Below are 922746 nucleotides of genomic sequence, written 5' to 3' on the forward strand. Positions count from 1 at the left end.
TTTACCGGCTGGTGAAGCATAAAATTGGTATATTGAGTCACTTTCTTCAATTGGTTGACGTTTAAAATTGACTAAATGAATATGGTTATTGCCAATCTGGTCTTCAATATAAATGGCACCTGCCTGACGACCATCAATTAAATAGTGGTCATCACCTGCCCCGCCCATTAACGTATCGTTCCCTTGACTGGATAACAGCAAATCATCCCCAGAGCCACCACTAATAAAGTTGTCCCCAGAACCACCATATAATAGATTATTACCACCGCTGGCTTTAATATTATCATCACCATCCCCTCCCAACAGGACATAGCTTTCTAAGCCTTTATTGATAATAGTGTCATCACCATTTTGAGCATCAATGACATGTTTTTCGGTTCGATAGCCCATTGGCATTATAATTTGATCATCATCTGCGCTACTTTCATTAACTGGGGTTACTGGTGTTAAGCGGTTTTCCTGTAAGTTGACTTTAAATAAATTGCTATGCTTGTCTTGAAGTAAAACAACATCGGAGAGCTTATTGCCTACATTCGTAAACTTAATAGTCAATTGTTTTTGCCCGAATTTATCTAAACGGTATAGCTGCCCATCGTCCATATTCAGCGAATAACCATTTTCGGTAGGCAGCAATAGGCACAGGCTGTCCTTATCCGTAAAACTGTCATTGACTTTAGAAAAATCAAACTCAACCTCACCATATTCCTCTTTACTTTGTACAATTTGGTAGGTATCGATTCCATGGCTAACTTCAATATAACTACCTAATTTTATTAGGGGTAATATATTATTTTGACTATTTCCACGGTAGGTTAAGTGTTCAGCACGGCCTATGGGCGTAAACCATCCCCAATTAGGCTCCTTATAATGACGTGATTGGTTTATCGTTATGGTACCCATTGACTCATCTATTTTGACAGATTTTCCGTCTATAGATGATAATTGATCCCCTTCTTGTATATAGCTTAAACTAAAATACTTGTTAGGATATTTTTCATCTATTACCGTTGTCATCATCCAACCATCAAGGGTTTGTAATCGATAGACATGATGTGGCACCTTCGAATCCGCATCTTGCACATTTTCGAGGACAATAATGACCTCACTTTCCACATTTTGAAAAAAGTGACCATCAATACTATTTTTGGGTTGTTTGATTGTTAAAACCAAGTTGTTGCCGTCTAACTGAACTTGCCTTATTTCATCTATAAAATACTCTATAGCGACTTTGCTTTGTTGGTAATTAGGTTCTTTAATAACCACTTTCGCCTGAAACTTATGGTTACTTTGTGTATAAATAGGGTTTAGGTATTTTCGCGTTTTAACTGATTTTTCTTTTCTATCAAAATAGCGCTCTGTTAGGTACAAATCGTCAGCATGGTCAAGCCACTCATAACGGCGAATATGATAACTATCATTACCGTCACCACCAGCTGCAATACCTTGAGTTAAAATAAGTTTATCATCTCCCCCTTTTCCTTCTACGATGTCTTTTCCTAACCCACCATCCAATATATTCACCGTATCATTTCCCCGTAAATGATCATCGCTATTCCCTCTTATCATCACATTTTCCATACTTTGCAAATGGGCAACTGGAATAAAAGAGTGATTTCGCTCCCGCTGATAAAGCACCGTATTTTTGTTTAAATTTACATAGACACGGTGGCTATCTGGTAGGTTATCAATAATGATTGTATCCTGCCCGTCTTGGCCATCTAGGTACTTAGTCGGCGTTTTTCCTTCTCGTGAAGTTAACGATGCTAAACTGCTATCTCGGATAAAAAATAGATCGTTTTTATCTCCCCCTGCAAAATACTTCTCACCAGATAGTACTTGAAAGGCATTTTTCTGTGTTTTTTTACCAATTACAACGTCATTACCATTAGCTGTATTCCAGCTAGTTCCTCCACTAGTGGAATTTTCAATATATAACGCTGTCCGTTGGCTGTTATTCACTAAATGTTCACTGAAAACACGTTCATTTTCCCTTAGCATTTGTTGCCCTAATACACCAAATTCCGTTTTTTTCGAATAAAAACTAATTTGTTCCGGCTTAGAATTTATTAACTGGTCTTGAAGAGGTAGTGATAACTCATTATCTAAAATTTGGTGCCGTACTTTAAATTCATCTAATAACGAGTTCTTATAGGTAGAATTTAAAGAGTAACGCTCATGAGTCGCTATGCTACCCGTATTTCTAAGGTCAAATATCTCTTTCTCTTTTGCTTGCAGATGAAAGTCATGGTGAATAGACCATCCTATCTTTTCATAAAGATGTTTTAAATTTTTAAACCACGCCGTCGTTCTGACAATTTTATTTTGTAAAATAAATTTAACTTCATCAGCAGTAAACGAGGGTGCCCCTTTGCGTAAAAAACGCACCGTCGTATTTCCCACCCCTATATATAGATTTCCCAGCTTACCGTAGAAATAATTATCATAGTTATCAACTAAATAATATCGAGACTCATTTTCATAGGTCGGCTTTTCAATGACACTGAGGTGATGAGAAAACCCCGCCTGTACAATATGACTTTCAAATAAAGCGAGATCCATATTCCAATCTTGCTCTTTAAACGCATTAATATAATGTTGTATATTCATTTCTTGCTGGCTACGTATAGTTGGCTCTAAACTCAAAGCGCCGCGGATCCCCTCCTCTAATTCACGATCCCAATCAATATCAATAACTTCTTTGATGTTTTGAACCGCACGAACACCGCTATAAGCCCAGCCCCCAACCAGCAGTATACCTCCAATAACTAACCCAGCGACGGGGATAACGGAAGAGCCCACTAAGATGCCAATAACAGTGACCCCATTGATCACAGCACTAGCAATAGAGAAAGATGCATTTACGATAAGATCTTGGCGTTGTTTCGGGTCTGTGACACTGTCTAATTTAGATAAGCTGTCGTAGGCTTGGTAAACATCAATTCCCATCCCTACCAAATTGAAAATTACCACCGTCCCCGTTGCAATTCTCGCACGGACCAACGAAGTTGCTCCCTTACTGGATGCAATATTTAATAGCATCGGTTGCACTATCATATCGCCGTAATTAAACAAGGCTGACGCAGCAAGTAAATAAAACTGTTTTTCTAACTCTTTAATTTCCTCATCACTAATATCGGGGTTATCTAGTTTATCCAAAATTGCATAAGCACTAATCAAACTTTGAGTAGCTCCGGCTGCCCCCATTGCTTGCCCAGAACGATTTGCCAAACGTTGAAATTGAGGAAGTCTCTTACCTGCTTGACGAGTCTTAAGTAAGACTGGGGATGGGATGCTATTTTTCTGAACATCAATACTATCCGCTAAATATTTAAACTGTTTTTTTAGCACTCCCGACTCAGCAAAGTTAGCTTGATGATCGACTAATTGGTGGATATCCGCTGATTTTAATTGCTCATGGAACACTTTAATGAAAGAGAGATCTTCTTTCCCTCCTTCCATCAACGTAAAATACATTGTTAGTTTATCTGGGGAAAAACGAATTTTATTATGTAAATCAGCCGTATTAATATCACCTAAAGAAATAGGTTTTCCATCAATAGTGGCACCTAATTGTTGTAATTTGGCAAAGGCAATTTTTTCACCGTTAATAGTGACCCAACCGTTTTTTGGTAACGTAAATTCAGTTTGTTCAATAATTGATTGCCGCTGGCTACGTAAAGAAGACAATGCGCTTTTAAAGCCAGCTGAGTCTAAGTCAATAAGCTGAAAGTCTACTCTAAATTCCCCTTCAGAAAGTTGGTTATTTTCACTAAAGTAATGCTTAATTTGCTGTTGGAATTGCTGCTGAGCTTGTTGAGAAGAGCTGTTTTTTACACTAAATTGGAGCCCATGGGGATCAAATAAGCTGATTTTATAACCGCCATTACGTTGTACATAAGTTACGGTATAAGTGACCGATTTCCCCTTTAAGAAGATTATTGCGTTATCCACTTCGCGAAGCGTTGTAAATAGACTGCCAAGTGATTGGTCCGCCACTGATATCCCATTTTTGTGGAGTACAGTATTAATATCTTGGCTGTACTGCTCCATCTTTATCAGCAGTGAGTTTTCTGCTGATGTCGATGCATTTTTCACTGTGGCTTGCTCTATTTGCCCTTTACGTTCAATAAAATCTCGTGCTGAATGGCCTTCTCCTAAATACAGTTCAACCGCGTATGTTCCCCCCAAAGTTTGATCCATTTCTCGGCTTTGAGCGCCTGAACGAATAACTCCATGATCTACTAACTCAACTTTATTACCATAAATTAATTGTTGGTTAAATTTAGCCAATCGCTGGGCTTGGTTATCTTTATAAAGACTAAGTGCATCTGCAAAAGAATGTTTTTTTAAAAGCGCATTTTCCCCAATAAAATTGGCTGCAGCTAGTTCACTAAACTCATTTAACCTATTGTTAAATGAAATGAGTTTATGATTATCAGCCACTAACTCTAAAATTTTACCTTTATCTATTCCATCCCCAGCAGAAAATAGTTCCATTAATATCTTCTGCGAACGCTCACTTAAGTGATTTAATATTAATAAGTCATTTTTTATCGCGGTCAATAATGTCTGAATATCACTCGCATGTTGTTGATAACTACTTGATATTTTTAGTTTTAGAATTACTTTCAGTGATAATGTATTAACTTCAAGTCTTTGACTTAACGCTGCATTTAGTTTTCGGTTTATTAACGGGTCAAAGACTGCAATTTTTAATTTTTTAATATCAATATTTCCATTTTCATCAGAAAAATATTTCAATAAATAAGTGTGTTCAACCTTATTGATTTCTTGAATGGAAATTTCTTTTAGTGCTATTTTTTCTAATGTATTAATAATAGAATGATGTGAATTTTCAACCATTTCCAGTTCGTTTATTTTTTTATTTTTATTCAAAGCGTTATCAAAGAGATCTGCATTCTTTATTTCTGTTCCGTGCTCTTCGGCAAGAATAGTTTTACGCTTATTGTTATCTAGATGGATATCTTTAAATTCATCGTCAGTATCTAGCATAACGTTCTCATTAGATTGCTGCTTGTTTTCTTTATTTTCAGCATTGTCGTTAAGGCTTTTTTTTCGACTAATTTCTGCTAGTCCTTTTAAATAGGTATCCGATATTTTTCTTTTGGGTTCAAATAATTCTCCATTATCACCTTCACTCCATTTTTTATTTAACGGAGCACGATACCCCTGATTAATTAATAATTGCTGGAAATTAGATAGTTGTTCTACATTATCAATAATAATAGAACCATTAGAATTCATTGGAAAATACGTCTCAATTGATTCCGTTGACCCTCTAAGTTTATTTTTCCCCTTCAAGTTTTCAGGTAAGAAAAAAGTTATCGGAAAATTTTCACTCATCACACTGGCAGGGTTGGCATCATCAGCACCGTGGTGAACCAGTTCAAACCCATTTTCACGGCCTAGCTGGCGGTTCATCTTATCTTTGAGTTGTTTTATTTTCTTATTGCTAACACCGTTATCCTGCCCCTCATAACGATCATATTCCGCTTTATTATTAAATAGTTTTTTTTCCTTTGCTGATAATTCATCATAATTGACACTTGCTTTCCATGTTTCCCAAGATGGCATTTCTCTCACATTGATATAATGCTCTAAATCTGACATTGGAAATATAATGCTAAATAAATCATAATCTGCCGTGACAGGCTTGCCAGTCTTAGTATCGCCAACAACTAGAAACTCTGTAAGTTCTCCATTTTCTAGATGATAAACTTTCCAGTTATCCGATGTTCTGTCTGCACTTTTTTTCAGGAAAAAGACTTTTTCATTATCATCAACAATGGATGTAGTACGATGATAACCCTCATCATTGGCGAGTTCTAATGGTGAGATAGCACTAAATTGACATAATTCATTTATTCGCTGAGTGCTAAGCTCTAAATGGACACTAATCGCCTTACCGGATTGAAGTAGCTCTTGAAGCTGGCGATTAAGTTTATCACTATTAGTTCGGCCTGATTTTTTAGCAAATTCCTGTTGTACTGGAATAAAACCACTATGAGGCCCCCAATCTGCACTTTTACCTTTGATAGCCAATCCCTTACTACTGTACTCCCCCGATTCAATTAAACTCGTTGATTTAGCATCTATTGGCCGTATACCAATAATAATATTTTCTTCACTAGCTATTTTCGTAAAAATGCGTTGATGGCTAGCTGGAATACCCGTTTTAACCTGCGGGCTCGTTTCTGCCAGCGGTTTAAGTTGTAAATTGATACTCGAATAATCTCGCCCTGTTTTACCATTACTTTGAGTTATAGCGTTAACATCCTTATCATTCATGTTCTTATTTCCCTGAAAATTACAAATTCACTAATTATTTCAATTAATTATTTGTTTATTATTAAAACAAGCAATTATTTGTTCGATAGGAAAATAGCAAAATTCGAGGTGTTCCCAAACTAAGTTGGGAACAATTAGGACATAGTGTTAACTATTATTTTTTTATGGCGTGATTAATATGAAGTTATAAAAAACCCCCTGTAATTAAGGGGGGTTAAGTTAGATTAGATAATTACCAAACAGGTAACTCATCTTGTAAGAAAGGATTTGTTTTCCGCTCAAAACCGAGATTAGACATCGGCCCATGACCAGGAATAAATTGATAATCATCGCCAAGCGGTAATACTTTGTTTTTAATTGATGAAATTAAATCTTGATGATTACCTCGTGGGAAGTCACTACGACCAACACCACCTTTGAATAATACATCACCCATGGAAATTAATTTATCAGCATGGTTCACAAAAATAATATGACCGGGCGTATGGCCAGGACAATGCAGTACATCAAATGTAATATTGCCACAAGTCACTTTGTCCCCTTCTTCTAACCAGTAATCTGGTGTGAAGTCAGGGCATTCGCCTATATAAAACATTGCATTTTGCTCTGCGAGGTTTTCAATCCAAAAGGCGTCTTCTTTTTGTGGACCATAAATAGGCACTGAAAAGTGCTTAGAAAGGGTAGCCGATGCACCGATATGATCAGAATGACCATGCGTTAACAGAATTTTAGTTAACTTCAGCCCAAGGTTTTCAATAGCAGAAATTAATTTTTCAGCTTCTCCGCCGGGGTCAACAACGACTGCATCTAACGTATTTTCATCCCAAATAACGTGGCAATTTTGCATAAATGGTGTTACTGGGATAATAGTATATTTCATCGAGCAATTACTCCGTAATCTGTGTCACCTATGCACAGATTACCACGTTCTTGCAGGCCCTGTATCAATATGTATAAAATTGCTTCGAGGATAATAACCAACACCACCTGCTTTCATTTTCAGCGCAGCTTTACGGATATTACTCAATTGTAACCCTTCGATATGGAAATCCATCGCCTGCCCGCGTGTGTGGTAGCTTTTCTTTGCCACCCCAGAGCTTTTACTGCGTAATTTATTATTAGTCTCTAAAGAACGATAACCAGAGATCAGTTGGACAGGTTTGTTTGTTCCCATCATCATTTGTAATAAATAGATTTGGTCAAACAATTTTGGGTCAATAGTTTTCACTTTGTCGCAACGGTAGTCACGGAAAAAATGATTTAAACGTGCTAATTCAGACTTATTATAACGCCGCCCGTCAAAAAATTCGGTTTTTAACGATTCGCCTGTATTAATGTTTTGAAAACGCAAAATTCGTGGTCGAGGGGTCGTCATTGCAGCAAAGACATGGCTTGGTAATAAACTAAGGCCAATCGTTGCAGCCCCAATACCTAACCACTTTCTGCGGGATTGATCAATTATATCCATAGGTGATAGCTCAGACTCTAATAATTTCAGTATTAATCGATAAAATTTTGGCAACCTATTGAGTCTAGCAAATCATGCTTAGCTTTAATGTATAATTATGTAAAGATATGCATACTTAACAGGAATTTTATTGCAGTTTTCGTCAGTAATAGAGTTTTGTCACTCAAACTGCTCGAAACATGCAATCTTAGACACAAAATATGCTGCCTTTATCAAAGTAAGTAAAATAGCCATAGCTGAATAACTATAAAACAATGGAATAAACAGGATAAAAACGGAGAATAGAGGAAACGTCACGGAATGAAAATGTGTAAAAAACAGCGCTCAAGCAGTTAACTCTTAAAATAATTAAGGGGAGAAAATCCCCCCCTTCAAATTAAAACCTACAATTAGTGTAAAATCTTTTTCAATATTGGCAAATATTTATCTGCATTATTAATCGAATTATCATACTGATAAATATCGGCTCGATATTGTGGTTGCTGGTCTTTATCTACCCAAGCCGTTTGGTAGTACAGAAAAACTGGGATCCTATCTGGTATATTCACATACCGTGTTGACCCCTCTTTCAATGCACCGTCAATTCGTTTTTGTTCCCAACCTGCATCACCTAACAAAATACTGGCTAACTCACTTGCTTTATTCACACGCACACATCCAGAGCTTATTGCACGTGCATTACGATTAAACAAACTATGGTTTGGTGTATCGTGTAAATAAATCGCATCTGAACTCGGCATATTAAACTTATAGCGCCCTAATGAGTTAGTTGGGCCCGGAGCTTGTCGAATTCGATATGGGAAATTAGCTGGGGTGATATTATCCCAGTCAATAGCATATGGGTTGATTTCATATGAATCAGCCCCCCAACCAGAATAAACCGTATAGCCTTTTCGACTAAAATAACTTGGGTCTTGCTTCCCTTTTGGGGCGATATCTTTACGTGCCATACTGGTTGGCACACTCCAAGGCGGGTTAATTACCACGTTATTTAGCGCACTGCTCATGATCGGTGTTTTGCGATCTGCACGACCAACAATCACTTTAGAATCTAAAATGACTTCGTCATTTAAATAGAAATCTAAAGAGTAGCCAGGAATATTAACTAATATTCCTGTACCACTACTTGCAGGAATAATACGTAAACGTTGGATATTAAGCGCCATTAAACCTGCTTTTTGTTTTGGCTGCATATTTAACCAAACACGCGTGCCTTTTCCAACTACACCGTCGGCCTCTAAACCATATTGTAATTGGAATTTTTTTACAGCATCAACGAGTTCTTGGTCATATACTTTGGACACGGTACTTGCAAGTGCATCACTTGGCTCTGTTGGTTCGACGGTTTGTTCAACTGCCAGTTCTGCAACTTGAGCCATTGTTTCAGGAGGGGCAACTTCTTCGGTTACATTTCCACCCTCAAGTAACCCTTCACGTTGTAAGATTTGACGTAACATAACCACATCATCGCTAGACTGCCCTGGCTTTAATGCTTTTGTTCCTACTATTTCTAGGTTATCTTCAGGCATCGCTAATAATTTCAGCATTTCCTTGCGCATTGGCAAATACATTGGATGATTCGGTGCCTGTGATTTTACCCAACTACTTAGGTTATTAGATTCAACGGCGTCTATCCATGGTTTCATTTGAGCCGTTGTTGGAGCAATAATTTTATATGGCCGATTAGTATATAGCCAGTACTGCCCGCTCGCCTCTATTGATGACAAATACTGTAAATAGCCAAGCATGGCATCAGATAAAATAACGTCGCGGCCCAGTTCATTTAACTGGTTATTTTCCAGTATTGCCAACCATTCCCCAAATTGAGGCTGAACCCCAGCAAGGGATAATTCTGCCAATTGTTGTTGAAATTGGCTAATTGCCGTTTCATCTTGCCACAATAGCTGCATTTTCCTATCAGCATATAGTTTTGCTAATTGCGTAGAAAAAATAGGTTTCACATCCGTAGGAAGTGATTGTGTTATTTTTACTAAACTTTCTGTTGGTGTAACTGGAGCTACCGCTTGAACTTCAGAAACACTTTGCTGCGTATTTTCTTCATTTGAAAATGCAGGAAACTGTAACGCCATCAACCCGCATATTACTGAGACTTGCAGAGCTCGCACTCTTCTCTTTGCCATACATCCACCTTAATTAACTACATGGATAACAATATTTTTTATTATAATTACAATTTTATTGTATTTAATTTTAGCAGTAATGTTATAGGAATAGACTAATTTTCCTTTTTTCGGATTATAGACAGATAACCACTTAATGAGAAAAAGAATTATTTTCATTATTAGTGGGTATTTATTGGTGCTTTAAACATAGATGAATTTTATTTTAATTAAAAGCTTTAGCTAACGCTTTCTTTCTCACTTAATTTCCATATAGAAAAAGAGGTTTTCATCATGAAAAATATGTTTTAAACATCGGGTTTTATTCAAATTAATTAATAATCTTGTTAAATTGCATTTGCACTATTTGTTAAATACAAGAAAACCGATATTTATTCCTAAATACCGGCTTTCATTTCATTCACAAAAACTATTACTGCAATGTTGGTGCTTGTACGTTCGGGGTTTCTTGTCCGAAGCCTTTTAAGCCAACCACATGCACATGCTCATGATTACCAACCACTTTACGAACTAGCTTATAGGTTGTGCCCTTCTCAGGGCTAATATTCTCAGGCGCCGCAATAATTAGCTGCATTTCTAACCTGTCACACAGTTCAAATAAGGTTGCAATTGATTTAGCATCTAATCGCGCAGCTTCATCTAAGAATAATAACCGGCAAGGAATAATATCTTTAGCACGCAGACGGCGAGACTCTTCTTCCCAGCTTTGTACTACCATCACTAAGATGGACATACCTGTACCAATAGCCTCACCGGTGGATAACGCACCACTTTCTGCTTTTAACCAGCCATCTGAACCTCTATTAACCTCAACTTCTAATTCTAAGTAGTTGCGGTAATCGAGTAATTCTTCACCGATGGTTTGTGGCAACCGCTGCCCAACATCCACTTGAGGGTTAAGGCGTTGGTATAATTTCGCCATCGCTTCAGAGAAAGTTAACCGTTGGCTGGTAAACAAGTCTTGATGCATTTCACTTTCTTCAGAAAGGACACTGAGTAACAGCGCATGGCTTTCTCGAATATTCACATTGAGGCGAACCCCTTTAACCTGACCAAATGCCACGGCTTGCAGCCCTTGGTTTAGCATACGAATTCGATTCTGTTCGCGCTGAATGGTTTTGCGAATAATATTCGCCACACTTTTTGAACTGATCGCCAATTTTTGCTCACGCGCCGTTAGCTCTTCCGTTAAGCGCGCCAGCTCAATTTCCATTTGCTCGATTGCATCAATCGGGTCATCTGTACGAATGATGTCTTGGCGAATACGTTCACGTAGGTGTTGATATACCGCGATAAAGAATTTGATCTTCCGCTCAGGGTGTTTTGGATCTTCGGACAAACGCAGTACATCACGTAAATGTTCGTTATCCGCAACCGCTAAACGCAACGCACCTAAGGCTTTATCCGACATGGAACGTAAGCTATCACCGTCAGTATAGGCCAGCTCACGGCGATGTAAACGACGCTCGACGCCATTGTCTTTCACCAAGCGCATTACAGCACACCAACCTGCTTTTGCCGTCACTACCTGCTCACGCAGCATATAGTAGTCTTTTTCTAACTTACGAAGCCGCTTCTGTAAGTTATCCATTTCAGCTTCACATAATGTCAGCTGTTTTTCTAACTGGTTAATACGGCTACGATTTTCCATGACGCGCTGGTGCAGCTCATCACGTCGAATACGAGCGCGCTCTTGAGCATCAGGATCAGCTTTTACGCCGATCTCTTGCATCTCAACCTCGAGCTCTTTCAACATTTCTTGTTTGGTATCGAAAGAACTGCGTAACGAGGCGAGAACTTGATGGAATTGTGCGCTTTGCGCTTGGTGCTGACGCAGCTGTTCGCGAGCGCGTGTACGCTCGGTTTCTGCCTGTTCTAAACGCTGACGTAATTTTTCATTCAAGTCCGCGTTTTCATTCACCATTCCTGTTGAGTCACTGTAACTAAAGTGAGCACGACGCTGAACAACCTCAACTAATGCAAAGGCTTGCTGTTTTGCATTTTGTTGGCTGTGTTTTGCTGACTCATAATCTTTGCGTAATTGTTCATGTTGTTCAGGATCACTGAGTAACACTGTCACAATCGGTTCTAACTTTTCTAACGCATTACCATGTTTATTCAGGAAATGTGCCGCTTCTTCTGCTTCCGTTAGTTCTTCGTTTATCTCTTCGACTCTGTCCGCCAATGTTTCATCGAGTAATAACCCCATTTGAGGTAATAAACGATTAAGAGCCGCAAGGCTTTCTTTACCTTGTGCAAATTGTTGGCGTTGCTGCTGAGTTTGCTCTTCAAATTGTGCCAAAGCACGTTCAATTTCCGTGCGTTTCTGGTTAAGCGAACGAATTTCAGCTTCAGGATCATCTTCAAAGGCCACGGAAATGTGTTGGCCTATAAACCGACTGAATGCTTGGTGAGAACGCTGAATTTTCTGCACATCAAATGACAGGTTCGCGTAACGCTCAGCAAGCTCATCACGTTCAGCAGTTAATGACTCTAAATGACTTTCACGAGCAGCACGACCAAACAAAGGTAATTCAGGATAACGAGAGTAACGCCATTGACGCTCAGACGAACGGACTAATACCGCATTTTCAAATTCCTGCGCATCAAAAACGCTGTCATCGAACGATTGAGGATCCCCCTCGATAAAATAAACATCGTCAGGGCAATCTTGTAATGTTTCGAGCTGGCCACGGACCACAGATAAGTCTTGAACCACAATACCATGACGAGCTGGGCCATATAACGCAGAAAAATAAGCCGCATCTTCGATGGTAATGTCATCATAAATTTCTGATAACAAAACACCATTAAAACGCTCAGCCAACGCTAACATGCGGCCATCTTCCGCACCACTTGGCTGACTTAACCGCTCAATTTGCTTTTCGAGATCTTTACGTTGCGCAGCAACTTCATCTCGTTCAACCGTTATTTCCCTTTCTTGTTCAAGGAGTTGCTGCATAAACTCAGTCACAGCAGTACTTGACTCAAACGTTTCATGGGATTGCTCATTAAGCTGCGTTAGCGCTTCTTGAGCCATAATCCATGCAGGGGCTTTAGATGAAAGTTGGCTAATACGCTGGCGAATTTGTTCCAGTTCTTGGCGCATTTGCATTCGTCTTTCGCCACTCTCATTCACACCAATACTGAGCTCTTCTTGTTGCGCTTCCAGCTCAGCCATCAGTGCATCAAGTTCATCTGGCTCATAGCTTTGGCCATGACGTTTACAGAATTCCGCCAATAAGCGTTCTGCATTTTGCTGGCTATTCAGACGTTGTTGCAATTCAGATAGCTGCATACGTAATGGTTGTACACGATCCGCTAAATGTTGTTGTGATGACCAATCACGTAATAATGTACGCGCTTGTTGGTATGCATCACTGCGGCTAACTTCCCCTACCATATTTCTAACTAATTGATAGGCTTGCTCAAATTGGCTATGTGCGGCATCCGCCACACTCATTTTTTGCTCAAGCGCTAATAACGCTTGGGTAGCTTGCTGTTCACGCGCTTCGAAGGTATCTAGCCATTCATCTGCGTTATCAATGGATAATTCAGGAAGCTGGCACAATTCACGAGCACGCGTTAAGGCATGCAAGGCTTGCTGGTACTGAATGGCACGTGTTTGTTGTACATCCAGTGCTTGTTGGTAGTCAGCTAATTGATTTTTTAATTCATCAACTTCAATTTCAGCAGCTTCAGCTCGTACTTCATATTCTTCTTGAGTTTCAGTCGCTTCAGCAACAACTTCACTTTGTTCTTCAAGACGATAAGTCAGTTCTTCGATATCTGCTTGATAGCGATCGATTTTTTCTTGTTGACGCAGCGCGGCTTGCACTAAATTTAAATGGTCACTCGCAGCTTGGTAGTCCGCTTCTAATTCTGTAGATGCCCCATTTTGCTCATTCAATTCACGCGCCATTTCGACGCTACGAACTTGTTCAACACGTAATTGTTTACGGCTAGCTAATAGCTCATTGCGCGCAGCCAGTGCTGCATCAAGGTGAATGCGTCTTTCATTGGAATGGCGCATATAATCCGCAGAAACATAATCAGTCGCCTGGCTAATCAAATGTTTGAATAAGTCGCGGTCTGATTGAGTGACACGAATGGCTTCTAATGTTAAACGGTTTTCACGCAGAGCCGCTTCCATATCTTGGAATGCTTTACGTACCCCACTGTTTTCTGGCAACAAATAATCACGTAATGAGCGAGTAATGGCACTAGAAATACCGCCATATAGTGACGCTTCAATCAGTCGATAATATTTGCTTCGGTCACTCGCAGAACGTAAGCGTTTCGGTAACACGCCTAATTCAAACAGTGTCGAGTGGTAATCGGTAATTGAGCTAAACTGCTTAAACAAAACGCCTTCCTGTTCTTCAAGACGTTCTTTTAGCTCATTGAGTGGGATCACTTTTGCTTGGCGGCCATCGATAACTTCCGTCAATATTTCCGTTGGAACTGTCGCTAATGGAATGCCTTGTACCATAAATGGCTTAATATCGACTTTTTTATCGCGCCCTGCGACTTGCTGTAAACGCACCCCCACCATGACGCGCTGATGCTTCGAATTTAACACATCCAAAATAGCGTAACAGACACCAGGACGTAACTTACCATGCAAGCCTTTATCACGAGAACCTGAGGTCGCGCCGGCTTCCGTTGTGTTACGGAAGTGAAGTAAGGTTAAATCTGGGATCATTGCGGTAATAAATGCCGCCATGGTTGTTGATTTACCTGCACCATTACCACCCGATAACGTGGTCACTAATTCATCAAGGTCAAAAGTTCGGGCAAAAAAACCGTTCCAATTCACCAGCGTCAGTGAGCGAAATTTTCCGCGTTCAATCATTATTCTTCATCCTCATCACTTTCTGCCGGTTCTTGACTCTCTTCGCCATCCTCTTCATCACTATCTTTTAGTGATAATTCACCGTCAAGAGAGATAGCTTCACCATCACGGATCATCCGTAACTGTGCATCTTGTGGGTTATCGCCACTGCGCACATCGGCGCCAAAACGGAATACAGATTCACTAATAATAAATTTACTCGAATCATTTTGCAGAAAATGCACCATTCCCAAGCGACGTAAACGGTTGAGTGATGTTCTTAATTTTTCCTGCAATTTTTGTTTGTCTAGGTCAGAACCTGTCGAACGTTGATTAACAAATTTAAGTAGTTTGCTTTCATCCGCTAATGATAATAATTCTTCAAATAACTCTTGTGAGGTAAAAATACCTTGGTTACTCAAGCGTTCCGGGCTGAGATAGAGATAACAAAGAATTTTCCCAACCATCATATCTAATTCAGATAACACAGAGCGAGGTATTAAGGTTGTTGATCGCGGACGTAAATAGAAGAACCCCTCAGGGGCACGAATTAATTCTACGTTATATCGTGCATAAAATTGTTCTAATGCTTCCTGAAAATCCATTAAAAATGCGTGGTTATCAAGGTCATCAACACTAATATGGCGACCTGAACGCAATTGGCTGTCTAGCTCTGGAAAAATCGGGTTAGCTAATGCTTGAGCCAGTTTAACTGGCATAAATTGTTCAATATTTGTCGATGACATGTGCCTGTACCTTGGCTCCGTGATCATTAATAGCTTGCCATTCTGCCGGTAATCCCGCCAAATCAGCCTCTGCGATACCTAATTTAACAGCTTGGTCGATAATAATTCGAGCAACATCAAAATGACGTTTTTGCGGATATTGCAGTAAGTACTCATGCAACACCCGGCCAACATCGAGCGGCCGTTGCTCTGTTTTATAAATGGCTAACTCAACTTCCATTAGCTCAGCAAGCTTGTCATTTAATTCACTAAACTCTTCAAATTCAAGCTCTGGTGGTAATTCACCCATGACCTCTTCATCATGCAACGCGAGCTCTTCATCACGCATATCGAATAACCGATCCGCATTAGCGTAAGTGAGTGCCCAAGGGCTATCAAGGTAGTGCTGAACGGATTGACGTAACCGCTGAGAAAATATTCTATTTTTATCCATATCGATAGCTGTACGGATAAACTTATGAACATGACGGTCATAACCAATCCATAAATCGATAGATTGTTGACCCCAGCTAACAATACGGTCTAATTTATTTTGCAGGTCAAAAACCAACCTATCCACTAAGTCAGAGAACGCCGGCGCATTCATATTAGCTTCTTGAATACGTAATAAATTCGCTTGCAGTTTATCCCCTGCGGCTTCCAATGTGTCTTGCAACTCACGCAATGTACCTGATGTTTCTGATAGTAATTGCTCACAGTTAGCGATAGCTGCCTGCCAGTCTTGATTTAATAATGCGGCAATATCTTCTTTTACTGAATTTTGCTGTTCATCCATAATACGTTGGGATAAATCAATACTGTCAAAAATTTCAGCAACTGAATATTTTAGTGGGGCAAACACGTAACGATGCCAATAAAATTCATCACCACCTTCCTCTGCGGCTTCAGCGGCACGTTGCAGCTCTCCTGCAACAATAGAAAGTTGCATGGAGAGTCTTAATGTTGAGAACTCTCTCTGACGAATATAATAATCGCTGATGCCAATCCCCAAAGGGGTTAGCCGGTAAATTGCATTACCTTCAACAATGTCACTGGCAAAACGGTTAAAAATCTTCTGGCGAACCATATCATTGATGGCATTATTGGCCCTTACTGACAATGATTCAGTTGTCTGCTCAAACCCTTTGCAAACTTCACGAAAGGCATCAACCAGTTCCCCTTCACTCATTTCACCATTGACTCTTTCACTGTTTAATACCGCTACCGCGAGCAAAAATGCTAAACGTTCAGCGGGAAGTGAAATCGAAAAATCATTTTTTCGTGCCCAAGACACAAGTTCAGGGACGGTCTGGGAAAAATCACTCATAAATCGTCCTTTTGTATTTGTTTGCGTGCCATGACATGAATATAACGCCCCATGCTAATATAGGGTTCTTCACGGCAATACTGCTGTTCTAATGCCAACAATGCCGGAAAATCTTTTTGCTGTAACTGCCGACTTTGTAAATAGTCATGGAATACCCTGACACCACTTTTACCGATGATTTGCATATTACACTCGCCTAACCAAGCATCAACCTGATGAGGAAAAAGCGGGTTTTGTGGTGATAACGAGCGTTTACGACGACGTTGAATATTTGGCGTTGCAAGATGAAAATTTCCCAAAATTGCATTACGCATCACCAGACCATTTGCATTATAGAACATGACAGAAAATACGCCTTCTGGTCTAATTATATCTACCAGTTGTTCAATTGCATATTTTTGATCGCTAATCCATTCAAGTACCGCATGAAATAAAACAAGGTCAACAGGTTCATCAATATATTGTGCGATATCTTGCACTGCACAATGAACAAAACGCATGTTATCGCTAATACCTTGTTCCTTGGCAAGCTCACTGCCTCGTTCCAACATCTCTTCAGATAAATCGCAAAGTATCACCTGATGCCCCATTTCGGCGAGTTTGCGTGAAAAGTGTCCTTCACCACCACCTGCATCAAGTATTTTTAGAGTTTTACCCTCAAATTGGCTGCTTAATAATTGAGTTAAATCTTGCCAAACTACCGCTTCTCGTATTTTTCCTTTTGTCGTTCCGTAGATATTTTTTGCAAATTTATCGACAATATCATCAAAGTTGCGGTCTGCCATGTGCTATCCGGTTGCCTATCATCTATTATTTAAAGCGGTTTATGAGCCAATTTGTCGCGAAAAAACGTAAAATGGTTGATTACATCCTGATATTGAGAAAATTAACTCTAACCAGAAATATTCTCATATTGCAGCGTATTTATCACATACAATGCGAGGCGACTGTTAAAACAGGAATTATAACAGATAATAGCTATATTTTTGCATAGTACTTCATTGTGCTCAGCAAATTTCAGTTTGCTACTATTAAACACTATTCTGTTATTTTCCCTCTAATTTCGCTGCGTTATTGCATATTTTTCCGTAGATTCTGCCACAATGATTAATCGATAACCCTTAAAAATAGGCTTAGTTATGTTATTTATCTTAAAAAAATATATTGGTTCTCTATTGATGCCATTACCATTATTACTCATCATCGGGTTTATCGGATTGCTTTTGCTTTGGTTTACACGCTGGCAGCGTTGTGGAAAGGCGTTTACTACCCTAAGTTTAGTTTTAATAACTCTGTTGGGGTTACAACCTGTTTCAGATACTTTACTTGCCCCAGCAGAAAAACAATTCAATAAGCGCTATGAATTAATTACTGAGAATCCACCTCAAGATGTACGTTATATTGTTGTTCTCGGTGGCGGTTTTACGTATAACCCTGATTGGAGTCCAAGTTCCAATCTATTGAATAATAGCCTACCTAGAGTGACTGAAGGTGTTCGTCTTTACCTTAAACACCCTGGTAGTAAACTAATTTTCACTGGCGGTAAAGCGAGTAGTCCTATCAGCAGTGCCGAAGTTGCTGCACAAGTTGCTCAATCCTTGGGTGTCCCCGCACAAGATACTATTCCACTCACTGAACCCAAAGATACACAAGAGGAAGCTTATGAAGTTGAAAAAATCATTGGGAAATCTCCTTTTTTATTAGTAACTTCTGCTAACCATTTACCTCGAGCGATGACTATGTTTACTCAACGAGGAATGAACCCTTTCCCTGCCCCCGCAAATCAGTTGGTTATCACGAGTGAAATTAATCCATGGGAGAAATATATCCCTTCCTCTTATTTCTTTGGCCATAGTGAACGTGCTTGGTATGAATTTCTTGGTACGCTTTGGTGGCATTTAAAACCCAATAATACACAGGCGTTAGTAGAGCAACTTGCTACGCCTGAGGCAGTTACCGCTGAATAGCAGCAAAAAAGGTGTAATCTATTGAGATTACACCTTTTGTTTAGCTAAATCGCATATTGGCTATTTGAGCTATTAGGAAAATGTGGGCTACTGAATAAATTGGCTTCTAACGAGTTCAAGATCTTCAGGGGTATCAACACCAGCACCTGGCGTAGTTTTCGCGACATCCACATGAATTTTCTCGCCATACCAAAGCACCCTAAGTTGCTCTAGCATTTCGATTTTCTCTAATGGGCTTGCTTCCCACTTAATATAACGACGAATAAACCCTGCTCGATAAGCGTATATACCAATGTGACGCAAAAAGGTATCCCCTATTACATCATGGCTTTTCGCAAAGTTGTCTCTATCCCAAGGAATAGTTGCCCGAGAAAAATACAATGCATAACCTTCGTGATCAGTAACAACCTTGACAGTATTTGGATTAAACGCTTCATGAGCATCATTAATAGGTACAGCTAGCGTCCCCATTTCAGCTTTACTCCCCTGAAGATTACGAGCAACTTGGCTGATAATCTCAGGTGGAATTAAAGGTTCATCACCTTGCACATTCACGATGATTTCATCGTCAGAAAAAGCATAGGTATCAATAACTTCAGCTAGTCTTTCTGTCCCAGACTGATGATTTGGGTTAGTCATACAAGCTTCACCACCTGCTTCAATCACCGCTTTAGCAACATCAGAGTGATCTGTCGCAACTATCACTCGGCTAGCCCCCGATTTAACAGCTTGCTCCATTACTCGAACAACCATTGGCTTGCCATGGATATCAGCCAAAGGTTTACCTGGTAAGCGTGTTGAGGCATAACGAGCAGGAATAATAACCGTAAACATGAGGATTACTGACCTTCATCTAATGAAACGGGGCGCGCTTCATTTTCTAGTAATACAGGGATGCCGTCACGAATTGGATAGGCTAAATGATCAAACTTACAGATAAGTTCGAGGTTTTCTTTGTTATAACTTAATTTGCCGTGACATACAGGACAGGCAACGATTTCAAGTAAACGGTGATCCATGTTTTCTCCCGAATGGATTTTAACTCACTTGGAGTCAGGATATCACATGCAGATATCACCGTTAACTTTAATCTTCCTGAATAAGATCTCCTGCGAGAGATGAGAGGATAAAAGCAGGAGAAATTGTTCTGTTTATTATCTAATAAGCAATAACGTCAGCTGCCGTTATGCCATCCGAATTACGAGTAACAGAGAACTCAACGTTTTGACCTTCGAATAATGATTTGATTTTTTTATTAGCAATTGACTTTGTTGTCACAAATACATCATCACCACCATTGAATGGTGAAATAAAACCGTAACCTTCTTTTGCGTCAAACCATTTAACTCGACCCATATGTAATTGAAAATTCATATTAAAACTCCTTTTGTTCTGAGAACAATATTTTTTTTATCTTTGTATCATTACTCTTTCTTGCTTCCCATTTATAAAATGCCGATCTATTAATACATCAAAGAGTAATTAAACTTTACCAATTCATGCGCACAAATCATTGCGCATATTTTATAACGCCCATATATATAGATTTCAGACACCGCTAATCTACTGCGAAGTTAACAGTCTATTTTGACATTATGATGACAAAACGCAGTGACAGCGACTTTACAATGTAGATTACGCGAGGATATGAAGACTAACTAAAGAACGGAGCGTGAAATTTAAGCTAGTATAAAATCCAATTATCAATGTATTGTATCTAGATACATAATAAGTAGATCTATATCACATTGGAGATATTATTATCACAGAGGAACGTTATAGACAAGTTTTTTTGTTATTTGTGATAAGTTTTCTTATTCCGCTTAAGATTTTTTCAGCGTCAATCGGCTGCAATTGTGCTTGTACTGGAAGGAACCACCAATTTGGTTGTGCAAAAGCACGGCATTTCACCGCGTCTTTTTCGGTCATTAATAAGTTTTGCTCATTTTTAACTAACGGTGAAAGCTGTTTTAATTCATACGATTGGTGATCAGCAAAAGCATGAGTGTTAATAACTTCGACCCCTTTGTTTTCTAATGAGGTAAAAAAACGAGGAGGATGACCAATACCTGCTATTGCGACAACCGCAGGTAATTGTGTAACTGCACGTTTTTCACCAGTCACCAAGTTATAAGCAACATCGCCTTCAAGGGCCATTACGGCTTCATTTTCTTGAGCTTCACCACCGTTAACAATGACAGCATTAACACGCTTTAAACGCCCAGCCCTTTCACGCATAGGCCCTGCGGGTAGCCACCAACCATTACCAAAACGACGCTGGCCATCAATAACGACAATCTCGTAGTCACGTTGCAATGCATAGTGCTGCAACCCATCATCAGTAATAATTACATCTAATTGGAATTTTTCCAATAACGCTTTAACTGCATCACTGCGCTTAGGCGCAACAGCCACGGGGGATTTAGTACGATGAAAAATTAGTATGGGTTCATCCCCAGCAACTTCAGTTTTCGTCGTTTCATCGAGTATCAGCGGGTACTTTTCAGCTTTACCGCCATACCCTCGAGAAACAACCCCCACGCGGTAGCCTTCTTTGGTGAGTGATTCCACTAACCAGATAACAACAGGGGTTTTACCATTTCCCCCCGCTGTCAGGTTTCCCACCACTACCACTGGAATTGGCGCTTTCCATGAACGTTTCAGCCCGATTTTATAAGCTATATCCCTAATTACCGTTACCAACCCATAAAGGAAAGATAACGGCAGCAATAAAAGATACAGCCATGACTTGCCAGACCAAATGCGTTCTATCATTGTTTAAACTGAATGCTATGTAACTGTGAATATGCGCCATCTTGAGCTAATAGCGATTTATGGTCACCACGCTCAATGATTCGGCCATCTTGTACAACTAATATCTCATCTGCATTTTCTATCGTCGATAACCTGTGGGCAATGACCAAAGATGTTCTATTTTTCTGTAACTCATCAAGAGCAGCTTGAATAGCACGTTCAGACTCTGTATCTAGCGCGGATGTCGCCTCATCAAGAATAAGAATTGGGGCATCACGTAGCAGTGCTCGAGCAATCGCGATCCTTTGACGTTGCCCTCCAGAAAGCATAACACCATTTTCACCAATAACCGTGTCCAAGCCTTTTTCAAGTTTAGCAATAAAATCCATTGCATAAGCCATTTCTGCAGCTTTCTCTATTTGCTCACGGCTGTAGCTGCCGTCTGTTGCATAGGCAATATTATTGGCTATCGTATCGTTAAATAGATAAACATGCTGAGAAACTAACGCGACTTGACTACGTAATGAAGATAACGTGTATTCACGAATGTCATGCCCATCAATTTGAATAGACCCTTCGTCGATGTCATAAAAACGTGTAATCAAATTTGCAATTGTGGACTTACCTGAACCTGATCGCCCAACCAGAGCAACTGATTTCCCTGCTGGCAAAGTAAACGAAACATCGTCTAACGCAGGATGTTCTTTGGTTGCATAGGTAAAGGTAACATGTTCAAATTTAATATCTCCTTTAACCTCTTTAAGTACTTTATTTCCGTTATCTTTTTCTTGTTCGGAATCTAAGATAGCAAATAAAGTTTGGCAAGCCGCCATACCACGCTGGAATTGTGAGTTAACGTTAGTTAATGATTTTAAAGGACGCATCAGTGCAAACATTGATGAAAAAACAACTGCAATTGTACCCGATGTTAATTCATCACGAATTTCAGGAAAGCTCGCTGCATAAAGGACAAATGCTAGTGCAAATGATGCAATTAACTGAACAATAGGGTCTGAAATTGCTGAAGCGGTTACCATTTTCATATTTTGGCGGCGCATGTTGTTACTGACTTTATTAAAGCGTTCAGTCTCAACTTTCTGTCCCCCAAAAATTAAAACTTCTTTATGGCCTTTTAACATCTGTTCAGCACTTGCCGTCACATGCCCCATTCCGGTTTGCATGTTTTTACTAATCTTACGAAAACGTTTAGAGACGATACGAATAGTGACTGATACAATCGGGGCAATTACGATTAAAATAAGAGAAAGTTGCCAGCTATAATAAAACATCATCGCAAACAACCCGATGATATAAGCACTTTCACGAATAATTGTAATTAATGCTCCAGAAGAAGAAGATGCAACTTGTTCTGAATCATAGGTAATTCTAGATAATAGTGTTCCTGTTGATTGCTGGTCAAAAAAACTAACAGGCATTCCCATCATATGACCAAATAATTTACGCCGCATGTTCATCACGACTTTACCTGCAACCCAGGAAACACAATAGGTTGAAACAAAGCTAGACCCACCACGAACAACCATTAAACCTAACACCGCAAGCGGAAGCCATTTTAAAACGTCATTATCTGCTTTATCAAAGCCCTCATCCAATAAAGGTTTTAATAAAGAAATCATAAACGCGTCACCCGCTGCGTTTATGATAAGTGCTATTGCTGCAACGATTAAACCCGCTTTAAAAGGCGCAATTATCGGCCACAAGCGACGAAAAGTTTGTTTTGTCGAAAGGTCTTTATCATTCATACTTTTAATTACCAGACTTAATGTAAGCGCACTATTCTACTCGGGAAATAGCGGTAAGCCAAACCACAGATGATACCAGCGGGGCTGAATTTCATAGCGATAACGTGAAATTTTAATTTTTTCCTTTTTAAACCATATAGTTAACTGGCCATCTTCCGCTGTATTTAACCATTTAATATTATTATTTTTATACCGAAAATAGACTTTTGGCGATGGAATTTTCCATGCACTATACCTTGCTGATGAGACTACCACCATTGAAGGTTGAACATTTCTTAATAATAAATCAGTTGATGACGTGCTGCTTCCATGATGAGGAGCGAAAAGAAGAGTCGAACGTAACCGATTCTTGTACATTGCGACCAGTGATTTTTCCCCTTGTTTTTCGATATCTCCTGTTAATAAAATTTTATGAAACCCATCCGTTAATTGAATAACACAAGAATCATCATTATGTGATATTGGTGCTAGCTTTTCAGGCCATAATACTTCAAAAGTTAATATCCCCCACTGCCATTTTTGGCCTTTAAAACACGGAAGGTGTTCCATACTTTTTATATTATTAGTTTTTTCCCTATTTACCGACGTTTTTTGTGGACTAAAGCTACTTCTTACACTTAGCCATGGGTATTGCTGGATTAAATAATTTGTGCCACCAGTATGGTCTAAATGATTATGGCTTAAAATTATCCCAATTGGGGTGATATCGTGATATTTAAGAAAAGGAACAATTTGACGCTGTGCATTGCTTCCCCCTTTCCAAGCGTTTCCAGTATCATAAAGTAATGCCAAGTTGTTTTGTTCTATCACAACCGCTAACCCGTGGCCGATATCTAATACCGTAATTTTCCAGCCTTCTTTGAATTGCTTACCACTTCCCCTTTCTAAGAAAATTGAAATAACCACACAACCAATAAGCCCAAAATAACGTTTATACCACTTAAATAAGACAACAATGATGCTTAGCCAACATATTAAAAATAAATAATAAGGAACATTGATAAATTCTGACCAAAAGGTACTTAAATAAGGTAATGGTTCTAGCCCCATATCTATAACCCTATCTATCGTATATAAAATAGGTTGCTGAACCACTTTTATTGGTACTAAAAACAAGAGCAAAATAGCAGGAACAACACACCAAGAAACTAACGGGACAAACCAGATATTTGCCACTAACCCCATTACATTAATACCATTAAATAGACTAAGTTGCATTGGGATCAGTAAGACTAGTAAGCCAATTTGTAAATGGGTTAACCCTATAATTTTCCCCTTTACACCTTTAGATAAATGATATGGTAGTGGAAATATGGTTAACCAATAAAGAATGGCTAGCACAGCGAAACTAGATAACCAAAAACTATCTGACAAAATAGCTAATGGGTCTAATAATAATATTCCTGCGATACTCCACAGTGCCCATTGCCAAGCAAAATACCTTGCAGGCTTATTTCTGATATATACCCATAATAGTAGGGCAAATAATGCTCGAGTCGCAGGGATAGCAAAGCCAGAGATCCATGCATAAAAAATTGCTAGCCCTATACCAATTACTACTGGTAGTGTTTCATTTACATACTTTATTGATAAAAAATATTGAATCCCTCGAGTGATAAGAAAGCCAAACAAGTAAGCTAACCCAATATGCAAGCCTGATATAGCCATTAAATGTGTCAAACCTGTTCTCTGTAGTAAATATGTTTGTTCTACTGCCAACAAACTTCTATCTCCAAACATTAGTCCATAAATAATCCCTTTATTAGATAATGAATTAATTAGCTCCATATAATTATGGATAACTTTTTGTCTTACAGAACAATCCTTTTTTAATAATTCTATTTTCTTACTTTTCAAAACCCCAATGATTCTATTAGCCAAATAATAACGTTGTAGGTTAAATCCTCCTTCATTTAGTGAGCTGTGTAGTGGCTTTACAGTGCCATTGATTCGCCACAACTGCCCAGCGCAAACAGTTTCCTTTGTTTTCCACGTAGCATATAAAGGAGGGAAAACAATGCGGTTGTTAATTTTATCAATACGTACTTTGATTTTTTGTTCTTTGTCACTTAATGAAATACCAACAATAACTATATTAATATCGTTATTTTTTGTAGATAGATAATTGATATGGTTAATGATATTAATTCCATGCCAATTAGCCCATAAAAAAAACATAATAATTAGTGCTAAAAATTTGCCTGATTTACCAAATATAAAGAATATTATTAATACCGATACAAACAAAGAAACAAATAATAATTCACTCAGCATTAAAATTTTAGGTATAAATAAAAGTGGTAATGTACCTAAAATCAAAGCAATAGAAGCCATTGTCATCGAAACAGACAATTTCCCATTAAAGATTAAATTACATTTTTTGATTGAGTTATTTAGCCATCTTATTATGTAGATGATATTTTTTATCAACTTTTGTATCCCTACATAGCGTTTATTTGCTTTAGTTTATTTATTCCTATGAATTTTTTAAGTCTCTTTGTTTTATTTTTCGTAGCGCTTCCCAATATGTTTTTTACTGATAAAAATATACATATTAGTTTGCGAGGAGCTTCGCAAAACACATATATATCTCTAAAGCTGCTTTTGGATTTATTTTATTATTTTTATAGGCTTTAAAAGTATAGAAGTGGTGTTGGTGTTGGTGTTGGTGTTGGTGTTGGTGTTGGTGTTGGTGTTGGTGTTGGTGTTGGTGTTGGTGTTGGTGTTGGTGTTGATCAGAAATAAAAAACAGTGCCGTATAAAATACAAGCACTGTTTTGATGTAATAATTAAGATTTACAGCCCGATTATTGGCCGTAAATATTTACACGATCACGTAATTCTTTACCTGGTTTAAAGTGAGGAACATATTTACCTTCTAGTTCCACTTTATCACCAGTTTTTGGGTTACGGCCAACGCGTGGAGCACGGTAGTGAAGAGAAAAACTGCCGAAACCACGGACTTCAATACGCTCACCGTTAGCTAACGTATCCGCCATATGCTCAAGAATTTCCTTTACAGCTTCCTCAACGGTTTTTGCTGAAAGATGAGACTGCTGGCTAGCCAGTCTTTCAATTAATTCAGACTTGGTCATAGTACCTCCCTAAACTACCGTTACAAAGGGGCAACGCTACTGTTGCCCCCACTTAATTATTCGCCTTTAGCTGCTTTGAAAGCTTCAGCCATAGCATTGTTGCCGAATGCTGTATCTTCTTGTTTGTTCACAGCTGCGACAGCGTCTTTCTCATCAGCTTCGTCTTTAGCGCGAACAGACAGGTTGATTACACGGTTTTTACGATCAACACCAGTGTATTTAGCTTCAACATCATCACCAACGTTCAGAACCAGTGTTGCATCTTCAACACGGTCACGTGAAGCTTCTGATGCACGCAGGTAACCTTCAACGCCCAGTGTCAGCTCAACAGTTGCACCTTTAGCATCAACTGCGATTACTTTACCAGTTACGATTGCGCCTTTCTTAGTTGCTGCTAAATAGTTATTGAATGGATCTTCAGCTAACTGTTTAACACCTAAAGAAATACGTTCACGCTCTGCGTCGACTTGCAGAACAACAGCTGCGATTTCATCACCTTTTTTGTATTCACGAACTGCTTCTTCGCCTGCAACGTTCCAGGAGATGTCAGACAGGTGAACCAGGCCATCGATGCCGCCGTCCAGACCGATGAAGATACCGAAGTCAGTGATAGACTTGATTTTACCTTCAACGCGGTCGCCTTTGTTGTGAGTTTCTGCAAATTGCTGCCATGGGTTAGATTTGCACTGTTTCAGGCCCAGTGAGATACGACGACGTTCTTCATCAATATCCAGAACCATAACTTCAACAACATCACCAACGTTAACAACTTTAGATGGGTGGATGTTTTTGTTAGTCCAATCCATTTCTGAAACGTGAACCAGACCTTCAACGCCTTCTTCGATTTCTACGAAGCAACCATAGTCAGTCAGGTTAGTAACGCGACCAGTCAGTTTAGTACCTTCTGGGTAACGTTTAGCGATTGCGACCCAAGGATCTTCGCCCAGTTGTTTCAGACCCAGAGAAACACGAGTGCGCTCACGGTCGAATTTCAGAACTTTAACATTGATTTCATCACCAACGTTGACGATTTCGCTTGGGTGTTTAACACGTTTCCAAGCCATGTCAGTGATATGCAGCAGGCCGTCAACACCGCCCAGATCAACGAATGCACCGTAGTCAGTAAGGTTCTTAACGATACCTTTAACTTCCATGCCTTCTTGCAGATTTTCCAGCAGTTGATCGCGCTCAGCGCTGCTTTCAGATTCAATTACAGCACGACGAGAAACAACAACGTTGTTGCGTTTCTGATCCAGCTTGATTACTTTGAACTCAAGCTCTTTGCCTTCCAAGTGAGTAGTATCACGAACTGGACGTACATCAACCAGTGAACCTGGTAAGAACGCACGAATACCGTTCAGCTCAACAGTGAAACCACCTTTAACTTTACCGTTGATAACACCAGTTACAGTTTCAGCTTCTTCGTAAGCTTTTTCCAGCATCAGCCATGCTTCATGACGTTTAGCTTTCTCACGAGACAGGATAGTTTCACCGAAACCATCTTCTACTGCATCCAGAGCTACATCGATTTCGTCGCCAACTTGGATTTCTAGCTCACCCTGAGCATTTTTGAACTGTTCTACTGGGATAGCAGATTCTGATTTAAGACCTGCGTCAACAAGGACTACGTCTTTATCGATGGCAACAACAGTACCACGGACGATAGAACCAGGACGAGTTTCAATATTCTGCAGGGATTCTTCAAAGAGTTGAGCAAAAGATTCAGTCATATTAATGATCTTCAAGAGTTTTAAATTAACGTCCACTTAGCTTCCCGCCAAATGGGGTTGTTTCACATACCCCACAACATTCCATGTCGCAAGGTTGATGCTATGCTAATAATATAATCACATAGCGGTAACTGCGTATATTATCTAATTATAAGCTAAAATAAAGCCTATTATCACGATAATTGTAGAATTTTTTTTGCATAGGTGTGTGCTTTTTCAATAACTTCCTCAATAGACATACTTGTGGAATCCAGCACTAATGCGTCTTTCGCGGCAATAAGAGGTGCAACAGAGCGATTACGATCACGAAAATCCCGCTCTTCAATTTCGCTTAAAAGACGTTCAAAATTAACATCAAAACCTTTTTCTTGCAACTGCTTCATCCGCCGATGAGCCCGTTCTTCCGCGGAGGCATCAAGAAAAATTTTTACCGGTGCATCGGGAAAAACCACCGTTCCCATATCACGGCCATCAGCAATAAGCCCAGGATGGGTTCTAAATGCACGTTGGCGTCGAAGTAAAGCTTCACGTACGCGAGGAAAAGTGGCTGTTTGGGATGCAGTGTTTCCTACTGTTTCGGTTCTAATTTGATTTGAAACATCTTCCCCTTCCAGAATAACTTTCAGTACATTATCTTCAGGAACAAATTTCACATCTAAATTTGCAGCCAAGGGAACTAACGCATCTTCGGATTGGATATCAACATGGTGATGTAACGCAGCTAACGCTAATACACGATAAATTGCGCCCGAGTCTAAAAGTTGCCACCCAAACTCGTTTGCTAATGCTTGGCAAAGCGTACCTTTACCTGCTCCGCTTGGTCCATCAACGGTGATTACAGGGGCTATCGCCACCATAAAAAATCTCCTTTTCTGCAAATAGCCTAGCTACCCGCAATTAAAATCTGTGAAGGTATTATACCAATTCAGTAGATTTGTGAAATAAGCAGGTTCTGATGATTGCTAAAAAATAAGAAAAAGTTGATATTTGAATCGTAAAAATCAGGTTGATATCAAAGAAAATAATATCAACCCAATCAATAGATTAATGACTTAGACGTGCCAACTGTTCGAAGTAATCAGGAAAAGTTTTTGCAGTGCAGCCCGGATCCAAAATTGTTACTGGTGTATCTGATAATGCAACTAACGAAAAACACATTGCAATACGATGGTCGTTATAGGTTTCAATTTCAGCATGTTGTAATTTTTTCGGTGGAACAACACGAATATAATCATGCCCTTCTTCCACTTCAGCGCCAACTTTTCGTAACTCTGTCGCCATCGCATATAACCGGTCGGTCTCTTTTACCCGCCAGTTATAGATATTACGAATAACCGTTTCGCCTTCAGCAAACAGGGCAACCGTTCCAATGGTCATTGCCGCATCAGGGATCGCGTTCATGTCCATATCAATACCTGTCAACGTTCCGCGTTCACATTCAACGTAGTCATCACCCCAACGAATAGTCGCGCCCATTTTTTCTAATACGTTGGCAAATTTAGTGTCCCCTTGCAAACTATTGCGCCCAATTCCTGTTACACGCACTACGCCCCCCTTAATGGCGGCCGCAGCGAGGAAATAAGACGCTGATGAAGCATCACCTTCCACTAAATATTCGCCTGGTGATTGGTATTGTTGCTGCCCTTTGATAACGAAATATTCATATTGATGATTTTCGACATTAACACCGAACGTTTTCATTAATGCTAATGTGATATCAATGTAAGGTTTGGAGACTAACTCGCCAATAATTGTAATTGTTGTGTCTTGCTCTGCACGCGGTGCCGCCATTAACAGCGCAGTTAAAAACTGGCTAGAAACAGACCCATCGACTGAAATTTGGCCACCGATAAAACCACCTTTTAAACGTAATGGTGGGTAATTCTCTTGTTCCAAATATTCAATCTCTGCACCGCCTTCCCTCAGCGCATCAACCAAATGCCCAATTGGGCGCTCTTTCATGCGAGGCTCACCCGTTAAAATAATATTATTACGGCTTAGTGATAGTGCTGCAGTCAGTGGGCGCATTGCAGTTCCCGCATTGCCTAAAAAGATTTCTATTTCATCTGGATGAGATAAATTTCCACCTAAACCTTCCACACGACAACGTGTTTTATCTTCAGACAATTGGTAGTTAACACCTAGCTGGCTTAATGCATTCAGCATATGGCGAATATCATCACTGTCCAATAAGTTAGTGAGTGTGGTCGTTCCTTTAGCCATCGCTGCTAATAATAGTGCGCGGTTTGAGACACTTTTTGACCCTGGCAAATTAATTGTGCCGTTGATTGAAGAGATAGGTTGTAATGTCAGGGATTGCATAAAAAGCAGTTTCTCCAGTGAAGTTTTGCAAGTAAATAAAATCTGGCTCTATTTTCTTTTAAGTCAAATAAGAAGAGCACAGATAACCGACTGAACATCCTATTTCAGTCGGCAAATCTCATTATTGAGCGTTATGGCGTTCGAAATCAGCCATAAAATCAACCAAAGCCTGTACACCAGCTAATGGCATCGCATTATAGATTGACGCACGCATACCACCAGCCACTTTATGGCCTTTTAGAGAAAGTAAGCCTTGCTCTTTGGCTTCTTCAATAAATTTCGCATCAAGTGCCGGGTTTTGCATTTGGAACGGTACGTTCATCCAAGAACGGTTTTCAACCGCAACACGGTTAATGTAGAACTGGCTATCATCAATTGCATTGTAGAGTAATTGTGATTTTTCATAATTACGCTTAGCCATTTCTTGCAAACCACCTTGCTCTTTTAACCATTTGAAGACCATCCCCGCGAGATACCAAGCAAAAGTCGGTGGAGTATTAAACATTGAATCGTGTTTTGCTAATACCGTGTAATCAAATACAGATGGAGTCTGAGGCGAAGCTTTACCGAGCAGGTCTTCTCGAATAATAACGATAGTTAATCCAGCTGGCCCAATATTTTTTTGAGCTCCCGCATAAATTACACCATAACGGCTTACATCAATCGGTTTAGATAAAATAGAAGAGGAATAGTCAGCAACAATAATTTTATCTTCAGGGAAATCAGGTTCCTCATGAATAGCTAAGCCACCAATGGTTTCATTTGGGCAATAGTGAACATAAGCGGCATCATCACTTAATGGCCACTCTTTCATAGGTTTTAAATTAACAATGCCATCTTTTTCTTCAGTAATTTGAATTACATTAGGTGTACAGTATTTTTCAGCTTCTTTTGCTGCTGACTCTGACCAATAGCCGCTTACAATGTAGTCTGCGGTCGTTTTATCACCTAGTAAATTCATTGGTAACGTCGCAAAATGGGCTCGAGCTCCACCGTGACAAAATAAAACTTTATAGTTATCAGGGATGTTTAATAAATCACGTAAATTTTGCTCTGCTTCTGTTGCCACTTCGATAAAGTCTTTTCCGCGATGGCTAACTTCCATGACAGAAACGCCTAAACCCTTCCAATTACAAAACTCTTGTTCAGCACGACGCATGACTTCAACAGGTAGCATAGCTGGACCTGCACTGAAATTATAAACCTGACTCATTGACCTCACCCTATCCATCTTCAATTATGGTTAATAAAATTCACTCAGATAGTTAAAGTTGTACCACTCCAAGCCTTTAGCTGCAACGGTTATTGTCAGCAATCCCAAAAATGAAAGGGGGGTTATTTTTTGATAATGGGGAAAAGAATTTTGTTAATCTTGTCACACTCTCGACAAGCACCATTTTATGGAGAAATTAACAATAAATAAGCGATAATATCCCGAATTACATCATTGCGCTGTGTTTCGGGATATTCATTGAAATGTCTTTTATTGAAGATTAAAAATTAGCGAATAACTTTGCTTACGATCTCAATCGCTTCTTTTTCTATTTGGCGTAAATGCTCTTCTCCACGGAAGCTTTCACAATAAATTTTATACGCTTCTTCCGTGCCTGATGGCCTTGCTGCAAACCAGCCATAATCAGTCATGATTTTTAAACCACCAATTGGCGCATTATTACCGGGGGCTGCGGTTAAACGCTGTGTAATTTTATCTCCCGCCAATGTATCTGCGGCAACCATTTCCGGTGATAATTTACTTAGCTTCGCTTTTTCTTCGTGAGTAGCTTTCGCTTGAATACGGTTGTAAATCGGTGCCCCAAATTTTTTGGCAAGGTTATTATAACGCTGCTGCGGGTTTTCACCGGTAACCGCCGTAATTTCCGCAGCTAGTAAGCAAAGAATGATACCATCTTTGTCTGTTGACCAAGGTGTGCCATCGAATTTTAAGAATGATGCCCCAGCACTTTCCTCACCGCCAAAACCTAGTTGTCCACTGAATAACCCATCAACGAACCATTTGAACCCTACAGGCACTTCAACTAATTCACGACCGATATCATTAACAACACGGTCAATCATCGCACTTGAGACAAGTGTTTTCCCTACCGCAACATTTTTTCCCCACTGAGGGCGGTGTTGGAATAGGTAGTCGATTGCCACAGCAAGATAGTGATTTGGGTTCATTAAACCATCGGGGGTAACAATGCCATGACGGTCATAGTCAGGGTCATTAGCGAAAGCTAAATCAAATTTTTCTTTCATCCCAAGCAAACCCGCCATTGCCCAACTTGATGAGCAATCCATACGGATAACACCATCATGATCCAAAGGCATAAAACGGAACGTTTGGTCTAATTGGTCATTTACGATTTCAATATCTAATTGATAATATTCAGCAATTTTTTTCCAGTATTCAATACCGGAACCGCCTAGTGGGTCAACACCAATTTTCAAACCAGACTTAGCAATCGCTTGCATATCAACAACTTCGCCTAATGCAGAGACATAAGGCATAACCAAATCTTGCTGAATAACGTATTCACTCGCCATCGCTGTATCAAAATTGACTCTTTTAACCCCTTCCAGGTTATTGACTAGCAATTGGTTTGCATTTTTTTCAATAACAGAAGTTAAATCGGTATCAGCCGGCCCGCCATTCGCAGGGTTGTATTTAATACCGCCATCTTCAGGTGGGTTATGTGAAGGCGTAATCACAATGCCATCCGCAACATCTTGGTGTGATTGGTTATAACTTAAAATAGCGTGAGAGATAGCTGGAGTTGGCGTAAAACCATTATTTTCCTGAACAATTACATGAACTTGATTTGCCGCTAACACTTCAACCACTGTAATAAACGCTGCTTCTGATAACGCATGGGTATCTTTCCCTACAAAACAAGGACCTGTTACACCTTGCTTTTTGCGTAAATCGGCAATTGCTTGTGCAATGGCTAATATGTGGTTTTCATTAAAATTTTTACGCAACGAACTACCACGATGCCCTGATGTGCCAAACTTAACAGCTTGAGATGTATTATCGGGTTGTGGTTGCTGCGTATAATATTGAGCGGTTAATTGAGCGACATTGATCAAGTCACTTTGAAACGGAAGCTGCCCTGCACGTTCATGTATTGTCACTTGTTTTCTCCCAAAGCACTGATGCTTTGTTATCAACATCAGTGGCCTTTCAGTTTTTAAATAGTATTACAAACTTTTTCAATCACATTGGTTGGAAATTGCATTTCCTGCATGATCGCATCAACCATGCTACGTTTACGATTCGTATTCGTATTCGTGATCACCCAATAGGGTGTTCCTGGTATATGACGCGGCTTAGATTGCTTACCAGCTGCAAGTAATGTTTGTTCATCACCAGCAAAATAAATACGAGTTCGGCCATGCATTAACTCTGTTGCACTCGCAAAACGATTCGCATCTAAACTATATAAAGTAGATAAAATCAACATAAAGCGGTCAATCGCTTTACTTTTTTCTGCATAAGCGTCAGATAACAGAAGCTCTCTAATGACTCTAACAGGGTTTAATGCAACAGCAGGTGTACTCATCGCAGGTTCAGCCTTAATAACAGCATGTTCCTGACTAATTTCTTTTGCTTGTACTGGCTGCCCGGATTTGAAATTTAACATACGGCGCAAAATATCCGATGCACTTTCACCGATATGCTGTGTATGGCTCGCAATATAGCGGTAAAGCTCTTCATCAACTTCTATCGTTTTCATTTTTTCCCAGTACTTTTTTAACTAAAATTTGCGGTGTGATTATAAGACAGATTTAAAAAAAACAAAACAATTAAAATTTCAATAACTTAAAGTAAACATTATTCTAAGTTCAAAGATAATTCAGTGGGTTATCATGCCATGACTTCCAGTATTTTGCCTCAGTGATCAACTTCAATTTTCTGAAATTCATTGGCTAAGGATATTTTGATTATCGACTCATTGACTTACCTCAGCCAAAATCGCAGCTTATTTGACCATTTGGATTTTATTCATAGCCGTGACATGATAAGACCACATGTACCGCTGACGAATTGATCAAACAAATATGACTGTGTTACTTAACCATACTATCCATAAACCTGAAAATCCAATCTCAAATAGTCCTATTGTACTCATACATGGGTTATTTGGTGACCTCAATAACTTAGGTGTTTTAGGACGTAATCTACAACAATATTTCGATACGATTCAAATTGATGTTCGTAATCATGGTGACTCATTTCGTGATGAGCAAATGAGTTACCAACAAATGGCCCAAGATGTTATTACTCTAATAAAGTCTTTAGGTTACGAAAATGCTATTTTAATTGGTCACTCTATGGGGGGCAAAATCGCCATGGCGGCAACAGCAATAGCCCCTAATTTTATTAATAGTATCGTTGCTATTGATATGGCGCCTGTCGCTTACCAAGTCCGTCGTCATGATAAAATATTCGCGGCGCTTGATGCCGTCACAGCAAAAAATGCAAAAACTCGCCAAGAAGCTACTATGATTATGCGTGATTACATTAATGAGGATGGCGTTATCCAATTTCTGCTTAAATCCTTTAAGCAAGGTGAGTGGAAATTTAATTTACCTGCCCTAAAAGCTAATTATGAAAGTATTATTGGTTGGGAAATAGTACCCGCCTGGAATAAACCCGTGCTGTTAATCCCAGGAGGAAATTCCCCTTATGTACAAGCTGAATATAAAGAACAAATCGCACAACAATTTCCGCAAGCCAAAGCGTGGGTTGTTGCTGATACAGGGCACTGGGTTCATGCAGAAAAACCAGACCATGTTTTAAGAGCCATTCATCGTTTTTTATCTATCCCTGAATAATTGTTCACATTTAAATATAGATATTGAAAAGATATATAACTTTTCAATATCTTTAAATATATTTGTAGTTAAATATAATTACTTTATTAATTACATAATAAGACTAACTTCAATACACAGCGAATTACAAACCCTGTATTATCCAAATTCTACTCCACCTTATTACTATCTAGTGCATATTTTATCAATGCAAATTTGGAATTAAAAATTCAAATAACTTAAGGAATTTATTAATATAGAAAATGGATAGTCTCAAATCAAAATCAACATTATACTTCATTAGTGTTATTGCTAAGTTATCAGGGCAAGTAAATCCTAAAGAACTAGAACAAACACTCAATCAATCTATTGGTTATAATGAAAAACTTAACATTATTAAATCGAAACATGCCATTCGCTGTAGGAATAAATATCAGAAGAATAAAAATGTAACTAAAATCGTATGCCCTGCTATTTTATATAATACCAAAGGAGAAGCCATTCTATTAGCTAACTGCAATCAAGAACAAGTACTCATTCAGCAATTTGGGAATACGCCGCCAGAGATATGGAGTATTGATGAGTTAAATCAACAATGGAATGGTCATTGGTTAGAAGTAAACCTTAAGCAGGGTCAATTTGACATTACCTGGTTCCAAGTCGAATTTATGAAATACAAACCCATTATTTTGTGGGTTTTATTCTTTTCATTTATATTGCAAATACTCGCATTAGTTTCCCCTATTGTTATGCAAGTTATTATGGATAAAGTACTCGTTCATAATAGCTTAGTCACATTGGACGTTTTAATTTTTGGGTTAATTATTGCGGCGTTAATAGAAGTGACTTTGAAAGGGTTACGTGAGTATATTTATCATCACACTGTTAACCGCATTGATATGACACTGGGCTTGAAGCTGGTAAATCATTTACTGAGACTGCCTATTCCCTTTTTTAAAAGCAGGCAAATAGGCGCAATTGTCACCCGAGTAAAAGAGCTCGAAACTATTCGTGAATTTTTAACCAGCAGCTTTTTTACTCTATGTGTCGATGTGCTATTTTTATTTGTATTTATTTTTGTGATGAACTTGATCTCCACAACACTCACAATAATATTTTTGTGTTCTATTCCTTTTTATCTTTTATTAGCTTGGTGGTTAACACCTAAAATTGAATCTGCTGCACAGCAACAATTCACCAATATTGCCATCAATACCTCTTTTTTGACCGAAAGTATCAATGGGATCGAAACAGCCAAAAGCTTATCCGTCGAACCAAATTTCACTCGTCGCTGGGACGGCCAAACCGCTGATATGAGCCAAACTAACTTTGTATCAGGGCAAATAAGCTCCCGCTCTGAACATCTAGTGATGGCTATTGAAAAAATCACCAGTGCTATTGTTTTGTGGGTTGGTGCTTCTGAAGTTTTAGCGTTGCAGATGACGATTGGCCAGCTTATTGCCTTTTACATGATGGTTAGCCACGCTAACCAGCCCCTCATCAAACTAACTAAATTATGGGGGGACTACATTCGAACCAGTGTCGCTATCGAAAAGCTCTCCCAAATTATTAACTTACCTACCGAACAATCACAGCAAGAAAATAAGTTATCTCTTCAAGGGCATTTAAATCTAAAAAATATCTCGTTCCGCTACCAACCTAACATGCCATTTGTTCTAAAAAACTTTAATTTAAATATTAAAGCGGGAGAAACTATTGGTATTGTTGGGACATCAGGGTCAGGTAAGAGCACCCTCGCTAAATTATTACTACGGCTTTATACCCCTGAAAGTGGTGCTATTTTTGTGGATGGAACCCCCATGTCTGCGATTAACTTGCACTCCCTTAGACAACAAATTGGTATTGTTTTACAGGAAAATTTCTTATTCAGCCAATCTGTTTTTCACAATATCGCTCAAACCTCACCGGATGCCTCCATGGACGAAGTCGTTCATGCCGCCAAAATGGCGGGAGCACACGATTTTATTTTGAAATTACCAAAAGGTTACGACACCGTTCTTGCCGAGGGGGGAACATCACTTTCTGGCGGCCAACGCCAACGTATTGCTATTGCTAGAACACTGCTTTCCAACCCTAAAGTGATTATTTTTGATGAGGCAACTAGCGCTTTAGATGACGAATCCCAAGCCGTTATTCAAGAAAATATGCATATTATTGCAAAAGGAAGGACCATCATCACAATTGCTCACCGCCTATCAACTATTCGCCATCACCAGCGGATCATTGTGATGCAAAATGGTGAAATTATCGAGCAAGGTAGCCATCAGCAACTTATTGAACAAGGTAATTTTTATAAACATTTGTGGACTCTACAACAGTCTCTGAAATCAAACATGGACGTAAAATGAAACATCGATTAGACAAAAACCGTTATAACAGCTTTTTGCCTTCACACTTGGCGATATTAAAAACACCACCGTCTTACTTGGCACTATACGTCGCTATTTCTATTAGTGTAGGCGTTTTTATTGCTATAACTTGGTCGTTTTTTGGTAAGTTGGATATTCAAGCAACCACGCAAGGTAAACTTATTGTTTCAGGACGAACACAGTTAATTCAAGCGTTTGAATTAAGTCGTTTAGAACATATTCATGTCACTGATGGGCAAGTAGTAAAACAAGGGGATCCTTTAATAACTGTCAATGTATTAGGTGTTGACCAAGATATCCTAAGTTTAAATTACCAACATAACTTCCATGTAGCCGAAATATTAATTTATCAAGCATTGATTTCACAACAGCCTATTGAGCAATTACCTTTATTTAACCAATTAACTGAACTAGAACAAAACAATACACGGGCTAGCTATCAAACACAAAAAATAGAATTTGATTCATTAATTAATGAACTTAATAATGAAATTCAATTAAATACTGTCAATCAGCAAGCTAGAAAAGACGAATTACTCACTATCAATTCCCTCATCGTAAACATCAAAAAGCGCCTCGATGCACACCATTCGTTAACTAAAAAGCAGTTGATCAGCCAGAAGGAATTTTTAGAACAAGAGCGAGAACTATTAATCGCTAAAAAAGAAAAAGTCACCAAATTATCTGAGCTCTCAATTCTAAAAAGCCAGTATCAAGCCTTAAATGAAAAGGTAGGCAGAATTAAAGCCCAAAAAAACCAAGAGTGGGATGAAAAATACAAACAAGCTGACTTTAAGCGGGCTTCCCTTGAGCAAGAACTATTAAAAAATAAAGAAAGAAACCAATTAGAAATCATACGGGCTCCCGTTGATGGCACGATACAACAGCTTGCTACACACACTATAGGTGCAGTGTTACAACCCGCACAGCAGTTAATGGCTGTAGTACCTAATAATCATGTTCAACTAGCTGAAATTAAAATCTTAAATAAAGATATTGGTTTCATCCATGAAGGGTTAAGAGCAGAGGTGAAAATAGATGCTTTCCCTTACACTCGTTATGGCACAGTTGAAGGGGAAGTGATTTCCGTCTCTCGTGACAGTACTCTCGATGAAAATCTTGGATTAGTGTTCTTAGGGCAAATCGGTCTTAAGCAAAAAGAACTAGTAGTTGATGGTGAGTCTATTGAACTGACACCCGGTTTATCCATTGTGGCAGAAATAAAAACAGATAAACGCCGTATTATTGATTACTTACTTAGCCCAATCAATGAATACACCTCAAACGCGATGAGAGAAAAATAATCGATGGAACAGTTAAATAATCATGGTTTGGATGCCTTAGTTTGGGTGGCTAAATATTATCAAAACAATGTTTCATCTGACCAACTAAGACATGCTATTGGTATGCAAACTTTATCCCCTACTGAGTGGGAAATTAGAGAATGCGCACAAATATTGGGATATGAAACCGAGCTTATTGCAGCACAATATAAGCAATTAAGAACACTACCTTTGCCCGCTTTAATCTATATAGATGGTTTCTGGCAAGTAATTAGCCAAGAAAATGAATTGGTACTCATTAACCCGACTAATGATGAACGAAAACCTATTTATAATTCGATTGGGCATCAACAAGCTGAATTTGACATAGTACTCATTAAGGAGCAATTAGAACCGGAGCAAAAAAAGGCCTTTGGTTTTAGCTGGTTTATTCCCTCTATTTTGCGACAACATGTTAAATTACGAAATATTTTTATTCTCTCTGCCATTATTCAGCTTTTCGCCTTAATTAGCCCACTGTTGTTTCAAAATTTAATCGACAAAGTGTTAGTTGGCCGCAGTCTCTCAAATTTACACGTTATTGCATTGGCGATTTTTGCCATTGCTGTTGCAGAGCCGATATATGGTTTTATTCGTAATAAGATTTTTAGCCATAGTAGTAGCCAGATAAGCGCTGAATTATCAGGAAAAATTTATCGCCATTTAATGGCCTTACCTTTAAATTATTTTAAGCTAAGGCCAACAGGGAAAATTATCGCAAGGATCCGTGAATTAGCTCATATAAGGCAGTTTTTAACGGGCTCGACACTGATGCTATTCATTGACTTTATCTTTGTTATCCTTTTTGTCGCGGTTTTATTTTCCTATAGTAGTTTGATGGCTTGGATTTTATTGGGCTCTATGGGGGTATTTTTTGTTTTATGGATGGTTTTAGGCCCAATCATTCGCCAACAAACTCAAAAATCTTACCAAGCCGATGAAAATGGTCTCACTTTTCTCACCGAAAGTATTACTGGGATTGAAACCATAAAAACGACAGCAACAGAAAAATACTTTAATCAACGCTGGAAAAAAATATTTAGCAAGCAGCTAACTCAAAGCTTTAAAGTATCAATGCGCAGTGAAGTTGCCTCTCAGTTAATGACACTTGTGAGTAAAATAACTACCGCAATTCTTTTGTGGGTTGGTGTCAAGGAAGTATTAAACGGTGGGATTTCTCCTGGCGAATTAGTGGCATTTAATATGCTAAGCGCGCATGTTACACAACCTGTATTGCGATTTGCCCAGGTTTGGCAAGATTTCCAACATACCATCATTTCATTGCGTCGGGTGGGAGATATTCTTGATGAGCCTGTAGAAAATGAACGTAAAGGGATTGCAAACACTTCAAATATTCACGGAAAAATCGAGTTTCAAAACATCCGCTTTCGTTATCAACCTGATACGCCTGAAGTTATCAATAATTTGTCATTAATGGTTAATTCTGGTGAATTTATTGGGATTACTGGCCCTTCTGGTTCTGGAAAAAGCACCTTAACGAAACTATTACAACGACTTTATGTACCACAACATGGGCAAGTTATTGTTGATGGCATGGATTTAGCTGTCGCAGATACAGTGTCATTACGCCGAAAAATGAGCGTTGTATTACAAGAAAGCACTTTATTCGTCGGTTCTATCGCAGAGAATATCCGTTTAAGCCACCCACAAGCGACTCACGAACAAGTTATTCACGCAGCAAAATTAGCTGGAGCATATGACTTTATTATGGCATTGCCTGATAATTTTAATTATCCCTTATCAGAAAAAGGCTTGAACCTTTCAGGTGGTCAGCGTCAAAGAATTGCACTTGCGCGCGCTTTACTCACCGAACCAGACATTTTAATTCTCGATGAAGCCACTTCTGCGCTCGATTACGAGTCAGAGGATGTGCAAATATTGATTAACGATTTATAGCTAGCAAAGCCGCACTACAAGCCAGCCAGCATTTTTGCGATTTGCTTATTTTTGTCTATTTTTATCTATTCCTCTCATTTTTGTGTCACAATTTCGGCACAGTTTGTCACAGTGATTTCCCCTCCATGCTATACTCCCCTCACTCAATTCCCAACAGAAAACAATCATGCACAATCTCGCAGAACTACCAAAAGAAGATAAAGACAAAGTGAATGTCGATTTAGCCGCCTCCGGTGTCGCATATCGCGAAAGACTCGGCAAGCCAGTTATTGATATCGAAGTCGAAAATCAACAACCCGAGCACTTGCGCGAGTACTTTCGTGAGCGTTTAGTTTATTACCGAGAATTGAGTAAGCGTTTTCCGCAGGGGTATGAGTACAATAAAGAAGATTAAAAATTGCCGTTAACGTTAAATCCTTCCGCAGTAAAATCACCTTTCGTTGCGGAATTGAACAGCACGCTGTTTTTATCTGTGCGAGTCTCTGCTGTAATCAAAATGGCTTGCCCTGAGGTATTCTCCGTGTTCCGTATCTGATTAAAGTCAACCCGTACACCATCCGCAACCGCTGCATCAATAAGGATGGGGGTTTCTGTTGACCTATCATGAAGATTATTTCCGCTAATCATGACATTTTTCAGCGTGGGTTTTCCCAGCAAACGAACTGCATTGTAAGCCCCTGAGCCGTTCATTTGGCATCCCGAAATCTGGATATTTGATAATGAATGCGCGCCATGACATGATACCAGACCACCACGACCACTTTGCTTGTTGGCCTGTACAGACATGGTGAGTCCATCGACATTCCCAGTAAAAACCAACGTATCACCCGAAGACTTTTTGAATTGTCCGTCGATGTAGACCCCTGATACTCCACCTAACTCTATCTCTCCTTTTAACGAATTTCCGCTGGAGTTACCACTGATAACCACAGATAGAATACTTGACGTATACAAACCCTCCATTTTCACAAGTCGATTACTCGTCCAGTGATCTTCTAATGTATTGCCGAGAATAGAAACATCTTCAACCATTGATGACATCGCAGTTATCCAGATATCCGCTTTATCAGCAGCGGCAACATCGGTCGGATATGTGCCCAATTCGATATCATTTCCGACGATTTGCAGATTATAGATATCGGCGTTATCCAGGAAGATATTTCTTGTACAGTAGGTGATGATGTTACCCAGTACATTCAGTTGATGAATATCAGCGGTGTTATCGAAATACACCCCGTAATCATGGCACGCGTAGACATGATTGTTGGTGATAATCACATCACGGTTTAACCCGGAAAACTGAATACCGTGTTTTAAGTACATAAAGTCACAGTTTGTGATGCGCGGCTTAAATATGTTCGACAGTGCAACACCAACGCCACTCACCAAATCAGCGGAGTACGCCCGAATGCCGTCAACGTGAAAACCTCCTTCACTTCTTGCAATCGCACCATTTGTTGAGGGATTTGCAGTGCCGCCGCTCATTCCGCCTTTGATGGTGAATGCAGGAAAGTCCCCCGCCACGATAAACGTCGCTCGGTTTCCATACAACCCCTTAGCCGTAGAAGCATTCACTTTCAATGATTGGCTGATGAAATACTTCTTCGCTGGGTCAAAACTGATGGCTCCCGTCGCGAAATTCAACACTGCCTGAAGGGATTCGTAATCATCAGATACACCGTCACCGACACCCGCAGAAATATACCCTGCCCCCGCTCCCGATGCTGCACTCTGAACTAACTCTGCTGCTTGTGAAAACTTCCATCCGTACGTTTCATATGGGGTTACATGGTCGTTTTGTTCGATTTGACACCAATTCACACCACCTTCATTGCTGAGATACACTGTGATAAAGCGGTCGCTGTCAATCGTTTCAAATACATAGGAGTTAAGGGAATTATCATTGACGACAACGTGCATTAATCCAGGGAAATCACCACTTTCGCTCACGCTAGGATAGAATTTGGAAGTCCCAATGAAAAAGCGTGTTCCACCACTTCGACTGACAGCGTATTTTGTGTTAGGGAGGCAAGGAATAGTGATGGATACAACGTCTTTGTACGTGTCATCCTCAAGATCTCTAACAATACTAAGTGGTGTACTGTAATATCCTTCAACTGACTGACCGATATTAGGTGCATAACTGTAAATGTAGTTGCCATCAAACAAGTTTTTACCACGCGAAAACATGTCGGATACAATTGTATCGGCAAAAAGCACCGGAGCGCGAACGGGTTGACCGAAATTGACCGTATCAGATACAGAACGTTCCGTAACACCTTGCTTAAACTCACCTTCAACAATCGCAAATTCCGCATTCTGTCCTGTCCGAGTTAAGTTGGATGCAACCCACTGTTCCGAGTTTGATGTGGTGAAAGTGACATAAAGATATGTATTGCCATCTAAGCCTACAAATTTTTGCCGTGTTATACCGGCTGTCAGCCCATTCACTACAGTCGTCGCAACACTTCGACGACGTGGCGGCTCATCAAATAACGCAATACGGAATCGCGAGTATTCTTCGTCGAGCTGACGGGCAATGAAAGTGTAGGTTTTATTCGGCTGTAGACTGTTGACCCACAGAGTGACCCCATCCCCATACTGTTTATCTGAGAATACAGCCACTGACGAACCGTCATCATATTCCAGACCCAACGATTCCATCACCTCTGCCGAATGAGAAGAACCAACCAGCTCACACTCGCCCCCCATATTTTCGCGCACGACATCACTAATAATAAACTCCGTTCCTGTCGAAAAAGAAACATCATTGTTTATCTTGTACGGTGAATATGAAGGGGTCTCAGGCAGCAACTCAAACCCTGCATCACGCGAACTCGACATAATCACAGGTGCTCGTGAATCCGCATCGTATCGCTGATACAGCATCAGAAAACGGGCATCAGCCGCTGTAGTGTAGGGAATACATGTGTAGTTCTTACCCTGAAAAATAACCGAGTAAGCCTCTGGGGTGGCTTCTGATCCTCCATTATAGGTGTACCGTGATGGCTCCCTTTTCATCCCATCCACGGGGACATTAGGTAAATCAATCACACGAAAACGGTCATAAGCCCCTGTCAGCATCCCGATATAGAGCGTTTCTAGTGGTGATACAGCAATCAGCGCGGCGACCCCTGTTGCTAGCCCATTATCAATGTTGATGGTGACATTACTCTGCTGATTTGAGCCTGAAATCGAACAGTTTAAGAGTGTTTTAGCACTGCGTCCCTCGACATTGGTTAAAGACAAAATGTCAGGATTGCCCAGTGCGGTCGCGGCAGGTACAGCCTTACCATTAATTGACTGGTAATAGATGAATGACAGATCGCTCCCTACCCCCTGTGGCACACGAAAATATTTGCCTTCCGCTGTTGCAGCTAGCCCTGTCGCAATGTCGGGATACGTTCCTTCCACATCCACAACGGATTCAGCTTTAACAGCAGCATTTTCTGATCGGATAGCCGATGCTTGACTGTTCGAAGCGGATGACCTTGAAGCATCAGCGGCAGTTTCAGCGCGTCGAATATAATTTTCCGTATCGGCTTTAATCGCATCGGAAGTTTTCTTTGCTTCGTTGGCCTGCTCTAATGCCTTTACAGCAGCGTCAACGGTGGGTCCCGCAGACACGGCTGCTTCTTCTAGACCCTTGATTGTTAAATGACACTGTCCTTTTCTATCTATGTACGTTGTATTATCAGAATTAATAACTTCATCCATTTTCTCAGAGTTAAAGCCTAGATCACGAATATCTTTGCTAGGCACTGGATTGTTCGTTGGGATTGTTCCTGCCATTTTATACCTTCCAAATAAAAAGCCCTCACATGGATGGCCTTGTTGGTTAATGATTGCTGTTATGCGTTGTAGTCGGCTTTTGCGTCGAAATATTCTGTTGCGGTTATGGTGTAGCGCTCACCGCCTAGCGGACGTTTATCGGTTATCACCCATTTGATGTTTTCGAGTTCAACTGATGTTGCTATCACATACCGAGAAGGTGATTGCTTCTGATACCCATCATATAAATTGAGTTCGATATCTTCTGGTACACTTGCGATAAAGCCGAACTCAGTATCTTGCCTTGGCTCTGCTTTGAATTTCTGCGTTGTGTAGCCCATAGAATCAGTGAGATATACCCACATTTCCTCATCAAATTTAATTTTCTCACTGGTTGTGAATACCTCTCCGTTTTGCTCAGTGATGTAACCCGCTTGTTGGTTTGAGTCGTAAGTATCAGCTATCAGTACCATATCTGATGGGTACACATTCCCACCGTCTGCAAGCGTTGTTAAACTGATGCTTGTCCGTTGGTGAATGAGTCGGTTAGCTTCTAACAGCGCCCTATCCATTGCTTGGTAGCGATTCCTACAGCCTTGTAAAACTATCTTATTCGGCGTGCGTGATAGCCCTTCCGTAATGCCGTTTTCATCAACTCGAAAGCGGATATAGTCTTTCTTGTTGCGAACCGGCTCGACATATTCAAGCTCAATACCGTCATAACCGCTCGGCATCGACATGTCATACGATATCTTCATGTCGTTACCTGTGATGTTTGAACGGTTAAAAGTAGTCATCGGGAATTCGCTGGACTGCTCGCGAGAGAATGTAAGGACTGCATTGTCGAAATAAGCTGTTACCCTTGCTGAATTACAGATAGTTTCGATGCGCTGACCAAGGGAAATATCCTCATCGTCGAATGTGTAATCGAAATATCCCAATCTCTCATCAGGCAAGCTATCGTTAATTCGATATAGCCCGTCAATGTCGATATTCTTCTCACTTTCTCCTGCAGTAATTAGCCAAGTGTGCAATACGGCATCAGCAAAACTTCGCGATTGCCTGAGCGTGTAATCGACTTGCTTTGATACTCGGTCATACGAAATACACATGCGTGTGGCCAACAAGTTATATTTCCGCTCTCTCGCTCCTGTTGGCGCTTCCGTTGCTCTCACTGACACATTAACTATCGTGTCATTCTCAAAAACAACATTCTCACGAACTCGCACAATGTGAGCATTTTCGATTTTCATGATGCTCTGGTCACTGCTGTTATTGCGTCTAGTGAGTTGCACTGCGTAACGCCCGCGACCTGAGTTAAGCGTCACTTTGTCGGTTTTGTAATAAACTCGTGCACCATTGTTGGCACTTAGCGCAGTATTGAAGTTTTGACGAGTGCCGGCTATTTCCTCGTTATCGGTGTTTATCTTCCAGATTTCAACGGTTGCATTGCAGTTATCACCCCCGCCAAGTTGCGCCTGCAAGTGAATCCACATTTGGTCACCGTCAACAGGAGAAAAGAATGGGCCCACTGTTAAAAACTGGTTGTCATACAGAATGAATTTCGTTGTGTTCACGACCGCATTCGGTGGAAGTTGCGCTAAGTCAGTACCGGTTAAGTTGGTAAAGAAGAATTCATAATACTCAACAGGGTTAATCAACGAGCCATCGTCACTCTCTTTAGCATCAACTAACTGAGCATCGATTTTTACATCTTTAGTTACAGAGCCCTGCGGCGTGTCGTAGCTCACATTTACAGTCATTGAAATAGAGCGCGGCTTTGTAAGCTCATAGAAGTATTCAAACTCATCTTGCTTAACGATTTTTATCGCTGCTTCACCGCCCTTTATCTCACCAGACACAACCTCGTTTGCTGTTGCTGTTTGCTGCGGGATATCTTTACTTTCATTGGGGCCCGGCAATTCTTGTCCGTCGATGTCGGGGAATTCAAACCCTTCGTTAATCAGTGGGATAACTTCCTTGGGCTTGTATATCTTGTAACTTGCCCCCGCCATTGCCGTGAAATCAGATTCGGCAAATCGGATACTTTCCGTTTTATATTCGCCTATGCCGATGTTTAGCCACTCGGTAACGGTTTTTAGGTTGTTGTTGTACTCAAACATTGACTGCTGAATGAGGTCAGGGAACGCCCTTACTTGCCCGTGTATTTCTGGTCTTGCCTGATACGCTCGAGCAACGTTTGTTTGTCCTGTTAGCCTGTTGTTCGGGCTATCTTTAACATTCGACTCAGCCGCAGAAAATGACGGCGTTTTTGGTGCAAGAAACGAGAATACTTTCGTAACAAGATTAAACACTGGATTCAGGATATCGCCGATAACGCTTTTTGGCTGGTCGAACACTTGAATAAAGTGAGTCGGTGTTATCTCGAAATCTAACTCGTCATCTTCTTGCAACTCACGACCGTTAACGATAATCACCACATCGGTATGCAACTGCTGATGCACTAGAAAATCGCTATAAAAAAAAGAGCCGACTGTTAAATCGACTCTTTCTTTAGGTGTTCCCGCTATTCGTTGAATCTCAACTATCGGCATATTTCATAAACTCCAATTTCGTGAATTTCTTCTCAAGCACAATGAGCCTATCCATTCTTACAGCCCCGTTTTCGCCCCTGCTATGAAATGCATTGCCATCGATAATTAATCCAATATGCGCTGGCTGAGAGCCGCGATAACCAATGAATATCCCATCATCTACTGGATGCTCGGTACGTTGCCAGAATTCGACTTCATTCTCATAGCAGGTTACAAAATCATGGTCCGATTCGTAGCCAGCGTCATGATGAATTTCCGTACCTAGTACGTACCTAAAATACAAGACCACCAAGCCCCAACAATCACACGCTTCAAACGTACACGCCCGATTCTTCCACGGCTTACCTATCATCTTGTTTATGAATTCATTTCTCGTCATTAAACAGTCTCCAAGCCTGTGAATTCTTCCATCGTGTAAATGCGCCCAACGTTTTTATTTAGTGGGTTATTCATCGACAGCGTGACAGTGACCGACTCGGCATCAAGTGAGCAGTCTTTCACGTACAGTGACCATTCGCTTATTGGGTTATCTTTATCAGCAGAATCAAATAGCCTAAATGTTGCGATAATCGGCTTCATTCGAGTGTTTGACCGCCATAACTTGAGCTGCTGCTTAAAGTCCTGTGCGACTCGGCTAAACTTAACAGAAGCATCGATAATCGGCGTTTTGCTTTGCTGGCTTTCAGCGAGTTCAAAGTTACAAGGCTGATACTCAACACCGCCCAATACCTTAGGCTCTATCTGTAAGCTAACTAAATGAATGTTTCCGAATGAATCGTGGGAGAACTGGATAGTTTCGTAGAATATGCGCATGGGTCGTTGCGCTCGGTACTCTCTTAACTTCATTCTCCCCCCTTACATCGTGGTAAGCGCTCGGTGACGACGATATCGAGTAGGCCCCAATCTCTCGGAGGTATCTCAACAATTAAATCGCCAAACTCATCATCTTCATTAAACAGCTTGCGGCAAATAACCGAGCCCGTCCAAGTTACTATGCTGCCGTTTATTGATGTCTGAACTGGCAGGCCGCCAGTAAAGTGAAGTTCCTGCTCCTGCAATCCTGACCCGCCAATGTTCACCTTCATTCTGAACCATCGATTGCCATTGTCGAGGTAGTTAGGGCTGCGTAACCACTGCTGGAACGCCCTCTCTTGGTCAAGCGTGAAAATCCACTTTAGAGACCACACTACTTTAATGTCATCCGTTAGCTTCTGGAATATCGGCGCTCCAACTTGAGGCTGATCCGTTCGAAACCCAGTGTCAAACGTCATGTTCTTATCCGCTTTTTGTGGTAACGGGAACCATTCGGGGTAGTCGATTATTTCCATGGATAGCCTTTACAGTCTGGTAGTTGCTGTGGTGTTTTGAGTTATTGAACGGTGCATGGGTCCCTTTTCTTGCATATCAGTTAAGAATGCCTGAACTGTCAACGTGTCACCGTTTTGTGATGCCTGCGCCTCAAATTGATGCTTACCTGAGGAGTAGTCGTTGAACTCAATGTTCAAGGTGATTTCATTACCACTGCCCTGCATGTCCTTATTCGAAATAACTCGCCCATTGTCACCCGGTATCATGTATTGCTTACCTGAGCTTGCGCGATATATCTCAGGCTTTCCATGCTCGCCAACTCGGTACATTTCACCTGCATTTACTGGCCCACCGTTGTATCTCGCACCTGCAACAGCTAAGCCTTTTGCCATACCGACAGTTCCAGCGATAGCTGTGTTAGCCGCGGCAGCATTTGCGCCCAATGTTGCTAGTGATGACAATGCAGCAGCAGGAGCCCAAGCTGTAGCAACCAGTGCAGCTTGACCAGCGGAAGCAGCAGCGGCAGCGCTCCCCATGGTTTGACCAATAATGAAGTTCTTCAGCATCTCAACTCCAACTTGAACAAGCGAGTTAACGACACTGTTTAGCATGGTGTTACCCAGTGAGCGCATAGCATCAGCCGCCGACATAGTACCCGTCATTAATCCAGTAATAACGTTTGAGGCATTGCCAGCGAAGGAATCAACCGCTGAAGCCATCATTTCATAACTCAGTGACTGATTACGCATTAGTTCCCATTGTGCCGCTGTTTGCTGCTCCTGATATTGTTTATCCATTGCTGTGAGTAGCATGTGATATTGCATATCTGTAGCTTGCTTAGCTACTGTAAATTGCTCATGGGTAATTTGCTGCTTGGCGTATGAATCGCTGAGAAGCTTTTGCTCTTGGTCGTAATACTCTTTCATCATTGTGAGCTTACGCGCGTTTTCATTGGCTAACGCTTGGATAGGGTCAAACTTGGCGCGGTTTTCTGCCGTGATGTTTACTGATGCATCGACCTTAATATCAGTCATGCCTTGCTCGAATGCCTGAGTTGCCTCTCGGCCTAATCGCGTAAAAGTTTCTTTATCGATGAATCCTTCATCAAACATGCGGCGAATAGTTTTAGCTTCTTCTCCGAATTCACGGGCCAGCTTTAATTCTGGAGTAGCTTCTTGCGCTCTAGTAAAATCATTAACCTTTTGGGTCAGGTCGTATATTTCAGCAGCTTCCTTTGCTACAGCATCTTTCTGACCTTGAGTCGCTTTTTCACCAAGCTTCTGAACGGCTTCAAATACAGCCATTTCTTTATTTACATCACCAACACCAGAACTTAATAGGTCAAAGCGTTTTTGTAATGATGCTAGTTCAGTTTGTTGGCGCTTGATTTCTTCAGCCGCTTTATCCTTCTTGCCCCCACCGCTGCCTTTCTTACCTCTGTCCGATATCTGTTTTTGGAGATCTCTTTGCTCTCTTAGTCCAGAAATAAGTCGGTCAAGCATGCCATCGTCGCTAATGCCAGCCTTAGCCATTTGTACGGTCGCAAGATATTCAATTGCTGCGTCCTTACCTTCTTCCATCTCTATTTTTAAAGCTTGGACATTTTCCTCAATCCCCTGAAGCATTAATTCAAAGTCCATTGATTTATTAGCTTCTAATATATTTCGGAAGTTCAATACCTGTCGTTCTGCCTCTTCAGCACTAACTCCTGAATCTAGCAGTTGTTTTTCTAATAGCGATAGCTCTATTGCCATAGATGCAGCGGCCGGAGAACCTAACTCAATCGTTTTTGCTAGCAACGCATTTGAACTTACCGCACCTTTAGCGACACTGTTAAATACTTCAAGGGCTGCTGATCTTTCATTATCTACATTGGTGTTTTCTTTTGTTGCTTTTTCTGCCCTTTTTAGCTCGCCATTCATTCTTATTTGGGCTTCCATGGCGCTATTTAGGTTTGTCTCAAGCTTTCTTAGTATTGCCTGACCTGCCTCAACAGCTCCTTTCATTTCAGGTGCAGAGCTAGAGCTAGCTAAATCAAGCATCCTTTTTGTTTCTGCTATTTGATCTTTAAGTTTGCTTATTTCTTGATTATTTTTAACGAGCCTAGCCTGTAACTCTGATGCGACAACTTCAGCCTGCCTAGAGGTGAGAGTATCAAGCTTCTTAATCATCTCATCTATTTTAGCGTTGTACTCTTTTACTGCTGAATCATTGGTCATTGCGTCATAAAGAGCATATACACCTGCTGCGGCTAACAATAACAAGCCAGTAGGCCCACCCAGTAAAGCCATTACTCCATTAAGACCGTTCATAGCTATAGACTGAGCTTGCGTTGCTGCGGTTGCCTTTGCCGTAGCTGCTGCAACAGCTTCATTCGTTGTGGTTAATGTTGCTTTTGCCTTTTGCTCTAATGCGGTAGCTGCTGTAACTTTTGCACTTGCAGCTATTTCAGCCTCCTTCGCTTTTTGTAAGGCTAATGAAGCTGCTGCTTGTTCTTTATCGATTTGATTTCCGATGGCTTGCATTTTCTTTTCTGTGGCCATCATTTTGTTTCTTGCAGTAACCACGGCTTGATAGTTTTCTGCTTTAGGTGCTATCTGGTATGTTGCCTCGGCGTCTTTTAATAATTCTCTTTGAATTTTAACTTGTTGCTGTAACTGTCCATATTGTTTTTCCAATGAAACAGTTAAGCTATCTGCTGCTGCTACTTTTTCTTTAGCTGCTTCAATTGCCGATTGTGCTGCCGCCTTTTCTTCTTTGGCATTTAATACCATTTGTGCCGCTGATGCCTGATAGGTTTCAGCTTGTTTCTTATTGGCTTCAGCATTTGCTAACTCGGCCTGAGTTGCCTCTATCGCGGCTTTAGTGTGATTGATTAATGATGCCGTAGCACTACCTACATTACCAACGTACCCAGCACCTAATTGACTAGATACAGTACTCAGCACTCCTGTAAATCTATTATGCGACTGCATGGCCTTATCAGTTGCCGCTGAGTTAGCCCCTATCTTTCCAGACAATTGAGCCATGTCACGAGATAGCTTATTTATTTCTGGCATCTTCATAGCTGTAGCCACTTGAGATGCTGTTTTATCTAGTCTATTTAAGGAGTCGGTGGCTTTATCTGTACTTTTCTCTACGTTGTCCATTACTTTGTTAACTTGCTTCTCACCGACAAGTAACTCTTTAATATCCATGCTTACATCGTAGTGGATACCACCTGCTGATTGGCTTTCTGACATAATTATTTTCCTCTAGAAAAAAGAAAGCCCCGTCAATTTGACAGGGCCTATGCATAAAATCTTTTGCTTACCGCTTGAGAATTTCTCTTATTTTTTCGTGATTCGTCTTGTCCACTTTGCCATCGCGCCTAACGCCGTTCTGCTCTGCAAGTTCTTCTAGGTAATTACTTTCTTCATCCGAGTTAAGTAAGTATCTTAATTTGCTGCCGTTCCTATCTATTGCTTCAACTATATAACCACATCCAATAAGAATAACTCCCATTAAAGCAACAATAGCAGCCAAAGAAATGTACATTGAACTTTCAATGGGGCTAAATCTATCAAAGTATCCACCTCCTGTAGTGGCTTTAACATAAATTCCCAATATAATACTTACTGCTAAAATAAAAATTCCAATGATTCTTAAACCCATACCACCCTCACCTCAGTTTTTTATCAGTCTAGTTTCTTAGTGCCGCAATTGGGAGCAAATTATTGCTTTCTGCACTCGGCCCATTGCTCAGTTACTTGTTTATCACCATCCGAAACTGCAAATTCATTTCTTGTATCAGCCATCACATAAGCCATTTTACCTTTAGTTTCAATATATAGGTTACCATTTTTCTTTTTCATTTCAGGGCTTTTTATTGTTGTTTTATCAGGCCTGTTAGCTTTAAAGATATCCCCATTAACCTCTACATTAGCAAGCGAGAAGTCTTTCATTTCTCCCATGACACCATTCTTTATTGAAGCTTTAGCATATGTGCATCTGTATTTGACTGAGTCAGATGATGAAGCTACAGCTGCTGTTGTTGAAGCTCCAGCTATGGCTAAAGAAGATGCCTTTGAAGCATTACTTTTATACTTATCAGAGTCATTGCTAGAACTGCTATATAGGTTTGATGAGCTTGATGTGTTACTAGGCTTGTATTTACTTGAGCTTGATGAATATCCCGTTCCTATACGGCAAGTCTTATTAGCTGATATACAGCTATTACCGCAAGGTATTCCTTTTTTGCAGTTTTTAGCCGAAGCAGGAAAAGAAAAAGATAAACTCAAAATTGCTACTGATACTGATGTGAAAATTATATTTCTAACACGCCCCATACCATCACCATAAATTTAACTTAAGATTTATTGATGTTATCAGGGAAACGAAAAAAACCTCAATCAAGAGGCGTAATGTGTGATCTGGATTACAAGCCCATCCTTGGGCTATGTGGGTCTAGAATAACTTAGCTAAGTTAACATCATGAACAGCTTTCCAAGCTTCGGCAGGCCATGATTTTACTGACCCGTACCTGTCGTCATGCACTTCCATTGGCGTGACATTATTTTCTAAGCACCATTTACGCAATGGATGCCATTTAAATTTCTTATCTAGCTTCTTCTCTACAGATAAAACAGTGGCATGTTTTTTACTTTCGCCAATCTTAGCTGCTAAAGCGTTCTTTTCACGCACTGCCTTTGATGCCGTAGCCATTGCTGTAGCTTCACGTTTATGTCCAATCCATGCCTTTGTTTCTACTGCATGGTCACGCTCAGCCGCAATTACCGCTTTCTCTTTCTCTGATTGAAGTAAACTTTCCAACGCCTCAATGTAGTTAACAGGCAAGCCAGAATTTTTACGTGATGTAAAATAGGTTTCTTCCAGTAGTTCGAAGTAATCCCAAGCTTGGTCTGTCTCCAGCATTTTAGCGTGACGTGATGCCCCTCGCTCAGTCCATAAGTAGGCATGTCTTGTGAATTTATTAACTAACCCACAATTTGTGGGGTAGCTCTTAAACTTCTGTAATTCATCGCCTTCCAACTTGAAATAATGCTTGCCCTCAATGAAGCGTTCCTGATTACGTGTAAAATTCATCTGAATACTTTTAGCATCCGCGCCATAACCAATAGCCAGTGATTCTGTAGTGATCACCTTTTGTTGACGGTAGTAGATCTCAGGAACTGTAAAACGACTTTGCGTGACAACCGAATTATTATTTGCTAATCTAATTTCACTCATGAAAACTTTTCCTTCTGGTTTAGTTTGGGATTGGCCAATAGTTGCAGCTATTGGCTTTTCTGTTTTAGAACAGTCTTGGTACTTCTCCATTTGATAATCGTCCATTCAATTCTCGTTTTAAAATCATCGTAAACGCATATCCATCTTGAAATCTATCCACTAAATTACCAGCTAAAGGTGATTCCATCTTTCTCAGCATCGGATAAATACTCTCTTTCCATGCTTTGTAGAAAACATCATAATGTTTAGCTAAAGCATTAATGTTATGCGCGTCCTTTTCTCTTTGTGTTACTGGTTTAACTAATTCAACCTTTTCAACCTCCTTATCTAGAATATCCAACACCCATTTTCTAAATAGTTTTGCTACTGATGTTCTTGCAAACATTGCGATTAGATGCGCACCACGTAAAGAGAAAACCCTTTGTTTTTTCTTATAATTTCCTGAGGTCACTGAATCAATGACCTGAGTCATTTGTGGTGAAAACTCGTCAGCATTCGAATTGTATAAATTGGTAATTGATTTCTGGCTTTTATATCCAAGTGCTTTTGCTAAATCGCTTGATGACAACCAGACAGAACCACCAATATTAACTACAGCCATTGATACGCTCTGGAAAGTCAATTCGTTTTTCGCTACAATGTTCATGTCATTTATTCCTGTCGAATGGTTTATTTGGCAACTGGCCTCAATTGTTCGCGCAATTGGGGCTTTTCTTTTCTATTAGTCCGTATGCTTTTCTTAACTGATAAATCACTTCTGTATTAAATTTCCTGCACTCTAATTCGCCATTACTCTCTATTGCCTGACAAATGTCCTCTGGAAACCTAATTTTCTTTTGATACATATCTTTTGCTTTCTGCATTATTTCATCCTTAAATCATTAAATGCCTCAATGTGGGGCAAATTCATTGTCACACCGTGCGTCATTGAAGTCAACCCCACAGTGGGGCATAATTTTGTAATCATTTTCATTACGAACACTGGAATTCATCATGAGCAGAGAAGACCCACAATTACGCATTAGGCTACCAATTGAATTAAAAGAAAAAATAGAAGTCGCTGCTAAAGAAAATACTCGTTCAATGAATGCAGAAATAGTGCAAAGGCTGGAGATGAGCTTTCTTAATGAAGTAAGTGCTGATGACTTAATTCCAGCTAAAGATGTTGTTCAGATAGCTAAAAAAGCAAGAGAAGAGCTATCTGGAGTTATTCTGAAAAGAACATTTGCAGAGATAAATAAAAAGGCACGCATTGGACACACAGAGTTTTGTATATCTCTTAGTGACTTGGAGCTAGAAATCCTTGATGAAGATGATTTTTTCGCCATTCTCAACCCAACATTTGAACAGCTCAATAAATTAGGATATGAGGTATCTGAAAGAACCATCGACAATAATGGCTTTCTGATTGGCATATCAGATAAAACCGCTAAATAAACCGATAAATAAGGATGTTTAATGACAAATTATATTACTCCTAAATTTCATTCTAGGGCATTTACTTGTCCTCATTGTGGCATCGCATCTAACATGCCATGGTCTAATCACCAGACGCAATTACACAATGAAGATAATTTATATCTTTATACTGCACGCTGCGACTCCTGCCGTAACTCTTCCATTTGGGCAGCAGATAACCAAGATTATAACAGCATACAAAATAAAATGGTCTATCCAGATTCAACAGGTATCGCAAAGCCATCAGAGGATATGCCAGAAGGTGTTAAAAAAGATTATCTAGAGGCTGCGAGTATATATCAAAAATCACCTCGAGGAGCTGTTGCACTGCTTAGATTGAGTCTACAAAAACTTTGTATTCACCTTGGGGGCAAAGGTGAAAATATCAATAATGACTTAGCGGCATTAGCAAAAGATGAGATTGTGTCTAAAAAATTGATTAAATCAGCAGACATAATCCGTATTGTTGGAAATAATGCCGTTCACCCTGGCACCATCAGCGATGATGATTTTGATGATGTCTCGTTTAAATTATTCAAACTTATCAATATGATTGTGCAGCAAGGTATAACCGAACCTAGAGAAGTTGATGAAACTTTCAGCACCATGCCAGAAAATGCTCGCAAGGCAGCAGAGGATAGAGATAAACATATCAAATAACCACCCAGCCCAAGGACGGGCTAGATCACAAATCCAGCATGGCGCTATTTCTTGTACTCTTTCAGAATAGCGCCAGACTCAGTTAAAACCCTAAAAATCACATGCTCATCAAGAGTCATGAAATCCTTACTTATTTTTCCATCCTCTCTAATCAGCTCAACTAAAATACACTCCCCAACTTCCCTTTCATTTTCTAAGCCACATTTAAACCCATCGCTATGCGTGGCTCGGTTGATCCGAATAAAGTCCTCTTTTGCACCATATTTACCACGAGCAGAATCACCTTTATAGATTACTTGTAAATACATACCCTACCTCGCATTATTCGCTTTTGCTTGTGCAATTCGACGTTTTTTACGCTCGAAATAATCATCAACAGCGGTGTCATATTCTTCTTTGGTGAAGCCTTTTTCCTCTGGATACTTAGCTTTGAGCATCATCAGAAACTCTGACATTGTGAGCTTTTCAGCTTCATCGCGATTCATTTCAAAGTGGACACGGGATGCATTGATATATTCGACAGCATTAAATGAATCAGTGAACTCTTTATCACCTTCATTGCGTTGCAGCTTCCTGATTTTCACCTTGCCAATTACGCCATGTATCATTAACTCTCTAGCTAGCACGATAATGTCAGATATTGGCATTTTACCCATACGGTATGTTGTACCATTTTTACCCGCACGCCATTGGCCTATTAGCTCGTCGCAGTCCTTATTGCAACAGGCTTGCATCACAATCATTGCTGATGATAGCAATTTGCGAGACGTGCTTTTTTTAAAATATTTCAACAGCCAATTGCTATTTGAACCACCGTTAAGCGAATATGCCGCCAATAATGAAATGGCCTCACTAACGACAGAACCAGATAAGACAGTGAAGGTGTCAACTATTTCTGATGGGCTACCGATATTCGTCATTGCATTAAATGACGGGCTAAAAATGTACTCGTTATTAGGTGTTTGAACAGCGAACTCGCCATATTCTATTTTCGGTGTCATAAGATACTCCTAGTATTATCAAGGGCACTCGTAAGCACCCTTTGTAATATTACGGAGCCGTTACGGTCACTTCTGACGTATCAGTCAAGCCGCCATCAGCGGTAGTTGCCGTGATGGTAACTTTTCCAGCAGCAACACCAGTAACTAGGCCATTTGGTGTAACAGTTGCCTTACCTGCATCAGAGCTTTTCCACACAATCGCTTTATTAGTTGCGTTGCTAGGCGTCACTGTTGCCGATAATTGCGTTGTCTTTCCTGCTTCAACTGATGCAGTTTTAGGAGTCACCGCAACATTCGTCACAGGGATAGCGTTGTCATCTTCGATAACTTGGAAAGTAGTACCATCGGCCAGTTTTAACTCTAAGCTGTAAGTTACAATTTCTTTCACCCCGCCACCGTCACTTAGCCCAGTAACGTTCATGTAGCCAATGTGATAGTAATCACCCCAGTGCAAACGCATCCACACTGTAGGCTGACGACGAGCCTTAATCTCATCAACAACGTATTTAATAAATTGCTGAATACCAAACTCATCAGAACGGTCATGAAGACGTACCTCACCTTCAATCGAGTAAGTCGGGTCAAGGTTTGAAATCATAGTGGAAGAAATACCGCCATTATCAGCATCAGAAACCAGCGTTTCGGGCGCCAAATCCCACGTTACCGATGTTGGCAGGCCATTTAGTTTTAACTCTTCGTCAGTCGGGAACTGGTCAGGACAACCATATGCCAACTCGACAGTTTTCAATCGCCCAGTCATGATGTCTGAGCTAGTAGTACAACCTTGCATGTTGCCTCTCTTATAAATAAAAAAGGCCGCACATTGGCGACCTAGTTTGAGATTTGTTTGTTTATGATAAGCAGCGGAATGAGAGTCTGAATATCGTTCGGTTTTCTGTGGTTACAATTCCTGATGGCAACCCACCCATATTAAAAACTGAGTTTAGATTACAGTCGCTAGGATTTGCCGCGACATATTTGAGTATTTCATCAGCACGAGTTAATGCGGGGATTGGGTCATCTTGTGCAGACACGAGAATAACATCGACATAATCATCTGCACTTAACTCACCAAGTCGACCAGTGCCACTGGAGGGACGGATAACAATGTATTGTTGAATCTTGCTATCTGGTCTCTCCTTCCATTCAAGCCTTTGAACAATGAAATCAGAAGTCAGGTTTCCGCGTTCCAAGTAATCGAGAAAGTTGTCAATAATCATCGTCTCATCTCCCGTTTAATTGCTTCGTCGATTTCCTGCTTTGCCTCTTCAAATCCTGCTTGTAGAAATTTAGGCTTGGCGTTAGGGTCCCAATAATTACCTTTACCAGTACCTCCACCAAAAGAAACACCATCACGAGTTTTACCAAAGTCCTCTCGTGGTTGACCTTTGAGCTTACCTGATGCATTGTGAACGTAGACGGCATAATTAGCTGTATAGCCAACTCGACCAGTTATCATGACACCATTAACCCTTACATCACGATACTGTGAGTTAATTAGTGTAGATGTATCGATAGGCGTATACCTTGCCGCATGTGAAGCGCCAACAATTAACCCAGACGTTACAGCCCTTACCGCCCTTCGATTGACGTCATCAACAAATGCGCGAGTATTGCGTCGACATTCACTGATACCGCGAACACGTTTAGCCATATCACGTCCTTATCTCATAGTCTGGCTCTTCACCGAAAAAGCTCATATCATCTTCTTTAACTGTGATGATAATGTCAGCTCCTGCGACTCTCTGGTCAGATTGAGAAGTGGTGTCGCCTTTGGCAATGTAGAAGCCGCGCTCTGGCCTTTGCACATCTACACCATTACGTTTTAACTCAGTGTAAAAAACGTTATTGGTGACAAACTCTTTCCCCATATCGTCTTTCACAACTTCATTGCTAGATTGCCATGTACAGTCAATGAGATATGGAGTGCCATAGGTGATTGTGTCATCCCATTTACCACCGCCACGAATGACAGGGTAGATTGTTGCGAGTGCGGTATATGACCAGTTAGCAGTAGCGCTCATCGGACACCTCCGCACATACAACCACCTTTAGCTATCCACAGTCCAGCATGAGCCGCTTGAGTCGGGTCAGATGGAATTAGCCCATTAGCGCACCCGTACTTATCCAAGCCACGTAGAAGCGATGTGGCGGCTTTCCATCTATCACTAAAGGATTGATACCGAAATGACCGTGACGCACCGTTAGGTGCTGACTGTGAGCTGATATACTTATCACCCTGACCAAGTGCCATGAGCGCAAACAAATACATCTGAATCAATAGTGCGGTTGCCGCTGGATAATGATTATCAAGGCACTCCTGAATACTGCCGACCTGCTCAATCAACGCGTCGAGAATAAAATCAGGTAACTCTATCCCCTGCCCCGTCAGGTATTCTTTGGCTTGCTCTTTTGTGATCATGATTACCTCACAAAGCAAAGCCCCCTTTCGAGGGCATAAAAAAACCGCTTTCGCGGCTATTCTTCTGGAAGCAGAGCAATTAGCTCATCGACCTTGGCTTTCTCGTCAAACTCAATGCCTAACTCGGTGAGCTTTTCGATTACCTCTTTCTTGGTTGGCTTTTTAGTCTGCTCAACTGATGGTGTTAATGCCGCAGCGGATTCACCTGACAGCAAGCGCACATTTGGCTTTAACACTGGATGTAATTTTTCAAGCTCAACCACTTGCCCGACGGTTACACCGAACCAAGGGATAATAACTTCATACTTGGCCATTCTAACTCTCCTTAGCTCAGGTCGCCGCCGTAAATAACACCAGATAAACGCTCATCATCACGCTTAATTTGCATACCCTGTGCTGTCATAAGCATGAAATTAAAGTTTGATGTCGGCAGTTGACGCATAAGAGGGATAATGCTTGTTGGCATCCCGACGAGAGGCGAAATAACATCTTTTCTGCGTTCATAGGCAATAAACTCATTACCTTTAAGCGCAAATGAACGGCGAATTTCTTTGACTGGGATGTATGCCATAATCTCACCAAGGACAGTACCGTTAACGATTGTGTTGCCACCTCCGAATGAAACCATATTAGGCTTATTCAGGTTTGACCAAACTTCATCACTAACCCACATAATGTCATAGGTAGACACTTTGTTTGCTGATGCTTGCTTACCAAAAGCACCGCTAGCACTAAAGAACTCAATTAATTGTTCTTTTGTTGCCGTGCGTAAGTCGATAGCACCGCCACTAGGTGACGCTGTTTTTAAATCAATTTTAACAGTGTTCCTGTGGTTTCGAATACCCTGCATTTTCTTGCCATCAACAGAGATTGCAGCATCACCATCCAGCGCAGAGCTGACCAGTCGCTTGTTATGCTTGCGCTGTTTAGCCATATGAGAATCTAAAACCAAATCCAAACCTACAGTTTTAAGACCTTCGTTGTGACGCCAGTTAACGCCAAAGCCTGATGTATAAATAGGAATTGGGTCACCGTCTGAATCGTAGCTAGTATGGTCGAAAGAGAACGGTGCTTGGCCATCAATACTGACAGCGACATCGTCAGCAATATCACCAACCATATTGTACATTTTTAGAGTTTTACCAATTGGTAAGACAGTTTGTACGCTCATTAGGTCATCTAAGATTTCCATTCCATCTGTTTGATTGCGTAACTGAATAACTTGGTTATCTAATTCAGCCCAAAATGTTGTTGAAAACCCGCCTAGCTGATTAGCAGCCATGAACGCTTGGTTTGCCACTAACATTTCATTAGTCATGAATCGTTGGTTTACTTGCACCATTTGGTTTTGCTGTGCATTGTGCATGTTTCGAATTGCCCAAACATGATTCCAATGATCTCGAATATGACTGTTAGTTGCTAAAGTTTCAGCATTAAAATACATAGTTTTTCCTTTTAATTATGCAGCGGCAACAGTGCCAACACGGAAGCGAACTCGAATGAAATCCGCGCTAGACAGAGTTACTTCATCTTGGCTGTAGCCAATAACCGAGTCGGTATCAGCAGTTGCCAAAGCACCTTGACCATCCGCGCCAAATTTAATCGGTGAGTCTTTTTTGTAAGTACCAGCAGGAACCAATAAAGCGAGCTCTCGACCTTCTTCCACATATTCACCGACAGCAGAGTCACCAGCTGGAATAGCATCACGAATTGTCAGCCCTTGGTGATATGCAGGATTGGTGATGTAGATGCGACCTGTTAATGCTGTAGCTTGCGCAAACTCATCATTTGCATCAATAACTACGAAAGTACCGGGCAACACATTCGCCTTTGCTGCGCGAGTTTCTGTGATTGATTTGCCGTCAAGATTTACACGGCGGTAACGACTAGTAGCCATTATTGAGCTCCTTTAAAGTATTCCGCTGGGTTTGGTGCGCCAACTTGCTCCTGCTGTGCGCCTGAGTTGCCAGCTAATGATGCTGCTTCACCGAGTTGCTTATGCATATCGATTAACGCTTGGCCTTGCAGTGAATTTGCAACCACTTCACCATATTTAGCCGCTACCTCTTTACGCATTTCTGTTTCTTCAGCGCGTTGGTTAGCGGTTAGTGATTCTTCTAACTTCTGATGGTTAACTTGAAGCGCATCAACCTTTTCATTGATTGGCTTTAATTGCTCTGCAAAGTTTGCCGCTAATGCCTGTGTGATGTCGCCTACTAAGTCTTTCTTTTCTTCTTGAGTTAAAGGCATGTCGCCCTCCGTGCTATTGTTGATTGCAGGGCTTTCCTGCGGTTTACTGAATACCGATTTAAGTTTGTTTGTTACCACTTTTACCCATGACTCTTGGCGCTCTACTTCTTCGCCTTGAATATCAAATGTGATAACGCCGTTTTCGTTAGTGTAGGAATGCAATTTAGCCGTGCCGTTATCTACCATGATGACTGCGTGTGTATCAGTGAAATCAGATACCCATACATATTCGTCACCAGTAGCAAACTGCTTGCGAGCTGCCATTGTTAACTTGTGCTCTTTCTCGCGATAGGTTTCGCCAGTAAGTGCACCGTTGTTGATTTGCATTTCGGTTGCTTGGTCAGCGTTGACCATCATCCCAACGCCTTGAGTCGGTGTTGCTGCGCCAGATTCATGAAGTAAGATTGCGTCATGGTCCATGCTGTGGATTTTTGCAATCCAGTTATAACCTTGTGCCTTCTGCTCTTCGTTGGCTTCAAGTTGCTCCAAGAAAACAGCCACACTGGTATGAATTGGCTCTGAGCTTTCGCCGCTTTCTAACGCTTCCACTCTTGCCAAAACTTCGCGGCCACCTTCAGATTCTTTTGCCTTGTTTACATCAATCCACTTTTCGACATAGATTCGATTGCCAACTTTCGCAACATTACGATTCCATGCGCCTACATGCCCCTGATTGATACCCTCAGCGGATAATGCTGATACGAACTCACCATTTACCGTTGGGTGACCAAGTGGTGCGAGAGTGCCTTCTAGGCCTCTGTAATGAGCATCGATTTCTGTGCTTGGATATAAGCCGCCATTCATAATGACGTTTGCTGGCAGTGTGTAACTCGGGATGATGATGTGCTCACGACCGTTATAAGTTTCACGCCTGATTGATGCGCTATTAACCTTGGTCGTGACGTTTACTTGAATCGGCATCGTTATTCCTCCGCCCATTGGTAACCACGTTCTTTCATGGCTTCTTTTTCCTCTTTCAGTTTATTGAGTAACGTATCGTTATACGGCCTACCTTCTTTGTCGGTCAGAATGGTCACTGTCGAACACTTGCAGTTGATTGAGTTACCATCTCTAGCCCACCAATCACGCTGTTCATCAGTGGTAAATATCTTCCCGTGACGTGATGCATGATTAAGTCGGGTTGTTGGGCTCAGTGCTGATATGTGGACCTGCCGAGTTTCAAGGTTGAGAACTTCACTAGCCTCATCAGCCTCATCCATTCTTGCCCTACGTAGTGCTGTGGTAATTTCCGTTCTAGCTACTCGATTAGCTCGACGGATTTCGATACCTGATTGCTCATTCAGATTTCTAGCTACCTCACGAGGATTTAACCCTCTCGCTATGCCATCGGTAAGAATGCGCGCCATATCTGCTTTGACTTGTGCTGATAGCCCTTTCATTTCCTCAAATACGCGTGCGCGCACTAATGCCATCCGTAGTTGATAAGGCTCACTGAGTAATATTGTTGCCACGCTTTGTTGTGTTGCGGCATATGCTGTCGACTGCTGCGCTAGGTTTGCATATTCCTGCGCTGTTCCTCGCTCATATGCTGTACTGACGTACTCATTGAAAAAGAAGTTATTGAATTCACCACCCTGCAATAACACCTCATCGACCATGAGCTCACCGTCTCTCAAGATGATTGAAAGATAGTTAGGGTCTAGGTCAAATTGGTATTTTTTATTAACTACGGGCTCGGATGGAATTCTATTGAGTAGCTGTATGTAGCCTTGTGATACTTTTTTAATGCGCTTTGCAAAGGCTTTCATTGCTCCGCGCTCTAATTTATCAACCGCTGTCGGATCGGCTTTCGTTCCTGCTCTTATCGCGGTTCGTATCTTCTGGATTTTCATCGAGTTCACCTAGCGGGTCGCTACCATCATTCTCATACCCTGCTGCCGTTCTAATCTCTTCAACGGTGAATACAGGCTCGCCAATTGCTAGTGATGCTTGATTTATACGGCTCATCTTCTCAGCACTATCAAGCTTCTCAGTAGCCGATTGCTCGTTCAGGTCATCCCAAATAACCGTTTTCTCAGCAATAGGATCTAGTACTTTGATTCGTGTTAAGTGGTCAATAAAGTCCTCTATTTCGAATGAAAGCTCACTCTCCCTGCGAGACTGACAGCGTGAATTGAAATATTTCTGGTCTTCGGTGCTTGCTCTTTCACCTGTTTGCATGCCGACAAGTATTTTTGATGGAATATCTAAAGCAGCTGCCGCAGTCTGTAAGTTAACGTTATATGTTGGTGTCGGGTCAGCAACTGGACTAACCAACGGGGTAGCCGTTGCACCCTGAGTAACTAAAGTGACATCATTACCCCTGTTAACCTCTCTTGTAGCTTCATTGAATTTCTCTTGAAGCTCATTAACACTTACGCCATACATCGCGGCTAAGTTGTTAAAGTCGATAGCTTCGGCAAAGTTAATATTTAACTGTCTAGCAGCATTTTTGAGGAATGATTCTCCAGAACCGCCCTCGACTTTTTCAAGGCTTACAAATGCGTTGTAGGCTGGTTCAAGGAAGCCAATGGCATCAATGGAATAATCGCCAAGAATGAAAACGCGATCAGGATGAATATTGATGTTTCTAGTGCCGCCATTCGGTAATGACTCGGTGTATTGCCACATCTTGGGTTGACCGTAGTCAGGCGAATTAATATCTGTCACCCAATCAGTAGGCTTGATAGCACTAGCCCATGCGGGAGTAACCTTTTTAAGTAACTTTGAAGATTTAACTTGCTCGTGCCATTTTCCGTCATCATTAATGTGAAGTATCAGCCCTGCATATCTGCCAACTAATCGACGTTGGTCTGCTTCTTTAAATTCTCGCCATATACGCTTAGTTACTTGCTTCTTAAATTTACTTTCCCACGAGGTTTCTTCCTTAGATTTATCTGCTTTATCCCCTTCGATAACTTGAGGTGACGTTTTCCAGCAAGTTCCAGTAAGTTTTGTTACCCCGCCGTATGCGATGCCTCCACGTCTAAACAGGTTATATAAATCACTGAATGTCAGAGTTTGTTTAAATCCGTACTCGCACCACGCTGATTCGCGCTTGGCGTCAATCCCCATAGTCGGATTAACCAATGCCATACGAGCACGAGATATCGCGTCATTCATCGCATGATTGACGGCTAATTGTAATTTGTCGGTCATGTATTACCTCAGTAACCGTTTGGGGATCATCATTCCGATTGATACTGGCTCACTCAGCTCAGTCAATGCATAAACTGTGGCGTCCATTCTGTCGGGTGACTTCTTAGCTGTTTGCGGTACGTATTCCATCATCTGGTTTTCCAGTGTGAATAAGTTTCCTCTGTGTCCAACTCTACCCTGTGCATATAAGGCTGATATTGGCTCAGCTCTGGCAAACTTACCTTTACTGGCGTGGATGCGAATAATGCGACCTTTGAAACCTGCATTCTTCAGGGTATCTTCAGCCATATCGCCACCTTGGTTGGTTTCAATAACTATTGCGTCAGCCTTATGATGCTCATAGGCCCATATCGCTTTTGTCGCCCAACCATTCGGGGAGTATTTACCGCTATAATCACCATCGACTGTGAATTGTCGCTTGTCACCACCACCGTATGCGCTGGCCACTGCAATTCCGCTTTCGTCACTCTCGTCTGAGTTTGTCGCTTGCGGGTCAATGGCTACTACCGTTCGAGCTAATGGCTCTGTGATATTCAGCTCACGAGCCGCATTTATCATTTGCTCATTCCACAGTGCGCCTTCCTCATTAAATCTGCGAGGTCGCTGCATGTACTGCGCTTCGAATGTTCTACGGTGCGACTCTAAAGCCGTTCTGTGTGATTCATTGTGCTTGAATTCCCACAACCAGCCATCATCGAGGCCATGCTCAATAGGTATGGCGTGAGTGTTTTCAGGGAATAACTCTTGATACGATTGTGAATTATCAATGACTACGGGTAAGTAAAGGTGATGCCACTTCTCACCAGAGCCACCGCGCAACAGGTAGCCGCTCAAATCGTGGTAATGAATGCGCTGCATAATCACAATCATCGGCGTAGTTTCGATAGCTAATCGTGATTTGATTGTTTCGTTAAAGCGATTATTTACACCGTCACGAACAGTCTCACTGTAAGCATCATCTGGCTTAACTGGGTCATCAATAACCAATGCGCCTTGCCAGCCTGACTCCATGTGACCCGCTCGAAAACCTGTTACCTGACCTGCGGCTGATGAAGCATACACACCGCCGCCAAACTCATTCCACCACATGGCCTTACTATCAGCGTCATCCCGTAAAGTCATTGGCCACATGGATTGAAACGCCTGTGACTTAACCATACTGCGAGTTGTCGATGAGTTAAGTAATGCCAAGTTATGTGAGTATGAGAGGTGCATGAAACGTGCGCGGTTATTTATCGCCATCCCTCGCCCCATCATGTTGATAGTTGCAAGTTCTGTTTTTGTGTAGCCAGGAGGAACATTGATTATTAACCGTGTAATTTCACCACTAATAACTCTATCAAGCGCATCCTGTATTGCATGATGATGAGGTGCGACAATCATCTTACCGCCAGTGCGTTGCTTAAAGAAGTATCGAGAGAAGTATAGCCCGTCAGTCTCACACATCTTTGCTCTAATCAGGTCATCAGCAATCGTCATTTTCCATCACCCTTTTAATATCGTCAGGTGACATTGAAACAACCTGAACAGCGCCGCCATTCTTGCCTGTTAGTTCAACTATTTGCTTATCCAGCCCAGTGAGTTTGGCTTTACCCATTGTAGCCGCTACAGCTGCGGCAGATTGTGGAGTTTCGGCTGATAAGGCGGCCTTTCTAGCTTCTTCCAACTCCTTAAGCAAAGAGCTTACCGTGATGTCGTGTCTACTTTTCATCTCATCGCGAAGGGAGTCTATCCTCGCCCTAATCTCGCCCTGATTGCGTAGCTGGTACGCCTTATTGTGTACCGTCTCAGGCTTCATTTTATCAGCGCTATACGCCGACCGATAAGCCTCAGAAGCATCACCTGTTTCGACGTATGTCTGACAGAATTTCTCTTGCTTAACTGTCAGTGCCATATTCATATCCTCATAACAAATTAGAAAGCCCACCATGATGAGCTTTGTGATTGGTTATTCTGCTACTTCATCGTTGAATAACGTTTTCTTTGTTTCTTGTACTCGCTGATAGACGGAATCAACTTTCGTTAATGTATCAACGCTGCCGTTATCAAAGTTACCGTTGTTGCCATTCCACAGTTGGACAAATAACTCATATTCAAGTTGGTCGTCGTTGATGAGCTTAATTGCCTTTGCGGTTGCTGCGGTGTTATTGCCTGTTAGCTTAAGTAAGCCTAAGCGGATTTTCTCTTTTGCTGTTAGTTCAGTAGTCATGATTTACCTTATTATTTAACTGCTTATTTCTACTTCCTCACCTTCAAGAATGAGTTCTTTCTTGAAGCATAAATTCGCTAACCAATCTATACGCAAGATGGCAGCGATAATTAAAACTGACCTCATGAATGGACGAAGCGATATTTTGTATGTGATTGGTCCCTTCTTCATACGTCACCGCCGTTAGTGTTCTTGAAGTCTTCTAGCTCTTTTTTTGCGTATGCAAAACACATATAAGCCGTTAACCAGACAACCGCATAAACGATGCAGGTAAATATCCAACCAGAAAGAGCCATGCATACAACAGCGACTGAGCTAGTAACTTTACCCAGCCATCTTGTTGATGATTTTTTTGTTCCTTTTTCAAGATATTTAACCAGCACGTCTCGCTTTTCATCTTCGGCTTTTTGTAACCTATTCGCCGCTGATACCACTAGAGTGCTAACTAAAATAGCTAATACGCTAATTATCCAAGCCATTGCTATGCCGATATTGACTAATTGCTCGTAACCCCCGAACACCCCATAAGCCATACACCCTGCAAAGCTTAGGTTTAGTAAAACTGCAATAATTGTGTCTTTCATATTCCACCCAATAAAAAAGGCCGCTGAGCGACCTATTGAATTTGATTTGAGAATTCCATTTCCGCGAAGTCTTCAAGCAAGCCTGATATTTTCTGTATTGCCTCATCGGTTAGTTCTTCATTCATACACCAAGAAACTAGCACTGTCGGATCTGGTAGATATTCTCTTTTCAGCATATTGAAGAACAGCATACTTAATTCAAGGTCGCTTTTATAATCTTCCCGATAGTATGATGTTAAGAAGTTGGCCAACGACTCAACGCTAAACTTAATATCCCCTAGCGATGAACGAAAAACAGGCCGCTTATGCATGGCGACCTGTCTAATCAAAAATAACTCGCTGACGACCAGTGAAAAGATTTCTACTTGCTTACTGTAATCTTGCTGCATGCCGCTCTCCATGTGCTGATGGATAAAGCAGTTGCATTTGCCCCTTAACATCAAAGGCAGCCATACATCGAGCATCAAAGTCTTTGTAATCAACAGAACTATTAGCAATATTTGTTACTGCCACCATTTGCTGTTCTACCGCATGCAAGGCATCACCTTTCAGGTACTGATGGATTTTATCTCTATTGCCCTTATTTTCTTTGACAGATTCATAGACATAATCAGGCAATGAAACGCCATAAACCCATTTAGCTGTGATACCAGCGAACAATAATGGACAACCGCCAACATGACCAAAATAAGGAGTCCCTGACATCTTTGATAGCGCTCTGTAATAGGGTTCTTGAAATCGCTTTTCCCATTCAGTGGCCTCTTTATATGTTAGTAACCCAATAACCTGATCTTCGGTCAATGTCATACTCTGTGACATCAACATGTTTTTAATGTGCCGGTCACAAGCGCGAGCAAATTTAGGGGATAACCATCTTGCGAACTCAATTACTAATTCAGGATGGATCCAAGTACCGCCATGTCGTCCTTTTTCTACTCGAACTAAAAGGGGAGAAATCTCCTCTTTAGAATTATACGCTTCAATATCAAGCTCTTTGCCTACCTCATAGATATACTCTTTAGTTGATGAAACCCTTAACCAGTCTTTGGTTAGTTTTCCAAAGTGCCTAGCTGCTGCTGTAGCATTAACCCAACAATCGCCATTAAACGGGATCAGAGTTTCGTCATACTTCATAGGTACGATTTTAATCATTACGTTTCTTCCTATAGAAAGTGAACCTGTTAGCACAGAAAAGCCGCCCCAAGAGAGCTCGCCAGCTATAACGGCAGTTCTCAGGATCACTTTCTGTAGGCTCTTGGTGTTTTAGATGTGCGTGCTATGCACAGGATGAAATGCGTACTACTGATTACAAAACTTGAATAAATGTAACTTTCTTTTAACTTTACTTTCGTAACGTAACATTAAGAGTGGTATGGTCATTACATCGCTAAGTTATTAACTTCATATATATTCCTACACTTTTAAGCCTCAACACCAGGGGCTATTTTTTTGCCATTAAAAAGCCCCGCTATTTTGCGAGGCTCATATTTGTAATATCCGTTTGAGATTACTACCTTTTTAAGGTTGTGGTCATTCACGATTAACGTATAGTTGCGTTACATTCATGAACTACTATTCTCGCTTCGCCCCGATATCTGGGGCATTTCTTTGTTGTTCAATTTCCCGTATTGCTTTCTTGCAACAGGTGCTCGGCTAGTTTTAATGAAAAATAATGTGCGTATTTACTACCCTCAGCGTCATATTTATATTCAAATGGTTCACTCTCTTTCATGAATGATTCTATTTTTGAAGCAAGCACCTCTTTATCTTCATTCATCGTAAACACTCCGTTCTAATGTAATCCTGCAAATACAAAGTTTGTTCTTCGTTCTCAACTATCATTTCTCTGAGACGCCAATAATCTTGTTCAACTGCTTCACTAAGTCGTGCGGAACCTTCATTGCTTCCGCTTTCGGAGATATTCGCTTCGGGCTTTGGACAATTGGCGTTGACGTACACGCGCTTAGTGCCATTGCTAACATCATTACGAAGCTTATCAATTTCAGCTTTTGCATTTGTGAGTTCCGTTGTGTGTTTTGTGTCGAGTTCGTGAAGTGAGTTAATGCGCTTTTCGTAATCTTGGGTGATGGCTACTTGCTCGCTGAATTTATCCTTCAGTGTTGAGTAATTACCTTTCAGGTCGCCATAACTACCCATTACCCACCAAAGCCAGAAAGCTAGAATAGCGCAAGCACCACCCAAGACTTTAGTTAGCGTTGTCATGCTGGAATCTCAACATGAGGCGCATCAATGAATTTAGTTTCAATTGGTAGTGATGGGTCATTCTTCCAGTTGATACCGAAGCGCAATTTAACGCCCAACTCATCAGCAGCTTGCTTAACAGCATTCAGTAGCGGTTTAAACTCATCAATCTGCCATTTGGTATTCACTGGAATAATGTCTACTGCATGACCTGTTAAGTGGCGACTGTGCATTGTCTGTGATTTCTTTTCTTCTACCAGTTGCTTTTGTCGCTCTTGAGTTCGTAGACCTTCAATGACAATGAAATCAACAGGTGTTATTTCCAGTGTGCGACGAATGACTTTCACTAAGTCAGGATTGACGTCTTTAAGGTTATTTTCGCTTCGCTGACTGAATTTGAAGTTGCTCATTTTTCACCTTCTTGAATACCTGCATGATGTTGCCTTTAGCCGCGAAAACCAAAACGCAGATGAACACATCACCGAGTAAGTTAGATAAGCTCGTATCGAAATCATTAGGCTTTATTAATTGGTAGCTTTGCCAGATACAAAGCCAAATAAGCACCATGCCGATAAATGAATCTCTGTGGCGAGCGTAATTACATAGAAACACACGAATGGCCATGAGAATTAACACGACGACATTCGTATAGTTGATAATCTCTTGATAACTCATTTTTTGCCCCTCCACTTTTCAGTTAAGGTGCTCATCAATACGGAGAAATTATTCTCAATGAGTCTTGGTAGCCATCTAATGGCCTTAGTTAGTGTTTCGCTACTTGCGATAATGAGAAGCAATGAAATGAATAACGCTGAAACCAGAATGGCAGTTAATGTTTTACCTATCTCATAACCCGTCTCAGCTACAATTATTCGCTCTACTGATTCAGAGATAAGAACACCAGTTAAAAACGATAAGATAAATAACAGAACCTTTTTCTTGTTGTTATCTTTTGATGCTATGACCGCAACAGTTGCACCAATAATCGCACCTGTAATTACTCCGTAGTCAAAGCTTCCTGTCATTAATCCGATTGCACCACCGCCTGCCGCGCCGACGATAGCACCAGCTGCGGTACTTGGCATATATAACACCTGTGTTTTAGTTAATAGATAGCCGCGCACAATCTCTATGCGTCAATTAAGTGTGTGTGATTAGAATTCTGTGGCGGCGTATACGAAAAAAGCCGCACTAGGCGACTTATTGAATGTGAACTATCCGGAAATTCCGGGGAGTTGGAAAGCAAAAAGCCCCACCGAAGTGAGGCTCTAATCGGAACTTCTCAGCCCGTAATCAGCGGATAATTTCTTACCCTCTTTTACCTTGTTACCTGCTCTTTGCTTTCACGACCGAGCATAACATAAACAGTATACTATTTAGGCGCAGAATGCAATAGATTTCTCCTATTAATAAATTACATAGAAAATAATGCTACTTGATATCACTAACCATAGGATGAATAGCATCTTCAATCATCGCACAAGCCCATCTAACTCGGCGTTTAGCAGAGTCTAGGTCTATACCTGTTTTCCTCGATAGCTCCTCTAGAATGTTTTGCGGGCTTTTGCATTGCTTATAGCGTTTAATAACTACATCACGAAGCGGGTTGCTCGTTGGTAAAATTTCGTTAATACACTTTTCAACAAATTCGGCGTCATCTTTTTCTTTGGCGAGGCGAAGTGCGCCGAGTGTTGATTTGTTTGGTGCAATAATTTCTTTTACCTTTTCGATTAGCTCATTGCCTGTGTATCCCATCTTTCTACAGTTATCGAAAGTGGCACGAATCAAAGTGGCTGAGCCATCATCCCATTCATCCCTTGTCATTAGTCGACCAATAACATTTATATTTAGGCCATCTGGAGAATCGTCTCCTTGGTAGTTTCTTCCCCACATGGTGAGCATATATCTAGTCCATGGTCTTTCTGATGGGCTTAGTTTTGGAAGTGTTCCGAAAAGCTTTTTCCTCATTTCCTTTTCAGTTCTGAAGTAAGCTATTTGTTCAAATGAAGCCTTTCTCATTTAGCCCCCTTCGTATGTTTATACTTAGTCATCAGTCGACCATTTATAATCGCGTGGTCAAAACTAAATACATCACCAGAATATTTCTTGACTGTTGCCCTATTGCAATTGAGTCGCCTTGCGACTTCACTCATATTCCCGTGCGTCTTGACAAGCAACGCTGGAATGGTTGTTATTTCAGTCTGCATCACCTATCTCCCATATAGTGATATCCAAAGAACCGCCCTTAACTTTCTCCCCGCGCTTTATTCGAAAATCATCTATCTGTTCGTCGTCGTCCCAAAAATTGGCGTGAGTAAGCGAATCGAAAACAGCTTTAGGCAAGTTATCGAGGTCTCTTTTGCGTTTATCAGGGGGATTTGCAGTGATGACTATTTTGATGCGGGAAGTGGTTTTAATATCTAGGTTTTTCTGTTCTATGTAATCTATGACTTGCTCTCGGTAGGTTTCGCCTTTTTTTGATATATAGTGACGTCCTCTACAGTGTCGCCAGTAGGTATTATTGCTCGGTGGCCACGGTAATTTGAGGTGATATTCATTCATGCCTTAATCTTCCCCTCGCTTTGCAATATAGCCTGAGTTCGAATAACTCCCTCTAGGTGACATTGCTTTGCGTATTCAGCGTCCGTGATTCGCGTTCTGCGGTCGATTTCGTCATGGCAAGCACTACATGCCCACGCTATAAATAAATCGCTAGGCTTGCATCCTGTGCCACATAATCCAGCCATTCGATAATGAGCACCTACCACAGTTTCAGAATTTCCATTACATACATTTGGTATTCTGACTTGGCACTCTCTGCCTTTTGCTTCTTTGCGTAAGTTAGCCATATTTAACAGCCTCCACAAAAATACAAACAGCGGTAACTATTAGGCCAACAATGAGACCAAAGAATAATTGCTTCTTCATGCCCTTACCCCGCTCAATAAAGAATCCATGCGTTTTAGGAATGCGCTACCCATGCCTTGCACATTGGCTTTTTCGACATAGACCATTCCACGGCCTACTATTTCATCGTCTATTTTTTTAGGTTCTGGCTTGAAAACCTCAGTAAATTCACGTTTAACAATCTGCACAGCATCAGGTGATATTTTGTATTTCAATGTACCTTTGCTTTTCCCTACAACCGACACAGCCGCAAATTTACGCATTAGGCTGATAATGTAACTTGCCGTTGAGTAAGGAATTCCTGTTATGTTTTGCGCTTGCTTTGTTGTGAAATATTCAAGCTCTCTAACCGCTTTGATTATTTCAATCGCATTCTTACCTTGCTGAGTCATAACTTCTCCTTGTTTAGATTGTGACGATTGATTAACTCCCTGCGTGATTCGTTCAGATAATCAATTACTCTGTGTAATTCATCTAAACGTTCATCTAATTGCTTCAGTTTTTCTTCAGGCGTCACTTTCTCGCCCTCCGCTTCTTGGCTGCTCGGTTTATCTTTGCGTGACCTGTGATGCGCTTGGTTGGTGTTGGGTAGCTGTAAGCATGACGCTCATCTTCCATAACCCACGGGATAAATGGCTCAGGCTTTGAAGCTATCGATAAACCTAACTTAGCGCATAACCCTGCTATCGCTATTTGTAATCTATTCATCTCTCTTGCTGCTCCTTGAGTTTCTGTTTGTCACCGATGCGTTGCGCCCACTCCAGCTCTCTCTTTGCGTCATCAGTAAACTTGACGCCATTTTGTGAACCGAACCAGTGAGCGCATTCGATAACATCTACTATTTGTCGCACTCGCATTTTGCTAGTACGTTCACCGAAGTAGACAATACCGCCACCGAGCCCGACAGCCGACCGCTGAGCGCCGCCATTGACTTGTTTATTCAAGACAGTGATTAAGTCTTTCCAATCCTCTTTGTCGTACCGCTGGCCATGCCACATAACCTGCTCAGACAAATCAGTAAGAGTTGCCCACATGCGGTCATTTTGTGCTTTGGTTCGTTTAGGTTCGGAGAGTTTAACTTCGTAAGGCTTGGCTGAATCTATCGGTAGGTTTTGTATTGCTTCGATGGCGTTCTGTCTGATACTTTTACTACTGAGATAGTATGTCTTGAGTGACATTTAACCTCCTATTGACGATAAATCATAACGACTAAGCCGCCTTTAGTTGCAACCTTGATTGTTTGGTTATCTTTGATTTCACCCAGTTCAAACGCATCGTACAATTCATCAATTGCCGCTTGCTTTCGTTCCTTTGATTTGCGTTTAAACAGCTTGCTGAAAATCAAACTTACGAACCAGCAAAACGCCTGTGTAACAATCCACACGTAACCCATCATTGATAACGCGCCTACTATCCATTTGTATGTTTCATCACTCACTGTTAGCTCTCCTGTTAAACCGCTTCGCTGAATAATCACGGTCAATTTGCATTAACTCTTCTGCTGTCATGTCATCAGAATTATCAGGGTAAATATCGTTATTGTGAGTAAAGGAAAAGTCAGCACCACAATCCGCATTAGTACACTGGATATGGTCACAAAGATGATTATCTTCTGGGTCTGGCTCATTCTCGCCGCACCATTTAACTCTACTGCCACACAAAGGGCACTTTTTTAACTCATTCATCATTAGCTCTCCTGTTCCATGCTTGCTTAGCTTCTTCGGCATCTTCATATCCGAACTTATTTGATGGACAAATAGTGTTAGAGCAGATGACTAAGTGACCTAAGTCCTCGAAGTAGTAGTATTCACCGCGCCCACCGCAAAACGGGCATTTCTTGAGCTCGGTCATAACAACGGCTCCCGTAATCCTGTTTTCACATATTTGATATCGTAGGCGATGTAAATTTCCCGCTCATGATAATCGTGACCGTAGTAGTTCCCGCCAGACCATTCGCGTTCATCTTGGTCATTCAGTATGAAATCCCATTGCTCATCATTGAGAAGTACAAGCCTGTCAACGTTGGCGTCGAATACCTGTTGCTTAATCATTCGTGCAAGTGGTGATTCCATCATTCACCCTCTGGCATTGGTGGGAGTGCTAACCAGTAACTGATGCTCTCATGGCTATAGCTGTAATTATCACCTTGAAAATAACGTGTATTGTCGTCATAACACGCTACATCAAACGCTACCCCTCCCACACAAACAACGCACCACTGACCATCTTCTGGTAATTCGTTTGCTGTCTTAACCCAATTAGTTCCCTGCATTAGATGCCTCCCTCTGTTAACGTTGTTCCTTTCATCACTCAACCCTCTAATTAATATTGATATCCTTAGTGCAAAACTTAAATATCCACCTGATTAGGCATGTCATCACTAACGCCTGAATAATCACTATTGGTAATGCTCTTAGATAAACATGAAGATTAAACTCACCTAATTTATCTATCGCGATTAAAATCGATACCGAACACCAAGCAATGAGTTGAAATAGAAATGTAAGAATGTTGCTACTAAATACCCTGACGAGTGCCTTCTGATGCCATTTCATCACTCAACACCTCGCTTAATTGCCCGCCATAAACTCACGCTTACTAACTCGCATGTATGCTTTTCCTCTTGGAAAACACCTGTTCATTTGCCTAATCAATCGCGTTGCTTTTCTTTTGATTGGGTGTTCTGCGGTGTCTACCAGTGGATGGTTTACCCATTGCTGGCTGTCAATTAGCAACTCATAATTTTTGTAGCAGTTATCTAAATCTGAATATGGGTAATCCTTGTGAAATAATATGCTCATCTAGAAGTCCTTATGATTTGGTGTGTTACTTAACTTGACTGCGGTAACTTTCCCATCCGAAATTAATCGTTGTCGGGCTGCCCATTCTTAAACGGTCAATAACTCGCTCACCCAGCACCTTTGAAAGCTCTGCGAATGCAAGGTTAGTCAGCACTCCAACTGGCTTTTTGTTTGCTAATCGACGGTCTACAACTTGGAAGATAATCAAATCCTCGTTGAGGTTTCCACGCTGGACACCAACGTCATCAAGCACCAGTAAGTCAACCTCGCACAGGTCATCGATTAATTTCGATTCTGAGGTCTTAGCGTCCTTCTGGTAGGTTTCTCGCACTCGCATCATCAGGTCTGGCAGTGTAGCGATTAGGATGCTTTTGCCATGCTGTATTAGGTGATTTCCGATTGCTGCTGCTAAGTGATTCTTTCCGGTTCCTGCATTGCCGCTAAAGATAAATCCACCAAAGTTTTTGCCAAAGTTCTCTGCATAGTTTTTGGCTTTGCGTAATGCGGTTTGCTGCTCAGGTGTGGTGGTGTGATAGTTCTCGAATGTGCAATCTAGGTGAAGCGGGTTAATTCCAGATCGACCCATGATTTTATTCAGTCGGGTAACACGATTTGCATCGGTGATCCGCTTTGAATCAATTTCGCCCTGCTCTCGTTGCCATGCCATGAGTTCTTCAGGTGTTTCAAACTTTGGCTTGATGTGTTCCGGCATCAGTTTTCTAAACCGAGCCAGTGCTTGCATTCCTGTGCTCATCAGAAGTTCTCCGGTATGAATTCTTGGGTTCTGCTAGGCGGCATAACTCGCTTAGATGGCGTCCAAGCTGGCTTAGCGTTTTTGTTCTGGTAATTCAATTTCTGACTAGCTGTGATAAACCAGTTTTTAGGCTTATCAGCTCTAAACTCAATATCCAGTCGTCTCAACTCGTGTTCGAGGTCGATGTTTGAATACAGGTTTTGCCATTCAGTAAAATCCTTTTGGTTTAATCTGATTACCTCACCTTCGAATGCATACCTTGATTTAGCTGTCACAGCCACAGGCTGGGTGTTATCTTTAGGTTCATTGACTGGTTCAAAAGAGTGACTGGTTCTGGGTGCAGATTTTTCACTAGGGGGTGGTGCAGATATTTCACTAGGTTGGTGAAACTGTTTCACTACCTCTGGTGCAGATTTTTCACTAGGGGGTGAAATTTTTGCACCATCTAAATTAAGAATATAAACATTAGATGAATTACCTTTTTCACCACTTCTGTAAACCTTTCTGACCAATCCCTGTTCACACAAGGCATCGATGTGATTAATAACGCTTCGTCTACTTATTTCGCACTGATCAGCCACATGTTGATATGATGGGAAGCACTCTCCTTTGTCATTGGCATTATCAGCTAGCTTTATCAGAACAAGCTTTCTTGATGGGTTACCAACTTTTAACTGCATGGCTTTCGCCATTAATATCATGCTCACGCTGCCTCCAATTGCTCCATTGCCAGTAATCCAGCGATCCACTGAATTCCTTTAGGCGTGAATTTAACTTGTGTATAAGCGTGACCGTTTACTTGATTCTCACCTGTTTTTACATCAAATCTACCTGCTTCAAGGTGCTCTGAGTAAGGTGTTAATTTCCCAGCCAACTTATACATAATTCGTTTTGAGATTAAAAAATCTCTAAATAAGTTCTCTTTCACTTTTAACAGCTTGCTTGTCTCTCTAAATCCAAGTAAGCCAGTAGCTTGAACGTAGCGATCAACAAACTCAGCTTTAGGCGCTGCGATTGCTAATTGCTGCTCAACGATTTGTTTCTGTTCTGCTAGGTCTGCCGCCAGACGTAAAGCTTCTGGCAGCGTTTGAGGGATGAGAGGTTTTTGAGATTCAAGTTCTTGCCAGCGTTTAATAATCGCCATTCTTAACTTGATGCTGTAGCCAGAAATCAAACATAGACATTCTTCTTTGTTGAGTAGAAGCATTTGCTGTGTTCGATTTTTAGTGTCTGTGTAATCTCCTAACTTTTCAGGAGATTGAATTTCAACCAACATCTTGCGAATATCAGCCATTACATTATCGTGTCTCTTTCCTGTTAGGTCTGAAATCTCACGACTGCTCATGGTCACTTCGCCGTTGTATATGTTTACTAAAGTAGTTATTTGATTCATAATTACCTCATTGATTGTTGTTTAAATAAGTTTCATCTGAGCCTCATCGGTTGCCGCCTTTGAGGTTTTTCTTTTTAGCTTCCCTTTCCCTTCTAGAACCTGAATTAATCGCTCTGCATAGTCACCTTTAATCACTATGCTTCTAGACCTCTCAGGCATTGATACAGCTTCAGTAGGTAAGCCATAACGAGCTATAGCCTTACAAGCCAAGCTGAATATGCGACTCTTCTCTCTACTAGCTGAACTCGGGTGAATACCCATTGCTTTAGCGAACCCGTCATTTCCATCTTTAAACATCATTTGAAAGAAATAGGTTTCGAGTGTTTCTGGTTTACATGTGATTTTGATATTTTTTGCGTAGTCCATTTGTTAAATTCCTTTTGACGTAGTTAGTCCGTTGCTCACGATCCTGTGAGTTAAGTTTTGTATTGATACCCTTTTTCAGGGTTGAGGATTTAAAGAGCGAGGTAGTTGTTAGGCAACTCTGTTATAAAACTCTGGTTGGTATTTAAGTTTACCGTTCGTGATGCGACTTAATTTTAAAGCCACACGTTCTGGTATTACTTCTTTCCATTGTGATACAGCAGAATCAGTTACATTTAATTTTTCAGCGATAGCGCGCTGAGATCCGAAAAACTTAATTGCTTCATCTTTGAGCATAATTATAACCTCCATTTAAGACATCTTAAATTATGTATTTTTAGGACTCTTAAGTCAAGAAGATTTAAGATAACTTAATTATGAATATTTCAAACATTGGCGACCGCATTAAATTGCGAAGAAAAGAGTTAAAACTCAAACAGGCTGATCTAGCTAAAAAGATTGGCGTTACTGGCTCGGCTATCTCTCAATGGGAAAGCGGAGTTACAGAGCCAGATGGCGGTAATCTAATAGCATTAGCAAGCTCATTAGGCTGCACCCCTGAGTATCTTTTAAGCGGCAAGGAAAGCGCTGGAGATAATGTAGGGTTCTCTAAATTTCATCACGCTAGAGGTGAATATCCGTTAATAAGTTGGGTTAGCGCTGGTAATTGGAGTGAGGCATTGGAGCCTTATCATAGAAAATCCATTGATGATTGGTACGAAACAACTGTTAGTTGCTCAGAAGAGTCTTTTTGGCTTGATGTTATTGGTGACTCCATGACCTCGCCTTCCGGCTTAAGTATCCCCGAGGGCATGGTGATACTTGTAGACCCTAATATTGAACCCATCAACGGTAAACTTGTTGTGGCGAAGCTGAATGACGAAGCAACATTTAAACAATACATTGCTGATGCAGGCTCTATTTATCTGAAGCCCCTCAATCCGCAATACCGAATGATTCCTATTAATGGCAACTGTAAAATTATCGGCGTTGTCGTTGATGCCAGAATAAAGAAACTTCCATAATCCACCTACAGCCCTTCATGCGAGGGCTTTTCTTTACCATCACAAACTCAATCAAACTCCAAATCCATCCCCAAGAAAGTTTTCTTAAATAAATTAATTTAAGTTTTCTAAAATTAATGTTGACTTAAAACTTAAGATGTCTTAAATTTAACTCATCGAAGGCAAGGAGCCATAGATAAACAGGATGTTAGCTCTTTAAGCAGATAGCGCTGTAAAAGCGCAAACCAAAGACAGTATGTTTTGGGATTGGTGAACGCTAAGGCTGATTAGCAATATAGGAATCGGCAATAACTAAGTAAGTCGCGTGTCGCATGACGTAACACCGAAAGTAGGAGATCAGCACCTACCACCAATCACCAAAGCAAACTGAAAGGGGAAAACTATGTGTAACTTTCACGGCTACAACAACGCCAGAGCACGCAGAATGGAACGCAGAAAAGCATTGCAGGAAGCGCACGCATTAACTGAAAGCTTAAAAGCAGCAATACATGGCGAACCAGCAAAAGAAGAAAAACGCCCTACTTTATCACTAACACGAAAACCAATTAGCCGAGTTGAAAAAGCAATTTCAATTCGCAGCACTAAAGTTTATGACTCAGCAGATAACACCTGCTTACCAAATTCAAGTATTTACTCAGCTAAATATAGAAAATCTGGTACGCTGTTGGAATCTGGAGAAGTAACTGCGAGAGCTTAATATAGTGGAAACGCCAATGAGAATTGAATGCCCTGTATGTAAAAGGCTTTTCAACCCGATGAATCCTAAATATCACATTGATAAGTACCACGCGAATGCAAGTGATAGCGAGCTGATAAGAATTAGAGACGCTAAGCGTAAGGTTCTAGGTAGCGAAAAGCCAGTAAAGAACAAGCATTACCTGCTAAAAAGCATAAATAAACACAACGGTTCGCCACCAATGCAAGGCGGATTACCCTCACTAGGGAAGAAAAGATAAACCTCGCAAATGCGGGGTTTTTTATTACCTAAATTTAGATGGGTGGGATATGAAAACGAAAGTTACCTGTCCGTTGTGTCTAAGGACATTTGACCCGCGATTACCAGTTATGCACATCAGCAAGTATCACAAAGATGCTACTGATGCTCAGTTAGCGAAGATCAGAAACGCTCGCAGGAATGCGACACACGCAAGCAACCACGGCTACGCAAGCCGGTTATGAGTGATGGAAGCATCACGGCGAGATAGGAGGATAATATGGTTCAGCCAGAAAGAGTTCAAATTATGTATAGAACAGCGGATCAAGTCTCGCGCGTAAAAAATGAGTTGGCTGGCTCTTTTATGTATTTCGCAAGAGCTGAAGATGCGATGGAAACTGGTTTGTTTTGCCAGAAATTGGTTGTTCCATTCTGGGGTGATGAGGATAAGTTTGACTTCCTTGATAAAAGATTTGAAGTGAAAAGTCGAAGTAATCTATCACCAACAGAGCAGAGTTTACTTTTTGATAGTTAACTAATTACAGTTCATCAAGGTGGGCTGTGGTGAGATAGCTTTTTTGACAGCACGACAATAAGCCAAAGGCAATAAATCGGTCTCGCCATAGATGTAAGTACCGTTTGAATCGGAGGATTTATGTAACAAGAAAATCGGATAGACCGCAGCCGCATATCGGCAAAGGTTAGGTAGTGACTAACCCCTGAGTAGCATGATCGCTAGCCTGTGTAGCGACGGGTCAAGGTTCCTATATTACAAATAGCTCTGGTAAAGCAGCGTACAAGCCAAATACGCACCAGTTATTAGCGGCGATTGAGCGGCATGAACTCAAGGGCATGAGCGCGTCCACTGCGAGAGTGTGGATTATCAATAGGTTGGTGAGTTGATTAATAGATAGGAGATAGAGATGGATTACAGTAAATGTAATTTTGTTTCAGCTTTGCAAATTTCGCATAGTTCAAGATATAAGCCACAAATAAGGGTTAATGTGAAAACAGGGAATGTCTCGATAAGCCGACACGTCAACGAAGGGCTTCCGTTTGTTTTGATATGGGTAGATGAGAATAAAAAAGCAATACGCTTAAAAATGTCAGAAACCGAGGGTGTTAGGGTTCATTACGATGTAAAGACCTGCCTTTTCCATCTTACCAATAGAGTTCACGAGTTGATTTTAGATGGATTCGATTCCGCTAAGTCGAAAGTAATAGTCTTAGAAAAAGGCGATGACGGTGCGTGGTATGGCAGGTTCTAGCATCGTGTTTAGTTAATAACGGAGGGAGTATGACAGATAAAACAGGTGGAGCGGCTTTTCCAATTCCAGCAACAGAGTTACATGGCACTGATACAGGTATGACATTGCGTGATTATTTCGCTGCTAAATGCATGCAAGGAGATTGGGCAACAGAGCGCATGGATAGCGGATATTGGTCACAGGATAACATTGACGCTATTTTCAAGGATAAAGCTGAAACTTACTACCGCATGGCAGATGCAATGTTAAAGGCTAGGGGGTGATATGGAATTTAAGCATAGTCCAGCGCCGTGGATGGCTACAAAAAGAGAGTTTTTCATAGAGTTATATGATGACAACGGAAGCTATGTTGGATTGACTAACTCTACAGCCAACGCCCATCTAATCGCAGCAGCACCAGAGTTATTAGAGGCTTTGATTGAGCTAACTGAAAGCGCCAAAGAGGCTATTGATGGTCTAGGTGATTTATCGGACGCAATAGACACAGCCAAAGCAGCAATCGCAAAAGCCCTCGGTCAGCAGTAACCCACCGCACCAACACCAGGACCTAAATAACAATCGCTATCAATCGATAAGTGAGGGATTTCTCATGCCAAAAATTAACGAATTAAAACGTCAGGAACTCAGCTATCGACTGAATAGCGATAGCTTCAAGGATGAAGTTAAAAGCAAAATTAAGTGGGACTGGATAGCTTTTATTATCTCCTTAATTGCTTTCATGGCTCTGATACCGAGGTGGATATGACATTGCACATAAATACAAAAGGTTATTACCCATCAATAACGTTTGATAAAGACTTCAGGTTATCAATTGAAAATCATGAAGTGCAAAAAATAGAGGGAGACACGGACGCTCTCTTTACTGCAATGGATGCACCGATTGAGGAGATAGTGGATTTCCTCTTAAAGCATGAATGGACTGATGCGCTTATGGAAGAGTACATCACCAGAGGGAAAGGAAGCCTAATATTTTCGGCAGTGGCCAAGTTAAGTAAGGACGCAGCATGAGAATTTCAGAGTATGAAAACTTCGCCACTATTCCAGACCGTGAGCACTTAGCAAATCAGGATGATGGGCTAACTAATGAAATGGCTCAGCGGTTTTATGATGCGGTCATGGATGAAACTCCGCATCTAATACAAAAACTTAATGAATCTGAACTTAATGGCATTTGGAATGGATTATTTAAAGCCGCTAAGTCTGAAAACTTACTGAGATAATCAAAGGGAAAAATATGAGTAACTCACTAGTTTCAATGGCTGGCTCACTTGCCAAAAAGTTAGAGCTGGCTATTGATGAGAAAGACCTAATTCAAACATTGAAATCCACGGCGTTTAAAGCCGAAGCAACAGACCAGCAGTTTCTATCACTTCTCATTGTCGCCAATCAATACAACTTAAACCCTTGGACTAAAGAAATTTATGCCTTCCCAGATAGAACAGGAATTGTTCCAGTTGTTGGTGTTGATGGTTGGTCACGCATTATTAATGAAAATAAAAATTTCGATGGTATGGAGTTCGTTATGGATGGCGACTCATGCACCTGCAAAATTTATCGCAAAGATAGAAACCACCCTACCTCAGTTACTGAGTATATGGATGAGTGTAATAGAAACACTCAACCTTGGAAGTCACACCCAAAACGGATGTTACGACATAAGGCAATGATTCAATGCGCTCGATTAGCTTTTGGTTTTGCAGGTATTTATGACCAAGACGAAGCCGAGAGAATTACTGAAAACACGCCAACTGGCGTTATTAACGGGCAAGAAAGCCACGAAAAAAGAGCTGAACTAATCGCTAAGTGCGAAGCGGCAGCAGCCAAAGGAATGGACGCATTTAAACAATTATGGATGGAGTTATCAGGGGATGAGCGAACCATTATCGGATCCGCTGAAAAGGAACGAATTAAAAACTCTATAGCCATCGATGCTGAATTTACCGAGGTGCCAAGTGGAGCAGAGAACTGACGAATGGTATGCGGCAAGACTAGGATGTGTTACCGCCAGTAACTTATCAAAAGTAATGGCAAAAGGAAGCGGAGCAACTCGTAGAAATTATATGGCTCAGCTAATTTGCGAAACGCTAACAGGACAAAAGGAAGAGTCCTTTAAATCAGCCAGTATGGAGCGTGGAAACGAGCTTGAGGCAGTTGCAAGGGAAATGTATTGCCTCAATGAGTTCGACGCCACAGTGACAGAAACAGGCTTTATCCCTCACCCATCTATCGAAGGATTCGGAGCTAGCCCTGATGGGTTAGTAGATGAAGATGGACTTATTGAAATCAAATGCCCTAACACTGCAACTCACCTAGAAACGCTTAGGACAGGAAAACCTAAGACTGAATATCTATTACAAATTCACGGGCAAATGATGTGCACTGGACGAAAATGGTGCGACTTTGTCAGCTACGACAATCGCCTCCCAGTAAACCTAGCCTATTTCAAAACACGGATTGTTTTTAATGACGAGTTAGCACAAGAAATCGAACAGGAAGTTCGTAAATTCTTAAATGAACTCAAGGAAGAAATAGAAAAGTTAACTAAATATGCGGAGGCTTCTTAATGGATAGCAAAGTCTGCGATTGGTGCGGCTCTACATTCGAAAGAGCAACTAGGCTAAGTGATAACCAATGGAATGATAGGAGATTTTGTTCCAAGAAGTGCTCAGGCTCAAAATTACGACTTAATTTCGATGAAATACAAAACCAATACAAATCAGGGCTATCTGCTACTGAAATCGCTAATTCAATAGGCTGCGCATCTATCACCATCATGAGATTGCTTAAATCAAATAATGTTGACGTAAGAACACGCCAAGAAATTGGAAAACTATCCCACTCAAAACCAGATGTAAAAATGAAGTTATCCATTGCGGCTATGGGGAGAAAATTACCTGAATCAGCCAAGGAAAAACTTAGAGACCGAGTTGGAGATAAAAACCACAATTGGGGCGGAGGGCTAACTATATCTAAAGGTGGGTATTTGGTGTTCACCAATAGTTCCGCCAATGGAATAAATCGAAATAAATATCTTCATGTAGTTATCTGCGAATACAAATATGGAAGAAAGATGAAAAAGGGAGAGCATGTTCATCATATTGATGGGAATAAGCTAAATAATCATCCAGATAACTTGCTAATACTGACCGCGTCAGAGCACGCGAAACTACACGCTAAGGAAAGAAATAATGCAAGACATGAATCAATGCAACTTCACGGGAAGAATCGGGAGTTTGGAGTTGAAATATACACCTAACGGAACAGCAATAATGCAATTTTCCCTAGCCGTTGGTGATTCAAAGAAAGGCGATAATGGTCAATGGACTGACCAAACAACATGGATTCGCTGTAAAGCATGGAAAGGAACGGCAGAATTCATGGATAGGAATACACAGAAAGGAACTCAAATTCGTATCACTGCCAGAGTTGAAGTTGAAGAGTGGGAAGATAAACAAACAGGACAAAAGAGAACGGCTACTATTTTTAATGTTCGTGAAGTACAGCCGCTATCAAACAGAAAAGATAGCAATAATCAGGCAGGAAGCCAGCAACCAGCGCGACAACCTCAGCAGCCACAGCAACAAGCGCCGCAGAATGAGCCACCGATGGATTGGGATGACCAAGAAATCCCATTCTGACCCTTCCCTGTGTGATTTAACCAAAGGATATATTTGCAAGGATGCAAACAGGAGATAGATATATGAATAATGAAAATTGTAGTTTTGAAGAATGGCACGATTTATTAATGCAAGTAGCAGCAGACCACGGCGGTAGCGCAGCAGAAGCAGACGCTTGGCGTGATTATTACGAAGCAGGAAAAACACCACTTGAAGCGTGGGTTGATGAATGGGGTGAGTATTAATCAGGGAAAGGATTAATTAACCCGCAGGGATGCAATGAAGAGGAATGAATATGAACGATTTTATATACCAAGGACAAATTATGAAATTTATCGTACCAGAGCCAGACCCTAAAAATATTTGCAACCTTTGTGGTGGCAATGTCGGCAAAGACAATTTAATTCAAGGTCAGGCAGCAAATATTTGCTTTGACTGCTCGGATTTAGCAAAGGAAATAGCAGATAAGGAACGCGAAAGATTATCGAAAAAAGAAATAGAACGCATAGTGGCTGTTATTTCTACTGATAAAGAAGGCTTAACTGATATTGGCATGTCTACTACTGCTCATGTATACGCTGAACGCTTATATAAAGCCGGATATAGAAAGGTGGAGTGATGGATAAATCAAGGCAGCAATTTGAAGAGTGGTTTAAAAAAGAATGTAATAAAAAAAGCTATAACGAAGATACGATATTACTGCTATATGGCGCGTTATTCGATGTATGGCAAGCATCACGCGAGAGTTTAATTAATAACTTGGAGCCTGTCGGTTATATGGAATCAAATGGCGTTGATTATATTAATAAGCATGGATTCACTCATATTAACGCTGAGAAATCAGGGTCAATAAACATTCCACTCTATAAAAAAGATTAAATAACCATGCAAATAATCGGATATGTATTACTCATGCTAATACAGGGTTCTGCTGTGCCTGTATCTGAGCAAATATACACACAGCAAGAATGCGAGAGTCGTGCTATGCAGATAATGCAGGTGCGGGATGTTGAGATAGTTTGTGGGGAGGTAATTCGTGGAAGGTGAATTTAAAGTTGGTGATAAAGTTACTCCAATAGTCGATGATTCTAGCTGGATTGCGCCGGATGAACCATGCGTGATTATAGGCATCGATACAACTTCTATCTGCATAGAAAACGAAGAAGGCTTTGTGGATTATTATCAACCTGATGAACTGGAGTTAATTAATGAATAAATACACCGAACTCTCTGACTTCGAGATTAATAAAAAGGTATTCATTCTTAATTGTAAGTATGATTGCATTCAGTATAAAGATATCAAACAGCGCACTGGAAGTTTAAAGTTATTTCAGCGCCAACTAAAATCCAGCATAAAATATGACAATGAAGAGACGTGGGAAGAAACAGAATGGATTGATTTCTTTAGCCCTGCAATGGCAATGAGCTTGGTAGAGACGAATAAAATTGCCATTAGCTATGTGGATGAAATTTGGCAATGTGGCTCTGGTTGGAATGTGGTAGAAGATAAAAAGCTAACTCGTGCAATATGCCTAGCATATTTATTAATGAAGGATGCAGAGAATGAGAATAACAACAACAGTTAAAAATAAAGATGATAGTGAGTTAATTGATTTCTGCAATACATGCCTAATTAGTTTCATTCCATCTAAAAATATAGATTGTGCATATGCATACAAAGACATGCAGGTATGGATAGTCAGAAAGAAAAACGGAAATATATCAGTTAAAGGTTATCGAACTTAATTAAATAGCATAGGTGGCCTATGACACCACAGGAGCATGAAAACGGATTGCGAGCAGTGGCAAGGAAATGCCACAAGGAACTGAAGAATTACGAAAAAATAACCAACGAAATATCAACCAAAACTCTACTCAAGCACCTACCCGAATTCACTAAATATTTACCATCCGATAAGAAACAAAAGTACACACCTAACATGTGGCTCAATCACTATGTTATGACGATAGATAAGGAGATTAATAGTGGATGACTCTCTTTATACAATAAAAGAATACGCATCGATGATCCGACTGTCATCTTCAACGGTATACCGAAACCCTGCAAGATATTACATGTTCAGGGTCGGTAGCTCATGGAGAGCAAACAAGGAAAGCCTAAAAAAGTTTGAACAGGCGCAGTTTAACGACAATAATGTCTATCGGCTGGCTTTGGTCGGTAGTAAGAGGAAAACCAAATGCCAATATACAAAAGAGGCAGCAAGTATTGGGTCGATGTATCCACCCCAACTGGCGAGAGAATTAGACGCTCTACTGGCACCTCAGACAAAATAAAAGCACAAGAATATCACGACAAACTAAAGCATGACCTGTGGCAGCAGGATAAGCTTGATAAGCAACCAGATCGGATATTTGAAGATGCAATCATTTTGGCTCTTAAGGATGCCAAGGGGCAAACAAGCTTTAAAACTAAGCAAGCTTACTCTAAGTATTTTATCGCTATTTTAGGTGGAAAAAAGCTCTCATCAATCACTAGTGATGATATAGCAAATGCAATTCCGGATTATAGCCCCATTACTAAGCGTAAGTTAACAAGTGCAACAAAGAATAGATATCGCTCATTTGTTTTAAGGGCTTTTTCATTGGCACACAAGATGGGGTGGTTAACCAAGTCATCCTATATACCACGGATGAAAGAGCCCACTGTTAGGGTTCGATGGTTAGAAAAGTGGGAAGCTGAACTACTACTGTCTAACATCAAAGTTAAGTGGATGAAGGATTTTGTTTCTATTGCTATTTTAACGGGTATGAGAAAAAGCGAGATATTATCGCTTAAATGGAAAAGTGTAGACCTAGTTAGAAGAGTTGCTCATGTAACTGCAGATAATGCAAAGTCAGGACGAGCTAGACCGGTTCCTCTAAATGATGTGGCCATTGAAATTCTAAATGGGATTGAAAAAGATGGTGACTATGTGTTTTCCAACGAAGGAAAGCGAAGGAGTAACTATTATCGTGAATGCTATTACCAGGCATTGGCTGATTCTGGCATAACTGATTTCACTTTTCACGACCTCAGACATACATGGGCAAGTTGGCACGCACAAAGTGGAACTCCACTGATGGTGTTAAAAGAAATGGGAGGATGGGAGACTTTAGAAATGGTTCAGAAATACGCACACTTTAGCGGTCAACATTTAACCAAATATAGTGAGCATGTCACAATCTCGACACAGTCGAAGAATGAAGCCAGTCAAAAGCCACATCTAACACTTTTAACTGGCTGATGTTAAACGATTAATTTCACACATCCAAAATTCAAAATCACTTCGACTTTAGATTACGAGTCAGAAGCTGCCATTATGGAAAATATGCCTTTAATTACGCAAGGAAGAACAGTCATTAGTATTGCTCACCGACTCAACACGATTATGCATGCTGATAGGATATGTGTTATTTGCCAAGGAGAAGTACACGAAATGGATACACACGAAAACTTGCTCAAATCAAATGGCTTATACGCCAATTTATGGCGCCAACAAACGCAATAACACGGATAAAAAAGCATCACACCTATAGCAAGTGGTGCTTTTTTACTAAAAGCGCTCATTTTACAACCGATTAAACCAAATCATCGTAGATGAAGCTATAGCACAAGGGGATTAGCTAGGGTATCATGGCGCGCTGAATTACTGGCACACCCTTTTAGCAGTTATAGACATGGCAAAAGAACAAACGGATCGAACTACACTAGATTTGTTCGCTGAGGAACGAAGGCCTGGGCGACCTAAAACAAGCCCGCTATCACGGGATGAACAACTGAGGATCAACAAACGCAACCAACTGAAACGAGATAAAGTGAAAGGATTGCGTAGAGTTGAATTGAAACTGAACGAAGAAGCTGTCGTGATATTGAATCAGTTAGCTGAAGATAAAAATATAAGCCGTAGTGAATTGATCGAAGAAATTTTGATGTCACAACTTGAGCATGTTAACACATCAATACTCAAATAACGTTATCTTGATAAATCACACAAATTTGACAGACTTAGCATCATTTTTTCGCCAGAATAAGGCGTAATATTCTATCTATTTTCGTTCTAAGTGGGCTCTAGAAGGCGAATTTTCACTTCTAGTCCTCTTAGAAAAACAAGAGGTTAATCACTTTATGGCAGTCATAGGCATTTTCTTCGGAAGTGACACAGGTAACACAGAAAATATTGCCAAAATGATCCAAGAAAGATTGGGCAAAGATGTAGCAGAAGTTCACGATATCGCAAAATGCAGTAAAGAAGATATTGAAGCTTTTGATATTCTACTTCTCGGTATTCCAACTTGGTATTATGGTGAAGCTCAATGTGATTGGGATGATTTCTTCCCTACTCTCGAAGAAATTGATTTCGAAGGTAAACTTGTCGCCTTATTTGGTTGTGGAGACCAGGAAGACTACGCTGAATATTTCTGTGATGCTATGGGTACGATCCGCGATATTATTGAGCCTCGTGGTGCTGTTATTGTTGGTCATTGGCCAACAGAAGGTTATCACTTTGAAGTATCCAAAGGTATGGCAGATGACAACCACTTTATTGGTTTAGCTATTGATGAAGATCGTCAACCTGAGCTAACTGATGAACGTGTTGATGCATGGGTAAAACAAATCTCTGAAGAAATGTCTTTAGCTGAAATTTTAGGCTAATAGATCATATAAAGAAACCTTACCCATAGATTACACCACTGTCTTGTACAAAATGAATCACTAAGCCAGTGGCGTAATCTAAAATAACCGATAAGGTATCCTAATAGGATAGGTTCTCAAGAGATTATCAAAATAATGAGACAATGCATGGTTTCTATTTTTATTTTCCATGCCTATAATTGTAAATCAGTTTAGAAGACAACTGTATTGATGTTAAAAATGTCTCATTATTGTTAAATTTATGATTTAAGATACAGGACAAACCCGCATGACAGACAACAACAAAGCATTGAAAAATGCTGGACTCAAAGTCACTCTTCCAAGATTAAAAATTTTGGAAGTACTTCAAGAGCCTGAGTGCCACCACGTCAGTGCGGAAGATCTCTATAAAAAGCTGATCGATATGGGCGAAGAGATCGGGTTAGCAACCGTATACCGCGTGTTAAACCAATTTGATGATGCAGGTATCGTAACCCGTCACAACTTCGAGGGGGGTAAATCTGTATTCGAGTTAACTCAGCAACATCACCATGACCATTTAATCTGTTTAGATTGTGGAAAAGTGATTGAGTTTACTGACGAATCCATTGAAACTCGCCAAAAAAATATCGCTGCTCGCCATGGCATTAAACTATCTAACCATAGTTTATATCTATATGGTCATTGCGCAGATGGTGATTGCCGTGATAATGCTGACGCACACGAAGCAAAAGAGTAATAGTATTCAACCATCGCTGATAAAACGTAATGGTTAAAAATACCAAAACCCTGATAATAAACTTTATCAGGGTTTTTTATTTCAAATATCCATATTTTTTTCACTCAATTAGTGATAATTTATGATGAGTAACTTAAATTTAACTATTTATCACTACAATTTTTAGTTAAAAAAAAATTTTCCTAGAAACTATAATAGTTGCAATTCAAATCAAAACCCTTATATTATTTCACTGATGAATATATTCTATCATCTAGAATTATACTTATATATCAAAGTGGTATATAAATAATATTATAGATGTTTTCTAATTTTTCATACTATATAAAAATTATTTTATTTCCTTTCTATTATTTTAACTATAATTTAGAAAGTTGATGATTCAAATGTAGTCATAAAGTTAAAATACACTTTAAATGCACAATTACATTTATTGACTAAACTAATTACGTATTTTAGTAATTTGTAAGAGATTATCTGATGAAAAAAACATATCTTTTTCTCAACACAAGTTTTTTCTTCTGGTTTCTTACTTTAATAGGGTGGTTTTTTAGCTATTTAACTATCACCTTATTTTCGTTCGTATTATCAGTGCTATTCTTGATCGTATACTTCAATCAAAAAAAGGTAAGTAAAATGTTCACCAAAAGACAAAACAAGCCCACGCCTACATCGGCGCCCCCTTCTATAAGTAATGAGCCTGAAGTGACTGCAAAGATAGAAGAACAAATTACACTATCAACGCCTACTATTAGTGAAGAAAAATCGAATACGGTTATCTCTAGGGACGTTATTTTTGAAGGGAATATTACCTCTAATGAGCAAGTACATATCTATGGAAAAGTCATTGGAAATATAACAGGAAAAGATAATACTGTTAAAGTCATGTTAAACGGCCAAGTCACGGGAAATATCACCTGTAAAGAACTGGTAGTTAATGGGCGTATTGAAGGTGAGTGCTTATCTGATACTATTTGTATTGAAAATAATGGCGAAATCCACGGTACTATCCATTACAGTAGCTTATCGATTAAAAAAGGTGGGGTTTTATCTGGCCATGCTCAAATTAAAAATCCTCCTCATCAATCGGAAAAAGTTACCATATTAAAAGATAAGTTAAAACAAGACGCTATCATACCCAATGAAAGTGTAAATAACGCTTCTTTGTAGTCACCATAAAAATAAGGTGAATATACCCACCTTATTTTCAATTTTTATATCAGTATTTACACCTATTAAAACATCTCATTAATATTAAAATATATGACAAACCTCTTTCCTATCTAGGCAAATGACTGCCATAGTTCCCCTATAGCAGTCATTTGTTACTAAAATATTTTCTACTCTAGAATACAGTAAATGGCATCATTACCATAAACTTAATATCTTTTTCATCTTGGAAAATATTTCCATAACCACCACCATAACTCGGAATATCTGTATGATTATCATATTTGGTAAAATGCAGCTTAAATAGCGTATCTTTTGCTCTACCTGACTGCACGGTATATAAAATATCAAAGTTCCATGCACTTTCTTTTAAGCGTACATCTTGAGCATATTGGCTATTCGTACTTGGTTTAGCATCCCAACCATAAATATATGAGGTTCCGACTTTCCATCCAGCTAAATCCCAATTTTTTAAATCATACATAACACCAGCCATAACGGCTTTTTCATTATTAGCATTCCAGTCTGAACGGCCATCCCACCAGATATCCATGCGGCCATTTGATGTTGCCCAACCAGGGGTCATACGCTGTAGGAAATAACCTTGATTACCTTTAGCTTTTACATAGGTTCCCTCTAATTTAAAATCAAATTCATCGTAAGTGTAACCTAATGTCATCGCTTGCAACCAAGCTAAACCGTCATAAACATCATTAACTCCGCCGTCTGAAACCTTGTCTTTTGCTCCATAAAATTGATAAGACATACGTAAATCACGGTCTACAACAGGAACAGCATAGGAAACCTTGGCAAAATATTGGTCCATATAGCTTTTTGCTTGCCCATATGCCCCTTCAAGAACTAAGTTGTTTTTAAAGTCATATTTGAAACCAATTGATTGTAAATAGCTGATCCCAGTTTTACCATCCGCTTCACGAAAATCATACATACTGCGGTACCAAGGTGCTTTATAGCGGTCGGTCCACATATAGGACATGCTGAGTTCACCATTTTGCTCAAAATCAAACACCCCGCCCACCTCTAATCCACGGTATGTTCCAGGCATATAACTCCAATGGGATGCTAATAGCGTTTGCCCCGTTGGTTGAATATAGCCACCTCTCCCCCAGAAAGGGCCATATTTCAATTTTGCGGCCGCTTTATAAAAAGTCACACCACTACGATCCCCTGTCCATTTTTCATCCCAACGTGATTTTGCGTCACTAAAACCGATTTCATTTGGTGCAGCAGGCCCACTGTTCGATAGCTCAATAGCTGTAAAACCCGCTAAATCAAGCCCAATAATGTCCTGAAAATAGCCTGAAGAGAAATCTAGGCTGGCATTAAACGTTGAGTGTTTAAGATTATCCGCATACTTTTTATATTTATCACTATTAGGGTCTAAATCTTTACGTGAACGATCTCGTTGCCAGTAGTAAAGGCCACCAGTAAGTTTTGAATCTTCAAGAAATTGCTCCGCATGCATGATTGGCTGGTAACCAATAGGCAGCATCGCTATTGCGATTTTTAAGACGAGCAATTTCCTGCCAGTATTGACATTTTTATTAACCATTCTTGTATTCCTCTAATATTTTTTAATTTTATTTTTCGGCCGAAATACGATTTAACTTTCCATTTAAATCTAAATATTCACAATGAGTTATGCCTCTTGCGATGTATTTAGCCTATTTTTTGCAACGCGAATTATCAACACAGATACAAGCTTTGTTGCCAAAATATGATCAACGACACATTAATTTTAATTAATTGCCATTATCACCAGTGATGACCTTGCTAAAAATAAAATGTAATAAATTGATAAATATAAAAAATATATAGAGAATACACATAAGAAAGGGTTCAAGATAAAATCAATAAATTAACTGTTTGTACCTTAATTTTTCCTATTTTGTAGGAATTCTCAAAGTTCTATCACCACATTGACCTAATTGCCTTAAAAAAGCTCAGATTACTGAGTCAAATAATTAGGATAAATGTTGTTGTACTGAAAAATAACATACGTAAGTATAAAATTTCTTAACAAACAATAAAGCTAACGGGGTACAGGCTACTGCACCCCGCTGTATTAAATTAACACTTGTTTTGATAATTAATATTTTTCGAATAATGCCTGAATTTGCTGAGGATCTTTAGTCTGAGTTAAGGCTAACTGAAGCAATACACGCGCTTTTTGCGGGTTCAACCTTTCTGAAGCAACAAAACCATATAAGTTATCATCCACTTCGGCATTTCTTGTCGTATAACCTGTTGGTACACGACTTGAACGAACGACAACCACGTCTTCTTTCGCTGCTTTTGCTAAAGCGTCAAATACCGCTTTATACATATTACCGTTACCCACACCTGCGCTTACAACCCCTTCAACCCCTTCTTCTCTCAAAGCTTTCACCGGAGCCGCTGATGCATTGGCATAATTGTAAACAATGCCTACCGCAGGGAGCTTTTCGAGTTTACTGACATCGAATGCCGCTTTGTCACCACGAGGTTGCGCTGCTTGGAAATAAGTGACTTTACCATCATGAATAAAACCTTCTGCCCCACCATTAACTGCATCAAATGCCTGTACTTCAGTGGTGCTCATTTTCATCACATTACGGCCTTGCACGACTTTATCGTTCATTGCCATCAGAACACCGCGCTCTCCAGCAGACTTATCCGTCGCTAAAACTACTGCATTATACAGGTTCAAAGGACCATCAGCGCCCAAAGCTGTTGAAGGACGCATTGCACCAACCAAGACAATTGGCTTTTTACATTGCGTGGTTAAATCAAGGAAAAATGCCGTTTCTTCTAAAGTATCAGTACCATGAGTGATTACAAAACCATCTGTTTTATCGCAATCTTGGTTAATTTTTTTCGCGAGGCTCAGCCAGACTTGGTCATTCATATCTTGTGAACCAATATTCACCAATTGCTCACCACTTAAATTGGCAATTTTTTTGGTTTCTGGCACTGCATTAATTAAAGCATCAATCCCTACTTTACCCGCTTGATAACTGGAAGATGTGGCTGAATCCCCCCCACCAGCTATCGTTCCCCCTGTCGCCAATACCGTAATATTAGGTTGAGCGATAGCGGATACGGCAAACAGTGAAACCAATGTCGCCAAAAGCGCTTTATTTCTGTTTTTCATCCTATTTTCCTTTCATTAATAAACTTCAGTTATTATGTGGAATTATGCTGAATTTTATGTGACCTATACAATTATTTTAGGATAAATAATGAATTTTAAGATGATTTATCTGTGAATAAATAAAAAGCGTGAGGCTTGCGACAAAAATCCGTATCATAGGCCGTTTGAAACACTCTATTCACAAGTGACTGACAATGAGCCAAACTTTTATTCCCGGCAAAGATGCCGCTCTTGAAGATTCTATCGATGCATTTCAAACCAAATTAAAGAAATTAGGGTTTGATATTGAAGAAGCCTCTTGGTTAAACCCTGTACCCAACGTTTGGTCTGTACATATCCGCGATAAAGCGTGTCCCCTTTGCTTTACTAATGGTAAAGGAGCGAGCAAAAAAGCCGCATTAGCTTCAGCGCTTGGTGAGTATTTTGAGCGTTTATCAACGAATTACTTCTTTGCGGACTTTTACCTTGGTAAATCTATCGCTGAAGGGGATTTTGTTCATTACCCTAATGAAAAATGGTTTCCACTAACCGAAGATGATAGTTTACCTGAAGGGTTATTAGACAATCGTTTGATTAAATTTTATGACCCCGACAACGCCTTAGCCGCCAGCCAATTAATTGACTTACAATCCGGCAATGAAGAACGTGGTATCTGCGCCCTGCCATTTACCCGCCAATCAGACAATCAAACCGTATATATTCCAATGAATATCGTTGGCAACCTATATGTTTCCAACGGAATGTCTGCGGGAAATACCGCCAACGAAGCGCGTGTACAAGGCCTTTCCGAAGTCTTTGAACGCTTTGTTAAAAATAAAATCATTGCTGAAAGTATTAGCTTACCGGCTATCCCTGCTGACGTCATGGCTCGTTATCCTGCGGTAGTTGAAGCCGTTGAAACCTTAGAAAAAGAAGGTTTTCCAATTTTCTGTTATGACGCATCACTAGGCGGCCAATACCCTGTAATTTGTGTGGTCTTGTTCAATCCACAGAACGGGACTTGTTTTGCCTCATTTGGTGCTCATCCTGACTTTGGTGTTGCCCTTGAACGTACAGTCACCGAATTGCTGCAAGGCCGTGGCTTAAAAGACCTCGATGTATTTAATACACCGACCTTTGATGACGAAGAAGTGGCTGAACACACAAACCTTGAAACTCACTTTATTGATTCAAGCGGTTTAATTAGCTGGGATTTGTTTAAAGATGATGCCGATTATGCCTTTGCAGATTGGAGCTTTAAAGGCACAACTCAAGAAGAATTTGCAACGCTTATTAGTATTTTCAATACATTAGATGCTGAAGTCTATATTGCAGATTATAACCATTTGGGTGTCTACGCTTGCCGTATTTTAGTCCCAGGTATGTCTGATATTTACCCAGTAGAAGACTTACATATCGCCAATAACGCGATGGGCGCTTATTTACGTGACACGATTATCAATCTGCCTGATAGCCAATGGGAAAAACAAGATTATCTTGCCCTTATCGAGCAATTAGATGATGACGGTTTAGATGATTTTACCCGTGTTCGTGAATTACTTGGTTTGGCTGTAGGTAAAGACAATGGGTGGAGTAACCTGCGTATTGGCGAACTAAAATCCATGTTGGCACTGGCTGGTGGTGATCTCGAGCAAGCACTTACTTGGGTTGAATGGACACAAGACTTCAATAGCTCGGTATTTACTGCTGAGCGTGCAAATTATTATCGTTGCTTGCAAACCCTGTTGTTGTTATCCCAAGAAGAAGAGCGTGCCCCTGCGCAATACTACAACGCATTTGTACGTATGTATGGGCAAGAGGCAGTAGACGCAGCATCCGCTGCTATCGCTGGGGAATCATGCTTCTATGGTTTGTGGTCTATTGACGAAGAACTTAAAGCACTTCCTGCGCATCAAGCCTTGCTGGCTGCTTATGAAAAGCTGCAAAAAGCAAAGCGTGATAATGCATAATGTGAATTAAATCGTTGACGGGGAACTTGCCCCGTCAACATTTTCACAAATTATTGGTTTATATTAATTATAAATCCAATGAACGTTTCCATAATAAGAAATCAAACTGTTCTAATCGGTCCGCTTGAACCTGATAGTCACCGCTTGCCGTTTCAATCACCCGTTCAAATAACCCTTTACTAATTGTTGGTAGTGGAACCCCATCAATAATTGGCCCGCAATCATAATCAATTATGTCTGACAGACGCTCTGCAATGGCACTATTAGTCGATATTTTTAAAACTGGCACAATAGGGTTCCCTGTAGGAGTTCCAAGTCCTGTTGAAAAAATAACCACATTACACCCCGCAGCAACAAGGCCGGTAACCGCATCAACATCATTACCCGGCGTGCAAACTAATGATAACCCGCTGTCAGGCATAGGCTCCGCATAATCACACACCGCACTAATCGGCGACGTTCCGCCTTTTTTAGCCGCTCCCGTCGATTTAATTGCATCTGTTATTAATCCATCTGCAATATTACCGGGACTCGGGTTATCGGCAATCGTAGTATTAAAGAAATTTGCTGTCTTTTCATAACGCTCCATCAAATCTAAGAATTTTCTCTTATCCTCAAAAGACACGCACCGTTTCACCATATCCCCTTCTGCACCACACAATTCAGGGAATTCAGCTAAACCTGATGCGCCCCCCAAGGTCACTAACCAATCAGAAACTAGCCCCATCGCAGGATTACCCGAAATACCAGAAAAACCGTCAGAAGCGCCACATTTCACACCGAGTTTTAAATGAGACAACGGAACATCCACACGGGACTGTGGTTCGACAGCCTTCATGCACTCATAAGTTTGCTTCAAAGCGGTTTGCATCATTTCTTCTTCGCTATTCCATTCTTGCTGGCGGAAGTAAAGTGCAGGCTTATTAAAATTGGAGTTTCGAGCAGCCAGTGACTCTTTAAACATTTTGCGCTGTGCTTTTTCGCAGCCCAAACTAAACACCGTAATACCAATCACATTAGGGTGATCTGCATAGGCAGCAAGCACATCACACATCGTTTTACTGTCAGAAGTCGCCCCACCACAACCACTCGTGACCGTAATGCAACGCACGCCTTCTATATGTGGGAATAATTTAGGTTTTGCTGCTTCCCTTTGCTCCCCTGCGGTTAAATCTAACGCAAAGTTTTTCAAACTATTATTGGTATAACCTAATGCTTCATTTAAGGCATCAGTGAGCTTTGTTACATTGCGGTTTTCACAAAATACTAATGGAAAGATTAACCAATAGTTTGCAGTTCCCACTCGCCCATCTTCACGTATATAGCCTTTAAATGTACGTCCTTGATATACCGATACATCTGGCGCATTCCACTCATATGGCGCATCTTGCTCTAAAGAAACCGGAGCTGCATAGTGGCGAATATTATCGACTGTGATAACTTCACCTTTTGCGATTGGCTTTGTGGCTTTTCCTACTGCAGTACCATACATCGAAACAATGCCATCAACGGGTATCGCTTCCATGGCGAACTTGTGTTTTGCTTTCACATCGGTCACTAGGGTCACTTCTTCACTTCCCCAGTGGTAGATATCTCCTGCTTGCAGGTCTTTCAAAGCAACAATTAGGTTGTCGCTCTCATCAATTTTGAGAATTTTTTGCATGTCACACCTTCCTAAAAATTGTCATTAGTTAGATGACAATGCTTTGAGGTTGTTGTTATGAGTGTTTTTTTTAAGTAATGCGATTAAAACGGCACAGCCGACGGTGATCACCGCTAATGTCACGATACCTGCGGTATTGCTATTCATCATTTTATCGACTTCCACGCGAATGATTGGTGCGAGGAATGAACAGAATGCCCCCATGGTGGTACAGAAACCAATTCCTGCTGCTAATGCAGGGCCGCTTAATAACTGAGGAGGAAACGTCCAAAATACTGGTTGAACGGATAAAAAACCAACAGCGCTTAAACATAATGCTGCAATAGCAAAAACAGGGCTCGCAAATGCTGACAGTGCCAAACCTAATGCTGCGGCTAACATACACAGCACTGAGATTTCGATGCGACGAGTTGGATGGCGGTCAGCAAAACGAGGAATGTAATACACCCCGAATGCAGAACAAGCCCAAGGTATGGCAGCAACTAAGGATTGTTTAAAGCCTAAACTTTCCCCCATTAAGGACGCAACTTGGGAAGGCAGAAAGAACATCAAACCGTATACTGAAATTTGGATCGTGCCGTAAATCAGTGCAAGGTGCCAAACTTTGATATTTTTTAGTGCAGATAATACTGATGTGGTTTCAGTTTTTGCATTTTCTTTAGCTAATTGTTCAGTTAGGGCTTTTTTCTCTTCTTCGGTTAAAAAACGGGCTTTTTCAGGGCTATCATCCAAATAAAAGAAGGCAAAAATACCAATCACAACAGCGGGAAGGCCTTCAATGACAAACATCCAGAACCAACCCGGCCGACCTAACCAACCATGTAACTCAAGTAAGGCACCAGATAATGGAGAACCTAGCGTGAGCGCTAACGGCACACCCAAAACAAAAATACCAATAACAGAGCCACGAACGTTATTTGGGAAATAAATGGAAGCTAATAATAGAATACCTGGATAAAAACCGGCTTCCCCCAACCCCAATAAGAAACGTAAAATAATAAATTGCGTCTCATTGGTGACAAAACCTGTCATTGCAGACAGAACGCCCCAGATAACTGTCGTAATACTTAGCCATTTTTGCGCCCCTATTTTGTTTAAAATCAGGTTTGCAGGGATGCCAAACAATGCATAAGCAGCAAAGAAAATCCCTGCGCCGAATGCAAAAGCAGAATCGGATAAACCAATGTCGACTTGCATCGCATCTTTAGCAAAACCGACATTCACACGGTCAATAAATGCAACAAAATACAAAATAAACATCAGAGGTACTAAACGTTTCCACGATTTGGCTATCGCAGAATTTAAAACAGGATTGTTATAAGTTTTCGTTGTCGCCATGATATTTTTCCCTGTTGGTAAGATGTTCTATTGTGTTTGATTCAGGAAAGGTCAGAGCGGTGAATCAGCAAGGGTTAATAACTGCTGAAGTTGCTCAATCTGTATATTGTTCAAGCCAATAAATGGCGCTGTACAATAGTCTGAATTAACCACACCTTTTAGCTGCAATGCTTTTTTAAAGGTTGGGATAAATGGTGCATTGACACCATATATAGCCATCAATTGGTCTACTCGTTGTTGGTGTTTTGCCACTAATGCTAAATCACCCTGGATAAACGCCTGCATCCACGATGCAAAAAACTGTGGAACAATATTTGAAAGCCCACCAATGCAACCATTTCCCCCCGATAAAACCACATGAGCAAAGTTATTATCGTAACCTGCATATACCTCAAAATGAGGTAAGCGGGTTTTCACCGTTTCAATCACTTGGGCGGTATGAGTCGTGTCAGGAATGGTATCTTTCAACCCGATGATATTGGGATATTTATCCGCTAAACGTAGGCAAACATCTGGAGAGACAGAATAACCTGTTCGTTCAGGGAAGTTATAAATGAAAATGTTAGCAGATGTTTTGGCTGCTATCGTGCTGTAAAAACGGAAAACACCTTCATCATCCAGCGGAAAATAATATGGGCTAATGATCATCACCCCATCGATTCCTTTTTCATATGCATAGTTAGCCAATTCAACCGACTCTTGCACATCAAGGCGGCTTGCTCCTGCATAAACACGCATTTCCTCCTTTGGGTAACGACTACATAGGTCGATTAGTGTTTTTGAGCTCTGCATATTAAGCGCAAAAAATTCCCCCGTGCTTCCCATTGTGACAAAACCGGAGACTTTGCCTTTCAATGAATCATAAACACGTATGCTTTGTTCTATATCCACTCGACCTTTGTCATCAAAGATGGTCACTACTGGAGTGATATAACGACTTTCCATACCGGTAATCTCCTTACCCATTATTGTTCATATATACAAACTGTATTCATAAATAAAAACAATAAACAAGAAATCATGAATTATGGATTGAGTCAAATTCATCCAATTTATATATAAATCTCACATAATTATTTGATTAAAAAGAATTTAAAGAAAAGAAATAGCAATTAGACTGGCTAAAAAATGATTTTTTTATTACTAAATTTTGAACAGAATCACGTCTTTATTGCGACTTGAGCCATTAACAGGTATGACCAATTTGAGATTAAACGTATTCCTGAGATGATTTACATAGTGGTATTTTAAACCTAAAATAGCGACAAAATTAATCAGTGAGGTGGTTTAATGTCTACGGGGCACATGCCGACAATTCGGGTATTAGAAATACTGCAAGTTTTATCGGCTGAAAATACTGGGCTTTCTTTGACACAACTTTCTGATAAAACACAAATCTTAAAGGGGACTATTTATCCTATCTTAAAAACGTTGGTTGAACATCGATATATTAATTATGATGACAATAGCCAGCTGTATTATTTAGGTATCGCCTGCTCACTCCTTTCCCGCTCATTTTTCGAAAAATCCTATTGGCTAAAAATGGTTCATCGGGAAATGGTACACATTGTTGATGAATGCAATGAAGTGTGTCAAATGGGGATTTTAGACGGTGCCGATGTACTATACATTGATAAAGTCCAATCAGCCCAAAAGGTCCAATTAATCTCTAATATTGGTACTCGTTTGCCTGCTATTTACTCGGCACTTGGTAAGGCCATGATTTTTAACTACAGTGACCAACAAATTTCCGAGCTTTATCCTTCAGGTTTTACCCCGTTAACCCAATACAGTGTGCAAACTTTGGCTGAACTGCGCCTACAGCTTAACGCAGTTCGTGAAAATAATTATGCCGTTGATAATAAAGAAATAAATGAAGAAACGACCTGCTATGCTGTTGCATTGCGTCAGCGGGATAAAATCATAGCTGCAATTAGTGTGTCTATCCCAACTTTCCGCATTGATGAATCCAAAGTGAACCAAGTCATCAAAACACTTTTAGCAAGTCGTGAACGTATTGAGCAAGAATTGAACACACTCGAAGATATTGAGTTTTATACCTAGCCATAACATTAAAAGCTGTTTGATTAGTTAACATATATCACTTTCATTTGTAGATTCATTTATACGAATCTTTTATTATTTACATTATTGTTAGATAAATATTGCAGAAATAAGGTTTGGTTAAGGAATATATATCGGAATCCCCCCGAATTAAATAGGGTATTATGCAAACATAAGTTAAATTATATGCCAAAAGGATCATATTCATCTTAAATAGTTAACATTTACGCGTATATTTTTACTTATTTTAATGCTCAAAACTGACTTTATAAAAATTTTTAATAAATTTTAAAAAATATTTATACCTTATATATCAACAAGATAGATTTAAATTTAACAATTTACTAACCATTTTCACCGCTCTCTCTAGAGAGTTCATGATCCATATCAAATTTATCAATTCACCCCTTTGTTACTATTATTGCGTGCTATAATTAATCAACTTTGTAAGAGAGTGTTGGTATGAAAGCTGACAACCCTTTTAATTTATTGCCACCTGCTGTAATGGCGCAAGTCGCAGATGATGCCTCTTTTTATAAGGCAAATAAACATCCTGCAATTACTTACTTGTCAGCATTCACTGCCGGTATTTTTATCTCTATCGCGTTTGTATTCTATATCACAGCAACAACCGGGGCAGCTGAAGCGCCTTATGGTTTCACTAAACTTATTGGCGGGATTTGTTTCTCCTTAGGTCTGATGTTAGTGGTTGTATGTGGCGCAGATCTTTTCACCTCCACCGTACTCACTATCGTCTCAAAAGCCACAGGAAGAATTACTTGGGGGCAAATGTTCCGTAACTGGTTTAATGTCTATATTGGTAACTTAATTGGTGCGTTATTCTTTGTTGCACTGATTTGGTTTGCAGGACAATACACCGCAGCCAATGGTCAATGGGGGTTAAATGTATTACAAACCACCAGCCATAAATTACACCATACCTTTATTGAAGCGGTTACATTAGGAATTTTAGCAAACTTAATGGTTTGCCTTGCGGTTTGGATGAGTTACTCCGGCCGTAGTTTAACTGATAAACTGGTCGTTCTAGTGTTACCTGTCGCGATGTTCGTAGCGAGCGGTTTTGAGCATAGTATCGCAAACATGTTCATGATCCCGTTAGGCATTATGATTAAAGAGTTCGCCCCCGCTGAATATTGGTCTCAAATAAATATGTCTCCTGACCAATTTTCACACCTAACGGTTGGTAACTTTATTACAGATAACTTAATTCCAGTCACTATCGGAAATATTATTGGCGGTGCGATTTTAGTCGGCCTCATTTATTGGTTTATGCATTTACGTAGTGGCCAAAAACATTAATAGCCACTGACACACACGAAAAGATTTATTAAGATCCCTAAAAGATCCATTGTTAAAAGGTAAAAGTATCATGTCCGAGTTAAATGAAAAATTCGCTTTAGCATGGCAAGGTTTTAACCAAGGTGACTGGCAGAATAACGTCAACGTACGTGACTTCATCCAGAAAAACTACACTCCATATGAAGGTGATGAATCTTTCTTAGCAGGCTCTACTCCAGCAACTGACACGTTGTGGGATAAAGTCATGGAAGGGATCAAAATCGAAAACCGCACTCATGCGCCAGTTGATTTTGACACTGATGTCGCTTCAACCATCACTTCTCATGATGCAGGTTACATTACTAAAGAATTAGAAAAAGTCGTTGGCTTGCAAACTGACGCACCTCTGAAACGTGGTCTTATCCCGTTCGGTGGTATCAAAATGGTTGAAGGCTCATGCAAAGCTTACGACCGTACTTTAGACCCAGAAATCAAAAAAATCTTCACTGAATACCGTAAAACTCACAACCAAGGTGTTTTCGACGTTTACACGCCAGACATCTTAAAATGCCGTAAATCAGGTATCTTAACTGGTCTACCTGATGCATATGGTCGTGGTCGTATCATCGGTGACTACCGTCGTGTTGCACTGTACGGTATTGATTTCCTGATGAAAGACAAATTTAACCAATTCACCTCTTTGCAAGAAAGATTAGAAAAAGGTGAAGACCTACAAATGACTATCCAACTGCGCGAAGAAATTGCTGAACAGCACCGTGCATTGGGTCAAATGAAAGAAATGGCTGCAAAATACGGTTACGATATTTCTGCACCAGCAACAAACGCACAAGAAGCAGTACAGTGGACTTACTTCGGTTACTTAGCCGCTGTTAAATCACAAAACGGTGCTGCAATGTCATTTGGTCGTGTTTCTACCTTCTTAGACGTGTATATCCAACGTGACTTAGAAGCAGGTAAAATCACCGAACAACAAGCGCAAGAATTGATTGACCACTTAGTCATGAAACTGCGTATGGTACGTTTCTTACGTACTCCTGAATACGATGAGCTGTTCTCTGGTGACCCAATCTGGGCAACTGAATCATTAGCAGGTATGGGCCTTGATGGCCGTACTCTGGTAACGAAAAGCACATTCCGTTTCCTGAACACACTGTATACCATGGGCCCATCTCCTGAGCCAAACATGACTATCCTGTGGTCAGAAAAACTGCCAATGAATTTCAAAAAATTCGCAGCTAAAGTGTCTATCGATACCTCATCAGTTCAGTATGAAAATGATGACCTGATGCGTCCAGACTTCAATAACGATGACTACGCAATTGCATGTTGCGTCAGCCCAATGATTGTTGGTAAACAAATGCAGTTCTTCGGTGCTCGCGCAAACTTAGCGAAAACCATGCTGTATACCATCAACGGTGGTGTTGATGAAAAACTGAAAATGCAAGTTGGTCCTAAACATGCACCAATCATGGACGAGATCTTAGATTTCGATACTGTGATGAACCAAATGGACCACTTCATGGATTGGTTAGCAACTCAGTACGTCACTGCACTGAACTGCATCCACTTCATGCACGATAAATACAGCTATGAAGCTTCGCTGATGGCGTTACATGACCGTGATGTTTATCGCACCATGGCTTGTGGTATTGCGGGTCTATCTGTTGCTGCTGACTCACTGTCTGCAATCAAATATGCGAAAGTTAAACCAATTCGTGATGAAGACGGTATCGCTATCGACTTCGAAATCGAAGGTGAATATCCACAATTTGGTAACAACGACTCTCGTGTAGATGATATCGCGTGTGACTTAGTTGAACGTTTCATGAAGAAAATTCAGAAACTGCCTACTTACCGTAACGCGGTACCAACTCAGTCAATCCTGACCATCACCTCTAACGTAGTGTATGGTAAGAAAACAGGTAATACACCAGATGGCCGTCGTGCAGGTGCACCATTCGGACCAGGTGCAAACCCAATGCACGGTCGTGACCAAAAAGGTGCGGTAGCTTCACTGACTTCTGTTGCTAAACTGCCATTTGCTTACGCGAAAGATGGTATTTCTTATACTTTCTCTATCGTACCAAATGCGTTAGGTAAAGATGATGATGTTCGTAAAACGAACTTAGCGGGTCTGATGGATGGTTACTTCCACCACGAAGCGTCTATCGAAGGCGGCCAGCATCTGAACGTTAACGTTATGAACCGTGAAATGCTGTTAGATGCAATGGAAAACCCAGAGAAGTACCCACAACTGACTATCCGTGTATCTGGTTATGCTGTACGTTTCAACTCACTGACTAAAGAACAACAGCAAGACGTTATTACTCGTACTTTCACCAGTACAATGTAATAATTAGCTCATTAAAATAAAGTAAATTAAAGACCCCGCTTTACGGGGTCTGAGGTTGTTGACAAAGCGGGATAAAAACGTGGTTTTTCCCGCTTTGTGTTATCAGCCGAAAATCAATAAATTGATTTTCCTAGTTTATTTTCAAAACCTATTAAACTTGCCGCCAAACATAATATGTTTGTCAGCAGTCTGAGCCCCCTCACGGGGGCTTTTTATCTATACCAGCAACGATATTTTTGCTCTAAAGTTTGCGGTATGAAGGATATTTTGGAGTGCCTGCTATGTCTATCGATGATACTAAAACCAAAACAATAGCGACGACTAATGTGACAGAAACCCCAACCACACTCGGCCGTATTCATTCGTTTGAATCATGCGGAACCGTTGATGGTCCTGGGATCCGTTTTATTGTATTTTTCCAAGGCTGCTTAATGCGCTGCTTGTATTGCCATAACCGCGATACTTGGGATACCCACGGTGGCAACATTGTTACCGTTGAAGAATTAATGAAAGAAGCCGTAACCTATCGCCACTTTATGAATGCGACTGGCGGAGGTGTTACCGCCTCAGGCGGAGAAGCTATCTTACAAGCTGAATTTGTACGTGACTGGTTCCGTGCCTGTAAAAAAGAAAATATTCATACTTGCCTTGATACCAATGGATTCGTGCGCCGCTACGACCCAGTGATTGATGAACTGATGGATGTCACTGACTTAGTGATGTTAGATTTAAAGCAAATCGATGATGAAATTCATCAAAAATTAGTGGGTGTTTCTAACCATCGTACTTTGGAATTTGCTCGTTACCTTGCCAAACGCAACCAGAAAACTTGGGTACGCTATGTTGTCGTGCCGGGTTGGAGTGATGATGACCATTCAGTACATTTACTGGGCGAGTTTACCAAAGATATGAGCAATATCGAAAAAATCGAATTACTGCCCTACCACGAACTCGGTAAACACAAATGGGAAACCATGGGTGAAGAATACAAACTAGATGGCGTTAGACCACCATCAAAAGAAGTGATGGAACGAGTTAAAAGTATTCTAGAAAGTTATGGTCACAAAGTAATGTACTAACCAATTTGAGGCTCTTTATAGAGCCTCTGCTTTATCTGCCATTATTCCTATCTAAACAAAGGTAAGTGGCCAATAAGCTGCGTCACCGCCTTTTTATTTCCTACCAACCCAATACCAGCTAACTGAATATTTTTATATTCGTGTTCTAATAATTTTTGCTGATACTCATCATAAGTCCGGCACGATTGTGCCAATAAGCTAAAAGGAATAATGTATATTTCATTTACCTTTAATGCAGCCACTTCAATCTCTTTAATATACTGCTCCGGTGATTTTAAAATCGGTAATGGCGCATAAATCACACCGGGATAATTGATATTATCCGCACTGTTCAAATCTTCCCCTACTATATTGTTAACTTTATTTCCTAAACTCACGCCAATCACACTAGCGGCATTCATTGCCAACCCGTTAGATAAATCCTGATTAACGACGATAGCGCAACGATGCTCAGCTGGATTAAATATCATTCCTGTCCCCTATGATTTTATGTGTATTCAATTTCCCAATAATTATGGCATTTAAAGAAAGAAATAGGCTTTCTAACTCAGTCATTACACGCTAAGATTTAGGTAAATTTATCCCATTTAAAGCATTTTTAAGGTAGAGATTTTCATTTATGGCAATAGATAAGACAGAAATAAAAATACTAAAATTACTACAAGATGACGCTCGAATAACTAACCAAGTGCTTGCCGAAAAAGTAGGCATGTCAGCCTCTCCCTGTTGGCGAAGGGTTAAAAAATTAGAAGAAGAAAATATTATTCAAGGATATCGCGCCATTCTCAATCGTAAAAAGATTGGCTTAGGTGTGATGGTTTTTGTTCGCGTCATTATTGATAGTGATAGCGAGGCTGAAGCACAAAAATTTGAACAAGAAGTGACTGAGCTAGAAAATGTCGTCGCTTGCTACAGTATTGGTGGTGATACTGACTTTTTATTACAGGTTGTATCCCATGATTTAGACTCCTATGCCGACTTTGCTATGACGGTTATTCGCCGGTTACCGGGTATCAAAGAAATGCAAAGTATGTTTGTACTTAAAGAAATTAAGCCGCTGGATGCTTACCCAATATCACTTATTTAGCTTTTAAATTAAATAAAATCTTACTTAATTATTATGAATCGTGATTATTTAATTGACGATTTAACCTTGTTGATAGAACCAAAAAATAGTTTTTTTCACTAAATATACTAAATATTCGTATTTTATTCAGTACATTAAGGAATAGATAACCTTCTTATTTTGATAGAAAATATTTTATACAAGAAAATTTTAATCAAAAATATCTTACCAGAATAGTCTGCTTTATAATAAGCTAACTTATCTGCATACTACTGCCGATAAGTTACAAGAATGAGTATAAGCTCAAAAAACTTATTAATAATAATATATCGCTAATTCACTACGACTAACAGGTTCCTTTTTTATCATGAATAATGAAAACTTCAGTGCAGATAACAATCCTGCACCTACAATTAACGCACAAACTCAAGCCGATACATTCGTTTTTCACGCAGAACCTCGCGCAGTAGATGCAGGTGAAGGTGTTAACTGGATCAGCCAATCATGGTCTCTCGTTAAAGAAAAACTGGGAATGTGGATCCTAATTAACATCGTTCTGTTTGCGGTGATCTTTATCATTTCAATGATCCCATTCTTGAACTTACTGATTACTTTTATTACACCTATTTTTATCGGTGGTATTATTGCTATCAGTGAAAATCAACGTAAAACAGGCCAAGCAGAAATCGGCTTATTATTTGCAGGCTTCCAAAATAAATTTGGTACCCTATTTGCCGTTGGAGCCATCAACTTTGCTGCTAACTTAGTAGGAATGATCATCGCATTTATTATCGGTGGTTCTGCAATGTTCGGTTTACTGATGGAAAGCAACCAATACGGTTCGCCATCTGACGCGGCTATCCTTGCGTCTTCAGGTACATTCTTCTTTGCAATCATCATAATGGCCATTGCAGCATTAGTGGGTACAGCCTTAACTTGGTTTGCTCCTGCATTAGTGATGAACCATGACTTCACTGTTGGCGCTGCAATCTCAGCAAGCTTACAAGCTGTTAAGAAAAACCTCCTACCAGGTATCCTGTTCTTTATCGTTTTATCAATCTTAATGATAATTTCAGTTATCCCATTAGGTTTAGGTTTATTAGTTTCTATGCCAATTATGTATGTTTGCTATTACAGCAGCTATCGCAGCCTGTTTTTCTCACAAGTAAAATAAACCAAAATCTAATGATTTGACGACTTTGTTAAATCATTAAATCTAAAAAAAGGAAAGCAATTGCTTTCCTTTTTGCTATTCCGAAAAAATTCACATATATTCCTTTAAATGATAATTTCCCTCTTCTTTTCATAATTTGGAGTTGTTTTCCATGTATTTCGATACCACTGATTTAAAACTGTGTGTTAATGTCGCCAATGCAGGAAGCATCACCCAAGGAGCAAAACTAACTTATCTTACACTGCAATCTGCAAGTGAACGAATACGTGGGTTAGAAAATGAATTAAACATCGATATATTTATTCGTTCAGTGAAAGGGGTTTCATTATCGAATGCAGGTCATGCATTTATTGAGCATGCGAAAACAATTTTGCAGCAAATTGAATTAATGCAAGATGAACTGCGAAAATATAGTCGACACCTGCGTGGGCATATTAATATTCTTTGTAATACTTCAGCTCAAATGGAATTTTTACCCGCCCGTGTTAGCGCTTATTTACGACAACAACCCACTATGTCTGTATCTGTGAAAGAAATGCCAAGTGCTAATATCGTCACTGCCATCAAAAATAAAATTGCAGATATTGGTATTATCACAGATTCTACTGACCTCACTGGTCTGGATATTCGGCCATTCAGCTCAGATGAATTAGTCGTTTTTGCCCATAAAGATAGCCTTTGGGTAAGCCAAAAAAGCGTTCTATTTTCTGATATTATTGATGCTGAATTTATTGGTTTAATGGAAGATAACCCATTACAAAAGCATATTGATAATAACGCCAAACAGCAAGGCAAGCGGCTCAACTACCGGGTACGCATGCCAACACTAGATGCGGTAATGCAAGGGGTTAACGATGGAATTGGCATTGCTATTATTCCCAAACAAGCGGCACAGCGTAGTCAATTTTCTACTAGTAAAATACTGCAATTGACCGAAGATTGGGCATGCCGAAAATTAGTTATCTGCGCACGAGATTTCAGCCAATTACCTGATTATACCAACGAGTTTATTCATTTTTTAATTAACTGGTCATCTGAAAGCTAGTTTTGCCGTCATGTAAATACCTAATCCGATTAACCCAATAAAAAAGCAACGACGGAATAATTTCTCGCTAATAATCTTGCGTAAATATTGACCAAGGTACATTCCACCAATAGCAGGTATTAAGGCAAAGGCAGATAAACTCCAATTAATATCATATTGTTGATGGTCAATGGATAACTTGATGGCTAATGCAACTGTTGATGCGGTAAATGCTAACCCTAGAGCCTGAATAAGCTCATCTTTATTTAATTTTAAGGTTTGCAAATAAGGAACTGCTGGAATAACAAATACTCCTGTAGCTGCTGTAATTACACCTGTAATATAACCCACTGTTGGCGAAAGCCATGTTTCATGTTTCTCGAAAGATGGCGTTTTTTTAGCAATTAAGCCCCAAATTCCATAGATAATAAGCACGATACCCAGTGTAGGTAGTGTCCAACGAGATGCCGAGGTTAAAGAAGGTAAAAAACTGAATAATGTGCCAAGCATGACCCCCAATAATAAAACCACTGAGCCGTTTGATTAGTGCCATAAATTGTGGGCCAATCAATAATTGCCATATATTAGTAATTAACGATGGAATAATTAATAAGCTCGCAGCTGCAGCAGGCTCCATTGATGTGCTTAATAACCCCATCGCGATTGTTGGTAGGCCTAGCCCGATCACCCCTTTTACAATACCTGCTAATAAGAAAACACCAATAATTACACCCATCAATATCACTCCGATAAATTTATTTTACCGTAGATTAATGTCATACATTGAATGCTGCTATTTGGAAAATATTGAGGGGGGATCAGGTTTAACCTGAGGATGCTTTTTCCAGAACACTTTAAATTTACACAAAAAAAACGCGACTGTCGTCAGTCGCGCTTTATGTTTGAAAGAGTAACGGAAATTAACCGATGAACTCTAGCCCTTTCATATATGGGCGCAATACTTCTGGAACTTCAATACGGCCATCAGCTAATTGGTAGTTTTCTAAAATCGCCACCAATGTACGACCAACAGCTAAACCAGAACCATTCAGGGTATGAACAAGTTGTGTTTTCTTATCACTCTTACCGCGGAAACGCGCTTGCATACGACGCGCTTGGAAGTCCCACATGTTTGAACAAGATGAAATTTCACGATAAGTATTTTGCGCTGGTAACCACACTTCTAAGTCATAGGTTTTACGTGAACCAAAACCAATATCACCGGTGCACAAAATCACTTTACGATAAGGCAAGTTCAGTAATTGTAATACTTTTTCTGCATGACCAGTCAGCTCTTCCAATGCATCCATGGATTTTTCTGGATGAACGATTTGTACTAACTCAACTTTGTCGAACTGATGCATACGGATCAAACCGCGTGTATCACGGCCATAAGACCCTGCTTCAGAACGGAAACAAGGCGTATGTGCCGTCATTTTCAGAGGAAGTGAGTCTTCATCTAAAATTTCATCACGAACCAAGTTAGTCACTGGAACTTCTGCGGTTGGGATCAACGCATAAGTACTGCTGTCAGCTTCTTCTTCCAGTGGTTTAGTATGGAACAAATCTTCACCAAACTTTGGTAATTGGCCAGTTCCGTACAGTGTGTCATGGTTGACTAAATATGGAACATACAACTCTTGGTAACCATGTTGTTCAGTATGTAAGTCAAGCATAAATTGAGCCAAGGCACGATGCATGCGAGCAATTTGCCCTTTAATGACAACAAAACGTGCTCCTGTCAGTTTTACCGCAGCAGGGAAGTCTAAGCCACCAGATAACTCACCAAGGCTAACATGGTCTTTAACTTCGAAGTCATACTGGCGAGGTTCACCCCAACGAGCAACTTCAACGTTGTCAGAATCATCTTTACCATCAGGTACTTGGTCATCAGGGATGTTCGGGATACTCAAGGCAATATCACGGATTTCTTGTTGCAGCTTATCTAGCTCTGCTTTTGCAGAATCCAATTTTTCGCCTAATTGGTTAACTTCCAGACGTAATGGTTCGATATCTTCACCACGTGCCTTCGCCGCACCAATAGTTTTCGATCGCGAGTTACGGTCTGCTTGCAGGGTTTCAGTTTCAACTTGTAAAACTTTGCGGCGTTCTTCTAATTCACGCAGCTTTTCCACATCAAGGGTAAAACCCCTGCGAGCCAGTTTTTCAGCAACCGCGTCTAGCTCCGTACGCAGTAAATTGGGATCGAGCATGCTTATCCTGTGATTATTGTTAGTAATTAATGATACTTTTTGAGGTGCATTCCAGCACAACAAATAAAGTAAAGTATTTCGCTATATAACCTTACCGCATTGCCTAGTTTAGCGATAGCGTTTTGTGGTGCTAATTTGATCCTGTTGGGCTAACCAGTCTAATTTTTCAGCAAACTTGCCTTCTTGGCCCCGTTTCGTAGGGTAGTAATAACGTGTTGTTTGCATAGGTTCAGGAAAATAATTTTCTCCCGCAGCATATGCGTTAGGTTCATCATGTGCATAACGATATTCTTTCCCTGCACCCATTTCTTTTAATAGTTTAGTTGGGGCATTTCGAAGATGTTCTGGCACATCGTAGTCTGGCTGCATTTGTGCATCTTTAATCGCTGCTTTATAGGCGGTATAAACCGCGTTACTTTTCGGCGCACAAGCTAAATAAACAATAGCTTGGGCAATTGCACGCTCGCCTTCGGCTGGCCCCACTCGCGTGAAGCAATCCCAAGCTGAAATGGCGACTTGCATCGCACGAGGATCCGCATTCCCCACATCTTCTGATGCAATTGCAAGTAGCCGACGGGCAACATACAGAGGGTCAGCACCCGCAGTAATAATCCTTGCAAACCAATACAGTGCAGCATCTGGTGCTGAGCCTCTAATCGACTTATGCAGAGCAGAGATTAAGTCGTAATAACGGTCGCCTTTGTTATCAAACCGTGCAGTACGTTCACCGCTAACTTCTTTTAACAGATCAGCGGTTAAAATACGCTGCCCTTGGCTATCAGCCTCTGCCATATCTGCCATCATTTCCAGGAGATTTAATGAACGCCTAGCATCCCCATTAACCAACTGAGCGACCATTTTGCGCGTGTTATCAGGCAGAACAATATTTTGCCCACCAAGGCCACGAGATGAATCTGCCAGTGCTTGTAACAAGACCTGTTCAATATCATTTTCTTCAAGGGATTTAAGCAAATACACCCTAGCACGTGATAACAACGCGGAATTTAATTCAAATGATGGGTTTTCAGTTGTTGCACCAATAAATGTAATCGTGCCATCTTCTATATGCGGTAAAAATGCATCTTGCTGGCTTTTATTAAAACGATGAACCTCATCGACAAATAAAATGGTTCTCCGCCCCGCGCTGCGATTTTGCCGGGCTTTTTCGATGGATTCTCGAATTTCCTTAATACCAGAAGTAACTGCTGAAATACGTTCAATATCGGCTTGCGCATAATTACCAATAATTTCGGCAAGGGTTGTTTTGCCTGTTCCAGGGGGCCCCCATAAAATCATGGAGTGCAGATGACCCGCTTTAATCGCACGTGGCAACGGTTTCCCCTCAGCCAATAAATGCTTTTGGCCAATATACTGTTCAAGGGTTTCAGGCCGCATTCTTGCTGCTAAAGGTTGAAATTCATTCTGCGAAAAATCAAGAGACAGGTTACCCACTATATCCTCTTTTTTACTTCTTAAAATATCTTACATTAACCAGCAAATATGAATACTGCTGGCTCATATTTTCTCTAATCAAGCTTATTTAGCATTTGAACGCTGGTCATCTAAAGTGACGCCTTTTGGTACTGTAAACTTGAATTTACTCGCATCAACGCGACCATTTTTTTGCTCTTTTAATTGATAAGCACTGGTTTGGCCATCTTGTTCAACCGCTGAAAACTGCTCAATCGTCCCTTCGGGAGAAACCGTAATGGAGAAACGTTTTAGAGTCCCATTAGTTTGTTTTGGTTTTAAATCAAACGTATTTCCCTGCTGAATGATTGAGTATTGTTTCCAATCTTTCGGGTCGTTACGTGTAATTAGTAGAAATGGCGTATCCTGCGTAGCATCCGCTAAATTAGTCACCGTCACTTGTTCTACGAACGGATTATAAAACCACAAATCTTTACCATCTGACACCAATACGCTTTCATCAGGTGATGTCATGTTCCAATTAAATAAATTTGGGCGCTCAAGCCATAAATCCCCAACACCTTCTTGAACCAAATCCCCTTCAGGACTCGTCACCTTTTGCGAGAAGCTAGCTTGGAAGCTATTGACCTTATTCAAACGTTCTTGAAGGTCTTGGCTTGCGTCTGCCAATACTTGGCCAATATGTAAACTCAGGGCTAACGCACCCAATAACATCATTTTTTTCATCGATGAGAGACCTTAAAATTATTACCATAAGAGGTGTTACGTCTTTATACACCCCTTAAATTAAACCAGCAATTAGCACACTAAATTATTAATGCCCCATTGACGGAGGAGCAAGAACTTCACGGTTACCATTGTGCCCTTGCTCACTGACAATACCTTGGAGCTCCATTTGCTCAACAATCCTTGCAGCACGGTTATAACCTATCCTGAATTGGCGTTGAACCCCAGAAATGGAAACGCGTTGTTTCTCAACAACAAACTCAACTGCCTGGTCAAACAGTGGGTCAAGCTCTTCACCTCCGCTATCATAACCACCACCTTCGCTATCGTCACTACAGGTCGTGATGCTATCAATATATTGTGGTTTACCGCGAGCTTTCCAATCATTCACAACGGCATGAACTTCTTGGTCACGGACAAAGGCTCCGTGCACCCGCACTGGAATTGAAGAGTTTGGTGGTAAATACAGCATATCCCCCATGCCTAGTAAAGATTCCGCGCCGCCTTGGTCAAGGATCGTGCGCGAGTCAATTTTACTGGATACCGTAAATGCAATCCGCGTTGGAATATTTGCTTTGATTAGTCCAGTAATGATATCAACCGATGGCCGTTGAGTTGCCAATACTAAATGAATGCCTGCGGCACGTGCTTTTTGTGCCAACCGTGCAATTAACTCTTCCACTTTTTTACCTGCTGTCATCATTAAATCGGCAAATTCATCAACCATGACAACAATGTAAGGTTCTTTTTTCAGCATTGGGTGTTCTACATCCATGCTATCACCGGGTTTCCAATGTGGATCAGGAATTGGCCGCCCCATTTCTTCTGCTGCTTTAATGCGGTCGTTATAACCCGCTAGGTTACGTACCCCTAATGCAGACATGAGTTTATAACGGCGTTCCATTTCATTCACGCACCAGCGCAAGGCATTCGCCGCATCTTTCATGTCAGTAACCACTTCAGTCAATAGATGCGGAATACCTTCATAAATGGATAACTCCAGCATTTTCGGGTCAATCATGATAAAGCGAACATCTTCGGGTTTGGCTTTATACAAGATACTGAGGATCATTGCATTCACCCCAACCGACTTACCAGAGCCGGTTGTCCCCGCAACGAGTAAATGAGGCATTTTCGCTAAATCCGCAACAACAGGGTCACCTTCAATATCTTTACCCAATACAATAGTGAGAGGAGATGGGTTTTTGCGGAAATCATCGCAGTCTAAGACTTCACTTAGGTAAACGGTTTGCCGTTTCTCATTAGGGAGTTCGAGGCCTACATAAGGTTTACCCGGTATCACTTCTACAACACGTACGGCTACGGTTGATAACGAACGAGCAAGGTCACGTGACAATGTGGATATCCGTGCAGCTTTTACTCCCGGTGCGAGGTCAAGTTCAAACCGAGTAATGACAGGGCCTGGAGAAAAACCAACCACTTCAGCTTTAACGCGGTAATCATTAAGCCTTGCTTCAATCAACCTTGCTGTTTGTTCTAGTTTGAACATATCCACTGGCTCTTCTTGTGCTGGCGGACTTGCCAGCAAATCAAGAGACGGCATTGGCGTTGTTGGTTTTGGTAATGGTTGGTCATTACGCACTAAGAACGGGTGGAATAAGCTATCTTGCTGTGGCTGCTGTGGCTGCTGTGGCTGCTGTGGCTGCTGTGGCTGCTGTGGCTGCTGTGGCTGCTGTGGCTGCTGTGGCTGCTGTGGCTGCTGTGGCTGCTGTGGCTGCTGTGGCTGCTGTGGCTGCTGTGGCTGCTGTGGCTGCCCAAAAGTTTGTGTTACTGATGGTGAGCTAGCAAGCCCTTCAGCGATATTATTTTGTGGGGTACCTGCTGTAACAGAAGTCGCGCTAAATGATGGCATAAATAATGGGTCAGCTGGCTCGTTGTCAACCAAATCATCAACAGGGGTAAAACTATCCAGCACAGAGAACTCTTTTCTTAAATCAATTTTGGGCTCAAAGTCTTCTTGCTCTTGTGTAAACTGAGGTTGATAGCCATTATCCACGACTGGCACGGCCTCATCAGGCTCTGGAATTGTATGCGTATTATTGGATTGTTGTGAAGCTGACGCCCAACGGTGTTCAATTTCTGGCTGCGTAAATGCGCTGACTCTATTTTCAGTCATTGGCTCATTTTGTAATTGCTCATCATGCGAGTGCAGGCTATTAAGCGGTACATCATAATCAGTTTCATCAACTTCACCATAACGTTCACGTTGCTGTTCTAAGAACTGCGCTCGTAATAATTCGTCTTGTTGTGCCTCATCATCAGTTTCAGGTTGGTCAGACTCACTCGTAGACCACTGCTGATATATTTGTTCACGTTTAGAAGCCTCTTCTTCACGCCGCTGTAGTTCCGCATCACGTAACGATGGAATGCGAATACCATATAACTCACGACGAGTCGGTAAACGAACAGGATTTGGCCGTGGAAGCTCCGGCTCCATATTTTGTTTAACCTGAGCATGGCGCTCCAGTGCAGCGACTGAAATACCCGCAGCCGCTAATGCAGCTGGATTAGAGACCCTTTCAGTAACTGATGATGGAATAAAACTTTCTGTTGTACTTGAAGAGTCAAGTGGGAGCACTGATGTTGCTTGAGCTTCAAACGCAGCTTGATTAACAGGTGTTTCTTGTTTATCCGAATATTCTTGATAAGCGGTATTGTCTTGTTTTTGTTGTTCTATTTGTTGATTATGCTGAACACTTAACATCGGTTCTTCTGGTGCAACATACGGTGACGCTTGAACTAACGGCTCATTAACGGTATCTGATGTTGAATCAAAACTTGCACCGAGCTTAGGCTGGTAATCTTCTGGTACTTCAAAATGATATGTGCTCGGCTCATCCACTGCAGAGAAAGCAGGTACCGAATCTTGCTCTGATGTGTTTTGATTCACTGAAGGAATTGGGTTTTCTGTAGTAACAACCGCTTCACCCGTATTTTTTTCCGTTGTTGGAGCGACTTCAGTGACTAATTCAGCCACAGTGGGTGCGGAAAACAAAACATCATCCGCATCAATATTTTCTAGGCTGTCATTGGCTCTGTGCTCAGCTTCTTGCGCACGCTGTAAAGCTCCTTCAGTTTCTTCAACGTCGTAATCATAGTTATCTAAATCGTCTCCCCTCGCTCGATTTGTTAGCAAAGTAATAGGGAGAAGTACCGCTGCACCAATTTTTTCTGCGATTGTAAGCCATGACCATCCCGTAAACAGCGTAAAGCTTATCGCCCATAAAAACAGCAATGCTAACGTAGCACCTAATGAATTGAACCACGGCATAATTGCATTACTAAATACACTGCCAATCACACCACCAGAGGCGAAATTAGGTAAGTCGTCAAAATTGAGAGCCGCAAGTCCACAAGAAGATAAAATAAGTGCTAAACCACCTATTAATCTTAACGATAAAGAGAAAAAATCAATATATCGGCGCCGACTTTCATATTGGAAAATCGCCCAGCAGCCTAGGAGTAATAGTGCAGGAATGGCAAATGCAAGAATACCAAAAGCAGAGAAAAGAATATCTGCACTCCATGAACCTACACTACCCCCTAAATTCTTCACTGGGGCATTCCAAGTGGTCTGTGACCAGCTTGGATCTGAAGGGCTGAAGCTCAATAAAGCCACCATTAAGAAGAGTGCGCTCAAGCATATTGCGAGCAAAATAACCTCTAATAGCCGTCTTCCGCTACTTAGTTTTTTAAATTTGATATGTTTATCTTCTGTATATTCTTGGCTCATTATTATTTCTTTGCTAACTGATGTTCTTGACTAACCTAGGTTTATTCTACCATTAAACGCCTGACTCTGCCTGTTTTACAGCGACTAAGAGATATCAAGGCTTCACAAAAGCACTAAGGTGCAGTATTCCATCTAATGTATGATGATTCAATTTCTATTTCTCGTCAAAAATCCTAAATATTTATAGCTTTAGAATCAATAAATTGGAAATAAAACTTATCAGTTGCTAAGTAATTTACGTAAAACAAAGTAGAAAGGCATGGATAGCAGCCAGTTGAAGCTGTGAAACAGCAAAATATTACGTTTTTATAAAGCAACAAATGAGGTGAGAAAAACGGAACAACGCTGAGTAAACTCAGCGTTGAAACTGCAGTGCGGCAACAAAGCTGAAATGCTGTGCTGAAGCGAGGTTAAAAAGCACTAATTAGCGAGTTTTGATCACTAAGCGGTTGCTTTGTTTAACTTCTTCCATAACTACATAGGTGCGAGTGTCGTTTACGCCTGGTAAACGTAACAGAGTTTCACCTAACAGTTTACGATATGCGGACATATCTGGCACACGCGTTTTCAACAGGTAGTCAAAGTCACCAGAAACCAAGTGGCATTCCTGAATTTCTTCCAGTTTTTGAACTGCTGTATTGAATTGCTCAAATACATCCGCAGCACCACGGTTAAGTGTGATTTCAACAAACACGAGCAATGATGCATCTAAGTAGTGTGGATTTAATAACGCAGTATAGCCAGAGATAAATCCTTGTCTCTCAAGGCGACGTACACGCTCTAAACAAGGTGTTGGAGATAAACCAACTCGTTTAGATAACTCTACGTTAGAAATTCGCCCGTCTTTTTGTAGTTCGTTTAATATATTCCTGTCGATACGGTCAAGGTCTTTGCCAGGACGCTTTTTATTGTCAATCATCTCTTTATCTCTCTTTCTCTAATTGTTATTTTCTACATCTAAAAATAAGCACCTTAGCCACCACCTTTTTTATTTAGGAATTCGTGTTCAGGAGCAAATTTTATTCATAATGCTGAAGTTAGTGTGAATGTAATTATCACCCACAATGTTTACTTGTATTTTAAATTTGTAAGTAGTGTAAAGTTAATTTTCCAGCAAGAACAAAAATGCGCCATTTCCATTGATCAGCTAGATAATTAACTCTTACACTGATGTTTTCGCAAATGCGCAGCCGATTGTCAAAGCAAATGAATAAAAATCAGTACAAGATTTCGCTTTTTTTTCCAGTAAAACGTTTCGCAGCCTTAATTCAAGATAATTCCTAAAAATTGTGATGCGTGACACAAGCAACTTTTTGTCATATTTTTTTACATTTTGTCGGTATTACCTATTGATGAAATAAGCCAAATGAAACTAAGTCGCACTTAAACCACTTTTGTTAACCTCTTATTTCTCCTACAATCTGATAAATGCTTTTTAGATTAAAGAGGAATTCATGAGCACAACAACACATCGCAAGTTAATCATTCTTGGTTCTGGCCCTGCGGGCTATACTGCGGCTGTCTATGCTGCACGTGCAAACTTAAACCCAGCATTGATTACTGGGGTGGAAAAAGGCGGTCAATTGACCACCACAACTGAAGTTGAAAACTGGCCTGGTGACCCAGAAGGTTTAACCGGTCCAGGGCTTATGGAACGCATGCATGAGCACGCGTCAAAATTTGACACCGAAATCATATCTGACCATATCCAAAAAGTGGACTTAAAACAACGTCCTTTCCGTTTAATTGGCGATGAAAATGAATATACCTGCGATGCATTAATTATTGCAACAGGGGCTTCCGCTCGTTATATCGGCCTACCTTCAGAAGAAGCGTTCAAAGGCCGTGGCGTTTCAGCTTGTGCAACCTGTGACGGTTTCTTCTATCGTAACCAAAAAGTCGCTGTCGTTGGTGGCGGAAACACTGCGGTAGAAGAAGCATTGTACCTTTCTAATATTGCTTCAGAAGTTCATTTAATTCATCGTCGTGATAGTTTCCGTGCAGAAAAAATCCTGATTAATCGTTTAATGGATAAAGTTGAGAACGGTAATATTATTCTGCATACCGACCGCACATTAAATGAAGTATTAGGTGATGATATGGGCGTGACGGGTGTGCGCTTAGAATGTACTAAAACACATGCAACAGAAGATATCCCTGTTATGGGGGCATTTATTGCCATCGGCCACAGCCCAAATACAGCTATTTTTGAAGGCCAATTAGATTTAGACAACGGTTATATTAAAGTGCAATCTGGCACCCAAGGCAATGCAACTCAAACTTCTGTTGAAGGTGTGTTCGCGGCTGGTGATGTCATGGACCATATATACCGCCAAGCAATTACCTCTGCGGGCACAGGTTGTATGGCAGCCTTAGATGCAGAACGTTATCTTGATGGCTTAGCATCAAAATAATCAATAAGTGATTGTAATTTAGATAGGCTTCAATTTTTCCTCAATTGAAGCCTTTTTTATTACTTATACTCCCCATCCTAACTATTGGTTTTGCATATATTTTTAAGACCAAGTTTATATTGTACTTTTTTAATACTGCCTATACTGTTTTTACATAACATTAATTAATATAAGGTGTAGGTATGGGGCAACAATTAGAACGTGATGCCATTCGCGGTTATTCTTATTTTATTATTGTCATACTTGCCGTGATTCAAGGCATCGTCATCACAGCCACTACTGATTACTCTATCCGCCTAGAAAGCCAACTAAGCGCCACCACCCTATATCTGCCTATTTTGCTCGCCATTTTTGTTCCTTCAGCAATCAGTTACCTAATTACCAATGCAAGATCCGCTATTTTTTATCTCAACATTGCGGTCATTATTGGGTGAATTGTCTGGCTCAATTACTGGCATGCCCAAGACTTTCTAAATCCTGCAGATACAGACCCATTCTTCGCCTTTATCACCCTCACCGTCCTGCTCTTTTTTATACTTCCTTGGATGCAATCGTGGCAAACCACAAGAACATGGAAAATTGATTACGGTTGCTTAATGGGGCTATATATTAAAAATACCTTTCTGGGTATTCTCGCTTCTATAATCGGTGGGTTGCTAACATTAATCGTAAAAATAGCCAGTTTTTTATTTGGCATTGTTAACCTAACTTTTTTGAGTGAAGCTCTTGATAGCGACGTTATCTATTGGGTGAGCTTTGCCCTTGGGTTCAACGTGAGTTTAGCTTTTTTACGTACAGCACTGAATGTACAACTCAGTAATTTTGTTAGCTTTATTGCGCGTTTTTTCTTACCGCTCTTGAATATTGTTGCTGTTATTTTCTTAGGCGGTTTCGTTGTTTCCTACTTTTCAGGTTTGACCTCTGCTGGCTTAGGCTCCGCAGTAATGCTGTGGTTTTTAATTTTAAACCTTATTTTTATCAATTTCGTGTATGGCGATGGCACAACCCAATATCAATTCCGTGCGGGTCTCAACGGTTTTGTCTTAATTAGCATTATGTTACTTAATGCATTTTCAGTGCTTTCGCTCTATGGAATTTTAGTACGAGTTAACCAGTATAGTTGGAGTGTTGAGCGCCTATACGCCTTTACTATTGCCCTATTCCTATTTGTATTGGTTTTTGCTTATAGCATCGCAATTATCTATAAAAAATCAGCCTGGATGTCCTATTTAGGCCCTATCAATAAAGCGGGAATTTTGTCTCTAATTGCCATTATATTGGTCATTAACAGCCCTATTGCTGATTTTAAACGCATCACACTGAACAGTATTCTTGCGGGGATTGAAAATGGCAAAATCAAAGTCAATAGCTCGCTTGCTTATGACTTAAAACAATTAGGTGAGAAAGGGCAACAAGCTTTTGAAAAACTCAATAATAACCCTGAATATCAAAAACTATTCCAAACCAGCCCTTATGAAGAAGAACAGCGCAGATCGCTAAAATCAGTATTAATTCAAGCTCAAAATAGCCCTGCAATACCGGAGAGTTGGTTCGACCTCGGGGAAAACCTTAGCAGTGCTTGGTATTGTACCTCACAATACGACCCATACCCGTGTGTGGGCTTTATGGCCGATGTTAACCAAAACAATCAAGATGATGTGGTTATGTGCTATTCCTATCCAAGTAGTTCTAGTATTGATTGCAATATATGGCAACAAACGGAACAAACCTGGGAGTTAATGGATACGCAAACTCGCTCATTTAATACCATGAAAGAAAAAGATCAGGCTTGGGATAATTTATTAAAAGGAAACTATAGATTAAAACCCAAAGAATGGTTAATGATAGACCCCACATTCTAATTGTAGTGAAAAATGCCTATGGCTTAACATTTCTTTGTTAAGCCACCTTTTTATTACGTAGAAATACAGTAATATCCCAATATCATTACATCTAAAAATTTACTGAAATATTAAATTTACCTTTATAAAACAATTTAATAACAAAGTACAACTCACTTTAAATAACCCACTTTTATTAGGTAACATATCGTGGTGAAGCTGTTATGATGTACTCTAATACTCGAATTTGTGGGTAAGATCAAAAACGCAGATTTTCTTATAATCACCAATTGCGTTACCAGATCAAAAGTTATCGTTCCCATGCGGTTTAAAACAGGTCAACTGCAATATCACGCATGGTAAAAACAACGTTAGGGTGATATTTCCTAACTATACTCAATGACATTAAAACTACACCTGCTAACTAAATCATTATGGATAAATCAAGACAGACTGAATTGGTACGTTGGTTAAAACAACACAGTGCCCCTGCCAAGCGCTGGTTGCGGATCTCTATGTTACTAGGCATTTTGAGCGGATTAATGATTATTGCTCAAGCCTGGTTCTTAACTGTTATCTTACAAGCATTGATTATGGATAACGTTCCTCGAGAACAGCTATTAACCCCTTTTGTTCTTCTGATTTGCGTTTTTATCTTACGCGCAATTGTCACTTATGTACGAGAACGCGTTGGCTTTCGTTGTGGCCAAGTGGTGCGCCAAGAAATACGTACCATGGTACTCGATAAACTTCAAGAACTCGGCCCTGTGTGGGTTAAAGGTAAGCCAGCGGGTAGCTGGGCTACAATTATTCTTGAACAAATTGAAGATATGCAAGACTACTATTCGCGCTATCTTCCTCAAATGTATTTAGCTGGGATCATCCCCATTATGATCCTGATTGCTATTTTCCCCTTTAACTGGGCTGCAGCACTTATTTTATTCGTCACTGCCCCGCTGATTCCTATCTTTATGGCATTAGTCGGATTAGGCGCTGCGGATGCTAACCGTCGTAACTTTATTGCCTTAGGTCGTTTAAGCGGGAGTTTTCTCGATAGACTACGAGGCCTTGATACCTTACGGTTATTTTTTCGTGAAAAAGCAGAGATTAAGCAAATTCGTGAATCAACAGAAGATTTTCGTTCCAGAACGATGGAAGTATTGAGGATGGCATTTCTGTCTTCTGGCGTACTTGAATTTTTTGCATCGATTTCTATTGCTGTTGTTGCTGTCTATTTTGGTTTTTCCTACCTGGGTGAAATGAACTTCGGTAGCTATGGTTTACCTGTCACGCTATTTGCGGGTTTTCTTGCCCTAATACTTTCACCAGAGTTTTTCCAACCATTACGTGACCTTGGCACATACTACCACGCCAAAGCGCAAGCTGTTGGTGCCGCTGAAACACTCGAAACACTATTAAACAGTGAGGGCGAACAAAAAGCTCAACAAGGAACCCAAACACTGAGTGATGAGGCTATCTATATTCAGGCTAAACAATTAGAAATTTTATCCCATGATGGTGTGCGCCTTGCTGGGCCATTAGATTTCAATATTGAGCCACAACAACGTATTGCAATTGTTGGTCAAAGTGGTGCGGGAAAAAGCTCATTACTGAATTTATTGTTAGGCTTTTTGCCTTATCGCGGTTCCATCACCATAAATGGTGTTGAACTTCGTGAATTATGCCCTGATAAATGGCGTGAGTTACTCGGTTGGGTTGGGCAAAACCCTCACCTTCCAGAGCAAACACTGGTTGAAAACATCTGTTTAGGCAAGCCAAATGCTACAGAAGCGGAAATTCAACAGGCGATTGATAATGCATATGTTTCCGAATTCTTAGCCCATTTGCCTGATGGCCTAAATACCAAGCTGGGTGACTATGCCGCTCGCCTTTCGGTCGGGCAAGCTCAGCGAGTTGCCGTTGCACGAACCCTGTTGAAACCCTCTCGTATGCTCCTTCTAGATGAGCCTGCTGCGAGCTTAGACTCCCACAGCGAACAACGTGTTATGCAAACACTTAACCAGCTATCAAGTCAGCAAACGACCCTTTTAGTCACCCATTTACTGGAAGAAACCCTTGATTATGACCAAATTTGGGTAATGGCTAACGGGCAAATCATTCAACAAGGTAATTACACACAGTTAAGCCAGTCAGAAGGCGCTTTTGCCCAGTTACTTGCCCATCGCAGTGAGGAGCTTTGATAATGAAAATTTTATTACCTTTCTTAGCCCTTTACCGCCGCCATTGGTTTTTAATTACATTAGGCATTATCTTGGCGATTGTGACCTTACTGGCAAGTATTGGCTTACTTACCCTTTCTGGTTGGTTTTTAGCCGGAACCGCCATTGCTGGTTTTCCGGGTCTTTACTATTTTAATTACATGTTACCCGCTGCGGGTGTCCGTGGTGCCGCTATTTTTCGTACCGCTGGCCGCTATGGAGAACGCCTAGTTAGCCACGATGCTACTTTTAAAGTACTTGCTCATTTACGGGTTTTTGCTTTTAGTAAAGTATTGCCCCTTTCGCCGGGTGGTATCAGTCGTTTTCGTCAAGGGGAGTTACTCAATCGTCTGGTCGCTGACGTAGAGACACTAGATCACCTCTATTTACGTGTTTTATCGCCGATCATTACTGCATTTTTTGTTACCTTTGTCCTTATTTTTGGTTTAAGTTATCTCGACCCTCGTCTTGCTTGGACACTGGGTGGCATCATGCTGTTCTTGCTATTTACAATGCCATTTATATTTTATCGTGCAGGAAAACCCATTGGCCGTGAGCTAACCGAATTACGTGGAAGTTATCGCACTATTTTAACCTCCGCACTGCAAGGGCAAGCTGAGTTAACATTATTTGGCGCCACTGAACGTTTTCGCCAAAACTTGCTTAATATCGAAAATAAGTGGCAAGTGCGTCAACAACAGCAAGCGGCACTCACTGGATTATCTCAAGCCATTATTTTATTTGCCTCTGGTGTTACAGCAACACTGCTTCTTTGGATGGCTGCCGACCATGTAGGGGGCGATACAAAACCGGGAGCACTGATTGCTTTATTTGTATTCTGTGCGCTAGCGGCTTTCGAAGCATTAGGCCCTGTTGCTGTTGCCTTCCAACATATGGGTCAAGTGATTGCATCTGCTACTCGCGTTTCCCAATTAATGACCGCAAAACCAGAGGTAACTTTCCCAAGTGAAAGCCCTTCAATCGCAACATTGGAAAATCTGACTGTCGATAATATTTCATTTACCTATCCAGAACAGCCATTTGCCGTTCTTCAAAATGTGTCTTTAACATTAAATAAAGGCCAACACCTTGCTTTATTAGGTAAAACAGGTTGTGGTAAATCCACTCTTCTGCAGTTATTAACCCGTGCTTGGGATGTTGATAGCGGAACCATCTACTTAAATGGTACGCCTATTAACGAATTTAGCGAAAAATCGTTACGTAATATGATGTCTGTAGTACCACAACGGGTTCATGTCTTTAGTGATACATTGCGCAATAATCTATTACTCGCCAATGAACAAGCGACGGATATCGAATTAAGCGAAGTATTGCAGCAAGTTGGTCTAGGCAATTTATTAGAAAACGAATTAAAGCTTAATGCGTGGATGGGTGAAGGCGGCCGACAACTTTCTGGAGGGGAACAACGCCGCTTAGGTATTGCCCGTGCTTTATTACATAACACACCATTAATTCTAATGGATGAACCAACGGAAGGGCTTGATGCACAAACTGAACAGCAAATTTTAGCACTGTTAAAAGAAAAATGTGCCGATAAGACGTTAATTGTCATTACTCACCGTATGCAGGGCTTAGAGGAAATGGATAACATCTGTGTGATGGATAATGGTAAAATCATCGAACAAGGTACCCATCAAGCGCTGTTAGGTATGCAAGGCCAGTATTATCAGTTCCGCCAGCGCCACTGGGCACAGCAACCGCTCTGAGGCGTATATGTACCAATTAGATGATGACTCCTATTTATTCCCTCCCGTGTCTGAAGCCATGCGGGAGCCCAATGGCTTATTAGCGATTGGCGGAGATCTTTCATCAAAAAGGCTGCAAGCTGCCTATTATGATGGTATCTTTCCTTGGTTTAATCCTGGAGAGATGCCTTTATGGTGGTCTCCGGACCCTAGAGCAGTACTCATGGTTGGTGAACTCCATATTAGCCGGTCAATGAAAAAAGTTTTAAAAAAGCAGACTTATCGCATTACTGTTAACCATGCATTCAAGCAAGTTATTGAAGCTTGTTCTGTACGCCAAGAAGGCACATGGATTTTACCCGAAGTTCAAGCTGGGTATTTAGCGCTACACCAAGCGGGTATGGCGCATTCCATTGAAGCTTGGTATGGCGATAAACTCGTTGGAGGCCTGTATGGCGTGAACATGGGGCACCTATTTTGTGGGGAATCTATGTTCAGTAGAATGAATGATGCATCCAAATTTGCTTTTATTACATTCTATTTTCATTTTTTGCGCTATAATGGGCAGCTTTTTGATTGTCAGGTACTTAACCACCATACCGCCTCAATGGGCGCAAAAGAGATATCCCGTAGGGATTTTTTACATATTCTTTATCGGTGGCGTGACAAAGCGATTGACCCCGCCTGCTGGATACCGCAATCGATTGAAATACCGCCAATTTTCGATTAATGAATTTTGGTTTTACATTAATTTTATTCCTTCACTTAAAAATAAAGATCGCGTTAAAATGCGACACTTCTTTACTTAGTGCGGGTTTTTGGGCATTATCTTGCCCGTTAAAAATCACGGTTATTAAACTTAGAGGATTAGATGGCCAAAGAAGACAATATTGAAATGCAGGGCACAGTTTTAGATACCCTGCCAAACACAATGTTCCGTGTTGAACTGGAAAACGGTCACGTGGTGACTGCTCATATTTCTGGAAAAATGCGTAAAAACTATATCCGCATCCTGACAGGCGACAAGGTAACTGTAGAGTTAACACCTTATGACCTGAGCAAAGGCCGAATCATTTTCCGTAGCCGTTGATATTCTCTTCAGGCAAGGCCTGACAACCACAGGTGCATTGATACACCTGTGGTCTATTCGTCAGAATACCGCATCCTCCGGAGAGGCCTTGTGCACGCTACTGAAGCTGTATGTCAGTGTGTTACTTTTTTCATCAAGCCCGATACTTACAGAGCCACCATTGGTTAGTGAACCAAATAACAACTCGTTTGCTAATGGTTTTTTCAGGTTATCCTGAATGGTGCGAGCCATAGGTCGGGCACCCATCGCTTTATCATAACCTTTTTCACACAACCAGCGGCGAGCCGCGGCGCTAACTTCAATTGATACACCCTTTTCATCAAGCTGAACTTGTAATTCCACAATGAACTTATCAACGACTTGCGTAATAATTTCTGGAGTTAATGAGTTAAACCAAATGATACCATCAAGGCGGTTGCGAAATTCTGGTGAGAACGCCTTTTTGATTTCAGACATCGCATCAGTGCTATTATCTTGCTCAGCAAAACCAATAGAACGACGCTGAGTTTCTTGCACCCCAGCGTTGGTTGTCATTACCACAACAACATTACGGAAATCCGCCTTACGACCGTTATTGTCTGTTAACGTTCCGTGGTCCATTACCTGTAAAAGAATATTAAACACATCTGGATGCGCTTTTTCGATTTCATCTAACAGCACCACTGAATGCGGATGTTTGATAACCGCATCGGTCAGTAAACCACCTTGGTCAAAGCCGACATAGCCAGGAGGCGCACCAATTAAGCGGCTAACCGTGTGACGCTCCATATATTCAGACATATCAAATCGCAGCAATTTGATATCCAACGCTTTCGCTAACTGGACAGTCACTTCGGTTTTACCCACCCCTGTTGGACCGGCAAATAAGAAAGAACCCACAGGTTTATTTTCTAACCCTAAACCTGCCCGATTCATTTTGATTGCCTCAGACAATGAATCTATCGCTTTGTCTTGTCCAAACACTAACATTTTCAAACGAGAGTCGAGTGTCTTGAGTTTATCTTTATCGCTTGAGGAAACCGTTTTTTCAGGAATACGGGCGATACGCGCCACAACTGTTTCAATTTCAGGCACACCAATGGTTTTTTTACGCTTACTTGGTGCAACTAGTCGCGTTCGCGCCCCGGCTTCATCAATCACGTCAATGGCTTTATCTGGCAAATGCCTGTCGGTGATATATTTAATGGATAAATCCACCGCCGCTTGGATCGCTTTTGCGGTATAACGAACATCATGATGAGCTTCATACTTAGGCTTCAACCCATTGATAATACGAATTGTTTCTTCGGGAGTTGGTTCTACAATATCAATTTTCTGGAAACGACGAGCCAACGCTCTATCTTTCTCAAAAATACTGCCAAATTCTTGGTATGTTGTTGAACCAATAACACGAATTCGACCACTTGATAGCAACGGTTTAATTAAGTTCGCTGCGTCAACTTGCCCACCAGACGCGGCTCCTGCACCGATGATAGTGTGAATTTCATCAATAAATAAAATGCTCTTCGGATCTTTTTCCAGCATTTTTAATAATGCTTTGAAACGTTTCTCAAAGTCACCACGGTATTTGGTTCCAGCCAATAATGAACCAATATCTAATGAAAAAATTGTGCAGCCTTTCATTACGTCAGGTACATCATCTTGCTCAATACGCCATGCTAGCCCTTCAGCAATCGCGGTTTTACCGACACCTGACTCACCGACTAATAGTGGATTATTTTTACGACGGCGGCACAATACTTGAATCGTACGCTCTAATTCAGCCTGACGTCCAACCAGAGGGTCGATATTCCCTTTCTTGGCCTGCTGGTTCAAGTTGGTCGTAAAGTTGTCCATATGGTCTTCTGGGACCGGCTGCTCTTCGTTTTGCACACTATTAGAGGAGATATCTTGTTCTGATGACGACTCTTCGCCTTTTATCGTGCCATGAGAAATATAATTAACTACATCTAAACGGCTTACATCATGCTTGCGTAATAAGTACGCAGCTTGGGACTCTTGCTCACTAAAAATCGCGACCAATACGTTTGCACCGCTGACTTCGTTGCGCCCAGATGATTGCACATGAAAAACAGCGCGCTGTAATACACGCTGAAAACTCAACGTAGGCTGGGTGTCTCTGCTATCATTTTCGGGTAACAAAGGTGTAGTTTGCGCGATGAAGTGTTCAAGTTCTTGACGTAATGCAACAAGATCAACCTTACAAGCATCTAAAGCTTCGCGAGCAGAGATATTACTCAGTAACGCTAGCAATAGGTGCTCTACAGTCATAAACTCATGGCGACTGTCTTTCGCTTTCGTAAAAGCTACGTTTAAACTAAGCTCCAGTTCTTGATTGAGCATAAGCACCTCCCAAAATTGATATTAAGCCAAATTAGACTTTCTCTATAGTGCAAAGCAAAGGGTACTCATGTTCACGAGCAAAAGTATTGACTTGCGCCGCTTTCGTTTCAGCAACCTCTGCTGTAAAAATTCCACAAACTCCCTTTCCTTGAATATGGACATCTAACATTATCTGTGTAGCGCGTTCTTCATCAAAAGAAAAGTATTTTTGTAACACTTCGACAACAAAATCCATCGGGGTGTAATCGTCATTATTTAATAGCACCTTATACATCGATGGTGGCTGTAAGGTTTGTTCTATTTCATCTTTAAAAATGACGTCCGTTTTAAATGTACCCAGAAAATCACTCATTACTTTCTTGCTCAGTGTTTAACTTCAATTTAAGCATAGTCTTTATTATCAACGATTTCTATCAATCATATTGATAACATCATAAAACTATACCATTTAGTTACTATGCTGTTTTTTTGTCTATATTGCATCAAGCGACAGTGTATCATGGGAATCACCTTTGCTTCCATGGTTAGCAATCTGTGAGCCATATCAAATATTATAGAAAATGAGCGCTATTGATTAGCGAATTCTTAACACTTTCCAGCAATTCCTGAACCGTACCTCTTGACCTTAGAAGGTAATTTATTACAGTATATTTTACGAACAAATAACATCGTATTTATACTTATTTTGTATGTGTTTTTTATACATCGTTCTAAATGCAAATACTGGTAAATTTGAAGGATAAAATATGGAGACGGGTATCGTTAAGTGGTTCAATAACGCAAAAGGCTTTGGTTTTATTTGCCCGGCTGATGGCGGAGAAGATATTTTTGCTCATTATTCCTGTATCCAAATGGACGGTTACAGGACACTAAAAGCAGGCCAGAAAGTTCAATTTAGTGTGACTATTGGCCCAAAAGGTAATCATGCAGACCTCATTGTTCCTATTGAAAATGAGGATATTCCAGACAACACAACAGAATCGAATTTATAGCTCACCAATAGAGCACAGTTAATTATTTTAATAACACTGACAACGCTAATAATTAACTGTGACTATTTATAAATTAATCATTTTTTTGCTGCATTATTACCTGCTGTTTGCAGGTGTGACATATCACCATACAATGACGTCAATAAATCATATTGTTCAACATCATAAAACACACATTGTTTTCCTGTGAATGCTTTAGCCACTTCTATCATAAATTTTACAGTAGCCGCAATATCAACCTCATGGCTGGCCCCTGTAGAGCAACCTGGTACTACCGTTTCTGAGCAAATAGCGACACCAACCACTGGTGCAGATGTTGATACCGCAGGTTGTAATATACTGTTGATATGATGTAGGCCATTACCATATGGCGTGATGTCTTGAATTGATAATGGAAATGTCACCGCTTTTTGGCCACTACTCCATTCCATCAAACGAATTAAATCCTCTGACACAGGTAAAATATAACCATTTTTTACTGTTGGAGACAGTGCATACCCTTTATGATTGAGTAAACGATTTCCCTTCGTGGTATCTACGGACAAAATAGCATCCGCTTCAGGGATCGCCTCATGTTGATTCATCGTGGCATCTTCAAGGGGCGAATCCATAAAATCAACAGGTGTATGCGGACGTGTTGGCGCATTTGGGCAAATATGGGTCGTGACCACGACATCACCGAGTAACTGGTCACCCTTTTCATGCATTTGTGCCAGTTTAAGCGCTGCTGCAAGTGCGGCAATCGCACCATCTGCATCAGACACAACACCTATTCGAGAAGGCCTAGCACCAATTCCACCTAAACGCCCGATGATTCCCAGTGTTGGCGCATCTTTATGCTGTGATTTACCTTGTGTTCCTGGAATAAGAATGCGAACAAAGTCACTTTGTCCTTTGTGATCCTTAACCGTTTTAGACATGACTTCAATGTGTGGGAAATCTTGGAACAATGCAACAATGTCTTCACCTTTAACACTAGCGCAATCGATTAGATCATATACGCAAAGAGTTTGTTTTAGACTCATTGTACTTCCTTTAATTTTAATTATTTTTTATGAGAGTAAAGAGCTACTTTGAGATTAACTCGCATAGAATAGCGAGTTAATCTCATTTCACTCTAGATGGAATCTCACGTAATAGAGGTTCCATTTTTCCTGATGAAGGCGTATTCACGCACTTAAAATGCTAACAATATTAAATATTTATAATTTACTGTTTACTTCAACTACTTACTTCAACTACTTACTACTTTTTGCTTTTATAACATGAAATAAGCTCATGACTTATTCATGCTTTTTTGCAACCAATATGGGTCACCCACCATACACCCAAGATAAGCGGCTTTATGACAAAGGCTCTTAGATAACTGCACCATAACCTCATCATTCATTTGTGCAGCAGGCAAACTTAAACACAAGGCATATAACGTATTTTGTGCAGGGTCGAACACCGTGCTGGATATGGAAGCGACTCCGGCAACGGATTCATCCATCGAAAATTCCCAGCCACGATCTGCCACTAAGTCCAAACGCTCAACTAATTTACCCCGTTCTTCTTTTGGCTCACGGTCAATAATTTTTGACCGCTCATTTAGCGGTAACCTTGCTAATAGTGCACGCCCCGTTGACGTTCCCAGTATGGGTAAGCGGGTACCCGGTTGAGTGATCACTTGCAGCATGCTATTACCAAAACGTGCATGAACAACACGAACCATATCATCATCAAGTGCTGAGACATAACTGGTAAACCCGCTATCTTTCGCAAGTTCATCAAGTGCTTCAAGCATCATATCGATTAGCGGGTTCATCCCCCTAGCCCGATGAGCTAATTCCATAATCAGCAAACCAGGTCGATATATCGGTGCATTGTTTTTCTTTTCCAGCAATCCGAGTTCAGCCATTTGCTTTAAAAGACGGGAGGCCGAGCTTTTTGGCATACCTAATTCATTAACCAACGTTGTCACCGTCAGTTCATTACCTGAACGTAAGAACAATTGGTAAACATCAACCACGCTAGATAAAATACTCATGACCCTAAACCTTGGGTTAATACACTGTAGCTTTGTGGCTTTCTGTCTCTCAGATAAGGCACTTTTAAACGTGTATGGGCTTGGTTTAAAAAATCAACCTCACCGATTAATAGCTCTTCGCCCTCACAGCTCGCTTCACAAAGTACTTGGCCGCGAGGACCTAAAACCTTGCTACCACCAAATAAATGCAGATCTTCTTCATGACCCCAACGGTTCACTGCAAGTAAGTGAGTTCCATTTTCTAGTGCTCGACAGGCGCTATTAATATCCCACACATCTCGGTCTTGAACACACCAAGCTGAAGGGGCTAATAACAATTCCGCGCCTTGTAATGTTAAAATTCGTGCGACTTCTGGAAAACCCATGTCATAGCAAATCATGATACCGATTTTACCGATCGGCGTTTCAAACACAGGGAAACTATCACCTCGTCCAAACCATTGTTTTTCTATGCCGAAAGCATGAACTTTACGAAAAACACCACTAATACCCTCACACCCCGGGTTCCAAACACCGACAGAGTTATAGATATCGCCTAAATATTCACCGCGCTCAACAAAACCGCTAACAATAGTGATATTTAAACGAGTAGCAAGTTCGCTAAATAGCGTATAAGTTTCACTTCCGATGGAATCGCTTAAATCCCACAACTTAGTGGTCAGTAAGTCACCACGATAACCCGTTGTCGCCAGCTCAGGGAAACAAATCAGTTTTGCCCCTGAATCTGCGGCTTGTTGGCACAACTGTGCCATGCGTTGTAAATTATTGGTTTTATTGCCAAGTTCTGAATCAAACTGAGCCAGAGCAACTTTAACTTTTGTACCTGACATTGTTTAATCCTTAATCTAAATGAGAGACTTTGCGAAAGTGTACCGTTTCAACACCTCTCGCTTTCGCCTGCCAGCGCATGCCTATCCAATAAGCAACTGCACCAGTAATCAAAGAGTTAAGCGCTGGGATACCGTAGTCTGCATGTAGCGGACCTAACTCTGATGTCCCCCAGCCAACCAGTACTGCGATCACCCACACCACGAGTGTTACTGGGTTATATGCTTCACAACTCGGTGGTAATATGCCTTGCTCTCGAGTGATATCTAGTTCTTTGCGATCACGTTTTAACAAGTAATAGTCAACAACCATAATCCCTGCGACAGGAGGAATGGCTATTCCTAAGTAAATTAAGAAACCGATAAAGTTATCTAAGATCCCTAACATTGAAGCGATTGTGCCAAAGATACCAATCACCCACGTTAAATAACGACGGTCAAAACGCTTATTAAATATGGCATTTAACAGTGTTGAAAAACCTAACGATGATGAATACAAATTGATATCATTCATTTTTATTGTTGAGAAGATAACAATCGATGCACCTAATAGGCCTGTCAGCGCCATCATTAAATCAAATACTTGGCTTGTACGTAATGACAGCGCCATTAGTACCGCTATCATATTGACCAGTAACTCACCAAAAAATGTGCCGATAAGCGTCATCCAAAACACATCTTTAGGCCCTTTCATGAAACGGCTGATATCGGGTGTTGTCACTGCTGCAATAATAAAACCACCAGCAACCATTGTGATGGCCGCAGGCATAGTCATTAATGGCCCGGCGGGTTCAGTGTCATTAATAAGCGTACCAATATCTTGACCTGATAATAAATTATATGTCGCCCAGCCTAACGCGAATAAAAATAGCGGCGTTGAGATATTGGCAGTAATAGATAAAAATCGATACCCATATACTGTTATAACCGTCACCGCAATACCTGTAATAAGTGACCAAGTCCCTGGTGTTAGCACATTAGTCGCTTTATACATTCCATCCGCAAAGAAACCATTTTGGACGCCAAACCAGCCCATTAAGGAGATAGCAATTGCGCCACCAATGAGTGCTGAGCCTAACTTACCAAAACCCGCCCACCGAGACAGTAGGCTGATTGACATTCCTTCGCGGCACGCAGCCGCTCCAAGCCCCCAGCTGACAACCTGTAAAATTACAGATCCAAGCATCGTTGCCCAAAACGCCTGCCAAAAAGTTAACCCATACCCAAGAGCCGCACCTAACATAACTTGTGAAACACAAGCTAGTGCGCCAATTCGTAGAATTAACACTTCATAGAACGGCCTACGAGCACTTTGGGGTACCCGAGCCAAAGAATAATCTTCACCTGCTTTATTCGCCATATCGCACCTGCTGTGTGGTTGTCTTTGCTTAGTTTTTTACTGGCTTTATTATAAGTTCCATTATATGGAACTAGGTTTCATTTATTCTACAAGGCAAATCATATCCATGATCGATACCAATTCGCAAGTAGAATTTATCTTTTCAGACAGTTTTTTATTATGAAATATTTTAAGAAACGAGGGAATATACAGACTGAAAAAAATATTATCGGGAAATGAAGGAGTTAAAAATAACGCATTTAATTAGCAGAATTTAATTGAGGAACTTGGTTCCGAAAAATGGGACTATCCCTAAATCAAATTATTTACAAGCAGATGATTCACATATTGATAATTGACCTTAAAGCTGAGTTACACAGAAAGTAGAGCGAAGGAATTTAGCTTATCCTTCGCCACTCAAAAATCTCACTAAGAAAAATTATTATGGGTGGCTGATCTAAAAACTATCCATGGTTAACTTAAAGTGAGTATCCATCTTTAACCCAGTTGCCACAAAGTCTTGTTTTTCAATTGACTCTAAAATATCAAAATGAATATCAATGATCTTTTTATGTTCATCATGGTTGTTTTGGTTTAATAAACCAGCTGAAATAGAACCACCTAATGCGCCTCTTAATGCTTTTAGCATCAATGCATATAACGGATTTTGTGACATTTCAGCTAATGTTAAGTGGAAATCAATATCACTCTCAATGAACAAATCCCAATCATTAGAACTCAACAAGGATTTCCTCATTTTATCTGCAATTTTTCTTAACTTGATATAATCATTTTTATTTCCATGCATTGCAGCCAACACTGCAGAATCAACTTCAATCGCACGTCGAAGGCCTAAGATTTGCTGATAATTAACCTGCTGAGTCACAATGGCATGGTTAAAAATAGTTTCTAACGGGTTTGAGTTAATTTTTTGTATTTTAGGCTTTTTGCCACTACTAATATCTAAAATACCTAATATAGAAAGGCTTTGAAAAGCCTCTCTAACCACCCCCCTGCTCACCCCTAAACGTTCAATAATCTCTTTTTCACTTGGTATTTCATCACCTGGATTTAGATTTGATTGAGATATTAAAGATAGAACATAGCTTCTAACTTGTTCTGAAAGTGTTTGTTTTTCAATTAAAGGATGCAATCTAACCCCCAAAATTAGCAATATCCATTTGATTTAAAATCAAAAAATAATCTTCCTGTGATTAAAACAATAATAAAACTAGAGTCGTATCACAAAACCTATATTAACCCTCTTTTAATATTAAGGCCATACTGCTAGCCTGTATGACAGGTTGACAGCCAAACAGTAAGATTAAGACCTTAGATACATAGGAATATGAAATGAATAAAGATAATGATTTGTTTGACAAGATTAAAAAGGAATTACCCGTAGCTCTTCTAGGGGATATTTTAGATGAAATAGGATTACACCATCAGTTCTTACCTCCTATACTCAAACCTTTATCTGAGGATATGAAGATTGTAGGTCGAGCAATGCCTGTACTAGAAGCTGATTACATGTTACCGCCTGACGTTACATCTAATGGGCCATTAGGAAATAAAGATTTCGGTATTATGTTTGAAGCACTAGATAGCTTAAAGGAAGGTGAAGTTTATATCGCTTCCGGTTCTTCGCATAATTACGCCCTGTGGGGTGGATTAATGTCGACAAGAGCTAAAAAACTTAACGCTGCGGGCGCTATTATTTATGGCTATTCAAGAGATAAGAGAGAAATACTAGAACTTGATTTCCCTGTATTTTCATTAGGTAGTTATGCTCAAGATCAAAAAATAAGAGGTAAAGTATTAGATTATCGAGTTCCAATCAAAATCAATAATATTTTAATTAAACCAGGTGATTTAATTGTTGCCGATGAAGAAGGCGTATTAATTATTCCTAAAAATGTAGAGTCTTACGTTATTGCAAATGCATTTGAAAAACAAAAAATGGAGAATAAAGTACAAAAAGAAATAGCAAATGGAATGGGTGCTGTAGAAGCATATAATAAATTTGGCGTCATGTGATAAACATAAAAATAGATATGTCTTATTAAATTTAATAATAAACATATCATTATATCAAAGGTGATTTATGTTTAAAAAAATAAGATGGAATTTAGTTTTATTTATTTCTCTTGGAGGAATGATAAACTATATGGATCGCTCTGCATTTGCTATTGCAGCTCCTGTTTTTTCTAAAGATTTAAACTTAACACCAAGTGAAATGGGTATACTTTTCAGTAGTTTTTCTATTGGATATGCTTTATTTAATTTCATTGGCGGATACGCATCAGATAAATATGGTCCCAAAAAGGTTTTTGCCGTAAGTATGGCTCTTTGGTCTATCTTTTGCGGCATGATCGGGGTAACTGTTGGTTTTATCTCTATGCTTATTATCCGAACTTTATTTGGTGCAGCTGAAGGCCCCTTTGCAGCAACACTCAATAAAATGGTTAATAACTGGTTCCCTAAAAAAGAAGTTGCTACTGCTATAGGTATAGCAACTGCTGGTAATCCAATAGGTGGAGCTATTGCTGGCCCTATAATGGGAATATTAATAATTACAACTGGTTGGCGTGTTGCATTTTTTATACTTGCTGCAATAGGCTTTATATGGCTAATTGGGTGGTTAAAAATAGCTAAAGATAAACCGGAACAACATAAAAAAATATCAAAAGAAGAATTAGAATATATTTTATCTGACGATAATAATGTAGAATCAAAAACCACAAATACTATATCTAAACCATTATCTTTTTATATAAAGAGTCCGACTATATTAGCAACAACTCTTGCATTCTTCAGTTTGAATTATATTTTATTTTTCTTTTTATCATGGTTTCCAAGTTACTTATCTAATGTTCAAAATCTCAGTATAAAAGATATGAGTATAGTAAGTATTATACCTTGGCTATTAGGTGCTATTGGAATGGCTCTAGGGGGAATACTTTGTGACTTTGTTTTAAAGAAAACAAATAAACCATTATTCTCCAGAAAAATCGTGTTGGTTAGTTGTCTAGGAATATCGGCAATCCTTGTCTTTCTTGTCGGTAATGTTACTCGTGTTGAAAGTGCCGTAGCACTCATGGCATTCGGAATATTTTTCTTATATTTATCTGCTACAACCTATTGGGCAATTCTACAAGATACCGTTGCAAAAAATAATATTGGTGCGGTTGGTGGATTTGTACACGCAATGGCAAATGTTGCCGGAATTTTAGGCCCTATTATTACAGGCTATATCATTGAATGGTCTGGAATGTATAGCATCGCATTTTTTGTGGCAGGTGGAATCGGTATTGTTGGCGCAATCAGTGTCGCATTATATGTAAAACCACTAAATCTCACTAACTAAGAAATTTTCAAATTAAAAGGTTAATAATTATGAAACTAGGATTTGGTTTATATCGACATATGCTTAATGATGAACATTATGCTTTTGCAAAACAATGTGGAGCAACTCATATCGTTGTTCATATGGTCGACTACTTTAACAGTAATGAACGATTTTCACGTAGCGACCAGCCAATTGGCGATAATGATGGCTGGGGAACGGCTGTTGGTGATGTCTGGACAGTAGATGAACTAATAAAAATCCGTGACCGGATGCAAGAGTTTGGCTTAACATTTTATGCAATTGAAAATTTCGACCCTTGCCACTGGGATGATATTTTGTTTGACGGCCCTAAAAAATTAGAACAGCTTGAAGTCGTCAAAAACATTATTAGAAATGTAGGGAAAGCAGGTATTCCTGTCTTTGGATATAATTTCAGTCTGGCAGGAGTCGCAGGGCGAGTTATCGAAAACAAAGCACGAGGAGGTGCTCAAACTGTTGGTTTATCTGGCATCAATGAAGACATTCTAGAACCAATGCCGGATAATATGGCATGGAATATGAAAATCAATAACCATAGTGCTGGTTATCGTCCTGAAACAACAACAGAGCAACTCTGGGAAAGGTTAACCTGGTTCTTAAACCATATTATCCCTGTCGCTGAAGAAGCAGGCGTTCGCCTAGCTGCTCATCCAGACGATCCTCCACTAGAGTTTGTCAGAGGCCAGCCAAGGCTCGTCAATCAACCTCACTTATATCAAAAATTACTAGATATAAAACCAAGTAAATCAAATGCGCTAGAGTTTTGTCTTGGAACCATTGCCGAAATGTCTGAGGGCAACGTTTACGAAGCAGTACAACAATATGCAAGTCAAGATGCGATGGCATACGTCCATTTTAGGAACGTTAAAGGTAAAGTGCCACACTATCATGAAACCTTCATTGATGAGGGCGATATTGATATGTTGAAGGTATTAACAATATTAAAAGAAAATAATTATACAGGTGTATTAATCCCTGACCATACGCCACAAATGTCATGTGATGCGCCATGGCACGCAGGTATGGCTTATGCGATGGGATATATGCAAGCATTACTTAAAGTACTGAAATAATATATAAATAATGCTCCATGCACTATTTTGATAAATGTGCATGGAGAGCTTTATACGAACAATTTATTCCCTCGCCAACGCATCAATTGGGTTCAAGCGAGCTGCATTTCGAGCAGGTAAAAAGCCAAAAATAATGCCAATGGCTGTTGAACAAACAAAGGCACTGACTAATGCCACCGGGTCAAAAGAAAAAGTCCAGCCTGGTAGTGCCATTTGAGCCAATAAACTAATCCCATACGATAGGCCAATCCCCATCAACCCGCCCATTAAACAGACTAGTACGGCTTCGATAAGAAATTGCTGCATCACATCGCTAGTCCTAGCCCCTACCGCCATGCGAATACCAATTTCTCGCGTCCTTTCGGTAACAGAAACCAGCATAATATTCATCACACCAATACCACCAACCACCAGCGAAATAACCGCGACTAATGTTAGAAACAGTTGCATAGTCTGGGTGGTTTTTTCCGCTGTTTTTACAAAAGTGTCAAGGTTATAGGTGAAAATATCCTTTTTACCATGGCGCAACGTGAGTAAGCGGGTCAGTTGCTGTTCTACCGTTTTCGCATCGTAACCATCTTTCACCCTAACAACAAAGCTCTCATAGTATGGACGGTTCAGAATTTTACTATTCACCGTAGTATCCGGTAACCAAACCGATAGCGACTTACTCGAACCAAAAGTCGATTTTTTCTCTTCAAGCACACCGATAACCGTTACAGGCATATTACCAATGAGCAAAGTTTCGCCAATAACATTTTCTTGTTTAGGGAAAAAGCGGCGCTTAGTATTGGCATCAATAACCACCACTTGTGCGCGCTTATCCACCATATCTTGCGTGAAACTCATACCTTCTGAAAATTTAGAGGCATAAACATTAAAATAATCCCGACCAACACCGGTGAGCTGTGCCGAAGCGTCAACATTCCCTTTTCTTAAGCGTGTTGAGTGGTTGAGCTCGCCAGAAATCGCGTACACATAAGGCTGTTTTGCTAATGCATCAATATCTGAGGCTCTTAAGGACTGACGATTTTTTGCATCATCGTACCCAAAGTCTTCCCCTGGATAAATTGAAATGGTATTCGTCCCGATTGATTTTATATCATTAAGGACCATACCTTGAGCAGCATCACCGATCACCATTATTGATACCACCGACGCAATGCCAATGATAATCCCCAGCATAGTCAGCAATGTACGCATCTTATTAACGACCATGGCACGCCAAGCCATTAATAAGGCCTCACTAAACCGACCATACGCCTGAGCTAAAGAGAATTTTCGTGGGGGAGCTTTTGGTAATGAATTTGTTCGTTTCGTGGCTTTGCTACCCGAGTCATTCAAAATCTCGCCATCTTTAATTTCGATAATACGTTCCGCTTGTTGAGCAATTTCAGGGTCATGCGTGACAATAATTACGGTATGCCCTTGGGCACAGAGGTCTTTTAAAATATTCATGACCTCTTCCCCCGAATGGCTATCCAGTGCTCCTGTTGGCTCATCTGCGAGAATTATCTGCCCACCATTCATAAGAGCGCGAGCAATACTCACGCGCTGTTGTTGCCCACCAGACAACTGACTTGGACGATAATCAACTCGCTCCCCTAACCCTAGACGCTGTAATAGCTGGGCTGCTCGCTCACGACGTTGGTTTTTACCCTCCCCTGCATACACCGCAGGCACCTCAACATTTTGTTCCGCGCTTAAATGACTCAGTAAATGGTAACGTTGAAAAATAAAGCCAAAATGCTCTCGGCGCAGTTCTGCCAATTGATCGTTATCTAACGTTGCAACGCTTTGGCCATCAATGAAATAATTCCCTTCAGTTGGTTTATCTAAGCACCCAATAATATTCATGAGCGTGGATTTACCTGAACCAGAAGCACCAATGATCGCTACCATCTCACCTGCATTAATTTGCAGTGAGACATTTTTTAAGACTGTAACTCGGTTTTCGCCTTCCCCGTAGCGGCGAGTGATCCCTTGAAGATCAATTAACGCAGACATAGTTAGTATTCCGTCTCGCTATGGCCAATGACCACTTTGTCACCTTCATTTAGGCCTTTGGTAATTTCCACATACACATCATTTCGACCACCAATTTCAACGTGTTTTTTCTCGACTTTATTGCCTTGAAGGATATCCACTTCATAGGTTTGTGGTGAAATTTCATTGCCTAATGCAGATAGCGGTAGTAACAGAACATTTTTACGTGACTCTAATTCAATAGTGACCTGAGCGGTCATTTGTAATTTCAATAAATGTTGCGGATTGGGTACCTCAAAGCGCGCATAATAGAAAATGGCATCATTGATTTTTTCAGGTGTTGGTAAAATATCTTTTAGTTGCCCTGAGAATTTTTTATCTGGAGCGCCTAAGACGGTAAACGAGGCATCTTGCCCAGGCTCCAAATAAATCACATCGGCTTCAGAAACTTCCGCTTTTACTAGCATCGTGTCTAAATCCGCAAGTGTTAAAATCGTTGGTGCTTCCTGAGCAGCAATAACCGTCTGCCCTTGTAATGTTTTAATAAAGGTGACAATGCCATCCATTGGAGCCGTAATTTGAGTGTATTTCAAATTTGTTTTTGCCGAATCTAAAGTGGCTTGGTTACGCTTAATTTGCGCTTGATAAGTGGCAACTTGCGCTTTTTTCACTTCTACATCAGTTTTGGCTTTATCAAGCTCTTGTTGGGAAACGGCTTGCTGTTTCGCTAGGCTTAAATGACGTTGATAAGTCAGTTGAGCAAGGCGAAGTTCCGCTTGAACTAATGATAGATTCGCTTCAAGTTCACGAGTCATCGCTTCAGACTCAGTCACATCATTTTGGGCTTTTTTCGGGTCAATAACGGCTAATAAATCACCTTTTTTAACATAATCACCCTCTTTGACATACAGAGTTTGTAGTTGCCCACTCACTTGAGCCCCCACATCGACTTTACGTACAGCGTCAAGTTTTCCCGTTGCCAGCACTTGTTTATCTAAATCGCCTCGAGTGACATCTACGGTTTGAAAAACCTCTTCTTCCTCACGATTAAAAAGAAACCCAGCAGTGACTAGGGCAACAATAATGATTGCCAAATAAATCGGCCACTTTTTCTTAGGCTTTGCCTTCATGTTTATTCGCTTCCTATGAACAAAAAGAGGGCATTGCCCTCTAAGATCGCTGACAACTTGTAAAAGGAGGTGACTTTCCAATTTGTTGCCAGCTAAAAACTAATGATCAAATTATATATCACTTAAGTTATCAATTGATTCAACATGAGATAAACCTAAGAGTGGGATTTCTCAATAATCCATCAACAACCCGTAAAATTTATCGATATCACCATTAATTTGCTTTACCCCTTGCCAACCATGCCACACGAGAAAACATACTTTTCAACTGTAGAGGGATACTATCTGGACCTAACTCAGCCGCCCGATTAACAGTTGCTAACGCTAAATCTGGCTTCGATGTACGAGAGATCGCCTTAATAATCACTCGCCTTGTTGAAACTTTCGCATTATCTGGAATATCAGCAATTTCATGATAAAGTTTTCGAAACCCTTCACGATATAGGAAATGTTCCATATCTGGTGCGGGTAGCATCGTTAGCCTATCCCTATCTGAGGAATTAATTTTATTAGCATAATGCGTCGCTGTTGCCGCATATTTACGCCCTGCCTCATCACCATCAGTTAAAACATGCCATTCAATTCCCATTTTATTGGCAAACTTTAGCAGTGGTTTCAAACCACTTTGCGCAAATGCAATAACTTTTATTCCTTCTGTTTCAAAGTAATAGTTACACTGGCGCGAGAATTCATTCATCAGCCAAATTTCAGTTTCCCCTTCAACTAATAACCAACAGCGAGCGAACAAGGCTGACGGACGATTAAAGCGAATATGGAAAGAAATTTTACGTAATTCTTCAGCACTCAAATCATTTTCATTTAAACGATAAGCTGAAACTTTATTCGTATTACGAACCAGACGACATAAATCCTCCAAAGGCGCTAATGAAAGTAGCTCCCCTGAATTCGTCGTGGTGATCCTCTGTAGAGAAAATAAGCTAAATAAGCCCCATGCAATGGAAAGCATAATTGGGTGCAAACGCGTTTCAGGGTCTTCAACAATAATCAATGGCCGAGCGTATTTATCTAAATGAATATTACCCTTTGATTGTAATAAAGAAGAAAACATCCCTAAAATAATTAACCGAATATTACGTTGATTTGGTTTGGCAATTAACCGGTTAATATTATCAAGCGCTTTCCAACCGCGTTTACGCGGTTCTATTTTAACCATTGAATTATCTGAACGAATAATATGGGAGCTTTGCCCAGAGAAGTAATGGCTAAGCAACTGTTGCATGGCATCAACCCCATCACAGAGATCTTCATCACTTAAGCGTTCAGGGTTGTTGACCAATGCGCTAGTGAGTTCCTTAATACGAGCATTAAATAAGTCACGTACCTCTTTTTGCCCTGAAACAATCGTTTCTGGATTAAGTGAGTGTAAAAAACGCGCATCACGAAGGCGAATAACAGGATACAACCGAATAATTTCTTTAATATATTTACCGACGTTGTCCAATGAAAGTTTATTACCACCTGCATTTAAAAAGCTTTTATCGACAACTATCGTGTCATCATCTTTAAGTTCTGCACTAACACGATAAAAAATATGTTTAAGGTCATCACCGTTATCTACCCAAACTGAGGCTAAGTTATGAAAACGATAGGATTGATGACGCCCTTTGCGGCGTTCACAAAATTTTAAGACTATCTGCAATGAACGGTAACGTGACTCATCATTCCCTGCGGGATAGTGAAAATCATGAAGACTGAATTGGTAATCTATATGTTCAGGAGAAAGAAGAAGGTCAAGTGCATCAAGTAAGCTCGACTTTCCCCATGAATTCTCGCCAACTAAAACTGTACTGTTATTCAGTTCTAATGAAAGGCGGTTAATCCCTCTAAATCCGTATATTTCCACACGTTCCAGGTACATATCACTCTCCTTGGAATATTTTTAGTTCACCCTAAATATTATTAGTTTTCATTACATATCGGGTGATTCCGTCAATTGGATATACTAAAGAACAATATTTAGAGCTTACCGATTAACCTTCTTTATTACTATAACTATGTATGTAAAATAAAAATTCTTCATAGCAAAATAGCAAACTATGTTGAGCATCTAATTGCAGTGTTATAAAATAGTAAAACTTTTATTTTTAGTGTTTTTGACCTATTTTTTATTAGTTAGCCAATAAAAACATTTTATAACAAAAAGAACTTTTAGCACGGGGCGTTAAATCGGGTTTGTACTTCAATAACCTAAATAAATAAAATTGTATAACCCTTTGTTTATATTTAGCTAGTCGATGAGATAACCTCTAAGGATGCGGCCATGTATTCAGGACTCTTAATTATTCTTCTACCATTAACGCTTGGTTATCTTATTCCTATTAAAAACAAGCAAATTCTCCATCGAGTACACCAATCCTTGAATTCAATGGTGTATGTTATTTTATTTTTAATGGGAATTACTCTCGCACTTCTTGAAAATTTAAGTGTTCACTTATTTTCTATTTTAATTTATGCAGTTACCTTTTTTGGTTGCATATTTTCATTGAATGTAATCTCACTGTTATTGCTGGATAAATTTGATCCTTGGAAAATTCCGCAACATAAACAAGAAAAACCACCTTCACGAATCAAAATGGTACTCGAATCCTTACAGTTATGCGGAGTGTTACTACTCGGATTTGTCGTTGGCCTAACTCATTTTGATTTTCTGCACTATGCCGACAAAGGGAGCCAGTTGGCATTAATGCTACTGCTATTACTCGTCGGTATCCAGCTACGTAACAGTGGCATGAGCATCAAGCAAATTTTAATCAACCGCCGCGGTACAACCATTGCGTTTGTCATGGCGGTCAGTGCATTAGCGGGTGGTGCGTTAGCCGCGTTCTTACTAGACCTTCCCGTGAAAATGGGGTTAGCGCTGGCTTCTGGCTTTGGCTGGTACTCATTAACAGGGATTGTCCTCACCGATGCTTATGGCCCAGTCATGGGGAGCGCTGCTTTTTTCAATGATTTAGCAAGGGAACTTGCTGCAATCATGCTTATTCCAATTATTATTAACCGTTACCGCTCAACCGCTCTTGGCATTTGTGGTTCAACATCAATGGATTTTACACTGCCTGTTTTACAACGCAGTGGTGGGGTTTCAATTGTCCCTGCTGCTATTGTTCACGGCTTCGTACTGAGTCTTATTACGCCAATTCTCATGGCCTTCTTTACATAGGTAAAATTTCAGTCACAATAGCTGTTAATTTGCGTGAATCAGGAAATTAACATGACAGATAAACAACGTGTTTTAGTGTTGGGCGCTAGTGGCTATATTGGTCAGAATCTGATCCCTAAACTCATTGAGCAAGGATATGACGTAACAGCAGGTGCACGTCGTGTTGATTGGATGTTATCTCAAGGCTGGCAAGATACCCAATGCATTTATGTGGATCTTCACGACCCTGAAACACTAAAAGGTGTCATGGAAGGCATCGATATTGTTTATTTCCTCGTTCATAGCATGGCCGACCAAGCCAATTTAGTCGAGCGTGAGCGTGCAGCCGCTCGCAACGTGCAACAAGCCCTTGAAGGCTCAAACGTTAAACATGTTATCTATCTCAGTGCATTACAACATGGGCACACCTATTCACCACACCTAATTGCTCGACGTTTAACCGGTGATATTCTACGTGAAAGCCAAATCCCTGTTACCGAAATCCGCTCATCAATTATCGTTGGGTCTGGTTCTGCCGCATTCGAAATTATGCGTGATATGGTCTACAACTTAGCGATTTTAACGCCACCACGTTGGGTTCGTTCTAAATCGTCACCTATCGCCCTATCGAATATTTTGTATTATTTAACGCAACTGGCAAAAATACCAACAACTGAGAATCGGATTTTTGATGCAGGTGGCCCTGAGTTTATTAGCTACCAAGAGCTATTTAAGCGCTTTATTAAAGTCAGTGGTAAGCGGCGTTTACTTATTCCTATTCCGATCCCCATCAGTATGATTTCCGTGCATTTCATCAGTTTGATCACCTCCGTACCACCGTCAATCGCTAAGGAGTTAATTCAAGGCTTGCAGCACGACCTCCCCGCGGATGATAAAGCGTTACGAGAACTGATCCCCCAAACCTTAATTTCTTTTGATGATGCCGTTAGAACGACTTTAGCAGAAGAAGCCGATGCCGTTGATAACGCAGATTGGGGTTATGATCCAGAAGTCAGAAAACGCTGGCGTCCCGGCTATGGCTATTACCCAAAACAAGCGGGAGCAACCCTTGGAACAACAGCCAGTTCAGAATCGCTTTGGTATACAGTGCAACAAATCGGCGGAAAAAACGGCTATTTCTATGCCAATGGCCTGTGGAAAACTCGCGCCATCATGGACGATATGATGTTAAATAAAGTGAAGTACGGCCGCCCCGATCGTGAACAGCTCCAACTCGGTGATGAGATTGACGGCTGGCGCGTAATTAATCTTGAACCTAATAAACAACTTAGCTTGTTATTTGGTATGAAAGCCCCAGGACTTGGCCGCTTAACTTTTACTATTCATGATAGCGGGAACCGCCGTTCAATTGATGTTAGAGCATGGTGGCACCCAGCTGGCTTTTGCGGCCTACTCTATTGGTTTGCCATGATGCCCGCACATTTATTTATTTTTAAGGGAATGGCAAAACGCATCAGCGAACTGGCTTATGAGCGAGATAAACAACTCGCTAAAGAACAGCAAGCAGAGCAACTGACCGTTAAATCGGAATAATTTTAGCGTAAAAACCAAATTTTTATGCAGAAATTATTGCATAAATATGCTCATAGGATTAATATCGCGGGTAGTGAAATAAGATATTATTGGTACACATGAGCATTCAATTAAAAAACATCAACTGTTTCTATGGTTCCCATCAGGCACTCTTTGATATCAATCTAGAGTGTTCTGCTGGTGAGACTATGGTATTACTTGGGCCAAGCGGGGCTGGTAAAAGCTCATTGTTACGTGTCCTCAATTTATTAGAAATGCCACGTTCAGGCCACTTGAATATTGTGGGTCAGCAATTTGACTTTTCTTCAGCTCCAGATGCGAAAGCGATTCGTGAGCTGCGTCAAAATGTAGGGATGGTATTTCAACAATATAATCTGTGGCCTCATCTGAGCGTTATGGACAACTTAATTGAAGCACCTTGCCGCGTGTTAAAATTATCAAAGCAAGAAGCGCAAGCAAAAGCGTCTAAGTTATTAGAACGCTTACGGTTGTCGCAATTTGCTGATCGCTACCCCTTACATTTATCGGGTGGTCAGCAACAGCGTGTTGCGATTGCAAGAGCGCTAATGATGGAACCAAAAGTTTTATTATTTGATGAACCAACCGCGGCACTTGACCCAGAAATCACCGCTCAAGTTGTTGATATTATTCGTGAACTATCTGCAACTGGGATTACACAAGTCATCGTCACTCACGAAGTGGAAATTGCTCGCAAAACCGCTAGCCGTGTCGTGTATATGGAAAACGGCCATATAGTAGAACAAGGGGATGCAAGCCATTTCACTGCACCTCAAACAGAAGCATTTGCAAATTATCTGTCACATTAATAGATATAGGATTAAGCAATGAAAAAAATTATATTAGCTGCACTGCTGGGCGCTGTAACCCTATCTGCAACTGCTGCGGAAAAAGAAACCATCCGTTTTGCAACAGAAGCGACTTACGCACCTTTTGAAATGTTCGATAAGAATAACCAAATCGTTGGCTTTGACGTTGATTTAGCCAATGCAATGTGTGAAAAAATGAATGCAACTTGTACATTTACTCACCAATCTTTCGACAGCTTAATTCCTAGCTTAAAATTCCGTCGCTTTGAAGCATTAATGGCAGGTATCGATATTACCCCTGAGCGCCAACAGCAAGTAGATTTCACTGAGACTTACTACCCTAACTCAGCAGAATTTATTGCTGTAAAAGAAAAAATCAGCTCAGTAGACCAATTAAAAGATAAAAAAATTGGTGTTCAAAACGGAACCACTCACCAAAAATACATCATGGAACAACATAAAGGGATGACAACCGTTCCTTATGATAACTACCAATCTGCTATTTTAGACCTACAAAATGGCCGTATCGATGCCGTCTTCGGTGATACCGCAGTTGCTGACGAATGGTTAAAAGCTAAAGGTAACGAAAACTTAGCTGCTGTTGGTGAAAAAGTGACTGATCCACAATATTTCGGTATTGGTTTAGGTATTGCTGTTCGTAAAGGGAATAAAGAGCTGTTGGATAAAATGAATAAAGCCTTAGCTGAAGTTAAAGCAGACGGCACTTATGATGCTATCCACAAAAAATGGTTTCAACAGTAATTGATATAATTAATGAGCAACTTTCTATTTTTAACAAGTGCCGCCGGTATCACCGTCGGCCTTGCTGTTTCTGCACTGGTTTTGGGGCTGATCCTCGCCATGTTATTTACTGCGTGGGAGTCCGTCCGTTTTAAACCTATTGCCTTTTTAGGGACTTGCTGGGTTACTTTGATCCGCGGTCTGCCTGAATTATTGGTCGTGTTGTTTGTTTATTTCGGTACATTACAACTGATCAATTTATTTGGTGATGGGTTCGATATAAACCTCGGTTTTTGGCAAACCACTATTCAAATCGACCCCAGCATTTTCTTTGCTAATAGTGGCGAATTTGACTATACCCCATTTGTTTGTGGTGTTATTGCCCTTGCCTTGTTGTACGCCTCTTATGCATCACAAACATTAAGAGGAGCTTTAAAAGCAGTACCTTATGGCCAGTGGGAAGCAGGTTTTGCATTAGGTTTAAACAAACGCACTATTTTCTTTCGGTTCATTATGCCGCAAATGTGGCGCCATGCGCTTCCAGGCTTAGGCAACCAATGGCTTGTATTATTAAAAGATACCGCGTTAGTTTCACTCATCAGTGTTAATGATTTGATGCTACAAACAAAAACAATCGTCAATAGAACTCACGAGCCATTCACATGGTACGCCATTGTGGGTTTGATTTACCTTGCCATTACGTTAGTCAGTCAAGTTATCTTAAAACGTATTGAATTGCGTACTACTCGCTTTGAGCGAGGTGAATCAAAATGATGGATTTAATTTTAGATATTCTTCCAGGGCTACCAACCAGCTTATCACTAACGTTTAGCGCACTCATTGTGGCTTTTATCTTAGCGATATTATTTACTTTAGTTCTCTCGCTGAAAACCCCTGTGGTTTCTCAAGCCGTTAAAGTCTATATCACGCTTTTCACTGGTACGCCGTTATTGGTACAATTTTTCTTAATTTATAACGGCCCAAGCCAATTTAAATCATTGCAAGATTATCCCATGTTGTGGGAGATTATTTCCACACCTTGGGTCTGTGCAATGGTTGCATTGGCCTTAAACAGTGCGGCTTATTCCACTTTGTTATTCCACGGTGCAGTTAAAGCCATCCCATCAGGCCAATGGCAGTCTTGCCAAGCCCTTGGTATGAGTAAAATGCAAACCATGCGTATTATTTTGCCTTATGCCTTTAAGCGTTCGTTATCGTCCTATTCCAATGAAGTCGTCCTGATTTTCAAGAGTACGTCACTTGCCAGTACGATTACAATGTTAGATGTCATGGGCTATAGCCAACTGATCTTTGGTCAAAGCTGGAATGTGATGGCGTTTGTTGCTGCGGGAATTATTTATTTAGTGGTCAATGCAATTTTGACCGTTCTAATGCGTTTAATTGAACGCAAAGCGTTGGAATTTGAGCATAGAGGCTAGTTTTATCTCACTTTAATAGAAAGCTTGGTATTAAAACCAAGCTTTTTTTATATTATCTATCAATGAGTTAACCGTTTTAATAAAGTCAATACCTCATAATGCGCCGTATGAGGAAATAAATCAAACAACTGTACCTTACAGACTTGATAGCCAGCCAACAGTTGTAAATCTTGCGCCATGGTTTGTGCATTACAGCTAGAATACAAAATATATTCAGGCTGCACATGGGAAAGGAAATCGCATAACTCTTTACCAATTCCTCGGCGTGGCGGATTGACTAAAATAAGCTGAGGGATATCCTGATTCGCCGTGGCAAAACGCGTTGAATCAAGGGCTTTAAACTCAACATGCTTTAATCCAAGTTCATCCGCTGATTGCTGTGCGCTGGCAATCGCTGGCGCACTGATTTCTATCCCTGTTAAGTGAGTGTCTTTTTCAGCACAGTGCAGCCCAAAGCCGCCCACGCCACAAAACAGATCCCACAAGCTATCGATATCTAACGCTTTAACCCATTCCCTCGCGGTTTGGTATAATTTTGCAGCCACTATAGGATTCGTTTGGAAAAAACCTTGTGGCCGAATAAATAAAGGGACTTGATTAAACTCTTCACGAAGTGTGCGCTGCTCCGTTAAGAAAATCTCATCCTCACCTTCAAGTATTGCCATATGCACGGGTTGAATATTGGCGGTGATCACCGCAAGCAGTGGCAACTGTTCTTGTAGCCATGGCAGTGCCTTTTTTAACTGCTCAATTTTTTTCTCTGAGCGCAACACAAACCGCAGCATGAATTTCCCAGAGTAATGACTTTGGGTTAATAATAGGTATTTTAATTCACCGCGTTTGCGCTCAATGTTATAAGGCGTCAGCCCTGCCCTTGCAATAAAAGGAATAATGGCACTAAACACATCAGAAAAGGCATCTGGATACAACGGGCAGTCCGTTAAATCTACACCTTGCCCATCTCGCCCAACAATACCTAAAATTGGCTTCTCAACACTACCACTAACGACCATTTTGGCTTTATTGCGAAAAGCCGTTTGCGGCCCTGTCACTGGAGGCTGAAATAAAGAAGTATCAATAGCAGGTAAAAGAGCCTGTAGTTGACTCTGCTTTTCAATAATTTGCTGTTCAGGAGTTAGTGTCAGCCATTGGCATGAATGGCATTGCCCTGTGGCATATTTTTCACAATGCATAGCAAAAACTTAGTGGAGAATGACTGAAGGTTTGTCATCAAGAGAAAGCTCAGAGCCTTCTTCAGAGCTGTCATCATCTTCACTAAAGTCATCTTGATTTGCATACAACAAATTATTGCTAAAGATTTCAAAGACAATAGCTGAAATTTGCTCTTCCGCTTGCTGTAAAAAATGGCAGAATTGACGATACGTCATTCCTGCTTCTAATGAAAATGATTGGCTAACAATCAATTTAGGCAAGTTTTCATTGTTTATTTCAAGGAAAACTTTTGCCGTTAATGAGCTGGCATTAATTTGGCTGATATTCGCCACTAACGTCACAATCGCTGTCGGTTTGAGCTCAGCTAATGCAGACAACACCAAAACATTATTTAAAATATCGAGCTTTGCATCAAAAATACCGTCTATATTTTGCATATGAGGTAAATGTAATGCAGAGCAGGAATCACACTCGAAATAAGAGGTTTTGAGTTGGTCTAACCATTCACGTAACTTAGTGATGTCAGGGTAACAAATAGAATCCATGGATAGTAACCTTCTTCAACTCAAAATAGTCGTGCAATATCGATTTGTTAGGGTTCTGGCACATTTTCCCCTAACTAAAAAACGAATAATTCTCACACATTGTAGAGCGAAACACCAGTAAAACCACGCTCAATCTACTTATTCATCTGGTTTATTATCTGTAGAGTCTGGCTTTTTAGATACATTCTTTTCTGGTTGTTTATTATCAATGCCCAAAAAACTCAGGCCATGAATTGCTCGCCAGACAATATTGACCATTGCGGGCACCAAACAGCCAATGCCGACCATAATCATGCTCACGATCGCCCCTGGCTGCATTAAAGGCTCCGGCAATGTGATATAGTCATTTGTTGCTAACAAAACAATAATAAGCAGAATGATCCCCACACCTTCTAACACGATAATGGGCTTTGGCATGTCCGCCAGTGAACGCATTGTCCCTTTAGACTGAGGTTTATTGCTCATTCTTTTTCTCCTCTCATTATTGTGTCACTTTCTCAAACTGAGAATTATATGTCATACCTATAGGTATAACAGGAAAATTCGACTTTTATTTCATAACTTATGTAGGCATAGTATTGAGCATTGCAATTAGAATCTGAGCTCAAGATAAAAAGGAGATACTATGTATACTGTTATTTTTGGTCGTCCTGGCTGCCCATACTGTGTTCGTGCAAAAGAACTCGCTGAAAAACTGAAAAATGAACGTGAAGATTTTGACTACCGCTACGTTGATATTCAAGCTGAAGGTATTTCTAAAGAAGATTTATCTAAAACTGTTGGCAAACCTGTTGAAACCGTTCCACAAATTTTTATTGATGAGCAACATATTGGTGGATGTACAGATTTCGAAGCTTACGCAAAAGAAAATTTGAATCTATACAAATAATTAGCCCTTTCCGTTTTTCATCTCAACAAGCAAAGTTGTTCACTTATTTATAGGTGTTAACACTTTGCTTGTTCTTTTTGTGCTATTTAAGCCAAATTTAATAAAAATATTGTACTTTTTTTCATCTAGGTGAGAACTTTCTTTTTTAGACGGGGTCTTAATTAGTGCCACTGCTTTTCTTTGATGTCCCCATATTGAGGAGCCCGATAGCCAACTATTTGTTTTCATGCTATCGGGTTTTTTGTTTCTAACGGCTGGGTTCGCCTTGCAATGTAATGATTAACCTACGTTTTCCACCATAATTTCGGTGCTCACATAAATAAATCCCCTGCCACGTCCCCATGTTTAAACGCCCTTTAGTAATTGGAATAGTCAAACTTGCACCCAATAAACTGCTTTTTAAGTGCGCAGGCATGTCATCACTTCCTTCATAATCATGCTTATAATAAGGTTCATTTTCAGGAACGGCCTGATTGAAAAAGCTCTCGAAATCTTCCCTGACAGTGTAATCTGCATTTTCATTGATTGTTAAAGATGCTGATGTATGTTGAATAAAAATATTCGCTAAACCAACCTTGATTAAGCTAAGTTCAGGAAGTTGCTTGAGAATTTCTTCTGTCACTAAATGAAACCCTCTCGCTTTTGCGCTAAGTTGTATCTCTTTTTGCCACCACATCACTTTTTCTCCCTTGACTTATCTAAACTCATTACTGCACTAAATAATTATTGAGTAAATGTTAAACCGCAAGTAAATTTGTCGCATATAGCTTTCAATAATAAGACAAAGGGACTTTACCTGCTCATTAAGAAACTTTAATCTCCCCCTTTTATATCTATTCTGTCTCACTAACCATCTGACCGAGGTACTGAACTGTGCTGGAACAACTTAACCTTGATCTATTCAATTTGATCAATGCGACTCCAGAAACCGCTAGTGGAACCATTGCTGTAGCGAATGTGATTGCGAAACGCTTAATTCTATTATTTCCACTATTTACTGTTGCTTGTTGGTTTTGGGGCGCCCAGCCAAATATGACTCGCCAACGTGCCTTTGCTTGTAAAGCAGCCATTGCTATCGTCATTGGCTTAACCATTTCATGGCTAGTGGGCTATTTCGCGCCGCATGACCGCCCATTTGTCATGGGAATTGGCACTAATTTCTCCGAGCATGAAGCCACGCCTTCATTCCCAAGTAACCATGGCACGATTGTCTTTACATTCGCTTTTGCATTTCTTTTCTGGCTAAGAACTTGGGTTGGCCTCGTGATGATGATCCCCGCTGTCGTTATTGCTTGGTCACGTATTTACCTCGGTGTTCATTGGCCTTTAGATATGGCAGGTGCCTTTATACTGGCGATTGTCGCATGCGGTTTGGCCCAGATCCTCTGGTCTGTTGGTGCGTATAAAATTCAATTACCTATCACTCGGCTATATAGTTTTATTTTTGCCTCTCTTATTCGTAAAGGTTGGTTTCAACCATAACAACGTATATTCAAATACTGGCATTAATTAATGCCAGTATGTTTAGCATTATAAAAATTGCGCTAAATCAAAGTTTCTGTTTATTTCCATTCTCATGATTAAAACTTTTTTGAAGTTATCAATAAAATTATTAAAACAATTACTTAACAAATATCTTGTTACCTATTTTAATTATTTTTTTCGTTGCAAAAAAAGTGGCAAATATAAGCACAAAAAAAACGTAAAATAATTAATATATAGTTATCTTTCCTCCAATTTTCAAACTAATTAGTTACGCAATAAATCAATCTAAAAGATAAAAATATTTCATTTATTTTCAATTGGTTATCAGTTATCTATAACAATTTACTTGTACTATTATTACAGTACAGCTCAATATTTATATTGATATGGATGATATTTTAATCAGCTCAATTTTAATCATTAATATAATAATATTTTTCTAACAGAATTTAATTCTGCTCACATTTAAGTAAAGCTTAACTTATTCACCCACTATTCAATTGCTAATAAAAACAAACTTAACGCAAATTTATTTAACATTTTTATAAAATATAATTATATCTCGCAATCTTGGGGGATATTTCTCTTTTGAGATAATGATCACGGCATTTTATTCTGGTAAACTATAAATTCACACACTCAAAATCCAATGTTAAAATTTAATGATAAAAATACAAAACTGATTGAAAATCAATTTACCGTCAATTTTAGTTTTATTTCCAATCAGATTGTTACGCAAAAGAAAACAATTGTTATTGAGTAATTGTTCGTACCAAAAGATTAAAAGGTCGTAACGCATTTGCAGTTACGCTAAATGATTTTTTTGACTTATATTTTCGGAGACTATTATGGATGCAACAAAAGTTGGTTCCATCGACAAAACGGCCTCGCAAACAGTAAATAGTAGTGCTTGGCGCAAAACTGACACAGTATGGATGCTGGGTTTATATGGTACAGCTATCGGTGCTGGGGTATTGTTTTTGCCAATCAATGCAGGTATGAGTGGTTTATTACCTGTTTTACTGATGCTGGTATTAGCCTTCCCAATGACATTTTTTGCTCACCGTGGGTTAACACGCTTCGTTCTTTCTGGTTCAAAACCTGACGGTGATATCACTGAAGTTGTAGAAGAACATTTTGGTCGCACAGCAGGAAACTGGATCACCCTACTCTACTTCTTTGCTATTTACCCTATTCTTCTTGTTTATGGTGTTTCCATCACCAATAACGTCAATAAATTCTTAACCGAATTATTGGGCGTTGGCGCACCACCACGCTGGTTACTTGCCTTGATCCTTGTAGGCGGAGTGATGGCGATTGTGGCATTCGGTGAAAAATACATCGTAAAAGTCATGAGTATGTTAGTGTTTCCATTTATCGCCGTGCTGGTTGCATTCTCACTGTATATGATCCCACATTGGTCTGGTGATGTACTAAATACATTAACTTGGGAAGGTATCACTGAAGCAACAAAAAATACCGGCGGACAAAGCATCTGGGTCACTATTTGGCTAACAATCCCAGTGATGGTATTCGCATTTAACCACTCGCCAATTATCTCCGCTTTCTCCGTTGCAAAACGTGAAGAATACGGTGATGCAGCTGAACAAAAATGCTCACGGATCCTTGCTTCTGCACACATTCTGATGGTGCTGACAGTTATGTTCTTCGTGATAAGCTGTGTCTTTACCTTATCTTCAGCGGATCTTGCACAAGCTAAAGCACAAAATATCAGTATTCTTGACTACCTGTCTGGCTATTTTGACCAGCCATTCATTAAATATGCAGCTGCAATCATTGCCTTTATTGCAATTATTAAATCCTTCCTTGGTCATTATTTAGGTGCTCGTGAAGGTTTCAATGGCCTAGTTGAACGTGCTTACCGTGCAAAAGGTAAAACAATTGATGTTCGCAAGTTAAACCGCGGTACTGCAATCTTCATGTTAGTCACAACTTGGTTAGTGGCAACATTGAACCCAGGTGTGCTGGATATTATTGAAAGCCTCGGTGGCCCAGTTATCGCTATCTTACTGTTCTTGATGCCAATGTATGCAATTAGCAAGGTACCAGCAATGCGTAAATACTCAGGTAAAATCAGTAATGTATTTATCGTAATTATGGGTCTGGTCGCTATCTCTGCGGCAACATATAAGTTATTCTTCTAATTGAAGCCACTAGGTAGCGACCAACAACGGAAGCTACCTAATTTCAATGACTTTCTACAAAAGGAAGCACTGAATATGATTAGTGTATTTGATATCTTCAAAATTGGCATCGGCCCTTCAAGTTCCCATACCGTCGGCCCAATGAAAGCGGGCAAACAGTTTGTTGACGACCTTATCCAGCAAAAATTACTCTCTCGCACAACACGAATTGCAGTTGATGTATATGGTTCGCTCTCTTTAACAGGTAAAGGCCATGCAACGGATATGGCGATTATTATGGGTCTTGCGGGTAACTTACCGGATACCATTGATATTGACGCTATTCCTGCTTTCATGCGTAATGTTGAGCAAACTGAAAGGCTCTCCCTTGCACAAGGGCAACATGAAGTTGATTTCCCTACTGAAGGGGGGATGAATTTTCATACAACCAATCTCCCCCTCCATGAAAATGGAATGAGTATTACGGCATTCAGTGGTGATGATGTTATTTACAGCAAAAATTACTATTCTATCGGCGGTGGTTTTATTGTCGATGAAGAACATTTTGGCCAGTCAGACGAAAATGCAATTCAAGTCCCTTACCCATTTAAATATGCGGCCGACCTGCAAAAACATTGTAAAGACACAGGGTTATCACTTTCCGCACTCGTGATGCAGAATGAATTAGCGTTACGCAGTAAAGAAGAAATTCAGCAATATCTCTCGTCCGTATGGGATGTCATGAAATCCGGTATTGAACGGGGAGTGACAACCGAAGGTTTACTACCAGGCCCATTACGTGTGCCACGTCGAGCAGCAGCGTTACGTCGTCAACTCGTAACAACCGATAACACCAATATGGACCCAATGGCCGTCATTGATTGGATCAATATGTATGCGCTTGCCGTTAACGAAGAAAATGCAGCGGGTGGTCGTGTTGTAACGGCACCAACGAATGGAGCCTGTGGCATTATTCCTGCGGTATTAGCTTACTATGACAAATTCATTCGCCCTGTGAATGAAAATTCCTATACCCGTTATTTTCTAGTTTCCGGTGTCATTGGTGCATTATATAAAATGAATGCGTCAATTTCCGGCGCCGAAGTGGGCTGCCAAGGCGAAGTGGGTGTTGCTTGTTCGATGGCCGCTGCGGGGCTCGCCGAATTAATGGGCGGTAGCCCTGAGCAAGTGTGTATCGCAGCAGAAATTGCCATGGAGCATAACTTAGGTCTCACCTGCGACCCTGTTGGAGGGCAAGTTCAAGTACCTTGTATTGAACGTAACGCCATTGCTTCCGTTAAAGCCGTAAATGCCGCACGCATGGCATTACGCCGTGTCAGTGACCCACGTGTTTGCCTCGATAAAGTCATTGAAACCATGTATGAAACTGGTAAAGATATTAACGCTAAGTATCGTGAAACATCCCAAGGGGGATTAGCGATTAAATTGGCTCACTGCGAATAGCATTTGTTTATCTATCGTCTCTATAAAAATGCCTGCTAATGCAGGCATTTTTTTGTTCACATCATTTTCATTTAATCATTATTAACCGAAAATGGCACTCCACCAGCCGCTAATCGTTTTCATGATGTAATCCCAAATACGACCGAAGAACCCCGCTTCCTCAACGGCACTTTTTGCAACTAGAGGATGCTGTTCGACGACTTCATCATTCAGAATAAAGTTAATCGTTCCTACCGCTTGGTTTTTAGCAAGAGGCGCTTCAAGTGAATCGTTAGTTAGTTGAATATCCACTTTCAAGTTTTGCAATTGCCCTTTAGGAATCGTAATTGAAACATCATCGGCAACACCTAAATCAACTTCTGAAGTATCACCAAACCAGACACGCTGCTTTTTCAGTGTGGCATCTGCCTTAATTGGCGTGACAGTTTCAAAGAAACGGAAACCCCAAGTGAGTAATTTTTCGCTTTCAGAAAAACGCACACGGTCACTTGGCGCTCCCAACACAACTGAAATCAAACGCATATCGCCTTCTGTTGCAGAGGCGACTAGGTTATGGCCTGCTCCACTCGTGTGCCCAGTTTTTACGCCATCCACTTTTAAATTTTGGTTCCATAACAGACGGTTACGGTTTGGTTGACGAATTTTATTAAAGGTAAACTCTTTTTCCTTGTGCAGTGCGTATTCATCGGGAACATCACGGATCATTGCTTGGGTTAACAATGCCATATCCCGTGCAGTACTATATTGCCCCTCTGAATCGAGGCCATGAACGGTTTTAAAATGGGTATTCTTTAAACCAATCTTTTGCACGTATTGATTCATTAAACTCACAAATGAGTCTTGGCTACCTGCAACATAATCGGCAAGAGCAATACTGGCATCATTCCCTGACTGGATCACAATCCCTTTATTTAAATCCAATACGGAAACACGATCTTTTGGCTTTAAAAACATCAAAGAAGAGCCTTTAAGAACAGGGTTTCCCGTTGCCCATGCATCTTCACCTACCGTAACCATATCCTGAGGGGTAATTTTCCCCGCATTCACCGCTTGCCCAATCACATAGCTGGTCATAATTTTTGTTAAACTTGCGGGATCTAAGCGTTCATCTGGATTCCCAGACGCTAAAATTTTACCGCTATTATAATCCATCAAAACAAACGCTTTTGCATCGACTTGAGGAGCAACCGGTGTCTGCGCCGCATAAGCACTGGTACTTACGGCAACCAAAAGACTCAACCCAATACCAGCTCGGCGGGTTTTTAAAGACAACATTTTCTTACTCATCGGTTATTCCTTCACTTAATTCTACACATTTAAATTACTGTCATTGACTCAACATCACTAAACGAGAACCCATCGCTGTGACAAAATTTGATAACTAGACCTAATATAAGACTTTAATTTCACTGAGGCCACTGATAACAAATAAACATTTGCCTCTGAGTAAATTTAATCTATCTTAACCATGGTCGATGCCAAAAAATCAATTTAGGAGACTGCCATGTTAACTGTTTGGGGACGCGTCAACTCTTCCAATGTCAAAAAAGTACTTTGGTGCTTAGAAGAATTAAATATCGCTTACAATCAAAAAGATGTGGGTGGCCCATTTGGTGGGCTAGATACACCTGAATATATAAAAATGAATCCAAACAGCACAATTCCAACTCTACAGGATGATGACTTTGCGCTGTGGGAATCGAATGCGATTTTACGTTACCTTACGGAAAAGTTTGATCATTCTCACTTATTGCTCGCACAAGACCTACAAGAACGAGCTGCCGCAGATAAATGGATGGATTGGAGTGGTGCTAATTTATTCGACCACATTAAACAGATGATGAACAAAATTGTTCGTGTCCCAGAAGCGGATAGAGACCCAGAACAAGCTAAAATTATTTATGGCAATATCAATCGGTTACTAACCATTGCTGATAATGCATTAGCTAACCAAGCCTATTTCAGTGGTGATAAATTTGGTATCGCTGACATTGCTATCGCACCACTATTTTACCCTTGGCATGAAATTGTCACTGAACGCCCCGAATTTAACAATTTGGAACGCTGGTACCAGCAACTGACCACACGCCCTGCGTTCCAAAAAATTGTCATGATCCCGATTAAATAATCACAGGGTCATATTCATCAAACTTGGGTTTGGGTACTGGTATTCAAACCCGAGTTCTTGGCAAATTCTATTACCGTTAATGGTTTTCCCCACTAACGTATTCTTCTCTTCAATAAATTGAGGCGGGGTTAACCCGATAGATTGTGCTGCATGAGTATAAAATTCGGCTCGTGTTGGGTGGACTGGCGCACAGAGGTTATAAATATGTCCCCCTTGCGGTTGCTGGAGCAATAATAAAATGGCGGCAATCACATCATCTTGATGCACCATATTCACAGGTTGGTTTGCCCCCTTCACCCCGGTTTTCCCCGCTAAAAAACGCCCTGCATGGCGTTTTTCACCGACTAATCCCGCTAATCGCAGAATATCCACCGATATGTTCGGTAACTGATGCAACCACTGTTCTGTCGCCACCAAGGCTTTAGCCGAATCCGTCACCCCATCCAATAGGCTGTCTTCGGTCATTTCACCATTTTGTTCCCCATAAACCGCAGTAGATGACGTGAAAATAACTTTAGGCACCTGAAAGGCTATTGCGCTATTCACCAGTGTTTCAATCGCCATCACATAGTATTCGGTATTAATTTTAGAGGGCGGAAGCAAGATAACGATAGCATCACTTTGTTCCATCAACTGCGCTAAATCGTCGTCATCACATTCAAGTTCTGGGGTTAATTTCAATGCATAACACTCAATTCCAACCGCTTGAGCGGCTTCAATACCATCTGGTGTCGTTTTAGTTCCAACCACATGAATGCCTTGAGACAATAAGGCTTGGGCGAGTGGTAACCCAACCCACCCTAATCCGATGACAGTGACTTTTTTCATACAATGGCTCCTTAATCGACCAACCAGCTGAAATTAATCACAGAGTAGCTGAAAACCATAAAACTTCCGAATACAATTTCTGAGAGATTTATCACTATAAAAAGTGAACAACTAATTATTATTGGTTATTTTTTAAAAAAAGGTTGCATTCATAGGGGGAAATCGGATAGGTTGAATACCAATGAGTATTTAGTTAGCACAATGAATGTTTAGTCATTCACTTAAATAACAGAACGGAAGACATTATGAATCGTATTTCACGCAACCATCATCACCACCATCATCCTGACTAGTCTTTCGGGCGATGTGTGCTGGAAGACGTTCAACGAATCTTCCGGTGGCTGAAATGCGAATTGAGAGAACCCTCGGAAGATAATCTTCCGAGGGTTTTTTTATTTTTGAACAAAGAGTTACTAAACAAAAAAATTTAAAAGGGATAAGGGTAAAGTCATGTTGGATAAATCACGTTTACGTATTGCAATACAAAAATCAGGCCGTCTGAGTGAAGAATCAAGAGAATTGCTTTCTCGCTGTGGCATCAAAATCAATTTACAACAACAACGTTTGATTGCTTATGCAGAAAATATGCCTATTGATTTACTCCGCGTTCGCGATGACGATATTCCGGGGCTGGTCATGGACGGTGTCGTTGACTTAGGGATCATCGGTGAAAACGTTCTTGAAGAAGAGTTATTAAACCGCCGTGCTCAAGGGGAAAACCCGCAGTATAAAACCCTGCGTCGTCTTGATTTCGGTGGGTGCCGCTTATCTCTCGCTGCCCCATTAGATTTCAACTATACCGGTGCTGAGTGCTTAAATGGCTCACGCGTTGCAACTTCCTACCCTCACTTGTTAAAACGCTATTTCGACCAAAAAGGCATTCAATTTAAATCATGCCTGTTAAATGGTTCAGTTGAAGTTGCCCCGCGTGCTGGCCTTTCCGACGCTATCTGTGACCTCGTCTCTACAGGTGCAACACTTGAAGCAAACGGCCTAAAAGAAGTGGAAGTTATTTATCGCTCTAAAGCCTGTTTAATTCAACGTGATGGCGAGATGTCGCCGGAAAAACAACAGCTTATTGACCGCATGATGACCCGTATCCAAGGTGTTATCCAAGCACGTGAATCCAAATACATCATGTTGCACGCGCCAAGTGAAACACTGGAAGAGATCATTGCCTTGCTGCCAGGTGCTGAACGCCCAACAATTCTACCGTTAGCAGGCGAACAAAGCCGTGTGGCGATGCACATGGTAAGCTCAGAAACGCTGTTCTGGGAAACTATGGAAAAACTCAAAGCTTTAGGGGCAAGCTCTATTCTTGTCCTGCCAATTGAAAAAATGATGGAGTAAGCCGTCATGAAAATGGGATTTAACCAACCTGTTCGCTGGTCGGCTTGTAACCAAGAGCAACAAAGCGCTTTATTAATGCGCCCCGCAATAGCGGCTTCTGGTAGCATTAGTACTGCGGTTAGCCAAATTATTGACCAAGTCCGTAACGAGGGCGATGCTGCCCTCCAAGCACTGAGCCGTCGTTTCGATAAAACTGAAATCGAAACAGTGCGTGTACCTGCAAATGCTGTTAACGCGGCAGAGGCTCGTCTTGGTGATGAAATCAAAACAGCAATGAAAACCGCCATTGGTAACATTCGTCGTTTTCACGAAGCCCAAAAACCCACTCCGATTACAGTAGAAACACAGGCAGGCGTCGTGTGCCAACAAGTCACACGCCCAATAGATGCGGTCGGTTTATATATTCCGGGGGGGTCTGCTCCCCTGTTATCAACGGTCATGATGTTGGGAACCCCTGCGAATATCGCAGGCTGTCGCAAAATTATTTTGTGTTCGCCCCCACCTATTGCCGATGAGATTTTGTATGCAGCGAAACTGTGTGGCATCAGTGATATTTTCCAAGTAGGCGGTGCGCAAGCGATTGCTGCAATGGCATTTGGTACCCAAAGTATTCCTGCGGTTGATAAAATTTTTGGCCCTGGTAATGCCTATGTCACTGAAGCAAAACGCCAAGTGAGTCAAAACCATGATGGAGCCGCTATTGACATGCCTGCGGGACCTTCCGAAGTGTTAGTCATTGCTGATAACGGTGCAAACCCAGCATTTACCGCATCTGATTTACTATCACAAGCGGAACATGGCCCTGATTCACAAGTTATTTTATTAACTGACGATGAAAACTTTGCCCAACGCGTGATCGAAGAAACAGAAAAACAATTAGCGCAACTTTCACGTGCAGAAATTGCTCGAGAAGCATTGAGCGCCAGCCGTGTCATCATTGCTGATTCCATCGCTCAATGCGTTGAAATTAGTAACCGTTATGGCCCTGAGCACTTAATACTGCAAACACGCAATGCCGATGACCTAGTCGATTCTATCACTAGCGCAGGTTCCGTGTTTGTCGGAGACTGGTCACCCGAATCTGCAGGAGACTACGCTTCAGGCACAAATCACGTATTACCCACTTACGGGTATACTGCAACCTATTCAAGCCTTGGCCTCGCTGACTTTATGAAGCGAATGACGGTGCAAAAACTGTCGCAGCAAGGCTTATTAGGCTTAGCCAACACCATCGAAACTTTAGCGCAAGCAGAGCAACTCACCGCTCACAAAAATGCCGTTACCTTACGCGTTAACGAACTAAAAAAACAAAATCAGGAGTAAGTCATGAGCCAACCATTTAATGCCGCCAGTCTTGCACGTGAAAATGTTAAAACCATGACGCCTTATATGTCTGCACGACGTTTAGGGGGAAATGGCGACGTTTGGCTCAATGCCAATGAATACCCAATTGCACCTGATTACCAATTCAGTGAACGCAACCTTAACCGTTATCCTGAATGCCAACCGGTTGCGGTGATCAATAACTATGCAGCTTATGCCAAAGTTAAACCAGAACAAGTGCTAGTTTGCCGTGGGGCCGATGAGTCCATCGAGTTGTTAATCCGCGCATTTTGTGAGCCGGGGAAAGATGCGGTGATGTTTTGCCCGCCAACCTATGGCATGTACAGCGTCAGTGCAGAAACCTTTGGTGTTGAACAAAAGAAAATCATGGCGTTGCCAGACTGGGCATTAAACGTTAACGCGATCCGTGAAAATCTATCCAATACCAAACTGATTTATATTTGCAGCCCAAATAACCCAACAGGCAATATCATCGACAATAAAGATTTACGCGAAGTGCTAGATATGGCTGCAGGCCGTGCATTAGTCGTTGTCGATGAAGCCTATATTGAGTTCTGCCCACAATACAGTGTGGCAAACTGGTTAGCACAATACCCAAACTTGGTAATTTTAAGAACCTTATCCAAAGCCTTTGCATTAGCAGGTTTACGTTGTGGTTTTACTTTAGCATCCCCTGAAGTGATTGAAGTGCTATTAAAGGTTATCGCCCCTTACCCGTTATCAACCCCTGTTGCGATGATTGCAGCTCAAGCCCTTGAGCCCCAAGGTATCGAGACGATGAAAAGCCGTGTAGAAACGGTAACAGAAAACCGTATTGCACTTCGTGAAGCGCTACGCGACTTATCAGTGGTTGAACATGTTTATCCAAGTGAAACCAACTATATTTTGGTGCGTTTCACTGATGGAAATAAAGTCTTTAAAGCCCTGTGGGACCAAGGCATTATTTTACGTGACCAAAGTAAACAACCCGGTCTCATTAATTGCCTGCGTATTACTATTGGGACAGAAATAGAAAATACCCGTGTTATTGAAGCTATTGCAGCACTTTGCTAATTAGGAATGATTCATGAGCCAGAAAATTTTATTTATCGACCGTGATGGAACATTAATTACCGAGCCGCCAACTGACTTTCAAGTTGATAGTTTAAGTAAACTCGCCTTTGAAAAAGCAGTTATTCCTAGCTTACTTGCTCTGCAAAAAGCCAATTACCGTTTAGTGATGATAACCAATCAAGACGGCTTAGGCACCGATAGCTTTCCAACAGCAGATTTCGAACCCCCTCATAATTTAATGATGCAGGTATTTGAGTCCCAAGGCGTTAAATTTGATGAAGTGTTAATTTGCCCACATAAGCCCGAAGATAACTGCTCTTGCCGTAAACCTAAATTGCAGTTAGTTGAGCGCTATTTAGACAGCAACGTATTAGACAGCGAAAACAGCTATGTGATTGGTGACCGTGAAACAGATATTCAATTAGCTAAAAATATGGGTATCAAAGGGTTACGTTATAACCCAACAGAACTTGACTGGGAAGCTATCACCCAGCAATTAACCAAACGCAACCGCCATGCACTGGTGAAGCGTGTAACAAAAGAAACCAATATCCAAGTTGAAGTGTGGCTGGACCAAGAAGGCGGCAGCAAAATTAGCACTGGCGTAGGCTTCTTTGACCACATGTTAGACCAAATCGCGACTCACGGCGGTTTCCGATTAAACATTGAAGTGAATGGCGATTTATTTATCGATGACCACCACACGGTTGAAGACACCGGTCTTGCACTAGGTGAAGCATTGAAAGTGGCACTGGGTGATAAACGCGGTATCGCACGTTTTGGTTTCGTTCTGCCAATGGATGAATGCCAAGCGCGCTGTGCACTGGATATTTCAGGTCGCCCGCACCTTGAATACAAGGCCGAGTTTAAATACCAACGCGTCGGTGACTTAAGCACAGAAATGATTGAGCACTTCTTTAGCTCACTTTCCTATGCCATGGGTTGCACATTACACCTGAAAACCAAAGGGAAAAACGATCACCACAAAGCCGAAAGTTTGTTTAAAGTTTTCGGCCGCACATTGCGCCAAGCAATTCGTGTTGAAGGGGATACGTTACCTAGCTCGAAAGGGGTTCTGTAATGAACGTTGTCATCCTTGATACCGGCTGTGCAAATTTAGCCTCCGTGGCTTATGCGGTGAAACGCCTAGGCTATAACCCTGTGGTGAGCCGTGATACCAATACTATTTTACAAGCTGACAAAGTCTTTTTGCCGGGAGTTGGTACTGCTAGCGCAGCCATGGAAAAGCTCACTGAACGTGAATTAGTTCCGTTAATCAAAGCACTTACCCAACCGGTGTTAGGTATCTGTTTAGGCATGCAGCTACTCGGCTCTTTTAGTGAAGAAGGCCAATCTACAGTGCCACTACTGGGGTTAATTGATAGCCCTGTACAAAAAATGGATGCCAATGGGCTTCCAGTTCCTCATAGCGGTTGGAACCAAGTCAAAGCCTTAGCAGGAACCCCCTTGTTTAGGGATATCCCTGATAATGCCTATTTCTATTTTGTACACAGTTATTCGATGCCTATTTCCAGCAATACCATCGCGCAAACGCAATATGGCAATCCGTTTAGCAGTGCCGTGAATTGCGATAACTTCTATGGTGTCCAATTTCATCCAGAACGTTCTGGCGCAGCAGGTTCACGTTTGATTCAAAACTTTTTGGAGATGTAATTACCATGATCATTCCCGCATTAGATTTAATCGATGGCACTGTGGTGCGATTGCATCAAGGGGATTACGCCAAACAAACTGATTATGGCAATGACCCACTCCCACGTTTGCAGCAATATGAAAAAGAAGGGGCAAAACTATTGCACCTCGTGGATTTAACGGGTGCGAAAGACCCGCAAAAACGCCAAATTCCACTGCTCAAAAAATTATTAGCTGGCGTGAGTGTTCCCGTACAAGTTGGTGGTGGTATTCGTACCGAAGAAGATGTTAAAGCCTTACTGGAAGCCGGAGCGACCCGTGTCGTCATCGGCTCAACGGCAGTGACCAAACCGGAGCTAGTCAAAACATGGTTTGAAACCTATGGTGGGGAAGCCATTGTACTTGCGTTAGATGTACGAATTAATGACAAAGGCGTAAAAGAAATTGCCATTAGCGGCTGGCAGGAGAATTCAAATTTAACCTTAGAGCAAGCCATTGAAATATATCGCCCTTATGGCTTAAAACACGTCCTTTGTACTGATATTTCCAAAGATGGAACATTGGCGGGTTCTAATGTGAATTTATACCAAGAAATTAGCCAAAAATTCCCTGATATTGCCTTTCAGGCATCAGGGGGAATTGGCGATCTAGATGATATCGCGGCTATTCCGCCATCTGGTGCAGCTGGCGTGATTGTTGGTCGTGCACTATTAGAAGGTAAATTCACCGTTACGGAGGCAATCAAATGTTGGCAAAACGCATAATTCCTTGCTTAGACGTCCGTGATGGGCAAGTGGTTAAAGGTGTCCAATTTCGTAATCACGAAATCATCGGTGATATTGTTCCATTAGCACAACGCTACGCCCAAGAAGGCGCAGACGAGCTGGTGTTTTATGATATTACCGCCTCTTCTGATGGCCGAGTGGTAGACAAAAGCTGGGTTGCCAAAGTCGCCGAAGTGATTGATATTCCTTTTTGTGTTGCAGGTGGGATTAAAAGCGTTGACGATGCCGCGCAAATTCTGTCTTTTGGCGCAGATAAAATTTCCATCAACTCCCCGGCATTATCCGACCCTACATTAATCAGCCGGTTAGCTGAACGCTTTGGCGTACAATGTATCGTTGTCGGTATTGACACTTGGTTCGATGAAAGCTCAGGTGAATATCTCGTTTACCAATTTACTGGCGATGAAAAACGTACCACACAAACCACGTGGAAAACCCTTGATTGGGTAAAAGAAGTACAACAACGTGGCGCGGGTGAAATTGTGTTAAATATGATGAACCAAGATGGTGTACGCCAAGGGTATGATCTACAACAACTCAAAAAAGTCCGTGAAGTCTGCCAAGTGCCCTTGATTGCCTCTGGCGGCGCAGGTGAAAAAGTGCATTTTCTTGATGCCTTCACTGACGCAGGTGTTGACGGTGCTTTAGCCGCTTCTGTATTTCATAAACAAATTATTAATATCGGTGACTTAAAACAATACCTAGCCGAAAACGGAGTTCAAATTAGAGTATGTTAACCACAGAACAATGCAGCCAACTTGCATGGCAAAAAGTCGATAACCTGATGCCTGTTATCGTACAACACGCCGTTTCAGGTGACGTGCTAATGCTTGGGTATATGAACCCAGAAGCATTGCAAGTCACCTTAGACAGCCGTAAAGTCACTTTTTTTTCTCGTACAAAACAACGTTTGTGGACGAAAGGCGAAACCTCCAATCATTTTCTAAATTTGGTGGATATCTACCCTGATTGTGACAGTGATACGCTACTGGCTCTCGCACTGCCGGATGGCCCAACTTGCCATAACGGTACACAAAGCTGCTTCGCGCCCGCACAAAGTGACTGGGGCTTTTTATTTGAGTTAGAAACATTACTCAAAGAGCGAAAAACCGCTTCTCCTGAAAGCTCCTATACCGCGCGTTTATATGCTAGCGGTACTAAACGTATTGCTCAAAAAGTGGGTGAAGAAGGTGTTGAAACCGCTCTGGCGGCAACCGTTAATGACCGCGCTGAATTGACTAACGAAGCCGCGGATTTGATGTACCACTTATTAGTCTTACTACAAGACCAAGAGCTAGATTTAAGCACGATAATCAAACGTTTAAAAGAGCGCCATCAATAAATAACAGGCTGCCAGCCTCGCTGGCAGTTTTATTTTATGGGTGCAAAATATTATCGATTTGCGCATCGCTCAATGAAATACCAAAGAATTTCAGATAGAAATCAGCCGTTTCTTGTTTCATATCGATATCCACAAAGCGCTCTGGGTACAGTGTTTGTGCTAGCCACAGAAACTGCAATGCCTCCTCTGACGTTTCTCGGCACCACCAAAACATTCCCTTTGGGTTCACATATACCTGCTGGTTTTTTACCGCGCTAATTGCTTTCCATTGAGGAGATGTGAGTATGATATTGGCATCTTCTTTATTCATCGCAACAATCACATCAGGGTTCGCAGTAATAATGCTTTCCAACAAGACCTCACCTGAATTATTTTTTTTATCCGAAAACCAAGTCTCAGCCACATTTTTTGCCCCTGCTAAATCCATCCAATCTTGATTTAATGATGGGCGGCCAGACGTAAATAACACGTTCCCCATACTGTGGTATACCGTCCGTTTTTCTGCATCAGTGAGCCCTTTTAGTCGTTCATTAACTAATACGATATTACGGTCAAAATAGCGTTGATATTCAATAGCTTTACTTTGCGCATCAGGGCCCAGCTCTTTTGCTGTGGCTTGAACCCTTTCTTGTAACGATTTTAATGAATTCGCTGGGTATTCAACCACTTTCACCCCTATATTTTCTAATAAATCACGTTGTGGGACTTCCATTCCTTTAGCAATGAACAGTAACTCCGTACGTAATGAAATGATTTGTTCTGGGCTTAATTGATTGCTAATACTGATCACTGGAACATCATCAATATTGGGTAACATTTGGCGAAATAATGGAATTTTTTTCGCGATCATCGATGTGCCGACAATTTGCTCACCGTAACCTAGCATCATAATAATAGTATTTTGTGCTGGCCACGGTGTTGCAATACGCAATTCGGGGTTATCTGTCTTCGCCTGTATTGCGCTACTCATTAGTAGTCCAAACAGTAAAATGACCGATTGCAGAAAAATGGTTTTTCTCATATTTTTCACGCCGTTTCACCTTAACGTAAAACGGCATACTCCTAGACTGTTATAATTAGAAATCAAACGTAACCGTTGCGCGAACTTCACGGCCTGAACCTAAAAAAGCACTTCCCCCTTTCCCTTCTCCATTGATACCTGATGGAAAAATGGAAGCCCAATAGCGCTCATCCGTTACGTTATTGACGGATAATCTGACCGTCGTTGGAACTTGATTGATTTTTGTACTATAACGAGTCCCTAAATCCAATGTTGTGTAGCTACCTGCCCAACTAGTATTAGTGTCATTAGCGGCTCGTTTTCCTGTATAGTGCACATTAGCGCTGTACACCAGTTCTGGCATCGTCGGTAAACTGTATTCCACTAACATATTCGTTTGAACTTTCGGCACACCAACAACACGTTTATCACGCGTTGTCGTTAACTTGGTATCTTTGAGTTTTGGATCTAAGAAAGTCACGCCGCTATAGACATTTAGCCCTTGCCAAACATGGCCGGTTGCCGTGAGCTCTAGCCCTCGGTTTACTTGTTCACCTTGTTTGCGGAACACGTTGTCATCCCCCGCGTAGGCAAATGGCCGCTCCAAATGGAATACTGCAGCACTAAGGTTTAAATCGGCTACATCGGCTTTAATACCCAATTCATATTGTTTGCTACGATAAGGGTCTAAAGTCTGCCCTTCATTTTTCAGGTTTTGATTCATCGGTGCGGTATCCCCCTCTTCTAACGAATCAGCATAGCTAATATAAGTCATCACTTGAGGAGTGATTTTATACATCAATGCTGCTTGAGGACTGAGACCATGGTCATTGGTCTGGCTGGTTTTGTGGTTTTGTTTATCAAAGCTACGGCTTTCAATCCAACTTTGGCTGAGATAAAACATGGCTGACCATTGTGAATCAAACGTGATTGTGTCACCGATAGTGATACTTTGTTGGCTATTTTCAGCTGATTTATAACGTGAACCTCCCGTATGAATTTTGCCATCCGATGGCTCTTCCATTGGCGACGGGCGGTGCATATTGGTTTGCCCTAAATCGCGTCTCACGCTCTTGTCTTTTGCACTATAAATCGACCAAACATAGCCATTTGTTGCTAATGATAAATCATGACCAATAGAGCCTGTGTCTACATGACCATTAATTACCACTGAATTACTCAACACACGAAAACGTCCCGATGCGGGGGAATCACTTAATGAGCGGCTAATGTTCCCATTGTTATCTTGAATGGTACTGGTCACCGTACGCATCGCTCTATCCGCCTGCTGATAGCCAATTGCCGCTTTTAGTGTCCAATCCTCATTAAAATCATGAATTAATCGAGTACTAACGGTATCAGTGGTTAAATCATTTCCTGCGGTATGCAAAGCTAAATTTTTATCTTGTGGATTAGGTGCTTTTGGTAATTTAATAGCAGAGCCATAACTAAAACTACCCACATAGCCTTTTTGCACAAAATTATAGTGGCTGGCATTAAACTGAAACTGTGTACCCGGTTGAATATTCCAATCAAGCGCCACAGAGGCTAACTTACGGCGTAATGTGCTCTCTTTAAGGCTGCCTGTTCCCTCTTCATCCAACAAATTAAGGCGATATCCAAAACGTTTATCAGCATCAAAATAACCGCCTAAATCAGCATGGCCACTATAGGCATTACGGCTTTGGTAACCTAAAGAAAAACGCTGAATATCCTCAGGGCGTTTTGTGGTGAAATTAAACTGCCCTGCGGGACTTGCAGGGCCATACAATGCTCCCGTCAAGCTATTAATAATGTCCACTCTATCCAACATTTCCACGGGAAATGCCGTTGTTGACACCATATACAGATCATCAATCCGGCTATTCGTCACCACGCCACCTTGCATGCCTCGGCTTTGTGGACGCCCTACATCCATCCCTCCACGAGCTTGCATTTGTGTACTTGGCGCATATTTCAATAACTCACTCAAACTTTTAGCTTGTTGATTATTAATCATTTCGCGGCTAATCGTGGTTGTAGAATACGGCGTATCAATCCACTCACGGTTGCCTAATGGGCCAATATCAATTTGCGATGTGAAAAAGCCAGCACCAGCCTGTGCTTCCATGGTTACATCACTTGGCGCTGCGGTGACTAACATTCTATCTTGCTTAGGTTTAGCCAGTTGCTCAGAAACTTGTGCTGCAACAATAGACGGTGCGATCCCTGCAATAAGCGGCATAATGAGATATAAATTAAATTTACGAGTCATATTATCTTTTCGTTATATAAAATTTTATATTACCGATAATACAATGCAGCGTAAATGATCAAACTCAATTCTTAATAAGATGTATTCTCAACCATAATAAAAAAAAGAAAAAATAACTCATTGATTTTATTTTGAATAATTAATCCACCAGAAGATATGACAATAAAACCCAAGAATAGATTAACAATATAGTTAAAAACCGCATCTGATATGCAATTTATAATATTTCCCAAATTTATGTTTTTGGCTCGCTATATTTCACGGTTGTATCTCTTAATTAACTTGTTATCATTTCTTATTATTGATGTGGTTTTAAAGGGAAAAAACAGTGTCTGAAAATTCTATTTTTATGCAACTCACACAGTTACTTGATAAAAATAATGCAAAATATCGTGTGATGGAGCACCCCACAGCAGGGAAATCAGAAGAAGTGGCAAAAATACGTGGCACGCAGCTTGGGCAAGGGGCAAAAGGACTAGTATGCCATGTAAAAGGAAATGGGATCCGCCAACACGTACTGGCAATTTTACCTGCTGATAAACAGGCTGATTTAAATAAGGTTGCCACAGCCATTGGTGGAACCCGCGCATCTTTAGCAAGCCCAAAGGAAGTCGATGAGCTCACTCAATGTGTGTTCGGGGCTATTCCGCCTTTTAGTTTTCACCCTAACTTAAAGTTAATTGCTGACCCACTATTATTTGAACGTTTTGAGGAACTAGCTTTTAATGCCGGTACATTAGAGCGCTCTATTATTTTAAATACAGAAGATTATCAAAGAATAGCCGCACCGACTTTAGTTGAGTTTATTCGCACAGAAGAAAAATAGTTTTGTATTAAAAAAGGGTATTCCACAGAATACCCATCAATAAGTAAAATTAACCAATCAATCGCTGATCATATTCCTGACTGGCATTTTTTAATGCCACAAAATCTGATCCACAAATAAACCGCTTTAATGCGGTAAATTTATCCTCCGACCAATCATAGATTTTCAATGCTAATAGTTCAGTAATTACATCGTGTGAGAAGCGGTAGTTAATCGGCTTTGCAGGGTTCCCTCCCACAATGGAGTAAGGCTCGACATCTTTGACCACTACACTATTAGCAGCAATTACAGCTCCTTCACCTATTTTAACTCCGGGCATGATAAAGGCTCGCATGCCAACCCAGGCTCCGTCGCCAATCACTGTGTCGCCTTTTCCTACATAAGCTTCTTCAATAAATTCAAGAAAAGGATATAAGCAAAACCAATCCATTCGGTGAGTATGATTCCCTCCCATTAATATCACAGCTTCGCTACCAATACAGACATAATCACCGATATAAAGTTGGTCAACATTCCATGCTAGCTGCCAATCTCGGCTTTGTTCATCACCTTGTAGATAACGCACAACTGACCGCTCAAACCCGTTATCCCAGCAGTCACTATAATAACTATGCTTACCTTTAATATGGATATTGGGATTTTGTACAACCTCATGAAGGAGCTCGTATTTTGACCAATGCTTTTGATTCATGGTACTAAACCTTTTAATTCGTTTATATTTACCATAGAACGCATTCTATGGTGATGTATCCGCGTTCAAAATACATCACACTAAGTAATCATTGGCTTTTTTAGTAATGAGTTATTCATTTTAACCTCACTAGTTCAAATAATATTAATTTCCTCACTCATGGTGAGCTTTCCAATACTTAGAGTATCATTTAGGAGTAACTATTAAACAATTCATCTTTTTTTTAAAGATATTTTATCTTACCATCAACTAAAAATTTGACCAGCTTCTACGAAACAACAAATAGATAAGATAATACTTTATGCCAAATAAAAACTTAAGTACGACTTCACCATCATTATTGATTAATAGTTTAAAAAGCCATATTTTATCAATAGGAAACAATGATTATTATATAGATACTATAAATAAGTCTAACTCCATTCTAGATTATTGGCATTTAATAACAGAAATAAACAAATCCTTCGGTAATCTCTCATTTTTTGAAAATGGGAAAACCAATCATTACTTTAATAACAACCAGCACTCTAGTGATGTAGATGGTGAATTAAAAGGAAATGTATTTTTCGCCCAAGCTAATATTATTCCATCTAAACTCCATATAGATGGAGATAGTAAGCCAAAACTAGTTAAGGAACGTAAGACTTTAATTATGTTTAAACCGCATACTCATATTCCAGAAGAAAATCCAATTCAATTAAATATTTATGATAAAAATCATAATTTAATCATGCAAAAACCACTATCTTCCCCATCTAAACTACCAAAAATTGCAAATAATAGTATAAGAGAAACTAATTTATTACCTCGTGATTTCAAATCACCGGTAAATTTCGACCTTGTCATGAGATCTAATAGTGAATTAATTGAAATATCCAAAAATCAAAATTACTTACACGAAACAATTTTAGATAATAACAAAATAAATTTGAAACTTAATCATAACAATATAAAAACACCTTTCATTCTAAATAACAGCATCAAATATAAAGGTAAAACTATAACATTACACAACACTGACAATAACGATATTGAAGTTAATTATGGCAATAACACTTCTATATTACCTTCAAAATCATCCACTCGTTTTATATGTGATGAAAATGGATATTGGCTAACAAAACATGATATTAAAGAAATAAAATATTACACTCCCCCTAAAAAAGTAAACTCAAACACTCTTCCAATTATTGATATTGAAATTGGCAACCTACCAGATATCGATGGGGAAAAAGTAGATGCAGATTTTTTTGAGGAAATTCTAGAACAAAACTCCACCATAAAAATAATGAAAATGGATTATGATAGAATCAAAAAATTCACACTAAAACAGAATAAAAATTTCGCATCTAAGAAAATTATTTTCACATCAGAAGCTAAAGAGTCAACATTCATCCACACTACAAATAAAGTTTTCGAGCTAAAAAAAGACAGTGTATTATTATTCCATTGTAATTCAAATGGCAAATGGAAAAACATCCCTATTTATTCTAGTCACACATCAAAAATCAACAACTCATACCCTAATAAATTTGATATAACTTTAGATGAAAATGAATTAATCATTGAGGCTTCGAAAAAAAGAAATTATTTAAATAATCTAATAAAGAATAATGACTCAATAAAAATATTGACTAGTGATGGTAATTGGAGTCGTGACTTCACATTAAATAAAAATGATGCATTCCATAATAAGAAAATACTGTTTAGCTCTAATGCATCGTATAACAGTTACATTCATTATGGAAAAAACACTATAAAGTTACAAACAGGTGAAAACGTCCTTTTTGTCTATGATTTAGATAAAAAATGGATCCCTATTAATCAGAATAACAAAGAAAATTTCATTAGCAACTTGGAATACATAGATAAAACATGGTCTACTAAAATCCCAAAAGAATATATCCATCCAGAAATAAAACTTGAATTTAATTATCAAGGTCAGAAAAGTACATTATCTAACATTGATGTAGGTGCCCCAAATGAATTACTCATTAATACTTTTGACATCGGGTTACTTACACCACCAAGAAATGAACATCTTTTCCTAAATAAATTCGAACTAAATCGCCAATATTATCAAACGGTTCCAGTCAGTAAACTAATTGTTTCTCGCTACGAACCCATCCATTTGTTAAAAGTAGTCATGCCTGATGGCCAAGTTTTTACAGAAAATGCACCGGATGAGGGAGGAGGCCATAGTGGCAGCATGAGAGAGTTGATCACTAAATCTTTTTATGCTGATGGTGTTAACACTGCAAATTATGGTGTAAATAGTTCTGCTCCGGACACTGATTCCTTTGTTCTAACTCCCCAAATAACTGCCTATAACTCTGTCGGAATGTATAAAAATGGTAGAGTCGTTCACGGCTGGTCTGGTGGTAGAGGTAAAGCTACATTATATAGTACAGATAATAATGAGATCAGCCATGAATTCGGTCACAATTTTGGTTTAGGTGATCATCACGGGGGAGTTGAAGGCGGCTCCCATGCAGCTGCAAATAAAAAAAATTCAACCTGGCTGTGGGATTCAGATAATAACTATTTTATTCCAAATATGTATAAAAATGGTACATTAAATCATGATGGAATGAATGGAGGTGAAGCTTATGATGCGCGTTACAACGTTTACACCGCTTATACACCTAATTCTTTTATTGAAATTCAAAATAGATTTGAAAATCAGCATGTATTTAGTGAAAAATCAAAAACAGGATATAAAAAATGGGATCCAGAAATAAAAGAGATGGTAGATGCATATTTAGAACTATCACAATATAACGCCATCGAGTTTACTGCAATAAATGGTTCAGATATTACAGCTAACGATTTAAATTCACTATTGAAAAAAAACAAAAACGTTATTATTCATAATGGAAATGGTTATCATGCCATAAAAATCAACATTCCATTAGCAAATGAAAGTAATAAGGGTGCTATTTTAAGAATAGAATCAGTCGCGGATTACAATAGTGAGCTTCATATTAACAACAAGATTGAATTAATTAAAAAAAATGATTCAATTTGTTATATTTCAGATGGCTACACTTGGAATCGAAAAGATAACAATGAAACAATCCTCTATAAAGTTCCCTATAAACAAGGAGTACCTGTTGTGACCTTAATGGGGTTCTATGACCCTAAAGATGTAATTGATAGCTATATCTACCCTTCTTTATATGGTTCTTATGGCATGGTTTATAGCCATGATAAAAATATAGACACTCAAATGCCATATTTAGAGGTTATTTTTGAAGATGGGACAATAAGCCAGTACCAACTTCATAACTTCCGTTCAAATGAAGAGATGATGAATAAATTTCATGTTAATATTGAGCGAAGTTTAAACCCCATAAAAGCTAATCTTTATATTAATAATAAAATTGTCCATTCTAGAGAAATTGAAATAAAGAAGAATAGACTCCTAACAACGATTAATGGTGATATTGCATAATTTTATCTAAGTTATCACTAATTACTAAATTAATTAGTGATAACTATATACGACATAATGAAAAATAAAATCTTCAAACGGTCTACTCTATATTGATTTAACAAGAGATAAGCTCTTTTTTCTTGCAAGCAATCCAAACAAACAGCCAACCAGCATAACTAATGCTAATGATATTTTTGGTGCGATAGGCAAACTGATTGCACAGAGTCCGAGAGTTGCTCCCCCTGCCATTTGAACAAAACCCACTAAGGCAGATGCAGTGCCTGCTTCATTACCAAACGGTTCTAAAGCATAACTGGTTGCCGTTCCCATCATAAAGGCCAGCCCTGTACAAGCACAAGCGACAGGTAACATATAGACTAACCAATGGCTTTGTATTTCTATCGGCAATACGACAAAACCTAGCAATAATCCTAAGCAGCCAAGTGCCATCATTGAACTACCAACCAATAAACAGGTTGGTCGCCCTATTTTATGAATAAAATAATTAGCGATATAACTGGCAAACATGATCCAAAAACCATTAACACCAAATACTATAGAAAACGCGAGCGGAGTTAACTGGGCATCCCCCATCAACACAGTTGGTGCAAGTGACACATATGTTAATGCCATACCCATCGTGCCTGCGTTCACTAAGGCAAAAATAATAAATTGATGATTCCCCAAAATTCGCCAATAAGTTTTCAGCGGAATAACTTTTGCTTTAGGTAAATTAGCCGGACGTGTCTCCGGTAAAAAAGCTGCAATTAACACTAATATGACTAATGCATACAAAGCAAGAAACCAGAACGGTGCTCGCCAGCCCCACGCTTCTGCTAACAGGCCTCCGAGCAGCGGAGCTAACGCAGGAACAATATTCAATGTTCCATTTAAAAAACCAAAAGCGCGGGCCGCTTCTGTGCCATTCATTCGGTCACGTACACAGCTAAATGCCACCACCGAAGTACAACAGACTGCAACCCCTTGCAATAAACGCGAGGCAATAAATACTGTGGGTGTTGTTGCTACAATGGCAACACCAGCACCAATGATGTACAACACCATGCCCAAAATCGCGATAGGTTTTCGTCCATATCTATCGACTAATGGGCCCGAAATCAATTGCCCTAGCCCCAGAACAAGAATGAACAATGCTATCGTTGACTGGATCACCGACTCACTGCTTCCTAAATCCTTCGCAATATCAGGTATTGTTGGTAAATATAAATCAATCCCTAATGGACCAAGTAATACCAATAAAAGTAATAAGATAAGAAAATTACGCATAAACCATGCCCAGACTCGATAAAGTTAATTTTTAAAATATGAGATGCAATAAATTATAGAAAAGCTAAAGCCACCGTCGAATTAATGATTTACTTATAATAATAAATTAAATATTTTACGGCTCTTCAAAGTCAAAAAAGGCGCTAAACCTAGCGCCTTTTGTGTTATCAAAAATTAATGATAACGAATTTTATTCCATCCACTCAGTGTGGAAAACACCGTCTTTATCCGTACGTTTATAAGTGTGAGCACCGAAGTAGTCACGTTGCGCTTGGATCAAGTTTGCAGGCAACACCGCTGAACGGTAGCTATCATAATAAGAGATAGCCGCTGAGAATGTCGGTGTTGGGATACCATTTTGTACGCCATAGCAGACAACATCACGCAGTGCTTGCTGGTATTCGTCAGCGATTTGCTTGAAATATGGCGCTAACAGCAAGTTAGCAATTTTCGCATCTTGGTTATACGCATCGGTAATTTTTTGCAGGAACTGAGCACGAATGATACAACCTGCACGGAAGATTTTTGCGATTTCACCGTAGTTTAAATCCCAATTATATTCTTCTGATGCTGCTTTCAGTTGTTGGAAGCCTTGCGCATAAGACACAATTTTACCTAAATACAGTGCACGGCGAACTTTTTCAATAAAGTCTTTTTTATCACCTTCAACAGCTTTTAGGGTTGGACCGGTTAATACTTTAGATGCCGCAACGCGCTGATCTTTTAAGAAAGAAATATAACGCGCAAATACAGATTCAGTAATTAAAGTCAGAGGAATACCTAAATCCAGCGCACTCTGGCTAGTCCATTTACCTGTACCTTTATTAGCCGCTTCATCAAGGATCACATCAACGAGATATTTACCATCTTCATCTTTTTTCTTGAAAATATCTGCTGTAATTTCAATTAAATAGCTGCTCAGCTCACCTTTATTCCACTCAGCAAAGATACCTGCTAACTCTTCGTTGCTCAGGTTCAAAGAACCTTTTAATAATGAATAGGCTTCTGCGATTAATTGCATATCACCGTATTCAATACCGTTGTGAACCATTTTCACATAGTGGCCCGCACCATCTGCACCAATATAGGTCACACAAGGTTCGCCTTCAGCCTGTGCTGCGATTTCTTTTAAGATTGGCGCAACTAATTCATAAGCTTCTTTTTGCCCGCCCGGCATAATTGAAGGGCCTTTCAGTGCGCCTTCTTCACCACCTGAAACACCAGTACCGATGAAATTAAAACCTTGCTCGGATAATTCACGATTACGACGGATAGTATCAGTGAATAAGGTATTACCGCCGTCAATTAAGATATCCCCTTTGTCCAGATGAGGAGTCAGTGAGGCAATGGTTTTGTCCGTAGCTTCACCCGCTTTAACCATCAACAAGATGCGGCGAGGTTTTTCCAGAGAGTCAACAAACTCTTCAATTGTATAGTTGGGAACTAATTTTTTCCCTGGATTTTCGGCAATCACTTCGTCTGTTTTATCTTTAGAACGGTTAAAGATAGACACTGAGTAACCGCGGCTTTCAATATTGAGCGCAAGGTTACGCCCCATGACTGCCATTCCGACAACACCAATCTGCTGCTTTGACATGAACAACTCCTGTCTGATTAGGACCAAGTCAGCCTCGACCGTGCTGACATTCTGTTAACGGGATCACATATTAACCTAGGATTGGGCAGCATGGTAGTTATTGATGCAATCGATGACGTATACAAGGCCATTTTTGTCAAGAATTGTCCAATTAGCGTGATTTTTTATTGATATTTCATTCAACAAACCGCATTATTCATTCGTCGGTATAAGCCGTCATATCAGAAGGTAAAACAAACTGTATGGAATGGATCGCAGATCCTTCGATTTGGGCGGGCCTCGCTACCCTTATCGTTCTAGAAATCGTTCTTGGTATTGATAACCTCGTCTTCATCGCCATTCTGGCAGATAAGCTCCCGCCAAAGCTGCGTGATAGAGCCCGTGTAACTGGACTTTTATTAGCCCTGATTATGCGTGTTGTGCTTCTATTTAGCTTGTCATGGCTCATTACCCTCACGAAACCAATATTAACTCTCTTTGAGCATCCTTTTAGTGCTCGAGATTTAATCATGTTGGTGGGTGGTCTATTCCTCTTGTTTAAAGCCACAATGGAACTAAACGAGCGGTTGGAGGGGAAAGACGAACACACCAATACTCAAAGAAAGACATCGAATTTCTGGGCTGTTGTTGCACAAATTATTGTTCTTGATGCCGTATTCTCACTGGACTCCGTGATCACCGCTGTCGGCATGGTTGACCATATCGGCGTAATGATTGCCGCTGTAACCATTGCTATGGTATTAATGATTTGGGCAAGTAAACCGTTAACTAGCTTTGTTAACCAGCACCCAACCATTGTCATACTGTGTTTAAGCTTCTTACTGATGATTGGTTTCAGCTTAGTTGCCGAAGGGTTTGGCTATGCCATACCGAAAGGTTACTTATACGCTGCAATTGGCTTCTCTATCATGATTGAAGTCCTAAATCAATTTGCCCAATTTAACCGTCGTAAGTTCCTTAAAGGCTCACGTCCACTACGTGAACGTACGGCAGAAGCGGTCTTACGTATTCTTAGCGGTAATAATGAGCGTGGGGAATTAGACCCGCACACTTCTGACCTTATCGCTGATAATCAATCGGTTTTTGACCCACAAGAGCGCTTGATGATTGCTCGAGTGCTCGGTATGGCACAACGTAACGTAGAAAGCATTATGACTTCACGCCATGATGTGGATTATCTCGACATTAATAAATCATCTTCAGATTTACTGCAATTAATGGAGAAAAACCCACACTCGCGTTTAGTGGTCATTGATGAAACTATCAGTGATGAACCTGTTGGGGTAGTACATGTAATGGATTTGGTTAAACAGCAATTAAAAGGCCAACCATTAAACTTACGTGCATTGATTACCCAACCATTGATATTCCCAGAAGGGTTGTCTCTGTTAAAAGCGTTAGAGCAGTTTCGTAAGGCGCATACTCACTTTGCCTTTGTTGTGGATGAGTTTGGTTCTATCGAAGGTATCGTGACATTGACCGATGTAATGGAAACGATCGCAGGTAACTTGCCGGTTGGTGATGAAGAAAATGACTCACGCCACGACATTCAAAAACTGGATGATGGTACTTGGATTGCCAACGGCTTTATGCCACTTGAAGACCTGATCATGTTTATCCCTATGGAATTAGACGATAAACGTGAGTATGAAACGATTGCGGGTCTTTTAATGGAACACTTACAACGTGTTCCTGAAGTGGGAGAGCAAGTCACTATCAATGGTTGTATTTTCCAACCACTGGAAGTCAATAGCCACCGAGTCAATAAAGTGTTAATCACGCCACCTGCCCCTGAAGGTGATGGCTATGAATTTGAAGATGATTAATTAGTTTTATTTCTTTACTACAATACCGGCCTATAGAGTCGGTATTTTTTTGTCTAAAAACCGCAGATGTTATCTCTTTACCCGTTAACAATAAAAACAGTAGCGTTTTATTAAAGAAAATAGCATTGAAACACTGAATAATTCGACCAATAAAATACAATTAACTTTAATAAAGGTCATATTATGTATATCATTAGCAATCAACCAAATAATACTAGTCAGAATGTAAAAATAAATAACTCATCAAAAGGTGTAAGTGGAAACACGAGTAGCGTTAGTAATCATAATCAAAAATGCCCTGTGGCAACTTCAGAAAAAATAGTCCATAAAAAAGAGATTACTAAGCTGAATAAAGATATTACTACTGGATTAAGTCACATTAAATCGAAGCTAAGTAATATTCTAAGTGACAAAGCATCAGGACCTTTCCAAAATGATTCTATCAAAGAGTTAAAGTCACAGCTAGATAGACTAACGGCATCCGTTAAATCGTATCAGGATAAACTAGATTCCTCATCATATAAACACAATAGTTCAAAGCAAAAAACAATCACTAAGCTAGAGACTAAATTATCAACAATCACTGAAAAGATGAGTAAGACAGAAAGTAACAATAAGTTTAATGTTAGTAGAGGTAACCAAGCTCATCTTGATAATATGCAAAAAGCGGCTGATTTAAGGGAGGGGAACAAAACCCCATCCAAATTTGAACCATAAATATTAAGTGGAGTCACCTGTTTTAGGTGGCTCCATGATGACATATATCGTTACAATGCATTCAATAAATCATTAAGCCCTTTATTTTCTTCTTTCTTTAAAAAATTACCAAGGGCTTCTTTGGCTTGAGTTCGTAACTCATCACGCAGTAGTTTTTCCACATCTAATTGGTATTTTAAATTATTCCAACTACCATAAATACGCAGTGGAATGGTCATCGCTTGCAATTGCTGGACTAAACGTGAATCACCGCCCCAGCCGTTAGCAATATTAACACCTAAATTGACATCAATAGTTTCATTAGGGATATTTATACGACCTTGCCCACTAATGTTAACTAAGGATGACGTTGCATTCATAGAGGAAATATTCAAATTACCTTTATTTAATTTACCTGCCACAATGAAAGAATCAACCTCAGTGACGTTACCCGTATTCACTGGTGCATTAATTTTATTGGTTACTCTGGAAACGGATTGCTGAATTAATAAAGGAATATTCACCCCCTGCAATTTTGCATTTCTTAGCTCAAAATTGACAGGCCCCTGCCATTGATTTTTTACTGCATAATCATCATAACCCACGCCTGATAACGCAGCATTTAACGAAATTACCCCACTTAATTTTTGTGGCATATTGAAGGCTTTTAATAGTGGTGTTAGGTCGATATTTTTAAAATCCGGCCTTGCGGAAACGTATGCCGGCGTTGAACTGTAATTAAATGTCACTGGTAATGAGAAGGCACCACCAAATGCCTTACCCTGTAATTTTGAAACCGTCAAACGAGGTGTTTGGTTTTGTGCCTCAAAAACTACGTCACTAACCATCATTCCACGATAGATTAACTGGTTAATGGCTAAATTGATATTGGCGGAAAATGCCTGCAAGCCAGATAAATCATATTGTTGAGGATTTGCACCAGAAATAACCGGTTTAACACCAACACGGTTATTATTCACCTCTGATTCGATACGGGTACTGCTAGGCACAGTACCCAGTAAGTTATCTAAATCTAATTTTTCGGCCACTAAATTGACCATTATTTTGGGGGTATCGGCTAATTGTATACTGGCATCGCCTGACAGGGCACTTTCATTAGCCGTTATCACCAAATGGCTTAAACTGGCACTTTCTACTTTCCCTTTGGTGTATAGAAAATCACTTGCTATTTGCCCTTCAATTCCACTTTCAGGCAAATCAACACCACTCAATTTATAATCAAATTGCGTTAATTTCCCACTAATCTTTTGATTAATATCCGATAAATCGATATCTGCACGTAGATTAAATACAAACTCTTGTTGGTTTTTATTTAGATTTCCACTGAATTTAACGGCGACCTGTTTTTTATCACTTTTCTTCAGTGATAAATCAATGTTACGTAGGTTAAACTCATCTTTAGATGTTTGCCAAATCACTAAGCTATTAGAAATATTAATTTTTTCTATATCTAATAACCAGCTATTTTTCTCTGGTAAAGGGGAGGATGTAGGCACACCACCTGGCGCGACAGGAGCATTACGGTGAGTTTGAATTTCGCTATCCGGTGTTTTGCGGATAACAGCACCATCAATCACAATTTGCTCAACAGAAAGCTTATGGGAGATAAGTGGCCATAATTCAACATCTAAGCGCATATTATCTGCACTTAGTATGGGTTTAGCGGCATTCGGTGCAGTAAGGGAAACAGGGCCAGTAATAATGCTTAAAGTTGGCCATACATGCCAACGCATATCACCGTTGAATTCAAGTTGATAACCGCTTTTTTTCTCTACCTGTTCAACAATATAATGACGAAAATCATTCGGGTTCACCAACATTACAAGTGTGGTTAACCCTGCAACAATTACCACGAGTAAAATAATCAGTGTCGTCAAAAAACGTTTCATCCTTCCCTCTCTTAAATTCCGCTTGCGCTCGCCACAAAAATGAACTCACACCTATCCCTGAAAATGGGCGGAAATTACCTGTTTAATCTCCATTAAACGCCGCAATTTCCGCAAAGTTCACCGGTTATCAGTCTTCGCTGATACGGCTACCAACAGCACCTTGTTGGTTTTTATATTTAGCGTCTTGTCGGCTATTATAAGGGCGATCAGCACTACCAGATAACGGCTCAAAACTTAATGCGCCAATCACCATGCCAGGACGCAACGCTAACGGTAATTTACCTGAATTGTAGAATTCTAGCACGATTTGCCCATGCCAACCGGGGTCAATTCGATGTGCTGTTACGTGCACCATCAAACCTAACCTCGCTAATGAAGAGCGCCCGTCTAGCCAACCGACAAGGTTATCAGGGAGCGTAACAGACTCAAGCGTCACTGCAAGTGCTAATTCACCTGGGTGTAAGAAAAAGGGCTCATCTTCATCAAGCACAATTTCATCACTCATGACGCGATCTAATGCGGCATTAACCTCATCTTTAGGGCCACTAAGGTCAATAAATGCAGCCGTGTGTCCTCGAAAAACACGGAATTGATTTCCTAAACGAACATCTGCAGTTGCACCATTGATTCGTTCAACTGGTGGGCGTGGGCTAATAACTAATTTACCATCATCCATCCATTGAATAATATCGCGGTCACAAAGACGCATGGTTGTTTCCCCCTTCATTATTTTAATTTCTGCGCGGTTTAATCTTGACAGAATTCGCCAATTTTCGCTTTCAAGATATCAATCGCAACACGGTTTTTTCCCCCGCGAGGGACTATGATATCCGCATATTGCTTTGATGGCTCAATAAATTGCAAAAACATTGGGCGAACCGTTTTATTATATTGGTCAATAACGGAGTCGAGCGTTCTGCCCCTTTCATTTACATCACGTTTAATACGGCGCATCAAGCAAATATCAAGTGGCGTATCGACAAAAATAGAAAAATCCATTTCACCACGTAAGCGCTTATCTGTTAATAATAAAATACCTTCAATGATAATAACTTTTTTAGGTTTAAACGTGATGGTTTTCTGTTTACGGGTATGAGCGACATAGTCGTATTGCGGAATTTCTACTGCTTGGCCACTTTTCAGTGATTTGAGATGTTCATAAAGCAAGCTGTGGTCCATCGAGTTAGGATGGTCATAATTTACTTTAAGACGCTCTTCCATTGGGACATCGGCTTGGTCTTTGTAATAACAATCTTCTGGAATAACACCGATATTATGATCACCAACCTGTTCCCTTAATTCACGGTATAACGTGCTGGCAATTAAGCTTTTGCCAGATGCAGAGGCTCCCGATATACCTACAATGGTACAGTGATGCGCTATGTCAGTCATAAAATGATAACCTGGTTAAATATTAGAAATGAAAATACACAACAACAAAATGTTATGTTGGCGGAATTATAGGGGGTAATGGCGTGTTGTTCCAGCATACCTCAACAAAGTTCGCTAAAAAAACACCCATTAGATAGGAAATGCCGTAAATCAAAGCGTACAAAATGTCATTTATACACTAAAACTGTTTTTTTCCTTCTAATACCGCAATGCGATTTTCAATCGAAGGGTGAGTTGAAAACACAGAATCGCCCTTATTAAAAATATAAGCGGCCTTACGGTAAGCTTGGCCTGTACTCGTTTCATCATAATCATGGGTTTCATGCTTCCCTGATATTTTTTTCAATGCGCTGATCATCGCTTGGTTATCAGAAGTCAGATCAACCGCTGCGGCATCCGCCATATATTCACGGGTACGCGATAAATAAAAATAGAGAATTTGTGTTATCCACGGTAAAACAAAATTCAGAACTAATAGGATCATTTGCGCTTTGTTCGCCGCATTATTGCGACTGCGCCCTGCTGTTCGAATAAAAATCTGACTAAATAAATTGGTCACGGTTAAAATCACATTCGCCAAAATCCCCACGTACAGAGTTAATTTTGAATCACCGTGAATAATGTGCCCAACTTCATGAGCAAGAACGGCTTGAACCTCTTGCCGATTAAGTGTCTGTAATAAGCCTCTTGTCACCCCCACAAGTGCATTACGATTATTCCACCCTGCTGCGAAAGCATTAGGCTCGTCCGTTTCTAAAATATATAAGCGAGGAATATAGCCTAAGCTGGCACTTAAACTTAATTCTTCAATAATATTAAAAAGTTGCTTTTCTTGGGGGATATTCGCATTTTCTTGGGTGATTTCTCTGGCATTCATCCCAGCTAACATCATTTTATGGCCTCTAAAATGAATATAAATTAGCCCAAGGAAGGTTAAACCTAAAACAATGAAAGTGGCGATAGGTAATTCATGAAGTGTCACAAACATCATCGCATTGTCGACCAAATCCAATTGTTCATTTGGATGTGTTGCAATATCCGCCAGTAATCCAATGATTAGCATTAAAAAAATATAGCTCATCACCACCAAACGTGTGCGAATATTATTTTTACGAATGACGTTTCTAAAATCCATAATGTAACCTGTTATCTACTACTCATAAAATATCGGAACACCATAAGGCATCCCGATGATTTATCACTTCAAAGGTTTAAAGGCTTTTAATCAAAATTAATTCGACGTGATTCCTCAGTCTTAATGGTTTCTTCATCAAGACGCCAATATTCCTTTGAAATTTTTAAGCTAGGAATAATGCCAACAATGAGTGCCGCAGGCATAGAAGCGATATACGCATTATAAGTTTCTAATGAACGGTTATAACCACGTTTAGCAAATGACAATTTATTTTCTGAAGAAACGATTTCTTCTTGTAAATTTGCCATAATTGCATCGGATTTTAGCTCAGGATAAGCTTCAACCGCGACATTAATTGCCCCACTTGTTACCATTTTTGATAACGCATCTTCGGCTTCACGGGCTTTATCCCCAGTCGCCGTTTGTGCTTGCGTCCGTAGCTCAGTAATTTTACTGAACACCTCGCTTTCATGGCTTAAATATTTTTTAACTGTTGCCAATAAGCTATCAAATACTTTTCCACGACGATCTAATTGAACTGAAATTTCTGTTTCACTCGAAATAACAGCTTCTCGCAATGCGACGATACGGTTATAAAAATAAATAACGATCAGCACCACGACAACAATAAAAATTAAAAATTTCATAGTCACCTTTTCGGGTTGCCGGTAGAAAGAAAACTGATTAAATAAAAGATGTGGTTATTCTACGCGAACATGACTCAATAAAGAAATGTTCCGCAAACAATTCAGAAAAATAGAAGGTTAAAAAAACACGTTTAGTAAAGAAAAGTATCAACAATAAATAAGGCTATCTAGTGATAAACTAAATAGCCTTTTTTCTCTATAACCGATTAAACGGCGCGGAAAGAAATCTCTGTTGGGATTTTATCCCCTTCCCAATACATCAAAGCTGAAATACCCGAAGCAATTTCACGGTAGATATCTGCAAATTCACCTTCAGGATCACGCATAACAGTAGGCTGGCCACGGTCAAGGTCTTCACGTAAAGAAATATGCAGAGGAACCTGCCCCAATAATTTAGTATGGTATTTTTCGGCTAATTTCTCAGCACCACCGGTACCGAAAATTGGCTCAACATGGCCACAATTACTGCAAATATGTGCGCTCATATTTTCAACAACACCCAGCACTGGGACATTGACTTTCTTAAACATCACAATGCCTTTCATGGCATCGACCAAGGCGATATCTTGTGGAGTCGTCACCACAACAGCACCGGTTACTGGGATATTTTGAGAAAGTGTTAGCTGGATATCACCTGTTCCCGGTGGCATATCGATAACTAAGTAATCCAAATCAGGCCATAACGTATCTTGCAACATTTGCATCAACGCTTTGCTTGCCATTGGGCCACGCCAGACCATCGCGTTATCATCAGTCACTAAGTAACCGATTGAGTTTGTCGCCAAGCCATACGCCATAATTGGCGCCATGTGCTGACCATCTGGGGAGGTTGGGCGCTCTAAAGTTGTGCCTAACATATTTGGAATTGATGGGCCGTAAATATCCGCATCAAGGATCCCCACTTTCGCCCCTTCTTGCGCCAGTGCGAGCGCTAAGTTCACAGAAGTACTGGATTTACCAACACCACCTTTACCCGAACTGACGGCTAAGATATTACGAACACCATTAATACCCGGCAAATCATTTGCACGTTTTAATGTGGTGATGTCATGGCGCAGTTTCCATTCAACAGCATGAGCCCCTGTTTGTTGCTTTAATTCAGCAGTTTTTTCGCTAATTAAAGTTTGAAACGGCCCTTTCCAAACGAATGGCATAACTAATTCGACATGCAGCACGTTGTCCAACATTGCACAATGATGTAACGCTTTGATAGAAATCAAATTACGTTGCAGTGTTGGGTGTGTAAATGAAGCCAAAACTTTGGAGACTTGTTCAGTCAGCAGTTCTGGTTTGTTCTGCTCGGGGGATTTATCGTTCATCCCGGCTCCTTTATTTATATTTTTGAACTATGTATATCCTAGAATAAGTTACAGAAAATTGGGCGGATATACTTTGACTGAGATTAATCATAACAGAGAACAGGAAGAAAGTTATTATATCGAGATAGGAAAAGCCACGAAGAGGTAAAAATTCTTTTTCAAACAAATTTCCAATTAATATTTTATACCCCTAGCAGCGATGGTTTTGATCGGTTAACATCAAAGACCCTTTTCAAATAATGGAAGTAAGAAAGTTACTATGTCTCAAGTCGCGAATAAATTACTGGTAACCTGTGCGTTACCCTATGCTAACGGTTCAATCCATCTTGGTCATATCCTGGAACACATTCAGGCTGATATTTGGGTCCGTTATCAGCGAATGCGCGGCAAAGAGGTTCACTTTATCTGTGCCGATGACGCGCACGGAACTCCAATCATGCTTAAAGCTCAACAACTTGGCGTAACGCCAGAAGAGATGATTGCGGCAGTGAACCAAGAGCATCAGAACGATTTTGCTGGTTTCGCCATTAGTTATGATAACTACCACTCCACACACAGTGAAGAAAACAAAGTTTTATCAGAGCTGATTTACGGGAAACTGAAAAATAACGGTTTTATTAAGAACCGTACTATTTCACAGCTTTTCGACCCAGAAAAAGGCATGTTCTTACCGGATCGCTTCGTTAAAGGCACTTGTCCAAAATGTAAAGCCGAAGACCAATATGGTGATAACTGTGAAGTCTGTAGCGCAACCTATAGCCCAACAGAACTGATTAACCCACGTTCAGTGATTTCTGGCGCTACACCTGTAATGCGTGATTCAGAACACTTTTTCTTTGATCTTCCTGCATTTAGCGACATGCTTCAAGCGTGGACTCGCTCAGGCGCATTACAAGAACAAGTCGCCAACAAAATGCAAGAATGGTTCGAATCAGGCCTACAACAATGGGATATTACCCGTGATGCGCCTTATTTCGGTTTTGAAATTCCTGATGCGCCGGGTAAATATTTCTATGTTTGGTTAGATGCGCCTATCGGTTACATGGGCTCCTTTAAAAACCTGTGTGACAAACGCGGCGATCTTGATTTTGATGAGTTTTGGAATAAAGATTCGAAAACCGATCTTTACCACTTCATTGGTAAAGATATCGTCTATTTCCACAGCCTGTTTTGGCCTGCTATGTTAGAAGGTAGCCAGTATCGTAAACCAACAAACCTGTTTGTTCATGGCTATGTCACGGTTAACGGGGCAAAAATGTCTAAATCGCGCGGAACATTTATTACTGCGCGTTCGTATTTAGATCATTTAGATGCTGACTGCTTGCGCTATTACTATGCAGCAAAACTGTCTTCGCGTATTGATGACATCGATTTTAATTTGGAAGATTTCGTCCAGCGCGTCAACAGCGACATCGTCAATAAAGTGGTTAACTTGGCATCACGTAATGCGGGCTTTATTGCTAAACGCTTTGATGGCAAATTATCAGCAAACCTTGCTGAGCCAGAGTTATACCAACAATTTGTTGATGCCGCTAAAGTTATCGGTGAGGATTATAACAACCGTGAATATAACAAAGCGATCCGTGAAATCATGGCATTAGCCGATATCGCAAACCGCTATGTTGATGAAAAAGCACCTTGGGTTGTCGCCAAACAAGAAGGTAAAGATCAAGAACTGCAAGATATTTGCTCGATGGGCATCAACCTATTCCGCGTTCTGATGACGTACCTGAAACCTGTTTTACCGGGTCTTACTAAGCGTGCTGAAGCCTTCTTAAATAGTGAATTATCATGGGATGCGATTAACGCCCCATTACTGAACCACAGCGTTGCGCCATTTAAAGCGTTGTTTAACCGCATTGAAATGGCAAAAGTGGATGCGATGGTTGAAGCCTCAAAAGAGAGCATCAAACCCGTACAGCAACTTACGGGGCCACTTGCCGATGACCCAATTCAAGAAACCATCACTTTTGATGATTTTGCGAAAATTGACCTGCGAATTGCATTAATCAAGCAAGCTGATTTTGTTGAAGGCTCAGACAAGCTACTGAAATTGCAATTGGATATCGGTGGTGAAACGCGCCAAGTATTTTCTGGTATTCGCTCCGCTTATCCAGACCCTAAAGCTTTAGAAGGCCGTTTAACGGTGATGGTTGCCAACCTCGCGCCACGTAAAATGCGTTTCGGTGTTTCTGAAGGCATGGTAATGGCAGCAGGTCCTGGCGGTAAAGATATCTTCTTACTCAGCCCAGACAGTGGTGCACAACCCGGTATGCAAGTTAAATAACCCATACTTGCTCTAGTCTGTTATTCATCAAAAGTGGGAAGCTAAATACTTCCCACTTTTTTATTGGCTTTTTATTGTGATCGGTAGCACAATAATAAAGTTAATTGTATGATGAATAGATATTACATTACAGGACCAGTCTCATGTCATTTAAACAGGTACTGATAACGGGATGGCAATATTTGCGAGCTTTCGCAATACTCTACCTTTGCCTGATTATTGGAAACCTTATCTCAACACTACTTCCATTCTCCATCCCTGGCAGCATTGTCGGCATGTTAATTTTATTCATATTGCTTGCGTTACAAATTATCCCCGCGAAGTGGGCACAACCCGGTTGCAGCATTTTGTTGAAAAATATGACCATCCTGTTTGTTCCTATTGGTGTTGGCATAATGAATTACTATGAATTACTCAGCCAACAAATGATTCCTATCATCGTTTCCTGTGTAGTTAGTACCTTAATCGTTATGGTGGTTGTCGCCATCAGTTCCAACTATATTCATAAGGAACGCCCTGTCGTTGGGGCTCAACCTGATGACGTTCCTTTACCCCCCGAAGACCCAATTTCTTCGGTCATTAATAATGATAAAACTAAGGGGAATGAATAATGTTAGAACATATTTGGTGGTCATTACCGCTGACCATTGTGGTGTTTTATTTAGCGCGTAAGTTGTCGACCACATTTAAGTTACCGATTTTAAACCCACTATTAATTACTATTGCGGTATTGATTGCACTACTAGTAATCACGAATACCTCTTATGAGCACTATTTTGCAGGTAGCAAAATACTCAATGATTTACTACAACCCGCAGTCGTTGCGCTCGCTTTTCCACTTTACGAACAAATGCACCAAATTCGTGCCCAGTGGAAATCTTTATTAAGCATTTGTTTTGCAGGTAGTTTAGTGGCCATGTTCAGCGGTGCTGCCATCGCACTATGGTTGGGGGCAACCCCAGATATCGCGGGTTCTATTTTACCTAAATCAGTAACTACTCCTATTGCGATGGCTGTCGCTGATTCTGTTGGTGGGATCCCTGCGATTAGTGCCGCTTGCGTGTTGTTTGTTGGGATCTTAGGCGCCATGTTTGGCCATAGCTTATTTGATGTACTGCGTGTACGAACCCACGCTTCAAGAGGGCTCGCGATGGGAACCGCTTCCCACGCCCTAGGCACTGCCCGCTGTGCCGAAGTGAATTACATTGAAGGTGCTTATAGTTCCCTTGCATTAATGACCTGTGGGGTTATCACCTCACTTATTGCCCCATTTATATTCCCTGTCATTTTACATCTTTTTAGCTAAGCTTAATTCACTGAGCCAAAAACAAAGCATATGAGTAAGAGGAGTCCATTAGCCTCTTGCTCATACGCACACTGATAAAATATGAGATATATCTCACAACAAAAGAATATGTTTCATGTATTACATCCAAAATAGTGATAATTATCACACATAATTCTACGTATTATTGAATAGAATAAAAACAATTAAAATAGGGAGAGTAACTCATGCATTCAAGATTTAAGGCCGCTTGGGCCGAGCTTCCAGAAAAGTTACAGTCAGTACTTAGACCTATCATTGATAAATCTGATTTTCAAGGCATGTTAACGGCGGAACAAGTTGAACAGATTAAAGCTGAAACAAGTGTAGACGACGCTGAGTTAGCCTTTGCATTATTGCCTTTTGCTGCTGCCTATGCCCTCACTCCTATTTCCCATTTTAACGTGGGTGCAATCGCACGTGGAGCAAGTGGTAACTTGTATTTTGGTGCCAATATGGAATTTAGCCATGTATCAATGGGCCAAGTGATCCATGCAGAACAGTGTGCAGTGACACACTCTTGGATGAAAGGTGAAACGCAGATTACCTCAATTACTGTAAATTACACACCTTGTGGCCACTGCCGCCAATTTATGAATGAATTACGTGAAGGTGGTAAAATTATGGTGAATTTACCAGGTCGCACACCTGCGGTACTACACCACTATTTACCCGACTCATTTGGGCCGTCTGACCTCAATATTACCACTTTACTGCTAGACCCTGTTGACCATGGCTATAAAAACCAAAGCCGTGACCGGTTATTAAGTGCAGCAATTGAGGCTGCAAACCAATCCCATGCACCTTATAGCCAATCCCATTCAGGAATTGCGTTACAATTAAAAGATGGCTCACTGTTTACCGGACGCTACGCAGAAAATGCCGCATTCAACCCAAGTTTACCGCCACTACAAGCCGCTTTAATTATGATTAACCTTGCAGGTAAAGATATTCACGCCATCGACCAAGCTAAGTTTGTTGAAAAACAAGATGCAATTATCAAACATTGGTATGTTACCGAAAATACATTACAGGCATTGGGCTGCCAAAATATTGAATTAGCTTATTTGGATTAATTTTATATTTATTTAAATATAACGGTTATTGCTGGGAGCTTGAATAAACAGCAATAACCGTATAGTTGCTATTAGAACTTTAATCTTGTTCACAAAACCATTTACCTGCAAAGTGGCCATCCATAATAGAACTCACTAGTTTTGATTAATATATGCCCTAGTAAGTGAATTCATTAAACAATTTTTCTGTTTCATTTATCGTCTCTTCTAATGTAATAACTAAAGGGATCTTTCGCATTTTTTCTAGCCAAGCTTGGCTTTGTTGCTGTTTTATCGATGCAGATTGCGCGGCTTCTTCTTTCATGTCTAGCCAAATGCTAGCAAATAACGCTGATTCACCATTAAGTGATTTATTAGAAAAGCTATTTAATAGTTTCCCTATAATTTTATTCTGTTTATCTATAGATAATACTTCAAATACATCTTTAAATAACCAACCTTCATAAGGAATTCCTGTATTTAACATCGCTTCTTTTTTTATTTTAATAAATTCTTGATGTGTAATATCACCAATTGGAATGTTATCACTTTCTTTCCGATTTTTCATAATTCGTCCATATGCTAATTTTACTTCTTTTTGATACCGACTCCGTTTTTCACTGGTAAATGACTCACCCCGTGCCTTCATATGATTATTTAAAAATTCTTTTTCTAGATAAATAAAAATACTAAAATATTTATCATCCGAATTATTAACCTTTTGAATATTGTCTTTATCAGTAAAAGCATAACCTTTATTTAAAAGACTTAAACATGATAAAATTATACAAATAAAAATTAATGTAATAATAGATTTGTATTTAAATGATATCATTAGAACCCCTTCGATTTTTATTATAAAACTTTGAATCATCAATCATTTCTTCAAACATAAAATCTAACTTTCTCTCTAGCTTATTGACTAAAGAAATCCGCCTCATCTTCTCCAGCCATCTTTTGCTTTTAATTTGCTTGTCTGATGGTAGTTTGGAAGCCTCCCTTACCATTGCATACCAAAGCATCATGAATAATTTAGCTTCCTTCGCAGGATCGTTGTTATTCATCACAAAAACGAACTGTTGCCATAGTGCCTCTCGGTTTCTCTCATTAATAACATCTAAAACATCTGCTAAAATCCAAGCATGATAAGACATTCCCATTTCATTTAAATTCTCACGATAAAAATCCATTGCCTGTTCATGGCTTAATTTTTTAATAAATTCTTCTTTTGGATACTTTAAAAATTCTAACATTGGGTTATTATCTTTTTCACCCTTAAAAATGACTAATTTTTTCTATCAAATATTAAATCCTTAGATTCAGAAAAGTATAACATCTGTAGCATAAAGAAAAGACGTGGCGTTTTAACACCTTTTTTTTCACAAAAATTGATTGTATTTTTTTTATTATATTTTACATTATTTCCTTGAGGATTTTGGCAAGCACCGAGAAAAAAAACTGAAAGCACAACTATTAATTTATAATTCATATACATCCTTGTGATTCATAAAGTTAGAAACCAATAATCTTAAAAAGAAATTATGTAAAAAACACATTGCCCACATAAAAACAAACATCAGTAATCACCATTCGTTTACTAATAACTAAAATAATTTATTTTATTATAAGTAGACTTTTTAAATATTAATTAAAACTAAAAGATCCTCCAGAAGAATAACCACTATAACTAAATTCAGGTATACTTGGCATTGAGGGTATTGAGTATTTATCTTCAAATGAGTCCATTGAGTTGTTCATTGATGACATATTGTCTCTTAACTGGCCAATCATATTTTCAAAATGATGGTTATTTCTTATGGTATCTGTAGGGAAGTCTTTAAATCCTGGCGTTCCCGGAAGAACAACACTCGGGCGTTCTAGATAATAATTTGTTGGTGTTTCATTATCCTTAAACCTATCAAGTAGGTTTGTTGTACGAGGTGCTAATTGTCTATTCGGTTCGGCTTTTGGATAAGAGCTTTCCAATATTGATTTATCAACCATATTATGTGAATACTTAATTGGAGGTGTTGACTTGTTGTTTATTGATGGCATATTTCCCCTTAAATCATCAATCATACGGTCATAATGAGCAACATCTGGTTGATAATTAACTGATGGTGAATCAAATAAGCCTGTTTCTGGTAATATATAATCAGGTCTTTCTAAATAATATTCAGATAATAAATTTTTATGTGTAAATTCCGTTTGGCCACGCCAATCTGTTTGTACTTGAAATGGTTCTAAATGTTGTGAAGGATAATCCCAAAATGAAAAACGCTCTGTTCCTCTATCGATTAAAGGGTTTCCTGTATTATAAATAATTGTATTTATTCTATCCATATTATCTTCTTCTATATGAGATATAATATTTTGATAAGATTTTTTGGCTGTAACCACCACGCCATCTACTACATTATCAATATCCAGAACTCGTTTAGTCCAACTATGTATTTTAGGCTGCATATGCGCTGGAGCTTCATATAATGCTCTAAACATTATATCTTTAGTATTTATACTTAATAATGTTTCACTTTCTATATCACCTACAGAATTTAAAGCTCTCTGCCAATAACTCTCTCTTTGTTCTCTAGGTAACACAAAAAATACAGGTTCTAAAGTCCATGCATCAGAAGGAAGATTATAATAAGAAAATACACTACTATGAAATAATTTAGCCTCTATGTGATTTATATCACCATAGATTACATCCTTTCCATCATCAAATCTATTTTTTAGGGTTTGAACATAAGCTATTGCCATATCATAGCGAATACGCTAAATTATAAACTCATCTTGCACTCCAATATGCTCTAAAATAGCTTCATCTAAATAATTAAGCGCAAAAGCACCTGAAAGAGAATCACCTTTAACCACACTATTAGCTAATTTAGCATATCGGTCTCCTTTACTTTCCAAATATTCATACATCAACTTTGGTTCTTTGGTTACGTATAAAATTTTAATTGCATTAGAAACATCACTACGAGTTAACTTTAAATCACCCTTTCTAATTTCTTGATTTCTCATATCATCTCCTAATTTTTAACATGGTCGAGTAAAAAAATTCGTATTTTTTCCCTCATTATATTGCTATTAGATAATTCTTTAGCATCAAAATAAAATTTAACCTTAGTTCCTATTTCTGGAATCAAAAAATATTGAAAACACTTATGATACTTCTCATCAATTGGTAACCATTCACACTCAATTAAAAAAATCACTTCATTATTAATTTCCTTCCAATAATATCCTTTTTTATTAAAATACATATCATCTTTATGACCAATACTTCTTCGTATTGTCACAGTCACTTCAGTAAAATAAAGATCCAACTCTTCATCATAATATAACTCCCCCTTTCTTTTGAGGTACCCCATATCTAAATACACGTGTTTTCTATAACTCAAATATTTTTCAGGGTTTCCTTTTAATGGTTCAGCATAAACCTCTATAATTTTAACATCATTACTTACCTCATTAGATGGTTTCAAATCAGACCAAGACATTCGCATTGGCAGCACTCTAAAATTAGCCTCACACCCTTTTTTATTTTCAAGAAACCTTGGGTCAAAATAGCTATACCCTTCATATTCAGCAAATGGAAAAACATACTCGCCAGGAACTTCTATAATATTCTTATTAAACTGCCCACAGACAAAACCGGGGCGATTATCAGCGAAACTATTTATGGAAATCAATAACACAAGACAATTAACTGTAAATTTAATTAGATAATTAATTATCATTTCAAATTTCATACTTGCACCTGTTGAAATAAATCAATATATTTTAAATTATAAAAACATCCTCACTAGGTATACTTGAAAAATTTTCTTCGCCCATAGAATTTGCAAATTTACTTTCTAATAAAATAACATTTAAACTTGCGATATCATTATAATTAATTGAAAAACTAGCCATATCTTTACTCATAATATTCATCCTTAATAAAACCGAAGACAAAAACCTTAGCTTCATTCATTATATCTCTCCATTGATTATACTTATCAAAACTAAATTTAATCTCTGCAAGTATACCTATTTCTGATATTGAAAAAATCATATTACAACTTGAATATTTATTTTCCAATGGTAGCCATAAGCATTCTAAGATAGCAATAATTTCATTTTCATTTTCATTTTCGAACCAAAAAAAAGTTCTTTTCTTTTGAGTTCTTTTTCCACTATATAGTTTTTCAGATACATTATATTCATCAAAATAGTCAACATATTGAAGTTCGGAATCATCGTCATAAAATATTTGACTTCGCTTTCCTAAATATGATGCATTTAGATAATTTTTCATTTTTTGTGTTAATGAATAATCTTTCTCTCTAATTGGTCTCAATATAATTCTTATCGTTTTTTCATCTATTTCAAGATGAAATTTTTTTTGGGGATCAACACTTGTCATATAAGGCCAATGCGTTATTAATGTTAACTCTCTAAAATTAGCATCACATCCTTCTTTATTTTCAATAAACCTTGGATCAAAATAGCTATACCCTTCATATTCAGCAAATGGAAAAGCATACTTGTCAGGAACTTCTATAACCGTTCCGTTAAACTGCCCACAGACAAAATCGGGACGATTATCAGCGTAACTATTTATTGAGATTAATAGCATAAGACAATTAACTGTAAATTTAATTAGATAACTAATTATTAGTTCAAATCTCATACTTACACCTATTAAAATAAACTAATCATACATAAGCTCTGGATTTTTACTAACTATTAAAATTCGGGTAACATTAGATAAATCTATTGATATTAATTCTAAGTCTCCCAGCCTACGATCACGACCATTCATATTTTTAGCCCCTAATTTTTAATATATTCAGATAAAAATAGCCTTACCTTGTCTTGAATAGCTTCCCAATTAACAAGATTTGAAAATTCAAATGAAACACTATATTTAAGACCAAATTCAGGCATTAATGATAATAATTTACAACGCCGATAACTATCATCTAACTGTCTCCATGAACACTCCATTAAAACATTAACTTCACCATTATCTTCATCCCAATAGTAACCATACTTTATTATATTGACATAAACTTTATTACCATTAATATGTTTAGACTCAATAAAAACCTCATTAAAATACAACTCTAATTCTTCATCATAATATAGTTCACCTTTCCTTTTAATAACCCCCATATTTAGATATATATTTTTCTTATGACTAAAATATTTTTCAGGGTCTCCATTTAATAGCTCAGCATAAACTTCTATAATTTTAACATCATTACTTACCTCATTAGATGGTTTCAAATCAGACCAAGACATTCGCATTGGCAGCACTCTAAAATTAGCCTCACACCCTTTTTTATTTTCAATAAACCTTGGGTCAAAATAGCTATACCCTTCATATTCAGCAAATGGAAAAACATACTCGCCAGGAACTTCTATAATATTCTTATTAAACTGCCCACAGACAAAACCGGGGCGGTTCTCGCCATTAACAATGCAGGAAAATAATAATAACGGTAGAATTAAACAAAAATATAATTTCATAATAATTGACACCTTAATACTTATATAACATTTAGTTTTCAAACTTATTTAAATGAAAACTATGATTTAGCAGAAGCTAATGTTTTACTCATACGTTCATACCATTTATTAATAATAATCTTCTGTTTTTTAGTGGCCTTCTTTTCCTTTTCTAACATCACTTTCATCAAGCTGTATATTACCGATAATTCATGGCCACGGTCTCCGGAAGCTGCCATAATTTTTTGCCAATAAAATTCTTTTTCTTTTTCATCTAATACAGAAAATACCACACCTAAAACCCAAGCTTCTTCGGGTATTTTATTACGTAACATGACCAGATAGTGTATTTCATCTGCTTCTTTATAAGTCATATCATGAGAGACTTTTTCACCTGTACTCTGTTTCTTCGCTTTTCGCTTCAATACTTGAAGCATTTCTAATGCATGGTCATAATTTATTTTGTTTATCAATGTTTTATTAATTTTTTTGTTTTTTTCTTTCATCACCAAATAAAAATAATCTGTTATAACTCGACCAAAAATTGATGAACCATATTTGTTTTCATAGAAATAGCTGTCAATATTCCTTAGTGTTTCGATTGGGTTATAGTCTGCTCTTGAATGATTCATTCCTCCTAGAAATGCCATAATAATTAATATATAAATACGCTTACTTCTTAACACCCCATTAATTAAATTCATAAAACTCCTTAGTGAAAAATGAAATATAAAATAAAATTTAACTTATATAAATTTAAAACTTGCAGCAATATATGATATTTAAAAATATAATTTAACTTTCATTGAATCCGTTTTTTCTCTCTGTAACTGACTAAAAATAAGAAAAAACATGAAAAAATTGAACCCGCAGAAAAGCTAAACTAACGTTTGAAAACGTAAAAATAACGATGAGACATTCATTATTTGCCTAAGCGTGATCTACCTACCGTAATGCGTATGCCGTTATCGGCTTTCATTCCCTTCCGCGCATAAACTCCTTATCATATGCACAATATTTTTCAGTAAATTTTTTAACGCTTTTTTATCATTATTTACTGTACATATTTGCTGTTTAGCTTAGGATCTACCCTGACTTTGTTGATTAATCGTCCGAAGAGTGATATTTCATGGAACATGAGTACGAAACAAAACGCCCTCTCTACATACCCTACGCCGGCCCAATTTTGCTTGAATTCCCTTTGCTGAATAAAGGAAGCGCCTTCACCGAAGAAGAGCGTGCAAATTTTAACTTGCATGGTTTACTTCCTGAACAAGTAGAAACCATCGAAGAACAAGTTGAACGAGCCTACCGCCAATTAATTGATTTTAAATCAGATATTGATAAACACATTTATCTGCGAAATATTCAAGACACCAACGAAACCTTATTTTATCGCCTTATAGATGCTCACCTTACTGAAGTAATGCCTATTATCTATACCCCAACCGTGGGTGAAGCTTGTGAGCATTTCTCTGACATTTATCGTCGTGCACGTGGTTTATTTATTTCTTATCCAAATCGTGAATACATCGACGACATGCTACAAAACGCCACCAAACAAAATGTGAAAGTGATTGTTGTTACTGATGGCGAACGTATTTTAGGCCTTGGTGACCAAGGTATCGGTGGTATGGGCATCCCAATTGGGAAACTCTCTCTCTATACCGCGTGCGGGGGTATCAGCCCTGCTTATACCTTACCTATTGTTATTGACGTAGGAACCAACAACCCACAGCGTCTGAATGACCCTCTGTATATGGGATGGCGTCACCCACGTATTACGGGTGATGAATACAACGAGTTCCTTGATGAATTTGTTCAGGCAGTTAAACGCCGCTGGCCAAATGTATTATTACAATTTGAAGATTTCGCTCAGAAAAATGCGATGCCTTTATTAACCCGTTACCGTGATGAGCTATGCTGTTTCAATGATGATATTCAAGGCACCGCATCGGTTGCATTAGGTAGCTTAATTGCCGCCAGCCATGCCGCAGGCAGTAAGCTAAGCGACCAACGCGTGACTTTCTTGGGTGCAGGCTCAGCAGGCTGCGGTATTGCAGAACAAATCATCGCCCAGATGAAATCCGAAGGCTTGAGTGACGAAGAAGCGCGTTCACGTATTTATATGGTTGACCGCTTTGGTTTATTAACCGATAAACTACCTAACTTACTCGATTTCCAAGCCAAATTAACCCAAAACAGTGGGAATTTAACCGACTGGGATGTTAACAGTGACTCAATTTCACTGTTAGATGTGGTTCGCAATGCCAAACCAACCATATTGATTGGTGTATCTGGCCAAGCTGGGTTATTCACAGAAGAAATCATTAAAGAGATGCATAAGCACTGTGAACGTCCTATCGTGATGCCGTTATCTAACCCAACATCACGCGTCGAAGCTCGCCCTGAAGACATTATCAATTGGACTGATGGCAAGGCCTTAGTCGCAACAGGAAGTCCATTTAGCCCAGTGTCTTACAAAGACCAAGTGTTCCCAATTGCACAATGTAACAACTCCTATATCTTCCCGGGTATTGGTCTTGGTGTGATTGCCTCTGGTGCTAAACGTGTCACTGATGGCATGTTAATGGCTGCCAGCCGTGCTCTCGCCAGCTGTTCGCCACTAGCCAAAAATGGTGAAGGTGCGCTATTACCTCTACTGTCTGATATTCAAGATGTATCTCGCATTATTGCTAAACAAGTGGCAAAAGAAGCACAGATCCAAGGTGTGGCAACGGTCACCTCTGATAGCGCATTGGATGAAGCCATTGATCGTAATTTCTGGAAACCAGAGTACCGTACCTATAAACGGACTTCGTTTTAATTTGTCATAACGGTATTGATTGAAAGGGGCTCTTTAGAGCTCCTTTTTTGTTTTTTATAGATCCGAAAAAACGAATGTCTGTTTTCTCAGATAATGATAAATTGCGCTAAACAAATCACTTATTTAAGATAACGGCCATGACTGATTAATAGGATATTGACATGACTGGCGACCTCAATGCTGCTATTCCACAGAAACCTAAGTTTTCCCTATGGGCAATAGCCCTAACGCTTTTTATTGCGGTGCTGAATATTGTTGTTTATTTTTACCAGCTCAATTATGCCGCCCCTCTCGATTCCCAAGAAAATAACTTATTGTTATTTGGTGCCAATGTTTACCAACTTTCATTAACGGGGGATTGGTGGCGTTATCCAGTCAGTATGGTATTGCACTCAGGTGGTATGCACCTTGCTTTAAATACATTGGCCTTGTTTGTTATTGGGATTGAATGCGAACGCACCTATGGAAAATTTAGGATGCTCGCAATATACCTATTTTCAGGTATTGGCGCGGCATTTTTTAGCGCTTATTGGCAATACAGTGAAGCCATTAACGCCGCAGCAAACCGCGCGTCAATGAATGCATGGAATAGTTTATATTTACCTGATAACACGGTATATATTACCGTTGGTATTGGCGCATCTGGAGCCATTATGGGGTTAGCTGCCGCTTCCGTAATTTATTTATTAAAAGGGATAAATAACCCAAACCTCTCTCTTGAAGAGCGCAACCAATTAAAACGCCCGCTATATAATATTATTGGAATGATTGCGCTAACTCTCATCAATGGTTTGCAGTCAGGTATTGATAACGCTGCTCATATTGGTGGAGCAGTACTCGGCGCTGTTATTAGTGGCGCTTTTGTACTTGCGCCCCAAGCAACCGTCCGGACAAAACTACTCTCTAGCGGTGTCATTGTACTTATAGCTGCCGCCTTACTGGCCATAACACTAAGCCAGTTTTCTTCCCTACAAGACGAAGACCTGAACTATGAGCGCCAGTTTATTTACCAAGAAATGGCAAAAGAACTTAATCAGCGATAAAAATACCGTTTTTTCGTAAGAGATTAGTCCTATTATTGATATCGTCAATAATAGGACGCGTAAATCTAGAAAGTGAATAAATTCATTGTCATCATTACTGCACTACAGATAATTAATAACAATGTAATGTATTGGAAAGTACGTTCAGATAAACGGACCAGTAAATATTTAGCTAATGGCATCACAATCAATGCCCCTGCACACAATATCAGCGCCAGTTTTAAATCCGTATAGCCATCTTGCGCATAAGCTAAAGCAGAGGAACCAGACAACACGGTTGTTACAAAAATCGATGTACCAATTGCTTGCTTAATATTCAGTTGCATATAGCGCAGCAACATAGGGAGAACAACCACCCCACCACCAACTCCAGTTGCACCAAGTACAACACCCGCTAGGATAGCCGGTACAGCCATGGATTTTAGCTGATCCCCTTTTGCCGCTTCTTGTTTGATGATCGAAACAAAAAACATTCGCTGAACAAATAAATATAGCGAAAAAATAATGGCAGCAGCCACTAACAGGTTAATACCCCACTCGACTTGTTTTTCATACCCCGGTAATCCCCCCAACCATGTAACAAACAGACTTGAGAGAAATGTGCTCGGCAACATAATCGCTAATACAATCATAGCGCCTTTAAAGGGGATATTGCCTAATCGAAAATGCATATAAGAAGAAGAAACCTTCATTAGCATCGAAAGGAAATTGGCAGTGGCTACTGCCGCTAGTGCATTTAGCCCAAAAAAATAGGTCAGTATCGGTAAGACAATCACACCACCACCGACACCCGTTGTGCTGATAATCAGCCCAATAAGTGCGCCTATCGCTAACTCCGTTACAATCATTAACTCTTGCCTTGTATCAGTGCTCGTCGCCCTTTTTGTAATGCTTCATTTGCATCACTATCTGCTAACGTGAGGTATTTAAAAAATAATGTATCGAAAGTAATCATCTGTAACACTTGGGGGGTGATGATGCCTAATTGGGAATGTTGCTCATCATAAAAATAAGGCAAGGCGAAGTCCGCTAACTTTATCGCTTCATCTTGACCAAAACGTGTCAGTGCGACTGTCGGGCAACCTGTTTCTTTTGCAGCACGAAGCATACTATTGATTTCTTGAGTATTTCCACGCGCCGTTACTGCAATAGCTAGGTCTTCCGGCCCCAAATTTGCCGAGTAACTTAGCTGAACATGCAAATCATAACTAAACAGTGCGTGTTTATTAATGCGAATTAATTTATGGAAAATATCACTGGCAACAATGGCTGAAGACCCGACACCAAACAGCACGATACGTTTGGCCTGAAACATTTTTTGCGCGATGGTATCTACGACAGAGGGCTCAAGTAAATCCAGTGATTTTTCAATAGCCGAAATAAACATTTGCCCTGTTTTGGCGATAATCTGAGAGGTATCATCGTGACGACTCAGATTACCGTATAAACTTTCTGCTTTGTGTTGCTTCTCATCAGACAAATAATCAACTTTAAATTCAGGATAGCCACGGTACCCCATTTGGCGTGAAAAGCGGATAACAGATGCACTACTGACCCCAGCCGCCTGTGCCAATTCCGCTGCATTCATCGCGATAAGACTTTCGCGGTTATCCAGCAAAAATGTGGCAATACGTTGTTCTGTGCCTTTACCGCGTGTCTGCAAGCTTTCCAGTTTTACCGTCAGTGTCGACATGGCTTTTCCTTCTAATTATTTTTCTGGATCAGTGAAGCCTATTATCATACTGGCAATGAACCCGACAATCCATGCACCTGCAACAGCAATTAAGAAATCCAATATTTGGCCATCACCCACTAATGGAATTAATGATAACCCTGCTGTTCCAAAAGGAATGATGATCCCGACATGGAAGAACGCCATTAATGCCCCGCCCGCAGCTCCGCCAATGCAACCTGCAATGAATGGTTTACCTAATGGTAATGACACACCAAATAAAAGTGGTTCACCGACACCAAAAATACCCACAGGTAACGCACCGACTAAGGTTTTCTTCAAGCGTTGGTTTTTGGTTTTTAAATAAACCCAGAAACACGAACCCACTTGCCCCATTCCCCCCATAGCTAAAATTGGGAACAAGTAATTCAGACCAAAAGTTTGTAAAATTTCAGCGTGAATTGGGATCAAACCTTGATGTAAACCCGTTAGTAATAAGAATAAGAAACTGCCACCTAAGATCCCCCCCGTCGCCACGGCACCACCACCACTATTTAATAAAGCGACAGAAACACCTTGAGCCAAAATTTGGTTTAAGTAATGTCCTGCGGGTTGGAACACCACAATTGCGACCATCGCAGAGACTAAAATGGTCACAAATGGCGTCACGATAAGGTCTAAGCTTTCTTTAATAATGCTCCTAAACCACACTTCAAATTTAGAAGAGAAAACGACCACCATGAGCACTGCAAAAATCCCCCCGCTACCCGGGACTAATTTCGAACCAAATAAGGTGATATCCGCTAACCCCGGCATCGAAAGTAACCCAGCCATGACCGCACCAATTGAGGTAGATGCACCAAGCTCTTTCGCGGTATTCACCCCAATCATAATTGAAAGATAAACAAAGACTGCGCTACCAATCAATTTTAATAACTTAAATAACTCAGGGAATTGGTCGACAACCCCCGGAGCAACCAAGCGGACGATATTGATTAGCCCCATAATTAGACCACAACCAATCAAAGCTGGAATAGTAGGAACAAATATAGCGGCTAACGTATTCAACGTACGGCGAATGGAAAACGCTTTTTTCTCCGCCGGTGCTGAACTTTCTGATGTCGTAGAGGTGCTACCTTGCATACGTTTGTTCATCACCGAAAAAACTTTCGCTGCGGTTCCCATCCCAACAATCACTTGTTGCTGTTCACCATTAAAAATAACACCTTTTACGCCCTCAATTTGTTTCAAGGACTCAGCATCAAATTTACTGTTATCTTTTAAAACTAAACGGATACGCGTCATACAATGAGTTAATGTTGCCACGTTCTCAAAGCCGCCCGCATATTTTTCTATTTCTCTGGCGAGTACTTCCAGATGTTCTATCTTATTAGCCATATGATCCCCCTGATGTTGACTGAGCCAATAAACCCGCTCTTCAACATGCTATCCCATTACTTAACGGTAATTGCTAACATGCTATCCAAGGTGGTATTTGGATGTTGTTGAACGATATCCGTCGCTTGCTGTGCATTAATTTGTAGCTCATGCATTAAAATTGCGCGTCGTGGATGATAATCCACTTGCGCTAATAACCCTGCCGCGGTGTGTTCATCAATACCGCAGACTTCACTCACAATCCGTTCTGCGCGGCGCAGTAATTTGATATTACTGGCAACAACATCAACCATTAAATTAGTATGAATACGGCCTAGTCTCCCCATCACACAAGTACTTAGCATGCCTAAAATCATTTTTTGCGCAGTACCACTTTTCATACGAGTCGAACCCGATAACACTTCAGGGCCAACATCGGGGGCAATTGCCAATTTTGCTACGTCACTTAATAACCCTCTTCCTCGCGTGGTGATAGCCACCGTTAACGCACCGATTTCATTAGCGTATTCAATACCCGCTAAGGTAAATGGTGTACGTCCACTCGCAGCAATGCCCACCACGACATCTTTGGCACAAAGTTGGCGTTTTTTTAGCTCAGCAATCGCTGATTCTGCTGAATCCTCAATATTTTCAACCGCTTTTAGCATTGCATCTTGGCCACCCGCAATAATCGATTGCACCATTTCAGGTGAAGTACCAAATGTGGGTGGACATTCTGCACTATCTAATACGGCTAACCTACCGCTAGTACCCGCGCCAATGTAAAACAAACGTCCACCTTGCTTTAAGCACTCAGCAACAGCGTCAACCACTTGAGCAATCGCAGGTAGAACAGCCTGAATGGCACCTGCAACCGTGCTATCAGCTTGGTTAATGACGTTCACCATCGATAGCGTATCCAAACGTGAAAACTGCTGCGTTTCCTGATTGAATTCATTGTGTAGACAGTTACTCAGAGTATTTTCGGCTAGAGACATTCAAATGCCCTCATGAAATTTAATTTCATTAAAAAATACATTAAATGAATTTTAATTTCAATTCAAATCACAGCAATTTCGTACCACTTAATTGCGGGTTATGATCTTTCTCACAATAATAGGTTTGTATTGAAAAATACCGGTGACAAAAGCCACCGGCGATAATGCTATTTTACGAACTTACAGGTTCCGAAGGCTGATGGGATGTGAAAATCAGGTTTAACGGAATCAGGTTTGATCCAGCTAATCCATTTACGCACTTGCTTAGGTTCACCCGCGCTGAACTCTCCACGCAAAATGGCACACATTAGTGTCTGTTTGTCTGCGTCTTGCCATAAATCGAGTTTAGTGAATTCATCTAAATCAATTTTTCCCGTTAATACATAACCATTTGGCGTTATTTCACCCACGGTTTGTAATGTTTCCCAGTTCCAACTTGGGTCAACTTCACGGTAATAATTAGCTTTTGCATCGAAAGTACGCCCTTTCGGGTCCATTTCAGCCGTGTAATAAGGTTTTAATTCAGGGCTAGTCGCGAAAAAGAGTTCGACTCGGTCAGAATCTAACACCGCTTGGTCTTTATCTGGGTTATCACCTAACTGAATATCTTTATCATCTGCAATAAAACGGAAATATAGTGCGTCATCACTCCATAAAGCGCGAAAATCTGTTTTGGGAGCCACTTCCTTTTCCCATGGGTAAGTAAAATCGGTTAATACTTCTGCTTTTTCCCAGACTTCAGTACTTTTAGTCGCATCATTGAGTGATTTTAACTGATCGGTATGATTGATTTGGTACTCTTTTGCCGCCACACTTGCTGTAACAAGCACAGCGCTCGCGGCTAGTAATGTCGTTAATTTCATACTTTCCTCACCTATCGGATTAGAGAACTGTTATTCACAAAAAACCGCCAAAGAAACAATATTTCACAGAACACATAAAATATAGAATTAAAATTTCATAATATATAGCTTCATTCTATAAAAACTATCATGATGTGAAGCCGCTCACTCTTTAATGAGAATGTGATTTATCTTTTTCATCCAATGTCTGATTAATTTTAATTCAATTATTAGGCTTAATATTAGTCAACTTCGATTGGTATTCAGACATTGACATGACTTTACGTTACGCGACTTGCGTCACTAATTTAAGTCAAGTAGCCTAAAGACACAGGCCTATTGGGGCTGACAATTTCGGATTATGACTTTTTATTATCAAGGCTAGGACATGAGGAAACGTCTGTTTTTTGGTCTTATTATTATTGCAGGGATCGCATTTACGACCATAATGTTGCTTGATCGCTGGATAAGCTGGGATACCGCCCCCTATATCTATGAAGATGTAGAAAAATTGCCTGCACGCGATGTTGGGATGGTACTTGGCACATCCAAATATTATGCCTCTGGTGTTAATAACCTCTATTATACCTATCGCATTAAAGGCGCAGCAGAGGCATACCACAGTGGAAAAGTTAAATATTTGCTCCTCAGTGGTGATAATGGCGCTCATAATTACAATGAGCCAATCAACATGCGTAAAGATTTAATTAAAGAAGGGGTTCCAGCCTCTAAAATCGTGCTCGATTTCGCAGGTTTTAGGACATTAGACTCCGTAGTACGCACTAAAAAAGTGTTTGATACCGATAATTTTACGATTATTACCCAGCGTTTTCATTGTGAACGCGCGGTCTTTATCGCCAAACATAAAGGTATTGATGCACAATGTTTAGCAGTTCCGACACCTTCTGGAATGTATAGAGTGAGAGTGCGTGAAGTGTTTGCACGGCTAGGCGCTCTGGCGGATTTATATATCTTAAAACGGGAACCTAAATTTTTAGGTGAACAAGAATCCATCCCAGCCCCCATTAAGATGCCAGCAGGAATTAAAGGCTATCCGGCGGTTTCACCGGATGAAGTCAATAAATTGAAGTAGATATAGGTAGATGAATACTCATCTACCTATGAGGTTGTTGACAAAGCGGGATAAAAGCGTGGTTTTTCCCGCTTTGTGTTATCAGCCGAAAATCAATAAATTGATTTTCCTAGTTTATTTTCAATAACCTATTCGACTTGCCGCCAAACATAATATGTTTGTCAGCAGTCTGATAGGTAGATGAATACTCATCTACCTATCAGCTTTCTCGTTAATTTGCGCCAACACCATTCAAGTGGGCCTTGCCTGAAAAACATCAACCAATAATAAGAAAACAATAAATTTGCTCCCCAAATAATGGGAACCAAGACAAGTAATTCAACCCGCGTAAATTGACCAAAATAGCCGAATTGATAAAACAACACGGTACAAATTAGTGTTTGCAAAATATAATTACTCAGCGCCATCCACCCCACATATTGCAAGCCAAGAGCGACTTTGCTGTTTGCCACTGTCGTCCAAAAGCCATACACCAGAGCTATGTATCCTAAAGATTGAAATGGAATAACTAGCTCATTAATAATATAACCAATGATTGATGTTGAAAAATAACTCCAATTGAATTGGCTTTGCATGTATAGCGAAACTATTTGGACCAATATAGATGGCAAGATAAATATGTAGGCTACCTTGCGGTAGTGTTGAGCGCTAAATTGCCCTCGTAACCAACCATTTTTCATTAGCAGTGCGCCAATAATCATCAATGCCGCTAATTGCCAGCCATATTGGATAACCAACATTTCAACCATTTTGAGCATCTCTGACGCTCGATAAAGCACGCCATCCATTCCCCCTGAGGTATGTATCGCATATTCAAATGCCAGTTGCTCATCAGAGGTTTGCCAAAAACCGGAGGGGTCTACACTACTACCCAACACGAGCAAGATAACTAACCCAATCAAATAGATTGATAGTGCTATTTTCAATAAAAAACCATCTTCATATTGATTAAGCAGATAGGTTACCAACAAGCCCGTCAATGCATAAGCCAAAAGAATATCACCATCCCAAAAACCAACCCCATGAATCACCCCAAACAGGGCTAAAACCAATAGACGGCACCGGTTCCAACGAAGAGAACGGGGTTGTAATAAAGCAAGGGTTGCCCCAAATAGGATTGAAAAAATAGCGAGAACTTTGCCTTGAAAAAGGACATTGAAAATCCCCCAGAGGTAAGCCTCTGAGTCGGGTGTTTTATTGGTGTAATAAGGGTTTAAATACGCCGCTTGTGGTAAAGCAAAAGCAAAGATATTCATTAAAAGAATACCTAAAATCGCCATACCACGAACAGCGTCAAGTTGGCCAATGCGACTTGACGGCGTCGTTGCTGTCATAAATTATAAGTGACGCACTGCACGTAAAAATTCTTGCCGTGTATTTTGGCTTGATTTAAATAACCCGCCTAATGACGTTGTTGTTGTTGCACTTGTCGCGTCACGAATACCACGTGCTTTCACGCAATAATGCACTGCATCGATACAAACAGCTACATTTGTTGTTCCCAATAATGTTTGCAAAGCAACCAAAATTTGCTGTGTTAAGCGCTCTTGCACTTGTGGACGCTGTGAGAAAAATTGCACAATTCGATTAATTTTCGATAAACCAATGACTTTATCTTTTGGAATATAGGCAACCGTAGCCTTTCCATCAATCGTAACAAAATGGTGCTCACAGGTACTTGTTAACGTAATATCACGCACAGTGACCATTTCATCCACTTTCATTTTATTTTCAATTAAAGTGATTTTTGGAAAGTTTGCGTAATCAAGCCCTGAAAAAATTTCATCAACATACATTTTTGCGATGCGACGAGGGGTATCAGCTAAACTGTCATCGGTTAAATCCAAATTCAGTAGCGTCATGATCTCTGTCATGTGCCCTTCAATCAGTTTCTTACGTTCGTCGCCTGATTTTGGCTGGATACGTAAAGGCGTTTCTAGGCCTCTAGCCTCCAACGCGGCATGAACTAATTCGGCCTCTTTACTCAGAGATGACATGTGATCCTCCACAAATGGTATAACTATTTTTATAAAATGCAGGTGTGCGGTACTCTAAAACAGCAGGTAGAGATAATCCAGTACAACATCGTTAATCGCTGTGAAATATTTGCATTTTACCCTGCAATTTATTCACCAAATGAATACATACATTAAAAGGTTTTACACCTTATATAAGGTGATTAGTAGCACATTTTTTATCAATGTTTTAACCTTGAATGGCGATAAACGAATAAACTTGAAATGATTAACGCAATAAATAATCTAAAAATAGGTCATTTCATGCGTAATTTTGTCTGTGGTAATGCCTCCCTATTCGTTAAATCTAACCAAAAGCTATCTGTAATCAATTTCTATTCATTCACCCACTAATGGATTTCTGCCATAATATGCATCACGAACACATTTTAAAGCCTCAAGGCAGATAACAATAATGAGGGTCATTATTTATGGATCAGTGTCATACTAACGATTTGATTTCTCTAGATGTTGCATTGGAAAAATTACTATCTCAAACGAAAACCGTCACAGATACAGAAATCATTCCACTGACCTCCTCTGCACAACGCATCATTGCGACAGACCTGATTTCCCCTATCAATGTTCCACCATTTGATAATTCTGCTATGGATGGTTATGGCTTACGTTTCGCCGATTGGGATGGTAAAACGCCAATGCCTGTAGCAGGTAAATCTTTTGCGGGTAACCCGATGGAAGGTGAACTAAAAGCAGGTTGCTGCGTACGTATTATGACAGGCGCACCAATTCCACAAGGAGTGGATACCGTTGTGATGCAAGAATCTACACAACAAACGGACCAAGGTATTGTATTCACCCAACCAATTAAACAAGGTAGTAATATCCGCAAAGCAGGGGAAGATATCACCCAAGGCAGTGCCGTATTCCCTGCGGGCACCTTACTAACGACCGCTCAGCTACCTTTAATTGCTTCACTGGGTATTGCTGATGTCACCGTATATCGCCGCCTTAAAGTTGCCGTTTTTTCAACGGGAGATGAGCTACAAGCCGTCGGCCTTCCTTTAGCAGATGGGCAAATTTATGATACTAACCGTTTTACCGTTCGTCTGATGCTGGAAAAACTTAATTGTGAAGTGCTTGATTTAGGGGTAATACCGGACTCGCCCGAAAAACTCAAGCAAACCTTTATCGAAGCTAACCAACACGCTGATTTAGTGATCAGTAGTGGCGGTGTTTCCGTAGGTGAAGCCGACTATACCAAACAAATTTTGGATGAATTAGGCACCATTGGTTTTTGGAAGTTAGCCATTAAACCAGGAAAACCCTTTGCTTTTGGTAAGCTGAGCGACGCTTGGTTTTGTGGGCTACCGGGGAACCCTGTTTCCGCCGCACTCACCTTCTATCAATTGGTTCAACCGCTGATTGCCCGCCTTTCAGGACACAGCCAATGGCGTGCTCCGCTACGCTTTAAGGTTCCAGTGACCACCGCGTTGAAGAAAAGCCCGGGCCGTTTAGATTTTCAACGAGGAATTCTAAGCACCAATGAGCAAGGGCAGTTGCAAGTCGCCACGACGGGTCACCAAGGCTCACATGTGTTTAGTTCATTTAGTTTAGCCAACTGTTTTATTGTCCTTGAAAGAGAACGTGGGCGCGTTGAAGCAGGTGAAATGGTTGAAGTCGAAATGTTTAACTATTTATTAAAAAGTGAATAATAACAGTGCAAGAGCTTAGCGATCCGGAAATGTTGCGGTACAACCGCCAAATTATCCTCCGTGGGTTTGATTTCGATGGGCAGGAAAAACTTAAAGCTGGCAAAGTACTGGTTATTGGCCTTGGCGGTTTAGGCTGTGCCGCAACTCAATACCTTGCTGCTGCTGGTGTCGGTCATCTGACATTGGTGGATTTCGATACCGTGTCATTGTCTAACTTGCAACGGCAAATTTTGCACCGTGACGTCACCATTGGTACACCGAAAGTTGATTCAGCTAAAGCGCAACTTGCTGCCATTAACCCATATATTCAAATTGACACCGTCAATGCACAACTTGATGATGCACAACTTGATGAATTAATTATGCATCATGATGTGATCTTAGACTGCACAGATAACGTTGCCATTCGTGAACAGCTCAACCGCTTGTGTTTACCACGAAAAAAACCACTGGTTTCAGGTGCTGCTATTCGCATGGAAGGGCAATTATCTGTTTTCACTTATGAAGAAAACACCCCTTGCTATCACTGTTTAAGCCGTTTATTTGGTGAAAATAACTTAACTTGTGTGGAAGCAGGGGTTATGTCCCCTTTAGTCGGTACCATTGGTACGCTAGAAGCGATGGAAACCATTAAATTATTAGCTAATTATGGGAAAGTTAATTCAGGAAAAGTATTGCTATTTGATGCAATGACCATGGATTTTCGCCAATTTAAACTTAGCAAAGACCCGCATTGTGAAGTCTGTGCTAAAAGCTAACTGCTAAATTTTCGGGCAAGTTGGCTTTTCTCATCATTCAGGCGAGGCTTTTCTCGCCTTTTTCCTATTTTTATTACATCAAAATTAAGAATAATCCGAAAAAATAATTTAATTGCCCTTTCACCTTATACTATCTCTCTTTTGTGGTGCTTGATGGTTTAAATATCACCACTGTTTATTCTTTTGATAAAGTTACTGAGAGTATGAATATGCAATTCCCTCCTTGCCCGAAATGCCAGTCTGAATACACCTATACTGATAACGATATGTATATCTGCCCTGAGTGCGCGCATGAATGGAATGATGCCGAACCTGTAGCTGATATTGATGAATTGATTGTAAAAGATGCCAATGGCAACCTGTTAGCTGATGGTGATACCATCACGGTTATTAAAGATCTCAAAGTCAAAGGCAGCTCTTCTATGCTAAAAATTGGTACCCGCGTTAAAGGTATCCGTTTGGTCGAAGGCGACCACAATATCGACTGTAAAATTGATGGTTTCGGTCAAATGAAACTGAAATCTGAGTTTGTGAAGAAAAACTAAGTTTACTTCACCCATTAAAAAGCCCTCAAAATTTGAGGGCTTTTTGTTTCTAATCTAAAAACTCTATTTAGATAACCACACCTTGGCTTGTCAGGTATTCGTCATAAGTACCTTTGAAATCAATTACTTTATCTTCTTTGATTTCTAAAATACGGCTCGCTAACGAGCTAACAAACTCACGGTCATGAGAAACGAAAATTAATGTACCTTTGTATAATTCGAGGGCTAAGTTTAATGACTCGATAGACTCCATATCCAAGTGGTTGGTTGGCTCATCCATAATCAAAATATTTGGCTGTTGCATCATTAACTTACCAAATAACATACGCCCTTGTTCACCACCGGATAACACTTTAACTTTCTTTTTAATGTCATCTTGAGAAAACAGTAAACGGCCTAAAATACTGCGCACCGCTTGCTCGTCATCCCCTTCACTTTTCCACTGACTCATCCAGTCAAACACGGTTAAATCCGTTTCAAAATCTTCTGCGTGGTCTTGGGCATAGTACCCAATGCTGCTGTTTTCTGACCATTTAACCATTCCACTCGTTGCAGGCTGTTCGCCCACCAGCGTTTTTAAGAATGTGGTTTTACCGATACCATTAGCACCAATAACTGCCATTTTTTCGCCAACTTCCAGTAATAAATTGACGTTTTTGAATAATGGCCCTTGGTCATAACCGTTCGTTACCGCTTCTAATTCCAGTGCATTACGGAACAATTTTTTCTCTTGTTCAAAACGAATGAATGGGTTTTGACGGCTAGACGCTTTCACTTCATCCAATTGAATTTTATCAATTTGACGTGCGCGTGAAGTCGCTTGTTTCGATTTAGATGCGTTAGCGCTAAAGCGGCTAACAAAAGATTGCAGTTCTGCAATTTGTGCTTTTTTCTTCGCGTTATCTGCCAGTAAACGCTCACGTGCTTGAGTTGCCGCGATCATATATTCATCATAGTTACCAGTGAATAAACGCAATTCACCGTAATCTAGATCAGCCATATGGGTACATACGGTATTTAAAAAGTGCCTATCATGGGAAATAATGATCATAGTACAGTTACGATCGTTCAGCACTTGCTCTAACCAACGAATCGTATCGATATCCAAGTTATTCGTCGGCTCATCGAGTAATAAGATATCAGGGTCAGAAAATAGGGCTTGAGCCAACAGTACCCGCAGCTTCCAGCCTGGCGCGACTTCACTCATCGGCCCATAGTGTTGTTCAACAGGAATACCCACACCTAGTAATAATTCACCTGCACGCGCTTCCGCACTATAACCGTCCATTTCACCATAAGCGACTTCTAGGTCAGCCACACGGTAGCCGTCTTCTTCGCTCATTTCAGGTAAGGCGTAGATTCTATCGCGCTCTTGTTTGACGTCCCACAGCTCGCTATGGCCCATAATCACGGTATCAAGTACGGTAAATTCTTCAAATGCGAACTGATCTTGGCGAAGTTTACCAATACGCTCATTTGGATCAGTCGTGCTCACATTTCCAGCTGTAGGGGTTAAATCTCCCCCTAAAATCTTCATAAACGTGGATTTACCCGCGCCATTTGCGCCGATCAAACCATAACGGTTGCCTGTGCCAAATTTAACTGAAATGTTTTCAAACAGTGGCTTACTGCCAAACTGCATAGTGATATTGTTCGTTGTTAACACTGCTATGCCTTAAATTAAACGGTGTAAAATAGCCTGCGATGATTAGGGGTCTATGACTACAGCGTGCAAAACAACCCAAAATAGTGATTTGAGCAGCAAAATACACTCTATGTATGGTCATTAGAGTATGGCAGGTATAAATAGCGGCGCATTATGCCATATTACACCGCTTAGATCTTGTGCTGTTTTCAGCAAATTGATTAACACGAAAGGAAAGGCTGACTAAATGCCAAACTAAAGAGCGATCCCCATAGTACGGCTGATCTCGGTTAGCCCTTCTCGCTCATAAAATTTAATCGCTTTATGGTTTTGCGCTAACACTGACAACTCCAAGTGGCTTAGTTGTCGACTTTTTGCCCAGGCTTTCATCGCATTTAGTAATTTTTGCCCTGCTTTTTCACCACGGAAATTAGGAGCAACCACTAGGTCAAAGATATAACCAAAATTTCGAGGAACAACACAGTTATAAGGGTCAGCAGCTTGTTGTTGTGCAATACAAAACCCTTTAATCTCACTGTTAAATTCAGCAACTAATAAACAAAATTTATCGTCAATAATCGCATTTTCAATAAATTCCCTAGTCTGCTCCGCTGGTTGTAAACGTTCAGGGTCGAATAATGCCATTTCCGAAAACAAAATTTGGTAAAGCGATAAAATGGATTCTACATCACTTTTAATAGCTTCCCTTATCATGCATTCCTCTCTGTGATTTTAATATTAACGCTAGTCGTAGGTTTTAATTGGTGGGGCGACATAAGATTCAAAACTTTCTAATAACTCAGCGGGAGAATCATTCACAATCGCCATATGACGGTATTTTTCATGGAGGAAACCTTCATCTGCCATCTTATTTGTCATATCAATCAATGGTTGCCAATAATTATTAATATTAAATAAAGCGCATGGCTTAGCATGTAAACCAATTTGGCTCCAAGTAAATACTTCTGCATACTCTTCAAGCGTGCCATAACCGCCAGGCAAAGCGACAAAGGCATCCGCAAGCTCAATCATTTTACTTTTACGCTGATGCATCGTTTCAACTTTATACAACTCAGTTAAATTCTTATGAGAAATTTCACGTTCTTCTAGCAATAATGGGATCACCCCAATCGCTTTTCCCCCTAATGACAATACGGTATCAGCAACTGTCCCCATAATTCCCACGCTCGCTCCACCATAGACTAACGTGATATCACGTTTAACCATTTCTTTAGCAAACTCAATGGCTTTTTGCTGATAGACCTCATTTTTTCCCATACTGGAACCACAATACACTGCAATACTTTTAATTTTTCCCATTTGTTCCTCATTTTCCATTTTTATTGTGACTTTTTAGTTAAAGCACTGAATTATACGAGCCTAATACAGAAGCTCAAGCTTCACTCTTCGCCATAATAAAATGAGACTTACTCATGTTTATAGCACTGCTATTCACCTAAACCAACATGTTGACAACCAATAAAGCACATTTACCCCCTTATTCTCTATAGCTAAACCATAAACAAATATAAAGCCGTGCTGTTTTATGAGATAATCTTTAAGAAATTATTTTTCATCACTGAATACTTATTTTCTAAATATTTATTATCAATTAAGTTACGTTTTCCGAGGTTTACTTATTTATGTCTGCCGACACTAAAAAGAGCGCATTTCCGCTATTACCTATAGGGTTATTACTGCTTGCAATGACCTCTATTCAAAGCGGAGCTTCTTTAGCTAAAACTTTATTTCCTGTTATCGGCGCTCCCGGTGTTACTGGTTTACGTTTATTGCTTGCTACTATTATTTTGTTCGTTATTTTTAAGCCTTGGCGTTTAAAATTCAGAAAAAATTCGCTAGTTCCATTGCTTGCTTATGGGTTATCCCTAGGTACGATGAATTATTTGTTTTACCTATCTCTTGAACGAATTCCATTAGGGATAGCTGTTGCTTTAGAATTTACTGGTCCTTTAGCCGTTGCGATGTTTTCTTCTCGCCGTCCGATTGATTTTTTATGGATAGCCCTTGTTATTGTTGGGTTATTATTCTTACTTCCAATCGGCGATAATATTGATTCCATTGATACACTCGGTGCTCTCTATGCTCTCGGAGCCGGTGTCTGCTGGGGGTTATATATTATATTCGGGCAACGTGCAGGAGCGGGTTACGGTGCAGCAACCGTTGCAATAGGTTCATTTATTTCTGCCATGATCTTCTTCCCTATCGGCTTAATGCAAACAGGTGTCGAGGTGATGTTCGACCCCTCAATTTTACCTATTGCACTAGCAGTCGCGATTTTATCAACCGCATTTCCTTATACATTAGAAATGATCGCGCTAACGCGTTTACCAGCCCGAACTTTTGGTACATTGATGAGCCTTGAACCTTGTATGGGCGCATTTTTAGGAATTGTTTTCCTAAATGAGCACTTAACGATGACTCAATGGTTGGCATTATTATGTATTGTCTGTGCTTCTATTGGTTCCACCTCAACAGCGGTACCAAAGTCAAAAATCGAAAAAGTGTCCTAGTCACTAAAAACTATAAGCAAACAAAGACAATCAAGGTTAATAAATTCGATATATAGATATTTATTAACCTTTTTTCGTGTAAAGTTTTATTCATCAATTTGAAATAATCTATTTTTATTTCTAGTTTATGCTTTAAATAAAAATTTATCATCTCTATCGCACTTATTGTCAAAAACGATTAGTACCGAAGATCCACAATTAATTAACGGTTAATAAAGTATATCGAATAGACCTATTAAATTAATCGTTTATTACATTATGACAAATTAGTTTGGTTATTTTATATTTATTGACAGATGAGGTTACTAAACAAATTCATATTTAAGAGAGGATGAATCATGAGCACAGCTAAATTATTTAAAGCATCTTCAAATGAACTTTTATATACACGTAATGATATGGAAGACAGCGTAAAATTGGAAACCATTGGAATTCTTAATGTTATGGTGGTCCATTTTACCGATCTCTCTCTAATGACTAAACAAGCCCACTGGAATATGCGTGGCCGTAATTTTATTGCTATCCATGAAATGCTAGATGGCTTTAGAACCACGTTAGTTGAACATTTAGATGAATTCGCAGAGCGCGCGGTTCAATTGGGAGGTGTTGCTATTGGTACAACGCAAGAAGTTAACCGCTTCACCTCGTTAGAAGCTTACCCAATTAATATCCATAGTGTACAAGACCACTTAAAAGCGTTAGCCGACCGCTATGCTATTGTCGCGAATGATATCCGTAAAGCCATTGATGAGGTGGAAGACGAAGACACTGCGGATATGTTTACCGCAGCTTCCCGCGATATGGATAAATTCCTCTGGTTCTTAGAAGCAAATATTGAGTAATGTCGTAAATAGAGTCAATTAAAATTGACCAATGGCCACTGTAGAGTGGCCATTTTATTTGCGAGTCATTAACTATAATCAAACTGTTATTCAAATACCTAAAAATAAAATAAGTTAACTTAGTTATTTACTGTTTTTAGGTATCTCAGGTTGTTCTATAGGAAATACAGGTAATGCATTTAATAGCCTTTTACCATAATTTTTAGTTAGCAAACGTTTATCATAAATAATAATTTCACCATAGCACTCATGACTACGAATCAACCTACCTGCTTGCTGTATCAAGTTAAATGAGGCGCTAGGTAAACTTTGTACTTCAAATGGGTATCGCTTCAATGATTTCAACCAATCCCCTTCGGTGATAATCACAGGGTTTGTTACTGGTGGAAATGCAATTTTATGAATATGGACCTGAGTTAAATATTCCCCTTTTAGGTCTAACCCCTCAGCAAACGATTGTAAGCCAATTAAGGCACTAGATTGCCCTTGGTTAATTCTTTCGCAATGAGTTTCGACTAACCGGTAACGTGGTTGATCTCCTTGAACTAAAAGCTGCAAACGCAAATCCTTTACGTGCTCAAGAAAACCTTCCATCGCTCTTTGGCTACTAAATAAAACCAGTACTCCACGGTGAGTATTTTTAGTGAATTGTTCACGGAAAAATACTGCCATTTCCGCTAAGTGTTCAGCTTCAGTGTTTATCGTTGGCTCATATTCCATTTTAGGAATAATAATTTTTCCCTGCTCAACATGGTTAAAAGGAGAAGACAATGTCACGAAGCGGTCATCACTTTTTTCGGATAACCCAGTAAGTTCCATAAAACGTGAATAACTGTTCAATGACCTCAGTGTTGCCGAGGTAGTTGCTGTAACCGTTCGGGGTTAGCTAACTTTGGTGGCTTCGCCGGACGAAATTGCCCCATGTACTGCCCAACATGCTGAATAAAGCTATCAAGCTGTGCCGTTAGTTGAACTAACGTAATTTCGCCTTCAACTTCAAGGGCATCCCTTGCAACATCCGGAACATGATGGCCTTCATCAAGCACTAATAATAAATTTTTCGGGTCAGGTAATACCGATTCACTTTCCATTGCAGCCATAACTAACGCATGATTAGCAACCACCACATCGGCATCTTCGATTTCCCGCCTAGCAATAAAAAATGGGCAACGCTGATAAAATTGACAATTACGACCTAAACAATTCATTTTATCTGTGCTGACTTTGCGCCATAAGCTATCACTAAATGCACGTTTGTGGTGATCCCTTAGCCCATCCCATGCAAAACTCTGAAAGTCATGCCGCAGTTGCTGACAAATAGCCCGCTCTTCACTATTCGCAATTTCTGTTTTATCTTCCACCAATAACATTAAATCAATTTGTTCGCCTTCCGCGGCACAAATAGCTTCTAAATTACGAGGGCAAACATAACGAGCACGCCCAAACGCCCCTGTATATTTTAAATCAGGAATAATTTTGCTTAATAAGGGTAAATCTTTACTATAAATTTGGTCTTGTAATGCCACATTCGCCGTACTGACCACTAAGGTTTTACCTTCTTCCCTACCAACCGCTATCCCTGGTATTAAATAAGATAGCGTTTTACCCACCCCAGTAGGCGCTTCTATAACCAAATGGCGGCCGTCATCATCTGCTAAATTTTTTGCGACTTGCGCGATCATCTGCCGCTGCGGTGATCGGGAAACAAACCCGTCAATTTGTACGGACAACCCTTTATACCACTGAGTTATTTGTTCTTTAGTTTTATTCGACAGGGACATAAATTATGCAGGTGACCAAAGTTAAAATGAAAGATAACGAAACTGACAACAATACGGAATATGTAAAAAACGCTTTTGCCAACCGCTTCGCAAAACTACTGTATTAATACCCATTATACATAAAAATTGGGAAGCTTTTTGCAAAACGCCCATTCTGCAACAGAAAAAATAGCTTTTAACTTGTTTGCAACACTCATCCGGTTATACTTTGAGTTCTTATATCATTTGGATTTTTATCACTAGGCAGGCTATAGAAAATGAAAAAGGTTGTTATCGCACTTTGCGCATTATGCGCTTTTGGTTCTGTAGGCGGTATTGTTTTAGCGGGTATGAACATTTATACACGTTCAACCACACCACTTGAGCAAGGGCAACCGCAATCCCCTTCAGCACTGCCAGCACCCAATCAAATTCAGTAATTTTAAAATAATTTATCAGCCCAGGATGGAGATAGCTTATGTACAACGATTATTTCGTAACCCCACAATGGTTAAATTCACATCTATTTGATGATAACATCATTGTACTCGATGCTTCTTCTCCACCACCGACCGCACCTTATGATTGCCGCCAACAATATCTAGAAGAACATATTCCTAACGCTCAGTTCTTTCATCAAGATGAAATTGCAGACAAAAGCTGTGATTTACCCCATATGCTGCCAAGTGCCGATGTTTTTAGCCAAGCAGTTAGTGCCATGGGCATAGGTAATGACACCCAAGTTATTATTTATTCACAGAATAACTTATTTTCATCCCCAAGAGCTTGGTGGACTTTCACCACTATGGGCTGCAAAAACGTTAAGATTTTAGCTGGTGGCATCGATGCTTGGAAAGCAGCAGGGTTTGATGTTCAGTCCGGGGAAGTCACTCCGCCAGCTGCGAAGCAATTCCATGCCACACGTAAAGACAGTAACGCACTGAATCAAGAGCAAATGCTTGATATTGTAAATCAAGGAAAAATTCAAATTATTGATGCTCGTGCAGAACCACGCTTTCTTGCTCAAGCGCCAGAACCACGTCCGGGTCTACGTATGGGGCATATTCCTGGGAGCAAAAACGTCCCATGGGATCTTCTCGTTGAAAAGGGTGAATTCAAATCACCGAAGCAACTTAAAACTATTTTTACTAAACAAGGTGTCGATATCCATGCACCTTCAGTGATGACCTGTGGTTCAGGAATGACCGCAGCTGTGGTATTAATGGCATTAACATTATTAGGTAACCAAAACGTGCGTTTGTATGATGGTTCATGGGCCCAATGGGGGCAAGATAACGGCCTGCCAATCGAGTCGTAATCCTCTTCTTCCATAAAAATATAAGCCACTTGATATTTAAGTGGCTTATAGAATGAAGATTTACCAAGTAGAGGAAATGGTTATTTGGCAAATATCCCGGCTAAGAACAGTACGACAATCGCACCGATAACCGCGACAACAAAACTCCCAAAGTTGAAACCATCAACTTTTCCTTTACCAAAGAAAGTACTGATGTAACCACCCACAACGGCACCAACAATCCCCAGCACGGTGGTCATAATGAACCCCATGTGATAAGTACCTGGCATCAGCCACTTAGCTAAAACACCTGCAATTAGACCAAAAATAATCCAAGCAATTACACCCATCTTACGCCTCCCAGACTAGGTAATTTCACTATAATGTCAAAATGTTCTCATATAATAGTAGAGCTTTAAATAAATTAAATCGCTCTCCTACCAATTAAGTAAAGACCCTATAAGTTAATTTCGCAACTATAAAATTTTGCCAATCAACATTATTCATAACTAATTGCTCACAATTTCAGTTATCACTTGCGCAATCTGTTGGGCATTTTTTAACGACCTAACCTGAGAAAAAAGTTCATCTGCTTGATGATATTCTTTACGTAAATAGCCTAGCCATTGCTTAATCCGGGCTGCATGGTAATGGCCGGTATCCCCTTGTTTTTCAAGTTCTGTATACTTTAATAACAACCTGCCAACTTGCTCCCAAGGCATTTTAGATTCATTAAATTTGACCACTCGACTTAGGTTTGGGGTGTTTAGTGCTCCACGACCAATCATCACGGCATCACAACCTGTGATTTCAAGGCAGCGCTGTGCACTTGCATAGTCCCAAATTTCACCATTAGCAATCACTGGGATCGATAATTTACGGCGGATCTCTCCAATGGCAGACCAATTAATACTCTCTGCTTTATAACCGTCTTCTTTGGTTCTACCATGGACAGTAAGTTCTGTTGCCCCCGCCTGTTGAACCGCATCTGCAATTTCATAAGCAAATTCGGAACTATCCCACCCCAAACGAACCTTAACCGAAATAGGTAATTCTTTTGGAACTGCTTCACGCATTGATTTCGCAGCTTGATAAATCAAATCAGGTTGCTTCAATAACGTCGCACCACCACCGTGGCCATTAACTGTTTTTGATGGACACCCGCAATTTAAATCAACCCCCCAAGATCCTAACTCGACCGCTCGATTTGCGTTCTCTGCCAACCACTGAGGGTGTTGCCCTAATAACTGCACGCGAACTAATGTCCCTGAAGGGGTACGACTACCATGTTTTAGTTCAGGGCATAAACGGTAAAAAGTTTTTGCTGGTAAAAGAGTATCAACCACGCGAACAAACTCTGTTATGCACAGGTCATAGTCATTAACTTCGCTTAATAGACAACGTACTAAAGGGTCTAAAACTCCTTCCATAGGAGCTAATAAAACGCGCATAAATGGCTCACAAAAAACGTAATAACACCTGCTTATCATACCGTTTATTGAATAGATGAGCAGGAAAATTCTAAGATGGGGGTGACCAGTGACAGGCTTGAAATAGTTTCACAGGTAGCTCTAGTTAATGCCATTAACATTAAAAAGAGCTACAAGCTTTATGGAAGATTAGCTGTCACTTCGCCCTTGTTTGACTTTTTTCTGGGCGTTTTTCCATGGGGAACTTGCCCCCTTCCCTGAACTAGGCTTTGACGATGGCGAATTACTGCGACGTGGTGGTTTACCTTGATTTCTATCACCTGAACGACGTTCATTGCGTTGTGGTGTTTTTTGAATAGGCTCCGCCTTTATGGAGGGGTCGGGCTCATAGCCTTCAATCGCCATCAATGGAATCGATTTTTTCAATAATTTTTCAATATCCTTGAGTAACTTAGCCTCATCGATACATACTAAGGAAACTGCCATCCCAGTTGCTTCTGCACGGCCTGTACGACCGATACGGTGAACATAGTCTTCTGCAACATTAGGAAGCTCAAAATTCACCACATAAGGAAGCTGTTCAATATCAAGGCCACGAGCTGCGATATCCGTTGCCACTAACACACGAATATCCCCAGATTTAAAATCAGCTAATGCACGAGTACGAGCCCCTTGGCTCTTGTTACCATGGATAGCAGCAGCTTTGACACCATCTTTATTTAAATGCTCAGCGAGACGGTTTGCACCATGTTTTGTACGTGTAAAAACAAGAACTTGTTGCCAGTTTTCACGGCCAATCATAAACGAAAGTAATTCCGCTTTTCGTTTTTTATCAACCAGATGAACATATTGAGTCACTTGCTCAGAAGCTGAGTTTCGCGGAGCAACCTCAATAGTTACAGGGTTATTGAGTAATTTATTCGCTAATTGTTTGATTTCGTCAGAAAACGTCGCTGAGAACAATAAGTTTTGACGTTTTTTAGGTAATTTATTAATCACCCTACGAATATCATGAATGAACCCCATATCTAACATACGGTCAGCTTCATCCAGAACAAAAACTTCGACTTGGGAAAGATCTACTGCATTTTGATGTTCTAAATCTAATAAGCGCCCCGGAGTTGCAATTAAGATATCAACCCCGCCACGTAACTTCATCATTTGTGGGTTAATACTTACCCCACCAAAGACGACAAAAGAACGAATACGCAGGTGACGGCTATATTCTTTTACATTTTCAGCAACTTGCGCTGCAAGCTCCCTTGTTGGCGTCAAAATTAACGCACGAATAGGCTTGCGATCCTTTCCTGCTCGAGGAGTTGTAATCAGCTTCTGTAAAATTGGCAATGTAAAACCCGCTGTTTTACCTGTACCAGTTTGGGCGCTAGCTAAAAGGTCGTTTCCTGCAAGCACGGCTGGGATAGCTTGTTGTTGAATAGGCGTAGGGCTTTCATAACCTAATTCATTAATGGCAAGCAAAATTTCCTCGTTTAACGCGAGGTCTGAAAAAGTAGTCAAATTAAATTACTCCGGGCTTCACCGCTTCAAATTGAATGTGGCAGTTATGGGGGAAGTGAGTCAGAAGATAAAGCGCAAACTGCCGTGCGACACTGTGTAAAATTCTAACATTATTTACAGATGATAAATATATTAATTTAGTTTGGTTAATAAATTAATATAAAATCCGACCCACATAGTATATATACTTACATTGTACTATGAGATGTCGTTTTTTACTTTTTATAAAAATGAAAAGCCATTAAGAGCTAATTAGGTGTTATTTAATTCTGAATTTTTAAAGGAATGGTTATGAATACAGGTTCATCGTCAACGTTGCGAGGAGAAAATGCGAAAATGCAATTGCTTCTCACTGCTGCTGATGTATATGGAGAACAAGGGCTTGATGGCGCTACTACACGCAAGATCGCACAGGCATCAGGGCAAAATATTGCCGCAATTTCTTATTATTTTGGCTCAAAAGAAGGTCTTTACTTAGCGGTAGCTCAGCTTATCGCAAAAACTATTCGGGACGATTTCCATGATGTTTTTCAAGCAATTGACAACTTTCTAAATCAACCTTTGTCAGTACAAGTAACTGATGATGCGCTTGATTTACTACAAAAAACAGTCATTGCCTATAATCATTTTCAGTTGGAAAAGAAAAATTTAAGTTTTTCTCGGATATTAGCACGTGAACAACTCAACCCGACCGAAGCCTATACGGTAATCCATGAACAGGCTTTAGGCCCAATACATTCGCGCCTAAACCGCTTGATTGCGATTTACATTGGTGCTGACCCCAATCATTTAACAACGCTAATCCACACACACGCAATCCTTGGCGAAACACTTTCATTTCGAATTGCTCGAGAAACTTTGTTACGCCAAACGGGTTGGAAACATATCAATGAAAATGAATTTAAAATTATTAATCAAGTTCTTATTGAACATACAAATATATTATTAGCAGGCTTACGCCATCGCAAACAATATGAAAAGTGATATGATAAAATAATTAAAGTGATTCATTCACATTGATAATAACTAGAGGCTGGTGATTTTATTGCAGCTGGTGCCACATTTCTTCATTAAAAACAGCGGCCTCTAACAACAAATTTTGTTTTCATATCGTTGATTCTTTAAGTAAGGTTAGCTATGAGCAATAAAAACCGTTCTGTTGTTGTTTTCATTATTCTCATATTAATCGGTGCTGCAATTGGTGGTTATTACTACTATCAATCACAGCAAGACAAAATATTAACACTCTACGGCAATGTTGATGTCCGAACGGTTAATCTTGGTTTTCGAGTGTCAGGTAAACTCAAATCCCTAAGCGTCGATGAAGGTGCAAAAATTATTGCAGGCGAGCAACTTGGTCTACTGGATGATGCCCCCTACATTAACGCGTTAAATAAAGCCAAAGGGGTACGTGACAGCGCCAAAGCCCAACTTGCTTTAAAAGAAAGTGGTTACCGTACTCAAGAGGTTGCACAAGTTGAAGCTGAAGTGGCTCAAAAACAAGCGGCTTGGCAATATGCCGATAACTTCTATAAACGTCAGCAAGGGCTTGCTGCCTCCCGCGTTATTTCAGCTAATGATTTAGATAACGCGAAGAACAATCGAAACCAAGCATTTGCAGCCCTTCAAGCGGCACAAGATAAACTGAATCAATACCAAAGCGGCTTTCGTCAAGAAGAGATAGCTGCCGCTCAAGGCGAATGGTTACAAGCCGAAGCGGCTGTCGCTCAAGCTGAACTCGACTTACAAGACACCGTCTTAACTGCACCTTCCTCTGGGACTATTTTAACCCGAGCAATCGAACCTGGCACAATCATCGGTGCAGGTAATACCGTATTTAGCGTCACTTTAACAAATCCTGTTTGGGTCAGAGCCTATGTTAGCGAACCGCACCTCGGTGATGCCATCCCCGGTAGAGAAGTCTTGCTGTATACGGATAGCCGCCCAAATCAGCCTTACCATGGTACCATTGGGTTTGTTTCCCCTACCGCCGAATTTACCCCTAAAAGCGTACAAACACCGGATTTACGAACCGATTTAGTCTATCGACTACGTATCGTCGTCAATGATGCAGATGATGCTTTACGCCAAGGTATGCCTGTAACTATTCAATTTACTGATAATAAACAGTAAGAGTTTGCTATGAGTGATGATTACAGTATCCGCCTATCCAATGTCGAGAAAACATTTGTTGGCTTGGATACTCCAGCCGTTGAAAGCTTAACAATCGATATTCATAGGGGCTCTGTAACAGGCCTTGTCGGCCCTGATGGTGCAGGAAAAACAACTTTAATGCGCATGATTGCAGGGCTATTAAAACCAGATGCAGGGAAAATTAGCGTGATGGGGCTCGACCCTATCGACGACAGCATTGCTATGCGAGCTGGCCTTGGCTATATGCCCCAAAAATTTGGTTTATATGAAGACCTGACCGTACAAGAAAATTTAAATTTGTACGCAGATTTGCGTGGCGTACTCGGCGAAGAGCGCCAAAAAACCTATCAGCAACTGCTTTCATTCACCAGCCTAGCCCCTTTTACCAATAGGCTAGCCGGTAAATTATCGGGGGGGATGAAGCAAAAACTCGGGTTAGCCTGTACATTATTAGGAAAACCCAAGGTTCTTTTACTCGACGAACCCGGTGTTGGTGTTGACCCCATAGCTCGACGCGAACTATGGCAAATGGTTCATACTCTTGCCGATGATGGAATGCTCATTCTTTGGAGTACTTCCTATTTAGATGAAGCTCAGCAATGTAAAAATGTGCTGCTATTAAATAAAGGCAAACAGCTTTATGCAGGCAAGCCCGAGTTATTAACTGAAAAAATGGCGGGACGCTCGTTTTTACTTGATGTACCAGCCACACAAAAACGTACTGTATTACAAAACGCACTCGTATTACCAGAAACTACCGATGGTGTAATCCAAGGCCGCTATATTCGCTTAATTTTGAAGCCTAATGCATCACAGACAAATTTATTAACTGCATTAAATATGGCAGATGGAAAACTCATTGAAGCACAGCCACGTTTTGAAGATGCGTTTATTGACTTATTAGGCGGGGGCCCATCTCATCGTTCGGAATTAGCCGCTATCGTACCGCAAATTCCACCTAATCCTGAAGAAACCGTCATAGAAGCGCGTAATTTAACCAAAAAATTTGGCCAATTTGCGGCAACTGATACCGTAAATTTCCAAGTTAAACGAGGAGAAATTTTTGGTTTATTGGGGCCAAATGGTGCGGGAAAATCGACAACTTTTAAAATGATGTGTGCGTTAATGAAGCCAACAGATGGGCAAGCACTCGTTCTTGGAATGGATTTAAAAACGAGTTCAAACAAAGTCAGGCAGCACCTTGGCTATATGGCACAAAAGTTCTCGCTGTACGGTAACCTAAAAGTGGGGCAAAACCTGAAATTCTTTTCGGGTGTTTATGGTTTACATCATCAACAACAAACCAAAAAAATCCAAGAAATGGTTGAGGCCTTTAATTTCAAACCGATTATCAATCAGGTGACTGAATCCCTCCCTCTGGGGTATAAGCAGCGTTTAGCCCTCGCCTGCTCATTAATGCATGAGCCTGATATCTTATTTTTAGATGAGCCAACCTCAGGTGTTGACCCACTAACTCGTAGAGAATTTTGGTTACATATCAATGGAATGGTTGATAAAGGTGTTACCGTTATGGTCACGACTCACTTTATGGATGAGGCAGAGTATTGTGACCGTATCGGGCTGGTTTACCATGGAAAAATTATTGCGGCAGGAACCCCTGATGAACTGAAACAGCAAGTCGCAAGTGCTGAAAACCCTGACCCATCCATGGAAGATGCATTCATCGAGCTAATCATGAATTATGATAAGCAACAGGAGGCACTATGACTCACACCGCTTCTCATTTTTCATGGCGTAGGCTTAAAGCACTATGCTGGAAAGAAAGTAAACAAATTGTGCGGGATCCTAGCAGCGCTCTTATAGCTGTGCTTATTCCATTGATGTTACTATTTATTTTTGGTTATGGTATCAATTTAGACTCAAGTAAATTACGTGTCGGTATTTTACTTGAGCAACAAAGTTCGCAAGCTCGTGAATTGGTTGATACCTTCACTGGTTCGCCATTTATCGATGCGACTATTAGTAATAACCGCCATTTATTAATCGATAAAATGCAAGCGGGTGAAATTCGCGGCATTATCGTCATTCCTGTAAATTTTTCAGCCCAATTGCTGCAAAAACAAGGTCATGCCGCAATTCAAGTCATTACTGATGGCAGCGAACCGAATACGGCTAACTTTGTGCAAGCTTATACTCAAGGTGTGTGGCAAACGTGGCTGGTGCAGCAAGGGGAAAATAAAGGCTACCCAACAGACCCACTAATTGAACTTAATATGCGCTATTGGTTTAATGAAGCGGCAATTAGTCAGCATTTTATTATTCCAGGAGCAATTAGCATCATTATTACCGTAGTTGGTGCTATTTTGACCTCTTTAGTTATTGCAAGAGAATGGGAACGTGGCACGATGGAAGCATTGCTTTCAACCCAAATCACTAAAACTGAGTTATTACTTTCAAAATTATTGCCTTACCAAGTGCTTGGTACTTTTGTGATGGTATTATGCATGTTTGTCACCACTTTTGTCTTAGGAGTACCTTATCGCGGCTCTCTATTAGTATTATTTGTCATTACCAGCCTTTATTTGGCAACGGCATTAGGGATGGGGTTATTGATTTCAACAATTACTCGTAACCAATTTAATGCAGCGATGGTTGCACTGAATGCCGCCTTCTTACCTGCTATTATGTTATCTGGCTTTATTTTTGAAATTGATAGTATGCCAGCCATTATTCAAGCTGTGACTTATTTTATCCCTGCCCGGTACTTTGTCAGCAGTTTACAAACTCTCTTTCTTGCAGGTGATATCTATATTGTTTTATTGATAGATTTCCTGCTACTCATCGCTTCTGCAATACTATTTATTGGACTGACGGCGCTAAAAACTCGCCGTCGTTTGGATTGAGGTGAAGTTATGTTTTATCGCCTATACACCTTAATTATGAAAGAGCTTCAATCATTACTTCAAGAACCACAAACACGGGCTATTTTGATTTTACCCGTGATATTTCAGATGATTTTATTTCCTCTGGCTGCCACTCTTGAGGTCACTAACACCACCATTGCAATTTTTGACCAAGACAGTGGTGAACATTCTATCGAGTTGACTCAACGTCTCGCCAAAGCCAGTGCGTTTTCTCAAGTTTTATTATTGAAGAATGAACATGAAATTCGTGAAACGCTTGATAACCGTAAGGCTCTGCTGGTTGTCCGTTTTGGGCAAAACTTTAGTGCTGATATTGCAAGCCACCATAACGCTAATATGCTGTTACTCCTTGATGGACGTAATTCAAATAGTGCGCAAATTGCAGCAAATTATGTTGCACAAATTGTCACTCAATACCAACATGAGCTAACGCAATCACAGACTCTGCCGAACAACAGTGAATTAATCGTTCGTAATTGGTACAACCCCAATTTAGATTATAAATGGTTTATTGTGCCTTCATTAGTAGCTTTAATAACTACGATCGGGGTACTGATTGTGACATCTCTTTCTATCGCAAGGGAAAGAGAACAAGGCACCCTGGACCAATTGCTCGTTTCTCCCCTTACCACTTGGCAAATATTTATTGGTAAGGCGGTACCTGCATTGATAGTAGCGACTGCACAGGCAAGTTTAGTCCTAGTTATTGGGATCTTTTGCTATCAAATTCCTTTTGCTGGCTCCCTACTCCTCTTTTATGCCACAATGTTATTCTATGGGTTGTCCTTGGTGGGGTTTGGTTTACTTATTTCAGCACTGTGTTCAACTCAGCAACAAGCGTTCATTGGAGTATTTGTATTTATGATGCCAGCAGTGCTGCTATCAGGTTATATTTCCCCAGTCGAAAACATGCCAATTTGGCTGCAACAAATCACTTGGATTAACCCAATTCGTCATTTCACTGAAATCACCAAACAGATATACCTAAAAAATGCTGATTTTTCAGTTATCTTCCATAGTTTATGGCCATTATTCATCATTGCGATAATCACCAGTTCAGTGGCCTATTACTTATTTAGGAAGAAGATAGCGTGATCAAAAGAAATAATATTACACTTTGAAAATACAATTAAAAGCATTGGAACTATCATTAACGCCTTGAATCACAAACAAGTTAATAATATTCAAATCATATTTTACGATAGTATTTAGATCAAAAAACCCTTGTTACCAAAGTAACAAGGGTTTTCAATTTTAACGACTTCTATCCCCTCATTTCACTGAGTAATGAGGAAAGCCACTCAAATTAGCGACGGTCACCAAAGATACGCAGCAACATTAAGAACAGGTTAATGAAGTCTAAATACAGAGATAACGCACCCATAATAGAGTATTTACGCATTGTTTCTCTGTCGTCTTCATCAATTTGTGAACCCATTTCTTTCAGTTTTTGAGTGTCATAAGCAGTTAAAGCAGCAAACAGTAAAACACCACCGTAAGTGATCACCCAATACATCATGGTGCTTTGCAGCCAGATGTTAACCAAAGAAGCGACAACAATACCAATCAGCGCCATAAACAGGAAGTTACCCATACCTGTTAAGCTACGTTTAGTGGTATAGCCGTAGAAACTTAATGCACCAAACATTACCGCAGTAATGACAAATGTGCCCGCAACGGACTCACCAGTATATGCGGCAAGAATAACTGAAATCGTTAAGCCGGTGAGCAATGAATAGAGCATAAACATGCCCGTTGCTGCCATGCCACTAATTTTTTGCAGCAGGAATGAAATGCCCATCACTAAACCAAGTTCAGCAATAATCATTCCAAAAAAGAGAATCTTATTGGTTGCAATGGTGTAGTACAAACCACTGCTTACAGAATACCATGCCACAAAAGCTGTCAGCAGTAGACCGACTGTCATCCAGCCGTATACTTGCGACATAAATGCCTGAACGCCAGTATTGGCACCCTGGACAAGAGAATCATTACGTTGATCAAACTGACCCATGATGGTTACCCTTTCGCTAAAAGAAAAATCGACCCAGTAAAAATACTGCAATCGGAGAAATTAACCAAAGTCTAACACATTCTTTTGACAATACCATTCAGCAAATTCGTATTTTTTAGCGGAAAAAATGCGATTACCAGCGGTTTGCAGACGCCTCGTCGGTTTCTTTCGCTTCCACCCAACGTTCATTTTCAGGTAAGGTTTCTTTTTTCCAAAATGGGGCTTTCGTTTTTAAGTAATCCATAATAAATTCAGCCGCTTGAAATGCTGCATTACGATGAGCACTCGTGACCCCAACAAAAACAATTTCTTCGCCGGGTTGTAAGGTGCCAATGCGGTGGATCACACTAACTCTCTGCAATGGCCAACGCTCTTTTGCTTCTATGACTATATTCGCTAACGCTTTTTCAGTCATTCCTGGGTAGTGTTCGAGTGTTAATGCCGCAACGCTGTCACCTAAATTATGATTACGCACTTTCCCCGTAAAAATCACCACTGCGCCATCACTATCACACTGTGCAAGCCATTGATATTGCTCACCAACACTAAAATTTTCAGTTTGTACTGCAATATGGGTGTTTTCCATATTACCCCCCAGTGACAGGTGGGAAAAATGCCACTTCGTCCCCTTCTGAGAGAGGGTGGTCTAGTGAAACAAATGATTGATTAACAGCGGCAAGTAATTTGCCATCTTCAAGTGCCAACGCCCAACGATCCCCTTTTTGTGAAAGTGCTTGGCGCAAGTCTTCCACTTTTTGGTATGAGTCTGTAAGTTCTAAACGTTCCGTTCCAACTAGCTCACGTACCTGAGCAAAAAATAATACTGTGATCATTATTCCACCTTAAAATGTCCAGATTTGCCGCCTGTTTTCTCTAATAAACGAACAGGGCCAATCACCATATCTTTTTGCACGGCTTTACACATGTCATAAATCGTTAACGCAGCAACGGATGCGGCTGTTAACGCTTCCATTTCTACCCCTGTTTTCCCTGTTAACCGGCAACAAGTTTCAATACGGACGCGGTTATGTTCAGGTTCCGCTTTCAAGGTCACTTCAACTTTGGTTAACAACAATGGGTGGCATAATGGGATAAGCTGCCAAGTGTTTTTTGCCGCTTGAATACCCGCAATACGTGCCGTGGCGAACACATCCCCTTTATGATGGCTACCATCGACAATCATCGTTAAGGTTGCTGGGTTCATGGTGACATAAGCTTCTGCGCGAGCTTCACGGACAGTTTCAGCTTTGGCTGAAACATCAACCATATGCGCCTCGCCCGACGCATTGAGGTGAGTCAGTTGGGACATATTTTCTCCTGAAATAAAAAAGAGTTAACCGCCGATTACGGATAAATTTGGTGTAATTCCGCTATCGCCCATATGCAGAAAATGGGTTTCTCGTTTATGGTGTAAGCCCCGTTGAATACGCGCTTTTAACGCTTCGTTTTGGTCATCTGCGCCCAATAAATCACGAAGTGGAATACCATTTTCACCAAATAAACATAAATGGAGATTTCCTAGTGAGGAAACACGTAAGCGGTTACAGCTTTGGCAAAAATCTTTTTCGTAAGGCATGATAAGCCCAATTTCGCCTTGGTAATCTGGATGACTAAAGACTTGAGCTGGCCCATCACTACGAGAACGAGGAAGCATATACCAGCCTTCTTCAATTAAACGTTCGCGAATAGTTTCGCCTGAAATATGAAAGCGTTGGAAGATATCACTTCCATCACCGGTTTCCATGAGTTCAATAAAACGTAATTGAATTGGTCGGTGCTTGATCCAATTTAGGAATGACTTCAACGCAATATCATTGACATTTTTCATGAGCACTGCATTGACTTTTACTTTTTCGAAGCCTGCTTCAAAGGCGGCATCAATGCCTTTCATCACCTGAAAGAATTTATCTTGCCCTGTGATGGCCGCAAATTGGCGTGGATCTAAGCTGTCAACGCTCACATTGATCGCGTTCAACCCTGCGGCTTTCCATTCATGCACATCTCGCGCCATACGGTAGCCGTTGGTTGTTACGGCTATTTTTTTGATTGATTCATTTTCATTGATGGCAGCAATAATATCACTGAAATCTTTGCGCATAGTCGGCTCACCGCCCGTAATACGCACTTTTTCTGTGCCTAATTCTGCAAATGCCGTACTGATACGACGAATTTCATCTAATGTTAAGAATTCATGGCGACCGCTTGGCTTGTAGCCATCGGGTAGGCAGTATGTGCAACGAAAGTTGCAAACATCTGTTATAGAAAGCCGAAGATAATAAAATTTCCGGTCAAATTGATCGACAAGTTGCTGCATAATCACACCTTTCCAAGTACGGGAGATGCAGACATTTCTATCTTGCACCCTGGTGGCTCTAGGCCACGGCCAGTGCATCATATTCAGTCGTTCAAACTTAGACGCAAAGGCTAGGAGTTTTATCTGGAACCGAGTCACTGATTTTAAACTGCAAAATGCGTCACTCTGTTCACTTAATTTATGTAAGGATTCTAGCCGATAGAAATTGAAAAAGCGAATTGCAATTCGATATATATCATTATATACAACGACTTACAAAAGACATAGTTGAATCACCGAAGCTATTATTATCAATGACAATTTTCCATTTTGAGTGGTTTCAAACCGTATAATTTCATACTAATTGATTAACATCTCTAACTATTTAATTAAACATTTATTGATATAGATCTAAAATGGGGAGCAAGCTCCCCATCTGATTGTTTACGTTATAAATATCAGCACTTAACGCTTATCAAAACCGATATTTCAAATTGAATAATTGGCATATCAATTAAAAATAAATAGTGAAGCACAGAATTCATTAATCAAAACGCTAAATAATTTGCGTTGTTAGTTGTGATTAGGCGACAGATGAAGATACCTTGGAATTACACACCAATACAGAATCGTCTCTTTTATTGTTTTTTGTCACGGTACTTAAGCCAAGAATGATGTTTTATGATAGATTAACGCCCAATTTATTTTAGTCGCCATAAAACGGGCATTAGCGTAAAAAACGTATTTCGTAACTCGCTGGTTTACTTGCTTTTATAAGTACTGAAAATTAACTGATATAGGAACACTATGCCGAATTGTAGTCTGGCGGATCTCAAACATGTTGTCGCTTTAGGTGGCGGCCATGGGCTTGGTCGCGTGATGTCTTCACTTTCTTCTTTAGGTTCTCGTTTAACGGGTATTGTCACCACAACCGATAATGGGGGCTCGACTGGTCGTATTCGTCGCTCTGAAGGTGGGATAGCTTGGGGAGACATGCGTAACTGTTTAAATCAGCTAATTACTGAGCCGTCCATTGCTTCAGCGATGTTTGAATACCGTTTTAGCGGAAATGGTGAGCTTTCAGGCCATAATTTAGGTAATTTAATGTTAAAATCATTAGATCACTTAAGTGTGCGACCACTAGAAGCCATAAATCTTATCCGTAATATGCTAAAAGTCGATGCGCAGTTGATCCCGATGTCGGAATCTCCTGTTGATTTAATGGCTGTCGATGAAATGGGTAATGAAGTGTACGGTGAGGTGAATGTTGATGCCTTACATGAAATCCCACAAGAGTTACGTTTGTATCCAACAGTCAAGGCAACTAAAGAAGCCTTGCAGGCTATCCACCAAGCAGACTTAATTATTATCGGCCCTGGCAGTTTTTTTACTAGTTTAATGCCATTATTACTTTTGGATGAAATTGCGGCTGCACTACGCGAATGTAAAGCCCCGATGATTTATATTGGCAATTTAGCGAAAGAAATTAGCTCCCCTGCTGCAAACCTGTCTTTACCTGACAAACTAAAAATGATGGAACAGTATATTGGCTGCCAAAAAATTGATGCGTTAATCCTTGGCCCACGCACACAAACCAATAATATCAGCCCTGACCGCAAAATAATCCAACGGGTACTCGAAGCTGACGATATTCCGTATCGCCATGATAGAAAGCTGTTACTGCAAGCCATCGAAGAAACCATCAACTTGTTATAATCCCCAACCGCCATTCCGCTGCTAAAGACCCGCAGCGGAAAACCTTCCCTAAAATTAGCCCTTTGTTTCCCGTATTTCCACAAAATCTATTTTCAAAATACTTTGCGTTGTGGGTAGGCGGCAAGTGAAGGCAGCTCGGGGAGCATACATAAAGTATGTGACCCGAGTGACTGAACGAAGCCAACACCCCCACAACGCGAAGTATGAAGAAAATAAAGGCAGCTCGGGGAGCATACATAAATATGTGACCCGAGTGACTAAACGCAGCCAACACCTCCACAGCGTGAAGTATGAAGAAAATAAAGGCAGCTCGGGGAGCATACATAAATATGTGACCCGAGTGACTGAACGAAGCCAACACCCCCACAACGCGAAGTATGAAGAAAATGATGAAAATTAGGAATTAGCGATAAACTGGGAGCGTATCTCCTGCAATTCGTCTCTGACTCGCGCAGCCGCTTCAAATTCAAGATCTTGAGCATGCTTATACATTTGCGCTTCAAGTTGCGAAATCCGTTGCTCCAATTCTTTTGTTGACATTGATTGAATATCAACCGAATTATTATTTTTGGTATTGTCTTTCGTGCGGCTTTTTCCTTTGCCACCCACTTTGTGGCCAATTTGCAGAATATCACCGATTTTCTTATTCAACCCTTGTGGAACGATGCCATGTTCTTCGTTGAACGCCATTTGTTTAGCACGGCGACGCTCTGTTTCTGCAATCGCTTTTTGCATGGAGTTGGTGATCCTGTCTCCATAGAGGATTGCCTTACCATTTAAGTTACGAGCCGCACGCCCTATGGTTTGAATAAGCGAACGTTCCGAACGCAAGAAACCTTCTTTATCCGCGTCTAAAATAGCCACCAGAGATACCTCTGGCATATCCAAGCCTTCTCTTAATAAGTTGATCCCAACCAGCACATCAAACTCACCAAGCCGCAAGTCGCGAATAATTTCCACGCGCTCGACTGTATCGATATCTGAGTGAAGATAACGAACTCGCTCCCCGTGTTCTTCGAGATATTCCGTTAAATCCTCGGCCATACGTTTAGTTAATGTGGTGACTAACACACGTTCATTTTTCTGCACACGTATACGAATTTCAGACAGTAAATCATCTACTTGGGTAGAAACTGGGCGAACTTCAATTATCGGGTCAAGTAGGCCTGTAGGCCTAACAACTTGCTCAATCACCTCATTGCCTGATTTATCAAGCTCATAGTTACCCGGTGTTGCTGAAACATAAATAGTTTGCGGCGCTAAAGCTTCGAATTCTTCAAAACGCATTGGCCGGTTATCTAATGCAGAAGGAAGACGAAAACCATATTCAACTAAGGTCTCTTTTCTTGAGCGGTCCCCTTTGTACATCGCGCCTATTTGTGGGATGGTAACGTGAGACTCATCTACCACTAGCAAGCCATCTGCAGGCAAGTAATCGAATAATGTCGGAGGTGGTTCACCGGGCGCACGACCCGATAAGTAGCGCGAATAGTTTTCGATACCTGAACAATAACCGAGCTCATTCATCATTTCTAAGTCGAATTGTGTTCGTTGGGTAATACGCTGTTCTTCAAGTAGTTTATTGTTTTCCAGTAATACTTTTCGCCTATCCGCTAATTCAATCTTAATTTGTTCCATTGCTTCAAGGATACGTTCTCTCGGTGTGACATAGTGCGTTTTTGGATAAACGGTAAAGCGAGGAACACGATGTTGTATTTGACCTGTCAATGGGTCAAATAATGATAACCGTTCAACTTCGTCATCAAATAGCTCAACGCGTAAGGCATATTCGTCTGATTCCGCTGGGAAAATATCGATAACTTCGCCGCGAACACGGAAAGTCCCTCGCGTGAAGGCTTGGTCATTACGCGTATATTGTAAGTCCGCTAAACGCCTTAAAATTGAGCGCTGGTCGATGATCATGCCATCCGTTAGGTGCAACATCATTTTTAAATAGCTGTCAGGGTCACCCAAACCATAAATAGCTGACACAGAAGCCACCACAATTACATCGCGGCGTTCGAGTAAGGCCTTAGTCGCAGATAGACGCATTTGCTCAATATGTTCGTTTACAGAGGCGTCTTTTTCAATGAAAGTATCTGAGCTTGGGACGTAAGCTTCAGGCTGATAATAGTCATAGTAAGAAACGAAATATTCCACGGCGTTATCTGGGAAGAAGGCTTTCATTTCACTATAAAGCTGTGCCGCTAAGGTTTTATTATGCGCCATTAGCATGGTGGGCCGGTTCTCTTGCGCAATGACGTTGGCAATAGTGAACGTTTTACCGGACCCCGTTACGCCTAATAGAGTTTGATGAGCAAGTCCATCTTGTAGCCCTTCCCTTAATTTATGGATAGCTTCGGGTTGGTCCCCTCCCGGCTGAAAATCAGAATACAGCTTAAAATCCTTACTCATATTAACGCCCCTTAACAAGTTTCTTCCAATATGATACTGGATAAAAAACCAGCTTCAAGTATTGAAGCTAAATTTTCTGTTAATCTCCGCTCTGATATGTTTATAAAAATGTTATCCCCAAAAAAGTACTTGACCTTTTTGAAACTTTATATTTTATGCTATTGCATTTTTATGCCATACCTCAAATATAAATTGAAGGCTTGATTTTATTTAACCATTTGTATTTATTATAGATTAATTTAAAGTCCAGAATCACATCAAATAAACCCAAAGCCGCTTGTCACCTAGCGTAGAACTTGTTTTATAACGTTAATACACAAGGTTATCCACAGAAATGGTGGATAACTCTTGAAGCCCTTAGAGCTCATGGATTCACAGGATCTCTAAGATTTGCTCAATGGAGGCAAAATGACAAAAAGATGGCAGTTTAATGAAAAAATTTTTAAGTAGTAACTGCTATGAAAAACAGATTTTATATTTTTTATTAAGATCTGAGTGGTATTTTTACTGAAATACTTGACAGTATTTTAGTTGAGAACGTTAAAAAAGATCGGCTCCCTATTTAACAATTGATCAGCCCCAAGCATTGAGTGTGGCTTGGGGAAAAGTATTGATATTTTTATATAATCAAATAGTTAATAAAGAAAGATCCAAATAGCTTCCTAATTTACCGTTGAGTGTTTTTTGGTGTGGGATCACCCCTAAACAAGGTGCTTTGATCATTCGGTTAAGTGTTGACAAATATTGCTCTTGGAAAATACCTGCGGGTTCAACTTCATTGGCAACCCAGCCGGCTACGGGTAAACCTGCAGCTTCGATAGATTCCATGGTTAACAATGCATGGTTTATACAGCCTAACTTAACACCAACAACTAAAATAACGGGGAGTTGCTGTTCAATCACCCAATCTGCATAAGTTTTTTCTACAGATAACGGAGTATACCATCCACCAGCCCCCTCGACTAATAACCAATCCGCTTGGGACTTCAAATAAACCAACCCTTTATTTATCACTGAAAATTCAATGGGTTGATTTAATTTCTCACTGATAATGTGCGGTGAAGTTGGCGCTTCAAATACAATAGGATTAATCGCCTCATAGGGTAATTTTACTCGACTATTGGCTTGTAATAACAACGCATCGCTATTACGTAGGCCATCCGCCGTGAGCTCACTCCCAGATGCGACAGGCTTATAGCCCACCGTATTCAAACCTTGATAACCCGCAGCTTGCAATAAAGCACAACTTACAACGGTTTTCCCTACTTCTGTATCCGTTCCTGTTACAAAGTACATTTTAGTCACGGTAAATCGCTCCAAACACCGTATGATAAGTTAGAGGTAAGCCTTGCTCTGTCATTGGATAGAGCAAAGCAAGTTGCTGCAAATGCTGGCGGGTCATTAACCCTGCTTTACGCCCAGCAGTCAAATGTGTCGCTCCAATGCCTTTCAATGAATGAAGCAACGCTATTAATTCAGGAAAATAGACGGTATCCTTCTGAAAAATAAGTTTATGTCTCCATGACTGACAACTATTTTGTATCTGCTGAACACTGAGAAAGGAATTCACATGTGAATAGCCGTCAAGTGAATGCCAAGCTGAAGACAATTCTGCGAGAGAATGCTCTGCAAGTGTGGTGAACACCACAACTCCCCCCGGTTTTGTCACTCGATATAATTCACTTAATGCTTTGCTGAGATCTTGGCACCATTGGACCGATAAATTGGAAAAAACCACATCAAAGGTTTGTGAATCTAACGGAATGGATTCTATATCAGCACATAAATAATGATCAGCCACAGCTTTCGTTTGCGCCATTTCGAGCATACCAGCAGAAAGATCTAAAGCCGTGATGTGATGTCCTTGATTTTTCAGTTTATGGCTAAAATACCCCGTACCGCACCCTGCATCTAAAATATGTAATGGTGCTGTGAGTTCTGAACTGTTTAAGACTGAAGTCAGTTGACCAAGCAGTTGTGTTCCTGTTGATCGTTGATAACTTGCCACTGAGTCATAACTTTTAGCCGCACGGCCAAATGCCGCTGCAATTTTATGCTTTTCACGACTGAGCGATAAAGTCATGTAAAGCCTCCAATAATTGATCGATATCTTGACGTTGATGCGCAGCGCTTAATGTGACTCGTAACCTAGCACTCCCAGGCGGAACCGTTGGCGGCCTGATCGCTTGCACCCAAATATTTTTTTTGCGTAAGAAATTGGCTAACTGTTGGCTAGCTTGGTTTTCCCCGATAATTAATGGTTGAATAGCCGTCATTGAATTAGCCAGCTGCATGCCATTAAAATCAGCATTATTTCTAAAATACGCAATATGTTGGTTAAGGTCTTCTCGTGCTTGATCTGCGAGCTGAATTTGCTCAACTGCCGCTAGAAGCGCGACAGCCTGAGCCGGAGGCATTGAAGTGCTATAAATTAAATGGCGTGCGGATTGGACAAAAAATTCAGCCGTTGACTCATCACACAATACCGCTGCGCCGCTTAAACCAAACGCTTTACCAAATGTCACGACTAAAATTTCAGGTTTAACCCCATTCGCGAAGCAACTACCACGGCCTTGTTCTCCGATAACACCAATACCGTGTGCATCATCAACCATCAGCCAAGCATGCTGATTTCTAGCGATTTCCTGCAATTGTTGAAGTGGAGCACTATCGCCATCCATACTAAAAACGCCTTCTGTGACGACAAGCGTTTTTCCCGAAACCGGTTTTTGAATTAAGTTATCAAGTGATAGAGGGTTATTATGCTTAAAGCGCCTTAATTGAGCCCCTGAATGAATCGAGGCCTCCATTATTGATGCATGGCTAAGTTTATCCGCTAAAATACGATCATTTGCCGTCATTAATGCCGTGATCACCGCATGGTTCGCGGCAAAACCTGAAATAAACAATAAGGCTTTTGGGTAGCCGAGCCAATCAGCGAGAGCTTGCTCTAATTTATCATGTGCTTTGGTGAACCCTGTAATATGGCCCGATCCTCCACTACCCACACCATATTCATCAGCCCCACGTTGCCACGCGGCAACCACTTGAGGATGATGGGCTAATCCCAAATAATCATTGGATGAGAAATTAAGAAATTCTTTTCCAGCCAGAAAAAGCGAACGACCATTGGCACTATCAATACACTGCCGTTGACGCCAGATAGAAGCCTGCTTACGCTGCTCTATCTGGTTTTGTATAAATGATTGCCAAGTCATTATACTGCTGCGTTATAAAATTGAGGGTTATCGGCGGTTAACAACGTTTCGGCTAACTTAGCGGCTTGATGGTTATCCCCTTCGCCAGTTTCAATTCGCTCAGGGTTAATATCCAGTTTTCTAAATAGTGCTAAATCTTTGTTTTCATCAGGATTTGGCGTCGTTAATAATTTACACCCATAGAATACTGAGTTCGCACCGGCCATAAAACATAATGCCTGAGTTTGCTCATTCATGTATTCACGGCCTGCCGACAGCCTAACGTATGACGTTGGCATCATGATACGTGCAACGGCAATAGTACGAATAAAATCAAACGCATCGACATCTTCGTTATCTGCCATCGGGGTTCCTTCAACCTTCATCAACATGTTGATCGGCACACTTTCTGGCGGTTTAGGTAAATTTGCCAATTGCACCAATAAGGCCGCTCGGTCACTGACTTTTTCGCCTAAGCCTAAAATCCCACCAGAGCAGACTTTGATCCCTGCGTCTCGGACATTTTCGAGTGTATTTAAGCGGTCTTGATAACTGCGAGTCGTAATAATATTGCCATAGTATTCAGGAGAGGTATCAAGGTTATGATTATAATAATCTAACCCGGCTTCTGCTAAGCGTTGAGCTTGAGAGTTATCAATCATCCCTAAAGTCATACAGGTTTCCATCCCTAATAACTTCACTTCTTTTACCATCATTTCAAGATAAGGCATATCGCGTTCTTTCGGATTCCGCCATGCCGCGCCCATACAAAAACGCGTTGAACCTGCTTGCTTAGCTTTTTTCGCAGACTCCAGAACTTGCTGAACTTCCATTAGTTTTTCAGTTTCTAGTCCTGTTTTATAGCGCGCGCTTTGCGCACAATACTTACAATCTTCTGGGCAAGCCCCAGTTTTAATCGATAGCAAAGTACTGACTTGCACTTGCTGGGGGTCGAAATGTTGGCGATGAATTTGCTGTGCCTGAAATAATAATTCAAAAAAAGGCATTGAAAACAGTTCATTAGCTTGTTTTATTGTCCACTGTTTTAATTGGCTCACGGAAACTCTCCAGTTGAAAAAGTTGTTGCCAGTTTAAATATTGCGATTATCATGTCAACTAAAATGATCTAAAAAAGTTGACGATGATAGCAAATGGATAACGTAGATATTCAGTTTGATGCCAAACATATTTGGCACCCTTATACCTCGATGAGCCAGCCAATTCCGGCTTATCCGATTGTTGAAGCCCATGGAGCCGAGCTAATCATGGCCGATGGGAAAAAATTAATTGATGGTATGTCTTCATGGTGGGCAACCATTCATGGTTACAATCATCCTGTATTAAACCAAGCGGTAACAACGCAACTAGCGAAAATGTCCCATGTGATGTTTGGCGGGATTACGCACCCACCCGCAGTGAATCTATGTAAACAGTTGGTTGCTATCACACCAGAGCCGCTGGAATGTGTGTTTCTCGCTGACTCAGGCTCCGTGGCAGTTGAAGTTGCTCTGAAAATGGCATTGCAATATTGGCAAGCAAAAGGGGAAAAGCGTCAGCGCATCCTGACATTACGCCATGGATATCATGGTGATACTTTCGGTGCGATGGCCGTTTGTGACCCAGATAATTCAATGCATGGCCTGTATAAGGGGTATTTACCTCCGCATATTTTTGTGGAAGCCCCTCAATGCGGTTTTTACGACGAATGGGACAGCGCCGATTTGCATCCTCTTGAAGTTCAACTTGCCGAAAATAGCGATAAAATTGCGGCGATCATCCTTGAACCGATCGTTCAAGGGGCTGGTGGAATGCGTATCTATCACCCTGAATATTTAAAGGGAGTCCGCCATTTGTGTGATCAATATGGTCTACTGTTGATCGCTGATGAAATTGCGACTGGTTTTGGTCGTACGGGTAAATTGTTTGCTTGCCATCATGCTGATATATCACCCGATATTATGTGTTTAGGTAAAGCACTAACTGGGGGCTATATGACACTTTCTGCCACTCTCACAACTCGCCATGTGGCAGAAACCATTAGCAATGGTGAAGCAGGTTGCTTTATGCATGGACCAACCTTTATGGGTAACCCTCTTGCCTGTGCGGTGGCGGATGCCAGCCTGAGTTTGTTACTCAATAGTCCTTGGCAGAAAATAATTGCCACTATCGAACAACAACTTAAGGCTGAACTGATGCCTTTAATATCCCACCCTAGTGTTGCAGATGTACGTGTTCTTGGTGCAATTGGCGTGATTGAAATGAAGCAGCCAGTCAATACAGCCGCTTTACAAAAAGTATTCGTGGAAAATGGTGTTTGGGTTCGCCCATTCGGCAAACTTATTTATGTTATGCCACCGTATATCATCACCCCCGAGCAACTCAGTAAAGTAACAAATGCAATGGCAAAAGTGTTGGGATAGCACAATAAATTCAATGGTAATCGAAGTGATTCTTACTGAATTTTTAATCTAGAGTATTTCATAAATCATTTGAGCTGTAACAAGGCGGCAAGTGAAACTAAGCCCTAGGAGCATACACCAGTATGTGACTAGGGTTAGTAAACGTAGCCAACACAGTTACGGCTCAAAGGATGACTGAAATAACCCACATAGGACCTTTCCCGACCATATACCGTCCTATTTGTGTCAATTTCCCTGTAATCGGGTCAATTTCAGAAACTGAAATATGGTCTGATTTTTGCCCACTCGAAATTAAAAAGCGCCCTGTCACATCAATATTAAAGCCTCTTGGGTGCGTCTCTGTTGGGTAACGTGCTTCTAATGTTAGCTCGCAACCGTCATCAGAAACCAGATAGTGGCTGAGGTAACTTTCAGAACGTTCACTAACATACAAATGGCGGCCATCTGGCGTAATGTGGATATCTGCAGCCCAGCGCTGACTTTCGTTACCTAATGGGTAATTTGCCAAAGTTTGCATGTTACGATAGCGAGTAAATTTACGATACACGCCTACCGTTGAGTCTAACTCATTCACACAATAAATGACTTTTTCAGTAGGATGGAAAGCCAGATGACGGGGGCCGGATTTCTCAGCTGTGGTAATTTGATCTGCGGTTGCTTCGGTTAAATAACCATTTTCATGTAAATCGAATAAACGGATATGGTCTTCGCCTAAACAAGGAACCCAAAGCTGTTGGTTATCAACATCAACATGGGAAGAATGTGGATTACGCAAGCCTTCAATCACTTGAACAACGCGATCTGGGACGCCTTCTTCATTAATGGTTAACACTGACAAGTTATGTTGATGATATGAAGGAACAAATAGATATTTGCCATTATTATCAAGGGATAAATGAACCGGTGTACCTGGAATTGATGTCTCCGCTTTTAAACGTAGTAACCCTTTCTCTTCAATTTCATAGGTTACGACACGGAAATTCGGGCGCACACCAATATAAAGGTGTTTTTTATCATGGCTGAATACCATAGGTTGCACTTGACCCGGTGTTTTTACCGTTTGCAGAAGAGTAAGCTCCCCAACCTCATTCATCGACCACACGTGAATTTGCTGACTCTCGGGGCTCGCAATATAAACAACCTGATTCATCCTGACTCCTTAATTCATGATAAAAATACAAAACCGCATCTATAATCCACTATATTGGCTTCACTATACTTTATATTATGCAAATTACACTGGGTAAATAGCACTGACGCGGCTGTTACATATCGTACCAAGAACAAATAATAATGATACTAAAACGGTTCAGTTAACGTTATGATGATAAAACATATCAAGTTGACTATTTTTATAGCAATAATTTCTCATTATTCGTTAAATTCATCATCTCCCTATCTCTACCCCTTTAGTAAGATAGGTAACAACTAAATCACGTGGAGCCGTTTATGTCATACCGCGTTATTGCGCTCGATCTTGATGGAACACTGCTTGATCACCAAAAGAAAATTCTGCCTGAATCTTTAGCAGCCTTACAAGAAGCACGCCGCCAAGGCGTCAAAGTGATCATTGTCACAGGCCGCCATCATGTTGCGATTCATCCGTTTTATCAAACTTTAGATCTCGATACTCCAGCCATTTGTTGTAATGGAACCTACCTATACGACTATTTAGGCAAAAAAGTTCTAAAATCAGATCCTATGACCCTCGATTCTGTCACACAAATGATAGACAAACTGCGTGGAACAGATATTCAGCATTTAATGTATGTTGATAATGCAATGCTCTATAACGCACAAACAGAAGGCATTAAACGTACATTGAATTGGGCCGAATCCTTACCTGTTGCACAGCGCCCAACCATTGAATTTGTTGAAGATTACGCTGATGTGATGCATAACTATGATTCTATTTGGAAATTTGCTGTTAGCTCGCCAAATACGGAGCAACTTCATCGAGTCGTTAGCGAAATTGAAAATGATTTTGGTTTGGACTGTGAATGGTCTTGGATGGATCAGGTTGATGTCGGCCGCAAAGGCAATAGCAAAGGCCAACGCTTAAAAGAGTGGGTCGAATCCCAAGGGATGACGATGAATGATGTTGTGGCTTTCGGTGACAATTTTAATGACTTAAGTATGCTGACAACCGCAGGTTTAGGTGTAGCGATGGGCAATGCGGTTGATGAAATTAAGCAGCAGGCCAAGTTAGTCACTCGCATCAACACGGAGCCGGGTATTGCTGAAGTTATCCGTAAATACGTTCTCTAACGGGGTTATGAAATAACAAGAAAACTTAGTTCAATTCTGGTTACTGACACTCTCCATACTTTTCGGTTAAAGATTGTCAGTAACCGGAAAAAACTCTACATAATTGATGAATCAATACAACTTATTGGGTAAGTAATTCGATTAACGCTTGCTCTAATACAGGTAAGGCCGCGCCATAAATTCGTGAGTTTCGGCTCATCTGACTCATTGAGAGTTCCGGTAATGATTGGCCAAAAAAACGATTTTGCTGTTGGAAGCTCTCACAAAACGCAGCCCAAATTTGCGGGTTTTTCACAAAAGGCCCCGACACAATTAAACGTGAAGGGAAAAATACACGACAAATATTTGATGCTGCATTTGCCATATGAGAAACAGCTTGCTGCATCGTTGCATTATTCACTAGATCATGAGTAGCCAAAATTTCTGCCACATTTTCTTCATCATCATGGGCTTTAAATTTACCAGCAAGCACATCTGAACCAATTGCCCATAATGCAGTAACCGTTTCTAAGCACCCAACTTGCCCACACTGACACGGCTTATTTTGCCCTGGGATATGCCAATGCCCTATTTCACCAAAAGCATGTCCACCTATATTGATGTAATTATCTGCGGTACTAAAGGCAACCCCGACACCGTACCCCCAATGCAGTAATAACGTACTTTTGCGACGCTCAAGTACATGTAGCATTAACTCGTCGTCCAAAGTTCTTGATAAAACAACACGATACTCAGGGGGAAATAAACTTTTGATATCTAAATTATTCATTCTAGGCCAACGAGATGCATGTATCCAATGATAAGTTTTGCGATCAAATAACCCCCCTAAAGAGAAGACACACCCCGAAACTTCCGCTGTTCTCGGTATTTTTTGCAGAATATTTTTGTGAAGTTGGCTAATTTTGCTGGCTAATGCTTGGCTATCACACTCAGGTGATGCTTCAAGCTGCTCATGCGCAATGACATTAGAAACTAAATTGATAGCAAAAACATGTAATGACAAACTAATGACTTGGAAAACTAATGTTACTAAACGATTAGGATTCACTACCAGTATCATTGATGGCCGACCTCGCCCTGAATGTTGGCTGATTGTTTCGGTCAATAAACGGTTATCTAAAAGCTCAGTAACATGTTCTGATACGGTAGTTGAGCGGATATTCAGAAATTTTACTGCTTCACGACGTGTCGTGATTTGGCCATTTAAAATGGCAAAAAAAATACGTTCCTTATCATTTGTAATAGACTGAGTGATCGGTAAATGTGATAAAAAGCCAGTCGTTGTTTTTAATATCATAATAATTCGATATAAAGCCGTTTAATCTAGGTCCCTGCACCATTCATCAAATAGGAATAGGCAACCTACCTACAGCTTACCCCTTCTCAAGTCAGAAAAATGGTAAATAACTATCGATAAAGTATGCCTCAAGGGTCTATCGTCAATCAATCCTTATTAATAAAAGAAAAAAGCCAGAACGCGGTAAGGCAGCCTGGCTTTTGCTGGTTAAAACAATACGCTAAAGTAATTAAAATGTATATTCACGCACAACTTCACGATTGATAGTGCTCTTTACAATATTTAGTTGGTCATCCCAGGTAATTGCTGATACTGGAGGGGTTATTCCACACCTCATCAATGCGGGCTGTAAATAATGGCGTGGATTAGTGGTCGCCATCATAATAGCTTCATCAAAGCTTGCTATCTTATTGTTCACTATATTACGTACCGCTTGGTCTAATGTCAGGCTAGACCCCGCTAAATTAGCTTCCCCGGGAACCCGCACGGTGCCATCATCAGTACGTTCAATTGACATAGCTGCAAATTGGTAATTCCCTGCTTTATTACAACCTGCAGCGCTGACAGCGTCTGTCACTAAAATTGACCTAGCGACCGTCTTAGTTCGTAATAAATTTTTTAATGCGGGAAATGGAATATGTATTCCATCAGCAATAAAACTGGCACCAATAGCATCGCAACTTAATTGAGCTTGAAGCGTATTTTCCAATTTATGTAAATATTGAGGAATACCATTTCCTAAGTGTGTACTCATGCAAACACCCTCTTTGGCCGCTTCCTCCATTTGGCTAAAATTGATATTAGAGTGCCCTACCGCCACACACTTCCCCATGGCAACTAACTGTTTTACAAATTGAAATTGCCGGTCAAACTCTGGAGCATAAGTCACTAGCAGTATCGGCTTGCTAACCTTTCTTTCTAAACTAGCAACCAAATTAATATCTGGTTTAATAATATCGCAGGGAGGATGACATCCCGCATACCCCACTTCTGGATTAATAAATGGCCCCTCCAAATGGTAACCAGGAACCATAAGTTTACCAAGATGGCTTTTCGATACGGCCTTATCTAATGCCCGAAAACGCTCTATAAGAGAAGACTCCGATGCTGTAATTAACGTTGGTAAACAAAATGTTACTCCTGTTTTTAACATTTTATCTAGTGCATAATCTAATGCTTCTGCAGTAATATTTTCATCATTAAAATCAATACCTGCAAAACCATTTACCTGAATATCAAATAGTCCACTGGTTACCTTCATCGTTTGATCCCTCAATACTTTTCCTTAATAGCGCCCTGTTAACAAGGAAGCAGAATCTTTATCCAAGAATATTCGGCAATCTTGATGTTGTTGAATAATTGACGCAGGAACTTGGTTGGTTATTTCACCTTCTATTGTATTTTTTACTGCAATAGATTTACGTAAGTCAGGTACGCTAAGTATTAAAGTTTTTGAACTTAAAATATGCGAAATACTCATAGAAATAGCTTGCTTAGGTACTTCATTCAAATGGGCAAACCACTTTTCGCCCAATTGCTGTTTTCTACATGCTTCATCAAGGTTAACCACAAGATAAGGCGAGCTCACGTTAAAGTCTGCAGGTGGGTCATTAAACGCTAAGTGTGCATTTTCTCCTATTCCTGCAAAACAGACATCAATGTCATACTGGCGAATAATATGATTTAGCCTCTGAATTTCTTTTTCTATATTCTCAGCGGAACCATTTACCCCAATAAATTGCTTCAGTGATGGCAATTTATTGACAAGTCGTTCTTGTAAGTAACGGCGAAAACTAGCCGGATGTCCTTCATTCAGGCCAATATACTCGTCTAAATGAAAAATAGTAATGCGAGACCAATCAATATCTTCATTAATTAAATTTTCCAGCATTTCAAATTGGCTAGCTCCTGTTGCGACGATAATGGCAACATCTGCTTTTTTACTAAGCGCCTGTTTAATCGCAAGTGCTCCCGCTTGGCTGGCCTTTTTACCTAACATTTGTTTATCTTCAGAAACAATAATATCCATATGAACCTCATACTAAATAAGTAAAAATTTAATCTGTATCTTATTGGTGTTGTTTTAATTTTCTGGCCATTTGCACGGCGATTAATGTCAGCACACAGCAGAAAATCAAGTAGTAAACAACATAAGTCGGTTTTCCATCACCAACAGAAACTAAAGCAGCTGCAATAACTGGGGTTGAGCCTGCAAAAATAACACTGTTTAGTTCACGAGAAAGTGCAATACCTGAATAACGATATTGTGTTGGGAATAGATTAGCTAAGAATGCGCCTTGAGCTCCTGATGTCGCGCCATGGCCAATACCATAAGCAATACACATACCCAGTGTTGCCAGTACTAAACTACCACTGCCAAGGAACCAAAATAATGGGAATGCAAAAGCCCCTAAGAAAATAGCGCCGAATGAGAAGATTGTAGTTGTGCCATATTTATCAGTTAATTTCCCCATGACAGGCGTCATGACTGTATTAACAAGTACAGCGACCATTAATGCCATCAATCCATCAGATTTTTCCATTCCTAACGTATTAGTGAGGTAGCTAATACTGAATACACTAAGTACATAACCATTTGCTTGATGCCCCGCCAAACTAAAAAAACCACAGAGTAAATTTTTTCGACTATGAATAAATAATTCTTTAATCGGAATTTTTTGCTCTTTTTTATCTTTCTCTGCTTTTTCGACTGATTTAACATATTCAGGGGTTTCATCCAATTGCTTGCGAATATAAATAGCGACAATAAATAAAACGATAGATAGCAAGAAAGGAACACGCCAACCCCAGCTCATAAAGGCATCATCAGGGAGTTGTGATACAGCAAAAAAAGCGGCAGTCGACAATAGAATGGCGATCCCTGTAGATGCATTAATTAACGAGGTATAAAACCCCCGCTGCTTCATAGGGACATATTCCGCAACAAAAGTTTGGGCACCTGCTAGCTCAGCGCCTGAACCAAAACCTTGCATTAATCTGATTACAACTAATGCAATCGTGGCCCAAATGCCAATGTGGTAATAAGTCGGAAGTAATCCAAGAGCGAGTGTTGCGATCCCCATTAAAACAATGGCAAAAATAAGAGCTGGTTTGCGCCCGTATCTATCTCCTATATGAGCTATTATTACCCCCCCTAAAGGACGTGAAATAAAGCCTACAGCAAAGGTAAGAAACGCTGCTAATGTTGCAATTGTGGGTGATAGATTCGGAAAGTAAAGTTTATTGATCACTAGCCCTGCTGCTGCACCATACAATGAATAGTCGTACCACTCTATGACCGTTCCTGACACGCTAGCCATCATCACTTTTCTAATCGTTTTTTTATCTGCAGCTGGCTTATCAGCTGCAGTATCGGTAGCTAATTGTTCTGAAATAGTGTCACTCATACTGCCCCCTACATTTATTTTAGGAATACATTATTTGAGGTATGTTTTGTTCAAACAAAACGGACAAAAAGCGCGCACTATTGAAATTAGCACTATTAAACTGAATTTAGAACATGATCGTTCTTAAATTATTTAGAAATGAGATCGAAATCATATTTCAATGAGAAAACATATACTTTTATTTAAAATAATTTATTTTAATTTTATTTTAATTTTTTATTAAAAACACAAACAAACAATTAATATTATAAGAAAAATCAAATAGATATAACAAAAAAGACATTGTAACCATTAAAATAACCCCTGCTCAATTAAAAATATATTTATAATATAAAAGATATTTGATTATAAATAATCTCTCTATAACCGCCAATTAATTTAAAAACATGTTTGTTTTTTAATATTTAATTTGCCATATTGAAATGTCTTTACTCTACATTGATTGCTTCTATTATAAGGATCGAGTTATGCTACATACCCCTCACTTAAATAATCAAACTTTCCAGCCCGTTCAAGAAGTTAAACCATTGCTCGTTCCCCGTATCGTTCACCTTGGTTGTGGTGCATTTCATCGAGCTCATCAAGCTCTTTACACTCACTTATTATTTGAACAATTTCTCTCTAATTGGGGATATTGTGAAATTAATTTGATGTCCGATAGCGGAGCTGTGTTAATTAATCAATTAAATAAATATAACGGCCATTACACTTTACTTGAAAAAGACGAAGAAAAATCGACCGTTAGAACGATTAAGGTGATAAAAGAAGCAATGCATCCACGCATTGATGGCATAGATGCTGTGGTAGAAAAGATGGCTTCCCCTGATACAGCAATTATTTCATTAACGGTCACAGAAAAAGGCTATTGCCTTTCTCCTGCAACAGACCTGTTGAATTTGTCACACCCCAACATACAACATGACATCGCACACCCAACAAAACCACGATCGGTTTTAGGTTATATCGTCGCGTCACTTCGTTTACGTTTTCAACGACAACAACCCCCTATTACCATTCTTTCTTGTGATAATATTCGTAAAAACGGTGAGGCCGCACGGCGTGCTATTGTTGGTTTAGCCGCTCAACAAGATAAACAACTAGCGCAATGGATTGATCAACACATTTCATTCCCAAGTACAATGGTTGATCGAATTGTCCCAGCCATGACTCAAGAATCATATGCAGAAATTAAACAATTAATTGGCAGAGATGACCCATGTGCCATCATTTGTGAATCATTTCGCCAGTGGGTTATTGAAGATAATTTTGTGAATGGTAGACCAGACTGGCAGCATGTCGGTGCTCAATTTGTGCCTGATGTCACACCCTATGAAATGATGAAATTACGTATGCTAAACGGAAGCCACTCTTTTCTTGCTTATCTAGGTTACTTAGGTGGCTATGAATTTATTTCCGATGCTATGCAAAACTCTGATTACAGTAGAGCGGCGTACAGCTTAATAATAAACGAACAAGCACCTACACTTTTCATCCCTGACAATACAACCCTATTACAATATACACAAACTTTAATAAAGCGTTTTTCTAACAAGACAATCAAACATAAAACTGCACAAATTGCGGCTGATGGGAGCCAAAAATTACCTCAACGCTTACTAGACTCAATAATGTGGCATCAAAAGCACGGCTCAGACTATGCATTTCTCGCTCTCGGAGTTGCTGCCTGGATGAAATATGTCAGTGGACAAGATGAGCAAGGTAATGCAATAGATATTAAGGATCCTTTACAACATAAATTTGCTGAAATCTATCACCTATGTGGGGTTGGTTTGGAAGCTGTTGATAGGCTTTTAGCGATTAACGCTATCTTTCCACTTGAGTTTTCTCAAAATCAAGATATCGTCAAAAATGTAAAAACAGCCTATCAGCAGCTAATCTCTGTTGGCGCTCGTGAAACAGTTAAGCACTATCTACAGCAAACAGTAAAGTAGAGATTAACTTTATTTATACATAAAAATTAATCTATGAAAGGAGATATCGTATTTTATACGTAAGCTGCGATATCTCTTATTGATTACTTTTTGGATAGAAGAGAAAAATATGTCCTTGCTATAAATGGCGGGAAAGTGACACCGACTTCACTTGCGCATAAACTTTACGCCCTTTGCGAATAGAAAGCTCATCCCTTGCCCAGCGAGTGATCCGCGCCCATAAATAATGTTCTTCGCCTAAATCTAGCTTCACATCTACTTGCTCGCCATCTTCAATCCATTCAACCACTTCTGCGGCTAAAATATTACGAATACTGCTCACTTGTGGTTTTTCGAGTACCAAAGAAACATCTGCAGCGTCAATACGTATACGCACATCAACACCTTGTTGGGCTTCAACTCGAGGGATCCACAGTTTTTGGCTACCAACAATCACCGCTGTCATTTCATAATCAGAGTGTTGGCTATGCACAGTTGCACTTACCACACTGCTTAACGTTTCTTGCTGTAACCAAGGGCGTAAAGCACTGCTTGCCCAAACATCTTCCAAAGCGCCAAATGCTTTAACTTTTCCCTGCGCCATGACAATCACTTTGTCAGCCAGACGCAATATTTCATCCAAACTATGGCTGACATATAAAATGGGAATTTTCACGTCTTGAGAAAGCTTTTCTAAATACGGCAGCAATTCACGCTTTCGAGGTAAATCCAAAGAGGCTAACGGCTCATCCATTAGGAGAATTTCAGGGGCTGTAAGTAATGCGCGGCCAATGGCGACTCGTTGTTTTTCACCACCAGAAAGGGTTATCGGATAGCGATTGAGTAATTTTTCAATCCCTAACAATTCAACAATATCATCGAAGCGGTCTTTCATTACGGGTGACATGCCATAACGCAAATTGCTTTTCACCCGATAATGGGGAAATAGCCGTGCATCTTGAAATACATAACCGATATGGCGTTGTTCAGGTGGTAAGCAAATACCTTTTTCCATATCCACCAATGTACGGCCATTTAATACAACACGCCCTGTATTAGGTTTAGTTAACCCACCTATCACATTGATAAGCGAGGTTTTACCAGCGCCTGAAAGCCCAAAAACGGCAGTAATACTTTCCGTTGGCAATTGCGTTGTGACTTCAAGCCGTAAGTCCCCTAGTTTTTGAAAAAAGTCGAGTTCTAACATGCTAAGCCACCCCCAAACGCTTTTTACCCCAACGGGTGAGCCACTCTGAAATCAGTAATGAAATCAAGGCTAAAATAATCGCAATCACACATAAACGTGCAGCGTCTACCTCAGCCCCTGGCGTTTCAATTAAGGTGTACATCGCTAATGGGATGGTTTGTGTTTCACCTGGTATATTCGAAACAAAAGTAATTGTGGCGCCAAATTCACCAAGTGAACGTGCAAATGCTAATACTGTTCCGACAATAATACCGGGAAGAGAAAGCGGAATGGTGATTGTGAAAAAGACACGTAACGGTGTTGCGCCTAATGTCCTCGCGGCTAATTCCAATTTTTGGTCAACCGCTTCAAGCGCTAAACGGATCGCACGTACCATCAGTGGAAACGCAACCACGGCAGACGCAAGCGCAGCCCCCCGCCAACTAAAGGTAAAACTAAATCCAAACCAGTTATATAGCCATTCACCGATAAAACCGCGTTTACCCATACTGATCAATAATAAATACCCCACTACCACTGGCGGCAATACCAGTGGTAGATGAATAATACTATCGAGCAGTGTTTTTCCAGGAAAATTACAGCGAACCAATACCCATGCCATTAAAATACCCAATGGCAAACTGAAAATTACAGCCACACTGGATACTTTTAGACTTAGATAAATCGCTTCCCATTCATAAGGACTTAACATCTGCAAAAAAATACTCTCTTAACATTTATTTAGTACGAGGTTCAAAACCATAACGTTTGAATACTTCTGAAGCCGCTGGGGTTTTCAAGTATTCATAATAATCACGGGTTGCTTTGTTATCTTGATCTTTAACAATTGCCATTGGATATTCAACAGGTTTATGGGTATCAGCAGGGAAGACACCTACCACTTTGACTTTTTGGCTAGCGACAGCATCAGAGCCATATACAATACCTAAAGGCGCTTCTTGGCGCTCAACCAATGCCATACCACTACGCACGTTATTTGTACGTGCTAACAGCGGGTCAACTGTTTCCCATGCACCTAAGTTGCTTAATGCTTCTTTGGCATAAATACCAACAGGGACATGGTCAGGGTCACCAACGGCTAAACGACCACCATCTAACAGTTTTTTCCAATCAGTTTGTTTATTAATTTCAACTTTATCAATTTTGGCATCTTTCGGTGCAATTAACACCAATTCATTACCTAATAATGTATAGCGTGTATCTTCTACCATCAATTTTTTATCGATAGCATAATCCATCCATTGCTGGTCAGCCGAAATGAATAAATTAGCGGGGGCACCTTGCTCAATTTGACGAGCCAGCGTTGAAGAAGACGCATAGGATGCAACAACCTCTACTTTAGTGTCTTTCTTATATTGCTCAGAAATTTCATTCAGTGCATTAGTTAGAGAAGCCGCTGCAAAAACCGTAATTTTATCAGCTGCAAAGCTATTGCTAGCCATCGTTAACGTCAATGTTGCGCCAGCGAGAAGTGATACCAAACCTTTTTTCATTTTTATCTACCCTAGTATTAATCGACACGTTATATATAACAGGACACAGCGATAACTTAAAGTCAAACTCGTAATAAAAGTGTGCTGGCGCAAGAAATGATGCAATTTTGTTGCATGTTTTCTCTAAAATCCCACGAACGATGAAAAATTCCTCAGCCGTAAAATCGTTTTTATATAGAGAACAATTTATATCCTTTGTAACTTTATCGGCACAAATCGTACACAATTGAATATTTTATCCAACTTTTGCAGATAGATAAAAACAGAGGAGATAATATGGCTATTCAACCGACAGCGCTTTCTCCAACCCAAGCTCACTATATGAGTGGATTAACCATTGAGCAATTTAATGGGTTATTTGAAAAAAATATTTCCCCTGAAGCTTTAGCTTCTTTAGCAGAATCAGCGGGTAATGGGAGCTTAGAGAGTATCGATTTATTACACAATATCGCTCTACGGCAAGACAACGAAGGAAGAAAAGCAGAAAATATCCTATTTGATTTATTTAGTGGAAAGCTGCCTGCAAAGAAAGGTATAGATAAAGAAATACAAGAAACTAGCAAAAAATTATATCAATTACACCTTAATACAAAAATCAAAAAACACCTAAAAGATTCGAAACTAACGACCCCTTCTAAGCTCCTTTATATTGTCGGATCTGCAATAGAAAAAGTTATTGATAAAATTAGTTTAACTAAACTATTGATGAAAAATGAACCCGAGGAATCTACTCTTTGGGATAATAACAGGATGACAACAAGTGATGAGATTGATTCAAGCAATAAAAATAACCCAACTTTGCCATCAAACATGACCATCAATTGCTCAATAGGACTCATGCAAAATGGCTACAACTTATTAGCCGATGTAATTGAACAAAAAATTTTAAATAATAAAACATTAGATAAATGTGAGTTATTTCCTATCAATATCAATGATAACCATTGGGTCTTAGCTGTGTTCTATCAGCCGGAACATAAGCAAGATATGAAATGTGTCGTCTTTAATTCATACCAAAATGTCAGCCCTGAAATTACTAATGAAATAGCAAAAGCCGCAGAAAAGGCAGGTATCATAGAAAAAGATATAACCTATATTGAAGGGAATATCCAACAACAAGTCCCTAACGGATGTGGATTATTCGTTGTTGAAGCTATTAAGCAACTCACTGAAAATACTCAGCAAGATCCTTATGATACATTAAAAGAATTTCAAGAAAGTTTTATAAAAAAGACGATGGCTGAACAAAAAGAGTTTAATATTCAAAACCGCAGACAGCTATATTCAAATTACCATGATAGCCAATATCCATCATTATAATGCCCACTGCTATATGAAAAACCCCCTGACTGCATTTACAATCAGGGGGTCTATAATCAGTCAGACAAGAAATTTTGTTAAAAATTACTTGTTTTCAGTATTATGATGATGAGGTACGTGTGCTTTAGACAGTAAGTTAAAGAACGCGCCCAAACCGTAGATCAAACCCATGATCAAAAACATAACAACTGGAACCATCATCAGGGCAAAACCCAAACTTTTAATTAGTTCTAACATAGGAAAAAGCCTCTTCAGTGATACTGTACCCACCAGCCTACAAGATACGCTGACGAGGGAAAACTTGACTCTCAGTATATTGAGTATAAATCAAATCAAAATAATAACGCACAATTACGTTATAATGGAGACTATTTTAGACAAAATATTATACTAACGACATACTAAACGTGCTTTTTACGTCTGTCATCACCAGCCACGCCGGAAGGGAGAAATTTATGCAGGCCGAAATTTTACTCACACTGAAACTACAGGGCAGTTTATTTGCTGATCCTCGCCGTATCGCGCTACTAAAACAAATTAAAGCGACAGGGTCAATCAGCCAAGGCGCTAAACTCGCAGGGATCAGCTATAAAAGTGCTTGGGATGCCATCAATGAAATGAATCAACTCACTGATGATATCCTTGTTGATAGGGCGACAGGTGGTAAAGGCGGTGGCGGCACAACACTGACTCACTATGGTGAGCGATTACTTCAACTATATGATTTACTAGCACAAATTCAGCAAAAAGCCTTTGATGTACTCAAAGAAGATAATCTCCCTTTAGACAGCTTATTAGCAGCTATTTCGCGTTTTTCACTGCAAACCAGTGCCCGTAACCAATTTTTTGGGACGTTAATTGCACGCGACCACATGCAAGTTCAGCAACATGTACAAATTCGTTTAGCAGACAACAGAACGGTGATCAACGCCGCATTGACAGAGCAAAGCGCTAACCGTTTAGGGTTAACGGAAGGGAAAGAAGTGCTTGCATTGATTAAAGCACCTTGGGTCAAAATTACTAAACAACCTAACCCAACAGGCTTTGATAACCGCCTTGAAGGCAAAATTACCACTTTAGAGCGGGGTGATGAGAACAGTGAAGTGATTGTGACACTCACAGGCGGTGAAACTTTATGTTCAACTATGCCAAATAGCGAAATCGATGCCCAATCTTTGAAAGTGAATAATAGCGTTATGGCATTATTCAATGCGGACCAAGTGATTGTTGCCACACTTTGCTAATTTGCTAGTTTGCCCTGCTTACTTACAATAAAAGTAAGTAAGCATTCACCTTTTTTCCTTATCATATCGTTCTGTTGTTGACTTTAGCTTCAATCCTGATTATTTGTGATAGATGACAAGGTAAATAATCATGATAAGGAAGCTTGATGAGCACAATAACAATACAACATGGCAACTTTAAGCTCAGCGAAATTCAGACTTTAGACATTCAGCAACTTAACATCGAAAAAGGGGAAAATTGGGCTTTTATTGGTGCCAATGGTAGTGGTAAATCATCACTTGCTCGAGTACTTTCCAATGAGCTCCCTCCTCTTTCTGGTGTCGTAAAAAATACATTCACCTCTCCTGTTCGTCTATCATTTGAACAATTACAAAAAATCATTAATGAAGAGTGGCAGCGCAATAATACAGATATGCTCAGTGATGATGAAGATGACACGGGATATACAGCAGCTGAAATCATTCAATTTAACCATAAGGACAATGAATACTGCCTTGAGCTTGCCGCTCGCTTCGGTATCAGTGACTTGTTGTCTCGTCGGTTTAAGTACCTTTCTACGGGTGAAACTCGCAAAGTACTGTTATGCCAAACATTGATGGGTAATCCTGACTTACTGATCCTTGATGAGCCATTTGATGGCCTAGATGTTTATTCAAGAAGTCAGCTCAGCGAACTACTATCAAGTTTGTCTGAAAAAGGCTTAACTTTAGTGTTAGTGTTGAACCGCTTTGATGAACTCCCTGATTTTATTGAAAACATAGGTGTTGTCGCTGATTGCAAACTAGCAATGGTGGGAAATAGGGAGTCAGTACTTGCTAACACGCTAATAACGCAATTACAGCATAGTGAGAAAATTAAACAGCTTTCTATCCCTGAAACTGAGGCTCCAACCGCAGATGAAAAACTGGATGACACGACACCTCGTATTATTTTGAAAAATGGAACTGTTAGCTACAATGACAAACCGATCTTGCACGGTTTAAATTGGCAGGTAAACCCAAACGAACACTGGCAAATTATCGGTGAAAATGGCGCTGGAAAATCCACCTTATTGAGCTTGATTACAGGAGATCACCCTCAAGGGTATAGTAATGACTTAACCTTATTTGGTCACCGTCGTGGGTCAGGAGAAACCATATGGGATATTAAGCGCCATATTGGTTACGTCAGCAATAGCATTCACCAAGAATACCGTGTCGCAACCTGTGTACTCAATGTCATTATTTCCGGTTTTCATGATTCTATTGGCTTGTACCAAACCCCCTCTGATCGTCAAATACAATTAGCGTATGAATGGCTAGCTCTGTTAGGTTTTTCGACGCAAACAGCTCAACAACCTTTCCACAGTCTTTCGTGGGGGCAGCAGCGCTTAGTCTTGATAGCTCGAGCACTAGTTAAACACCCTGCTATGCTTATTCTAGATGAGCCATTGCAAGGGCTTGATGGCCTTAACAGGTTGTTAGTTCTGCGGTTTATTGATGTAATGCTAAGACAAGGTAACACACAACTCTTATTCGTCAGCCATCATCAAGAAGACGCCCCTGCTTGTATTACACATCGGCTCACTTTTGTCCCTGATAATGGGAAATACCGTTACGATATTGAAAAACTTTAATTTTTGACTTATTTGCCAATAGACACGATGAAACTGTTGGCAAATTAATCTAATGTTTAATAGATGGTAACTAAGTTATACACAAATAACTCTTTGATTTTATTTTATTTATATTTTTTAGGTTATTTTAAATTAAAAAATTCACATAAAATCATTACACTGCGCCTATTCTAATAATTTAGACATCATAATGGATATTTTTTATGGCTTGGTTAATGTTAGCCTCTTCACTTGCAGTACTTGCAACACACCGTTTAATTGCTCTTTTTTTACTCGCTTGCACAATTATTACCGCAGCACTTACACACGTTATTGATTGGCAAGCGGTTCTACTATTGGTTTGTATTACAATAATTGCCATTATTCGTTTGCGTTTCCAACACTATCTATCCACCAAAATTATTAGTGAAATCATCTTACTAATCTGTACGATTGGGTTATTTATTCACTTATTCCCTGGGTTTAATAACCTGAAATATCTCGATAAAGTTACCGTAGGGGAACATAGCGCCCCTTTCACAATGTATTTTAATTTTGATAAGGCACTCGTCCCCTTTATTTTACTCGCCTGCTTACCAACGTTATTTGTCTGTCGGCCAGCCAAGCATGCAACTAAAATTCAATGGGCACTGCTGGTTATTTCTATGCCACTTTTATTGCTGGTCGCAACTGCTGCTGGCGGATTAGCCTTTGAATGGCATTTTCCTAGTTGGTTACCTGCTTTTGTGCTCTGTAACCTATTTTTTGTTTCATTAGCTGAAGAAGCGCTATTTCGTGGTTATTTACAGCAACGTCTAACCCTTTGGTTGAGGTCTCCTTACCTCGCACTAGTGATTACCTCACTGTTATTTGGCGCTGTGCATTTTGCAGGTGGACCACTGTTAATTCTCTTTGCTACGTTAGCGGGTTTGATTTATGGCCTAGCTTGGATGTGGAGTGGTAAATTATGGCTGGCTGTATCGATTCACTTCGGGTTAAATTTGGGACATCTGTTATTTTTTACTTATCCAATTAAGTTGGTTTCTAATTAGTGTTAACTAATTAAAAATTCATAATCACTCAAAAATTGGATGATCTTCACCGTAAAAAATCACTAACACGAATAATGTTAGTGATTTTTCATTATTATAGCCATGTTATCTATCGTTAATCTAATGACTAGTTTGATTAACATTCATTGGCTTAATTTCCCCAGACTCAATATTAAGATAAAAATCTCGACTTGGATTTCCTTGTAGATATTTATCAATTACAGTGAAAATACTGCCAAAGCGTAATTTAAAAATATTCTCAAATGAACTATCCGCGTTAATTTTATCAGTCTCATTTGGTAATGACGATAACAAGGTTCCTGTGAGAAATCGATATTGGTTTAATCTTTCTACAGGTATATCTTGCAACGCAAGCTCGTCTGCATTACGTAAACGATAAAAATCCACAGCAAGGTCAAAACCATTCCATTTTGCAAAATCATTTAACTGATACCCTGTATTTTTAGCAAGAGTAGCAGCTTTATCACTGGCTTTTTTCCATGCATCGGAGTCTTTATTCAAGTAGATTTCGGTGACATTGACAGTTCCCGGGTCTTTAGCGCAAATTTCATGATTTTGACTCAATGGTGCCGTTAATACTTCATTATAAGCTTTCTTAGTATCTAACTGGCTTAAAATAAGCATCTCTTCGCCATTCAAACTAAATAACATTTGACGAATTTCACATGGCCATTCCTCAGGAATAAAACGTAAACGTGTCAGTTCAGTAATATGCCAGTTAGTGAAGTCATAATAATTATTTGCGCTTAAGATATCTTTATTCCAAAGATGCGACGAATTAGTATTTTTGAGGTGTTCCCACTCTTGCTGATAGTGCTCAAATAACTCATCAAACCGAGGAACATCTTCTATTACAATGGTTTGTACATCAATTTCATTCGCATTTCTAAAATTCAATATTTTATAAGCAGGAACATATGCAGCCATTGAAGGAGCTTGAATATTAAAAAGTAAGCTGCCATCCGAATACTTACGTACACCTGTATCATTAAAATGCATATGACCGCCAACATGAACACCGATACCTGTTTTTGCCATTGCATGGCTAGTGTCTTCTTTTGGTGCCCTTTCTAACTGAAATTTACCTTTGCCAAAAATGGTTTCAAGGTCATCTGCTGCACCATTATCAAATTCAACCATCGGGAAATGGCTAAACGTGATTAATGTTTTATTTTGCTCTTTCGCGCGCTTTGCAACATCTGCCATCCACTCAACAGTCTGTTGTTTGTGTGTCAACATTTTGTTGTAACCCGCATTCCCCGACCCTGCAAAGTTTTTAGCTGCTTTAGGGTGATTAATATCTGCTTTTTCAGAAGGAACATAGACATTGGCATCAACGGCCATTAACCACAAACCAGGAATAGGCTCAACAAGGTAACTGCTGTCTGCAACATTAAAACAAGGCCCATATCCCTCTTGTTTATATTTACCGCCTGTTCCTTGAGTACAAATTTCATACTGCCTTTGGTTAAAATCACTGGCTTTTAAGGCTGCTTCATAGTTGTAACCTTGAGAACCATAGTTTGAGTATGGTGTTTCCCAATAAATATCTTCTGGTAACGGATTAATACCAAATGATTTCATTGCATCCATCACTCGACCATAACCACTATATACCATCTGTTCAGAGCAAATTGTTGGCAGCTCAGCTCCCGTTTCTATAACGGCAGTCTTTCCTTTATATCCCGTACACTCACTTGCCCCTAAACTAAAGATACGCTGCGTTTTACCATCAGTTCCAAGAAAATCTTCTTTTCCTGCTGGCATATCAAATGGACGGTTCGGATCATGATTCCCTGGTGTAGCAAAGAAACGCATACCATATTTTTGCTCGTACTCTTGCAATACTTTTACTAACCCACGTAAGTGAATAGGTTGGCCGTCATCAGTAAAATCACCAGGTAATGCAATAAGTTTAATACCTTTCTTACCTGCATCATCAAGTGCAGCACGTAGAGCAAAATAGTTTTCATTAAATAAACGCGTAGATGTTAATTGCGCATACATAGAACGAATAACGGCATTTTGACCACTTTTACTATTTTTTAATCCTTCAAATGCATTATCAGCAAACTGCCCATATACATCATGAAAATGGATATCTGGCATAAACGCGACGCGATAATTATAAGGTTGAGCCGTAGGGGCATTTGCCATTGCGACAGTTCCAATGGACATTAATGCAAGGGCAAAACTATATTTTAATTTATTGTTCATATTTGTTCCCTTTAGATAATTAACTATTTCTATCAGAAGTTATATGCAATGCCAACGCGATAACGCCACTGCCATGCATCACGGTAAGTTTGTCCATTTTTGACATATGAACCATCATCATAGGACACATACCCTAATTCAACATAAGGAACCCATGTCTTATTACCAACCCAAGACACATTCAGATTATGTGCATAATCCTTTTCTTTACCTTTATATGCAGGATAATCAGTATCAAATTTATATTCAAAGTCATAACTTAATGAAAAATCTTGCAGCTTATAACCTAAATAAAAATTACTCTGCCAATAATGCTGATTATCTTTTTTAGGCTTATTAGAGTTATCATAATGCCTTACGCCATAACGTAAACGAGTTCCAATATTAAAATCATCCGTTAAATTATAGGCAGCTTTGACACTGAATTTATAAGCCGTATCTTTATCTCCTGAATCTAGAGCAAAAGAAGGTGTTAAAACAAAATCTTTTGTGGCTTTATATTTATAACCAACTTCAACCTCATTTCCTTTTGATGATAGGTTTTCACCAAAACCACCATCTCGACTTCTCCATTTTCCTTCAAGGCTAAAATAAGTTCCATTTTGCATGCTATGGCCAATTTTGACACGGTCTTCATGGCGATGTTCATCCCCTAACCATTCATGACGATAGTCAATATATGTCGCATTCGCTGCTGTGCAAAATAATAATGTAGAGATACCTAGAGTTAAGTTTTTCATAAACTGATTCCTATAATTAATATTTATTTTTTATTTAATCGTTAAAACAATGATTCATTATCTATCTTTTATTTATAGATATACCCCTTATATTTTTAGAAAAAAACCATCCCATCCTTTTAAATAACTTAAAAGAAAATTAATTTATTAAGATTTTAATTTTTTATATTCTTATCTCATAACTCTAATTCCAGCTTCAATAATTCAACAATATCCTCTGATTTTTTAGCATTTAACATTTCATTTCTAAAAGACTCATGCATTAATTTACGTGCGAGAACAGAAAAGATTCGCATATGCTGGTTTTCATCTGAATAATTAATTGTTAGCATAATTACTAATTTAACATTAACATTATCTCCCCACGCTAACTCATTCGGTAAACGTAATACAGAAATACTACTGTGTTTAACAAAAGGTGATTTACAGTGCGGTATTGCAATTGAGAAACCTAATGCCGTACTAAAAATCTCTTCTCTTTGCCATATTGCTTGTTCAACTTGTGATCCAGAGTCAGTTCGGTGATTAACTTCTAAATTATCAGTTAATCGTTTAATAATTTCCTCTTTACTTTCCATTCTTTCATCAAGAAAAATTAAAGACGGATCCAATACTGAATAATCATTTTTTGGCGTATTAGCAGAGATAGACAAACGAGATAGTTTATCTTTTTCAAACTTGAACCAATTATCTGCATATGTATCAGGCTCAATAATTAATAAATCGTATTGCGTATCTAATAATAAAACATGAGCAGATTGAATTGATTCAATTATGGAAGATGAAAGACATATTAAAGGAAGAGAGAAAGATTGTGCTAAAATAGCGGTATGTGATGTTTCTGCCCCTGAAGCCATCACAATACCTTGCAAATACTCCCCTCTCAATGCCAATAATTCGCTTGGTGTCAGTAATCCTTGGCAAATAATAATCGAATCTTCTGTTAATTTAGGAAGTTGTATTTTAGATTCGATACCAAGATGCCTTGCTATACGCAATCCCAGATCCTTAATATCTAACTCACGTTGGCGTAAATATTCATTACTACTGCTTCGAAATGGTAAGCTGAGCTCTTCAATTGCCATTGATAACGCAGCAATCGCATTATTTGCCTCTCTTGGTTCAAGTAAGCACGCTTCAATATCCTCATCATCCAATAATTGGCTTTGTGCCTCTAAAATATCAACCGCTGTTTTATCAGCTTGCTGAATATCTAGACTAAATTGTTGACGAGCACTTTGTAACGCACGTTTTAGTATTTCACATTGTTCTGATTGTGAATTTGATGGCTCTAATAATGAAATCTTTTGTAAATCAAAAGATTTCATATAGATAGCCCTACCTTTTGCAATCCCTTGGCTAACACCATAACCCTGAATAATTTGAGATGATGTCCAACTCAGATATATAGGGATCATTCCTTGCTCTGGTTTATCTTTTTTGGGCATTAATCCATCACAATGAATAAATTCTTGTTCAATAAATACCTTTAGTTTTTCATAAGCCAGATTTTCATCATCTCCACTGATTGTAAAATAACATTCATCACCAACAGCGACATCTGCCCCAACAAGAGCCAACACACTTTTCGCATTGGCTTGGCGTAGTTTGCTTTTATTAAAAAGTAAAATATCTGATTGAAAACAAGCTGTTTTTTGCTCAATTGCACTCGCTGGTCTTGCATGAATACCATTAGGTAACTCACAACGAAATGGAAGTATTTGCATAATTTTTCCTTTATTAATTAGTCAATTAACCAAGACACAGGTGTACAAGGAGCTGCTTTATCTGTGTTTATGCATATAGACTCCGATAAAGTAACTTGATGTATCAACGTATTCGACTTAGGTTCTGTATAGGTTTTGGTTTCACTACTTGGGTTCCACCCACGTAAAATCAGTGACTCTTGATTCTGTGCTTTTTTCAACGTGCTGAAGTGCAGCTCACTATCCCACGTCAATAGACTATAATTATCAGGAAAAACAATATAATGAGGATTCGTTTTAAATTGAGACCAACCGGAATCTAGGTAACCAAATGCAGGTAAACGCCAATGCTCAATATCACGCCATAGTTGAGCACTTTGGCCATTTTCTATCGGCAATACAGCAAAATGGAAATGATGAAGCCCCTGAATTTGTGATTCCGGTGACGGCAAAACCATACCTGATGCACGCCCTGGCCGCCAAGTTAGTTCTGCTTGGCCTAGCCAACCCACACTGCGCAAAAGTGTTATTCTTATCATGTCAGGTTGATTGGCTGGGATTTCATACTCTCTTAGTCCTTCAGTAACGATACAAATACCTTTTTTATCATCATGTTGCATTACCAGACTTTGCATTGGATAAAGCGCTGTTGGTGCCTCTACCCAATTTTCACTTTGCCAAATATCCATATTGGCTGGATTATTTTCTCGCTGAATCAAACCAAAAGGTTGGTCTGCAAAGTGAAATGTCTGTTGAATTTCCGTAGGAATTTCAACCTGAATTCGATGGTCTTCAATGGTATTATCAATTGTGATTTCAACATCTAGCCATGCCTTATCATGAGGTAAAGAAACCTGCATTGTGGCAGATAAACGCGCATTAACCTGTTTGGTTTGGCGGGCAATTGCATTCTGTGGTACTGGAATTCGCCAATTTAGAATAAATGAATCCATTAACGATGCTCTTACACAGTTAAATTGCTGTAAGTGTCCATCACTACTAATTAACCAATCATCTTCAGGTGGCGAATAGTTATAATTATCTCCTTCGTCCCCACCATCAATTAATCTAAGAATATTTGGGTATTGTTGTTGATTACGTTTATCAGTTAATAACAATCGCCCTTGGTGCAGTTCAAGTTTCAGCCATTCATTCTCTAATGTATTTTCAGTTTGAATGTTTTGTTGAATTTCAAAACCTGAATTTTCCCCTTCAACCAAATAAAAAGTCTGATAACCACATGAAGGTAACTCTTTCACTTCAAGCAAGACTTCGCATTTCCGGTACCATGTCGTTGTCGTACTATTCGCCAATTCTTGTACAATCAAAGACATATCTTGTTTTTCTTCATGAATAAGTTGCCAGCGGCAAGGTTTTCCTGCATCGTCTTTAATACAAAAATCATTTTCAGGTGTATAAAGTGTAATACGAACTTGAGCATCTCTTTTATGTGGCAACGAATTGAAAATGATAATTTTTTTACCATCTTGTTTTGCTTCAATCCCGCGAGCAAGCATCTTCATATTAAGGTCAAACAGTTGATTTGCACTTTCTAAACCATCTTGTAAGCGTGCTTTCACCATGCTATTAACACGATCAGAATTACATCCGCCGATACTATCATGAGCGTGTGACTGCATAGCTTTACGCCAAATATTGTCAATCGCAGTTTGTGGATAAGGTAAACCAAGCCGCCAGTTAATGGATAGAAGAGGCTCAAGTTGTTGACTAACAAATTGTTCTAATTTTGCATTTAATAATTTAATGTCCATTCGAGTAGAAAAAATACCACGATGTACACGCATATATTTCGGGCTCAGCAATTCACCATTAAATTCAGGTAGTTCAGTGCTATTTGCTTGTAAAGCATCAAAAAATGCACTGAAACTACTTTTGACAAAATAATATTCCTTTTGAGCTTTATTTAATTGCTCAAGCATCGCAGGTACGGCATATTCAAAAGGGGATTGGTCATTACCATTAGGTAGTAATATTTGGTCTGAGTGAGCAAAACGGGCTTGTTTTTCCAAGATAGCAGGTAAAACGGCAGAGGCTTTTTCTGGATTATCAGGTAACCATTTCGCGCAGCCGTAGCCCCAAGGTAATACAGCAGTAGCCACACTATGACCTGACTGCGATTTCCAAATAAATTCACTACTTGCGACATCATGTTCACACCATCCACGCCATACGACCGCATGTTTGATACCAAACTCTTGCAAAAACATAGGTAGCTGTGCACTTTGTCCAAATGAATCAGGCACATAGCCTATTGGCATATAACCGCCCCATTGCTCACAATCTACTTTTCCCAACAGTAAGTTTCGCGTGATAGATTCCGCTCCAACGACTAAAAAATCAGTTTGTGTGTACCAAGGGCCAATAAGAATTCGGCCTTGTTTAATTAATTTCTGTAAGCAATCACGCCTTTCTGGTGCAACCTGTAAATAATCTTCCAGCACCACGGTTTGCCCATCTAAAACAAAGGGGCCAAGAGAAGGATCTTCTTCTAAATGTTTAATTAAATCATTCATGAAATAATAAAGAACAATTTTTGAATCATTCTCAGTGAAATACCATTCACGATCCCAGTGCGTATGTTGAATTAAATGTACCGTTTTCATTTTATGACCTTAAAATATTTTTAGCAGAACAGCCCCGTCACGTTATTCACGCTAATTAATACTGTACGACATTATTAAAATAACTCTCTAATTAACGACCGACTTTAAATTTAGGAATAGCTGTTTCTGTTTTTTTAGTTTCTATCGTTTCATTACCACGAAATATTAATAAAGAGCCAATAGTAATAATTGCAGATCCCACAGCAACCGATAATATATATATCGGCCATTTATCTACGGCTAACCACCCATAAAATCCCGAAATAGGAGCATGATTTATCGCACCTAGACCGACCGCCATAGCTGCACCTGTTGCTGCACCAATAATGTTAATGATAATAATCTTTGGATTAGCAAGAGCAAATGGGATCGCGCCCTCAGAAACGCCAATTAACCCCATTAGCGTAGAAGCTTTTCCTGCTTCTCTTAATGATTCAGGAAAACGTTTTGACCAAATTAGCGTTGCTAAACCGATCCCAATTGGGGGAATAATAATAGCAACTTGAGCTGCTGTATTTGGCTCGTAAATTTCCGATGCTAATAATGCCATTGCAGTGGTTACTGCGGCTTTATTAACCGGGCCACCAAGGTCAAATCCAACCATTGCGCCAATAACGGCAGCAAGAATTACTTTATTAGATCCCGACATTGATAAAAGCCATTGCTCCATACCATGATTAAGTGCCGCTAAAGGTGCACCAATCACAAATGCCATAATAATACAGGTGAGTAATGTACCACCTACTGGCAAAATAAAAATCGGTCCTGCTGATGCAAGTGATTTTGGTAATTTCGTATATTTAGCTAACAAACGTACAATATAACCAGCAATAAACCCTGCTGCTAAGGCCCCTAAAAACCCGGTGCCTAAATTACTTGCCAACAAACCACCGACCATTCCAGGCGCTAAACCAGGCTTATTCGCGATAGCAAAGCTGATATACCCCGCGACGATAGGTAACATAAGAGAGAGTGCTAATCCTCCAAAACCATCAAATTTATGAAGCACTTGGACGACGAAATTTGTAGCTTCCAGATGGCTAGAATCCCAAATATTATCAATACCATATAAAGATGCACCAATACGAGATATCCCCATAATCACTGCACCTGCGATAACAAATGGCAGCATCCATGACACACCCGTCATAATGGCATTTTTTATTTCCGTACCAATGCCTAGTTTCGATGTTCCATTAGACTGCCCCATTTTTCATTTCCTCCTCAATTGCATCAATAATTGCATCGCCATACTTGATTGGGTCTGCAACACTGCATTCAAGCTTAATCATCCCATTAAATCGCTCCTTATTAATAACAGCGACATCAGCAGCCAAAATGACCGCATCTGCTCTTGCTAAATCGTCACTGGTAATCTCATTTTCAATTCCCATACTCCCTTGAGTTTCAACTTTAATTTCATGGCCTCTTTTTTTTCCTATGATATCCAACGATTCAGCAGCCATATATGTATGAGCAACACCAGTAGGACAAGCCGCAACACAAACAATAAACATAACAACTCCTTAAAATTTAATTCAGACAATAAAAAAAGCACAATGGCATAAATGCGCATTGTGCTTTTTAAAGGCAGCTAAAGGTAAAGAAATAATATTTCCAGGTGCACCACTAGAATGACGACAAATCATTATGTGGCGCAAACTGGACACAAGGAATAAAAAGATCAATTCGTGACGTTTACGAATATTTAATGATATTAAAGGATTAACATAAGCATTTCTTTCTAATTTAGTTAAATCGCTATCAAATACAGAAATATAAAGCTTCTGTGCACTCTGCCATAACTGCGACCAATTAACTGAGAAATCATTTTCAGATTGATTAGAATTCTCAGATTCATCTTTTTCAAGGGAAGCAATTGGTACAAACCAGCAAATTTTGCTTAATAAAGCTTTCATTTTGCTATCAAGTGATAGCAAAAATAAAATGCAGCCTTTAAAAAATAAAGCAAAATGTAAAGACATAGTGTCCCCCTTTAGAAACTAGTACCATTCTAAACGTATAAAATAGAAAATTACTGTGATTCCACCCTCATTTATTAAATTAAATAAAAATATTAATGGCTATTTTCATTTTTCAATAAAAACCTGATTATCAAAGATTTATCTAAAATAAATTTTTTAGATAAATAATAACCTCACTGAAAACCTAAAAGTATAATAATCTAAGAATTTCGCAATACTATTAATTATTAATCTGAGCTTTTTATATTAATCCAATAGAAGCTATTTTTATATGTTTTTATATAGAATGTCATTTTTCTTATTGGCTAAATTTAAAGAGATACAATGAAACAAAAAAATCAAAAAACAATTAATTTAGGATAGAGGAATATAATAATTCGATTGATACCCCTAAAGCACCTAAATGATATTACTCAATATAAGATTATAAAATAACGCATAAATGAACATTAAAAAATTCAACCTTATCAATCCATTAGTCACTTTCATACTCATTTTTCTTAGCTATATCATTAAAAAATTTAGAGTGAATGCATCCTTGAACAAAAATCATACGAAAAGAGAATCTAATGCTGTAAAATTATAGATAGAAGCAATAATCTCCAATAACTCGTAAAAAACAACCATTACTGGTTCTTCTTGTTAGAGGTAATTGAGTGCTTAGATTGATATCTATCATGGGAATGCACAAACAATCATTTTACCACTTGCTGTATCGATTCAATTCGAGTTAAATTTAGAGTATCCACAGGATCTATGAACCTAGAAAACAAGTCATCACTCTCGTGTAAAATTTGTTTTTCGCATTGATAGGGAGAAAATGCAAGTTGCTACTAGCGTTCGAGTTGACTATCCCTATAATGTAGGTCAGCAATAATTCATTTTTAATTTGAGTGTACTGATAGGAGTTTTAGCTATGGCTGTAACTAAACTGGTTTTAGTAAGACACGGTGAAAGTGAGTGGAACAAAGAAAACCGCTTCACAGGTTGGACTGATGTAGAACTGTCCGATAAAGGCCGCGAAGAAGCAAAAATTGCAGGCCAACTGCTAAAAGACGAAGGTTTTGTGTTTGATTTTGCTTACACTTCCGTTCTGAAACGCGCTATTCATACTTTATGGAATATCCTTGATCAAGTTGAACAATCATGGCTACCCGTTGAAAAAAGCTGGAAATTAAATGAACGCCACTACGGTGCTCTGCAAGGTTTAGACAAATCAGAAACCGCGGCAAAATACGGTGACGAACAAGTTAAATTATGGCGCCGTGGTTTTGCTATCACACCTCCAGACCTAGAAAAAGATGATGAGCGTTACCCAGGGCACGATCCTCGCTACGCGAAACTGTCAGATAAAGAATTACCCGTTACTGAAAGCTTAGCAACCACTATTGAGCGTGTCGTTCCTTACTGGGAAGAAGTCATCAAGCCTCGCGTTACTAGTGGCGAGAAAGTCATTATTGCCGCTCATGGTAACTCTCTGCGTGCTTTAGTGAAACACTTAGACAACTTAAGTGAAGATGAAATTTTGGAATTAAACATCCCAACTGCGGTACCAATGGTTTATGAGTTCGATGAAAACATGAAACCAATCAAACGTTACTATTTAGGTAACCAAGATGAAATTGCTGCAAAACAAGCCGCAGTAGCAAACCAAGGTAAAGCGAAGTAATTATTAACTTTATCTCTAAATATTGAAGGGCTAAGCCATATGCTTAGCCCTTTTTTCTTATCCATTTACTTCTATTCCTCAAAAAAACTTAACTCACAGTGTAAGAAATCCCAATAACCGATTATTATAGGGAAAACACATTGAAAGGTTGATAAAACAATAAAATGAACAAATTTAATATGTATGTTTGGGTTGGCCTTGTACTTAGCGCCAGTATCTTGGGTTCCCTGCTGTATATGATCCAAGGTGGCGAATTAGTCGTTGATGGTTCAAATGGTGCTGCTAATGCCGAGCTGATGAAAACCTTAATGATCATTGCTTGTATCAGCTTCCCAGTACAAATTATTAGTATGATGGTGATGACTTATAAACCTCGGTTATCCATTGTCCTTGCCGTACTCAGTAGCCTAGCATTAATGCCAATCACCATTGTATTTACCATGGGAATGATTTTCTCTGCGATCCGCTGGCGTTACCATCAGTTAACCCAATTTGATACCTCTTTAAATGTTCAATTTGACCAACGCGTTGAGTTCAACAAACGCAATAACCGTATTTTAGTTGTTGCACTTGGCTTAATCAGTATCACCTTTATTATATTAAGCCAAAGCTTAGGGATGTTCCTGTTTGTTTTCACCATTTTCCTTGGTTACTTTGGCAAAAAAGCGGGTGATGGTGTCTATTTAGCGATTAAAGACTCATATTTCTATATTCGCCCAAACATTTTCGCTTACTGTTATCGTATTCCATTAAAAGAGGTGGAATATACAAAAGGCGAGAAAGGCAAAGTACATTTTGATGTCCAGACCGATACTGAACGATTGCAATTAACGGCAACTCCGGCAAATGCAACACCTGAAGAACAGTCAAAATTGAATACCTTCATTAACCAAATTCAAAAAAAACAGTAAGTGGGCGACACAATGACTGCCGCTTGACAAGCCGGCAGTCGTTACGATTAATTTGCGTTAGGTATCATAGGCATTACAGGTGGAGTCAAGTTAATAATATTCACTTCATTAGGAGAACCTATACTAATAAAGTGATTATCTATGAACGAGACAGTCCATTCTCCCAAAATATCTACTGGAGAAAAACCACTATTCCCACTTAAATGAAGTGTACTATTAGGATTTTTAATTGCATATTCTTTAATAGTTTCATTAATAATAGAAACTATTCTTTTATCTTCTTTAACTTTATCTTTTAAACTTGATATAAATTCATTGTAATATTCAGTGCTAGGAAATGATTCTTTGTCCGATACATAGTCTGCCTCATATTCTAAAATTGATTTTTCAATGCGGGGGATTCCTTCCCGAATATATTTAACATCCTCCATATAATTATAGACATTATTGGAAATATATCCATTATCGTTATCTATTTCTGCATTCATTAAATTAAATATATATTCAACTTCATACTTGAAATCATTATTTAATTTAGGTCCAGAAATATTCGCTTTCAAATCATACCAAATTGCTGAATTCATTGAAGGATAGTTTTTGCGAGACAAAATAGGCACTTCATCTAATTGACTTACCTTTTCAGCGAGAGGGCGGATTTGTTCTAAGATAGCCGTTCTTTTATCTGGGTTTTCAATGTACTCATTCATTAACTCAGATACCTTAATATTATCCTTATATTCACTTGCTCTTATGTTAAGATAATCATTTAACGAATCAATATATTTAAATGAATCGGTTTTATCTTTATCATTCCCCCAGCCTCCTCTAATGCTAATATCAATATCATTATTCAGCCTTACACGATCTTCCTCTAACTCTTTCCTAGCATTCATAATACTTTCTTGCATTATTTCTGCATTCTCTTTCAATTTATTAGAAAGCACTCTAAGATTGATTTCATAATTAATTCTTGATTTATCAGTTAATGCCATTTTATATACTCCTTTATATGAAAACTTAACTAACTTTAAAGAATGCCATTAATAAAAATGACAAAAAAATAATAATGCAGCTTAGAATAAAAAACTAATTTATTTTTTGTATGATAAAAAATATAAAATTCCATCGTGCTGTATATATATAAAAAAAGCCAGATATTAAAATATCTGGCTTTATGTACTTATTATTCTTAAATTATTTATTTCGACGAGCGATCACCGCATCTGATAACTGACGCAATACTTTTTCAGTATCACTCCAACCAATACACGCATCCGTCACACTTTTACCGTAAACTAATGGCTCATCAGATTCGAGATTCTGGTTACCTTCAACAAGATTACTTTCAATCATAATCCCTGTAATCGAACGGTCACCTTGGCGGATTTGCTCGCTAACGTCCGTCGCCACTTCCATTTGTTTCTCGAATTTTTTGCAGCTATTTGCATGGCTAAAATCAATCATGATACTAGGCACAAGCCCCGCTTTCTCTAGCCCTTCACGGACTTCTTGCACATGCTTAGCACTGTAATTTGGTTCTTTACCACCACGTAAAATAATATGGCAATCTGGGTTTCCGCTGGTGTTCACTATCGCAGAGTGGCCCCACTTGGTCACTGACAAGAAACAGTGGGCTGAACGCGCTGAGTTAATTGCATCAATGGCAATTTTAATTGTGCCATCTGTACCATTTTTAAAACCAACAGGGCAAGATAAACCAGACGCTAGCTCACGGTGAATTTGTGATTCAGTGGTTCGAGCACCAATAGCTCCCCAACTCATCAAATCTGCCACGTATTGTGGACTGATGACATCTAAGAACTCACCCGCAGTTGGTAAGCCTTGGTTATTGATTGTCAGCAATAATTCACGAGCAATACGTAAACCTTCGTTAATATCAAAGCTACAATCCATTTTAGGGTCATTAATTAGCCCTTTCCAACCCACCGTTGTGCGTGGCTTTTCAAAATACACGCGCATCACAATTTCCAGAGAACCTTTTAATTCCTCACGTAATTTACCCAAGCGCTCTGCGTATTCTAAAGCCGCTTTAGTATCATGAATCGAGCAAGGGCCAATAACTACCACTAAACGGTCATCTTTACCGGCTAAAATATTGTGGATTGCCAGGCGTGCTTCATGAACGGTAAACGCAGCTTTGTCGGTTGCTGGAAATTTTTCAAGTAGAGCAATTGGTGGTAATAATTCTTTTATTTGTTTTATTCTGACGTCATCGTTCTGATAATTCATACCTGTATATCCAATGTTTATTATTTTTACTGTAGTTGATTTACATGCCAAATTTATCCAAGTTGGTTTCGCCCGAACAAAGCGCAGAGTAGACAGCTGAATTCCTTCACTGTACTCGAAAGGATAAAAGATAATTAGCATCGAAATTTTAATCTAACCGTTCAACAGACATCTGTAAACAGGCAAGCGCACGATAAAACTAGGACTTTATTAGTAGTCAATTATAAAATGAGGTGAAATGTTGAAATTTAGCATAATAAGTAGGCAGAACTGGCATTTTTCAGAGCAAATAATAACTAAAACAGCTAAATGGCGATAATGCCACTTTAGCTGTTTTAGATGATTTTTTCTGTCTAAGTACGAGAAACAGGCAAAGAGCCGTTTTCTTTTGCTGATTTTATCCAAAGTCTAGAGCCATTTAGGGCGATACCTAATAAAATTAAGTATTCTAAGGACATGGCATAAACACCTTGAATAAAGAAAATTACAATACTGATGACGTTAATAATGACCCACAACAACCAGTTTTCTACATATTTACGTGTCATTAAAATCATCGCGACAACGGAAAGAATGGTCATCGTCGAATCCCAGAATGGGAAGGCATCAGGTTCAATTGCAGGCATTGCGAGGTTAGCGCCAAATAGATTTAATAACTCGACGGCCCATCTCGCCAGCACACCAAATACCGAATCAATATTAAATGTCAGATAAATAATAGCGATAACTGAAATAACCAATGTTATAGCTGCTTTTGGTAAGCTCAACCAACGAATTTTTAGCTCTGCTTGCTGCGAACTAGTAACTCTGCTCCATGCGTACCAGCCATAGATATTGGCGACAAAGAAAAATATCTGTAACAATAGATTTGCATATAGCTGAATTTGAAAGAAAATAACTGCAAACAGAGAAACGTTAATTAACCCAAATAGATAATTAATCGTTTTTTCTAGACTCGCAAGTAGAATACAAAGTAAACCAGCAATGGTCCCCACGGCTTCAATGTAAGATAAATCATAAACTGATCCCCAAAGTGGGATCTGCACTAACGTATTGGCTGTACTAAAGAAATCCATCCCAAAATCCTTTATAAGTGTTCGTTAATGTTGTATTGCTCAGTATTTCATTGAAATTGTATTTTATTATTTTAGACTCTCTGCAAAATCTAGCATCTTATTTAATGGTCGTAATGCTTTTTCTCGTAATATTTCACTGACTTGAATTTGATGGTCTTGCGAATTCCCTTCTAAGGCATCAGCAATCGCTTTTAAGCCATTCATTGCCATCCAAGGGCAATGTGCACAAGTTCGACATGTTGCGCCCTCACCAGCTGTTGGAGCGATATAAAGCGTCTTCTCCGGGCAAGCTTGCTGCATTTTGTAAAAAATACCTTTATCCGTCGCCACTATCATCGATGGGTTAGGTAAATTTTGTGCTGCTTTAATTAACTGACTTGTAGAACCGACCGCATCTGCAAGGTCGACTATCGCTTGTGGCGACTCAGGGTGAACCAATACCGCAGCTTCAGGGTATAGGGCTTTCATTTTTTCTAATGATTGTGTTTTAAATTCATCATGAACGATGCAAGCCCCTTGCCAACACAGAATATCAGCCCCGGTTTGTTGTTGGACATAACGCCCAAGATGGCGGTCTGGAGCCCAAATTATTTTTTCACCTAAGCTATCAAGGTGCTCTATTAATTCAACAGCAATACTGGATGTGACTACCCAATCAGCCCGAGCCTTTACTGCTGCTGAAGTATTAGCATACACCACCACAGTCCTATCTGGATGCTCATCACAAAAACGGATAAATTCTTCTTCAGGGCAACCTATATCAAGGGAACATTGGGCTTCTAATGTTGGCATTAAGACTTGTTTTTCTGGGCTGAGAATTTTTGCTGTTTCGCCCATAAATTTCACTCCAGCAACAACTAAGGTAGATGCCGAATGTTTAGCCCCAAAACGCGCCATTTCAAGTGAATCTGCAACACAGCCCCCAGTTTCTTCTGCAAGAGCTTGAATTTCAGGATCAGTATAGTAGTGTGCAACGATTACCGCATTTTTCTCCACCAATAGCGACTTAATCTTCTGCCGATAAAATTCTTTTTCATCCGAGCTTAATCGTGCTGGTTTTGCTGGGAACGGATAAACTGACTGGTCAAAATCGATAAACACGCTCATTGGTTGCCTCTGTTTAGCAAAAAGCGATTTTATTACCTTATTCAAGTTTAAAACCGCAAGTTTACACACATTTTGTTTTATATACTAAACAAGATACCCCACTTGGCTTAATAAGTCTCCTTTCTTTTCACTCATTAGAGAACCTTTTATGGCTTTGCTTTAGCTTTTTTACGCTTTTTAGGTTTGAATCTTCGCTTTTACACGCCTTTATCGGTATCGTAGCCATCCTTACTTAATTCATTAGGTCAGTTATGGAACCACCTGCATCTTTAATAAATAAAATTATCTCTATTTCATTACTCGATCCAAGAATTGAAGCTGTCGTATTGACGGGGTCACGTGGTCGAGAACAAAACATTGATAGCTACTCAGATATTGATATTGAGTTGATTGGTCATGGTACAACTGAAATATTTAATCAAAAGTCTTGGGTAAATCAATTTGGTAAACCTTTAGTTGCTCTTCATTTACTAAATCAGGAAGAAGATGCACCTGACTGGCCAACCTGTTTGGTTATCTTTGAAGAAGGCCGTAAAGTGGATTTCACATTTGCCGAACCTGAACGACTATCAAAGATGAAGCAACAAGGTCTAGATGCCACTTTTTCCCGTGGTTTTACTGTATTACTAGATAAAACAGGGATCACTGAAGGCTTACCTGAAAATATTAATCAACAAATGTTAGCACCACCTCAATTAACGGCAGAACAATTCACTGAAGTTGTCTCTGATTTTTGGCATGAAGCTCATCAAGTCACGATAGCATTAACTAGAGACGAATTGTGGGTCGCGTGGGCAAGAAGTGCTGATATGAAACAGTATTTTCTGCAATTAATAGAGCAGTTAATCTTTATCAAAAATGGTTCAATATGCGACGTTTGGTATAAAGGGCGTAATTATCATGAGTGGATGCCTAAACCCTATATCGAAGCACTAGAAATTATCTTTAATTGTGGGACGACACAGAGCGCAGCATTGTCTCTTCAGTGCTTAATGCGTTGCTTTAATGAAGTAGCTACCGAGCTCGCTAGCCTTCAAGGCTTCAATGATATGCAGCTTATGGCAGAAAAAATGCAAGAACTGCTTATTGGCATTTTGCAGGATAACGCCCTACTCCCTGAAACACTGTAAAATAAGATAAATATAAATGAAGCACAGCAAAGGAATGCGGTGCTTTTATTGTTGTGAGCGATTAGACAACTAAGTACTTACTTAGGTAAATATTACTTGGATTGCTTGCTTGATAATAGCTTGAAATGGTGGGTCGTGCAGGATTGAAATCCTTCGGATTTGCCCTACGGGCTAAACCTGCAACCAGCTTGTCGAGGTCTGGCTTAACGACTGAGTGTTTACTTAGGTGATTGTTAAATTGGATTATTTGCTTAGGAATGCCTTGAGATGGTGGGTCGTGCAGGATTGAAATCCTTCGGATTTACCCTGCGGGCTAAACCTGCAACCAGCTTGTCGAGGTATGGCTTAACGACTGAGTGTTTACTTAGGTGATTGTTAAATTGGATTATTTGCTTAGGAATGGCTTGAGATGGTGGGTCGTGCAGGATTGAAATCCTTCGGATTTGCCCTGCGGGCTAAACCTGCAACCAGCTTGTCGAGGTATGGCTTAACGACTGAGTGTTTACTTAGGTGATTGTTAAATTGGATTATTTGCTTAGGAATGCCTTGAGATGGTGGGTCGTGCAGGATTGAAATCCTTCGGATTTGCCCTACGGGCTAAACCTGCAACCAGCTTGTCGAGGTATGGCTTAACGACTGAGTGTTTACTTAGGTGATTGTTAAATTGGATTATTTGCTTAGGAATGCCTTGAGATGGTGGGTCGTGCAGGATTGAAATCCTTCGGATTTGCCCTACGGGCTAAACCTGCAACCAGCTTGTCGAGGTATGGCTTAACGACTGAGTGTTTACTTAGGTGATTGTTAAATTGGATTATTTGCTTAGGAATGGCTTGAGATGGTGGGTCGTGCAGGATTCGAACCTGCGACCAATTGATTAAAAGTCAACTGCTCTACCGACTGAGCTAACGACCCATCTAAATTGCTTTTTTTTACTACTATAGGTTTTAGATGGTGGGTCGTGCAGGATTCGAACCTGCGACCAATTGATTAAAAGTCAACTGCTCTACCGACTGAGCTAACGACCCATCTAAATTGCTTTTTTACTACTATAGGTTTTAGATGGTGGGTCGTGCAGGATTCGAACCTGCGACCAATTGATTAAAAGTCAACTGCTCTACCGACTGAGCTAACGACCCATCTAAAACTAAATTTCTTTCTGTTTTTCGAGATTTTCGGCTAACCGTATTCTCGTATCAACGGCGGCTTATATTACTGATTTCTGACGAGGGTGCAATGATTTTTTTGCAAAAAAAGATTAAACGCACACTTATCATACTGATAACCCCGAAATATTCGGTAATATTGCTTCGGGGCCATAAATTAAAGTGTACTCAGCTTTTTTTCGGCTAATTTTGAACCAGCACTGTTTGGATATTGTTTCAATACCTGTTGGTAAACAGCTTTCGCTTTATCTTTTTGTCCCTTATCTTGCATGATCAGCCCAACTTTATATAAGGCTTCGCTGCTTTTTTGGGATTTAGGATACTGCTTAACTACAGTGGCGAAATAAAAAGCAGCATCGTCTTTGCTACCTTTATTGTAGTTTAACTGCCCCAGCCAATAGTTGGCGTTAGATTGATACCCAGACTTAGGGTAGGCTTTAATAAAACCTTGTAATGCACCTATTGCTTGGTCAATTTGAGCTTTGGATTTGCTTTCCATCGCTAATTTGACTGCAGCATTGTAATCATCTTTCTCATTTCCACCTGTATTGGCCGCTGCCGTAGGTGTCGCTGAGGAAGATGATCCATTTGATGCGCTAGTGTCAGGTGTTGCTGTATCGCCTGAGGTTGCTGAATTACCACCGCCCGCATTGTCTAATTGCATGTATAAATCTTTCTGACGCTCAATGACTTGATTCAATTTGTATTCACTTTCTTGAATCTGACCACGTAACATGTCGATATCGCGTTGATTGTCAGCGAGTTGCTGTTGAATTTGATACAGAATTTGACCTTGAGAGCTAACTGCTGTCTCAAGTTGGGTAAGGCGATCTGCTGTTGAACCAGATCCGACATTGTTGATTGGCGCTTGGGCAATAGCGGCCCAAGGGGCCGCTACGCCAACCAATAACGACAGACCGACTAGTAAGTGTCTGAAGTTACTGTTCATAATAGATAATTTCGCTTATCTATTAGTATGCAATGACTGCACGACGGTTTTTCGCGTAGTCTGCTTCAGTGTGACCTAACACAGCTGGTTTTTCTTTACCGTAAGAAACCAGTGAAACTTGGTCACCAGAAACACCTTTGCTTTGCAGGTACATTTTAACTGCATTAGCACGACGCTCGCCCAGCGCGATGTTATATTCTGGAGTACCACGCTCATCCGCATGACCTTCAACAACAACACGTACAGATGGGTTGCTACGCAGGAATGCTGCGTGTGCATCTAACATTTCAGCGTACTCTGGAGATACGTTGTATTTGTCAAAGCCAAAGTAAACAGTGTTGTTTTGTTGCAGCTGTTCCATTTGCTGACGTGCCAGCTCTTCCGCAGACAGACCAGTATTAGTTTGGTTAGTAGAAGTATCTACGCCATCTTGGTCATTGTTTTTGTTAGAGCTACAAGCTGCGACTGCCATGATTGGTAACGCGATCATCAGCCCTTTAAGCACTTTATTCAGTTGCATCGTTTTGATCCTTAATATTTTTTGCCACACATTATTATTATGCATCACAGATACGGCGACCAGGCAGGAAATTTAACCTGTCCATCGGTAGCCGGAAGACGCGCTTTGAAACGCCCGTCGGTCGAAACTAGCTGCAATATAGTCCCCAAGCCTTGAGAGGAGCTATAAATTACCATAGTGCCGTTAGGTGCGATACTCGGCGTTTCATCTAGGAACGTTTTCGTTAAAAATTCAACGTTATTCGTTGCCAGATCTTGTTTGGCGACATGTTGCTGACCGCCACCGGAGCTGACCATCACTAAGAAAGTACCATCCGGGCTAACATCAGCGTCCTGATTTTGTGTTCCTTCCCAGGACACACGCTCAGGGCTGCCACCATTAATATTCATTTTATAAATCTGCGGACGTCCTGCCTGATCTGAAGTATAGACTAAAGTTTGGCTATCTGGCATCCAGCTTGGCTCGGTATTGTTACTACGACCATCGGTTACCTGACGAATTTGCCCACTCGCTAAGTCCATTACATATAAATTCAAGCTGCCTGTTTTAGACAATGCAAATGCCAGTTTAGTCCCATCCGGAGAGAATGCAGGTGCCCCATTGTGACGAGGGAATGATGCTACCTGACGAACCGCTCCTGTCGATAAGGTTTGAATGACAAGTGCTGAACTGCCGCTTTCAAATGTAACATAAGCCAGTTTTTCACCATCTGGTGACCATGCTGGCGACATCAAAGGTTCTGGTGAACGGTGAACCGTAAACTGGTTAAAACCGTCGTAATCAGAAACACGTAATTCATATGGATACTGACCGCCTTTGTTGACAACAATATAAGCAATACGTGTACGGAATGCACCACGAATACCTGTCAATTTTTCAAAGACTTCATCACTTGCAGTATGCGCTGCATAACGTAACCATTCTTTTGTTACTTTATATTGGTTCTGAGATAAAACAGCACCTGGGTTAGCCGCGACATCAACTAACTGATAGCTAACAACAAAGCTACCATCTGCTGCAGGCTGTACTTGCCCCACAACAACTGCGTTAATACCTAACGCTGTCCACGCTTCAGGAATCACTTCAGAAGCGGTACCCGGTTGTTGAGGCATACGGCTTGGTTCGATAGGGTTAAATTTCCCGCTATTGCGTAAATCAGCACCGACTATTTGGCCGACTTCTTGTGGTGGTGCACCGGCACCTGACCATTTAAACGGAACAACACCAATAGGTTGAGCTGAGTTAACACCTTCAGTGATCTCAATACGTATTTCAGCCTGAGCCACTGTCGCCCATAGCATTAGGAACCCTAAAACTACTTTAAAAGCCTGCTTCATTCTTATCTCCCTTACTGCGGATTATTTACTACCGCAATAATTCGCTGAATTTTAACAAAGGTATAATAACAAAACTAGATACCACACAAACTATTTATGCTATTGCCTTAATAATATCAATACAGACTGCTCTGAGTTATTGAATATTAAGGTTTAAACACAACCGTGCTACCTGCTTTATTAAACGTATCATAGACTTCTCTGCTAGGTGGTTTAGGCATCGTTGCAAGTTTTGCTGCTCGGATTGCTGCATCACAGAGTGCCGCGTCATTGGCCGGGCTATTTTTTGGTGTAATACTCACCAATAACCCATCTGGCGCGAGCTTTAATTGAAGTTCACAAGTACGCCCACGGAAAGTATCTGAATCATAAAACTTACTTTGGATAGCCGCTTTGACTTTACCAGCATAGCTGTCCACATCAGCATTGGATGCCCCTGATTTTTTACCGCCACCTTTTCCAGCCGCAGCTTCGCCACCTTGCTTGCTAGGGCCTGATGCCGTTAAATCACCAAGCAAATCGTCAACGGAAGCCGCATTTTTTGCAGCCTCAGCCTTAGCTTTTGCCGCTTTGGCTTTCGCTTCTTTATCTGCTTTTTCTTTGGCTTCCTTATCGGCTTTAGCTTTAGCTTCTTTCTCAGCTTTTACTTTAGCGTCCTTTTCTGCTTTTTCCTTGGCTTCTTTTTCGGCTTTCTCTTTAGCTTCTTTTTCAGCTTTGGCTTTCGCCGCTTCTGCTTCTTTCTGAGCTTGTGCCTCAGCTTTCGCCTTTTCAGCGGCTTGCTCTTTAATTAATTTTTCTTTTTCTGCTTTCGCTTTCGCGGCAGCTTCTTCAGCTATTTTTTGCTCTTCCTTCGCTTTTTTAGCCGCTTCTAACGCTTTCTTCTGTTGTTCTTCGGCTTGCTTTTGTTGCTCCGCCGTTGCACGCTCAGTTTTAATACGCTCTTCTTCAAGCTGCTGAAGACGCTTTTGTTCCTTTTCTTGCTGCTCTCTAAGCTCAGCCTCTTGCTTTTGTTCTTGCTCTTTACGCTCTTTCGCCGCTTGTCTGACGTTATTTTGCTGCCTTTGCATTTCTTCATATTGCTCAACAACCACGCCAGGGTCAACCATCACCGCATCGATGACAGTTCCCTCTTCTCCGCCACCACCAAGTTTGACGACGGAAACTAAAGAGCCTATAACAATCAAGCCGATCAATAGGACGTGCAATACAATTGACATCACTAATGATCGATTTAAGTTATCTTTTTTCTCTTTTGTCTTTCCCACTCTGGTATCCAAAAAAAGAATTGTGACTTATTCAAACGACAATAACCCAGCCTAAATAGGCTGAGTCATCAAGCCAACCGATTTTATCCCTGCGCTGTGTAATATATTCAGCGCCTTAATCACTTCTTCATAAGGGACTTCTTTTGCTCCACCAATCAAGAAAATCGCTTTTGGATTTTTCTCTAATTGAGATTTTGCTTCTGCCGCAATTTGCTCTGGTGGTAACAATTCTAAAACCTCACCATCAAGACGCATATTATATTGGCCAACCCCCGACACTTCTAAAATAATCGGTGGGTTATCACTTGATGAGACGGTTTGTGTATCTGTTGCATCCGGCAATTCAACTTCCACACTTTGAGAAATAATCGGTGCTGTTGCCATAAATATCAGCAACAGTACCAACAATACGTCCAGTAATGGAACAATGTTGATTTCGGATTTCAGCTCACGTCTGCGACTTGTGCGCGCCATTCGCTTATCTCCCCCGTCTTATTTCTTATCAGCAGAGAAAGCTTGACGATGCAAGATGGCTAAAAACTCTTCCATAAAGTTATCGTAGTTTTGCTCTAATTTGCTGACACGTAAGTTCAAACGGTTAAATGCCATAACTGCAGGGATCGCTGCAAACAAACCAATTGCGGTTGCAATCAATGCTTCAGCAATACCCGGTGCAACCATTTGTAATGTTGCTTGTTTTACCGCGCCCAATGCAATAAATGCATGCATAATCCCCCAAACGGTACCAAATAAACCAATATAAGGGCTAATTGAACCAACAGTACCTAAAAATGGGATATGTGCTTCAACTGATTCGAGTTCACGATTCATTGAAATACGCATTGCACGGGAAGCTCCCGTCACTACTGCATCTGGCGCATGAATATTCGCTTGGTGTAAACGAACGAACTCTTTAAAACCAGAATGGAAAATTTGTTCGGCACCACTCAATTCATCACGGCGAGCTTGGCTTTCTTTATATAAGCGCGATAACTCGATACCTGACCAGAACTTATCTTCAAATGCTTCAGCCTCACGAGTTGCCGCATTTAAAATTTTCGTTCTTTGAATAATGATCGCCCATGATGCGATAGAAAAACCGATCAAAACGAACATAATGAGCTGAACCAAAAGGCTCGCTTTAAGGAATAAATCCAGGATATTCATGTCAGTCACTGTTTAAACTCCGCGACAATAGACTTAGGAAGCGCAATCGGCTTCATTTTTGATGTGTCCACACAAGCAATAAGGGCATTTGCCCCACAAAGCAGGTTACCTTGCGAATCAACTAACCTTTGCTGAAAAGTTAATGAAGCGCGTTTCATTTCAATAATTTGCGTTTCAACTTCCAGCAGGTCATCTAGCTTAGCGCCTTTGACAAAATCAATTGTCATGCTTCGCACAACGAAGCCAAGGTTTTCAGCAAGCATACTTTGTTGATTGATACCTTTATTTCGCAGCATTTCGGTTCTTGCTCGCTCAAAAAAGGCTAAATAGCGTGCATGATAAACAACACCGCCCGCATCTGTATCTTCATAATACACGCGAACAGGCCAGCGAAATAACATAACAATCACTCCGTCTTAGGTTAAATTAATTAACGGTGCCACTATACGCAAGACAGTGCCAGTTTGGAATCACTTTGAAAGTAAAGATATCAAAAATAATTATGGGTCCATTGACCCATAATTAGCAATTAGAATTATCTAAAGACCTGAAAAAGTCCCCAAATAAGAATGATGGCAGCTGGCAATGGATGGAAAATTGCACGGAAGATAACTTTTTTAGGTTTAAAACCCACACCAAAAATCATCGCGGTACATGTTGCCCATATTAACAACAGCCCTTGCCATATCTGAAATGAACTCGTTTTCGCAGCAAATAGGGTTGGATCCCACATGACTGCACCTGCAGTTACTAAAGCTAAAATAAGGATAAGGGCCCTTATCGGCCCCTTATCCAATAGCTGATAGGTTTTATCCACCAGCATTTTTATTACTCACCATCTTTAGCTGTTTTAGAGTCTTCTGAGTGCTCTAATGCTAATGCTGCAATCACTGCAAAACTACAAGCTAACAGCGTGCCGAGGATCCAGGCGAAATACCACATAGTTATGCTCCTTAATACAGTGAGTGCTTGTTGCCTTCGATGAAGTTTTTGTCCAAACGACCGAACATTTTATAGTAACACCATGCGGTGTATGCCAGTACGATTGGAACAAAGATAATAGCAACAACAGTCATCACTTGCAGTGTGAACAAGCTAGATGTTGCATCCCACATGGTCAAACTTGCGTTTGGCATGATGCTTGAAGGCATGATGAATGGGAACATTGCTACACCACAGGTTAAAATGATACAAGCGATAGTTAATGAAGAACTCACAAACGCCCAACCATTTTTGTCTGCTTTACTAAACAGCATTGTGATTAACGGTAGTACTACACCCAGAGCAGGCAACGCCCACAGAATTGGGTAAGTGTTGAAATTAGTCAACCAAGCACCTGATTCAACTGCGACTGTCTTGTTTAGTGGGTTAGAAACACTCAATGTATCGATAGTTGAAGTAACAACATAACCATCAATACCCATTACTAACCAAACACCTGCGCCTGCGAAAGCAACTAAAGTAACTAATGCACAGATATAAGTCGCTTTACGAACACGTAAGTACAGTTCACCCGTGGTACGCATTTGCAAATAAGTTGCACCTTGCGTCACAATCATCATTAAGCCGACAACACCCGCTAACAGACCATATGGGTTTAGCAGACCAAACAGGTTACCTGTATAAGTCAGGTACTGCTGGTTATCGATTTGTAGTGGAACACCTAATAACAGGTTACCAAACGCAACACCGATAACTAATGGTGGAACGAAACCACCAATAAACAGACCCCAGTCCCACATATTACGCCATTTTGGGTTCTCCAGTTTTGAACGGTAGTCGAAACCAACCGGACGGAAGAACAGTGCTGCTAATACCAAAATCATAGCGACATAGAAGCCGGAGAATGCCGCAGCATAAACTTGTGGCCATGCAGCGAACATAGCACCACCCGCGGTGATTAACCAAACTTGGTTACCATCCCAGTGCGGTGCAACTGCGTTAATCATGATACGGCGTTCAGTATCTGTTTTACCTAAGATAGGTAATAAGAAGCCAACGCCCATGTCAAAGCCATCTGTGACAGCAAACCCAATCAGTAATACACCGATAAGGATCCACCACACAAATCGAAGAACTTCATAATCAAACATAAGTGGACTCCTATTTACTGAACGTCGTGTGCAGAAGTGTTTTTCTGTTCAAAGTGGTAACGACCGGTTTTCAGGCTACTTGGCCCTTTACGAGCGAATTTGAACATTAAGAACATTTCAGCAATTAAGAACAGTGTGTACAGACCACAGATCAATACCATAGAGAAGATCAGGTCATGGGTTGTCAAGTTGGAGTGTGCAACCGAAACCGGTAACACTTCACCAATTGCCCATGGCTGACGACCATATTCAGCAACGAACCAACCCGATTCAATTGCAATCCATGGTAATGGAATACCGAGTAGTGCAATACGCAGCAATAGTTTATTTTGACCAATACGGTTACGAACTACTGACAGGAATGCCCAGCCAATAATCAACAGTAACAGGAAGCCAACACCAACCATGATACGGAATGCCCAGAACAGAGGCCCAACGTTAGGAATACTATCTTTCACTGCTTTTTGGATTTGAGCTTCAGTTGCATCAACAACATTTGGTGCATATTGTTTTAACAGAAGACCATATCCAAGATCTTTTTTGCTTGCTTCGAATGCCGCACGCAGTTCAGGATCTTTATTACCTGCAAGAAGTTCTTGTAACTGACCGTATGCAATCATACCGTTACGAATGCGAACTTCGTGTTGTTTCATTAGGTCTTTCAAGCCTAAAACAGGTGTGTCGACAGAACGGGTTGCAATGATACCCATCGCCCAAGGAATCGAGATAGCAAATTTATTTTCTTGTTTCTCGGTATCTGGCCAAGCGATTAAGTTAAACGCGGCTGGAGGAGCATGAGTTTCCCACTCAGCTTCAACGGCTGCAAGTTTCGTTTTTTGTACGTCACCCATTTCGTAACCTGATTCATCACCAAGAACGATAACAGATAGAACCGCTGCAATACCAAAACTTGCCGCAATTGCAAAAGAACGCTTAGCAAAAGCAACATCACGACCTTTAAGCAGGTAGTAAGAGCTAATACCTAAGATAAACATTGCACCGGTACAATAACCTGCAGCAACTGTGTGGACGAATTTAACTTGTGCGACTGGGTTCAAGACTAGCTCAGAGAAGCTAACCATTTCCATACGCATGGTTTCAAAGTTGAAATCAGCAGCGATTGGGTTTTGCATCCAACCGTTCGCGACCAAAATCCACAAAGCAGAGAAGTTAGAACCTAAAGCAACTAACCATGTTACAGCAAGGTGTTGTTTTTTGCTTAAACGATCCCAACCAAAGAAGAATAAACCAACAAAGGTAGATTCTAAGAAGAACGCCATCAAACCTTCGATTGCAAGAGGTGCACCGAAGATATCTCCAACGTAGTGAGCGTAGTAAGACCAGTTAGTACCGAATTGGAACTCCATGGTCAAACCCGTTGCAACACCCAGAGCAAAGTTAATACCGAATAACTTACCCCAGAACTTAGTCATATCTTTATAAATTTGTTTGCCTGACAGTACATATACCGTTTCCATGATCGCAAGCAAAAACGCCATACCTAGCGTTAATGGTACGAACAGGAAGTGATACATCGCAGTTAAGGCAAACTGTAATCGTGACAGTTCGACAATATCAAACATCTTGACTCCTTGCTCCTAGCAGGAAGACACCGACTTGCGGCAACCCAGCTTCCAGTTTTAAATACTTAGAAAGCCTCTTAACTACCAGCAAAAAATGCCTCAAAACAACAAATAATTAACAAAATTAAAAGAACAAACGTTACTATAATAATAGTACGCCTATCTTCACACACAATAAACTTCTTTTACGTGACTCAGATTTGAATTCTGAATTTACATCAATAATTATACCCTTTAATAGAAAACCGAGTATTTGATCGAGCACCAATTTAAGCAATTTGAACAAATAAAGCCAGAGGCAATGAATTGATTTACGTCAATTTTTTTCCTGTTGTTAATTGATATACCTGTCAGTCAATTAATGGTTATTTACTTGTTAAAATGCTGTTATTGATAATGATACAAATGTTCTTAATTTTTCCAAAGATTAACAAAAAATATAATCATTGAATTAAAGCCTCGAAAAAAGAATATTTAATTTGTAATAGTATCTTATTTTAAACTTATTATGAATTTTATTAATATAGCCGTTTTTATCAACTAAGCGGTTATATTGGTTTAATTGAATTGCCGTCAATATTATAAAATTGACATGCCGCAATTTTGCTATTTTTTGCACAAAATGCGATTAGCGCCTCCCCTACTCGTCTAATTGCCCCTCATTATCAATTTTCCTTCATATAAGCCTGTAATACGCATTTTTAAGTATAGACACTCTTTTCAGAAAACCGCATAACCACATAAAATTTGTTTGAAATATTTTTGTAAACCATAAAAAAACCCGCGCTCACATGAGCACGGGCTTTCGTCTCTTACTCTTGCTAGTTGCCTAGCGAATCACTTATTTGTTCAGTAATGATTTTACTGCATCACCGATGTCTGCAAGGCTACGAACAGTTTTCACACCAGCCGCTTCTAATGCAGCAAATTTCTCATCAGCTGTGCCTTTACCGCCAGCGATGATTGCACCTGCGTGCCCCATACGTTTGCCTTTTGGTGCAGTTACACCTGCGATGTAACCGACAACAGGTTTAGTGACGTGCTCTTTAATATAAGCCGCCGCTTCTTCTTCTGCGTTACCACCGATTTCACCGATCATGACGATAGCTTCAGTTTGCGGATCCGCTTGGAATAATTTCAGGATATCAATGAAGTTTGAACCTGGGATTGGGTCACCACCAATACCTACGCAAGTCGATTGACCTAAGCCTGCATCTGTTGTTTGTTTAACAGCTTCATAAGTCAACGTACCTGAACGCGAAACGATACCGACTTTACCTGGCATATGGATATGACCAGGTTGGATACCAATCTTACATTCACCCGGAGTGATAACACCTGGGCAGTTAGGCCCAATCATACGAACGCCTGCTTCGTCTAATTTCACTTTCACTGTCAGCATATCCAACGTTGGGATACCTTCAGTGATGGTGATGATCAGTTTAATGCCTGCATCGATAGCTTCTAAAATAGAATCTTTACAAAATGGTGCTGGAACATAGATAACAGAGGCTGTTGCGCCCGTTGCTTCTACAGCTTCACGAACAGTGTTAAATACAGGTAGACCTAAGTGAACAGTGCCACCTTTACCTGGAGTCACACCACCGACCATTTGCGTGCCATAAGCAATCGCTTGTTCTGAGTGGAATGTACCTTGACCACCAGTGAAACCTTGGCAAATTACTTTAGTGTTTTTATCGATTAAAATAGACATTATTTAGCCTCCGCTGCTGCTACTGCTTTCTTAGCTGCATCTGTCAGGCTATTTGCAGCGATGATGTTCAAGCCGCTATCTGCCAGTTTTTTAGCACCTAACTCTGCATTGTTACCTTCTAAACGCACAACTACCGGTACATTTACGCCAACTTCTTCAACTGCACCAATGATGCCGTCTGCAATCAGGTCGCAACGAACGATACCACCAAAGATGTTAACAAAAACCGCTTTCACGTTTTCATCAGAAAGAATGATTTTAAATGCTTCAGTTACACGCTCTTTTGTCGCGCCGCCGCCAACATCTAAGAAGTTAGCTGGTGCGCCGCCGTGTAATTTAACGATGTCCATCGTACCCATTGCAAGGCCTGCACCGTTAACCATACAACCGATGTTGCCGTCTAATGCAACATAGTTCAGTTCCCACTGAGCTGCTTGTGCTTCACGCGCATCTTCTTGTGATTCATCACGCAGTTCACGGATTTCAGGTTGGCGATATAACGCGTTGCTATCGATACCTAATTTACCATCTAAGCAAACTAAATCACCCGCAGTGCTGATAACCAGTGGGTTGATTTCAGCTAATGCTAAATCACGTTCTAGGAATAATGTTGCTAGACCCATGAAAATTTTTGCAAATTGGCTAACTTGTTTGCCAGTTAGACCTAATTTGAATGCTAACTCACGACCTTGGAAAGGCATTGGGCCAGTCAATGGGTCGATAATCGCTTTGTGAATTAACTCTGGGGTCTCTTCTGCGACTTTCTCAATTTCCACGCCACCTTCGGTAGAAGCCATGAACACAACGCGGCGAGTGCTACGGTCAACAACAGCACCTAAATAGAGTTCTTTATCAATGTCAGTCGCAGTTTCAACTAAAATTTGGTTTACTGGTTGGCCATTAGCATCTGTTTGATAGGTAACTAAGTTTTTACCTAACCAGTGTTCTGCAAACGCTTTAACTTCATTGATATCGCTAGTGACTTTCACGCCACCCGCTTTACCACGTCCACCAGCGTGAACTTGGCATTTAATTACCCATGGGCCGTTACCAATTTTTTTAGCTGCATCGACGGTTTCAGCAACTGATGAACAGGCATAACCTGTCGGTGCAGGCATCCCATAACGTGCAAACAACTGTTTTGCCTGGTACTCGTGTAAATTCATGATGTTCTATCCATAATTGAGTCTGAAGAGGCGTTTATTCGCCTCCTGCAATTGTTACTGATTTAGCAACCCGCGAACGGGTTGCATCGGTTACTTCAGACCGGGCAAGTTGTACCCTGCCCTGTTATGTTGCTATACGTCCAGCAGTAAACGAGTTGGGTCTTCCAGCATATCTTTGATAGCGACTAAGAAGCCAACTGACTCACTACCATCGATTAAACGGTGGTCGTAAGACAGTGCTAAATACATCATAGGAAGAATTTCTACCTTACCATTTACAGCCATAGGGCGGTCTTTAATCGCATGCATGCCTAAAATCGCGCTCTGTGGTGGGTTAATGATAGGTGTAGACATCAGAGAACCGAATACGCCACCGTTAGTGATAGTGAAGTTACCACCACTTAAGTCTTCGACAGTTAATTTACCGTCACGACCTTTGACAGCCAGTTCTTTAATTTTCTTCTCGATATCAGCCATGCTCATTGCATCGACATCACGCAGCACTGGCGTTACCAGACCACGTGGTGTTGATACAGCAATACTGATATCGAAATAGTTATGGTAAACCACATCATCGCCATCAATAGAAGCATTCACTTCTGGGTAGCGTTTCAGTGCTTCAACCGCAGCTTTAACATAGAAAGACATAAAGCCTAAACGGACACCATGACGTTTTTCGAATACTTCGCCATATTGTTTACGTAAGTCTTTGATTGGTTGCATGTTGACTTCGTTAAACGTCGTCAGCATTGCAGTCGTATTTTTCGCTTCTAACAGGCGCTCTGCGATACGTTTACGTAAACGAGTCATTGGAACACGTTTTTCACTACGGTGCGCTAATGGCGCTTGTGGCGCTTCTGGTGCTTTCGCCGCAGGTGTCGCAGATTTATTTGCCGCTAAATGTTTTTCAACATCTTCACGAGTTAAACGACCGCCAACGCCAGTCCCTTTGATATCCGCAGGGTTTAAATCGTGCTCTGCAATTAAACGACGAATAGCTGGTGTCAGCGCATCGTTGCTTTCTGTTTCTAAACTTGCAGTTTGACGTTGTGCAGGTGTTGACTCTTGTGCTTCTTTCACTTCAGCTGGAATGCCAGTGCTATCGCCTAAACGAATGCGACCCAGTAACTGCTTAGACAATACTGTTGCACCTTCATCTTCAACGATAGCTTCTAATACACCCGCTTCGCTTGCAGGAACTTCTAAAACGACTTTATCTGTTTCGATCTCAACCAGTACTTCATCACGCTGAACACTGTCACCTGGTTTTTTATGCCATGTGGCAACCGTAGCATCTGCAACGGACTCAGGAAGATCGGGAACAAGAATTTCTACGCTACTCATTTTCTATCCTTTAATTATTCAATGTTCAAAGCGTCATTAACCAGGGCTTTTTGTTGTTCCTGGTGTACGGACGTATAGCCAACTGCTGGAGATGAAGAAGCAGCTCGACCTGCATAACGTAAAGTTGCCCCAGCTGGGATAGCTTCACGGAAATTATGTTGACTGCAATACCAAGCACCTTGGTTTAATGGCTCTTCTTGACACCATACAAAGTCTTTTACATCAGTAAATTGCGCCAACGCTTTTTGGATATCTTCGTGTGGGAACGGATATAGCTGTTCGATACGCACGATAGCAACGTCAGTTTGTTCATTTTTACGACGCTGTTCTAACAGATCGTAATAGACTTTCCCTGAACACAGAACGACGCGTTTCACATTTTTCGGATTGATTTCATCGATTTCACCGATAACTGGCTCAAATGTACCATTAGCCAATTCTTCCATGCTAGAAACCGCTAACGGGTGACGCAGCAGAGATTTTGGTGACATCACAATCAGAGGACGGCGCATGCCACGTAAGGCTTGGCGACGTAACATGTGATAAACCTGAGCTGGTGTTGATGGCACACACACTTGCATGTTTTGGTCAGCACACAGTTGCAGGTAACGTTCTAAACGTGCAGATGAGTGCTCTGGCCCCTGACCTTCATAACCATGAGGCAGTAGCATTACCAGACCACACATACGACCCCATTTTTGCTCACCAGAGCTAATGAATTGGTCGATAACCACTTGCGCACAGTTAGCGAAGTCACCGAATTGTGCTTCCCAAATAGTCAATGCGCGTGGTTCTGTCGTTGCATAACCATATTCGAATGCTAATACGGCGTTTTCAGTCAGAACAGAGTCCCAAACATTAAAAACACCTTGCCCGTTATGGATATTCTGCAGTGGGACGTAAACTGAACCATTCGTTTGATTGTGAATAACTGCATGGCGATGGAAGAATGTACCACGGCCCGCATCTTCACCCGATAAACGTACAGGAACACCTTCATCAACCAATGTTGCGTACGCTAAAGTTTCAGCGGCGCCCCAGTCGAGAAGTTTTTCACCTTTCGCCATTTCGGCACGGTCTGCATAGATTTTCTCAACACGAGATTGCGCAACCACGCCTTCTGGAATAGTACTGACTTTAGTTGCCAGTTCAGTTAGGCGTTTAATATCAACGGTTGATTTGTATGATGCATCCCATTCATGGTTTAAATATGGAGCCCATGTGTATGAGTTCAGACCCATTTCACGGTATTCTTCAACCACACAGTTACCCGCATCTAACGCATCACGATACAGATTAACCATTTCAGTGACATCATTAGCACTTAACACATTTTCTGCAATTAAACGGTCTGCATAAATTTTACGTGGTGTTGGGTGCTGTTTGATTTTTTGATACATCACTGGCTGAGTTGCACTTGGCTCATCCGCTTCGTTATGCCCATGACGGCGATAGCATACTAAATCAATCATAACATCGCGTTTGAACGTGTTACGGAAATCCAGTGCCAAACGTGTTACAAATGCCACTGCTTCAGGGTCATCTGCATTCACGTGGAAAATTGGCGCCTGCACCATTTTAACGATGTCAGTACAGTATTCGGTTGAACGTGTATCTTTTGGATTTGAAGTAGTGAAACCAATTTGGTTATTAATTACGATACGTACAGTACCGCCAACTTCATAACCACGTGCTTGAGACATATTTAATGTTTCTTGCACAACGCCTTGGCCAGTTACTGCTGAGTCACCATGAATGGTAATTGGCAGAACCATATTGCTGCGGCCTTCATCCAGACGGTCACGACGAGCACGTACTGAACCAATAACTACAGGGCTAACAATCTCAAGGTGAGATGGGTTAAATGCTAATGCTAAGTGAACACGAGAACCTGCGGTTTCAAAATCAGAGGAGAAACCTTGGTGATACTTAACGTCACCCGCACTAGAGTGGTCTTTATGTTTCCCCGCGAACTCATCAAATAATTCGCCAGGTTTTTTACCTAAGATATTAACTAGAACGTTTAAACGACCACGGTGAGCCATACCCAAAACAACTTCACGGGTATCTTGCTTGCCTGCGTGGTGGATTAAATCTTTCAGCATTGGGATTAGCGAATCACCACCTTCCAATGAGAAACGCTTGGCACCTGGGAATTTAGCCCCAATGTAACGCTCAAGCCCTTCAGCTGCCGTTAATTCTGCTAAGAAGCGTTTTTTCTCTTCTACTGAGAAAATTTTAGATACGTCTACAGATTCAAGACGCTGCTGAATCCAACGTTTTTCTTCTGTATTTGTGATATGCATATATTCAGCACCGATAGAACCGCAATAAATACGTTTCAGGTGCTCATATAGCTCACTCAGCTTCATGGTTTCTTTGCCAATAGCAAATGAACCCACATTGAAGGTTTCATTGAAGTCTTCTTTCGTCAGGTTGTGGAATGCTGGGTCTAAATCTGGAACAGATTCACGTTTCCAAAGACCTAACGGGTCAAGATTCGCATTTTGGTGCCCGCGGAAGCGGAACGCATTGATTAATTGCAAAACTTTGACTTGTTTTGCGTCGATAGCTGGATCGCTAACAGAGGTGTGATAACGTGTAGAGTCTTTTGCTAAGCGACGGAAGTAATCGCGCGCTTGGGAGTGGAATTGTTCACCGCTAGTACCTAATGCCGCACCAGGTAGTTGATCAAAAATTGCTTTCCACTCGGCATCGACAGAGTTAGGGTCAGTCAGATAATCTTCATAGAGCTGTTCTATATAAGTCTGGTTCGCGCCTGCCAGAAAGCTTGAATCCAGCCAGTCCTTCATTACGCCGTTCTGCATTGTGATCCCTTAAGCTTTTAAAGCTTTAGTTTTCGCCGTGGTTAACTAATCGCCGCATTTAAGCGACCTCGATAAAGGTTCTCTTGGACGTGCTTTATGCATGTTCTCTCTTTGGGAGGCCCTTTATCAGTAAGGGTTTCCCTTTTAAGGAACCTTTAAAAACTGGCTGCGGTTTTTAAAGGCCCCTATGCTTGGGCTGTCGTCTTCATCTTTTTTTGCAGTTGGCTATTTTTTCTACTTTTTGCTGTTACTTTCTTTGCTTTCACTTTTTTACGCTTTTGTAATGACAACGTTTTAATAAGTACTACTTTTTATGGGTAACAATGTTACTTTCTGACGCTCTTTGTTGGTATTTCGTTTTCGCGCTTTTGTGAGCTTCCGCGCATTTAAATCATGTCATTGTTTTTACTTTACGCGTTTCTTTTAACTTATGTTTTTATTTTGTGCTATTTCATTTTAACCCACAGCACCTGAGCACTGCGGGTTAAATATGCATCATTAAGCACTATGTTTTAGTAACATAGATTTAATATGACCGATAGCTTTCGTTGGATTTAGTCCTTTAGGGCATACATTGACACAATTCATGATGCTATGACAGCGGAAGACACTAAAAGCGTCGTTCAGATCATCTAATCGCGAATCGGTTTCTGTATCACGGCTATCAATTAAGAAGCGATACGCCGCCAGCAAGCCTGCAGGCCCGATAAACTTGTCCGGATTCCACCAGAAAGATGGGCAAGAAGTCGAACAACATGCACACAAAATACACTCATATAAACCATCGAGTTTTTCACGTTGTGCAGGAGTTTGTAAATTCTCACGCGCCGGTGGGTTCTTATTATCATTAATAAGATATGGACGAATTTTTTCATATTGGGTATAGAATTGTGTCATATCGATGATCAGGTCACGTACAACAGGCAGACCTGGTAATGGGCGAATGACAATTTTCTTCCCACCACGGATTAACGCGGATAATGGCGTAATACATGCCAACCCGTTTTTACCGTTCATGTTCAGACCATCAGAACCACATACCCCTTCACGACAAGAACGACGGAAGGATAATGTTGGGTCTTGCTCTTTAATTTGGATTAACGCATCCAGCAACATCATGTCACGCCCTTCAGGAACTTCTAGCGTGTAATCTTGCATACGTGGTGCGTTGTCCACATCAGGATTGTAGCGATAAATCGAAAATTGTAATTTCATAGTTTATTTCTCCGCAACTGGATTAACACCACGCATTAGTAGGTACGAATTTTCGGTGGGAAGGCTTCACGCAGTTTTGGCTGCATGTTGACTTCACGACGCGTCATCGTTTCAGATTGCGGTAAATATAATGAGTGACATAACCAATTCGCATCATCTCGCTCTGGGTAGTCAAAGCGGCTATGCGCACCACGGCTTTCTGTACGGAAGTTTGCAGCTTGTGCCGTTGCATAAGCCGTTTCCATCAGGTTATCCAGTTCTAAACATTCGATACGCTGAGTATTAAACTCAGTCGAGGTATCATCAAGACGTGCATTTTGCAGGCGCTCACGAATCACTTTCAGCTCTTCTAAACCTTTCGCCATGGCATCACCTTCACGGAATACCGAGAAGTTATGCTGCATACAGGTTTGCAGTGCTTTACGGATTTCAGTTGGGTCTTCACCAGTACGTGCACCTTCCCAACGGTTAAAACGAGTCATCGCTGCATCGATATCAGATTCAGACGCATCACGCATTGAACCTTGTTCCATGATGGACTCTTTCAAATGCAGACCCGCTGAACGACCAAATACCACTAAGTCGAGGAGTGAGTTACCGCCTAATCGGTTAGCGCCGTGTACTGATACACAGGCAATTTCGCCGACTGCAAACAAGCCAGGAATGACTTCATCTTCACCTTTTTCGTTATAACGAATGGCTTGGCCTGTAACTTTAGTCGGAATACCACCCATCATGTAGTGGCAAGTAGGAATTACTGGGATTGGCTCTTTGATTGGGTCAACGTGAGCAAAGGTACGAGATAACTCAAGAATACCCGGTAAACGAGATTCCAGAACTTCTTTTCCTAAGTGATCCAATTTTAGTTTAGCATGTGGACCCCATGGGCCATCGCAACCACGACCTTCACGAATTTCAATCATGATAGAACGCGCAACAACGTCACGACCCGCAAGGTCTTTCGCATTCGGCGCATAACGTTCCATGAAACGCTCACCGTCTTTGTTCAGCAAGTAACCACCTTCACCACGGCAGCCTTCAGTAACGAGAACACCCGCACCTGCGATACCCGTTGGGTGGAATTGCCACATTTCCATATCTTGTAGTGGAACACCTGCACGAGCAGCCATCCCCACACCATCACCTGTATTGATGTGTGCGTTAGTGGTTGATTGGTAAATACGCCCAGCACCACCGGTTGCTAAAATAGTTGCTTTCGCTTTGAAATAAACTAATTCGCCTGTTTCCATACAAATTGCAGTACAACCTACAATATCGCCATCTTGGTTTTTAACTAAATCAAGGGCATACCATTCAGAAAAAATGGTCGTGTGGTTTTTTAAGTTCTGCTGATACAAGGTATGTAACAGTGCGTGGCCAGTACGGTCAGCCGCAGCCGCAGTACGTGCAGCTTGCTCACCACCGAAGTTTTTAGACTGACCACCAAATGGACGTTGATAAATACTTCCGTCATCAAGGCGAGAGAATGGCAACCCCATATGCTCTAATTCAAGGATAGCCTCTGGCCCTGTTTTACACATGTATTCAATAGCGTCTTGGTCACCGATGTAGTCGGAACCTTTCACGGTATCGTACATGTGCCATTCCCAGTTATCAGGGTGAGTATTACCTAACGCAACAGTAATACCGCCTTGCGCTGAAACAGTATGAGAACGGGTTGGAAAGACTTTTGACAGCAGAGCACATGACAGGCCCAACTGTGAAATTTGCAGTGCAGCACGCATACCTGCGCCACCAGCACCGATAACGATAGCGTCAAACTCTCTGATTGGCAGATTCATTTATGCACCCCACACAACAATTGTTCCGTAAATTAAATAAGCCAACAGACCTACAACGATAGCCAGTTGCAACACTAAACGAATTGCTAAAGGCTTAACGTAGTCAGTCAGCACTTGCCACATGCCAATCCACGCATGGACAAGAATCGAGAACAACGTGAGGATAGTGAATACTTTCGTCACAGAAGAGGCGAAAAAACCACGCCAGACGTCATAGGTAATGTCATTAATAGCAACAAAACCAACAATGTAGAGTACATAGAGCGCGATGACAATCGCAGAACCACGGATTAATAGCCAGTCCTGGATACCAGTACGGCCTAAAGCTGAAGCATTACTTACCATACTAAAACCCCCGCCAGAATTGCTAAAATCACGGTAATGACAAATGTAATTTTTGCAGATGAGTTACCAGCAGCAAGCGTTTCATCAACACAACCGAAATCCATTAGCATATGACGAATACCACCACAGATGTGGTAAGCCAAAGCCGTCAAGATGCCCCAAAGAATGAACTTAGCAAAAAAGCCAGTCATTATTTCAGACGCGTATTGAAAACCTTCTGGAGAGGAGAGAGATGTCCCTAACAACCAAAGCAGAATACCAACTGCGATGAGAGTAATGACGCCAGAGACACGGTGCAAGATCGAAGATATTGCAGTGATCGGGAAGTGAATCGTCTGCAAATCAAGGTTGACAGGTCTTTGTTTTTTCACAATTTTGCCCACACAGCTCTTTATTATTTTCCATCCTCCGGACCTGGGGTGGAAATCAGACAGCGACAGGGGGTACAAAATGCAACTTAACACAAACTCTAATCCATCATGTTTAAATAAAGTTGCATACTGATCACGCTGGGAACTCCTACTACAGGGTAATCCGGAGACCTGCCGCTAGTATAAAGTCTTCACAATGCCATTACAATTCCCACACAAAATGTTTGGAGACATTTAGCCCGAACAGTGAGAAGGATCACGATTTAAACATTTTGTATAAATGTGCTTATCTTATTTGACAATGATTCAACATTTATCTTACATATAGGTCTGGCAGAATTATCTTAACGGTGCTGTTGACACTTCATCGTAAAAGAAAAAAACGTGAATATTGCAATGTTAAATACTCTTCAATTTGAACTATGATGGGTATTAATAACAAAAGTTATGAAAGTTGTTCCTCTTACCACAAATAATGATATTGTAGGGAAAACAACAAAAAGAACATAACATCTACACACTCATAAACAACCTAACTACATTGTCATCGGTCTCAGATTTCAGGTTTTATGTGATAGCTAGCTGATTTCCAAAGCATACCGGTAGAACAATGCACGAAGACGCAGTATAACGCTGGGCTTCTGGGTTGTTGGGTGTCGATTATCAAGCGCTAAGGAGACCGTAATGGCTGATAACAAAGCTAAGCTAACGACTGGTAGTAAGGGTGATATTGACCTAGATATTTTAAGCCCAACGATTGGTCAAGACGTTATCGATGTCCGAACTTTAGGTTCTAAAGGGTTCTTTACCTACGACCCTGGTTTTACTTCTACTGCATCCTGTGAATCAAAAATCACCTATATCGATGGTGAACAAGGCATTCTGTTGCACCGTGGTTTCCCTATCGATCAACTCGCTACTGAAGCCTCTTATCTCGAAGTTTGTTATATCCTGCTATACGGTGAAGCACCGACTCAAGAACAATATGACGTATTTAAAAATACGGTGACTCGCCACACCATGATCCATGAGCAAATTACTCGCATGCTTAATGGTTTCCGCCGTGACTCACACCCAATGGCTGTATTATGTGGTGTTACAGGCGCACTAGCTGCCTTCTATCACGATGCATTAGACGTGAATAACCCACGCCACCGTGAAATTACGGCTTATCGTCTGCTATCAAAAATGCCAACAGTTGCAGCGATGTGTTACAAATATTCAATTGGCCAACCTTTTGTTTATCCACGTAATGACCTGTCATACGCGGGTAATTTCTTGCACATGATGTTCTCTACACCATGTGAAGAATACACAGTTAATCCTGTTTTAGAACGCGCAATGGATCGTATTTTGATTCTGCACGCCGACCATGAACAAAACGCCTCAACATCGACAGTTCGTACTGCGGGTTCATCTGGCGCAAACCCATTTGCTTGTATCGCAGCGGGTATCGCTTCACTGTGGGGGCCTGCTCACGGTGGAGCTAACGAAGCTTGCTTACGTATGTTGGAAGAAATCCAAACTGTTGAGCACATCCCTGCATTTATCGAGCGCGCTAAAGACAAAAATGACTCTTTCCGCTTAATGGGCTTCGGTCACCGTGTTTATAAAAACCATGACCCACGTGCAACCGTAATGCGTGAAACTTGCCATGAAGTTCTAAATGAACTTGGCTTGAATGACAGCTTGCTGGAAGTCGCTATGGAGCTGGAACGTATCGCATTAAACGACCCGTATTTCATTGAGAAAAAACTGTACCCGAACGTTGACTTCTATTCAGGTATCATCTTGAAAGCAATGGGTATTCCATCTTCAATGTTTACTGTTATTTTTGCCATTGCACGTACCATTGGCTGGATTGCACATTGGAATGAAATGCACGATGACGGCCTGAAAATTGCACGTCCTCGCCAGCTATATACTGGCTATGACAAACGTGAATTCAACTCTGAATTATCAAAAAAATAATATTTAATTAAATCTGAGCCCCTACATATGCTAATGCCTCGAATTTTCGGGGCTTTTTCATGTTTGTTTACCAAAGTCATTTAGCTTACTGCTGCTGATATTCCCTTGGGGTCATCCCACCCATTTTACGGAAAAAACTAATAAACGCACTATCACTTGTTAAGCCAAGTTCTTGAGTAATATAATGATATGGCTTTTCTTGTGCGAGTAATTCAATGGCTTTAATATAACGCCACTGTTGGCGCCATGCTTGATAACTCATTCCTGTTTCTTTAAAAAAAATCCGTGTAATCGTCTTCTCACTCGCACCGATAGTTTGCGCTAATTGGTTTAAATTCGGTGGTAATTGTTCGATATCAACCCCTTTAAAGCGCCTATCTTGCGGTAGTGCTAACAGTGTTGGTTCTAAAGCAGCACTCTGTAATTCATCAATAAATACCGGTAATAAGTTGGCCAAACGCCCCTGCTGCCAATCACTATCAAACGGAGCAATAGCAATACGTTCTAGCACTTCCCTTAGCAATGGGGAAATATTTAAAATAACCACATCGTTCCCGATTTCTTTGGCATATTCTTCTGATAAATAAACCGAACGATACCCCACTGATGCCCTCATTTGCGCCCTATGAAGAACAAATGGTGGGATCCAAGCCATTCTACCAGGGGGAAGCAAAGACAGGCGATTTTCCAGTGAAATCCGTATACACCCTTGTTGTGTAAACAAAAGCTGTCCCATTTCATGTTTATGAAAACCTGAGTCATGCTGCCCCAATTTTGCTGCAATTCCCAATACTGGGGCATGGTACCAGTGAGTTTGAAATTCATCTGTTTGATTTAACCAAGCCATAATGTCTCTTTTTTGATATTTATAGTCTTTATTATTGTAATAAGACAATAAAAATAACACTAAACTGCCTGCTATTAAATCGTTGTATCCGATTAGACCCTTTATTTTTAGTAGATTGGCAGGAAAAAGTATGAAACATCCTCTCTCATTATGGCTTGCTGTTGCCTTAATGATGTTTCCTCAAATTGTGGAAACCATATACAGCCCCGCTCTCACTGATATCGCCAGTGCTTTCTCAGTAAATGCGGAACAAGCTTCACAAACACTGTCGCTTTATTTCTTTGCTTTTGCATTAGGCGTGGTGTTTTGGGGACGAATGTGTGACACCTTAGGGCGCCGCCCGACTATTTTGGCGGGTTTATTGATTTATGGTATTGCCTCTGTTGGCGCGTTATTTGTCACACATTTTTATTTATTATTATTAATGAGAATGTTGTCAGCATTTGGCGCTGCCGTAGGTTCAATTGGCACACAAACTGCCATGCGCGATAGCTACCAAGGCCATGAATTAGCGAAAGTTTTTTCTATTATGGGAGTTGCTTTAGCAATTAGCCCCGCTTTGGGAATGTTATCTGGTGCTGGGTTAGCCAATTTTGGTGGCTATCGTGCCGTTTTTATCGGCTTAGCGATTTTAGCAGCAGTGCTTTTTCTCTGGTCCGCCTGTCGTTTACCTGAGACCAAGCCTGAAAACGTGACGCAAGTCTCATTTATTGAGACATTTTTACGCATGATTGCAGATAAAGAAATTATTAGAAATGTGATCTTGATTGCATTTTTCAACATTAATTTATTTAGCTATTATCAGCTGGCACCTTTCAGTTTTGAACAATTAATGCTCACTCAACAACAGTTTGGATTAACAGGGATATTATTAGCGCTTGGGGTCGGTTTAGGTTCGATATCAAATCGCTATTTATTGGCTAAAAAACACACATCTGAACAACTTGTTAAGCTATCGAGTATCATTTCTTTAGTTAGTGGCTGCTTAGTTTTTGCTCTAATGGATTCTATTTGGTTTGTTTTACCGGTTATTGGTGTCGTTATTGGTTACGGGATTGCGATTCCGAACATACTTGCCCATGCATTAAACCGTTATAGCGACCGAAAAGGCACTGCCGGGGCAATTTTAGGTTTATTTTACTACATCGGACTCGCCATCGGTCTAATGGTCGCTGGTTGGAGCCAACACTTAGGTTTAGTACTAACTATTTCGGGTTTGGTGTTGGTTTTTGCGTCACTAAGGTGGAGTAGCCAAGTACACTAAATAGATTTAGAGAAGCCCTTTTAGGTAGCTGTACAGCTCAAAAATTAGCCAGGCAATTATTAAAAATATTTCTGCCTGGCTATTACGGCTAAGCTCACCAGTATAATATGCTTTATTATAGACCCATATACTTATTTTTCTTTGTTAAAGTATGGAACATATTTATCTAAATATTTTGGAGGGCTACTGCCTTGTTCATTATACGAGTCATAAATGCTTTTGTTATAATTAATTGCATCCTGAAATGCATACATTTTAGATGAGTGTCTATCCATAAAACCCCAAAGTGTATAAAAAGCCATAAAGAGTAACACGATAAAAAATGGGATCGTATTGGTTAGTTGACTATTACGCTGTGGTAAGTTATCACTCAATGCTGTTTATTGACCGCATCTAAAAAATACCAGTTTTTGAAGCTCCAACGGATCATCGTAGCGATGACCTTCCTCATCAATGGAGGTATTCAAAATTTACTGAAATACATGACAAGATTATTGGTACTCTTACTGAAAGGGAACATTAATTTAACCAAATCAATACATTTAATACACGACCAGCTAGGTGGGATTCACCTGACGCTTACTTATAAACCTAAATCAAGACCTTAGTAGACACTTTACCAATGCCCCGAAGCACCGCCACCACCGCTAGAACCGCCTCCCCCACCGCTTGATGAACTTGATGAACTTGATGAACTTGATGAACTTGATGAACTTGATGAACTTGATGAACTTGATGAGCTTGATGAGCTTGATGAGCTTGATGAGCTGAAGTCGTGACTGTAAGTAAAATTAGAAGCGTGTTTATGGGATGTGTTTACTGAATATGAAGGTTGATAAAAAGGTGAACCAAATCGACTGAACTCACAAATCGCTTTCCATTCTTTTCTCTGCTGTCGATAAATCGGAAATAAGATATTGATGCCAATAAACAACACGGTTAATGAAATAAGGTTAAAGAATAATGATAACACCACTATCAGTAATAAGATAAAAGGGTTAACAATACCACTAAGAATTATTTGTGTATAAAAAATGACAACGACTGAACAAAACACTACAGGGAAATACAGCGAAAATGATGTTGGAAAATAGAATGAGTAATTCAGATAATTTTTTAACCGTTTTAGCTGATTTGCACCTATCTTATATCCTCGCTTTTCTGAATTTTTCTTTTTTTTACCTGACTGCGCGATCACTTGATTAATTTTTCTTTTCAATTTTTTCGTTGAAAATACAAGCTGAAAACAATAAATTAGCCCTAATATTATCACATAAATTAAAATAAAATGTGTTTGTAATATTTTAAGAGGAATAAGATCTATCAGAGAATTCGTTGAGCTTATTGGCCTATCATTAGCTACATGAATGGCATTTATAATCCCTTGCTCAATCCCCGTATAATAGTTTTCTGCTCTAAAATACGGCAACATATTTTTTCGAATAATTCGTCCAGCAAGAACATCGGTAAATATCCCCTCATAGCCGTACCCGACTTCAAAGCGAACACTGCGGTCATTTATTGCCACAACAAGCAGTAATCCATTATCAAGCCCCTTTTTACCTATCCCCCATTGATTAAAAACACGATTTGCGAAAGTTTCGATATTTTCACTCCCAGTAGTCGGAACGATATAAACAACAAATTGTGAACCATCATTCCGATTATTTTCAAAATTAATCAATAAATTATTTAGCGTTTTGAATTGCTGCGCCGTTAATAAATTTGCACGATCAATGACCCTATCTATTTTTAATGGGGGTGTATTATTCACTGATGCGCTCGCAATAGCACTAAATAAAAGCAAGGAAAATAAAATATTACGTATCATGAGTTAAAATCCACCGTTGGTGTTCTTTTGATTTCATGCCCATTCTCAACGTTAAAATTAATTTTTTTATCATACCCCATAAATTCCGCAATTAAGTTATAGGGGAATTGCCTAATTTGAGTATTATAATGGCGTACCGCCTCTATATACCGCCCTCTCGCAACTGAAATACGATTTTCAGCTCCCTCCAACTGTACCATCAGGTCTTGATAGAGTGAATTTGCTTTCAATTCAGGGTAATTTTCTGAAATGACTAACAGACGTGATAGAGATTGCCCTAAATTATCTTGAGCTTTTTGATAGCTCGCAGAAATTTCAGGATCATCAAACACGCGACCATCCACATTAATTTTCCCGACAGACGCTCTCGCCTTTACAATTTCTTGTAACACATTGCTTTCATGACTTGAATATCCCTTAACTGTACTGACCAGATTAGGGATCAAATCAAATCGACGCTGATATTGGTTTAATAATTCTGACGCTGCCGCAGAGACTAACTCATCATTTTTTTGGATTGTATTGTAAGAATTAACTAACAGAGTAAAAATTACAATCATCACTAATACTAAACCTATCGCTAACTTGCGCATTAAATATCCTTATATTAACCACTTAATGTTAATATTGACTATCTGATATAACACTAATTTCTTTACTATCATCAATCCTAGCGAACTCAATTATTATCCGTCAGAACATTGTATTTTCTAACCAATTTTTACCGTTGAATTACCAATTAATACGCCACCGCAACTTACTGTATCACCTGTTCTGGCCGCAGGCTTGCCATCAATAAATACACTACTTGAACCATCAACGATAGTTCTTGAATGCCCACCGTGAGGCGCTAACGCATCTCCTTGCCGAGCAACCGCTTTACCATCGACTTTTACCGTTGGTGAACCTGTAATCACATGGGTAGGGCCATGTTTTCCATGGCCTGTATCAGAATCACCAATAAGAATAATGTTTGGCATAAATTAATTCCTTATCGAACAATCGTGACTTTTCCATCAATAATGGATAAATAGGGATTGTAGTGAAATGTTCGACCTTCAGGGCTAACTAATTTTATTGGTGACAGTCGGCTAAAACCAATTTCATACCGGAATATTCGTTTATCTTCATAAGTACTGAATATATAGCGACTCCAATCTATTTTAGCTGGCTTATATCCTTCATCTAGCATTTCTTTAAATTCTAGAGAGTTCCAAAATAGATCAGGGGAACTATTATCTGCATAAGCAAACTCATCCCATGATATTTTACCCATTGCTTTTAATTTGTTGAGATTTTTATCAGCAAAGGCTTGTTGTAGCTCTAAATAAAACGCTTGAACCTTAGGAATATCGGATTCCGTTACAGGCGTTGCTTTTTCCCATTGCCATTTGGGGAGCCCTTGTAAATTAAATTGGTTTTTTGCTTCTAGCATACTTCCTTCACTTTTTCTATTGGAGCCACCGAAATAAACTTGATCCATATTATGTTTATATTTATCGGAAATAATTATTTTTCCATCGTTATTTCCAGCTAATTTAATACCTGATATAAATGTGCTATTACCATTTTCGGATAACTTATTTAGTTCCACCTCACACCACATTTCCGGTGTTAGTTTTTCTTCTTCTGCTAGAACAGAATCATTATACATAATTAAACTTAATGTATTTAGTTCATTGGTTAGCATACTCGATATATTTTGGCCTGCAGAATACATCCCTTCAGTAGCATTTTCATTATCCATAATAAGCATATCATTAATTTTTATACCGCAGCCTGCATTATTAGAGGATAAATTAATCAAATAAATTTCATCCATTGTATTTTTTGCCATACTGACTCCACTAAAACCTAATACCATTATAATACTCGTTATATTCAATACGTTTTTCAACGAAAGACGCTTACCAGATCTCTGATGCCCCATAGCTTTCGTTAGATGGTGAGAAAATAGACCAACGATACTCTGATTTTTCTTTGGATAACGGTTCATGAATAATCCACTCCTTATCTAGTGGCTTGGTTGATTCTTCGACTTTGATATTCTTTTTTGAATGACCAAATTTACCAGCGTCATTATTCTCTTCTGTTTCTTTTTTTCCGATCCCTACACCATATTCAACACTCGCATAAGCCTTTATCCCCTCATGATAAAAAACAATCTCACCATTTCCATTTGGAACCCAAGCCGCTTTTACAACTGCGGTTACTTTCGCTTCCGCTTTAAAAAAGCCTGAGATACCATAATAACGAAAGCCTCCGCGGATGTTCGTTACACAGCTCATTGTGAACGATAAGTGGACATCACTACTTTTCTCATCAAATTTTGTAATGCCATCACTCTCTGTCTTATATTTTACGCCGCAGTTTAAAGACAGGTTAAAGGTTAAATCAAGCTGGACACCAATAAATGCCCCATCTTCCCCTCTATTGACCTTCCCTTCACTCTGTGTCCCCCTTTCTCGAATAACGGTGACAATAGTGTTGATACCAAAATAAGCAGCGAAAGCCTGTATCATGTCAAATGTGAATTTGAAACCAAAAAACGGGTCGCCACGTAAATACACATCGTATTTAGGCATGACTTGATTATTTTTTGTTAATGCAATTTCTCGGCTACCACTGACTTTGATTGTCGGATAAATAAGCTCAAATTTTGCCAATTCATATTCTTGTTGTTTGTACTTACTTGGGCTTTTATCTGGAGCGGTCGATAATAATCGATTAAAACTATCGACGCCTTTATTTACTTTTTCAAGCAAAGAAAGCTCTTTTTTCTTTTTTAATTGTGAGTATTCATGTTTCAGTTCAGCACTCCATTTTTTACTGTCCATCCCCAATATTTTTGAAATCGAGCCTTCAAATTTAATACTTGAGGTTGTCAGTTCTGTACCTGATTTTGTCCAGCCACTGTGAGGTTTTGAGCCGTTATGGCCCAACGCTTGGTTCTTTTGTGCAGTTAATTTTTTTCTCGCAACATCATTTTGACCTGTTGTTTTTTCATTGAACGCAATCGTTAAATCAATTTTGGTTTTTTGCTGTAAAATTAAATAGAACTTTGTATCAAAAACCGACCTCGAACCAAATTTTTGATACACGAAAGCCCCTGCATTTAACAAAATATTATTGTTGATTGAGGCATTATACATTTTGGGCTCAAACGGTTTGTGCCCACATTCTGCAATCGATAATCGATATTCTTGGGAATGCTTCAATCTACTAACGGCGTATTCATCATCCAAATCATTCCATAAATCAACGAATAAATCAGCCAACACCGTAAACGGATTCATCACCTCTGCACCAAATTGACGAAATTGTTTTGTGTAAACTAACGGAATATCTAATGCCTTAGCTGGCGTGACTTTACCCACAAACGTATTCTTGACTTCCCCAATCGGTTTTACACCTTGAGGTACTTGTGCCACTTTATTGTTATAAGATGTTGATTGCCCAAAGTCATAGGCAACATCACCATAGACATTTCCAATGGGGCACTCAGGATTATTAGAGACACATACCTTCGAACAGGTCTTTACCTTAAAAGGCACTGAGATTTCAGGTAAAAACGATTCAGGATTTTTTTCAATGTTGAAAATATTATTAAAATCAGAAAGCTCTGCCGCTAGAAAACTATTTTTACCTTTAAATTCGATAATATGAAAAAAATCTTTTTTAATCCCATTTTGGCGATAAGTTTCTTTTTGTTGACCAAATTCAATCTCGACTTCAAGTGTGCAATCATCGGGTAATTTACAATCACAAACGACCTCTGGATATTCTTTAGACACTGGCAATCTCCTTACGCACTGTACTGCCGATAAAAATCTGGAATGGTATTTATTAACATCATCGATAACTTTTCAATTTTATAAAAGTCCATTGCATCCGTTATTGATAAAATCACACGCCATTCCGAAGGAAGAGAATCCACCTCATATATTTCGTAATAGACAAGAAGATAACAAAATAGACTTATTGATTTTTCGTGATTGATATCGTGTTCATAACAAATATCTACGATCCTTTTTGCATACTCAAAGTAAAATGCCCATGTTTTTTCATGACACAAATCTGACGTAAAATATTTTAATGAACGTATTTTGGGATTACAGATAGTTTGCAAGATTAAACTTTCAGTCGTTTCATGTTCTTTTTGGGTCTGATATTTTTCAGTTGCTCGAACAAAAAAAAGTGCCATTTTCGCTGTTAGTAACGCTATTTTTTGTTGAGATAATAATTTCATTTCTGCATCAGTAAAACGCATCAGCTTGCCCCCAAGCTTCGCATTATCCGGAAATCCGCGGCGCTCACGCTCAAAGCGGGAAGCCGTTTCCTCTCCCCATAGCAATGTCTTCAGTTTCGTGATAGGACCTAAAAACACATGCAAACGCCAATTATCAAAGGTTCCAAGCACATCCCACACATTGCGAGGGTCATAAAAACGCCAAAAGACCGGTTTTTCTTGCCCCGGTATCATCACCATCAAGTATTTGCGCAGATGCTGACGTAACTCACGCATGGTTGCGTGCGTATAAACATAAATTCCCCAAGGCGTCTCTCGCGTACTTAACCAGCGTTGCACCTCTTCGGTCACTTCCACTAAATAGGGCGCTAATGACACAATCTCCGGTTGAATCGGTTCGCTGTATAGGCAACTCGCCGGCGGTTCGTGCTCGGCGAACAAATTAAAGACATCGGGCTCGGAAGCTGCATCGATAACGGCATAGCACGTTTCAGGTTTAACCATTTTCCGCCTCCTCTTGCCCTTCCTTCATGGGACAATGCGCCACAAAGGCCGCGCCACTGCTCGCAGCGGCTTTGAGTACCGCAGGGTTAGTCGCTTGCAGGATATCCCCAGGGCTTCCCCCTGAATTTAAGTTTATCGCCGGTCCTTTAATATCCACGCCACCGCTGTGAACAACGACAAAGCTTCCGCCCACTTTTAACGTGATTTTACTGCTGCTTTGTAAGGTGATATCCCCTTGTGCATTCACGCTGACCACACCTTGTATTGCCTTAACCAAATCCCCCTCAACCGAAAGGTGGTGGTCTCCCTCAACTTTGTCTTGATAGTTACCGGTTGTTTTGTGCGCTTGATTACCTTCAACCGTCACGGTCCGATTACTGGCAACAACCAGTTCATCGTTATGGCCAATGCTGGTTGTCCGGTCGTAATTAATCCGTTCACCCCGTGAGTTCAGCACATTGATGGCCAAATTCTTTTGCGCATGCAGATAGATTTCTTCTTGGCCTGCTTCATCTTCAAAACGCAACTCATTAAAGCCATCCCCTTTGTGGGTTTTGGTGCGAAATGTCGTGCGTGTTTTGTGTTTCGGTAAATCAATGGGCGGTCGATTACGGCCATTATAGGTACAGCCTGTAATAATCGGTTTATCTATATCATTGTTAAGATAGGAAATAATCACTTCCTGCCCAATTCTGGGGATGGACATAAACCCAAAGCCATCGCCGTTCCAACCGTGGGCGACTCGCACCCAACAAGACGCGCTATGGTCAGGTTTGCCGCGCCTGTCCCAATGGAAATAGACCGTAACCGCCCCTTGTGAGTTGGTGTAAATTTCTTCACCCGGTGGCCCGACAACGGTAGCCAGCTCATCCCCATCCGCTGTAGGTTTATAACGATAAGGGGGACGCCATTCTTGAGTGCTAGGCACAAAGGACAGCTGGTTACTCAATTGAGTCCCTTCACCGCCACTGTTATCAGCAAGAGGTTGCACACCGTGATGGGATACGCTAATCACTTGCCACGTCGTATTCATTCGAGGGCTAGGATGGTTAGACAAGGTAAAAATACGCCCCGGTGCTAACTCAATGCAGTTCGTCGTAGCCGTTCCTACTTGCCGCTGGTTTTGTGATTGTTCGTAGCGAATTTGGTTAAAAGGTTGCCCCTGCGCATCTTCTTGAAAGCGACCATAGCTTTCAAAGATTTCATGTTGTTGATGCACTTCCCCAGTGACTTGATGACTCAGCGGGTAAGAGGGCCTGAGTTGATTGTAGTCTTTATCCACGCGAATATCGCTGCACAACTGCTCGGCATAGCGCCATGTGGTGGCGGTGCTGTCGGTGATATCCGTTTCAGATTGCGGATTATAGGTGAGCGATATCCCCGCTTTCATGCCTAAATGACGGTCACTGTAAAACAGTTGTGGGCCTTCTTCGAACCAGTAATTAATCCCTTCTTCGGCAGCGAGGCGACACCAGAACTCATACATCGTTTCACGCTTTTGGGTGATATACTCGCGTTTTAGATGCTCTTCAGGGTGGTAAAACTGCTTATCAAATTTGATGTGAGACTCGCTTAATAGCGTCTCAAGAATGTTCGGCACCGTCATATTTTGGAAAATGCGGCTGTCTTGCTTAAGCGTCATCACCCACATTTCAGGGCGTATCACAAAGTGATACCAGGTTTTAACCCCATCGGTATTCCCTTGTTCAGCCCCCGCTAAAATCCCTTGTACCGTGCGAAGAATTTTTCCATCTCGTTTTACAGTCAGCGAGGAGGCCACACCCAATACTGTTTGAAAATCAATCTCGGGTAACGGGCTGACCGCCTGAATCGACAGTGAAAAGAGTTGGGAAAGCCCTTCTTGTAAATCAAATTGCGTGACTTGAAAGGTATTTTCAGGTAGCCCACCAATCGTACAAGTGAATACTAATCCTGTCCCCATTTCGCCATTCATAATACGGTCTAGCAGTTGACCATGGGCTTCTTGCAAGGCTTGGTCCTGTGCATAGGTTCTGCCACCCGCATACCCACCACCGTGAATAAGCGGGTTATTTTCGGGGCTGCCAAGTCGTTTGTTTTTATTGGGGTCTGTCCAAGACATGGGAATTTCCTCTACGGAAGAAAAAGCTAAAAACGCAAACGAGCCTCGAAAGGCTCGCTAAATTCGAACTTACGCTTCGAGCGGCGCACGCCAGTCATCAGCACCAGAGGTGCCAGCAACGGTATGCTCCCAGTCCACTTTGCGGTAAGACAGAGAGACTTCGATAAGTTGCGTGAAATCAGCTTTTGCCGGGTCTTGGCAGTGCGGCATTTGGCAATCGATATTGACGATAGTCGCATCGGTCAGTGTGGTGGTGAAGAAATGCTCTTGCTTCCCTTCCACTGATGTGCGATACCATTTCAGTTCCACTTTCGGCAGCATTTCGCCAGACGCTAAGGCGTTATACAGCAGCGGAACGGCTTTATTTAACGCCACGGTGAAACGGAACGGCTTGTGCGCACGTTGGCCTGAAGGCTGGCCGGATTGTGGGTCTGTCGGTACAGTCACAACGTGAGAAAACTCTTGCACTAACATTTGGTCTTCATGACCTTGCACATAGATGTTACCCACTGAATCGGCAGTAAATGCACCGGCAGTGATGTTGCCTTGGGTTTTTCCCTCAATGGAAATATAACATGGAGTTGGCATAGCGATATCCTTTATCCAGAATGACAAATTGGGTTAAGTCGACATAATTATCGATTAATTTCCGTCATCTCAGCCCGTGCGCACGGTAAGATTTGAGTTAAGGATAATAAAAGCTGATGAATGGACTGTAAACCGGAGGGCCAGTTTGTATCTCTCTAGGATAAGTGACTTAGCGTAAACGGGTTGAAATATCGCTATATAACTCCAGAAAAACACCAAAAACGAATCATAACAAAACAATCATCGAGCAAAAAATAGACCAAACTGCGATAAGCCCAGTAAGTTCTAATGTACATAGAAATAAACTATGTAACCAAATATTTCAGCTTAAGAGGTTATCGCAACCACATGATTTAAAATAAATAAAATAGAAAATTTAAGCCATCTTCACTGACAGTGAAATTATCGGCCTAATTTTATAGTACATTTAACTGTTTATCATGAAATTACTAGTGATTAATATTGATAAATATGCTAACCAACTGTAAATTTTACGTTTTTCCTATGTGACATAGGAGCGGTACAATAATTTAGCAAGAAAGCACTATATTAAAGAATAATAGTAAAAAAAAACAGAGGGATACTTATCTAAGCTTATGATAAGTATCCCTCATATTGATAATACGTTCAAATATCAAACTAAATCTTAGGTACATACATATTAAGTGAAACCAACACCGCCACCGCTCGAATAAAACAAAAATTTAATTCTATAAATATATTATTAATCCATCTTCTATGCTTTTCAAATCACAGCTAGGCGGCAAGAGAGCGAAGCCCTAGGAGCATACATAAGTATGTGACTAGGGTTCGTGAATGCAGCCAACAACGCTTTGATTTAAAAGGCAACGAAAATTTAATTCTCTAAATAGTTCGAGTTGTGGCTAGGCGGCGAATAAGGGTATCTTGGGGAGCATACAAAAGTATGTGAGTATGTGACCCGAGTAGCCGAGTGAAGCCAACACAGCCACCGCTCGAATAAAACGAAAATTTAATTCTATAAATATATTATTAATCCATCTTCTATGCTTTTCAAATCACAGCTAGGCGGCAAGAGAGCGAAGCCCTAGGAGCATACATAAGTATGTGACTAGGGTTCGTGAATGCAGCCAACAACGCTGTGGTTTGAAAGGCGACGAAGATTAGGCCGGGTTATCGATATCGATAAACTCTGCATCCAGCCCCTGCTCATCAACTAACCACTTAGTTAACGCTTTAATCCCATAACGCTCCGTTGCGTGATGCCCTGCACTGTAGAAATGGATCCCCATTTCTCTTGCTATATGAATGGTTTGCTCGGAAACTTCCCCTGTTACAAAGGCATCTACGCCAAATTCCGCCGCTTGTAGGATGAAACCTTGCCCTCCTCCTGTACACCATGCAATTTGGCGAATTTCTTCTTTTGCATTATCACCACAATGAAGAACTTTACGGCCAAGACGAGTTTCTAAGCGAGACGTTAATTCTGAAGGTGTAATAGGTTGATCAAAAAAACCAAATGGCATTAATGGGTCGATTTGGCCGTTCACCTGCACCCCCATAATATAAGCAAGCTGGGTATTATTACCTAACTGGTGATGTGCATCTAATGGGAGGTGATAACCATACAGGTTTATATCATTCGCTAATAATGTTTTTAAGCGATTTCTCTTCATGCCTTTGATAATGGCTGGCTCATTTTTCCAAAAATAGCCATGATGAACAATGACGGCATCAGCTTTCTTTTCAACAGCAACATCCAGCAATGCTTGGCAAGCTGTCACCCCTGTGATGATTTTATGTACATGGGGTCGCCCTTCAACTTGCAATCCATTCGGTGCAAAATCTTGGAACTCACTAACTTTCAATTCTTCATTAATGATTTCTTCTAATCTTAAATTATGCATTATGTTGTCCTTTTTACTGCACAGCTAAACGGTTTATCCACCAGTTTGAACGTAATTGACTGATAATCAATAAGCATAAACGGAAACATAATTTTTTTCTGTGTTATTTAGAACAAATCGAGGGCATTAATCGAGAAAAACCCAAGTGGATAGTAAATGAAAGTAAGAAAATAAAAAAACAAAACCCCCACAATTCAACATTGTAGGGGTTATTACTCGCCATTAAGTACTAAATTAGCGGTGACTTTCCAGCGTTGTCTCTGAACGTTCTAGCCAAACCGGTTTATCACTGGTTTTTGCCCAAACTTTATGTAAATGGCTATAAAACTTTGCTCTTTTTGGATAAAAAACCATAACCGGAAACGCAATAATGCCAGCTGTTACAGCAGCAGTGCGGCGTGCAAGTACCTGATTACGGGAATATTCGCGATATGTGGACATCGGTATCCTCCTTCAGTTGCCACTTTATTTGTCGATTCCAGCTTTGCTCTACCATTCCCCATTAACACACATTTCCCATTAACACAGTAGTAAAGAGCGACTAAAACCGAACAGATAATATGAAATATATTGACTGTAGATAGGATATCGCAAATTGTGTAATAAAACCACTCATCTGACCACTCAACATGTAAATTTTTCTAAAAAATCTGTTCATTCCGTATTTTTATTACATTTTTTAACCAATAAATGTTTTATTTGTACATTTGAACTACAATTATTTAACAAATAAATTAATAAAACCACACGCTACTTTCTCTATTAAGCACTCTCTTCTTGCTCGATAAATAACCATTTTTATACTTTTTTTACATCCTACCCGTGATTTTTATCAGCTTCTTTACAACGAACTCTTTAGCCTTATCTCATGGAAATAATAAGGAGAAAATACTGTGTCATTACTTTCCATTATTGGGGCAGTTCTCGTTGTTTTACTGCTGGCGTATCTGATTTATGCCCTGCTTAACGCGGAGGATTTCTGATATGACTACCACTACATTGTTATTTTTAGGTAGTTTTTTACTGATCTTATTCATCTTAGCAAAACCTTTAGGTAACGGTATTGCTCGGCTAATCGACAATGATATACCTCGTCGGTTAGCAAGCAGTGAGTCCTTACTTTGGCGCCTTGCTGGAGTCAAACAACCAGGGCGTGAAATGGCTGAGATGAATTGGCGACAATATGCCTTAGCAATTGTATTATTTAATCTTTTAGGCTTTGTTTTATTATTCGTTATTTTAATCTGCCAAGGCCGTTTACCTCTTAACCCTCAACACTTTGAAGGGATGAGCTGGGATTTAGCCTTTAATACCGCGGTTAGTTTTGTTACTAATACTAACTGGCAAGCCTATAGCGGCGAAAATACATTAAGCTATTTAAGCCAAATGGCAGGGCTGACTGTACAAAACTTTCTTTCCGCAGCGACAGGCCTTGCTGTGGCCTTCGCAATTATTCGTGCTTTTTCACACCATGGCAGTAAAACTGTCGGTAATGCGTGGTTAGATATTTACCGCATTACTGTGTATTTGCTCTTCCCTTTAGCGATTATTTTTGCGCTATTTTTTGTCAGCCAAGGTGTGATCCAAAATTTTTCCAATTATTTACTTATTCATCCTTTAGATAGCAGTGAACAGCTATTACCGATGGGGCCAGTTGCGTCCCAAGAAGCGATAAAATTGCTCGGCACAAATGGTGGCGGGTTCTTCGGCTCTAATTCATCGCACCCTTTTGAAAATCCAACTGCACTGAGTAATTTTGTGCAAATGTTAGCGATTTTCCTAATCCCTACTGCACTTTGCTTTGCCTTTGGTCGTGTAGTTGGTAACAACAAGCAAGGCCATACCTTACTCTGGGTTATGGGGATCATTTTTGTGGTTGCTGCCATAGTCGTAGTTAAAGAGGAATATGTGGGAAACCCATTTTTAGCCGAACTGCATGCCACTAGCTCTGCCAATATGGAAGGAAAAGAGAGTCGTTTTGGGATTGTCGGCTCCGCTTTGTTTGCCGTCGTCACCACCGCAGCCTCTTGTGGAGCGGTTAACGCCATGCATGACTCCTTTACTGCAATGGGTGGAATGGTGCCGATGTGGTTAATGCAAATTGGTGAAGTGGTATTTGGCGGTGTCGGTTCCGGTTTATACGGCATGTTGCTATTTGTATTACTCGCAGTCTTCCTTGCTGGTCTCATGATTGGCCGTACACCTGAATACCTGGGTAAAAAAATTGAAGTGCGTGAAATGAAAATGGTCGCACTGGCGATTTTAGTCACCCCAACCTTAGTGCTACTTGGTACAACTATTTCATTAATGACCGAAGCTGGGCGTGTAGGGATTTTAAATCCAAGCGCGCATGGGTTTAGTGAAGTGCTATATGCCTTTTCTTCTGCCGCCAATAATAATGGTAGCGCTTTTGCAGGGCTCAGCACGAATACGCCGTTCTACAATGTGCTACTTGCAATAGCCATGTTTATTGGTCGTTTTGGTGTGATCCTTCCCGTCTTAGCGATTGCAGGCTCAATGGCCAATAAAAAGCCACAAGCCCAAAGCCATGCCACTTTACCCACAACAGGACCTTTATTCATTGGGTTACTTATTTTCACCGTGCTTCTCATTGGCGCACTCACCTTTGTGCCGGCTTTAGCATTAGGGCCAATCGCTGAACAATTACACATTGGCTTTGCAGGATAATGAGGGGAAAAAAATGAAAAATAAACAAACTAAATTATTCAATAATCAATTAATTAAACAATCTATTATTGAATCAATAAAAAAATGTACTCCGCAAGCGCAATGGCGTAACCCAGTGATGTTTGTAGTCTTTATTGGCAGTATTATCACTACGTTACTTTGGTTAGCCATGGTAATGGATTACACACAAGGTAGTGCTTGGTTCAGTGGAATGATCACCCTTTGGCTGTGGTTTACGGTTATTTTTGCCAACTTTGCGGAAGCACTCGCTGAAGGGCGTAGCAAAGCACAAGCCCAAAGCTTAAAAGGCGTAAAGCAACAAAGTAGCGCAACGCGTTTAGCGTCTGCTTCGCTGGATGCCAATCAAGAAATAGTGAATTCAGATCAGTTACGTAAAGGCGATATTGTGTTGATCCGTGCCGGAGATACCATTCCTTGCGATGGGGAAGTCATCGAAGGCGGCGCCTCTGTGGATGAAAGCGCAATTACAGGGGAATCCGCTCCAGTGATCCGTGAATCTGGTGGTGATTTTTCCTCTGTAACAGGGGGAACTCGCGTACTTTCCGATTGGCTGATCGTGGAATGTACGGTCAACCCCGGTGAAACCTTCTTAGATAGAATGATTTCCATGGTTGAAGGTGCGCAACGCCGTAAAACACCCAATGAAATCGCACTCACCATTTTGTTAACTGCATTAACGATCATTTTCGTCCTTGTCTGTGCAACTTTGTACCCCTTTACCTCTTTTGCCGCAGATTATGCCGGTGCTGGCGATGCAGTTTCTATTTTAGTGTTGATTGCCCTATTAGTTTGTTTAATCCCAACCACCATTGGTGGCTTGCTTTCGTCTATCGGTGTAGCAGGAATGAGCCGCATGCTAGGAGCCAATGTTATTGCCACCAGCGGGCGTGCCGTAGAAGCTGCGGGAGACGTTGACGTTCTATTACTCGATAAAACGGGGACAATTACACTGGGAAACCGCCAAGCCTCAGAGTTTTTACCGCTAACGGGTATCACTGAACAGCAACTGGCTGATGCAGCACAATTATCTTCTTTAGCCGATGAAACACCAGAAGGCCGCAGTATTGTGATACTGGCAAAACAAAAATTCAATTTACGTGAAAGAGATATTCATGCCCTGAATGCGACTTTTGTTCCTTTTTCTGCAATGACGCGTATGAGTGGAGTCAATATTGGCGAACGGATGATCCGCAAAGGCTCTGCGGATGCGATCCGTCGTTATATTGAAGCTAACCACGGTAAATTCCCAGTAGAAGCCGATCAACTGGTCGAAAAAGTTGCTCATTTGGGAGGAACCCCACTCGTTGTCGTTGATAACCAAACTGTATTAGGGGTTGTGGCACTCAAAGATATCGTTAAAGGTGGAATGAAAGAGCGTTTTGCTCAAATGCGCAGTATGGGCATAAAGACCGTGATGATCACGGGGGATAACCATTTAACCGCCGCTGCTATTGCGGCAGAGGCTGGGGTTGATGATTTCCTTGCAGAAGCCACACCGGAAGCCAAACTGGCGTTGATCCGCCAATATCAATCTGAAGGTCGCTTAGTTGCTATGACAGGTGACGGCACCAACGATGCACCAGCACTGGCGCAAGCGGATGTCGCAGTGGCAATGAACTCTGGCACTCAAGCGGCAAAAGAAGCCGGTAACATGGTTGATTTAGACTCTAACCCAACCAAATTAATTGAAGTCGTGCATATTGGTAAACAAATGTTGATGACTCGCGGCTCATTAACCACCTTTAGTATTGCCAATGATATTGCTAAATATTTTGCCATTATCCCTGCGGCTTTTGCCGTGACGTGGCCACAATTAAATGCATTAAATATTATGCAATTACATTCACCTGCGTCCGCTATCCTTTCTGCGGTCATCTTCAACGCATTGATTATTATCTTCTTGATCCCTTTAGCCATTAAAGGTGTCCATTATCGCCCAATGAGTTCCCAATCGTTATTGCAACGTAATTTAGGCATTTATGGCTTAGGCGGGTTAATTGTGCCATTCGTTGGGATCAAACTGATTGATCTGCTTATTAGTTTTTTTGGAATATAAGGAGTTGATTATGAATATGATCCGTTCGTCGATTATCATGTTACTAGTACTCACCATTTTTACCGGTATTGCTTACCCATTAATGGTAACTGGTCTCGCTAACATCTTTTTTCCATGGCAGGCTCACGGCTCTCTACTTATGCAAGATGAACGTACTGTTGGCTCAGCCTTGATCGGGCAAAATGTGGGTGACATCCGCTATTTTCACGGTCGCCCCTCTGCGACGGTTGATAGCCCCTACAATGTATTAGCTTCTGGCGGAAGTAATTTAGCGGTCAGTAACCCGTTATTACAACAAACGATGATTGAGCGTAACAAACAACTGCGCGCAGCAAACCCCGATGCAGATAACGCCACCCCAGTGGATTTACTCACGGCGTCTGCCAGCGGCTTAGACCCCAATATTTCTATTGATGCAGCGTTATACCAAGCTCCACGCATTGCAAAAAGCAGGCAAATTCCTTTGGATGCGGTAAAATCATTGATAGAAACGCATACTGAACAAGCACTGTTACCCTTTTTAGGCGAACCGGTCATTAATGTGCTAAAACTGAACCTAGCACTTGATGAATATCAACAACAAATAAACAGTCAAACTCACTAGGGGCTGTGATGAACAATCAGGAACCTATTCGCCCTAACCCCGATGAACTCTTGGTCAAAGCCAATGAAATTGGGCGTGGCAAATTAAAGATTTTTTTCGGTGCCTGTGCAGGTGTTGGAAAAACGTATGCCATGCTGCAAGAAGCGCAAAGGCTTAGAGCCCAAGGGCTAGATGTTCTGGTTGGCGTGGTAGAAACCCATGAAAGAGAAGAAACAGCCGCGTTACTTGACGGCCTTTCTCTGTTACCACCCAGACGCATTACCCATCACGGCCGCCGCCTAAATGGCTTCGATATTGATGCTGCAATTGCTAGGCATCCTGCCATAATTTTAATGGATGAATTAGCATTTAGTAACCCTAATGGCAGCCGCCACCCTAAACGTTGGCAAGATGTTGAAGAGTTACTTGATGCTGGAATTGATGTACTGACAACCATCAACGTTCAGCACATTGAAAGCCTGAATGATATTGTTGGAAGCATTACAGGTATTCGAGTCCGTGAAACGGTTCCAGACCATATTTTTGATGCCGCTGACGAAGTGGTGTTAGTCGACCTTCCCCCTGACGACCTACGGCAACGTCTTAAAGAAGGTAAGGTATACATACCAGGGCAAGCCGAACGCGCCATTGAGCATTTTTTCCGCAAAGGAAATTTAATTGCACTTCGTGAACTCGCACTTCGTCGCACTGCCGACCGAGTTGATGACCAAATGCGTGAATTTCGTGGCGGTAAAGGCCAAGCGCCCGTATGGCACACTCGCGATGGGCTATTGTTATGCGTTGGCCATAATACGGGAAATGAAAAGTTAGTTCGTACCGCGGCTCGGCTTGCCGCAAAATTCGGTAGTGTCTGGCATGCTGTTTATGTTGAAACCCCTTCGCTTCATCAGCTACCTGAAACACAGCGTAGAGCTATCTTAAAAGCATTGCGACTTGCTCAAGACTTAGGGGCAGAAACAGCGACCTTATCAGATCCTTCTGAAGAAAAAGCCATATTGCGTTACGCACGAGAACATAATTTAGGGAAGATATTAATTGGCCGACGTAATAAAACAAATAAATGGTTTAAGTTCAATTTACGCCCCGGTTTTGCCGATCGCCTAGGTAAGCTCGGCCCAGATCTAGACCTAGTGATCGTCGCACTTGAAGAAAAAAGTGAGTGGGACAAAGAACCCGAAAGAAAACCGTTCTCTGAAAAATGGCGATCGGATATGAATGGCTATTTAATGGCCATTGTGATGTGCGCCGCTATCACCTTATTTTCACGTACCTTTTTATTAGCACTCGATAAAGCCAACCTCGTGACACTCTATCTATTAGGTGTCGTGTTAATCGCATTATTTTATGGTCGACGCCCCTCTGTCTTTGCCGCCTTGGTTAACGTGATCAGTTTTGACCTGTTCTTTGTTCAACCCCATTTTTCCCTTGCTATCATGGATATGCAATATTTAGTCACTTTTACGGTGATGCTAATTGTTGGGGTTGTTGTGGGGAATTTAACTGCGGGTATGCGCTACCAAGCTCGTATTGCTCGGTATCGCGAAAAACGGACCCGTCATTTATATGAAATGACAAAAGAATTAGGCCAAGCCATCACCACTGATGATATTGGAAAAACAGGATATCATTTTCTCAATAATGCCTTCCAAGCCAAAAGTTGCTTATTATTACCTGATGAGGATGGGCAATTAACACCGTTGCAATGTGATGGCTACACAGCAATGCAAATTGATAAAGCCATTGCTAAGTGGAGTTTTGATAAACGCCAGCCAGCCGGTGCTGGTACGGATACTTTGCCAAGTGTTCCTTATCAATTACAACCTATCACTACTGCCGATCAAACCCTTGCCGTTCTTGCCATTGAGCCAAGAAACATGCGCCAGTTATTGATCCCAGAGCAGCAACGCATGCTGCAAACCTTTACGGGGCTGATTGCAAGCTCGCTTGCTCGTCTACAACTGACTAAACAAGCTGAATTAGCCAAATTAAACATTGAACGTGAACAACTGAGAAACTCGTTACTTGCCGCACTTTCCCATGATCTAAAAACGCCACTTACCGTTTTGTTCGGGCAAACTGAAATTTTAATGTTGAACTTATCAGCGGAAAATTCACCATTAACAGAGCAAGTCAACCAAATGCGCCAACAAGTACTAAGCACTTCTCGCTTAGTTAATAATTTACTGGATATGGCTCGTTTGCAATCTGGCAGCATTCAACCCAACTTAGCGTGGGAATCACTACAAGAAATTACCAGTAGTGCCGTTAGAACCTTAGATTACACCTTACACAGTCACCCTTTAGAGATTGATATTCCAGCAGATTTATTGCTTTATTGTGATGCCAATTTGATTGAGCGAGTACTAATCAATCTCTTAGAAAATGCCGTAAAATATAGCAATAACGATACCCCGATTGGTATTCGAGCCGCAGTTGAAGGACAAAAAATTCATATTGAAATATGGGATGCCAGCAATGCGATCCCAAACGGGCAAGAAAAAACCATTTTTGATAAATTTTCTCGGGCACAAAAAGAATCAGCAATCCCAGGCGTTGGCTTAGGGCTTGCCATTTGTCGTGCTATTATCCAATTGCATGAAGGCGAAATTTGGGCGCAAAACAATAATAAAGGTGGAGCCAGTTTCCATTTTGTTTTACCTTTAAAACAACTGCCTGATATTGAGGCAGAAATATAGAAGGACCCTCGATATTGTGAGTACTAACCATCAAATACTGGTTATTGAAGATGAAAAAGAAATCCGTCGCTTTGTTCGTTTAGCGTTGGAGGGTGAAGGCTGGAAAGTGTTTGAAGCCGAAAATTACCACCGCGGCCTAATCGAATCGGGTACTCGGCAACCTGATTTATTGATTTTAGACCTTGGCTTGCCCGATGGTGATGGGCTTGATTTAATTCGTGACCTACGTCAGTGGAGCAGTATTCCGATTATTGTTTTATCCGCTCGCGAAGAAGAATCACAGAAAGTGGCTGCATTGGATGCAGGCGCTGATGACTACCTCACAAAACCCTTTGGGATTAGCGAGTTACTGGCTCGTGTTAGGGTTGCTTTACGGCGTTTCGGCAAACCCACCCAAGAAAACTCAAAATGCCAGTTTGGCGATATCACTATCGATTTTATTAATCGAATTGTGACCAAGCAAGGTGAAGAGCTCCACCTTACCCCGATTGAGTTCCGTTTACTCAGTGAACTCGTGGCTAATAGCGGTAAAGTATTAACTCAACGGCATTTATTACTGCAAGTTTGGGGGCCTAACTATGTGGAACATAATCATTACTTACGCATCTATATGGGCCACCTACGGCAAAAATTGGAAAATGACCCTGCTCGCCCTATTCACTTATTAACCGAAACAGGGATTGGTTATCGGTTTATGCCCTAATGGATTACCATGCATTGAATTCTAGGAATCTTACCGATAGTTTAAATTAAAAGGCTGCTTATAATTTACTCACCTTTTTTCTATGGAGAGAAATTCGTGCAGTCACTCACAGCCCAACTATCAAACCGTTTTTCATCTGCTTTAGTTCTTTTTTTAAGCGTTTTTGTTACCGCCCAAGCGCTTGCGCTAAGCCCTGAAGAAAAAATTCGTACTGAATCATTATTAGCAGAGCTTGGTAAGCAACAGAACCTTACTTTTACTCGTAACGGAACTGAACATTCTGCTGCCGACGCAGAATCTCACTTACGTTTAAAACTACGTAAAACAGAAAAACGTCTCAAAACTACAGAACAATTTATTGATAATGTTGCCTCAAAATCGTCCATTACTGGCGAAGAGTACCAAGTCAAAGATGCACAAGGTAATGTGATCCCAGCCAATAAATATTTGCATGGTTTACTGAAAGACAAAGTGGATAACAAATCTGAGTAAATTCTGTAGGTTCTGCTGATTACTATAAAAAACGCTGGCAAATAAATGTCAGCGTTTTTTTGTTCTAATACTCGATCTAGCCCCTAAATAATTTGTACCACAGGTAGGCGGCAAATTAAGTTATCCCGTGAGCATACATAAGTATGTGACTCGGGTAACTTAATGAAGCCAACACCCCTGTGGTGCAAAGTATGACAGGGACATAAAATTAAGAATTTTCGAGCTTCGCCCAAGTATCACGCAACCCCACCGTCCGATTAAAGACTAAATGATCTGCACTACTTAGCTTATTATCCGCGCAGAAATACCCTTCACGCTCAAACTGATACGCTTTTTCTGCCTCTGCATTTTTCAGGCTTGGCTCAACAAAACCATGGCGAATAATTAACGATTCAGGATTGATAACGGATAAGAAATCGTCTTCTGCACCTGGGTTTGGCACAGTGAATAAACGGTCATACAGACGAATTTCTGCAGGCAAGGCATGCGCTACGCTAACCCAATGAATAACGCCTTTCACTTTACGGCCATCTGCTGGGTCTTTATTTAATGTGCCTGCATCATAAGTACAGTAAATGGTTGTAATATTACCATCCGCATCTTTTTCAACACGCTCTGCTTTAATGATGTATGCATTACGCAAACGAACTTCTTTGCCTAATACTAAACGCTTATATTGGCGATTTGCTTCTTCACGGAAGTCCGCACGGTCAATATAAATTTCGTTACTAAATGGCACTTGGCGCGTTCCCATCTCCGGTTTATTTGGATGGTTTGGCGCTGTTAAAATCTCTTCACCAGCAGGCATGTTTTCAATGACAACACGAACTGGGTCGATAACCGCCATAGCACGTGGTGCTGACTCATTCAGATCATCACGAATACAAGATTCTAAAGAAGCCATTTCGACGTTGTTATCTTGCTTCGTCACACCAATACGTTGGCAAAATTCACGAATAGATGCTGCGGTATAACCACGACGACGCAAACCTGAAATGGTTAACATCCGTGGGTCATCCCAACCATTTACGTGTTTTTCGGTCACTAATTGGTTCAGTTTACGCTTAGACATCACCGTATATTCCAGATTCAGACGAGAAAACTCATACTGACGAGGGTGACAGTCAATCGTGATATTATCTAAAACCCAATCATATAAACGGCGATTGTCTTGGAATTCTAAGGTACATAAAGAGTGAGTAATGCCTTCTAATGCATCAGAAATACAATGCGTGAAGTCATACATTGGATAAATACACCATTTATTGCCAGATTGGTGATGTTCCGCAAATTTAATACGATATAAAACTGGGTCGCGCATCACCATAAATGGCGAAGCCATATCGATTTTCGCGCGTAAACACGCTTTTCCTTCTTCGAAGCCGCCCGCACGCATTTTTTCGAATAGTGCTAAGTTGTCTTCAATTAGGCGCTCACGGTATGGGCTATTTTTACCGGGCTCTTTGAGTGTCCCACGATATTCGCGAATTTCGTCTGGGCTGAGCTCATCAACGTAAGCTAAGCCTTTTTTGATCAACTCGATCGCGTATTGATACAAAGTATCAAAGTAGTCAGAGGAATAACGAACATCGCCGCTCCACTCAAAACCAAGCCATTTAACGTCTTCTTGAATAGAGTTAACGTATTCGACATCTTCTTTTACAGGATTTGTATCATCAAAACGTAAGTTACATTGGCCCTGATAATCCTTGGCAATGCCAAAATTCAAGCAGATTGATTTCGCATGACCAATATGTAAATAGCCATTCGGTTCAGGTGGAAAACGCGTATGCACTGACGTGTGTTTTCCAGTCGCCAGATCTTCATCTATGATCTGACGGATAAAATTTGTTGGGCGAGCATCTGCCTCATTCATTGTCATCATTCCTCAATGCCAAAAGCGCGCAAAAGCGTATAGTAATTAAATATATTCTACCATAATCAATCAGGAAACAACCGTTTGATTGCGCCAAGTGCAGCAAAAGCGATGATCAGAAGGAATTTAGGGTAAAAACCTCATCTTTACCCACCGATATACGCGATTCTAAGCCAGTATCATGACGGCTAAAACGACGAGTAACAGTAACGGATAGCTTTGGGCATGACGTTTATCGCTCAGGTAAGGCATTAATAAAGAAGCAAAACGGATCCCTAACCACGATGTCATAATTAAAATTAATGCCCCTTTGATATAAATCATCCCCAGAAACCCTGCTCCGAGATCAATGTGCTTATCAATAGCAAAATAAAAATAGGTTAATGTGCCCGTGATTGCCATTGGTAATGTCAATGGGTTCGCAAATGCGGCTGCTTGGATCATACTGGCACCACGGCGCCGCATCAGTGGAACGGTCATCACACTGCCGCCAACACCTAAAAATGCCGCCACCGCACCAATCACCACGCCAATCGGGGTATCGGCAAAAATACCGCCACGGGAGGCTTGTATACCTATAGATTCTGTTTTCATAAAACCGGGACGAATAAAGCAATCCAAGATAGTGATAATTAAATAACCAATAAACATCCAACGAATTAATGCACTATCTACGGATAGCGCAACAATGGCCCCAAATATGCCACCAATTGAAATTGGAATAATAAACGGACGAATAATTGCCCAGCTAAGATTACCTTTTAAGTAATGGGCACGACTTGATAACGTTGATGAAAAAATCATCACGCAGGTTGAAGTTGCCACCGCAATTTGCATTGCCACACTGCCTGCATCGCTTTGCGGCCCCCACACTAAGGTAATCAAGGCATATAACAGTGGAACCGTAATAAAACCGCCACCGAAGCCGAATAGTGCGGTGGTGATCCCCGAAATAAAGCCAAATAAACACAGAAGCAGTTCCACAGATAACCCCTCTCAGTAATTGAGAAAATATTTTATCGATGAAAAAAGCCCCTTGCTTATGCAAATTTGACAACCTTGTTTGAGATTTCGCCAATGTTATTAACAAATGCAACTTGATGAATACAAATAAAGGGAGATTTCCCCTTTATTTAATATTATTCGAATATGAATAATAATTACCATTCGTCCCGATAATCGAATGAAACTTGATAATCATATTTACTAAATTCAATTTTATGTTTTATATGATTTTGAAGATTAGAAACCCAATCAGAAACCATATCAAAACAACCATTATTGATAATATTTTCTTCAGGATTAATAGTTTCTTCTATGATGCTACCATCATCTCTTAAATCAAGAGAATACTCTTCACCAACATATTCCTCTGTTTGTTTATCAAACTAAACCAGATGAATTTTCAATCCCATTTTTTCTCCTTATAGATACTTTTTTATATTACGTTTAGGGTCTGCAGGTTTCAATTGTTTACCACTTTTTGGATCGAATGCACCTATATGCTGCCCATCACAACCTCTATGCCCCTCCAATTCTCCAGGTGGAGTTAATCAAGGGTGATGGTTTCGTACTGATATTGTTGGGGAGACGATTCTTTTAACATATCAGTTAGATCATAACTTGCACTAATCTTATTAGATCAAAGTCCTCAGTAAAAAGTGAGGACTTTGTCGGCAGTTTGAAAGGGAACTTAACTCCCTTTATTTAATATTATTCAAATGTGAATAATAATTACCATTCGTCCCGATAATCGAATGAAACTTGGTACACAAATTTATCTAAATCAATTTGATGATTAACATAATTTTGAATTTCAATAACCCATTCTTTTTGCAAATCAAATACTCCGTTATTAATAATATTTTCATCTTTAGGATCAATTGTTTTATCTATCAGAAAATCATCATCCCCAAAATCTTCTGAATATTCTTCACCCATAAATTCACCAGTTTGCTTATCAAACCATTGCGTATGTAGCTTTAATCCCATCATTTGTTCCTCTTCATAGATATTTTTTTATATTACGTTTAGGATCTGCAGGTTTCAATTGTTTACCACTTTTTGGATCGAATGCACCTATATGCTGCCCATCACTACCTCTGTATCCTTCTAGTTCTCCATGTTGAGAATCCCATTCATAGATTTTGCGCCCTTTATCACCAACCCACCTATTACGCCGTCCCCCACCACCTTGTTTTGGCGTTTTTCCTTGCACTGGCTTTAATTCACCGAAGCCTTTTATTTCATCAACTTTAGGTGCAGGATGATAAGAATGACCTTTTTCTTTAACACCTTTTCTTTCATCCTCTTTTCCTTTATTTTTCTTACCGCCTTTGCTTGCTGCAATATAAATTGGCTTGATGCCAATGTTCTCAGAAAAAACAATAATAAAAGGGGATTGCGGGTTAGAACTTGAATTTATAACGGAAGTTGGGAAAGAGGGGGAATTAATCGGGATGCCTGAAGACCGTGAAATATCATATATTTCACCGGGTAGAGACTTTAATCTCTTAGGGGGAGCCAAGGGAATACCAGTGAATACCTCTGGTTTTCCTATCTGTATATACCTATCTTTTTGTTCATTTGGTAGTGAATAACTAAAAAGCCCTTTTTGTTCTGTGGGAATTGCAGGTATAACTCGAGTCTTGACTGGTGAATTTGTTGATGTTAATTCAATAGTTTTTTGTCCATTGCTTATACGCTCTGTAGGAACGGCATAAGTTTCAACAACACCCTTGTTACGACTCACCTCCCTTAATATTCGTTCCTCTGGTACTCTTAATTGTTCCCCAACGGGTGTTCTTGCTGTATTTGTATTCCTTGTTAAATAATCAAAATCATGTTTTGAAAAATCATGTAGTGTATCTATTCCTGGTGCCCCCGCTGGTGGTGAATATGTTAGTAATCCAATACCTAATCCCACTGACCGCCCAATAACAGTACCTAGAGGGTCACTATTAGAAAGTGGGGTGACACCGAGTTTGAAAGTACTGACTGGTGCAGCATGGCTGATTATTAGAGGGGACGGTTTTAAGGTTGATAAAGAAGCATTTAATGCTGATGTAAGTGTCGGGGGTATTGTTACTACTTGATTCTCAAAAAATTTATATCTTAGGCTATCTGTTACTGACTCATATATTTTGATTTTACTTTTAAAGTTCCCCCTGAGCATAGCTAGTGTTTGTCCAAATGTTCTTATATATATTTTTTGAGCTTCTAAAAAATCACCTCGCCTGAATGCATCCATCATCTGTTTAGCACGTTTATCATGTGTCAGAAAAGGGCAATCTTGCTCCCCACATCTAGGACAAAGATTACACTTCAATATTTTCATGATCTCATCATTTTGCTGCATGGATATTCCTTATCAAAAGAGTGTGTTATCCCAAACACTGCCCACAAAGTTAACAATTAATTATGTTTTCTTTATAAACTAAACTCAATTGATAGTGATTATCATTATTTGTTATACCCTGTATGATTATCTTTTTCTTATTTAACCACCATAAAAAAGGGTGGCCTAAGCCACCCTCTTACTAACTTATAATATTAAACTGAACTATTTCAGAACATTATAAATAACCGTTTCGCCTGCTTTTACTTCACCATCAACTAAAATCTCGACACCTGCAAAATCATCAATATTGCTGATGATAACAGGGCTAATCATCGATTTAGCATTAGCTTCAAGGAACGCGAGGTCTAAGTTCAGGATTGGTGTGCCAGCGGTTACTTCCGCCCCTTCTTCCACTAAACGTGCACAACCTTCACCTTTCAGTGCAACAGTATCAATACCCATATGAACTATGAGCTCAACACCGTTTTCTGTTTCAAGGCAGAATGCGTGGTTAGTTTCGAAAATTTTCACCACCGTACCTGATGCTGGCGCTAGCACTTCGCTGCTTGTTGGTTTGATGGCAATACCATCGCCCACAATGCGACTAGAGAACGCTTCATCTGGCACATCGTCAAGGGAGAACACTTGACCGCTGACCGGCGCAACCAAAGATAAAATCACATTGCCTTTTGCTTTTGCAGGCTCTGCGGCTTTTTTCTCTTCTGGTGCAGCAACTGGAGCAGAACCTGCAATTGGGCCTTTTGCAATCACTTCTGTCATCGCTTTAGCGACTAACTCAGCACGTGTACCGACAATCACTTGAACATTTTGTTTGCTTAAGCGAATAACACCTGAAGCCCCTAAACGTTTTGTCATGGCGTCATTAACAATCGCTGAATCTTTAACACCTAAACGTAAACGTGTGATACAGGCATCAATACTGACGATGTTGTCACTGCCACCAACTGCTGCAACATATTGGCGAGCTTCTTTTTGAATATCGCTGTCACTATTATCGACAGGGCTAACGCTTTCATCATAACCGTCAATAGTTTCATCCCCTGCACTCTCTTCACGGCCTGGTGTTAACAGGTTGAACTTGCGGATCATGAAACGGAAAATGACATAGTAAATGCAGAAGAAGACTAAACCTTGGACAATCAACATATACCACTGAACGGCTAATGGGTTACGTGACTGCAATAGCATATCGACTAAACCTGCGCTGAAGCCGAATCCAGAGATCCACTCCATCGTCGCTGCAATATAAACAGAGATACCCGTTAATAATGCGTGGATTACGTACAGAATTGGTGCCACGAACATGAAAGAGAATTCGAGTGGTTCAGTGATACCTGTAAAGAATGCCGCAAACGCACCGGCAATCATAATACCAGCAACTTTCGCTTTATTTTCTGGACGTGCACAATGGTAAATCGCTAATGCCGCACCTGGCAGACCAAACATCATAATTGGGAAGAAACCAGCTTGGTAGCGACCTGTAATACCTACCGTTGCCAGACCGGCATCAATTGACTTAGCGCCGCCTAAGAAGTTTGGAATATCATTGATTCCTGCAACGTCAAACCAGAACACTGAGTTGAGTGCGTGATGCAGACCGACAGGAATTAATAAACGGTTGAAGAAGGCGTAAATACCCGCACCCACAGAACCTAAGTCTTTAATGCTTTCACCGAAAGAGACTAAACCGTTGTAAACCACCGGCCAGACATACATCAGTATGAAGGCTAAGATGATCATTAAGAACGAGGTCAAAATCGGTACGAGACGACGACCGCTAAAGAAAGACAACGCTTTGGGTAGCTCTACGCCACTATAACGGTTGTACAATTCAGCTGATAGAACCCCAACTAAGATACCCACGAACTGGTTATTAATTTTACCGAATGCCGCAGGAACGCTTTCCAGCGGAACATTCATGATCATGGAATAAGATGCAGGCGAACACAGTGTTGTCACCACTAAAAAGCCGACAAAACCGGTCAGTGCAGCCGCACCGTCCTTATCTTTTGACATCCCATAAGCAACACCAATAGCAAATAGCACGGACATATTATCAATAATAGCCGCACCGGATTTAATCAGTAACGCCGCGATTGCACTATTGGCTCCCCAACCATCTGGGTCAATCCAATAGCCAATCCCCATCAGGATTGCTGCGGCTGGTAGTACAGCAACTGGCACCATAAGTGCCCTACCAATCCGCTGTAAGTAGCTAAGAATATTCACAAACTCCCCCTTTATCGCCCTATTTTTGCCCCATTTACGGGATCTTATTGTTCACACACCTAAATCATAATTTAGGTTATTGAGAGTATCAATTTTATAGTCTAAATTAATTGTTTCGCGATGCAAAATAAATAGGTTCGATTTGTGATAAATGTCAACGAAAGAGTTACCGATATGACTAAATTACTAGCTATTATCGAAAACTTATTTTATGATTAAAAATAACTTATTTATGTTATTAACCTGTATATTCTCAGCGCGTTTAAAATGCAGGTGTAGCCGTTAAAACGGCACTGTGTACCAACACCAGCGCGTAATAAATTTGTAGTATAACGAGTATTCCTATATCTAATGAATAACATCAGGGATACATATATACATGAAAGATTTCACAGACTTATTAGAGGTAATTGAGACATGAGGCTAATTCCACTTAACAATGCGCATGATGTCGGCATTTGGTCCGCACAGTATATTGCTGACAAAATTAACGCATTCAACCCAACTGCTGATCGCCCTTTCGTTCTTGGGTTACCAACAGGCGGCACTCCTCTTGCCACTTATAAGGCATTGATTGCTTTATATAACGCAGGAAAAGTCAGTTTTAAGCATGTGGTAACATTTAATATGGATGAGTATATTGGTATTCCCGCTAATCATCCTCAAAGCTATCACACATTTATGCATGATAATTTCTTTAACCACATCGACATTCAAGCGCAAAATATCAATTTACTGAATGGTAATGCCCCTGATGTTGATGCGGAATGCCAACGTTATGAAGATAAAATTAAATCTTACGGCAAAATTAATTTATTTATGGGCGGCGTAGGTAACGACGGTCACATTGCTTTTAATGAACCCGGTTCTTCATTGAACTCTCGTACCCGCATTAAGACATTAACACCAGAAACGCGCCAAGCTAACTCACGTTTCTTTGATAATGATATCAATCAAGTACCAAAATTCGCTTTAACTGTGGGTGTAGCCACATTAATGGATGCTGAAGAGTTAATGGTACTCGCTACGGGTGCGAATAAAGCGAACGCAGTTCATGCAGCAGTTGAAGGTTCAATTAACCATATGTGGACAGTGAGTTGCGTGCAAATGCACCCAAAAGCACTGGTCGTTTGTGATGAACCAGCAACACTCGAATTAAAAGTTAAAACGCTTAAATATTTCAAACAGCTAGAATCTGAAATTATTGCAAAGTTTAACTAAGATTATGTTTATCAATCACCCGGTCAGCGAAGGCTGATCGGTGACCCACCTTCCAGAGGTCAGGAGTTTTAAGCCATGTATGCATTAACAAATTGCATTATTTATACAGGTCATGAAAGACTGGATAACCATGCGGTCGTCATCGATGGTGAAATCATCAAAGATGTTTGTCCTGTCTCTGAATTACCTTCCCATATTCCACAGCATGACCTACAAGGTGCAATCTTATCCGCTGGGTTTATTGACCTGCAAGTCAACGGCTGTGGTGGTGTCCAATTCAATGATAATAAAGAAAATGTCACATTAAAGAATTTGGATATCATGCAAAAAGCCAATGAGCGTACAGGGTGTACCAGTTACCTGCCAACGCTGATTACTTGCTCTGACGAATTAATGAAGCATGGTATTGAGGTCATGACAGAGTACTTAAAAGACCACAAGAACCAAGCTCTAGGACTTCATTTAGAAGGCCCATATATTAATGTTATCAAAAAAGGTACGCATAACCCTGAATTTATCCGTCAACCATCCGCGCAGATGATTGATTATTTAGCCGCTCATGCAGACGCTATCACTAAAATTACTTTAGCGCCTGAAATGGTAGAACTTGATTACATTCACCAATTGAAAGATTCCGGCATTGTTATTTCTGCTGGACATTCAAATGCGACGTATGAAGAAGCCAAACTGGGTTTTAAAGCCGGAATTCGCTTTTCAACGCACCTTTTTAACGCCATGCCATATATTTCAGGCCGTGGCCCAGGTTTAGTTGGCGCTATTTATGACACTCCTGAAGTATATGCGGGAATTATCGCTGATGGCTTGCATGTCCAGTGGGCAAACATTCGTAATAGCAAACACTTAAAAGGTGATAAATTAATTTTAGTGACTGATGCCACAGCGCCCGCAGGAATAGATCCTCAAACTGGTGAAATGGATCATTTTATCTTCGCAGGTAAAACCATATACTACCGCGATGGATTATGTGTAGATGAAAATGGCACACTCAGCGGCTCATCACTCACAATGATAGAAGCAGTGAGAAACAGTGTAGAGTACGTGGGTATCCCATTAGATGAAACACTGAGAATGGCAACGCTCTACCCCGCAAGAGCCATTGGAGTTGATGAGGCCTTAGGGTCTATTGCTCCGGGTAAAATTGCGAATTTAACCGCGTTTAACCACGACTTCGACGTCCTTGCAACCTATGTTAACGGAGCCGAAGTCTACAAAAAATGAGTAACTAGCTAATGAATCAAAGCCACTCGCTGAAGCAAATTGGTAATATTGATCTCGTCAAACAACTAAATAGCGCTGTCGTCTATAGTTTAATTGACCAACATGGCCCGATATCAAGAATTCAAATCGCGGAGCAAAGCCAACTTGCCCCAGCCAGTGTGACTAAAATCACTCGCCAGTTACTCGAACGTGGTTTAATTAAAGAAGTTGACCAACAGGCCTCCACTGGGGGCCGTCGTGCTATATCTATTGTTTCTGAGCACAAAAATTTTCATACGATTGGCGTCCGCTTAGGCCGCTATGATGCCACCATCGCCTTATACGACTTAGGTGGCAAAATGATCGTCGATGCTCATTACCCTATCACAGAGCCCTCTCAGCAAGCGGTTGAACAAAAACTGATTGCCGCCCTTGAAGACTTTATCGAACACAATCAGAAACGCTTAAAAGAGTTGATCGCGATTTCTATTATTCTCCCTGGGTTAGTTAACCCAAACAGTGGTATTGTTTACTACATGCCGCATATCAAGGTCGATAATTGGCATCTCATCGACAACTTGCAAGCACACTTTAAAATTACCTGTTACGCAGGGCACGATATTCGCAGCCTAGCCCTCGCTGAGAGCTATTTTGGTGCAACTCGTGATTGCGAAGACTCACTGCTCGTTCGTATCCACAGAGGCGCAGGGGCAGGCTTAGTCATCAATAAAGAGATATTGCTCAACCACCGAGGTAACCTCGGAGAAATCGGCCATATCCAAGTTGACCCCCTTGGCGAACTTTGCCACTGTGGTAATTTTGGTTGTTTAGAAACCATTGCCTCAAACCAAGCGATTGAAGCCCGCGTAAAACAGCGTTTAGAACAAGGCTATTCAAGTTCCCTTACATTGGAAACTTGTACGATTTCCCATATTTGCCAAGCTGCTAATAAGGGAGACCCACTTGCTACGGAAGTTATCCAGCACGTTGGTCGGCAAATCGGTAAAGCGATTGCTATCTCTATAAACTTATTTAACCCTGAAAAAGTCGTTATTGCAGGGGATATCACGGAAGCAGAACAAATTCTGTTACCCGCGATTCAAAGCTGTATTGACACACAAGCCTTGAAAGGATTTAGGGAAAATCTTCCCATCGTCACATCGCAGTTGGTTCATAATTCGGCAATAGGCGCTTTCGCACTCACTAAACGTGCGATGCTTAATGGTGAATTATTACAAAAATTGTTTGAAAGCTAATTTTTGGCGTTATTTTCTTTACGGTAGGTAGGCATTGAAATCTAGCATGTCTACCTATATGTGACATCATTTTAAGATTAGGTGAACCTGTGATGAAGCAAAATAGGCTACAAAATACAGTACTATTTTTATCTTATGATGAATAAACCTTCACGCGAGTATCTACCCGTTTGAAAACATTAACCCCTTCGGTTGAAAGTTTCTCATCTTGAGTGAAAATGCCAAGAAATCGATACAGCGTTCGATTCAGTTCATCACGAGAATGAGCCATTACGATACGGTAATGCCATGTTTCCTTATAGTTACGCTCAGGATTAAGGCTTTTTTCGCTTATCAGATTGCCATCAAAGGAAAGTGCATTGTCCCACTCCCCCGCCTTATATAAACGCGGGAACCAAACCATTACATCCCCAGCCAGTCCTATCGCCTCGACAACTGCTCTGGGTAAACGCCAGCCTCCTGATTGATGGTGACCTTTATCTCCGTAACCAAAGCACTGTAAAGCATCCCTGTGATATCGAAAAACAGCGTAAGGACCCACCTCAATAAAACCTGCGTTAATATGTTTTTTAGCGGTATAACGGTCATCATAATCCCAGGGATGAAACAAGCCTTGTGATTTCAACTGGTCTTTTCTCTCCCTGACAAGAACGACGAATTCGTCAGCTAGGTGATTAACCTCCTCCAGAGTTACATTATTGGCAGGAATACGTTTCTCTATAAACCCCGTAGCTTCCATGATATCTAATCGGCGAACAGCGTCAGCTATTTTGGCTTCATCGCTGTCATGGTGCGCCTCATCTATCTCAAGGTACAGTTTAAGCTGTGGAAAAAACAGGTCTGCAAGGTAAATCTTGCCAGAATGCCCTTCCTTACGAATGCACTGCTGGCAAACGAACTCAAGTTCAGGGTCATCCAACTTGTGAAAAATTCGGTTGATGATGTAGTGTTCCCAGTTCTTGTGAGATATTTTTGATAATGCACGGAGTATGTAGTCTGTTCTGCTCATAAAAATACAAACAATTTTTTTAATAACAATTAGTTAATGATATTTTAAAAAATAAATCAGAATAATGTTTAATACTTAAATTACTCTGTTGCAAGCTGAAAAAACTAAATTTCTACTACCAGCGGAGAAAATTAGGTCTTTCACATTCATATACTTTTTTGTTTTTACTGGGATACGTAATTTTTACTTGATGCTCACGTATGTAATAGGTCTTCAAATAATCGATAGCTTTTTTATCGGTCAATGCAGTGCGTTGCTTAGTTTTGCAAAAATCCATAAGTTCGCCTTCCGTGCATATATTATTGAAACAGGGTCCACGAACAACCATATTAGCTTTACCTTTATCACCTAGCTTACCGCTTATCCTTGATGAATATGATTTCTTTTTATCGTTATATAATTGAACGGCTGCAGCTTGTGAACCAGTATAATCAAATGGAACAGTTAAAACGTTATTAGCCTTCCCTTGAGTATCAACATCAACATGGATTTTTTCAAAAATAACATCGCCAGTATTGAGTTTAGGGCATAAACTTTCAGCAAGAACATAATCTTCATTAATGGAATCTTGAGCATACCGCTCCGCTTGCTTTAAGATTTCCGTTTTAGCTTTCCAAGATAATTCTTTACCACTTGTATCTAAATAAACGGGATTGGCATAATCACTGTATGATTCAGTGTATGAATGCATGCCAAAAAGACACAACTCATTTTTTTTGGTAGAACACCCCGATAAAATAAAAGCCCCCATTATAAAAAGTATTATATATTTACATTTTAGCACTTTCACCTCTTGACAATTTGACTTGACAAACCATAACTCACCAATATTTATTCTAATTTAGATTAGACAGAGAATATAAATCAAAATCAAGAATGATGGGTATTAGTAAAGATCGACAATGAACAACCTAACGTAACTTCAGAAATCATCTTGTTATCACCTTTCACATTGCGACAATACAAGAAGCATAAGTCAAACCCATTGTTCCGTTGTTCCGTTGTTCCGTTGTTCCGTTGTTCCGTTGTTTTTGTTATCCCCTAATCTTACTCCTCTTGCAAATTCTTGAGCTCTTTCGATGTTTTATTTCGCTTCATCACCAAATTACATTTATCTAGCAGGTAAGACAAAAGTGATTTTTTTCAAATATGGGCTTGTTTTTTGCTGGCTTTATCGACAAAATGATTATTCATCAAACAAACAGACACATTTTCTGAAAAATAGTGCAAAAAGCTGTTGACTGTCGTGTCTGTAATTAGCATAATGCGCCCCGCAACGCCGACGAAGGTAATGCAAAAAAAGATGGCTATGTAGCTCAGCTGGTTAGAGCACAACACTCATAATGTTGGGGTCACAGGTTCGAATCCCGTCATAGCCACCATTATTTTGCGGGAGTGGCGAAATTGGTAGACGCACCAGATTTAGGTTCTGGCGCCGCAAGGTGTGCAAGTTCAAGTCTTGTCTCCCGCACCATTTTCCTTCTCGGTAGCATTGAATTTAAGATTGGGGTATCGCCAAGCGGTAAGGCACCAGGTTTTGATCCTGGCATTCCCAGGTTCGAATCCTGGTACCCCAGCCATCTTAAAACAATCAATAGTAGAATTCCCGGATGGGGTATCGCCAAGCGGTAAGGCACCAGGTTTTGATCCTGGCATTCCCAGGTTCGAATCCTGGTACCCCAGCCATCTACTATCCTACCTATAGTTGCACAATTCATTTTAAAGAAATCATATATGGCTATGTAGCTCAGTTGGTTAGAGCACAACACTCATAATGTTGGGGTCACAGGTTCGAATCCCGTCGTAGCTACCATTTCTTTTGTTGGGGTATCGCCAAGCGGTAAGGCACCAGGTTTTGATCCTGGCATTCCCAGGTTCGAATCCTGGTACCCCAGCCATTCTCTTTTCAACATCGCTTAAATTAACTCCCTGCTCTATCTTACTATGCTTAGGCAGTCTTAATTTTACTTATCGATTTTATTGATAAATTAAATAAAAAATAACAAATTAGCAGATAACTCCATTTTTTAAGCAGTAAAGTATCCCTCTCTACTGTTTTCTATATTTACATCCCTATTTTTAGTTTAAATGATTACTTTTTGGTCATTTGCTTATTTATTTAATCCTAATATTACCGATTAACCAATAGCTTAATCGTTTAAAGTGATGTTAAAGCAACATTTACCTCATAAAATTTACGTTTGCATAACTTTTCTATCAAATGTGTGACTTCAATCATTTCTATATAACCATCGAAAGTGGTAATCTGCGCTCGAATTGTAGTTAGGTATGATTATTACCAGTTAAATTATTATCAACCTCTGGTACTAATAGATTCAGCCCCTTCTTCCATTCCAACTAAATTAGTTCTCAGAAACTCTAATAAAAGTTTTAAACCTAATAATTATAAATTGCCAAACGCAACATTTTTACAGAGAAAATTTATGCGAAACATGATAAAGCAACCAATATATAAGATTTTATATGTTCAGGTAATCGTAGCCATCGTTCTGGGTATCGCACTTGGCCACTTTTTTCCAGACATTGGAGAATCATTAAAACCGCTTGGTGATGCATTCATCAAAATCGTTAAAATGATTATTGCGCCAGTTATCTTCTTAACTGTTGTTACTGGTATATCTGGCATGTCAAACATGAAGGCCGTTGGTAGCGTCGCAGGTAAAGCGATGTTGTACTTCATCACTTTTTCAACCATTGCATTAATTATTGGTCTTATTATTGCCAATATCATTCGCCCAGGCTCTGGCCTGAATATTGATCCTGCAACCTTAGACAGCACTAAAGTTGCTACTTACGTTGAAAAAGCCCACGAGTCTTCAATTGTTGGCTTTTTGATGAATATCATCCCCGATACCGTCATTAGTCCATTAGTAAATGGAAATATTCTGCAAGTTCTATTTATTGCGGTTATTTTTGGGTTAGCGCTAGCTGCAACGGGTAAACACGGCGAGCCTATCGTTAAGTTACTGCAAAACTTTTCTGAACCTGTGTTCAAAATGGTTGCGATGCTCATGAAACTCGCGCCTATTGGGGCATTTGGGGCAATGGCCTTTACCATTGGTAAGTATGGGATTTCATCTATTGGCAACTTAATGATGCTGATAATGACTTTCTACATTACATCCGTTCTATTTGTGTTGTTAGTGTTAGGAGCAGTTGCTAAATACAACGGCTTCTCCATCATTGCGCTAATTAAATATATCAAAGATGAGCTCTGGTTAGTTTTAGGTACCTCTTCTTCCGAAGCCGCACTGCCAAGCTTAATGCGCAAAATGGAGCATGCAGGGTGTGAAAAATCAGTTGTCGGGTTAGTTATCCCAACAGGTTATTCATTCAATCTTGATGGTACGAATATTTATATGACCATGGCTGCATTATTCATTGCTCAAGCTACCAATATTGAATTGACGATTTGGGAGCAAATTTCGCTGTTGCTCGTTGCAATGATTAGCTCTAAAGGTGCTGCTGGCGTTACTGGTGCGGGTTTCATTACATTAGCGGCAACCTTAATGGTTGTTCCAAGCATTCCTGTTGCAGGTATGGCCTTAATCCTTGGTATTGACCGCTTTATGTCTGAGTGCCGTGCTTTAACTAACTTAGTGGGTAACGCGTGTGCGTGTATCGTTGTTGCACGTTGGGAAAAAGAACTGGATACCGAAAAACTGGCTCATGCGTTTTCAGCAAAAAATGAAACATTGGATTCTGTGATTACTGAAGATGACAGCATCAATACAGACACAAGTAATATTCAACCGGTTGATTTAGCTAATAATAAATAGCACTAACTTCTTCACTTAATAATAAATAGGCTGCTAATTAGCGGCCTATTTATTATATTCAAGATAATTTCTATAAACCTAACGCATACTTCAACGCCAGCTTTTTCGCTTCTCCAGCACGCTGTGCCGCCATCAACCCAAGATTCCTAAATATTTTTAATCCTGGTAAGTTTTCACTAAATGCCATGTAAAAAACATCCATCCCAGCTTGCATAATTAAATTATCAGGCAAACGACGTCGTTGGTAACGTTTCAATACACCAAGAGAATTCCAAGGTTGTATATATTCACGCGCGTAAATCACTTCTTTCAACAGAGCATCAACATCTCGGTAGCCTAAATTCACACCCTGCCCCGCTAATGGGTTGATAGTATGGGCTGCATCGCCAATCAATGCTAACCCATCCATCACATAGCGGCTTGCATGATGACGAGTCAGTGGAAATGCCCCTGACGCAATTGCGATAACAGGCCCTAAACGTTCAGGAAAGGCTTCGGATATTGCTCCCGTCAATTGTTCCATTGACATACCTTGTAGACGCCTAATCTTTGCGGGACTGTCATACCAGACTAATGAGGCCCAATTATCATACAGAGGTAAAAATGCCCTTGGCCCTGATGGGAAAAACTGCTGCCATGTTTTATCTTGCTGAGGTTGCTGTGTTTGAATGCTAATCAACATACATGACTGGCGATACTGCCAGCCGCGGCTACCAATTCCTGCCATTTTACGGACTTGCGAATTAGCGCCATCGGCTCCGACCACAAGCTTAGCTTGTAAAGTATGGCCATCATCTAATGCTAACATCCATTCTTTTTGCTGCTTAGGTTGGTATAAATTGATGAGTTTCGCCGGGCAAACAAGGTCTAGATTGCTGTATTTTTCACATTCTTGCCATAACGCAAGCTGTAGTACTCTGTTTTCTACCATAAACCCAAGTTCAGGTAGCCCAAGGCTTTTAGCATCAAAAATCACATTGCTATCTGGTTCTTCCCATGTTTCTAACTGGCGATATGGGGCACTTCGCATTGCCTTAACATGTTGCCAAGCCCCTAATTGCTCCAACAATTCAACAGAAGCGCGGCTAATCGCAGAAATACGAACATCAGGGGCACTTTGTGGGTCAAAGGCCACAGGTTGTGCTTTTTCAAGCAAAGCAACTCGCATGCCTTCTTGAGCAAAGCCCAATGCTGCTGCCGCGCCAGTCATACCCGCGCCAACGACGACAACATCATAAGATTCGATTAATTTATTCATACGTTCGCTACTATTTACTGTTTAATAAAGGTTACTGTTTAATAAAGGTTATTGTTTGATAACAGTGACCACGTTGATAAAGGTATTGTACCGAAAAATGAGGGTTCTCACAGGAAATATAGGCATTGAAGTCTTAGAGGTCATTCATTCCTCCACCTTAATAACCTTACAAATAGTATATTTTGCTGAAAACACTTTGATTTGCACAAAAAACAACCACAATTTTGCAACATCCTCTGGTCACTGATGCCGCAAATGAATACAATACGTGCTAATTTTAAAACAATAGGCAAATTGCCTGCCCTTAGATTTCGTGTAGTGATATTATTTTAAATATCTTTGCATTTATCCCATCATACAATGATGTCCTTAATCAAAATGCATGCGAGTTCCCAAAAATATAAAGGGTAGGACTTTGGATTTACAACGCGTTTCGGAGTCCATTACACTAGCCGCTTCGAAAACACCGGATATACGACATGTCGACGAATAAAAAGCTATATATTAAAACTTGGGGTTGCCAAATGAATGAGTATGACTCATCCAAAATGGTTTCTTTATTAGAAAATACCCATGGTTATCAACTCACTGAAGTTGCAGAAGAAGCAGACTTATTACTGCTTAATACCTGTTCCATTCGTGAAAAAGCACAAGAAAAAGTCTTCCATCAGCTTGGTCGTTGGAAGTTTTTTAAAGATAAAAACCCTGACATCATCATTGGTGTAGGCGGCTGTGTTGCTTCGCAAGAAGGGGATTTTATTCGCCAACGTGCGCCAAGCGTTGACATCGTTTTCGGCCCGCAAACTTTGCACCGTTTGCCTGAAATGATTAATCAAGTTCAAGGTACGCGTAGCCCTGTTATCGATATCAGTTTCCCTGAAATTGAAAAATTTGACCGCTTACCAGAACCTCGCGCTGAAGGCCCGACCGCATTCGTTTCCATTATGGAAGGCTGTAACAAGTATTGCACTTTCTGCGTAGTGCCTTATACCCGTGGTGAAGAGGTTAGCCGCCCTTGTGATGATATTCTTTTTGAAATCGCACAGTTAGCCGCACAAGGTGTACGTGAAGTTAACCTACTGGGTCAAAACGTGAATGCGTACCGTGGTGAAACCTTTGATGGTGAAATTTGCTCATTTGCAGAATTACTGCGTTTAGTCGCGGCTATTGATGGCATCGACCGTGTCCGCTTTACCACTAGCCACCCAATTGAATTTACTGACGATATCATCGAAGTTTACCGCGATACCCCTGAATTAGTCAGTTTCTTGCATCTACCCGTGCAAAGTGGCTCAGACCGCGTTCTAACAATGATGAAACGCGCTCATACCGCACTTGAATATAAAGCCATTATTCGCAAACTGCGTGAAGCACGCCCTGGTATTCTAATCAGTTCAGACTTTATCGTGGGCTTCCCTGGTGAAACAACCGAAGACTTCGAAAAAACCATGAAACTGATTGCAGACGTGAACTTTGATATGAGCTACAGCTTTGTCTATTCTGCGCGTCCAGGCACCCCAGCTGCGGATTTACCTGATGATGTAACCGAAGATGAGAAAAAACAGCGTCTATACTTACTGCAACAGCGTATTAATCAGCAGGCATTAAGCTTCAGCCGCCAAATGGTGGGAACCGTTCAACGTATCTTAGTTGAAGGAACATCGCGTAAAAACGTCATGGAGCTGTCTGGACGTACTGAAAATAACCGTGTTGTGAACTTTGAAGGCACACCGGATATGATCGGTAAATTTGTGGATGTCGAAATTGTGGATGTTTATACCAACTCATTGCGCGGTAAAGTCATTCGTACAGAAGATCAAATGGGTCTTCGCGTTCATGAATCACCAGAGTCTGTTATTGCACGTACTCGTAAAGAAGATGAGCTAGGTGTTGGCAGCTTTCAACCCTAAGCCACAACCATAGGATATTCAGTGACCGAGACAAAAAATTTGCAAATCGCAACACAAGAAATCTTTCTAGAACCCGCAGATAACCAGCGTTTAATGAGCCTCTGCGGGCCATTTGACGATAATATCAAGCAGCTAGAACGCCGCCTTGCTATCGAAATTAATCGCCGCGATAACCGTTTTAAGTTATCGGGTAAGCCGCTGAATGTTCAAGCGGCGAGCAAAATTTTGCGTCAACTGTATGTCGATACCGCGCCTGTGCGCGGTGTTATCCCTGATATCGACCCTGAAAATATTCACTTAGCCATTCTGGATAGCCGTGTTTTAGAGCAATCTGCCGATAGCGTTCCTGACTACGGTAAAGCGGTGAATATCAAGACTAAACGTGGTGTGATCAAACCACGTACTCCAAATCAAGCGCAATATATCGCCAATATTTTAGACCATGATATTACATTTGGCATTGGCCCTGCAGGAACTGGGAAAACCTATTTAGCGGTAGCCGCGGCGGTAGATGCGTTAGAGCGCCAAGAGGTTCGCCGTATTTTGCTAACCCGTCCTGCGGTTGAAGCAGGTGAGAAACTTGGTTTTTTACCTGGGGATCTCAGCCAAAAAGTCGACCCTTATCTACGCCCACTTTATGATGCGCTATTCGAAATGTTAGGCTTTGAAAAAGTTGAAAAGCTGATTGAGCGTAATGTTATCGAAGTCGCACCGCTGGCCTATATGCGTGGCCGTACCTTGAATGATGCTTTTATTATTTTAGATGAGAGCCAAAACACCACCATCGAACAGATGAAGATGTTTTTAACACGTATTGGTTTTAATTCCAAAGCGGTTGTGACGGGTGATATTACTCAGGTTGACTTACCTCGCGGGAGTAAATCAGGGTTACGTCATGCCATTGAAGTGCTTTCCGAAGTCGATGATTTAAGCTTCAATTTCTTCCACAGTGAAGACGTAGTTCGCCATCCAGTCGTTGCAAAAGTTGTCATGGCTTATGAGGCTTGGGAAGAACAAGACAATAAACGTCGCCAGCAGTTACGTGAAGAAAAAGAAAAAGAACAACAAAAGCAATTTGAAAAGCAGGAAAATCTATAAATGAGTGACATTATTCTCGATTTACAAATTGCGTGTGAAAACCCTGATGGCTTGCCTTCGGAAGCCGAGTTTCAGCGTTGGCTAGCCGCTGTTTTACCGAAATTTCAAGCACTAAGTGAAGTCACTATTCGGGTAGTTGATGAGCAGGAAAGCCATCACTTAAATTTAACCTATCGTGGCAAAGACAAACCGACTAACGTGTTGTCATTCCCCTTTGAGGCTCCACCAGAAATTGAACTGCCTTTGCTTGGTGATTTAATTATTTGCCGCCAAGTCGTTGAGCAAGAAGCTATTGACCAACAAAAAACGGCAGAAGAGCACTGGGCTCATATGGTCGTTCATGGTTGCCTTCATCTTTTAGGCTATGATCATATTGAAGATGATGAAGCGGAAGAAATGGAAGGTTTAGAAACTGAAATTCTAGCTGAGTTGGGCTATGAAGACCCATATCTTGCAGAAAAAGAGTGACCTAACTATAATTTTTTGAGATATCTTTCTCAAAGAAAGCATTACTTTACAAAAAATTGACGGTTATTTTGCAGATAAACCGTCAATTTTGTGCTAAAAAAGAATGTAGTAAACTGTTTTTATTAACTAACCTAAGCTCCAAATACTTTGACTTGGGCTACTTTTGGTACCAAGTGCGGCCAACAACGCTGCGGTTCGAGATACGACGAGTGAATACTCTAAATAATTCGAATTGCAGCTAGGCGGCCAGCGAGGATATCTCGATGAGCATACATTAGTATGTGATTCGAGTAGCCGAGTGCAGCCAACAACGCTGCGGTTCGAGATACGACGAGTAAATACTCTAAATAATTCGAATTGCAGCTAGGCGGCCAGTGAGGATATCTCGATGAGCATACATAAGTATGTGATTCGAGTAGCCGAGTGCAGCCAACAACGCTGCGGTTCGAAGTATGACGAGTATTTTTTGAGGAAAAAAAAATTAACCGCCATGAGCGACGATAACTCTTCGAGTAGCGATAACCCTGGTCCTAAGAAAGGGTTCTTTGCACTGTTAAATCACCTATTCCATGGTGAACCTAAAAATCGTGATGATTTGGTCGAATTAATCCGCGACTCTGAACAGAACGATTTGATCGATCCTGACACCCGCGAAATGCTTGAAGGGGTAATGGATATTGCGGATCAGCGTGTGCGCGACATTATGATCCCGCGTTCCCAAATTGTTACCTTAAAACGTAACCAAACGCTTGATGAGTGCCTTGATGTCATTATTGACTCTGCTCACTCACGCTTCCCTGTTATTAGTGAAGATAAAGACCATATCGAAGGGTTATTAATGGCAAAAGATTTACTGCCATTTATGCGTACTGACGCTGAGCCTTTTAGTATCGATAAGGTATTACGCCAAGCGGTTGTTGTCCCTGAAAGTAAGCGAGTAGACAGACTACTCAAAGAATTCCGCTCTCAACGCTACCATATGGCTATCGTTATCGATGAGTTTGGTGGTGTTTCTGGTCTAGTGACTATTGAAGATATTTTAGAGCTCATCGTGGGCGAAATTGAAGACGAATACGACGACCAAGACGATGTTGATATTCGTCAACTTAGCCGCCATTCTTATTCTGTGCGCGCCCTTACGCAGATTGAAGATTTCAATGAAGCCTTTGGGACTCATTTTAGTGACGAAGAGGTTGATACGGTCGGTGGCCTCGTTATGCAAGCCTTCGGTCATCTACCTTCTCGTGGTGAAACCATCACAATTGACAACTATCAATTTAAAGTTGCGATGGCAGATAGTCGCCGGATCCTTCTGCTTCACGTGAAAATTCCAGACGACGCGCCAGTTCCAACTTTGGAAGAAGAACAGACTTAATGAACTCAACGTCTATTTATCAAAGTCAGCGGTTGCGGTTACTGCTGGCTTTAATTTTCGGAGCCAGTGGAACGCTGGCTTTTTCGCCTTTTGACATCTGGCCTGCCGCACTTCTTTCTATCCTTTTTCTCCAATTACTGACCTTGCAGCGCACAGCCAAGCAATCTTTTGCTATCGGTTTCGCTTGGGGATTTGGCTTATTCGGTAGTGGCGTTAACTGGGTTTACGTCAGTATCGCGGATTTTGGGGGGATGCCAGGGCCTGTTAACGTCTTTATTGTCATTCTTTTGGCAGCATACCTTTCCCTTTATACAGGGCTTTTTGGGGCATTGATGGCTAAATTTGCCCCACATGCCAATATTTGGCGTTTAGTATTTCTTGCTCCTGCCCTGTGGCAAGTCACTGAGTTTTTACGTGGTTGGGTTCTCACTGGTTTCCCATGGCTGCAATTTGGCTACAGCCAAATTGATGGCCCCATGAAATCGCTCGCTCCAATATTCGGCGTCGAAATGATCACATTGCTATTATTTAGCATTAGTGGTTTGTTAGTGCTCGCTATCCTACGTCGTAGCTTTATTGCATTAGCCACAGCGGTAGTTTTACTGTTTGCCCCATTAGTTGCCAAAAATATTCAGTGGTTTACCCCGCTTGAAGACAACAAAATGCAGGTGGCATTAGTTCAAGGTAATATCCCGCAATCAATGAAATGGGAAGCCAGTTTTTTACAGAAAACCAAAGATACCTATATGGAGTTATCTCGTCCTTATATTGGTAAAGCATCGCTAATTATCTGGCCTGAATCTGCCGTACCTTCTGTTGAACTGGATAACCAAGCATGGCTAAAATCCCTCGACCGGCTGTTAGCGGCTTCGAACACTCAATTAATCACAGGGATCGTTGATGCAAGGCCAATGGATGGGGAATATGAGTTCTTTAATACGATTATTGTATTAGGGGATAAAAACCCGTATCTCTACCCATCAAAAAACCGTTATAACAAACATCATTTAGTGCCATTTGGGGAGTTTGTTCCATTAGAAGATATCCTGCGCCCTATTGCACCGTTTTTTAACTTACCGATGTCTGGATTCAGCCGTGGTGATTACCAACAAGCCCAACTCGCTGTAGGGAATATTCACCTCACTGCCGCTATTTGTTATGAAATTATCTTAGGTACACAGGTCAGAGATAATTTTAAACCTGATAGCGACTACTTACTTACTGTTTCAAATGATGCGTGGTTTGGCCAATCTATCGGCCCATGGCAGCATTTCCAAATGGCACGTATGCGTTCGTTAGAATTGGGACGCCCATTATTACGTTCCACTAATAACGGGATAACTGCGGTGATCCGTGCGGATGGTTCAATACAAGATATGCTACCACAATTTAAAACAGCGACTCTTGCCACTGAAGTCACACCGACAACAGGGCTAACCCCTTACGCACGTTGGAGTAATCATCCAATGTGGGGAATCGCCATTATGTTTGGTATTCTTGGTTTTGCTATGAATAGACGTCAAAAGTAACGATGTTGACCCCACCTCGGTACCTGTAAATGAGGTGGGGAATTAGCTAAGCAACCAATAACCCCTGTGTGTCCGCAATCTTCACCGTCACAATGCAGCCTGAATTAAATTGTAAGAAATCATCTTCAATGCCATCAGAAAAAATAACGCCGTTATCTGGCATTAATGACTCAACAGCTAACGGGCTACTCGGCTCAATCGTGCCAAATACCCATTTGGTTCCTGTCGTTTTACTTAAAAACGGCTCCCTAACACTAAATTGTAATTTACTTTCCCCCCAACCAAATCCTTTTGCCAACGGGTGAGTACTTACTCCCATAATGGCCTGTGCTCCCGCTAAAATAGATTGAAACCACCCCGTTGACCCAAGTCCTGTGGATATAATTATTCCAGAAGATGATTGAAACTCTTGTTCCCCATTCCAGTTCAATAAATAGCGTGCCGAAGTGTGGCTTTTCGGGCCAATGAATAAATCGTTTACCGCTAATAGTGATTGCCCATCATTGGTTGTAGCTTGTGCAAAAGTCACTATTTTTTGCTCTATTTTTCCTTTTAAGGTATTTATCACGACTTCCTGCAATTGGCCTATTTCAAAAGGAAGTAGTTGGCCATCCCACCTTTCAGGGTCAGGGTTAATAGCAATAACTGGCTGTCCATTTAAGTATTTCAAGGTATTCGCCACTAAACCATCTTGGCCAATGACAACAACAATATCCTGTTTAGAAAATTGGTAACTCGGTAATAATTTTCGTTCCAATAATTGAAATCTACCCAATGATTTCAATACCGATTCGGCTTGCACTAATTGGCGCAGATATAAATCATGTTCATTTAAATAATCGCTCACTTCAACATGGTTGTGCTCCAAGTAAAATTTGGCTTGAGGCCAGGTGTTAAAGCGTTCAATCAATTCCTGTAAACGCGTTTTACGCATGACTAATACAAATCGCACGTCATTATTCCTTTGCATTATTTACCTCCTTTTTTCATTAACTGGCTAAATAAATCAGGCGATATATTGAGCTCACCAATTTTTCCAGCATTTTGTGCCAATGATTCGAATGCCATCGCCATCAACTGCTCAGGTCCCATTTTAGCCAACGCTAACGCTTTTAAGTTTTCAACGGGTAATTGACTGTAAGCTTTCATTTTAGATTCAATGGAATAAGCATCTGCATCAGACTGTATACGCTGGTTTTCAACACTAAGCGCAACCAGCTCATTGCGTTTTGCCTCTGCACTTACTTGTGCAATTAACTCTTCTTGCTCTATTTCGGCTCGCTCTCGCAATATTTTTCGCTCATTATCAAGACGAGCCTCTTCAATTTGTTGTTCTTTGGCCTGAACAGATAAATCTGTTTCTAATTCAGCTTCTTTAATTGTTCGTTCTTGTTCTACAGAAAACTTACGTCTTGCATAAATGGCATCATCAGCCTCTTTCAGTATGGATTCTCTCGCTTGTGCTTCTAACGCTTTGAGCGTTTCAGGTAATGGTGCGATGGCGGAAATAGAAACATCCAAAATTTCAATTCCCAGTGACTCAATAACCGCCTGCTCTGCTAATTGCTGGTTCACCAAAATCACTAATGATTGGCTAATTAGTAATGCATCTCGCAATGAAGTAGTTTGTATTTTGGCTTGAATCACTGTTTGAGCTGCTCGCACAACTCGGTCACTTAATTTAAGGGGATCTTCAGAAGAGTAGCTTTTCCCATCCTTAGATAAATTAAAATTTAAGACGTCCGCGGTTTTTTCCGGCTGCTTTACCTGAAAAGAAATTTGCCCCTGAATACGTAAACTTTGGAAATCAGACGTTTGTAAATTAAAAATAAATGGGGCTTCTTGGGCATTTAATGGAAGCGCCGCAATGGAAGTTTTATCGGAGTTATACCAAAAACTGAGCCCCTTACCTTGCTTACGCACTTTCCCATTCACCGATTGAATAACAAAAGTTGATGAGTCTGCTTTGAAATATTTAAAGTTAATCATAGTGGATTCCTCGTTATTGTCTTTATGACCTTAATTAATTATTGTCTTATAGACACAAATAAGTCAAGTGTTAAATGTCTTAATGACAATAACTATTTTTACCTGTATGATCTAACCCTAAACTTCATCTTTAGCGTTGAGTGGTAACAATATGAATGAAAAAGAGTTTCTTGCTAGTTATGACAGAAAAGATTATTTATCGCCTTTACTCACTGTCGATGCCGTTTTATTTACTTATCATGAAAATACGTTGAAGGTATTACTGGTTGAGCGAGCAAGTTTCCCTGAAAAAGGAAAATGGGGCTTACCGGGAGGATTTATTGACGAGCAAAATGATCAAACCTTAGAAGAGACTGTTTTACGCAAGCTAAAAGAAAAAACAGGAGTTATTCCTCCTTATGTTGAGCAACTTTGTACGGAAGGAAACCACCAACGAGACCCTCGCGGCTGGTCTGTCACTGTTTGCTATACAGCTCTAATTGCTTACCAAGCCTGCGAAGCCCATATTGATACCGTGGATTCTGTAAAATGGGTTTCTATTGATGAAATTGAACAACTGACTCTTGCATTCGACCACCTCAAACTTTATCAACAAGCGAGAGAACGCCTAAAGCAAAAATCACTCTATTCGATAGTTCCAGGTTTTGCATTACCTGACGTTTTTACCTTAGCAGAGCTACAACATGTCCATGAAGTTTTGATTGGTAAGCCTTTACAAAATAAATCGTTTAGGCGCCGACTCGAACAAGCTGATTTGTTAATTGATACCGGAGAAAAACGCCACGAGCGTGGCCGACCCGCTAATTTGTATCGTTTAAAACCACAATCAGCGGACTACCGTTTTATTCGTAATTTAGAATTTTAATCATTGATATGCCTGATAAACAAATATTATCAGGCATTCCAATGAATGCTATTGGCAAATTGCAGGGGTAACAATATAGGTAAAAATGAGTTTGTTAGACTTATGATAATTATGCGTAATGCCTTCGGGAAACATTTCATGCAAAATATCCATACCTGCATTTTTACCGCAATAGTTGCGATTTAAAATCTCACGCATATTTTGCTGCCAGCTATCACCTTCCAATATATTGTCAGGGATCCCTTTGATAGTGTATTGGTAAAATAACATGCCATTTTTAGCAGTCACTTCCGTCAATAGTGTTACGTCATCAATCAGCATAGGCAATGATTCCGCCATGTCAGATAGAAAAATGCCCCGTAACATCGTTGGGTCATCATCTCCTTTTGCATTAAACGCATTGATTTTATCTTCTGTTGAATTAGCTTTTATTTCATCATAACGCTGTTCTATTTTTGAATTTTCTATTGTTCCTGATGGTTCTTTAGTTGTCGTTTTTTCTTCCACATCAGGGGAGCATCCCGTGATTAATACCGCGCCTAAAAATAATCCAACCACTTTTTTAAACATAGCCATCCCATTCACCTATTTTATTATTTATATAGCCGAATGAGTTTACCATAATGATAAATTAAACTTATAGGCAGAAAAGTCCCCTTTTTTAGGTCAAAGGGGATGGTGGAAAGTTAAAAGGATGCCAACCACATACGCATTTTTAGACCATAAGAGCTAGTCCAACCCGATGTAAAGCTAACTAATTCACCGTTATCAATTACCATAAATGTGGGAGTTGCGCTGACCCCAACCGCATTGGAAAGCTGACCGCTGGTATCGTTAATCACAGGAAACGTTAATTCCTTGTTTTCCATTCCCTTGATTAAGCGAGATGTTTCACCTGAACGTATCGCGATCGAAATAATTGGCATACCTGATTGGCTTAACTCTGATACCGTTGGCGAAGTCAAATTACATACCCCACACCAAGTTGCCCAAAAATACACTAGAATCGGTTTTTCTTTACTTAACTCAGCTAATGAAACGCTCTCACCATTCACTAGAGTGTGCTGCTCCAATAATACGGGCGCAAGGGTTTGTGGTTTGCGCCATAAATCCATCACCGTAAAGGCAATAAATAAAATAATTGCCAAAACAATAATTTCTTTAGACCACTTTTTTATTTTATTCATATAGTTACTTACCTATTTGTTATCAAATAGTACAAATCAAAGATGTAAGAAACCAAAACATCCACTTAAAATGAATGCTTTAGCATTTAATTAAATATTTTTTTCCTATCCTCTAATTTTAGAGTTTGGATTGTTTAATCTTTATCCTCTAATTTTAGAGTTTGGATTGTTTAATCTTTATCCTCTAATTCTAGAGTTTGGATTATTTAATCTTTATCCTCTAAATAATTCGCGTTGTGGCTAGGCGGCAAACGAGACTATCGTGGGGTGCATACACAAGTATGTGACCCACGTAGTCGAGAGCAGCCAACAACGCTGCAGCGCGAAGTATGACGAGGCACAATCTATCCTCTAAATAATTCGTGTTGAGGCTAGGCGGCGAGTGAAACTAAGCCCTAGGAGCATACATAAGTATGTGACTAGGGTTAGTAAGCGAAGCCAACAACGCCACAGCGCGAAGTATGACGAGGATTATTTGAGCTTAGCGAGCTGCTCCTTCACTACCGCCTCAAACTGCTGTGCATCAATAGCACCTGGGATCATTTCATCACCCACCAATGTTGCTGGCGTTCCATTCACACCCAATTTTTCTGCCAATATCATATTGGTACGAATACCATCGCGGCTCTTATCACTCGCTTTTAGCTTATCGTTGCCAGTGGCTTTGAGAGCATCTTTGATATTTGCATCTGATAGCATGCCCTGTTTTTGCATAAATTTATGGTGTAAAGCTTCAAATGCTTTCGGGTCTTCTTGCCACAGTGTCATGGTTAACTGAGCTGAATCCATTGAAGTCTGGCCTTTAAATGGTAAGTATTTAATTACCACAGCCACATCATCAGGGTATTTTTTCACAAGATCCATCAGTTGTGGGTCGAAACGCTTACAGAATGGGCAGTTAAAATCAGTAAAGTTAACCAAAACTAACTTGGCATCTTTTTTACCGATACGCGGGCTGGTTGGGTCATTGAATAAAGCATCGTGCTCCGCTTTTAACGTTTCTTTCATTTGGGCTTGTTGTTTTTCCCCTTGTTTGGCTTGCAGGGCAACGATAGCTTCTTCGAGAATTTCTGGGTTTTCAACCAAAGTATCACGCACTAATTTACGCACTTGTGCTTCTTGGTCTGCACTCAAAGGTGCCGCCTGTGCTACTGATCCAATCATTAGTGACGAAAATAAAACAGCTAAAATTGTTTTTTTCATTTTGTGGCTCCTTTGGCCTGATTCATAACGGATATTAGCGATTCACGATCAAGTATCGTTGAAAGTACTTCGCCTTCGGCCAAGTTAGGGCCATAGATTTGATTAAATGGAACAGCGACCTGCCCACGTTTTTGTAAAAATGCCGTAATTTCAGGTGAAGGCTTCGTCCAATCACCACGTAAAGCAACAACATCAGGTTCACTAAGCAGCTGTTGAATATCATCTCTTAGCAATACATTGTATTTATTTGCCTTACAGGTTACGCACCATTCCGCGGTAACATCAATAAATACGCGTTTATTATCCGCTAGCGCATCAGCAATTGCCTGTTCAGTTAGCGGTTGCCAATTCACCGTATCTTTAACGAGAGAACGGCTACCAGAGTGCTGTTCTTGCGTCATCCAAACAAATCCACCAGCAAAAACGGCAAATAATATAAATGGCAAGATAGCCGCCCTTACACCACGTTTTATCGCGATAAAGACCACTAATAACACTAAGAAAATGACAGCAATCGCGGTCGAAGTAGAGACACCAAAATGCGGAATTAATAAGCTAATTAGCCATAAGCTGGAAACTAGCATCATGACTCCAAGTATTGCACGCAATTTGAGCATCCACATACCCGGTTTTGGTAACAACCTCGCAATAGCAGGAAAAGCGGCAATTAATAGCCAAGGCAAACTCATTCCGACACCTAATGCCGTGAAGATCAACCACAACTCTTCCATTGGTGCAGCCAGTGCAAAGGCCACAGCTGTGCCCAAAAATGGTGCAGAGCAAGGCGTTGCCAGTAATGTCGCAAATACTCCTTGCCAAAAATGGCCACTATTGCCATGACCACCTGCGGTCGCCAAGCGTGTATTGGCCTTACTACCTAGGTTTATTTCGAATAAACCAAATAAATTTGCAGTAAATAACGCCGTTACCACCACCATAAAGCCGATAAACCACGGGTTTTGGAACTGAATGCCCCAGCCAACGGCTTGCTGACCGACCCGCAGTAAGGTCATCAGTAAGGCGAGTAACCAGAAGGAAACCAAAATCCCTGAAGAAGACAGTAAAAATTGGCGACGAATGGTTTTCTGCTCACCTTGCGGAACCATTAAGACTGAGCCCAGTTTCATGGCGAGCACAGGAAGAACGCATGGCATTAGATTAAGGATCAAGCCACCTAAAAGTGCAAATAACACTACTTGCCATAAAGAAGCACCGCTCACTTTTGACGCTATTGTGCCAGTAAATGTGCTAACTTGATGGCTAATTTGCTGGGAAATGTCACCATCAGAAACCACAAAAGAAATGGTTTTTCCGGTTAAATCAGGAGACTCGCCCCCCCAATCATCACCAACATCTATTGTTGCTGTTAAATGTTCTCCTGATGTTTCTATTACAGGTACGCCTAACGCCGCCCCTTCAACCACATCAGTGAAGATGTTCGGTTGTTCCCACGAGTTCCCTGTGTTTTTTTGTAATTCAATGATTAGCTTATCATTAGCAAAACCAACTTTGGTTTGCTCAACTAAACCACTTGATGGTGGAACCGCACCTTTGGCTTGGTTAAACGCCCAAGTAAAGTCAGCAGGAACAAGTTCTGTTAAATCGAGCTCAAATGGGTAATCGGTTAAAATACAAACATTACTACATGTTGATAATGTTAACGTTCCTGCCAGTTTGTCCAACTTCTCATTACTTGTTACTGTTATGGGGAAAACCACATCGCCCATATAACCTTGAGTTGAAACACCCGCGACATCAAAGCGCCCTGGTGTTGGCCATTGCCAATCCGTTGATTCAACAGGTGACGACCATACGATTTCAGGCGCTACTCCGCCTTCGCCTGGCGAGCGCCAATAGGTTTTCCATCCCTCATCAAGTTTCACATCAAGCAAAACCTCAATTTTGCCATTTTCCTGTGCTGAACTTAATAACCTGACCTGCGCATGCCGTGGAGTGTTGTCATTCATCCACCCCGTATTCGCAGGTTGCAACCACCCCGTATCTGCAGCGTATAAACTGCTCGAAAATAGTGCAAAAAATATAAAAAATGAATTAATTAAAAAACGCATTGTTTCCTCCAGAATAAATTACACAACCGAATCCCTATTCGTTGTGTGTTAATTCCGAAGATTACAAAATTGTAAGTGTCTTCTGACTCTTGGAGGGGCATGCTTCTCTTCATTATTTGCTCTAGATATAAATAGATTAGTACAAAATAAAGTTAGCGCAGCCAAAGTAAGGAACATAAAGAAGAATGGTTCAAGCACAGCAGGTAACAAAGTCATTAATGACTTGGCGCTCAGTTCACAACTAGAAAGATGTGTACTACTGCCATCACCTTGTTTTACTTGTGATTGTTCGATATAGGAAAGGTTAGCTCCAGTATTAATTTGCACTTGAGCTAAGACATCTGGCACAAAAAAATTGGCGAGCAGACGCTCTCCGACGGCACGTTGATTCATACAAATCAATACCATCAGACAGGCGAATATCACTAATCCTTTACCTAATTTTAAATGCCTGTTCATGCGCACCTTGGTATAACTTCCTGAAATAATACTAATTATGCGACTTTGATAACCATAACGATAAAAACCAGTCTTTGATTAATACCGTTACACCGTCTATAAGTTAAATAGAGGTTACATCTTACACAGCAAAATATTCCGTACAAGTGTCATCAGCTAACTTTACAAATATTATTCTCTTCCCAATGAACAAAAATGCAGTTCCATCAAAACTAGGCACGTAAATTGCTTTATCCAATATATGACATGAAACGAAGATAGATTGCACCTTAACAGTGCGTGACTATCAGTTTAGGACAATATTAAGTGGCAAATCACCATGTTAGTGCGGTAATTCAAAAATTACCCAAATAATATGCGAGACAGCTCCCGAAATTGAAACAATTTGTTTTCATTAATTAACAAATTTAATTACTTTTTAACAACAATAAAACATATAGCGGATAATCGCGGTATTGTCTAAATCTGCGAAACATTTGCAAACACAACACTACAAAACCACAGTAATTCAGGCGTTATCTCGTGATGACCCCTTAAAATTACAACGGGTTTACACCGATGTTCTAAAGGAGTTGTAATTATGCGTATAAGTAAACTTGTATTATCGATGATGATTTTAGGTGCAACCTGCGCAGTCCAAGCAGAAGAATTAAACGGCACTCTGAAAAAAATCAAAGACAACGGTGTAATAGTTGTTGGTCATCGTGAATCATCCGTACCGTTCTCTTACTATGATAATAGCCAGAAAGTGGTTGGTTACTCGCAGGATTATTCAAATGCCATTGTTGATGCAGTGAAGAAAAAATTAAACATGCCTGATCTGCAAGTCAAACTCATTCCCATTACATCACAAAACCGTATTCCACTCCTGCAAAATGGCACATTTGATTTTGAATGTGGTTCAACAACCAATAACGTAGAAAGACAAAAACAAGCGGCTTTCTCTAACACTATCTTTGTGGTCGGGACACGCTTACTCACCAAAGGTGATTCCGGTGTAAAAGACTTTGCTGACTTAGCCGGTAAAAATGTTGTCGTGACCTCAGGTACGACTTCTGAAATTCTGTTGAATCAGTTAAATGATGAAAAAAATATGAAAATGCGCATTATCAGCGCGAAAGACCATGGTGACTCATTCCGTACCTTGGAGTCAGGCCGTGCTGTCGCCTTTATGATGGATGATGCATTGTTAGCGGGTGAGCGAGCAAAAGCGAAAAAACCGGATATCTGGGAAATCGTTGGCAAACCGCAAACTGAAGAAGCTTATGGCTGTATGTTGCGTAAAGATGACCCTCAATTTAAAGCGCTTATCGACGAAACCATTGCGAAAGCACAGACCTCGGGGGTCGCAGAGAAATCCTTTGACCGCTGGTTCAATCAGCCTATTCCACCAAAAAATCTGAACCTGAAATTTACTTTGTCCGATGAAATGAAAGCCTTATTTAAAGAACCAAATGACAAAGCATTAAACTAATAAAAAGACAAACAGGGTATTACTGAAGTAAGAATTGCAAGGCGGTCGTTCCCCGCCTTGCATCCTCTCTTACGACAGTATTCGGGAATTACATTGCCCACAGGAAGTCAATATCATGTCTATTAACTGGAATTGGGGGATTTTCCTTCAGGAAGCCCCATTTGGGAATACCACCTACTTAGGGTGGTTAATATCTGGCCTCGAAGTCACCGTAACACTTTCTATTTGCGCTTGGATTATTGCATTTCTAGTCGGTTCATTCTTCGGTATTTTACGTACAGTACCTAACCGTTTTTTAGCTTTTTTAGGTACCGCATACGTAGAATTATTCCGTAACGTGCCGCTTATTGTACAATTTTTTACTTGGTATTTAGTTATTCCAGAACTTCTCCCGCGTTCAATCGGGGATTGGTTTAAAATGGATTTAGATCCTAACTATCAATTCTTTATTTCCTCAATGCTTTGCCTTGGGTTATTCACCGCAGCGCGGATGACTGAGCAAGTGCGCGCAGCCATTCAGTCACTACCTAGAGGGCAAAAAAGTGCCGCACTCGCAATGGGGCTGACTTTGCCACAAACCTATCGCTACGTTCTATTACCCAATGCCTATCGGGTTATTTTGCCACCAATGACGTCAGAAATGTTGAACTTGGTTAAAAACTCAGCCATTGCGTCAACCATTGGCTTAGTCGATATGGCAGCACAAGCAGGAAAGCTATTGGACTATTCTGCTCACGCATGGGAATCCTTTACCGCAATTACGTTAGCTTATGTCGGTATTAACGTCATTATCATGATTCTGATGACGTTATTAGAGCGCAAAGTTCGCTTACCTGGCACTCTTGGAGGGCGGTAAAATGATGTATGAATTTGACTGGAGCTCAATTGCTCCGAGTATGCCCTTTTTAATCGATGGCTTTATTGTCACCGCGAAAATTACACTGACCGCGATAGTGGTGGGGATTTTGTGGGGTACTGTCCTTGCTGTGATGCGGTTATCCACATTCAAACCCATTAGCTGGTTTGCTGCCTTGTATGTGAATACATTTCGCTCCATTCCACTAGTCATGGTTTTGCTGTGGTTCTACTTAATTGTGCCTAGCTTATTACAAAATGTTCTAGGCTTATCACCAAAAAATGATATTCGTTTAATTTCTGCAATGATAGCCTTCTCTCTTTTTGAAGCGGCCTATTACTCTGAGATTATTCGTGCTGGTATTCAAAGTATTTCACGAGGACAAGCCTCTGCGGCGTTAGCTTTGGGAATGACAAATATGCAAACTATGCGGCTCGTGGTGTTACCGCAAGCCTTTAAAGCCATGGTGCCGTTGTTGTTAACTCAAGGGATTGTGCTGTTCCAAGACTCATCCCTCGTGTATGTGCTCAGTTTGACAGACTTTTTCCGTACCGCCACCAATATTGGTGAGCGTGATGGGACACAAGTAGAGATGGTACTGTTTGCGGGTCTGGTGTACTTTATTGTCAGTTTTGGCGCTTCTATGTTAGTGAATTATCTTAAGAAAAGGACTGTTTCATGATAACCCTGAAAAATGTATCCAAATGGTATGGCCAATTTCAGGTGCTTACAGACTGCACAACTGAAGTTAAAAAAGGTGAGGTTGTGGTTGTGTGCGGGCCATCTGGTTCTGGTAAATCCACATTAATAAAAACAGTGAATGGTTTAGAGCCGATTCAACAGGGTGAGATTTTTGTGAATGATATTCAAGTTAATAACAAAAAAACTGACCTTGCAAAACTTCGCTCTAAAGTTGGGATGGTATTCCAACACTTCGAGCTATTTCCTCATTTGTCGATTATTGAAAATTTGACATTAGCGCAAGTTAAGGTATTAAACCGCGATAAAAAAGAAGCGGAAGCAAAAGGTTTGAAATTATTGGAACGCGTAGGTTTATCCAGCCATGCCAATAAATTTCCAGCTCAGCTTTCAGGTGGGCAACAACAGCGTGTCGCTATCGCTCGAGCACTGTGTATGGATCCTATCGCTATGCTATTTGATGAACCTACTTCAGCGTTAGACCCAGAAATGATCAACGAAGTGCTTGATGTTATGGTTGAATTAGCCAATGAAGGCATGACCATGATGGTGGTTACCCATGAAATGGGATTCGCCAAAAAAGTGGCTAATCGTGTTATTTTTATGGATGAAGGCAAGATAGTTGAAGACAGTAAAAAAGAAGATTTTTTTGCTAACCCACAATCCGACCGTGCAAAAGATTTTCTCGCAAAAATCCTCCATTAATATTCAAGAGGGAGCTCATTAGCTCCCTCGTCTTATCACTGCGCTATTAGCAAATAAATCAACAGCAACAACCTGAATTCGAAATAGATCAATAAACCACTACCATTTAACAAACTTTTTAGTTAAGTTGTTTGGTTATCAGCGTAAAATATCCTGATCCGTTCCCCGAAAAGCAATATCCAGCCTCCCTCGTAGGTTCAGCTAATCAACTATTGTTGTTTTCGGTGTAGATCCGCTATGCTATGCGATCTCAATTAAGAAAGACATTCACGCTACAGATGTAGCATTTATTCACCATAGGATTATCGGTGCCATGCAAGAACAATATCGTCCAGAAGATATAGAGCCTAAAGTACAGCGTCACTGGGATGAAAAAGCAACTTTCAAAGTGACTGAAGACAACAGCAAAGAAAAATACTACTGCCTGTCCATGCTACCTTACCCTTCTGGTCGACTACACATGGGCCACGTACGTAACTACACCATGGGTGACGTTATCTCTCGTTACCAACGTTTGTTGGGGAAAAACGTTCTCCAACCAATTGGTTGGGATGCGTTTGGTCTGCCTGCTGAAGGTGCTGCGGTTAAAAATAATACTGCTCCTGCGCCTTGGACTTATGCCAATATCGATTACATGAAAAACCAGCTGAAAATGCTCGGTTTCGGTTACGATTGGGATCGCGAAGTCACGACTTGTACCCCTGAATATTACCGTTGGGAACAATGGTTCTTCACTAAATTGTATGAAAAAGGTTTAGTGTACAAAAAAACCTCTGCGGTTAACTGGTGCCCACATGACTTAACTGTTTTGGCGAATGAACAAGTGGTTGATGGCTGCTGCTGGCGTTGTGACACCCCTGTTGAGCGCAAAGAAATCCCACAGTGGTTTATTAAAATTACCGACTACGCAGAAGAGCTGCTCAACGACCTTGACAAATTAGATGACTGGCCAGAGCAAGTCAAAACCATGCAGCGCAACTGGATCGGTCGTTCCGAAGGGACTGAGATCACGTTCAATGTTGCAGACCGTGATGAAACCTTAACAGTCTATACCACTCGCCCTGATACTTTTATGGGGGCAACTTATGTGGCTGTTGCAGCAGGTCACCCTCTGGCTAAAGAAGCCGCGACAAATAACCCTAAATTAGCCCAATTTATTGATGAGTGCCGTAATACCAAAACTGCGGAAGCAGATATGGCAACCATGGATAAAAAAGGTATGGCAACCGGTTTATTCGTTATTCATCCATTAACCCAAGAAAAGCTGCCAATTTGGGTCGCTAACTTTGTCTTAATGGAATACGGTACTGGTGCTGTTATGGCCGTTCCTGCCCATGACCAACGTGACTGGGAATTCGCTCACAAATATAACTTACCCATCAAAGCAGTTATTGCCGATGCTGATGGCAATGAGCCTGATTTATCCCAAGAAGCGATGACCGAAAAAAATGCACTGATTAACTCAGGTGAATTCAGTGGATTAGACCACCAAGCTGGCTTCAATGCCATTTCAGATAAACTTGTCGCACTAGGTGCAGGTCAACGTAAAGTAAACTACCGCTTACGTGACTGGGGTGTTTCACGTCAACGTTACTGGGGGGCACCAATCCCAATGGCAACATTGGAAGATGGTACTGTCGTTCCTGTTCCTGAAGACCAGTTACCTGTCATTTTGCCAGAAGATGTCGTGATGAACGGCATTACCAGCCCAATTAAAGCTGACCCTGAGTGGGCAAAAATGACCATTAACGGTCAACCTGCATTACGTGAAACCGATACCTTCGATACCTTTATGGAATCTTCTTGGTACTATGCACGTTATACCTGCCCGCAATATGACGACGGCATGTTAGACCCCGAGGCAGCAAACTACTGGTTACCGGTTGACCAATATATTGGTGGTATCGAACATGCCATCATGCACTTAATGTATTTCCGCTTCTTCCACAAGTTGATGCGTGATGCAGGGTTAGTCAACTCAGATGAACCAGCAAAACGCTTACTGTGCCAAGGCATGGTGCTTGCTGATGCATTCTATTATACGGGCAGCGATGGTCAGCGTGTTTGGGTTTCCCCAGCAGACGCCATTGTTGAACGTGACGACAAAAACCGTATTATTAAAGCCGTAGATAATGAAGGCCATGAACTGGTGTATACTGGTATGAGCAAAATGTCTAAGTCGAAAAACAACGGTATTGACCCACAATTAATGGTCGAAAAATACGGTGCGGATACCGTTCGCCTATTTATGATGTTTGCTGCACCACCAGAGTTAACCCTTGAGTGGCAAGAATCCAGCGTTGAAGGTGCTAATCGCTTCGTTCGTCGCGTTTGGCGTTTAGTACACGAGCACTCACAAAAAGGTGCAACTTCACCTTTAGATATCAGCACATTAACACCTGAACAAAAAGACTTACGTCGTGATCTGCACAAAACAATCGCGAAAGTCTCTGATGATTTCAGCCGTCGTTATGCATTCAACACTGCTATTGCTGCTATCATGGAATTCATGAACAAATTAGTTCGAGCACCACAAGAAACGGAACAAGACCGTGCATTAGTTCAAGAGTCTCTTGAGGCTATCACGCTGATGTTATCACCAATCATTCCACACGCTTGCTTTGAAATGTGGAAAGCGCTCGGTCACCAAACAGACATCGATTTCGCACAATGGCCTGTTGCTGATGAAAAAGCCATGATTGACGATACCAAACTGGTTGTCGTTCAAGTTAATGGTAAGGTTCGTGGTCGTATCACCGTTCCGGCTGATGCAAACCAAGAATTTGTCCTAGATATGGCAAAAAATGAACCGAGCGTAGCGAAATACCTTGAAGGTGTTGGCATCCGCAAAGTAATCTATGTCCCAGGCAAATTGCTAAACCTTGTTGTAGGTTAATATTAGGTTGTTGGCTGATAAGGAGGCCAGGTGCGTTATCTGATAACTTTATTTTTGAGCCTGGCGGTGCTAGTCACCGCAGGTTGCGGTTTTCGTCTTCAAGGAACAACTCAAATTCCTGAGGAACTGAGAACTTTGCAGCTAAGTTCAAGTGATCCATATAGCTACCTTACAAGGGCGCTTAGGGAACAACTGCGGCTCAATAATGTGACCATTCTCGAAACTGGAAGAGCCGGTGTTCCCATTTTGAAAGTTCTGAGTTCTAATGAGAACACTGAAACTGTGTCCGTTTATCAAGATGGTAAAGCGGCAGAGAAACAATTAACACTGGTAATGAATGTGCAAGTGTTAATGCCTGATGGTGCTATCTATCCTTTACAAAGCCGTGTTGAACGCACTTTCTTCGACAACCCTTTAGAAGCACTGGCGAAAGATGCGGAAAAAGAAATTGTAAGGCAAGAAATGCAAGAACAAGCTGCACGCAATATCGTGCGTAAATTATTGCTTGTTCATTCAGCAGAACTTGAAAAAGCAAAAAACCAAGCGGCTGATACGAATACTCAACCATAATGACACGTATCTACCCTGAACAGCTGGCCTCTTCGTTACAAGAGTCTCTAAGAGGCCGCTATTTAATTTGGGGCAATGAGCCCCTTCTTCTTCAAGAAAGCCAAGATGCCATCCGCAAAGCGGCACAAGAGCAAGGCTTTGAAGAGCATTTTTCGTTTTCTCTAGAGCAAAATACTGATTGGGATGAGATTTTTAGCCTCTGCCAAGCTCTCAGCCTATTTGCTAGCCGTCAAACTCTCACGCTGTTGTTGCCTGAAAATGGCCCTAATGCCGCCATGGCTGAAAAGCTGAACCAACTGGCGCAATTACTGCATTCAGATCTCCTGCTTGTGTTACGTGGTCATAAGCTCACTAAAGCACAAGAAAACAGTGCTTGGTTTAAAGCAATTAGCCAAGATGCTATTTATATCAGCTGCCTAACGCCTGAATATCAGCGGTTACCACAATGGGTTTCTAAACGCGCCTACAGTATGCGGCTTTCGTTAGAAACCGAAGCTAACCAGCTACTTTGTTACTGTTATGAAGGGAATTTACTTGGTTTGGCGCAAGCACTTGAGCGGCTGTCTCTTCTTTATCCAGATGGTAAACTCACCTATCCTCGGGTTGAGAGTGCCGTTAATGACTCTGCGCATTTTACTCCCTACCATTGGGTTGATGCCCTATTGGCGGGTAAATCCCGCCGTTCATGGCATATTTTAGAGCAATTGCAGCAAGAAGATATTGAGCCTGTTATTTTATTGCGATCAATCCAGCGCGATCTAATGTTACTTATTACATTAAAACGCCAGTCGGCAACAACCGCGTTAAAGACATTATTTGATCAACACAAAGTGTGGCAAAACCGCCGAGGTGTGCTCACGGAAGCCTTACAACGTTTAACATTGCATCAATTACAATCTGCATTAATGTTATTAACGCAAGCAGAAATCAATATTAAACAAGATTTTAGCCATTCTCCATGGCCTGACCTGCAGTCACTGTCTATGCTATTATGTGGTAAAGCATTTGCAGAGAATTTTATTCATGAGTAACTCATTTTCAAAACAACATAACTTGCTCGCATTATTCGGTGGGACGTTCGACCCCATTCACTTTGGCCATTTACGTCCAGTGCAAGCACTTGCTCAACAAGTTGGGCTCGAAAAAGTTATCTTGTTACCTAACCACGTTCCCCCCCATCGCCCACAACCAGAAGCGACGCCATCACAACGTTTAGAAATGGTGAAACTCGCAATTCAAAATGCGCCTTTATTTGCTATCGATACACGTGAATTAGAGAAAAATAGCCCTTCTTACACGATAGAAACACTGGTTGAATTACGCCAAGAAATTGGGCCAGAAAAACCTCTGGCGTTTATTATTGGTCAAGATTCCTTATTATCGATTAATAAATGGTACGGCTGGGAGCGGATACTTGATAACTGCCATTTATTGGTTTGTTCCCGACCGGGATATGCCACACAGTTTGCCGATCCTAAAATGCAAAACTGGCTGTTAGAACATCAAACAACAGACCCTATTGTCTTAAACCAAGTGGCGAATGGGTATATTTTTATTGGAGATACTCCACTGGTAAATATCTCAGCAACAGAGATCCGCGAAAAATTAAATTCAGGCGACTCTTGTCACGATTTAATTCCAGATGCAGTTCTGCAATATATTCATCAACATCATCTTTACCAGCAATAAGGGAGCTCCCTTATTGAACAACTATTCGGATATGGCTCAAAAATGACTTGCTCTATTAAATAGTTGTCTGGGTATTGAATAAGCAATTGTTTCATCATCTCTAACGGCCTGTTTAACGGTAAATTCCCCGCTAAATAGTCGTTAATCAGCCATAATAAGCGTTTTTTCTCATCCTTCGTGGCTTTGTGTTTGAAATAACCTTGCATATGGCTCAACGCATTAACTTCCGTGTTTCTTGCTGGCACTGTCGCCAATATTTCCATTAAACAAGCTTTATATTGATTAAAAAAACACACGAGGTCGGTACTGCTTTTAATACTCGCCACTAAACGCCCTGTATACTGATAGCCAACAGGGGAATACGCCATGATGAGATATTTGTGGCAGCTATGAAATTGAATAATGTTGTGATGTGTTAACTCGTTGTATAAGCCATCTAACCTTTGTAACGTATACAATTTCGTCAAAAAGCAGTCCCAGAACGTTGTATCTTGTAGTTTATCACTGGTTAATATTGGAATGTTAGCAGGGAATAGCCCCTGTAATTCAGGGAGTTGCTGGCCAAAGCAAATAATACCATTAACTTTGTTTTGCCTGTCCTCATGGGAAAAATCCGTCATAAATTCAACCATGGAACTCACTTGTCGATGAATATTAACAGGAAGATGATTAATCCCTTCAAATATAAAAACTTTTGGCTTAATTATTTGCATAATACCTATCTCATCCTAAAATGTTTTTCAGGAGTACAGTTTCTAGAGTTATTTTGTAAAGTTAACACAAACTTCTTGCTCAAATGTACGGATATCCCTATAAATTTCACTCCACAATGAATAAAAAATAATTTAGCCGATTTTTCTTAAAATCTAGGGTAAAATAGCAGGGCTGTTAATATGTTTGATTCGTTATCAGCTATTATTTTATCTACAAACTACAAACAGTGTTTAACGTGATATTCTGTTTATTTGAATAAAAGGTGAACCTTTTGCAAGGAACTGAACTCCAACAATTTATTATCGATCAGCTTGATGATGCTAAAGCAGAAGATATCATTACTATCGATGTTCAAGGGAAATCAAGTATTACCGATCAGATGATCATCTGTACAGGGACATCAAGCCGCCATTTGATGTCAGTCGCTGACAGATTAATCGAAGCTTGCCGAAAAAATGGTTTAATGCCATTGGGTGTTGAAGGGCAAGGCATTTCTGATTGGATTGTCGTCGACATTGGCGATGCCATTGTTCATATTATGCAAGAAGAAAGTCGTCGTATGTATGAATTAGAAAAGCTTTGGAGCTGAGTTTGAAATTACAGCTCATCGCCGTTGGAACAAAAATGCCGGACTGGGTCCAGACCGGCTTTATGGATTACCTCCACCGTTTTCCTAAAGATATGCCATTTGAATTAACGGAAATTCCAGCAGGAAAACGCGGGAAAAATGCAGATATAAAGCGCATTCTAGAAAAAGAAGGCGAATTAATGCTCGCAGCTGTAGGTAAAGGAAATCGCATCGTCACTTTGGATATTCCAGGGGATCGTTGGGATACCCCAAAACTTGCCGTACAGCTCGATAAATGGAAACAAGATGGCCGTAATGTTAGTTTATTAATCGGTGGTCCCGAGGGTCTTTCACCCGCTTGCAAAGCAGCCGCGGAGCAAAGCTGGTCGCTTTCACCACTTACGCTGCCCCATCCACTGGTTCGTGTCCTTGTTGCTGAAAGTCTTTATCGCGCATGGAGTATTACGACTAACCACCCTTATCACAGGGAATAGTCAGGTTTAAATATGTTCAAAATGGCAATGGGATGAAAACACAACGCACCCCTTTTCGCGACCATACCGCTGAATCAGTTTTGTTTATCCGCCGAGCGCTTATCGCCTTCGGTGTGATTGTCATTTTAACGTCTATTCTTGTGACGAATTTGTATCACTTACAAATTGTCCGTCATGAAGATTACCAAACGCGGTCAAACGATAACAGAATCAAATTGGTGCCTATTGCACCAAGCCGTGGGATTATTTATGACCGTCGAGGAACCCAACTCGCACTTAATAGCACGTTTTACCAGTTAGAAATCGTGCCCGAAAAAGTCAGTAATCTACAAGAAACCTTAGATAATCTTCGTAGTGTGGTCGATTTAACTGACGAAGACATCACTAATTTTGAAAAAGAGCGTAAGCGCTCACGTCGGTTTACCTCTATTGCACTAAAAACACAGCTTAACGAAGTCCAAGTCGCTCGTTTTGCTGTTAACCAGTACCGTTTTCCTGGTTTAGAGGTCAAAAGCTACCAACGTCGTTCTTACCCATACGGTTCTGCACTAACCCATGTGATTGGCTATGTGGCAAAAATTAATGACAAAGATGTTGAACGTCTTGATAAAGAAGGTTTATTACCCAATTATGCCGCTAGCCACGATATCGGTAAATTAGGTATTGAACGTTATTATGAAGACATCTTACACGGCAAAACAGGTTATGAAGAAGTTGAAGTGAATAGCCGAGGTCGTGTTATTCGCCAACTTCATGAACAACCACCGCAAGCGGGTCGAGATATCTACCTTACCATTGACCTCGAATTACAGATCTATATCGAAAAACTGTTAACCACTAGCCGTGCTGCCGTTGTGGTCACTGACCCACGTAATGGCGAAATTTTGGCTCTGGTGTCTAATCCAAGTTATGACTCTAACTTGTTTGTTAACGGTATCTCAAATAAAGATTATCAAGCGTTATTAAATAACCCTGATAGGCCGTTGATTAACCGGACAACTCAAGGGCTTTACCCCCCTGCATCAACAGTAAAACCCTTTATTTCTGTCGCCGCATTGAGTGAAAAAGTAATCACGCCAAATACGACTATTTTTGATCCTGGTTGGTGGCAATTACCGGGTTCAGAAAAACGCTACCGCGACTGGAAGCGTTGGGGACACGGTAAACTTAACGTATCGAAATCCATTATTGAATCTGCGGATACCTTCTTCTACCAAGTCGCTTATGATATGGGAATTGATCGTATTTCTGAATGGATGAGCCGTTTTGGTTTTGGCGATTATACGGGTATTGACCTGGCTGAAGAGCGTTCTGGCATAATGCCAACCCGTGAATGGAAACAAAAACGCTATAAAAAACCTTGGTATCAAGGTGATACGATCCCTGTTGGGATAGGACAAGGCTATTGGACAGCAACTCCAATTCAAATGTCAAAAGCATTGATGACATTAATAAATGATGGTCAAGTTAAGACCCCTCATTTACTCTACGGCACAAAGTTGGGTAATGCCATGGTGCCTTATGAAGACAAAGAAACCAAACAAATTGGCGATATTAACTCAGGTTTTTGGGAACTAGCTAAGCATGGAATGTACGGTGTAGCCAATGCACCAAATGGTACTGGCCGCCGCAGTTTCATTGGCACACCATATAAAGCTGCAGCAAAATCCGGTACCGCACAAGTCTTCAGCTATGAAACCTATAACGCCAGTAAGCTGGCAGAGCACTTGCGCGACCACAAATTAATGATTGCTTATGCTCCGTATGATAAACCCACTATTGCCGTTGCGATTATTTTAGAAAATGGGGGCGTAGGCCCAGCAGTCGGTGATATTGTGCGGCAAATATTTGACCACGTTCTTCTTGGTGATAACCGAACCGAAGTCGCAGTGTCAGCAACCAATGCAGGAGAAGATCGCTGATGCGCAATTCCATGAATAACAATGAGCTATAAAGAATATGACAGACGATAAGAAAAAAATTTCGTTATCCACACGTCTGCATATAGATGTGCCTATGCTGCTAATTATTATCGCGTTGCTTGCATACAGCGCATTTATTATGTGGAGTGCTAGCGGCCAAGATCCTGAAATGATGGAGCGTAAATTAGGGCAGATAGCGACAGGCTTCGTCGTAATGATAGTGATGGCGCAGATCCCCCCTAGAATGTATGAAAATTGGGCACCTCACCTGTTTATCTTCTGCGTTATTTTACTGGTTTTTGTTGATGTCTTTGGGCAGATAAGTAAAGGGGCTCAACGTTGGCTAGACTTAGGGTTCATTCGGTTCCAACCCTCTGAAATTGCAAAAATTGCCGTCCCTTTAATGGTCGCTCGTTTTATGAACCGAGACCTATGCCCTCCTTCATTCAAAAATACCGTAATTGCACTAGTATTGATTTTTGTACCCACATTATTGGTGGCGGCGCAACCAGACCTTGGTACTTCAATTTTAGTTGCAGCTTCAGGCTTGTTCGTTTTGTTCCTTGCAGGAATGAGTTGGCGGCTTATTACTGTTGCAGCGATTGCGCTCGCGGCCTTCATTCCCCTGCTGTGGTTCTTTTTAATGCATGGCTACCAAAGAGCCCGTGTCATGATGTTATTAGACCCAGAAACTGACCCATTAGGGGCTGGTTACCATATTATCCAGTCAAAAATTGCAATTGGTTCTGGTGGGTTAATGGGGAAAGGTTGGCTACATGGCACTCAATCACAGCTTGAATTTTTGCCAGAAAGACATACCGACTTTATTTTTGCTGTGTTAGCAGAGGAACTTGGCTTAGTTGGGGTGCTCATTTTACTTGGCCTATACCTTTTACTGATTATTCGCGGGCTTTATATTGCTGCTAGCGCACAAAACACCTTTGGTCGAGTTATGGTTGGCGGCTTGATCTTAATCCTTTTTGTCTATGTATTTGTGAATATCGGTATGGTCAGTGGTATATTACCTGTGGTTGGTGTCCCCCTCCCTTTAGTGAGTTATGGGGGCTCCGCATTGATTGTTTTAATGGCTGGATTCGGTATTATCATGTCGATACATACACACCGAAAATTCCTTTCTAAAAGTTTATAAAATGAGGCTTAGTATGCGTTTACAATGGATAATGCTTGGCGTCACAGCCGCGCTACTCAGTGGCTGTGTGACAGATGAAGTTAAACAACCAGCCCAAGTGCCAACCAATGTACCCACTCAAGATGTATTAGGTGCAGAGCCTCATTATGAGCCGTATCATCCAACCGCAAATAATGATTACTCACGTAATGGTCAACAATACCAAATCGTACGTGACCCATCACAATTTAGCCAAGTGGGTTATGCATCCATTTATGGTGCTGAGTCTGCAGGTAATATGACTGCGATTGGGGAACGCGTTAACCCAGTGGAATTAACAGCGGCTCACCCGACTTTGCCAATCCCAAGTTATGTACGTATCACCAATATGATGAATGGCCGCATGATGGTTGTTCGTGTTAATGACCGCGGGCCTTATGTTCCAGGTAAAAGTATTGCTGTTTCAAGAGCTACCGCTGACCGCCTGAATTTAATGCCTACGACAAAAATTAAAATTGATGCCATTCAAGTTGCCCAAGATGGCTCCTTATCAGGGACAGGAACAGTAGGTTCTAACTTTGTGAAACAGAGCTATGCTTTACCGGGACGCCCACAATTAGGTTCTGGCCCAATGGGCACCCCTGTGATGGAAAACTTGCCAACTCCGGAAAATACATTGCCAGTTCAGCAGCCCAAAGAACCGATGCAGCCTACTATGCCAGACATGAACCTGCAAACACCAACACCGCCACCTGCAGCCGTTGTAGCTGAAGAACCGGTTCCAGAGCGTGGTTTTCTTGTTCAAGCTGGTGCCATTAGTAGCCAAGCCAACGCGCAAAATATGCTGAATGAGTTGAAAACACAATTTAATGTTCCAGGCCGTCTACAACCCTATAATGGTATTTACCGAGTACAGCTAGGGCCATTTAGTACAAGGCAACAAGCTGTTGAGGTTCAAGGCCGTTTACAGTCTGAAAAAAAACAATCGTCAATGGTCGTTGCGCCATAGAGCTATGTAACTTTAGGTTGCTCAATCATATTTTGGGCAACCTAAATACAGGCAATATTCAACTGACAAAAAATCATTGGTACAGCGCAAAAGTCACTTTTTTCTTATCCCGTTCTTTTGCTAAACTGCGCCTCCTTGTGTTAACCGAATTTCGGATGTAATGGTAAAACCATGAATAATGTCGCTCCATCACGCATCGTGCGTCATACTGTGCTGGGTTCCGCACTCCTTCTTATGACTGCTAACATTGCGAACGCTAATGAAACCTTCCCAAATACATCAATTCCTGCAGCACCCGCTATTGATGCAGAAGCTTATATCTTAATTGATTATAATTCAGGCAAAGTTCTCGCTGAAAGTAATGCTGACCAACGCCGTGACCCGGCGAGTTTGACAAAAATGATGACCAGCTATGTTATCGGTCAGGCAATTAAGTCAGGCAAAATTGGTGAAAATGATATTGTCACGGTTGGAAATGATGCGTGGGCTACTGGTAACCCAGTATTTAAAGGCTCATCATTGATGTTCTTAAAACCAGGCGATCGTGTTAGCGTTTCTCAGTTAACTCGTGGCATTAACTTGCAATCAGGTAATGATGCCTGTGTTGCAATGGCCGACTATATTGCGGGTGACCAAGCCAACTTTGTTCAGCTAATGAATGGTTACGTGAACAAATTAGGGTTGAAAAATACCCATTTTCAAACCGTTCATGGGTTAGATGCTGAGGGCCAATATAGTTCAGCACGTGATATGGCTCTTATTGGGCAAGCGCTAGTACGTGATGTGCCTGAAGAATACGCAATTTATAAAGAGAAAGAGTTTACCTTTAACAACATCCGTCAAACAAACCGCAATGGGCTGTTGTGGGATAAGAGCTTAGCTGTTGATGGCATCAAAACAGGCCATACTAATGCCGCGGGCTATAACCTTGTCGCATCAGCAACTGAAGGTGACATGCGCCTGATCTCCGTTGTTATGGGGGGTAAAAGTAGCAAAGGCCGTGATGCCGAAAGTAAAAAATTACTCACTTACGGTTTCCGCTTTTATGAAACCGTTAAACCATTACAAGCCAATGTGGATTTTGCCAGTGTACCAGTCTGGTTTGGTGATGAAAATGAAGTAAAATTAGGTGTAACCGAAGATTTATACCTCACTATCCCACGAGGCCGCTTAAAAGATTTAAAAGCCAGCTATGAATTAACGACAACTGAACTAGAAGCACCATTAACCAAAGGCCAACAAGTAGGGACAATTAGCTTCCAACTTGATGGTAAAATCATCGAACAGCACCCTTTAGCAGTGTTAAAAGATGTTGAAGAAGGTGGTTTTTTCAGTCGGTTAATTGACTACATAAAATTACTCTTTCATCGCTGGTTTGGTTAAGACTTGAAACTAAAATAAGTCGTCCCCATATAGTAAATATCGAAATAGATAAGTACCGAAATGTTTGTTGGATGAATACATCTCATTGGCTGGTTTAATACCAGCCAATCTTTTTCAGCCAGCAGCCCAATTTAAAAATTAGGAGTGCCCATGAAAACGAAATTAGGTGAACTGCTTGAGTTCCCATGCCCATTAACCTACAAAGTGATGGGCTTGGCACAGCCTGAACTGGTTGATCAAGTGATTGAAGTGGTACAGCGTCATGCGCCAGGTGACTATAGCCCAGACGTAAAACCAAGTAGCAAAGGCAATTATCACTCAGTTTCTATTACTATCAATGCAACTCATATTGAACAAGTTGAAACCTTGTATACTGAGTTAGGTGCATTAGAGTTAGTGAAAGTTGTACTTTAAACAACAAGTTATCAAAGGCCGAATAGTCTACTGTTATTCGGCCTTTTTCATTTTTATGCCCTACGTTAAAATGCAATATATTCACTCCTAAATAACATTTGTTTCCAATCTAAATCACATTTTATGCAAGCATCCAGTCGTATGTTAACTTGAAGTATGGCAAACATAGGCGTTATACTGCCCGCAACGATAAAGACAACGTGGACACCTAAATTTTGTCAGATAGATGTATAACCATACGCCAACTTGGCCTTGCTCCTTATCAAACTGTTTCTGATGCGATGCACCAATTCACAGAACACCGTACGCCAGAAACCCATGATGAAATTTGGCTAGTTGAACATCCTCGCGTATTTACCCAAGGCCAAGCCGGAAAAGCGGAGCACGTTCTTGCCCCTGGTGATATCCCTGTTATCCAAAGTGATAGAGGCGGCCAAGTTACCTATCATGGGCCAGGGCAACAAGTGATGTATGTTATGCTCGATCTAAAACGCAATAAAATTGGTGTTCGTGAGCTAGTTACCGCATTAGAAAATACCGTCGTAAATACCCTTGCCCATTTTAATATTGCAGCGTATCCTCGCCCTGATGCTCCCGGTGTCTATGTTAATGGCGACAAAATTTGCTCCCTCGGATTACGCATAAGGAAAGGCTGTTCTTTTCATGGGCTCGCATTGAATATTGATATGGATCTTGAACCCTTTAATCGTATTAATCCTTGTGGTTACAGTGAATTAAAGATGACTCAAATGAGTAATCTTGCTCCCAAAGTATCAGTTTCCGATGTTCAGCCTGTGCTAATTCGCCAATTCTGTGACACACTAGGATTTCATATTGTTCAATAATAATGCTATAATTTTTTAACATTTTTAAAAAATATTTTAATGAATGGATAACAGTCTCCATTCGGTTTTATTTAGAATTATCACTTATCCATCAGCATAAAAGATAACTGGAACCGTCATATTATGAGTAAACCAATTCAGATAGAACGCGGAATTAAATATCGTGACGCCGACAAAATGGCGCTGATCCCTGTCAAAAACGTTGTGACTGAACGAGAAGAAATTCTACGTAAACCTGACTGGATGAAAATTAGGCTTCCTGCTGATTCCACTCGTATTCAAGGCATTAAAGCAGCCATGCGCAAAAATGGCTTACACTCTGTATGTGAAGAGGCATCATGCCCTAACCTTTCTGAGTGTTTTAACCATGGTACCGCGACCTTTATGATTTTGGGGGCTATTTGTACCCGCCGCTGCCCATTCTGTGATGTTGCCCATGGTCGCCCAAATGCACCAGATGCCAACGAACCCGAAAAATTAGCGCAAACTATTAAAGATATGGCACTACGCTATGTCGTCATTACGTCTGTTGACCGTGATGACCTACGTGATGGCGGAGCACAGCATTTTGCTGATTGCATTAGTGCTATTCGTGAAAAAAGCCCATCAATTAAAATTGAAACGCTGGTTCCTGACTTCCGCGGCCGTATGGATCGCGCATTAGAGATTTTAACCGCAACACCACCTGATGTGTTTAACCATAATCTTGAAAATGTGCCACGTGTTTACCGCCAAGTTCGCCCTGGCGCTAACTATGAATGGTCTTTAAAATTACTCGAAAAATTTAAAGAAGCACATCCAAATATCCCAACTAAATCGGGGTTAATGGTCGGTCTTGGTGAAACCAATGAAGAAATTATCGAGGTTATGCGCGACTTACGTCGTCATGGTGTAACGATGCTTACACTAGGCCAATACTTACAACCAAGTCGCCATCACTTACCCGTCAAACGCTATGTCAGCCCTGCTGAGTTCGATGAAATGAAAGAAGAAGCCATGGCAATGGGCTTCACTCACGCAGCCTGTGGACCATTCGTTCGCTCTTCTTATCATGCCGATTTACAAGCTAAAGGCGAAGAAGTTAAATAACCTCAACTGTTTAATTTATAGACAATTTATTGATAAAAAGGTCTGGTTTATATCAGGCCTTTTTTATTTTTATAAATAAAAAAACTCGCCCTAGATAGCTAGGGCGAGTTTTCAGCTGTTCGTTTTAATCTTAATTATAAAAATTACAGAGGAATAACGTTAGCAGCAGATGGGCCTTTAGCACCTTCAGTAATTTCAAATTCCACTTTTTGGCCTTCAGCTAAGGTTTTGAAACCATCGCCCATAATCGCAGAAAAGTGAACAAATACATCTTTGCTACCATCTTCTGGAGTGATAAAACCAAAACCTTTAGATTCGTTGAACCACTTAACGTTACCTTTAACTTTAGACATCAAATATTACCTTTAAAATAAAATAGACACACCATCTGTATCAAGCTCAGTACATCAGATTTCTCAGTTACTTGTCTACAACCTAGATCACGAAAATGGACTAAAAAGATAAAAAAATATTATTTATCGATAGAATAGGTTCTGATTTCGACAATAATTCTTATCAATAGTAATTATTACAACCAATAGTATTACCTATAACTAATTATTTAGTGTTTACTTCTCATGCAAAAGTAACCAATCTTTAATATCTAAGCCCCCTGTATACCCCACTAATTTTCCATCATGCCCAAGTACGCGATGACAAGGAACAATTAATGAGATTGGATTACGTGAGTTTGCCATACCGACCGCACGACAATAATTTACGGAGCCTAACTTTAACGCCAAATCTTTATAGCTCCATCGCTCCCCGTAAGGGATCCCACAAAGATGTTTCCACACTTTTTTCTGAAATTCTGTTCCTTGTGGATTTAATGCAACCGTAAAAACGGTTCTTTTATGATTAAAGTATTCCTTTAATTCTTTCACACAAAGCTTGGAGTGCTCATTCTTCGTTTCTTTTTCTGTTTTTTCATCCACAAAATAGAGGCTCGTTATTCCGTCATCATCAGCCGTAATATGTATCCACGGTTTAGGAAATTTATCCGGTGTTGCTAAATATTGATGGTACATAGTATCTCCTCAAAAGGACTCAATTACCTGATTGTATATACAGTTATAGAGTAAATTATTTCCACTTTGCAATGATCTTTTTTCTTAGAGAGTCTATCTGAATCATCCAATACCATACTTTTTTATTTTCAATGTTAATAACCACCTAGCTAATAATTAGAATAATTATCATTCAATATTTTTTATTCACTACATATTGTGTGGTTGATAAGTTAAAAATCTATATATAGTATTTATATGTCACGCACCTTATTTTTACTGCTATTAAACATTCAAAAGGTAAATAACATGGCTGAGATTACCATTTATAGTAAACCTAACTGCGTTCAGTGTAATGCAACTTATCAAGCCTTAGATCGCAAATCTATTTCCTACCAAATCATTGACCTTACTGAAGACAGCCAAGCTCTTGAATTAGTCAGAAAATTAGGCTACCAGCAAGTTCCCGTTGTTATTGCGGGAGACAAACATTGGGCAGGTTTTCGACCAGACATGATTAGCTTATTAGCCGCTTAGGTGGTGTTATGAAAACGGAATCACTCATCTATTTTTCAAGTCGCTCAGGAAATTGCCATCGCTTTATTGAAAAGCTAGGTGTCCCAGCAACGCGGTTGCCTATTGGAAGCCACGAAAATAGTCTAATTGCGACAAAACCTTATGTTTTATTGCTGCCGACCTACGGTGGTGGTGGTAGCAAAGGTGCTGTCCCAAAAGAGGTGATCCAATTTCTTAATATTGAAGTCAACCGCACACTTATCCGCGGTGTTATTGCTGCGGGTAATACCAATTTTGGTGATGCCTATGCGATAGCTGGAAATATCATTGCGCAAAAATGCCATGTCCCCTACCTATATCGTTTTGAACTTCTTGGTACTGATAAAGATGTTCAGTCCGTTCAACAAGGCCTAAAAACGTTTTGGCAACGTACAAACAACTAGAGTTATTCCAAATGGATAAAATGCAAAATATATCAGATGTGGATTATCATGCGCTCAATGCGATGTTGAATTTATATGATAATGAAGGCCGTATTCAATTTGATAAAGACAAAGAAGCGGCTCACCACTATTTTCGACAGCATGTGAACCAAAACACCGTATTTTTCCATGATTTAAAAGAAAAATTAGACTTTTTAGTACAAGAAAATTATTACGAAAACAGTGTATTAGAACAATATGACTTTGAATTTATCAAAGCACTATTTAAACAGGCATACGCTCATAAATTCCGTTTTCAAACGTTTCTCGGTGCCTTTAAATATTACACGAGCTATACGCTGAAAACTTTTGATGGCAAACGCTATCTCGAACGCTATGAAGATCGCGTTTGTATGGTTGCTTTAACGCTTGCGCAAGGGAGTGAATCTCTTGCTAAATTGTATGTCGATGAAATTATTACAGGTCGTTTCCAACCTGCAACTCCCACCTTCCTTAACTGCGGTAAAAAACAACGCGGTGAGCTAATCTCTTGTTTTCTTTTAAGAATCGAAGACAACATGGAATCTATTGGCCGCTCTGTGAATTCGGCTTTGCAGCTATCCAAACGAGGTGGCGGAGTCGCCTTTCTAATGACCAATTTGCGGGAACAAGGCGCCCCAATAAAACTGATTGAAAACCAGTCTTCTGGTGTTGTTCCTGTCATGAAAATGTTAGAAGATGCATTTTCTTATGCCAACCAATTAGGTGCAAGGCAAGGCGCCGGTGCCGTCTATTTGCATGCTCATCACCCTGATATTATGCGTTTTCTTGATACTAAGCGTGAAAATGCAGATGAAAAAATACGGATTAAAACACTTTCTTTAGGGGTCGTTATCCCCGATATTACTTTCCAGCTAGCGAAAGATAACCAGGACATGTATTTGTTCTCTCCTTATGATATTGAGCGCATCTATGGGGTTCCTATGTCTGAAATTAGCGTTACAGACAAATACCATGAGATGGTCAATAACAAAGCGATAAAAAAATACAAAATTAATGCTCGGGAATTTTTCCAAACTTTAGCTGAGATTCAGTTTGAATCTGGATATCCGTATATTTTATTTGAAGATACTGCCAACCGAGCTAACCCTATCGCAGGGCGCATAAATATGAGCAATCTTTGCTCAGAAATACTGCAAGTTAATCGCCCTAGCGTTTATGAAGACGATTTGAGCTATCAACAAATTGGTAAAGATATTAGCTGTAATTTAGGCTCCATGAATATTGCTAAAACAATGGATTCACCGGATTTCGCCCAATCAATAGCTGCGGCAGTCAGAGCATTGAGCGCAGTTTCAGATATGAGCGATATTCGCTCTGTCCCTTCCATTGCTGAAGGTAACCGACAATCGCATGCGATTGGGTTAGGTCAAATGAATTTACATGGCTACTTGGCAAGGGAGCATATTTATTACGGCTCAGAAGAAGCGCTCGATTTCACCAATATCTATTTTTATACGGTCACCTATTACGCAATAAAAACTTCAAACCAATTAGCCATCGAAAGAAAAACTGCATTTGTTGGTTTTGAACATTCAACCTATGCCTCTGGTGATTATTTTGATAAATATATCAACAATATTTGGCTACCAAAAACACAAACCGTTCAGGAATTATTCCGACATTCGGGTATCGAAATTCCAACTCGTGAAGATTGGCAAGCTTTAAAGCAGTCTGTCATTACCTATGGGATTTATAACCAAAACTTGCAAGCAATACCTCCTACTGGGTCCATTTCTTATATCAATAATTCAACATCAAGCATTCACCCGATTGTTTTACGAATTGAAATTCGTAAAGAAGGTAAAATTGGTCGTGTCTACTACCCTGCTCCTTTCATGACGAATGAAAACTTAGAATATTACCAAGATGCTTACCAAATCGGCCCTGAAAAAATTATTGATACTTATGCCATGGCAACTCAGCACGTTGACCAAGGTTTATCTTTGACTCTATTTTTTAAAGATGATGCCACCACACGAGATATTAACCGAGCGCAAATATATGCCTGGCGAAAAGGAATCAAGACATTGTATTACATCCGATTACGCCAAACTGCCCTCGAAGGAACTGAAGTCGAAGGCTGCGTATCTTGCACTTTGTAATAGGAAAATATTATGACCACCAGCGCATCTAACACACCAGTAAAAGCCATTAACTGGAACCGTATTCAGGATGATAAAGACTTAGAAGTATGGAACCGATTAACAAGCAATTTTTGGCTTCCAGAAAAAGTGCCATTATCTAATGATATTCCGTCTTGGAATACCCTAACTGCTGCAGAAAAACAGTTGACGATACGTGTATTTACTGGTCTTACCCTGCTAGATACGATTCAAAATACGGTCGGTGCACCTTGCTTAATGCCAGATGCTCAAACCCCCCATGAAGAAGCGGTTTTGTCGAATATTAGCTTTATGGAAGCAGTACATGCCCGCTCTTATAGTTCAATATTTTCAACACTCTGCTCAACGGTTGATGTCGATGATGCATACCGCTGGAGTGAAGAAAACAATGCATTACAAAATAAAGCTAAGATCATCCTATCTTATTATTGTGATTCACATCCTTTAAAGAAAAAAATAGCAAGTGTCTTTTTAGAATCATTTCTATTTTATTCAGGTTTTTATTTACCAATGTATTGGTCAAGTAGAGGCAAATTAACCAATACCGCAGATCTTATACGCTTAATTATTCGTGATGAAGCCATACATGGCTATTATATTGGCTATAAATTTCAAAAATCATTAGCACAATATGATGAGAATACTCAGAAAGAAATTAAGGATTTTGCTTTTTCATTATTATTCGATTTATATGAAAATGAAGTAAAATATACACAAGAACTTTATGACACAGTTGGTTGGTCAGAAGATGTCAAAAAATTCCTTCATTATAATGCGAATAAAGCATTAATGAATTTAGGTTATGAAGCCTTATTTCCTGATACGGTCACCGATGTCAGTGCTGCGATATTATCTGCTTTATCTCCTGATGCAAATGAAAATCATGATTTCTTTTCGGGCTCTGGTTCATCTTATATTATTGGTAAAGCAGTCAGTACCGAAGATGATGACTGGGACTTTTAACCAAAGCTTTAATTTAGCTTATTGATAAACATCATTCACAACAAAAACCATACCATGATGAATTATAATGATTTTATTCATCATGGTATTTTTTGGTTCAAAAAATAGACTGATTTATTCGTTTTTTATATGTATATCTGTTTAATTACTCATTTTTAATGAGTTAATCTGGCCATTAATTTCAATTCAATCAAGTTTCACTTCATCTTTCATTAATTTAATTAATCAATAAGCTATTAAATTCAATTTTTTCATCCATCAGTTCAACATCTATCCACCTAAAAATTAAATAAAATCAGTAGTCCCCATATTAATAAAAGCAAAGTGTATTATTTTTGAATAAATTCAACCTCACCAGTAAGTTAACTTTGATATGGAAATCATAAAAATTATCATCCTATAGCTCAATGACACTTTTATTTATATTAATAAAATCATTTTTCACCTCTAACTTTTTTGATTAATTATACTTAACCTAGGGTTGCCAGCTGATTTTATTATGCTAGGGTTTATTGCTTGCAAATTTTACTAATAACTCAAACGGAGGAATTTGAATTTAATCCATAATTAGCTAATCAATTAAACTAAATACAGGAATCTATGCCCTAATAATTTTCAAAGGATAATCATAGTTAGGAAACATAGTGTTAACTATCACTATAGAATTCATCACTCTCAATACAGGTAATACATTTTCCTTATTGATTGAAAATTGGGTAAATAATATATGGCAATAAAATTACAAGTTAAAAACTTATATAAAATATTTGGGGACAATCCTGATCAAGCATTTAAGCTATTAGAATCAGGTATGAATAAAGATGATATCTTTGAAAAAACAGGCCTAACCGTAGGTGTTCAAGATGTTAATCTGACGATTGAAGAAGGCGAAATCTTTGTTGTCATGGGACTTTCTGGCTCAGGAAAATCTACCTTGGTGCGCCTCCTCAATCGCCTGATAGAACCTACTAGCGGGCAAGTCATGATAGATGGAGAGGATATTTCCAATATCTCTGACAAAGCATTACGCGAAGTTAGGCGAACAAAAATTAGTATGGTGTTTCAATCTTTTGCATTGATGCCTCATATGAACGTCATTGATAACACCGCTTTTGGTATGGAACTTTCTGGTATTCCAAAAGAAGAGCGCCATAAGAAAGCCATGAATGCACTTGAGCAAGTTAATCTTGAAAAATGGGCGAATTCATACCCAGATGAGCTCTCTGGAGGGATGCGTCAGCGTATCGGGTTAGCCAGAGCACTAGCCAATGACCCTGATATTCTATTAATGGACGAAGCGTTCTCAGCCCTTGACCCATTAATTCGTACTGAAATGCAAGATGAACTGCTCTCCTTACAAGGAGATAAACAACGCACTATTGTCTTTATTTCTCATGATCTTGATGAAGCCATGAGAATTGGTGACCGCATTGCCATCATGCAAGGAGGCGTTGTCGTTCAAGTTGGTACGCCTGATGAAATTCTCAATAATCCAGCGAATGATTATGTTAAGACCTTTTTCCGCGGTGTGGATATCAGCCAAGTATTCAGTGCTAAGGACATCGCGCGTAGGCGGCCAAATGCCCTATTACACATCGCACCGGGTTTTGGTCCCCGTTCCGCGCTAAAAGTCCTTAATGATGAAGATCGCTATCACGGTTATTTAATTTCCCGAGGACATACCTTTGCCGGAGTAGTTTCTGTTGAATCCTTAGAAAAAGCGCTTCACGAAAAAGCAGGTATAGAAGCCGCAATTTTAACTGATATCGAACCAATTCAAGGTGGTACATCCTTAAATGAAGTTATTTCTACAGTAGCACAAGCCCCTTGCGCCGTTCCTGTTATTAACGAAAAAAACCGGTATTTAGGCGTGATTTCAAAAGGAATGCTGTTACAAGCGCTGGATAAGGAGACACCAAATGAGTAAGCAAAATCAAGAAACAACGACGAACCAGCAAGATCCATGGGCTGATACTGAAGTCACTGAGACACCAACACAAGGTACTGAAAATACACCAGCTGATGACCCATGGGCAGCGACAAGCTCTAGCGAGACAAATACCTCTTCGGATGATCCTTGGGGCAATGCATCAGACACAACAACACCTGCTGATACCAGTTCGAGTGATTGGCTTGATGCCGCACCGACTGATAGCATCGTGCCCGATCAGTTTAATATTATGGACCCCTTCCAAAACACACTGATCCCCCTTGATTCATGGGTTACGCATGCTATCGATTGGGTTGTTCTCAACTTTCGTCCTGTATTCCAAGGAATACGCGCCCCCATTGATTTCATTCTGAGCGGGTTTGAACAATTTCTTACATCACTACCAGCTCCTGTTGCCATTATTATTTTCGCATTACTCACTTGGCAATTAGCCGGACGCGCAATGGGTGTGGCCACATTTATTTCGATGATAGCCATCGGGGCGATTGGTGCTTGGTCAGAAGCGATGGTGACACTATCTCTAGTGCTCACATCTTTACTGTTTTGTATTGTGATAGGACTACCACTGGGTATTTGGTTGGCACGTAGTGATAGAGCCGCTAAGATTATTCGCCCATTACTTGATGCGATGCAAACCACACCTGCATTCGTCTATTTAGTCCCGATTGTTATGTTATTTGGTATCGGTAATGTGCCCGGTGTCGTCGTCACCATTATATTTGCTTTACCGCCAATCATTCGTTTGACCATTTTAGGGATCAAACAAGTCCCAGCTGACTTAATTGAAGCCGCTGAATCATTCGGTGCAAGTCCTCGCCAAATGCTGTTTAAAGTGCAATTGCCATTAGCAATGCCAACCATTATGGCCGGGGTGAACCAAACCTTAATGTTAGCGCTGTCGATGGTCGTTATCGCCTCAATGATTGCCGTCGGAGGCTTAGGCCAGATGGTCTTACGGGGTATTGGTCGCCTTGATATGGGTCTCGCGTCTGTCGGAGGGGTCGGTATTGTTATTCTGGCTATCATCTTAGACCGTTTTACCCAATCTTTAGGGCAAGATACTCGCGGCAAAACATCATGTCGTTGGTATCAAAAAGGCCCTATTGGGCTAGTCATGCGCCCATTTTGTAAAAAAAACCATTAATCAGAACATCCTCCATTCACCTAAGTGCCACTCACGTGGCACCTAACTTGGCTCTTAACTTTAAAGCCAAGCTCGCTGCGAAAAAACAGAGGGAACAATATAATGAAACATAAAATCATTCTTGCATCTGCACTAACAGCCATATTTACCGTCCCATTTGCAAGTGCTAACGACCTGCCAGGTAAAGGGGTAAAAATTAACCCTGTGCAAAGTACGATCAGTGAGGAGACATTCCAAACACTGATTGTTGCGAAAGCCCTTGAAGAGCTCGGCTATGATGTCCAACCGATCAAAGAAGTCGACTATAATGTCGCTTACGCATCAATTGCGAACGGTGATGCGACTTACTTAGCCACCAGCTGGGTTCCTTTACATAATGCGCAATATGACGCCGCTGGTGGTGATAATGTGTTCTATCGTCAAGGTAATTATGTTGTCAATGCGGCTCAAGGCTACCTCATCGACAAAAAAACCGCTGAAAAATACAAGATTACCAATGTTGAACAACTCAAAGACCCTAAAATTGCCAAACTCTTTGATTCAAATGGTAATGGTAAAGCGGATTTAACGGGATGTAACCCCGGTTGGGGCTGTGAAGCAGCCATCAATAACCATTTAAAAGCCTATGACTTAGAAAAAACGGTTGACCATAACCAAGGGAACTACGCGGCAATGATGGCAGATACCATTACCCGATATAAAGAAGGTAAGCCTATTTTATATTATACGTGGACGCCTTATTGGATAAGTGATGTCCTCAAGCCGGGCCGTGATGTAGTTTGGTTAGAAGTGCCATTCTCATCAATGCCAAACGGTGAAAAAACAGACACCACATTACCTAACGGAAAAAACTATGGTTTCCCACCAAATACCATGCATATCGTCGCCAATAAAAAATGGGCTGCAGATAACCCTGCTGCAGCAAAATTATTTGAAGTAATGAAACTACCTATTGCCGATATTAACGCGCAAAACTTAAGAATGCATAATGGTGAAGCGTCTCAATCGGATATTCAGCGCCACACAAATGCTTGGATCAAAGCCCATCAATCCACTTTTGATGGCTGGGTAAAAGAAGCACAAGAAGCCGCTAAGTAAGTATAAACAGCTCGATTAAGTCACTTTAGCCACCCTAGCCGGTGGCTTTTTTACATCAATGACAAAAAGAAATAAACCAAGGTAATAAATTTTGTTTATAGTAGACGCCTAGCTAATAATAGGTAATCCTCATGAAACAGACCCAAACTGCAGAGCTAACAACGGGCCTCACTATTTTAATGGCCATTGCCACAGGTCTTGTCGTTGCCAGTAATTACTATGCTCAACCGCTTTTAGACACCATTGCGGGGCAGTTTAATTTAACCACTAATATGGCTGGGTTTATTGTCACCGCGGCCCAACTGGGTTATGCGGCAGGTTTACTTTTTTTAGTCCCGTTGGGAGATTTGTTTGAACGCAAGCGTTTAATTTTAACGATGACCTTTCTTTCGGCATTAGGGCTATTAATTACAGCGCTTTCAAATAATATTTGGCAAATCCTTTTAGGTACCGCCCTTACTGGACTATTTTCAGTTGTTGCACAAGTCCTGATCCCACTAGCAGCATCTATTGCTAAGCCTCATAAACGTGGTAAAGCGGTAGGAATGATTATGAGTGGGTTATTGTTGGGCATTTTACTTGCAAGAACGGTTTCAGGTGCTGTTGCTATGGTCGGTGGCTGGAGAGCGATCTATTGGGTGGCCTTTGCATTATTGATGCTGTTAATGATTGTTCTAGCCATTAAACTCCCCCGTTACCATCAAAAAGCTAACTTAAACTACTTCCAGCTCATTGGTTCTATTGGCCGGTTATTTTTCGGCACTCCAGTGCTTGCGGTACGCGCTTCTCTCGGTGCATTATCATTTGCCAATTTTGGTTTACTGTGGACCGCAATGGCTTTCTTATTAGCCAGTCCGCCATTCAATTATTCCGAAGGGACTATAGGTTTATTTGGCTTAGTCGGTGCCGCAGGTGCCATTATGGCCTCCCAAGCAGGGCATCTTGTCGATAAAGGCAAAGGAAAGCTCATTACAACTATTGGGTTGGTGTTATTACTATTATCCTGGATACCCATCGGTTTAGCGAAATATTCCCTGGTCGCATTTATCATTGGTATTTTGGTGCTAGACCTTGCAGTACAAGCCGTCCATGTCACCAGTCAGAGTACGTTATATCGAATATTACCTGAAGCTCGTAACCGCCTAACGGCAGGCTATATGACCAGCTATTTCATTGGGGGCGCACTAGGATCTCTACTTTCAGGCTATGCCTATGAACACGCGGGTTGGGAGGGAGTTGCGATTGCAGGTGCAATCTTAACCACTCTAAGTTTAATTATTTGGGCTATCGGTATTCGCTATGATCCCATCATCACCACAACTGATGACTAAACATTACTGATATCTGTATCAATACATTTTATGATGAAAATTTTCGAGATCACATAAACATATAAAATCTCATAATACATTAAACTTATGTGACTCAATTTTACCCATCAAATCTGTTGAATATTGAATAAATAAACAGTTCATCATAAGGCCAATAATTATCAACTGTAATAGTAAACAAAGTAAATATTAGGGAATGACACAGTTAAACAAATACAATGACTCTATGAAAAGGTAGTATAACTGTTAATAAATCAAATTATTGCTATATCAGATAATGTTTAAATTATACAAAAATAAGTAATTACACCTATCCATTAAAAATATCTATCTAAGTTGTAATTATTGGGTAACAAAAAAAATGGTATTGAGTTAATGTCGTGTGATTATATATTGTTTTGTATGATTGAAATTAGCCTTTAATTAAGCATTGGCTTGGTTGTTTTATAACCAAAAATGACACTATCAGTGTAAAAAGGTCAGCCTGCTATACAAAAATAGGTAAATTACATTCATAAAATTTATGAATCATGTATCATTATCAAAATAAAATCGGCGATATTAATTAAGTATAATTGCTAATTCTATCTTTTAATATACCATTTAGGTGGTTGATGACAGTTGTAATCTTACCAACTGAAACTAATAAGGTATCCCAATAATGGAAAGTTCATTTACACCAACTGAAGAGCTACTCAATGCTCGTGTAGAACAACAAGATTCACATGAAAGCCCTATTCCGTATCAAGAAATCCTACTGACACGCCTATGCATGCATGTTCATGGGAAGTTACTTGAAACACGAAATAATATGTTAAGGTCTCAAGGTATTAATGAAACCCTGTTTATGGCACTTATGATCCTTGATACAAAAGACTCCCGCAGTATTCAGCCATCTGAACTCAGTGCGGCTCTTGGTTCCTCACGAACCAATGCAACACGAATTGCAGATGAACTGGAAAAAAATGGTTGGATTGAGCGCAAAGAAAGTCACAACGATAGACGTTGCCTTCATCTACACCTCACAGAAAAAGGGACGGAATTTTTAAATGGCCTATTACCACCTCAACACAGCGCATTAATTGATATTTGGTCTGTTTTAGATGCTGATGAGAAACAACAGCTTAACACGCTGATGCGTAAATTACTGACAAAACTGGATACTATAAAAGATTGACCATAACATTTGTAAGGTTAATGTATTTGAGCCATTCTTAAGCTCAAAGGTGAAAAAAAACTTTTCAGCCCATAATATTTCATTATCCTTTCACCCTTATGCTTTACGATATCCCATCAAACAGCAAAATCATTTGTAGTCTCAGTTTCCAGTGGTTATTACCTAACTACTGGAAACAACCGTGATCCTTATCCAGAGAAGTGGAGAAATACGAGTATGAGTTCCCCTGAGGAAATGCAACAAACGCAAACTCCCCAACGAAATAAAAAAAGGCAACGTAAAAGTGCGCTTATCTTATTGACTCTAATATTTATTATTATAGGTGTTGGCTGGGGAGTTTACTGGTATCTCGTTCTTCGTCACTATGAATCAACGGATAATGCTTATGTCGCGGGAAACCAAGTACAAATACAATCCCAAGTTTCCGGCAGCGTGATGACTGTCAATGTGGACAACACAGATTTCGTGACAAGTGGAACTGTTTTGGTTGAACTGGACCCACGTGATGCTGAATTAGCTCTCGATAAAGCAAAAACAGAATTAGCAAATAGTGTGCGTCAAACCCGCCAGCACATGGTTAATAGCCGCCAGCTACAAGCCAATATTGAGGTCAAACGTTCTGAATTAAACCGGTTGCAAAATGATTTAAAACGTCGAGAAGTTTTAGGTAGTAGCCATGTCATTGGTAAAGAAGAACTACAACACGCAAGAGAAGCTGTCGTCAGTGCTAAAGCGGCATTAGACATGGCAATAGAACAATATAATGCTAATCAAGCCATAGTGTTAAATAGCTCAATTGAAAAACAACCCGCAGTAGAGCAAGCAGCAACACAAGTTCGAAACGCTTGGCTCACCTTGCAACGGACGAAAATCGTCAGCCCTGTTGATGGCTATGTTTCACGCCGCAGTGTACAAGTGGGTTCACAAATCACCCCTTCAACCCCATTAATGGCCATCGTTCCTTCCAATGGTATGTGGATTGATGCGAACTTTAAAGAAACACAACTTGCGGATATGCGTATCGGCCAACCTGCGAAGGTCATTACTGATTTTTACGGTAAAGATATCGTATTTAACGGTACTGTTGTGGGACTTGATATGGGAACAGGTAGCGCGTTCTCTTTATTACCTGCACAAAATGCCAGTGGTAACTGGATCAAAGTAGTCCAACGCCTACCCGTACGTATAGCCTTAGATGAAAACCAACTTGAAGAATATCCATTACGTATCGGTTTATCCACCGAAGTTACGGTTGATACATTAGATAAAAATGGCAAAGTGCTTTCTAAAGGGATGCGTGATACCCCTGCTTACCATACTGCTGCATTAGCTGTAGATATGTCTCCTGCGGACAAAATAGTTACTGAGATAATTAATAATAACCTAGGAAATAAATAGTGGGGGTGCAATCGTGACGACAGCACCTTTAACGGGATCAAAACTCGCATGGATGACAATTGCTCTTTCATTGGCAACATTTATGCAAGTTCTTGATTCCACCATTGCTAACGTAGCTATTCCAACCATTGCAGGAAACTTGGGGGCATCCAACTCGCAAGGAACATGGGTAATAACCTCTTTCGGCGTTGCCAATGCCATCTCCATCCCCATCACTGGTTGGCTAGCCCGTAGGATAGGTGAAGTCAGGCTATTTTTATGGTCTACAGGCTTATTCGCTTTAACTTCATGGCTATGCGGTATTTCTGGCAGCTTAGAGATGCTGATCTTATTCCGAGTTTTACAAGGTTTAGTCGCAGGACCACTCATTCCTTTATCTCAAAGCCTACTGCTTAACAATTATCCTCCAGCCAAACGCAATATGGCCCTCGCCCTTTGGTCAATGACTATCGTTATTGCTCCGATTTGCGGACCGATTCTTGGTGGTTATATTAGTGATAACTACCATTGGGGCTGGATATTTTTTATCAATGTACCATTTAGTATTGCGATCATTTTTGCCATCATGCGCACCTTAAAAGGCCGTGAAACTAAAATATCTATTCAGCGCATTGATACTATTGGTTTAGTGCTATTGGTTGTTGGTATTGGTGCTTTACAGATTATGCTTGACCAAGGCAAAGAGCTGGATTGGTTTAACTCGACTGAAATTATCGTCCTGACCGTTATTGCTGTTGTCGCTATTGCCTTTTTAATTGTATGGGAACTCACCGATGACCATCCCGTCATCGACTTATCCCTATTTAAAGAACGCAATTTTACGATTGGCTGTTTGTCCTTAAGCCTTGCTTACATGCTCTATTTTGGAACGATTGTACTACTGCCCCAATTGCTACAAGAAGTTTATGGCTATACCGCAACATGGGCTGGGTTAGCCTCTGCACCTGTAGGATTATTACCGCTATTGATTACGCCAATTATAGGGCGTTTTGGTAACCGAATTGATATGCGTTATTTAGTTACATTCAGCTTTATTATCTATGCTGTTTGCTACTATTGGCGTGCTTATACTTTCGAACCTGGGATGAGTTTTGCCGAAGCTGCTTGGCCGCAATTTGTGCAAGGTTTAGCCATCGCTTGTTTCTTTATGCCTTTGACAACCATTACATTATCTGGCCTGCCGCCAGAAAAAATGGCCTCTGCATCGAGTTTATCTAACTTTACTCGTACCCTAGCTGGAGCCATTGGGACATCAATCACCACAACAATGTGGACCCAAAGAGAGTCAATGCATCATGAAAACCTCGCTGAATTTGTTAACCCATACAACCCAAATGCCCAACAGATGTACAGTGAACTGGCAAAAATAGGTATGAATGAGCAGCAAAGTGCGGCCTATCTTGCTAAAACGATTACTGACCAAGGACTGATTATGTCAGCAAATGAGATATTCTGGCTCTCAGCTGGGATTTTTATCCTACTGATGGTCATTGTCTGGTTCGCTAAGCCACCATTTGGGGCAGGTTCAAAAGACGGTGGTGCTCATTAATTAGCCCAACCCAGTGGAATAACTTGGTGATAGATATAAAAAAGCCATACATAGCGGGAATACATCCTTTTATGTATGGTCTTATTTTTCTGATAAAACGTAGGTGGTTATTTAACTTGGTTTTGTTGCCACCACTGGGCTAACATAATTCCTGTTGCAACAGAGACATTCAAGCTTTCCACTTTACCTGTTCCACCGATATAGAGACTCATATCGCCTTGATCCCACGTACTATCACTTAAACCATCACTCTCTTGGCCTAAAACTAAGACCATTTTGGCCGGTAACTTCGCTTTTGCGAGATCTTGACTGCCTTTATGGCTAGAAGTCGTCACAATGGTATAACCCGCTTTGCGGAATTTATCCAAAGTATCTGTTAATCCATCTGCATCAATCGCTTTAATGTGTTCAGCACCACCTTCTGCAGTGCGAATTGCCGCCCCAGACTCCAGCATGCCTGCATCCTGCAAAATCACACCTTTGATACCGAAATGCGCACAGCTACGCATAATTCCGCCCAGATTATGTGGATTTCCCACATCTTCCAGTGCTAATACACAGTCATTACCTGCCGCTTGCTGCAAGTAAGCATCAGCACTCATTCCACCGCGTTTTTTGATGATAAAACAGACACCACCATGATGTTCAGTTCCCGATGCTTTCGATAACTCTTCGTCATCAACAACGTGGTAAGCCTTACGATTTGCCGCCATCCATTTTAACGCATCACGAAAACGCGGCGTGACAGATTGCAAGAACCATGCACGAACAATCGCATCAGGGCGGTTTTTAAACATGGCTTGGCAGGCATTCTCACCATAAATACGGGTTTCTTCTTGGCGCTGTTTACGCAATTGTTCAGGGTCAATTTGGCTCTTACCAACAATTCCGCCATGGTCATTGGTTAATTCTTCACTATCTGGCTTAGAAACAGTGCGCCATGGTGAACGCTCGCGAGGTGCTTCATTACGGTTATCAGAGCGACGACCTTCACGCCCGCCTTCAGGGCGACTTGGGCGACCACCACGATCTTGACGGGCACCATCTCGTCTATCACCACCACGCTTGTCATTACCGCGCCTATCATCACGGCCACCGCCTCGGCGTTTATCATTACCTTTATTGTTGTCCTGCTCTTCACTGCGGACATACATCACTTTTACTTTGCCGTTTTTACCACTAAAATCATTCGAGTCGTTCATCACTATCCCCTACTAAGCTATGGCGCGAAGATTACATGATGTTGCATGGCTACGCTACCGATTCGCACTATTATCTCATCTAAAAGTTATTGAATATACTTCTATCGTATAGAAATCGTTTTGCGTACAATATGCGCCTTAATTTTAGGCCTAAAAAAAATAATTCAACATGACTTCGAATGCCGTTTATCACCTGCGTCAACAGCGCCTCGCATTATCGACTAAACCGTTTAGGGCACGAGGCTGCCGAGTAAAACGTTGCCAATATTGTTTGTTACCTAACCCACAATGCCTATGCCAAGACACCATATCATCACAAGCAAAAAGCCAATTTTGCTTGATTATGTTTGATGGTGAGGTATTTAAGCCAAGTAATACAGGAAAGTTGATTGCGGATGTTTTGCCCGACACTTTGGCCTTTCAATGGTCAAGAACAGAGCCTGATACGCAGCTATTGGCGGCACTGCAAGACACCACAAGGCAGCCTTACCTTATTTTTCCAGAAAGCTACGCTCAAAATGAACGCATCGTAGTCAATGAACCGACTTTGTCGGATAAACCCGCTTTATTTATTTTACTCGATGGGACCTGGCCTGAAGCACGAAAAATGTTTCGAAAAAGCCCTTATCTTAATGATATTCCAATGCTTTCAATTAATACCAAAGCAAGAACTGACTACTTACTCCGTACGCCATCAAGGGAAGAACAACATTGCACCGCCGAAGTTGCAGCTACCGTTTTAGAATTAGCGGGAGATTTAGACGCTTCACAACAACTCTTTAGCCACTTCAATCTTTTCCGTCAAAAATACCTTGAAGGGAAACCGCATCACCCTATTGCACAGAAGCTACTTACCGAATCCCACCTCTAACTATTTATTGGTACTGTTTTTCTCTTTCTTTTCGAGCCCAGTACCATTAAATGACAACTTTTAGATCGTCGTGCTGATAAAACGTGAACGTGCTTGTATAAATTAATTAAACTCACCAGATAAACTAGCGCAATCTCAAAGATAAGGCATAGTATTCATAAGTATCACTCAGCCACTTTTTATCTATTGAACGCTTATCTCGTTCAGCAAAGCAAAGGGTTATCAACCATGGGTTTAGTCAGTCAGTTAGAATCTTTATTCCGGCCAAAGTCTATCGTTGTCGTGGGAGCATCTGAAAACCCGAGCCGTGCAGGTTCGGTGATGATGAAAAACCTACTTACCAGCGGTTTTAAAGGTCCTATTTTACCTGTTAATCCAAACCGAAACTCTGTCCTCGGCGTACTTGCTTATCCTTCTATAGATAAATTACCGCTCAAACCTGATCTTGCCGTTATCTGTACCCATTACTCACGTAATATCTCCTGTTTACAGCAATTAGGGGAAGCTGGCTGTAAAGTGGTTATTATTTTGTCATCCCCTTCAATTCAGTTTAATGAATTAAAAAAAGTCGCCCAGCAATATCAAATTCGCCTATTAGGCCCGAATAGCCTAGGTTTTCTCGCACCATGGCAAGGTTTGAATGCGAGTTTTTCTCCAATACCAATCTTAAAAGGAAAACTCGCTTTTATCTCTCAATCTGCTGCTGTATCGAATACCGTTCTGGATTGGGCAAGGCACCGAGACATCGGTTTTTCTTATTTTATTGCCCTTGGTGATAGCATCGATATAGATATTGACGATTTACTCGATTACTTAGCGCGTGACAGCAAAACCAGCGCTATTTTGTTGTACCTTGAGAGCATTAGTGATGCACGACGTTTCTTATCATCATCTCGCAGTGCCTCACGCAATAAACCTATATTAGTGATAAAAAGTGGTCGAACCCGCAAAGCACAAAAACTACTGGGCGATAAACCTAGCCTAGATGCCGCTTACGATGCTGCTATCCAGCGTGCAGGTCTTCTTCGCGTGCAAGATACTCACGAAATGTTTTCTGCGGTTGAGACATTAAGCTATATGACTCCATTACGCGGTGAGCGTCTTTCAATCATGAGTAATGGTTCTGCCCCAGCCGCGATGGCATTAGACGAACTTCTCTTACGTAATGGTAAACTTGCAACGTTAAGTGTTGAAACAGAAAATGAATTAAGTTCACTATTACCTCTTGATTTATCGACACAAAATCCGATTAACTTAGGAGATGATTCCACCGTTGAGCGCTATATCAATGTACTGAACAAAATGCTCGATAGCCATGACCATGACGCTTTGTTACTTATCCACACTCCCAGTGCGATAACTGAAAGTAAAACCATGGCAGAAAAAATTATTAAAACTATTAAGCAACACCCACGCGGAAAGTGGCTAACCATTTTAACCAACTGGTGTGGAGAATATTCCTCTCAAGAATCTCGCCGCCTATTTAGTGAAGCTGGGATCCCTACCTACCGCACTCCAGAAGGGGCAATCACGGCGTATATGCATATGGTGGAATATCGCCGTAACCAAAAACAATTAAAAGAAACGCCAGCCCTCCCAGTAGGTATCACCGCTAATACGCAACAGGCTCATGAATATATTCAGCAAGCATTGGAAAATAATAAACTACACTTGGATACTCATGAAGTTCAGCCAATTTTAAAAGCCTACGGGTTAAATAGCTTACCCACCTGGATTGCACATTCGAGCAATGAAGCCATTGAAATCGCAGAGAAAATTGGTTACCCCGTTGCTTTAAAACTACGTTCTCCCGATATTGTACACAAGTCAGAAGTACAAGGGGTCATGCTCTATTTACGCAATGCTAAAGAGGTAGAAGATGCAGCTAAAGCGATTATGGAACGTGTTTCAACAAATTTCCCTAATGCACGAATTGAAGGGCTACTAGTACAAAGTATGGCTAATCGAGCAGGTGCTCAAGAGCTCAGGATCGCTGTTGAACTAGATCCTGTCTTTGGCCCTCTTATCATGTTAGGAGAAGGTGGTATTGAGTGGCAACAAGAGAGCCAAGCTGCTGTAGCTCTTCCTCCGCTAAATATGGCTTTAGCTCGCTACCTAGTTATTAATGCTATTAAAGGTTATAAAATAAAATCCCGAAGTGCTTTAGAACCATTAAACATCATAGGGTTATCTGCTTTATTAGTACGAGTTTCAAATTTAATTATTGATTGCCCAAATATTACAAGGTTAGATATTCATCCATTGCTCGCCTCAGGGGATGAATTTACTTTACTTGATGTCTCCATGGCATTAAGCCCAACAGATGATGCGACAACATCAAGGCTGGCAATTCGCCCTTATCCTAGTGAGCTAGAAGAAACAATTCATTTAAAAGAAGATCTTACCTGCTTACTACGACCGATCCTCCCTGAAGATGAACCTTTGCTAAAATCCTTTATAGAGCAAGTGACTAAAGAGGATCTTTATTATCGCTACTTTAGCGAGATCAGCGAATTTACCCACGATGATCTTGCCAATATGACACAGATTGATTATGACCGTGAAATGGCTTTCGTTGCGGTAAAAAACCCCAATACTACGCCTGAAATTATTGGCGTCACGCGAGCAATGGCTGATCCTGATAACCAAGAGGCTGAATTTGCAGTACTGGTTCGCTCTGATATGAAAGGGCAAACGCTCGGTTATCAACTTATGCAAAAGTTACTTAACTATACGCGAAGCCACGGCATTAAAAAGCTAACAGCCATAACTATGCCTGAAAACCGCAATATGATAAGCCTAGCTAAAAAACTTGGTTTTGAGATTGACGTTCAATTTGAAGATGGAGTCGTTAATCTGACACTTCACTTATAGAAATATCTAAGGACACGGCTTAACTTGTATAGTAATTAAACAAGTCGTCAATTTATACTAAATGGTTTAGCTAAATATGCTATCATCCATAGATCATTCGCTTAAAAATGTGCGCAAAGCGAGTTGCTATTAGACTAATAAGAGAAAATTTACACTGTGATGTTGTCAAAATTAAAACAAGCAAAACATCAACAATATTTGTTAAGTTTACCAAAACTCTCTCAAGAAATTGCTGATGTAAAAACGCTATATAAGACAGAAGATTTTCGTGATGAACTGCTTAAACAAATTTCTCAGGCTCAAAATACTATCTACATAACGGCTTTGTATTTAGAGAAAGACGATGCAGGTAAAGACGTACTTCATGCTTTATACGCTGCAAAACAAGCTAATACATCATTGGATATCAAAATTCTCGTAGACTGGCACCGTGCTCAGCGAGGTCGCATCGGGGTTGCAGCAAACGCCACTAATGCCGATTGGTATTATGATGTTGCAAAACATTACCCTGAAATTGAAATCCCTATCTACGGCATCCCTGTAAATACACGGGAAGCTCTGGGTGTTTTGCATCTAAAAGGCTTTTTATTTGATGATACTCTACTCTATAGCGGGGCAAGTATTAATGACGTCTATTTACAACGTCATAGTAAATACCGTTACGACCGCTATCACCTGATCAAAAATAGCCAACTTACCGCATCAATGAAAAAATTTATTGATGACGCATTACTACAAGCTGATGCCATTCATTTATTAAATACGCCAACTCGACCAAAAACAGCTGAGTTTAAGCATTTAATTAAACAATTTCGTTTGTGCTTACGGGGAGCGTCCTATCAGTTTTCAGGGAATGCAACTAATGATGAGCTGTCCGTCACTCCCTTTGTTGGTCTCGGTAAGAAAAACGATTTAAACCGTGTTATCACGCATTTAATGAGTGCAACAAACAATAAACTAACAATCTGTACGCCTTATTTTAATTTGCCTGCGGTGTTAGTTAGGGTTATTAGTCGGTTACTGCGTGATGGCAAACAAGTAGAAATTATCATTGGTGACAAAACTGCCAACGACTTCTATATCCCACCTGAAGAGCCATTTAAAATTATTGGTGCATTGCCATACCTTTATGAGATCAACTTGCGACGTTTTGTTAGTCGCTTGCAACGCTTTATTGATAACCAGCAGTTAACAGTAAGGCTCTGGAAAGACGCAGACAATACCTATCACCTAAAGGGGATGTGGGTTGATAATCACTGGCAATTGATCACGGGTAACAACTTAAACCCACGCGCTTGGGGGTTAGATCTTGAAAACGCAGTATTAATTCACGATCCAAAACAACAGCTGCAAGAGCAACGCAATCACGAGCTAGAGTGCATTCGAACTCATACTAAGGTTGTTAGCCATTTTCGCGAACTAGATAGCATCCAAACCTATCCTGTTAAAGTGAAAAAATTAATCCGACGACTACGTCGAATACGAGTCGACCGGTTAATTAGCCGCATCCTTTAGAATTTAAACAAAGCGTCACTTCGGTGGCGCTTTTACTTTGCTACTTTAATTTTTTAGGTATCTTACCAAAAATGTTTAAATCACTGATCATTAGCTTACTTATATTCATTTCAACAGGATGTACTGGTTTTCATTGGGCTAATGATAATTGGCAAGGTAAAGATAAAGCGCAGCATTTTGCATTTTCAGCCGCGATGGCTGCGGCTGGTAATGCTTATGCAGATAAACAAAACATGCAACACCGCGATGCTGCCATATTTGGTATTCTATTTTCAGTTTCTCTTGGCGCAGCAAAAGAGCTTTATGACAGCAGGCCTAATGGTACTGGGTGGAGTTGGCATGATTTTGCCTATGATGTTGCAGGGTCAATAGCAGGTTATAGTTTATATCAGTCCTTAAAGTAACCCACGCCCTTCTTTCCCATTTTTTACATTCCTCTCCTATTTTTAATATTTCGCTCACCATCGAAGTATCTATAAATTAAACCGTTATAGTTGAGCTTCTACATTAAGGAGAGTTTTATGATTGCCGTAATTTTTGAAGCCATCCCAATACCAGTGCAAAAAGAGCGTTATTTTGAATTGGCAGCCAAACTTAAATCTGAACTTATGCACATTGACGGGTTTATTGCTGTCGAACGCTTTCAATCTATTACAACAGAAGGAAAAATTCTCTCACTTTCATGGTGGGAAACAGAAGAAGCAGTAAAACAATGGAAAAACCATTTCATGCATATCGATGCACAAGTTGAAGGACAACAAACCATTTTTTCCCATTATCGAATTCGAGTTGCCCATACCTTAAAGGATTACTCATTCAATAACGAGGATAGCTTTGATGTATGATATTCATGTGATTATTGAAAACCAAGTAGGTGCTTTAGCACTATTGGCGACAACATTAGGGAAACATGGTATTGGCCTTGAAGGTGGTGGCGTTTTTTCTATCGAAGAAAAAAGTCATGCTCACTTTCTTGTTACCCAGCCAGAAAAAGCACGAGATGCCTTAACTACTGAGGGTTTACAGGTTGAAAGTATCATACAACCAGTGATCCGCAAATTAAAACAAGAACGTCCTGGCGAACTTGGAGAAATTGTTTCTCAACTCGCACTTCACCAAATTAATATCCTTGTTCAATACAGCGACCACAATAACAGGTTAATATTAATAACAGACAACAATATATTAGCCGCTGAAGTAACAAAGAAGTGGGAAAGCCAACCATGATACCAAGCAAAGATAGTATTCCCATTGAAGAAAAAGAGCCATTAGAACAATCTATCGCAAAAGTTGCCTCTGCGATTGCTGACTCTTCAAGGGTCAGTATTTTGTGTGCATTAATGGATGGCAGGGCTTGGACAGCAACAGAATTAAGCGTAGCTGCAAATATAGCCCCATCAACAACGAGTGCACACTTAACTAAACTTTTAAACAGCCACTTAATTAGTTGTCTATCTCAAGGAAGACACCGTTATTATAGGCTTGCAGGCACAGACATTGCCGAATTATTAGAAACATTAATGGGGGTATCCATGAAATTGGAGTACACCCCACCTATAACAACACCTATTCATCTGCGAAAGGCACGTACTTGCTATGATCACTTAGCCGGAGAAATTGCCGTTCAGATCTACGAATTTATGGATAAAAATGGCTGGTTTACAGCTAGAGAAAATAAATTATCAATGATTGGTGCCAATCAATTTAAAAAATTAGGTATCGACATTGAGCCTAATACAAAACGAAAAATAGCATGTGCTTGTTTGGATTGGAGTGAAAGACGTATGCACCTAGGGGGACTAGCAGGAACCTTACTATTGAAATTTTTTGCAGAAAAAGAATGGATAGAGAAAACAAAAGGTTATCGAGAAATTACTTTTACTACCTACGGTAAGAAAGCTTTAAAGCGTATTTTTAATATTAATATAGCTTAACCCCCCAACAAAATAACGAACAACCCTAGAACGATTTGATAATATACTTACCAAGCTAATTACTAATTAAAAGCAGACGTAAAACTGTATTTCTCCAAACAATGCCCCAAGTCACCTACAATAGGTCATTATCCATAAAATCCAGTATGTTAGTAATACAAAAAAGCCTCGTGATTTTTATCACGAGGCTTTGATAAGTGGCGGAACGGACGGGACTCGAACCCGCGACCCCCTGCGTGACAGGCAGGTATTCTAACCAACTGAACTACCGCTCCACTTATTCTTTTGCCTTTCGGCTGTTTACTGCTTATTGAGCAATAAACCTTTAATTAATGTCTGGCAGTTCCCTACTCTCACATGGGGAGACCCCACACTACCATCGGCGCTACGGCGTTTCACTGCTGAGTTCGGCATGGGGTCAGGTGGGACCACCGCGCTATTGCCGCCAGACAAATTCTGTTTGTTCCCGTTTAGTTTTTTTCTTCACTAAACCAGAACCTCAATCTCAAACAAGCTGCGTGTCCTTCACCTTTCGGCTTCTCACTTTCTTTGAAAACAACTCTATCTCTCTAAAACACCTTCGGTGTTGTCAGGTTAAGCCTCACGGTTCATTAGTATTGGTTAGCTCAACGTATCGCTACGCTTACACACCCAACCTATCAACGTCTTAGTCTTAAACGTTCCTTTAGGACTCTTAAAGAGTCAGGGAAGACTCATCTCAAGGCAAGTTTCCCGCTTAGATGCTTTCAGCGGTTATCTCTTCCGCACTTAGCTACCGGGCAATGCCATTGGCATGACAACCCGAACACCAGTGGTGCGTCCACTCCGGTCCTCTCGTACTAGGAGCAGCCCCTTTCAATCTTCCAACGCCCACGGCAGATAGGGACCGAACTGTCTCACGACGTTCTAAACCCAGCTCGCGTACCACTTTAAACGGCGAACAGCCGTACCCTTGGGACCTACTTCAGCCCCAGGATGTGATGAGCCGACATCGAGGTGCCAAACACCGCCGTCGATATGAACTCTTGGGCGGTATCAGCCTGTTATCCCCGGAGTACCTTTTATCCGTTGAGCGATGGCCCTTCCATTCAGAACCACCGGATCACTAAGACCTACTTTCGTACCTGCTCGAGCCGTCACTCTCGCAGTCAAGCTGGCTTATGCCTTTGCACTAACCGCATGATGTCCGACCATGCTTAGCCAACCTTCGTGCTCCTCCGTTACTCTTTGGGAGGAGACCGCCCCAGTCAAACTACCCACCAGACACTGTCCGCACCCCGGATAACGGGGCAACGTTAGAACATCAAACATTAAAGGGTGGTATTTCAAGGTTGGCTCCACGCAGACTGGCGTCCACGCTTCAAAGCCTCCCACCTATCCTACACATCAAGGCTCAATGTTCAGTGTCAAGCTATAGTAAAGGTTCACGGGGTCTTTCCGTCTTGCCGCGGGTACACTGCATCTTCACAGCGAGTTCAATTTCACTGAGTCTCGGGTGGAGACAGCCTGGCCATCATTACGCCATTCGTGCAGGTCGGAACTTACCCGACAAGGAATTTCGCTACCTTAGGACCGTTATAGTTACGGCCGCCGTTTACTGGGGCTTCGATCAAGAGCTTCTCCTTACGGATAACCCCATCAATTAACCTTCCAGCACCGGGCAGGCGTCACACCGTATACGTCCACTTTCGTGTTTGCACAGTGCTGTGTTTTTAATAAACAGTTGCAGCCAGCTGGTATCTGCGACTGGCTTCAGCTCCATGGGTAAACCACTTCACCTAATGCCAGCGTGCCTTCTCCCGAAGTTACGGCACCATTTTGCCTAGTTCCTTCACCCGAGTTCTCTCAAGCGCCTGAGTATTCTCTACCTGACCACCTGTGTCGGTTTGGGGTACGATTAATGATAATCTAGAGCTTAGAGGCTTTTCCTGGAAGCGGGGCATGAGCTACTTCATCACCGTAGTGACTCGTCATCGGACCTCAGCATATAGTGAACCGGATTTGCCTAATTCACCTGCCTACATCCTTAAACCGGGACAACCGTCGCCCGGATAGCCTAGCCTTCTCCGTCCCCCCATCGCAATTATCACCAGTACGGGAATATTAACCCGTTTCCCATCGACTACGCATTTCTGCCTCGCCTTAGGGGTCGACTCACCCTGCCCCGATTAACGTTGGACAGGAACCCTTGGTCTTCCGGCGTGCGGGTTTTTCACCCGCATTATCGTTACTTATGTCAGCATTCGCACTTCTGATACCTCCAGCATGCCTCACAGCACACCTTCACAGGCTTACAGAACGCTCCCCTACCCAACAATATTTACATATCGCTGCCGCAGCTTCGGTGCATAGTTTAGCCCCGTTACATCTTCCGCGCAGGCCGACTCGACCAGTGAGCTATTACGCTTTCTTTAAATGATGGCTGCTTCTAAGCCAACATCCTGGCTGTCTGAGCCTTCCCACTTCGTTTCCCACTTAACTATGACTTTGGGACCTTAGCTGGCGGTCTGGGTTGTTTCCCTCTTCACGACGAACGTTAGCACCCGCCGTGTGTCTCCCGTGATAACATTCTTCGGTATTCGTAGTTTGCATCGAGTTGGTAAGTCGGGATGACCCCCTAGTCGAAACAGTGCTCTACCCCCGAAGATGAGTTCACGAGGCGCTACCTAAATAGCTTTCGGGGAGAACCAGCTATCTCCCGGTTTGATTGGCCTTTCACCCCCAGCCACAAGTCATCCGCTAATTTTTCAACATTAGTCGGTTCGGTCCTCCAGTTAGTGTTACCCAACCTTCAACCTGCCCATGGCTAGATCACCGGGTTTCGGGTCTATACCCTGCAACTTATTCGCCCAGTTAAGACTCGGTTTCCCTACGGCTCCCCTATACGGTTAACCTTGCTACAGAATATAAGTCGCTGACCCATTATACAAAAGGTACGCAGTCACCCTGATAAATCAAGGCTCCCACTGCTTGTACGTACACGGTTTCAGGTTCTATTTCACTCCCCTCGCCGGGGTTCTTTTCGCCTTTCCCTCACGGTACTGGTTCACTATCGGTCAATCAGGAGTATTTAGCCTTGGAGGATGGTCCCCCCATATTCAGACAGGATAACACGTGTCCCGCCCTACTCGTCGAGTTCACAACACTAACATCTTCGGATACGGGGCTATCACCCTTTACTGCCGGACTTTCCAGACCGTTCTCCTGATGCTAATGCTGATTAAGACTCTGGGCTGCTCCCCGTTCGCTCGCCGCTACTAGGGGAATCTCGGTTGATTTCTTTTCCTCGGGGTACTGAGATGTTTCAGTTCCCCCGGTTCGCTTCGTTTGACTATGTATTCATCAAACGATAGTGCAACGAATTGCACTGGGTTTCCCCATTCGGAAATCGTCGGTTGTAACGGTTCATATCACCTTACCGACGCTTATCGCAGATTAGCACGTCCTTCATCGCCTCTGATTGCCTAGGCATCCACCGTGTACGCTTAGTCGCTTAACCTCACAACCCGAAATTGTTTCAACGTTCACCTTACTGTCATGGCTGTGCGTGCATTCCTTCTTTGTTGGGCAGTGCTCGCAATGCTCACATACTTATGTATGCTGCGCTTGCTGTGCGCTGGCCGCCGCGAAGGACTGACTGCTCGCTCATGCCACTCGCTAAAGTGACCGAAAATTTCAGGTCTGAAATTTTGAGAGACTCTCACATTGTTTAAGCGATAAACAATGTGCGTTGTTTTCAATTTTCAGCTTGTTCCAGATTGTTAAAGAGCATAATTATTCGCAATAGACTATTACTAATCTATTCTGAATAATCAGAAAAATTATGGTGGAGCTAAGCGGGATCGAACCGCTGACCTCCTGCGTGCAAGGCAGGCGCTCTCCCAGCTGAGCTATAGCCCCATAAAGGTATTTTCGGTATCAATATAAGTCATTAAATGACAAATCGAATTCAGGCAAGGCATAGATTGGCGAAGCTTACTTAGGTAAGTGAGCTAATCTATAACGACGCATCAATTCGATTTTGGTAGGCCTGAGTGGACTTGAACCACCGACCTCACCCTTATCAGGGGTGCGCTCTAACCACCTGAGCTACAAGCCTATCGATACCGCTACTCTATTTCATCAGACAATCTGTGTGAGCACTTCACAAAAACACTTCAATGGTAAGGAGGTGATCCAACCGCAGGTTCCCCTACGGTTACCTTGTTACGACTTCACCCCAGTCATGAATCACAAAGTGGTAAGCGCCCTCCCGAAGGTTAAGCTACCTACTTCTTTTGCAACCCACTCCCATGGTGTGACGGGCGGTGTGTACAAGGCCCGGGAACGTATTCACCGTAGCATTCTGATCTACGATTACTAGCGATTCCGACTTCATGGAGTCGAGTTGCAGACTCCAATCCGGACTACGACGTACTTTATGAGTTCCGCTTGCTCTCGCGAGGTCGCTTCTCTTTGTATACGCCATTGTAGCACGTGTGTAGCCCTACTCGTAAGGGCCATGATGACTTGACGTCATCCCCACCTTCCTCCGGTTTATCACCGGCAGTCTCCTTTGAGTTCCCGACCGAATCGCTGGCAACAAAGGATAAGGGTTGCGCTCGTTGCGGGACTTAACCCAACATTTCACAACACGAGCTGACGACAGCCATGCAGCACCTGTCTCAGAGTTCCCGAAGGCACTAAAGCATCTCTGCTAAATTCTCTGGATGTCAAGAGTAGGTAAGGTTCTTCGCGTTGCATCGAATTAAACCACATGCTCCACCGCTTGTGCGGGCCCCCGTCAATTCATTTGAGTTTTAACCTTGCGGCCGTACTCCCCAGGCGGTCGATTTAACGCGTTAGCTCCGAAAGCCACTCCTCTAGGGAACAACCTTCAAATCGACATCGTTTACAGCGTGGACTACCAGGGTATCTAATCCTGTTTGCTCCCCACGCTTTCGCACCTGAGCGTCAGTCTTTGTCCAGGGGGCCGCCTTCGCCACCGGTATTCCTCCACATCTCTACGCATTTCACCGCTACACATGGAATTCTACCCCCCTCTACAAGACTCTAGCTGACCAGTCTTAGATGCCATTCCCAGGTTAAGCCCGGGGATTTCACATCTAACTTAATCAACCGCCTGCGTGCGCTTTACGCCCAGTAATTCCGATTAACGCTTGCACCCTCCGTATTACCGCGGCTGCTGGCACGGAGTTAGCCGGTGCTTCTTCTGTCGGTAACGTCAATCGTTGATGATATTAGCATCAACGCCTTCCTCCCGACTGAAAGTACTTTACAACCCTAGGGCCTTCTTCATACACGCGGCATGGCTGCATCAGGCTTGCGCCCATTGTGCAATATTCCCCACTGCTGCCTCCCGTAGGAGTCTGGGCCGTGTCTCAGTCCCAGTGTGGCTGATCATCCTCTCAGACCAGCTAGGGATCGTCGCCTAGGTGAGCCATTACCTCACCTACTAGCTAATCCCATATGGGTTCATCCGATAGCGCAAGGACCGAAGTTCCCCTGCTTTGCTCCTTAGAGATTATGCGGTATTAGCTACCGTTTCCAGTAGTTATCCCCCTCTATCGGGCAGATCCCCATACATTACTCACCCGTCCGCCGCTCGTCAGCGAGAAGCAAGCTTCCTCTGTTACCGCTCGACTTGCATGTGTTAGGCCTGCCGCCAGCGTTCAATCTGAGCCATGATCAAACTCTTCAATTAAAAAGCTTGATGCTCAAAGAATGTCTTACTGACCGTAACGTTCTTTTGTTCGGCTAACTTTGTCGGCTTCGCATCGCTTCCCCTCGCCGTACCTAAGTACTGTCTCGGGTTATCTCTGCTTGCCTTCGCGTTATCCTTTCAAAATAAGCGTTACTACCTTATTTCATATATATGAATTAACGTGTTAGTCACTCTTCAAGACTTAAAATCAAATATTTTTTTGATAGTGTCCTGTGAGTGCCCACACAGATTGTCTGATAAATTGTTAAAGAGCGTTGCAGCTTTTCTTTATGAAAACCAACCTTTCGGTCGTTGCTGCGAGGAGGCGTATATTACGTTTTCCTCCGTGAGAGTCAAGCAATTTTTTGCTTTTTCTTTTCAGAATCTCTCGCTGCCGTTTCAGTGTTCATCGCGCTTTGCGTTGTCTTGTTCCCGGTCAGTGGTGGCGCATTATAGGGAGTCAGAAAAATCTGGCAAGTGTTTTTTTACATTTTTTTTCTAACTGCCTATTTACCACCCAAAAAGGCTACTTTTTGATTCTTTTTAGCGTTTCTGGCAACTCTGCGATACTGTTAATAACAATATCTGCATTATTGATTGCTTCATCGGTGACTGGCTCACCACTTTTCACTAATATAGTTGTACCGACTTTAGCGGCTTTGCCTGCCAACATATCAGCAAGTTTATCACCCACCATAATAGATGATGCCATATCTATTTTTAAAAAAGCCTGCGCGTCTAGTAGCATTCCTGGCTTTGGTTTACGGCAATTACAGTCTTGGCGATATTCTTCTACTGTAGCCTCAGTATGATGAGGGCAAAAATAAATACCGTCTAAGTCGATACCGCGATCTGCTAATGACCAATCCATCCATTCTGTGAGTTGCATAAACTGGTCTTCTGTATAAATTCCCCGACCAATACCTGACTGGTTAGTTACAATAACTAATGCATAACCCATCTTTTTTAATTCGAGCATCGCTTCAATTGACCCTTCAATAAATTCGAAATCATCAATTTTATGTACATAACCATGATCGATATTAATTGTTCCATCTCTATCTAAAAAGACTGCTGGGATCCCGTTACTCACCTGTTTACTCCTAAAATTTAGTATCTTTTTAGTATCTCATGAAAAGAAATAAAAGGAGAATAGAATAAATAGAACAATCTTTATTGACTTAGACGTCTAGACGCCTTAACATCCAACCTTATTAGATACACTATCTAAAAACAATTCAGATAAAGTTAGAAACTATAAATGATAAAGCTCTCAAATATTAATAAAGTTTTCCAGCAAGGAAGCCGTAACATTCAAGCGCTTACTGATATTAGCTTGCATGTGCCTGCTGGTCAGATCTATGGCGTTATTGGTGCTTCAGGTGCGGGTAAAAGTACGCTTATTCGTTGCGTGAATATGCTTGAACGCCCAACTTCAGGCCAAGTTATTGTTGATGGACAAGATTTAACATCAATGACTGAAAAAACGTTGACGAGAGCACGTCGCGGCATTGGCATGATTTTCCAGCATTTTAACCTGTTATCTTCACGTACCGTCTTTGATAACGTTGCTCTCCCCTTGGAACTTGATAATACGCCTAAAGAAAAAATTATAGAGCGTGTAAGTGAATTACTCGATTTAGTTGGGTTAACTGAAAAGAAAGATGCATACCCAGCAAACCTTTCGGGCGGACAAAAGCAACGTGTTGCTATAGCTCGCGCATTAGCTAATTCACCAAAAGTATTACTATGTGATGAAGCGACAAGTGCATTAGACCCCGCGACAACCCGTTCAATTTTAGAATTATTAAAAGATATTAACCGTCGATTAGGCTTAACTATCTTATTAATTACCCACGAAATGGATGTTGTAAAACGTATTTGTGATCAAGTAGCTGTAATAAGTGGCGGTCAATTAATTGAGCAAGACAAAGTGAGTGAAGTATTCTCTCACCCAAAAACACCTGTTGCTCAAGCGTTTATTCAATCAACATTAGTTATTGATATTCCAGATGATTATAAAGAACGATTAAAAACGGAGCCAGGTAAGGAATTATCACCATTACTCAAGCTCGAATTTACAGGGCAGTCTGTTGATGCACCTTTAATTTCAATGGCTGTACGCAAATTTGATATTGATATTAATATTTTAAGTTCACAAATTGACTACGCCGGCGGCGTGAAATTTGGTGTGATGCTCGCAGAGCTACATGGCATCAATGGTGGGGTTGAATCCACAATTGCATTTTTAAAAGAGCATCATGTGAAAGTAGAGGTTTTGGGTTATGTCTGAGAGAATGATTTACCTGCTGATTAACGGCACAATTGACACTATCACAATGACCTTTGTTTCCGGCTTTTTGGGTTTTGTTTTAGGTTTACCATTAGGTGTATTGCTCTATATTACACGCAAAGACCAAGTAATGGAGAATGTAGGGCTATATCGTGCTCTTGCAGTTGTAGTAAACATTTTCCGCTCTGTGCCATTTATTATTTTACTGGTGTGGATTATTCCATTAACTTCGTTTCTTGTTGGAACGACTATTGGTTTAAAAGCAGCAATCGTTCCTTTAACAATTGGCGCTGCGCCGTTTATTGCTCGCATGGTTGAAAATGCGTTATTAGAAATTCCAAGTGGTTTAATTGAATCAGCCCGTGCGATGGGAGCAACTCCACTTCAGATTATTCGTAAGATTTTGATCCCTGAAGCATTGCCAAGTTTAATTAATGCAGCCACTATCACGTTAATTATGTTAGTCGGATATTCTGCAATGGGTGGTGCAGTTGGTGCCGGTGGTTTAGGTCAAATCGCACTACAATATGGTTATCAAACTTATAACCCTGTTGTGATGAATACCGTTATTGTTCTCCTCGTCATTTTAGTAAACCTAATTCAGTTTGGTGGCGAGTATTTAATGAAAAAAGTTTCACATCGATAGTTAGTAAAATAGCTGCGCCGTTAAGGTGCTTATAAAGTCCGTTTTAAAGGGGTAAACCAATGTCTATTAAATTAAAATCTATCGCAGTTGTCGGCGCGCTATTAGGCACACTCGTTCTCACTGGTTGTGGTGAAAAAGAGAAAGATGCCAACAGCATCAAAGTTGGTGTGATCATGGGCAAAGAATTAGAAGTTGCTGAAGTCGCACAGAAAGTTGCTAAAGAAAAGTACGGTTTAAATGTTGAGCTCGTTTCATTTAATGACTTCGTTTTACCTAATGAAGCATTAAGTAAAGGCGATATCGATGCGAACGCATTCCAACACAAGCCTTATCTTGATCAACAAATTAAAGATCGTAACTACAAATTAGTTCCTGTTGGAAATACCTTTATTTATCCAATTGCGGCTTACTCTAAAAAAATTAAGTCAGTAGATGAACTCGCTGATGGCTCTCAAATTGCGTTACCAAATGACCCAACTAACTTAGGCCGTTCATTGCTGTTATTACAACAACAAGGTTTAATTAAATTAAAAGATGGTACTGGCTTAATGCCAACTGTTTTAGATGTGGTTGAAAACCCGAAAAACCTGAAATTTGTTGAGTTAGAAGCGCCTCAATTACCTCGTGCTTTAGATGACCAAAAAATTGCATTAGCGATTATCAATACGACTTGGGCAAGTAGTGCTACACCTAAATTAACACCTGCAAAAGATGGTTTATTTGTTGAAGATAAAGATTCTCCATACGTAAATATTATTGTTGCTCGTGAAGATAATAAAGATAGTGAGAACGTGAAAAAATTTATTCAGGCGTATCAATCAGATGAAGTAGCAAACAAAGCTAATGAAGTCTTCGATGGTGGTGCAGTTAAAGGTTGGTAATCTTTTTTATTATTTAAAAAACGATTAAAATACTAGACGGCTTAACGCCGTCTAGTATTTTTTGTAATTTATAGACTATAAAAACAACGCGGCATTATTTTGAATCATATAAGAAAGGTATAACTTATGAGACTGTTATTGCTCACTTTGGTAACATTTGTGTTAGCCGGGTGTGGAATTAACCAATACACGAGTCCAGGGCAAAATAAAGGTTTCACTAGTATGAAATTGTCTAAACCTGTACCGAAAGTAACAGAGCCAGACACAGCAAACGTTAAATTAATGAATAGCCCAGAAGAATTATTAGGGATGCCTTTCAAAGATTTAGGTGTTGTTTCTGGGGAATCTTGTCGAGAAAGCGTTCAAAGCCCTCCGGCAAATTTGAATACCGCAAAAAACAGTATGTTAACACAAGCTGCCTATATTGCGGCTGATGCCGTACTTTTACACCAGTGCCAAACCATGACCTCTCCAGGTTGTTATCAGGCAACTATCTGTGAAGGCAGTGCATTACAAATTGTTGAATAAATATCTTATGCAACCTTTTCAGTTTAATGTTATTGGGCACATTGAATCACCTTATAAAGAAAAGTTTGCAATCCCTCGCCAACCTGGACTTGTTCAGGGGGGTGCGGGACGCTTACATCTGCATTCTCCATTCAACGACCCAAATGCGGTGCGAGGACTCAGTCAATTTAGCCATGTTTGGGTTCTATTCGTTTTTCATCAAACAATGAAAAATGGCTGGAAACCGCTAGTGCGTCCTCCAAGACTAGGTGGCAATGATAAAATGGGTGTTTTCGCAACCCGTTCAACATTTAGACCAAACCCAATAGGCATGTCTCTTGTTGAATTACATGGAATAACAATAGAAAACAGCCAAGTGATCCTTGAGCTTGGTAGCCTTGATTTAGTAGATGGCACCCCTGTTATCGATATAAAACCTTACTTACCCTTTGCCGAGGCAATACCGACCGCAACTGCAGGGTACGCACAGGACACACCTTCAGATGATATGCAGGTTATATTTACCCCAGAAATAAAAACTGAATTAGATGATTATCAAAATCAGTACCCGGGTATTAAACAATTTATTTCACAAGTTTTAATGCAAGACCCCCGCCCCGCATATAAAAAACAATCTACTGAAACACGTGACTATGCAGTCCATTTATTAGATTTTAATATTCGTTGGCGGGTAATTGATGGTGTGACTGAAGTATTCGCTATCGAACCATACGAAAAATCACGTTAACCCCTTTTGGCAAGCCTCCGTCACTGGTAGACTAGCTCACTATATACCTTGGCAAATAAGTCATTTGCCATAACTTGTTGTTCTAATGGAACCTATACAATGCGTACTAGCAAATATCTGCTCTCAACTCTAAAAGAGACCCCTGCGGATGCAGAAGTTATCAGCCATCAGCTGATGCTGCGTGCAGGAATGATCCGTAAACTTGCTTCCGGTCTGTATGACTGGTTACCCACTGGTGTTCGTGTTCTACGTAAAGTAGAAACCATCGTCCGTGAAGAAATGGAAAATGCAGGCGCTATCGAGGTATCTCTACCCGTCGTTCAGCCTGCAGATTTATGGCAAGAAAGTGGACGTTGGGAACAGTATGGACCTGAATTGCTGCGTTTTGTTGACCGTGGTGAACGCCCGTTTGTTCTCGGCCCGACCCATGAAGAAGTGATTACAGATTTAGTCCGTAACGAAATCACCTCTTACAAACAATTGCCATTGAATTTATTCCAAATTCAAACCAAATTCCGTGATGAAGTTCGCCCACGTTTTGGTGTGATGCGCTCGCGTGAATTTATTATGAAAGATGCATACTCTTTCCACACTAGCCAAGAATCATTGCAAGAAACCTATGATGCGATGTACGAAGCCTACAGCAAAATTTTCACGCGTATTGGCTTTGATTTCCGTGCCGTTCAAGCTGACACTGGCTCTATCGGCGGTAGCGCATCCCACGAATTCCAAGTATTAGCAAAAAATGGTGAAGATGACGTTATTTTCTCTACCGAATCTGATTATGCCGCTAACATTGAATTCGCAGAAGCATTAGCACCAACAACGCCACGTTGCGCTCCAACAGAAGAGATGCGTCTTGTTGATACGCCTAATGCAAAAACAATCGCAGAGCTCGTTGAGCAATTCAATTTACCTGTTGAAAAAACTGTTAAGACATTGATTGTTCATGCGAAAAAAGATTCAGGTCACACGCTCGTCGCTTTATTAATTCGTGGCGACCATGAGTTAAATGAAATCAAAGCAGAAAAACACCCATTAGTGGCCAGCCCATTAGAATTCGCCACGGAAGCTGAAATCAGAAATGCAGTGAATGCTGGCCCAGGCTCTTTAGGCCCAGTCAATATGCCACTACCGATTGTTATCGACCGTAGCGTTGCAGTAATGAGCGACTTTGGTGCAGGCGCAAATATTGATGGTAAACACTATTTTGGCATCAACTGGGAACGTGATTTGGCGTTACCAGAAGCTTTTGATTTACGTAACGTTGTTGAAGGAGACCCAAGCCCAGACGGTAAAGGTGTACTGCAAATTAAACGTGGTATCGAAGTTGGCCATATTTTCCAGTTAGGGACTAAGTACTCAGAAGCAATGAAAGCTTCAGTCCAAAATGAAGATGGACATAACCAAATCGTCACCATGGGCTGTTATGGCATTGGTGTAACGCGTATTGTTGCCGCTGCTATTGAACAAAGCCATGATGACCGAGGAATTATTTGGCCGGACGCAATTGCTCCGTTCCAAGTGGCTATTTTACCAATGAATATGCACAAATCTTATCGTGTTAAAGAAGTTGCAGAAAAACTTTACGCTGACTTAAAAGCAAATGGTATTGATGTGATTTTCGATGACCGTAAAGAGCGCCCAGGTGTGATGTTTGCCGATATGGAGCTGATTGGTGTTCCATACACTATCGTTATTGGTGACCGTAACTTAGACAACAACCAAATTGAATATAAATCACGCCGTAGTGATGATAAAGAATTGGTTGGCTTAGAAAATGTCATTAGCTTCCTAAAAGGTAAGCTCGGTAAATAAAATAAGTTAAAAGCTAGAAAATAAAGCCCAAATTTCGATTATTTGAATTTGGGCTTCTTTTTTAGATGTCTCGGTACGAACCAATCTTAAAATCATCCGCCAAAATCTGTGATTTTAAATTTTCAGATGTTAATACTTCCAATTCATTTAAACGTGGATAAGCATAGTTACTTTTTAATAGCGCATTATCAATAAACGCAGGATGAGTCATAACTTCAATAGAATTATTACCTTGTGCTTTAGCTTCATTAATAATCTTCAAAAATAACGCTTCTGAAATTTGATCACCATAAAACTCACTACTGAAACAGTCAGTGCTTGCCACTTGATATGATAATGGCGGCCAATTTTTCTCTAATTGGCGATCAACACGTAACGCGACCCCCTTTTCTTGGGCGAAAGCAACTACAATTGGAAAAATACCCTCAATCATATGAACATGATGATGACTATCGATATGGCTCGGTTTTTGACCAAAAATTTCGATAAATTTTTGATATTGCAGATTTAGTTCTTGTTCAATCTCAATCAATGGTAAATCATTAATATCAATATCCCAAAGCCATTTACCCAACAGCCCATCACGGCTGAGAGTAGGCATTAATGAGAAAGGCTTCCCAGCCGTTAAAACAAAATGCATCCCCACTGCCAGACTCGGATTCTCTTGGCTTAATTTAGCCGCATGGGATATTGCGGGCATATTCATCATCGCGCTTGTTGAATAAACAACCCCATTACGATGAGATTCAATGATGCCGTAATTAACGGCCTCGCAGAGTCCAAAATCATCGGCATTTACAATAAGTAATACAGCCATATGCTCTCCCTTGACACTATAAGCTATTTGGCTAATTAACCTTCTTGCTCAAGCTGTTGTATTGCTTTAGCGAAGTTCGGTAGGTATTTTTTATGGGCGATTAGTAATTCCTTAGAAATTAAACGCGCATCGTTATCAGAATGAATTAATGGGTTTAGATTCATCGCCAATAAAACATCATTAAACTGACCATTTACTGCAGCTTGGCTAGTGGTAATTTCAAAAGTTTTTAAGGTATAAATTAAACCAAGTACTTTATCATCAAAATGCTTTACTCGTGGGTGCGGTTTTGCGCCATCACGACCTAATAAGCATGTCATTTCGACTGTCCAGTCTTCAGGAATATTATCAATATGCCCATGATGTGGAATATTAACGTAGTGCTCCGTTTGTTTGTCATTGTATATTGCATTGATGACTTCACAAGCGGCATCTGAATAATAAGCTCCACCTCTTAATTCAAGCTCTTTAGGTTTTACATCTAATGTTGGATTTTTATATAGTTCAAAGAGTTGATGCTCAACTTTTTGCACGACTTGAGCCCTAGCCCCCCCTTTATAATACTCGCCAAGCTCAATCGCTAGCATTTCCTTAGGTTTAAAATAGTACAATAAATAAGAGCATGGGATCAGATTTAATCCACGAATTAATCCTTCATCAAAAGCAAGGTCTGTAATATTTTTAACTGAATTTGCGCTTAATGTTCCAGAAGCAATCCCTTCTAATAACTCATTAAACCGTGATGAACCATTTACAATAACGTCTTTGATAAAAACCATATGATTTAAACCAAATAAGTCGATAGATAATTCATCGCTATCGGATAGTTTCAAAACATCGGTAATAAACATTTTCATACCGATAGGTATATTACAAACACCAATAAAACGTTTGAAGTTAGTGTGTCGATAAACAGCTTCAGTTACCATACCTGCGGGGTTGGTGAAATTAATTACCCAAGCATTCGGGCAAATTTCTTCGACATCTTTAATAATATCAAAAATCACAGGTATTGTTCGCAGCCCTTTGAATAAGCCACCAGCACCATTAGTTTCTTGCCCCAAATAACCATGTTTTAAGGGGATTGATTCATCTAACGCACGTGCTTTTAATTGCCCAACTCTTAATTGAGTCGTCACGAAATCAGCGTCTTTTAATGCTTCTCGCCTATCAAGCGTTTTAAATATCTTGAGTGGTATATTGGCATGTTTAACCATGCGCTCGCATAAATTATAGATAATATCTAATTTTTCTTTACCTTCATCAACATCCACTAACCATAATTCAGTAATAGGTAACTCATGGTAACGTTTAATAAAACCTTCTAATAATTCAGGAGTGTAGCTACTCCCTCCCCCAATGGTGACAACTTTTAATTTCTGATTCTGAGTCATATTAACCTCATTGTACCTTTATAATAGACATAGAAAAGCACACCATCTTTATAGAAAAAGATGGATATGCTTGAGACGCATAGAAATGGGAAGATTATTTAGGTAATAATTTAACCTACCATTTTTTGTTCAACACTAAATAGATTTTTTCTGTAATCACTTGGTGTTAATGAAGTTAGCTCTTTAAATTTTTTAACAAATAAACTTGGACTGCTATAACCGGATTCAAAAGCAATATCCGTAATTGAATAATTAGTTATTTCGAGTTGCTTTTTAGCAAAATTAATTCTGATATCATTAATAATCTGCATTGGCGTTTTGCCATAATAGCGTTTTGTTGCCCGAGTTAAGTACTCTTGTGATTTTCCCGTTATCGAAATCATATTTTGTAGAGCACTTTCACTAAACATAGCGATATCATGCATTTCTTCCAATGTATTTTTTAGCCATTGAGGGGCATCATCTCGCATACTTTTTTCACGATAATGGCGTAATCGATTTACGACATTAAATGTAACCAACTCAATAAATTCATTAAATTCACTATCACGAAAATTTAATGATGCAATCACGGACTCTATATAAGCCATAAATTCATTTTTTAATTGATAGCCTTGCGATGCAACAAAATAACTTGGTAATAGTGGTAAATAATGTTTATCAAAAAATGATTTACTAATTCCAACATTGAGTATCCGTGTAGGCCCAAAATCATAAGAGCTTTCATGATGCGACCCTATTGGGAGAAAAATAAAATCTCCCCGCTCTAATAAAACTTTTTTCCCATTAATTATTTGATAACAACGCCCCGTTAGAACAATCATATATTCATAATAATCATGTTGATGCAGTCCACTTGCACTCTCAACTTTATTATAAATAAAGACATGAAAGGTTTTATTATTAAAAAGTTCACTTTCTTGAACGAGTTTAATTTCAGCATTAGTGTCGGTTCTATTCATCAGTGCCTGCATCATGGCTCCCTCTCTAATGGTTTAATTTTTCATGTAACTCAATTAACTCTGTAATTAATTCACGGGCTAACATGGCATTCATTAAATGATCTTGTGCATGAACCAGAACTAAGCTAACTTTGATTCGTCCTTCACCCATATCACTTTCAATCAATTGAGTTTGCACTTTATGCGCCTCATTCAGCGAAGAGTGCGATTGTGCCATTAAACTTTTTGCCGTCACAAAATCACCTTCTTTCGCCTTTTTTAATGCGGTATAAGCCAAGCTTCTTGCTTGCCCTGCATTAATAATCAGCCCCATGACAACTTCTTCAAGTTCATCCATAGCCGCATCTTCTTGGATATCATTAAGTTCAAACATACTTTTATCTCTATTTTGATGGGAGGAGTAAGCTCCCCCTTATTTTAAAACTTAAGTGCGTTAGCAATATCTTCTTCACTCTCTTCTTCATCGATTGTGTTTTGTGCTTTATTAGAAATCACAACAAACGGAAGATAAACGAGTACAGCCACACCAAGGTTAAATAATGCAAGTAGTAAGGCAGCGATACTACCATTAGTATTAAAGAATGCAGCAAGCCCCGTCGGCATTGTCCATGGTGCGATATTCGTCACTGGTGGGATAATCCCTAAATAATAAGCCGCGACCATTATTCCTGCCAATAAAGGCTGAATAAGAATAAATGGAATAAACATAACCGGGTTCATAATGATCGGTAGACCAAAAATAATCGGCTCATTAATTTGGAAAATACCTGCCGGTAATGCTAATTTCGCAACCTGACGATGGTCGGCACGACGTGATGCGATAAAAATAGCGATAATTAATCCTAATGTAGCGCCCGTTCCACCTAAGAATACATAGGAGTCAAGCATCGGTTTTGCCCACATATGGAAGGATTTACCCGCAGCAATCGCAGCATCAACTGAACCATACTCTGCATATAAAGACACGTTTTCTAATGCCCACGGTGTCATTATACCGCTGTCTAATGCGGTTAATGCGAGAGAACCATGGATACCAAAGAACCATAATAGAGAGGTAAATACAACATATGCCCAGCCAACAACATTCCCCATAGAAGCAAGTGGTGTGGATACTGTGTCCATAATGATTTGATGGAAATTACTACTAATACCGCTTAGCGCCCACGACACAATTCCCATAATTGATAAGATGATAAAACCAGGAATAAGTGCAGAGAATGAACGAGATACGGATGGTGGTACGCTATCTGGTAATCTAATCACCCAATTACGGCGAACAATAAAAGTGAACATTTCAGCAACGACTAACCCTAGAATGATCCCTGAAATGATATTAGCCCCACCGAGCCAATTAGCACCAACGGCATAAGCACCATTGACGTCATATGGTGTGACTGTCATAAAAGAAGCAACAGCTAACAAACCAGCAGCAAGTGGATCAACCTTACGTTCTTCCGCCAGTGCCATCGCAATAAAAAAAGGTGCCATTAAGGACATAATTCCCAATGTCCCGTTATAAACGTTTCCACCAATGGCTTTAAAACCATTTAGTGTTTCTATCGTTGAAGGCTCTAGTCTAACCCCCAAAGAATAGAAAAATGACCCTGTATCAAAACTCAGAAAAACATTATTAATTAACACAAACATTGCCCCAACTAAGGTCAGAGGCATAATTCGAATAAAACCATTCTTTATTGCATTAACATGAGGTTGCTTTCCCAATCTAACAGCGAATGGAAGGAGTACCTTTTCAAGCGAAGTGATAAAAAGACTCATAAAAATACCCTCAATTTTTTGAGTATGCTCCATTCTTAACTAATTACGTTATGTTAATAACGTTAATGTTGATGGAGTTATTATGTTGTAGAGGTTGTAAATAGCTTTTTGGTATTAGCTTGCAGTTTGTTTTTTTATAATTGCAACGGCAGCTTTTAGTACACCGAGCCCATCCACTTTTCCGTACAAAAGTGAATCAATAACTTCAACTGGCTTGTTAGGTAATAATTTTTGGATATCCGATAACATCCAAGCAATTTGCGGGCCGAGTAATATCACATCCGCATCTACACCTTTTTCTGAAGCTAAGCTTTCAGGAAAGGCCTCTATATTGACAGGTACATCGTATTTTTCTGCTTGCTGTCTCATTTTGTTAACTAGCAGTGAGGTAGACATTCCTGCAGAACAAAATAGATAAATATTTTTCTTATTCATTCCTTATCCTTTGATTCGTTCTATTTTTTATTACCGCTATAACTTATAAGTTTTCTTATAGACTTATCATCTAACCCAACCCTACACACTAAAGCAATTAATTATCTCTAGTTGAATTGAGTATACTGCCTTCCCAGCATTTTCGATAATTCAAACTAACCAACAATTGTCTCCCATTGACCAACAGCCATGACAATCCTCACATTTATATAAATATTTTGCGTCAATAAAAAAGTTATATTGATATCAAATAATGATAAGAAAAAAATTAAAGATGGGTAATACGGCGTTTTAATTGGTAATTTATAGCCCAAAAAGAAAAAGACCCACTTCAGTTGAAGTGGGTCTTCTTAAGAAAGAAAAAAGTACGAATTAGTTGCAAGAAGCAGATTTGTCGAACTTAATTGCACCTGTTGGGACTAATGCGGAATCAAACTGGCCATCTTCCATTGAAGGACGAATGGTATAATAACCTTCAATTTCAGCATAGACAGGTGTACCACCATCTACCCCAGTTTCTCCATACGCTTTTTCTAATTCAACACCAGAAACAGCGTATTGGCGACCACTATCGCACTCTTTGAAAACAGCTGCATCAGCCATATAGCGGTACTGCCCCACTTTTTTACTTGGCTTAACTTGGTCTAACGTATAATTCATCTGTGTTTCAATCGGGTTACCGTCTAAATCCAGCAAGGTCACTGATTGACCATCTGCTGATTGGGCAAAATAAGTACTTTCACCTTTAGGATTAGTTGCTCGTAGTTTATTATTTTCTATATCCCATTTACCTGTATCATGGAAAGCTGTATCACCATCTTTCGTTCCTAAGTAAACGAGCTGTTCAACATAACTACCATCTTGGTTAACTAACAATGTTGCCTCAATACCAGAGCAATCCGCGCAAGGTAAAACCCCTGTATAGACTTTATCGACTGGTGCTACATCAATATTTTTTGTCGCACTCTGGCAGCCAGCTAACGTAATACTTCCAACCGCCATTAAGACTAACATTAGTGATTTTTTCATTATAATTCCCTTAAAACCATGTGTTTTAACTTGTTAACCAATATAAACATCATAGCATTTCATCTAATAAAAATATGTCAAACATAAGAAAATTCGGACATTACTGATAAAATACGTTGTGTATTGATTTAGTGAATAAGAATTGTCTTTTTCCCTGCGCTGTGATTATAGTTATTAAAGTTACTGTGCTATTATCGTACTAAGCACATTTTTGCTTAGTACAACATGTTCAAGGCGGCAATAACCGCCACTAACACAGTGGTGAGGGAATATGTCTACAGATACTGAATATCAACCTATCAATTGTGATGATTACGAATATCTAGAAATCGCATGCCAACGTCAGCTAAAGTTGCAAATAATACTTAATGACGGCGTGAATATTGAGGGGAAGGCCAGTGATTTACTCCTACGAAAAAAAGTTGAGTACCTGATTGTTGAGACACATGATGGAACCAAGGAGTTAAGATTGGATTGCATAATTTCCTTCAGTCATCCTGAAATCGGCACAATTGTTGTCGACCACTCTCACTAATACTCACGATTTTGAGTCCTTCTATAGCCCCTTATGGTAATCACAGTCATAAGGGGCTTCTCATTAATTTAATACCTTAAATTCACCCTCTTTTTGCCAATCGATGGCAATGCCCAGAGACGCTTCATCAACCAACCCCTCAGGGGTAATAAAGCACCCTACTGCGGTAATGAGCTGGTCGTTATAATAAATTAATGGCACTCTTTCTCTCATCCATGGAGCTACGCCTAATTCTTGCCAGATCTTCTTACTGCTTCTGGAACGATGGCGTCCTACTATTTTCAATGTGCCTTGCAGCCCAAAACGGACTGTCACATTTTCATGCGAAAGTGGTGGCCGTATCTGCCCCTCTCCTTCCATAACTTGTAATATTCCTAAGGATTCAGGTAACTCAATAGCCTCAGGAAAAGCCCATTCAAACTGTTTATTTAATAGACTATTAATGCGCTTAACAACCCACAATGCGCCTTGATAACGACGAATTTCAAATTGCCCTAAGCGGCAAATAGGGTCAGCGTCTTGCCGAGCTAACGCGACTTCTTGCCAAATACGTTCCAATTGGTTAAATGGCGGCATTGGTAATTGGTGCAAACCAACCCAACGACGAATTAAAGCATTACGTTTGGAAGATGAACACCCTTGCAAATCATCTATAAATAGGCCCCCTCGGTAATCCATCATACCTTCAAGGGTCTCTTTTAATAACTCATCGAGTAATGATTCTTGCTCAGCACATAACGCGGCACTGCGCGCGACAGCATGAGAAAAATGTGGCCAGCGCTCAGACAAAGTCGGCATAATATGAAGACGTAAAAAATTTCTATCATAACGGTCATCTTGGTTACTATCGTCCTCAACCCACGACAATTGTTGTTCTTGCATATAAGCTTCTAGCGCTATACGGGGTGTTGAAAGTAATGGGCGTAATAGCCATGTTGAACCGCAACACGCTGAAAAACTCAATAATTCAGGCATTGAAGACAACCCTGCTGGCCCACTACCACGCTTTAACGCTAACATGAAAGTTTCTGCTTGGTCATCAAGATGTTGAGCCGTAACTAATACCTCGCCTTCTTGTAATTCTTCTCGGTAAGCCTGATAACGAGCTTCTCGTGCTGCTGCTTCAATACCTTTTTGGCTTGAATCAACCACGACATGTCGGCAAATAAAAGGAATGTCCCATTGTGAACATAATTGAGCACAATGCTGCTCCCATTCGTTTGCTTTTCTATTCAAGCCATGATGAATATGAATAGCACGAATTTCTAGTGAAGGAAGCCGTTGTTGCCGAATAAGATAAAGTGCATGTAATAAAACTGTAGAGTCAATACCACCACTGAATCCCACTAGAATTTTTTGAATACCACTTATTTTATTAAGAACTTGTTCAACAATTACTTGCGAATGCTGCGCCATTTATTCGCCCTTCTTACGACTTCTGACTTTGGCTTTTTGCGCCAACACACAGAACACCAGAAATAATTACCAGTAATACCCCAATTGCATACGCAATTTCAAAAACATCATTTAAGATTAACACTAACCAGAGTACCGATAATACGGGAGATAAAAATACCACAGAAGCTATTTTCGCTGAATGACCTGTATTCATCGCCTTAAACCACAAAATATAAGACACCCCATTGATTAAAATGCCATTAACCAGTGTTGGCCAAAAAGCTGCTTTTGAAGGTAACTGCATTTCACTAAATAGTATCAGTAAGGCAAAAGAAGTTAGCGTTGAAAAAATAAATAACCACACAGTACTAATATAGGGGTCTATCGAATATTGGCGAGAAAAAACTGACATTAGTGCAAAGCAAAATGCACCACTAAAAACCAGTAATAACGCTGTTGGGTTTTCAACATGTAGCTGTGTAATTTGCCCTTTAGTAAAAGTAATAATCACCGCAATAAAACCAACTATGATGCCAATTATTTGTCTTCCAGCTAATTTATCTTTTAGCAATACTACTGATAACAAGATAATAACTAATGGCCAGCTATATTGAATGACCAATACGGCGATACCATTTTCAATGGAATATCCGTAATACAGTAACAAGTAGAATAAACAATCAAGAAAACCAAGAACAAAGACTTTGATTAGTACATCTCTTGGCAAGATAAACAGTTTTGTCAGCCGATACCCAGAAGCAAGTGCAACAATAATTACAGATATCGCTGAAATTAAGTTTGACCAAAAAAGGAATTGGAAGCTATCCATACCTTCTTGCCCAAAACGAGAGACAATAGGAATAAAACTCCATATCAATACGCAAGTAAAAGCATACAGCAAATAATTATATTGTCGCACCCTAATTCCTATCTATTATTATTTTCAGCAGATGAATAATTTAAATCAAAACACTCTGTTATCATTAAAAATGACTAGCTTAAAAATAAAAAAACGGGAGCTGGCAAAAAGCAAACTCCCGTTTTTATTAACGATTAGCGGTTAATAATTAGCAATAACCATAGTCCATCAGACGCTGATAGCGGCGGTTTTTCAACGCTTCGGCATCTAATGCATCTAATTCGTTTAAGTCCTCATTCAGGCGTGCTTTTAGCTGTTCCGCAATTTCATCATAATTACGATGTGCACCGCCTAATGGCTCAGGAATAACATTATCAATTAATTTCAGTTCTTTAAGACGTGGAGCAGTAATCCCCATCGCCTCTGCCGCTAGTGGTGCTTTATCTGCACTTTTCCATAGAATGGAAGCACAGCCTTCTGGTGAAATAACAGAATAAGTACTGTATTGCAGCATATTGACTTTATCACCAACACCGATGGCAAGAGCACCGCCAGAGCCACCTTCACCAATAACAGTACAAATGACTGGGACAGATAAACGTGACATTTCACGTAAATTACGTGCGATAGCCTCTGACTGACCACGCTCTTCAGCACCAACGCCCGGATAAGCCCCAGGAGTATCAATAAAGGTAATAATAGGCAAGTTAAAACGCTCAGCCAGTTCCATCAGACGCAATGCCTTACGGTAACCTTCTGGGGCTGGCATACCAAAATTACGACGGATTTTTTCTTTTGTCTCACGCCCTTTCTGATGCCCAATAATCATAACTGGGCGACCATCTAAACGCGCCATTCCACCCACAATGGCTTTATCATCTGCATAAGCACGATCACCTGCTAATTCTTGGAAATCAGTAAAAATGCGAGAAATATAATCCAATGTATATGGACGACGTGGATGACGAGCGAGTTTAGCGATTTGCCAAGCTCCTAGATCAGAGAAAATTTTACGTGTCAGTTCAACACTTTTTTCACGTAAACGAGCAACCTCTTCATCTAGGTTGACTTCTAAGTTGTTATCTTGACGGCTAACCGCTGTTAGAGAATCAATTTTCGCCTCTAATTCCGCGATTGGCTGTTCAAAATCAAGAAAATCCAGACTCATAATATTCCTATTTTAGTCAAATTCTAATTCTACCTGCTCACTACCCAGCAGAGTTCGAAGATCGTTCAGAAGGGGATCCACTGGCGTCACACGCCAAACAACACCAAATTTAAGCTTGGCTCTGGCATCATCCTTCTGGTAATACAGATGAACCGGGATCGTTCCTGAACGATGAGGTTCAAGAGTACTGCGAAGCCGGTTCAGCAATTGATCGTTAATTTGTTTATCTGACAGTGAAATTGCAAGTCCTCGTGCATATTTCTCCCTTGCTTCACTAATATCCATTAACTCACGCACTGTCATTTTATTACCACCATTGAAATCATCAAAGCTGACCTGACCGGTGGCTATCAGGATATTGTCTTTTTCCAACATATGTTGGTATTTATCGAGTGCATCTGAAAATAACATAATATCCAGACGACCGGAACGATCATCAAGCGTACAAATACCTATTCTATTTCCACGCTTGGTTGTAATGACTTTAGCTGAAAGTACTAAACCTACCACAGTTGTCACTTGACCACGAGGGGTGGGGTTCACATCTTTTAATCTAAGCCCATTAGTATAGCGCTCTATTTCGCTCAAGTATCGCGTTATTGGATGCCCTGTTAAATATAAACCAAGCGTTTCGCGTTCACCATCCAATACCACCTGCTCTGGCCATTTAGGCACACTGGCGTATGAACTTTCAACTTGTTCAGGTGCTTCCGCTAATACACCAAACATATCTGCTTGGCCTATTGCCTCTGCTTTAGCGTGTTGGTCAGCCGCTTTTAATGCATCTTCAAGGGAAGACATCAATGCCGCACGGTGAGGGCCTAATCGGTCAAATGCCCCTGCCATGATAAGCTTTTCCATCACACGACGATTAATTTTTTTAATATCAACTCGCGCACAAAGGTCAAAAATCTCTTTAAATATCCCGCCTTGTTGACGCGCTTCAACAATCGCCTCAATCGGGCCTTCACCGACCCCTTTAATTGCACCGATACCGTAAACTATCTCACCTTCATCATTCACATGGAAGTGATAAAGCCCACTATTGATATCTGGTGGCAATACTTTTAAGCCCATTCGCCAACATTCATCAACTAAACCGACCACTTTTTCCGTGTTGTCCATATCAGCGGTCATTACAGCAGCCATAAATTCAGCGGGATAGTGAGCTTTTAACCATAATGTTTGATAAGAAACTAAAGCATAAGCTGCTGAGTGCGATTTATTAAACCCATAACCGGCAAATTTCTCTACCAAGTCAAAGATTTTCATTGATAACTCGCCATCTACCCCGTTTTTGATTGCTCCTTCTTCAAAAACAGAACGCTGCTTCGCCATTTCTTCAGGTTTCTTTTTCCCCATCGCACGACGCAGCATATCTGCACCGCCAAGCGTGTAACCGGCTAAAACCTGAGCAATTTGCATAACCTGTTCTTGGTATAAAATAATACCATATGTGGGCTCTAGAACAGGTTTTAATGATTCATGTTGCCATTGTACATCTGGATACGAAATTTCTTCACGACCATGCTTACGGTCAATAAAGTTATCTACCATGCCTGATTGTAATGGCCCGGGGCGGAATAATGCTACCAGAGCGATCATATCCTCAAAGCAGTCGGGACGTAATCGCTTAATTAAGTCCTTCATTCCACGGGATTCCAACTGGAATACTGCCGTGGTTTCTGAGCGCTGCAGCATATCAAAGCTTTTTTGATCGTGCAGCGGAATCGCCGCAATATCAACCGGCTCTAAGTTTTTCTTAGCACGACGCGCGTTGATCATTTCCAACGCCCAGTTAATGATCGTCAACGTCCGTAAGCCGAGGAAGTCAAACTTCACTAGCCCTGCATATTCGACATCGTTTTTATCGAATTGCGTGACGGGGTTATTACCTTCCGCATCACAATACAGTGGCGCAAAGTCAGTAATTTTAGTTGGAGCGATAACCACCCCACCCGCATGTTTACCGGCATTTCGAGTGACCCCTTCGAGCTTACGCGCCATATCGATAAGCGCTTTAACCTCTTCATCAGCTTCATAAATTTCAGGGAGCTGTGGCTCTGCTTCGAATGCTTTTTCTAGTGTCATACCGGGATCTGGCGGCACTAATTTAGAAATTCTATCAACAAAGCCATATGGGTGCCCAAGTACACGCCCCACGTCGCGGATAACCGCTTTTGCCGCCATCGTACCAAAGGTAATGATTTGTGAAACGGCATCACGCCCATACATTTGGGCTACGTGATCAATGACTTGGTCGCGTTTTTCCATGCAGAAATCGACGTCAAAGTCAGGCATCGAAACACGCTCAGGGTTCAAGAAACGCTCAAATAGTAAATCGAACTCCAACGGGTCAAGGTCAGTAATTTTGAGTGCGTAGGCAACAAGGGAACCTGCCCCCGAACCTCGTCCAGGCCCAACGGGTACGCCGTTATCCTTCGACCATTGGATAAACTCCATAACTATCAAGAAGTAGCCAGGGAAACCCATTTGGTTGATTACGTTGAGTTCGATATCTAAACGCTCATCATACTCAGGACGCCTTTCTGCCCTGATTTTTTCATCAGGAAACAGAAATTCTAAACGCTCTTCGAGCCCCTCTTTAGAGCGCATGACTAAAAAGTCTTCTGTTTTCATATCCCCTGTTGGGAATTGAGGTAAGAAGTATTCACCTAAACGGATCGTCACATTACAACGCTTAGCAATCTCTACACTGTTTTCTAGCGCTTCAGGGATGTCAGCAAACAGCTCACACATCTCTTCTTCGGAACGTAAATATTGCTGAGGGCTATAATTTTTAGGCCTTTTGGGATCTGCTAATGTAAAACCATCATGGATAGCAACACGTATTTCATGAGCGTCAAAATCACTACTTTCAATAAAACAAACATCATTCGTTGCAACGACAGGTAGGCCTTTTTTAGTCGCTAACTCGACAGCCGCATGTAGATAACTTTCTTCATCAGGCCGGCCTGTTCTGACTAACTCTAAATAGTAGCTATCTGGGAAATGAGTTTCATAGAATGCAAGGCACTCATCCACTAAGGATTGGTTTCCCCTTAATAGAAATTGCCCGACATCCCCTTTACGGCCACCGGACAGCAGAATCAAGCCGTCTTTGTGCTTGGCCAGCCATTCTCGTTTTATCGTTGGCCCAACCGCACCATAGCCCTTTTGATATGCTTCAGAAATTAGTAAGGTAAGGTTTTGATAGCCTTCATTATTACGTGCTAAAACAGTTAGGTGAGATATTTCATCACCTAATAATTCACTTTCCACATAAAAATCAGCGCCAATAATGGGTTTGATCCCTGCACCATGCGCTGCACCATAAAACCGGACTAACCCGCAAAGGTTAGTAAAATCGGTGATCGCGAATGCAGGCATACCCATTGAAGCCACTTTTTTAACCAGTGGCCCTGTTTTGGCTAGCCCATCAATCATGGAATAGTCACTATGAACACGTAAATGAATAAAACGAGGTGATGCCATCGACCTAATACCTACTTATTGCTGTCTAAAGCTCTTCTCACAGGAGCAAAGCTTTTACGATGGAATTCGGTTGCACCATACTGCGCCAATTTTTCTAAATGATACGCGGTTGGGTAGCCTTTATGCTTCGCAAAACCATATTCAGGAAAAGCTTTGTCCAACTCAACCATTTCCCTATCCCTAATCACTTTAGCTAAAATGGATGCTGCGCTAATTTCTTGTACTAGGCTGTCGCCCTTAATTACTGCTTGTGAAGGCATTGGCAATTCAGGACAACGGTTACCATCAATTAAAACATACTCAGGAATAATGGATAAACCGGCAACAGCGCGCTGCATAGCTAACATAGTTGCATGTAATATATTTATATTATCAATTTCTTCTGGTTCTGCGCGACCAATACACCAACACAATGCTTTTTCTTGAATTTCATCAAATAATTTCTCACGTTTTTTTTCGGTGAGTTTTTTTGAGTCTGCCAACCCTATAATAGGGTTATTGGGATCAAGAATCACCGCTGCTGTCACTACAGCTCCGACTAATGGGCCTCGACCCACTTCGTCAACACCCGCGATTAAATTTGCTTTTGGATAGATAAATTCCATTAATTTTTGACCATATCTAATACAGCTTCAGCAGCTTGTTTATCTGCGTCACAACGAATAAGCTGATGTAATTGTAAAAAAGTTTCTTTCAGGTTTTCAACCCGCTCGCCACCCTCTAGGAGTGGAAGCAACTGCTGTGCAAGTTTATCAGGCTGGCAATCCTCTTGTAGTAACTCTTTGACAATCTCTTTTCCTGCTAACAAATTAGGCAAAGAAACATACGGCGTTTTCACTAACCGTTTTGCCAACCAGAAGGTGAAAGGTTTCATACGATACCCCACCACCATTGGGCATTTTGTTAGCATACATTCAAGTGCTGCCGTTCCTGATGCTAATAAAGTCGCATCTGCTGCAATCATTGCATCACGAGCTTGGCCATCTAAAGTATGAATTTGCAGTTCAGGCGTAGTATTTTGCTTTATCTCATCAAACTGCTGGCGGCGTTTTTCATTCACCAACGGCACCACAATATGTAAATCCGGGATATTACGCTGTAATATTTTCGCTGTATTAAGAAAATCTGCGCTTAGCATTTCGACTTCGGAATGACGACTTCCTGGCAGTAAGGCTAAACATTTAACATGCTCAGGAATATTCAGCCGATGTCGAGCGGCTTGTTTATCAGGGTGTAATGGAATGGCATCCGCCATTGTGTGCCCGATAAAACGGCAAGGAACATTAAAACGATCGTAAAAGGCTTTTTCAAAAGGTAAGAAAGCTAATACTAAATCCGTTGAACGACCGATTTTAAATACCCGTTTTTGACGCCATGCCCAAACTGATGGGCTAACATAATGAATGGTTTTAATCCCTTTCGATTTTAAGCGCCCCTCAAGGGTAATATTAAAATCAGGGGCATCAATTCCAACAAAAACATCTGGCTGTAATTCGGTAAAACGCTGGGTTAGATCCTTACGGATGGATAATAACCGAGGTAGGCGGCCGAGGACTTCAACGATACCCATGACGGCAAGCTCTTCCATTTCATACCAAGCTTCACAACCTTCGGCTTGCATTAAAGGACCAGCAACACCAACAAAGCGAGCATCTGGTATTTGCTCTTTAAGTGCACGGATAAGCCCCGCACCGAGAATATCACCAGATGTTTCTCCGGCAACAAGGCCAATAGTAAGTGGGCGGCTATTATTCACCGAAATTCGCTCCTTATTAAAGGCCTCGATTCATTAATACTAGATTAACGAATAATACCACGTTTAGACTGCGCTGAATCCTCTAAGAAATCACTAAACACTTTAACGTGTTCATTCGCTTTTGCCGCTTCTGCGATTTCTTCACGAGCTTCTTCTAACGATTTACCTGAACGATATAACACCTTGTATGCATTACGAATAGCATGTAGTGATTCTTTTTCAAAACCACGGCGTTTTAGACCTTCAAGATTTAAACCAAATGGTGTCGCGTGGTTACCTTGTGCAATGACATAAGGCGGCACATCTTGTGCAACACCAGAGCAGCCACCAACCATAACATGAGCACCAATTTTACAAAACTGGTGAACTGCGGTCATCCCACCAATAATGGCATAATCACCAAGTGTTACATGACCACCTAGAGTACCGTTATTTGCAATAATACAACGGTTTCCAATGATACAATCATGAGCAATATGCACATTCACCATCAGTAAGTTATCATTGCCCACTTTTGTCAGGCCAACATCTTGAACAGTACCACGGTGAATGGTTACGCTTTCACGAATACGGTTTCTGTCCCCGATTTCAACTCGCGTTGGTTCGCCTTGGTATTTAAGATCTTGATTAATCTCACCAATGGAAGCGAACTGGAAAATCACATTGTCACGACCAATTTTTGTATGGCCATTAACGACAACATGAGATTTCAGTTCAGTGCCTTCACCAATTTCAACATTCGCGCCAATATAACAAAAAGGGCCAATATGAACATTGGCACCGATGATAGCTCCATCTTCTACGATAGAGGATGGATGAATATAGGCTGTTTTATCAATCATATCAGACCTCACGACGACGGGCGCACATCATTTCTGCTTCGCAGGCCACTTCTCCATCAACTTTAGCAACACCTTTAAAACGTGCAACTCCGCGACGTTCTTTGATAAATTCTACTTCTAAGACCATTTGGTCTCCTGGTAGAACGGGACGTTTAAAACGCGCATTGTCTATCGCTGCAAAATAGTACAACTCACCCGGCTCTAATTTTCCAACGCTTTTAAACGCAAGAATTCCTGTCGCTTGCGCCATGGCTTCTAAAATCAATACACCAGGGAAAATAGGTTTACTAGGGAAGTGTCCTTGGAAAAATGGCTCGTTAAATGACACATTTTTCACTGCACGTAATGATTTGCCTTTTTCAAAATCCAATACACGGTCAACCAGAAGGAATGGGTAACGGTGCGGAAGCAGTTCTAAGATTTCTTCTATATTCAGAGTATGATTATCACTCATCGAAATACTCTTCCTGTCTATTAATACGGTTTAATTAATGAATCGGCCTGCTTTAACCTTAAATTAGGTTAACTGGCAGGCCGGAAAACGTAACTCAGATAACTATTTTAGCCTGAATTACAAAATGATTACTGTTTTTTTTGATTTTGGCTATCTAATTCACGCTCAACATGTTTCAGTCGCTTATTTATCTCATTGATATTTAAGACTAAAGCAGCTGTTTTACGCCAAGTTTTATTAGGCTGTAAAGGAATCCCTGAAGAATATACTCCTGGTTCAGTGATAGGTCTCATGACCATCCCCATTCCTGTTACTGTGACCTTATCGCAAATTTCCATATGGCCGTTGATGACACTGGCACCACCAATCATACAGTAACGGCCGATTTTTAAACTACCAGCCATGATAACACCACCAGCAACTGCGGTATTATCACCAATTATGACATTGTGTGCAATTTGGCACTGGTTATCGATAATAACCCCATTGCCAATTACTGTGTTATCTAAAGCACCTCGGTCAATGGTTGTACTCGCACCGATCTCAACACGATCGCCGATGATCACTGTGCCTAATTGAGGAATTTTGATCCAATTACCACGATCATTCGCATAGCCGAAACCATCAGAGCCAATGACTGTGCCAGATTGAACTAAACAGTGTTCACCAATCTCAACATTGTGGTATACGCTGACATTCGCCCACAAACGGGTTCCTGTACCAATACGCGTATTTTTGCCCACAAAACAACCTGCGCCAATCACCACATTATCGCCAAGCTCAACACCACTTTCGATAACGGCATTTGCGCCAATTGCGACATTCTTACCAAGTTTTGCATCATCAGCAATTACCGCTGATGCATGGATATCTTCAGCTGGGCTTGGCGTTGTATCCATAATTTGAGCCATGCGTGCATAAGCAAGGTATGGGTTATCCACTACCAGCGCAGCCACTTTGCATGCTTCAAGATCTTTTGCTGTGAGAACCACCGCTGCAGCTTGGCAATCTGCCAATTTGTCACTATAACGGCTGTCAGATAGAAAAGTAATCTGTTGATTATTCGCTGAATGCATTGGAGCAATACCGGTGATGGTAATATCACCATCACCGTGTAATTGCGCATTCAACTGCTGAGCAAGGTCAGCCAATCGAATTGAAGACATCTATTATTTAACCTGTTTTTGAACCTGACTTGTAATGTCAACGCTATCTTTTGCATAAGCAACTGCATTTGCATCGATAACGACATCATAGCCTTCTTTAGCTGCAACAGCCTTAATAGAGTTCTGAATACGAGTTAAAATTTTAGTACGCTCTTCGCCTTGGCGACGGCGGTTGTCTTCTTCAAATTTTTGAGCTTTTTCAGCGAATTGATCACGTTTAGTCATGAGTTCAGATTCAAGCTTTTCGCGCTCACTTTGTTTCATTGTTGCACCATCACGACGCAATTTTTCAACACGAGTTTGCAAATCTTTTTCTAGATTTTGTAACTCAGTCGCACGACTTTTGAATTCACTTTCAAGCTGTTTAGCAACGGCTTCACGCGCTGGCATATTTTGGAAAATTTCACCAACATTGACGATAGCGATTTTCTCAGCATAAGCCCCCGCAGACATTGCTAAAGCAATACTCACACCCGCTGCACACAACAATTTTTTCACACTAAACTCCTTAACCCATACGTATGGCTGGAAATTTTGGTTGCTCCCACAAAAAAATGGGAGCCTTCATAGATAGAAACTGGAATAGATTACCACGTTCTACCAATATTAAATTGGAACTGTTCTGATTTATCCCCTTCGTAGTCCTTAATCGGCTGCGCATAAGAGAAGACCAGTGGTCCAAGTGGAGACATCCATTGTAAAGCCACACCCGCAGAAGCTCGGATATTGCTTGCCTTACCATAGTCAGGCATACCTTCGCGCCAAGCCGCAGGAATACTGTTCCAATTAGTGTCCCATACCGTACCTGCATCAACAAAGAGAGAGGTACGAACGGAGTTCGAATACTTCTCGTCAATAAATGGAGTCGGAGTGATTAACTCAAATGATGCCGCGTACATCGCATTACCACCGACCGCATCACTTGATGGGCTTCCAGGCTCTGGGCCATCTTTTCCATTAATTTTCTTCAAATAAACCGCTTTTGGACCGATATTATTCGAGCGGAAACCACGAATGGTGCTTGAACCACCCGCATAGAAGTTTTCATAGAATGGCATTTGCTTACTGCCAATACCATCACCATAACCTGCTTGTGCACGCCCCAGAACTACCCAAGTTTCGTCTTCGTCCAGTGGATAATACTGCGCTGTATCAAAGCGTAGTTTATAGTATTCGTTATCAGAACCAGGAATTGTCACTTTACCCGATACGTTCGTTTTATTACCCGATGTCGGGAAGAAACCACGGTTTAACGAGTTATAAGTCCAACCTAAGTTAAGTGTGAAGTCATCCGCATCAAAGCTTTCTTTATTACGTCCGTTCTCTGTAACTGGTGGATTTTTACCCATAGAATCAAGGTAATCCCACATGGCAGCTTGAGCACGCATATCCGAAAGTCGGTTATGAACATAACCCGCACCGACGCGGAAAGAGTTATTTTCATTAAATGGGAAGCTTAAGAAACTGTCTAGGCCATACGTTTTGTTGTTATAGCCTGATAGATCCGCATCTTTCGCACTAAAGTCGTTATAGAAAATACGGCCGCCTAAGCTCACACCATTAACGGTGAAGTACGGGTCAGTAAATGAGAATTCAACGTTAGTTGAGTAGTCATTTTTACTTGCGTTAATACCAACTGCGTTACCTGTACCTAACCAGTTATCTTGTGTAACCCCAACTTGGAAGCTCACACCACTTTCAGTACCAAAACCGATACCAAAGTTCATTGAACCAGTATTACGCTCTTTAACCTTGTAGATAACATCTACTTGGTCAGGGCTACCAGGTACACGTTGAGTCTCTACATCAACAGTTTCGAAATAACCTGTACGATTCAGACGTTCTTTACCTAGTTCAACTAAATCATTTCCGAGCCATGCACCTTCCATTTGGCGCATTTCACGACGTAAAACAGTATCTTTACTGGTGTCATTGCCTTGGAAACGAATCTCACGCACATAGAAACGGTTACCTGCATCAATGTTTAAGTGCAATTTAACTGTTTTATCTGCATCGTTGATTTCAGGTTGTGTCATTACTCGAGGATATGCATAACCATAGCGGCCAAACATATCTTTGATTTTGTTTTCCATACTTGTCACTTGAGCACCGTTATATAATTCTCCCGGTGTAATAGTGATAAGCTCTTGGATTTCAGTTAAATGATCCGCCGTATTACCATTAACTTCGACACCCGATATTTTATATTGGTCGCCTTCAGTAATGTTAATAGTAATATAAATGCCTTTTTTGTCTGGGGTCAGACTGACTTGCGTGGAGTCTATATTAAAACGCGCATAACCACGATCAAGATAAAAACTGCGCAGAGTTTCTAAGTCACCCGCCAGTTTTTGCTTCTGATATTTCTGGTCAGCAGCAAGGTTCCACCAAGGAACATCATCACGCAATTGCAGCTTATTAACTAATTCTGCTGTAGTGTAATTTTTATTACCTACAATATTAATTTGCTGAATTTGAGCTGAAACACCTTCAGAGAAAACAAATTTTAAATCCACACGGTTACGTGGCAAAGGCGTTACAACAGCTTTTACTGTTGCATTATATTTACCAACGCTATAGTAAAAGTCTTCTAAACCTTTTTCGATATTTGCAATTGTCGTGCGGTCGAGTGCCTCACCAACGCGGATATTTGAAGCTTCCAAGTTCTGCTTGAGCATATCATCTTTAACAGACTTATTGCCTGTAAAGGTGATACTTGCAATCGTTGGCCGCTCTTTAACTTGAACGATCAGCGTGTTTCCATCACGCAGGACCCTAACATCTTCGAAGTTACCGGTTGAAAATAGGGAACGAATCGAACGGCTGATATCATCGTTATCAACTGAATCGCCAACCCTAACTGGCATGTTCAATAATGCTGCACCAACGGCGACGCGTTGTAGACCTTCGAAACGAATGTCTTTAACTACGAATCCGTCTGAACCGTATGCAGTGGCGCTGCCGAAAAGCAGCGACGCTATGAGCAACTTTTTCATCGCCATCGTTGTTATGCGTATTCCTTACTGGTCCCCAGCTTACAAAAATTAGAAGCGAGAGAAATCATTAAAAAGTGCAAGTCCCATTAACAGAATCAATGCCATTGCACCTATCCGAAAACTAAAGTCTTGTACTCGCTCAGACACCGGACTTCCTTTAATTTTTTCAATTAATAAGAAGAGCAAGTGCCCCCCATCTAAAACAGGCAATGGAAACAGATTGATGATACCTAAATTGACGCTAATAAGCGCAATAAACATCAAATAATATACCAAGCCTGACTCGGCGGATACCCCCGCACCTTTAGCGATAGATATCGGACCGCTTAAGTTATTGAGTTTGACATCCCCAACAACCAGTTTACCCATCATATTGACCGTCAACTTCATTAACTGCCACGTCTTATCACTGGCTTGGTAAAACGCAGAAAATGGCCCATATTGTTGCACCATCTTATATTCATCTGCTAACGGTAACACTGAAAGTTCTACGCCTGCAAACCCAATTTTCTCCCCACGCGGCCCATCTTGGCTATCAGGGGTCAACGTGAGTGAAATCAATTGCTGCGACCGTTGCACTTCAAGTTTTAACGGGACGCCCGGGTTATTACGAATAATTCGTGTAACGGGATCCCACAGGCCCAGAACTTCCCCGTTAACACTCACTATTCTGTCGCCTTTCTGCAAACCTGCCCGTTCACCAGCTAACCCTTGCGTTACTTTTTGGATAACAGGGTCAATTCTTGCAGAGACAGGCATTATACCTACCGACAAAATCGGATCTTGTTTCTCTGGATCAAACTGCCAAGTGGTTAAATCAACCGTTTTAGTAATCGGTTCATTATAACCACTGGGTAATACTTGCGCTGTCAGTTCACGGTCACCGATTTTACCGACCAATGCTAAACGAACTGAATTCCAATCAGGAGTTTCGATGCCATCAATAGATTTTAGTTCCATTTTTGGTTCAAAATTTGCAATTGCCGCAATAGAGCCTGGCTTTACGTCTTCAATGACAGGTTTCACAGAAGGAACACCAATCATAAAGACTATCCAATAGACAACAATTGCTAATAAAAAGTTCGCGATTGGCCCTGCACCAATAATGGCAGCTCGTTGACCGACAGTTTTATTGTTAAACGCTTGATGGCGACGTTCAGGAGAAACGCTACCAACTCGCTCATCAAGCATTTTGACATAACCCCCTAACGGGATTATCGCCAAAACAAATTCGGTACCATTCTTATCGACTTTGCGCCATAAGGTTTTGCCGAACCCTATAGAAAAGCGCTCAACATAAACACCACAGCGGCGAGCAACCCAGTAATGGCCGAACTCGTGTACTGTAATTAGCACACCTATTGCGATAATAAAGGCAACTAAACTCCAAATAAATCCCATGTATCTTCCTAAAGACCAAAACCGTTAAAAATTAACAAATTTAGCCCAGCAAAAACTGGGATTGCTGCTGTTAGGCTATCAATACGATCCAAGATACCGCCATGCCCTGGAATTAAGTGGCTACTATCTTTAATACCTGATTGGCGCTTAAACATACTCTCAGTTAAATCTCCAAACACAGATACTACAACAACAATAATTGAAGTCACTAGCAAATAATCAGGCATCACGGGGATTGGCGCAAAGGCGCTAAATAACCATGAAATAATCCCAGCAGTTATAAGGCCACCCACCAAGCCTTCCCATGTTTTACCAGGAGATACCTTCGGTGCCATTTTGTTGCGCCCGATAGTACGACCAAATGCATAGGCGCCTGAATCAGCCCCCCAAACTAGCAACATGACATACAATAACCACCAAGCTCCAAAGAATGTATCACTTTGATAACCAACGGTTCTTAAAACCATCATTCCACAATAAAATGGGATAATCGTTAACACGCCAAATAATAAGCGAATAACAACTGATTTGCCCCAAGAAGCGGAGGCGGGATAGGTAACAACTAAAATAATCGCTATCCCCCACCAAATAAGGCCAGCCCATAAACCATACAAAATCATAGGCTCAGAGGAGAACTGATTTATATCGGAAATAGAAAATTGCATTGCAAGTAATATTGCAGCAAAAACAACCGCTAAGCCTATGCGCTTAGCTTGAGAGTGCCAGCCGACAAATTGTGCCCATTCCCAAGCACCTAAAGCACAAACCGCAATCACGACAAGCCCAAAATTCGCTGGGGAAAGTAAAAACAGCGCCGCAATAACAATCGGTATTAAAATTATCGCAGTAAGCAAACGATATTTCAGCACATCTTTCCCCTATTCTTTGCCCAGTTCATCATCTGATTCAGCTCCACCATAACGGCGCTCACGCTTACTAAAAGCATCAACTGCACTCTGAAACACCATTTCATCAAAATCTGGCCACAAAACGTTGGTGAAATAAAATTCCGCATATGCGACTTGCCATAATAGGAAGTTGCTTATGCGATGCTCCCCCCCAGTTCTTATGACTAAATCGACATTTTCTTGGTCATGCATACAAATATGGTTATCGATACTTTCTTCATTGATATCATCAATAGAAAGCTCACCACTTTGTACCTTTGCAAATACTTGTTTTACACTGTTACTAATATCCCAGCGGCCACCATAGTTCGCTGCAATATTCAGTTTTAGCCCAGTGTTGTTTTGCGTTAATGCTTCTGCCTTATCAATTCTTTTTCTGAGGCGTTCACTAAAACGGCTAATATCACCAATGACTTTTAGTTTTACATTGTTTTTATGTAGGTTCTTAACTTCATTATCAAGAGCAAAAACAAATAGCTCCATGAGAGAACTGACTTCTTTCTCTGGCCTTCTCCAGTTTTCACTGCTAAAAGCATACAATGTGAGCGAACTAATCTTATTTTTTACCGCAAAGCGCACAGAATTACGGACAGATTCAACGCCTGCCTTATGACCTGTAATTCTGAGCTTCCCTCTTTGTTTAGCCCATCGGCCATTACCATCCATAATGATAGCAACATGCTTAGGCATCATTGAATCAGAGAGATTTTCACCACTAGAGTTCATTAAATATTAATCCTTGTGAGTACCACTTTGAGTATACAGACCAATAATAACTACTATTATTGAATTTGCTGATAAGACACATCCTTAAATCTCTAAGAGGTACTATGTTATTTTTCTTTTTTTAAACACATCACATATTAAAGAGTTATTATGGCTATCAGCAACTAAATAAAACACATACCAGCGTTAAATTGTCTGAGCGATTATTTTTTCTGCATTTTTACGCGCTCGTTCGTCGATTTCTAAGACCTCTTCAATCGAAACAGGTTCAGAAAAAACTTGGCTATCTAATACATTGCGATTAATTTTTGCTATATCCGTAAAGCGTATTTTGCCTTCGAGAAAAGCAGCAACTGTCATTTCATTCGCACCATTAAGTGCCGTCGTAGCGGCTTGCCCTTGGTGGCAGGCATCGATTGCGAGCTTCAAGCAAGGATAGCGTTGATAGTCAGGCTGAACAAATGTTAATGATGAAAGTGTTGCAAAATCAAGAGGTTTCGCACCAGACATGATACGCTGAGGATAAGCCATACTGTATGAAATTGGAGTGCGCATATCAGGTGTGCCCAGTTGTGCTATCACGCTGCCATCTTTATACCGAACCATGGAATGAATAACAGATTGAGGATGGATAATCACTTCCATTTGCTCGGCGCTCGCATTAAAAAAATAGCAAGCCTCGATATATTCTAGCCCCTTATTCATCATTGTCGCTGAATCGACTGATATTTTTCGCCCCATCGACCAATTTGGGTGGTTACATGCTTCATCAGGGGTCACATTATCAAGATGCGATAACGGTATATCCCTAAATGGCCCACCAGATCCGGTTAAAACAATACTTGAGATACCGGAAGCTGATAAATCGGCAAAACCTAAATTCAGTTGAATAATTTCAGGTAAACTCTGGAAGATAGCATTGTGCTCGCTATCAATAGGAAATACTGTTGCATTGTGCTTGCGAATCTCATTAAAGAATAAACGGCCACTAGTAATTAAAGACTCTTTATTCGCTAATAATATTCTTTTACCTTTGCGTATTGCCGCTAAAGTAGGAAGTAAACCGGCAACCCCAGTAATGGCTGACATAACTTGGTCAGCATCATCCAGACCAGCAAGGTCAATTGCAGCTTGTTTTCCTGACAAAACTTCAGTTTTACAATTATTCTCAGTCAAAATAGTTTTTAGCGCTTTTGCTGACGATTCATCCGCCATTGAGGCATATTTCGGATTAAACTCAAGGCACTGTTTCGCCATTTCAGTGACATTCTTTCCTGCCACTAGAGCAACGATTTGAAATTTTTCGGGATTTTGGCGAACAACAGAAAGTGTATTTGTACCAATTGAGCCTGTAGAACCTAGGATTGTCAGACATTTCATAGTGATTGAGTACTCTGTATTAATTCAATACTGAGATTATATCAGCTTAGAGGTTAGAAAGGATTTTTTAATAAGCTTGAAAAATAATAAAGCCACGCTAACGCACACTTTTACAGTTTGCATTGGTGGCTTTATTATTATGATGGATTAAAATTCCATCAACTCTGCTTCTTTTTGCGCTAATGCTTCATCAACTTTTTTGATGTAGCTATCAGTCAGCTTTTGGATATCATCTTGTGAACGACGCTCGTCATCTTCACTGATTTCTTTATCTTTCAGTAATGCTTTCACTTTGTCGTTAGCATCACGGCGAACGTTACGGACTGCGATACGGCCTTGCTCTGCATCACCACGAACCACTTTAATTAAGTCTTTACGACGCTCTTCCGTTAATGGAGGAAGTGGAACACGGATAACAGTACCCGCTGATGATGGGTTTAAGCCTAAATCAGATGCCATGATTGCTTTTTCAATCGCAGGTGACATGCTACGGTCAAAAACAGAAATAGCTAATGTGCGTGAATCTTCAACAGTGACGTTAGCTAATTGGCGCAAAGGTGTCGCTGAACCATAGTATTCAACAGTGATACCGTCTAATAGGCTTGGAGATGCACGGCCTGTGCGAACTTTACTAATTTGGCTTTTGAATGCTTCAAGGCTCTTTTCCATACGGTCTTGAGCATCTTTTTGGATTTCGTTAATCACGTTTTCAACCCTTAAGAACTGGTTATTAAAGGCCGCATGCGACCTCGCTTAAATTGTCTGAATTTATATTAGATAATACATTTAAACTCAGGTCATGTCTCTGAGTATTAATTGTGAGAAATCAGAGTTCCTTCATTTTCGCCCATAACAACGCGACGTAAAGCGCCCGGTTTATTCATATTGAATACGCGAATCGGTAAGTTATGGTCACGTGCTAATGTGAATGCCGCTAAATCCATCACTTTAAGTTCACGTTCCAAAACCTCTTGGTAACTCAGATTTTCATAAAGGACTGCGTCTGGGTCTTTAGCAGGGTCTGCTGAATACACACCATCAACTTTTGTCGCTTTTAACACGACATCCGCTTCAATTTCAATACCACGTAGGCATGCAGCGGAGTCTGTTGTAAAGAATGGGTTGCCTGTTCCTGCAGAAAAAATAACAACACGGCCGTGACGTAACAAGCTAATGGCCTCTGCCCAGCTATAGTTATCACAGACACCGTTAAGTGGGATCGCAGACATCAGTCTTGCATTCACATAGGCGCGATGTAATGCATCACGCATTGCGAGTCCGTTCATCACAGTTGCTAGCATCCCCATGTGGTCTCCGACAACACGGTTCATTCCAGCTTGTGCCAAACCAGCACCACGAAACAGGTTACCACCGCCAATAACCACACCGACCTGTATACCCAGTTCTATGAGTTCTTTAATTTCCTGAGCCATACGATCTAAAACGCTAGCATCGATACCAAAACCTTCTGCCCCTTGCAAGGCTTCGCCACTTAATTTAAGCAGAATACGCTGATAAACGGGTTTTGCATTGGTTGCCATGGTGTTCTGTCCTAACAGATATTTATTGGGGTAACACACGTAGAATTACAGTGTTCTACGTACCTAAATTTTGAATTAGTTTAAATATAATTTTTTTATACACAAGAATTCTAGCGCAATGCCTATGACGCTAACACCGCAGGGAATATACGTATATAAAACAGAGCCGCCAATTGGCGGCCCTTAGTTGATTACTTGCTCATTGCAGCAACTTCTGCTGCAAAGTCAGTTTCAACTTTCTCGATACCTTCACCTACTTCGAAACGAAGGAAACCAGAAACAGTAGCACCTTTCTCTTTCAGTAAGTCACCAACAGATTTGCTTGGGTCCATTACGAAAGGCTGGCCAGTCAGAGAGATTTCGCCAGTGAATTTGTTCATGCGACCGATAACCATTTTTTCAGCGATTTCGCGTGGTTTGCCAGATTGCATTGCGATGTCTAACTGGATTTGGTGCTCATGAGCAACAACATCAGCAGGAACATCATCTGGAGTCACATATTCAGGTTTGCTTGCAGCGATATGCATAGCGATGTGTTTCAGTAATTCTTCGTCAGCGCCTTCAGCCGCAACTAAAACACCAATACGAGCACCGTGCAGGTAGCTACCTACTTGTGCGCCTTCCAGAATAGCAACGCGACGAATATTGATGTTTTCACCAATTTTCGCAACTAATGTTGTACGAGCTTCTTCGAATTTTGCTTTCAGCGCATCGATGTCAGCATTTTTGTCAGCAACAACAGAAGCCAAAACTTCTTTACCGAATGCTAAGAAGCCTGCGTCTTTAGCAACGAAGTCAGTTTCACAGTTCAGCTCAACCAGAGCACCTGTTTTACCACCGTTGAAAACTTCAGTCAGGATAACACCTTCAGCTGCAACGCGACCTGCTTTTTTAGCCGCTTTTGCTTGACCTGATTTACGCATGTTATCAATCGCTAATTCGATGTCGCCATTAGCTTCAACGAGTGCTTTTTTACATTCCATCATACCTGCGCCAGTACGTTCGCGCAGTTCTTTTACCAATGCAGCGGTAATTCCAGACATGTGATTTATTCCTCGATATTCCCCGTGGGAGTCTTCCCCACGTGGATAGTTCTGATTCATATATAAAAGGGGCCTAAATCAGGCCCCTTCTAACATATAGCAGTACCTGTATAGCAATACCTAAATAAGGGTTTGGGCCTTATTACTCAGCTTCTACTAAGCTTTCTTCTGCTTGAACAGCCAGATCTTGTGAACGACCTTCACGAACGGTGCTTGCTACAGCGCCCAGATACAGTTTGATTGCACGGATTGCATCATCGTTACCAGGGATAACGAAGTCGATACCGTCTGGATCAGAGTTAGTATCAACGATAGCAAATACTGGGATACCCAGGTTGTTTGCTTCTTTAATAGCAATGTGTTCGTGGTCTGCATCGATAACGAACAGAGCGTCAGGTAAACCGCCCATATCTTTGATACCGCCTAAGCTGTTTTCTAACTTACCAAGTTCACGAGTACGCATCAGCGCTTCTTTCTTAGTCAGTTTGTCGAAAGTACCGTCTTGTGATTGAACTTCTAAATCTTTCAGACGTTTGATTGACTGACGAACGGTTTTCCAGTTAGTCAACATTCCGCCTAACCAGCGGTGGTTAACGAAATACTGATCACAGCTGTTAGCAGCTTCTTGAACGGCTTCGCTTGCAGCACGTTTAGTACCGACAAACAGAATTTTGCCTTTACGAGAAGCAATTTTAGTCAACTCAGCCAGAGCTTCGTTGAACATTGGAACAGTTTTTTCCAGGTTGATGATATGAACTTTGTTACGCGCACCGAAAATGAAAGGTTTCATTTTTGGGTTCCAGTAACGAGTCTGGTGACCAAAGTGTACGCCTGCTTGTAACATATCGCGCATGGAAACAGTTGCCATTTAATACCTCTGTATTTAAGTAATTGGGGTTATGCCTCCACAAATCCCATGCTACCGACTCCAAAGCTGCGTTAAAACGCATAAGAGCACCCCGGTGCACGTGTCGATTTGTGTGTGTTATTACACAATTGAGTTTTAAGTTTCGCACATCCAATATTTTATCAACGACTTTATCTTGATGCCATAAAATGACATTTCGATGATGGTGATAAGAAATAAATGGATTGCCGGCGCGCTTTATACCATAAAACCAACCTAGAAGCCAACTTTTGTTGCTTTTTTCGCTCACAAAAATGCCTAAAAGTGGTTTTGATTTAAAGCCATTGACCTGAGCAATATTTAACCATTGCTCAGGTCAATTATAGACGCTATTCGGTAAGATAAAAAAGCCTTATTTTTGCAATACCTTCTAGATGGTCTTCGTTACTATTTTTTTGCATTTTGTGCTGTTGAAAGCTCAAAATGAACAAGCTCCACTCCTTTCCTTATCTACTATAAAGTGACTTCGACTTTCGAGTCCGCTCGATAGCTAGTTGGCAGAAAATGCGGTGGCTGTTACCATATATCTCATCGATGTAAAATGGGCTACCTATTTTCCCCCTCTTTTTTAACATGCCATCAAATTCAATGTTGGCATGAATGGACTAAATTCATGGCTATTATTATCAAAACTGAAGAAGATATTCAGAAAATGCGTGTTGCTGGCCGCTTAGCAGCAGAAGTGTTAGAAATGATTGCTCCGCACGTTGTGCCGGGAGTTAGTACGGGTGAATTAGATCGCCTATGTCATCAACATATTGTTGACGTACAGCAAGCTATCCCTGCGTGCCTGAATTATCACGGTTTTCCTAAATCTGTTTGTATTTCTGTCAATGATGTCATCTGCCACGGCATTCCTAGTGATGATAAAATCTTAAAAGATGGCGATATTGTTAATATTGACGTCACCGTTATTAAAGATGGTTTCCATGGCGATACCTCCAAAATGTTTATTGTTGGTAAACCAACCATTCAAGGTGAGCGCCTTTGCCAAGTCACACTAGACAGCTTATATTTAGCAATCCGAATGGTTAAACCGGGTATTCGCTTACGTACTTTAGGTAAAGCCATTCAAGAGTTTGTCGAAAAACAAGATTTCTCAGTTGTGCGTGAATATTGCGGCCACGGCATTGGCCAAGGTTTCCATGAAGAACCACAAGTTCTGCACTATGATGCTGACGACAGTGGCGTGGTTCTACAAAAAGGGATGACTTTTACCATTGAGCCTATGGTCAATACAGGCGATCACCGTATTCGCACCATGAAAGATGGCTGGACAGTTAAAACCAAAGACCGAGGTTGGTCTGCACAATATGAACACACGTTAGTTGTGACGGATAACGGCTGTGAAATCCTCACTCTACGTAAAGAAGAAGAGCCGTTTATCTCTGCAGTATTAGTTAACGAATAATCTTCTCCATTGAGCCTTCCTAACCGAAGGCTCTTCCTCTGTTCATTTTTATCAAAAAACCGTAAGCTGGTAGCTACCCCCCTATTGCTATCAATATGGAAAGATAAAGATGACTGTAAATTCAGCTTCCTACCTCCCCCCTAATCAATTTAGTACTCATGACCTTGAACTTAATTTATTAAGACAACATGTCGATGATTTCGATCAGTGGCTGGAAGAGGCTTTCAACCAAGGTAAAGATGTTGTCGACCTTATTCACTTGCGAAGTGATTACCTTGATGCGTTACTCACTCGATTATGGCAATCCTTTCAATTTGATAAGCAGCCTGATATGTCACTAATCGCCGTTGGGGGTTACGGGCGCCATGAACTACATCCACTTTCTGACATTGATATTTTAGTTTTAAGTAAAAACCAGCTTCCAGAACACATCGCTAGTGAAATTGGGCAATTTATCACTCTATTATGGGATTTGCGGTTTGATATCGGCCACAGCGTCCGTTCCCTCGCTGAATGCATTGAAGCCGGAAATGCAGATCTAACCACCGCGACTAATCTCATTGAATCACGGTTAATTTGTGGTGATGTCGCCCTGTTTTTACAATTACAAAAAACTATTTTTAGCGATGATTTTTGGCCTTCCGCGGTCTTTTTTGCTGCAAAAATTGAAGAACAACAAGAACGCCATCAACGCTACCATAGCACTAGCTATAATTTAGAACCCGATATTAAAAGTAGCCCCGGGGGATTACGGGATATCCATACCTTACTATGGGTCGGGCGGCGTCATTTTGGTGCAACCACCGTCGATGAAATGGTAGGTTTTGGTTTTCTCACTGAAGAAGAGCGCCAAGAACTCAAAGAGTGCCTAATATTTTTATGGAAAATTCGCTTTGCGCTCCATTTAGTGGTGAAACGTCATGATAATCGACTGCTATTTGACCGCCAGTTTAGTGTGGCTCGGTTACTGGGTTATGAAGGCGAAAAAAACCAACCCGTTGAACGAATGATGAAAGATTTCTATCGCGTCACTCGCCGTGTTCGGGAACTCAATCAAATGCTATTGCAGTTATTTGATGAAGCTATTTTAACGCTTAACCCCAACGAAAAGCCCCGTCCTATTGATTCTCTATTCCAATTACGTGGATCATTGATTGACGTTATTGATGAAGAGTTATTTATCAAGCAGCCAGCCGCTATTTTAAAAATGTTTTACCAAATGGCTCGCTACCCAAATATTACAGGGATCTATTCCACTACTTTACGGCAACTACGTTATGCGCGGCGCAACCTTTCAGTGCCATTATGTGAAATCCCTGAAGCCCGAAAACTGTTTATCAAAATTCTACGCCACCCTCGCGCCATCAAAGGTGCATTTGTCCCAATGCACCTTCATAGTGTACTGAGCGCTTATACCCCACTCTGGAGCAATATCGTTGGTCAAATGCAGTTCGACCTATTTCATGCATATACCGTTGATGAACACACTATTCGCGTACTGCAAAAAATTGATAGCTTTACGTTAGAAGAAAATCGTCGTGATCATCCACTGTGTGTCAGTGTTTATCCCAAATTATTGCAGCCTGAACTTTTACGATTAGCTGCCATTTTTCACGATATAGCTAAAGGCCGATCAGGAGATCATTCCGACCTTGGCTCTGATTTTGTTTATGATTTTGCCTTACTGCATGATTTTTCTGTCAAAGAAGCTGAATTAGCTTCATGGTTGGTTAAAAACCACTTATTGATGTCGGTGACAGCTCAACGGCGTGATATTCAAGACCCCGATGTTATTAAACAATTTGCAGGGGAAGTTAAAACTGTTTCACGGCTTAACTACTTGATGTGTTTAACGGTTGCAGACATTTGCGCGACAAATAGCACACTGTGGAATAGCTGGAAACAAAGTTTAATTCGTGAACTTTTTTTATCTACAGAGCATCAATTAAATCAAGGCATGCAGAGCACCCCTGACTTACGCGAACGCATTCGTCATCATCGTTATCAAGCTTTATCATTACTACGCCAATCATCAATTGATGAAGAAAAACTGCAGGGGTTATGGTCCCGCTGCCATGCCGATTATTTTTTACGTCATACGCCATCCCAATTAGCATGGCATGCTAAGCACTTACTAGCCCATGATTTGAGCCAGCCTTTGGTATTAATCAGCACACAACCTAAACATGGCGGAACAGAAATTTTTATTTGGGGCCATGATAAACCCCATTTATTTGCCGCTGTCGCCAGCGAATTGGATCGGCGAAATTTAAGTATTCACAGTGCTCAAATTTTTACTAACAAAGACAATATGGCCATGGATACCTTCGTCGTTCTTGAGCCTAACGGTAGTCCTCTGTCCAAAGACAGATACGACCACATCCGAAAAATGTTGTTATTAGCCGTTCAGCAACCAGAAATATCACTGCCTAAGCCACGTACTCTGCCGTCAAAATTACGTCACTTTACCGTGCCAACAAAAGTCAATTTTCTACATTCCACCAACGACCGTCGCACCTATATGGAACTGTTCGCCTTAGATCAACCAGGTTTATTGGCTCGCATCGGTCATATTTTTGCTCAAATGGAAATTTCTCTATATGGCGCACGCATCACGACAATTGGCGAAAAAGTGGAAGATTTCTTTGTTTTAGCTGATAAGGAACACAAAGCGTTGACTAAAAATATGCAACAAGAGTTATCAGAAAGGTTGACAGAGGCCCTAAAATCGAAGGATAAAATATAGCGTCCATCACATTTTTATGGTGAACGTTCATTTTTTATAACATTCAAGAGGAAAATACAATCAATGCAGCATTTACAAGCGATCATTGAACAAGCGTTCGAAGAGCGAGCCAGTATCACACCAAATACGGTATCAAACTCAGTAAAACAAGCCGTGTTAGATACCATTGCATTACTCGATAGCGGAGAACTACGTGTAGCTGAGAAAATTGCCGGTGTTTGGGTTACCCATCAATGGCTGAAAAAAGCTGTTTTGTTATCATTTCGCATTCAAGATAACCAAGTGATTGACGGTGCAGAAAGCCGTTATTTCGATAAAGTTCCAATGAAATTTGCGGATTATGACCAAGCTCGCTTCGAAAAAGAAGGCTTCCGAGTTGTTCCTCCTGCCGCTGTTCGTAAAGGCGCTTATATCGCTAAAAATAGCGTATTAATGCCGTCATATGTCAATATTGGTGCTTACGTCGATGAAGGCACAATGGTAGATACATGGGCAACCGTTGGTTCATGTGCACAGATTGGTAAAAACGTGCATTTATCTGGTGGTGTAGGGATCGGTGGCGTATTAGAGCCATTACAAGCTAACCCAACAATTATTGAAGACAACTGCTTTATTGGTGCTCGTTCTGAAGTGGTCGAAGGGGTGATTGTTGAAGAGGGTTCCGTTATTTCAATGGGGGTTTATCTGGGGCAAAGCACCAAAATCTATGACCGTGAAACAGGTGAAATTCATTACGGCCGAGTCCCTGCTGGCTCCGTAGTTGTTTCAGGTAATTTGCCATCTAAAGATGGTCGCTACAGCCTGTATTGCGCCGTCATTGTAAAAAAAGTTGATGAGAAAACTCGCGGTAAAGTGGGTATTAATGAATTATTAAGAACGATTGATGAGTAATTAAACGCCTAAAATCTCACGCCAAACCTGTTACTGGTTTTTATAATAAACTTTTATAGTGAGCCACTGTAATTAGGTTAAAAAACTAAAGCTATCCCGAATCGCATACCCCCGTATGCAACTCGGGTGGCCATATCAGTGTTACCTTTTAATATTAGCGCATTAATTGCAAAGAGAAGTTTGTCAATTTCTACAAATCGCGCATAATATGTCCGTGGCTTTTGCCGTTTACCTCTAATAAAACTGTATTATTTTATTTTTCATTATAATGATGCTGTTTGTGTAATAACATCATTATATCTATCACCCAAACGAATGGGATAGATAGCTTATTAACGAGAAATAGACCGATATTGTTACGGCCTGCTCACACTATCACTTTGTTCACCGACTCTGTCTCTACAGTAAAGCGAGCTAACATGTACGATAATTTGAAAAGTTTAGGCATCAGTAACCCTCAAGATATTGACCGCTACACCTTACGCCAAGAAGCGAATAATGACATTTTAAAAATTTATTTTCGCAAAGATAAAGGGGAGTTTTTCGCTAAAAGCGTAAAATTTAAATACCCACGCCAGCGTAAAACTATTGCGGATGGTAATAATAATTTCAAAGAAATTAATGAAATTAACACTAACCTACGTTACGCCATTGAAGAACTAGATCAAATTTGCCAAACAGATCAAACTGACATTGATTTAAAACACAAAATTCTCGATGACTTACGCCATCTTGAACATGTGGTTTCAAATAAGATCGCAGAAATTGAAGCAGATCTAGAAAAATTGACCCGTAAATAATTTACAGGTGAAATGATTAATTTACTGCGCCGTAGCACTGCCAATATTTATCATTAATATAGGTAATACTACGGTGCAGACATTTAAAGCAGCTCCGCCCATGCTTCAACCCAAGGCTTAGCAAACTCCTCAGGAACATCCACCTCAATTGCATCAATAAATAAAATATCGCCAATACGGGTCGCTGATTGTTCAGCTAACAGTTCATCGAAACGAATACCTGCGCCACAAAAACTTTCATAGCTGCTATCACCTAAAGCAATTATTCCGTAACGTAAATCAGGTTGATAACCGACAACATCTTTGATTTCACTATATAACGGAGCGATGGTGTCAGGTATATCCCCTTGCCCTGTAGACGAAGTCACAATAAGTGCAATTTCATTACCTGAATTATAAAGTTGCCAATCGCTCAAGGTGGGCTCATCAAAAACAACCACTTCATGCCCTTGCTGCTCTAAAATTTCTTGTGCTGTTTCCGCAACAGCTAAAGAGTTACCATAGACAGTTCCAACAAAAATGCCTATTTTTGACATAACATTCCCTCTATTTCATAGTTAACTTGATGAGTTAATAACGTTTATCCCTAATTTTGCAACTGTATCTGACCATCCAAATTGCTCAATTAATGATAACCATTGTGTATCCCACGTAGCCACTAACGATATATTTTCTTTTGTTATTGGGTGATTTAAATTTAATAAGCTGGCATGTAACATCAGGCGAGACACTGAAAAATGCGTATTCACCCCTCGGTTTTGGCGTAAGTCTCCATGCTTGCTATCACCAATAATAGGGTGACGAAGATGAGACATATGCCTTCTCAATTGATGTTTACGGCCAGTTTCAGGTTTTAACTCAACTAAACTAAATCTTGATGTTTCATATCGCCCAATCGCAATAGCGCATTCAACTGTCACTATCGGTTTACAGTGGGTAACGCATTCCTGTAAAACAGGTTCACGTGATGCATGTTTATCCGCAATTTTATCTAACTCTTCTAATAGCGGGTAATCGATGGTTTGCTCTTCGGTTAAATAACCGCGAACGACAGCGTGATACACTTTTTCTAACTGATGGTTTTCAAATTGAGCCGATAACAGCCTTGCGACGTCACTCGATAACGCAAATAGTAATATACCTGACGTCGGCCTATCGAGGCGATGAATGGGGTAAACATACTGGCCAATTTGGTCACGTAGTGTCTGCATCACAAATACGGTTTCTTTACTGTCCAGCCAACTGCGATGCACTAACATACCAGCAGGCTTATTAACCGCTACCATATATTCATCGTGATAAATAATTTCCAGCATCAATAAATTACCCGCAGGTCTTAGTGGAGAAAAAACCATCTAACTCACGCAAATAATTGATAAGTAGAGTATATTGTTCTTCTTCATCATGCTTATACGCTTCTTCAAAATAAGGAGCGACCGCAAAATTAGTTGGCAGCGTAGCCCCTTGTTCAATTAACAGTTGTAGACGAGGTATTAAAATCCACTGCAGCCACTCTATAGCCTCCATCGTATCAATACAAAAAGGCTCTACGCTGTTAAAAGCCTCGGGTGAAGGTGGTTGTTCATTCCAAAGAGATTTTAATTTCATTTCCTCTTCTAAGTGACGAAGTTTCTCAATAATACGTTGTTCAATATTCATACTTAAACTCATTTAGTGATGGCTGCAGCAAATATACGGTATTTTCTATCATAATTCTGTCGGATACATGGGGTTAAGCCTCAGCAAATACAAGTTTATTTATTTTGCATATCGATAATAATTATTATCGTAGCTATTAATCGAACAACTCATTTAATAAGATTCGTTTATATTTTGTTGCAGATAGCACATGTAAGATTAAATGTTTTATCAATTTAGTACTTACAGAATAATTAACAACAAAATGGTTTATCTATGGGACGACTAAAACAGTGGCGCAAGGAAAATAAAGTCTGGAAAGCTTTAAACTCTAACTATATTGAATTAAAAAGAAAAATACGTATTTCAAAGCTACCTTCGTCACAATATCAGCATTATCAAGTTATGTGCCAAAACTACCGTAGTGCGCAATTTTCTTCAGTTATTGAAGGCGTTCCTCATTTTATCGAACGCCCTATAAATAAGTATCTACATAAAAGCTGGAGCGGAAAACAAAAACTATCAACCGCCAGCTACACGCTCAATTTAATTGAAAGTACATTCAAGCCCGAAGCTATTGAAGCTATGTTTTCTGCTAAGCGAGAAGGGCTTCTCGTGGCAAACATTGAATTAAAATCAGGAGAGTTCGCTCAATTAACATTGATTTACTCTCAATACCCTCGAGAAGGCGACCTCACTTTACACTTGAGAAATGAGACCGGTGACGATATTTATTTAATGAGTTTTTCCTTCGGCCCAGAAGGACAATTGTACGTGTGCTCTTTGCAAGGCCCTTCCACTGAACAAAGTGTCGATCAAGTTAGGTTGATAACTAAGCAAATGCACGGTATGAGGCCCAAAAATTTATTAATGTCAGCGGTTTATGCAGTAGCAGCCTTCTTTGATGTAAAATCAATATTAGGAATTTCAAACCAGTGTCATATTAAGAGCCAGCATTTGAAATCAAGCTATGATACGTTTTGGCAAGAATGCGGTGCCACGAAAACACCTGATGGTTGGTTCCAATTACCTATTCAAGAACCTGTACGAGATATAGAGTCAGTGAAAAGCCAGCGTCGTGCTGAATTTCGCCGCCGAGAAGCGCTACGCGATTCCATGACCCAAGGTATTATTGCTTCGCTAACTAAAAATTCAATTAGATTAGAACATTGATTTAAATAAATTAAAGTACCTTTAATTTTTTTAAATCACCCCGCTACAATAGGTATTAACTAAAAAAGCCAGTCAACCGAAGCTGACTGGCTCATACTTTAAAATTTACGCATCCTGCAAATGACTTCCCGTCATTCAACATCCTGTTGATTAAAACAAATTTATAGATTTATCACCTAATCGCGTTCCATCGCCTTGTTTTAAAAAATTTTTACACCTCACATGAAGGTATAAAAAGCTAAACGAGTTTACCCTGTCCAGCGCGATAAGAATGCATTAAATCTATTAATGAAACAACCTAGCAAAATAAACAATAACACGGTAAAAATACGCAAAAAGTACAAACCAGATAGTAACGCCATGAAATTAAAAGTTAAATAATTATCATTACAATATAAAGAATATTTTTTAAGAAATTACTTAGCTTAATTGTAGGCATTTACTTACACAAACCCGCTTAAAAACACTTACCCCTGAGGCTCAACAACAACCACTAGCTCATCGAGAAAACTTGTTAAATTCGAAGAAAGTACACGCCTTTCCTGACTACCAAATTTTTCTAATATAATTTCCCCCGTGAGATTACACATTGATATCATTTCAATCTCTGATTCCAACGTTGCAATGAATAGCGTGGGTGATAGTTTTAAACGCTTTTGAGTCACTAAATGACCAATTAAATTTTCTTGCAAACGGATGAAATCATCTTCATTCCACACCTGTACTAAACTCAACGTAATATCACGAAATGTGGCTTTCATATCGCCAGCAAGCTGTGCAGTATAAAAAGCATGGATATCACCTTGTAAATTAATCTCCAATGCTGTCGCAACTTTATCTAAGCTCGCATCCTTTATTGGAAATGGTTGAGGTTCCCAGTAAACCCAGTTTTCACCTGTGCGGACAATACATGGCGATGGAATACCATATAAGTCTGTTGAGGCGGGAGGTAACCCCGTTTGTTGGTGCCATTGTGAAATATATTTCTGAGTAAAATTATGTAGTGCGGCAGAATGTGAAGTATTCATAATTATGTGTTTTTTGTCGTCAATTTAAAGAGAAAGGCGTCAATGTTGTCGATAAATGGTATTATGACAGAAGTTCACAGACGAAGAAAATATCCCAATTTTACCTATTAGCCTCATTTTCAGTTTATGAAGTATAAGGACCTATATGTCACACTACCAGAATAATCCCGCACTTAATAATTTAACTCTTGGAAAGAAAACGGATTATCATGATCAGTATGATGCCACATTATTACAAGCTGTCCCTCGTAGCTTAAATCGTGACCCTTTAGCCATTCACGCTAAAGCACTTCCATTTCACGGTGCTGACATTTGGACAATGTATGAGCTTTCATGGCTAAATCAGCGCGGTGTTCCCCAAGTAGCAATAGGCTCGATTAGTGTTGATGCAAATAGCGAAAACTTAATTGAATCTAAGAGCTTTAAGCTTTACCTAAATAGTTTTAACCAAACACGTTTTGAAACTTGGGAAAATGTGCGAAGCGCTTTGCAAAATGATTTAAGCCGCTGTGCTAATGGCCAAGTAAGCGTTACACTTCATAAATTAGAGCACTTTGCTCATCAACCTATCCAGCCATTACTTGGCGAATGTATTGATGAACAAGAGATTGATATTGATAATTATGAGTTTAATCGAGATTATTTGGCGAATAGCACCCAGCAACAAGTTGTTGACGAAACGTTAGTGAGCCATTTATTAAAATCAAACTGTTTAATTACCAACCAACCTGACTGGGGCTCTGTGCAGATCCACTATTGTGGACCCAAAATTGATCGTGAAGCCTTATTACGCTACTTGGTCTCATTTCGCCATCATAATGAGTTTCACGAACAATGCGTTGAACGCATTTTCACTGATATTATGCAATTGTGTAACCCTGAAAAATTAAGTGTTTATGCACGCTATACTCGCCGTGGAGGGCTTGATATAAACCCATGGCGTAGTAATGAAGAATTTACGCCAGAACTAGGTCGCTTATCACGACAATAAGTATATATAGTTGAAAAGTAAGTGTAATTAATACATTTGCAGTACAATTCACATATCAAGAACCCATGGGGTAAAGGAGTACTACTTGATTACTCATATCAGTCCATTAGGATCTATGGATCTACTCTCTCAACTTGAAGTTGATATGCTAAAACGCACGGCCAGTAGCGATTTGTACCAATTATTTCGAAATTGTTCTTTAGCCGTTTTGCATTCAGGCAGCTTAACTGATAGCAGTAAAGAGCTATTAGAAAAAAGTAAAGATTTTGATATCAATGTATTACGCCGTGAGCGTGGCGTTAAGCTTGAACTTATCGACCCACCAGAAAAAGCTTTTGTTGATGGTAAAATTATTCGCACCTTACAAGCAAACCTATTTGCCGTATTGCGTGACATTCTATTCGTCCATGCGCAAATTACCCATGCCAAAGAACAATTTAATTTAGACCTCGAAAATGGCACACATATTACCAATATGATTTTCTCTATCTTGCGTAATGCCCGTGCCCTGCATATCGATGAAGACCCGAGTATGATTGTTTGCTGGGGCGGCCACTCAATTAATGAAATTGAGTACCAATATGGCCGTAAGGTAGGTAATGAGCTTGGGTTGCGTGAGCTAAATATCTGTACAGGCTGTGGCCCGGGTGCCATGGAAGCACCGATGAAAGGTGCAGCAGTTGGCCATGCACAACAACAATACAAAAATAGCCGTTTTATCGGCTTAACTGAGCCTTCAATTATCGCCGCTGAGCCACCAAACCCATTAGTGAACGAACTCATCATTATGCCTGATATCGAAAAACGTTTAGAGGCATTCGTTCGATTAGGTCATGGGATTATTATTTTCCCAGGAGGTGTCGGTACCGCCGAAGAGTTACTGTATTTATTGGGTATTTTAATGGACCCAGCCAACAGTGAACAAGTTCTACCACTGATTTTAACGGGCCCAAAAGAAAGTGCGGAATACTTTGAAGTATTAGACGACTTTATTCGACACACTTTAGGTGATGAAGCCAGTAAGCATTACCAAATTATTATTGATGATGCTCAAGAAGTCGCTCGTGTAATGAAACGCAGCATGCCACAAGTTAAAGAAAATCGCCGTAGCACAGGTGATGCCTATAGCTTCAACTGGTCAATTAAAATTGCTCACAATTTACAACATCCATTCGAACCAACGCATGAAAATATGGCATCACTGAACCTCCACCCAGGGCAAGCACCTGAGAAACTGGCTTCAGATTTACGCCGCGCTTTCTCCGGTATTGTGGCTGGTAACGTGAAAGAATTTGGTATGAAAGCCATCGAAAAACATGGGCCATTCAAAATTCACGGCGATAGTGAGCTAATGAAGCGTATGGATGTGTTATTACAAGGCTTCGTTGAGCAACATCGTATGAAATTACCGGGTGGTACGGCATACGAACCTTGCTATGAAATCGTGAAATAAGTAAATGTTGGCGTATTTATGATCCACTTATTAATTATTGATGCATTAAACTTAATACGCCGTATCCACGCGGTGCAAGGAAGCCCGTGTGGAGAAACTTGTTTATCTGCAATATCGCAGTTGATCGCCCATACTGATGCCACGCACATTGTTGCAGTGTTTGATGAAGAAGGACGTCACCAAAGCTGGCGCCATGAAAAACTCCCCGATTATAAAGCGGGGCGACAACCTATGCCTGAAGATCTGCATGCTGAACTCCCCACCCTAATAGCCTTATTTAAAGAAAAAGGGGTTCACTGCTGGCAGTCTGAAGGGGATGAAGCCGATGATTTAGCCGCTACCTTAGCAACACGCATTGCGGGATCGGGGCACACAGTTACCATCGTATCCACAGACAAAGGTTACTGCCAACTACTTTCCCCTAACTTAAGAATTCGCGATTATTTTCAAAAGCGCTGGCTAGATATCCCTTTTATCGAAAAGGAATTTGGCGTTTCTCCTAATCAACTTCCTGATTATTGGGGGCTTGCAGGGATCAGTAGTAGTAAAGTTCCCGGTGTTGCAGGGATTGGTCCTAAAAGTGCCACGACACTATTGCAACAATATCACTCTATTGAAAATATATTTGCCAATTTAGATAACCTTGAAGAGAAATGGCAGAAAAAGCTCATCAATCAGCAGGAAATTGCATTGATTTGCCGAGATATTGCGACTTTAAGAACCGATATCCCGATACGAGGGAATCTGAATCAGTTGCGTTATGCACCCAACTAATAGAAAACAGAAAAGCCACTTAATGATGAAGTGGCTTTTTTATTAACTGATTCTATAAATTAATAATACTCACGTGCCATTGGATTTGCCGACCATATCCTCATCACATGTACAGTTACTTCTTCGCGGTCATGATAAAGCTGTTTAGCTTGAATCAACACATTAACACCTTGCTCTTTAAGCTGTGTTTTCATCTTTTCTAAGATATGTGAAACTTCTTCATAGCGCTTTTTCATCGGCAATTTTAAGTTAAAAATGGCCTCTCGGCACCAACCTTGAGCAAGCCAATCAGTCATTAGCGCAGCAACTTTAGCTGGTTTTTCAACCATATCGCAGACTAACCAAGTAATATTATGGGAAGTAGGCTTAAATTTAAAACCATCTTCACGGTGATGCTTAACTTGCCCTGTATCCATAAGGCTTTCCGCCATTGGACCGTTATCTACAGCATCCACCATCATACTGCGTTTCACTAATTGATAAGTCCATCCCCCTGGGCATGCTCCAAGATCGACAGCTTTCATCCCACTAGCTAGACGTTCTTCCCATTCTTCATAAGGAATGAAGACGTGGAAAGCTTCCTCAAGTTTTAAGGTTGAACGGCTCGGTGCATCTGATGGGAATTTTAACCTTGGGATCCCCATATAGAAATTTGAACTATTATTGGTATACGAATACCCGGTATAGCAGCAACCAGGGGCAATAAAGAATACATGAATAACGGGCCGCTTAAAGTTTTCGAGTGGCAATAAGATTTTTTCTTTACGTAATGCATTACGCAAAGGTACCGTAAACTTGCGGCAAAACTTCAAGAGTTCTTTCGATTCATTGGTATCAGCAACTTCAACACGGAGATCTCCTGCCCGCACAACTTGCTGACTCAATGCATTTACAATCGGGGTAATACGGTCTTCAGGCGGTAAATCCTTAAGTAAATCCCCTATTACAATCATTTGACGAGCAAAAATTAATTCTCGAAAAGGCAACGTTCGTGCGAGTTTGTCCGCATCTTCTGCTTGGTAGCACTCAAAAATAACATAACCACTGTTTTCTTTTACGCGGGCAAAACCATAAATTTCTTTTTGCCCTGCTTTATCTGTAATTTCTGCTGCACATTCTTTTTCAAAGCCTGGACGGCAATATAGTGCAATTTTATTACTCATTGCGTGACGCCGATTTCCTTAGACGCATAGCGCCAATAACCACTAACAGCCAACCAATTAGGAAACATACACCACCTATTGGCGTAAAATAAGAGAAGTATTTTACCTGCAATAGTGCCATACAATAAAGGCTACCGCTAAAAAGAAGTATCCCAACAGAGAAAAACACACCTGACCAATAGAACCACAGAATTATTTTACGTAATAAAATTGCCCCTAGCACCATTAGTGCAACAGTATGCAACATTTGATAACGTAGCCCTATTTCAATCCAGTCCATTTGATGGACACTCATAATTGACGATAACGCATGTGAACCAATAGCTCCAAAAGCAACAGTAAAGAAGCCACTAATTCCTGCAAAAATTAACATCAAACGACTATTCACAGTAACACCTTTTATTTAAATACTTGATTACTGAATAAGCGCCACATCTTGGTCACCCGTAATAAAACCTAATTTCTCTTGTTCACTTGCCGCCTGCCCAAGAATCCATTGGCGAAATGCAGCTATTTTGCCTAAATCTGCCTGATTTTCTTGGCAAACTAAGTAGAATGCATTTTTACTAACTAACACCTCACTAAAGGGACAAACTAAGCGCCCTGCGTCAATTTCATTTTTAGCCATAACATTATTCGTCAGTGCAACTCCCTGACCATGAACAGCAGCTTGAATAACCATCGCACTATGACTAAAAATGGGACCTTGCTGTACATTAACGACATTTTGTAACTCTAGTTGCTTAACATATGCTTGCCAGTCTCTTCGTGAAGAATCGTGAAGTAACGTATGTTTTGCTAAATCTTCAGGAATTTTTAGTTGGCTATCTCCAGTTAATAAAGATGGTGAACATACCGGCATTAAATATTCAGCATAAAGCCTATCTGTTCTTAGCCCTGGCCAATTACCTTTACCGTAGAAAATAGCGACATCAACGTCATCTGCCAATTTATCTTCTTCTCTATCTACAGCTTGGATCCGCACATCAATTCCTGGATAGGCCTGGTTAAAGCCTGAAAGCCTTGGCACCAGCCACTGAATCGCAAAACTTGGGGATAAACTAACCGTTAATGCCCCTTTTGCACTTCTGGCTTGCAACTTACGCGTCGCCTCGTTTAAAGAAGAGAAAATCTCTTTAATATCAAGGTAATAACTTTGACCTTCTTCTGTCAATAACAATGATCGGTTGCGCCGACGGAATAATTTCAGCCCAAGGAAATCTTCCAAACTTTTCATTTGGTGGCTAACGGCTGCTTGAGTTACAAATAATTCTTCTGCTGCCTTAGTAAAACTTAAATGACGAGCAGCAGCATCAAAGACTCTCAGTGCATTTAGGGGCGGTAATCTTTTAGACATAATCACTTCTACTTGGCATCTTGTTATGCATTAGTTTTTTTCATCCGAAGCATTATAATTTGTCCCTTGAGGATACGCTAGTAAATACCTATAGTATGCACACTTCCTAAGCCGGAACGAAAAGTTACAGAGTTTAGTTACTTTGAAACTTTTGGCTTTGTGGTTGTGATGTTGTGTTTGCAAGTTGTCTGGTTGAACCAGACCTTTGTAGCTTTAGCTACTGTTTTTTCACTTCCTGTACATTTACCCTGTCTGTCCATAGTGATTTTATATAGTGCACCGCCAACGCGCGGTGCTTTTTTTTACTCTTTTTTTAATGCTATTTCGGTATTTACTTAAGCAATTTAACTTAATAAATACAAATAACTATAGATAATTGTAAGTGTACCGAAAAAACTTTCAGTAAGATATTTAAGATAAATCTTGAAAATTATTTACTAAGTACTTAAAAAAATAAATTTATAAACAAAAGGCATTGCATTGCAACGCAAAACACTGAATCATCTTGAAACCACATCTAGAAAAATTGCTAACAATTAATACCAAACGTAACAAAATATTTCAATGGCTAGATTAAAAAATGATAAGTTTAAATTAATCAGAAAGTAACTATAAATGTACTAATAAATGTACAATCAACTAATACCGCACTCAGTAAAATCAAAACACATTGAAATTTTGACTAAAAAGAAAATACTCATGGATCATTTTAGCGCCACCACATTTCGCCTCGCCTTCCCAGCGATAGACTCATCAACACTATTTTTTGATAGTGCGGCAACGGCATTAAAGCCTATCGCCATGATCAATGCATCTAATGACTATTATCGCTTGTCGGGCAGTTCGGTATATCGAGGGCAGTCATCTGAATCATTGAAATTAACACGTGATTATGAGCAGGGGCGAATCCGTGCTGCAAAATATATTCATGCTTCCAGTGAAAAAAATATTATTTGGACACGCGGAACAACTGAGTCAATTAATTTAATTACACAAGGTTATTTTCGCTCAACATTAAAACCTGACGATGAAATTATTGTCAGTGAAATAGAACATCATTCAAATTTATTACCTTGGATTATGCTTTCACAGCAAACTGGCGCAAAAATTATAAAATGGCCAGTTGAAAAGAACCTGACATTGAGTCTTGATGTACTCCAATCTAAATTATCTGAAAAAACGAAAGTCATCGCTATCACTCAAATGTCCAATGTAACTGGCTATCAACCCGATATACAAACGGTGACTCAGCTCGCTCACCAAGTAGGAGCTTTAGTCGTTGTTGATGGCGCACAAGGTGTCGTTCATAGCCCGATTAATGTCAGTGAGCTGAATATTGATTTCTATGCATTTTCAGCACATAAGTTATATGGGCCAACTGGGCTTGGAGTTTGCTACGCCAAAACAGAACTTTTAGAGCAAATGACCCCTTGGCATGGTGGAGGAAAAATGTTGACCCACGTCACATTTGACGATTTCACTCTTGCACCTATCCCACAACGATTCGAAGCAGGAACACCGAATATTGCAGGGGTAATTGCCTTTTCTGCTACCCTAGAGTGGCTGGAAGGATTAAATTTAACACTAGCAGAAACATATACTTGCTCACTAATCGAATATGCTACTAAAAAACTGTCGGCACTTCCCGGCTTTATTCGCTATAGTGTGCCTGATTCTCCTTTGCTATCATTTAACTTCAAAGATATTCACCATAGTGATCTAGGTGCCCTCTTGACCGAACAAAATATTGCATTACGCTATGGTCAACATTGCACCCAACCATTAATGGATGCATTAAATATCAGTGGCTGCTTGCGTATCTCAATGATGCCGTACAACAACCGGGAAGACGTCGATAAATTTATCGATGCAGTCACCGTTTCACTTTCTATACTCAATGAATAAATCAATAAAGGAAGCCTAATGACTTCGACTAACCATGAACTTGCTCCGCACCCATTCGGTACAGAGATTAAAATTCAAGAAATAGTTGAACAGTTTTCCACACATAAAGCATGGGAAGATAAATACCGTTTATTAATTCAATTTGCGAGAAAATTGCCAGCGCTGTCTGATGATGAAAAACTGCAAACTCAAGAGGTTAAAGGCTGCGAAAACCGAGTTTGGATTGGAGCACTTCTCAATGATGATGAAACATTTCATTTTTATGGGGATAGTGAAGGCCGAGTGGTGAAAGGGTTATTTACCATTTTGTTAGCGGCAATAGAGCAAAAAACAGCGAAAGAAATCATGGAAATTGATTTTAATAGCTTATTAGCTCAAACCGGCTTACCTAGCCAGCTCAGCGAATCCCGCCAAAATGGTATTCAATCACTCATTACGGCAATTCAAAATATTGCAAATGAAATGACACCTGCGTAATTCATTGAATGAGGCTATCTATCGCAATAGCCTCATTCACTTTACTGCTGTTCCATTTCCCGTTGTGATTTTGCTATCATCTTTTTAAGTGCATGTGAGACAGCAATAAACCCAAAACTGGCTGTAACCATAGTCACCGCACCAAAGCCTGAAGCGCAGTCCATACGCTTAGAGCCATCCGCAGTGCTTTTTGCCGCACACACAGTACCATCACTTTGCGGATAAACAAGCTGTTCAGTAGAAAAAACACAGTCAATCCCGAGCTTTCCTTTGCCATTTTTAACAACGTTAAAATCGGATTTTAAGCGTTCCCGCAACTTAGCGGCTAAAGGGTCTTGAACCGTTTTAGCTAGGTCTGTCACTTGAATCTGTGTTGGGTCGATTTGTCCACCAGCCCCACCTGTGGTGATAATGGGTATTTTAAAGCGTCTACAATACGCTAACAACGCAGCTTTAGGCCTTACACTATCAATGGCATCAATGACATAATCAAACCCCGTGCTAAGGTAGTGAGCGACATTATCAACAGTAATAAAATCATCAATAACATTCACTACACATTCGGGGTTAATTTCTAAAATACGATTTTTCATCACATCAACTTTTGGTTGCCCAACTGTCGACTTGATGGCATGTAATTGGCGATTGGTATTAGTCACACAAATATCATCCATATCAATTAATGTGATATGCCCAATACCTGAACGAGCAAGCGCCTCCGCGGCCCACACGCCTACCCCACCAATGCCAATGACACAAATGTGGGAACGTGCAAAAAGATGAAGAGCATGTTGCCCATATAAACGCCCGATCCCAGCAAAACGCTGCATCCAAGCATCAGAAAGCTTAGCTTGCATAATAACGAACAACCTCAGTTAAAACTGTAACTACATTGAACCAAATAGCGGCTGGCTTTTTTTCAGCACCCAAACTCGCCCGTAATGGTTATAAAAACCGGCCATTTTTCCGGCTTCATGGCCTATACCGTGGTAAATATCAAAATGATGCCCTTTAATCGCACCACCAACATCCAAGGCTACCATCATACGCATTTCGTACTGCCCCGTAAATTTCCCATTATTATCTAACACAGGGATCTCCGCGAGTAAGGCTGTTCCCGGTGGAATGAGAGTTTTATCTGATGCAACAGATGCTTTAGCAATTAAAGGAACCGCACTTGCGCCTCTAACAGGGACAAATGATTGCGGTTTAAAAAATACAAATGACGGATTTTCTTCTAATAGCTGGCGAACTTCTTGCTCGCTATGCTGATTCGTCCAATCATGGATAGCTTGTAATGACATTTGGCTCAGAGGAACTTCACCGCGGTCTACCAGCACTTTTCCGATACTTTTATAGGCGTGACCATTTTTACCTGCATAACCAAAGAAATTCAGTGGGCTGCCATCCCCAAAATCAACATAACCACTTCCCTGAACTTCCATCATAAAATTTTCAACCGGCGAATTACTATAAGCTAAAATTAAATGATCACTCAGGGCACCATTATAAATTGCCGCTCGGCTAGGTAAGCGTGTTTTTCCTTTTGGCGGCATACCGTACAACGGATAACGAAATTCACCTTGAGCCATACGGCGCGCCTCGATCACAGGTGTGTAATACCCTGTAAATTGTACGTTTCCATAATTATCAGCGCCTTCCATTTGGAAAGCGGTTAAATTGAAATTTGCCAATTGAGCCGGGTTCCCCCCCGCCATCAACCAGTTTTCTATAGCATGATAGGTATCGTTGTTATTTTTAAACAATCGCGGTGATGCATTTTTAATTTCATTAACTTGTTGATTAAAATCTGGCGCATTTATTGGTCGCCCCTGTACATTCACTTGATTTACTTTCTGTAAATCTTGTACTAAGCGACCATCTTTATATTGTTGGCCTTTATCCGTTGGATGGGTTTGGCATCCAGCTAATAAGGAAAGAAATACGCTGGTTACTAACCATTTTTTTACTATTTGTTTATTGACGATTTTTGTTAGCCCTATATTCATGCTCTACCACCCAAATAAATCCAACAATCCAATATGAAGCGCACAATAGCAAACCCAATTAGGGAATGAAACGTGTAAATATATTTAGTTAGGTTATTTTCCTCTCTCTACTCACTAAAGAGCAAAAAACAGGCAGAAAGAACAGATTTTGTTCTGTAAATGCTAAATTTTGAAAAAAAAACACGAAAAAACTTGCATCAGATCTCATCCCGAGTATAGTGCCCGCATCGGACGCGGGGTGGAGCAGCTTGGTAGCTCGTCGGGCTCATAACCCGAAGGTCGTTGGTTCAAATCCAGCCCCCGCAACCAATTACTGATTAAATCAGTAAAGTAACAAAAAATCTGCAGTATAAAGTCGTAAAAATTCAGTCGCGGGATGGAGCAGCATGGTAGCTCGTCGGGCTCATAACCCGAAGGTCGTTGGTTCAAATCCAGCTCCCGCAACCAATTTTTTACCTCTTCAGTCGCGGGGTGGAGCAGCATGGTAGCTCGTCGGGCTCATAACCCGAAGGTCGTTGGTTCAAATCCAGCCCCCGCAACCAATTCTTTCAAATACCCTTTCTAATTCAATTACCTTTTTAGTACCACTATAATAAATTCTATTTTTACCCATCGATAAAAACAAAAAAAGGCGACTCACACACGTTTATCACCTTTCTTTATTTTAATCTGATTTAAATTAATTAGTTGCGAATTGCTAATGCACCGCCATTACGGAAATAAGCTTTTACCCCTTCAAAAATGGATTCTGCCATTTGTTGTTGGAATTTAGCTGTTTTCAATTTCCGCTCTTCTTCTAAATTACTAATAAAAGCCGTTTCAACGAGAATTGATGGGATCTCTGGAGCCTTCAACACCGCGAACCCGGCTTGGTCAACTCTATTTTTATGCAACTTGTTAACTTTTCCCATCCGTTTTAGTACTTCGTCACCAAATTTCAAACTGTCGTTAATCGTCGCTGTTTGCACGAGATCAAACATCGTATGGTCGAGATACACATCTCCACTTTTACTCACACCGCCCACTAAGTCCGCTTCGTTTTGTGTTTGTGCTAGGTAGCGAGCCGTATTACTGGTCGCACCTTTCGTTGATAGCGCAAAAACAGAAGAACCGCGGGCTGAACGGTTAGTAAACGCATCTGCATGAATTGAAACGAATAAATCAGCCTGCATTTTACGTGCTTTCGCCACTCGGACTTTTAACGGAATAAAGACATCTTCATTACGAGTCATATAGGAACGCATTTTAGGGTCTTTATCTATCAAAGCTTTTAAGCGCCGTGCGATCTGTAAAACCACATCTTTTTCACGTGTCTTATATTTGCCTATCGCACCAGGGTCTTCACCACCATGCCCTGGGTCGATCATAATAATAATGGGGCGATCCGTTCCTGCTTTTCCAGGCTTCTTCGCTTGAGCAGGCATGCTTTCCTCAAGATCACCTTTATTATAATCCTCAAGTAATGCCAATAGAGGATCATCATTGGTGTCAACACCTTTACCTGGATAAAAATCAAGAACTAAGCGGTGCTTAAATTCCGCAACAGGGGCCATCGAGAAGAATTGAGGACTAACTTTATTTTTAACTTCAAATACCAAGCGAACCGTTTTCGGATCAAATTGCCCAACTCTAACCAGTTTAAGGTAAGGATCACGTGTTTGAATTTGGGTTCCCATATCCTTTAATACATTATTTAACTGCACCCCTTCAAGATCGACCACAATACGCTCAGGGTTATTAAGCACAAACTGGCGGTACTTCAATGGAGTACTAGATTCCAATGTTACCCGGGTATAGCTGGATGCAGGCCAAATGCGCACAGCCACCACGCTGCTACTCGCAGAAAAACCGAATGGGCTAATGCTCAGTAACATAACTGCAGCTGCGCCCTGAATAAAACGACGCTTCGATGGGTTGTGATCTTGGTGACTCATCAATAATTCCGAACCTAGAACTGAAAAATAAAGTGATTTTAGGATAATTGCTAATAATTAGACTTGAAATACGCACTCTAACTAATCATTTGCACTCTGTCATTAAGAATATACCAAAGCATCTATAGAGTTACATTAATGAGTATAACCTAATCATACCGAGAGAAAATATTTGTGAGTGACTTTCTGTGTCAATTTTATGCAATTTAATTTTCGTAGAGTATATCTAGTTAAATTTAGAGATATGTAAACGATAAAAATAAAAATGTTACTTTTTTTATCCCATCTTTTACTTGATATTTCCCGACAAAAAGAATAAAAATACATTATTAACGAATAAAAATTCAATTAAGAGGGTTGTTATGAAAGAGCGCAGCACCGAGTTGGTTGATGAGTTTCGCCATTCGGTCCCTTATATAAACGCCCACCGCGGCAAAACATTCATTATTATGCTTGGTGGTGAAGCGATTGCGCATGAAAATTTTCCTAGCATTGTCAATGATATAGGATTATTGCATAGTTTAGGCATCCGAATTATTGTCGTTTATGGTGCTAGGCCTCAAATTGAGGATATCTTAGCTGAACACAAATATGATGCGGTTTATCATAAACATACTCGCGTAACAGATGCGAATACACTTGAATATGTAAAACAAGCTTCTGGAGCTTTACAATTAGATATCACGGCTCGGTTATCTATGAGCTTAGGTAATACCCCGCTTCAAGGCGCACATATTAATGTGGTTAGTGGTAATTTCGTTATTGCTCAACCTCTAGGGGTTGATGATGGCATTGATTATTGCCACAGCGGAAGAATCCGCCGTATTAATGAAGAAGCCATTAATAATCAGTTAGATAATGGTTCCATTGTGTTGATTGGGCCGGTTGCAGTCTCAGTCACAGGAGAAAGTTTTAATCTGACCTCTGAAGAAATTGCAACTCAATTAGCAGTAAAAATGAAAGCGGAAAAACTGATCGGTTTTTGCTCCTCACAAGGTGTAGTAGATAAAGAAGGCAATATTTTGTCCGAATTATTCCCAAATGAAGCAGAAAACCGTATTCAAGAGCTGGAATCTGAGGGCGATTACTACTCAGGAACCGTGCGTTTTCTACGTGGAGCCGCAAAAGCTTGTCGCCGGGGTGTCCGCCGTAGCCACCTATTGAGCTACCAAGAAAATGGTTCTTTAATTCAAGAATTATTCTCTCGCGATGGTATTGGTACCCAAATAGTCATGGAAAGCGCGGAACAAATCCGCCGTGCAAACATTAATGATATTGGTGGAATATTAGAACTTATTCGCCCATTAGAGCAGCAAGGGATTTTAGTTAGACGTTCACGTGAGCAATTAGAAATGGAAATTGATAAATTTACCATTATTGAACGTGATAACTTAGTCATCGCTTGCGCGGCGCTTTACCCTTACCCAGAAGAAAAATTAGGTGAAATGGCATGTGTCGCTGTTCATCCTGATTACCGTAGTTCATCTAGGGGAGAGGAGTTACTGCACCGTATTGCCGTACAAGCAAAACAATTTGGTTTAGACAAGCTATTTGTACTAACAACTCGTAGCATCCATTGGTTTCAAGAGCGTGGTTTTACCCCCGCGGAGATTGAGATGTTACCAATGAAAAAACAGGCTTTATATAACTACCAGCGCCGCTCTAAAATATTGATTTTAGATTTAAAAAACCAAGCTGATAAGTAAATATTAGAATATTCAAAATGATTGCTATTTAGTCAATTACTTTAACCCCAAACTATACAAGGATGCATAGTTTGGGCTATGGCTTTAACACAAATGAATAGCCACTAAGCTATCTGAATAACCCTTGCTTTTTCACACAAAGGAATGGAGTCTAAATGCGGCTGTATTGCAGCTTTCATCTCAGCGAAAGAAGTACCATAAAAATAAAATGCCGTTTCTGTCGGGCCATCCCAGACCCCGTGAATACTCCCAATATCTTCCACTGCTTCATCTAGAGTATCGAATACTTCATTGATATCCCCATTTTCATAAACGTCATCAGCGAGCTCTGTCCCGTTGAAATAAATAGCCATGCCTTCATCTGAGCCAAAATCGATTCGAACATCTTCGCCATGAATGAATAAACGAGAGCCCTTTGGAGCTAACATTGAAGAAAAAAGTTGAATAATTAAACTGATATTTTCGTCACTAGCTTCTTCAAGTGCTATTTCTATATCGCATTCTTGCGCTTCGCCATTATCACTTAATAATGTTCCACCACCTGTAACATGGATATTTTTACCCATGCTTTTCATGACTTCATTAAATGCATCTTCTAAATCACCACGCCTAATCGGTTCAAGTCTTGCATTTAATGTTACTGTAATTGCCGTCATTGCTTGCTGGTTATCCATCTCATTACCTTTACTTTTGGGTTAAATATTCACGTAACTTACATATAAACTAGTCACATTAATTGGGTCGCTAAACCACTTCGCCGCTTGGTTGGTGTTTCAACTGCTCGACGTAATACCTTTGGGCTGCCATAAAGAGATAGCTCTTTTTTAGCTCGAGTTATCGCCGTATACACCAGCTCACGAGTCATTACGGGAGAATATACATTTGGTAAAACTAATGCGGTATGAGCAAACTCCGAACCTTGTGATTTATGAACGGTCATTGCATAAGCTGTTTCATGTTGTGGAAGTCGGTTAGGTTGTACCCCACGAATAGTCCCATCTGGAAATTGAAAATAGGCTCTCAGTGTATTTTCTTCATCCGGTAAAATGATGCCTATATCCCCATTAAAGAGTCCTAATGGGCTGTCATTACGGCTAATCATAATTGGCCGGCCTGCATAGTGTTTATTCAATAAATTATATGGACGGTTTATTATCCCTTGCCTATGAAATAATTTTTCCAATTTATCGTTAAGGCCAATGACGCCAAAAGGGCCTTCTCGCAGAGCTGTTAGTACCCGATATTGGTTAAATTTTTTCAAAACTTGCTCAGGATCTTCTTTATTTTTAACCGCTAATAGATATTCCTTATAATTTTCAGCGGCATCTAATAAAATTTTCGCGTAATCATCTGCGGTTTCTTGAATATAACTATGTACATCTGGCCGCTGCTGATTTAGTAACTGTTGAACTCTAGAAACATTACCTTCATTTACAGCAAAAGCGAGTTGGCCAATCCCTGAATCTGCCGAAAAACGGTAGCTTTTACGTAGCAAACATAGGCTATCACGAATAACTGGGCCGCTTGGTGATGCATAAGATTCAACTGAATGCCCTGTTAACGCCGAAAGTTGGGACGCTCTTTCTGCACTATAACCGTTATCAGCAAACTGACAGATATCCCCTAATACTGCCCCTGCCTCGACTGAGGCTAATTGGTCTTTATCACCTAGAAATATTAACTTTGCATTTTCAGGTAATGACTCAAGTAATTTGCTCATCATGGGTAAATCTACCATTGAGGCTTCATCAACAATCAGTACATCAAGAGATAAACGATTATCTCGGTTATAGCGAAACTGCTGGCTCTCAGGTTGAGCCCCTAGTAAACGGTGCAATGTTTTTGCATGATTAGGCAAAACAGCGCGTTCTTCATCGGTTAAAGGCATTTTTTTCATCGCCTCGCCGAGGGACTCCGTCAACCTAGCTGCCGCCTTACCGGTTGGAGCTGCCAACTCTATTCTAATTTTATGGTGATACTTAGTTTCAAGTTTAATTAATGCAGCAAGGATACGCGCAACTGTTGTGGTTTTTCCTGTTCCTGGCCCCCCTGATATAATTGACACCTTACTCGTTACAGCAACTGCTGCTGCAACTTTTTGCCAATCTATATCATCAGTAATGGGAAATAAGCTGTCTAGTACATTCTTAATTTGAACATTATTTTGCTTATCTATTAATGTATTAGAGAAAAATTTCGCAACATACTGCTCATATTGCCACATCCGTTGAAAATATAAGTATTCCCCTGAAAGCACCAAAGGAGAGATTTTGTTTTCTGTTGATAATGACACTGCATTTGCTTGTCTGAGCGTTTGATAGAGCTCTTGCTCACTCGGCTCTCCCATTTTTTGCCAAAACGCAGTTGCTAACTCTGGGTGCCTTCCCGCAAACAATTTTTCGGGGTCAACATCCGCCAGTGCTAGGCAAACGTGCCCAACCATAGTTTCTGCGCTAAGGAGTGCGGCAATCATAAGTACTATAGGACACTTATCATCAGAAATGCTGTAAGCAAATTGCACATCTAGAGGTGTAAAGATATGCTTCTCAATAGCTTGATTAAATAGGGACTTCATTAAGTTGCTTCCCCTTGCTGAACATTTTTAAATAAGCTATCTAACGCTTCAATAAAAGGCTCTATAGGGCGATAAAAGAAAATGCCGTTACTTGAGTGAATATTATCTATGCCTCGTAAAAATAAATAATAAACGCCACCAAAATGAGTTTCATAATCATAATTAGGCATTCTTTGCTTGAGGTAACGATGTAACGCTAACAAATATAGTTGATATTGCAAATCATAGCGGTGGTCTATCATCGCTTCAGCCATGGCTTCTTGGGTATAAAAACTGGCATCTTTCCCTAAATAATTTGATTTATAATCAAGAAGATAAAATTTGCCTTTCCAGTAAAAGGTGAGGTCAATAAACCCCTTTAAAATACCCTGAACTCTCTCAAAATTTAGCGGAGGACAACGTTGTGATAATGGGTCATATTGGTGCGTTATCTTATCTAAATGACTGGCACTCAATAGGGAATCAATAGGGAGATAAAACTGCATTTCATCCAATTGGTCTTGAGCCTGTAATGCAGATAAACATAAGCCGTCTTCTGATAGTGGTGCCTGTACAATTGCATGCAGCCATTCTTGCAGCATTGGTGCCCACTGTATGTCAAACCCTGAGGATTCAAGTTTTTCAGACAACCATTCTTGAGAAACATGCCCACTAAAATCAATCTCCTCCATCAAGTTATGCAAAAATGTTCCCGGTGATGCACCTTTAGGAAATTGATGAGGAGTTAGGATAAGAGACTCGTCTTCCTGTTGCTCCACATCAACACTAGCCTCAATATCCATATTAGGGGCTAATGAATTAGCAAATTGCAATGCTGAAACTGATTCTTCTGATTCAGTATGGCTTGAACCGTAACTTAACCCAGAATAGCTGGTAACACGCCAATGGTCATTAAAATGACGAGTCACTGCTCTTGCCGATAAGTTTACGCTATCATTTTGTTCTAACAATACGCGTTCCGACTTAGGCTGATTAATCACTGCAACATCAATAACGTCATTGCTAATTTCAGCCAGCATATCATTCAGTAGTAGGCTATCTCCTGCTTGCCCTTTTTGGATGACGTAACCCAGCGCAGATAAGTGTAAATCGGTTTCACCACTTTTTTTTCTGTTACCTTTAATTAATGGTGCAATACCGACACTACAGTGATAGATAGCCCTTGTGAGTGCTACATATAATAAGCGTAGGTCTTCTGCTAGACGCTCTTCATCAGCTAGAGCAACATTTTCTTCACTATCGTTTAAATCTAGCCGTACTGCATAATCCGTTCTATCGTGATATAAACCTTTAGATTGGGGTAGAAAATTGCTCGCAAAAGGCAACCAAACAATCTTATATTCAAGGCCCTTAGATTTATGTATGGTACTGATCTGCACCAAATGTTTATCACTTTCAAGACGCATTTGTTGTACGTCAGATTGATGATCAGGATGGGCAATTTGTTGCGCTAGCCAACGTGTTAGTGTGTGCTCACCTTCAAGCTGTAATGACATTTCTTGTAACAGCTCACCAATATGCATCACATCCATTAAGCGACGCTCTCCATCAGCACCTGATAACAACGTTTCTGCAATTTGCCTCTGCGCCATGACCATTCTAAGCATGGGGAGCACGCCTCGTTTTTGCCACACCATGCCATAACGAGCAAATTCATCTACAATTTTTTCCCACGATTTTTCATCATGGTTTAGGTCATCAATTTGTTTAGCGGTTAAACCCAATATTCCTGTCGCCAATGCACTGCGTAAAACACGTTCTTTTTCTGGTGTTAAAACTGCCTGTAGTAACCACAGTAAATCTCTCGCTTCTGGTGTTGAAAATACACTTTCCCGATTAGATTGAAACACAGAAGGGATATTTAACCGATTTAAAGCATCACGAATCAATACTGCTTCACGTCGGCTACGAACCAACACAGTAATATCAGAAGCTTCTACAGGAGTATGTGCTCCTTTATTGTCAAAATAGCTACTACCCTGAAACCCGCCTTGTAAATATTGTGCGATTTGCGCTGCACATTGTGAAGCTGTTGCCTGTTCATATTCAGCAACTGAGACACCTTCTGCTTCCACTTGCCAAAATGTAAGTGCTTTGACCACTTCGCCATCATGAATAAGTTTTTTACCGCTATTTTGCTTAGCGAAATTAACGGGTTGAAAAGGAATTTGCTCAAAAATAAATGGTGACTGACAACGGCCAAATAAGTGATTAATAGCTTCAACCATATTTTGCGATGAACGATAGTTAGTCTCTAATGTGTAGTGAGCACTAACTTCATTTTTTGCTTCGATATAGGTGAAAATATCTGCGCCCCGAAAAGCATATATAGCTTGTTTAGGGTCGCCGATGAAAAGTAATGCGCTGTCATTAACTTCCCGATAAATTCTTTGAAAAATACGGTATTGCTGTGCATCTGTATCTTGAAACTCATCTATCATCGCAACAGGAAAGCGTTGACTAATAGCTTGAGCTAAAAATTTCCCACTTTCTTGAGCAAGAGCACCGTCTAAACGGGTCAATAAATCATCAAACCCCATTTCACCACGATTATGTTTTTCATTAGTAATCGCTTCCCTCACCTCTGAAATGGCCAGTGGAATAACCAGATCTTTTAGAGTTAATGATTGAGAAAGTAGCTCATCTATACTTTGGAAAACAATATGTTCTGGCCCTAAGCCACTTTTTGATTTTTTATGTAATACCGTTTGTGAGAAACGTTCAAGATCTTTAGGAAGCTGATAATCTTCTGTTTTTTCTTGAGCCCATTCGCCTATTTTTATCAGCCATGTAGGTAGAAAACGAGTACTATAACTTCGTTTATCCACATCTGAATCAGTGATAAGCTTCTCAAAATCCGCTGAGTTTTCTAACCAGGCCGTTTTAACTGACTCAATTAACAAGATTAGCCGCTGATGCCGTTCTTCTAGAGTTTCTACTTGTTTCGGTTGGTTAATAATTAAAGGAATGTCACCCTGCAAGAAAGGTTTAATCTCCGAAAGTAATGCTTCAGGACTAGTCCACAGTGACTGAATGACTTTCGTCATGGAGTAATTCAGAGGATAAAAATGGCGGCGCCAAAAGTCTGCACAAGCTTGTTTTTGAATCGGAAATTCATCTTGAATCATTGTTTGTTCGAACAATACTCCCGACTCAAATGCATTATGAACTAGCATTCTTTGGCAAAAACCATGGATAGTATATATCGCGGCTTCATCCATTTGCCTTTCCGCTGCCTGCAACCATTGCGCAGCGAATTTTCTTTGGGATTCCCCCGAAAGCTCAGCTAATAATTCAAGATACTCAGGCTGCGACTCGAAACCAACGCCATTTCTTAAGCAAACTAAGCGCATATCATGAATACGTTGACGAATACGTCCCCGTAACTCATTCGTCGCAGCCTCAGTAAATGTTACAACTAAAATTTCTTCAACACTTAACGGCCTAGGAAACGCATTAACGCCTCCCAGACCTAATAAAAGCCGCAGATAAAGTATACCAATTGTATATGTTTTACCCGTTCCTGCAGATGCTTCGATTAACCGCTGCCCACGCAGAGGTAAGGAAAAAACATTCAGTAATTGGGACTCTACCTGCACTTTATTCACTCAGCATCTTCCTTTATTGGTAAAATCTTTTGCAACTGAGAAGCTGTTGGGTAAAGCACCCAATCTTTCAGATGAGCATACCCTACTTTAGTATCAACTCCTTGGCCTATAACTTGGGAGCTTACTGCTAACCCCTTGTGCTTTATAACTGCATTTTCATAATACTCAATGACTTGTTCTTTCGTTGCTGTCCCTAAAGTTGCAATAACTTTTTCACGAGTATCAAAACTGAAAATATTTCTCGAAAAATCAGATGAATAACGGCCTACCTCCTCATAGAATGTTTGAGGTGGTTGATTCATCTCCGTGATAATGGATTGTTTATATTGATTAAATTCATCTATCGGCAGCTTTTTCAGTTTCTCTAATGCTTGAAGATAAAATTGTTGGTAACGAGTATTCAAGTAACTCGGTGTTTTGGCATTACTTTGAATTAAAAAGCCCATTCCCCACTGATCCCCCAGCCCTGCTTTAAAAGCAAATACTGCGTAACCCAGTTGCTCATTGGTTCTTAATTGGTCATAAAACCAAGGCTGAATTACCTTAGAAAGAATACCTGATAATACTGCGCCATCAATGCGGCTATAACCGTCTGGAATAAAGACTTCAGCAAGTGCATTATCTGAGCTATTCCCCTGTTTATGGAAATCTGCTAGGTAATTTTTGTCGATAACTACAATATCACCACGCCACCAATTGGTACCTTCGCTCTTTAATAATTGCTGTGCATCTTTAATAGTTTTAATGCTTTGCGACTCAGTCATATTACCAAAGACCAGCGCTTGTAATGCTGCACTTTTAACTATCATTTCACGGTAGTTAGTGATGTCTTGCAATGAAATTTTATCTAGCTCGGCTAAACGCTGTTCTTGCTCAAAATAAGGTACACTATTAATACGCTGAAGCGGTTGCATCGCTAGCTCATAAGCTTTCGCATTATTAGCAACTTCAATTTGCTCTTTATACCAAGATTTTGCTTGAGCTAATTCTTGTTCCGTTGGCTCAAAATTCAGGTATAGCTTTATCATGGATAAAAAGAGTTCAGGTAAATGTTGGGTGTAACCACTGGCATTTAATTGCAGACCGATTCCCTGAGAAACAGAGACAGACATGCCAGCTACAGATGCCTGATATTGCAGTTCATCCATTTTCAATGAAGCGATATATTGTAATAAAGAGCCCGTTACTTGTTGCTTAGCATCTTTATCACCTTGGTTAGAACGTAATGATAAAGTGATACTCGCCTTTGGCTCATCTGCAAAATATTGACTTGGCATATATAACACTCGTGTATTGCCATCTTGATAGATGAATTCGGGGTGTTTATAAACCTTATCAGCTTTAATTAGTGATAAATTATCAGCAATATACGGGTTTAAAGCAGGCAATTTAAAATTCATTTTAGATTCTAAACTTGCCCAGGTTTTAAATTGTTTTGCTGTGATTTTATTGACCTGATACGGTGCATCGACAAAATAGGCTTTTTTGTTATTCGGTTCATTTGGACTAATAAACCAAATCCTTGCCTCTTGCGCAGTGAGCTCTGATAAACGCTGTTTAATCGCTTCAGGGTCATACTTATCTGCAATGTAATCTGAATCAAGAACATGATTAACAGGAACATCAATCATTTGGTCTGATAACCATTCAATGTAGTTCATATCCCTGACAATTGAACCATAACGGAATGATAAATTAAGAACTTTTGCTATTTCATCAAAGTAACTTTTATTGACCCCATCATTTTTAATTAACTCAAGATAAGAAAAGATAGCTGCAATAATTTCGTCTCTTTCTTGTAACCCTTTATCAGTCAATGTCACATAAATAGAGAATGAACCATAGTTTCTATCTAAATTTGGAGTGGCAGAGGCACTGATACCTTCAGCAAGCCCTTGCGATATTAACCAATCAGCCAATGTTCCGGGGCTTCTATTACCAATTAAGTAACTAATATAGTTGTCACTTTTACTGCGAAAATCTGCCATATTATTTTTAATACTGAATTCAATTTGTATGGCTTTTTGCGGTTGCGCTGGCACATAATGAATAATAATGCCTTTTTCATTATCCGTTACTGCTGGGATATTAACAGCGGGAACACTTGCGTTAAAATTAGGTATACGCCCAAATGTTTCCTGTGCAATATTCGCTAATGATTCGATAGATTGGTCGCCGTAAAGCACTGCATTCATTAGGTTTGCAGAATAATACTGCTTATAAAAACCCACAAGCTCATCTTGTAGTTTGCTATTAGGTTTATCTTTCAGAGTCTCTAAATTCCCCCCCGAAAAACGTGAGTTCGGGTGTAATGGGTTCAATGTTTCAGAACGTACTTGCCATATACGCATCCCGTCACGAGAACGTGCCATTGTAAGTTCTGCATTAACTGCATTACGTTCTCTGTCTGCATTAATCGGGTCTAAAAGTGGCTCAGCTAATGCGTCTGCAAGCCTATCCGTCGCTTCTTTTAATGCACCATTTTCAACTTCAAAGTAATAAGCAGTACGATGAGAAGCGGTACTTGCATTATGGCTACCACCGTGTTTTTGCAAAAATTCAGAGAAACTACTTGGCTCTGGGTACTTTTTGGAACCCATTAAAACCATATGCTCTAAATAATGAGCCAGCCCTAATTGGCTATTTGGGTTTTCAATACTACCAACAGGTATCGATACCGCAGCCAATGATTTTGTTGCTTTGGCATCTGATACCAATAAAACCGTCATATCATTACTAAGTTTGATGGCTTTATATTCCCTAGGGTCTCTTTCACTTTTATTTACTGTTTCAGGCAAAACTTGCCAAAGTGGTTGCGCTGCTATTGCTTGACCACCGAAAAAAATTATCAGTAATAAAAATAGATGAGCGATATTTTTGGATAAATATTGCATCCTTTGTTGCTCTCCTGTCATTTCAAGTATTTTGTCATCGGTAATAAAAACCGTTGAGTGTTTGATAACAAAGATTTAATCATCGCATCATCAATGCTTCTACAAGTTCTTGACACATAATCGTCTTCCATCTCACCTTTTTGCATCTGACTTCCTTGTAAGCTTTGGAGCAAAGCAGATAATGCTTTTTGTTGAATTTCTTCACTCGAAAAATCGTACTGTTTTGTCTTTTTATCAAAGCAAGCTTTAACCCAACTCCAACCACTTTGAGAAAGAAGAATTAACGGGGAATTAAACCCTTCACAATAGCCTACGACTAAATCTTGTAGATAAGCCAATGCATCTTCTTTGCTAATAGCAGCAAACTGCCAAATACTATTATCTCTTCCTAGTGCAAGGCTTTCCCCTTCACCAATTTGCGAGTTAAATAGCAAATGTTCCACCCATAGCTGTACCCCATCATTAGCAGTTAAGTAAGCCGGGCGATATCGTACCATTCCTGTTTCATGAATATTTTTCAATAAACCAGTAATTTTTATCCCATTTAACTGAAAATCTAATGGATAATCAAATAGCTGCATATCATATTCTTTAACTTTTTCAGCTAATGGCGATATCTCGTTCAACTGCTGTTCCCAAAAAAGTTGACCAAATTGCCTAGCAGGCAGCTGACCCGATGCTTTTAAAGCAGAATAAAAAGGCTCAATGTTCTTATCTTTGACAAGTAAATCTAAAATTTGATCATTAATTTTATATCGTTGTAATCTACCTAAGTTAAATGGCTCTTCTTCTGGCAGTTCGGTTTCTTCAATAGAAAAATGGACTTTCAAACGCTGTTGAAAAAATGCCCTGATAGGGTGACGATAAAATCGTAATAATTGTTCTAAAGAAATTTCAGTAATGGGCTCTCGAGTTTCAAGTATTGAACAAAATGGTTCATCAACTTTATTTGTTGTTTTTGCGGCAGGTAACCACTCACTCGCAAAACTCTGATAAGGCGTTTCAGGCAAGAAATTTTCTTTTGCGAATGGGACTCTATTATGCTGGATGACCAGATGCTCACTTAATCGTTTAGCGCTTTCATCAATAGTCAAAGTTTCATCACCAACTAAACAAAAGCTTTGGCAAATATAATCAATTAATTCAGTAACTAATACCGATGGATTACAAGGCTGGTTATCACGAATAGAAAGCCCAATATAACTAACATAAAGTTGTTTAGATGCTGAATTTAATGCTTCTAAAAATAGGTATCTATCATCGTCCCGGCGTTTTCGGTCTCCACGCATAGGCTTTTCAGCCATCAAATCAAATCCTAATGGTGGTATATTTCGCGGATAAGCACCATCATTCATCCCCAGTAAGCAGACAACTTTAAATGGTACTGAACGCATTGGCATCAAAGTGCAAAAATTAACGGCTCCAGCCAAGAAACGTTGACTAATTTTTTCATCATCAAAGCGAACTGAAAGTTCATCACGAATTAAACGCAATGGAACTTGTTCTTCATATCCTGAAGTTATCGCATTATCAATGATTTGATGCCACTGTTCTGTTAATAGTGCGAGAACAAGTTCAGTTTCCCCATCAACCATAAAGTAGCTATCAAGTAGTTGCTGACAAAGTTCTTTCCACTCTTCAAGTAGGCGTTCTTGTGCTAATAAAGAGCGCCATTCTCTTAGTGTATTAATTAATAGCGCTAATTTCCCGGCAAGCTGGGCGGCTAAGCCACTACACTCATCATAAGGTAAAATACCATTCCACGGGCCATTTCTGCTATCCATTGCATAGCCAAGCAACATTCTACTTAAGCCAAATTCCCATGTATTTTGCCCTATCACTGGTAAAGCAAAAGAACGTACATTATCGTCATCAAGCCCCCAGCGGATCCCTGATTCATTAACCCAGCGGCGTAATAAACTTAACTCGCTTTCATCAATACCAAAACGTTGAGAAAAAGCAGAAACTTCAAGTAGGCTAAGAACTTGCTCCGTTGAAAAACGACTCTGAGGTAAGTCGAGTAGCATAATAAATGCTTGTAAAATTGGGTGAGCTTGCAGTGCTTTTCTATCTGAAATTGAAAATGGGATATAACGAGTTGATGCCGTATTACCAAAAACAGCCTGAATATAGGGTGCATAGCTGTCAATATCGGCCACCATGACTATCACATCACGCGGTGTTAGCGATGAATCTTGCTCAAAGAGAGAAAGCAAATGATCTTGTAATACCTCGACTTCACGCTGTGCACTATGACATAAATGGAATGTTATCGAATCATCTAGCTCATTGATTGGTCGTTTACCAATACTCGTTTCATAATTTTCTAATGTTGTCCCTAATTGAGCATGGTTTTCGAGATCTAAAATATCCTGCTGAACATTCTCTAATAAATTGGCTCGTTCAGTATCAACATAGGCCGAAATTTCATTCGCACTATCGATTTGAGAAATAAAGTATAGGTTGTCTCGACCTAACCTTCCCCACGAGGCGAGTAGTGGATTTGCGATATCCTGTTCGCCATTTTCATTAAATAAATTAGGAATATGCTCTTCGAGTTTAAAGCGTGAAATTTCATGTTTATCAAGATAATGGCGAAGTTTTCTTTGCTGTAACCTAGCTAAAAACGACGCGCTTTGAATGTCCCCCCAATAATAGCGACATGGGTTAGTGAACATTAAATGAACATCTGTATGTTCTGCTATTGCATTGATAGCTTGTAGATAAACAGGTGGAAGAGATGAGATACCGCAAATAAAAATACGCTTTGGCAGCAATTTTCCTAAATCAGGGTTCAATGATAATGTATCAATAAAATGTTGATATAAATTAGCTCGATGCCAAGGTGGCTGTTTTAGTTCATTTGAATAATCAACAAGGCACTGCCATAAACGTTTTTGCCACAGTTGATTTTCACTTAGCCCCTCTATTAGTTCATTTTTTTGCCATACTTCAACCCATTGTGGGCGATAAACCAAATATTGGTCAAATAAATCAGCAATCCTACCAGCAAGCTGATGAAGTTTACGTTTATCTGTATCTTCTTGAAGATAATGCTTTAAAGGTTCAAATTCTTCCTCATTAATGACAGTTGGCAATATTGTCATTAGTTTCCATGTCATAGCTTGCTTGGTATAAGCGCTTTCTTTTGGAATATCCGGTAAGACTCGCCTAAACATGTCCCAAATGAACGTTGCAGGTAAGGGATAGCTAATATTTGCAGCAATACCAAACTGCTTAGCAAGTTCGATTTGCAGCCATTGTGACATTCCAGGGCTTTGTACTAAAATTATTTCTTGCTCAAAAGGGTGAGAAAGTGGTTCATTTTTCATTAAATGAGTCATTAGATCTTTTAATAAATCTAATTGATTAGAATGATACACTTGGAACATAGTACTCTCCTGTTGAGCAATACCAACGGCTTAATGAAAATGGCTGTTTTTTTATCGTTAACGATACCATTAACTCAGTACAGTTATCGGCTCGCGGTAAGCGAGTTGTTTGTATTTTCCACTCAGGGTAACGCAAATTTGGATCTATGGAAGAATTTTTCTCCCCTGATATTGGTTCCCCTAACATTGAGCTTTTCTCTAATGTACTATGTAACACTCTAATGGCCGAAGAATTCATATACAATTTATTAAAATTCAATATGATATATTGCGAATAGTTTACCAAAGCTACCAGTGAAATAGCAAAAATAACCACGCCAATCATTGCCTCTACTAATGCAAATCCTTGCTGCTTTGTTTTCATTAGCAAAATCCTTTTTTTATCACTGGGCAATAATCTAACCACCCTTTTTTACGAGAGAAAAACTGTTGCTTATTTGCATCCCATACTACCCATCGATAAACTTTAATATCATTCCCTAAGCGATAATGACTTTGCCCCGACAGCACGAAATCCACCCCTTTGTAATGTTTTAAGCAACTTTTCCATTGTTGATTTTCCTCTTTCTGGCAAACCCAACGCTTTAATCCTCTATATTGACTATCCCAATGTAATGTTCCCCCCCAAGCAAGAGCTGACTCTGCTTTATTAAAAGCATCGAAATATTTAATTTCCTTATGCAACTCATCCCGAGCTCGTTCTTGGAAAAAATGCACCGATTTAATCAATAATGTGCCTATTGTGATAAAAATAATAACCATAAGCAGAGAAACGTTTCCCTGTTGTTGCTCTATATTCTTCATAGATTTCTAACTAAGACCGCTATCCGGTAATTAAATGTTTGATTAGGTAATAACTCTGTTTTAAGGCTTATTTCCATTTCAAGTAATTGGGTATTTTCCCGCCAATCAAATGCTAATTTTTTAACTTTGATTAGCTTCTCATCAAATAATGATTGCCAACGAGTCCCATCACAATTTCGGACATTTCGATTAGACTCTAATTTTTCATTATTTAACCGATAACCAAAATAATCAGAATCTTTAGATTTGGATTTAATATCTTCCCACCTACCCGATAAATCTTGGTCATAAGCAAAAATAATGCACGAGTTATTCCCTTTGCTTAAAAATTTTGATGTGATTTTTAAAGGTTCTTCACCACAATTTAGGCTACTACAGTAACCTATCCTTCTAAAATCTTTTTCCATATTTATCAATGTTTGCCTTATATCCTTGTCTATTTGGTATTGAATGTAAGTTCGATAGGTTTGCTTAAATAATGTAGGAATAGCACTCATCGCTGATACACAAACAATGCTACTGATAGCCATTGCCATTAATATTTCAATGAGTGTAAATCCCTGCTGTTTTTTTAATTTATCGTTATTTAAGGGATTCAGCATTTAGGTACCCCTGTCATTTTTTTATGACTACAGCTTCTAATACGGCCTAATGAAGAAATATAAATTGTGATTTGCTGATCCTGATTTTTTAGCTCTATGCTAAAAGCACGGATCGTTCCCTGCTTACCATATAGCTGAATTGAAGTACGGCTTGCTTTACTAAGTTCTATTCCTTGGTGCCTTTTTGCTGTTAACTTGCCAACCTCTTGCTTGCTGTTCGCATCTTTAACATCAAGCTGCCAATCATTTCTACCAGCCTTAACGGATAATATTTGATACCTATTTAAATAGACACCTTCTGTCATTTGGCTATAAATAAACTCAGATACTTGCCTAGCCGCATCGATTAACCGCTGCCTTTCTACTTGCTGTTGCCATTGATATAAACCAGAAAAAATAACAAAAGAACAAATAAATAAAACAATCATAATCTCAATTAAGGTGAAACCACGCTGCGTTGTATTTAATTCAACTTTCATTTTGTTGTGACCCCACTTTTTATATGCAAGACAGAGATTGCCAAAAAAAATCTGTCTAGCGAGGTTTGTCATTACAAACTGCATAACGCTTCGCAACAAAATAAATAAATGCATAACAATACAAGTCAATTTGCGAGCTGCTTCGCAAAGAAATAGTTAATTCAAAATAAATGCAAGAAAGTAAATTAATTATGAACCAAGATAAAATTCATTAAGAAAGATGGGATAGATAAAGGAGGGAGGTTGATGAAATGTAAAAACACAATACTAAGATGGCTTTTCGATAAAACCATCTTAGTAAACAATTTATTCGCTAATCAAACAGTAAACGGATATTTGATAGCCTCATGGCACTGGTACCCTTCGAGAGTAAAATCATCCGAAGTCACCCATGTTTCGAGGTCTTCTAATGACTGAATTTTGGGGTTAATAAACAATGAAGGGGAAGCAAACGGCTCACGTTTTAGTTGGACATCACGCATTAAAGTCAGTTGGTTTTCATAAATATGTGCATTCACAATTTTATGGTAAGCCTTACCTGCTTTATGCCCTGTAATACGAGCCATTAGAGCGAGTAAAACAAAGCATTGTACTTGGTTGAAATTTAAACCGAGCGGTACATCACAGCTACGTTGGTAAGATGTTAAATGTAAGGTATCACCTAACAATGAAAAAGTATGAGTATGCATGCAGGGACGCAAGCAACCCATTTCAAATTCACCAGGGTTATAAAAAGTGATAATTTCTGCGCGGTCATCAATTCCATTTTTTAAGTTATTGACGACTTTTTTCAGCTGATCTAAATGTGTTCCATCTGGGCGTTGCCATGAGCGCCCTTGAACACCATATACGCGGCCCATATCATCCTCACCTTTGCGATAAGGGTTATTCAGCCATGCTTGGTTCTCATTTGCATTGGCATTCCATGTATTACAACCAATTTCACGAAATTGAGCCGCATTGTCGTAGCCACGTAGATAACCAAGAAGCTCAGCTATCGCCGCTTTATAAAAGCTTTTACGAGTCGTAATCAAGGGGAATTGATTATTGCCCACATCATATTCAAGGTCAGCGTTAATAACGGTTAAACAACGAACACCTGTTCGTTTATTCTCAACCCATTGCCCTTCATCAATAATACGTTGGCATAAATCAAGATACGGCTTCATAGTGACTCTCTTTTAAAAAAATAACTTAAGTGGCTAACCTTTGTCTTGCTGTACTTCATTGCTTTATTTACAAAATAGTTATATTCAACAGACTAAGTTAGCCCCAATAATTGTATTTATTAACTCTTTGTAGGCTCTTTTAGTGGCTTATGGGCTGGCACATTTTTGCCATATTTGTAAGCCCAAACAATCATCAGAACTCCAATAATAATCATCGGAATTGATAGAATTTGTCCCATACTAATACCACCAAATAAACCAAGCTGTGCGTCTGGTTGCCTAAAGAATTCAACTATGATCCTAAATGCACCATAACCAATCAAGAATAACCCAGAAACACTCCCCATTGGACGAGGATTACGCACAAATAAGTTCAAAATAAGGAACAGAACAATTCCCTCTAAGAACATTTCATAAAGCTGTGATGGGTGTCTTGGTAGCACACCATACTGCTCTAATATGGGTAATAACGAAGGGTCCTGTGCGGCAAGTTGAATATCTTCACTGCGTGAATGTGGGAATAAAAATGCCCATGGCGTATCGAGTGTTACTCGTCCCCATAGCTCCCCATTAATAAAGTTCCCAATACGGCCCATGCCTAAGCCAAATGGGATCAATGGTGCAACAAAGTCAGATACTTGCAGGAAACGACGGCGAGTACGGTGAGCAAACCACATCATGGCACATATCACACCGATTAGGCCGCCATGGAAGGACATGCCACCATCCCAAACCTTAAATAGATATAAAGGATCGTCAAGAAAAACAGGGAGATTATAAAAGAAAACGTAACCTAACCGACCACCGACAAATACGCCAACAAAGCCAACATACAGCAAGTTTTCTACTTCGTTTTTTGTCCAGCCACTATTGGGTTTTGCAGCGCGACGCCCTGCTAGCCAAAGGGCAAAAACAAAGCCAACAAGGTACATAAAGCCATACCAGTGTAACGATACTGGCCCAATTGAGAACATAACAGGATCTATTTCCGGAAATGCTAAGTAGTTGTTACTCATTGTTCCCCACTTTTTAATCATTAAGCCAACTACTCGTCGACTATTACGTATTCAACAGGCTTCAATTTGTGAAGCCCCTGAAGCATACAACAAAAAGTATAGTCATTTATACTTGATATTTTTCAAACTAAACCAAATTAAATACTTACATCTTGTTGTAAGTTAAATCCCACCACGTACAAAACCGCCTAAATGGTGTTGCTCCATAAATTCACTCGCCTCTAGCCTGACACTATCACTCGTTTCCGCAGCCAATAACTTCGGTACTAACTGCGACATCAAGGTTGGGTCAAGCTGGCGGATTAAATATTTCATGCGAGGAACACTACGCCCACTCATACTTAAGGAGCGATATCCTAGAGCAATTAATACCATTGCGCTGAGTGGCTGCCCTGCCATTTCCCCACAAACACTTACAGGGAGTTGAAGGCGTTGGCACTCTTCACTTACTTTTGCTAAAAAGCGCACAATTGAGGGATGAAGATTATCATATAGCGCCGCTACATGGGTGTTATTACGGTCAACAGCAAGTAAATATTGTGTAAAGTCATTAGTCCCGATAGAGATAAAATCAACGCGTTTTTTTATTTCCGGTAATAGAAATAGCAAAGAAGGAACTTCAAGCATAATACCAATTTGGGGCATCTCAACTGGCATTTTTAATAAAAAACTCACTTCGTCCCTTGCTCTTTTTATCAGCAAAATTGCTTCGTCTATCTCATTAACACTGGTCACCATCGGTAATAAAATACGTAAATTACCTGAAAACATATTCGCCCGTAACATAGCCCTTAGCTGGATTAAAAAAATCTCGGGCTGGTCCAACATGATGCGAATACCGCGCCAGCCTAAGCTTGGGTTTTCTTCGCTAATTGGCATGTATGGCAACTGTTTGTCAGCCCCTATATCAAGGGTTCTTAACACTACAGGCTTGGTAGGGAAAAGTTGTAAAACTTCTTTATAGAGTTGTTTTTGCTCATCTTCCGAGGGAAAACCATTGTGCAACATAAAAGGCAGTTCAGTACGATACAGGCCAACGCCATCAACCCCTGTGTTAATCTGTTGCTCGTAGCGCGGACTTAAACCTGCATTAAGGTAAATATGAACTTGTTCGCCGCCTTTAAGTGTTGCATCTTGTTCAAGAGTTCCTTCCGCTAAGCGACTAATAACATTTTCTTCTTCAATGATTTGCTGGTATTCCTGAACAATTAAATTTTCAGGTTCAATAAAGAGCTCACCACGGTAACCATCCAATATTAAATGGCGGTTATGTAATAACGAAGGCTCAATATCCGCCCCCATAATCGCAGGAATTCCCATAGCTCTGATTAAGATAGCGGAATGAGAATGCGTTGCTCCGTCACGCACGACCACACCAGCAAGTTGCTCAATAGGTAACTCCGCCAATACACTAGCACTTAATTCATCAGCAACTAAAATAAAACGTTCTGGCCATTGCTCATTTGCGGTAAGTGAATCATCAAGATGAAATAATAAGCGTTGACCTAATGCTTTTAAATCGGCCCCTCTTTCCCTTAAATAAAGGTCACGCAGGCGAGAAAACTGCTCTACATAATTTTCAATAACTGTTTTAACTGCCCATTCAGCAGTTGCGTTATCATTGATGGCGGCAAACAGATGTTTTTTTAGCTGTGGGTCACTCAGTAAATGATTGTAGAGATCAAATATCGCCGCACTTTCTTTTGCTGAGCTCGCCATAAAACGTTTACTAATACGACGACATTCCGCTGTAGCACTTTCGAGGGCGGCGACAAGGCGTTGTTTTTCTTTGTCGATATCAATAGCGCTTGCTTGAAAAATACTATCTAAAGAAGGTTGGGAACTATCTTGCCATCCATAAGCCATTGCAATTCCTTGTGATACAGGAATCGCTTTAATTCTATTTTGCCGATATTGCCCAAAAATACCTTTTGCTTGTGCTTGCGACAAAATCACGGCGAGTTGCATCGACAACGTTACCATGAAAGATTCTTCGGTTTCATTAAACAGCCGTTTTTCCCGTTGCTGTACGACCAGCACGCCTAATAATTGGCGACGGTATACCACGGGAACACCTAAGAAAGCTTTTAATTGTTCTTCTTTAAGCTGAGGCAGGAATTTATATTGAGGATGTTCACGAATATCGGCTAGATTGAGCATCTCAGACTGGCGCCCTACGGCCCCTACGACACCTTCATCAAAACCTAGACGAATAGCAATCCCGCTAGGTTTTTTTAACCCGCGGGTTGCCATTAAGTAATAGCATTGGCGAGGGTGATCAGCTAAATAAATGGAACAAACGTCTGTTCTCATTGCTTTGCAGGTCTCATTCACCAACACTTCTAGCGCATCAGTCAAACTTGTCGCCATTGCAACTTTTTCGACAATTTCACGTAAACGCGTCAACATAGGCTACTTTGCTCCACGCCTACGGTTATTAAAAGAGGGCCGTTGTGGTAATTTTTGTTCCTGTAAAGGCATAACTACGGGAGCGAATTCTTTCATGACACGCCGATAAACTTCACGTTTAAAAGAAACCACCTGCCTAACAGGATACCAATAACTGACCCATCGCCAGCCATCAAATTCTGGCGATTTACTGCGCTGCACGTTTATATCGGCATCATTGCATTGAAGTTGAAGTAAAAACCAACGCTGTTTCTGCCCAATACAAACAGGTTTTGTATCCCAACGCACCAAACGCTTGGGTAATTTGTAACGTAACCAATTACGGGTAGATGCCAATAACCTGACATCTTTACGCTGTAGCCCGACTTCTTCGTATAGCTCACGATACATCGCCTGTTCCGGCGATTCCCCAGGATTGATGCCTCCTTGAGGAAACTGCCATGAGTGCTGACCATAGCGGCGGGCCCATAAAACTTGCCCTTGCCGATTACAAATTACAATTCCTACATTCGGGCGGTAGCCATCATCATCAATCACAGACTACCTCAATAACCAAATTTGAAAGATGCCTAATTGTTTCACACATACCTAAACTGGTAAACCTATATCAATACAGTTTGCAGATATGTCTGAAGTCACTACAATAGTGAACATCTCAACGGGGTGCCGAACTTATTTCGGCTGAGAAATAACCCGTAGAACCTGATCCGGTTAATACCGGCGTAGGGATTTGAGCCTCCGTCTGCATATCTGCACCGGTTTCTCCTCAAATCCTGTGTCACTATCTTTTAGCGCAGGAAAAAGCATGTTTAAAAACAAAATTATAGCATCGTTCTTTACCTTTGGTGCACTCAGTTTAAGTCAATTAGCATGGGCGGATAAACCAACGCTTACTGTTTATACCTACGATTCCTTTGCCGCAGAGTGGGGTCCAGGACCACAAATTAAAAAAAATTTCGAAGCGCAGTGCGATTGTGAATTAAAAATAGTGGCGCTGGGGGATGGTGTAGCCCTGCTAAACAGACTCAGAATGGAAGGAAAAAAAAGCAAAGCAGATGTGATTTTAGGGTTAGATAATAATTTATTAGATTCTGCTGAAAAAACAGGCCTGTTTGCTTCTGCCGACATTAATACCAGTGCATTGAAGCTGCCTATTTCGTGGGATAGCTCAACCTTCATTCCTTATGACTATGGCTATTTCGCATTCATATATGACACTAATAAAATTAAACAACCACCAACAAGTATGGATGCATTATTAAATAGTGAAAATAATTGGAAAATTATTTACCAAGATCCTCGAACCAGTACGCCCGGACTTGGCTTAATGCTGTGGATTGAAAAACTGTATGGCGACAAGTCTGCGGATGCATGGCAAAAAATGGCAGGCAAAACACTCACCGTAACTAAAGGTTGGAGTGAAGCTTATGGCCTGTTCTTAAAAGGGGAAGGTGATTTTGTACTCAGTTATACCTCATCGCCGGGTTATCAAATGCTTAATGACCAAAAAGATAACTATGCTGCGGCATTATTTAATGAGGGTCACTATATGCAAGTTGAGGTGGCAGCAAGGCTGAAAAATAGCCCACAGCCGGAGCTTGCCAAGCAGTTCTTGCAGTTTGTCTTAACGCCTGAATTCCAAAATACCTTGCCAACAACAAACTGGATGTATCCGGTCATTGATATTCCCTTACCTGAGGTATACAACCAGTTACCTCTACCTGAAAAAGCCTTACAATTTAGTTCTCAAGAAGTTGCAAAAGAACGCCAAAACTGGACTCGTTTATGGCAAGCCGCCGTCAGTCGCTGATTAATTTGTCTTTACTACCGGGGGCGTTGGCCTCCGGTTTACTGATTACGGTTGCACTCATTAGTTTTGGTGCGCTGTGGTTTTTTGCACCTGAAATTTCAATGGCTGACATTATTAGCGATAGCTATTTGTGGCATGTGATTGGGTTTACCTTTTGGCAGGCTTTTTTATCCGCCATTTTTTCTGTAATCCCTGCTATTTTTCTTGCAAGAGCACTGCACCGCCGTCGTTTTTTTGGACGAACCCTATTTTTACGCCTATGTGCAATGACATTGGTTCTTCCGGTATTAGTTGCCGTGTTTGGTATTTTATCAGTTTACGGGCAAACGGGTTGGCTGGCTAAACTTTGTCAATTACTGGGGCTTGATTACACCTTTTCACCTTATGGCCTAAAAGGCATTTTGTTAGCGCATGTATTTTTTAACATGCCACTGGCAACACGTATGCTATTGCAATCTTTAGAGAATATCGCTATTGAGCAACGGCAGATTGCAGCACAACTGAGGTTTAATGAGTGGCAGCAATTCACTATTTTAGAATGGCCCTATTTACGGCGACAAATATTACCCACTGCCGCATTAATTTTCATGCTGTGCTTTGCCAGCTTTGCGACTGTTCTCGCTCTGGGAGGCGGCCCGGCAGCAACCACCATCGAATTGGCTATTTACCAAGCACTTAATTATGATTTTGATTTAGGACGAGCCACCCTTTTGGCGCTCATCCAGCTGTTTTTCTGTGTCGGTTTAATGTTTATCTGCCATAGAGTAAATAGTGTATTTTCAGTGGGGTTTAGCCAACAAGCGCAATGGGTTGACCCCGCTGATAACGCATTTCGTCGTATTCGTGACCTGCTGCTCATTGTCGCTGCCATGTTATTGCTACTTCCCCCACTATTCGCGGTTATTTTCGATGGGTTAAATGGGCAACTTTGGGCGGTATTGCAGCAACCCGCCTTATGGCAAGCCACGGCAACCTCTGTGTTTATTGCACTGTGTGCTGGTACTGTCTGCGTGGTACTTACCTTAATGTTGTTATGGAGCAGCCGTGAATTGCGCTTACGCCAAGCGGCTCGTCTAGGGCAAGCCTTAGAACTTAGTGGGTTAATTATTTTAGCCATGCCCGGTATCGTGCTCGCGACAGGTTTTTTTATCTTTTTTAATGAAACGGTAGGCTTACCTGAATCCCCTTACCCATTAGTTATCATGACTAATGCTTTGTTAGCCATTCCCTATGCGTTAAAAGTATTAGAAAACCCTATGCGAGACAGCGCTGAACGCTATAACCCATTGTGCCAATCACTTGGCATTTCTGGTTTTAATCGTTTCCGAATTATTGAACTTAAAGCATTACGCAAACCTATTTCCCAAGCTCTCGCATTTGCTTGTGTTATCTCAATTGGTGATTTTGGTGTTGTCGCGTTATTTGGCAATGATAACTTCCGCACACTCCCTTATTATCTTTATCAGCAAATAGGGGCTTACCGGTCAAACGATGGGGCTGTTACTGCCATGCTATTGCTATTGCTTTGCTTTTGCTTATTTAGCTTGATTGAACGTATCTCAGGAAAACACCATGATTAAATTGACTCAGCTAGATTACCAATACGACAACCTGACAATGTCATTTGATTTTTCTGTTCAGTTCGGTGAGTCTGTGGCAGTTATGGGGCCAAGTGGTGCAGGGAAAAGTACGCTATTAAGCTTGATTAGCGGCTTTCAATTTCCCAAAAGCGGTACAATTGCGCTCAATGGCGAAGACCATACTTTTAGCCCTCCGGCTAAGCGCCCTGTTTCTATGTTATTTCAAGAAAATAATTTATTTTCACACCTGACAATCCGGCAAAACATTGGTCTTGGACTGCAACCCAATTTACGCCTGAATAAAACGCAAATTCAGCGAGTTGAGCAAATGGCGAGCCGTGTCAGCCTGAGTGAATGTTTAGATAGGTTACCAGCACAACTGTCGGGGGGGCAACGTCAACGCGCGGCATTAGCACGCTGCATGATCCGCAATCAACCAATTTTATTACTTGATGAGCCTTTTTCAGCTCTCGACCCTGCATTACGCCGAGAAATGCTGCTATTACTCAGGGGAATTTGTGCAGAAAAATCAATCACATTGTTAATGGTTTCGCATAATGTTGATGATGCTTTACAAATTGCCCCGCGGACACTGGTTATTGCAGAAGGGAATATTGCCTACGATGGTGATACTCAATACCTATTACAGGGACAAAGCGCTGCGTCTGCTTTACTGAGTATCACAAGCGTTTCCAATAATTAGCACTGTATAAATTCACACTATTCGCGTATATTTATCGTAACTATTTTTTATGCGAGTTTTATGCGAGTAGCCTAATGACCCAACTTATCGCTCCAGCAGAAAGAGGCTTTATTCTTAGCCGTCACTGGAAAGACACCCGCCACGGTGTTGAGGTCTCTTATTGGCTACTCACTGATAACCAACCTCAAAAGGTCACTGTTCCCTATCAAAAAGCCATTGGTTTTTTAGCTGAATCTCAATTCCCTCAAGTAAAGCATCTATTAGATGAACAACCCAATATTACCTACCGGCTCCTTGAATTAATTGATTTTAAACACGAAAAAGTCTATGCGATTTATTGCCAGCAATATCGACAATTACAGAATCTTGAAAAAAGCTGCAACGAATTGGGTGTCGAATTATTAGAAACAGATATTCGCCCAAGTGAACGGTATCTAATGGAACGCTTTATCGCGGCCTCTGTCTGGTTTTCTCAAAATCAGCAAGGGGAGTTTCAACTAAAACCTTGCGAAGGCTACCGCCCCTTAATCAAAGCTGTTTCCCTTGATATCGAAACCAGCCAACATGGTGAACTCTATTCTATAGGGCTGTCTGGCTGTGGTGACAATGTGGTATTTATGTTAGGGCCAGAACAAGGGCCTGCATTGAGCTCTGAACATCGCTTAATCTATGTGAATAGCCGCCCGCAATTACTTCATAAGCTCAATGAATGGCTTCACCAATACGACCCTGATGCCATCATTGGTTGGAACCTAATCCAATTCGACTTACAAGTATTACAAAAGCATGCTGAGCGTTATGGCATCCCATTATTGTTTGGTCGACAAAACAAAAAATTGGAGTGGCGAGAGCATGGCTTTAAGCAAGGTGTATTTTTTGCCGCTGCTGAAGGCCGGTTAATTATTGATGGTATTGATGCATTAAAAGCAGCAACATGGAGTTTTTCATCATTTAGTTTAGAGTTTGTCGCTCAAGAACTCCTTGGCGAAGGTAAAGCGATTGATACCCCTTATGACCGAATGGATGAAATCAACCGCCGCTTTGCTCACGATAAACCCGCTCTAGCACACTACAATATTCAAGATTGTATTTTAGTCCATCGGATCTTTGAAAAAACCGATTTAATGGCTTTCTTGCAAGAACGTTCAACAGTAACTGGCCTTGCTGTTGATAAAATGGGCGGATCTGTCGCAGCATTCTCACACCTTTATATTCCCCGTCTACACCGCCTTGGCTTTGTCGCGCCCAACCTTACGGAACATAAAATGCAACTGAACCCCGGGGGCTTTGTCATGGACTCCCAACCTGGGCTATATGACTCCGTATTAGTTTTGGATTATAAAAGCCTATATCCTTCAATTATTAGAACTTTTCTCATCGACCCTGCGGGTATGATTGAAGGATTAGCGCATCCAGACCTTGAATATTCTGTTCCCGGTTTTCGCCAAGCTTGGTTTTCTCGTACAACCCACTGTTTACCCGATATTGTCAGCCATATCTGGCAAGAACGGGATAAAGCCAAAAAAGAGCATAATGCGCCACTATCCCAAGCGTTGAAAATTATTATGAACGCATTTGCTGGGGTACTAGGCGCTGAAGGGTGCCGTTTTTTTGACCCAAGACTGACTGCATCAATCACCATGCGTGGCCATGAAATTATGCGTACAACCAAACGTTTGATTGAGTCACAGGGTTACCAAGTTATTTATGGGGATACCGACTCCACATTTGTATGGTTACGAGATGCCCACAATGAAGAGCAAGCGCAAAAAATTGGCTTTGCTTTACGTGATTACGTGAATAGCTGGTGGAAAAAACATTTAGCTGAAGAATGGCAATTAGAGGGGGTTTTAGAGCTTGAATATGAAACCCATTACCGCCGATTTTTGATGCCAACGGTACGTGGTGCTGAAATGGGGAGTAAAAAACGCTATGCAGGGCTGAGTAAAGACACCATGGTATTTAGAGGGCTGGAAACCATTCGCTCGGACTGGACCCCCTTAGCACAAATATTCCAAAAAGAGCTCTATACCCGTATTTTTTATCGCCAACCTTACCGTGAATATATTCGTGAATATGTGCAAAATATTCGTTCAGGCCAATATGATGACCGTTTAGTTTACCGTAAACGCCTGCGCCGAAAATTGACTGATTACCAAAAAAATGTTCCTCCGCATGTTCGAGCTGCTCGTACCGCTGATGACTATAATTTAAAATTACAGCGCCCTTTGCAATATCAAAATGGTGGTTGGATAAACTATATTATCACTCAGGCAGGGCCTGAACCGCTGGAAATCATCACGGCAAAACCGGATTACGAACATTATATTTCCAAGCAAATCAAACCAATAGCAGATGCTATCTTGCCTTTCTTACAAGATGACTTTGATACCCTGCTAACTGGGCAAATTACCCTGTTGTTTTAAAATTTATTCTACCTTTGATGTTTTTTTAACAGGTGACGATAGCCTTCGGTTGAATTAATATATCGCCCCTTTGGTGTCTCGCACGTCTGGCTACACAAATTATGCGTGATAATCAACAATACTCATTATAATTCAAATAGACTGACTCATTGTCTCGGCCACAAGCCCAGCAAACGCCTTAGTGCTCACTTTGCTGCAATTTGAATAATTAAATGTGTATAATTAATCATCAGGTAACGACTATTTTTAAAATAATTCGAACTCTTCCTTGTGTAACTATTAATGAGCTACACCAACACTGGGCGAAGACACTGATAAAAATTGTCTTAAAAAATCTAAAAAATAAACTCTCAATTTTATGGAATTAAGTTAAATCTATGCCATTTACTCTTGGTCAACGCTGGATCAGCGATACAGAAAGCGAACTTGGATTAGGTGCCGTCGTGGCAATTGATGCCCGAATGGTAACGTTGCTTTTTCCTGCTAGTGGCGAAAACCGCCTTTACTCTAGCAGTGATGCCCCTATTACCCGAGTGATGTTTAATGAAGGTGATACCATTACCAGCCACGAAGGCTGGCAACTTCAAGTTGAAAGCATTGAAGAAGATAAAGGATTATTGACTTACATCGGCACACGTTTAGATACGCAAGAAACCGGTGTGAGCCTTAGAGAAGTGTTCCTCGACAGCAAGCTCACATTCAATAAGCCGCAAGATCGTCTATTTGCTGGGCAAATTGACCGTATGGACCGTTTCGCTTTACGCTTTCGTGCGCGCAAATTCCAAAGCGAGCAAGTCAAACACCAAGCGACAGGCCTACGCGGTATTCGTGCAAGTCTGATCCCACACCAATTACATATTGCCAATGAAGTGGGAAAACGCCACCATCCGCGCGTATTACTCGCTGACGAAGTCGGCTTAGGTAAAACCATTGAAGCGGGGATGATTATCCACCAGCAATTAATGGCAGGCCGTGCAGAGCGCGTCTTAGTTATTGTTCCTGATAGCTTACAGCACCAATGGTTGGTTGAGATGCTACGCCGCTTTAATCTGCGTTTTTCTTTGTTTGATGATAGCCGTTACAGTGAAGCACAGCATGATAGCGATAACCCATTTGAAACAGAACAACTCGTTCTGTGTTCACTGGATTTCGTCCGTCGTAACAAGCAGCGTTTTGACCAATTAGTTGAAGCGGGCTGGGATATGATGGTTGTCGATGAAGCTCATCACTTACAGTGGAGTGAGACCGCCCCGAGCCGTGAATATCAAGTTATTGAAACATTAGCTGAAAATATTCCTTCTATTTTGCTATTAACGGCAACACCAGAGCAACTTGGCCAAGAAAGCCACTTCGCTCGCCTGCGTTTACTTGACCCTAGCCGTTTTCATGATTACCAAGACTTTATTGCTGAGCAAGAAAACTACCGTCCTGTTGCTGATGCGGTTTCACTGTTGCTGTCGGGTGACAAACTGACTAATGACCAGCAAAATTTACTTAACGAATTAATCAAAGAACAAGATATCGAACCACTGCTAAAGGCTGCAAACCTTGAAGGTGAAGATGGCAATGCCGCGCGCCAAGAGCTGATCAACATGTTAATGGACCGCCATGGTACTAGCCGCCTGTTGTTCAGAAATACCCGAAATGGCGTCAAAGGCTTCCCTCGTCGTGAATTGCATTCGTTAAAAATGCCATTGCCCACCCAATACCAAACCGCAATTAAAGTGGCTGGTATTATGGGCAGTAAAAAAGACGTTGAAACACGTGCAAAAGAAATGCTCTACCCTGAGCAAATTTACCAAGAGTTCGAAGGTGAAAACGCCACGTGGTGGAACTTTGACCCGCGGGTTGAGTGGTTAATGGGCTTTTTGACCGCAAACCGCCATGAAAAAGTGTTAGTGATCTGCGCGAAAGCCGCAACTGCACTACAATTGGAGCAAGTGTTACGTGAACGCGAAGCGATTCGTGCTGCCGTGTTCCACGAAGGGTTATCGTTATTAGAACGTGACCGAGCTGCTGCCTATTTCGCCTCTCAAGAAGAAGGCGCGCAGGTTCTATTATGTTCTGAAATCGGTTCTGAAGGGCGTAACTTCCAATTTGCTAACCAGTTGGTGATGTTCGACCTGCCGTTTAATCCAGACTTACTCGAGCAACGTATCGGCCGTTTAGACCGTATTGGACAAAGCCGTGATATCAGCATTCATGTGCCTTATTTAGAAAATACCGCACAATCTGTGTTGATCCGCTGGTATCACGAAGGCTTAGATGCCTTTGAACATACCTGCCCAACAGGCCGAGCTATCTACGATAAATACTACCAACCATTACTGCAATTTATGGCTGAACCGACAGTCACAGAAGGTTTTGATGATTTTATTAAAACCTGCCGTGCAGAGCATGACAGCTTGAAATTGCAATTGGAACAAGGCCGTGACCGTTTACTTGAAATGCATTCAAACGGTGGCGAGTCTGGCAATCTGTTGGCTGAAGAAATTGGTGAAGGTGATAACGATACCGAATTGGTTAACTTTGCACTCAATCTTTTTGATATTGTCGGTATTAATCAAGAAGATAAAAGTGATAACCTGATTATCCTCACACCTTCAGACCATATGTTAGTACCTGATTTCCCAGGACTTCCTCAAGATGGTTGCACCATCACGTTTGATAGAGAGCAAGCACTTTCTCGTGAAGACACGCAGTTTATCAGCTGGGAGCACCCTATTATTCGTAATGGTTTAGATTTAGTGCTATCTGGCGATACCGGCAGCTGTGCGGTTTCTTTATTGAAAAACAAAGCGCTGCCTGTTGGCACCTTATTGACTGAACTGATTTACGTTGTAGAAGCTCAAGCGCCTAAGAATCTGCAAATTAGCCGTTTCTTACCCGCAACTCCGGTACGCTTATTAATTGATTTAAAAGGTAATAACTTATCATCTCAAGTTGAGTTTGAAAGTTTTAACCGCCAATTAAATGCCATTAACCGCCATATGGCAAGCAAACTGGTCAATGCAGTACAAAATGAGGTTCATTCGGTATTACGCTTATCTGAGCCAATGATCGAAAAAGAAGCCAAAGCATTGATAGAGAATGCAAAAGAAGCAGCTGATAAGGCGCTAACGTTGGAGCTTTCTCGTTTAGAAGCACTAAAAGCGGTCAACCCAAATATTCGTGATGAAGAACTTGATATTATTGAGGAAGAACGCCAACAACTGATGACTAATATCGACCAAGCTACATGGCGACTAGATGCGATTCGTTTAGTTGTGGTAACTCATCAGTAGCCGACTTGCTGTGAGTACGCTGTCGCTCATTCAAATAGCTTATTATTAGTAATTTGAATTATAGTAAGCGTAAACTAAAATAGTCACTTATTTCTCCCTCATCTGAGGGAGAAATTATTTAAAAGCTTCGGAGTTACACACGTTATGATGGAACCCTACCAACCTGCTGTTGAACCTTGGTTGCATATACTTTACCAAGATGATCACATCATTGTGGTGAATAAACCTAGCGGGTTACTCTCTGTTCCCGGAAAAGCGCCAGAGCACCATGACAGCATTATGAGCCGTGTTCAGCGTGATTTTCCCGCCGCTGAATCCGTACATCGGTTAGATATGGCGACAAGTGGCGTCATGGTTGTGGCACTGCACAAAAAAGCTGAACGCGAACTTAAACGCCAATTTAGAGAGCGTGAGCCGAAAAAATTCTATATTGCTCGTGTTTGGGGTCATTTAGAAAAAGAAGAAGGCTTGGTTGATTTGCCGTTAATTTGTGATTGGCCAAACCGCCCTAAGCAAAAAGTGTGTTTCGAAACAGGGAAATCAGCACAAACCGAGTACCAAGTTTTACAATATGAAGAACAAGCCACTCGCGTAAAGCTTTCCCCTATTACGGGTCGTTCGCACCAACTTAGAGTCCATATGTTAGCGTTAGGTCACCCTATCCTTGGTGATCGCTTCTATGCTCACGATGAGGCCAAAGCGCTAGCGACTCGCTTACAATTACATGCTCAGGAATTATACATCACCCACCCTGAATACGGCACGCCAATGCATTTTACCTGCCCACCGGATTTTTAACGGTCTCTAATCGATTGATTAGATTTCAATATTACCAGTGCAGAAATTAACTCACTCTATTTTTGCGCTGATTATTTTCCCGTTTGTTTTTACCCTAAGAACATACATAACTATGTAACTAGGGTGCGCGAGCGCAGCCAACAAAAAACGGGAGCGAAATAATCCATTTTAATTATTCCCCTGATTTCCCCTAAATAGTTCGTGTTGCAGCTAGGCGGCAAGAGAGCGAATTCCTAGGAGCATACAGTAGTATGTGACTAGGGTTCGCGAGCGCAGCCAACAAAAAACGGGAGCGAAATAATCCATTTTAATTATTCCCCTGATTTCCCTTAAATAGTTCGTGTTGCAGCTAGGCGGCAAGAGAGCAAATCCCTAGGAGCATACAGTAGTATGTGACTAGGGTTCGCGAGCGCAGCCAACAACGCTGCGGCGCGAAATATGACGGGGAAATTTATTTGAAGCCGAGCTCCTTCTTAACTAAGTCATAAGCGGCTTGGATTGATTGCGCTTTCTGCTTCGCTATTTCCATCATTTCTGGTGGCAAACCTTTCGCAACCAATTTATCTGGGTGATGTTCGCTCATTAATTTACGATAGGCACGCTTAATTTTTGTTGGGTCATCACTCGGGGACACACCAAGGACTTTACAAGCATCTTCAAGGGTTGGGCCATTCGATTGCTGATAATACCCTCCTGATTGCTGCTGAGAGTACCCTTGGCCAAATTGGCGACCACTTTGGATCATATCCAAGAACTGTTCAAATTGAACCTTAGAAATACCCAATTCCTCAGCAATAATAAACAATACTTTTCGTTCGTTTGGATGTAGCTGCCCATCTGCAAAAGCCGCCTGTAATTGAATTTCCAGAAACATCTGAATTAAGTCAAAACGGCCATAACAGGCCATACGTAATTGTTTTAATACATCACGTAATGGAAAGTTAGGGGATTTGCCTTCTCTAAATGCTTGTTGAGCCGCTTTTCGTGTTTCTCCATGTAATTGCATTCTGTCCATTAAATTGGTTGCAAGCTGAATATCTGTCTCGGTTACACGACCTTTGGACTTCGTTAAATGCCCCAAAATTTGGAAAGTGCTAGCAAAGAAAATAATTTGGCGATCACGCTTATTCATTCTCCCTGCAAATTTACGTTGAATCGATGCTTTATCAAAACCATGCCCAATAATTAACCCAATTAGCGCCCCCCAAAAACCCAATCCAGAGACGATTGCGAGTATAACGCCAATAATTTTGCCCCAATAGTGCATATATCCCTCAATTCTTCAATGCTCAAAATGCAATTTTGCATTATCATACTATTCATTCAGCTCTATGCATAACTACCCGCGCGTAAAGTTTCTTACATTATACTGGCGCAAAGTGGTTGGCTAAGTTAGTCTTTGAGCGTTTGCTGGCGATGCCAATGATGACGGAACCCCATATTTAATGATGAAAAAAAGCTATCCAACACTACTCGCCACCATGGTATGGGCGGCAATTTATAGTCAGCAAGCGCATGCTGACCTTGCACAGCAGTGTATGCTGGGTGTCCCTGTTTACACAAAACCGATTGTAAAAGGTGACCCTAACGACCTGCCGATTCACATTACCGCTGAAGATGTCCGTGGTGAATACCCTAATTTTGTTGAATATGAAGGTAATGTCGATATTCAACAAGGGAACCAAACATTAACCGCTGATAAGGTTAAACTCACACAAACAGAAACTGCGGGTGAACTTCCTGTCCGTGAAGTAACCGCCACCGGTAATGTTCACTACGATGACCCACAAATTATCTTAAAAGGCCCTTCTGCGTGGTCTAACTTAGATAATAAAAACACTGATGTGAATGATGGTAACTACATGATGGTAGGCCGTCAGGGGCGTGGTGACGCGACGAAAATGAAAATGCGTGGTGAAAACCGTTATTCTATTATGGAAAACGGCACATTCACGACCTGTTTACCCGGCAATAATAGCTGGAGTGTTGCGGGCTCTGAAGTCATTATCGACCGCGAAGAAGAAGTGGCTGAAATTTGGCATGCACGTTTTAAAGTCGGTGACGTGCCTATTTTCTATAGCCCATATATGCAATTGCCGATTGGTAATAAGCGCCGTTCCGGTTTTTTAATTCCGACTGGAAGCTATTCAAGTAACGATGGGCTAGAGTTCTCATTACCCTATTATTGGAATATTGCGCCAAACTACGATGCCACGATTACCCCACAGTTTATGACCCACCGTGGTGTAAAATTAAACAATGAATTCCGTTACCTCATTGCTCCTGGTACAGGCACCGTGGCCTTTGATTTTCTAAATCATGACCGAGCTTATATCAAGGACAAAGAACGTGGTAAGCGTGAAGACCGTGATAGTGATGACCGTTGGTTATTCTATTGGCGCCATTCTGGGACTTACGCGGAACACTGGAACTTCAGCTCTGACTATACCAAAGTGAGCGACCCTAGCTATTTTACTGACTTTAGTTCCCAGTATGGTAGCACCACTGATGGCTATGCCACTCAAAAATTCAGTGCAGGTTATTCAGATACAAACTGGAATGCAAAAGTTACTCACAAACAATTCCAAATTTTTGCTGATAACCCCAACAAACGTGCTTATAAAGCAGAGCCACAAGTGGACTTCAATTATTATAAAAATAATTTAGGTGCCTTTGATGTGCATACTTACGCACAAGCTGCTCGCTTTACGAGTGTGGGGAAAAATAACCCTGATGCAACTCGCTTACACATCGAGCCAGAAGTAAACCTGCCATTATCTAATGGCTGGGCAAATATGAATAACAGCATCAAATTGTATGCGACTCATTACGACCAAGATATCCCACGCTCGAATACAGATAAAAGCTTAGAAAAAAATGTGACACGTGTTCTACCAATGTTTAAAAGCGATGCAAAAGTTGTCTTCGAACGAGACCTTTTCCAAGGTAGTGATTTCGTTCAAACATTAGAACCACGTGTCCAATATTTATATATTCCGTATAAAGATCAAGATAATATCAATAACTTTGACTCTTCATTGTTGCAGTCAGACTATAGTGGTTTATTCCGTGACCGAATTTACAGTGGCCTTGACCGTATCGCCTCTGCAAACCAGTTCACCACAGGTGTTACAACCCGCGTGTATGATGATGCTTTAGCTGAGCGGTTTAATTTCTCAGTGGGTCAAATTTATTATTTCGAACGCCCTCGAGCAGGGAATTCAAACCGCCCAATTGACGATAAAAGCAATACAGGTTCTTTACTGTGGGCTACCGACAGTATGTGGCGAATTGATGATAACTGGGGCTTGCGTGGTGGTTTACAATATGACCGCCGCCTCGGTAATGTCACCATGGGGAATGCGGTTGCAGAATACCGTTTAGATGCCGATCGTTTAGTTCAGTTGAACTACCGTTTCGTTGACCGCGATTATATTCAAGCGACCTTCCGTCGTGAAGATACTGCGAATGGCGGCTATACCTATACACTGCCTGAATACCAACGTGGTATTTCACAGGTGGGTACTGTAGTTAGTTGGCCATTAAGCGAGCGCTGGGGTTTTGTGGGCTCATATTATTATGATACCAAACAACAGCAACCTGCGAGCCAACTTGTTGGTTTGCAATACAATACTTGCTGCTGGGCGGTCAATCTTGGCTATGAACGTAAGATAGTTGGTTGGCAAAAAGAGAAGTTCAGCAGTGAATATGATAATAAATGGTCAATCAATGTGGAACTTAGAGGCCTAAATAACAATCATAGTTTAGGTAGTCAGAAGATGTTAGAAAGTGGCATTATGCCTTATCAACGTGCTTTCTGATAAAAATAACATAGAGTTACTGTCAATAACTCAGGGGCAGTTAGGCGACAAGTGACTGAGTCGCTAGGAGCATACACAAGTATGTGACTAGTGCGAATGAGCGCAGTCAACAACACTGCAACTTGAAGTATGACGAGCATTTACTCTAAATAATTCGAGGTGCAGTTAGGCGACAAGTGATTGAGTCGCTAGGAGCATACACAAGTATGTGACTAGGGCGAATGAGCGCAGTCAACAACACTGCAACTTGAAGTATGACGAGTAAAAAGAGATTAGCCCGCTTTTGCGGAATCAAAGTCAATATTTATAGGACCATTATGAAGAATTGGAGAACGCTTATTCTGGGACTGATGTTCGCAAGCTCCACTGCTTTGGCTGCGCCTCAGCAAATGGATAAAGTGGCTGCGGTCGTCAATAACGGTGTTGTGCTGGAAAGTGACGTCCAGAATATGATCAACACAGTAAAACTGAATGCTCAGAACGCACGTCAACAGGTGCCTGATGATCAAACTCTGCGTCATCAGATCCTTGAGCGTCTCGTTATGGATAACATCATTTTGCAAATGGCTAGCCAAATGCAAATCAATATTCCAGATGAAGCCGTGGATGCAACTATTACTGATATCGCTCGTCAAAACGGTTTAACACTACAGCAAATGCAACAACGTTTAACCGCTGATGGCATCAATATGAATCAGTATCGTAGCGAAATTCGTAAAGAGATGCTGATTGCTGAAGTGCGTAACAATGAAGTTCGCCGCCGAGTGACCATTTTACCTCAAGAGGTTGATTCTCTTGCTGAACAAATGAGCTCACAAGCAAATTATGAGATGGGCGTTAATTTAAGCCATATCTTGATTCCGTTAGCAGAAAACCCAACACAGGAACAACTAAAAACCGCTGAAGCATTAGTGGATAAAATTTTAGCTGAACTGAAAAAAGGCGGAGATTTCGGTAAGTTAGCTATCGCTTATTCAGCAGATCCTCAAGCACTGAAAGGCGGTAATATGGGTTGGTCACGCCTGCAAGAATTACCCGTTGTGTTTGCTGAACAACTGAAAAATGCGAAAAAAGGTGATGTTGTCGGCCCTATTCGCTCTGGTGTCGGCTACCATATTTTACGTGTTAACGATGTCAGTGGTGGCAGCCAACCTATTTCTGTCACAGAAGTGAAAGCACGCCACATCTTGATTAAGTCATCACCAATTATGGATGATGCACAGGCAAGACAAAAATTAACCAAAATTGCTCAGGAAATTCGTTCAGGCAAAATCTCATTTGAAGATGCAGCAAAAGAAAATTCTGAAGACCCAGGTAGTGCGTTAAAAGGCGGTGAATTAGGTTGGAATATGCCTGATATCTATGACCCAGCTTTCCGCGATGCGCTAATGAGACTGAATAAAGGTGAATTAAGCCAACCTGTTCAATCAAACTTTGGATGGCACCTAATTCAATTAGAAGACACACGCAACGTTGATAAAACAGACGCGGCGCAAAAAGATCAAGCTTACCGTTTACTGTTTAATCGTAAATTTAACGAAGAAGCACAAAGCTGGATGCAAGAACAACGTGCTTCTGCTTACGTGAAAATGGTTGATGGTCGTGACAGCCAATCTACAGATGAAAAAACAAATTAAGCCTGTTGTTATCACCCCCGGCGAGCCAGCCGGGGTTGGTCCAGACCTACTTATTCAGCTAGCTCAACAGCAATGGCCTGTTGAGTTGGTTGCTTGTGCCGATCCTGATTTATTACTCCAGCGTGCCAAAGCGCTAAATTTGCCTCTGACATTAACTGAATATTCCCCCAATTCAATTAATGAAGTACAGCCTGCAGGTCACTTATCCGTTCTACCTGTTCATTTAGCAACGCCTGCAAAGGCAGGTGTACTCAATGTTGATAATGGCCAATATGTTGTGGAGAGCTTAGCAAAAGCATGTGACGGCTGTTTAAATGGCGAATTTTCAGCGCTTGTAACAGGTCCCGTACATAAAGGGATTATTAATGATGCAGGCATGTCATTTAGTGGTCACACTGAATTTTTTGCACAACGAAGTGGCTGTGAACGCGTTGTGATGATGCTAGCTACCGAAGAACTGCGTGTTGCATTAGCCACAACGCATCTGCCACTCAAGGACGTGTCGGCCGCTATTACCCAACAAAGCCTTCATGAAGTCATCACCATTTTACACCATGATTTACAAACCAAATTTGGTATTGAAAAACCGGCCATCTATGTTTGTGGTTTAAATCCACATGCAGGAGAAGGCGGCCATATGGGTACCGAAGAAATTGATACTATAGAGCCTGCACTTGAAAGCCTACGTACAAAAGGAATTAATTTGATTGGGCCATTGCCTGCAGATACCCTATTTCAAGCTAAGTATTTAGACCATGCAGACGCAGTGTTAGCAATGTATCACGATCAGGGCCTTCCTGTGTTAAAATACCAAGGTTTTGGCAGAGCAGTAAATATCACTCTCGGCCTGCCTTTTATCCGTACCTCTGTCGACCATGGGACAGCCCTTGAGCTCGCGGGGACGGGTCATGCTGATGCGGGAAGTTTTATCACCGCATTAAAGTTAGCTATCCAAATGACATCTAAGAATACATGAATAATCGAGTCCATCAGGGGCACTTTGCCCGCAAACGTTTCGGGCAGAACTTTTTAACTGACCAATTTATTATCGACAGCATCGTGGATGCCATGAACCCGCTGCCAGATCAGTCCATTGTAGAAATTGGTCCCGGCTTAGGTGCCTTAACCGAACCTGTCGGTAGCCGAATCGATAAAATGACCGTAGTTGAACTTGACCGTGACCTTGCTGCACGTTTACACGTTCATCCTCAACTAAAAGATAAATTGACTATCATTCAGCAAGATGCAATGACAGTAGATTTTGGTGAATTAGCCAAACAAGCGGGCCAGCCCCTGCGTGTTTTTGGTAACTTGCCTTACAACATCTCCACGCCGTTAATGTTTCACTTATTCACATTCACCAATTCTATTTCTGACATGAATTTCATGTTACAAAAAGAAGTGGTGAATCGTCTGGTTGCAGGACCAGGTAGCAAAGCCTTTGGGCGCTTGAGTGTTATGGCGCAATATTATTGCAACGTGGTGCCTGTGTTGGAAGTACCACCAACCGCATTTACACCAGCGCCAAAAGTAGATTCAGCCATTGTTAGGTTGATTCCTCATCGTGAAAACCCGTATCCGGTAAAAGATATTAAATTTTTAAGCCGTATTACCACACAAGCTTTCAACCAACGCCGTAAAACGATTCGTAATAGTTTAGGGGATTTATTCAGCGTTGAAGAGTTAACAGAACTGGGTATTGATTTAAGCACCCGAGCAGAAAATATTTCTGTTGAACAATATTGTAAAATGGCAAACTATCTCTCTAACCGTTCAGAATAGTCTGTTGAAGGAGGCACTATGCTTAATGAGCCGAATGTAAGCATCCAAGTTCAGAGTGTCTATATAGAAAGCCAATCTCAACCCGATATTGCGAGATATGTGTTTGCTTACACTATCTGCATTCGTAATTTAGGACGAGAGCCTATTCAATTAATGAGCCGTTATTGGCTCATTACTAACAGTGATGGCCATAAGACCGAAGTTCAAGGTGAAGGCGTGGTTGGTGAACAACCGCTTATCCCACCAGGAAAAGAATACCGTTATACCAGTGGCGCAATCCTTGAAACTCCAATGGGTACGATGGAAGGTTATTATGTGATGATAAGCACACAAGGGGACAGTTTCCACGTTGATATCCCTGCTTTTCGTCTTGCTATCCCAACACTGATTAATTAATTATGTCGACATATTTAGTAGGTGATATTCACGGTTGTTATCGTGAGCTCCGTGACTTGATGGAAAGCGTCCATTTTGATCCAACCAAAGACACACTGTGGTTAACAGGCGATCTCATTGCCCGCGGAACTGAATCACTGCAAGTTTTACGCTATGTAAAAAGCCTTGGTTCTGCCGCACGTTTAGTGCTTGGCAACCACGATCTCCATCTGTTAGGAATTTACTGTAAAATTAGTCGTAACAAGCCGAAAGATCACCTCGATGAGTTATTACATGCACCTGATCTTGATGAATTGATCAATTGGTTACGTCGCCAACCTTTATTACAAATTGATGAAGAAAAAAAGATCTTGATGACTCATGCAGGTATAACACCACAATGGGATATCGAAACAGCACGAATGTGTGCAAGGGAAGTTGAAGCCGTGCTGTCTAGTGATGCATATCCATTATTCATCGACTCCATGTATGGTGACATGCCAAATAACTGGTCTGAAAGCTTAATGGGGCTAGCTCGTTTGCGTTTTAGTACCAATGCCTTAACACGCCTGCGCTACTGTTTTCCAAACGGACAGCTAGATATGATTTGCAAGGAAAACCCTAAAAAAGCGCCCGCTCCGCTAAAACCCTGGTTCGATCTACCCAGTAAAATTCCTGAGGATTACTCAGTGTTTTTTGGTCACTGGGCATCCCTTGAAGGGAAATGCACTCCTGATAACGTTTATGCTTTAGATACGGGTTGCTGCTGGGGAGGGGAATTAACGCTATTCCATTGGGAAACTAAGCAGTACCACCAGCAAAAGTCATATCAAAAAAGCCGTAAAGAGTAATTTTTTGCCTAGTTAATTGCAAGTTATAGCAAAATGGCGCAATTAAGCGCCATTTTTGCATTCTAACTAAAAATTAGTCTCTTTTAGTTAAGATCTCAAAACAATAACCATGGGTATTGTTTTCGTCAGCTTCATGGTATTCGGTAAAAATAGAATCCCATTCATCAGGCTCATAAGCCGGAAAATGAGTATCTCCGATAACTTCAGCATCAACGTGAGTCAAATATAATTTATTCGCTAGCGGTAAAAATTGTTGATAAACTTTACCACCGCCAATTACCATCACCTCTTCAACATTTTCAATTGCTTGCGCTGCAGCCAATGCTTCTTCAATTGACGTTACCCAAATAACATCAGAATCAGTACCAGGAGCACTACTTAATACAATATTCACACGTTGTGGCAATGGGCGCCCAATTGATTCATAGGTAACACGGCCCATGATAACCGGTTTGTTTAACGTATTTCGTTTGAACCACGCTAGATCCCCCGGCAAATTCCAAGGCATCGCTTTTTCCATGCCGATAACCTGATCGATCGCCATTGCTGCGATTAAGCTAATATTCATCTACTCACCTTAGAAACAAGATATAAAAATTGAGCACACTATACGGAAAGAGAATTGCTTCGTCGACTAAATTTAAACTTCCTTAAACAGGTTTGAATCACTTATACTCGAATTGATAAACTTATGACTAAAAATAACATTTAAAAACAAAATGAACCCTCTAAGACCAGTCTAAATATGAGTGTCATTAGCAGGTCATTTTTATTTACCAACATTGAACGGGAAAAGAGATTATAACATGTACGAAACGAGTATTATGGTTGCGACCATCGCTGCACTCGGTATGCTTTCTCCAGGGCCAGATTTCTTTTTGATTGTTAAAAATTCAGCACGCTATCAACGCTCTGCCGCATTAATGTCTGCATGTGGTGTGATAGTCGCTATCGCTTTGCATATGTCTTACTGTGTTGCAGGCCTCGCTGTCTTGATTACAACTACGCCTTGGCTGTTTAATATCTTAAAATACGCGGGTGCAGCCTATTTAATTTGGATCGGTGTCAAAAGCTTACTTCCGCAATCCGGCCATAGCGTTGATCTAACAACCAGTAAACACGAAATTGTTTCATTCAAAAAAGCCTTTATGCAAGGTTTTCTCTGTAATGTATTAAACCCAAAAGCCACGCTGTTCTTTTTAGCGGTTTTTACCCAAGTGCTAGATATTAATTCCACTGTTGGCGAAAAGCTGTGGTTTGCCTTTATTATTTGGGGTTTAGCCGTCATCTACTGGCCTATTTTAGTATTTTTAATCCAAAGTGCCCCTGTAAGAAAAGGCCTGGCAAAAGTGCAAAAATACGTTGATAAGGTTCTCGGCGTTGTATTAATCGCCTTTGGTATTCGAGTGGCGCTAAGCTAGCTTTGTTATCCTTCCAATAAGCGGGCTAAATGCCTGCTTATTGGATATTCAATATTGTTGTAATACGAATTATTGCATGGTGTCTTGCGGTGCAACAACCAACTGCCCTACAGACCCTAAATCCGCCTTCTCTAAATTGTGGCTATAAAATAAGAACGGGAAATGGTTATAGGACGGTTGCATCATTTGAACTAATAATTCAACTCGGCTATCAACCCACACTGTATCTTTCCAGCCATAATCTTCTGGCGGTGTTGGTTTACCATTACGGTTTAAGACCTTAAAGCGCACACCTTCAATGTGAAATGCTTGCGGTTCATTCGTCGTCACAACCCAACGTTCCCAATTGCCTTGGCGGCTTGAGAAATCAACCCTGTTTGTATCAATAGTCGCATTATTAATACCAAAACCATCATTAAGGTGAATATTACGTTGTGTAATACTGGATGTGACTTGCGTTTTATCTTCAACTAATTGTGCCGGTAAACCATCCGTTACCAATGACATTAATCCAGTTGCCTTGATAGTTAATACATTGGTTGAAATTAAGCTATTCGATGGTTCAAATAGCCCTTTTAAACGGTCCATAAAGGTAGCCGACTCGCCCGCAGTAATGGTTAACTCTTGCGTTTTCGCCATATCAATCAAGACTTCACGCCGTTCCCCCGGTGCTAATGGGAGTTCCTGAACACTAACAGGTACAGTTAATAACCCTTGATCAGATGCAATCAATGAAAATGGGCGACCATCACTAATTTTCATCACATAATAACGGGAGTTCGACGCATTTAATAATCGTAGACGTACCCACCCTCGAGAAACTTCAATGTATGGATTTTGTACGCCATTAACCAGTAATGAATCGCCTAAAAACCCATTTTCATCGGCTTTGTATTCAGGGACGCCAAAATTATCTAAACGCTTATCTTGAATAATGACAGGAAAATCATCAACACCATAGTGTTTAGGTAAACGCAAGTTTTTCGTCACATCATCTTCGATGATCCACATCCCCAATAAACCATTGTAGACTTGCTCGCCCATTTTCCCTTGAGTATTTGCATGATACCAAAGCGTTGCTGCATTTTGGCGTATCGGGATCACTGGAGACCAGTCCGCATTAGGTGAAATTAACCTTGCCGCTCCACCAATTTGTGTTCCTGGTATTTGCAACCCGCTGATTGTCATCGAAACGGCTTCAGGTAAGCGATTACTATAAATAAGCTTAATGTCATCGCCATTTTTTACTTTGACTGTCGGCCCAGGGGAAGAACCATTTACTCCCCAAATATCGGCTGAATATTTTCCATCATAAGACCAATGAATTTTTTGTAATGTTAAAAATAATGGCTGTCCAGACCGTGATTCTAATAATGGTGGCACAGGTAAAGCTGTCGCCCCCTCTGCATTTGCATAAATTGGCACATAGGACAAACATAGAGCCACCCCCGCCGCTATCAGGGCTTGGCATCGATTGAATGACATAAATTCTCCGCTAAACAAAAATTCCAGCGCATTTTATTATTTAGTATTGTAGATTTTCAGCCTATAAAATGGCTAATTTATGATTGGACCCAGCAATATAACAACTTAGATACAACAATTTAAGGTCGCAATAATTTGTAAGCCATGATATCGCGAAAAAAGGCTAAATTCTAAAAATATCTAGCAAATGTGTAAAAATATAATTAATAAGATTATAAATAGTAAGGGTAAGTAATTAAAAAAGGAAATAAGACAGGTAGGAAACAATAAAGTCAATTTATGCTGTATTCAACCTAAAAGAATGAGCAATATTTGTATATTGCCCATTTTTAAATAAATTCAATGAATTAAGTTATTTGCCTTGTTTTGCCATTTCTTCGACTTCGAGATCGAGTTCTTTTATTTTGGCTTCCATTAAAGCATGGCAATGCTCAGATAACTCCCTCACTTGCTCTCGGCTATAAAGCGATGTATCAATAGGGTCTAGCATTTCAATAATGACAGTACCGTTATTCCAACGGTTTAACTTAATTTTACCTTGTGTACTAGAAACGCAAACAGGCACAATCGGTACCCCTGCTGCAATCGCTGCATGAAATGCCCCCGTTTTAAATGGCAGTAAACCACGACCACGGCTGCGAGTACCTTCAGGAAACATCCACACAGAAATTTTACGTTTTTTAATCTGGTCAGCAACTTGCGTGATTGTGTTATGGGCTTTAGAGCGATTAGCGCGGTCAATTAAAATATTACCCGTTATCCAATATAAAAAGCCAAAAAAAGGTATATAAACCAAGCTTTTTTTACCAACGGTTACCGTTCTTGGTAATACCCCATTTGACATAGTCACCATATCGTAATTGTTTTGGTGATTACCAATATAAATACTCGGGCCATAGCTCTTAGCTTTCTCGGGTACACGATTTATAATGTTAATCCCAAAAACGACTGATAACCGCCCGAACATGTGACCAAATGTCATTACGTGTTTTGGGTTACGAGGGCTAAATAGACAGTAAATCCCGCCCCCTACACACACCGCAATCGTATAAATAATAACAATGATCGCTCTAATAAGCGCTAACATACTAACCCCAAATTGTAAGAAGCTTTTCAGCTCCATGATGAATATTATCTACTTATAAACCTTTTGAAGTTCATACTGAAAAAGGTTTATAAGGTTTGTTCTTTGTTAATTATTCAGACTCTACTGGCTCAATATCAATACGCTCAATATTGTGCATTCCACGCGGTAACGACGTCCCTTTACGACCTCGTTCTGAACGATATTTTTGTAAGTCTTCTGCTTTAAACTTCAGCTTCCGCTTACCGAAATGCAAGGTCATTGATGCCCCCACAGGCAAAATCATCAACCAAGTCAATAAATCATCGCCAGTTGCCGCTTGCGCACCTGCAATATTGATAATTTTATTCCCTTTACCTTTTGAAAGTTGGGGTAAATCCGCCACAGGGAATATTAACATACGCCCTGCCTTGGTAATTGCCAACAGCAAATCTTCCTGTTCATTATGCAGTTCAATTGGTGCCAATACTTTTGCATTTTCAGGCAAAGAAATTAAGGCCTTACCAGTTTTATTTTTAGTGACTAAATCATTGAAGGTACAAATAAAACCGTACCCTGCATCAGAAGCCATTAAATATTTCTGCTCGTCAGGCGCCATCAATACATGTTCAATGGATGCACCTGGAGGCAGAGTTAACTTACCCGTTAGAGGCTCACCTTGACTACGCGCTGAAGGCAATTCAAGCGGATCCACAGAATAACTTCGCCCTGTTGTGTCAAGGAATACCGCCGCCTGATTTGACTTACCTCGCGCAGCCCCTTTAAAACCATCTCCCGCTTTATAATTTAGGTTAGTCGGTTCGATATCATGCCCTTTAGCACTTCGCACCCACCCCATATCAGAAAGCACAACGGTAATCGGTTCTGACGGTAAAATTTCATGTTCGCTCATTGCTTTCGCTTCTTCACGCTCATGCAATGGGGAGCGACGGTCATCACCGTAATCTTTGGCGTCAGCTTGAATCTCTTTTTTAATCAGCGTATTTAAACGTCTTTCAGACCCAAGAATCGCTTGTAAATCATCGCGCTCTTTGGCTAATTCATCTTGCTCGCCACGAATTTTCATTTCTTCGAGCTTGGCTAAATGGCGTAATTTTAACTCTAAAATAGCTTCAGCTTGGGTATCACTGATATTAAAACGTGACATTAAAACCGCTTTGGGTTCATCTTCTGTACGAATAATTTCAATGACTTCATCAATATTCAGATAAGCAATCAATAAACCATCTAAAATATGTAAGCGTCTTAATACTTTTTCTAACCTGTGATTTAAGCGATTACGTACAGTTTGTCGACGGTAAGCGATCCACTCATTTAAGATCTCAACAAGCCCTTTTACCGCAGGTCGGTTATCTAAACCAATCATATTAAGGTTAACGCGGTAGCTACGCTCTAAATCCGTTGTCGCAAATAAGTGCGTCATAACCTGTTCAAGGTCAACACGATTACTACGTGGAACTATCACCAAACGTGTTGGGTTTTCATGGTTAGATTCATCGCGTAAATCTTCAACCATCGGCAATTTTTTCGCGCGCATTTGGCTGGCGATTTGTTCTAAAACTTTCGCCCCAGAAACTTGATGAGGGAGAGCCGTGATAACAGCATTACCATCTTCTTTTTCCCACACCGCACGCATGCGTACAGAGCCGCGCCCATTTTGATAAATCTTACGAATATCATCACGGGAAGAAATAATTTCTGCTTCTGTAGGGAAATCGGGTCCCGGCACAAATGCCATGATGTCATCAAGATTTAGCGTAGGTTTATCCAGTAAAGCAACCAAAGCTTGAGCCACTTCTCGGGCGTTATGTGGTGGAATATCTGTCGCCATCCCAACCGCAATACCCGTTGTACCGTTTAACAAAATATTTGGCAAACGTGCAGGCAACATTTTGGGCTCGTTTAGCGTACCATCAAAGTTTGGTACCCAATCGACGGTGCCATGGCCAAGTTCACTGAGTAAAATTTCAGCGTATTTGGATAGTCGTGATTCGGTATAACGCATTGCTGCGAATGATTTTGGGTCATCCGGTGCCCCCCAGTTTCCTTGACCATCCACCAGCGGATAACGGTAAGAAAACGGCTGCGCCATCAAGACCATCGCTTCATAACAAGCGATATCACCGTGTGGGTGATATTTACCGAGAACATCACCCACAGTTCTGGCGGATTTTTTATATTTTGCAGTGTTGCTTAAGCCAAGTTCTGACATTGCATACACAATACGGCGCTGAACAGGTTTAAGCCCATCGCCAATAAACGGTAATGCCCTATCCATGATGACGTACATCGAATAGTTCAGATAGGCATTTTCAGTGAAAGCATGAAGCGGTAAGCGCTCTACGCCATCATGAGTAATTTCACTCATTCAATTCGTTCCTTTCTCATCGCAATTCGGATATTAGACATCAATTTCAGCCATATCGCCTTTTTCTTGCAGCCAATTACGGCGATCTTCAGAGCGTTTTTTCGCAAGAAGCATATCCATGACCGCAAGTGTTTCTTGGTAGTTTTCATCATCGATAATTAGCTGTACAAGACGACGAGTATTTGGATCTAATGTCGTTTCACGTAATTGCAGTGGGTTCATTTCCCCCAGCCCTTTAAATCGCTGAACATTGGGTTTACCTCGCTTGCGGCTAAGGCGTTCAAGTACAGCATTTTTTTCGCTTTCATCAAGGGCGTAAAACGTTTCTTTGCCTAAATCGATACGATATAACGGCGGCATTGCCATATAGACATGCCCTGCTTTTACTAATGTTGGGAAATGACGGACAAATAACGCACATAGCAATGTAGCAATGTGCAAGCCGTCGGAGTCCGCATCCGCAAGGATGCAAATTTTCCCATAGCGTAATTGGCTAAGGTCTTCGCTATCAGGGTCTATTCCAATGGCAACAGAGATATCATGTACCTCTTGGGAAGCTAAAACCTCATCAGAAGACACTTCCCATGTATTGAGAATTTTACCGCGTAGCGGCATGATAGCTTGGTATTCGCGGTCACGCGCTTGTTTTGCAGAGCCCCCTGCGGAGTCCCCTTCTACAAGGAACAATTCCGTCATACTCAGGTCTTGCGAGCTACAATCAGCTAATTTACCCGGTAAAGCAGGGCCACTGGTGAGTTTTTTACGCACCACTTTTTTCGCTGCACGCATTCGACGCTGCGCGCTAGAAATTGCCATTTCTGCAAGCTGTTCAGCCACTTGCACGTTTTGGTTAAGCCATAAACTGAAGGCATCTTTTACCACGCCCGAAACAAACGCAGCGCATTGACGAGAAGACAGACGCTCTTTGGTTTGCCCCGCAAATTGTGGATCTTGCATTTTAACGGAAAGCACATAAGTACAGCGCTCCCAAATATCATCAGCTGAGAGCTTAACACCACGAGGCAATATATTGCGGAATTCGCAAAATTCACGCATCGCATCGAGCAACCCTTGGCGTAAACCATTAACATGGGTTCCACCTAGTGCTGTTGGGATAAGGTTAACGTAGCTTTCCGTCAGTAATTCACCACCTTCAGGCAACCAGAGCAACGCCCATTGTGCGGCTTCTGTTTCCCCTGAAAATTCACCTGTAAATGGCTTTGGGGGTAACGCTTCAAGGCCGTCAATTGACTCCATTAGGTAATCGGTCAACCCGTCACTGTAGCACCAACTTTGCTCTGTATCGTTGAGCTTATCCTTAAACGTGATTTTCACGCCAGGGCATAAAACAGCTTTGGCTTTTAAATTATGAGTTAAACGAGTTACTGAAAATTTTGGACTATCAAAATAGCTGCCATCTGGCCAAAAATGCACGCTAGTCCCTGTGTTGCGTTTTCCACAAGTCCCTATTACATGTAAATCTTCAACCTTATCGCCGTTTTCAAAGGCAATTTGATACACTTGGCTATCACGACGAACAGTAACTTCAATACGTTTTGATAACGCATTGACGACAGAAATCCCGACACCATGCAAACCACCTGAGAATTGGTAGTTTTTATTGGAGAATTTCCCCCCCGCATGTAATTGCCCCAGGATCAGCTCAACCGCTGACACTTTCATTTCTGGGTGAATATCGACAGGCATACCGCGCCCATCATCAATTACTTCAAGGGATTGATCGGCATGTAAAATAACCTCAATATGGCTCGCGTGCCCCGCAAGCGCTTCATCGACGCTATTATCAATTACTTCTTGAGCCAAATGGTTCGGTCGACTGGTATCGGTATACATCCCCGGACGACGGCGAACAGGCTCTAAACCACTGAGGACTTCAATGGCCTCTGCGTTATAACTAGATTGAGTCATGTTGTCATTCTGCGGTAATAGGTGATTAATTGAACTATTCAATCAGTGAGTTACTGTTGATAATAACAGTGTTCATACGTTTTGACACTATTTCTCTGCCAATTGTAGGAAATCAACAATTTGAGAAAAGTAAGCGTCAAAACCAATAAAGGCATGATTACCGTCAGGTTCCACAGTTTGTTTGCACTTTGAAAGATAGGCAACAGCCTCTCGATAATCAAGTACTTCATCGCCCATTTGTTGTAACAACCAGATAAGCTGAGGGGATGTTAATCTTTCAATGTATAAGGATTTTAGCTCATTAATGTGCTTTTCTTCCAACACATATTGTTCATGAGTATATGGGTTTGTATTGTCGCCTAAGTAATCTTGCAGTAAATCAAAAGGACGTACCGCAGGGTTTACGACGACAGCAGGAAGCTGATAACGCTCTGAAAACCAAATTGAAAAATAACCGCCGAGCGAAGAGCCGACTAACCCCATTTTCTCATGCGGATGCTGTTGGACAATATCATCCAACATAGCTTGAGCTTGCTGAGGGTAATTCGGTAACTGCGGTACAATCATATTAACTTGTGGATAATTCACCTCAATCCATTGCTTTAAGTTATTGGCTTTAGCTGATTGAGGGGAACTATTAAAACCATGAATATAAAGTAGAGTTGACATAAGCGAATTAATAACCGTCTGAGTCAAGGTCAGGGCTAAATTCCCTTGTATCTAAGCGATGAACGCGGGTTGTAATATGCCTTTGCCCTTGTTCATTAATACTTAATTCTAAATATCGCCAGCCTGGCGCGACGGTATCAAGCGCAAAATTAGTACAGTGAGGCTTAAATTGCACACAGGTAGAAGGCGTTGCCAACAACCGAATACCGTGCCAGTTTTCATCCATTTCTTGGTGAATATGGCCACATAGCATCGCTTTAACATTTGAGTAGCTTTTTAAATAATCAGCTAAAATATGTGAATTTCTCAAACTGTGCTGATCAAGCCAAGTACAACCCGAGGCTAGAGGATGGTGATGCAGCATAATCAATGTAGTACGTTCAGGTTCAGCATCTAAGCTGGCTTTCATCCACTCTAACTGTTGCTCAGAAAGCTCGCCATGAGGTACATCTTGAAGTTGGCTATCAAGCATCAAGATTTGCCACTCATCACCAATTAAAACTTGTTTAGCGCTTGAAATCCCAGCAATTCTGAGTGTTTTGACCATAGCCGGTGGATAGTCATGATTACCAGGAAGCCATACGCAAGGAGCAGGAATACGCGCAATACCATCCGCAAAATGCTGATAAGCTTGTGGTGATTGGTCTTGAACTAAATCCCCTGTCGCCACAATTAAGTCGATTGGGAGATTTTCCTCTGAGATAGCATCAAGTACCGCCTGATAGCTACGGTAAGTATTTACCCCTAAAAGCGTATTTTCTGTATTAGCAAAAAGATGCGTATCAGTAACCTGTAAAATTCTCACAACTTTAGAGTTCTTTGCAGTCACTTCAAGCTGGCTGTCCAAAAGTATTCCTTTTCTTAAATATTATTTAGTACCTAATCTATTCATTACAACTATATAAAAGCTCAACATACTTACAACTATCTTAAAGCTTTACTTTCTAACTTTCTGATAATCAGCACACACTTCATCAGATTAATCGTTATTTAACACAGTTTCATCCACTTTTCATGAAGTTTTTGATAGTGAAGTTGTAACCATTGAATCGCTATCACTGTTGCTGCATTATCAATTGTGCCGTCTTCAACCCATTGAAAAGCTTGCTCTCGACTAACCACATGTACGCAAATATCTTCATTTTCTGACGCTAGCCCATGAACACCTTTCGCTTGGCTGCTATCAACTTCACCGATAAATACATGCATACGTTCAGTCGTACCGCCAGGGCTAGAAAGATAACTTACCGCTTTTTCAGTGCGACCAATAATAAGCCCAGCTTCCTCAACGGCCTCACGACGAATAACCTCTTCCGGTGATTCGTTTTGCTCTATCATTCCAGCTACTGCTTCAAGTAACCAGGGTGTTTCACTAGTCTCAATCGCTGGCAACCGAATTTGTTCAATTAAAACAACACTATCTGCTTTCGGGTCATAGGGTAAAACCACGCCAGCATGGCCGCGTTCAAAAACTTCACGGCGAATTTCTTTACTCCATCCCCCCGCGAAAAGGCGATGACGAAATTGATATTCAACCATTTGAAAAAAACCGTTAAATAATTTACGCTTGGATATAATTTCAACATCATTTTTGCCGTATTTAATTGGCTGCTCTATTTGTTTTGTCATTTCATTCTCCAAACCCAATTATTCCATCTTAAGGAAATAATTGTGGATTAAAACAGTTTTTAAGGTTTTTTAACCTTAGATGAGGTAATGTTTAATAAATTGAGACAAAATGGCACAAAAGGCTACCGTTAATAGAAGTGATACTCTGTTACAATAAGCGCCATTATTCAAATCAAAGAGCAACGTAGTGTCTGTTTTTAATAACTGTCTCTAAAACGGATAATTTAATATCTATCGCCTAGTTAGGCATGGTACGTTTTAGGCAACAGACTCAACTTAATTTGCTATTTAATCAAGGAATCAAAATGAAGAAACTGCTTCCCCTTTTAATTTCGATGAGTTTTGTGGGTCTCAGTACCAATAGCTATGCAGAAGATTTACTACAGGTTTACCAAAAATCCAAAGAAAGTAACCCTGAATTAAGAAAATCATTAGCTGAACGTAATCAAGCTTTTGAAAAAATTAATGAATCTCGCAGCCCATTATTGCCACAATTAGGTTTAGGTGCAGGGGCTAGCTACGGCAGTGGTTACCGTGACGCAAGAAATACTGAAAGCACAGGTTTAAATGCTTCACTGAAACTCACTCAAGTTGTGTTTGATATGTCGAAATGGCGTCAATTGACTATCCAAGAAAAAACCGCGGGTATTTCTGATGTCACATACCAAACAAGTCAACAGCAATTAATTTTAGATACTGCAACTGCGTATTTTAATGTGTTAAAAGCGATTGACGCGTTATCTTATATTGAAGCAAATAAAGAAGCCGTTTATCGCCAATTAGACCAAGTTACACAACGCTTTAACGTTGGCCTTGTTGCCATTACCGACGTGCAAAACGCCCGTGCAAACTATGATAGCGTTATTGCACAAGAAGTCGCTGGCCGCAATGATTTAGAAAATGCGATTGAAAAACTGCGTCAAGTCAGTGGCGTGTACTACAGCCAACTTGCTTCTTTAAATATCGACCGCTTTAAAACCAATGAGTTGGGCGATATCAACGCTATCCTAAAAGAAGCAGAAGAGCGTAACCTCAGCCTATTAAGCGCACGTTTAGCACAAGATGTTTCTCGTGAAAATATTCGCTTAGCAGAAACAGGCCACATGCCAACAGTTAACTTAGATGCATCAACATCAGTCACAAATAGTTACCAACACGGCAGCGGTTATAATACTCCATATGGTGGTGGTGCGACCAACAGCTATAATGGTCAAAATAGCATTGGCTTAAATTTAAGCATTCCACTGTATACTGGTGGCGCAGTCAGTTCTCAGGTTGAACAAGCACAATATGGTTTCCAAGGTGCTAGTGAACAACTAGAAAGCGTTTACCGTAATGTGATTCAGTTAGTTCGCTCATCATTTAATAACGTATCATCGTCAATCAGTAGCATTAATGCCTACAAACAAGTCGTTGTTTCCGCACAAAGCTCATTAGATGCGATGGAAGCCGGCTATCAAGTAGGAACTCGTACCATTGTTGACGTGTTGACAGCAACAACTGCGCTATACCAAGCGAAACAAAACCTGTCTAATGCACGTTATGACTACATGATTAACCAACTGAATATCGAATTTGCTCGTGGCACACTGAACGAAGACGATATTGCCCGCCTAAATGCGAATTTAGGTAAAGAGATTTCAACCTCTGCAAGTAGTATTATTCGTAATACCAACGCGCCAAAAATGAATTAAAATTCTTAGTTTATTTGAAAATGATATAATGACCCGCTTATATAGCGGGTTATTTTTTGAAGGAAGCCAAGTAAATCGTTTAGAATTGCTAATTTGCACTAATTGAACCGCTTACAACCCCTTTTCATTAGCCTCTGGCACAAATTCAGTTAATTCTCACTCTTATTACTGCGCGCTAGAGCAAAAAACAACCAATAGTTAACACATTGATATAAAATAAAAATATTATTTTTCCCTTTAACTAATACCATGCTAAATAGGAAAAAATAGCAAAAAGTTATCAAAATGATAAATTCAGCTCATTTCTCCTATATTTCTGCTTTAATTTTCAGCGTTTATCCCCTATCCTAGAGCTAACATCTAAAAACATCTTACTTAATTAAATTCAGGGTAATTACCATGACCATGAAGCGTACCAAAGATATTAATCAGAGCGCCTTCCGTAAGTCTTGGCGTTCATACCGTTTAGCGCCTGTGGCTGTTGCGGTCAGTGCCGTATTTATGCTTTCCGCTTGTGAAGAAAGTGATGAAACCGTCTCATTGTACACAAACGCACAAGACTGTAGCCAAGCGAACCCATCACAAGCAGAACAGTGCACTATCGCCTACAATAATGCGCTACAAGAAGCCGCTAAAACTGCACCTAAATATGAAACTCAAGCTGACTGTATTGCTGAGTTTGGTGAAGCTATGTGTACTCAAGCTCCGGCTCAAGCAGGTATTGCTGGCACTAGCTCAACAAATGGTGAACAAACGGCTCAAGCACAAAGCAGCGGCGGTAGCATGTGGATGCCATTAATGATGGGTTATATGATGGGCCGTATGATGGGCGGTAGCGCTGCATCACAACCATTATTCAGCTCAAAAAACCCAGCTAGCCCTGCCAATGGTAAGTTTGTTGACGCTTCAGGTAAAAGCTATGGCCCTGCTGTTGCAGGTGGCCGTTCCATGAGCGTACCAAAAACAGCCATGGCACCTAAACCACCAACAACTTCAACAGTTACCCGTGGCGGTTTTGGTGACACCGTAAATAAACAAGCGATGGCACAGCGTTCATCTTCTTCTGCAAAATCAACCTCTTCTTCCCGTTCGATGGGTGGTTGATAAGTAATGAAACGAGTTCCTATAGTAGAGCGCCCAAACTGGCGCGAAAAAGCTTCTGAGTTTGGCTTTGAATTTCATACTATGTATGGTGAGCCCTACTGGTCAGAAGATGCGTATTACCAATTTACTATGGCACAAATTGAAGAAATCGAAGATGCAACCGAGCAGTTGCATCAAATGTGCCTAAAAGTGGTTGAACGTGTTGTTGAAAGCGATGAGTTAATGGCACGTTTTCAGATCCCTAAGCATTGTTGGGAATTTGTTCGCAGCTCATGGAAAAGCGAACAACCTTCGTTATATTCTAGGCTTGACCTCGCTTACGATGGTATTAACCCACCTAAGCTATTGGAAAACAATGCGGATACTCCAACCTCACTATACGAGTCTGCATTTTTCCAATGGATCTGGCTAGAAGATCAAATTGAAGCAGGAAAACTCCCTGAAAATGCCGATCAGTTTAATAGCATTCAAGAGCAATTGATCGAGCGCTTTACGCAATTAAAAGATCAGTATGGTTTTCGTTTGTTGCATATGTCTTGTTGCCGTGATACTGAAGAAGATCGCGGTACCGTTCAATATCTACAAGACTGTGCAAATGAAGCGGGTATTGCCACTGAATTCTTATATATCGATGAAATTGGCCTAGGTGAAAAAGGTGAGTTTTCGGATACCCAAGATCAGGTGATTAGCAACCTGTTCAAGTTATATCCATGGGAATTTATGCTAAGAGAAATTTTCTCGACTAAATTGCAAGACGCTGGCGTACGCTGGTTAGAACCTGCATGGAAGAGCATCATTTCTAACAAAGCCTTATTGCCTATGTTATGGGAAATGTTCCCAGATCACCCAAATTTACTGCCTGCCTATTTTGCGGATGGCAAAACCCAGCCAGAACTCGAAAAATACGTTATTAAGCCATTATTTTCTCGTGAAGGAGCTAATATCCGTATTATCGAAAATGGTAAGGAAATTGCAGCCGCAGACGGCCCATACGGCGAAGAAGGTATGATTATTCAACAGTTCCATCCACTTCCACAATTTGAAGGTAACTACACCTTAGTCGGAAGCTGGTTGGTGAATGATCAACCTGCGGGGATCTGTATTCGTGAAGATAAGGAACTGATCACTCAAGACTTATCACGCTTTTATCCACATACGATCATCGACTAATCGTATTTAGCGTTAAAAGGAAAGCCCAAACATAGCAATATGATTTGGGCTTTTTGTTAGTCAATTATATTGCAGAAAACTTACCCTACCTGAATAGACAACATACTTAACGATGCCGACACAATTCCTTCAATCGGTGTACTGATCTCTTCTTGACCATCCCAAGTTCCTAAAATAGGTAAAATAGGCAAGTAATGTTCTGGTGATGGGTTAGATAATTTACCATCCTCCCGTTCTAATCCTTTAGTCAGTGGGTGAGGCGTTTCATGACTTTGCAGATTGTCATATACAAATTTTTCAAAAGATATTGCCCACGGGTACGGCTCAGCATGAGAGTTCTGCCAATTCATCGCCCGTAAATTGTGGACAACATTGCCACTGCCCATAATCAGCACGCCTTTCTCCCTTAAAACACTCAATTTTTTACCGAGTTCATAGTGCCAAGTGGCGGGCTTGCTACCATCGATACTCAGTTGGATCACGGGGATATCCGCTTCTGGATACATACGCAGCAAAATTTCCCATGTACCGTGGTCTAATCCCCACTCTTGTTCATCAAGGTAAATTGGCTCAGGGGCGAGTAATGAAACAACTTGCTGAGCTAATTCAGGAGAACCAGAAGCTGGATATTCGATTTGATACAAGGCTTCGGGGAACCCGCCAAAATCATGAATCGTTTTTGGTTTTAACATCGAAGTCACAGCAGTACCGCGCGTATACCAATGGGCTGAAATCACCAAAATTGCGCGTGGCCGAGGTAAGGCTTTACCGAGATTTTCCCACGCTTGAGTGTAAGGGTTATCCTCAATCGCATTCATAGGGCTACCATGACCAATAAAAATGGCAGGGATCTTATTTTTTACCATCGAAGTATTTAATGACATGATGATTTCAACTCCAACTCAATTAGTTTCTCCCTACAGCATACGCTTTCCAGCAAAAAACACAGTGGGCTAATTATGAGTATGATCATCAAAAAAATTGAAAAGGCCACGAGGTGTGCAACTCAGTGGCCTTTATAACATTCTATATGCTTAACAGACTATTTATTACCTAAATAACTAAAACCATTACATTAGATAATATTCAAGATATGACGAGAAAAAAGATTAGCTCGCTTTCTTTTCCTGCAACTGACGATACTGAACTAAGTCTTCAATCGTCACCACAGTCAAACCATGTTGCTGACCAAACGCAGCCACTTCTGGGGTACGAGCCATAGAACCATCATCATTGGTTAACTCACACAGCACACCGGCTGGCTTGAAACCTGCCAATATTGCTAAGTCGATAGACGCTTCAGTATGGCCACGACGCGTTAATACCCCGCCTTCACGGCCACGCAGAGGGAAAACATGTCCTGGGTGGTTAAGGTCTGAAGGAACGGCGTTATCTGCAATTGCGGCACGAATAGTGGTGATACGGTCTGCGGCAGAAACACCTGTCGTCACACCTTGTGCGGCTTCAATGGTCACAGTAAAGCCTGTTTGATTTTGGCTCGTATTGTTATCTACCATCATAGGTAGTTCGAGTTGCTTGCGGCGCTCTTCAGTAATACAAAGACACACGATCCCACTGCTATAACGAATGGTAAATGCCATTTGCTCGGCGGTCATAGTTTCTGCTGCAAAAACTAAATCGCCTTCGTTCTCACGATCTTCATCATCAAGAACAAGAACACCTTTACCTTGGCGTAATGCCTCGATAGCATTTTCAACACGTTCGATAGGATTGCCAAATACAGAAAGTAGCGAATGATCCATGGTAAAAAACCTCTTAAATAGTTATTAACTAGTTACCAGAATCAAGGCAGTCTTAGGAATACGAGAAATGGTGAATATATAAATAGCCAATAAAAGGCATTTACCTATTCAGGTATGCAGAACACTATTGTGCGTAATCGCACAAACATGCAGATACTGTTAATTCTCTCCCATCCGGACTATAACCGTCGGCCCCAGATTCACACTGGGTCTGCTGACCTTTACCATAAAAATGATAAAGCGCTCGCGGGCTTCATGCGTGATGCATGTTTACCGCCGGTGGGGACTTTCACCCCGCCCTGAGATATACGCAATTAATATAACGCCAATAATTCAAGTTCGCAACGATGATAATCAAAATTGGCGAATGACTCACACTTTTAGCCAAAAAAACATGAATAAAAACTTAGAGTTATCAAGGTTAATTTCACTACCGGCTCTAAACCTCTCTCTAAATAATTCAAGCTAGCGCAAGGCAGCAAGAGGTATTAAACTAGTCCCAACAATTCACAACAATATTTTGATAAACTTAAGGACCCGCGAAATGCTCGATCCGAAAAAAATTGAACAAGTTGCCCGCCAAATTCAAGGCGCTTTACCACAAGGCGTACGCGATTTAGGTGAAGATTTTGATAAAAAACTGCGTTCACTGTTACAATCACAACTCGGCAAATTAGACTTAGTCAGTCGTGAAGAATTTGATATTCAAACTCAAGTCTTATTACGCACCCGTGAAAAATTAGCGAAGATGGAACAACGCGTCAGCGCACTCGAAGCCCATTTAAATGTAGAAGAAAAAACGGCTGAGTAATTAAATTGAAAAAGTGACACCGATTAAGGCGTCACTTTTATTATTTGATATTCAATTCACGCTCAAGCAGCTGAACAATATACTGATTTTTAGAAACATTATGCTCAGTTGTTACCGCATTTAAATAAGCCTCTAAGCGGCTTGGGTAACGTAGCGTAAATGACTTTACCGTTTCTTGTTCTTTGAACGGGTTAATCCCCTCTTCTTGGCAGCCTTCGATGTATTCTGCTAAAGAAATTCGCGCTTCTTTTTTTAACCCTTCAATGCTATCAGAAACAAAATCACAGTAACCACTTACATCTAAAAACTTACCACGAAACGCTTTAATTTCAGCTTCATAGATAACAGATGCAGGATGGCCGTCTATCGTCATCACATTACTGCTTTTAATCATATTCCCCCCCTATCGTCTATTCCATGACGTCATATTGTGATATCAAAATCTAAAGCAAAAAAAAATATGACGTCAACATTTGACGCCACATTGATTTTAGATAAATAAAAACCTCACGGCGTTTTTACATATCCACGTGAGGTTATTAACTCGCTAATTAATAATGATAAATTAACTGGTTTTCATGATATTTTTGATGATATTGGTTGTAGAAATACCATCTTCAAAGTTAAGTACTTTAACTTCGCCTCCCGCGGCCCATACCTCCGCACTGCCCGCGATCTCTTCAGGGCGGTAATCCCCCCCTTTAACTAAGATATCAGGCAAAACTTCTGCGATTAGACGCTGTGGAGTGTCCTCTTCAAAAGCCACGACCCAATCTACTGCCCCTAAAGCCCCTAGAACGGTCATACGCTGTTCTAATGGGTTAACTGGACGTGTTTCACCTTTTAAGCGGCGTGTCGAAGCATCGCTATTTACAGCCACAATTAGGCGGTCACCCAATTTACGCGCGTTAGCTAAATAAGACACATGCCCAGCATGGAGAATATCAAAACAGCCATTAGTCATCACCACACGTTCACCGCGCAGTCTTGCATTCTCAACCGCTTGTTTTAATTCACTTTCAGTCATAACACCAAAACCAGTGTCAGCACGGCCACGAATAGCGTTTTCTAATTCAATAGGCGAAACTGTTGAAGTCCCTAATTTGCCCACCACCACACCTGCCGCGGCATTAGCTAATGCGCAGGCTTCATGTAATGGGCGGCCAGATGCAATAGAGGCAGCGAGAACACCAATAACCGTATCCCCTGCCCCCGTCACGTCAAACACTTCTTGTGCTTGAGTCGGTAAATGCAATGGGGCTTCATCATGGCGAATTAAGCTCATACCTTGTTCTGAGCGCGTAATTAGCAGCGCTTTAAGCTCCAATGACTGAAGCAGCTTCATGCCTTTTTCTTCAACGTCTTGGTTGTTTTTACATGGCCCAACAATCGCTTCAAACTCAGACATATTTGGCGTCAATAAAGTTGCCCCACGGTAACGTTCGAAATTGTTTCCTTTCGGGTCAATCAAGACTGGAACATTGGCCTTGTTGGCGAGCGCTATCATCTTCTCAACATGAGTTAACGCCCCTTTTGCATAGTCAGACAGTACTAGTGCGCCAATGTGTGGCAGTGCTTGTTCTATGCGCTCCAGTACAGGGGCAACATCCACGTTTTCAAAACCTTCTTCAAAATCGAGGCGAATAAGTTGCTGATTACGTGAAAGTACGCGTAATTTAGTAATGGTTGGATGGGTGGGGATAGCCACAAAATCACAACGAACCTGTACGGCATTTAAATTTTTAGTGAGTGCTTTTGCCGCGTCATCAATTCCAGTTAACCCCACAAGGCGTGAATTTGCACCCAATGACGCAATATTCATCGCGACGTTAGCCGCACCACCGGGACGCTCTTCGACCATTGTGACTTTAACAACCGGGACAGGGGCTTCTGGCGAGATACGGTTTGCAGGACCATGCCAATAACGGTCTAACATAACATCACCAACCACCAGCACACCGGCTTGTTTATAATCCGGAAGAGTTACTTTCATCCTGCACTCCAGTCTTAAAAAGGAAATCTGATAATAATTAGCAACAATACTAGCATATTGCGCTGTTTAGCTAAATAAAATGCGTTTGTTCTTTATTCTTCAAGCCATTTTTGCCAACTCGCTAAAACTTGTTCACGTTGCTGAGAAAATTGGCTTATCTCTACACGGCTTGGTAGTGATTGTAATGCTAAGTGATGGAGCTCATTACGCATTGTGACATACGCTAGAGTTAAAGCATTCGCTTCATCTTCTGGCATAAAACCATACTGCGCCATCAACTCGAAAATACGCACATTATCAGACCAACGTGTTAGCGCATTATTTTCTGCGGCAAAACGCAAAACTAAGTATTGTGCGATAAATTCAACATCAGTGATCCCACCAGGATCCGCTTTTAAGTCGAATTCATTAACTTGATGACTTCCTAGGTGATGATGCATTTTTAACCGCATATCACGCACTTGCTGTTGCAAAGTTTGAGGGTCTCTTGGCATACACAAAGTTTCGTGGCGAGTCTGTATAAATTGCCGTTGTAAATCCTCATCACCAAACACCATTCGAGCTCGAATTAGCGCTTGATGTTCCCATGTCCAAGCATCATTTTTTTGGTAATCATCAAATGATTGTATGGTACTGACCAACATTCCTGATTCACCAGAAGGCCTGAGTCGCGCATCAACTTCATACAACACACCAGAAGGGGTTCGAGTACTAAACAAATGGATAATACGCTGAGCAACACGCAAGTAAAATTGGCGAGCGTCAATGGAACGTTCACCATTGGTGACCACATCTAAAGGGCAATCGAAGAGAAAAACAAGGTCTAAGTCAGAGCCATAGCCCAGTTCCCAGCCGCCTAGCTTTCCATAACCTAATACCGCAAACCCATATTGTTTTTTGTCACTTTGCTCTAGATGCGCTGGCTCACCATAGCGTTTTACCATTTTTTGCCACGCTTGGTGTACCACCGCATCAATAATTGCTTCCGCAAGGTAAGTCAGATGATCACTGACTTTCATTACCGGCAAAACACCTGAAATATCTTCAGCAGCAATACGCAATAATTGAGCTTGTTTGAATTGACGTAATGCTTCAAGTTGTTGTTCTTCGTCATCTTCAGGAACGCGCATTAAATATTGGCGCAGCTCATCACGGTAGGCCGTTAGCGGTAAGGGTTGGTATAACGATTGAGGGTCGAGTAACTCATCAAGTAACAATGGGTGGCGAGCTAATTGTTCCGCTATCATAGGTGAAGCCGCACATAAACGAATAACGTGCGTCAAAACCTCATCAAATTCAAGCATTAACTCTAGGTAAGTAGTGCGGCTAACAATGCTCAGTAACAGTGGTGTGATGCGCTCAATGACTTGTCCTGCATCATCACGCTCACCGACTTTAGCCAATAATTTAGGCATTAATTCATCAAGAACATCTCGCCCTCGAGGACCAATGGTGCGTTTATTGAGATCATGACGGAACATCACTATACCGTGAATGATACGTTGTGCAATCTCTTCACTTTTAGACGGCAAATAGCTGGCTAATTCTTCTTTTGATAATTCACTTTGCCATAATGTGATATAAATTTCATCGAATACATCAATGTTCTCAGAGTCATCTTCCTGTCCTATTTGCTCGGTGAATATTTGATGCACCGCAACCATTTTTTGACTCAAAACCTGATAAAATGCAGGCCAATCAGCAAAGCCCATCCCCCACGCTAAACGCGCTTGATTTAAAGCCTCTTCGGGGAGTGTTTGTGTCTGTTGGTCATCAATACATTGCAGTAAATTTTCGACTCTACGCAAGAAAAGGTAGCCATCTTGCAGAATATTAACCTGATCTTCGGTTAACAATGCGAGTTCACGGATCCCTTGTAACGTTGAAAATAAAGATTGCGACTGTAAAACAGGTTCTCGTCCCCCTCGAATGAGTTGGAAAACCTGTGAAACAAATTCAACTTCGCGGATCCCTCCAGCACCTAATTTGATGTTATTGACCAAACCACGACGCCGAACCTCTCGCTCAATCATATTTTTCATATTGCGTAAGGATTGGATCACGCTAAAGTCGATATAGCGACGATAAACGAAAGGACGCAAAAGCTTTCGCAAACACTCCTCATAATGGAGGCTATCAGCGCCCATAATACGGGCTTTAACCATCGCGTAGCGTTCCCAGTCTCGCCCTTGTTCTTGGTAATAATCCTCAAGTGCAGAAAAGCTAAAAACCAGCGGGCCGCTATCTCCAAATGGCCGTAAACGCATATCGACCCGATAAACAAAGCCATATTCCGTCACTTGATCGAGTACGCGGATCAATTTTTGCCCTAAACGCGTAAAAAATTGCGCATTATCTAACTCTTTTCGGCCACCTTGGGTAACCCCATTTTCTGGATAAGCAAAAATCAGGTCAATATCAGAAGAAAAATTGAGCTCTCGGCCCCCCAACTTCCCCATCCCTAAAACCAACAGCGGCTGCGGTTTTCCTTCTGCATTACAAGGTGTTCCCCATGACTGACGATATTCTTGATACAACCAGTCTCGCGCTGCAACAACCAAAGTTTCCGCCAATATACTGAGCTGATAAATCGTTTCTTTTTGCGTGCTTATTTCTAGCACTTGCATCCATGCACAGCGCACTAACATATGATGACGAAATGAGCGCAACACTCGCATCAAGTGGTCTTCGTTGCTAACAGATGACAAATCTTGAGCTAACCATGATGCATAACTTTTCCATTCATCGGCTTGTGGTGGTCGAGAGCGAATTTCAAGTAAAAACCGCGGATGTGCTAATACTTGCTTTAACACAAAATCACTAAATGCAAGCACTTGAATTTTTTGTTCATTTAACGGTAATAATTCATTCGTTTGTTCCGCTAACTGGCTTAAAACGCGTTCACCTTGGCTTTGTAATAACTCAGGAAAAGCATGCATATTATCAATACCTTAATGGGCTTCTTGATAGGTTAAAGCACTTAACCACTGGATAAAGGCTAATTTACACTTTAACCACTGGCTGCTATAGCAAAAATCCTCAGCACTAATTGCTTCATCGGCAATATCTGAACGTAATTGTTCCAGTGGAGTGTCATGAATAAAGTGAGGTACAGAATTTTGGTAATGCACTAAAAATGCCTGAACAAAACGTAAAAACTCACTGAAGCCTTGGCGTGCATTGCTGCCATTTGCTAACCAGTAGTCTTCATGCTGCTGGCAAAGTAATTGCATATGCGTTAATGATTTTTCGAGGGGGTACTCTTCATAGTCAAACACCGAATTTGGAGGAGTTAATGGCGCTTTTGTCGGCGATAACAATGAATAACCACGTGCAGCTTTGCTAAGTGATGACAAATGTAAGCCGTCGATATCTGCAAATTTCTTCGCTAAATTGAGTACATCAGCAATAAAGCCTTTTTTTAGTTCTAGTTCAAACTCTTGAATAGGCAAATCCTTTGCGCCAGAGGAAATTTCACCTTGGTCAAAAACCACTTCTATTTCGCTATCTTCAAAAGTCACTAACCATTTTTCACGGGTAAAATTGGTGCTAAAGAGGATATTTAATTCAGACTGAAGCTGTGAAACATCAGTGCCTTCAGGCCAAATTTCAGCCGGTAATGCGGCTAAATCAAGCTCAGGTGAATCAATGTCAACATTATATTCAGGCCGTTGGTGTAAGCCGCCTATCGCCTGCCCAGCCGTTTTCATTGTCATTTCATAACGACCATCACAACCGCGGATACGTAAGCCCATATCCCACTGACGTAACTGCTTATTTGCCGTATCAAAGTAGATATTGGTTAACTTCGTCGGCTCACTGTATTGGTGAGACAATGTCGATAGACACTGTCGTACAGCCTCTATTGCGGAACTCTTAGCGGCAAGTTTGAGTTCAACCTCTACGTGGCTCATACATATCCTTATTTAATTATTTCACTTCACTCATATTACCCCAATCAAGCTAAGCTGAGAAAAGAAACTGTATGATAAACAAAAATTCTACCTGTCATATTTCTTTCAGTGAGTTATATTGAAAACAAAGTAAAAATAAGGGTAATTTAGACAGTTAGGATAGTTCTCATTCTCCTTTAGACTGTAGAGACATCTGCGTTTAGGATTTGCACCCTCGCGTTTTACTCATTAGTATTCAATTAATATAAAACTCATTCACCATCAAAAGACTGTAAATACCATGCGAAAAATTCCATTATTATTAATTTCAATCATGGGGCTAGGCCTTTCCTTAAATTCACATGCAGCAGAAAAACGTTATGTGTCAGATGATTTATCCACATACGTTCATAGTGGACCTGGCACAAAATATCGTATTGTAGGTACGCTCAATGCCGGGGAAGCGGTTGAACTGCTTTCCACAGATAACAAATTTGCACAAGTTCGCGATGAAAAAGGTAGAACGGTCTGGTTACCTGTTGACCAACTCAGCAATACTCCAAGCATGAAAACCCGCATTCCAGAACTTGAAGCTGAGAATCAAAAGCTACGTCAACAACTCGACAATATCGACAGTACGTGGAATACACGAACTGCAGATATGCAACAAAAAGTGGCTGATAATGACAATATCGTCAGCCAGCTAAAAGCCGAAAATGAAAAATTAAAAAATGAGTTGATCAAATCCGGTAAAAAGCTAGAGATTGCAGAGGTCAACTTAGATGATCGCCGTCGCGAATTAATCTTACAATGGTTTATGTATGGCGGTGGTGTTGCCGGTGTTGGCTTAATTTTAGGTTTGATTTTACCGCACATTATTCCGCGTCGTAAAAAACGTAATGATGGTTGGATGTAATTGAGGCCATTCAAATGAAAGTCTATCTCGTGGGTGGCGCAGTGCGTGATCAACTTCTTGGACTACCTATTTCAGATAGAGACTACGTGGTGGTTGGTACAACCCCCGAGGCAATGCTATCGCAAGGTTTTCAACAAGTCGGAAAAGATTTTCCTGTTTTCTTGCACCCAAAAACCCATGAAGAATACGCTTTAGCCCGAACAGAACGTAAAATTGGTGCGGGCTATACTGGTTTTAGCTGCTATAGCGCACCTGATGTGACCATTGAAGATGATTTGCTACGTCGCGATCTGACAATTAACGCGATAGCACAAAGTGAATCAGGTGAAATTGTTGACCCATACCAAGGAGTGAAAGACCTCAAGAGCCGTGTTTTACGGCATGTTTCTGATGCATTTTCTGAAGACCCTTTACGGGTCTTGCGGGTTGCTCGTTTTGCTGCTCGCTACTTTGAGCATGGTTTTACTATCGCACCAGAAACATTAACCTTGATGCAAACAATGGCCGCTACAGGGGAATTATCTTACCTCACCGCTGAGCGCGTTTGGACGGAAACAGAAAAAGCGCTGAAATCAAATTCTCCACAGGTGTATTTTGATGTTTTACGCCAATGTGGTGCATTAGCTGTACTTTTTCCTGAAGTTGATGCGTTATTTGGTGTTCCTGCCCCTGAAAAATGGCACCCTGAAATTGATACGGGTATCCACACTCTAATGGTAATGAAAGTGATTGCCGAGCTATCTAATAATGTGGATATTCGCTTTGCTGCCTTATGCCATGATTTAGGTAAAGCGCTGACACCGCCTGATATTTGGCCGAGTCATCCAAACCACGGTGAGGCAGGTATTCCATTAATAGAAACTCTCTGCGCAAGATTAAAAGTACCCACTACGGCTCGTGACTTAGCCCGTCTAGCGGCACGCTATCATGATAAAATTCATGTTATCAATAAATTACCTGCTAATGAGCTAATTGCGATTTTTGATGGGCTTGATAGCTGGCGTAAACCAGAACGTATTGAACAACTGAGTTTAATCAGTGAAGCGGATGCAAGAGGCCGGTTAGGGCTCGAACAGCAAACGTACCCACAAGGGATATATTTCAAGCAGGCTTTTACTATCGCACAAGCGGTTGATGTCAAACCTATCGTTGAACAGGGATTTAAAGGCCCTGAAATTCGCCAAGAACTTACAAAACAACGCATTGAAGCGGTAACAGATTGGCAGCAGCAACAAATCATCTAACGACCATAAAACTGGCGGCTAAACACCGCCAGTCATCATTTAAGCGGTTTTCATGCCTCTTTCTATAATAACCCCAACCTGCTTGGCTCGCGCCACGGCTCCCGGCTTAGCCACCTTAATACGAACCCATGGGCTAGCAAACTGTGTCATCAATAACTGTGCAACTTCTTCAGCAACACGTTCTACTAACCCAAACTTGTTATTCCCTACATGAGCTAGGATAGCCTGACTAACTTTGGCATAATCTAGGCAATATTCTACATTATCGCTCATAGACGCGCGTTTGTTATCCCATCCCATTTCGATATCGAGCACGAGTTTCTGTTCAATATCTTGTTCCCAGTCATATACACCAATCGTGGTGATGACTGATAATTGCTCAATAAATACGATATCCATCACGTCATTTTCTCATTTATGTACTGAATTGATACCACTTCAGCAAAAATATGCGTATTATCCAAGACTGAAGTGAATTTATGGCCTTAACCGTTTTTGGAGTTAGCTATGAGTGCAACCGCGCTTGGCATGATAATCTTCGCCTATCTTTGTGGCTCAGTTTCGAGTGCGATACTGATCTGCCGTTTGGCGAGACTACCCGACCCCCGTCAACACGGCTCTGGTAACCCTGGTGCAACTAACGTATTACGTGTAGGCGGTAAAGCAGCCGCTGCCGGAGTACTCATTTGTGACGTATTAAAAGGGATGATACCAGTTTGGCTTGCTTATTATTTAAATGTGCAGCCATTCTATCTTGGCTTTGTTGCAATTGCAGCCTGTCTTGGGCATATATATCCCATTTTCTTTCGTTTCAAAGGCGGAAAAGGGGTAGCAACCGCATTTGGTTCAATTGCTGCTATTGGTTGGGATCTTTCTGGTTTAGTCGCAGGGACATGGTTACTTACGGTATTGCTTAGTGGTTACTCATCACTCGGCGCGATTGTCAGCGCCTTACTTGCCCCCTTCTATGTTTGGTGGTTTAAACCTGAATTCACCTTCCCTGTCGCCATGTTGTCTTGTTTAGTGTTAGTTCGCCATCACGGTAATATACAACGCCTTTGGCGCGGTCAAGAAAGCCGTATTTGGCAAAAACTAAAAAACAAAAAGCAAAAAACCAATAAAGAAATAGCCCAAGAAACCAAAGAACAAGAACTAGATGACTAATCGTTAATATGATTTTTCCTAAGAAGAGCTGATTTCAGCTCTTTTTTTATGCTATTTGCCTTGTTTAAAATTTCCAAAAACTCCCCCAATAACAACCGTTCGATATCTCTCCTTAAAACTGTACTGATAGCAATTTGTGCTACGTTACATTTTTGCCATAACCAGCGCACACTTTTAAAAAAAAGTTAAATAATTGCAAATTTATTACTAAGGAATATTTAAAAGCTGTCGACTATATAAAAGGAAAATTAAACAATAATAATGGTATTTATAATGAGCAGAACCCCTTATATCACTCAAAACGAATATGTATTAGATGAAAATATCACCTTGATGACAACCAGCGATTTGCAAGGAAATATTGTCCACGCTAATGATTTCTTTGTACAGGTTAGTGGTTATGAATTAGATGAGTTATTAACACGTCCACACAATATTATCCGCCATCCGGATATGCCCAAGGAAGCTTTTGCCGACATGTGGGCAACACTTAAAAAAGGAGAACCTTGGACTGGTATTGTGAAAAATCGTCGCAAAAATGGCGACCATTACTGGGTTCGAGCCAATATCATTCCAATGGAACGAAAAGGGGCTATTACAGGCTATATGTCTATTCGGACACGCGCAACACGTGAAGAAATTGCTACGGTAGAACCCATTTATGACGCAATGAATGAAAATAAAAGCCAACGAAAAATTTTTAAGGGAATTGTGCTTTCTAAAAAAATGCCATTTCACTTTTCAACATATTCAACGCGTTCGCGTATCCGGCTAATCATGAGTTTGTTATTTATTCTTTGGCTCATCATGGCAAGCTTCATTCCCCAGTCAATCGCACCTCTTATGATGATGAGTGCCTGTACATTTATCACGTTACTGATCGGTAATGTGGTATTTGAAAAAATGCTAGCAGCGCCATTGGAAGACATCACCAAACAAGCACTTGGTATTGCACGAGGAAATCGACATAGCGTTAACCATATGCAGCGCACAGATGAAATTGGCTTAGTATTACGTTCTATTGGGCAACTGGGGTTAATCTGCCGCTGGTTAATCAAAGATGTCTCCGAACAAGTTGATAACGTTCGCAAAGGCAGTGAATCTTTGGTTTCTGACTGTCATGAATTAGAAACACATACTCAGAGAACCGTCGGATACATGCAACAAACCGTTGCGACAATGAACCAAATGGCTGTTTCCGTAAAAATGAATGCTGATAACACGATTCAAGTTGATCAGCTTTCCAATACCACCAGCGAAACTGCAGTAAGTGGAGGTGCCATGATGGAAGCTGTTGTTGATACCATGGATGAAATTGTCAGTAGCACCAGCAAAATTAACTCCATCACTGACGTGATTAAAGACATCGCATTTCAAACCAATATACTCGCGTTAAATGCCGCGGTAGAAGCCGCACGTGCAGGTGAACAAGGCAAAGGCTTTGCCGTTGTTGCCAATGAGGTTCGTAGCCTAGCAAGCCGCAGTGCAAGCGCAGTGAATGATATTCGCGAATTAATTAATGATTGTGAAAAGAAAGTCAATTCAGGAAAAAATCAAGTCCATACAGCCGGAGATACCATGAAGGAGATTGTTGACCAAATACAAAATGTCACGCAATTGATCACCCATATTAGCCAAGCAACCTCTGAACAAGCGGCTGGTATCGCCGACATTACCCAAGCAGTCAGTGAGCTCGAAACCATCACACAACAAAGTACATTACTGGTAGAGCAAAGCACAGAGACATCAACGATGGTAAAAGCACGCTCAAGCCGACTTGAAGATGCGGTTGTTGTTTTACATTAATATCTAATTGAATAGCAAAAGGGCTGTCATCCAGCCCTTTTTACAAAAAATATGAATTCATTAACAATGATTATTTTTCTAAGGGTGGTAATTCAGCCAAAGGCCAACGCGGGCGAACTGTTACACCAAGCCCTGTCGTTGTTCCACCTTTAAGACGAATAAGCCCCGCTAGCGCAATCATCGCACCGTTATCTGTACAAAACTCAGGGCGCGCATAAAAAACTTCACCACCGCGCTGTTTGAGGACGTCTTCCATTTTAGCTCTGAGAGCACGATTAGCACTAACGCCGCCGGCCATCACCAAGCGTTTAAAACCAGTTTGCTCCAATGCACGTTTGCATTTAATCGCAAGCGTATCTACCACCGCATCTTCAAAGGCTCTCGCAATATCTGCACGGGTTTGGTCGTCATCCGCATTTTCACGAATGGTATTGGCGGCAAAGGTTTTTAACCCTGAGAAGCTGAAATCCAGCCCTGGTCTGTCGGTCATTGGACGAGGAAAAACAAAACGACCTGCTGTGCCTTGCTCTGCCATTCGAGATAACACAGGGCCTCCAGGGTAGTCTAAGCCTAATAATTTAGCTGTCTTATCAAACGCTTCACCTGCCGCGTCATCGATGGACTCGCCAAGTAGCTCATACTCACCAATTCCCGTCACACTGATAAGCTGGGTATGCCCACCTGAAACCAGTAACGCAACAAAAGGGAATTCAGGGCTTTTCTCTTCTAACATCGGTGCCAATAAATGGCCTTCCATATGGTGAACGGCCACGGCAGGAACATTCCATGCAAAAGCTAATGAACGCCCAACAGTTGCACCAACCATTAAAGCCCCCACCAAACCAGGGCCCGCAGTGTAAGCTACAGCGTCGATGTCTTCACTGGTTAAATTGGCTTCTTTCAACGCCGCTTGAATTAACGGCACTGTTTTACGAATATGATCACGTGAAGCCAATTCAGGCACGACACCACCATAGTCTGCATGAACTTTAATTTGGCTGTATAATTGATTGGCTAATAAGCCACGCTCATCATCATAGATTGCGATACCAGTTTCATCGCAAGAGGTTTCGATACCTAAAACACGCATTGCACTACCCTTGTTTATTGCATAACCGCAAGTCTATCACTATTTTCGTTCAATCGCGTAATTAATGTTGTCAAAAGGCTGACTTTCCTGACTGTATAGTCTATAATCAGTCCCCTGTAATAAAAAATTTCGTGTGGCTAATTCTCATTATTATCTGGTTTTGTTTGCTTTTTCATCAAATGAACTGCTAATCAGGTAATCTTGTGTGATTCAATTTTATACGGCACTTTACAAACCCGTACTCATTGAAGTAAAATTCCGCACCATTTTAAATGAAGGCTGGTGAATCAGTACCAGCAACAAACCGATTTCTATTGAGGTGAGAGGCACATGCCGGTAATTAAAGTACGTGAAAACGAGCCATTCGACGTTGCACTGCGTCGTTTCAAACGTTCCTGTGAAAAAGCAGGTGTTTTAGCTGAAGTTCGTCGTCGTGAATTCTATGAAAAACCAACGACTGAACGTAAACGCGCTAAAGCATCAGCTGTAAAGCGTCACGCTAAGAAACTGGCTCGCGAAAACGCACGCCGTACTCGTCTGTACTAATTGTTTGCGGTGAAAGCCGCATTCATTGCAGACGATAGCTAATACAAAACTTTAGTTTCTCTCGTAGTCACTCAGTTTTTGTAGTAGTAAATAGCTAAGCAGTTAAAGGCCGTGCTTTCCACAAGGAAGCGCGGCTTATTATCGTTCATCAACAGGCGAAAAAGAGGCTTATGGCTGGACGAATTCCGCGTTCATTTATCAATGACTTGTTAGCAAGAACCGACATCATTGATTTAGTCGATGCAAAAGTCCCGTTAAAAAAACAGGGTAAAAACCATCACGCTTGTTGTCCGTTCCATAATGAAAAAACGCCTTCTTTTACTGTAAATGGTGAAAGGCAATTTTATTACTGTTTTGGTTGTGGTGCGCATGGCAATGCCATCGATTTTTTGATGAATTACGACAAACTCGATTTTGTCGAAGCTATCGAAGAATTATCTGCGCTACACGGCCTTGATGTCCCATATGAAAAAGGAACGGGTTCAAGCCAAATAGAACTTCATCAACGGCAAAATTTATATCAGTTGATGGAAAAAATTAATCAATTTTACTGTGCTGCCTTAAGTCATCCTTCTGCTAATAAAGCGAAAGATTATTTAAGCCAACGTGGTTTAAGCACTGAAATTATAGAGCATTTTTCGATTGGCTTCGCCCCTGCGGGCTGGGACAACTTGCTCAAAAAGTTTGCTGTAAACCCAGAAAGTCGCAAACAGCTTGATGATGCTGGCATGTTAGTGACAAATGATAATGGCCGAGTCTATGACCGCTTTAGAGAGCGTGTCATGTTCCCAATTCGGGATAGGCGCGGTCGTGTGATTGCCTTCGGTGGACGCGTATTAGGAGATGCTCTTCCTAAATACTTGAACTCCCCTGAAACCGATATTTTCCATAAAGGTCGCCAGTTATTTGGCCTTTATGAAGCAACACAAAACAGTAATGAATTATCAAAATTACTGGTAGTTGAAGGTTATATGGACGTTGTTGCACTTGCTCAGTACGATATCCGCTATGCGGTTGCTTCACTGGGTACATCAACAACCTCAGAACATATTCAGTTACTTTATCGTTCAACAGATACGGTTATTTGTTGCTATGATGGTGACCGCGCTGGCCGAGAAGCGGCATGGCGAGCACTTGAAACAGCCCTACCTTATCTGACGGACGGCCGTCAATTGCGTTTTATGTTTTTACCAGACGGCGAAGACCCAGATTCATTAGTACGTAAAGAAGGCAAAGACGCTTTTGAGCAACGCATGAAGGATGCTCAAACCCTTTCTGCTTTTTTATTTGATTCACTTGTGCCACAGGTAGATTTAAAAACGCAAGAAGGGAAAGCAAAATTTAGTAAACTGGCTATCCCTTTGATTAAGCAAATACCTGGTGAAACGCTGCGCCTTTATATGGCACAAGAGCTAGGAAATTTTATTGGTATACCGGATATTTCTCAAGTTCTTGCTATGATTGATAGAGAGAGCACAGAACAAGTTAACTATCAGGCTCCCAAATTAAAACCAACCACAATGCGAATACTTATCGCGCTGTTGGTACAGAATCCGAACTTTTCGGAGCTTGTTCCCTCATTAGAGGGAATTGCCCATATTCAAATGCCGGGGCTTTCTCTATTTCAGGAATTGGTCGATGTCTGCCGTTCCACCCCCGGAATGTCAACTGGGCAGTTGCTAGAGCGTTATCGTGATAATAAATTTGCGAAACAGCTTGAAAAACTGGCAACGTGGAACGATATAGAAATAGAGGAGATAGCGGAAAATACTTTTATAGATGCCTTAAACCATCTATTTAATAGCGCACTCGACGAACGTTTCGACTATTTGATAGCAAAAGAACGAACTGAAGGGCTGACCCCAGAAGAGCGCGAAGAAGTCCGCTTAATCACTCTTTCCAGAGTGAAAACATAATCTAACCCAAAACAGAATTAATATTTTAAACGGCTTAAGTGCCGATAAACACAAGGCAAATGCCTGTAAAATGCTACGAAAATAAAGGGCGTAGCGAATAATAAATATTCCCTTTGTATGTTCTTGTTGGCCGAATGTTTCGCCGACCGACACCAATCTAAATACTCAGAAGTGTGGATACCGTCTTATGGAGCAAAACCCGCAGTCGCAGCTTAAGCTACTCGTAACCAAGGGTAAAGAGCAAGGTTACTTAACCTATGCTGAGGTCAACGACCATCTGCCGGAAGATATCGTCGATTCAGATCAAATCGAAGATATCATTCAGATGATTAATGACATGGGCATCCAGGTCATGGAAGAAGCACCTGATGCCGATGATTTAATTTTGGCTGAAAATACTTCCGATACTGATGAAGATGCAGCAGAAGCCGCTGCACAAGTGCTGTCCAGTGTTGAAAGTGAAATCGGCCGTACAACCGACCCTGTTCGCATGTATATGCGTGAAATGGGAACCGTCGAGCTTCTCACTCGAGAAGGCGAAATCGACATTGCAAAACGTATCGAGGATGGTATTAATCAGGTTCAGTGCTCTGTTGCTGAATATCCTGAGGCTATCACTTATCTTCTTGAGCAATATGACCGTGTTGAAGCAGGAGAAAGCCGTTTATCTGATTTAATTACTGGCTTTGTTGACCCTAACGCGGAAGAAGATCTTGCACCAACAGCGACTCACGTTGGCTCTGAATTACCACAAGAAGAGCTTGATAAAGACGATGACGAAGACGAAGAAGATGAAGACGGCGATGACAGCGATAGCGATGACGATAACAGCATCGATCCTGAATTAGCGCGTCAAAAATTCTCTGATCTTCGTGAGCAATATGAAAAAACGCGTCAACATATTAAACAATATGGCCGTAGTGATGCAAAAACGGCTGCCGCTATTGAGCAGCTTTCCGAAGTATTTAAAGAATTCCGTTTAGTTCCTAAGCAATTTGACTATCTGGTCAATAACATGCGTGAAATGATGGACAGAGTTCGCTTACAAGAGCGTACCATCATGAAACTATGTGTTGAGCAGTGTAAGATGCCGAAGAAAAACTTCATTACTTTATTCAGTGGTAATGAGACCAGTGAAACTTGGTTAACTGCTGCAAAAGCAATGAACAAGCCTTGGTCAGAAAAACTGCTTGAAGTTGAAGAAGAAATTCTGCGTTGCCTACAAAGACTGCGTCAAATTGAAGAAGAAACGGGTCTGACTATCGAACAAGTTAAAGATATCAACCGTCGTATGTCTATCGGTGAAGCGAAAGCACGCCGTGCGAAGAAAGAGATGGTTGAAGCAAACTTACGTCTGGTAATTTCTATCGCTAAGAAATACACCAACCGTGGCTTGCAGTTCCTTGACCTGATTCAAGAAGGTAACATCGGTCTGATGAAAGCCGTTGATAAGTTTGAATATCGCCGTGGTTATAAGTTCTCAACTTATGCAACTTGGTGGATCCGTCAAGCTATCACGCGTTCAATTGCTGACCAAGCACGTACTATTCGTATCCCGGTTCACATGATTGAAACTATCAACAAACTGAACCGTATCTCTCGCCAGATGCTGCAAGAAATGGGCCGTGAGCCATCGCCAGAAGAACTGGCAGAACGCATGCTAATGCCGGAAGATAAAATTCGTAAAGTACTGAAGATCGCTAAAGAACCTATCTCTATGGAAACCCCTATCGGTGATGATGAAGATTCACATTTAGGTGATTTTATTGAAGATACAACTTTAGAGCTGCCTTTAGACTCTGCAACGTCAGAAAGCTTACGCTCTGCAACTCACGAAGTGTTAGCAGGCTTAACCGCTCGTGAAGCAAAAGTGCTACGCATGCGTTTTGGTATCGACATGAATACTGACCACACCCTTGAGGAAGTTGGTAAACAGTTTGATGTTACCCGTGAGCGTATCCGTCAGATCGAAGCGAAAGCGTTACGTAAATTACGTCACCCAAGCCGCTCAGAAGTTCTGCGCAGCTTCCTTGACGAATAATTGATTTATTTATATCTAAAAACACCTGCTCCGGCAGGTGTTTTTTATGGTCACTAAAACCATGGAAAGCTACACTACCGGTGTTTCATGCAAATAAACCCAAACACACTTTTCGGGTTCGACCCTGATACATGCAGTCGAAATTCTTAACGACTCAATACCATTTATTTGCTGTTTTTCTTGATACTGAACCCAGCAATAGCCATTGTCTTCGCGCAATGGAATCAGATTAATACACTCTGTAGAAAATGATGTTCTAGCCCCTACATTCTGACTAAATAACTGAGTCACTGCATTTAATCCAATACAATGGCCTTGTGTGGTAACCATTTTGAAGTTGTCATCGAAGCTGGCTAATAACGGCGCCAAACTTTTATTACCACGACGCCCTGTAAAAATATCCTCAATAAGAATATGTAAATCCACCACGCTTTGCTGCGCTCTTTCCATTGTTTCACTCATTTATTTTTCCTTGATCACTGAAATTAATGAAAGTAACCCGAGTATTGATGCAATAAGAAACGTAAGTTGATAACGTAATAAATCACTCGAGAAAGTCATTAAGCTAAATATAGAAATAAATACGACTGCACCAACACTAAATGCGACTTGTCGATTAATATTCCATAACACGCTACCTTGAAGTAAATCTTTGTCTTTGAAATCCATCAACGAGCTAATTTGTGCAGTATTGGCGCTCAACCCTCCACCCATCCCCATCAATAAATAAGCAATTATCAATAAACTGAGCTGGCTGGAAGATGAGACCCAATAAAGCAGAAAAATACCAAGGCTATGTAATGTAATACCAATAATAAATAATCGTTTTTTTCCTATCTGTAAGTAAAGACGTCCACCAGTTAACATTGATATTACCGCCCCCAATGCATATAGCACCATAAATAGCCCGGTTTTTGCTGCACTGAACCCCATGTTCTCTTGTAGATTAAAAATATTGAGTAAATTAACTCCCGTAAAAATACCGGGAACAGCATAGTAAACAATAAAAGCATTACGCAGATTGCTATTTTTCAATAACTGAAAATTTAAAATAGGTTCTCGACATTTTTGGGCATATTTAAGGTAAACAATAAATACGAATACAGAAGTAAAAAAGCTCGCCAAAGCCAATAGCAAATTGTGATAATCATTATAAAAAGAGAATGATAATAATAGGCTTAACAAACTTAAACTCACCATTATTAGCCCCAAAATATCTGGCTTTTCTCTTATTTTTTTCCCATCATTTTTTATCCATATCCAAGCGAGTACTGCCGTTAGTAATGAGAAAGGTAAATTAGAATAAAAGACCCAATGCCAAGACAAAGAATCAATAATTAGGCCGCCAATTGCAGGTGAAAATGCGGGAGCAATTAACGCGACTGTCATAATCAATGTTGATATACGCTGGCGATCATTATTTGGAAATAATGCGAAAACTAACGCCTGACCTACCGGAATTAATAACCCTCCCGCAGCCCCTTGGATAAAGCGCCAAAAAATTAAGCTATATATTAAATCACTGCTTCCACTGAGCCAAGCTGCAATAGAAAAAAGTAGCATGGAATAACACAGTAATTTTTGGTTACCTAACCTACCTGCTAACCATAAGCTGATTGGCATCACCAGAACTAAACCTAAAATATAGGCATTGGCAACCCAAGCCACTTGAGATTGGCTTGCTGAAAATGATGCAGCAATGTCAGGCAATGCTATCGCTGACATAAAAATATTAATACAATCAATAAAGAAACCGAGTAAAAATACTGTGGCAATTTTGTATCGATAAGTCATGGACTTCCTCCGGTGGCAAAGAATAGGTTTAAGTACTTTCTTTGTCGATACAAGGGAGGTAACATGATTGTTTAATAAAAAAGAACAATCGTTATCATTATGCAAAGAAATCTTAAAAAGATTATCAGTTTTCTACAGGTTGTTGATTCGGGTTCATTCACTAAAGCCGCAGATATTTTAGGGCTAAGTCGCTCTATGGTTAGTGTCGATATCAAACAATTAGAAGGTCAGCTTAATGTAAGCTTGCTAACACGAAACACGCGAAATATTGCATTAACAGAGGTAGGAAAACATTTTTATGACGACTTTAAACGTATTCAAAATCAAATAGATGAAGCATTCGAAAAAAGCCAAAATTTAGGAACGAATATTGCTGGTTTGCTACGTTTTTCATCAACGAGTGAATTTGGCCAACGTTTTATTTTGCCGCTACTCCCTGAATTTTGCCGCCTTTATCCTAAGTTAAGGTTACAATATTCATTTAACTCATCATTAGATGACCTGATCACAGAAAAACTCGATTTATCTATTCGATTAGGTAATTTAAAAAATTCATCTCTTAAAATGAAAAAACTAGGTGAATATGAGATTTACTTAGTCTCCACTCCTGAATTTCTAAAAAAATACCCAATCAAACAACTCACTGATTTAGCAAATGTCCCATGGATTAACCATGCGCTATTAAACTGGCAAGATCCTCAATATTTTTTACAGAATTCAAAAAATGAAAAATATTACTTACCTTTAATTAAAAACCAATATGAGTCTAATTCTGCGGCCGTTATTCACCATATGGTGCTAGCCTCTTTAGGTATTGCTATCTGCCCTGCTTGGATGGTTGACGACGACTTGCAGCATGAGCGTTTAGTTCATGTGTTACCCGAATACCGTTTACCGAAACAAAATATTCAATTACTTTATCCAAATACTTTTGTTTTACCGGCTAAGACACGTGCATTTATCGATTTTTTAGTCGATAAATTAGCTGTAAATAAATAAAAATATAAAGATATATCGATTCAATGTTTCTAAAGTGTAGTTTCTAATCTACCACAGTATAAAAACTCATTTTTCTCATTGTTAATGGCTATTATGCCCTCCATGGCATAATAGTTAGCATTATTTCTTAGATGCTAAATAATCTTGCAGAGTGCCTTCCGGTTTTTTCTTACAAAACTCAACAATCTGAGGGACCTCAGCAACACTTTGCTCTGTTAGCGCAACATAATCTCCACCTTTAAATTGCGTTTCTTGGTTTGTTACCCATAACGCAACAGGTGCCCAGCTTTGAGGATCTAAATTAATAAATTGCTGGCAAGTCATATTCTCAGGTGTAACCGTATTTTTGTCTGCTGCCATTGAGTTAAATGAAATTGTAGATACAGCAAATAATACACTAGATATAATAACCTTTCTCATTTTAAACTCCTTTGGAAAATTAAAAACATATAATCATGTGGCTGGTTATTATTAGCATATTATTTATTAGAATTACATATTCCAATTTTGATGATTAAATTTATACTGAATTAAAAAATCGAATAACAGACAATAAAAACAATCAATTACAAACAATGACCTAATTAGAGCATCAATATAAGATTTGTTTTTTATAGAAAAGCCACTTATAAAAAGTGGCCATAAATATTTAACTATACTACTTTTACTTCCACCTCTGCAGGGTCTTTAATTGGTTCATTAACAAAGAAGAAATAAACCAATGATGCAAGGAATGCGACCGTTGCACAAACAACAAGAGCTAAGGTAAATGAATGTGTTTGGTCAATAATAATACCGGTAATAATCGGAGCAAATGACCCTCCAATAAAACCACCGAAATTTTGAATACCACTCACTGAGGTAATTAAACGAGAAGGCACTGAAACTAAAATCAATCCCCAAGCAGAAGTCCCTGCAAAGTGAATAGAAAACAAGGCCATACTAATACAAGCAACAGCTGAAAATGTGCTGTCAGTATAAGCAGCAGGTAGTGTAAATATGGCAGCAAATAATAAGCCTAAGCAAATCATCCATTTACGACTTTTCATTTTGTCAGCACCACGTTTCACCACATAGTCTGCAACAACACCATTTACGAGCATTCCAAGCGCACCAAATAAAAAGGGTATTGCGGCAACCCAGCCAGTTTTTTCTAGACTTAAACCTCTTGAGTTTTCAAGATAAGCGGGCAACCATGTTAGATATAGCCAAACCATATAACCCACACCATTAAACCCAATAATCATTCCCCATAAAGAACGTTGTTTAAATAATGATGCCCATTCTTTGAAAGAAACTTTATTCGTTGAAGATGGTGGAGCTCCGTCATTTAAATAGTTTAATTCATCATCTGTTAATTCTAATTGTTCACGATTACGATAGAAAATAAACCAAAGTATAGACAGAATAATCCCACTAATACCGATAATAATAAACATTGTACGCCAGCCAAAAGCTAACATTAATGCAATGAGCAAAGGTGGAGCCAGCGCTTGAGCTAACGTAGAGGACATATTAACAATCCCCATAGGTAACCCTCGTTCACGAATATTATACCAATCATTAACGACTTTAACGCCTGTAGGTAAATGTGGGGCTTCACCAATACCTAAAATAACTCGCGCAATAATTAAATGGGTAAATGAAGATAATAGCCCTGTAACCGTTTGTGCTAACGACCATAAAAACAAACCAAAGCCATAAATCTTTTTAACTCCAAAGCGCTCCATTACCATACCTATAGGTAATTGGCATAACGCATAGCCAAATGAAAATACTGATAACAGTAATCCCATTTGGGTTGCACTAAATCCTAATTCTTTACTTATTGTAGAGTTAGCAATAGAGAGTGATGCTCTATCTAAAAAGTTAATGATACCTGCTATCAACAAAAATGTAAGCGCAATAAGCTGCCAGCGCTTTAGTCTTTTACTCGCATGTAGTGACATAATTAAGTACCTTTAAGACGTAACAGGACCCTGCGGAATAATATTTACTCCGCAGATTTATTTTATTAATAATCTTTAGTTGTTATCTATTATTTACGACTTTAGCTTTAATATTAATTCTATTTCCACTGGCGTATCAAAAGGCAATGTATTCGTACCTATTGCTGAACGTGCATGCTTACCTTTATCACCGAGTATTTCAATTAAAAAATCTGAAGCTCCATTCATGACTTGTGGCTGATTTTTAAAATCATCAGTGCTTTGTACAAAGCCCAATAATTTTATACATTCATCAATTTTATCTAAATCTCCTAAATAGGCTTTTAACGAGGAAAATATATTAACAATACACTGTTTTGCTGCTTCTTGGCCTTGCTCGACTGTTAATTCTTTACCTAACGTACCGCTATAAATTAATACGCCATCTTTTTGACAATCATGGCCTGATGTATAAAGTAAATCACCATACTGCTTAATAGATACATATGAAAACTTTGGTGCCCCTGGTGTGGCAAGTTTAATTCCTTTTTCTTCTAATTTCTTCTCAATATTCATTCACTTTTCCTATTTATTCAGCAATATATTTGCCATGTCATAATAAATTTCAGCCGCAAGATATAACTCTTTTATTTCAACAAACTCATCTTTAACATGAGCTTGAGCTAGTCCCCCAGGCCCCATAATAAGTGTAGGGATCTGGCTGGTAACCGAGAAAAAAGGCGCCTCACATGTCGCTTCAAATATTTCCGGTAGCGCTGTTTTTTCTGTGAAACGGCTCACTGTATCTAATGCAACTTTAGTTAATTCGTGATCCGCTGGGATATCTGAAGCGGGAATAAATAAGTAATTATCTAAGTGATAATCTATCTCTTCACCTTTGTTATATTGCGCGATAGCTTGATGTAAGCTCGCTTCTATTTCTTGTTTTTCTTCCCCTGGAACGAGTCTTCTATCTATTTCAATATCACAATGCTGAGGAACAATATTCGGAGCTGTACCACCATTAATAGTGGTTATAATCATTGAAGCACTACCTAATAGTGGATGACTAATTTCCTCAACAGAAGCGCGATGTTGTTCTATAGCAGGTAGTATTTTAGACATCTTAGAAATTGCACTATCAGGATAACGAGTTTTTGCTGCATGGCCTGCAGTGCCTTTAGTACTTAAATTATAGCGGCTAACGCCTTTATGTGCGATGCATACACCAAGAGAAGTTGGCTCACCAATAATGGCATAATCTGCAGAAATTCCATCTTTAATATAATGCAGCATGCCAAGATTAATTCTCTCCTCATCCACATTAAATACTAAAGTTAAATTACCTGAAAATGTATCTTGATTACGTTTTAATAATGTTGCCGTATACATCATTGCAGCAACACCAGATTTCATATCTGCAGCCCCTCTCCCAAAAACCTTTCCATCTTTAATCACAGGGTCGAATGGCTCGGTACTCCAACCACAACCACAAGGCACAACATCTATATGACCGTTAAATAATAAATGTTTACCTTTTCCTGAACCTTTTAAATGTGCAATAACATTTGGACGACCAGGAGCTACCTCTTGCATTTCAACATCAATATTTTCTTGTTTAAAATAGTGATATATAAATTCAGCAACTTGTTGTTCTTCCCCTGGCGGGTTTTCGGATTTATGCCGAATTAAGGCACAAAGAAGCTCTAGCAACTCATGTTGTTGCTGTTCATTTAATTTATACATTTTATTCTCCGATATTTAATATCGTGCGTCTGGTGTAATAATATGGTCTATTTCATTATTATTTAATGCATATATTTTGTTTGTTAAATTAGGAATGACACAACTGTGATTCGGTATAATATTTAATACATCACCAATATTTAATTTAATTTGTTTTGGGTCATAGCGAAGATAGCCATGTTCTTCATTTAATTTAACTAGTTTTATAGTTGGGTCTTCCACTATATAACCAAAGCCTGGTTCTGCAGATTGGTCAGAAGTTAATGTTTTTGTCCCTGCATCTACTGTTGCATACCCCTCAATAGGAATACTCACAACAGTTGTTCTTATTGTTAAAGCGCAATCTTCAGGCGTATAAATACCACCATAGATAGCATTCATATCTCCAAAAATAAAGTTCCCAGCCCGTGACTCTGTAATCCCTTTTAATTCATCAGCATAGAATGAAGATAGTGTTGACCCGCCAGATGTCCGAGGCGCTGTAATACCCAATTTTTCTAACCGTTCTTGGCAAGATAATAAAAGATCTGCTTCTGCTTTTGCCGCTTTACGTATTTCAGGCTCGGTTCGGTATTGGTATATTGTTCCTGCATAAGTAAATACACCAATAATTTTCAAATTAGGTAATTTTTGTATTGCCAGTGCAAATGGCTCTAAGTCATCTAATTGAATACCTTCCCGGTGAGCACCATAATCAACAGCAATATAGACCTCAATAATTTGGTTTTCTTGCTTTGCTGCTGCTGATAATTGTTCAGCACCTTGTAGGCTATCAATAATCGTTCTTAATTTTATTTTTTTAGCTAACTCAATAAATTGCTGACATTTTTGTTCACCAATCATTGGGTAAGCAAGCAGAATATGATCAATTCCGCCTTTCGCCATAACCGTCGCTTCTTGCAATGTGGCACATGTAATTCCTTTTGCACCACAGGCGATCTCAAATTTCGCTAATTCTACTGATTTATGTGTTTTTATATGCGGCCAGTGTTCAATACCTTGCTGTGTTAGCTTGCCTGTCATGCCTCTGACATTTTTTTCAAGTTGCTGTAAGTCTAAAGCAACGTAAGGCGTTATTGGCATAAAAACCTCTCTTATTCTTCATTATTGTCTTCCCCTTTTAATTCCGCTAAATAGGTATAAAGGGTATATTTGGAAATATTTAAAAACTCACAGATTTTCTCACCTGCTTTTTTGATTAAGAAAGCACCTCTATCATCAAAGAATTTAATTGCATCCATTTTTTCTTTTTTACCCATATTGATGACAGGGACTTTGATAACCTGCATGCATTCTTGAATAAGGTGATCTAAAATTTCATTAACGTCCGTGACAAAAACTTCCTTAACCGTATCTTGCTCAATACTATTACGTTGTGTAATGCCTTGAATGGCTTTTTCTGCGGCAATAAATTCTGAGATATCTTGATTAATACAAAGCGCCCCAGAAACTTTGCCAGTTTCATCACGTAAATAAATTGAAGTTGAACGCAACATTTTCCCATCTTTGGTTTGGGTAAAATAATTGTATTTGTCGCCATCAACATCTGTCCCACGCAGTACCTCAAGCCCTAAATTACTACTTGGGTCTCCCACCTTTCGTTTCGTAACATGGCCATTAATAATTGCAACAATACTACTTTCTAACCCTTTGCTATGGTCATGTAATACCACTTCACAATTGTCGCCAAATTGGCCCGCAATTCCTTTCATAACTGCTAATAACATTTCAAAGTTGTCTTGAATAATTTTCATTTTCTACCAAACTTATTTTAAGCCTAACTAAATATTAGTTAGATAATAATGGAGACTCAATCAAGATTTGAGCAATTTGTGATCTATCTCTTGATTCTAGCTAACAAATTTTTAGTTGCCATGACTAACATAGCAATACTCCCAGTTTATAAAAAAACTGGGAGATATGATAGAACAAGGGGTTTCAGAGAGTTTATTGATAAATGGGAAGCTATGCAGAGACAAATTAGCGACCTAACTTTTTGTTAGTTTCTATTACCAACAAAAAGTTAGCAGCCCTATTTTTATAAACTCACCCAAAACACGCCAGTTTCTCGGATCTCTGTAAATTGATTTTGGAATTCGACTAAGTTTTGTTCTGGATTTAATGCGCTAAATCGTTCTGGATGCATAAATTTAGCCATAGCTTCAATGGCAAATATATTCATCGGATTGTTGTAAAAATTATGGTAAATCGCCATAACGCGCTTTTCTTTAACTGCCGTTAATGATGAGATCCCTTGTCTATCCATTAATACTGATAACTGCTTCTGCACGTTAGCTTTATTTGCATTATATCCTAAGCTTACTGCGAGCGAACGACGATTAAAGTTGTGCCAATCGGCGCCTGTCAGTAAATAATATTCTGGGTTTAATGTAATAATATTCTCAATGGAACTTTCAGCCCCTTTTGCAGGAAAGCTATCTGCAACTAGATTATTTCCACCTGCCAGGGCCGCTAAAGAACCGTAACCTGAACGCCCATAAAGTTGACAACAATTATCGCTAAATAACCCTGCATTCGCTTCAATCAAAACAGTTGGAAACGGCTGAGCTAATTGGCTTTCAATCGCATCTAATTTTTCTTGGTACAGTTTCGCAAACTGTTCAGCTCTTTCTTGTGTTCCTAATAATTTCCCTAATAATAAAATGCTTTTCGGCGTGTTTTTCGCGATATCCATTCGAAAATCAATAAAAATAACTTGAATACCGGCGGCTTCAAGTTGCGGTAAAATTTGGCTATCACGCATCGCACCATAATTAGCCTTATGCATAATTACCACATCAGGCATTAATTCGATCAATTTTTCAACTTGAAGACCCGCTTCACGAGTTTTCTTTAAGGTTGGAATTTTGTCTAATTCAGGCAACACACTGAAATAAGCTTGTTTTAAATCTGGCGCGTACTGCGTAAGCGAATCACTCCAACCCGCAATACGAGATATCCCACTTTTACCCGCAGCAATATCCACTGGCAAAATATCACGACTATCCACCAAAAATAATTTTTCAACGGGAAGATTAACTGTGACTTCACGACCTTGTAAGTCGGTAATCACCGTTGGCGTTTTTGCCTGCCCCCAAAAGCTTAGTAAGCACAATAATCCTGAGAGAAATAATTTCATGGAAAATCTTTTACCTTAAATTTAAATAGGTTGGTATGAATAAAGCCACTGTACAGTGGCTTATCATTAGTTAAAATATCAAATTAGAAAGTCACACTGTAATTAAGGGCAAAAGTTCGGCCACGGCCTTTATAATCGTACAGGTTTGCAGCGCCATATTTAGGGCTATATAAGCTTTGTGCCCGCTGTCCCCAAATTGTGGAGTAATTTTTATCCAGCAGGTTTTCGACAGCAAAGCTAACTTTACCCACTGGTAGCATATAACTTCCTAATAAATCAACGGTATTATAACCATCGAGTTTCTTACCAGCCGCATCCGTTAAATTGAACGTTTGCTGGCTTTGTAAGCGTAGCGCCCAGTCATTCGGCTCCCAACCAATATAGGCATTCACTTTTGATGGGCTCGCAAAATCAACGCTCCATTTTTCCCAACTACCATCCACTTTAGTTTCTGATTTTTGTAGATTGAAGTTACTTCCAACACTCCAATCTGAGTCAGCAAAGAAGTAATCCACCGCACCTTCTACCCCATAGATACGGCGTTTATCGGTTTTCATATAGATGGTCATGTCATCTTTATTAATGCCATAGCTTCTATCAGACAAAGAATAATAGGTAGCAACTTGTGTGCGTAAGTTTTCCCCTGTGTAACGCCATCCTAACTCGAAAGAGTTAACCTTAATTCCTTTTACCTTGGTATCATTAATGTTAACACTTTTATTGAGATGATAGTGGCCATTGGCATCTGGGGTCTTCGCATAATCACCTGTTCCGTAATACTTAGCAATATCAGGAATTTCAAAGCCTTGAGAGAAATTAAACCATGTTTGTTGCTCTTCGGTTAGGTTAAGCAGCAGCCCTGCGTTAAATAGTAAGTTGTTGTAATCCGTTTTCCCACCCGGTACTGCATCTGCTGATTTACCTTTGCCGTTAGCAATCGCTTCTTGCTGTGCATAACCAATAAAATCATCGACTTTATTTTCTGTGTACTGATAACGTACACCACCGCTTAACGTGAACATTGGCGTAATGTCATAACTACTTTGTAAAAATGTCGCCATATTCGTCGTGGTATAGCTTGGATAGCGGCCAATTTGGAAAGCTTTAGTTAAGTCCATTCCCCCGGATTCTTTCGCTTTATCTAAATCAAAAAACATTTGGTTCGCACGAAATTGCTCATGCTCTGCATCCACACCATAAGTTAACGTTAATTCATCGATAGGTTGGCTATTGAACGTCAGCTTAGTTCCATAAAAATTGGTTTTTTGATCCGATGAGCTGATACTTGTAACATCTTTGCCTGTAAGGGTTGGGAAAGGATAAAACTTTTGTGATTCATCACGATAATAAACTTGTGCAACAAAATCCTGCCCAAATACATCTGCATTTGAATATTGTAAATTGAGCAAATTACGCTCAGTTCCCGGCAAACGGTCAGAACTTAATTTGCTGCTGTTATAAGCTTCACCTTGCCCTTTAACCGCGGAAAAATTTTTTCCTAAATAGAGGCCGTGTTTACCATCAGACTCACTTTTATAATGCTGATAAACAGCTTGAACCTGTTGTTTTTCATCGATTTTGATAGTACCTGACGCCATCACATCCAAACGATCAGAAAATTGCAGCCCTGTTTGGGTATTATCAATATTAATCGCATTACCTTTGCCATCATACCAACCGCCATAGCGTTGATAAGCAACAGAAACACGTCCGTGAGCGTTCTCATTACCACCACTTACTGCTGCAGCAATATTTTCATCGTGATCTTTACCACTGTTAAAGCCTGTTTTTCCACCTAATTGCAGGGAAACTTGTTTTTCTTCTTGGCCTTTTTTCGTCACAATATTAATCAAGCCACCACTGCTACCACCACCGTACATCGCCGTTGCGCCTGAAATAACTTCGATATGATTAATATTAAAAGGATCGATAGAATCTAATTGGCGGCTATCACTACGAGAAGAGTTAAGGCGTACTCCATCCACCATCACAATCATTGAACGGCCACGCATATTCATGCCATAGTTTGTCCGCCCTTGGCCACTGACACTCATTCCTGGAATAAGCTGCGCTAAAATATCTTTTAATTCTTTTCCACCTTCAGCTTGCTGCTCAATTTCAGCATTATCAATCACCCATGTGGTTTGTGCCATTTCTGAAACGGTTTTATAACCACGTGTAGCAGATACGGTTATGGACTCTTCTTTTTTATCGGCACCAAATACGGAGGGGGAAATAAAAGGGAGAAAGCAAGGAGAGATAATAAAAAAATGCTTTATTTTCATTAAATTAAACCTTTACATTATTAGAATTGCTGTTATTGAATCTAAAAAATAAATCACAATGCATAACTAAATTACTGTTTATTATTTTATCAAATAATTATTATCAACAGTAACTAAGAATCAAGATAAATATAAGAATTATTATTATTAACAACAGATAATGAAAGGTTATTCAGTACTAGTCACGCATCCTTGCGCAAGATCTTCCTATTAATTACTTCACGCTAACGACTGCAATATAATTCAACTTTCCACGATTTTGCCGAAAATGACGGAACATACGCAAAAATTGGGGACGATTTTCTTTCTTCAATGCATTACGGATAATCTTTAGGGCACCCAAAATGCCTTCATCGTAAATCAACCCTTTTGGTGATAGCAACGTCATTGGCCCAGTGTGAGATACCACTTGTTGGAAGCCCGCTTGTTGAAATAATTCTACCCATTGCGCTTCAGGTAATGGCTGTGCTTTAACATTAATCGCTTGCTGCATTTGGGAAACCACACTTTGAACAGCTTGGGCATCCTTAAATGCAATATCATGGGTTAATAAACAGCCACCCGGTTTTAGTACTCGATAATACTCCTGCAATAGCTTCGCTTTCGCTTTATCGCCGTACATGGTTAGCATGGCTTCATTAATAACCACATCAAAACTGTTGTCCTCAAACGGTAGTTTTGATGCATCCGCCATTTGGATTGTCACTAAATCTGTTAGCCCTTTATTCGCAACATTCTTTTGTGCTTGTACGAGCGCCTGCTTGTCCATATCAATACCCGTAATATGACAATGGAATTGGGAGGCAATTTCAATGGCGGTGGTTCCCATATTACACGCGACTTCAAGAACTTGGCTGTTCTTGTGTAACCCTGATTGGCTAAGTAACCATTCGGTTGCTTCTTTTCCCCCTGGGCGTAAACGTTTTTTCCCCAAGCGTGCTAGAAATTTGTGCCCTGCTTCGTGGGCGGTAAATGATTGGTCCATTTTCACCTCCAAGTTAATGTGTACAAGCCGTTTCAGGCTCACGTAACATAACTAACAGCATTTTTGCGGGCTCAAGCGCATCTACCGCATGAGGAATATTAGCAGGCATTCTGACAACTTCCCCCGGTTTAGCCATTACAGGCTTTCCTTCGATGGTAAGTTGTAAGCTCCCTTCAACAACCATCACAATCGCATCAAAAGGGGCGCTGTGTTCAGACAGCGCTTGGCCTTTATCAAAAGCAAATAAGGTGATATTTCCCCCGCCATTTTTCGCTAATACGCGGCTTGCAATACCTTGTTCAGTATAATTAATTAACTGATTGATAATCAGCGCTTCTGAAGGTGTTATTGTGTTATTGCTCATCGTTTAATATTCCTTAATTCAATCGTTTTCATTCAGTTATCTAAATAGCGGAATGACCCCTTGGGTCTGCCGGCCTTGATAATCCATTGGCGTAATTGCGACGGGTAATTGGTACAGTTGTGTCAGGTTTTCTTCCGTTAAAATTTGTTCAGTTTCACCAAATAAACAACCGCTGCCGTTAAATAACAACAGTGAATAATCAGCGATATGCAGCGCATGTTGTGGATAATGACTCGTGAATAAGATAGTCATTCCGCGATGTATGGCTAAATCACGTAAAACGCTGAGCACACTGTCTTGGTTGGCAAGGTCCAATGCGGATGTCGGTTCATCAAGAATCAGAATTTCTGGTTCGCTGGCTAATGCCCTCGCAATCATGACCATTTGTTTTTCCCCGCCGCTGAGGCAGTTAAAGGGTTGGTCAGCAAATTTGCTTATGCCTAAGTACGCTAAACACTGCTCTACAATTTGGTTATCTTTTTCATTGGGTGAGGCATACCAAGGTAAATGACGAATACGCCCGAGACTCACCATAGTGCGAACAGAGTAATGAAACAGTGAACCACTAAGCTGTGGAACATAAGCGACGGGTGCATTTAGGGAAATATTGCCTGTTGATCCTTTTTGTAAGCCGAGTAGTAGTTTTAATAAAGTTGTTTTTCCGCGGCCATTTGGCCCTAAAATCGCGCCAATACTGCCCTTTGGTTGCCGAAAACTAACATTCGTAAATAATTGGCGTTGGGCTATTTTGAAATTAAGGTGTTCAACTTGGATCATAAATCGGCCACCTTTTTATTCAATGTGTGGATCAGTAGTGCAAAAATAGGGGCGCCGATCAGTGCGGTGATCACACTTAATGGAATTTCTGCATTCGTCATACTGCGTGCAAAGGTGTCGACAGCTACCATATAAATCCCACCAATGACCGCACTGGCAGGCAGTAATATCCGGTGATCATGCCCTACCATTAGCCGTGCAATATGTGGAACAATCAGCCCTACCCAGCCGATGGTGCCGGATACCGCCACTGTCGCACTGGTGATCAAGGTTACGCTGAGTAACACAGCCCAGCGGGTTCTATTAATTTTCATTCCTAAAGCTTGTGCATTTTCTTCCCCAAGGGACAGCACATTGATACGAAAACGCAGCGCAAAAATGACCAAGACACAGACCAGCACAACCGGAAAAACAATATTGAGTTTGAGGTAAGACGCACTGGCAAAGCTGCCCATAAGCCAAAAAACAATGGTTTGTAACGTGTTGTTTGGGTCTGCAAAATAGGTAATTAACGAAATTAATGCAGCAAAAAAAGCATTAATAATGACTCCAGCAAGAATCAACATTAATAGCTGGCTGCCTTGGCGATTCAAACCAAGTAAAAAAACCAGCACGATAGCTAGCAATCCACCGATGAAAGCCAATGAAATGGTGACCAACAAAGAAGAAAATAATAAAATAGCTAGCGCGCCACCCAATGCAGCCCCTGATGAAACACCAATAATTTGCGGCCCAACTAATGGGTTGCGGAAAATACCTTGCAAAGCCGCCCCCGCAACCGCCAGCCCAGCCCCTGCCGTTCCTGCTATCAGAACACGCGGTAAGCGCACATTCAGCACCACATTTTGTTCCGTTCGGCTATAGTTCCCCATCATTTCATTACCAAAAATAGTGTCATAGAGAATATGCCAAACCGCGGAAAACGAAACTGGGTAACGCCCACAGCTTAGGGCCAAAACAAAAGTCAACAATAGGCCAATAGCAAAAATGAACCAAAGATATTGGGGCTTACGCATGCGGTTTCCCCATCAAAGAAAGGTAGTGTTGGCTACTTTTGTTCATCTCTATTTGCAAAATTCCGTCAATTTGCTCATCTGACACGTCATAGCCATAAAGTTGCTGATATCTCAGGCGAATTTCCTCACGCAATGGCATTTTCATCGTTTCCGGGTGAAAAATCATCGATAACCATTGCCAATACAGTGGTGTTTCTTGGTTTGGTGCATCCCAGATAAAACCACCAATAGGGAGCTTATACACACGCTGGTTTTTCACGGCGGTGACTTCACTTAGCATAGGGTTGCGGTAAACATCAGCTGGCGATAACCCTTCTTCGAAATTACCTAATAGAATAATGTCAGGGTCCCAAACCAGAATTTGCTCAATATTGAGGGTTCTTGGCCCAGTGAGGTCACGGTTTAAGCTCACCCCACCCGCCAGTGCAAAATCTGCATTGTTGTGTGATGTTGAGCCAAATGTTTGAATACTCTGGTTAAAATGGGATAAATACAGGACTCGGGGCTGCTGCGCTTCTGGTATTTCAGCGGTAGTTGCTGAGAGTGTATCGACAACTTCTTGGCGCCACTGGATCATCTTCTGTGCTTTATCATTGTGGCCAAGTGTTTGTCCCATTAGGCGAACCCACTCTTGCGTATAGCGTTCTTGCCCATAATCTAACGTAGCAACAGTCAGCCCTGCATCACGCATAGGGGAAATAATATCATCCCCTCGATGACCCCATTGCCACACTAAATCGGGCTCCACATTAAGTAATGCTTCAATGTTTGGCGTAAAATTGTTACCCACCACATTTGAATTCACTTGTAGAACAGGAGAAAACATTTGGCTTAGCATGCCATCTCGCGCAGCAACCTTTGCAAAAGGATGCATTCCGACTAATTTTTCGCTGCTTTCATCCATGCCAACTAACATCGAAGCGGCAGGGATTGGGATCACGACAATACGTTTTGCAGGGGCTGATAAATGAATTTTATCACCTGACATATCTGTGAAATCAACAGCTTGTGATGCATATACATTGGCTATTCCACCGAAAGTTAGAAAAACGGCGGCGAGTCTAAAAGCATTATTTATCATAGGGTTATTCAGCTCTCTGCTAACATCTCAATTGATAATGTGTATGATTATCATTTATACTTAAGCCATTCTAAGACGGCGTAAGAGGATGACCTATGACATTTGTCAAAAACGTTTTCCCCCATGCACAATCACTCAATGCCCTTAAATCGTGCTTACTGTTTAATGGGGTAGAAGATGAGAAACTGGCATTACTGCTGGAAAATTGTGGCCATATTCGCTTTAAAAGTGGTGAAATTCTGAACCATGAAGGGGAACCATTTAAGCATTGCCCCTTGATGATCAGCGGGCAAATAGAAGTGTATCGCCACACCTATTTGGGTGAAGAAAAAATTTTTGGTTTGTTTTGTACGGGGGAAATTGTTGCCATCGCAGCCGTTTTTATGCCTCACAACCGTTATCCCATGAGTTTACGGGCAAAAACCGACGGTGAAGCTTTGCTACTTGATAAACGCGATATTTTACGACTATGCCATGCCTGCCCGCAAATTATGGAAAAACTGCTAAGGCGTTTTAGTAGCAAACTATATGAGAACATTAACCATATCGACTGGCTAACTTCGAGTTCTGCTGAACAACGGCTAGCGGCCTATATTCTCGATTTAAAGCATAAGCAACTGACTTCAAATATTGTTTTGCCTTTATCTCGGGGCCAGCTCGCGGCTAAATTAGGCATACGTTACGAAACACTCAGTCGGTTAGTTTCTGGGTGGCGGCAAAAAGGGTTTATTGATATCGAGAAAGACACTGTGCATATCCATAATGAAAACTACTTAACGAAATTATCTATTTCTGCACAGCGCCCATTTTAAGAATAACGCATTAACGAGTATTAATGCGTTTATTCATTATTAGAAGTTATAGGTTACACCACCATTCACATTAAAGCCCATACCGGGGAACAAGGTGCTATCTTTTGCTGTGACGGTCTGATTAGCAACTGATGTTGTCGCATAACGTTCATCCGTTAAATTATCCATCGATAAATACACAGACCACTGCTCTGTTGGTTTATAGCTACCTTTAAGCCCTAATACGGCGTAATGTTTACGTTTTTGAATATCGAGATTGTTTTGGTGATCAACAGCCATATCCGTTGGCGCCCAATGAATATTTGGCCCGAAGCTCCAATCCCCAATTTCATATAACACCTCGGCAGCGACAATATTGCGAGGAATACCTGCGATATAGTTGCCGTTATACTCTCCCCCCATAAAACGGAAATCATTATAAGTCCATGAAACTCGGTAATTGATATCCCCCGGCCCTGCGCCAACACGTCCTGTCAGCCCAGCTTCTAAGCCTTGATGACGGGTTTTCGCGGCATAATTAAACACGCCAACAACCGTCCCTGCACTGTCATAAGTGGTAATATACTCATCTTTAATTTGACTGCGGTACAGCGCAAGGTTCCATTTCAACCCATCAGTAACATCCCCTTCTCCACCAATTTCATAAGTAATGGCTTTTTGTGGTGAGAGTTTCGTCAGTTTTCCATTGCTAGAGTTAATAATTTCCCAAAATGTTGCAGGTTCTTCACTCGCACTGATATTAGCAAAGTAGCGCTGGCTTTCCGTTGGGCGCCAAATAACCCCCGCTTTTGGTGTCCAAAATGTCCAACTTTGGTCTAACGACAAATGACTTTGCCGTTTTTCTACGTGACGGCGTGCATGCGTACCTTTGACATCTAAGTTAACTGTCACTGTTGGTGTAATATGTAAGTCTACCCCCACACTGCCATAGAGGTTTTCAGCTCGGCCATCATATTTGCCTATTTTTGTTTTGTCTGCCGGTGTCCCTTTACGGTTTTGCATTAATTCAGTCTGCAAGGTCATTTGGTCCCATGCAAGTGCCGTACGGTATGTCACGGGTTCAGTTTCAATATTATAGGTGAATTGTAGCCCTTCACTGTGGCTGCGGCTAAAACGGTAGTAAGCGGGAGTAGTAAAATTATCATGAGTACGAATGTGCCAAACTCCAGCGCCAATCGCTTGGTTATCCACTTGCCAGTCTGAGCGGTTAGCCACTCGGAATTGCTCAACATTACGGTGTGGGTCACGTAGCCACACCATCGGGTACACATCTGTAGGGTTATTATTGAGTACCTCTTCAGAAACAGGCCCCGCAACGTCAAAGCGCAAATCTGTCCAACTCAACCAAGTTCGGTTTTCAAAGTTATTAGTCACATAACCAAAGTTGCTGCGTAACGTTTTACGTTGAGAAGCAGAGTGTTTGCGATAGCCATCAAAATGGTCATAAGTGAAATTTACACGACCATCAAATACCCCATCGTCAGAAACTCCACCAAATGCCGTTTGTAACCCTTCGCGACCATGGGAGCCGTACTCATAACGTAGGCGGCCTTGCTCGTTTCGCCCCGTGTAAGAGAGCACATCCAATTCACCTCCCAAACTATTACTTTGTGGGTTAAGGCTATTTGCGCCGCGGCGTACACTTACCATCCGCGCATCACGCATTTCTAAGGTGCTGATGTGAAAACTGCCGTCTGCATCTGTTGCGGGTAAGCCATCTTGGAGCAGCAACACACCCCGAGCAAGCGGTGCGCTTTGTACTCCTGACCCACGAATATTCAAACGTGGCTGGTCAATCCCCCCAAAGAAATTTTGAATCACTAGCCCTGGCTGATAATCAAGAGCATCTTGTAAGGTCGCAAGGCGAGTCTCTTTTTCGATAACAACTAAATTTGTTCCACCAGCCACTTTTTCAAGCTTGCCTTTTTCTTGCTGTTCACTCGGTGACAAACGGTTTTGACCTGTTGAAGACGTGACGATCAGTTTGTCCGATGTCACTGCTGGTGCAGCGAACCCAATTGGTGTCGCCAAAGTTCCTATACCTAAAGTGAGTGCAATACAATGCGCCAATTGGTGCCGTTTTAAACGATAAGACATATATTCACCCCAATAACAGTAATGGTTATCATTTTCATTTAAGGGGTTTAAAATAGAGGATGGGTTTAGATATCCCTATGACATTTGTCAAAAATGCCTAGAGTGAACTTCGTTTTCAGGCTAATCACACATGTAATTAGCCAAGTGGCACTTTAAGTTACTGTGGGTATCAAAGTATCAATAGCCCATTTTGATTACATGGCAATTTATCATCACGATCCCACGTTAAAACCAATACAGATAAGTCATCTTGAACTGAAAATTCACTTCCTTCAATAATGGCTTGTTGCTTTTCATTATCACATTCAGCCCAAAAACCATCTGTTGCAATAATTAGCCGACAATCCACCTCAGTGACTTCTTTATAATCAAGTAAAAATGCTTTTTGTAAATTAAAACATCGAGTGACTATTTTTCTATTTTCATCCTTCAACATACTTTGTACAAAAGGTTCGCCGAGTGGATTAGCACCAGTATGAACATTAGTAAGCCAATTTATCGATTTATCTTTTTTCCAGTTACCTAAACGAATATCTCCCGTATGAAAACAGAAAACAGATTCCCCCGAATTAAAAGTTCCAATAACTAATAAGCTCGCCTTCCCAATTTTATATTTAGCTTTAGTTCCTTTAAATCCAAGCTGTAAAATATGATCAACGATATTTTCAGTTAAGTGGCTCTGCTCTATTGAATTTAATTCTTGAATAACTATCTCAAAGAAGAATTTAGCCATTTCAGTAGTAGCTGGAGATGACGTTGAAACGTCAAAAGCAATCACCAAATTAAAATTACCTCGGTCAATTAACGCATATAAATCTTTATTTTGTTTTCTATCAGCCCCCATTTGAGTTGCAAATAACCATGAGAGCTCTTTAGCTGTTCGCGTTAATGTTTGATGCATTCGGTTAATCTTTCAAAAATAACATCTTCTCGTGAACGAATTCCTTGGCTAGTGCTCTGTACTGCCATTTCAAAATCATATTCATTAATCAATAAAGCTAAATTATTTGAAATATATTCTTTTAATGCTGTACTTGACTGAGAGATCTCTTCAACAATACTTTCTCTTCCATCGAAAATATTTAAAATATCTTCAATATCTCGACTACTTAATAAATCACCATTCCCTCTACCTAGATACGCCTCTAATTTTGTGGCAACAAAATATTCAGGCCGAATTAAATTTATAGTGACATTCTGAGTTAATTGATATTGGCATGCCATTTCTACAGCTTCTTTGTGCCAACGATTACTAAAACCTAATACATTTTGGTCTACAGGCATAAAGTCAACTTTGAGTTCACCAATTAACATTCGGCAGATAACATCATCAAAAGGATCTTCCCTGAATCCTCGTTCTCTCAACTTTTCTTGTAATTGGCTCCACTTAGCATAACCAACTATATCGACCACCAAGTCAACATCATCAGTATATCTAATTTGCTCTTTGGTATATTCATCAGTGACTAACAAACCTGTAGTACAACCGCCAACAAAGACAACTTGAGCTAATAGCTCTTCACCTAATGCATCTGCAACCACCAGTAACATACTTTTTTGTAAGTTAACCTTCTCGCTCATTTAACTTCCTCAAAAATGATTTTTAGTTTTTCTAAGGATAGATTGTGCTCTCTCGGTCTGCCAATCCTAACCGCATCAACTAAAGCTAACATTGCATACAGCCTACTATCTAATTGAACTGCACGAATAATATTAGAATGTAATGGCTCAATAGCAAATCCTTTTGTCTTTCCTCTTGGATCTGGCCATACAAGAGGAAATTCTCCTGATGTCATTAGTTTTCCTTTTAATACAGGAGCTGCTATTGATGTTGCAATTCCCCTTGTCAGCTCACCTTCCTTTGCAGGAAAAACATACTTGATTCCAAAAGCAATAAAATCAAATAAAGCCTTAGTATTCACCTTGGGAATCGCTAATCTTCTATCTGGCTTCGCTAGACCAACATCGTACATACGATTTAAGCCTAAACTGATTTGTGACTTACTAATTCCTGTCAAAAACTCAAGGTTTCTGACAGAAAAACGGCTTTTAATCGCGCTTTCCTCATTATAACTAGGCTTTAGCCCTTTTTCTGTCCATTCATCCTCTACGACGACTAAAATATCATCATCAACATGAGCTAAAGAAAAATCCGCGGATGACTCTCCCGAAGCATCCTGCCCCTCAAACATATCCCCCCAATCAACTTTACTTTCATATAAATGAAAAGTATCACTATCGAAATTCTGACGATTCAAATCGATATGCATCGAAATTATTTTTAAAAGAATCAGTATATCTTGACTTTTCATATTCTAAATTCCGCCTTGTCTCACGTCCTAGGACACGGGACGATTATTAATAAAAAAATATTTTTGTCAATACACGAACTTCATCTAGGTTTTGCTAACTCCCCAAATACGGCTACACACTTTCTCTAATAACGCTTTGTTATGGCTAAAAATAACCATTGCGAGTGGTCGCTCTTCGGATAATTTCACTAACAACTGCCAAATTTCTTTTTGCAAATTGGCGTCTAACTGTGCGGTGATTTCATCGGCAATTAAAATTTTCGTTCGCGGGTCAAGGGCTCGCAGTAACGCAATACGAGCAAGTTCACCACCCGATAACTCACTGGGAAGCCTTTCAAGCCAAGCAGGTTTAATCGAAAAGCGCTCTAACCAATGGGTTTCTGGCTGCCAAGCATCAAATAAACTCGCCCCCACCTTGCGATAGGGGTTAAAGCTTTTTTCGGGATGTTGGGGGACTAATTGAATTGGGCAATAACCTTGTTGAGGTAACGGTTGCCCTTCAAACAAAATGGTTCCTTGGGATGCCTTTTGCCACTGAGCTAATACTCGGCCCAACGTGGTTTTCCCAAAACCACTGGGCGCAGATATCCCAAGACGTTCACCGCTAGTCAGTGATAAGCTAAAGCCATCCCACAGCCGCTGCCCACCTTGTTCAATGCATAAATTATTTACTTGTAAAATAGGTTCAGTGATACTCATTTACTTGCCATAAATTGATGTTCCGGTAACGCATTCCACAACGATTGCAGCCATTTTCCACCGCCGCCTTGTTGTAGCTTTTGGCTGCTTAACACTTCTTCCAACGCTCCGTTACGCAATAAGGCAATACGGTCAGCAAAACGTACAGCCATGGATAAATCATGGGTGACCCATAAAACACCTCGGCCATCGTGGCAAAGCGATTTAATGTTTTCGAGCAGTTGTGTAGCATGGTCATCATCCAGCCATGATGAAATTTCATCCGCTAAAATATATTGCGCGCAAGAGAGTGTCGCACTGCTGGCGAGTACCCGCTTTGCCATTCCACCGGATAACTGGTTTGGGTAGCTATCCACTAGTGAGCTTTGCAAATTATATTGCTGTAAGTGCCGCGCAACATCGTGCATTTTAATATGCTGCCCACTTAACACTGCGGCACGTTCTAATTGTGGGCCGATACGAATTAATGGATTAAGTGCGCTAACCCCTTGAGGTATATAGCATAATACATTACCACGGTGCTGCGCTTTGTTTTGTTCGGTCAGTTTTTTACCATTAAGGTGAATACCGCCACGACAGCGCATATTATGGGGAAGTAACCCCAAAACATTCTGTAATAACAAGCTCTTGCCTTCCCCGCTCCCACCCACCAGTGCAACCATCTCACCGGGCCGAATATCCAATGAAATCCCTTGTAGTAACGGAGCCCAACGCTTGCGCCCTAACCAACGAAATTGCGCGACATCCACGGTGAGATTATCAAGACTCAACATACGGCCCCCTTCAACCAAAGCTGCTGCAAGGCTTTAGCAAATTGGTCAAATAATAACACTAGCCCAACTAAGGCAATGCCTGGGAAAACCACCAGCCACCAAGCTCCTGTGCTGAGATAACGCAATGCATCGGACAATAAAATACCCAGTGAGGGCTCATGGGGCGATAAACCAAAGCCTAAGAAACTTAACGCCGCACTGTGTAAAACCGCATGGGGAAACATTAACAACGTTCCTACCATCCATTGAGGCAAAATCATCGGTAAATAGTGATAACGCCAGCGGTAAAACGCACTGTTACCAATACGTTGAGATAACATAATATAATCTGACTGGCTAACTCGTTGTAACTCCGAACGTAAAATTAAGGCTAATTTTGGCCAATGCGTCAGTGCAACGGCCCAAATCACCCCCATTTTTCCGCCACCCAGCGTAAAACAAATCAATACCAGTAATAAAAGATGTGGCAATGCCAACATGGCATCAATAACGCCACGCACTACATAGTCCATCACTTTGCTTATTGAAGATAAACCGGCCATGACAAGTGCAATAAAACCACTGGTAACCGCTGCCATAAGGCCGATTTGCAAGCTAGTTGCCACCCCTTGAAAGGTTCTGGCAAATAAATCACGCCCTAAATTATCTGTACCAAATAGATGCGCCCACGAAGGTGGCAAACGCCTATCGAGTAAATTCATTTCAATATCATTGAGGGAAAGACCAAACGCATAGATACTGACAACAACCAGCAAAAGCAACGAAAAAGCTAACTTAAATAAAGCGCGATTAGGGTTATATGTCATGACGCTCTCATCACTCCCTTATTCACTTTTTTTAGTAGGCTGTCAGCTACCGTATTGCTAAAAAATATTATCGCGGCACATAACATGACAATCCCCATCAATAACGGAATATCTCCACGCAACCCTGCATCAATCGTCGCCTGACCTAAGCCTGGATAGGCAAATACTTTTTCTGCTAATAATGCCCCACTTAGTAATTCACCAATAGAAGCAAACTGTAAACAAATTGCCGGGGTAATAGCATGTTTTAGTACATGAAACCCAATCATCGACCAACCATTATCCCCTTGAGCCTGTGCGTAATGAATAAATTCACTGCTCATCACTTCAACAACTTTGGCACGTGTATGCAATGCGATATTACCCACGCCTAACATACCCAACGCAATGACAGGTAAAACTAGGTGATGAAGTTTCTGTGAAAATGTTGCCGTTTGCTCATCCAAGCCTATCGGCCAAGCACAGCATATCGGAGCCCACTGTAATGTCACCGCAAACAAAGACAACAACAGCAAACCTACCCAAAAAACAGGAATTGAAGCCAGTAAATAGCATAATGTTGAGATGAGTTTGTCTGGCCAGCGGTTTAAATAACGCCCAGCCACTAAACCCAACGCAAAACCAACAACTCCAGAGAACAGCCAAGAACTAATAAGTAGAGCTAAAGAAGGCGCAAGGCGGTCAGCAATCACTTGAATTACTGGGGTGTTATAGAGCATGGAATAGCCAAAATCCCCCTGTAACACTTGTGAAAACCAACGCCAGAACTGTACCCATAATGGCTGATCAAGCCCCCATCGCGCGGCAATTAGCGCATATTGCTCAGGGGGAACATGCAGTAAGTCATTGCCGATATAGGCTTTTATTGGGTCGATAGGCGAGTAACTCAGCAGGATAAAAATTCCCGCTGCCGTTACGGTTAATAAACAAATAAATCGCAATAAAAGCCCGAGTGCGGTTCGCATTACTGACAGGTCCACGCCCATTCATCGACATTATTTAATACTGACCAAGAACCATGAATTTCAGGGGCACTAGTCCCTAAATCAACACAATTATTCAGCAAATAAATATGTTGCAGGTTCATTAACCAAGCCCATGGAGCATCACCTTTAATACCAACACCCGTGTTACCATTCCAATCCACTTGTTGCCATAATGGAATCGCTGCGTCTTGGTCAGCTTGTGCTAACGCTTTTTCGATTAGTTCATCAACTGCCGCATTTTTATAATAACCGGGGTTATAAAAACCAACACCAGCTGCTTTGCTGCTGTAATTATGGACAATTTCCATCGGGTCTAAGCTTCCCCAACCAAACAATGTTGGGTTAGCATGCATCTGTAGCTCAACGGTTTCCCAACTTCCCGATTTTAAATCCATTTCGATACCAATCGGTTTTAAGCTTGAACGGATTGCCTGAGCAAGGTCACGACGTGTGGTATCACCACTGGCATACCATAATGTCAGTTTCGCCACTTTGCCATTTTTCTCACGTAGGCCTTCTTTATTCAGCTTCCACCCTGCCCCTTCTAAAATAGATTTGGCTTTCTCAAGGTCACCATCTTTAAAAGCGGAGTCTGGGTTATTCCATGGCAGCCCTGCGACGCCAGTATAAGCCGGTACGGCAAAGCCTTCTAATACGGATTCTGCCAATAGTTTACGGTCAAGTGCATAGTTAATCGCTTTACGGACAGCAACATCAGAAGTGATGTCGTTACCGATAGGGTTACCTTGAGCATCTTTCTCACCCGCGGGTGGAATCGGGAAAGAGATACCGCGGTTTTCCACGCTATAGCGCTCAACCAATTTCATGTTTTTCACATCATTAGCATTCGCTGCTACTGCGGCAGGGATACGAACGATTTCCAGTTGATTGCTTTGTGCCGCAGCAAAGGCCGCATCTTCATCAAGGAAGACAAAGACCATTTTACCAAAGTCATTTTTTGGCCCTGCATAATACGGATTTTGCTCGACAATCAATTGCTGCCCCGGCTGGAATGCGACTAAGCGATAAGGGCCTGCGCCAATCGGGTTATGTGCATAGGTTTTCGCATCATATTTATCTGCACAAACAATCCCTAGCGAACCTAGTACATTAACAAAGGTACTTTGTGGGGAAGATAACGTGATCTTCACGGTTAGCGGGTCAACTTCTTCTGCTTTGGCAAAGTTGCCCATGTCCACCTTACCGCCACTTGCCGCGGCATTGTTATAAGTAAAAACCACATCTTTGGCGGTCAATGGTGAGCCATCGGAAAATTTTAAGCCTTTTTTCAGCTTAAGTGTCCACTGTTTACCATCGGCATTATGTTGATAACTTTCAAGCATATAGCTATGCCATGAGAGGTCAGCCTTTTGTTTCAATAATGGGCTATGCAACAGTAGATAGCTGCCATGGCTCCACCCAAGCATAGGGTCAAATCCTTCAGTGGGCTCTGAACCAATAGCTAAACGTAAGGTTTGTGATTGAGTAGGTTCCACGGCTTGAGCTTGCAGTGTGAGCCCCATCAGGCACATTGCTGCAACGATATTTTTAATCATACATCCCTCTATAGATAGGTTTTATTTTTTATTTCAAACCACCAATGCCGTTATTTTCATTGGTGTCGCTATCGGTGAGATATTCGCTATGTGTAGAGTAACCAATATGAGTTATATTAAATTTAATGCCCTGATTGCTAGGCGCTACATCAATAGAACAGCGAATTTATTAGAGAAACCGTCAAAATTAAGTCGTTATTTGACCTATCTTAACAACTACTCATCAATTTCTTTGTCAAATTCAATTGGGTTAGATCGCAAGGACAAATTAGTAATAAAATTAGGGTCGTTCGACTGCCTTGATTGCAACCGAAACTGAGAAGGTGTCATATTATATTTTCGCTTAAAGACATCACAAAAATAAGCATTGCTACCAAAACCGCAGCGATGACTAATTTGAAAAACAGAATAATTCGAAAACGTTAAATAATTCAATGCCATCCCCATGCGAACATCTAACAATAATTGGCGAAAAGACACCCCTTCGCGGTTCAAATGGCGGCGCAACGTTGAAGGGGTCGTAAATAACGCTTTCGCAACATCGTCTAAATGCCATTTTTTTTGCGGTTCTTGAGTTATCAAATGGGTGATCGCTTGGTTTTTCGGTTCATCGTAATTGAAACGAAAAAGATTCAGAATATCGATACCTTCTTGATATATCGCCATTAAAATAAAATATAGGCTCTGTTTCATTAACAATGCTTCTTGGGATGCACTCTGTTTTTTTAATGGTAAGCATTGTTTTAGCAAACTAAAGTTACCTCTCACAGTTTCTGGGGGAGAAATATGGTAGATGGGTTGGTGGCTAGTCAGAGGCGCACCGGACTTCATCAATGTTTTCAGTAATAAAAATACCGCTTGTAATTCTTCTGCTGACATCGACAACGTGTGCAACTCAAGCGGCTGCTTCACGGTATTACACACAATATTGCAGGAAACTTGGCTGTATTTAGGAATAATTAAGGTGACATCGCTTTCAATTTCAATGGATTGGCCATTGATCACGATATTTCCTTTCGCGCCAGTTAGCATGGCTATCATCGCGCTTTCAATATAAAACGCTTTTAACACCATCTGGCTTTCTGAAAGAAAGAATTTATATTCCATAATCTCTATAAACTGCTGTTAATGTCAGAATGACTTCCCAAGAAAAGGGATTGTTGAATAGATATAAAGTAATGAAACATATCAGCTCTATATCAGTGCGGCTGAGAATATAGTCCGGTTACGTTGAAATCGCAATATAGATATACGCTCATTTTTTACTGTTATTTTGATGGTTGTTATATTTTCTAAATAAAATGCTGTTTAATTGAAAGGCAATTTTCGATATAAGGTGTAGAATCGCGCGGCATACACATGCAGCCTACGACACTGCATAATAATAATGATTTTTGGCGTTCATTCACATCCTACCCTACTTGCATTAGCTTTTACATCACAAATACCCAATTTTGGCTGGGGTATAGCTAAACATGTTCGCGTATTTTTAGTTGACTGAGTTGCAGGAGAAAGTATGTCTGATTTTTCAGGATCAGGCTGGTTAGCTGAAATCTTCTTACGATATGAACTAAAACGTGGCGTCACCCGCTTAACGGATAAACAACATATCGGCCCTTTAATGGTTCAGCGGCCATTCTACCCCGAGCAAGGAATTGCACACACCTATTTACTTCATCCACCCGGTGGCGTTGTCGGGGGGGATAAACTCCTTATTAATATTGATGTTCAACCACACGCCCATGCGTTATTGACCACGCCCGGTGCGACAAAATTTTATCGCAGTGCGGGCGGTATTGCACGACAAGTACAAACATTAACTGTTGCGCCCAATGGGTTCTTAGAATGGCTACCTCAAGAAAATATTTTTTTCCCTGAGGCTCAAGTTCGCTTAGAAACCCACGTTCGAATCGCTAGTTCATCAAAATTTATCAGCTGGGAAATCCAATGTTTAGGGCGCCCAGTATTAAACGAGCAATTCGACAACGGTGATATTCGGGGCCGCTTGCAGTTTTATATTGATGACAAACTCACCTTGGCGGAATCCATATTTATCGAAGGTTCGCAAAAACAATCAGCCGTCATGCGTGAATTTCCTATGGTCGGCTCCTTGCATATCTACCCCGCCAGCGATGAGTTAAAAGCTGAACTTCACGAGAGTTTGGCCGTGTTTTTCTCTACGGAAGTGAGACCGCTTGAATATGGGCTAACTGATGTAGACGGCATTTTAGTATTACGGTTATTAGGTTCTCAAACCGAGCCGATGATGACTTGCTTTGCCCATATTTGGCAGGCAACAAGACAATATTGGTTAGGTTATTGCCCAGAACCACCGCGTATTTGGGCAACTTAAACGTTTTTTAGGAGCAAAAAATGGAATTAACCCCAAGAGAAAAAGATAAATTATTGCTTTTTACAGCAGGCCTCGTTGCTGAAAGGCGTTTAGCCCGTGGGCTAAAGCTCAATTACCCTGAAGCCGTCGCGCTGATCAGTTGTGCGATTATGGAAGGCGCACGTGATGGTAAAACTGTCGCCCAATTAATGAGCGAAGGCCGAACCCTATTAACCGCAGAGCAGGTAATGGAAGGCGTGCCAGAAATGATCAAAGACATCCAAGTGGAATGTACATTTCCTGATGGCACAAAACTGGTTTCTATTCACGACCCGATTGTATAGGTAACAAAATGATCCCCGGTGAAATTAAAGTCAACCACGCTTTGGGTGATATCGAACTAAATGCAGGCCGAGAAACCCAAACGATACAAGTTGCCAACCATGGTGACCGCCCGATTCAAATTGGCTCTCACTATCATTTTTATGAAGTCAACGACGCCCTAAAATTTGAACGCGAAAATACACTCGGTTTTCGTTTGAATATCCCTGCGGGCATGGCAGTACGTTTTGAACCAGGACAAAGCCGCACAGTTGAACTCGTGGCTTTTAGCGGCAAGCGAGAAATATATGGTTTCCATGGCAAAGTCATGGGTAAATTAGAGAGTGAGAATTAATAATGAAAACAATCTCTCGTCAAGCGTATGCAGATATGTTTGGTCCAACAACAGGTGACCGTTTACGCTTAGCTGATACAGAATTATTTCTAGAGATCGAAAAAGATTTCACCACGTATGGTGAAGAGGTCAAATTTGGTGGCGGTAAAGTTATTCGTGACGGCATGGGCCAAAGCCAAGTCACCAGTGACCTGTGTGTCGATGTGCTAATCACCAACGCCATTATTTTAGACCATTGGGGCATTGTTAAAGCGGATATCGGGATCAAAAATGGCCGTATTGCGGGGATTGGTAAAGCAGGTAACCCTGATGTTCAACCCAATGTCGATATTGTTATTGGCCCCGGTACCGAAGTAGTTGCAGGCGAAGGTAAAATTATCACCGCGGGCGGCGTTGATACCCACATCCATTTTATTTGCCCACAACAAGCAGAAGAAGGTCTTGTTTCCGGTGTTACCACCTTTATAGGCGGTGGAACTGGCCCTGTGGCTGGCACTAATGCCACTACCGTCACCCCCGGTATTTGGAATATGTACCGCATGTTAGAAGCTGTTGATGAACTGCCGATCAACGTCGGGCTATTTGGTAAAGGCTGCGTCAGTAGGCCCGAAGCGATTCGCGAACAAATTGAAGCGGGTGCCATTGGCTTAAAAATTCACGAGGACTGGGGCGCTACCCCAATGGCTATTCACAACTGCTTGAATGTGGCTGATGAAATGGATGTGCAAGTGGCTATCCATTCAGATACGTTAAATGAAGGCGGTTTTTATGAAGAAACCGTGAAAGCCATTGCAGGACGAGTGATCCACGTGTTCCATACGGAAGGTGCTGGCGGTGGCCATGCCCCTGACGTCATCAAATCCGTCGGAGAACCGAATATTCTGCCTGCATCGACCAACCCAACTATGCCATACACCATCAATACCGTTGATGAGCACTTGGATATGTTAATGGTTTGCCACCATCTCGACCCATCAATTCCAGAAGATGTGGCTTTTGCGGAATCTCGTATTCGCCGTGAAACCATTGCTGCGGAAGATATTTTGCACGATATGGGCGCAATTTCTGTGATGTCTTCAGACTCACAAGCCATGGGTCGCGTTGGTGAAGTTATCACTCGCACTTGGCAGTGCGCCCATAAAATGAAATTACAGCGCGGAACTTTAGAAGGTGACACACCAGAAAGCGATAATAACCGTATCAAACGTTATGTGGCGAAATACACCATTAACCCCGCTATCGCTCACGGTATCGCCCATGAAGTCGGTTCGATAGAAATAGGCAAGTTAGCTGATATCGTATTATGGGACCCTGCATTTTTTGGCATCAAACCCGCCCTAATTATGAAAGGGGGAATGGTCGCCTATGCGCCAATGGGAGATATTAACGCCGCAATCCCAACACCACAGCCTGTACATTACCGCCCGATGTTTGGAGCGTTAGGTAAAGCGAAATACCATACCTCAATGATTTTTATGTCAAAAGCAGGTATTGAAGCAGGTGTTCCTGAAAAATTAGGCTTACAGAGCCAAATAGGCCGAGTTGAAGGCTGCCGAAATATTAGCAAAGCCTCTATGGTGCACAACAGTTATGTGCCACATATCGAACTTGACCCGCAAACTTATATCGTCAAAGCCGATGGTATCCCACTGGTATGCGAACCTGCGACTGAGTTACCGATGGCACAACGTTACTTTTTATTCTGACCCCTAATTAAAAGAGCCAGAAAATGAAAAAATTTATTAAAGTGGTTGCCCCACAACCCCATTCACCAAGTGCATTAACCCTGTGCTTAACCATGGATGAACGCACCAAAAGCCGTTTAAAAGTTACCTTAAGTGATGGGCAAGAAGCGGGGCTATTTTTGCCACGCGGAACCATCCTGAAGGAAGGCGACGTTTTATCCACTGAAGATGGTGAGTTAGTCACAATCGAAGCCGCGAAAGAGCAAGTTTCTACCGTTTACAGCGATGACGCTCTGTTGCTCGCCCGCGTTTGCTATCACTTAGGCAACCGCCATGTTCCTTTGCAAATTGAAGCGGGTTGGTGCCGTTATTTTCATGATCATGTGTTAGATGATATGGCGCGTGGGTTAGGTGCCACGGTTAGTGTCGGTTTAGAAAAATACCAACCGGAACCGGGGGCTTATGGCGGCTCATCAGGTGGTCACCACCACCATCACGGCCACGATGATCACCATCACTAATCAGGTTCAGGGAGTGTGCCTATGTTAGCAGATCTGCGCTTATACCAGTTAGTTAGTCCTTCTTTACCTGTTGGCTCGTTTACCTATTCACAAGGCTTAGAATGGGCGATTGAAAAAGGCTGGGTAACAACACCAAATACCCTTGCAGGCTGGCTAACCGCACAAATGACGCATGCCATTGCAACATTAGAGCTTCCCGTTTTACGGCAAATTCAGACTTCCCTTTCCCTTGGTGATATTGAAGCGGTGAAATATTGGTGTGAATTTATGATTGCCAGCCGTGAAACCAAAGAACTACGCCAAGAAGAGCGGCAACGAGGAATTGCTTTTGCACGGTTGCTGCCTCAACTAGGCATTGAACTGGATGCTAACCTGCAAACCTGCGTGAAACAAACCCAGCTAATGGCCTTCGCCCTCGCCGCGGTAAATTGGCAAATTGACGTTGAAAAATTGTGCACCGCGTATGCATGGGGTTGGCTAGAAAACACGGTGATGTCCGGTGTTAAGCTTATCCCTTTAGGGCAAAGCGCGGGGCAAAATATTTTATTTACCCTTGCTGAGCGCATACCCGAAGTGGTTGCGCAATCGGCAATCTGGCCATTAGACGATATTGGTAGTTTTACACCTGCACAAATTATTGCCAGTAGTCGGCATGAAACCCAATACACACGACTTTTTCGTTCATGAGAAAATGCTATGCAAGAATATAATCAACCCTTAAGAATTGGTGTCGGTGGGCCGGTCGGCTCAGGAAAAACCGCATTATTAGAAGTGTTATGTAAAGCCATGCGCGACACTTACCAAATTGCCGTTGTCACCAATGATATTTACACCCAAGAAGATGCCAAAATTTTAACCCGTGCCGAAGCACTAGATGCAGACCGCATTATTGGTGTTGAAACTGGCGGCTGCCCTCATACCGCTATTCGTGAAGATGCATCAATGAATTTAGCGGCCGTTGAAGAGTTAGCCATCCGCCATAAAAACCTTGATATCGTATTTGTGGAAAGCGGCGGCGATAACCTCAGCGCGACGTTTAGCCCAGAGCTGGCAGACTTAACCATTTATGTTATTGATGTTGCTGAAGGCGAAAAAATTCCACGTAAAGGTGGGCCAGGGATCACCCATTCCGATTTACTGGTGATAAACAAAATTGACCTTGCTCCGTATGTCGGCGCTTCATTAGAAGTGATGGAAGCCGATACCGCAAGAATGCGACCAGTAAAGCCCTATGTGTTTACTAACTTAAAGAAAAAAGTCGGCTTAGAGACCATTATCGAGTTTATCATCGATAAAGGCATGTTAAGACGTTAATAAATTTGGACGCCCTATAGGTTTTATCTATAGGGCGTTTTTAATTAACAAATACGGGGTAAAGGCTCGCTGTGAGGCAAATCTAATAACCTTGATGTACCGAAGATCCCAACTAATTTGACTTGTTTTTGCTCAGTCACACAGCCAATCGTGGCGGCATCTTTCCCTAATGGGTGCTGGTGTAGTGCAGCAAGCACCGCATTTTCCGCTTCAGGTTTCACCACAATCACTAGTTTGCCTTCATTGGCAAAGTTTAACGGCTCTAAACCCAATAGCTCGCACACGCCCCTAACTGCAGAAGAGACGGGTAAATCCCCCTCATTAACAGCAATTCCACAGCCACTGGCTTGGGCAAATTCATGTAGAATTGCCGTTACGCCACCACGAGTTGCGTCTCGTAATGCCCGAATGCCGTCAATTTCACGCAGCGGAGCTATCAATGGCGTTAATACAGCACAATCACTGCAAAGCTCCGCTTCTAACCCGAGTTGTTCGCGCAGGTTTAAGATAGTCGCGCCGTGGTCACCCAACGTACCGCTAACAATCACTTTATCCCCAACTTGAATATGCTGAGCTCCCCACTGGATATTGGACGGGATCACGCCAATACCTGCCGTATTGATAAAGATTTTATCTGCGGCCCCGCGCTGCACTACCTTGGTATCGCCTGTCACAATATCCACACCGGCCGCTTTTGCCGTTGCCGCCATAGATTCGACAATAACCTGCAATTCAGTCAGGGAAAAACCTTCTTCCAAGATAAAACCGCAAGAAAGATATTTGGGGGTAGCCCCACTAACTGCAACGTCATTCACTGTGCCGCAAACGGCTATTTTACCAATATTGCCTCCCGGGAAAAAAATCGGGTCGATGACATAGCTATCGGTACTAAATGCCAAACGGTCACCCAATGCGGTCATTTCCGACAAGGCAAGTCGAGCTTGGTCCTCCCTCTCATTCAACGCTGGGTTTGCAAACGCCTGCAAAAACAACTGTTCAATCAATTGCTGCATCGCCTGCCCACCACTTCCGTGGGCCATCGTCACCACATTGTTAGCATCACGACTCATTTATGCCTCCCGACGATATTGGTAATAAGCTGCACAGGCACCTTCAGAAGAAACCATTAATGCGCCAAAAGCCGTTTGTGGCGTACAACGGCGCCCAAACAACGTACATTCGTTCGGTTTACAGCGCCCTGTTAACACCTCACCGCAGCGTGCTTGCGGGTCATCTGCCACTTTATGGGGTTGTACCTGAAAACGCTTCTCAGCATCAAAAAATTGGTAAGCTTGAGTTAATTGAACCCCTGAGCCTGCAATTTCCCCCAACCCACGCCATTCACTGGTTTGTTTAAGTTCAAAAACTTCCTCTAACGCTTTAAGTGCCAACAGGTTACCTTCATCGGCCACAACGCGTTTATATTGGTTTTCTACCTCACAACGACCATCAGCGATTTGGTCAACTAGCATGGCTAACGACTGCAAAATATCTAAGGGTTCGAACCCTGTGACCACCAAGGGTTTATGGAAGTCTTCGCTAATAAACTGGTAGGGATGCGCTCCGATCACCATACTCACGTGTCCCGGTGCTAAAAAGCCGTCAATACGGACATCCGGTTGCTCAAGTAAGCTACGCAAGGTAGGAATGATCGTAATGTGCTGGCAAAATACACTAAAATTTGCTAATTGGCGTCGCTTCGCCTGCTGCAAGGTAATTGCCGTACTCGGCATTGTGGTTTCAAAGCCTAAGCCAAAGAAAACCACTTGCCGATGAGGATGCTGCTCTGCCAATGCCAAAGCATCTAGCGGTGAATAAACGATACGGACATCCGCCCCATTGCGTTTGGCGTCGAGTAAAGACCCCTTTTCCCCCGGAACACGCATTGCATCGCCATAAGTACAAAAGATAACCTCAGGGTGCTGTGCAATTTCAATACAACTATCAATTCGTCCCATTGGCAAAACGCACACAGGGCAACCGGGCCCATGAACAAATTCAATGTCAGCGGGTAATAACTGGTCAATACCAAATTTAAAAATCGCGTGGGTGTGGCCACCACAGACTTCCATGAGTTGTAATGGGCGTCGTTTCGCTTGGGGTATTTCATTCACCCGTTGATGAATATGCGCCAACAGCGCTTTTGCAAGAACAGGGTCGCGAAATTCATCGACGTACTGCATCTGCCGCTCCTGCATTTAAACCACTAAAATCGCTGACCTCGTGGTCTAGCTGGCTCATCGCGGTTAACGCATCCAAGGTAGATTGCGCTTCTTCTTCATTGATGATACTCATGGCAAACCCGACGTGTACCAATACCCATTGGCCTAATAAATCGGCGGTTTCCCCTTCACAAATGAGGCCAATATTCACATCGCGTTTTACACCACAAACATCCACTTGAGCGAGTTGGTGAATGTCTTCACCAACGGCAACTATTTTGCCCGGAATACCTAAGCACATAGCTGTGTCTCCAACCATGCCAGCCATGCATCCATCCCTTCGCCGCATGTCGCAGACACTTGGATAACTTGGATATTGGGGTTCACTTGCTTAGCATTGGCGATACAAGCATCAACATCAAAATTCAGGTATGGCAGTAAGTCGATTTTGTTCAATAACATGATATCTGCTGCCGCAAACATATGTGGATATTTGAGAGGTTTATCTTCCCCTTCCGTGACTGACAGTACCGCTACTTTATGGCGTTCCCCTAAGTCAAAACTGGCAGGGCACACGAGATTCCCGACATTTTCAATAAATAACAAACTGTTATCGGCTAACTCTAAACGTGCTGTTGCATCGTGGACCATTTGTGCATCTAAGTGACAGCCTTTTCCTGTGTTCACTTGAATCGCAGGCACACCCGTTTCGCGGATCCGTTGTGCATCATTAGTGGTTTGTTGGTCACCTTCAATCACTGCGCAATTAATTCTGTCACGCAGTCTTAACAACGTTTCTGTCAACAAGGTGGTTTTTCCTGAACCGGGGCTAGAAACGAGGTTTAGCGCTAAAATATTCTTCTGGCAAAAATCCTTACGGTTATGTTCCGCCAGATGGTTATTTTTATCTAACACATCCATCTCAATTTGTAGCATGCGTTTTTGGCTAATCCCCGGTGCATGGGTACCTGCTTCACCGTGGCCATAATCAAGGTCATGGTGTTCCCCTGCTGGTTTAAAACTTGCCTCAGCCGTTTGATAAATATGTTTATGCTTATGTTTGTGTTTATGCTTTTTAGACTTGCTTTCAGCAGGTGCGGGTTCATATTGGTGATAATGGTTGTGGACATCACCTTGATGATAATAATGGTGATGAATGATCACCGTTTGCCCATTAGGTTCATGATCATGGTGATGGTCGTGATCATGATTGTTGTGACCTTGGTGGTGATCATGGCCGTGATGGTGGTCATGGTGATGATCGTGGTCATCCCCCTCAATTTTGCGCTCTCCCGACGCACATCCACAAGTACTACACATAAGTTTCACTCCCAACCGCTAAATTGTTAAATTAGATTAATACATAGTCCATTGAGTCTAGTTGATACACCTCAAGCTCAGCTCAAAAAGCTACTCCACTTCCAACTCTTTGATGCGCAGACTATCCCCACTTTCCACTTTCAGGTTCACCCCCTGACAGCATGGACAAACCGATTGGTGGCTGTCTATTTCCACTATTTCACTGCAATCCCAACACCATGCTTGTGCGGGCTGGTAAATAATGTGGAGCTGGCAGCCTTCTGCAACCGTACCACGGCAAACGACATCAAAACTGAAGCGAAACGCACTCTCTTCAACACAAGAGAGTGCGCCGATTTCAAGCCAAACACCGGTGACTCGGTTAACTGCATTTTTTTTCGCCTGCTGTTCAATAATTTCTATCGTACTTTGGCATAACGAAACCTCATGCATCCTGCCCCCTTAAGTGGCGGGCAAACAATGCTCTACGTTCAGGTGCTTGAGGAATATTCGGGTCACTAACTGGGAGCGATAACAATATTCGCTGGCAATCATCCGTTAGGTGAATACCTTGTTCTGGTGTCATTTTTTTTTCTAATGGCGACATTAATGAGCAAGCAAAATATTGAGTTAAGCCGTCTAATTCACCTACGGTATAAGTCATTTCACCATAGGGGAGGATTAACCCAACCTTGTCACCGACCACGCGGCGAGGCCAATATTGCTCAGGCCCCGGTAGAATAATCGCGCTGAGCATCCATGGCGTAATCACCGCACCCACCCATTGCCCTTCAAACAGGGCAAACTCACTGGCGTGCACAGGCATCGTTGGATGCAAAAATGACAAATCATGCATCGATTGTTCAGCAACGCGCGTAAATGCGGCCTCAACCTGAGGCCGAGGGTTAGTTTCATAACCTAATATGTCATCCGGCATGCAAACTCTCTTCTTTCGCTATGATTTCCAAGCCTTCGCTTCGCAAAACCTCAATAACCTTTTGTAAAGCTGGCTCTAAAGCGGCCTGCCCTGTTGCCGTCAAACCGATATGCGGTTCGAGGGATTCAGGTACAACGCCAACTAATGTTAGCCGCTGTGGGAATTCATCGGTTAAATGCAAAGCGGATAGCACATCTGATAAACCGAGTTGATGTGGGGAAATTTTACGTGTAAACAGCGCAGGGACTTCGTCATCACGCAAGACTAAAATCGAGCCAGCCTTCTGGCTCGATAACACAACATCGGCAATGATCAAATGGTCTCTATCTGCCATTGGGCCAATTAACTCCATTCCAGCAGTTCCACCATCAAGCACTTCTACGCATTCAGGTAGGTGATAGCGCTGTTCTAAAGCCTCAACGATGCGTACCCCAATCCCTTCATCGCTCAACAGTATATTGCCAACACCTAAGACTAAAATACGCATTACAGCACCTTAACCTTAGTGACTTCGCCACCTTCAGGGTCAACAATGTGCACTGCACAAGACATACAAGGGTCAAATGAGTGAATGGTCCGCACCACTTCAAGGGGTTTAGATGGGTCAGCGACAGGAGTTCCTACCAATGCTTGCTCATAAGGGCCTGGCTCATCATTGAAATTACGTGGGCCTGAATTCCAAGTAGAAGGCACTACCGCTTGGTAATTTTCAATTTTACCGTCTTTGATCACGACCCAGTGAGATAATAAACCTCGAGGTACTTCACCAAAACCGACACCTTTAATGGTGGCATTTTCTGGGAATACGGGTTTTACAAAGGTGGTGTGATCCCCTTTTGCGATGTTGTCCACCAGCGCTTGCCATTGAATTGACAAGGTTTCATTCAGTACACAACAACGAACACTACGTCCGATAATCCGCCCCAATGTGGAATGCAGTTGGTCCACACTAATATTGTTACCTGTCAGTGTTTGATACAGGTTTACCACATCATTAAAGTGTTTTTCTGTCGGTTCATGTTTTGCCGCTAATTTACACAACAAATCAGCGAGCGGCCCGACCTCAACGGTTTTATCATAGAAAGTTGGTGCTTTTACCCATGAATATTTACCGTCATCATCCCAGCCGGTGTAATCCGGGTTCGTGGTGCCTTCCCACGGTGCTTGTGGCTCATTTTCTTTGTACCATGCATGTTTGCTACTTTCTTTGATACCGTTGATCAAATACTCATCTGTATGGCTAGTAATGGGGCGATAAGTACTAAAGTCACTGTTCTCTAGATACCCGCCAGGTAATAGAAAATTCCCATTTTTACCGTCCATTGGCATTTCAGGCATACACATGTAATGTTTCGCACCTTGACCGACTTCGAGCCATTCAGGGTAGCCTGCTGCAATCACCGCTGCGTCAATCTTATACACTTGCTCGATAAAATCCCCTAAACGGTCAATAAAGGATTTTACATACATCAAGCGTTCAAGGTTCAGAACCCCAACACCATCAAGGTTGATAGGGTTTGCGACACCACCAACAGCAAGGTTTTGAATATGCGGCGTTTTACCTCCTAATAATGCCACAATACGGTTAGCATCACGCTGACATTCGAGGGCTTGTAAGTAATGAGCTACAGCAATTAAGTTCACCTCAGGCGATAGTTTCATCGCTGGGTGCCCCCAATATCCATTAGCAAAAATACCCAATTGCCCACTGGCAACCAGTTTTTTAATTTTATCTTGAACTCGCGTGAACTCTTCTGGGCTATTCAGTGGCCACGTCGAAACGCCTCTCAAAATTTCTGCCGCTTTATTTGGGTCTGCATTCAGCGCAGAGGTGATATCCACCCAATCTAACGCCGATAATTGATAAAAATGGACAATATGGTCTTGAATAGTATGCGCGGCTAAAATCATATTACGGATATACTGCGCATTCACTGGCACATCAATATTTAAGGCGCTCTCAATCGTGCGTACCGACACAATACCGTGCACTGTAGTACAAACCCCACAAATACGCTGCATGATCATCCATGCATCACGAGGGTCTTTTCCTTTGACTATCTCTTCCATACCACGCCACATCGTGCCTGAAGCCCAAGCCTTGGTGACTTTTCCATCTTCAATTTCACAATCAATGCGTAAGTGACCTTCGATACGAGTGACTGGGTCTATTGTTATACGTTGGCTCATGCTTTACCTCGGGCCTCTGAATGGCTCATCGTTGTTTTTTTCAATGCTGGAATAACAGGTAATAAGCGGATCAATAAGATATAAGCGCATACCTCTATTGCCACGAAACCTATTGAAATTAAAAGTTCTTCTGTTGTTGGGAAGTAGTCGTATCCGCCCCCTGGGTTGAATGCAACGAGGGAATAGCTCATCCGCCACATGGCAGCGCCAATCAACATGCTTAAACCGCTTGCATATAACCACCGTGAATCATTCCTCAGTGATGGCATGCGGAAAATAACCAATGGGAAAACCATTAATGCGGTTTCTATCCAAAACATCATGGCGTAGAAATCGGTGTTGAAGATATGGTGCAACTTATCTCGATAAATCAGCTCACCAAAACGACAGACCAAAAACAGCACTAACAGTACCTGCAAGATCCGAGTGATACGAACAAACAGTGGTCGTTCATCAGCACCCTGCCCACGTAATGCGGCTTGAAGTAATGACCCTTCAAAAATGACGATAGAAAAGCCCATAATAAATGCGGTCAACAATGAGAGTAGTGGTAGCATTTCATAGCTTTGCCAAATAGGATGGACTTTATATCCTGCTGAAATCATCAATGACCCCATTGATGACTGGTGCATCATCGGCAATAACGCCCCTAGCGCAATGATAAAAAACATCACTTTATTTAAGCGTTTTAATGAAACCTTCCAACCAAAACGTTCACACAGTGCAGGAGCAAATTCCAGTGCCATCACACCAATATAAATCGTCATACACACTGCCGTTTCAAATAGCACCGAATTGGTGTTAAAGAAACCGGGGATGTAAAAGTAAGGCAAGTTCCAGTAACGACCTACGTCAATGGTAATGGATAAACCACCGAGGGAGTAACCGAACAAACTGGCTAATAACGCAGGGCGCACTAACGGGTGATATTCACCGCGGTTAAATACATACACCGCCCAAGCCAGCGCCCAACCGCCACAAGCAAAACCGGTACCAATTAGTAAGTCAAAAGCAATCCAGATCCCCCAAGGATAGCCACCATTTAGGTCAGAAACTGAGCCTAAGCCGAAGACCAAACGTTTAACAATCAAGATGACACAAATCAGCACTAATGGCCCAAATACCATAATTGGCCAACTGACTAAACGCCCGCCTAACGGCTGCTCTTTATGATGCGTCGTCATTTGAGTCGTCTCCTTCGTGTTTATCATTCTTGGTATTGCGATACACCAAGAAACTCAACCCTGCCAACGCCGCGAGCGGCAATACCATCCCTTTATAAAGGGTGTGCTGGACATATTCAGAACGAGCCCCAGTAGACAACTGCTCCAATTCAGGCAACCCAAGATTTTGATAGGGCACACCTGAAAGAACAATGACTTGTGTACCACCGCCTTCAAGTTCTCCATAAACATGAGCCTCATATTTCGGCACTTTAATCACATTCGGGTCATTGCTATGTAAGGTTTGTCTTGGGTAACCGTACTCATCCCCCACTTTGAGTGTTAAGCGTTTTTTGGCTTCCGCGAGCAATTCTTCCCGCGTCCCGAAAATTACCGCTCCCGTTGGGCAAACTTCGACACAACCGGGCAAGCCACCCTTGTCTAAACGTTCGACACCTTTTTGGTTGCATAACTCGCATTTATGAATCGCACCAAATTTGTCATCGTAAGCATATTTCGGAATATTAAAGGGACACGCCACCATGCAATAGCGGCAGCCAGTACATACGCTGGCATCGTAATGAACAATGCCGGTTTTTGGGTCTTTTTTCAGCGCTTGAACAGGGCAAACCGACACGCAATTAGGGTCAACACAGTGCATACACTGCTTTTTAATGTAGGCATAGCCATCTTTTTCTTGGTCTTTATGAACGCCTGTTCCACTGCTCCAAACCTGAATAATATTGTTGGTATAAGGGGTGAGTTTGTCATTATTTGACCAAGTTTGTTCCCCGACCGGGTTACGTTCTGGGTGGTTAATATCTTGGCATTTTGTCACGCACGCCTGACACCCAATACACAGGGTCGAGTCATATAGCATCCCTAAAGAATTAGGAATTGGCGGGCGGTTTTCAGGCCCCGCCAAGCTGGGTGAACTTCCCGCAAGTAATGCTCCCCCTGCGGAGAGTTTAAGAAAATTTCGTCTATTCACGGTTATTCTCCCCGTGAGTCAGTATCTTGTTGGCGTTTTTGACGACCTAATTCACGTACTGCCATCACGCTAACTCCAGCCACTAACCCGACAACACCACCAATTAACCCCACAGCTGTAGATGAAATTTGGCCACCTTCGCGATTATTGACATCCGGTTTATCCACCCGTGGTGTTGGGTTTTCCACGCTCGCCAACTGATGTATCGCTTTGTGAAAGCCGACATTTTCCTCATTACAGCCATAACAAGGGTGACCAATCGCCACAGGCCAGACGCCACCGACATCACAGAATTGCAATGTGGAGCAGTTCCCGTAAGTTTCAGGCCCCTTACAGCCTAAATGGTATAAACACCAACCTTCACGATGACCATCATCACCGAACTCTTTTGCGAAGCGGCCCGCATCAAAATGAGGGCGACGTTCGCAGTGTTCATGAATTAATCGACCGTACGCGAACATTGGGCGATTTTTGCTATCCAGTTTTGGTGGACGATTAAACGTAATTAAGTGCGCGACCGTCGCAAGGAAGTTATGTGGATTAGGCGGGCAACCTGGAATATTGATAACGGTTTTATCTTTAATGACTTGATCTAAACCCACGGCTCCTGTTGGGTTATCTCCTGCCGCAGCAACACCGCCCCACGAAGCACAAGAACCAATCGCAATCACGGCCGCGGCGTGTTCAGCCACTTCACGAATATGCTCAACAATCGGTTTCCCCGCCACCATGCAATAAATACCGTTATCTTTTAGTGGGATAGAACCATCGACGACTAAAACATATTTTCCTTTGTACTTTTCAATTGCATCATGTTTATTTTGCTCAACTTGCTCACCAAAGGCGGCAGACAACACCTCGTGGTATTCCAATGAAATAGTATCGAGAATTAAATTTTCCAAAGTTGGATGGGTTGAACACAGCAAAGATTCCGTACACCCCGTACACTCTTGGGCACCAATCCAAATGACAGGAGGTCGAGCTGGGTCACTAATAGATTCAGCTATTTGGGCAGCAGCCTTCCCGCTTAATCCCATTGTCGCTGCTAATGCTGTACATAACTTCATAAAATCACGGCGGTTAATGCCATGCGAAGAAATAATAGAGTTATCTCCTATCATTCTTTTTTCCTATTATTATGGGTGGCTTAAAACCTATTCATTAGAAGGAAATTTTTGTTTATTATCTTAAGGTTATAAATACCACAAGGCCCTATACACAAATGATGCATACGCTTTCTGTTTGTATTTATCTATTTAAGAAGCCAACAAAACCAACTCTAATGAAATAAATTCTTATTTAAGTAACCTGATGCATAAATATAAAATAAGATCCTATTCCTACCGCTCCTAAATCATTTGATCTTCATCAATAGGCAATAAGAAATTTTATTTTTTTTATATATTTGCTAGAAAAATCGATTCAGTAACCTGTGTTAAAACAAGAGGAAAAATATAAAAAAATAGATTTGATTTTCAATACTGCGTTATACATCACATCATTTAAAATAAAAAACTATTTATTTTTCATTATGATATTTAGATTCATTGTCGTAATATAATTAATTAAGCAGAATAGGTGTATTAATAACAATCCAACTATTAATATAAAAACAAATATGTCAAATAAGAATCAATATCAAAAAGACAATATAATCTATTAAAATGAAAATCTGAAAAATAGGTAGATATACAATCCTATAAATATAATACTGCCCATCAGTAATAGATTAATTTTTCAACATCGCAGAAGCGATAGCGACTTGCCCCAATGATAGCCCACCATCTCCCATAGGAAATTGTTTTGCATATAACACATCGAACTCAGATAGATTATTCATTAATAGTTCTCGCAATAGTTGGTTATGAATCACACCACCTGACAAAATAATTTTCTTAGTACCATATTGGTTCGCTGATTTCCTTGCTAGCTCAGCAAAACCTTCCGCTAACGCTACATGAAATGCATGTGCGCGTTGTGGTTTAGGCGCACAGTACGCCATCCATTGCTGCCAAAATGTATGTAAATCTAATTGTTGACCAACTAACGGCATAGTGACCGGATGTACGCTCACGGGAGATTTCATTGCAATCGCTTCCAGTTGGCAAGCGGCCTCCCCTTCCCAACTAGTTTGTGCCGTACAAATACCTAACGCCGCAGCAACCGCATCAAAAAGCCGCCCAGTAGATGAAGCCGTTGGGCTATTAATTCCTTTATCAATCGCCTTTTGTAAGCCTTGCCAAGGAAATGACATTAAATAAGCAACGCTCTCTTGCTTTTGCCACTGGGGGACAAATTGTAAACAATGCGCAAGGAAATTACGCCATGGCTGCCGAGAAGCTAATTCCCCTCCCGGCAGTGCAACTGGGGGCAAGCCTCCTAGGTATTGACTGGATTTATAATCCACTAGTAAGCATTCACCTCCCCATAGCCGGTGGTCATCACCATACCCCAAACCATCCAAAGCTAACCCAATGACTTTACTTCCATTTAGTGGTAAACCATGCTCAACCATTACCGCTGCGATATGCGCATGATGATGCTGCACTTTTATCAATGGGATTCGTAATTGCTGTGATAACGCCTCGCCATAGCGCGTACTCACATAATTAGGATGCATATCAGAAACTATAGCGGTTGGCGTAAAACGATAAATAGATTCAAATAATGCAATCGCAGACTGGTATTGTTCAAAAATATCCATGTCATCAAGGTCGCCTAGGTGTTGGCTCATTACTGCACTTTTGTCTCGCAATAAACAAAAGGTATTTTTAAGATCAGCCCCTAAAGCCAGTATTGGTGGGGAATTTTCAAACCCTTTAGGTAAATCAATCGAATCAGGGACATAGCCCCGCGCACGACGGAGCATTTCCGCTTGCCCATCATGATAACGCACCAGTGAGTCATCTGCACGTTGGACAATATCGCGGTTATGAGTGAGGAAAAAATCAGCAATATCCGTTAAATCAGCCAGAGCAGCTTGCTCACTCAATACAGGGGGCTTTCCTGATACATTTCCTGATGTCATCACTAATGGGCAATTAACTTGTACCATCAATAGGTGTTGCAACGGATTAGAAGGTAACATAACACCTATTTCCGCTAGCTTTGGCGCAATATATTGGCTTAATACATGATTTTTCCAATTTTTAATCAACACAATCGGTGCGGCAGGGCTTTTTAATAATGCACATAGGCCATCACTAAGCGGCATATTGTGCAACTCTAACCAATTCAGTGATGGAACCATTACCGCAAGTGGCTTAGTTGGTCGGCATTTACGTACGCGCAAAGCTTCTACCGCCTGATCATTACTCGCATCGCAAGCAAGGTGAAACCCCCCAATCCCCTTAATGGCAACAATTTTACCTGCCAATAACTGCTGAGCTGCCAAGACTAATGCGTTCTCTTTATTTGCAATCGTTTTTCCTGATGGGTCGCACAATTTAATTTCAGGGCCACACACCGCGCACGCATTAGGTTGCGCATGAAATCGTCTATCTGCGGGGGATTGATATTCCTCTAAGCAATTAGGACACAAAGGAAAATCGGCCATTGCGGTATTGGGTCTATCATAAGGCATATGACGAATAATAGTGAAACGGGGGCCGCAATGCGTACAGTTTGTAAACGGGTAATGAAAACGCCGATTTGATAGGGCAAAAAGCTCTTGTTGGCACGCATCACAAGTGGCAGCATCTGGAATTACTTGCGTGTCCATTTTACCTTCACCACTACGGCGAATAGTAAAGGTGTCGGGTAATTTATCCCATTGAAAAGGTTGCGGTTCAATACTTTCTATATGGGCTAATGGCGGACAATGTTGGTACAATAACTGAGTAAATTCAGTGAGATCCGAACCAATACATAAACGCACTAGCACCCCTTCACCATCATTACAAACATCACCTAATAATTTGCATTGGTGGGCTAACTGCCAAATATAGGGGCGAAACCCCACACCTTGCACTTTCCCTTTGATGCGTAACTGTATACCACTTTTCACTGAGATATCCCCTTAGCATTGTGAGGGTATTTTCGCGCTAAAACATAAAAAAAACTTCACTTGAGATCAAGAAAAGTTGTGGAAATACAATTGGCAGACTCATTTTTCAAAAATCGAACCAATTATTTAGTAATACAATAATGATTCCATTTAAAAATAGAGCCTATTATTTATTCATTAATAACCCTAAACAAAGTTAAATATAAATTTAAAATCCAATTTAAATAGGATGAGCAAACAATATAACTTTCTCTATTAAATAATATTAGAATTATAGTTAAATTGAATAATTATTTTCAGAACTATTCTCTATTAATTAACATAAATAATCTTCTAAATCATTCACCTAGTCCATAAGAACGATAGTATCCCACCACACATAAACGTAGAGTTATTCATATGTTAACAATATACCAATACCCTGAAATGAATAAATATTATTCATAAAACTCAATCTATTAATAATATAAAGAGGTGATATTTTGAAACTAAAACAACTCTTCGTTTCTCTTTCTATCGGTGCTGCGCTATTTGGTGTTAGCCATCTTACTAGTGCAGATGAAATTATTACGCTTGGAACAAAAGGCGGTCCTTCATTATTAAATGAAAAACGCTTGCCGCAATCGACGGCATTTATCAAGAACGATAAAATATACTTATTTGATGCGGGATACGGAGCAAGTTTGCGATTAGTTCAATCAAAAGCCCCATTAAAAAATCTTGATTCTATCTTTATTACCCACCTCCACAGTGATCATGTTGCCGATTACCCAGCCCTACTGTTAAATGCATGGAACAGTGGTTTAAATCATAATATCGCTGTTTATGGCCCTGTTGGAACGGAAAGTATGACAAAAGGTGTTTGGGATACTTTTAGTCGCGATATTGATTTACGCGTTAAAGATGAAGGTAAACCTGATTTGCGCCAAATAGTTACAGCAAAAGATATTCAAGAAGGCCCTGTACTCAAAAATGATGATGTCGAAATTAGTGCCTTATTTGTTCCACACCCACCTTTTAACTCAGACGAAGCTCTCGCTTATAAAATACAATCTGGCGGAAAAACTATCGTTATTACTGGTGATATGATTGATAATAGCCAAATTATTGAATTTGCTAAAGATGCTGATTACTTAATTAGTGAAGTCGTCTTAGTCTCTGGTGTGGAAAATTTAGCCAACCGTATCGGCAACGGTTCAACGCTGGCAAAAGCGATTATTTCTCACCATACAACAGCAGAAGATGTCGGAAAAATAGCCAAGCAAGCTAATGTAAAACACCTTGTCCTAACCCACTTAGTCCCCGCGGATGACCCATCGATTACTGATGACGTGTGGATTAATGAAGTCAGAAAACAATACTCAGGCCCTGTGACGGTCAGTAAAGACTTGCAACGCTTTGAGGTGAAATAATTTATTTGAATATACCATCAATAGGATATTAAGAGCTTATATGCAATATCCTATTGATATTAATTTATATATTGAGCTTATTATTCTATAGATTATTTTTCACATTTCTCCATGACTTCCTTCCCAAACACCATAAACGAGTAGTCCTATTTGAATAAACCTATCGAAAGTTTCTCATATGAAACCAAACTCCATCATAACCTCGACACACCCCACATTTTGAAACGAATATTTTACATTTATCCAACATTTGATTGACTAATAATCACCCATACAATTAATCTGGTTTTAAATAAAAAACAATGTTTCGCATATGAAACAAAATGTTACAACACATTCAAAAGGAGAAAACCATGAGCTGGATTGCTGTCTGCGATGTCTCACAAGTTCAAGAAGAATTTCCTTTTTCAGCCAAAGTTGATGATGCCGAAATTGGGATCTTCTTAGTTGAAGACCAATATTATGCCTTAGAAGATGTTTGCCCACATGCCTATGCCCTGTTAAGCCAAGGTTTTGTTGAAGATGGCAAAGTGGAATGCCCATTACATGAAGCCGTTTTCGATATTAAAACGGGTAAATGTTTACGCGAACCTGGTGGGCGAGATCTCAAAACCTACCAGACACGCATTCACAACAACCGAATCGAAATCAGTTTGATTGAGGAGTAGAAATGGAACCCATTCAAAATATTAATCCGTATTTACCAGCAAATAATCAAATTATCCCAGCACGAGAAGGCGGTAAAGGCAGTATTCAAGCGCCAGGAAGTGCACCGAATATCGTTTGGCAAACACGTTCACGTATGCCTGATGAGTATGAAAACAAGCTCATTTTTGCACTGGAAACGCTATTCGCTGCAGGCACTGAATCACTTGAAGAATTAGTTAGTGCCTTAAATCAACAGCAATTATATGACAGACAAGGGCAACCTTGGTCCACAAGCAGTTTCCGCGAATTTCTTCTCGTCAATGGTTACTAGCACATTGTCATACTAAGAAAAGAAAACAAAAACACCTTTGATAAACGGAAGCAAATGATGATGACAAATACACAACTTCAAAACTACCAAGATTATTTGGATGTCGGATTACGTGGGCAATGGTACCCCGTTTTATCCAGTTGGGAAGTCAGTAGTAACCCTATCGGTATTACTCGCTTAGAAGAACAAATCGTGCTTTGGCGTGATGATAAAGGCCAAATTCATGCTTTAGAAGATAGATGCCCTCACCGTGGTGCCCGTTTATCAATGGGTTGGAACTTAGGTGAACGCATTGCCTGCTGGTATCACGGTGTCGAAGTCGGTGGAGATGGCGTCGTTAAAGATGTTCCAGCGGTCAGTCAATGCCCTCTTGAAGGCCAAAAATGTTTAAAAACCTATCCCGTTCAAGAAGTTCATGGTGCTATCTTTCTCTATTTTGCGGTAATTGATGGTGAAACACCTCCTGCCCTTGAATTCCCTGAAGAATTAGCTGATGACGAAAACCACAGCAATTTCCTCTGTACCGCATCGTGGAAGTGCAATTACCAATATGCACTCGAAAACGTGATGGACCCAATGCATGGCACCTATCTCCATTCATCATCACACTCAATGGCAGAAGGTGACAAACAATCAGAAATGATCCTAGAAGCAACAAAAAATGGCTTTATTTTCCGTAAAAATGACCAAATAGGTGTCAACTTTGACTGGGTGGAATTCGCGAGTACGGGTGCAAATTGGCTGCGTTTATCTATCCCATATCAAAAACGCTTCGGCCCTGGTGGGCACTTTTGGATTATCGGCATGGTCGTACCTGAAGACCGTCACCATACTCGTGTTTTCTTTTGGCGTATTCGCAAAGTGAAAGACTGGCAACGTGATTTATGGCGCTTTATGTACCGCAACCGCCTAGAAGGACTGCATTGGGATGTTTTAGAACAAGATCGCATTATTTTAGAAAACCTCACACCAAATGCACGCGATAAAGAATTTCTTTATCAGCACGATGTGGGTTTATCCCGCCTACGCCGCATTATGCAACGCGAAGCGAAGAAGCAGTTTGACTTAATCAACAATAAGGAAACTGAAAATGCATGATATCTTGACAGGAAAACGCATTGTAATCACAGGAGCTGCGAGAGGACTTGGCTTGAGTTTCGCACAAGCCGCCGCAGAACAAGGTGCTCAAGTTATCTTGTGTGACATCCTAGAACAACGATTACAAGAAAGTGTCGAGTCCTTACAACAACAAGGGTTTGAAGCCCAAGGTGTTTCTCTCGACTTAGCGGATCCTGACTCAATCACTCATGCATTCAACAGTATTGGTCAACAAGGCGCAATTGATGGGCTGATTAACAATGCGGCTCTGGCAACCGGAGTGGGTGGGAAGCTGCTCGACGAATATGACTTGGCGCTATGGGATAAGGTCATGACAGTGAACGTCAGAGGAACGTGGCTAGTCACCAAAGCCGCTCTCCCCTTTTTAAAGCAGAGTCCCCGCGGCAAAATTATCAATATTGCCTCTGATACCGCACTTTGGGGAGCCCCCAAGCTAATGGCTTATGTCGCCAGTAAAGGGGCTATCATCAGTATGACACGCTCAATGGCACGTGAACTCGGTGTTCACCGTATTTGCGTCAACGCAATTGCGCCAGGGCTCACTAAAGTCGAAGCGACCGAATACGTTCCCGCTGAGCGCCACCAGCTATATGAAAATGGCAGAGCATTACAAGGAGAGCAGATGCCCGAAGACGTTACGGGAACCGCTTTGTATTTGCTTTCGCCCATGGCCGATTTTGTCACAGGCCAGCTAATCCCAGTTAATGGTGGTTTTATTTTTAACTAATTTCGCCATTCAGTCGGTAAAGAGGTGAGGACCATGAATTCAACGTGTAAATATCTAGTACCCGGTTTGGAAAAAGGGCTACAGCTTCTTCTGTTACTCGCTCAACAGCATCGCGAATTGACATTTGCAGAGATCCTCCGCTTAGTCGATATGCCCAAAGCAACGGCTTACCGTGCGATCCAAACCTTAGTGCACTTGGATTTCCTCGTCCAACATCCACGTACTGGGGCATTTTCATTAGGCCGCAAAGTACTCAGCCTTGGTCTTGGCTATATTGCATCACTCGATTTAACCCAGTTAGGCCAGCCCATTATTGAGCAACTTAGAGACCGAAGCCAATGTAACAGCCACTTGGTTATCCGAGATGGTCGGGACATTATTTATATCGCCAGAGTCAGTGGCGCAGAATCAAAAATTAACCATGTTAGCGTAGGCACGCGTTTATCAGCGCACCGAACCTCACTGGGCCGAATGCTACTCAGCGGGTTAACTCGCGCTGAATTTGATGCGCTTTACCCTGATGATGAACTCCCCGATAACGCAGGCTGTAAGCAGGAATTTTGGCAAATGATCCAAGCTGACAAACTGCGAGGCTATGTGATTGGTGAATCATTTTACCGTCGGGGGATTTCATCCATTGTTTACCCTGTTTATAACCAAACGAATGGCGTAGAAGCGGTAATTAGCATCATGGTGCCAATGAGTAGCATCCCTGCACAAGAGTGCCGGCGATTACAAAATGAAGTGAGCTATGCAGCCCAAAAACTCACTGAATTTATTGGTGGTATGAGCCAAGCAAAAGCCGTTTAGCGTTAACCAAATATCATCCACACATTTTTAGGTTTATTGCCATAAGCCTCAGGTTCTTTTTGTCCAAAAAAACCTTTGGCAATAACACCAATCGATAGAGGACTTTACAATGTCAGTGATTGGAATAGAAAAATTAGAATTTGGTGTTGAAAATATCCCTAGCTGCCAGAAATTTTTACATGATTTTGGCCTCAAAGCGGCCTCTGATAACGCCTCGTTATTCACGACCTTATCTGGTGCAGAAATACAGTTATTTTCACACCAAGACCCAAATCTGCCAGCCCCTTTTGAAGCGGGTTCAACACTGCGCCGCATTACATGGGGTGTTGAAAACTCGGATAAACTCCAAGAGGTCATTGAGAAAATTAGGCCTTGTGATGGCTTTCAACTGACGCCAGATGGCGCACAATGCCGTGACCCAAATGGCATGACTGTCGCTTTCACCATCAGCAAACAAAAAACGGTTGAATTAGAAGTCACCGCTATCAACCAATGGGGGGATATTCGCCGCATTGATAAACCTAGCCCGGTTTACGAAAAAGCCACCCCTATTAACGTCGGCCACGTGGTGTTCTTTGTTAATGACTTACCTTCTACAGAAGCGTTCTATTGCCAAAAACTGGGTTTTCAAGTTTCTGACCGTTATATCGACCGTGCCGTCTTTTTACGGACACAAATAAACGGTTGCCACCATAACCTGTTTTTGCTGAAGCTTCCTCATCGTAGCAGCGGCCTCAACCATGTCGCTTTTACGGTTCGTGATATCCATGAAGTGATTGGCGGCGGCCTAGCAATGAACCGCCATCAATGGAGCACCTTTATTGGCCCAGGCCGCCACCCTATCTCATCCGCTTACTTTTGGTATGTCAACAGCCCAACAGGTGGTGCTTTCGAATATTACACCAATGATGATTACCTTACCGATAAGTGGCAACCGCGCGAACTGGAACATTCCTTAGTTTCATTTACGGAATGGGCTGTAGAAGGCGGTCTCGATTATGAAACTCGCCGCCAAGTTAAGGAGTAACACCATGAGCTCATTAATCCAAGGCGGTATTGTCATTATCGGTGGGGGCCAGGCAGGTGGCTGGGCGGCAAAAACCCTACGAGATGAAGGCTATCAAGGCATTATTTCGGTGATTAGCGATGAAAACCATGATTTTTATGAGCGCCCACCGCTGTCTAAAGCGGCACTGACGCAGGAGAGTTTATCGTTATCACGTTTATTCAGCGAACAAGAAACTCACGCCTTAAATTTACAATGGTTTCGCCCACTACGTGCCACTAAAATTGATAGTCAAAACCAATACGTTCATTTAAGTGATGGCCGTGTCATTACGTTTGACAAATTACTGCTCGCGACAGGCGGCCGACCTCGCTACCTGTCAAGCCGCTGGCAGCAACACCCAAAAGTCTTTGCCTTACGTTCGTGGGATGACGCTCAGAAATTACGCACTGCACTACTATCAGCACAAAAAATTGCCATTATTGGTGGTGGTTGGATTGGCTTAGAAGTCGCTGCTTCCGCACGAAAAATGGGTATTGATGTCACAATTTTTGAGCGGCAAAGCCGATTGTGCGAACGCAGTGTGCCGCAAAATGTTTCAGAGGCTCTGGCACTACGTCATACACAAGCGGGCGTTCATGTCATAACCGATTGTGGAAATATCGAACTTGGCGAGCCGACAACAACTGGATTACAAATTAGTTGCCAAAAGCAGCCTTCGCAAAACTTCGATCTCGCTGTTATGGGGATTGGTGTTGAATTAAATCTCGAACTAGCCAAAGAAGCAGGGCTTGATGTCACCCACGGTATTGTGATTAATCACCAAGGGCAAACTTCTCACCCCAATATTTATGCTGCGGGGGACGTCGCTTGCCATCCCACACTGTCTTTATGTTTACAGTCATGGGCTTATGCGCAAAACCAAGCTATCACCACAGCAAAAGCCATGCTTAACCCACAATCTGAAGGGTTTAATGAACTCGCTTGGTTATGGTCAGATCAATACCAAGACAACATCCAAATTTTAGGTGTCCCAACCTCACAAAAATTAAATCATATTCAACGGCATACTCCTGATTCAGAGGTTCATTTTGCTTTAAATGAAAGCAATGAATTGGTGCAAATGATTGCATTTAATGATGCTCGTGCCATCAAGCTAGGTAAACGTTGGATACAAGGCCACCGCAAATTGGACCCTTCACAACTTGCTGATCCCACATTTTCACTAATGTCACTGAAATAGTGCCCAGCAAGGAGAAATCTCATGGCTAACCAGACTATAACCTTACGAAACTCAGAACCTGATCAAATCGAGCAAGATGTTCCTGAAAAGATCAATTGGTTGATCCCAATCGGCCTGTTTTCCTGTGTGTTACTAGCTTTCTTCGATAAAATCAGTATTGCGGCTCTATTTTCTGACGAAAAATTTCAGCAAGCACTGGGAATTGATTTTGACCCAACCCGTTTGGGATTACTGATGAGCGCATTTTTATTCGCTTATGGTGTTTCTTCCATGTTACTAAGCGGCATTGGTGATAAATTTCACCCCACTAAAATGCTGTTATTTATGATCAGTAGCTGGTGTTTTCTCATGATTTTTATGGGATTCACACACCACTATGGCACGATGGTTTTTCTGCGTGTATTGCTAGGAATTGCCGAAGGGCCTTTGCTGGCAATCGCTTATGCCATTGTGCGCCGTACCTTTCCGCCAAAAATGCAAGCTCGAGCCACTATGATGTGGTTATTAGGCACACCGTTAGGCGCAGCGTTAGGCTTTCCTATCTCATTGTATTTACTTAATAACTATGGTTGGCAAAGTACATTTTTTGTCATGGCGGCCTTTACCGTTCCTGTTTGGTGGTTAGTGGTCATTGGTATCCGTCACCCTAATTTAGTCAAGCGCCAAGCACAAACTAAAAATACAGCGGGTGAAGCACTGCCTGCCGAGCAACTGGCCGCGATGCGAGCCCATAAAAAACGCTTATTCCAAAATAGCCATTTTTGGATTATCTGCATGTTTAATATCGCTTTTCTTATCTATCTTTGGGGGATGAATGGTTGGTTACCTAGCTATTTAATTAAAGGTAAGTCTATCCACTTGGAACATGCTGGGATCCTGTCATCCCTTCCCTTTATCGCCATGTTATTTGGTGAGGCTATCGGAGCATGGTTATCAGATCGCTACGATCGCCGCGCACTCGTTTGTTTTATTTCATTACTTGGTGCCGTCCTAGGTCTTGCTGGCGTGTTATTTCTCACTGGCACCTACAGCATCATTCTTATGATGGCGTTTAGCATGTTCATGTGGGGGGCAGGCGCACCCAATATCTTTGCCCTACTCGCAAAAGCCACACAAAAACAGGTCAGTGCATTAGCAGGCGGTATTTTCAATGGGTTAGGAAACCTGGCCGGCGCTGCTGCACCGCTGGCAATGGGGGTTCTTATTACTGTCACTCACACTATGGATAGCGGGTTGTTATTTATCGTCGTCATAGGTTTATTCGGCAGCTTGTTACTAGTGCCTTTACTGAAAAAATATTAACTCATTTTTTATTGGAGATAACACCATGTCACAACCGCAAATCAAACCACAAGATATTCCAATGGCACAATGGATTGAGTCACGCATTGCTCGCCTCGAGGGGCGTAAATATGACTGGAATGCTCTGAAATTCCAAGCGGATTACGACCCTAAATATCGCCGCGCACAAATGCGCTATATCGGCACTGGTGCGACTGGCGTTGCTAATGATGTCAACACCGTTCCCGCAGAGAACTTTACCTTCTCTACCATGGTTCTTCCAGCCAAGTGCGAAGGCCCATTACACCTGCACCCCGATGTTGAAGAAGTGTTCTTTATGTTGAAAGGCACCATCACGTTGTTTGTAAAAGATGGCAATGAGGAATATGAAACGGTTCTCAAAGAGCGTGACCTGATCTCAGTTCCTGCGGGCATTTATCGTGGCTTATTTAACCACGGGGAAGAAGAAGCCTTAATGTGCGTCATGATCGGCACACCAAAACCGGCGATCCCGACATATCCCGAAGATCACCCTTTATCAAAAGTTAAACGTAACTAACAGGAGTCGTCAGTGATGAATTTGCTCAATAAAAAACTCCCAGAACCACAGGTGGCAGACTTTGGGCCATATCGCCTAAGTTGGCGGGAAGCCGGCCAAGGACACCCTGTCGTATTACTGCATGGTATCAGCTCTGGTTCTGCTTCATGGGTAAGCCAACTGATGAGCCCATCACTGACAGACCATTACCATCTCTATAGCTGGGATGCCCCCGGCTATTTAGAAAGCCATGATCTAGAGACGGCAACACCTACCGCAATTGATTACGCAAATGCATTAAATGCTTTCATTGATAAATTAGCCTTATCACCCATCGTGTTAGTAGGGCATTCTCTTGGCGCCATAATGGCAAGCGCTTTTGCAGCGCAATATCCCAATAAAGTGAAAGGCTTAATATTAGCGAACCCCGCGCAAGGTTATGCCACAAAAAGCCCTGACCAACAAAAACAAGTTTACCAACAGCGGCAAGATATTGTTTTTAGTTCCGGTATTGAGGCATATGCGCAAAACCGTGCTGCTACGCTGCTATCGGCCAACGCAACTACCGAGAAAGTCAATTGGGTTCAACAGAACATGAAGAAGCTCAACCCCACAGGTTTCTTAGCTGCTGCGTGGATGCTAGCTCATGATGACATCAGCCAATATTTAAATCGCTATGATGGCCCATTGGAAATACTGGTTGGCACAGAAGATACCATTACGCCACCAGCACAAGTAGAACGACTCGCACGACAAAAAAACTGCCCTTACTTTCTGATAAACCAAGCGGGACACGCCAGTTATTTAGATGCGCCAGACGCCTTTAACCACCACTTACAACAATTTTTAGAGACGCTCTATTGCCAAGCCGAATAAAGGAAGACTCATGAATTTACAGTTAAATAACCGTGTTGCTGTCGTGACAGGAGGAAGCTCCGGCATCGGCTTTGCAACCGTCAAACTCTTACTGGATGAAGGCTGTAAAGTGGCATTCTGCGGCCGTGATCAAGACAAACTCCAGCAAGCACTCACAACATTACAAGAGCTCTACCCCCAAGGGCATTTTATCGCACACTCTTGTGATGTTCTTGATAAAACACAAACCGAAGCCTTCGCAAAACAGGTTCATCAGCAATATGGCCAAGTCGATATATTGATTAACAACGCAGGGCAAGGCTATGTCGCAAGCTATAGCGATACCCCCGAAGAAGCGTGGTTACATGAAGCCCAACTCAAACTATTTGGTGTGATTAACCCCGTGAATGCTTTTTTGCCATTCTTAGAACTATCAAATATTGCTTCTATTACCTGTGTCAATTCACTGCTGGCCTTACAACCTGAACCGCATATGGTCGCCACCTCGGCAGCTCGAGCAGCACTATTAAACATGACACTAAACTTGTCGAAAACACTGTTACCTAAAGGGATCCGCGTGAACTCTATTTTACTTGGCATGGTAGAGTCCGACCAATGGCGACGTCGCTTCGAAAATCGCACTGACAAGAATCTCGATTGGGAACAATGGATTGGCGATATCGCTAAAAAAAGAGGCATACCAATGCAACGTTTAGGAAAACCCGAAGAGCCCGCGAGTGCCTTAGTCTTTCTAGCCTCTCCCATGGCGTCGTTTACCTCGGGTGCCGCTTTAGATGTTTCAGGTGGCTTTAGCCATCATATTTAAAGGACTTAATGATGAAAACACTCATGTTGATTGGTTATGGTGCAATGGCGCAAGAAGTGATTACTCGCTTACCTGATGAGATAACACTGCGCTACATTATTGCTCGGCCTCATCACCACCAAGCTATCTTGGAACGCTTTAAAGGGGCTGTCACACCTATCGATAGCCTTGATAATAATATCGTTCCCCCTGATTTAGTGTTGGAGTGCGCGGGGCACCAAGCCGTTAAGCAATATGCACCAACGGTACTAGAAAGAGGCTGGACACTGGCCATTATCTCTACAGGTGCACTTGCAGACACGGACTTTGAACAACACTTGGTCGCCTTAACCCAACGCCACCACAGCCAGTTGATCCCACTGACTGGCGCTGTTGCAGGGCTTGATGGCTTACGTGCGGCAAAAGAAGCCAATATCACTCAGGTGACCTACCAGTCACGTAAAAGCCCCGCAAGTTGGCGCAATGGCGCGGCTGAGCGTTATGTCGATTTGTCACAAGTGACACAGCCTACGGTGTTCTTTAGTGGCAGTGCTCGTGAAGCGGCTCTGAATTTTCCCGCAAATGCCAATGTCGCTGCCACTGTCGCGCTGTATGGCATTGGGATGGATGCCACACAAGTTCAATTAGTTGTTGACCCGAACACCACACACAATTCACATCGCATTGATGTTATGGGTGATTTTGGCCATTTCTATATTGAACTCAATGGAAATCCTCTCCCTTCCAACCCAAAAACATCGATGTTAGCGGCCTTAAGTGCTGTTGAAATTTGTCGCCGTGTCGCTGGGCAGCAAGCTATTTAATAGGAGCCAAATAATGAACAACATGGATATTTTTGTTGGTGGCCAATGGCAGCAAGGTCGCGGGCCTGAAATGCAGTCGCGTTTTCCGGGAGATAACCAAGTGATTGCCACCCTCAACAGTGCAAGTTTGGAAGATGTCGAAGACGCCGTGATTGCAGCCGATATGGCCTGGAGGATGCCTTCTTGGCGCAACCTTCCCGCTCACCAACGGGCGGCTATCTTATACAAGGTTAGTCGCTTAATTGATGAAAACTGCGAAGCATTAACCCAATTACAAACCTTAGATAACGGCAAGCCTTGGGCAGAAGCGCGTGGCTTAGTAATGAGCGCAGCAGCAACTGCTCGCTACTTTGCCGCGGTTTGTGAAGTCTCAGGTGGTGAGCTTCCGCCTCGCCGCCAGCCAGAACTGATGACCATAAGTACTTACCAACCCATTGGCGTGATCGCCGCAATCACGCCATGGAACTCCCCAATTGCCAGTGATATGCAAAAAATTGCCCCAGCAATTGCTGCCGGTAACGCAGTCATCTTAAAACCTGCGGAAGCCACGCCTCTAATTTCATTAAAATTAGCTGAGCTATTTGAGCAAGCAGGTTTACCCAGCGGCCTATTGAGCGTGCTCCCGGGTAAGGGGTCGATTGTCGGTGATGCACTGGTTCGCCACCCTCTGGTGAAAAAAATCTCCTTTACGGGTGGCACCAATACGGGACGACAACTGGCTCACATTGCGGCAGATAAACTTATCACCACGTCACTCGAACTTGGGGGTAAATCCCCAACTATCGTGTTGTCAGACGCTGACCTTGATATTGCTGCACACGGTGTTTGCTACGGTATCTTTAGTTCGATGGGGCAAGCCTGCATCGCGGGTTCGCGTCTGTTTGTGGCTAAAGATATCTACTCATCTTTTATGGAAAAATTAACGCAACTGACCCGCAACCTGATTATTGGTGACCCAAGGCAAGAGCGCGTTCATTTGGGGCCATTAATCTCCCCTTCGCACCGAGACAGCGTCAGAAACTATGTCGAACAAGCCGTACAACAAGGCGGGAAGATCCGTATTGGTGGAACCGCACCGGCTGACCCTGTACTCCAAGATGGCAACTATTTTTTACCGACGATTATTGAAGGCTTAAATAACCAATCTACTGTTTGCCAAGAAGAAATTTTCGGTCCCGTACTCGTCGTTATGCCATTTGATGATGAAGACGATTTAATTCAACAAGCTAATGATTCTGTTTATGGGCTTGCAGCAGGTATTTGGACAAAAGATTACACCCGGGCGTTTAAGCTCGCCGATGCGCTTGATGTCGGTACCGTTTGGGTTAATACCTATAAAGTTTTTTCTATTTCAACGCCATTTGGCGGCTTTAAAGAAAGTGGCATTGGCCGTGAAAAAGGCCTTGAAAGCCTCAAAGCCTATATGCAACAAAAAAGCCTATTTCTGGCACTTAACCCACAACCAAACCGTTGGTGTGAATAGCAAATCCGTCACCGGATTATGACAGCATTGAGGAGAATAAAATGTCTGAAATGATTACAGTTGGCGAAGCTATCGCCAGAACACTCGAACAATACCAAGTCACAACGGTTTATGGGGTTATTTCAATTCATAATTTACCCATAGCAGATGCTATCGGGCGCCGAAAAGTGATTGATTTTACGCCAAGTCGTGGAGAGGCAGGAGCCGTTACCATGGCGGATGCACATAGCCGTTTTACTGGATTAGGGGTAGCGTTAACCAGTACGGGAGCAGGAGCTGGGAATGCTGTTGGCTCAATGATTGAAGCCATGAATGCATGCTCCCCCATGATCCATATTACTGGGCAAGTTGAAAAAGCTTATCTGGATATGGACGCAGGGTTTATTCATGAAACCCATGACCAACTCGGTTTTTTACGTTCGAGTTCAAAGCAAGCTTTTCGTGTTCATACCCCCGAACAAGCCGTTGCTACTCTACATAAAGCCATTCAGGTTGCTCAAACGATACCTTGTGGCCCTGTCTCTATCGAAATTCCAATTGATATTCAAAGTGCGCAAGTGCCATTATCCGTGCTTAGTGTGCCACTTCTCCCTTCTACGCTGCCTGACTGTTGTACATCGCTAGTCAATGCAATTTGGGATAAACTTCAACACGCTACACAGCCTCTATTATGGGTTGGCGCAGGTGCTCTACAAGCAAAAGATGCTGTCAAACGCCTTGCTGATGCCGGGATTGCCGTCATCAGCAGCACCCATGGGCGAGGTATTTTATCGGATAACCACCCATTCAGCTTACGTGCTTTTCATAATGCAGATTCCATTGATGCATTACTGCGTTCATGCGATTTAACTATCGTCGCTGGCTCGCGTTTACGCAGTAATGAAACCAAAACATGGTCATTACCTTTGCCACACCCCATCATACAAATCGATATAAATCCACTCGCAGCTAATCGCAACTATTTAGCCGACTTAACAGTAACTGGGGATTGCAAAAGTTTACTTGAAGCACTTGCCGATAAAATCGAACAAGCCAAGCGCCCTATCTCTGCTCAATGGAAAAAACAAGTACAAGAGGCGGTGCAACTGGCAGAAGAGCAACTCAGGCAACAATGTGGCCCTTATAGCCAACTCAGTGATGCCGTGGAGCAAGTCTTACCGAGTAACGGTATTTTTGTCCGAGACATTACGGTATCAGGGAGTTTATGGGGAAGCCGTTTACTCAAAGCGACCCAACCAATGCACAACATTCACTCATTAGCCGGTGCGATTGGTCTAGGACTCGCTATGGCAATTGGCAGTGCCAAAGCAAATCCGAATGTGCCTGTTATTGGCTTAGTGGGTGATGGCGGGTTAATGTTAGGCATAGGTGAATTGGCCACCATGGCACAAGAGCAGCTCCCCATTGTTCTGATTATTATGAATGACCAAGGTTATGGCGTAATGCGAGGTATTCAGGAAAAATATTTTTCAGACCGCCAATACTATAATGAGTTACTCACGCCTTCATTTAGCCAACTCGCTCAATCTATGGGGATTCAGGCATTTACGATAGATAAAGCTACAGATTTCGAATCAACACTACGCCAAGCCGTCGATTTGAAGCAACCTGTTGTCGTTGAAGTGTTAATGAATAGCATTGGCAAAATGAATTTCTCAGGCCCACCACAGAAAAAATTATTTTAACTTTCAAACTAATACGGGTGGCACAAGCCACCCTACTTCATTGATAGATAATGATGCAGTCAAGGCTATAAATTTGGCTTAAAATATTGCGTATAAATAGAAATAGCTTGCTCTTTTAAGACGCCTTTAACCACTTCAGGTTTAAAGGGGCTTTTGGCAAAAATCTCATCGCTACCTAACATAATATTAAAACCTGCAATCTCTGCGAGTTCATCATGAGAAAGGCTATAAACCATCCGACCTAATTGGCTCCATACCATTGCACCGGAACACATACAACATGGCTCACAGCTGGTATACAGCGTATAATCTGATAAATCCATGACTTTATGTTCAGAGCAATACTGGCGTATGAGACCTAACTCCGCATGATAGGTCGGGTCACTTTCAGTATGGATATGATTTTCACCAGTCATAACGACTTGGTTATTTTTAACCAATACCGCACCAAAGGGTTCATTACCATTTTTCGCCGCATCCGTAGCCAAAGCTAAAGCCTGAGTCATAAACTGAATATCCAATTCAAACTGTTGCGCATTGTTTTTCGATTTATTTTCCATATACACTACCTTCATGTGTGGATTTATATAATTTACAAATGGTTTAAATAGATATATCAAGTTTACTGGGCTAGTAAAACATAAAAAATGGCCATTCTCATTAATGCTAAAAAAACTGAGCTATTAGAGAGTCAACGCTAAAGAATGTACCTACTCTAATTTTCAAGTCAGATATTTAGTTTATCACTAACTGCAACTTTATATAAAACAGCTAATTATTGGTAAGAATATGTTAAGCCAATCATTGCATTTGCTGTTCCCGTTTTGAATTCTTCTTCTGGCTTACGTACATAGCCAAAACCCAAGCTAAAACTAATTGGGTTATTTTTTTCAGCGGTACCAGAACGCTGAATATAATATTTCTGTTGGCCTGGAATATTTGGAGCAGAGCCATCTGGGCCAAATTGTAATCGTTGTCCGCTTAAACCTATTACAGCATATCCAACACCTGATGCAGAAGAATCAGCTGTTAGCGTTGAAACCGTAGTTTTATTTGTTGTATCAGATAAATCAACAATTGATACATATACATTTATATTAGGGTCACATTGTAGTGAAAATGATTGTCTTTTTAGGCTTATATTTTCTGATGCGTCTGCCTTTTCAATAATACTTGCTGGAATTTTTTCCATTTCAACAGAGACAATTTTATTTGTTGGTGCACAGCTAGAAACAGTAGCATTAACAGTTATTGGGTTATATTGTACATTAACTATCTCTTGCAGATTTCCAACATCATCATAACACGCATATCGATACATTTTTTGACTTGGAATCACCACACTTCCAATAATTCTATCCGGTCCTTTGTAGATAAAAACACCTATAGTGACTTTAATAGGAGATGCTATTCGTGAATTATTACTTAAACTACCTTCCCAAACGACTGTATTTTTAACCGGTAACGGGACAAAACTTTCGTTAAATCCCCCAATAGGGGAAAATGAAAATCCAGAAATACCAGTTTCAAATAAATAAATCATCGGGTGAGAAGGTGATGCTTGATAAGATTGCCCATTCCAATGAGCTATTGGTTGGTACTCTATTCGACCAAGTGTATAGTTTATACTATTACTATTACATATGCTTATTCCTCTCCGAGAACCAGAGTTTTTAATAATCTCACCAAATGGTATTTGGTCGGCAGGCCCAGTGATCTCTATGTTAGTCATAGAATTAGTATTATACGTGTACTCAGGGATACCAAAAGCTTGACCCGATTGAAATAAAAAAGCAATAAAAAAAAACGTTGTACTACATTGTTTCATATTAATTCCTAATTTTTACTATATGATAAATCCAGTGATTTAATTACGTCATTACTCTCATCATAAAAATTAACCCATATATGGCATGTATTACCTTTACAAATATCGTTTAATTTCACCTTTTCCTCTGGAACTATATTTACTATCCGTTCATTATTATATTGCTTATCTTTTGAAACTGAAATTGTAAAAATAAATTTTGATTTATTAATCAAATAAAACTCTTTATTAAAATTGATTAAACTTATTTTATCATAATCACTTTCTCGTATTTTACGATGTCGATAAATAACTTTAAAATGTGAGCGAATCGCTAGAGAAATAGAATTTTCACCACTATTTAAATCTGACTTTGGAATTGATGTAACAGTTAAGTTAATTAATTCATCTGATATATTATCAATTGCTGTTGTTGGTAATATTGTTATAATACTATTACTGTTTCTAGGAAGTAAAAAAAGTGGTGGTGATATGATAAATCTTTTATCACTTAATTCACTTTTTATTAAATAATCACTATTTTCATCATTCATTATTTTTATATTTAATGATTTATTTTCGTTATTAATTAAAAACCGTGTACCAACAAGTGTTGTACCAGAAAATGCATTGGTAATAAAGAAAACAAAAAATATAGCCATTAATATTCTATTAATCATAAGACAACTCGAAATTTGCAATACAGAGCACTTTACCTGCAGAAGAAGTATTTCCTGTTTTAACGTAAGAAGCGTAAAAATTAAAAATATTATTCACTAAGTTATGGTCAATTTTTAAAGTTGTTTTATTATTACTTATATCTATAATTTTTTTATTGTTATCATAAATTCCTATTGCAATATTACTTGCACCAGCATCTGTTTCATCTAAATTTTTTAATAAATTAGTCATTATAGTATCATTTACACCTGTAAATATAATATGAGCAGAATTAATATTTTTAGGGCAATTTTCTAAAACAATTGAAAATGGTGTTTCAGTGAAAGGAATACCGACCTGCTTTCCATTCAAATCGTTAGGATTAAGTCCGACTAGTAAACTAGCTGTATCATTAGAAACAGTGCAGCTACGCTCCATAACATTTGCATTAATGTTAATTTTTATTTGTTCGCTAAAAACAACTCTAGGAAGAAGTAGGAATATTATTAAAAACCCAATAATTTTATTCATAATAAATATCCAAAAAAAGTAAAGATGACGCATCACCTGATCCTATATTTATTTGAGTTGACTTATATCTTAAATAGAAATTCAAATCATAACTTGGGGTTGTGATAACTTCATTCAAAGCATACTTTGTATTTAATGAAATTTTTTTCCGGTATTTATCTAATATTTCAATAGCAAGTCCGGTAGCGATATCACCTTCAAGACTGTTTGCCTTTCCTAATATTTTCAATAAAGTTGGGTCGTTATCATCTTCCTCCCCAGAAAATTTATATGACATATTATTAACTTTACCAGAACAATTCTCGAGATGTATTGAAATAGGTTGCGTAGCACTAGTCGAGCCAATTTGATTAAAATCACTTGGATTTAAATCTAAAAAATTGATATTTTTAATTAAATCCTTACCCGTCACATTGCAGCTTTGTGTTAATATTTCACCATTAACATTAACTGTGACATCGACTGCGTACGCAAAAAAACCGATGAAGTATATAACTAAAAAAATAATATTTATTTTCATTATATAGTTCCTATTATTGGCACGCCACATTAACTTTGTTAATATTTTTCATTTTATCATTTTCATCATATTTAATAGAAAACTTACAAAGTTTATCTTTATCTATATTTACTGTATAGCTTGAATTAGGTTTAACACCAGTTAAATAAACTGTACTATCATCATTTACAATAGATATATTTTTTCCAGAATCATTAACTACTACTGTTCCAAATTTAATTGGTTTTTCTTGATACTGAAGTGAAACTAAAAAATTATACCCTTTACGTACATCGAAAATAACTTTACTGATAGCTCCTCGTGTCGGAGCTACTTTTATAACATTACCATCAATATCATAACCTGCCCCTAATGATTCAGGTGATAGACCTATATCATTATAGTGATATGCCGTTGCATAAGGAATTAAAGCGTAACCACTATTATTGATAGTAATATTTTCACCTGTTTTATCCACTTTAGCTCCAGCAGCCCCTTTGGCTTAAACTAAAATTGCAGTATCATTTGCCTCTCTAGCAAAAAGTAAACCACCAGAATGAACAAGGACAGAACCAGTGACTCCATAATCAAGCTCTTTTGAATTATTTGAAAATGATGTTCCTGCACTAAGTTCTGTTACATCTGCTTTATAACGTAGATTTAAATTTGATTTATTATCATTATTATTATTTATAGTTTGATAAATATTATAATTTAATTTTTCATTTAATGCAGTACCATATAGACTTGTCATAGTGTTATACTTTGAGTCATTGAAAGTGGTACTATTTGTAATATACATTCTATTTTTGTCCATCGCATTTGACAATGGGATAGATAATGATAAGTAAAATATATTGTCTGTATTATGGCTATACGTATTTTTATTATAGCTAGCTGATAGTATAATATTATTATACTGAGTCAATGTCTTATTCCAGCCTATTTGAATATTTTTAGATTTTAAGTCGCTCCCCCAGTATGAATTAACATTTCCCCATGCATATAATTGTCCATAGTCACCTAAACTTTGAGAAATATTTACTTGAAAGCTGTTCTTTTTCCTTTCATTACTTGAATAAAATAAGTAATCATTTATTTCACCTTTGTAACTATTTCTGTAATTAGCTTCACTAAAAGTATAATAGTCAGATGTTGAGTATCTATATCCTGTCAACTGAATATTTGTACCAATATCACTAAATGATTTCGCATACAATATTCTATATGACCCACCACTATATTTTTTATCATGTATTTTAGCTTGTGCTTGTATTGTATCAATAGATAAAGCTCCAAATGCACCAATATCTTTACTTAAACCGATTCCAGTAGCTAGATAGCCACTCGCAATTTGATACCCCGTATAAAGAGTTGAATCTAGTGGTAAGCCAATTCCAATTGTCCCTTGAGCAAACTTATCTTTTTTGGCTGATGTTATATCTAGCTGACCAAAAGTAAGTGAATAATTATAACTACCTTTTCGTAGTAAATTCGGTAAAGAAGAATATGGAACAATATACTTTGTTACGACGCCTTCACCTGACGTTAGCTCAACTTCATAGTCACCGCTTGTACCAACAGAGTTTAAATTATCAATATTATATGGACCTGGATTAATATACTCTTGGTACAATATATTTCCATTTTGTTTAATTGTTATCTTTGATCTAGACTCTGCTATACCTTTAATTGTTGGGCTATATCCTTTTTCGCTATCTGGTAGCATTTCATTTGCAGTAGATAATGTGATACCTATATACGGATTTGAGTCAAAAATCATTGAACCTAAAACAGTTTGTCCTGCAATAAGTGTACTTTTAATTGAATTTATATTTCTTAAGATTGAAATATTATTTGACTTCCATTCATGATTTGATTTTGACCCTATTTTATTCTGATTATAGTATAAGTTTGAACTGATGCGCCAAGCACCTAAGTTCAACCTATTATTTAAATTCAAAAACAGAGAAGAATAGTTACTCATTCTATTATTTCTTGAATATGACCCATTTAAATTGTAATTTGTCATTAGTGCAGAAATACCATCATCCCAATCATTCTCGCTTGCCAAGGTTGATCTAATGGAATTAAGATATACTTGTGGTATTGAGAGTGTTAGTGTTAACTTTGACAAGTCAACATTATAGCTAAAATCATTTATGTATTTATCAATATCAATACACTCATTATCATTTATTTTTGACAGATTAATTTTTTCTTGAGTATCTTTATTAAAGGGAATCAAACTCACAATTTCTTTTGTAAAACAAGCTATAACTTTCTTATCATTACTACTTTGCTTGAACTCAACACTAACATTTCTAATAAATCCATCACCAACATTTAAGTTTAAAAAATATTTTCCAGGTGTAACATTATTGCCTGCCGAAAGATAAGACAAATCATCGATAGAAGAAACATCAGAACCTAAAAATAAAGGATTGAAGTAATCTTGCGAATGTAAGTCATTAGAATGTAAAAATAGACTAATCAAAAAAAATTTTCTTATTATTCGCATAGATATACTTCCAGAATTAAACAAAGTTACACTGTATATTTTTTATCTGAACACCATAGTCATTAATGAAATTGAAAAATAATTTTTTACTCTTATCATTATTATTAATATGGATGAATGTTTTTGGTGCTATCGTTTCTGCTTTTGATACTTCAACACCATTTATAGTCAAAGATACTAAATTCATATAAAATGGAGTTGGGTTATCAATTCTTAATTTATTATTTTCATAACTACATTTTAAATCTTTGTATGACTCAAATGAATTTCCTTTAATTTCACTAGGTCTAACAATCAGCTTTATTTTAGTTGTCGTTGATATTAATAATGCATTATCTATCTTCTGTTCTTGTTCTGTTAAAGATGGAATAACTTTTGAGTTTAGATAATATAACTTCTCTCTGTCTTTAGGTAACTGTTCTTTATCCCCAGTAAAAACAACATTCAATAAGCTATCTGAATTTGATTTAATTACAAATAAAGGCGGTGTTATTACAAAATCAGTACTTTTTTTTTCATGATCATCCGATACCCATGATTGAACAAGGTAATTTCCATCTTTATCACTATTATATATTTTTAATGTTATTTGATTTTTTTCAGTTGGATAAATTAATCGAGTTGCACCTAGTGAGACTCCGCCAGCATAGACCGATTGGCAAAAGAAAAATAAAGATAATATAACGAATATTTTTTTTAGCATATAAACAAGCTCCATGATTAATGATTGGCCATCACTGGCCAATCATTAATAAAATTAATTGTAGGTAAGCATAAAGTTAGCTACAGATTGAACTTTACCAGCAGTTACTACGGCCCCTATTGATTTATAATCAACAGATAATGGAATAGTAGTTGTATCAGTTAAATCAACGTTTGAACTTAATGCGCCAATTTCTAATGGACTACCATCTGGATTAAACAATTGTAGACCTACGTTTTCCGCAGAGCCTGCACCAGCAGTATTTGCTAATAAACCAGGCTTACCATCAACAGTTTGCCCATTGAATGAAATTTGAACTGATTTACGAGTTGCAGTATCACACTCAACCAAATTAATATTGAATGGCTTAGCTCGCATTGCAAGTTGGTCTGCAGCAGTAAAAGTTGTTGTTTTAACTGTATCTAAAGTAACAATTTTGTCAGTATCTGATCCAGAAATTGCACAAGCTCCAGATGTAATCTCACCATTAAATGTTACTTTACCACCATTAACTGTTAATGCAGGGAGAGGATCATTTTCTGCAGCAAATGTTGAACTACAAATAATTGAAGAAACAACTACAGATAATACAGCAAGTTTATTTTTAATATTCATATATACTCCTAATTTATTTAGTTTGTTTTTATTACCGACAGATAATAATTAAAATATAATTATCGCCCATCTTATTTAATAGCATTAAATTTTAATAAAAAACAATTAAATGCCATTTAATCTTTTAGCATTTTTAATTACTTCATTAGTAAAGTAATTCCAGTCCAAGCCAAATATCTCAAGATATTGATTTACCCGTCCTATGGTCAATTGTGTTTTTCCATTTTCATACCTTGAGACTTGTTGTTGGCTTATTTTTAATAATATGGCTAATTCACCTTCTGTGATACCATTTTGTTTTCTTAATTTTTTTAAAAATGAAGACGCCGCACTATTTAATATGTCATTTTCAACTCTCATTTTTATCACCAGAAAATATAATATTAGAGTAGACAATTTAATATTAGAGATAAAATTTAATTATTTTCCTATATCAAGTATCAAGCTATGGACCTGAATTTAATTTATATTTTTCAAATACACAAATATGAATTATTTTCCATTTACTCCTTACACATGTTACACCCCGTTTTGTTCATATTTCTCCATTGAAAAACTTGTTTTTACCAACCTTTAATCATGTTACAAACACATAAAATGAAACAATTAATCACAGACTGAAACACAATGCTCAGAGCTTAAGTTAACGTTAACAGTTAGCCGTCTATAGGTTAAATTCTCATCACTCATCCTTATACAGCAAATGATAACGTTAACATTATCATCTGAAAATAAAATAAACATAGTGACTATACCTATGTATATTACTTTATAACTCTAAAAAAGTTAGACAATTTGCTTACAAATTTTACTTTAAAAACACATTAAAACTTACAAAATGATACTGGTAAACATATCTTATCCTATTTGGATAATTTATATTCATACTGAATTGATAAAAAACAAATATAACATTTACACTAAATTACAATACTAATTCCTTATCGTGGAATTTACACATTTATTTTAATACCTAATTGTATGAACTCTACCTAACCCATTAACTTATTTGATATAAATAATATATGTATCTTATTTAATTGGTTATAATTAAATATACGTCCTTTAAAATCTAAAATATTATCCTACTACTCTTAGCACCAAAATTCGCAGAGAGGTACTAGATGCATTAGTATCAAAATGCAATCCTCAGGGGAAAATATTCTACTTACGCGACTATATAAAGAAAAACAAAAAAGATAAGTTTATTCAAATTTGACTACGGACTAAAATGAAAATACCAGCTCTACATGAAATGACTAAAATATATAATTTATGGTTAAACAAGGATAAAGATCCAACCAATGGACTAGATATTATTAAAAAAGAAGAGCAATAACTAACTCAACTTAATAATAACAGGTTTTACTTGAGCAATAAATATATGGCCATGTGAATACTTCCAGTGCCTTTTTCCCATAAGAATATTATCTAAAATATTTTTTGTTAGACATTCAGGTAGTAAAGGACATGATAAAAAACCACTGCTAATTAAATTATTTAGCACCAAAAATAATTATATCTTTAGCGAATAAATGAGCCTAAGAATAATAAGCTAATTGAAATACTATACAACATCACGATACTACAACATGATGCAAGAGCAAACCTGATGAATACAGTTGAAAGACTCGAACTTCGAATTCCTTTAAAACAGCAAAAAATTAAATATATCAAAATAAGATCAATAATGACCGTTGTTATAAGCCCAATTATCGGTATCAACACATTTAATCCTAAGTCATTTAAAAGGATTGTTTAATTTTCTTGTTTTACCCATAAACCGCCAGATATCTAGGGAGTACAACACTAAAGCGATAGAAAAGAACCCAATAACAAAATAATCATTAAATCCGCTAATTAGCACAGCGACACCTGCAACAATCATTACTGCAGTACGCCACTTGAACGAGGAGAGGAAATCAATAATTACATCCAGTAAATCCTGCATACAATTCCTTTTAAGGGCCTTGAGTGAATAGTAACCATATCTACTTTAGGTAGATACTCATAGGGATAAACTAATTATTGATGGTTTTTAATGGATTCAATTCTTGCCATTTAAACGGTTAGTTTTATCTCACTAACGAGTAACCAAAGTAAAGCAGCAACACGTGACAATGATATGCGACCTATATGAGAAGTTAAAACACATTAACATTTAGCCTACAGCAACAAGCACACAGCCCCCAGAACATCCACAAGCGACTTTGTGACCTTCTAGCGCAACAGGGATACCATTAATTTTCATTAAGCTATCGCCTTCAACGATAGTCCCTGTTTTTTTACATGAAGGACAATAGACAGAGTCGCCCACACGCGCTACACCTTGGATTTGTTTGGCGAGAGAAGAAGCTGTCAGCACCGTACCACCGGTATTCGTCGTATCATTTTTTAAAATGAGTTTTCTGCCGTTCACAAGACTACGCACTGCGTTTTTTCTCCTGATCAAGCTTTGCTAAAATCTGTTCGACCTGTTGCTCAAAATCAGCAGGAAGTGGGTTCTTACCAAAAGACAAAAAGGGTTTACGGGCTTGGTAATCGACTGATGAAACGGCATCTCGCCCCTCTTGCATATAAGCATTGAGAAACGTGATAAAACGATGGTTTTCACTGTCGGTGCTGGTCAGAAAACTGGAGTAATGTGAGACATTCGGGCGATAGAGTATGGTTTTTAGTTGACCTACTCTTTCATCAATGCCATACAGTTTAATCGCCAGCATTTTACCTGCATAGCCGAATTCTGCATCTTCATAGCGTGTTAAACGTACTTTTCCCATCCCATAGCTATATAATATTCCTCGTTGCCTATCAGCAATGAGATAAACTTGAGGAGTAAAGAAAGAGAGATAACCTAATAGCCACAAAAAACCGGGGAAAAAAATTAGCCAGCCAATTATCATCAATATCTTAATCTTATCATTTTTATAAATTTTATCAGTATAGTAATCGACCAAATATGTTCCAAGACTTATTTCCTTAGCTTTCATATATGGCAAATATCGCGATAACTCTTTTGGTAACTTATCTACCCCATATTTTTCATTGTAGTAGCTAGACCTATCTTGAAGGGTAAAATAATTTGACTTATGGTTTTCAATAAACCCGAACAGCGTATAAAATGCCATTATTAAGAGCACGATAAAAAAAGGTATCGTGTTGGTGAGCTGGCTATTTCGCTGTGGGGAGGTAATCACACAACGCTGTTTATTGACCGCATCTAAAAATACCAGTTTTTGAGGCTCCAACGGATCATCGTAGTGATGACTTTCTTCAATCAATGGCGTGGTTTCTAATTGCTCTGGGTGCTTTGTTGCTGTATATAAACTCGTCATTCGGTGCCTTCCTCATCAATACAGCCATAAAGTTTATCATCAGGATCACCGTTTCGGTAACGCAGTGGCGCAATTTCGCCTTTCAGACGATCCACCAAGTAATACCAATAAATGGATGGAATAGATTGCCTCAGAGGATCCCTTGCAAAAATACCCGCTTCGACTTCAAATCTCAGTACAAGCTCTCCATCACGCAGTGTCGTATTGGCTAACGCATCTTGCAAAGCTGTCTCAAAGACTGCATTAAATTTTGTTTGCTGTGAAGCCAAATAATCAATCCCACGATGTTTGACTACCGTATCCCTTTGTTTGGGTAAAGAGGCCATAGGTGTTCCAGCGGGATAAGCAAACAAAGCTTTCTTTTCAACCAATTGATATTCAATATCCGAAATACCACATTGAAAATTGCCCAGCGTAAACTGATATTGGATGACATAATGTGCAGCCCCGTAATGGCTTTGCCCTAACCCCGCCTTTGATTTTGGAATAGCACTGACTTGTAACTGGGAAGTAAAGAAAAGATTCGCAAATTCTTGAAGTTCCATTCCAAAATAATTTCGATTATCTTCAATATATTTAATATAGTCTTCTAATTGATCATATTTAATATCTGGCCTATTGATATTTTGCCCATCATCTCGTTTGCCCCCTCCCGCAAAATACTTATCCCCATTCCCCCAAAAACACTGCTTCAATAACTCTTCAAACGCATCCGTTTTAAAGTAATTGTAAATCGCCATACCAATTCCGAATACGATGGCACCGATAATAATCAATTCCCACGCAAATGCCGCAACGGCGGTCGCCACCACGCCTTCCGTGGCACCGTATGCCGCTAACCCCACCGACAACGCCAATGTCCCTGCTGCTTCCGCAATTTTTGCCGAGCCCGTAATGTAATTACTGTTATAAAACTCCGCGGAGGCTTCGGCGATAGGTAAGGCAACCCCTAAAATCGCCACGGTATACCCGAGCCCTTTTAATCCCACTTTACCTAATTTGGTTTGGATTTCAGGCAACTGAATTTTGGTGAGTAACCGCTGAAGCGGCGGAAATGTGACCGCTGCTGCATATCCTCTAGCCGCTTGACGTATTTCAACCACTGCCTCTGCGGTATTTAAAATATGGGCCACCATTTGAATGCGAAAGATATTTACGGCGGCGGTATTTAATGGGTCTTGCTTATCAAACTCTTTCGTATGGGCGACTGCATTGAATTCAATGATACTCGTGAGCAATGTGTAGACATCTGCCCCCAATTTGATGTGGCTGATTAAGGCGTGTTTATCAGTTGGTAGCCCCGTAGAGCGATAACCTTCTATCAGGTTAAATTTGGCAGTGGTAATAACGCGCTTGAGTCCTGCCGATTTTAATCGATTATCCCAGTCAAAGACCTTCTTCATGTTTTTCGAAAAACGTTGGAGTGGCTGACTCATCCCTTTCAGTGAACTCATCCATTTTCTGAACTCTTCAGCGCTTAAGGTCGCGAGTTCATCAAAACTCACGGAAATACCGAAATACGCCAAAAAAGCGGGGAGCACTTTATGCGCCAGAAAATCCAACCCCGCTTGGCTGATACGTCGTACAGAATTTTTGGCATTATTCAGATGGGTATGTGCTTCCGTATACGCGTACCCCAAGGCATCCCAACATATCATGACGGCTAAACGTAATGACGGTAAAACACGCTCTTTAAATTCACTGAGCGCTTTATTTTTTATCACATCTTCATTCAATACATCCAGCAAGTTGGTGATAAATTCCTTCCAAACCTCCCCGTCATCACTGTCGGTTGATAACAATAAATCGAGTGTGACGCGCCCTGACGGTGAACTGTTCAAGGGGGCGAATAGCTGTTCATGCAGTTGGCTGTAGGCCTCTAATTCATCAAAAAACGCCGAGTGCCAAAAATCCCCTTTTTGATATTGTTCTTTAATTAAAAAAGCATGGTCAAGATAGTTTTTAATACCACCGACCTGATTTTTAACTGTTGGGTTGCTTAAAAAATCACGGTAGAGTTGGACAATATTGGCTTGCAATGTTTCAAACTCTTGATTACCCGCTTCAATTTGCGGCCAATAGGTTTTCCATCCCTGAACATCAATGTGTTTGGTAAATTTATCTTTTAATGCTTTTCCTTGCTCCGTTTTCGCAACGTCGGGATTATCAAACTGGGTTTCTAACGCCGAAAGATAGTGACCCACTTTATTTGGGTACTGCCAATAACGTTGGAACATCGCATACGTTGCTGTCACGAAAGTATAAAGCGATAAAATATCTTTTTGATAGCCGATTGGGTCATACAGTGCGACTAAACAACTTTTTTCTTTGTAATCTAAATTTTGTTCCGCTTGGTTTAACAGGGTATCCGTAGTTTTACTGGCACTATTCATTCCCGTGATATGGGAAAAATACTCTTTTGGTAGTGGGTTACCGATGGACTTTGTGTGCTCGGTAAAGGCGGAAAACTGGTCTGACTCGGTTTTATATTCTTCGACCAGATAGTCAATATGCTCAGCGTTCAATTCAAGTGCATGGGGATTCCCATTAAAATCCACCAAATTGATTTTTTGCATAAACGCCTGTCGATAAGACGCATCCGTTTCCATTTTATCTAAGACATAATCAGACAGGGGGCTATCACTGAATAAAAACAACGCCTCCATGACGTCTTTTTTAATCGGTAAATACGGGTATTGACAAGATTGGGCTTGTACCGATTGAGTTAATGGGTCACGCAAACAAGGGATAAACCCTTCCTCTGCATCCCCTTTTTCTTTCGCACTGACTGCTTCACTGGAGTTATCATCATCCGAATAGACATACCCATTATCGTAATGTTGCACAACATGCTTAAAAATCAGCAACTGTCCTTTAGTATCAAGGCGGGTGGGAAATTCACCTTCCTCAAAGACATAAACCCAGCCTGTGCGCAGTAATCGAGCCGAAAACCCTTTAGTGTCAGAGATTGACGAAGCCGACAGTAACGTAGAAATAGCGGGCGGAACCGCCGCTTTCGCATTTTTATCACCATACAAATTTGAGTAGGCATAACGCACAGGATACACTGGACGATGTTCATTCTCACAGGGGCAAACGACCGCATCGGCTTGTAAATTTCTGGGGGATGCTTGATTCACTGCCTCGACGACTTTGCGGAGCTGTTTTTCTTCTGGGGTTAAGTATTTTGAGGTCACGGGGTCACTCCTTGTGACGATAAGCAGTATCGATAACGGTGATAATTAAACGTCACGGCATTTGCTTCATAAGGCTTTGCTTGCTCTGTTGCTGATTGCCATAACGTTTCGTTTTGAGTACAGGCATGGCGAGCAAGGACATAATACAACAACGCTTGTGTTTGGCTGATATCACTTAAAAAAGCCTGATTCATGATACGTAAACAAAATGCCTCTAAGTCGGCAGAGCCTGATAGCTCGCTCGATGTTGACAAGGGCGGGCACTGCGCTATCAATTGTTTGGCTTTATTCAATGTCTGCACCAAGGTCAATGCTGCATAATGCCGATACAATTTTTCATTAATAAACAATGGCTCACGGGGGCGAGTATCATATAAATAATCAGAATGAAAGGTGATTTTGACCCCATCAGGGTAATTGGCACTGTAGCCGTAGAACGCCTTGACTCCACTCACCACATTAAGTAACTGCCCATGGGTCAATGATTCAATAAATGGCATAAAATGTGACACATCGTAAAAACGGAAAAAATTCCAACTATTAAGGCGCTGGTTACGTAAATACGTCATCTTACGTAATTGACGATGAATATCGGTAAAAGATTTAAGACTGTGAATGAACATTCCTAAAGTGCCTTTGTGAGGTAAACTAGAACAGTGCTCAAGAAAGACCTCTCCGGCATGATTAGGGAGAAGGTGTATCAAATAAGGCGCTTGGTCCTCAAGGTTGTCTTGGGTTTCTCCTTGGTACAACGATTGCCACGGCAATTGGCTGCCATGTAACATCGGCACAAGATGCTGCCCCGTTTGCCTATGGTATTCACCGCTGTCAATCACCGCATAGAGGTGAACCCCATCACTAAATGCGGGTTGCCCCTCCGCGTAATGGATATCCCCTTTTTCTGACGGTCTAGGATGGGTAAGATTGCGTTCATCCACCAATACAGCCAACACATTTGCCTCATGTTGTTCACGTACTTGCCGAACTAACGGTAGCGCCAGTTTTGAGCTTTGCTCAATATAAGTGACTAAAGGCGTTAATATTTCATAATCAGCAAACGTGTATTGTCCGGAGTGAGCCGTAAAGTACTGGCGCATCCGTTCAATCGCCTGCGATTGGTTAGCGCCAGCAACCGTCATAATACCATGAAATTGTTCATTGTTTCGCGTATAACGGCACTGTGCGACCCAATACTCCTTATAAATTGTATTCGGACTCCAGTGCATTAGGTCGTTCCTTTTTTCATCGCTTTCGCACGGCAATCCTCCGCTAACGGTAACCCTTCATTAACCGCCGCTTCCAACGAGGCGACCGCTTCGGGTGCCCCTCCGGTCACTGACACATTACCTTTTAGCAGGATATTGCCTGTGATAGTCACGCCTTGTGCATCCAATTGAATCGACCCCGCTTTACCACGAATAATCACTGTTTCACTGGCTTGCAACGTATGCACTTTGGTGTGGGTATGAATACCGCCTGCAGCCTTTAACATGTAATCATTTTGGATGTCACACTGTTTGTTTTCACCCACTTCTTGAAAGTGACTCGCGTGAATAACTTCTTTCCAGCTGTTATCAATGCGTGTAATACGGTCTTTCCCGATTTGCTCAAATTGATTGACATCAACCTGTAAGGTCTGCTCATTAATGATGTGTATAAATTCGTCATGGCACACTTCATGCTTACGGTCATTCGCCACAGTATGACTATCATCATTCCCGACATATTGGGTTTTGTTGCGATTAATGTGAATGTTGTTATCGCGCTGCGCATGCACATAGATTTCTTCTCGACCACTTTCATCTTCAAAACGCAGTTCATTAAACCCGTCCCCTTTATGGGTTTTGGTTCTAAACGTGGTCCGAGTCTTCTCACTTGGCAAGTCTAATGGTGGCTTATTTCGCCCGTTGTATGTACACCCAGTTATAATTGGTTTATCTATATCATTGTTAAGATAGGAAATAATCACTTCCTGCCCAATTCTGGGGATGGACATAAACCCAAAGCCATCGCCGTTCCAACCGTGGGCGACTCGCACCCAACAAGACGCGCTATGGTCTGGCTTACCACGCCTGTCCCAGTGAAAATAGACGGTCACGGCACCTTGCGCATTGGTGTAGATTTCTTCACCCGGTGGCCCGACAACGGTAGCCAGCTCATCCCCATCCGCTGTGGGTTTATACCGATAGGGCGGTCGCCACTCTTGAGTGCTGGGAATAAAGGAAAGCTGGTTACTCAATTGAGTCCCTTCACCGCCACCGTTATCAGCAAGAGGTTGCACACCGTGATGGGATACGCTAATCACTTGCCACGTCGTATTCATTCGAGGACTAGGGTGATTAGACAAGGTAAAGATACGTCCCGGTGCTAACTCAATGCAGTTAGTCGTGGCTGACCCCACTTGACGCTGGTTTTGAGATTGCTCGTAACGAATTTGGTTTAAGGGTTTACCTTCTGCATCTTCTTGAAAGCGACCGTAACTTTCAAACACCTCATGTTGCTGATGCACTTCACCAGTGACTTGGTGACTCAGCGGGTAAGAGGGCCTGAGTTGATTGTAGTCTTTATCCACGCGAATATCGCTGCACAACTGTTCAGCGTAACGCCATGTGGTGGCCGTACTGTCGGTGATATCGGTTTCAGATTGCGGATTATAGGTGAGCGAAATACCCGCTTTCATGCCTAAGTGGCGGTCACTGTAAAACAGTTGTGGACCTTCTTCGAACCAGTAATTAATTCCCTCTTCGGCAGCAAGCCGACACCAGAATTCATACAGGGTTTCACGCTTTTGAGTGATGTACTCGCGTTTCAGATGCTCTTCGGGGTGATAAAGCTGTTTATCAAATTTGATATGAGACTCGCTCAATAGCGTCTCAAGAATGTTCGGCACCGTCATATTTTGGAAAATTCGGCTGTCCTGCTTAAGCGTCATCACCCACATTTCAGGACGTATCACAAAGTGATACCAGGTTTTTACCCCATCGGTGTTGCCTTGCTCTGCCCCGGCTAAAATGCCTTGTACTGTGCGAAGAATTTTTCCATCTCGCTTTACAGTCAACGAGGAGGCCACACCCAGCACCGTTTGAAAATCAATCTCGGGTAACGGGCTGACCGCCTGAATCGACAGTGAAAAGAGCTGGGAAAGCCCTTCTTGCAAATCAAACTGGGTCACTTGAAAGGTATTTTCAGGTAACCCACCAATGGTACAGGTGAATACTAATCCCGTCCCCATTTCGCCACTCATAATACGGTCTAGCAGTTGACCATGGGCTTCTTGCAAGGCTTGGTCCTGTGCATAGGTTCTGCCACCCGCATACCCACCACCGTGAATAAGCGGGTTATTTTCGGGGCTGCCAAGTCGTTTGTTTTTATTGGGGTCTGTCCAAGACATGGGAATTTCCTCTACGGGAGAAAAAGCTAAAAACGCAAACGAGCCTCGAAAGGCTCGCTAAATTCGAACTTACGCTTCGAGCGGCGCACGCCAGTCATCGGCACCGGATGTACCTGCAACGGTATGTTCCCAGTCAATTTTACGGTAAGACAGAGAGACTTCGATTAACTGCGTGAAATCCGCTTTCGCTGGGTCTTGGCAGTGTGGCATTTGGCAATCGATATTCACGATAGTCGCATCCGTTAATGTGGTGGTGAAGAAATGCTCTTGCTTCCCTTCAACGGATGTGCGGTACCATTTCAGTTCCACTTTCGGCAACATTTCGCCAGATGCTAACGCGTTATACAGCAGCGGAACCGCTTTATTTAAAGCCACGGTAAAACGGAAGGGTTTATGTGCGCGTTGGCCTGAAGGTTGGCCAGATTGTGGGTCTGTCGGTACAGTCACAACGTGAGAAAACTCTTGCACTAACATTTGGTCTTCATGACCTTGTACATAGATGTTACCCACAGAATCCGCCGTAAATGCACCGGCAGTGATGTTGCCTTGGGTTTTTCCTTCAATGGAAATATAACATGGAGTTGGCATAGCGATATCCTTTATCCAGAATAACAAATTGGGTTAAGTCGACATAATTATCGATTAATTTCCGTCATCTCAGCCAGTGCGCACGGTAAGATTTGAGTTAAGGATAATAAAAGCTTATGAATGGACTGTAAACCGGAGGGCCAGTTTGTATCTCTCTAGGATAAGTGACTTAGCGTAAACGGGTTGAAATATCGCTATATAATTCCAGAAAAACACCAAAAACGAATCATAACAAAACAATCATCGAGCAAAAAATAGACCAAACTGCGGTAAACCCAGTAAGTTCTAATGTACATAGAAATAAACTATGTAACCAAATGTTTCATACAGAAAAAATGAAACAACTCATTGATTAATAAAAATAAAAACACACTCTTAGATTAACATTTAATTCCACAGGGATTAACCACCTTGGTCGTGCAGTGTAATATTCTTTAAGTGCATATTTAAAATATATTTTATTCCAACACTTGGTGCCTTATCGAATTAATATATAAAAAACATTTTTTATGTCCGTTTTCCATTTTTTCAGAATTTTTGTCGCCATTTACGTTATACACTCTTTATTCTTTGCCATTGCGGATAAAGTAGGATGGATAAAGGAAGAACACGTTGAACGGCAAAAACAATTTCACTGTTTTCCTAACGATAAGTGTTGAAATTGATTTTTAAAATGTTAAAACCGAAGACTCACAGCCAGTTAGATTATGAGTTAAACACTCACGATAATGAGGTAAAAACAAAAAGGAGTTAGATGATTAACATCTAACTCCTTGATAAATTTGGTGGCCCCTACTGGACTTGAACCAGTGACCAATCGATTATGAGTCGACTGCTCTAACCAACTGAGCTAAGGGGCCAAAGTGGAGAGGATTATACGTGTAGTTTTAGCTTAGGTCTAGTGTTTCGAAACCGTATGCTGAAATTGTGTTCAACTCAATCACTCCTCTTATAATTCAATGCGATAGCATAAGCAATTGCTATCATTTGAAAGTCGTTTTCTGCAATTTTAATGAGCCCTACTATTTTTTATTTAAATCAGTTTCTCACACCTTATCTATATTTAACTTTTACCAATATCAAATTAATAATAAAAACAACATCATAATGGCAACTAAATTTATTAAAAATTACTCATTCAAGCACTTGATGTAAAACAATATTTTTACATTACTGTTTTACTGCATAGTTTATAGATAATTCTCATATAGAACAAAAATGATGAAAAAAGTACATGCAGTTCAATATGGTTTTGGAAAAATAAGTAATTTTTGATCCGTTACTTGCAAGAACATGGTGCTGAAGTTGTGGCGGCTTTTGAAATCAATAAAGCGGTTATTGGCAAAAATATAGGCGAAATCACAGGAACGAGGCCAACAGAAGTAAAAGTACAAGCGCTACATAAAGCAGATAAAACCCTCGAAACGTTAAAGCTTGATGTTGGCATCATCGCACACCTTTCGGTGGGCGACTTACCTACAGCTAACCTTAGCGCGGTTTCACCATCTGCCATTCTAAGTGGTGTTTTACTGACGGCCACTCTGACTCGATAATGCTATATACACAGCTATCACGCAGTTCACCCGTTTTAGTTTTCATATGATTACGCAAGATACCATCGAGCTTAGCCCCTAACCGTTCAATGGCTCGACGACTTTGGCTATTTAAAAAATGTGTACGAAACTCCACTGCAACGCAATTTAATTCCTCAAAAGCATGCTTTAAGAGCAAATATTTAGCTTCTGTATTTAATGCGGTGCGTTGTACTTCTATTCCATACCAAGTGGCTCCGATTTCAACCCGCCTTACTGCATGGTCCACACGATTGTAAGAAGTAATACCAACTGGTTTACCGCTTCGTTTATCGATCACCACAAAAGGTAAGCATTCCTTTTTCTGGAAATTTTCCAGGCGCTTTTCCACATCTTGAGAGAAATGCTCAGGCTCAGGAACTAAGGCATACCACAAATTATTCAACCCATCTCGTCGAATGATATCTGCCAATTCGACATCATATTGGTGGGATAGAGGTTCAAGGCGAACGTATTCACCTTCTAAAGTAATAGCTTGGCAAATCTCTTTCATCATGGTTTCCCCTATATCGTTCTTTATGCTGTGTGTCTCTTTTTTTAATCTCTGTTTATGACATAAAAATAAAAAAACACCTATTTTTTTATGACACTCAGCTATTTAACCGAAAACATATGATAAAAATCACAAAATTTTAACATCTTTACCAAATTGCAGCTTCATTACGCTACAGTTAACTCATCTGACCTGTTAATGAAATCCCGAATGGGAGTATAATAATGAGCAATTTTCCACACCTTTTTACCCCGCTTGATTTAGGCCATACCGTCCTAAAAAACCGTATTTTGATGGGTTCAATGCATACTGGGCTTGAAGAGCACCCGCAAGGCAGCGAGCGGCTAGCACATTTTTACCGCCTACGCGCTGAAAATGGTGTCAGTCTGATCATTACCGGTGGGATCGCCCCCAATCCAGAAGGAGCACTTACCGCTCATGGCGCGGTATTAAATGATAAAAGCCAGCTTTCATTTCATCAACAAATCACGGATGCCGTCCACCAAGCTGACGGTAAAATCGCCTTACAAATCTTACATGCAGGGCGTTATGGCCTGCATCCTAAATTAGTTGCACCAAGTCCTATTCAAGCAGAGATTATTCCATTCGCCCCCCGAGAACTCTCAACTGATGAAGTTGAAAAAACGATTGATGACTTCGTGACAACAGCCAAGCTAGCTCAACAAGCTGGCTATGATGGTGTCGAAATTATGGGATCCGAAGGTTATTTAATTAACCAATTTATCACCAAACGTACCAACCATAGAACCGATGAATGGGGTGGAAGTTACACAAACCGAATTCGTTTTCCCATTAAAATCGTACGGCGAATACGGGAAGCCGTTGGCGCTAACTTTATTATTATTTACCGGCTTTCCATGCTGGATTTAGTTGAAGATGGCTCAACGTGGGAAGAGATTGAATTACTTGCCAAACAAATTGAAAACGCGGGTGCGAGTATGATCAACACCGGTATTGGTTGGCACGAAGCTCGAGTACCGACGATAGCAACGCAAGTTCCTCGCAGTGCATTTAGTTGGGTTACGCAAAAATTAATGGGGAAAGTGAATATTCCACTGATAACCACTAACCGCATCAATGACCCTTTTGTTGCAGAACATATTATTGCCAATCACCAAGCGGATATGGTTTCAATGGCTCGGCCATTTCTAGCTGATGAAGCGTTTGTTCGTAAAGCCGCAGAAAATCGAGCAGATGAAATTAACACTTGCATTGGTTGCAACCAAGCCTGTCTCGACCTGATTTTTAGTGGAAAACTGGCCAGTTGTTTAGTTAACCCACAAGCTGTTAGGGAAATGGATTATCCCAACGAAAAAGCCGCACTGAGTAAATCCGTTGCGATTGTTGGTGCTGGGCCCGCTGGGTTATCTTGTGCAATTTACGCGGCAAAGCGTGGGCATCGTGTCACTTTGTTTGAAAAATCTAACCATATAGGTGGTCAATTTAACCTCGCTAAACAGATACCTGGCAAAGAAGAATTCCATGAAACCATCCGTTACTTTTGCCGCCAATTACAATTATTGAATGTTGATGTACGCCTTGAACAACAAGCCGATGTTGACTGTTTATCGGGGTTTGATGAAGTCATTATTGCAACGGGTGTCATCCCACGAAAAATCCAGCTCGAAGGGGTTGAGCACCATAAAGTCATTTCCTATATCGATGTCATCACCAAACAACGCTCTGTTGGAAAAAGTGTCGCTATTATTGGCGCTGGAGGGATTGGCTTTGATGTTGCTGAATTGCTAACCCAAGAAGGGAAAAGCAGCAGTTTAGATAATTCACTCTTTAATAAAGAGTGGAATATTGATACCACAATTCATTCTAAAGGTGGTGTATTCCCCCCACAAAAAGTCCCTATGGCATCAGCTCGTCAATTGTATTTATTACAGCGGAAAAACAGTAAAGTGGGAGCAGGCCTCGGTAAAACAACCGGTTGGGTACATCGTTTATCACTAATGAAACGCGGTGTTCAAATGCTAAATGGCGTGGAATACATGCGAGTTGATGACGAAGGGCTCCATATTCGCTATCAAGATAAAACACAGTGCCTGCCTGTTGATAATGTCATTTTGTGTGCTGGGCAAGAGCCTTACCGCCCATTAAAAACACAACTAGCAGAACACGGGATCAATGCCCATGTGATTGGCGGTGCGGATGTTGCTGCAGAACTGGATGCCCGCCGAGCAATTGAGCAAGGGATGAAAACCGCATATCAGATTTAGCCTCTTCATATCCCCCTAAGGTGAGCCTTTTATCTGAGGGGGAACTGCACTCCTTAACCTAACTGATATTTATACCTCTTTTTCTTCACCCTAAACAATTGTTATGTTATAACATAACCAATATTTGTAAATTAAGAATGGCTGAGGGGTTATGACAGTATCAACTGAATTACGTTGTTCATCTTTACCGGATGCGCAAAATGAAAATGATATTTATAGCAATATCAAGCTAGACTGGGTCGGTATGACAGGGATTGCTTTACCTATTGAGATAGCGGGTCGTCCAATCAACGCACTTGTTGATGTCGGTACTGATTTACAAGGACAGAAAGGAATACACATGTCCCGGCTGTATCAAACCTTAGATGGACTCACACAGCATGAACTAACCCCCAATTTGATTCAACAGGCTCTAGAGCAGATTTTAATATCCCATAGCCATGTATCATCGAAGTCATCTCTTCGACTTTATGGCGATATTTTATTATCTCGCCCTTCTTTAGTTTCTCACCAGCATGGATGGAAAGCATATCCATTTGAAATAAATGCAAATTTCAACAAATCATTTATTATCTGTTTAAAAGTTGGGGTTCCTTATTCATCGACATGTCCTAGTGCCACGGCACTCAGTACCCAAGTGATTCAACAACAATTTGCTATTGAATTTGAGGACGAGACACAACCATTATATCCCACTCAAGTTTTCAACTGGCTAGCTAAAAATGGGTTACCCGCTACACCACATAGCCAACGCAGCTGGGCATGGGTAACCATAGCGTTGAAAGCTAGTCATAAAATATTTCCCATCATTGAATTAATTAATCAAATTGAAAACGTGCTTTCAACACCTGTACAAACTGTTGTTAAACGTAATGATGAACAAGCTTTCGCTATCGCAAATGCCCAAAACCTGATGTTTTGTGAAGATGCAGCGAGAAAACTAGTCATGGCTTTTCGTCATCAATGTCACTATGACGAAGTGAACATTAATATAGAGCATCAAGAAAGTTTACATGCACATAATGCAGTTGTTCACACGCACTGGAAACGGAGTACTCATGCTGCGTAAAAATCCATCAGGACACTCCCCTGTTATTTCAGAAAAAGCCTATATCGACCCTACCGCAATTATTTGTGGCAAAGTCATTGTTGAAGATTACGTGTATATCGGCCCATATGCAGTCATCCGAGCTGATGAGCTCAATGAAGAGGGGGATATGTCACCGATAGTAATAGGCCCACATTCAAATATTCAAGATGGTGTTGTTATCCATTCTAAAAGTGGGGCTGGAGTACAAATTGGCTCACATACTTCAATAGCACATCGTGCCATTGTCCATGGCCCTTGTAATATTGCTACACGAGTATTTATTGGTTTTAATAGCGTTCTATTTAATTGCAAAATTGGGGAAAACTGTGTTGTTCGCTATAACGCTGTTGTTGATGGTTTAACGCTACCCCCTGCTTTATATATTCCATCCTGCGTACATGTAAATGCCCACAGTGATTTATCTCAGTTTAAGCAAGTTGACCGCGCCTCTTTGCAATTTTCAGAAGAAGTTGCCGCAACTAATGTGCAGTTAGTCGAAGGTTATCGCCGCTTACGTAATGAGTTTTAACTCAATAACCCACTAAAATAAGGGCAGAGTTCACTTTCGCTGTCTCTGCCCTTTCAAAATATATTTAATTAACAATTAATCACGATGAGATAGCCGCGCTTCAGCGTTAGCCAGTTTCTCATCTTCCGCTAAGCACACCGCTGCAGTAAATAACACGTCAGTTGAAGAGTTAAGCGCCGTTTCTGCTGAATCCTGTAATACGCCAATCATCACACCAACCGCGACCACTTGCATCGCAATTTCATTTGAAATACCGAACATGTTACAAGCTAATGGGATCAGTAATAGTGAACCGCCGGCAACGCCTGATGCGCCACATGCACACACCGCAGCAACCACACTTAATAACAGTGCCGTTGGGATATCAACTGGAATACCTAGAGTATGTACAGCGGCTAACGTCAGTACTGTAATCGTTACCGCTGCACCAGCCATATTAATGGTTGCACCTAATGGGATAGAAACAGAGTAAGTATCTTCATGTAGATTCATGCGACGACACATCCCCATATTCACAGGGATATTTGCTGCTGAACTACGTGTAAAGAATGCTGTTACCCCGCTTTCACGTAAGCAAGCGAGAACTAATGGGTATGGGTTACGTTTCATTTTCCAGTAAACAATCAATGGGTTAACAATGAAAGCAACAATCAGCATACAGCCAATCAATACTGCGAGAACGTGAATATAGCCTTTTAAAGTTGCAAAGCCTGTCGTTGCGATAGTGGAAGCAACCAAGCCAAAAATCCCTAAAGGCGCTAAACGGATCACAACCCGTACCAGTTGTGTTACTGCATTAGAAAAGTCATGAACTAAAGTTTTTGTGGTTTCATTTGCATGGCGCAGTGCAATACCCAGCCCGATCGCCCACGCTAAAATACCAATATAATTGCCCTTAATCAGTGCATCGATAGGGTTCGCAAATATATTGATTAGCAAGCCTTTTAACACTTCAGCAATATTACCCGGTGGATTTAGCTGTGTATCACCTACCGCTAAGACTAAATTTGACGGGAACAGGAAAGAACCAATAACGGCGACAACCGCGGCAAAAAATGTTCCTAAAATATACAACACCAGTATAGGTTTGATATTGGTTTTTTGCCCTTGGCGGTGGTTAGCAATGGATGACATTACTAACACCCAAACCAGTACAGGAGCAACAGCTTTTAACGCACTAACGAATAAATCCCCTAACAACCCGACATTTTTTGCAGCAGATGGCCATAACCATGCAAGCAAAATACCCGCTATCAAGCCAACCAGTATCTGTTTGACTAGACTACCTTGGCTAATAACTCGCCATAACCCTGTTTTATTTGTATCCATAATAGACCTATATTATTTATCTTTATTAGGAATTAAATGTGTTTGCACAGCAAGTATAAGGAATAATAGTCGCCTGAAAAGGCAATTATTCAAAATATACACAATGATTGACTTTGTTTAACAAACATTTTACATAACTGTGATCTCAATAGAGTTTTGTTTCTTATAGTAGAATGGGATGAACAAAATGGTTGAGCGTTTTCAGGGGGTTAAAAAAAATCCCCTGCTTTTTACAGCAGAGGATTTAAAAATAAAAAAGATAAATTAACTTTTTGCTTCGTTGCGTTTATTAACAATTGCATTAATGATTAACGTCACGACTAAAATTGACGCAATCACACCCAACGAAATCGGTGTTGGGATATGGAAAATATCAATCAATAGCATTTTTATACCGATAAAGCTTAAAATTACCGCTAAACCGTATTTTAGCATTGAGAACTTTTCAGCAACCCCTGACAACAAGAAATACATGGCACGTAGGCCTAAAATTGCAAATAAATTCGATGTTAAAACAATGAATGGGTCAGTCGTCACCGCAAAAATAGCGGGTATACTGTCCACCGCAAATATCACGTCACTAATTTCAACTAAAATCAGCACTAAAATAAGTGGGGTCGCAAATAGGACGCCATTACGTTTAATAAAGAATTTTTCACCATGTAATTCATCCGTCATACGTAAATGAGAACGAACCCATTTTACTAGCGGTTTATCCGTTATTGGCGAGTCATCTTCTTTGGCAAAAGCCATTTTCAAACCAGTAAATAGCAAGAACAAGCCAAATACATACAAAATCCAGCTAAATTGTGTGACTAACCAACTACCTGCAAAAATCATAATCGTACGAAGTACGATAGCGCCTAATACTCCATAAACCAACACACGACGCTGTAAAGTTGCAGGAATGGCAAAATAACTAAATAACATCAACCAAACGAATACGTTATCAACAGCTAATGCTTTTTCTAATAAATAACCCGTTAAGAACGCCATGGTTTGGCTATCAGCAAACTCACGCCCTACGTTCTCATTAAGATACCACCAAAAACCCGCTGCAAAGAGAAGCGAAAGCGTTACCCACACGATACTCCAAGCCGCAGCTTGTTTCATCGACATTGCTTGGCCTTTGTGTTTCCCTTGCCAGAACAAATCAATGAGTAACATAAGTAAAATAATAACGGCAAAACTACCCCATAAAATCGGGTTACCAACTGAGTGCATTTTCCTTTCCCTTAAAAAACAAAAAACGGCTGATATCCAGAAGACATCAGCCGCTTAAAATTCGTTAACCACAAGCTATTTCTTTTGGTTGTAAATTATGAGCAAACCCCGCCTTCTGGCAAGGTCTCACTTACAACACAAATAACCTAAAAATAGGGAACTGTGGTGCTCGGCTACCGGGTGTAATGTGTACACCGTAATGACGATAAACCGACAAGAAGAAGTTACTCCCCTTTGCTATGGCGATAAGATACGGTAAATAGTCTTAAAATGCAATAATTAGCCTTTATTGTTTTATCGTTATTTTTTTACATTAAAAGATAAATTAACAAGTATATTTCGCATACTCTCGGTAAAAAGCGGGTTAAACGCCATTTTTAAGCACTTTACATCGTTCCATGCCGCGCAATAAATCGTAAAAATCGGCCAAAACTTAAATGAATTCTAAAAATAAGCTTAAAATTTACTGTTTAGTTATTTTCTGTTTTGTTAAAGTGAGCGTGCTTTACACTAACAGCCTGAGGAAACACTACTTTCACTTTGGCATTCACTTAATCCATTTCTCCCTGCCCAACAACAAGTTTGTTGCTGTTATTGCCGTTTAGGAAACATTAATGGAATTAGTTAAAGAACTTTTTTTCGCCCTTTGGCACCAAGATTATGTCACCCTATCTAACCCATCGTTAGTGTGGTCGATTTACTTCATGCTGTTCGCTATCTTGTTTCTTGAAAACGGGGTGTTGCCTGCAGCGTTTTTACCTGGCGATAGCTTATTGATTTTAGTTGGTGTTCTCATCGCTAAAGGCACATTAAGTTATCCGCTCACTATTGTAATTTTAACCGCTGGCGCCAGTTTAGGCTGTTGGGTTGGTTATATACAAGGGCGATGGCTGGGGAACACACGAATAGTTAAAGGCTGGCTTGAGCACTTACCTGAACACTACCACCAACGCGCTTATGGCTTGTTCCACCGTCATGGCCTCGCTGCCTTGTTAATTGGTCGTTTTTTAGCTTTTGTCAGAACACTACTTCCAACAATAGCAGGGCTAGCTGGCTTGCAAAACGGTCGTTTCCAAGTATTCAATTGGTTAAGTGGCCTACTGTGGGTGTTAATTTTGACTGCAATTGGTTATGGCTTTGGTAAAAGCCCGATTTTCCTACAATATGAACATCATATTATGAACATTTTGATGTTGATCCCTGTAGGGCTACTGATCCTTGGCTTAATTGGTAGCATTGCTGTTGTCGTTAAGAAAAAATTCTCAAATAAAAAAGCGAATTAATTCTCCATGCGGGAACTCTCAGTTCTCGCATTTTCATTTTTACTTAATTTTACGTCTTAGTATCCCCACTCCCCGCAATTAAATTAACTAACTGATATTTATGGCATTTCTATAAATACTGTTTTTTACATTTTTTCTTAACCCCTAATTTATTATTGAATAACTCATTGCACTTAATGCAAAAACAGTTATTGTTAATACAGTGATGTTTCTTTTCTATTGATAGGAGGTTCTATATGTCATCAAATCATTCATCAGAAGACCTACGCGCAGAACTAAAAGCGTTAGCAGATTCTCTTGAAGCCGTATTGAATGATACAGGCGAGAAGTCGAAAGAAGAGATTGAAAGCTTGAAATCCAAAGCGAAAGATGTACTTTACTCATCTCGCGCTAAACTCGGTCAAACCACCGAAAGGATCACTGAGCAAACTAAAGAAATTGCGGGCCGTGCAGACAACTATGTCAAAGAAAACCCATGGACTGGTATCGGTATCGGTGCTGCTGTTGGTGTGGTTCTTGGCGTACTTCTCGCGAAACGTTAATTGCTTATGGAACAAAATCAACAACGTCAGGGCCCCGGTAAAGGGGTCCTTGAAATACTGCAACGCATTGCCAGTATTACCGTTAATATTGTTGAAACTCGCCTTCAACTCATTGCCGTTGAGCTCGAAGAAGAGAAAGTTAATTTTATCCAGTTGTTATTGTTAGTTGGACTAGCGCTTCTTTTTACTGCTTTTGGCCTAATGTGTTTAATTGGTCTTATTTTTTGGTCTGTTGACCCTGTTTATCGTTATCAAGCACTTGCTATAACAACAGGGTGCTTAGTCCTACTCGCCATTACCTTTGCTATTTGGGCTCTTAAAAAAGCAAAGCAGTCTACCTTATTGAGCTCCACACGGGAGCAATTAAGCCAAGACGCGAATGCATTAGCAGGTAAAGATAATGACCAGAAATAAACGCCAATTACTTGCCGCAAAAAAACAACGGTTACTCAACAGAATTGAGCAGCAACGGAGCGACCTTGCTGCAAGTTCTGAAGATTGGCTACGAGTGACCGCTCCTTATGACCGTACATGGAAAACCTTCGTTACCTTCCGTCCTTTATTTATTGCGGCTACAGGCCTGCTTTCGATTTATTCACTGAAAAAACCCAAACGCATACTTCAATTAGGGAAAAAAGCCTTCACAATGTGGGGTATAGCAAGGACAATTCAAAGTACGATCAATGCAGGAAAGAAGTAATTTCAATTAAAATCAATATGCTAAATTAAGCCTCTTCACTTTAGCTAGCTCCCCTTCATCACCATTCAATTTTTTTGACTATCTTTGTTAATAAGCTTTGCTTTTTATTGAATAAGCAAATGACTATTATAAGCCCATCAAATGTTTTCTTACCTATTTGTGCTGAAAACAACATTACAAAGCGACACATATCGCAAATACTTTATATTTAATGGCTTATTAGTCTGGAGAATCTTAATGAAAAATTTAGAAAATGGTGCGGTATTGTTAGCTCGTATTATGATGCCAATTCTGTTCATTGTTGCTGGGTATGGAAAACTGGGAGATGCATACGCAGGAACACAACAATACATGCAAGCAATGGGTGTTCCAGGCTTTTTATTACCTTTAACCATTTTATTAGAACTTGGTGGCGGTTTAGCCATTCTATTTGGTTTCTTAACACGAACTGTAGCCCTATTTACTGCAGGCTTTACCGTATTAACGGCACTACTGTTCCATATCGACTTTAGCGTTGCACCAAATAGTTTAATGTTTATGAAGAACTTTACTATCGCAGGCGGTTTCTTACTATTAGCAGTAACCGGCCCAGGGAAATTTAGTATTGACCATTTATTAAATAAAAAATGGTAATTCCGATTTCATTATCACCCTTATTACCTTATTGACTTTATTTGTTTGTCCAACTTATACCTCCCTTGGGAGGTATTTTTTTATTTAAATCTTTTGAATCGCTACCAGCAAACCCTACTCGTAAACTCTAAATAGTTTAAGTTGTAGGTAGGCGACAAATTAGTCGAGCGGTTTTATCTTTTCAGCCACGGTTAACTTCTAAATAATTCGTGCTACAACTGAGCTATGACTGAGATAGTTTTACTCTTTTGAATCGCTACCAGCAAACCTTACTCGTAAACTCTAAATAGTTTGAGTTGTAGGTAGGCGGCAAATTGAGTCATCCCGTGAGCATACATAAGTATGTGACTCGGGTGACTCAATGAAGCCAACACCCCTACGGCTCAAAATATAACGAGTTTACACTCTAAATAATTTGGGGATTTCTCGGAGACACCACGACTTAGCCTCCCCCATACTATCCCGCCGCCACGCCATAATAATATTCGTCTCATGGCTAAACTCTGCGCCAACCACCTTTAAACGCCCTTCGCGAATATCTTGTTCAACCATTGGGTACGGCATCGTCGCAACACCAAGGCCGGCCAACAAGGCTCTGTGTTTATCCTCAATCGTTGACACCGTCAATCGTTGTTGTTTATCCAACAACTGCACCGTGATCACAGGCCGCTCACGAGCGGTATCAGCCACTGCAATTCCACGGTATTTCACTCGAGTCGCATCAGATAACGGCTCAGGTTCTTGGTGAATGGGATGATCCGGGCTCGCTACATAAATATGATTAACGGTATATAACGATTTAGAGTTAATTTCTGAAGAGGATCGAAAATGCATATCAGGAGCAATGACTATATCCGCTTTACCGCTTTCAAGACGTTCCCATGCTCCCGCCAATACTTCAGTAATTAACGATAACTGTGTTTCTGATTTTTCCGCCAATCGTTCCACCAGCGGAAAAAGTGAATGAACAGGAACTAAAGCCTCACACACGATGGTTAAATGCGTTTCCCATCCTTTTGCAAGCGCTTCCGCATCAGATGTTAGCTTATCAGCGGCTTCAAGTAGGATCCTTCCTCTATCAAGTAGCATCATCCTACCGACATTGGTAAACTTAGTTCTATGCCCTGAACGGTCAAATAAAATGACATCGAGCTCTTCTTCTAATTTTTGCATGGTATAACTCAGCGCAGATGGGACTCGCCCCAACTCTTCAGCGGCTGCAGCAAAACTACCACGGCGGTCGATTGCATCCATAACCCTTAATGACTCAAGCGTTAATGCTCTCTCTTTACTCATGAAGTTTCTCTTTCAGGAAATTTGAACAAAGGAAACAGATTAACTGGCTAACAATTCAACGTCCAGCTATTTATTATAACAATAGATTATTAACTTATTTATTTTCAATGAGGGTTAACCATTATGATGACATTAAGACCCGCTAACCATTGCGGAAAAGCTGATTATGGTTGGCTACAAGCGCGTTATTCCTTTTCATTCGGCCATTATTTTGACCCAGACTTTATGGGTTTTAAAACTCTCAGAGTGCTGAACCAAGAAGTTATCGCACCACAAAATGCACTACAGCCAAGAACCTATCCACATGTCGATATCTTAAATATCATCCTAAAAGGGCATGCAGAATATCGAGATAGCCTAGGTAACACCATCCAAGCAGATGAAGGTGAGTGTGTGCGTTTTTCACCGCGCCCAGACCTAAGCTACAGCGAACAAAATGTGTGCCCAAAAACACCGTTGACACGTTTACAGCTCTGGCTAAATGCTTGCCCACAGCAAGAATCTTTGCCTTTGCAAAAAATAGCCATTAGTGAAAATGAGAACAAACTTATCGCATCTCCTGACGGGGAAAGTCAAAGCATTCAGTTACGTCAACAAATTTGGATCACCCAAATTCATTTGGCAACTAATGAGTCAACAGCGATCACGCTAAAAGGAAAAAACTCATTCCTTCAGTCTATACATGGTGGAGCGACATTGCGTACACCAAAAGGCGAGCAGTTAGAAATGAATTGCAATGATGGGGCTTTTATCCAAGACGACAATCAAGTCATCATTAGTGCAAATAAACCGTTTAGAGGGCTATTAATCGATCTTGGAGAGCAAAGCTAGCCCTTTTCCTGCTATAGCAGAGTGAATTTTGCGAACGGATTCGCAAATTTTATGATTTACATATCCTACATATTGACATGCTTGTGTTAGAGTCCTGCCATTAGCGAGCAAAAAACAAGTCATTTTCTTGCTCAAATGCTTTTTCGTTTTGATTTTAAAGGTGTTTCCGTGGCTCTATTCACTCAACAGCGACATAATCAAATTTTTGCTCAAATTCTCAATGAGGTAGTGCCTCAAGACGAGTTAGCCAAAAATTTCTCCGTTTCTACTCGAACTATTCGTTCTGATATCAATGAAATCAATGAATTGATACAGCCATATAGTGCTCATATTGTATATGAGCGAGGTCGCGGTTACCGACTAAAAATTGAAGACGAAGCCCTATTTGCTACCTTTACTCAACAAAGTGATGAAGACAATCAGATTCCTCGCACTAGCAAAGAGCGCATTGATGCCCTGCTATTAAAACTCTTGATGTTATCACTCCCCGTAAAACTTGATGATATCGCTGAAGAGTGGTTTATCAGCCGTGGCACTTTACAGCAAGATATGGGCGCGGTGAGAGAACAGCTTCATAAATACCAAATTGCATTAGAAAGTATCCCTCATCAAGGCATTCGTTTGAACGGTAGCGAGTGGGCAGTTCGAGCTTGTATGACCGAAACTTTATGGCGCCGCTATTCCGCACAGATAACCCCTGATTTAACCACTTTCCGCCCTGATTGCCTTGATAATTTAGACCTGACATATATCGATAAAGTTTTACATAACAGTATGAATCGCTTTGATATTCGGATTAGCAACGAAGGGCATTTATACCTAGTTTTTAATTGTGCGGTGACTATTTTGCGTATCACTCGTGGTCATGAACTCACCACCTCCGTCAAAAATGATGACAGTGAAGAAGTGATCCGCAAAGCCTGTGATGAAATATCCAAAGGTTTAATCTACTTTCTTGGCAATGACCTTTCAGGGGCAGAACTTAGCTATTTACATGACCAAATTGTTGCCCAACGCATTAGTAACCAAGACTCTAGCACGCAAAAAAGTGGTACTCATAATGAGCTGTGTGAATATATTTTAAATTATATTAATGAGTTATATAATTATGACTTACGGAGCGATGAAAAACTCAAAAAAGATCTCAATACTCATCTTGCATCGCTGATCACCCGTTTGCAGTATCATATTTCCACACCAAACCCGCTATTATCTGATATCAAACAATATTACCCGTTCGCCTATGATGTCACACTGAGCGCGTTAACCAGTGCAAGTAAGCAATTACTCCCCCACCCAATCAGTGAAGATGAACTAGGTTACCTTGCGGTTCATATTGGAGTCAGCCTCGAACGTAACTATGGCGCTGGCTCCATTCGCCAAACAGAAGTACTGGTAGTTACTGATGCAGGGAACTCCACGTTTCGCGTGGTTGAATCTAAAATCATGCGTGAATTTCCACAGCTCAAATTTAGCCGAGGGTTAACGTTACAAGAGTATGAATCCTTGGATGAAGTCTCTGAAGATTTCGTGATTACCACTGTACGAATTTCAGAGAAAAATAAGCCTGTTATTAAAATTGCACCGTTCCCAACACCCTATCAGCTAGAGCAAGTTGGCCGCCTCGCCATGGTTGACCAAACTCGCCCTTATATCATCGAGCGCTTTTTTGATGAACGGTTCTTCATGGTAATTAATGAAAAAATTAGCCAAGAAGAGCTCTTTCAAATGGTTTGCAATAAATTGCAGCAAGAAGGCTACGTCACACCTGATTTCTACCCTTCACTACAAGAGCGTGAATCAATTGTTTCCACCTTGCTCGGGGAAGGTATCGCATTGCCTCACTCTTTAGGGCTACTTGCCAATAAAACAGTGGTTGCAACCGTTGTCGCCCCGAAAGGCATTGAGTGGAATAAAGAAACCAAAGAAAATGCTTATGTCATTTTCTTATTAGCTATCAGTAAAACAGACTATGAAGAAGCAATGGCTATTTATGACCTTTTCGTTACCTTTGTAAAAGAAAAGACAACACGTCGCTTAGTGAGTGTCAAAAATTTCAATGAGTTCCAAGTAATAGCTAAAGATAGCTTAGCGCGTATCCTCTAACTTGGTAGCAATTTCCACTTTGTAGTGGAAAAGTGGAAGTTGCTGACTTTTACGTGATCCTAACCACAACTCTTATAAATATTTTCCTATCCTAAACTGTCTATTTTACGGCCAAAGTGACTAAATGGAAGCGAGTACAACCCACGCAACATCATTTCCATTTATAGCTTCCACTTCCCTTTCCAGTTCCTTTTTTTGTTTCCATTTTTTAATTAAAAAAATAGTCAATTGATAAATAACATATTTTATCCAAAGTATTGTTATTTACATCTTGTTTAGATAGTTGACTGATATCAATTTTTCCACTTATCTTCCAAATAGAGCAAAAAACATACCAAAGATACATTTATTAATTTCCAAACAATTTCCACTTATAAGTGGAAATTTCCTGCCTGCAAAAATGAACAAGAACAGACTAAGGTATTAAGCATGAAGGAACAGAGTAGTCTAACTTGCAATATTACTTTGGATTTTAAATAGTTATGAGTGAATCAGTTGTCGTTTTTAAAATGTTAGAACATAACCTTGATATTGATGAGGTGACACAAAAACTGCTAGCAGTGATTACTGACTGGCTCAAGCAGGAGGACTGCTACACCACAGATGTACAACAACAGATGTTGGAGTCTCATTTACGTGCCATGGTCGGTAGAGCAAAAACGGGTGAAGCCTTACCAGAAGTCGATATCAGCTTATTCGATGAAATTTCTGAACATTCGATAGTGCTCGCACAGCGGGTTGTTGACACACTTCCTGGATTAGCACCTGAAGAGACTTATTTACTCTCTGTTCACTTTGAAGTCGCACGTTCAAATGATTAATTACTAATTTGGTAGGATTTGGAGAATATTTTATGAAACAGATAGTTGTTGTTATCGGTGACCGTTTAGGTAAAGGCCAAAAAGTAGCTGCCGGTGTTGAAGCTGCGGGTGGTAAAGCGGTTGTTGTTCCGGGGGTCGCTGCTGATATGAAACTCGGTGATGTCATGAACGCAGAACAAGCCGATTTAGGCATCTCATTTTGTGGTAGTGGTGGCGCTGGCGCAATTACCGCTCAAACTAAATATGGCTATAAAGCTCGCTATGGGATGCGCTCTATTGAAGAGGGAGAAACCGCGATTGCAGACGGTTGCAATGTATTAGGTTTCGGTTTTATGGACAAGGAAGAATTAGGCGAGCGCTTGGTAAAAGCATTCAATAAAAAATACGGCAACGCTTAATGAAAAAATCTATCGAAACGGTTGTACGGGTTACAGGGCAAGGCGACACTAAGCAAAAAGCAATAGCTGACGCCTTAAATTCAATTCAAAAAACCGTACTGAAGAACAGCACAGATATCATCCTACGGATAGAACCAAAGGATGTTGAAGTGATTAGTGCTCACTCTCATTCGCGGACAGAAAAATTTCTTTTTCTCTTTTTGCCACGCAAACGTGAACATTTTCGTGTTGTACTCGACGTTTCGCTGGATGTCACTTTACTTTCTGTCAACGAAATACCATTTACAGAACAATAATAGCAATCAGGTCTGGAGTTAATTCCATGAGTGAAACTGCATCTTTTTTAGAAATATTGGGCATGTCCCTGATCATCGGTGGGCTCTGCGGCTTTGGCTTAGGCGCAGGGGCTGCGCGTATGTTCCACGCACCAACCGTACAAGGTATGGGGGCATTCCGTACATTGGGTGAGCTGAACGCTTGTGAAGGCGACCCAGCGTCTCATTTTTCTTTCGGCTTAGGGTTCTTCTTTAACGCATGGGCATCGTCAGTTGCTGCTGGGGCATTTACACAAGATGTTGATCACCGCATCATCCCAAACTGGGGCGCGGCTGCACTATTAACCAAAAACCGTAGTGTCGCTGACACACTGCATAACCCGAAAAAAATGGCTATCGCTTGTGCCATCATTGGGGCATTAGTTGTCGCCTTCTTAAACACAACCGCTTCCGCAGTTCCTGCTGCACTACAAACGACAGCCATTAACGTACTAGTGCCTGCCGCAAACTTGTTAGTTAATACCGTGATGCCAGTCATCTTCTGGTTAGCCGCCATGGATGCAGGGCGTCGTTCAGGTTTCTGGGCAACATTATTTGGTGGTTGTGCTCAGCTAATCATGGGGAATGCTATCCCTGGTTTAGTTTTAGGTATCTTGATTGGTAAAGGCGTTGATGACAACGGCTGGAACCGTATCACTCGTACAATGATGATAACAGTGGTTCTCCTGTTCGTTCTCAGCGGCTTCTTCCGTGAATTCGACCTAAAGATGATCACCTCTTTCAACCTAGATAAACCATTGTGGCTTGAATACGTCCACGGTCTGCTGAGCGGGAAATAATCATGACAACAGAAATTAACAAACAAGATTTTTGGTACGCAGAATGGTCCTTCCCGATTTTTGTTGGGTTGCTTTCCGCAGGGATCTTCGCAGGTACCCACATGTATGTCGTCTACGGTTTTGGGGCATTTAACGAAGTGGCTTTCGTCGCCATGTTACGTGCAGGGTTAGATACCGGGGTTTATGGCGCAGTCGCAGCATTTGGTGCAAGTTTCTTATTTGCTAGGATCATCGAAGGTTCATTGGTCGGTATTTTAGATATCGGTGGTGCACTGCAAACCGGTATTGGCCTCGGTGTTCCCGCCTTATTTTTAGCCGCTGGTTGGGATTTTTTAGTCACTAACTTCTGGATGTCGTTACTAACTGGCTTATTCCTTGGCGTATTAATCGGCTTACTGATTGTATTTGCACGTAAATTCACGATTGCTCAGGCTAACTCAACCTTTGGTGCTGACGTCATGATGGGTGCGGGTAATACCTCTGGCCGTTTCTTAGGTCCATTAATTATTTTAGCTGCGATGGCCGCATCCATTCCAATCGGAATTGGCTCTTTAATTGGCGCATTGATTTTCTATGTATGGCAAAAACCCGTTGCCGGTGGCGCCATTTTAGGTGCTATGTTGTTCGGTTATTTCTTCCCAATCGTCGCTTAACCAACACTCTCCCGGGGCATATGCTCCGGGTTACTGAATAACATAAGTTAAAAACAGACTCGAAATAGTTCAAAGAGTAGCGGAAGTGCTGCCAACAACGCTGCGGTTGACATCATTTAGAATACGCACTTAGGCATACTCTAAATAATTCAAATTGCAGCTAGGCGGCAAACGACGATATCCCTAGGAGCATACAAAAGTATGTGACTAGGGTAGCGGAAGTGCTGCCAACAACGCTGTGGTTGACATCATTTAGAATACGCACTTAGGTATACTCTAAATAATTCAAATTGCAGCTAGGCGGCAAACGACGATATCCCTAGGAGCATACAAAAGTATGTGACTAGGGTAGCGGAAGTGCTGCCAACAACGCTGCGGTTGACATCATTTAGAATACGCACTTAGGTATACTCTAAATAATTCAAATTGCAGCTAGGCGGCAAACGACGATATCCCTAGGAGCATACAAAAGTATGTGACTAGGGTAGCGGAAGTGCTGCCAACAACGCTGCGGTTTGAAGTATGACGAGTATCGAGTATAGAGAGGACAACTATGTACACTTTAATCATCAAACAAGGTAAGCGTATCGATGGCTCGATTATCGACATTCTTATTAAAGATGGAAAAATCGAAGCGGCAGGCCCTGAATTAGCGAATAATCAGCAAGCCGAAAAAGTCATTGACCTACAAGGAAAAACTTATGTCAGTGCTGGGTGGATTGACTCTCATGCTCATTGCTTTGTTGAGTCACCTATTTACTTCGATGACCCTGATTTAGCAGGAGCCGCTGGCGGAGTTACCTCACTGGTTGATGCAGGTAGTGTCGGTGCTGATGATATTGATAAATTTTATCAGCTCACCCAGAAATCAAAAACGAATGTCTTTTCTCTGTTAAATATTTCACGTATTGGCATCATTGCGCAAAATGAATTGTCGGATATGAACAACATCAATGAAGCCTGCTTTCAAGACGCTATCGAGCGCCACTCCGGCTTTGTTGTTGGTATGAAAGCCCGTATGAGTAAAAGCGTGGTTGGTGAAAATGGCATTACCCCACTGATTAAAGCTAAAGAAATGCAGAAAAAACACCATCTTCCACTCATGGTGCATATTGGCAACAACCCGCCGGATATTGATGAAGTCGCTGATTTACTGACGCGCGGCGATATCATCACTCACTGCTTTAATGGCAAACCCAATAAGATTTTAGGCGAAGATGGCTACCTAAAACCATCAATTGCTCGCGCACTCGCACGGGGTGTCATATTAGATGTTGGTCATGGCGGTGAAAGCTTTAGCTTTAAAGTTGCAGAGCAAGCGATGCGCATTGGCACTTACCCTGACATCATCAGTTCCGATATTTACCACCGCAACCGCGTTAATGGCCCTGTTTATAGCCTCGCTTTTGTGATGACCAAATTTCTGTGTATGGGCTTTAGTGCGGAACAAGTGCTTCGCTGCGTTACCGAAAAAGCCGCCAACTTCTTATCGTTACCCGCAAAAGGCTATTTAAGGCCGGGCTTTGACGCCGACATAACCCTTTTTGACCTTAAAGAAGAGCAAACAGAGCTCACGGATGCAGAAGGCGAACACCGTATAGGCACTCACCGCTTCGTACCATTGGCTGCTATCGTCGGTGGAAAACACATTATTCATGCACAAGGTGAATCAGAACATGCAATCGATTTATGATAAATATCAGTTAAAACACGTTATTAATGCCTCTGGCCGCATGACAATTCTGGGTGTTTCAACGCCAACTCCAGAAGTTGTTGAACGTGTTGCTTATGGATTAAATAATTATTTTGAAATTAAAGACTTAGTTAATAAAACTGGCGAATATATTGCTAATCTATTAAATGTTGAAGCTGCGATGGTTGTGTCTTGTGCCTCTGCTGGTATTGCACAAGCTGTTGCAGCGGTGATTGTACAAGATGATGATGATTTACTGCTCAATTTGCATTCATCCGACAAAGTTGTTCCACGTGAAATTATTTTACCTAAAGGCCATAACGTTAATTTTGGTGCCCCTGTGGACACAATGGTAAGCTTAGGTGGCGGTAAAGTAGTCGAAGCGGGTTTTGCTAATGAGTGCAGTGCCGCCCAGTTAGCAGCAAAAATCACCCCCAATACAGCCGCTATTTTGTACATCAAATCACACCATACCGTGCAAAAAAGCATGTTAACCGTGGAACAAGCCGCCAAAGTGGCTCATGACCACCAGCTCCCCCTGATCGTTGATGCCGCAGCAGAAGAAGAACTTACCGCTTACTACCAAGCCGGTGGCGATATTGTGATTTACAGCGGAGCAAAAGCAATCGAAGGCCCAACAAGCGGTCTGGTTATCGGTAAAAAACAATATATTGAGTGGGTAAAACGCCAAAGCCAAGGTATTGGCCGTGCGATGAAAGTAGGTAAAGAAGGTATTTTGGGGCTCACACTCGCTATCGAACAGTACCTGACTGCTACCAAAGAAACAGGCGCAGAGATGGTTAATCGAATGAGTCAATTCATCAGTGATTTAAATGCCATTAAAGGTATCTCTGCTCGAGTCGTCTGGGATGGTGCAGGACGTGATATTGCCCGTACCGAAATTAGCTTTGATGAAAAAATGATAGGCAAAACCACTTACCAAATCATGGCTGAGCTAAAACAGGGCGATACCGCGATTTACTTCCGTGAGTACAAAGCCAACGAAGGAAAAGTAGAGGCTGACATTCGCAGTGTTAGCACTGAACAACTTGATGTTATTTCTAAGAATATTCGTTTGTTAGTAGAAGGAATTTAAGATGAAATTGTCACCGAATTTTTATCGTGACCGTGTCTGTTTAAACGTACTGGCAGGCAGCCATCAAAATGCAAAAGATATCTATGCCGCAGCAGAAACCTTTGTTGTTGTTGGTGTTTTATCTAAAAATTACCCTGACTTAGAAAGTGCAATTGCTGATATGCGCATTTATGCACAAGAAACCGATAATGCATTATCAGTTGGTCTCGGCGCTGGCGACCCAAATCAGTCAACCATGGTGTCGTTAATTGCAAAAGAAGTTCAACCACAACACGTTAACCAAGTATTCACTGGTGCACCAATTAGCCGTGCACTATTAGGCCAAAACGAAACCTTCGTGAATGCGCTCATATCACCAACAGGCACGGTAGGTATGGTGAAAATTTCTACAGGCCCACTAAGCTCTCAAGCGCCAGATGGCATTGTTCCGGTTGAAACTGCCATTATGATGCTTAAAGACATGGGTGCTGACTCAGTTAAATTCTTTAATATGAAAGGATTAACATATATTGAAGAATATAAAGCCATTGCCAAAGCTTGCGCTGACTTTGATTTTTCTTTAGAGCCTACAGGCGGCATTGATTTAGATAACTTTGCTGAAATTTTGCAAATTGCCCTTGATGCAGGCGTGAAAAAAATCATTCCTCATATTTATAGTTCCATCATTGATAAAGAAACGGGCAACACTCGCCCAGAAGATGTACGTCAATTATTGCAGATGGTTAAGCAAGCGGTTAATTGATGTGGTAGTAAGCAGTAAGTGAGAAAATAAATATAAGCGAGTAAATAAGTATAAATAAGCAGTACAAAATCTGTCATCATGACAAAACAACAAGTTGCCCCGCTCATCATCTGTAGCGGGGCTTTTTATTGTGCATCAATGACCTATCATTCTTGCATTTGGTATAATATGAAACCAATAATTATCAGGTACTGGGCTATCCCAAACGCCAAAATACATAGCAATACCAATAATAATAAATAAAACTGCTAAGGTTAGAATTGCCATCATCCAACCCGATAAGCGAAATTGACGTTTTTTTGTTGGCACTTGCAATGAAAAATCCAACGTTGATGCAACAGGGCAAGACTCAACGCAAGTCATACATCCCGTACATTCCACCGTTCTTACAGTAATTAACTTATCGACAGGTATCCGTGATGGGCAGTTCTTGGCACATTTTCCGCAATCAATACAACTTTCCACATTTCGCCGAATTTTAAATGGCGAAAATAACGAAAAAATGCCTAACAAAGCGCCATAAGGACACAAATAACGGCACCAAGCATTACGAATAAACAAGCTTGCTATCACTAAAATGACCACAGTAGTAAGCGCAAACAAGCTAATATAACGAAAAAAATCCAACATTTTTACGTCAATAATGATCCCATAAGGCGACATCATAAAATATTGGATCATCTGCGCAGACATGGAAAATGCAATATAAAGAAAGAAACCTAATAACAAATATTTTAGGCCTCTTAAAGGGATATCGAGCCATTTAGGTAAGCTAATTTGGTTTTGATAACGAAAGACTTTTTTCCCTAACTTACCAGTGTACTCTGATATTGTGCCAATCGGGCACATCCATGAACAAAATGCTTTTTTGAACAGTAAGCTAATCACAATAAAAGAGACTAATAAAAACATTGAGGCCGCATGAATTGGCGGAAAACTCCCCGTTTCCAAGGTATATTTTAAATTCATTAACCCCGCAATCGGCAGCCAACCTTCAATTCCACCAGGGCGAGGAAGGTGAATTGTCGCCCCTCCAGTTTCGTAATATCGTACCCAGTAATAGAAGGTAACTCCAATATAAATATTGATCGCCAATAGCGTAAACTGTACAAATTTACGCCATGTTGATGCATTTCGCCAATCATTCCAAGGGAGTTTTCCCCCAGTTGTACCTGGGCGACGTTGGTACCTTACACGTGATTTCTTTATCATCTACGCACATCTCTTTAACATGCATTATAAATACCACTATTGTAATTACATATTCACATAGCGTATTGATTTGCATCAGAGCGTGACGATATTGATGATTTCAGAAAAACGAGGTGACAAGATTAGCTTGCGGCAATAAACAGCTCTAAATAGTTCAGCTTGTAGGTAGGCGGCAAGGGAGGATATCTCTAGGAGCATACATAAGTATGTGACTAGAGTAGCCGAGAGCAGCCAACACCCCTACAAGTTGAAATATGACGAGTAATAAAAAAGGCTATAGCAATAAAAGTGCTATAGCCTTTTTTATTTGTCTGTGGAGTTGGCCGATAAGCCGGGTTCTGTCATGGACAACCATTCATCTAGGCCAGCACTTGCGCACTGGCTCCAGCAACCTACCCGAGTTCAATGCGGGCCGCACCATATGAACCCCTATTTGGTCTTGCTCCGGGTGGAGTTTACCGTGCCACGAACTGTTGCCAGTCGCGCGGTGCGCTCTTACCGCACCCTTTCACCCTTACCTGATCCTGTAAACAGGCCATCGGCGGTTTGCTCTCTGTTGCACTAGTCGTAGGCTCGCGCCTCCCAGACGTTATCTGGCACCCTGCCCTATGGAGCCCGGACTTTCCTCCCCTCTACCCGTCTCCCGAAGGGACTACGATAAAGCAGCGGTTGTCTGGCCAACTCCGCGGCGAATTATAGGCACTTTGTTGTTGCTTGTACAGACTCTAGCGTGGGCAATTTACCACTTATATCAATCAAATCGTGGTATTTGCCCAAAAATCATTCATCACTTTGATTATCAAGCATCAACTTATACAACATATTTTTCTTGAGACCATAAATTTCAGCCGTGATTGCAGCCGCCTTTTTAGGGGGTAATTCTTTTTGTAATAAATTTAATGTTCTCACCACTTCAGGGGAAACTGCGGAGTCATCAGCTGGCTTTTTATACCCTTCGACAATCAACACCATTTCGCCACGGTGACGGTTTTCATCTTCTTTTACCCAAGCGAGTAATTCTCCCACTGGGCGGCCTTCAATGGACTCCCACGTTTTCGTAATTTCACGTGCTAAAACAACATGGCGATCCGGCCCCCAGACTTCCACCATATCTGCTAAACTGTCTAACAAACGGTGGGTTGATTCATAGAAAATCAGCGTGCGAGTTTCTTGTTCGAGAGATTGTAAAACATCTTTACGCCCTTTTGTTTTAGCGGGTAAAAAACCTTCATAACAAAAACGGTCTGAGGGTAAACCCGCTGCTGATAACGCGGTAATAGCAGCACAGGCACCCGGTAAAGGTACGACACGAATACCCGCTTCGCGGCAACGATTAACTAGATGATAACCTGGATCATTAATTAAAGGTGTACCCGCATCGGAGACTAATGCGATACTATCACCTTGTTGAAGTCGACTAATTAATTGATCTGCCTTTTGCTGTTCATTATGATCATGCAGAGCAAACAACCGCGCATTTATCGCAAAATTCTGTAATAGAATGCCTGAATGCCGAGTGTCCTCTGCTGCAATAAGGTCAACATGTTTAAGAACATCCAACGCGCGTTGCGTTATATCCCCCATATTACCAATTGGGGTAGGGACAATATACAGCGTGGATGCCATAACCACAGCTTGATTAGGTTGGTTCATTGTTTCATCCGAATAGCCGGTTTAAAATTAAGCAATTGAAAAATACACCATTGGATACAGTATGCGTCCTTCAATTTTTTTGCATTTGAAAAAAGGGTTAATCTGCACAGCAATGCTGTCCACATTTGCACTGTCAGGGTGCCAAATTGTCTCGGAATACTTTCCGTCAACCCAAAAAACGCCTGAGCAAAGCACATCTGATGATGCTAGCCGTTACCAAGCAATCATTGATGCTGCACAAGGTAAGCCTTCAATGGAGGCGATAAGGGCCTACATTAGCCAAGAACCTTTATTAAAAACAGCCGCTGAACGCCAAGCTAATATTGATGGGTTATGGCAGATGTTAACACAGTTAACGCCAGAACAAATTCATGGAATTGGGGCAGATGAAAATATTCTCCAAGGCTGGGTCGATCTTTTAGATATTTATCAAAACAACCGAGACGACACAGATGCTTTACTTGCAGGCTATAACGATTGGAAAATGCGTTACTCGAATAACCCTGGAGTGACGGCAACGCCGACTCTTTTGCAACAAGCCATGATACCTCAAGTGGGCAAAAACCCTAAGATTGCATTGTTTTTACCCATGAGTGGGCAAGGACAAGTATTCGGTCAAGCGATTATGCAAGGCTTTATGGATGCACAAAAAGGCCTGCCTCAAGGGCCCGCTACTCAAACAGCCATAACACCGCCACCAAGTAGTGGAAATGATGTGCTTGACCAAATTTATGAACAAGTTGCAGCAACAACAGGTAATGCTCCCACTTCTAGCGATAGCGACGTAGTGACATCAACTTTGCGTATTGATGCCGCCCCTGTGAATACCCAAAGCGTCAAAGTGTTTGATACCACAAACAAGCAAATGCCTGAGCTTATTGAACAAGCGAAAAATGAAGGTTTCAATCTTATTGTTGGGCCATTATTAAAAAGTGACGTTCAAGTTATTACCCAAATGGGAGCGCCTGTTAGTGTGCTCGCTCTCAATGAGCTTGATGCGAACCAATTACAGCCTCGACCTAATCTTTGCTATTTTTCATTATCGCCAGAAGATGAGGCACAAAATGCTGCCGCTTACATGAAAGCTGAAGGTAAGCAAATGCCATTGGTACTAGTTCCCGCTAATGCTTTCGGTGATAGGATAGCCAAAGCCTTTGCACAAGGGTGGCAAGAAAAAGGCGGCGGGACCGTTTTAATGCAAACCTTTGGGTCTGTCCCTTCTTTAAAAGAGTCGATTAATCGCGGCGCAGGTATCCGTATGACAGGAACGCCTGTGAATACCGGAATACAATCGATAGACTCACAATATGTCGATTCAACTGGTGCGATTGACGGCGTTTATATTGTTGCCACTCGTGATGAGCTGACCTTAATCAAGCCAATGATTGAAATGGCAATTAGTTCTCGTTCTCGCCCTTCGCTTTATGCAAGCTCTCGCAGTAACCAAGCTGGATCTGGCGCAGACTACCGCTTTGAAATGGATGGCGTTAAATTTAGCGAAATCCCTTTACTCGCAGGTGCAAACAATAACTTACGTAAACAAGCCCAACAAAAGCTGAACAATGATTACTCTTTATTCCGCTTATATGCCATGGGTATTGACGCATGGTCTTTAGCCAACAATTACGACAAACTACAGCAATCGGGACAATTTCGTATCAATGGTGCATCAGGAACCTTGAGTACTACACCAAACTGTGTAGTGTTCCGAGAATTACCTTGGTTGCAATTTAAACAAGGCAAAGTGGTTTCCTCACAATAATATCACTGAATACTTCATTTTTTTTCAGACAAGGACGTCATGAGAATTATGCCAAAAGCCATACAATGGTTAACAGGCCGGTACTATGAAAATCAAGTGCTCGCATACCTGAAACAGCAGGGATTAACATTTGTTGAACGTAATGCAAGGAACCGAGGCGGAGAAATCGACCTCATCATGCGAGATAATACAGGTTGGGTATTTGTTGAAGTTCGGTTTCGCAAGAATTGTGATTACGGAGATGCACTTTTATCAGTAAACTGGCACAAACGTCGAAAACTATTAGCTGCTGCCAAATATTGGCTCTCACAAAGACAAGAAAGTTTTGAAACCAGTGCATGCCGTTTTGATATCTGCGCCATCACGGGAAACCAATTTGACTGGATACAAAATGCATTCAACGAAAATGATATTTATTAACAAATGATATAATCAGTTTTATACGCTGATCATGCAGTCAACAAAGCTATAATTCAAATATAATGGCAATATACAAAAATAATTTGAATTATATCGAGGCGACAAAGGAAAAAATCGTGCTAGACCGAATAAAAGTTTGCTTCACTGAAAGTATACAAACTCAAATAGCAGCTGCTGAAGCGCTGCCTGATGCCATTTCAAGAGCCGCGATGATGATGGTTCAATCTCTACTCAATGGCAACAAAATTTTATGTTGTGGTAATGGTGCTTCTGCCGCTACTGCACAACGTTTTGCTGCAAGTATGATCCATCGCTTTGAAACCGAACGCCCTAGCTTACCCGCTTTAGCACTTAATACAGATAATGCAGTGTTAACTGCGATTTCGGGTAGTAAGCAGCCTTCTGAAATTTATGCGAAACAAGTTAGAGCATTAGGGCAACATGGTGATGTTTTGATGGCAATTTCAACCCATGGTAATAGTAGCGATATCATTAAGGCGGTTGAAGCAGCCGTGACTAGAGACATGACAATTGTCGCCCTAACAGGTTATGACGGAGGGGAACTCGCAGGTTTACTTGGCCCCCAAGATGTTGAAATTCGTATTCCATCCCAACGAAGTGTTCGAATTCAAGAAGTCCACCTTCTTACTGTAAATTGTCTATGTGACCTCATAGATAATACTCTTTTCCCACATCAGGACGATTAAGGAGATAAAATGCGATTAATTCCGGTTTTTGCCATAGTCATTAGTACTATTCTATTACAAGGTTGTATTGGTGCTGCTGTAGTCGGTTCCGCTGCTGTTGCAACAAAAAGCGCAACTGACCCTCGTACAGTTGGTCAACAAGTTGACGATGGCACCTTAGAAGCTCGAGTTAGTGGGCAACTGAACAAAGATAAAGAAATTACGGGCAAGGCTCGTATCATTGCAACCGCTTATAAAGGAAATGTTCTGCTAACAGGCCAAAGCCCTGATATGGCTTGGGCTGAACGAGCAAAACAAATAGCCTCTAACGTTGATGGCACCATCGCAGTTTATAATGAAGTCCGTAGTGGTGAGCCTGTTGATTTAGGTACAGCCTCAAAAGATACTTGGTTAACAACCAAAGTTAAATCTAAAATCCTCGCGAGTGATAGCGTTAAATCTGGTAGTGTGAAAGTCATTACTGAAAACGGTGAGGTTTTCTTGCTAGGTGTATTAACAAGGCAAGAAGGAGATGCAGCGGCGAAAATCGCTAGTGAAACAGATGGTGTTCGTCGAGTAACGACTGCTTTCACTTATCTTAATTAATCATAAACAATAATATATTGTTATAAAAACAAAAGCCGTGGGTTAAAAACCATGGCTTTTTTCTTATTCGTTCATCAACTGGTTTATTTTCAGATAATTCTTACCTCCCAATAAGTGCATTTGGTTCAAGATCCAAGCTTGCCTTTTGAGCACATAAGAAGATGGTTTTTTTACACTATATCTATGAGGATTAGGCAAAACCGCAGCTAATAGTGCAGCCTCACTCATTGAAAGCTTGCTAGCAGGCTTATTAAAGAATTTATTTGCAGCCTCTTCGACCCCAAAAATACCATCACCAAACTCTACTATATTAAGATAAACGGTCAGTATTCTTTTCTTTGACCATAAAAGCTCCATAACAGGAGTCATTACTGTCTCTAAGCCTTTTCTTAACCAACTTCTTCCATCCCATAACCACACATTTTTTACTGTCTGCTGTGAGATAGTTGAAGCCCCTCTAATTGTTTGTTTATTACTCAAATTATGTTTGTAAGCTCGCTCAATTGCATCAAGGTCGAACCCCCAATGATGAGGAAAATTTTGATCTTCCGCTGCAATTACTGCTAAATAGATATACGGAGAAATGTGATTTTCATCTACCCATTCAGAATGAGATACATAAGAAAAATTTAAGTTTATCCATGCACTAACTTGCCGTTCAATCATCACTGCAGAAAAAGGCACTGGTATGTATTTAAATAAAATGACTGAACAAATCCACACCACAAGTAATGAAAATGTGATCTTCTTTAACCAGTGCCATAATCTAGAAACAATAGTTCGCATTCAAATAATCACGCCATTTCCAATACTTTCTTAACAAGCTTATTAATACCCGTATTTGCTTCAGAAATTGATTGAGCTAGCATATAAGCAGGTGTTGTAACAACTCGGTTAACTTCATCAATTACAATATCATCAACAGCACATTTAATATGTTTCCCCCCCATAATTTCTATTTGAGCAATCGTTTCACTATCATCTCCAATAGTTAGTTCTACTGATGTATTTAACATTTTAGGAAGCATCACTGGAGCAATACACATCAGCCCTAGCGGCTTTTTCTGTTGGTGCATTTGGCGTACTAAACTTAATAGTTCTTTATTAATTTCACACTCGCTTCCTTTAACTGCGAAATCACATAAATTTTTTGCCGCCCCAAAACCACCAGGAATAATGAGGGCATCTAGCTTTGAAGCATCAGCTGACGATAAAGGTGATATTTTACCACGTGTAATACGTGAAGACTCTTCCATTTGGTTACGTTTTTCTGTTTTTAACTCTCCATTTATATGATTTATAACAGTAGGTTGCAACTCATCAGGCGCAAAAAAATGAACTTCAGCATTATATTGACTCAAAGCTAGCATAGTTAGCACTGACTCATGAATCTCGCTTCCGTCAAAAACACCGCAGCCACTTAAAATAACCGCAATTGATTTCATATCTTCCTCCATTTGTAGTAAATTATCTCTCAGGCGCTAAGGTGCATAAACATCAATCTTCATCACAGATTTTAATGAATCTTGTAACAGATTCGCTAAATTTTGGTATCTTGATGTTGCCCTTTACAGTGATATACCTAATTTTATGATTTGCAAAAAACAAAAAGCATATGCAAATCAACGATTTCCCTGGTGTTGGCGCAGTATTCGCGCACCCCAACTTCGGTTGGGGTTATTTTTTTGTACGCTCATCAACCCAGTTTCTCAAAGTTTCTATATCTGCTTTCCAATCCTGTTTTAATTCATCGACCCATTCTTGCACATTGTCCCACCATGCAGGTAAATCAGGAGATTGAATCTGTTGTGCAATTTTCTGTAAGTTCTTTAAGCCAACAGAACCTGCTGCGCCTTTGATTTTATGAGCTTCCTCAACAATCCCTTTTTGGTCTTTAGCCACCATATTTGAATCAAGAATAGCTAAGTAACCCGGCAGCATTTTTTCAAAGACATCTAGGCCATCATAAATAAGCTTAGGGCCAACTAACTCAATATACTGTTCTAGCATATCGCAATCGAGCCTAGATTCATCAACACTCGAAGTCTCATGCTCACCCGATATTTCTTCAGGTTGAGTAGATTGTTCCCCCCAAAATTGCTCAATAATTTGGGTCAATGCTGGAACTGATAATGGTTTACTCAATACCCCATCCATACCTGCATCAAAGTATTCTTTTTTATCTTTAAGAACATTTGCCGTTAAAGCAATCAATGGTGGTAAGTCTTGCTTATCATACTGCTGTTTGAGTTGCCGAGAGATATCTAGGCCTGTCATATCAGGTAATTGGATATCCAATAAAACTAAATCATATTCTCCAGGGGCAAACATCTCGAGAGCATCTTTCCCATTCATTGCTACATCAACCGTATTTCCTAAATTTTCTAATACAGAACAAGCAACAACAACATTCAGTTCAATATCTTCTACGAGTAAAATATGTAATGCAGGCAATGGGTAATCGTCTTCACTATCTTGCTGTTCAATAACATGACTTTCAACAACAGGCGCTGTGATAGATAAAGTAAAAGTGGAGCCTTGGCCTATTTCACTTTCAACTTGTATATCGCCTCCCATATTTTGTGCTAAGCGACGAGATACAGAAAGCCCAATACCCGTTCCAGTTGCAGGTTTACCTCCAGCAGAATCTGTTACTTGGTAATACATTGCAAAGATTTTATCTAATTCGCCCTTAGGTATACCTATGCCACTATCCTGAACCCTGAAAAACAGTTTATTTTCAGCTTCTTGCCAAATACTAAGCTTCACTTCACCTTTTTGCGTGAACTTAACTGCGTTACCAATTAAATTCCACAATATTTGCCGCAAACGAGTCCCATCAGTTAACACCGTTTTCGGTAATGCAGGGGCAACATCCATGACAAATTTAAGCCCTTTTGGCTGCACCAATAATCCACTTAAATTCTCTAAATCATTCACAAATTCAGATAATGTGATGGGCTGGTTATCTAACTGAACTTTACGGCGTTCAATTTTATCCATCTCAATAATATCATTGAATATATTACCTAACGTAACGGCACTTACATGAATAGTTTTTAAATAGCTAGATTGTTCCGAAGTTAAATCTGTATCTAATAAAATTCGGCTCAAACCAACAATGCCGTTAAGGGGGGTACGAAGCTCGTGGCTGATTGTAGAAATAAAGGTGGTTTTCTCCCTACTCGCGCTCTCTAACGCCTCCTGATAGCGTTTACGCTCCGTTATATCGCGCCCAAAGCCCATCAGACCATGGCGTTTACCAACGCGATCATAAAAAGGCACTTTACGAAGTTCAAAACAGGCTTTACGACCATCTGGATATACCAACCATTGTTCATAAGTGAGAGAAACATTATGACGAAATACTTTTTCATCGGTTTCCATAACCTTAGAGGCAATTTCAACATCATAAATATCTAATGGAGTTAACCCAACTAAGTGTTTTTCACTTTTTCCAGTCAATAGTTCCATTGCCCGGTTACACCCCGAAAACTCATTATTTTCGTTGCGGTAATAAACTAAATCAGGTGAGGCATCGAGGAATGAACGAAGTAAAACAGATTGCTGCTCAAGTTCAATTTGCGTCTGCTCACGGTACTTCATTTCTTGTTTTAATTGTTCCAGAAGTTCTAAATGAGCACGCTCTGCTTTTTCTCGCTCTAGAATTTCAAGGTTAAGCTGTTCAATATTTCCCTGTAACTGAGTGTTTAAATCAGCATCACGTTTTCGCATAACTTCAAGTTTATCAACCATTCGCGATAAACGCTGCCGAGACTCTTCAAGCTGCTCAACCACCACCGACAAAAAGTAAACAGCTAATGGGGTAATAATTAACCCAAAGAAAATTGACCCCACCATATCGAGGCTATCAACATGCCCTCTTAAAACAATTGTCACTGCCATTTGCATTATCATGGCGAGAACAACAAGTGCAGATGCGAGTAACAGAGAAAATCGCACCAGCCCGAGCTTCATCATTAAATCGACATAGTATTGCGCAAGGCCGCGAAGTACTTTCATAACCACCCCTTAGTTAAATTCTCTTTGAATCATATATCAAACAAGGCAGTTTCGGATGATTATTCACTCGAAATGTCGATCCTGCTCATTCAATAGCCATTTTTTACTATTAATGATAAAAAACAATCAGGTATTTTCTTTGTATTAGATAAAGTAAAAATTTATTTTGGGTGTTTTTTAATCAAAATCACATAAAAATCAAAACAATAACGCTACTGTTTCTTGTGGAAGGCCGCTAAAATCAAAGTAAAAGCCCAAGCTATCTCAAGTAAAATCAGACAAAATTCAGTAAGGAATGCCATGAGTTCAAATATTTTCGGCCCCCAACGTTGCGAGCCCCCCAAAAAAGCGCTGGAAATCCGTAAAATAGAGTTTACTGAAGTCTATGAATCCAATAATACCGTCGATGCACAACAGCAAGCCAACCGTTGTCTCTCTTGCGGTAGCCCTTTTTGTGAATGGAAGTGCCCACTACATAACCCAATATCGAAGTGGCTCAAGCTTGCTGCTGAAGATAAAATTATCGAAGCTGCCGAATTATCTCACCATACCAATAGTTTACCTGAAATCTGTGGGCGCGTTTGCCCACAAGAAAAACTCTGCGAATTAGTATGTGTACTTCATGATACAACAGGTTCTGTGACTATTGGTCATATTGAGCGGTATATTAATGATACTGCTTTTGCGATGGGATGGCGGCCAAACCTTTCCCATATTAGCTCTGTAAACAAACGTGTCGCCATTATTGGTGCAGGCCCTGCAGGTCTTTCTTGCGCAGATGTGCTTATTCGAAATGGTGTAAATGTCGTCGTTTTTGATAAACACCCTGAAATAGGGGGCCTACTAACCTTTGGTATTCCGTCATTTAAGCTAGAAAAGAAGCTAATGGTCCAAAGACGGGAAATATTTACAGAAATGGGGATTCAGTTTCAATTAAATACTGAAGTAGGTACGGATGTCTCTCTAAACGAGCTTCTTTGCAATTATGACGCTATTTTTATTGGTACTGGTACTTACCAAGCAATTCGAGGTAACTTACCTAAAAAAGCGATTCAGGGCGTTTTTGAAGCACTTCCCTATCTAATCGCAAATACACACCATTTAATGCAACTTTCCAACCCTAATGGCGAACCCTATATTAATTTACACGCAAAAAGAGTCATCGTATTAGGTGGTGGAGATACTGCAATGGATTGCGTACGTACCGCTATTCGTCAAGGAGCGAAGCAGGTTAGCTGTTTCTATCGTAGAGATGAACAAAGTATGCCAGCCTCACGAAAAGAAGTCGCTAATGCATTAGATGAAGGAGCCCAGTTCCATTTTAATATGCAAGTCACTGAATTTGTGATTAATAAACAGCAACAACTTATGGGAGTTTATGCCGCTCGTACGCAAAATGGCGAATTAGAAAATGGTCGTTATCAAGTAGAACTAATTAAAGATTCAGCTTTTTTTATCGAAGCCGATGCCATAATTGTGGCTTATGGATTTATTCCTCATAACCAAATTTGGTTAGATAAACCGTTAATCCAGCGCGATAAATATGGTCATATTATAGCAAACCGTAACAGTCCCTTTCCTTATCAAACCTCCCATGAAAAAGTGTTTGCCGGCGGGGATACAATAAGAGGCTCAGATCTTGTTGTGACTGCTATTGCTGATGGGCGCAATGCTGCTGAAGGGATTTTATTATTTTTAGGGGTTTAATGATTTATTTATATAAAAAACAGAGGGTTTATTCCCCTCTGTTCATTCATTAACTGCTAACCCGGCTAATGGATTATTTGACAACCCTTAACGAAGGCCGACCTTTTGGTGGTCGTGGTGGTTCATCCCCTGATGGCTCATGCGAATTTTCATCCACAGATTCAGTTTCATGAACTAAAGAAATGTTGTCTTCAAGCTCTTCGACCTGTTCAAAACCTGCTGATAACTCTGCATCATAAGCAGCTTCAGGCTCAAACATCATTCCAGCCCCATTTTCACGTGCATATACCGCCATAATTGCGGCCATTGGGACATAAACTTGGCGAGGTATCCCACCAAAGCGAGCATTAAAACGCACTTCTTCGTTGGTTATTTCAAAATTACCAACAGCTCTTGGCGCAACATTCAATACAATTTGCCCATCTCGAGCAAATTCCATCGGAACGTTAACCGCTGGAACGGTGACATCAACCACCAAATGCGGAGTCATATCGTTATCAAGCAACCACTCATAGTGGGCACGTAACAAATAAGGGCGACGTGGTGACATTGCTGTCATTTCCATCATTCTTTTAGCCTCTTGTAGACAAACGCATTTCGCGCTCAGATTCAGTCAACGATGCTAAGAATGCGTCACGTGCAAACACACGTTGCATATATAATTGCAGATATTTGCTGCTAGATGGGTTCAATTCAATACCGAGTACAGGTAAACGCCATAGCAATGGAGCCAAATAGCAATCTACGAGACTAAACTCTTCACTCATGAAGAATTCCATTTCAGCAAAAACAGGAGAAACCGCAATCAGTTCTTCAGAGAGTTGGCGACGAGCATTTGCTGCCTCTTGCGCACTACCATTCTCTATTTTGCTCATTAATGAATACCAATCATTTTGAATGCGGTGCATCAATTGACGGCTAGTCCCACGTGCAACTGGATAAACAGGCATTAATGGCGGATGAGGAAAACGCTCATCAAGGTATTCCATGATAATGTGTGGGTCATACAGAGTCAGGTCACGATCAACTAATGTTGGAACGCTTTGGTATGGGTTGAGATCAATCAGATCTTGAGGCAGATGACCGGGTTCGACATGTTCAATTTCAACACTTACCCCTTTTTCAGCCAAAACAATCCGTACCTGATGGCTAAAAATGTCAGTAGGGCCAGAGAACAATGTCATTACCGAACGTTTATTAGGAGCGACAGCCATTAAAACCTCCAAAATACAAAATGGACGAAATGTAATTAATTTTTAATTACCCATTACCCATTTTAAAATCCCCTGTGTTTAACTCTCATTTATCCATACTGAAAGTCAACACAACCCTCCCGCACAGTAAAGGCGAGAAATGTGAAATAAAAAAACAGGGGCATATTCTAACAGATTTTGTACAACTTAGGGGGAGCACACCGAAAAAATCACAGATTTATTTCATTTTTAGGTTCAAAAAGATAAAAAATTAGAGTTTTCAAACGAAAAAATAAGGACAGCAAGAATAAAAAACCTAAAGTGAACTCTAGGGTTTGGGTTATATTTAGTAGAATTATCCCAATATTGCTCCACTAATAATTATTTTTGATTTTAGACTAAATTATTATTTTTCTCTTTTATTATATTCATTCTTTTATAAAGAATCATAATTAGACACAGCTATTCTAGCATCAATAATAAAAGTGTAAGTAAAACAATAGGCAATAAAAAACCCGCCATTAAGACGGGTTTTTTCATCAATTTTATACCCAAAGGGTAATAAATTAACGTTTGGAGAACTGTGGACGACGACGTGCTTTGCGCAGACCCACTTTTTTACGTTCAACAGAACGCGCATCACGGGTAACGAAACCAGCTTTACGCAGATCAGAACGAAGAGTCTCATCATAAGCCATCAGTGCACGAGTAATACCGTGACGGATTGCGCCTGCCTGACCTGAAATACCACCACCTTTAACAGTGATGTACAGATCCAATTTTTCCAACATTTCAACCAACTCTAACGGCTGACGAACGACCATGCGCGCAGTTTCGCGACCAAAGTATTGTTCCAGTGTACGTTGATTGATTGTGATGTTACCGCTACCCGGCTTAATAAAGACACGAGCAGATGAGCTTTTGCGGCGACCAGTGCCGTAGTATTGATTTTCAGCCATTGCTATAATCCCGATTAAATGTCAAGAACTTGCGGTTGTTGAGCCGCGTGGTTGTGCTCATTACCTGCGTAAACTTTCAGTTTACGGTACATTGCACGACCCAGAGGTCCTTTTGGCAACATGCCTTTAACCGCGATTTCAAGCACACGCTCAGGACTGCGAGCAATCATTTCTTCGAAAGTTGCTTGCTTGATTCCACCTACATGGCCAGTGTGGCGATAGTAGATTTTGTCTTCGCGTTTATTGCCGGTAACAGCAATTTTTTCTGCATTCAGAACGATGATGTAATCACCAGTATCCACGTGCGGAGTATATTCCGCTTTATGCTTACCGCGCAGACGGCTAGCAATTTCAGTTGCAAGACGGCCTAAAGTTTTGCCATCTGCATCAACAACGTACCAGTCGCGTTTTACGGTCTCTGGTTTAGCTGTAAAAGTTTTCATTAAAACTTACCCAATATTGAAGTTACACGTTGGTGAACACTCATGTTCATAAGCTTTCTGAGGTTCACACGACTCTTTGTCCAGTAAACCTACCCCTTCGAGCAGCCTAACTGGCATTAATGCGTTATTTTTTGGGAAATAAAAAACAACGCTGTAACGTGGGGTCGCAAGATTATAGAGAAGTCAGAAACAAAAATCGACCCCAAATGCATTTTTTTTACGTTTGCTCAAATAAACATCGTATATTGTGCTTAAATCATGCAATTCAGGCAACTTGTTCGCTAATAACCCTGCTTTGTCGTTTACCTTAAGTTAAATGAGGTATTTTCAGGTACTCTTCACTTTGCATTTCTTGCAATCGAGACAAGCAGCGTTGGTACTCAAAAGCCAAAAGTTGCCCTTGATACAGCGACTCCATTGGCACTTCAGCATTAATGACTAATTTAACTTTTCGTTCGTAAAACTCATCAATTAACGCTAAAAAACGACGCGCTGGATTTTCATCTGTTGCTCCCATCACGGGGACATTGTACAGCAACACAGTGTGGTAGCAATTTGATAGGTAAATGTAGTCATTTTGGCTACGAGGCTCTTCACACAGAACTTTAAACTCGATTGCTAGCACCCCTTCCGCAGCATGAATGGCTTGCATCTTACGATGATTAACCTCTAAAACGGGATTTTGCTCCCCTTGCTTACCCGCCAATTTAACGAAAACCTCATCTAAATGCTGACGATTTTGAGAATTAATTGGGGATAAAAAAAGATGCGCTTGGGTTAAAGTTCTTAAGCGGTAATCAATGCCTGCATCGACATTCATTACATCACAATATTTTTTAATTTGCTCAATAGCAGGTAAGAAACGAGCTCGCTGCAAACCGTTACGATAGAGATTATCAGGGATGATATTTGAGGTAGCCACCAGTGTGATACCTCGAGCGAATAGACCTTCGAGTAAAGTGCCAAGGATCATAGCGTCGGTAATATCTGACACAAAAAATTCATCAAAACACAACACATCTGTTTGTTTTTTAAACTCATCCGCAATAATATCCAGCGGGTTCTCTTGCCCTTGTAATGCCATCAAATCTTCTTGTACTTTCTTCATAAAGCGATGAAAATGTAAGCGAAGTTTACGGTTACCCGGTAAACTTTCGTAAAACATATCCATCAGCCATGTTTTTCCACGCCCTACTCCGCCCCACATATATAACCCTTTTACTGGGGTAATTGGTGCTGTCGATGCTTTACCAAGAAGGCGGCTAAAGCGTTGCTTTAAACCTGAGGGCTTATCTTGTAAAGTGGGAGAAGTTGTATTAACAAGCTGCTGATATATTTTATCTAAGCGTTCTACAGCGAGCTTTTGTACGTCATCTGGCTGATAGTTTCCATCAGCCAGCGCTTGTTGATAACGCATTGTAGGGGTCATCGGCGACATTAACTGAATAATCCTTAAAAATTTTTCGGTTTTTTTACCGTTATTTGATATACACTGCCTTTATTATAACCAGATTCAGTTATCATTTAACTTTCGGTTAACGAGCCGCTATAGAGTAAGGAAATTCGATTTAAGATTCCACTCTTAATAAGTTGTTGACTAATTTAACCTACCTACTCAGGGCTTGTAGATTTTGTCATCACTTAACTAGCCAAATTACAATATGTTAAGACGCTTTACTTGACGCTTACATGCAACTTGAATTATTTAAGGTATAGTAACGGTAACAACATTTAATTTCTGCGAACATTGAATCTGTGAACATTGAAGTAATGAAGGAGTCAGCATGACCTGGGAGTATGCATTAATCGGATTGATTGTGGGTTTTATCATCGGTGCATTAGTTGTGCGCTATGGCAACCCAAAGCTTCGCCAACAAAAAACAGCGCAAGCTGAGCTAGACAAAAAAAGTACTGAACTCGAAGAGTACCGTAAAGAGCTTGTTAGCCATTTTGCTCGTAGCGCAGAATTATTGGATAAAATGGCGCGCGATTACCGCCAGCTTTACCAACACATGGCACAAAGTTCATCTGAATTAATGCCTGATATGCCAGCACAAGACAACCCATTTAACTATCGTTTAACCGAATCTGAAGCAGATAACGACCAAGCGCCTGTTAAAATGCCACCAAGAGATTACTCAGATGGTGCTTCGGGTCTTTTCCGTCCTATTGAAGAGAAAGAAAAGTAAATTTTTATCTTTTATCACCAGTAAGCAGTGCTTACTGGTGATTTCCTATAAAACCTACTAAATTTTATCACTTTCCGTGTGTCTTCCATTATTAAATTTTTAGTTAATAATTCTGAACAAGATTTCCATCCAAATATAATTTAATAATTTATTTATCTACTGTATAGAAGTTAAAGTTTCACTTAAGGTACATGTAAATAGATGTAAAAGAGTGGATATTCGCTACCCGTCATGGGAACTTTTGCGCATAATCGGTGGTCATAGTCATCAGTAAAATTGAATCTGATACCAACCAATATTATCTCAACGCATTGTGTTTCTTCTAAAACTGCATTCACAGTGAGTTGATAACTTATTCTTGAGAGAATCGACTGAATTATGAAAAGAAAAAACTTTTTTCTTACCGCAGTAGCAATGAGTTTAGGCTTATCTTTAGCGGCTATTCCTGCGGTTAGTAGCGCAGCATTGCCTGCCACTTTACCTGCAACAGCACAAAGCCAGAACATGCCTAGCTTAGCTCCAATGCTTGAAAAAGTATTGCCAGCTGTAGTGAATATTCATGTGTCTGGTACTCGCGTACAGAACCAACAAATTCCAGAAGAGCTTAAATTCTTTTTTGGCCCGAATATACCACAACAGCAACAAAGCGTACGTCCATTTGAAGGCTTAGGTTCTGGTGTCATTATTGACGCTCAGCAAGGTTATATTTTAACCAACAACCATGTAATTGATGGCGCCGACAAAATACAAATTCAATTAAACGATGGCCGTGAAATTGCCGTTAACTTAATAGGGAAAGACCCACAAACCGATATCGCGTTATTGAAAATAAGCAATGCAAAAGATATCAAAAACTTAACTGCTGTTAGTATTGCAGACTCTGACAAATTGCGTGTAGGTGATTTTGCGGTTGCAGTCGGGAACCCATTTGGTTTAGGGCAAACAGCAACATCTGGCATTATCTCAGCATTAGGTCGTAGCGGCTTAAACCTTGAAGGCCTAGAAAACTTTATCCAAACCGATGCTTCCATTAACCGTGGTAACTCTGGTGGTGCTCTCGTTAACCTAAACGGTGAATTAATCGGTATTAACACGGCGATTTTGGCACCTGGCGGCGGTAATATCGGTATCGGTTTCGCGATCCCAAGTAATATGGCGAAAAACCTTAGCGAGCAGTTAATTAAACATGGTGAAGTAAAACGCGGGATCTTAGGCATCAAAGGTACTGAAATGAACTCCGATATCGCTAAAGCATTTAATATTGATGCACAGCGTGGTGCCTTCGTGAGTGAAGTTTTACCTAAATCATCTGCAGCTAAAGCGGGTATTAAATCCGGTGACGTGTTAGTTTCCGTTGATGGTAAACGCATTAATAGCTTTGCAGAGTTAAGAGCCAAAATCGGTACCAGCCAAATTGGTAAAGAGATCACTATTGGTTTAATCCGTTCAGGCAAACCGATGGAAGTCAAAGTGGTTCTTGAGAACGATGAAGGCTCAACAACTAAAGCTGAAAAATTGAGCGAATCCTTATTAGGTGCAACAATTTCGAATGCAACCGTTAGCAATACTAAAGGTGTACAAGTTGATAGCGTGGCACCAAAATCGCCAGCTGCCGCCATTGGCCTCGTAAAAGGCGATTTAATCTTTGGTGTTAATGACGCTCGAGTTGAGACTATTGAACAATTCCGTAAGATTATTGATGCTAAACCTCCTGTATTAGCAATGAAAGTATTACGTGACGGTGAAACCTTATATTTACTGATGAAAAATTAATTCATCAAAAACCATCTGAAAATCAACAAAACAGGTACAGTATCACTCTGCTGTACCTGTTTTTTTATGTTATGCTCTGAACATGTTTAAGCAATAACTAAATATTCTATATCCTATGGTGAAGAAGCTAACCTTATCTGTCATGCTTGGCCTGTTGACTGCATTGATTATTATCGTTGCGGTTCCTTCGTTGCGCCCCCAAGGTTTAGCCGACTTATTATATGGTAAAACAAATAGCGAGCCCGTCAGTTATAATAAAGCAGTACGCCGTGCTGCGCCTGCAGTAGTCTATGTTTACAGTAGCTCAAAAGGTAGTTTTTCCCAGTCAGGGCGTGAATTAAAATCCCTCGGTTCGGGTGTGATCATGAGCCCAAATGGCTACATTATCACGAATAAACACGTCGTTGATAACCCAGACCAAATCTTAGTCGCTTTACAAGATGGTGCTATTTTTGATGCCTTACTGGTTGGCTCGGACCCATTGACTGATCTCGCCGTATTGAAAATTGACGCTGATAACCTACCCGTTATTCCAATTAATACGCAACGGGTCACTCATGTTGGTGATGTCGTACTCGCTATTGGTAACCCTTATAACATAGGCCAAACCGTAACTCAGGGGATTATCAGTGCAACGGGTCGCGTAGGGTTAAGCTCTACCCGTCGGCAAAATTTCCTGCAAACCGATGCCTCAATCAACTCGGGTAACTCTGGCGGGGCATTAATTAATACCGAGGGGGAGTTAGTTGGCATTAACACACTTTCTTTCACAGCAGGCCAAGGCATTAGTTCTGAGGGGTTAAGCTTTGCCATTCCAACCGCCCTTGCCACTAAAATCATGGATAAGCTAATCCGTGATGGCCGAGTGATCCGTGGTTATATTGGTATTACGGCGCGTGAACTGCCTCAAATTAGGTCAAATAACAATAATATTAACCAAATACAAGGCTTGCGGGTTTTCCAAGTTGCCCCAAATGGGCCAGCAGCTAAAGCGGGCATACTACAAGGGGATATTATTTTATCGGTTGATGGCAAACCTGCCATTTCAGCCGCAGAAACTATGGATCTAGTCGCAGAAATTCGCCCTGGAAGCAAGACCGCAGTGCAAATCTTACGAGATGGCGAAATTAAAAATATTGATGTGATTATTGAAGAAATTCCTGATGAGCAGGCAGGATAATCATTGATAAATACTCTTTCGTAAAAAAAGGTTGCTCGATATCGAACAACCTTTTTTGATTCGCTGAATGGAGGAGCCCCATTCACCCTACCAATGCATTAATCATCTGAATGTACGCGCTGAATATCGGCACCTAAACCACGTAGCTTATCTTCGATGTGCTCATAACCACGGTCAATATGATAAATACGGTCAACTGTCGTTGTCCCTTCAGCAATGCAGCCCGCAATAACTAAACTTGCAGATGCTCGTAAATCTGTTGCCATTACCTGCGCACTAGTTAATTTTTCAACACCGTGACATAACACAGTATTGCTTTCAATTTCAGCATGAGCTCCCATACGGATCAGCTCAGGGATATGCATAAAACGATTTTCAAAAATCGTTTCAGTGATCATCCCCGCCCCATCAGCAACAAGATTAAGTAAGCTAAACTGTGCTTGCATATCAGTTGGGAACCCTGGGTGTGGTGCTGTACGTAATGTCACCGCTTTTGGACGCTTGCCTTCCATATCTAGGCTAATCCAGTCATCACCGATTTCAATTTTAGCCCCAGCTTCACGCAATTTAGCTAGCACCGCATCCAGTGTATCTGGGCGAGCATTACGGCAGATGACTTTACCGCGTGAAACCGCAGCAGCAATCAAGAATGTTCCCGTTTCAATACGGTCAGGCAGTACTTTATAAACTCCACCACCTAAACGTTCAACACCTTCAATTACAATGCGGTCAGTCCCTGCCCCAGTGATTTTTGCACCTAGGGTATTTAGGAAGTTAGCAGTATCTTCAATTTCAGGTTCACGTGCCGCATTTTCAATTATTGTGGTTCCTTCAGCTAAGGTTGCCGCTGTCATAATAGAGACTGTCGCCCCCACACTGACTTTATCCATCACAATGCAAGCACCTTTTAAGCGACCATCAACCGTTGCTTTCACATAACCATCTTCTAAAGCAATCTTTGCGCCTAATTGCTCTAAACCAGAAATATGTAAATCAACAGGGCGAGCACCGATAGCACAACCACCTGGTAAAGAGACTTCACCATGACCAAAACGGGCAACCAATGGCGCTAAAGCCCAAATGGATGCACGCATGGTTTTAACGAGGTCATAAGGCGCGCAGTATGTCGTTACCGTGCTTGCATCGACATATACTGAGCCATTGCGTTTTACTTTAGTACCAAGTTGATTTAATAATTTAATCGTTGTGTCAATATCCCTCAAATGAGGGACATTCTGTATTTCTACTGGCTCTTCAGCCAACAGAGCAGCGAACAGAATTGGTAATGCCGCATTTTTTGCGCCAGATATCGTGACCTCACCCTCTAAGCGGGTTGGTCCTTTAACTAAAAACTTATCCATTCAAGTATTCTCGTATGTCGAATTTTACAGTCTGTTCGCTTAGGCTTTGAAATCAAAGGCCACTAAGTTTACGATCGCGCTCCCATTGCGCAGGGGTGTACGCTTTAATAGACAAAGCATGAATGCGGTTATCCGCAATATACTCCATTAAAGGTGCATAAATTGCTTGCTGTTGCTTAACACGGCTCATGCCGTCAAACATGTCACCGACAGCAATAACCTGAAAGTGGCTACCATCACCAGTAACAATAGCCTCATTCAGAGACAATTTTTCCATCAATACTTGCTTAATTTCGTTGGTATCCATAATGACTCAATTTATTAATTATTTGTGATTTATAATTTTACTCTAAATAGTGCAAATTGCATGCGTTGCATACAGAAACATCGCAATAAGAACAGCCAGAGCTTAATCCTCTATCCTAAAGGATTAGGCTTAACACTTAAACCAAAGAAAACGCCTCTCGTGCCGAAAAGCACATAGAGGCGCTCATTTTTACATAACTTGACCCAATTTAGGATATTTAACCTAATTGAGGATAACCTCTTGAACCCCGTATAGCTCAATCAATGTCTTCAAGTTATCACTGACACCAGTAATATTCAGTGAACGGTTTTTAGCTTGGAATTCACCTTTTAAGCGAACGAGCATCGCCAACCCTGTTGAGTCCACATGTTTAAGACCAGAAACATCTATACTTTCAGTATGTTCTAGCGATGACTCTTTTTTATTCCAAAACGACATGAGCGAATCACGGTCTAATGTCCCGTTGAAATATAGCGTTGTTTCAATGAGTTCCCATGCTAACAACTGACTCATATTACTTATTCTCTTCTAAAGTAATAGGTGCTTTTGCACTGATTTCCAACTGTTTTGTTAAGCCATCAACACCTTGCTTACGTAGAATATCACCCCATTCATTTTGCTTAGTTGTGATCATACTCACACCTTCTGCAATCATGTCGTAAGCTTGCCAGTAGCCAGTTTTACTATTTTTACGCCATTGGAAATCTAAACGTACGGGAGGGCGGCCGTTGGTATCAACAATAGTCACACGAATAGCAACAATGTTTTTATCTCCCAACGGTTGCTCTGGTGCTATTTGATACGTTTGACCATGGTACATGGCCAATGCTTGACCATAAACTTGCTCAAGGTAATCTTCAAACGCTTTGAAATAAGCCTCACGCTGTGCTGGAGTTGCCCCTTTATAATAGGTTCCTAACACCAAAGCCCCTGCATATTTAACTTGTACATAAGGTAATAATTCCTCACGAACAATTGTTCTAAGGTACTCAGGGTCTTGCTTAATTTTAGGTTGCTCTGATTTCAAGCGGTTAAACGTTTTCGCCGCCGCTTCATCCATTAATTTATAAGGGTTGGTTTGGTCTACTGCCATGGCAAATGGCGCAATTGCCAACATAGCAACCATCATTAAACGTTTAAACATAATTCATTCCTTTATTCTTCAAAGGGAGCATCAAATTACTGTGCAGTTGACTCTGGCTCTGCACCTTGGCTATCACCACTTTTATATAAAAACTGGCCAATTAAGTCTTCTAATACCATAGCTGGCTTAGTATCTTCAAGACGCCCGCCATTTTTTAAGATTGCTATACCTAATTCTTCATCATCTGGGCCGATATTCATTGCAATATACTGTTCACCCAACAAACCTGACGTGCGAATTGACAGCGAGCTTGAATCAGGAATATTGTCGTATTCACTCAATAAATCAATTTTAACTTCAGGAACATAATTCTTTTTATCTAGTGTGATACTGGCAACGCGGCCAACCACCACACCACCAACTTTAATTGGTGAGCCTTCTTTTAAGCCACCAATATTTTCAAAAGAGGCTGAGATTTGATAGGTGGATTGGCTTCCTATCGATTTTAAATCAGCGACTTTTAAACATAAAAAGATAATTGCGGCAATCGCCAGCAACATAAAACAACCAACCCATATTTCACTTTTTTTACTTTGCATGACTTAGTTCCCAAACATCAGTGCGGTAAGTACGAAATCCAGTCCTAAAACAGACAATGACGCATGCACAACTGTTCTTGTTGTAGCTTGGCTTATCCCCTCCGAAGTTGGGATGGCATCATAGCCATTAAATAATGCGATCCAAGTCACTGTGATAGCAAAGACTAAGCTTTTAATCACACAGTTGACTAAATCTAGCCGCCAATCGACGGAAGATTGCATTGAAGCCCAGAAAAAGCCCTCATCAATCCCCTTCCAGTCAACCCCAACTAGTGCGCCACCTAAAATACCGACAGCAACAAAAATAAGAGATAACAACGGCATACTAATAAAACCAGCCCAAAACCGTGGGGCTATCACACGCCTAAGCGGGTCCACTGCCATCATTTCAAGGCTAGAAATTTGTTCAGTCGCTTTCATTAAGCCAATTTCAGCTGTTAATGCAGAACCCGCTCGTCCAGCAAACAACAAGGCGGTCACAACAGGGCCTAATTCACGTAATAGTGAAAGTGCCACCATCATACCTAAGCTAGCTTCAGCACTAAACGTAGTGAGAACCAAATAACCTTGTAACCCTAAAACCATCCCAATAAATAACCCTGAGACAGCGATGATCAGCAATGACTGCACACCAATAGCGTACAATTGCTTCATCAATAATGGCCATTGTTTACGAAACTCTGGTTTGCCGAGTAAGGCGCGAAACAGCATGTAACCTGCTCGACCAAACGCGGAAAATATATCAATCCATCGGCGTCCGAAGGCTGCTATCGCCTTTATTATCATCTTATTTTACCCTAATAAATCAGCTAGATAATCATTGGCGGGAAAACGGAATGGAACAGGCCCATCCGCAATACCATCAAGAAATTGTCGCACACGAGGGTCTTGGTTTTCACGTAATTCCTCACCTGTTCCCTGAGCAATGACGTGCTGCTGTGCAACAATATAAGCATTATCTGCGATGCTCAATACTTCTGGAACATCATGGGAAACCACGACACAGGTCACACCCAGTGCTTGATTAAGCTCATCAATCAATTTAACCAAAACCCCCATAGTAATCGGGTCTTGACCGACAAAAGGTTCATCAAACATGATTAAATCTGGGTCAAGTGCGATAGCACGCGCTAATGCAGCACGCCGTGCCATACCACCTGACAATTCGGATGGCATTAATTTTGCGGCGCCACGTAAACCAACCGCCTCTAATTTCATCATTACCGTAGTGTGAATCAGCGATTCTGGCAGATTCGTGTGCTCACGTAGAGGGAAAGCCACATTATTGAATACGTTCATATCCGTAAATAGCGCCCCTGATTGAAACAGCATGCTCATCTTTTTACGGGACTGATACAGCTTTGAGCGTGACAGTGTTGGAATATTGTCACCATCAAACCAAATTTCACCTTCGTTTGGCCGTAATTGGCCCCCAATCAAGCGCAGTAATGTGGTTTTACCAATCCCTGACGGCCCCATAATTGCCGTAATTTTTCCACGGGGAACGGTCAGATTAATATTCTCAAATATTTTCCGATTTCCTCGAGTAAAGGACATGTTCCGTACTTCAATTAAGTTGTCTGTCTGTGCTTGCATGTTAAATAACTCGTTATACACCACGCGTAAATGTTTTTATCCGTTCAGATGTTACCGAAAGATAAACTGAAAATCGTCAAATATCACAACAAAATAGAATTTATAGTATTATAGCGTCGAAAATATGACTTTTAGAATTACAACTCTGTTTTTATCAAAAGGAAACAGAGAAAAAACAATATAATTTATTTATAGTCAGCAAAAACTATCACTATTAACAGCAGATAGCTCTTAGAATGTTGTGATTACCTAACTTGAGGATACGCGAATTTGCATATCTATTTTTGGTTCAAGATGCTAATAAAACCATCTTGTACGTATTAAATTCTACATCGAAGCACCCTAAAATACTCATTAAGTATAAAACTAACATTAAAAAGTGCTTAACTGACAAAATACTTACTGATACTAAGTATTCGTTATACAATTTGATTTCGCTAATCCGATTAACTTAAAAGCTACGCATGGAACTAGAAATGTCAAACTTCGATTTTCAGAAAGTAGGTAAAGAAGTTCTCCATATCGAACACGAAGGTTTAAAAAACCTAGAACAATATATCAATACTGACTTTGACAACGCTTGCCAGCTTATTTTTAACTGTGAAGGCAAAGTCGTCGTAATGGGAATGGGGAAATCGGGGCATATTGGCCGTAAAATTGCCGCTACACTAGCAAGTACAGGAACGCCATCATTTTTTGTTCACCCAGGGGAAGCTAGCCACGGTGACCTTGGGATGATTACTCATAAAGATGTTGTGTTAGCTATTTCAAATTCTGGCGAGTCAGGGGAAATTTTAGCCTTACTTCCTGTTTTAAAAAGAATTAAAGTGCCTTTAATCTGTATGACTAACAACCCTGAAAGTAATATGGGAAAATATGCAGATGTCCACTTGTGTATCAAAGTACCTCAAGAAGCCTGTCCTTTGGGGCTAGCACCGACCACGAGTACAACAGCGACACTTGTAATGGGAGATGCATTAGCTATTGCCTTATTAACTGCACGCGGGTTCACGGCGAATGATTTTGCGCTTTCGCATCCAGGTGGCGCACTTGGGCGCAAACTTTTACTCCTCGTTCGTGATTTAATGAATACGGGTGATGAAATCCCCCATATTCCTAAAAGCGCGTCTTTACGTGAGGCTTTAGTGGAAATCACCCGTAAAAAACTGGGGATGACAGTCATTTGTGATGATGACATGAATATTGAAGGTATTTTCACTGATGGGGATTTACGCCGTATCTTTGATATGGGAATCGACCTAAATAACGCTAAAATTGCTGATTTAATGACCCCCGGTGGAATTCGGGTATCATCAACAATGTTAGCGGTTGAAGCACTAAATTTAATGCAATCTCGGCACGTGACTTCGTTATTAGTCGCAAATGATAATAAATTAGTCGGTGTGCTACATATGCATGATCTGCTACAAGCCGGTGTTGTATAACATAAGGAAATACCATGACGTCTACCTTTTTGGAAACCTGCTATGGCCCTGTTGCCAATACTGTTTTAAATAAAGCAGAAAAAATCAAATTACTGATCTGTGATGTTGATGGTGTCATGTCAGATGGCTTGGTCTATATGGGGAATAATGGCGAGGAACTCAAAGCTTTTAATGTCCGTGACGGCTATGGGATACGCTGCTTATTAACTTCCGGTATTGAAGTCGCCATCATAACAGGAAGAAAAGCGAAACTTCTTGAAGATAGGGCTCAAACATTAGGCATTACATATCTTTACCAAGGTCAAAGCGATAAGCTTTTGGCGTATTACGAACTGTTAGATACACTACAATTATCAGCTGAAGAAATAGCTTATATTGGAGACGACCTGATTGACTGGCCTGTTATGGCCAAAGTAGGCTTATCCGTCGCCGTCGCTGATGCCCATCCTTTGTTATTACCGAGAGCTGATTACGTGACTCGTATTGGTGGGGGAAAAGGTGCAGTCCGCGAACTTTGTGACCTTATTTTGCTTTCTCAAGACAAACTGGAAGAAGCAAAAGGTTTATCAATATAACGAATAGATTGAATTCATGAGCAATGCGAAGAAGTGGTTAATTGTTATTTTATCCTTAGTAGTATTAGGCCTTATCGGCTGGAATTTAGCGGGTAATGATTCCGACAGTGCAGAGGATAAAGTAATTAATGATGGGCAACCTAATTATCAAACTGATGATTCAGTGACTTTTGTCTATAATCCAACGGGTAATTTAGCGTATAAACTCGTTTCAGAGAAAATAGATAATTATACTGAAGGAAAAATCACGTGGTTTTCGAAACCTGTTCTAACCACTTATAACGAAGCTGGCGAGCCAACCTGGACGGTTAAGGCTTTCAAAGCACGGTTAACGAACGATAGAATTCTCTATTTATATAGCGATGTTCAGGTTGATAGCTTAACCAAAGAGTCGCAGATCCAACGAATTACAACTGAGAGTGCAGTTGTCAATTTGACAACACAAGACGTTTCATCTGATGATAAAGTGACCATTATTGGACATGGTCTCAATTCTACCGGTATGAAAATGAAGGGAAACCTTCGTACAAAAACGGCTGAATTAATCGAAGATGTAAAAACTCATTATGTGTTACAACCAGAAGAGCATTAAAATGAATCAAGTAACTAAGAAACGTTTTATTCAAGGAGCTGTTGCCAGTGCAATTTTGGCTCTTAGCCTACCTGCGATGGCATTAAAGAGTGATACGCAGCAGCCAATGACGATTAATTCGGTCAAACAATCTCTTGATTTAGAAAAAAACGTCACCACCTTTACTGATGATGTTGTTATTAAACAAGGTTCTATTGATATCAGAGCCAATAAAGTGGTTGTAACACGTCCAAGTAGTGACTCGGATAAAATTGTGATTGAGGCCTTTGGGACCCCGGTTACCTTTTACCAATTACAGGATGATGGTAAACCGATTAAAGGCCATGCCAGCAAAGCCCGTTATGAGGTTGATAAACAACTCGTCACATTAACAGGTAATGCCTATCTTGAGCAGTTAGACAGCAATATTCAGGGTGACAAAATTACCTATTTAGTTCCAACGCAACAAATGGAAGCGTTTAGTGATAAAGGTAAACGCGTCACCACCGTAATACTGCCGGCACAATTGCAAGAAAAAGGCCCTGCGGCAAATAAAAATTCATCAGCAAGTAAGAGTAAATAACTGTTATGGCGACACTAACCGCTGAAAATCTAGCTAAAGCCTATAAAAAACGTAAAGTCGTTGAAGATGTCAGCTTGGAAGTTAAATCAGGTGAAATCGTTGGCTTATTGGGGCCAAATGGTGCCGGTAAAACAACGACCTTTTATATGGTGGTGGGTATTGTTCAGCGGGACGCTGGCAAAATTATGATTGATGGTGAAGATATCAGCCTTCTACCGCTGCATGAACGTGCGCGCCGCGGAATTGGCTATCTTCCTCAAGAAGCCTCAATTTTTCGCCGCCTCAGTGTTTATGATAACTTAATGGCTGTGTTAGAAATTCGCGAAGATTTGAGTTCCCAACAACGTAAAGAACGTGCTGAAGAACTGATGGAAGAATTTAGTATTACTCATCTTCGCGACAGCATGGGGCAGTCGCTATCTGGTGGGGAGCGCCGCCGTGTGGAAATTGCTCGTGCACTTGCTGCTAACCCAAAATTTATTTTATTAGACGAACCTTTTGCGGGTGTTGACCCTATTTCCGTCTTAGATATCAAAAAAATTATTCAGCACTTAAGGGATTACGGCCTCGGTGTGTTAATCACCGACCATAACGTGCGTGAAACCTTAGATGTGTGTGAAAGAGCCTATATTGTCAGCCAAGGGCACTTAATTGCTCATGGGTCACCAACCATGATCTTAGAGAACGAGCAAGTAAAACGTGTATACTTGGGTGAAGGTTTCCGTTTATAAATTATCGTGTTGTCATTTTTTTAGGGAGATTAAAGCAGATTCATGAAGCAAAGTTTGCAGCTTAGAGTCAGTCAACAACTTGCAATGACCCCTCAATTGCAGCAGGCTATCCGCTTGTTGCAGCTGTCTACACTTGAGCTTCAGCAAGAAATTCAACTCGCCTTGGAAACAAACCCACTGCTTGAGCAAGAAGAATTAAATCCCGAGACTGAATCTATTGACTCCCTGAATGAAAATGCGGATACCAGTGAGCTTGATACCAAAGATGCGCTCGAAAACCATGATATGCCGGATGAGCTCCCTTTAGATACTAATTGGGATGAAATATATACGGCAGGAACGCCGTCAGGCACCAGTAATGATTATAATTTTGATGAACTCCCTGTTTATCAAGGTGAAACTACGCAAACATTACAAGATTACCTGACGTGGCAAGCTGAACTGACCCCTTTTACTGACACGGACAGAGCAATAGCTACAGCTATTATTGATTCAATAGATGATTCCGGTTACCTGACAACAGCCATTTCTGATATACATGAAGGGATTGATAACCCAGAGATTAGTATTGAAGAAGTCATTGCTGTCCTAAAACGTATTCAGCATTTCGACCCATTGGGTGTCGCAGCACAAGACTTAAAAGAGTGTTTATTAATCCAATTGTCACTCTACCCTAAGGAAACTGATGGGCTACAAGATGCAAAGCTCATTATCAGTAATCATATTGATTTATTGGCTAACCGTGACTTTCGTCAGTTGGGGAAATTAACTCGTTTAAAAGAAGATGCCCTAAAAACTGCGATAGACTTAATTTTAACGCTGAATCCAAAACCAGGCCAATCCATCAATACTGGGGAGTCGGAATACGTTATTCCAGATGTTTTAGTGAAAAAAATCGCAGGGCACTGGCAAGTTGAATTAAATACAGATAGCATCCCTAAACTAAGTATTAATAACCATTATGCTTCGATGCTAAACAATTCAGCAAATGAAGATGATTCTCAATATATTCGTAGTCATCTACAAGATGCAAAATGGCTGATTAAAAGCCTTGAGAGCCGCCATGAAACACTATTAAAAGTCGCGACTTGTATTGTAGAACAGCAACAAGAATTCTTTGAGCTGGGTGAGGAACACATGAAACCGATGATACTGGCCGATATCGCCTATCAAGTGGACATGCATGAATCAACCATCTCACGAGTAACAACTCAAAAGTTTCTCCATAGCCCACGAGGCATTTTTGAGTTGAAATATTTTTTCTCCAGCCATGTCAATACGGACACAGGTGGCGAAGCCTCCTCAACCGCAATTCGAGCATTGGTGAAAAAACTGGTTGCTGCTGAAAACCCAGCAAAACCATTGAGTGACAGTAAATTGACGAGTATGCTTGCAGAACAAGGCATTCAAGTCGCTCGCAGAACTGTTGCTAAGTATCGAGAATCGTTATCCATTCCGCCCTCTAACCAGCGTAAACAACTGGTTTAATTGATAAAATAAGGAAGATTGTATGGAATTTCAGATTACTGGACACAATATTGAAGTTACTCCTGCATTGCGCGAGACTGTTGAGAAAAAACTCAAAAAATTGGAGCAATTATTTGATCGCATTAATGGTATCCAAGTTGTCTTGAAAGTTGAAAAAGTTCAGCAAATTGCTGAAGCAACCGTGCAAGTTAATGGAGCGGATCTCCACGCATCAGCGGAAGAAAATGATATGTACGCTGCTATAGATATACTCGTAGACAAGCTGTCGCGCCAATTAACCAAACATAAAGAAAAACTGAGACAACATTAATGCATTGATGCGGCTTATTAATTAGCCGAATAATGTTTCAAACCAGATGGTGGGATACACCATCTGGTTTTGTAGTCCTAAGTGAACAATAAAATGAATAGTGATATAGAAATCCAGTTAAACGTTGTTTTATCATCAGCCTGTACACGTAATAATATTGTGTGCACGAGTAAAAAAAGAGCTTTAGAAATTATTAGTGAGCTGGCTGCCGTTGAATTGGAATTACCTGAAAATACGGTATTTGAAGCGTTATTAACCAGAGAAAAAGTTGGCACAACAGGTATTGGTGGTGGTATTGCCATTCCTCATGGAAAGCTGAATGAAGGTGAAAGTAGCCGTGCTGTCGGTGTTTTTTTACATTTAGAAGAACCCATTGCTTTTGATGCAATTGATAATCAACCTGTTGACTTGCTTTTCGCTTTACTTGTGCCATCTGACCAATGTAAAACGCACCTGCATACGTTGTCGCTTATCGCCAAAAAACTAGCCGATAAAACGCTCTGTAAACGCCTACGCAGTGCACAAAGTGATGAAGAGCTATACAGCATAATTACAGAGTAAGTGATAAATTATGTATCTTGCCATATGCAAATGATATTGTTATGGTTTCTAAATAATATTAATTGGCAAGTACTGCTTTTCAAGAAACTCATTATTAGGAAACAAAAGGGAGCAAGCTCATGGTGCTGATGATAGTCAGCGGCCGTTCCGGTTCGGGGAAATCCGTTGCCTTACGTGCGCTGGAAGATATGGGTTTCTATTGCGTAGATAACCTACCGGTTGTATTACTACCGGAGTTAGCGAATTCACTGGCTGATCGTAACATTTCAGCAGCGGTTAGTATCGACGTGCGTAATATGCCCGATAATCCAGAGATTTTCGAAGAAGCGATTGATAAATTGCCTTCAACCTTCTCTCCTCAATTGTTGTTTCTAGATGCTGACCGTAACACGCTTATTCGACGTTACAGTGACACTCGTCGGTTGCACCCACTTTCAAGTAAAAATCTTTCACTTGAGAGCGCAATAGATGAAGAAAATGAGTTACTTGAGCCTTTACGCTCTCGTGCTGATTTAGTCATCGATACTTCTGAAATGTCCGTTCATGAATTAGCTGAAATGCTAAGAACACGTTTGATGGGCAAGCGTGAGCGTGAACTGACAATGGTGTTTGAATCCTTTGGTTTCAAACATGGTATTCCTATTGATGCCGATTATGTATTCGATGTACGGTTTTTACCCAACCCACACTGGGACCCGAAATTGCGCCCGATGACAGGCCTTGACCGGCCAGTCGCTGCATTCTTGGATAGGCATACTGAAGTCCATAACTTCATCTATCAAACTCGTAGCTATTTAGAATTATGGCTGCCGATGTTAGAAACCAATAACCGTAGCTACTTAACTGTTGCTATTGGCTGTACGGGAGGTAAACACCGTTCCGTGTATGTCGCAGAGCAACTTGCCGACTATTTCCGTTCCCGTGGTAAAAACGTGCAGTCACGCCACAGAACATTGGAAAAGCGCAAATAACAGCAATGACAGTAAAAGCCACAATAACGCTCAAAAATCGGCTTGGAATGCATGCAAGGCCTGCTATGTTACTCTATGATTTAGTTAAACAATTTAACTCAAGAGTTATTTTGCGTAATAATAATCAAATTGAGGCTGAGGCCGATAGCGTTATTGCGATGTTGATGTTAGACTCAGAACAAGGCAGTAAGATTGATATCGAAGTTAGCGGCCCAGATGAAAACCAGGCCTTGTCCGCAATTATCAACCTATTCGAAAACAGGTTTGATGAAGAATAGCTGATATCGCTGATGAAAAGCAGCTGAGTTTCAAGCTAGCTACTGATAATATCAATCAGTAGCTTTTTATCTAGGCAGGCTTAGAGATCGTGATCATGATCTCTTCCCTTTAAAGCGTATAGCGCCTAATATTTTAAACAAACTTATTTCTAGCGACACCCCCTACCTTATGGGTGGGGGGTGTTTGCTTTGTATGTCTCTATTGGAGTGTGGTATGACAAAGCCAACAATTATTATCAATGATTTAGATGCTGAACGTTTAGATGCACTGATGGAACAGCCGGCTTATGCGGGCACACCAGTTGCCGAAGCGCTCAATGATGAACTTGACCGTGCAGATATCTTAAGCCCGCAAGAGATCCCTGCGGATGTGGTCACGATGAACAGTACCGTTCGCTTTTTGGATTTAATCAGCAACGAAGAACGCACACGCACCTTAGTTTACCCTGCGTCCCTGAAAGATAGTGCAGAGCAGCTGTCTGTTATGGCACCGATTGGGGCAGCTTTGTTGGGATTGCATGTAAACGATGAAATCAGCTGGGAACTGCCAAACGGTGTTCAAACGCGTGTTCGCGTACTGGAAATCGTTTATCAGCCAGAAGCGGCTGGTGAGTTCCACCGTTAATAACGATAACGGCTGAATTAAGGAAGGCTTAGCGAAAAAAGTTTTATTTAAAAAACTCAGGTAAGTCCTCTGACATATTCAGGCACTCAATTGAGTGCCTTTTTTGTTGCCTTTAAATGGGCAGAGTAGAAACCTACTCCCCGGCAATACTCATTTCTGGGATCAGTACCGAACCACACTGAATATTACTGCGAGTTTCAATATCATCAGCGATAGTAACCATATTCGCCCACATCTCTTTTAGGTTACCAGCAATGGTAATCTCACTCACAGGATACTGAATTTTACCGTTTTCGACCCAAAAACCTGAAGCCCCACGAGAGTAATCACCAGTGATACCACTAACCCCTTGTCCCATTAATTCAGTAACGACTAGCCCTGTTCCCATTTGTTTCAGCAATGCTTCGAATGAAAGCCCTTGCCCTGCAATACGCCAGTTATGGATGCCTCCAGCATGCCCAGTACTTTGTAAACCCAATTTTCTTGCAGAATAGCTGGTCATTAACCACGTTTGCAAAACGCCATTTTCGACAATATTGCGCTCACAAGTGCGTACGCCTTCGCTATCAAAAGGTGATGACGCCAACCCGCCCATTAAATGGGGTTGCTCATTGATAGTTAGCCAGCTTGGTAAAATTTGCTTTCCTAAGCTATCGAGTAAGAAAGAAGATTTACGGTAAATACTGCTGCCACTAATGGCACCCACTAAGTGACCAAATAGGCCTGTTGCCACTTCTGCAGCAAAAATAACAGGGGCTTTCATTGTCGGTAATTTACGTGGCGATAAACGAGACAAAGTACGACGAGCACACTCCTGCCCAACCCACTCAGGCGACTGTAATGCCCCTAAGCTACGGCCAATCGTATAAGCGTAATCACGCTCCATTTCACCATTTTGCTCAGCAATCACACAACTTGACATCGAATAGCGGCTTGAACAATAGCTTTGCAGCATGCCATGGGAGTTACCAAATACACGAACCCCGTAGTGCCCATTAAAGCTACCGCCTTCCGTATTCACAATGCGGGAGTCTGCATTTAATGCTGACATTTCCGCAATCGACGCTAAGCGGATCGCCTCTTCAGGAGAAAGTTCGCTCGCTTGAAACAAATTGAGGTCTGGTGCTTCAAAAGCCAGCAAAGATTTGTCTGCCGGCTCTGCACACGGGTCTTCTGAGGTATAGTTAGCAATATCAATTGCCGCCTGAACAGTCCGTTCAATAGCTTCAGGGCTTAAATCTGTTGAAGACGCACTGCCTTTACGTTGTTGATAATAAACAGTGATCCCTAGCGCTCCATCACTGTTAAACTCAACATTTTCGACTTCCCCTTGGCGGGTACTTACACTAATCCCAGTGCTTTTGTTTACTGCGACTTCCGCAGCATCACAACGTGTTTTAGCAAATTCTAATGCGTGCGCGACGGCTTCTTCGAGTTTTTTACGTTGTTCGGTGACTTGTTCAGTTACACTCATGCTTTAGTCCAATCAATAATGTGGGGGAAACGTGATTTTCTGCCCTAACAAGCAAATGCTAGGTAGTCATAGAGGGGTTTTCCCAGTTACAATATATAATAGATGAATGTTAACACTCACAACACAGTAAATCATATTAATTACGCGTAATTAAACCACTGTGTTCGGTAAAAAGGAAAATCGATATGGCCAAACAGCCTGATGACTGGCTGGATGATATCCCAGCGCCGCAAGACGAAGAAGACGAGGAAATCATTTGGGTCAGTAAAAGCGAAATTAAACGCGATGCTGAGATCCTCAAAAAGTTAGGGGCTGAGCTCGTTGATTTAAGTAAAAGTGAATTAGAACGCATCCCGTTAGATACTCAATTACTTGAAGCCATTGAACTTGCCCAAAAAATCAAACGTGAAGGCCGTCGCCGCCAATTGCAATTGATTGGTAAGTTATTACGTTCACGTGAGGTTGAGCCCATTACTGAGGCTCTGGACAAGCTTAAAAATCGCCACAACCAGCAAGTGGTAATTTTACATAAACTGGAAGACTTACGTACCCGTTTATTAGATGGCGGTGATGAAGTCATTGAAGACGTGGTTGCCCTGTTCCCACAAACAGACAGGCAACAACTGCGTGCATTAGTCCGTAATGCAAAAAAAGAGCGTGAAGGCAACAAACCGCCAAAAGCTTATCGCCAAATCTTTCAATATTTGAAAGATCTCTCTGAAATGGCTTAATGAATTATCCCCTATGCTATGGCTAGGGGATTTTTCTTTGTAAATTAAGCAATAATCTGAAAAAGCCAGAAGCGTGTTGATAGCGCTGCCGAAACAACCTATCATGCCATTGTTAGACATACTCTGACCCGTATTATCGCGGCTGCTGACCCCCGATAAATAATGAGGAAGATATGGATAATACCCGAAATAGAGCATGGCGCAGAGCCAAAGCTCGTATCAATAAATCCCGTGATCAACTAAATTCACGACTAGTTGACTGCTATACACCTGAAAAAAACTGGAAACAAATGTACGGCCGTAGCGAAAAAATGATCCGTGCAGCCCAATTAGGTATGGCATACCCGCAAGTAAGTAATATACAGCTTGCCCGTATTAGCCTTGAAGAGATACACAACAACTCGTGAATATTTTATTCATTTGCAGTAAAAACCAATGGCGTAGTCCAACCGCTGAACAGATCTGGCGCAACCATGAAAGTTGGGTCACCCGTTCAGCGGGAACAAGCCGCAATGCGAAGCGCCCTGTTAATGCGGATTTAATCCGCTGGGCAGATGTAATTTTTGTGATGGAGCAAAAACATAAAAACCGCTTAAAAGCAGATTTTCCCCGCCTTTTGGAATACAAACCGCTTCATGTTCTGGATATTCCTGATGATTACCCATATATGGACCCAGAGTTGATTGAAATACTCAAAACCAGTGTGCCTAGTATTCTTACCAACCATAACTAGCTAAAATGCGTTTTGATCGTATCAAGTAGTGTTTTGAACTCAGTATAGCCTTCTCTATCAAGGAAATGCCCAGCAGATTCCTCAATAATAACCTGTGTTTTTAAGGCCTCTGCCAATGCTTTCGAAGACCCCGGCGACACAATTTCATCATTGGTTGATATAATCGATATTCGATTATTTGCCACTTTTATGAGTTCGTCATAATTCAATGGTTCAACGGTGTGAGGCTGTAATTCAGGCAATGTAGGCTGTTCTTCGTCAAACCCTGATACCAATACATAACCTGCCACCGATTGCCCTGCATGTTGAAGAAACCGCAATGCAGTAACGCAACCTAAGCTATGGCCAATCAAAATCGTATTTTCATCAATATCAAAAGGTAAATGCTGCAAGCGCTGCTGCCACCTTTCAGGGTTGGGGGCTAAAGAGTCAGGCATGGTGGGGACGTTAACAAAAGCGCCTAAGGCTTCAAGCTCTGATTTCAACCATGGAAACCAATTTTTTTCAGGGGATGCCGTGTAGCCATGAACAATAAGAAATTTTTTTTCTTTTAGTGGAAATGCAGTGCAAGTAACGTTATTCATCCTAAAGACCCCTATCAGCTCAGTTATCTTATTTAGACTTTACCATGAGTGATAGGAATATTAGTTAGAGCTTTTTGTTATATCTAAAGCAAAAATAAACTCTTCTTCCCACATGTCTTGTGCGTCATTCATCACATCAATAACATCTGCGAATTTTATACGTTGTTCCGCGGTCATATGTGAAAACGTGATGGTTACAGGTAACTCAATGCCTGCGGAAACCATGTCCCACAAAGCATCAAGATTATGACCAAACCAATCAGGAAGGGAAAATTGTTGAGCAAATTGGTCATAAAAATCATTCAATGAGTTTATCTGCCTGAAATCAAAGCTCACCTGTTTGCTCATCAAGGTATTTCCTTTAGTTGACTTGTGTAAAGCTCTTATAATGGTCATGAGTCACAAAAATCATCCCATCTGATGAGTATAGCAAACGGTCCGCCCCGCGATGACCACAGCGATAATTAATGTCTGCTTCAAACCATTGGCGTCCTTGTGCAATGGGTAAACTTTTCTCACGGTTAGAAAAACGGTCGCCGCCAATCGCTCTTCCAGGTAACACATCGCAAAGATTACCTTTTTTCGCATCCCATCCGGCTTCACGGGCTTGTTTTTTCGTCATATAGAAAGCGGGAAGTTTTTGATATTTTTCCATAAAACTAACCACGTTATCTTGTGCAGTCAGCTTATCAATCGGTTGTGGTGTTTCTTTTGGCGTTATCGCTTCACGAGAAGGTGGATTGCTTTGATTAACGGATGGTTCAGATGGTGTTTTATCTCCACCATTAAAATAAAGGCTAATCACAATCAAAATAGCCATCAATACGACGGGTAAAAAACGTTTATTCATAACACCTCAGTTGTTTTGTGCTTTGCAGGCACACAATCGCCCCAGTCACAACATCGACAAGAAGTTGTTACAAGGGCGAGCAGAGCCTAGTTTATATCGCCAAGAACGATTATGCGGTACCGCCAACAGTCAGTTTGTCCAGTTTTAATGTAGGTTGGCCTACACCAACAGGGACACTTTGGCCTTCTTTGCCACAAACACCAACGCCTTTATCTAGCGCTAAGTCATTACCAACCATTGAAATCTGCTGCATAGCTTCAACACCCGAGCCAATTAACGTCGCTCCCTTCACAGGAGAAGTAATCTTACCTTTTTCAATCAGGTAAGCTTCTGATGTTGAAAATACAAATTTACCTGAGGTGATATCTACCTGACCACCACCAAAGTTTGGTGCATAAATGCCTTTATCCACACTCGCAATAATTTCTTCTGGCGTTGATGTACCTGCTAACATGTAGGTATTGGTCATACGCGGCATAGGTAAGTGCGCATAAGATTCACGGCGTGCATTACCTGTTGGAGCAACTCCCATCAGGCGTGCATTCAGTTTATCTTGAATATAATTACGTAAAATACCATTTTCTATTAGGACGTTATACTGCCCAGGTACCCCTTCGTCATCAATGGCGAGAGAGCCTCGACGGCCCGCTATCGTGCCATCATCCACCACAGTGCACAGAGGTGATGCCACTTGTTCGCCTATTTGACCTGAAAAAACAGAGGTGCCGCGACGGTTAAAGTCACCTTCTAAACCATGGCCTACCGCTTCATGCAATAGAACCCCTGGCCAACCAGCACCCAGCACAACCGGCATCATTCCAGCAGGCGCTGCGATCGCTGACAAATTCACCAGCGCCATACGCACCGCTTCACGTGCATATTGCTCAGCAACCACTTGCCCTTGGTGAATTTCCAAGAAATATTCGTAACCATAACGGCCACCACCGCCACTTGCACCGCGTTCGCGCTTACCGTCATGTTCCACCAGCACGCTGACCGACAAACGCACTAACGGACGAACATCTGCCGCCAAAGTGCCATCTGTTGCGGCGACTAGCACTTGTTCATAAACACCCGTTAAACTGGCATTGACTTCGATAACACGTGGGTCTTCTGCGCGTGCAACTTGGTCAACACGGTGCAGCAAATCAATTTTTTGTTCCCGCGATAAGCTTTGCAGTGGATCTGCTGCTGAATACAGTTTTTTATATTCAACATTAGTTAAAATTTGTGATTTACCAGAGCCTTGCTCATTCACAATACTGCGTGCTGCGGTCGCACTTTGTGTCAGCGCATGTAGCGAAATTTGGTCTGCGTAAGCAAAACCGGTTTTTTCACCACTGACTGCTCTCACACCAACACCTTGGTCGATATTGTAAGAGCCATCTTTGATGATCCTATCTTCAAGCACCCATGATTCATGGAAGCTCGATTGAAAGAACAGATCCGCATAATCCAGATGGCGCTCAGATAACAAACCTAAAATGTCATACAGATTTTCTTGCCCAAGACGGTTGGCGGCCAGCAAATGTTCGCTGACAGAAACTAAACTCATATTCGTTACTCTTTGGTTTCTTTTTTAATCAAGGATGTCAATTGCGGTCTAAAGCGGTTATGTTTCACCACTTTGATTTGCTCTCGCATGACACTCAAGCTGTCCGTTTTAATATTCAGTACCGTAGACGCGACTGCATCCACGTTCTTTTTCATCACTTTACCCCACCCATCAACCGCAAGGCTGTGCCCCCATGTGCGACGTGTGCCGTGCACACCGACTTGAGCAGGCGCTAAAATATAGCATTGGTTTTCTATCGCACGGGCACGTAATAACGGCTCCCAATGTGCTTGCCCGGTGTAACGAGTAAATGCCGCTGGTACAGAGATAATTTCTGCGCCTTGTTCACGTAATGCTTGGAATAAACCAGGAAAACGTAAATCATAGCAAATTGTCATGCCAAGACGACCAACGGGTGTATCAACGACAGTGATATGTTCACCGCGTTGATAAATCACAGACTCGTTATAAGTGCCTTGCTCGTCTTCGATATTGACATCAAACATATGAATTTTATCGTAGCGAGCTTTAATATTTCCTTCGGAATCAAATAATAAGCTACTACTTGTAATACGCTCAGGATCTTCACGGCTAATCATTGGCATTGAGCCAATTAAAATCCAAACATGATAACGTTTGGCCATTTCGCTGATCGCACTTTGCAAAGGACCTTTTCCTTGCTCTTCCGCTTGTTTACGATAAGTCGCCGCATCCGCAAATAACAATGCATTTTCAGGGGTCAGTACTAATTCAACAGTCTCTGGTAACTGTTTGATCTGTTGTTCGATTTGCGCCAAATTGTGTTTAGTATTATTTCCGCTACATAACTGCAAAAGTGCAACGTTGCCATTTTTCATTACTCTTGAGTCTCCTTCAGTTGACGTAATACTTCATCAATTTTCGGCTCGTCCAAACTACCTGTTACTCGGTAACGAATAACGGAAACTTTACTCCATAGTGGACCGAGCACTTTCGTTGCCGCAAATACGGCAGCGCCTGCAAATGGGTTTACCACAAACGCGGTTGCTACTCCTACTGTAGCAGATATTTCCGGTGTAATGACGGCTTCAACATTAATTTGGCGTTTAACAAGGTCAATTTGGCCATTAAAAGCGATATCGGCAACTAAACCATCAACATAGGTATTTTTCGAAACCAGTACACCATTTTTAATGGTCGCATCCCCTTTAATGGAGTCAAAATCAAAGTCATCACTAAATGTATCGCTAAAATCAAATCGTAGTTTACGCAACAGGGCATCAAAACTGACTAGACGCAATATTTGCCCGGCACGACCACCGCCCATTTGTGCAATCGCTCCTTTGCCCAATTTTGCAGACATTTTACCATTTAAAGAGGCGATATCTGGTGACCAAGGCAAATTAGCCCAATCTAAATCAAATTCAATAGTATAAGGTGATTGGATAATGGGAACCAATATACCAAAATACGCCGCCGTTTCGTCAAAAGCTTCACCGGTTAATGAACCTGCAATTTGTGTTTTATTGCCTTTTTCGCTGTTCCAAATAGCATCTAACTTTAATTTCGTGACGCTGTTATCTAGCGTGCCATCTGTCAGTTGCAATAAAGTGCCTTTAGGTTGGATATTAGCGCTAATTTCCCCCAATTTCTGCCCAGCGACCCAACACTCTTTACAGTGAAACTGGAACCGCGGCCATTGGCTAAAATCGATTTGTGTCGTAGCAAGGTCATTGATTTGAGTACTAGAGGATTCACTAGGGTTGTAATACAAATAATCAATGGCGACCTGCCAAGGCTGTGAAGCAAAGATTTGTAACGAACCTTTTAAGTTTTCACTATTGATACTGACTAATTGCTCAGCCCGTTGTAAGTCATAGGAAAAATTTACTGCATTCCATTGCTGCCCAGCGAGGTAGATTGATGGAATATTGACCTCAAGCATATCAGGTAAACCAATATTCATCCCCCCTTCGCGGCTATGGGATGACACTAGCAACCCGGCTAATTTCTCCCAGTTCATATCGGTAATAGGTGGCAAATCAACAACAAAAGTTGCATTTTTAGGTAATTCAGGAATACCATCACGCCATTGAGCAACATGGGCTTTTAATAAGCTTAAAGGCTTACTACTCAGCCCCCATTGAGTATTAAAACCAATGCGCTTACCGATATCACCACCAACCACCAACTGTTCTGTTGTTCCTTTAGCCTGAACATTAATTTGCCCAAGTTCGGCTAATAGAGCGTTATCAATAGCGGGTAGCTGGCTTTTCAGTTGTTTTAGCCCTGCCGTGACATCGATTTGCAAGCCAACAGGTTCTTTCGCCGTATTTGGAATGGTGATGGCAACTTGGCTTTTCCAGTCAGTGGTTCCTGATAATTTTTGTTTAATCTCAGCAGGTAACATTGCCAACTTATTCACCGCCCAGTTTCCGCTAACATTCACATCCACTAAATAATTTTTTGCTTGATCTGTAGTGGTGAAATCAACAGTAATGGGCTGTTCAAACCAATGGCCACGCAGGTTGTCACCGCGTAAATCTCCATTGTTAAACTCAAAGCTGCCCGTTAAAGCAGAAATAGTGCTATCAATTGGCTGAATATATAAATCATTTTTATTTAGATTGACCTTTCCTTTGGCAACAACATCCTTACCCGCCACCAATGGAATAGATAACCCTAATTGGCCATTAACAGCCCCCCCAATTTGTAACTCTTCAAGCGTATCGCCAATTGAGTGGTTCATCGGGGTATGCACAAAATATTGCTGAATTTGTTTTCCAGTTCCACTGATATCTGCATTGATATACAGCATTTCTTTAGTGTAATCAGGGATATTGGCATCAAGGTTGGTTGCCGTGGCATCCGCTAATTTCACGCTTGGCGCATGCATATATAGCCCTGCACGCCTAAAGTCTAAGTCCATATCTAAGTTCAATAACGCAGGCCATTCACTGTCATATTCGAATGTTGCATCACGCAAAGGGACATAAACTTGGAATTGCCCATCATTGTTATCATAGGGGAAATGAGCAGGGTCGCCTTTATAGACTAAAGTCGCATTATCTACGCTACCGGCAATAATCGCTTTCGTCAGGTAATCTGCCACATCTTGGCCCATTAATTTTTGTGGGAAATAACGCCATGCATCCCCTGCATCATCTAAACGGATTCCGGCAAGAATGGCGAGATCGGCATAATTTCCTTTTTTCGCTTTTGCGTAACGAAACTCACCATTTGCCCAAAGAGACTGAGCTTGTAGCTCTAATGATGGGCTCCACAATTTAAATTCACTGGCATTATTGACCCAATGGAACTGACCTGTTGCCGTTTTTATCGAGAAAGGCGCTTTAAATTCATCACGATAGTCAACTTCACTATCTTGTAAGCTAACGGTGGCGCTACCACTTTGCATCCCACCAATTAAAACACCTGAAAAGTGATTAACTGAAGGCAGCTCCTTCCATTTTTTCCAGCTAACATTTTGCCAGTCCATGTTGATTTGTACGTTTTCAGGCATGTTTTGCGTGATATCAAGCGCAAATTCACTCACCACACCAGTTGGTTGGCGATGTTGCCAATCCTGTACCATTTCAGGCGTTAAAAAGGAAAAAGTGGGTAAAATTTCACTTAAACGTTCAAGTTCAATATCTTTTGCACGGATGCGCCAATGGTCATTATCTTGATATTTTTTGCTGGCAGGCAAATACAATACAGAGGCGCTCCCTCGTGGCCAGATAAACTCATTGGTTTTCAAGGTATCAAGCTCAGGAATGTTAAATAACCACCCATTTCCCTGCCTTTTCATTCGCAAAAGCAAATCATTAACTTGCAAGTTTTGCGCTAATTCGCCGGTTCCCCAATTGGCTTCCCCTTGCCGTAATTGAATAAGGCCGCTATCAATCCGGTTATTTTTCAGTGTTACCCAAGAAGACAGGCTAAAATTTGCGTCCCGTAATGACGTGTTATCCCGTAGCCAGCGGCTAAGCCATGGCTGCATATCAATATTATCCGCTTGCAAATAAAAAATACCGTCGCTTAACACGCCATTTTTATCTGACACATCAAGCTTTACTTGCAGATAACCATGCTGCTTATTGATGGTTTCGAGACTAACAAAACCTTGAGCGCGATGCCTGTCGTTATCGTTGAGCCAAGAAAGTTCAGGCAAAATCAGCGTCGTTTTTTGTTCTGAAGGTGTGAGAAAGGTTAATTGGCTTTCTTTTAGTACAAAATGGTCAAATTGCCTTAAAAATAGCTCTTCAATACCATCTAAAGACTGCCCCTCCGAGGAATCGCCAAGGCTGAAAGGGACTTTGTGATCTACATTTAACTGGTAAAAGGTTAAGTCACGAAAACGCCAGCGCAGAGAAAATAACGAGCTCCAAATATCTAATTCAACCGTAATAGTATTCGCTGTAATATCGGTAGTTTTATTCTGTAAAACGACATCGGACAACGTCAGTACAGGGCCAAAAGATTGCCAAGCCCCTTCAATTTTACCAATTTGTACCGATACATCGGTCTTTTTTTCAACGTAATCAATCAGATCTTGCCGATAGTTGTCGATATTTGGCAGAAGAAAACGCAGCCCTGACAGCACTAACGCGCACAGCAATAATATAACCGCAGTCGTCACCAGTGCTACACGTGGCAGTCGTCTCACTCAAATCTCCTTTTACATCATTACGACATCAAAACGTTCCTGACTGTAAAGAGGCTCAGTCTGAACTTTAACTTGCTTTCCAACAAAGATTTCAACTTCTGCGAGGGCGTGTGACTCATCCCCTTTAAGGACATCAACCACCGCTTGGGATGCATAAACTAAGAACCTATCTGCATCGATAGTACGGTGAACACGAACTATTTCACGTAAAATTTCATAACATACCGTTTCTACCGACTTAACGGTTCCGCGCCCTTGGCAAGTCGGGCAATCATCACATAATACGTGTTCTAAGCTTTCTCTTGTACGCTTACGCGTCATTTCGACTAAGCCCAGTTGCGAAAAACCATTAATGGTTGTTTTAACTTTATCTTTACTCAATGCCTGCTCTAATGACGCTAATACACGGCGGCGATGTTCCGGGTCAGCCATATCAATAAAATCAATAATAATAATGCCGCCTAAGTTGCGTAAACGCAGTTGCCTTGCTATCGCTTGGGTTGCTTCGATATTGGTATTAAAGATAGTTTCTTCAAGATTACGGTGCCCAACAAATGCGCCCGTATTAATATCAATGGTCGTCATGGCTTCAGTTTGGTCTATAATCAAATAACCACCTGATTTTAGCTCCACTTTTCGGTCCATTGCTCGCTGAATTTCGTTTTCAACGTCAAACAAGTCAAATATCGGCTGATTCCCTTGATAGAGTTCGAGCTTAGCTGTCATTTCTGGCACATACTCTTCGATAAATTCTTGTAATTGAGTATAGGTCAAACGAGAGTCAACACGAATGCGATCAAGGTGAGCGCCGGCAAAATCACGAATAATGCGGTAAGCAAGTGCTAATTCACCATAAATTTTAGTGCGAGTCACATTGCGTTTTTTTCGTTCAATCACTTTTGCCCACAGGCGTTTTAAGAATGCAGCATCCTGTTTAACTTCCTCTTCCCCGACCCCTTCTGCTGCCGTACGAATGATAAAGCCCCCATTTTCATCACAATACTGTGAAACACACTCTTTTAGGCGTTCTCTTTCATCTTCACTTTCAATACGTTGTGAAACTCCCACATGGGAAGCTCCTGGCATAAAGACCAAATAGCGAGAAGGGAGTGTAATATCCGTAGTTAGGCGAGCACCTTTGGTACCAAGGGGGTCTTTAACAACTTGGACGATTAAATCTTGTCCTTGCTTAACGAGCTCCGCAATATCCCTGACATGAAAGTTTTTTTGTTCATCACCCGCAATACATTCCGTATGAGGCATAATGTCAGAAGCATGCAAAAAAGCGGCTTTATCTAGACCAATATCAACAAAGGCCGCCTGCATTCCCGGTAAAACACGGCTCACACGGCCTTTGTAAATATTCCCTACTAGCCCTCTTTTTGCTTCTCGTTCAACATGAATTTCTTGTAATATCCCACCATCAATATAAGCAACGCGCGTTTCAGATGGCGTAATGTTTACTAATAGTTCCGCAGTCATGACTTCCCCTTACCATCACTTAACGCTAAAAATCGCTGAATTAGCTCGTCTGTTTCAACCAGTGGTAAACCAACAACCCCATGGTAGCTGCCATTAATTTTACGTATAAAACGCCCACCAATTCCTTGTATTCCATAAGCGCCTGCCTTATCCATTGGCTCACCAGATTGTATATAGTCCCGTATTTCGATTAAAGATAACTCGCGGAATGTCACATCTGTCACAATTAGTGACTGCATTGTCTGTTGACGGTTGGATAAGGCAATAGCCGTCATGACCTGATGGGTTTTTCCTGATAATGCACTTAGCATCTCTTCTGCGTGCTGATTATCTCGCGGTTTTTCTAAAATTTCCCCTGCGAGAACAACGATTGTATCTGCGCCCAAAACCGGTTGATTATCGGGTGCAATCGCAACACCGGCTAAAGATTTATCTCGTGCAAGACGTTGAACATAGTCTTGAGGCAACTCCCCCTCCTGCCACTGTTCTTCTACCTCTGGACGTAAAACCTCAAAGGTATAATTAAGTTGCTGAACAAGTTCACGTCGACGGGGTGAGCCGGACGCAAGATAAATTAAACACATAAACTGTATTCCCAGTCAGACCGACAACTAACACCCTAACATACTGAAAATTGCCGACGTATTTTACGTAAAAGCAAAAATAGCCATGGCCATAGAATACCATTCACTAAGCTATTCCAAAATACTTGCGGGTGGAATAATACTTGTGATGATAGAAATTCAGCCCAAAAAACAGCAAGATCTTGAATGATAGTGAGTAACATAATCACCAGAGCTTGCTGCCACAACGCCATATTACGCAACAATTGGTGTTTATAAGAGACGAGATAGCAAATAATGCTAAAAGAAAGAGCATGCACTCCCAGTGCAGAGCCCTGAATGGAATCTACGATAATCCCTAAAATAAAACTCGTACCAACACTCACTCGGTGTGGTAATGCCATCACCCAATAAGTGAGAATCAACAGAAGCCATGATGGCCGGTAAAAACTGAGTTGTTCCGGCCAAGGCATGACTTGTAAAATCAACGCAATAAAAAACGATAACCAAATGATGGCACGGCCATTTCCGCGATACTCATCCATGCTAATTTACTCTCTTGCCCATAACCATACTGTGTTTCCTCTACTTATGGTTGTGACGTCGGAGCCATTGATGGTGGCAATGGAGGCCCCTGAATTTCATTCGGATTAGGTAACACTTGCGGCAATACTTTCATTAATCGTTCATTTGCTGCACGATAAACTTCCGAAGGCTGTAGTGGCGTTTTAGGGTCGCTATCATTTCCCCATAGTAGCAAAAGGTAGCGTAAACGCTGCAATTCGGCACTCGGCTTCGCGCTGATAATAGTATAAGCACGTTGTGTGTCGTGTTTTACGGCAGAGACCACCCCTACAGGATAACCTTCGGGGAAACGCCCTCCTAACCCTGACGTGACAAGGACATCACCAACACGAATATCGGTATTTTCAGGCAACGGTTCTAATTGGATATCATCAGCACATCCGGAACCTGCAGCAATAACACGGACATCATTACGTAATACTTGTACTGGCAGTGCATGGGTAGTGTCGCAAATTAACAGAACACGGCTATTAAAGTTACTAACCCCAACCACTTGACCAACTACGCCTTTATCACTAATAACCGGCTGCCCTTCATAAACGCCTTCATTGCTGCCCTTGTCTATAACCACTTGGTCACGATATGGCGTATTCGCGCCTGAAATAACTTGCGTGACCATCATGTGTTCATCTTGACGAAGTGGCGAACCAAGTAACTCCCTTAACCGCGCATTTTCCTGCTTAAGTTGTTCTAAAAGCAAGTTGTCCGCTTTTTTCAGTAATAGCTCTTGGCGTAAGGCTTTATTTTCGAATTGCAATTGTTCTCTTGAAGAGAAGCTTTCGGAGATATTATCTAGAAATTGACGTGGGCCATTGGCTAAAAAATAGAATGGGCTAACCGCCGTGTCTAAGTAGTTACGGACTTTATTGAAAGGCTCAAAGCGATGGTCAATCACCACCAGTACAAGTGCAATGATTACCGCAATAAAAATGCGTAGCTGTAGGGATGGACCTCGCCTAAAAATTGGCTTCATGTGTGGCTAAGTTTCACTAATGTCAGAGGAACAAAAAATAGTCAAAACAGTTGGGGACAGCCCCAACTGTTTCTAAAAGGCCATTTAGTCTTCGCTAAACAGGTCGCCACCGTGCATATCAATCATTTCTAACGCTTTACCGCCACCACGAGCGACACAAGTTAGAGGATCTTCAGCAACGATAACTGGGATACCAGTTTCTTCCATCAATAAGCGATCTAAATTACGAAGAAGCGCGCCACCACCGGTTAAGACCATACCGCGCTCTGAGATATCTGAGGCCAATTCAGGAGGACACTGTTCAAGTGCTAGCATGACTGCGCTGACAATTCCTGTAAGCGGTTCTTGCAATGCTTCTAAAATTTCATTGGAGTTCATCTTAAATCCGCGTGGTACACCTTCCGCAAGGTTACGGCCGCGAACTTCAATCTCGTAAACTTCATCTGTTGGGAATGCAGAACCAATTCCATGCTTGATGCGTTCTGCTGTCGCTTCACCTATCAGTGAGCCATAGTTACGACGTACATAGTTAATGATGGACTCATCGAAACGGTCACCACCAATGCGTACAGATGAAGAGTAAACAACGCCATTTAACGAAATAACAGCGACTTCTGTAGTACCACCACCAATATCAACAACCATTGAGCCTGTTGCTTCTGATACAGGTAACCCGGCACCAATAGCTGCGGCCATAGGTTCTTCAATTAAGAAGACTTCCCGTGCGCCCGCACTTAACGCTGACTCACGAATGGCTTTACGTTCAACTTGTGTTGCACCAACAGGGACACAAACAAGGACTCGCGGACTTGGGCGTAAAAAACTGTTGCTATGAACTTGTTTGATGAAGTGTTGCAACATTTTTTCAGTCAGGAAAAAGTCGGCGATAACACCGTCTTTCATTGGCCTGATTGCCGAAATATTACCTGGTGTACGTCCCAGCATCTGCTTCGCTTCACCACCGACAGCAGCAACGCTTTTTGGCGATCCAGAGCGGTCTTGACGAATAGCAACTACAGAGGGTTCATTTAATTTTACGCCTTGTCCTTTGACATAAATAAGGGTATTGGCCGTACCCAAGTCAATAGACAAGTCATTAGAAAACATGCCACGAAATTTTTTAAACATAACGAAAGAGTTATCCTGCAAGCTGGGGACGAATTTAAACCCGTCTACTCTACCAACCACTTGAAGCGGTCTCAAGGCGTTAATGAGCTGCTTCTAAAATATGGTTAATTCATCTATTTTTCACGTACCGTACTGTACATGCTTCTTATCTAAACGAAGCAGATAAAAACCCCAAAAACAGATATTAATTGTATTATTTACCTACAGGATAAAAACACACAAAAAAACACCTATTCTTTGGTTGTTATATACTCCATCTTTTTCTTCCCAGTGTGACAAGTTATTATGGCAACAAGTTCAAATATTATTTAGTTCTTTTTATTATTGCTACACACTGGCTATTTCCAATACAAATTGGGTGAATTCGCTGAGTGTTCGCTCTATTATCTACCAGAAACGCGGCAAATTTATGTCAATATGCAAAATGAATCCGTCAAGATGCGATATTTTGCATGATAAAAGCCTATTTATGCCAGAAAAAAATAAATTTTTACAAATTAATTACAATATTAATAGCTTAAATACTGTTACTACGTCAATGAAATACACTCAAATTTTAGTCATTTTCAAAATACATATTTAATCATTATATAGGAGTGAAAGATGAAAGCTCTCGTCCTACAACAAACTGACGAAAAAATCGTCTCTGGCATTCAACCATTAACTACAGAAATGCTTCCAGCCGGAGATATTATAGTCGATATTTATTGGTCTACACTTAATTATAAAGATGCATTAGCTATTTGTGGAAAAGCGGGCGTTGTTCGCCAATACCCGATGGTACCTGGTATCGATTTTTCAGGTGTGATCCACCACAGTGAAGACCCTCGTTTCCAAGTTGGCCAACATGTACTACTGACTGGATGGGGGGTGGGTGAAACGCATTGGGGCGGGTTAGCCTCTCAAGCAAGAGTCCCCGCAAAGTATTTAACCCCTCTTCCAGAAAATTTGTCCTTAAAACAAGCGATGGTTATTGGCACCGCCGGCTTTACAGCAATGCTTTGCGTAAATGCCCTAGAAGAAGCTGGTGTGACTCCTGATAAAGGCGAAGTCATCGTAAGTGGTGCAAGCGGTGGTGTAGGTAGTACTGCCGTGCAATTACTCTCTTTATTAGGTTATGAGGTTGTCGCGATTTCAGGTCGTGAAGAAAACAGCAGCTACCTGCAAAGTTTAGGTGCCAAGAGGGTATTACCTCGTAGTGATTTCACTCATCCTGCTAAACCATTAGACAAACAGTTGTGGGCGGGTGCGATTGATACAGTAGGTGGTGAATTACTCGCTAATCTTCTTGCGCAAACACACTATAATGGGACTGTTGCCGCCTGCGGCTTAGCGGGTGGCTTCGACTTACCAACCAGTGTCATGCCATTTATTTTACGTAATGTCCGCCTACAAGGTGTAGATTCGGTTTACTACCCTGCCGCAAATCGCCCTAAAGTATGGCAACGACTCGCGGAACTTCTACCTCCGTCTTTCTATGAGCAAGTCAGCAATGAGATTAAATTAGAAGATTCTGTCGAATATGCAAAAAAACTCTTAAAAAATGAAGTGACTGGGCGTACGCTAGTTAACCTGCGAGGTTAGTCACCAATTTATTGCGGTACTTTCGCCTAAATAGGGATTACCGCACATTTTCTAAAATAAATTCGGGTATTTTCTCTGATAAGACCAGTATTTTGCTGCTATATGTCACGAAATAATTATAATGACGAACCTTGTCAGTAGAAAATCCATTTATTTTTATGATAAAAGATGACAAACGCTTAGCATCGCGTTATGTTGTCGGGCTATTGATAATATCGTCGGAGTTAGCAGCATAATGGCAGAAGATATTCACATTTTACTCTTGAATGGGCCAAACCTAAACCTGCTAGGTACACGGGAACCCGATAAATACGGCAACCAAACTCTTGCCGATATCGTATCCAAGCTGGAGTCAGAGGCTAGCCAGTTAGGGGTAAAATTGAGTCATTTTCAGTCAAACGCAGAATTTGAACTAATCGATAAAATTCATGCTGCACGTCATGATGTTGATTTTATTCTCATCAATCCGGCTGCATTCACGCATACCAGTGTTGCACTACGTGATGCATTACTCGCGGTGAGTATCCCGTTTATCGAGATCCACTTGTCTAATGTGCACGCTAGGGAATCATTTCGCCAACATTCTTATTTCTCCGATAAAGCAATCGGTGTAATTTGTGGTCTAGGTGCTGATGGTTATAGTTTTGCTTTACAGGCAGCGGTTAACCGTCTGCGCCTAATTAATTCAATCCAAATATAAGAGTACGGAATCATATCCATGGATATTCGTAAAATTAAAAAGCTGATCGAGCTGGTCGAAGAGTCTGGCATTTCTGAACTGGAAATTTCTGAAGGTGAAGAGTCAGTACGTATCAGCCGCGTTTCACCTGCTTCCCAGGTTATGGCTGCACCTCAACAATATTACTCAGCACCGGTTGCACAACAACCTGCTTTGGCTAATGCGGTTGCACCATCTGAAGCTATGGTAGCGCCAGCTGCACCTGCTGCGGTTGCTGGTCACCAGGTTCGCTCACCAATGGTCGGTACTTTCTACCGCGCGCCAAGCCCAGAAGCGAAACCATTCGTTGAGATTGGTCAAACGGTCAGCGTTGGTGACCCACTTTGCATCGTTGAAGCGATGAAAATGATGAACCAAATCGAAGCAGATAAAGCAGGCGTTGTTAAAGCCATTCTGTTGCAAAACGGTGATGCAGTAGAATTTGACGAGCCATTAGTTGTCATCGAATAACGAGGCGTTTCCATGCTGGAAAAAATTGTTATTGCTAACCGCGGAGAAATCGCATTACGTATTTTGCGTGCCTGTAAAGAACTCGGCATCAAAACAGTAGCGGTTCACTCTACGGCAGATAGCGATCTAAAACACGTGTTACTGGCTGATGAAACAATTTGTATCGGCCCAGCAGCATCAGCGAAAAGTTACTTAAATATCCCTGCGATTATTTCCGCAGCGGAAATTTCAGGTGCTCAAGCGATTCACCCAGGATATGGTTTCTTGGCTGAAAACGCAGATTTTGCAGAACAAGTTGAAAACTCTGGTTTTGTTTTTATCGGTCCAAAAGCTGAAACCATCCGCCTAATGGGTGATAAAGTTTCTGCAATTAACGCGATGAAAAAAGCCGGTGTACCTTGTGTTCCGGGTTCTGATGGCCCATTAGGGAACGACACTGAAAAAAATAAAGCCATCGCAAAACGTATCGGCTTCCCTGTCATCATCAAAGCATCTGGTGGTGGTGGTGGTCGTGGTATGCGTGTGGTACGCAATGAGAAAGATTTAGAATCTTCGATCAACCTGACACGTGCTGAAGCGAAATCCGCTTTTAATAATGATATGGTTTACATGGAAAAATTCCTTGAAAACCCACGTCATATTGAAATTCAAGTCATGGCTGATGGCCAAGGCCATGCGGTTTACTTGGCTGAGCGTGACTGTTCAATGCAACGTCGCCACCAAAAAGTGGTTGAAGAAGCACCAGCACCGGGTATTACACCTGAAATTCGCCGTAATATCGGTGAGCGCTGCGCTAATGCGTGTATTGAAATCGGTTATCGTGGTGCAGGTACCTTTGAGTTCTTGTTCGAAAACGGTGAGTTCTACTTCATTGAAATGAATACCCGTATTCAAGTTGAACACCCAGTAACTGAAATGATCACTGGTGTAGACTTAATTAAAGAGCAACTGCGTGTTGCCTCTGGGTTACCATTATCTGTGAAGCAAGAAGATATCGTGGTGCATGGCCATGCTGTTGAGTGCCGTATCAACGCAGAAGACCCGAATACTTTCATCCCAAGCCCGGGTAAAATCACCCGTTTCCACTCACCTGGTGGTTTTGGCGTACGTTGGGAATCTCATATTTACGCAGGCTACACTGTACCTCCGTATTATGACTCAATGATTGGTAAATTAATTACCTATGGTGAAACTCGTGAAATCGCTATTTCTCGTATGAAAAATGCGTTAAACGAATTAATCGTCGATGGTATTAAAACCAATATTGAATTGCACCAAATGATTATGAACGATGAAAACTTCCAAAAAGGTGGAACTAATATCCACTATTTAGAGAAAAAACTGGGTATTGCTGAATAAGTCAGCGATAACCTGTTTAACTTATCGTCAATCGATACCGTAACGCCCTGCGTTACGGTATTTTTTTGTGTTAAATACGCTTTAGTGCACTTTTCTTCTGGTATTTTTCACACTCAGTCCACAGATTATCGTACAATTGCTGATTATTTTTATGGGAATGAAGGGGAATAACGGGTGGATAAACGTTTTCTTCAATCAAATAAAGAAGCGCGCTGGTCATTTTATTTGACTATCGCCTATCTGGTCGGCTGGGTTATTAGTGCCTACCTACCGGACAACACGCTTGGAATTACAGGGCTACCACTGTGGTTTGAATGGTCTTGTCTCATCTTACCCATCATTTTTATTTTGCTCTGCATTATGATGGTTAAACTGATTTTTAAAGACATCTCTTTGGAGGAGAATGATGCAGATTGAAGTTCTCCTGCCTCTCGTCGGCTACCTAGCTCTCGTCTTTTTGCTATCCATTTATGCATATAAAAAACGAACAAAAGGCGAGTTTTTAAATGAATACTTTTTAGGTAATCGTTCAATGGGCGGCTTTGTCCTTGCGATGACCATCACAGCAACCTATATCAGTGCGAGTTCTTTTATTGGAGGACCAGGAGCTGCCTATAAATATGGCCTAGGTTGGGTGCTATTGGCGATGATCCAACTCCCCGCGATTTGGCTTTCCCTCGGCGTGCTAGGTAAAAAATTTGCTATTTTGGCGCGTCGCTATAATGCCGTTACACTCAACGATATGCTGTATGCACGCTACCAAAGTCGGTTTTTAGTGTGGTTTGCCAGTGTTAGCCTACTCATTGCCTTTTTTGGCGCGATGACAGTGCAATTTATTGGTGGTGCGCGCTTATTAGAAACAGCAGCAGGTATTCCATATACTTACGGGTTAATAATTTTTGGGGTATCTATCGCACTCTATACCGCAATTGGTGGGTTTAGAGCCAGCGTCCTGAATGACGCACTGCAAGGCCTAGTGATGCTTTTAGGTACGGTGATCCTGCTGGTTGCAATTATTTACCATGCAGGTGGTTTACCCGCAGCCATAGAAAAAATGCATACCATAGACCCAAAATTGGTTTCACCTGAAGGTGCAGATGACATTTTAAGCGGGCCATTTTTAGCTTCGTTTTGGGTTTTAGTCTGTTTTGGGGTGATTGGTTTACCTCATACTGCGGTACGTTGTATTTCATATAAAGACAGTAAAGCAGTTCATCGAGGTATTATTTTGGGAACCATCGTCATGGCGATACTGATGTTTGGTATGCACTTTGCGGGAGCTCTCGGTCGTGCAATTTTACCTGACCTCACAATCCCAGACCAAGTGATCCCTACTTTGATGGTACAAGTTCTACCACCATTTGCAGCGGGAATTTTCTTAGCGGCACCGATGGCCGCAATTATGTCAACGATCAACGCACAACTACTACAGTCCTCGGCAACCATCGTAAAAGATATCTATCTGAATACCATGCCAACACAAATCAAAAATGAAAAGCGTCTTGCACGGATCTCTAGCCTTTCCACTTTGGTCTTAGGTGCATTGCTTTTAGTTGCAGCATGGAACCCGCCTCAGATGATTATCTGGCTGAATTTACTGGCTTTTGGTGGTTTAGAAGCTGTTTTCTTGTGGCCATTAGTCCTCGGGCTCTACTGGGAAAAAGCCAATGGAACAGGTGCTATCAGTGGTATGGTCATCGGAGGCGTCAGTTATGCCATATTGGCAAGTTTTAAAATTGAAATCATGGGCTTTCACGCTATCGTCCCATCACTGATTTTTAGTCTTATTGCCTTCCTTCTAGGTAATCTTTTTGGCAAAAATCCAGTACAATCACCAGCAAACGAACAGGTAACTAGCACTCACTGATTCCTATCTACTGATAGGTGAATTTGGCGTTACCTAATGTAAATGAACAAATGCAATGCTCTAGATAATTCGCGTCATAGATAGGCGGCAAACGAGCTAATCCCTAGGAGCATACACCAGTATGTGACTAGGGTTAGTGAGCGCAGCCAACAACGCTATGGCGTGAAGAATGACGAGCATTTTAGAAGAGAAAAAACAATGCCTTGGATACAAATCAAAATAAACTCAACCGCAAAAGATGCCGAAGCCCTTGGCGATGAGTTAATCGAAAGCGGTGCTGTGTCTGTCACCTTTCAAGACAGCCACGATACTCCTGTTTTTGAGCCGCTTCCGGGGGAAACGCGCCTTTGGGGTGACACCGATGTTATCGGTCTATATGACGCAGAAACCGACATGAAATTTGTCGTCGCTCAACTAGAAAATAGTCCGATATTGAGTCCAGGTTTTATCCATAAAATCGAACAATTAGAAGACAAAGATTGGGAAAGAGAATGGATGGATAACTTTCATCCGATGCGCTTTGGGGAACGCTTGTGGATCTGCCCAAGTTGGCGCGATGTGCCCGATCCAACGGCAGTCAACGTAATGTTAGATCCTGGCCTCGCTTTTGGTACTGGCACGCATCCAACCACCTCATTGTGCCTCCAATGGTTAGATGGCCTTGATCTAGAAGGTAAAACTGTGATCGATTTTGGTTGCGGATCTGGGATTTTAGCGATCGCCGCATTAAAATTAGGTGCCGCTCATGCGATCGGAATCGACATCGACCCTCAAGCTATCACTGCAAGCCGCGATAATGCGCAACGTAACGGTGTTTCAGAGCGTTTATCCCTATACCTACCAAAAGACCAGCCTAATGACTTACAAGCTGATGTCGTGGTTGCTAACATCCTTGCAGGCCCATTGCGTGAGCTCGCCCCTATGATTAGCGTGCTACCCCGCCCAGGTGGGTTATTAGGTCTTTCTGGCGTGCTCGCCACTCAAGCAGAAGGAGTGGCTGACGCTTATCGTTCAACTTTTGAAATCGACCCTGTTGCTGAAAAAGAAGAATGGTGCAGGATTACGGGTGTCAAGCATTTTTAATGAGTTTTTTTATTAAAATTAGAGAATAATTTCTTTGAAAACAACGCCAGAATAGATTATCTTATAGCTCAAATATTGCTCAATAGCTGGCGATAATCTGTTCTGCACGAGATTTGAACAGCACAACAGTTATTTTAATAAATCGTTATAATATCTAATTAACTATTTGTTAAATATAACTAATTTTATAATTGCAGAGATGCAAGATAAAAAAATTAGTGATAAATAACCGTTTGCTCAAAGTTTGTCCTTTCATATCTCGTAAAAAATGCGTAATATACGCGCCCTTGCAGTCACAGTATGGCCCCCATTTAGTTATGCGAATCGGACAATATCAGTTGAGAAACTGTCTTATTGCTGCCCCCATGGCAGGCATTACAGATAAACCGTTTAGGTCGCTCTGTTATGACATGGGTGCTGGGATGACAGTATCAGAGATGCTTTCTTCTAATCCTCAAGTTTGGAAGACCGACAAATCTAGACTCAGAATGGTTCATCGCGATGAACTTGGGGTTCGTTCCGTGCAAATAGCTGGCAATGATCCCGATGAAATGGCTGCCGCGGCTCAAATCAACGTTGAGAGTGGCGCTCAAATCATCGATATCAACATGGGCTGTCCAGCTAAAAAAGTGAATCGTAAGCTTGCAGGCTCTGCACTACTACGCTATCCAGACATCGTTAAATCGATTCTTGAAGGTGTCGTCAAAGCAGTGGATGTGCCTGTCACCCTTAAGATCCGCACAGGCTGGTCACCTGAAGAGCGAAACTGCATAGAGATTGCCAAATTGGCCGAAGATTGCGGCATTCAAGCTCTCACTATTCATGGCAGAACTAGAGCCTGTCTGTTTAATGGGGAAGCTGAATATGACAATATTCGGGCAGTTAAGCAGACTGTTACCATTCCGGTTATTGCCAATGGCGACATTACTGACCCGCTAAAAGCCAGAGCTGTTTTAGACTACACAGGGGCGGATGCCTTGATGGTAGGCAGAGCGGCTCAGGGAAGACCCTGGATCTTCCGGGAAATCCAGCATTATCTGGACACAGGTGAAATATTGCCACCAATGCCAATGGCAGAGGTAAAGCGTATTATGCTAGCGCATGTACAGGAATTGCACGACTTTTACGGTCAAGGCAAAGGAGCCCGTATAGCGCGCAAACATGTTTCTTGGTACTTAAAAGAACATGCACCTGATGACCAGTTTCGGCGCTCATTCAACACCATTGAGGATGCCAGCGAACAGCTGGAGGTGTTGGAAGCATTTTTTGAAAATTTTTGCGTAAATAAAGATAAGAGCTGACAGAACTATGTTCGAACAACGCGTAAATTCTGACGTACTAACCGTTGCTACTGTAAATTCACAAGATCAAGTAACTCAAAAACCGTTACGTGACTCAGTTAAGCAAGCACTGAAGAACTATTTTGCTCAATTAAATAATCAAGATGTTAATGATTTATATGAGCTGGTATTGGCTGAAGTAGAACAGCCTTTGTTGGACATGGTTATGCAATATACCCGTGGAAACCAGACCCGTGCAGCCCTGATGATGGGTATCAACCGCGGCACTCTGCGTAAGAAACTGAAAAAATACGGCATGAACTAATCCTAGTCGGTTAATGCAGTGTTTTTGTGAGCCCTCACTGTGATGCAGTGAGGGCTTTTTATTTGCAAAAAATAATGTGCTAGACCGTTTGTGTGGATAAATTAAACTGCTGAACCGCTTGTTGTAATTCTTGCGTTTGCCCCGCTAATGAACTAGCTGCAGTTGCCACTTGTTCAACTAAAGAGGCATTTTGCTGTGTAACGCCGTCCATCTGTGTAATCGCGACTCCAACTTGGGCTATTCCTTTGCTCTGCTCTTCTGAAGCCACGGTGATTTGCTCCATAATTGCTGTTACCTCATTAATTCCCTGTAAGATATTCTCCATCGTTTTTCCCATTTCATTCACCAAACCCGTTCCTTTCTGAACGCAAGCTCCTGAATCGGCAATTAGCCGTTCAATTTCCATCGCGGCTTCCGCACTGTGGCTCGCTAACTTGCGCACTTCTGCAGCGACTACCATAAAACCGCGTCCATGCACACCAGCACGAGCCGCTTCGATAGAAGCATTGAGCGCTAAGATATTCGTTTGAAAACTAATATCGTTAATCATGTTGATAATATCTGCTATTTTTTGTGAGCTTTGGGAGATTTCAGTCATGGTCACGACAACAGAATCAACAATGCTATTCCCTTTATTAGCGACCACGAACGCTTCGCCTACTAATTGATTAGCTTGGTGTGTGTTTTCCATATTCAGTTGAACTGCAGCGGTAATTTCCTCCATACTCGCAGCCGTCTCTTCTAAAGCGGCGGCCTGCTCTTCTGTTCGAGATGAAAGATCGCTATTACCGTTTGAAATCTCACTTGCCCCCAGATAAATATTTTCACTTCCTTGTCGGATTGTATTGACCGATTCACTTAAATCTTTTCTCATCCCTTCAAGTATTGGAAATAATTTTCCTACACAGCTATTTCCGAACGGCTGTACAGGATGGCTTAAATCCCCTTTCGCAATTTGAGTAAAATGTTGCCTCAGTAGCCCTAATGGTTTTTGCATCATCTCTGCCATATAGCGATCCGTAAAAATGAGCATGAAGATCCCTAATATAGCTGTAACGATCATGACCACTTGTGTAATATCTATCACGCTATCGACATTCTGCCGAGTATGGCTGATCAATTCATCAGCCGTCTGATTAAATTGCTGAATTGAAGCGCCAAAAGCTCGGCTTAATGCAGGTGTTACATTATGGGCATGCGCTAAATATTTGTCCGAATCGTTGTCCATACTCAATGCGAGTTGAGGCGTGACGCCATCATCTAGCAGTGATTGCCAATTATTGATCACCAAATCTGATACTTCAGGATCCATCGGTCCAGGAGAAATCGACTTCATTTGCTCTAAATATTTCCCCATATTGGACATCGCTTCTTTTACAGGGGCATAATCCACATCTTTCCCTTGGCTTTTACTTTCCATGACTCGAGTTAGTCGTGTGACAAAACGAAAATACTGATCATTTCCTTGACTAAGAACGGTCATTTGTTGCACCAATTGCCTATCAATATCATTTCCATCAGCAATGCGTGATAATGACCAACCACTGTATACATTCGTTCCACCCAAGATCAGACACAAAATACTTAATAATACGAAGACCACAGTGCGAATTGAGTAATTTCGAAGTTTCTGCATAGAATTTCTCTTTTGGTGGGATAATCTGACAATATTTAACTTTATCGGCGCTATAGAAAAATATTTTAATCCCTAGATTTGATTAACCAGCACTCGATATAAGTAAAAATACTTACATTTCAAGAGGGTTACTATTTGATTTTGGGAATCAGAGAAAATTAAAAATTTGAAATTAATTTGAGTAATTTGAAGTAGATCGCTAAATGAGAGCATCCAACCTGAGTAAATGTCCCCCTATCTCTATTTTCACACCTAACCTAGCGTAAAAGTTACTATCCACTCAGTAAGATATACCGCCTAAGTCAACAATTTATTTCCACTTAAATCAAATAATTAGCCATATTATAAATTGTTTTAAATTAATTGATCTTGAAATCAATAACAATATAATAAGATTGATTATCATTTGCATTATCATTACAAAAGGCAAGCCTACTCCAATGAAAAACATTTCCTCCGTTGGAAACAATATGGTTAAATTTAAGCCAAATTTTATTTGTTTCATTATGTTATCGACACTTTCTTTTACGACTCATGCAACCAATAAAGAGCTTGAATCACCACAGCTTCAAGAAGCTGCTGATGCAATTGAGCTACAAGATAGCTATGCACGACCTGACTATGTTGAAATTGAACGTTTACGAGATACCAAGCAAATTATTGTTATTTCAAAAGAAGATATTCAAGGCAAAGGAAACCGCACAATCTCTGATGTGCTTAAATCTGTTCCTGGTATTAGTGTCGATACCTCTGGGCAGGGCAACATAGACTTGCGGGGGCAAGGGGCTGAAACCTCACAACGTAACCTACAAGTGTTACTTGATGGGGCTCCAATTACCACATTAGCAAATCACCCTTATACCACTAACTACGATATTATTCCCGTTGAACAACTTGAGCGTATTGAAATCATTCCCGGTGGCGGAAGCGTTATTTACGGCTCAGGGACTGCAGGTGGAGTCATTAATATAACGTCAAACCTGAGAAGTATGGCTAATCCCAAAACAAGTGTTTTATCTGAATGGAACTCAGAAGGATATCGCTTAAATGCTAATTTGGGAGCTCGGGTGAGTGATACCTTTTCAATTTTAGGTACTGCCAGTAAACTAAACCGTGATCTTTACTATAAAGATACCTACCGTAATTCAGAATATTATTCACTAGGCGGTAGATGGGATCTGACTCCAGATCAAAGCCTCATGTTGAGAGGAAGTCATCTCACTGAAAGTTCTCAGTACGTAAAAACGCTCACATCACGTAATATCAAAAAGTATGGTAAAGACTACGTTCCACCAGACAAAACCGTCACTGTCGGTATTGATGAGAATGGTAAACTAATTAAAAAAACGATCAGTGGTTATTTGATCGGTGACCGCGAAGTCGATAGCTATAATTTAAGTTACCAAAATGCGTTTACGGAAAAACTCAATTTTGCTACAGATGTTTTCTACACTGATGGTTTTTATACTAATAATGCCAACTGGGAACAAAAAGTTAATCAAAAAAGCCACGGAACAAAAATCAAATTAGATATCGGCTATCTCGATGATAGCAATCTACTTTTTGGCATAGATTATGCCAAACAAAAGGCTTCTATTCATTATATTGGGAGCTATAAAAAAGATAGTAAAGGCCGATATTATGGGGTTCCTCATAATTTTGATTATGATAAAACAACAAAGGCAATTTATGCTCTTAACAGTCTTAAATCAGATCAATTTGTATTTACCCAAGGGCTTAGACGTGAATTGTCGGAATGGTCATTTGATAAAAGTGGCACAGTAAATGGGTCTGGCACTTCAGACCGTTGGAATACGGCAGCTGAACTTTCTCTTGCTTACCTTTATCGCGATACTGGCCGAATTTATGGGCGATATGAACGAGGCTACACCCTTCCCGATGGCTTGCAAATCAGCGACCAATCTGTCGTTAATGGTGAGAAAATTTATACTCCGACTAAGGCAGAAGATGAGAAATATGACTTATTTGAGATCGGTTTAAGAGATAAATTAGCATTTAGTACTGTCAATATCACATTCTGGACATCTAATACGAATAACCAGCTAAATCGTATTTATCTCACTAGTGTCAATGATGCGAAGACAATGAATTTGTTGAAAACTCGCCGTTGGGGAGCCGATGTTGACTTCCAACAAACGCTCGGTAATTTCACCTTCCAAGAATCATATTCATGGCTCAGAGGACGTTCTGATTATAACAATCATGGCCGCCAATTTTTGGAAGAAAACGGCAAAAATACCATTGATTACACGAAAAGTGGTTTAACTAAAGTGCCAGAGCACTCCGTTAAACTAAAAGTAAAATACGATTTTACCGATGATTTATCGGGAGACATTCAGTATACCTATTATGGTTCGTACAATAATTTCCTTTCTGATGCCAATAAAGAAGAAGATGGCGTAGTTAAATCACGTGAACTCATTGACCTCAGTGTTCGTTACGCGCCGATTGAACACATCGAATTATATGGCGGGGTCACTAACTTAATGAACAAAACTTACTACGACTATGTTACCGCAGGTTATGGCTCATTAATTCCTGGAAATGAGCGCTCATTTTTTGCAGGCATTAAAGCTACCTATTGATTAAAACAGGAAATGTTTCAGTGACTATTCGTTATAAACTTGCTTTAGCACTGTCACTCGTTATCCATATTATTGCCATTATGTTTATCGCCCTACAAACAGGTAGGGCGATACCTATAGTCGAGGGTATGGAAACGATAACTCTATCTCTAGGGGGACAAATGGGCTCCTCAGAGGGCACAGGAGAGCAGAGCAATAAAAAACAAGTGCAATCACATGAAGTTATATCAGAATCCCCTTCAAGGGCTGAAGCTGCTTCCCAACAGAAGCAGATGAGCAAGTCTCAACCTAATGAAAGTAAAATACCTTCAAAAACTCAACTTAAAAATTCATTGATTCCTGTGAATATTCCCGTTGATAACACGGTTGAATCGCCTTTACTCACACAAAAAACAAAAGAAAAAACAAAACCGGAAATCAGTCAGTCCGTACAAGGGAAAAAGCCAAAAGAACAAAGTAAGCTACTGAACAATAACACTAAAAATAACACAGAAAATCAACTTATTGCCAATAAGATAAGCCATGAAACGCAGCAAGGCTCACAAGAAGCAGCTAAAGAAATACCACTCCATTCAACTGCTGAAAATCAATCTTCCACAAGCCCATCAGCTTCAGAAAGTGGTCAAAGTGGTAAAGGGAATAATAGATTATCTGGTAATAGCCAATTTGCTGCTAATGGTGATGGCAGCTATACCGCACTCGGTTCGAGTGGTATTTCCTATACAATTTTACAGGATGCGGCTCCTAGGTATCCGAAAGAGGCTCGTTCCTTAGGCTATACAAAAGTTGTTAAAGTGCAAATTCGGTTATTAGTTGGATTAGATGGTCAAATTGAATCCGTTGAAATACTAAATAACAAAATTCCTGATTTAGGTTTTAGAGAAGAAGCGGTTAAAGCAATTAAAAAAATGGCCTTTAAACCCATTATTTATCAAGGTCAAAATATTAAAATGTACTTTAAAAAAACCGTTATATTTCAATATTAGCCTACAATCCGCCATATCGTTGGATAGAAAAAAGGTACAGCGAACCCTCACTGTACCTTTTCAGTTATTTTACAGCTTGTATTTTGAAAAATTAACGGTATATCGGTAACAAATTAAACTGCGCTAACAATTGGCAAATAATGCCGACTACTCCAAAGGCGATAACGGCATAGATTAACCCTTTTCCGCCCCACACTTTGAATCTCGAATCAGGAAAACGCTCTCTTACCTTTAATGCCATAACTGCAGGGCAAATAATCGCCCAGATACATGCAGCCATGCCTGCATATGCTATTGCGATTAAAAAACCATTTGGGAATAACATGCAAAGAATAAGAGGAGGCAAGAAGCATAATAATGCAGATTTCATTCTACCTGATGGGTTGTCCTTAAAATTCAACGAAGCAAGAATGTAATCAAATAACCCAATTGCAACACCTAAGAATGAACAAAATACAGCACTAATAGAGAACCACAGTAAGAATGTCGCAATATTTTTGCTATTCAGTACCGCATATAGTGATTCAATAAAAGCATCTAAATTACCACCTTTATTAATTATTGTTAAAAACTCTGCCCGCGGCAGATTTCCCATTGTCCCCATGATCCAGAGAAAATAGAGCACCAATGCCAATACACAACCGATAACACAACTTTTAACGACCTTTCTTTCATTCTCATGATACAGCTTATACAAGCTACAAACATTCCCATGATAACCAAAAGAAGTAATTGCATAAGGAATAATAATAAAAACAAAAGGTAATAACGCTGTTTGTCCTCCTTCAACGGGGGAAGTTAATAGTAAATCTGTTTTTACGATAAAAAATAAACCGGAGAAAGCTAAAATAAACAGAATTATTTTAATGAATAAAAATAATGATGTTAGACGACTTGCCCCTACGCCACTCCACCAGATGCTCGCACCTAGAATTAATGTAAAAATAATAAATATTAATCTTAAATTAATATTGTATCCGTAAATGGCGGCAGCTTCTTTAATAACTGAACCTGCTGCTGATATATAGGCATAAATTAGTATGTAGAGTACAAATATTAATGCCATATTTGCAATATAGCATGCCCATCTGGGTAATAATTCTTTAGAGATAAAAAAGTAATTCGTTCCTGCTCCATATTTCGATATACATTCTAAAATATAAATCCCTGAATGAAACATAAAAAAGCAAACAACTAACAAGATAACTACAGAGTTAATAAACCAAGCTCCAGCCATAATAGTAGGCAAGCTAAACATCCCCGCCCCAATCATGGCACCGCCTAGCACAAAACCCCCTACCATTATGGAGGGTTCTTTTTTGGCTGCCGAATTATTCATGGTGTTTACCTTAAGAATAAGGATGAGGTTCCCGCATTGCACGGGAACCATACGAGCGACCTATTATTTAATTGGTTTTAATCTAGCAGTAAAGTGTCTTAATACTGGCGGTTCATATTCAAAATCCAGCCCTTTGAGGGTTGCAAATTTATCTTTTAAACCAATCAGAGCATCTGCAATGTAATCCATATGGTCATTGGTATAAACACGTCTTGCAATGGTTAACCGCATAAACTCCATATCTGCATGTTTTTGCTTACCAGTTTCAGGATCACGCCCTAATAAAAATGAACCAATTTCAACCGCACGGACACCTGATTCTAAATAAAGTGCGTTAATCACCGCTTGCGCAGGGAACTGATCACCAGGAATATGAGGAACCAGCTTTTTACAATCGACAAATACGGCATGTCCCCCTGTAGGATATTGAATTGAAATTCCACCTTCACGTAAGCGGTCACCTAAATATTTAACTTGGCCAATACGATAATGTAGATATTCTTCTCCAGCCCCTTCTTCAAGACCTTGTACCATTGCAGCCATATCACGACCCGCTAAACCGCCATAGGTTACGAAACCTTCCATTGGTACACAGCGTTGTCTTGCCAACGTAAAGATTTTCTCGTCATTTTTAATACAAACCAACCCACCAATATTTAATAATGGGTCTTTTTTCGCTGACATCGTTAATGCATCAGCATATTTATACATATCAAGAATAATTTCTTTAATAGTCGAGTTTTTATATTTAGGGTCGCGCTCTTTAATAAAATACGCATTTTCACAGAAACGTGCAGAATCCATGACAACAAAGATATTATGCTGTTTAGCTATTTCATAAACTTCTTTCAAATTCGCCATTGATACTGGCTGACCGCCTGCACTATTACAAGTTACAGTAGATACAATTGCGACTACGTTTTCTGCACCATGCTCAGCAATATTATCTTTTAATTTTTGGATATCAAAATTGCCTTTCCAGTCATCGTAAGTATCCGAGTCATAGGCTTTTTCGGTAACAATATTAATTGCTTTACAACCGTTTAATTCAACATGAGCTGCTGTTGTATCAAAGTGGAAATTAGAAATAAAGACCGGTTTTTTAGCTCCACCTTGTTCCTGTTTTACTTTTAATAAAACAGGGAATAACATATTTTCAGCACCACGACCTTGGTGAGCAGGAATGACATAATCATAGTCAAACATCTCTTTCACTTTATCTTTTAAATCATAATAGTTACGAGATCCTGCATATGCCTCATCACCGGTGATCATTGCTGCCCATTGGTGGTCACTCATCGCATTGGTGCCTGAGTCAGTTAATAAATCAATATAAACTGCACTACTTGGTAATAAGAATGGGTTATATCCCGCTTCTTTTAACGCCGCTTCACGTTCTTCTCTTGATGGAATACGGATATTTTCTACCATTTTAATACGGAATGGTTCTACAATTCTTTTAGCCATGATAATACCTTTAATTTTTCATTAAATAATAAATATTAGAGATCTAACCTATAGTTAAATAAGTTAAAAAAATTTTAAAAAAGGAAAAGAGAAAGGTTATTTGTTTGGAAAGAAGAAGGCTAAAGAAATATCAATATTGAACCATTTCTTCATATAGAAGAAATACCTTGATATAAGTGATTCGTTTAACAAGAACATACTATGACTCCTATCAACGAGGAATTAGTACAACCGACTATTATTATATATATAACAGTTGGGTTACCAAAGTAATCGCTATTGTCATAATATTGTACCTATATCACACTATTAGTGAGATAGACTAGAACAACTTGATTCAAGTCACAGTATTAACTCATATATTAAATAAGAGTTTAATATTATTATTTTTAGTTTAATCATCCCAATTAAAAAAACGTATAAACAATGTAAAACGATAATTAAATAAGTTAATTTCACTTAAATAATATTTAACTTAAATAAAATGGGCAAAATATTTTATTCTATTTCGCCCATTATTCAATAATTAATAATTACTGAGCATCTTTACCATATTTAGGCGATCTAGGCCCATATAAGATACCATTAGGCTTACCTGCAGATAATAACCTGACACTTGTTATACCTGCAATTGCATAGCTTTTATCTGTCATTGTATCTACGATTTGGTTAACAACAGCAGATACTAACGCCCCAATAATACCATTTGACGAGGAATTATTTTCAGCACTAGATGCAGTCGCTGAGCCACTCCATAATAACGTTCCTGTTCTAGCGTCAACCAATTTCGCATCCGCAGTGACACGAGTATCACTAGAAATAACCTGATAACTTGTACCGTATTCAGTGATATTCAAGTAAAGTACGGCATCATTACCAAAAATTTCGCGCAATTTTGCAGGTGGAACAGCTTGAATGTCACCTGCATTTGTCATCCCATTTTGCTTAAATGTTTCCTCAACAACAGCAACAGGGAAAACATAGTAGCCAGCCTCAGCTAAAGGAAGAGTCGCTTGTGATAATAAACCATGACTTGCTTGTACTTCTGGTGAACTGTTTTGTGGTAATAGCACCAGAATACTTTTAGGCTTACTTTGATTAAATGCCGTGTAATCAACTTTAGTTGGCTGAGCACATCCCGTTAATAACCATGTCATCACCAATCCGCAGACTATAAGTAAATGTTTCATTTTACTTTTCCTTTATTTTTCATGAGAAAATCCATGTAAGCCGCAGATTCTGGATACAATGCTTTTTCCGCAGTAAATTCTTGCATTGCAAGATCAACCGCTCCAGTTGTTGAATACAATAACCCTAAATGCGCATGCAACCCTGGCGGAGTTGCTAAACCTTTTGCTTTGCTCATTTCCAAATTCTTTTTCAAAGCTTGAATTTGTTCTTGAGGGCCAGTTTCTGTTTGTTGGTAATATTGGTAGACCGTTGTTTGATAACCATCCCAGTTATATAGTGGTTTGGGTTCATTAGCGCAGCCATTTAATAAAATTACGCCGGCTACCATAGCCAATAATTTAATTTTCATCGTATTTCCTTATTTAGCTGGCTGCCATGCACCACTTTCTATACCAGAAACTAAGTTATTTACCGCTTCCCTAATTGCTAAATCTAATACTTTACCATTCAATGTTGAGTCATAACTGGCAGTGCCACCAAAACCAATCACTTCTCTATTTGATAATTCATATTCACCAGCACCTTGTGAAGAAAAGACCACTTCAGATGTTTGAACATTAACAACGTTTAAATTGACTTTGGCATACGCTACTTGTGATTTACCACGACCTAAAATACCGAATAACTGGCGATCCCCAACTTCTTTTCGTCCAAATTCAGTAACATCACCAGTAATTACATAAGTTGCACCTTTTAACTGTTGCGACTGACCTTTAATACCAGCTTCTTCTTTAAGTTCTTGCATATTTGCACGGTCTAATACATTAAAACGACCCGTTTGCTGTAAATGTGTCATCAAAATGGTTTTAGATTGATTACCTAAACGATCAACCCCATCAGAGAAAATGCCATTCATATAACTAGAACGATTATCAAATTTCCCTATTGATATTGGGCTTTTTGGGCCTGAATATTGAGTATTATATGTCGCAACTTTTTCTACGGCTAAAGAACGAGAAGATTCTTTAGCACAACCACTTAATAATGCACTTGCAATAAGAATAGATGCAATGCTGATTTTGGATATATTCATTTAGCTATCTCAATTAAAATAAAATTAGAATTAGAATTAATTTTGCATTGCTATTTTGCATTAAATGAAAAGTAGGGTCTAGTCAATCTTACTTATTTTTTATCTGACATTTAGTTTGTTTTTTAATGACTGCAATACTCATAAAGTAACCAAGGTTTACTAATATTTAATCAAATGGTTGATTAAATATTAATACATCTATAAAGAATAATTAGCTAGTAATCTTTAATGATGATATTGAATATCATCATCTATAGTTAATACTATATATTATTAACTACATTTCTTTTATTTTTATTATATATTTCTAATTATACAACTTACTTCCATATAATGAGTTAAAATCGTTTAATTTTTATCTATTTTTAGTCTATCATTAAAACGTACTCTTCCTCTCCTTAAACTGCAAACTATACCTATTTTAGTATTAGCTTAACCTTTAAATAACAATAACAAAAAAGATAGGGAAAACCCTATCCTTATTGAATGAGAACACACTAAATCATCTTTACGCATCAATGCAATGATTGATAAGAAACTTGTGCTCCTTTAGTCAGCGCACTTTCATTTGAATAAGTACTTTCTATTTCAATCAAGGATTGGTCCGCCATATTGTATATTTTGTTATACAAAGGAAATTCAGGACGATAACTGATCTCTTTTGTTACAAAATCCATCATTAGATATTGTTGTGAACCTCTAATTGAATTCGAAACAATCAACCCTTGATTTCCAACGTTTAAGCTATTCAAGTGGTTATAACCGCTTTCTGCGATTACTTCAAAATGACCATTTGTATGAAATTGCATCAAAGAAAACAAACGACGTGAAGGCTCTTGAGCAACCACAAAAATATCGCCTTTAAGATTTTGTGCAGCTTCATTAATTCTAACAGGCAACCATTTGCTACTAATAACCTGCTTAGTCGGGATATCCATGATAACTTCTAATGAGCCCATTTGATTACCATAGCTGTACCACATTACGATTTTATCTCGATATGTTGCATAGGAAAAATTTGAATTACCTTCAATTTCTTCAGGGAATAATGATTTAGCTAAATCACGAACATTCATAAAATGTTCCCATGTCATTCCTTTATCAGCGCTGATAAAAATATTTTCATTATCCGCAACAACATAGAAAGGAGAGCTTTTAGATAAGTAGATTTTTCCCATAATCAACGTTGAAAATAGCTTGCCAGTTTTTTTACTCCAAGGTGTAAATTCACTCACTGAAAAATCAGTTAAGTTAATTTTTTGATAGCCATCACTGAACATCATTAAACACTGTTTTCTTTCACAGACTGCATTATAAAAACTTTGATCGCTATAAGTAATAAAATGCACGCCATTATTATCTGCAAATAAAATCTGGTTATCATATTCACTTGAAGGCATATAAGTATTATAAGACGAGTAATAATAATTAGAGCGGCCACTTTTTTGAGCTATAACTAACATCCCATTTTCTGCTGGAAATGTTGTTGCAAAATCATAACTACCAATCGGGAAGCTATTTTCATTATGGTTTTTCCACTGCCAATCAACCGTACCAGTACGAATAAAAATAATAAAAGTGAAAGCGAGGCTTAATACAAACACCAAAGCCAAAAAGAGAAAACGTTTACTCAGAAATGGGTTCATGAGCGCACCTCCGTCACATAATCCGTTTGGCCATTCTTACGACGTAGATGCTTCAAAATATATTGCGCTTGATAATACCCATTTCCACGCTGAGATAATTTAAAATATATCGCCACGCACAAAGCAATAAGAAAACTGATACCGAATAAAATCGTTACTGCGAAACTGATAAATAGCACACCTGTATCCACAATATTAACCCAGTCCCAATAATCCCAATATCCACCTTTCTCTAGGGTTTCAGAAATTGATAACCCTCCGGCCATAAAGACAAAGAACATTAAAAGTAAACAAATGCCCCCCCACAGCCCGAAATAAAAACCTCGTTCTTGAGGAGCCCCCTTACCAATCAAGCTATAGGCAAGCCCGTCTTGGTGATTGTAAATACCAAAAATGACCTGCTCTTTTGAATGCGCTTGGATATTTTTATGAAAAACTTCAAGTTCATCACCTTGAGCAATAAATAGATTGTGGTTGTTGAATAAGGGTTCATTTGCTGAAATTAGAACATCCATATGGCTTTTATTAATCTGCAAACCAACATGATTGAGCTTTTGTTCTGCATCCCCTCTCGCAACAGTTAAGCTAAGGGTTGATGTAATATTAACCTTCCCACGGGTGACGAGTAATGACGCTTTATCACGATAGTTATCTACTGATTTACGTAATTTATTGGCTTTATTTTTTGAGCTTTTAATTCCTAAAATTTCAATTTGTTGCTCTTGTTCACTCTTTTGATATTGCCCATCAATAACTAAATCCAACGCTTTTAAAATTGATTTTCGTTTTGGACTTAAAATATGCTTAGTCTCGGCCAGTGCAAGAGCAAACAAAACTATTCCACCAAAGGCAGCACAACCTAAAAGTGAGACTAAGATAATCATTAAGAAGCTATCATCTGCATTAATAAAACAGTAATACACTGCAGGTATCAGGGCCATTAAGGCTAACGAAATTAAATACTGTTTTCCTAGTGAGCGATTAAAACTAATGGTTCTATCTGGCTCAAGTCGACCATGCTTTTCATGGTAAACCCACTCAGCCCAATAACTGCCATCATTCATCTCTTCTGCACAAATAACCAAGGTATCGCCTTGTTGTAAGCGTTCTAAAAAAATTTCACTATTTGAAAAATCACCTTGATTAAAGAAAAATACTTTTTGGGAGGCAATCAATCTTACCATTCCCATTGGGCTGACATTTTGATAGTCACATTGAGTAAGACTGACATGGAAATATTGAACTCGCATGAATAAATGCCTATTTCGCTAAGTAAATTTAACATTATGATAATAAATAAAGGTATATAGCCCTAGTAAAACTTACCTTATAATTAAATAATTCAGATAAGGACGAGCACCTTAAACAGCTATTTAACTCAGGTTAATCATTAGAAATAGGTATCTCCTACTAGCAAAGCCAGTAATTACTGATAAACTTGCATTCAATACAAAGTTTGTGAGTGAAATGTGGCAATAAAACAATGTTACCACTCCTTCCTTTAACAATAATTTTGAATAACAGCGATGACATTACAACCTGCATATAAGCAAATTCAGTCTTACATTTTACGCAGTATTGATTTAGGTATTTTTAAGCCTGAAACACAAATACCGACAGAATTAGAGCTATGTGCTCAATTCAATGTAAGCCGTATGACCGTGAATAAAGCCATTTCAGAGTTAAGTCAAAAAGGGATCCTACATCGTATTGCGGGCAAAGGCACATTTGTCGCCACTCAAAAACATGAGCTCCCCGTAACAAAAGCGTTTGATATTTTTGATGAGATCTCAACAAGTGGTAATAAATATAGCGGCCACCAGCTGCAACTAAAAATTATTCCCGCATCAGCAGAAATTGCACTACAGCTCGGGATTAGTGAAGGAAGTGATGTGGGCTATTGTAAAGTACTACATTTTGAAAACGATATTCCTTTAATGTTAGAAGAACGCTATGTTAACCACGCCATTGTGCCCGACTTTGTTAAGCAAAAATATGGTGACACTGAAACTCCTAGCGGTTATTTGCAACGCCATTTTCCTGTCAGTGAAATGGAACATACCATTGAAGCTGCATTAGCCACAAAATCTATTGCTCAATCATTATCAATTAAAGAAAACTCACCTTGTTTACAACTTAGCCGTCGCACTTGGACAGGTAACACTCTAATTAGCTATGTTAATATGATCACAGCTGGCTCGCGTTACAAATTAAAATTACATTCTCGAATTGAGAATTAATGCAAAAATAAAAAAATGGGGCAAAATTGCCCCAAAGCGACTGATAAAACAAAAATATCAAGCACAACTACATCACAATAAATTCGTTTTACATTCCTTGATAAATAGGCCCTTCCCCTCCTTGGGGAGCAGTCCAGGTGATATTTTGTAACGGATCTTTAATGTCACAAGCCTTACAATGCAGGCAGTTTTGCGCATTAATTTGCAGTTTTTCCTCGCTTTTATTCCCTACAATTTCATAAACTCCCGCGGGGCAATAACGCGTCTCGGGCGCAGCATATTTCATTAAATTAACTTGGATAGGGACATTAATATCAGCCAGTTTTAAATGGCAGGGTTGTTCTTCTTCATGGTTAGTATTCGATAAAAATACGGAAGAAGACTTATCAAACGTTAATTTACCATCGGGTTTTGGGTAATCTATCGGTGTAAAACCCTTGGCTTCCTTTATTCCTTCATGATCCGATTGTTTTAATTTCAACGTCCACGGGGTACGCCCCTTAAATAACAGTTGTTCTGCACCAAATAGCATTGAACCAACCACTAGCCCTTTTTTCATATAGGGCTTAAAATTGCGTGTTTGATAAAGCTCTTGATATAACCAGCTCTCTTCAAATAGCTGGCGAAATTGCTTTTTAAACTGTAAATAATCAACCATTCCATTCTGGTTAGCACTGAACCAAGCTTCTGCTGCTAATAACCCACTTTTCACCGCACAATGGGTGCCTTTAATTCGGGCTGCATTAAGAAAACCTGCATCATCACCAATTAACACACCTCCGGGAAAGCTTAGTTCAGGTAACGCGGCTAACCCACCCGCCACCATCGTTCTAGCACCATAGCTGATCCGTTCTCCACCCGATAAGAAATCACTAAAAGCAGGATGGGTTTTTAAGCGTTGAAACTCATCAAACGGTGATAAATACGGATTTTCATAATTTAACCCGACCACCAAACCCACTGCGACTAAGTTATCCCCATAATGATAAGCAAAGCCACCACCATAGGTGTGGTTATCTAGCGGCCAGCCAACGGAATGGACAACTAACCCTGCTTGATGTTGCTCTTTTGGAATTTGCCAAATTTCCTTGATCCCCAAACCATAGGTTTGTTTACCGCTCTCTGTGGCTAAATTAAAATGATTTATCAATTGCTTACCTAGCTGACCACGGCACCCTTCCGCAAAAAAGGTCATTTTTGCCAGTAAATTCATACCCGGTTGGTACATCTGTGTTGGGTTGCCTAATTTATCAAGCCCCATATCTCCAGTTGTGACGCCTATCACTTGGTTTTTATCATCAAATAACACCTCCGTGGCAGCAAAACCGGCAAAGACATCAACACCTAATTCTTCTGCCTCCGCGGCTAGTGCAGCACTTATCTCCCCTAAGCTACCAATGAAATTACCATTGTTTTTCAAACAGTTTGGCAATAAAGAGAGGGGTAAATGACTCGCTTTATTTTCTTTTAGCCATAAAAAACGGTCATGGCTTACAGGTGTTAAAGAAGCCGAAACCTTTTGCTGCCAATCTGGTAGCAATTCATCGAGAGCACGTGGGTCTATCACTGCACCAGATAAAATATGAGCTCCTATCTGTGCACCTTTATCAATTAAACAAACCGAAATTTCTGTTCCTTTCTTTGCCGCTAGCTGCTTTAAACGTATTGCTGCAGATAACCCCGCGGGCCCACCACCGACAATCAGGACGTCGAACTCCATCGATTCCCGCTCGGGTGCCTCATTTATTTTCTCAATATTGTCGATAGCCATGAGCCCCTCCATTACGCCAATGCTTTGTCAAATTCAGGTAAGATCTCAAACAGATCGCCAACAATGCCATAATCCGCAACTTGGAAAATCGGTGCCTCAGGATCACTATTGATAGCAACGATCACTTTGCTTTCTTTCATTCCTGCAACATGCTGAATTGCCCCCGAAATTCCTACAGCTATGTACAAATCAGGTGCGACAATTTTCCCTGTTTGTCCTACTTGGTAGTCATTTGGCACAAAACCAGCGTCTACCGCAGCACGTGAAGCCCCAACCGCAGCCCCTAGCTTGTCAGCTATCGTTTCCAATAACGCAAAATTTTCACCTGAGCTCAAGCCTCTCCCGCCTGAAATAACCACTTTTGCAGAGCTCAATTCCGCACGGCTAACTTGAGTTAACGATTGGCTTTTTAATTGACTACGCAGCGGTATATCGGCAAGGGAAACTTTCTCTATTTCAGCACTATTTTGCGTTTCATATCCCCCTGAAAATGCCGAACTACGCACCGTAATGACCACTTTCTGACCATTGTTTTGTACCGTTGCTAACGCATTCCCTGCATAAATAGGTCTAACAAAAGTTTGAGAATCAATAACTTGAGTAATATCTGAAACTTGTGCGATCCCTAACTTTGCAGCAACCCGTGGGGCAATATTTTTACCAAATGTCGTCGCTGGAAACAGTAAATGAGTATATTCTTCTGCAATATTCACCACCGCATGAGCCATCGGTTCTGCAAGTTGGTTTTTAAGGTTATCTGATTGTATTTCTAGGACTTTACTCACGCCTTTTATACTCGCAGCTAGCTGAGCGACCAATTCTGTCTCACTTCCTGCAACTAATAAGTGCAAATGGCCACCTGCGGTGAGAAGTTGTTTTGCAGCGTTAATACTATGATAAGTAGAGGTTTTTATTGTTTGATTATCATGCTCGACAACCACTAATACAGATATTTGGCTCATAGGTATTTTCCTCGATTAAATCACTTCTTTCGCTTGTAATGCACTGACTAGCTCTGTCGCACTGCTTAGCAATGTACATTGCCCCGCTCGTTTTTTGGGTTCTGAGACACTAAGCGTTTTAATTTGCCCTAATGGGGTAAAATCCATATCAGTAATATCGATAATATCTAACGTTTTTTTCTTCGCTTTCATGATATTAGGTAAAGTTGCATAACGAGGTTCATTGAGCCGTAAGTCTGTTGTGATGACCGCTGGCAATGGCATTTCTAACGTTTCTAAACCACCGTCAATTTCCCTCGTAACTTGCAGTGATTGCCCTTCAAGCTTAACTTGAGAAGCAAATGTCGCTTGCGGGTAATCCAATAATGCGCTGAGCATTTGACCTATTTGATTGCAATCATCATCAATAGCTTGTTTGCCTAATAAAATAAGATCTGGCTGTTCCCTTTCTACGATTTGTTGAAGTAAACGCGCTATATCCAGTGGCTCTAGTGTTACCCCCCCAGATCTTTGGACTAAAATCCCACGATCAGCGCCAATCGCCATCGCACTACGTAATGTTTCTTGATAACCAATGTCACCGATGGAAACCGTAATCACTTCTGTTGCTTTTCCCGCCTCTTTTAAACGCACAGCTTCTTCGACGGCAATTTCATCAAATGGGTTAATTGCCATTTTGACATTCGCCAATTCAACCCCTGAACCATCGGCTTTTACTCTTATTTTGACGTTATGGTCTATCACTCGCTTCACTGCGACTAAAATTTTCATAGCAACTCCTATCCCAATTCTTCAACGATTGGTGGGTATGGTAATGTTCTAAAACCGTTTTTTAGGTTGAGAGAAACCGTAACAGTGATAGTTACACTGCTACTGGCTATCTCAATTTTTACGCTTTTTAATGCTAGTTTTTTATGAAATGGTTATTTTGTTGTCGGTAATATCAACCGATCTGCGACTGACATAGGCCATTTTTTAATCGCAACATAGTAAAGAATACTTGTTGCTACTAAGCCAACAATCCATGAAATATCGACACCACCGAGTTTTTCGACTAAAGGCCCGGTATAAAAACCTGTTGATATAAATGGTAATTGTATTAATACACCGGCAATGTAAGTGAATATCCCGACTTTATTCCAACGCCCATAGCGGCCATTTGGGTTTGCAAGTTCGGGAACGTCGTAGCGACCTTTAGTGACCCAATAGTAGTCAACTAAGTTAATTGCACTCCAAGGGGTAAAGAATGCAAGTAAAAACAATAAGAAAGCAGAGAAGAGTTTTAAAAATGAGTGCTGGCCCGCTAACCCAAGTAGTGTTGAAAAACTGACCATTAGAATAATAAAGAACAACCGTTGGCCACGAGAAATTTGGCTTTTCCCACGGAAACCACACCAAATCGCAGCCATAGACATAAAGCTACCATAGGCATTCAATGCAGTTATTGTCACTTTCCCATAGAAAATACTGATGTATAGCAACGCCGCGATTAAACCTGTGCTGCCTAAGCCCACAATATACGAGACTTCATTACCGGCAAACTTATTGCCAGCAAGCGCTGCGGCAAAAACCCCTAAAATCATTGAGGCTTGCGTACCAATTACTGTGCCTGAACCCACAGCCAAGAAGGCTTTAATTGTCGGGGTTTTAGTCGGTAAATAACGAGAATAGTCAGCAACATAAGGCCCAAATGCAATTTGCCAAGAAGCAGACAATGACATCGCTAATAAAAAGTTCGTCCAGCTAAAATGGCGGTTTTCCAGTAATACCGAAACATCATTCATATAAAATAGACGGAAAAATAGATAAAAGAACGTAATCACGCCGATAACGCTCGCTACTTTCCCTAAAATATGAATGATGCGATAACCACAAATTGTAATGCCGATAATCACCACACCAAAAATAATAATTCCAACCCAATCAGTCACATGTAACAACTGACCAACCGCTTGCCCTGCCAGCACGGTACCACTAGCAGAAAACCCGACATACATCATGCAAACTAATAAAATAGGGATGACGGCACCGTATACGCCAAACTGTACACGACTCGAGATCATTTGTGGTAACCCCAATTTCGGCCCTTGCACCGCATGCAAGGCCATCACCGCACCACCTAATAATTGGCCAATAAACAAGCCAATTAATGACCAGAATACATCTCCGCCAAGCACGACTGCCAAGGCCCCCGTTACAATTGCCGTTATTTGCAAATTAGAACCGAACCAAAGTGTGAATTGGCTCGATAAAGTGCCATGGCGCTCGGACTCTGGAATGTAATCGATGGAACGCGCTTCGATTAAGGGGACATTCTCCTGCCGGTTTTTTTGCCCTGTAGCGATGTCGTTTGAAACTGTCATGGTAACTCCTCTTTAAGCAAGGCTGGCTTAAAGAATGAACCAATTAATCGTAATGGAACCGCAATAACTACAGTTGTAAGGTACAGTTATTAAGCATTACGCTGGGTGATGTTTTATCTGTTATTCACCCTGAATAACTAATTGAAATACATTCTTAAACCTGATTGTTGTTGTGTTTTTAATTCCATGATCCTGTTGTCAGGTAGTGCTTCCTGTGGTGCTCCATAAACGAGTAAACGCCTGTCCCGCTTACTCATTTAATACTTAAAATTAATTAGTGGGCGTCTAAAACAGCACGTGAAATAATAATTTTTTGTATTTCTGATGTCCCTTCAAAAATCCGTAAAATCCGTGCGTCACGCACATAACGTTCAAGAGGGAGGTCACGAATATAGCCGTAGCCGCCATGAAGCTGTAATGCTGCATCCGTAACAAAACCCGCGCACTCAGCGGCAAACAATTTCGCCGTCGCAGATTGCAAACTAAAACGCTCCCCTGAATCACGCAATTCTGCAGCTTGCCAAGTCAACATGCGAGCAGCCTCCAATTGCGTGTGCATATCCGCAATACGCCATTGAGTTCCTTGGTATGCGGCTAATGGCTTTTTACCAATTTGGCGTTCTTTTACCCAACCTAAAGCACTTTCCATCGCAGCCCGAGCAATACCGAGTGACGTTGCGGCCACTTCAACACGCCCTTTATCTAAAACTTCCATGGCGGTGTGGAACCCTTTATTTTCCTCTCCCAGTAATGCCGATTCCGGTAGCCAACAATTCAGCGCTAATTCATAAATCGTGCTACCCCTTAATCCCATGGTTTTTTCAGGTTGAGAAAATGCCACACCTTCAGTGCCTTTAGGGATCATAAATGCACTGATGCCACGGGCTCCCGCTTCAACATCGGTTTTAGCATATAACACAATAAAATCAGCCTCTTTGGCGTTTGTGATATAGTGTTTATTTCCTCGAATACGCCATCCGCCATTTTCACGTACAGCCACAGTACGCATATCCGCAGGGTTAGAGCCCGCAGCCGGCTCAGTTAAGCCGAATGCACCTAATAATTCCCCAGCAGCGGCTTTTGGTAACCAATGATTTTTTTGCTCTTCTGTCCCACCAATTAAAATTGAATCTGTCGCCAAAAAATGCGCCGTTAGAGCCGATGACGTCGATGCACAAGCTGCTGCAACCGCTTCCACGACCTTGCTCATCGCCACACTGCCAATACCAAAACCGCCATACTGTTCAGGTAAATTAATTCCCCAACAGCCCATTTCCCCTAACGCTTGTAAACTTTCAGCACAAAAGGTTTCGGTTTCATCGTATCTTTGTGCATTTGGCTGTAAAATGTCATGGCAAACTTTTTCTACCGCATCTACAACCGCTTGTTCCGTTTCATTAATATCAAAACTCATTGCATCGTCTCCGCATTTTTAATTGTTGTTTTCGCTGGTTTATAAACTAAGTTTGCCTCACCTAATTTCGGGGCACGGCGGGTCGAATGAGGTTTATTTCCATTAAAAAAAACCGGTTGAGAAACCAATGGTGTTCCTCCATCATTCAGGTACGTCAGTACTTTCCTCACTTCGGCATGTTCACTTTGTGTGGCTTGGTGCAAATTATGAATGGGTGAAGCAGGAACCCCCGCGTTTAATAATATGTCACATACCTCTTCAACCGTTTTTTGGCGTGTCCAACTTTCGATTTCTTTTCTAAGTTCAGCTTGATACTGCGTTCTGCTTGGGTCATCACCGTAGCGCGGGTCGTGGCATAACTGCGGTTTTTCCATACATTCGCAAAAGCGTTGAAATAGCTTTTCACTCGCAATCGCGATAACGACTAAACCGTCTTTTGCTTGATAGGTATCAAATGGCGTGGATACTGGGTGGCGGTTCCCCACTAAGCTCGGGGCCTTATCATTTGCAAATAAGTTTGAAAGCCCAGTTAACTGCATGCTCAATAAGACATCTACCATCGCCACATCAATATACTGTGCCGCTTCGCCATGACGCTCTCTCGCAAATAGCGCACTGCTTATCGCCCATGACGCAAACATCCCTGCACACACATCGCCAATTGACTCACCGCTACGTGTTGGCCCTGTTTCTGGGAACCCCGTGACACTCATTAGGCCTGACATCGCTTGTGCCACAATGTCATAAGCCGGGTAACTGGCAAGTGGGCTGTTTTGTCCAAACCCTGAAATACTGGCGTAAATTAATTTAGGGTTGTGCTGCTTTAAGCTCTCAAAATCGATACCAAGTCGTTGAGTCACACCAGGGCGAAAGTTTTCAACCACCACATCACTTTCTTTAACTAATTGAAATAAAATCGCTCGGTCTTCATCCGCTTTAAGATCCAATTCAATACTGCGTTTACCTCGGTTAATCAAACCGTAGTAAACACTTTCGCCATCAATATATGGCCCTAAATGGCGGCTGTCATCACCGTGGTTGGGCACTTCAATTTTGATCACTTCAGCACCAAGATCGGCCATCATACCGGTGCAATAAGGGCCTGCTAACACACGGCTTAAGTCGATCACTTTGATCCCCGCCAGTGGCCCTTGTCTTTTCTGAGTTAACGCAGCATTCATACTGAATTCCTTCTATTCCAGAAAGATGCCGACCGATTAAGCAGCCGGCAAAGGACATTACTTCACCATCGGCAAGTTCAAGCCTTGCTCTTTCGCACAGTTAATGGCGATGTCATAACCTGCATCTGCATGACGCATAACACCCGTTGCAGGGTCATTATGTAAAACGCGCGCTAAACGTTTATCAGCAGCGTCCGTTCCATCACATACAATGACGACACCTGAATGCTGTGAGAAGCCCATGCCAACACCACCACCATGATGTAAACTGACCCATGTTGCCCCACCTGCGGTATTTAACAGTGCGTTTAATAAAGGCCAGTCTGATACGGCATCAGAGCCATCTTTCATGGATTCCGTTTCACGGTGTGGACTCGCAACAGAGCCTGAATCTAAGTGATCACGACCGATGACAATCGGTCCCTTTAACTCACCACTTTTCACCATTTCGTTGAAAGCACGCCCTAATCTTTCTCTGTCTTTTAAACCGACCCAACAAATACGAGCAGGAAGCCCTTGGAATGCGATACGTTCACGTGCCATATCGAGCCAATTATGTAAGTGTTTGTCATCTGGTAATAATTCTTTTACTTTTTGGTCTGTTTTATAGATATCTTCTGGGTCACCTGATAACGCGACCCAACGGAATGGTCCAACACCTTCACAAAATAATGGGCGGATATAAGCAGGAACAAAACCTGGGAAATCAAAGGCATTACTAATTCCTTCATCTTTTGCCATTTGGCGAATATTGTTGCCGTAGTCAAAAGCTGCTGAGCCACGTTTTTGCATCGTTAGCATCGCATCTACTTGTACTGCCATGCTTTTTTTCGCAGCTTTGGTCACTTCAGCAGGGGCAGTTTGTTGTTTTTCACGCCATTGGGTGAGTGTCCAACCCTGTGGTAAGTAGCCATGTACTGGGTCATGGGCACTCGTTTGGTCGGTCACTGAATCAGGGGTGATATTGCGTTTCACCAATTCACTGTAAACATCAGCCGCATTACCTAATAGCCCAACAGAAACGGGTTGGCCATTGGCTTTGGCATCGTCGATATATTGCAATGCTTCATCAAGAGAAGTCGCTTTTTTGTCTACATAACGGGTTCTTAGACGAAAATCGATACGGCTTTCATCGCACTCGACCGCTATCATGCTAAAACCTGCCATAGTTGCTGCTAATGGCTGTGCTCCTCCCATCCCTCCAAGGCCACCGGTTAAGATCCAGCGCCCTGCGGCGTTGCCATTAAAGTGCTGTTTAGCAAGCGAAACAAAGGTTTCATAGGTGCCTTGAACGATCCCTTGAGAACCAATATAGATCCAAGAGCCGGCCGTCATTTGGCCATACATCATTAGGCCTTTGCGATCTAACTCATTAAAGTGATCCCAATTCGCCCAGTGAGGAACAATATTTGAGTTTGCGATCAACACGCGTGGGGCATCTGGATGGGTAGGGAACACACCAACAGGTTTACCTGATTGCACGAGTAATGTTTGGTCATCTTCCAATGTGGTCAGCACATCTAAAATTTTGTCATAACATTCCCAATCACGTGCTGCACGGCCGATACCGCCATAGACCACCAAGCTTTGAGGGTGCTCAGCAACATCTGGGTCTAAATTATTTTGGATCATGCGGTATACCGCTTCTGTCAGCCAGCTTTTACAGCTTTTCTCACTGCCACGTGGTGCGCGGATCACTCGAGTTGAGTCAGTACGATTTAACATGGTTGTATCCCCTATTATCCATTTTTAATTAACTTTAAATTAACAATTTTATTTATAATAATCTGCGAGATACCCAGTTAGTGGCGATGCACGTGCGTCTTCAAACTAATTAATTGATTATAAATCAACAGATTATTTTTCTATCAACTTGCTCGATACTATCTATTCATTGAGAGCGTTTATCGATGAAGTAAATATATATACATTTACTTCACAAAGTATATACATTTAAATTTGAAATTTTGTAGGAAGTGTGAAGGTTGGAATACGAGGGATGTTATACAACAACAAGTAGCTGTATGTTTCTAGAGAGAAAGTTGTATATACATTTGTTTTTATGCATAGAAACAAGCAAATAACAAAATTGAGAGTCGCTTCACAGAACATTGTAACGATGTATAGAAGTAGATGCGCTATTTATTAGCTATTCACGCTTCTTGCAATTATTTCTTCTAAAAACAGGTTATTTTTCCTCCTGTTTAAAATTGGAGAATTTTATGAGCATCAACATTACTAATTTTTTTAATCGGGTAAGAAATTATTTCATCCCAAAAAACAAAAGAAATTTTGATATAAATAAAGTTATTAATTTAAACAGCCTATTGCCATATTTAATTAAAAATAAATCTTGGTTTTATATCACCGAAGAGAAAGAAGCTATTAATTTTGCTAGAAAGCATTACTATTTGCCACTATTCTCATCATCTAAAAAAAATTGCCATATCTCATTCGATAATATATCAAATGAAAATCAAGTAATTAATTTAGAAATAAAACAAGATATAAATCCTTTTTTTGTAATTGAAAATAAAATAAGATCAAGTGGATATATTGAATTAGAAGAATCCCACTTTAAACAAATCGCCTCTGACATACCAAGAATGAATATCCTTATTAAAAATCAACAAGATAACCCAATAAAACTACAATCCATAATGGATATTAAGAAATACCTAGGAAAATTACCGCCTTCACATATATGCCATATTTGTAATATTGCAAATCAAGCCCATTTGGCAGAAGGCACTATTAAAGCCTCGGAAATGATAAGTAAAACCCAATCCGAATTTTTATTTCAAGATCATGGCAAATCATCAATCATGATTAATATTTTAGATAATAATAGCTATCAGGTAAAATCTGAAGGTTACTTTAATTTAATCAATACAAAAACTGGAAAAAAAGTTAATAATTCAGAGGTTATAGCAGAAACGACGACTCATTTTACATTTGATGAACAGGATAAGTTAATTGCTGAAAAACAGGACAAGTTAACACTAAAAATAAAAATTGAAACGAACCCACCACAGCTATAACTCGATAGCATAGCCAATAGCAATTTAATGATTTAATAAATAATTCACGTTGTGGCTAGGCGGCAAAATGAGGATATCTCGGGGAGCATACACAAGTATGCGCCCCAAATAGCTGAATGAAGCCAACAACGCCACAGCATGAAGTATGACGAAAATTGGGGAACATACATAAGTATGTGCCCCAACTAACCGAATGAAGCCAACAACGCCACAGCGTGAAGGATGACGAAAATTTTAGCCGCCGAGATACGCGCTTCTAACCGCCTCATTGGCTAAAAGTGCTTTACCGCTGTCTTCTAACACAATATGCCCATTTTCCAACACATAACCACGGTCTGCGAGCTTCAACGCTTGGTTGGCGTTTTGTTCGACAAGGAAAATCGTCATTCCTTCTTCACGTAGCTGTTGGATTGTATCGAAAATTTGCATAATGATAATGGGAGCAAGCCCGAGGGATGGCTCATCAAGCAGCAACAACTCTGGCTGGCTCATTAAAGCACGGCCTATCGCTAGCATTTGTTGCTCACCACCTGACATCGTTCCTGAACGTTGGCTTCGGCGCTCATATAGCCTTGGAAACAACTTATAAACCCGCTCAATACGTTCTTGGTACTGTTGGCGATCAGCAAAAAAGCCCCCCATTGCGAGGTTTTCTTCCACAGTCATACGAGAAAATACACGCCGCCCTTCTGGTACTAGAGCAATGTCTTCACGCATAATTTTCGAAGTGGGCAATTGAGTGATATCCACGCCTCGGTAAATGACTTGGCCTTCCGATGCTCGTGGATCGCCACAAAGGGTACTGAGCAACGTTGTTTTCCCAGCGCCATTTGCTCCGATTAAGGTCACAATTTCACCTTTTTGGATATTCAAGCTAATCTCATGTAACGCTTGAATTTTTCCATAATGGGTAGAAACTTTTTTAAACTCTAGCATCAGTAAGCTTCCCCCAAATAGGCTTTTATCACATCTGGATGTTGGCGAATCTCACTCGGTGTGCCATTCGCCAATGGCGTTCCTTGATTCACGACATAAATACGATCTGAAATTCCCATGACTAATTTCATATCATGTTCAATTAATAGAATTGAAACATTATGATGAGTACGCAACTCAGCAATTAAGTCATCCAAATCATTGGTTTCTTTAGGGTTAAGACCTGCCGCAGGTTCATCCAGCATTAAAATTTCAGGGCGAGTGACCATACAGCGAGCAATTTCTAACCGACGCTGCTGACCATAGGCTAAATTACCCGCTTGGCGATTTGCAAAGGGGAGTAAATCAACACGCTCAAGCCATTTTACCGCATTATCAAGCGCTTCAGACTCTGCTCGACGAAATGCAGGGGTTTTCAATAACCCAGAAAAAATGCCACTTTTTAAATGTTGATGCTGCGCCACAAGTAAATTTTCAATTACCGTCATTTCTTTAAACAACCGCACATGCTGAAATGTTCGGATGACACCAAGGCGTGCAATCGCCTGCCCGGTCAGTCCCTCAAGATGTTTTTCTCGATATAAAATCGTGCCACTGGTCGGCTTATAAAAACCGGTTAAACAGTTAAAAATGGTGGTTTTACCCGCCCCATTTGGGCCAATCAGTGAGACGATTTCCCCTTGATTAATAGTTAACTCAACATTATTGACGGCAAGTAACCCACCAAAACGCATTGTTAAGCCATTCACTTGTAACAAAGGCGTGGTTATATGACTCATACGCCCTCCCCTTCAGGGACTTTTTTCACCTGCATTTGACGGCGTTTCATCGGTAATAGGCCTTGTGGTCGCCAGATCATCATCAGCACCATTAGCGCCCCTAATAGCAGCATGCTGTATTGGTTAAGGTCACGCATCATTTCCCGTGATACAACTAAGATAATTGCGGCTAAAATAACGGAGGTTTGTGAACCCATTCCTCCTAAAACGACGATGGCTAACACAAATGCCGATTCCACAAAGGTAAAAGACTCTGGACTGATAAAACCTTGCCGTGCGGCAAATAACGTCCCTGCAAACCCTGCAAAGGCTGCACTGATAGTAAATGCGGTTAATTTTATTCGAGTTGGACTTAACCCTAATGAGCGGCAGGCAATTTCATCTTCGCGTAATGCTTCCCACGCACGACCTAATGGCATACGCAGTAACCGATTGATAACAAATAAGGTTAAAACCACTAATAGTAAAGCGACAAAATACAGGAAGATAATTCGGTCACCCGGGCTGTAATCTAAGCCGAAAAAGTTATGGAAGGTGTCCCAACCCTCTTTCGCGGTACGGCTGAATTCCAAGCCAAAAAAAGTCGGTTTCGGTAATTGGCTGATCCCATTTGGCCCACCCGTGATTTCAGTATTATTCAGTAATAAAATACGAACAATCTCCCCAAAGCCAAGCGTCACTATGGCAAGATAGTCACCACGTAACCTTAGAACAGGGAACCCTAGTAAAAAGCCCGCTAACGCAGCGGTTAAACCTGCAATCGGTAAACTTTCCCAGAACCCAAAACCATAATAATGATTTAATAAACCAAAAGTATAAGCTCCGATGGCATAAAAACCGGCGTATCCAAGAACCAGTAATCCTGATAACCCGACAACCACATTTAGCCCTAAGCCTAGCATCACATAAATTAATGTTAGGGTGGCAATATCCACACTTCCGCGAGAAACAATAAACGGCCAAATAATTGCAGCAATAATAATTATAACCGCAAGAATTTTTTGCTTGGTTGTCGAACCATCAAAATCAGGAATAGCCCACGCCTTCTTAGGAACCCCTTGCCAAACTTTACTCAACGTTGGGCGAACCAATTGATAAACAAAGATCACCACAATGCCAGCAATGATCCAGTTCCAACGCACAGAATCCCCAACTGTCACGATCAGTTTTGTGCCATCGAGCGCAAGTTGCAAGCCCATCATAAACAGCGCCAGCACGAAGAAAGTCGAGGAAGCAACAACGGCATTAATCCAATTTTCTTTTCTCATACTTTTTCGACCTCCGGGCGTCCCAGAATGCCGGTTGGCATGATTAATAACACACCTATCAATAAACCAAATGATACAACATCTTTATATTCTGTACTTAAATATGCAGAGGTCATTGCTTCTGCAACGCCTAAGATTAACCCGCCTAACATAGCACCCGGAATACTCCCAATTCCCCCTAGCACTGCCGCGGTAAATGCTTTCATTCCTGCCATAAAGCCAATATATGGGTTAATCACACCATAAAATTGCCCCAGCAGTACACCAGCTACAGCAGCCATTGCCGCACCGATAACGAAGGTCAATGAAATAACTCGATCGGTATTAATACCTAATAAGCTGGCCATTTTAAGATCTTCCGCACAGGCTCGGCAGGCTCTTCCCATCTTTGAATAGCGAATAAATAGCGTCAAAGCTAACATCGCAAGCACGGTAACCACCCAGATGGTCAATTGCATCTTAGTCACCGTGGCTTCAAAACCATCGCTTTCACCTAGAACCCATTGCCCTGTGATCAAACTGGGTAGAGCTAAATCACGGGAACCTTGTGACAGGCTGACGTAGTTTTGTAGGAAAATAGACATCCCGATCGCAGAGATCAACGCAATCAAGCGTTTAGAATGGCGAACTGGCCGATAAGCAACGCGTTCAATACTCCAACCATAGGCGCTAGAGACCACGATTGCCGCAATGAAGGCCGCAGCAACCAAGATCCAGCCGATATCGATCCCAAGCATCATTAGGCCTGCGATCACAATAAAAGAGACATAGCTACCTATCATGTACACTTCGCCGTGGGCAAAGTTAATCATCCCAATGATGCCATATACCATCGTATATCCGATGGCTATCAATGCATAGGTACTACCAAGGGTTAAACCATTCAGAAGTTGCTGAATAAAATAGAGAATTTGATCTGACATAAGACTATCCTTTCGAACTACTTGTCCTATATAGAGAACAGAAGCCGGAAGCAAGTTACTCACTTCCGGTTCTTATTCACTATGCTGGAACACTGCTGAGTACTATTTTACAGAGGTGGATGTCCCATCTTTGTGCCACTCAAATACACCGAACTCAAACCCTTTCAGGTCACCGTTTGGCTGCCAGCTTAACGTTCCCATGACCGTTTCGACCGGGTTTGCTTTCAAGTCTTTCACTAAATCTTCAGGCTCGATGCTGCCAGTACGCTCCATTGCCGTCGTTAAACCTTGGATAGCAGCATAAGTTGTCCAAACAAATGGCCCTGTTGGGTCTTCTTTCTTCGCTTTGATGGCATCAACAATCGGTTGGTTAGTCGCGACTTGGTCATAGCGTTTTGGTAAAGTTACCAGCATGCCTTCCGAAGCATCACCTGCAATATTCGATAATGAAGAGTTACCGACGCCTTCAGGCCCCATAAAGCGAATATTCAAGCCAGCTTGTTTAGCTTGGCGTAAGATTTGTCCCATTTCTGGGTAATATCCCCCAAAGTAAACAAAATCCACATTCTCTTTTTTCAATTTTGCGACTAAAGCAGAGAAGTCTTTGTCACCCGCTGTTACCCCTTCAAACATCACTTCTTTAACGCCGGCTTTATTGAGGCTTTCACGTACAGAGCGTGCTAAACCTTCCCCATATTGTTGTTTGTCGTGAACAACAGCAATACGGGTTGGTTTGATATCTTCCATAATAAATTTAGCGGCTGTTGGTCCTTGGTCTGAATCCAAACCTGTTGTACGCAACACCATCTGGTAACCACGCGTGGTTAAATCCGCATTGGTTGCTGCCGGGGTGATCATAATGACGCCTTCATCTTCATAAATATCGGATGCAGGCTGTGTTGAAGAGGAACATAAATGCCCAATAACATGGCGGATACCATCGTTAATGACTTTGTTTGCTACCGCAACCGCTTGTTTTGGGTCGCAAGCATCATCATATTCGACTGCCACTAATGTGTTTCCATTAATGCCACCTTTAGCATTAATATCTGCAATCGCTTGGCGCGCACCTGTAAATTCCATATCACCATATTGAGCCACAGGCCCCGACATCGCGCCAACAACCGCTATTTTAATTTCCTTTGCCCATCCCGCTGAACTGAATGCCATCGCAATACAGCCCGCTAATAATGCTTTATTCATATTCTTCATTTTATCGTCCCCGTCTTCATGGTTCTGAGTGTTTGTGTTTGATTTGTAGTAGATTATTATGGTTGACAGGTACAATGCCTGATATTTCAAAATACAGCGAATAAGGCTATATATTTCATAACATTAAACAAGATAATTATGCTAAATAGCAAATGGATATGGCAGGTTTTTACATTAGAAGCAGAATAAAAAACTGATGTGTTAAAGTAGGTTTTTTGTAAATACTAGTGTTATATTCGGGTTAAATTTAAATTAATCCGAGTGAAATTCGGAAAATTCAGTATCACCAAATTTTTCTCTCTAAAATCAAAAAATCGGTTGTAGATCACTCTGGCAGGATGAGTGACTGCAACTCTTACAGGGAAACAAACAAAATATCATGAGACTCACTATTATCCCGCTGGTCAATCCTACTGAGCAACAATATCTGGACTTACATAAAATCTGGCCTGACCAGAGCCCTTTTGAGCTAGCCAAAATGTGTAAAGCAGGTGAGCAATTTTATGCAGCTCGCTTTAATGACCGCCTTCTTGGCGCAGCAAAAATTACTGTGGATCATAGCACTGCCACTTTGTGGGATTTTTGTGTGCGAGAGGTCACTCGCCGACGAGGTGTAGGATCATATTTATTAGAAGAAATTTGCCAAACAATCCCTGATATTACACTATGGAAATTTGACATTAGTGGGGTTGCCCGGCAAGAAAAAGAAGCAATGCAGCTTTTCTTGTCGGCAAATGGCTTCAATGCCACCGCACAACCTGATATATGGGAAAAACAGCATGAAGTTAAATAAAATTCATCATGTTGCTATTATCGCATCCAATTTTGACGTCAGTAAGGATTTTTATTGCCGTATTTTGGGCTTAAATTTACTTGAAGAACATTACCGTCCAGCAAATAATTCGTGGAAAGCAGACTTAGCTTTTGGTGAGCATTACCAAATTGAGTTATTCAGTTTTGTTAATCCACCAGCGAGACTAAGTTACCCCGAAGCCACAGGGCTACGTCATTTAGCCTTCGGTGTCGATGATTTAGATAAATGGGTCGCTTATTTAACTGAACAAGGTGTGGCTTGTGAAGCAATACGGGTTGACCCCTACACGCAAAAGCGTTTTACATTTTTCACAGATCCAGATGGCTTACCGCTAGAGTTATACAGTGATTAATTGAACAATTAAAAATGTAAAAGTAGAAATGATTATCTGCATTTATCCACCTCTTAACAGGCAATAAATGCAGATAATTTTAGTGAGCAACGAATTAGCCAGTAATAAATTACATTTCGCTGTCTTCGTCTTCTTCCATCGCCAAACGTAACTTCTTCATGGCGTTCTTTTCAAGCTGACGAACGCGTTCTGCAGAAACGCCGTATTTATCAGCAAGTTCTTGCAACGTTGTTTTGTTGTCATCGTCTAACCAACGAGCTCGGATGATATCCTGACTACGCTCGTCCAAAGAGTCTAGTGCATCTGCTAAGCGATCAGTTGCATGGCTTTCCCAATTATCATCTTCAATTGAGCCAGCAAAGTCTGATGCTTTGTCTTGTAAGTATAAGACTGGGGCTACCGGACCACCAAAATCACTGCTGTCATCGTCATCTGACATATCAAATGCCATATCTTGTGCAGCCATACGTGATTCCATCTCACGCACATCTTTAGTACTTACCCCTAACTCTTGGGCAACCATATCGACTTCGTCCTGGTTAAACCAACCAAGACGTTTTTTATTCTTTCTTAAATTAAAGAATAACTTACGCTGCGATTTTGTCGTCGCGACTTTCACAATACGCCAGTTACGTAAAACGTATTCATGAATTTCAGCTTTGATCCAGTGAACCGCAAAGGAAACAAGGCGAACGCCAACTTCAGGATTGAAACGACGCACCGCTTTCATCAGGCCGATATTACCTTCCTGAATTAAATCAGCTTGCGGTAAACCATACCCTGCATAACTACGAGCAACATGAATAACAAAGCGCAAATGCGATAAGATCAGTTGCTTTGCAGCATCCAGATCACCATGGTAATGCAGCCGTTCAGCGAGTTCCTTTTCTTCCTCAGCGGTAAGCATCGGGTAAGAGTTAGCCGCCCGAACGTAGGCTTCAATACTCCCCTGTGGAACAAGAGCTAATGATTGCATGTCTTTGGTCATTCAGATCCTCAATAAAATAATAGAAAACAGATTAGTTTGTATTGATAACCGCATTGGTTAACCATGAGGCAAACACTTTTAGTCTACCAGTTTAACCGCGTTAAATAAATTATATACAAAATTTGTTAACAGTAGGTCAATGTAGGACAAAACAATTCAGACTAAGTTCATTTTTAACGCAAATTTGCAATGGAATCAAAGAGTCATGATATAATTAAATCATGACTCTTTAATAAAAATGATGAGAAAACAACTCGTTACTCAGGTGTAAAGTGTCGTAAATGTTGAAGTGTTGCTAACCATGCTGCTATCCAACCAACCATAGCCGATAACAATAGAATCAATAAAGACTCTTCCCATAACAACCCTTCAATCTGAAATTGTGTACCAAACACACTGGCTACTTTTGCAACACCGTCTGCTAACTGCCAAACAAGTAGAAAGGTCATAATCAAGGAAATAATGGCACCTAATGCGCCCAAGACAAGGCCACCATTTAAAAATGGCCTCATGATAAACCCATCGGTAGCACCAATTAACTTCATCACATTGATTGTATCACGGCGAGCAAAAATATTGAGCCGTACGCTATTTCCTATCACAAGGAACAGTGACACAATCATTAAAATCCCAATGACAGAAGCAACTTTCCCCACCAAACCTGTTAGTGCGGCTAACCGTGCAAACCAGCTATCATCCATGCGAACTTCTTCAATGCCATCGACTTGGCTAACCCTATCACGCAGTGTTGTTAATACATCAGAACCTTCAAAATCAATTTTAGGCGTAATTATGGCCACCGCAGGCAGTGGGTTCTCCTCTAGCATGTCGAGCGCAGTACTAAAACCAGACCAACTGCGAAACTCACTCATGGCTTGGTCACGTGAAAGATAATTCACATGGTCAACCCCATCAAGCGCTTGCAACTGCGTTACCACATTTTGCCCACCTTGTTCATCAAGAGATTTATCCAAATAAACAGTGAGTTGTGGTGTTGGGTACCATTGCTCCGCAGCTTGCGAAACATTTTTCCACACAATATAGCAAAGACTCGGTAACGTGAGTGAAATGGCAATAACCATGATAGTCAAAAAGGTGGCTAAAGGCTGTCTAAGCATATCAGCGAGCGCATTCAACCACGAATAACGCCACTGCTCTTTCCAACCGCCTTTTAATGCTTTACTTTTCGATTGCTTGGCTCGTTCCGGCTTACTTTTTCGGACATTCTTAGCCATGTTGACCTCCAAGCATACGGCCTTCACTTAATGTAAGAACACGGTAGTTACGGCGCTCAATCAATGCAATATCATGGGTTGCCATTAAAACGGTCACCCCTACACGGTTGAACTCTTCGAATAAACGCATTATCCCTTCTGACAATTCACCATCAAGGTTACCTGTTGGTTCATCCGCTAATAACATCGTTGGCTTATTCACTACCGCTCGGGCAATACCGACACGCTGTTGCTCCCCACCAGATAACTGAATTGGAAAGTTTTTAGCTTTGTCCAATAACCCGACTTTATCTAATGCCGCAGAAACTCGGCGACGAATATCTTCGGTACTGGCACCAGAAATGATTAGCGGCATTGCGACATTGTCATATACCGTTCGATCAAAAAGCAGGTGGTGATCCTGAAAAATCATCCCGATCTGCCGACGCAGAAACGGGATCTCTCGATTTTTCAAGCGGCTGATATCATGACCATTGAATAAAATATGACCCGCACTTGGGCGTTCAATACCACAAATCAGTTTAAGTAATGTACTTTTACCTGCGCCTGAATGGCCTGTTAGAAATGCCATTTCTCCAGGTTGAAGATGAAAATCAACCCCTTGGAGTGCTTGGCGGCCACCGCGATAAGCTTTACTAACGTGTTCAAAGCGAATCATCGAAAATTATTCCTCTCGGGCAAATAGAGCCTCGATAAAGTCATCTGCTTTAAATGGACGTAAATCTTCAATACCCTCACCAATACCAATATAACGAATTGGAATACCAAATTGGTCGGCAATAGAGAAAATTACGCCACCTTTTGCTGTGCCATCGAGTTTAGTCAATGTGATACCTGTTAGACCGACCGCATCATCAAAAAGTTTTGCCTGACTTACCGCATTTTGTCCAGTACTTGCATCTAGCGTTAACATAATTTCATGGGGAGCATTTTCATCGAGTTTTTTCATTACCCGAACAATTTTTTTCAACTCTTCCATCAAGTGCGATTTATTTTGTAAACGTCCAGCGGTATCTGCAATTAAAACATCAACCCCTTTCGCTTGTGCTGATTGAATCGCATCAAAAATAACAGATGCAGGGTCTGCACCAGTATGTTGGGCTACCACAGGGATCTTATTACGCTCACCCCATACTTGAAGTTGCTCAACGGCTGCTGCACGGAAAGTGTCCCCCGCGGCTAACATGACGCTTTTTCCTTCCGACTGATATTGACGTGCTAATTTACCAATTGTAGTCGTTTTCCCGACCCCATTAACACCAACCATAAGAATAACATAGGGTTTTTTATCTTCAATCACGAGTGGTTTATCCACTTTCGCTAAAATATCAGACATTTCCTCACGCAATTTGCCATATAACGCTTCTGCATCCTTGAGTTCTTTACGGCTTGCATGTGCCGTTAAGTTATCAATGATTTTACGAGTGGTATCAACCCCGACATCGGCAATCAATAGCTGTTCTTCTAGCTCTTCAAATAAGTCATCATCAATTTTTTTACCTGAAAACAGCCCAAAAAAACCTGAACCTAAATTCTGGCGAGTTTTTAATAACCCTTTCTTTAGCCTAGCAAAGAAACCTTCTTTTTTAGGTTTTTCTTGCTCTGTTGGTGAATTATTTTTTTCTTCTTCTAAACGTAAGCGCTCAGCTTCAGCTTCTTCCTCTGCAATTCTCGCTTCTTCTGCTGCTTGGTGCTCACGTTCCGCTTGTTCTTCGGCTAAACGGGCTTCTTCGGCTGCTTGGCGCTCGCGTTCAGCCTGTTCTTCGGCTAAGCGTGCCGCTTCTGCTGCTTGGCGCTCGCGTTCAGCCTGTTCTTCGGCTAAGCGTGCCGCTTCTGCTGCTTGGCGTTCGCGTTCTGCTTGTTCTTCGGCTAAACGTGCCGCTTCTGCTGCTTGGCGTTCACGTTCCGCTTGTTCTTCGGCTAAACGTGCGACTTCTGCTGCTTGGCGCTCACGTTCCGCGTGTTCTTCGGCTGCTTGAATGACAGCTAACTCCGCCTGACGGCGTTGCTCTTCGGCCTCCTCTGCCGCTTGAATCGCAGCTAGCTCAAGTTGACGCTGACGTTCCATTTCTTCTTCAGCAATACGCATTGCTTCAGCTTCTTGACGCTCACGCTCAGCTTTTTCTTCCGCTAGTTTTTTCTCTTGGGCTTCCTGACGCGCTTGTTCTGCTTGCTCTTGGGCGGCTTGGAGTTCTGCTAGTTTCGCTTCTCGCTCACGTTCTGCTTGCTCTGTTGCTGCCTCAATCTCAGCTTGCTGTGCTTCATACTGACGTTCAGCTTCGTCTTCAGCGGCTTTAATCGCGGCTTGCTCTGCTTGATGTTGGCGTTCTACTTCGGCTGTTGCGGCATCTACCGCAGCTTCATGGGTTGATTGTTTTTCAACGTCCTTGACTATATCATTATCATTCTGTTGAGCTTCTTGTTGCTGGGTTTCTTCTTCATTTTTACGCCCAAACCCCAACCATGAGAAAAAACCTTTTTTCTTGTCTTTAGCCATTTGCCACTACACTCCTCGCGGTAAAAATATGGCACTCGATAATCAAATCGCAATAAAATTATATGCAGTCTACCATTTCATCGCTCAGCAACACATATCTGAAAGAAAAATCCTGCCAATTTAATCTGAATTTTCGTGTTAAAACTGTGAAAATGAAGCACTATAATTGAAATACAGCCAATCAGAGATAACAACACTGCAACTTATCGCCTGACAGGTATACAATAGTAACAATCAAATTTAAGTACATAAACCCGTTAAGCAACAATAAACATTATGGCAAAAAAACCACAATCTCCCTCTTTAGGGCAAATTCGTATTATCGGTGGGAAATGGCGCGGAAGAAAGCTGCCAGTTCGTGATAGTGAGGGCTTACGCCCAACCACAGACAGAATTAAAGAAACATTATTTAACTGGTTGATGCCAATTATTCGGGATGCGCGTTGCTTAGATTGCTTCGCAGGCAGTGGTTCTCTGGGCTTTGAAGCACTTTCTCGTTTTGCAGAAACGGTCACCTTTATTGAGCTCGATAAACAAAACGCACAATTACTGGCTGAAAATAAAGCTCGCTTACAAGCCGATAACGCAACCGTAGTGAATCACAATAGCCTAAATTTTTTAAGCCAAGCAGGTATACCTTTTGACGTCGTTTTCATTGACCCACCATTTCGCAAAGGGCTGCTCAATGAAACCATTCAATTGTTAGAAAAAAACCAATGGTTAGCTGAAGAAAGCTGGATATACGTTGAGTCAGAAGCGGAGTCACCACTTACTGACATCCCAGCTAATTGGCAACTTCATCGCGAAAAAATAGCAGGGCAAGTCGCATATCGCCTTTTTATTCGAACTTCACTTTAGGGACAAAAACATGTTTATCAATATTGGACGCCTGCTCATGATTTGCGTTTGGGGCTTTATGGTCTTTAATCTCATCCACCCATTCCCTAAACCATTGAAATATTTTATGGATATTGCAATGGTTTTTATGATTTTCATGCACGCACTACAAACTATTTTCCTAAAAGCAACGCTGCCAAAAGGAGAGAAAATCTCTGGTTTAGTTCAATTACGCATTTTCTTTTTTGGCGTATTCGAAATGCTAGCCATGCAGAAAAAAAATAAAGCCGATTTAGAAGAAGCAAAGAAAAAACAATCAGGTGAATAACTTATTCTACGCTGGCTCAAAACGAATAAACCGAGTACCTTGCATAATGAGCTTGCCTTCATGGCCAAGCTCAACGCCTTGATACTGTTCTTCCGTTACAATAGTTTTAATAATTTCGCCGCTTGATAGCGTTTTAAAGTGAATCTCATAGCGAAAAGTTTCAGGTGAAACTACATCCCGCTCTCGAGAACGCATGTTAGGATAAGGGTAGTCTTTTTTGCTATCAACCTTTACTAAGTAGCTTACAGGCAAAGCGTTATCATTAAGTTCATTTTGCTTGCGTTGGTCAAAAAAACGCTTAGTGGCGAGCACCGCAATAATCGCTAAAACGATAATCAGTAATATTGGCTTATTCATAATGTGTGCATTTTGCTTAAAAAGTCCGTCGTGATAGTTTATCTTATTTAACTAAACAGGACACGTTTCTAAGTTACCGGATCCCTGCCGTGTCATTCATTGAACATATAAGGATGTGTATATGATTAGTTGGCCATTCCTCGCTGTACTCTTTTCCGGTTGGTTATATGTCGATGCCGCCTATCGAGGACCCGGGTGGCAACGTTGGTTATTTCGCCCAATCACACTGCTACTTTTATTACTTTGGGGTTGGAGTTCCGACGACCTTAACCTGCAAAATTATCTTATTCTTGCGGGGCTGCTAGTTTCTCTCGTTGCAGATCTTTCTCGCATGCTTTCAAGTGAGCACTTACTAGCTTCCGTCGCGTTGATGTTCCTGAGTTATTTGATTTATACCATCAGCTTCGGAATGCAATTTAATTTCGGGCTCTATCTACCTTGGCTTGCCGCACCTCTGATTGTCGCTGCCATTACTTTAGTTTTCATTTGGGGCAAGCTTGAAGGCCTACAAGCTATTGTTTTTGCATCATTAATAATGTGCATGATTATGGCATGGGTTGCTGGTGATCAATATTTTGGTCTCGGTCGTGAATACAACTTCTCAATCATGATTGGCGCATCACTGCTATTTCTTTCTAACTGTATTTGGCTAATTGCTCGATTCCGTATTCCCTTTAAAGCCTCAAAAGCCGTTGTTGCAGCACTATACTTCCTTGGACAGTTTTTCATTGTGCGAGCGATTTACTTATAATCACACCTTTTAGTCATACCATGCCAATTGATAAAAAGTGCTATTTGAGAATTTTATCAATTGGCCGCCCTATTTTTGTTTGACTCTGGAGTAGACTCCAGAGTGTAAACTTATCCACAATGATAGAACACATTGTTTGATAAGGGGGCGCTTATGCACTCACATTCCCATAAAGAAACACATAATCACACAAGTAGCTGCTGCTCTAGCAACAGTTGCTGTTCATCTACTGTAGCGGGCAATAGCCAAAAAGTTAGTGATGACTCACATACTCATGAACATGGTAGTGTGAAGAAACATCCTGACGACGATGAAGGCAGTCACCGGCACAGTGGTGAGTGTCATTCAACTCATGATCACGCCGCCAATGACCATTCTGGTCATGATCACAAACATGGCAATAGCTGCGGGTTAACTGCGGATATCAGCAATGAAGTTGAGCCTACCCAAGCGGCAGGCCAGCGCTTTAGCTGGATCATCCGTGGTATGGATTGCCCAAGCTGTGCAAACAAAATTGAAACTGCAGTTAGGCAAATAAGTGAAGTAAAACAAGCCAAAGTGTTATTTGCTACGGAAAAACTGGTGGTTGATGCCAACACCGATATTAGTGTAGCGGTTCGTTCTACCGTTGAAACTGCGGGTTATGAATTACTTGAAGTCGGTGGCAACAGTGCGGCAACTATCGCGCCACCACAAAGCTTACTCAATGAAGCTAAGCCCGTTATTATATTAGCGATTTTAATGGCGATTAGTTGGGGAATTGAGTTTATCAATCCACAGTTGGGTAATATCGCCTTTATTTTAACCACTCTATTTGGGTTATACCCGATCGCACGTAAATCATTGCGCTTAATGCGAACGGGTTCACCTTTTGCTATCGAAACTTTGATGTCCGTTGCCGCAATAGGCGCAATCTTTATTCAAGCAACAGAAGAAGCCGCGATGGTTATCTTACTGTTTATGTTAGGCGAAATGTTGGAATCCTATTCTGCCGGAAGAGCCCGACGAGGGGTTAGCGCCTTAATGGCACTGGTACCAGAAGACGCCGTTTTAATCAAAGATGGGCAAAAAACAACGATTCCTGTTGCGCAATTACGACCAGGAGACATTATTGAGATTGCACCGGGTGGACGTTTACCTACCGATGCGGTGTTAGTGTCAGGTTTTGCCAGCTTTGATGAAAGTGCGTTAACAGGTGAGTCCGTTCCTGTAGAGCGTAATGTCGGTGAAAAGGTGGCTGCAGGCTGCTTATCTGTTGATAGAGCCGTTCAAATGCAGGTGGTATCAGAGCAAGGTCAAAATGCGATTGACCGCATTTTACAGCTAATTGAGGAAGCGGAAGAACGCCGTGCGCCGATAGAACGTTTTATTGACAGCTTTAGCCGGGTTTATACCCCAATCATTATGCTTATTTCAGCACTAGTGATTATTATTCCACCAATATTCTTCAGTGCACCATGGGAGACTTGGATTTACCGAGGTTTAACACTGTTATTAATCGGTTGTCCTTGTGCATTAGTGATTTCAACCCCTGCGGCGATAACGTCTGCACTGGCAACAGCAACACGCCGAGGTGCATTAATTAAAGGCGGTGCGGCACTTGAACAACTGGGCACTATCACGACAATTGCTTTAGATAAAACAGGCACACTCACGGAAGGTAAACCTCATGTCACTGACCTTATTCCTGTAGAAGGCATGACCGAAAGTGAATTAGTCCAAATTACCGCCTCCGTTGAAGTGGGTTCACATCATCCTCTGGCAAAAGCGGTGGTGAATAAAGCAGAGGCGTTATCGTTAGGCATCGTTGAAGCACAAGATCGTAAAGCATTAGCTGGAAAAGGAGTTGAGGGTGTACTTGATGGTAAACGTATACTAGTGAGTGCGCCAAACCGCCTTGATATTCCACTCGATAGTGAATGGAAAAATAAGGTCGAAACATTAGAAGCTGAAGGAAAAACGGTTGTTGTCACACTCGAAAATGACCGCGTAATTGGTTTAACTGCACTGCAAGATACATTGCGCAGCGATGCAGTAGATACGATGAGCATGCTGAAAGCGCTCAATGTGAATGCTGTAATGCTAACAGGCGATAACCCTCGTGCTGCAAGCGCTATCGCGGGCCAATTAGGCATGGAGTACCGCGCAGGGTTATTACCAGAAGATAAAGTGACAGCAGTTATGGCCCTTAATCGTAACCACAGCACAATGATGGTCGGTGATGGTATTAACGATGCTCCTGCAATGAAAGCGTCTAGTATCGGTGTTGCCATGGGTAGTGGTACTGATGTGGCATTAGAGACCGCCGATGCTGCATTAACCCATAACCGTTTGACTGGACTTGCAGAGATTATTGCATTATCTCGTGCGACTCGGAAAATTATTCGTGAAAATATAGCGATTGCCTTGGGGCTAAAAGCAATATTTCTGGTGACCAGTTTATTGGGAATTACCGGGCTTTGGGTCGCCGTACTTGCTGATTCAGGTGCAACAGCACTCGTCACTGCGAACGCTGTACGTTTACTGCGAGTCAAGTTACCTCAAGTGAAAAAATAATTTATACCAATTGATTTAAACGCCACACTTAGTGGCGTTTTTATTTACAACTATTCCAATATTTTGTTGTATTACAATATGTTAAATACAACCTTAATTAGAGAATTAGGACTAACTTTTTCTCCATCAGTCTCAATCTTCGCTAAAATACGTTTTGTAAATAGATTATTTCGGCATGACGTTTAGCAGGTACTTGGCATGGTAAAAAATCACAGTTCAACACCACATGATGCTGCATTTAAAGGGTTTATGTCTAAAATTGATAATGCACGTGATTTTTTTGATATCCATTTACCCGGCCATATTAAGCAATTATGTGATTTCAAAACATTAGCGATAACAAACTCTTCTTTCATTGATAACCAGCTACGCACTCGTCTTTCAGATGTTCTCTACACTGTCGAGACACAGCAAGGTGAAGGGTATATTTATATGTTAGTTGAGCACCAATCAACACCAGATAAACTAATGTGTTGGAGAATGATGCATTATGCATTCCTTGCCATGAACCAACATTTACAACAAGGTCATCGTGATCTACCGCTGGTTGTGCCTGTTTTATTTTATCATGGGAAGATAACGCCTTATCCATATGCTAAACCATGGACACACTGTTTCCCATGGCCAGAAATTGCATCAAACTTATATAGTCAGCCATTTCCACTCGTTGATATTACTGTTATTGATGATAACGAACTCGTAAATCATCGCAAAGTTGCCGTCATGGAACTCGCAATGAAGCACAGAGACTTAAGAGATAACATAGAAAAAGTCACGCAGCTACTAGCTGAAGCGATGAATCAAAATTATCATCATAGTGATGACATCATCACTATTTTCAACTATTTATTTATTACTATGGATTCACCTCATTTTGAGACAGTGGTTAATCAACTTATATACCAATTAGAAAATAACCAAGAGGCTATTATGAACATCGCGCAACGATTAAAAAATCAAGGGTTACAAGAGGGAATTGATATTGGTGTAAATAGAGGCATTGATGTTGGAGCAAACAAAAAACAACATGAAGTTGCACTTAAAGGTTTGCAACTTGGTACAAGTATTGAACTTATCTGCCAACTTACTGGGTTAAGCTATCAGGAAGTATTAAGCCTACAATAATATCCCTACCTCTTGGCAGGGATTAACATACAAAAAGAAATTAGCTAGTAACAACTAGCTCGATTTTTTACGCAACAAATAACGATATGGTGCGTAGTCAGCCTCTACTGCTAATAAATCATGCTCCATAAAGCGGCAAAAACCTGGGATATCACGTGTGGTTGCTGGGTCATCAGCAATAATTAACAACGTTTCACCATCGGCCATGTTACGAACCGTTTTACGCACTAACATCACAGGCTCAGGGCAACGCAGCCCTAGTGTATCAAGGGTTTTCGTTGGGTTAGCAAATAAATCAGACATTAAAAAACACTTCTAAAAGGGATCAATAGACTGATTATATAATAAAATATCCATTGATAAATGAACAGTTTTGCATTTGTTGCGCAACAAGAGTATGATGCGCTGCTCCCAAGTGTTGGGATGTATTTCATGGGTTCCCTCACCCCATTGTGACTAAAAAGGTACAATATGTTTGATTTTACTGCGCAGCAAAAAGCCACTGCGTTAATTTGGCTTTCGTTATTTCATATTTTAATCATTACTTCTAGTAACTACCTCGTGCAGTTGCCAATTAATATTTTTGGCTTCCATACCACTTGGGGTGCGTTTACTTTTCCATTTATTTTCTTAGCTACTGATTTAACCGTTCGTATTTATGGCGCGCCGCTTGCACGCAGAATTATCACTGCAGTTATGCTGCCCGCATTACTGATTTCATACGTTATTTCAGCTTTATATTTCCAAGGTGAATGGCAAGGTTTTACCGCATTATCTGAATTTAACTTATTTGTAGCACGTATTGCCGCAGCGAGTTTTATGGCTTATGTACTGGGTCAAATATTAGATGTCAGTGTTTTCAATCGATTACGCCAAAATGCACGTTGGTATGTAGCACCTGCCTGTGCAATGTTCTTTGGTAACTTGATTGACACTATCGCCTTTTTCTTTATTGCTTTTTTCCGCAGTAGCGATCCATTTATGGCTGCAAATTGGGTAGAGATTGCTTTAGTTGACTATGTCTTTAAGCTACTTATTTGCATGCTATTTTTCTTGCCTGCTTATGGTGTGCTTTTGAACTTTATCTTGAAGTCTTTCTTTGCAAACTCAGATAAAAAACAGTTAGCCAATCAACACTAAAAACAAAAAAAGGAGATAGCTAAATGCTATCTCCAAATAAGTTTAACTGAGCTAAAACAAAAAATAACAACCCTACAATTCGATAAGTAACAGATCACAAAGCTTTTGCTAGAAGTGAAATTGGGTGCTCACACTTCTTACTCGTCGACATCTCAATCTGCCACTTACAAGTTTCGCAGTCTGTAATCACCATATCCGCACCACTTTCTTCAATTTGACGGAACAGCCCTGCCCCTATTCCTTGAGAAACCTCATAGTTTTCTTTTTTGAAACCATAGGTTCCTGCGATACCACAACATTGTGAATCCAACACAATTAGCTCAACCCCTGGTACACGTTTAATTAACTCTAACGTATAGGAAGTCCACCCCATTTTTTCCATATGGCATGGTGTGTGATAAGCCACTTTTAAAGGCGTATGTTTCAGTTTGAGTTCACGCCCTTCTTCAAGTAAACGATAAATATAACGCGTTGCGAGCTCGATGTTATCCCTCATAGCAGAAGTATCAACATCAAGTACATGCGTATATTCATCACGGATGGTAAACGTACAGGTTGATGAAGTTGCAACAACAGGTACATGTTTTTCAAGGATAGTTTCTTGCAATGACTCTAAATTAACATTGGCTTGGCGCTTAGCCTGTTTCATAAAGCCATTGGCTATTAATGCCACACCACAACATTTTTCACGTTTAAGTAGCTGAACACCAATATTCATGCCGTTAAAGACTTTAATTAAGTCTTTACCTAATTGAGGGTGGTTATAATTCACATAACAGCCATGGAAGAACGCAACTTGCTCTTCAAATTTAGCTTGTTCAGCGGCTTGTTTTGCATACCAACGGCGGAAAGTCCCAAACGAATATTTAGGTAATTCACGGCGGTGGTCTATTTTCAATGCTTTATCAAGGATTTGACGTACAGGTTTTAACCCTGTAATAGTATTGACAACTGGTGCAAATGGCGTCGATAACGACCCCATTAAATCCGTATGGCTGAGAATAGCATCACGAATTTTAGGTTTCTGTTGGCTGTAAGTATTACGCGCACGAGCAATAATATCGCCAATCTTCACATCTGATGGACAAGCGACTTCGCAACGCTTGCAGTTAGTACAATATTTCAACGCTTCGTCATACAGCATCGGATCTTTTAAGCGTAAACGCTCACCGTCTGGCCCTGCTTGCTTAGGGCCAGGATACAGAGGATTAACCTTTGCAACAGGGCAATAAGTGGTACACACAGTGCATTTAATACAGCTTTCAAAGCTTGCATCTTGAATACTCATTGTGCCACCTCCACCTGCATAGTTTTATTCTTACTCAGTTCATTAATAATTTCATTAGCGGCATATAATGCGCTAATTATCGATACGCCCGCACCACAACCTTGAGTGAGAGGGTCAAAACCGCCTAAAACAGCGCCGGCTACATAAAGATTAGAAATGGCTTTCCCCTCTTTTTGTGCGCGTAGTTTTTCATCGGTTTTCACACCAAAAGCCATATAGGGCTGGGAAGCGAAAAACTCTTTGTTAGTCCATTTTGCACGTTCTGAAATTTCACACAGGTCCAATTGCATCAAAGGCTCATAGACACGGTCAAACTCTGCCACCAAACCATTATTAAAAAAGCTTCCCGTCGCCAGAACAAAATGCTTAGCTTTTAAAGAGATATCGCCATGATTACGAGTCTGGACAGATTCAATTCGGCCATCAACACAATTCACAGCGGTAACTTTATCACCAGGCATCACAATTCCACCTTGGCGACGGAACTGACGCAGTAACATTTCATGCAAACGAATCCCCAATAGCGAAGGAGGAAGAGTCGGTAGTAAAAATAATGGCTTACCTAAGCTCATTTGTAATTCATGTAAAGGTTCATCGCTATCGAGTCCGATACAGGCTGGCATAAAAATCGCCTCTGCATCTGTGACCAACGGAGAAATTTCAGCAACCATTTGTGCCATATTTTCTGGTCTATCAAGCCAACGAGCAACATTAACCGCTCTAAACTCACTCGGGTTTTCTCTTAATCGGTCTAATAATGGTAAATGCACATAATGCGATGTTGCTTGTAACCCCTCACGTTGTAGCTCATCAGCCACCATCTGAGGTTGAAAATCCAAGAAACCTTCGATACCAACCACAGCAATCTTGCTAACATCCATTTTATGGTGCAAACCGACAGTCGGAACAGACTCAGGACTAAGCCAAGTCATCCGTTTATGGCCCAGAGGTGTAATACGATAATGGTTTTCTTCACAAGAGCCTTTTAAATGAACTCCTGCTTGCTGCAATATTGACTGAGCCATATGCGCTAGCTCAGTAACTTGCGTCTTTCCGATTAAACTATAAGGGTGTGCTGGCGCCTGTTCCTTTAGCGCATCAAGCATTTCTAGTGGTTTTTCAGCCACTTGTCCATTTGGTAAATGGGTTAATAAATCCAAGGAGCCTGATGAAAAATGTAATGCATTTTGCCCTGCACTAACAATTGCACAAGATAGACCAGACTGGGTCAAACGGATACCGCTCATTAATCCAGCTAAACCGCCGCCCATTACCACTACATCATATTTCATTGTCCGCCTCCTTCTGTGCATCCTTGCCAAGTGTCGCTTCATTCATGCCACATAACCCGTGATATACCCAGCTGGTAAATTCACTTTCACGCAATGCGTCACCCCAAGCAATTGGACGTACACCTTTCCAACGTTCATTAAGGAAGTGACTCAGTTGTTGCTCTGTTTCATGAGGCGTTGTGACATTAAAACGATTGAGTAACCCCGCAGCACGGCAAGCACATAATTCACCTTGGCAAGTTCCCATCCCCACACGAGTACGACGCCTTAAATCAAGTAAATTATTCACCGTTAATGAATTAACGGCATAGCGTACTTCACCAGCAGTAACGGCTTCACACTCACAAACTAAACTTTTATCGAGCCTATCCGTACTGAGAATTGCAGAAGCCCTGTCACCATGACGGTAAACCGCTGAGCCACGAATAGGGGCTGGGATAGAAACAACATTGCGTAAGGCTTCTTCTGCACTATGTTGCGAGCCCGGTAGTGGCGCTTCTGCTGTTGTACACTTGGCACTGTGGCCTAATTTTTCACAAACTTTATCAGTAGCCCACTCAGCCATCAGACGATATGTCATTAACTTACCACCAGTGATAGTGATAAACCCTTCTAAGCCATCGCGTTTAGCATGGTCTAACAGCACAATACCGCGGCTGACATTACGCCCTGATGGGTCATCATCACTGGCAACTAATGGCCGAACACCTGCATATGCACGTAAAATGCGTGTTGTTGCAAGTGCTGGTGATAGCATTGAACCTTCACGAATAAGAATATCCACCTCTTCAGGGGTGACATACATATTATCAATTTGGTCATATTCAATATGAGTCGATGTGGTCCCAATCAGGGAAATCGTATCGCCGGGAACTAAAATATCGGCATCTGCAGGTTTGCGGCAACGGTTTATCACCATGTTGTTCAAGCGATGGCCTAAAATTAATAGCGCCCCTTTCGCAGGGAACATTTTAATTTTTAATTCGCCATACTCTGCGATTTTTTGCCCCCAGATCCCGCCTGCATTGACGACAATTTCCGCGTAAATATCATATTGCTTCTTGGCGTGGTGATCATAAACCGTCACGCCACATACGGTGTCGCCATCACGAATCAAACCAATAACTTCATGATAAGTTAACACTTTCGCGCCATGCTCTCTGGCATCTAACATATTTGCCGCAGTCAAACGGAATGGGTCAACCGTGCCATCAGGAACACGAACCGCACCTATTAGATGTGGGTTAACAGAAGGTTCAAGGCGAATAGCCTCTTTGGGGTCAATTGCAGTCGCATCAATACCCGCAGCTTGGCAAGCCGTAATGAATTGTTGCTGATACTCTAAGCTGTCTTCAGGTAAAGTAATAAACAAACCATCAGTTCGCTCTATACAGTGATGCGCGATACGTTTTAAAATCTTGTTCTCTTCTATACATTCTCTGGCGGATTCACCATCTGTGACTGCATAACGCGCGCCACTATGAAGTAACCCATGGTTACGCCCTGTCGCGCCAGTCGCAATATCATGCCTTTCGAGTAAAACAGTTCTTAGACCTCGGCGAGCGCAGTCACGAGCGACTCCTGCACCTGTTGCGCCACCACCAATAATGATGACATCCGTCTCAGTCACAGATGAGCCATTCATGTCGCATTCCTCACATTAATAAACATTTCTATAATCGATAAGTATAGATTCTATTTTTATAATCTATTATTAAATATAGCCCAGAAACGCGATCAATGTTTGATAAGGAACAAAAACGAAAGCAATTGATGCATATTCAGTGTTCAAAAGAACAAAATCGTGATGAGAATCACAAAATAATTAACATTTCTAGTTCCATTCTATTCACAAATGTCATTTACTATGCAACTTCATAAACAAAATCAATAATTGTGCGTTGGATTACAGATAAATTGTTTTTTAACGACTACAATTTAGAGCAATTAAGAAAATAAAGACTCTTAAATTACTCGATTACTTTCGTTTTTGTTACTTCACCAATAATAAACACTCAATATTTCTCTGAAATAGAGAAATGGAAGTGTAAATAAAAATTAGCATGCCATCGGAGGCGTATATGTTAAGCATTTTTAAACCAGCACCTCATATAGAGAGGCTGCCAGCGGATAAGATAGATCCTGTCTATCGTAAGCTTCGCTGGCAGATCTTCATGGGTATTTTCTTTGGTTACGCAGCGTATTATCTAGTCCGAAAGAACTTTGCGTTAGCGATGCCATATCTTGTTGAACAAGGTTTCTCTAAAGGTGACCTTGGTTTTGCATTATCAGGGATCTCAATTGCTTACGGATTTTCTAAATTTATCATGGGGTCGTTTTCCGACCGTGCAAACCCGCGTTATTTCTTACCAGCAGGTTTGATTCTCGCCTCCGCAGTGATGTTAATTATGGGCTTCGTACCATGGGCAACATCAAGCATCATGGTAATGTTCGTATTACTGTTCCTTTGTGGTTGGTTCCAAGGTATGGGTTGGCCTCCTTGTGGGCGTACCATGGTTCACTGGTGGTCACAAAAAGAACGTGGCGGTATCGTTTCGGTTTGGAACTGTGCACACAACGTCGGTGGTGGTATCCCTCCATTACTGTTCATGTTAGGTATGGCATGGTTTAACGACTGGAAAGCTGCGCTGTATATGCCTGCATTGGCTGCTATCCTTGTTGCAATCATTGCATTTGCGTTAATGCGCGACACCCCGCAATCTTGTGGTCTTCCTCCAATTGAAGAGTACAAAAACGACTATCCAACTGACTATAAAGCATCAGATGAGGAAGAGTTAACTGCAAAAGAAATCTTCATGAAGTATGTTTTCCCTAACAAACTATTATGGATGATTGCGATTGCGAACGTGTTCGTTTACTTACTGCGTTATGGTGTTTTGGACTGGTCTCCAACTTACCTGCGTGAAGTTAAACACTTCGCAATGGACAAATCTTCATGGGCTTACTTCTTATATGAATACGCAGGTATCCCAGGTACGTTACTGTGTGGTTGGATGTCGGATAAAGTCTTCCGTGGTAACCGTGGAGCCACTGGTGTGTTCTTCATGGTTCTGGTAACCATTGCAACTATCGTGTTCTGGATGAACCCAGCTGGTAACCCAAATGTTGATATGGCATGTATGTTGATCATCGGTTTCCTAATCTATGGTCCTGTTATGTTGATTGGTTTGCACGCCCTTGAACTTGCACCGAAAAAAGCAGCAGGTACAGCCGCAGGATTCACAGGCTTGTTCGGCTACCTCGGTGGTTCTGTAGCAGCAAGTGCTATCGTTGGTTATACCGTAGACTACTTCGGTTGGGACGGTGGCTTCGCAGTCATGATCGGTGGTTCAGCACTGGCCGTTGTTCTACTGTTTATCGTGATGTTGAGCGAAAGCAAACATAAACGCGAATTAGCAAACTCACAATAAACATTCATCAAATGTTCATTGTTAATCGCTAGACTCGTGGGCTATATCAAAAAATGATGTAGCCCATTTTTTTACCCAAATAAAGTGCCAAGGAGATATAATCATGAGCTTTCCATTAAAAACATTGGTGGCTAGTATGGTTTTAGTGATGTCAGTGTCTGCTGTAGCTCAAGCTTCAAGTAAAGTTGTCATTGCACATCGTGGTGCAAGTGGTTACTTACCGGAACATACCCTACCTGCAAAAGCAATGGCTTACGCACAAGGTGCTGATTTTCTTGAGCAAGATTTAGTTATGACGAAAGATAACGAGCTCGTGGTCTTACATGACCATTATCTCGATCGCGTGACAGATGTTGCTGAACGTTTCCCTGACCGCGCTCGTAAAGATGGCCGTTACTATGCGATTGACTTTACCCTTGATGAAATCAAATCACTCAATTTTACAGAAGGATTTGATATTGTTGATGGTAAAAAAGTGCAAAGCTATCCGAACCGCTTCCCAATGGGCAAATCAGACTTCCGCGTTCATACTTTCCAAGAAGAGATTGAATTTGTTCAGGGATTAAACAAGTCAACGGGTAAGAATATTGGTATCTACCCAGAAATTAAAGCCCCTTGGTTCCACTTACAAGAAGGCAAAGATATCACCAAAAAAACACTCGAAGTCCTTAAAGAGTATGGCTATACCACCAAGGATTCCAACGTTTATCTACAGTCATTTGACCCTAATGACCTAAAACGTATCAAAAATACCTTGATGCCAGAAATGGGAATGGATCTTAAATTAATTCAATTGATTGCTTACACCGATTGGAATGAAACTCAAGAGCAAAAACCTGACGGAACTTGGGTTAATTACAATTATGATTGGATGATGAAACCCGGCGCCATGAAAGAAATTGCGACCTATGCAGATGGTATTGGCCCTGACTATCATATGCTAATTAGTGAAGAATCCACGCCAACTAATATCAAAGTGAATGGCATGGTTAAAGAAGCTCATGATAACAAAATGGCAGTTCATCCGTTCACTATCCGTGTTGATAAGCTGCCAAAATACGCCAAAGATGGGCAACAGCTTTATGACATTATTTATAACCAAGCCGATGTCGATGGCGCCTTCACAGACTTCCCTGACTTAGGGGTTAAGTTCTTGGAACAGCAGAAGCAAAAATAGTTTTCTGAACCAAAAACAAGAATGCAGCCATTTCATTTGGCTGCATTCTCTTCAAGTTAACCGTCTTAGTTAAGCAATAGTGACAGGGAATGCGATCACATCACTGATCTTGTCTGCATTTAATGCAATCATTATCAGCCTATCAACCCCAACTGCTACACCAGAACAATCGGGTAAACCATGCTCTAAAGCCGCCAATAAGTGCTCATCAATAGGCGCAGTAGGTAGCCCCATTGCCGCACGCTTACGGTTGTCTTGTTCAAATCGCTGGCGTTGTTCGCTTGCATCGGTGAGTTCATGGAAACCATTCGCCAGTTCCATCCCTTTATAATACACCTCAAAACGCTCAGCTACGCGGTGGTCTTCCGTGCTAATCACCGCAAGAGAAGCTTGAGTCGCAGGGAAATGATACACGACTGCAGGCTTTTCTTTACCAATATGAGGCTCAACGCCCATGGTAAATAGCAGTTGAAGTAAGGTATCTTTATCTTCTTCCTGATCCGCGATATTGCTCAAATCTAAACGGGCAGCAACCTCACGTAATTCGCTTTTTTCAGCGGACAGCGGGTCAATATCCAAATAACGTAAAAACGCTTGTTGGTAAGAAAGAAGCTCTGCACTCTCACATTCTAAAACTTGTTGCAGTAAATCATCCACTTCATTAATCAAACGATACATATCAAAATGCGGACGATACCACTCTAACATGGTAAATTCAGGGTTATGATGTCGCCCTGCTTCTTCATTTCTAAAGCTACGACATAACTGATAGATAGGGCCACTACCTGCCGCTAATAAGCGTTTCATGTGGTATTCAGGGCTAGTCATTAAATATAAATTAATGCCTTGTGCCGCACCAGGACCCACAAAACGCGTTTCAAATGGAACAAGATGAATGTCAGTGACTGTTGCCTGACTCATTGCGGGGGTTTCGACTTCAAGTACACAGCGATCAGTAAAAAAACGTCTGACTTCCGCAATTATTTTTGCGCGCTGTAACAGGTTAGCGATGGGGGCGGTTGGCTGCCAATTCGCTATATCACTCATTAAGATAACTCCAAAATAAACTTAGTCGTGCAGTGTACCCACCTCACTTGCAACACACAATGCATTTACACTGATAATGCACATTTATCTGGGCGTAAGTACTTGTAACTGTCGACATGATGAGTAAGTAGAGATAACCAGATTATCTCTTGCTTTATACGATTAGGCAAAGCCTTTACTTTGAGCTATACATCGAGTTAATGAGGAAAGATAAAGAAAATTGTCAGAAACATGATTATTTCTTATGTTATGTGACATAACTGTTACTAAAAAAGCGAAACGATTCGCTTTCTCAATCTATTTTAAAATTTTCTCTTCGAAATTGAACTTCTTCTAAAAATAAATAGTGAGACTCCTCGCAAATTAGCATTCAATATGAATGAAACTCTTCAGCTATAATAATAGTATTATTCACTTATTATTGGTAAAACCTGACTAATTCCCTTGGTTTTATACACTAAAATTTTATGTAAATTTAATGATAATTATTTGAAATTCCTTTTTATTCGATGTTAACAGCCTAGAAAATCGAGCAATGTAAAAACAATTTATAAAAAGAAGATCTACCTCACACTTTATCGCTAAATTTGGCCAAAACCCCCCTCTATATCAAATTTATCTTGAGTACTATTCGCTATAATTCACAGCATGATAAGTCATTATTAGCTATTATATTATTTACTATTAAAAAACAGATATTTCGTAGTTTAGCTTTAAGTTGAACTGAAAATGACGTAGCTAATTATCAAAAGTATTTAAAAGAATTTATCAATTTTACACTTGAACAATGGAGAAGCGCAGTGCAAACCTTCAATGCCGATTTAGCGATTATCGGGGCCGGGGGCGCAGGCTTACGTGCAGCAATTGCTGCCGCTGAAGCAAATCCCAATATCAAGATTGCTCTGGTCTCAAAAGTATACCCAATGCGTAGTCACACTGTGGCCGCAGAGGGGGGATCAGCAGCAGTTACTCAGGCTCATGACTCCTATGACTATCATTTTAATGATACTGTAGCTGGTGGGGACTGGCTGTGTGAGCAAGATGTTGTCGACTATTTTGTCGAACACTGCCCAACAGAAATGACCCAACTAGAGCTATGGGGCTGCCCGTGGAGCCGTAAACCAGATGGTTCAGTTAACGTTCGCCGTTTTGGTGGAATGAAAATTGAGCGTACGTGGTTTGCTGCTGATAAAACTGGCTTCCACATGCTCCATACCCTGTTCCAAACTTCATTAAAATATCCACAAATCCAACGTTTTGACGAACATTTTGTTCTCGATATCATTGTTGATGAAGGCCAAGTCCGTGGTCTTGTCGCGTTAAATATGATGGAAGGAACAAAAGTCCAGATCCGTGCTAATGCCATCGTGATGGCAACTGGCGGTGCTGGACGCGTTTATCGCTACAATACCAATGGCGGTATTGTAACCGGTGATGGTATGGGTATCGCATTCCGCCATGGCGTGCCGCTGCGTGATATGGAATTTGTTCAATATCACCCAACTGGGTTACCGGGTTCTGGTATCTTAATGACCGAAGGTTGTCGTGGTGAGGGGGGGATCCTTGTCAATAAAGACGGCTATCGCTATCTGCAAGACTACGGAATGGGGCCTGAAACTCCACTGGGTAAACCTGAAAATAAATATATGGAACTGGGTCCACGTGACAAAGTTTCCCAAGCGTTCTGGCACGAATGGCGTGCAGGTCGCACCATCAGTACCCACCGCGGTGATGTTGTTTACTTAGATCTTCGCCACCTTGGCGCAGAAAAACTGCATGAGCGTTTACCATTTATTTGTGAATTGGCGAAAGCCTACGTGGGTGTTGACCCAGTAACAGACCCAATTCCTGTTCGCCCAACCGCTCACTACACCATGGGTGGTATCGAAACGGATCAACGCACAGAAACACGCATCAAAGGCCTATTTGCTGTCGGTGAGTGTTCTTCTGTTGGCTTGCACGGTGCAAACCGTTTAGGTTCTAACTCATTAGCTGAATTAGTCGTATTTGGTCGTCTGGCAGGTGAAGAAGCTGCTCGCCATGCTGCTGAAGCAACACCAGCCAATGCAAATGCTATCGAAGCCCGTACTCGTGATATCGAAGCTGACCTCAGCAAGCTCATGAACCAAAAAGGGAAAGAGAGCTGGTCGAAAATTCGCGACGAAATGGGTATTTCAATGGAAGAAGGCTGCGGTATCTACCGTACTCCTGAATTAATGCAAAAAACCGTTGATAAAATTGCTGAGCTGAAAGAACGCTTCAAACATGTCGAAATTACCGACCATAGCAGCGTATTTAACACTGACCTACTGTACACCATTGAATTAGGCTTTGGCCTTGATGTGGCGGAATGTATGGCTCACTCTGCAATCAACCGTAAAGAATCACGTGGTGCACACCAACGTCTCGATGAAGGCTGTACTGAGCGTGATGATGTTAATTTCCTTAAACATACTTTGGCATTCTATAACCCAGAGGGCTCCCCTCGTTTAGAATACAGTGACGTGAAAATCACGAAATCTCAGCCAGCTAAACGTGTTTACGGTGCCGAAGCTGAAGCTCAAGATAAGGCGAAGAAGGAGCAAGCTAATGGATGATATGAAACACCTAAAAATGGAGATCATGCGTTACAATCCGGAAACGGATAGTGAGCCCCATTTGGTGACGTATGATGTCCCTTACGACGAGCAAACTTCTTTGTTAGATGCGTTAGGCTATATCAAAGATAATCTCGCTCCAGACCTGTCTTACCGCTGGTCCTGTCGTATGGCGATTTGTGGTTCTTGTGGCATGATGGTGGATAAAGTGCCTAAACTGGCTTGTAAAACATTCCTGCGTGAATACCCGCAAGGCATGAAAGTTGAGCCATTAGGTAACTTCCCAATCGAGCGCGACCTTGTTGTTGATATGACTCACTTTATTGAGCGTTTAGAGGCGATCAAACCGTACATTATCGGTAATGACCGTAAACCTTCTGAAGGCCCAAATAAGCAAACGCCTGCCCAGATGGCGAAATACCATCAATTCTCAGGCTGTATCAACTGTGGTCTGTGCTATGCAGCTTGCCCACAATTTGGACTGAACCCAGAGTTCATCGGTCCAGCCGCGATTACATTGGCAGAGCGCTACAATTTAGATAACCGAGACCATGGTGCGAAAGAACGCATGACCTTGTTAAACGGTGACAATGGTGTCTGGAGTTGTACGTTTGTAGGCTACTGCTCTGAAGTCTGTCCTAAGCATGTCGACCCTGCGGGTGCGATCCAACAAGGTAAAGTTGCCAGTGCGCAAGACTTTGTTATCGCCATGCTGAAGCCACGATAAGGAGAATTGAAGTCATGACAACAAAACGTAAACCCTATGTAAGGGAAATGAAGGGCGATTGGTGGCAAAAGCTAGGTTTTTACCGCTTTTATATCATGCGTGAAAGTACTTCAGTCCTTCAAGTCTGGTTTAGTATCTTAGTCCTATATGGGGTATTTGCACTCAAGAGTGGCCCTGAATCATGGGCTGGCTTTGTTGGGTTCTTAAGTAACCCAATCATTCTTATCATTAACATTATTACTTTGGCAGCAACATTATTGCACACCACCACGTGGTTTAATCTTGCACCAAAAGCCGTCAGTATTATTGTGAAAGATAAGAAAATGTCTGATGAGCCTATCGTTAAAGGCTTCTGGGCTCTCACGATTGTTGTTACGGCAGCAATCTTAGCTATCGCATTATTATTTTAATCTAAGGAGAATCTGATGAATCTAACGCCTAAACGTTCCGATGAGCCGATTTTCTGGGGATTATTTGGTGCCGGTGGTATGTGGAGCGCCGTCATTGGCCCTGCAATCATCATTCTGTTAGGGATTTTAATTCCTCTCGGCGTTGCACCAGAAATGCTTAGCTATGAGCGCATTATGGCATTTAGCCAAAGCTTTATTGGCCGCGTATTCTTATTACTGATGATTATTTTGCCAGTTTGGTGTGGTATGCACCGTATTCACCATACGCTGCACGATTTTAAAATCCACGTCCCTGCGACGAAATGGGTTTTTTACGGTGGTTCAGCAATCATTAGTGTAATTGCAATTATTGGTGTATTCACACTGTAATTGCAAAATAAAATAAATCTAAATACCCCATTGTCATTGGCACTGGGGTATTTTTTTATCGAGCAAAACCATTTTATATGACGAATAAATATATCTAATCATTAAATAAAACAAAAATAACTGTTTTTATTACTCTATTTGGCACATTTAAAACAGTTTAAAGGTGAATATTCGACATACAAAACACATTCAGATTAACCTGAGACTTCACTGATATTGCTCTTGTTATGATTATCTTCGATTAATAATAAATTATTTCATAAATATCAATATATTAAATTAATTTTTATTGATATTTTTCATGGTAAGAGAAAATTAAAATGAAACTTAAAACCTTTATTTTTTCACTCGTTATGTCTAGCGCTTTTATATTACCCTCTCAAGCAGATTCATTTACGGTTAAGGAAGAACAAGCTAACCAAATACCAACAGAGATGGATTTATATAATGATTGCATAAAATCAAGCAAATATACCTATTTACCAAACCCAGGGGAACCTCAGTCTTCTGTTAACAAAAAGCGGGCGAAAATTAAAGCTGCTACGGAGAAAAAATGTAAATGTACTGCCCCGCGTGAATATAAACTTCTAAAAGATGTGATAGGCAATGACCTTGAAGCCTTTTCAGCAAGAATGCAATCTGATGAAAAAGCAGCTAGAGCAACGGTCAAAAAATTGACGGAACAGAAACGCCAAATTGAAAAACTGTGTTCTAAATAAAGTGTGTCACTCGCACAACCTATTTTCAGTTGTGCTAATGACCTTCTCTCAAGCCATCAATTGCCGTTCAAAACCTTGAATCAATGACTCCAAGCCAAATAAAAAAGCACCAAAGCCATTATCATGATCCATAATTTGTATCGCCTCTTTAAGTAATGGCGGCATCCCTTCATCCAATGTGGTATCTCGCTCATTTTGAGCGGCTAAATGCTCTTGCTGCTCAAGTACTGAACCCAATGTAAAGTGCCCCACTGCACTCACTGCATAAAGGCCACTTTTTAATGAAAAACCGCTATCAATCATAAATTGTAATTGCTTTTCTACGGTGGCGTATTGTTCTGTACTAGGGCGTGTTCCTAAATGTACCTTTGCTCCATCACGATAACTGAGCAAGGCTCGGCGAAAACTTAATGCGTTATGGCGCAAAAACTCCTGCCACGATTCCCCCTCAACGGGTAATGAATGGTCATGGTGTCGTTTTAGCATTTCAACAGATAATGCATCCAATAATGTCCGCTTGTTCTTCACATGCCAATATAGTGTCGGCTGCTCTACCCCTAGCTTTTGTGCTAGTTTTCGTGTTGTTAGTCCTTCCATTCCCACTTCATTCAACAAATCTAATGCCGCCGTAATAATGGTTTCTTTATCCAATCGTGCCATCGCTTTCCCCTTAATTTCTATTGACACTCTATCACTGATAGGGATATATTCCAACTCTATCACCGATAGAGAAATGGATAATGAATAAATTTGCGATCACGGCATTAATGATCACAGCCCTTGATGCGATGGGGATCGGTTTGATCATGCCTGTTTTGCCTGCTTTACTGCGTGAATATGTTTCCATAGAACATTTGGCTAATCATTACGGCATGCTGCTCGCACTCTATGCCATCATGCAGGTATTTTTTGCTCCAATATTGGGTAAATGGTCCGATAAATTCGGCCGCCGGCCCATTTTGCTTCTTTCCCTTGCCGGAGCAGCGCTGGACTACACTTTGTTGGCTTTATCGAGCTCACTTTGGATGCTGTATTTAGGCCGTTTAATTTCAGGGATCACTGGTGCAACAGGCGCAGTAGCCGCTTCTGTTATTGCAGACAATACACTGCCACAAGAACGTACCAAGTGGTTTGGTCGTTTAGGTGCAGCTTTTGGTATTGGCTTAATCGCAGGGCCTGCGATTGGGGGTTTTGCAGGACAACTCTCTCCTCATCTTCCTTTTGTTATTGCGGCTATTTTGAATGCGTGCTCTTTTGTCGTGATCTGGTTTATTTTTAAAGATCAACACAAAGTCGCTGAACAGGGTGAGCAGAATGGGGAGCTACCATCACCTGTTCCCTTCATGCAAGTGGTAAAACCCGTGATTCTGCTACTTTTCGTCTTTTTTATAGCGCAGTTAATTGGCCAAATCCCTGCAACAACTTGGGTGTTATTTACCGAAAACCGCTTCCAATGGAATAGCATGCAAGTTGGGTTATCCTTAGCAGGCTTAGGCGTTATGCATGCCTTGTTTCAAGCCTTTGTCGCAGGCGCAATAGCCAAAAGATTCAATGAAAAAGTGACAATCATTGTCGGCTTTATCGTGGATGGGGCCGCATTCATTATTTTGTCATTACTGACAGAAGGCTGGATGATTTACCCAACATTGGTCTTACTCGCTGGTGGCAGTATTGCATTGCCAGCGCTACAAGGGTTGATGTCAGCTCAAGTTAATCAAGCTAACCAAGGTAAATTACAAGGGATTTTAGTCAGTTTAACCAATGCCACTGGGGTTATTGGTCCATTATTATTTAGTTTTATTTTTGGTCAAACACTCGCAACATGGGATGGCTGGGTATGGCTGATTGGTGCGATGATGTATGTTTTATTGATCGCATTTATTTTATCTTTTCATAGAAGTAGCAGCCAGATAGTTAAAATAACGAAACTGCCGGAGAGCTAAGTTTTAGCATGTCAATATCAAGTGCTATGATGGCCTTATCAGATTTGCTTTTGGAACATGACGTTAAGAGATATTTCGATGACAATACAACCTAAAAAGCCGAGAACGAAACCTGCAAAAGAAAGGCTAGATAACCTGATAAACGCATCATCTGAACTTAAATCATGGTATGAAAATAGCGTCAAATACTATGTCGAAAAGCAAAATATTTATATAGTTAATAAGGTAACTATCTGATTTTTCGTTACTGTAACCCTATGATGTATTGATATTTAACCCCCCTTAAGGGGGATTAAATCATGACTAACACTAAACAGGATTTGGTTTTGGCAACCAAGTAGATATAAAGTAGGAAAGCCCACAAACCGCAACAAATAGCCCAACATAACCTAAGTTAAAGTGACCTAAATAACCGACGACTAAAGGCGTTATCCCCCCGATAGAGGCAGAGGCGCCATTGTACCCTACGCCTAGTATTGTTGCTTGCCCATTAGATTTATCCATCAGTACGGCCGATAAATTACACAATATCATCGCTGAATATACGGACATAACGACTTGAGCGAAAAAGACGAGAAGTAAATTATCTAGCTGCAATGAAAAATAGAGTGGTACTGAAAGCAATACCATCCCAATGACTCCCATATTAAAAACAGATTTAACTGAGCTATATTTATCGGTTAACCAACCACATATCAGCATAAAAATTAACAATAGACCGGACGAAAATATTTCATAAAAACTCTTTATCTCGTCTATCATTAATTTTTCAATAATTAATGAAGTTGATAAATTTTGAGAGTAGAAAGTGACAGTACCAGGAATGGTAAATAAGAAAACCCAAAATACATGGAGCCAACTGAATATTGGTTTTTCATCTAATTCACTTTTATAATCCGGTAATTTTGCTCTAAACCAAAAACTAATTAAAATATTAATTAAACCAATTAATAGTGGGAGCCTCCAGCCAATTGACTGCATCGCTTCTTCAGAAAATGTGTTCTTTAACATGAAAACGACAGCTAATGATGCGATTACTCCACATAAAGAACTACCAACAATAATTGATGAAACTCTAGATTGAATATTCCCATCTAAATCCTTAAATAAATAAGTGATTAAAGAAGGAAATTCCCCAGCAAAACTAAAAGAAAGTGCTAATTGTAAAATTAATATTACTAATGGCGTATAGTTCCCTAATAATTCAATGGGTAACAGTGCCATCATTAATGTTGCCGTACCGGTTATCATACTTGTTAATACTAGAGCTGATTTTTCCCCTACCGTATCAGCATATCGGCCTATAACATACCCACCTAGTGGGCGGATTAAAAAACGTAATGCAAAAATCCCCCATACCATTTCCGTTGCTTGTGTATAACCTAAATTAGTTAATTCCGTACTTAAATAAGTGGATATAGCCGCAAACACAGCAATATCATAATACTTTAAAGCATTACCTGCGACGGCGCCAAACATGAATCTCCATTTCATTATTTATCCCTTTTCTATTAATCAATTTCCTTGTAGAAAAATATTCTCATATTTAAGGGTAACTCACCAAAGATTCCAAACACGCAAGAGTAATGCCATTTTCTTTTAAAGCCTGAAATAAACCACTAGGTGAAGTATAAGAGCAACCTAGTTTTTCTTTAATGCGTAGAATACGTTTATTTTCTGTCGCTTCCGAACAACCTTGAATATAACTAATTTCCTTTACTCGGCAATGTGATAATAATAAACGAATAGTTATCATTTCTTTACGGGTAAAACGAATGTTACCAAAACGCATATAATGATGAAAATCTAAAATATCTCGGTTATTATCTTCAATTTGTTGAGATAAGCTTATGTCCGCCCTAAGTGGTAAAATAATATTTTCATTATCTTTCCAGACATGCTGGGAGTAATCAGAAATAACAGCTCTTAATTTATAGAGCTCTAATAACTCATTAGATGAGAATTTCTTTATTGAATTTATTGATGTAATTTCATATACACCGCCATATTGAGTACAAAAATCCACTTTCATTTCTTTCTTATCTGTTTTAGATAATGTTTTTTGAAATTCGGCAGAGTAATTATTCCAATATTGAATACCAGGGATTAATCGCTCCTTTACTTTCTTATCTAAATCATCATCCCAAACCATAAGAACCCAATTATAATTACTAGAAATAGTCCTTACAGAATGATTAATCAAATCTACTCTACTATAAGTAACATCTATATCATTCCAATCGAAATACTTTAAAAACTTATCACCAAAACCAGAACAAGAAAGTTCTAGGTGTTTATTTTCTATATTCATATGTCACCCTTACATTTAAATAGTTAATAACCTTTGTTTTTTACTCAATAACAATGAAACAAATAGAGTTAACGAACTCAACGAAACAAAAACACCAACCAAGGAAACATCAATGATGACTAAATAGTTGATAATTAAAGGCGTTAACCCGCCTATAATCGTCGATGCAAGATTGTATCCCATACTTAAAGTCGTAACTTGTCCATTGGCTGGTTTTGCCATGGCATAATTCCAATTACATAAAACCATTGCTGAAATAATAATAATTGACGATTGGGAGATAAGTACTAATGATAAAACCTTAGTCGACATTAGGTAATAAATAGGAATTGATAGTATGGCAGCAAGCTTTACCCCTAAGTTAAAAACCCGTTCAGCGTAACTGTATTTATCTGTTAACCAGCCAACTATTGCCATTAAAATCAATAATAAAGTTGATGATATCATTGAATATATACTTTTAAATTCTTCTAGCTCTAACTCCTTAAGCAAAAAAGAAGATGAAAAATTTAAGGTATAAAAAATAACCGAACCAGGAATAACAACCAGTAAAATATTAAATGCCTTAAGCCAATCTATTTTTTGGCACCCATCATACTCAATGGGTTGGTCTGGTAAGCGATAGCGAAACCAAAAACAAATCAGTATATTACCTAGACCTAATAGTAGTGGTATCCTCCACCCCACCCTTTGCATGGTTTCAGGGTCTAATATATTTTCGAGAATTAACACGATTCCTAACGAGCCAATAACACCAACAACCGCACTTCCGGTTAACAACGCCGAAATTCTACCTCGTTCTTGGGGCTTAGAGTCTTTATATAAATAGGTAGACAGTGATGGGCTTTCACCCGCAAAACTAAAAGATAGCAACATTTGAAGAAATAATATGGCTAAAGGCGTATATACCCCTAAGAGTTCAATTGGCAAAAATGCCATACATAATGTTGCACTACCGGTGAGAATACTTACCAAAATCATTGCTGGTTTTTTACCAACTTTATCTGCATAACGGCCAATCACATACCCACCTAGTGGTCGTATAAGAAAGCGTAAAGCAAAAATCCCCCACACAAGTTCCGTTGCTTGCTGATAACCTAGCCGAGTTAATTCTGCACTTAAATATGATGAAATCGCTGCAAAAATTGCAACATCATAAAATTCTAAGGTATGCCCTGCTACAGCGCCAAAACGTAATTTCCATTTCATAAAATGATCCCATATCCCTATATGAAACAAATAGTTAAATTAATTAATAGGCATTAATTTTTCTAAGCTTGCTAATGTAATCCCGTGATCTTTCATTACCGAAAAACATTCCTTTTGAGATACCATTTCACAGTTTAATTTTTTCTTGATATTGTTAACCCTTATATATTCGTCCTCCTCCGAACAGCCTTGAATACGGCTAATTTCATTTATATTTCGGTGGGAAAGCAACAAACGGATGGTTAATACTTCTTTATTTGAAAATGACAACTGCCCAAAACGTATATAATTAGAGATTTCATTACCCCTGCAAATAATAGGTGCGGTTTCGTCTAATTCAATTTTTTGGCGTAACGGTAATGCAACCGTTTTATTTTCAGACCATTTTTCATATGCATATTCAGAAACTATTGAACGCCATCGATACAATGAAAGTAAATGATCATATGGGACTTTATGATTCGCATTGAGTGAAAATATCTCAAATAAATTATTGTATCTATTGCAAAAATCAATTTTTTTATTTCCTTTATCTAATTTAGTTAAAATTTTCTGGTATGCTTCCGAATAATTACTCCAATATTGAACACCCGCAAATAACCGTTCTTTTAATGATAAATCCATATCATGATGCCAATAAATTAATTGCCATTCATAGTCGCTTGACAATGCATATATCTTTTTTTCGTCAATATCAATAATATTATAATTAACATCAATATCATTCCAATTAAAATAATTACATAGGTCTAATTTCACACTAGCACTTATTTTTTCCATCCTATTGCTTTCTATATCCATAAAAATCACCTTTTAGTTATTTAAATAAAAATAAAGATAATAAAAACGTTGAATCTATATCTTTAACACATAAAAATAAATATTCAAAGGCCAAAATTTAAAGGTATTCAAAATTAAGAATTATTTTTTTATCTTTATATCTCAATTGAATTACAGTTCATTAAAATAATTTAAATTATATTTATATATTAACTATTGGAGATCATATGAAACAAGATTGGCACTCGGCTGATATTATTGCAGCAATAAAGAAAAAAGGTTCTTCTCTTTCACAAATATCACGTTCAGCAGGGTTAAACTCATCAACATTAAATAATGCCCTGTCAAGACGCTGGCCAAAAGGAGAACGTATTATTGCCGAGTTTTTGGGTGTTGCACCATCTGAAATTTGGCCATCGCGTTATAACGAAAAATAACATAAGAATTGTTTTCTCTATGTCCCCAAAAATATCAAAAAAAGCGGGTAACTTTCTCTGTCACCCGCTTATTATTCATTTTTAATTAAAAAATGCTTAATTTGAAAGCTAACTTGATACTTTTAAACCAATTAGCCCTGTAATAATCAAGGCAAGGCTTAATAAGCGAAACATATTCGCTGATTCCCCAAGAAAAATAATCCCAACAATTGCCGTACCCACTGCACCAATACCGGTCCAAATTGCATAAGCCGTGCCGACAGGTAAGTCACGCATTGCGTAAGCTAACAGACCCATACTCGCAATAATCGCAATAATGGTAATGATACTCGGTGTTAAACGTGTAAAACCGTGGGTATATTTTAAGCCAACAGCCCATACAACTTCTAATAAACCCGCAAATAAAAGGACGATCCAAGCCATAGCTGGTTGCTCCCGTTAAATACTCGGGGTCGTCCCCATATTTAAATGACGTTAATTCAGGTCGTCCTGAATACGTATGAAGTGAAAATCCATTATAAACATTCATGTAACAAGACTCAAGCAACGAAAAATAACAAATAAGCGCAAATCAGCAATAATATTTAACCTTTTTATACTGTTTTTTATGATTAAGCATCATAACCATCGCACTCAAAATTATACACAGGTAAAGTAGGTGTCTTATCTGGCAAGTTCATCGAGAAAACAGCATGAGTCTCAGAGACATCTTACTCGCCCTTTGTGTGGTGATTATTTGGGGAGTTAACTTCGTTATCATTAAGCTCGGGGTAACTGCACTTCCACCGTTATTATTAGGTGCCTTACGCTTCATGTTTGTGGCCTTTCCCGCTATTTTTATTTTTAAACGCCCTAAAATTCCATTCAAATTATTACTTCTCTATGGGCTAACGATTAGCTTTGGTCAATTCGCCTTCTTATTTTGTGCTATTCGAGTTGGTATGCCCGCGGGTATAACCTCTGTCATATTGCAATCCCAAGCTTTCTTTACCCTATTACTTGGCGCAATGATTTTAAAGGAATCATTACAGCCAACCCACTTTATTGGTATGTTTATCGCGATTGCAGGGCTGACGGTGTTAGCCAATGGTGCCACTGCCGGTGGGCTTGATGATATCCCATTACTCGGATTAGCATTCACTTTAATTGCTGGATTATCATGGGCTTGTGGTAATATCACTAATAGAATTATTATGAAACAGGAAGACGCAGAGAAATGCAGCCCCTATCTTTAGTCAGTTGGAGTGCTCTGATCCCAATTATTCCGTTTTTAATTAGTTCATGGATTTTAGAAGGTGAAGAAGCAATTATTGAAGGGCTATCTGGTTTTAATTGGTCGGTCTTTGGTGTCATTATCTATTTAGCTTATTTATCAACATTTGTTGGCTATGGGATCTGGGGTGTCTTACTTGGTCGCTATGAAGCGTGGCGTGTTGCTCCTTTTTCATTGTTAGTTCCCGTCTTCGGTTTAAGCAGTAGTGCATTATTTCTTGATGAGCACATTAATGGCGTACAAGTTGCTGGCCTTGTTTTAATCATGTTTGGCCTAATTACTACACTTTTTGGCAAAAAAATAATTCAAAAATTAAGACATACCTAGTTAACCAATTAATAATCGGAGGTTTTTTAACTTCCGATTATTTGCCCTACCTTTACCCATCCCCTCATCGGTAAAAACACATCAACAGTCATTAATTTCAAAATAAATAATAAATCAAGATAAAAAACCAATTCAATAGACAACCACTAGTCCAAAACCAAATAAAATCCAATAAATAATCCTAAATTAGTGATACTGGCTACAATTATGAAATTTATCTCAAATTTCAATTAGGTGTATCGGTTTAGCTACTTTTTCTTTGACTTAAGTATGGTTATACCTTTTTCAGTTTTACTTAAACAAATAACAAAAAGTAATCAACTGAACAGATGGGGATGGCTATGGGTAAACAATTAATATGGATTGTGCTCGCATTACTTGGTGCTTTTTCACTGGGTTACATCGCCTTAAATCGAGGTGAACAGATTAATGCCCTGTGGATCGTTGTTGCAGCCGTGTGTATTTATCTGATTGCATACCGATATTATGGGCTTTTTATTGCTAAAAAAGTACTCCAAGTTGATGCAACTCGTATGACACCAGCAATTCGTCATAACGATGGCTTAGACTACGTACCAACAGATAAAAAAGTATTATTTGGCCACCACTTTGCCGCTATCGCAGGTGCTGGCCCACTTGTCGGCCCTGTACTTGCGGCACAGATGGGGTATTTACCAGGCATGCTTTGGCTACTTGCTGGGGTTGTGCTAGCAGGGGCCGTACAAGACTTTATGGTGTTGTTTGTTTCAACACGTCGAGACGGCCGTTCACTGGGTGAATTAGTTAAAGAAGAAATGGGTAATACGGCTGGGGTTCTGGCTTTAATTGCTTGTTTTATGATTATGGTGATTATCTTAGCCGTACTCGCTATGATTGTCGTAAAAGCCCTCACTCATAGCCCATGGGGAACTTACACCGTTGCCTTTACTATTCCATTGGCGATTTTTATGGGTATTTATACCCGTTATATACGCCCAGGACGCATTGGTGAAGTTTCTATTATAGGGTTAGTTTTCCTCGTATTTGCAATTATCTCTGGGGGTTGGGTCGCTGAAAGCGAAACTTGGGCACCTTATTTTGACTATACTGGTGTTCAACTCACTTGGATGTTAGTGGGATATGGCTTTGTTGCCGCTGTACTTCCTGTTTGGCTGCTACTTGCCCCACGAGACTACCTATCAACCTTCTTAAAAATCGGTACTATTATTGGTTTGGCAATTGGTATTTTAATCCTCAATCCAAATCTACAAATGCCATCGCTGACCAAATATATTGATGGTACAGGCCCGGTTTGGGCAGGTGACTTGTTTCCATTCTTATTTATTACCATTGCTTGCGGTGCCGTTTCTGGCTTCCACGCACTGATATCATCGGGTACCACACCCAAAATGTTGGCGAATGAAAACCAAGCTTGCTTTATCGGCTATGGTGGCATGTTGATGGAATCTTTTGTAGCTATCATGGCGTTAGTCGCCGCTTGTGTGATTGACCCGGGTGTTTATTTCGCCATGAATAGCCCCATGGCAATGTTAGCCCCCGCAGGTACACAAGATGTAGTCGCTTCTGCTGCCCAAGTTGTCAGTAGTTGGGGCTTCCATATCACCCCTGAACAGCTTAACAGCATTGCTAATGATGTGGGTGAAACCAGTATTATTTCACGTGCCGGAGGTGCTCCAACACTGGCTGTTGGGATGGCGTATATTCTCCACGGTGCCCTTGGCGGTCTAATGAATGTCGCCTTCTGGTATCACTTTGCCATCCTATTTGAAGCGTTGTTCATTTTAACCGCGGTGGATGCAGGAACTCGAGCGGCACGCTTTATGCTGCAAGATTTACTGGGTGTGGTTTCTCCATCCTTGAAACGTACCGATTCGTTACCCGCAAACTTGATAGCAACCGCGCTATGTGTGCTTGCTTGGGGTTATTTTCTTCACCAAGGTGTTGTCGACCCACTTGGCGGTATTAACACCTTATGGCCATTGTTTGGTATCGCGAACCAAATGTTAGCGGGTATGGCATTAATGCTGTGTGCTGTGGTACTGTTTAAAATGAAGCGCCAAAGATATGCATGGGTCGCTTTAGTCCCAACTACATGGTTGTTAATCTGTACGATGACTGCAGGCTGGGAGAAAACTTTCAGTGAAGATGCCCGTGTTGGTTTCTTAGCTGTCGCAAATAAATTCCAAGCAATGATTGATAGCGGTAATATTCCAGTTCAATATACGGAATCTCAATTAACTCAGTTAATTTTCAATAACCGCTTAGATGCAGGATTAACTATTTTCTTTATGATTGTTGTGGTATTGCTAGCTCTATTCTCCATTCGCACTGCGTTGAAGGCATTAAAATCCGACCAACCAACAGCGAATGAAGTACCATACGAAGCCATGCCAGCCAACTATGAAGAAATCGTGGCAAATACACGCCATCATTGATTTTCGCGGAAAAGCTTGTCACTGTTTAGGACATATACTCTTTCTCCAAAATAATTCACGTTGGAGCAAGGCGGCAAAGAAGATAATCCCTAGGAGCATACTCCAGTATGTGACTAGGGTTAGCGAATGAAGCCAACGCAGCAATAGCGTGAAGTATGAAGGAGAAACTAGGAGCATACATAACAGTATGTGACTTGGGTAGCCGAGAGCAGCCAACACCGCTACAACACAAAGTATGACGAGGATTTATGTTTGGAGAACTGGGAAAAGCAGCCCGCTACCTAGGCCAAGCGGCAAAAATGATGGTCGGCGTCCCCGATTACGACAACTACGTCGCTCATATGCAAAAAACGCACCCTGACCAAACTCCCATGACCTATGAAGAGTTTTTTAAAGAGCGCCAAGATGCACGTTACGGTGGTAAAGGTGGGTTTAAGTGCTGTTAGGCCTTAAAAAATAGACAAAAAAAGCCGTGGCATTCCGACCACGGCTTTTTATTTTTAACGATTCAGTATAGGATCAACCGTTATTTTACGCGTGAAACATACTCGCCAGAACGAGTATCAACACGGATCACTTCACCGATCTGAACAAACAGAGGAACCTTAACCACTGCGCCAGTGCTCAGTGTTGCAGGTTTACCACCTGTACCTGCGGTATCACCTTTCAGGCCAGGGTCAGTATCAGTAATTTCTAACTCAACAAAGTTAGGTGGAGTGACCGCGATAGGACGGCCGTCCCACAGTGTTAAAATACATTCTGCTTGGTCAACTAACCATTTCGCGTTATCGCCAACGGTTTTTTCGTCCGCTGCTAACTGTTCGAAAGTTTCGTTGTTCATGAAATGCCAGAACTCACCGTCGTTGTACAGGTAAGTTAAGTTCATATCCATGACATCTGCACCTTCAACAGAGTCAGTAGACTTAAATGTTTTTTCCAACAGTTTGTTAGAAATCAGTTTACGGATACGCACACGTGCGAACGCTTGACCTTTACCCGGTTTGACGAATTCACTTTCTAAAACGACACAAGGCTCGCCATCTAACATGATTTTAAGACCTGAGCGGAATTCATTGGTACTATAAGTAGCCATGGTGATCCTCTAATTTATAAACTAAAAATGGCATAGCCAAAAAATGGTCGATATTGTAACTCAAAATACCTCATCCAGAGAAGTCTGGATACAACAACTTGCAGAAGCAATCACTAATCCAGATGAATTGCTGCAAATACTTAACCTAGAAAATCACCTTTTATCAAAAGAAGGCAGTGAGGCACGTAAACTATTTCCTTTACGCGTTCCAATGCCCTTTATTTCCCGTATGAAGAAAGGCGATCCACTAGATCCTCTGTTATTGCAGGTACTAACCGCAAAAGCAGAGTTTGATATACATCCAGGTTTTTCTACTGACCCACTAGAAGAGCAGGATAATGAAATTCCAAGTTTACTGCATAAATACCACAACCGCGCATTACTGCTGGTAAAAGGTGGCTGTGCAGTCAACTGTCGCTACTGTTTTCGCCGGCATTTTCCTTATGAAGACAACAAAGGAAATAAAAATAACTGGTTGATGGCTGTGGATTATATAAAAAACCACACCGAACTCAATGAAATCATCTTCTCAGGTGGTGATCCATTGATGGCAAAAGACCATGAACTCGATTGGCTTATCAGCCAATTAGAGGCGATCCCACATATAAAACGCCTTAGAATTCATACTCGTTTGCCTGTAGTGATACCAGAACGTATCACTGAAACTCTCTGTAAACGCCTTGCTAGCTCAAGGTTACAAGTAATTATGGTGACACACGTTAACCACGCTAACGAAATCGACGAGTCATTCACCAATGCTATGCAAAAACTAAAGTTATCAGGTGTGACATTATTAAACCAAAGCGTATTACTGCGCCAAGTTAATGACAACGTGACAGCTCTGATGAATTTAAGTAATGCTCTGTTTGATGCGGGTATTTTACCTTATTACTTACATGTATTAGATAAAGTCCAAGGTGCCGCTCACTTTTTAGTGAGTGATACTGAAGCTAGACAATTAATACAGCAATTATTGAGTAAAGTCTCAGGGTACCTTGTACCTAAGCTCGCTCGGGAAATTGGGGGAGAGCCAAGTAAAACACTGCTTGACCTTAATTTAAGGCAGAACTAGAAAGCAAAACGCCCAAATCATCATTTGGGCGCTATGAATTCATTTTAGGGGCACTTATAAACTTGGCCAACCATTTTGCTATCTAATGGAATGAAGCTAGATAACACAGTTTCACTTGGACTTGATGCACCAAAAATCACGTTACCGCCCATTGCCGCGGCTTTATTACGTAAATCATTTGCTGCGCTGCGCATTGAGCTAGATTCATTATTCACACCACTCAACCAGTTGCTTTGAGTCCCTGCAACCTGACCGAGAAGTTGGCAATCACTTCCTGGTTGATTCTCAACAAAACGAACTTGTGAGCCTGCCGCAGTCAAATTAGTTGTTGTTGAACAACCTGCTAAAAGCAATAATGCAGCAGCACCAAGCAAGACTTTAATTCGCATGTTTTCCCTCATTTTTTCATTGTGTTTTTGCAGCTGGTTTGAAAATCGCTTTAGTTTCAATAATCTATTAATTGAAATATCTAGGAGGTGATTAACATACAGCGCCATAATTGCCGCACATCACCAGCCGAATAGAGTTTACCACAAATTAACCAAGAACCTGCTCTATTCTTTACTAATTCAAACCATTTACCTTACGTTAAATATAACCTGTGAAGCAACATTGACGCAAAAATAAATCGTATAACGCATTAATTGTACATCGTTTCGAGGTATTACATTCATCAATAATTAATGGTTATATATTTATTAAAAACCAATAAAAAACCGGCACCGCTAGGAACACTAACGATACCGGTTTTGTGGTGGGTAGCCCTAACTGAGTTAGTGACTACTTAAGCTTGATGTCGCCAGCTGGCTTACATCATACCGCCCATTCCACCCATGCCGCCCATACCAGCAGCACCTAAGTCAGGTGCGTCTGATTTTGGCAGTTCAGTGATCATCGCTTCAGTGGTAATCATCAGACCTGCGATAGACGCTGCGAATTGCAGAGCAGAACGCGTTACTTTAGTTGGGTCTAAGATACCCATGTCAATCATGTCGCCGTAAGTATCAGTCGCCGCGTTGTAACCTTCGTTACCTTTTGCTGCTTTCACGTTGTTAACAACAACAGAGGCTTCTTCACCTGCGTTAGTAACGATTTGACGCATTGGCGCTTCCATCGCACGCAGAGCAACACGAATACCTACGTTTTGTTCTTCGTTTTCACCAGTCAGTGCTTCCAGTTTCGCTGCAACGCGAACCAGTGCAGTACCACCACCAGCAACAACACCTTCTTCAACCGCTGCGCGAGTTGCATGCAGAGCATCGTCAACACGAGCACGTTTCTCTTTCATTTCAACTTCAGTTGCTGCGCCCACTTTAATAACAGCAACACCGCCTGCTAATTTAGCAACGCGCTCTTGCAGTTTTTCACGGTCGTAGTCAGAAGAAGATTCTTCGATTTGTTGACGAATTTGTGCAACACGGCCCGCAATCGCAGATTCTTCACCCACACCATCAATGATAGTGGTAGTGTCTTTGTTAATAACAATACGTTTTGCTTGACCTAAATCTTCTAATGTCGCTTTTTCTAACTCCATACCGATCTCTTCAGAGATAACAGTACCGTTAGTCAGAATTGCGATATCTTGCAGCATGGCTTTACGACGGTCACCGAAGCCCGGTGCTTTAACCGCTGCAACTTTAACAATACCACGCATGGTGTTAACAACCAGAGTTGCCAGTGCTTCACCTTCAACATCTTCAGCGATGATTAACAGTGGTTTGCTTGCTTTAGCAACGCCTTCTAATACTGGCAGTAATTCACGGATGTTAGAGACTTTTTTGTCAACTAACAGGATGAATGGGTTTTCTAATTCAACTGCACCTGTTTCTGGTTTGTTGATGAAATAAGGAGACAAGTAACCGCGGTCAAATTGCATACCTTCAACCACATCCAACTCATCTTCCAGACCAGTACCTTCTTCAACTGTGATAACGCCTTCTTTACCGACTTTATCCATAGCTTCTGCAATTAATTTACCCACGGTTTCGTCGGAGTTTGCAGAAATAGTACCAACCTGTGCGATTGATTTAGTGTCTGAACAAGGAACAGACAAGGCTTTCAGTTCTTCAACTGCAGCAACAACTGCTTTGTCGATACCGCGTTTCAGGTCCATTGGGTTCATACCCGCAGCAACCGCTTTTAAGCCTTCAGTAATGATAGCTTGAGCCAGTACAGTTGCAGTTGTTGTACCGTCACCTGCAGCGTCGTTAGCTTTAGAAGCAACTTCTTTCACCATTTGAGCGCCCATGTTTTCGAATTTGTCTTCTAATTCGATTTCACGTGCAACTGAAACACCATCTTTGGTGATAACTGGTGAACCGAAAGATTTATCTAAAACTACATTACGGCCTTTAGGACCTAAAGTCACTTTTACTGCGTCTGCCAGAACATTCACACCACGAAGCATTTTCGTACGTGCATCACTACCAAATTTAACGTCTTTAGCTGCCATTATCTCTTTCCTTCAAATTCTTTTCGTTCGTTGAGAAGTTTTAAGTGAAAATTACGCTTCAACAATTGCCAGAATGTCACTTTCGGACATAATCAGAACTTCTTCATTGTCGATTTTTTCAGCTTTCACGCCATAACCATCGTTAAAAATTACGATATCGCCAACTTTCACATCCAGTGCTTTGATTTCACCATTTTCGAGGATGCGGCCGTTGCCAACAGCAAGAACTTCACCACGAGTTGATTTGCTTGCAGCAGTACCCGTCAGAACGATCCCGCCGGCAGATTTTGATTCAACTTCTTTACGCTTAACGATAACACGGTCATGCAATGGACGAATTTTCATTAATAGTTCTCCTATAAATAAAGTCCATACTAGGTAAAAGGACGATACCAGCATGTCTTAAATAAACTAGTACCATGTTTGAGCAGATTGGGGCGAAGAAGAGGGACTTCAAGGGGGGAGATAAAAAATTTTTCATTTTTATCTCCCCATAAAGAGGGTGGTTTTATGGTTTAGGGCGATCGTCTTTATCTGATGAATCTGTTTTATCTGAATTATCGATTGTAAAAGAAGGATCATCTTGCTTACGTTGGAATTCCCCCTCAAAAGTATCGCCACGTTGAAAGCCGCTATTTCCTGTTTGGTTAAAACCTGAACCCGGCTGGTAGAAACGAATATGAGGAATTAAGCGCATTACAATAAGCTTTTGAATTGGCGGAAGTAACAATAGTAAGCCAATAAAATCTGTAAAGAACCCCGGCACAATCAATAAGAAGCCCGCTAAAACCAATGCAACGCTCTTGATCATTTCAGCTGCTGGGCTTTCACCCGATGCTAACTTTTGTTGGATTTGTAGTACATTTTTCATACCTTGATTTTTAACGAGTGACACACCTAAACAGGATGTCAAAACGACCAAAATTAGCGTCATTAAAACACCAACTTCGGATGCAACCCGCACAAAAATCACGGATTCAATGTAAACGAGAATACATATCAGAATGAGTGGTAACCAGCGCACAAGTTCTCCTTTATTTCAATAAGCTATCGATTATTTTACGCCCCTAGGGAAACCTTTGTGAACTGCATCTAAGAGACAACTATCAATATTCGCTTTTTTCTTTAGTATAGCCATAATAATTGGGGCAGAGATAACGCTTTTCAACTCACAGATTTTTTTCATTAATGATACTTATCTGTGATGAATGTCACACAACGTGAAATCTGTTGCATAAATCAAACTATATAGTGATCTAGGTTCAAGGCAATAGATGATTAAAAGCATATCATCTACCCATAAATCAGTAGATCATAATGCTGACAACGTAGTAGACGGTGTTAATTGCTTGTAAAGTTTTACTTTGCAATATTAATCACCTGTGAATTTTGTTTTACGAAGTATAGATTTTTAAAGCGCATAAACGGACAGTAACTGTAATCTAATTAAGAAGGTTCTCATGTCAAACAATACTCGTATCGAAGAAGACCTGTTAGGTAAAAAAGAAGTTCCAGCTGATGCCTATTATGGTGTTCATACTCTGCGTGCGATTGAAAACTTTTATATCAGCGACCGCACTATTAACGATGTCCCAGAATTTATCCGCGGCATGGTTATGGTAAAAAAAGCGGCAGCTTTAGCCAACAAAGAACTGAAAACTATTCCTCGTAATATCGCAGAGACTATTATCAAAGCCTGTGACGTTGTGTTGAATGAAGGCAAATGCATGGATCAGTTCCCTGTTGACGTATTCCAAGGTGGTGCGGGCACATCACTGAACATGAATACCAATGAAGTACTGGCGAATATCGGTTTAGAGCTGATGGGTCACAAAAAAGGGGAATATGAATTCCTCAACCCAAATGATCACCTGAACAAAAGTCAATCCACTAACGATGCTTACCCTACTGGGTTCCGTATCGCAGTGTATAACTCAGTACTGAAGTTAATTGAATCTGTTGAATACCTGAGAAAAGGCTTTGAAGCTAAAGCTGAAGAATACAAAGACATTCTGAAAATGGGCCGTACCCAGTTGCAGGATGCTGTTCCAATGACCGTCGGCCAAGAATTCCATGCTTTCGCTACTCTCTTAAAAGAAGAAGAGAAAAACTTAAAACGCAGCATCGAATTACTGCTCGAAGTTAACTTAGGCGCTACTGCTATCGGTACAGGCTTGAATACTGCACCTGGTTACTCAGAGCTTGCCGTTAAAAAATTAGCTGAAGTGACTGGTTTACCATGCGTTCCTGCAGAAGACTTAATCGAAGCAACCTCTGACTGCGGCGCTTACATCACAGTTCACGCGGGCTTAAAACGTCTGGCAATGAAACTGTCTAAAATTTGTAACGACTTACGTCTGTTATCTTCCGGTCCTCGTGCAGGTCTGAAAGAAATCAATTTACCTGAGTTACAAGCTGGTTCTTCTATCATGCCAGCAAAAGTTAACCCTGTAATTCCTGAAGTTGTTAACCAAGCTTGTTTCAAAGTTATTGGTAACGATATCTGCGTAACAATGGCTGCTGAAGCGGGTCAATTGCAATTAAACGTAATGGAACCAGCGATTGGCCAAGCGATGTTCGAATCCATCTCTTTAATGAGCAACGCATGTCGTAATCTGCAAGAAAAATGCATTAGCGGCATTACAGTAAACAAAGAAATCTGTGAAGCGTTTGTATTTAACTCCATCGGTATCGTCACTTACTTGAACCCATTCATTGGCCACCATAATGGTGACATCGTGGGTAAAATTTGTGCTGAAACTGGTAAGAGCGTCCGCGAAGTTGTTTTAGAACGCGGTTTGCTGACCGAAGCTGAACTGGATGATATTTTCTCTATTGAGAACTTAAAACACCCAGCTTATAAAGCAAAACGCTTTGATGACTAAAAAATTTATGTTTATCATAAATAACACTTAAAAATAAAGGCACGCCTCTCAATAGAAAGCGTGCCTTTTTTGATTGATACACACACAAATAATTAACATAACAGTTTCATAATTTTAATTTTCATTTTGTCGAGGAGTAAACACTATGTTAGCCGTAGAATTTATTATTGTTCTGCTGGCGTAAGCGCTTAATGAACCAGTAAAGCTTTACTCAACCTCACTGATTTCTACGTTCCATGGCATGAGATCCGACACATTATCTTTCGGACTTCGTTTTGGTAACTCGGTAAACAGGTGTTGGAAGTAATAATAAGGGTTCATGTCATTAGCGCGGCAAGTCATCACGAGGCTATACAAGTTTGCACTCGCCTTTGCTCCGCCTACCGAAGTTGAGAACATCCAATTTTTGCGACCTGTCGTGAACGGCCTTATATCTCGTTCGGTCACATTGTTGTCGATACTTATATCGCCGTCTTCAAGGTAGGTAAGCAGCTTAGGCCACTGGTTTTGCGTATAAGTGATGGCTTTGCCAAGTAATCCTTTAGGGAGAACGTTTTGACTGTCAAGCCATTGCTTGAACTCATCTAAAATAGGTTTGGCTTCTTCTTGTCGTAGTTGGTGTCGAGATTTTGCATCAAGCCCTTTGGCTTTCTTTTCAAGACCGTATAGTTTGCTAATAAAGTTCAGTGCTTTTTCTGGCTTGCCCGCTTTTTTTGATGGTGAAGCTTTTTGAGCATCAGTGAACTTTCTGCGTACATGCGCCATGCAAGCAGCTTGAGTCACGTCCTCAAGTTTATCGTATGCACTGTAGCCATCCGATAGCAAGTAACCAGAGTAACCACCTAAAAAGTCTTGTACGCACTCTGCTCTGCGGCTGGCTTGATAGTCGTAGATAACCACTGGGTTATTGACGAACTCACCGCTACGATAGACCCACATATATGACTTAGATTGTGCTTTCTTATCTTCTTCACGTAATACTTGAACAGTGGTTTCGTCCGTGCAGATGAGCTTTTCTTTCAATAACTCACTTTTCATTGCATCAATAATGACTTGCACTTTGCTTCCTAACTGAACGCACCAGTTGGCCAGTGTAGCGCGACTAATATCTATACCAGAGCGATTGAGAATATCCACTTGGCGATAGAGTGGCAGAGCATCAACGTATTTTGCTGTGACTACAGCGGCGAATGCATCTGCACTCCCTAGGCTTTTAGGGATCATACTTGCGGGTTTTGGGGCTGTGATAATCTTTGTTTCAGTCTGTGTTTTTTCACACTGCCGGCAAGCGTACTTGGTTCGCTCGTGACGTATAACACTAACCTTCTGTGGGATGATTTTCAGCTCTTCAGAAGTTTCAACACCACATTGATGTAAAGGCTCGTCGCAGCAGTCGCAATAAGGGGCATTGAGTTCATGTTTATGAACTTCACGCTCGAGCTCTTTTGGAAAAGGCTTACGGCCTGTTTTTTTCTTGTCGTCGTCGGATTTAGCCGTACTCTTTTGTTGCTCCGCTTCGTTAAACGTACCTTTGGGTATTTTTTCACTTTGTGATGAGAAGCGCTTTGACTTACTTAAATTGAGCTGTTCAATCAACAACTCAATTTTGGTTTTGAGCTCGGCAACCTCCTCTTGCTTTGCCTCAAGGAGTTTATCTTTTGCTTCGTTCTGTTGGTGAAGCTCAAGCAGCATAGCTTTTAGCTGGTCGATATCATCAGGGAGGTCGGTCATGTCTGGGCTCTGGTCATCTCAATGACTTAAGTATGACAGCAAAAAAGGATCGTTCAAGCCCAACGTGACGATCAGTATCAGCGGTCACACTTCTAGATTATGAAGTGGACGATGAGCTTTGGCATGTTCGAGCGTTAACCCCGAAAGAAGCCAACCCAGTTGTTGCTTAGTAATATGAATGGCTCCGTCCTCACTGGGTCTTGGCCACTTGAAGGTCCCTTTTTCTAAGCGACGATAGTACAGCCAGAAGCCATTAGTATCCCAAAACAAGATTTTCAATTTATCTCGAGTACGATTGCAGAAAATGAACCAAGACTCACTAAACGGATCCATCTCAAGAGTCTCCGCGACAATCAACGATAGTCCATCAATGGACTTACGCATGTCCGTGACTCCAGAGATGAGGAAAACCTTACCTGTTGGTATCATTGTAGCGCTTCAAACCAAGTCTTAATTTGTTGCGAGCTAAGCGTTGCCGGCAGTTCTGCTCGAATGCCATTATTGAGAATTAACACAACACAACTTGTGCTCACGGTAGGCTCTGTCACCACGATAGGTTGAACCCTGGTTTCAGGCTCGGATTGCGTGAGCTTTTTCGACCAATAGTGAAAAGTCTGATAGCTTATGTTTTGCTCCGAGCAAAACTGCTTAATGCCTAAATTACTTTGTCGTTGCTGCTCTAGAATTGCAGCCCAGTATTCTCGTTTACTTTGTTGTTCCATAGTCCCTCCAATGAAAAAGCTACTATGGCAAATGACGAGTTTGTTTAGTATGTGTGGTTCATTAACCGCTTACCTGCTGGCCATCTTTTTGGGGGCCCGTTTAGGTGGGATAGGTATCGGCTTCGCCGGTGGCCTTGGGGTACTGGTACTCGCTGCTATTGGCGTAAAACCAGGAACCATTCCATTTGACGTTATCTCAATCATCATGGCTGTTATTGCCGCTATCTCTGCAATGCAAATTGCTGGGGGTCTGGACTATTTAGTTGCCCAAACCGAAAAATTACTGCGCCGCAATCCTAAATACATCACCATTCTTGCACCCATTGTTACCTACTTCCTGACACTTTTCGCAGGGACAGGTAATATCTCTTTAGCAACACTGCCTGTTATTGCAGAAGTTGCAAAAGAGCAAGGCGTAAAACCGTGCCGTCCATTATCAACTGCGGTTGTTGCTGCTCAGATAGGTATTACAGCATCACCAATTTCTGCTGCAGTGGTTTACATGGCATCCGTCATGGAAAACCCTGCAATGGTTGGTGCAGGTAACACAGTCAGTTACATCTCTCTCTTAAGTGTTCTATTACCTGCGACATTCCTTGCTATCATTTTGATGTCGTTCATCATCTCTTGGACTTTTAACTCTAAATTATCCGATGACCCTATCTACCAAAAACGTTTAGCTGAAGGTTTAGTTGAACTGCGTGGTAGCCAAGTAAAAGAAATCAAAGCCGGTGCTAAGTCTTCTGTACTGCTGTTCTTACTTGGGGTTGTTGGCGTTGTCTGTTATGCCATCATTAACAGCCCAAGCTTAGGGATTGTCGAAACCCCATTAATGAACACCACAAATGCTATTTTGATTATCATGCTGACTGTAGCGACATTAATCACTATTTTCTGTCGTGTTAATACTGATGCAATCTTGAACTCAAGTACCTTTAAAGCAGGTATGAGCGCATGTATTTGTATTTTAGGTGTTGCTTGGTTAGGTGATACTTTCGTACAGCATAACATTGACTGGATCAAAGAAACTGCCGGTGATTTAATCCATGAGCACTCTTGGATGTTAGCGGTAATTTTCTTCTTCTGCTCTGCTTTACTATACTCACAAGCTGCAACAGCAAAAGCATTGATGCCTATGGCATTAGCGCTGAATGTAAGCCCATTAACGGCTATCGCATCATTCTCTGCGGTTTCTGGTCTATTTATTCTGCCTACTTACCCAACACTGGTTGCAGCAGTACAAATGGATGATACAGGGACAACACGTATTGGCCGATTTGTCTTTAACCATCCATTCTTTATTCCAGGTACCATCGCTGTCGCATTAGCTGTTTCATTCGGCTTCTTATTCGGCGGTATGATCCTATAGTTTATATTAGTATCAATTAATATTATAAAGACCCGTGCAAATCGCACGGGTTTTCTATGCCTACATATAACATATTATTTTTGTTATTCTATACAAAGTCACGGAGGAAATTATAAAAATATAATAATCATTCAGATAAAAAACTAAGCCATTTATTAAAAATATATTTAAAATATATTGAACTCGGTTGTTAATAATTAAATTAAAATCAGAAATAAGTATTTTTCTAACAATATATCTATATTAATACTCTACATATAAGTGTAACAAACAATGACTATAATCATATAATGACAAGCTGCTTCATTCATTTCTTCAAAATCACAAATAGAAATATAAATTCAAAAATAAAGTAAGAATAAATAACCATCAAAACAAATCACTAATAAAGCGGAAGCAGACAAACAATAACACTAAAAAACCCCTCATCACACACAAATTGAGAGTACCAAAGATAGAAATCATCTATCAAAAATTTAAAATCAATCCGCCATAAATATTGGTAATAATTAACTGACCCTTGTTTAATAATATCCGAAAAGTCTGATAACTATCTTTTAATCACTCTGAGTGACACAAATTAAACATCACGAAACTTTAATAGAAAAATAACTTATTTGTTCAATATTTATATATTTGGAGGAGTAATGCTAAATACTCAAAGAAATGAAAATACAAATGTAACCGTTTATATTGGAAGCTTTTTAAAACACCGTAGAAAAGTGGTGGGCTTAACTGGCTCACAATTAGCTTCTCGCTTAAAAATTAGCCAACAACAAGTTTCTCGTTATGAAAGAGGTAAAAATGCGATTACGATCCAAGGTCTTTTAGATATTTTACAAGCTCTCGAATTACGAACACATGATATTGATGATTTTATGAAAAAAGTCTTTCAGTTTTATTATATCGATGCTGCATTAGAAGCTAAGTTGATCAACTAAGACCGATATAAATCCATGAAGTTCGTTTCAGGGGGGTTCTTCCCCCTCCTGTTTGCTTTAAACTCCCCCTCTTAATTTCCTATTTGATTTCGTTCTCCTTCGAAAACGACGACTCATAATAGCACTGCAAACCGCTATAATTCACAATTGAACATTGTTATGATGGATAAAAATCAGACATTATTGTGATGGAGTTAACAATGCCTATCCAACGCGAAATTATTTTAAGCCATGCGTTAAATCAATTGGAAATTCAAGGCTTATCCGCATCTACAGAGAATTTACTCAGTGAAATTGAATCTGATTTCTCTACTATTCGCCAGTTCTGGCCAGACGATGAGGCGCTTATTTATGATTGCTTACGCTATCATAGCCAGCAAATCGAAGTATGGCAGCGACAGACTTTGCTAGATGAGTCCCTAAGCCCACAGCAAAAATTAATGGCTCGCTACCAACAATTATCAGAAAAAGTCAGCCAAGGGCGTTTCCCTGGCTGTTTATTTATTTCTGCATGTAATTATTACCCAGATGCAGAGCACCCTATCCACCAATTAAGTCGCTTGCAAAAAGACAATTCGTTTCACTTCACTAAAAACCTATTAGAAGAGCTAGATATTGAAGACTCTGTATTGGTTGCTAACCAAATGGAACTAGTACTTGAAGGCTGTTTAAACCGTTTATTAGTACAAAGAGACATTCAAGATGTCGAGATTGCACAACACCTTTCTGAGGATATCCTAACAATCGCACTATGCCGTAAAAAAGGAGCGTTAAGTTAAAAAAACAACTAACGCATACTAAACACACACATTTTGCTGAAAAAGAAAACACTCAGTAAAAAAAAGTGGTTTTTTATTAAAAATGCATTGACGCAAACGGCTGAATACGGTTTAATGCGCCCCGTTGCCCGGATAGCTCAGTCGGTAGAGCAGGGGATTGAAAATCCCCGTGTCCTTGGTTCGATTCCGAGTCCGGGCACCACTTCTTTAAAGAACCCGCTCAAAAGGCGGGTTTTTGCTTTTCTAGCTACGGTAGATTTCAGGCCGTTGCAACACGTTATTTATTGACTGGATTTCACGCCATTTTTGCAGATGTTCTTTGCTGTTAAAGACACCTTTACCCCCTCATAAACCTATCTCTTATTTTCTTGTGTAAGTATTCCATAAAAACAAATCATTAACTTTAACAGATATGTCAATTTCAGCTTTTCATTCACACTAGGCTATCAGATTGAATTGTGTTCTATCTACGAAACCTGTCAGCTTAAATCTGAGCTGATACAGTCATGCTACGCTTTAATGTGTCTGGCAGATATACATAAAATAATAGGTGTAGCAATATGCTGCGCTATTTAATGAGTTTTATCTGGAGTATGGAAAGAAACCCGGAGCGGTATATTCAACTATGTCGGGATGTTTTATAACAGTAAGCGTTAGCATGGCTTGCGTGTTCTTATATCACCAACGTAATATAAATATCAATATTATCAATTAGTAACACATGTTTACATAGCTCGTATTAATTCAAAATTAAATTAAGACTAACCTTCAGGTAAGGAAAAAATATAGAGTTTAAAAAGATAACTTGACCATCTTCACATTTTATAAAACATTAATTTGAAGTTATGCTTCATTTGATGCTTTATATTGGAGTTTAATTCTAAATAGAAATCTCACTTATAACCACTACAAGAGTGAACGCGTATGAAAATAATAAAGAAAATATCTTATCTCTTTTTCACCATAATACTGTCTTCACCAATATTCTCATCGACCAGTTTTGCTGAGAAACTCCCCGCCCTTCCTGTGACATTAAAAAATGGAACCGGAGTAATTAACCAAAATATTATTTACATAGGTTTAGGTAGTACAGGAAACTCATGGTATAAACTTGATCTTAATGAAAATAAAAAAAAATGGGAAAAAATAGCTGATTTTCCGGGTACGCCAAGAGACCAAGCTATAGCAATTAAGTTAAATAATAATATTTATATATTCGGCGGAGCGGGAAAAGAAAATATTGAGAGTGAAACAATAAGCTCATTAACAGATGTTTATCGTTATTCACCAAGTGAAGACAAATGGGAAAAAATAGATACTAGTTCACCTTATGGCTTGGTTGGTCATGCAGGGGTTAGTATCAGCACCAATAAAGCTATCATTCTTGGAGGAGTAAACAAGCAAATATTTGATAAATATTTCATTAATTTAAATCATGCTAAAAACAATTCATCTATTAAAAGTAAAGTTATTAATGATTACTTTAATAAACCCATAGAAGGCTATTTTTTTAATCGAGTCATACTAACTTATAATGCAGATAATAATCAATGGGGTTCATTAGGCACTATTCCTTTTAATGGAACTGCGGGTTCTTCATTAGTAAATGATAACAATTCAATAACCTTGATTAACGGTGAATTAAAGCCTGGGTTACGTACTAGTGAAATACAAACGGCTATATTAGAAAATAATCAACTACAGTGGAATACTACTGTACAGAAACTTCCTCCACCATCACCTGAGCAGCAGCAAGATGGCTTGGCTGGTGCATTTGCAGGTTATAGTGCTCATACCTTACTTGTTGCTGGGGGTGCTAACTTCCCTGGGTCTCAGGCTAAGTATTCACAGAAACATTATTTTGCACATCAGGATTTAGACAAAAAATGGCATAAAGAAATTTATGGGTTGATTGATAATCAATGGAAAGTAATTGGTGAACTACCGATCCCTCTTGGTTATGGAATCACTATTGAGCATGGTAATTCACTATATTTAATCGGAGGTGAAACTACAAAAGGTGAGGCAGTTAATTCTGTAATCACTTTAACATTAAAAGATAAAGAGCTAATTATTAACTAAACCAGTTAAATTTATAAATTATAATAACCAACCAAGAACTCCATATTAAATTTATGGAGTCTTATCCACTCAGGTAAAAACTATGTTTAATAATAAAATTTTATTGGCATGTTGTACTTTTTTTATGTCATTTCAATTAAATGCGACTACACTAGACTTTCGTCATGAATATTCAGATTCATCCAGAATAAATAAAGATCGCATTGCCTTTATTCATTCATTTTCAAATGGTATCGGATTTTATATTGATGCCAGTATAAAGTCAGGTGGTGTTGACGGCGAAAAAGATAAAGTATTTAGTGATGTTGTTAATAATGCTATCGAAATGGGGCTAAGTTACAACCATAAGATAAATAAAAGTATAACGTTACAACCGGGATTAATTTTTGAAACAGTTACAGACACATCAATTTATAAACCTTATTTAAAGGCGCAATATAATTTTGATAACGGTTTATATATTGCAGGCCGTTATCGTTTTGATTATGCCAGAAAAACAAAAAAAGCTGTTGATGACGAAAAAACAAATCGCTTTGATGCGTTTATTGGCTATAAATATAATAAATACAAAATTGAATATGACTACACACAAATGTATAGCGATGGCATAAAATATGATAATAAGAAACGTAATTATGAACATAATGTCTCTTTCTCTTACCAATTGAGTGACACATTCACTCCTTATATTGAAGTTGGAAATGTTGCGGTAAGCCCGACCAGTGACGCCCGTCAAACTAGGTATCGTTTAGGATTACAATTCCACTTTTAAATCTTATGTAAAAAGATGCCAAAAATTATAGTGAGTAATTACTCCATTACTCACTATATTATTTTTTCATATTTATCAATAAATTAAGAAAAATATTTTATTATTTGATCTTCTTCACAAATTACGACTTTCGTAATTGAGGAATTTAGCTTCATAAAATAACATTAATTGGAGTTATACTTCAAAATAAAATGGTGAGTTCAAAATGGCATTGATTGAAAAGATGACTACGGATATTCAACAAAAAGGAGGGCTGATCGTTTCTTGCCAGCCTGTCGATAATAGCCCTATGGATAAGCCAGAAATTGTTGCTGCAATGGCTCAAGCTGCAGTTAATGCAGGTGCAGTAGCAGTACGAATTGAGGGAATAGATAATTTAAAAGCAACTCGCCCTCTTATTGATGTGCCAATTATTGGTATTGTCAAACGCGATTTACTGGATAGTCCTGTCAGGATCACACCTTGGTTAAGTGATGTAGAAGCACTAGCAACAGAAGGTGCCGATATTATCGCTTTTGATGGTACGGATCGTGTACGCCCAGTTCCAGTCAATGAGTTATTGGCTTGCATACACCACTTCAATAGGTTGGCAATGGCAGATTGTTCCACATTTAATGAGGGAATGTATTGCCAGGAATTAGGAACAGAATTTATTGGTTCAACTATGTCTGGCTATACCGGTGGTGAAATACCAAAATTACCTGATTTACAATTAGTGGCAGCACTCGCTGAAAATGGATGCCGTGTAATAGCCGAAGGCCGCTATAACACACCTATGATTGCAGCAAGAGCTATACAAGCTGGAGCTTGGGCTGTCACAGTTGGTTCCGCATTAACCCGACTTGAACATGTCTGTGATTGGTTTACCCATGCCCTCAAGTTACAGCAGGAATTAGTTAAATGAATATATTAGCAATTGATATTGGAGGAACAAAGATTTCGGCTGCATTAATCAGTCGAGACAATCAACTTACGCACCATACTCAAATTACAACCCCTGCAAGTGCATCACCAACTCAACTCTATGAAGCTTTGGTGGCGATAACTACACCACTAAAAGCGTATGCAGATGGTGTCGCCGTAGCCTCTACAGGGATTATCTGTGATGGCGTATTAACTGCATTAAATCCTAATAATTTGGGAGGATTAAAAAATTTCCCGTTAAAAAAAACACTTTCTACAATAACCGGTTTGCCTTGCTGGTTACTCAATGATGCTCAAGCTGCTGCATGGGCTGAATATGATTACCGCCATGAAAATATCTCTGATATGGCATTTATTACAGTATCGACAGGGGTTGGGGGCGGCCTAATTCAACAAGGACAATTACAGCTAGGAAAACGAGGTATTGCAGGCCATCTAGGCCACACTATAGCTGATCCTCATGGCCCTCTTTGCGGCTGTGGTCGTTATGGATGTGTCGAAGCTATCGCTTCCGGCCGTGCCATTGCTTCACAAGCTGTAAATGAACTTGCAGGTAAAGATGCTAAAGCTATTTTTACTGCCTATTACCAGGGAAGCCTTCAAGCGAAAACAATAATTGAAAACTCAGCAAGTACTATAGCTAATTTAGTTGCTGATATTAAAGCAATAATAGATGCCGACTGTGTTGTTCTTGGTGGAAGTGTTGGATTAGCAAATGGATATATCGAGCTTGTTCAAGCAGCTATCAGACAACAGCCCGAGGCGTTACAAGTCCCTATTTTAGCTGCTCACTATCATCATAATGCTGGACTTTGGGGAGCCGTTCTTTGGGCTAGGAAACACTAAAAAACTGTCGTACTCCTTACCTTTTACCTTACATATGGCAGGACTAAAAAAATGCAATTACATGATTTTGGTTTCGTTAATTATGCAGTGCTATTTGGATATTTAGCCGCAATGTTACTCGTTGGTGTTTATTTCTCTAAACGCCAAAAAACAGCGGATGATTATTTTCGTGCCGGGGGGCGGGTTCCCGGTTGGGCTGCCGGCGTTTCTGTCTTTGCAACAACATTAAGCTCAATTACCTTTATGTCAATTCCAGCGAAAGCTTATACTTCTGATTGGACTTTTATTATTGGCCAATATTTAGCGATCGCCATTTTGCCATTAGTATTTTATTTCTATATTCCTTTCTTTAGAAAATTAAAAATCACTTCAGCCTATGAGTATTTAGAAGCCCGTTTTGATATACGAAGTCGTTTATTTGCCAGCCTGTCATTTATGTTATTTCATATTGGTCGTATTGCAATTATCACTTATTTGACCGTACTCGCACTACGTCCTTTCATAGGGATAGACCCTATTATATTAGTTGTACTGATTAGTCTATTATGTATTATTTATACATGGATGGGAGGGATTGAAGGCGTTATTTGGACAGATGTTATTCAGGGATTGTTACTTTCAGGTGGTGCTGTTTTAATCTTTATCATGATTTGTTTTAAAGTTGATGGAGGTATTAGTGAGATTTTTACCACAACAGCACAGGCTGATAAATTTTTCCCGGATGCACAGTTACGCTGGAGTTGGACTGACAGTACTATTCCTGTATTAATGATTGGTTTTTTATTTGCCAATATTCAACAATTTACTGCAAGCCAAGATGTTGTCCAGCGCTACATTGTGACTGATTCTATCGAACAAACTAAACGTACTTTAATCACAAATGCTAAATTAGTTGCCATTATTCCTATTTTCTTTTTTGCCATTGGTTCAGCCCTATTTGTGTATTACAAACAAAATCCAAGTTTGTTACCTGAAGGTTTTAATACCGGAGGTATCTTACCCTTATTTATTGTTACAGAAATGCCAGTGGGTATTTCTGGGCTAATCATTGCAGCTATCTTTGCCGCTGCTCAATCGAGCATATCTAGTAGCTTAAATAGTATTTCTAGTTGCTTTAATTCTGATATCTATATTCGCTTAAGTAAAGTTGAACGGCGTTCAGAACAAAAAATGAAAGTCGCCAGATTAGTTATAATTATAGCTGGAGTATTCAGTAGTTTAGCCACAATTTGGCTAGTTTTATCTGACGAGTCTGAAATATGGGATGCTTTTAACAGCTTAATCGGTTTAATGGGTGGCCCTATGACCGGACTATTTATGTTAGGTATTTTTGTTAAACGTGCTAATGCAGGTAGTGCGGTCGCAGGCATTATAGTAAGTATCATTGCTGTATTAGCAGCCCGTTATGGCAGTGACCTTAACTTTTTCTTCTATGGTGTAATAGGTGCTATGTCAGTAGTCATTATTGGTACAATTACTGCGCCATTTTTCTCGGCAGCAAAACAAATTTCATTGGATGATAGTGAAATATCAAGGAACTCATAGGAGGTATCTATGTTATTTGGTCATATATCTGACGCGGCAGTAATGCCTGAAATGAATTTGGTATTACGTAATATAATTAAAAAGGCACTCGCACTCGACCCATTCTCTTTAGAACCGGGAAGCTACCCTATTGATGATAATGATGTATTCATGAATGTAATGTCATTTGAAACACAATCTCGAGAACAAAAATGTGCAGAATTACATCATCGCTATATTGATATACAAATTTTACTATCCGGTGAGGAAGTTATAGATTACGGCGTTCGAAATTCGGCTAAAAATGCCACTGTTTACAGTGAAGCGGATGACTACCAACTCACAGATGTCATTGAAAATTGTCAAACATTGTCATTAACACCCTCTATGTTTGCTATTTTTATGCCTTATGAACCCCATAAACCAGGTATAGCAGCAGAGGAAGGAAACAGTATATTAAAAAAAGCAGTAATTAAGGTAAACCTTAATTTGCTGACAAGTTAATTTTCATCAGTTCCAATTAAACGCTTTATTTCTAATGCATCAATAAATTGTATATTGATGCAAATGGAATAAAGCGTTTTGTTATTATCACATAATTATAAGAGCAAGGCTTTTTTTAACCCGCCAGAATTGATACTCTTGTTAGCAGAATTCCATTCCCTTTGAACTTCGGCAAACAAGGATAATTTTCATGACAAAACAGTCAGTTACCAGACTGAAGCCAGGTAAAATACTCGACACACTAGGGGCAATGAAAAATAGCCTGACGCGAGTATCACAGCGTATTGCTGAATATATCCTGTTTCATCCTGTTGAAGTCACTCAGCTTTCCATCGCACAACTTTCCCAAGCGACTAAGGCGGGTGAGGCAACTGTAGTGCGTTTTTGCCGCACTTTAGGCTATAAGGGCTTTCAAGACTTTAAAATGGATTTAGCCATTGAAATGGCGACATCGGATAGTGAAGAATCACCAATCCTTGATGCTGAAGTTAGCCATCAGGATGATATCCATACTATAGGTTTAAAATTACAAGCAACCATCAATAATGTGTTATCAGAAACATTAAATTTACTTGATATGACGCAAGTTCAAGATGCTGTAAATGCGTTGCTATCATCGAATTATGTTTTTATCTGCGGTGTGGGTTCCTCAGGGATCACAGCAGAGGATCTAAAAAATAAACTGATGCGTATTGGATATCGAGTGGATGCTGTTACCAATAACCATTTTATGTATATGCAGGCTTCCTTATTGAAACCGGGTGATATCGCGATTGGTATCAGCCATTCCGGAAACTCACCGGAAACAGTTCATGCACTGAAACTTGCAAAAGAAGCAGGGGCTACCACAATTGCGCTAACGCATAATTTAGGTTCACACATTATGGAATATGCCAATTATTATCTGATTAATGGTAATCGACAGGGGAAATTACAAGGTGATTCTATTGGTACAAAAACAGCACAACTGTTCGTTTTAGACTTACTATATACCCTACTTGTCCAAGCTCAACCTGAAATGGTCAAAGAGCAAAAACTGCGTACACTAAATGCATTAAAAAATACCAATTCAGCATGAGTTTATAATCAGTGTTATGTGGTCTTGAACAAAAACCAGCTAAAGATCACACTTTCATTTTTCTCTTTCTTTAACGCTAATTTCATTATTGCGTTCTGAACGATTGAGCCTTAATATAGAGTAAAACTCCATATCATAATAAATAAAGAAATCAACCTCCAAAAAAGGAATGATAATGAAAAAACTCTCTGGATTAATCGCTGCACCTCATACACCTTTTGCTGCCGATGGCAGTATTAATTATCCTGTCATTGATAAAATTGCAGAACATCTTATTGCAAGTGGTGTCACTGGTGCTTACGTATTAGGAACAACAGGAGAAGGTATCCATTGTTCTGTCGAAGAACGCAAAAAAGTCGCTGAATGCTGGGCTGCTGCCAGTCAAGGACAACTAGATATCATTGTTCATACAGGTGCACTCAGTATTGCAGACACTATAGAGCTATCCCGTCATGCTGAAACGTTAGATATTCAAGCTACATCAGTAATTGGTCCTTGTTTCTTTAAACCAAGCAATGTAGATGACTTAGTTGAATATTGTCGTTTAGCAGCGATGAATTCGCCTTCTAAAGGCTTTTATTACTACCACTCTACTATGTCAGGTCTAAACATTGACATGGAAAAATTTTTACAAGCGGCAGGAAAAACAATTCCGAATTTATCCGGAATGAAATTTAATTCTCCTGATATGTATGAATTTCAACGTTGTTTACGTGTTGATGGCGGTAAATACGACATTCCATTTGGTGTAGATGAATTTATACCGGCAGGGTTAGCTTGTGGGGCGTTAAGCGCTGTAGGAAGCACCTATAACTATGCGGCTCCTTTATATCTTGAAATAATTGAGAAATTTAACACTGGTGATTACGATGGTATCGCTGCATGTATGGATAAAGTAATTGCAATTATTCGTGTGCTGGTAGAATACGGTGGTGTTGCTGCAGGTAAAGTTGCAATGCAATTACATGGTATTGATGTTGGTGCCCCCCGCCGTCCACTACGCCCATTAACTGCAGCACAAAAAACGGATGCATTAGCAAAATTTAAAGCGGCCGGTTTTCTATAATTAACTTTACTCTTGTTGAGTATTAACAACACAAGCTTGTTTTTTTACATCTCCCCCATTTGATGATGACAGTGGCCTTCGAAGTGAAAGCCACTCTTTATTTCTTAAAATATTCCCCCAATCAGTTATCCGATTAAGCTGAATAACATCATGTGTAAAATCAAAAAAAGAATATATTGTCACCTATATAAGCAAATCATTTTTTATTACAGATAATTATATTTTACTACACTTGATTTTTTTATTTTTAGCAGTGAATAATGCAACCGCCCCCTGAATATTAACAGAAACATCTTCAAACAAAGAAGCAAGTGTCGTTTCAAGTGAATCCGCAGAGTCATAAACATTGCTAAAAATTCCTTTTTTATTATAGACTGACATTAGCTTACTTCCAAAACGATTATGCTTAACCCCCTTTCCAAGAATAGTCGCACCATATAAAGTGCCATCATCCTTAAGTGTTTCACTGATATTTATTATCGCTTGTTTCTTATCACTCATTTTCCCTGGCAAGCAATGTAATAAATAAAATATGGATACTGAATCAAATGCCCCTCTCAACTCACCAGTAAATCTATTAAAAATATCATGACAGAAACAAGAGTTTAATTTCTCATCAGAAATATATTTTTTAGCATATTCTAAACTGTGAATATTAAGATCGGAAAGTGATATTTTATTAATTTCATCTGCAGCTTTTTTTAAATAAAAACCAGTCCCAACACCAATATCCATATGGTTGTTACCAAGATGAGATTTAAAGTGAGGAATTAAAAATTCATCAGTATTACAACGCCATGCATAGTTATTAGATATATTTAGTACCCACCAGTCATATAGAGCCAAAGAGAGAGGTGTATATACTTTAGAACCATCATTTGTGTTCAATGACATAAAATCTCCATAATGGAAAAAATATATATTATTTTTTTATTATTTATTTTAATAGTCGAAAATAATGAGTGATAAGTCAGGTTATCATATGCTATAAGTGTAGGATTATATACTTGGTATTATTCAGAGTTATTTATATCACATCCCATCTTTAATCGGAAAAAACTCTGACAATTTCACACATGCGCCATTAAAATCATCTAAAGATATATCTCCATCTATTCGCCCCATTCACACCATAGCCTAACAAAACAAATCAAAAAACCAATAAATATGCATATCATCTTTGGTATGCTTCATCTGTGATAACCATAAACCATATGCCTTTCTAAATAATTTATCAGAAACCATTTACACAGATACTGGATAAAACCCACAAGGTCATGAAATACAAAATAACGAAATTTAATCATAACGATTAAAGCGAACATAATTCACGCAAGTAAATTAACAAGTTATATTTTTATTGTCAGTTTACCTCTTTCGAGGTATTTTCATTGAGCTAATGCTGTGTGGAAAATCATCTGTATATCCCTTTCCTGAAGAGCGGGTATAATAGTCACCCTGAAGGTTTTTTTGAAAAACCGCATTGTCCATCCGAAATATCAAACAACATGATCTTGTTACCAAGATTATATGTACTAAAATCATCAATACTTTCATTTACCAGCAAATACTGACCTGTTTGATCAAATCCATGAAATAATGCAATGGCAGAGAGCCTCTGGTGACAACTATCTCCATTACTCAGTGTCACAGTTGCTGTAATCTTTTGGTGTACAAAAATACTCTTACTGCCCTCTTTATTTTGACAAGATTGACTGGCATTGAATTGTGCTTGTATTTTTTACATCAACACTGGCATACATCTCGTTAAATGGGGTTAATACACGCCCGATTATCAGGGTAAGAGTACATAGAGGAATTCACCGTCACGTGAATATTATCAGCTATTGCAACCAAAGGTAGTCCTATCAATAAAAACAAACCTATAACTCGTTTTTTCATATTAAATTCCAAATCTATTTTCACCTCTGCGGATCAAGGGGACCTGTATCTGGGCTATACCGAATCAGATGTCTTCCCCATATGCTTTACAGCTTTCAATTGATCATCATTCTGAATTAATCTGCCCTTTTTCAGATAGTTAATTTTTCAGCCATCAATTGTGCTTCATCTTCGCTGTGAGTCACTAACAGTGCTGTTTGCCTGAGAGGGTAGATTTCATAGACCACCCCACCCGAGCTGAATTATTTACCGTGGTGGGGTGTCAGCTCAGAACATGGCAATCAATGTAGAAAAAAGGGGCATATTATGGGTCTTGACAAAAAGATAAAATAGATTTACTTTGAAAATCAATTCATTAAATAGCTGAATGTTCCCGAGTCTGGGCACCACATATTTAAAGAACCCGCCCCAAAAGGCGGTTTTTTGCTTTTATATTTCTAAGCTCAAGTTGAGTACTCGGCTAAAGAATCTGAAATCTATAATCTTTTTTTTATCTAACCTAAACACTTATTTCTATACCCTTTCGGTCTACTAGACATGGTTAGTCCGCCACTATACAGAATATTGATATACAATCAGCTATAATATAAAGTCAATTAACTTGACTTATACCAAATAACCAGGAATTACCTAAAAAAAACCAAACACTAAAGTTTATAATTAGATTATTATTCTCACCCTTTTCTCATTTCATCCATTAGACAGCCAAGCTTAACTCATATTGCGTGTTTTTATTAGCCTATTGTCTTATCTAAGAACCTAAAAATAAGTTTTTATATTAATAGTTATGAAAATAAATCATTAAAAAACCACAATATCATTTTTTATTCCTAGCTATTGAGCTAAAAAAATAATCAAATACAATATTAATCAATAAGTGCTAATAATAATTTGTAATAAAAAGGTAACTAAGCCTTAATGTAATAAAACCTACTCAACCTTACCGAACAACTCACAATTTCTGCTTAACATGTTGTTAAGTAATAAAAATAACCCCATAAAACAAAGTGCAAATAACTATAATGTTTAGAATAAGACTCTGCATATGAACCTAAAATAAATGACTTAATCTTATTTAAAACTTTCAATTAAGGAATACCTTATATTCTAAAATTTTCTTTTCGTCATAATTTACTCTTAGCTATAAAAATAGTTTTATGAATCAATGATACTAGGGTCAAGTTTCCTCATGAAAAAGAAAAAAGATACAACTTATTATATCAGCCAACTAGTTGGTAAATGCTTACAAGAATACCGGCAAGAATTAGGAATTAGTGGTGAGAACATTGCGAAAGAGTTAGGCATTAGCCAACAGCAATTATCGCGCTATGAACGAGGAGAGAATGCGTTAACCGTAGATGTATTGTTTAAATTTATTCTTATACTCGGTATTAATTTCCCAGATTTTTACCATAGGCTATTCTATGTCGTGAGTCATCATCCTAAACTTTCACACTATATCACTAATTTAAATGGTTTTGGCTGGGAATTAGATGATTTGAAAGACTATTATAATTCAGCAATTGTATAACCTTTAGCGTAAAGAAATATTGTTTAATTTGTTTATTTTATATTATTATGAAAATCATGGAGTTTGCCTATAATCGATGAGAACAGCGCTATGCCTACCCCTTCTCCGACTGCATTTTCAAGGATAACTCGCACATCAGGACGCACGAATAGCATTCTTACCATTGCTTTTCCTTTGTTATTCATTCTAATAACAACATTGATTTGGAGTGCAGAGCGAATTGTTCAACAAGAAACTAAACGCCTAGAAGTCGATTTTAGGTCACTAATAGGCTATATCAATGAACAAGAAAAGTTTTTACGATCTTTAAATAAGCAAAATCAAGATTTAATAGAGTTAGTTGAAAGCCGAACCTATGCAATACAAGAACAGTTCTTACCAACAAGGTCGCCATTATATCTACTCGAAGGTAAAGAATCTTTAGTTGCAATGCCATTTACCCTAGCTTGTGACAAGAGTTTAGAGTGTTCCAACGTTCCCAGTATATTATTTTCTTTAGGGGCCTATTTAGCTGATTACTATTCTACTTTTTGGGGAGGCTCATATTTTCCAGCTGCTGCAGTATTTTTTGTCAACGAACACGACCAAATTAGTATCAGCGTTCCTTCCGTTGGAACAGTTTTAGGAAATGAATCTATTTCTCCAAATTTGTATTACTCCGTCATTGATAGTATTAGAAAAAATTTACCTACTATTCATGCTCAATTTTTAGAATCACAAGAAAGCGATTCAAAAGACATTATCTGGTTACGTCCTGAGCCATTTGATCATATTCTCATTGGGATCATCCCTGCTGGTTTTGATGAACATTTATGGCAGAATGCTCACATTTCTCCTAAAAATATTTATGCAGTTAGTATGTTAAGCCAAGCAAGGCTTAGCGTGCTGGAGCGAATGTTAAACCCCACACTCACACATCAATTTTGGCTGATTCATGCAAAATATGGTCAGCTACTTGGAACAACCCAAGCACCTGAAGAAGAAGCATTAGAAGGTATTTTCTATACCCGAGATGGCCTAGTTCTTAAACTTTCATCTAAAACTGATGAATGGACTGGATATTATAGAATTAGTTATGCGGCTTTTTTTGAAGACAACCTGTGGCTTCCTATCAGTTTAGTTATTGCACTTTTCTTTAGTTTATTTTGTGGATGGGGATATCACCGCTGGTACCAACGAAAAATATTACAACCCGCAATAGACTCCCAGCAAGCTATCTTAGAAAATGAATCTTTTAACCAAACACTTATTGCGACAACCCCTATCGGCTTATGTGTAATAGATAAAGAAACCCAGCAGTTACGCTTTGCGAATGAGTTAGCTCGTTATTGGCTAAAAATAACCAATATATCTACTCCCCACGACTCAAATGAATATAATGAATTACTTATCAAGGTTCTTTCTGACACAGAACAGGTTAAAACTAATTTAAAGTCTGGGGAACATGTTCTTTATGTCGTAAGCACAGCAACTTATTACCAGCAGCGCCCTGTTATTTTATGCGCATTTACTGATATTACGATCCAAGCAGAAACTGAAAAACAACTTGATGATGCTAAGCGACTTGCAGAAGAAGCCAACCGAGCTAAATCCACATTTTTAGCAACAATGAGCCATGAAATACGAACCCCACTTTATGGTCTAATAGGTACATTAGAATTACTGGCAAATACCTCTCTTTCATCTCAACAAGCTCACTTTATTGATCGAATATCAACAACATCCCAATTACTTATGCAGTTAATTGGTGATATTTTAGATATTAGCAAAATAGAAGCTAATCAAATTCAAATTCATAATCAACCATTTGATTTATTAGAACTAGTACAACAAACTGTCCAACTATATCAAGGAATTGCTCAGCAAAAAGGGTTGCTCCTATTTGCTATTATTGACCCAAATGTACAAGCAAATAGAGTTGGTGACTCTGCCCGACTGCAACAAATTTTAGGTAATTTACTCAGTAATGCGATTAAATTTACCCACAGAGGTACTGTTACTATTGAACTTAAAAGAAGTAATAAAAATAATATATTACTACGTGTCAGTGATACAGGTGTTGGAATTAGCCCTGAACAACAAATAAAATTATTTGAGCCATTTTATCAAGCTCATTCAGAAATTCATGCTTATGGTGGCACTGGCTTAGGTCTATTTATTTGCTCTAAGCTTATCAAATTGATGGATGGGCAAATAAGCTTACAAAGCGAAACTGGAGTTGGTAGCTCGTTTCTCGTGACACTACCTTTAGCACTCGATATACAGCAAACACACTGGCTATCACTCAAAAACACCAATATTTGGTTGCAAACCCCAAACCCATTATTGACTGAAAATATAACGCAATGGCTAAAACGTTGGGGGGCCAATGTATATTTCACAGAAAATAGCCTCCCCATAGATACCTCATCCGTTATTGCCGTCGGCATCTTAATTCCATCGTTTCCTCTGCCAACTAATTGGGATGGGCAACAATGGGTAAGCACTGAAATGAATTTCAGGCTATCCGAGTTAAATCAGCAGTTATTCTTACTACAAAATAATAAAGAACCGATACCCCTTATTTGTCCAACATCTCGTATACAAACTCATATGCATAAATACCCGCTTCGCGTTTTAATTGCTGAAGATAACCCCATTAACCAAGTTGTTCTACAAGAGCAACTTGAACTACTTGGTTGTAAGGTATTTATTGCCAATGATGGTGAAGAAGCGTTGGTGATCTGGGATAACGAAATTGTTGATATCATCCTTACAGACGTTAATATGCCTTATCGTAATGGTTATGAGCTTGCACAGCAGCTGCGCAGTGAAGGCGAAACATGCCCGATTGTTGGTGTTACTGCTAATGGATTAAAAGAAGAAGAAGAGCGATGCCTAGAATCTGGAATGGATTCATGGCTTGTAAAACCTATAGAGCTAGAAACCTTAGTTCAATTGTTCAACCGTTTATTCCCGATTTACTCCTCCTCAGCTTCAGAAATGGGGCCAATAAAAGTGATTAACCCGCTAAATGGGGAAGATAGAGAAAAAATTATTCGTCATTTTGTGAGCGATATTACTCAATTTTGCCAAGCGGTTGAAAATAACAACACAGAAGAATTAAAACAGTTATCCCATCGTATCCGTGGTGCATTAATTAGTGTTGAACAACGTGAGTTAGCTAATCAGCTTCGTGAGTTTGAAACAGCATTAGATTCACGGACATCAACATACATTGATACCCAGATTAGTCAGAATATCTGCAACCAATTAGCTAATTGGATAAAAAAAATTAGTCAAACAAATGATGTGTGAGGCAATAACTAATTAACGCTTGATTATTATCAACACCCAATTTACGCATTGCAGCATTTTTCTGTAGGCTGATAGTTTTATCACTGCGGTTTAATTGCTTAGCAATATCAACAATAGGCTTACCTTGAACAAAAAGGCGCAGTACCTCAAGTTCACGAGGTGATAATGTCTTTACCCTATCATTTAATGTTACTGCATTACGGCTTTTTAATGTCGTTGTCATATCTGCAACAGGAACACGATATTGGCGACCTTGCCCCGCTAATGTGATAGCTTTCATTAGGTCACCTAATGGTGCCTCTTTTGACACCACCGCACTCACCCCAGAATCATATAACATTTGTACAATCATTGGGTTAGAAACCATCGTTAATACAATCACTGCAATATTTGGATATTGACGACGTAAAAATTGAATATAATTCTGTCCATCGCTAGATTGGGTATTATTAGGCATCATATAATCAGTTACGATCACATCAACCTCATTTTTTTTCAAAAAAGCAAATAGTTCAGCATCCTGAGTGTAAGCACCTAAAATGTCTAAATTCATTGATTGAGAAAGTGTATCTTTCAAACCTGAAAGCACAATGGGATGATCATCAACTAATACTAATTTGAGTTTTTTCATTTAATAATACTCAGCATCAGAATATGTATATTCAATATAACACCATAGAAAAAATGTCAATTAACACTCTTAATATGAAACAACAACTCGAACTGTTTTAGAAAACGGACCAGAAGCGATAGTACTGCCCGCTATCTTGCTTAATGTCGCAGTAAAAGGGACATTAATCGGTGATTGTGGCATGATTTCACCAATACTGTAGCTTTCATTATAGTTAATATCAGTTGAATTACGGGTTAATAGTGTTTGTAACCCATTGCCCATATCAAGATATTTTCCACCTAGCACCGTATTATTATTGGGTTCAAAACGTACTGATATATTTAGCCCTGTTTCGCAGTCTTGTGGCACTGACATACCTAAATTAAAAGTTCGGCTAACCACTTCTCCCGCATTCATTTGTTTAGGTGAAATTGAGTCAAAGTTTACACTTCCCCCATTAGAAGCCGTGATATTCACCGCAGGTGCAGGGCAGAGCAAGGTTAAGTTACCTTTAATGCGCACATAAGTTGGCCCGCCTAAATCCTTACCTAAATAATCCACATGGGTTCCTAATAAAAATAGCCCTGTATCAAAAGGTTTAAGAGCGTTTGCCCCCTTATAAACATAAAAGTTATACATGAAAGCAATATTGCGTGTAATTCCTGTTTCTGGTTGACTCCAATACCCCAAATAAATATTTGGAACAGTTGGGTTGGTTATCGTTACTGGACTAGGAGATGAAATTGCATTTTGTTGCGTCACACTGACACCACTATTAATCAATAATGTTTTAATTGCAGTTGGCATTGTATTTTTAAAGTAAACGGCATTAGTTGTACTTGATGAGCCAGTAAACTCACATCTCACTGATATATATGAGCTCAATGCTGATGTCAATAAGGTACCATTTGGAATTGAAGTACTACTATTTGTAATATCAAAGGTTAATTCTTGTTCTATAGTTGTAGCTCCTGAACTCGGTATACAATTATTAACCGCAGCTACTGATTGAAAACTTAGCAAAAATAAAAATAATATAGCGAATGAATTTATTTTATTAAAAATTAACATAATTTATCTCTTATCCTTTTCATTTGATAAGGAGCAAGTTGTATTACATGTATATTTCAATAAGTTTGGTGTTCCATAATCATCAATATAAGTAATAACCATTTTCGGCGATTTCACTTGTTTATCTGATAGAAAATATGTTGAATTGCTATTTGGCTTTATGACAATTTCTTTAAAATCAGGAACTTTAGATTCATTATCATTAACATTAATCACAACAATGTGATAGGGTGTCTGGTTAGTTAATTTTAACGAGTTTCCCATTTTTTCCACTTTCAATTCTTTCTGCCAATCATTGTTAGGGTATTTTTTCAATTCACTTGGACGATAAAATAATTTAAAGCGTGATTGAATAACAATTTCAACAGCATTTTCTAGTTTAGTTTTCGGTGGAATACCCAAGACATTAAAGTAAAATAAAGACTCTTGGTTGTTCGGTATTTTCACGTCATTTTTTGATAAACTAATTCTAACCTGTTTCTTTTGATTCGCTTCAACACGTTGCAATAAAGGCAAAGCAATTAGTGGCTCTGAAATTTTTTCACCATTTTCATTCTCGACCCATGACTGAACTAAATAAGGGTCTTTTTTATCAATATTCTCAATCACAACGCTAACACCTTTACTTGCTTTATCATAAATAACGCGAGTACGGTCAACAGAAATTGATGCATGTGTGTATGTGCTAATCAAGATTAAAGCACTTATTATTAATTTAAATTTTTTCATGATTTTCTATTCTTTATTACAGGTTATATTCTTACTGGCTAAATGGCTTTGTTTTCCTAACATAATTCGACATGACTGGTCACCACTCCATTTAACCGTTAATTTTTGATCTGGTTGGAAGCCCGTTAAATAAACTTGCCCTTCCTCTGCAATCATTCCCAATACACTATTATTATCAGAGCCATAAACTAAAGCACCAAATGGGGGCGTATTTCCGTCAGGGAATTTAATTGTAACTAACGCTTTTTCCCCCACTAATGTATTGAGTTTTGAATAACCAACCGCACCATCAGTTAAATTTGATTCAATCACGCTGTCATCAATGCTGACATTGTCTGGTACATTATTAAGGTCTACATACTGGGTCGACCTATAATAGGTTGGAACATTACTAATTGCGGCTAAACCAAACCCATTCGTAACTGATTCATTTTTATTAATTGATACCCCTTTCGCTTTATCTGTATCAATAACCATACGAGCTTGGTTATCATAAACTCGTCGGTGTAAGACTGGGCCTTGGTTGGTAATCGTCAAGGAGCCATCTAGTGACCCACTTAATGTATGGTAATCTTCGCCATAGGAACCCGTTAGTTGTGCAGTACCATATTGCGTATCACGATAAACGGATGCATTCATTGCCGCATTTTCAAAAAAGTCTTTACTTGATAAACCTAAGCTAACGTTATTATCATTAATTTTAGAATTGTAATTAATATTACTATTATATTTCTTATCAATATCATTATAAGAACTAAAGTATTGAATCCGTGAGTTTCTTTCACCACCAAATGGGACGCTTAACGAAAGATATGCTTGCTTAGAGCGTTTACCTTTCACGTAGCTACTTTCACCAATTGATAATGATAAAATCGCATTATTTATAAAACTTGTATTTATGGTTTTATTAAACGATAAATTGAGAGTATTGTTATTTTTTGATTCTTTCCAATAACTTTCCCGTGAGTAACTTAAACTTATATCTGCCTGTAAATCAGGGAGTTGTTGTGTAAAAGAAGTCGTAAATACATTTTTCTGCCGATAATGTGGCGTTAACGGAGTTTCTTTTAAGCTAATATAATCATTCACTGACATAAAGCCTTCATTAGAAAACTGGTACCCTGTTAAATCCAATCGACTTGAATTCGAAAAACGTTTTGCATAATTAATACGGTAACTTTCACCAGTACGTAAAGCGATATCCTGTAGTTGATTCTTCGACTGTGTAATATCAAAAGATATTGCACCAAAGCGTTCCATATTTACCCCAACACCTGCATTATAGGCATGATATTCATCATTAGAGGTTGCAAAAATACCACCAAAAATAGATAAATTGTTGAGGATCCCCCAAGAAGCTTCAGTTGATATAAAGTCATCATTGATGTTTTTATATCCCATTGGGTCTAACCGGCCTGCATTCAGTTTATATTGCACCATGCCTGGGCGTGTTAAAAAAGGAATATTGGTCGAGGAAACTTGGTACTCACGTATAGAGCCATCTTCTTCTGTAATTTTAACATCAAGAGTCCCTGATAAAGAGGAACTCAAATTATCAATTGAAAAAGGCCCTGGTGCCACTTTCATTTGATTCAAGATACGTCCATTTTGTGAGATAGTGACTGTCGCATTACTTGTCGCGGTTCCTGTGACACTCGGTGCATACCCCCTTAGAGAAGCCGGTAGCATGTTCTCATCCGTAAAGACACTAACGCCGTTAAAGCGTACAGAATCAAATACATTACTTACTGTATAATACTTACCCGCAAAAAATTTTGCGGATAAACTAGGTAAATCTGTAAATAAATAAGTTTGCACCCATTTAAAATTATCATTTTTATTATCATTAAAATCTTTTTGATATTGATAATTACTGCGAACACGCCAACGCCCTACATTCGCACCAATAGAACCGAATGAGCTAAAATTATTAATATCTCGAGCATTCTTATACTTAATATAGTTTTCAACAAAGTTGTAATCCAATACGAGTGCATTAACTCCAACTTCCCGTTGCATGGGCGGAACCCAATTGTCATCAGAATACTGAAAATAAGCTTGAGGTATTGAAAGCATTAACTCTTGCTTTTCATCATCGAATCTTGCCTGAATATTTTTATCCTGTGATGCAAGATCATAACACTGACCATTTTCCCATGTTGGTACTTCTTTAATAAATTCTTCTTTTAACCCAATAACTTCTACTAAGTTTCTAGAAATACAAGGTTGTATATTTTCGTCTTTATTTAAAAAGTTTATTTGATCAAAATAATTGATTCTTCGACCATTTACCGATACATTAGAAAAATAAGAACCTTCACTAATTTTATTTTTCTCAAATGCACTTAAATCTATATTAGTATTACCCAAAATAGATAATGCGTCTTCATTAAATTGAACAGAATCCGCATTAACATAGTAAGTGTAAAACAATAAACTAGATACTAAACTAGTCACTATGTTTTTATTAAAATTGTTCTTTTTCATTAGCCGCAATATTCTATAATGGATTTATTGAATGAACTCATATAACTGAAAATGCTGTGAAGCAATTGCTATACACAGCATAATCAGCAAATATAAGATTTATTATTTTTTTAATGTTTTTATATTAATACTTATTGGTAATCTAAAACGTAAGCGACTGTAGATTTAACAGAACCGGCTGTAGCTGCACCTAATGCCTGCATACGAGCAGATAAATTAATAACATTTGTCCCTGCGTTTAAGCTTTGCTCAACAGTATCATTTGTTTTTAAATTTGTTCCACTTGCATTTTGGAATAACACACCAACATTGGTAGCAGTACCAGTACTTGCCCATAAGGTGCCAGCTGCATCCATTTGGCCCGTAAATTTAACTGTTACTTTAGAATAATCAGTACCACTTGCGGTAGGGTCCAAAATACAATCCGTTAATTCTAATGTGAAATCAACATTTGGACCTTGTGAACCAGCTGTTTGTAATGATGCAGCTGGAACAGAACCTAATTGAACTTCTTTGTTAACAGAAGAAGGAGCAATGGTACAAGCACCAGTATTCACAGTACCATTGAATTCAATAGTACCGCTTCCTACATCCGCAGCAAATGAAGTTGATGCAGCAGTGAATGTTAATGCGATAATTGAAGATGCTAATAGCGTCTTTTTCATTTTAAACCCTTATTTCATGATATTATTAATATATACTAAGGCAATACCTTAGTTGGTACACAGCCATACCAATAGTTTTATTGATATAACTAGAATTTAGTTAACTTTATTCTTATCATTATTTTAATGACTTGAGATGTTCGATAACATGTGAAGTAATATAACCACTAATATGAACCGTAAATATAAGGAGATCCTTAAAACAAATACTAACCTTCATTTTTTTTATTGTTTGAATAAAAACCATGACTTAATAATGAGTTATATTCAGAGGTCCAGCTATTTGATTGTTCTAAATCTATATCTTCAAGGAAATAATGAACACTGACTTTAAGGAAGTCTGCAATCATAACTAAAGAATCGATATCTATTCTGTTAATACCTCGTTCATAGCGAGAAAACTGCTGTTGACTAACATTCAAAGCCATTGCCACTTCAGTTCCTGTTAATCCATACTCCCTTCTAAGCTTTTTTATTCTGCTCCCTACTATTTTGGCAATAGGATATCTAGCTGCCATTTTTATTTCCTTTCTGAAAAATACAAAGTAGATACTGAATAACGTAAGAATAACTAACTGCGAGCAATACTAATTAAATAAAATAAAAATAACAAACTCACATACGAGTAATAAATAAAACCAAACATTAATTTTATTTATTGAAAATGCTGATTATTAACTATTAATATCTGGTTACCCTTAATATAAGTAAGGTTTATGAAACAATGTCTAACGAACTCGTCATTTTTCGGGTAAACACCATCACTAAATATAGTTACTTATCTCATATATTTAAAAAAAACAGTTTTTTTATCCAACAAGTCTTAAACGCCACATGTCATTAATTAACAAGATGTTAACATTTCTTTTTTAATGGAATTTTATATCACCAAAACTTGGTGATACCCGTACCTAAAAAAATAATAAACTTTAAGACTATAAACTTTCTTGAGGCTTTATTAAGCCCTTAACTAAATGCCCTACCTATTGAAGTTATTAAGATTATTCATTCCTACATTCTTTAAATATTTCGTTATTATCCATATCATTTTTATTAGTTAACCATAATAGAATAAAAAAATGGAATAAAAACAATATTCTCAAGAATCGTAGAAATGTTTTAAATTCTTAAACATGGTGCGCCAAGTACACCTGAATTTAAGGCAGCACTAAAAGCAGAGTCTTTTGGTCAGCGCCTCCTAGTTAGTATGAATTTTTTACCTTCGTTTTTGGCATCTTCAACTAATTTTCTCACTAGCTCTAGATTACTCGGTTTTATCAGAAAGTACTCCATTTTCAATATTCCATTAATTCGTTCTGCTAAAGCATTTTGGCAACAATCGTAGCTATCTATCATAGAACATTGAATATTATGTTCTTTATGTATTTCCTGATACTCCGAAGAACAAGATTGTATCCCCCGACCTTAATGATGGCTCAGCTTTCTTTCGCTCCTCAATCCTATCCAGTATTTTGTAATAGGCCTGTCGACTGATTTGCATAAAGTGACAAGCTATTGTTACGTTGAGGTCGTAATCCTTTTTTCTTTAATAGTAGAAAACTCACATTTTCATCCCATATTCGTCCTAGAAATGCATGGGATAAATAAGACCATAATAGATTTAGAAGACATAACAAATACTAACTAATTGTTTTGTAATATATTTTGTTTTATCTACTTTACCGGATAAAAATAAGTGAAAAACATCAGAATAGCGCCTTCATTTAACTCCATCAAAAATAACATTAAAAAACAAATGATTAGACTTATTTTTTATGCGAATGAATTAATCTAACGCGATAAAGTCATTTCAAACTCATAAATGGATGTAAATAAATATCTCAATAACTCGGTTTTTGATTATTTAAGATATATTTCACTGCCTAAATACTCTTGTAATGCGTTTATTTGTTTTTATGGGTTATGTTGGCGTTTAATGCTTATGGTGAGTTGTTTTTTGGCTTAAAGATCTGCATTCAACGCCTTAACGCGGTGCTAGTGATAATGTTAATAAATATTTCGTTTTTTATTTTCTTTTAATTTCAATGCGTTAATTTAATATATTTCGTTACATTCTACCGGCGAAATACATACTTTAGCGATATCTGATTACTCATTTTATGGATATTATTTGTTTCGTTCTTCACAACAGATAAAAATTTTTAATTAAATGACTTAATATAAGGTAGATAACATGAATAAGACTTTAATTGCATTATGCTTAGCGTTAACGACAACTTCTATTTCTGCAATGGCTGCGGATGCCGGCTCAGGTAAAATTACGTTTAAAGGCACAATTAATAGCGGTGCATGTACAATTGCACCGACTGATGTGAATAAAGAAGTTCAATTAGGTAATATTGCCGCGGTTAATTTAGATGCTGCGGGTAAAAAAGGCCCACTCAATTCATTTGAATTAAAATTACAAGATTGCCAATTAGACCCAAGTGCTTCAGGTACTCCTTATTCTAAAGTAAAAATTACGTTTAATGGCCAACCTGATGCCACAAACGCATCTTTATGGTCAAGCACTGGTAGCGCAAATAACGTTGCAGTTTCATTCTTAGATAGTACAGGTAAAACGATTAAACCCGGTGAGACTTTAGAGCAAACACTGAAAGCGTCTGACACCACAATTATTTTGTCTGCTCAAGCAGAAGCAACTGGTGCCGCCACTTCAGGTAGCATCAACTCTATCGCAAACTACGTATTAAGCTACGAATAAGATAGCCATCATGCCTAAGCAAAAGCTTTACGCTAATTAGCGTAAAGCTTTGTATTCCCACTATCGATTATCATAAGAGTGCCAACATGTATTTTAAGAAAAAAAATATAGGTTATATTATCTCACTCATTATGTGTGGTGGGTATACAAATGCGGAAACTTTTAATATCAATGCCCTTAATTTGTCTGCAGACGACAATATTGACCTAAGCTATTTTGAAAAAAATAGTTTAAGTGAAGGTTTATATGAATCGGATATTATTTTAAATGATAAAAAAATTATCCGCGGCGAAAAAATTAAGTTTATTAATCATGACGGAACAATTGAGCCGTGTATTACGGCACAATTAATAAAACGTTTTCCCTTAAATGAAGAAGCGAAAGAAATATTACTTTCTGCTCAAGAAAATGATTGTATTAATTTATTCTCTCTCGATAAAAACGTGGCTATCGATTTTAATGATAGCGAACAAGTCCTGAGTATTTCGATACCTCAGAAATATATGGCATCGACTTATTCTTCGTGGGTGAGCCCTGAAATGCGCGACTATGGGATTGCGGGGTTAATTTTAGATTATACGATTAGCGATAATCATTTAATCCGTAAAAACGAAGAAACACGTAACCAACTCTATGCCTTCGGGAATGTGGGCGCTAACTTCGCGCAATGGCGTTTACGGGCAAATTACCAATATGAGAATAAATTGGCGGGCGAAGATGGACGGGGTAGCAAGAAACGCAACTTAGATTGGGACCAAGTCTACGCTTTTAGGGACATTGCCAGCTTATCGGCGAAGTTGTTTGCCGGGGAAATTTTCATTAAATCAGACTTGTTTGATAGCGTGCGTTTCAAAGGCGTGAGCATGTTTACCGATGAAAGCATGATGCCACCGAACCTCAGAGGGTATGCCCCTCAAATTACCGGGGTTGCCGCCTCAAACGCAACGGTCACCTTATCACAAAATGGCCGTATCATCAGTCAAGTGAAAGTGCCGGCGGGCCCTTTTGTGATTAAGGATTTAAGTCAATCCATCATGGGCACCATTGATGTGACCGTGGCAGAGGATAACGGTAAAGAAACGAAATTCCAGTTTACGACAACCAATATTCCGTTTTTAACCCGTAAAGGGCAAGCGCGCTACACCTTGAATTTAGGTCAGCTATCCCCGAAAAATGGCACCCATGCTAACGACAATTTTATGACTGTCGAAAGCTCTGTTGGGGTGTTTAACCATACCTCTGTTTTTGGCGGAATCGTGGCAACATCAGGGAATAAATACAAAGCCATTAACCTCGGTATTGGCCAAAACATCGGCATTTTAGGGGCTTTTTCGGTGGATATCACCCAATCTTACGCCGATACCTTATTGGGGCGTGAGAAAGGCAAAAGCTACCGTATTAACTATGCCAAAGATTTACCGAGTATTGATGGGCAGTTGACATTAACTGGGTACCGTTTTGCCGACAGAACCTTTAACTCTTTATCCAATTTTGTTGAGCAAAACTTTGTCGACAGACAAGATATCGATACCAATAAAGACAAACATGTTTTTTCATTGTCTTACGCTCAGCAATTACGTGGAATGAATGCGAGTGCGAATATCACCGCATCACGTAAAACCTATTGGAATGGTAAGCAAAATAACTATTTCAGTGTGGGGCTCAATAAATTCTTCGATGAAGGCGTCATGAAAGGTGGGAATATCTCCCTGTCTTTAAACCAAGTCCGTGGGGCGAATAATAAAACGGATAACCAAGTTTATTTATCCGTCAGCAAACCATTAAGTACTGAAAACCAAAATGCATCAATATCGTATTTCGCCTCTTACAGTGACAGCAACAAGCGCTATGCAAATAACGTGAATTACAGTCGTCATGTTGATAGCAACACGAACTATAATTTAACCGCATCGACCCAAGATGGGTTATCGGAAGGCATGGTGAGCACCTATGTGTCACACAGTGCGGATGCCGGCCAAGTCCAAGTGACGGGGTCATTATCGGATTCCATGACGTCGCTAAGTATGACGATGAGTGGCTCGGTCACCGCGACACAGCACGGTATTTCTGCGCACCGTTTAACCTATCGTGACCAATCTCGTTTAGTGGTTGATGTGCCAAATGCGCAAGGCGTGATGATTGAAAATGGCCATGCGACGACGAATAGCCGAGGGTTAGCCACTATCAGTAACGTTCCGACCTACTATAATATGGAATACAAGGTGGATGTGAACAACCTGCCAGACACGGTAAACATTGATGATAATGTTTTAGCGTCTACACTCACTGATGGGGCAATCGGTTATGCTAAAATGGATGCAGATATTGGTAAGTCACTGATAACACGAATTAAGCTGGCTAATGGTCAATACCCACCATTAGGCTCAGTGGTGAAAAATAACGTAACGGGTAAAGTTTCAGGCATTATTGCTGAATCCGGTATCGTCTACTTAACCGGGTTGAACATGGGCGACCAACTTAGCGTTAACTGGGGAGATGCACAAGCGTGTACGTTCTTAGCGGACAGTCTCCTGGCTAAAAGTAGCGATTCAATTGCTTGTCGTCACTAATGTGATTTCAATGGGTGAAAAAATGACATTATTTAAAAAAGTACTTTCCGTTGTTTTACTCTCAAGCGTCATGAGCCAAGCGTATGCCGTTCTTGGGTTAGATAGAACCCGTGTTATTTTTAATGAAGCCGATGGCGGAACCAGTATCGTTGTTGAAAACCAAGATACCGCCTCTTCGTTTTTAGCGCAGACATGGATAGAAAACCAAAAAGGTGAAAAGCTGACTAACTCACTAGTGGCATTACCTTTTTTACAAAAAATTGGCCCTAAACAGAAAAAACAAATCAAAATTGCGTATATGGATGGGCAAAATACCTTACCCACGGACAGGGAGAGTCTTTTGTATTTCAATGTATTAGGTATTCCACCGCAAGGTAAAGAAGCGAATGCGGTTCAGTTTACTATCCAATCACGCTTAAAACTGTTTTATCGCCCAAAAGGCATTGACTACACAGTCTCTGCCGAGAAAGATTTTCAGCGCGATTTAAAAGTCACAAAACAAGGTGGACAGATTACGTTGTCGAATCCAACCCCGTTTAATATTGTGATCACCAATATCAATGTTGATCAAAGTAAGGATAAAGATTTTCCTGAAGTGCTTGTCGCCCCGTTCAGTGATTCGACCGTGACATTGAAAAACCCGGCATGGAACAGTTTTGAAGTCGCTTATATTGATGACTTCGGTGGTCTGAAATTTAATAAATACCAGTGTGCCGCAGCACAGCCTTGCCAATTATTGCCACAGGCGAAATAAAAAATACAAATGTGGGAGCTTACTGAAATGAAATTTAAAAAACGGTCATGGCAAAGTGGCGTGTTCTTTCTCCTTCTGATGTCAACTTCTGCCGCGTATGCCGGAGTGACATGCCGACCGGGTAATAGTGTACCCGGCTCGACGGGAAATGCGTGGAACCCACTCCCTGAAGTCTATATTGATATGAATACAACCCCCGGCACCGTTGCTCCCGGCACGCTATTGGGCTCTGCCAGTAGTGGTTTCTTTTCATGGGCTTGTGTGTTTTCAGGCTCAAAGGCGGAGCGGACAATTTGGTTTAACAACCAAACGCCAACAACCATAAAAAATACACTTAAAAACAGCGGTGTTAGGCTTTATCAGGACAGTATGTATAGTGGCTCTGTTGAAATAACTGCGGCCAACACCCCGCAGTTAGAAGTGGGCGTCTGGGAGGCGGGCCCTAAAAATGTGCTATTTGGTTACACGTATCGAGTGGTCAGAGGTACGGGAGAGTTAAAATCTTTTGATACCGGTGTTTTTAATGTTGGTTATCACAGTGATTACCAGAGAAAAAGTTTAGGGGATATCTATCAGGCGAGGATTATCGGGAAATTGGTGAACTATTGCCCAACACCGATTGTCCGCATGAGCGATAAAGTGGTTGATTTTAAAGAGCTCACGGCTGAAAATTTTGAAGGTGGTCAAACAGTTAGAGAAAACTTTTCATTAGATTTAGTGCCCGATTCAACGTGTGATGCGGCATTAGAAGTCAGTGTTGCGTTCCAAAGCAACAGTGGCGTGATAAATAAAAAGTACATCGTCTTTAACAATGGCCTACAAGCTGCAATTACAGACAGAACCAATAACCAACAGGTTGCGTTTGATCAGTATTATTATAAAGGGAGTATCAGTAAACAACAGCCCGGCTATTTCCCTTACAGTATCGAGTTATCCAAGAAAGATGCTGAAGCCATTAAATCAGGGCAGTTCAGTAACACTGTGAATGTTTTATTTACCTACCGTTAGTGAGTTTTAGGTTTGTATTAAGTCAATATCACCTTTGTGCGGTGGTATTGGCTTAGCCTAAAATGGAGGAGAGATAATGAGATTTTTGCCTTAATCTCTACAATGTCACTTACTATTAGTAAAAATAGTAGAAATATAAAGAAGGCGTGTGATATTAAGAAAGAGATAATTCAAATCAAAGATCCTCTACGCCCATGAAAAATATAATTACTTAATTCAACACCATTTACAGCTTAAAACTCAAGTCATAAAACAGATACTTCCCCCTCTCATCCCATTGTGGTGATTTCCGCCAAAGAAAACTATCACATTGACAAACTTGCTATACAATTTAATCATGCACTGCCCACCAACGCCTACATATTTAGGTTGATAAACACCCATCGTAATTGAGGCTATAACCATGAACAACGCGCCATCTTTCCGAGACATCATTTATAGTCTTATAGGGAGTATCCCAAGAGGTAGAGTTGTCACTTACGGAACGTTGGCAAAAATGGCAGGTTACCCAGCTCATGTACGCCAAGTTTGCCAAGTTATTAGAACCATCCCTGCGGGAAGTTCTTTGCCTTGCCACCGTATTATTAATAGTCAGGGTAAGTTATCAGTCAAAGGCGAGTGCTATCTACGTCACAAACAAGCCCTTATAGATGAAGGTATTATTTTTGACTTGAACGATAAAATAAAACTAAAGGACTATTTCTGGGAGGGATTTGATTAGCTCTTTCATTCTATTAAGTATAAAAATAATTTTTACCGTAATATTGTAATTGTTGGTACTTAGTAAAATAAACTGTCTCACTCACAGCAGTTTATTTTTATAATTACTATCTAATCTAGTTCCTATGTTTAAAATAACAAAATCATAACTTACATCCTCATTGGTTGCCCTTCATCCAATGAATTAAAAATAGGGCAACCAATGGTTTTTCAATTAAATATCAAAACGCTAACTTCCCGGTGTGAAATAAATCGGGGAACCAGGCCCTACAGGAATCCCTAATACAAATACCCATACGATAAAGAATAATGACCAACCAATGAAGAAAATGATGGAATAAGGCAACATCATTGAGACAAGTGTACCAATCCCTGCATCTTTCTTATATTTCACAACAATCGCCATAATTAAGCCAAAGTAGCTCATCATCGGTGTGATAATATTCGTGACCGAATCACCAATTCGGTATGCCGCTTGAATAGTTTCTGGCGCATAGCCCGCTAACATTAGCATAGGAACAAAAATAGGTGCCGTTACCGCCCATTGGGCTGATGCTGAGCCAATCATTAAATTAATAAATGCACAGATAAGAATAAAGCCAATAAACAGCACACCACCGTGAAGGTCGATACTATTTAAGAAGTTGGCACCTTTAACTGCGATAACTTGCCCGATGTTTGTCCAACCAAAGAAAGCAACAAATTGTGCCGCGAAGAAAATAATGACAAGGTATAAACCGAGCGTACTCATTGCTCCAGCCATTGCATCAACAATGTCTTTATCCGAGCGCATAGTTTTAGCAATATAACCATACACGATGCCTGGAACGGCAAAGAAGACAAAAATAAAGACCACAATACCTTTTAAGAACGGCGAGTTGCTGACTAATCCCGTTTCCTGATTCCGTAATATTCCGTTCTCTGGTACCACCATCAACGCCAAAATTGCCGCTAATCCCCAGAAGGTAACTGATGCCCAGAATAACGCTTTTTTCTCGAGTGGAGTAACGTTTGCAGAAGCATAAAGGCTATTTTCATCTTCATCAACGGCACCACCTGTATATGGACCCAACTGGGGTTCCACAATTTTTTCGGTGATCAAATAACCTAAAATAGTGATTAAAAACGTACTGGCAAACATAAAGTACCAATTTGCTTCTGCACCCACGATATAAGTTGGATCAATGATTTGCGCAGCTTGCTGAGTGATACCCGAAAGTAACGGGTCAACCGTACCTAATAGTAAGTTTGCTGAATAACCACCTGAAACACCAGCAAATGCGGCGGCAAGACCCGCTAAAGGATGACGACCTAATGAGTGGAAAATAATGGCAGCCAGTGGAATAAGTACCACATAGCCCAATTCTGCGGCGGTGTTTGACATGATCCCCGCAAACACGATAGCCATTGTGGTTAATTTTCGTGGAGCTTTGGTGACAATTAAGCGCATAGCCGCGGAAAGTAAGCCGGCCCGCTCTGCAATTCCAACCCCTAATAATGCCACTAATACCGTCCCTAATGGTGCGAAACCTGTAAAGTTGGTGACGACATTCGCAATAATTTTTCGGATCCCTTCGGCATCCAATAAACTTACAATATGAATAATACCGTCTTCTGCCCGCCCTTTTGCGCCTTCTGGGCGCGGATCTGGCACGCTTACACCAAAGTACTGACCAATTGCTGAGGAAACTAATAAAATTGCAATTAAAATAATAAATAAAATGACGGGATGTGGTAGTGCATTACCTAGCCACTCAACCGTTCGCAAAAAACGGCTTCCCTCTTGCTTCTTTTGTTCCATATTTTCTCCTTATAAACAAGAAAAACGGACATTACACAATGTTTTTGTTTTTTACCATTTACAAATAGATCATTTCAAATCAACAAAATTCACACAATTTAGACATAAAATTCAACATAATTAGGGATAATTCATTTTTATTAGTCATTAATATTATTAATTTAAATAAAGGCACCAATTAAAACCAAAGTAAATCAGATAAATTAATTTCTATAAGTGTGGTCAATATAACAATTTTCATATTATCTATGACGTTTATTCGTCATTTATCACTAATTAAATATTATTTTTTAGCAGTTTTATTTCATATTAATAGTAAAAACCTTATTTATAAACACTCGATAAAACCTTACTTATAATTCGGAATAACAACCCCAACAAAGAATAATCTACCAACTTTCTTTATATTGATATGGAAGGCTATAATAGTAAAAAATCAATTCATGGAGTCACTATCATGTCAGTCATTGATCTTTGGGCAGAACGCCATATTCAAGAAGCTCTGAGTAAAGGGGAGCTTTCAAATTTAAATGGGGAGGGAAAAATGTTACAGCTTGAAGATGATAGTTTAGTTCCACCTGAACTTAGGGCTGGGTATCGAATATTAAAGAACTCGGGCTATTTACCCACTGAATTACAACAAAGGAAAGATGCACTAACGCTAAGCCATATGCTACAAGGTCTCTCTGTGGACGACCCCAATTATACGTCGGTGAGTAAGCAATTAGCTTTACTCGAACTAAAACTCAAACAAGCCAATGTAAATACTGATTTTTTACATGGCAACTATGCAAATTCAATTTCTGAACAAATAGCCAATAAGTCAAATACCAAATAATGTAGGTAAGTCTTACAATAAATTAATCCATTATCCGTTTACTATTTATCTTAATCATTCTTCCTTTATTTCTCTTTGCTTGATTCGTTATTAAAAATGCCCCTTAATAGTCATATTAAGACTATTTACCTCTTTTTTATATGGTTATCCAAGTATTATCAATCCCTATTTTATACTTATTAATAAGCAAGAGATGGAAAATGGAACAGAAACAATATTCTAATAAATGGCAAGAACGTTTCGACTTTTTTGATAAGCATGGTGCTCCTGATACGCCTGAATTCAAAGCAGCGTTGAAAGCCGCCTCTTTCGGTAAGCGTATTCTCATTAATATGAACATTTTTGCCTTCTTCTTCGGTATTATTTACTTCTTGATTTTAGGGCTGTGGAAGAAAGGGTTGGTGATGCTTGGTATCACTCTTGGGGTTGGTCTAGTTTTGAATATTATTGATTTTATGATTGGTGGAACAATCCCTAATGCCGTCTTTACAGGGGTATCTGTCGGTATGTCAGCGCTGTGGGCCATGGTTGCCAATTATGCTTACTATATTAAAGAAACCAAAGGATTGGACAACTGGAACCCATTTGAAGGGATCCGCATGGTCTAAGCTGTAAAAAGATAAAAATTGGCTGCGGGCGAGGTGGCTAATTTTTATCTGGCAACAAAGCTCCCCAAAATAACCTACCGTAAGTGACTTCCCTGCAAACGATATTCATTCGGTGTTTTGCTATAAAATTGGCGAAATGCATGACTAAATGCCGAATGTGAGTCATAGCCCACCGCTAATGCAATTTGTTCTATTGATTTATTGGATAATAATAAGCGCCCTGCCGCTTCCATGCGTTTTTGTAATAGAAACTGCATCGCCGTTAACTGTGTTTCAGCCTTTATTTTTCGTTGAAGCGTACTCACTGACATACAAAAAGCCGTTGCCATATCTTCACAACTAATAGGATGGTGTAGACGCAGTTCCACCCATTGAGAAAGCTCATCAATCCATTTATTTTCAGGTTTTAACTGTGCCAACAATAGACGAGCAACCGTAAAATTATGTTCCGGAGCTTGTGGGAAGTTTTGCAACCAATTCAAAAGACCAATTGCGGCAGGTGTCAGAGTAAATTGCGTCATTTTTTCATTTAATGCCCATTGTGCTGTGGCTGGCATTTCTAATACGTAGTTTTGATTTCCTAGCTGCCCGCTAAATGCATGACTCACACTAGGCGGGATCACGACCCCCTTTCCTGCATTTAACAGAAAATGTTGCCGGTACATATTAATTTCCATCTGCCCAGATAACGACAAAACGACTTGCCACTGCCCATCATGTTGATGAGAAATGACGTCGTTCGAATATTGGCGAAAATGAAGCTCAGGTAATCGCAAAGGGTTGCACTCCCACGGTCAATGAATAGCAAGAGTATAGGACTATAGGTGGTAATATTGCTATAGAGGAAGTGACTGGCCTATCTATCAAATTCATCAAAATAAAAATGTTTCAGCGGTTCCATTTGCTGGTGAAGAACTCGTATAACAAAGATATCTTTGGTTCTCTGCCGATAAAAAATGACATGCTTAGAATGATTATAACGCCTAATCCCCTCTGAAATTTCCGCACACTTCAGTCCTATCAAAGGATTGGAGCTCAACATTTCTAACGCACAATGTAAACTTTTAGTATACTCATCCGCTTTACTGACACCAAAATTCACCAAAGTATATTCAAATATTCCTTCAAAATCTTTAGCGGCTAAGTTAGAAAGTTTATACATTATGTGCGGTCTTCATTTTTTTGGCTATATCATGGAGTGTGAATGATGATTCACCGCTTTTTTCACCTTCTTCAATTAGCATCTTCAATGCAGCCGTTTGTTTTTCTTGAATTTCAAGTAAACGCAGTGCGGAGCGAACAACTTCACTTGTTGAACCATACCTTCCAGATGAAATCAGTTGATTTACAAATTCATCTAATTGCGTTCCGATTGTCACACTTGTGGTACGAGCCATAAGATCACCTTTGTGTTAATTATTAACACAATTATTTTAGTGGGTTATCACCATAAAATCAATCAATGTAGGCATTAGGCTAAAAGCGCCCCATTCGGCAAAGGTAAGTTAAATTCAGCAAGAACAATCGCCCCCTTTTCATCAGGTGCCCCCGTGATCAACACTTCCGATTTAATGCCTGCTATACGCTTGACTTCAAAGTTACACACACATAGTACCTGCTTACCAATCAAATCATCTGGCGTATAATTGACAGTGATCTGTGCGCTAGAGCGCTTAATACCCAATTCGCCTAAATCAACTTCCATAACATAAGCTGGCTTTTTGGCTTTACTGTTGACTTGTGCACTAACAATAGTCCCAACACGCATTTCAACACGGGTAAAATCATCCCATTCAATAATTTGCATAAATCCATTCCTAAATTAAATTACTTATGTGTAATAAATTAACATACAACAGACTTTGCGGTTTATCGCCAGAACGTCATTTTATGTAGCCAAACCACCACAGGGCTCAGATGATAAGCAAAAAATAACCCTCATAAAAATGAGGGCTAAAGATAAATAACAGAAAGTATGTTGAAGTACGGCGTTTTCTTTTTTACTACATCGTTGAAAATGTATTCATAATGATCCCACCAGTGATAATGAGGCCCATCGCAAATACTGCTGGGAAATCGGGTTTTTGTTTATATAAAATCATAGAAACGAGTGTCACACCGACAATACCAAACCCACACCATAATGAATAAGCCACACCGACTGGGATATAACCCATTGCACGGGTTAGTGCGAAATAACACAAGCAATAAGCAACAATGACTAATACAGATGGACCCAATTTGCTAAAGCTATTGGTCTTTTTTATCATTGAAGTACCCGTTATTTCAGAGCCAATAGAAAGCGCTAACCATAAAAATCCAGTAAACATAATATTCCCCTTAACTTTGAATTAATGAGCTGTGTTATTTTTTGTTGATAATAATGAAGACTCAGTTTCATCTTTAGATGGTTCAGTTTCTTCCGGATCATCGGAGCCCATTTTGGAGAATAGATTCATGATCACAATGCCACTCGCGATCACGGCCATACCGATCATCGCCGCAGTGTCTGGGTGTTGCCCATAAAATAGCATGCCGAGGGTAGAAACCATTAAGATCCCTGTACCTGACCATGTTGCATAAGCCAAACCAACAGGAATATATTTTACTGCCCGAGAAAGTGAATAGTAACAAATAACATATAGCACAACGATTAATGCCAATAATAATGATTTAGTCATACCTTCACTATTATCAAACATTTTTAAGGTCGATGTTGCTGAGGTTTCAGAAACAATAACCGCCAGCATCCAAAGCCATGACTTTGCTTTAGGGGACATAGATAATACTCCTACAATAAATAGAAAGATTAATTTTTAATTTGATTAAATAACTTTATTTTTTAAGAGACTTTAAATAATCGATTGCTGAATCTGTTAATTTATTTTCATTCGCGCAATACCCCCTAGGGTTATTCATTACTTCCTTTAAAGTAATATAGCGATTTGGATGTTCATCATTTATTTCAGGTTTTAAATTTTCAGTAATATCACGAATTAAAAATTTATTTTCTATTTCATTAAATGAATCAAAATAAACACCTAACTTGATTGCTTTAGTGATATTTTCTTTAATCAACTGATTATAATTTTCATTTTTATTTAAACCTAAAACCTGACTTAATTCACTTTCAGGGCAACAATGGTATTTCAGTGCCAATATCGGCATGTTTTGTGATAATGCATGAAAGACTAACTCACTTTCCTCACTCATAAACAAACCATTGGCTATCTCACCAACGACTTTTGCATCAATAAACGGTAAAAACAGGCTGTCATAATGATTTAAACTATTTATTGATAAGGTGCTTTTATTTATAACACTTCCCAATTCAGCCCATTTTTCAACATCAAAAGACTGGTGCATTGATGCGGTGGCATAAAAGGAAAAAGAAACAGAATCTAACTGTGCCAGTCTTTGGTAAATAGCTTGCTGATACCCCTCAACAGGCGATAGCACCACCAGAACTTGTCGCTTTAACTGACGTAAAACTTGCTGCACAATTCGCTCGATCAGTTTTTCGTTCATTCTGCCACCACTCCTTAGCCCGCGATAAATACGCTATCGTTATTGCGTAAGCCCGCGGCATTTGCTTCATCGGTATCAATATGAAACTCAAGAGAAAAGCGTTCATCCACTCTCACGACAACTTCATCAAACACTAAGCTGCGTTCACCTTCAGTACGGATATTCACCTTTTGCCCATTCACCACATTTAATGCTCTTGAGTCCATCACACTCATATGAATATGACGCTGAGCACAAATAACCTGCGACTCAAGATTGACATGCCCCGCTGGGCCAATCAGTAAAGCATTGCCTGAACCTGCCATGTCACCTGACTCTCTTACCGGCGCTTTTATACCAAGCGCAAAGCAGTCGGCCTTAGACACTTCTAATTGCGTTTTTGGGCGAACAGGCCCTAGTACTCTGACTTTGCTAATCGACCCTTTTGGTCCCACCACCATGACGCATTCTTTCGCCGCAAATTGCCCGGGCTGTTTTAAATCTTTAAATGGCGTCAGCTGATATCCTTGGCCAAACAAGGCTTCAACGTCCTGTTGTGAAAGATGAACATGGCGGTTAGATATTCCGACAGGGATAGCAATGTTGGAAACGCTGCCTTGTGCTGGTGTATAGGCTGAAAGCCGCTCCAATATTTTCCCCATTAATTGCTCATTCATCATGATTTTTTCCCTTTACGCGGGTCATTCTTGATGTCTTTCACATTGATGTCGGTTTTAACTTCAACCACAGGCGCTTCTGTTTTAGCCTCAACAACCGCTTTTTCCACTAACTTTTCTGCTTTTACTTCTGGCTGAAGACTTTTCTCTAACTCACCTTTTTTACTTTTCACTGTTAGCAATTTACTGATTACGCTTTCTTCAGGCCGCGCAATCACTAATGAGCCGACGAGTAGCTGACTATTGGCGATCACTTCAATACCATGGTCAACTGCGGTGCGAACAGCACTGATTTCGCCTTGGAAACAAACGGATACCAGTCCAGAGCCGATTTTTCGATAACCTACAATTTCTACACTGGCGGCTTTACACGCCGCATCAGCAGCCTGTATTGCGGATGTCAGTCCCCGAGTTTCAATTACGCCTAAACTTTTCATCTGTCTCTCCTACTTAGTGACGAACCAGTCGAATATCGAAATCAAATTGTTTGAAGAATGCTTCAAGTTGGTCTAATTCTTCTGCGCTATAGGTTGGGTCTTGTTTAACGGGATAAATCATATCCAGTTTGTCGTACTTACCGCGGCCCAACTGGTGATAAGGCAGAATATCGATGCGTTTTACATTGCCGCGTTTGGATAATTCCATCGCATAGTTAATCGCCCCTGTAATGGCATCAAACGAGTCGTTATAGCCACGAACTAATGGCATTCTGACAACCACGTTCGCGCCGAGATCAATCAATCTTTCGAGGTTGCGGCGAACATTTTCATTGCCAATACCGAATAGATTTTTATGCTGCGCAGTATCAATATGTTTAATGTCATAGAGGAATAGGTCGACAACTTCAGCTAACTTTTCATAGTTTTCTAACGATGTTGTACCTTGGGTTTCTATTGCGGTGTTGATCATCATTTTTTTACACTCACGCAGTAGAGCGACTGCAAAATCGGTTTGTAGGCTCATTTCGCCTCCACCGATTGTCACACCACCACCGGAAGAAATATAAAAATCATAATCTTGCATGATGATATCCATCATTTCGGCCACAGTGACATCTTTACCCATGATGTCTAATGCACCGCCAATGCATACTTCTTCACATTTACGGCAACCGATACAATCAATGCTGCGATTCACGCGGTGAATTTGCTCACCTTGCTCATTAATAGTTTTGTAGTGGATCCCTGTCGGGCAGACATCAACGCATTTCCCACAATTGACGCATTTATCGTGGGAAAACATCACTTGAAACTGGCTACTTAACCCTTCTGGGTTAGCGCACCATGGGCAACGAATATTGCACCCTTTTAAGAAAATCAGTGTTCGGATACCGTCGCCATCATAAATCGAGTATTTTTGGATATTAAATATCCGACCTTTAATCTCTGCCGCGCTCATCATTGCACCTCTAACACTATGTTTATAAATCAGAATTTATTATTGTTGTTATAAAATGGCAGGTATAAATTCATACCTGCCTACATGGGTTTAGAACTTCTCAATTACAGTACGGCTAATAATTTCATCTTGAACTTCTTTACAGAGTTCAACGAAGTAGGCACTGTACCCTGCGACACGAACGATTAAATCACGGTATTTCTCAGGCTCTTGCTGGGCTTTTTTCAGCATTTCGTTATCGACATAGCTGAACTGCATTTGGCCGTTTCCTAAGATAGACGCGGTTCTTAGCAAGGTGATTAAGCCGTGGCGGCCTTCTGGTGTGTCCAATAAGCCTTTTAAGAACTTAAAGTTATGCACCATACCAATATTCATCGTTTCAACATTCATTTTGCTGATTGATTTAATGATGGCGGTTGGGCCTTGTTTATCCGCACCTTGTGTTGGGCTGATACCATCGGATAACGGCATCCACGCTAAGCGACCATTGGCACTCGCTGCGGTTAATTCACCAATCGGCGTGTTGTTGGAGATGGATAAAGTTCCGTGACTCAGTGTTGAATACAACATGTCGTACTTACGACACTCACGCTCTGTCCACTCCGTAATATCCAGCGCATATTGGTCAACATAGTCATCATCGTTACCAAATTTAGGCGCATTTAAGCAGTCACGGCGTAATTCGTCATAGCCTTCAAAGTTAGCTAATAATCCATCACGAATTTGCTCAAGGGTGTAGCGACCATCTTCATAAACCAATTTGCGAATCGCGACAATGGAGTCAACATAGGTTGCAAGACCAGAGAAAATCAGCCCTGGGCCGTGGTTGATCATCGCCCCACCCGCTGCAACGTCTTTCCCTTTTTCCATACAGCCTTCCACTAGCAAAGACATTAAGGGTTTTGGTGCCACATCACGGTGAACTCGCTGGCTGATAACGGTACCGATAGCGGATAAGCGAATAATATGAGCAATCTGCGCTTTCACTGCATTATCAAAGTCTTCGAATGTTTTCAGGTCACGTAAATCACCGGTATCTAAGCCTTGGTAGCTATCGAATAGCACCATGCGACCACGGTTTAATACAAACTCAATCGCGATTGGCCATTGGGTGTAACCAGTTGATGTCCATTGATAAATACGGCCTGATTTCTGTGGCTCAACACAGCCCATCAAGCAGTAATCACGCGCATCTTCAAAGTCAAAGCCTTTACGCAACATCATTTTGATGTGGGAATCGTCGAAGTGACAGGCAGGGAAGCCCATTCCGGCTTTCACGACATCAACGATTTTTTCCATGTATTTCTGTGGTGATTGGTTATGAATACGACAAGCCAACGATGGCTGATACACTTTAACGAAACGAACCGCATCCATGATTAAGTAAGTTAAGTCGTTACAAGCATCGCCACCAGAACGTTTTTGCCCACCCACCGTTAAGTTGATAAATGGCTGATAACCTGCAAAATATTTCGCACCCAGCTCACTCGACATCCACATTAACTCAGCACACTTGATGATAAACGCCTGCATCATTTCTAATGCTTGTTCTTGGGTTAAACGGCCTGTTTTGATGTCATTTTCATACATTGGGAAGCAATATTGGTCGAGACGTCCTAAAGAAAGACCTGTTTGGTTTTCTTCGATTTCAAACAGTGACTCAACAGTCCAAATGCTTTGTAATGCTTCTTGCAACGTCGCCGGTGGGTTCGCTGGCACGTTTTCATTGACTTGTGCGATAGTCAGCAATTCTTCGCGACGTTTTTGGTCTGACTCCAGCACGGCTAATTCACGAGCATGCGCAGCAATACGGTGTGAATACGCCACTACCCCTTCACAGGTTTCAATTGACGCTTTATAGAAATAAATACGGTCAATATCTTCTGGGTTTTCCATGCTTAACTCAGCCAGTTTCGCCTGAGCATCTGCTTTAATGCCATTCATTCCTTTGGTGAATAACAGCACATCATAACCCGGACAAGTATCTCCACCACCGTTGATTTGGTGATAAGACAAGTCACTGACAAACGTTTCACCGCTGAATTCCCATACCCCCGCTTCGCGGTATTGAGCCTCACAAATTTCATCCAATGAGCGCCCTTCCCAGAATGGCGCGATTTCCTCGCGGATCACTTTTTTGTCTTCTTCTGAGATAACAAATGGATCTTGTGGGCGCGTACTCATGGTATCGAGTTCTTCGACCACCCAGCGCCATGCGATATCTGGAGAGAAAGCACCCGCACGGGCTTTACCACATGGATGGCCTACAATCAGTTCTTCCGGCTGAATTAAGATTGGCGCAGTTTCACAAGCGCGGCGGAATGCTTTCGCACGCAATAGAATTGGCGGTAAACCAGGGTTATTTTTGACAACTTCAGTGAAGGCGAGTGCACGATAGATAGACACACTTGGGCGCGCTTCTAAGTAGCGGTTACGCAAGCGTTGTAAGCGAGGCGTTAACCCTTCCATCACTTTGAATTCAGTTTCCGCTTGTGCCGTTGGAGCAACATAGCTAGCATTTGGCGCGGCGTATTGCGGCTGAATGCTGTTTTTTCCGCAATATAAACGAACTTTTAAGCCGTTATTGATGGCACTGATGTTTTCATGAGCAGATAACATCATAGCTGATAATTCGTTAATGCATACACGAGGGTCATTCAGATAAATACCGTCTTTTAATGCATCGAACATTGGGTAGCCATCGACTTGCTTGGTTGAGCGAACTTCAGAGAGCTCAGCCAGTTTCAACCATAAACTTTCTACAATCTCATAAGCTTGTGCTTGGGTTAAGCGGCCTTGTTCAATATCGCGTTGGTAGAATGGGTAAACTGCTTTATCGAACCCCATTGGGTTAACTGCATAACTGCCATTTTCTAAATGCAGGATAAGTTGCAGTAAATAGAACGCTTGGCAAGCTTCTTTGAATGTTTGTGCTGGTTTTGCTGGCACATTACGTAAAATTGCTGCGCTTTCTTGTAACTCTGCGCGACGATATTGATTAGACTCTGCTGCTGCCATGCTCTCTGCTTTAGAAGCTAAAGCTTGCGCAAAATGGATAGCGGCATCACATGCGTAAATTGCCGAGCGGCAGTTATTCGCCTCATCAATACTATTACGGCTAACTGCACTGCCGATATTTCTAACTTTATTTTCTAATTGCGCTTTGATAGCTAAAAAACCGATGTTTAATACCGCTAAGTAATCGGGTGCATCAATGGCGCTATCGCCAGCTAAAAACGTATAAATGCTGTGGCTGTTGATTTCATTTTCAGTATGGAAAATCGCCCCACGAGGCGTTGATGATTGGCTACCAATAATCAACTCATCTTGGGCAATAAATGCAGGAAAATGACGGATAAATTCATAAAAACGTTGTGCAGGTTTAATCGCCTGCGGTGCGCCAGACAGTTGGTTGCCAAGCGCTTCTAAAATATTGGCACGTTCAGTAATAATTGAGCTATTGCGGGCACTTAAGCGTTCAGCCAGCATTTTTACGCGTGGGGTCAAAGCATATTTATTCATGTTAGCCTATCCTGATGTTCTTTCTAGTTTGTTGTTCATCACATAAAAGCGTTAACTGTTAAAAAGACTGTCTATACAGCACTTCCAGTTGCACCTTGCTCACATCCCGTGGATTGGTCGGAGTGCAACTATCGCGCAGTGCTTGCCCAACCATTTCCCCTAAACGGGCGTTAAAATCGAATTCATTAATACCGGTTGCTTGAATGCCTTTTGGCATATTCATTTCATCTTTCAATACGTTGATTGCCATAATTAAGCTCTCAACGCCTTCACGTATTGTTGAAGCAGGTAAATTCAAGTTTCTTGCAAGACTCGCGTAACGTTTCGCGGCTTCGCTATCACAGCGGCCTTCAAAATCCGCATTGAAAGCCACGACTTGAGCCATCAATAAGGCATTGGCACGACCATGTGGAATATGAAATACGCCGCCTAATGCATGGGCTAAGCTGTGAGTTATCCCAAGTGATGCGTTAGTAAAGGCCATACCGGCAATACATGAAGCGTTGTGCATTTTTTCGCGTGCCACTAAGTTGCTACCGTCGCGATAACAATCAATTAAGTGACCAAAAACCAATTGCACTGCTTTTTCTGCTAAGGCATCCGAAAAATCAGATGCGGTGCGAGAAACATAAGCTTCCAGTGCATGACACAGCACGTCCATACCTGTATCTGCAGTAATCGAAGCTGGTACGGATTTCACCAGTACAGGGTCTAAAATGGCGACATCTGGCAGCATGAATTCGTCAACTAAAACCAACTTTTCAGACTGTGACTTGATGACTGAAAATGAAGTCACCTCTGAACCCGTCCCACTGGTGGTTGGGATCGCGATAAACTGCGGTTTGACTCGATTGACGTTTTTTCTGGTGTGCCAGAGGGAGTAAATAACAGCTTTCGCAGCATCAATCACCGACCCACCACCGAGTGCAATCACCACATCTGGATATTGCATATCCATGATTTTCATGCCGTTAACAATGGCTGAAATGTCTGGGTCCGGCACAACATCGTCGTAAATCGAAAATGTGATGCCACTTTGGGTTAGCCTGCGAGTGACTTCATCAGCTAAGCCAAACTTCACCATCGCTTTGTCAGTGACGATAAAGGCATGGTGAGCACTCATTTGTGAGATAAAATCCAATGCGTTAGCACCGAATTGGACTTTAGGTTTAATCAAAAACTGGTTCATGCTGTTTTTACTCCTTGGTATAAACCTTCTCAACAATGGCAACCACTGACATGGCTTTGTAATTGTCTTTATTCAAAGCGAAGTAAGCTTCAGCTAACACAATGTCGTTAATACCTGCGCCAACACTGTCGACTGCCACATACGTTTTGTTTTTCAACGGTTCAAGGTCATCCCCTAGCTTGGTAACCATTAATAAGTTACTGCCGCTAAGTTCTTGGCATTTCTGCGTTGCAACAACATGTCCGACTACCTTTGCGAGGATCATGGTTTATACCGCCTTATTCCAATGAGTTACTTATTTAGGCGTCCGAGAACAGCCTTGATGATTTGCTCAACATTTTCTTCAGTGATGTCACCTTGAGAAACCACCGCCTCAGCAGTCGCAGCCGTTGTTACAGTGCTGCCAAATCGGTTATCGCCAGTTGGGTTAGCCGCGGCTGGTGATGCTGCCGTAACAGGGTTACGGAAACGGTTGTCATCAAAAATACTCACTTGCGGTTGATTTACCGAAGTTGATGCTGTTGGCTGTGCAGGTGCACAAGGCTGAGCTGGCTGTCTTAAATCATCAATGGAACGTACGCCATAACCGACTTTACGGATGTTCAGCAAGTTCATCGGGCCGACGTTATCTGAACTAGAACCGCCACCAACTGCCCCACAACCGAGCGTTAAAGCAGGTGTGATATTGGTCGTTGCACCAATTCCGCCCAGTGCCGCTGGTGTATTGATCAAAATACGATTGACGGGTTTTTCCAGAGAGAATTGACGAATAACATCTTCGTTCTGCGTATGGATCACCAAGGTATGACCGAGGCCTTCGTTGGTCAGTAAGTCAACCACACGATGACAAGCTGACTGCCAATCTTCCTCGATATACATCCCTAAAATTGGGCATAATTTTTCGCGGGAGTATGGGTTTTTCGGTGATACGGTGTCTTGTAAAGCAATCAACACACGTGTGTTAGCCGGAACAGTGAAGCCTGCACGTTGACTCAGTGTGATAGCATCTTTACCAACGACTTCAGGGTTGATAGTACCGTTCGCTCTAAGCAACATGGATGCCATGCGTTTCGCTTCATCTTCATTCATGAAGTAAGCGCCTTGAGCGAGCAGTTCACGATGAACTTCGTTGTAAATGCAGCGTTCTACAATGATCGATTGTTCTGAAGCACAAATAACACCATTATCAAAAGTTTTACTGGTGATGATGTCACTCACCGCTTGCTTGATATTGGCACTACGTTCAATAAATGCAGGGCCATTACCTGGACCACCGCTGATGGTTGGTGTACCGGATGCGTAAGCAGCGCGTACCATGCCTTCACCTCCCGTTGCCAAAATTAAAGAAACGTCTTTGCTGTGCATCAGCTCTTTCGTTGCTTCAAGAGTTAGCATCGTGACGCCATCGACAATTCCTGCTGGCGCACCCGCTTCTAATGCGGCTTTTTTGACAATTTCTAATGTGCGGAAACTGCAAGCTTTGGCATTTGGATGAGGGGAAAAGACAATGGCATTACCCGCCTTCAAGGCAATCAACGTTTTGTAGATGATGGTAGATGTTGGATTAGTAGAAGGAACTAACGCCGTGATCACACCAAGAGGAACCCCCACATCCATGACTTTGTTGACTTTGTCATCATTAATGATGCCAACGGTTTTGAGATCTTTAATGTGTTCATAAACACGCATTGAAGCAAAAGTGTTTTTCAGGACTTTATCTTGCCACTTACCGAACCCAGTCTCTTCATTGGCCATTTTTGCCAGCTCTTCTGCATGAAGTGCGGACTCAATTGCAATGTGTTTAACGATATTATCGATTTTTTCCTGCGAAAATGTCGCAAACTCTTTCTGCGCTTGTTTCGCGTTTCTAACTAGCTCTCTTGCCAGTTGTCTGGATTGCAGATCTTTGTCTAATGCAACCATGTCTTCCCCCGTATCGGAGCCAAAATTAATTCATTAACTTGTCGTGTGATTGGCTTTATCAGCCAATTACTTAGGCTTTGTGTTGCTGTGCAATTTTGCCAATATCGTTGTGTGGTCTCGCAATCACGCGTGAAGTCACCACGGTTCCGATACGTTTTGCAGCCTCAACACCTGACTCAACCGCTGCGTTAACGGCACCGACATCGCCTTTAACCATCGCTGTTACCAGACCTGAGCCAACATTTTCATAACCGATTAACTCAACATTTGCGGCTTTACACATGGCATCAGCAGCTTCAATACAAGCCACTAAACCTTTGGTTTCAATTAGACCAAGTGCTTCTTTCATAAGTAATTTCCTGTTTTATTCCGTGACTTTATACTGGGCGACGATTTTCTGAATATCACTATGAGGACGAGCGATAACCAGTGATGTCACGACGGTGCCAATACGAGAGGCGGATTCAACACCTGAATCCACGGCAGCTTTCACCGCACCTACATCGCCTTTGACCATGGCGGTAACTAAACCTGACCCAACATTTTCATAACCAATCAGCACAACATTTGCGGCTTTACACATCGAATCTGCAGCTTCAATACAAGCCACTAACCCTTGAGTTTCAATAAGACCTAATGCGTCACCCATGTTTTTTCCTCCGGAAAAAGTTATGCCTTATGCTTAATAACGATTTTATTGATATCGTTGTGTGGACGAGCAATGACTAGTGAAGTCACAACTTCACCAACACGCTGTGCTGATTCAACACCTGAATCGACGGCTGCCTTGACTGCTCCGACATCGCCTTTAACCATTGCAGTAACGAGGCCTGAACCGACATTTTCGTAACCAATTAGCTCTACATTCGCCGCTTTGCACATCGCATCAGCCGCTTCGATACAAGCCACCAGACCTTTTGTTTCAATAAGACCTAATGCATCACCCATTGTTGTTTCCTCCGAGAAGCCTTCTTTATTTTTCTTTACCTTCGATATTCCAAGCTAATGTGTCCGAGTACATGTCCCTTGAAATATCTGGGTAATCATTTACGCCAATGGTGTCTGCGCGGTGATCTATTGAACGCAGCCTTTGGCTTCAAACTCACTATAGAACCGAAAAATAAAAACAAAATATAAATCCATAAAACGACAATATTTAGTCTTTTAACCTGAAAATTAGAGTAATTAATTAAGCTATTTACATATTCATACTGAAAAAATTAAAAATTCACGCATCTGTGTTGCAGATAAAAATGGGCTAAATAAAGATTTAGCGTTAGCTAGGTAGATTGTTAATAAAATATTATTGAGCTGATAAAGGGGGGTAATTTGTGAAATGATAACTGTGGGTCTGCTCACTCGGTTATAAGCTTTGCCTACATCAGATATCCGCGAGTTAGGTTCTAACCAAGAGATAGTCTACCTGTCATGATGTCAATTTATAGCTAAATTGAGGATATTGCAGTTTGTGAATACTACAGCAGGGAATACGACAAAATAGGAAATAAAGGGAAGTGGGATTGTCAGTTAACGATGAAGTGAACGGCTTCACCGCTAAGCTTATTTATTTAATGAGAACTGAATTAATCAAATTTGCTGCCAGGCTTTAACGTGCAGATATAAAGTGGAGAGTTAATTGAACTGAGTAATAAAGCTTTGTCATTGAGCTTTTGGGCATTAAGAAATAGCCCGTCATGGCTATCTGACATTTCTCGCATAAAGTAATCAAATATCACATCTGGTGATTCATCAATAGAAGAAGCACTTGCTTCCCATTGACTGATATTATAATGGCGCTCTGTGGGAGAAACTCGTTTTGTTGTATAACTAAATTTCACATAGCGCTGTAAGTACAACCAGCCCGCTTTAGAATCGGTATATCCTTCAACAACGATGGCTCCTTTGCCATTGGCACCAAAATTGAAATGAATATTGCCATTAACGTTTTCATCCTGCATATTTTCAAAACGCATAATGCCTTTTGTCGAGCACATTAATAAACCATCTTGTTTATTGGAAAGTAAGACCGATTGAGTGTAAATCACAACAATAATAAATAGCAAAAAGCTCAGTAAGCATAATACTTTTCCTGATATCTTCATGATGGTTTCCAAGAATAGTAAAAGTAATTATCGCAATAGCTAAATGGGTTATCTTCATTTACTGCACAATGTGCAAGAAATACTCGACCCAATCCATTAGTCTGCAATTTATCTCCATAGAAAAAAACAAACCGTTCTTTCTCGGCACAGGCTAAATTTAAGTTATTTCTAACCTTATCAAAATTTTGTACATAGTTTAGTGCGACAGAGTTATTGATCATTTTTTCATTCGATAGCACATCACAATTAGTGTGCTCAAGTACTGTCATCTTAATCGGTACTGACGGCTGGTTTGATAAATAAGCCATGACCGCGAGTAAAACGGAACACAATAAAAAGACACCGCTAGCGAGATACCAACAGATTTCTTTTTTTTCTGGCGTCAATGTTGATTCTATTTTTTTGAGGTCTGCAGGCTCAGAGATAGGTTTGGGAATTGGGGATAAAACAACCTTAGCCTCTTCTATTTCACTTAAGCTAGGGATTAACTCAGAGGGAGGAATTTTAATATCATCAATTAATTCAAGTGAAACATCTGAATTAAACTCTAATCGCCCCCTCGCCACCGTCACAATAATATTTTCAATACCATATGGACGAAATGCTTTTCTTAATATACTTAGATATTGGTTTAAATTACTGTTCGATGAAACTAATCCATTATCATCCCATACCGCTTTTAACACCTCATCTCGGGAAACAACACCTCTGTGTTGAATAAAATAAAACAACAACGCATTAGCCGTTATCGACAGTTGTGCATCCACCTCATCTTCTTTTAAAGATAAAGTGCCATCAACTGCATCATATAGAATGAAAGCATTGATTTTATATTTCACTGTCGCCTCATGTGCTTATTTTATGAATAAAATTGCACTATCATTACCACTATTATTTTTACTTACGTGCTATTTTTACTTATGGAATTTGTTCAAATGATATTGTCGTTAACCGGCTAACAATCGCATCACGTTCTTGCTGTGATAACGTTTCTCCCTCAGTCAATGACGAAAGCCACAACCCATCAGCCGCATAACGCACTAACGCGCCTAAATAACTGTTATCGAACTCATCCCCCTTTTCCAAATGGTTGGTTACCCAATCTCGCCAGCACTGACGTAACACTGGCTCAGTTGGCATAGCCAAAGACAATAACGCGAGCTGAAAACTTTCATCAGATTCTTTTAACTCACCAATATAGTGCAAATAAGCACGAGAAAAACGCCCATAGGGATTTGGGTCATTATCCATAATGGTATGTATTCTCTCATCCATAATCCCCAGCAATTGCACAAACAGTGCATGAATAAGCTCTTGCTTCGTTGGGAAGTGGTGCATTAACCCGCCTTTGCTAACACCCGCTTCCCTTGCCACTGCATTAAGTGAGAGTGAAGAGATCCCTTCTCTGCCAGCAATAATACGAGCAGCTTTCAGTAACTCCACTTGAAGCTTAATGGGATCTTTTTTTCTATGCTGAGCAGATTTATTCATGCAATGAATGATACCGACCAGTCGGTATGTTTCATTTTGACTAAAATCAAGTAACCCTGATTTGTTCATGGGTAAATCTAAATAGTGGAAGAGGACTCACAATATCGAATTATGATAAGTTGTAACCCCATAATTAATTTAAAAATATCAAATATTTTTGATATTTAGTTATCTATTTTAATTTCACTTAGTTTTGCACATCCTCAGATTATGATGTTTAATAGTGAGAGTGAAACAATGCTCTATTCAATAAATAGCGGTTTGCAGTATTCCTAATTAACTCCCCGTGAAAGAGGTTTTATCATGTCAAATCAATACAATATTGGTGTCATTGTGGGTAGTTTGCGCGCTGATTCATATAATTTAGTTGTCGCTAAAGCCATGACTAAATTATTCCCCACAAATTTCACGTTTAAATTTATCAATATTGGTGAACTCCCTCTCTATAACCAAGATGCAGACCAAAATGTGTCTCCTGTTGTGGCTAATTTCAAATCTCAAATTAAAGCCTGTGATGGCATTATTTTCGCCACCCCAGAATATAACCGTTCAATGCCTGGCGTATTGAAAAATGCGATTGACCAAGGCTCTCGCCCATGGGGAGATAATTCATGGGATGGCATCCCTGCTGGAGTACTAGGGGTATCTATTGGCAATATTAGTACAGCTATTGCACAACAACATTTGCGTAATAGCTTGGCATTTTTGAATATGCCGACAATGAACCAACCAGAGTGCTATTTGAAGTGGTATGAAGGAATGGTTGATGAACAAGGTAATATTTCACCCAAAAGTAAAGATTTCCTACAACCGTGGGCAGATACCTTTGTGAAGTTTGTTGGTCATAATGCCAAACGTTAGCCATTAAAAAAGGCATCACAATCGTGATGCCTGAGGTTGTTGACAAAGCGGGATAAAAGCGTGGTTTTCCCACTTTGTGTTATCAGCCGAAAATCAATAAATTGATTTTCCTAATTTATTTTCAAAACCTATTCGACTTGCCGCCAAACATAATATGTTTGTCAGCAGTCTGAGGCATCACAATCGTGATGCCTTTTTATTATCTTCAAACCCTATTTAGCTTGCGACTAAAACAATAATTAACGTCCTGCTTTTAGCTTTTGGAAATACTCTTCATAAATAATATTAGTATTCCCCACATCACTTTGCCATTCGCCTTTTTGCAGAACTTCTTCACTTGGGTAAAGTGATGGGTCATTAGCAATTTCAGCAGGTAATAATTTTTTAGCTTCTAAATTTGGTGTTGGGTAACCAATAGATTCAGCCACTTGAGCCGCAATTTCTGGACGCAATAAGAAATTAATTAACTTATGGGCCCCTTCCACATTTTTGGCGTTAGCAGGAATAGCTAAGCTATCCATCCAGAAAATCCCACCTTCTTTTGGCCACACCACTTCAATCGGTAAGCCAGCTTGCCGCGCGACGAATGCAGAACCATTCCACAACATTCCCACATCAACCTCACCTTCAATAAATGGTGTTGCTGGGTTGTCAGAGTTGAAGGCTAAAATATTTGGGCGTAATTTTTGCAACTCTTTATACGCCTCTTCAATTTGTTTCGGATCAGTCGTATTACCTGAATAACCTAATTTAGTGAGCGCAACTTGGAAAACTTCCCGTGCATCATCCATCATCAGCAAGCTATTTTTATACTCAGGTTTCCAAAAATCCGCCCACGAGGTGACAGACTGTGGGTCAACAGCTTCACCATTAATACCTATCCCTGTCGCACCCCAAATATAAGGCACTGAATAATCATTATTCGGGTCAAATTCTTTATGGATTAAGTTTGGGTCAAGGTTTTTAAAATTGGTTAATTTGCTTTGATCAATCTTTTGTAGCATTCCTTCTTTACTCATTTTGGCAATAAAATAAGTAGAAGGCACCACCAAGTCATAAGCCCCTTCTTTATAGGTCTTTAACTTGGTATACATGCTTTCGTTTGATTCATAGGTGGAGTAAATCACCTTGATGCCCGTTTCTTTGGTAAATTGCTCTAATAAACCGGGGGGAACATATTCTGTCCAGTTATAGAAATACAGTACGTCTTTGTTATCGTCAGCGGCAGTTGCCGTGCCAATACTTGCAGCCATTAACCCTGCTGCCAGTAGATAGGACCATTTTTTCATTACTGAGTTTCCCTCAACAAAGTGTTTTTATCCCTTAATGCATCAAGTAACCACTTGAATTATTTAGGGTATATATCTTATAGGCTAAATAAAGCCCACCCTCTCGCCGTATGGCATCAAAAAGGCGCTGTTATAGAAAAAACCAACACCATCACTCATTTATGATTTCGCTTTTTTCGAGTATTTATCCCGCATCACCCATTGGCTTAAACAAACGAGCAGTAAAGACATAATCAACAATACTGTCGCCAATGCGTTTACTTCTGGGGAGACCCCGACTTTTACCATTGAATATATTTTCAATGGTAAAATCTCATAACTTGGCCCCGTAACAAATGACGAAACCACCACATCGTCCATCGACAATGTAAAACTCAGTAGCCACCCTGCCACAACCGCAGGGAGCGCTAATGGCAAAATGATTTTCCTTAAGATGGTAAACTCACCCGCACCGAGGTCACGTGCAGCTTCTAGCATCTTCACATCAAAGTCCTTTAACCTTGCATACACCGTCACCACTACAAAGGGTAGACAGAATGTAATATGGGAAAAAAGCAATGACCAAAAACCTAGCGAGACCCCAAGGATCATAAATAGAACCAATAACGAAATCGCCATGACGATATCAGGTGACATCATGACCACAAATAACATGCCACCAACAAAAGGTTTTCCTCTAAAGCGATAGCGAAATAATGCAACGGCGGTTAATGTGCCAATGGCTGTTGCGAAAGTCGCTGACAAAACCGCCATGGTTAATGAATGCCCCGCAGCCTCTAATAAGCTATCGTTATTAGCTAGTAATTCATACCATTTGGTTGAAAACCCTTGCCACTGAATACCAAAACGCGACTCATTAAAGGAATTAACAATCAAAATGATGATTGGAATATAAAGATAAGCGTAGATGATGGCCATGAAGCCACCACGCAGAGTACGTCCGATCATTCTTCATATGCCTTTTTATTCAGAAGCTTAGCTGCTCGGTAATACACATACAGCAATAACCCCATCATCACCGTGAGGAAAATGCTGGTTGCTGCCCCGAATGGCCAATCACGAATATTTAAGAACTGGCTCTTAATTACGTTACCGATCAGTAGATTTTTCGCACCACCCATTAAATCCGCGACATAGAACAGCCCCATTGCCGGTAATAAAACCAGCAAACAGCCTGCGATAATACCTGGCATCGTTAAAGGAATGATGATTTTCACAAACCGTTGAAATTTATTCGCACCGAGATCTCTTGCAGCTTCTATATATGACTTATCCAGCTTTTCAATACTTGAATACAGCGGCATCACCATAAACGGCAACAATATATAAATGAGACCTAGTATGACGGCTTCAGGTGTATACATAATTTTCAACGGTTTATCGATAACACCAACCCACAGTAAAAAGTCATTTAAGTACCCTTTGGTACTGAGAAAAACTTTTAACCCATAGATACGAATCAATGAATTGGTCCAAAATGGCACAATTAACAGAAACAGCATCAAAGGTTGCACCCGTTTAGGTAGCTTTGCCAATATAAAGGCAAATGGATAGCCAATAACTAAACAGAAAAAGGTTGCGATCACCGCCATATTGAGCGAGTGCAGCATGACCTCTGCATACATCGGGTCAGACAAGCGAACATAGTTATCCCACGTAAAAACTAAGTCAACTAAGTTGGTGTCGCTACGCGTCAAAAAGCTAGTGCCAATAATCATGATATTAGGCAAGAAGACGAATAGCAGCAGCCAGGCGACCACCCCAGTGATAATAACGTTCTGCAAAATTTTATGTTTACGAATGATCATCCAGAACTACCTCCCAACTTTCAACCCAAGTCACAGCAACTTTTTGGTTAAGGGAGTGGTCGACATCGGGGTCATCTTCATTAAAGAATTCGCTAACCATGACAATTTTGCCATCTTCCATTTCAACCACTGAGTCTAACGTCATGCCTTTATAGTTACGTTCACGAACGTAGCCAATCAGCCCCGGATGGTTATCTGCATCATTCACTTCTTCAACGCGCAAGTCTTCAGGACGTAATAACACACTGACGTGTTGCCCTTCTTTGACAGAGAGCTCAGTGAAAATATCACATTCATGCCCTTCAACATTGGCTCGAATACGTTTATCATCAATGCGATACAATACTTTCGCATCAAAAATATTAATTTCACCAATAAATTGAGCTACAAACAGATTTTTCGGTTCCTCATAGATTTCGCGAGGAGTACCGTCTTGCTCAATTTTCCCTTCACGCATCACAATGATACGGTCAGACATGGCCAAGGCTTCTTCTTGGTCGTGGGTCACAAAAATAAACGTGATCCCCAGTTTTCGTTGAAGCGCTTTTAGCTCATTTTGCATTTGTTTGCGCAGTTTATAATCAAGCGCAGACAATGATTCATCCAGTAGTAGGACTTTCGGGCGATTCACTACCGCACGGGCTATCGCCACGCGTTGTTGTTGACCACCAGATAGTTGGTTGGGTCTACGCTCAGCAAAATCTTCTAGCTGCACCATACGCAAGGCTTGGTCGACACGCTTTTGAATTTCAGCCGCAGGCGTTTTTTGCATGCGCAGGCCAAATGCCACGTTGTCGAAGACTGTCATATGAGGAAATAAAGCGTAGCTTTGAAAGACGGTATTTACAAAACGGTTTTCCGCTGGAATATCCGTAATATCTTGACCATCAAGAATAATTTGACCGCCATCGGCATCTTCTAGTCCTGCAATAAGACGTAAAACAGTCGTTTTACCGCAACCAGAAGGCCCCAGAATGGTCAAAAACTCACCGTTCTGAATGGTTAAGTCAAGCTCAGAAATAATTTGTTTGCCATCAAAACCTTTACTTAAAGATTTTAATTCAATGAGTGGTGTCAGAGAGGTTGTCTCAGTCATTTATTATACACTCTATCCCTAGGAATAATGCAGATAGAACCGCCACCGTTAAAGACTGTATAAGCTTGTCGGAGGTTTACTCTGTCAACTTAAGTAACATAAGTAAATAATTTCCCCAGCAAAGCCCAAAACCAGTAGCGCCATTTAAACTTCATAAGGCATGCATGATAAACACTGTTTTTGCAAATTGAAAGCCATTTTCACAACTTCGTTTGCCTTTCATTATGAATTCTCAATAAATAAAACAGATTTTTGAGAAAAATAAGCGACATAGCGATATATAGAATCAGTCTGTCCATATCTATAGATTTACATGATACATCCGAAGATAAAACTTAAGTCAAATCCAATGGAATTCATAGAGTTAAAACAATTCACAATAAAAATAATAATAATTATGGAATTAATAGTTTTTATTATTTTTAATTTTTTAATTTTTTAATTCATATATTTAATGATATAAATTTTAAAACTTCATGCGAGATAAAAATACAATAAGCCTTTACCATAACTAACTCGTCGAGTTTTGATGGTAGTTATATCCAGTAGATATATATCGTGATTATATATAGAACAAAGGCAATAACTGGTAACATCTATAACAAATAATTAAAGTCGCAGTTGATAATATTATTATGTGATTGAAATCTAATTTTCATTAATCCTTATTTTTTATCTCAATAAATTTAACCAATATCATATTATCCTTTGCATCTCTTTGAATATAATAATCAAATTGATATAATTTCAATCTAAACTGTAACTTTTAGTAACTTATTTTGTGATTTTTGTTTCATTATTACACCTATAAATTTTACTTTGTATCTTTCGAGTTAAATCAATTAAAGAATAAACATAAGCCTTCGGGTGATTACCTTTGGAAATTCCACTGAAATTAATATGTGAGTGAGCAAAATGGCTAATAAAGAGTTTTTTTACCAAGAACCTTATCCATTATCTGAGGATAAAACTGAGTATTTCCAAGTCTCTGATAAATATGTTTCTGTAGAACAATTTGCTGGTAAGCAAATTTTAAAGATAGAACCTGAGGCATTAACTCTCCTTGCAGAACACGCAATTTATGAATCCCAGTTTTTTTTAAGAGCTGCGCACCAGAAACAAGTCGCCGCTATCTTACAAGACCCAGAAGCCAGCGAAAACGACAAATACGTGGCGTTACAATTACTTCGCAATGCTGAAATTTCTGCAAAAGGTATTTTGCCAAACTGCCAAGATACAGGAACGGTTGCGGTTGTTGGGAAAAAAGGCCAACAAGTTTGGACAGACTGCAATGACGAAGAGTACCTCTCTCGAGGGATTTATAATGTCTTCCAACACGAAAACCTGCGTTTTTCTCAAAATGCACCGCTAGATATGTTTAATGAAGTCAATACTGGCACAAACCTGCCAGCACAGTTTGACATTTTTGCGACCACAGGCGATGAATATCACTTCCTATTTGTTAACAAAGGCGGCGGCTCAGCAAATAAATCAGCACTTTACCAAGAAACAAAAGCAACATTAACCCCAGCCAAGTTAAAAAATTTCTTAATTGAAAAAATGCGGAACTTAGGAACAACAGCTTGCCCGCCTTACCATATTGCCTTCGTTATCGGCGGTACTTCAGCGGAAACAACACTGAAAACCGCCAAACTCGCCTCTGCAAAATACTACGACAACCTGCCAACCACAGGTAATGAGTACGGCCGTGCTTTCCGTGATATTGAACTAGAAAATGAGTTATTAGAAGCTTCTCGTCATCTTGGTTTTGGCGCACAATTTGGTGGTAAATATTTTGCTCACGATGTACGAGTTATTCGTTTACCTCGCCATGGTGCCTCTTGCCCAATCGGTTTAGCCATTTCTTGCTCTGCCGACCGTAATATTAAAGCTAAAATTACCAAAAGCGGTTTATGGCTTGAAAAAATGGAGCATAACCCAGCCCAATACATTCCTGAATCTATGCGTAACCAAGCTGAAGGAAAAGTGGTACATATCGACCTCAACCGCCCAATGAAAGATATTTTGGCTGAGCTGAGTAAACACCCGGTATCAACACGTGTTTCTCTCAGCGGGCCACTGATTATTGCTCGAGATATTGCGCATACTAAGCTTAAAGAACGTTTAGATAACGGTGAAGAATTGCCTCAATATTTTAAAGACCACATGGTGTATTACGCAGGACCTGCCAAAAAACCAGAAGATATGGTTTCCGGTTCTTTAGGCCCGACAACCGGTAACCGCATGGACCCCTATGTTGACCTGTTCCAATCCCACGGTGGTAGCATGCTAATGTTGGCGAAAGGCAACCGAACTCAGGCAGTAACTGATGCATGTAAAAAACACGGAGGGTTTTATTTAGGTAGTATCGGTGGCTCAGCTGCGATTCTCGCTCAAGAATATGTGAAAAGTTTAAATTGCCTTGAGTATCCAGAATTAGGAATGGAAGCAATTTGGAAAATGGAAGTTGAGGGGCTGCCTGCATTCATTCTCGTTGATGACAAAGGCAATAACTTCTTTGAACAAGTCCAAAATGAGACTTGCAGTAAATGCGTTAAATAAGATTTGCCACTCTAGCGCAAAGGAATGCGCTAAATTTCGTTAGCCTATATCACTACATAACGATGTAACATAGCAAAGAGCAGGCTTTTGGCCTGCTCTTTGGTTGTTGACAACGTGGGATAACAGTGTGATTTTTCCCGCTTTGCGTTATCAGCCGAAAATCAATCTATTGATTTTCATCATGTATTTTTAGTCATCTCTTCGGATTAATGTTAATAATAGTTAATACGGACAATCGTTGAGGCGCTAAATGGTCCTGTTTTTACCGCTCCCACCTTTTTAACCGTCGCACTGTAGTCACGTGTAATCGATGTACTCCCTAAGGGGAGTGTTCCGAAAAACTGGAAGTAATTAAATTTTATTTTTTCCGCTTTATCATCCGAAATAATTAAATTAGTCCCGTTTTTTAGATCAATGGCATACTCTCCATTTAACGGGTCTGTAGTTTCGAAGTTAATATTCATGGAAAAATTATCTAAGCAGCCCCGCTTCACCGCTTGTATCTGAAAATCTTTTTTAAACTCTTTTCCTTGATTAAGCTCAGTGATCATTAACTGACCATAGTCAATTTGCTGTGACTCTGGGTAAACTTTAATATCAGCCCCACACTTGAGGAAGCGAATACCTCGTAGCCCAGTAATAGAATACTTCAAGTTTTTTGCACCATTGGTATGGTTTATCCCACCACTTCCATCAAACTGGAAAACCGTAAATTGGTTATCCCCTGTGTAGTTACCTGAAGGAGGAACAATACCCGTCACTTTGATATATAGTGTAAAAGTCACTGTTACCGTGACATTCTCTCCGCGGCGAATAGGTGGAGTCCCTAAGTTGACACGCTGCTCATTTTGTTCCAATTGTTGGCCTTGGTAATTCGCGCCTAGTAATAACCCTGTCCCAAGTTTTTGAGATTTCGGATTAAAATACATATGAACAACGTCAACAGCATTACCAAGTACATTGTCACAATAAACGGTTACTGTTAAAGGGTCGGATTGCCAAATAATAGAACCTGCCGTTGTATCAGCAGGAATGGCCAATTGACCTACAGGAACTGCGGGTTTTTCGACGACTCCAGTCCCCTTTTCCACACAATCTAATGCAAAGGTTTTTGGGCTAATAAAAACGAATAGAAATAAAATATAAAAACCATATTTTTGAATAAACTTGTGTATCATGATTTATACACCTTATATGTAAGTAATATTTAAGGTAATTTGCGTTTTAATATTACCCACTGTTAATTCATTTCTTGGTAGATAACTCTCTAGCATGGAATAAATCGTAATTTGCTGGTTATCATCAAAATAGATTGGATAACTACGGTATTCACCATTGGGGACAATATTGCCATCTTTATCCATTAATCGAATCCCATAACCATTTAGAATGGTTTTACCACCAAATAAATTACGGTCTGTACTTTCAGTTGGTTCTGAAATAAACATGATCCGAACAACCGGAACCCTATCATCGCGATTGCGTTTTGGAAAAATACAATCATCAAACTTTAGTTTGATTTCATGCTTAGGGCTTCTGTCTCCAATTTCATTAAAATAATTCAGAGATATTGGTCCTAATTCAATATTTTGATCTATCGAGTAAAATGAAATCTTACAAGGCAATGCCACCACATTTCCCGTAAAATTAAGATCACCTCTCATCATGCTACTATCTGCATAAGCTTGGCTTCCACATAGAGATAGCATAAAAAGACATATTGAAAAGTAGCAATTTCTCATATCTAAAATCCTATTGGCTCTCTTTTGACAGCTGGCAGGTCGACGCAGCGCATTGGTAAGTCAACATTTTCATGCCACCGTAATCATCCATATAACCGGTATATAACTGATTAAAACTGCTTGCTGGTACGGGAACACTTTCCTTAGAAAGCGGGGCAATCATCACACTTTCAAAACCAGGAAAATTTTTCTGGTTATTATTACTGAGATAACCCAATGTCACATAATATTTAGTTGGATTTTCAATAAGTAATTGCCCACCTGTGTGCGTATATTTCAGCTCTTTAGCCCATACTTTATCGCTGTTATTTTCGATTTGAGGTGGTCGATAAAACATTTTGAGACGGCTTTGAATCGCAATCTGTACGACATTTTCTTTATCTGTCACCGGTGGAATTTCACGCACATTTAAATAGAACAGAGATTCTCTATCTTGTGGAAGAGCATCTATTCCCTCTGTTTTAATAATTTTAATTTGGTTTTTAGCATTCGGCTCAACGCGTTGCATTGGAGGTAAAACTGTAAAAGGTTCAGAAACCTTATTCCCTTTTTCATCTTCCATCCAAGATTGAGCTAAGTAGGGCATTGTTTTGCTTTGGTTATTAATAACCAAACTGATTGATTTATCTTTGCCTGGAAAAATGATCCGTGTACGGTCAATATTAATCGCAGCAGACGCAACTTGCATGCCGACAAAAACTAATGAAAATCCTAAAGCTACTACATACTTTTTACTCATACATCATTCCTTTATTGGCAAGGGATCAGGACTTTCCCCTGATTTTTTTCGGCAATATTAGGTAAATTCAAACTACATTGGTTTGCGCCAGCAGCCCATTTCACTATGTAGCTTTCTTCTGGAGCCACACCCGTTAAATAAGCAACACCACTATCTGCAATAATTCCGACTTCTCTTCCTGTACTTAATTCAGTCACACTGGTACCAAGCGGTGGATAATTCCCATTATTCAAACGGATAACTGCTAAAATACGTTTTCCTTGGTTCGCTTTTATTCTCTGAAAACCAATTGAACCCTCAGTTAATGTTTTACCAATAATGTTGTCATTGACATCCACATCGTCAGGCAGTGTATTCATATCAATGTAAACATCTGAATTAGAAAAACTATTTAAGCTTGTCGCAACACCAATCCCAAATCGGTTCGTGACAGATTCACCATTATTAATAGAAATCCCAGCGACATTGTCACTATCAATCATCACTCGAGGTTCGTTGTTAGTCCCGTTACGGTGCATAGCTGCGCCATATTTCGTTGCTGTCATGGAGCCATACCAACTACCGCCAAAAGCACGATATGAGTTCACATTCTCTGTCGCATTAACATTCAATACGCCATAAGGCGATGAATATTGATAACTACCGCTGATATTTGGCTCAGCACGTCCAAGCTTGTGCTGGTCACCACCAACACGCATACTCCAGTAGTTATTATTCTCGTTCGGGCTGTAATAACCTACCGATTGGCCAAAGCTATGGTCATTATCTGCATATTGAGCGTCGTAACTGACTGACGCACCATTTTCAAGTGGCATGGAGAAAGAAAGGTAAATTTGATTATCATCCGTCTCTTCATATTTAATTTTATTAAGTGATAAGGTGCCGGAAATGTTTTTAATTTGCCCTATGCTAAATAACTTACTAAAACTCATACCAAAGTTTGTTGTAGATTCACTATTCCAAAATTGATGGTGAGAAGCATTAAAATAGACAGTTAAGTCCAACGGACTGATATATTGGTTAAAAGACGCGGTATACACGTTTTTGTCACGTCTAAAATCAAGCACACCATTCGCTGCATCAATGTATTGAGGCATAGTTAAGAATTCTTTTTCAGAAAACTTATAACCTGCAAATGTGACCTGCGAATTGGTAGATTCAAAACGTTTAGAATAATTTAAACGGTAGCTGTTACCCGAGTAAGAGCCAAAGTTATCTACATTTGCATGAGTGCGAGTAATATCAAAGGAAATAGCCCCAAACATATTCATGTTTTGCCCTATTCCTAAGTTTATCGCTTGGTAATTGTTATTATCTACCGTAGCAATTAACCCGCCAAAGATGGATGTGTCACCAAATAAACCATAGGAAGCTTCCCCTACAATAAACTTAGGGTCAACTTTCTGCGAGCGGCCAAATGGGTCAGATTGCCCCATGGTAAATTTATAAAGCAGCTGCCCCTGACGAGTTAAAAACGGCAGCGATGCCGCCGTCACTTGATAAGTGGTTTTTGAACCGTCCTCTTCCTCAATGGTGACATCTAAAGTGCCTTGCACCGCTTCAGTAATATCTTGAATATTAAATGGCCCTGGAGCGACTTTAACTTGTTTAATCACACGCCCATTCTGTGAAATAATCACCATTGCATTCGTTTTAGCAATACCCGTCACTTGAGGCGCGTAACCACGTAGTGACGGTGGAAGCATTCGATTATCACTAAAAATAGATGCCCCTATAAAGCGAAAACTATCAAATAAGTCAGTCTTCAAATAAGACTCACCAAGTAAAACTTTTGCACCCATTTGAGGCAAAGCACGAAAGGCATATAACTGAGTCCAATCAAACCGTTCATTCGTTTTACCTTGGGAACGATTATATTGATATTGATAATCAGCGCGGAAACGCCAAGCCCCTAAGTTAACGCCTGCGGTACCGTTACTACTACCACTGAATGTTTCACTATTATTTTTAGGAGCGGAATAGTTGGCAAACAGGTTATAATCAAGAAATGCACCCATAATTCCATTTTCCCATTGGGAAGGTGGAACCCAGTACGGGTCATCATATTCTAACCAAGCTTGAGGAATAGAAAATAAGATATTCTGGTTAGCTTTGTCGAAGCGATAATTAATATCTAAATTTTTAGATAGCTCAATACACTGGCCATTATTATTTTGCAGAAGTTCTTCCTTAACTTTCTTTTTTAATGCAAAAATATTTACCATCTCTGGTGTAACACAGAGTGTTGAGGTATCTTTACTCTCTTCAATAAATTTAATTAAATATTGCCCTGATAATTTTCGACCATTTAATGTAATATCCGTTAGGTATTCACCTGCAGGAATAAAGTCTGGGTTAGAAAACTGACTTAAGTCAATATTATCTCTATCCTTAGCATCAATAATATTCATATTAAATTCCACTGCATTAGACATTCCAGAAAAGGAAAATGCCAAAGCAATCGAAAATAATATTTTATTTATTTTAAACTGAGGAAATAGAGACATGATGTTCCCTGTAAGAAAAATAAAAATAAAGAAAGAAAAATAACAGGCAAATATATGCCTGTTATTTTAAATAAAAAATTACAGGTAGTTTAAAGCGTAAGTTGCTTGAGAAATGATGCTACCAGTTTCAACTTTGCTACCATTTGCTTCAACACGTGCACTGAATACTAATTTATTTGGACCATCCGCTAATGGCAGCTCAACACTGGTATCACCAACTTTCATTGTTGCGCCATCTGCGTTGATTAAACGAACACCAACACCTTTAGAAGTACCTGTATTAGCCAGTAATTCTTTTGCTGTAGTATCTGGAGTACCCGTGAAAGTTACTTTAACTTTGCTAACTGCAGGGAAGACAACTACATCGCTAGCATCTTTAACTTCACCTAAATCACAGTTTTCTAACTGGATATTATATTGAACGCTTTGGCTATATTTGTTACCAGTTTCTAATACTTTATTTGCAACTTGGCCGAGGTCAACGTTAATTGTACCGTCACCTGGGATTGAGCAAGGTGCATTAATAACTTTACCAGTAAAATTGATGACACCACTACCTTGATCTACAGGTGCTGCCTGTGCAATACCAAATGAAGAAGCGATAATTGTAGCTAATGCAATCTTAGTTAATTTCATTTATATTTTCCTATAAAAAGACGACAGATGTACCAATCACCTAATAATCAATAAATTACTAGGTTGATATTTATTTGCTGAGAATGTAAAGGTAAAAATAAGAAAGTTAGATTTTTACTAAAAAAATAAAAACACTACATTTTTATTTTTTTAGATATTTAGTTAACCTTAAATATGAATATTTTTATAATTAGATTACTCTTAATTTTTTAAATTAATTACTTTCTTTATTGATAAAAACATCATCAATAAAAAAGCAAATCATTTCTGTATCTAAAGCGTTAGCAAGGGTGTGCAAGTTTTCAATATTTATATTGCACTCACCCCTTTCATAACGTGAAATCTGTTGTTGGCTAACACCAACAAGATTAGCTAATTCGATGCCTGAAAGCCCTAAATGCTTTCTTCTTTTTCTAATCTCTCTGCCTACTATACGATTTACATTTATCATCAACAATAGCCCAAAATAACCTAAAATATTAAATGGCTAAATTATATTACAAATCAAAAAATTTCACATAATAAATTGCACTGATTATATAAAAAATCAAAAAAGAACAAACCAATTAAAACACGAAATTTGAGTTAATTATAGTTTTCAATATATAAAAGTAAAACTGTTTGTAACGATCGATAGAATAAATTAAAGCCACTGAAACCTATCAATATTTCATTTTTTTAGTTTGCATTATCATATAAGATAAAAAACACATAATTCATATTAGTTATTATTCTTTTTTAAATAAACAAATAATATACAACTAATTGATATTAAAGAAAAATAACAAATTACCACTATCAATGGTAACATCCAAAAATATAACAACGCCTTAATTTATAATGGAATGAAGGCATTTATAATTAATTTTATATGGTATTCATTGATTCCTAAGTATTTTTATATACTTATTTTTATAAATTAATTTATTTTTTACATTTTTAATGTTTGCTTCAAAAAAACAACTAACAATGGTTTTTTTATTCTTATCATTTAATTTAATTTAATTTAATTTAATAGTATTTTTAATTACTCACAATAAGAGTTATAGGATATAAAAAACTGCAATTTTTTTTTATTGGTCGCTATCTACTCATAAATAAATCAAGTTATTCATATTAAGAGTAATAACAATATTAATAGCCATCGATAACTCACATTTCGAGTAAAAAACAACAATCACCAACAAAAATAACGTATAAATAACAATATGTTATACTTGTTTCCAATTGTAACAAAACACAAAAGTCTATTGCAGATCAACAAGGTAAAAATGAAATATAACAAAAAGAAAACATAATAATTGCACTACAGGGAGCTATAAAACGAGTAAAACAAGAGTTTTACCTCGCACTTTCACAAGAAATCAGTCAAAACAACAAAGTAAATGCTTACTATTATTGTATGTTTCACATATAGCTTAGGTTAAATTTGTGCTTTTAATACCGAGAATAAAGAGCATTTGTATGCTTGATTCACTAAATGAAAGCATTTCATTGAGGAATAATTGACCTGATACGCTTTAAACCAAAATGGACAACCTAGGAAGATTACACTTAACTAGGCTATTTTTCCGTATTATATATATTTCAACATCTCTTTTTACGTTAATTTATGTATAAAAATGCTAATATTGGTGACCAGACAGATTCATTCAATAACCTATCGTTATGGAATGAGAAAATAACTCATTATTTTTAGCTCAAATTACATGTTTTTATTTCCCTAACTAAGGAGATAAAAATGATGCCAGCACAATCACAGCTTCAGGTTGCAACTGTCCAGTTCCAACACCGTCCTAGCGACAAAACCTACAATTTAGAACGTATCCATGAGTTTATTACTCAAGCCGCCCAACAGAAGGTAAAAATACTGGTTTTACCTGAAATGTGTATTACTGGTTATTGGCACGTGCCGAAGCTACCAGATGATGCCGTTTATGCTTTAAGTGAAACTTTACATGATAGCCCGTCATTAGCATTAATCCGCCAACGGGCCATTGAATTAGACATGATTATCGGGGTTGGGTTGATTGAAAAAGGGTTAGATGGCAAATGCTACAATACTTGGGTCGCTTGTATGCCAGATGGCCAATACCACGCTCATCGTAAATTACATGCCTTTGAGCACCCCGCCATTCATAGCGGAGACAATTACACTGTTTTCGATACGCCATGGGAAGTAAAAGTTGGTATTTTAATTTGCTGGGATAATAACTTAATTGAAAATCCACGCGTCAACGCGCTACTTGGTGCAGATATTATTCTTGCCCCCCATCAAACAGGTGGAACTCATTCGAGTAGCCCTCATGGCATGAAACCGCTCGACCTTCGTCTCTGGGAAAATAGAAAACAAAATCCTCAAGCATTATTAGATGCATGTCAAGGGGAACATGGGCGCGGATGGCTAATGCGCTGGTTACCCTCCAGAGCCCACGATAATGGCGTGTTTTATTTATTTAGTAATGGAGTTGGCTTAGATGATGATGAAATTCGAACCGGAAACGCCATGATCATAGACCCTTACGGACGAGTAATTAAAGAAAGCTGCGCAATAGATGATGATATCGTCATCGCGGATCTTGAATTAGATTTATTGCCTACCTCGAATGGCCGTCGCTGGTTAACCGGAAGACGCCCTGAGCTCTACCGAATCATCACTGAAACTCTGGGTTACGAAACGGATATTCGCCATGTCCGTTTTGCTTCTGAGAATTCCCCTTATCATCAAGAAAAGCAATAATAGTTAAAGTCAATGGCTCGCTATAGCATTCATAATAGAAATGTTATAGCGTCTTCTATTATCAGGAACTGGCTAACAACTATGGATACTCGACTACTCCGTGCATTTATCACTCTCGCAGAGACAAAAAATTACCGCGAAGCCTCATCACGCCTATATATTAGTCAGCCAGCTTTAACAAAACAAATTCAACTTCTTGAGAAACAATTGGATATAGTACTATTTGAGCGGGGACGTCATGGTGCAATATTGACTCCTCATGGGAAAATACTTTTTCCCTATGCACAACAAGTACTCACTCAAACCACTGAATTTTTACACCAATCCGCAGTGCTTCGAGAACAGCCCCCTATAAAGTTAACCGTCGGGTTTGGTATATCAACATTTCAAGAAGCCTCTTTCTTTGTGGCACGGCTACGTGAAAAATTACCAAATATTCCAATCCAACTGGATGATATGCCTTCTCACGAAATGGAGAAACAGCTACAAGCCCATGAATTGCATATTGCTTTTACTCGTCAATTTGCTTTTAAAACAACCGATAACTTAGAGAGCAAAACATTAAAATCTGAAGTTCTTGCCTTAGCAGTAGCACAAAAATCGGTCTCTTTATTATCAATGAAAGAATATCTAACCCATTTTCCTTTATTGTTATTACGCGCAGAGCGTGGTTCAAAGCTTCATCAGCAAATTCAGAGCTACCTACAATATGAAAGCTTATCAATTACACCCTCTCAGGAAGCAAATGATATTCAAACATTAATTGCCCTTGTAGCCGCTGAGGTTGGCATAAGTCTTTTACCCTATAGTGCAAGAAATATTAGCTCAAAAGATATCCGCTTTATTCCAATTCAACATTGTGAACAAGCCCAATGGGGGATTGATGTGGTATGGCAGGCTTCATTGCCTAAATTATGGCAAAACACCATCAATGAATTGATTGATGAAGTTTATGGAACATTTTCAAGAGAGAGTGAATCAGAATAATTCCGTAATTCCTCTCCGTAATTCCTATATATTAAATATTTGAACTTTGATATTTATTGTCAATATTATGATGAGATAGGCACTACTTATATGTCTGGTAATAGGTCAATCACCCCACTAAAAATCATTGCTTCTGGTGTGGCACTACCTGAAAACAAAATTTACTCCTCAATGCTTGATGAAAAGCTCAATAAACCAAAAGGTTTTGTTGAAAAACATTCAGGTATCGAATATCGCTTCCATGCAAGTCATACCGATTCACAAGCAGTGTTAGCTTCCCTGGCGATTCAAAATGCATTGCATGCGAACCATATCGTACCAAGCAGTATTGATATGCTAATTAATGCGTCTGCAATTCCCGTGCAAGCTTTGCCTTGCTCCGCAGCACATATCCTTGAACAATCAAATTTAAATCAAGGGATTGCCTGCTTTGATGTTAATTCAAGTTGCATAAGCTTTATCACTGCGCTACAGGTTGCTGCGGGGTTATTAGCCACCAGTGCTTATCAACGCATTGCAATTGTTTCTGCGGATATCGCCTCGCGTGGTATTGATTGGCAAGATAAAGAATCATCGTTGATTTTTGGTGATGGTGCAGCTTGTGTTGTTGTGGAAAAAGGGGATGGGAATAGTGGAATTATTTCTTACACACACACCACTTATACCGCAGGCATTGATTTTTGTGAAATTCGCGCAGGTGGCACAAGACGCAACCCACGCGCAGGGATGATTGATGATGATTTTCTGTTCCATATGCAGGGGAAAAAACTGTTTCGCCTCGCATCTTCTTTGATTGAAGATTTTATGCAGCAGGTTTTCAGTGAATCAGATATACAACTCAAACAAATTGGTACCGTGATCCCACACCAAGCAAGCCATCTTTCTTTAGAACATATGCGCCAACGTGTGGGCGTAACAACAGAGCAATTAGTCGATATCTACTCCCATCGTGGGAACCAAGTTGCGGCCTCTATCCCTTCAGCATTACACGAAGCAATTATCACAGGCCGTTTCTATGAAAAGCCCAGTGCCATGCTAATTGGCACTGCCGCTGGGTTAGCGCTGTGCGCCATGGTATTAGTGCCATGAAGATCCTCGTCACAGGTGCCACGAGTGGCCTTGGTAGAAATGCAAGTGAGTACTTACTGGGGCGAGGTTTTGAAGTCGTCGCTTGTGGGCGAAACCCGCAAGCAGGAGAACAGCTAGTAAAAATGGGAGCTGAATTTATCCCTTGTGAACTGGCTCAGCTTTCTTTGCAACAGGCCAAAGAGATGATGACTGGCTGTGATGCCATTTGGCACTGCGCTGCTCTTTCTTCACCTTGGGGCAAACGTCAAGATTTTGAGACAACAAATGTTCATGCAACTCAAATTTTAGCTACCGCCGCGGGGGAAGCCAAAGTCTCACGCTTTATCCATATTTCCACCCCAGCCATTTATTTTAATTTCACCCACCAGCAAAATATTCATGAGTCCACGGTTAATAAACATTTCGCTAACCAATATGCCAGAACAAAATATTTAGCCGAAACTAGGATTGAGCAGTGTGTTAAGCAGTTTCCGACAACTCGTTACACTATTTTGCGCCCTCGAGGTTTATTTGGTCCCCATGATCGCGTTTTGCTACCGCGTTTGCTCGCCCAAATAAAATCACGTAAGGGAAAATTGGTGTTACCTAATGGGGGAAATAACCATTTTGACCTCACCTATGTGGGAAATGTGGTTCACAGCATGCAGTTGGCGACTTTCAAAGAAACACTCCCTAATGGCGCCATTTATAATATTACCAACCAACAGCCCCAAGCACTAAAACAGACATTAAATCAGTTATTTAGTGAACTCAACTTAGATTGCGAAATTCGTTCAGCTCCTTACCCTTTACTGTATGTTATTGCCAGCCTATTAGAAGGCATTGGCTATTTAACAGGAAAAGAACCATTACTCACACGCTATAGCCTTGGCGCAGCCTATTTCACCATGACATTAGATAACCAAAAAGCACAGCAAGAACTGGGTTACTATCCTTTATATAGTATGCAACAAGGTATTCATTTGACCGCTAAATGGCTGAAACAACAGGAGAACCCATGCTAAAAATTCATCAATATGAGGTGGGTTACTGCACACATCCAGGCTGTGTGGCTTTAAAAGGTGCTAGTTTTAAATCCTGTAAATTCCCAGCAAGAGCATGGCTGATTGAAGATGAACACCAGCGTTGGCTGTTTGATACAGGCTATGCTACCCATTTTTATGATCATACGCACCATGGCATTATGCGGTTATATCGAACCGTTACCCCAGTGTATTTCGAAAGCAAAGACGCCCTTGTCAATCAATTGGCTAATGATGGCTTAAAACCTAATGATATCAATGGGGTGATTTTGTCCCATTTTCATGGTGACCATATCGCGGGGCTACGTGACTTCCCTGACATCCCCATTATTTGCTCAGGAGATGGCTGGGCTAAAACACGCCCTTTAACAGGGTTTGCTGCATTGAAAAATGCCTTTGTCAGTGGTCTTCTACCAGAAGACTTTGAACAACGTACTGTATTTTATGAAGGTTTCCCAAAGGTGGCGTTACCTAATGAATTACAAGTTTTGGGCGAAGGCTATGCGGTAAATCAACAGAAGACGTTATTCATTGTGCCGCTCCCTGGGCATGCTGCAGGGCATATTGGTTTGTGTGTACTAACTGACTCAGGCTGGATATTGCTCGCAGGTGACGCAGCATGGTCTCCCACTAATTACCGTGAATTGCGCGGCCCTATGGCCATTGCCAATATCATCATGGATGATAAGCAGGCTTATTACGAAACACTCAATAAATTACATGAAATTGATAAACGCAATGTGGTTATCCAACTGTGCCACGAAGGGGATTTATTGTGATCCTCTCGATGCTTTGGCATTACTGGCGCGCTCGTCATTTGACGTTTCGCAACCGTGACGAGCTAGAAGCTTATCAACAAAAACGTTTGGCACATTTTAAGCGCAAAGTGTTATCGAAAAGCCCTTACTTTCAGCGATATATCAATCAGCCATTATCTAATTTTCCCATTATGAATAAACAAGTCATGATGGATAATTTTGATGAGATGAATACCGCCGGGCTTTCTAGCCAAAAACTTCTAGAATGTGCACAAAAAAGTGAGCAATCTCGGGATTTTGCCCCTAAAGTAGGGCGCTACAGTGTCGGGTTGTCCTCTGGAACCTCAGGCCGTCGAGGCCTTTTCGTTGTTAGCCCAGAAGAACAAAATGTTTGGTCTGGCAGCATGTTAGCTAAAATGCTACCTAAAAGTCTGTTTAGTGGTGAACGTGTTGCTCTATTTTTACGTGCTAATAATAACCTGTATGAAAGTGTCAATAACCGTTGGATTTCACTGCGTTTTTATGACCTTTTTGCAGATTTTGACCTGCAACTTACTGCACTTGAACAATATCAACCATCAATTATTGTTGCGCCAGCCCAAGTGCTATGCGCAATAGCTGACGCCATTAACCAACAGAAACTTCAACTAAATGTGCAGAAAGTCATTTCCGTGGCTGAAGTATTAGAACCCCATGATAAACAAAAATTACAGAATTGCTTCCCCAATGTTGGAGAGGTCTACCAAGCAACGGAAGGTTTTTTAGGCTGTACTTGTTCTCATGGTACTTTACACTTAAATGAAGCGTTTGTGCATATTGAGCCTAATTGGCTTGATAATAACCGTTTTTCGCCGATTATTACGGATTTTACCCGTAAAACACAGCCTATCGTTCGTTATCAACTGGATGATGTGTTAGTGGTGAAAAAAAACACCTGCCCATGTGGCTCCCCTGAAATGGCGATAGAACGGATTGAGGGTCGCTGTGATGATTTGCTTCAACTTCCGGGTTATAACGGCAAAATGGTGACTATTTTTGCAGATCCCTGTGCGCGGGTTATTGTGAATCACTTACCTGTTACTGCTGATTTTCGCTTAACACAGCAAGGCAACTCATTATATTTACAGGCTGAATGCTCTCCCATGGAGTTATCCCATTGCCAGCAACAGCTAGCAAGTTACTTTGCAAGCCAACACGTTGATATTACGCAATTAGATTGGCAATTATCATCAGCCGCTATTACGCAAGCACTCTCGGTTAAAAAGCGACGTATAACCCGTAAGGAAGTAAAATGAACAACAGGGAATTATTCACTCGCTTTATTTATTGCCTACTCGGCTGGGGAACCGTAGGTATTGTTTACCAATATACCGGGCAAGTGACTGGGCAAGCTCATATTTTACTCCCTAGTAAACTAGATAATGCCGTCCCATTTTCCCCCGATGCCATCTGGCTTTACCTCTCCTTTTTTCTGTTTATCCCACTTGGGTATTTTCTCTGTCCCCTAAGAAAAGCGCGCCCACTTATGTATGCCATGCAACTCTGTGCGCTGGTTTCTGGGGCTGTTTATTTGTGCTACCCCACGACTATGCTATACCACGATTACGACTTATCAACCTTATCCGGACTGGCTTTATCTGCTTTAATGAATATTGATAGCCCACAAAATTTACTACCTTCTCTACATGTCTCATTGACTCTCGTCGTACTGAATGCATTATGGTCAACACAACAAAAATTTCGCACGGTTCTAGCCGTAATTTGGGCCCTTGCTATTTGTGCTTCTGTATTGGTGTTAAAACGCCATTTATTTATTGATGTGGTCACTGGCGCACTCACCGCTTGTGGGGCATTAGTGATTGTTCACACTGCGAAGTTTGTCTTAAAGAGAAACACTAATGAATGAATTAACCTTTCCGATTGTTTTCATGTTAGCGGTTGTGGTCGCAGAAGGTTTGGTGATAGCCAAAACACAAAAAGGAAGCGTTAGCTGGCAAGAATTGGTGTTCAACCTGAACTCTGGCCATATTATGCTGTGGCTGTTTAGAGGGTTAGAGATTTTTTGTTACGGCTTTGTCGTGACCCACTATTCGTTCAATCTCGTTGAAAACTGGCCAACCGCACTGGTGTGGGTGTTTACGATTTTTGCTTGGGACTTTGGTTTTTACTGGCTACACCGTTTACACCATACCTACCGTGTTTTATGGGCCGTTCATGTGGTACATCACCAAGGGGAGCACTATAACCTATCATTAGGCGTGCGTAATTCGTGGTATTCATCACTCACATCAATCCCATTCTTTATGTTGCTGGCATTAATGGGGATCCCTTTAGAAGTGTTTATAACCGTTTCAATATTGCACTATACCATTCAATTTTTTAACCACAGTGCGCTGATCCCGCGTTTGGGTTGGTTGGAAAAATTCATGGTAACACCACAGCACCACCGAGTTCACCATGTGAAAGAAGGGCACTATTCCAACCGTAATTTTGGCGGCAGTTTTATTTTTTGGGATAAACTGTTTGGTACGTTTTCCAAATTACCTGAAACGGAACACCATTTTGGCATCAAAGGGGCTCCCGCTTCTGAAAACCCATTTATTGATAGTAATTTGCCTTTTTGGCGTATCATTAAACGTCGCAGTCAACCCAAGGAAAAACCCGTCCCCTTATTTCGCGTGAACCAAATCGCATTAGTAATGGGAACACTTCTCCTATTTAGCCTAGTTATTGGTTATGTCTATATTTATGGCTATGGTTATCAGGGAACGACTCAACAGCAAGTGATTTTATTTATCTTATTAGCCTTAGGTACCGTGGCACTATCAGGTATTTCAGATGGCCGCAAAATTGGCCTGATGAGCTGGTTTTTTATCGCTTGCTTACTATTAATTTGCATTTTATTTATTTGGCAATGGACAACGCCATTTTGGGTAATTTTTACCACGGCTCTGTGGCTGCATAGTTTATTAATGTTACTTGGTATCGGCCGAAAACCCATACAGGTGCGTGATGTCGCCTGAGCAGCTAAGGCCGTTAGGCTACCAACACCGCCATGATCAAGCGTTCCAAAAAGCGTTGAACAAGGCCGCTAAACACTATTTACAACAGCGTGCAGATCACCGGTTCGCTGACTTACGCTTTTATTTAAAAAGCTTGGTTTTAATCTTGTGCTGCCTAGGCAGTTACGGCATAGCGCTATGTGTTAACGCGTCTTGGGCTTTTTTTATTTTTTATCCCCTGTTTATCTGCTTCGCATTATTATTGGCGATTAATTTAGTTCATGATGCTTCCCATAATGCGATTTTCAAACAGGCCAAAGCCAATTATTGGCTCAATTTTTGGGTCACTATTCCGTTGGGTTTAGACCCTGAATGTTGGCGAGTCAGGCATATTATTTTTCACCATGCTCACACCAATATTCGTCATTATGATTTAGATATCGAAGAAAATTTCGTCTTACGTCAAACCCCTTATCAGCGCTGGTACCCGTTTATGCGAGCTCAGCATCTGTATTGGCCATTAATTGCCGCAATGACTTTCCCTGCATTGATTTGGTTCTTTGATTGGATGGACAGATTTCATTTGACGCGCGTCGCCCCGCATATGCGCCATCAAGGCCGTCGTGGTATTGGGGCATTTTTATTGGCTAAGTTACTACATTTGATTGTTGCAATAGTCATACCTGCGTTTGTTATCACTGATATCAGTTTAGGTACCTTGCTACTCACTTACTTATTTAGCCAAATGCTTGCCTCCCTCGTATTTGTTGTATTAATACTTGGCACCCATTGGGCGAAAGCAACTTTTTATACGCCCCCCAAAGAAGGCAATATGCCGCATGGTTTTTATACTCATACTTTTTCAACCACTTATGATTGGCAAACCACACCTCGTTGGCTAACCTATTGGTTAGGCGGGTTAAACTTACATCTTACACATCATTTATTTCCGAATTGGAACCACCGCCATTACCCTGCACTTGCTAAGATCATTGAGCAAACCGCCGAACAGTTTTCGATGGATTATCATTGTATTAGCGCGAAAGAATTGTTTGTTTACCAACAACAATTTTTAAAAGAGATGGGAACGGGCAAGCAAGCGGATGAGCACTGAGCCAAACAACCCAGTGCTTACTTCGCTATATTGATTATCTGTCAATAATAATATTTTGATTTATGACGCTTTTTTCACTATTTCCTACCATCTGAGCAAATTTCTCTAATGGGTCAGTCCGAAAAGCATACAAACGTTTGAGCGCAAAAGGGTTATCCCCCAATTTAACTTTTCCTTGAATCGTAGTGACGGCAAGATGTAGCCCCGCATCTTTAGCCGCATCCATCGCTGATTGGTTATAACCACCAAATGGATATGCAAGGTAACGCTGCTCAGGTTCAAAACGGCTTAGAATTCTCATCGATCGTTTGAAATCCAACATGATCGTATGTTCTTTCCGGCTAAATAAAATGGGTGAATTATGGTTATCTAAACGATGTAAAAAGTGAGTATGAGATTGGATATTAAAAACATCTCGGCTATCTTTTATCTCTTGTTTATTCATAAATTGTAAGTCATGCGCTGACCATTTTTGTGGCTGTGTTTTAATCCGTGAAGAAATAATAAATAGCGTCGCCTGCTGGCGGTTATGCCTTAAAATCGGTAATGCATAGCGATAAACTGATTTTAAACCATCATCAAATGTCAGTACAACGGCCTTACCCGGTAGATTTGCAGATTTATTTAGATAATCTTCCACATCGGCAAGCGAAAGCGTTTGGTAACCCGCCTGTTTTAAATAATTCATTTGTTCACGAAATGCTTCCACGGATGTCGTCGTTGACGTGTCACGAAAATGCTTATTTTCACTGTCTTTGAGAATATGGTGATAAGTTAAAATTGGAATGCCTTTATCTAATGCTACATCATCTAAACGCACATAGCCCAGCCTATCCCCTAGGCGAATCGTTAGCCAAGCAGTCTTTTCTCCTGCTTTATCCGTTTTAATCATCCGCGCTAACACAGGGTAGCGCAGGTTTTCCCATAAAGAGGCAATTTGCTTACTATTACTCTGAGTTGAGTTATATACCGCTGTTTTTTGGTGCGTGACCAAATAATCATAAATGGGATTTTGTAAATCATTTAGCCTATCCACTTCAGGTACATAACGCGGTTTTTGGTTAGAAAACGATACTGTTTTTACAAAGGCATACCCATTGCCAAACTGCATTGCACAATAATCCCCCGAAGGAGAATAGGCATAAAAACCGTGTTCTGCATTGAGTTCTGCGACGGCTCGCATTTCTCCAGCAATCATCGCAAAAATAATTTCAGGCTGTTTTGTTTGCACTAGCTTTGGTGGGATGTCTGCCAACTGCCAATCGTCAGTGTTGTTGACGGTCTCAGAAGCCAAAGATTGGGGAAGATAATTCGTAAATAAAATACAAAGCAATAAAAGAAATCGTTTAGACATGTTTTATCCACTATAAAGCTGGGTTTCCGCCATTATTCTAAACCTACTCTAGATTGAACCCCATACCCTGATAAAAATTTTTATTGTTCCCTGCTTCCCATTATTTTCACCTATTAAGCTGTTATACCAATTTTAAAGATACGCCATAATCTATCATACAAAATAAAGAGATCTAGCTCATATTTATCAGTAAAAAGCGCCATACAGGCACAATCTGTAAATCATTTGACAGTTTAATCCACTTCCCACTGTTAGATTGGCATTCAACCACCTTACAACACCTGGGAACAACAATGAAAATAAAAGAAATTAGTACTTTTATCATGCACGTACCTGTCACTAATGACCTAATTGGTGACTCAACTCACAGCATTACCCATTGGGGGATGCCGGGTGTCATGATCAAAACAGAATGTGGATTAGTCGGTTATGGCCACACAGGGACACATGCCGACATCGCCACTGACCGTTTAATCACCACTATTATTGAAGATGTTTTCGGCCCAATGTTACTCGGCGAAGACCCAACAGAAGTGCGCTATTTACATCGAAAACTCACTCGCAGCTCAACCAATATCTGGGTAGGTCGTGGTGGTTTGATGCAAATGGCGATTTCTGCCATCGATATCGCCCTTTGGGACCTTAAAGCTAAAGCCGCAGATCAGCCGCTATGGCAACTGTTTGGCGGTTCAAAACACAATAAAGTTAACGCCTATAACACCGACTGCGGTTGGTTAGTGCGTAGCCAAGAAGACTTAGTCGATGATTGTAAAAAAATGATCTTCGAAGAAGGCTTCAAAGCAATAAAAATGAAAATTGGTAAACCAGATCCACGCGAAGATCTACAACGTATTGAAGCTGTTCGTAACGCAATTGGCGACGATATCGACCTAATGGTCGATGCAAACGGTAAATGGGATATCAGTATTGCCAAGCAATATGGCCACCGTTTAAATGATTTCAATATTAAGTGGTTTGAAGAACCATTATGGCATGATGATGTCGCCAGCCATAAACAGCTTGCTGCTTATATGGATACACCTATCGCATTAGGTGAATTACTTTATCACAATGATTCATTTAAAGAATTTGTCTTGGCGGGTGCCGTTGATTACTTACAACCTGATGCAACACGCTGTGGCGGTTTAACAGCGGTATGGGAAATTGCTGACTTAGGTATGGCCTTTAATTTACCAGTGACACCACACCATGGCGATATGATGCAGGCACAATTGCATCTGGTAATGGCACATCCCGCTTGTTCTTTACTGGAATTTATTCCATGGACACTGGATTGCTTTGTTGACCCAGTCGAAGTCATTGATGGTGTTTATACCACACCAACCGCGCCTGGGGCAGGTACGACGTTAAAACCTGAAGCATTAGCCAAATTTAACGTGAAATAATGATCATTCCCTTTTTCAATATTTCATTTCTAACAACATGAAAAAGGGAAATTAATAACAAGAATTATTCATTTTAAATTACTTATTTATACTCTGAATAATTCATGGTGCAATCAACAACACTGCAACTTGAAGTATGACGAGTACATTAGCTCTATACTCTACTCTGCTGGTTATTCAGCGGCGGGCTAAACACATAATAAAAATGAATAGATAACATTACTATCTTACAAAAAACTGGGGTGAACCATGTCCACCAATACGGATCATTTATCATCGGCTACCAGCAAAGCAATACGAAAAATAATACCTATGGTGGTATTAATGTTCATATTGGCTTATTTAGACCGTTCAAATATTGGTTTTGCAAAACAAGAGTTTCAATTAACAACTGGGTTAAGTGACGCTGCATACGCATTTGGCGCAGGGATCTTTTTTATCGGCTACGCACTATTTGAAGTGCCAAGTAATATTCTGTTGTACCGAATTGGCGCTCGGGTATGGTTATCACGCATTATGGTCACATGGGGGCTAGTCTCTGCCGCCATGATGTTTGCTCATGATGAAACCACCTTTATTGTGCTGCGTTTCTTACTTGGTGTCAGTGAAGCTGGCTTCTTTCCGGGGGTTATTCTGTATTTAACCTTCTGGTTCCCACAAAATATCCGGGCACGGGTGACAGGCTACTTCTTATTTGGGGCACCACTGGCGTTTATCATTGGCGGCCCATTATCTGGCTCATTATTGTCGTTGGAAGGAACTTCATTTGCCTTCGGTTTATACGGCTGGCAGTTAATGTTTGTCGTAGAAGGCTTATTAGCATCTATTGTCGGGATTTGGGTGTTCTTTTACCTTGATGACCGCCCTGAAAAAGCCAAATGGCTGACAGATGAGGAAAAAAGTGCACTTTCCGCTAAATTAGCCTTGGAAGAAGATGCCAAAGCAGGCCATAGCCCGAAAGGCGCCTTGAGAGCATTATTAGATATGCGCGTTCTCTACCTGTGTCTGATTTGGTTTACCGTTCAAGTATGTGGCTATGGGATTTATTTCTTCTTACCAACCCAAATCGGTACGTTGTTGGGCAGTAAAGTCGGCATACTTGTAGGCTTTGTTACCGCCATTCCACCACTGTGTGCGGCCATTGCAGTTTACTATGTACCACGTATTTCGGAGCGATTAAAAGAACGTCGTAAAGTTGCTGCCATTACCTTTATGTTAGGTGCTGCGGGAATTGCGGTTTCTGGTTTATTCGATAGCATTCCCGTCATTGCGATTATTGCCCTGTGTGTGGCAGCGGCTGGTCACTTGGCGATGCAGCCTCTGTATTGGAGCTTCCCATCTGCATACTTAGGCGGCACCGCAGCTGCATCGGGTATTGCTTTGATTAACTCAGTGGGTAACTTAGGTGGTTTTGTGGCACCAAACTTACGAGTTTGGGCTGAAACTACCTTTGAATCTGCCCGTGCAGGACTCTATTTTATCGCATTGGTCACCTTTATCGGTGGTCTGTTGATTCTGACATTAAAAAGATTAGGTATTGAAAAACGATTTGAAGATTAATTAATTATCTTTTAAATCCCTCCCGAGCCACATTAATGGCTCGGGTTTTCTATTACCTTATTTCTTATTTATGAGGTTTACTCGAATATTACGGCGGTTCATGATTGAACATAACCCTACCAAATGTCATGATAAAGTTAGCCAATCATGCAGGGAGCATTCAGATGAACATTGCGGTACAAAACAGCCAATTAGTTCTAACGCATGAAAATATTCTTGAAATATTAAAAACAAATAGTTGGTTTAGTAACTTACCTGATTATTTGATTTCCATCTTAATGACATGCGCCACATTACGTTTCTATCCAGATGGTGAAATGGTTCACTATCAGGGTGACCCTGCTCGTGGTCTATATGCGGTGATTCAAGGTTCAGTAAAAGTAAGTTCAATTTCCTCAGATGGCCGTGAATGTGTATTTCGCTATCTTTCACCAGGCAATTGGTTTGGCGAAATTGCCATGCTAGATAAATCAGCGCGCACCCATGATGCCAAAGCGATTAGCCCAACCATATTACTGACGATATCACCGAAAGACTTAACCATGATCTTGGAAAAACACCCCGTTTTTTACCAATTTCTGAATATTTTACTCTGCAAAGTGATTCGTAATGCCTTTACCATTATCAATGACAGTGCCTTATTATCTGTTTCAGCCCGACTCGCCAAACGCTTATTGAGCTTAGCAGAAGGCTATGGCGAACCTCATGAAAAAGGAATTCAACTAAGCTTATATCTCACACAAGATGACTTAGCGACCATCATTAATACCACACGGCAAACCATCAATAAGCGTTTAGTCGCATGGGAAAAACTAGGCTGGATTGATGCAAAATACGGGAAAATTATTTTAGTTAACCTCCCCGCGCTGAAGCAAATATCGGAAGATGATGAGGAATAACTAGCTGTTATCATCCATGGTTGGGCTATCTGCGAAGAAATAGCGATCCATGGTGAATTCGAAGTCATCACTGGTCGCATTGAATAACATTTTTTTGGTATTTTCCAAATGTTGCCACATAGCTTGCCGCGCCCCTTTAGGGTCTCGACGCGCTAACGCCTGCAAAATTTGGTCATGTTCATCGCACCAGCTCTCAATCGAACGGTTATCAATGTGCTCATGAAGCTTGAGCCAGTAAGGGTTACGTAAGCGTTGGCTCCACATTTGCTCAACGATCACCACCATCGCACTGTTATGGGTCGACGCGGCAATTTGCATGTGAAAAGCAAGATCCCATGTTGAATCACGAAAACGATCCTCTTTGCGAGCATGCTTTTGAATATCAACTAGTTTTAAAATATCTTCTTTGGTGGCTTGGGTCGCGGCAAACTCGGCGATATGGCTTTCAATCAATTGCCTTGCTTGTAAGAGCTCAAACGGCCCACAGCGGCTAAACTCTAATCCCGTTTCTGTATTGACTGAGTTATTAGACCGGTTACTAATAACATGTATGCCAGATCCTTTGCGTACATCCACATAGCCTTCTACTTCTAACATAATGATGGCTTCACGGATCACAGTACGGCTCACCTTCATTTCGTCAGCAAGTAACCGTTCCGCAGGTAATTTAGTGCCAACTGGGTATTCGTCATTTTCGATACGTTCTTTGACCAGAGCCGCAACTTGTTGGTATAGGCGCGGTTCACTCTCTTGTGAGCTCATTATTTTCTCCTTTCACATAACCACCCGACTCGCTGGCCATCAATGTCCACAGTATAACGAAATTTTTCGACGATGGGTAAAATAGAACTTCACTAATAAATAAATTATAATAAATTGGTATAACATCTTTTAAAGTTGTAAACCGGATCGTATAATGAATGAAATTTAGACAACAAAAGATCATTCATACTTTTTATGGCTGATCATGCTTAATCCGATTTCCAGTTCAGGGAACGCAATATGATAAAAGATATAATTAAAATACATCCCAATGACAATGTCGCCATTACTTTAGTTAACCGACAAGCAGGGGAAACCATTAGTGTTGCAGAGCAATCAGTAACATTAAAACAAGATGTTGATCGAGGGCATAAAATTGCCCTCACCTTGATTGAGTCTGGCAATAATATTATTAAATATGGCGCACCCATCGGCCATGCAACGACGACCATAACGGCTGGAGAGCATGTTCATACTCATAATACCGCCACCAATTTAAGTGCCTTAAATGATTATGAGTACCGCCCTGAACACAACACAATTGCCGTTACACGGCCGGATCCAGAAGTGCAAATCTATCGCCGAGCAAATGGTGATGTCGCTATCCGTAATGAAATTTGGGTGATACCAACAGTCGGCTGTGTTAATGCACTGGCGAGAAAAATGATCGAACGCTTTAATAAACAACATAATGGCGCTTCTGATATTGATGGTGTTTATCTTTATAACCATACTTTAGGGTGTTCCCAGCTCGGTGATGACCATTTAACAACCCGTACTATTTTACAAGATATGGTTAAGCACCCTAATGCAGGTGGCGTTTTAGTCATCGGTTTAGGCTGTGAAAATAATCAAGTCGCCGCCTTTAAAGAAACATTAGGTGACTATGATGATGAACGCGTGAAATTTATGGTATGCCAACAATTAGATGACGAAATTGAAGCCGGTGTAGAGCACCTTAATGCACTTTATCAATTAGTACAGCAAGATAAACGTGAGTCAGGCAAACTGAGCGAAGTGAAATTTGGTCTTGAGTGTGGTGGATCTGATGGCCTTTCAGGGATCACGGCTAACCCATTGTTAGGCTGTTTTTCTGATTTTTTAGTCAGTCATAACGGAACTACGGTGTTAACCGAAGTACCTGAAATGTTTGGTGCTGAACAAATTCTAATGAACCACTGCCATGATGAACTGACGTTTGAGAAAACGGTCAATATGATCAATGACTTCAAACAGTATTTTATTGCCCATGACCAGCCAATTTATGAAAACCCATCTCCAGGTAATAAAGCCGGAGGCATTTCGACACTCGAAGAAAAATCCCTCGGCTGCACACAAAAAGCTGGCACTAGCCAAGTAATGGATGTTTTAAAATACGGGGAGCGCCTGACAACCCCAGGATTCAACTTGTTAAGCGCGCCGGGTAATGATGCCATTGCCACCAGTGCCTTAGGAGCAGCTGGCTGCCATATGGTGTTATTTACAACAGGTCGTGGCACGCCATATGGTGGCTTTGTCCCCACCATGAAAATTGCGACCAATAATGAATTAGCCGCCAAAAAACCCCATTGGATTGATTTTAATGCAGGTGCCTTATTAACAGGAAAATCCATGAATCAGTTATTAGATGACTTCATTCAGTTGGTTGTCAAAACCGTTAATGGTGAACCTACAAAAAATGAAATCAATGATTTCCGTGAATTAGCAATTTTTAAAATGGGCGTCACACTTTAAAAACAAACTAATCCCTATTGCTTTGGTTATTATTAAGCAATAGGGATATAACTAACTATTTATATTTATTAACTTTTTCCTACCGACCTTACTTTCTATCCTAAGCCATAAGCCCCATTATCGTGACACGAAGACAATAAAGAAAAGTCACCATTTCCCTATTTTTAAGATATGGTAGGATCCATTTCGTAATGACGAATTTTAATTTATTAGCAGGGTAAATAATGATAGACCTAAAACTTAGAGAGGCCAGAGACAGCCTTTCCACCAAAGAAAAACAAGTCGCTGAGTACATTATTGCTAATAAGAAAAACATGCAAAGTATGAGCATTCAATCCCTAGCCCAAGAAAATAAGGTCAGTACCACCACTATCTTGCGCCTGTGCCATAAGTTAGGCTACCAAGGCTTTAGCGATCTAAAAATTGATTTAATTTCATCGATTAATCACAAGTCTTACGGCACTCTACTACAAGAAGATATTGATATTAGTGATTCAATGGAAACCGTTAATCACAAAGTAGGATTGATTGAAAAATCATCCATAGAAGAAACTTGCGCTTTGGTCAATTTAAATGCCTTTAAGCTAGCAAATGAATTAATTAGTAAGAGTAAAAAAATTGTCATTTATGGTGCAGGCAGTAGTGGATTAGTTGCAAAAGAATTTGAATATCAACTAATTAAAATAAAAAAAGATGTTAATTGTCACCTTGATTACAGCATCCAATTCAGTATTGTGAATACATTAGATCAGAACGATCTTGTCATTGTCATCTCTCATTCTGGTGAAAACCACGAATGTATCAAACTACTCACTCTTGCCAGAGAATTGAAAGTTCCGACCATTGCTATCACGAAAATGGGGCAAAGCTCGGTGTCATCGCTAGCAGAAACAGTCTTGCACACGATCTCCACGGAGCACGTTTCAAGGCTTATCCCTATTCGCTCAAAAATTTCGCAACTGACTGTAATTAATATGCTGATTACTAATCTATTTATTAAACAATATGATGAAAGAATTCAAAAACAAATTAGCACTCGTGCGGAGCGCTTTTCTCGCTTAAATAGCAATAACTAATCGGCTTTCTCCTCCTTAATATCTTCTATGTGGCTCTAAGTAGCCACTTCGATCTTGCTCACAAAAATGACCCTTTCTAGGAACTCCCCCTTTTCATTCCCCTTTTTTGTGATATTGTTACTTCAAAATAAATATATAAAAGTAATTTTATTACTAAAATAAAAAAATAAATATAAGGGGAAAAAATGAGCTCTCAAATACCTATCATACTGGCTAGCCATGGGCCTTTTGCACAAGGGTTATTGGAATGTGCTGAAATGCTAATCGGCTCTCAAGAAGATATCAGCGTGATTTCCATTCAAAGAGAAAGCAATATTAATGAGGTAAAAAAACATTTATTTGAAACATATCAAAATGTTAATAAAGGCGATGGCGTTTTAATTTTAGTGGATTTATTAGGCGGTTCTCCTTGCAATTTAGCCAGCGAGCTCGTTATTACCCAAAATGATGTTGTGCTGTACTGCGGAATCAATGTTCCTACTTTTCTCGAAATACTCAGCAGCCGAGACCTCCCTTTACATGAACTTCATCAAGTCATTAATGATGTATTCCCTGACAGTTGCCTTAATGTCGGTGAACAACTTAAACCATTAGCACAAAATGATAGCGAACTTTAGGAGAATACCATGCCAATTAATGTTGCTCGAATTGATGACAGACTTATCCATGGCCAAGTTATAACCACTTGGGTTAAAAATTTTGATATTGAACAGGTGATTATCGTCAATGACAAAGTTGCCAATGACACCGTTCAACAATCAGTTCTTACTATGGCTGCTCCACCAGATCTAAAAGTAGTCGTTTTTGGCGTCGATAAATTCATTGAAGTCTTAAAAAAAGCGGAAATTAAACGCCGCACTATGCTGCTGTTTACTAACAGTATTGATGTGAACAGGCTTGTCGAAAGTGGCTTAAAACTGGAAAAACTGAATGTCGGCGGGATGCGTATGCAAGAAGGCCGTCGTAATTTATCCCGTGCGGTTGCTGTAACACCGGATGAAGAACAAGCCTTTAGGTCACTTATCAACAATAACGTTGCCGTTGAAATTCAAATGGTTCCTAAAGATCCCATTGTTGAATTGAAAACATTACTCAATTAATTCATTTAATCATACTTATTTTCACTCAATAAGTAAGGAGCCTATTATGTTAGTAGAGGCCATTTTAATTGCAATTTGGGCAGGCATTTGCTCATTGGATGATGTCGGTCCGCAAATGCTAAGACGCCCACTGCTCACCGGTACTGTGGCCGGTATTATCATGGGCGATATGGTTCAAGGGTTAGCCATTAGCGCCACATTAGAATTGATGTGGATGGGAATTGGTAACGTCGGCGCTTATTCTGCACCCGATATTATCGCTGGTTCAATTATTGGAGTTGCACTCGGTATTGCTTCCAATGGCGGAATTGCAGCGGGTATCGCCCTTGCCGTGCCAGTCTCTATTCTATGCCAACAATTACTGATTATCTGGCGTTCTTTTGCCAGTTTCTTAAATGTCTGGGCCAGTAAATCCATTCTTGATGGAAACTACAGTGGCCTAACAAAAGTCCATTATTTTTCGACGCCACTGTGGTTTTTTATTCGCGCCATTCCCTGCTTTATTGCCGTTTATTTTGGTAGTGACTTAGTCAATAACATATTAAATGCCGTACCTGAAAGTATTCTTACCGGTATGGGGGTCGCATCTAAACTGATCCCTGCTGTCGGTATCTGTATTCTGCTACTCATGTTGCTTAAAGGCAGAATGTGGTTTTTCTTTTTGCTCGGTTTTATGCTCACAACCTATTTAAAACTGCCAATTATCCCAATTACTTTTATCGCTCTGGCATTTGCAGTGCTTTATGACATGGCATTTGCCAGCAGTTTGCGTCAAACACCAGAAGAAAAAACGGCACCAACCTCCCATAAAAATGAAGAAGAGGAGTATGACCTATGAGTGAAATAACCACCTCTGAAAATAAAAAACTCACGAAAAAAGAGCTTAATGGTATGTTTTGGCGAATTCAAACCATGTCATTCTCATACAACTATGAAAAACTGCAAACTATTGGTTTTGCGCATTGTATGGTGCCCGTTCTCGATAAACTGTATGAAAAAGCAGATCAAGAAACACGTATTAAAGCCATGCAACGCCATTTCGAGTTTTTTAACACGCAAATTAACGCTGGCGCATTAATTCTCGGTGTCACCGCTGCATTAGAAGAAAAAACAACAGAAGAAGAAAAAGAAGCTGTCGTTTCTGTAAAAGCCGGTTTAATGGGGCCATTTGCAGGCCTAGGTGATAGCTTATTAAAATTTACGTGGTTGCCTATTTGCGGCAGCATCGGAGCCGCATTTGCACTGCAAGGTAATATTATTGGCCCTATCTTAATGTTTATTCTGTTTAATATCGTCAATATCGGCACCAAATATTTCTTTATTCATTATGGCTATAACAAAGGCGTTGATTTAATCGAGCAATCGAAAAAATCAAATATTATTCAGCGAATTACTAATATAGCGAACGTTGTCGGGGTCATGGTCCTAGGTTCCTTGATAGCGACGACCGTCAAGCTTTCCACTCCGCTAACCATTGCCGTCGGTGAGCAATCTATCAAAGTACAAGAGATGTTTGACAAGGTAATACCTAACTTACTCACTCTTCTCTTTGCCCTCGGTATTTTCTTCCTTGTTCGTAAATTTCAAGGGAAACATACCGTTGCACTCATTGTCGCCATTATGGTTTTAGGTGTTATTTGTTCTGTGTTCGGAATTTTAGGATGATAAAGGGAAATATATGGAAATCGAAGTCAACAGAGTGAGTGAATCAACACTCGAAATAAAGTTTAGTGAAATTCCATCCTCTCCTCTAGCATTATATTGGACGGATAGACCTGATACTCAAGTTTATCCTGAGAATTTCATTACAGATAAATTAGAGAATACCATTACAGTTCAAGACCCATTAAATGCTAAACAACGTATCTATTTTATTTTACAAAATGCCAACGGACGTAGATTATTCGCTGAAAGAACATTGCCTATTGAGGGATTAAATAACTTCCGTGATTTTGGGGGTTATACCACAACAGACGGAAAACAGGTGAAATGGGGAATGTTATACCGTTCCAACCATTTGTTTAATTTGAATCAACAAGCGGTCAACTATATTTCCCACCTAGGGATTAACAGCATTATCGATTATCGTACTCAAAATGAAATTAATAAATCGCCTAATTGCTATGTTGGTGAAAAGAAAACCTATCATCTTGATGCAACGGCTCAAACTGCTGAATTAGCAGCACAATTTGCCGCATCACCAGATAATGAAGACAAAGCACTAATCGAAAGTGTTATCCAACACATTCCGAAAGAAATGATTAACGGCGATGGGTTACAAATATTGGAACAATATCGCCAATTTGTGGTGAGTGATAAGTCAAAAGCTGCCTTTAAGCAAATGATAGAGGTTTTATTAAATAAACAAAATGCCCCAAGTATTCAGCATTGCCGTGGAGGAAAAGACCGAACGGGTTATGGTGCATTGCTGGTACTTTCCATGTTAGGAGTGCCAAAAGAAACCATTGTACAGGATTATATGATCACCCATTTTAACCGGCTTGAACGTAACGAAATTAAAATGGCGGGATATCGAAAAATAACCCAAGACCAAAATGTACTGGATTATTTACTCTCACTAATTGATACTCAAGAATCATTTATTTTAGAAGTCTTTAATACAATGGAGGAAATATCTGGCTCTGTTGAAAGGTATATTAAAGATGAACTTAAATTCACAGATAATGATATTAAGCAACTTAGAGAGATATACTTAGTTTAAATAAATTTAATTATCTTATAAACAACCACAGGTTTAATCAAATAAACCCGAGAAATTCCTTTATTTAAAATAACAGTAAAATAGCCACATAAAATATTCATTGTGGCTATTTTATTGACGAAAAAATCCGTTATTGATCATAGAATCAATAATTACTCTAGTTCGCCAATTCTATTTAATTAAATTTTTAGCTACTTTATTTTTGCCCGTAATATGCATTTTTACCGTGCTTACGTAAATAGTGTTTATCTAATAATACTTGTTGCATTGAACCTACTTGTGAACTTAATTGACGGGTAAATAAATTCATATAGGCAATTTCTTCTAACACTACGGCGTTATGCACTGCGTTATCGGGGCTTGTCCCCCAAGCAAATGGGCCATGGCTATTCACTAATACGGCAGGAATATCTTTTGCTGACAGGCCTTTTTCCTTAAAGGTTTCAATGATCACATGGCCCGTTTCTCTTTCATAATCCCCTTCAATCTCACTTTCTGTCATTTTACGGGTACAAGGAATTTCACCGTAGAAGTAATCGGCATGGGTTGTCCCTAAGGCGCTCAATGGCTGCCCCGCTTGAGCCCATATCGTGGCGTGACGAGAGTGAGTATGAACAATACCGCCAATTTCAGGGAATGCTTTGTACAGAGCCAAATGCGTGTCGGTATCTGAAGACGGTCGATATTTCCCTTCGACTACTTCTCCACTTTCTAACGATACCACCACCATGTCTTCTGCTTTCATGGTTTCATAGTCAACGCCAGAAGGTTTTATCACCATTAGCCCAGCTTCGCGGTCAATACCACTCACATTTCCCCAAGTAAATGTCACTAGGTTATGTTTGGGTAAGGCAAGGTTCGCTTCAAAAACCTGTTGTTTCAATTGTTCTAACATAACAACTCCCTAGCTTGCTTAAATATGCTTTAATATCAACAACAAAAATTTATTATGGTGATGTTTTTTGTGTGTTGATAACCTTTATCTGGCTATTAAGGTAAACAGATTTAGGCCATTTAAAAAGCACCTCACTTTACAAATTCGTAACAAAATCGCCCAAGTCGGTCTTATTCGGGCATATTCAGTCAAATAAAGTCATAATACAGATGTGGTTAAATGACCGAGTTAGCCCAATATTTTTTGTTTATTAAGAGAAAAGCAAAAAAAACACCGCAAATATAGTGATTCAAATCTAATTATTATGTAACAAGCCACATTAGCACTCTTAAAATTAAGATCAAAATCACTTTAGCAGGCTTTGTTTTTTTCAAAAACAGATTACTTGAATCCAATCACGACAAAAAAAAAGCAACACGGGCAGAATAAATATCGTGGAAAGAATAGGAGTTAAATATGTTACAAGCCGAACGCCATAAATTAATTTGTTCTCATGTTTCGCAGAATGGTTCGGCGTTAGTACGTGATTTAGCTCAATTGTGTCTCGTTTCTCAAGAAACTATCCGTCGTGATTTAACTGCCCTTGAGCGGGAAAATAAGATCATCCGTAGCTTTGGGGGCGCGGTAGCCATCGACCAAGAAGAAATGTCGATGGTGAATGTTATGCCTTCTTCGGTCAAACTCAGTCAAATGGTTGATGGCGCAGAGTCTTTTCGCAAAAGAACCGAAGAGCACCCTGATGCCAAGATGAAGATTTCAAAGGCCGCACTAAAATTAATTCAGCCTGGTGACTGTATTATGTTAGATAACAGTAGTACTTGCTGGTTTCTAGCACGGCAAATACCTGATATCGACATTACGGTAGTGACAAACTCGGTCAAGATTATCCAAGCCTTGGCCTGCCGTGACCGAGTACGTGTTATTGGTATTGGCGGGGAATATTCAGAACGCCATGATGATTTTCATGGCCCAATTGCAGAAAGTATTATCCGTAGCTTTCAGATAAAAACCTTATTTCTTTCATGCCAAGGGTTCAATATCGAAAATGGTATTCGCGATGGCAGTGAAATAAACTCAAAATTAAAAAATATTATGTTACAGGTTTCCGAAAATAAAGTTTTGCTCGCGGATAATAGTAAATTAGGAAAATATGCATTTAGCCAAGTTTGTACATTTGATGATATTGACGTATTAATTACAAACAAACTAAATGATAATAGTTTTCAAGAAAAGTTCTCTAACCTTAGAATTATCGAGTGCGATAAATAAGTTATAAAAATAAAAATCATGTAACTGTGATGTAAGTAAAAAACAATAAGTTCTATTTTATTTTCTGTATTAAATAAGTGCAGGGATATTATTTACCCATAATTCCTTAGCACTTAATTATAGGCATATCTAAATATAAGAAGTTCATTATTTCTAAATAATGGAATTTCTTGATTTAGTATCCATCTACACTAAGGAATACAACTATGAACATGAAGAAGCTAGTTTTACCTTGTTTAATGAGCGTTGCACTATTTTCAAATGTCGCGATGGCTGAATCACAAAAAGCACAAAAGCCCTTTACCATGGGTGTCGTCGTTAAAGTCGGTGGTATTCCTTGGTTTAATGTGATGGAACAAGGTATTACTGAAGAAGGCAAAAAACTCGGTGTAAATGCCTTCCAAGTTGGCCCAACAACGGCTGACCCAGCGGAACAAGTTCGTGCTATCGAAGATTTAATCGCGAAAAAAGTGGATGTCATTGGCGTTGTCCCTAACGACGCTAAAGTGCTTGAGCCTGTATTAAAACGTGCCCAAGACGCTGGAATTAAAGTTATTACCCACGAATCACCAAATCAAAAAAATGCAGATTGGGACTTTGAATTACTTGATACCCAAAGCATGGGTGCTAACCATATGAGAGACATGGCGGCCTGTATGGGTGAAGAAGGCAAATACGCCATGTTTGTGGGAAGCCTGACAGTACCATTAGTGAACGAATGGGCCGACGCTGCAATTGCTTACCAGAAAGCGAACTACCCGAAAATGCAAATGGTCGATGACCGCTTTGGTGTTGCCGAATCCGTTGATGACTCAATGCGTACAGCTAATGATTTGTTATCTAAGCACAAAGACTTAAAAGGTATCATGTCATTTGGTTCACAAGGCCCTATCGGTGCAGGCCGAGCCATTGATAAACGCCGTAAAAATGATGAAACCTGTGTATTCGGGACATTCACACCTGGCCAAGGCATCAAATTACTGGAAAAAGGCGCAATTGATGGCGGCTATATTTCTAATCCAAAAGTCGCAGGACAAGTATTTGTACAGGTTGCGACTGCCATGATGAATGGTGAAGAAATTAAAGATGGCGTGTCTATTGGTGATATGGGTGAAATCAAAGTCAGTGGCAACACGATTTTGAGTGACAACCCCGTTAATTTGAATATTGAAAATACGAAAAAATTGGTCGAAGTCGGTCTGTAATTTCACCTTGTCAAAATAATGTTCAAAACAAAAATACAATATTTATCAAGATATTAATTTTAATGTTCTTTGAGTTCGAGTCGCCTGCACTAACGCAGCGGCTCGAACTCATCACGAACAAGCCAACACCAATTTATTTGCAGTAGGAATTGTACTTATGACAAGCACCTCAAAAGCTGACAAATCCGATCCACTCATTACCTTGCGCGACCTTTCCAAAAGCTTCGGTGGTCACCGTGCATTACGCAATATCGATTTGACGCTCAACAAAGGTGAAGTGCACTGTTTAGCGGGCACCAATGGGTGTGGGAAAAGCACATTAATTAAAACCATCAGTGGTGTCTATGCCCCTGATGACGGTAGCAAAATTGAAATTGATGGAAAAAGTTATCACCGGTTGACACCAGATAAAGCGCGTGAATTAGGCGTACAAGTTATCTACCAAGATTTGTCGTTATTTCCAAATTTAACCGTTGCCGAAAATATCGCCTTTGAGCTAAACCTCAAAGGCTATTTTGGCTGGTTTCGCAAAAAACAACTGCGCGAGAAAGCCTTAGAAATCCTCAATGAACTGGCTTTCACCATTGACCCCGACACGCCTGTGCAATTTTTACCCATTGCTCAACGCCAACAAGTTGCTATCTGCCGCGCCCTAGTTGCTGATGCACGTCTGGTGATTATGGATGAACCAACAGCTTCATTGACCCGAACAGAAGTCAACCAACTACTATCAACAGTTAATTACCTAAAAGATAAGGGTATTACTGTTGTTTTCGTAAGTCACCGACTAGAAGAAGTGAAAGAGATTTCTGACCGCATCACCGTGATCCGCGATGGTCAAAAAATTGGCACATGGCCTGCTGAAGGCTTAACTACCCGCAAAATTACTGAGTTAATGACTGGCTTAGATATTGTCCATGAACGTAAGCCACCTAATAACGCGGAAGACCGACGCACAGTACTTGAGCTAAAAAACCTCAGTCGAGCTGGGCAATATCGTGATATCAACTTAAATTTAAAACGCGGTGAAGTGTTAGGTTTATGTGGCTTGTTAGGCTCAGGCCGTACCGAATTAGCATTATCGTTATTTGGTATTACCCATCCAGATAGCGGCGAATTATTTATCGAAGACAAGCCTGTTAAGTTAAAAAACAACACCGACGCCATTAAGCGTGGCATTGGTTATGTCTCTGAAGACCGCCTGACTTTAGGTGCCATTTTACAACAATCCATCGCAGACAATATGGTGATTTCGATTCTTGATCGACTCAAAACACCTTGGCATTTAATCGATGAAAAACAGTGCCAAGAAATCGTACAAGAGTGGATAGCCGACTTAGATATTAAAGTCACCGACCCAAATAACGCCCTTTCAACACTTTCAGGCGGTAACCAGCAAAAAGTGGTACTTGCCAAATGGATTTTAACTCGCCCTAAAGTACTGATTTTAGATTCGCCAACCGTTGGTGTTGATATCGGTGCAAAAGACAGTATTTACAAGCTGATTCACCGTTTATCAGGTGTCGGTATCTCCATTTTATTAATTACCGATGAAGCCTCCGAAGCTTATTACAATTGCGACAGAATTTTACATATGAAACAAGGCGCTATCGTCAGAGAAATTGTGACAGATTCCATCAATGAGCAACAATTGGAGGAAATCATCAATGGCTAATTGGCAAAAGTTACGACCACAATCTGTCGAAGGTTGGCTGACTTGGGTCATTCTTATCATGGTGGTGTTCTTCACATTGATGAGCCCACAATTTCTGACTATTCAAAATTTACTCGACCTCAGTGAAAGCTACGCCGTTACGGGTATTTTCGCCTTAGGATTATTTGTGGTTCTCGTCACTGGGGGTATTGATATTTCGTTTGCTGCAGTGGCTTCCGTAGTGCAATACGTGATTGCCACTTGGTTATTGCAAGGTTTTATTGCAAGCCCTGCCGTTAGTATCACATTGGCGATTATCATCGGTATCGCTTTTGGCTTAATTAACGCCATTTTGATTTACTCGCTGAATGTTGTGTCAATTATCATCACCATCAGTATGCAATCACTGCTGTTTGGAATGCTGATGTGGTTAACCAACGGTCACAGTATTTATGACTTGCCAGATTGGTGGGTTGACCCTGTGACTATCCTGCCTTTTGAAGTGGATGGCGAATATTACCAAGTTGGCTTGCCGTTAATTGTGATGCTTGGCATTGCCTTCTTAACGTGGATTTTAATGAATAAAACGCACATCGGCCGTCAGTTATATGCCGTCGGTGGCAGCCAAGAATCTGCGTCTCGTATTGGTATCCGTGTTTCAGTGATTTACCTGTTTGCTTACGGCTACCTTGGCGCGATGGCAGCGATTGGCGGTATGTTGCAAACCTACCGAATGAGTGAAGTGGTACCGAGTGCCCTTGTGGGCGGAGAGCTAGATGTGCTTGCCGCGGCTGTACTGGGTGGAGCCAGTTTATCCGGTGGCAGAGGCTCGGTGATAGGTACATTAATGGGGGTTTTCCTGATTGGTATCTTGAAAAACGGCCTTAACCTGATTGGTGTTTCAAACTACTTCGTCAATATCGTCATCGGGCTGGTTATTCTCATTGCGATTTGTATTACCCACTATAAAAAACGTAAAGAGACGGACGTAGGTTTTGTTTAACAGGAATATCACCATGAAAAAAAATGCTTTTTTTAAAATTGATGGCTCTGTTATCGGACTGCTTTCAATCTTTGTTCTGGCTATCGCCGCGTTTAGTATTGCCATGCCAGGGCACTTTTTTACTCAAAATACCTTTTTGAGTATCACTTTTCAGTTACCTGAATTGGGCTTACTCACCTTTGCCATGTTTGTACCTATGTTAAGTGGCGGCTTAAACCTCGCCATTATTAGTACTGCTAACTTAACTGGCCTGTTTATGGCTTGGGTGTTTATCAATTACCTGCCAGTGGATGCAGGGACGGGCACACAGCTGATGTGGCTGGTCTTCGCATTGATCGGCGCAACTGTAATTGCGGTCATTATCGGTAGCTTAACAGGGCTGATGATTTCCCATATCGGGGCACACCCTATTCTAGTCACTCTCGGTACTATGACTATTATTAGCGGTATTGGCGTTTACCTCACCAAAGGAGCAGCGCTGAGTGGCATGCCGCCCATTGTTCGTGCCATTGGTTCCGATACGGTGCTTGGGGTACCAATTGCGATGATTATTTTCATTGTTACCGCAATTCTCTTAGCGCTGTTTCTAGGCTGTACGCGTTTAGGTAAAAATATCTATATGAGTGGCAGTAACATCAATGCAACGTGGTTCAGCGGTATTCGTACCGACCGTGTCATGATTGCGATATACACCATTTCTAGCCTGTTATGTGTATTAGCTGGGCTCATCATGATGGCTCGCTTTAACTCTGCACGTATGGGCTACGGGGACTCCTATTTACTGCTCACCATTCTTGCCATCGTATTAGGTGGAACTAACCCATTTGGGGGGGTTGGTAAGGTTAGCCGAGTGTTCTGTGCCTTATTGGTTTTACAGGTCATTGCGACAGGTTTAAGCCTGCTTGGTGTAAGCCTGCACTTTAACCTCGCAGTTTGGGGGATCACGCTCATCTTGGCACTAGCATTCAAGTTCTTCAAAGAAAAATGGAGTGCTAAACGTGCGATGAACCGCAACCAACGCCTTAATAAAGCATCGACACAAAGTTAATTTTTCAAGGGGAAAACCATGCGCAAGCATCCAATTGGTATTTATGAAAAAGCATTACCGAAAAACAGCAGTTGGTTAGAAAAATTAGTTATCGCAAAATCTGCAGGTTATGATTTTGTGGAAATGTCAGTAGATGAAACTGACGAACGTCTGGCTCGATTAGACTGGAGCACCGCTGAACGTCTGGAAGTGGTTAGAGCCATTCAAGAAACAGGTATTCGCATTCCAAGTATGTGTTTATCGGGCCATCGCCGTTTTCCTTTCGGTAGCCATGATGAAGGCACTCGTATGATGGCCTATACCTTAATGGAAAAAGCCATTAAGCTCGCTCAAGACTTAGGCATTCGCACTATTCAGCTCGCGGGTTATGACGTTTACTATGAAGAGCAAGATGCCGAAACGATTGCCAATTTCGAAAAAGGCATGCAATGGGTCAGTGAAATTGCGGCCGCTTCTCAAGTGATGTGTGCGGTAGAAATCATGGATACGCCATTTATGAATTCCATTAGCAAATGGCAAACGCTTTCCGATAAAATTCGCTCGCCTTGGTTCAAGGTGTATCCTGATGTCGGCAACTTAACGGCATGGGGCAATGATGTCGAAAAAGAATTCACCCAAGGAATTGAACACGTCGCAGCAATTCACTTAAAAGATACGTATGCGGTGGCTGAAACCTGTAAAGGCCAATTCCGTGATGTGCCTTTCGGTGAAGGCTGCGTGGATTTTGTTAATTTATTCAAATTATTAAAACGTTTAAATTACCGTGGCTCCTTCCTGATTGAAATGTGGACAGAAAAAGCCGATGAGCCACTGATTGAAATTATCAAAGCTCGTCATTGGATGGAAGACAAAATGCAACAAGCAGGCTGGCACAACGCCTAAAGGAGCCGATAATGAATGCATTTTTTATGGGTGTTGACCTTGGTGGTACCGTCATTAAAGCGGGTATCTACACCGCAGAAGGCCAAGAAATTACCGTTGCTGAACATTCTTTTCCCACTGAGAGTCCACAAGCAGGTTTTAGTGAACGCAATATGGAAATGCTGTGGGAAGCGGCTTGCAGCGTGATTCGCCAAGCGATTCAAAATAGCCAGCTCAACGCCGCCCAAATTTCCGGTGTCAGCTTTTCTTCTCACGGCAAAGGGCTGTATTTACTCAATAGCCAAGGAAAACCGGTTAGGAATGGGATTGTGTCATCTGATTCACGAGCTCAATCTATTGTTGATGAATGGCACCAAGACGGCACCGCGGATAAAGCTTATCCATTGAGTTTGCAGCAATTATGGGCTTCTCATCCTGTGGCGCTGCTACGTTGGTTAAAACAACACGAGCCCGATAATTATCGCGATACTCAACATGTTTTGATGGTCCACGATTACATTCGCTACCGTCTAACCGACCAAATTGCCTGCGAAGAAACCAATATTTCTGGCAGCCAATTATTTAACCAAACCCTGTCGAGTTATGACCCTAAATTATGCCAACTATTTGGTATTGATGAGGCAAATGACAAACTAGCACCGGTGATTAATTCGGCTCAACTTGCAGGAACGGTAACCCACAAAGCCGCTGCTGAGTCTGGACTTGTAGAAGGAACCCCTGTATTTGGTGGCTTCTTTGACGTGGTGGGTGCAGCGTTGGCGTCAGGGGTGAGCCAAAAAGATAAACTCAGCGCCGTAGCCGGAACTTGGACCATTTCAACCCGTGTCTTCGATGAAATTGTGCCTTCAGATTACCCATACGTATGGAGTAAATACTGTATTCCAGGTACCTATTTTGTCCACGAAGGCAGCCCGACTTCCGCCAGTAACCTCGCGTGGTTCACTCGTCACTTCTTCAATCAACGTTTGCAAGATTATGATGTACTGAATCACTGTGTGGCTGAAGGGGCAACGCGGCCAAACGATATTCTATTTTTCCCTTGGCTGTACGGTTCTAACTACCACAGTAATTTGCACGGTGGTCTACTCGGATTGAGTTCACACCATACGGATGCCGATATTGTTTATGCTATCTATCAAGGGATTGTATTTTCACATTTATTGCACCAAGACCGTATTGTTGGCCTTGATAATACAACAGAATCTATTCGTTTCACGGGTGGCCCAACACAGTCACCACTGTGGATGCAAATGTTCTGTGATGCCAGTAACTTGCCGTTAGATGTCGTCAATGTACAGCAATCAGGTTGCCAAGCCGCTGCACTTTGTGCCGCAGTCGGAACAGGTTACTATTCAGGTTTTGATGTCGCTATTGCGGCAAGCACACCCAAAATCACGACTTACCAACCAAACACCGTTGGGTATCAACAGTTACGTGATAAATTTGCCCGCTTTAAAGCAGTTGCAGATGCATTGAGTCAATAACTTGTTGAATAAAAATAAAGGCAGAACTGATAGCTCGGTTCTGCCTTATTTTTTGACATATTAATTGTCAGCGACAACTTTGGTATTAACTGTGGCTGGTGATAATACGGTATCCTGCGGCAAGCTATCGTACTTCACAAACTCGTCCCGTGGGAAAACAAAGACATCGATATCTTTTTCAGGTGTGATAGTCTCCGCCACGATACTTTTCGCTGGGGAGGTTAGGTTAGTTTCTACTCCTAACCACGACGCGAAGTAATCAAATAAATTCCACTCACTTAACATTTCATCGCGAAATTCACGTTTAGTATCATCCGAATTGATGACCACTAATGGGACTTGATATGCCCCTTTCACGAGTTGACCATGGCGTAAGTATAGATTTCCGTCTTTGATATACCCTTTATACTCTGCTTCCAGTGCTTTTACGTGCTGCTTATTGGCTTTGACTAGCCCTTGTCCATGGTCAGAAAAATATAAAATGGAGAACGGGTAATCCCCATTTTTATTATTTTCTTGCAAGATACTATAAATATCGCCAATAAAATCATCACTCAGTTTAATCGCTGAAACATAACAGTTCGCTATACTTCCCCAGCCAGTATCAAATTGCTCAGGGTTAATGTTGTAATTATTTTTAACAAGTTCGCAAGCTCCTTTCGGCCAACCATCATGGTGAGGTCCCCACATATGAACAAAAATGACTTTTTCTTTCTCTGACGGGTTATTTAACGCGGCTTTAAAGGCAGGTAACATTTTAAAATCATTGGTGAGTTTATTCACACTGTCATCAACGACAAACTTTTCTTGCACGAAAAGGTTTTCAAAACCAGGCTTGCTGTCTCTAACCGGTAAAAAATAATTCGCCTTTAGAAAATAATTTGTAAAGCCAATTTCATCATCACCAAAACTGCCATTATTACCGATATAATAAGTTTCATAACCCGCTTTGTTGGCTAAATCAACAACTGAATTATTATTGTAATACGGCTTTTCATGGTGCTGAGTGATCGTCTTTAAATCATTTTTCGCTAAAGCTCGCGTTAAGGTCGGTACCGTATTGGATGCCGCACTAATAAAATTATTGAAAAAACGCCCATTTACCGATGAAAGAAACGGTGTATTTTCTAATGGGTAGCCATAAGTATTCATATAATTCTTATTGGTACTTTCACCAATAATGACAACTTTTATCTTATATTTATCATCGTTTTTTTTAGTAATTTGAATATCACTAGCCGTATTCACGCCATAGCAAATATCTGCATTGCTTTTTGCTGCTTGAATTAACTCAGGTGTACAGGCTTTTTTATAGACGCCGGCACTTTCATTGGTATTTGCTTGAGCCCATGAAACGCTAGCTAACAGAAGCGCACTATAAAGTGCGGTTAATTTCATTACTTTCATACTCAGAACCTCATCTTCGTAACTTATTATATTTATGAGTTGCTGTGGTGTAGCCAGGGTAGAGTTTGTGAAATAATGTAGCATTGCACTAAAATTTCACACCTTAATTAATATATTGAAATATTATTTCATTAAAAGACGAAGAAGACGAAATTGAGATACAGCTAACAATAATTAATTATGAAGAATCACGCATTTACTAGGCATATTTTCATGTTAGCTGTATATCAAGAAAGATAAAAAATTAGTAATCAACTAGTTATATACCATAAATTCATTTATCAGAATGAATAATAAGCGTTACACCCATTACATCTAGAGTTGTGATAAAGATCTGCAATTAAACATTAATCGCCATTTGATTAGTGATACAGCTCTAATTTTGCTCTTTCCTCACTAGAAAGCATTATGGAACCGGTTCCATAATGCTTTATTCGCAATGACAAATGGGCAAAATGCCCTTTAATCAGACAGAGGAAAGTCATGAGCAAACACATTATTGTTGTCACTGCGGCCTATGGGGCGCAAACCGTAAAACAATTAGGCGGCCAACAAGCCTTATTCGAAGTGATTCAAAACAGCCATGCAGATGGCGTGGAGATCCGCCAAGAGCTTTTGCTGCCGAATGATAGCCTGACGGATATTGCTGATAAGCTACAAGCAAGGCAACTAAAAGCTGTCTATTCTATTCCTGATACCCTATTTCAACAACGAGCTCCTATCGCAATCACCAAATTACAAGGCTATTTCGAAGATGCCAAACAACTCAATGCACGCTTTTTAAAACTATCACTTGGTGAGCTACCTGAGTGCTATGACTTATCCGAAGTTATTGGTGTCATCAATCAATACACCACCCAATTAGTGATTGAGAACGACCAAACAGAAGCCGGTGGTCATATTGCGCCTCTTGAACGCTTTTTTGCTGATGTCAAAACCCAGAATATGCCCATAAAAATGGCGTTTGATATGGCGAACTGGCATTGGAATCGGGAAGATCCGTTAAAAGCCGCACATATTTTTGCTCCCCAAGTCGCTTACATTCACGTTAAAGCCTGCCAATTGCGTGACAACAAACGTGTTGCTGTAGCACTTGATGACAGCGATGGCACTTGGAAAGAAGTGCTAACCGCCCTACCGAATGACGTTCCTTGTGGTATCGAGTTTCCACTCGAAGGCGATGATTTACGTGCAGTCACTGAATACTATGTTTCTCTGTTAAAGGCTTTCTAGGTTAGAGGGAGAATTAATTTTATGAAAAACCAATTAGATGTCGTAACTCTTGGTGAGGCCATGATGATGTTCGTCGCCACACAAACAGGGAAATTACATGAGGTCGAAAACTTTGTTCGCCGTGCCGCAGGGGCTGAACTCAACGTTGCTGTTGGCCTTTCACGCCTTGGGTTAAAAACGGGATGGATTAGCCGCTTAGGTAATGACTCTTTTGGGCGTTTTATCCAAGCCACATTGGATAATGAACATATAGATACTCAATGTGTTACGGTAGATTCTCGTTACCCAACTGGCTTTCAACTCAAATCTAAAGCCGAAAATGGAACCGATCCCATCGTAGAGTATTTTCGTCAAGGTTCTGCGGCAAGTCACTTAGATTTAACAGACTTTAATGAAGACTATTTTCTATCTGCCCGCCATTTACATTTAAGTGGCGTGGCTGCTGCGCTTTCACCCACCAGCTATCAACTTTCACTGTACGCCGCGAAATGGGTGCGAAATGCAGGAAAAACACTGTCATTTGACCCAAACTTGCGCCCTTCTCTATGGAAGAGTGAAACAGCGATGGTAGAACAGCTCAACCAACTCGCGTTCCAAGCTAATTGGGTCTTACCAGGCTTAAAAGAAGGCAAAATTCTGACGGGCTTCGACCAACCCGAGTCTATTGCTGACTTTTACCTCGCTCAAGGTGTTGAAGCCGTTGTGATTAAAACTGGAGAACACGGCGCATATTATAAAACTTCGGGTAACCAACAAGGTATGGCTCCTGCCGTTCATGTTAAACACGTCATTGATACCGTCGGTGCCGGCGATGGTTTTGCCGTTGGCGTCATTAGCGCCTTACTTGAAGGCTTAACACTACCGCAAGCTGTTGCAAGAGGTAATTTTGTTGGAGCTAGAGCCATTCAAGTTATAGGTGATAGTGAAGGCTTACCAACTCAAGCGCAATTGCAGCATGAAATGGCATTACTCCCCGCAGCCACCACTAAAGCTGCATGTTAAAAGGAAATCGATTATGACAATGAATACTCCAGCAGCGTCACGTTGGTGGCGCATCATGCCAATCGTGTTTATCACCTATAGCCTTGCTTATTTGGATAGAGCAAACTACAGCTTTGCCGCCGCTGCAGGTATCAACGCTGACTTAGGCATTACCAAAGGGATGTCGTCACTACTCGGCTCATTATTTTTCCTTGGCTATTTCTTTTTCCAAATACCAGGCGCTATCTACGCGGAAAAGCGCAGTGTCCGCAAACTGATTTTTGCCTGTATTTTTCTCTGGGGAATGTTTGCCAGCTTAACGGGAATGGTCAGTAATATCCCAATGCTAGTAATTATTCGCTTTAGTTTGGGTGTCGTTGAAGCCGCCGTGATGCCAGCGATGCTCATCTATATCAGTAACTGGTTCACTCAATCAGAACGCTCACGCGCCAATACCTTTTTAATTTTAGGTAACCCAGTCACGGTGTTGTGGATGTCCGTGCTATCCGGTTATCTCATTCAAGCATTCGGTTGGCGTGAAATGTTTATCATTGAAGGGGTTCCAGCGATTTTGTGGGCTTTTTTCTGGTGGAGAACAGCACGTGATAAACCAAGCCAAGTGAATTGGCTAAGCCAGACTGAAAAAGAGACATTAGATAAAATTCTCAGTGACGAACAGAAAAACATCAAACCTGTCCGTAACTACCGTGAAGCTTTTAAATCACGTAACGTGATTTTACTGTGCGCCCAGTATTTTTGCTGGAGCATCGGTGTGTATGGCTTCGTACTGTGGCTGCCATCTATTATTCGTGGAGCATCTAACCTTGGGATGGTAGAAACAGGCTGGCTTTCTGCCGTTCCTTACCTTGCGGCAACCTTAGCGATGATCCTCGTATCATGGGCATCTGACCGTATGCATAACCGCAAACTATTCGTTTGGCCAATGCTTTTACTCGGTGCGATTTGCTTCCTCGGTTCGTACTTACTCGGTAGCACGAATTTTTGGTTCTCTTATACCTTATTAGTGATTGCGGGTGCAGCAATGTACGCCCCATATGGGCCCTTCTTCGCTATTATCCCTGAAATGTTGCCAAAGAATGTTGCTGGTGGTGCAATGGCATTAATCAATAGTATGGGCGCATTAGGTTCATTCTTTGGTTCATGGTTTGTTGGCTATTTAAATGGAGCAACCGGTAGCCCAAGTGCTTCGTATATGTTTATGGGACTCGCATTATTAGCCTCGGTTTTCTTTACCTTGATAGTCAAACCAAACCAAGAACAAAACAGTGATGTTGTCATCACGAAGCATGCTTAAAAGGGATACTATGAAACAGAATATTATTTTATATAAATCCATTCCTACGGATCAACTTGAACGACTACAGCAACACTTTAATGTCACTGTATTTGATAGCGTTACACCTGAAAATCTCGCTAGCTTTAAACAAGCGTTATCCCGCGCTGACGGCATTATCGGGGCCAGCTATCCTATCACGGCAGATGACATTGCCAATGCTCCGAATTTGAAAGCGGCATCGACCATTTCCGTTGGTATCGATCAATTTGATATTGATGCAATGAATGCTAGAAAGATTGCATTAATGCATACACCTAATGTATTAACCGAAACCACCGCCGATACCATTTTTACGTTAGTGCTTTGCAGTGCACGCCGCATTATCGAAATGGCTGAGATGGTCAAAAATGGCCAATGGACTCAAAGTATTGGTGAAGATGCATATGGCAGTAATGTGAATGGGAAAACTATCGGTATTTTAGGCATGGGCCGCATTGGCTATGCCGTTGCCAAACGCGCTTATTTAGGCTTCGGGATGCCAGTTCTCTATTACAATACCCATATCCACCCCGATGCAGAAACCCAACTTAAGGCACGTCGTTGTGACCTCGATACGTTGCTGGCAGAATCGGATTTTGTCTGTGTCGTGCTGCCATTATCAGCGTCAACCGAAAAGTTGATCGGTAAAAATGAGTTGGCAAAAATGAAACCCAGTGCATTTTTGATCAACGGTTCAAGAGGCCGTATCGTCGATGAAGCCGCCCTGATCGATGCATTAGAAAGTGGCACAATTCGCGGGGCGGGTTTAGATGTGTTTGAAGTTGAACCCCTTCCAAGCAACTCTAAGCTACTCACGCTGCCAAATGTGGTTGCTCTGCCACACATCGGTTCTGCCACCCATGAAACCCGCTACGCCATGGTCGAGTGCGCTGTTGATAACCTAATAGCCGCCTTAAAGGGCGACCTAAGCCAAAATTGTGTTAACCCTGAAATAGCAAAATAGCTGGAATGCCCTAATTTATTAGGGCTCTTTGGCTCTTTAACCATCAATGCGCATGAGCGTGTCCCGGGCGAGCAACATTGCTTCGCTCACACTCCGTCAGAAACTGGATAGAATTAAGTTTACTGGTTGATGGTGCTAAATAATATAATCCAACGGTTTTTTGACTGGGTGAGTAAATCTCCAACATGCCATTGACATCAGAATAATAATCACCTTTATTTATCACGATGTTAAAATCTTTTATTTTCTCAACGCGTCGCTGCTCTGTACTTTTCACTAGCGGATAACTCATATACTCATAGCCAACAAAATCAACAATATTGACCTGACCATTATTGAAAAAGACTTGTACCTTACTTGCCCCTGTTGGAAAGGTAAATTTGCCGTTACGTTCTAATGTGATGTGATTATAACTTTGGTCTACTTGGCAGGTATACTCTTTGACCTGACTTCTGGTGCTACAACCCGCTAAAACAAGGCTAGCTAGCAATAATATCCCTATCTTTTTCATATGTTCCCTATGCTCTCAAAATGGTTATAATTTAGTCTACACACCAGTATACATGTAATAAACCTTAAGCTAAATTGGTAAATGGTAACCAAATTTTAAGAACCGAATAACTTAGCCCCAAAGACTACAATGTCGTCGATTTTCGGATCAGCAATTCCCCATTAAATAAATATTGCATTGGTGGCTTATCTGGGTTTTCAAGTTTTTCCAATAAGCACTCCACCGCTTTATGCCCCATTTCCGCTGTCGGTTGAGACACTGAGGTTACCCCTTGCCCAGCCAATGCCGCCCATTCGAGGTTATCGAAACTCAAAAAGCCAATATCCGTTCCCCAACGTAACCCTTGTTTATTCATGACATACGCCAGCTGCAAGGTCAGTACGCCATTAGCGGCAACAATCACTTTGCGCATACCACGATGTGCAGTACAAAAATCGGCAACAATGGCCTCTAATTTTGCAGGGTCAGGCAAGGTCACTTCATGAAATTCGCTTTGGATATGTTGATGGCTCTGCGATAACGCTTGAAAGGTCTGTAAGCGCTCTTGGCGTGCGCTGTTATACACAATGGGCTCAGTCACGAAGCAAATCGCTTCAAACCCTTGTTCAATCAGATGATTAAAGGCCATTTGTGCAGAAGCGGGGTTATCTAGCCCCACCATGTCACTGGGAAAATTGTCGATTTTTCTATCTAACAAGACGAAAGGTAGGGTGGTTTCTTTCAGCACTTCAATGAATTGTTCGTTAACACCCGCTGAATTTATGATAAGCCCATCAACGCGGTAACCTTTTAGCAATTGAATAAATTGGCATTCACGCTCAATGCTGTTATCTGCATTGCAAACCACGGTCATGAAACCTTGTTTGATTGACTCGGCTTCTACCCCTTTTAATACTTCAACAGAGAATGGGTTACCGATATCGGCAATAATCAAACCAATCAAGCCTGTCCGCCCATGTTTCAAGCTACGCGCCATTTGGTTTGGGCGATAGTTTAATTCACGAATGGCGCTTTCAATGCGTTGACGCAAATTATCAGAAAGCAAATGAAATTCACCATTCAAATAACGTGAGATACTGGTTTTCCCTGCCTGAGCTTTGGCAGCGACATCTTTGATCGTGGCAACTTTTTGTGTTTTCGGGGCCATAGCTTCAGGTTTTTCCATTCTCTAAAAACATCACCAAGAGGTTATCTTACTCGAATAAGCATCATTTTACTTGTGGTATTGCGTTAACTTGCTGTTTTAACCATTGAATAAAAATATCCGCCTTCGGGTTTCGTTTATCATTTAGCATCGCAAAATAGTGGCGCTGTTGGCACTTCAGCGAAATATCACCAAATGGCATTACCAGTTCTTGGCGCTTTAAGCGTTTTTCAACTAATTGTTTACGTCCCATCGCCACACCGGCATGGTTCATTGCGGCAACAATCGCTAAATCAGAGCGATCAAAGCATAGGTTTCGGCGATGAGGAAACAAGGTTAATTGGTAATGTTCACTCCACGCCTTCCATTCATCATAATCAGAGTTACTGCTCCAAGCTTGTCTATCATGTAGCAAAGTACAATTTTTCAATTGATGAATATTATTAAGCAAATCATGTTGTTTAGCATATTGCGGACTACAGACCGGAACAATTGACTCTGACATTAAATCTTCACAATATAAATTGGGCCGAGTGATATCATCATAATAAATAGCAATATCAATGCCATAGCCACGAAAGTTAACGTCATCGTTGCCCGTTAATAGATTTAACTGAATAGAGGGATATTGGTTAGCAAAATCCGCAATTTTGGGAATTAACCAGCACTGGGCGATGGATGGCCGTGAATACACCGTAAGTTCACCCGAGATTTCTTGGTTCTTGATATCAATAATTTCTTGGTTAATATCATCCAAATTTTTGCGTAGTGCCCAATAAATTCGCTCACCATCAATCGTCAGCTCAATACGCCGATGAAAACGCTCAAATAATTTAAAACCTAACTCCCCTTCTAACGTATTAATTCGGTGGCTAACTGCACTGGGTGTTAATGCCAGCTCCTGTGCCGCTAATGCAAAAGAGCTATGCCGTGCTGCTGCTTCAAAGGTATGTAGGCGCGATAGCTGATAACTTGATAGCCGTTTATTCCATTGAATAAATCCAGATTGCTCAAATTGATTGAAATTTTCTGACATCAACGCCTCCAATAAAAACAACGATACTCAGTGATTTCTACAATACCCTTTTTAAGATGAATTTATATGACCCAAAGACGCTATTCTCCGTTTTATATGACTAATATCACACCTTTGAGTTAATTTGATTCATCTAAAGCTCGTGTTTCATCGTTTGTCACCACTGAATATTTATTATCCAATAGAAAAACAATAACAAGATGATCAGAGGTAGGATATGGACTCTACAATGTGGATGATTGGTACTTTAGTTATCAGTATTTTACTAATCATCGTTTCAATTATTAAATTTAAGTTTCATCCCTTTTTAGCACTTTTACTCGCCAGCTTCTTTGTCGGTATCTCCATGCAAATGAATCCATTGGAGATGGTCAACTCTATCGAAAATGGCATTGGGGGGACACTTGGTTTCTTAGCTGCCATTATCGGGCTAGGAACTATTCTTGGAAAAATGATGGAAATCTCCGGGGCAGCAGAGCGAATTGGGGTGACATTACAAAAAAGCCGTTGGTTAACTCCCGATGTCACCATGGTACTCATTGGGTTAATCTGCGGTATCACCCTGTTTGTTGAGGTCGGTGTGGTGTTACTGATCCCACTCGCATTTTCCATTGCCAAAAGAACCAATACTTCATTATTAAAGTTAGCGATCCCATTGTGTACTGCGCTGATGGCCGTCCATTGCATCGTACCGCCACACCCTGCTGCTCTATTTGTCACAAATGAATTAGGTGCTGATATTGGTACGGTGATTGTTGCAGGGTTAGCCGTAGGCCTAGTCGCGTCATTAGTCGGCGGGCCACTGTTCCTCAAATTCTTAGGTGACCGCTTACCGTTTAAAACTGTGCCAGAAGCGTTCTCAGATCTTGAGGTACGTGAAGAAAAAGACTTACCTTCTTTAGGTGCGACACTGTTCACGGTGTTATTGCCAATTGCCCTCATGTTAATCAAGACTGCCGCTGACTTGAACATGAGCAAAGATAGCCAGTTATTTACCCTCTTACAGTTTATTGGTAACCCAATAACCGCTATGTTTATTGCTGCTTTTGTCGCTTATTACATGTTAGGGATCCGACGTAACATGGGTATGAGCGTATTACTCAGCAAAACCGAAGAGAGTTTTAGCTCAATCGCTAATATTTTATTGATTATCGGCGCAGGAGGAGCATTTAACGGTATCTTAAAAGGCAGTGGACTGAGCGATTCCTTAGCGATGGTGTTATCTGGTATTGATATGCACCCAATTTTACTGGCTTGGCTAGTCGCCATTATTCTTCATGCCGCTGTCGGTTCTGCCACCGTTGCGATGATGGGCGCAACGGCGATTGTTGCTCCGCTAATGCCAATGTACCCACACATTAGCCCAGAAATTATGACATTAGCCATTGGCTCAGGCGCAATTGGCTGCACTATCGTCACTGATTCATTGTTCTGGTTAGTCAAACAGTACTGTAACGCGACTTTAGCCGAAACATTCCGTTTTTATAGTGTCGCCACGTTGATTGCGTCTTTCGTCGCGCTGGCAGGGACTTTTGCACTTTCATTTGTGATTTAAAAGAGAGTAATTATGACTCAGATAAATGTTGATAAGTTAATTGCTGACTACCCTTTAGTTCAGGACTTAATCGATTTAAAGCAAATTGCGTGGTTCAACCCAAAGGTCACGACGACGCAAGCGGGTTTGCCTTATGTCGGGCTAACCATTGAAGATGTTCAAGATGCAGAAGCGCGCTTAAACCGCTTTGCGCCTTATTTGATGAAAGCGTTTCCAGAAACTCAAGCGACACAAGGGATTATTGAATCTGAAGTTATCGATATTCCCAACATGCAGGCCGCGCTGGAAAAACGGTATCAAACGCCAATAACAGGGAAAATGTTACTGAAAAAAGATAGCCACCTACCAATTTCAGGCTCAATCAAAGCCCGCGGAGGCATCTATGAGGTTTTAACCCATGCAGAAAAATTGGCTTTAGCAGCAGGTTTATTATCAACAGATGATAATTATGAGATTTTAATCTCTGAACAATTTCGTCAATTCTTTAGCCAATACCGCATCGCGGTGGGCTCAACCGGTAACCTTGGCATGTCCATCGGCATTATGAGCGCTAAACTTGGCTTTAGCGTCAGCGTGCATATGTCCGCAGATGCCAGACAATGGAAAAAAGACAAATTGCGTTCACATGGTGTAAATGTTGTGGAATATGAGCAAGATTACAGCATCGCCGTTGAACAAGGCCGTAAAGAAGCAGAAAAAGACCCAAACTGCTTTTTTATTGATGATGAAAACTCCACGACCCTATTTCTTGGCTATGCCGTCGCAGGCCTTCGTCTAAAAAAACAATTTGTAGAGCAAGGGATTACAGTGGATAACGACCACCCGCTATTTGTCTATTTACCTTGTGGTGTTGGTGGTGGCCCCGGTGGCGTTGCTTTCGGGTTAAAACTCGCCTTTGGGGATGCCGCCCATTGCTTATTTGCAGAACCAACGCATTCACCTTGTATGTTGTTAGGAGTACATACCGGGTTACATGATGGCGTGTCAGTTCAAGAGATTGGTATCGATAATATCACTGCCGCTGATGGCCTTGCCGTTGGCCGCGCATCCGGTTTTGTGGGGCGCGCGATGGAGCGGTTGATTGATGGTTATTACACTATCGATGATAGCGAAATGTATAACCTGTTAGGCTTACTCAACCAGACCGAATCTATTAAATTAGAGCCTTCGGCCTTGGCGGGTATGACTGGCTGTGTGCATGTCACGCAAAACACAGATTATTTGCAATCCAAATCACTCACGCCTAAGCAACTGGCCAACGCAACACATCTGGTATGGGCAACAGGTGGCGGTATGGTACCCGCAGATGAGATGCAAAAATATTTATCACAAGCCAATCTAAGTTAACAATTAACCTGTTCAAAGCCCTCTTACATTCAATGATATGAGGGCTTTGATAAAAACTCGGGATCCCAAGCTTGGTCAGTTCGGGTGAATACCCAATGCGAATTGTAGATCGGCAAGCGTTATCATCAACATCATAGAGTCAAGTGGTGAAGGGACGAAACCAATGTGCTCATAGAACCGTTTAGCATTGTCCGTTAATGCGTGAACCACAACCCCTCGAATGCCCACCAGCCCAGAAGCCTGAATAACACGATGACAGGCATCTTTAACTAACCCCCTACCAACTCCAAGACCTTTCGCCCTTGTATCTACAGCTAGCCTGCCGAGTAAGATGACGGGAATGTCAGAGGGCATGTTGCGGCGAAATCGTCCAACGGCTTGATTGGTGCTCACAACCCCGGTGGACAAGGCATAGTAACCCATTACTTGGTTATCCGAAGTGGTCACAAAAGTGCGCGAGGCCCCTGAGTTTTGATTACTCATTGCCCGGTTTTTTAACCAGAGATCCAATGCCTCTTCACCAGAGGAAAACCCTTCCAGTAAATGGCCTGTTTTTAGTGGTTCTGGCGCTGTTAGCTTCAATGTCATTCCTCCCAAGGGGATTTAGACATCATCGTTTTCCTCAATGCCTCATTACTACTAGGCGCGGCATCAAGCTGGCTGATAAATTCTTGGTAAACCTCGGCGCTGACGTTAATCACCCGCAGATCGGCCAGCGTTTCTTCAGCTGCACGCCGCGCCGCTTCCAGAACAAATTCAGTACGGTTTTTTCCCACAGCATTCGCAGCACGGTCGATCAGGATTTTGTCTTCCGGTTTTATTCTCAGGTTAAGAGATGAGCGAGTCACGGCAACATCATTTTGAGTCGACATATCGACCTCCCAATTGATTGCTTACTCAGCTAAGCATACAGAAGTGTAATGTCGTTGTCATTACATTGTAAATACAAGATTGTCGTACCATGTATTTATGACGTAAATATCACATTGATTTAACAGTGAAATTAATAAAAAAATCAAAAAGCTGACATGAGTGAAATCCCCCAATAGCTGGGTAACCAATTATTAGGGGTCACTTAATGAGAAGAGGGCTTTTTACCATCAACCGCAAATTATTATCCTTGCAATGATTGCCCCGGTAATGGGACTAAATCACTTTCAATATAGCGTCTCACTAAAGTCGCGAGCGCGACTAATGAGTCCAAATGAGTCCTTTCCCAACCGTGGGAGCTGTCTAGTGCGAAACATGCTAAAGCCGCACGAATATCCCATCCTGCATCAATTGCTGCAGCACTATCCGAACGATAATGTTTAAACGTATCGCGGACGTGAGGAATGTCATACTGCTGGCATAATTGTAATAAATGCCGCGTAATTGCTAAATCAAACGGGCCGGTTCTGTCGCGAAAAGCTAAGGTGAGGGCGTCATCCCTTGTGGTTTGGTCTGGCGCAGAAACGGAGTTATCAATCGCCAATAACTCTTGAACTTGCGGACCAAAACCATGGGTGCCTCCGATACCGACCTCTTCTGAAATCGTGAACATCATTTGGCAAGATACCGCTGGCACAATACCGTCATCCACCAGTGATTTTAATGCGGCTAACATCACTGCACATCCGGCTTTATCATCCAAATGACGCGATACAATAAAACCGTTATCAATGAATTCGGGTTGAGCATCCACTGCAACAATATCACCGACGTTTAAGCCATGGGATTGCAAATCAGCAAAGTTATAACAGGGGGCATCAAGGCGAATTTCTAAATTATCCCAATCGGCTACTTGGGTATCTACCTCAGTATTAAAACGGTGCCCTGAGGCTTTTAATGGCAAAATTGTCCCACGATATTGGTGATCATCACTAAATACTGTCACCCTTGCACCTTCCGCAAAACGGGCTGCCCATGTGCCTGTATTACGCAGTGCCAAACGCCCATTCGGTTTGAGTTGTGTCACCATCGCCCCTAATGTATCAAGGTGTGCGGCCAATGCACGTTTAGGTTCTTCAGAACCGAGTGTGATATAGAGCACCCCGCGGCGTGTGTATTTTGGTGTAAACCCCAACTCCGACAACCATTGGTGAGTTTGCGCAACGGCTTGTTCAGTCATCCCTACAGGGCTAGGTGTGCATAATAATGTTTTTAATACAGAGGTCAGATATACTTTATCTATCATTATATTACCTATCTTCACTTAAGAAACGTTCTTGTAATGTGGCTTGTAGAGCTAACATGGCTTGTTCTGCATAAGCCATATGTGCTTCCATTACCGATTGAACTTTAGCGGCATCTTTACGGCGTAAAGCCTCGATTAATTGATATTGGTATTCGATGCCTTGACGCCTGTCGACAGGCTCAGGTTTTAAATAAATGTCCTGACAAACGGCTAAGTCTTTGAGTAAGCGTTGTAAAAAATGGCAGATAAACACTAATAAAACGTTATCGGAATAGCTGGCGACCACCGCATGAAAATCCAGTTCTGCCATTCGTTGCTGCCAGCGTTCATTTTCATCTACGGGCTCATGGTCATAAATGGCGATGGTATCGTACAGCTTTTGAATTCCTGCGTTATCGATATTATCAATGGCACTGACTGCTACCACCGGTTCTAATAATTTACGTAACGTATAAATATCCTTGATTGATATATCCCGCGTAAATAAATAGTTCGATAACAAACTCATCGCTCGCGCTTCAGTCATTGAATCAATAAACGCGCCACCACCAGGCCCAGTTTTTGTTTTAATTAACCCTTGAACTTCCAATGACTTTAATGCTTCTCTCACAGTGCTTTTGCTAGCGTTATAATGTTCAATTAGCTCTTTTTCTTGTGGCAAACGGTCACCGGGTATGAGGTTATTGGCCATAATGGTTTCTTTTATCGCATTGACGATTTCATCAGTACGTTTAATACGCACTGACTCTATCGTCATTGGCTTATTGGTGCTCATATTAGCTTCTCAACTGGTTTAAATAAGTTTCTAATCGACTGAATCAACACGAATTCGTGGGGCACTTGCCAATAAATTTCGCGTATATTCATGCTCCGGTGCGGCAAATAAGCTGCGGGTATCTCGACATTCTAGCAAATCCCCTAAATAGAGTACGGCAACTCTATCTGCAATCGACTCCACTACCGCCAAATCATGGCTAATAAACAAATACGACAATGAAAACTGTTGTTTAAGTTGTTCTAATAACAATAAAACTTGCGCTTGTACCGAAACATCCAGCGCACTAACGGGTTCATCAAGTACCAATATTCGTGCATCAGCAGCTAATGCTCTCGCAATCGCTAACCGCTGTGCCTGCCCTCCTGAAAACTCATGAGGATAGCAAGCTAAAGCGTCGATTGGCATATTGACGGCTTCGAGTAATTCCGCCAAACGCTTCGCTCTTTGTGATGTGTTCATGTGCTTTAAGTATTTCAATGGAACCGTTAATGTCTCGCCTATCGTTTTACGGGGGTTCAAAGAAGCAACCGGGTCTTGAAAAACGTACTGAATGGCTTGCCCAAATGCACGTGAACCTTGTTGCAGCCATTCGGCACGAGTTTGCCCTAATACCGCAATTTTCCCCGAGGTTTCACGCTCCAACCCAACTAAAATACGCGCTAAGGTACTTTTTCCTGAGCCACTCTCCCCTACAACAGCAAGGGTTTCACCTTCATAGAGCGATAATGAAATATTTTTTAGTGCGTGAACTTGGCGTCCACGAGGGTGAAATAGGCTTCTTGGCTGCCCAAAGGTTTTCACCAACTGATTAACCTCAATCACTTTTTTCATTAAACCTCCTGAGCCGATGTTAAATCATTACCATTGGGCTGATGACCATAAAGTTGTTGGACTTGTTTTAAAAATCCACGCCCTTCCCCTAATTTAGGGACACTGGCGATCAGGCGTTGTGTGTAAGGATGCTGAGGCTGGCGTAATACCGTTTGTGTCTCCCCTGTTTCAACTATCTCACCTTGCTGCATGACGGCAACACGGTCGCAAATTTGGTTAATAACCGCGAAATCATGGGTAATAAATAAGAGTGCAACACCACGTTCACGGCGTAGTTGGTTGAGTAACTCTAAAATACGCGCCTGCACCGTAACATCTAATGCGGTGGTCGGCTCGTCGGCAATAATCAACACAGGGTCATTAGCCAATGCCATCGCTATCCCTACACGCTGGCGCTGCCCGCCCGAAAGCTCATGGGGGTAGGCATCAAAACGCTCCTGCGCATCTGGGATCCCAACGCTATCCAATAATTCAATGGCTTTATTTTTCGCCTCATAGAATGACAACGATTGGTGAGCGGTAATGGCCTCACGCAATTGCACACCAATGGTAAATTGCGGATGAAGTGTCGTCAGTGGGTCTTGGAAAATATAAGATACCTTCGCACCGCGACGGCGTTGCATAACGGATAACGGTAATGACAACATTTCTTCATGTTCTACATAAATACCACCAGCGGTAACCAACGCAGGAGGCGATGCAAGCAACCCCATTACCGATAAAGCCGTAACACTCTTACCCGAACCGCTTTCTCCAATTAGCCCTAAACATTCCCCCGCACCTACGGTAAAACTGATCCCTTTTACCGTAGGGCGTAATTGATTTCCTTGGCGAAAAGCGACCGACAAGTCTTTGACTTCTAATACCACTTGTTCGCCTCCCGTTTTCGCAGGAATATTAACTCTGTCAGTCTGTGTCATCGGTTGTGATCGCTGTAAGGCTCCTGATTTTAACCGGGGATCAAGAATGTCACGCACGCCATCCCCTAACAGGTTAAAACTAATCACAATAAGAAAGATCATAATACCAGGTACCAATGCCACATGAGGAGCAACAAACATTTGTGCGCGCCCTTGCCCTAGCATTGAACCTAAATCTGCATTCGGTGGTTGAGTACCTAGCCCTAAAAATGACAAGCCTGCCGTCTCTAAGATCATCCAGCCAATGGTCGTTGACATGGTAACCACAATGATTGGCAAGACATTCGGTAACACTTCCGTTAATAGGACTTGTAGGTGGTTTTTACCTGACAACCTTGCAGCTTGAATAAAATCTCTATCACGTAAACCCACCGTTAACCCACGAATATTCCTAGCAAAAAAGGGAATATTCACTAATGCGATAGCATACAACGCATTGAGTAGCCCTGGCCCAAGTACCGCTACAATCGCTAAGGCTAATAAAATGTATGGAAATGCCATTATCATATCAATACAACGCATCAATAATGTATCAGTACGATGGCCTACATACCCAGCTACCAAGCCAATCAGGGTGCCGAATATTGCCGCAATTAGTGTTGCGGAAATACCAACCAATAGAGATACTCGTGTTCCCCACAGCAATCGAGACAAAATATCTCGCCCTAAATGGTCAGTACCTAATAAATGGCCAGATGAAAAAGCGGGAAGTAGCCGATTAACTAAATCTGTTTCATCAGGATTAGCAAGAGGTAGCCAAGGCGCTAAAAATGCCAAGAGCATAATGATAGATAACGTAAATAAGCCCAAAGTTGCTAAACGGTTCGCCAGTAATAATGAGCCAATCGATTGGCGATGACGATGCTGAATAACAGGGGTCACTGACTGGCTCATGATTTCAACCTCGGGTCTAACATGGCTTGCGCAACATCCGCAAGTAAATTGATAAAGACATAGGACGCTGCTGCAATCAATACGCCCCCTTGAACTAAAAACAAGTCACGGGTTGCCACAGCCTTCACTAACATGGCGCCTAGCCCCGGCCACTGAAAAACGGTTTCAATGTACACCGCACCACCAAAAACAAAGCCCGCTTGGATACCAATGACTGGGATAACGGAAACCAGTGCCATGCGAAATGCATGGCGAAAAATCACTTTGCGCTCACTCAAGCCTTTTGCTCTTGCGGTACGAATAAAATCAAGTCGCAGTACCTCTAACATTGCTGTGCGCGTCAAACGCGCTATCACCCCTGTCGCGACTAATGAAAGCGTCACTGCGGGTAAAACAAGGTGATGCAATAAATCGCTCAGGCCACCGCCTTGCCAAATATCGTACATTCCTGATGCCGGAAACCATTGTAATTGAACAGAAAAAAGCATAATCATCAATAAGCCGATCCAAAAAGATGGCATTGAGATACCCAATAAAACAGCAAGTGTAATAAATCGGTCACTCCAACTGAATTGGCGAATGGCGGAAAGGACTCCAGCCAGTAACCCTAAAACTGAACTCAGTAACAACGCACTTCCGCCCAAAATTAATGTGGCAGAAAATCGCTCTAAAACTTCATCAACGACAGGTCGGTTAAGAACAAATGAACGGCCAAAGTCACCCGAAATTAAATTATGCATCCAAATAAAATATTGCTGATATAACGGCTTATCCAACCCAAGCTCTGTTTTTACTCTAGCCACATTTTCAGGAGTCGCCCAAGGGCCAAGCAGCGCTTGAGCAGGGTCTCCAGGGATCATTGCCATGATAAAAAAGACAATTAACGTCAAACCAATCAGTATGGGTATGGTCGCTAAAATGCGTTTCAAACAGTATAACCACATAGTTTTTCCCCATAAAATCAAAAGATTAATTGAATATTCAATTCACATTAATCAATCTTTACGAACGTCTTTAAGTAATAAGTTAAAGTTAGGCTGCAATTTGAAATGTTTAACATGCTCATTAGCGACCGCATTTTGCTTCCAATTCGCCACAAATAACCAAGGGGCATCTTGATGAACAATTTTTTGTACTTGCCGATATAACTGGGCGCGCTCCTCGAGATTATTGGTGACTCGAGCTTTGTCTAATAACCTATCGAGCTGCTTGTTACTGTAATAACCAGAATTGAACCCGCCTTTATCCGGCCAAGAAGCGCTATGTAAGGTTAAAAAGGGTAAAGTATCTGGGTCATTCGTCATCCACGCCATTTCGGCCATATGCGCTTGTTTTAGACCTGCATTGACCTTTGATAGGTAAGTATTCCATTCAAAGGTTTGAATTTCGACAGATAGCCCAACCGCTTTCAGGTCTGCTTGAATGGCTGTCGCCATGGGGATCGGGTCTAGCATCCCTGAGCCCCCTTCCGTGACATAAAAAATAACTTTTTGCCCTTGAGCCCCTGCTTCTGCTATTAATTGGCGTGCTTTTTCAGGGTCATAAGGATAAGCCTTGGTTTCTGCATCAAATGCCCAATCAAATGCCGATGGGATGGGCCCTTGTGCTACTCCCGCAGAGTCCTGAAGAATGTATTTCACAATATTGTCTTTATTTACCGCATAGTTAACGGCTTGCCTCACACGCACATCATCAAACGGTGGCTGAGACGCATTGAGCATGGCGTACCAAACATGAGGCCCTACGGCTTCATAAACATGAAAGCGGTTGTCATTAACAAATAATGGGACGTTATCAGCAGGGACTTCCACCATGGCATCAATTCCCCCCGATAACATTTCGGCTACCCGAGTATTGGCGTCAGTGATAGGCCGAAAAACAACATGTTTTAAACTGGGTTTACCATCCCAATAGTCTTCATTAGCGGATACGACCACCCTTTGGTTTGCGGTCCACTCATCAAACTTGAAGGGACCTGTTCCGCTGGGGTGCCGGCTAAAGTCTTTGTCATATTTCTTTACTGCTGTGGGTGAAACAATCAGCCCTGCAGGTGTCGCTAAGTTCGATAAAAACGGGGCAAACGGTTCTTTTAAGGCAAACACCACCGTTTTATCATCTGGAGTTTCTATCTTGTCTATTGCAGAAAAGAAAAATGATAATGGGAATGGCCCTGTATGGTAGTACGGGTGCTGGTTATCCAACATTCGCTCAAATGTGAATTTAACTGCATCCGCATTGAATGGGCTACCATCGTGAAATTTTATATTCTCGCGTAAATGGAAAGTATATGTCAGGCCATCATCACTAACAGACCATGATTGGGCTAAAGCAGGTTCAAGCGTTAATGTACCGTCCGCATTGCGAACTAACCCTTCGTACAAGTTAACCAAAATTCGAGAATCATTCGCAGCGGTTGCCACTTGTGGGTCTAATGACTGCGGCTCAGCAACTTGCCCTAATAACAAGACATCAGGATGGTTCACCGCCAATGTCGGTAGCGAAATAAAGCATAAAAGCCAAAAACTGGCTATCCACCTACATAAACGCATTTTCATTTGCTTCCCCCTGAGTGCTGACATTGCTATATGATTGTGAAGTGTGATTTGTGTCAATTTTGTTAATAATTTTATCTTTTTCTTTATTTATGATGATAAATTATATTTCAAGCAAGAATTTATAATGATAAATTTGATCAAGGTCTAATTTATGAGGTGTAAAATGACATTTTCAATTGTGGCGCGCTGCCCATTGACAGGAAAAATAGGTGCAGCGACGGCAACGGGTGGCCCTGCGGTTGGTGCATTGGTCTTACATGGCAAAAGCCAAACGGGGGCAATCGCAACTCAAGCAATGACCAACCCCATTGCTGGCTTAACAGGTATTGAATATTTGCAGCAAGGCCATAATGCGAATAAAAGCTTAGATCATCTGGTTAAGGAAGATATTGACTGTGAACGGCGACAATTAATTATTATGGATAACTATGGTGATACAGCTGATTGGACAGGTCAATATTGCTTACCTTGGTGTGGAAGTCTATCGGAACCCAACTTAGCCATTGCTGGAAATATGTTAGTAGGTGAACAGGTTCTAAGCGCTATTTATCAAAGCTATTATAAAAATGCTGACCAAGATCTGGCTGTTCGATTACTCATTGCCATGCAAGCCGGTGCCGATGAAGGTGGTGATTATCGAGGCATCCGCTCCGCTGCATTAAAAGTATGGAATGACCGGCAATACGCAGACATTGATATTCGCTGCGATTGGTCAGAAGCACCGCTATCAGCGCTTGAAACCATCCTTCAACAGGTTCGCTCCGAGGATTATGCTAATTTTTTCGCGCAAATCCCCACAGGAAATGAATATATCGCTAATAAGTGAAGCTATCATGGTGCATATCGACTAATAAAGTAAAATAACTGAATGATGTGTACCTGAAGTAAAAGTAACTATTTATGAAAATATTATTAACTGCATGAATAACTCTGTATTTTTTATCATTAAAGCCAGTTTAGCTTATTATTCAATTTATCATTCATTACTTAATCTTAATTATTCACTCTTGTCATACGTCCTATTACTTTTTACTATTCGTTGCCATCAGAAAATAAGTGGTTATTTTTAACAACATTAAAAATAATGAAAAACATCTATTGCTTTAAATTTATCTAATTCTATCTCATAAATGATTACGATAATTAACCTTAATAAAGACTAGGTTATTTATTTTTGTTTAGACACTTCACCACAGAAACAAAATAACATTTATTATCAATTTGTTATAAAACATCTCTCCAGCTAACCTAGTGGGCAATATTTATGCAACCTAGCCAATCAATATTAAATACGGTTAAATACTGCAAGCCTTAACAAATGGATGATTAATAATCAAGTGAACAAAAATAGCTCAAAAAGTACATTTAAAACTCATTTATATATTAATTTCCCAATTTTAGAACTTAAGGGATATTCAGAATTTTCATCTATGGTGAAATATTAATCTCCCTCTTTGACCCCCTCATCAATTATTGCCTTTAAGCTAAATTTTCATATTTACACCTGTACACTTTTAATGACATTAACATTAAAAAAATATTAATTCTTATATCTCTAAAATAAAGTAATCACCTACAAAGCCTTTACAGCACTGAGCAGATCAATTTACGTCGCATTTCATTTCAATGACCTTTATTAACAAATGCTACCGCCACTTAACAATTACAAAATATATGATAAGATCATTATCTCAATTTGAAATTATTTACTATATAAAAAACAAGATTGTTATTGAGGTTATAGATGAAAATCTCGAGAAGAAAGCTATTATTAGGGGTTGGTGCTGCTGGTGTTCTAGCAGGAGGTGCTGCGGTTGTTCCTATGATTAATCGTGAAGGTCGTTTTGAATCGACTAAATCACGTGTACCTGCTGTTGCCGGTACTGAAGGCAAATTACCTGAGTCTGCGGATGCAGTCATCATCGGTGCTGGCCTTCAAGGGATCATGACCGCAATTAACCTTGCAGAGAAAGGTCTTAATGTTGTTATCTGTGAAAAAGGTGTTGTGGGCGGTGAGCAATCAGGCCGTGCATATAGCCAAATCATCAGCTACAAAACCTCTCCAGCTATTTTCCCTTTACACCACTATGGGAAAATTCAATGGCTCGGTATGAACGAAAAAATCGGTGCTGATACTAGCTACCGTGTTCAAGGCCGCGTTGAAGTGCCTTCAAGCGAAGAAGATTTAGAAATTTCAAGAGCGTGGATTAAGTCTGCATCTGAAAACCCAGGTTTCGATACGCCTTTACGTACCCGTATGATTGAAGGTACTGAACTGGCTAATCGTCTGGTTGATGCGCAAACCCCATGGAAAATTGGTGGTTTCGAAGAAGACTCTGGTAGCCTTGACCCAGAAGTTGTTACGCCAACGATGGCAAACTACGCTAAATCAATCGGTATTCGCATCTACACTAATTGTGCAGTACGTGGTATTGAAACTGCAGGCGGCAAAATTTCTGATGTTGTCACTGAAAAAGGTGCAATCAAAACGTCTCGTGTTGTTCTGACGGGGGGTATTTGGTCGCGTCTGTTCATGGGTAACTTAGGTATTGACGTTCCAACACTAAACGTTTATCTGTCACAACAGCGTATTACTGGCGTACCAGGTGCACCAAAAGGTAACGTACACTTACCTAACGGTATTCACTTCCGTGAACAAGCTGATGGGACTTATGCTGTTGCACCACGTATCTTTACCAGCTCTATTGTTAAAGACAGCTTCCTGTTAGGCCCAAGATTCCTACATGTATTAGGTGGCGGTGAATTACCATTAGAATTCTCTCTTGGTAAAGACTTATTCAACTCCTTCATGATGGCAACATCTTGGAATTTAGACGAGAAGACACCATTCGAAGAGTTCCGTACGGCAACAAATACACCAAACAATGAACACTTAGATGGCGTTCTAGAAAGACTGAGAAAAGAGTTCCCAGTATTTAAAGAGTCTAAAGTGGTTGAGCGTTGGGGTGGTACTGTTGCACCAACGGATGATGAAATTCCAATTATTTCAACCATCGAGCAGTATCCAGGTCTGGTCATCAACACCGCTACAGGCTGGGGTATGACAGAAAGCCCTGCATCTGGTCGATTAACGGCAGAATTGTTAATGGGTGAAACACCATTTATCGACCCTACGCCGTATAAACTTTCTCGTTTTAACTAAAAAACGGGGAAAATAACGATTTTTACTGTGGATCTATTAGCGAATAGTTTAAAGTTAAATGAAAGTTTAATTTTTGATAAAATTAATAGATCCTATTTACTTTGATAATGTTAAGGAGTTTACATGCGCTATAAAACTTTATTGCTTTCTCTGCCTTTGATTTTAGGTGTAGCAAGTGCGAATGCAGCTGATGATGTTAAACGCGTTCCAGTGAAAGGATTCCCTATCTCTGAATCAGTAGAAATCAATGCGGGCAACCTCATTTTCCTAAGCGGAAAAGTCCCTTCTAAAATCTCTGCAGACGCTAAAGAAGGCGTTTTAGAGTCTTATGGTAATACCGAAGCACAAACAATCAACGTATTAAAACAAATCCAAGCTAACCTCGAAGGTATGGGTTTGACAATGAATGACGTTGTTAAAATGCAAGTATTTTTAGTTGGTGGTGAAGAAACTCAAGGTACTATGGACTTCGCTGGCTTCATGGCTGGTTACAATAAGTTCTATGAGTCTGAGAAAATTACTAATCTGCCAGCTCGTTCTACCTTCCAAGTCGCTAAACTGGCTAACCCAGCTTGGAGAGTAGAAATAGAAGTGACAGCGGTACGCCCTGCTGCAAAAAAATAAGTTATTCAATAACGAATAGCTAAACGATAATGAGGCATAGCAATGTGCCTCGTTATAATAACACTTCTTAATTGCCACATCTTTCAACATTCCCTCACAGACTGTCATTATTGCTTCCTGTATGCTATTGCTTAAAGTTCTTCAATAAATAAACGTGCTATGCTGCAATCATTAGCACTGCAATCATTAGGGTAAAAATGAGTCATCGCATCAAATAAGGCAATATATGATTAAAGAGTCTCTCAAGATCCACGGTAAAAAACAGTTTGAAATCAAACAAAAAGTTCTATTGCCTCGTAAATCAAAAGAGATCCGCTATCAGGTCGAAAGTTTTTTCTTTCTTCCATCATCATTGCAAGTCAACCCTGATCTATACACGCCATCAAGCCTTCAACGTAGCCTCAAAAACTATATCCGCTTAAGCCCACCCACGGTTAAGCTTTCAGCTTTACCAGAAGAAAATGGCGAATTAGATGACTTAAAACGCTGGTTAGAACAATGTGACCCATTAAACCCACCCTCATTGGACGAGTATGAGAACAAGTTAAAACGCTATGCTTTAACCTTTAAGCGCACGGTACGAATTAATGTCAAAATGATAAGCCAAAACGCCCAACGACAAACAGATGAATACTTAACCGAGTTTATGGCGAACATGGCGAAATGCCTCGGGGTTTATCGGGCGTTAGCGCCACTGGCGGGAAAAATTGAAGAAAGCATTCGCTCAAATGCATTTTCTTATTGCGACGAATTTATGACCTACTACACCATGAATTATTTGCGTGATTTATTAGCTGAGAAGCAAATACCGTTACGTGAAGAAATCCGTCATTTTTGGTATCAAGAAATGCGTTACCTAAAGAAACAATACCCTGATTGTTTTCCCAGTGATGAAACTGATGCCGAATTAGTGACATATCGTCGCAATTTATTGAAAAAATACATCAATCGCTACCTTTACTTAGAGATCCGCCATAAACGTGGGTTGCCATTATTATTGCACTCCATTTATGGTATCGCTGCAGCAATCTCAATGATTTTTGCCACGTTAATCGCCTTTCTTTGGCAAGGAAAATATGGCGCGTTGAGTGCAAATTTATTTTTAGCTATGGTTATTGGCTATATTTTCAAAGATAGGCTGAAAGAAATCGGTCGTGAGCAACTCTATCGCGTTTTCCAAAAGTGGATCCCGGATAGACAGCTACGTATTTATCGTGAAGGTGTTAAGGCCCCTGTCGGGCTATGCAAAGAGTCTTTTCGCTTCATCAGTGAAAACATGCTCTCCCCTGATATCCGTGAAATGCGACAAAAATCCCATTGGGTTAATTTAGTTAATGTCCAACGTATGGAAGATATCCTGTATTACCGCAAAGATGTATTGCTTCATAACCGCCATTCGGTGTTTGAAAAAAACCAATCATCAATTGCTGATATCACACGCTTTAATATTTCAGATTTTCTAAAATATATCGATATTAGCTATGAAGAACTCACTGTAAATGATGATGAACCTGCAATCATTGGTGAAAAGGTCTACCATATTTACCTTTGCCGCCGTGTCACAATTAACAAAAAAACCTACAATGAGCTGGCGCGTTTAGTGGTTAATGCTGATGGGATAAAACGCTTAGAAGTGTTGCAATCACTGGACTTGCTGACAACCGATGAAGACATTGAAATTTCACCGCAATGAATTCATTCTGCCACTAACGGTCTTCTATTCGGTACATTTAGGTTGTAGCCAACACCGCTACAGCTCAAACTATGATAACCATTTAATTTTCTAAATCATTCGAACTGTAGCAAGGCGGCAAGAGAAGATATCTCGGGGAGCATACAAAAGTATGTGACCCGGAGTAGCTGAACGTAGCCAACACCGCTACAGCTCGAAGGATGATAACCATTTAATTTTCTAAATCATTCGAACTGTAGCAAGGCGGCAAGAGAAGATATCTCGGGGAGCATACAAAAGTATGTGACCCGAGTAGCTGAGCGTAGCCAACACCGCTACAGCTCGAAGGATGACGAAAATTTAGTAGTAGAGAGCAATATACTGATCATCCACCCGTTTAATATCAACCGGAGTATCAAAAATATCCTCAATAATGTCAGATTTCATGATCTCTTCTGGCTTACCGTGATAAGACAGGCGGCCGTTTCTCAGAGCGACAATATAGTCCGAATAAACGGAAGCGAAATTTATATCGTGGATTACTAAGATAATGGTTTTGCCTAGCTCATCTGCCGCTTTACGCAGCAGTTTCATCATGATCACCGCATGTTTCATATCCAGGTTATTCAATGGCTCATCAAGTAAAACATATTCTGTATCTTGACATAAAACCATTGCGACATAAGCCCGTTGGCGTTGGCCACCCGATAATTCATCTAAATAACGGTGACGTAAATCTGACAAATTTAGAAAAGAGAGTGACTCATCAATTTTCTTTTTATCGTCAATGGTTAAACGGCCTTTAGTGTATGGGTAACGCCCAAAACCAACCAATTCCTCGACTGTTAAACGGCTGGCAAATTGATTTTCTTGGCGTAAAACTGACAAACATTTCGCTAATTTATCACTCGGTGTTGTCGATACGTCTAAATCATTCACTTTGACGTAACCACCGTGATCAGGCTGTAACAAGCGCCCAATTATCGACAACAGTGTTGATTTACCTGCACCATTAGGCCCGATGATTGAGGTAATACCGCTATTTTTAATTGTTGTTGTTACGTTATCTAAGACTTTAGTATCCTGATAACTTTTCGATATCTGACTAATTTCAATCATACTAAAACCTTCTTAACACCATATAAATAAAGAAAATACCGCCGACAAATTCGATAACAACTGATAATGTCCCAGCCATATTTAAGCCATATTCTAGAATCAACTGCCCACCAATCAACGCAATGACACCAAGTAGAAAGGAAACGGGTAGCAAATAGCGGTGTTGGCTACTGCCAGCCACTAAATAAGCTAAATTCGCGACCATCAAACCTAAGAATGTTAAAGGCCCAACTAATGCTGTAGAAACTGCAACTAATATTGAGATAAGCAACAAAATGACAGTGACTTGCTGGCGATAATTAATTCCTAGATTCACCGCATTGGCTTGCCCTAACGCGATAACGTCAAAACAATAACGCATGCGCCACAATAGGACACCGACGACTGCCGTAATCATTAATGTGAATAGAATTAGCTCAGGTGTTCCCTTTGTGAAGGTGGCAAACATCCGGCTTTGTAAAATGGAAAATTCATTAGGGTCCATTAAACGCTGCAGCAATGTCGCTACGCTGCGAAATAATGTGCCAAGAATGATACCCACCATCAATACTAGGTTGATATTCATTTTAACTGACACAAATAACCAGCGGTAGAGCAGAACAGAGAACAGTACAAGTAGTGTGGACTCTAATAAAAACTTACCAATATTCAATAACCAAGAGGATGGAAAGCTCTCACTATAGAAGATAAAAATGGTTTGTAATAATACAAACAATGCTTCTAATCCCATGATAGATGGGGTTAATATCTTATTATTAGCAATCGTTTGAAAGAGAACTGTTGAAACCCCAGCCGAGAAAGCTACCACAATCATGGTGAGAACAATATAGCCTCGATGCGGCAAAATATAAGCAAGATTGCTACCCAAATTGACCGTCATATAAAGCACAATGGATAGCAGCGATAGTGCCAGTAGTATCCATATTCTTTGCAACGGCGTTACCCCTTTTTTAGGTAACGCTATTGATGAATTAACTTTTTGCATAACGTTGTTGCTTCAACAATAAATATAAAAAAATCACCGCGCCAACGACACCTAAAATCACACTTGCTGGGATTTCAAATGGATAGCGAATTAAGCGCCCAATAATGTCACACAGTAAAACTAAGCCACCACCAGCAATACAAATCCATGGGATGGTTTTACGTATGTTATCGCCCATCACTAAGCTCACGAGATTTGGAATAATTAAGCCTAGGAAAGGTAATGCCCCGACCACCACGACCACGACGCCACTGATTAAAGCGATAATCGATAAACCAATGGTCATCACTTTGCGATAATTTAGGCCAACATTAATTGAAAACTCACGTCCCATACCAGCCACCGTAAAGCTATCGGCAATCCAGCAAGCAATTAATGTTAATATTCCCACTAACCACAAAAGTTCATATCGGCCTTGAATGATGCTAGAAAAGTCACCGCTCATCCATGCACCAAGAGATTGTAGTAAGTCGAAGTAATAAGCGGTAAAAATGGTCAATGCGCTAATAACTGCCCCTAACATAATCCCCACCAGTGGAACTATCAGGGCAGATTTTAAAATCACACGACGTAATAGCACCATAAACAACATGGTGCCAAGAAGTGCAAAACCGCTGGCCACCACCATTTTAGTCATAATACTTGCTGCTGGGAAAAGCACCATGACGACCAATAAACCTAAACTGGCTGACTGGGTTGTTCCTGCGAGGGAAGGTTCAACAAAACGGTTTTGTGTTAATAATTGCATGATTAGCCCAGCAACACTCATGGCGCTACCAGCTAAAATCAAGGAGACGGTTCGGGGAATTCGGCTAATAAAAAAGATGTCTTGCATCTCTGGGTCGGTGAAAAGCGAAACGGGTGACACGTCACCCGCTCCAATAAACAAGCTTAATACCGCTAAAACCAATAACGCGACAATTCCACAAAAAAGATAAAGCGTTTTCATCGGTTATTTTGCTTGGCTCTTCTCTAATGCTGTATTGATATCGTCCATTAACTGAGAATAAGTTTGGATCCCACCGGCAATATATACTGCTGTTGGGTCAAGGTAAGTAATTTGGCCTTTTTCCCATGCAGCGGTTTTTCTAACTAATGCGTTATCTAATACTTCCGCAGCAGGCTGTGCATCCGTTTTGCCAATTGCGCTGTCACGGTCGATAACAAATAACCAGTCTGGGTTTAATTTCACCAGTAATTCTGCATTAACGATATTACCGTGGCGACCCGTGTTTTCTTCAAACACATAAGCAGGTTCAAAACCTAATACATCAAAGATAAAACCGAAACGAGAACCTGGTCCATACGCAGAAATTTTACCGCCACTAACTAAGATTACCATCGCTTTACCCGCAGTCGGCGCTTTAGCTTTGATACCTTCAATTTTAGTATTGAAGTCAGAAATCAGTTTTTTGGCTTGTTCTTCTTTACCGAATAGCGCGCCAAGTTCATTAGTACGTTCAGTTAAGCTACCAATAAAGTTTTTGTTATCAATATCTAATGAAATAGTTGGTGCAACACCGCTGAGTTTGTCATAGGCATCACGAGCACGGCTACCACCTAAAATCAGGTCAGGCTTAGCATTACTTAAGGCTTCATAAGCAGGTTCAAATAATGTCCCGCCATTGATGTATTCAGAACCACTGTATTTAGTTAAGAATTCAGGGAAGTGAACGTTGGTTTGTGGAACACCGGCAACTGGAGCCCCGAGTGCATCCATGATGTCCAATGTTTCCATGTTCATCACCATGACTTTTTGCGGATGACGAGGAATTTCAGTTTTGCCTTGGGCATGTTCTATTGTGATAGTTTGTTTTTCTGCGACTTGAGCTGTTTCTGTCGTGTCTTTTGCGTTATCACAACCAGCTAACACTAACGCAGATAACAACGCAATACCCGAAACTAATGATTTTGCAAACATCTAATTTCCTCCGTCCATCGATAAAAGTACTGATGATAAAATTTGGTGATCCACAATGTAGCGTATATTACACGCAAATAAGCGCAAATGATATTAGTTTGCATTTGCATTCACTAAAAAGTTGTTGCAACGCACAAAAACATCAATTTAATTTGTTGAATCTATGAATTTTAAAGTGTTAAAAGGCAAGAGAGAGATAAAAAACGAGGAGAACTCTATAAAAGAAAGGGTTGGCAGTTTGTTACGACAAATAAATAGGTTGAGTTTTCTACTGTACGTGTTTGCTTAGCGACTTTTATTACAGTTAGGCGACATAAAATCGTCATCTCAACCTATTTATCATTAACAACCATTTAAAGACTTATTATTGCGTATCATCCAGTCGCCCATTTTCACTGAGCTGAGAGCTGATATCTTCAAGGAACCAATCAATTGGTGTTCCCATCAAAAATGCAAGTTTAAACAAGTGAAACAAATCAATCTTGATTTTGCCTCTTTCATAGCGTGAAATCTGTTGTTGACTAACACCTAATAACTGAGCTAACTGAAACCCTGTATACCCCAGTTCTCTACGCTTTTCTAAGATCCTCTGACCTACCATATAATGGATTTTTTCACTGCCATTTTCTGAATACATATTTTCACCATTTATTAAGGCACAGTTAAAATAAGGGCTGCGGCACCTTCAAACTGACCGGCTTGAACTCGGCCATTAGTACCTAATACAGCTTTCATGGTTACCGAATTTGTTCCACCAGCAGGCACATGAATTCTGTAACCAGCTTCTCCTGGCGTATCGTTTCCACCTAGATACAAATTCGCGTATAAACTGTTATCTGGTCGTAAATTAACACGGCCATTTGTCACGTTAACACCTGTGGCAATCACTAGCACATCCATCGCTAAGTTACAGGTCACACTAATGTTTACTTGTTTTGATTGACCAGCAAGTTCAGCTTCACTAATCGAACCAAAGTTAATATCAGGGATCGTATTGTTAATCTTACAAGCCCCAATCGGTGGAGGCGCAATACCACATAATGAGCCGGGAATTAACCCACCGTTACTCGTAACCCCAGTACGATCTTGGTAAAACAGCCCCACACATTCCTGATTATTCTGTAGCCTAACCCCAGTATGAACAGCCCACTGTGTTGCTGGAGCTGTCGCCTTTGCCAAAACACCGGGTATATTCTGAACGTCACGCATGTATTCATACTTAGAAATTTCGGCCAACTCGACGGTTGCCGCCCCTGGTGTTCCAGCAGCTGTATGCTTATGGCTTATGGTGAGATAGCATTTCGACCATCTAAAGCAAGGATTACGCGTAGTTGGCAATTCAGGGTCCCAGCGAGCAATGACGTACTTATAGTTTGCATCCCCATTATTTGGGTTATTACCGGGCTTTGATTCAGTGATATAGGAAAAAACAGAGGCTGATGCAGTAGATGAAAACATGACTGCACCAATTAATAGCGATAAAAATACTTTCATATTAGTTCACAGCCTTATTATTCATAATCTAATTTAAATGTTGCTACAGCACTGTAAGGGCCTACTTTTATTGTCTTATTTGCAATAGCATCCGGTTCACCTTTTAAATAGGCATAGAACCTCAATTGGTTAGCACCATCTTGTAACGTTAACTTCGAGCCTTTCTGGTCAATAGCCAGTGGTGTTTTATCTGAGTTTTGTAACCCCACTGCGAAACCAGATGCAACACTACCTGTTGATAATGCAATAAAACCAGGAAGTGCAAGATTAGGTGTTCCTGAAAACGTCACTTCCACAAATTTGCCTATCGTTGTGTCACAGTCGGCCAGTTTAATCGCAAACTCTTTAGGAGGCGTTTCACCATAGGCGTAAAAGTTTTTTTCTGGTGTATCAAAAAATTCCATCAGGATGTTTTCATCACCCGGTAAAATAGTGCAGGGTTCCTCCACTAAATTACCGATAATCCTTAAATTATCAGGCACAGCGAAAGCAGTGCTAACGTTGATAAGTAAGGCACTAGCTACTGCACATTGAATTAGTTTGTTCATTATTGGTACTCCGCTAGCAATGTCCCTGTTGCGGCAAAGCCTCCTTCAGGCAACGTAACTCCCAATCTCTTTACAGGAACAACCTCTAAAACAGGTGGTTGCCCATAGCTAATCTTTAACGGTTTATTAATTTCAAAACCGAGGCCATTTTGGGTAATACGCATGCCAAGATCTCGAACATTAGTTTCCAGTGCCGACTTATCAAAATCTGTTGCTGTCCCTTTGATAGTTAGCATTAAGTCCCAACCTTTTAAGTTTTCTTCACACTTCAATGCGTAATTAATCGGTTTCGCAAAGTTAACGCCATCAACCTTATGTAAACCAATGTCTTTGTATTCGATGACGTGAACTTTATCTTCAAAAACAGTGCAAGGCGGTGGAAGTAACAAGGTTCCAGTAAATTCCACATCGTTTGCCATCGCAGCGCTAACAGGTATAACTAACAAACTCATTATCAGAGGAAGTCTTTTCATTATTTTTTTCATTATTTTCCCCTCACTGATAATCAAGTTTGATAGTGACGCCCGCATGAAAAACCCCACCCTTTGTTAATGTTGTGGATAAATCACGAACAGGTATGGCTTCAAATTGAGGGGCATTTGGATACACAAACTTAATTTCTTGGTTTAATCGAAGTTTGCTTCCGTTATAACGAAAAGCGATCCCTAAACCTTGAATGTCTGTTTCAATCGCACCACTATCAAAGGAGGCAGGAATACCAACCAACGTCATTTTCATTTGTGATGTCGGTCTTTTTTCACAATCAATATTGTAATTTATCGATTTTGCATAGGCGTTACCGTCAATCCGTGTACTCATGATTTCGTCAAAATTAACTTTGATTATATTTCCGCCATTAATTTTGCAAGGTGGTGGTGCCAAAACAACCCCTTTAATCGGTACGGTTATCATACCTGGCGTAATTGTCGCCCTTGTACTTCCTGATGGGCTAATACGCGAATCAGGTAATCCTGCATAGGAAACCGATGTAAAAAATATTCCAGCGAGACATGATGCCAGCAGGTACCGCTGCTTATTTAAATCACTCATAATCCACCTTAAAGTCCATTACGGCGCTGAAACTTCCTTCCGTCAGTTTTTCGGGAGTTCTCACTGGTGTTACAAAATATTGAAGTGTGCCTTGCGGTGCATCGAGAAATTGTGGACGACCACGACTTCCTAGCCTGATATCTTCTCGTTGTGCATCCGTCACTTCTAACGCCACGCCAGAGACACCTTTTACACTTAACATTTCTGGAAAATGCTTATCCGATACGGCAACAAAAGAAACCGTTATCACCGGTTGCATTGCATCCCAAAGTGCACGACCCGTTCGAGTGTCTTTCATTCGACTTTCCGTACGAATGCAGTGCCTAAATTCTAATTCGAATGACACTGGCTCAGCTCTATCACCAGGTTTACGGAGTGAATAAGAAGGGATCTCCCCTAGAGACACTTCTTGGCGCTTTGAATTGGTCACATCCATCGTACAAGGTGCCTCGGTCATCATGCCATTTACTGTCAATGTTCCGTGTAATCCATCAATATCCCAGCTACTTATTCCAAAGGTAAATACTGGAACTAAGCCAAATAAGATAGTGCTGAACTGGAGAGTCCTTTTCATACATTATTCTCCGTTATCTGTCCGTCGAAGATTCAACTTTGCAAGTTGTACCGGCGCAACCAAACGTCAATTTAGGCCTTCCACCATAATCATTGATATAAGTTAGAACTGGTTTTGCCCCCATGGCACTTGCGCTACCCTTAAGCATTCCGTTACTTTTTGGTGAGATCATCACAGGCTCAAATTGCTTCACCGTATCTCCTCCCACTCTTGAACTTGCATCCACAATCGTGACAAAGTAAGCAGTTGGATTTGTGATTTCGTAGGCATCTCCTTTACGCGTTAACGTAATTTTTTCCTGCCATGGATTTTCTAAATCCGTACGAGTGGCGTATAACGCTTTTGGTCGATAAAACAATTTAATACGCGTCTGTAATGCAATCTGTAAAACGTTAGCTTCTTTACTACGTGGTGGAATCTCACGTAAGTTAAAGTAATAAACACTTTCTCTGTCTTGAGGTAATGTAGCGATATCAGGAAGAGATTGAATTTTAACCTGGCTACCGTCACCTGGTTCTACACGTTGAACTGGTGGTAAAACCGTGAGTGGGCTTTCAATTTTGTTACCATTAGCGTCTTCAATCCAACCCTGCGCAAGATAAGGTAATTCTGTGTTTTCATTCTTAATATTCAAGCTAATGGTTTTTTCAGTCCCATTATAAATGACGCGTGTTCTATCAAGTGCAATAGCAGCCAGAGCCTGCCCGCATAGCACCGCAGATAACGTGATTGTTGTAGTGAAAAATACAATTTTTTTAATATTCATAAGTACCAACTATTTATAAAATCAAGCAACTTGGGTTACTCTGTATAATCTGTGCTGTAAGCAATATCCGGTGGTTTTAATAACCAACGCTGACTCGGCGCTACGCCCTGTTTAATCGGCGCAGGCTTGTAAACTGGAGCAGACTGCCCAACAGGAACGGCTTTTGCTGGCATATACCCAGGTTCAACACTTGGGCTGTTTGTACACGGTAATAACAGTGAGTTAAATTCAGCCGTGGTAATATTTTCTGGAACCTGAATTTTGCATTGCACACTTCCATCCCAATACACATCTAAAACTTCATTTGGGTTGATACCTGAGATATACACAGACCCATTATCAGTTACGATACCGAGCTCTCTATTCTTCTCATTTCTCACGGTTGCACCGAATGGCGGATAACTTCCATCTGCCAATGCCAATCTCACCATGGTTTTAATACCCGATAACACTTCAAACTCGCGATAACCTACAGCCCCTTCTGTCAGCGTAATTGGCTGAGATGTCCGGATGGCTTCTACGTTGTCAGGCAATTGAGTCACATCAATGGATGTACTGGTACGATAGTAATCACTGATATCAGCAACTACCGCTTTACCAAAAATATTGGTTTCAGTGGTCGGCCCAAAACCTTGAATAGGCACATTTTTCACCCCCTCAGTTCCCACCATCACACGGCTTCCACCTGGGGTATTAATGCGGTGCAATGCAGCACCATGCCCTGTGACTGTAGCACCACCTTGTAAAGAAAATGCAGCTGAGGTAGTATCGCCATTGATATAGCTGGTACTTGCAGTAAGTGTTGCTAAATCAGCGTAACGTGTATAGAAACCATCAATAGTTCCACGGCCTCGGTTACTTACCCCAGTACCCACGCGATAGTTCGTCTTATCATCAATGGAATCAAAATAACTGACGGTGTGTGAGTTACCATCTCTTGTCACCATATTGTTGTAGCTAATTGACGCTCTATCTGCCCAAGGCAAAGAAAGATTCATATATAGCCCGTCGTCATTATTTCTATTATCAAATTTGTTACGGAATGCCGTTAAACTTAAGTTGATATTTTTAAAACGACCAATATCAAAATATTTCGCAATAGAAAGGTTATAACGTTTTACCGCTGGCTTATTCCAATAGGTTTCGTGGTTATAGTTCAGATACGCGGTCAGATCTGCACTGGTGAAATACTTATTAAATGTAATCGTATACAGCTCTTTACTATTATCGAATTCCACACCTCTATAACGACGATCGAGGTACTGGTTCATACTCATAAAGTCACGTTCAGAGAATCGGTATCCTGCGAAAGTGACTTGGCTATCATAGTCTTCAAAACGTTTTGAATAACTTAAGCGATACGATGCCCCTGTATAGATTTTGTTATCTGTTTTCAGTTTCGCGCGTGACTCGGTGACATCGAATGAAATTGCACCAAAGGCGAGTAAATCTCGACCAACACCGAGTGATAACGCGTTATAGTCACCTGCTGCTATTGCACCGCCGAATAATGACCAACCGTTGGAGACCCCCCAGCTAAATTCCCCCGTAACAAACCCTTGCCCTTCTGTTTCATGTTCCATATTATTCGGTCGGCCACCTGCAATCTTAAACAGAACTGAGCCTGGACGAGTTAAATAAGGAATGGAGGCGGTATTCATTTGGAATTCTTGTACCGAGCCATCCTGCTCTTCGACGCGTACATCTAATTTACCGCTAACCGCATCACTTAAATCTTGAATACGAAAAGGCCCCGGAGCAACTTGTGTTTCATAAATAACACGTCCTTGCTGAGTCACGATCACTTTTGCATTGGTTCTTGCAACGCCAGTCACCTCCGGTGCATAGCCACGTAGGTTTGGTGGTAGCATTCTTTCGTCAGAGATCAGGCTGGCCCCCATATAACGGAATGAGTCAAATAGTCCTGAACGTAAAAATTGCTCACCCATCGTGAGCTTTGCATTTAGCTCTTTTACTGCTCTATAGGCATAATATTGGCTCCAATCCCATTTACGGTCGGTCGATTGCCCATTAGTGCGATTATAACTTGCTTGCCAATCTGCCCTAAAACGCCACGCACCAAGGTTAAAGCCAGTTGTACCGTTACCAGTAACTGACTGGGTATTGGCTGAATCCGCAGGCCTTGTTAAGTTAGCATTCAAGTTATAGTCAAAAATTAGGGCGGGTACACCTTCATCCCAACGAGATGGCGGATCCCAGTTATCAGAAGTAAATTCGATATAAGCCTGAGGTACAGTAATTGTGACTGTTTCTTTGGCTAAAGAACCACTTACTGTCATTCCAGGGATCGTTTCTGGAATTAAACATTGGCCATTTTTAGCAAACTCAACCTTTTTCTTCCATTCATCGCGCAAAGCAATATGTTCAACAACATCTGGCGTTAAACAAGGCTCCGTCATACTTGGATCATTAGGATCCTCGATATATTCAATATCAAAAATGTCAGCTAAGTCGCGATTATTTAAATTAATTTTAAATGGATATTTCCCTGGCATAACATAGCCCGCACGAGAGAACTCGTTTAAGGAAATATTTTTTTTATCCTGAAGATCTAAAACATCTGTATTAAACTCAATACTATCATTATTTGCATTAGCTAAATTTATATGAGCAATAGCAAGAAACACCATGGTAGCAACAGGCGTTAAAAAATAACTTACTGAGTTATTAAATACTTTATTTTTACTTTTTAATTGCAGAGCCATAATAGTCCCTTAGTAATAACTCAGTAATAATCCATTTTAAAACGGATAGTTGTCTGATAATTCCCTGGTTTTAAACGTTTATTATTAGATACTACCCGCACCTTATAATGCAGAGTTGTATTGCCTGCGCTAATGGGTAAATCAGGCATTGCTCTACCAGGTATAGCTACATTTCCAGCTGTATCAGAAATTTTTACTGACAATCCATTTGCATGCCCAAAAACATCGAAGTTACGGCCATCTGTTGGACCATCGAATGTAATATTGAAAGTTTGCCAATTAGGAGTTCCAGGAGTTACCGGTGTTAAAACACAATTGATAAGGCGTATAGAGAAATCACTTGTAGGACTTTCTCTGTCGTGAATTATCTGGCTAACCGGTACAGTCGTTATGTTAACTGATTGATCTCGGCTATCTGCATCTATTGCACAAGGGCTCTCAATGATTGAACCGCCCATGGTAACAGTTCCTTTGAACTGACTTTGTGCCCGAGAATTTTGATTTTGCGCACTAACTATCGGGGCAAATATCATTCCTGAAAGCACCATGACAATGATGCCAAAGTGATTCATAGCGACTCCATTTCAACTTAATAACCAATTTCAATGCATTAAAATTAGTGCCCATACATCCTTGTACGGGCTATACCAATTACTGGTAGCTCAGAGCAAATGTTGCAATTGCATCAAATTCACCTGGTACAGCTGGTTTGTTTGCTGCATCATCATCGCCTTGCAAATAAGCTTGGAAACGCAATGTGTTCGCACCAGTTAATAAAGTTTGAGATGGTGATTTAGCACCTAAAGCAATTTTAGTTCCGTTGTAATCAGTGATCACGATACCCGCGTTTTTCGCAGTACCAGCAATAGCTAAACCATCAGTTACCGAAGTACTTGGAATACCAGTAAATGTAGTTTGAACAGTTTTCAGAGTTGTGATGTCACACTGCTCTAATTGGATATTGAAGTCACGAGCAATACTTTTACCGCCACCGTTTAATGCAGACGTCGCGATAGCACCCATTTGTACTTCAAATGCTTGAGAACCTGGTGGAATTGAGCAAGGAGCATCAATAATTGAACCTTTGAAAGTGACTTGACCGCCACCTTGGTTTGCAGAAGCAGAACCAGCAACTACTGCCAGACCTAAACCTAATACTAAAGCAAGTTTATTTAATTTCATTTTATACATTTCCATTAGATAAAAAAGACGACACAAATTAAAATAATGAGTTATTATCAATCTGATTATTTTAATTTTTTCTTAAAATATATTCGATTAGTAAATATTAAGGATTGACACTAATAACTATTCCTATTTATCAAACTCCATTAATAAATAAAATAATTAAACAATGCATCAATGCGGTGCCATTATTATATCTCATTCTAGTTATGTCAAATCTGAAGATTAATTAACTACTCACATTGTAAGTTAGTGATATATATATATAATCCAGAGAATACTCTATTTTAAATACTCCATTACTGGATAAACGAGTGATGTACATCTAATTAAACCGACCTTTTTTTAATAAAAAACCACAAAATAAACCCAATCATTACTAATAAAGTTTTTTATACTCATAAAACGGGTTCTTATTAGTGAAAAAAAATGAGGTGGAAGATAATAATAAAACTAGAATTAGATAAAATCATTAAAACGAAAAGTTTACTGAAAAATAATTAATCAGAAACATCTCAAAAAAAACAATTAAATATTTTCATAATGTTTCTCAATTCACTGATTGTTACATTTAAGCCAAAAAGAAAAATAAACATAAAACAATAAATATCATATAGATACATTAAATTTTTGTGTTTTTTATATGAATGACACCTAGAAAACAATAATATAATAAAACATTTTTTTAAATTGAAATGAAAATAGAAACAATTAAGAACAAACGAATTAAATAAGTATCTACTAGAAAAAAACTTCATTGCAAAATATTTCAAATGGTAATAAAAAGTAATTTTCAATAAATCTATAATTATATAAATCTTATCTTTAAGCCTCAAAAAACCAAAAAATTAGCTTCTATAATCACAATCAGGTTATTTTTTAAGATTAACTAACTAAATTAATATACGTTGGATAAAGTCAGTTTCTAGAAAACCCACCATGAATAAACAGAACACCTTAAGTTATTATCGATAATTACATCACTGACCTAATGGTGATAGTTAAAATATAGAGGCTATACATTTAAGTAAAAATACCAATAAAAAATATTGGAATTAAAATATGATTAAATTAGACGTTATTGAGCAAAATAGAAGATAGATTGATCTCTAGCAGATTAAAAACAATCTGTGCTAGCTTAGTTTGATGTTAATACGTTTTTGTTTTCCTGATAGGCTACTCATTGGGTGGTCATGTGATGTAGGTAAAAAGCCTTATCATGCTCGAAGCACTTGCGAATCGGCAAATAACCGCTAACTAATCAGGATGTGAGATAAGAAGTTAAAAATTTACTGCCATTTCGTCGCATCAGAGTTTGAGGCGATTCCCAACAAGGATGACATTTCTTCGATTACGCTATGAGAACTGCTCCTCAATAGTGTTATTGGATTAGTTTTTCAGCTGTAAAGCAACATACAACAATACCTTACTTTCAATCGTTAATAGATCTAATTTTGTTATCTCAGATATCCTTTTTAAACGATAATCTAATGTATTTCTATGAATAAACAACTCGTTAGCTGTTTCACGAGATAATAAATTATTTTTAAACCAGACTGTTAATGTTTTAATTAGCACACCATTAGAATCTTCATGTAATAATGTATTCAATGGTTTTAATAGTTCTTCTGAAGACCATTTAAAATTTAAACCGTATAATAAAACCGGTAGCATAATATCTTGGTAACAGTAAATTTTTAACTGAGGTTTCTTAGCTTTCCCTACTTGCATGGTAATTTTAGCCGTTTCATATGATTTTTTAATCGATTCCTCTGCGGGCTCTAAAAAAAAATTACCTAATGATATTTTCACTTGTAATTTAAATAACTTCTGAATGTCTGATTCTAATTTTATAATTTTCTTTTTTGCATTATCAATATCCCATCGATTGAACTTATTTAGCGCAGGAGTTAAACAAACAATTTCCGTCAAAGATTGAATAGCGACTAAGTTATCAGGATTCTTATATTCAATTAGCTTTTTAATTTCTTGCAATTCACTAAATGCACTATTCACACCTAATTGGCCACTATCTAATTCAATAATTATAGCAACTCGTGGAATAGAAAAATTAATATTAAGCTTTTTAGACCATTCAGTTATATTATCGGGAATTGTTCCATTTTCGATATAAGTTAGAATAATTTCTTCTTTAAAACGATCGTTTAAATTCAAATGGTTATAAATCTCTGCCTGCTCTAGCATCATTACGGCTGTCATTGAAACCAACTCCCCAAATTGTTTAATTTGGGTTGGTTCTCCTGTTAATCCTATTACACCTATAATTTTACTATTCAAATAAAGAGGTAAATTAACACCTGGTTTAACCCCATGTAAATGATTTGCAGTGGCGTCATCAATAACAACCGTTCGCTTTTGCTTTATTGCAAGCAAAGCGCCTTCATGAAATTCTCCTAATCTATTACTATCTCCACTTCCTATAATACATCCAGTTTCATCCATAACATTAATATTGCAATCAATAATCTTCATGGTTCTATCAACGATTTCTTGCGCTAATTTGGAGGTAAGACAATAATCATACATATTTCAACCTCTTTTACTGGTGCTGTAAAATAGAAACAAGATTTTAAACTATAAGTTTTAATAATGTTTATTATTAATTTAATTGGTTCCAGTATTCAATATTCATTGAAAAAATCAAGAAAAATAAATTCAATTCAAAATAAAGCAAACAAAGCTAAATTTTCAAATTATTACTTCAATTCTTGTTGTCAATTTTAATATTCAACGTATTCGCTATATTTTTAGTACAATTAAATAAATTACTTTCAGCGTTATTCAGTGCTTCTTTTAGTGAACTGATTTTATGCAAAATACTAAACGCTGAATCAATACCATATTGTTGTAAATGACTGAGGTCATCACCAAGGCTTCCAACAATGGCAATAACGGGTATTTTATGTTTTCTAGCTAACTGAGCGACGCCGAAAGGCACTTTGCCATTCAAACTTTGGCTATCTAATCGCCCTTCCCCTGTAATGACTAAACTCGCCCCTACCATATGTGATTCAAGGTTCAAGGTTTGTGCAATAATATCAAAGCCAGGCTTAAGTTCCGCTTTTAGGAAAGCAAGTAAAGCTGCTCCCATCCCTCCTGCTGCACCGGCTCCTGCAATATAATGAACCTCAACATGCAAATCTCGCTTAATGATATCTGCGAAATGTTCTAAATTTTTGTCTAACATTTCAATATGTTCATTTGTCGCACCCTTTTGGGGGCCAAATATTACAGATGCACCATTTTTACCAATCAATGGGTTCGAAACATCGCAAGCAATACTAAATTGACAAGCTTTTATCCTAGGGTCTATTGTACTGACATCAATACACGCTAAGTCGGCAAGTGCTTGTCCTCCTAATTTAATTTGTTGCCCATGTGAATCTAATAATTTGGCCCCAAGTGCTTGCAACATTCCTGCTCCGCCATCATTAGTTGCACTCCCGCCTATACCAATAATAATCTGCTTTACCCCAGTATCTAGGCAGGCTTTTATCAATTCTCCTGTTCCATATGATGTCGTAAGTAACGGGTTTCTTAATTCAACAGGGACTAGCTCTAGCCCACTTGCCGCAGCCATTTCTATAAATGCTTGCTGCTTATTTTGAGATAAACCATAGAATGCTTGAACACTCGTGCCTAAAGGACCAATAACATCAAGGTGATAGATTTCGCCATGGGTAGCCTCAACCATCGTCACAACAGTGCCTTCACCTCCATCCGCAATAGGACACTTTACATAAGTTGCATGTGGAAATACCTCTTTGAACCCGTTCTCAATAACCGTTGCGACTTTCAATGCAGATAAACTCTCTTTAAATGAGTCAGGTGCAATGACTATTTTCATAAAAATAATCCTTTAGAAATTTTTATTATCAATAAGTTAAAAATTCAGGTGGGTATTGCCCCACCTGATACGACTTTTTATTATTTCGGTTCATCAAGTAACAGGATCATAATTAAGCCAATCACCGCACAGATACCAAAGTAAGAGAAAACAGCATCAAACTTACCAGTCATATCTAACAATAGCCCTGCCATCATAGGTGAAACGAAGCCACCTAAGTTTCCTCCACTATTCACAACAGATATCGCAATTGGGTAGTTATTATTATCAGCAACTCCCATTGGATAAGCAGTAAATGCAGGCCAGCCAATATTCAAGAATAAACCAACCGAGAAAAGGGCAAGCGCAACTGCAGTCGTACTTTCAGGAACATTCAACATCACTAACATCATGGCAATCGTCGCTACTGCGGTAAATAGCATCGTAGGTTTACGACGACGACCAAAAACTTTATCAGAAATCCAGCCACCAAAAATCGAACCGATAAACCCACCAACAAATGGCATTGATGCAACAAAGCCCATCTTCATAAATGAAAAGCCTTTTTCATTCACCAGATAAGAAGGTATCCAGGTTAATATTCCATATAAAATACTGACCATCATGAAATAAGAAATGGTATTACACCAAATATTTTTAGATTTAAATATTTGGGAAGCTGAACTTAATGGCGTGACTGATTTAACACGAATAAATTTATCTAGCGTATTAAATTTAGGACTCAGAACAATATTGCCTTCTATTTTCTTTTCTGCAATTTCTGAATTATCGGCACGAATATAATCTAATTCACTTTGTGAAACAAAGCGACTTTCCTCTGGTTTTGTTCTAACAAATAAATACCAAATAATAGCGAGAAAAATACCGGGAATAGCGAACAGAATAAAGACCCAGCGCCATCCATAAGTTAATGCAATCCAAACGACTAATGGTGGAACAATAATCGGAGCAAACATCGTTGAAGCAATATAAACCCCAGTGGCAGTTGCTTTTTCTTTTGCTGGAAACCAATTATTAATTGTCGACGTTAGCCCGACAGGAGTTGGCGCTTCTGCCATACCTAGGCCAAGACGCAACCACTTGATTGCAAAGGCAGATTGGGCTAAGCCAATGAACCAAGTCATGGCGGAGAAACCGAGAATGGATAATGACACCATTCCTCTGATCCCACGTTTTGCCATCCAAAAGCCCGCGGGTATTTGGCATAAAGCATAACCGAGGAAAAACATACTCGCGAGAGATCCCGCTTCTAAATTAGTTAATTTAAACTCATCAGTAATAAAAGGTAGAACCGCACCAATATTACTTCTGTCTGCATAATTTACAGCATAGACGATAAAAATCAGGGCTAATACCACCCAACGATAATTCGTCTTTGGCTTAATCGGATTTGAATTTATCATTATTTTCGCTCCAGAGCAGTTTATTATTTAATACACGTTTTATTACCTGCTTTTTTAAGAATGAAACGATCCCTGCTAATTCATTAAAATTAACATTTAGGAACGTTATTTAATTTAAACTTACTTCAAATAATTTTATTTACTCGACAAGCTATGCATTGTTTCTTTTAATAAAGGATACAGCCCATTGTAAATATTAAACTGCTTGTCATAAGTATCTTGCGTTTTTTTATCTTGATTTGGTGTGAATGTGATATCTTCTGTTTTTATAATCGGTAAATCAGGGTCATTAATGCCACAGAAAAAACCAGCTCCTGTCGCACCAACCATTGCGGCGCCAAAAGCCGCTGCGTCTGCTGTTTGGGCAATATTATATTCAACCTGAAGAATATCCGCTTTAATTTGAGTCCATAACGTATTACGTGATCCTCCCCCTACGCTGAGTAATTCATCTAATATCACTCCCCATTTTTCATTAGCAATATTTAAAATCTGTTTTAAACCATATGCTGTACCTTCAAATGCCGCCCTGACCATATCATCGCGAGTATGATTTAGACGTAAGCCTATCCACGCTCCCGATGCATTAACATCCCAAATAGGGCTACGTTCTCCAGCTAAATAAGGCAGATAAATTAAGCCATTGGCACCAGGTACTGATGATTTTGAAAATATTTCCAACTGTTCATGGTCATTAACTTCCGGCCAAATAGCCTGATTTAACCAACTGAATGTTCCCCCTGTTGTCGACATCGCACCATGGGCCAACCATTGATTGGGGACGATGTGGTACCGGTTCATAAAACGAGGATCAAAATTTGGCTCTTCTAAGCAAAACGTAATGACTCCCGATGTTCCTGTTGATTCAAAAGCCGTTTCAGGGTCAAGTAACCCAACCGCGAATGCTGCAGCGGCGGTATCTGCCGACCCTAAAATAATTGGCGTATTTTCTTTTAATCCCGTTTCTTGAGCGGCATCTTTACTCACTTTACCAACCACAGAGGTGCATTGGTAAATCGGCGGCAAAATATCGTGATTAAACTTCCAATACCTTAATAATTCTTTTGACCACTTAGGAGCTTTCGCCAAAACCACTGCGCCAGAATACGCAGCTTGGGTCGGGTCAATGGCGGCTTTTTGGCTCCCTAACTTTAAAGATAAAAAACTATTAAGTAGCACGACTTTATGAACTTTTTGCATTAATTCCGGCTGTTGTTCTTGTAGCCATCCTAACGTTCCTACCCAACATGCAGACGGACTTGGGCTATTACAAGAAAGCGCCCGAACATGCGTTATATTTTCCCCAAGTGTTTGCTGTATGAAGCCTTCGGAACGCCCATCGAGGTAAGTAATCCCATTTGCGACAGGTTTATTATGTTTATCCAATAAAACCAGCGTTGGGCAAGCAACAGAGAAACTCACAGATACGATATTCTTTACTTGAGAAGTCACTTCTTTAACTGCATCTGCGGTCTTTCTCCAAAAATCATTTAAGTCAATTTCATGATTTTTGGGAGATTTGGAAATAATATTGGTATCACGTGAAGCCTTTGCCAATAATTCTCCATGGAAATTAAACGCACAAACTTTCACACTACTGCTACCTGCATCAATTCCCAAATAGACACTGTCCATCATGCTGCCTCCAACGCCTGCTTTTAATTGTTATGTATAATAATTTTAATCGCGTCACCTTTTTGAGCGGTTGCCATGGCCTCGTTGATCTCATCTAAAACAAATCGGTGAGTCACTAATTTCTCAATATCAATTAAGCCAGAAGAAATCAGTGTCAAAGCTTGTTGGTATCCTTCCCGGCTTAACGCACTGGCTCCCGTAAGAATAAGCTCGTTGTAGTGAATAATATTGACATCAATTTGCGCCATATCATCTTTTGAAAAACCAGCGAACAAGTTAACACGCCCGCCTTTTCTAGCGAGTTCCAACGCAGGATTAACTAATCCAGGGATGCCAATGGCAATAATCACAACATCTGCCCCCACACCTTCCGTCAAGCCTTTTACGACATCCAGTAAGTTTTCTTGCTGGCTATTAACGACGCGTGTTGCACCGCAATTTAACGCAGCCTGTTGGCGCTGTTCATTGAGTTCACTCACAATAATATTTGTCGCACCTGAGAAACGCGCAAGTTGCACGTGCATTAACCCGATAGGCCCCGCACCAATAATGACCACCGTATCACCAAGCTCAATACCCACATTTTTTTGTCCATTGATACAGCAAGCTAACGGCTCAGCTAATGCTGCGGCTTCAAAAGACATCCCTTGCGGTATCTTAAAGACGTTACCCGATGACAAAGCAACCTCTGGTATTCGAACATATTCCGCAAAAGCACCGTCAAATTCATAACCGATTGCTTGGCGGTTTAAACAGACATTTTCTTTACCGATACGACAATAAACACAAGAACGGCATGGCACGACAGGATCAACAGCGATTGCGTCACCGACTTTTAGGTCAGTCACATTTTCACCGACTTCGACAATTTCCCCTGAAAATTCATGTCCTATTACAGAAGGGTAACGCACACCTTTAGTTTTTTTACCTGAAATAATCCGTCCGTCAGTTCCACAAATCGCGGCTGCTTTGACTTTAATAACCACATCGCCTTTACCAACTTGTGGATATTTAACGTCTGCCACTCTAAGTTCATTAGGCGCATACAATACCGCTGCTTTCATTTTTCCTCCCCCATGCATAACAGCTATGAACGTTAGTTATTTGCCACCAGCTTGCTTATATTCCGCGATAGCTTGGTCAACCGAACAATCATCATTAATTAATGCATTCAGAGCCTTAATGACTGCTGTTGGGTTTTCGTGCTGCCATACAAAGCGCCCGTATGTCACACCGCCAACACCAATATCTAATGCTTTACGTGTATTTGTTAGGAAGCTAACAAGATCACTCCCCATATCACCACCAGCTAAAGCAACCATTGCTGGGCAGCTATCAACGACTGATTTAAATGTCTCAGGAGAACCTGACCAAAGTGTTTTGATGATATCGACACCTAGCTCAGCGCCTGCGCGAACACAGTAAGCGAGATTTTTCGCATCAAAACTATCTTCAATCATTGGACCTTTTGGATAAATATGCGCGACTAAAGGCAGTCCCGCGGAAGCAGCGGCTTTTGATACTTGACCTAAAAATGTCAATTGCTGTGCTTGTTCAGGTCCGCCCATAATACAACCGACTGAAATTGCATCTGCTCCTAAACGAATCGCTTCTTCAACGTCAGCAACGGGTGTGTCATAAGCTTCATGGTAAGGTATGGAATAACTTGTCGCTTTCATGATGATAGAAACATCGGAAGCAACATACGGAGGATAAACCTTTTCAATAATACCTTTATGCATCGTAATGGCATCAGGTGCACCCGCAACAACCTGTTTCATGACAGATTTAATATCACCAATTCCCGGTAATACACCACGTGTAATCGGATGATCCATAGTAATCGCAAGAAGGCGGCCAGATTTTTTATTTAATAATCTTTTTAAACGAATTTCTTTTCCTAAAAACATATTAATGACCTCTTTAAATCAATGAGTGAATTAATTAACTAAATTTTGAGGATGGCCAGATAAAAAGGCTTCGATATTGTCCATCATCATGTCTGATAAGGTTTGTATGGCTTCAAAACTAGCCCATGAAATATGAGGGGTAAGAATAAAATTTGATAACTGAGTTAATTTCATCATATAGCTTTCTTTTTCGGGTGGTTCTGAAATACAAACATCAAACCCTGCACCTAATATTTTATTATTTATTAGAGCGCCATATAATGCTTCTTCATTAACGATCCCACCTCGTGCTGTATTAATTAAAATACAAGACGGTTTCATCTGTTCGAATTCTGAAAAGCTAATTAAATCCTTGGTGGATTTGAGTAATGGACAATGAATAGAAATAATATCACTTTTCGCAATAACATCCTCAAATGGTGTATATAGTGGGCCCATATTATTCGTACCTTTGTATGTGGAAAATAACACCTTCATACCAAAAGCTTTTGCGATATCAGCAACTGCCTTACCTAAGACACCATCACCAATAATACCAAGCGTCGACCCAGCTAAATTATTAATTTTATAATCAAAATAACAAAACTGGCCTGATTCTTGCCAACGACCATTTCGTACTGATTGTGCATAGGCTAATAAGCTACGACGTAAGGCTAAAATCAAGGTGAACGTATGCTCAGGCACTGTATTTATTGCATAATTTCTGATGTTAGAAACTAATATATTACGCTCATTACAAGCACCAATATCAATCACATCCGTTCCTGTTGCAGCGACAGAAATGAATTTGAGTTGCTTTGCAGATTCAATAATTTTTTTAGTGATTTTTACTTTATTGGTAATAATAATGTTTGCATTTTTCACTCGCTCAATAATTTCATCTTCCGATGTTTTTCCATATAGTTCTAAACTATATTCTTTATTTATTTTCTTAATATTTATTCCTTCAGGGAAAGTGTCATGATCGAGAAACACGATTTTAACTGTCATTTTTATTACCACCCAATTAATCAACAAAATGAATGTCAATTAGACTTTTTTATTTAATAAAATTATATAATTCGCTTATCAGGAAGGCATTGTAAAAATGACTAGTTTTTAACGTGAAAAATTGAATATAATTGTGCAAATGCACAATTTGTTATGAATTCGATCACAAGAATGTGATGAATAAAAAAATCGGCCACTTAAAACAAGTGACCGATATAAAATAAAGTGAGTTAATAATACAACATTAGAAAAAGGTCGGCATTTCCTCTATAACATCATATTTATCATCAACAAGATAAATCACTTTCCATTTATCAAATGTAATACAGGGATGAGATGTCCCAAATATTAGTATATCGCCAACTTGGAAATCACAATTTTCATCAAAAGATAAAATGGCATGTTGGTCCATTAAACCGACTGTTTTTGCACTATTAGTTTGAAAACAGACTGGCTTATCCTCTCGATATTGCATTAAAGGCTGAGGCAAACCTGCATCAAAGGCGACATCCCTTTTACCAAAATTAACAATCGCTCGTCCTTTCTCAGGCACAGACTGAATTAATGCCACGATTTCCATCGCTGGCATTAAATCGCCATCTAACTGGCAGGCCACACTGTCCCGCATTTTCAATGCGTTCTGGGCTTCATCATAAATACCGTGGTCATGTGTAATATAGCATCCAGGGCGGATCACAAACCGAATAGGTTTAGAAAGATGAAACTCTGCCATCTTTTTACTGACCAGATCATACCAAACTGAACCTGCCCCAGTTATTAATAACTCCCCTGAATAGCGTGCAAATACACCTAAGTTATCCAGTTTTTGACTGGTGGTTAACACTCGCTGTAAAAATTGCTGTATCTCTTCAATATCCTTTTGGGCATCATCGCTATGAATAACGCCTTCGTAGAATTCAATGCCAGCAATCATTAAAGAAGGAAGTTTGGTTAACTCATTTGCCAATGTGATGGCTTCTTCTTCACTTCGACATCCACAGCGTCCACCATTAACCCCTAACTCAATCAGAACATTTATGGTTAAATCTAACGATGAAAAAATGGCAGCCAGCTGTTTTGCATGAATCACATTATCAACACAACAATAAATATTGGCTTGATTTAATTGCACTAGTTCCGCAAGTAATCGAATATTGGTTTTACCCACGACTTGATTAGCAATAATGATATTCTTAACACCTGACTCCACTGCCACCTTGGCTTGATAAGCTGTTCCTACACTTAGCCCCCATGCACCTTGAGCAATTTGTCGTTTAAAAATGGCAGGCGTCATGGTGGTCTTACCGTGTGGAGACAACGAAACATTCGCCACATTCGAATAATGCTGCATCCATGCAATGTTATTCTCCAATTCATTACGCTTTACTACCACCGCTGGTAAACACACATCCTCATGTAGGACATTCACCGAAATACCATCCTGATTTAATATGGCTGACTTATGAACTACGCCCGCCAATGCATTCAGTTTCGTCATTATCTTCCCTCAACTTGCTGGTTACTGACTTTTGGCTGTGTTTTCTCTTTCGTGAGTAATGTTTTCTAGTACTTCTTCACGACTGAGTTTATTCTTTGGTGTTATCAATGTCACAACAACCGCACAGACCAAACTGATGACTAATGCAGGGATTACTGGGTTGCCTAATTTTGCAGACCATTCTGGCGTCAAAATAATCGCTAATGATGTTGAACTTCCCGCAACCAATGCAGCAATACAACCTTGCCAGTTAAAACGATGCCAAAATTTACCCAATAACACGGTCACACACAGGCCTGACATAATCATTGAAATCATTTTTGTAATGTAGCCGATAATGTCATTTGAAGTTAATGCAAAGACAAGTGCTAACAAGATGACGCCAAGTAAGAAGATACGAGATAAATTGATCGCTTTCTCAGGTGGTGGCATCTTACCAGTTACCATCGTATAGATATCACGTAGGATAATAGAAACACCCGCGATAGCATCTGAGCTACCTGATGACATATTGGCAGACATACCTGCAATCAATACCACCATTGCTAATACGTGCGGTAAAGCGTTAGTTGCATATAAGAAAGCAAAGCTGCTGTTTTCTAAATTCGGTTCCATCACATGAGTTGCCATGCCGATAATCGCTGGTAGGAACGAAAAGCCCATATACAGTAAACCTGTAATAATAAAGGACTGACGGATAGCTTTAGTGGATGCCGCTGAATAAATACGTTGGCGATATGACGGTGTCGCTAACACACCAATACCAATTACCACAGCCAATGATATCGCAGGTAAAATGCCTAATTTACCAATACCAAATAAAGTAAAGGCGTCAGGGTCTGTACTCTTAACAACAACATCCCAACCACCGACATAACTTACCGAAGCAACCGCTAGAATGATAAATCCGAGGAATAAAACAATTGATTGCAGTGTATCAATCCATGAAACCGCTTTATAGCCACCAATCCCCACGTAAAAAACAAAGCCAACCGCGATAATGATCTTCGCAACAGTAATATCAATATCTGCCGCCCATGCTAGATATAAGCCGCCTCCAAGAATATGAGCGCCGAGCCAGCCTATCGATGCCAAGAATATTAATAGCGCAACCAAGTTTTTCACTAAACGGCTGCCGCCTGTGTAATAGCAGATCTCTTCACTCATGGTCATAAAGCGATAATTTCTTACTGGTGCAAATAGCCAAGCCGTTAGTAAGATCCCCGTCGCTCCACCAATCCCATACAACATTCCCGCCCAGCCATTGGAATAGCCAAAACTGACTGCACCGATACTCGAGCCCGTTCCCACCATCGTCCCGACGGTTGAACCGAGAGTGAGTAGCATCGGGAGCTTTCTTCCACCAAGAATGAAATCTTCACCCGTTTTTTGATGCCTTGTGACATACCAACCCACAAACATCATCACAAATGCATATAACAAAAACCACATTAAGAAATTATTATGTTCCATAGTAGCCTCTCATCGCCTTAGCAATTAAGATTTGAATTTGCTGTTGAAGCAGGTAATATCCACTTCAACCATACAATCGACGACAAGGTCAGCGACAAAGCACACCCGTGCAGGTGGATTATCTGCAAAGAATTGCTGAAATACTTTATTAAAAGATTGGAAATAGCGCGCATCACTTAATACCACTTTCATATGCACAATATCTTGCGTCGCAAATCCCGCATCTTTCATAATGTTTAAACAATTCTCGATAGCCAATTTAGATTGAGCGATAATTCCGCCATCAATCACTTCCCCGTCAATCATGGGTGTTTGCCCTGAAACATACAGCCATCCGTCAGCTAACACGGCCTTAGCAAAAGGCAAAGATTGCCCGCCAGTACCTTTTGAGCCTTCAATTCCGAATCTTTTAATCATTTTTATCTCTCTTTTATTTATTTCTTTCTAAGAATTTACCTGCTCTATTCCCTGTCATTTCTTTTTTGGTATAGGTCAGAACACCATTAACAAACACATATTCAATACCATCCGCTTTTTGTTTTGGGTCTTGGAACGTGGCTGTTTCATTAATTTTTTTAGGGTCAAATACAACGATATCTGCAAAATAATTTTCTTGGATAAGGCCTCTATCCTTTAAAGAAAAACGTTGTGCTGACATGCCTGTCATTTTGTAAATCGCGGTGGTCATTGGGAAAAGCTGCTCATCACGGCTATAGTGGCTAATAACTCGTGGGAAAGTTCCCCAAAGGCGTGGATGTGGATTAGGGTCACGTGGTAAGCCATCAGAACCCACCATACTGCTTGGATGCTGTAACACACGACGAACATCATCTTCGTGCATTTGGAAATAAATCGCTCCCGCAGGAACAATTTTTTCAGCAACTTGGAAAACATCGCTACTCCACATAGCGGCTATTTCTTTTAATGTCTTACCCGCAACGTCAGGGAATGGTGTCGACCAAGTTATTAGGATGTCATAGTCTTCAGTAACTTGTGTGATATCTAAGTTTGATGAACCCGCACGATATGGGTAACAATCACAATTGATATCCTGCATGGCTTGGTATTTTTCAATGAGGGCAAGCGTTTCTTTTGTGCGTCCCCAGTTTTTTGCACCAGCGCACTTATGGTGGGAAATTTGCACAGGAACTTTTGCATGACGGCCGATATGGAAGGCTTCATGCATCGCATCAATGATACCGTCATATTCAGTTCGCATATGAGTGGTATAAATTCCCTGATGCTCTGCTAATAATTCAGCCAACTCACAAATTTCTTCAGTCGAAGAATTAATTGCGTTACCGTAAGATAAACCAGTGCTTAATCCTAAAGCCCCTTCATCTAACGCACAGGCCAATACTTGCTTCATATGAGCGATATTGTCTTGTGTCGCGGGTTTTAATAAGTCTGTCACACAATTATTTCTTAAGGTTGTATGCCCTATTAACGTCGCAACATTAACGGTTGGCATCACATTATTAATTTTTTGTTTATAACTGGATAAATCAGAAAATTGAAATTCGTTTAACTCACCTAATAAATTAATTGGGTCAGGAACTTCATCCTTTAATGTTGCACACGCTGCACTGATACCACAATTACCAACAATAATTGTCGTTACACCTTGTGATGTTTTTTCAATATATTCAGGCTTATCAATCACAATTAAATCGTCATGAGTATGCACATCAATAAATCCAGGTGATAAAATCAAGCCTGAGCAGTCAATTATTTTTTCAGTATCTTCACTTATATTTTTTGATATTTTAATAATCCGTTCATCTTTAACTGCAATATCACTGACAAACTCGCTTTTACCACTACCATCTATTACAGTGGCATTTTTAAAAACATAATCGTATTTCATTTTAATATCTCTTTAGGATTAATTAGTTTGATTTTTAAATGCGATATATGCAGATATAAATGCTTTCGCTTTTTCTCTGGTTTTCTCTGGTGTTTGGCCTATTTGGTAAAGATCATTTCCCAGTCCTGCACCATGGCAGCCAATACCTAGGTATTCATGCAGATTATTCGGAGTGATGCCTCCTACCGCATAAATAGCAATATTTTTTGGGAGCACTGACATCAGCGATTTCACATAATTAACCCCAAAAGGCGCTGTAGGGAAAATTTTTAAATTAACAGCACCGGCGTCAATCGCGGTAAAAGCTTCTGTTGCTGTTGCACAACCTGGAAATATTTCCATCTTATTTTCAAGAGCAGTAGTGATCACAGAAACGTTAATATTGGGAGTGACAATAATTTTAGCGTTCATTATTGCCAACTTTTCAACATTACTTTTATTGAGTACAGTACCGGCACCAATTTTCAATTTATCTCCATAGTTTTCAATCGCTAATGGAATACTTTTTTCCCACTCGGGAGAGTTAAGAGGAATTTCTATATAATTAAAACCTTCATCTGCAAGGATAGTGATATGTTCTAAAACTTCGTCAGGTTTTATTCCCCGTAATATTGCAATAAGTGGTATTTCATTTTTAGAATTCATAACAATCACCTAATAAAAAACCATTAATAGTATTTATTTGTATTGCATTTCTTTTAATATTGAAATTGCACCCAATCCAGAAAAAGGTTGTTCCTTTTTATCGTCTAATAGGCGTATTTCCCCAGTGAAATAACTATCATTTTTAATTAATTCTTTAAGTGCATCTGCTAAAATAGGTTTTCCACTAATAACGATTTTTATATCGCTAGTAATATTAAGAGCTTGGCTATGTTTTATTGCGAGTAAATCTGACGCCAAAATAGCTCCCAATAAAAAACTTGAGCGTTGGTCAAGTGTCGCTTCCGTAAAAAGGTCTAGTAGCCTCACCGAAAAACAACTTCTCGCAATCCCCACTTGTAGGCTAAGTTCAGCACCTCTGCGTAAATATTCTTTATCTAAATATTGAACAAACTGGTGTTCTAAAGAACTGGCTAAGATAGTCTGGTGCGTTAATGTATCGAAAATTTCCCCTGTCATCGTTGTTGCCAATGCAACCACATTATTATTTTCATCAAGACGTACAAACTTAGAATGTGACCCGGGCAAAATGACTAAGGCTGGGCCAAGATCCGGTTGCTGTGTTAAAATGCCAAAAACTTCAACTTCTTCACCGCGCATTACATCTATACTTTCAATTGAATCAAACGTCATATTTGTCACGTTATTTTTAACGCCTGGTATAAAAATAATCGGCTTTTCACTGATCTCTTTGATAACACAAGGCATTGTGGCCTTAGCAAGTTGCTGCATTGAGACAGGAGTCACTTGGTGAGGTAAGTGACACAGCCCAATTTCGGATGTAATCATACCTGATGCAACGAGCTGATAATTTTCTCTTTCTTCGGCACTCACCCCTGACAACAGCTTATCTAGTACTGTTTTTATCGATTGAATTAACAGCGTTTTATCGCCATTTTTTGCACAATCCCTAATACCAACTTCAACACTTTGTTCACGAACAACCGTGTTATTTTTCCATGCTCTAACTCGGGTATTCGTTGTCCCTGTATCAATGGTCACTATCAACATGTTTATCCCTTTAAAATAACGGAACATCGTTCCTCTTTTAATAACATACATCAAAAATTAGGAATGTCGTTCCGATTTCGTAAGAATAACGACAGCGATCACAATCAAAAAGTCAAACTCAATGAAGATCAATACATTACGTACTGCATGTTTTTTCAGAGAAAAAGGTAACATCGAGGTAAAAATGGAACGACGTTTAAAAAATGAGTACAATGAGAGGGCTTAGCGTGAGTGAGGAACCTACGATGACGAAAGAAAGTCAAGCAAACTCGTCGAATATCGACAGAGTACTGACCATACTTGAAGAGATTAGTAACCATTCTGACGGAATTTCTTTGGCCGAATTGGTCAAAAATACGGAGATTCCAAAAACCACGGCTTTTCGTGTATTAGAAACACTAAAAGAGCGTCAATATGTCAGCTTAGACCATCTTACAGAACGCTATAACCTTGACTTAAAAAGCCTCGAATTAGGCATTAAAGGCTTAATGAATGTTAATTTAGTTGAAGTTTCAATCCCTTATTTAAAAACGTTGTCGAGTTCAACGTTTGAAACTTGCTTTTTAGGGGTTTATAACAGTGGCCATGTGGTCTACCTCTATAAAAGTGAAGGAACGCTATCCATTCAAACCTCCGCAAAACTGGGTGCTCGACTACCCGCTTATTGTACTGGTATAGGGAAAGCTTTATTAGCCTTCCAGCCGTTAGAAGAAATTGATGCTGTACTAGATAAACCATTAACCAAATACACTGAAAAAACAGTTATCGATCGCATGAAACTGTATGAAGTTTTGGCTGATATTCGTTTAAAAGGCTTTTCTTTAGATGATGAAGAAAATGAAGAAGGGCTCACCTGTGTGGCAAGGCCGATATTTAATTATACCGGTAATATTATCGGCGCGATTAGTGTCGCTGGGCCGACTCACAGAATGGTTTCCAAAATAGACCGTGTTAATGAAGAACTTGCCCACGTTTGCTTACTGATTTCCCGCCGCCTTGGCTATATTGAGCCAACCAACACTAAATAAAACAAAAAACCCCATCTCCTATGAGATGGGGCGCCAAAATAGCAATATTTGTTGTTTACACAAGAACAAGTTGTACAAAAGCAATGTATTGGCCCACCTCCTTGTGGAACCCAAACCTAATGGCGATTTCTCACCAATTGATACCGACGAGTCAGGTATTCGATAGGTGCACTCCAAATGTGCACTAAACGGCAGAATGGGAAGAGTAAAAATATCGTCATCCCCAACACAATATGCAGTTTAAAAACAATGCCAACCCCTTCAAGGTAATTGGATGCCCCCCAATGGAATGTCACAATAGACTGTGCCCATCCCACTAATTTCAACATTTCGCTACCATCCATATGTTGTGCTGAGAATGGAATGGTAAGTAACCCTAAGCAAACTTGCACCACTAGCAAGGTTAAGATCATGATGTCACCAAAGGATGAAGTTGCTCTCACTCGTGGGTTTGTCAGGCGGCGCTTCAATAGCATCGCGCCACCAATTAACATCATCACACCTGCTGATCCCCCACCAATCATCGCCATTAACTGCTTAATGTGCATTGGCAGAAAAGATTCATACATCCAATGAGGCGTTAACATACCTAAAAAGTGCCCGACAAAAATCCCAATAATCCCCAAATGGAATAAGTTTGATGCCAAACGCATGTTCTTTTTATCCAACATTTGGCTGGAACCCGCTCGCCACGTGTATTGCCCGTAATCGTAACGTAACCAACTACCGACAATAAATACCGTCCCAGCGATATAGGGGTAAATATCGAAGAAAAATTGATTGATAAAATTCATTTTTGAACTCCTACATGGCTGCCCACACTGAGATCCAAATACTGTGGTACCACCGCATTGGCGAAGCGATGTTGATGCGCTGCAACTTCGCTACCACATGTTTTTTCATCGGCAAAAAATTTCACTTGCTCCTCTTCCCAAACTGCATCTAGCGCCTCTGGGGTATCATCCCGTACTTCGGTTGCTACTTGTTTGCTTAATTGCTCCGCAGCAATGTCGCTATGGGAAAGCTCAAGTAAAAAATCAAATAAAACAGAGAAACGGCTTTCTCGCTGTTTCAACCTTTCCCCTAACAGCGCTAAAATTGGCGCAATATCCTGTAGCCCCTCGATAGTTTCATCGGTCGGTAATGCCGTGAGGTATTCCAAATAAATGGGCAAATGATCGGGTAATTCACGGCAATCAATTTGCAAACCCTGTTGCTGATATTGAGCCATTAAATCAACCATCGCTTGCCCTCGGTCTCGGGATTCGCCATGTACATGCTCAAATAGCAATAATGATGTCGCGCGCCCTCTATCAAACAGTTCACAATATTGCGCCTGCATATCAAGTAAGTCTTCGTTGAGATACTCACGCACAAACACCATCAGTTGAACAGCCCGTGTGACAGGCAGCTCATCAGCCTGTTCTAGCACTTCAATGAGCTCATCACGATGTAACCAAAGCGCTTCCGAAGGGTATTCCAATAACCGAGAAATCACTTTTAGTGTCATCATAGTGCTTTCTCCTGATTATTTTTTGGTGTGATATCAATGGCGTCAATGCGCCTGCTATTAAATAAATTCGCTTTGCTATCGCTGCCATGGCAACCATCACCAAAACTAAAGCCACAAGCTTTCGCTTCAGGGAATGCTTCACGCGCCAATTCTCGATGACTGGATGGAATGACAAAACGGTCTTCATAGTTAGCAATGGCTAAATAGCGGTACATTTCTTGTGCCTGAGCTTGTGTTAAGCCGACTTGCTCTAATGCACTGGTATCACATTGGTTTTCCACTGTTTCTGCCCGTTTGAAATGGCGCATCGCTAACATACGTTTTAACGCCAATAACACCGGTTCGGTATCTCCTGCGGTTAACAAATTCGCAAGGTATTGCACTGGAATGCGTAAACTTTCGACATCCGGCAATACACCTTTATTAGCTAATAGCCCTGAATCCGCCACTGACTGGATCGGTGACAAAGGTGGTACATACCACACCATTGGTAACGTGCGGTATTCAGGGTGTAATGGCAGAGCTAAGCGCCATTCCATCGCCATTTTGTACACTGGGGATTTCTGTGCCGCATCGATCACACTTAATGGGATCCCTTGTTTTTGCGCTTCTTCAATCACTTTTGGATCATGGGGATCAAGGAAAACATCAAGTTGGCTCTGGTAAAGGTCGGTTTCCTTTTCGACACTGGCAGCTGACTCAATTTTATCGGCGTCATACAGCAATACCCCTAAATAGCGGATACGACCAACACAGGTTTCAGAGCAAACCGTTGGCATGCCTGACTCAATACGTGGGTAACAGAAAATACATTTTTCTGATTTACCGCTTTTCCAATTGAAATAGATTTTTTTATACGGGCAACCAGTTAAGCACATACGCCAGCCACGGCATTTATCTTGGTCAATCAAAACAATACCGTCTTCTGAGCGCTTATAAATTGCACCACTTGGGCAGGTCGCGACACAAGCTGGGTTTAAACAATGTTCACACAGGCGTGGCAAATACATCATGAACGTATTTTCAAACTGCCCATACATCTCTTTCTGAATATGTTCAAAGTTTTTATCTTGGGCTCGTTTGGCGAATTCACCGCCTAAATCATCTTCCCAGTTTGGTCCCATTTTCACGTTACTCATTCGCTCACCAGTAATTAATGAACGAGGGCGTGCTGTCGGTACGTGCTTACCTTCTTTAGCATTTTTTAAATGGCCGTAGTCATAATTAAACGGCTCATAATAATCATCCAAAGCAGGTACATCTGGGTTAGCGAAGATTTTTGATAAAACGCCAACTTTGTTCCCCATACGTGGAACCAATTTACCCTTAATGGTGCGGATCCAGCCTCCTTTCCATTTTTCTTGGTCTTCCCAATTATGGGGGTAACCAATACCTGGTTTGGTTTCGACGTTATTAAACCATGCGTATTCTACCCCTTCGCGGCTAGTCCACACGTTTTTACAGGTCACTGAGCAAGTGTGACAACCAATACATTTATCAAGGTTTAGCACCATGCCGACTTGAGAACGAATTTTCATTATGCTTTCTCCTTTCCGCTCAAGGTCTGCTGGTAGGCATCACCTTCACCATCCAGCCAGTCAACCTGTTTCATTTTGCGAACAACCACAAATTCATCACGATTAGAACCTACGGTTCCGTAATAATTGAAGCTATAGGCAAGGTGCGCATAGCCACCGATCATATGCGTAGGTTTCGGGCAAACACGCGTGACCGAATTATGAATTCCGCCACGTTGAGCCGTAACTTCAGAGCCTGGTAAGTTGATCAGTCGTTCTTGGGCGTGGTACATCATGATCATGCCATCAGGAATACGTTGGCTAACGATCGCTTTAGCGGTTAATGCACCATTACTGTTAAAAGCTTCAACCCAATCGTTATCTTCAACACCCAGTTCGCGGGCATCTTCTTCGCTAAGCCAAACAACTGGACCACCGCGGCCTAACGTCAACATTAATAAGTTGTCGCTGTAAGTAGAGTGGATCCCCCATTTTTGGTGCGGTGTTAAAAAGTTCAGTGCTTTTTCAGGAAATCCATTCGATTTTTTCCCCATAAGAGGCTGAGCCGCTCGAGTGTCAATCGGTGGGCGATATACCACAAGGCTTTCCCCAAAGGCGCGCATCCATTCGTGATCTTGATACAATTGCTGACGACCACTGAGCGTCCGCCATGGGATCATTTCATGCACGTTGGTGTAACAGGCATTGTAGGAAACATGTTCATCTTCCAACCCTGACCATGTAGGGCTTGAGATAATTTTACGCGGCTGCGCAACAATATCGCGAAAACGGATTTTTTCGTCTTCTTTATAACGAGCAAGATGAGTATGGTCGCGGCCCGTTACTTTGCTTAACGCATCCCATGCTTTTACTGCCACTTGCCCATTGGTTTCAGGTGCAAGTGTTAAAATGACTTCCGCGGCATCAATTGCCGTTTCAATTTTTGGCCGCCCAGCATTGGTACCGTCAGGCTGGGTTTTATTGAGTTTTTTCAAGAAATCAATTTCATCTTGTGTATTCCAATTGATCCCTTTACCACCATTACCCAATTTATCCATCAATGGGCCAAGAGAGGTAAAACGTGCATAAGTATTTGGGTAGTCACGCTCAACACAGATAATATGCGGCGCTGTTTTCCCTGGAATAAGCTCGCATTGCCCTTTTTTCCAATCTCTAACATCAAAAGGCTGTGCCATCTCGGCTGCACTATCATGTTGAATCGGCAGCGTCACCACATCCGTTTCTTTGCCTAAGTGCCCAACGCTGACCTCAGAAAATGCTTTGGCAATCCCCTTATAAATTTCCCAATCGCTTTTGGATTCCCAAGCTGGGTCAACTGCAGCTGATAATGGGTGAATAAATGGATGCATATCCGAGGTATTCATATCGTCTTTTTCATACCAAGTA

The 922746-nt window shown here is 40.6% G+C and carries 856 protein-coding genes, 17 tRNA genes, 3 rRNA genes, 1 other RNA gene, 6 pseudogenes, 3 riboswitches and 1 other annotated feature (2 of these 887 cut by a window edge); of the genes and pseudogenes, 370 read left to right on the forward strand and 513 right to left on the reverse strand.

Annotation, left to right across the window (positions count from 1 at the left end; all coding sequences use genetic code 11):
* The 8 genes from FVA72_RS14530 to cmoM all read right to left on the reverse strand — a co-directional run.
* A protein-coding gene (locus FVA72_RS14530) for an anthrax toxin-like adenylyl cyclase domain-containing protein (RefSeq protein ID WP_110591459.1) crosses the window boundary here: on the reverse strand, positions 1–6309 show its 5' portion. 930 nt of this gene lie to the left of the window's left edge; only the first 6309 of its 7239 coding nucleotides appear in the window; its start codon is at positions 6307–6309; the stop codon falls past the left edge of the window.
* Positions 6310–6541: 232 nt separating this feature from the next.
* The gene (locus tag FVA72_RS14535; RefSeq protein WP_110591458.1) at positions 6542–7189 is read right to left on the reverse strand and encodes an MBL fold metallo-hydrolase; all 648 of its coding nucleotides are present in this window, start codon (positions 7187–7189) and stop codon (positions 6542–6544) included.
* A 39-nt stretch (positions 7190–7228) separates the two neighbouring features.
* Positions 7229–7777, reverse strand: a complete 549-nt coding sequence (locus FVA72_RS14540) for a YcbK family protein (RefSeq protein ID WP_004256173.1) — start codon at positions 7775–7777, stop codon at positions 7229–7231.
* 389 nt (positions 7778–8166) lie between these two features.
* Complete coding sequence (gene ldtD, locus FVA72_RS14545; protein WP_110591457.1) at positions 8167–9918, reverse strand: L,D-transpeptidase; 1752 nt, start codon at positions 9916–9918, stop codon at positions 8167–8169.
* A 412-nt stretch (positions 9919–10330) separates the two neighbouring features.
* Positions 10331–14773 (reverse strand): chromosome partition protein MukB, encoded by a 4443-nt coding sequence (gene mukB, locus FVA72_RS14550; protein WP_110591456.1) that lies wholly within the window; start codon positions 14771–14773, stop codon positions 10331–10333.
* On the reverse strand, positions 14773–15498 hold the full coding sequence (gene mukE / locus FVA72_RS14555) for a chromosome partition protein MukE (RefSeq protein ID WP_004256187.1): 726 nt from the start codon (positions 15496–15498) through the stop codon (positions 14773–14775). Before mukE ends, mukB begins: the two co-directional genes overlap by 1 nt.
* Positions 15479–16804 (reverse strand): chromosome partition protein MukF, encoded by a 1326-nt coding sequence (gene mukF / locus FVA72_RS14560; RefSeq protein ID WP_110591455.1) that lies wholly within the window; start codon positions 16802–16804, stop codon positions 15479–15481. The genes mukE and mukF overlap by 20 nt, the downstream gene beginning before the upstream one ends.
* The gene (gene cmoM / locus FVA72_RS14565) at positions 16801–17589 is read right to left on the reverse strand and encodes a tRNA uridine 5-oxyacetic acid(34) methyltransferase CmoM (RefSeq protein WP_110591454.1); all 789 of its coding nucleotides are present in this window, start codon (positions 17587–17589) and stop codon (positions 16801–16803) included. The genes mukF and cmoM overlap by 4 nt, the downstream gene beginning before the upstream one ends.
* A gap of 354 nt (positions 17590–17943) precedes the next feature.
* Between cmoM and elyC the strand changes: the two genes are divergently transcribed.
* Complete coding sequence (gene elyC, locus FVA72_RS14570) at positions 17944–18771, forward strand: envelope biogenesis factor ElyC (RefSeq protein WP_110591453.1); 828 nt, start codon at positions 17944–17946, stop codon at positions 18769–18771.
* 87 nt (positions 18772–18858) lie between these two features.
* Here the strand turns inward: elyC and kdsB are convergent, their stop codons facing one another.
* The 13 genes from kdsB to seqA form a co-directional block, all read right to left on the reverse strand.
* Positions 18859–19605, reverse strand: coding sequence for a 3-deoxy-manno-octulosonate cytidylyltransferase (gene kdsB, locus FVA72_RS14575; protein ID WP_096864230.1), 747 nt, complete (start codon positions 19603–19605; stop codon positions 18859–18861).
* Positions 19606–19610: 5 nt separating this feature from the next.
* Complete coding sequence (locus FVA72_RS14580; protein ID WP_004256203.1) at positions 19611–19790, reverse strand: Trm112 family protein; 180 nt, start codon at positions 19788–19790, stop codon at positions 19611–19613.
* Positions 19791–19929: 139 nt separating this feature from the next.
* Positions 19930–20145 carry a cold-shock protein gene (locus FVA72_RS14585; RefSeq protein WP_004256206.1) on the reverse strand — a complete coding sequence of 72 codons (216 nt, stop codon included), beginning with the start codon at positions 20143–20145 and terminating at the stop codon, positions 19930–19932.
* Positions 20146–20547: 402 nt separating this feature from the next.
* Complete coding sequence (lpxK, locus tag FVA72_RS14590; RefSeq protein WP_110591452.1) at positions 20548–21546, reverse strand: tetraacyldisaccharide 4'-kinase; 999 nt, start codon at positions 21544–21546, stop codon at positions 20548–20550.
* Positions 21543–23288: a lipid A ABC transporter ATP-binding protein/permease MsbA gene (msbA, locus tag FVA72_RS14595; RefSeq protein WP_004256213.1), complete on the reverse strand. Its 1746-nt coding sequence runs from the start codon at positions 23286–23288 to the stop codon at positions 21543–21545. The genes lpxK and msbA overlap by 4 nt, the downstream gene beginning before the upstream one ends.
* 36 nt (positions 23289–23324) lie before the next feature.
* Complete coding sequence (locus tag FVA72_RS14600; protein WP_110591451.1) at positions 23325–25628, reverse strand: DNA internalization-related competence protein ComEC/Rec2; 2304 nt, start codon at positions 25626–25628, stop codon at positions 23325–23327.
* A gap of 467 nt (positions 25629–26095) precedes the next feature.
* A complete protein-coding gene (gene ihfB, locus FVA72_RS14605; protein ID WP_004256221.1) occupies positions 26096–26383 on the reverse strand; it encodes an integration host factor subunit beta in 288 nt (95 codons plus the stop codon).
* Positions 26384–26439: 56 nt separating this feature from the next.
* Positions 26440–28113 (reverse strand): 30S ribosomal protein S1, encoded by a 1674-nt coding sequence (gene rpsA / locus FVA72_RS14610; RefSeq protein ID WP_004909559.1) that lies wholly within the window; start codon positions 28111–28113, stop codon positions 26440–26442.
* A 173-nt stretch (positions 28114–28286) separates the two neighbouring features.
* Positions 28287–28970, reverse strand: a complete 684-nt coding sequence (gene cmk / locus FVA72_RS14615) for a (d)CMP kinase (protein WP_094960688.1) — start codon at positions 28968–28970, stop codon at positions 28287–28289.
* Between the two features lie 187 nt (positions 28971–29157).
* Complete coding sequence (aroA, locus tag FVA72_RS14620; RefSeq protein ID WP_110591449.1) at positions 29158–30435, reverse strand: 3-phosphoshikimate 1-carboxyvinyltransferase; 1278 nt, start codon at positions 30433–30435, stop codon at positions 29158–29160.
* 121 nt (positions 30436–30556) lie between these two features.
* A complete protein-coding gene (gene serC / locus FVA72_RS14625) occupies positions 30557–31648 on the reverse strand; it encodes a 3-phosphoserine/phosphohydroxythreonine transaminase (RefSeq protein WP_110591448.1) in 1092 nt (363 codons plus the stop codon).
* 287 nt (positions 31649–31935) lie between these two features.
* On the reverse strand, positions 31936–33570 hold the full coding sequence (gene pgm, locus FVA72_RS14630) for a phosphoglucomutase (alpha-D-glucose-1,6-bisphosphate-dependent) (RefSeq protein WP_094960685.1): 1635 nt from the start codon (positions 33568–33570) through the stop codon (positions 31936–31938).
* Between the two features lie 56 nt (positions 33571–33626).
* Entirely contained in the window at positions 33627–34172 is a 546-nt protein-coding gene (gene seqA / locus FVA72_RS14635; protein WP_004256238.1) for a replication initiation negative regulator SeqA, read from the reverse strand.
* Positions 34173–34497: 325 nt separating this feature from the next.
* On the opposite strand from seqA, the gene ybfF reads away from it, so the two are divergent.
* The 5 genes from ybfF (at position 34498) to FVA72_RS14660 (ending at position 41276) form a co-directional block, all read left to right on the forward strand.
* Positions 34498–35274, forward strand: a complete 777-nt coding sequence (gene ybfF / locus FVA72_RS14640; protein WP_110591447.1) for an esterase — start codon at positions 34498–34500, stop codon at positions 35272–35274.
* A gap of 242 nt (positions 35275–35516) precedes the next feature.
* Positions 35517–37622, forward strand: a complete 2106-nt coding sequence (locus FVA72_RS14645) for a peptidase domain-containing ABC transporter (RefSeq protein WP_137019134.1) — start codon at positions 35517–35519, stop codon at positions 37620–37622.
* Entirely contained in the window at positions 37619–38947 is a 1329-nt protein-coding gene (locus FVA72_RS14650) for an HlyD family type I secretion periplasmic adaptor subunit (RefSeq protein ID WP_110591445.1), read from the forward strand. Before FVA72_RS14645 ends, FVA72_RS14650 begins: the two co-directional genes overlap by 4 nt.
* Before the next feature lie 3 nt (positions 38948–38950).
* Complete coding sequence (locus FVA72_RS14655) at positions 38951–40882, forward strand: type I secretion system permease/ATPase (protein WP_137019136.1); 1932 nt, start codon at positions 38951–38953, stop codon at positions 40880–40882.
* A 163-nt stretch (positions 40883–41045) separates the two neighbouring features.
* Positions 41046–41276: a DNA polymerase III subunit theta gene (locus FVA72_RS14660; protein ID WP_137019138.1), complete on the forward strand. Its 231-nt coding sequence runs from the start codon at positions 41046–41048 to the stop codon at positions 41274–41276.
* On the opposite strand, the gene FVA72_RS14665 is transcribed toward FVA72_RS14660, so the two are convergent.
* The 8 genes from FVA72_RS14665 to FVA72_RS14700 form a co-directional block, all read right to left on the reverse strand.
* Positions 41273–44674 carry a right-handed parallel beta-helix repeat-containing protein gene (locus FVA72_RS14665; RefSeq protein ID WP_137019140.1) on the reverse strand — a complete coding sequence of 1134 codons (3402 nt, stop codon included), beginning with the start codon at positions 44672–44674 and terminating at the stop codon, positions 41273–41275. The two genes, FVA72_RS14660 and FVA72_RS14665, sit on opposite strands and share 4 nt — an antisense overlap.
* A 59-nt stretch (positions 44675–44733) precedes the next feature.
* Positions 44734–46575, reverse strand: coding sequence for a host specificity factor TipJ family phage tail protein (locus FVA72_RS14670; RefSeq protein WP_243154712.1), 1842 nt, complete (start codon positions 46573–46575; stop codon positions 44734–44736).
* Positions 46576–47194: 619 nt separating this feature from the next.
* The gene (locus tag FVA72_RS14675) at positions 47195–47587 is read right to left on the reverse strand and encodes an NlpC/P60 family protein (protein ID WP_136135588.1); all 393 of its coding nucleotides are present in this window, start codon (positions 47585–47587) and stop codon (positions 47195–47197) included.
* Complete coding sequence (locus FVA72_RS14680) at positions 47587–48054, reverse strand: DUF1833 family protein (protein WP_137019144.1); 468 nt, start codon at positions 48052–48054, stop codon at positions 47587–47589. Before FVA72_RS14680 ends, FVA72_RS14675 begins: the two co-directional genes overlap by 1 nt.
* Positions 48051–48536, reverse strand: coding sequence for a hypothetical protein (locus FVA72_RS14685; RefSeq protein ID WP_137019146.1), 486 nt, complete (start codon positions 48534–48536; stop codon positions 48051–48053). Before FVA72_RS14685 ends, FVA72_RS14680 begins: the two co-directional genes overlap by 4 nt.
* A 9-nt stretch (positions 48537–48545) precedes the next feature.
* Positions 48546–51758, reverse strand: coding sequence for a tape measure protein (locus FVA72_RS14690; RefSeq protein WP_137019148.1), 3213 nt, complete (start codon positions 51756–51758; stop codon positions 48546–48548).
* A gap of 67 nt (positions 51759–51825) precedes the next feature.
* A complete protein-coding gene (locus FVA72_RS14695; protein ID WP_137019150.1) occupies positions 51826–52170 on the reverse strand; it encodes a hypothetical protein in 345 nt (114 codons plus the stop codon).
* Positions 52171–52229: 59 nt separating this feature from the next.
* Positions 52230–52469 carry a hypothetical protein gene (locus FVA72_RS14700; protein ID WP_165119744.1) on the reverse strand — a complete coding sequence of 80 codons (240 nt, stop codon included), beginning with the start codon at positions 52467–52469 and terminating at the stop codon, positions 52230–52232.
* On the opposite strand from FVA72_RS14700, the gene FVA72_RS14705 reads away from it, so the two are divergent.
* Positions 52468–52857, forward strand: a complete 390-nt coding sequence (locus FVA72_RS14705) for a hypothetical protein (RefSeq protein ID WP_165119746.1) — start codon at positions 52468–52470, stop codon at positions 52855–52857. The genes FVA72_RS14700 and FVA72_RS14705 overlap by 2 nt on opposite strands.
* 105 nt (positions 52858–52962) lie before the next feature.
* On the opposite strand, the gene FVA72_RS14710 is transcribed toward FVA72_RS14705, so the two are convergent.
* From FVA72_RS14710 to FVA72_RS14720, 3 genes are read right to left on the reverse strand one after another with little or no spacing between them, the layout of a single operon-like run.
* The gene (locus FVA72_RS14710; protein WP_240705008.1) at positions 52963–53850 is read right to left on the reverse strand and encodes an ORF6N domain-containing protein; all 888 of its coding nucleotides are present in this window, start codon (positions 53848–53850) and stop codon (positions 52963–52965) included.
* A complete protein-coding gene (locus tag FVA72_RS14715) occupies positions 53810–54391 on the reverse strand; it encodes a BRO-N domain-containing protein (RefSeq protein WP_166685861.1) in 582 nt (193 codons plus the stop codon). Before FVA72_RS14715 ends, FVA72_RS14710 begins: the two co-directional genes overlap by 41 nt.
* A 40-nt stretch (positions 54392–54431) precedes the next feature.
* Positions 54432–54608: an Arc family DNA binding domain-containing protein gene (locus FVA72_RS14720; protein WP_137019154.1), complete on the reverse strand. Its 177-nt coding sequence runs from the start codon at positions 54606–54608 to the stop codon at positions 54432–54434.
* A 130-nt stretch (positions 54609–54738) separates the two neighbouring features.
* On the opposite strand from FVA72_RS14720, the gene FVA72_RS14725 reads away from it, so the two are divergent.
* Both FVA72_RS14725 and FVA72_RS14730 read left to right on the forward strand, forming a co-directional pair.
* Positions 54739–55182 carry an Arc family DNA-binding protein gene (locus FVA72_RS14725; protein WP_137019156.1) on the forward strand — a complete coding sequence of 148 codons (444 nt, stop codon included), beginning with the start codon at positions 54739–54741 and terminating at the stop codon, positions 55180–55182.
* A 21-nt stretch (positions 55183–55203) separates the two neighbouring features.
* The gene (locus FVA72_RS14730) at positions 55204–55863 is read left to right on the forward strand and encodes a DUF4145 domain-containing protein (protein ID WP_137019158.1); all 660 of its coding nucleotides are present in this window, start codon (positions 55204–55206) and stop codon (positions 55861–55863) included.
* A 44-nt stretch (positions 55864–55907) separates the two neighbouring features.
* Here the strand turns inward: FVA72_RS14730 and FVA72_RS14735 are convergent, their stop codons facing one another.
* The 42 genes from FVA72_RS14735 to FVA72_RS14940 all read right to left on the reverse strand — a co-directional run bounded on the left by FVA72_RS14735 (position 55908) and on the right by FVA72_RS14940 (position 78205).
* Positions 55908–56171 carry a hypothetical protein gene (locus tag FVA72_RS14735; protein ID WP_137019160.1) on the reverse strand — a complete coding sequence of 88 codons (264 nt, stop codon included), beginning with the start codon at positions 56169–56171 and terminating at the stop codon, positions 55908–55910.
* 3 nt (positions 56172–56174) lie between these two features.
* Positions 56175–56864: a DUF6246 family protein gene (locus tag FVA72_RS14740; protein ID WP_137019162.1), complete on the reverse strand. Its 690-nt coding sequence runs from the start codon at positions 56862–56864 to the stop codon at positions 56175–56177.
* A gap of 49 nt (positions 56865–56913) precedes the next feature.
* Positions 56914–57654, reverse strand: a complete 741-nt coding sequence (locus FVA72_RS14745; RefSeq protein ID WP_137019165.1) for an Ig-like domain-containing protein — start codon at positions 57652–57654, stop codon at positions 56914–56916.
* Positions 57655–57715: 61 nt separating this feature from the next.
* On the reverse strand, positions 57716–58084 hold the full coding sequence (locus tag FVA72_RS14750) for a phage tail termination protein (protein WP_137019168.1): 369 nt from the start codon (positions 58082–58084) through the stop codon (positions 57716–57718).
* The gene (locus FVA72_RS14755; RefSeq protein WP_137019170.1) at positions 58081–58518 is read right to left on the reverse strand and encodes an HK97 gp10 family phage protein; all 438 of its coding nucleotides are present in this window, start codon (positions 58516–58518) and stop codon (positions 58081–58083) included. The genes FVA72_RS14750 and FVA72_RS14755 overlap by 4 nt, the downstream gene beginning before the upstream one ends.
* 1 nt (position 58519) lies before the next feature.
* Positions 58520–58888: a hypothetical protein gene (locus FVA72_RS14760; protein WP_137019174.1), complete on the reverse strand. Its 369-nt coding sequence runs from the start codon at positions 58886–58888 to the stop codon at positions 58520–58522.
* Positions 58885–59286 (reverse strand): DUF7370 family protein, encoded by a 402-nt coding sequence (locus FVA72_RS14765; RefSeq protein ID WP_137019176.1) that lies wholly within the window; start codon positions 59284–59286, stop codon positions 58885–58887. The genes FVA72_RS14760 and FVA72_RS14765 overlap by 4 nt, the downstream gene beginning before the upstream one ends.
* Positions 59287–59342: 56 nt before the next feature.
* Positions 59343–59600 (reverse strand): hypothetical protein, encoded by a 258-nt coding sequence (locus FVA72_RS14770; protein ID WP_137019178.1) that lies wholly within the window; start codon positions 59598–59600, stop codon positions 59343–59345.
* Positions 59601–59611: 11 nt separating this feature from the next.
* Positions 59612–60730, reverse strand: coding sequence for a major capsid protein (locus FVA72_RS14775; RefSeq protein ID WP_137019180.1), 1119 nt, complete (start codon positions 60728–60730; stop codon positions 59612–59614).
* A gap of 15 nt (positions 60731–60745) precedes the next feature.
* A complete protein-coding gene (locus FVA72_RS14780) occupies positions 60746–61183 on the reverse strand; it encodes a phage cement protein (protein WP_137019183.1) in 438 nt (145 codons plus the stop codon).
* Positions 61183–62457, reverse strand: coding sequence for a hypothetical protein (locus tag FVA72_RS14785; protein WP_137019187.1), 1275 nt, complete (start codon positions 62455–62457; stop codon positions 61183–61185). Before FVA72_RS14785 ends, FVA72_RS14780 begins: the two co-directional genes overlap by 1 nt.
* Before the next feature lie 2 nt (positions 62458–62459).
* Entirely contained in the window at positions 62460–63389 is a 930-nt protein-coding gene (locus FVA72_RS14790) for a phage minor head protein (protein WP_137019189.1), read from the reverse strand.
* Positions 63325–64695 carry an anti-CBASS protein Acb1 family protein gene (locus FVA72_RS14795; protein ID WP_137019191.1) on the reverse strand — a complete coding sequence of 457 codons (1371 nt, stop codon included), beginning with the start codon at positions 64693–64695 and terminating at the stop codon, positions 63325–63327. The genes FVA72_RS14790 and FVA72_RS14795 overlap by 65 nt, the downstream gene beginning before the upstream one ends.
* Before the next feature lie 3 nt (positions 64696–64698).
* Positions 64699–66174 carry a DNA-packaging protein gene (locus tag FVA72_RS14800; RefSeq protein WP_137019194.1) on the reverse strand — a complete coding sequence of 492 codons (1476 nt, stop codon included), beginning with the start codon at positions 66172–66174 and terminating at the stop codon, positions 64699–64701.
* Positions 66161–66589 (reverse strand): terminase small subunit, encoded by a 429-nt coding sequence (locus tag FVA72_RS14805; protein ID WP_137019196.1) that lies wholly within the window; start codon positions 66587–66589, stop codon positions 66161–66163. Before FVA72_RS14805 ends, FVA72_RS14800 begins: the two co-directional genes overlap by 14 nt.
* A gap of 54 nt (positions 66590–66643) precedes the next feature.
* Positions 66644–66904: a DUF2560 family protein gene (locus tag FVA72_RS14810; RefSeq protein ID WP_137019198.1), complete on the reverse strand. Its 261-nt coding sequence runs from the start codon at positions 66902–66904 to the stop codon at positions 66644–66646.
* Positions 66905–67071: 167 nt separating this feature from the next.
* Positions 67072–67488 carry a hypothetical protein gene (locus FVA72_RS14815; protein ID WP_137019200.1) on the reverse strand — a complete coding sequence of 139 codons (417 nt, stop codon included), beginning with the start codon at positions 67486–67488 and terminating at the stop codon, positions 67072–67074.
* 32 nt (positions 67489–67520) lie between these two features.
* A complete protein-coding gene (locus FVA72_RS14820) occupies positions 67521–67877 on the reverse strand; it encodes a hypothetical protein (protein ID WP_137019202.1) in 357 nt (118 codons plus the stop codon).
* Positions 67858–68640, reverse strand: coding sequence for a KilA-N domain-containing protein (locus FVA72_RS14825; protein ID WP_137019370.1), 783 nt, complete (start codon positions 68638–68640; stop codon positions 67858–67860). Before FVA72_RS14825 ends, FVA72_RS14820 begins: the two co-directional genes overlap by 20 nt.
* Before the next feature lie 463 nt (positions 68641–69103).
* A complete protein-coding gene (locus tag FVA72_RS22085) occupies positions 69104–69265 on the reverse strand; it encodes a hypothetical protein (protein WP_165119748.1) in 162 nt (53 codons plus the stop codon).
* Positions 69262–69645, reverse strand: coding sequence for a lysis protein (locus FVA72_RS14835; RefSeq protein WP_282550948.1), 384 nt, complete (start codon positions 69643–69645; stop codon positions 69262–69264). The genes FVA72_RS22085 and FVA72_RS14835 overlap by 4 nt, the downstream gene beginning before the upstream one ends.
* Positions 69646–69707: 62 nt before the next feature.
* On the reverse strand, positions 69708–70100 hold the full coding sequence (locus FVA72_RS14840; protein ID WP_137019206.1) for a M15 family metallopeptidase: 393 nt from the start codon (positions 70098–70100) through the stop codon (positions 69708–69710).
* The gene (locus FVA72_RS14845) at positions 70063–70365 is read right to left on the reverse strand and encodes a hypothetical protein (RefSeq protein ID WP_137019208.1); all 303 of its coding nucleotides are present in this window, start codon (positions 70363–70365) and stop codon (positions 70063–70065) included. Before FVA72_RS14845 ends, FVA72_RS14840 begins: the two co-directional genes overlap by 38 nt.
* Positions 70362–70775 (reverse strand): putative holin, encoded by a 414-nt coding sequence (locus FVA72_RS14850; RefSeq protein ID WP_071548375.1) that lies wholly within the window; start codon positions 70773–70775, stop codon positions 70362–70364. The genes FVA72_RS14845 and FVA72_RS14850 overlap by 4 nt, the downstream gene beginning before the upstream one ends.
* 346 nt (positions 70776–71121) lie before the next feature.
* Positions 71122–71709 (reverse strand): hypothetical protein, encoded by a 588-nt coding sequence (locus tag FVA72_RS14855; RefSeq protein WP_243154714.1) that lies wholly within the window; start codon positions 71707–71709, stop codon positions 71122–71124.
* Positions 71706–71897 (reverse strand): protein ninH, encoded by a 192-nt coding sequence (locus FVA72_RS14860; RefSeq protein ID WP_137019210.1) that lies wholly within the window; start codon positions 71895–71897, stop codon positions 71706–71708. Before FVA72_RS14860 ends, FVA72_RS14855 begins: the two co-directional genes overlap by 4 nt.
* Positions 71887–72252, reverse strand: coding sequence for a crossover junction endodeoxyribonuclease RusA (rusA, locus tag FVA72_RS14865; protein ID WP_137019212.1), 366 nt, complete (start codon positions 72250–72252; stop codon positions 71887–71889). The genes FVA72_RS14860 and rusA overlap by 11 nt, the downstream gene beginning before the upstream one ends.
* Positions 72249–72539, reverse strand: coding sequence for a DUF1364 domain-containing protein (locus tag FVA72_RS14870; protein ID WP_137019214.1), 291 nt, complete (start codon positions 72537–72539; stop codon positions 72249–72251). Before FVA72_RS14870 ends, rusA begins: the two co-directional genes overlap by 4 nt.
* A gap of 75 nt (positions 72540–72614) precedes the next feature.
* Entirely contained in the window at positions 72615–72989 is a 375-nt protein-coding gene (locus FVA72_RS14875) for a hypothetical protein (protein ID WP_137019216.1), read from the reverse strand.
* A gap of 121 nt (positions 72990–73110) precedes the next feature.
* Entirely contained in the window at positions 73111–73305 is a 195-nt protein-coding gene (locus FVA72_RS22090) for a hypothetical protein (RefSeq protein ID WP_137019218.1), read from the reverse strand.
* The gene (locus tag FVA72_RS14885; protein WP_137019220.1) at positions 73302–73775 is read right to left on the reverse strand and encodes a recombination protein NinB; all 474 of its coding nucleotides are present in this window, start codon (positions 73773–73775) and stop codon (positions 73302–73304) included. Before FVA72_RS14885 ends, FVA72_RS22090 begins: the two co-directional genes overlap by 4 nt.
* 8 nt (positions 73776–73783) lie before the next feature.
* A complete protein-coding gene (locus tag FVA72_RS14890; RefSeq protein ID WP_137019222.1) occupies positions 73784–74035 on the reverse strand; it encodes a DUF4752 family protein in 252 nt (83 codons plus the stop codon).
* Positions 74028–74324 carry a Lar family restriction alleviation protein gene (locus FVA72_RS14895; RefSeq protein WP_231136957.1) on the reverse strand — a complete coding sequence of 99 codons (297 nt, stop codon included), beginning with the start codon at positions 74322–74324 and terminating at the stop codon, positions 74028–74030. Before FVA72_RS14895 ends, FVA72_RS14890 begins: the two co-directional genes overlap by 8 nt.
* Entirely contained in the window at positions 74275–74448 is a 174-nt protein-coding gene (locus tag FVA72_RS22260) for a Lar family restriction alleviation protein (protein WP_137019227.1), read from the reverse strand. The genes FVA72_RS14895 and FVA72_RS22260 overlap by 50 nt, the downstream gene beginning before the upstream one ends.
* Entirely contained in the window at positions 74445–74672 is a 228-nt protein-coding gene (locus tag FVA72_RS14905) for a hypothetical protein (protein WP_137019229.1), read from the reverse strand. Before FVA72_RS14905 ends, FVA72_RS22260 begins: the two co-directional genes overlap by 4 nt.
* Positions 74669–74869 carry a hypothetical protein gene (locus tag FVA72_RS22095; protein ID WP_137019231.1) on the reverse strand — a complete coding sequence of 67 codons (201 nt, stop codon included), beginning with the start codon at positions 74867–74869 and terminating at the stop codon, positions 74669–74671. Before FVA72_RS22095 ends, FVA72_RS14905 begins: the two co-directional genes overlap by 4 nt.
* 298 nt (positions 74870–75167) lie before the next feature.
* Positions 75168–75398, reverse strand: coding sequence for a hypothetical protein (locus tag FVA72_RS14915; RefSeq protein WP_137019233.1), 231 nt, complete (start codon positions 75396–75398; stop codon positions 75168–75170).
* 25 nt (positions 75399–75423) lie between these two features.
* The gene (locus tag FVA72_RS14920) at positions 75424–76152 is read right to left on the reverse strand and encodes an ATP-binding protein (protein WP_137019235.1); all 729 of its coding nucleotides are present in this window, start codon (positions 76150–76152) and stop codon (positions 75424–75426) included.
* Positions 76152–76859, reverse strand: coding sequence for a helix-turn-helix domain-containing protein (locus FVA72_RS22100; protein WP_165119750.1), 708 nt, complete (start codon positions 76857–76859; stop codon positions 76152–76154). Before FVA72_RS22100 ends, FVA72_RS14920 begins: the two co-directional genes overlap by 1 nt.
* Complete coding sequence (locus tag FVA72_RS14930) at positions 76856–77545, reverse strand: phage antirepressor KilAC domain-containing protein (protein WP_137019237.1); 690 nt, start codon at positions 77543–77545, stop codon at positions 76856–76858. The genes FVA72_RS22100 and FVA72_RS14930 overlap by 4 nt, the downstream gene beginning before the upstream one ends.
* A 21-nt stretch (positions 77546–77566) precedes the next feature.
* Positions 77567–77911 (reverse strand): hypothetical protein, encoded by a 345-nt coding sequence (locus FVA72_RS14935; RefSeq protein WP_137019239.1) that lies wholly within the window; start codon positions 77909–77911, stop codon positions 77567–77569.
* 108 nt (positions 77912–78019) lie between these two features.
* Positions 78020–78205, reverse strand: a complete 186-nt coding sequence (locus FVA72_RS14940; protein WP_131679866.1) for a Cro/CI family transcriptional regulator — start codon at positions 78203–78205, stop codon at positions 78020–78022.
* An 80-nt stretch (positions 78206–78285) separates the two neighbouring features.
* On the opposite strand from FVA72_RS14940, the gene FVA72_RS14945 reads away from it, so the two are divergent.
* The 24 genes and pseudogenes from FVA72_RS14945 to FVA72_RS15060 all read left to right on the forward strand — a co-directional run bounded on the left by FVA72_RS14945 (position 78286) and on the right by FVA72_RS15060 (position 91294).
* The gene (locus FVA72_RS14945) at positions 78286–78933 is read left to right on the forward strand and encodes a LexA family protein (protein ID WP_131679865.1); all 648 of its coding nucleotides are present in this window, start codon (positions 78286–78288) and stop codon (positions 78931–78933) included.
* A 382-nt stretch (positions 78934–79315) separates the two neighbouring features.
* Entirely contained in the window at positions 79316–79630 is a 315-nt protein-coding gene (locus FVA72_RS14950) for a hypothetical protein (protein ID WP_165119752.1), read from the forward strand.
* A gap of 517 nt (positions 79631–80147) precedes the next feature.
* The gene (locus FVA72_RS14955; protein WP_137019241.1) at positions 80148–80402 is read left to right on the forward strand and encodes a hypothetical protein; all 255 of its coding nucleotides are present in this window, start codon (positions 80148–80150) and stop codon (positions 80400–80402) included.
* 388 nt (positions 80403–80790) lie between these two features.
* Complete coding sequence (locus tag FVA72_RS14960) at positions 80791–81135, forward strand: hypothetical protein (protein ID WP_137019243.1); 345 nt, start codon at positions 80791–80793, stop codon at positions 81133–81135.
* Between the two features lie 29 nt (positions 81136–81164).
* A complete protein-coding gene (locus FVA72_RS14965) occupies positions 81165–81398 on the forward strand; it encodes a hypothetical protein (protein ID WP_137019246.1) in 234 nt (77 codons plus the stop codon).
* 1 nt (position 81399) lies between these two features.
* Entirely contained in the window at positions 81400–81660 is a 261-nt protein-coding gene (locus FVA72_RS14970; RefSeq protein WP_137019248.1) for a hypothetical protein, read from the forward strand.
* A gap of 64 nt (positions 81661–81724) precedes the next feature.
* Positions 81725–81880 carry a hypothetical protein gene (locus tag FVA72_RS22105; RefSeq protein ID WP_165119754.1) on the forward strand — a complete coding sequence of 52 codons (156 nt, stop codon included), beginning with the start codon at positions 81725–81727 and terminating at the stop codon, positions 81878–81880.
* Complete coding sequence (locus FVA72_RS22110; protein WP_048606419.1) at positions 81877–82143, forward strand: hypothetical protein; 267 nt, start codon at positions 81877–81879, stop codon at positions 82141–82143. Before FVA72_RS22105 ends, FVA72_RS22110 begins: the two co-directional genes overlap by 4 nt.
* Positions 82140–82355, forward strand: coding sequence for a hypothetical protein (locus tag FVA72_RS14985; protein WP_137019250.1), 216 nt, complete (start codon positions 82140–82142; stop codon positions 82353–82355). The genes FVA72_RS22110 and FVA72_RS14985 overlap by 4 nt, the downstream gene beginning before the upstream one ends.
* A 14-nt stretch (positions 82356–82369) precedes the next feature.
* Entirely contained in the window at positions 82370–83104 is a 735-nt protein-coding gene (gene bet / locus FVA72_RS14990) for a phage recombination protein Bet (protein ID WP_137019252.1), read from the forward strand.
* Entirely contained in the window at positions 83088–83699 is a 612-nt protein-coding gene (locus tag FVA72_RS14995) for a lambda exonuclease family protein (protein ID WP_175427128.1), read from the forward strand. Before bet ends, FVA72_RS14995 begins: the two co-directional genes overlap by 17 nt.
* Entirely contained in the window at positions 83699–84391 is a 693-nt protein-coding gene (locus tag FVA72_RS15000; RefSeq protein WP_137019256.1) for an HNH endonuclease signature motif containing protein, read from the forward strand. The genes FVA72_RS14995 and FVA72_RS15000 overlap by 1 nt, the downstream gene beginning before the upstream one ends.
* A complete protein-coding gene (locus tag FVA72_RS15005; RefSeq protein WP_243154765.1) occupies positions 84333–84773 on the forward strand; it encodes a single-stranded DNA-binding protein in 441 nt (146 codons plus the stop codon). The genes FVA72_RS15000 and FVA72_RS15005 overlap by 59 nt, the downstream gene beginning before the upstream one ends.
* Positions 84774–84835: 62 nt before the next feature.
* Positions 84836–84997, forward strand: coding sequence for a hypothetical protein (locus FVA72_RS15010; RefSeq protein ID WP_165119758.1), 162 nt, complete (start codon positions 84836–84838; stop codon positions 84995–84997).
* A gap of 50 nt (positions 84998–85047) precedes the next feature.
* Positions 85048–85371, forward strand: a complete 324-nt coding sequence (locus FVA72_RS15015; RefSeq protein WP_137019260.1) for a hypothetical protein — start codon at positions 85048–85050, stop codon at positions 85369–85371.
* Positions 85371–85631, forward strand: coding sequence for a hypothetical protein (locus FVA72_RS22115; protein WP_137019262.1), 261 nt, complete (start codon positions 85371–85373; stop codon positions 85629–85631). Before FVA72_RS15015 ends, FVA72_RS22115 begins: the two co-directional genes overlap by 1 nt.
* 157 nt (positions 85632–85788) lie before the next feature.
* Entirely contained in the window at positions 85789–85968 is a 180-nt protein-coding gene (locus FVA72_RS15025; RefSeq protein ID WP_137019264.1) for a hypothetical protein, read from the forward strand.
* Positions 85961–86338, forward strand: coding sequence for a hypothetical protein (locus FVA72_RS15030; RefSeq protein ID WP_137019266.1), 378 nt, complete (start codon positions 85961–85963; stop codon positions 86336–86338). The genes FVA72_RS15025 and FVA72_RS15030 overlap by 8 nt, the downstream gene beginning before the upstream one ends.
* 612 nt (positions 86339–86950) lie before the next feature.
* Positions 86951–87997 (forward strand): tyrosine-type recombinase/integrase, encoded by a 1047-nt coding sequence (locus FVA72_RS22120; protein WP_137019268.1) that lies wholly within the window; start codon positions 86951–86953, stop codon positions 87995–87997.
* Between the two features lie 39 nt (positions 87998–88036).
* Positions 88037–88261, forward strand: a pseudogene (locus tag FVA72_RS15040) (type I secretion system permease/ATPase); the annotation flags it as partial.
* Between the two features lie 169 nt (positions 88262–88430).
* Positions 88431–88724, forward strand: a complete 294-nt coding sequence (ybfE, locus tag FVA72_RS15045) for a LexA regulated protein (RefSeq protein ID WP_004256256.1) — start codon at positions 88431–88433, stop codon at positions 88722–88724.
* 154 nt (positions 88725–88878) lie between these two features.
* Entirely contained in the window at positions 88879–89406 is a 528-nt protein-coding gene (fldA, locus tag FVA72_RS15050) for a flavodoxin FldA (RefSeq protein WP_004256261.1), read from the forward strand.
* Positions 89407–89674: 268 nt separating this feature from the next.
* On the forward strand, positions 89675–90124 hold the full coding sequence (gene fur, locus FVA72_RS15055) for a ferric iron uptake transcriptional regulator (protein ID WP_004256285.1): 450 nt from the start codon (positions 89675–89677) through the stop codon (positions 90122–90124).
* Positions 90125–90760: 636 nt separating this feature from the next.
* The gene (locus FVA72_RS15060; RefSeq protein WP_243154715.1) at positions 90761–91294 is read left to right on the forward strand and encodes a bactofilin family protein; all 534 of its coding nucleotides are present in this window, start codon (positions 90761–90763) and stop codon (positions 91292–91294) included.
* Positions 91295–91469: 175 nt separating this feature from the next.
* Here FVA72_RS15060 and chiP read toward each other — a convergent pair whose 3' ends face one another.
* Together chiP and ansB are read right to left on the reverse strand one after the other, a co-directional pair.
* Entirely contained in the window at positions 91470–92867 is a 1398-nt protein-coding gene (gene chiP / locus FVA72_RS15065; protein WP_004256290.1) for a chitoporin ChiP, read from the reverse strand.
* A gap of 537 nt (positions 92868–93404) precedes the next feature.
* Positions 93405–94448, reverse strand: a complete 1044-nt coding sequence (ansB, locus tag FVA72_RS15070; protein WP_004256291.1) for an L-asparaginase 2 — start codon at positions 94446–94448, stop codon at positions 93405–93407.
* 194 nt (positions 94449–94642) lie between these two features.
* Here ansB and ycaO point away from each other — a divergent pair, with 194 nt between their 5' ends.
* Positions 94643–96397: a 30S ribosomal protein S12 methylthiotransferase accessory factor YcaO gene (gene ycaO / locus FVA72_RS15075; RefSeq protein ID WP_110591443.1), complete on the forward strand. Its 1755-nt coding sequence runs from the start codon at positions 94643–94645 to the stop codon at positions 96395–96397.
* 67 nt (positions 96398–96464) lie between these two features.
* On the opposite strand, the gene FVA72_RS15080 is transcribed toward ycaO, so the two are convergent.
* From FVA72_RS15080 to FVA72_RS15090, 3 genes are read right to left on the reverse strand one after another with little or no spacing between them, the layout of a single operon-like run.
* Positions 96465–98060 (reverse strand): UxaA family hydrolase, encoded by a 1596-nt coding sequence (locus tag FVA72_RS15080; RefSeq protein ID WP_137019270.1) that lies wholly within the window; start codon positions 98058–98060, stop codon positions 96465–96467.
* Between the two features lie 24 nt (positions 98061–98084).
* Positions 98085–99398, reverse strand: coding sequence for an MFS transporter (locus FVA72_RS15085; RefSeq protein ID WP_110591400.1), 1314 nt, complete (start codon positions 99396–99398; stop codon positions 98085–98087).
* A gap of 51 nt (positions 99399–99449) precedes the next feature.
* On the reverse strand, positions 99450–100343 hold the full coding sequence (locus FVA72_RS15090; protein ID WP_110591399.1) for a dihydrodipicolinate synthase family protein: 894 nt from the start codon (positions 100341–100343) through the stop codon (positions 99450–99452).
* Positions 100344–100688: 345 nt separating this feature from the next.
* Here FVA72_RS15090 and FVA72_RS15095 point away from each other — a divergent pair, with 345 nt between their 5' ends.
* From FVA72_RS15095 to pflA, 4 genes are all read left to right on the forward strand, one after another.
* Positions 100689–101462 (forward strand): IclR family transcriptional regulator, encoded by a 774-nt coding sequence (locus FVA72_RS15095; RefSeq protein ID WP_094960677.1) that lies wholly within the window; start codon positions 100689–100691, stop codon positions 101460–101462.
* Between the two features lie 462 nt (positions 101463–101924).
* Positions 101925–102782 carry a formate transporter FocA gene (focA, locus tag FVA72_RS15100; RefSeq protein WP_004256299.1) on the forward strand — a complete coding sequence of 286 codons (858 nt, stop codon included), beginning with the start codon at positions 101925–101927 and terminating at the stop codon, positions 102780–102782.
* A 70-nt stretch (positions 102783–102852) separates the two neighbouring features.
* Positions 102853–105135, forward strand: a complete 2283-nt coding sequence (gene pflB / locus FVA72_RS15105; RefSeq protein WP_096864172.1) for a formate C-acetyltransferase — start codon at positions 102853–102855, stop codon at positions 105133–105135.
* 281 nt (positions 105136–105416) lie between these two features.
* Positions 105417–106214: a pyruvate formate lyase 1-activating protein gene (gene pflA / locus FVA72_RS15110; RefSeq protein ID WP_004256303.1), complete on the forward strand. Its 798-nt coding sequence runs from the start codon at positions 105417–105419 to the stop codon at positions 106212–106214.
* Positions 106215–106261: 47 nt separating this feature from the next.
* Here the strand turns inward: pflA and FVA72_RS15115 are convergent, their stop codons facing one another.
* Positions 106262–106684 (reverse strand): DUF2000 domain-containing protein, encoded by a 423-nt coding sequence (locus FVA72_RS15115; RefSeq protein WP_004256305.1) that lies wholly within the window; start codon positions 106682–106684, stop codon positions 106262–106264.
* A gap of 149 nt (positions 106685–106833) precedes the next feature.
* Between FVA72_RS15115 and FVA72_RS15120 the strand changes: the two genes are divergently transcribed.
* From FVA72_RS15120 to FVA72_RS15130, 3 genes are all read left to right on the forward strand, one after another.
* Positions 106834–107301, forward strand: coding sequence for an Lrp/AsnC family transcriptional regulator (locus FVA72_RS15120; protein WP_004256307.1), 468 nt, complete (start codon positions 106834–106836; stop codon positions 107299–107301).
* Positions 107302–107647: 346 nt separating this feature from the next.
* A complete protein-coding gene (locus FVA72_RS15125; protein ID WP_004256309.1) occupies positions 107648–108454 on the forward strand; it encodes a BPSS1780 family membrane protein in 807 nt (268 codons plus the stop codon).
* Positions 108455–108605: 151 nt separating this feature from the next.
* Positions 108606–109499 (forward strand): LysR substrate-binding domain-containing protein, encoded by an 894-nt coding sequence (locus tag FVA72_RS15130; protein ID WP_096864170.1) that lies wholly within the window; start codon positions 108606–108608, stop codon positions 109497–109499.
* On the opposite strand, the gene FVA72_RS15135 is transcribed toward FVA72_RS15130, so the two are convergent.
* The 7 genes from FVA72_RS15135 to lrp all read right to left on the reverse strand — a co-directional run bounded on the left by FVA72_RS15135 (position 109485) and on the right by lrp (position 118521).
* A complete protein-coding gene (locus tag FVA72_RS15135) occupies positions 109485–109988 on the reverse strand; it encodes a sulfite exporter TauE/SafE family protein (protein ID WP_310889351.1) in 504 nt (167 codons plus the stop codon). The genes FVA72_RS15130 and FVA72_RS15135 overlap by 15 nt on opposite strands.
* Positions 109876–110214 carry a hypothetical protein gene (locus tag FVA72_RS22125; RefSeq protein WP_310889352.1) on the reverse strand — a complete coding sequence of 113 codons (339 nt, stop codon included), beginning with the start codon at positions 110212–110214 and terminating at the stop codon, positions 109876–109878. Before FVA72_RS22125 ends, FVA72_RS15135 begins: the two co-directional genes overlap by 113 nt.
* Before the next feature lie 184 nt (positions 110215–110398).
* Positions 110399–111691, reverse strand: a complete 1293-nt coding sequence (gene serS / locus FVA72_RS15140) for a serine--tRNA ligase (protein ID WP_137019272.1) — start codon at positions 111689–111691, stop codon at positions 110399–110401.
* A gap of 108 nt (positions 111692–111799) precedes the next feature.
* Positions 111800–113143 carry a replication-associated recombination protein A gene (locus FVA72_RS15145; RefSeq protein ID WP_110591398.1) on the reverse strand — a complete coding sequence of 448 codons (1344 nt, stop codon included), beginning with the start codon at positions 113141–113143 and terminating at the stop codon, positions 111800–111802.
* 84 nt (positions 113144–113227) lie between these two features.
* Positions 113228–113848, reverse strand: a complete 621-nt coding sequence (gene lolA / locus FVA72_RS15150) for an outer membrane lipoprotein chaperone LolA (protein WP_004256331.1) — start codon at positions 113846–113848, stop codon at positions 113228–113230.
* An 88-nt stretch (positions 113849–113936) separates the two neighbouring features.
* A complete protein-coding gene (locus FVA72_RS15155; RefSeq protein WP_137019274.1) occupies positions 113937–117602 on the reverse strand; it encodes a DNA translocase FtsK 4TM domain-containing protein in 3666 nt (1221 codons plus the stop codon).
* A 424-nt stretch (positions 117603–118026) separates the two neighbouring features.
* Positions 118027–118521, reverse strand: coding sequence for a leucine-responsive transcriptional regulator Lrp (lrp, locus tag FVA72_RS15160; RefSeq protein ID WP_004256338.1), 495 nt, complete (start codon positions 118519–118521; stop codon positions 118027–118029).
* Positions 118522–119056: 535 nt separating this feature from the next.
* Between lrp and trxB the strand changes: the two genes are divergently transcribed.
* From trxB to infA, 7 genes are all read left to right on the forward strand, one after another.
* Complete coding sequence (gene trxB, locus FVA72_RS15165) at positions 119057–120016, forward strand: thioredoxin-disulfide reductase (RefSeq protein WP_004256339.1); 960 nt, start codon at positions 119057–119059, stop codon at positions 120014–120016.
* 182 nt (positions 120017–120198) lie between these two features.
* The gene (locus FVA72_RS22130) at positions 120199–120450 is read left to right on the forward strand and encodes a hypothetical protein (protein WP_243154716.1); all 252 of its coding nucleotides are present in this window, start codon (positions 120199–120201) and stop codon (positions 120448–120450) included.
* A 162-nt stretch (positions 120451–120612) separates the two neighbouring features.
* A complete protein-coding gene (locus FVA72_RS15170; RefSeq protein ID WP_243154717.1) occupies positions 120613–121878 on the forward strand; it encodes a DUF7057 domain-containing protein in 1266 nt (421 codons plus the stop codon).
* 413 nt (positions 121879–122291) lie between these two features.
* Positions 122292–124058 carry a heme ABC transporter permease/ATP-binding protein CydD gene (cydD, locus tag FVA72_RS15175; RefSeq protein ID WP_110591396.1) on the forward strand — a complete coding sequence of 589 codons (1767 nt, stop codon included), beginning with the start codon at positions 122292–122294 and terminating at the stop codon, positions 124056–124058.
* Positions 124059–124060: 2 nt separating this feature from the next.
* Complete coding sequence (gene cydC / locus FVA72_RS15180) at positions 124061–125803, forward strand: heme ABC transporter ATP-binding protein/permease CydC (protein WP_110591395.1); 1743 nt, start codon at positions 124061–124063, stop codon at positions 125801–125803.
* 7 nt (positions 125804–125810) lie between these two features.
* The gene (aat, locus tag FVA72_RS15185) at positions 125811–126512 is read left to right on the forward strand and encodes a leucyl/phenylalanyl-tRNA--protein transferase (RefSeq protein WP_004256353.1); all 702 of its coding nucleotides are present in this window, start codon (positions 125811–125813) and stop codon (positions 126510–126512) included.
* A 141-nt stretch (positions 126513–126653) separates the two neighbouring features.
* On the forward strand, positions 126654–126872 hold the full coding sequence (gene infA, locus FVA72_RS15190) for a translation initiation factor IF-1 (protein WP_004244560.1): 219 nt from the start codon (positions 126654–126656) through the stop codon (positions 126870–126872).
* A 60-nt stretch (positions 126873–126932) separates the two neighbouring features.
* On the opposite strand, the gene clpA is transcribed toward infA, so the two are convergent.
* Positions 126933–129215 (reverse strand): ATP-dependent Clp protease ATP-binding subunit ClpA, encoded by a 2283-nt coding sequence (clpA, locus tag FVA72_RS15195; RefSeq protein WP_004256354.1) that lies wholly within the window; start codon positions 129213–129215, stop codon positions 126933–126935.
* Between the two features lie 31 nt (positions 129216–129246).
* Positions 129247–129567: an ATP-dependent Clp protease adapter ClpS gene (gene clpS / locus FVA72_RS15200; RefSeq protein ID WP_004256357.1), complete on the reverse strand. Its 321-nt coding sequence runs from the start codon at positions 129565–129567 to the stop codon at positions 129247–129249.
* A gap of 394 nt (positions 129568–129961) precedes the next feature.
* Between clpS and cspD the strand changes: the two genes are divergently transcribed.
* Positions 129962–130207, forward strand: coding sequence for a cold shock domain-containing protein CspD (gene cspD, locus FVA72_RS15205; protein ID WP_110591394.1), 246 nt, complete (start codon positions 129962–129964; stop codon positions 130205–130207).
* Between the two features lie 77 nt (positions 130208–130284).
* Here the strand turns inward: cspD and FVA72_RS15210 are convergent, their stop codons facing one another.
* From FVA72_RS15210 to FVA72_RS15230, 5 genes are all read right to left on the reverse strand, one after another.
* Positions 130285–131232, reverse strand: a complete 948-nt coding sequence (locus FVA72_RS15210; protein ID WP_110591393.1) for a DUF1177 domain-containing protein — start codon at positions 131230–131232, stop codon at positions 130285–130287.
* A 251-nt stretch (positions 131233–131483) separates the two neighbouring features.
* Entirely contained in the window at positions 131484–132236 is a 753-nt protein-coding gene (locus FVA72_RS15215; protein WP_004256362.1) for an IclR family transcriptional regulator, read from the reverse strand.
* Positions 132233–133066: a nitrilase-related carbon-nitrogen hydrolase gene (locus FVA72_RS15220; protein ID WP_004256366.1), complete on the reverse strand. Its 834-nt coding sequence runs from the start codon at positions 133064–133066 to the stop codon at positions 132233–132235. Before FVA72_RS15220 ends, FVA72_RS15215 begins: the two co-directional genes overlap by 4 nt.
* 10 nt (positions 133067–133076) lie before the next feature.
* Positions 133077–134423 carry a purine-cytosine permease family protein gene (locus FVA72_RS15225; RefSeq protein ID WP_004256368.1) on the reverse strand — a complete coding sequence of 449 codons (1347 nt, stop codon included), beginning with the start codon at positions 134421–134423 and terminating at the stop codon, positions 133077–133079.
* A gap of 436 nt (positions 134424–134859) precedes the next feature.
* The gene (locus FVA72_RS15230) at positions 134860–135555 is read right to left on the reverse strand and encodes a FadR/GntR family transcriptional regulator (protein WP_036957917.1); all 696 of its coding nucleotides are present in this window, start codon (positions 135553–135555) and stop codon (positions 134860–134862) included.
* A 200-nt stretch (positions 135556–135755) separates the two neighbouring features.
* Here FVA72_RS15230 and FVA72_RS15235 point away from each other — a divergent pair, with 200 nt between their 5' ends.
* From FVA72_RS15235 to FVA72_RS15245, 3 genes are all read left to right on the forward strand, one after another.
* Entirely contained in the window at positions 135756–136439 is a 684-nt protein-coding gene (locus FVA72_RS15235; RefSeq protein ID WP_110591392.1) for an RraA family protein, read from the forward strand.
* Between the two features lie 67 nt (positions 136440–136506).
* A complete protein-coding gene (locus tag FVA72_RS15240) occupies positions 136507–137769 on the forward strand; it encodes an MFS transporter (protein ID WP_094960665.1) in 1263 nt (420 codons plus the stop codon).
* A gap of 29 nt (positions 137770–137798) precedes the next feature.
* Entirely contained in the window at positions 137799–138863 is a 1065-nt protein-coding gene (locus FVA72_RS15245; protein WP_004256393.1) for a mannonate dehydratase, read from the forward strand.
* Between the two features lie 63 nt (positions 138864–138926).
* Here the strand turns inward: FVA72_RS15245 and macB are convergent, their stop codons facing one another.
* From macB to FVA72_RS15260, 3 genes are all read right to left on the reverse strand, one after another.
* Positions 138927–140870 carry a macrolide ABC transporter ATP-binding protein/permease MacB gene (gene macB / locus FVA72_RS15250; RefSeq protein ID WP_110591391.1) on the reverse strand — a complete coding sequence of 648 codons (1944 nt, stop codon included), beginning with the start codon at positions 140868–140870 and terminating at the stop codon, positions 138927–138929.
* A gap of 2 nt (positions 140871–140872) precedes the next feature.
* The gene (gene macA / locus FVA72_RS15255; RefSeq protein WP_094960663.1) at positions 140873–141979 is read right to left on the reverse strand and encodes a macrolide transporter subunit MacA; all 1107 of its coding nucleotides are present in this window, start codon (positions 141977–141979) and stop codon (positions 140873–140875) included.
* Positions 141980–142193: 214 nt separating this feature from the next.
* On the reverse strand, positions 142194–143858 hold the full coding sequence (locus FVA72_RS15260; protein WP_094960662.1) for a DUF2813 domain-containing protein: 1665 nt from the start codon (positions 143856–143858) through the stop codon (positions 142194–142196).
* A gap of 402 nt (positions 143859–144260) precedes the next feature.
* On the opposite strand from FVA72_RS15260, the gene FVA72_RS15265 reads away from it, so the two are divergent.
* From FVA72_RS15265 to artM, 6 genes are all read left to right on the forward strand, one after another.
* Positions 144261–145160, forward strand: coding sequence for a lysine exporter LysO family protein (locus FVA72_RS15265; RefSeq protein WP_004256402.1), 900 nt, complete (start codon positions 144261–144263; stop codon positions 145158–145160).
* A 51-nt stretch (positions 145161–145211) separates the two neighbouring features.
* Positions 145212–146693, forward strand: coding sequence for a DUF2867 domain-containing protein (locus FVA72_RS15270; RefSeq protein ID WP_110591390.1), 1482 nt, complete (start codon positions 145212–145214; stop codon positions 146691–146693).
* 98 nt (positions 146694–146791) lie between these two features.
* The gene (artP, locus tag FVA72_RS15275; RefSeq protein ID WP_004256404.1) at positions 146792–147520 is read left to right on the forward strand and encodes an arginine ABC transporter ATP-binding protein ArtP; all 729 of its coding nucleotides are present in this window, start codon (positions 146792–146794) and stop codon (positions 147518–147520) included.
* Positions 147521–147538: 18 nt separating this feature from the next.
* Positions 147539–148282 (forward strand): arginine ABC transporter substrate-binding protein, encoded by a 744-nt coding sequence (gene artJ, locus FVA72_RS15280; protein ID WP_004256405.1) that lies wholly within the window; start codon positions 147539–147541, stop codon positions 148280–148282.
* Between the two features lie 12 nt (positions 148283–148294).
* A complete protein-coding gene (gene artQ, locus FVA72_RS15285) occupies positions 148295–149035 on the forward strand; it encodes an arginine ABC transporter permease ArtQ (protein WP_004256406.1) in 741 nt (246 codons plus the stop codon).
* Positions 149032–149700, forward strand: a complete 669-nt coding sequence (artM, locus tag FVA72_RS15290; RefSeq protein ID WP_110591389.1) for an arginine ABC transporter permease ArtM — start codon at positions 149032–149034, stop codon at positions 149698–149700. Before artQ ends, artM begins: the two co-directional genes overlap by 4 nt.
* A gap of 59 nt (positions 149701–149759) precedes the next feature.
* On the opposite strand, the gene rlmC is transcribed toward artM, so the two are convergent.
* From rlmC to FVA72_RS15305, 3 genes are all read right to left on the reverse strand, one after another.
* Complete coding sequence (rlmC, locus tag FVA72_RS15295) at positions 149760–150893, reverse strand: 23S rRNA (uracil(747)-C(5))-methyltransferase RlmC (protein WP_110591388.1); 1134 nt, start codon at positions 150891–150893, stop codon at positions 149760–149762.
* 9 nt (positions 150894–150902) lie between these two features.
* The gene (locus FVA72_RS15300) at positions 150903–151418 is read right to left on the reverse strand and encodes a YbjN domain-containing protein (protein ID WP_096864157.1); all 516 of its coding nucleotides are present in this window, start codon (positions 151416–151418) and stop codon (positions 150903–150905) included.
* 138 nt (positions 151419–151556) lie between these two features.
* On the reverse strand, positions 151557–151883 hold the full coding sequence (locus FVA72_RS15305; RefSeq protein WP_004256421.1) for a YbjC family protein: 327 nt from the start codon (positions 151881–151883) through the stop codon (positions 151557–151559).
* Between the two features lie 160 nt (positions 151884–152043).
* On the opposite strand from FVA72_RS15305, the gene FVA72_RS15310 reads away from it, so the two are divergent.
* Entirely contained in the window at positions 152044–152307 is a 264-nt protein-coding gene (locus tag FVA72_RS15310) for a GrxA family glutaredoxin (RefSeq protein ID WP_004256424.1), read from the forward strand.
* Positions 152308–152554: 247 nt separating this feature from the next.
* On the opposite strand, the gene FVA72_RS15315 is transcribed toward FVA72_RS15310, so the two are convergent.
* Complete coding sequence (locus tag FVA72_RS15315) at positions 152555–152983, reverse strand: secondary thiamine-phosphate synthase enzyme YjbQ (protein ID WP_110591387.1); 429 nt, start codon at positions 152981–152983, stop codon at positions 152555–152557.
* A gap of 197 nt (positions 152984–153180) precedes the next feature.
* Here FVA72_RS15315 and ybjG point away from each other — a divergent pair, with 197 nt between their 5' ends.
* From ybjG to FVA72_RS15330, 3 genes are all read left to right on the forward strand, one after another.
* Entirely contained in the window at positions 153181–153789 is a 609-nt protein-coding gene (ybjG, locus tag FVA72_RS15320) for an undecaprenyl-diphosphate phosphatase (protein ID WP_004256430.1), read from the forward strand.
* Positions 153790–154640: 851 nt separating this feature from the next.
* Positions 154641–155957 (forward strand): serine/threonine transporter, encoded by a 1317-nt coding sequence (locus FVA72_RS15325; RefSeq protein ID WP_004256437.1) that lies wholly within the window; start codon positions 154641–154643, stop codon positions 155955–155957.
* Positions 155958–156032: 75 nt separating this feature from the next.
* A complete protein-coding gene (locus FVA72_RS15330) occupies positions 156033–157400 on the forward strand; it encodes an L-serine ammonia-lyase (protein WP_094960654.1) in 1368 nt (455 codons plus the stop codon).
* Between the two features lie 81 nt (positions 157401–157481).
* On the opposite strand, the gene FVA72_RS15335 is transcribed toward FVA72_RS15330, so the two are convergent.
* Positions 157482–158687 carry a serine hydrolase gene (locus tag FVA72_RS15335; RefSeq protein WP_004256445.1) on the reverse strand — a complete coding sequence of 402 codons (1206 nt, stop codon included), beginning with the start codon at positions 158685–158687 and terminating at the stop codon, positions 157482–157484.
* A 217-nt stretch (positions 158688–158904) separates the two neighbouring features.
* On the opposite strand from FVA72_RS15335, the gene FVA72_RS15340 reads away from it, so the two are divergent.
* Entirely contained in the window at positions 158905–159528 is a 624-nt protein-coding gene (locus tag FVA72_RS15340) for a glutathione S-transferase family protein (RefSeq protein ID WP_004256447.1), read from the forward strand.
* On the opposite strand, the gene FVA72_RS15345 is transcribed toward FVA72_RS15340, so the two are convergent.
* Positions 159529–160356, reverse strand: coding sequence for an SDR family oxidoreductase (locus FVA72_RS15345; RefSeq protein ID WP_110591386.1), 828 nt, complete (start codon positions 160354–160356; stop codon positions 159529–159531). It lies immediately after the preceding gene.
* Between the two features lie 268 nt (positions 160357–160624).
* Positions 160625–160752, forward strand: a sequence feature (His leader region).
* A gap of 54 nt (positions 160753–160806) precedes the next feature.
* On the opposite strand from FVA72_RS15345, the gene hisG reads away from it, so the two are divergent.
* The 8 genes from hisG to hisIE are packed head-to-tail and all read left to right on the forward strand — an operon-like array spanning position 160807 to position 167883.
* Positions 160807–161706, forward strand: coding sequence for an ATP phosphoribosyltransferase (gene hisG, locus FVA72_RS15350; protein WP_004256451.1), 900 nt, complete (start codon positions 160807–160809; stop codon positions 161704–161706).
* A gap of 6 nt (positions 161707–161712) precedes the next feature.
* On the forward strand, positions 161713–163029 hold the full coding sequence (gene hisD, locus FVA72_RS15355) for a histidinol dehydrogenase (protein ID WP_110591385.1): 1317 nt from the start codon (positions 161713–161715) through the stop codon (positions 163027–163029).
* A 3-nt stretch (positions 163030–163032) separates the two neighbouring features.
* Positions 163033–164103, forward strand: a complete 1071-nt coding sequence (hisC, locus tag FVA72_RS15360) for a histidinol-phosphate transaminase (RefSeq protein ID WP_004256456.1) — start codon at positions 163033–163035, stop codon at positions 164101–164103.
* A gap of 13 nt (positions 164104–164116) precedes the next feature.
* The gene (gene hisB, locus FVA72_RS15365; protein ID WP_110591384.1) at positions 164117–165184 is read left to right on the forward strand and encodes a bifunctional histidinol-phosphatase/imidazoleglycerol-phosphate dehydratase HisB; all 1068 of its coding nucleotides are present in this window, start codon (positions 164117–164119) and stop codon (positions 165182–165184) included.
* Positions 165184–165777 (forward strand): imidazole glycerol phosphate synthase subunit HisH, encoded by a 594-nt coding sequence (gene hisH / locus FVA72_RS15370; protein WP_110591383.1) that lies wholly within the window; start codon positions 165184–165186, stop codon positions 165775–165777. Before hisB ends, hisH begins: the two co-directional genes overlap by 1 nt.
* A 5-nt stretch (positions 165778–165782) precedes the next feature.
* Positions 165783–166520 carry a 1-(5-phosphoribosyl)-5-[(5-phosphoribosylamino)methylideneamino]imidazole-4-carboxamide isomerase gene (gene hisA / locus FVA72_RS15375; RefSeq protein WP_096864148.1) on the forward strand — a complete coding sequence of 246 codons (738 nt, stop codon included), beginning with the start codon at positions 165783–165785 and terminating at the stop codon, positions 166518–166520.
* On the forward strand, positions 166502–167278 hold the full coding sequence (gene hisF / locus FVA72_RS15380; RefSeq protein ID WP_094960647.1) for an imidazole glycerol phosphate synthase subunit HisF: 777 nt from the start codon (positions 166502–166504) through the stop codon (positions 167276–167278). Before hisA ends, hisF begins: the two co-directional genes overlap by 19 nt.
* Positions 167272–167883, forward strand: coding sequence for a bifunctional phosphoribosyl-AMP cyclohydrolase/phosphoribosyl-ATP diphosphatase HisIE (gene hisIE / locus FVA72_RS15385; RefSeq protein ID WP_004256466.1), 612 nt, complete (start codon positions 167272–167274; stop codon positions 167881–167883). The genes hisF and hisIE overlap by 7 nt, the downstream gene beginning before the upstream one ends.
* Before the next feature lie 34 nt (positions 167884–167917).
* Here the strand turns inward: hisIE and FVA72_RS15390 are convergent, their stop codons facing one another.
* Both FVA72_RS15390 and FVA72_RS15395 read right to left on the reverse strand, forming a co-directional pair.
* On the reverse strand, positions 167918–168892 hold the full coding sequence (locus FVA72_RS15390; protein ID WP_405029974.1) for an ABC transporter substrate-binding protein: 975 nt from the start codon (positions 168890–168892) through the stop codon (positions 167918–167920).
* A gap of 67 nt (positions 168893–168959) precedes the next feature.
* Positions 168960–171137, reverse strand: coding sequence for a TonB-dependent receptor (locus FVA72_RS15395; RefSeq protein ID WP_110591382.1), 2178 nt, complete (start codon positions 171135–171137; stop codon positions 168960–168962).
* 349 nt (positions 171138–171486) lie between these two features.
* Here FVA72_RS15395 and FVA72_RS15400 point away from each other — a divergent pair, with 349 nt between their 5' ends.
* Entirely contained in the window at positions 171487–171963 is a 477-nt protein-coding gene (locus FVA72_RS15400; protein ID WP_110592564.1) for a YbaK/prolyl-tRNA synthetase associated domain-containing protein, read from the forward strand.
* 49 nt (positions 171964–172012) lie between these two features.
* Here the strand turns inward: FVA72_RS15400 and FVA72_RS15405 are convergent, their stop codons facing one another.
* A complete protein-coding gene (locus tag FVA72_RS15405; protein ID WP_110591381.1) occupies positions 172013–172654 on the reverse strand; it encodes a CatB-related O-acetyltransferase in 642 nt (213 codons plus the stop codon).
* Positions 172655–172955: 301 nt separating this feature from the next.
* Here FVA72_RS15405 and FVA72_RS15410 point away from each other — a divergent pair, with 301 nt between their 5' ends.
* A complete protein-coding gene (locus tag FVA72_RS15410) occupies positions 172956–176108 on the forward strand; it encodes a M66 family metalloprotease (protein ID WP_110591380.1) in 3153 nt (1050 codons plus the stop codon).
* A gap of 87 nt (positions 176109–176195) precedes the next feature.
* Here FVA72_RS15410 and FVA72_RS15415 read toward each other — a convergent pair whose 3' ends face one another.
* Together FVA72_RS15415 and gndA are read right to left on the reverse strand one after the other, a co-directional pair.
* Positions 176196–177377, reverse strand: a complete 1182-nt coding sequence (locus FVA72_RS15415) for a multidrug effflux MFS transporter (protein WP_004256478.1) — start codon at positions 177375–177377, stop codon at positions 176196–176198.
* 190 nt (positions 177378–177567) lie between these two features.
* Positions 177568–178974, reverse strand: coding sequence for an NADP-dependent phosphogluconate dehydrogenase (gene gndA, locus FVA72_RS15420; protein WP_004256481.1), 1407 nt, complete (start codon positions 178972–178974; stop codon positions 177568–177570).
* A 242-nt stretch (positions 178975–179216) separates the two neighbouring features.
* Between gndA and FVA72_RS15425 the strand changes: the two genes are divergently transcribed.
* Both FVA72_RS15425 and FVA72_RS15430 read left to right on the forward strand, forming a co-directional pair.
* Positions 179217–180800 carry a TerC family protein gene (locus FVA72_RS15425; RefSeq protein ID WP_004256484.1) on the forward strand — a complete coding sequence of 528 codons (1584 nt, stop codon included), beginning with the start codon at positions 179217–179219 and terminating at the stop codon, positions 180798–180800.
* A 183-nt stretch (positions 180801–180983) separates the two neighbouring features.
* A complete protein-coding gene (locus tag FVA72_RS15430) occupies positions 180984–181517 on the forward strand; it encodes a hypothetical protein (protein WP_110591379.1) in 534 nt (177 codons plus the stop codon).
* Positions 181518–181567: 50 nt separating this feature from the next.
* Here FVA72_RS15430 and asmA read toward each other — a convergent pair whose 3' ends face one another.
* From asmA to apbC, 6 genes are all read right to left on the reverse strand, one after another.
* Positions 181568–183406: an outer membrane assembly protein AsmA gene (asmA, locus tag FVA72_RS15435; protein WP_110591378.1), complete on the reverse strand. Its 1839-nt coding sequence runs from the start codon at positions 183404–183406 to the stop codon at positions 181568–181570.
* A gap of 127 nt (positions 183407–183533) precedes the next feature.
* Positions 183534–184115 (reverse strand): dCTP deaminase, encoded by a 582-nt coding sequence (dcd, locus tag FVA72_RS15440; RefSeq protein WP_004909269.1) that lies wholly within the window; start codon positions 184113–184115, stop codon positions 183534–183536.
* 38 nt (positions 184116–184153) lie between these two features.
* Positions 184154–184798: a uridine kinase gene (gene udk / locus FVA72_RS15445; protein WP_004256495.1), complete on the reverse strand. Its 645-nt coding sequence runs from the start codon at positions 184796–184798 to the stop codon at positions 184154–184156.
* A 178-nt stretch (positions 184799–184976) separates the two neighbouring features.
* The gene (gene htpX / locus FVA72_RS15450; RefSeq protein ID WP_110591377.1) at positions 184977–185933 is read right to left on the reverse strand and encodes a zinc metalloprotease HtpX; all 957 of its coding nucleotides are present in this window, start codon (positions 185931–185933) and stop codon (positions 184977–184979) included.
* A gap of 86 nt (positions 185934–186019) precedes the next feature.
* Complete coding sequence (locus FVA72_RS15455; RefSeq protein WP_004256501.1) at positions 186020–186580, reverse strand: LemA family protein; 561 nt, start codon at positions 186578–186580, stop codon at positions 186020–186022.
* Positions 186581–186786: 206 nt separating this feature from the next.
* A complete protein-coding gene (gene apbC, locus FVA72_RS15460; protein ID WP_004256506.1) occupies positions 186787–187899 on the reverse strand; it encodes an iron-sulfur cluster carrier protein ApbC in 1113 nt (370 codons plus the stop codon).
* 259 nt (positions 187900–188158) lie between these two features.
* On the opposite strand from apbC, the gene metG reads away from it, so the two are divergent.
* The 4 genes from metG to cdd all read left to right on the forward strand — a co-directional run bounded on the left by metG (position 188159) and on the right by cdd (position 192586).
* Positions 188159–190186, forward strand: coding sequence for a methionine--tRNA ligase (gene metG, locus FVA72_RS15465; protein WP_110591376.1), 2028 nt, complete (start codon positions 188159–188161; stop codon positions 190184–190186).
* A 143-nt stretch (positions 190187–190329) separates the two neighbouring features.
* On the forward strand, positions 190330–190797 hold the full coding sequence (locus FVA72_RS15470; protein WP_096864138.1) for a CidA/LrgA family protein: 468 nt from the start codon (positions 190330–190332) through the stop codon (positions 190795–190797).
* The gene (locus FVA72_RS15475; RefSeq protein WP_004256514.1) at positions 190797–191492 is read left to right on the forward strand and encodes a CidB/LrgB family autolysis modulator; all 696 of its coding nucleotides are present in this window, start codon (positions 190797–190799) and stop codon (positions 191490–191492) included. The genes FVA72_RS15470 and FVA72_RS15475 overlap by 1 nt, the downstream gene beginning before the upstream one ends.
* A 206-nt stretch (positions 191493–191698) precedes the next feature.
* Positions 191699–192586, forward strand: coding sequence for a cytidine deaminase (gene cdd, locus FVA72_RS15480; RefSeq protein ID WP_096864137.1), 888 nt, complete (start codon positions 191699–191701; stop codon positions 192584–192586).
* A gap of 157 nt (positions 192587–192743) precedes the next feature.
* Here cdd and FVA72_RS15485 read toward each other — a convergent pair whose 3' ends face one another.
* From FVA72_RS15485 to FVA72_RS15530, 10 genes are all read right to left on the reverse strand, one after another.
* Entirely contained in the window at positions 192744–193400 is a 657-nt protein-coding gene (locus FVA72_RS15485) for a hypothetical protein (protein WP_096864136.1), read from the reverse strand.
* Complete coding sequence (locus FVA72_RS15490; RefSeq protein WP_110591375.1) at positions 193387–193818, reverse strand: hypothetical protein; 432 nt, start codon at positions 193816–193818, stop codon at positions 193387–193389. Before FVA72_RS15490 ends, FVA72_RS15485 begins: the two co-directional genes overlap by 14 nt.
* 32 nt (positions 193819–193850) lie before the next feature.
* A complete protein-coding gene (locus FVA72_RS15495; RefSeq protein ID WP_110591374.1) occupies positions 193851–194054 on the reverse strand; it encodes a hypothetical protein in 204 nt (67 codons plus the stop codon).
* A gap of 155 nt (positions 194055–194209) precedes the next feature.
* A complete protein-coding gene (locus tag FVA72_RS15500; RefSeq protein WP_110591373.1) occupies positions 194210–195328 on the reverse strand; it encodes a serine protease in 1119 nt (372 codons plus the stop codon).
* Positions 195329–195343: 15 nt separating this feature from the next.
* Positions 195344–195595 carry a hypothetical protein gene (locus FVA72_RS15505; RefSeq protein ID WP_004256523.1) on the reverse strand — a complete coding sequence of 84 codons (252 nt, stop codon included), beginning with the start codon at positions 195593–195595 and terminating at the stop codon, positions 195344–195346.
* 8 nt (positions 195596–195603) lie between these two features.
* Complete coding sequence (locus tag FVA72_RS15510; protein ID WP_110591372.1) at positions 195604–196326, reverse strand: hypothetical protein; 723 nt, start codon at positions 196324–196326, stop codon at positions 195604–195606.
* Between the two features lie 31 nt (positions 196327–196357).
* Positions 196358–196501 (reverse strand): hypothetical protein, encoded by a 144-nt coding sequence (locus FVA72_RS15515; protein ID WP_153673646.1) that lies wholly within the window; start codon positions 196499–196501, stop codon positions 196358–196360.
* A complete protein-coding gene (locus FVA72_RS21590) occupies positions 196494–197249 on the reverse strand; it encodes a hypothetical protein (RefSeq protein ID WP_175427129.1) in 756 nt (251 codons plus the stop codon). The genes FVA72_RS15515 and FVA72_RS21590 overlap by 8 nt, the downstream gene beginning before the upstream one ends.
* 143 nt (positions 197250–197392) lie before the next feature.
* The gene (locus tag FVA72_RS15525) at positions 197393–198091 is read right to left on the reverse strand and encodes a hypothetical protein (protein WP_110591371.1); all 699 of its coding nucleotides are present in this window, start codon (positions 198089–198091) and stop codon (positions 197393–197395) included.
* 59 nt (positions 198092–198150) lie between these two features.
* Positions 198151–198774 (reverse strand): hypothetical protein, encoded by a 624-nt coding sequence (locus FVA72_RS15530; RefSeq protein WP_110591370.1) that lies wholly within the window; start codon positions 198772–198774, stop codon positions 198151–198153.
* Between the two features lie 425 nt (positions 198775–199199).
* On the opposite strand from FVA72_RS15530, the gene FVA72_RS15535 reads away from it, so the two are divergent.
* Both FVA72_RS15535 and FVA72_RS15540 read left to right on the forward strand, forming a co-directional pair.
* Positions 199200–200897, forward strand: a complete 1698-nt coding sequence (locus FVA72_RS15535) for an NAD-dependent malic enzyme (RefSeq protein WP_110591369.1) — start codon at positions 199200–199202, stop codon at positions 200895–200897.
* Positions 200898–201058: 161 nt separating this feature from the next.
* On the forward strand, positions 201059–201940 hold the full coding sequence (locus FVA72_RS15540; protein ID WP_094962442.1) for a rhomboid family intramembrane serine protease: 882 nt from the start codon (positions 201059–201061) through the stop codon (positions 201938–201940).
* Between the two features lie 65 nt (positions 201941–202005).
* On the opposite strand, the gene FVA72_RS15545 is transcribed toward FVA72_RS15540, so the two are convergent.
* From FVA72_RS15545 to FVA72_RS15565, 5 genes are all read right to left on the reverse strand, one after another.
* The gene (locus FVA72_RS15545; RefSeq protein WP_004256546.1) at positions 202006–202788 is read right to left on the reverse strand and encodes a sulfite exporter TauE/SafE family protein; all 783 of its coding nucleotides are present in this window, start codon (positions 202786–202788) and stop codon (positions 202006–202008) included.
* Positions 202788–203633 carry a MurR/RpiR family transcriptional regulator gene (locus FVA72_RS15550; RefSeq protein ID WP_004256548.1) on the reverse strand — a complete coding sequence of 282 codons (846 nt, stop codon included), beginning with the start codon at positions 203631–203633 and terminating at the stop codon, positions 202788–202790. Before FVA72_RS15550 ends, FVA72_RS15545 begins: the two co-directional genes overlap by 1 nt.
* A 15-nt stretch (positions 203634–203648) precedes the next feature.
* On the reverse strand, positions 203649–205010 hold the full coding sequence (locus FVA72_RS15555; RefSeq protein WP_094962441.1) for a PTS transporter subunit EIIC: 1362 nt from the start codon (positions 205008–205010) through the stop codon (positions 203649–203651).
* Positions 205011–205066: 56 nt separating this feature from the next.
* The gene (murQ, locus tag FVA72_RS15560; RefSeq protein WP_004256554.1) at positions 205067–205987 is read right to left on the reverse strand and encodes an N-acetylmuramic acid 6-phosphate etherase; all 921 of its coding nucleotides are present in this window, start codon (positions 205985–205987) and stop codon (positions 205067–205069) included.
* A 167-nt stretch (positions 205988–206154) separates the two neighbouring features.
* The gene (locus FVA72_RS15565; protein ID WP_094962439.1) at positions 206155–206850 is read right to left on the reverse strand and encodes a sugar-binding protein; all 696 of its coding nucleotides are present in this window, start codon (positions 206848–206850) and stop codon (positions 206155–206157) included.
* Positions 206851–207217: 367 nt separating this feature from the next.
* Here FVA72_RS15565 and sanA point away from each other — a divergent pair, with 367 nt between their 5' ends.
* Positions 207218–207922, forward strand: coding sequence for an outer membrane permeability protein SanA (sanA, locus tag FVA72_RS15570; protein ID WP_094962438.1), 705 nt, complete (start codon positions 207218–207220; stop codon positions 207920–207922).
* A 188-nt stretch (positions 207923–208110) separates the two neighbouring features.
* Here the strand turns inward: sanA and yeiB are convergent, their stop codons facing one another.
* A complete protein-coding gene (gene yeiB, locus FVA72_RS15575) occupies positions 208111–209256 on the reverse strand; it encodes a DUF418 domain-containing protein YeiB (RefSeq protein WP_110591368.1) in 1146 nt (381 codons plus the stop codon).
* A 3-nt stretch (positions 209257–209259) separates the two neighbouring features.
* Positions 209260–209919, reverse strand: coding sequence for a GTP cyclohydrolase I FolE (folE, locus tag FVA72_RS15580; protein WP_004256561.1), 660 nt, complete (start codon positions 209917–209919; stop codon positions 209260–209262).
* Positions 209920–210368: 449 nt separating this feature from the next.
* On the opposite strand from folE, the gene moeA reads away from it, so the two are divergent.
* From moeA to FVA72_RS15595, 3 genes are all read left to right on the forward strand, one after another.
* A complete protein-coding gene (gene moeA, locus FVA72_RS15585) occupies positions 210369–211610 on the forward strand; it encodes a molybdopterin molybdotransferase MoeA (RefSeq protein WP_004256562.1) in 1242 nt (413 codons plus the stop codon).
* 5 nt (positions 211611–211615) lie between these two features.
* Entirely contained in the window at positions 211616–212368 is a 753-nt protein-coding gene (gene moeB, locus FVA72_RS15590) for a molybdopterin-synthase adenylyltransferase MoeB (protein WP_172412275.1), read from the forward strand.
* Between the two features lie 209 nt (positions 212369–212577).
* Entirely contained in the window at positions 212578–212913 is a 336-nt protein-coding gene (locus FVA72_RS15595; RefSeq protein WP_004909208.1) for a zinc ribbon domain-containing protein YjdM, read from the forward strand.
* Between the two features lie 67 nt (positions 212914–212980).
* Here the strand turns inward: FVA72_RS15595 and FVA72_RS15600 are convergent, their stop codons facing one another.
* The 3 genes from FVA72_RS15600 to FVA72_RS15610 form a co-directional block, all read right to left on the reverse strand.
* The gene (locus tag FVA72_RS15600; RefSeq protein WP_036957930.1) at positions 212981–214579 is read right to left on the reverse strand and encodes an ABC-F family ATPase; all 1599 of its coding nucleotides are present in this window, start codon (positions 214577–214579) and stop codon (positions 212981–212983) included.
* A 234-nt stretch (positions 214580–214813) separates the two neighbouring features.
* The gene (locus FVA72_RS15605; protein WP_094962434.1) at positions 214814–215272 is read right to left on the reverse strand and encodes a GNAT family N-acetyltransferase; all 459 of its coding nucleotides are present in this window, start codon (positions 215270–215272) and stop codon (positions 214814–214816) included.
* 30 nt (positions 215273–215302) lie between these two features.
* Positions 215303–215878 (reverse strand): TIGR00730 family Rossman fold protein, encoded by a 576-nt coding sequence (locus tag FVA72_RS15610; RefSeq protein WP_094962433.1) that lies wholly within the window; start codon positions 215876–215878, stop codon positions 215303–215305.
* A gap of 323 nt (positions 215879–216201) precedes the next feature.
* Here FVA72_RS15610 and rhtA point away from each other — a divergent pair, with 323 nt between their 5' ends.
* Together rhtA and dps are read left to right on the forward strand one after the other, a co-directional pair.
* Positions 216202–217089: a threonine/homoserine exporter RhtA gene (rhtA, locus tag FVA72_RS15615; protein WP_004256572.1), complete on the forward strand. Its 888-nt coding sequence runs from the start codon at positions 216202–216204 to the stop codon at positions 217087–217089.
* A gap of 338 nt (positions 217090–217427) precedes the next feature.
* Complete coding sequence (dps, locus tag FVA72_RS15620) at positions 217428–217931, forward strand: DNA starvation/stationary phase protection protein Dps (RefSeq protein ID WP_004256573.1); 504 nt, start codon at positions 217428–217430, stop codon at positions 217929–217931.
* A 123-nt stretch (positions 217932–218054) separates the two neighbouring features.
* Here dps and FVA72_RS15625 read toward each other — a convergent pair.
* Positions 218055–219712: pseudogene (locus tag FVA72_RS15625) on the reverse strand (helicase C-terminal domain-containing protein).
* Positions 219713–219969: 257 nt separating this feature from the next.
* Between FVA72_RS15625 and FVA72_RS15630 the strand changes: the two are divergent.
* Both FVA72_RS15630 and sseA read left to right on the forward strand, forming a co-directional pair.
* Positions 219970–220131: a hypothetical protein gene (locus FVA72_RS15630; protein ID WP_004256593.1), complete on the forward strand. Its 162-nt coding sequence runs from the start codon at positions 219970–219972 to the stop codon at positions 220129–220131.
* Positions 220132–220169: 38 nt separating this feature from the next.
* Positions 220170–221009 carry a 3-mercaptopyruvate sulfurtransferase gene (gene sseA, locus FVA72_RS15635; protein ID WP_110591366.1) on the forward strand — a complete coding sequence of 280 codons (840 nt, stop codon included), beginning with the start codon at positions 220170–220172 and terminating at the stop codon, positions 221007–221009.
* Between the two features lie 80 nt (positions 221010–221089).
* Here sseA and FVA72_RS15640 read toward each other — a convergent pair whose 3' ends face one another.
* The 3 genes from FVA72_RS15640 to rhlE form a co-directional block, all read right to left on the reverse strand.
* Positions 221090–221338, reverse strand: a complete 249-nt coding sequence (locus FVA72_RS15640) for a GlsB/YeaQ/YmgE family stress response membrane protein (protein ID WP_004256598.1) — start codon at positions 221336–221338, stop codon at positions 221090–221092.
* Positions 221339–221497: 159 nt separating this feature from the next.
* Entirely contained in the window at positions 221498–222439 is a 942-nt protein-coding gene (gene dusC, locus FVA72_RS15645; protein ID WP_096864122.1) for a tRNA dihydrouridine(16) synthase DusC, read from the reverse strand.
* A 168-nt stretch (positions 222440–222607) separates the two neighbouring features.
* Positions 222608–223936 carry an ATP-dependent RNA helicase RhlE gene (gene rhlE / locus FVA72_RS15650; RefSeq protein ID WP_110591365.1) on the reverse strand — a complete coding sequence of 443 codons (1329 nt, stop codon included), beginning with the start codon at positions 223934–223936 and terminating at the stop codon, positions 222608–222610.
* Positions 223937–224221: 285 nt separating this feature from the next.
* On the opposite strand from rhlE, the gene cecR reads away from it, so the two are divergent.
* The 5 genes from cecR to FVA72_RS15675 all read left to right on the forward strand — a co-directional run bounded on the left by cecR (position 224222) and on the right by FVA72_RS15675 (position 230070).
* The gene (gene cecR, locus FVA72_RS15655; RefSeq protein ID WP_004256610.1) at positions 224222–224920 is read left to right on the forward strand and encodes a transcriptional regulator CecR; all 699 of its coding nucleotides are present in this window, start codon (positions 224222–224224) and stop codon (positions 224918–224920) included.
* A 153-nt stretch (positions 224921–225073) separates the two neighbouring features.
* Positions 225074–226069 (forward strand): secretion protein HlyD, encoded by a 996-nt coding sequence (gene hlyD / locus FVA72_RS15660; protein WP_110591364.1) that lies wholly within the window; start codon positions 225074–225076, stop codon positions 226067–226069.
* Positions 226070–226078: 9 nt separating this feature from the next.
* On the forward strand, positions 226079–227818 hold the full coding sequence (locus tag FVA72_RS15665) for an ATP-binding cassette domain-containing protein (protein WP_110591363.1): 1740 nt from the start codon (positions 226079–226081) through the stop codon (positions 227816–227818).
* Entirely contained in the window at positions 227815–228954 is a 1140-nt protein-coding gene (locus FVA72_RS15670) for an ABC transporter permease (protein ID WP_004256657.1), read from the forward strand. The genes FVA72_RS15665 and FVA72_RS15670 overlap by 4 nt, the downstream gene beginning before the upstream one ends.
* Before the next feature lie 9 nt (positions 228955–228963).
* Positions 228964–230070, forward strand: a complete 1107-nt coding sequence (locus FVA72_RS15675) for an ABC transporter permease (RefSeq protein ID WP_094962425.1) — start codon at positions 228964–228966, stop codon at positions 230068–230070.
* 211 nt (positions 230071–230281) lie between these two features.
* Here FVA72_RS15675 and FVA72_RS15680 read toward each other — a convergent pair whose 3' ends face one another.
* The 5 genes from FVA72_RS15680 to moaA all read right to left on the reverse strand — a co-directional run bounded on the left by FVA72_RS15680 (position 230282) and on the right by moaA (position 233303).
* The gene (locus FVA72_RS15680) at positions 230282–230989 is read right to left on the reverse strand and encodes a Bax inhibitor-1/YccA family protein (RefSeq protein ID WP_004256664.1); all 708 of its coding nucleotides are present in this window, start codon (positions 230987–230989) and stop codon (positions 230282–230284) included.
* Between the two features lie 133 nt (positions 230990–231122).
* Positions 231123–231575: a molybdopterin synthase catalytic subunit MoaE gene (gene moaE, locus FVA72_RS15685; RefSeq protein ID WP_110591362.1), complete on the reverse strand. Its 453-nt coding sequence runs from the start codon at positions 231573–231575 to the stop codon at positions 231123–231125.
* Between the two features lies 1 nt (position 231576).
* Positions 231577–231822 (reverse strand): molybdopterin synthase sulfur carrier subunit, encoded by a 246-nt coding sequence (gene moaD / locus FVA72_RS15690; RefSeq protein WP_004256672.1) that lies wholly within the window; start codon positions 231820–231822, stop codon positions 231577–231579.
* Positions 231822–232298, reverse strand: a complete 477-nt coding sequence (gene moaC / locus FVA72_RS15695; protein ID WP_094962424.1) for a cyclic pyranopterin monophosphate synthase MoaC — start codon at positions 232296–232298, stop codon at positions 231822–231824. Before moaC ends, moaD begins: the two co-directional genes overlap by 1 nt.
* 24 nt (positions 232299–232322) lie before the next feature.
* Positions 232323–233303, reverse strand: a complete 981-nt coding sequence (gene moaA / locus FVA72_RS15700; RefSeq protein WP_094962423.1) for a GTP 3',8-cyclase MoaA — start codon at positions 233301–233303, stop codon at positions 232323–232325.
* A riboswitch (molybdenum cofactor riboswitch) is annotated at positions 233293–233432 on the reverse strand. (Overlaps the previous gene by 11 nt.)
* A 657-nt stretch (positions 233433–234089) precedes the next feature.
* Between moaA and FVA72_RS15705 the strand changes: the two genes are divergently transcribed.
* Positions 234090–234998: a gluconeogenesis factor YvcK family protein gene (locus FVA72_RS15705; RefSeq protein WP_094962422.1), complete on the forward strand. Its 909-nt coding sequence runs from the start codon at positions 234090–234092 to the stop codon at positions 234996–234998.
* Between the two features lie 396 nt (positions 234999–235394).
* On the opposite strand, the gene uvrB is transcribed toward FVA72_RS15705, so the two are convergent.
* The 5 genes from uvrB to bioB all read right to left on the reverse strand — a co-directional run bounded on the left by uvrB (position 235395) and on the right by bioB (position 241668).
* A complete protein-coding gene (gene uvrB, locus FVA72_RS15710) occupies positions 235395–237413 on the reverse strand; it encodes an excinuclease ABC subunit UvrB (protein WP_110591360.1) in 2019 nt (672 codons plus the stop codon).
* Between the two features lie 627 nt (positions 237414–238040).
* Positions 238041–238718, reverse strand: coding sequence for a dethiobiotin synthase (bioD, locus tag FVA72_RS15715; RefSeq protein ID WP_110591359.1), 678 nt, complete (start codon positions 238716–238718; stop codon positions 238041–238043).
* The gene (bioC, locus tag FVA72_RS15720; RefSeq protein WP_004256683.1) at positions 238711–239496 is read right to left on the reverse strand and encodes a malonyl-ACP O-methyltransferase BioC; all 786 of its coding nucleotides are present in this window, start codon (positions 239494–239496) and stop codon (positions 238711–238713) included. Before bioC ends, bioD begins: the two co-directional genes overlap by 8 nt.
* Positions 239474–240631, reverse strand: a complete 1158-nt coding sequence (gene bioF / locus FVA72_RS15725; RefSeq protein ID WP_110591358.1) for an 8-amino-7-oxononanoate synthase — start codon at positions 240629–240631, stop codon at positions 239474–239476. The genes bioC and bioF overlap by 23 nt, the downstream gene beginning before the upstream one ends.
* Positions 240631–241668, reverse strand: a complete 1038-nt coding sequence (bioB, locus tag FVA72_RS15730) for a biotin synthase BioB (protein WP_004256686.1) — start codon at positions 241666–241668, stop codon at positions 240631–240633. Before bioB ends, bioF begins: the two co-directional genes overlap by 1 nt.
* Positions 241669–241761: 93 nt before the next feature.
* On the opposite strand from bioB, the gene bioA reads away from it, so the two are divergent.
* Positions 241762–243030 (forward strand): adenosylmethionine--8-amino-7-oxononanoate transaminase, encoded by a 1269-nt coding sequence (gene bioA / locus FVA72_RS15735; protein WP_110591357.1) that lies wholly within the window; start codon positions 241762–241764, stop codon positions 243028–243030.
* A gap of 163 nt (positions 243031–243193) precedes the next feature.
* On the opposite strand, the gene pgl is transcribed toward bioA, so the two are convergent.
* Complete coding sequence (pgl, locus tag FVA72_RS15740) at positions 243194–244180, reverse strand: 6-phosphogluconolactonase (RefSeq protein WP_110591356.1); 987 nt, start codon at positions 244178–244180, stop codon at positions 243194–243196.
* A gap of 299 nt (positions 244181–244479) precedes the next feature.
* Between pgl and FVA72_RS15745 the strand changes: the two genes are divergently transcribed.
* Entirely contained in the window at positions 244480–245298 is an 819-nt protein-coding gene (locus tag FVA72_RS15745) for a pyridoxal phosphatase (RefSeq protein ID WP_004256692.1), read from the forward strand.
* 121 nt (positions 245299–245419) lie between these two features.
* Here the strand turns inward: FVA72_RS15745 and FVA72_RS15750 are convergent, their stop codons facing one another.
* The 4 genes from FVA72_RS15750 to FVA72_RS15765 form a co-directional block, all read right to left on the reverse strand.
* Positions 245420–246595 carry an ROK family protein gene (locus tag FVA72_RS15750; RefSeq protein WP_004256696.1) on the reverse strand — a complete coding sequence of 392 codons (1176 nt, stop codon included), beginning with the start codon at positions 246593–246595 and terminating at the stop codon, positions 245420–245422.
* 229 nt (positions 246596–246824) lie between these two features.
* Complete coding sequence (locus FVA72_RS15755; protein ID WP_096864114.1) at positions 246825–247856, reverse strand: N-acetylglucosamine-6-phosphate deacetylase; 1032 nt, start codon at positions 247854–247856, stop codon at positions 246825–246827.
* 24 nt (positions 247857–247880) lie between these two features.
* Complete coding sequence (locus tag FVA72_RS15760) at positions 247881–248624, reverse strand: glucosamine-6-phosphate deaminase (protein WP_004256714.1); 744 nt, start codon at positions 248622–248624, stop codon at positions 247881–247883.
* Positions 248625–248664: 40 nt separating this feature from the next.
* The gene (locus FVA72_RS15765; protein WP_004256715.1) at positions 248665–250002 is read right to left on the reverse strand and encodes an MFS transporter; all 1338 of its coding nucleotides are present in this window, start codon (positions 250000–250002) and stop codon (positions 248665–248667) included.
* A gap of 467 nt (positions 250003–250469) precedes the next feature.
* Here FVA72_RS15765 and FVA72_RS15770 point away from each other — a divergent pair, with 467 nt between their 5' ends.
* Positions 250470–251954, forward strand: a complete 1485-nt coding sequence (locus FVA72_RS15770) for a mannitol dehydrogenase family protein (protein WP_110591355.1) — start codon at positions 250470–250472, stop codon at positions 251952–251954.
* 118 nt (positions 251955–252072) lie between these two features.
* Here FVA72_RS15770 and modC read toward each other — a convergent pair whose 3' ends face one another.
* The 3 genes from modC to modA are packed head-to-tail and all read right to left on the reverse strand — an operon-like array spanning position 252073 to position 254633.
* Entirely contained in the window at positions 252073–253140 is a 1068-nt protein-coding gene (modC, locus tag FVA72_RS15775) for a molybdenum ABC transporter ATP-binding protein ModC (protein ID WP_110591354.1), read from the reverse strand.
* Position 253141: 1 nt separating this feature from the next.
* Entirely contained in the window at positions 253142–253831 is a 690-nt protein-coding gene (modB, locus tag FVA72_RS15780; protein ID WP_094962413.1) for a molybdate ABC transporter permease subunit, read from the reverse strand.
* 25 nt (positions 253832–253856) lie between these two features.
* Positions 253857–254633 carry a molybdate ABC transporter substrate-binding protein gene (modA, locus tag FVA72_RS15785; RefSeq protein WP_096864111.1) on the reverse strand — a complete coding sequence of 259 codons (777 nt, stop codon included), beginning with the start codon at positions 254631–254633 and terminating at the stop codon, positions 253857–253859.
* 276 nt (positions 254634–254909) lie between these two features.
* Here modA and FVA72_RS15790 point away from each other — a divergent pair, with 276 nt between their 5' ends.
* The gene (locus FVA72_RS15790) at positions 254910–255953 is read left to right on the forward strand and encodes an ElaD/SseL family deubiquitinase (protein WP_110591353.1); all 1044 of its coding nucleotides are present in this window, start codon (positions 254910–254912) and stop codon (positions 255951–255953) included.
* 84 nt (positions 255954–256037) lie between these two features.
* Here the strand turns inward: FVA72_RS15790 and FVA72_RS15795 are convergent, their stop codons facing one another.
* Positions 256038–256190 (reverse strand): AcrZ family multidrug efflux pump-associated protein, encoded by a 153-nt coding sequence (locus FVA72_RS15795; RefSeq protein WP_004256731.1) that lies wholly within the window; start codon positions 256188–256190, stop codon positions 256038–256040.
* A gap of 218 nt (positions 256191–256408) precedes the next feature.
* Here FVA72_RS15795 and modE point away from each other — a divergent pair, with 218 nt between their 5' ends.
* The 3 genes from modE (at position 256409) to FVA72_RS15810 (ending at position 259844) form a co-directional block, all read left to right on the forward strand.
* Positions 256409–257197, forward strand: a complete 789-nt coding sequence (gene modE, locus FVA72_RS15800) for a molybdenum-dependent transcriptional regulator (RefSeq protein ID WP_096864109.1) — start codon at positions 256409–256411, stop codon at positions 257195–257197.
* A 146-nt stretch (positions 257198–257343) separates the two neighbouring features.
* Positions 257344–258813 carry a molybdate ABC transporter ATP-binding protein ModF gene (modF, locus tag FVA72_RS15805; RefSeq protein WP_110591352.1) on the forward strand — a complete coding sequence of 490 codons (1470 nt, stop codon included), beginning with the start codon at positions 257344–257346 and terminating at the stop codon, positions 258811–258813.
* Positions 258814–259016: 203 nt separating this feature from the next.
* Entirely contained in the window at positions 259017–259844 is an 828-nt protein-coding gene (locus tag FVA72_RS15810; protein WP_110591351.1) for a CPBP family intramembrane glutamic endopeptidase, read from the forward strand.
* Between the two features lie 120 nt (positions 259845–259964).
* Here FVA72_RS15810 and FVA72_RS15815 read toward each other — a convergent pair whose 3' ends face one another.
* The 7 genes from FVA72_RS15815 to FVA72_RS15845 all read right to left on the reverse strand — a co-directional run bounded on the left by FVA72_RS15815 (position 259965) and on the right by FVA72_RS15845 (position 269137).
* Positions 259965–262082, reverse strand: a complete 2118-nt coding sequence (locus FVA72_RS15815; RefSeq protein WP_110591350.1) for a metallophosphoesterase family protein — start codon at positions 262080–262082, stop codon at positions 259965–259967.
* 32 nt (positions 262083–262114) lie between these two features.
* Positions 262115–262822 (reverse strand): oligogalacturonate-specific porin KdgM family protein, encoded by a 708-nt coding sequence (locus tag FVA72_RS15820; RefSeq protein WP_110591349.1) that lies wholly within the window; start codon positions 262820–262822, stop codon positions 262115–262117.
* Positions 262823–262998: 176 nt separating this feature from the next.
* The gene (locus FVA72_RS15825) at positions 262999–264549 is read right to left on the reverse strand and encodes a fructose PTS transporter subunit IIA (protein WP_110591348.1); all 1551 of its coding nucleotides are present in this window, start codon (positions 264547–264549) and stop codon (positions 262999–263001) included.
* Between the two features lie 17 nt (positions 264550–264566).
* Complete coding sequence (locus FVA72_RS15830) at positions 264567–267152, reverse strand: glycoside hydrolase family 38 C-terminal domain-containing protein (RefSeq protein WP_110591347.1); 2586 nt, start codon at positions 267150–267152, stop codon at positions 264567–264569.
* A 91-nt stretch (positions 267153–267243) separates the two neighbouring features.
* Positions 267244–268362, reverse strand: coding sequence for a PTS fructose transporter subunit IIC (locus FVA72_RS15835; RefSeq protein ID WP_004256743.1), 1119 nt, complete (start codon positions 268360–268362; stop codon positions 267244–267246).
* On the reverse strand, positions 268349–268669 hold the full coding sequence (locus tag FVA72_RS15840) for a PTS fructose transporter subunit IIB (protein WP_004256746.1): 321 nt from the start codon (positions 268667–268669) through the stop codon (positions 268349–268351). Before FVA72_RS15840 ends, FVA72_RS15835 begins: the two co-directional genes overlap by 14 nt.
* Positions 268670–268690: 21 nt before the next feature.
* Positions 268691–269137, reverse strand: a complete 447-nt coding sequence (locus FVA72_RS15845) for a hypothetical protein (RefSeq protein ID WP_004256749.1) — start codon at positions 269135–269137, stop codon at positions 268691–268693.
* Positions 269138–270053: 916 nt separating this feature from the next.
* On the opposite strand from FVA72_RS15845, the gene gpmA reads away from it, so the two are divergent.
* Both gpmA and FVA72_RS15855 read left to right on the forward strand, forming a co-directional pair.
* The gene (gene gpmA / locus FVA72_RS15850) at positions 270054–270806 is read left to right on the forward strand and encodes a 2,3-diphosphoglycerate-dependent phosphoglycerate mutase (RefSeq protein ID WP_004256752.1); all 753 of its coding nucleotides are present in this window, start codon (positions 270054–270056) and stop codon (positions 270804–270806) included.
* 164 nt (positions 270807–270970) lie between these two features.
* Positions 270971–271717, forward strand: coding sequence for a hypothetical protein (locus tag FVA72_RS15855; RefSeq protein ID WP_004256754.1), 747 nt, complete (start codon positions 270971–270973; stop codon positions 271715–271717).
* A gap of 47 nt (positions 271718–271764) precedes the next feature.
* Here the strand turns inward: FVA72_RS15855 and FVA72_RS15860 are convergent, their stop codons facing one another.
* From FVA72_RS15860 to nadA, 4 genes are all read right to left on the reverse strand, one after another.
* The gene (locus tag FVA72_RS15860) at positions 271765–272709 is read right to left on the reverse strand and encodes a hypothetical protein (protein ID WP_110591346.1); all 945 of its coding nucleotides are present in this window, start codon (positions 272707–272709) and stop codon (positions 271765–271767) included.
* 202 nt (positions 272710–272911) lie between these two features.
* A complete protein-coding gene (gene aroG / locus FVA72_RS15865) occupies positions 272912–273967 on the reverse strand; it encodes a 3-deoxy-7-phosphoheptulonate synthase AroG (RefSeq protein WP_036957937.1) in 1056 nt (351 codons plus the stop codon).
* A 353-nt stretch (positions 273968–274320) separates the two neighbouring features.
* Positions 274321–275043 (reverse strand): nicotinamide riboside transporter PnuC, encoded by a 723-nt coding sequence (pnuC, locus tag FVA72_RS15870; RefSeq protein ID WP_004256760.1) that lies wholly within the window; start codon positions 275041–275043, stop codon positions 274321–274323.
* Positions 275044–275109: 66 nt separating this feature from the next.
* Positions 275110–276150: a quinolinate synthase NadA gene (gene nadA / locus FVA72_RS15875; protein ID WP_004256768.1), complete on the reverse strand. Its 1041-nt coding sequence runs from the start codon at positions 276148–276150 to the stop codon at positions 275110–275112.
* Positions 276151–276401: 251 nt separating this feature from the next.
* Here nadA and FVA72_RS15880 point away from each other — a divergent pair, with 251 nt between their 5' ends.
* Positions 276402–277280, forward strand: coding sequence for an aminoglycoside 6-adenylyltransferase (locus FVA72_RS15880; protein WP_110591345.1), 879 nt, complete (start codon positions 276402–276404; stop codon positions 277278–277280).
* Positions 277281–278116: 836 nt separating this feature from the next.
* Here the strand turns inward: FVA72_RS15880 and FVA72_RS15885 are convergent.
* From FVA72_RS15885 to sdhC, 22 genes are all read right to left on the reverse strand, one after another.
* Positions 278117–278192: transfer RNA gene (locus tag FVA72_RS15885), tRNA-Lys, on the reverse strand.
* A gap of 37 nt (positions 278193–278229) precedes the next feature.
* Positions 278230–278305 (reverse strand) — tRNA-Lys (locus FVA72_RS15890).
* A gap of 35 nt (positions 278306–278340) precedes the next feature.
* A tRNA-Lys gene (locus tag FVA72_RS15895) sits at positions 278341–278416 on the reverse strand.
* A gap of 184 nt (positions 278417–278600) precedes the next feature.
* Positions 278601–279392 (reverse strand): cell division protein CpoB, encoded by a 792-nt coding sequence (gene cpoB, locus FVA72_RS15900; protein WP_004256777.1) that lies wholly within the window; start codon positions 279390–279392, stop codon positions 278601–278603.
* Between the two features lie 22 nt (positions 279393–279414).
* Entirely contained in the window at positions 279415–279912 is a 498-nt protein-coding gene (gene pal, locus FVA72_RS15905; RefSeq protein WP_004909091.1) for a peptidoglycan-associated lipoprotein Pal, read from the reverse strand.
* Between the two features lie 44 nt (positions 279913–279956).
* Positions 279957–281249, reverse strand: coding sequence for a Tol-Pal system beta propeller repeat protein TolB (tolB, locus tag FVA72_RS15910; RefSeq protein WP_004256782.1), 1293 nt, complete (start codon positions 281247–281249; stop codon positions 279957–279959).
* A gap of 146 nt (positions 281250–281395) precedes the next feature.
* On the reverse strand, positions 281396–282514 hold the full coding sequence (tolA, locus tag FVA72_RS15915) for a cell envelope integrity protein TolA (RefSeq protein WP_004256784.1): 1119 nt from the start codon (positions 282512–282514) through the stop codon (positions 281396–281398).
* Between the two features lie 51 nt (positions 282515–282565).
* Positions 282566–282988 carry a colicin uptake protein TolR gene (gene tolR, locus FVA72_RS15920; protein WP_004256786.1) on the reverse strand — a complete coding sequence of 141 codons (423 nt, stop codon included), beginning with the start codon at positions 282986–282988 and terminating at the stop codon, positions 282566–282568.
* Positions 282989–283006: 18 nt separating this feature from the next.
* Positions 283007–283690 carry a Tol-Pal system protein TolQ gene (tolQ, locus tag FVA72_RS15925; protein ID WP_004256787.1) on the reverse strand — a complete coding sequence of 228 codons (684 nt, stop codon included), beginning with the start codon at positions 283688–283690 and terminating at the stop codon, positions 283007–283009.
* Positions 283687–284082, reverse strand: a complete 396-nt coding sequence (gene ybgC / locus FVA72_RS15930) for a tol-pal system-associated acyl-CoA thioesterase (RefSeq protein ID WP_004256789.1) — start codon at positions 284080–284082, stop codon at positions 283687–283689. Before ybgC ends, tolQ begins: the two co-directional genes overlap by 4 nt.
* 134 nt (positions 284083–284216) lie before the next feature.
* Positions 284217–284504, reverse strand: a complete 288-nt coding sequence (ybgE, locus tag FVA72_RS15935; protein ID WP_004256791.1) for a cyd operon protein YbgE — start codon at positions 284502–284504, stop codon at positions 284217–284219.
* 5 nt (positions 284505–284509) lie between these two features.
* The gene (gene cydX, locus FVA72_RS15940) at positions 284510–284623 is read right to left on the reverse strand and encodes a cytochrome bd-I oxidase subunit CydX (protein ID WP_004256792.1); all 114 of its coding nucleotides are present in this window, start codon (positions 284621–284623) and stop codon (positions 284510–284512) included.
* A gap of 11 nt (positions 284624–284634) precedes the next feature.
* Complete coding sequence (gene cydB, locus FVA72_RS15945; protein WP_110591344.1) at positions 284635–285774, reverse strand: cytochrome d ubiquinol oxidase subunit II; 1140 nt, start codon at positions 285772–285774, stop codon at positions 284635–284637.
* A 14-nt stretch (positions 285775–285788) separates the two neighbouring features.
* Positions 285789–287357 carry a cytochrome ubiquinol oxidase subunit I gene (gene cydA, locus FVA72_RS15950; RefSeq protein ID WP_004256799.1) on the reverse strand — a complete coding sequence of 523 codons (1569 nt, stop codon included), beginning with the start codon at positions 287355–287357 and terminating at the stop codon, positions 285789–285791.
* Positions 287358–288198: 841 nt separating this feature from the next.
* A complete protein-coding gene (gene sucD / locus FVA72_RS15955) occupies positions 288199–289071 on the reverse strand; it encodes a succinate--CoA ligase subunit alpha (RefSeq protein ID WP_004256808.1) in 873 nt (290 codons plus the stop codon).
* Entirely contained in the window at positions 289071–290237 is a 1167-nt protein-coding gene (gene sucC / locus FVA72_RS15960; protein WP_004256812.1) for an ADP-forming succinate--CoA ligase subunit beta, read from the reverse strand. Before sucC ends, sucD begins: the two co-directional genes overlap by 1 nt.
* Before the next feature lie 132 nt (positions 290238–290369).
* On the reverse strand, positions 290370–291581 hold the full coding sequence (gene odhB, locus FVA72_RS15965) for a 2-oxoglutarate dehydrogenase complex dihydrolipoyllysine-residue succinyltransferase (protein ID WP_004256815.1): 1212 nt from the start codon (positions 291579–291581) through the stop codon (positions 290370–290372).
* A gap of 14 nt (positions 291582–291595) precedes the next feature.
* On the reverse strand, positions 291596–294409 hold the full coding sequence (gene sucA, locus FVA72_RS15970; protein ID WP_004256820.1) for a 2-oxoglutarate dehydrogenase E1 component: 2814 nt from the start codon (positions 294407–294409) through the stop codon (positions 291596–291598).
* 498 nt (positions 294410–294907) lie between these two features.
* Positions 294908–295624, reverse strand: a complete 717-nt coding sequence (locus FVA72_RS15975) for a succinate dehydrogenase iron-sulfur subunit (RefSeq protein WP_004256824.1) — start codon at positions 295622–295624, stop codon at positions 294908–294910.
* 35 nt (positions 295625–295659) lie between these two features.
* Positions 295660–297426 (reverse strand): succinate dehydrogenase flavoprotein subunit, encoded by a 1767-nt coding sequence (gene sdhA / locus FVA72_RS15980; RefSeq protein WP_004256829.1) that lies wholly within the window; start codon positions 297424–297426, stop codon positions 295660–295662.
* Positions 297427–297771 carry a succinate dehydrogenase membrane anchor subunit gene (gene sdhD / locus FVA72_RS15985; RefSeq protein WP_004256832.1) on the reverse strand — a complete coding sequence of 115 codons (345 nt, stop codon included), beginning with the start codon at positions 297769–297771 and terminating at the stop codon, positions 297427–297429.
* Positions 297765–298154, reverse strand: a complete 390-nt coding sequence (sdhC, locus tag FVA72_RS15990) for a succinate dehydrogenase cytochrome b556 subunit (RefSeq protein WP_004256840.1) — start codon at positions 298152–298154, stop codon at positions 297765–297767. Before sdhC ends, sdhD begins: the two co-directional genes overlap by 7 nt.
* Before the next feature lie 672 nt (positions 298155–298826).
* Between sdhC and FVA72_RS15995 the strand changes: the two genes are divergently transcribed.
* Complete coding sequence (locus tag FVA72_RS15995) at positions 298827–300113, forward strand: citrate synthase (RefSeq protein WP_004256842.1); 1287 nt, start codon at positions 298827–298829, stop codon at positions 300111–300113.
* An 85-nt stretch (positions 300114–300198) separates the two neighbouring features.
* Here FVA72_RS15995 and FVA72_RS16000 read toward each other — a convergent pair whose 3' ends face one another.
* Positions 300199–300960 carry an AraC family transcriptional regulator gene (locus FVA72_RS16000; protein WP_110591343.1) on the reverse strand — a complete coding sequence of 254 codons (762 nt, stop codon included), beginning with the start codon at positions 300958–300960 and terminating at the stop codon, positions 300199–300201.
* Positions 300961–301090: 130 nt separating this feature from the next.
* Between FVA72_RS16000 and FVA72_RS16005 the strand changes: the two genes are divergently transcribed.
* On the forward strand, positions 301091–302224 hold the full coding sequence (locus FVA72_RS16005; RefSeq protein ID WP_110591342.1) for a multidrug effflux MFS transporter: 1134 nt from the start codon (positions 301091–301093) through the stop codon (positions 302222–302224).
* A gap of 616 nt (positions 302225–302840) precedes the next feature.
* On the opposite strand, the gene FVA72_RS16010 is transcribed toward FVA72_RS16005, so the two are convergent.
* The 10 genes from FVA72_RS16010 to FVA72_RS16055 form a co-directional block, all read right to left on the reverse strand.
* The gene (locus FVA72_RS16010) at positions 302841–304055 is read right to left on the reverse strand and encodes a TPM domain-containing protein (protein WP_137019278.1); all 1215 of its coding nucleotides are present in this window, start codon (positions 304053–304055) and stop codon (positions 302841–302843) included.
* Positions 304052–304648, reverse strand: coding sequence for a LemA family protein (locus FVA72_RS16015; protein WP_110591340.1), 597 nt, complete (start codon positions 304646–304648; stop codon positions 304052–304054). The genes FVA72_RS16010 and FVA72_RS16015 overlap by 4 nt, the downstream gene beginning before the upstream one ends.
* Positions 304649–304765: 117 nt before the next feature.
* A complete protein-coding gene (locus tag FVA72_RS16020) occupies positions 304766–305035 on the reverse strand; it encodes a type VI secretion system PAAR protein (RefSeq protein WP_110591339.1) in 270 nt (89 codons plus the stop codon).
* 11 nt (positions 305036–305046) lie between these two features.
* A complete protein-coding gene (locus FVA72_RS16025; RefSeq protein ID WP_243154718.1) occupies positions 305047–306051 on the reverse strand; it encodes a hypothetical protein in 1005 nt (334 codons plus the stop codon).
* Positions 305963–307849, reverse strand: coding sequence for a hypothetical protein (locus FVA72_RS16030; RefSeq protein WP_110591337.1), 1887 nt, complete (start codon positions 307847–307849; stop codon positions 305963–305965). The genes FVA72_RS16025 and FVA72_RS16030 overlap by 89 nt, the downstream gene beginning before the upstream one ends.
* Positions 307850–307860: 11 nt before the next feature.
* The gene (locus FVA72_RS16035) at positions 307861–308808 is read right to left on the reverse strand and encodes a DUF4123 domain-containing protein (RefSeq protein WP_110591336.1); all 948 of its coding nucleotides are present in this window, start codon (positions 308806–308808) and stop codon (positions 307861–307863) included.
* Positions 308801–310909 (reverse strand): type VI secretion system Vgr family protein, encoded by a 2109-nt coding sequence (locus FVA72_RS16040; RefSeq protein WP_110591335.1) that lies wholly within the window; start codon positions 310907–310909, stop codon positions 308801–308803. The genes FVA72_RS16035 and FVA72_RS16040 overlap by 8 nt, the downstream gene beginning before the upstream one ends.
* 69 nt (positions 310910–310978) lie before the next feature.
* Complete coding sequence (locus FVA72_RS16045; RefSeq protein ID WP_004250011.1) at positions 310979–311497, reverse strand: Hcp family type VI secretion system effector; 519 nt, start codon at positions 311495–311497, stop codon at positions 310979–310981.
* Between the two features lie 1142 nt (positions 311498–312639).
* A complete protein-coding gene (locus tag FVA72_RS16050) occupies positions 312640–313383 on the reverse strand; it encodes a type 2 GTP cyclohydrolase I (protein WP_110591334.1) in 744 nt (247 codons plus the stop codon).
* A gap of 234 nt (positions 313384–313617) precedes the next feature.
* Positions 313618–313824, reverse strand: coding sequence for a YbfA family protein (locus FVA72_RS16055; RefSeq protein WP_036957942.1), 207 nt, complete (start codon positions 313822–313824; stop codon positions 313618–313620).
* A gap of 452 nt (positions 313825–314276) precedes the next feature.
* Here FVA72_RS16055 and kdpF point away from each other — a divergent pair, with 452 nt between their 5' ends.
* From kdpF to FVA72_RS16090, 7 genes are all read left to right on the forward strand, one after another.
* On the forward strand, positions 314277–314366 hold the full coding sequence (kdpF, locus tag FVA72_RS22265) for a K(+)-transporting ATPase subunit F (protein WP_071585860.1): 90 nt from the start codon (positions 314277–314279) through the stop codon (positions 314364–314366).
* Between the two features lies 1 nt (position 314367).
* Entirely contained in the window at positions 314368–316071 is a 1704-nt protein-coding gene (kdpA, locus tag FVA72_RS16065; RefSeq protein WP_110591333.1) for a potassium-transporting ATPase subunit KdpA, read from the forward strand.
* A 13-nt stretch (positions 316072–316084) separates the two neighbouring features.
* Complete coding sequence (gene kdpB, locus FVA72_RS16070) at positions 316085–318148, forward strand: potassium-transporting ATPase subunit KdpB (protein ID WP_110591332.1); 2064 nt, start codon at positions 316085–316087, stop codon at positions 318146–318148.
* Positions 318149–318158: 10 nt separating this feature from the next.
* Complete coding sequence (gene kdpC / locus FVA72_RS16075) at positions 318159–318752, forward strand: potassium-transporting ATPase subunit KdpC (protein ID WP_110591331.1); 594 nt, start codon at positions 318159–318161, stop codon at positions 318750–318752.
* 8 nt (positions 318753–318760) lie between these two features.
* The gene (gene kdpD / locus FVA72_RS16080) at positions 318761–321448 is read left to right on the forward strand and encodes a two-component system sensor histidine kinase KdpD (RefSeq protein ID WP_110591330.1); all 2688 of its coding nucleotides are present in this window, start codon (positions 318761–318763) and stop codon (positions 321446–321448) included.
* Between the two features lie 16 nt (positions 321449–321464).
* Positions 321465–322151: a two-component system response regulator KdpE gene (kdpE, locus tag FVA72_RS16085; RefSeq protein ID WP_110591329.1), complete on the forward strand. Its 687-nt coding sequence runs from the start codon at positions 321465–321467 to the stop codon at positions 322149–322151.
* Positions 322152–322247: 96 nt separating this feature from the next.
* The gene (locus FVA72_RS16090) at positions 322248–322643 is read left to right on the forward strand and encodes a DUF5329 family protein (protein WP_110591328.1); all 396 of its coding nucleotides are present in this window, start codon (positions 322248–322250) and stop codon (positions 322641–322643) included.
* A gap of 208 nt (positions 322644–322851) precedes the next feature.
* Here the strand turns inward: FVA72_RS16090 and glnS are convergent, their stop codons facing one another.
* The 7 genes and pseudogenes from glnS to nagE all read right to left on the reverse strand — a co-directional run bounded on the left by glnS (position 322852) and on the right by nagE (position 330109).
* Entirely contained in the window at positions 322852–324519 is a 1668-nt protein-coding gene (gene glnS, locus FVA72_RS16095; RefSeq protein WP_110591327.1) for a glutamine--tRNA ligase, read from the reverse strand.
* Between the two features lie 168 nt (positions 324520–324687).
* Positions 324688–325503 (reverse strand): sulfite exporter TauE/SafE family protein, encoded by an 816-nt coding sequence (locus FVA72_RS16100; protein ID WP_110591326.1) that lies wholly within the window; start codon positions 325501–325503, stop codon positions 324688–324690.
* A gap of 176 nt (positions 325504–325679) precedes the next feature.
* Positions 325680–325895: pseudogene (locus tag FVA72_RS16105) on the reverse strand (colicin E3-like toxin immunity protein); the annotation flags it as partial.
* A 48-nt stretch (positions 325896–325943) separates the two neighbouring features.
* Entirely contained in the window at positions 325944–326054 is a 111-nt protein-coding gene (locus FVA72_RS16110) for a colicin E3/pyocin S6 family cytotoxin (RefSeq protein WP_110591325.1), read from the reverse strand.
* Between the two features lie 199 nt (positions 326055–326253).
* Positions 326254–326511, reverse strand: coding sequence for a colicin E3-like toxin immunity protein (locus tag FVA72_RS16115; RefSeq protein ID WP_110591324.1), 258 nt, complete (start codon positions 326509–326511; stop codon positions 326254–326256).
* Between the two features lie 13 nt (positions 326512–326524).
* Complete coding sequence (locus tag FVA72_RS21760) at positions 326525–327877, reverse strand: colicin E3/pyocin S6 family cytotoxin (RefSeq protein WP_243154719.1); 1353 nt, start codon at positions 327875–327877, stop codon at positions 326525–326527.
* Positions 327878–328081: 204 nt separating this feature from the next.
* Positions 328082–330109: an N-acetylglucosamine-specific PTS transporter subunit IIBC gene (nagE, locus tag FVA72_RS16125; RefSeq protein WP_110591323.1), complete on the reverse strand. Its 2028-nt coding sequence runs from the start codon at positions 330107–330109 to the stop codon at positions 328082–328084.
* 417 nt (positions 330110–330526) lie between these two features.
* On the opposite strand from nagE, the gene nagB reads away from it, so the two are divergent.
* The 3 genes from nagB to nagC all read left to right on the forward strand — a co-directional run bounded on the left by nagB (position 330527) and on the right by nagC (position 333804).
* Positions 330527–331330: a glucosamine-6-phosphate deaminase gene (gene nagB, locus FVA72_RS16130; protein ID WP_110591322.1), complete on the forward strand. Its 804-nt coding sequence runs from the start codon at positions 330527–330529 to the stop codon at positions 331328–331330.
* Between the two features lie 75 nt (positions 331331–331405).
* Positions 331406–332569, forward strand: coding sequence for an N-acetylglucosamine-6-phosphate deacetylase (gene nagA / locus FVA72_RS16135; RefSeq protein ID WP_110591321.1), 1164 nt, complete (start codon positions 331406–331408; stop codon positions 332567–332569).
* A gap of 11 nt (positions 332570–332580) precedes the next feature.
* On the forward strand, positions 332581–333804 hold the full coding sequence (gene nagC / locus FVA72_RS16140) for a DNA-binding transcriptional regulator NagC (RefSeq protein WP_004256960.1): 1224 nt from the start codon (positions 332581–332583) through the stop codon (positions 333802–333804).
* A gap of 133 nt (positions 333805–333937) precedes the next feature.
* On the opposite strand, the gene FVA72_RS16145 is transcribed toward nagC, so the two are convergent.
* Both FVA72_RS16145 and FVA72_RS16150 read right to left on the reverse strand, forming a co-directional pair.
* Positions 333938–334813, reverse strand: coding sequence for an AbaSI family restriction endonuclease (locus FVA72_RS16145; protein WP_110591320.1), 876 nt, complete (start codon positions 334811–334813; stop codon positions 333938–333940).
* A 115-nt stretch (positions 334814–334928) separates the two neighbouring features.
* Complete coding sequence (locus tag FVA72_RS16150; protein WP_137019280.1) at positions 334929–335597, reverse strand: hypothetical protein; 669 nt, start codon at positions 335595–335597, stop codon at positions 334929–334931.
* A 521-nt stretch (positions 335598–336118) separates the two neighbouring features.
* Between FVA72_RS16150 and FVA72_RS16155 the strand changes: the two genes are divergently transcribed.
* The 7 genes from FVA72_RS16155 to FVA72_RS16185 all read left to right on the forward strand — a co-directional run bounded on the left by FVA72_RS16155 (position 336119) and on the right by FVA72_RS16185 (position 338613).
* A tRNA-Met gene (locus FVA72_RS16155) sits at positions 336119–336195 on the forward strand.
* A 7-nt stretch (positions 336196–336202) separates the two neighbouring features.
* Positions 336203–336287 (forward strand) — tRNA-Leu (locus tag FVA72_RS16160).
* A gap of 31 nt (positions 336288–336318) precedes the next feature.
* Positions 336319–336393, forward strand: a tRNA-Gln gene (locus FVA72_RS16165).
* Positions 336394–336424: 31 nt separating this feature from the next.
* Positions 336425–336499: transfer RNA gene (locus FVA72_RS16170), tRNA-Gln, on the forward strand.
* 50 nt (positions 336500–336549) lie between these two features.
* Positions 336550–336626: transfer RNA gene (locus FVA72_RS16175), tRNA-Met, on the forward strand.
* 10 nt (positions 336627–336636) lie between these two features.
* Positions 336637–336711: transfer RNA gene (locus FVA72_RS16180), tRNA-Gln, on the forward strand.
* Between the two features lie 546 nt (positions 336712–337257).
* Complete coding sequence (locus FVA72_RS16185; RefSeq protein ID WP_036957950.1) at positions 337258–338613, forward strand: dicarboxylate/amino acid:cation symporter; 1356 nt, start codon at positions 337258–337260, stop codon at positions 338611–338613.
* A 70-nt stretch (positions 338614–338683) separates the two neighbouring features.
* On the opposite strand, the gene ubiF is transcribed toward FVA72_RS16185, so the two are convergent.
* Positions 338684–339871 (reverse strand): 3-demethoxyubiquinol 3-hydroxylase, encoded by a 1188-nt coding sequence (gene ubiF, locus FVA72_RS16190; protein ID WP_110591318.1) that lies wholly within the window; start codon positions 339869–339871, stop codon positions 338684–338686.
* A gap of 479 nt (positions 339872–340350) precedes the next feature.
* On the opposite strand from ubiF, the gene miaB reads away from it, so the two are divergent.
* The 5 genes from miaB (at position 340351) to lnt (ending at position 346251) form a co-directional block, all read left to right on the forward strand.
* The gene (gene miaB / locus FVA72_RS16195; protein ID WP_096864953.1) at positions 340351–341781 is read left to right on the forward strand and encodes a tRNA (N6-isopentenyl adenosine(37)-C2)-methylthiotransferase MiaB; all 1431 of its coding nucleotides are present in this window, start codon (positions 340351–340353) and stop codon (positions 341779–341781) included.
* Between the two features lie 39 nt (positions 341782–341820).
* The gene (locus FVA72_RS16200) at positions 341821–342879 is read left to right on the forward strand and encodes a PhoH family protein (RefSeq protein ID WP_110592563.1); all 1059 of its coding nucleotides are present in this window, start codon (positions 341821–341823) and stop codon (positions 342877–342879) included.
* A complete protein-coding gene (ybeY, locus tag FVA72_RS16205) occupies positions 342880–343347 on the forward strand; it encodes an rRNA maturation RNase YbeY (RefSeq protein ID WP_110591317.1) in 468 nt (155 codons plus the stop codon). It abuts the gene before it with no gap.
* Positions 343348–343837: 490 nt separating this feature from the next.
* Positions 343838–344722 (forward strand): CNNM family magnesium/cobalt transport protein CorC, encoded by an 885-nt coding sequence (gene corC / locus FVA72_RS16210; protein WP_036958175.1) that lies wholly within the window; start codon positions 343838–343840, stop codon positions 344720–344722.
* The gene (lnt, locus tag FVA72_RS16215) at positions 344722–346251 is read left to right on the forward strand and encodes an apolipoprotein N-acyltransferase (RefSeq protein WP_004256995.1); all 1530 of its coding nucleotides are present in this window, start codon (positions 344722–344724) and stop codon (positions 346249–346251) included. The genes corC and lnt overlap by 1 nt, the downstream gene beginning before the upstream one ends.
* Positions 346252–346297: 46 nt before the next feature.
* On the opposite strand, the gene FVA72_RS16220 is transcribed toward lnt, so the two are convergent.
* Complete coding sequence (locus FVA72_RS16220; RefSeq protein WP_110591316.1) at positions 346298–347221, reverse strand: sugar kinase; 924 nt, start codon at positions 347219–347221, stop codon at positions 346298–346300.
* Positions 347221–348240, reverse strand: coding sequence for an SPFH domain-containing protein (locus tag FVA72_RS16225; RefSeq protein WP_004257001.1), 1020 nt, complete (start codon positions 348238–348240; stop codon positions 347221–347223). The genes FVA72_RS16220 and FVA72_RS16225 overlap by 1 nt, the downstream gene beginning before the upstream one ends.
* 151 nt (positions 348241–348391) lie before the next feature.
* Between FVA72_RS16225 and FVA72_RS16230 the strand changes: the two genes are divergently transcribed.
* Positions 348392–349105 (forward strand): NUDIX hydrolase, encoded by a 714-nt coding sequence (locus tag FVA72_RS16230; protein ID WP_004257005.1) that lies wholly within the window; start codon positions 348392–348394, stop codon positions 349103–349105.
* Between the two features lie 48 nt (positions 349106–349153).
* On the opposite strand, the gene FVA72_RS16235 is transcribed toward FVA72_RS16230, so the two are convergent.
* The 5 genes from FVA72_RS16235 to FVA72_RS16255 form a co-directional block, all read right to left on the reverse strand.
* Complete coding sequence (locus tag FVA72_RS16235) at positions 349154–349681, reverse strand: protein K (RefSeq protein WP_096864955.1); 528 nt, start codon at positions 349679–349681, stop codon at positions 349154–349156.
* A 110-nt stretch (positions 349682–349791) separates the two neighbouring features.
* The gene (locus FVA72_RS16240) at positions 349792–350292 is read right to left on the reverse strand and encodes a redoxin domain-containing protein (RefSeq protein ID WP_110591315.1); all 501 of its coding nucleotides are present in this window, start codon (positions 350290–350292) and stop codon (positions 349792–349794) included.
* Between the two features lie 471 nt (positions 350293–350763).
* On the reverse strand, positions 350764–351495 hold the full coding sequence (locus FVA72_RS16245) for a DsbA family protein (RefSeq protein WP_110591314.1): 732 nt from the start codon (positions 351493–351495) through the stop codon (positions 350764–350766).
* Complete coding sequence (locus tag FVA72_RS16250) at positions 351492–353564, reverse strand: protein-disulfide reductase DsbD family protein (protein ID WP_110591313.1); 2073 nt, start codon at positions 353562–353564, stop codon at positions 351492–351494. Before FVA72_RS16250 ends, FVA72_RS16245 begins: the two co-directional genes overlap by 4 nt.
* 48 nt (positions 353565–353612) lie before the next feature.
* A complete protein-coding gene (locus FVA72_RS16255; protein ID WP_096864958.1) occupies positions 353613–354023 on the reverse strand; it encodes a metal resistance protein in 411 nt (136 codons plus the stop codon).
* A gap of 580 nt (positions 354024–354603) precedes the next feature.
* Between FVA72_RS16255 and FVA72_RS16260 the strand changes: the two genes are divergently transcribed.
* The 8 genes from FVA72_RS16260 to nadD all read left to right on the forward strand — a co-directional run bounded on the left by FVA72_RS16260 (position 354604) and on the right by nadD (position 362912).
* Complete coding sequence (locus FVA72_RS16260; RefSeq protein ID WP_110591312.1) at positions 354604–355497, forward strand: amino acid ABC transporter substrate-binding protein; 894 nt, start codon at positions 354604–354606, stop codon at positions 355495–355497.
* Positions 355498–355612: 115 nt separating this feature from the next.
* Positions 355613–356353, forward strand: a complete 741-nt coding sequence (locus FVA72_RS16265) for an amino acid ABC transporter permease (RefSeq protein ID WP_004257036.1) — start codon at positions 355613–355615, stop codon at positions 356351–356353.
* Between the two features lie 4 nt (positions 356354–356357).
* Complete coding sequence (gltK, locus tag FVA72_RS16270) at positions 356358–357035, forward strand: glutamate/aspartate ABC transporter permease GltK (RefSeq protein WP_036958176.1); 678 nt, start codon at positions 356358–356360, stop codon at positions 357033–357035.
* Positions 357032–357757, forward strand: a complete 726-nt coding sequence (locus tag FVA72_RS16275; protein WP_004257041.1) for an amino acid ABC transporter ATP-binding protein — start codon at positions 357032–357034, stop codon at positions 357755–357757. Before gltK ends, FVA72_RS16275 begins: the two co-directional genes overlap by 4 nt.
* Before the next feature lie 313 nt (positions 357758–358070).
* Positions 358071–360653, forward strand: coding sequence for a leucine--tRNA ligase (gene leuS / locus FVA72_RS16280; RefSeq protein WP_110591311.1), 2583 nt, complete (start codon positions 358071–358073; stop codon positions 360651–360653).
* A gap of 30 nt (positions 360654–360683) precedes the next feature.
* Complete coding sequence (gene lptE / locus FVA72_RS16285; RefSeq protein ID WP_036957952.1) at positions 360684–361223, forward strand: LPS assembly lipoprotein LptE; 540 nt, start codon at positions 360684–360686, stop codon at positions 361221–361223.
* Positions 361223–362254: a DNA polymerase III subunit delta gene (gene holA / locus FVA72_RS16290; RefSeq protein ID WP_004257053.1), complete on the forward strand. Its 1032-nt coding sequence runs from the start codon at positions 361223–361225 to the stop codon at positions 362252–362254. The genes lptE and holA overlap by 1 nt, the downstream gene beginning before the upstream one ends.
* A complete protein-coding gene (gene nadD / locus FVA72_RS16295) occupies positions 362247–362912 on the forward strand; it encodes a nicotinate-nucleotide adenylyltransferase (RefSeq protein ID WP_110591310.1) in 666 nt (221 codons plus the stop codon). Before holA ends, nadD begins: the two co-directional genes overlap by 8 nt.
* Here the strand turns inward: nadD and FVA72_RS16300 are convergent.
* The gene (locus FVA72_RS16300) at positions 362900–363625 is read right to left on the reverse strand and encodes a YbgA family protein (protein WP_110591309.1); all 726 of its coding nucleotides are present in this window, start codon (positions 363623–363625) and stop codon (positions 362900–362902) included. The genes nadD and FVA72_RS16300 overlap by 13 nt on opposite strands.
* Before the next feature lie 263 nt (positions 363626–363888).
* Here FVA72_RS16300 and rsfS point away from each other — a divergent pair, with 263 nt between their 5' ends.
* The 9 genes from rsfS (at position 363889) to lipA (ending at position 372479) form a co-directional block, all read left to right on the forward strand.
* Complete coding sequence (gene rsfS, locus FVA72_RS16305) at positions 363889–364215, forward strand: ribosome silencing factor (RefSeq protein ID WP_110591308.1); 327 nt, start codon at positions 363889–363891, stop codon at positions 364213–364215.
* Between the two features lie 2 nt (positions 364216–364217).
* Positions 364218–364688, forward strand: coding sequence for a 23S rRNA (pseudouridine(1915)-N(3))-methyltransferase RlmH (gene rlmH, locus FVA72_RS16310; protein WP_036957956.1), 471 nt, complete (start codon positions 364218–364220; stop codon positions 364686–364688).
* A 32-nt stretch (positions 364689–364720) separates the two neighbouring features.
* Positions 364721–366610 (forward strand): peptidoglycan DD-transpeptidase MrdA, encoded by a 1890-nt coding sequence (gene mrdA / locus FVA72_RS16315; RefSeq protein ID WP_004257068.1) that lies wholly within the window; start codon positions 364721–364723, stop codon positions 366608–366610.
* A gap of 37 nt (positions 366611–366647) precedes the next feature.
* On the forward strand, positions 366648–367760 hold the full coding sequence (gene mrdB, locus FVA72_RS16320) for a peptidoglycan glycosyltransferase MrdB (RefSeq protein ID WP_004257071.1): 1113 nt from the start codon (positions 366648–366650) through the stop codon (positions 367758–367760).
* Positions 367761–367773: 13 nt separating this feature from the next.
* On the forward strand, positions 367774–368748 hold the full coding sequence (gene rlpA, locus FVA72_RS16325; RefSeq protein ID WP_110591307.1) for an endolytic peptidoglycan transglycosylase RlpA: 975 nt from the start codon (positions 367774–367776) through the stop codon (positions 368746–368748).
* Positions 368749–368919: 171 nt separating this feature from the next.
* The gene (gene dacA, locus FVA72_RS16330) at positions 368920–370131 is read left to right on the forward strand and encodes a D-alanyl-D-alanine carboxypeptidase DacA (protein ID WP_094961795.1); all 1212 of its coding nucleotides are present in this window, start codon (positions 368920–368922) and stop codon (positions 370129–370131) included.
* A gap of 150 nt (positions 370132–370281) precedes the next feature.
* On the forward strand, positions 370282–370545 hold the full coding sequence (ybeD, locus tag FVA72_RS16335; RefSeq protein ID WP_004257083.1) for a DUF493 family protein YbeD: 264 nt from the start codon (positions 370282–370284) through the stop codon (positions 370543–370545).
* A gap of 230 nt (positions 370546–370775) precedes the next feature.
* Positions 370776–371390: a lipoyl(octanoyl) transferase LipB gene (gene lipB, locus FVA72_RS16340; protein WP_071585879.1), complete on the forward strand. Its 615-nt coding sequence runs from the start codon at positions 370776–370778 to the stop codon at positions 371388–371390.
* Between the two features lie 123 nt (positions 371391–371513).
* Positions 371514–372479 (forward strand): lipoyl synthase, encoded by a 966-nt coding sequence (gene lipA / locus FVA72_RS16345; RefSeq protein ID WP_004257088.1) that lies wholly within the window; start codon positions 371514–371516, stop codon positions 372477–372479.
* A 143-nt stretch (positions 372480–372622) separates the two neighbouring features.
* On the opposite strand, the gene cspE is transcribed toward lipA, so the two are convergent.
* Both cspE and FVA72_RS16355 read right to left on the reverse strand, forming a co-directional pair.
* Positions 372623–372832 (reverse strand): transcription antiterminator/RNA stability regulator CspE, encoded by a 210-nt coding sequence (gene cspE / locus FVA72_RS16350; protein WP_004257099.1) that lies wholly within the window; start codon positions 372830–372832, stop codon positions 372623–372625.
* A 216-nt stretch (positions 372833–373048) separates the two neighbouring features.
* Complete coding sequence (locus FVA72_RS16355) at positions 373049–373507, reverse strand: methylated-DNA--[protein]-cysteine S-methyltransferase (RefSeq protein ID WP_004257101.1); 459 nt, start codon at positions 373505–373507, stop codon at positions 373049–373051.
* Positions 373508–373795: 288 nt separating this feature from the next.
* Here FVA72_RS16355 and nrdH point away from each other — a divergent pair, with 288 nt between their 5' ends.
* The 11 genes from nrdH to emrB all read left to right on the forward strand — a co-directional run bounded on the left by nrdH (position 373796) and on the right by emrB (position 387221).
* Entirely contained in the window at positions 373796–374023 is a 228-nt protein-coding gene (nrdH, locus tag FVA72_RS16360) for a glutaredoxin-like protein NrdH (protein WP_036957963.1), read from the forward strand.
* A gap of 8 nt (positions 374024–374031) precedes the next feature.
* Complete coding sequence (gene nrdI, locus FVA72_RS16365) at positions 374032–374445, forward strand: class Ib ribonucleoside-diphosphate reductase assembly flavoprotein NrdI (protein ID WP_004257105.1); 414 nt, start codon at positions 374032–374034, stop codon at positions 374443–374445.
* Positions 374446–374456: 11 nt separating this feature from the next.
* Positions 374457–376589 (forward strand): class 1b ribonucleoside-diphosphate reductase subunit alpha, encoded by a 2133-nt coding sequence (gene nrdE / locus FVA72_RS16370; RefSeq protein ID WP_110591306.1) that lies wholly within the window; start codon positions 374457–374459, stop codon positions 376587–376589.
* Positions 376590–376601: 12 nt separating this feature from the next.
* The gene (gene nrdF, locus FVA72_RS16375; protein ID WP_094961793.1) at positions 376602–377573 is read left to right on the forward strand and encodes a class 1b ribonucleoside-diphosphate reductase subunit beta; all 972 of its coding nucleotides are present in this window, start codon (positions 376602–376604) and stop codon (positions 377571–377573) included.
* A 727-nt stretch (positions 377574–378300) separates the two neighbouring features.
* Positions 378301–379500, forward strand: coding sequence for a glycine betaine/L-proline ABC transporter ATP-binding protein ProV (gene proV, locus FVA72_RS16380; RefSeq protein WP_110591305.1), 1200 nt, complete (start codon positions 378301–378303; stop codon positions 379498–379500).
* The gene (gene proW / locus FVA72_RS16385; protein WP_110591304.1) at positions 379493–380668 is read left to right on the forward strand and encodes a glycine betaine/L-proline ABC transporter permease ProW; all 1176 of its coding nucleotides are present in this window, start codon (positions 379493–379495) and stop codon (positions 380666–380668) included. Before proV ends, proW begins: the two co-directional genes overlap by 8 nt.
* Positions 380669–380770: 102 nt before the next feature.
* Positions 380771–381766, forward strand: coding sequence for a glycine betaine/L-proline ABC transporter substrate-binding protein ProX (proX, locus tag FVA72_RS16390; protein WP_110591303.1), 996 nt, complete (start codon positions 380771–380773; stop codon positions 381764–381766).
* Between the two features lie 131 nt (positions 381767–381897).
* Positions 381898–383097, forward strand: coding sequence for an MFS transporter (locus FVA72_RS16395; RefSeq protein ID WP_004257121.1), 1200 nt, complete (start codon positions 381898–381900; stop codon positions 383095–383097).
* Positions 383098–383758: 661 nt separating this feature from the next.
* The gene (gene mprA / locus FVA72_RS16400) at positions 383759–384274 is read left to right on the forward strand and encodes a transcriptional repressor MprA (RefSeq protein WP_004257124.1); all 516 of its coding nucleotides are present in this window, start codon (positions 383759–383761) and stop codon (positions 384272–384274) included.
* Positions 384275–384490: 216 nt separating this feature from the next.
* Complete coding sequence (gene emrA / locus FVA72_RS16405; protein WP_094961791.1) at positions 384491–385672, forward strand: multidrug efflux MFS transporter periplasmic adaptor subunit EmrA; 1182 nt, start codon at positions 384491–384493, stop codon at positions 385670–385672.
* A gap of 13 nt (positions 385673–385685) precedes the next feature.
* The gene (gene emrB, locus FVA72_RS16410) at positions 385686–387221 is read left to right on the forward strand and encodes a multidrug efflux MFS transporter permease subunit EmrB (RefSeq protein ID WP_110591302.1); all 1536 of its coding nucleotides are present in this window, start codon (positions 385686–385688) and stop codon (positions 387219–387221) included.
* A 107-nt stretch (positions 387222–387328) separates the two neighbouring features.
* On the opposite strand, the gene FVA72_RS16415 is transcribed toward emrB, so the two are convergent.
* A complete protein-coding gene (locus FVA72_RS16415; RefSeq protein ID WP_110591301.1) occupies positions 387329–388423 on the reverse strand; it encodes a tRNA/rRNA methyltransferase in 1095 nt (364 codons plus the stop codon).
* A 169-nt stretch (positions 388424–388592) separates the two neighbouring features.
* Between FVA72_RS16415 and FVA72_RS16420 the strand changes: the two genes are divergently transcribed.
* The 7 genes from FVA72_RS16420 (at position 388593) to FVA72_RS16450 (ending at position 395617) form a co-directional block, all read left to right on the forward strand.
* On the forward strand, positions 388593–389294 hold the full coding sequence (locus FVA72_RS16420; protein ID WP_036957965.1) for a tRNA-uridine aminocarboxypropyltransferase: 702 nt from the start codon (positions 388593–388595) through the stop codon (positions 389292–389294).
* A 228-nt stretch (positions 389295–389522) separates the two neighbouring features.
* Positions 389523–392168, forward strand: a complete 2646-nt coding sequence (locus FVA72_RS16425) for a bifunctional acetate--CoA ligase family protein/GNAT family N-acetyltransferase (protein ID WP_110591300.1) — start codon at positions 389523–389525, stop codon at positions 392166–392168.
* A 159-nt stretch (positions 392169–392327) separates the two neighbouring features.
* On the forward strand, positions 392328–393683 hold the full coding sequence (pssA, locus tag FVA72_RS16430) for a CDP-diacylglycerol--serine O-phosphatidyltransferase (RefSeq protein WP_110591299.1): 1356 nt from the start codon (positions 392328–392330) through the stop codon (positions 393681–393683).
* A 71-nt stretch (positions 393684–393754) separates the two neighbouring features.
* Complete coding sequence (locus tag FVA72_RS16435; protein ID WP_094961836.1) at positions 393755–394087, forward strand: YfiM family lipoprotein; 333 nt, start codon at positions 393755–393757, stop codon at positions 394085–394087.
* Positions 394088–394204: 117 nt separating this feature from the next.
* A complete protein-coding gene (locus FVA72_RS16440; protein WP_094961787.1) occupies positions 394205–394528 on the forward strand; it encodes an antibiotic biosynthesis monooxygenase family protein in 324 nt (107 codons plus the stop codon).
* On the forward strand, positions 394521–394910 hold the full coding sequence (locus tag FVA72_RS16445) for a hypothetical protein (protein ID WP_004257151.1): 390 nt from the start codon (positions 394521–394523) through the stop codon (positions 394908–394910). Before FVA72_RS16440 ends, FVA72_RS16445 begins: the two co-directional genes overlap by 8 nt.
* Positions 394907–395617 (forward strand): ArsR/SmtB family transcription factor, encoded by a 711-nt coding sequence (locus FVA72_RS16450; protein WP_110591298.1) that lies wholly within the window; start codon positions 394907–394909, stop codon positions 395615–395617. Before FVA72_RS16445 ends, FVA72_RS16450 begins: the two co-directional genes overlap by 4 nt.
* A gap of 198 nt (positions 395618–395815) precedes the next feature.
* On the opposite strand, the gene FVA72_RS16455 is transcribed toward FVA72_RS16450, so the two are convergent.
* The 7 genes from FVA72_RS16455 to gmhB all read right to left on the reverse strand — a co-directional run bounded on the left by FVA72_RS16455 (position 395816) and on the right by gmhB (position 402414).
* A tRNA-Asp gene (locus FVA72_RS16455) sits at positions 395816–395892 on the reverse strand.
* A 59-nt stretch (positions 395893–395951) separates the two neighbouring features.
* Positions 395952–396067 (reverse strand): 5S ribosomal RNA (gene rrf, locus FVA72_RS16460).
* 140 nt (positions 396068–396207) lie between these two features.
* Positions 396208–399116 (reverse strand): 23S ribosomal RNA (locus tag FVA72_RS16465).
* A gap of 325 nt (positions 399117–399441) precedes the next feature.
* A tRNA-Ala gene (locus FVA72_RS16470) sits at positions 399442–399517 on the reverse strand.
* A gap of 122 nt (positions 399518–399639) precedes the next feature.
* Positions 399640–399716, reverse strand: a tRNA-Ile gene (locus tag FVA72_RS16475).
* A gap of 65 nt (positions 399717–399781) precedes the next feature.
* A 16S ribosomal RNA gene (locus FVA72_RS16480) occupies positions 399782–401321 on the reverse strand.
* The 16S, 23S and 5S rRNA genes sit together here with 3 tRNA genes alongside, the layout of an rRNA operon.
* Before the next feature lie 526 nt (positions 401322–401847).
* Positions 401848–402414, reverse strand: a complete 567-nt coding sequence (gene gmhB / locus FVA72_RS16485; protein WP_110591297.1) for a D-glycero-beta-D-manno-heptose 1,7-bisphosphate 7-phosphatase — start codon at positions 402412–402414, stop codon at positions 401848–401850.
* A 168-nt stretch (positions 402415–402582) separates the two neighbouring features.
* On the opposite strand from gmhB, the gene metN reads away from it, so the two are divergent.
* From metN to proS, 6 genes are all read left to right on the forward strand, one after another.
* On the forward strand, positions 402583–403614 hold the full coding sequence (metN, locus tag FVA72_RS16490) for a methionine ABC transporter ATP-binding protein MetN (RefSeq protein WP_110591296.1): 1032 nt from the start codon (positions 402583–402585) through the stop codon (positions 403612–403614).
* A complete protein-coding gene (gene metI, locus FVA72_RS16495) occupies positions 403607–404260 on the forward strand; it encodes a methionine ABC transporter permease MetI (protein WP_004257375.1) in 654 nt (217 codons plus the stop codon). The genes metN and metI overlap by 8 nt, the downstream gene beginning before the upstream one ends.
* 59 nt (positions 404261–404319) lie before the next feature.
* Entirely contained in the window at positions 404320–405141 is an 822-nt protein-coding gene (locus FVA72_RS16500) for a MetQ/NlpA family lipoprotein (protein WP_110591295.1), read from the forward strand.
* 126 nt (positions 405142–405267) lie between these two features.
* A complete protein-coding gene (rcsF, locus tag FVA72_RS16505) occupies positions 405268–405669 on the forward strand; it encodes an Rcs stress response system protein RcsF (protein WP_004257380.1) in 402 nt (133 codons plus the stop codon).
* 7 nt (positions 405670–405676) lie between these two features.
* A complete protein-coding gene (tsaA, locus tag FVA72_RS16510) occupies positions 405677–406396 on the forward strand; it encodes a tRNA (N6-threonylcarbamoyladenosine(37)-N6)-methyltransferase TrmO (protein WP_110591294.1) in 720 nt (239 codons plus the stop codon).
* Positions 406397–406495: 99 nt separating this feature from the next.
* The gene (proS, locus tag FVA72_RS16515) at positions 406496–408214 is read left to right on the forward strand and encodes a proline--tRNA ligase (protein WP_004257383.1); all 1719 of its coding nucleotides are present in this window, start codon (positions 406496–406498) and stop codon (positions 408212–408214) included.
* A 61-nt stretch (positions 408215–408275) separates the two neighbouring features.
* On the opposite strand, the gene chbG is transcribed toward proS, so the two are convergent.
* The 7 genes from chbG to FVA72_RS16550 all read right to left on the reverse strand — a co-directional run bounded on the left by chbG (position 408276) and on the right by FVA72_RS16550 (position 414627).
* Complete coding sequence (gene chbG, locus FVA72_RS16520) at positions 408276–409031, reverse strand: chitin disaccharide deacetylase (protein WP_110591293.1); 756 nt, start codon at positions 409029–409031, stop codon at positions 408276–408278.
* A gap of 35 nt (positions 409032–409066) precedes the next feature.
* On the reverse strand, positions 409067–410425 hold the full coding sequence (locus FVA72_RS16525) for a 6-phospho-beta-glucosidase (protein ID WP_110591292.1): 1359 nt from the start codon (positions 410423–410425) through the stop codon (positions 409067–409069).
* A gap of 110 nt (positions 410426–410535) precedes the next feature.
* Positions 410536–411402 carry a transcriptional regulator ChbR gene (gene chbR / locus FVA72_RS16530; RefSeq protein ID WP_094961147.1) on the reverse strand — a complete coding sequence of 289 codons (867 nt, stop codon included), beginning with the start codon at positions 411400–411402 and terminating at the stop codon, positions 410536–410538.
* 10 nt (positions 411403–411412) lie between these two features.
* Positions 411413–411760: a PTS N,N'-diacetylchitobiose transporter subunit IIA gene (gene chbA, locus FVA72_RS16535; RefSeq protein ID WP_110591291.1), complete on the reverse strand. Its 348-nt coding sequence runs from the start codon at positions 411758–411760 to the stop codon at positions 411413–411415.
* A 44-nt stretch (positions 411761–411804) separates the two neighbouring features.
* The gene (chbC, locus tag FVA72_RS16540; RefSeq protein ID WP_036957985.1) at positions 411805–413163 is read right to left on the reverse strand and encodes a PTS N,N'-diacetylchitobiose transporter subunit IIC; all 1359 of its coding nucleotides are present in this window, start codon (positions 413161–413163) and stop codon (positions 411805–411807) included.
* A gap of 114 nt (positions 413164–413277) precedes the next feature.
* Positions 413278–413598, reverse strand: a complete 321-nt coding sequence (locus tag FVA72_RS16545) for a PTS sugar transporter subunit IIB (RefSeq protein ID WP_094961145.1) — start codon at positions 413596–413598, stop codon at positions 413278–413280.
* A gap of 372 nt (positions 413599–413970) precedes the next feature.
* Complete coding sequence (locus FVA72_RS16550) at positions 413971–414627, reverse strand: copper resistance protein NlpE N-terminal domain-containing protein (protein ID WP_004257413.1); 657 nt, start codon at positions 414625–414627, stop codon at positions 413971–413973.
* A gap of 271 nt (positions 414628–414898) precedes the next feature.
* Between FVA72_RS16550 and rof the strand changes: the two genes are divergently transcribed.
* Positions 414899–415162 (forward strand): Rho-binding antiterminator, encoded by a 264-nt coding sequence (gene rof, locus FVA72_RS16555; protein ID WP_004257417.1) that lies wholly within the window; start codon positions 414899–414901, stop codon positions 415160–415162.
* 63 nt (positions 415163–415225) lie between these two features.
* Here the strand turns inward: rof and tilS are convergent, their stop codons facing one another.
* From tilS to rpsB, 19 genes are all read right to left on the reverse strand, one after another.
* Positions 415226–416578, reverse strand: a complete 1353-nt coding sequence (gene tilS / locus FVA72_RS16560) for a tRNA lysidine(34) synthetase TilS (protein WP_110591290.1) — start codon at positions 416576–416578, stop codon at positions 415226–415228.
* Positions 416579–416591: 13 nt separating this feature from the next.
* On the reverse strand, positions 416592–417479 hold the full coding sequence (locus tag FVA72_RS16565) for a DMT family transporter (RefSeq protein WP_094961142.1): 888 nt from the start codon (positions 417477–417479) through the stop codon (positions 416592–416594).
* A 148-nt stretch (positions 417480–417627) separates the two neighbouring features.
* The gene (gene accA, locus FVA72_RS16570) at positions 417628–418587 is read right to left on the reverse strand and encodes an acetyl-CoA carboxylase carboxyl transferase subunit alpha (RefSeq protein WP_004257429.1); all 960 of its coding nucleotides are present in this window, start codon (positions 418585–418587) and stop codon (positions 417628–417630) included.
* Positions 418588–418599: 12 nt separating this feature from the next.
* Entirely contained in the window at positions 418600–422082 is a 3483-nt protein-coding gene (gene dnaE, locus FVA72_RS16575) for a DNA polymerase III subunit alpha (RefSeq protein WP_036957990.1), read from the reverse strand.
* An 11-nt stretch (positions 422083–422093) separates the two neighbouring features.
* On the reverse strand, positions 422094–422687 hold the full coding sequence (gene rnhB, locus FVA72_RS16580) for a ribonuclease HII (RefSeq protein ID WP_004257437.1): 594 nt from the start codon (positions 422685–422687) through the stop codon (positions 422094–422096).
* A complete protein-coding gene (gene lpxB / locus FVA72_RS16585; RefSeq protein WP_004257441.1) occupies positions 422687–423838 on the reverse strand; it encodes a lipid-A-disaccharide synthase in 1152 nt (383 codons plus the stop codon). The genes rnhB and lpxB overlap by 1 nt, the downstream gene beginning before the upstream one ends.
* Positions 423839–423882: 44 nt before the next feature.
* A complete protein-coding gene (gene lpxA, locus FVA72_RS16590; RefSeq protein WP_004257444.1) occupies positions 423883–424680 on the reverse strand; it encodes an acyl-ACP--UDP-N-acetylglucosamine O-acyltransferase in 798 nt (265 codons plus the stop codon).
* A 1-nt stretch (position 424681) separates the two neighbouring features.
* A complete protein-coding gene (fabZ, locus tag FVA72_RS16595; RefSeq protein WP_004257450.1) occupies positions 424682–425134 on the reverse strand; it encodes a 3-hydroxyacyl-ACP dehydratase FabZ in 453 nt (150 codons plus the stop codon).
* 128 nt (positions 425135–425262) lie between these two features.
* On the reverse strand, positions 425263–426300 hold the full coding sequence (gene lpxD, locus FVA72_RS16600; RefSeq protein WP_004257454.1) for a UDP-3-O-(3-hydroxymyristoyl)glucosamine N-acyltransferase: 1038 nt from the start codon (positions 426298–426300) through the stop codon (positions 425263–425265).
* 3 nt (positions 426301–426303) lie between these two features.
* Complete coding sequence (gene skp, locus FVA72_RS16605; protein WP_036957991.1) at positions 426304–426798, reverse strand: molecular chaperone Skp; 495 nt, start codon at positions 426796–426798, stop codon at positions 426304–426306.
* An 89-nt stretch (positions 426799–426887) separates the two neighbouring features.
* A complete protein-coding gene (gene bamA, locus FVA72_RS16610; RefSeq protein ID WP_004257462.1) occupies positions 426888–429302 on the reverse strand; it encodes an outer membrane protein assembly factor BamA in 2415 nt (804 codons plus the stop codon).
* A gap of 42 nt (positions 429303–429344) precedes the next feature.
* The gene (gene rseP / locus FVA72_RS16615; RefSeq protein WP_004257481.1) at positions 429345–430697 is read right to left on the reverse strand and encodes a sigma E protease regulator RseP; all 1353 of its coding nucleotides are present in this window, start codon (positions 430695–430697) and stop codon (positions 429345–429347) included.
* 8 nt (positions 430698–430705) lie between these two features.
* Positions 430706–431566, reverse strand: coding sequence for a phosphatidate cytidylyltransferase (cdsA, locus tag FVA72_RS16620; RefSeq protein WP_094961137.1), 861 nt, complete (start codon positions 431564–431566; stop codon positions 430706–430708).
* A 9-nt stretch (positions 431567–431575) separates the two neighbouring features.
* The gene (gene uppS, locus FVA72_RS16625; RefSeq protein WP_004257489.1) at positions 431576–432331 is read right to left on the reverse strand and encodes a polyprenyl diphosphate synthase; all 756 of its coding nucleotides are present in this window, start codon (positions 432329–432331) and stop codon (positions 431576–431578) included.
* A 186-nt stretch (positions 432332–432517) separates the two neighbouring features.
* On the reverse strand, positions 432518–433711 hold the full coding sequence (ispC, locus tag FVA72_RS16630) for a 1-deoxy-D-xylulose-5-phosphate reductoisomerase (RefSeq protein WP_110591289.1): 1194 nt from the start codon (positions 433709–433711) through the stop codon (positions 432518–432520).
* 147 nt (positions 433712–433858) lie between these two features.
* Positions 433859–434416: a ribosome recycling factor gene (gene frr, locus FVA72_RS16635; RefSeq protein WP_004257496.1), complete on the reverse strand. Its 558-nt coding sequence runs from the start codon at positions 434414–434416 to the stop codon at positions 433859–433861.
* A gap of 107 nt (positions 434417–434523) precedes the next feature.
* Complete coding sequence (gene pyrH / locus FVA72_RS16640) at positions 434524–435252, reverse strand: UMP kinase (RefSeq protein ID WP_004257499.1); 729 nt, start codon at positions 435250–435252, stop codon at positions 434524–434526.
* 191 nt (positions 435253–435443) lie between these two features.
* The gene (tsf, locus tag FVA72_RS16645; protein WP_004908761.1) at positions 435444–436295 is read right to left on the reverse strand and encodes a translation elongation factor Ts; all 852 of its coding nucleotides are present in this window, start codon (positions 436293–436295) and stop codon (positions 435444–435446) included.
* Positions 436296–436437: 142 nt separating this feature from the next.
* The gene (gene rpsB / locus FVA72_RS16650; protein WP_004257504.1) at positions 436438–437163 is read right to left on the reverse strand and encodes a 30S ribosomal protein S2; all 726 of its coding nucleotides are present in this window, start codon (positions 437161–437163) and stop codon (positions 436438–436440) included.
* A 652-nt stretch (positions 437164–437815) separates the two neighbouring features.
* Between rpsB and map the strand changes: the two genes are divergently transcribed.
* The 4 genes from map (at position 437816) to FVA72_RS16670 (ending at position 443050) form a co-directional block, all read left to right on the forward strand.
* Complete coding sequence (gene map / locus FVA72_RS16655; RefSeq protein ID WP_036957992.1) at positions 437816–438613, forward strand: type I methionyl aminopeptidase; 798 nt, start codon at positions 437816–437818, stop codon at positions 438611–438613.
* Between the two features lie 109 nt (positions 438614–438722).
* Positions 438723–441359 (forward strand): bifunctional uridylyltransferase/uridylyl-removing protein GlnD, encoded by a 2637-nt coding sequence (glnD, locus tag FVA72_RS16660; RefSeq protein WP_110591288.1) that lies wholly within the window; start codon positions 438723–438725, stop codon positions 441357–441359.
* A 63-nt stretch (positions 441360–441422) separates the two neighbouring features.
* Positions 441423–442250: a 2,3,4,5-tetrahydropyridine-2,6-dicarboxylate N-succinyltransferase gene (gene dapD, locus FVA72_RS16665; protein ID WP_004257518.1), complete on the forward strand. Its 828-nt coding sequence runs from the start codon at positions 441423–441425 to the stop codon at positions 442248–442250.
* Between the two features lie 419 nt (positions 442251–442669).
* Positions 442670–443050 (forward strand): DUF3461 family protein, encoded by a 381-nt coding sequence (locus FVA72_RS16670; protein ID WP_004908747.1) that lies wholly within the window; start codon positions 442670–442672, stop codon positions 443048–443050.
* A gap of 83 nt (positions 443051–443133) precedes the next feature.
* On the opposite strand, the gene FVA72_RS16675 is transcribed toward FVA72_RS16670, so the two are convergent.
* From FVA72_RS16675 to FVA72_RS16685, 3 genes are read right to left on the reverse strand one after another with little or no spacing between them, the layout of a single operon-like run.
* The gene (locus FVA72_RS16675) at positions 443134–443586 is read right to left on the reverse strand and encodes a flavodoxin (RefSeq protein ID WP_004257522.1); all 453 of its coding nucleotides are present in this window, start codon (positions 443584–443586) and stop codon (positions 443134–443136) included.
* Positions 443587–443607: 21 nt separating this feature from the next.
* Positions 443608–444366, reverse strand: a complete 759-nt coding sequence (truC, locus tag FVA72_RS16680) for a tRNA pseudouridine(65) synthase TruC (protein WP_110591287.1) — start codon at positions 444364–444366, stop codon at positions 443608–443610.
* Between the two features lie 7 nt (positions 444367–444373).
* Positions 444374–444709, reverse strand: a complete 336-nt coding sequence (locus FVA72_RS16685; protein ID WP_110591286.1) for a YqcC family protein — start codon at positions 444707–444709, stop codon at positions 444374–444376.
* 255 nt (positions 444710–444964) lie between these two features.
* On the opposite strand from FVA72_RS16685, the gene FVA72_RS16690 reads away from it, so the two are divergent.
* A complete protein-coding gene (locus FVA72_RS16690; protein WP_110591285.1) occupies positions 444965–445861 on the forward strand; it encodes a DUF535 family protein in 897 nt (298 codons plus the stop codon).
* 467 nt (positions 445862–446328) lie between these two features.
* On the opposite strand, the gene syd is transcribed toward FVA72_RS16690, so the two are convergent.
* The gene (gene syd / locus FVA72_RS16695) at positions 446329–446889 is read right to left on the reverse strand and encodes a SecY-interacting protein (RefSeq protein WP_110591284.1); all 561 of its coding nucleotides are present in this window, start codon (positions 446887–446889) and stop codon (positions 446329–446331) included.
* 145 nt (positions 446890–447034) lie between these two features.
* Here syd and queF point away from each other — a divergent pair, with 145 nt between their 5' ends.
* From queF to xni, 3 genes are all read left to right on the forward strand, one after another.
* Positions 447035–447880, forward strand: a complete 846-nt coding sequence (gene queF / locus FVA72_RS16700; protein WP_110591283.1) for an NADPH-dependent 7-cyano-7-deazaguanine reductase QueF — start codon at positions 447035–447037, stop codon at positions 447878–447880.
* An 85-nt stretch (positions 447881–447965) separates the two neighbouring features.
* Positions 447966–449333, forward strand: coding sequence for a nucleotide 5'-monophosphate nucleosidase PpnN (gene ppnN / locus FVA72_RS16705; protein ID WP_110591282.1), 1368 nt, complete (start codon positions 447966–447968; stop codon positions 449331–449333).
* Between the two features lie 18 nt (positions 449334–449351).
* Positions 449352–450107: a flap endonuclease Xni gene (gene xni / locus FVA72_RS16710; protein ID WP_110591281.1), complete on the forward strand. Its 756-nt coding sequence runs from the start codon at positions 449352–449354 to the stop codon at positions 450105–450107.
* Between the two features lie 59 nt (positions 450108–450166).
* Here the strand turns inward: xni and rlmM are convergent, their stop codons facing one another.
* The 3 genes from rlmM to FVA72_RS16725 are packed head-to-tail and all read right to left on the reverse strand — an operon-like array spanning position 450167 to position 452627.
* Positions 450167–451270, reverse strand: a complete 1104-nt coding sequence (gene rlmM, locus FVA72_RS16715) for a 23S rRNA (cytidine(2498)-2'-O)-methyltransferase RlmM (RefSeq protein ID WP_004257556.1) — start codon at positions 451268–451270, stop codon at positions 450167–450169.
* The gene (locus tag FVA72_RS16720) at positions 451263–451658 is read right to left on the reverse strand and encodes a DUF423 domain-containing protein (RefSeq protein ID WP_004908716.1); all 396 of its coding nucleotides are present in this window, start codon (positions 451656–451658) and stop codon (positions 451263–451265) included. The genes rlmM and FVA72_RS16720 overlap by 8 nt, the downstream gene beginning before the upstream one ends.
* 27 nt (positions 451659–451685) lie before the next feature.
* Entirely contained in the window at positions 451686–452627 is a 942-nt protein-coding gene (locus FVA72_RS16725) for a transcriptional regulator GcvA (protein WP_004257564.1), read from the reverse strand.
* 699 nt (positions 452628–453326) lie between these two features.
* Here FVA72_RS16725 and csdA point away from each other — a divergent pair.
* Complete coding sequence (gene csdA, locus FVA72_RS16730; protein ID WP_110591280.1) at positions 453327–454532, forward strand: cysteine desulfurase CsdA; 1206 nt, start codon at positions 453327–453329, stop codon at positions 454530–454532.
* An 18-nt stretch (positions 454533–454550) separates the two neighbouring features.
* A complete protein-coding gene (csdE, locus tag FVA72_RS16735) occupies positions 454551–455009 on the forward strand; it encodes a cysteine desulfurase sulfur acceptor subunit CsdE (RefSeq protein ID WP_094961126.1) in 459 nt (152 codons plus the stop codon).
* A gap of 41 nt (positions 455010–455050) precedes the next feature.
* On the opposite strand, the gene tcdA is transcribed toward csdE, so the two are convergent.
* Positions 455051–455866, reverse strand: coding sequence for a tRNA cyclic N6-threonylcarbamoyladenosine(37) synthase TcdA (gene tcdA / locus FVA72_RS16740; protein WP_004257579.1), 816 nt, complete (start codon positions 455864–455866; stop codon positions 455051–455053).
* Positions 455867–455896: 30 nt separating this feature from the next.
* Positions 455897–457018 (reverse strand): murein transglycosylase A, encoded by a 1122-nt coding sequence (gene mltA, locus FVA72_RS16745; protein ID WP_004257581.1) that lies wholly within the window; start codon positions 457016–457018, stop codon positions 455897–455899.
* A gap of 232 nt (positions 457019–457250) precedes the next feature.
* Between mltA and FVA72_RS16750 the strand changes: the two genes are divergently transcribed.
* The 3 genes from FVA72_RS16750 to FVA72_RS16760 all read left to right on the forward strand — a co-directional run bounded on the left by FVA72_RS16750 (position 457251) and on the right by FVA72_RS16760 (position 457560).
* Positions 457251–457327 (forward strand) — tRNA-Met (locus FVA72_RS16750).
* A 61-nt stretch (positions 457328–457388) separates the two neighbouring features.
* Positions 457389–457465 (forward strand) — tRNA-Met (locus tag FVA72_RS16755).
* A gap of 18 nt (positions 457466–457483) precedes the next feature.
* Positions 457484–457560: transfer RNA gene (locus FVA72_RS16760), tRNA-Met, on the forward strand.
* Positions 457561–457701: 141 nt separating this feature from the next.
* On the opposite strand, the gene amiC is transcribed toward FVA72_RS16760, so the two are convergent.
* Complete coding sequence (amiC, locus tag FVA72_RS16765) at positions 457702–458952, reverse strand: N-acetylmuramoyl-L-alanine amidase AmiC (RefSeq protein WP_004257585.1); 1251 nt, start codon at positions 458950–458952, stop codon at positions 457702–457704.
* Positions 458953–459314: 362 nt separating this feature from the next.
* Here amiC and argA point away from each other — a divergent pair, with 362 nt between their 5' ends.
* Positions 459315–460658: an amino-acid N-acetyltransferase gene (gene argA, locus FVA72_RS16770; RefSeq protein WP_036957996.1), complete on the forward strand. Its 1344-nt coding sequence runs from the start codon at positions 459315–459317 to the stop codon at positions 460656–460658.
* A gap of 104 nt (positions 460659–460762) precedes the next feature.
* On the opposite strand, the gene FVA72_RS16775 is transcribed toward argA, so the two are convergent.
* The 13 genes from FVA72_RS16775 to rppH all read right to left on the reverse strand — a co-directional run bounded on the left by FVA72_RS16775 (position 460763) and on the right by rppH (position 480143).
* On the reverse strand, positions 460763–461332 hold the full coding sequence (locus FVA72_RS16775; RefSeq protein WP_094961122.1) for a hypothetical protein: 570 nt from the start codon (positions 461330–461332) through the stop codon (positions 460763–460765).
* 53 nt (positions 461333–461385) lie between these two features.
* Entirely contained in the window at positions 461386–463233 is a 1848-nt protein-coding gene (recD, locus tag FVA72_RS16780; protein ID WP_110591279.1) for an exodeoxyribonuclease V subunit alpha, read from the reverse strand.
* Complete coding sequence (gene recB / locus FVA72_RS16785) at positions 463233–466841, reverse strand: exodeoxyribonuclease V subunit beta (RefSeq protein WP_110591278.1); 3609 nt, start codon at positions 466839–466841, stop codon at positions 463233–463235. Before recB ends, recD begins: the two co-directional genes overlap by 1 nt.
* A complete protein-coding gene (gene ptrA / locus FVA72_RS16790) occupies positions 466838–469735 on the reverse strand; it encodes a pitrilysin (RefSeq protein ID WP_110591277.1) in 2898 nt (965 codons plus the stop codon). Before ptrA ends, recB begins: the two co-directional genes overlap by 4 nt.
* 17 nt (positions 469736–469752) lie before the next feature.
* On the reverse strand, positions 469753–473127 hold the full coding sequence (gene recC, locus FVA72_RS16795) for an exodeoxyribonuclease V subunit gamma (RefSeq protein WP_110591276.1): 3375 nt from the start codon (positions 473125–473127) through the stop codon (positions 469753–469755).
* Positions 473105–473491 carry a type IV pilus modification PilV family protein gene (locus tag FVA72_RS16800; RefSeq protein ID WP_110591275.1) on the reverse strand — a complete coding sequence of 129 codons (387 nt, stop codon included), beginning with the start codon at positions 473489–473491 and terminating at the stop codon, positions 473105–473107. Before FVA72_RS16800 ends, recC begins: the two co-directional genes overlap by 23 nt.
* Entirely contained in the window at positions 473491–473931 is a 441-nt protein-coding gene (locus FVA72_RS16805; RefSeq protein ID WP_110591274.1) for a DUF2509 family protein, read from the reverse strand. The genes FVA72_RS16800 and FVA72_RS16805 overlap by 1 nt, the downstream gene beginning before the upstream one ends.
* Complete coding sequence (locus tag FVA72_RS16810; protein WP_004257611.1) at positions 473928–474533, reverse strand: prepilin peptidase-dependent protein; 606 nt, start codon at positions 474531–474533, stop codon at positions 473928–473930. The genes FVA72_RS16805 and FVA72_RS16810 overlap by 4 nt, the downstream gene beginning before the upstream one ends.
* Positions 474527–475012, reverse strand: coding sequence for a prepilin-type N-terminal cleavage/methylation domain-containing protein (locus FVA72_RS16815; RefSeq protein WP_036957998.1), 486 nt, complete (start codon positions 475010–475012; stop codon positions 474527–474529). Before FVA72_RS16815 ends, FVA72_RS16810 begins: the two co-directional genes overlap by 7 nt.
* A 317-nt stretch (positions 475013–475329) precedes the next feature.
* Positions 475330–476181, reverse strand: a complete 852-nt coding sequence (locus FVA72_RS16820; protein WP_094961114.1) for a thymidylate synthase — start codon at positions 476179–476181, stop codon at positions 475330–475332.
* A gap of 119 nt (positions 476182–476300) precedes the next feature.
* Positions 476301–477197 carry a prolipoprotein diacylglyceryl transferase gene (gene lgt, locus FVA72_RS16825; RefSeq protein WP_110591273.1) on the reverse strand — a complete coding sequence of 299 codons (897 nt, stop codon included), beginning with the start codon at positions 477195–477197 and terminating at the stop codon, positions 476301–476303.
* Positions 477198–477359: 162 nt separating this feature from the next.
* Positions 477360–479606 (reverse strand): phosphoenolpyruvate--protein phosphotransferase, encoded by a 2247-nt coding sequence (ptsP, locus tag FVA72_RS16830; RefSeq protein WP_110591272.1) that lies wholly within the window; start codon positions 479604–479606, stop codon positions 477360–477362.
* Between the two features lie 3 nt (positions 479607–479609).
* Entirely contained in the window at positions 479610–480143 is a 534-nt protein-coding gene (gene rppH, locus FVA72_RS16835) for an RNA pyrophosphohydrolase (RefSeq protein WP_004257639.1), read from the reverse strand.
* A 112-nt stretch (positions 480144–480255) separates the two neighbouring features.
* Positions 480256–480353: riboswitch (TPP riboswitch) on the forward strand.
* Between the two features lie 58 nt (positions 480354–480411).
* Here rppH and thiB point away from each other — a divergent pair.
* The 6 genes from thiB (at position 480412) to rluA (ending at position 490207) form a co-directional block, all read left to right on the forward strand.
* Positions 480412–481416, forward strand: coding sequence for a thiamine ABC transporter substrate binding subunit (gene thiB / locus FVA72_RS16840; RefSeq protein ID WP_110591271.1), 1005 nt, complete (start codon positions 480412–480414; stop codon positions 481414–481416).
* Positions 481392–482996, forward strand: a complete 1605-nt coding sequence (gene thiP / locus FVA72_RS16845) for a thiamine/thiamine pyrophosphate ABC transporter permease ThiP (protein WP_110591270.1) — start codon at positions 481392–481394, stop codon at positions 482994–482996. The genes thiB and thiP overlap by 25 nt, the downstream gene beginning before the upstream one ends.
* Entirely contained in the window at positions 482989–483699 is a 711-nt protein-coding gene (gene thiQ, locus FVA72_RS16850; RefSeq protein WP_110591269.1) for a thiamine ABC transporter ATP-binding protein ThiQ, read from the forward strand. The genes thiP and thiQ overlap by 8 nt, the downstream gene beginning before the upstream one ends.
* Positions 483700–483773: 74 nt before the next feature.
* Entirely contained in the window at positions 483774–486125 is a 2352-nt protein-coding gene (locus FVA72_RS16855; protein WP_110591268.1) for a DNA polymerase II, read from the forward strand.
* Between the two features lie 377 nt (positions 486126–486502).
* A complete protein-coding gene (gene rapA / locus FVA72_RS16860) occupies positions 486503–489409 on the forward strand; it encodes an RNA polymerase-associated protein RapA (RefSeq protein WP_110591267.1) in 2907 nt (968 codons plus the stop codon).
* A 144-nt stretch (positions 489410–489553) separates the two neighbouring features.
* Complete coding sequence (rluA, locus tag FVA72_RS16865) at positions 489554–490207, forward strand: bifunctional tRNA pseudouridine(32) synthase/23S rRNA pseudouridine(746) synthase RluA (protein ID WP_110591266.1); 654 nt, start codon at positions 489554–489556, stop codon at positions 490205–490207.
* 451 nt (positions 490208–490658) lie between these two features.
* On the opposite strand, the gene djlA is transcribed toward rluA, so the two are convergent.
* Positions 490659–491474 (reverse strand): co-chaperone DjlA, encoded by an 816-nt coding sequence (gene djlA / locus FVA72_RS16870; RefSeq protein WP_004257658.1) that lies wholly within the window; start codon positions 491472–491474, stop codon positions 490659–490661.
* 178 nt (positions 491475–491652) lie between these two features.
* Here djlA and lptD point away from each other — a divergent pair, with 178 nt between their 5' ends.
* The 6 genes from lptD to apaH all read left to right on the forward strand — a co-directional run bounded on the left by lptD (position 491653) and on the right by apaH (position 498673).
* Entirely contained in the window at positions 491653–494028 is a 2376-nt protein-coding gene (lptD, locus tag FVA72_RS16875; protein WP_110591265.1) for an LPS assembly protein LptD, read from the forward strand.
* A 317-nt stretch (positions 494029–494345) separates the two neighbouring features.
* Positions 494346–495665 carry a peptidylprolyl isomerase SurA gene (gene surA, locus FVA72_RS16880; RefSeq protein WP_094961104.1) on the forward strand — a complete coding sequence of 440 codons (1320 nt, stop codon included), beginning with the start codon at positions 494346–494348 and terminating at the stop codon, positions 495663–495665.
* Positions 495649–496641 carry a 4-hydroxythreonine-4-phosphate dehydrogenase PdxA gene (gene pdxA / locus FVA72_RS16885; RefSeq protein WP_110591264.1) on the forward strand — a complete coding sequence of 331 codons (993 nt, stop codon included), beginning with the start codon at positions 495649–495651 and terminating at the stop codon, positions 496639–496641. Before surA ends, pdxA begins: the two co-directional genes overlap by 17 nt.
* Positions 496638–497447: a 16S rRNA (adenine(1518)-N(6)/adenine(1519)-N(6))-dimethyltransferase RsmA gene (gene rsmA / locus FVA72_RS16890; RefSeq protein ID WP_110591263.1), complete on the forward strand. Its 810-nt coding sequence runs from the start codon at positions 496638–496640 to the stop codon at positions 497445–497447. The genes pdxA and rsmA overlap by 4 nt, the downstream gene beginning before the upstream one ends.
* A gap of 18 nt (positions 497448–497465) precedes the next feature.
* Positions 497466–497843 (forward strand): Co2+/Mg2+ efflux protein ApaG, encoded by a 378-nt coding sequence (gene apaG, locus FVA72_RS16895; RefSeq protein ID WP_004257676.1) that lies wholly within the window; start codon positions 497466–497468, stop codon positions 497841–497843.
* A gap of 2 nt (positions 497844–497845) precedes the next feature.
* Complete coding sequence (apaH, locus tag FVA72_RS16900) at positions 497846–498673, forward strand: bis(5'-nucleosyl)-tetraphosphatase (symmetrical) ApaH (RefSeq protein ID WP_036958002.1); 828 nt, start codon at positions 497846–497848, stop codon at positions 498671–498673.
* Positions 498674–498746: 73 nt separating this feature from the next.
* On the opposite strand, the gene folA is transcribed toward apaH, so the two are convergent.
* On the reverse strand, positions 498747–499241 hold the full coding sequence (gene folA / locus FVA72_RS16905; RefSeq protein WP_004257684.1) for a type 3 dihydrofolate reductase: 495 nt from the start codon (positions 499239–499241) through the stop codon (positions 498747–498749).
* A gap of 238 nt (positions 499242–499479) precedes the next feature.
* On the opposite strand from folA, the gene FVA72_RS16910 reads away from it, so the two are divergent.
* Positions 499480–500094, forward strand: coding sequence for a LysE family transporter (locus FVA72_RS16910; protein ID WP_004257687.1), 615 nt, complete (start codon positions 499480–499482; stop codon positions 500092–500094).
* A gap of 69 nt (positions 500095–500163) precedes the next feature.
* Here the strand turns inward: FVA72_RS16910 and ftsP are convergent, their stop codons facing one another.
* The 7 genes from ftsP to nudF all read right to left on the reverse strand — a co-directional run bounded on the left by ftsP (position 500164) and on the right by nudF (position 509258).
* The gene (gene ftsP / locus FVA72_RS16915; RefSeq protein WP_004257690.1) at positions 500164–501579 is read right to left on the reverse strand and encodes a cell division protein FtsP; all 1416 of its coding nucleotides are present in this window, start codon (positions 501577–501579) and stop codon (positions 500164–500166) included.
* Between the two features lie 352 nt (positions 501580–501931).
* Positions 501932–502666, reverse strand: coding sequence for a 1-acylglycerol-3-phosphate O-acyltransferase (locus FVA72_RS16920; protein WP_036958188.1), 735 nt, complete (start codon positions 502664–502666; stop codon positions 501932–501934).
* A 109-nt stretch (positions 502667–502775) separates the two neighbouring features.
* Positions 502776–505031 (reverse strand): DNA topoisomerase IV subunit A, encoded by a 2256-nt coding sequence (gene parC, locus FVA72_RS16925; protein WP_096864070.1) that lies wholly within the window; start codon positions 505029–505031, stop codon positions 502776–502778.
* A gap of 33 nt (positions 505032–505064) precedes the next feature.
* A complete protein-coding gene (parE, locus tag FVA72_RS16930) occupies positions 505065–506960 on the reverse strand; it encodes a DNA topoisomerase IV subunit B (RefSeq protein WP_094961099.1) in 1896 nt (631 codons plus the stop codon).
* Between the two features lie 87 nt (positions 506961–507047).
* Entirely contained in the window at positions 507048–507629 is a 582-nt protein-coding gene (yqiA, locus tag FVA72_RS16935; RefSeq protein ID WP_110592562.1) for an esterase YqiA, read from the reverse strand.
* A gap of 7 nt (positions 507630–507636) precedes the next feature.
* Positions 507637–508476, reverse strand: a complete 840-nt coding sequence (gene cpdA, locus FVA72_RS16940) for a 3',5'-cyclic-AMP phosphodiesterase (RefSeq protein ID WP_004257710.1) — start codon at positions 508474–508476, stop codon at positions 507637–507639.
* A gap of 143 nt (positions 508477–508619) precedes the next feature.
* Positions 508620–509258, reverse strand: coding sequence for an ADP-ribose diphosphatase (nudF, locus tag FVA72_RS16945; protein WP_004257715.1), 639 nt, complete (start codon positions 509256–509258; stop codon positions 508620–508622).
* A 305-nt stretch (positions 509259–509563) separates the two neighbouring features.
* Between nudF and tolC the strand changes: the two genes are divergently transcribed.
* From tolC to FVA72_RS16960, 3 genes are all read left to right on the forward strand, one after another.
* Entirely contained in the window at positions 509564–510952 is a 1389-nt protein-coding gene (gene tolC, locus FVA72_RS16950) for an outer membrane channel protein TolC (RefSeq protein ID WP_036958003.1), read from the forward strand.
* A gap of 399 nt (positions 510953–511351) precedes the next feature.
* Positions 511352–512056 carry a DUF1190 family protein gene (locus FVA72_RS16955; RefSeq protein ID WP_004257725.1) on the forward strand — a complete coding sequence of 235 codons (705 nt, stop codon included), beginning with the start codon at positions 511352–511354 and terminating at the stop codon, positions 512054–512056.
* A 6-nt stretch (positions 512057–512062) separates the two neighbouring features.
* Positions 512063–513226 (forward strand): glutathionylspermidine synthase family protein, encoded by a 1164-nt coding sequence (locus tag FVA72_RS16960; protein WP_004908587.1) that lies wholly within the window; start codon positions 512063–512065, stop codon positions 513224–513226.
* An 80-nt stretch (positions 513227–513306) separates the two neighbouring features.
* On the opposite strand, the gene ygiD is transcribed toward FVA72_RS16960, so the two are convergent.
* Positions 513307–514110 (reverse strand): 4,5-DOPA dioxygenase extradiol, encoded by an 804-nt coding sequence (ygiD, locus tag FVA72_RS16965; protein WP_405029955.1) that lies wholly within the window; start codon positions 514108–514110, stop codon positions 513307–513309.
* A gap of 225 nt (positions 514111–514335) precedes the next feature.
* Positions 514336–514989, reverse strand: coding sequence for a 3,4-dihydroxy-2-butanone-4-phosphate synthase (gene ribB / locus FVA72_RS16970; RefSeq protein WP_004257733.1), 654 nt, complete (start codon positions 514987–514989; stop codon positions 514336–514338).
* Positions 514990–515147: 158 nt separating this feature from the next.
* A riboswitch (FMN riboswitch) is annotated at positions 515148–515300 on the reverse strand.
* 233 nt (positions 515301–515533) lie between these two features.
* Between ribB and ubiK the strand changes: the two genes are divergently transcribed.
* Positions 515534–515800: a ubiquinone biosynthesis accessory factor UbiK gene (gene ubiK, locus FVA72_RS16975; protein ID WP_004257742.1), complete on the forward strand. Its 267-nt coding sequence runs from the start codon at positions 515534–515536 to the stop codon at positions 515798–515800.
* A gap of 40 nt (positions 515801–515840) precedes the next feature.
* Here the strand turns inward: ubiK and FVA72_RS16980 are convergent, their stop codons facing one another.
* From FVA72_RS16980 to FVA72_RS16995, 4 genes are all read right to left on the reverse strand, one after another.
* On the reverse strand, positions 515841–516194 hold the full coding sequence (locus FVA72_RS16980) for a type II toxin-antitoxin system HicB family antitoxin (protein ID WP_004257748.1): 354 nt from the start codon (positions 516192–516194) through the stop codon (positions 515841–515843).
* Between the two features lie 171 nt (positions 516195–516365).
* Entirely contained in the window at positions 516366–517793 is a 1428-nt protein-coding gene (hldE, locus tag FVA72_RS16985; protein ID WP_110591262.1) for a bifunctional D-glycero-beta-D-manno-heptose-7-phosphate kinase/D-glycero-beta-D-manno-heptose 1-phosphate adenylyltransferase HldE, read from the reverse strand.
* Positions 517794–517885: 92 nt separating this feature from the next.
* On the reverse strand, positions 517886–520732 hold the full coding sequence (gene glnE / locus FVA72_RS16990; RefSeq protein WP_110591261.1) for a bifunctional [glutamate--ammonia ligase]-adenylyl-L-tyrosine phosphorylase/[glutamate--ammonia-ligase] adenylyltransferase: 2847 nt from the start codon (positions 520730–520732) through the stop codon (positions 517886–517888).
* A 12-nt stretch (positions 520733–520744) separates the two neighbouring features.
* The gene (locus FVA72_RS16995) at positions 520745–521707 is read right to left on the reverse strand and encodes an inorganic triphosphatase (protein ID WP_096864067.1); all 963 of its coding nucleotides are present in this window, start codon (positions 521705–521707) and stop codon (positions 520745–520747) included.
* A gap of 280 nt (positions 521708–521987) precedes the next feature.
* On the opposite strand from FVA72_RS16995, the gene FVA72_RS17000 reads away from it, so the two are divergent.
* Together FVA72_RS17000 and FVA72_RS17005 are read left to right on the forward strand one after the other, a co-directional pair.
* Positions 521988–522602, forward strand: coding sequence for a TIGR04211 family SH3 domain-containing protein (locus FVA72_RS17000; protein ID WP_036958005.1), 615 nt, complete (start codon positions 521988–521990; stop codon positions 522600–522602).
* Positions 522603–522616: 14 nt separating this feature from the next.
* Positions 522617–523846: a multifunctional CCA addition/repair protein gene (locus FVA72_RS17005; protein ID WP_094961093.1), complete on the forward strand. Its 1230-nt coding sequence runs from the start codon at positions 522617–522619 to the stop codon at positions 523844–523846.
* A gap of 39 nt (positions 523847–523885) precedes the next feature.
* Here FVA72_RS17005 and folB read toward each other — a convergent pair whose 3' ends face one another.
* Positions 523886–524245 carry a bifunctional dihydroneopterin aldolase/7,8-dihydroneopterin epimerase gene (folB, locus tag FVA72_RS17010; RefSeq protein WP_004257772.1) on the reverse strand — a complete coding sequence of 120 codons (360 nt, stop codon included), beginning with the start codon at positions 524243–524245 and terminating at the stop codon, positions 523886–523888.
* A gap of 108 nt (positions 524246–524353) precedes the next feature.
* Between folB and plsY the strand changes: the two genes are divergently transcribed.
* Both plsY and FVA72_RS17020 read left to right on the forward strand, forming a co-directional pair.
* Entirely contained in the window at positions 524354–525010 is a 657-nt protein-coding gene (gene plsY, locus FVA72_RS17015; RefSeq protein ID WP_004257775.1) for a glycerol-3-phosphate 1-O-acyltransferase PlsY, read from the forward strand.
* A gap of 273 nt (positions 525011–525283) precedes the next feature.
* Positions 525284–526816, forward strand: a complete 1533-nt coding sequence (locus FVA72_RS17020; RefSeq protein ID WP_110591260.1) for a methyl-accepting chemotaxis protein — start codon at positions 525284–525286, stop codon at positions 526814–526816.
* Positions 526817–526886: 70 nt separating this feature from the next.
* Here the strand turns inward: FVA72_RS17020 and tsaD are convergent, their stop codons facing one another.
* Positions 526887–527906 carry a tRNA (adenosine(37)-N6)-threonylcarbamoyltransferase complex transferase subunit TsaD gene (tsaD, locus tag FVA72_RS17025; RefSeq protein ID WP_004257787.1) on the reverse strand — a complete coding sequence of 340 codons (1020 nt, stop codon included), beginning with the start codon at positions 527904–527906 and terminating at the stop codon, positions 526887–526889.
* 330 nt (positions 527907–528236) lie between these two features.
* Here tsaD and rpsU point away from each other — a divergent pair, with 330 nt between their 5' ends.
* The 3 genes from rpsU to rpoD all read left to right on the forward strand — a co-directional run bounded on the left by rpsU (position 528237) and on the right by rpoD (position 532409).
* Positions 528237–528452: a 30S ribosomal protein S21 gene (rpsU, locus tag FVA72_RS17030; protein ID WP_001144069.1), complete on the forward strand. Its 216-nt coding sequence runs from the start codon at positions 528237–528239 to the stop codon at positions 528450–528452.
* A 170-nt stretch (positions 528453–528622) separates the two neighbouring features.
* Entirely contained in the window at positions 528623–530368 is a 1746-nt protein-coding gene (dnaG, locus tag FVA72_RS17035; RefSeq protein ID WP_110591259.1) for a DNA primase, read from the forward strand.
* A 106-nt stretch (positions 530369–530474) separates the two neighbouring features.
* Positions 530475–532409, forward strand: a complete 1935-nt coding sequence (rpoD, locus tag FVA72_RS17040; RefSeq protein ID WP_071585863.1) for an RNA polymerase sigma factor RpoD — start codon at positions 530475–530477, stop codon at positions 532407–532409.
* Positions 532410–532478: 69 nt separating this feature from the next.
* On the opposite strand, the gene FVA72_RS17045 is transcribed toward rpoD, so the two are convergent.
* Both FVA72_RS17045 and FVA72_RS17050 read right to left on the reverse strand, forming a co-directional pair.
* Complete coding sequence (locus tag FVA72_RS17045; RefSeq protein WP_110591258.1) at positions 532479–532871, reverse strand: hypothetical protein; 393 nt, start codon at positions 532869–532871, stop codon at positions 532479–532481.
* Positions 532872–534203 carry an MFS transporter gene (locus FVA72_RS17050; RefSeq protein ID WP_110591257.1) on the reverse strand — a complete coding sequence of 444 codons (1332 nt, stop codon included), beginning with the start codon at positions 534201–534203 and terminating at the stop codon, positions 532872–532874. It abuts the gene before it with no gap.
* Between the two features lie 99 nt (positions 534204–534302).
* Here FVA72_RS17050 and FVA72_RS17055 point away from each other — a divergent pair, with 99 nt between their 5' ends.
* Positions 534303–535202 carry a LysR family transcriptional regulator gene (locus FVA72_RS17055; RefSeq protein WP_094961088.1) on the forward strand — a complete coding sequence of 300 codons (900 nt, stop codon included), beginning with the start codon at positions 534303–534305 and terminating at the stop codon, positions 535200–535202.
* Between the two features lie 120 nt (positions 535203–535322).
* On the opposite strand, the gene FVA72_RS17060 is transcribed toward FVA72_RS17055, so the two are convergent.
* The 13 genes from FVA72_RS17060 to FVA72_RS17120 form a co-directional block, all read right to left on the reverse strand.
* Positions 535323–535622 carry an HdeA/HdeB family chaperone gene (locus FVA72_RS17060; protein WP_036958008.1) on the reverse strand — a complete coding sequence of 100 codons (300 nt, stop codon included), beginning with the start codon at positions 535620–535622 and terminating at the stop codon, positions 535323–535325.
* A gap of 233 nt (positions 535623–535855) precedes the next feature.
* Positions 535856–537151, reverse strand: coding sequence for an MFS transporter (locus tag FVA72_RS17065; RefSeq protein ID WP_110591256.1), 1296 nt, complete (start codon positions 537149–537151; stop codon positions 535856–535858).
* Positions 537152–537244: 93 nt separating this feature from the next.
* The gene (locus tag FVA72_RS17070; protein WP_110591255.1) at positions 537245–537706 is read right to left on the reverse strand and encodes a RidA family protein; all 462 of its coding nucleotides are present in this window, start codon (positions 537704–537706) and stop codon (positions 537245–537247) included.
* Between the two features lie 9 nt (positions 537707–537715).
* Positions 537716–538876 (reverse strand): M20 family metallopeptidase, encoded by a 1161-nt coding sequence (locus FVA72_RS17075; RefSeq protein WP_110591254.1) that lies wholly within the window; start codon positions 538874–538876, stop codon positions 537716–537718.
* Between the two features lie 15 nt (positions 538877–538891).
* Positions 538892–539959: an alanine racemase gene (locus FVA72_RS17080; RefSeq protein WP_110591253.1), complete on the reverse strand. Its 1068-nt coding sequence runs from the start codon at positions 539957–539959 to the stop codon at positions 538892–538894.
* An 11-nt stretch (positions 539960–539970) separates the two neighbouring features.
* Entirely contained in the window at positions 539971–540630 is a 660-nt protein-coding gene (locus tag FVA72_RS17085; RefSeq protein WP_004257829.1) for a helix-turn-helix transcriptional regulator, read from the reverse strand.
* A gap of 284 nt (positions 540631–540914) precedes the next feature.
* Positions 540915–542015 carry an ABC transporter substrate-binding protein gene (locus FVA72_RS17090; protein WP_110591251.1) on the reverse strand — a complete coding sequence of 367 codons (1101 nt, stop codon included), beginning with the start codon at positions 542013–542015 and terminating at the stop codon, positions 540915–540917.
* A gap of 83 nt (positions 542016–542098) precedes the next feature.
* On the reverse strand, positions 542099–544300 hold the full coding sequence (locus FVA72_RS17095; protein WP_110591250.1) for a TonB-dependent siderophore receptor: 2202 nt from the start codon (positions 544298–544300) through the stop codon (positions 542099–542101).
* A 214-nt stretch (positions 544301–544514) separates the two neighbouring features.
* Positions 544515–545285 carry a class I SAM-dependent methyltransferase gene (locus FVA72_RS17100; protein ID WP_072503039.1) on the reverse strand — a complete coding sequence of 257 codons (771 nt, stop codon included), beginning with the start codon at positions 545283–545285 and terminating at the stop codon, positions 544515–544517.
* A gap of 13 nt (positions 545286–545298) precedes the next feature.
* A complete protein-coding gene (locus FVA72_RS17105) occupies positions 545299–545649 on the reverse strand; it encodes a cupin domain-containing protein (protein ID WP_004257847.1) in 351 nt (116 codons plus the stop codon).
* A 36-nt stretch (positions 545650–545685) separates the two neighbouring features.
* Positions 545686–546426, reverse strand: a complete 741-nt coding sequence (locus tag FVA72_RS17110) for an ABC transporter ATP-binding protein (protein WP_004257851.1) — start codon at positions 546424–546426, stop codon at positions 545686–545688.
* The gene (locus FVA72_RS17115; RefSeq protein WP_110591249.1) at positions 546423–547442 is read right to left on the reverse strand and encodes a FecCD family ABC transporter permease; all 1020 of its coding nucleotides are present in this window, start codon (positions 547440–547442) and stop codon (positions 546423–546425) included. Before FVA72_RS17115 ends, FVA72_RS17110 begins: the two co-directional genes overlap by 4 nt.
* Complete coding sequence (locus FVA72_RS17120; RefSeq protein WP_110591248.1) at positions 547435–548523, reverse strand: ABC transporter substrate-binding protein; 1089 nt, start codon at positions 548521–548523, stop codon at positions 547435–547437. The genes FVA72_RS17115 and FVA72_RS17120 overlap by 8 nt, the downstream gene beginning before the upstream one ends.
* Positions 548524–548618: 95 nt before the next feature.
* Between FVA72_RS17120 and FVA72_RS17125 the strand changes: the two genes are divergently transcribed.
* A complete protein-coding gene (locus tag FVA72_RS17125) occupies positions 548619–549335 on the forward strand; it encodes a Crp/Fnr family transcriptional regulator (protein WP_094961080.1) in 717 nt (238 codons plus the stop codon).
* A 39-nt stretch (positions 549336–549374) separates the two neighbouring features.
* Here the strand turns inward: FVA72_RS17125 and FVA72_RS17130 are convergent, their stop codons facing one another.
* From FVA72_RS17130 to FVA72_RS17175, 10 genes are all read right to left on the reverse strand, one after another.
* A complete protein-coding gene (locus tag FVA72_RS17130) occupies positions 549375–551432 on the reverse strand; it encodes a TonB-dependent receptor family protein (protein ID WP_110591247.1) in 2058 nt (685 codons plus the stop codon).
* Positions 551433–551601: 169 nt separating this feature from the next.
* Complete coding sequence (locus FVA72_RS17135) at positions 551602–552333, reverse strand: hypothetical protein (RefSeq protein WP_072503036.1); 732 nt, start codon at positions 552331–552333, stop codon at positions 551602–551604.
* Positions 552318–553013, reverse strand: a complete 696-nt coding sequence (locus tag FVA72_RS17140; protein ID WP_110591246.1) for a hypothetical protein — start codon at positions 553011–553013, stop codon at positions 552318–552320. Before FVA72_RS17140 ends, FVA72_RS17135 begins: the two co-directional genes overlap by 16 nt.
* Positions 553010–553744, reverse strand: coding sequence for a hypothetical protein (locus tag FVA72_RS17145; protein ID WP_072503034.1), 735 nt, complete (start codon positions 553742–553744; stop codon positions 553010–553012). The genes FVA72_RS17140 and FVA72_RS17145 overlap by 4 nt, the downstream gene beginning before the upstream one ends.
* Positions 553745–553828: 84 nt before the next feature.
* Positions 553829–554425 carry an ATP-binding cassette domain-containing protein gene (locus FVA72_RS17150; protein WP_162493684.1) on the reverse strand — a complete coding sequence of 199 codons (597 nt, stop codon included), beginning with the start codon at positions 554423–554425 and terminating at the stop codon, positions 553829–553831.
* A gap of 14 nt (positions 554426–554439) precedes the next feature.
* A complete protein-coding gene (locus tag FVA72_RS17155) occupies positions 554440–555216 on the reverse strand; it encodes an ATP-binding cassette domain-containing protein (protein ID WP_072503032.1) in 777 nt (258 codons plus the stop codon).
* Positions 555210–556022: an ABC transporter permease gene (locus tag FVA72_RS17160; RefSeq protein WP_004257889.1), complete on the reverse strand. Its 813-nt coding sequence runs from the start codon at positions 556020–556022 to the stop codon at positions 555210–555212. Before FVA72_RS17160 ends, FVA72_RS17155 begins: the two co-directional genes overlap by 7 nt.
* The gene (locus FVA72_RS17165) at positions 556019–556987 is read right to left on the reverse strand and encodes an ABC transporter permease (protein ID WP_072503031.1); all 969 of its coding nucleotides are present in this window, start codon (positions 556985–556987) and stop codon (positions 556019–556021) included. Before FVA72_RS17165 ends, FVA72_RS17160 begins: the two co-directional genes overlap by 4 nt.
* On the reverse strand, positions 556987–558540 hold the full coding sequence (locus FVA72_RS17170) for an ABC transporter substrate-binding protein (protein ID WP_072503052.1): 1554 nt from the start codon (positions 558538–558540) through the stop codon (positions 556987–556989). The genes FVA72_RS17165 and FVA72_RS17170 overlap by 1 nt, the downstream gene beginning before the upstream one ends.
* A gap of 240 nt (positions 558541–558780) precedes the next feature.
* Positions 558781–559671, reverse strand: a complete 891-nt coding sequence (locus FVA72_RS17175) for an AraC family transcriptional regulator (RefSeq protein ID WP_072503030.1) — start codon at positions 559669–559671, stop codon at positions 558781–558783.
* 409 nt (positions 559672–560080) lie between these two features.
* On the opposite strand from FVA72_RS17175, the gene FVA72_RS17180 reads away from it, so the two are divergent.
* The 7 genes from FVA72_RS17180 to ureG are packed head-to-tail and all read left to right on the forward strand — an operon-like array spanning position 560081 to position 565092.
* Positions 560081–560917, forward strand: a complete 837-nt coding sequence (locus FVA72_RS17180; RefSeq protein WP_110591244.1) for an urease accessory protein UreD — start codon at positions 560081–560083, stop codon at positions 560915–560917.
* Between the two features lie 20 nt (positions 560918–560937).
* The gene (locus tag FVA72_RS17185; RefSeq protein WP_004257904.1) at positions 560938–561240 is read left to right on the forward strand and encodes an urease subunit gamma; all 303 of its coding nucleotides are present in this window, start codon (positions 560938–560940) and stop codon (positions 561238–561240) included.
* 8 nt (positions 561241–561248) lie between these two features.
* Positions 561249–561572 (forward strand): urease subunit beta, encoded by a 324-nt coding sequence (locus tag FVA72_RS17190; protein ID WP_004257906.1) that lies wholly within the window; start codon positions 561249–561251, stop codon positions 561570–561572.
* 2 nt (positions 561573–561574) lie between these two features.
* The gene (gene ureC, locus FVA72_RS17195) at positions 561575–563278 is read left to right on the forward strand and encodes an urease subunit alpha (RefSeq protein WP_072503028.1); all 1704 of its coding nucleotides are present in this window, start codon (positions 561575–561577) and stop codon (positions 563276–563278) included.
* A 23-nt stretch (positions 563279–563301) separates the two neighbouring features.
* On the forward strand, positions 563302–563778 hold the full coding sequence (gene ureE, locus FVA72_RS17200) for an urease accessory protein UreE (RefSeq protein ID WP_072503027.1): 477 nt from the start codon (positions 563302–563304) through the stop codon (positions 563776–563778).
* Positions 563779–563799: 21 nt separating this feature from the next.
* A complete protein-coding gene (locus FVA72_RS17205) occupies positions 563800–564465 on the forward strand; it encodes an urease accessory protein UreF (RefSeq protein WP_110591243.1) in 666 nt (221 codons plus the stop codon).
* A gap of 9 nt (positions 564466–564474) precedes the next feature.
* On the forward strand, positions 564475–565092 hold the full coding sequence (gene ureG / locus FVA72_RS17210) for an urease accessory protein UreG (RefSeq protein ID WP_004257918.1): 618 nt from the start codon (positions 564475–564477) through the stop codon (positions 565090–565092).
* 44 nt (positions 565093–565136) lie between these two features.
* Here ureG and hypE read toward each other — a convergent pair whose 3' ends face one another.
* From hypE to hypF, 12 genes are all read right to left on the reverse strand, one after another.
* Positions 565137–566162 carry a hydrogenase expression/formation protein HypE gene (gene hypE / locus FVA72_RS17215; protein WP_110591242.1) on the reverse strand — a complete coding sequence of 342 codons (1026 nt, stop codon included), beginning with the start codon at positions 566160–566162 and terminating at the stop codon, positions 565137–565139.
* Entirely contained in the window at positions 566163–567275 is a 1113-nt protein-coding gene (gene hypD / locus FVA72_RS17220) for a hydrogenase formation protein HypD (RefSeq protein WP_110591241.1), read from the reverse strand.
* Positions 567259–567555, reverse strand: coding sequence for a hydrogenase maturation factor HybG (gene hybG / locus FVA72_RS17225; protein WP_004257928.1), 297 nt, complete (start codon positions 567553–567555; stop codon positions 567259–567261). The genes hypD and hybG overlap by 17 nt, the downstream gene beginning before the upstream one ends.
* Positions 567546–568574 carry a hydrogenase nickel incorporation protein HypB gene (gene hypB / locus FVA72_RS17230; RefSeq protein ID WP_072503050.1) on the reverse strand — a complete coding sequence of 343 codons (1029 nt, stop codon included), beginning with the start codon at positions 568572–568574 and terminating at the stop codon, positions 567546–567548. Before hypB ends, hybG begins: the two co-directional genes overlap by 10 nt.
* Positions 568575–568664: 90 nt before the next feature.
* Positions 568665–569006 (reverse strand): hydrogenase maturation nickel metallochaperone HypA, encoded by a 342-nt coding sequence (gene hypA, locus FVA72_RS17235; RefSeq protein ID WP_072503049.1) that lies wholly within the window; start codon positions 569004–569006, stop codon positions 568665–568667.
* Positions 568999–569490 (reverse strand): hydrogenase-2 assembly chaperone, encoded by a 492-nt coding sequence (gene hybE, locus FVA72_RS17240; protein ID WP_004257937.1) that lies wholly within the window; start codon positions 569488–569490, stop codon positions 568999–569001. Before hybE ends, hypA begins: the two co-directional genes overlap by 8 nt.
* A complete protein-coding gene (locus tag FVA72_RS17245; RefSeq protein WP_072503048.1) occupies positions 569480–569977 on the reverse strand; it encodes a HyaD/HybD family hydrogenase maturation endopeptidase in 498 nt (165 codons plus the stop codon). The genes hybE and FVA72_RS17245 overlap by 11 nt, the downstream gene beginning before the upstream one ends.
* The gene (gene hybC, locus FVA72_RS17250) at positions 569977–571680 is read right to left on the reverse strand and encodes a hydrogenase 2 large subunit (RefSeq protein WP_004257943.1); all 1704 of its coding nucleotides are present in this window, start codon (positions 571678–571680) and stop codon (positions 569977–569979) included. Before hybC ends, FVA72_RS17245 begins: the two co-directional genes overlap by 1 nt.
* Positions 571677–572864, reverse strand: a complete 1188-nt coding sequence (gene hybB / locus FVA72_RS17255) for a Ni/Fe-hydrogenase cytochrome b subunit (protein ID WP_004257947.1) — start codon at positions 572862–572864, stop codon at positions 571677–571679. The genes hybC and hybB overlap by 4 nt, the downstream gene beginning before the upstream one ends.
* Positions 572848–573834 (reverse strand): hydrogenase 2 operon protein HybA, encoded by a 987-nt coding sequence (gene hybA / locus FVA72_RS17260; RefSeq protein ID WP_004257949.1) that lies wholly within the window; start codon positions 573832–573834, stop codon positions 572848–572850. The genes hybB and hybA overlap by 17 nt, the downstream gene beginning before the upstream one ends.
* Before the next feature lie 2 nt (positions 573835–573836).
* The gene (gene hybO, locus FVA72_RS17265; RefSeq protein ID WP_004257951.1) at positions 573837–574955 is read right to left on the reverse strand and encodes a hydrogenase 2 small subunit; all 1119 of its coding nucleotides are present in this window, start codon (positions 574953–574955) and stop codon (positions 573837–573839) included.
* A gap of 608 nt (positions 574956–575563) precedes the next feature.
* Positions 575564–577840 (reverse strand): carbamoyltransferase HypF, encoded by a 2277-nt coding sequence (hypF, locus tag FVA72_RS17270; protein WP_137019282.1) that lies wholly within the window; start codon positions 577838–577840, stop codon positions 575564–575566.
* 482 nt (positions 577841–578322) lie between these two features.
* Here hypF and FVA72_RS17275 point away from each other — a divergent pair, with 482 nt between their 5' ends.
* The 15 genes from FVA72_RS17275 (at position 578323) to FVA72_RS17345 (ending at position 592607) form a co-directional block, all read left to right on the forward strand.
* Complete coding sequence (locus tag FVA72_RS17275; protein ID WP_110591240.1) at positions 578323–579252, forward strand: MBL fold metallo-hydrolase; 930 nt, start codon at positions 578323–578325, stop codon at positions 579250–579252.
* A 353-nt stretch (positions 579253–579605) separates the two neighbouring features.
* A complete protein-coding gene (nirD, locus tag FVA72_RS17280) occupies positions 579606–579920 on the forward strand; it encodes a nitrite reductase small subunit NirD (RefSeq protein WP_036958011.1) in 315 nt (104 codons plus the stop codon).
* Between the two features lie 2 nt (positions 579921–579922).
* Positions 579923–580231, forward strand: a complete 309-nt coding sequence (locus FVA72_RS17285) for a recombinase-like helix-turn-helix domain-containing protein (protein ID WP_004257971.1) — start codon at positions 579923–579925, stop codon at positions 580229–580231.
* Positions 580232–580288: 57 nt separating this feature from the next.
* Positions 580289–581329: an aromatic ring-hydroxylating oxygenase subunit alpha gene (locus FVA72_RS17290; RefSeq protein ID WP_036958013.1), complete on the forward strand. Its 1041-nt coding sequence runs from the start codon at positions 580289–580291 to the stop codon at positions 581327–581329.
* A complete protein-coding gene (locus tag FVA72_RS17295) occupies positions 581322–582077 on the forward strand; it encodes an SDR family oxidoreductase (RefSeq protein ID WP_110591239.1) in 756 nt (251 codons plus the stop codon). Before FVA72_RS17290 ends, FVA72_RS17295 begins: the two co-directional genes overlap by 8 nt.
* A gap of 33 nt (positions 582078–582110) precedes the next feature.
* Positions 582111–582887: an IclR family transcriptional regulator gene (locus FVA72_RS17300; protein WP_004257979.1), complete on the forward strand. Its 777-nt coding sequence runs from the start codon at positions 582111–582113 to the stop codon at positions 582885–582887.
* Positions 582888–582996: 109 nt separating this feature from the next.
* A complete protein-coding gene (locus FVA72_RS17305) occupies positions 582997–583914 on the forward strand; it encodes a VOC family protein (protein ID WP_110591238.1) in 918 nt (305 codons plus the stop codon).
* Positions 583915–583918: 4 nt separating this feature from the next.
* Complete coding sequence (locus FVA72_RS17310; protein WP_110591237.1) at positions 583919–585136, forward strand: NAD(P)/FAD-dependent oxidoreductase; 1218 nt, start codon at positions 583919–583921, stop codon at positions 585134–585136.
* A gap of 21 nt (positions 585137–585157) precedes the next feature.
* On the forward strand, positions 585158–586438 hold the full coding sequence (locus FVA72_RS17315) for an MFS transporter (protein ID WP_110591236.1): 1281 nt from the start codon (positions 585158–585160) through the stop codon (positions 586436–586438).
* Positions 586439–586463: 25 nt separating this feature from the next.
* Positions 586464–586976 (forward strand): cupin domain-containing protein, encoded by a 513-nt coding sequence (locus tag FVA72_RS17320; RefSeq protein WP_004257990.1) that lies wholly within the window; start codon positions 586464–586466, stop codon positions 586974–586976.
* Between the two features lie 15 nt (positions 586977–586991).
* On the forward strand, positions 586992–587831 hold the full coding sequence (locus FVA72_RS17325) for an alpha/beta fold hydrolase (RefSeq protein WP_110591235.1): 840 nt from the start codon (positions 586992–586994) through the stop codon (positions 587829–587831).
* A 10-nt stretch (positions 587832–587841) separates the two neighbouring features.
* Complete coding sequence (locus FVA72_RS17330; protein WP_110591234.1) at positions 587842–588636, forward strand: SDR family oxidoreductase; 795 nt, start codon at positions 587842–587844, stop codon at positions 588634–588636.
* An 11-nt stretch (positions 588637–588647) separates the two neighbouring features.
* Positions 588648–589439, forward strand: coding sequence for an aspartate dehydrogenase (locus FVA72_RS17335; RefSeq protein WP_110591233.1), 792 nt, complete (start codon positions 588648–588650; stop codon positions 589437–589439).
* A gap of 13 nt (positions 589440–589452) precedes the next feature.
* Positions 589453–590922 carry an aldehyde dehydrogenase gene (locus FVA72_RS17340; protein WP_094961053.1) on the forward strand — a complete coding sequence of 490 codons (1470 nt, stop codon included), beginning with the start codon at positions 589453–589455 and terminating at the stop codon, positions 590920–590922.
* A 41-nt stretch (positions 590923–590963) separates the two neighbouring features.
* Complete coding sequence (locus FVA72_RS17345) at positions 590964–592607, forward strand: thiamine pyrophosphate-binding protein (protein ID WP_110591232.1); 1644 nt, start codon at positions 590964–590966, stop codon at positions 592605–592607.
* 65 nt (positions 592608–592672) lie between these two features.
* Here the strand turns inward: FVA72_RS17345 and FVA72_RS17350 are convergent, their stop codons facing one another.
* From FVA72_RS17350 to FVA72_RS17430, 18 genes and pseudogenes are all read right to left on the reverse strand, one after another.
* Positions 592673–593167, reverse strand: a complete 495-nt coding sequence (locus tag FVA72_RS17350) for a nucleoside deaminase (protein WP_050763755.1) — start codon at positions 593165–593167, stop codon at positions 592673–592675.
* Positions 593168–593382: 215 nt separating this feature from the next.
* The gene (locus tag FVA72_RS17355) at positions 593383–594435 is read right to left on the reverse strand and encodes a fimbrial protein (protein ID WP_094961051.1); all 1053 of its coding nucleotides are present in this window, start codon (positions 594433–594435) and stop codon (positions 593383–593385) included.
* 8 nt (positions 594436–594443) lie between these two features.
* Positions 594444–595076: a fimbrial biogenesis chaperone gene (locus tag FVA72_RS17360; protein ID WP_226617201.1), complete on the reverse strand. Its 633-nt coding sequence runs from the start codon at positions 595074–595076 to the stop codon at positions 594444–594446.
* A gap of 10 nt (positions 595077–595086) precedes the next feature.
* Positions 595087–595605: a fimbrial protein gene (locus tag FVA72_RS17365; RefSeq protein WP_110591230.1), complete on the reverse strand. Its 519-nt coding sequence runs from the start codon at positions 595603–595605 to the stop codon at positions 595087–595089.
* The gene (locus FVA72_RS17370; RefSeq protein WP_036958016.1) at positions 595598–596125 is read right to left on the reverse strand and encodes a fimbrial protein; all 528 of its coding nucleotides are present in this window, start codon (positions 596123–596125) and stop codon (positions 595598–595600) included. Before FVA72_RS17370 ends, FVA72_RS17365 begins: the two co-directional genes overlap by 8 nt.
* 13 nt (positions 596126–596138) lie before the next feature.
* The gene (locus FVA72_RS21765; RefSeq protein ID WP_256372584.1) at positions 596139–596417 is read right to left on the reverse strand and encodes a FimD/PapC C-terminal domain-containing protein; all 279 of its coding nucleotides are present in this window, start codon (positions 596415–596417) and stop codon (positions 596139–596141) included.
* Positions 596412–598625, reverse strand: a pseudogene (locus FVA72_RS17375) (fimbria/pilus outer membrane usher protein); the annotation flags it as partial. The pseudogene FVA72_RS17375 and the gene FVA72_RS21765, both read right to left, overlap by 6 nt.
* Positions 598626–598641: 16 nt before the next feature.
* Positions 598642–599328, reverse strand: a complete 687-nt coding sequence (locus FVA72_RS17380; protein WP_036958017.1) for a fimbrial biogenesis chaperone — start codon at positions 599326–599328, stop codon at positions 598642–598644.
* Between the two features lie 54 nt (positions 599329–599382).
* A complete protein-coding gene (locus tag FVA72_RS17385; protein WP_110591229.1) occupies positions 599383–599943 on the reverse strand; it encodes a fimbrial protein in 561 nt (186 codons plus the stop codon).
* 105 nt (positions 599944–600048) lie between these two features.
* Positions 600049–600303: a helix-turn-helix domain-containing protein gene (locus FVA72_RS17390; protein WP_004258030.1), complete on the reverse strand. Its 255-nt coding sequence runs from the start codon at positions 600301–600303 to the stop codon at positions 600049–600051.
* Between the two features lie 1381 nt (positions 600304–601684).
* Positions 601685–601894: a hypothetical protein gene (locus FVA72_RS17395; protein WP_110591228.1), complete on the reverse strand. Its 210-nt coding sequence runs from the start codon at positions 601892–601894 to the stop codon at positions 601685–601687.
* A gap of 210 nt (positions 601895–602104) precedes the next feature.
* A complete protein-coding gene (locus tag FVA72_RS17400) occupies positions 602105–602374 on the reverse strand; it encodes a PAAR domain-containing protein (protein WP_110591227.1) in 270 nt (89 codons plus the stop codon).
* Positions 602367–603278, reverse strand: coding sequence for a hypothetical protein (locus FVA72_RS17405; RefSeq protein ID WP_110591226.1), 912 nt, complete (start codon positions 603276–603278; stop codon positions 602367–602369). The genes FVA72_RS17400 and FVA72_RS17405 overlap by 8 nt, the downstream gene beginning before the upstream one ends.
* Positions 603275–606475: a toxin VasX gene (locus tag FVA72_RS17410; RefSeq protein ID WP_110591225.1), complete on the reverse strand. Its 3201-nt coding sequence runs from the start codon at positions 606473–606475 to the stop codon at positions 603275–603277. Before FVA72_RS17410 ends, FVA72_RS17405 begins: the two co-directional genes overlap by 4 nt.
* Positions 606472–607701 carry a DUF4123 domain-containing protein gene (locus tag FVA72_RS17415; RefSeq protein WP_110591224.1) on the reverse strand — a complete coding sequence of 410 codons (1230 nt, stop codon included), beginning with the start codon at positions 607699–607701 and terminating at the stop codon, positions 606472–606474. The genes FVA72_RS17410 and FVA72_RS17415 overlap by 4 nt, the downstream gene beginning before the upstream one ends.
* Entirely contained in the window at positions 607701–609866 is a 2166-nt protein-coding gene (locus FVA72_RS17420) for a type VI secretion system Vgr family protein (protein WP_110591223.1), read from the reverse strand. Before FVA72_RS17420 ends, FVA72_RS17415 begins: the two co-directional genes overlap by 1 nt.
* Before the next feature lie 69 nt (positions 609867–609935).
* A complete protein-coding gene (locus FVA72_RS17425; protein ID WP_004246976.1) occupies positions 609936–610454 on the reverse strand; it encodes an Hcp family type VI secretion system effector in 519 nt (172 codons plus the stop codon).
* A 783-nt stretch (positions 610455–611237) separates the two neighbouring features.
* A tRNA-Ile gene (locus FVA72_RS17430) sits at positions 611238–611314 on the reverse strand.
* Positions 611315–611725: 411 nt separating this feature from the next.
* Here FVA72_RS17430 and FVA72_RS17435 point away from each other — a divergent pair.
* A complete protein-coding gene (locus tag FVA72_RS17435) occupies positions 611726–612007 on the forward strand; it encodes a hypothetical protein (protein ID WP_036958019.1) in 282 nt (93 codons plus the stop codon).
* Here the strand turns inward: FVA72_RS17435 and FVA72_RS17440 are convergent.
* Positions 611943–612539, reverse strand: a complete 597-nt coding sequence (locus FVA72_RS17440) for a GNAT family N-acetyltransferase (protein ID WP_110592561.1) — start codon at positions 612537–612539, stop codon at positions 611943–611945. The two genes, FVA72_RS17435 and FVA72_RS17440, sit on opposite strands and share 65 nt — an antisense overlap.
* A 224-nt stretch (positions 612540–612763) precedes the next feature.
* Here FVA72_RS17440 and FVA72_RS17445 point away from each other — a divergent pair, with 224 nt between their 5' ends.
* The 3 genes from FVA72_RS17445 to FVA72_RS17455 all read left to right on the forward strand — a co-directional run bounded on the left by FVA72_RS17445 (position 612764) and on the right by FVA72_RS17455 (position 616404).
* A complete protein-coding gene (locus FVA72_RS17445; protein WP_110591222.1) occupies positions 612764–614785 on the forward strand; it encodes an NADPH-dependent 2,4-dienoyl-CoA reductase in 2022 nt (673 codons plus the stop codon).
* 151 nt (positions 614786–614936) lie between these two features.
* Positions 614937–615854, forward strand: a complete 918-nt coding sequence (gene folE2, locus FVA72_RS17450) for a GTP cyclohydrolase FolE2 (protein ID WP_110591221.1) — start codon at positions 614937–614939, stop codon at positions 615852–615854.
* On the forward strand, positions 615844–616404 hold the full coding sequence (locus FVA72_RS17455; protein WP_004258097.1) for a carbonate dehydratase: 561 nt from the start codon (positions 615844–615846) through the stop codon (positions 616402–616404). Before folE2 ends, FVA72_RS17455 begins: the two co-directional genes overlap by 11 nt.
* Before the next feature lie 75 nt (positions 616405–616479).
* Here FVA72_RS17455 and sstT read toward each other — a convergent pair whose 3' ends face one another.
* Positions 616480–617733: a serine/threonine transporter SstT gene (sstT, locus tag FVA72_RS17460; protein ID WP_004258100.1), complete on the reverse strand. Its 1254-nt coding sequence runs from the start codon at positions 617731–617733 to the stop codon at positions 616480–616482.
* 264 nt (positions 617734–617997) lie between these two features.
* Positions 617998–618957, reverse strand: coding sequence for a TerC family protein (locus FVA72_RS17465; RefSeq protein ID WP_004258103.1), 960 nt, complete (start codon positions 618955–618957; stop codon positions 617998–618000).
* Between the two features lie 614 nt (positions 618958–619571).
* Between FVA72_RS17465 and FVA72_RS17470 the strand changes: the two genes are divergently transcribed.
* The 5 genes from FVA72_RS17470 to FVA72_RS17490 all read left to right on the forward strand — a co-directional run bounded on the left by FVA72_RS17470 (position 619572) and on the right by FVA72_RS17490 (position 622115).
* Entirely contained in the window at positions 619572–620240 is a 669-nt protein-coding gene (locus tag FVA72_RS17470) for a DedA family protein (protein WP_004258110.1), read from the forward strand.
* A 236-nt stretch (positions 620241–620476) separates the two neighbouring features.
* The gene (locus tag FVA72_RS17475) at positions 620477–620782 is read left to right on the forward strand and encodes a DUF883 family protein (protein WP_004258145.1); all 306 of its coding nucleotides are present in this window, start codon (positions 620477–620479) and stop codon (positions 620780–620782) included.
* A 6-nt stretch (positions 620783–620788) separates the two neighbouring features.
* On the forward strand, positions 620789–621196 hold the full coding sequence (locus FVA72_RS17480) for a phage holin family protein (RefSeq protein WP_004258148.1): 408 nt from the start codon (positions 620789–620791) through the stop codon (positions 621194–621196).
* Positions 621183–621482, forward strand: coding sequence for a YqjK-like family protein (locus tag FVA72_RS17485; RefSeq protein ID WP_004258151.1), 300 nt, complete (start codon positions 621183–621185; stop codon positions 621480–621482). Before FVA72_RS17480 ends, FVA72_RS17485 begins: the two co-directional genes overlap by 14 nt.
* Positions 621483–621719: 237 nt before the next feature.
* A complete protein-coding gene (locus FVA72_RS17490; RefSeq protein WP_004258158.1) occupies positions 621720–622115 on the forward strand; it encodes a DoxX family protein in 396 nt (131 codons plus the stop codon).
* A gap of 399 nt (positions 622116–622514) precedes the next feature.
* Here the strand turns inward: FVA72_RS17490 and FVA72_RS17495 are convergent, their stop codons facing one another.
* A complete protein-coding gene (locus tag FVA72_RS17495; RefSeq protein WP_137019284.1) occupies positions 622515–623411 on the reverse strand; it encodes a LysR family transcriptional regulator in 897 nt (298 codons plus the stop codon).
* 123 nt (positions 623412–623534) lie between these two features.
* Between FVA72_RS17495 and FVA72_RS17500 the strand changes: the two genes are divergently transcribed.
* The 10 genes from FVA72_RS17500 (at position 623535) to dagF (ending at position 632865) form a co-directional block, all read left to right on the forward strand.
* Positions 623535–624242 (forward strand): pirin family protein, encoded by a 708-nt coding sequence (locus FVA72_RS17500; RefSeq protein WP_004258163.1) that lies wholly within the window; start codon positions 623535–623537, stop codon positions 624240–624242.
* A 135-nt stretch (positions 624243–624377) separates the two neighbouring features.
* Positions 624378–626348 carry a BglG family transcription antiterminator gene (locus FVA72_RS17505; protein ID WP_004258168.1) on the forward strand — a complete coding sequence of 657 codons (1971 nt, stop codon included), beginning with the start codon at positions 624378–624380 and terminating at the stop codon, positions 626346–626348.
* A gap of 482 nt (positions 626349–626830) precedes the next feature.
* Positions 626831–627169 carry a transcriptional antiterminator gene (locus FVA72_RS17510; RefSeq protein WP_004258172.1) on the forward strand — a complete coding sequence of 113 codons (339 nt, stop codon included), beginning with the start codon at positions 626831–626833 and terminating at the stop codon, positions 627167–627169.
* A gap of 32 nt (positions 627170–627201) precedes the next feature.
* Entirely contained in the window at positions 627202–627567 is a 366-nt protein-coding gene (locus FVA72_RS17515; RefSeq protein WP_004258177.1) for an SFCGS family glycine-rich protein, read from the forward strand.
* On the forward strand, positions 627567–627863 hold the full coding sequence (locus tag FVA72_RS17520) for a DUF4312 family protein (RefSeq protein WP_004258180.1): 297 nt from the start codon (positions 627567–627569) through the stop codon (positions 627861–627863). Before FVA72_RS17515 ends, FVA72_RS17520 begins: the two co-directional genes overlap by 1 nt.
* A gap of 26 nt (positions 627864–627889) precedes the next feature.
* Entirely contained in the window at positions 627890–628681 is a 792-nt protein-coding gene (locus tag FVA72_RS17525) for a DUF4311 domain-containing protein (protein ID WP_004258184.1), read from the forward strand.
* A gap of 2 nt (positions 628682–628683) precedes the next feature.
* Entirely contained in the window at positions 628684–629334 is a 651-nt protein-coding gene (locus tag FVA72_RS17530; RefSeq protein ID WP_004258187.1) for a DUF4310 family protein, read from the forward strand.
* A gap of 553 nt (positions 629335–629887) precedes the next feature.
* Positions 629888–631027 carry an amidohydrolase/deacetylase family metallohydrolase gene (locus FVA72_RS17535; protein WP_110591220.1) on the forward strand — a complete coding sequence of 380 codons (1140 nt, stop codon included), beginning with the start codon at positions 629888–629890 and terminating at the stop codon, positions 631025–631027.
* Positions 631011–632123, forward strand: coding sequence for a DgaE family pyridoxal phosphate-dependent ammonia lyase (locus FVA72_RS17540; RefSeq protein ID WP_094961525.1), 1113 nt, complete (start codon positions 631011–631013; stop codon positions 632121–632123). Before FVA72_RS17535 ends, FVA72_RS17540 begins: the two co-directional genes overlap by 17 nt.
* A gap of 1 nt (position 632124) precedes the next feature.
* Entirely contained in the window at positions 632125–632865 is a 741-nt protein-coding gene (gene dagF, locus FVA72_RS17545; protein ID WP_004258199.1) for a 2-dehydro-3-deoxy-phosphogluconate aldolase, read from the forward strand.
* A gap of 135 nt (positions 632866–633000) precedes the next feature.
* Here dagF and FVA72_RS17550 read toward each other — a convergent pair whose 3' ends face one another.
* From FVA72_RS17550 to rsmI, 3 genes are all read right to left on the reverse strand, one after another.
* On the reverse strand, positions 633001–634077 hold the full coding sequence (locus tag FVA72_RS17550) for a 4Fe-4S binding protein (RefSeq protein WP_110591219.1): 1077 nt from the start codon (positions 634075–634077) through the stop codon (positions 633001–633003).
* A gap of 311 nt (positions 634078–634388) precedes the next feature.
* Positions 634389–634762: RNase P RNA component class A (rnpB, locus tag FVA72_RS17555), an RNA gene on the reverse strand.
* A gap of 95 nt (positions 634763–634857) precedes the next feature.
* Positions 634858–635730, reverse strand: a complete 873-nt coding sequence (rsmI, locus tag FVA72_RS17560) for a 16S rRNA (cytidine(1402)-2'-O)-methyltransferase (RefSeq protein WP_004258206.1) — start codon at positions 635728–635730, stop codon at positions 634858–634860.
* A gap of 61 nt (positions 635731–635791) precedes the next feature.
* Here rsmI and FVA72_RS17565 point away from each other — a divergent pair, with 61 nt between their 5' ends.
* From FVA72_RS17565 to dolP, 4 genes are all read left to right on the forward strand, one after another.
* Positions 635792–637492 (forward strand): penicillin-binding protein activator, encoded by a 1701-nt coding sequence (locus tag FVA72_RS17565; protein ID WP_110591218.1) that lies wholly within the window; start codon positions 635792–635794, stop codon positions 637490–637492.
* 39 nt (positions 637493–637531) lie between these two features.
* The gene (locus FVA72_RS17570) at positions 637532–637912 is read left to right on the forward strand and encodes a YraN family protein (protein WP_110591217.1); all 381 of its coding nucleotides are present in this window, start codon (positions 637532–637534) and stop codon (positions 637910–637912) included.
* A gap of 116 nt (positions 637913–638028) precedes the next feature.
* Positions 638029–638619: a DnaA initiator-associating protein DiaA gene (gene diaA, locus FVA72_RS17575; RefSeq protein ID WP_004908326.1), complete on the forward strand. Its 591-nt coding sequence runs from the start codon at positions 638029–638031 to the stop codon at positions 638617–638619.
* Between the two features lie 9 nt (positions 638620–638628).
* Positions 638629–639204 carry a division/outer membrane stress-associated lipid-binding lipoprotein gene (dolP, locus tag FVA72_RS17580; protein ID WP_004258215.1) on the forward strand — a complete coding sequence of 192 codons (576 nt, stop codon included), beginning with the start codon at positions 638629–638631 and terminating at the stop codon, positions 639202–639204.
* Between the two features lie 63 nt (positions 639205–639267).
* Here the strand turns inward: dolP and mtgA are convergent, their stop codons facing one another.
* From mtgA to arcB, 3 genes are all read right to left on the reverse strand, one after another.
* Positions 639268–639990, reverse strand: a complete 723-nt coding sequence (mtgA, locus tag FVA72_RS17585; RefSeq protein ID WP_110591216.1) for a monofunctional biosynthetic peptidoglycan transglycosylase — start codon at positions 639988–639990, stop codon at positions 639268–639270.
* Between the two features lie 8 nt (positions 639991–639998).
* Positions 639999–640649, reverse strand: coding sequence for an isoprenoid biosynthesis glyoxalase ElbB (gene elbB / locus FVA72_RS17590; RefSeq protein WP_096864412.1), 651 nt, complete (start codon positions 640647–640649; stop codon positions 639999–640001).
* Between the two features lie 232 nt (positions 640650–640881).
* Positions 640882–643227 (reverse strand): aerobic respiration two-component sensor histidine kinase ArcB, encoded by a 2346-nt coding sequence (arcB, locus tag FVA72_RS17595; RefSeq protein WP_004258220.1) that lies wholly within the window; start codon positions 643225–643227, stop codon positions 640882–640884.
* Between the two features lie 300 nt (positions 643228–643527).
* Between arcB and FVA72_RS17600 the strand changes: the two genes are divergently transcribed.
* A complete protein-coding gene (locus tag FVA72_RS17600) occupies positions 643528–644934 on the forward strand; it encodes an FAD-dependent oxidoreductase (protein ID WP_165119761.1) in 1407 nt (468 codons plus the stop codon).
* Positions 644935–645007: 73 nt separating this feature from the next.
* Here the strand turns inward: FVA72_RS17600 and sspB are convergent, their stop codons facing one another.
* The 5 genes from sspB to zapE all read right to left on the reverse strand — a co-directional run bounded on the left by sspB (position 645008) and on the right by zapE (position 648967).
* On the reverse strand, positions 645008–645499 hold the full coding sequence (gene sspB, locus FVA72_RS17605) for a ClpXP protease specificity-enhancing factor (RefSeq protein WP_172412237.1): 492 nt from the start codon (positions 645497–645499) through the stop codon (positions 645008–645010).
* 7 nt (positions 645500–645506) lie between these two features.
* Positions 645507–646148: a stringent starvation protein SspA gene (gene sspA / locus FVA72_RS17610; protein WP_004258227.1), complete on the reverse strand. Its 642-nt coding sequence runs from the start codon at positions 646146–646148 to the stop codon at positions 645507–645509.
* A gap of 545 nt (positions 646149–646693) precedes the next feature.
* A complete protein-coding gene (rpsI, locus tag FVA72_RS17615; protein ID WP_004258235.1) occupies positions 646694–647086 on the reverse strand; it encodes a 30S ribosomal protein S9 in 393 nt (130 codons plus the stop codon).
* Between the two features lie 14 nt (positions 647087–647100).
* Entirely contained in the window at positions 647101–647529 is a 429-nt protein-coding gene (rplM, locus tag FVA72_RS17620; protein ID WP_004258237.1) for a 50S ribosomal protein L13, read from the reverse strand.
* Positions 647530–647836: 307 nt separating this feature from the next.
* Positions 647837–648967 (reverse strand): cell division protein ZapE, encoded by a 1131-nt coding sequence (gene zapE, locus FVA72_RS17625; RefSeq protein ID WP_110591214.1) that lies wholly within the window; start codon positions 648965–648967, stop codon positions 647837–647839.
* Between the two features lie 346 nt (positions 648968–649313).
* On the opposite strand from zapE, the gene zapG reads away from it, so the two are divergent.
* The 3 genes from zapG to degS all read left to right on the forward strand — a co-directional run bounded on the left by zapG (position 649314) and on the right by degS (position 652671).
* The gene (zapG, locus tag FVA72_RS17630; protein WP_004908297.1) at positions 649314–649718 is read left to right on the forward strand and encodes a Z-ring associated protein ZapG; all 405 of its coding nucleotides are present in this window, start codon (positions 649314–649316) and stop codon (positions 649716–649718) included.
* Between the two features lie 378 nt (positions 649719–650096).
* Positions 650097–651491 (forward strand): Do family serine endopeptidase, encoded by a 1395-nt coding sequence (locus FVA72_RS17635; protein ID WP_036958026.1) that lies wholly within the window; start codon positions 650097–650099, stop codon positions 651489–651491.
* A 115-nt stretch (positions 651492–651606) separates the two neighbouring features.
* Complete coding sequence (gene degS, locus FVA72_RS17640) at positions 651607–652671, forward strand: outer membrane-stress sensor serine endopeptidase DegS (protein ID WP_004258255.1); 1065 nt, start codon at positions 651607–651609, stop codon at positions 652669–652671.
* A 98-nt stretch (positions 652672–652769) separates the two neighbouring features.
* On the opposite strand, the gene murA is transcribed toward degS, so the two are convergent.
* The 7 genes from murA to mlaF form a co-directional block, all read right to left on the reverse strand.
* Positions 652770–654032 carry a UDP-N-acetylglucosamine 1-carboxyvinyltransferase gene (gene murA / locus FVA72_RS17645; RefSeq protein ID WP_004258258.1) on the reverse strand — a complete coding sequence of 421 codons (1263 nt, stop codon included), beginning with the start codon at positions 654030–654032 and terminating at the stop codon, positions 652770–652772.
* A gap of 52 nt (positions 654033–654084) precedes the next feature.
* A complete protein-coding gene (gene ibaG / locus FVA72_RS17650; protein ID WP_004258269.1) occupies positions 654085–654339 on the reverse strand; it encodes a BolA family iron metabolism protein IbaG in 255 nt (84 codons plus the stop codon).
* A gap of 222 nt (positions 654340–654561) precedes the next feature.
* A complete protein-coding gene (mlaB, locus tag FVA72_RS17655; protein WP_004258270.1) occupies positions 654562–654852 on the reverse strand; it encodes a lipid asymmetry maintenance protein MlaB in 291 nt (96 codons plus the stop codon).
* A 1-nt stretch (position 654853) separates the two neighbouring features.
* Positions 654854–655483: a phospholipid-binding protein MlaC gene (gene mlaC, locus FVA72_RS17660; RefSeq protein WP_004258271.1), complete on the reverse strand. Its 630-nt coding sequence runs from the start codon at positions 655481–655483 to the stop codon at positions 654854–654856.
* 35 nt (positions 655484–655518) lie between these two features.
* Positions 655519–656022: an outer membrane lipid asymmetry maintenance protein MlaD gene (gene mlaD / locus FVA72_RS17665; protein ID WP_004258272.1), complete on the reverse strand. Its 504-nt coding sequence runs from the start codon at positions 656020–656022 to the stop codon at positions 655519–655521.
* 3 nt (positions 656023–656025) lie between these two features.
* On the reverse strand, positions 656026–656808 hold the full coding sequence (gene mlaE / locus FVA72_RS17670) for a lipid asymmetry maintenance ABC transporter permease subunit MlaE (RefSeq protein ID WP_004258277.1): 783 nt from the start codon (positions 656806–656808) through the stop codon (positions 656026–656028).
* A 6-nt stretch (positions 656809–656814) separates the two neighbouring features.
* On the reverse strand, positions 656815–657618 hold the full coding sequence (mlaF, locus tag FVA72_RS17675; protein ID WP_004258281.1) for a phospholipid ABC transporter ATP-binding protein MlaF: 804 nt from the start codon (positions 657616–657618) through the stop codon (positions 656815–656817).
* A gap of 476 nt (positions 657619–658094) precedes the next feature.
* Between mlaF and kdsD the strand changes: the two genes are divergently transcribed.
* From kdsD to rnk, 11 genes are all read left to right on the forward strand, one after another.
* Positions 658095–659063, forward strand: coding sequence for an arabinose-5-phosphate isomerase KdsD (gene kdsD, locus FVA72_RS17680; RefSeq protein ID WP_165119763.1), 969 nt, complete (start codon positions 658095–658097; stop codon positions 659061–659063).
* Positions 659064–659077: 14 nt separating this feature from the next.
* Positions 659078–659638 (forward strand): 3-deoxy-manno-octulosonate-8-phosphatase KdsC, encoded by a 561-nt coding sequence (kdsC, locus tag FVA72_RS17685; RefSeq protein WP_004258291.1) that lies wholly within the window; start codon positions 659078–659080, stop codon positions 659636–659638.
* A gap of 16 nt (positions 659639–659654) precedes the next feature.
* The gene (gene lptC / locus FVA72_RS17690) at positions 659655–660230 is read left to right on the forward strand and encodes an LPS export ABC transporter periplasmic protein LptC (RefSeq protein WP_004258294.1); all 576 of its coding nucleotides are present in this window, start codon (positions 659655–659657) and stop codon (positions 660228–660230) included.
* 1 nt (position 660231) lies between these two features.
* Positions 660232–660792 carry a lipopolysaccharide ABC transporter substrate-binding protein LptA gene (gene lptA, locus FVA72_RS17695; RefSeq protein ID WP_004908264.1) on the forward strand — a complete coding sequence of 187 codons (561 nt, stop codon included), beginning with the start codon at positions 660232–660234 and terminating at the stop codon, positions 660790–660792.
* Positions 660793–660797: 5 nt separating this feature from the next.
* A complete protein-coding gene (gene lptB / locus FVA72_RS17700) occupies positions 660798–661523 on the forward strand; it encodes an LPS export ABC transporter ATP-binding protein (protein ID WP_004908261.1) in 726 nt (241 codons plus the stop codon).
* 42 nt (positions 661524–661565) lie between these two features.
* Entirely contained in the window at positions 661566–663011 is a 1446-nt protein-coding gene (rpoN, locus tag FVA72_RS17705; RefSeq protein WP_004258305.1) for an RNA polymerase factor sigma-54, read from the forward strand.
* Positions 663012–663033: 22 nt separating this feature from the next.
* Positions 663034–663321: a ribosome hibernation promoting factor gene (gene hpf / locus FVA72_RS17710; RefSeq protein ID WP_004258306.1), complete on the forward strand. Its 288-nt coding sequence runs from the start codon at positions 663034–663036 to the stop codon at positions 663319–663321.
* 93 nt (positions 663322–663414) lie between these two features.
* On the forward strand, positions 663415–663882 hold the full coding sequence (ptsN, locus tag FVA72_RS17715) for a PTS IIA-like nitrogen regulatory protein PtsN (RefSeq protein WP_004258311.1): 468 nt from the start codon (positions 663415–663417) through the stop codon (positions 663880–663882).
* 119 nt (positions 663883–664001) lie between these two features.
* Positions 664002–664853 carry an RNase adapter RapZ gene (rapZ, locus tag FVA72_RS17720; protein ID WP_004258318.1) on the forward strand — a complete coding sequence of 284 codons (852 nt, stop codon included), beginning with the start codon at positions 664002–664004 and terminating at the stop codon, positions 664851–664853.
* 5 nt (positions 664854–664858) lie between these two features.
* Positions 664859–665131, forward strand: a complete 273-nt coding sequence (npr, locus tag FVA72_RS17725) for a PTS phosphocarrier protein NPr (protein ID WP_004258320.1) — start codon at positions 664859–664861, stop codon at positions 665129–665131.
* 214 nt (positions 665132–665345) lie between these two features.
* A complete protein-coding gene (rnk, locus tag FVA72_RS17730) occupies positions 665346–665756 on the forward strand; it encodes a nucleoside diphosphate kinase regulator (RefSeq protein ID WP_004908251.1) in 411 nt (136 codons plus the stop codon).
* A gap of 133 nt (positions 665757–665889) precedes the next feature.
* On the opposite strand, the gene pmbA is transcribed toward rnk, so the two are convergent.
* A complete protein-coding gene (gene pmbA / locus FVA72_RS17735; protein WP_110591212.1) occupies positions 665890–667230 on the reverse strand; it encodes a metalloprotease PmbA in 1341 nt (446 codons plus the stop codon).
* 185 nt (positions 667231–667415) lie between these two features.
* Here pmbA and yjgA point away from each other — a divergent pair, with 185 nt between their 5' ends.
* The 3 genes from yjgA to FVA72_RS17750 all read left to right on the forward strand — a co-directional run bounded on the left by yjgA (position 667416) and on the right by FVA72_RS17750 (position 668694).
* Positions 667416–667961: a ribosome biogenesis factor YjgA gene (gene yjgA, locus FVA72_RS17740; protein WP_004258329.1), complete on the forward strand. Its 546-nt coding sequence runs from the start codon at positions 667416–667418 to the stop codon at positions 667959–667961.
* A gap of 173 nt (positions 667962–668134) precedes the next feature.
* Positions 668135–668368, forward strand: coding sequence for a hypothetical protein (locus FVA72_RS22135; protein WP_094961512.1), 234 nt, complete (start codon positions 668135–668137; stop codon positions 668366–668368).
* Positions 668365–668694: a low molecular weight protein tyrosine phosphatase family protein gene (locus tag FVA72_RS17750; protein ID WP_004258336.1), complete on the forward strand. Its 330-nt coding sequence runs from the start codon at positions 668365–668367 to the stop codon at positions 668692–668694. The genes FVA72_RS22135 and FVA72_RS17750 overlap by 4 nt, the downstream gene beginning before the upstream one ends.
* Here the strand turns inward: FVA72_RS17750 and FVA72_RS17755 are convergent.
* From FVA72_RS17755 to FVA72_RS17805, 11 genes are all read right to left on the reverse strand, one after another.
* Complete coding sequence (locus FVA72_RS17755; protein ID WP_094961511.1) at positions 668691–669278, reverse strand: RBBP9/YdeN family alpha/beta hydrolase; 588 nt, start codon at positions 669276–669278, stop codon at positions 668691–668693. The genes FVA72_RS17750 and FVA72_RS17755 overlap by 4 nt on opposite strands.
* Positions 669279–669338: 60 nt before the next feature.
* A complete protein-coding gene (locus tag FVA72_RS17760) occupies positions 669339–669626 on the reverse strand; it encodes a barstar family protein (RefSeq protein ID WP_096864405.1) in 288 nt (95 codons plus the stop codon).
* A 13-nt stretch (positions 669627–669639) separates the two neighbouring features.
* Positions 669640–670128, reverse strand: coding sequence for a ribonuclease domain-containing protein (locus FVA72_RS17765; protein ID WP_004258351.1), 489 nt, complete (start codon positions 670126–670128; stop codon positions 669640–669642).
* 109 nt (positions 670129–670237) lie between these two features.
* Positions 670238–671683 (reverse strand): metalloprotease TldD, encoded by a 1446-nt coding sequence (gene tldD / locus FVA72_RS17770; protein ID WP_110591211.1) that lies wholly within the window; start codon positions 671681–671683, stop codon positions 670238–670240.
* Positions 671684–671688: 5 nt separating this feature from the next.
* Entirely contained in the window at positions 671689–672540 is an 852-nt protein-coding gene (nit1, locus tag FVA72_RS17775) for a deaminated glutathione amidase (protein WP_004258360.1), read from the reverse strand.
* Complete coding sequence (gene yhdP, locus FVA72_RS17780) at positions 672540–676331, reverse strand: AsmA2 domain-containing protein YhdP (RefSeq protein ID WP_110591210.1); 3792 nt, start codon at positions 676329–676331, stop codon at positions 672540–672542. The genes nit1 and yhdP overlap by 1 nt, the downstream gene beginning before the upstream one ends.
* Positions 676332–676343: 12 nt before the next feature.
* Positions 676344–677813, reverse strand: coding sequence for a ribonuclease G (rng, locus tag FVA72_RS17785; protein WP_004258373.1), 1470 nt, complete (start codon positions 677811–677813; stop codon positions 676344–676346).
* Entirely contained in the window at positions 677810–678397 is a 588-nt protein-coding gene (locus FVA72_RS17790) for a Maf family protein (RefSeq protein WP_096864402.1), read from the reverse strand. The genes rng and FVA72_RS17790 overlap by 4 nt, the downstream gene beginning before the upstream one ends.
* A 35-nt stretch (positions 678398–678432) precedes the next feature.
* Positions 678433–678921, reverse strand: coding sequence for a rod shape-determining protein MreD (mreD, locus tag FVA72_RS17795; protein WP_004258382.1), 489 nt, complete (start codon positions 678919–678921; stop codon positions 678433–678435).
* Between the two features lie 44 nt (positions 678922–678965).
* Complete coding sequence (mreC, locus tag FVA72_RS17800) at positions 678966–679934, reverse strand: rod shape-determining protein MreC (RefSeq protein WP_004258388.1); 969 nt, start codon at positions 679932–679934, stop codon at positions 678966–678968.
* An 84-nt stretch (positions 679935–680018) separates the two neighbouring features.
* Complete coding sequence (locus FVA72_RS17805) at positions 680019–681062, reverse strand: rod shape-determining protein (RefSeq protein ID WP_004908213.1); 1044 nt, start codon at positions 681060–681062, stop codon at positions 680019–680021.
* Between the two features lie 603 nt (positions 681063–681665).
* Here FVA72_RS17805 and acuI point away from each other — a divergent pair.
* The 9 genes from acuI to fis all read left to right on the forward strand — a co-directional run bounded on the left by acuI (position 681666) and on the right by fis (position 689749).
* Positions 681666–682646: an acrylyl-CoA reductase (NADPH) gene (gene acuI / locus FVA72_RS17810; RefSeq protein ID WP_110591209.1), complete on the forward strand. Its 981-nt coding sequence runs from the start codon at positions 681666–681668 to the stop codon at positions 682644–682646.
* Between the two features lie 235 nt (positions 682647–682881).
* Entirely contained in the window at positions 682882–683346 is a 465-nt protein-coding gene (gene aroQ / locus FVA72_RS17815; protein ID WP_004258402.1) for a type II 3-dehydroquinate dehydratase, read from the forward strand.
* Positions 683347–683364: 18 nt separating this feature from the next.
* Positions 683365–683835, forward strand: coding sequence for an acetyl-CoA carboxylase biotin carboxyl carrier protein (accB, locus tag FVA72_RS17820; RefSeq protein WP_004258405.1), 471 nt, complete (start codon positions 683365–683367; stop codon positions 683833–683835).
* Positions 683836–683847: 12 nt separating this feature from the next.
* Positions 683848–685194 carry an acetyl-CoA carboxylase biotin carboxylase subunit gene (accC, locus tag FVA72_RS17825; protein ID WP_004258411.1) on the forward strand — a complete coding sequence of 449 codons (1347 nt, stop codon included), beginning with the start codon at positions 683848–683850 and terminating at the stop codon, positions 685192–685194.
* A gap of 174 nt (positions 685195–685368) precedes the next feature.
* Entirely contained in the window at positions 685369–685611 is a 243-nt protein-coding gene (locus FVA72_RS17830) for a DUF997 family protein (RefSeq protein ID WP_004258419.1), read from the forward strand.
* Complete coding sequence (gene panF, locus FVA72_RS17835) at positions 685601–687061, forward strand: sodium/pantothenate symporter (protein ID WP_036958029.1); 1461 nt, start codon at positions 685601–685603, stop codon at positions 687059–687061. Before FVA72_RS17830 ends, panF begins: the two co-directional genes overlap by 11 nt.
* A 198-nt stretch (positions 687062–687259) precedes the next feature.
* Positions 687260–688144: a 50S ribosomal protein L11 methyltransferase gene (prmA, locus tag FVA72_RS17840; protein ID WP_036958031.1), complete on the forward strand. Its 885-nt coding sequence runs from the start codon at positions 687260–687262 to the stop codon at positions 688142–688144.
* A 317-nt stretch (positions 688145–688461) separates the two neighbouring features.
* Positions 688462–689445 carry a tRNA dihydrouridine synthase DusB gene (gene dusB, locus FVA72_RS17845; RefSeq protein WP_004258432.1) on the forward strand — a complete coding sequence of 328 codons (984 nt, stop codon included), beginning with the start codon at positions 688462–688464 and terminating at the stop codon, positions 689443–689445.
* A 7-nt stretch (positions 689446–689452) separates the two neighbouring features.
* Positions 689453–689749 (forward strand): DNA-binding transcriptional regulator Fis, encoded by a 297-nt coding sequence (gene fis / locus FVA72_RS17850; RefSeq protein ID WP_004258438.1) that lies wholly within the window; start codon positions 689453–689455, stop codon positions 689747–689749.
* Positions 689750–689828: 79 nt separating this feature from the next.
* On the opposite strand, the gene FVA72_RS17855 is transcribed toward fis, so the two are convergent.
* Positions 689829–691385: a methyl-accepting chemotaxis protein gene (locus tag FVA72_RS17855; protein WP_110591208.1), complete on the reverse strand. Its 1557-nt coding sequence runs from the start codon at positions 691383–691385 to the stop codon at positions 689829–689831.
* A gap of 470 nt (positions 691386–691855) precedes the next feature.
* Here FVA72_RS17855 and FVA72_RS17860 point away from each other — a divergent pair, with 470 nt between their 5' ends.
* The gene (locus FVA72_RS17860) at positions 691856–693991 is read left to right on the forward strand and encodes a TonB-dependent receptor (RefSeq protein ID WP_243154720.1); all 2136 of its coding nucleotides are present in this window, start codon (positions 691856–691858) and stop codon (positions 693989–693991) included.
* A gap of 20 nt (positions 693992–694011) precedes the next feature.
* On the forward strand, positions 694012–694977 hold the full coding sequence (locus FVA72_RS17865) for an energy transducer TonB (RefSeq protein ID WP_110591206.1): 966 nt from the start codon (positions 694012–694014) through the stop codon (positions 694975–694977).
* A gap of 91 nt (positions 694978–695068) precedes the next feature.
* On the opposite strand, the gene FVA72_RS17870 is transcribed toward FVA72_RS17865, so the two are convergent.
* The 7 genes from FVA72_RS17870 to FVA72_RS17900 all read right to left on the reverse strand — a co-directional run bounded on the left by FVA72_RS17870 (position 695069) and on the right by FVA72_RS17900 (position 702903).
* Complete coding sequence (locus FVA72_RS17870; RefSeq protein ID WP_036958033.1) at positions 695069–696316, reverse strand: aromatic amino acid transporter; 1248 nt, start codon at positions 696314–696316, stop codon at positions 695069–695071.
* A 63-nt stretch (positions 696317–696379) separates the two neighbouring features.
* On the reverse strand, positions 696380–697783 hold the full coding sequence (locus FVA72_RS17875) for a tryptophanase (RefSeq protein WP_004908186.1): 1404 nt from the start codon (positions 697781–697783) through the stop codon (positions 696380–696382).
* Positions 697784–698316: 533 nt separating this feature from the next.
* Positions 698317–698973 carry a DUF799 domain-containing protein gene (locus tag FVA72_RS17880; protein WP_094961484.1) on the reverse strand — a complete coding sequence of 219 codons (657 nt, stop codon included), beginning with the start codon at positions 698971–698973 and terminating at the stop codon, positions 698317–698319.
* On the reverse strand, positions 698970–699323 hold the full coding sequence (locus tag FVA72_RS17885) for a DUF4810 domain-containing protein (protein ID WP_094961483.1): 354 nt from the start codon (positions 699321–699323) through the stop codon (positions 698970–698972). Before FVA72_RS17885 ends, FVA72_RS17880 begins: the two co-directional genes overlap by 4 nt.
* A 9-nt stretch (positions 699324–699332) precedes the next feature.
* On the reverse strand, positions 699333–700007 hold the full coding sequence (locus FVA72_RS17890) for a CsgG/HfaB family protein (RefSeq protein WP_094961482.1): 675 nt from the start codon (positions 700005–700007) through the stop codon (positions 699333–699335).
* Between the two features lie 515 nt (positions 700008–700522).
* Complete coding sequence (locus tag FVA72_RS17895) at positions 700523–701653, reverse strand: hypothetical protein (RefSeq protein ID WP_110591205.1); 1131 nt, start codon at positions 701651–701653, stop codon at positions 700523–700525.
* Complete coding sequence (locus FVA72_RS17900) at positions 701650–702903, reverse strand: hypothetical protein (protein WP_165119765.1); 1254 nt, start codon at positions 702901–702903, stop codon at positions 701650–701652. The genes FVA72_RS17895 and FVA72_RS17900 overlap by 4 nt, the downstream gene beginning before the upstream one ends.
* A gap of 276 nt (positions 702904–703179) precedes the next feature.
* Between FVA72_RS17900 and FVA72_RS17905 the strand changes: the two genes are divergently transcribed.
* On the forward strand, positions 703180–703893 hold the full coding sequence (locus FVA72_RS17905; protein WP_004258469.1) for a UTRA domain-containing protein: 714 nt from the start codon (positions 703180–703182) through the stop codon (positions 703891–703893).
* Positions 703894–703981: 88 nt separating this feature from the next.
* On the opposite strand, the gene FVA72_RS17910 is transcribed toward FVA72_RS17905, so the two are convergent.
* From FVA72_RS17910 to hutU, 7 genes are all read right to left on the reverse strand, one after another.
* Entirely contained in the window at positions 703982–705664 is a 1683-nt protein-coding gene (locus tag FVA72_RS17910) for an electron transfer flavoprotein-ubiquinone oxidoreductase (protein ID WP_110591204.1), read from the reverse strand.
* Positions 705665–705675: 11 nt separating this feature from the next.
* Positions 705676–706626 carry an electron transfer flavoprotein subunit alpha/FixB family protein gene (locus tag FVA72_RS17915; RefSeq protein ID WP_004258476.1) on the reverse strand — a complete coding sequence of 317 codons (951 nt, stop codon included), beginning with the start codon at positions 706624–706626 and terminating at the stop codon, positions 705676–705678.
* Positions 706627–706641: 15 nt separating this feature from the next.
* Positions 706642–707397 (reverse strand): electron transfer flavoprotein subunit beta/FixA family protein, encoded by a 756-nt coding sequence (locus tag FVA72_RS17920; RefSeq protein WP_137019286.1) that lies wholly within the window; start codon positions 707395–707397, stop codon positions 706642–706644.
* A gap of 152 nt (positions 707398–707549) precedes the next feature.
* On the reverse strand, positions 707550–708989 hold the full coding sequence (locus FVA72_RS17925; RefSeq protein WP_096864389.1) for a purine-cytosine permease family protein: 1440 nt from the start codon (positions 708987–708989) through the stop codon (positions 707550–707552).
* Positions 708990–709263: 274 nt separating this feature from the next.
* Entirely contained in the window at positions 709264–710403 is a 1140-nt protein-coding gene (locus FVA72_RS17930) for an acyl-CoA dehydrogenase family protein (protein WP_004258492.1), read from the reverse strand.
* Positions 710400–711584 carry a CaiB/BaiF CoA transferase family protein gene (locus FVA72_RS17935; protein ID WP_110591201.1) on the reverse strand — a complete coding sequence of 395 codons (1185 nt, stop codon included), beginning with the start codon at positions 711582–711584 and terminating at the stop codon, positions 710400–710402. The genes FVA72_RS17930 and FVA72_RS17935 overlap by 4 nt, the downstream gene beginning before the upstream one ends.
* 57 nt (positions 711585–711641) lie before the next feature.
* A complete protein-coding gene (hutU, locus tag FVA72_RS17940; protein ID WP_110591200.1) occupies positions 711642–713309 on the reverse strand; it encodes a urocanate hydratase in 1668 nt (555 codons plus the stop codon).
* A gap of 497 nt (positions 713310–713806) precedes the next feature.
* Here hutU and FVA72_RS17945 point away from each other — a divergent pair, with 497 nt between their 5' ends.
* The gene (locus FVA72_RS17945) at positions 713807–714625 is read left to right on the forward strand and encodes a hypothetical protein (RefSeq protein WP_110591199.1); all 819 of its coding nucleotides are present in this window, start codon (positions 713807–713809) and stop codon (positions 714623–714625) included.
* Positions 714626–714859: 234 nt separating this feature from the next.
* On the opposite strand, the gene livF is transcribed toward FVA72_RS17945, so the two are convergent.
* The 5 genes from livF to FVA72_RS17970 all read right to left on the reverse strand — a co-directional run bounded on the left by livF (position 714860) and on the right by FVA72_RS17970 (position 719743).
* Complete coding sequence (livF, locus tag FVA72_RS17950; RefSeq protein ID WP_004258508.1) at positions 714860–715561, reverse strand: high-affinity branched-chain amino acid ABC transporter ATP-binding protein LivF; 702 nt, start codon at positions 715559–715561, stop codon at positions 714860–714862.
* The gene (gene livG, locus FVA72_RS17955) at positions 715561–716340 is read right to left on the reverse strand and encodes a high-affinity branched-chain amino acid ABC transporter ATP-binding protein LivG (RefSeq protein ID WP_004258513.1); all 780 of its coding nucleotides are present in this window, start codon (positions 716338–716340) and stop codon (positions 715561–715563) included. Before livG ends, livF begins: the two co-directional genes overlap by 1 nt.
* Entirely contained in the window at positions 716337–717608 is a 1272-nt protein-coding gene (locus FVA72_RS17960; RefSeq protein WP_094961471.1) for a high-affinity branched-chain amino acid ABC transporter permease LivM, read from the reverse strand. The genes livG and FVA72_RS17960 overlap by 4 nt, the downstream gene beginning before the upstream one ends.
* Entirely contained in the window at positions 717605–718531 is a 927-nt protein-coding gene (livH, locus tag FVA72_RS17965) for a high-affinity branched-chain amino acid ABC transporter permease LivH (RefSeq protein ID WP_004258523.1), read from the reverse strand. The genes FVA72_RS17960 and livH overlap by 4 nt, the downstream gene beginning before the upstream one ends.
* 102 nt (positions 718532–718633) lie before the next feature.
* Positions 718634–719743, reverse strand: coding sequence for a branched-chain amino acid ABC transporter substrate-binding protein (locus FVA72_RS17970; RefSeq protein ID WP_004908157.1), 1110 nt, complete (start codon positions 719741–719743; stop codon positions 718634–718636).
* A 379-nt stretch (positions 719744–720122) separates the two neighbouring features.
* Between FVA72_RS17970 and panM the strand changes: the two genes are divergently transcribed.
* Positions 720123–720536 carry an aspartate 1-decarboxylase autocleavage activator PanM gene (gene panM / locus FVA72_RS17975; protein ID WP_110591198.1) on the forward strand — a complete coding sequence of 138 codons (414 nt, stop codon included), beginning with the start codon at positions 720123–720125 and terminating at the stop codon, positions 720534–720536.
* The gene (gene gloA2 / locus FVA72_RS17980) at positions 720523–720909 is read left to right on the forward strand and encodes an SMU1112c/YaeR family gloxylase I-like metalloprotein (RefSeq protein WP_004258531.1); all 387 of its coding nucleotides are present in this window, start codon (positions 720523–720525) and stop codon (positions 720907–720909) included. The genes panM and gloA2 overlap by 14 nt, the downstream gene beginning before the upstream one ends.
* Before the next feature lie 109 nt (positions 720910–721018).
* Here the strand turns inward: gloA2 and rpoH are convergent, their stop codons facing one another.
* The 4 genes from rpoH to ftsY all read right to left on the reverse strand — a co-directional run bounded on the left by rpoH (position 721019) and on the right by ftsY (position 725629).
* A complete protein-coding gene (rpoH, locus tag FVA72_RS17985; RefSeq protein WP_004258535.1) occupies positions 721019–721897 on the reverse strand; it encodes an RNA polymerase sigma factor RpoH in 879 nt (292 codons plus the stop codon).
* Between the two features lie 257 nt (positions 721898–722154).
* Positions 722155–723132: a permease-like cell division protein FtsX gene (ftsX, locus tag FVA72_RS17990; RefSeq protein ID WP_004258540.1), complete on the reverse strand. Its 978-nt coding sequence runs from the start codon at positions 723130–723132 to the stop codon at positions 722155–722157.
* Positions 723125–723790, reverse strand: a complete 666-nt coding sequence (ftsE, locus tag FVA72_RS17995; RefSeq protein WP_004258545.1) for a cell division ATP-binding protein FtsE — start codon at positions 723788–723790, stop codon at positions 723125–723127. The genes ftsX and ftsE overlap by 8 nt, the downstream gene beginning before the upstream one ends.
* Before the next feature lie 6 nt (positions 723791–723796).
* Positions 723797–725629, reverse strand: coding sequence for a signal recognition particle-docking protein FtsY (gene ftsY, locus FVA72_RS18000; RefSeq protein WP_110591197.1), 1833 nt, complete (start codon positions 725627–725629; stop codon positions 723797–723799).
* Between the two features lie 276 nt (positions 725630–725905).
* On the opposite strand from ftsY, the gene rsmD reads away from it, so the two are divergent.
* Both rsmD and FVA72_RS18010 read left to right on the forward strand, forming a co-directional pair.
* Positions 725906–726487 carry a 16S rRNA (guanine(966)-N(2))-methyltransferase gene (gene rsmD / locus FVA72_RS18005; RefSeq protein ID WP_004258577.1) on the forward strand — a complete coding sequence of 194 codons (582 nt, stop codon included), beginning with the start codon at positions 725906–725908 and terminating at the stop codon, positions 726485–726487.
* Between the two features lie 10 nt (positions 726488–726497).
* Positions 726498–726794 carry a DUF1145 family protein gene (locus FVA72_RS18010; protein ID WP_110591196.1) on the forward strand — a complete coding sequence of 99 codons (297 nt, stop codon included), beginning with the start codon at positions 726498–726500 and terminating at the stop codon, positions 726792–726794.
* Positions 726795–726800: 6 nt separating this feature from the next.
* Here the strand turns inward: FVA72_RS18010 and FVA72_RS18015 are convergent, their stop codons facing one another.
* The gene (locus tag FVA72_RS18015; protein WP_004258585.1) at positions 726801–727151 is read right to left on the reverse strand and encodes a DUF2500 family protein; all 351 of its coding nucleotides are present in this window, start codon (positions 727149–727151) and stop codon (positions 726801–726803) included.
* A gap of 121 nt (positions 727152–727272) precedes the next feature.
* Between FVA72_RS18015 and FVA72_RS18020 the strand changes: the two genes are divergently transcribed.
* The 3 genes from FVA72_RS18020 to FVA72_RS18030 all read left to right on the forward strand — a co-directional run bounded on the left by FVA72_RS18020 (position 727273) and on the right by FVA72_RS18030 (position 731583).
* Positions 727273–727902 carry a lysoplasmalogenase gene (locus tag FVA72_RS18020; protein WP_110591195.1) on the forward strand — a complete coding sequence of 210 codons (630 nt, stop codon included), beginning with the start codon at positions 727273–727275 and terminating at the stop codon, positions 727900–727902.
* 153 nt (positions 727903–728055) lie between these two features.
* A complete protein-coding gene (locus FVA72_RS18025; RefSeq protein ID WP_110591194.1) occupies positions 728056–730458 on the forward strand; it encodes a zinc/cadmium/mercury/lead-transporting ATPase in 2403 nt (800 codons plus the stop codon).
* Between the two features lie 198 nt (positions 730459–730656).
* Positions 730657–731583, forward strand: a complete 927-nt coding sequence (locus FVA72_RS18030) for an Rpn family recombination-promoting nuclease/putative transposase (RefSeq protein WP_110591193.1) — start codon at positions 730657–730659, stop codon at positions 731581–731583.
* 54 nt (positions 731584–731637) lie between these two features.
* Here the strand turns inward: FVA72_RS18030 and tusA are convergent, their stop codons facing one another.
* A complete protein-coding gene (tusA, locus tag FVA72_RS18035; protein WP_110591192.1) occupies positions 731638–731886 on the reverse strand; it encodes a sulfurtransferase TusA in 249 nt (82 codons plus the stop codon).
* Between the two features lie 168 nt (positions 731887–732054).
* Between tusA and FVA72_RS18040 the strand changes: the two genes are divergently transcribed.
* The gene (locus tag FVA72_RS18040; protein WP_004258598.1) at positions 732055–732723 is read left to right on the forward strand and encodes a 7-cyano-7-deazaguanine/7-aminomethyl-7-deazaguanine transporter; all 669 of its coding nucleotides are present in this window, start codon (positions 732055–732057) and stop codon (positions 732721–732723) included.
* A 94-nt stretch (positions 732724–732817) separates the two neighbouring features.
* On the opposite strand, the gene glpC is transcribed toward FVA72_RS18040, so the two are convergent.
* Genes glpC through glpA form a run of 3 tightly spaced genes read right to left on the reverse strand, consistent with a single transcriptional unit; the run spans position 732818 to position 736948 of the window.
* Positions 732818–734011 (reverse strand): anaerobic glycerol-3-phosphate dehydrogenase subunit GlpC, encoded by a 1194-nt coding sequence (gene glpC, locus FVA72_RS18045; protein ID WP_004258601.1) that lies wholly within the window; start codon positions 734009–734011, stop codon positions 732818–732820.
* Positions 734008–735303: a glycerol-3-phosphate dehydrogenase subunit GlpB gene (gene glpB, locus FVA72_RS18050; protein WP_110591191.1), complete on the reverse strand. Its 1296-nt coding sequence runs from the start codon at positions 735301–735303 to the stop codon at positions 734008–734010. Before glpB ends, glpC begins: the two co-directional genes overlap by 4 nt.
* Positions 735293–736948 carry an anaerobic glycerol-3-phosphate dehydrogenase subunit A gene (gene glpA / locus FVA72_RS18055; RefSeq protein ID WP_110591190.1) on the reverse strand — a complete coding sequence of 552 codons (1656 nt, stop codon included), beginning with the start codon at positions 736946–736948 and terminating at the stop codon, positions 735293–735295. Before glpA ends, glpB begins: the two co-directional genes overlap by 11 nt.
* A gap of 436 nt (positions 736949–737384) precedes the next feature.
* Between glpA and glpT the strand changes: the two genes are divergently transcribed.
* Positions 737385–738734 carry a glycerol-3-phosphate transporter gene (glpT, locus tag FVA72_RS18060; protein ID WP_110591189.1) on the forward strand — a complete coding sequence of 450 codons (1350 nt, stop codon included), beginning with the start codon at positions 737385–737387 and terminating at the stop codon, positions 738732–738734.
* Between the two features lie 103 nt (positions 738735–738837).
* Complete coding sequence (gene glpQ, locus FVA72_RS18065; RefSeq protein ID WP_004258611.1) at positions 738838–739911, forward strand: glycerophosphodiester phosphodiesterase; 1074 nt, start codon at positions 738838–738840, stop codon at positions 739909–739911.
* Between the two features lie 69 nt (positions 739912–739980).
* Here glpQ and epmA read toward each other — a convergent pair whose 3' ends face one another.
* Positions 739981–740958 carry an elongation factor P--(R)-beta-lysine ligase gene (gene epmA, locus FVA72_RS18070; protein WP_110591188.1) on the reverse strand — a complete coding sequence of 326 codons (978 nt, stop codon included), beginning with the start codon at positions 740956–740958 and terminating at the stop codon, positions 739981–739983.
* Positions 740959–741758: 800 nt separating this feature from the next.
* On the opposite strand from epmA, the gene frdA reads away from it, so the two are divergent.
* From frdA to FVA72_RS22140, 5 genes are all read left to right on the forward strand, one after another.
* Complete coding sequence (gene frdA / locus FVA72_RS18075; RefSeq protein WP_004258614.1) at positions 741759–743555, forward strand: fumarate reductase (quinol) flavoprotein subunit; 1797 nt, start codon at positions 741759–741761, stop codon at positions 743553–743555.
* The gene (locus FVA72_RS18080; RefSeq protein WP_004258616.1) at positions 743548–744282 is read left to right on the forward strand and encodes a succinate dehydrogenase/fumarate reductase iron-sulfur subunit; all 735 of its coding nucleotides are present in this window, start codon (positions 743548–743550) and stop codon (positions 744280–744282) included. The genes frdA and FVA72_RS18080 overlap by 8 nt, the downstream gene beginning before the upstream one ends.
* A 14-nt stretch (positions 744283–744296) precedes the next feature.
* A complete protein-coding gene (frdC, locus tag FVA72_RS18085) occupies positions 744297–744692 on the forward strand; it encodes a fumarate reductase subunit FrdC (protein ID WP_004258617.1) in 396 nt (131 codons plus the stop codon).
* A gap of 15 nt (positions 744693–744707) precedes the next feature.
* A complete protein-coding gene (frdD, locus tag FVA72_RS18090) occupies positions 744708–745061 on the forward strand; it encodes a fumarate reductase subunit FrdD (RefSeq protein ID WP_004258620.1) in 354 nt (117 codons plus the stop codon).
* 320 nt (positions 745062–745381) lie between these two features.
* Positions 745382–745780, forward strand: coding sequence for a hypothetical protein (locus tag FVA72_RS22140; RefSeq protein WP_110591187.1), 399 nt, complete (start codon positions 745382–745384; stop codon positions 745778–745780).
* A gap of 48 nt (positions 745781–745828) precedes the next feature.
* On the opposite strand, the gene tetR is transcribed toward FVA72_RS22140, so the two are convergent.
* Positions 745829–746440: a tetracycline resistance transcriptional repressor TetR gene (gene tetR / locus FVA72_RS18100; protein ID WP_110591186.1), complete on the reverse strand. Its 612-nt coding sequence runs from the start codon at positions 746438–746440 to the stop codon at positions 745829–745831.
* An 80-nt stretch (positions 746441–746520) separates the two neighbouring features.
* Here tetR and tet point away from each other — a divergent pair, with 80 nt between their 5' ends.
* On the forward strand, positions 746521–747723 hold the full coding sequence (tet, locus tag FVA72_RS18105) for a Tet(A)/Tet(B)/Tet(C) family tetracycline efflux MFS transporter (protein ID WP_110591185.1): 1203 nt from the start codon (positions 746521–746523) through the stop codon (positions 747721–747723).
* Positions 747724–748032: 309 nt separating this feature from the next.
* Here the strand turns inward: tet and FVA72_RS18110 are convergent, their stop codons facing one another.
* Genes FVA72_RS18110 through FVA72_RS18125 form a run of 4 tightly spaced genes read right to left on the reverse strand, consistent with a single transcriptional unit; the run spans position 748033 to position 752044 of the window.
* A complete protein-coding gene (locus FVA72_RS18110) occupies positions 748033–749217 on the reverse strand; it encodes an MFS transporter (RefSeq protein ID WP_110591184.1) in 1185 nt (394 codons plus the stop codon).
* A gap of 52 nt (positions 749218–749269) precedes the next feature.
* Positions 749270–750034 (reverse strand): helix-turn-helix transcriptional regulator, encoded by a 765-nt coding sequence (locus FVA72_RS18115; protein ID WP_110591183.1) that lies wholly within the window; start codon positions 750032–750034, stop codon positions 749270–749272.
* Between the two features lie 15 nt (positions 750035–750049).
* Positions 750050–751243, reverse strand: a complete 1194-nt coding sequence (locus FVA72_RS18120; RefSeq protein ID WP_096864378.1) for an MFS transporter — start codon at positions 751241–751243, stop codon at positions 750050–750052.
* A 39-nt stretch (positions 751244–751282) separates the two neighbouring features.
* Positions 751283–752044: a hypothetical protein gene (locus FVA72_RS18125; RefSeq protein ID WP_110591182.1), complete on the reverse strand. Its 762-nt coding sequence runs from the start codon at positions 752042–752044 to the stop codon at positions 751283–751285.
* A gap of 206 nt (positions 752045–752250) precedes the next feature.
* On the opposite strand from FVA72_RS18125, the gene FVA72_RS18130 reads away from it, so the two are divergent.
* On the forward strand, positions 752251–752460 hold the full coding sequence (locus FVA72_RS18130) for a helix-turn-helix domain-containing protein (RefSeq protein WP_004908101.1): 210 nt from the start codon (positions 752251–752253) through the stop codon (positions 752458–752460).
* 108 nt (positions 752461–752568) lie between these two features.
* Here the strand turns inward: FVA72_RS18130 and sugE are convergent, their stop codons facing one another.
* The gene (gene sugE / locus FVA72_RS18135; protein ID WP_004258648.1) at positions 752569–752883 is read right to left on the reverse strand and encodes a quaternary ammonium compound efflux SMR transporter SugE; all 315 of its coding nucleotides are present in this window, start codon (positions 752881–752883) and stop codon (positions 752569–752571) included.
* A 269-nt stretch (positions 752884–753152) separates the two neighbouring features.
* On the opposite strand from sugE, the pseudogene FVA72_RS18140 reads away from it, so the two are divergent.
* From FVA72_RS18140 to FVA72_RS18150, 3 genes and pseudogenes are all read left to right on the forward strand, one after another.
* Positions 753153–754060 (forward strand): annotated as a pseudogene (locus FVA72_RS18140) (EamA family transporter).
* A gap of 341 nt (positions 754061–754401) precedes the next feature.
* Entirely contained in the window at positions 754402–756495 is a 2094-nt protein-coding gene (gene cstA / locus FVA72_RS18145; RefSeq protein WP_110591181.1) for a pyruvate/proton symporter CstA, read from the forward strand.
* Positions 756496–756743: 248 nt separating this feature from the next.
* Positions 756744–756941 carry a YbdD/YjiX family protein gene (locus FVA72_RS18150; protein WP_004258665.1) on the forward strand — a complete coding sequence of 66 codons (198 nt, stop codon included), beginning with the start codon at positions 756744–756746 and terminating at the stop codon, positions 756939–756941.
* 80 nt (positions 756942–757021) lie between these two features.
* Here the strand turns inward: FVA72_RS18150 and efp are convergent, their stop codons facing one another.
* Complete coding sequence (gene efp, locus FVA72_RS18155) at positions 757022–757588, reverse strand: elongation factor P (RefSeq protein WP_004258667.1); 567 nt, start codon at positions 757586–757588, stop codon at positions 757022–757024.
* Between the two features lie 43 nt (positions 757589–757631).
* On the opposite strand from efp, the gene epmB reads away from it, so the two are divergent.
* A complete protein-coding gene (gene epmB / locus FVA72_RS18160) occupies positions 757632–758660 on the forward strand; it encodes an EF-P beta-lysylation protein EpmB (protein ID WP_110591180.1) in 1029 nt (342 codons plus the stop codon).
* 44 nt (positions 758661–758704) lie between these two features.
* Here epmB and FVA72_RS18165 read toward each other — a convergent pair whose 3' ends face one another.
* From FVA72_RS18165 to FVA72_RS18180, 4 genes are all read right to left on the reverse strand, one after another.
* On the reverse strand, positions 758705–759049 hold the full coding sequence (locus FVA72_RS18165) for a DUF4156 domain-containing protein (protein ID WP_004908089.1): 345 nt from the start codon (positions 759047–759049) through the stop codon (positions 758705–758707).
* A 419-nt stretch (positions 759050–759468) separates the two neighbouring features.
* A complete protein-coding gene (groL, locus tag FVA72_RS18170; RefSeq protein WP_004258673.1) occupies positions 759469–761112 on the reverse strand; it encodes a chaperonin GroEL in 1644 nt (547 codons plus the stop codon).
* 51 nt (positions 761113–761163) lie between these two features.
* Entirely contained in the window at positions 761164–761457 is a 294-nt protein-coding gene (locus tag FVA72_RS18175) for a co-chaperone GroES (RefSeq protein WP_004908085.1), read from the reverse strand.
* A 163-nt stretch (positions 761458–761620) separates the two neighbouring features.
* Complete coding sequence (locus FVA72_RS18180; protein ID WP_096864374.1) at positions 761621–762136, reverse strand: FxsA family protein; 516 nt, start codon at positions 762134–762136, stop codon at positions 761621–761623.
* Positions 762137–762572: 436 nt separating this feature from the next.
* On the opposite strand from FVA72_RS18180, the gene aspA reads away from it, so the two are divergent.
* Positions 762573–763997, forward strand: coding sequence for an aspartate ammonia-lyase (gene aspA / locus FVA72_RS18185; RefSeq protein WP_004258700.1), 1425 nt, complete (start codon positions 762573–762575; stop codon positions 763995–763997).
* Positions 763998–764204: 207 nt separating this feature from the next.
* Here aspA and tnpC read toward each other — a convergent pair whose 3' ends face one another.
* The 3 genes from tnpC to tnpA form a co-directional block, all read right to left on the reverse strand.
* Positions 764205–765728 carry an IS66 family transposase gene (gene tnpC, locus FVA72_RS18190; RefSeq protein ID WP_137018908.1) on the reverse strand — a complete coding sequence of 508 codons (1524 nt, stop codon included), beginning with the start codon at positions 765726–765728 and terminating at the stop codon, positions 764205–764207.
* A gap of 84 nt (positions 765729–765812) precedes the next feature.
* Positions 765813–766157, reverse strand: coding sequence for an IS66 family insertion sequence element accessory protein TnpB (gene tnpB, locus FVA72_RS18195; protein WP_034167512.1), 345 nt, complete (start codon positions 766155–766157; stop codon positions 765813–765815).
* Positions 766154–766450 (reverse strand): IS66 family insertion sequence element accessory protein TnpA, encoded by a 297-nt coding sequence (tnpA, locus tag FVA72_RS22145; protein ID WP_008914069.1) that lies wholly within the window; start codon positions 766448–766450, stop codon positions 766154–766156. The genes tnpB and tnpA overlap by 4 nt, the downstream gene beginning before the upstream one ends.
* A gap of 49 nt (positions 766451–766499) precedes the next feature.
* On the opposite strand from tnpA, the gene FVA72_RS18205 reads away from it, so the two are divergent.
* From FVA72_RS18205 to FVA72_RS18260, 12 genes are all read left to right on the forward strand, one after another.
* Positions 766500–767819, forward strand: a complete 1320-nt coding sequence (locus tag FVA72_RS18205) for an anaerobic C4-dicarboxylate transporter (RefSeq protein WP_137019376.1) — start codon at positions 766500–766502, stop codon at positions 767817–767819.
* 647 nt (positions 767820–768466) lie between these two features.
* The gene (locus FVA72_RS18210) at positions 768467–768760 is read left to right on the forward strand and encodes a helix-turn-helix domain-containing protein (protein ID WP_004258707.1); all 294 of its coding nucleotides are present in this window, start codon (positions 768467–768469) and stop codon (positions 768758–768760) included.
* Positions 768761–768966: 206 nt separating this feature from the next.
* Positions 768967–769539, forward strand: coding sequence for a division control transcriptional repressor DicD (dicD, locus tag FVA72_RS18215; RefSeq protein WP_409201109.1), 573 nt, complete (start codon positions 768967–768969; stop codon positions 769537–769539).
* Between the two features lie 126 nt (positions 769540–769665).
* A tRNA-Phe gene (locus FVA72_RS18220) sits at positions 769666–769741 on the forward strand.
* A gap of 722 nt (positions 769742–770463) precedes the next feature.
* A complete protein-coding gene (locus tag FVA72_RS18225; RefSeq protein WP_110591179.1) occupies positions 770464–771621 on the forward strand; it encodes an N-acetylneuraminate epimerase in 1158 nt (385 codons plus the stop codon).
* A gap of 82 nt (positions 771622–771703) precedes the next feature.
* On the forward strand, positions 771704–772393 hold the full coding sequence (locus FVA72_RS18230; protein ID WP_036958047.1) for an oligogalacturonate-specific porin KdgM family protein: 690 nt from the start codon (positions 771704–771706) through the stop codon (positions 772391–772393).
* 205 nt (positions 772394–772598) lie between these two features.
* On the forward strand, positions 772599–773297 hold the full coding sequence (locus FVA72_RS18235) for an N-acetylmannosamine-6-phosphate 2-epimerase (RefSeq protein WP_004258889.1): 699 nt from the start codon (positions 772599–772601) through the stop codon (positions 773295–773297).
* The gene (nanK, locus tag FVA72_RS18240; protein WP_004258893.1) at positions 773294–774163 is read left to right on the forward strand and encodes an N-acetylmannosamine kinase; all 870 of its coding nucleotides are present in this window, start codon (positions 773294–773296) and stop codon (positions 774161–774163) included. Before FVA72_RS18235 ends, nanK begins: the two co-directional genes overlap by 4 nt.
* Before the next feature lie 51 nt (positions 774164–774214).
* Positions 774215–775708, forward strand: coding sequence for a sodium:solute symporter (locus FVA72_RS18245; RefSeq protein ID WP_004258898.1), 1494 nt, complete (start codon positions 774215–774217; stop codon positions 775706–775708).
* 9 nt (positions 775709–775717) lie between these two features.
* Positions 775718–776191, forward strand: coding sequence for an N-acetylneuraminate anomerase (gene nanQ / locus FVA72_RS18250; RefSeq protein ID WP_004258903.1), 474 nt, complete (start codon positions 775718–775720; stop codon positions 776189–776191).
* A gap of 190 nt (positions 776192–776381) precedes the next feature.
* On the forward strand, positions 776382–777269 hold the full coding sequence (locus FVA72_RS18255) for a MurR/RpiR family transcriptional regulator (protein WP_004258907.1): 888 nt from the start codon (positions 776382–776384) through the stop codon (positions 777267–777269).
* A 175-nt stretch (positions 777270–777444) separates the two neighbouring features.
* Positions 777445–778335 (forward strand): dihydrodipicolinate synthase family protein, encoded by an 891-nt coding sequence (locus FVA72_RS18260; protein ID WP_110591178.1) that lies wholly within the window; start codon positions 777445–777447, stop codon positions 778333–778335.
* A gap of 216 nt (positions 778336–778551) precedes the next feature.
* Here FVA72_RS18260 and FVA72_RS18265 read toward each other — a convergent pair whose 3' ends face one another.
* On the reverse strand, positions 778552–779229 hold the full coding sequence (locus FVA72_RS18265) for a class I SAM-dependent methyltransferase (protein ID WP_110591177.1): 678 nt from the start codon (positions 779227–779229) through the stop codon (positions 778552–778554).
* Between the two features lie 2197 nt (positions 779230–781426).
* On the opposite strand from FVA72_RS18265, the gene FVA72_RS18270 reads away from it, so the two are divergent.
* Both FVA72_RS18270 and FVA72_RS18275 read left to right on the forward strand, forming a co-directional pair.
* Entirely contained in the window at positions 781427–781768 is a 342-nt protein-coding gene (locus FVA72_RS18270) for a helix-turn-helix domain-containing protein (protein WP_036958050.1), read from the forward strand.
* Positions 781769–781858: 90 nt separating this feature from the next.
* Entirely contained in the window at positions 781859–785065 is a 3207-nt protein-coding gene (locus FVA72_RS18275; protein WP_243154721.1) for an ATP-binding protein, read from the forward strand.
* On the opposite strand, the gene FVA72_RS18280 is transcribed toward FVA72_RS18275, so the two are convergent.
* The 7 genes and pseudogenes from FVA72_RS18280 to FVA72_RS22270 form a co-directional block, all read right to left on the reverse strand.
* Positions 785043–785696: a response regulator transcription factor gene (locus FVA72_RS18280; protein ID WP_004258940.1), complete on the reverse strand. Its 654-nt coding sequence runs from the start codon at positions 785694–785696 to the stop codon at positions 785043–785045. The genes FVA72_RS18275 and FVA72_RS18280 overlap by 23 nt on opposite strands.
* Before the next feature lie 69 nt (positions 785697–785765).
* A complete protein-coding gene (locus FVA72_RS18285; RefSeq protein ID WP_096864370.1) occupies positions 785766–786749 on the reverse strand; it encodes a fimbrial protein in 984 nt (327 codons plus the stop codon).
* A 3-nt stretch (positions 786750–786752) separates the two neighbouring features.
* Complete coding sequence (locus FVA72_RS18290) at positions 786753–787478, reverse strand: fimbrial biogenesis chaperone (protein WP_110591176.1); 726 nt, start codon at positions 787476–787478, stop codon at positions 786753–786755.
* A 6-nt stretch (positions 787479–787484) separates the two neighbouring features.
* Complete coding sequence (locus FVA72_RS18295) at positions 787485–789965, reverse strand: fimbria/pilus outer membrane usher protein (RefSeq protein ID WP_110591175.1); 2481 nt, start codon at positions 789963–789965, stop codon at positions 787485–787487.
* A 131-nt stretch (positions 789966–790096) separates the two neighbouring features.
* Entirely contained in the window at positions 790097–790630 is a 534-nt protein-coding gene (locus FVA72_RS18300; RefSeq protein ID WP_004258955.1) for a fimbrial protein, read from the reverse strand.
* 209 nt (positions 790631–790839) lie between these two features.
* Positions 790840–791148, reverse strand: coding sequence for a helix-turn-helix domain-containing protein (locus FVA72_RS18305; protein ID WP_004258958.1), 309 nt, complete (start codon positions 791146–791148; stop codon positions 790840–790842).
* 712 nt (positions 791149–791860) lie between these two features.
* A pseudogene (locus FVA72_RS22270) lies at positions 791861–792052 on the reverse strand (integrase core domain-containing protein); the annotation flags it as partial.
* A 772-nt stretch (positions 792053–792824) separates the two neighbouring features.
* On the opposite strand from FVA72_RS22270, the gene FVA72_RS18315 reads away from it, so the two are divergent.
* The 5 genes from FVA72_RS18315 (at position 792825) to FVA72_RS18335 (ending at position 798408) form a co-directional block, all read left to right on the forward strand.
* Positions 792825–793355, forward strand: coding sequence for a fimbrial protein (locus FVA72_RS18315; RefSeq protein WP_004258966.1), 531 nt, complete (start codon positions 792825–792827; stop codon positions 793353–793355).
* An 86-nt stretch (positions 793356–793441) separates the two neighbouring features.
* The gene (locus tag FVA72_RS18320) at positions 793442–795925 is read left to right on the forward strand and encodes a fimbria/pilus outer membrane usher protein (RefSeq protein ID WP_110591095.1); all 2484 of its coding nucleotides are present in this window, start codon (positions 793442–793444) and stop codon (positions 795923–795925) included.
* A 22-nt stretch (positions 795926–795947) separates the two neighbouring features.
* Complete coding sequence (locus tag FVA72_RS18325; protein WP_161595415.1) at positions 795948–796679, forward strand: fimbrial biogenesis chaperone; 732 nt, start codon at positions 795948–795950, stop codon at positions 796677–796679.
* Positions 796680–796706: 27 nt separating this feature from the next.
* The gene (locus FVA72_RS18330; protein WP_175427131.1) at positions 796707–797687 is read left to right on the forward strand and encodes a hypothetical protein; all 981 of its coding nucleotides are present in this window, start codon (positions 796707–796709) and stop codon (positions 797685–797687) included.
* A 403-nt stretch (positions 797688–798090) separates the two neighbouring features.
* Positions 798091–798408, forward strand: coding sequence for an MGMT family protein (locus FVA72_RS18335; RefSeq protein ID WP_094961548.1), 318 nt, complete (start codon positions 798091–798093; stop codon positions 798406–798408).
* 228 nt (positions 798409–798636) lie between these two features.
* On the opposite strand, the gene FVA72_RS18340 is transcribed toward FVA72_RS18335, so the two are convergent.
* Positions 798637–800208 carry an AbgT family transporter gene (locus tag FVA72_RS18340; RefSeq protein ID WP_110591172.1) on the reverse strand — a complete coding sequence of 524 codons (1572 nt, stop codon included), beginning with the start codon at positions 800206–800208 and terminating at the stop codon, positions 798637–798639.
* A gap of 457 nt (positions 800209–800665) precedes the next feature.
* On the opposite strand from FVA72_RS18340, the gene FVA72_RS18345 reads away from it, so the two are divergent.
* Both FVA72_RS18345 and FVA72_RS18350 read left to right on the forward strand, forming a co-directional pair.
* Positions 800666–801046, forward strand: a complete 381-nt coding sequence (locus FVA72_RS18345) for a DUF1992 domain-containing protein (protein WP_004259005.1) — start codon at positions 800666–800668, stop codon at positions 801044–801046.
* 200 nt (positions 801047–801246) lie between these two features.
* Positions 801247–801654 (forward strand): DUF2628 domain-containing protein, encoded by a 408-nt coding sequence (locus tag FVA72_RS18350; protein ID WP_036958052.1) that lies wholly within the window; start codon positions 801247–801249, stop codon positions 801652–801654.
* Between the two features lie 74 nt (positions 801655–801728).
* On the opposite strand, the gene FVA72_RS18355 is transcribed toward FVA72_RS18350, so the two are convergent.
* The 20 genes from FVA72_RS18355 to FVA72_RS18450 all read right to left on the reverse strand — a co-directional run bounded on the left by FVA72_RS18355 (position 801729) and on the right by FVA72_RS18450 (position 817463).
* On the reverse strand, positions 801729–802430 hold the full coding sequence (locus FVA72_RS18355; protein ID WP_036958053.1) for a helix-turn-helix domain-containing protein: 702 nt from the start codon (positions 802428–802430) through the stop codon (positions 801729–801731).
* An 80-nt stretch (positions 802431–802510) separates the two neighbouring features.
* On the reverse strand, positions 802511–802816 hold the full coding sequence (locus tag FVA72_RS18360) for a type II toxin-antitoxin system RelE/ParE family toxin (RefSeq protein ID WP_047757257.1): 306 nt from the start codon (positions 802814–802816) through the stop codon (positions 802511–802513).
* Positions 802809–803051: a type II toxin-antitoxin system ParD family antitoxin gene (locus FVA72_RS18365; protein ID WP_094961552.1), complete on the reverse strand. Its 243-nt coding sequence runs from the start codon at positions 803049–803051 to the stop codon at positions 802809–802811. The genes FVA72_RS18360 and FVA72_RS18365 overlap by 8 nt, the downstream gene beginning before the upstream one ends.
* Positions 803052–803125: 74 nt before the next feature.
* On the reverse strand, positions 803126–803461 hold the full coding sequence (locus FVA72_RS18370; RefSeq protein ID WP_110591171.1) for a tRNA-binding protein: 336 nt from the start codon (positions 803459–803461) through the stop codon (positions 803126–803128).
* Between the two features lie 196 nt (positions 803462–803657).
* On the reverse strand, positions 803658–803984 hold the full coding sequence (locus FVA72_RS18375) for a DMT family transporter (RefSeq protein ID WP_004259019.1): 327 nt from the start codon (positions 803982–803984) through the stop codon (positions 803658–803660).
* Positions 803985–804005: 21 nt separating this feature from the next.
* Positions 804006–804434 carry a DMT family transporter gene (locus tag FVA72_RS18380; protein ID WP_004259023.1) on the reverse strand — a complete coding sequence of 143 codons (429 nt, stop codon included), beginning with the start codon at positions 804432–804434 and terminating at the stop codon, positions 804006–804008.
* A gap of 55 nt (positions 804435–804489) precedes the next feature.
* The gene (locus FVA72_RS18385; protein ID WP_226617001.1) at positions 804490–805155 is read right to left on the reverse strand and encodes a hypothetical protein; all 666 of its coding nucleotides are present in this window, start codon (positions 805153–805155) and stop codon (positions 804490–804492) included.
* A 41-nt stretch (positions 805156–805196) separates the two neighbouring features.
* The gene (locus FVA72_RS18390) at positions 805197–805841 is read right to left on the reverse strand and encodes a phosphate propanoyltransferase (protein WP_004259030.1); all 645 of its coding nucleotides are present in this window, start codon (positions 805839–805841) and stop codon (positions 805197–805199) included.
* Positions 805838–806275, reverse strand: a complete 438-nt coding sequence (locus FVA72_RS18395) for a BMC domain-containing protein (protein ID WP_047757251.1) — start codon at positions 806273–806275, stop codon at positions 805838–805840. Before FVA72_RS18395 ends, FVA72_RS18390 begins: the two co-directional genes overlap by 4 nt.
* Positions 806276–806288: 13 nt before the next feature.
* Positions 806289–807239 (reverse strand): choline TMA-lyase-activating enzyme, encoded by a 951-nt coding sequence (gene cutD / locus FVA72_RS18400; protein WP_004259033.1) that lies wholly within the window; start codon positions 807237–807239, stop codon positions 806289–806291.
* A gap of 87 nt (positions 807240–807326) precedes the next feature.
* Positions 807327–810758: a choline trimethylamine-lyase gene (cutC, locus tag FVA72_RS18405; RefSeq protein ID WP_110591170.1), complete on the reverse strand. Its 3432-nt coding sequence runs from the start codon at positions 810756–810758 to the stop codon at positions 807327–807329.
* 58 nt (positions 810759–810816) lie between these two features.
* Positions 810817–811947, reverse strand: coding sequence for a 1-propanol dehydrogenase PduQ (locus FVA72_RS18410; RefSeq protein ID WP_004259053.1), 1131 nt, complete (start codon positions 811945–811947; stop codon positions 810817–810819).
* Between the two features lie 7 nt (positions 811948–811954).
* On the reverse strand, positions 811955–812212 hold the full coding sequence (locus FVA72_RS18415; protein ID WP_004259057.1) for a EutN/CcmL family microcompartment protein: 258 nt from the start codon (positions 812210–812212) through the stop codon (positions 811955–811957).
* A 26-nt stretch (positions 812213–812238) separates the two neighbouring features.
* Positions 812239–813870, reverse strand: coding sequence for an acetaldehyde dehydrogenase (acetylating) (locus FVA72_RS18420; RefSeq protein WP_110591169.1), 1632 nt, complete (start codon positions 813868–813870; stop codon positions 812239–812241).
* A 70-nt stretch (positions 813871–813940) separates the two neighbouring features.
* Positions 813941–814219, reverse strand: coding sequence for a BMC domain-containing protein (locus FVA72_RS18425; protein ID WP_004259063.1), 279 nt, complete (start codon positions 814217–814219; stop codon positions 813941–813943).
* A 15-nt stretch (positions 814220–814234) separates the two neighbouring features.
* Entirely contained in the window at positions 814235–814519 is a 285-nt protein-coding gene (locus FVA72_RS18430) for a BMC domain-containing protein (RefSeq protein ID WP_004259066.1), read from the reverse strand.
* A 20-nt stretch (positions 814520–814539) separates the two neighbouring features.
* Entirely contained in the window at positions 814540–814818 is a 279-nt protein-coding gene (locus FVA72_RS18435) for a BMC domain-containing protein (protein WP_004249182.1), read from the reverse strand.
* A gap of 635 nt (positions 814819–815453) precedes the next feature.
* On the reverse strand, positions 815454–815972 hold the full coding sequence (locus FVA72_RS18440; protein WP_004259073.1) for a FidL-like protein: 519 nt from the start codon (positions 815970–815972) through the stop codon (positions 815454–815456).
* Entirely contained in the window at positions 815969–816811 is an 843-nt protein-coding gene (locus FVA72_RS18445) for a transcriptional regulator (protein WP_094961558.1), read from the reverse strand. The genes FVA72_RS18440 and FVA72_RS18445 overlap by 4 nt, the downstream gene beginning before the upstream one ends.
* 79 nt (positions 816812–816890) lie before the next feature.
* Positions 816891–817463 (reverse strand): TetR/AcrR family transcriptional regulator, encoded by a 573-nt coding sequence (locus tag FVA72_RS18450; protein ID WP_036958231.1) that lies wholly within the window; start codon positions 817461–817463, stop codon positions 816891–816893.
* A gap of 303 nt (positions 817464–817766) precedes the next feature.
* Between FVA72_RS18450 and FVA72_RS18455 the strand changes: the two genes are divergently transcribed.
* Positions 817767–818324 (forward strand): NADPH-dependent FMN reductase, encoded by a 558-nt coding sequence (locus FVA72_RS18455; protein WP_094961559.1) that lies wholly within the window; start codon positions 817767–817769, stop codon positions 818322–818324.
* A 239-nt stretch (positions 818325–818563) separates the two neighbouring features.
* Here FVA72_RS18455 and potD read toward each other — a convergent pair whose 3' ends face one another.
* The 4 genes from potD to potA form a co-directional block, all read right to left on the reverse strand.
* The gene (gene potD / locus FVA72_RS18460; RefSeq protein WP_094961560.1) at positions 818564–819613 is read right to left on the reverse strand and encodes a spermidine/putrescine ABC transporter substrate-binding protein PotD; all 1050 of its coding nucleotides are present in this window, start codon (positions 819611–819613) and stop codon (positions 818564–818566) included.
* A 159-nt stretch (positions 819614–819772) separates the two neighbouring features.
* Positions 819773–820561, reverse strand: a complete 789-nt coding sequence (gene potC / locus FVA72_RS18465) for a spermidine/putrescine ABC transporter permease PotC (RefSeq protein ID WP_004259098.1) — start codon at positions 820559–820561, stop codon at positions 819773–819775.
* A complete protein-coding gene (gene potB / locus FVA72_RS18470) occupies positions 820558–821421 on the reverse strand; it encodes a spermidine/putrescine ABC transporter permease PotB (RefSeq protein WP_004259100.1) in 864 nt (287 codons plus the stop codon). The genes potC and potB overlap by 4 nt, the downstream gene beginning before the upstream one ends.
* Positions 821408–822517: a spermidine/putrescine ABC transporter ATP-binding protein PotA gene (gene potA / locus FVA72_RS18475; protein WP_004259102.1), complete on the reverse strand. Its 1110-nt coding sequence runs from the start codon at positions 822515–822517 to the stop codon at positions 821408–821410. Before potA ends, potB begins: the two co-directional genes overlap by 14 nt.
* Before the next feature lie 915 nt (positions 822518–823432).
* Between potA and FVA72_RS18480 the strand changes: the two genes are divergently transcribed.
* The gene (locus tag FVA72_RS18480; RefSeq protein ID WP_004259110.1) at positions 823433–825079 is read left to right on the forward strand and encodes a fumarate hydratase; all 1647 of its coding nucleotides are present in this window, start codon (positions 823433–823435) and stop codon (positions 825077–825079) included.
* 212 nt (positions 825080–825291) lie between these two features.
* Here FVA72_RS18480 and FVA72_RS18485 read toward each other — a convergent pair whose 3' ends face one another.
* The 6 genes from FVA72_RS18485 to FVA72_RS18510 all read right to left on the reverse strand — a co-directional run bounded on the left by FVA72_RS18485 (position 825292) and on the right by FVA72_RS18510 (position 831154).
* Positions 825292–826257: a fimbrial protein gene (locus tag FVA72_RS18485; protein ID WP_004259112.1), complete on the reverse strand. Its 966-nt coding sequence runs from the start codon at positions 826255–826257 to the stop codon at positions 825292–825294.
* 12 nt (positions 826258–826269) lie between these two features.
* On the reverse strand, positions 826270–826746 hold the full coding sequence (locus FVA72_RS18490) for a fimbrial protein (RefSeq protein ID WP_226617002.1): 477 nt from the start codon (positions 826744–826746) through the stop codon (positions 826270–826272).
* An 85-nt stretch (positions 826747–826831) separates the two neighbouring features.
* Positions 826832–827560 (reverse strand): fimbrial biogenesis chaperone, encoded by a 729-nt coding sequence (locus tag FVA72_RS18495; RefSeq protein ID WP_004259120.1) that lies wholly within the window; start codon positions 827558–827560, stop codon positions 826832–826834.
* A gap of 11 nt (positions 827561–827571) precedes the next feature.
* Positions 827572–830067 (reverse strand): fimbria/pilus outer membrane usher protein, encoded by a 2496-nt coding sequence (locus FVA72_RS18500; protein WP_110591168.1) that lies wholly within the window; start codon positions 830065–830067, stop codon positions 827572–827574.
* A 78-nt stretch (positions 830068–830145) separates the two neighbouring features.
* On the reverse strand, positions 830146–830703 hold the full coding sequence (locus FVA72_RS18505) for a fimbrial protein (RefSeq protein ID WP_004259129.1): 558 nt from the start codon (positions 830701–830703) through the stop codon (positions 830146–830148).
* Between the two features lie 214 nt (positions 830704–830917).
* Complete coding sequence (locus tag FVA72_RS18510; RefSeq protein ID WP_004259130.1) at positions 830918–831154, reverse strand: helix-turn-helix domain-containing protein; 237 nt, start codon at positions 831152–831154, stop codon at positions 830918–830920.
* A 1293-nt stretch (positions 831155–832447) separates the two neighbouring features.
* Between FVA72_RS18510 and FVA72_RS18515 the strand changes: the two genes are divergently transcribed.
* From FVA72_RS18515 to FVA72_RS18555, 9 genes are all read left to right on the forward strand, one after another.
* Entirely contained in the window at positions 832448–833443 is a 996-nt protein-coding gene (locus FVA72_RS18515; protein WP_110592558.1) for a nitrilase family protein, read from the forward strand.
* Positions 833444–833524: 81 nt separating this feature from the next.
* Entirely contained in the window at positions 833525–834430 is a 906-nt protein-coding gene (locus tag FVA72_RS18520; RefSeq protein WP_110591167.1) for a LysR family transcriptional regulator, read from the forward strand.
* A 90-nt stretch (positions 834431–834520) separates the two neighbouring features.
* Positions 834521–835519, forward strand: a complete 999-nt coding sequence (locus tag FVA72_RS18525) for a 3-oxoacyl-[acyl-carrier-protein] synthase III C-terminal domain-containing protein (RefSeq protein ID WP_110591166.1) — start codon at positions 834521–834523, stop codon at positions 835517–835519.
* The gene (locus FVA72_RS18530; RefSeq protein ID WP_110591165.1) at positions 835516–836523 is read left to right on the forward strand and encodes an NAD-dependent epimerase/dehydratase family protein; all 1008 of its coding nucleotides are present in this window, start codon (positions 835516–835518) and stop codon (positions 836521–836523) included. The genes FVA72_RS18525 and FVA72_RS18530 overlap by 4 nt, the downstream gene beginning before the upstream one ends.
* The gene (locus FVA72_RS18535; protein ID WP_110591164.1) at positions 836517–837320 is read left to right on the forward strand and encodes an MBL fold metallo-hydrolase; all 804 of its coding nucleotides are present in this window, start codon (positions 836517–836519) and stop codon (positions 837318–837320) included. The genes FVA72_RS18530 and FVA72_RS18535 overlap by 7 nt, the downstream gene beginning before the upstream one ends.
* A complete protein-coding gene (locus FVA72_RS18540) occupies positions 837314–838594 on the forward strand; it encodes a F390 synthetase-related protein (protein ID WP_172412240.1) in 1281 nt (426 codons plus the stop codon). The genes FVA72_RS18535 and FVA72_RS18540 overlap by 7 nt, the downstream gene beginning before the upstream one ends.
* Entirely contained in the window at positions 838591–839205 is a 615-nt protein-coding gene (locus tag FVA72_RS18545) for a phosphatase PAP2 family protein (RefSeq protein ID WP_094961571.1), read from the forward strand. Before FVA72_RS18540 ends, FVA72_RS18545 begins: the two co-directional genes overlap by 4 nt.
* On the forward strand, positions 839198–840322 hold the full coding sequence (locus FVA72_RS18550; RefSeq protein ID WP_110591163.1) for a sterol desaturase family protein: 1125 nt from the start codon (positions 839198–839200) through the stop codon (positions 840320–840322). Before FVA72_RS18545 ends, FVA72_RS18550 begins: the two co-directional genes overlap by 8 nt.
* Complete coding sequence (locus FVA72_RS18555) at positions 840312–841415, forward strand: fatty acid desaturase family protein (RefSeq protein WP_110591162.1); 1104 nt, start codon at positions 840312–840314, stop codon at positions 841413–841415. Before FVA72_RS18550 ends, FVA72_RS18555 begins: the two co-directional genes overlap by 11 nt.
* A gap of 34 nt (positions 841416–841449) precedes the next feature.
* On the opposite strand, the gene FVA72_RS18560 is transcribed toward FVA72_RS18555, so the two are convergent.
* The gene (locus FVA72_RS18560) at positions 841450–842769 is read right to left on the reverse strand and encodes a polysaccharide deacetylase family protein (RefSeq protein ID WP_004259157.1); all 1320 of its coding nucleotides are present in this window, start codon (positions 842767–842769) and stop codon (positions 841450–841452) included.
* A gap of 293 nt (positions 842770–843062) precedes the next feature.
* Between FVA72_RS18560 and FVA72_RS18565 the strand changes: the two genes are divergently transcribed.
* From FVA72_RS18565 to FVA72_RS18575, 3 genes are all read left to right on the forward strand, one after another.
* Positions 843063–844175, forward strand: coding sequence for a mandelate racemase/muconate lactonizing enzyme family protein (locus FVA72_RS18565; protein WP_110591161.1), 1113 nt, complete (start codon positions 843063–843065; stop codon positions 844173–844175).
* Positions 844176–844424: 249 nt separating this feature from the next.
* On the forward strand, positions 844425–845735 hold the full coding sequence (locus FVA72_RS18570) for an MFS transporter (protein WP_110591160.1): 1311 nt from the start codon (positions 844425–844427) through the stop codon (positions 845733–845735).
* Between the two features lie 164 nt (positions 845736–845899).
* Positions 845900–846634: a Crp/Fnr family transcriptional regulator gene (locus FVA72_RS18575; protein WP_099975398.1), complete on the forward strand. Its 735-nt coding sequence runs from the start codon at positions 845900–845902 to the stop codon at positions 846632–846634.
* Here the strand turns inward: FVA72_RS18575 and exuR are convergent, their stop codons facing one another.
* Entirely contained in the window at positions 846635–847396 is a 762-nt protein-coding gene (gene exuR / locus FVA72_RS18580; RefSeq protein WP_004259169.1) for a transcriptional regulator ExuR, read from the reverse strand.
* A 240-nt stretch (positions 847397–847636) separates the two neighbouring features.
* Here exuR and FVA72_RS18585 point away from each other — a divergent pair, with 240 nt between their 5' ends.
* The 7 genes from FVA72_RS18585 to FVA72_RS18615 all read left to right on the forward strand — a co-directional run bounded on the left by FVA72_RS18585 (position 847637) and on the right by FVA72_RS18615 (position 854028).
* Positions 847637–849130 carry a UxaA family hydrolase gene (locus FVA72_RS18585; protein ID WP_110591159.1) on the forward strand — a complete coding sequence of 498 codons (1494 nt, stop codon included), beginning with the start codon at positions 847637–847639 and terminating at the stop codon, positions 849128–849130.
* Between the two features lie 224 nt (positions 849131–849354).
* Entirely contained in the window at positions 849355–850206 is an 852-nt protein-coding gene (locus FVA72_RS18590) for a MurR/RpiR family transcriptional regulator (RefSeq protein ID WP_094961576.1), read from the forward strand.
* A 185-nt stretch (positions 850207–850391) separates the two neighbouring features.
* Complete coding sequence (locus FVA72_RS18595) at positions 850392–850823, forward strand: PTS sugar transporter subunit IIA (protein WP_004259178.1); 432 nt, start codon at positions 850392–850394, stop codon at positions 850821–850823.
* 9 nt (positions 850824–850832) lie between these two features.
* Positions 850833–851306: a PTS system mannose/fructose/N-acetylgalactosamine-transporter subunit IIB gene (locus FVA72_RS18600; RefSeq protein WP_004259181.1), complete on the forward strand. Its 474-nt coding sequence runs from the start codon at positions 850833–850835 to the stop codon at positions 851304–851306.
* A 46-nt stretch (positions 851307–851352) separates the two neighbouring features.
* On the forward strand, positions 851353–852144 hold the full coding sequence (locus FVA72_RS18605) for a PTS mannose/fructose/sorbose/N-acetylgalactosamine transporter subunit IIC (protein ID WP_094961577.1): 792 nt from the start codon (positions 851353–851355) through the stop codon (positions 852142–852144).
* Positions 852141–852971: a PTS system mannose/fructose/sorbose family transporter subunit IID gene (locus FVA72_RS18610; protein WP_110591158.1), complete on the forward strand. Its 831-nt coding sequence runs from the start codon at positions 852141–852143 to the stop codon at positions 852969–852971. Before FVA72_RS18605 ends, FVA72_RS18610 begins: the two co-directional genes overlap by 4 nt.
* Positions 852972–852984: 13 nt before the next feature.
* Positions 852985–854028, forward strand: coding sequence for a tyrosine-protein phosphatase (locus tag FVA72_RS18615; protein ID WP_110591157.1), 1044 nt, complete (start codon positions 852985–852987; stop codon positions 854026–854028).
* Positions 854029–854224: 196 nt separating this feature from the next.
* Here the strand turns inward: FVA72_RS18615 and araD are convergent, their stop codons facing one another.
* Positions 854225–854923 (reverse strand): L-ribulose-5-phosphate 4-epimerase, encoded by a 699-nt coding sequence (araD, locus tag FVA72_RS18620; RefSeq protein ID WP_004259191.1) that lies wholly within the window; start codon positions 854921–854923, stop codon positions 854225–854227.
* Between the two features lie 456 nt (positions 854924–855379).
* On the opposite strand from araD, the gene FVA72_RS18625 reads away from it, so the two are divergent.
* The 7 genes from FVA72_RS18625 to FVA72_RS18655 all read left to right on the forward strand — a co-directional run bounded on the left by FVA72_RS18625 (position 855380) and on the right by FVA72_RS18655 (position 863468).
* Entirely contained in the window at positions 855380–856192 is an 813-nt protein-coding gene (locus FVA72_RS18625) for a DeoR/GlpR family DNA-binding transcription regulator (RefSeq protein WP_096864479.1), read from the forward strand.
* 212 nt (positions 856193–856404) lie between these two features.
* A complete protein-coding gene (locus FVA72_RS18630) occupies positions 856405–857397 on the forward strand; it encodes a substrate-binding domain-containing protein (RefSeq protein WP_036958239.1) in 993 nt (330 codons plus the stop codon).
* 157 nt (positions 857398–857554) lie between these two features.
* A complete protein-coding gene (locus tag FVA72_RS18635; protein WP_110591156.1) occupies positions 857555–859072 on the forward strand; it encodes a sugar ABC transporter ATP-binding protein in 1518 nt (505 codons plus the stop codon).
* On the forward strand, positions 859065–860054 hold the full coding sequence (locus FVA72_RS18640) for an ABC transporter permease (RefSeq protein ID WP_004259203.1): 990 nt from the start codon (positions 859065–859067) through the stop codon (positions 860052–860054). Before FVA72_RS18635 ends, FVA72_RS18640 begins: the two co-directional genes overlap by 8 nt.
* 13 nt (positions 860055–860067) lie before the next feature.
* The gene (locus FVA72_RS18645) at positions 860068–861102 is read left to right on the forward strand and encodes an ABC transporter permease (RefSeq protein ID WP_004259206.1); all 1035 of its coding nucleotides are present in this window, start codon (positions 860068–860070) and stop codon (positions 861100–861102) included.
* Positions 861103–861120: 18 nt separating this feature from the next.
* The gene (locus FVA72_RS18650) at positions 861121–861984 is read left to right on the forward strand and encodes an L-ribulose-5-phosphate 3-epimerase (protein ID WP_110591155.1); all 864 of its coding nucleotides are present in this window, start codon (positions 861121–861123) and stop codon (positions 861982–861984) included.
* Between the two features lie 11 nt (positions 861985–861995).
* Complete coding sequence (locus FVA72_RS18655; RefSeq protein WP_110591154.1) at positions 861996–863468, forward strand: FGGY-family carbohydrate kinase; 1473 nt, start codon at positions 861996–861998, stop codon at positions 863466–863468.
* A 60-nt stretch (positions 863469–863528) separates the two neighbouring features.
* Here FVA72_RS18655 and FVA72_RS18660 read toward each other — a convergent pair whose 3' ends face one another.
* Complete coding sequence (locus FVA72_RS18660) at positions 863529–864875, reverse strand: phosphoethanolamine transferase (protein ID WP_161595390.1); 1347 nt, start codon at positions 864873–864875, stop codon at positions 863529–863531.
* Positions 864876–865358: 483 nt separating this feature from the next.
* On the opposite strand from FVA72_RS18660, the gene FVA72_RS18665 reads away from it, so the two are divergent.
* The 4 genes from FVA72_RS18665 to FVA72_RS18680 are packed head-to-tail and all read left to right on the forward strand — an operon-like array spanning position 865359 to position 869389.
* Positions 865359–866108: a sugar phosphate isomerase/epimerase family protein gene (locus tag FVA72_RS18665; RefSeq protein ID WP_110591153.1), complete on the forward strand. Its 750-nt coding sequence runs from the start codon at positions 865359–865361 to the stop codon at positions 866106–866108.
* Between the two features lie 21 nt (positions 866109–866129).
* On the forward strand, positions 866130–867110 hold the full coding sequence (locus FVA72_RS18670) for a sugar kinase (protein ID WP_110591152.1): 981 nt from the start codon (positions 866130–866132) through the stop codon (positions 867108–867110).
* 13 nt (positions 867111–867123) lie between these two features.
* Positions 867124–868404, forward strand: coding sequence for an MFS transporter (locus FVA72_RS18675; protein ID WP_094961588.1), 1281 nt, complete (start codon positions 867124–867126; stop codon positions 868402–868404).
* Positions 868405–868414: 10 nt separating this feature from the next.
* The gene (locus FVA72_RS18680; protein ID WP_110591151.1) at positions 868415–869389 is read left to right on the forward strand and encodes an NAD(P)-dependent oxidoreductase; all 975 of its coding nucleotides are present in this window, start codon (positions 868415–868417) and stop codon (positions 869387–869389) included.
* Positions 869390–869432: 43 nt separating this feature from the next.
* Here FVA72_RS18680 and FVA72_RS18685 read toward each other — a convergent pair whose 3' ends face one another.
* The 3 genes from FVA72_RS18685 to dsdC all read right to left on the reverse strand — a co-directional run bounded on the left by FVA72_RS18685 (position 869433) and on the right by dsdC (position 872080).
* Entirely contained in the window at positions 869433–869900 is a 468-nt protein-coding gene (locus tag FVA72_RS18685) for a hypothetical protein (protein WP_110591150.1), read from the reverse strand.
* A gap of 124 nt (positions 869901–870024) precedes the next feature.
* Positions 870025–871065, reverse strand: a complete 1041-nt coding sequence (locus FVA72_RS18690) for a LacI family DNA-binding transcriptional regulator (RefSeq protein WP_094961590.1) — start codon at positions 871063–871065, stop codon at positions 870025–870027.
* Positions 871066–871108: 43 nt separating this feature from the next.
* On the reverse strand, positions 871109–872080 hold the full coding sequence (gene dsdC, locus FVA72_RS18695) for a DNA-binding transcriptional regulator DsdC (protein ID WP_004259232.1): 972 nt from the start codon (positions 872078–872080) through the stop codon (positions 871109–871111).
* 217 nt (positions 872081–872297) lie between these two features.
* On the opposite strand from dsdC, the gene dsdX reads away from it, so the two are divergent.
* The gene (gene dsdX / locus FVA72_RS18700; protein WP_110591149.1) at positions 872298–873635 is read left to right on the forward strand and encodes a D-serine transporter DsdX; all 1338 of its coding nucleotides are present in this window, start codon (positions 872298–872300) and stop codon (positions 873633–873635) included.
* A 12-nt stretch (positions 873636–873647) separates the two neighbouring features.
* A complete protein-coding gene (gene dsdA, locus FVA72_RS18705; protein ID WP_094961592.1) occupies positions 873648–874982 on the forward strand; it encodes a D-serine ammonia-lyase in 1335 nt (444 codons plus the stop codon).
* A 75-nt stretch (positions 874983–875057) separates the two neighbouring features.
* On the opposite strand, the gene FVA72_RS18710 is transcribed toward dsdA, so the two are convergent.
* The 8 genes from FVA72_RS18710 to FVA72_RS18745 form a co-directional block, all read right to left on the reverse strand.
* Positions 875058–875570: a GNAT family N-acetyltransferase gene (locus tag FVA72_RS18710; RefSeq protein ID WP_110591148.1), complete on the reverse strand. Its 513-nt coding sequence runs from the start codon at positions 875568–875570 to the stop codon at positions 875058–875060.
* Positions 875567–875854 (reverse strand): DUF1778 domain-containing protein, encoded by a 288-nt coding sequence (locus FVA72_RS18715; protein WP_102138080.1) that lies wholly within the window; start codon positions 875852–875854, stop codon positions 875567–875569. The genes FVA72_RS18710 and FVA72_RS18715 overlap by 4 nt, the downstream gene beginning before the upstream one ends.
* Positions 875855–876096: 242 nt before the next feature.
* On the reverse strand, positions 876097–877158 hold the full coding sequence (locus FVA72_RS18720) for an osmoprotectant NAGGN system M42 family peptidase (RefSeq protein WP_110591147.1): 1062 nt from the start codon (positions 877156–877158) through the stop codon (positions 876097–876099).
* A gap of 4 nt (positions 877159–877162) precedes the next feature.
* Positions 877163–877933 (reverse strand): FadR/GntR family transcriptional regulator, encoded by a 771-nt coding sequence (locus FVA72_RS18725; RefSeq protein WP_004259240.1) that lies wholly within the window; start codon positions 877931–877933, stop codon positions 877163–877165.
* 30 nt (positions 877934–877963) lie between these two features.
* Positions 877964–878767, reverse strand: a complete 804-nt coding sequence (locus FVA72_RS18730; RefSeq protein WP_110591146.1) for an ABC transporter ATP-binding protein — start codon at positions 878765–878767, stop codon at positions 877964–877966.
* The gene (locus FVA72_RS18735) at positions 878767–880581 is read right to left on the reverse strand and encodes a dipeptide/oligopeptide/nickel ABC transporter permease/ATP-binding protein (protein ID WP_110591145.1); all 1815 of its coding nucleotides are present in this window, start codon (positions 880579–880581) and stop codon (positions 878767–878769) included. Before FVA72_RS18735 ends, FVA72_RS18730 begins: the two co-directional genes overlap by 1 nt.
* Positions 880578–881525, reverse strand: coding sequence for an ABC transporter permease (locus FVA72_RS18740; protein WP_004259249.1), 948 nt, complete (start codon positions 881523–881525; stop codon positions 880578–880580). The genes FVA72_RS18735 and FVA72_RS18740 overlap by 4 nt, the downstream gene beginning before the upstream one ends.
* A 51-nt stretch (positions 881526–881576) precedes the next feature.
* Complete coding sequence (locus FVA72_RS18745) at positions 881577–883136, reverse strand: ABC transporter substrate-binding protein (RefSeq protein ID WP_110591144.1); 1560 nt, start codon at positions 883134–883136, stop codon at positions 881577–881579.
* 163 nt (positions 883137–883299) lie between these two features.
* Between FVA72_RS18745 and FVA72_RS18750 the strand changes: the two genes are divergently transcribed.
* The 4 genes from FVA72_RS18750 to FVA72_RS18765 all read left to right on the forward strand — a co-directional run bounded on the left by FVA72_RS18750 (position 883300) and on the right by FVA72_RS18765 (position 888616).
* Positions 883300–883962, forward strand: a complete 663-nt coding sequence (locus tag FVA72_RS18750) for a DUF1028 domain-containing protein (RefSeq protein WP_004259254.1) — start codon at positions 883300–883302, stop codon at positions 883960–883962.
* Between the two features lie 918 nt (positions 883963–884880).
* Positions 884881–886299 (forward strand): NAD(P)/FAD-dependent oxidoreductase, encoded by a 1419-nt coding sequence (locus tag FVA72_RS18755; protein WP_004259261.1) that lies wholly within the window; start codon positions 884881–884883, stop codon positions 886297–886299.
* A 123-nt stretch (positions 886300–886422) separates the two neighbouring features.
* On the forward strand, positions 886423–886923 hold the full coding sequence (locus FVA72_RS18760) for a RidA family protein (RefSeq protein WP_004259262.1): 501 nt from the start codon (positions 886423–886425) through the stop codon (positions 886921–886923).
* A 226-nt stretch (positions 886924–887149) separates the two neighbouring features.
* On the forward strand, positions 887150–888616 hold the full coding sequence (locus FVA72_RS18765) for a hypothetical protein (RefSeq protein ID WP_110591143.1): 1467 nt from the start codon (positions 887150–887152) through the stop codon (positions 888614–888616).
* A gap of 339 nt (positions 888617–888955) precedes the next feature.
* Here FVA72_RS18765 and FVA72_RS18770 read toward each other — a convergent pair whose 3' ends face one another.
* The 27 genes from FVA72_RS18770 to FVA72_RS18900 all read right to left on the reverse strand — a co-directional run bounded on the left by FVA72_RS18770 (position 888956) and on the right by FVA72_RS18900 (position 917308).
* Positions 888956–889714: an iron ABC transporter ATP-binding protein gene (locus FVA72_RS18770; RefSeq protein ID WP_004259268.1), complete on the reverse strand. Its 759-nt coding sequence runs from the start codon at positions 889712–889714 to the stop codon at positions 888956–888958.
* Between the two features lies 1 nt (position 889715).
* Positions 889716–890699, reverse strand: coding sequence for an iron chelate uptake ABC transporter family permease subunit (locus FVA72_RS18775; RefSeq protein WP_004259269.1), 984 nt, complete (start codon positions 890697–890699; stop codon positions 889716–889718).
* Positions 890686–891648, reverse strand: a complete 963-nt coding sequence (locus tag FVA72_RS18780; RefSeq protein ID WP_004259272.1) for an ABC transporter permease — start codon at positions 891646–891648, stop codon at positions 890686–890688. The genes FVA72_RS18775 and FVA72_RS18780 overlap by 14 nt, the downstream gene beginning before the upstream one ends.
* Positions 891649–891651: 3 nt before the next feature.
* Positions 891652–892620: a siderophore ABC transporter substrate-binding protein gene (locus FVA72_RS18785; protein ID WP_094961600.1), complete on the reverse strand. Its 969-nt coding sequence runs from the start codon at positions 892618–892620 to the stop codon at positions 891652–891654.
* A 364-nt stretch (positions 892621–892984) separates the two neighbouring features.
* Positions 892985–893257, reverse strand: a complete 273-nt coding sequence (locus FVA72_RS18790; protein WP_004259284.1) for a helix-turn-helix domain-containing protein — start codon at positions 893255–893257, stop codon at positions 892985–892987.
* Between the two features lie 14 nt (positions 893258–893271).
* On the reverse strand, positions 893272–894114 hold the full coding sequence (locus FVA72_RS18795) for an MrpH family fimbial adhesin (RefSeq protein WP_096864459.1): 843 nt from the start codon (positions 894112–894114) through the stop codon (positions 893272–893274).
* A 17-nt stretch (positions 894115–894131) separates the two neighbouring features.
* On the reverse strand, positions 894132–894662 hold the full coding sequence (locus tag FVA72_RS18800) for a fimbrial protein (protein WP_004259289.1): 531 nt from the start codon (positions 894660–894662) through the stop codon (positions 894132–894134).
* Positions 894662–895147: a fimbrial protein gene (locus FVA72_RS18805; protein WP_036958061.1), complete on the reverse strand. Its 486-nt coding sequence runs from the start codon at positions 895145–895147 to the stop codon at positions 894662–894664. The genes FVA72_RS18800 and FVA72_RS18805 overlap by 1 nt, the downstream gene beginning before the upstream one ends.
* 10 nt (positions 895148–895157) lie before the next feature.
* Complete coding sequence (locus FVA72_RS18810) at positions 895158–895712, reverse strand: fimbrial protein (protein WP_004259293.1); 555 nt, start codon at positions 895710–895712, stop codon at positions 895158–895160.
* A complete protein-coding gene (locus tag FVA72_RS18815; RefSeq protein ID WP_004259295.1) occupies positions 895705–896286 on the reverse strand; it encodes a fimbrial protein in 582 nt (193 codons plus the stop codon). Before FVA72_RS18815 ends, FVA72_RS18810 begins: the two co-directional genes overlap by 8 nt.
* Positions 896287–896299: 13 nt before the next feature.
* Positions 896300–897052, reverse strand: coding sequence for a fimbria/pilus periplasmic chaperone (locus FVA72_RS18820; protein ID WP_110591142.1), 753 nt, complete (start codon positions 897050–897052; stop codon positions 896300–896302).
* Positions 897053–897087: 35 nt separating this feature from the next.
* Positions 897088–899778 (reverse strand): outer membrane usher protein, encoded by a 2691-nt coding sequence (locus FVA72_RS18825; protein WP_110591141.1) that lies wholly within the window; start codon positions 899776–899778, stop codon positions 897088–897090.
* 20 nt (positions 899779–899798) lie between these two features.
* Positions 899799–900350, reverse strand: a complete 552-nt coding sequence (locus FVA72_RS18830) for a fimbrial protein (protein WP_004259299.1) — start codon at positions 900348–900350, stop codon at positions 899799–899801.
* A gap of 79 nt (positions 900351–900429) precedes the next feature.
* On the reverse strand, positions 900430–900960 hold the full coding sequence (locus tag FVA72_RS18835; RefSeq protein ID WP_036958062.1) for a fimbrial protein: 531 nt from the start codon (positions 900958–900960) through the stop codon (positions 900430–900432).
* Positions 900961–902352: 1392 nt separating this feature from the next.
* Entirely contained in the window at positions 902353–903510 is a 1158-nt protein-coding gene (locus FVA72_RS18840) for a sugar diacid recognition domain-containing protein (protein WP_110591140.1), read from the reverse strand.
* Between the two features lie 175 nt (positions 903511–903685).
* Entirely contained in the window at positions 903686–904831 is a 1146-nt protein-coding gene (locus tag FVA72_RS18845; protein ID WP_004259307.1) for a glycerate kinase, read from the reverse strand.
* Between the two features lie 80 nt (positions 904832–904911).
* Entirely contained in the window at positions 904912–906234 is a 1323-nt protein-coding gene (locus FVA72_RS18850) for an MFS transporter (protein WP_004259309.1), read from the reverse strand.
* Between the two features lie 135 nt (positions 906235–906369).
* Positions 906370–907872, reverse strand: a complete 1503-nt coding sequence (locus FVA72_RS18855; protein ID WP_110591139.1) for a xylulokinase — start codon at positions 907870–907872, stop codon at positions 906370–906372.
* A gap of 20 nt (positions 907873–907892) precedes the next feature.
* Complete coding sequence (locus tag FVA72_RS18860) at positions 907893–908933, reverse strand: zinc-dependent dehydrogenase (RefSeq protein ID WP_036958064.1); 1041 nt, start codon at positions 908931–908933, stop codon at positions 907893–907895.
* A 36-nt stretch (positions 908934–908969) separates the two neighbouring features.
* Complete coding sequence (locus FVA72_RS18865; RefSeq protein WP_004259316.1) at positions 908970–909779, reverse strand: class I fructose-bisphosphate aldolase; 810 nt, start codon at positions 909777–909779, stop codon at positions 908970–908972.
* A 30-nt stretch (positions 909780–909809) separates the two neighbouring features.
* Positions 909810–910769: a D-2-hydroxyacid dehydrogenase gene (locus tag FVA72_RS18870; protein WP_096864453.1), complete on the reverse strand. Its 960-nt coding sequence runs from the start codon at positions 910767–910769 to the stop codon at positions 909810–909812.
* Positions 910770–911013: 244 nt separating this feature from the next.
* Positions 911014–912267: an amino acid deaminase gene (locus tag FVA72_RS18875; RefSeq protein WP_110591138.1), complete on the reverse strand. Its 1254-nt coding sequence runs from the start codon at positions 912265–912267 to the stop codon at positions 911014–911016.
* A 21-nt stretch (positions 912268–912288) separates the two neighbouring features.
* Entirely contained in the window at positions 912289–913740 is a 1452-nt protein-coding gene (locus FVA72_RS18880; RefSeq protein WP_004259327.1) for a sodium:solute symporter family protein, read from the reverse strand.
* 24 nt (positions 913741–913764) lie between these two features.
* The gene (locus FVA72_RS18885) at positions 913765–914157 is read right to left on the reverse strand and encodes a RidA family protein (RefSeq protein WP_004259329.1); all 393 of its coding nucleotides are present in this window, start codon (positions 914155–914157) and stop codon (positions 913765–913767) included.
* Between the two features lie 13 nt (positions 914158–914170).
* Positions 914171–915607 (reverse strand): N-acyl-D-amino-acid deacylase family protein, encoded by a 1437-nt coding sequence (locus tag FVA72_RS18890; RefSeq protein WP_110591137.1) that lies wholly within the window; start codon positions 915605–915607, stop codon positions 914171–914173.
* Positions 915608–915625: 18 nt separating this feature from the next.
* Entirely contained in the window at positions 915626–916252 is a 627-nt protein-coding gene (locus FVA72_RS18895; protein ID WP_110591136.1) for a 2-dehydro-3-deoxy-6-phosphogalactonate aldolase, read from the reverse strand.
* A gap of 33 nt (positions 916253–916285) precedes the next feature.
* Entirely contained in the window at positions 916286–917308 is a 1023-nt protein-coding gene (locus FVA72_RS18900; RefSeq protein ID WP_165119768.1) for a 2-dehydro-3-deoxygalactonokinase, read from the reverse strand.
* A 218-nt stretch (positions 917309–917526) separates the two neighbouring features.
* Here FVA72_RS18900 and FVA72_RS18905 point away from each other — a divergent pair, with 218 nt between their 5' ends.
* Positions 917527–918309 carry an IclR family transcriptional regulator gene (locus FVA72_RS18905; protein WP_228677404.1) on the forward strand — a complete coding sequence of 261 codons (783 nt, stop codon included), beginning with the start codon at positions 917527–917529 and terminating at the stop codon, positions 918307–918309.
* 116 nt (positions 918310–918425) lie between these two features.
* Here the strand turns inward: FVA72_RS18905 and narI are convergent, their stop codons facing one another.
* The 4 genes in view from narI to FVA72_RS18925 are tightly spaced (each overlapping or abutting the next) and all read right to left on the reverse strand, a layout consistent with a single transcriptional unit that may run on beyond the window.
* A complete protein-coding gene (narI, locus tag FVA72_RS18910; RefSeq protein WP_004259342.1) occupies positions 918426–919103 on the reverse strand; it encodes a respiratory nitrate reductase subunit gamma in 678 nt (225 codons plus the stop codon).
* Positions 919100–919822 (reverse strand): nitrate reductase molybdenum cofactor assembly chaperone, encoded by a 723-nt coding sequence (narJ, locus tag FVA72_RS18915; RefSeq protein WP_110591134.1) that lies wholly within the window; start codon positions 919820–919822, stop codon positions 919100–919102. Before narJ ends, narI begins: the two co-directional genes overlap by 4 nt.
* Positions 919819–921360 carry a nitrate reductase subunit beta gene (gene narH, locus FVA72_RS18920; RefSeq protein WP_004259350.1) on the reverse strand — a complete coding sequence of 514 codons (1542 nt, stop codon included), beginning with the start codon at positions 921358–921360 and terminating at the stop codon, positions 919819–919821. The genes narJ and narH overlap by 4 nt, the downstream gene beginning before the upstream one ends.
* Positions 921360–922746 carry the 3' end of a nitrate reductase subunit alpha gene (locus FVA72_RS18925; RefSeq protein WP_137019289.1) on the reverse strand. Its footprint extends 2375 nt past the window's final position, so 1387 of the gene's 3762 nt are visible here — the last part of the coding sequence; the start codon falls outside the window, past its right edge — the gene reads right to left on this strand; it ends in the stop codon at positions 921360–921362. Before FVA72_RS18925 ends, narH begins: the two co-directional genes overlap by 1 nt.

Origin of the sequence: Providencia sp. PROV061 (assembly GCF_011045655.1) — a bacterium.
Lineage (GTDB): Bacteria > Pseudomonadota > Gammaproteobacteria > Enterobacterales > Enterobacteriaceae > Providencia > Providencia hangzhouensis.

Bases quoted from the DNA above. Each gene is read 5' to 3' on its own strand.
- cmoM (WP_110591454.1), bottom strand. From the start codon at position 17,589: ATGGCAGACCGCAACTTTGATGATATTGTCGATAAATTTGCAAAAAAT.
- FVA72_RS15610 (WP_094962433.1), bottom strand. From the start codon at position 215,878: ATGGGAAAAATTAAAAGTATTGCAGTGTATTGTGGTTCCAGTATGGGA.
- FVA72_RS16910 (WP_004257687.1), top strand. From the start codon at position 499,480: ATGTACGAAACGAGTATTATGGTTGCGACCATCGCTGCACTCGGTATG.
- dps (WP_004256573.1), top strand. From the start codon at position 217,428: ATGAGCACAGCTAAATTATTTAAAGCATCTTCAAATGAACTTTTATAT.
- FVA72_RS18590 (WP_094961576.1), top strand. From the start codon at position 849,355: ATGATAGACCTAAAACTTAGAGAGGCCAGAGACAGCCTTTCCACCAAA.
- mlaF (WP_004258281.1), bottom strand. From the start codon at position 657,618: ATGCAAGCACAGACAGACAACTTAATTGAAGTACGGAACATGTCCTTT.
- yqiA (WP_110592562.1), bottom strand. From the start codon at position 507,629: ATGTCAACTCTACTTTATATTCATGGTTTTAATAGTTCCCCTCAATCA.
- FVA72_RS17945 (WP_110591199.1), top strand. From the start codon at position 713,807: ATGAGCATCAACATTACTAATTTTTTTAATCGGGTAAGAAATTATTTC.
- hybO (WP_004257951.1), bottom strand. From the start codon at position 574,955: ATGATAGGAGATAACTCTATTATTTCTTCGCATGGCATTAACCGCCGT.
- FVA72_RS17880 (WP_094961484.1), bottom strand. From the start codon at position 698,973: ATGAAACATTTACTTATAGTCTGCGGATTGGTGATGACATGGTTATTA.
- FVA72_RS18560 (WP_004259157.1), bottom strand. From the start codon at position 842,769: ATGTCTAAACGATTTCTTTTATTGCTTTGTATTTTATTTACGAATTAT.
- prmA (WP_036958031.1), top strand. From the start codon at position 687,260: ATGCCTTGGATACAAATCAAAATAAACTCAACCGCAAAAGATGCCGAA.
- FVA72_RS17405 (WP_110591226.1), bottom strand. From the start codon at position 603,278: ATGACGAGTTTATATACAGCAACAAAGCACCCAGAGCAATTAGAAACC.
- FVA72_RS17310 (WP_110591237.1), top strand. From the start codon at position 583,919: ATGAGCTCATTAATCCAAGGCGGTATTGTCATTATCGGTGGGGGCCAG.
- ybfF (WP_110591447.1), top strand. From the start codon at position 34,498: ATGACTGTGTTACTTAACCATACTATCCATAAACCTGAAAATCCAATC.
- sdhD (WP_004256832.1), bottom strand. From the start codon at position 297,771: ATGGTAAGTAATGCTTCAGCTTTAGGCCGTACTGGTATCCAGGACTGG.
- FVA72_RS18345 (WP_004259005.1), top strand. From the start codon at position 800,666: ATGTCAGTCATTGATCTTTGGGCAGAACGCCATATTCAAGAAGCTCTG.
- potB (WP_004259100.1), bottom strand. From the start codon at position 821,421: ATGATCATTCGTAAACATAAAATTTTGCAGAACGTTATTATCACTGGG.
- FVA72_RS14650 (WP_110591445.1), top strand. From the start codon at position 37,619: ATGAAACATCGATTAGACAAAAACCGTTATAACAGCTTTTTGCCTTCA.
- FVA72_RS16355 (WP_004257101.1), bottom strand. From the start codon at position 373,507: ATGTACCATCAATATTTAGCAACACCGGATAAATTTCCTAAACCGTGG.
- FVA72_RS15810 (WP_110591351.1), top strand. From the start codon at position 259,017: ATGGCTTGGTTAATGTTAGCCTCTTCACTTGCAGTACTTGCAACACAC.
- FVA72_RS18335 (WP_094961548.1), top strand. From the start codon at position 798,091: ATGAACAACGCGCCATCTTTCCGAGACATCATTTATAGTCTTATAGGG.
- FVA72_RS15240 (WP_094960665.1), top strand. From the start codon at position 136,507: ATGTTTAAAAAAATAAGATGGAATTTAGTTTTATTTATTTCTCTTGGA.
- ybfE (WP_004256256.1), top strand. From the start codon at position 88,431: ATGGCAAAAGAACAAACGGATCGAACTACACTAGATTTGTTCGCTGAG.
- FVA72_RS15760 (WP_004256714.1), bottom strand. From the start codon at position 248,624: ATGGATATTATTGTTTCTGAAGATAAACAAATGTTAGGTAAAAAGGCC.
- FVA72_RS17535 (WP_110591220.1), top strand. From the start codon at position 629,888: ATGTACACTTTAATCATCAAACAAGGTAAGCGTATCGATGGCTCGATT.
- hypA (WP_072503049.1), bottom strand. From the start codon at position 569,006: ATGCATGAGGTTTCGTTATGCCAAAGTACGATAGAAATTATTGAACAG.
- FVA72_RS16115 (WP_110591324.1), bottom strand. From the start codon at position 326,511: ATGGGATTAAAGCTACATACGCAATGGTTTGATAAGCAAACTGGTGAA.
- hisG (WP_004256451.1), top strand. From the start codon at position 160,807: ATGTTGGATAAATCACGTTTACGTATTGCAATACAAAAATCAGGCCGT.
- FVA72_RS15795 (WP_004256731.1), bottom strand. From the start codon at position 256,190: ATGTTAGAACTAATTAAAAGTTTGGGTTTTGCCCTGATGATGGTTCCA.
- FVA72_RS18740 (WP_004259249.1), bottom strand. From the start codon at position 881,525: ATGTGGTTATACTGTTTGAAACGCATTTTAGCGACCATACCCATACTG.
- FVA72_RS15515 (WP_153673646.1), bottom strand. From the start codon at position 196,501: ATGAGTAAAGATATGGCTAGTTTTTCAATTAATTATAATGATATCGCA.
- FVA72_RS16815 (WP_036957998.1), bottom strand. From the start codon at position 475,012: ATGAAAGTTGAATTAAATACAACGCAGCGTGGTTTCACCTTAATTGAG.
- FVA72_RS18715 (WP_102138080.1), bottom strand. From the start codon at position 875,854: ATGTCGACTCAAAATGATGTTGCCGTGACTCGCTCATCTCTTAACCTG.
- ihfB (WP_004256221.1), bottom strand. From the start codon at position 26,383: ATGACCAAGTCTGAATTAATTGAAAGACTGGCTAGCCAGCAGTCTCAT.
- FVA72_RS17060 (WP_036958008.1), bottom strand. From the start codon at position 535,622: ATGAGAAAGGTTATTATATCTAGTGTATTATTTGCTGTATCTACAATT.
- FVA72_RS17390 (WP_004258030.1), bottom strand. From the start codon at position 600,303: ATGAGAGTTGAAAATGACATATTAAATAGTGCGGCGTCTTCATTTTTA.
- FVA72_RS15120 (WP_004256307.1), top strand. From the start codon at position 106,834: ATGGCAATAGATAAGACAGAAATAAAAATACTAAAATTACTACAAGAT.
- narJ (WP_110591134.1), bottom strand. From the start codon at position 919,822: ATGATGACACTAAAAGTGATTTCTCGGTTATTGGAATACCCTTCGGAA.
- FVA72_RS15135 (WP_310889351.1), bottom strand. From the start codon at position 109,988: ATGCTTGGCACATTATTCAGTTTTTTACCTTCTTTAACCTCGGCATCT.
- FVA72_RS18840 (WP_110591140.1), bottom strand. From the start codon at position 903,510: ATGTATGATTATTGTCTTACCTCCAAATTAGCGCAAGAAATCGTTGAT.
- FVA72_RS15485 (WP_096864136.1), bottom strand. From the start codon at position 193,400: ATGATATCATTTAAATACAAATCTATTATTACATTAATTTTTATTTGT.
- FVA72_RS14535 (WP_110591458.1), bottom strand. From the start codon at position 7,189: ATGAAATATACTATTATCCCAGTAACACCATTTATGCAAAATTGCCAC.
- glpA (WP_110591190.1), bottom strand. From the start codon at position 736,948: ATGAATGGCTCATCTGTGACTGAGACGGATGTCATCATTATTGGTGGT.
- cydX (WP_004256792.1), bottom strand. From the start codon at position 284,623: ATGTGGTATTTCGCCTGGATCCTCGGCACGCTGTTAGCTTGTAGTTTT.
- FVA72_RS18415 (WP_004259057.1), bottom strand. From the start codon at position 812,212: ATGATCCTCGCAAAGGTAGTCGGACATGTTGTTGCAACGCAGAAATGC.
- pgl (WP_110591356.1), bottom strand. From the start codon at position 244,180: ATGAATCAGGTTGTTTATATTGCGAGCCCCGAGAGTCAGCAAATTCAC.
- FVA72_RS14795 (WP_137019191.1), bottom strand. From the start codon at position 64,695: ATGACCGACAAATTACAATTAGCCGTCAATCATGCGATGAATGACGCG.
- FVA72_RS14655 (WP_137019136.1), top strand. From the start codon at position 38,951: ATGGAACAGTTAAATAATCATGGTTTGGATGCCTTAGTTTGGGTGGCT.
- FVA72_RS17470 (WP_004258110.1), top strand. From the start codon at position 619,572: ATGGAATTAGTTAAAGAACTTTTTTTCGCCCTTTGGCACCAAGATTAT.
- FVA72_RS15455 (WP_004256501.1), bottom strand. From the start codon at position 186,580: ATGAAATTTTTAATTTTTATTGTTGTCGTGGTGCTGATCGTTATTTAT.
- FVA72_RS14585 (WP_004256206.1), bottom strand. From the start codon at position 20,145: ATGAATTTTCAATTACATATGGGTCGAGTTAAATGGTTTGACGCAAAA.
- FVA72_RS15225 (WP_004256368.1), bottom strand. From the start codon at position 134,423: ATGGCGAATAAAGCAGGTGAAGATTATTCTTTGGCTCGGGTACCCCAA.
- pyrH (WP_004257499.1), bottom strand. From the start codon at position 435,252: ATGGCAACCAATGCAAAACCCGTTTATCAGCGTATTCTGCTTAAATTA.
- FVA72_RS14540 (WP_004256173.1), bottom strand. From the start codon at position 7,777: ATGGATATAATTGATCAATCCCGCAGAAAGTGGTTAGGTATTGGGGCT.
- folE2 (WP_110591221.1), top strand. From the start codon at position 614,937: ATGACAGTATCAACTGAATTACGTTGTTCATCTTTACCGGATGCGCAA.
- FVA72_RS17065 (WP_110591256.1), bottom strand. From the start codon at position 537,151: ATGTCACTACATGCGAGTAAAAGACTAAAGCGCTGGCAGCTTATTGCG.
- zapG (WP_004908297.1), top strand. From the start codon at position 649,314: ATGACCTGGGAGTATGCATTAATCGGATTGATTGTGGGTTTTATCATC.
- htpX (WP_110591377.1), bottom strand. From the start codon at position 185,933: ATGGATTTTAGAAACGTCATTCGTAAAAATAATATTCGCACACGTTTG.
- nadD (WP_110591310.1), top strand. From the start codon at position 362,247: ATGAGTAACTCATTTTCAAAACAACATAACTTGCTCGCATTATTCGGT.
- aroA (WP_110591449.1), bottom strand. From the start codon at position 30,435: ATGCAATCCCTGACATTACAACCTATCTCTTCAATCAACGGCACAATT.
- focA (WP_004256299.1), top strand. From the start codon at position 101,925: ATGAAAGCTGACAACCCTTTTAATTTATTGCCACCTGCTGTAATGGCG.
- FVA72_RS17525 (WP_004258184.1), top strand. From the start codon at position 627,890: ATGAGTGAAACTGCATCTTTTTTAGAAATATTGGGCATGTCCCTGATC.
- FVA72_RS18615 (WP_110591157.1), top strand. From the start codon at position 852,985: ATGGAAATCGAAGTCAACAGAGTGAGTGAATCAACACTCGAAATAAAG.
- FVA72_RS17520 (WP_004258180.1), top strand. From the start codon at position 627,567: ATGAAAAAATCTATCGAAACGGTTGTACGGGTTACAGGGCAAGGCGAC.
- FVA72_RS16260 (WP_110591312.1), top strand. From the start codon at position 354,604: ATGCGTATAAGTAAACTTGTATTATCGATGATGATTTTAGGTGCAACC.
- FVA72_RS16685 (WP_110591286.1), bottom strand. From the start codon at position 444,709: ATGAATATTGAACAACGTATTATTGAGAAACTTCGTCACTTAGAAGAG.
- ansB (WP_004256291.1), bottom strand. From the start codon at position 94,448: ATGAAAAACAGAAATAAAGCGCTTTTGGCGACATTGGTTTCACTGTTT.
- FVA72_RS17635 (WP_036958026.1), top strand. From the start codon at position 650,097: ATGAAAAGAAAAAACTTTTTTCTTACCGCAGTAGCAATGAGTTTAGGC.
- FVA72_RS16005 (WP_110591342.1), top strand. From the start codon at position 301,091: ATGAAACATCCTCTCTCATTATGGCTTGCTGTTGCCTTAATGATGTTT.
- FVA72_RS17320 (WP_004257990.1), top strand. From the start codon at position 586,464: ATGTCACAACCGCAAATCAAACCACAAGATATTCCAATGGCACAATGG.
- FVA72_RS14840 (WP_137019206.1), bottom strand. From the start codon at position 70,100: ATGAGCAACTTCAAATTCAGTCAGCGAAGCGAAAATAACCTTAAAGAC.
- FVA72_RS14765 (WP_137019176.1), bottom strand. From the start codon at position 59,286: ATGATCACAAAAGAGCAAGCCAAAGAATACCTGACGGGGCAGGGGATA.
- gloA2 (WP_004258531.1), top strand. From the start codon at position 720,523: ATGAAGTTAAATAAAATTCATCATGTTGCTATTATCGCATCCAATTTT.
- FVA72_RS14930 (WP_137019237.1), bottom strand. From the start codon at position 77,545: ATGAATCAAATAACTACTTTAGTAAACATATACAACGGCGAAGTGACC.
- FVA72_RS22095 (WP_137019231.1), bottom strand. From the start codon at position 74,869: ATGCAGGGAACTAATTGGGTTAAGACAGCAAACGAATTACCAGAAGAT.
- bamA (WP_004257462.1), bottom strand. From the start codon at position 429,302: ATGGCGATGAAAAAGTTGCTCATAGCGTCGCTGCTTTTCGGCAGCGCC.
- FVA72_RS17875 (WP_004908186.1), bottom strand. From the start codon at position 697,783: ATGGCTAAAAGAATTGTAGAACCATTCCGTATTAAAATGGTAGAAAAT.
- FVA72_RS18510 (WP_004259130.1), bottom strand. From the start codon at position 831,154: ATGATAAATGTAAATCGTATAGTAGGCAGAGAGATTAGAAAAAGAAGA.
- FVA72_RS14860 (WP_137019210.1), bottom strand. From the start codon at position 71,897: ATGCAGACTGAAATAACAACCATTCCAGCGTTGCTTGTCAAGACGCAC.
- FVA72_RS18515 (WP_110592558.1), top strand. From the start codon at position 832,448: ATGCCAGCACAATCACAGCTTCAGGTTGCAACTGTCCAGTTCCAACAC.
- FVA72_RS18795 (WP_096864459.1), bottom strand. From the start codon at position 894,114: ATGAAAGTATTTTTATCGCTATTAATTGGTGCAGTCATGTTTTCATCT.
- FVA72_RS18625 (WP_096864479.1), top strand. From the start codon at position 855,380: ATGTTACAAGCCGAACGCCATAAATTAATTTGTTCTCATGTTTCGCAG.
- FVA72_RS15085 (WP_110591400.1), bottom strand. From the start codon at position 99,398: ATGGCGACAACGAAAACTTATAACAATCCTGTTTTAAATTCTGCGATA.
- lolA (WP_004256331.1), bottom strand. From the start codon at position 113,848: ATGAAAAAAATGATGTTATTGGGTGCGTTAGCCCTGAGTTTACATATT.
- FVA72_RS18165 (WP_004908089.1), bottom strand. From the start codon at position 759,049: ATGCGAATTAAAGTCTTGCTTGGTGCTGCTGCATTATTGCTTTTAGCA.
- hybB (WP_004257947.1), bottom strand. From the start codon at position 572,864: ATGACGACGCATCATAAAGAGCAGCCGTTAGGCGGGCGTTTAGTCAGT.
- dsdX (WP_110591149.1), top strand. From the start codon at position 872,298: ATGGACTCTACAATGTGGATGATTGGTACTTTAGTTATCAGTATTTTA.
- FVA72_RS17885 (WP_094961483.1), bottom strand. From the start codon at position 699,323: ATGAAAATTAAATTATTGGCTATGGTAGCCGGCGTAATTTTATTAAAT.
- ybeY (WP_110591317.1), top strand. From the start codon at position 342,880: ATGAGTGACATTATTCTCGATTTACAAATTGCGTGTGAAAACCCTGAT.
- FVA72_RS18665 (WP_110591153.1), top strand. From the start codon at position 865,359: ATGAGCAAACACATTATTGTTGTCACTGCGGCCTATGGGGCGCAAACC.
- FVA72_RS15260 (WP_094960662.1), bottom strand. From the start codon at position 143,858: ATGTACCTGGAACGTGTGGAAATATACGGATTTAGAGGGATTAACCGC.
- uppS (WP_004257489.1), bottom strand. From the start codon at position 432,331: ATGAACTCTAGTGGTGAAAATCTCTCTGATTCAATGATGCCTAAGCAT.
- kdsC (WP_004258291.1), top strand. From the start codon at position 659,078: ATGACGTCTACCTTTTTGGAAACCTGCTATGGCCCTGTTGCCAATACT.
- FVA72_RS14790 (WP_137019189.1), bottom strand. From the start codon at position 63,389: ATGAAAATCCAGAAGATACGAACCGCGATAAGAGCAGGAACGAAAGCC.
- proX (WP_110591303.1), top strand. From the start codon at position 380,771: ATGAAACATAAAATCATTCTTGCATCTGCACTAACAGCCATATTTACC.
- FVA72_RS15835 (WP_004256743.1), bottom strand. From the start codon at position 268,362: ATGGGGCAGTCTAATGGAACATCGAAACTAGGCATTGGTACGGAAATA.
- sspB (WP_172412237.1), bottom strand. From the start codon at position 645,499: ATGGAAATGACAGCAATGTCACCACGTCGCCCTTATTTGTTACGTGCC.
- FVA72_RS17760 (WP_096864405.1), bottom strand. From the start codon at position 669,626: ATGAGCAAACAGGTGAGCTTTGATTTCAGGCAGATAAACTCATTGAAT.
- accB (WP_004258405.1), top strand. From the start codon at position 683,365: ATGGATATTCGTAAAATTAAAAAGCTGATCGAGCTGGTCGAAGAGTCT.
- metN (WP_110591296.1), top strand. From the start codon at position 402,583: ATGATAAAGCTCTCAAATATTAATAAAGTTTTCCAGCAAGGAAGCCGT.
- lptA (WP_004908264.1), top strand. From the start codon at position 660,232: ATGAATCAAGTAACTAAGAAACGTTTTATTCAAGGAGCTGTTGCCAGT.
- FVA72_RS14935 (WP_137019239.1), bottom strand. From the start codon at position 77,911: ATGGACTACGCAAAAAATATCAAAATCACATGTAAACCAGAAACACTC.
- lpxA (WP_004257444.1), bottom strand. From the start codon at position 424,680: ATGATTGATAAAACAGCCTATATTCATCCATCCTCTATCGTAGAAGAT.
- queF (WP_110591283.1), top strand. From the start codon at position 447,035: ATGTCACACTACCAGAATAATCCCGCACTTAATAATTTAACTCTTGGA.
- clpA (WP_004256354.1), bottom strand. From the start codon at position 129,215: ATGCTCAATCAAGAACTGGAGCTTAGTTTAAACGTAGCTTTTACGAAA.
- artM (WP_110591389.1), top strand. From the start codon at position 149,032: ATGATGGATTTAATTTTAGATATTCTTCCAGGGCTACCAACCAGCTTA.
- ibaG (WP_004258269.1), bottom strand. From the start codon at position 654,339: ATGGATACCAACGAAATTAAGCAAGTATTGATGGAAAAATTGTCTCTG.
- ldtD (WP_110591457.1), bottom strand. From the start codon at position 9,918: ATGGCAAAGAGAAGAGTGCGAGCTCTGCAAGTCTCAGTAATATGCGGG.
- FVA72_RS18315 (WP_004258966.1), top strand. From the start codon at position 792,825: ATGAATAAGACTTTAATTGCATTATGCTTAGCGTTAACGACAACTTCT.
- hisC (WP_004256456.1), top strand. From the start codon at position 163,033: ATGAGCCAACCATTTAATGCCGCCAGTCTTGCACGTGAAAATGTTAAA.
- dcd (WP_004909269.1), bottom strand. From the start codon at position 184,115: ATGCGTCTTTGTGACCGCGATATTATTCAATGGATGGATGATGGTAAA.
- FVA72_RS16425 (WP_110591300.1), top strand. From the start codon at position 389,523: ATGGGTTTAGTCAGTCAGTTAGAATCTTTATTCCGGCCAAAGTCTATC.
- kdpC (WP_110591331.1), top strand. From the start codon at position 318,159: ATGAATATGATCCGTTCGTCGATTATCATGTTACTAGTACTCACCATT.
- FVA72_RS16440 (WP_094961787.1), top strand. From the start codon at position 394,205: ATGATTGCCGTAATTTTTGAAGCCATCCCAATACCAGTGCAAAAAGAG.
- FVA72_RS16145 (WP_110591320.1), bottom strand. From the start codon at position 334,813: ATGAGCAGAACAGACTACATACTCCGTGCATTATCAAAAATATCTCAC.
- FVA72_RS15880 (WP_110591345.1), top strand. From the start codon at position 276,402: ATGGAACCACCTGCATCTTTAATAAATAAAATTATCTCTATTTCATTA.
- FVA72_RS17515 (WP_004258177.1), top strand. From the start codon at position 627,202: ATGAAACAGATAGTTGTTGTTATCGGTGACCGTTTAGGTAAAGGCCAA.
- FVA72_RS15000 (WP_137019256.1), top strand. From the start codon at position 83,699: ATGGATAGCAAAGTCTGCGATTGGTGCGGCTCTACATTCGAAAGAGCA.
- FVA72_RS15675 (WP_094962425.1), top strand. From the start codon at position 228,964: ATGTTTTATCGCCTATACACCTTAATTATGAAAGAGCTTCAATCATTA.
- FVA72_RS15090 (WP_110591399.1), bottom strand. From the start codon at position 100,343: ATGGAAAGTCGTTATATCACTCCAGTAGTGACCATCTTTGATGACAAA.
- fldA (WP_004256261.1), top strand. From the start codon at position 88,879: ATGGCAGTCATAGGCATTTTCTTCGGAAGTGACACAGGTAACACAGAA.
- serS (WP_137019272.1), bottom strand. From the start codon at position 111,691: ATGCTCGATCCCAATTTACTGCGTACGGAGCTAGACGCGGTTGCTGAA.
- FVA72_RS22120 (WP_137019268.1), top strand. From the start codon at position 86,951: ATGCCAATATACAAAAGAGGCAGCAAGTATTGGGTCGATGTATCCACC.
- yjgA (WP_004258329.1), top strand. From the start codon at position 667,416: ATGGCCAAACAGCCTGATGACTGGCTGGATGATATCCCAGCGCCGCAA.
- FVA72_RS22135 (WP_094961512.1), top strand. From the start codon at position 668,135: ATGGATAATACCCGAAATAGAGCATGGCGCAGAGCCAAAGCTCGTATC.
- epmB (WP_110591180.1), top strand. From the start codon at position 757,632: ATGGTCGATATTGTAACTCAAAATACCTCATCCAGAGAAGTCTGGATA.
- FVA72_RS15705 (WP_094962422.1), top strand. From the start codon at position 234,090: ATGCCGAATTGTAGTCTGGCGGATCTCAAACATGTTGTCGCTTTAGGT.
- FVA72_RS17090 (WP_110591251.1), bottom strand. From the start codon at position 542,015: ATGAAATTATTTCTCTCAGGATTATTGTGCTTACTAAGCTTTTGGGGG.
- fis (WP_004258438.1), top strand. From the start codon at position 689,453: ATGTTCGAACAACGCGTAAATTCTGACGTACTAACCGTTGCTACTGTA.
- FVA72_RS16995 (WP_096864067.1), bottom strand. From the start codon at position 521,707: ATGAGCCACGTAGAGGTTGAACTCAAACTTGCCGCTAAGAGTTCCGCA.
- FVA72_RS15855 (WP_004256754.1), top strand. From the start codon at position 270,971: ATGAACAAATTTAATATGTATGTTTGGGTTGGCCTTGTACTTAGCGCC.
- FVA72_RS15395 (WP_110591382.1), bottom strand. From the start codon at position 171,137: ATGACTCGTAAATTTAATTTATATCTCATTATGCCGCTTATTGCAGGG.
- FVA72_RS17870 (WP_036958033.1), bottom strand. From the start codon at position 696,316: ATGAATAATTCGGCAGCCAAAAAAGAACCCTCCATAATGGTAGGGGGT.
- glpC (WP_004258601.1), bottom strand. From the start codon at position 734,011: ATGAGTATTCAAGATGCAAGCTTTGAAAGCTGTATTAAATGCACTGTG.
- folE (WP_004256561.1), bottom strand. From the start codon at position 209,919: ATGTCATCTCTGAGTAAAGAGGCCGAATTAGTTCATGCCGCGTTGGAG.
- FVA72_RS18210 (WP_004258707.1), top strand. From the start codon at position 768,467: ATGCTAAATACTCAAAGAAATGAAAATACAAATGTAACCGTTTATATT.
- thiB (WP_110591271.1), top strand. From the start codon at position 480,412: ATGTTTAAAAACAAAATTATAGCATCGTTCTTTACCTTTGGTGCACTC.
- hypB (WP_072503050.1), bottom strand. From the start codon at position 568,574: ATGTGTAGTACTTGTGGATGTGCGTCGGGAGAGCGCAAAATTGAGGGG.
- pssA (WP_110591299.1), top strand. From the start codon at position 392,328: ATGTTGTCAAAATTAAAACAAGCAAAACATCAACAATATTTGTTAAGT.
- rpoN (WP_004258305.1), top strand. From the start codon at position 661,566: ATGAAGCAAAGTTTGCAGCTTAGAGTCAGTCAACAACTTGCAATGACC.
- FVA72_RS15500 (WP_110591373.1), bottom strand. From the start codon at position 195,328: ATGGCAATAGCTTATGTTCAAACCCTAAAAAATAGATTTGATGATGGA.
- FVA72_RS18020 (WP_110591195.1), top strand. From the start codon at position 727,273: ATGATTAGTTGGCCATTCCTCGCTGTACTCTTTTCCGGTTGGTTATAT.
- FVA72_RS18285 (WP_096864370.1), bottom strand. From the start codon at position 786,749: ATGTTAATTTTTAATAAAATAAATTCATTCGCTATATTATTTTTATTT.
- FVA72_RS22115 (WP_137019262.1), top strand. From the start codon at position 85,371: ATGGATAAATCAAGGCAGCAATTTGAAGAGTGGTTTAAAAAAGAATGT.
- FVA72_RS16015 (WP_110591340.1), bottom strand. From the start codon at position 304,648: ATGCGCAAGTTAGCGATAGGTTTAGTATTAGTGATGATTGTAATTTTT.
- FVA72_RS14835 (WP_282550948.1), bottom strand. From the start codon at position 69,645: ATGGGTAGTTATGGCGACCTGAAAGGTAATTACTCAACACTGAAGGAT.
- FVA72_RS18410 (WP_004259053.1), bottom strand. From the start codon at position 811,947: ATGAACCAGTTTTTGATTAAACCTAAAGTCCAATTCGGTGCTAACGCA.
- plsY (WP_004257775.1), top strand. From the start codon at position 524,354: ATGAGTGCAACCGCGCTTGGCATGATAATCTTCGCCTATCTTTGTGGC.
- dsdA (WP_094961592.1), top strand. From the start codon at position 873,648: ATGACTCAGATAAATGTTGATAAGTTAATTGCTGACTACCCTTTAGTT.
- FVA72_RS15210 (WP_110591393.1), bottom strand. From the start codon at position 131,232: ATGAGTCTAAAACAAACTCTTTGCGTATATGATCTAATCGATTGCGCT.
- FVA72_RS18670 (WP_110591152.1), top strand. From the start codon at position 866,130: ATGAAAAACCAATTAGATGTCGTAACTCTTGGTGAGGCCATGATGATG.
- FVA72_RS16300 (WP_110591309.1), bottom strand. From the start codon at position 363,625: ATGCAAATAATTAAGCCAAAAGTTTTTATATTTGAAGGGATTAATCAT.
- FVA72_RS18390 (WP_004259030.1), bottom strand. From the start codon at position 805,841: ATGATGAATGAGCAATTAATGGGGAAAATATTGGAGCGGCTTTCAGCC.
- FVA72_RS18680 (WP_110591151.1), top strand. From the start codon at position 868,415: ATGAAACAGAATATTATTTTATATAAATCCATTCCTACGGATCAACTT.
- rpsU (WP_001144069.1), top strand. From the start codon at position 528,237: ATGCCGGTAATTAAAGTACGTGAAAACGAGCCATTCGACGTTGCACTG.
- FVA72_RS14805 (WP_137019196.1), bottom strand. From the start codon at position 66,589: ATGGCACTGACAGTTAAGCAAGAGAAATTCTGTCAGACATACGTCGAA.
- FVA72_RS18870 (WP_096864453.1), bottom strand. From the start codon at position 910,769: ATGACAGTTAAAATCGTGTTTCTCGATCATGACACTTTCCCTGAAGGA.
- FVA72_RS14725 (WP_137019156.1), top strand. From the start codon at position 54,739: ATGAGCAGAGAAGACCCACAATTACGCATTAGGCTACCAATTGAATTA.
- mrdB (WP_004257071.1), top strand. From the start codon at position 366,648: ATGACAGACGATAAGAAAAAAATTTCGTTATCCACACGTCTGCATATA.
- chbR (WP_094961147.1), bottom strand. From the start codon at position 411,402: ATGATGCAGGCACTGATGAATAGAACCGACACTAATGCTGAAATTAAA.
- mlaB (WP_004258270.1), bottom strand. From the start codon at position 654,852: ATGAGTCAGTTGTTAGCATGGGAACTCATTGAAACAACGCTATATTTC.
- apbC (WP_004256506.1), bottom strand. From the start codon at position 187,899: ATGAACGATAAATCCCCCGAGCAGAACAAACCAGAACTGCTGACTGAA.
- hldE (WP_110591262.1), bottom strand. From the start codon at position 517,793: ATGAAAGTAACTCTTCCGGATTATAAACAAGCCGGTGTGCTGGTGGTT.
- FVA72_RS14600 (WP_110591451.1), bottom strand. From the start codon at position 25,628: ATGACAATGGCTTCTATTGCTTTGATTTTAGGTACATTACCACTTTTA.
- nrdI (WP_004257105.1), top strand. From the start codon at position 374,032: ATGAAAACGGAATCACTCATCTATTTTTCAAGTCGCTCAGGAAATTGC.
- mltA (WP_004257581.1), bottom strand. From the start codon at position 457,018: ATGAATATAGGGCTAACAAAAATCGTCAATAAACAAATAGTAAAAAAA.
- FVA72_RS14720 (WP_137019154.1), bottom strand. From the start codon at position 54,608: ATGCAGAAAGCAAAAGATATGTATCAAAAGAAAATTAGGTTTCCAGAG.
- rsmI (WP_004258206.1), bottom strand. From the start codon at position 635,730: ATGAACCAACCTAATCAAGCTGTGGTTATGGCATCCACGCTGTATATT.
- FVA72_RS17175 (WP_072503030.1), bottom strand. From the start codon at position 559,671: ATGGAATATAAATTCTTTCTTTCAGAAAGCCAGATGGTGTTAAAAGCG.
- artP (WP_004256404.1), top strand. From the start codon at position 146,792: ATGAGCATTCAATTAAAAAACATCAACTGTTTCTATGGTTCCCATCAG.
- FVA72_RS18630 (WP_036958239.1), top strand. From the start codon at position 856,405: ATGAAGAAGCTAGTTTTACCTTGTTTAATGAGCGTTGCACTATTTTCA.
- FVA72_RS18120 (WP_096864378.1), bottom strand. From the start codon at position 751,243: ATGAAATGGAAATTACGTTTTGGCGCTGTAGCAGGGCATACCTTAGAA.
- artQ (WP_004256406.1), top strand. From the start codon at position 148,295: ATGAGCAACTTTCTATTTTTAACAAGTGCCGCCGGTATCACCGTCGGC.
- tusA (WP_110591192.1), bottom strand. From the start codon at position 731,886: ATGTCTGATTTATTTGCTAACCCAACGAAAACCCTTGATACACTAGGG.
- FVA72_RS18500 (WP_110591168.1), bottom strand. From the start codon at position 830,067: ATGTCTCTATTTCCTCAGTTTAAAATAAATAAAATATTATTTTCGATT.
- FVA72_RS18205 (WP_137019376.1), top strand. From the start codon at position 766,500: ATGTGTGGTTCATTAACCGCTTACCTGCTGGCCATCTTTTTGGGGGCC.
- FVA72_RS18300 (WP_004258955.1), bottom strand. From the start codon at position 790,630: ATGAAAAAGACGCTATTAGCATCTTCAATTATCGCATTAACATTCACT.
- FVA72_RS18265 (WP_110591177.1), bottom strand. From the start codon at position 779,229: ATGTCATTGAACACAAATGATGGTTCTAAAGTATATACACCTCTCTCT.
- lptC (WP_004258294.1), top strand. From the start codon at position 659,655: ATGAGCAATGCGAAGAAGTGGTTAATTGTTATTTTATCCTTAGTAGTA.
- hisF (WP_094960647.1), top strand. From the start codon at position 166,502: ATGTTGGCAAAACGCATAATTCCTTGCTTAGACGTCCGTGATGGGCAA.
- nudF (WP_004257715.1), bottom strand. From the start codon at position 509,258: ATGACAAAACAAATAGAGCAGCCAATTAAATACGGCAAAAATGATGTT.
- FVA72_RS17600 (WP_165119761.1), top strand. From the start codon at position 643,528: ATGAGTTCAAATATTTTCGGCCCCCAACGTTGCGAGCCCCCCAAAAAA.
- lptB (WP_004908261.1), top strand. From the start codon at position 660,798: ATGGCGACACTAACCGCTGAAAATCTAGCTAAAGCCTATAAAAAACGT.
- hypD (WP_110591241.1), bottom strand. From the start codon at position 567,275: ATGCAGTACGTCGATGAATTTCGCGACCCTGTTCTTGCAAAAGCGCTG.
- FVA72_RS15270 (WP_110591390.1), top strand. From the start codon at position 145,212: ATGACAGATAAACAACGTGTTTTAGTGTTGGGCGCTAGTGGCTATATT.
- cydA (WP_004256799.1), bottom strand. From the start codon at position 287,357: ATGTTTGATATTGTCGAACTGTCACGATTACAGTTTGCCTTAACTGCG.
- FVA72_RS15220 (WP_004256366.1), bottom strand. From the start codon at position 133,066: ATGTCAGGTACAAAAGTTAAAGTTGCTCTGGCTCAGTTTGATTCAGAA.
- FVA72_RS15315 (WP_110591387.1), bottom strand. From the start codon at position 152,983: ATGTGGTGGCAAAAAGAGATACAACTTAGCGCAAAAGCGAGAGGGTTT.
- FVA72_RS14750 (WP_137019168.1), bottom strand. From the start codon at position 58,084: ATGATTATTGACAACTTTCTCGATTACTTGGAACGCGGAAACCTGACT.
- FVA72_RS17300 (WP_004257979.1), top strand. From the start codon at position 582,111: ATGAATTCAACGTGTAAATATCTAGTACCCGGTTTGGAAAAAGGGCTA.
- apaG (WP_004257676.1), top strand. From the start codon at position 497,466: ATGCTTAATGAGCCGAATGTAAGCATCCAAGTTCAGAGTGTCTATATA.
- FVA72_RS18330 (WP_175427131.1), top strand. From the start codon at position 796,707: ATGAAATTTAAAAAACGGTCATGGCAAAGTGGCGTGTTCTTTCTCCTT.
- FVA72_RS17315 (WP_110591236.1), top strand. From the start codon at position 585,158: ATGGCTAACCAGACTATAACCTTACGAAACTCAGAACCTGATCAAATC.
- FVA72_RS16955 (WP_004257725.1), top strand. From the start codon at position 511,352: ATGACCATGAAGCGTACCAAAGATATTAATCAGAGCGCCTTCCGTAAG.
- FVA72_RS14740 (WP_137019162.1), bottom strand. From the start codon at position 56,864: ATGACACCGAAAATAGAATATGGCGAGTTCGCTGTTCAAACACCTAAT.
- rsmD (WP_004258577.1), top strand. From the start codon at position 725,906: ATGGCAAAAAAACCACAATCTCCCTCTTTAGGGCAAATTCGTATTATC.
- FVA72_RS16980 (WP_004257748.1), bottom strand. From the start codon at position 516,194: ATGATTAAAAGCAGTAATGTGATGACGATAGACGGCCATCCTGCATCT.
- argA (WP_036957996.1), top strand. From the start codon at position 459,315: ATGAAAGAGCGCAGCACCGAGTTGGTTGATGAGTTTCGCCATTCGGTC.
- FVA72_RS18245 (WP_004258898.1), top strand. From the start codon at position 774,215: ATGCAATTACATGATTTTGGTTTCGTTAATTATGCAGTGCTATTTGGA.
- ureG (WP_004257918.1), top strand. From the start codon at position 564,475: ATGCAAGAATATAATCAACCCTTAAGAATTGGTGTCGGTGGGCCGGTC.
- FVA72_RS16675 (WP_004257522.1), bottom strand. From the start codon at position 443,586: ATGTCAAAAATAGGCATTTTTGTTGGAACTGTCTATGGTAACTCTTTA.
- FVA72_RS17285 (WP_004257971.1), top strand. From the start codon at position 579,923: ATGGAACCCATTCAAAATATTAATCCGTATTTACCAGCAAATAATCAA.
- FVA72_RS15400 (WP_110592564.1), top strand. From the start codon at position 171,487: ATGCAACTCACACAGTTACTTGATAAAAATAATGCAAAATATCGTGTG.
- proS (WP_004257383.1), top strand. From the start codon at position 406,496: ATGCGTACTAGCAAATATCTGCTCTCAACTCTAAAAGAGACCCCTGCG.
- tetR (WP_110591186.1), bottom strand. From the start codon at position 746,440: ATGGCACGATTGGATAAAGAAACCATTATTACGGCGGCATTAGATTTG.
- dusB (WP_004258432.1), top strand. From the start codon at position 688,462: ATGCGAATCGGACAATATCAGTTGAGAAACTGTCTTATTGCTGCCCCC.
- FVA72_RS18710 (WP_110591148.1), bottom strand. From the start codon at position 875,570: ATGACATTGAAGCTAACAGCGCCAGAACCACTAAAAACAGGCCATTTA.
- FVA72_RS18830 (WP_004259299.1), bottom strand. From the start codon at position 900,350: ATGAATCACTTTGGCATCATTGTCATGGTGCTTTCAGGAATGATATTT.
- FVA72_RS18785 (WP_094961600.1), bottom strand. From the start codon at position 892,620: ATGTTTGCAAAATCATTAGTTTCGGGTATTGCGTTGTTATCTGCGTTA.
- FVA72_RS15130 (WP_096864170.1), top strand. From the start codon at position 108,606: ATGTATTTCGATACCACTGATTTAAAACTGTGTGTTAATGTCGCCAAT.
- FVA72_RS14755 (WP_137019170.1), bottom strand. From the start codon at position 58,518: ATGGCTAAACGTGTTCGCGGTATCAGTGAATGTCGACGCAATACTCGC.
- FVA72_RS15995 (WP_004256842.1), top strand. From the start codon at position 298,827: ATGGCTGATAACAAAGCTAAGCTAACGACTGGTAGTAAGGGTGATATT.
- FVA72_RS17125 (WP_094961080.1), top strand. From the start codon at position 548,619: ATGACATTTGTCAAAAACGTTTTCCCCCATGCACAATCACTCAATGCC.
- rhtA (WP_004256572.1), top strand. From the start codon at position 216,202: ATGTCTGCCGACACTAAAAAGAGCGCATTTCCGCTATTACCTATAGGG.
- modF (WP_110591352.1), top strand. From the start codon at position 257,344: ATGAGCACAATAACAATACAACATGGCAACTTTAAGCTCAGCGAAATT.
- FVA72_RS17485 (WP_004258151.1), top strand. From the start codon at position 621,183: ATGACCAGAAATAAACGCCAATTACTTGCCGCAAAAAAACAACGGTTA.
- mrdA (WP_004257068.1), top strand. From the start codon at position 364,721: ATGAAAACACAACGCACCCCTTTTCGCGACCATACCGCTGAATCAGTT.
- FVA72_RS17370 (WP_036958016.1), bottom strand. From the start codon at position 596,125: ATGAAAATAAATATTATTTTTTTAGTTATATACTTCATCGGTTTTTTT.
- hisB (WP_110591384.1), top strand. From the start codon at position 164,117: ATGAGCCAGAAAATTTTATTTATCGACCGTGATGGAACATTAATTACC.
- narH (WP_004259350.1), bottom strand. From the start codon at position 921,360: ATGAAAATTCGTTCTCAAGTCGGCATGGTGCTAAACCTTGATAAATGT.
- FVA72_RS16055 (WP_036957942.1), bottom strand. From the start codon at position 313,824: ATGTCCACATATCGCGAATATTCCCGTAATCAGGTACTTGCACGCCGC.
- FVA72_RS18745 (WP_110591144.1), bottom strand. From the start codon at position 883,136: ATGAAAATGCGTTTATGTAGGTGGATAGCCAGTTTTTGGCTTTTATGC.
- FVA72_RS18495 (WP_004259120.1), bottom strand. From the start codon at position 827,560: ATGAGTAAAAAGTATGTAGTAGCTTTAGGATTTTCATTAGTTTTTGTC.
- FVA72_RS17380 (WP_036958017.1), bottom strand. From the start codon at position 599,328: ATGCTAAAAAAAATATTCGTTATATTATCTTTATTTTTCTTTTGCCAA.
- nirD (WP_036958011.1), top strand. From the start codon at position 579,606: ATGAGCTGGATTGCTGTCTGCGATGTCTCACAAGTTCAAGAAGAATTT.
- FVA72_RS18370 (WP_110591171.1), bottom strand. From the start codon at position 803,461: ATGCAAATTATTGAATGGGATGATTTTACCCGTGTTGAAATGCGTGTT.
- FVA72_RS17340 (WP_094961053.1), top strand. From the start codon at position 589,453: ATGAACAACATGGATATTTTTGTTGGTGGCCAATGGCAGCAAGGTCGC.
- FVA72_RS15535 (WP_110591369.1), top strand. From the start codon at position 199,200: ATGGAACATGAGTACGAAACAAAACGCCCTCTCTACATACCCTACGCC.
- FVA72_RS22085 (WP_165119748.1), bottom strand. From the start codon at position 69,265: ATGAATGAAGATAAAGAGGTGCTTGCTTCAAAAATAGAATCATTCATG.
- FVA72_RS17180 (WP_110591244.1), top strand. From the start codon at position 560,081: ATGTCTGATTTTTCAGGATCAGGCTGGTTAGCTGAAATCTTCTTACGA.
- FVA72_RS15030 (WP_137019266.1), top strand. From the start codon at position 85,961: ATGAATAAATACACCGAACTCTCTGACTTCGAGATTAATAAAAAGGTA.
- FVA72_RS15530 (WP_110591370.1), bottom strand. From the start codon at position 198,774: ATGAATTTAATTAATGGGGTGTTAAGAAGTAAGCGTATTTATATATTA.
- rcsF (WP_004257380.1), top strand. From the start codon at position 405,268: ATGAGACTGTTATTGCTCACTTTGGTAACATTTGTGTTAGCCGGGTGT.
- FVA72_RS15115 (WP_004256305.1), bottom strand. From the start codon at position 106,684: ATGATATTTAATCCAGCTGAGCATCGTTGCGCTATCGTCGTTAATCAG.
- nrdH (WP_036957963.1), top strand. From the start codon at position 373,796: ATGGCTGAGATTACCATTTATAGTAAACCTAACTGCGTTCAGTGTAAT.
- FVA72_RS18030 (WP_110591193.1), top strand. From the start codon at position 730,657: ATGGTAAAAAATCACAGTTCAACACCACATGATGCTGCATTTAAAGGG.
- aroG (WP_036957937.1), bottom strand. From the start codon at position 273,967: ATGAATTATCAGAACGATGACGTCAGAATAAAACAAATAAAAGAATTA.
- pmbA (WP_110591212.1), bottom strand. From the start codon at position 667,230: ATGAGTGTAACTGAACAAGTCACCGAACAACGTAAAAAACTCGAAGAA.
- FVA72_RS15215 (WP_004256362.1), bottom strand. From the start codon at position 132,236: ATGAGTATTTTATCTAGCGTGGTTGATGTTTACCAATTGTTCTTACGT.
- gpmA (WP_004256752.1), top strand. From the start codon at position 270,054: ATGGCTGTAACTAAACTGGTTTTAGTAAGACACGGTGAAAGTGAGTGG.
- lipA (WP_004257088.1), top strand. From the start codon at position 371,514: ATGAGTAAACCAATTCAGATAGAACGCGGAATTAAATATCGTGACGCC.
- efp (WP_004258667.1), bottom strand. From the start codon at position 757,588: ATGGCTACTTATAGTACCAATGAATTCCGCTCAGGTCTTAAAATCATG.
- FVA72_RS14970 (WP_137019248.1), top strand. From the start codon at position 81,400: ATGGAATTTAAGCATAGTCCAGCGCCGTGGATGGCTACAAAAAGAGAG.
- aspA (WP_004258700.1), top strand. From the start codon at position 762,573: ATGTCAAACAATACTCGTATCGAAGAAGACCTGTTAGGTAAAAAAGAA.
- FVA72_RS14715 (WP_166685861.1), bottom strand. From the start codon at position 54,391: ATGAACATTGTAGCGAAAAACGAATTGACTTTCCAGAGCGTATCAATG.
- FVA72_RS18730 (WP_110591146.1), bottom strand. From the start codon at position 878,767: ATGAAAAAAGTGATTGAGGTTAATCAGTTGGTGAAAACCTTTGGGCAG.
- nrdF (WP_094961793.1), top strand. From the start codon at position 376,602: ATGACCACCAGCGCATCTAACACACCAGTAAAAGCCATTAACTGGAAC.
- sucC (WP_004256812.1), bottom strand. From the start codon at position 290,237: ATGAATTTACACGAGTACCAGGCAAAACAGTTGTTTGCACGTTATGGG.
- FVA72_RS14645 (WP_137019134.1), top strand. From the start codon at position 35,517: ATGGATAGTCTCAAATCAAAATCAACATTATACTTCATTAGTGTTATT.
- csdE (WP_094961126.1), top strand. From the start codon at position 454,551: ATGACTTCGACTAACCATGAACTTGCTCCGCACCCATTCGGTACAGAG.
- moaE (WP_110591362.1), bottom strand. From the start codon at position 231,575: ATGGAAAACACCCATATTGCAGTACAAACTGAAAATTTTAGTGTTGGT.
- potC (WP_004259098.1), bottom strand. From the start codon at position 820,561: ATGATCGGACGTACTCTGCGTGGTGGCTTCATGGCCATCATCTACGCT.
- FVA72_RS17325 (WP_110591235.1), top strand. From the start codon at position 586,992: ATGAATTTGCTCAATAAAAAACTCCCAGAACCACAGGTGGCAGACTTT.
- FVA72_RS17160 (WP_004257889.1), bottom strand. From the start codon at position 556,022: ATGACATATAACCCTAATCGCGCTTTATTTAAGTTAGCTTTTTCGTTG.
- FVA72_RS15235 (WP_110591392.1), top strand. From the start codon at position 135,756: ATGAATAAAGATAATGATTTGTTTGACAAGATTAAAAAGGAATTACCC.
- FVA72_RS17365 (WP_110591230.1), bottom strand. From the start codon at position 595,605: ATGAATAAAATTATTGGGTTTTTAATAATATTCCTACTTCTTCCTAGA.
- nanQ (WP_004258903.1), top strand. From the start codon at position 775,718: ATGTTATTTGGTCATATATCTGACGCGGCAGTAATGCCTGAAATGAAT.
- nanK (WP_004258893.1), top strand. From the start codon at position 773,294: ATGAATATATTAGCAATTGATATTGGAGGAACAAAGATTTCGGCTGCA.
- tsaD (WP_004257787.1), bottom strand. From the start codon at position 527,906: ATGCGTGTTTTAGGTATCGAAACCTCTTGCGATGAAACTGGTATCGCA.
- FVA72_RS18820 (WP_110591142.1), bottom strand. From the start codon at position 897,052: ATGAATATTAAAAAAATTGTATTTTTCACTACAACAATCACGTTATCT.
- syd (WP_110591284.1), bottom strand. From the start codon at position 446,889: ATGAATACTTCACATTCTGCCGCACTACATAATTTTACTCAGAAATAT.
- FVA72_RS21760 (WP_243154719.1), bottom strand. From the start codon at position 327,877: ATGCAGCAAAATGATGAGATCATGAAAATATTGAAGTGTAATCTTTGT.
- FVA72_RS18225 (WP_110591179.1), top strand. From the start codon at position 770,464: ATGAAAATAATAAAGAAAATATCTTATCTCTTTTTCACCATAATACTG.
- FVA72_RS17335 (WP_110591233.1), top strand. From the start codon at position 588,648: ATGAAAACACTCATGTTGATTGGTTATGGTGCAATGGCGCAAGAAGTG.
- FVA72_RS14850 (WP_071548375.1), bottom strand. From the start codon at position 70,775: ATGCCAAGTACCGCAGCTGGTGCTATCGTCGGCGCGGCAGGCGGTGGT.
- FVA72_RS17565 (WP_110591218.1), top strand. From the start codon at position 635,792: ATGCGTCCTTCAATTTTTTTGCATTTGAAAAAAGGGTTAATCTGCACA.
- dagF (WP_004258199.1), top strand. From the start codon at position 632,125: ATGAAATTGTCACCGAATTTTTATCGTGACCGTGTCTGTTTAAACGTA.
- asmA (WP_110591378.1), bottom strand. From the start codon at position 183,406: ATGAAACGTTTTTTGACGACACTGATTATTTTACTCGTGGTAATTGTT.
- FVA72_RS18720 (WP_110591147.1), bottom strand. From the start codon at position 877,158: ATGATAGATAAAGTATATCTGACCTCTGTATTAAAAACATTATTATGC.
- hybC (WP_004257943.1), bottom strand. From the start codon at position 571,680: ATGAGCCAACGTATAACAATAGACCCAGTCACTCGTATCGAAGGTCAC.
- FVA72_RS18605 (WP_094961577.1), top strand. From the start codon at position 851,353: ATGTTAGTAGAGGCCATTTTAATTGCAATTTGGGCAGGCATTTGCTCA.
- FVA72_RS17505 (WP_004258168.1), top strand. From the start codon at position 624,378: ATGCTTTTTCGTTTTGATTTTAAAGGTGTTTCCGTGGCTCTATTCACT.
- pflA (WP_004256303.1), top strand. From the start codon at position 105,417: ATGTCTATCGATGATACTAAAACCAAAACAATAGCGACGACTAATGTG.
- holA (WP_004257053.1), top strand. From the start codon at position 361,223: ATGACACGTATCTACCCTGAACAGCTGGCCTCTTCGTTACAAGAGTCT.
- FVA72_RS18805 (WP_036958061.1), bottom strand. From the start codon at position 895,147: ATGAAAAAAATAATGAAAAGACTTCCTCTGATAATGAGTTTGTTAGTT.
- dapD (WP_004257518.1), top strand. From the start codon at position 441,423: ATGCAGCATTTACAAGCGATCATTGAACAAGCGTTCGAAGAGCGAGCC.
- FVA72_RS17115 (WP_110591249.1), bottom strand. From the start codon at position 547,442: ATGCGTAAGCCCCAATATCTTTGGTTCATTTTTGCTATTGGCCTATTG.
- chiP (WP_004256290.1), bottom strand. From the start codon at position 92,867: ATGGTTAATAAAAATGTCAATACTGGCAGGAAATTGCTCGTCTTAAAA.
- FVA72_RS17500 (WP_004258163.1), top strand. From the start codon at position 623,535: ATGATGACATTAAGACCCGCTAACCATTGCGGAAAAGCTGATTATGGT.
- FVA72_RS22125 (WP_310889352.1), bottom strand. From the start codon at position 110,214: ATGGGTGTAATTATTGGTGTTTTCTTATTAGCAGGTATTGTAAAAGGG.
- FVA72_RS18850 (WP_004259309.1), bottom strand. From the start codon at position 906,234: ATGATAAATTCAAATCCGATTAAGCCAAAGACGAATTATCGTTGGGTG.
- FVA72_RS15080 (WP_137019270.1), bottom strand. From the start codon at position 98,060: ATGCAAAAAATTCTCAAAATTGATGAGAGCGACAACCTAATTGTTGCT.
- FVA72_RS17895 (WP_110591205.1), bottom strand. From the start codon at position 701,653: ATGAACCCATTTCTGAGTAAACGTTTTCTCTTTTTGGCTTTGGTGTTT.
- FVA72_RS18885 (WP_004259329.1), bottom strand. From the start codon at position 914,157: ATGATTAAAAGATTCGGAATTGAAGGCTCAAAAGGTACTGGCGGGCAA.
- FVA72_RS15555 (WP_094962441.1), bottom strand. From the start codon at position 205,010: ATGGCTAATAAGATAGAACATCTGGAAGTACTCGCCAGAGAAATAGAA.
- FVA72_RS14875 (WP_137019216.1), bottom strand. From the start codon at position 72,989: ATGACTCAGCAAGGTAAGAATGCGATTGAAATAATCAAAGCGGTTAGA.
- macA (WP_094960663.1), bottom strand. From the start codon at position 141,979: ATGAAGGCAAAGCCTAAGAAAAAGTGGCCGATTTATTTGGCAATCATT.
- FVA72_RS15820 (WP_110591349.1), bottom strand. From the start codon at position 262,822: ATGAAAAACTTAACTCTAGGTATCTCTACATTATTATTTTGCACAGCA.
- FVA72_RS16265 (WP_004257036.1), top strand. From the start codon at position 355,613: ATGTCTATTAACTGGAATTGGGGGATTTTCCTTCAGGAAGCCCCATTT.
- nadA (WP_004256768.1), bottom strand. From the start codon at position 276,150: ATGAGCGTGTTTATCGATTTTGACCAGTCAGTTTATCCGTTCCCAGCA.
- FVA72_RS18175 (WP_004908085.1), bottom strand. From the start codon at position 761,457: ATGAAAATTCGTCCATTGCATGACCGTGTTATCGTTAAGCGTAAAGAA.
- ftsP (WP_004257690.1), bottom strand. From the start codon at position 501,579: ATGTCATTCAATCGATGCCAAGCCCTGATAGCGGCGGGGGTGGCTCTA.
- glpT (WP_110591189.1), top strand. From the start codon at position 737,385: ATGTTAAGCATTTTTAAACCAGCACCTCATATAGAGAGGCTGCCAGCG.
- ftsX (WP_004258540.1), bottom strand. From the start codon at position 723,132: ATGGCTAAGAATGTCCGAAAAAGTAAGCCGGAACGAGCCAAGCAATCG.
- FVA72_RS18280 (WP_004258940.1), bottom strand. From the start codon at position 785,696: ATGAAAAAACTCAAATTAGTATTAGTTGATGATCATCCCATTGTGCTT.
- FVA72_RS14820 (WP_137019202.1), bottom strand. From the start codon at position 67,877: ATGCAGCAAGATTACAGTAAGCAAGTAGAAATCTTTTCACTGGTCGTC.
- kdsD (WP_165119763.1), top strand. From the start codon at position 658,095: ATGTCAAACTTCGATTTTCAGAAAGTAGGTAAAGAAGTTCTCCATATC.
- FVA72_RS14845 (WP_137019208.1), bottom strand. From the start codon at position 70,365: ATGAGTTATCAAGAGATTATCAACTATACGAATGTCGTCGTGTTAATT.
- rpsA (WP_004909559.1), bottom strand. From the start codon at position 28,113: ATGACTGAATCTTTTGCTCAACTCTTTGAAGAATCCCTGCAGAATATT.
- FVA72_RS15545 (WP_004256546.1), bottom strand. From the start codon at position 202,788: ATGATTGTAACGGAGTTAGCGATAGGCGCACTTATTGGGCTGATTATC.
- FVA72_RS17190 (WP_004257906.1), top strand. From the start codon at position 561,249: ATGATCCCCGGTGAAATTAAAGTCAACCACGCTTTGGGTGATATCGAA.
- FVA72_RS15155 (WP_137019274.1), bottom strand. From the start codon at position 117,602: ATGAGCCAAGAATATACAGAAGATAAACATATCAAATTTAAAAAACTA.
- dusC (WP_096864122.1), bottom strand. From the start codon at position 222,439: ATGCGCGTTTTATTAGCTCCTATGGAAGGAGTTTTAGACCCTTTAGTA.
- thiP (WP_110591270.1), top strand. From the start codon at position 481,392: ATGGCAAGCCGCCGTCAGTCGCTGATTAATTTGTCTTTACTACCGGGG.
- ygiD (WP_405029955.1), bottom strand. From the start codon at position 514,110: ATGTCATTAAATACTTCGATGGTAAAAAATAAGATCCCTGCCATTTTT.
- recD (WP_110591279.1), bottom strand. From the start codon at position 463,233: ATGAAGTCCCTATTTAATCAAGCTATTGAGAAGCATATCTTTACACCT.
- lnt (WP_004256995.1), top strand. From the start codon at position 344,722: ATGAACTCAACGTCTATTTATCAAAGTCAGCGGTTGCGGTTACTGCTG.
- FVA72_RS18505 (WP_004259129.1), bottom strand. From the start codon at position 830,703: ATGAAATTAACTAAGATTGCATTAGCTACAATTATCGCTTCTTCATTT.
- FVA72_RS16690 (WP_110591285.1), top strand. From the start codon at position 444,965: ATGGGACGACTAAAACAGTGGCGCAAGGAAAATAAAGTCTGGAAAGCT.
- FVA72_RS18755 (WP_004259261.1), top strand. From the start codon at position 884,881: ATGAAAATCTCGAGAAGAAAGCTATTATTAGGGGTTGGTGCTGCTGGT.
- FVA72_RS14745 (WP_137019165.1), bottom strand. From the start codon at position 57,654: ATGCAAGGTTGTACTACTAGCTCAGACATCATGACTGGGCGATTGAAA.
- FVA72_RS18025 (WP_110591194.1), top strand. From the start codon at position 728,056: ATGCACTCACATTCCCATAAAGAAACACATAATCACACAAGTAGCTGC.
- tilS (WP_110591290.1), bottom strand. From the start codon at position 416,578: ATGGCGCAGCATTCGCAAGTAATTGTTGAACAAGTTCTTAATAAAATA.
- FVA72_RS15840 (WP_004256746.1), bottom strand. From the start codon at position 268,669: ATGTTTATTGTTTGTGTTGCGGCTTGTCCTACTGGTGTTGCTCATACA.
- FVA72_RS18825 (WP_110591141.1), bottom strand. From the start codon at position 899,778: ATGGCTCTGCAATTAAAAAGTAAAAATAAAGTATTTAATAACTCAGTA.
- mukE (WP_004256187.1), bottom strand. From the start codon at position 15,498: ATGTCATCGACAAATATTGAACAATTTATGCCAGTTAAACTGGCTCAA.
- FVA72_RS18770 (WP_004259268.1), bottom strand. From the start codon at position 889,714: ATGATTGAAATTAGTCAGATATCGAAAAGTTATCAGGATACTAAAGTC.
- rplM (WP_004258237.1), bottom strand. From the start codon at position 647,529: ATGAAAACTTTTACAGCTAAACCAGAGACCGTAAAACGCGACTGGTAC.
- FVA72_RS15755 (WP_096864114.1), bottom strand. From the start codon at position 247,856: ATGAAGGTAACCAGTGGACTATTTGATATTCAGGTAAATGGTTTTGCA.
- FVA72_RS14950 (WP_165119752.1), top strand. From the start codon at position 79,316: ATGTGTAACTTTCACGGCTACAACAACGCCAGAGCACGCAGAATGGAA.
- FVA72_RS17140 (WP_110591246.1), bottom strand. From the start codon at position 553,013: ATGAGCGAGAAGGTTAACTTACAAAAAAGTATGTTACTGGTGGTTGCA.
- FVA72_RS17905 (WP_004258469.1), top strand. From the start codon at position 703,180: ATGACATTACAACCTGCATATAAGCAAATTCAGTCTTACATTTTACGC.
- potA (WP_004259102.1), bottom strand. From the start codon at position 822,517: ATGACTGAGACAACCTCTCTGACACCACTCATTGAATTAAAATCTTTA.
- FVA72_RS16395 (WP_004257121.1), top strand. From the start codon at position 381,898: ATGAAACAGACCCAAACTGCAGAGCTAACAACGGGCCTCACTATTTTA.
- tnpB (WP_034167512.1), bottom strand. From the start codon at position 766,157: ATGATACCAACAGGTAAGGTTTTCCTCATCTCTGGAGTCACGGACATG.
- FVA72_RS14815 (WP_137019200.1), bottom strand. From the start codon at position 67,488: ATGAAAGACACAATTATTGCAGTTTTACTAAACCTAAGCTTTGCAGGG.
- hisIE (WP_004256466.1), top strand. From the start codon at position 167,272: ATGTTAACCACAGAACAATGCAGCCAACTTGCATGGCAAAAAGTCGAT.
- fur (WP_004256285.1), top strand. From the start codon at position 89,675: ATGACAGACAACAACAAAGCATTGAAAAATGCTGGACTCAAAGTCACT.
- tnpA (WP_008914069.1), bottom strand. From the start codon at position 766,450: ATGGAACAACAAAGTAAACGAGAATACTGGGCTGCAATTCTAGAGCAG.
- FVA72_RS14690 (WP_137019148.1), bottom strand. From the start codon at position 51,758: ATGTCAGAAAGCCAATCAGCAGGTGGTATCCACTACGATGTAAGCATG.
- FVA72_RS17900 (WP_165119765.1), bottom strand. From the start codon at position 702,903: ATGCGAGTTCAATATTTCCATGTCAGTCTTACTCAATGTGACTATCAA.
- FVA72_RS16435 (WP_094961836.1), top strand. From the start codon at position 393,755: ATGTTTAAATCACTGATCATTAGCTTACTTATATTCATTTCAACAGGA.
- FVA72_RS17080 (WP_110591253.1), bottom strand. From the start codon at position 539,959: ATGCCAATAACGCCTTACGTTGCTTTAGACTTACAGCAACTTGAAAAA.
- FVA72_RS14965 (WP_137019246.1), top strand. From the start codon at position 81,165: ATGACAGATAAAACAGGTGGAGCGGCTTTTCCAATTCCAGCAACAGAG.
- narI (WP_004259342.1), bottom strand. From the start codon at position 919,103: ATGAATTTTATCAATCAATTTTTCTTCGATATTTACCCCTATATCGCT.
- FVA72_RS14800 (WP_137019194.1), bottom strand. From the start codon at position 66,174: ATGACGATTGCTGATGACCTGATTAGAGCAAAGATGTGTGAGACTGAC.
- FVA72_RS15405 (WP_110591381.1), bottom strand. From the start codon at position 172,654: ATGAATCAAAAGCATTGGTCAAAATACGAGCTCCTTCATGAGGTTGTA.
- mprA (WP_004257124.1), top strand. From the start codon at position 383,759: ATGGAAAGTTCATTTACACCAACTGAAGAGCTACTCAATGCTCGTGTA.
- FVA72_RS15300 (WP_096864157.1), bottom strand. From the start codon at position 151,418: ATGGATTCTATTTGTTACCCTGACATCACTAAGTTACGTGAATGGTTA.
- FVA72_RS18150 (WP_004258665.1), top strand. From the start codon at position 756,744: ATGTTTGGAGAACTGGGAAAAGCAGCCCGCTACCTAGGCCAAGCGGCA.
- ribB (WP_004257733.1), bottom strand. From the start codon at position 514,989: ATGGATCATTCGCTACTTTCTGTATTTGGCAATCCTATCGAACGTGTT.
- parC (WP_096864070.1), bottom strand. From the start codon at position 505,031: ATGAGTGAAATTACTCATGATGGCGTAGAGCGCTTACCGCTTCATGCT.
- tolB (WP_004256782.1), bottom strand. From the start codon at position 281,249: ATGAAGCAGGCTTTTAAAGTAGTTTTAGGGTTCCTAATGCTATGGGCG.
- FVA72_RS18440 (WP_004259073.1), bottom strand. From the start codon at position 815,972: ATGAAGATATCAGGAAAAGTATTATGCTTACTGAGCTTTTTGCTATTT.
- hypE (WP_110591242.1), bottom strand. From the start codon at position 566,162: ATGAGTCGTGATGCTAACAATGTGGTGACGATGGCCCACGGAAGTGGT.
- cspE (WP_004257099.1), bottom strand. From the start codon at position 372,832: ATGTCTAAAGTTAAAGGTAACGTTAAGTGGTTCAACGAATCTAAAGGT.
- FVA72_RS16185 (WP_036957950.1), top strand. From the start codon at position 337,258: ATGCGAAACATGATAAAGCAACCAATATATAAGATTTTATATGTTCAG.
- FVA72_RS18600 (WP_004259181.1), top strand. From the start codon at position 850,833: ATGCCAATTAATGTTGCTCGAATTGATGACAGACTTATCCATGGCCAA.
- FVA72_RS16250 (WP_110591313.1), bottom strand. From the start codon at position 353,564: ATGCGTTTTTTAATTAATTCATTTTTTATATTTTTTGCACTATTTTCG.
- FVA72_RS18325 (WP_161595415.1), top strand. From the start codon at position 795,948: ATGACATTATTTAAAAAAGTACTTTCCGTTGTTTTACTCTCAAGCGTC.
- npr (WP_004258320.1), top strand. From the start codon at position 664,859: ATGACAGTAAAAGCCACAATAACGCTCAAAAATCGGCTTGGAATGCAT.
- FVA72_RS16775 (WP_094961122.1), bottom strand. From the start codon at position 461,332: ATGGATAACCAGCAAGCAATGACGGCAATTACAGTAACATTAAATGCA.
- FVA72_RS18815 (WP_004259295.1), bottom strand. From the start codon at position 896,286: ATGAAAAGGACTCTCCAGTTCAGCACTATCTTATTTGGCTTAGTTCCA.
- degS (WP_004258255.1), top strand. From the start codon at position 651,607: ATGGTGAAGAAGCTAACCTTATCTGTCATGCTTGGCCTGTTGACTGCA.
- mlaC (WP_004258271.1), bottom strand. From the start codon at position 655,483: ATGTTTAAACGTTTAATGATGGTTGCTATGTTGGCAATTGCGCCATTT.
- accC (WP_004258411.1), top strand. From the start codon at position 683,848: ATGCTGGAAAAAATTGTTATTGCTAACCGCGGAGAAATCGCATTACGT.
- FVA72_RS17345 (WP_110591232.1), top strand. From the start codon at position 590,964: ATGTCTGAAATGATTACAGTTGGCGAAGCTATCGCCAGAACACTCGAA.
- miaB (WP_096864953.1), top strand. From the start codon at position 340,351: ATGTCGACGAATAAAAAGCTATATATTAAAACTTGGGGTTGCCAAATG.
- metI (WP_004257375.1), top strand. From the start codon at position 403,607: ATGTCTGAGAGAATGATTTACCTGCTGATTAACGGCACAATTGACACT.
- glnS (WP_110591327.1), bottom strand. From the start codon at position 324,519: ATGAATGAGGCAGATGCTCGCCCAACAAATTTTATCCGTCAGATCATA.
- FVA72_RS18890 (WP_110591137.1), bottom strand. From the start codon at position 915,607: ATGAAATACGATTATGTTTTTAAAAATGCCACTGTAATAGATGGTAGT.
- FVA72_RS14810 (WP_137019198.1), bottom strand. From the start codon at position 66,904: ATGACTACTGAACTAACAGCAAAAGAGAAAATCCGCTTAGGCTTACTT.
- FVA72_RS18425 (WP_004259063.1), bottom strand. From the start codon at position 814,219: ATGAAAGAAGCACTTGGTCTAATTGAAACCAAAGGTTTAGTGGCTTGT.
- FVA72_RS14785 (WP_137019187.1), bottom strand. From the start codon at position 62,457: ATGCCGATTCAAGTAAACGTCACGACCAAGGTTAATAGCGCATCAATC.
- FVA72_RS18340 (WP_110591172.1), bottom strand. From the start codon at position 800,208: ATGGAACAAAAGAAGCAAGAGGGAAGCCGTTTTTTGCGAACGGTTGAG.
- FVA72_RS18610 (WP_110591158.1), top strand. From the start codon at position 852,141: ATGAGTGAAATAACCACCTCTGAAAATAAAAAACTCACGAAAAAAGAG.
- yeiB (WP_110591368.1), bottom strand. From the start codon at position 209,256: ATGACAGCAACGACGCCGTCAAGTCGCATTGGCCAACTTGACGCTGTT.
- FVA72_RS17935 (WP_110591201.1), bottom strand. From the start codon at position 711,584: ATGAATGCTGCGTTAACTCAGAAAAGACAAGGGCCACTGGCGGGGATC.
- FVA72_RS17000 (WP_036958005.1), top strand. From the start codon at position 521,988: ATGCGAAAAATTCCATTATTATTAATTTCAATCATGGGGCTAGGCCTT.
- gndA (WP_004256481.1), bottom strand. From the start codon at position 178,974: ATGTCAAAGCAGCAGATTGGTGTTGTCGGAATGGCAGTCATGGGGCGT.
- pnuC (WP_004256760.1), bottom strand. From the start codon at position 275,043: ATGGATTTCTTTAGTACAGCCAATACGTTAGTGCAGATCCCACTTTGG.
- mtgA (WP_110591216.1), bottom strand. From the start codon at position 639,990: ATGCGAACTATTGTTTCTAGATTATGGCACTGGTTAAAGAAGATCACA.
- FVA72_RS16235 (WP_096864955.1), bottom strand. From the start codon at position 349,681: ATGGCTATGTTTAAAAAAGTGGTTGGATTATTTTTAGGCGCGGTATTA.
- FVA72_RS15825 (WP_110591348.1), bottom strand. From the start codon at position 264,549: ATGCAAATACTTCCATTTCGTTGTGAGTTACCTAATGGTATTCATGCA.
- FVA72_RS17395 (WP_110591228.1), bottom strand. From the start codon at position 601,894: ATGCAGGATTTACTGGATGTAATTATTGATTTCCTCTCCTCGTTCAAG.
- FVA72_RS17245 (WP_072503048.1), bottom strand. From the start codon at position 569,977: ATGCGTATTTTAGTCTTAGGTGTTGGCAATATACTGTTGAGCGATGAA.
- elbB (WP_096864412.1), bottom strand. From the start codon at position 640,649: ATGAAATCAATTGCGGTTATTTTAAGTGGCTGCGGTGTTTTTGACGGA.
- FVA72_RS18645 (WP_004259206.1), top strand. From the start codon at position 860,068: ATGAAAAAAAATGCTTTTTTTAAAATTGATGGCTCTGTTATCGGACTG.
- FVA72_RS16810 (WP_004257611.1), bottom strand. From the start codon at position 474,533: ATGCTGAATCCCTTAAATAACGATAAATTAAAAAAACAGCAGGGATTT.
- FVA72_RS17075 (WP_110591254.1), bottom strand. From the start codon at position 538,876: ATGTATAAATTAAATGAACAGCAACAACATGAGTTGCTAGAGCTTCTT.
- FVA72_RS18430 (WP_004259066.1), bottom strand. From the start codon at position 814,519: ATGGGTGACGCATTAGGTCTTATTGAAACTCAAGGGTTAGTGGCTTGT.
- FVA72_RS14895 (WP_231136957.1), bottom strand. From the start codon at position 74,324: ATGCCGAAGAAGCTAAGCAAGCATGGAACAGGAGAGCTAATGATGAAT.
- FVA72_RS17145 (WP_072503034.1), bottom strand. From the start codon at position 553,744: ATGAAAAGTCAAGATATACTGATTCTTTTAAAAATAATTTCGATGCAT.
- FVA72_RS16035 (WP_110591336.1), bottom strand. From the start codon at position 308,808: ATGGTTAAACCTGAAACGTGCTATGCCGTTATCGATGCAGCTTCCGAG.
- FVA72_RS18650 (WP_110591155.1), top strand. From the start codon at position 861,121: ATGCGCAAGCATCCAATTGGTATTTATGAAAAAGCATTACCGAAAAAC.
- murQ (WP_004256554.1), bottom strand. From the start codon at position 205,987: ATGTCTCTAGCCGAAAATACTCTGAGTAACTGTCTACACAATGAATTC.
- FVA72_RS18305 (WP_004258958.1), bottom strand. From the start codon at position 791,148: ATGGCAGCTAGATATCCTATTGCCAAAATAGTAGGGAGCAGAATAAAA.
- cmk (WP_094960688.1), bottom strand. From the start codon at position 28,970: ATGGTGGCGATAGCCCCTGTAATCACCGTTGATGGACCAAGCGGAGCA.
- FVA72_RS15860 (WP_110591346.1), bottom strand. From the start codon at position 272,709: ATGGCATTAACTGATAAATCAAGAATTAATTATGAAATCAATCTTAGA.
- sspA (WP_004258227.1), bottom strand. From the start codon at position 646,148: ATGGCTGTCGCTCCTAATAAACGTTCGGTAATGACATTGTTCTCTGGC.
- FVA72_RS18420 (WP_110591169.1), bottom strand. From the start codon at position 813,870: ATGGTTGCATTAGACAAAGATCTGCAATCCAGACAACTGGCAAGAGAG.
- FVA72_RS17120 (WP_110591248.1), bottom strand. From the start codon at position 548,523: ATGATAAATAATGCTTTTAGACTCGCCGCCGTTTTTCTAACTTTCGGT.
- FVA72_RS14760 (WP_137019174.1), bottom strand. From the start codon at position 58,888: ATGAGCGCTACTGCTAACTGGTCATATACCGCACTCGCAACAATCTAC.
- emrA (WP_094961791.1), top strand. From the start codon at position 384,491: ATGAGTTCCCCTGAGGAAATGCAACAAACGCAAACTCCCCAACGAAAT.
- FVA72_RS15540 (WP_094962442.1), top strand. From the start codon at position 201,059: ATGACTGGCGACCTCAATGCTGCTATTCCACAGAAACCTAAGTTTTCC.
- panF (WP_036958029.1), top strand. From the start codon at position 685,601: ATGCAGATTGAAGTTCTCCTGCCTCTCGTCGGCTACCTAGCTCTCGTC.
- FVA72_RS17480 (WP_004258148.1), top strand. From the start codon at position 620,789: ATGGAACAAAATCAACAACGTCAGGGCCCCGGTAAAGGGGTCCTTGAA.
- infA (WP_004244560.1), top strand. From the start codon at position 126,654: ATGGCCAAAGAAGACAATATTGAAATGCAGGGCACAGTTTTAGATACC.
- rpsB (WP_004257504.1), bottom strand. From the start codon at position 437,163: ATGGCAACTGTTTCCATGCGCGATATGTTACAAGCAGGCGTACACTTT.
- FVA72_RS17490 (WP_004258158.1), top strand. From the start codon at position 621,720: ATGAAAAATTTAGAAAATGGTGCGGTATTGTTAGCTCGTATTATGATG.
- chbC (WP_036957985.1), bottom strand. From the start codon at position 413,163: ATGAGTCTTTTTATCACTTCGCTTGAAAAGGTACTCCTTCCATTCGCT.
- nagC (WP_004256960.1), top strand. From the start codon at position 332,581: ATGAATCAAAGCCACTCGCTGAAGCAAATTGGTAATATTGATCTCGTC.
- FVA72_RS18350 (WP_036958052.1), top strand. From the start codon at position 801,247: ATGGAACAGAAACAATATTCTAATAAATGGCAAGAACGTTTCGACTTT.
- moaA (WP_094962423.1), bottom strand. From the start codon at position 233,303: ATGCAGCAACTTGTCGATCAATTTGACCGGAAATTTTATTATCTTCGG.
- FVA72_RS14825 (WP_137019370.1), bottom strand. From the start codon at position 68,640: ATGATTAAAATCGTACCTATGAAGTATGACGAAACTCTGATCCCGTTT.
- ftsE (WP_004258545.1), bottom strand. From the start codon at position 723,790: ATGATTCGCTTTGAACACGTTAGTAAAGCTTATCGCGGTGGCCGCCAA.
- FVA72_RS16500 (WP_110591295.1), top strand. From the start codon at position 404,320: ATGTCTATTAAATTAAAATCTATCGCAGTTGTCGGCGCGCTATTAGGC.
- FVA72_RS16920 (WP_036958188.1), bottom strand. From the start codon at position 502,666: ATGTTAGCGCTTATTAGAGCGATCATTGTTATTATTTATACGATTGCG.
- FVA72_RS18690 (WP_094961590.1), bottom strand. From the start codon at position 871,065: ATGGAAAAACCTGAAGCTATGGCCCCGAAAACACAAAAAGTTGCCACG.
- moaC (WP_094962424.1), bottom strand. From the start codon at position 232,298: ATGTCCCAACTGACTCACCTCAATGCGTCGGGCGAGGCGCATATGGTT.
- udk (WP_004256495.1), bottom strand. From the start codon at position 184,798: ATGACTGACATAGCGCATCACTGTACCATTGTAGGTATATCGGGAGCC.
- FVA72_RS18015 (WP_004258585.1), bottom strand. From the start codon at position 727,151: ATGAATAAGCCAATATTACTGATTATCGTTTTAGCGATTATTGCGGTG.
- FVA72_RS15830 (WP_110591347.1), bottom strand. From the start codon at position 267,152: ATGAAAACGGTACATTTAATTCAACATACGCACTGGGATCGTGAATGG.
- FVA72_RS17930 (WP_004258492.1), bottom strand. From the start codon at position 710,403: ATGAGTTTTGATATTAATGAAACGGAACAAGCGGTTGTAGATGCGGTA.
- FVA72_RS15010 (WP_165119758.1), top strand. From the start codon at position 84,836: ATGAATAATGAAAATTGTAGTTTTGAAGAATGGCACGATTTATTAATG.
- hisA (WP_096864148.1), top strand. From the start codon at position 165,783: ATGATCATTCCCGCATTAGATTTAATCGATGGCACTGTGGTGCGATTG.
- elyC (WP_110591453.1), top strand. From the start codon at position 17,944: ATGTTATTTATCTTAAAAAAATATATTGGTTCTCTATTGATGCCATTA.
- aroQ (WP_004258402.1), top strand. From the start codon at position 682,882: ATGGCAGAAGATATTCACATTTTACTCTTGAATGGGCCAAACCTAAAC.
- corC (WP_036958175.1), top strand. From the start codon at position 343,838: ATGAGCGACGATAACTCTTCGAGTAGCGATAACCCTGGTCCTAAGAAA.
- FVA72_RS16020 (WP_110591339.1), bottom strand. From the start codon at position 305,035: ATGCCAAACATTATTCTTATTGGTGATTCTGATACAGGCCATGGAAAA.
- FVA72_RS17445 (WP_110591222.1), top strand. From the start codon at position 612,764: ATGAGCAATTTTCCACACCTTTTTACCCCGCTTGATTTAGGCCATACC.
- FVA72_RS14580 (WP_004256203.1), bottom strand. From the start codon at position 19,790: ATGGATCACCGTTTACTTGAAATCGTTGCCTGTCCTGTATGTCACGGC.
- FVA72_RS15430 (WP_110591379.1), top strand. From the start codon at position 180,984: ATGTATATCATTAGCAATCAACCAAATAATACTAGTCAGAATGTAAAA.
- FVA72_RS14700 (WP_165119744.1), bottom strand. From the start codon at position 52,469: ATGGGAGAAATGAAAGACTTCTCGCTTGCTAATGTAGAGGTTAATGGG.
- FVA72_RS18865 (WP_004259316.1), bottom strand. From the start codon at position 909,779: ATGTTTTTAGGAAAAGAAATTCGTTTAAAAAGATTATTAAATAAAAAA.
- FVA72_RS22260 (WP_137019227.1), bottom strand. From the start codon at position 74,448: ATGACCGAGCTCAAGAAATGCCCGTTTTGCGGTGGGCGCGGTGAATAC.
- FVA72_RS15425 (WP_004256484.1), top strand. From the start codon at position 179,217: ATGGAATGGATCGCAGATCCTTCGATTTGGGCGGGCCTCGCTACCCTT.
- araD (WP_004259191.1), bottom strand. From the start codon at position 854,923: ATGTTAGAACAATTGAAACAACAGGTTTTTGAAGCGAACCTTGCCTTA.
- gltK (WP_036958176.1), top strand. From the start codon at position 356,358: ATGTATGAATTTGACTGGAGCTCAATTGCTCCGAGTATGCCCTTTTTA.
- FVA72_RS14915 (WP_137019233.1), bottom strand. From the start codon at position 75,398: ATGAGCATATTATTTCACAAGGATTACCCATATTCAGATTTAGATAAC.
- rof (WP_004257417.1), top strand. From the start codon at position 414,899: ATGTCTACAGATACTGAATATCAACCTATCAATTGTGATGATTACGAA.
- FVA72_RS22090 (WP_137019218.1), bottom strand. From the start codon at position 73,305: ATGAATAGATTACAAATAGCGATAGCAGGGTTATGCGCTAAGTTAGGT.
- FVA72_RS15345 (WP_110591386.1), bottom strand. From the start codon at position 160,356: ATGAAAAAAGTCACTGTCATCGGATTAGGGTGGGTTGGGTTACCACTC.
- FVA72_RS18875 (WP_110591138.1), bottom strand. From the start codon at position 912,267: ATGACGAAACTGAATGCATTGGCGGGCGTAGTTCATAAGTCAGCCATA.
- FVA72_RS15505 (WP_004256523.1), bottom strand. From the start codon at position 195,595: ATGAGAAATCAAGAAATTAGAAAGGGTGATTTAAAGTTAACTCGTAGT.
- FVA72_RS22140 (WP_110591187.1), top strand. From the start codon at position 745,382: ATGAAACTTAAAACCTTTATTTTTTCACTCGTTATGTCTAGCGCTTTT.
- acuI (WP_110591209.1), top strand. From the start codon at position 681,666: ATGAAAGCTCTCGTCCTACAACAAACTGACGAAAAAATCGTCTCTGGC.
- livH (WP_004258523.1), bottom strand. From the start codon at position 718,531: ATGTCAGATCAAATTCTCTATTTTATTCAGCAACTTCTGAATGGTTTA.
- FVA72_RS17290 (WP_036958013.1), top strand. From the start codon at position 580,289: ATGATGACAAATACACAACTTCAAAACTACCAAGATTATTTGGATGTC.
- cydB (WP_110591344.1), bottom strand. From the start codon at position 285,774: ATGTTTGATTATGAAGTTCTTCGATTTGTGTGGTGGATCCTTATCGGT.
- FVA72_RS17790 (WP_096864402.1), bottom strand. From the start codon at position 678,397: ATGTGTTTAATTTATCTTGCGTCCGGCTCACCCCGTCGACGTGAACTT.
- FVA72_RS17005 (WP_094961093.1), top strand. From the start codon at position 522,617: ATGAAAGTCTATCTCGTGGGTGGCGCAGTGCGTGATCAACTTCTTGGA.
- kdsB (WP_096864230.1), bottom strand. From the start codon at position 19,605: ATGTTTACGGTTATTATTCCTGCTCGTTATGCCTCAACACGCTTACCA.
- FVA72_RS17415 (WP_110591224.1), bottom strand. From the start codon at position 607,701: ATGCACTGGAGTCCGAATACAATTTATAAGGAGTATTGGGTCGCACAG.
- FVA72_RS15680 (WP_004256664.1), bottom strand. From the start codon at position 230,989: ATGGGTCAGTTTGATCAACGTAATGATTCTCTTGTCCAGGGTGCCAAT.
- FVA72_RS14955 (WP_137019241.1), top strand. From the start codon at position 80,148: ATGGTTCAGCCAGAAAGAGTTCAAATTATGTATAGAACAGCGGATCAA.
- mukB (WP_110591456.1), bottom strand. From the start codon at position 14,773: ATGATTGAACGCGGAAAATTTCGCTCACTGACGCTGGTGAATTGGAAC.
- tldD (WP_110591211.1), bottom strand. From the start codon at position 671,683: ATGAGTTTAGTTTCTGTCAGCGAACATTTGCTGGCCGCCAACCGTCTT.
- ptsN (WP_004258311.1), top strand. From the start codon at position 663,415: ATGAATAGTGATATAGAAATCCAGTTAAACGTTGTTTTATCATCAGCC.
- glpB (WP_110591191.1), bottom strand. From the start codon at position 735,303: ATGAAATATGATGTAGTGGTAATGGGCGGCGGTTTAGCTGGATTAATG.
- FVA72_RS16225 (WP_004257001.1), bottom strand. From the start codon at position 348,240: ATGATTAACTTTAAATATTTCAAAGCAGACTCATCAACTTTTGTTATT.
- FVA72_RS18810 (WP_004259293.1), bottom strand. From the start codon at position 895,712: ATGAGTGATTTAAATAAGCAGCGGTACCTGCTGGCATCATGTCTCGCT.
- dacA (WP_094961795.1), top strand. From the start codon at position 368,920: ATGAATAATGTCGCTCCATCACGCATCGTGCGTCATACTGTGCTGGGT.
- cpoB (WP_004256777.1), bottom strand. From the start codon at position 279,392: ATGAACAGTAACTTCAGACACTTACTAGTCGGTCTGTCGTTATTGGTT.
- FVA72_RS14870 (WP_137019214.1), bottom strand. From the start codon at position 72,539: ATGGCTAACTTACGCAAAGAAGCAAAAGGCAGAGAGTGCCAAGTCAGA.
- epmA (WP_110591188.1), bottom strand. From the start codon at position 740,958: ATGAGTGATATAGCGAATTGGCAGCCAACCGCCCCCATCGCTAACCTG.
- FVA72_RS17355 (WP_094961051.1), bottom strand. From the start codon at position 594,435: ATGAAACAATGTAGTACAACGTTTTTTTTTATTGCTTTTTTATTTCAA.
- mukF (WP_110591455.1), bottom strand. From the start codon at position 16,804: ATGAGTGATTTTTCCCAGACCGTCCCTGAACTTGTGTCTTGGGCACGA.
- FVA72_RS18375 (WP_004259019.1), bottom strand. From the start codon at position 803,984: ATGTTTACTGGATTTTTATGGTTAGCGCTTTCTATTGGCTCTGAAATA.
- FVA72_RS17510 (WP_004258172.1), top strand. From the start codon at position 626,831: ATGAGTGAATCAGTTGTCGTTTTTAAAATGTTAGAACATAACCTTGAT.
- artJ (WP_004256405.1), top strand. From the start codon at position 147,539: ATGAAAAAAATTATATTAGCTGCACTGCTGGGCGCTGTAACCCTATCT.
- tet (WP_110591185.1), top strand. From the start codon at position 746,521: ATGAATAAATTTGCGATCACGGCATTAATGATCACAGCCCTTGATGCG.
- FVA72_RS15605 (WP_094962434.1), bottom strand. From the start codon at position 215,272: ATGATAAGGGAAGCTATTAAAAGTGATGTAGAATCCATTTTATCGCTT.
- FVA72_RS17420 (WP_110591223.1), bottom strand. From the start codon at position 609,866: ATGTCTTGGACAGACCCCAATAAAAACAAACGACTTGGCAGCCCCGAA.
- lptD (WP_110591265.1), top strand. From the start codon at position 491,653: ATGATGAAAAAAAGCTATCCAACACTACTCGCCACCATGGTATGGGCG.
- FVA72_RS17155 (WP_072503032.1), bottom strand. From the start codon at position 555,216: ATGTTGAGTCTTGATAATCTCACCGTGGATGTCGCGCAATTTCGTTGG.
- FVA72_RS17130 (WP_110591247.1), bottom strand. From the start codon at position 551,432: ATGTCTTATCGTTTAAAACGGCACCAATTGGCGCATTGTATTGCACTC.
- FVA72_RS17205 (WP_110591243.1), top strand. From the start codon at position 563,800: ATGTTAGCAGATCTGCGCTTATACCAGTTAGTTAGTCCTTCTTTACCT.
- FVA72_RS18735 (WP_110591145.1), bottom strand. From the start codon at position 880,581: ATGAGCCAGTCAGTGACCCCTGTTATTCAGCATCGTCATCGCCAATCG.
- cydD (WP_110591396.1), top strand. From the start codon at position 122,292: ATGGATAAATCAAGACAGACTGAATTGGTACGTTGGTTAAAACAACAC.
- FVA72_RS18570 (WP_110591160.1), top strand. From the start codon at position 844,425: ATGTCCACCAATACGGATCATTTATCATCGGCTACCAGCAAAGCAATA.
- cutC (WP_110591170.1), bottom strand. From the start codon at position 810,758: ATGAATAAATATGCTTTGACCCCACGCGTAAAAATGCTGGCTGAACGC.
- mlaE (WP_004258277.1), bottom strand. From the start codon at position 656,808: ATGATAATAAAGGCGATAGCAGCCTTCGGACGCCGATGGATTGATATA.
- rlpA (WP_110591307.1), top strand. From the start codon at position 367,774: ATGCGTTTACAATGGATAATGCTTGGCGTCACAGCCGCGCTACTCAGT.
- FVA72_RS18780 (WP_004259272.1), bottom strand. From the start codon at position 891,648: ATGAAAACGCTTTATCTTTTTTGTGGAATTGTCGCGTTATTGGTTTTA.
- FVA72_RS16420 (WP_036957965.1), top strand. From the start codon at position 388,593: ATGACTTCGAATGCCGTTTATCACCTGCGTCAACAGCGCCTCGCATTA.
- rpsI (WP_004258235.1), bottom strand. From the start codon at position 647,086: ATGGCTGAAAATCAATACTACGGCACTGGTCGCCGCAAAAGCTCATCT.
- FVA72_RS22105 (WP_165119754.1), top strand. From the start codon at position 81,725: ATGCCAAAAATTAACGAATTAAAACGTCAGGAACTCAGCTATCGACTG.
- FVA72_RS15265 (WP_004256402.1), top strand. From the start codon at position 144,261: ATGTATTCAGGACTCTTAATTATTCTTCTACCATTAACGCTTGGTTAT.
- FVA72_RS18555 (WP_110591162.1), top strand. From the start codon at position 840,312: ATGTCGCCTGAGCAGCTAAGGCCGTTAGGCTACCAACACCGCCATGAT.
- clpS (WP_004256357.1), bottom strand. From the start codon at position 129,567: ATGAGTGATTTTCTGGGTACATTTAAAACGGACGTCATTTTTAAAGAT.
- cstA (WP_110591181.1), top strand. From the start codon at position 754,402: ATGGGTAAACAATTAATATGGATTGTGCTCGCATTACTTGGTGCTTTT.
- modA (WP_096864111.1), bottom strand. From the start codon at position 254,633: ATGAAAAAAGGTTTGGTATCACTTCTCGCTGGCGCAACATTGACGTTA.
- trxB (WP_004256339.1), top strand. From the start codon at position 119,057: ATGAGCACAACAACACATCGCAAGTTAATCATTCTTGGTTCTGGCCCT.
- FVA72_RS17925 (WP_096864389.1), bottom strand. From the start codon at position 708,989: ATGACAGTTTCAAACGACATCGCTACAGGGCAAAAAAACCGGCAGGAG.
- tsf (WP_004908761.1), bottom strand. From the start codon at position 436,295: ATGTCTGGAATTACCGCTGCATTGGTAAAAGAACTGCGCGAACGTACT.
- FVA72_RS16220 (WP_110591316.1), bottom strand. From the start codon at position 347,221: ATGCAAAGGAATAATGACGTGCGATTTGTATTAGTCATGCGTAAAACG.
- FVA72_RS14675 (WP_136135588.1), bottom strand. From the start codon at position 47,587: ATGACGAGAAATGAATTCATAAACAAGATGATAGGTAAGCCGTGGAAG.
- rusA (WP_137019212.1), bottom strand. From the start codon at position 72,252: ATGAATGAATATCACCTCAAATTACCGTGGCCACCGAGCAATAATACC.
- FVA72_RS15510 (WP_110591372.1), bottom strand. From the start codon at position 196,326: ATGAAATTTGAAATGATAATTAATTATCTAATTAAATTTACAGTTAAT.
- potD (WP_094961560.1), bottom strand. From the start codon at position 819,613: ATGAAAAAATGGTCCTATCTACTGGCAGCAGGGTTAATGGCTGCAAGT.
- FVA72_RS18635 (WP_110591156.1), top strand. From the start codon at position 857,555: ATGACAAGCACCTCAAAAGCTGACAAATCCGATCCACTCATTACCTTG.
- FVA72_RS18275 (WP_243154721.1), top strand. From the start codon at position 781,859: ATGCCTACCCCTTCTCCGACTGCATTTTCAAGGATAACTCGCACATCA.
- FVA72_RS18800 (WP_004259289.1), bottom strand. From the start codon at position 894,662: ATGAACAAACTAATTCAATGTGCAGTAGCTAGTGCCTTACTTATCAAC.
- FVA72_RS18725 (WP_004259240.1), bottom strand. From the start codon at position 877,933: ATGAGCACCAATAAGCCAATGACGATAGAGTCAGTGCGTATTAAACGT.
- hisD (WP_110591385.1), top strand. From the start codon at position 161,713: ATGAAAATGGGATTTAACCAACCTGTTCGCTGGTCGGCTTGTAACCAA.
- FVA72_RS15015 (WP_137019260.1), top strand. From the start codon at position 85,048: ATGAACGATTTTATATACCAAGGACAAATTATGAAATTTATCGTACCA.
- modC (WP_110591354.1), bottom strand. From the start codon at position 253,140: ATGTTAGAACTCGACTTTTTTCAAAAACTAGGGGACTTACGGCTTGAA.
- FVA72_RS14695 (WP_137019150.1), bottom strand. From the start codon at position 52,170: ATGGGTTTAAGAATCATTGGAATTTTTATTTTAGCAGTAAGTATTATA.
- FVA72_RS18525 (WP_110591166.1), top strand. From the start codon at position 834,521: ATGTCTGGTAATAGGTCAATCACCCCACTAAAAATCATTGCTTCTGGT.
- FVA72_RS14705 (WP_165119746.1), top strand. From the start codon at position 52,468: ATGACACCATTCTTTATTGAAGCTTTAGCATATGTGCATCTGTATTTG.
- tnpC (WP_137018908.1), bottom strand. From the start codon at position 765,728: ATGACCGACCTCCCTGATGATATCGACCAGCTAAAAGCTATGCTGCTT.
- panM (WP_110591198.1), top strand. From the start codon at position 720,123: ATGAGACTCACTATTATCCCGCTGGTCAATCCTACTGAGCAACAATAT.
- hybG (WP_004257928.1), bottom strand. From the start codon at position 567,555: ATGTGCTTAGGTATTCCGGGCAAAATAGTTGCCGTTGGTGAAGACATT.
- FVA72_RS17550 (WP_110591219.1), bottom strand. From the start codon at position 634,077: ATGATAAAGAAATCACGTGTAAGGTACCAACGTCGCCCAGGTACAACT.
- proW (WP_110591304.1), top strand. From the start codon at position 379,493: ATGAGTAAGCAAAATCAAGAAACAACGACGAACCAGCAAGATCCATGG.
- FVA72_RS17455 (WP_004258097.1), top strand. From the start codon at position 615,844: ATGCTGCGTAAAAATCCATCAGGACACTCCCCTGTTATTTCAGAAAAA.
- FVA72_RS22130 (WP_243154716.1), top strand. From the start codon at position 120,199: ATGGGGCAACAATTAGAACGTGATGCCATTCGCGGTTATTCTTATTTT.
- FVA72_RS18530 (WP_110591165.1), top strand. From the start codon at position 835,516: ATGAAGATCCTCGTCACAGGTGCCACGAGTGGCCTTGGTAGAAATGCA.
- FVA72_RS17135 (WP_072503036.1), bottom strand. From the start codon at position 552,333: ATGCATCAAACATTAACGCGAACAGCTAAAGAGCTCTCATGGTTATTT.
- FVA72_RS14940 (WP_131679866.1), bottom strand. From the start codon at position 78,205: ATGCTCAAAGATGAAGCAATTAAGTTTTTCGGATCTCAGCGCGCTATC.
- FVA72_RS15005 (WP_243154765.1), top strand. From the start codon at position 84,333: ATGAATCAATGCAACTTCACGGGAAGAATCGGGAGTTTGGAGTTGAAA.
- truC (WP_110591287.1), bottom strand. From the start codon at position 444,366: ATGCTGGAAATTATTTATCACGATGAATATATGGTAGCGGTTAATAAG.
- glnD (WP_110591288.1), top strand. From the start codon at position 438,723: ATGACTGTAAATTCAGCTTCCTACCTCCCCCCTAATCAATTTAGTACT.
- FVA72_RS15770 (WP_110591355.1), top strand. From the start codon at position 250,470: ATGCTACATACCCCTCACTTAAATAATCAAACTTTCCAGCCCGTTCAA.
- FVA72_RS17050 (WP_110591257.1), bottom strand. From the start codon at position 534,203: ATGACTTATCGATACAAAATTGCCACAGTATTTTTACTCGGTTTCTTT.
- FVA72_RS15670 (WP_004256657.1), top strand. From the start codon at position 227,815: ATGACTCACACCGCTTCTCATTTTTCATGGCGTAGGCTTAAAGCACTA.
- hutU (WP_110591200.1), bottom strand. From the start codon at position 713,309: ATGTTAAATCGTACTGACTCAACTCGAGTGATCCGCGCACCACGTGGC.
- FVA72_RS14770 (WP_137019178.1), bottom strand. From the start codon at position 59,600: ATGGCCAAGTATGAAGTTATTATCCCTTGGTTCGGTGTAACCGTCGGG.
- FVA72_RS16415 (WP_110591301.1), bottom strand. From the start codon at position 388,423: ATGAACGACTCGAATGATTTTAGTGGTAAAAACGGCAAAGTAAAAGTG.
- nagA (WP_110591321.1), top strand. From the start codon at position 331,406: ATGTATGCATTAACAAATTGCATTATTTATACAGGTCATGAAAGACTG.
- FVA72_RS16050 (WP_110591334.1), bottom strand. From the start codon at position 313,383: ATGCATAATTTAAGATTAGAAGAAATCATTAATGAAGAATTGAAAGTT.
- hisH (WP_110591383.1), top strand. From the start codon at position 165,184: ATGAACGTTGTCATCCTTGATACCGGCTGTGCAAATTTAGCCTCCGTG.
- sucD (WP_004256808.1), bottom strand. From the start codon at position 289,071: ATGTCTATTTTAATCGATAAAAACACTAAAGTAATTTGCCAAGGTTTC.
- FVA72_RS17765 (WP_004258351.1), bottom strand. From the start codon at position 670,128: ATGAATAAACGTTTTTTACCCGTCGTATTGATGGCTATTTTGATTGTG.
- FVA72_RS15595 (WP_004909208.1), top strand. From the start codon at position 212,578: ATGCAATTCCCTCCTTGCCCGAAATGCCAGTCTGAATACACCTATACT.
- bet (WP_137019252.1), top strand. From the start codon at position 82,370: ATGAGTAACTCACTAGTTTCAATGGCTGGCTCACTTGCCAAAAAGTTA.
- FVA72_RS18545 (WP_094961571.1), top strand. From the start codon at position 838,591: ATGAACAACAGGGAATTATTCACTCGCTTTATTTATTGCCTACTCGGC.
- FVA72_RS18455 (WP_094961559.1), top strand. From the start codon at position 817,767: ATGTCAAATCAATACAATATTGGTGTCATTGTGGGTAGTTTGCGCGCT.
- cecR (WP_004256610.1), top strand. From the start codon at position 224,222: ATGGTTATGAATACAGGTTCATCGTCAACGTTGCGAGGAGAAAATGCG.
- fabZ (WP_004257450.1), bottom strand. From the start codon at position 425,134: ATGAGTGATAATCATACTCTGAATATAGAAGAAATCTTAGAACTGCTT.
- FVA72_RS17330 (WP_110591234.1), top strand. From the start codon at position 587,842: ATGAATTTACAGTTAAATAACCGTGTTGCTGTCGTGACAGGAGGAAGC.
- FVA72_RS14680 (WP_137019144.1), bottom strand. From the start codon at position 48,054: ATGAAGTTAAGAGAGTACCGAGCGCAACGACCCATGCGCATATTCTAC.
- FVA72_RS17045 (WP_110591258.1), bottom strand. From the start codon at position 532,871: ATGAGTGAAACAATGGAAAGAGCGCAGCAAAGCGTGGTGGATTTACAT.
- ybgC (WP_004256789.1), bottom strand. From the start codon at position 284,082: ATGTTATTTCGCTGGCCTGTTCGCGTGTATTATGAAGATACAGATGCG.
- FVA72_RS18685 (WP_110591150.1), bottom strand. From the start codon at position 869,900: ATGAAAAAGATAGGGATATTATTGCTAGCTAGCCTTGTTTTAGCGGGT.
- uvrB (WP_110591360.1), bottom strand. From the start codon at position 237,413: ATGAGTAAGGATTTTAAGCTGTATTCTGATTTTCAGCCGGGAGGGGAC.
- rnhB (WP_004257437.1), bottom strand. From the start codon at position 422,687: ATGGAATTTATCTATCCAAAAGCAAATTTAATCGCGGGTGTTGACGAA.
- FVA72_RS18660 (WP_161595390.1), bottom strand. From the start codon at position 864,875: ATGAAAGTAATGAAATTAACCGCACTTTATAGTGCGCTTCTGTTAGCT.
- FVA72_RS17970 (WP_004908157.1), bottom strand. From the start codon at position 719,743: ATGAAGAATATGAATAAAGCATTATTAGCGGGCTGTATTGCGATGGCA.
- recC (WP_110591276.1), bottom strand. From the start codon at position 473,127: ATGTTCCAAGTGTATCATTCTAATCAATTAGATTTATTAAAAGATCTA.
- FVA72_RS18655 (WP_110591154.1), top strand. From the start codon at position 861,996: ATGAATGCATTTTTTATGGGTGTTGACCTTGGTGGTACCGTCATTAAA.
- FVA72_RS15170 (WP_243154717.1), top strand. From the start codon at position 120,613: ATGGGGCTATATATTAAAAATACCTTTCTGGGTATTCTCGCTTCTATA.
- FVA72_RS16445 (WP_004257151.1), top strand. From the start codon at position 394,521: ATGTATGATATTCATGTGATTATTGAAAACCAAGTAGGTGCTTTAGCA.
- FVA72_RS16820 (WP_094961114.1), bottom strand. From the start codon at position 476,181: ATGAAGCCGTATCTTGATTTATGCCAACGTATTATTGATGAAGGGCAA.
- FVA72_RS17570 (WP_110591217.1), top strand. From the start codon at position 637,532: ATGAGAATTATGCCAAAAGCCATACAATGGTTAACAGGCCGGTACTAT.
- FVA72_RS18790 (WP_004259284.1), bottom strand. From the start codon at position 893,257: ATGTATTCAGAAAATGGCAGTGAAAAAATCCATTATATGGTAGGTCAG.
- rlmC (WP_110591388.1), bottom strand. From the start codon at position 150,893: ATGCATTGTGAAAAATATGCCACAGGGCAATGCCATTCATGCCAATGG.
- FVA72_RS14920 (WP_137019235.1), bottom strand. From the start codon at position 76,152: ATGAGCACAGGAATGCAAGCACTGGCTCGGTTTAGAAAACTGATGCCG.
- surA (WP_094961104.1), top strand. From the start codon at position 494,346: ATGAAGAATTGGAGAACGCTTATTCTGGGACTGATGTTCGCAAGCTCC.
- FVA72_RS18900 (WP_165119768.1), bottom strand. From the start codon at position 917,308: ATGTTCCGTTATTTTAAAGGGATAAACATGTTGATAGTGACCATTGAT.
- FVA72_RS18845 (WP_004259307.1), bottom strand. From the start codon at position 904,831: ATGAAAATAGTCATTGCACCTGACTCATTTAAAGAGAGTTTATCTGCA.
- ybgE (WP_004256791.1), bottom strand. From the start codon at position 284,504: ATGCTGGTGGATAAAACCTATCAGCTATTGGATAAGGGGCCGATAAGG.
- FVA72_RS16805 (WP_110591274.1), bottom strand. From the start codon at position 473,931: ATGAAGAATATAGAGCAACAACAGGGAAACGTTTCTCTGCTTATGGTT.
- FVA72_RS17890 (WP_094961482.1), bottom strand. From the start codon at position 700,007: ATGAATATATCCAAAATCAGCATTGCATCTATTCTTATTGCAAGTGCA.
- FVA72_RS18550 (WP_110591163.1), top strand. From the start codon at position 839,198: ATGAATGAATTAACCTTTCCGATTGTTTTCATGTTAGCGGTTGTGGTC.
- FVA72_RS16525 (WP_110591292.1), bottom strand. From the start codon at position 410,425: ATGACTCAGAATCAGAAATTAAAAGTTGTCACCATTGGGGGAGGGAGT.
- FVA72_RS17350 (WP_050763755.1), bottom strand. From the start codon at position 593,167: ATGGAAAATAAATCGAAAAACAATGCGCAACAGTTTGAATTGGATATT.
- mreC (WP_004258388.1), bottom strand. From the start codon at position 679,934: ATGAAGCCAATTTTTAGGCGAGGTCCATCCCTACAGCTACGCATTTTT.
- cutD (WP_004259033.1), bottom strand. From the start codon at position 807,239: ATGATGAGCGCGGCAGAGATTAAAGGTCGGATATTTAATATCCAAAAA.
- kdpA (WP_110591333.1), top strand. From the start codon at position 314,368: ATGACTACCACTACATTGTTATTTTTAGGTAGTTTTTTACTGATCTTA.
- FVA72_RS14855 (WP_243154714.1), bottom strand. From the start codon at position 71,709: ATGAGAAAGGCTTCATTTGAACAAATAGCTTACTTCAGAACTGAAAAG.
- FVA72_RS18380 (WP_004259023.1), bottom strand. From the start codon at position 804,434: ATGTCCCCTAAAGCAAAGTCATGGCTTTGGATGCTGGCGGTTATTGTT.
- pdxA (WP_110591264.1), top strand. From the start codon at position 495,649: ATGAAAAAACAAATTAAGCCTGTTGTTATCACCCCCGGCGAGCCAGCC.
- FVA72_RS18040 (WP_004258598.1), top strand. From the start codon at position 732,055: ATGTTTGATTTTACTGCGCAGCAAAAAGCCACTGCGTTAATTTGGCTT.
- FVA72_RS15245 (WP_004256393.1), top strand. From the start codon at position 137,799: ATGAAACTAGGATTTGGTTTATATCGACATATGCTTAATGATGAACAT.
- FVA72_RS15415 (WP_004256478.1), bottom strand. From the start codon at position 177,377: ATGCGTAATTTTCTTATCTTATTACTTTTATTGGTATTACTTGGTCCA.
- FVA72_RS14905 (WP_137019229.1), bottom strand. From the start codon at position 74,672: ATGATGGAATCACCACTTGCACGAATGATTAAGCAACAGGTATTCGAC.
- FVA72_RS15330 (WP_094960654.1), top strand. From the start codon at position 156,033: ATGATTAGTGTATTTGATATCTTCAAAATTGGCATCGGCCCTTCAAGT.
- FVA72_RS17425 (WP_004246976.1), bottom strand. From the start codon at position 610,454: ATGCCAACTCCATGTTATATTTCCATTGAAGGAAAAACCCAAGGCAAC.
- FVA72_RS16670 (WP_004908747.1), top strand. From the start codon at position 442,670: ATGTACGATAATTTGAAAAGTTTAGGCATCAGTAACCCTCAAGATATT.
- FVA72_RS16545 (WP_094961145.1), bottom strand. From the start codon at position 413,598: ATGAATAAGAAAAATATTTATCTATTTTGTTCTGCAGGAATGTCTACC.
- rsmA (WP_110591263.1), top strand. From the start codon at position 496,638: ATGAATAATCGAGTCCATCAGGGGCACTTTGCCCGCAAACGTTTCGGG.
- pflB (WP_096864172.1), top strand. From the start codon at position 102,853: ATGTCCGAGTTAAATGAAAAATTCGCTTTAGCATGGCAAGGTTTTAAC.
- FVA72_RS18010 (WP_110591196.1), top strand. From the start codon at position 726,498: ATGTTTATCAATATTGGACGCCTGCTCATGATTTGCGTTTGGGGCTTT.
- FVA72_RS14665 (WP_137019140.1), bottom strand. From the start codon at position 44,674: ATGGCAGGAACAATCCCAACGAACAATCCAGTGCCTAGCAAAGATATT.
- modB (WP_094962413.1), bottom strand. From the start codon at position 253,831: ATGTTAAGTCCTTATGAATGGGAAGCGATTTATCTAAGTCTAAAAGTA.
- FVA72_RS17185 (WP_004257904.1), top strand. From the start codon at position 560,938: ATGGAATTAACCCCAAGAGAAAAAGATAAATTATTGCTTTTTACAGCA.
- chbG (WP_110591293.1), bottom strand. From the start codon at position 409,031: ATGGCTGTATTACTTATTGTAAATGCCGATGATTTTGGACTCTGCGAG.
- FVA72_RS15665 (WP_110591363.1), top strand. From the start codon at position 226,079: ATGAGTGATGATTACAGTATCCGCCTATCCAATGTCGAGAAAACATTT.
- moeA (WP_004256562.1), top strand. From the start codon at position 210,369: ATGGATCAGTGTCATACTAACGATTTGATTTCTCTAGATGTTGCATTG.
- groL (WP_004258673.1), bottom strand. From the start codon at position 761,112: ATGGCAGCTAAAGACGTTAAATTTGGTAGTGATGCACGTACGAAAATG.
- FVA72_RS18905 (WP_228677404.1), top strand. From the start codon at position 917,527: ATGACGAAAGAAAGTCAAGCAAACTCGTCGAATATCGACAGAGTACTG.
- nrdE (WP_110591306.1), top strand. From the start codon at position 374,457: ATGGATAAAATGCAAAATATATCAGATGTGGATTATCATGCGCTCAAT.
- FVA72_RS17360 (WP_226617201.1), bottom strand. From the start codon at position 595,076: ATGGCTATATTTTTTGTTTTCTTTATTACCAATGCATTTTCTGGTACA.
- FVA72_RS17860 (WP_243154720.1), top strand. From the start codon at position 691,856: ATGGTTAAATTTAAGCCAAATTTTATTTGTTTCATTATGTTATCGACA.
- FVA72_RS15495 (WP_110591374.1), bottom strand. From the start codon at position 194,054: ATGAATTATAAATTAATAGTTGTGCTTTCAGTTTTTTTTCTCGGTGCT.
- nagB (WP_110591322.1), top strand. From the start codon at position 330,527: ATGAGGCTAATTCCACTTAACAATGCGCATGATGTCGGCATTTGGTCC.
- FVA72_RS17110 (WP_004257851.1), bottom strand. From the start codon at position 546,426: ATGATCCAAGTTGAACACCTTAATTTCAAAATAGCCCAACGCCAATTA.
- ycaO (WP_110591443.1), top strand. From the start codon at position 94,643: ATGAGCCAAACTTTTATTCCCGGCAAAGATGCCGCTCTTGAAGATTCT.
- xni (WP_110591281.1), top strand. From the start codon at position 449,352: ATGATCCACTTATTAATTATTGATGCATTAAACTTAATACGCCGTATC.
- FVA72_RS15845 (WP_004256749.1), bottom strand. From the start codon at position 269,137: ATGTCTTTACATTTTGCTTTATTTTTTAAAGGCTGCATTTTATTTTTG.
- FVA72_RS16725 (WP_004257564.1), bottom strand. From the start codon at position 452,627: ATGTCTAAAAGATTACCGCCCCTAAATGCACTGAGAGTCTTTGATGCT.
- FVA72_RS17755 (WP_094961511.1), bottom strand. From the start codon at position 669,278: ATGAATAACGTTACTTGCACTGCATTTCCACTAAAAGAAAAAAAATTT.
- FVA72_RS18290 (WP_110591176.1), bottom strand. From the start codon at position 787,478: ATGAAAAAATTTAAATTAATAATAAGTGCTTTAATCTTGATTAGCACA.
- proV (WP_110591305.1), top strand. From the start codon at position 378,301: ATGGCAATAAAATTACAAGTTAAAAACTTATATAAAATATTTGGGGAC.
- rapA (WP_110591267.1), top strand. From the start codon at position 486,503: ATGCCATTTACTCTTGGTCAACGCTGGATCAGCGATACAGAAAGCGAA.
- FVA72_RS16000 (WP_110591343.1), bottom strand. From the start codon at position 300,960: ATGGCTTGGTTAAATCAAACAGATGAATTTCAAACTCACTGGTACCAT.
- FVA72_RS15305 (WP_004256421.1), bottom strand. From the start codon at position 151,883: ATGAGCAATAAACCTCAGTCTAAAGGGACAATGCGTTCACTGGCGGAC.
- serC (WP_110591448.1), bottom strand. From the start codon at position 31,648: ATGAGTCAGGTTTATAATTTCAGTGCAGGTCCAGCTATGCTACCTGTT.
- FVA72_RS16450 (WP_110591298.1), top strand. From the start codon at position 394,907: ATGATACCAAGCAAAGATAGTATTCCCATTGAAGAAAAAGAGCCATTA.
- amiC (WP_004257585.1), bottom strand. From the start codon at position 458,952: ATGAGTCACCAAGATCACAACCCATCGAAGCGTCGTTTTATTCAGGGC.
- FVA72_RS15525 (WP_110591371.1), bottom strand. From the start codon at position 198,091: ATGAAATTATATTTTTGTTTAATTCTACCGTTATTATTATTTTCCTGC.
- FVA72_RS14780 (WP_137019183.1), bottom strand. From the start codon at position 61,183: ATGGCTACTAGTCGTTACCGCCGTGTAAATCTTGACGGCAAATCAATC.
- dolP (WP_004258215.1), top strand. From the start codon at position 638,629: ATGCGATTAATTCCGGTTTTTGCCATAGTCATTAGTACTATTCTATTA.
- tsaA (WP_110591294.1), top strand. From the start codon at position 405,677: ATGCAACCTTTTCAGTTTAATGTTATTGGGCACATTGAATCACCTTAT.
- FVA72_RS17105 (WP_004257847.1), bottom strand. From the start codon at position 545,649: ATGAGCAATAACACAATAACACCTTCAGAAGCGCTGATTATCAATCAG.
- FVA72_RS17095 (WP_110591250.1), bottom strand. From the start codon at position 544,300: ATGAAAATAAAGCATTTTTTTATTATCTCTCCTTGCTTTCTCCCTTTT.
- FVA72_RS18640 (WP_004259203.1), top strand. From the start codon at position 859,065: ATGGCTAATTGGCAAAAGTTACGACCACAATCTGTCGAAGGTTGGCTG.
- dnaG (WP_110591259.1), top strand. From the start codon at position 528,623: ATGGCTGGACGAATTCCGCGTTCATTTATCAATGACTTGTTAGCAAGA.
- ptsP (WP_110591272.1), bottom strand. From the start codon at position 479,606: ATGTTGACGCGTTTACGTGAAATTGTCGAAAAAGTTGCAATGGCGACA.
- hlyD (WP_110591364.1), top strand. From the start codon at position 225,074: ATGAGCAATAAAAACCGTTCTGTTGTTGTTTTCATTATTCTCATATTA.
- FVA72_RS18595 (WP_004259178.1), top strand. From the start codon at position 850,392: ATGAGCTCTCAAATACCTATCATACTGGCTAGCCATGGGCCTTTTGCA.
- FVA72_RS15125 (WP_004256309.1), top strand. From the start codon at position 107,648: ATGAATAATGAAAACTTCAGTGCAGATAACAATCCTGCACCTACAATT.
- FVA72_RS17085 (WP_004257829.1), bottom strand. From the start codon at position 540,630: ATGAAAATTATTCAAGACAACTTTGAAATGTTATTAGCAGTTATGAAA.
- hybE (WP_004257937.1), bottom strand. From the start codon at position 569,490: ATGCCGGATGACATATTAGGTTATGAAACTAACCCTCGGCCTCAGGTT.
- FVA72_RS17475 (WP_004258145.1), top strand. From the start codon at position 620,477: ATGTCATCAAATCATTCATCAGAAGACCTACGCGCAGAACTAAAAGCG.
- ybeD (WP_004257083.1), top strand. From the start codon at position 370,282: ATGAAAACGAAATTAGGTGAACTGCTTGAGTTCCCATGCCCATTAACC.
- FVA72_RS15765 (WP_004256715.1), bottom strand. From the start codon at position 250,002: ATGAGTGACACTATTTCAGAACAATTAGCTACCGATACTGCAGCTGAT.
- FVA72_RS18395 (WP_047757251.1), bottom strand. From the start codon at position 806,275: ATGAAAAGTTTAGGCGTAATTGAAACTCGGGGACTGACATCCGCAATA.
- mlaD (WP_004258272.1), bottom strand. From the start codon at position 656,022: ATGCAAAGTAAAAAAAGTGAAATATGGGTTGGTTGTTTTATGTTGCTG.
- FVA72_RS18520 (WP_110591167.1), top strand. From the start codon at position 833,525: ATGGATACTCGACTACTCCGTGCATTTATCACTCTCGCAGAGACAAAA.
- tolR (WP_004256786.1), bottom strand. From the start codon at position 282,988: ATGGCGCGCACAAGTCGCAGACGTGAGCTGAAATCCGAAATCAACATT.
- FVA72_RS14945 (WP_131679865.1), top strand. From the start codon at position 78,286: ATGAATATTTCAAACATTGGCGACCGCATTAAATTGCGAAGAAAAGAG.
- chbA (WP_110591291.1), bottom strand. From the start codon at position 411,760: ATGTTTGAACTTAATGATATCCAAGAAGATGCGGCTATGGATGAACTT.
- FVA72_RS15340 (WP_004256447.1), top strand. From the start codon at position 158,905: ATGTTAACTGTTTGGGGACGCGTCAACTCTTCCAATGTCAAAAAAGTA.
- rluA (WP_110591266.1), top strand. From the start codon at position 489,554: ATGATGGAACCCTACCAACCTGCTGTTGAACCTTGGTTGCATATACTT.
- FVA72_RS18485 (WP_004259112.1), bottom strand. From the start codon at position 826,257: ATGATACACAAGTTTATTCAAAAATATGGTTTTTATATTTTATTTCTA.
- dsdC (WP_004259232.1), bottom strand. From the start codon at position 872,080: ATGTCAGAAAATTTCAATCAATTTGAGCAATCTGGATTTATTCAATGG.
- FVA72_RS18750 (WP_004259254.1), top strand. From the start codon at position 883,300: ATGACATTTTCAATTGTGGCGCGCTGCCCATTGACAGGAAAAATAGGT.
- djlA (WP_004257658.1), bottom strand. From the start codon at position 491,474: ATGCACTATTGGGGCAAAATTATTGGCGTTATACTCGCAATCGTCTCT.
- FVA72_RS17305 (WP_110591238.1), top strand. From the start codon at position 582,997: ATGTCAGTGATTGGAATAGAAAAATTAGAATTTGGTGTTGAAAATATC.
- FVA72_RS17165 (WP_072503031.1), bottom strand. From the start codon at position 556,987: ATGCGAACCGCACTCGGGCTTTTATTGCGATTTATTTGTTTATTAACC.
- FVA72_RS14885 (WP_137019220.1), bottom strand. From the start codon at position 73,775: ATGTCACTCAAGACATACTATCTCAGTAGTAAAAGTATCAGACAGAAC.
- rpoH (WP_004258535.1), bottom strand. From the start codon at position 721,897: ATGACCAAAGACATGCAATCATTAGCTCTTGTTCCACAGGGGAGTATT.
- glnE (WP_110591261.1), bottom strand. From the start codon at position 520,732: ATGCATGCTTTTCCTGAGTTATTACAAAGCCAAGGTGAACGCGTTTTA.
- seqA (WP_004256238.1), bottom strand. From the start codon at position 34,172: ATGAAAACGATAGAAGTTGATGAAGAGCTTTACCGCTATATTGCGAGC.
- rseP (WP_004257481.1), bottom strand. From the start codon at position 430,697: ATGGGATTTATTTGGAGTTTAGTTGCCTTTATTATCGCAATAGGTGTG.
- FVA72_RS18235 (WP_004258889.1), top strand. From the start codon at position 772,599: ATGGCATTGATTGAAAAGATGACTACGGATATTCAACAAAAAGGAGGG.
- FVA72_RS15745 (WP_004256692.1), top strand. From the start codon at position 244,480: ATGTCATACCGCGTTATTGCGCTCGATCTTGATGGAACACTGCTTGAT.
- FVA72_RS15565 (WP_094962439.1), bottom strand. From the start codon at position 206,850: ATGAAATTAACGACATTACTAGCCGCGAGCGCTGTGCTTGTTACAGCA.
- cspD (WP_110591394.1), top strand. From the start codon at position 129,962: ATGGAGACGGGTATCGTTAAGTGGTTCAATAACGCAAAAGGCTTTGGT.
- FVA72_RS15095 (WP_094960677.1), top strand. From the start codon at position 100,689: ATGTCTACGGGGCACATGCCGACAATTCGGGTATTAGAAATACTGCAA.
- FVA72_RS18835 (WP_036958062.1), bottom strand. From the start codon at position 900,960: ATGAAATTAAATAAACTTGCTTTAGTATTAGGTTTAGGTCTGGCAGTA.
- sdhA (WP_004256829.1), bottom strand. From the start codon at position 297,426: ATGAATCTGCCAATCAGAGAGTTTGACGCTATCGTTATCGGTGCTGGT.
- livF (WP_004258508.1), bottom strand. From the start codon at position 715,561: ATGCTAGAGTTTAAAAAAGTTTCTACCCATTATGGAAAAATTCAAGCG.
- FVA72_RS18080 (WP_004258616.1), top strand. From the start codon at position 743,548: ATGGATGATATGAAACACCTAAAAATGGAGATCATGCGTTACAATCCG.
- frdD (WP_004258620.1), top strand. From the start codon at position 744,708: ATGAATCTAACGCCTAAACGTTCCGATGAGCCGATTTTCTGGGGATTA.
- apaH (WP_036958002.1), top strand. From the start codon at position 497,846: ATGTCGACATATTTAGTAGGTGATATTCACGGTTGTTATCGTGAGCTC.
- aat (WP_004256353.1), top strand. From the start codon at position 125,811: ATGTACCAATTAGATGATGACTCCTATTTATTCCCTCCCGTGTCTGAA.
- ubiF (WP_110591318.1), bottom strand. From the start codon at position 339,871: ATGAATAAATTAATCGAATCTTATGATGTTGTCGTCGTTGGCGCGGGT.
- sseA (WP_110591366.1), top strand. From the start codon at position 220,170: ATGTACAACGATTATTTCGTAACCCCACAATGGTTAAATTCACATCTA.
- FVA72_RS18895 (WP_110591136.1), bottom strand. From the start codon at position 916,252: ATGAATTCTAAAAATGAAATACCACTTATTGCAATATTACGGGGAATA.
- FVA72_RS15410 (WP_110591380.1), top strand. From the start codon at position 172,956: ATGCCAAATAAAAACTTAAGTACGACTTCACCATCATTATTGATTAAT.
- FVA72_RS14985 (WP_137019250.1), top strand. From the start codon at position 82,140: ATGAGAATTTCAGAGTATGAAAACTTCGCCACTATTCCAGACCGTGAG.
- FVA72_RS15815 (WP_110591350.1), bottom strand. From the start codon at position 262,082: ATGAACAATAAATTAAAATATAGTTTTGCCCTTGCATTAATGTCCATT.
- FVA72_RS18860 (WP_036958064.1), bottom strand. From the start codon at position 908,933: ATGAAAGCAGCGGTATTGTATGCGCCTAATGAACTTAGAGTGGCAGAC.
- FVA72_RS18535 (WP_110591164.1), top strand. From the start codon at position 836,517: ATGCTAAAAATTCATCAATATGAGGTGGGTTACTGCACACATCCAGGC.
- FVA72_RS16045 (WP_004250011.1), bottom strand. From the start codon at position 311,497: ATGCCAACTCCATGTTATATTTCCATTGAGGGAAAAACCCAAGGCAAC.
- FVA72_RS17910 (WP_110591204.1), bottom strand. From the start codon at position 705,664: ATGGCTATCGACAATATTGAGAAAATAAATGAGGCACCCGAGCGGGAA.
- FVA72_RS18255 (WP_004258907.1), top strand. From the start codon at position 776,382: ATGACAAAACAGTCAGTTACCAGACTGAAGCCAGGTAAAATACTCGAC.
- csdA (WP_110591280.1), top strand. From the start codon at position 453,327: ATGGATCATTTTAGCGCCACCACATTTCGCCTCGCCTTCCCAGCGATA.
- ispC (WP_110591289.1), bottom strand. From the start codon at position 433,711: ATGAAATGTCTGACAATCCTAGGTTCTACAGGCTCAATTGGTACAAAT.
- folA (WP_004257684.1), bottom strand. From the start codon at position 499,241: ATGAATATTAGCTTAATCGCAGCAATGGCGATCGATCAGGTTATCGGC.
- FVA72_RS18565 (WP_110591161.1), top strand. From the start codon at position 843,063: ATGAAAATAAAAGAAATTAGTACTTTTATCATGCACGTACCTGTCACT.
- FVA72_RS17960 (WP_094961471.1), bottom strand. From the start codon at position 717,608: ATGAGAAAAGAAAATTGGATTAATGCCGTTGTTGCTTCCTCGACTTTC.
- FVA72_RS15630 (WP_004256593.1), top strand. From the start codon at position 219,970: ATGAAAAAGGTTGTTATCGCACTTTGCGCATTATGCGCTTTTGGTTCT.
- FVA72_RS17070 (WP_110591255.1), bottom strand. From the start codon at position 537,706: ATGAATATTGAGAAGAAATTAGAAGAAAAAGGAATTAAACTTGCCACA.
- lgt (WP_110591273.1), bottom strand. From the start codon at position 477,197: ATGAGTAACAACTACTTAGCATTTCCGGAAATAGATCCTGTTATGTTC.
- FVA72_RS18675 (WP_094961588.1), top strand. From the start codon at position 867,124: ATGACAATGAATACTCCAGCAGCGTCACGTTGGTGGCGCATCATGCCA.
- cydC (WP_110591395.1), top strand. From the start codon at position 124,061: ATGAAAATTTTATTACCTTTCTTAGCCCTTTACCGCCGCCATTGGTTT.
- FVA72_RS16245 (WP_110591314.1), bottom strand. From the start codon at position 351,495: ATGAAAAAAACAATTTTAGCTGTTTTATTTTCGTCACTAATGATTGGA.
- bioF (WP_110591358.1), bottom strand. From the start codon at position 240,631: ATGACTTGGCAATCATTTATACAAAACCAGATAGAGCAGCGTAAGCAG.
- metG (WP_110591376.1), top strand. From the start codon at position 188,159: ATGTCTCAAGTCGCGAATAAATTACTGGTAACCTGTGCGTTACCCTAT.
- FVA72_RS22110 (WP_048606419.1), top strand. From the start codon at position 81,877: ATGACATTGCACATAAATACAAAAGGTTATTACCCATCAATAACGTTT.
- FVA72_RS16550 (WP_004257413.1), bottom strand. From the start codon at position 414,627: ATGAAAAAATCACTAATGTTAGTCTTAATGGCGGTTGGAAGTATTACG.
- zapE (WP_110591214.1), bottom strand. From the start codon at position 648,967: ATGTCGCCGATGACCCCTACAATGCGTTATCAACAAGCGCTGGCTGAT.
- moaD (WP_004256672.1), bottom strand. From the start codon at position 231,822: ATGATCACAGTATTATTTTTTGCTCAGGTACGTGAGCTAGTTGGAACG.
- modE (WP_096864109.1), top strand. From the start codon at position 256,409: ATGCAGGCCGAAATTTTACTCACACTGAAACTACAGGGCAGTTTATTT.
- sanA (WP_094962438.1), top strand. From the start codon at position 207,218: ATGAGGAAACGTCTGTTTTTTGGTCTTATTATTATTGCAGGGATCGCA.
- FVA72_RS15790 (WP_110591353.1), top strand. From the start codon at position 254,910: ATGGCTATTCAACCGACAGCGCTTTCTCCAACCCAAGCTCACTATATG.
- FVA72_RS18320 (WP_110591095.1), top strand. From the start codon at position 793,442: ATGTATTTTAAGAAAAAAAATATAGGTTATATTATCTCACTCATTATG.
- livG (WP_004258513.1), bottom strand. From the start codon at position 716,340: ATGAGTCATATAACCACGCCTTTGTTACAAGTGAATGGCTTAACAATG.
- parE (WP_094961099.1), bottom strand. From the start codon at position 506,960: ATGACTCAATCTAGTTATAACGCAGAGGCCATTGAAGTCCTCAGTGGT.
- FVA72_RS18125 (WP_110591182.1), bottom strand. From the start codon at position 752,044: ATGGATATAGAAAGCAATAGGATGGAAAAAATAAGTGCTAGTGTGAAA.
- rlmM (WP_004257556.1), bottom strand. From the start codon at position 451,270: ATGAGTAATAAAATTGCACTATATTGCCGTCCAGGCTTTGAAAAAGAA.
- bioA (WP_110591357.1), top strand. From the start codon at position 241,762: ATGGATAACGTAGATATTCAGTTTGATGCCAAACATATTTGGCACCCT.
- FVA72_RS18855 (WP_110591139.1), bottom strand. From the start codon at position 907,872: ATGATGGACAGTGTCTATTTGGGAATTGATGCAGGTAGCAGTAGTGTG.
- FVA72_RS17385 (WP_110591229.1), bottom strand. From the start codon at position 599,943: ATGAATATTAAAAATAAACTTGCTGTATTATCTGTAGTTGTTTCTTCA.
- nit1 (WP_004258360.1), bottom strand. From the start codon at position 672,540: ATGAAAAATGGCAACGTTGCACTTTTGCAGTTATGTAGCGGAAATAAT.
- FVA72_RS16255 (WP_096864958.1), bottom strand. From the start codon at position 354,023: ATGAACAGGCATTTAAAATTAGGTAAAGGATTAGTGATATTCGCCTGT.
- FVA72_RS17170 (WP_072503052.1), bottom strand. From the start codon at position 558,540: ATGTGCCTGATGGGGCTCACACTGCAAGCTCAAGCCGTGGAACCTACT.
- rapZ (WP_004258318.1), top strand. From the start codon at position 664,002: ATGGTGCTGATGATAGTCAGCGGCCGTTCCGGTTCGGGGAAATCCGTT.
- FVA72_RS15310 (WP_004256424.1), top strand. From the start codon at position 152,044: ATGTATACTGTTATTTTTGGTCGTCCTGGCTGCCCATACTGTGTTCGT.
- FVA72_RS17920 (WP_137019286.1), bottom strand. From the start codon at position 707,397: ATGAAAATTTTAGTCGCAGTGAAGCGAGTGATAGACCATAACGTCAAA.
- FVA72_RS15640 (WP_004256598.1), bottom strand. From the start codon at position 221,338: ATGGGTGTAATTGCTTGGATTATTTTTGGTCTAATTGCAGGTGTTTTA.
- FVA72_RS18130 (WP_004908101.1), top strand. From the start codon at position 752,251: ATGAAACAAGATTGGCACTCGGCTGATATTATTGCAGCAATAAAGAAA.
- FVA72_RS18775 (WP_004259269.1), bottom strand. From the start codon at position 890,699: ATGCAAAAAGTTAATTCATCAATAGCGTTACCTAAAAAAGGGGTAACG.
- exuR (WP_004259169.1), bottom strand. From the start codon at position 847,396: ATGAGCTCACAAGAGAGTGAACCGCGCCTATACCAACAAGTTGCGGCT.
- pal (WP_004909091.1), bottom strand. From the start codon at position 279,912: ATGCAACTGAATAAAGTGCTTAAAGGGCTGATGATCGCGTTACCAATC.
- FVA72_RS18270 (WP_036958050.1), top strand. From the start codon at position 781,427: ATGAAAAAGAAAAAAGATACAACTTATTATATCAGCCAACTAGTTGGT.
- FVA72_RS17055 (WP_094961088.1), top strand. From the start codon at position 534,303: ATGCAAAGAAATCTTAAAAAGATTATCAGTTTTCTACAGGTTGTTGAT.
- FVA72_RS14685 (WP_137019146.1), bottom strand. From the start codon at position 48,536: ATGGAAATAATCGACTACCCCGAATGGTTCCCGTTACCACAAAAAGCG.
- FVA72_RS18110 (WP_110591184.1), bottom strand. From the start codon at position 749,217: ATGAAATGGAGATTCATGTTTGGCGCCGTCGCAGGTAATGCTTTAAAG.
- FVA72_RS16230 (WP_004257005.1), top strand. From the start codon at position 348,392: ATGAATGAAAAAGAGTTTCTTGCTAGTTATGACAGAAAAGATTATTTA.
- ftsY (WP_110591197.1), bottom strand. From the start codon at position 725,629: ATGGCTAAAGACAAGAAAAAAGGTTTTTTCTCATGGTTGGGGTTTGGG.
- FVA72_RS14960 (WP_137019243.1), top strand. From the start codon at position 80,791: ATGGATTACAGTAAATGTAATTTTGTTTCAGCTTTGCAAATTTCGCAT.
- FVA72_RS14735 (WP_137019160.1), bottom strand. From the start codon at position 56,171: ATGTATTTACAAGTAATCTATAAAGGTGATTCTGCTCGTGGTAAATAT.
- bioC (WP_004256683.1), bottom strand. From the start codon at position 239,496: ATGACTTTATCGCTCAGTCGTGAAAAGCATAAAATTGCAGCGGCATTT.
- dnaE (WP_036957990.1), bottom strand. From the start codon at position 422,082: ATGGCATCACCTCGTTTTATTCATTTACGTGTTCATAGTGACTATTCC.
- FVA72_RS17440 (WP_110592561.1), bottom strand. From the start codon at position 612,539: ATGAAAGAGATTTGCCAAGCTATTACTTTAGAAGGTGAATACGTTCGC.
- ureC (WP_072503028.1), top strand. From the start codon at position 561,575: ATGAAAACAATCTCTCGTCAAGCGTATGCAGATATGTTTGGTCCAACA.
- FVA72_RS16240 (WP_110591315.1), bottom strand. From the start codon at position 350,292: ATGAATAAAATAAAAAAGTGGTCTAAAGAAATTATTGTTTTGGCAATT.
- FVA72_RS17530 (WP_004258187.1), top strand. From the start codon at position 628,684: ATGACAACAGAAATTAACAAACAAGATTTTTGGTACGCAGAATGGTCC.
- FVA72_RS18295 (WP_110591175.1), bottom strand. From the start codon at position 789,965: ATGAAAAAGAACAATTTTAATAAAAACATAGTGACTAGTTTAGTATCT.
- kdpD (WP_110591330.1), top strand. From the start codon at position 318,761: ATGAACAATCAGGAACCTATTCGCCCTAACCCCGATGAACTCTTGGTC.
- FVA72_RS15975 (WP_004256824.1), bottom strand. From the start codon at position 295,624: ATGAAATTACAATTTTCGATTTATCGCTACAATCCTGATGTGGACAAC.
- rnk (WP_004908251.1), top strand. From the start codon at position 665,346: ATGACAAAGCCAACAATTATTATCAATGATTTAGATGCTGAACGTTTA.
- sugE (WP_004258648.1), bottom strand. From the start codon at position 752,883: ATGGCTTGGATCGTCCTTTTATTTGCGGGTTTATTAGAAGTTGTATGG.
- FVA72_RS15470 (WP_096864138.1), top strand. From the start codon at position 190,330: ATGTCATTTAAACAGGTACTGATAACGGGATGGCAATATTTGCGAGCT.
- FVA72_RS15335 (WP_004256445.1), bottom strand. From the start codon at position 158,687: ATGAGTAAGAAAATGTTGTCTTTAAAAACCCGCCGAGCTGGTATTGGG.
- tcdA (WP_004257579.1), bottom strand. From the start codon at position 455,866: ATGCAAGCTAAGCTTTCTGATGCTTGGATGCAGCGTTTTGCTGGGATC.
- FVA72_RS14775 (WP_137019180.1), bottom strand. From the start codon at position 60,730: ATGTATTTTAATGCTGAAACTTTAGCAACTAACAGTCATATTCGAGAT.
- FVA72_RS17855 (WP_110591208.1), bottom strand. From the start codon at position 691,385: ATGCAGAAACTTCGAAATTACTCAATTCGCACTGTGGTCTTCGTATTA.
- lpxK (WP_110591452.1), bottom strand. From the start codon at position 21,546: ATGATAGAACGCATTTGGTCTGGCAAGTCATGGCTGTATCTTTTATTG.
- FVA72_RS18365 (WP_094961552.1), bottom strand. From the start codon at position 803,051: ATGGCTCGTACCACAAGTGTGACAATCGGAACGCAATTAGATGAATTT.
- msbA (WP_004256213.1), bottom strand. From the start codon at position 23,288: ATGAATGATAAAGACCTTTCGACAAAACAAACTTTTCGTCGCTTGTGG.
- FVA72_RS16040 (WP_110591335.1), bottom strand. From the start codon at position 310,909: ATGTCTTGGACAGACCCCAATAAAAACAAACGACTTGGCAGCCCCGAA.
- FVA72_RS15490 (WP_110591375.1), bottom strand. From the start codon at position 193,818: ATGTTAGAATTTTTAAAGTATCCAAAAGAAGAATTTATTAAAAAATTA.
- FVA72_RS18360 (WP_047757257.1), bottom strand. From the start codon at position 802,816: ATGTATAAACTTTCTAACTTAGCCGCTAAAGATTTTGAAGGAATATTT.
- FVA72_RS18480 (WP_004259110.1), top strand. From the start codon at position 823,433: ATGGCTAATAAAGAGTTTTTTTACCAAGAACCTTATCCATTATCTGAG.
- FVA72_RS16025 (WP_243154718.1), bottom strand. From the start codon at position 306,051: ATGAACCGTTATCCAAAGAAAAATCAGAGTATCGTTGGTCTATTTTCT.
- map (WP_036957992.1), top strand. From the start codon at position 437,816: ATGGCTATTATTATCAAAACTGAAGAAGATATTCAGAAAATGCGTGTT.
- cdd (WP_096864137.1), top strand. From the start codon at position 191,699: ATGCATTCAAGATTTAAGGCCGCTTGGGCCGAGCTTCCAGAAAAGTTA.
- mreD (WP_004258382.1), bottom strand. From the start codon at position 678,921: ATGGATGAGTATCGCGGAAATGGCCGTGCCATCATTTGGTTATCGTTT.
- FVA72_RS18450 (WP_036958231.1), bottom strand. From the start codon at position 817,463: ATGAATAAATCTGCTCAGCATAGAAAAAAAGATCCCATTAAGCTTCAA.
- FVA72_RS17100 (WP_072503039.1), bottom strand. From the start codon at position 545,285: ATGGACCAATCATTTACCGCCCACGAAGCAGGGCACAAATTTCTAGCA.
- macB (WP_110591391.1), bottom strand. From the start codon at position 140,870: ATGTCTGCGTTAATTGATCTTCAAGGGATCACTCGCCGCTACGGGGAA.
- rng (WP_004258373.1), bottom strand. From the start codon at position 677,813: ATGACTGCGGAACTATTAGTAAACATTACGCCATCTGAAACGCGCGTT.
- sucA (WP_004256820.1), bottom strand. From the start codon at position 294,409: ATGCAGAACGGCGTAATGAAGGACTGGCTGGATTCAAGCTTTCTGGCA.
- FVA72_RS17465 (WP_004258103.1), bottom strand. From the start codon at position 618,957: ATGCACTCAGTTGGTAACCCGATTTTATGGGGTAGTTTTGCCGTTATT.
- FVA72_RS14710 (WP_240705008.1), bottom strand. From the start codon at position 53,850: ATGGACGATTATCAAATGGAGAAGTACCAAGACTGTTCTAAAACAGAA.
- tolC (WP_036958003.1), top strand. From the start codon at position 509,564: ATGAAGAAACTGCTTCCCCTTTTAATTTCGATGAGTTTTGTGGGTCTC.
- ubiK (WP_004257742.1), top strand. From the start codon at position 515,534: ATGCTCGATCCGAAAAAAATTGAACAAGTTGCCCGCCAAATTCAAGGC.
- lrp (WP_004256338.1), bottom strand. From the start codon at position 118,521: ATGATTGACAATAAAAAGCGTCCTGGCAAAGACCTTGACCGTATCGAC.
- FVA72_RS14730 (WP_137019158.1), top strand. From the start codon at position 55,204: ATGACAAATTATATTACTCCTAAATTTCATTCTAGGGCATTTACTTGT.
- FVA72_RS16855 (WP_110591268.1), top strand. From the start codon at position 483,774: ATGACCCAACTTATCGCTCCAGCAGAAAGAGGCTTTATTCTTAGCCGT.
- FVA72_RS15325 (WP_004256437.1), top strand. From the start codon at position 154,641: ATGGATGCAACAAAAGTTGGTTCCATCGACAAAACGGCCTCGCAAACA.
- FVA72_RS18765 (WP_110591143.1), top strand. From the start codon at position 887,150: ATGATTAAAGAGTCTCTCAAGATCCACGGTAAAAAACAGTTTGAAATC.
- sstT (WP_004258100.1), bottom strand. From the start codon at position 617,733: ATGGATACAAATAAAACAGGGTTATGGCGAGTTATTAGCCAAGGTAGT.
- glpQ (WP_004258611.1), top strand. From the start codon at position 738,838: ATGAGCTTTCCATTAAAAACATTGGTGGCTAGTATGGTTTTAGTGATG.
- leuS (WP_110591311.1), top strand. From the start codon at position 358,071: ATGCAAGAACAATATCGTCCAGAAGATATAGAGCCTAAAGTACAGCGT.
- FVA72_RS18880 (WP_004259327.1), bottom strand. From the start codon at position 913,740: ATGGAACATAATAATTTCTTAATGTGGTTTTTGTTATATGCATTTGTG.
- FVA72_RS17805 (WP_004908213.1), bottom strand. From the start codon at position 681,062: ATGTTTAAAAAATTTCGTGGCATGTTTTCTAATGACTTGTCTATTGAC.
- FVA72_RS18585 (WP_110591159.1), top strand. From the start codon at position 847,637: ATGATAAAAGATATAATTAAAATACATCCCAATGACAATGTCGCCATT.
- FVA72_RS15750 (WP_004256696.1), bottom strand. From the start codon at position 246,595: ATGATATTAAAAACAACGACTGGCTTTTTATCACATTTACCGATCACT.
- FVA72_RS15550 (WP_004256548.1), bottom strand. From the start codon at position 203,633: ATGTCGACACTGACGGTAAAACTGGAAAGCTTGCAGACACGCGGTAAA.
- FVA72_RS16275 (WP_004257041.1), top strand. From the start codon at position 357,032: ATGATAACCCTGAAAAATGTATCCAAATGGTATGGCCAATTTCAGGTG.
- hpf (WP_004258306.1), top strand. From the start codon at position 663,034: ATGGAATTTCAGATTACTGGACACAATATTGAAGTTACTCCTGCATTG.
- FVA72_RS15475 (WP_004256514.1), top strand. From the start codon at position 190,797: ATGTTAGAACATATTTGGTGGTCATTACCGCTGACCATTGTGGTGTTT.
- FVA72_RS17915 (WP_004258476.1), bottom strand. From the start codon at position 706,626: ATGAGCCAAATATCTGTATTAGTGGTTGTCGAGCATGATAATCAAACA.
- accA (WP_004257429.1), bottom strand. From the start codon at position 418,587: ATGAGTCTGGATTTTCTTGATTTTGAACAGCCAATCGCGGAATTAGAG.
- frdC (WP_004258617.1), top strand. From the start codon at position 744,297: ATGACAACAAAACGTAAACCCTATGTAAGGGAAATGAAGGGCGATTGG.
- folB (WP_004257772.1), bottom strand. From the start codon at position 524,245: ATGGATATCGTATTTATTGAGCAATTATCAGTCATCACCACGATTGGT.
- FVA72_RS18115 (WP_110591183.1), bottom strand. From the start codon at position 750,034: ATGAATATAGAAAATAAACACCTAGAACTTTCTTGTTCTGGTTTTGGT.
- FVA72_RS21590 (WP_175427129.1), bottom strand. From the start codon at position 197,249: ATGAGATTTGAACTAATAATTAGTTATCTAATTAAATTTACAGTTAAT.
- FVA72_RS18575 (WP_099975398.1), top strand. From the start codon at position 845,900: ATGAACATTGCGGTACAAAACAGCCAATTAGTTCTAACGCATGAAAAT.
- FVA72_RS17020 (WP_110591260.1), top strand. From the start codon at position 525,284: ATGAGCAGAACCCCTTATATCACTCAAAACGAATATGTATTAGATGAA.
- FVA72_RS17295 (WP_110591239.1), top strand. From the start codon at position 581,322: ATGCATGATATCTTGACAGGAAAACGCATTGTAATCACAGGAGCTGCG.
- FVA72_RS16010 (WP_137019278.1), bottom strand. From the start codon at position 304,055: ATGATACGTAATATTTTATTTTCCTTGCTTTTATTTAGTGCTATTGCG.
- FVA72_RS18260 (WP_110591178.1), top strand. From the start codon at position 777,445: ATGAAAAAACTCTCTGGATTAATCGCTGCACCTCATACACCTTTTGCT.
- FVA72_RS17540 (WP_094961525.1), top strand. From the start codon at position 631,011: ATGCAATCGATTTATGATAAATATCAGTTAAAACACGTTATTAATGCC.
- FVA72_RS16960 (WP_004908587.1), top strand. From the start codon at position 512,063: ATGAAACGAGTTCCTATAGTAGAGCGCCCAAACTGGCGCGAAAAAGCT.
- lpxD (WP_004257454.1), bottom strand. From the start codon at position 426,300: ATGTCTTCAATTCGATTGGCTGACCTTGCTCAGCAGTTGAATGCGCAA.
- FVA72_RS15060 (WP_243154715.1), top strand. From the start codon at position 90,761: ATGTTCACCAAAAGACAAAACAAGCCCACGCCTACATCGGCGCCCCCT.
- odhB (WP_004256815.1), bottom strand. From the start codon at position 291,581: ATGAGTAGCGTAGAAATTCTTGTTCCCGATCTTCCTGAGTCCGTTGCA.
- thiQ (WP_110591269.1), top strand. From the start codon at position 482,989: ATGATTAAATTGACTCAGCTAGATTACCAATACGACAACCTGACAATG.
- arcB (WP_004258220.1), bottom strand. From the start codon at position 643,227: ATGAAAGTACTTCGCGGCCTTGCGCAATACTATGTCGATTTAATGATG.
- kdpB (WP_110591332.1), top strand. From the start codon at position 316,085: ATGAAAAATAAACAAACTAAATTATTCAATAATCAATTAATTAAACAA.
- ureE (WP_072503027.1), top strand. From the start codon at position 563,302: ATGAAAAAATTTATTAAAGTGGTTGCCCCACAACCCCATTCACCAAGT.
- FVA72_RS18435 (WP_004249182.1), bottom strand. From the start codon at position 814,818: ATGGGTGATGCATTAGGTCTTATTGAAACAAAAGGTCTGGTGGCTTGT.
- FVA72_RS18490 (WP_226617002.1), bottom strand. From the start codon at position 826,746: ATGATGAGAGGTGATCTTAATTTTACGGGAAATGTGGTGGCATTGCCT.
- ptrA (WP_110591277.1), bottom strand. From the start codon at position 469,735: ATGCAATATTTATCCAAAAATATCGCTCATCTATTTTTATTACTGATA.
- murA (WP_004258258.1), bottom strand. From the start codon at position 654,032: ATGGATAAGTTTTTAGTTAAAGGACCAACCCGCTTAGAGGGTGAGGTC.
- FVA72_RS16800 (WP_110591275.1), bottom strand. From the start codon at position 473,491: ATGAAAACAAAGCAGCAAGGATTTGCATTAGTAGAGGCAATGATTGGC.
- FVA72_RS18230 (WP_036958047.1), top strand. From the start codon at position 771,704: ATGTTTAATAATAAAATTTTATTGGCATGTTGTACTTTTTTTATGTCA.
- FVA72_RS18760 (WP_004259262.1), top strand. From the start codon at position 886,423: ATGCGCTATAAAACTTTATTGCTTTCTCTGCCTTTGATTTTAGGTGTA.
- FVA72_RS17495 (WP_137019284.1), bottom strand. From the start codon at position 623,411: ATGAGTAAAGAGAGAGCATTAACGCTTGAGTCATTAAGGGTTATGGAT.